General features: G+C 68.2%; 769 protein-coding genes, 22 tRNA genes, 1 other RNA gene, 3 pseudogenes and 1 riboswitch (1 of these 796 running past the window's edge). Of the genes and pseudogenes, 444 read left to right on the top strand and 351 right to left on the bottom strand.

The annotated features are described in order from the left end of the window. From AC1KAT_RS06220 to lnt, 3 genes and pseudogenes are all read left to right on the top strand, one after another. Positions 1–333: pseudogene (locus tag AC1KAT_RS06220) on the top strand (SGNH/GDSL hydrolase family protein); the annotation flags it as partial. A 296-nt stretch (positions 334–629) separates the two neighbouring features. Continuing rightward, on the top strand, positions 630–1,046 hold the full coding sequence (locus AC1KAT_RS06215) for a hypothetical protein (protein ID WP_480323840.1): 417 nt from the start codon (positions 630–632) through the stop codon (positions 1,044–1,046). Further along, positions 1,043–3,559, top strand: a complete 2,517-nt coding sequence (gene lnt, locus AC1KAT_RS06210) for an apolipoprotein N-acyltransferase (RefSeq protein ID WP_480323838.1) — start codon at positions 1,043–1,045, stop codon at positions 3,557–3,559. Before AC1KAT_RS06215 ends, lnt begins: the two co-directional genes overlap by 4 nt. Here the strand turns inward: lnt and AC1KAT_RS06205 are convergent. Beyond that, positions 3,511–4,602: an acyltransferase family protein gene (locus tag AC1KAT_RS06205; RefSeq protein ID WP_480323836.1), complete on the bottom strand. Its 1,092-nt coding sequence runs from the start codon at positions 4,600–4,602 to the stop codon at positions 3,511–3,513. The two genes, lnt and AC1KAT_RS06205, sit on opposite strands and share 49 nt — an antisense overlap. A gap of 226 nt (positions 4,603–4,828) precedes the next feature. Here AC1KAT_RS06205 and AC1KAT_RS06200 point away from each other — a divergent pair, with 226 nt between their 5' ends. The 6 genes from AC1KAT_RS06200 (at position 4,829) to AC1KAT_RS06175 (ending at position 10,307) form a co-directional block, all read left to right on the top strand. Next, positions 4,829–5,575 (top strand): hypothetical protein, encoded by a 747-nt coding sequence (locus tag AC1KAT_RS06200; protein WP_480323834.1) that lies wholly within the window; start codon positions 4,829–4,831, stop codon positions 5,573–5,575. A 78-nt stretch (positions 5,576–5,653) separates the two neighbouring features. Further along, positions 5,654–6,310, top strand: coding sequence for a DUF3348 family protein (locus AC1KAT_RS06195; protein ID WP_480323832.1), 657 nt, complete (start codon positions 5,654–5,656; stop codon positions 6,308–6,310). Next, the gene (locus AC1KAT_RS06190) at positions 6,307–8,412 is read left to right on the top strand and encodes a DUF802 domain-containing protein (RefSeq protein ID WP_480323831.1); all 2,106 of its coding nucleotides are present in this window, start codon (positions 6,307–6,309) and stop codon (positions 8,410–8,412) included. Before AC1KAT_RS06195 ends, AC1KAT_RS06190 begins: the two co-directional genes overlap by 4 nt. Continuing rightward, the gene (locus tag AC1KAT_RS06185) at positions 8,409–9,047 is read left to right on the top strand and encodes an OmpA family protein (RefSeq protein WP_480323829.1); all 639 of its coding nucleotides are present in this window, start codon (positions 8,409–8,411) and stop codon (positions 9,045–9,047) included. The genes AC1KAT_RS06190 and AC1KAT_RS06185 overlap by 4 nt, the downstream gene beginning before the upstream one ends. Further along, a complete protein-coding gene (locus tag AC1KAT_RS06180; RefSeq protein WP_480323827.1) occupies positions 9,044–9,757 on the top strand; it encodes a DUF2894 domain-containing protein in 714 nt (237 codons plus the stop codon). Before AC1KAT_RS06185 ends, AC1KAT_RS06180 begins: the two co-directional genes overlap by 4 nt. A 127-nt stretch (positions 9,758–9,884) precedes the next feature. Next, complete coding sequence (locus tag AC1KAT_RS06175; RefSeq protein WP_480323825.1) at positions 9,885–10,307, top strand: HU family DNA-binding protein; 423 nt, start codon at positions 9,885–9,887, stop codon at positions 10,305–10,307. Between the two features lie 85 nt (positions 10,308–10,392). On the opposite strand, the gene AC1KAT_RS06170 is transcribed toward AC1KAT_RS06175, so the two are convergent. The 6 genes from AC1KAT_RS06170 to AC1KAT_RS06145 are packed head-to-tail and all read right to left on the bottom strand — an operon-like array spanning position 10,393 to position 19,785. Continuing rightward, positions 10,393–11,190 (bottom strand): 2,3-dihydro-2,3-dihydroxybenzoate dehydrogenase, encoded by a 798-nt coding sequence (locus AC1KAT_RS06170; protein WP_480323823.1) that lies wholly within the window; start codon positions 11,188–11,190, stop codon positions 10,393–10,395. Next, positions 11,187–12,026, bottom strand: a complete 840-nt coding sequence (locus AC1KAT_RS06165) for a siderophore-interacting protein (protein WP_480323821.1) — start codon at positions 12,024–12,026, stop codon at positions 11,187–11,189. The genes AC1KAT_RS06170 and AC1KAT_RS06165 overlap by 4 nt, the downstream gene beginning before the upstream one ends. 10 nt (positions 12,027–12,036) lie before the next feature. After that, positions 12,037–15,984, bottom strand: a complete 3,948-nt coding sequence (locus tag AC1KAT_RS06160; RefSeq protein WP_480323819.1) for an amino acid adenylation domain-containing protein — start codon at positions 15,982–15,984, stop codon at positions 12,037–12,039. Next, a complete protein-coding gene (locus AC1KAT_RS06155; RefSeq protein WP_480323817.1) occupies positions 15,981–16,877 on the bottom strand; it encodes an isochorismatase family protein in 897 nt (298 codons plus the stop codon). Before AC1KAT_RS06155 ends, AC1KAT_RS06160 begins: the two co-directional genes overlap by 4 nt. Next, a complete protein-coding gene (locus tag AC1KAT_RS06150; RefSeq protein WP_480323815.1) occupies positions 16,874–18,571 on the bottom strand; it encodes a (2,3-dihydroxybenzoyl)adenylate synthase in 1,698 nt (565 codons plus the stop codon). The genes AC1KAT_RS06155 and AC1KAT_RS06150 overlap by 4 nt, the downstream gene beginning before the upstream one ends. Beyond that, a complete protein-coding gene (locus tag AC1KAT_RS06145) occupies positions 18,568–19,785 on the bottom strand; it encodes an isochorismate synthase (protein WP_480323813.1) in 1,218 nt (405 codons plus the stop codon). The genes AC1KAT_RS06150 and AC1KAT_RS06145 overlap by 4 nt, the downstream gene beginning before the upstream one ends. 413 nt (positions 19,786–20,198) lie before the next feature. Between AC1KAT_RS06145 and AC1KAT_RS06140 the strand changes: the two genes are divergently transcribed. Both AC1KAT_RS06140 and AC1KAT_RS06135 read left to right on the top strand, forming a co-directional pair. Beyond that, entirely contained in the window at positions 20,199–22,154 is a 1,956-nt protein-coding gene (locus tag AC1KAT_RS06140) for a TonB-dependent receptor domain-containing protein (protein WP_480323811.1), read from the top strand. Then, positions 22,154–23,350 carry an MFS transporter gene (locus tag AC1KAT_RS06135; protein WP_480323809.1) on the top strand — a complete coding sequence of 399 codons (1,197 nt, stop codon included), beginning with the start codon at positions 22,154–22,156 and terminating at the stop codon, positions 23,348–23,350. The genes AC1KAT_RS06140 and AC1KAT_RS06135 overlap by 1 nt, the downstream gene beginning before the upstream one ends. Positions 23,351–23,359: 9 nt before the next feature. Here the strand turns inward: AC1KAT_RS06135 and AC1KAT_RS06130 are convergent, their stop codons facing one another. Both AC1KAT_RS06130 and AC1KAT_RS06125 read right to left on the bottom strand, forming a co-directional pair. Beyond that, complete coding sequence (locus tag AC1KAT_RS06130; protein WP_480323807.1) at positions 23,360–23,668, bottom strand: hypothetical protein; 309 nt, start codon at positions 23,666–23,668, stop codon at positions 23,360–23,362. Between the two features lie 24 nt (positions 23,669–23,692). Continuing rightward, positions 23,693–24,289, bottom strand: coding sequence for a DUF6151 family protein (locus AC1KAT_RS06125; protein WP_480323805.1), 597 nt, complete (start codon positions 24,287–24,289; stop codon positions 23,693–23,695). A gap of 155 nt (positions 24,290–24,444) precedes the next feature. Here AC1KAT_RS06125 and AC1KAT_RS06120 point away from each other — a divergent pair, with 155 nt between their 5' ends. The 20 genes from AC1KAT_RS06120 (at position 24,445) to AC1KAT_RS06025 (ending at position 29,842) form a co-directional block, all read left to right on the top strand. Further along, complete coding sequence (locus AC1KAT_RS06120; protein WP_480323804.1) at positions 24,445–24,831, top strand: nuclear transport factor 2 family protein; 387 nt, start codon at positions 24,445–24,447, stop codon at positions 24,829–24,831. An 80-nt stretch (positions 24,832–24,911) separates the two neighbouring features. Next, on the top strand, positions 24,912–25,235 hold the full coding sequence (locus tag AC1KAT_RS06115; protein WP_480323803.1) for a hypothetical protein: 324 nt from the start codon (positions 24,912–24,914) through the stop codon (positions 25,233–25,235). Positions 25,236–25,466: 231 nt separating this feature from the next. Continuing rightward, positions 25,467–25,540 (top strand) — tRNA-Gly (locus tag AC1KAT_RS06110). A 288-nt stretch (positions 25,541–25,828) separates the two neighbouring features. After that, positions 25,829–25,904 (top strand) — tRNA-Asp (locus AC1KAT_RS06105). A 10-nt stretch (positions 25,905–25,914) separates the two neighbouring features. Beyond that, positions 25,915–25,990 (top strand) — tRNA-Phe (locus AC1KAT_RS06100). 14 nt (positions 25,991–26,004) lie between these two features. Next, positions 26,005–26,082, top strand: a tRNA-Arg gene (locus AC1KAT_RS06095). A 159-nt stretch (positions 26,083–26,241) separates the two neighbouring features. Next, positions 26,242–26,317: transfer RNA gene (locus tag AC1KAT_RS06090), tRNA-Trp, on the top strand. Positions 26,318–26,324: 7 nt separating this feature from the next. Next, positions 26,325–26,411, top strand: a tRNA-Cys gene (locus tag AC1KAT_RS06085). 1 nt (position 26,412) lies between these two features. Then, positions 26,413–26,488, top strand: a tRNA-Asn gene (locus AC1KAT_RS06080). A 23-nt stretch (positions 26,489–26,511) separates the two neighbouring features. Next, positions 26,512–26,587: transfer RNA gene (locus AC1KAT_RS06075), tRNA-Pro, on the top strand. A gap of 8 nt (positions 26,588–26,595) precedes the next feature. Then, positions 26,596–26,681: transfer RNA gene (locus AC1KAT_RS06070), tRNA-Pro, on the top strand. Positions 26,682–26,705: 24 nt separating this feature from the next. After that, positions 26,706–26,776: transfer RNA gene (locus tag AC1KAT_RS06065), tRNA-His, on the top strand. A gap of 22 nt (positions 26,777–26,798) precedes the next feature. Continuing rightward, positions 26,799–26,883 (top strand) — tRNA-Leu (locus tag AC1KAT_RS06060). A 368-nt stretch (positions 26,884–27,251) separates the two neighbouring features. Then, a tRNA-Ser gene (locus AC1KAT_RS06055) sits at positions 27,252–27,341 on the top strand. A gap of 11 nt (positions 27,342–27,352) precedes the next feature. Continuing rightward, positions 27,353–27,427 (top strand) — tRNA-Glu (locus AC1KAT_RS06050). A gap of 5 nt (positions 27,428–27,432) precedes the next feature. Continuing rightward, a tRNA-Lys gene (locus AC1KAT_RS06045) sits at positions 27,433–27,506 on the top strand. 14 nt (positions 27,507–27,520) lie between these two features. Continuing rightward, positions 27,521–27,596, top strand: a tRNA-Gln gene (locus AC1KAT_RS06040). A gap of 141 nt (positions 27,597–27,737) precedes the next feature. Next, on the top strand, positions 27,738–28,301 hold the full coding sequence (locus tag AC1KAT_RS06035) for an HNH endonuclease (protein WP_480323801.1): 564 nt from the start codon (positions 27,738–27,740) through the stop codon (positions 28,299–28,301). A gap of 39 nt (positions 28,302–28,340) precedes the next feature. Next, positions 28,341–28,862 carry a hypothetical protein gene (locus AC1KAT_RS06030; protein WP_480323799.1) on the top strand — a complete coding sequence of 174 codons (522 nt, stop codon included), beginning with the start codon at positions 28,341–28,343 and terminating at the stop codon, positions 28,860–28,862. Next, positions 28,859–29,842, top strand: coding sequence for a vWA domain-containing protein (locus AC1KAT_RS06025; protein ID WP_480323797.1), 984 nt, complete (start codon positions 28,859–28,861; stop codon positions 29,840–29,842). Before AC1KAT_RS06030 ends, AC1KAT_RS06025 begins: the two co-directional genes overlap by 4 nt. Positions 29,843–30,625: 783 nt before the next feature. On the opposite strand, the gene tuf is transcribed toward AC1KAT_RS06025, so the two are convergent. From tuf to AC1KAT_RS06010, 3 genes are all read right to left on the bottom strand, one after another. Continuing rightward, positions 30,626–31,816: an elongation factor Tu gene (gene tuf, locus AC1KAT_RS06020; RefSeq protein WP_480323795.1), complete on the bottom strand. Its 1,191-nt coding sequence runs from the start codon at positions 31,814–31,816 to the stop codon at positions 30,626–30,628. A 589-nt stretch (positions 31,817–32,405) separates the two neighbouring features. Beyond that, a complete protein-coding gene (locus AC1KAT_RS06015; RefSeq protein WP_480323793.1) occupies positions 32,406–32,801 on the bottom strand; it encodes a hypothetical protein in 396 nt (131 codons plus the stop codon). A 553-nt stretch (positions 32,802–33,354) separates the two neighbouring features. Then, positions 33,355–34,047, bottom strand: coding sequence for a hypothetical protein (locus AC1KAT_RS06010; RefSeq protein ID WP_480323791.1), 693 nt, complete (start codon positions 34,045–34,047; stop codon positions 33,355–33,357). Between the two features lie 616 nt (positions 34,048–34,663). Here AC1KAT_RS06010 and AC1KAT_RS06005 point away from each other — a divergent pair. After that, positions 34,664–37,789: an SIR2 family protein gene (locus AC1KAT_RS06005; protein WP_480323789.1), complete on the top strand. Its 3,126-nt coding sequence runs from the start codon at positions 34,664–34,666 to the stop codon at positions 37,787–37,789. A gap of 544 nt (positions 37,790–38,333) precedes the next feature. Here AC1KAT_RS06005 and glmS read toward each other — a convergent pair. Beyond that, positions 38,334–40,202, bottom strand: a complete 1,869-nt coding sequence (gene glmS, locus AC1KAT_RS06000) for a glutamine--fructose-6-phosphate transaminase (isomerizing) (RefSeq protein WP_480323786.1) — start codon at positions 40,200–40,202, stop codon at positions 38,334–38,336. 139 nt (positions 40,203–40,341) lie between these two features. Between glmS and AC1KAT_RS05995 the strand changes: the two genes are divergently transcribed. Both AC1KAT_RS05995 and AC1KAT_RS05990 read left to right on the top strand, forming a co-directional pair. Beyond that, complete coding sequence (locus AC1KAT_RS05995; RefSeq protein ID WP_480323784.1) at positions 40,342–40,842, top strand: Lrp/AsnC family transcriptional regulator; 501 nt, start codon at positions 40,342–40,344, stop codon at positions 40,840–40,842. A 56-nt stretch (positions 40,843–40,898) separates the two neighbouring features. Further along, positions 40,899–42,059, top strand: a complete 1,161-nt coding sequence (locus AC1KAT_RS05990) for a GGDEF domain-containing protein (RefSeq protein ID WP_480323782.1) — start codon at positions 40,899–40,901, stop codon at positions 42,057–42,059. Between the two features lie 63 nt (positions 42,060–42,122). Here AC1KAT_RS05990 and AC1KAT_RS05985 read toward each other — a convergent pair whose 3' ends face one another. From AC1KAT_RS05985 to AC1KAT_RS05945, 9 genes are all read right to left on the bottom strand, one after another. Next, the gene (locus AC1KAT_RS05985) at positions 42,123–43,667 is read right to left on the bottom strand and encodes a methyl-accepting chemotaxis protein (protein WP_480323780.1); all 1,545 of its coding nucleotides are present in this window, start codon (positions 43,665–43,667) and stop codon (positions 42,123–42,125) included. A gap of 84 nt (positions 43,668–43,751) precedes the next feature. After that, the gene (locus AC1KAT_RS05980) at positions 43,752–44,204 is read right to left on the bottom strand and encodes a rhodanese-like domain-containing protein (protein WP_480323778.1); all 453 of its coding nucleotides are present in this window, start codon (positions 44,202–44,204) and stop codon (positions 43,752–43,754) included. A gap of 132 nt (positions 44,205–44,336) precedes the next feature. After that, on the bottom strand, positions 44,337–45,518 hold the full coding sequence (locus tag AC1KAT_RS05975) for a class I SAM-dependent rRNA methyltransferase (protein ID WP_480323776.1): 1,182 nt from the start codon (positions 45,516–45,518) through the stop codon (positions 44,337–44,339). 39 nt (positions 45,519–45,557) lie between these two features. After that, entirely contained in the window at positions 45,558–45,908 is a 351-nt protein-coding gene (locus AC1KAT_RS05970; protein WP_480323774.1) for a YbaN family protein, read from the bottom strand. A 14-nt stretch (positions 45,909–45,922) separates the two neighbouring features. Further along, the gene (locus AC1KAT_RS05965; RefSeq protein WP_480323772.1) at positions 45,923–46,870 is read right to left on the bottom strand and encodes a tyrosine recombinase XerC; all 948 of its coding nucleotides are present in this window, start codon (positions 46,868–46,870) and stop codon (positions 45,923–45,925) included. A 19-nt stretch (positions 46,871–46,889) separates the two neighbouring features. Further along, entirely contained in the window at positions 46,890–47,570 is a 681-nt protein-coding gene (locus AC1KAT_RS05960; protein WP_480324315.1) for a DUF484 family protein, read from the bottom strand. Positions 47,571–47,578: 8 nt separating this feature from the next. Further along, a complete protein-coding gene (gene dapF / locus AC1KAT_RS05955) occupies positions 47,579–48,430 on the bottom strand; it encodes a diaminopimelate epimerase (RefSeq protein WP_480323770.1) in 852 nt (283 codons plus the stop codon). A gap of 71 nt (positions 48,431–48,501) precedes the next feature. Further along, entirely contained in the window at positions 48,502–49,377 is an 876-nt protein-coding gene (locus tag AC1KAT_RS05950) for an LpxL/LpxP family acyltransferase (RefSeq protein WP_480323768.1), read from the bottom strand. A 12-nt stretch (positions 49,378–49,389) separates the two neighbouring features. Continuing rightward, positions 49,390–50,250 (bottom strand): lysophospholipid acyltransferase family protein, encoded by an 861-nt coding sequence (locus tag AC1KAT_RS05945; protein ID WP_480323766.1) that lies wholly within the window; start codon positions 50,248–50,250, stop codon positions 49,390–49,392. Positions 50,251–50,472: 222 nt separating this feature from the next. Between AC1KAT_RS05945 and metK the strand changes: the two genes are divergently transcribed. Continuing rightward, on the top strand, positions 50,473–51,657 hold the full coding sequence (metK, locus tag AC1KAT_RS05940) for a methionine adenosyltransferase (RefSeq protein WP_480323764.1): 1,185 nt from the start codon (positions 50,473–50,475) through the stop codon (positions 51,655–51,657). Between the two features lie 172 nt (positions 51,658–51,829). Here metK and groL read toward each other — a convergent pair whose 3' ends face one another. From groL to AC1KAT_RS05920, 4 genes are all read right to left on the bottom strand, one after another. Next, positions 51,830–53,476 carry a chaperonin GroEL gene (gene groL / locus AC1KAT_RS05935; RefSeq protein WP_480323762.1) on the bottom strand — a complete coding sequence of 549 codons (1,647 nt, stop codon included), beginning with the start codon at positions 53,474–53,476 and terminating at the stop codon, positions 51,830–51,832. A 134-nt stretch (positions 53,477–53,610) separates the two neighbouring features. Continuing rightward, a complete protein-coding gene (gene groES, locus AC1KAT_RS05930; protein WP_480323760.1) occupies positions 53,611–53,901 on the bottom strand; it encodes a co-chaperone GroES in 291 nt (96 codons plus the stop codon). Positions 53,902–54,081: 180 nt separating this feature from the next. Beyond that, on the bottom strand, positions 54,082–55,215 hold the full coding sequence (locus AC1KAT_RS05925) for an SMP-30/gluconolactonase/LRE family protein (RefSeq protein WP_480323758.1): 1,134 nt from the start codon (positions 55,213–55,215) through the stop codon (positions 54,082–54,084). 120 nt (positions 55,216–55,335) lie between these two features. Then, positions 55,336–56,451 (bottom strand): sigma-54 interaction domain-containing protein, encoded by a 1,116-nt coding sequence (locus tag AC1KAT_RS05920; protein ID WP_480323756.1) that lies wholly within the window; start codon positions 56,449–56,451, stop codon positions 55,336–55,338. Positions 56,452–56,690: 239 nt separating this feature from the next. On the opposite strand from AC1KAT_RS05920, the gene ssuE reads away from it, so the two are divergent. From ssuE to AC1KAT_RS05885, 7 genes are all read left to right on the top strand, one after another. After that, complete coding sequence (gene ssuE, locus AC1KAT_RS05915; protein WP_480323754.1) at positions 56,691–57,341, top strand: NADPH-dependent FMN reductase; 651 nt, start codon at positions 56,691–56,693, stop codon at positions 57,339–57,341. Between the two features lie 53 nt (positions 57,342–57,394). Then, positions 57,395–57,613, top strand: a complete 219-nt coding sequence (locus AC1KAT_RS05910) for a TOBE domain-containing protein (RefSeq protein WP_480323752.1) — start codon at positions 57,395–57,397, stop codon at positions 57,611–57,613. Positions 57,614–57,622: 9 nt separating this feature from the next. After that, a complete protein-coding gene (locus tag AC1KAT_RS05905; protein WP_480323750.1) occupies positions 57,623–58,213 on the top strand; it encodes an RBBP9/YdeN family alpha/beta hydrolase in 591 nt (196 codons plus the stop codon). Between the two features lie 275 nt (positions 58,214–58,488). Further along, positions 58,489–59,490, top strand: a complete 1,002-nt coding sequence (locus tag AC1KAT_RS05900) for a sulfonate ABC transporter substrate-binding protein (RefSeq protein ID WP_480323748.1) — start codon at positions 58,489–58,491, stop codon at positions 59,488–59,490. Positions 59,491–59,500: 10 nt separating this feature from the next. Next, the gene (gene ssuD / locus AC1KAT_RS05895; protein ID WP_480323746.1) at positions 59,501–60,682 is read left to right on the top strand and encodes an FMNH2-dependent alkanesulfonate monooxygenase; all 1,182 of its coding nucleotides are present in this window, start codon (positions 59,501–59,503) and stop codon (positions 60,680–60,682) included. Positions 60,683–60,693: 11 nt separating this feature from the next. Next, a complete protein-coding gene (gene ssuC, locus AC1KAT_RS05890) occupies positions 60,694–61,497 on the top strand; it encodes an aliphatic sulfonate ABC transporter permease SsuC (RefSeq protein ID WP_480323744.1) in 804 nt (267 codons plus the stop codon). A 27-nt stretch (positions 61,498–61,524) separates the two neighbouring features. Further along, complete coding sequence (locus AC1KAT_RS05885) at positions 61,525–62,397, top strand: ATP-binding cassette domain-containing protein (RefSeq protein ID WP_480323742.1); 873 nt, start codon at positions 61,525–61,527, stop codon at positions 62,395–62,397. Between the two features lie 101 nt (positions 62,398–62,498). Here AC1KAT_RS05885 and AC1KAT_RS05880 read toward each other — a convergent pair whose 3' ends face one another. Next, positions 62,499–62,927, bottom strand: a complete 429-nt coding sequence (locus AC1KAT_RS05880; protein ID WP_480323740.1) for a VOC family protein — start codon at positions 62,925–62,927, stop codon at positions 62,499–62,501. Positions 62,928–63,336: 409 nt separating this feature from the next. On the opposite strand from AC1KAT_RS05880, the gene AC1KAT_RS05875 reads away from it, so the two are divergent. Genes AC1KAT_RS05875 through AC1KAT_RS05860 form a run of 4 tightly spaced genes read left to right on the top strand, consistent with a single transcriptional unit; the run spans position 63,337 to position 66,051 of the window. Next, on the top strand, positions 63,337–64,575 hold the full coding sequence (locus tag AC1KAT_RS05875; RefSeq protein ID WP_480323738.1) for a hypothetical protein: 1,239 nt from the start codon (positions 63,337–63,339) through the stop codon (positions 64,573–64,575). Next, a complete protein-coding gene (locus AC1KAT_RS05870; protein WP_480323736.1) occupies positions 64,572–65,141 on the top strand; it encodes a hypothetical protein in 570 nt (189 codons plus the stop codon). The genes AC1KAT_RS05875 and AC1KAT_RS05870 overlap by 4 nt, the downstream gene beginning before the upstream one ends. A 14-nt stretch (positions 65,142–65,155) precedes the next feature. Continuing rightward, positions 65,156–65,746 (top strand): hypothetical protein, encoded by a 591-nt coding sequence (locus AC1KAT_RS05865; RefSeq protein ID WP_480323734.1) that lies wholly within the window; start codon positions 65,156–65,158, stop codon positions 65,744–65,746. A gap of 56 nt (positions 65,747–65,802) precedes the next feature. Then, positions 65,803–66,051, top strand: a complete 249-nt coding sequence (locus AC1KAT_RS05860) for a DUF3297 family protein (protein WP_480323732.1) — start codon at positions 65,803–65,805, stop codon at positions 66,049–66,051. A gap of 121 nt (positions 66,052–66,172) precedes the next feature. Here the strand turns inward: AC1KAT_RS05860 and AC1KAT_RS05855 are convergent, their stop codons facing one another. Beyond that, a complete protein-coding gene (locus tag AC1KAT_RS05855) occupies positions 66,173–66,310 on the bottom strand; it encodes a hypothetical protein (protein ID WP_480323730.1) in 138 nt (45 codons plus the stop codon). 68 nt (positions 66,311–66,378) lie between these two features. Here AC1KAT_RS05855 and AC1KAT_RS05850 point away from each other — a divergent pair, with 68 nt between their 5' ends. Together AC1KAT_RS05850 and AC1KAT_RS05845 are read left to right on the top strand one after the other, a co-directional pair. Then, positions 66,379–67,398 (top strand): M14 family zinc carboxypeptidase, encoded by a 1,020-nt coding sequence (locus AC1KAT_RS05850; protein ID WP_480323728.1) that lies wholly within the window; start codon positions 66,379–66,381, stop codon positions 67,396–67,398. Further along, the gene (locus tag AC1KAT_RS05845; protein WP_480323726.1) at positions 67,395–68,144 is read left to right on the top strand and encodes an alpha/beta fold hydrolase; all 750 of its coding nucleotides are present in this window, start codon (positions 67,395–67,397) and stop codon (positions 68,142–68,144) included. Before AC1KAT_RS05850 ends, AC1KAT_RS05845 begins: the two co-directional genes overlap by 4 nt. 16 nt (positions 68,145–68,160) lie before the next feature. On the opposite strand, the gene AC1KAT_RS05840 is transcribed toward AC1KAT_RS05845, so the two are convergent. From AC1KAT_RS05840 to AC1KAT_RS05805, 8 genes are all read right to left on the bottom strand, one after another. Beyond that, positions 68,161–68,865: a LuxR C-terminal-related transcriptional regulator gene (locus tag AC1KAT_RS05840; protein WP_480323724.1), complete on the bottom strand. Its 705-nt coding sequence runs from the start codon at positions 68,863–68,865 to the stop codon at positions 68,161–68,163. An 18-nt stretch (positions 68,866–68,883) separates the two neighbouring features. Then, positions 68,884–70,767 carry a type IV pili methyl-accepting chemotaxis transducer N-terminal domain-containing protein gene (locus AC1KAT_RS05835; RefSeq protein ID WP_480323722.1) on the bottom strand — a complete coding sequence of 628 codons (1,884 nt, stop codon included), beginning with the start codon at positions 70,765–70,767 and terminating at the stop codon, positions 68,884–68,886. Positions 70,768–70,835: 68 nt separating this feature from the next. Continuing rightward, positions 70,836–71,396, bottom strand: coding sequence for a hemerythrin domain-containing protein (locus AC1KAT_RS05830; RefSeq protein WP_480323720.1), 561 nt, complete (start codon positions 71,394–71,396; stop codon positions 70,836–70,838). A 4-nt stretch (positions 71,397–71,400) separates the two neighbouring features. Continuing rightward, a complete protein-coding gene (locus AC1KAT_RS05825) occupies positions 71,401–71,811 on the bottom strand; it encodes a SirB2 family protein (RefSeq protein ID WP_480323718.1) in 411 nt (136 codons plus the stop codon). 39 nt (positions 71,812–71,850) lie between these two features. Then, positions 71,851–72,546, bottom strand: a complete 696-nt coding sequence (locus AC1KAT_RS05820; protein WP_480323716.1) for a Crp/Fnr family transcriptional regulator — start codon at positions 72,544–72,546, stop codon at positions 71,851–71,853. A gap of 619 nt (positions 72,547–73,165) precedes the next feature. Continuing rightward, a complete protein-coding gene (locus tag AC1KAT_RS05815; RefSeq protein ID WP_480323714.1) occupies positions 73,166–73,492 on the bottom strand; it encodes a hypothetical protein in 327 nt (108 codons plus the stop codon). A 69-nt stretch (positions 73,493–73,561) separates the two neighbouring features. Then, positions 73,562–73,951, bottom strand: a complete 390-nt coding sequence (locus tag AC1KAT_RS05810) for a hypothetical protein (protein ID WP_480323712.1) — start codon at positions 73,949–73,951, stop codon at positions 73,562–73,564. 49 nt (positions 73,952–74,000) lie between these two features. Next, positions 74,001–74,618: a hypothetical protein gene (locus AC1KAT_RS05805; RefSeq protein ID WP_480323710.1), complete on the bottom strand. Its 618-nt coding sequence runs from the start codon at positions 74,616–74,618 to the stop codon at positions 74,001–74,003. 99 nt (positions 74,619–74,717) lie between these two features. Between AC1KAT_RS05805 and AC1KAT_RS05800 the strand changes: the two genes are divergently transcribed. Then, complete coding sequence (locus AC1KAT_RS05800; RefSeq protein WP_480323708.1) at positions 74,718–75,617, top strand: AraC family transcriptional regulator; 900 nt, start codon at positions 74,718–74,720, stop codon at positions 75,615–75,617. Between the two features lie 163 nt (positions 75,618–75,780). On the opposite strand, the gene AC1KAT_RS05795 is transcribed toward AC1KAT_RS05800, so the two are convergent. From AC1KAT_RS05795 to AC1KAT_RS05755, 9 genes are all read right to left on the bottom strand, one after another. Beyond that, on the bottom strand, positions 75,781–76,083 hold the full coding sequence (locus AC1KAT_RS05795) for a hypothetical protein (protein ID WP_480323706.1): 303 nt from the start codon (positions 76,081–76,083) through the stop codon (positions 75,781–75,783). After that, positions 76,070–78,214 carry a hypothetical protein gene (locus AC1KAT_RS05790; protein ID WP_480323704.1) on the bottom strand — a complete coding sequence of 715 codons (2,145 nt, stop codon included), beginning with the start codon at positions 78,212–78,214 and terminating at the stop codon, positions 76,070–76,072. The genes AC1KAT_RS05795 and AC1KAT_RS05790 overlap by 14 nt, the downstream gene beginning before the upstream one ends. A 507-nt stretch (positions 78,215–78,721) precedes the next feature. After that, complete coding sequence (locus tag AC1KAT_RS05785; RefSeq protein ID WP_480323702.1) at positions 78,722–79,444, bottom strand: anaerobic ribonucleoside-triphosphate reductase activating protein; 723 nt, start codon at positions 79,442–79,444, stop codon at positions 78,722–78,724. Further along, positions 79,444–79,668, bottom strand: a complete 225-nt coding sequence (nrdD, locus tag AC1KAT_RS05780) for an anaerobic ribonucleoside-triphosphate reductase (protein WP_480323700.1) — start codon at positions 79,666–79,668, stop codon at positions 79,444–79,446. The genes AC1KAT_RS05785 and nrdD overlap by 1 nt, the downstream gene beginning before the upstream one ends. A 31-nt stretch (positions 79,669–79,699) precedes the next feature. Further along, positions 79,700–81,712 (bottom strand): ribonucleoside triphosphate reductase, encoded by a 2,013-nt coding sequence (locus tag AC1KAT_RS05775; RefSeq protein ID WP_480323698.1) that lies wholly within the window; start codon positions 81,710–81,712, stop codon positions 79,700–79,702. A 43-nt stretch (positions 81,713–81,755) separates the two neighbouring features. Further along, the gene (gene ubiT / locus AC1KAT_RS05770; RefSeq protein ID WP_480323696.1) at positions 81,756–82,211 is read right to left on the bottom strand and encodes a ubiquinone anaerobic biosynthesis accessory factor UbiT; all 456 of its coding nucleotides are present in this window, start codon (positions 82,209–82,211) and stop codon (positions 81,756–81,758) included. Next, positions 82,208–83,131, bottom strand: coding sequence for a U32 family peptidase (locus AC1KAT_RS05765; RefSeq protein ID WP_480323694.1), 924 nt, complete (start codon positions 83,129–83,131; stop codon positions 82,208–82,210). Before AC1KAT_RS05765 ends, ubiT begins: the two co-directional genes overlap by 4 nt. Before the next feature lie 38 nt (positions 83,132–83,169). Beyond that, positions 83,170–84,189, bottom strand: coding sequence for a ubiquinone anaerobic biosynthesis protein UbiU (ubiU, locus tag AC1KAT_RS05760; protein WP_480323692.1), 1,020 nt, complete (start codon positions 84,187–84,189; stop codon positions 83,170–83,172). Position 84,190: 1 nt separating this feature from the next. Beyond that, complete coding sequence (locus AC1KAT_RS05755) at positions 84,191–84,484, bottom strand: DUF2249 domain-containing protein (RefSeq protein ID WP_480323690.1); 294 nt, start codon at positions 84,482–84,484, stop codon at positions 84,191–84,193. Positions 84,485–84,677: 193 nt separating this feature from the next. On the opposite strand from AC1KAT_RS05755, the gene AC1KAT_RS05750 reads away from it, so the two are divergent. Together AC1KAT_RS05750 and AC1KAT_RS05745 are read left to right on the top strand one after the other, a co-directional pair. After that, positions 84,678–86,540 (top strand): sensor histidine kinase, encoded by a 1,863-nt coding sequence (locus AC1KAT_RS05750; protein ID WP_480323688.1) that lies wholly within the window; start codon positions 84,678–84,680, stop codon positions 86,538–86,540. A 125-nt stretch (positions 86,541–86,665) separates the two neighbouring features. Then, positions 86,666–86,860, top strand: a complete 195-nt coding sequence (locus AC1KAT_RS05745) for a hypothetical protein (protein WP_480323686.1) — start codon at positions 86,666–86,668, stop codon at positions 86,858–86,860. 24 nt (positions 86,861–86,884) lie between these two features. Here AC1KAT_RS05745 and AC1KAT_RS05740 read toward each other — a convergent pair whose 3' ends face one another. The 11 genes from AC1KAT_RS05740 to AC1KAT_RS05690 all read right to left on the bottom strand — a co-directional run bounded on the left by AC1KAT_RS05740 (position 86,885) and on the right by AC1KAT_RS05690 (position 101,843). Then, positions 86,885–88,186, bottom strand: coding sequence for an NnrS family protein (locus AC1KAT_RS05740; RefSeq protein WP_480323684.1), 1,302 nt, complete (start codon positions 88,184–88,186; stop codon positions 86,885–86,887). A gap of 17 nt (positions 88,187–88,203) precedes the next feature. Then, the gene (locus tag AC1KAT_RS05735; protein ID WP_480323682.1) at positions 88,204–89,442 is read right to left on the bottom strand and encodes an NAD(P)H-dependent flavin oxidoreductase; all 1,239 of its coding nucleotides are present in this window, start codon (positions 89,440–89,442) and stop codon (positions 88,204–88,206) included. 485 nt (positions 89,443–89,927) lie between these two features. Next, positions 89,928–90,617: a carbonic anhydrase gene (locus AC1KAT_RS05730; protein WP_480323680.1), complete on the bottom strand. Its 690-nt coding sequence runs from the start codon at positions 90,615–90,617 to the stop codon at positions 89,928–89,930. A gap of 18 nt (positions 90,618–90,635) precedes the next feature. Continuing rightward, positions 90,636–91,415, bottom strand: coding sequence for a peptidylprolyl isomerase (locus tag AC1KAT_RS05725; RefSeq protein WP_480323678.1), 780 nt, complete (start codon positions 91,413–91,415; stop codon positions 90,636–90,638). An 11-nt stretch (positions 91,416–91,426) separates the two neighbouring features. After that, positions 91,427–92,125 carry a respiratory nitrate reductase subunit gamma gene (gene narI, locus AC1KAT_RS05720; RefSeq protein WP_480323676.1) on the bottom strand — a complete coding sequence of 233 codons (699 nt, stop codon included), beginning with the start codon at positions 92,123–92,125 and terminating at the stop codon, positions 91,427–91,429. A 15-nt stretch (positions 92,126–92,140) separates the two neighbouring features. Continuing rightward, positions 92,141–92,845: a nitrate reductase molybdenum cofactor assembly chaperone gene (gene narJ / locus AC1KAT_RS05715; protein ID WP_480323674.1), complete on the bottom strand. Its 705-nt coding sequence runs from the start codon at positions 92,843–92,845 to the stop codon at positions 92,141–92,143. A 12-nt stretch (positions 92,846–92,857) separates the two neighbouring features. Then, complete coding sequence (gene narH, locus AC1KAT_RS05710; protein ID WP_480323672.1) at positions 92,858–94,381, bottom strand: nitrate reductase subunit beta; 1,524 nt, start codon at positions 94,379–94,381, stop codon at positions 92,858–92,860. Beyond that, positions 94,378–98,163, bottom strand: coding sequence for a nitrate reductase subunit alpha (locus AC1KAT_RS05705; RefSeq protein ID WP_480323670.1), 3,786 nt, complete (start codon positions 98,161–98,163; stop codon positions 94,378–94,380). Before AC1KAT_RS05705 ends, narH begins: the two co-directional genes overlap by 4 nt. A 123-nt stretch (positions 98,164–98,286) precedes the next feature. Then, entirely contained in the window at positions 98,287–99,660 is a 1,374-nt protein-coding gene (locus tag AC1KAT_RS05700) for a NarK family nitrate/nitrite MFS transporter (RefSeq protein WP_480323668.1), read from the bottom strand. Positions 99,661–99,695: 35 nt separating this feature from the next. Then, the gene (locus tag AC1KAT_RS05695; protein ID WP_480323666.1) at positions 99,696–100,967 is read right to left on the bottom strand and encodes an MFS transporter; all 1,272 of its coding nucleotides are present in this window, start codon (positions 100,965–100,967) and stop codon (positions 99,696–99,698) included. Between the two features lie 273 nt (positions 100,968–101,240). Continuing rightward, positions 101,241–101,843 (bottom strand): peroxiredoxin, encoded by a 603-nt coding sequence (locus tag AC1KAT_RS05690; RefSeq protein WP_480323664.1) that lies wholly within the window; start codon positions 101,841–101,843, stop codon positions 101,241–101,243. Between the two features lie 204 nt (positions 101,844–102,047). On the opposite strand from AC1KAT_RS05690, the gene AC1KAT_RS05685 reads away from it, so the two are divergent. Next, positions 102,048–102,422: a hypothetical protein gene (locus AC1KAT_RS05685; RefSeq protein ID WP_480323662.1), complete on the top strand. Its 375-nt coding sequence runs from the start codon at positions 102,048–102,050 to the stop codon at positions 102,420–102,422. Between the two features lie 82 nt (positions 102,423–102,504). Here AC1KAT_RS05685 and AC1KAT_RS05680 read toward each other — a convergent pair whose 3' ends face one another. Genes AC1KAT_RS05680 through AC1KAT_RS05670 form a run of 3 tightly spaced genes read right to left on the bottom strand, consistent with a single transcriptional unit; the run spans position 102,505 to position 103,451 of the window. Beyond that, positions 102,505–102,765 carry a DUF5985 family protein gene (locus AC1KAT_RS05680; RefSeq protein WP_480323660.1) on the bottom strand — a complete coding sequence of 87 codons (261 nt, stop codon included), beginning with the start codon at positions 102,763–102,765 and terminating at the stop codon, positions 102,505–102,507. A 12-nt stretch (positions 102,766–102,777) separates the two neighbouring features. Beyond that, positions 102,778–103,041, bottom strand: a complete 264-nt coding sequence (locus AC1KAT_RS05675) for a DUF5985 family protein (RefSeq protein WP_480323658.1) — start codon at positions 103,039–103,041, stop codon at positions 102,778–102,780. Then, the gene (locus tag AC1KAT_RS05670) at positions 103,038–103,451 is read right to left on the bottom strand and encodes a hypothetical protein (RefSeq protein WP_480323656.1); all 414 of its coding nucleotides are present in this window, start codon (positions 103,449–103,451) and stop codon (positions 103,038–103,040) included. Before AC1KAT_RS05670 ends, AC1KAT_RS05675 begins: the two co-directional genes overlap by 4 nt. 214 nt (positions 103,452–103,665) lie before the next feature. On the opposite strand from AC1KAT_RS05670, the gene AC1KAT_RS05665 reads away from it, so the two are divergent. Both AC1KAT_RS05665 and AC1KAT_RS05660 read left to right on the top strand, forming a co-directional pair. Next, complete coding sequence (locus AC1KAT_RS05665) at positions 103,666–110,007, top strand: HAMP domain-containing protein (RefSeq protein ID WP_480323654.1); 6,342 nt, start codon at positions 103,666–103,668, stop codon at positions 110,005–110,007. After that, positions 109,998–112,166, top strand: a complete 2,169-nt coding sequence (locus AC1KAT_RS05660) for a response regulator (protein ID WP_480323652.1) — start codon at positions 109,998–110,000, stop codon at positions 112,164–112,166. The genes AC1KAT_RS05665 and AC1KAT_RS05660 overlap by 10 nt, the downstream gene beginning before the upstream one ends. Here the strand turns inward: AC1KAT_RS05660 and ruvC are convergent. The 5 genes from ruvC to AC1KAT_RS05635 all read right to left on the bottom strand — a co-directional run bounded on the left by ruvC (position 112,160) and on the right by AC1KAT_RS05635 (position 115,157). Further along, a complete protein-coding gene (ruvC, locus tag AC1KAT_RS05655) occupies positions 112,160–112,708 on the bottom strand; it encodes a crossover junction endodeoxyribonuclease RuvC (RefSeq protein WP_480323650.1) in 549 nt (182 codons plus the stop codon). The two genes, AC1KAT_RS05660 and ruvC, sit on opposite strands and share 7 nt — an antisense overlap. Positions 112,709–112,728: 20 nt before the next feature. After that, positions 112,729–113,700 (bottom strand): phosphatidate cytidylyltransferase, encoded by a 972-nt coding sequence (locus tag AC1KAT_RS05650; protein ID WP_480323648.1) that lies wholly within the window; start codon positions 113,698–113,700, stop codon positions 112,729–112,731. After that, positions 113,700–114,320 (bottom strand): lysophospholipid acyltransferase family protein, encoded by a 621-nt coding sequence (locus AC1KAT_RS05645; protein WP_480323646.1) that lies wholly within the window; start codon positions 114,318–114,320, stop codon positions 113,700–113,702. Before AC1KAT_RS05645 ends, AC1KAT_RS05650 begins: the two co-directional genes overlap by 1 nt. 153 nt (positions 114,321–114,473) lie before the next feature. Beyond that, positions 114,474–114,788, bottom strand: coding sequence for a hypothetical protein (locus AC1KAT_RS05640; protein ID WP_480323644.1), 315 nt, complete (start codon positions 114,786–114,788; stop codon positions 114,474–114,476). A gap of 6 nt (positions 114,789–114,794) precedes the next feature. After that, positions 114,795–115,157: a DUF6463 family protein gene (locus tag AC1KAT_RS05635; RefSeq protein WP_480323642.1), complete on the bottom strand. Its 363-nt coding sequence runs from the start codon at positions 115,155–115,157 to the stop codon at positions 114,795–114,797. Positions 115,158–115,294: 137 nt separating this feature from the next. On the opposite strand from AC1KAT_RS05635, the gene AC1KAT_RS05630 reads away from it, so the two are divergent. After that, the gene (locus AC1KAT_RS05630; RefSeq protein WP_480323640.1) at positions 115,295–116,047 is read left to right on the top strand and encodes a TetR/AcrR family transcriptional regulator; all 753 of its coding nucleotides are present in this window, start codon (positions 115,295–115,297) and stop codon (positions 116,045–116,047) included. A 42-nt stretch (positions 116,048–116,089) separates the two neighbouring features. On the opposite strand, the gene purH is transcribed toward AC1KAT_RS05630, so the two are convergent. The 3 genes from purH to dusB all read right to left on the bottom strand — a co-directional run bounded on the left by purH (position 116,090) and on the right by dusB (position 119,160). Beyond that, entirely contained in the window at positions 116,090–117,679 is a 1,590-nt protein-coding gene (gene purH, locus AC1KAT_RS05625; RefSeq protein ID WP_480323638.1) for a bifunctional phosphoribosylaminoimidazolecarboxamide formyltransferase/IMP cyclohydrolase, read from the bottom strand. Between the two features lie 186 nt (positions 117,680–117,865). Beyond that, on the bottom strand, positions 117,866–118,102 hold the full coding sequence (locus AC1KAT_RS05620) for a Fis family transcriptional regulator (protein ID WP_480323636.1): 237 nt from the start codon (positions 118,100–118,102) through the stop codon (positions 117,866–117,868). Beyond that, positions 118,099–119,160 carry a tRNA dihydrouridine synthase DusB gene (gene dusB / locus AC1KAT_RS05615; RefSeq protein WP_480323634.1) on the bottom strand — a complete coding sequence of 354 codons (1,062 nt, stop codon included), beginning with the start codon at positions 119,158–119,160 and terminating at the stop codon, positions 118,099–118,101. The genes AC1KAT_RS05620 and dusB overlap by 4 nt, the downstream gene beginning before the upstream one ends. Positions 119,161–119,292: 132 nt before the next feature. Here dusB and AC1KAT_RS05610 point away from each other — a divergent pair, with 132 nt between their 5' ends. Beyond that, positions 119,293–119,778: a YqaA family protein gene (locus tag AC1KAT_RS05610; RefSeq protein ID WP_480323632.1), complete on the top strand. Its 486-nt coding sequence runs from the start codon at positions 119,293–119,295 to the stop codon at positions 119,776–119,778. A 3-nt stretch (positions 119,779–119,781) separates the two neighbouring features. Here AC1KAT_RS05610 and AC1KAT_RS05605 read toward each other — a convergent pair whose 3' ends face one another. Together AC1KAT_RS05605 and AC1KAT_RS05600 are read right to left on the bottom strand one after the other, a co-directional pair. After that, positions 119,782–120,297, bottom strand: a complete 516-nt coding sequence (locus tag AC1KAT_RS05605) for a phasin family protein (protein ID WP_480323630.1) — start codon at positions 120,295–120,297, stop codon at positions 119,782–119,784. Positions 120,298–120,377: 80 nt separating this feature from the next. Continuing rightward, positions 120,378–122,141, bottom strand: coding sequence for a hypothetical protein (locus AC1KAT_RS05600; protein WP_480323628.1), 1,764 nt, complete (start codon positions 122,139–122,141; stop codon positions 120,378–120,380). 240 nt (positions 122,142–122,381) lie between these two features. Here AC1KAT_RS05600 and argB point away from each other — a divergent pair, with 240 nt between their 5' ends. The 4 genes from argB to pdeM are packed head-to-tail and all read left to right on the top strand — an operon-like array spanning position 122,382 to position 125,434. Then, positions 122,382–123,299 carry an acetylglutamate kinase gene (gene argB / locus AC1KAT_RS05595; protein ID WP_480323626.1) on the top strand — a complete coding sequence of 306 codons (918 nt, stop codon included), beginning with the start codon at positions 122,382–122,384 and terminating at the stop codon, positions 123,297–123,299. 11 nt (positions 123,300–123,310) lie between these two features. Further along, positions 123,311–124,093, top strand: a complete 783-nt coding sequence (locus tag AC1KAT_RS05590) for a pyrimidine 5'-nucleotidase (protein ID WP_480323624.1) — start codon at positions 123,311–123,313, stop codon at positions 124,091–124,093. A gap of 17 nt (positions 124,094–124,110) precedes the next feature. After that, positions 124,111–124,764, top strand: a complete 654-nt coding sequence (slmA, locus tag AC1KAT_RS05585) for a nucleoid occlusion factor SlmA (RefSeq protein WP_480323622.1) — start codon at positions 124,111–124,113, stop codon at positions 124,762–124,764. A 16-nt stretch (positions 124,765–124,780) separates the two neighbouring features. After that, on the top strand, positions 124,781–125,434 hold the full coding sequence (gene pdeM / locus AC1KAT_RS05580; protein ID WP_480323620.1) for a ligase-associated DNA damage response endonuclease PdeM: 654 nt from the start codon (positions 124,781–124,783) through the stop codon (positions 125,432–125,434). Positions 125,435–125,452: 18 nt separating this feature from the next. Here the strand turns inward: pdeM and AC1KAT_RS05575 are convergent, their stop codons facing one another. From AC1KAT_RS05575 to AC1KAT_RS05560, 4 genes are all read right to left on the bottom strand, one after another. Further along, complete coding sequence (locus AC1KAT_RS05575; protein ID WP_480323618.1) at positions 125,453–126,238, bottom strand: peptidylprolyl isomerase; 786 nt, start codon at positions 126,236–126,238, stop codon at positions 125,453–125,455. An 8-nt stretch (positions 126,239–126,246) separates the two neighbouring features. Continuing rightward, on the bottom strand, positions 126,247–127,233 hold the full coding sequence (locus AC1KAT_RS05570) for a lipase secretion chaperone (protein WP_480323616.1): 987 nt from the start codon (positions 127,231–127,233) through the stop codon (positions 126,247–126,249). After that, positions 127,230–128,099, bottom strand: a complete 870-nt coding sequence (locus AC1KAT_RS05565; RefSeq protein ID WP_480323614.1) for a peptidylprolyl isomerase — start codon at positions 128,097–128,099, stop codon at positions 127,230–127,232. The genes AC1KAT_RS05570 and AC1KAT_RS05565 overlap by 4 nt, the downstream gene beginning before the upstream one ends. Positions 128,100–128,206: 107 nt before the next feature. Then, positions 128,207–128,833, bottom strand: coding sequence for an esterase/lipase family protein (locus AC1KAT_RS05560; protein ID WP_480323612.1), 627 nt, complete (start codon positions 128,831–128,833; stop codon positions 128,207–128,209). 311 nt (positions 128,834–129,144) lie between these two features. Here AC1KAT_RS05560 and AC1KAT_RS05555 point away from each other — a divergent pair, with 311 nt between their 5' ends. From AC1KAT_RS05555 to tatC, 9 genes are all read left to right on the top strand, one after another. Next, positions 129,145–130,035 (top strand): ATP-binding protein, encoded by an 891-nt coding sequence (locus AC1KAT_RS05555; protein WP_480323610.1) that lies wholly within the window; start codon positions 129,145–129,147, stop codon positions 130,033–130,035. Between the two features lie 148 nt (positions 130,036–130,183). Continuing rightward, a complete protein-coding gene (locus tag AC1KAT_RS05550) occupies positions 130,184–130,633 on the top strand; it encodes an NUDIX domain-containing protein (RefSeq protein ID WP_480323608.1) in 450 nt (149 codons plus the stop codon). Positions 130,634–130,689: 56 nt separating this feature from the next. Then, positions 130,690–131,079 carry a phosphoribosyl-AMP cyclohydrolase gene (gene hisI, locus AC1KAT_RS05545; protein WP_480323606.1) on the top strand — a complete coding sequence of 130 codons (390 nt, stop codon included), beginning with the start codon at positions 130,690–130,692 and terminating at the stop codon, positions 131,077–131,079. A 64-nt stretch (positions 131,080–131,143) separates the two neighbouring features. Then, complete coding sequence (locus tag AC1KAT_RS05540) at positions 131,144–131,497, top strand: phosphoribosyl-ATP diphosphatase (RefSeq protein WP_480323604.1); 354 nt, start codon at positions 131,144–131,146, stop codon at positions 131,495–131,497. Then, a complete protein-coding gene (locus AC1KAT_RS05535) occupies positions 131,494–131,874 on the top strand; it encodes a DUF4870 family protein (protein ID WP_480323602.1) in 381 nt (126 codons plus the stop codon). Before AC1KAT_RS05540 ends, AC1KAT_RS05535 begins: the two co-directional genes overlap by 4 nt. Beyond that, positions 131,871–132,242, top strand: a complete 372-nt coding sequence (locus AC1KAT_RS05530) for a histidine triad nucleotide-binding protein (protein ID WP_480323600.1) — start codon at positions 131,871–131,873, stop codon at positions 132,240–132,242. Before AC1KAT_RS05535 ends, AC1KAT_RS05530 begins: the two co-directional genes overlap by 4 nt. 60 nt (positions 132,243–132,302) lie before the next feature. After that, complete coding sequence (tatA, locus tag AC1KAT_RS05525; RefSeq protein ID WP_480323598.1) at positions 132,303–132,536, top strand: Sec-independent protein translocase subunit TatA; 234 nt, start codon at positions 132,303–132,305, stop codon at positions 132,534–132,536. A 133-nt stretch (positions 132,537–132,669) separates the two neighbouring features. Beyond that, positions 132,670–133,155: a Sec-independent protein translocase protein TatB gene (tatB, locus tag AC1KAT_RS05520; protein WP_480323596.1), complete on the top strand. Its 486-nt coding sequence runs from the start codon at positions 132,670–132,672 to the stop codon at positions 133,153–133,155. A 12-nt stretch (positions 133,156–133,167) separates the two neighbouring features. Beyond that, a complete protein-coding gene (gene tatC, locus AC1KAT_RS05515; RefSeq protein WP_480323594.1) occupies positions 133,168–133,965 on the top strand; it encodes a twin-arginine translocase subunit TatC in 798 nt (265 codons plus the stop codon). A gap of 30 nt (positions 133,966–133,995) precedes the next feature. Here the strand turns inward: tatC and AC1KAT_RS05510 are convergent, their stop codons facing one another. Next, complete coding sequence (locus tag AC1KAT_RS05510; protein WP_480323592.1) at positions 133,996–135,186, bottom strand: S1C family serine protease; 1,191 nt, start codon at positions 135,184–135,186, stop codon at positions 133,996–133,998. Positions 135,187–135,203: 17 nt separating this feature from the next. Here AC1KAT_RS05510 and AC1KAT_RS05505 point away from each other — a divergent pair, with 17 nt between their 5' ends. Beyond that, a complete protein-coding gene (locus AC1KAT_RS05505) occupies positions 135,204–135,959 on the top strand; it encodes a Nif3-like dinuclear metal center hexameric protein (protein WP_480323590.1) in 756 nt (251 codons plus the stop codon). Beyond that, complete coding sequence (pdxA, locus tag AC1KAT_RS05500) at positions 135,956–137,041, top strand: 4-hydroxythreonine-4-phosphate dehydrogenase PdxA (RefSeq protein ID WP_480323588.1); 1,086 nt, start codon at positions 135,956–135,958, stop codon at positions 137,039–137,041. The genes AC1KAT_RS05505 and pdxA overlap by 4 nt, the downstream gene beginning before the upstream one ends. Positions 137,042–137,047: 6 nt before the next feature. On the opposite strand, the gene AC1KAT_RS05495 is transcribed toward pdxA, so the two are convergent. Next, entirely contained in the window at positions 137,048–139,618 is a 2,571-nt protein-coding gene (locus AC1KAT_RS05495; protein WP_480323586.1) for a DUF1631 family protein, read from the bottom strand. A 145-nt stretch (positions 139,619–139,763) separates the two neighbouring features. Beyond that, a complete protein-coding gene (gene mscL / locus AC1KAT_RS05490) occupies positions 139,764–140,192 on the bottom strand; it encodes a large conductance mechanosensitive channel protein MscL (protein WP_480324313.1) in 429 nt (142 codons plus the stop codon). 221 nt (positions 140,193–140,413) lie between these two features. Here mscL and petA point away from each other — a divergent pair, with 221 nt between their 5' ends. The 6 genes from petA to AC1KAT_RS05460 all read left to right on the top strand — a co-directional run bounded on the left by petA (position 140,414) and on the right by AC1KAT_RS05460 (position 144,789). After that, entirely contained in the window at positions 140,414–141,013 is a 600-nt protein-coding gene (gene petA / locus AC1KAT_RS05485) for a ubiquinol-cytochrome c reductase iron-sulfur subunit (protein ID WP_480323584.1), read from the top strand. A 34-nt stretch (positions 141,014–141,047) separates the two neighbouring features. Further along, positions 141,048–142,448: a cytochrome b gene (locus AC1KAT_RS05480; protein WP_480323582.1), complete on the top strand. Its 1,401-nt coding sequence runs from the start codon at positions 141,048–141,050 to the stop codon at positions 142,446–142,448. A gap of 25 nt (positions 142,449–142,473) precedes the next feature. Continuing rightward, positions 142,474–143,244: a cytochrome c1 gene (locus AC1KAT_RS05475; protein WP_480323580.1), complete on the top strand. Its 771-nt coding sequence runs from the start codon at positions 142,474–142,476 to the stop codon at positions 143,242–143,244. A gap of 124 nt (positions 143,245–143,368) precedes the next feature. After that, positions 143,369–143,980 carry a glutathione S-transferase N-terminal domain-containing protein gene (locus AC1KAT_RS05470; RefSeq protein ID WP_325478605.1) on the top strand — a complete coding sequence of 204 codons (612 nt, stop codon included), beginning with the start codon at positions 143,369–143,371 and terminating at the stop codon, positions 143,978–143,980. 109 nt (positions 143,981–144,089) lie between these two features. Then, positions 144,090–144,635, top strand: coding sequence for a ClpXP protease specificity-enhancing factor (locus AC1KAT_RS05465; protein WP_480323577.1), 546 nt, complete (start codon positions 144,090–144,092; stop codon positions 144,633–144,635). A 78-nt stretch (positions 144,636–144,713) separates the two neighbouring features. Next, positions 144,714–144,789 (top strand) — tRNA-Thr (locus AC1KAT_RS05460). Between the two features lie 57 nt (positions 144,790–144,846). Here AC1KAT_RS05460 and AC1KAT_RS05455 read toward each other — a convergent pair. Next, on the bottom strand, positions 144,847–145,194 hold the full coding sequence (locus tag AC1KAT_RS05455) for a DciA family protein (protein ID WP_480323575.1): 348 nt from the start codon (positions 145,192–145,194) through the stop codon (positions 144,847–144,849). Here AC1KAT_RS05455 and AC1KAT_RS05450 point away from each other — a divergent pair. Then, entirely contained in the window at positions 145,181–146,161 is a 981-nt protein-coding gene (locus AC1KAT_RS05450; RefSeq protein WP_480323573.1) for a M23 family metallopeptidase, read from the top strand. The genes AC1KAT_RS05455 and AC1KAT_RS05450 overlap by 14 nt on opposite strands. A gap of 214 nt (positions 146,162–146,375) precedes the next feature. Beyond that, positions 146,376–149,120 (top strand): preprotein translocase subunit SecA, encoded by a 2,745-nt coding sequence (gene secA / locus AC1KAT_RS05445; RefSeq protein WP_480323571.1) that lies wholly within the window; start codon positions 146,376–146,378, stop codon positions 149,118–149,120. 58 nt (positions 149,121–149,178) lie between these two features. Here secA and AC1KAT_RS05440 read toward each other — a convergent pair whose 3' ends face one another. Then, positions 149,179–149,994, bottom strand: a complete 816-nt coding sequence (locus AC1KAT_RS05440) for an N-acyl homoserine lactonase family protein (RefSeq protein WP_480323569.1) — start codon at positions 149,992–149,994, stop codon at positions 149,179–149,181. A gap of 209 nt (positions 149,995–150,203) precedes the next feature. On the opposite strand from AC1KAT_RS05440, the gene AC1KAT_RS05435 reads away from it, so the two are divergent. Together AC1KAT_RS05435 and AC1KAT_RS05430 are read left to right on the top strand one after the other, a co-directional pair. Continuing rightward, positions 150,204–150,410: a dodecin gene (locus AC1KAT_RS05435; RefSeq protein WP_480323567.1), complete on the top strand. Its 207-nt coding sequence runs from the start codon at positions 150,204–150,206 to the stop codon at positions 150,408–150,410. Positions 150,411–150,512: 102 nt separating this feature from the next. Beyond that, positions 150,513–150,857 carry a hypothetical protein gene (locus tag AC1KAT_RS05430; protein WP_480323565.1) on the top strand — a complete coding sequence of 115 codons (345 nt, stop codon included), beginning with the start codon at positions 150,513–150,515 and terminating at the stop codon, positions 150,855–150,857. Between the two features lie 4 nt (positions 150,858–150,861). On the opposite strand, the gene AC1KAT_RS05425 is transcribed toward AC1KAT_RS05430, so the two are convergent. After that, a complete protein-coding gene (locus AC1KAT_RS05425; protein WP_480323563.1) occupies positions 150,862–151,461 on the bottom strand; it encodes a hypothetical protein in 600 nt (199 codons plus the stop codon). 351 nt (positions 151,462–151,812) lie between these two features. Between AC1KAT_RS05425 and AC1KAT_RS05420 the strand changes: the two genes are divergently transcribed. The 4 genes from AC1KAT_RS05420 to AC1KAT_RS05405 all read left to right on the top strand — a co-directional run bounded on the left by AC1KAT_RS05420 (position 151,813) and on the right by AC1KAT_RS05405 (position 154,117). After that, on the top strand, positions 151,813–152,421 hold the full coding sequence (locus AC1KAT_RS05420) for a GNAT family N-acetyltransferase (protein ID WP_480323561.1): 609 nt from the start codon (positions 151,813–151,815) through the stop codon (positions 152,419–152,421). Positions 152,422–152,486: 65 nt separating this feature from the next. Beyond that, complete coding sequence (locus tag AC1KAT_RS05415) at positions 152,487–153,053, top strand: 2OG-Fe(II) oxygenase (RefSeq protein WP_480323559.1); 567 nt, start codon at positions 152,487–152,489, stop codon at positions 153,051–153,053. A gap of 36 nt (positions 153,054–153,089) precedes the next feature. Further along, positions 153,090–153,518 (top strand): GNAT family acetyltransferase, encoded by a 429-nt coding sequence (locus AC1KAT_RS05410; protein WP_480323557.1) that lies wholly within the window; start codon positions 153,090–153,092, stop codon positions 153,516–153,518. Then, complete coding sequence (locus AC1KAT_RS05405; protein WP_480323555.1) at positions 153,515–154,117, top strand: hypothetical protein; 603 nt, start codon at positions 153,515–153,517, stop codon at positions 154,115–154,117. Before AC1KAT_RS05410 ends, AC1KAT_RS05405 begins: the two co-directional genes overlap by 4 nt. A gap of 40 nt (positions 154,118–154,157) precedes the next feature. Here AC1KAT_RS05405 and AC1KAT_RS05400 read toward each other — a convergent pair whose 3' ends face one another. Continuing rightward, complete coding sequence (locus tag AC1KAT_RS05400) at positions 154,158–154,871, bottom strand: ProQ/FINO family protein (RefSeq protein ID WP_480323553.1); 714 nt, start codon at positions 154,869–154,871, stop codon at positions 154,158–154,160. A 104-nt stretch (positions 154,872–154,975) separates the two neighbouring features. On the opposite strand from AC1KAT_RS05400, the gene AC1KAT_RS05395 reads away from it, so the two are divergent. From AC1KAT_RS05395 to AC1KAT_RS05365, 7 genes are all read left to right on the top strand, one after another. Beyond that, positions 154,976–157,255, top strand: a complete 2,280-nt coding sequence (locus AC1KAT_RS05395; RefSeq protein ID WP_480323551.1) for a helicase-related protein — start codon at positions 154,976–154,978, stop codon at positions 157,253–157,255. After that, positions 157,252–157,812, top strand: coding sequence for a nicotinamide riboside transporter PnuC (gene pnuC / locus AC1KAT_RS05390; RefSeq protein ID WP_480323549.1), 561 nt, complete (start codon positions 157,252–157,254; stop codon positions 157,810–157,812). Before AC1KAT_RS05395 ends, pnuC begins: the two co-directional genes overlap by 4 nt. 40 nt (positions 157,813–157,852) lie before the next feature. After that, a complete protein-coding gene (locus AC1KAT_RS05385) occupies positions 157,853–158,908 on the top strand; it encodes an AAA family ATPase (protein WP_480323547.1) in 1,056 nt (351 codons plus the stop codon). A gap of 165 nt (positions 158,909–159,073) precedes the next feature. Continuing rightward, on the top strand, positions 159,074–161,008 hold the full coding sequence (locus tag AC1KAT_RS05380; RefSeq protein ID WP_480323545.1) for a TOL_0244 family TonB-dependent receptor: 1,935 nt from the start codon (positions 159,074–159,076) through the stop codon (positions 161,006–161,008). Positions 161,009–161,188: 180 nt separating this feature from the next. Beyond that, positions 161,189–161,503: a hypothetical protein gene (locus tag AC1KAT_RS05375; protein WP_480323543.1), complete on the top strand. Its 315-nt coding sequence runs from the start codon at positions 161,189–161,191 to the stop codon at positions 161,501–161,503. Then, complete coding sequence (locus AC1KAT_RS05370) at positions 161,503–162,090, top strand: TOL_0243 family YfiR-like periplasmic protein (protein ID WP_480323541.1); 588 nt, start codon at positions 161,503–161,505, stop codon at positions 162,088–162,090. Before AC1KAT_RS05375 ends, AC1KAT_RS05370 begins: the two co-directional genes overlap by 1 nt. After that, a complete protein-coding gene (locus tag AC1KAT_RS05365; protein ID WP_480323540.1) occupies positions 162,087–164,138 on the top strand; it encodes a sensor histidine kinase, YfiR-like protein-associated in 2,052 nt (683 codons plus the stop codon). The genes AC1KAT_RS05370 and AC1KAT_RS05365 overlap by 4 nt, the downstream gene beginning before the upstream one ends. Positions 164,139–164,150: 12 nt before the next feature. Here AC1KAT_RS05365 and AC1KAT_RS05360 read toward each other — a convergent pair whose 3' ends face one another. Further along, positions 164,151–165,644 carry a catalase gene (locus AC1KAT_RS05360; protein WP_480323538.1) on the bottom strand — a complete coding sequence of 498 codons (1,494 nt, stop codon included), beginning with the start codon at positions 165,642–165,644 and terminating at the stop codon, positions 164,151–164,153. A 339-nt stretch (positions 165,645–165,983) separates the two neighbouring features. On the opposite strand from AC1KAT_RS05360, the gene AC1KAT_RS05355 reads away from it, so the two are divergent. From AC1KAT_RS05355 to AC1KAT_RS05340, 4 genes are all read left to right on the top strand, one after another. Continuing rightward, positions 165,984–166,874: a hypothetical protein gene (locus AC1KAT_RS05355; RefSeq protein ID WP_480323536.1), complete on the top strand. Its 891-nt coding sequence runs from the start codon at positions 165,984–165,986 to the stop codon at positions 166,872–166,874. Positions 166,875–167,007: 133 nt separating this feature from the next. After that, complete coding sequence (locus AC1KAT_RS05350; RefSeq protein WP_480323533.1) at positions 167,008–167,820, top strand: hypothetical protein; 813 nt, start codon at positions 167,008–167,010, stop codon at positions 167,818–167,820. Between the two features lie 319 nt (positions 167,821–168,139). Further along, positions 168,140–169,033 carry a hypothetical protein gene (locus AC1KAT_RS05345; protein ID WP_480323530.1) on the top strand — a complete coding sequence of 298 codons (894 nt, stop codon included), beginning with the start codon at positions 168,140–168,142 and terminating at the stop codon, positions 169,031–169,033. 178 nt (positions 169,034–169,211) lie between these two features. Then, positions 169,212–170,468 carry a putative Na+/H+ antiporter gene (locus AC1KAT_RS05340; protein WP_480323528.1) on the top strand — a complete coding sequence of 419 codons (1,257 nt, stop codon included), beginning with the start codon at positions 169,212–169,214 and terminating at the stop codon, positions 170,466–170,468. A 10-nt stretch (positions 170,469–170,478) separates the two neighbouring features. Here AC1KAT_RS05340 and AC1KAT_RS05335 read toward each other — a convergent pair whose 3' ends face one another. Together AC1KAT_RS05335 and AC1KAT_RS05330 are read right to left on the bottom strand one after the other, a co-directional pair. Continuing rightward, positions 170,479–171,375: a response regulator gene (locus AC1KAT_RS05335; protein WP_480324311.1), complete on the bottom strand. Its 897-nt coding sequence runs from the start codon at positions 171,373–171,375 to the stop codon at positions 170,479–170,481. 25 nt (positions 171,376–171,400) lie between these two features. Then, positions 171,401–174,814: a hybrid sensor histidine kinase/response regulator gene (locus tag AC1KAT_RS05330; RefSeq protein ID WP_480323526.1), complete on the bottom strand. Its 3,414-nt coding sequence runs from the start codon at positions 174,812–174,814 to the stop codon at positions 171,401–171,403. Between the two features lie 306 nt (positions 174,815–175,120). Between AC1KAT_RS05330 and urtA the strand changes: the two genes are divergently transcribed. The 14 genes from urtA to AC1KAT_RS05260 all read left to right on the top strand — a co-directional run bounded on the left by urtA (position 175,121) and on the right by AC1KAT_RS05260 (position 188,252). Further along, positions 175,121–176,383, top strand: coding sequence for an urea ABC transporter substrate-binding protein (urtA, locus tag AC1KAT_RS05325; RefSeq protein ID WP_480323524.1), 1,263 nt, complete (start codon positions 175,121–175,123; stop codon positions 176,381–176,383). A 229-nt stretch (positions 176,384–176,612) separates the two neighbouring features. After that, on the top strand, positions 176,613–177,527 hold the full coding sequence (gene urtB / locus AC1KAT_RS05320; RefSeq protein WP_480323522.1) for an urea ABC transporter permease subunit UrtB: 915 nt from the start codon (positions 176,613–176,615) through the stop codon (positions 177,525–177,527). Between the two features lie 46 nt (positions 177,528–177,573). Next, positions 177,574–178,782 (top strand): urea ABC transporter permease subunit UrtC, encoded by a 1,209-nt coding sequence (gene urtC, locus AC1KAT_RS05315; protein ID WP_480323520.1) that lies wholly within the window; start codon positions 177,574–177,576, stop codon positions 178,780–178,782. A gap of 120 nt (positions 178,783–178,902) precedes the next feature. Beyond that, positions 178,903–179,646, top strand: coding sequence for an urea ABC transporter ATP-binding protein UrtD (gene urtD / locus AC1KAT_RS05310; protein WP_480323518.1), 744 nt, complete (start codon positions 178,903–178,905; stop codon positions 179,644–179,646). A gap of 10 nt (positions 179,647–179,656) precedes the next feature. Continuing rightward, the gene (urtE, locus tag AC1KAT_RS05305; RefSeq protein ID WP_480323516.1) at positions 179,657–180,346 is read left to right on the top strand and encodes an urea ABC transporter ATP-binding subunit UrtE; all 690 of its coding nucleotides are present in this window, start codon (positions 179,657–179,659) and stop codon (positions 180,344–180,346) included. A 125-nt stretch (positions 180,347–180,471) separates the two neighbouring features. Continuing rightward, complete coding sequence (gene fmdA, locus AC1KAT_RS05300; RefSeq protein WP_480323514.1) at positions 180,472–181,698, top strand: formamidase; 1,227 nt, start codon at positions 180,472–180,474, stop codon at positions 181,696–181,698. A 111-nt stretch (positions 181,699–181,809) separates the two neighbouring features. Continuing rightward, positions 181,810–182,154 (top strand): FmdB family zinc ribbon protein, encoded by a 345-nt coding sequence (locus AC1KAT_RS05295; protein WP_480323512.1) that lies wholly within the window; start codon positions 181,810–181,812, stop codon positions 182,152–182,154. A 339-nt stretch (positions 182,155–182,493) separates the two neighbouring features. Beyond that, on the top strand, positions 182,494–184,353 hold the full coding sequence (locus AC1KAT_RS05290) for an ice-binding family protein (protein WP_480323510.1): 1,860 nt from the start codon (positions 182,494–182,496) through the stop codon (positions 184,351–184,353). A 38-nt stretch (positions 184,354–184,391) separates the two neighbouring features. Continuing rightward, a complete protein-coding gene (locus AC1KAT_RS05285; RefSeq protein ID WP_480323508.1) occupies positions 184,392–185,585 on the top strand; it encodes an OmpA family protein in 1,194 nt (397 codons plus the stop codon). Positions 185,586–185,646: 61 nt separating this feature from the next. Next, positions 185,647–186,162: a DUF4826 family protein gene (locus AC1KAT_RS05280; RefSeq protein ID WP_480323506.1), complete on the top strand. Its 516-nt coding sequence runs from the start codon at positions 185,647–185,649 to the stop codon at positions 186,160–186,162. Between the two features lie 66 nt (positions 186,163–186,228). Beyond that, the gene (locus AC1KAT_RS05275) at positions 186,229–187,107 is read left to right on the top strand and encodes a trypsin-like peptidase domain-containing protein (RefSeq protein WP_480323504.1); all 879 of its coding nucleotides are present in this window, start codon (positions 186,229–186,231) and stop codon (positions 187,105–187,107) included. 47 nt (positions 187,108–187,154) lie between these two features. Then, entirely contained in the window at positions 187,155–187,454 is a 300-nt protein-coding gene (locus AC1KAT_RS05270; RefSeq protein ID WP_480323502.1) for a hypothetical protein, read from the top strand. A 16-nt stretch (positions 187,455–187,470) separates the two neighbouring features. Beyond that, positions 187,471–187,734 carry a translation initiation factor IF-1 gene (gene infA, locus AC1KAT_RS05265; RefSeq protein WP_480323500.1) on the top strand — a complete coding sequence of 88 codons (264 nt, stop codon included), beginning with the start codon at positions 187,471–187,473 and terminating at the stop codon, positions 187,732–187,734. A gap of 119 nt (positions 187,735–187,853) precedes the next feature. After that, complete coding sequence (locus tag AC1KAT_RS05260; protein ID WP_480323498.1) at positions 187,854–188,252, top strand: hypothetical protein; 399 nt, start codon at positions 187,854–187,856, stop codon at positions 188,250–188,252. Positions 188,253–188,291: 39 nt separating this feature from the next. On the opposite strand, the gene AC1KAT_RS05255 is transcribed toward AC1KAT_RS05260, so the two are convergent. From AC1KAT_RS05255 to ahpC, 3 genes are all read right to left on the bottom strand, one after another. Then, positions 188,292–188,498 (bottom strand): oxidoreductase-like domain-containing protein, encoded by a 207-nt coding sequence (locus AC1KAT_RS05255; protein ID WP_480323496.1) that lies wholly within the window; start codon positions 188,496–188,498, stop codon positions 188,292–188,294. 13 nt (positions 188,499–188,511) lie between these two features. Continuing rightward, complete coding sequence (ahpF, locus tag AC1KAT_RS05250) at positions 188,512–190,086, bottom strand: alkyl hydroperoxide reductase subunit F (RefSeq protein ID WP_480323494.1); 1,575 nt, start codon at positions 190,084–190,086, stop codon at positions 188,512–188,514. 155 nt (positions 190,087–190,241) lie between these two features. After that, the gene (ahpC, locus tag AC1KAT_RS05245) at positions 190,242–190,805 is read right to left on the bottom strand and encodes an alkyl hydroperoxide reductase subunit C (RefSeq protein WP_480323492.1); all 564 of its coding nucleotides are present in this window, start codon (positions 190,803–190,805) and stop codon (positions 190,242–190,244) included. Positions 190,806–191,033: 228 nt separating this feature from the next. Here ahpC and AC1KAT_RS05240 point away from each other — a divergent pair, with 228 nt between their 5' ends. From AC1KAT_RS05240 to AC1KAT_RS05230, 3 genes are read left to right on the top strand one after another with little or no spacing between them, the layout of a single operon-like run. Further along, positions 191,034–192,074 carry an aliphatic amidase gene (locus tag AC1KAT_RS05240; protein ID WP_480323491.1) on the top strand — a complete coding sequence of 347 codons (1,041 nt, stop codon included), beginning with the start codon at positions 191,034–191,036 and terminating at the stop codon, positions 192,072–192,074. An 11-nt stretch (positions 192,075–192,085) separates the two neighbouring features. Continuing rightward, entirely contained in the window at positions 192,086–192,874 is a 789-nt protein-coding gene (locus tag AC1KAT_RS05235; RefSeq protein WP_480323489.1) for an AAA family ATPase, read from the top strand. Positions 192,875–192,883: 9 nt separating this feature from the next. Next, complete coding sequence (locus tag AC1KAT_RS05230) at positions 192,884–194,395, top strand: nitric oxide reductase activation protein NorD (protein ID WP_480323487.1); 1,512 nt, start codon at positions 192,884–192,886, stop codon at positions 194,393–194,395. 21 nt (positions 194,396–194,416) lie between these two features. Here AC1KAT_RS05230 and AC1KAT_RS05225 read toward each other — a convergent pair whose 3' ends face one another. From AC1KAT_RS05225 to AC1KAT_RS05190, 8 genes are all read right to left on the bottom strand, one after another. Continuing rightward, the gene (locus AC1KAT_RS05225; protein ID WP_480323485.1) at positions 194,417–194,632 is read right to left on the bottom strand and encodes a DNA gyrase inhibitor YacG; all 216 of its coding nucleotides are present in this window, start codon (positions 194,630–194,632) and stop codon (positions 194,417–194,419) included. Continuing rightward, entirely contained in the window at positions 194,629–195,384 is a 756-nt protein-coding gene (zapD, locus tag AC1KAT_RS05220) for a cell division protein ZapD (RefSeq protein WP_480323483.1), read from the bottom strand. The genes AC1KAT_RS05225 and zapD overlap by 4 nt, the downstream gene beginning before the upstream one ends. A gap of 64 nt (positions 195,385–195,448) precedes the next feature. Beyond that, a complete protein-coding gene (gene coaE, locus AC1KAT_RS05215) occupies positions 195,449–196,081 on the bottom strand; it encodes a dephospho-CoA kinase (protein ID WP_480323481.1) in 633 nt (210 codons plus the stop codon). A gap of 16 nt (positions 196,082–196,097) precedes the next feature. Beyond that, entirely contained in the window at positions 196,098–196,949 is an 852-nt protein-coding gene (locus AC1KAT_RS05210; RefSeq protein ID WP_480323479.1) for a prepilin peptidase, read from the bottom strand. A 10-nt stretch (positions 196,950–196,959) separates the two neighbouring features. Beyond that, positions 196,960–198,180: a type II secretion system F family protein gene (locus tag AC1KAT_RS05205; protein WP_480323477.1), complete on the bottom strand. Its 1,221-nt coding sequence runs from the start codon at positions 198,178–198,180 to the stop codon at positions 196,960–196,962. Between the two features lie 77 nt (positions 198,181–198,257). Continuing rightward, a complete protein-coding gene (gene pilB / locus AC1KAT_RS05200; protein WP_480323475.1) occupies positions 198,258–199,976 on the bottom strand; it encodes a type IV-A pilus assembly ATPase PilB in 1,719 nt (572 codons plus the stop codon). A gap of 172 nt (positions 199,977–200,148) precedes the next feature. Beyond that, positions 200,149–200,225: transfer RNA gene (locus tag AC1KAT_RS05195), tRNA-Pro, on the bottom strand. A gap of 41 nt (positions 200,226–200,266) precedes the next feature. Next, positions 200,267–201,208: a polyprenyl synthetase family protein gene (locus AC1KAT_RS05190; protein ID WP_480324309.1), complete on the bottom strand. Its 942-nt coding sequence runs from the start codon at positions 201,206–201,208 to the stop codon at positions 200,267–200,269. A 231-nt stretch (positions 201,209–201,439) separates the two neighbouring features. On the opposite strand from AC1KAT_RS05190, the gene rplU reads away from it, so the two are divergent. The 4 genes from rplU (at position 201,440) to proB (ending at position 204,370) form a co-directional block, all read left to right on the top strand. Further along, positions 201,440–201,751: a 50S ribosomal protein L21 gene (rplU, locus tag AC1KAT_RS05185; protein ID WP_480323473.1), complete on the top strand. Its 312-nt coding sequence runs from the start codon at positions 201,440–201,442 to the stop codon at positions 201,749–201,751. Positions 201,752–201,784: 33 nt separating this feature from the next. Then, a complete protein-coding gene (gene rpmA, locus AC1KAT_RS05180; protein ID WP_480323471.1) occupies positions 201,785–202,042 on the top strand; it encodes a 50S ribosomal protein L27 in 258 nt (85 codons plus the stop codon). 122 nt (positions 202,043–202,164) lie between these two features. Next, entirely contained in the window at positions 202,165–203,256 is a 1,092-nt protein-coding gene (cgtA, locus tag AC1KAT_RS05175) for an Obg family GTPase CgtA (protein WP_480323469.1), read from the top strand. After that, complete coding sequence (gene proB, locus AC1KAT_RS05170) at positions 203,249–204,370, top strand: glutamate 5-kinase (RefSeq protein WP_480323467.1); 1,122 nt, start codon at positions 203,249–203,251, stop codon at positions 204,368–204,370. The genes cgtA and proB overlap by 8 nt, the downstream gene beginning before the upstream one ends. A gap of 36 nt (positions 204,371–204,406) precedes the next feature. Here proB and AC1KAT_RS05165 read toward each other — a convergent pair whose 3' ends face one another. Next, positions 204,407–205,039: an RNA pyrophosphohydrolase gene (locus AC1KAT_RS05165; RefSeq protein WP_480323465.1), complete on the bottom strand. Its 633-nt coding sequence runs from the start codon at positions 205,037–205,039 to the stop codon at positions 204,407–204,409. A gap of 127 nt (positions 205,040–205,166) precedes the next feature. On the opposite strand from AC1KAT_RS05165, the gene AC1KAT_RS05160 reads away from it, so the two are divergent. Both AC1KAT_RS05160 and AC1KAT_RS05155 read left to right on the top strand, forming a co-directional pair. Then, positions 205,167–206,912, top strand: a complete 1,746-nt coding sequence (locus AC1KAT_RS05160; protein ID WP_480323463.1) for a proline--tRNA ligase — start codon at positions 205,167–205,169, stop codon at positions 206,910–206,912. Beyond that, a complete protein-coding gene (locus AC1KAT_RS05155; RefSeq protein WP_480323461.1) occupies positions 206,909–207,553 on the top strand; it encodes a lytic transglycosylase domain-containing protein in 645 nt (214 codons plus the stop codon). Before AC1KAT_RS05160 ends, AC1KAT_RS05155 begins: the two co-directional genes overlap by 4 nt. A gap of 18 nt (positions 207,554–207,571) precedes the next feature. Here the strand turns inward: AC1KAT_RS05155 and AC1KAT_RS05150 are convergent, their stop codons facing one another. The 6 genes from AC1KAT_RS05150 to hemA all read right to left on the bottom strand — a co-directional run bounded on the left by AC1KAT_RS05150 (position 207,572) and on the right by hemA (position 212,789). Further along, on the bottom strand, positions 207,572–208,135 hold the full coding sequence (locus AC1KAT_RS05150) for a UbiX family flavin prenyltransferase (protein ID WP_480323459.1): 564 nt from the start codon (positions 208,133–208,135) through the stop codon (positions 207,572–207,574). Positions 208,136–208,250: 115 nt separating this feature from the next. After that, complete coding sequence (grxD, locus tag AC1KAT_RS05145; RefSeq protein WP_480323457.1) at positions 208,251–208,568, bottom strand: Grx4 family monothiol glutaredoxin; 318 nt, start codon at positions 208,566–208,568, stop codon at positions 208,251–208,253. 147 nt (positions 208,569–208,715) lie between these two features. Continuing rightward, positions 208,716–209,276 (bottom strand): hypothetical protein, encoded by a 561-nt coding sequence (locus AC1KAT_RS05140; RefSeq protein ID WP_480323455.1) that lies wholly within the window; start codon positions 209,274–209,276, stop codon positions 208,716–208,718. A gap of 181 nt (positions 209,277–209,457) precedes the next feature. Continuing rightward, complete coding sequence (prmC, locus tag AC1KAT_RS05135; protein ID WP_480323453.1) at positions 209,458–210,309, bottom strand: peptide chain release factor N(5)-glutamine methyltransferase; 852 nt, start codon at positions 210,307–210,309, stop codon at positions 209,458–209,460. After that, complete coding sequence (gene prfA / locus AC1KAT_RS05130; protein WP_480323451.1) at positions 210,306–211,391, bottom strand: peptide chain release factor 1; 1,086 nt, start codon at positions 211,389–211,391, stop codon at positions 210,306–210,308. The genes prmC and prfA overlap by 4 nt, the downstream gene beginning before the upstream one ends. A gap of 96 nt (positions 211,392–211,487) precedes the next feature. Continuing rightward, positions 211,488–212,789 carry a glutamyl-tRNA reductase gene (hemA, locus tag AC1KAT_RS05125; protein WP_480323450.1) on the bottom strand — a complete coding sequence of 434 codons (1,302 nt, stop codon included), beginning with the start codon at positions 212,787–212,789 and terminating at the stop codon, positions 211,488–211,490. Positions 212,790–212,941: 152 nt separating this feature from the next. Here hemA and AC1KAT_RS05120 point away from each other — a divergent pair, with 152 nt between their 5' ends. Beyond that, positions 212,942–213,223 (top strand): hypothetical protein, encoded by a 282-nt coding sequence (locus AC1KAT_RS05120; RefSeq protein ID WP_480323449.1) that lies wholly within the window; start codon positions 212,942–212,944, stop codon positions 213,221–213,223. Between the two features lie 7 nt (positions 213,224–213,230). Here the strand turns inward: AC1KAT_RS05120 and miaB are convergent, their stop codons facing one another. Continuing rightward, positions 213,231–214,601 (bottom strand): tRNA (N6-isopentenyl adenosine(37)-C2)-methylthiotransferase MiaB, encoded by a 1,371-nt coding sequence (gene miaB, locus AC1KAT_RS05115; RefSeq protein WP_480323447.1) that lies wholly within the window; start codon positions 214,599–214,601, stop codon positions 213,231–213,233. Between the two features lie 14 nt (positions 214,602–214,615). Beyond that, positions 214,616–215,044 carry a hypothetical protein gene (locus AC1KAT_RS05110; RefSeq protein WP_480323445.1) on the bottom strand — a complete coding sequence of 143 codons (429 nt, stop codon included), beginning with the start codon at positions 215,042–215,044 and terminating at the stop codon, positions 214,616–214,618. A gap of 188 nt (positions 215,045–215,232) precedes the next feature. Here AC1KAT_RS05110 and AC1KAT_RS05105 point away from each other — a divergent pair, with 188 nt between their 5' ends. From AC1KAT_RS05105 to AC1KAT_RS05005, 21 genes are all read left to right on the top strand, one after another. Beyond that, a complete protein-coding gene (locus tag AC1KAT_RS05105; protein ID WP_480323443.1) occupies positions 215,233–215,784 on the top strand; it encodes an acyl-homoserine-lactone synthase in 552 nt (183 codons plus the stop codon). 40 nt (positions 215,785–215,824) lie between these two features. After that, positions 215,825–217,108: a diaminobutyrate--2-oxoglutarate transaminase gene (ectB, locus tag AC1KAT_RS05100; RefSeq protein WP_480323441.1), complete on the top strand. Its 1,284-nt coding sequence runs from the start codon at positions 215,825–215,827 to the stop codon at positions 217,106–217,108. 19 nt (positions 217,109–217,127) lie between these two features. Continuing rightward, on the top strand, positions 217,128–218,360 hold the full coding sequence (locus AC1KAT_RS05095) for an NAD(P)/FAD-dependent oxidoreductase (RefSeq protein WP_480323439.1): 1,233 nt from the start codon (positions 217,128–217,130) through the stop codon (positions 218,358–218,360). Positions 218,361–218,389: 29 nt separating this feature from the next. Further along, positions 218,390–219,874, top strand: coding sequence for a class I tRNA ligase family protein (locus AC1KAT_RS05090; RefSeq protein ID WP_480323437.1), 1,485 nt, complete (start codon positions 218,390–218,392; stop codon positions 219,872–219,874). Beyond that, the gene (locus AC1KAT_RS05085; RefSeq protein WP_480323435.1) at positions 219,871–220,338 is read left to right on the top strand and encodes a hypothetical protein; all 468 of its coding nucleotides are present in this window, start codon (positions 219,871–219,873) and stop codon (positions 220,336–220,338) included. Before AC1KAT_RS05090 ends, AC1KAT_RS05085 begins: the two co-directional genes overlap by 4 nt. Next, positions 220,335–220,832 carry an N-acetyltransferase family protein gene (locus tag AC1KAT_RS05080; RefSeq protein WP_480323433.1) on the top strand — a complete coding sequence of 166 codons (498 nt, stop codon included), beginning with the start codon at positions 220,335–220,337 and terminating at the stop codon, positions 220,830–220,832. The genes AC1KAT_RS05085 and AC1KAT_RS05080 overlap by 4 nt, the downstream gene beginning before the upstream one ends. Then, positions 220,829–222,106 carry an alpha/beta fold hydrolase gene (locus AC1KAT_RS05075; RefSeq protein ID WP_480323431.1) on the top strand — a complete coding sequence of 426 codons (1,278 nt, stop codon included), beginning with the start codon at positions 220,829–220,831 and terminating at the stop codon, positions 222,104–222,106. The genes AC1KAT_RS05080 and AC1KAT_RS05075 overlap by 4 nt, the downstream gene beginning before the upstream one ends. Then, complete coding sequence (locus AC1KAT_RS05070; protein ID WP_480323429.1) at positions 222,103–223,761, top strand: amino acid adenylation domain-containing protein; 1,659 nt, start codon at positions 222,103–222,105, stop codon at positions 223,759–223,761. Before AC1KAT_RS05075 ends, AC1KAT_RS05070 begins: the two co-directional genes overlap by 4 nt. An 18-nt stretch (positions 223,762–223,779) precedes the next feature. Beyond that, positions 223,780–224,049: a phosphopantetheine-binding protein gene (locus AC1KAT_RS05065; RefSeq protein ID WP_480323427.1), complete on the top strand. Its 270-nt coding sequence runs from the start codon at positions 223,780–223,782 to the stop codon at positions 224,047–224,049. After that, positions 224,036–224,428: a cupin domain-containing protein gene (locus AC1KAT_RS05060; protein ID WP_480323425.1), complete on the top strand. Its 393-nt coding sequence runs from the start codon at positions 224,036–224,038 to the stop codon at positions 224,426–224,428. Before AC1KAT_RS05065 ends, AC1KAT_RS05060 begins: the two co-directional genes overlap by 14 nt. Positions 224,429–224,437: 9 nt before the next feature. Next, a complete protein-coding gene (locus AC1KAT_RS05055) occupies positions 224,438–225,535 on the top strand; it encodes an NAD(P)/FAD-dependent oxidoreductase (protein WP_480323423.1) in 1,098 nt (365 codons plus the stop codon). Next, a complete protein-coding gene (locus tag AC1KAT_RS05050; protein WP_480323421.1) occupies positions 225,532–226,476 on the top strand; it encodes an ABC transporter substrate-binding protein in 945 nt (314 codons plus the stop codon). Before AC1KAT_RS05055 ends, AC1KAT_RS05050 begins: the two co-directional genes overlap by 4 nt. After that, positions 226,460–227,737, top strand: a complete 1,278-nt coding sequence (locus AC1KAT_RS05045; RefSeq protein WP_480323419.1) for an alpha/beta hydrolase fold domain-containing protein — start codon at positions 226,460–226,462, stop codon at positions 227,735–227,737. The genes AC1KAT_RS05050 and AC1KAT_RS05045 overlap by 17 nt, the downstream gene beginning before the upstream one ends. A 1-nt stretch (position 227,738) precedes the next feature. Next, complete coding sequence (locus AC1KAT_RS05040; protein WP_480323417.1) at positions 227,739–228,188, top strand: nuclear transport factor 2 family protein; 450 nt, start codon at positions 227,739–227,741, stop codon at positions 228,186–228,188. Beyond that, the gene (locus AC1KAT_RS05035; RefSeq protein ID WP_480323415.1) at positions 228,185–229,516 is read left to right on the top strand and encodes a lysine N(6)-hydroxylase/L-ornithine N(5)-oxygenase family protein; all 1,332 of its coding nucleotides are present in this window, start codon (positions 228,185–228,187) and stop codon (positions 229,514–229,516) included. Before AC1KAT_RS05040 ends, AC1KAT_RS05035 begins: the two co-directional genes overlap by 4 nt. A gap of 28 nt (positions 229,517–229,544) precedes the next feature. Next, on the top strand, positions 229,545–230,495 hold the full coding sequence (locus AC1KAT_RS05030; protein ID WP_480323413.1) for an acyl-CoA desaturase: 951 nt from the start codon (positions 229,545–229,547) through the stop codon (positions 230,493–230,495). A gap of 63 nt (positions 230,496–230,558) precedes the next feature. Continuing rightward, positions 230,559–230,822 (top strand): acyl carrier protein, encoded by a 264-nt coding sequence (locus tag AC1KAT_RS05025; protein ID WP_480323411.1) that lies wholly within the window; start codon positions 230,559–230,561, stop codon positions 230,820–230,822. 32 nt (positions 230,823–230,854) lie between these two features. Further along, on the top strand, positions 230,855–232,075 hold the full coding sequence (locus tag AC1KAT_RS05020) for an MFS transporter (protein ID WP_480323409.1): 1,221 nt from the start codon (positions 230,855–230,857) through the stop codon (positions 232,073–232,075). After that, complete coding sequence (locus tag AC1KAT_RS05015) at positions 232,072–232,941, top strand: alpha/beta fold hydrolase (RefSeq protein WP_480323407.1); 870 nt, start codon at positions 232,072–232,074, stop codon at positions 232,939–232,941. The genes AC1KAT_RS05020 and AC1KAT_RS05015 overlap by 4 nt, the downstream gene beginning before the upstream one ends. A gap of 62 nt (positions 232,942–233,003) precedes the next feature. After that, entirely contained in the window at positions 233,004–234,734 is a 1,731-nt protein-coding gene (locus tag AC1KAT_RS05010) for a fatty acyl-AMP ligase (protein ID WP_480323405.1), read from the top strand. A 24-nt stretch (positions 234,735–234,758) separates the two neighbouring features. Further along, a complete protein-coding gene (locus AC1KAT_RS05005; protein ID WP_480323403.1) occupies positions 234,759–235,793 on the top strand; it encodes a class I SAM-dependent methyltransferase in 1,035 nt (344 codons plus the stop codon). A gap of 16 nt (positions 235,794–235,809) precedes the next feature. Here the strand turns inward: AC1KAT_RS05005 and AC1KAT_RS05000 are convergent, their stop codons facing one another. Beyond that, on the bottom strand, positions 235,810–236,535 hold the full coding sequence (locus AC1KAT_RS05000) for an autoinducer binding domain-containing protein (protein ID WP_480323401.1): 726 nt from the start codon (positions 236,533–236,535) through the stop codon (positions 235,810–235,812). Here AC1KAT_RS05000 and AC1KAT_RS04995 point away from each other — a divergent pair. Further along, positions 236,454–237,002, top strand: coding sequence for a DUF4902 domain-containing protein (locus AC1KAT_RS04995; protein WP_480323399.1), 549 nt, complete (start codon positions 236,454–236,456; stop codon positions 237,000–237,002). The two genes, AC1KAT_RS05000 and AC1KAT_RS04995, sit on opposite strands and share 82 nt — an antisense overlap. A 58-nt stretch (positions 237,003–237,060) precedes the next feature. Here the strand turns inward: AC1KAT_RS04995 and AC1KAT_RS04990 are convergent, their stop codons facing one another. Then, positions 237,061–237,483: a GreA/GreB family elongation factor gene (locus AC1KAT_RS04990; protein ID WP_480323397.1), complete on the bottom strand. Its 423-nt coding sequence runs from the start codon at positions 237,481–237,483 to the stop codon at positions 237,061–237,063. Between the two features lie 307 nt (positions 237,484–237,790). Beyond that, positions 237,791–237,867: transfer RNA gene (locus tag AC1KAT_RS04985), tRNA-Met, on the bottom strand. 106 nt (positions 237,868–237,973) lie between these two features. Between AC1KAT_RS04985 and ftsY the strand changes: the two genes are divergently transcribed. Beyond that, the gene (gene ftsY / locus AC1KAT_RS04980; RefSeq protein WP_480323395.1) at positions 237,974–239,140 is read left to right on the top strand and encodes a signal recognition particle-docking protein FtsY; all 1,167 of its coding nucleotides are present in this window, start codon (positions 237,974–237,976) and stop codon (positions 239,138–239,140) included. Positions 239,141–239,155: 15 nt separating this feature from the next. Here the strand turns inward: ftsY and AC1KAT_RS04975 are convergent, their stop codons facing one another. Then, on the bottom strand, positions 239,156–239,908 hold the full coding sequence (locus AC1KAT_RS04975) for a DUF2726 domain-containing protein (RefSeq protein WP_480323393.1): 753 nt from the start codon (positions 239,906–239,908) through the stop codon (positions 239,156–239,158). A 74-nt stretch (positions 239,909–239,982) separates the two neighbouring features. Then, a complete protein-coding gene (gene ffh, locus AC1KAT_RS04970) occupies positions 239,983–241,353 on the bottom strand; it encodes a signal recognition particle protein (RefSeq protein WP_480323391.1) in 1,371 nt (456 codons plus the stop codon). A 63-nt stretch (positions 241,354–241,416) separates the two neighbouring features. Between ffh and AC1KAT_RS04965 the strand changes: the two genes are divergently transcribed. From AC1KAT_RS04965 to AC1KAT_RS04925, 9 genes are all read left to right on the top strand, one after another. Beyond that, on the top strand, positions 241,417–242,235 hold the full coding sequence (locus tag AC1KAT_RS04965; protein WP_480323389.1) for a cytochrome C assembly family protein: 819 nt from the start codon (positions 241,417–241,419) through the stop codon (positions 242,233–242,235). Between the two features lie 40 nt (positions 242,236–242,275). Continuing rightward, a complete protein-coding gene (locus AC1KAT_RS04960) occupies positions 242,276–242,524 on the top strand; it encodes a PP0621 family protein (protein ID WP_480323387.1) in 249 nt (82 codons plus the stop codon). Further along, positions 242,521–244,410, top strand: a complete 1,890-nt coding sequence (locus tag AC1KAT_RS04955; protein ID WP_480323385.1) for a sensor histidine kinase — start codon at positions 242,521–242,523, stop codon at positions 244,408–244,410. Before AC1KAT_RS04960 ends, AC1KAT_RS04955 begins: the two co-directional genes overlap by 4 nt. Further along, a complete protein-coding gene (locus tag AC1KAT_RS04950; protein WP_480323383.1) occupies positions 244,407–245,975 on the top strand; it encodes a sigma-54-dependent transcriptional regulator in 1,569 nt (522 codons plus the stop codon). Before AC1KAT_RS04955 ends, AC1KAT_RS04950 begins: the two co-directional genes overlap by 4 nt. Then, the gene (gene ampD, locus AC1KAT_RS04945) at positions 245,923–246,567 is read left to right on the top strand and encodes a 1,6-anhydro-N-acetylmuramyl-L-alanine amidase AmpD (protein ID WP_480323381.1); all 645 of its coding nucleotides are present in this window, start codon (positions 245,923–245,925) and stop codon (positions 246,565–246,567) included. The genes AC1KAT_RS04950 and ampD overlap by 53 nt, the downstream gene beginning before the upstream one ends. Before the next feature lie 648 nt (positions 246,568–247,215). Next, complete coding sequence (locus AC1KAT_RS04940) at positions 247,216–250,119, top strand: ribonucleoside-diphosphate reductase subunit alpha (RefSeq protein WP_480323379.1); 2,904 nt, start codon at positions 247,216–247,218, stop codon at positions 250,117–250,119. Between the two features lie 233 nt (positions 250,120–250,352). Continuing rightward, a complete protein-coding gene (locus AC1KAT_RS04935) occupies positions 250,353–251,564 on the top strand; it encodes a ribonucleotide-diphosphate reductase subunit beta (protein ID WP_480323377.1) in 1,212 nt (403 codons plus the stop codon). A gap of 269 nt (positions 251,565–251,833) precedes the next feature. Further along, entirely contained in the window at positions 251,834–252,301 is a 468-nt protein-coding gene (locus AC1KAT_RS04930; RefSeq protein WP_480323375.1) for a histone H1-like DNA-binding protein, read from the top strand. A gap of 253 nt (positions 252,302–252,554) precedes the next feature. After that, positions 252,555–253,028 carry an energy transducer TonB gene (locus tag AC1KAT_RS04925; RefSeq protein WP_480323373.1) on the top strand — a complete coding sequence of 158 codons (474 nt, stop codon included), beginning with the start codon at positions 252,555–252,557 and terminating at the stop codon, positions 253,026–253,028. A 105-nt stretch (positions 253,029–253,133) separates the two neighbouring features. On the opposite strand, the gene AC1KAT_RS04920 is transcribed toward AC1KAT_RS04925, so the two are convergent. The 13 genes from AC1KAT_RS04920 to AC1KAT_RS04860 all read right to left on the bottom strand — a co-directional run bounded on the left by AC1KAT_RS04920 (position 253,134) and on the right by AC1KAT_RS04860 (position 265,164). After that, a complete protein-coding gene (locus tag AC1KAT_RS04920) occupies positions 253,134–254,039 on the bottom strand; it encodes a carbohydrate kinase family protein (RefSeq protein WP_480323371.1) in 906 nt (301 codons plus the stop codon). 70 nt (positions 254,040–254,109) lie between these two features. Then, the gene (locus AC1KAT_RS04915) at positions 254,110–255,171 is read right to left on the bottom strand and encodes a zinc-ribbon and DUF3426 domain-containing protein (protein WP_480323369.1); all 1,062 of its coding nucleotides are present in this window, start codon (positions 255,169–255,171) and stop codon (positions 254,110–254,112) included. 105 nt (positions 255,172–255,276) lie between these two features. Continuing rightward, on the bottom strand, positions 255,277–256,179 hold the full coding sequence (gene prmA / locus AC1KAT_RS04910; RefSeq protein WP_480323367.1) for a 50S ribosomal protein L11 methyltransferase: 903 nt from the start codon (positions 256,177–256,179) through the stop codon (positions 255,277–255,279). 10 nt (positions 256,180–256,189) lie between these two features. Further along, positions 256,190–257,539, bottom strand: coding sequence for an acetyl-CoA carboxylase biotin carboxylase subunit (accC, locus tag AC1KAT_RS04905; protein ID WP_480323365.1), 1,350 nt, complete (start codon positions 257,537–257,539; stop codon positions 256,190–256,192). Between the two features lie 12 nt (positions 257,540–257,551). Beyond that, positions 257,552–258,025, bottom strand: a complete 474-nt coding sequence (gene accB, locus AC1KAT_RS04900) for an acetyl-CoA carboxylase biotin carboxyl carrier protein (protein ID WP_480323363.1) — start codon at positions 258,023–258,025, stop codon at positions 257,552–257,554. 61 nt (positions 258,026–258,086) lie between these two features. Beyond that, positions 258,087–258,545 (bottom strand): type II 3-dehydroquinate dehydratase, encoded by a 459-nt coding sequence (gene aroQ, locus AC1KAT_RS04895; protein ID WP_480323361.1) that lies wholly within the window; start codon positions 258,543–258,545, stop codon positions 258,087–258,089. 148 nt (positions 258,546–258,693) lie between these two features. Next, positions 258,694–259,230: a TlpA family protein disulfide reductase gene (locus AC1KAT_RS04890; RefSeq protein WP_480323359.1), complete on the bottom strand. Its 537-nt coding sequence runs from the start codon at positions 259,228–259,230 to the stop codon at positions 258,694–258,696. After that, positions 259,227–259,847 (bottom strand): hypothetical protein, encoded by a 621-nt coding sequence (locus AC1KAT_RS04885; protein WP_480323357.1) that lies wholly within the window; start codon positions 259,845–259,847, stop codon positions 259,227–259,229. The genes AC1KAT_RS04890 and AC1KAT_RS04885 overlap by 4 nt, the downstream gene beginning before the upstream one ends. 29 nt (positions 259,848–259,876) lie before the next feature. Next, positions 259,877–260,665 (bottom strand): transglycosylase domain-containing protein, encoded by a 789-nt coding sequence (locus tag AC1KAT_RS04880; RefSeq protein WP_480323355.1) that lies wholly within the window; start codon positions 260,663–260,665, stop codon positions 259,877–259,879. After that, a complete protein-coding gene (aroE, locus tag AC1KAT_RS04875) occupies positions 260,662–261,495 on the bottom strand; it encodes a shikimate dehydrogenase (protein ID WP_480323353.1) in 834 nt (277 codons plus the stop codon). Before aroE ends, AC1KAT_RS04880 begins: the two co-directional genes overlap by 4 nt. A 21-nt stretch (positions 261,496–261,516) precedes the next feature. Beyond that, positions 261,517–262,353 carry an energy transducer TonB gene (locus AC1KAT_RS04870; RefSeq protein WP_480323351.1) on the bottom strand — a complete coding sequence of 279 codons (837 nt, stop codon included), beginning with the start codon at positions 262,351–262,353 and terminating at the stop codon, positions 261,517–261,519. A gap of 44 nt (positions 262,354–262,397) precedes the next feature. Further along, positions 262,398–264,443: a ribonuclease catalytic domain-containing protein gene (locus AC1KAT_RS04865; RefSeq protein ID WP_480323349.1), complete on the bottom strand. Its 2,046-nt coding sequence runs from the start codon at positions 264,441–264,443 to the stop codon at positions 262,398–262,400. A gap of 121 nt (positions 264,444–264,564) precedes the next feature. Then, positions 264,565–265,164, bottom strand: coding sequence for a YqiA/YcfP family alpha/beta fold hydrolase (locus AC1KAT_RS04860; RefSeq protein ID WP_480323347.1), 600 nt, complete (start codon positions 265,162–265,164; stop codon positions 264,565–264,567). A gap of 202 nt (positions 265,165–265,366) precedes the next feature. Between AC1KAT_RS04860 and AC1KAT_RS04855 the strand changes: the two genes are divergently transcribed. Next, a complete protein-coding gene (locus AC1KAT_RS04855; protein ID WP_480323345.1) occupies positions 265,367–268,021 on the top strand; it encodes a zinc-dependent metalloprotease in 2,655 nt (884 codons plus the stop codon). Positions 268,022–268,077: 56 nt separating this feature from the next. Here the strand turns inward: AC1KAT_RS04855 and mpl are convergent, their stop codons facing one another. After that, positions 268,078–269,439, bottom strand: a complete 1,362-nt coding sequence (mpl, locus tag AC1KAT_RS04850) for a UDP-N-acetylmuramate:L-alanyl-gamma-D-glutamyl-meso-diaminopimelate ligase (protein ID WP_480323343.1) — start codon at positions 269,437–269,439, stop codon at positions 268,078–268,080. Positions 269,440–269,535: 96 nt separating this feature from the next. On the opposite strand from mpl, the gene AC1KAT_RS04845 reads away from it, so the two are divergent. Both AC1KAT_RS04845 and AC1KAT_RS04840 read left to right on the top strand, forming a co-directional pair. Beyond that, entirely contained in the window at positions 269,536–269,955 is a 420-nt protein-coding gene (locus tag AC1KAT_RS04845) for a hypothetical protein (RefSeq protein WP_480323341.1), read from the top strand. A gap of 10 nt (positions 269,956–269,965) precedes the next feature. Continuing rightward, positions 269,966–270,433, top strand: coding sequence for a DUF6152 family protein (locus AC1KAT_RS04840; protein ID WP_480323339.1), 468 nt, complete (start codon positions 269,966–269,968; stop codon positions 270,431–270,433). A gap of 9 nt (positions 270,434–270,442) precedes the next feature. On the opposite strand, the gene hemL is transcribed toward AC1KAT_RS04840, so the two are convergent. Continuing rightward, the gene (gene hemL, locus AC1KAT_RS04835; protein WP_480323337.1) at positions 270,443–271,750 is read right to left on the bottom strand and encodes a glutamate-1-semialdehyde 2,1-aminomutase; all 1,308 of its coding nucleotides are present in this window, start codon (positions 271,748–271,750) and stop codon (positions 270,443–270,445) included. Beyond that, positions 271,740–272,669 carry a bifunctional hydroxymethylpyrimidine kinase/phosphomethylpyrimidine kinase gene (gene thiD / locus AC1KAT_RS04830; RefSeq protein ID WP_480323335.1) on the bottom strand — a complete coding sequence of 310 codons (930 nt, stop codon included), beginning with the start codon at positions 272,667–272,669 and terminating at the stop codon, positions 271,740–271,742. The genes hemL and thiD overlap by 11 nt, the downstream gene beginning before the upstream one ends. Positions 272,670–272,859: 190 nt before the next feature. Between thiD and AC1KAT_RS04825 the strand changes: the two genes are divergently transcribed. The 7 genes from AC1KAT_RS04825 (at position 272,860) to AC1KAT_RS04795 (ending at position 284,523) form a co-directional block, all read left to right on the top strand. Further along, on the top strand, positions 272,860–273,012 hold the full coding sequence (locus tag AC1KAT_RS04825; RefSeq protein WP_480324307.1) for a rubredoxin: 153 nt from the start codon (positions 272,860–272,862) through the stop codon (positions 273,010–273,012). 49 nt (positions 273,013–273,061) lie between these two features. Continuing rightward, positions 273,062–273,451 (top strand): response regulator, encoded by a 390-nt coding sequence (locus AC1KAT_RS04820; protein WP_480323333.1) that lies wholly within the window; start codon positions 273,062–273,064, stop codon positions 273,449–273,451. A gap of 65 nt (positions 273,452–273,516) precedes the next feature. After that, positions 273,517–273,882 carry a response regulator gene (locus tag AC1KAT_RS04815; RefSeq protein WP_480323331.1) on the top strand — a complete coding sequence of 122 codons (366 nt, stop codon included), beginning with the start codon at positions 273,517–273,519 and terminating at the stop codon, positions 273,880–273,882. A 121-nt stretch (positions 273,883–274,003) separates the two neighbouring features. Then, a complete protein-coding gene (locus AC1KAT_RS04810) occupies positions 274,004–274,525 on the top strand; it encodes a chemotaxis protein CheW (protein WP_480323329.1) in 522 nt (173 codons plus the stop codon). A gap of 61 nt (positions 274,526–274,586) precedes the next feature. After that, positions 274,587–276,911 (top strand): methyl-accepting chemotaxis protein, encoded by a 2,325-nt coding sequence (locus tag AC1KAT_RS04805; protein ID WP_480323327.1) that lies wholly within the window; start codon positions 274,587–274,589, stop codon positions 276,909–276,911. A gap of 75 nt (positions 276,912–276,986) precedes the next feature. Continuing rightward, positions 276,987–283,457, top strand: a complete 6,471-nt coding sequence (locus AC1KAT_RS04800) for a hybrid sensor histidine kinase/response regulator (RefSeq protein ID WP_480323325.1) — start codon at positions 276,987–276,989, stop codon at positions 283,455–283,457. A gap of 34 nt (positions 283,458–283,491) precedes the next feature. Next, positions 283,492–284,523: a diguanylate cyclase gene (locus tag AC1KAT_RS04795; RefSeq protein WP_480323323.1), complete on the top strand. Its 1,032-nt coding sequence runs from the start codon at positions 283,492–283,494 to the stop codon at positions 284,521–284,523. A 226-nt stretch (positions 284,524–284,749) separates the two neighbouring features. Here the strand turns inward: AC1KAT_RS04795 and AC1KAT_RS04790 are convergent, their stop codons facing one another. Then, positions 284,750–286,216, bottom strand: coding sequence for a cryptochrome/photolyase family protein (locus tag AC1KAT_RS04790; RefSeq protein WP_480323321.1), 1,467 nt, complete (start codon positions 286,214–286,216; stop codon positions 284,750–284,752). Positions 286,217–286,253: 37 nt separating this feature from the next. On the opposite strand from AC1KAT_RS04790, the gene AC1KAT_RS04785 reads away from it, so the two are divergent. From AC1KAT_RS04785 to AC1KAT_RS04755, 7 genes are all read left to right on the top strand, one after another. Beyond that, entirely contained in the window at positions 286,254–286,841 is a 588-nt protein-coding gene (locus AC1KAT_RS04785) for a YqgE/AlgH family protein (RefSeq protein ID WP_480323319.1), read from the top strand. A gap of 11 nt (positions 286,842–286,852) precedes the next feature. Next, positions 286,853–287,254, top strand: coding sequence for a Holliday junction resolvase RuvX (gene ruvX, locus AC1KAT_RS04780; protein WP_480323317.1), 402 nt, complete (start codon positions 286,853–286,855; stop codon positions 287,252–287,254). Further along, positions 287,251–287,751: a bifunctional pyr operon transcriptional regulator/uracil phosphoribosyltransferase PyrR gene (gene pyrR / locus AC1KAT_RS04775; protein ID WP_480323315.1), complete on the top strand. Its 501-nt coding sequence runs from the start codon at positions 287,251–287,253 to the stop codon at positions 287,749–287,751. The genes ruvX and pyrR overlap by 4 nt, the downstream gene beginning before the upstream one ends. Positions 287,752–287,754: 3 nt before the next feature. Then, positions 287,755–288,717: an aspartate carbamoyltransferase catalytic subunit gene (locus tag AC1KAT_RS04770; protein WP_480323313.1), complete on the top strand. Its 963-nt coding sequence runs from the start codon at positions 287,755–287,757 to the stop codon at positions 288,715–288,717. 14 nt (positions 288,718–288,731) lie between these two features. Next, on the top strand, positions 288,732–290,027 hold the full coding sequence (locus AC1KAT_RS04765; protein WP_480323311.1) for a dihydroorotase: 1,296 nt from the start codon (positions 288,732–288,734) through the stop codon (positions 290,025–290,027). Between the two features lie 2 nt (positions 290,028–290,029). After that, positions 290,030–290,767 (top strand): lysophospholipid acyltransferase family protein, encoded by a 738-nt coding sequence (locus AC1KAT_RS04760; protein WP_480323309.1) that lies wholly within the window; start codon positions 290,030–290,032, stop codon positions 290,765–290,767. A gap of 214 nt (positions 290,768–290,981) precedes the next feature. Then, a complete protein-coding gene (locus AC1KAT_RS04755) occupies positions 290,982–293,333 on the top strand; it encodes a sensor domain-containing diguanylate cyclase (RefSeq protein WP_480323307.1) in 2,352 nt (783 codons plus the stop codon). Positions 293,334–293,373: 40 nt separating this feature from the next. On the opposite strand, the gene gpmA is transcribed toward AC1KAT_RS04755, so the two are convergent. Then, the gene (gene gpmA / locus AC1KAT_RS04750; RefSeq protein WP_480323305.1) at positions 293,374–294,117 is read right to left on the bottom strand and encodes a 2,3-diphosphoglycerate-dependent phosphoglycerate mutase; all 744 of its coding nucleotides are present in this window, start codon (positions 294,115–294,117) and stop codon (positions 293,374–293,376) included. Positions 294,118–294,253: 136 nt separating this feature from the next. Here gpmA and AC1KAT_RS04745 point away from each other — a divergent pair, with 136 nt between their 5' ends. From AC1KAT_RS04745 to AC1KAT_RS04725, 5 genes are all read left to right on the top strand, one after another. After that, complete coding sequence (locus tag AC1KAT_RS04745) at positions 294,254–294,664, top strand: rhodanese-like domain-containing protein (RefSeq protein ID WP_480323303.1); 411 nt, start codon at positions 294,254–294,256, stop codon at positions 294,662–294,664. 47 nt (positions 294,665–294,711) lie between these two features. Then, complete coding sequence (gene grxC / locus AC1KAT_RS04740) at positions 294,712–294,972, top strand: glutaredoxin 3 (protein ID WP_480323301.1); 261 nt, start codon at positions 294,712–294,714, stop codon at positions 294,970–294,972. A 95-nt stretch (positions 294,973–295,067) separates the two neighbouring features. Next, positions 295,068–295,544 (top strand): protein-export chaperone SecB, encoded by a 477-nt coding sequence (secB, locus tag AC1KAT_RS04735; RefSeq protein ID WP_480323299.1) that lies wholly within the window; start codon positions 295,068–295,070, stop codon positions 295,542–295,544. A 22-nt stretch (positions 295,545–295,566) separates the two neighbouring features. Then, positions 295,567–296,553, top strand: a complete 987-nt coding sequence (locus AC1KAT_RS04730) for an NAD(P)H-dependent glycerol-3-phosphate dehydrogenase (protein WP_480323297.1) — start codon at positions 295,567–295,569, stop codon at positions 296,551–296,553. A 13-nt stretch (positions 296,554–296,566) separates the two neighbouring features. After that, a complete protein-coding gene (locus tag AC1KAT_RS04725) occupies positions 296,567–297,529 on the top strand; it encodes a Bug family tripartite tricarboxylate transporter substrate binding protein (protein ID WP_480323295.1) in 963 nt (320 codons plus the stop codon). A gap of 21 nt (positions 297,530–297,550) precedes the next feature. Here the strand turns inward: AC1KAT_RS04725 and trmL are convergent, their stop codons facing one another. Together trmL and AC1KAT_RS04715 are read right to left on the bottom strand one after the other, a co-directional pair. Further along, on the bottom strand, positions 297,551–298,021 hold the full coding sequence (trmL, locus tag AC1KAT_RS04720; protein WP_480323293.1) for a tRNA (uridine(34)/cytosine(34)/5-carboxymethylaminomethyluridine(34)-2'-O)-methyltransferase TrmL: 471 nt from the start codon (positions 298,019–298,021) through the stop codon (positions 297,551–297,553). A 31-nt stretch (positions 298,022–298,052) separates the two neighbouring features. Continuing rightward, positions 298,053–298,706: a ComF family protein gene (locus tag AC1KAT_RS04715; protein WP_480323291.1), complete on the bottom strand. Its 654-nt coding sequence runs from the start codon at positions 298,704–298,706 to the stop codon at positions 298,053–298,055. A gap of 68 nt (positions 298,707–298,774) precedes the next feature. Here AC1KAT_RS04715 and AC1KAT_RS04710 point away from each other — a divergent pair, with 68 nt between their 5' ends. From AC1KAT_RS04710 to AC1KAT_RS04675, 8 genes are all read left to right on the top strand, one after another. Further along, the gene (locus AC1KAT_RS04710; RefSeq protein WP_480323289.1) at positions 298,775–299,686 is read left to right on the top strand and encodes a class I SAM-dependent methyltransferase; all 912 of its coding nucleotides are present in this window, start codon (positions 298,775–298,777) and stop codon (positions 299,684–299,686) included. A 147-nt stretch (positions 299,687–299,833) separates the two neighbouring features. Then, on the top strand, positions 299,834–300,400 hold the full coding sequence (locus AC1KAT_RS04705) for a DUF2244 domain-containing protein (RefSeq protein ID WP_480323287.1): 567 nt from the start codon (positions 299,834–299,836) through the stop codon (positions 300,398–300,400). A 24-nt stretch (positions 300,401–300,424) separates the two neighbouring features. After that, on the top strand, positions 300,425–301,600 hold the full coding sequence (gene coxB, locus AC1KAT_RS04700) for a cytochrome c oxidase subunit II (protein ID WP_480324305.1): 1,176 nt from the start codon (positions 300,425–300,427) through the stop codon (positions 301,598–301,600). Positions 301,601–301,636: 36 nt separating this feature from the next. Next, positions 301,637–303,274, top strand: coding sequence for a cytochrome c oxidase subunit I (gene ctaD / locus AC1KAT_RS04695; protein ID WP_480323285.1), 1,638 nt, complete (start codon positions 301,637–301,639; stop codon positions 303,272–303,274). A gap of 19 nt (positions 303,275–303,293) precedes the next feature. Beyond that, positions 303,294–303,410 (top strand): cytochrome oxidase small assembly protein, encoded by a 117-nt coding sequence (locus AC1KAT_RS04690; RefSeq protein ID WP_480323283.1) that lies wholly within the window; start codon positions 303,294–303,296, stop codon positions 303,408–303,410. Between the two features lie 15 nt (positions 303,411–303,425). Beyond that, a complete protein-coding gene (locus AC1KAT_RS04685; RefSeq protein ID WP_480323281.1) occupies positions 303,426–304,070 on the top strand; it encodes a cytochrome c oxidase assembly protein in 645 nt (214 codons plus the stop codon). Then, a complete protein-coding gene (locus AC1KAT_RS04680; protein WP_480323279.1) occupies positions 304,070–304,312 on the top strand; it encodes a DUF2970 domain-containing protein in 243 nt (80 codons plus the stop codon). Before AC1KAT_RS04685 ends, AC1KAT_RS04680 begins: the two co-directional genes overlap by 1 nt. A gap of 53 nt (positions 304,313–304,365) precedes the next feature. Then, positions 304,366–305,250 (top strand): cytochrome c oxidase subunit 3, encoded by an 885-nt coding sequence (locus AC1KAT_RS04675; protein ID WP_480323277.1) that lies wholly within the window; start codon positions 304,366–304,368, stop codon positions 305,248–305,250. A 114-nt stretch (positions 305,251–305,364) separates the two neighbouring features. Here the strand turns inward: AC1KAT_RS04675 and AC1KAT_RS04670 are convergent, their stop codons facing one another. Next, the gene (locus AC1KAT_RS04670) at positions 305,365–305,586 is read right to left on the bottom strand and encodes a twin transmembrane helix small protein (RefSeq protein ID WP_480323275.1); all 222 of its coding nucleotides are present in this window, start codon (positions 305,584–305,586) and stop codon (positions 305,365–305,367) included. Between the two features lie 42 nt (positions 305,587–305,628). On the opposite strand from AC1KAT_RS04670, the gene AC1KAT_RS04665 reads away from it, so the two are divergent. The 5 genes from AC1KAT_RS04665 to AC1KAT_RS04645 are packed head-to-tail and all read left to right on the top strand — an operon-like array spanning position 305,629 to position 309,756. After that, positions 305,629–306,378: an SURF1 family protein gene (locus AC1KAT_RS04665; RefSeq protein ID WP_480323273.1), complete on the top strand. Its 750-nt coding sequence runs from the start codon at positions 305,629–305,631 to the stop codon at positions 306,376–306,378. Further along, the gene (locus AC1KAT_RS04660) at positions 306,332–307,039 is read left to right on the top strand and encodes an SCO family protein (protein ID WP_480323271.1); all 708 of its coding nucleotides are present in this window, start codon (positions 306,332–306,334) and stop codon (positions 307,037–307,039) included. The genes AC1KAT_RS04665 and AC1KAT_RS04660 overlap by 47 nt, the downstream gene beginning before the upstream one ends. A gap of 16 nt (positions 307,040–307,055) precedes the next feature. Beyond that, entirely contained in the window at positions 307,056–308,207 is a 1,152-nt protein-coding gene (locus AC1KAT_RS04655; protein WP_480323269.1) for a COX15/CtaA family protein, read from the top strand. A 38-nt stretch (positions 308,208–308,245) separates the two neighbouring features. After that, positions 308,246–309,154: a heme o synthase gene (gene cyoE, locus AC1KAT_RS04650; RefSeq protein ID WP_480323267.1), complete on the top strand. Its 909-nt coding sequence runs from the start codon at positions 308,246–308,248 to the stop codon at positions 309,152–309,154. Beyond that, positions 309,154–309,756: an SCO family protein gene (locus AC1KAT_RS04645; protein ID WP_480323265.1), complete on the top strand. Its 603-nt coding sequence runs from the start codon at positions 309,154–309,156 to the stop codon at positions 309,754–309,756. Before cyoE ends, AC1KAT_RS04645 begins: the two co-directional genes overlap by 1 nt. Positions 309,757–309,853: 97 nt before the next feature. Here the strand turns inward: AC1KAT_RS04645 and rpoH are convergent, their stop codons facing one another. From rpoH to AC1KAT_RS04625, 4 genes are all read right to left on the bottom strand, one after another. Beyond that, positions 309,854–310,777, bottom strand: coding sequence for an RNA polymerase sigma factor RpoH (gene rpoH, locus AC1KAT_RS04640; protein ID WP_480324303.1), 924 nt, complete (start codon positions 310,775–310,777; stop codon positions 309,854–309,856). A gap of 189 nt (positions 310,778–310,966) precedes the next feature. Continuing rightward, on the bottom strand, positions 310,967–311,719 hold the full coding sequence (locus AC1KAT_RS04635; protein ID WP_480323263.1) for a glutathione S-transferase family protein: 753 nt from the start codon (positions 311,717–311,719) through the stop codon (positions 310,967–310,969). A gap of 25 nt (positions 311,720–311,744) precedes the next feature. After that, positions 311,745–312,725 carry a quinone oxidoreductase family protein gene (locus tag AC1KAT_RS04630; RefSeq protein WP_480323261.1) on the bottom strand — a complete coding sequence of 327 codons (981 nt, stop codon included), beginning with the start codon at positions 312,723–312,725 and terminating at the stop codon, positions 311,745–311,747. A gap of 10 nt (positions 312,726–312,735) precedes the next feature. Then, complete coding sequence (locus tag AC1KAT_RS04625; protein ID WP_480323259.1) at positions 312,736–313,542, bottom strand: GntR family transcriptional regulator; 807 nt, start codon at positions 313,540–313,542, stop codon at positions 312,736–312,738. A gap of 162 nt (positions 313,543–313,704) precedes the next feature. Here AC1KAT_RS04625 and AC1KAT_RS04620 point away from each other — a divergent pair, with 162 nt between their 5' ends. Genes AC1KAT_RS04620 through AC1KAT_RS04590 form a run of 7 tightly spaced genes read left to right on the top strand, consistent with a single transcriptional unit; the run spans position 313,705 to position 322,077 of the window. After that, positions 313,705–314,766: an ABC transporter substrate-binding protein gene (locus AC1KAT_RS04620; protein ID WP_480323257.1), complete on the top strand. Its 1,062-nt coding sequence runs from the start codon at positions 313,705–313,707 to the stop codon at positions 314,764–314,766. After that, positions 314,750–316,480, top strand: coding sequence for an ABC transporter permease (locus AC1KAT_RS04615; RefSeq protein ID WP_480323255.1), 1,731 nt, complete (start codon positions 314,750–314,752; stop codon positions 316,478–316,480). The genes AC1KAT_RS04620 and AC1KAT_RS04615 overlap by 17 nt, the downstream gene beginning before the upstream one ends. Before the next feature lie 35 nt (positions 316,481–316,515). Further along, positions 316,516–317,574, top strand: coding sequence for an ABC transporter ATP-binding protein (locus AC1KAT_RS04610; RefSeq protein ID WP_480323253.1), 1,059 nt, complete (start codon positions 316,516–316,518; stop codon positions 317,572–317,574). Positions 317,575–317,615: 41 nt separating this feature from the next. Beyond that, complete coding sequence (locus AC1KAT_RS04605) at positions 317,616–319,253, top strand: carboxylesterase/lipase family protein (RefSeq protein WP_480323251.1); 1,638 nt, start codon at positions 317,616–317,618, stop codon at positions 319,251–319,253. A gap of 42 nt (positions 319,254–319,295) precedes the next feature. After that, the gene (locus AC1KAT_RS04600) at positions 319,296–320,492 is read left to right on the top strand and encodes a CaiB/BaiF CoA transferase family protein (RefSeq protein WP_480323249.1); all 1,197 of its coding nucleotides are present in this window, start codon (positions 319,296–319,298) and stop codon (positions 320,490–320,492) included. Continuing rightward, positions 320,489–321,307, top strand: a complete 819-nt coding sequence (locus AC1KAT_RS04595) for an enoyl-CoA hydratase (RefSeq protein WP_480323247.1) — start codon at positions 320,489–320,491, stop codon at positions 321,305–321,307. Before AC1KAT_RS04600 ends, AC1KAT_RS04595 begins: the two co-directional genes overlap by 4 nt. A gap of 20 nt (positions 321,308–321,327) precedes the next feature. Beyond that, positions 321,328–322,077, top strand: a complete 750-nt coding sequence (locus AC1KAT_RS04590) for an enoyl-CoA hydratase/isomerase family protein (protein ID WP_480324301.1) — start codon at positions 321,328–321,330, stop codon at positions 322,075–322,077. A 46-nt stretch (positions 322,078–322,123) separates the two neighbouring features. Here the strand turns inward: AC1KAT_RS04590 and AC1KAT_RS04585 are convergent, their stop codons facing one another. The 3 genes from AC1KAT_RS04585 to ychF form a co-directional block, all read right to left on the bottom strand. Continuing rightward, a complete protein-coding gene (locus tag AC1KAT_RS04585) occupies positions 322,124–325,315 on the bottom strand; it encodes a CHASE domain-containing protein (RefSeq protein ID WP_480323245.1) in 3,192 nt (1,063 codons plus the stop codon). Between the two features lie 181 nt (positions 325,316–325,496). Then, positions 325,497–327,101 carry a hypothetical protein gene (locus tag AC1KAT_RS04580; RefSeq protein ID WP_480323243.1) on the bottom strand — a complete coding sequence of 535 codons (1,605 nt, stop codon included), beginning with the start codon at positions 327,099–327,101 and terminating at the stop codon, positions 325,497–325,499. Between the two features lie 110 nt (positions 327,102–327,211). Continuing rightward, positions 327,212–328,306, bottom strand: a complete 1,095-nt coding sequence (ychF, locus tag AC1KAT_RS04575; protein ID WP_480323241.1) for a redox-regulated ATPase YchF — start codon at positions 328,304–328,306, stop codon at positions 327,212–327,214. Between the two features lie 178 nt (positions 328,307–328,484). Here ychF and AC1KAT_RS04570 point away from each other — a divergent pair, with 178 nt between their 5' ends. After that, on the top strand, positions 328,485–331,655 hold the full coding sequence (locus AC1KAT_RS04570) for a hybrid sensor histidine kinase/response regulator (RefSeq protein ID WP_480323239.1): 3,171 nt from the start codon (positions 328,485–328,487) through the stop codon (positions 331,653–331,655). A gap of 15 nt (positions 331,656–331,670) precedes the next feature. On the opposite strand, the gene ugpQ is transcribed toward AC1KAT_RS04570, so the two are convergent. Beyond that, the gene (ugpQ, locus tag AC1KAT_RS04565; RefSeq protein ID WP_480323237.1) at positions 331,671–332,420 is read right to left on the bottom strand and encodes a glycerophosphodiester phosphodiesterase; all 750 of its coding nucleotides are present in this window, start codon (positions 332,418–332,420) and stop codon (positions 331,671–331,673) included. 152 nt (positions 332,421–332,572) lie between these two features. Here ugpQ and AC1KAT_RS04560 point away from each other — a divergent pair, with 152 nt between their 5' ends. From AC1KAT_RS04560 to AC1KAT_RS04500, 13 genes are all read left to right on the top strand, one after another. Next, a complete protein-coding gene (locus tag AC1KAT_RS04560; RefSeq protein WP_480323235.1) occupies positions 332,573–336,526 on the top strand; it encodes a DUF3683 domain-containing protein in 3,954 nt (1,317 codons plus the stop codon). 16 nt (positions 336,527–336,542) lie between these two features. Beyond that, on the top strand, positions 336,543–336,986 hold the full coding sequence (locus tag AC1KAT_RS04555; protein WP_480323233.1) for an HIT family protein: 444 nt from the start codon (positions 336,543–336,545) through the stop codon (positions 336,984–336,986). 10 nt (positions 336,987–336,996) lie between these two features. After that, positions 336,997–337,407 carry a gamma-butyrobetaine hydroxylase family protein gene (locus AC1KAT_RS04550; RefSeq protein WP_480323231.1) on the top strand — a complete coding sequence of 137 codons (411 nt, stop codon included), beginning with the start codon at positions 336,997–336,999 and terminating at the stop codon, positions 337,405–337,407. A 47-nt stretch (positions 337,408–337,454) separates the two neighbouring features. Further along, complete coding sequence (gene ubiE / locus AC1KAT_RS04545) at positions 337,455–338,186, top strand: bifunctional demethylmenaquinone methyltransferase/2-methoxy-6-polyprenyl-1,4-benzoquinol methylase UbiE (RefSeq protein ID WP_480323229.1); 732 nt, start codon at positions 337,455–337,457, stop codon at positions 338,184–338,186. Positions 338,187–338,448: 262 nt separating this feature from the next. Next, positions 338,449–339,432 carry an EpsD family peptidyl-prolyl cis-trans isomerase gene (locus tag AC1KAT_RS04540; protein WP_480323226.1) on the top strand — a complete coding sequence of 328 codons (984 nt, stop codon included), beginning with the start codon at positions 338,449–338,451 and terminating at the stop codon, positions 339,430–339,432. A gap of 124 nt (positions 339,433–339,556) precedes the next feature. Further along, complete coding sequence (epsE, locus tag AC1KAT_RS04535) at positions 339,557–340,396, top strand: polysaccharide export protein EpsE (RefSeq protein ID WP_480323224.1); 840 nt, start codon at positions 339,557–339,559, stop codon at positions 340,394–340,396. Between the two features lie 10 nt (positions 340,397–340,406). After that, the gene (gene epsF, locus AC1KAT_RS04530) at positions 340,407–341,825 is read left to right on the top strand and encodes a chain length determinant protein EpsF (RefSeq protein WP_480323222.1); all 1,419 of its coding nucleotides are present in this window, start codon (positions 340,407–340,409) and stop codon (positions 341,823–341,825) included. Beyond that, positions 341,825–342,745: a chain length determinant protein tyrosine kinase EpsG gene (gene epsG / locus AC1KAT_RS04525; protein ID WP_480323220.1), complete on the top strand. Its 921-nt coding sequence runs from the start codon at positions 341,825–341,827 to the stop codon at positions 342,743–342,745. Before epsF ends, epsG begins: the two co-directional genes overlap by 1 nt. Next, positions 342,742–343,647, top strand: a complete 906-nt coding sequence (gene xrtB, locus AC1KAT_RS04520) for an exosortase B (RefSeq protein WP_480323218.1) — start codon at positions 342,742–342,744, stop codon at positions 343,645–343,647. Before epsG ends, xrtB begins: the two co-directional genes overlap by 4 nt. Before the next feature lie 6 nt (positions 343,648–343,653). Then, positions 343,654–344,598 (top strand): 2OG-Fe(II) oxygenase, encoded by a 945-nt coding sequence (locus AC1KAT_RS04515; RefSeq protein WP_480323216.1) that lies wholly within the window; start codon positions 343,654–343,656, stop codon positions 344,596–344,598. A 42-nt stretch (positions 344,599–344,640) separates the two neighbouring features. Continuing rightward, entirely contained in the window at positions 344,641–346,191 is a 1,551-nt protein-coding gene (locus AC1KAT_RS04510; RefSeq protein ID WP_480323214.1) for an O-antigen ligase family protein, read from the top strand. Positions 346,192–346,291: 100 nt separating this feature from the next. Further along, the gene (locus AC1KAT_RS04505) at positions 346,292–347,638 is read left to right on the top strand and encodes an oligosaccharide flippase family protein (RefSeq protein ID WP_480323212.1); all 1,347 of its coding nucleotides are present in this window, start codon (positions 346,292–346,294) and stop codon (positions 347,636–347,638) included. Between the two features lie 37 nt (positions 347,639–347,675). Beyond that, complete coding sequence (locus tag AC1KAT_RS04500) at positions 347,676–348,857, top strand: glycosyltransferase family 4 protein (protein WP_480323210.1); 1,182 nt, start codon at positions 347,676–347,678, stop codon at positions 348,855–348,857. 41 nt (positions 348,858–348,898) lie between these two features. Here the strand turns inward: AC1KAT_RS04500 and AC1KAT_RS04495 are convergent, their stop codons facing one another. Genes AC1KAT_RS04495 through AC1KAT_RS04480 form a run of 4 tightly spaced genes read right to left on the bottom strand, consistent with a single transcriptional unit; the run spans position 348,899 to position 352,748 of the window. After that, positions 348,899–349,588: a class I SAM-dependent methyltransferase gene (locus AC1KAT_RS04495; protein ID WP_480323208.1), complete on the bottom strand. Its 690-nt coding sequence runs from the start codon at positions 349,586–349,588 to the stop codon at positions 348,899–348,901. Between the two features lie 25 nt (positions 349,589–349,613). Continuing rightward, positions 349,614–350,921 carry an ArnT family glycosyltransferase gene (locus AC1KAT_RS04490; protein WP_480323206.1) on the bottom strand — a complete coding sequence of 436 codons (1,308 nt, stop codon included), beginning with the start codon at positions 350,919–350,921 and terminating at the stop codon, positions 349,614–349,616. A 10-nt stretch (positions 350,922–350,931) separates the two neighbouring features. Continuing rightward, complete coding sequence (locus tag AC1KAT_RS04485) at positions 350,932–352,374, bottom strand: UbiA family prenyltransferase (protein ID WP_480323204.1); 1,443 nt, start codon at positions 352,372–352,374, stop codon at positions 350,932–350,934. Further along, on the bottom strand, positions 352,371–352,748 hold the full coding sequence (locus tag AC1KAT_RS04480) for a DMT family transporter (RefSeq protein WP_480323202.1): 378 nt from the start codon (positions 352,746–352,748) through the stop codon (positions 352,371–352,373). The genes AC1KAT_RS04485 and AC1KAT_RS04480 overlap by 4 nt, the downstream gene beginning before the upstream one ends. A 323-nt stretch (positions 352,749–353,071) precedes the next feature. Between AC1KAT_RS04480 and AC1KAT_RS04475 the strand changes: the two genes are divergently transcribed. Continuing rightward, positions 353,072–354,160 carry an acyltransferase family protein gene (locus AC1KAT_RS04475; protein ID WP_480323200.1) on the top strand — a complete coding sequence of 363 codons (1,089 nt, stop codon included), beginning with the start codon at positions 353,072–353,074 and terminating at the stop codon, positions 354,158–354,160. Positions 354,161–354,188: 28 nt separating this feature from the next. Here the strand turns inward: AC1KAT_RS04475 and AC1KAT_RS04470 are convergent, their stop codons facing one another. From AC1KAT_RS04470 to AC1KAT_RS04460, 3 genes are all read right to left on the bottom strand, one after another. Beyond that, entirely contained in the window at positions 354,189–355,331 is a 1,143-nt protein-coding gene (locus AC1KAT_RS04470) for a hypothetical protein (RefSeq protein ID WP_480323198.1), read from the bottom strand. A gap of 10 nt (positions 355,332–355,341) precedes the next feature. Next, complete coding sequence (locus AC1KAT_RS04465; RefSeq protein WP_480323196.1) at positions 355,342–356,946, bottom strand: right-handed parallel beta-helix repeat-containing protein; 1,605 nt, start codon at positions 356,944–356,946, stop codon at positions 355,342–355,344. Positions 356,947–357,165: 219 nt separating this feature from the next. Further along, positions 357,166–359,247 (bottom strand): right-handed parallel beta-helix repeat-containing protein, encoded by a 2,082-nt coding sequence (locus AC1KAT_RS04460; protein ID WP_480323194.1) that lies wholly within the window; start codon positions 359,245–359,247, stop codon positions 357,166–357,168. Between the two features lie 749 nt (positions 359,248–359,996). Between AC1KAT_RS04460 and AC1KAT_RS04455 the strand changes: the two genes are divergently transcribed. The 13 genes from AC1KAT_RS04455 to AC1KAT_RS04395 all read left to right on the top strand — a co-directional run bounded on the left by AC1KAT_RS04455 (position 359,997) and on the right by AC1KAT_RS04395 (position 383,645). After that, positions 359,997–360,902 carry a glycosyltransferase family 2 protein gene (locus AC1KAT_RS04455; protein ID WP_480323192.1) on the top strand — a complete coding sequence of 302 codons (906 nt, stop codon included), beginning with the start codon at positions 359,997–359,999 and terminating at the stop codon, positions 360,900–360,902. A gap of 21 nt (positions 360,903–360,923) precedes the next feature. Continuing rightward, a complete protein-coding gene (locus tag AC1KAT_RS04450; RefSeq protein ID WP_480323190.1) occupies positions 360,924–362,132 on the top strand; it encodes a glycosyltransferase in 1,209 nt (402 codons plus the stop codon). A 493-nt stretch (positions 362,133–362,625) separates the two neighbouring features. Further along, a complete protein-coding gene (locus tag AC1KAT_RS04445; protein WP_480323188.1) occupies positions 362,626–364,173 on the top strand; it encodes a right-handed parallel beta-helix repeat-containing protein in 1,548 nt (515 codons plus the stop codon). Positions 364,174–364,701: 528 nt separating this feature from the next. Next, positions 364,702–369,297 (top strand): MupA/Atu3671 family FMN-dependent luciferase-like monooxygenase, encoded by a 4,596-nt coding sequence (locus AC1KAT_RS04440; protein WP_480323186.1) that lies wholly within the window; start codon positions 364,702–364,704, stop codon positions 369,295–369,297. 49 nt (positions 369,298–369,346) lie between these two features. Next, on the top strand, positions 369,347–375,868 hold the full coding sequence (locus tag AC1KAT_RS04435; RefSeq protein ID WP_480323184.1) for an SDR family NAD(P)-dependent oxidoreductase: 6,522 nt from the start codon (positions 369,347–369,349) through the stop codon (positions 375,866–375,868). 2 nt (positions 375,869–375,870) lie between these two features. Next, positions 375,871–376,890: a glycosyltransferase family 2 protein gene (locus AC1KAT_RS04430; protein WP_480323182.1), complete on the top strand. Its 1,020-nt coding sequence runs from the start codon at positions 375,871–375,873 to the stop codon at positions 376,888–376,890. Between the two features lie 32 nt (positions 376,891–376,922). Beyond that, positions 376,923–378,044 carry a hypothetical protein gene (locus AC1KAT_RS04425; RefSeq protein ID WP_480323180.1) on the top strand — a complete coding sequence of 374 codons (1,122 nt, stop codon included), beginning with the start codon at positions 376,923–376,925 and terminating at the stop codon, positions 378,042–378,044. A gap of 80 nt (positions 378,045–378,124) precedes the next feature. Continuing rightward, the gene (locus tag AC1KAT_RS04420; RefSeq protein ID WP_480323178.1) at positions 378,125–378,988 is read left to right on the top strand and encodes a diiron oxygenase; all 864 of its coding nucleotides are present in this window, start codon (positions 378,125–378,127) and stop codon (positions 378,986–378,988) included. Positions 378,989–379,085: 97 nt separating this feature from the next. Then, on the top strand, positions 379,086–379,334 hold the full coding sequence (locus tag AC1KAT_RS04415; RefSeq protein ID WP_480323176.1) for a hypothetical protein: 249 nt from the start codon (positions 379,086–379,088) through the stop codon (positions 379,332–379,334). A gap of 12 nt (positions 379,335–379,346) precedes the next feature. Then, on the top strand, positions 379,347–380,951 hold the full coding sequence (locus AC1KAT_RS04410) for an amino acid adenylation domain-containing protein (RefSeq protein WP_480323174.1): 1,605 nt from the start codon (positions 379,347–379,349) through the stop codon (positions 380,949–380,951). Continuing rightward, positions 380,948–381,796 carry a WecB/TagA/CpsF family glycosyltransferase gene (locus AC1KAT_RS04405; RefSeq protein ID WP_480323172.1) on the top strand — a complete coding sequence of 283 codons (849 nt, stop codon included), beginning with the start codon at positions 380,948–380,950 and terminating at the stop codon, positions 381,794–381,796. The genes AC1KAT_RS04410 and AC1KAT_RS04405 overlap by 4 nt, the downstream gene beginning before the upstream one ends. Continuing rightward, the gene (locus AC1KAT_RS04400; protein WP_480323170.1) at positions 381,793–382,650 is read left to right on the top strand and encodes a polysaccharide deacetylase family protein; all 858 of its coding nucleotides are present in this window, start codon (positions 381,793–381,795) and stop codon (positions 382,648–382,650) included. The genes AC1KAT_RS04405 and AC1KAT_RS04400 overlap by 4 nt, the downstream gene beginning before the upstream one ends. Beyond that, positions 382,647–383,645, top strand: a complete 999-nt coding sequence (locus AC1KAT_RS04395) for a glycosyltransferase family 2 protein (protein ID WP_480323168.1) — start codon at positions 382,647–382,649, stop codon at positions 383,643–383,645. The genes AC1KAT_RS04400 and AC1KAT_RS04395 overlap by 4 nt, the downstream gene beginning before the upstream one ends. Before the next feature lie 105 nt (positions 383,646–383,750). On the opposite strand, the gene AC1KAT_RS04390 is transcribed toward AC1KAT_RS04395, so the two are convergent. From AC1KAT_RS04390 to AC1KAT_RS04375, 4 genes are all read right to left on the bottom strand, one after another. Further along, on the bottom strand, positions 383,751–384,446 hold the full coding sequence (locus AC1KAT_RS04390; protein WP_480323166.1) for a PEP-CTERM sorting domain-containing protein: 696 nt from the start codon (positions 384,444–384,446) through the stop codon (positions 383,751–383,753). Positions 384,447–384,602: 156 nt separating this feature from the next. Further along, positions 384,603–385,598 (bottom strand): DUF1839 family protein, encoded by a 996-nt coding sequence (locus tag AC1KAT_RS04385; RefSeq protein ID WP_480323164.1) that lies wholly within the window; start codon positions 385,596–385,598, stop codon positions 384,603–384,605. A gap of 14 nt (positions 385,599–385,612) precedes the next feature. Beyond that, a complete protein-coding gene (locus tag AC1KAT_RS04380) occupies positions 385,613–386,542 on the bottom strand; it encodes an amino acid--[acyl-carrier-protein] ligase (protein ID WP_480323162.1) in 930 nt (309 codons plus the stop codon). Beyond that, positions 386,539–387,732, bottom strand: a complete 1,194-nt coding sequence (locus AC1KAT_RS04375) for an acyl-CoA dehydrogenase family protein (protein ID WP_480323160.1) — start codon at positions 387,730–387,732, stop codon at positions 386,539–386,541. The genes AC1KAT_RS04380 and AC1KAT_RS04375 overlap by 4 nt, the downstream gene beginning before the upstream one ends. Before the next feature lie 250 nt (positions 387,733–387,982). On the opposite strand from AC1KAT_RS04375, the gene acpS reads away from it, so the two are divergent. The 4 genes from acpS to AC1KAT_RS04355 are packed head-to-tail and all read left to right on the top strand — an operon-like array spanning position 387,983 to position 393,198. Then, positions 387,983–388,456: a holo-ACP synthase gene (gene acpS / locus AC1KAT_RS04370; RefSeq protein ID WP_480323158.1), complete on the top strand. Its 474-nt coding sequence runs from the start codon at positions 387,983–387,985 to the stop codon at positions 388,454–388,456. Positions 388,457–388,475: 19 nt separating this feature from the next. Continuing rightward, positions 388,476–388,748 carry an acyl carrier protein gene (locus tag AC1KAT_RS04365; RefSeq protein ID WP_480323156.1) on the top strand — a complete coding sequence of 91 codons (273 nt, stop codon included), beginning with the start codon at positions 388,476–388,478 and terminating at the stop codon, positions 388,746–388,748. An 8-nt stretch (positions 388,749–388,756) separates the two neighbouring features. After that, positions 388,757–391,330 carry a glycoside hydrolase family 2 protein gene (locus AC1KAT_RS04360; protein ID WP_480323154.1) on the top strand — a complete coding sequence of 858 codons (2,574 nt, stop codon included), beginning with the start codon at positions 388,757–388,759 and terminating at the stop codon, positions 391,328–391,330. Between the two features lie 8 nt (positions 391,331–391,338). Then, positions 391,339–393,198: an alpha/beta hydrolase gene (locus AC1KAT_RS04355; protein ID WP_480323152.1), complete on the top strand. Its 1,860-nt coding sequence runs from the start codon at positions 391,339–391,341 to the stop codon at positions 393,196–393,198. Between the two features lie 112 nt (positions 393,199–393,310). Here AC1KAT_RS04355 and AC1KAT_RS04350 read toward each other — a convergent pair whose 3' ends face one another. The 3 genes from AC1KAT_RS04350 to AC1KAT_RS04340 are packed head-to-tail and all read right to left on the bottom strand — an operon-like array spanning position 393,311 to position 396,483. Continuing rightward, positions 393,311–394,129, bottom strand: a complete 819-nt coding sequence (locus tag AC1KAT_RS04350; RefSeq protein ID WP_480323150.1) for a class I SAM-dependent methyltransferase — start codon at positions 394,127–394,129, stop codon at positions 393,311–393,313. A 22-nt stretch (positions 394,130–394,151) separates the two neighbouring features. Beyond that, positions 394,152–395,396, bottom strand: coding sequence for a hypothetical protein (locus tag AC1KAT_RS04345; protein ID WP_480323148.1), 1,245 nt, complete (start codon positions 395,394–395,396; stop codon positions 394,152–394,154). A gap of 58 nt (positions 395,397–395,454) precedes the next feature. After that, the gene (locus tag AC1KAT_RS04340) at positions 395,455–396,483 is read right to left on the bottom strand and encodes a VirK/YbjX family protein (RefSeq protein WP_480323146.1); all 1,029 of its coding nucleotides are present in this window, start codon (positions 396,481–396,483) and stop codon (positions 395,455–395,457) included. A 348-nt stretch (positions 396,484–396,831) separates the two neighbouring features. Between AC1KAT_RS04340 and AC1KAT_RS04335 the strand changes: the two genes are divergently transcribed. Beyond that, positions 396,832–398,172: a UDP-glucose dehydrogenase family protein gene (locus tag AC1KAT_RS04335; protein ID WP_480323144.1), complete on the top strand. Its 1,341-nt coding sequence runs from the start codon at positions 396,832–396,834 to the stop codon at positions 398,170–398,172. Positions 398,173–398,182: 10 nt separating this feature from the next. Further along, complete coding sequence (gene epsI / locus AC1KAT_RS04330) at positions 398,183–398,866, top strand: exosortase-associated protein EpsI, B-type (RefSeq protein ID WP_480323142.1); 684 nt, start codon at positions 398,183–398,185, stop codon at positions 398,864–398,866. Positions 398,867–398,926: 60 nt separating this feature from the next. Here the strand turns inward: epsI and AC1KAT_RS04325 are convergent, their stop codons facing one another. Genes AC1KAT_RS04325 through AC1KAT_RS04310 form a run of 4 tightly spaced genes read right to left on the bottom strand, consistent with a single transcriptional unit; the run spans position 398,927 to position 404,154 of the window. Further along, positions 398,927–400,381, bottom strand: coding sequence for a mannose-1-phosphate guanylyltransferase/mannose-6-phosphate isomerase (locus AC1KAT_RS04325; RefSeq protein WP_480323140.1), 1,455 nt, complete (start codon positions 400,379–400,381; stop codon positions 398,927–398,929). Positions 400,382–400,404: 23 nt separating this feature from the next. After that, positions 400,405–401,433 (bottom strand): UDP-glucose 4-epimerase GalE, encoded by a 1,029-nt coding sequence (galE, locus tag AC1KAT_RS04320; protein WP_480323138.1) that lies wholly within the window; start codon positions 401,431–401,433, stop codon positions 400,405–400,407. Between the two features lie 21 nt (positions 401,434–401,454). Then, positions 401,455–402,717 (bottom strand): porin family protein, encoded by a 1,263-nt coding sequence (locus tag AC1KAT_RS04315; RefSeq protein ID WP_480323136.1) that lies wholly within the window; start codon positions 402,715–402,717, stop codon positions 401,455–401,457. 45 nt (positions 402,718–402,762) lie between these two features. Beyond that, positions 402,763–404,154 (bottom strand): undecaprenyl-phosphate glucose phosphotransferase, encoded by a 1,392-nt coding sequence (locus AC1KAT_RS04310; protein WP_480323134.1) that lies wholly within the window; start codon positions 404,152–404,154, stop codon positions 402,763–402,765. 217 nt (positions 404,155–404,371) lie between these two features. Between AC1KAT_RS04310 and AC1KAT_RS04305 the strand changes: the two genes are divergently transcribed. From AC1KAT_RS04305 to AC1KAT_RS04270, 8 genes are all read left to right on the top strand, one after another. Continuing rightward, positions 404,372–404,902, top strand: coding sequence for a hypothetical protein (locus AC1KAT_RS04305; protein ID WP_480323132.1), 531 nt, complete (start codon positions 404,372–404,374; stop codon positions 404,900–404,902). A gap of 14 nt (positions 404,903–404,916) precedes the next feature. Continuing rightward, on the top strand, positions 404,917–406,470 hold the full coding sequence (gene ubiB, locus AC1KAT_RS04300) for a ubiquinone biosynthesis regulatory protein kinase UbiB (protein WP_480323130.1): 1,554 nt from the start codon (positions 404,917–404,919) through the stop codon (positions 406,468–406,470). A gap of 105 nt (positions 406,471–406,575) precedes the next feature. Further along, entirely contained in the window at positions 406,576–408,042 is a 1,467-nt protein-coding gene (locus AC1KAT_RS04295) for a high affinity choline transporter 1 (RefSeq protein ID WP_480323128.1), read from the top strand. 132 nt (positions 408,043–408,174) lie between these two features. Continuing rightward, the gene (locus AC1KAT_RS04290; protein ID WP_480323126.1) at positions 408,175–408,510 is read left to right on the top strand and encodes an FmdB family zinc ribbon protein; all 336 of its coding nucleotides are present in this window, start codon (positions 408,175–408,177) and stop codon (positions 408,508–408,510) included. 19 nt (positions 408,511–408,529) lie between these two features. Beyond that, positions 408,530–409,195 (top strand): DUF502 domain-containing protein, encoded by a 666-nt coding sequence (locus tag AC1KAT_RS04285; protein WP_480323124.1) that lies wholly within the window; start codon positions 408,530–408,532, stop codon positions 409,193–409,195. Between the two features lie 60 nt (positions 409,196–409,255). Next, positions 409,256–411,046, top strand: a complete 1,791-nt coding sequence (aspS, locus tag AC1KAT_RS04280; protein ID WP_480323122.1) for an aspartate--tRNA ligase — start codon at positions 409,256–409,258, stop codon at positions 411,044–411,046. Positions 411,047–411,062: 16 nt separating this feature from the next. Then, on the top strand, positions 411,063–411,890 hold the full coding sequence (locus AC1KAT_RS04275; protein ID WP_480323120.1) for a DUF481 domain-containing protein: 828 nt from the start codon (positions 411,063–411,065) through the stop codon (positions 411,888–411,890). 76 nt (positions 411,891–411,966) lie between these two features. Further along, positions 411,967–412,761 carry an SDR family NAD(P)-dependent oxidoreductase gene (locus AC1KAT_RS04270; protein ID WP_480323118.1) on the top strand — a complete coding sequence of 265 codons (795 nt, stop codon included), beginning with the start codon at positions 411,967–411,969 and terminating at the stop codon, positions 412,759–412,761. A gap of 42 nt (positions 412,762–412,803) precedes the next feature. Here AC1KAT_RS04270 and AC1KAT_RS04265 read toward each other — a convergent pair whose 3' ends face one another. Further along, on the bottom strand, positions 412,804–413,946 hold the full coding sequence (locus tag AC1KAT_RS04265) for an ABC transporter substrate-binding protein (protein WP_480323116.1): 1,143 nt from the start codon (positions 413,944–413,946) through the stop codon (positions 412,804–412,806). 247 nt (positions 413,947–414,193) lie between these two features. On the opposite strand from AC1KAT_RS04265, the gene nudB reads away from it, so the two are divergent. From nudB to clsB, 3 genes are all read left to right on the top strand, one after another. Further along, positions 414,194–414,697: a dihydroneopterin triphosphate diphosphatase gene (gene nudB / locus AC1KAT_RS04260; protein ID WP_480323114.1), complete on the top strand. Its 504-nt coding sequence runs from the start codon at positions 414,194–414,196 to the stop codon at positions 414,695–414,697. Positions 414,698–414,854: 157 nt separating this feature from the next. Next, entirely contained in the window at positions 414,855–415,634 is a 780-nt protein-coding gene (locus AC1KAT_RS04255; protein WP_480323112.1) for an endonuclease/exonuclease/phosphatase family protein, read from the top strand. A gap of 19 nt (positions 415,635–415,653) precedes the next feature. Next, positions 415,654–416,964, top strand: coding sequence for a cardiolipin synthase ClsB (clsB, locus tag AC1KAT_RS04250; protein WP_480323110.1), 1,311 nt, complete (start codon positions 415,654–415,656; stop codon positions 416,962–416,964). A gap of 16 nt (positions 416,965–416,980) precedes the next feature. Here clsB and ybgC read toward each other — a convergent pair whose 3' ends face one another. The 18 genes from ybgC to AC1KAT_RS04160 all read right to left on the bottom strand — a co-directional run bounded on the left by ybgC (position 416,981) and on the right by AC1KAT_RS04160 (position 432,817). Continuing rightward, positions 416,981–417,400, bottom strand: a complete 420-nt coding sequence (ybgC, locus tag AC1KAT_RS04245) for a tol-pal system-associated acyl-CoA thioesterase (protein ID WP_480323108.1) — start codon at positions 417,398–417,400, stop codon at positions 416,981–416,983. Then, the gene (locus AC1KAT_RS04240; protein ID WP_480323106.1) at positions 417,397–417,798 is read right to left on the bottom strand and encodes a TssQ family T6SS-associated lipoprotein; all 402 of its coding nucleotides are present in this window, start codon (positions 417,796–417,798) and stop codon (positions 417,397–417,399) included. Before AC1KAT_RS04240 ends, ybgC begins: the two co-directional genes overlap by 4 nt. Further along, the gene (locus AC1KAT_RS04235; protein WP_480323104.1) at positions 417,795–419,585 is read right to left on the bottom strand and encodes a serine/threonine-protein kinase; all 1,791 of its coding nucleotides are present in this window, start codon (positions 419,583–419,585) and stop codon (positions 417,795–417,797) included. Before AC1KAT_RS04235 ends, AC1KAT_RS04240 begins: the two co-directional genes overlap by 4 nt. Positions 419,586–419,728: 143 nt before the next feature. Beyond that, complete coding sequence (locus AC1KAT_RS04230) at positions 419,729–420,919, bottom strand: pyridoxal phosphate-dependent aminotransferase (RefSeq protein WP_480323102.1); 1,191 nt, start codon at positions 420,917–420,919, stop codon at positions 419,729–419,731. Position 420,920: 1 nt separating this feature from the next. Then, positions 420,921–421,463, bottom strand: coding sequence for a transcription antitermination factor NusB (gene nusB, locus AC1KAT_RS04225; RefSeq protein WP_480323100.1), 543 nt, complete (start codon positions 421,461–421,463; stop codon positions 420,921–420,923). Further along, positions 421,460–421,924: a 6,7-dimethyl-8-ribityllumazine synthase gene (gene ribH, locus AC1KAT_RS04220; RefSeq protein WP_480323098.1), complete on the bottom strand. Its 465-nt coding sequence runs from the start codon at positions 421,922–421,924 to the stop codon at positions 421,460–421,462. Before ribH ends, nusB begins: the two co-directional genes overlap by 4 nt. 40 nt (positions 421,925–421,964) lie before the next feature. Continuing rightward, positions 421,965–423,074: a bifunctional 3,4-dihydroxy-2-butanone-4-phosphate synthase/GTP cyclohydrolase II gene (gene ribBA / locus AC1KAT_RS04215; RefSeq protein WP_480323096.1), complete on the bottom strand. Its 1,110-nt coding sequence runs from the start codon at positions 423,072–423,074 to the stop codon at positions 421,965–421,967. A gap of 85 nt (positions 423,075–423,159) precedes the next feature. Further along, positions 423,160–423,864 (bottom strand): hypothetical protein, encoded by a 705-nt coding sequence (locus tag AC1KAT_RS04210; protein ID WP_480323094.1) that lies wholly within the window; start codon positions 423,862–423,864, stop codon positions 423,160–423,162. Positions 423,865–423,871: 7 nt separating this feature from the next. Next, complete coding sequence (locus AC1KAT_RS04205) at positions 423,872–424,504, bottom strand: riboflavin synthase (RefSeq protein ID WP_480323092.1); 633 nt, start codon at positions 424,502–424,504, stop codon at positions 423,872–423,874. Between the two features lie 33 nt (positions 424,505–424,537). Then, positions 424,538–425,668 (bottom strand): bifunctional diaminohydroxyphosphoribosylaminopyrimidine deaminase/5-amino-6-(5-phosphoribosylamino)uracil reductase RibD, encoded by a 1,131-nt coding sequence (gene ribD, locus AC1KAT_RS04200; protein ID WP_480323090.1) that lies wholly within the window; start codon positions 425,666–425,668, stop codon positions 424,538–424,540. 19 nt (positions 425,669–425,687) lie between these two features. Further along, positions 425,688–426,848, bottom strand: a complete 1,161-nt coding sequence (locus AC1KAT_RS04195; RefSeq protein WP_480323088.1) for a type IV pilus modification PilV family protein — start codon at positions 426,846–426,848, stop codon at positions 425,688–425,690. 11 nt (positions 426,849–426,859) lie between these two features. After that, positions 426,860–428,053: a hypothetical protein gene (locus AC1KAT_RS04190; protein WP_480323086.1), complete on the bottom strand. Its 1,194-nt coding sequence runs from the start codon at positions 428,051–428,053 to the stop codon at positions 426,860–426,862. Further along, on the bottom strand, positions 428,050–428,694 hold the full coding sequence (locus AC1KAT_RS04185; RefSeq protein WP_480323084.1) for a PilW family protein: 645 nt from the start codon (positions 428,692–428,694) through the stop codon (positions 428,050–428,052). The genes AC1KAT_RS04190 and AC1KAT_RS04185 overlap by 4 nt, the downstream gene beginning before the upstream one ends. Further along, positions 428,691–429,137, bottom strand: coding sequence for a type IV pilin protein (locus AC1KAT_RS04180; RefSeq protein ID WP_480323082.1), 447 nt, complete (start codon positions 429,135–429,137; stop codon positions 428,691–428,693). Before AC1KAT_RS04180 ends, AC1KAT_RS04185 begins: the two co-directional genes overlap by 4 nt. Before the next feature lie 8 nt (positions 429,138–429,145). Continuing rightward, complete coding sequence (locus AC1KAT_RS04175) at positions 429,146–429,691, bottom strand: GspH/FimT family pseudopilin (protein ID WP_480323080.1); 546 nt, start codon at positions 429,689–429,691, stop codon at positions 429,146–429,148. Positions 429,692–429,847: 156 nt separating this feature from the next. Beyond that, positions 429,848–430,291, bottom strand: a complete 444-nt coding sequence (gene nrdR, locus AC1KAT_RS04170; protein WP_480323078.1) for a transcriptional regulator NrdR — start codon at positions 430,289–430,291, stop codon at positions 429,848–429,850. An 82-nt stretch (positions 430,292–430,373) separates the two neighbouring features. Further along, the gene (gene glyA, locus AC1KAT_RS04165) at positions 430,374–431,624 is read right to left on the bottom strand and encodes a serine hydroxymethyltransferase (RefSeq protein WP_480323076.1); all 1,251 of its coding nucleotides are present in this window, start codon (positions 431,622–431,624) and stop codon (positions 430,374–430,376) included. 75 nt (positions 431,625–431,699) lie between these two features. Continuing rightward, positions 431,700–431,833: riboswitch (ZMP/ZTP riboswitch) on the bottom strand. 54 nt (positions 431,834–431,887) lie between these two features. Continuing rightward, the gene (locus AC1KAT_RS04160; RefSeq protein WP_480323074.1) at positions 431,888–432,817 is read right to left on the bottom strand and encodes a lytic transglycosylase domain-containing protein; all 930 of its coding nucleotides are present in this window, start codon (positions 432,815–432,817) and stop codon (positions 431,888–431,890) included. Between the two features lie 271 nt (positions 432,818–433,088). On the opposite strand from AC1KAT_RS04160, the gene ubiD reads away from it, so the two are divergent. The 5 genes from ubiD (at position 433,089) to AC1KAT_RS04135 (ending at position 439,585) form a co-directional block, all read left to right on the top strand. Further along, entirely contained in the window at positions 433,089–434,648 is a 1,560-nt protein-coding gene (ubiD, locus tag AC1KAT_RS04155; protein ID WP_480323072.1) for a 4-hydroxy-3-polyprenylbenzoate decarboxylase, read from the top strand. A gap of 517 nt (positions 434,649–435,165) precedes the next feature. After that, complete coding sequence (locus AC1KAT_RS04150) at positions 435,166–436,830, top strand: alpha/beta hydrolase domain-containing protein (protein WP_480323070.1); 1,665 nt, start codon at positions 435,166–435,168, stop codon at positions 436,828–436,830. A gap of 206 nt (positions 436,831–437,036) precedes the next feature. Continuing rightward, positions 437,037–437,699 carry a TetR/AcrR family transcriptional regulator gene (locus AC1KAT_RS04145; RefSeq protein ID WP_480323068.1) on the top strand — a complete coding sequence of 221 codons (663 nt, stop codon included), beginning with the start codon at positions 437,037–437,039 and terminating at the stop codon, positions 437,697–437,699. Positions 437,700–437,715: 16 nt separating this feature from the next. Next, entirely contained in the window at positions 437,716–438,825 is a 1,110-nt protein-coding gene (locus AC1KAT_RS04140) for an alkene reductase (RefSeq protein ID WP_480323066.1), read from the top strand. 1 nt (position 438,826) lies between these two features. Next, complete coding sequence (locus AC1KAT_RS04135; RefSeq protein WP_480323064.1) at positions 438,827–439,585, top strand: SDR family oxidoreductase; 759 nt, start codon at positions 438,827–438,829, stop codon at positions 439,583–439,585. Positions 439,586–439,651: 66 nt separating this feature from the next. On the opposite strand, the gene AC1KAT_RS04130 is transcribed toward AC1KAT_RS04135, so the two are convergent. Further along, positions 439,652–440,464 (bottom strand): YdcF family protein, encoded by an 813-nt coding sequence (locus AC1KAT_RS04130; protein WP_480323063.1) that lies wholly within the window; start codon positions 440,462–440,464, stop codon positions 439,652–439,654. Positions 440,465–440,634: 170 nt separating this feature from the next. Between AC1KAT_RS04130 and msrA the strand changes: the two genes are divergently transcribed. The 3 genes from msrA (at position 440,635) to AC1KAT_RS04115 (ending at position 443,782) form a co-directional block, all read left to right on the top strand. Continuing rightward, positions 440,635–441,180, top strand: a complete 546-nt coding sequence (gene msrA / locus AC1KAT_RS04125) for a peptide-methionine (S)-S-oxide reductase MsrA (RefSeq protein WP_480323061.1) — start codon at positions 440,635–440,637, stop codon at positions 441,178–441,180. A gap of 34 nt (positions 441,181–441,214) precedes the next feature. Then, a complete protein-coding gene (locus AC1KAT_RS04120) occupies positions 441,215–441,571 on the top strand; it encodes a hypothetical protein (RefSeq protein WP_480323059.1) in 357 nt (118 codons plus the stop codon). Between the two features lie 162 nt (positions 441,572–441,733). Then, complete coding sequence (locus AC1KAT_RS04115) at positions 441,734–443,782, top strand: TonB-dependent receptor (RefSeq protein ID WP_480323057.1); 2,049 nt, start codon at positions 441,734–441,736, stop codon at positions 443,780–443,782. Between the two features lie 7 nt (positions 443,783–443,789). Here AC1KAT_RS04115 and pdxH read toward each other — a convergent pair whose 3' ends face one another. Further along, positions 443,790–444,425, bottom strand: a complete 636-nt coding sequence (gene pdxH, locus AC1KAT_RS04110; RefSeq protein WP_480323055.1) for a pyridoxamine 5'-phosphate oxidase — start codon at positions 444,423–444,425, stop codon at positions 443,790–443,792. A 190-nt stretch (positions 444,426–444,615) separates the two neighbouring features. Between pdxH and AC1KAT_RS04105 the strand changes: the two genes are divergently transcribed. From AC1KAT_RS04105 to eda, 5 genes are all read left to right on the top strand, one after another. After that, complete coding sequence (locus AC1KAT_RS04105) at positions 444,616–445,254, top strand: nucleotidyltransferase family protein (protein ID WP_480323053.1); 639 nt, start codon at positions 444,616–444,618, stop codon at positions 445,252–445,254. 19 nt (positions 445,255–445,273) lie between these two features. After that, a complete protein-coding gene (locus tag AC1KAT_RS04100) occupies positions 445,274–445,861 on the top strand; it encodes an OmpA family protein (RefSeq protein WP_480323051.1) in 588 nt (195 codons plus the stop codon). A 139-nt stretch (positions 445,862–446,000) separates the two neighbouring features. After that, entirely contained in the window at positions 446,001–448,073 is a 2,073-nt protein-coding gene (locus AC1KAT_RS04095; protein ID WP_480323049.1) for an AsmA family protein, read from the top strand. A gap of 85 nt (positions 448,074–448,158) precedes the next feature. Beyond that, on the top strand, positions 448,159–449,976 hold the full coding sequence (gene edd, locus AC1KAT_RS04090; RefSeq protein WP_480323047.1) for a phosphogluconate dehydratase: 1,818 nt from the start codon (positions 448,159–448,161) through the stop codon (positions 449,974–449,976). Between the two features lie 23 nt (positions 449,977–449,999). Continuing rightward, positions 450,000–450,638, top strand: a complete 639-nt coding sequence (gene eda / locus AC1KAT_RS04085) for a bifunctional 4-hydroxy-2-oxoglutarate aldolase/2-dehydro-3-deoxy-phosphogluconate aldolase (RefSeq protein WP_480323045.1) — start codon at positions 450,000–450,002, stop codon at positions 450,636–450,638. A 12-nt stretch (positions 450,639–450,650) separates the two neighbouring features. Here the strand turns inward: eda and gloA are convergent, their stop codons facing one another. Together gloA and AC1KAT_RS04075 are read right to left on the bottom strand one after the other, a co-directional pair. Continuing rightward, on the bottom strand, positions 450,651–451,037 hold the full coding sequence (gene gloA, locus AC1KAT_RS04080) for a lactoylglutathione lyase (protein WP_480323043.1): 387 nt from the start codon (positions 451,035–451,037) through the stop codon (positions 450,651–450,653). Further along, a complete protein-coding gene (locus AC1KAT_RS04075) occupies positions 451,034–451,597 on the bottom strand; it encodes a PaaI family thioesterase (protein WP_480323041.1) in 564 nt (187 codons plus the stop codon). The genes gloA and AC1KAT_RS04075 overlap by 4 nt, the downstream gene beginning before the upstream one ends. A gap of 62 nt (positions 451,598–451,659) precedes the next feature. Here AC1KAT_RS04075 and AC1KAT_RS04070 point away from each other — a divergent pair, with 62 nt between their 5' ends. The 5 genes from AC1KAT_RS04070 (at position 451,660) to AC1KAT_RS04050 (ending at position 455,606) form a co-directional block, all read left to right on the top strand. After that, entirely contained in the window at positions 451,660–452,163 is a 504-nt protein-coding gene (locus AC1KAT_RS04070; RefSeq protein WP_480323039.1) for a MarR family winged helix-turn-helix transcriptional regulator, read from the top strand. Beyond that, positions 452,156–453,415 (top strand): MFS transporter, encoded by a 1,260-nt coding sequence (locus tag AC1KAT_RS04065; RefSeq protein WP_480323037.1) that lies wholly within the window; start codon positions 452,156–452,158, stop codon positions 453,413–453,415. Before AC1KAT_RS04070 ends, AC1KAT_RS04065 begins: the two co-directional genes overlap by 8 nt. A gap of 106 nt (positions 453,416–453,521) precedes the next feature. Further along, positions 453,522–454,592 carry a type VI secretion system protein TssA gene (gene tssA / locus AC1KAT_RS04060; protein WP_480323035.1) on the top strand — a complete coding sequence of 357 codons (1,071 nt, stop codon included), beginning with the start codon at positions 453,522–453,524 and terminating at the stop codon, positions 454,590–454,592. After that, positions 454,592–455,044, top strand: coding sequence for an N-acetyltransferase family protein (locus tag AC1KAT_RS04055; RefSeq protein WP_480323033.1), 453 nt, complete (start codon positions 454,592–454,594; stop codon positions 455,042–455,044). The genes tssA and AC1KAT_RS04055 overlap by 1 nt, the downstream gene beginning before the upstream one ends. A 22-nt stretch (positions 455,045–455,066) precedes the next feature. Further along, positions 455,067–455,606: a DUF1697 domain-containing protein gene (locus tag AC1KAT_RS04050; protein ID WP_480323031.1), complete on the top strand. Its 540-nt coding sequence runs from the start codon at positions 455,067–455,069 to the stop codon at positions 455,604–455,606. A gap of 22 nt (positions 455,607–455,628) precedes the next feature. On the opposite strand, the gene AC1KAT_RS04045 is transcribed toward AC1KAT_RS04050, so the two are convergent. The 6 genes from AC1KAT_RS04045 to AC1KAT_RS04020 all read right to left on the bottom strand — a co-directional run bounded on the left by AC1KAT_RS04045 (position 455,629) and on the right by AC1KAT_RS04020 (position 464,153). Beyond that, complete coding sequence (locus AC1KAT_RS04045; RefSeq protein WP_480324299.1) at positions 455,629–456,540, bottom strand: OmpA family protein; 912 nt, start codon at positions 456,538–456,540, stop codon at positions 455,629–455,631. After that, positions 456,429–457,418 (bottom strand): type VI secretion system-associated protein TagF, encoded by a 990-nt coding sequence (gene tagF, locus AC1KAT_RS04040; protein ID WP_480323029.1) that lies wholly within the window; start codon positions 457,416–457,418, stop codon positions 456,429–456,431. The genes AC1KAT_RS04045 and tagF overlap by 112 nt, the downstream gene beginning before the upstream one ends. Beyond that, entirely contained in the window at positions 457,415–461,248 is a 3,834-nt protein-coding gene (gene tssM / locus AC1KAT_RS04035; protein WP_480323027.1) for a type VI secretion system membrane subunit TssM, read from the bottom strand. Before tssM ends, tagF begins: the two co-directional genes overlap by 4 nt. Positions 461,249–461,271: 23 nt before the next feature. Beyond that, positions 461,272–462,846, bottom strand: a complete 1,575-nt coding sequence (locus tag AC1KAT_RS04030; RefSeq protein WP_480323025.1) for a hypothetical protein — start codon at positions 462,844–462,846, stop codon at positions 461,272–461,274. A gap of 107 nt (positions 462,847–462,953) precedes the next feature. Beyond that, positions 462,954–463,226: a PAAR domain-containing protein gene (locus tag AC1KAT_RS04025; RefSeq protein WP_480323023.1), complete on the bottom strand. Its 273-nt coding sequence runs from the start codon at positions 463,224–463,226 to the stop codon at positions 462,954–462,956. Positions 463,227–463,295: 69 nt separating this feature from the next. Continuing rightward, positions 463,296–464,153 carry a M15 family metallopeptidase gene (locus AC1KAT_RS04020; RefSeq protein ID WP_480323021.1) on the bottom strand — a complete coding sequence of 286 codons (858 nt, stop codon included), beginning with the start codon at positions 464,151–464,153 and terminating at the stop codon, positions 463,296–463,298. A gap of 107 nt (positions 464,154–464,260) precedes the next feature. On the opposite strand from AC1KAT_RS04020, the gene AC1KAT_RS04015 reads away from it, so the two are divergent. Further along, positions 464,261–465,307 carry a hypothetical protein gene (locus AC1KAT_RS04015; protein WP_480323019.1) on the top strand — a complete coding sequence of 349 codons (1,047 nt, stop codon included), beginning with the start codon at positions 464,261–464,263 and terminating at the stop codon, positions 465,305–465,307. A 53-nt stretch (positions 465,308–465,360) separates the two neighbouring features. On the opposite strand, the gene icmH is transcribed toward AC1KAT_RS04015, so the two are convergent. Genes icmH through tssJ form a run of 3 tightly spaced genes read right to left on the bottom strand, consistent with a single transcriptional unit; the run spans position 465,361 to position 468,156 of the window. Further along, a complete protein-coding gene (icmH, locus tag AC1KAT_RS04010) occupies positions 465,361–466,155 on the bottom strand; it encodes a type IVB secretion system protein IcmH/DotU (protein WP_480323017.1) in 795 nt (264 codons plus the stop codon). After that, a complete protein-coding gene (gene tssK, locus AC1KAT_RS04005) occupies positions 466,152–467,501 on the bottom strand; it encodes a type VI secretion system baseplate subunit TssK (RefSeq protein ID WP_480323015.1) in 1,350 nt (449 codons plus the stop codon). Before tssK ends, icmH begins: the two co-directional genes overlap by 4 nt. Positions 467,502–467,544: 43 nt before the next feature. Continuing rightward, positions 467,545–468,156, bottom strand: a complete 612-nt coding sequence (gene tssJ, locus AC1KAT_RS04000) for a type VI secretion system lipoprotein TssJ (protein WP_480323013.1) — start codon at positions 468,154–468,156, stop codon at positions 467,545–467,547. A gap of 355 nt (positions 468,157–468,511) precedes the next feature. Between tssJ and AC1KAT_RS03995 the strand changes: the two genes are divergently transcribed. The 8 genes from AC1KAT_RS03995 to tssH all read left to right on the top strand — a co-directional run bounded on the left by AC1KAT_RS03995 (position 468,512) and on the right by tssH (position 478,057). Beyond that, positions 468,512–469,105 (top strand): hypothetical protein, encoded by a 594-nt coding sequence (locus AC1KAT_RS03995; protein ID WP_480323011.1) that lies wholly within the window; start codon positions 468,512–468,514, stop codon positions 469,103–469,105. Positions 469,106–469,141: 36 nt separating this feature from the next. Next, positions 469,142–469,660, top strand: coding sequence for a type VI secretion system contractile sheath small subunit (tssB, locus tag AC1KAT_RS03990; RefSeq protein WP_480323009.1), 519 nt, complete (start codon positions 469,142–469,144; stop codon positions 469,658–469,660). 3 nt (positions 469,661–469,663) lie between these two features. After that, positions 469,664–471,151, top strand: a complete 1,488-nt coding sequence (gene tssC / locus AC1KAT_RS03985) for a type VI secretion system contractile sheath large subunit (RefSeq protein ID WP_480323007.1) — start codon at positions 469,664–469,666, stop codon at positions 471,149–471,151. 68 nt (positions 471,152–471,219) lie between these two features. Then, positions 471,220–471,726 carry an Hcp family type VI secretion system effector gene (locus tag AC1KAT_RS03980; protein WP_480323005.1) on the top strand — a complete coding sequence of 169 codons (507 nt, stop codon included), beginning with the start codon at positions 471,220–471,222 and terminating at the stop codon, positions 471,724–471,726. Positions 471,727–471,845: 119 nt separating this feature from the next. Beyond that, positions 471,846–472,328: a type VI secretion system baseplate subunit TssE gene (gene tssE / locus AC1KAT_RS03975; protein WP_480323003.1), complete on the top strand. Its 483-nt coding sequence runs from the start codon at positions 471,846–471,848 to the stop codon at positions 472,326–472,328. Positions 472,329–472,340: 12 nt separating this feature from the next. After that, positions 472,341–474,224 carry a type VI secretion system baseplate subunit TssF gene (gene tssF / locus AC1KAT_RS03970; protein WP_480323001.1) on the top strand — a complete coding sequence of 628 codons (1,884 nt, stop codon included), beginning with the start codon at positions 472,341–472,343 and terminating at the stop codon, positions 474,222–474,224. After that, entirely contained in the window at positions 474,188–475,291 is a 1,104-nt protein-coding gene (tssG, locus tag AC1KAT_RS03965; RefSeq protein WP_480322999.1) for a type VI secretion system baseplate subunit TssG, read from the top strand. Before tssF ends, tssG begins: the two co-directional genes overlap by 37 nt. A 51-nt stretch (positions 475,292–475,342) precedes the next feature. After that, positions 475,343–478,057: a type VI secretion system ATPase TssH gene (gene tssH / locus AC1KAT_RS03960; RefSeq protein ID WP_480322997.1), complete on the top strand. Its 2,715-nt coding sequence runs from the start codon at positions 475,343–475,345 to the stop codon at positions 478,055–478,057. 206 nt (positions 478,058–478,263) lie between these two features. Here tssH and AC1KAT_RS03955 read toward each other — a convergent pair whose 3' ends face one another. Together AC1KAT_RS03955 and AC1KAT_RS03950 are read right to left on the bottom strand one after the other, a co-directional pair. Beyond that, positions 478,264–479,910: a GMC oxidoreductase gene (locus tag AC1KAT_RS03955; protein WP_480322995.1), complete on the bottom strand. Its 1,647-nt coding sequence runs from the start codon at positions 479,908–479,910 to the stop codon at positions 478,264–478,266. Positions 479,911–479,987: 77 nt separating this feature from the next. After that, positions 479,988–481,037 carry a helix-turn-helix domain-containing protein gene (locus tag AC1KAT_RS03950; RefSeq protein ID WP_480322993.1) on the bottom strand — a complete coding sequence of 350 codons (1,050 nt, stop codon included), beginning with the start codon at positions 481,035–481,037 and terminating at the stop codon, positions 479,988–479,990. Positions 481,038–481,374: 337 nt separating this feature from the next. Here AC1KAT_RS03950 and AC1KAT_RS03945 point away from each other — a divergent pair, with 337 nt between their 5' ends. The 7 genes from AC1KAT_RS03945 (at position 481,375) to AC1KAT_RS03915 (ending at position 491,447) form a co-directional block, all read left to right on the top strand. After that, on the top strand, positions 481,375–483,936 hold the full coding sequence (locus AC1KAT_RS03945) for a type VI secretion system Vgr family protein (RefSeq protein WP_480322992.1): 2,562 nt from the start codon (positions 481,375–481,377) through the stop codon (positions 483,934–483,936). 1 nt (position 483,937) lies between these two features. Further along, entirely contained in the window at positions 483,938–484,555 is a 618-nt protein-coding gene (locus AC1KAT_RS03940) for a T6SS effector amidase Tae4 family protein (RefSeq protein ID WP_480322991.1), read from the top strand. 609 nt (positions 484,556–485,164) lie between these two features. Further along, entirely contained in the window at positions 485,165–485,476 is a 312-nt protein-coding gene (locus tag AC1KAT_RS03935; protein ID WP_480322989.1) for a hypothetical protein, read from the top strand. An 18-nt stretch (positions 485,477–485,494) separates the two neighbouring features. Beyond that, positions 485,495–486,121: a DUF2345 domain-containing protein gene (locus AC1KAT_RS03930; protein WP_480322987.1), complete on the top strand. Its 627-nt coding sequence runs from the start codon at positions 485,495–485,497 to the stop codon at positions 486,119–486,121. Positions 486,122–486,233: 112 nt separating this feature from the next. Next, positions 486,234–487,127, top strand: coding sequence for a hypothetical protein (locus AC1KAT_RS03925; protein WP_480322985.1), 894 nt, complete (start codon positions 486,234–486,236; stop codon positions 487,125–487,127). After that, a complete protein-coding gene (locus AC1KAT_RS03920; protein ID WP_480322983.1) occupies positions 487,124–490,255 on the top strand; it encodes a T6SS effector BTH_I2691 family protein in 3,132 nt (1,043 codons plus the stop codon). Before AC1KAT_RS03925 ends, AC1KAT_RS03920 begins: the two co-directional genes overlap by 4 nt. A 166-nt stretch (positions 490,256–490,421) precedes the next feature. Beyond that, positions 490,422–491,447, top strand: coding sequence for a DUF6708 domain-containing protein (locus AC1KAT_RS03915; RefSeq protein WP_480322981.1), 1,026 nt, complete (start codon positions 490,422–490,424; stop codon positions 491,445–491,447). Between the two features lie 72 nt (positions 491,448–491,519). Here AC1KAT_RS03915 and rpmG read toward each other — a convergent pair whose 3' ends face one another. The 3 genes from rpmG to trxB form a co-directional block, all read right to left on the bottom strand. Further along, positions 491,520–491,687 carry a 50S ribosomal protein L33 gene (rpmG, locus tag AC1KAT_RS03910; RefSeq protein WP_047498832.1) on the bottom strand — a complete coding sequence of 56 codons (168 nt, stop codon included), beginning with the start codon at positions 491,685–491,687 and terminating at the stop codon, positions 491,520–491,522. Between the two features lie 14 nt (positions 491,688–491,701). Further along, positions 491,702–491,935, bottom strand: coding sequence for a 50S ribosomal protein L28 (gene rpmB, locus AC1KAT_RS03905; RefSeq protein ID WP_480322979.1), 234 nt, complete (start codon positions 491,933–491,935; stop codon positions 491,702–491,704). Positions 491,936–492,143: 208 nt separating this feature from the next. Continuing rightward, positions 492,144–493,106 (bottom strand): thioredoxin-disulfide reductase, encoded by a 963-nt coding sequence (gene trxB / locus AC1KAT_RS03900; RefSeq protein ID WP_480322977.1) that lies wholly within the window; start codon positions 493,104–493,106, stop codon positions 492,144–492,146. A 173-nt stretch (positions 493,107–493,279) separates the two neighbouring features. On the opposite strand from trxB, the gene AC1KAT_RS03895 reads away from it, so the two are divergent. The 3 genes from AC1KAT_RS03895 to lolA all read left to right on the top strand — a co-directional run bounded on the left by AC1KAT_RS03895 (position 493,280) and on the right by lolA (position 497,064). Further along, positions 493,280–493,951: a Crp/Fnr family transcriptional regulator gene (locus tag AC1KAT_RS03895; protein WP_480322975.1), complete on the top strand. Its 672-nt coding sequence runs from the start codon at positions 493,280–493,282 to the stop codon at positions 493,949–493,951. 75 nt (positions 493,952–494,026) lie between these two features. Beyond that, the gene (locus tag AC1KAT_RS03890) at positions 494,027–496,426 is read left to right on the top strand and encodes a DNA translocase FtsK (RefSeq protein ID WP_480322973.1); all 2,400 of its coding nucleotides are present in this window, start codon (positions 494,027–494,029) and stop codon (positions 496,424–496,426) included. Positions 496,427–496,443: 17 nt separating this feature from the next. Next, complete coding sequence (lolA, locus tag AC1KAT_RS03885) at positions 496,444–497,064, top strand: outer membrane lipoprotein periplasmic chaperone LolA (protein WP_480322971.1); 621 nt, start codon at positions 496,444–496,446, stop codon at positions 497,062–497,064. A 65-nt stretch (positions 497,065–497,129) separates the two neighbouring features. Here the strand turns inward: lolA and AC1KAT_RS03880 are convergent, their stop codons facing one another. From AC1KAT_RS03880 to AC1KAT_RS03870, 3 genes are all read right to left on the bottom strand, one after another. Then, positions 497,130–498,458 carry a HAMP domain-containing sensor histidine kinase gene (locus AC1KAT_RS03880; protein WP_480322969.1) on the bottom strand — a complete coding sequence of 443 codons (1,329 nt, stop codon included), beginning with the start codon at positions 498,456–498,458 and terminating at the stop codon, positions 497,130–497,132. A gap of 222 nt (positions 498,459–498,680) precedes the next feature. Then, positions 498,681–499,394, bottom strand: coding sequence for a response regulator (locus AC1KAT_RS03875; RefSeq protein ID WP_480322967.1), 714 nt, complete (start codon positions 499,392–499,394; stop codon positions 498,681–498,683). Positions 499,395–499,525: 131 nt separating this feature from the next. Continuing rightward, positions 499,526–500,104 carry a Spy/CpxP family protein refolding chaperone gene (locus AC1KAT_RS03870; RefSeq protein WP_480322965.1) on the bottom strand — a complete coding sequence of 193 codons (579 nt, stop codon included), beginning with the start codon at positions 500,102–500,104 and terminating at the stop codon, positions 499,526–499,528. Positions 500,105–500,311: 207 nt separating this feature from the next. Between AC1KAT_RS03870 and AC1KAT_RS03865 the strand changes: the two genes are divergently transcribed. The 4 genes from AC1KAT_RS03865 (at position 500,312) to AC1KAT_RS03850 (ending at position 504,552) form a co-directional block, all read left to right on the top strand. Beyond that, positions 500,312–501,613, top strand: a complete 1,302-nt coding sequence (locus tag AC1KAT_RS03865; protein WP_480322963.1) for a sensor domain-containing phosphodiesterase — start codon at positions 500,312–500,314, stop codon at positions 501,611–501,613. 32 nt (positions 501,614–501,645) lie between these two features. After that, positions 501,646–502,884, top strand: a complete 1,239-nt coding sequence (locus tag AC1KAT_RS03860; RefSeq protein WP_480322961.1) for a GGDEF domain-containing protein — start codon at positions 501,646–501,648, stop codon at positions 502,882–502,884. Positions 502,885–502,900: 16 nt separating this feature from the next. Continuing rightward, positions 502,901–504,043, top strand: a complete 1,143-nt coding sequence (locus tag AC1KAT_RS03855) for a GGDEF domain-containing protein (protein WP_480322959.1) — start codon at positions 502,901–502,903, stop codon at positions 504,041–504,043. Between the two features lie 113 nt (positions 504,044–504,156). Further along, positions 504,157–504,552, top strand: coding sequence for a response regulator (locus AC1KAT_RS03850; protein ID WP_480322957.1), 396 nt, complete (start codon positions 504,157–504,159; stop codon positions 504,550–504,552). 21 nt (positions 504,553–504,573) lie between these two features. On the opposite strand, the gene AC1KAT_RS03845 is transcribed toward AC1KAT_RS03850, so the two are convergent. The 15 genes from AC1KAT_RS03845 to dinB form a co-directional block, all read right to left on the bottom strand. Continuing rightward, positions 504,574–505,719, bottom strand: coding sequence for an alpha-hydroxy acid oxidase (locus AC1KAT_RS03845; protein ID WP_480322955.1), 1,146 nt, complete (start codon positions 505,717–505,719; stop codon positions 504,574–504,576). Positions 505,720–505,752: 33 nt separating this feature from the next. Continuing rightward, positions 505,753–506,421, bottom strand: a complete 669-nt coding sequence (locus tag AC1KAT_RS03840; protein WP_480322953.1) for a cupredoxin domain-containing protein — start codon at positions 506,419–506,421, stop codon at positions 505,753–505,755. Next, complete coding sequence (locus AC1KAT_RS03835) at positions 506,418–506,879, bottom strand: group I truncated hemoglobin (protein WP_480322951.1); 462 nt, start codon at positions 506,877–506,879, stop codon at positions 506,418–506,420. The genes AC1KAT_RS03840 and AC1KAT_RS03835 overlap by 4 nt, the downstream gene beginning before the upstream one ends. A gap of 20 nt (positions 506,880–506,899) precedes the next feature. Continuing rightward, positions 506,900–507,865, bottom strand: a complete 966-nt coding sequence (locus AC1KAT_RS03830; RefSeq protein WP_480322949.1) for a DUF3034 family protein — start codon at positions 507,863–507,865, stop codon at positions 506,900–506,902. Positions 507,866–508,022: 157 nt separating this feature from the next. Then, a complete protein-coding gene (locus AC1KAT_RS03825; RefSeq protein ID WP_480322947.1) occupies positions 508,023–509,363 on the bottom strand; it encodes an esterase-like activity of phytase family protein in 1,341 nt (446 codons plus the stop codon). Positions 509,364–509,447: 84 nt separating this feature from the next. Further along, positions 509,448–509,876: a hypothetical protein gene (locus AC1KAT_RS03820; protein WP_480322945.1), complete on the bottom strand. Its 429-nt coding sequence runs from the start codon at positions 509,874–509,876 to the stop codon at positions 509,448–509,450. Between the two features lie 61 nt (positions 509,877–509,937). Next, the gene (gene cysC, locus AC1KAT_RS03815) at positions 509,938–510,474 is read right to left on the bottom strand and encodes an adenylyl-sulfate kinase (protein ID WP_480322943.1); all 537 of its coding nucleotides are present in this window, start codon (positions 510,472–510,474) and stop codon (positions 509,938–509,940) included. A 4-nt stretch (positions 510,475–510,478) separates the two neighbouring features. Further along, entirely contained in the window at positions 510,479–511,342 is an 864-nt protein-coding gene (locus tag AC1KAT_RS03810; RefSeq protein WP_480322941.1) for an STM4011 family radical SAM protein, read from the bottom strand. Positions 511,343–511,355: 13 nt separating this feature from the next. Next, positions 511,356–512,684, bottom strand: coding sequence for an STM4012 family radical SAM protein (locus tag AC1KAT_RS03805; protein ID WP_480322939.1), 1,329 nt, complete (start codon positions 512,682–512,684; stop codon positions 511,356–511,358). After that, the gene (locus tag AC1KAT_RS03800) at positions 512,678–513,514 is read right to left on the bottom strand and encodes an STM4013/SEN3800 family hydrolase (RefSeq protein ID WP_480322937.1); all 837 of its coding nucleotides are present in this window, start codon (positions 513,512–513,514) and stop codon (positions 512,678–512,680) included. The genes AC1KAT_RS03805 and AC1KAT_RS03800 overlap by 7 nt, the downstream gene beginning before the upstream one ends. After that, complete coding sequence (locus AC1KAT_RS03795; protein WP_480322935.1) at positions 513,511–514,596, bottom strand: STM4014 family protein; 1,086 nt, start codon at positions 514,594–514,596, stop codon at positions 513,511–513,513. Before AC1KAT_RS03795 ends, AC1KAT_RS03800 begins: the two co-directional genes overlap by 4 nt. A 20-nt stretch (positions 514,597–514,616) precedes the next feature. Beyond that, complete coding sequence (locus AC1KAT_RS03790) at positions 514,617–515,528, bottom strand: STM4015 family protein (RefSeq protein ID WP_480322933.1); 912 nt, start codon at positions 515,526–515,528, stop codon at positions 514,617–514,619. 79 nt (positions 515,529–515,607) lie between these two features. Next, a complete protein-coding gene (locus tag AC1KAT_RS03785; protein ID WP_480322931.1) occupies positions 515,608–516,096 on the bottom strand; it encodes an SRPBCC family protein in 489 nt (162 codons plus the stop codon). Then, positions 516,074–516,436 (bottom strand): ArsR/SmtB family transcription factor, encoded by a 363-nt coding sequence (locus AC1KAT_RS03780; protein WP_480322929.1) that lies wholly within the window; start codon positions 516,434–516,436, stop codon positions 516,074–516,076. Before AC1KAT_RS03780 ends, AC1KAT_RS03785 begins: the two co-directional genes overlap by 23 nt. A 56-nt stretch (positions 516,437–516,492) precedes the next feature. Continuing rightward, positions 516,493–517,716 (bottom strand): DNA polymerase IV, encoded by a 1,224-nt coding sequence (dinB, locus tag AC1KAT_RS03775; protein WP_480322927.1) that lies wholly within the window; start codon positions 517,714–517,716, stop codon positions 516,493–516,495. Between the two features lie 135 nt (positions 517,717–517,851). On the opposite strand from dinB, the gene AC1KAT_RS03770 reads away from it, so the two are divergent. The 3 genes from AC1KAT_RS03770 to AC1KAT_RS03760 are packed head-to-tail and all read left to right on the top strand — an operon-like array spanning position 517,852 to position 520,412. Then, complete coding sequence (locus AC1KAT_RS03770) at positions 517,852–518,331, top strand: hypothetical protein (protein ID WP_480322925.1); 480 nt, start codon at positions 517,852–517,854, stop codon at positions 518,329–518,331. Between the two features lie 9 nt (positions 518,332–518,340). Beyond that, positions 518,341–519,591 carry an SUMF1/EgtB/PvdO family nonheme iron enzyme gene (locus AC1KAT_RS03765; RefSeq protein ID WP_480322923.1) on the top strand — a complete coding sequence of 417 codons (1,251 nt, stop codon included), beginning with the start codon at positions 518,341–518,343 and terminating at the stop codon, positions 519,589–519,591. Beyond that, positions 519,588–520,412 (top strand): ChaN family lipoprotein, encoded by an 825-nt coding sequence (locus AC1KAT_RS03760; protein ID WP_480322921.1) that lies wholly within the window; start codon positions 519,588–519,590, stop codon positions 520,410–520,412. Before AC1KAT_RS03765 ends, AC1KAT_RS03760 begins: the two co-directional genes overlap by 4 nt. A gap of 36 nt (positions 520,413–520,448) precedes the next feature. On the opposite strand, the gene AC1KAT_RS03755 is transcribed toward AC1KAT_RS03760, so the two are convergent. The 6 genes from AC1KAT_RS03755 to AC1KAT_RS03730 all read right to left on the bottom strand — a co-directional run bounded on the left by AC1KAT_RS03755 (position 520,449) and on the right by AC1KAT_RS03730 (position 525,224). Then, positions 520,449–520,853, bottom strand: a complete 405-nt coding sequence (locus AC1KAT_RS03755) for a hypothetical protein (protein WP_480322919.1) — start codon at positions 520,851–520,853, stop codon at positions 520,449–520,451. A 170-nt stretch (positions 520,854–521,023) separates the two neighbouring features. Beyond that, a complete protein-coding gene (locus AC1KAT_RS03750) occupies positions 521,024–521,326 on the bottom strand; it encodes a hypothetical protein (RefSeq protein ID WP_480322917.1) in 303 nt (100 codons plus the stop codon). A 167-nt stretch (positions 521,327–521,493) separates the two neighbouring features. Continuing rightward, positions 521,494–522,138, bottom strand: coding sequence for a PqiC family protein (locus AC1KAT_RS03745; protein WP_480322915.1), 645 nt, complete (start codon positions 522,136–522,138; stop codon positions 521,494–521,496). After that, positions 522,135–523,805 carry a PqiB family protein gene (locus tag AC1KAT_RS03740; RefSeq protein ID WP_480322913.1) on the bottom strand — a complete coding sequence of 557 codons (1,671 nt, stop codon included), beginning with the start codon at positions 523,803–523,805 and terminating at the stop codon, positions 522,135–522,137. Before AC1KAT_RS03740 ends, AC1KAT_RS03745 begins: the two co-directional genes overlap by 4 nt. Further along, positions 523,798–524,532, bottom strand: a complete 735-nt coding sequence (locus AC1KAT_RS03735) for a paraquat-inducible protein A (RefSeq protein ID WP_480322911.1) — start codon at positions 524,530–524,532, stop codon at positions 523,798–523,800. The genes AC1KAT_RS03740 and AC1KAT_RS03735 overlap by 8 nt, the downstream gene beginning before the upstream one ends. Further along, positions 524,529–525,224 (bottom strand): paraquat-inducible protein A, encoded by a 696-nt coding sequence (locus AC1KAT_RS03730; RefSeq protein ID WP_480322909.1) that lies wholly within the window; start codon positions 525,222–525,224, stop codon positions 524,529–524,531. Before AC1KAT_RS03730 ends, AC1KAT_RS03735 begins: the two co-directional genes overlap by 4 nt. 201 nt (positions 525,225–525,425) lie before the next feature. Here AC1KAT_RS03730 and greB point away from each other — a divergent pair, with 201 nt between their 5' ends. Next, positions 525,426–526,013 carry a transcription elongation factor GreB gene (gene greB, locus AC1KAT_RS03725; protein ID WP_480322907.1) on the top strand — a complete coding sequence of 196 codons (588 nt, stop codon included), beginning with the start codon at positions 525,426–525,428 and terminating at the stop codon, positions 526,011–526,013. A 128-nt stretch (positions 526,014–526,141) separates the two neighbouring features. Here the strand turns inward: greB and AC1KAT_RS03720 are convergent, their stop codons facing one another. From AC1KAT_RS03720 to AC1KAT_RS03705, 4 genes are all read right to left on the bottom strand, one after another. Next, a complete protein-coding gene (locus AC1KAT_RS03720) occupies positions 526,142–528,415 on the bottom strand; it encodes a RelA/SpoT family protein (RefSeq protein WP_480322905.1) in 2,274 nt (757 codons plus the stop codon). A gap of 112 nt (positions 528,416–528,527) precedes the next feature. Next, positions 528,528–528,731: a DNA-directed RNA polymerase subunit omega gene (rpoZ, locus tag AC1KAT_RS03715; protein WP_480322903.1), complete on the bottom strand. Its 204-nt coding sequence runs from the start codon at positions 528,729–528,731 to the stop codon at positions 528,528–528,530. A gap of 19 nt (positions 528,732–528,750) precedes the next feature. Next, positions 528,751–529,371, bottom strand: coding sequence for a guanylate kinase (gene gmk / locus AC1KAT_RS03710; RefSeq protein WP_480322901.1), 621 nt, complete (start codon positions 529,369–529,371; stop codon positions 528,751–528,753). Continuing rightward, the gene (locus tag AC1KAT_RS03705) at positions 529,371–530,303 is read right to left on the bottom strand and encodes a YicC/YloC family endoribonuclease (protein ID WP_480322899.1); all 933 of its coding nucleotides are present in this window, start codon (positions 530,301–530,303) and stop codon (positions 529,371–529,373) included. The genes gmk and AC1KAT_RS03705 overlap by 1 nt, the downstream gene beginning before the upstream one ends. Before the next feature lie 27 nt (positions 530,304–530,330). Between AC1KAT_RS03705 and AC1KAT_RS03700 the strand changes: the two genes are divergently transcribed. From AC1KAT_RS03700 to hemW, 5 genes are all read left to right on the top strand, one after another. After that, entirely contained in the window at positions 530,331–531,299 is a 969-nt protein-coding gene (locus AC1KAT_RS03700) for a serine/threonine protein kinase (RefSeq protein WP_480322897.1), read from the top strand. Between the two features lie 9 nt (positions 531,300–531,308). Continuing rightward, a complete protein-coding gene (locus AC1KAT_RS03695; protein ID WP_480322895.1) occupies positions 531,309–532,226 on the top strand; it encodes a PP2C family protein-serine/threonine phosphatase in 918 nt (305 codons plus the stop codon). 81 nt (positions 532,227–532,307) lie between these two features. Then, on the top strand, positions 532,308–533,033 hold the full coding sequence (gene rph, locus AC1KAT_RS03690; protein WP_480322893.1) for a ribonuclease PH: 726 nt from the start codon (positions 532,308–532,310) through the stop codon (positions 533,031–533,033). Between the two features lie 13 nt (positions 533,034–533,046). Further along, complete coding sequence (gene rdgB / locus AC1KAT_RS03685; protein WP_480324297.1) at positions 533,047–533,649, top strand: RdgB/HAM1 family non-canonical purine NTP pyrophosphatase; 603 nt, start codon at positions 533,047–533,049, stop codon at positions 533,647–533,649. A 70-nt stretch (positions 533,650–533,719) separates the two neighbouring features. Continuing rightward, positions 533,720–535,027 (top strand): radical SAM family heme chaperone HemW, encoded by a 1,308-nt coding sequence (hemW, locus tag AC1KAT_RS03680; RefSeq protein WP_480322891.1) that lies wholly within the window; start codon positions 533,720–533,722, stop codon positions 535,025–535,027. A gap of 201 nt (positions 535,028–535,228) precedes the next feature. On the opposite strand, the gene AC1KAT_RS03675 is transcribed toward hemW, so the two are convergent. From AC1KAT_RS03675 to AC1KAT_RS03665, 3 genes are read right to left on the bottom strand one after another with little or no spacing between them, the layout of a single operon-like run. Next, on the bottom strand, positions 535,229–536,317 hold the full coding sequence (locus AC1KAT_RS03675; protein WP_480322889.1) for a protein-glutamate methylesterase/protein-glutamine glutaminase: 1,089 nt from the start codon (positions 536,315–536,317) through the stop codon (positions 535,229–535,231). 44 nt (positions 536,318–536,361) lie between these two features. Next, positions 536,362–537,009: a chemoreceptor glutamine deamidase CheD gene (gene cheD / locus AC1KAT_RS03670; protein WP_480322887.1), complete on the bottom strand. Its 648-nt coding sequence runs from the start codon at positions 537,007–537,009 to the stop codon at positions 536,362–536,364. Between the two features lie 55 nt (positions 537,010–537,064). Continuing rightward, positions 537,065–537,934: a CheR family methyltransferase gene (locus tag AC1KAT_RS03665; protein WP_480322885.1), complete on the bottom strand. Its 870-nt coding sequence runs from the start codon at positions 537,932–537,934 to the stop codon at positions 537,065–537,067. 182 nt (positions 537,935–538,116) lie between these two features. Between AC1KAT_RS03665 and AC1KAT_RS03660 the strand changes: the two genes are divergently transcribed. The 3 genes from AC1KAT_RS03660 to AC1KAT_RS03650 are packed head-to-tail and all read left to right on the top strand — an operon-like array spanning position 538,117 to position 540,076. Beyond that, a complete protein-coding gene (locus AC1KAT_RS03660; RefSeq protein WP_480322883.1) occupies positions 538,117–538,842 on the top strand; it encodes a GGDEF domain-containing protein in 726 nt (241 codons plus the stop codon). Beyond that, on the top strand, positions 538,839–539,639 hold the full coding sequence (locus AC1KAT_RS03655; RefSeq protein WP_480322881.1) for a MinD/ParA family protein: 801 nt from the start codon (positions 538,839–538,841) through the stop codon (positions 539,637–539,639). Before AC1KAT_RS03660 ends, AC1KAT_RS03655 begins: the two co-directional genes overlap by 4 nt. After that, positions 539,636–540,076: a group II truncated hemoglobin gene (locus AC1KAT_RS03650; RefSeq protein ID WP_480322879.1), complete on the top strand. Its 441-nt coding sequence runs from the start codon at positions 539,636–539,638 to the stop codon at positions 540,074–540,076. The genes AC1KAT_RS03655 and AC1KAT_RS03650 overlap by 4 nt, the downstream gene beginning before the upstream one ends. A 25-nt stretch (positions 540,077–540,101) precedes the next feature. On the opposite strand, the gene AC1KAT_RS03645 is transcribed toward AC1KAT_RS03650, so the two are convergent. Beyond that, complete coding sequence (locus AC1KAT_RS03645) at positions 540,102–542,975, bottom strand: response regulator (protein ID WP_480322877.1); 2,874 nt, start codon at positions 542,973–542,975, stop codon at positions 540,102–540,104. 30 nt (positions 542,976–543,005) lie between these two features. Here AC1KAT_RS03645 and AC1KAT_RS03640 point away from each other — a divergent pair, with 30 nt between their 5' ends. Then, positions 543,006–543,611 carry a helix-turn-helix domain-containing protein gene (locus tag AC1KAT_RS03640; protein WP_480322875.1) on the top strand — a complete coding sequence of 202 codons (606 nt, stop codon included), beginning with the start codon at positions 543,006–543,008 and terminating at the stop codon, positions 543,609–543,611. Between the two features lie 217 nt (positions 543,612–543,828). After that, positions 543,829–545,370, top strand: coding sequence for a methyl-accepting chemotaxis protein (locus AC1KAT_RS03635; protein WP_480322873.1), 1,542 nt, complete (start codon positions 543,829–543,831; stop codon positions 545,368–545,370). A gap of 6 nt (positions 545,371–545,376) precedes the next feature. On the opposite strand, the gene AC1KAT_RS03630 is transcribed toward AC1KAT_RS03635, so the two are convergent. The 3 genes from AC1KAT_RS03630 to argH all read right to left on the bottom strand — a co-directional run bounded on the left by AC1KAT_RS03630 (position 545,377) and on the right by argH (position 548,845). Then, positions 545,377–546,159: a helix-turn-helix transcriptional regulator gene (locus tag AC1KAT_RS03630; RefSeq protein ID WP_480322871.1), complete on the bottom strand. Its 783-nt coding sequence runs from the start codon at positions 546,157–546,159 to the stop codon at positions 545,377–545,379. Between the two features lie 207 nt (positions 546,160–546,366). After that, positions 546,367–547,206 carry a poly(ethylene terephthalate) hydrolase family protein gene (locus AC1KAT_RS03625; RefSeq protein ID WP_480322869.1) on the bottom strand — a complete coding sequence of 280 codons (840 nt, stop codon included), beginning with the start codon at positions 547,204–547,206 and terminating at the stop codon, positions 546,367–546,369. A gap of 241 nt (positions 547,207–547,447) precedes the next feature. Beyond that, complete coding sequence (gene argH / locus AC1KAT_RS03620; RefSeq protein WP_480322867.1) at positions 547,448–548,845, bottom strand: argininosuccinate lyase; 1,398 nt, start codon at positions 548,843–548,845, stop codon at positions 547,448–547,450. 181 nt (positions 548,846–549,026) lie between these two features. Between argH and AC1KAT_RS03615 the strand changes: the two genes are divergently transcribed. The 3 genes from AC1KAT_RS03615 to AC1KAT_RS03605 all read left to right on the top strand — a co-directional run bounded on the left by AC1KAT_RS03615 (position 549,027) and on the right by AC1KAT_RS03605 (position 552,488). Next, entirely contained in the window at positions 549,027–550,169 is a 1,143-nt protein-coding gene (locus tag AC1KAT_RS03615; protein ID WP_480322865.1) for a sensor histidine kinase, read from the top strand. A gap of 283 nt (positions 550,170–550,452) precedes the next feature. Further along, positions 550,453–551,214, top strand: a complete 762-nt coding sequence (locus AC1KAT_RS03610; protein ID WP_480322863.1) for a LytR/AlgR family response regulator transcription factor — start codon at positions 550,453–550,455, stop codon at positions 551,212–551,214. Beyond that, positions 551,211–552,488 carry a hypothetical protein gene (locus tag AC1KAT_RS03605; RefSeq protein ID WP_480322861.1) on the top strand — a complete coding sequence of 426 codons (1,278 nt, stop codon included), beginning with the start codon at positions 551,211–551,213 and terminating at the stop codon, positions 552,486–552,488. Before AC1KAT_RS03610 ends, AC1KAT_RS03605 begins: the two co-directional genes overlap by 4 nt. 15 nt (positions 552,489–552,503) lie before the next feature. On the opposite strand, the gene AC1KAT_RS03600 is transcribed toward AC1KAT_RS03605, so the two are convergent. From AC1KAT_RS03600 to AC1KAT_RS03585, 4 genes are all read right to left on the bottom strand, one after another. Beyond that, complete coding sequence (locus AC1KAT_RS03600) at positions 552,504–553,355, bottom strand: dioxygenase family protein (protein ID WP_480322859.1); 852 nt, start codon at positions 553,353–553,355, stop codon at positions 552,504–552,506. A gap of 75 nt (positions 553,356–553,430) precedes the next feature. Continuing rightward, positions 553,431–555,284, bottom strand: coding sequence for a hypothetical protein (locus tag AC1KAT_RS03595; protein WP_480322857.1), 1,854 nt, complete (start codon positions 555,282–555,284; stop codon positions 553,431–553,433). Between the two features lie 107 nt (positions 555,285–555,391). Continuing rightward, positions 555,392–556,324, bottom strand: coding sequence for an ornithine carbamoyltransferase (gene argF, locus AC1KAT_RS03590; protein WP_480322855.1), 933 nt, complete (start codon positions 556,322–556,324; stop codon positions 555,392–555,394). Next, on the bottom strand, positions 556,321–557,535 hold the full coding sequence (locus AC1KAT_RS03585; RefSeq protein ID WP_480322853.1) for an acetylornithine/succinylornithine family transaminase: 1,215 nt from the start codon (positions 557,533–557,535) through the stop codon (positions 556,321–556,323). The genes argF and AC1KAT_RS03585 overlap by 4 nt, the downstream gene beginning before the upstream one ends. Before the next feature lie 151 nt (positions 557,536–557,686). On the opposite strand from AC1KAT_RS03585, the gene AC1KAT_RS03580 reads away from it, so the two are divergent. Next, positions 557,687–558,031 carry a DUF3579 domain-containing protein gene (locus AC1KAT_RS03580; protein WP_480322851.1) on the top strand — a complete coding sequence of 115 codons (345 nt, stop codon included), beginning with the start codon at positions 557,687–557,689 and terminating at the stop codon, positions 558,029–558,031. A 71-nt stretch (positions 558,032–558,102) separates the two neighbouring features. Here AC1KAT_RS03580 and rpsT read toward each other — a convergent pair whose 3' ends face one another. Next, entirely contained in the window at positions 558,103–558,402 is a 300-nt protein-coding gene (gene rpsT / locus AC1KAT_RS03575) for a 30S ribosomal protein S20 (protein ID WP_480322849.1), read from the bottom strand. A 181-nt stretch (positions 558,403–558,583) separates the two neighbouring features. Between rpsT and murJ the strand changes: the two genes are divergently transcribed. The 12 genes from murJ to AC1KAT_RS03515 all read left to right on the top strand — a co-directional run bounded on the left by murJ (position 558,584) and on the right by AC1KAT_RS03515 (position 569,729). Beyond that, a complete protein-coding gene (gene murJ, locus AC1KAT_RS03570) occupies positions 558,584–560,134 on the top strand; it encodes a murein biosynthesis integral membrane protein MurJ (RefSeq protein ID WP_480322847.1) in 1,551 nt (516 codons plus the stop codon). A gap of 10 nt (positions 560,135–560,144) precedes the next feature. Beyond that, entirely contained in the window at positions 560,145–561,014 is an 870-nt protein-coding gene (locus tag AC1KAT_RS03565) for a SirB1 family protein (protein ID WP_480322845.1), read from the top strand. Positions 561,015–561,110: 96 nt separating this feature from the next. Then, complete coding sequence (locus tag AC1KAT_RS03560) at positions 561,111–562,172, top strand: AI-2E family transporter (protein WP_480322843.1); 1,062 nt, start codon at positions 561,111–561,113, stop codon at positions 562,170–562,172. Positions 562,173–562,180: 8 nt separating this feature from the next. After that, positions 562,181–562,849 carry a DnaA regulatory inactivator Hda gene (hda, locus tag AC1KAT_RS03555; RefSeq protein ID WP_480322841.1) on the top strand — a complete coding sequence of 223 codons (669 nt, stop codon included), beginning with the start codon at positions 562,181–562,183 and terminating at the stop codon, positions 562,847–562,849. A 118-nt stretch (positions 562,850–562,967) separates the two neighbouring features. Beyond that, the gene (locus AC1KAT_RS03550) at positions 562,968–563,642 is read left to right on the top strand and encodes an HAD family hydrolase (RefSeq protein ID WP_480322839.1); all 675 of its coding nucleotides are present in this window, start codon (positions 562,968–562,970) and stop codon (positions 563,640–563,642) included. After that, the gene (gene pcnB, locus AC1KAT_RS03545; RefSeq protein ID WP_480322837.1) at positions 563,642–565,183 is read left to right on the top strand and encodes a polynucleotide adenylyltransferase PcnB; all 1,542 of its coding nucleotides are present in this window, start codon (positions 563,642–563,644) and stop codon (positions 565,181–565,183) included. Before AC1KAT_RS03550 ends, pcnB begins: the two co-directional genes overlap by 1 nt. A gap of 63 nt (positions 565,184–565,246) precedes the next feature. Next, positions 565,247–566,425 carry a serine hydrolase domain-containing protein gene (locus tag AC1KAT_RS03540; RefSeq protein WP_480322835.1) on the top strand — a complete coding sequence of 393 codons (1,179 nt, stop codon included), beginning with the start codon at positions 565,247–565,249 and terminating at the stop codon, positions 566,423–566,425. Beyond that, positions 566,421–566,921, top strand: a complete 501-nt coding sequence (gene folK / locus AC1KAT_RS03535; protein ID WP_480324295.1) for a 2-amino-4-hydroxy-6-hydroxymethyldihydropteridine diphosphokinase — start codon at positions 566,421–566,423, stop codon at positions 566,919–566,921. Before AC1KAT_RS03540 ends, folK begins: the two co-directional genes overlap by 5 nt. Next, positions 566,918–567,271: a DMT family protein gene (locus tag AC1KAT_RS03530; protein WP_480322833.1), complete on the top strand. Its 354-nt coding sequence runs from the start codon at positions 566,918–566,920 to the stop codon at positions 567,269–567,271. Before folK ends, AC1KAT_RS03530 begins: the two co-directional genes overlap by 4 nt. Before the next feature lie 5 nt (positions 567,272–567,276). Further along, the gene (locus tag AC1KAT_RS03525) at positions 567,277–567,942 is read left to right on the top strand and encodes a deoxynucleoside kinase (protein ID WP_480322831.1); all 666 of its coding nucleotides are present in this window, start codon (positions 567,277–567,279) and stop codon (positions 567,940–567,942) included. Positions 567,943–568,049: 107 nt separating this feature from the next. Further along, positions 568,050–568,697, top strand: coding sequence for a DUF47 domain-containing protein (locus tag AC1KAT_RS03520; protein WP_480322829.1), 648 nt, complete (start codon positions 568,050–568,052; stop codon positions 568,695–568,697). A gap of 18 nt (positions 568,698–568,715) precedes the next feature. Continuing rightward, complete coding sequence (locus AC1KAT_RS03515; protein ID WP_480322827.1) at positions 568,716–569,729, top strand: inorganic phosphate transporter; 1,014 nt, start codon at positions 568,716–568,718, stop codon at positions 569,727–569,729. Between the two features lie 15 nt (positions 569,730–569,744). Here AC1KAT_RS03515 and AC1KAT_RS03510 read toward each other — a convergent pair whose 3' ends face one another. Together AC1KAT_RS03510 and AC1KAT_RS03505 are read right to left on the bottom strand one after the other, a co-directional pair. Next, a complete protein-coding gene (locus AC1KAT_RS03510; RefSeq protein WP_480322825.1) occupies positions 569,745–570,185 on the bottom strand; it encodes a TM2 domain-containing protein in 441 nt (146 codons plus the stop codon). Then, positions 570,182–570,718 (bottom strand): N-acetyltransferase family protein, encoded by a 537-nt coding sequence (locus AC1KAT_RS03505; RefSeq protein WP_480322823.1) that lies wholly within the window; start codon positions 570,716–570,718, stop codon positions 570,182–570,184. The genes AC1KAT_RS03510 and AC1KAT_RS03505 overlap by 4 nt, the downstream gene beginning before the upstream one ends. Before the next feature lie 219 nt (positions 570,719–570,937). On the opposite strand from AC1KAT_RS03505, the gene rpsP reads away from it, so the two are divergent. The 6 genes from rpsP (at position 570,938) to AC1KAT_RS03475 (ending at position 574,900) form a co-directional block, all read left to right on the top strand. After that, positions 570,938–571,201: a 30S ribosomal protein S16 gene (gene rpsP / locus AC1KAT_RS03500; RefSeq protein WP_480322821.1), complete on the top strand. Its 264-nt coding sequence runs from the start codon at positions 570,938–570,940 to the stop codon at positions 571,199–571,201. A 9-nt stretch (positions 571,202–571,210) separates the two neighbouring features. Then, positions 571,211–571,807 carry a ribosome maturation factor RimM gene (gene rimM, locus AC1KAT_RS03495; protein WP_480322819.1) on the top strand — a complete coding sequence of 199 codons (597 nt, stop codon included), beginning with the start codon at positions 571,211–571,213 and terminating at the stop codon, positions 571,805–571,807. A 13-nt stretch (positions 571,808–571,820) separates the two neighbouring features. Then, positions 571,821–572,576 (top strand): tRNA (guanosine(37)-N1)-methyltransferase TrmD, encoded by a 756-nt coding sequence (gene trmD, locus AC1KAT_RS03490; protein WP_480322817.1) that lies wholly within the window; start codon positions 571,821–571,823, stop codon positions 572,574–572,576. A gap of 133 nt (positions 572,577–572,709) precedes the next feature. Continuing rightward, a complete protein-coding gene (rplS, locus tag AC1KAT_RS03485) occupies positions 572,710–573,063 on the top strand; it encodes a 50S ribosomal protein L19 (RefSeq protein ID WP_480322815.1) in 354 nt (117 codons plus the stop codon). Between the two features lie 101 nt (positions 573,064–573,164). Then, complete coding sequence (locus AC1KAT_RS03480; protein ID WP_480322813.1) at positions 573,165–573,854, top strand: CoA pyrophosphatase; 690 nt, start codon at positions 573,165–573,167, stop codon at positions 573,852–573,854. 56 nt (positions 573,855–573,910) lie between these two features. Continuing rightward, positions 573,911–574,900, top strand: a complete 990-nt coding sequence (locus AC1KAT_RS03475) for a CobD/CbiB family protein (RefSeq protein WP_480322811.1) — start codon at positions 573,911–573,913, stop codon at positions 574,898–574,900. A gap of 22 nt (positions 574,901–574,922) precedes the next feature. Here the strand turns inward: AC1KAT_RS03475 and rsgA are convergent, their stop codons facing one another. From rsgA to AC1KAT_RS03460, 3 genes are read right to left on the bottom strand one after another with little or no spacing between them, the layout of a single operon-like run. Then, on the bottom strand, positions 574,923–575,840 hold the full coding sequence (gene rsgA / locus AC1KAT_RS03470; RefSeq protein ID WP_480322809.1) for a ribosome small subunit-dependent GTPase A: 918 nt from the start codon (positions 575,838–575,840) through the stop codon (positions 574,923–574,925). A 42-nt stretch (positions 575,841–575,882) separates the two neighbouring features. Continuing rightward, complete coding sequence (locus tag AC1KAT_RS03465; RefSeq protein ID WP_480322807.1) at positions 575,883–576,227, bottom strand: 4a-hydroxytetrahydrobiopterin dehydratase; 345 nt, start codon at positions 576,225–576,227, stop codon at positions 575,883–575,885. A gap of 1 nt (position 576,228) precedes the next feature. Then, positions 576,229–577,497: a M48 family metallopeptidase gene (locus AC1KAT_RS03460; protein WP_480322805.1), complete on the bottom strand. Its 1,269-nt coding sequence runs from the start codon at positions 577,495–577,497 to the stop codon at positions 576,229–576,231. Between the two features lie 56 nt (positions 577,498–577,553). Between AC1KAT_RS03460 and orn the strand changes: the two genes are divergently transcribed. After that, on the top strand, positions 577,554–578,129 hold the full coding sequence (gene orn, locus AC1KAT_RS03455; protein WP_480322803.1) for an oligoribonuclease: 576 nt from the start codon (positions 577,554–577,556) through the stop codon (positions 578,127–578,129). A gap of 378 nt (positions 578,130–578,507) precedes the next feature. Then, positions 578,508–580,172 carry a DEAD/DEAH box helicase gene (locus AC1KAT_RS03450; protein ID WP_480322801.1) on the top strand — a complete coding sequence of 555 codons (1,665 nt, stop codon included), beginning with the start codon at positions 578,508–578,510 and terminating at the stop codon, positions 580,170–580,172. Positions 580,173–580,300: 128 nt separating this feature from the next. Here the strand turns inward: AC1KAT_RS03450 and AC1KAT_RS03445 are convergent, their stop codons facing one another. From AC1KAT_RS03445 to AC1KAT_RS03415, 7 genes are all read right to left on the bottom strand, one after another. After that, a complete protein-coding gene (locus AC1KAT_RS03445; protein WP_480322799.1) occupies positions 580,301–580,618 on the bottom strand; it encodes a BON domain-containing protein in 318 nt (105 codons plus the stop codon). Positions 580,619–580,683: 65 nt separating this feature from the next. After that, complete coding sequence (locus AC1KAT_RS03440; RefSeq protein WP_480322797.1) at positions 580,684–580,863, bottom strand: DUF1328 family protein; 180 nt, start codon at positions 580,861–580,863, stop codon at positions 580,684–580,686. A gap of 155 nt (positions 580,864–581,018) precedes the next feature. Further along, entirely contained in the window at positions 581,019–581,699 is a 681-nt protein-coding gene (locus AC1KAT_RS03435; RefSeq protein ID WP_480322795.1) for a hypothetical protein, read from the bottom strand. Continuing rightward, positions 581,696–582,082 carry a hypothetical protein gene (locus AC1KAT_RS03430; RefSeq protein ID WP_480322793.1) on the bottom strand — a complete coding sequence of 129 codons (387 nt, stop codon included), beginning with the start codon at positions 582,080–582,082 and terminating at the stop codon, positions 581,696–581,698. Before AC1KAT_RS03430 ends, AC1KAT_RS03435 begins: the two co-directional genes overlap by 4 nt. 119 nt (positions 582,083–582,201) lie before the next feature. Continuing rightward, positions 582,202–582,555: a hypothetical protein gene (locus AC1KAT_RS03425; protein ID WP_480322791.1), complete on the bottom strand. Its 354-nt coding sequence runs from the start codon at positions 582,553–582,555 to the stop codon at positions 582,202–582,204. Between the two features lie 56 nt (positions 582,556–582,611). Further along, positions 582,612–582,776 carry a DUF1328 domain-containing protein gene (locus AC1KAT_RS03420; protein WP_480322789.1) on the bottom strand — a complete coding sequence of 55 codons (165 nt, stop codon included), beginning with the start codon at positions 582,774–582,776 and terminating at the stop codon, positions 582,612–582,614. Between the two features lie 259 nt (positions 582,777–583,035). After that, positions 583,036–584,415 (bottom strand): CHASE3 domain-containing protein, encoded by a 1,380-nt coding sequence (locus AC1KAT_RS03415; RefSeq protein WP_480322787.1) that lies wholly within the window; start codon positions 584,413–584,415, stop codon positions 583,036–583,038. Positions 584,416–584,473: 58 nt separating this feature from the next. Here AC1KAT_RS03415 and AC1KAT_RS03410 point away from each other — a divergent pair, with 58 nt between their 5' ends. After that, entirely contained in the window at positions 584,474–585,106 is a 633-nt protein-coding gene (locus AC1KAT_RS03410; RefSeq protein WP_480322785.1) for a response regulator, read from the top strand. A gap of 116 nt (positions 585,107–585,222) precedes the next feature. Here the strand turns inward: AC1KAT_RS03410 and AC1KAT_RS03405 are convergent, their stop codons facing one another. Next, entirely contained in the window at positions 585,223–585,627 is a 405-nt protein-coding gene (locus tag AC1KAT_RS03405; protein ID WP_480322783.1) for a response regulator transcription factor, read from the bottom strand. A 460-nt stretch (positions 585,628–586,087) separates the two neighbouring features. On the opposite strand from AC1KAT_RS03405, the gene AC1KAT_RS03400 reads away from it, so the two are divergent. Next, positions 586,088–586,666: a hemerythrin domain-containing protein gene (locus AC1KAT_RS03400; RefSeq protein ID WP_480322781.1), complete on the top strand. Its 579-nt coding sequence runs from the start codon at positions 586,088–586,090 to the stop codon at positions 586,664–586,666. Positions 586,667–586,690: 24 nt separating this feature from the next. On the opposite strand, the gene AC1KAT_RS03395 is transcribed toward AC1KAT_RS03400, so the two are convergent. From AC1KAT_RS03395 to AC1KAT_RS03370, 6 genes are all read right to left on the bottom strand, one after another. After that, positions 586,691–587,593, bottom strand: coding sequence for a transglutaminase family protein (locus tag AC1KAT_RS03395; protein ID WP_480322779.1), 903 nt, complete (start codon positions 587,591–587,593; stop codon positions 586,691–586,693). A gap of 113 nt (positions 587,594–587,706) precedes the next feature. After that, positions 587,707–588,768, bottom strand: a complete 1,062-nt coding sequence (locus AC1KAT_RS03390; RefSeq protein ID WP_480322777.1) for a patatin-like phospholipase family protein — start codon at positions 588,766–588,768, stop codon at positions 587,707–587,709. A gap of 182 nt (positions 588,769–588,950) precedes the next feature. Then, positions 588,951–589,298 carry an FKBP-type peptidyl-prolyl cis-trans isomerase gene (locus AC1KAT_RS03385; protein WP_480322775.1) on the bottom strand — a complete coding sequence of 116 codons (348 nt, stop codon included), beginning with the start codon at positions 589,296–589,298 and terminating at the stop codon, positions 588,951–588,953. Between the two features lie 92 nt (positions 589,299–589,390). Continuing rightward, positions 589,391–590,056 (bottom strand): hypothetical protein, encoded by a 666-nt coding sequence (locus tag AC1KAT_RS03380; RefSeq protein ID WP_480322773.1) that lies wholly within the window; start codon positions 590,054–590,056, stop codon positions 589,391–589,393. A gap of 117 nt (positions 590,057–590,173) precedes the next feature. Then, positions 590,174–591,085 (bottom strand): tRNA glutamyl-Q(34) synthetase GluQRS, encoded by a 912-nt coding sequence (gene gluQRS, locus AC1KAT_RS03375; RefSeq protein WP_480322771.1) that lies wholly within the window; start codon positions 591,083–591,085, stop codon positions 590,174–590,176. After that, positions 591,082–592,095, bottom strand: a complete 1,014-nt coding sequence (locus tag AC1KAT_RS03370) for a LysR family transcriptional regulator (RefSeq protein ID WP_480322769.1) — start codon at positions 592,093–592,095, stop codon at positions 591,082–591,084. The genes gluQRS and AC1KAT_RS03370 overlap by 4 nt, the downstream gene beginning before the upstream one ends. A gap of 149 nt (positions 592,096–592,244) precedes the next feature. Between AC1KAT_RS03370 and AC1KAT_RS03365 the strand changes: the two genes are divergently transcribed. Further along, positions 592,245–592,943 carry a pirin family protein gene (locus AC1KAT_RS03365; protein ID WP_480322768.1) on the top strand — a complete coding sequence of 233 codons (699 nt, stop codon included), beginning with the start codon at positions 592,245–592,247 and terminating at the stop codon, positions 592,941–592,943. 74 nt (positions 592,944–593,017) lie between these two features. Continuing rightward, positions 593,018–593,737, top strand: coding sequence for a DUF599 domain-containing protein (locus AC1KAT_RS03360; RefSeq protein WP_480322766.1), 720 nt, complete (start codon positions 593,018–593,020; stop codon positions 593,735–593,737). A gap of 7 nt (positions 593,738–593,744) precedes the next feature. Here AC1KAT_RS03360 and egtB read toward each other — a convergent pair whose 3' ends face one another. Both egtB and AC1KAT_RS03350 read right to left on the bottom strand, forming a co-directional pair. Then, the gene (gene egtB, locus AC1KAT_RS03355) at positions 593,745–595,028 is read right to left on the bottom strand and encodes an ergothioneine biosynthesis protein EgtB (protein ID WP_480322764.1); all 1,284 of its coding nucleotides are present in this window, start codon (positions 595,026–595,028) and stop codon (positions 593,745–593,747) included. 111 nt (positions 595,029–595,139) lie between these two features. Then, the gene (locus AC1KAT_RS03350; RefSeq protein ID WP_480322762.1) at positions 595,140–595,904 is read right to left on the bottom strand and encodes a sulfurtransferase; all 765 of its coding nucleotides are present in this window, start codon (positions 595,902–595,904) and stop codon (positions 595,140–595,142) included. A gap of 63 nt (positions 595,905–595,967) precedes the next feature. Here AC1KAT_RS03350 and dnaE point away from each other — a divergent pair, with 63 nt between their 5' ends. The 3 genes from dnaE to AC1KAT_RS03335 all read left to right on the top strand — a co-directional run bounded on the left by dnaE (position 595,968) and on the right by AC1KAT_RS03335 (position 601,341). After that, positions 595,968–599,474 (top strand): DNA polymerase III subunit alpha, encoded by a 3,507-nt coding sequence (dnaE, locus tag AC1KAT_RS03345; protein ID WP_480322760.1) that lies wholly within the window; start codon positions 595,968–595,970, stop codon positions 599,472–599,474. A 97-nt stretch (positions 599,475–599,571) separates the two neighbouring features. Next, the gene (locus AC1KAT_RS03340) at positions 599,572–600,006 is read left to right on the top strand and encodes a hypothetical protein (protein ID WP_480322758.1); all 435 of its coding nucleotides are present in this window, start codon (positions 599,572–599,574) and stop codon (positions 600,004–600,006) included. A gap of 90 nt (positions 600,007–600,096) precedes the next feature. Continuing rightward, a complete protein-coding gene (locus tag AC1KAT_RS03335) occupies positions 600,097–601,341 on the top strand; it encodes a patatin-like phospholipase family protein (RefSeq protein ID WP_480322756.1) in 1,245 nt (414 codons plus the stop codon). Between the two features lie 100 nt (positions 601,342–601,441). Here AC1KAT_RS03335 and AC1KAT_RS03330 read toward each other — a convergent pair whose 3' ends face one another. From AC1KAT_RS03330 to gyrA, 12 genes and pseudogenes are all read right to left on the bottom strand, one after another. Beyond that, positions 601,442–601,780: a ComEA family DNA-binding protein gene (locus AC1KAT_RS03330; protein WP_480322754.1), complete on the bottom strand. Its 339-nt coding sequence runs from the start codon at positions 601,778–601,780 to the stop codon at positions 601,442–601,444. A 188-nt stretch (positions 601,781–601,968) separates the two neighbouring features. Then, positions 601,969–602,979 carry an ADP-glyceromanno-heptose 6-epimerase gene (rfaD, locus tag AC1KAT_RS03325; RefSeq protein WP_480324293.1) on the bottom strand — a complete coding sequence of 337 codons (1,011 nt, stop codon included), beginning with the start codon at positions 602,977–602,979 and terminating at the stop codon, positions 601,969–601,971. 115 nt (positions 602,980–603,094) lie between these two features. After that, positions 603,095–604,039 carry a D-glycero-beta-D-manno-heptose-7-phosphate kinase gene (gene rfaE1 / locus AC1KAT_RS03320; protein WP_480322752.1) on the bottom strand — a complete coding sequence of 315 codons (945 nt, stop codon included), beginning with the start codon at positions 604,037–604,039 and terminating at the stop codon, positions 603,095–603,097. Continuing rightward, entirely contained in the window at positions 604,039–605,193 is a 1,155-nt protein-coding gene (lapB, locus tag AC1KAT_RS03315) for a lipopolysaccharide assembly protein LapB (RefSeq protein ID WP_480322750.1), read from the bottom strand. The genes rfaE1 and lapB overlap by 1 nt, the downstream gene beginning before the upstream one ends. Then, positions 605,183–605,500 carry a LapA family protein gene (locus AC1KAT_RS03310; protein ID WP_480322748.1) on the bottom strand — a complete coding sequence of 106 codons (318 nt, stop codon included), beginning with the start codon at positions 605,498–605,500 and terminating at the stop codon, positions 605,183–605,185. The genes lapB and AC1KAT_RS03310 overlap by 11 nt, the downstream gene beginning before the upstream one ends. A gap of 109 nt (positions 605,501–605,609) precedes the next feature. Beyond that, positions 605,610–605,951, bottom strand: a pseudogene (locus AC1KAT_RS03305) (integration host factor subunit beta); the annotation flags it as partial. Between the two features lie 56 nt (positions 605,952–606,007). Next, complete coding sequence (gene rpsA / locus AC1KAT_RS03300; RefSeq protein ID WP_480322746.1) at positions 606,008–607,723, bottom strand: 30S ribosomal protein S1; 1,716 nt, start codon at positions 607,721–607,723, stop codon at positions 606,008–606,010. A 129-nt stretch (positions 607,724–607,852) separates the two neighbouring features. Beyond that, positions 607,853–609,898 (bottom strand): bifunctional 3-phosphoshikimate 1-carboxyvinyltransferase/cytidylate kinase, encoded by a 2,046-nt coding sequence (locus tag AC1KAT_RS03295; RefSeq protein WP_480322744.1) that lies wholly within the window; start codon positions 609,896–609,898, stop codon positions 607,853–607,855. Between the two features lie 59 nt (positions 609,899–609,957). Next, positions 609,958–610,839, bottom strand: coding sequence for a prephenate dehydrogenase (locus AC1KAT_RS03290; RefSeq protein WP_480322742.1), 882 nt, complete (start codon positions 610,837–610,839; stop codon positions 609,958–609,960). Between the two features lie 22 nt (positions 610,840–610,861). After that, positions 610,862–611,968 carry a prephenate dehydratase gene (gene pheA / locus AC1KAT_RS03285; protein ID WP_480322740.1) on the bottom strand — a complete coding sequence of 369 codons (1,107 nt, stop codon included), beginning with the start codon at positions 611,966–611,968 and terminating at the stop codon, positions 610,862–610,864. 137 nt (positions 611,969–612,105) lie between these two features. Next, positions 612,106–612,702 carry a DUF2059 domain-containing protein gene (locus tag AC1KAT_RS03280; protein ID WP_480322738.1) on the bottom strand — a complete coding sequence of 199 codons (597 nt, stop codon included), beginning with the start codon at positions 612,700–612,702 and terminating at the stop codon, positions 612,106–612,108. Next, the gene (gene gyrA / locus AC1KAT_RS03275; RefSeq protein ID WP_480322736.1) at positions 612,699–615,341 is read right to left on the bottom strand and encodes a DNA gyrase subunit A; all 2,643 of its coding nucleotides are present in this window, start codon (positions 615,339–615,341) and stop codon (positions 612,699–612,701) included. Before gyrA ends, AC1KAT_RS03280 begins: the two co-directional genes overlap by 4 nt. Before the next feature lie 266 nt (positions 615,342–615,607). Here gyrA and ompA point away from each other — a divergent pair, with 266 nt between their 5' ends. From ompA to AC1KAT_RS03135, 28 genes are all read left to right on the top strand, one after another. Beyond that, positions 615,608–616,297, top strand: a complete 690-nt coding sequence (gene ompA / locus AC1KAT_RS03270) for an outer membrane protein OmpA (protein WP_480322734.1) — start codon at positions 615,608–615,610, stop codon at positions 616,295–616,297. A gap of 104 nt (positions 616,298–616,401) precedes the next feature. Further along, positions 616,402–617,103, top strand: a complete 702-nt coding sequence (ubiG, locus tag AC1KAT_RS03265) for a bifunctional 2-polyprenyl-6-hydroxyphenol methylase/3-demethylubiquinol 3-O-methyltransferase UbiG (protein ID WP_480322732.1) — start codon at positions 616,402–616,404, stop codon at positions 617,101–617,103. Beyond that, positions 617,100–617,765: a phosphoglycolate phosphatase gene (gph, locus tag AC1KAT_RS03260; RefSeq protein WP_480322730.1), complete on the top strand. Its 666-nt coding sequence runs from the start codon at positions 617,100–617,102 to the stop codon at positions 617,763–617,765. Before ubiG ends, gph begins: the two co-directional genes overlap by 4 nt. Before the next feature lie 14 nt (positions 617,766–617,779). Continuing rightward, positions 617,780–618,150: a transfer-messenger RNA gene (gene ssrA / locus AC1KAT_RS03255) on the top strand. Positions 618,151–618,375: 225 nt separating this feature from the next. Then, positions 618,376–619,851 (top strand): sigma-54 interaction domain-containing protein, encoded by a 1,476-nt coding sequence (locus tag AC1KAT_RS03250; protein WP_480322728.1) that lies wholly within the window; start codon positions 618,376–618,378, stop codon positions 619,849–619,851. A 340-nt stretch (positions 619,852–620,191) separates the two neighbouring features. After that, on the top strand, positions 620,192–620,518 hold the full coding sequence (locus tag AC1KAT_RS03245) for a hypothetical protein (RefSeq protein WP_480322726.1): 327 nt from the start codon (positions 620,192–620,194) through the stop codon (positions 620,516–620,518). After that, the gene (locus AC1KAT_RS03240) at positions 620,518–621,117 is read left to right on the top strand and encodes a Pvc16 family protein (protein WP_480322724.1); all 600 of its coding nucleotides are present in this window, start codon (positions 620,518–620,520) and stop codon (positions 621,115–621,117) included. The genes AC1KAT_RS03245 and AC1KAT_RS03240 overlap by 1 nt, the downstream gene beginning before the upstream one ends. A 94-nt stretch (positions 621,118–621,211) precedes the next feature. Beyond that, complete coding sequence (locus AC1KAT_RS03235; RefSeq protein WP_480322722.1) at positions 621,212–622,024, top strand: hypothetical protein; 813 nt, start codon at positions 621,212–621,214, stop codon at positions 622,022–622,024. Positions 622,025–622,064: 40 nt separating this feature from the next. After that, complete coding sequence (locus AC1KAT_RS03230) at positions 622,065–623,870, top strand: phage tail sheath family protein (protein WP_480322720.1); 1,806 nt, start codon at positions 622,065–622,067, stop codon at positions 623,868–623,870. Positions 623,871–623,892: 22 nt separating this feature from the next. Beyond that, positions 623,893–624,333, top strand: a complete 441-nt coding sequence (locus AC1KAT_RS03225; protein WP_480322718.1) for a phage tail protein — start codon at positions 623,893–623,895, stop codon at positions 624,331–624,333. A gap of 163 nt (positions 624,334–624,496) precedes the next feature. Continuing rightward, positions 624,497–626,497 carry a hypothetical protein gene (locus AC1KAT_RS03220; protein ID WP_480322716.1) on the top strand — a complete coding sequence of 667 codons (2,001 nt, stop codon included), beginning with the start codon at positions 624,497–624,499 and terminating at the stop codon, positions 626,495–626,497. 13 nt (positions 626,498–626,510) lie between these two features. Next, the gene (locus AC1KAT_RS03215) at positions 626,511–627,050 is read left to right on the top strand and encodes a phage tail protein (RefSeq protein WP_480322714.1); all 540 of its coding nucleotides are present in this window, start codon (positions 626,511–626,513) and stop codon (positions 627,048–627,050) included. Beyond that, positions 627,047–628,120 (top strand): CIS tube protein, encoded by a 1,074-nt coding sequence (locus tag AC1KAT_RS03210; RefSeq protein ID WP_480322712.1) that lies wholly within the window; start codon positions 627,047–627,049, stop codon positions 628,118–628,120. Before AC1KAT_RS03215 ends, AC1KAT_RS03210 begins: the two co-directional genes overlap by 4 nt. A gap of 173 nt (positions 628,121–628,293) precedes the next feature. Continuing rightward, a complete protein-coding gene (locus tag AC1KAT_RS03205; protein WP_480322711.1) occupies positions 628,294–628,458 on the top strand; it encodes a hypothetical protein in 165 nt (54 codons plus the stop codon). A 13-nt stretch (positions 628,459–628,471) separates the two neighbouring features. Then, a complete protein-coding gene (locus tag AC1KAT_RS03200) occupies positions 628,472–629,560 on the top strand; it encodes a phage late control D family protein (RefSeq protein WP_480322710.1) in 1,089 nt (362 codons plus the stop codon). A gap of 10 nt (positions 629,561–629,570) precedes the next feature. Then, complete coding sequence (locus AC1KAT_RS03195) at positions 629,571–630,263, top strand: phage baseplate assembly protein V (protein WP_480322708.1); 693 nt, start codon at positions 629,571–629,573, stop codon at positions 630,261–630,263. Between the two features lie 7 nt (positions 630,264–630,270). Then, positions 630,271–631,986: a hypothetical protein gene (locus AC1KAT_RS03190; protein ID WP_480322706.1), complete on the top strand. Its 1,716-nt coding sequence runs from the start codon at positions 630,271–630,273 to the stop codon at positions 631,984–631,986. 139 nt (positions 631,987–632,125) lie between these two features. After that, positions 632,126–632,542, top strand: a complete 417-nt coding sequence (locus tag AC1KAT_RS03185; RefSeq protein WP_480322704.1) for a GPW/gp25 family protein — start codon at positions 632,126–632,128, stop codon at positions 632,540–632,542. 92 nt (positions 632,543–632,634) lie between these two features. Beyond that, positions 632,635–634,944: a putative baseplate assembly protein gene (locus AC1KAT_RS03180; RefSeq protein ID WP_480322702.1), complete on the top strand. Its 2,310-nt coding sequence runs from the start codon at positions 632,635–632,637 to the stop codon at positions 634,942–634,944. A gap of 23 nt (positions 634,945–634,967) precedes the next feature. Continuing rightward, a complete protein-coding gene (locus AC1KAT_RS03175) occupies positions 634,968–637,808 on the top strand; it encodes a phage tail protein (protein ID WP_480322700.1) in 2,841 nt (946 codons plus the stop codon). A gap of 19 nt (positions 637,809–637,827) precedes the next feature. Continuing rightward, the gene (locus AC1KAT_RS03170; protein ID WP_480322698.1) at positions 637,828–638,172 is read left to right on the top strand and encodes a hypothetical protein; all 345 of its coding nucleotides are present in this window, start codon (positions 637,828–637,830) and stop codon (positions 638,170–638,172) included. A gap of 40 nt (positions 638,173–638,212) precedes the next feature. Continuing rightward, positions 638,213–638,464: a hypothetical protein gene (locus AC1KAT_RS03165; RefSeq protein WP_480322696.1), complete on the top strand. Its 252-nt coding sequence runs from the start codon at positions 638,213–638,215 to the stop codon at positions 638,462–638,464. 10 nt (positions 638,465–638,474) lie between these two features. Beyond that, entirely contained in the window at positions 638,475–639,461 is a 987-nt protein-coding gene (locus AC1KAT_RS03160) for a hypothetical protein (protein WP_480322694.1), read from the top strand. A gap of 93 nt (positions 639,462–639,554) precedes the next feature. Beyond that, positions 639,555–641,546, top strand: coding sequence for a hypothetical protein (locus AC1KAT_RS03155; RefSeq protein ID WP_480322692.1), 1,992 nt, complete (start codon positions 639,555–639,557; stop codon positions 641,544–641,546). A 253-nt stretch (positions 641,547–641,799) separates the two neighbouring features. Next, a complete protein-coding gene (locus AC1KAT_RS03150) occupies positions 641,800–646,551 on the top strand; it encodes a hypothetical protein (protein ID WP_480322690.1) in 4,752 nt (1,583 codons plus the stop codon). Between the two features lie 55 nt (positions 646,552–646,606). Then, positions 646,607–648,244 carry a serine/threonine-protein kinase gene (locus AC1KAT_RS03145; protein WP_480322688.1) on the top strand — a complete coding sequence of 546 codons (1,638 nt, stop codon included), beginning with the start codon at positions 646,607–646,609 and terminating at the stop codon, positions 648,242–648,244. Next, positions 648,237–650,261 (top strand): ATP-binding protein, encoded by a 2,025-nt coding sequence (locus AC1KAT_RS03140; protein WP_480322686.1) that lies wholly within the window; start codon positions 648,237–648,239, stop codon positions 650,259–650,261. The genes AC1KAT_RS03145 and AC1KAT_RS03140 overlap by 8 nt, the downstream gene beginning before the upstream one ends. A gap of 11 nt (positions 650,262–650,272) precedes the next feature. Next, the gene (locus AC1KAT_RS03135; protein WP_480322684.1) at positions 650,273–655,423 is read left to right on the top strand and encodes a hypothetical protein; all 5,151 of its coding nucleotides are present in this window, start codon (positions 650,273–650,275) and stop codon (positions 655,421–655,423) included. Positions 655,424–655,441: 18 nt separating this feature from the next. On the opposite strand, the gene AC1KAT_RS03130 is transcribed toward AC1KAT_RS03135, so the two are convergent. From AC1KAT_RS03130 to AC1KAT_RS03090, 9 genes are all read right to left on the bottom strand, one after another. Beyond that, positions 655,442–656,752, bottom strand: coding sequence for a glycosyltransferase (locus tag AC1KAT_RS03130; RefSeq protein ID WP_480322682.1), 1,311 nt, complete (start codon positions 656,750–656,752; stop codon positions 655,442–655,444). Beyond that, positions 656,749–657,933: a DegT/DnrJ/EryC1/StrS family aminotransferase gene (locus AC1KAT_RS03125; RefSeq protein WP_480322680.1), complete on the bottom strand. Its 1,185-nt coding sequence runs from the start codon at positions 657,931–657,933 to the stop codon at positions 656,749–656,751. Before AC1KAT_RS03125 ends, AC1KAT_RS03130 begins: the two co-directional genes overlap by 4 nt. 88 nt (positions 657,934–658,021) lie before the next feature. Beyond that, on the bottom strand, positions 658,022–659,269 hold the full coding sequence (locus tag AC1KAT_RS03120) for a TetR/AcrR family transcriptional regulator (protein ID WP_480322678.1): 1,248 nt from the start codon (positions 659,267–659,269) through the stop codon (positions 658,022–658,024). Positions 659,270–659,303: 34 nt separating this feature from the next. Next, positions 659,304–660,365: an ABC transporter ATP-binding protein gene (locus AC1KAT_RS03115; protein ID WP_480322676.1), complete on the bottom strand. Its 1,062-nt coding sequence runs from the start codon at positions 660,363–660,365 to the stop codon at positions 659,304–659,306. Continuing rightward, complete coding sequence (locus AC1KAT_RS03110) at positions 660,352–661,362, bottom strand: ABC transporter ATP-binding protein (protein WP_480322674.1); 1,011 nt, start codon at positions 661,360–661,362, stop codon at positions 660,352–660,354. The genes AC1KAT_RS03115 and AC1KAT_RS03110 overlap by 14 nt, the downstream gene beginning before the upstream one ends. A 188-nt stretch (positions 661,363–661,550) precedes the next feature. Continuing rightward, a complete protein-coding gene (locus AC1KAT_RS03105; RefSeq protein ID WP_480322672.1) occupies positions 661,551–663,251 on the bottom strand; it encodes an ABC transporter substrate-binding protein in 1,701 nt (566 codons plus the stop codon). A gap of 44 nt (positions 663,252–663,295) precedes the next feature. After that, a complete protein-coding gene (locus AC1KAT_RS03100; protein WP_480322670.1) occupies positions 663,296–664,183 on the bottom strand; it encodes an ABC transporter permease in 888 nt (295 codons plus the stop codon). A 13-nt stretch (positions 664,184–664,196) separates the two neighbouring features. Continuing rightward, positions 664,197–665,153, bottom strand: coding sequence for an ABC transporter permease (locus AC1KAT_RS03095; protein ID WP_480322668.1), 957 nt, complete (start codon positions 665,151–665,153; stop codon positions 664,197–664,199). Between the two features lie 260 nt (positions 665,154–665,413). Continuing rightward, complete coding sequence (locus AC1KAT_RS03090; protein ID WP_480322666.1) at positions 665,414–666,373, bottom strand: alpha/beta fold hydrolase; 960 nt, start codon at positions 666,371–666,373, stop codon at positions 665,414–665,416. Positions 666,374–666,544: 171 nt separating this feature from the next. Here AC1KAT_RS03090 and AC1KAT_RS03085 point away from each other — a divergent pair, with 171 nt between their 5' ends. The 4 genes from AC1KAT_RS03085 (at position 666,545) to AC1KAT_RS03070 (ending at position 672,157) form a co-directional block, all read left to right on the top strand. Further along, entirely contained in the window at positions 666,545–667,774 is a 1,230-nt protein-coding gene (locus AC1KAT_RS03085) for an acyl-CoA dehydrogenase family protein (RefSeq protein WP_480322664.1), read from the top strand. Between the two features lie 167 nt (positions 667,775–667,941). Then, entirely contained in the window at positions 667,942–669,690 is a 1,749-nt protein-coding gene (locus tag AC1KAT_RS03080) for a class I adenylate-forming enzyme family protein (protein ID WP_480322662.1), read from the top strand. Positions 669,691–669,792: 102 nt separating this feature from the next. Next, positions 669,793–671,499: an ExeA family protein gene (locus AC1KAT_RS03075; protein WP_480322660.1), complete on the top strand. Its 1,707-nt coding sequence runs from the start codon at positions 669,793–669,795 to the stop codon at positions 671,497–671,499. Between the two features lie 10 nt (positions 671,500–671,509). Beyond that, positions 671,510–672,157 (top strand): general secretion pathway protein GspB, encoded by a 648-nt coding sequence (locus AC1KAT_RS03070; protein WP_480322658.1) that lies wholly within the window; start codon positions 671,510–671,512, stop codon positions 672,155–672,157. On the opposite strand, the gene AC1KAT_RS03065 is transcribed toward AC1KAT_RS03070, so the two are convergent. After that, a complete protein-coding gene (locus tag AC1KAT_RS03065; RefSeq protein WP_480322656.1) occupies positions 672,151–672,435 on the bottom strand; it encodes a hypothetical protein in 285 nt (94 codons plus the stop codon). The two genes, AC1KAT_RS03070 and AC1KAT_RS03065, sit on opposite strands and share 7 nt — an antisense overlap. A gap of 89 nt (positions 672,436–672,524) precedes the next feature. On the opposite strand from AC1KAT_RS03065, the gene AC1KAT_RS03060 reads away from it, so the two are divergent. Further along, positions 672,525–673,442, top strand: coding sequence for a LysR substrate-binding domain-containing protein (locus tag AC1KAT_RS03060; RefSeq protein ID WP_480322654.1), 918 nt, complete (start codon positions 672,525–672,527; stop codon positions 673,440–673,442). Here AC1KAT_RS03060 and AC1KAT_RS03055 read toward each other — a convergent pair whose 3' ends face one another. Continuing rightward, positions 673,443–674,069 (bottom strand): DsbA family protein, encoded by a 627-nt coding sequence (locus AC1KAT_RS03055; protein WP_480322652.1) that lies wholly within the window; start codon positions 674,067–674,069, stop codon positions 673,443–673,445. Between the two features lie 149 nt (positions 674,070–674,218). On the opposite strand from AC1KAT_RS03055, the gene AC1KAT_RS03050 reads away from it, so the two are divergent. Further along, positions 674,219–675,373: an iron-containing alcohol dehydrogenase gene (locus AC1KAT_RS03050; RefSeq protein ID WP_480322650.1), complete on the top strand. Its 1,155-nt coding sequence runs from the start codon at positions 674,219–674,221 to the stop codon at positions 675,371–675,373. A 63-nt stretch (positions 675,374–675,436) separates the two neighbouring features. On the opposite strand, the gene kefC is transcribed toward AC1KAT_RS03050, so the two are convergent. Both kefC and kefF read right to left on the bottom strand, forming a co-directional pair. Next, positions 675,437–677,320, bottom strand: coding sequence for a glutathione-regulated potassium-efflux system protein KefC (gene kefC / locus AC1KAT_RS03045; RefSeq protein WP_480322648.1), 1,884 nt, complete (start codon positions 677,318–677,320; stop codon positions 675,437–675,439). Beyond that, positions 677,320–677,970, bottom strand: coding sequence for a glutathione-regulated potassium-efflux system oxidoreductase KefF (gene kefF, locus AC1KAT_RS03040; protein ID WP_480322646.1), 651 nt, complete (start codon positions 677,968–677,970; stop codon positions 677,320–677,322). Before kefF ends, kefC begins: the two co-directional genes overlap by 1 nt. An 86-nt stretch (positions 677,971–678,056) precedes the next feature. Here kefF and AC1KAT_RS03035 point away from each other — a divergent pair, with 86 nt between their 5' ends. The 5 genes from AC1KAT_RS03035 (at position 678,057) to AC1KAT_RS03015 (ending at position 682,553) form a co-directional block, all read left to right on the top strand. After that, entirely contained in the window at positions 678,057–678,674 is a 618-nt protein-coding gene (locus AC1KAT_RS03035) for a nucleotide-binding protein (RefSeq protein WP_480322644.1), read from the top strand. Between the two features lie 139 nt (positions 678,675–678,813). Further along, positions 678,814–679,266: a MaoC family dehydratase gene (locus tag AC1KAT_RS03030; protein WP_480322642.1), complete on the top strand. Its 453-nt coding sequence runs from the start codon at positions 678,814–678,816 to the stop codon at positions 679,264–679,266. A gap of 113 nt (positions 679,267–679,379) precedes the next feature. Next, complete coding sequence (locus tag AC1KAT_RS03025; protein ID WP_480322640.1) at positions 679,380–680,108, top strand: response regulator; 729 nt, start codon at positions 679,380–679,382, stop codon at positions 680,106–680,108. A gap of 8 nt (positions 680,109–680,116) precedes the next feature. Then, complete coding sequence (locus tag AC1KAT_RS03020) at positions 680,117–681,991, top strand: ATP-binding response regulator (RefSeq protein ID WP_480322638.1); 1,875 nt, start codon at positions 680,117–680,119, stop codon at positions 681,989–681,991. 40 nt (positions 681,992–682,031) lie between these two features. Beyond that, positions 682,032–682,553 (top strand): hypothetical protein, encoded by a 522-nt coding sequence (locus AC1KAT_RS03015; protein ID WP_480322636.1) that lies wholly within the window; start codon positions 682,032–682,034, stop codon positions 682,551–682,553. A 55-nt stretch (positions 682,554–682,608) separates the two neighbouring features. Here the strand turns inward: AC1KAT_RS03015 and panC are convergent, their stop codons facing one another. The 6 genes from panC to AC1KAT_RS02985 all read right to left on the bottom strand — a co-directional run bounded on the left by panC (position 682,609) and on the right by AC1KAT_RS02985 (position 686,764). After that, complete coding sequence (panC, locus tag AC1KAT_RS03010; RefSeq protein ID WP_480322634.1) at positions 682,609–683,442, bottom strand: pantoate--beta-alanine ligase; 834 nt, start codon at positions 683,440–683,442, stop codon at positions 682,609–682,611. Positions 683,443–683,468: 26 nt separating this feature from the next. Then, entirely contained in the window at positions 683,469–684,278 is an 810-nt protein-coding gene (gene panB, locus AC1KAT_RS03005; protein WP_480322632.1) for a 3-methyl-2-oxobutanoate hydroxymethyltransferase, read from the bottom strand. A gap of 16 nt (positions 684,279–684,294) precedes the next feature. After that, positions 684,295–685,278: a biotin synthase BioB gene (gene bioB / locus AC1KAT_RS03000; RefSeq protein ID WP_480322630.1), complete on the bottom strand. Its 984-nt coding sequence runs from the start codon at positions 685,276–685,278 to the stop codon at positions 684,295–684,297. Between the two features lie 79 nt (positions 685,279–685,357). Continuing rightward, a complete protein-coding gene (locus AC1KAT_RS02995; RefSeq protein WP_480322628.1) occupies positions 685,358–686,206 on the bottom strand; it encodes a segregation and condensation protein A in 849 nt (282 codons plus the stop codon). Positions 686,207–686,252: 46 nt separating this feature from the next. Then, positions 686,253–686,453, bottom strand: coding sequence for a DUF3460 family protein (locus AC1KAT_RS02990; protein WP_480322626.1), 201 nt, complete (start codon positions 686,451–686,453; stop codon positions 686,253–686,255). A gap of 74 nt (positions 686,454–686,527) precedes the next feature. After that, entirely contained in the window at positions 686,528–686,764 is a 237-nt protein-coding gene (locus AC1KAT_RS02985) for a DUF1653 domain-containing protein (protein ID WP_480322624.1), read from the bottom strand. A gap of 44 nt (positions 686,765–686,808) precedes the next feature. On the opposite strand from AC1KAT_RS02985, the gene AC1KAT_RS02980 reads away from it, so the two are divergent. Together AC1KAT_RS02980 and AC1KAT_RS02975 are read left to right on the top strand one after the other, a co-directional pair. After that, positions 686,809–688,068, top strand: coding sequence for an RsmB/NOP family class I SAM-dependent RNA methyltransferase (locus AC1KAT_RS02980; protein WP_480322622.1), 1,260 nt, complete (start codon positions 686,809–686,811; stop codon positions 688,066–688,068). Positions 688,069–688,197: 129 nt separating this feature from the next. Continuing rightward, complete coding sequence (locus AC1KAT_RS02975) at positions 688,198–689,421, top strand: DesA family fatty acid desaturase (protein WP_480322620.1); 1,224 nt, start codon at positions 688,198–688,200, stop codon at positions 689,419–689,421. 140 nt (positions 689,422–689,561) lie between these two features. On the opposite strand, the gene AC1KAT_RS02970 is transcribed toward AC1KAT_RS02975, so the two are convergent. Beyond that, positions 689,562–689,637: transfer RNA gene (locus AC1KAT_RS02970), tRNA-Ala, on the bottom strand. A gap of 176 nt (positions 689,638–689,813) precedes the next feature. Between AC1KAT_RS02970 and AC1KAT_RS02965 the strand changes: the two genes are divergently transcribed. The 3 genes from AC1KAT_RS02965 to AC1KAT_RS02955 are packed head-to-tail and all read left to right on the top strand — an operon-like array spanning position 689,814 to position 692,088. Next, complete coding sequence (locus tag AC1KAT_RS02965) at positions 689,814–690,680, top strand: alpha/beta hydrolase (RefSeq protein ID WP_480322618.1); 867 nt, start codon at positions 689,814–689,816, stop codon at positions 690,678–690,680. A 34-nt stretch (positions 690,681–690,714) separates the two neighbouring features. Continuing rightward, a complete protein-coding gene (locus AC1KAT_RS02960) occupies positions 690,715–690,984 on the top strand; it encodes a MoaD/ThiS family protein (protein WP_480322616.1) in 270 nt (89 codons plus the stop codon). 21 nt (positions 690,985–691,005) lie between these two features. Then, positions 691,006–692,088, top strand: a complete 1,083-nt coding sequence (locus AC1KAT_RS02955) for a WD40/YVTN/BNR-like repeat-containing protein (RefSeq protein ID WP_480322614.1) — start codon at positions 691,006–691,008, stop codon at positions 692,086–692,088. 62 nt (positions 692,089–692,150) lie between these two features. On the opposite strand, the gene AC1KAT_RS02950 is transcribed toward AC1KAT_RS02955, so the two are convergent. The 4 genes from AC1KAT_RS02950 to AC1KAT_RS02935 all read right to left on the bottom strand — a co-directional run bounded on the left by AC1KAT_RS02950 (position 692,151) and on the right by AC1KAT_RS02935 (position 695,095). Next, positions 692,151–692,238: transfer RNA gene (locus tag AC1KAT_RS02950), tRNA-Ser, on the bottom strand. 62 nt (positions 692,239–692,300) lie between these two features. Then, positions 692,301–693,599 carry a serine--tRNA ligase gene (gene serS, locus AC1KAT_RS02945; protein ID WP_480322612.1) on the bottom strand — a complete coding sequence of 433 codons (1,299 nt, stop codon included), beginning with the start codon at positions 693,597–693,599 and terminating at the stop codon, positions 692,301–692,303. A 60-nt stretch (positions 693,600–693,659) separates the two neighbouring features. After that, on the bottom strand, positions 693,660–694,652 hold the full coding sequence (gene ispH, locus AC1KAT_RS02940; protein ID WP_480322610.1) for a 4-hydroxy-3-methylbut-2-enyl diphosphate reductase: 993 nt from the start codon (positions 694,650–694,652) through the stop codon (positions 693,660–693,662). Beyond that, entirely contained in the window at positions 694,652–695,095 is a 444-nt protein-coding gene (locus tag AC1KAT_RS02935) for an FKBP-type peptidyl-prolyl cis-trans isomerase (protein WP_480322608.1), read from the bottom strand. The genes ispH and AC1KAT_RS02935 overlap by 1 nt, the downstream gene beginning before the upstream one ends. A 126-nt stretch (positions 695,096–695,221) precedes the next feature. Here AC1KAT_RS02935 and radC point away from each other — a divergent pair, with 126 nt between their 5' ends. Together radC and AC1KAT_RS02925 are read left to right on the top strand one after the other, a co-directional pair. Then, positions 695,222–695,896 (top strand): RadC family protein, encoded by a 675-nt coding sequence (gene radC / locus AC1KAT_RS02930; RefSeq protein ID WP_480322606.1) that lies wholly within the window; start codon positions 695,222–695,224, stop codon positions 695,894–695,896. Beyond that, positions 695,893–696,555, top strand: coding sequence for a Smr/MutS family protein (locus tag AC1KAT_RS02925; protein WP_480322604.1), 663 nt, complete (start codon positions 695,893–695,895; stop codon positions 696,553–696,555). The genes radC and AC1KAT_RS02925 overlap by 4 nt, the downstream gene beginning before the upstream one ends. 33 nt (positions 696,556–696,588) lie before the next feature. On the opposite strand, the gene AC1KAT_RS02920 is transcribed toward AC1KAT_RS02925, so the two are convergent. Continuing rightward, complete coding sequence (locus AC1KAT_RS02920; RefSeq protein WP_480322602.1) at positions 696,589–697,254, bottom strand: RluA family pseudouridine synthase; 666 nt, start codon at positions 697,252–697,254, stop codon at positions 696,589–696,591. Positions 697,255–697,453: 199 nt separating this feature from the next. Between AC1KAT_RS02920 and AC1KAT_RS02915 the strand changes: the two genes are divergently transcribed. After that, entirely contained in the window at positions 697,454–697,999 is a 546-nt protein-coding gene (locus AC1KAT_RS02915) for a BON domain-containing protein (protein ID WP_480322600.1), read from the top strand. A 100-nt stretch (positions 698,000–698,099) separates the two neighbouring features. On the opposite strand, the gene AC1KAT_RS02910 is transcribed toward AC1KAT_RS02915, so the two are convergent. Next, a complete protein-coding gene (locus AC1KAT_RS02910; protein ID WP_480322598.1) occupies positions 698,100–700,280 on the bottom strand; it encodes a protein-disulfide reductase DsbD family protein in 2,181 nt (726 codons plus the stop codon). A gap of 350 nt (positions 700,281–700,630) precedes the next feature. Between AC1KAT_RS02910 and AC1KAT_RS02905 the strand changes: the two genes are divergently transcribed. The 4 genes from AC1KAT_RS02905 to AC1KAT_RS02890 all read left to right on the top strand — a co-directional run bounded on the left by AC1KAT_RS02905 (position 700,631) and on the right by AC1KAT_RS02890 (position 705,647). Next, positions 700,631–702,784, top strand: a complete 2,154-nt coding sequence (locus tag AC1KAT_RS02905; protein WP_480322596.1) for an Ig-like domain-containing protein — start codon at positions 700,631–700,633, stop codon at positions 702,782–702,784. A gap of 250 nt (positions 702,785–703,034) precedes the next feature. Continuing rightward, positions 703,035–704,006 carry a diacylglycerol/lipid kinase family protein gene (locus tag AC1KAT_RS02900; RefSeq protein WP_480322594.1) on the top strand — a complete coding sequence of 324 codons (972 nt, stop codon included), beginning with the start codon at positions 703,035–703,037 and terminating at the stop codon, positions 704,004–704,006. Next, a complete protein-coding gene (locus tag AC1KAT_RS02895; protein WP_480322592.1) occupies positions 704,003–704,833 on the top strand; it encodes a metallophosphoesterase family protein in 831 nt (276 codons plus the stop codon). The genes AC1KAT_RS02900 and AC1KAT_RS02895 overlap by 4 nt, the downstream gene beginning before the upstream one ends. Further along, a complete protein-coding gene (locus AC1KAT_RS02890) occupies positions 704,826–705,647 on the top strand; it encodes a phosphatase PAP2 family protein (RefSeq protein ID WP_480322590.1) in 822 nt (273 codons plus the stop codon). Before AC1KAT_RS02895 ends, AC1KAT_RS02890 begins: the two co-directional genes overlap by 8 nt. A gap of 9 nt (positions 705,648–705,656) precedes the next feature. Here AC1KAT_RS02890 and AC1KAT_RS02885 read toward each other — a convergent pair whose 3' ends face one another. Further along, positions 705,657–706,370 (bottom strand): alpha/beta fold hydrolase, encoded by a 714-nt coding sequence (locus AC1KAT_RS02885; protein ID WP_480322589.1) that lies wholly within the window; start codon positions 706,368–706,370, stop codon positions 705,657–705,659. A 213-nt stretch (positions 706,371–706,583) separates the two neighbouring features. On the opposite strand from AC1KAT_RS02885, the gene AC1KAT_RS02880 reads away from it, so the two are divergent. From AC1KAT_RS02880 to AC1KAT_RS02860, 5 genes are all read left to right on the top strand, one after another. Continuing rightward, positions 706,584–706,802, top strand: a complete 219-nt coding sequence (locus tag AC1KAT_RS02880; protein ID WP_480322587.1) for a hypothetical protein — start codon at positions 706,584–706,586, stop codon at positions 706,800–706,802. A 103-nt stretch (positions 706,803–706,905) separates the two neighbouring features. Beyond that, positions 706,906–707,319 (top strand): VOC family protein, encoded by a 414-nt coding sequence (locus AC1KAT_RS02875; RefSeq protein WP_480322585.1) that lies wholly within the window; start codon positions 706,906–706,908, stop codon positions 707,317–707,319. A 96-nt stretch (positions 707,320–707,415) separates the two neighbouring features. Then, a complete protein-coding gene (locus AC1KAT_RS02870; RefSeq protein WP_480322583.1) occupies positions 707,416–707,733 on the top strand; it encodes a flagellar basal body protein in 318 nt (105 codons plus the stop codon). A 146-nt stretch (positions 707,734–707,879) separates the two neighbouring features. Next, positions 707,880–709,823 (top strand): PAS domain-containing hybrid sensor histidine kinase/response regulator, encoded by a 1,944-nt coding sequence (locus AC1KAT_RS02865; RefSeq protein WP_480322581.1) that lies wholly within the window; start codon positions 707,880–707,882, stop codon positions 709,821–709,823. 88 nt (positions 709,824–709,911) lie between these two features. Then, positions 709,912–711,777 (top strand): serine/threonine protein kinase, encoded by a 1,866-nt coding sequence (locus AC1KAT_RS02860; RefSeq protein WP_480322579.1) that lies wholly within the window; start codon positions 709,912–709,914, stop codon positions 711,775–711,777. Between the two features lie 76 nt (positions 711,778–711,853). Here the strand turns inward: AC1KAT_RS02860 and AC1KAT_RS02855 are convergent, their stop codons facing one another. Further along, the gene (locus AC1KAT_RS02855) at positions 711,854–712,417 is read right to left on the bottom strand and encodes a 3'-5' exonuclease (protein WP_480322577.1); all 564 of its coding nucleotides are present in this window, start codon (positions 712,415–712,417) and stop codon (positions 711,854–711,856) included. Between the two features lie 228 nt (positions 712,418–712,645). Here AC1KAT_RS02855 and AC1KAT_RS02850 point away from each other — a divergent pair, with 228 nt between their 5' ends. Beyond that, positions 712,646–714,382 carry a long-chain fatty acid--CoA ligase gene (locus AC1KAT_RS02850; RefSeq protein WP_480322575.1) on the top strand — a complete coding sequence of 579 codons (1,737 nt, stop codon included), beginning with the start codon at positions 712,646–712,648 and terminating at the stop codon, positions 714,380–714,382. 199 nt (positions 714,383–714,581) lie between these two features. Further along, the gene (locus tag AC1KAT_RS02845; protein ID WP_480322573.1) at positions 714,582–716,861 is read left to right on the top strand and encodes a PAS domain-containing hybrid sensor histidine kinase/response regulator; all 2,280 of its coding nucleotides are present in this window, start codon (positions 714,582–714,584) and stop codon (positions 716,859–716,861) included. Positions 716,862–716,886: 25 nt separating this feature from the next. On the opposite strand, the gene AC1KAT_RS02840 is transcribed toward AC1KAT_RS02845, so the two are convergent. The 5 genes from AC1KAT_RS02840 to AC1KAT_RS02820 form a co-directional block, all read right to left on the bottom strand. After that, positions 716,887–718,659 carry a methyl-accepting chemotaxis protein gene (locus tag AC1KAT_RS02840; protein ID WP_480322571.1) on the bottom strand — a complete coding sequence of 591 codons (1,773 nt, stop codon included), beginning with the start codon at positions 718,657–718,659 and terminating at the stop codon, positions 716,887–716,889. Positions 718,660–718,812: 153 nt separating this feature from the next. After that, entirely contained in the window at positions 718,813–719,424 is a 612-nt protein-coding gene (locus AC1KAT_RS02835; protein WP_480322569.1) for a DUF924 family protein, read from the bottom strand. 21 nt (positions 719,425–719,445) lie between these two features. Continuing rightward, entirely contained in the window at positions 719,446–721,536 is a 2,091-nt protein-coding gene (locus AC1KAT_RS02830; RefSeq protein WP_480322567.1) for a prolyl oligopeptidase family serine peptidase, read from the bottom strand. A gap of 66 nt (positions 721,537–721,602) precedes the next feature. Then, positions 721,603–721,896 carry a GNAT family N-acetyltransferase gene (locus AC1KAT_RS02825; RefSeq protein WP_480322565.1) on the bottom strand — a complete coding sequence of 98 codons (294 nt, stop codon included), beginning with the start codon at positions 721,894–721,896 and terminating at the stop codon, positions 721,603–721,605. A 122-nt stretch (positions 721,897–722,018) separates the two neighbouring features. After that, complete coding sequence (locus tag AC1KAT_RS02820) at positions 722,019–722,573, bottom strand: YaeQ family protein (protein WP_480322563.1); 555 nt, start codon at positions 722,571–722,573, stop codon at positions 722,019–722,021. Between the two features lie 116 nt (positions 722,574–722,689). Here AC1KAT_RS02820 and AC1KAT_RS02815 point away from each other — a divergent pair, with 116 nt between their 5' ends. Continuing rightward, positions 722,690–723,034 (top strand): hypothetical protein, encoded by a 345-nt coding sequence (locus AC1KAT_RS02815; RefSeq protein ID WP_480322561.1) that lies wholly within the window; start codon positions 722,690–722,692, stop codon positions 723,032–723,034. Positions 723,035–723,068: 34 nt separating this feature from the next. Here the strand turns inward: AC1KAT_RS02815 and AC1KAT_RS02810 are convergent, their stop codons facing one another. From AC1KAT_RS02810 to AC1KAT_RS02775, 8 genes and pseudogenes are all read right to left on the bottom strand, one after another. Further along, positions 723,069–723,899, bottom strand: a complete 831-nt coding sequence (locus AC1KAT_RS02810; RefSeq protein ID WP_480322559.1) for an acyl-CoA thioesterase — start codon at positions 723,897–723,899, stop codon at positions 723,069–723,071. Between the two features lie 87 nt (positions 723,900–723,986). After that, positions 723,987–724,580 (bottom strand): annotated as a pseudogene (locus AC1KAT_RS02805) (RHS repeat-associated core domain-containing protein); the annotation flags it as partial. 36 nt (positions 724,581–724,616) lie between these two features. Next, positions 724,617–725,252, bottom strand: coding sequence for a hypothetical protein (locus AC1KAT_RS02800; RefSeq protein WP_480322557.1), 636 nt, complete (start codon positions 725,250–725,252; stop codon positions 724,617–724,619). Beyond that, on the bottom strand, positions 725,249–729,514 hold the full coding sequence (locus tag AC1KAT_RS02795; protein ID WP_480322555.1) for an RHS repeat-associated core domain-containing protein: 4,266 nt from the start codon (positions 729,512–729,514) through the stop codon (positions 725,249–725,251). Before AC1KAT_RS02795 ends, AC1KAT_RS02800 begins: the two co-directional genes overlap by 4 nt. A gap of 2 nt (positions 729,515–729,516) precedes the next feature. Then, positions 729,517–730,047 (bottom strand): DUF1795 domain-containing protein, encoded by a 531-nt coding sequence (locus AC1KAT_RS02790; RefSeq protein WP_480322553.1) that lies wholly within the window; start codon positions 730,045–730,047, stop codon positions 729,517–729,519. Positions 730,048–730,063: 16 nt separating this feature from the next. Continuing rightward, positions 730,064–731,977: a type VI secretion system Vgr family protein gene (locus tag AC1KAT_RS02785; RefSeq protein WP_480322551.1), complete on the bottom strand. Its 1,914-nt coding sequence runs from the start codon at positions 731,975–731,977 to the stop codon at positions 730,064–730,066. 40 nt (positions 731,978–732,017) lie between these two features. Beyond that, positions 732,018–732,446, bottom strand: coding sequence for a hypothetical protein (locus tag AC1KAT_RS02780; protein ID WP_480322549.1), 429 nt, complete (start codon positions 732,444–732,446; stop codon positions 732,018–732,020). Then, positions 732,443–733,159 (bottom strand): hypothetical protein, encoded by a 717-nt coding sequence (locus tag AC1KAT_RS02775; protein WP_480322548.1) that lies wholly within the window; start codon positions 733,157–733,159, stop codon positions 732,443–732,445. Before AC1KAT_RS02775 ends, AC1KAT_RS02780 begins: the two co-directional genes overlap by 4 nt. A 231-nt stretch (positions 733,160–733,390) precedes the next feature. Here AC1KAT_RS02775 and AC1KAT_RS02770 point away from each other — a divergent pair, with 231 nt between their 5' ends. Beyond that, positions 733,391–735,475 carry a M3 family metallopeptidase gene (locus AC1KAT_RS02770; protein ID WP_480322546.1) on the top strand — a complete coding sequence of 695 codons (2,085 nt, stop codon included), beginning with the start codon at positions 733,391–733,393 and terminating at the stop codon, positions 735,473–735,475. A gap of 24 nt (positions 735,476–735,499) precedes the next feature. Here AC1KAT_RS02770 and AC1KAT_RS02765 read toward each other — a convergent pair whose 3' ends face one another. Next, complete coding sequence (locus AC1KAT_RS02765; protein ID WP_480322544.1) at positions 735,500–738,625, bottom strand: PAS domain-containing protein; 3,126 nt, start codon at positions 738,623–738,625, stop codon at positions 735,500–735,502. Between the two features lie 218 nt (positions 738,626–738,843). On the opposite strand from AC1KAT_RS02765, the gene AC1KAT_RS02760 reads away from it, so the two are divergent. Next, on the top strand, positions 738,844–739,449 hold the full coding sequence (locus AC1KAT_RS02760) for a lipocalin family protein (protein WP_480322541.1): 606 nt from the start codon (positions 738,844–738,846) through the stop codon (positions 739,447–739,449). 92 nt (positions 739,450–739,541) lie between these two features. Here the strand turns inward: AC1KAT_RS02760 and AC1KAT_RS02755 are convergent, their stop codons facing one another. Further along, positions 739,542–739,751 (bottom strand): cold-shock protein, encoded by a 210-nt coding sequence (locus AC1KAT_RS02755; protein WP_480322539.1) that lies wholly within the window; start codon positions 739,749–739,751, stop codon positions 739,542–739,544. Between the two features lie 353 nt (positions 739,752–740,104). After that, a complete protein-coding gene (locus AC1KAT_RS02750) occupies positions 740,105–741,259 on the bottom strand; it encodes a DUF4253 domain-containing protein (RefSeq protein WP_480322537.1) in 1,155 nt (384 codons plus the stop codon). 100 nt (positions 741,260–741,359) lie between these two features. Between AC1KAT_RS02750 and AC1KAT_RS02745 the strand changes: the two genes are divergently transcribed. Together AC1KAT_RS02745 and AC1KAT_RS02740 are read left to right on the top strand one after the other, a co-directional pair. Beyond that, complete coding sequence (locus tag AC1KAT_RS02745; protein WP_480322535.1) at positions 741,360–742,358, top strand: LLM class flavin-dependent oxidoreductase; 999 nt, start codon at positions 741,360–741,362, stop codon at positions 742,356–742,358. Then, entirely contained in the window at positions 742,355–742,594 is a 240-nt protein-coding gene (locus AC1KAT_RS02740; protein ID WP_480322533.1) for an RNA-binding S4 domain-containing protein, read from the top strand. Before AC1KAT_RS02745 ends, AC1KAT_RS02740 begins: the two co-directional genes overlap by 4 nt. 71 nt (positions 742,595–742,665) lie before the next feature. On the opposite strand, the gene AC1KAT_RS02735 is transcribed toward AC1KAT_RS02740, so the two are convergent. From AC1KAT_RS02735 to trhA, 4 genes are all read right to left on the bottom strand, one after another. Next, positions 742,666–743,229 (bottom strand): outer membrane beta-barrel protein, encoded by a 564-nt coding sequence (locus AC1KAT_RS02735; RefSeq protein WP_480322531.1) that lies wholly within the window; start codon positions 743,227–743,229, stop codon positions 742,666–742,668. Positions 743,230–743,422: 193 nt separating this feature from the next. Continuing rightward, positions 743,423–743,692 (bottom strand): VF530 family protein, encoded by a 270-nt coding sequence (locus AC1KAT_RS02730; protein ID WP_480322529.1) that lies wholly within the window; start codon positions 743,690–743,692, stop codon positions 743,423–743,425. Further along, a complete protein-coding gene (locus AC1KAT_RS02725) occupies positions 743,689–744,219 on the bottom strand; it encodes a cupin domain-containing protein (protein ID WP_480322527.1) in 531 nt (176 codons plus the stop codon). Before AC1KAT_RS02725 ends, AC1KAT_RS02730 begins: the two co-directional genes overlap by 4 nt. Continuing rightward, complete coding sequence (trhA, locus tag AC1KAT_RS02720) at positions 744,216–744,830, bottom strand: PAQR family membrane homeostasis protein TrhA (RefSeq protein WP_480322525.1); 615 nt, start codon at positions 744,828–744,830, stop codon at positions 744,216–744,218. Before trhA ends, AC1KAT_RS02725 begins: the two co-directional genes overlap by 4 nt. A gap of 165 nt (positions 744,831–744,995) precedes the next feature. On the opposite strand from trhA, the gene AC1KAT_RS02715 reads away from it, so the two are divergent. Both AC1KAT_RS02715 and AC1KAT_RS02710 read left to right on the top strand, forming a co-directional pair. Beyond that, on the top strand, positions 744,996–745,751 hold the full coding sequence (locus AC1KAT_RS02715; protein WP_480322523.1) for a 2OG-Fe dioxygenase family protein: 756 nt from the start codon (positions 744,996–744,998) through the stop codon (positions 745,749–745,751). Then, positions 745,744–746,055 carry a hypothetical protein gene (locus AC1KAT_RS02710; protein WP_480322521.1) on the top strand — a complete coding sequence of 104 codons (312 nt, stop codon included), beginning with the start codon at positions 745,744–745,746 and terminating at the stop codon, positions 746,053–746,055. Before AC1KAT_RS02715 ends, AC1KAT_RS02710 begins: the two co-directional genes overlap by 8 nt. 15 nt (positions 746,056–746,070) lie before the next feature. Here AC1KAT_RS02710 and AC1KAT_RS02705 read toward each other — a convergent pair whose 3' ends face one another. Further along, entirely contained in the window at positions 746,071–746,829 is a 759-nt protein-coding gene (locus AC1KAT_RS02705; protein WP_480322519.1) for an SDR family NAD(P)-dependent oxidoreductase, read from the bottom strand. A gap of 18 nt (positions 746,830–746,847) precedes the next feature. Next, a complete protein-coding gene (locus AC1KAT_RS02700; protein WP_480322517.1) occupies positions 746,848–747,777 on the bottom strand; it encodes a Tim44 domain-containing protein in 930 nt (309 codons plus the stop codon). Positions 747,778–748,084: 307 nt separating this feature from the next. On the opposite strand from AC1KAT_RS02700, the gene AC1KAT_RS02695 reads away from it, so the two are divergent. Continuing rightward, the gene (locus tag AC1KAT_RS02695; RefSeq protein WP_480322515.1) at positions 748,085–749,359 is read left to right on the top strand and encodes an HD-GYP domain-containing protein; all 1,275 of its coding nucleotides are present in this window, start codon (positions 748,085–748,087) and stop codon (positions 749,357–749,359) included. Positions 749,360–749,403: 44 nt separating this feature from the next. On the opposite strand, the gene AC1KAT_RS02690 is transcribed toward AC1KAT_RS02695, so the two are convergent. From AC1KAT_RS02690 to AC1KAT_RS02675, 4 genes are all read right to left on the bottom strand, one after another. Next, a complete protein-coding gene (locus AC1KAT_RS02690) occupies positions 749,404–750,213 on the bottom strand; it encodes a thymidylate synthase (RefSeq protein ID WP_480322513.1) in 810 nt (269 codons plus the stop codon). A 77-nt stretch (positions 750,214–750,290) separates the two neighbouring features. Further along, entirely contained in the window at positions 750,291–751,898 is a 1,608-nt protein-coding gene (gene ggt / locus AC1KAT_RS02685) for a gamma-glutamyltransferase (protein WP_480322511.1), read from the bottom strand. 236 nt (positions 751,899–752,134) lie between these two features. After that, the gene (locus AC1KAT_RS02680; RefSeq protein WP_480322509.1) at positions 752,135–752,797 is read right to left on the bottom strand and encodes a YiaD family glycine zipper/OmpA-like lipoprotein; all 663 of its coding nucleotides are present in this window, start codon (positions 752,795–752,797) and stop codon (positions 752,135–752,137) included. A 157-nt stretch (positions 752,798–752,954) separates the two neighbouring features. Continuing rightward, the gene (locus tag AC1KAT_RS02675; RefSeq protein ID WP_480322507.1) at positions 752,955–754,769 is read right to left on the bottom strand and encodes an ABC transporter transmembrane domain-containing protein; all 1,815 of its coding nucleotides are present in this window, start codon (positions 754,767–754,769) and stop codon (positions 752,955–752,957) included. Between the two features lie 117 nt (positions 754,770–754,886). On the opposite strand from AC1KAT_RS02675, the gene AC1KAT_RS02670 reads away from it, so the two are divergent. Beyond that, positions 754,887–755,816 carry a DUF808 domain-containing protein gene (locus AC1KAT_RS02670; RefSeq protein WP_480322505.1) on the top strand — a complete coding sequence of 310 codons (930 nt, stop codon included), beginning with the start codon at positions 754,887–754,889 and terminating at the stop codon, positions 755,814–755,816. A gap of 35 nt (positions 755,817–755,851) precedes the next feature. Here AC1KAT_RS02670 and AC1KAT_RS02665 read toward each other — a convergent pair whose 3' ends face one another. From AC1KAT_RS02665 to AC1KAT_RS02655, 3 genes are all read right to left on the bottom strand, one after another. After that, positions 755,852–758,203 (bottom strand): penicillin-binding protein 1A, encoded by a 2,352-nt coding sequence (locus AC1KAT_RS02665; RefSeq protein WP_480322503.1) that lies wholly within the window; start codon positions 758,201–758,203, stop codon positions 755,852–755,854. Between the two features lie 18 nt (positions 758,204–758,221). After that, positions 758,222–758,674 carry an FKBP-type peptidyl-prolyl cis-trans isomerase gene (locus AC1KAT_RS02660; protein ID WP_480322501.1) on the bottom strand — a complete coding sequence of 151 codons (453 nt, stop codon included), beginning with the start codon at positions 758,672–758,674 and terminating at the stop codon, positions 758,222–758,224. Positions 758,675–758,786: 112 nt separating this feature from the next. Beyond that, on the bottom strand, positions 758,787–759,311 hold the full coding sequence (locus AC1KAT_RS02655) for a pyridoxamine 5'-phosphate oxidase family protein (protein ID WP_480322499.1): 525 nt from the start codon (positions 759,309–759,311) through the stop codon (positions 758,787–758,789). Between the two features lie 185 nt (positions 759,312–759,496). Here AC1KAT_RS02655 and AC1KAT_RS02650 point away from each other — a divergent pair, with 185 nt between their 5' ends. Beyond that, complete coding sequence (locus tag AC1KAT_RS02650) at positions 759,497–760,522, top strand: tRNA dihydrouridine synthase (protein WP_480322497.1); 1,026 nt, start codon at positions 759,497–759,499, stop codon at positions 760,520–760,522. A 54-nt stretch (positions 760,523–760,576) separates the two neighbouring features. Here AC1KAT_RS02650 and AC1KAT_RS02645 read toward each other — a convergent pair whose 3' ends face one another. Beyond that, the gene (locus tag AC1KAT_RS02645; RefSeq protein WP_480322495.1) at positions 760,577–761,716 is read right to left on the bottom strand and encodes an ABC transporter substrate-binding protein; all 1,140 of its coding nucleotides are present in this window, start codon (positions 761,714–761,716) and stop codon (positions 760,577–760,579) included. A 233-nt stretch (positions 761,717–761,949) separates the two neighbouring features. Between AC1KAT_RS02645 and AC1KAT_RS02640 the strand changes: the two genes are divergently transcribed. From AC1KAT_RS02640 to AC1KAT_RS02625, 4 genes are all read left to right on the top strand, one after another. Next, entirely contained in the window at positions 761,950–762,270 is a 321-nt protein-coding gene (locus AC1KAT_RS02640) for a hypothetical protein (RefSeq protein WP_480322493.1), read from the top strand. Positions 762,271–762,432: 162 nt separating this feature from the next. Continuing rightward, complete coding sequence (locus AC1KAT_RS02635) at positions 762,433–763,632, top strand: hypothetical protein (protein WP_480322491.1); 1,200 nt, start codon at positions 762,433–762,435, stop codon at positions 763,630–763,632. A gap of 205 nt (positions 763,633–763,837) precedes the next feature. Further along, positions 763,838–764,797, top strand: a complete 960-nt coding sequence (locus AC1KAT_RS02630) for a VOC family protein (RefSeq protein WP_480322489.1) — start codon at positions 763,838–763,840, stop codon at positions 764,795–764,797. Positions 764,798–764,835: 38 nt separating this feature from the next. Further along, positions 764,836–765,267, top strand: coding sequence for a DUF4334 domain-containing protein (locus AC1KAT_RS02625; RefSeq protein ID WP_480322487.1), 432 nt, complete (start codon positions 764,836–764,838; stop codon positions 765,265–765,267). 90 nt (positions 765,268–765,357) lie between these two features. Here the strand turns inward: AC1KAT_RS02625 and AC1KAT_RS02620 are convergent, their stop codons facing one another. Next, positions 765,358–767,154, bottom strand: a complete 1,797-nt coding sequence (locus AC1KAT_RS02620; protein WP_480322485.1) for a glutamine--tRNA ligase/YqeY domain fusion protein — start codon at positions 767,152–767,154, stop codon at positions 765,358–765,360. Between the two features lie 288 nt (positions 767,155–767,442). Between AC1KAT_RS02620 and AC1KAT_RS02615 the strand changes: the two genes are divergently transcribed. Next, the gene (locus tag AC1KAT_RS02615) at positions 767,443–767,811 is read left to right on the top strand and encodes a hypothetical protein (RefSeq protein ID WP_480322483.1); all 369 of its coding nucleotides are present in this window, start codon (positions 767,443–767,445) and stop codon (positions 767,809–767,811) included. 147 nt (positions 767,812–767,958) lie between these two features. Continuing rightward, positions 767,959–768,378: a hypothetical protein gene (locus AC1KAT_RS02610; protein ID WP_480322481.1), complete on the top strand. Its 420-nt coding sequence runs from the start codon at positions 767,959–767,961 to the stop codon at positions 768,376–768,378. Between the two features lie 38 nt (positions 768,379–768,416). Here AC1KAT_RS02610 and AC1KAT_RS02605 read toward each other — a convergent pair whose 3' ends face one another. The 4 genes from AC1KAT_RS02605 to AC1KAT_RS02590 all read right to left on the bottom strand — a co-directional run bounded on the left by AC1KAT_RS02605 (position 768,417) and on the right by AC1KAT_RS02590 (position 771,843). Continuing rightward, positions 768,417–768,704 carry a 2TM domain-containing protein gene (locus tag AC1KAT_RS02605; RefSeq protein WP_480322479.1) on the bottom strand — a complete coding sequence of 96 codons (288 nt, stop codon included), beginning with the start codon at positions 768,702–768,704 and terminating at the stop codon, positions 768,417–768,419. 121 nt (positions 768,705–768,825) lie between these two features. Then, the gene (locus AC1KAT_RS02600) at positions 768,826–769,638 is read right to left on the bottom strand and encodes a LytR/AlgR family response regulator transcription factor (RefSeq protein ID WP_480322477.1); all 813 of its coding nucleotides are present in this window, start codon (positions 769,636–769,638) and stop codon (positions 768,826–768,828) included. Between the two features lie 247 nt (positions 769,639–769,885). Further along, a complete protein-coding gene (locus AC1KAT_RS02595) occupies positions 769,886–770,938 on the bottom strand; it encodes a sensor histidine kinase (protein WP_480322474.1) in 1,053 nt (350 codons plus the stop codon). Continuing rightward, entirely contained in the window at positions 770,935–771,843 is a 909-nt protein-coding gene (locus tag AC1KAT_RS02590; RefSeq protein ID WP_480322472.1) for a sterol desaturase family protein, read from the bottom strand. The genes AC1KAT_RS02595 and AC1KAT_RS02590 overlap by 4 nt, the downstream gene beginning before the upstream one ends. A gap of 398 nt (positions 771,844–772,241) precedes the next feature. Between AC1KAT_RS02590 and AC1KAT_RS02585 the strand changes: the two genes are divergently transcribed. Further along, positions 772,242–773,798 (top strand): M14 family metallopeptidase, encoded by a 1,557-nt coding sequence (locus tag AC1KAT_RS02585; RefSeq protein ID WP_480322470.1) that lies wholly within the window; start codon positions 772,242–772,244, stop codon positions 773,796–773,798. Between the two features lie 72 nt (positions 773,799–773,870). Here AC1KAT_RS02585 and AC1KAT_RS02580 read toward each other — a convergent pair whose 3' ends face one another. Beyond that, entirely contained in the window at positions 773,871–775,412 is a 1,542-nt protein-coding gene (locus AC1KAT_RS02580) for a helicase HerA-like domain-containing protein (protein ID WP_480322468.1), read from the bottom strand. Between the two features lie 140 nt (positions 775,413–775,552). On the opposite strand from AC1KAT_RS02580, the gene AC1KAT_RS02575 reads away from it, so the two are divergent. From AC1KAT_RS02575 to rng, 9 genes are read left to right on the top strand one after another with little or no spacing between them, the layout of a single operon-like run. Continuing rightward, complete coding sequence (locus tag AC1KAT_RS02575) at positions 775,553–776,278, top strand: YebC/PmpR family DNA-binding transcriptional regulator (protein WP_480322466.1); 726 nt, start codon at positions 775,553–775,555, stop codon at positions 776,276–776,278. A 15-nt stretch (positions 776,279–776,293) separates the two neighbouring features. Next, a complete protein-coding gene (gene purD, locus AC1KAT_RS02570) occupies positions 776,294–777,574 on the top strand; it encodes a phosphoribosylamine--glycine ligase (protein WP_480322464.1) in 1,281 nt (426 codons plus the stop codon). Further along, a complete protein-coding gene (locus AC1KAT_RS02565; RefSeq protein ID WP_480322463.1) occupies positions 777,574–778,176 on the top strand; it encodes a 1-acyl-sn-glycerol-3-phosphate acyltransferase in 603 nt (200 codons plus the stop codon). Before purD ends, AC1KAT_RS02565 begins: the two co-directional genes overlap by 1 nt. Then, entirely contained in the window at positions 778,173–779,099 is a 927-nt protein-coding gene (hemF, locus tag AC1KAT_RS02560) for an oxygen-dependent coproporphyrinogen oxidase (protein ID WP_480322460.1), read from the top strand. The genes AC1KAT_RS02565 and hemF overlap by 4 nt, the downstream gene beginning before the upstream one ends. After that, positions 779,096–779,692 (top strand): nicotinate-nucleotide adenylyltransferase, encoded by a 597-nt coding sequence (gene nadD, locus AC1KAT_RS02555; protein ID WP_480322458.1) that lies wholly within the window; start codon positions 779,096–779,098, stop codon positions 779,690–779,692. Before hemF ends, nadD begins: the two co-directional genes overlap by 4 nt. Continuing rightward, positions 779,693–780,469 carry a ribosome silencing factor gene (gene rsfS, locus AC1KAT_RS02550; protein WP_480322456.1) on the top strand — a complete coding sequence of 259 codons (777 nt, stop codon included), beginning with the start codon at positions 779,693–779,695 and terminating at the stop codon, positions 780,467–780,469. Then, positions 780,466–780,933, top strand: a complete 468-nt coding sequence (rlmH, locus tag AC1KAT_RS02545; protein ID WP_480322455.1) for a 23S rRNA (pseudouridine(1915)-N(3))-methyltransferase RlmH — start codon at positions 780,466–780,468, stop codon at positions 780,931–780,933. Before rsfS ends, rlmH begins: the two co-directional genes overlap by 4 nt. Next, positions 780,930–781,553 carry a Maf family protein gene (locus AC1KAT_RS02540; RefSeq protein WP_480322453.1) on the top strand — a complete coding sequence of 208 codons (624 nt, stop codon included), beginning with the start codon at positions 780,930–780,932 and terminating at the stop codon, positions 781,551–781,553. Before rlmH ends, AC1KAT_RS02540 begins: the two co-directional genes overlap by 4 nt. Positions 781,554–781,582: 29 nt before the next feature. Then, positions 781,583–783,070, top strand: coding sequence for a ribonuclease G (rng, locus tag AC1KAT_RS02535; RefSeq protein WP_480322451.1), 1,488 nt, complete (start codon positions 781,583–781,585; stop codon positions 783,068–783,070). 64 nt (positions 783,071–783,134) lie between these two features. Here the strand turns inward: rng and AC1KAT_RS02530 are convergent, their stop codons facing one another. The 7 genes from AC1KAT_RS02530 to AC1KAT_RS02500 all read right to left on the bottom strand — a co-directional run bounded on the left by AC1KAT_RS02530 (position 783,135) and on the right by AC1KAT_RS02500 (position 790,896). Next, positions 783,135–784,307, bottom strand: coding sequence for a glycosyltransferase (locus AC1KAT_RS02530; RefSeq protein ID WP_480322449.1), 1,173 nt, complete (start codon positions 784,305–784,307; stop codon positions 783,135–783,137). Further along, on the bottom strand, positions 784,300–785,568 hold the full coding sequence (locus AC1KAT_RS02525; RefSeq protein ID WP_480322447.1) for a rhamnosyltransferase WsaF family glycosyltransferase: 1,269 nt from the start codon (positions 785,566–785,568) through the stop codon (positions 784,300–784,302). The genes AC1KAT_RS02530 and AC1KAT_RS02525 overlap by 8 nt, the downstream gene beginning before the upstream one ends. Positions 785,569–785,582: 14 nt before the next feature. Further along, positions 785,583–786,317, bottom strand: a complete 735-nt coding sequence (locus tag AC1KAT_RS02520) for a hypothetical protein (RefSeq protein ID WP_480322445.1) — start codon at positions 786,315–786,317, stop codon at positions 785,583–785,585. 233 nt (positions 786,318–786,550) lie between these two features. Beyond that, complete coding sequence (locus tag AC1KAT_RS02515; RefSeq protein ID WP_480322443.1) at positions 786,551–787,465, bottom strand: rhamnan synthesis F family protein; 915 nt, start codon at positions 787,463–787,465, stop codon at positions 786,551–786,553. A 39-nt stretch (positions 787,466–787,504) separates the two neighbouring features. Beyond that, positions 787,505–788,314, bottom strand: coding sequence for a glycosyltransferase family 2 protein (locus AC1KAT_RS02510; RefSeq protein ID WP_480322441.1), 810 nt, complete (start codon positions 788,312–788,314; stop codon positions 787,505–787,507). Then, positions 788,311–790,086, bottom strand: coding sequence for a lipid A export permease/ATP-binding protein MsbA (msbA, locus tag AC1KAT_RS02505; RefSeq protein ID WP_480322439.1), 1,776 nt, complete (start codon positions 790,084–790,086; stop codon positions 788,311–788,313). Before msbA ends, AC1KAT_RS02510 begins: the two co-directional genes overlap by 4 nt. A gap of 33 nt (positions 790,087–790,119) precedes the next feature. Then, positions 790,120–790,896 carry a glycosyltransferase family 2 protein gene (locus AC1KAT_RS02500; RefSeq protein WP_480322437.1) on the bottom strand — a complete coding sequence of 259 codons (777 nt, stop codon included), beginning with the start codon at positions 790,894–790,896 and terminating at the stop codon, positions 790,120–790,122. An 89-nt stretch (positions 790,897–790,985) separates the two neighbouring features. On the opposite strand from AC1KAT_RS02500, the gene tolB reads away from it, so the two are divergent. The 7 genes from tolB to AC1KAT_RS02465 all read left to right on the top strand — a co-directional run bounded on the left by tolB (position 790,986) and on the right by AC1KAT_RS02465 (position 795,912). Further along, on the top strand, positions 790,986–792,263 hold the full coding sequence (gene tolB / locus AC1KAT_RS02495; protein WP_480322435.1) for a Tol-Pal system beta propeller repeat protein TolB: 1,278 nt from the start codon (positions 790,986–790,988) through the stop codon (positions 792,261–792,263). Between the two features lie 91 nt (positions 792,264–792,354). Continuing rightward, the gene (gene pal, locus AC1KAT_RS02490) at positions 792,355–792,927 is read left to right on the top strand and encodes a peptidoglycan-associated lipoprotein Pal (RefSeq protein ID WP_480322433.1); all 573 of its coding nucleotides are present in this window, start codon (positions 792,355–792,357) and stop codon (positions 792,925–792,927) included. 17 nt (positions 792,928–792,944) lie between these two features. Further along, entirely contained in the window at positions 792,945–793,733 is a 789-nt protein-coding gene (ybgF, locus tag AC1KAT_RS02485; protein WP_480322431.1) for a tol-pal system protein YbgF, read from the top strand. Between the two features lie 56 nt (positions 793,734–793,789). Continuing rightward, on the top strand, positions 793,790–794,896 hold the full coding sequence (locus AC1KAT_RS02480) for a YeeE/YedE family protein (RefSeq protein ID WP_480322429.1): 1,107 nt from the start codon (positions 793,790–793,792) through the stop codon (positions 794,894–794,896). Between the two features lie 22 nt (positions 794,897–794,918). Further along, the gene (locus AC1KAT_RS02475; RefSeq protein ID WP_480322427.1) at positions 794,919–795,680 is read left to right on the top strand and encodes a tRNA threonylcarbamoyladenosine dehydratase; all 762 of its coding nucleotides are present in this window, start codon (positions 794,919–794,921) and stop codon (positions 795,678–795,680) included. 48 nt (positions 795,681–795,728) lie between these two features. After that, positions 795,729–795,804, top strand: a tRNA-Lys gene (locus tag AC1KAT_RS02470). A gap of 32 nt (positions 795,805–795,836) precedes the next feature. After that, a tRNA-Lys gene (locus AC1KAT_RS02465) sits at positions 795,837–795,912 on the top strand. Positions 795,913–796,034: 122 nt separating this feature from the next. Here AC1KAT_RS02465 and AC1KAT_RS02460 read toward each other — a convergent pair. The 5 genes from AC1KAT_RS02460 to AC1KAT_RS02440 all read right to left on the bottom strand — a co-directional run bounded on the left by AC1KAT_RS02460 (position 796,035) and on the right by AC1KAT_RS02440 (position 804,918). Beyond that, positions 796,035–796,403 (bottom strand): response regulator, encoded by a 369-nt coding sequence (locus tag AC1KAT_RS02460; RefSeq protein ID WP_480322425.1) that lies wholly within the window; start codon positions 796,401–796,403, stop codon positions 796,035–796,037. A gap of 30 nt (positions 796,404–796,433) precedes the next feature. Next, the gene (locus AC1KAT_RS02455; RefSeq protein WP_480324291.1) at positions 796,434–797,411 is read right to left on the bottom strand and encodes a chemotaxis protein CheX; all 978 of its coding nucleotides are present in this window, start codon (positions 797,409–797,411) and stop codon (positions 796,434–796,436) included. Between the two features lie 2 nt (positions 797,412–797,413). After that, entirely contained in the window at positions 797,414–797,980 is a 567-nt protein-coding gene (locus tag AC1KAT_RS02450) for a hypothetical protein (RefSeq protein WP_480322423.1), read from the bottom strand. A gap of 36 nt (positions 797,981–798,016) precedes the next feature. After that, positions 798,017–798,742 carry a methyl-accepting chemotaxis protein gene (locus AC1KAT_RS02445; protein ID WP_480322421.1) on the bottom strand — a complete coding sequence of 242 codons (726 nt, stop codon included), beginning with the start codon at positions 798,740–798,742 and terminating at the stop codon, positions 798,017–798,019. A 173-nt stretch (positions 798,743–798,915) separates the two neighbouring features. Then, positions 798,916–804,918, bottom strand: coding sequence for a protein kinase domain-containing protein (locus AC1KAT_RS02440; RefSeq protein ID WP_480322419.1), 6,003 nt, complete (start codon positions 804,916–804,918; stop codon positions 798,916–798,918). Positions 804,919–805,372: 454 nt separating this feature from the next. Between AC1KAT_RS02440 and AC1KAT_RS02435 the strand changes: the two genes are divergently transcribed. From AC1KAT_RS02435 to AC1KAT_RS02415, 5 genes are all read left to right on the top strand, one after another. Then, a complete protein-coding gene (locus AC1KAT_RS02435) occupies positions 805,373–807,022 on the top strand; it encodes a methyl-accepting chemotaxis protein (RefSeq protein ID WP_480322417.1) in 1,650 nt (549 codons plus the stop codon). A 59-nt stretch (positions 807,023–807,081) separates the two neighbouring features. Then, positions 807,082–807,435 carry an ArsC family reductase gene (locus AC1KAT_RS02430; protein ID WP_480322415.1) on the top strand — a complete coding sequence of 118 codons (354 nt, stop codon included), beginning with the start codon at positions 807,082–807,084 and terminating at the stop codon, positions 807,433–807,435. A gap of 98 nt (positions 807,436–807,533) precedes the next feature. Further along, the gene (locus tag AC1KAT_RS02425; RefSeq protein ID WP_480322413.1) at positions 807,534–810,449 is read left to right on the top strand and encodes a type VI secretion system Vgr family protein; all 2,916 of its coding nucleotides are present in this window, start codon (positions 807,534–807,536) and stop codon (positions 810,447–810,449) included. Beyond that, positions 810,449–811,303 carry a hypothetical protein gene (locus AC1KAT_RS02420; RefSeq protein ID WP_480322411.1) on the top strand — a complete coding sequence of 285 codons (855 nt, stop codon included), beginning with the start codon at positions 810,449–810,451 and terminating at the stop codon, positions 811,301–811,303. The genes AC1KAT_RS02425 and AC1KAT_RS02420 overlap by 1 nt, the downstream gene beginning before the upstream one ends. A gap of 2 nt (positions 811,304–811,305) precedes the next feature. Next, positions 811,306–811,791: a hypothetical protein gene (locus AC1KAT_RS02415; protein WP_480322409.1), complete on the top strand. Its 486-nt coding sequence runs from the start codon at positions 811,306–811,308 to the stop codon at positions 811,789–811,791. A 175-nt stretch (positions 811,792–811,966) separates the two neighbouring features. Here the strand turns inward: AC1KAT_RS02415 and acnA are convergent, their stop codons facing one another. Beyond that, entirely contained in the window at positions 811,967–814,762 is a 2,796-nt protein-coding gene (acnA, locus tag AC1KAT_RS02410) for an aconitate hydratase AcnA (RefSeq protein ID WP_480322407.1), read from the bottom strand. A gap of 221 nt (positions 814,763–814,983) precedes the next feature. On the opposite strand from acnA, the gene AC1KAT_RS02405 reads away from it, so the two are divergent. From AC1KAT_RS02405 to AC1KAT_RS02395, 3 genes are all read left to right on the top strand, one after another. Continuing rightward, a complete protein-coding gene (locus AC1KAT_RS02405) occupies positions 814,984–816,855 on the top strand; it encodes an O-linked N-acetylglucosamine transferase, SPINDLY family protein (RefSeq protein ID WP_480322405.1) in 1,872 nt (623 codons plus the stop codon). A gap of 189 nt (positions 816,856–817,044) precedes the next feature. After that, positions 817,045–819,324 carry a type I secretion system permease/ATPase gene (locus AC1KAT_RS02400; protein ID WP_480322403.1) on the top strand — a complete coding sequence of 760 codons (2,280 nt, stop codon included), beginning with the start codon at positions 817,045–817,047 and terminating at the stop codon, positions 819,322–819,324. Between the two features lie 14 nt (positions 819,325–819,338). Beyond that, positions 819,339–820,550, top strand: a complete 1,212-nt coding sequence (locus AC1KAT_RS02395) for an HlyD family type I secretion periplasmic adaptor subunit (protein WP_480322401.1) — start codon at positions 819,339–819,341, stop codon at positions 820,548–820,550. A 33-nt stretch (positions 820,551–820,583) separates the two neighbouring features. Here AC1KAT_RS02395 and AC1KAT_RS02390 read toward each other — a convergent pair whose 3' ends face one another. The 4 genes from AC1KAT_RS02390 to AC1KAT_RS02375 all read right to left on the bottom strand — a co-directional run bounded on the left by AC1KAT_RS02390 (position 820,584) and on the right by AC1KAT_RS02375 (position 824,780). Then, positions 820,584–822,398 (bottom strand): aminopeptidase P family protein, encoded by a 1,815-nt coding sequence (locus AC1KAT_RS02390; protein WP_480322399.1) that lies wholly within the window; start codon positions 822,396–822,398, stop codon positions 820,584–820,586. A 135-nt stretch (positions 822,399–822,533) separates the two neighbouring features. Continuing rightward, positions 822,534–823,916, bottom strand: a complete 1,383-nt coding sequence (locus AC1KAT_RS02385) for a TAXI family TRAP transporter solute-binding subunit (RefSeq protein ID WP_480322397.1) — start codon at positions 823,914–823,916, stop codon at positions 822,534–822,536. Between the two features lie 55 nt (positions 823,917–823,971). Then, a complete protein-coding gene (locus tag AC1KAT_RS02380) occupies positions 823,972–824,208 on the bottom strand; it encodes a DUF2798 domain-containing protein (protein ID WP_480322395.1) in 237 nt (78 codons plus the stop codon). Between the two features lie 77 nt (positions 824,209–824,285). Further along, a complete protein-coding gene (locus AC1KAT_RS02375) occupies positions 824,286–824,780 on the bottom strand; it encodes a DUF2938 domain-containing protein (RefSeq protein WP_480322393.1) in 495 nt (164 codons plus the stop codon). A 77-nt stretch (positions 824,781–824,857) separates the two neighbouring features. Here AC1KAT_RS02375 and AC1KAT_RS02370 point away from each other — a divergent pair, with 77 nt between their 5' ends. The 5 genes from AC1KAT_RS02370 to AC1KAT_RS02350 all read left to right on the top strand — a co-directional run bounded on the left by AC1KAT_RS02370 (position 824,858) and on the right by AC1KAT_RS02350 (position 830,807). Then, positions 824,858–825,292 (top strand): helix-turn-helix domain-containing protein, encoded by a 435-nt coding sequence (locus tag AC1KAT_RS02370; RefSeq protein WP_480322391.1) that lies wholly within the window; start codon positions 824,858–824,860, stop codon positions 825,290–825,292. Positions 825,293–825,375: 83 nt separating this feature from the next. Further along, positions 825,376–828,600 (top strand): error-prone DNA polymerase, encoded by a 3,225-nt coding sequence (locus AC1KAT_RS02365; protein WP_480322390.1) that lies wholly within the window; start codon positions 825,376–825,378, stop codon positions 828,598–828,600. 198 nt (positions 828,601–828,798) lie between these two features. Further along, entirely contained in the window at positions 828,799–828,978 is a 180-nt protein-coding gene (locus AC1KAT_RS02360) for a hypothetical protein (protein ID WP_480322388.1), read from the top strand. Positions 828,979–829,083: 105 nt separating this feature from the next. Beyond that, positions 829,084–829,872, top strand: a complete 789-nt coding sequence (gene yaaA, locus AC1KAT_RS02355; protein ID WP_480322386.1) for a peroxide stress protein YaaA — start codon at positions 829,084–829,086, stop codon at positions 829,870–829,872. Between the two features lie 86 nt (positions 829,873–829,958). Next, entirely contained in the window at positions 829,959–830,807 is an 849-nt protein-coding gene (locus AC1KAT_RS02350) for a 2OG-Fe(II) oxygenase (protein WP_480322384.1), read from the top strand. A 33-nt stretch (positions 830,808–830,840) separates the two neighbouring features. Here AC1KAT_RS02350 and AC1KAT_RS02345 read toward each other — a convergent pair whose 3' ends face one another. Further along, positions 830,841–831,377 carry a hypothetical protein gene (locus AC1KAT_RS02345; RefSeq protein WP_480322382.1) on the bottom strand — a complete coding sequence of 179 codons (537 nt, stop codon included), beginning with the start codon at positions 831,375–831,377 and terminating at the stop codon, positions 830,841–830,843. Between the two features lie 316 nt (positions 831,378–831,693). After that, on the bottom strand, positions 831,694–833,241 hold the full coding sequence (locus AC1KAT_RS02340; protein ID WP_480322380.1) for a DEAD/DEAH box helicase: 1,548 nt from the start codon (positions 833,239–833,241) through the stop codon (positions 831,694–831,696). A gap of 345 nt (positions 833,242–833,586) precedes the next feature. Here AC1KAT_RS02340 and AC1KAT_RS02335 point away from each other — a divergent pair, with 345 nt between their 5' ends. Further along, positions 833,587–835,743: a M66 family metalloprotease gene (locus AC1KAT_RS02335; protein WP_480322378.1), complete on the top strand. Its 2,157-nt coding sequence runs from the start codon at positions 833,587–833,589 to the stop codon at positions 835,741–835,743. 52 nt (positions 835,744–835,795) lie between these two features. On the opposite strand, the gene AC1KAT_RS02330 is transcribed toward AC1KAT_RS02335, so the two are convergent. Together AC1KAT_RS02330 and AC1KAT_RS02325 are read right to left on the bottom strand one after the other, a co-directional pair. After that, a complete protein-coding gene (locus AC1KAT_RS02330) occupies positions 835,796–837,460 on the bottom strand; it encodes a DUF3455 domain-containing protein (protein WP_480322377.1) in 1,665 nt (554 codons plus the stop codon). Positions 837,461–837,482: 22 nt separating this feature from the next. Beyond that, complete coding sequence (locus tag AC1KAT_RS02325) at positions 837,483–838,334, bottom strand: class I SAM-dependent methyltransferase (RefSeq protein WP_480322375.1); 852 nt, start codon at positions 838,332–838,334, stop codon at positions 837,483–837,485. A 54-nt stretch (positions 838,335–838,388) separates the two neighbouring features. Here AC1KAT_RS02325 and AC1KAT_RS02320 point away from each other — a divergent pair, with 54 nt between their 5' ends. From AC1KAT_RS02320 to AC1KAT_RS02295, 6 genes are all read left to right on the top strand, one after another. Continuing rightward, positions 838,389–840,455 (top strand): transcriptional regulator, encoded by a 2,067-nt coding sequence (locus AC1KAT_RS02320; protein WP_480322373.1) that lies wholly within the window; start codon positions 838,389–838,391, stop codon positions 840,453–840,455. Positions 840,456–840,558: 103 nt separating this feature from the next. Next, on the top strand, positions 840,559–842,220 hold the full coding sequence (gene ettA, locus AC1KAT_RS02315; protein ID WP_480322371.1) for an energy-dependent translational throttle protein EttA: 1,662 nt from the start codon (positions 840,559–840,561) through the stop codon (positions 842,218–842,220). Between the two features lie 186 nt (positions 842,221–842,406). Beyond that, positions 842,407–843,090, top strand: a complete 684-nt coding sequence (locus tag AC1KAT_RS02310) for a vWA domain-containing protein (protein WP_480322369.1) — start codon at positions 842,407–842,409, stop codon at positions 843,088–843,090. A 2-nt stretch (positions 843,091–843,092) separates the two neighbouring features. Beyond that, the gene (locus AC1KAT_RS02305; RefSeq protein WP_480322367.1) at positions 843,093–843,845 is read left to right on the top strand and encodes a PP2C family serine/threonine-protein phosphatase; all 753 of its coding nucleotides are present in this window, start codon (positions 843,093–843,095) and stop codon (positions 843,843–843,845) included. A 13-nt stretch (positions 843,846–843,858) separates the two neighbouring features. Further along, positions 843,859–846,087: a hypothetical protein gene (locus AC1KAT_RS02300; protein ID WP_480322365.1), complete on the top strand. Its 2,229-nt coding sequence runs from the start codon at positions 843,859–843,861 to the stop codon at positions 846,085–846,087. A gap of 67 nt (positions 846,088–846,154) precedes the next feature. Beyond that, the gene (locus AC1KAT_RS02295) at positions 846,155–848,107 is read left to right on the top strand and encodes a C1 family peptidase (protein ID WP_480322363.1); all 1,953 of its coding nucleotides are present in this window, start codon (positions 846,155–846,157) and stop codon (positions 848,105–848,107) included. A 24-nt stretch (positions 848,108–848,131) separates the two neighbouring features. Here AC1KAT_RS02295 and AC1KAT_RS02290 read toward each other — a convergent pair whose 3' ends face one another. Continuing rightward, the gene (locus tag AC1KAT_RS02290; protein ID WP_480322361.1) at positions 848,132–848,824 is read right to left on the bottom strand and encodes a hypothetical protein; all 693 of its coding nucleotides are present in this window, start codon (positions 848,822–848,824) and stop codon (positions 848,132–848,134) included. A 204-nt stretch (positions 848,825–849,028) separates the two neighbouring features. On the opposite strand from AC1KAT_RS02290, the gene AC1KAT_RS02285 reads away from it, so the two are divergent. The 8 genes in view from AC1KAT_RS02285 to AC1KAT_RS02250 are tightly spaced (at most 56 nt apart) and all read left to right on the top strand, a layout consistent with a single transcriptional unit that may run on beyond the window. Then, positions 849,029–850,372: a TolC family protein gene (locus AC1KAT_RS02285; protein ID WP_480322359.1), complete on the top strand. Its 1,344-nt coding sequence runs from the start codon at positions 849,029–849,031 to the stop codon at positions 850,370–850,372. 39 nt (positions 850,373–850,411) lie between these two features. Beyond that, positions 850,412–851,323 carry a class I SAM-dependent methyltransferase gene (locus AC1KAT_RS02280; protein WP_480322357.1) on the top strand — a complete coding sequence of 304 codons (912 nt, stop codon included), beginning with the start codon at positions 850,412–850,414 and terminating at the stop codon, positions 851,321–851,323. Between the two features lie 4 nt (positions 851,324–851,327). Then, the gene (locus AC1KAT_RS02275; RefSeq protein WP_480322355.1) at positions 851,328–851,915 is read left to right on the top strand and encodes a GNAT family N-acetyltransferase; all 588 of its coding nucleotides are present in this window, start codon (positions 851,328–851,330) and stop codon (positions 851,913–851,915) included. A gap of 56 nt (positions 851,916–851,971) precedes the next feature. Next, the gene (locus tag AC1KAT_RS02270; protein WP_480322353.1) at positions 851,972–852,268 is read left to right on the top strand and encodes a hypothetical protein; all 297 of its coding nucleotides are present in this window, start codon (positions 851,972–851,974) and stop codon (positions 852,266–852,268) included. A gap of 9 nt (positions 852,269–852,277) precedes the next feature. Continuing rightward, a complete protein-coding gene (locus AC1KAT_RS02265; protein ID WP_480322351.1) occupies positions 852,278–852,994 on the top strand; it encodes an SDR family NAD(P)-dependent oxidoreductase in 717 nt (238 codons plus the stop codon). Positions 852,995–853,007: 13 nt separating this feature from the next. After that, positions 853,008–853,679, top strand: coding sequence for an MBL fold metallo-hydrolase (locus AC1KAT_RS02260; protein WP_480322348.1), 672 nt, complete (start codon positions 853,008–853,010; stop codon positions 853,677–853,679). Then, positions 853,676–854,713 carry a 3-oxoacyl-ACP synthase III family protein gene (locus tag AC1KAT_RS02255; protein ID WP_480322346.1) on the top strand — a complete coding sequence of 346 codons (1,038 nt, stop codon included), beginning with the start codon at positions 853,676–853,678 and terminating at the stop codon, positions 854,711–854,713. Before AC1KAT_RS02260 ends, AC1KAT_RS02255 begins: the two co-directional genes overlap by 4 nt. Continuing rightward, positions 854,710–855,793: the 5' portion of an SDR family oxidoreductase gene (locus AC1KAT_RS02250; RefSeq protein ID WP_480322344.1), read on the top strand. Its footprint extends 122 nt past the window's final position; 1,084 of the gene's 1,206 nt are visible here — the first part of the coding sequence; its start codon is at positions 854,710–854,712; the stop codon falls past the right edge of the window. The genes AC1KAT_RS02255 and AC1KAT_RS02250 overlap by 4 nt, the downstream gene beginning before the upstream one ends.

Here is an 855,793-nt window from a genome sequence, read left to right as displayed (position 1 = left end):
GACGGCCTCGTGGACTCCGAAGCCATCAAGTACGTGCCGGGCGAGAGCGAAGCCAGCTACGTGACGCGCATCACGCAGACGCTGCGTTCGACCATCAAGGACGCGAACCTCAAGCGTGTCAGCGCCAGCAGCACGATTGACTACATCCAGTCGGACGACATCCACCCCACCTACACCGGTGGCAACGCATCGACCGGTTTCACCGGAACGGCATCGGGCTCGGCTTCGCCGCGCTACACGTCGTTCACCAACGGCAAGAGCCCGATCTGGGACCGCTACGCCCACGAGCGCACCGGCTGGGCCATGTCGGTTGGCAACCCGACCGCTCCTTGAGCGCCGCGAGCTGAGCAATGAACGCGCGGGGTCGTGTTGACATCAAACAACCGGCCACTTCGGTGGTCGAAGGGCGGTCGTTCGGCCCGTCTTTCGGCTACCTCGTCATTGCTTTGCTCCTGGTCGCCGGCGGGGTGGCCTATTGGGCGACCCTGCCGTCCGACGAACCGCCTGCCGGGGTGGTGCTCAGCACCCCTTCGGCGTCCGCAGGCACCCAAAGTGCGTCTGCCCTCCCTGCACGCCCCACGGCCGCAGCCAGTGCGGCGCTGGCCGCGTCCAGCCCCAGGCGCGTGGCCATGAGCGAGCCGCCCGAGGGCGATGGCGACCTGACGCCCGACCTGCGCGCCTACCTCAACCCCGGCGAGAACCCGACGCTGGGCGAAGTCATCGATCGATTGCATCAAGCCGGTGTGCGAACCGGCATTGGCGCGTTCAACCCACCCAACACCCGCCCGAATCTGGTCGGCATTGCGGTGCCAGAAGACTATGTGCTGCCCGACGGCTACGTGCGTCACTACCAGACCACCGACGACGGACAGCCCATCGAACCCATCCTGATGTATGCGCCGGACCGCCCGGTCTACGACGCAGCCGGCCGGCCCATCGCGGTGCCGGCCAACCGCGTGGTGCCGCCCGAGGCGGCGCCGCCCGGGCTGCCCATCCGCCGCATCGTGATTCCCGCCGCCCTCGCTGCGGACAAGCCCACGAATTGACTGCCTCCACACTTCTTTCCCGGCCCGGCGTTCGCCTGTTGGCCGGTGTCTCGGTCAGCGCGCTTCTTCTGGGTCTGTATGCCCGAGGGGGCGTCGCCTGGGTTCTTGGTTTCGTGGCCCTGGCGCCCTGGTTGCTTGCCCTCGACGGCAACCGCAGCCTGCGCGGGGCCCTGCTGCATGGCTGGGCCCTGTGTGTCGGGTTCACGGTGGCGGCCTTTGCCTGGTTTGGCGTCGCCATCGGGTCTTATTCGCAGACAGGGTCTGCGGTGGGTCTGGCGGTGCTGCTGGTGGCCGCGCCCTTGTTCCAGCCGCAGTTCATCGCCTTCGTGTGGGTGCGCCACCTGGCTTCGCGCCGGCATGGCCGCTTGCTGAGTGCACTTGCCGCCGCTTCGGCCTGGGTGGCCACGGAATGGCTGTACCCCAAGATCCTCGGCGACTCCTTGGGTTATGGGCTCTACCCGTCTGCCTTCATGCGCCAGGCGGCCGACGTGGGCGGCACGGCCGGTCTGACCTTCTTGCTGCTGCTGGCCAATGAGGGCGTGGTGGCCGCCTGGGCACGTCGCGGCGACGGCCTGCGCGCTCTGGTCAAACCCTTGGCCCTGACGGCGCTGCTGCCGGCGGTGTTGGCCGCTTACGGGTATGCCGTGCTCCACACGGGCCTCTTCGAACCCACGCCGCCCGAAGGCGCCCCGGCCGCTTCGACGGCAGACAACAAGCCGCTGCGCATGGGCCTGGTGCAGTCGAACATCGTCGGCTACGACCGCCTGCGCAAAGAGAAGGGCGACGAGGCCGTGCTGCACGAGATCCTCGGCACGCACTTCGCGATGACCCGCGCGGCGGTCGAAGAGCAGAAGGTCGATGCGGTGCTGTGGTCCGAAACGGTGTACCCGCTGACCTTTCGCCACCCGAAAAACGAAGCCGGCCAGGAGTTCGACCTGGCCATTCTCGAGGCGGTCCATGCCGCCAAGGTGCCCTTCGTCTTCGGCACTTACGACACCGACGAAGACGGCGAGTACAACGCCGCGGCATTCGTCGCGCCCGGTCGTGGCCCGCTGGGCTTTTATCGCAAGACCCGGTTGTTTCCCTTCACCGAGTACGTGCCGTCCTGGCTCGACACACCCGCGCTGCGCGAGGCCTTGCCCTGGATGGGCACCTGGCGGCCCGGCAACGGGGCACGGGTGTTTCCGCTGTATGTGGCCGACGGGCGTGAGATCCCGGTGCTGCCGCTGATCTGCCTGGACGACGTGGACACGGGGCTCGCCATCGAAGGCGCGCGCCAGGGCGCTCGGGCGCTGCTGACCATGTCGAACGATTCCTGGTTCACCGACGTGCCCTTGGGCGCCGAGATGCACCGCACGGCCGCGGCCTTTCGCAGCATCGAGACCCGGTTGCCGCAGTTCCGCGTCACGTCCAATGGCTACAGCGCCATCTTCGATGCCCAAGGTGGCGTCATCGCCGACTCGCGCATGGGCGAGCGCACGCTGCTCATCGGCGACGTGTCGGTGGCGCCCCCTCGGGCCACGCTCATGGTGATCTGGGGTGACTGGGTGGGCCGCGCGGCGGCGGTCTTCCTCGTGCTGTTCACCGTGGTTGTGGCGCTGCGCCGTTGGGGGCCCGGCGACGAGGTGAACGAGGCCGAAGCCGATGCGGTGGCACTGCCGGCGACCGTGGTGCTGCTGCCCTGGGCTGCGCGCGTTGTGGCGAGTCTGCTGCGTGTCTTTGCCAGAGGCAGCTTGCTGGCCATGGTCGGGCTGTTCCTGGTGGGCGAGTTGACGACCAACTCGTTCGGCCACATGCGGCTGATCGGTGCGTTCTTCTTGCTGCCCGAGCTGCTGGCCTGGCTGGTGCTGCGCGCGTTTGCGGCACGGGCGACCCTGGAGGCCGGCTCGCTGGTGTTCACCCGTGGACGGCAGCGCATGGACCTGCCCTTGGCCGAGATCGAATCGGTGGTGCCCTGGCACCTGCCGCTCCCGGGGCAGGGTGCTTCGTTGCGGCTGCGGTCGGGCGATGTGCGTTCGTACGAGCTGATGCATGCCAACCCGTGTGCCTTGCGCCGCGCGCTCGCGGCGGCGGGCGGTGGCAGCGTGATCGCCCCGGAACCGGACGCTTGGCCACGTCGCGTGATGCAGCGCTATGTGCGACTGCTGGTGAGCCTGAAGCGCAATCGCCTCAATCACCCGGTGCCCAAGTTCGGCCTGCTCTCGCTGGTGCTGGCCATCCCGGCTTATCGCCTGCACCAGATCATCAACTTCGGCGACGGGCTGGGTGAGTACCGCGTGTACGGCCTCAAGGCCTACCTCGGTGGTTTTGGCCTGTGGTGGGTGAGCTGGTTCTTCGGCGTGCTGCTCACGGCGGCCGCCGTGCGGGCCGTGGTCGAAGCTGGCTCGCTGGTGGCCGTGGCCGTGAGCCCCGCCCGGGCCATCGGTGCGCGACGCTGGCTTGAACGCGTCGGCCTGACCCTGCTCTATCTCGGCCTGCCGGCCTGGCTGCTGATGCGCGTTGCCGGCAACTGAGCGGGGTTGAGGCCTCGCCACCGACCGGCCGGCGCCTCGACCCAGCGGTAGAACGGCAGCGCGGCCAGGTTGCTCAGCAGCCAGGCCGCCACCATCGCCCAGGCAGCGGCCGCGGGGTGGGTCGGGTCCTTGTGCTCGAACAGCGCGTTGACCAGCAGGCAGATCGGGAAGTGCACGAGGAACAGCGCATACGAGTGCGTGCCCAGGTGGCCGACCCAGCTGGCCGCCCGGCCGGGCCGCAGCATCGGCCGGCCATCCTGGTGCCGCCATTGCAGCAGCGCCAGCACCCAGGCCGTGGCCAGCGCCAGCGCGATGCGCTCGCGAAAGTCGAGCACCAGGGCCGTCAGCACCAGCAGGCTCAGCAGCGTCAGCCAGCGCACGCGCCACTGGCTCTGGCTTGACCAGTGCACCAGCGCGCCCAGGCCGTAGGCGCCGAAGAAATACGGCGCCCAGTCGTCGAGCGCCTCGATGCGGTTGAACCCCCACAGCGACGCCAGCATCGTGGCGAGCACGAACGCCGGGGCCAGCACCCGCGCCCGCGAAAACCGCCGCGCGCACCACAGCAGACCGAGCAGCAGCGCGAACAGCTGCAGGTCGATCGCCACGTACCACGCGCCCACGGTCAATGACTCGTGGCCCAGCACCCCGTGCAGCAGCAGCGCATGCGACAGCAACTGCGCAGCGCTGACCGAGGTCGGCACCAGCTCAGGCAACCAGCGCGCGACCAGCGCCGAGCACCCGAGCGTCAGCAGCACCGCCACGAAAAAGGGCACGGCCAACCGCAGGTGCCGGCGCACGAGCAACTGCCCCAGTTCGACGGCAGTGCCTTGCAGAGCCGCACGCCGGGGCGCCAGCGCGCGCGCGCCGAGAAACCCGCCCACCACCAGGAACACCTGCACCGCCATGCGCGCGTGTTCGTACAGCACGCCCATCAGCGTGGGCCAGACCTCGTCGAGGGTTTCAGCGATGGGGCCGTAGGCGGCCAGGTGATGCCAGACGATGGCCTGGGCGGCGAGCGCCTTCAGGGCATCGATGTGCAACATGCGGGAGTTCGAGACGGACATGGGCCCAGCGCGCGGTGCCGTCGAGACGAGGCAGCTTCATCCACCGCCCGACAGGCGGAATCGACGATTTTAGGTGGGGCAGCCTGGGGTGATCCCGCCGGTCGGTGCGCACGCTGCGCGCCTGTCGAAGCGCTCCAGCCCCACGCGCCACGGGCCGAAGGCCTGCAGTAGATTCACCTGCTCCGCCCACTGGCCACCTCTTGCCATGAACCGACTGCAGTCCGAGTTGCATCGCCTCTACCTGCCCCAAGCGCCCAGCGGCGGCGATGCCATGCCCCCGCTGATCGACCCCGAGGGGCGGGTGCGGGCCCTGGTGGTCGAGGTGGCCCGCCCGGCCGACTGGGCCGTGCTGTCGCCGCTTTGGCGCGGTGTTCAGCTTGATCTCGAATGGCCCGCGCCGGCCATCGCGGTGTCGGGCACCGACGGCCTGCAGCTGTGGTTCTCGCTCGCGCAGCCCCTCGCGGTGGCGCGGGCCGCTGAGGTGCTGGACCTGCTGCGCGCGCGCTACCTGGCCGACCTCGCCCCGACGCGCCTGCGCCTGTGGCCGGTGGCCTCGCCCGAGCCCCGCCACGCCCCGTGGGTGCCGGCCGAGCAAGACGCGACCGGCCACTGGTCCGCCTTCGTCGCGCCCGACCTTGCGCCCGTCTTCGCCGACACGCCCTGGCTCGACATCGTGCCCAGCCCCGAAGGCCAGGCCGACCTGCTCGCGCGGCTGGCCAGCATCCCGGCGCCGGCCTTCGACGCGGCCGAGGCGCGGCTGCAGCCCGCCGCAGCGCCCGAAGCGATCGCCCCGGCCGATCCCGGTCCAGCCCCGTCGGCGCAGGGCCTGAGCCCGCAGCAGTTCCTGCTGCGCGTGATGAACGACGAGCGCGTGGCGCTGGCCCTGCGCATCGAAGCCGCCAAGGCGCTGCTGCCCGGGGCCGGTGCGACCCCGCCGCGCGAGACCCGCTGAGCGCCATCCACCCCGACCGGGCGCCGGGGGCTGCGTAGTAGACTGCGCGCCCTTTACCGTTGTCTTCGACTGGCTTCCATGCTGAACGGGTCACCCCCGGACGTCGCCGGCTCGGAACTCACCCGCCTCCTGGCCCATCTGGCGGACGCCCCCCCGGCCGATGGCCGTCCGGCCTTCGCCGAGCGCCTGGGCCAATGGCTCAACTGGACCGATGCCATCGCGCTCTCGGGCGCCTTGAACACCGGCACGCCCGAACCCGCGCGCGAGCCGTCGTCGCGTCGCCCCGGCGGCGAGGCGGACGACTTCGAGCGCGTGCGCAGCGCCTTGCAAGCCGCCATCGCCGCCGGCCCCCGAGAACCCGTGAGCCCCACCGACTTCGGCCCCCAACACCGCCACTGCACCGGCCTGCAACAGGCCATGCAGGACGCGCTTGGCGCGCTGCGGCAACGCCTGCGCGACGCGCTCTCGCGGCGCTCGCCCGCCGGCGCGCGGCTGGCCGCACTCGACGCCGCGATGGACCAGGCCCTGGCCGCCCGCGAGCGCAGCCTGCTCGGCCTGGTGCCGCTGCGGCTGCAGGCGCATTTCGAGCGCATGCGCCGCGCGGCTGGCGACGACACCACCTGGCTCCACACCTTCTGCGAAGACCGCGACCACCTGCTGCAGGCCGAACTCGCGCACCGGCTGCTGCCGGCCCGAGGCCTGCTCGACACGCTTCGCTCACACGACACGACATGAACCGATCCCTTCATCACCTCGCCTTCGTGGTGGGCCTGCTGGCCATCGGCTGGGTGGGTGCCGGCTACTTTCCGGGCCACCCGCTGGCGCTTGCGATGGTGCTGCTCATTGGTGCCTTCTTCCTGATGGGCGCGCTCGAGCTGCACCGCTTCCAGCAGGCCACCACCGGCCTCGCGCAACGGCTCGCCAGCACGAACGAGCCGCCGGCATCGCTGGCCGCGTGGCTGGCGCCGTTGCACCCGAGCCTGCACCCCGCGGTGCGCCTGCGCGTCGAAGGTGAACGCGTCGCGCTGCCGGGCCCTGCGCTCACGCCCTACCTCACCGGCCTGCTGGTGCTGCTGGGCATGCTGGGCACCTTTCTCGGCATGGTGGTCACGCTCAAGGGCACCGGCCTCGCGCTCGAAACGGCCACCGACGTGGACGCCATCCGCGCATCGCTGTCGGCACCCGTCAAAGGCCTGGGCCTGGCCTTCGGCTGCTCGGTGGCCGGCGTGGCCGCATCGGCCATGCTGGGGCTGATGTCGGCGCTGGCGAGGCGTGAACGCCAGCGCACCGCCCAGCTGCTCGATGGCTGCATCGCCACCTCGCTGCGCGGCTTCTCTCAAGCCCACCAGCGCGAAGAGTCGCTGCGCCTCTTGCGCGCGCAGGCCGAGGTGATGCCCGCCGTCGTGACACAACTGCAAGGCCTGATCGCGCAGATGGAGCGCCAGGGCCAGGCCCTGCATGAGCGTCTGCTCGACAGCCAGGTGCAGTTTCAAGGTGACACGCAAAAGGCTTATGCGGGCCTGGCCGAGTCGGTGGGCCAGTCGCTGAAAGCCAGCCTCAGCGAAAGCGCGCGGCTCGCCGGCGCCGCCATCGAGCCCGCCGTGCAGGCCACGATGGCCGGCCTGGCGAGAGAGGCCGCCAGCGTGCACGCCACGCTGACCGGCGCCGTGCAGCAGCAGCTCGACGGCGTGACTGCCCGGCTCGACGCCAGCACGACGGCGCTCGCCATGCGCTGGCAGGCCGCGCTGGCCGAGCAGCAGCGCCACGGCGCGGCCGTCGCCGAGAGCCTGCACAGCGGCTTGGAGCGCTTCACGCACACCTTCGAACAGCGTTCGGCCAGCTTGCTTGACGGCCTGGCCTCGCGCATGGACCGCAGCACCGACGCGTGGACCGCCGCGTGGGGCCAGGTGCTCGCCGACCAGCGCCAGCAGCACGAGGCCCTCACGCAGCACACCCGCGAGGCGGCCTCGGCCACCGTGGCCGGCATCGACCAGCACGCGAGTGCGCTGCTGCGCGAGGTGGCGCAAGCGCAGGCCGCGTGGGACGCCGCCGCCGCCACGCGCGAGCAACAGCGCATGGCCGCCTTCCACGAGGGTCTGGCCGCGATGACACGCACGCTGCAGCAGCAGGCCCTGCACGAGGGCACGGCGCTGGCCGAACGCCAGCAACAGATCTGCACCACGCTCGCGCAGACCGCCGAGGCCATCACCGCGCAAGCCGAAGCGCATGCGCGGGCCACGCTGGGCGAGATCGAACGCCTGGTGCAGGCGGCCTCTGAAGCCCCGCGCGCCGCGGCCGAGGTCATCGGCGAACTGCGCGGTGCGCTGAGCGACAGCCTGGTGCGCGACAACGCCGCGCTCGACGAACGCAACCGCCTGATGGACACCCTGGGCCGCCTGCTCGACGCCGTGAACCACGCCAGCACCGAACAGCGTGCCGCGATCGACGCGCTGGTGCACACCGCGAGCGACCTGCTCGACCGCGCCGGCACGCGCTTCGCCGAGCGCGTGGCCCACGAGTCGCGCACGCTCGAATCGGTGGCCGCGCAGGTCACCGGCAGCGCCGCCGAAGTGGCCAGCCTGGGCGAAGGCTTCGGCGTCGCCGTGCAGCTGTTCAGCAGCGCGAGCGAGCAACTGATGGCGCAGCTGCAGCGCATCGAGGCCGCGCTCGGCCACTCGATGACGCGCAGCGATGAGCAACTGGCCTACTACGTAGCGCAGGCGCGCGAGATCGTGGACCTGACGCTGGGCTCGCAAAAGCAGATCGTCGAAGACCTGCAGCAGCTGACCCGCGCCCCGGCCGCCCTCGCGGCACCTGCCGAGGCCACGCCGGCATGAGCACGCACGACGAACTCGACGACGGCGTCGAGTCGGGCGCCACGGTGTGGGCCGTCTTCGGCGACCTGATGGCCGGGCTGCTGGGCGCCTTCGTGCTGATCCTCGTGTGCGTGGTGGCGATGCAGCTCGACCTGGCCGAGCGACTGAAGACCGAAGTGCAGCAGCGCCAGGCCGAGGCGCAGCGCCGCGAGGCGCTCGAACGCGCTCTGGCCGGCCCGCTGGCCGCCGGCCGCGTGACGCTCAACAACGGCCGCATCGCCATCAGCGGCAGCGTGTTGTTCGCGTTCAACTCGGCCGAGCTGCAGCCCGAAGGCCGGCAGGTGCTCAAGAGCCTGGCCGGGCCGCTGGCGGCCTACCTCGCCACGCGCAACGAGGCGCTCATGGTCAGCGGCTTCACCGACGACCGCCAGGTGCGCAACGACAGCCGCGCGAAGTTCGCCGACAACTGGGAGCTGTCGGCCCAGCGCGCGCTCACCGTCACCCGCGCGCTCGTCGAAGAGGGCCTGCCGGCCTCGGCGGTCTTCGCGGCTGCCTTCGGTGCGCAGCAGCCGGTGGCGTCGAACGCCGACGCCGCCGGCCGCGCGCTGAACCGGCGCGTCGAGATGGCGCCCACGCCGCGCTTGAAGCCCGCATGAGCACGCCGCCCGCTTCGACGCTGCCCGTGATCGCCGCGATCGACGCCTGGCGCGCACGCGGCGGGGCCACGGCCCACCCGGTGCGCTTCGGCATCGTCGAAGCCCTGGCGCGCCGCGCCGCCGGGCAACACGGTGAAGCGCGCGAGCGGCTGGTGCAACGTGTCGAAGCGCTGCTGGCCGAAGCCGAGGCGTCGCCGCCTCGCACACCCGCGCCCATTGCGCCGGCCTCGCGCACCGACGCACTGGCCGGTTTGTCGGGCCTGGTCGACCGGCTCGGGCGCTCACCGGCTGCGCCGGGCCTCGCGGCGCCCCCGCGGGCGGCGACCATGTCCACGCAGCCCGTGCCCCCCTTGCAGCCCGCGCGTGCGCTGTTGAGCGCGCCGCTGTCGCGCCACGCCGTGCCGCGTCCGCTGAAGGCCGTGCTCGCCTTCCAGGGCACCTGGTCGCGGCTGCGCGTCGAAACCCGCCTGCGCCAGGCCTTGGCGCAGGTGCCGCCGGGGGCCGGGCCCTTGAACACCTCGCACCTCATCAACCGCGCCCTGCAGACGATGCACGAGCTGTCGCCGGCCTACCTCGACGCCTTCATGTCGCACATCGACGCGCTGCAACGCATCGAGCAAGCCAGTGGCGTGGGCGAGCTCACACCGCGCGCCACACCCGCGCACGAAGGCAAGCGCCGCCCCGTATCGCGCGACGCGCGCAAGGCCTGAACCGCTGAAAAGGGCCCACGTGCAGTTTTTTGCGGGCCTGCACGCAGAAACTTCTGCCGAAGACGTGCGCGGGCTCCCTACAATCCCGGCCGCGCATCGCGCACTCACATCAAAGGATTGAAGAGAAATGGCAACTGCAAAGAAAGCCGCTAAGTCTGTGAAGACCGCGCCGGCCAAGACGCCCAAGGCCGCCCCCAAGGCCGCCCGTCCCGCCGCGAAGACGAGCGCTCCGCTCAAGCCGATCAAGGAAGCCTTCAACAAGACCAGCCTGATCGCTCACCTGGCCGGTCTGGCCGAAGTCGAGCCCAAGGCCGTCAAGGCCGTGATCGGCGCGCTGGAAGCCACGATGCTGGCTTCGGTGAACAAGAAGGGCCTCGGCTCGTTCACGCTGCCGGGTCTGCTGAAGGTCAACGCGATCCAAGTGCCGGCGAAGAAGAAGCGTGTCGGCATCGACCCGTTCACCAAGCAAGAGCGCACCTTCGCCGCCAAGCCGGCGTCGGTGAAGCTGAAGGTCCGTTCGCTGAAGAAGCTGAAGGACGCGGCGCTGTAATCGCACCGGGCAGGCATCACCTGCACACGGGGGCCGCTTTCGAGCGGCCCTTTTCATTGGTGGCGCGCGGTGCCGGGCAGGTGCCTCACAGGTCGAAGGTCGCGCCGCCGTCCACCCGCAGGTCGTGCATGGTGATGTGACGGGCGGCGTCCGACAGCAGAAAGCACACCGCCTCGGCGACGTCACCGGCACTGGCCAGACGGCCGAGCGGAATGCCCAGGCGATAGCCCGCGGCCGACCCCGCGATGACCTGCGCCGCGCCATCGGGGCCCTGCCACAGCGCGTGTTGCATGGCGGTGTCAGTCGAGCCGGGCGAGACGAGATTGCAGCGCACGCCCTGCGGGGCCAGCTCGAGCGCCAGGCAGCGCATGAACTGCGCGGTGGCCGCCTTCGACGCTGCATAGGCTGCCATGCCCAGGCGCGGTGTGGCCGCCGCGTTCGAGCCCACGGTGACGATGGCGCCCCGGCCGCGCTCGCGCATGTGCCGGCCCACCGCCTGGCACACGCGCACCACCGCCATCGTGTTGACCGCCAGGCTGTCGGCCCAGGCCGCGTCGGCGGTGGCGCTGTCGTCAAGCGCCGCGCCCGGCCGCAGCACGCCGGCCACGTTGGCGAGCAGGTCGATCGGGCCCAGCTGCTGCAGCACCGCCTGCACGGCGAGGCGCGTGGCGTGGCCGTCGCGCAGGTCGAGCGTGCACACGCGGCTGGCGGGGGCGTGCACGTGCAGCTCGCTGCCCAGCGTGTCGAGGCCGGCGGCGTGCTGGTCGAAGGCGGCCACGGTGGCCCCGCGTTGCGCGAGCTGCAGCGCGACGGCGCGTCCGATGCCCTGCGCCGCGCCGGTCACGAGGGCGATGCGCCCGCTGAAGTCGGTGGCCGGGTTCATCGGCCGGCCTCGGTGACTTCGTCCATCTCGTCCATCAGGCGATGGCGCTCGGCGTGGTACGCCTCTTCGGTGTGTTGGTCTTTCCAGTAGGGCACGGCGTACATCGCATGGCGCGGCACGCCGCGTGCGTGCAGCAGGTGGTCGCGGACGGCCATCACCTGCGTGCTTTCGCCAGCCAGGCTGACCGAGACGGCACCGGCGCGCCAGGGCAGCGCCTGCACCGCGCCCAGCAGCCGCGTGCTGGAGCCGGCGCGCGTGCCCCCGCGCGACACCCACTGCACCTGCACCCCGGGCGGCGCGGCCAGCGGCACCTGCTCGCGCAGGTCGGCGATTTCGACGAAGACGTGGCCCACGGCCGTGCGTGGCAAGGCGTCGAGCACGCTGGCGAGCATGGCCAGCGCACTCAGGTCGCCAACCAGCAAGTGCCAGTCGGCGCTGGGCTGCCACCTCGGCGGCCCGCCGGGGCCGGCCACGCCGATGGCGTCACCGGGCTGCGCGTGACGGGCCCAGCGCGAGGCCGGGCCGTCGTCGCCATGCAGCACGAAATCGACGTCGAGCTCCAGCGCCTCGGCGTCGTGGCCGGCCACCGTGTAGGTGCGCGCGATGGGGCGCAGGTGCGCGGGCGGCCACAGCACCACGTCGGACACCAGCGAGGGCAGCACCGGCTTGGTCTGGCCGTCGCGGGGCAGCAGCAGCTTGATGTGCGCGCCTTCGTGCGCGGGTGGAAAGCCGCGCAGCGCGGCGCCGGTGAGCGTCACGCGGCGCAGCGTGGGACCGAGGTCGCGCGTGCGGCGCACACGCAGCAGGCGCGGAGGGGTGCGGGGAACGGGGCTCATGGCAAGGCATTCAGGCGGTGGATGAACTCGGGGCGGGCGACGGCCGCAGGCGACCGGCCAGCACCTGGCCGATGGCGGCCAGCGGGGCGGCTTGCCCCATGGCGGCATGCGTGCTGTCGATGTCGACGACTTCGATGCGCCCGGCGATGTGCGGCACCCACGCCTGCCACGTCGGCGCATGCGGTGTGCGCTGCGTGGCGCGAAAGAACAGCAGGTCGCCGTCGAAGCGGGGGTGCCGGCCCTCGCGGTACAGGCGCATGGTGTGCAGCGCGGTGTCGGCCAGGCGGTCGAGCGCGCCGGCGGGCAGGCGGGCGAGTGCGCTGCCGGGGGCATTCAGCAGCGCCCACATGGCAGCCTCGCTCAGGGGCTGGCCGCCAGCGTCGAGCCGCGATGCGCCGATCACATCGAGCAGCGCTTCGAGCGCGTCGCCGCGGCCGGGGGCGGGCATCGCGCCAAAGGCTTCGGCGGGGTAGGCATCCATCACGGCCAGCAGCTCGACCCGGTGGCCGCGCTGCTGCAGCCTGGCGGCGATGGCTTGCGCCAGGCCGCCGCCCGACGACCAGCCGACCAGCCGATAGGGGCCGCGTGGCTGCGTTTCGAGGACGCGCTGCACCCCATCGGCCACCATCTCGTCGAACGAAGGGGCTGGCGGATCGCCCGTGAGTCCGCGCGCCTGCAAGCCCCAGATCGGCAGCTGCGGCATCGCGCGCGACAGCCCGAGGTAGCACCAGGCCAGCCCTTCGGCGGGGTGGACCGCAAAGAGCGCCGGCACGCCGGCCGCGCCGGGGTTCAGGCGCAGCATCGGCGCCAAGGCGGTGTCGGGCGAGGCGGCCATCGGCGCGGTGTTGGAAGCCGCCTCGTGTGCGAGCGCCGCGGCCAGTGCCGAAGCCGTGGGGTGCTGGTACAGCGCCGACACTGCGACCTCGCGTTGCAGGGCCAGCCCCAGGCGGCTGGCCGCCTGAATCGCATGCAGCGAGCGTCCGCCGAGCGCGAAGAAGTCGGCCCCTGCAGGCATCTCGGTCAGGCCCAGCACCTCTTGCCACACGCGCCGCACGGTGCGCTCGAGCGGGCTGTCGGCACCCGCCATGTCGCTGCCGTCGGGGCTGGCCGGCAGGGGGCGTTCGCGCAGTGCGGCGCGGTCGATCTTGCCGTTGAGGTTGAGCGGCAGGCGCTCGAGGGGCGCAAAGGCGGCGGGCACCGCGACGGCCGGCAGGCGCTCGGCGAGGTGGGCGCGCAGACGAGCCGCGGGCAGGGGCGCGTCGGCCACGACCCAGGCCACCAGGCGCAGGCCCGAGCCGCCCAGCGGCTGGCCGACCACCGCCGCGTCGCGCACACCGGGCACGCCGAGCAGCAGGGCTTCGATTTCGGTCGGGTCGATGCGGTGGCCGCTGAGCTTCATCTCGTCGTCGAGCCGACCGAGGTACACCAGCTGGCCTTCGGCGTCGATGCGCACGCGGTCGCCCGTGCGGTAGGCGCGGGGCTCGCCGGGCAGACCCGCCAAGTGCACGAAGCGCTCGGCCGTGCGCGCCGGTCGGCCGAGGTAGCCCTGTGCCAGCGCCGGGCCGATCAGGCACAGCTCGCCGCTCGCGCCTTGTGGCACGGGGCGCAGGGCCTCGTCCACCACCACCACGTCCACGCCGGCCAGTGGCTGGCCGATGGGCACGGCCTCGCCGGTGGGTGCGATGGCGCCGGGCCCGCTCAAGCAGGCGGTGGTGCAGATCACCGTGGCTTCGGTGGGCCCGTAGGTGTTGAGCAGGCGCACGTGCGGCGGCGCGTGGGCACGCCAGCGTCGCACGCGTTCGGCGAGCGCGGCTTCACCGCCGATGACCACCAGCCGCAGGCAGGGCGGCAGCGTGAGCGCGCCTTCGCCCACCGCGTGGGCCAGCTCGTGCCAGAACGCGGTCGGCAGGTCCAGCAAGCTGATGCGCAGCGCCGCGCAGGCGGCCACGAAACGGGGCATCGACTCGAGCATCGCGTCGGTGCGCAGCACGAGCGTGGCGCCGTGCGTGAGCGGCAAGAAGACCTCTTCGACGCTCGCATCGAAATGCAGCGGCGCGAACTGCAGCACGCGCTCGTCGGGCGTGAGCCCATAGCGCGCGCTGGCCGCCGCGATGAAGTGCGCGAGCGCCGACCGGCCGACCATCACGCCGTTCGGGCGGCCGGTCGAGCCCGAGGTGTAGATCACGTAAGCCAGCGCGTCCTCTCGCACCGCCAGCGGTTCGGCGAGGGGCGCGGCCTCGGGCGATGCCAGGTCGTCGTCGAGGCACAGGCAGGGCGGGTCATGCGCGAGCGCCTGCGCGTGCGTGCGCAGCGACACCACCAGCACGGGCTGGGCATCGTCGAGCACCATGGCCCAGCGCGCAGGTGGGCTGGCCGGGTCGATGGGCACGTAGGCCGCACCCGCCCACAGCACCGCGAGCAGGCTGGTGATGGCCTGCATCGAGCGCGGCAGCAGCACGGCCACCCGTGCCTCGGCACTCACGCCGCGCGCGTGCAGGCGCCCGGCGAGCGACTGAACCGCGGCCAGCAGTTCGTCATAGCGCAGCGTGTGGCCCTCGTGTTCGAGTGCGATGCGTTCGGGCGAGCGGCGGGCGATGCGTTGCAAGGCCTGCAATACCGGCTCGGCCGCGCGCGGCAAGGGCCCGCCCGACAGCAGTCCCATCGGCGGCGCAGCCGGCACGCGGGCCTCGGGCGCGGCCGCCCCTTGGTCGAGGCAGGCCAGCAGCGCCTCGCGCAAGCGGCCCAGGTGCTCGGCCGTGTAGGCGTGCGGGTTGGCGTCGAGGTCGAACTGCCAGCTGTCGCCGTGGGTGCCACCGCGCCGCGCGAGCGTGATCGACAGGTCTTCGACCGGGCCGGCGGCGATGGGCTGCGAGCCCACCAAGAGGCCGCTGCCGGCATCTAGCCGGCGCTCGAAGGGCATGAAGTTGAGCACCGGGCCGAACAGACGCGAGCCGGTCGGCAAGGCCTGGCGCAGCGTTTCGTGCCGGTGCCGCAGGTGCGGCCGCATGCGGCGCAGGCGCTCGCTGGCCTGCTGCGCCAGCGTGGCGAACGAGTCGCCGCCCTCCACACGCAGAGCCAGCGGCACGAGGTTCATGCGCATGCACGGGCGCCGCAGGCTGATCGAGCCCATTCGGTTCATGACGGGCCAGCCGAGCGTGAGCTCGCGTGCGCCGGTGGCCGCATGCAGCCACGCGGCCACCCCACCGGCCAGCCAGGCCGACACATCCACACCCGCCTCGGCCGCTGCCTGGCGCCAGGTTTCGACGCGCGCAGCCGGCACCTGCCCGCGCGCACGGCGCACGGTGGTGGCCAGGGGCGCCCCGGGGGCGATGCTCACCGGCGCGGGCCGCGTGCGCAGCTGTTCGTGCCAGAACTGCGCGTCGCGTGCATGGGCCGGCGACGCGAGGTAGGCGAGGTCTTCATCGACGACGGGGCCGAGCTCGCCATCGAGCCGCGCGGGCGGCGCGGCCCCGCCCGAGCGCAGGCTGCGGTAGCGCGACAGCACGGCCTCGGCCAGCAGCGCGTGGCCGAAGCCATCGAGCGCGATGTGGTGCGCGGCCAGAAACCACAGGTGCTGCGCCGGCCCGAGCCGGTAGAGCACGGTGCGAAAGAGCGGTCCGTGCGCGAGGTCGGCGGGCTGTGCCAGCGTGGCGTCCATCGCCTGCTGCGCGGCCCTCGCCGGGTCGGGCGTGTTGCTCAGGTCGACGTGCCGCAGCCCCCACGGTGCGTGCTGCACCTGTTGCCAGACGGTGTCGCCGTCGAGGTGGAAGCGCAGGTGCAGCGTGTCGCAGGCGTCGATCACCTCTCGCACAGCGCGTTCGAACGTGGCGACGTCGAGCGTGCCGTCGAAGGCCAGCGCTTCGGCCGTCCAGTAGGTCGGGTTCGAGCGATCGAGCTGCTGGCCCAGCCACAGGCCGAGCTGCGCCTGGGTGAGGGGCAGGGCGCGCGGCATCGTCATGCGGCTTCGGCTTGTGCGAGTGGTTGCAGGTGCGACCACCATGCGTCGAGCGTTGCCGCTTCGGCCAACTCGACGAAGCCCGCCGACAGGCCCGCGGCGCGCCAGCGCTCGACCAGCGTCATCAGGCGGATCGAATCGAGCCCGCAGTCGAGCAGCGCGTCGTCGAAGCGCAGCGCGTGCGGCGGCACGTCGAGCAGGGCGGCGACCTCTGCGCGCAGGGCCTCGCGGCTGCGAGGCAGGCCCACGGTGGTGGTGGCGGGCCGCAGCGCGTGCACCACCTGCACCGTGGGCAGCACGACGCCGCAGCGCTGCGACACGTAGCGCAGGGCGCGCGTGTGTTCTTCGAGCGAGAAGTCGGCCACCGCGTCGCCCACGAAGAAGGGCTGGATGTCGTTCATGAATGCATCGGCCGTGGTCAGCATGCAGCCGATGTGCGCATAGACGCCGCACACGATGAGCTGGTCTCGCCCCTGGGCCTGCATGCGCGCGAGCAGGTCGCTCTGCGCGAACGCGCTGTAGCGCCACTTGGTCAGCACCGTGTCGTGCGGGCGCGGGCTCAGCGCCCCCAGCACGGCGGCACGTTCGGGCTGTGCGGTGATGCCGGGCCCCCACCAGGCCTGCAGCAGTCCGCGCTGTTCGAGCGACTGCTGCGGCGGCTGCGCGGTGTAGACCACGGGCACGCCGGCCGCGTCGCAGGCCTCGCGCAGCACGCGGATGTGCCGCACCAGCGTGGGCACGGGTTCGGCGTTCGCGTCGAAGAAATCGACGAAGTACTCCTGCATGTCGTGCACCAGCAGAACGGCGCGATGCGGCTCGGGCATCCAGGCCACGCGGCGGGGCGGCAGGGCCTGTGCTTCGGGCATCGGGTAGGCATCGACTCGTGGAATGCTCATGGCGTGGTCAAACTTTCGGTGAGGGAAGGTCGGGCGGGGGCCGATGTGGCCTGCAGGCGTTCGCGCAGCGCGCGCTTGTCCACCTTGCCGACGCCGGTCTGGGGCAACTGGTCCACGAACACGAAGCGGTCGGGCAGCTTGAACGCGGCCATGCCGCGCGCTCGCAGGAAGGCCAGCAACTCGGGCGCGCGGGGCGGCTCGCCGCGTGCGATGACGAAGGCGCAGCTCTTCTCGCCGAGGTAGGCGTCGGGCATGGCGACGAGCGCGGCGTCGTGCACCGACGGGTGCGCGAGCAGGTGGTTCTCGACCTCTTCGGCGGCCACCTTGTCGCCGCCGCGGTTGATCTGGTCTTTCGCGCGGCCCTCGACCACGAGGTGCCCGCTGGGCAGGCGCCGCACCAGGTCGCCGGTGCGGTAGAAGCCCTCGCGCGTGAAGGCCCGCGCGTTGTGCTCGGGCGCCTGGTAGTAGCCGCGAATCGTGTACGGCCCGCGTGTGAGCAGGTGCCCCACCTGGCCCTCGGGCACGGGCTGGTCGTCGTCGTCCACGACCCGCACCTCGTCGTGCGGCGAGATCGCGCGGCCCTGCGTCGTCATCACCAGCGCCTCGGGGTCGTCGAAGCGGGTGTAGTTGACCAGGCCCTCGGCCATGCCGAACACCTGCTGCAAGCGGCAGCCGAGCGTGGGCGTGACGCGGCGCGCGGCCTCGGCCGAGAACTTCGCGCCGCCGACTTGCAGCAGCTGCAGGCTCGACAGGTCGTGTGCGCTGTGCCGGGCCGCGTCCATCCACACCAGCGCGAGCGGCGGCACCAGCGCGGTGAGGGTCACGCGCTCGGCCTCGATCAGCGCGAAGGCCACCTCGGGCGCGGGCCGCCGTGCCAGCACCACGCAGCCCCCGGCGTACAGGGTGCCGAGCGTGCCCGGCGAACTCATCGGGAAGTTGTGCGCCGCCGGCAGCGCGCAGAGGTACACGCTGTCGGGTGTGAGCCCGCAGATGCGCGCGCTCTCGCGCACGCTGTAGAAGTAGTCGTCGTGGGTGCGCGGAATGAGCTTGGGCAGGCCCGTGCTGCCACCCGACAGCTGCAGGAAGGCCACCTCGCCCGCGTCGGGCTCGACGGGGTCGCAGCGCGTGTCGCCGTCGCCGGCCTCGGCATCGCCATCGTGCGTGCAGAGGCTGTCGAGTGCGGTGAACTCTTGCGCGTCACCCACCACGAGCACGTGGCGCAGGCTGGGCACGTCGGCCTGCACCTCGCGCGCCAGCGTGCGAGGGTCGAAGCCCGCGTCGTGGTCGGCGATGACCAGCGCCACCGCTTGCGTGAAGCGGCAGAAGTGCGTGATTTCGGAGCGGCGATGCGCGGGCAGCGCGAACACCGGCCAAGCGCCGATCTGGAACAGCGCAAAGCTCAGCGCGAAGAACTCGGCCACGTTGGGCAGCTGCACCACCACGCGGTCGTGCGCACGCACGCCCAGGCGACGCAGCCCGGCGGCCAGGCGCGTCGCGCGCTCGTCGAGCATCTCGTAGGTCCAGCGGCGCTCGCCGCAGACGAGAGCAGTGCGATGGCGGTGGCGCAGCGCCGACTGCGCGAGCAGCCGCGACAGCGGTTCGCCGCGCCACAGGCCGAGCGTGCGGTAGCGCGCGGCCTCGTCGGCCGGCCAGGGCGTGAAGCTGCCCGGCGGCGCCTGCGTCGCGCGCCTCATGCGGACACCTCGACGAGGCACGGCTCGGGCAGCTCCACCGCCATCGCCTGCAGCATGGTGCGCAGCTTGGCGCTGGTCTCGGCCAGTTCGGCCTGCGGGTCGGAGCCCTTCACGACCCCGGCGCCGGCATACAGCGTGGCCGAACGTTCATCGACTTCGGCGCAGCGGATCGTCACCGCCCATTCGCCGTCGCCGCTGGCGTCGCACCAGCCCACGAGGCCTGCGAAGAAGCCGCGGTCGAAGCCCTCGTGGTCGTCGATGAAGCGCCGCGCGGGCAGCGCCGGGTGCCCGCACACGGCGGGCGTGGGGTGCAGGGCCAGCGCGAGGTCGAGCGAGCCGGTGTCGAGTGCCTGCAGCTCGCCTTCGATGCGCGTGCCCAGGTGCCACATGGTCGCGGTCTTCACGAGCGACGGCGCGGCCGGCACTACCAGCCGCCGGCAGTGCGGGCGCAAGGCCTGCGCGACGGCATCGACGACGAAGGCGTGCTCGCGCAGGTCTTTCTGCGACTGCAGCAGGCCCTGCGCCCGGCGCTCGTCTTCCGGCGCGTCGTCGCAGCGCGCGATGGAGCCCGCCAGCGGGTGCGAGCACACCCGCGTGCCGCGGCGCGACAGCAGCAGCTCGGGGCTCGCGCCCATCAGCGTGCGGCCGATGCGGCCCTCGCCGGCGGCCATCTCGACCGCGAAGGTGTAGCCGGCCGGGTTGCGCATGAACAGGCGCCGCAGCAAGGCCGCGCGGTCGATCGGTGTGGCCACGCGCAGCGAGCGCGACAGCACCACCTTGTCGAAGCACTCGCCGTCGATGCAATCGACCGCCTGCTGCACGGTGCAACGGTAGGCCTCGGGGCTGGGCAGGGGCTGCGCCTGCACGGCGCTGCGGCGCGACACATCGGCCCGGCCGCAGGGTGAACCCGGTTCGACGCCGTGGCCGAAGACCAGACCCTCGGGCACCACCAGTTCAGCGCACGCGTCGCTGCGAAACGGCACCGCGCCCACGAGCACGGGCCGCGCCAGGCCTTCGTGTTGCACCTCGGCAAGCAGGCGGCGCGCCGCAGGCGCGAGGCCGGCCTCGGCGGTGTCGCGCAAGACGGCGTGAACCCCTTGGGCGATGAGGCTGCAGCGCGGCGACGCAAAGACATGGGCACCCGGGCGGTACAGCCTCAGCAGGTCGCTGGCCCGGGGCGCGAGCAGCGACGTGTCACGAACCCGATCGTTCATCGGTTCCTCCTGGTGTGACGTTGGACGTGTGAAGAGCACCCCCGGGACCGGGCCGCGTGAGGGGCCCGGTCCCCGCGGAGGCGAAGGTCGAGCCGTGGCGTCGGCAGGCTCGACCGGACCGTCGCTGCGCACCTCGTGGCGAGTGCTTCGAAGCGATTCAACGGCTTGTTCGGGGATCGAAAACGAGGCTATAGTAAATGCCAATGCGAATGATTCGCAATAGCCACGAGCGCAACATGGATCGCACCGGCCGCTGACTTTCGTCGACGCTGCGCTGCGCCCTCCCTGGCTCGAAGCCCCCCGTTTGCTTTCGCGTGCTGCCAGCCGCTGCGCCGCCCGTCCGGCTGCGCGTGCGGCGTGCAGCCCGCGTGCGTGTCCAGCGGTTTTCCTTCCTGTCATCACCGGGCTTTCCCATGAAAAAAACCTCCATGAACAAGACCTCGGCCGCGACGCCATTGCGCTTCGTGCTGAACCACCTGGCGGCGGCCGCCGTGCTGGGCTTGGGCCATGCCCACGCGCGTGAGCCCGAGACGCTCGACCCCGTGCGCGTGACCGCCACGCGCGGCACCGACACCAACACCGTGGTGCGCGCCAAGCGCATCGAGGTCGAGCAGGCCGTGGGCGTGCAAGACCTGTTCAAGCAGACGCCCGAAGTCACCGCCAGCGGCGGCGTGCCGGTCGCGCAGAAGGTCTACGTGCGCGGCCTGGGCGAACGCATGCTCAGCATCACCATCGACGGCGCCGCGCAGCCCGAATCGGCCTACCACCACACGGGGCAGGTGATGATCGAACCCGACCTGCTCAAGCGCGTCGAGATCGAGGCCGGCACCGGCGCCGCCACCGCCGGCCCGGGTGCCCTTGCAGGTGCCTTGCGCTTCACCACCAAGAGCGCGCTCGATCTGCTGCGGCCGGGTGAACGTGCCGGGGCTTTGCTCAAGGCCAGCCACTTCAGCGCGAGCGACGGCAGCAAGCTGAGCGCGACCGTCTTCGGCCGCCTCACCCCCGAGATCGACCTCTTGCTGAGCGGCAGCGACCACGACGCCGACGCCTACACCGATGGCATCGGCAACACCGTGCCCACCAGCGCCACGCAGGTGAAAGACGGCTTCTTCAAGATCGGCGTGAAGTTCACCGACGACCAGCGCCTGGAGATCGGCCACGAGACGCGCCAGGACGACGGCACGCGCGCCCGCCGCACCAACCTGCTGCCGGCCGCGTTCAACGCGCCCGAGCGGCAGCTCGCCACGCGCCACTCGACGACCTTCAACCACACCTGGTCGCCCGACACGCCGCTCGTGAAGCTGCGGGTCACCGCGTTCAGCAACACCAGCAGCGCGCGCCTCGGCCTCGACAAGGCCGTGAAAGAACACGTCGGCACGCGCGGCCAGGGCCTCAACGTGGGCAACGTCTCGCGCCTGGGCGAGCACAAGCTGAGCTACGGCGTGGACTACCGCCGCGACGTGGGCTTCGCCGACATCACCGCGTTGACCTTCAACGACGAAGAAGCCAGCGTGCGCGGCGTCTACCTGCAAGACGACATCGCCCTCGGCGAGCAGTGGCAACTGGGCCTGGGCGCGCGCCACGACCGCTACGCGTACACCGACGCCGCGGGCCAGCGCCACGAGTCGAGCGGCACCTCGCCCAGCGCGAGCATCGCCTTCACGCCGGTCGACCCGCTGACGCTGCGCCTGAGCCATTCGCGCGCGCTGCGCGGCGTGGGCGTGATCGAGCCCTACCTCAAGCGCTTCCAGACCAACGCCGCGCACATCCGCCCCGAGAAGGCCCGCAACACCGAGTTCAGCACCACCTGGACGCAAGGCCCTTGGCATGCCACCGGCGCCCTCTACCAACTGGTGATCGACGACCACATCGGCTTCGGCGACGACGACCGCACCAACATCGGCCAGCTCAAGGCGCGAGGCTTCAGCGCGAGCGCGGGCTACCAGTCGGCCCGGTGGTCGGCCAGCGTCGGTGTGTCCGAAACCAAGCCCAAGCTCGACGGCCAACCGATGACCGACAGCGAATCGCTGCTCACCGGCACCTCGACCGGCCGCACCTGGGTGCTGCAGCTCGACCGGCAGGTCCCGTCGATGAACCTCGCCGTTGGCTGGACCGGCCGCCGCATCGACGCCCTGACGCACGTGCCCGCCGGCGCCGCCGAGAAGCCCGGCTACACCGTGCACGATGTGTACGCGCAATGGCAGCCGCTGGGCCGCGACGACGTGACGCTCGCGCTGACCGTGAAGAACCTGCTCGACCGCTTCTACTACGAGCAAGGCAGCTTCGCGTACCACCCGCGCTGGGGCACGGTGGCGGGCTTCCCCGAGACCGGCCGCGACATCCGAGTCAGCGCCAGCTGGCGGTTCTGATGGCCCCCGCCGCGCGCGTGGTCGGCCTGGTGGCCGTGCTGCAGTTCGTCTACATCGTCGACTTCATGGCGGTGTTGCCGCTGGGTCCCGACCTGGCCCGCGCCCTCGGCTTCGGGGCCGACCGGTTGGGCGTGCTGTCGGCGGCCTACACGGTCGGCTCGATCGCGTCAGGGCTGCTCAGCGTGCGCCTCATCGACCGCGTGGCGCGCCGGCCCGCGCTGCTGGTGCTGCTGACGCTGTTTGGCGCGAGCACGCTGGCCACCTGCTTCGCCACGGGCTACGTGAGCCTGCTGGCACTGCGCGCCCTGACCGGCTTCATCGGTGGCCCGATGGTCGCCATTGGCATGGCGATGGTCATCGACCGCACGCTCCCCACGCAACGCGGCCAGGCCATCGGCCGCGTGATGCTCGGCTTCTCGCTCGCGGCGATTGCCGGCGTGCCGGCGGCCCTGGAACTGTCGGCCCGTGGCGACTGGCGCTGGCCCTTCGCGGCGGTGGCGGCTGTGTGCGCGCTGCTGTGGGGGGCGATGGCGTGGGGCTTGCCGCGTGCCTCGGGGCCGTCGCCCACGGCGTCGTCCATGCCTTCGCCAGCGAGTGGCTGGCGGTCGCTATTGCGGCAGCCCCGCGTGCGCCGTGCCTGTGTGCTGCAGGCCGCGGCGCAGTTCAGCGCGTTCCTGGTCATCCCGAGCTTCAGCGCCTACTACCTCATGAACCTGGGCCTGCCGCGCGACGGGCTGGGCCGCCTCTACCTCGCCGGTGGTCTGGGTGCGCTCGTCATGCTGCAGGCGATGGGTCGCTGCGCAGATCGATACGGGCCGGCTGTCGCAGTGGCCCTCAGCACCGCCGCCATGGCCTGCGGGCTGCTGCCTTTTCTGGGCTTGGCGGCGTGGCCGCTCGTGCTGCCCTTCGTCGCCTTCATGGCGGGCAATGCCGGGCGCAATGTGTCGATCGCGGCGCTGAACAGCCAGGTGCCCGCACCGCACGAGCGGGCAGGGTTCATGTCCCTGCAAAGCATGGTGCAAGACCTCGCCATGGCGGCGGCGGCGCTGGTGGCTGCAGCGGTGGTCCGCGTGACCGACAGCGGCGCGTTGGCCGGCATGTCTGCGGTGGCCTGGCTGGCCTTGGCCGTGAGCGTGGCCCTCGCGCTGGGTCTGCGGCGAGAGTTCGCGCAACGCGAACTGCCTGCCGCGCCTTGAGCCGCCGGGTCAGCGGGGCGCGAGCTGCCCTTGCGTGGCAGAGACGACCACAGCCGTCAGCACTGCCGCACCCAGCCATGCCGCGATGCGCTTCAGCAGCGCCAGGTCGAGCCGGCCCTCGCGCTGCGCCGGCGCACGACCGAAGCCCACCACGAAGGCATGGGCGGGCAGCACGATGACCAGCAGCGTGCCCAGCACCAGCTCGACGCTGCCGGAGGCCCCGGGCCCCGCGAAGCGCGCCCACAGCCAGGGCCAGACGGCCGCCGAGAAGATGCCGGCGAGCGCGGCGGTGAGTGGCGTGGGGTTTGTCTTCAGCATGGTGATCGACGGGGGCTCGCGCAGTCAGGCGGGGGCGTAGGCACGGCTTCTCTCTTCGCTCGAGAGCGTGCGCACCACGACGCGCGGGGTTCCGGCCGTGCCGCCGAAAAAGGGCGTCTGCCGGTACGAGCCATTGAGCCTGCTGAACATCAGGCTGGGCATGAAGCCCGCGAGCGCCATCGCCGTGCGCAGCGGCATGCCCGGTGGCGTGTGCGTGGCGCTTTGCGTGTTCACCCGCATGCGAACGCGCGGGAAGTTCGCCTCGAAGGAGGCGTTGTCAGACCTGAGCGCCGTGTGGATCAGCCCCACGTAGGGCAGCTTCCAGTCGCGTGTGGTGTTGGCGATCGGCGTGCTGCAACACGCTGTGTACCAGCGCAGCAGGCCCGTTGGTGTCAACGACAGGCAGGCGAGGTGCTGCACGCCGCCGGTGAAGCTCACCTGCCTGGCATGTGCAGCGACGAACTCGGCGCCGCCGTTTGCATCGTGGGTTTCGGCGAGCTTTCCAAGGTGCCGCGCATAGGCGCGGCAGTCCTGGCAGTAGCAGACCCCACGCAGGGCTTTCTGAGGCTCACCGAGCAGGCCGTGAAAGGCGCCGCAGCGGCATTGAATTCGATGGGTCATTCGATCCTTGCGTGACAACGTGGCGTCGGAAGGGCAGGGCACTGCAAGCCCACCAGCCTGTAGGAGAACGCTGGCAAACGCGTGCGCGGTGATCCCACCGCCCCGGCCAAATGCCGGTCGCATATTGGCATCCCCCGATGGCGAAGGAGTGTGACATGCAGACAGCGACCCAAGCCCTGATGGACCTCGAACACCGGTTCTGGCAAGCCCTCGTGAACGAAGACGCCGACACGGCCATCGCCTTGCTGGATGAACCCGCGCTCATGGTCAGTTCACATGGCGCGATGAAGTTCGACCACGCCACCTACCGCCGCATGGCCGAAGAAGGCAGCATGGTGGTCAAGTCTTTCGACCTGCGCGACATGAACGTGGTGCGTCCCAACGAAGACACCGCCGTGCTCACCTACCGCGTGCACCAGGCCCTGTCGCCGCGCGGCACCTCCGAAGAGATCCACCACGACATGGCCGACTCTTCCGTGTGGGTCCGAAAAGACGGTCAGTGGCGCTGCGTGATGCACACCGAGACGCCCGTGGCGAATTGAAGTGGCCAGGCCGGCGCCGGCCTGGTCCACCTGCTGCCACGTTGCGGCAGCAGGTGGATCCCCGCCATCAAAAAAAGTTGATGCACGTGCTTGACGATGAAGTGAAGACTCTTTACAGTCCGCTTCCTCGCTGCAATCAAAGACGCAGCAAAGACCTGATTCATACCCACCATACCCAAGAGTTCATCGTGAAGACCCAACGCCACATCGCCAACCGTTCGCTGCCCCTGTCGGGTCGGTGCGCGTTCGTGCATGCGGCCGTTGTGGGGTCGCTCTTCGGTCAGCCGCAATCCATGCATGCGGCCGCCAGCACGATGAATGAACGGCATCCCGCCAAGGGCCTGCGACCGGTCGTGTCGCTTGGTGACGAGGATTGGGTGCATCCGGGCCAGGGAGGCGCATAGCGCGCGCACCCTTCCACTCGATCACACGTCGAGGCCCGGATTCCGAAATGGATCCGGGCCTTTTTGTTTTTCACCTTTCACATTCATTGCTTCGGCTTTGACCGAGGCGAGCCGGTGGGCAGCCGGCTTCGGCGTGTCCTGCGACACGCGAGGTGCAGTGCGCCTCATCGCTCTTTAAAAAGTTGCCGCGAGCCGCCCGCACCACTGGATGCAAGGCGTGCTCGCACACAAGCGGATGTAGCTCAGTGGCAGAGCAAGACCTCGCCAGGGTCAAGGCCCGGGTTCGACTCCCGGTATCCGCTCCAACCATCTCATTGCGGGTGTGCTTCGGCACAACGGCCGAGTACGTGCCCCTGAAAGCGCAGGGGGCGGCCGGGATGTGCGCTGCGGGGACGCCCGCACCGTGCAGCGAGACCGCGCTGAGCGGGGCCCTGCCCCGCGCTCGCGCTGGAACACAACCGCAATGGGACATCAGAACAGAAGCCTTCGTCGAGCTCACGCTTCGAAGGCGGAAATCGGCCGCAACGATTGGGCGGCACCGGAACCCGTCACCGGAAACCACACGGGGCGTTGACCACGGTCAGCGCCCGCATGCTCCGTTAACTCAGTGGCCAGAGTGCCGGCCTGTCTAGCCGGAAGCCGCGGGTTCGACTCCCGCACGGGGCGCCACCTGTTTGTTGCCGCGGTAGCTCAGTCGGTAGAGCGCCGGCCTGAAGAGCCGGGCGTCGGGGGTTCGAAGCCCTCCTGCGGCACCAACATGTTCATCCAAGCCTCTTTAGCTCAGTGGAGTCAGAGCGCCGGTTTACGAAGCCGGAGGTCGCGCGTTCGAGTCGCGCAGGAGGTGCCATTTTTCAGGGTGCGTGGCCGCGCGGTTGAATGCGCCGCGCTGTCAACCGGGCACTCATGGGCGCGATGGTTCGCTCAACGCGAAGCGTTGGTCGCGCTTGTGCCGCGGGTCGAAGGCTGAGCGAAGCGAGTCAACCATTCGCACCCGTCAGACATCGAAGGGTATGTAGCTCAACTGGCAGAGCACCGGTCTCCAAAACCGACGGTTCGTGGTTCGACTCCACGCATGCCCGCCAACGTTTTCTCGGGATGACCGAGCGGTCAAAGGCGACGGGCTGCAAACCCGAGGGCATTGCGCCCGCGCTGGTTCGAATCCAGCGCCCGAGTCCATTCCCCGGTAGCTCAACAGGTAGAGCGCCTGGCTGTTAACCAGGAGGGTTGCGGTTCGAAGCCGTGCCGGGGAGCCAACTTTTCTATTCATCCAGTTTCACTCGGTGTGGCGCAGCAGGTAGCGCGCGTGCTTTGGGAGCATGAGGCCGTCCGTTCGAATCGGACCACCGAGACCAGCATCGATCGGGATGTGGCGCAAGGAGGGAGCGCACCGGCACAGGGAGGACCTGAGGGAGGCCGGAGGTGCGGGTTCGAGGCCCGCCATCCTGACATCCAGCAGACGTGCGTTCAGGTGTGGCCGTAGCTCAATGGCAGAGCCGTGGGTTGTGGTCCCGCTGGTGTCGGTTCGATTCCGACCGGTCACCCCTGAGCGCATCGAAGCATCAACCCCTCGTGGCGGAAATGGCAGACGCGACGGTCTCAGAAGCCGTGGCCGCAAGGCATGCCCGTTCGACCCGGGCCGAGGGGACCACCCGGCGACATCACAAGCACAGGAGCACGTCATGAAGAAGCAACCGCACGACCAGCAGTTCTGGTTTCGAAGTCACCAGCAAGCGGCGCAAGGGCTTCCCGTCTGAGACGCAGGTCAAGCGAGGCGTTCGTGTCGTTCACGGCGACAAGCACCTGCAGGAAAAACTGGGTCGCCAGGACCCCTGCCCGTGTGGCTCGGGCCGCTGCTTGCAAGCGCTGCTGCTTGCGCAGCGGCTGCTTTCGACGGCGTCCTTCGCGATGACTACTACCGCGAATGACCCCGCCCGGGCCCGATCGCTCAGTGGCAGATCAGGGTCCGCGTGAGGATCAGGCGGGTGGATCGATCCCACATCGGACGACCCACCCCATGGAGAGCTGCCCGAGTGGCAAGGGGTCGGCTTGCTAAGCCGAAGCCGGTGCGCAAGCGCCGCACAGGTTCGAATCCTGTGCTCTCCACCAACCCAACACTTGTCTCGTTCGTCTAGTGGTCAGGACACGGCGCTTTCTACGCTGGAACACGGGTTCGAATCCCTTACGAGGCTCCACAACAGCGGGTGTAGCTCAAGGGTAGAGCAGCCGGCTTTTAACCGGCAGGCCACGGTTCGATCCCGTGCGTCCGCACCAAACAACAAGTCTGACGGGGCGTAGTCGAGTGGCCTCAGACAGCCGGCTTTGAACCGGTGCACGCAGGTTCGAATCCTGCCGCCTCTGCCAATCACTCTCAAGCGAGAAACGACCGTGTTCCAAGCGATGCGACATGCGGCGTTCGTGAACGCCATCCACACCCTGGGCTGAAGGATCCGCTGGTGCGCTCCTTCGGTTCTCAACACCGAAGGAAGAAAGGAGGAACCTCCGATGCACCAGCATGTTTTGCAACTCGACATCCAGGGCACGCCGCAGCGTTGGATCACGCTCGAACAGGCGGTGCTGCACTACGCCACCGGCACGGTGGCCTGGGTCGACGGCGATGAGCCGCTGCGCACGCTGCGGGGTGGCGTCAATGCCAGGACCGGCCGCCAGTCGCTGATCGACGTCCACCCCATCATCGCCCTGCGGGGCGCACCGCGCATCAACCTGTTCGACGTGACGCCCTCGTTCGCGAAGCACAAGCTGTTTCGCCGCGACCGTTTCACTTGCGCGTACTGCGGCCTGCGCTTTCACGAGAGAGACCTGCAATGCGAACACATCGTGCCCGAGTCGCGTGGGGGCGCTTGGACGTGGATGAACCTCGTCACCGCCTGCGCGGCGTGCAACGGCCGCAAGGCCGCCCGCACCCCGGACGAAGCCGGCATGCCGCTCGTCTACCTGCCCTACGTGCCCAGCCGCTTCGAGGACTTTCTGCTCGAAGGCCGCCACATCCGAGCTGACGTGCATGGGTGGCTGGCGTCGCGGCTGCCGAAGGGCTCGCGGCTGAGTTAGGGCCGCATCCCTTGAACCCCAGACCTTTCGGAGAGACCCATGGTCAACACCCAGCTCTTTCAAGCGCTGAAGGGTGTGCTGCTGCCGAAGGCCGACGCCGTCAACCGTGCGCTGGCCCCGGCCTACGCCTTCAGCCCCCGCCACCAGCTGGCGCAACTGGCAGCCACCGGCTGCCTCAATCACACCTTCTACGCGACGGCCGATGAACAGCTCGACCACGTGCTGGCACTGGCGCGCGAACTCGACCCGGCTTTCGTGGCGAAGACGGCGATCCATGCGCGCCAAGCCGGCCACATGAAGGACATGCCGGCGCTGCTGCTCGCGGTGCTGGCGGCACGCGACGTGAAGCTGCTCGAAGCCGCGTTCGGTCGCGTGGTCGACAACGGCAAGATGCTGCGCAACTTCGTGCAGATCGTTCGCTCGGGCGTCACGGGCCGCAAATCGCTGGGCTCGAAGCCCAAGAAGCTGGTCCAGCGTTGGCTGCTGTCGGCCAGCGAAGCGCAACTGCTGCAGGCCGCCGTGGGCAACAGCCCTTCGAGCCGGCGGCGCTGCCGCCGGTGACCTGGGCGTTCGAGCAGTTCAAGCGGGCCGTTCGTGACAACGCGGGCGACGGTGCACCGCTGCCGGCGCTGCCCGAGGTGCCCTTCCAGATGCTGACCGCGCTCGATCTCACGACCGAGCACTGGGCCGAGATCGCCCGCAAGGGCTCGTGGCAGATGGTGCGTCAGAACCTCAACACCTTCGTGCGCCATGGGGCCTTCACGGAGCCCGGTACCGCCGAGGCCGTGGCCGCGAAGCTGCGCGACTGGTCGGCGATCCGCCGCGCGCGTGTGATGCCGTACCAGCTGCTCATGGCCTTCAAGGCTGCGGGCGAGGGCGTGCCCGGCGTCGTGCGCGAGGCGCTGCAAGACGCGATGGAAGCGGCGCTGATCAACGTGCCGGTGCTGCAAGGCCAGGTCGTGGTCTGCCCCGACGTGTCGGGCTCGATGAGCTCGCCCGCGACGGGGTGGCGCGGCACCGCCACCTCGGCGGTGCGTTGCATCGACGTGGCGGCCCTGGTCGCCGCAGCGTTCTGTGCCAAGAACCCGCGCACGCAGGTGCTGCCCTTCGAGCAGGCCGTGGTGAAGGTCGATCTGAATCCGCGTGATTCGGTGATGACCAACGCCGCCAAGCTGGCCGCGGTGGGTGGCGGCGGCACGAACGTCAGCGCACCGCTGGCGCTGCTGAACCAGCAGCGTGCGGTGGTGGACCTCGTCGTGATCGTGTCGGACAACGAATCGTGGGTCGATGCCCGTCGTCACGGCGGCACCGAGACCCTGCGTCAGTGGTCCGAGATCAAGGCGCGTTGCCCGCAGGCCAAGCTGGTGTGCATCGACATCCAGCCCGGCGGCACGACCCAGGCGGCCGAGCGTGCCGACGTGATGAACGTCGGTGGCTTCTCGGATGCGGTGTTCGGCGCGGTCGCTCAATTTGCGAACGGCACGCTCGACGCCAACCACTGGGTGGGCGAGATCGAGAAGATCACGCTCGACGTGCAGTGAGTCAGAAGTAAGACGTAAGAAGCAAGTCGGAAGGCGCCGCATGCGAATGCACGCAGGAGTACAGCACCCTCTTGCCGTTGAAGGCTGGCTGGCCTTCAGCCGGGACACCGGCAGGCAGCTCTTGTGAATCTCGTCGCATGCGGCGCCAACCTTTTTATTCATCGAACCGCTTTCGGCGCGAATGCCGGCAGGACTACAGGACCTCTCAAGTTCGATTCTTGAACGCCGGGAAACCGGTGGAGTCTTGCCACTCTCGTCGCGCCAACCCGTTTCGCACAGAGCAGGGGGAATGCAGATGGAACTACAGACTGTCACTCTCGTGGTCGCGGGTTCGAGCCCCGCCGGTTCCGAGTCATCGGAGCCGTAGCTCAGTGGTAGAGCACGCACGTTTCATCGCCCCTTGTCCCCCCGCTCTTGGGCGGATCTTGTCAATGACCTGCATTGCGGTGAATGCAGGCGGGACTCCAGGTCAGAGCAGCCTCGCCCATCGCGGCGAGGCAGGTCGCGGGTTCGACTCTCGCCCAGCGTATGCCGGTAGCTCAGCACATGTCTCGTCGATCTTCGTCACCGCACCTCTATTCATTGGGCACCTTCGGGTGCCTTTTTTTTTTCGCATCGGGCGCTGAGCGATCAGCAATGGCTGACCGACGCACGGTGACCCCTGACGCGGGTGAAGCGGCAGGCTGCAACAGGCGGTTCGAGTGCTCGCCGAGAGGTGTCGTCGGCCAAAAAAATGCCCCTGTCGCCTCAGCAGGCAACAGGGGCAAGTACCGCATCAGCCTTTCAGCCCATCACTTCGGTCACGATGCCCGCGCCGACGGTCTTGCCGCCTTCGCGCATCGCGAACCGCATGCCGTTCTCGATGGCCACAGGCTTGTTCAGCTCGAAGCTGACCTGCGCCTGCGCGCCCGGCTCGACCAGGCCCGTCTCGGTGTCGACGCGGATGACACCGGTCACGTCGGTCGGGCCGAAGAAGAACTGCGGCTGGTAGCCCGAACCGAACGGGGTGTGTCGCCCGCCTTCGTCCTTGCTGAGGACGAAGATCTGGGCACGCCCCGTCCGGTACGGCTTCAGCGCACCGGGCTTCACGACCACCTGGCCTCGCACGACGTCGTCGCGCTTGACCCCGCGCAGCAGCAGGCCGACGTTCATGCCGGCGCGCGCTTCGGCCACGTCCTTGTGGAACGACTGCACGCCGGTCACGACCACCGCGCCATCGGCCGAGCTGAGGCCGACGATCTCGAGGCTGTCGCCCACACGGATCACACCGCGCTCGACACGACCACTGACCACGGTGCCGCGGCCCGCGATGGTGTGCACGCCTTCGACCGGCATCATGAACGGGCTGTCGTAATCGCGCACCGGGTCAGGGATGCGCGCGTCCAACGCGTTCACGAGTTCGACGATGCATCGCACGTCGGCCCCATCGAGGTCGCCGCGCTCGGCGGCGGCCAGGGCCTTCAGTGCGCTGCCGAAGACGAAGCAGGCGTCGTGGTAGCCGTGCGTGGCCAGCAGCGCGGCGATCTCCATCTCGATCAGCTGCTCGATGTCGGCACGGTCACCGTCGGCCACCAGGTCCATCTTGTTCACGAACACCACCATGTGGCGCACGTTCACCTGGCGGGCCAGCAGCACGTGTTCGATGGTCTGGCGAGCGGCACCTTCAGTGCCGTCCACCAGCAGGATCGCGCCGTCCATCTGCGACGCGCCGGTGATCATGTTCTTGATGTAGTCGGCGTGGCCCGGGCAGTCGATGTGCGCGTAGTGACGGCTGTCCGACTCGTACTCGACGTGCGAGGTGTTGATCGTGATGCCGCGCTCGCGCTCTTCTTTCGCGTTGTCGATCTGCCCGTAGGACAGCGCACGGCCGCCGATGCGTGCGGCCTGCACGAAAGTGAGGGCGGCCGTCAGCGTCGTCTTGCCGTGATCGACGTGGCCGATGGTTCCGACGTTCACGTGAACCTTGTTCATCATGGGTATCTCCAGTTGAGAGTGAAATGCCGATGCGATTCACGGGCCAGGCGAATCTCTCGGCGGGGTTGTCGGCGCGCGCCAGACTGGGGGTGCCCGCGATGCGGGCAGAAACAAAAAAGCCTGCGGGGTGGTCCACCCAGCAGGCTTTTCTGGCCTGGAGGATGGACCTCCAGGTACACGAAGGTCCTGGAGGCTCTACACGAACCGTTCCACGAGGGCGACGCACAGCACCGCGCGTGCAGCGCGTGCGGCGGCAAAGCGTTCTCGATTGGTGCTCATGTCCATCTCCAACTCGGCAAGCAGAAAACAAAAAACCCGGTGGCTTGCGGCCTACCGGGTCTTGTCGAACTCAGGAGGCCGAGCCCCCGGATATCAAAGGCTCTAGTAAAGCAATTCGGCGCAATAGGCGCGCAGCGAATCCACCGCGGCTGTGCGGGTCATCGATGCGTGTTGCGATGTCGGGAATTGCTTCATGGGTGTCTCAATCGGTGCAATGCAATGCGCAATGCACAGGGGGCGCGAGCCTACCACTGTGATCGCCATCAGGCAACCTGAGCCACGCACCCGTGTCGAATTGGCCAACACCCGCTCATGCCGAACCGGCGGCGTCGAGCTTGAGAATCTGGCCAACTGCAATGCGAAGAAATTCTTCTTCCGACAGCGGGTCGTCTCCGGGCACACCAATGGGCACGGGAAGGAAGCCGGGTTTGTCGCCCAGCAGCGCATCGGCATGGGGCACGCTGCCGATGGCACCGTAGATCGCTTCGGCGAAGCCCGGCTGCGGGTGTTCGTACGAAGTCTTGACGAAGACGACTGCTGTGAGCCGCGGCGGTTCTCGACCCCGATCCAGAATGCAGACGGCGTAGAGGTGCGGCAACGCCGCGACGAATGCGGGCTCGTGCGCGTGGCTGTAGTGCGTGATCGTTCCATCGCCATTGGAGACGACGTGGAACACCACCACCGAAATCCCTCGCTGATCAGCCATGGGGCCTCCTCTGTCCGTTGCGTTCGAAGTTCTGGGGTGAGTGCTTGTGTGGCGACGCCGCTGGTCCGCGGCTGCAACTGCCTCGAAGGCCGCGGGTGCACGCAAGATCACCCCCATCAATTTTGATGCACCCGCTCGCGCCGGCTGTCGCACGAACTCGTTGGCCGGAGGCGTCACTCGGGCGTCACCTACCTGCCGGAGTCTCAGTTGCCGAAGGGTCTGTGCAGGCTGATCGACACGCCAAACATCGGGGCCGATTTGCGCTGACTCAGCCAGTCGTCGCGGGCCGTCGCATCAGCAGACCCGCTGGCTCATGCGAGGGATACGAAGTGGCTTGCGCTGATTCGTACGGCGGATTTAACAAACCAACTGCTGCTCAGGCAGACGGAGTGCTGCAAATGAAGTGCCCTCACGCTGCGACGTGGTCTTCCCTGCGTAGAGGCCCGCTTCAGACTGAACTCGGTCCTTCGCGGATAAGGCTGCAACGGCCGCTCTGACTGGAAGCGGACATTGTGGATGCAATGCAGCTTGCTCCGCTGCTACTTCCTCGAGCTCACACCGTGGAGGCGGAGGTGCCTTCTGCTCCGAGGTCCGGGAACTGATGCAGCACGTCGTCCAGCCCGGTCCGTTGGTTTACGGGCATGTACCGCAGGCCTTCATATTCCCCGAAGAGGCGGTCAAGGAGCGCAGACTCTGAAGCATCACCCGTGAACGTTAGGCTCGCAGTTCGGCCCATGAAGAACAGCTCTGACTTGTGCAGCCTTCCACCAACGGTCGGAGCGCGGCTGCTAGCGATTTCCTTCCTTATCTTATTCTCTAGGTACTTGCGCTTTGACCGATACAGCATCGCCTCCTCGCGTTCCCCGGCCTCGCCTGCCAGGGAAATCGGTAGCCGGTCAAGCCGCTTGCTAATTCGCCGTGCGAATCGCGTGCAGTCTTTCTCGAGGCCAGGGCAATCGCCCGCTACAACAACACTACTCTCGTCCAGCGTGACCAATTCGTACTTGGCACCAGTCGCTGCGTAGTGATTAACCTTGCCCGCCCATGCCGCTCCGGCATCGGTGTACCCAAAGAGAACTAGCTCCAGGTCCTGCTCTTTGGGGAACGCATGTGCGCGGAAGAACTCCGAGCACAAGTCTCGAAGTAGAACAAGCAACCGATCTGGATCCGGTATCGGCTGTACGCCGCTCTCCGCAGCATCCACCAGCCGCTCTACGCACTTAGTGAACTGAGACACGACGGTCATAGCTTCCAGGCAATAGCCAGCGAAGCACAAACCAAGCTCAGTCGTGTAGTAGGCGTCTTTGAAGGCTCCCGTACTAGCGTCGAAACCCCGGAGCTCGTGGCAAGCGAGTCTGACGCGAAAGACTTTGGTCAGATCGTCACTTATGGTGTGCCGTTGGCCGCCAAGCTCCCTCGACGCACGCGAGTCACTCAGAGCGGTGATTCGACTCATGCCATCAGAGTTGTCCAGAAAGCAAACTATTGCAGTCATGTAAACAGTGCGCGGGCCGGCCCGCCGCCCTCGCCTAAAGTCACTGATCTTACGAAGCAGACTGAAGTCCGATTTCGGCAGTTACTGCCAGCTCGCGGATCGGCCAGAAGCAGACAACAGTATTTATATAGCACCCGCTGCTTCCCCTGCGCCGTCAACGAATTTCCTCCCTAGCCTTGAACTGCCATCAGAACTGGCCTTTGATGGCGCACCGGCCCGGATGGGCGGGTCACAGCGCATGTTCGACCTCCTAGACAAGTTCCGGCTAGGCTTGCACAGCGCGGCCGGCCTGTAGCTGGTCTATAAGACGTATCAAACGTGCTTTTAGAGGGAGTTTGGATTGATACATACGCTGTCAGTCGACGCCATGGTGCGCTCGATCGGGATGTCACGAGACCAGCCATTGCTGGTCTTCCTGGGAGCTGGTGCCTCCATGAGCTCGGGGATGCCTTCGGCGACTCAGTGCATCTGGGAATGGAAGCGCTCCATCTTCTTGACCAATAACCCGGGCCTCGAGCGTCAGTTTGATGAGCTCTCCCTGCCTTCTGTTCGACAGCGCATTCAGCGCTGGCTGGATGCTCAGCGTCGATATCCCGCGAGCGGCTCTGCCGAGGAGTACTCGGCATTCATTGAGGCCTGCTACACGCGTGGAGACGATAGGCGCCGTTATTTTCAAGAGTGGGTAAAGCGAGCCAAGCCGGGGCTGGGTTATCAACTTCTAGCAGAACTCGCCAAGCAGCGCTTAGTGACCTCAATCTGGACGACCAACTTTGACGGTCTGGCAGCGAGGGCAGCAATGACTGCTGGCGTCACCGCCATCGAAGTGGGGCAGGAGTCGAAGGAGCGCATTTCCCGCCCCATCGCCCTCGATGAAATCCAGTGTGTTTCCATGCATGGGGACTACCGCTACGACGCACTGAAGAACACCCAACGCGAGTTGAACGAGCAAGAGGCCGAACTGCGAGCGGCACTTGTCCAACAACTGCGAACGCGGCCCGTCCTGGTCTGTGGCTACAGTGGTCGGGATGCCAGCGTCATGGCTGCGTTCCTGGAGGCCTATCGCGAGGGAGCGCAACAGCGGCTGCCGCTGTTCTGGACCCAGTATGGCGATTCACCGGTGACGGGAGATGTAGAGACGCTATTGCAGACGGCTGACGGGACCGATCCCCAGCGGTTTGTCGTGCCGGGCGCGACCTTTGATGACGTTGTTCGCCGCATCGCGCTGCATGTGGCACCCGCTGGCGCCCGTACTGAGGTGGACGCGGTGCTGGACAGGTTCAAGGAATCACCCACGACCCGGCGTGCCCCCTTCCAGCTGCCAAACCTTCCCGTGACGGGACTGATCAAGAGTAACGCGTTCCCGATGCAACCACCGGGCGAACTGCTCGAGTTCGATCTGGTGCAGTGGCCGACGCGCGGAACAGTATGGTCCGAACTCAGGACCATCGGCGAGGGACATGGCTTCGTCGCGGCGCCCTTCAGGGGCAAGGTGTACGCAATTGCCTCACCACAGCAGATTCAGTCAGCATTTGCCCAAAACATCTCGGGCGAGGTCAAACGTGTCCCGCTCAACGATGAGGACCTGCGCTACGAGGACGGGACGGCCAACAGTCTCATGAGGCGGGCGACGGCCCTAGCGCTGGCATCCAAGGCAGGATTGAATTGCAACAATGAAGGATTGATCTGGGATCCGCAGGACACCACAGAGCAACGAGTCGAAGGGCGGCAATGGACGATCTATAAGGCCGTCCTCTTACAAGTCAAGACGGTCAGCAGCGCGTTGGTTCTTGTGCTCAAGCCGACCCTGTATGTCACAGACATGGCTGGCAATGAGGCGGCACGGCCGATTTCCAATGCGATCAAGGTTAAGGTTCTCGGGTATCAGCACAACGACAAGTTCAACGAGGCCCTCGAGTTCTGGCGCGCCCGTCTGCTTCCCGATCGCGATAACCCGTTGAGATTTCCTGATGTCGAAGAAGGCATTAAGTTCTCGGTCTCCGCACGCCCGATCTTCGCGAAGATTACCGATGAGCGTGAGGCATCGGTCACGCTTAGCGAGCGTAACGAGCGCTTGGCATCGCAGGTTGGTCTGCAGATCCGGGAGCCAAGGTTGTTGTTCCTGCCCAAGGCCGGACGGGATGTTGCCTTCGACACCCACCCGATTCGCGGGCTACTCCGCGAGAGGCCTTTCGACGCATTGCTGACGGAAACCGGCATGGCGTCGAACATCCGCGTTGGCCTAATCGCACCTGCAAAGGATGGTCGTCGGGTCAGCCAGTATCTAGGCCAACTGCAAGAGTCCGCCGACCCTACGCGATGGGACGCTGACTATCTGCTGCCGTTCCCAGGCTTCAGTAACGCTTTCAAGTGCGGGCTGGAGATCACTCAACCTGGCGGAAAGGGATTTGTGGGGCTCGATGAGCCGACGGAAAAGACGCCTGCAAGCGCCCGCGAGCTTGGCGCACGAATCGCCTCGGCTCTGGCGTCGCTGAAGGCCGCTTCCAACCCGAGCGTCATCTTCGTCTACATCCCTGCGCGATGGAGCGCCTTGCGGGCGTACGACGTCGACGGCGAAAAGTTTGATCTCCACGACTTCGTGAAGGCGTCCGCGATCCCGCAAGGAATTTCAACTCAGTTTCTCGAGGAGGACACGTTGGTGCACCAGCAACAGTGCCGGGTTCGCTGGTGGCTTTCACTGGCGACGTATGCGAAAGCGATGCGAAGCCCATGGGCACTGGACGGACTTGACAAGGATTCAGCTTACGTCGGCATCGGCTATAGCTTGCGTAACAAGCCAGGAGAGGACGGCAACATTGTTCTGGGATGCAGTCACCTGTACAGCCCCAACGGCTTGGGCTTGCAATTCCGGCTGAGCAAGATTGAGAACCCGATCATGCGGCGGAAGAACCCCTTCATGAGCTTCGATGACGCTCGGCGTCTAGGTGAGGGAATTCGAGAGCTGTTCTTCGAAGCGAATCTCCGGCTCCCGAGGCGGGTGGTAGTCCACAAGCAGACGCCGTTCCTTAAAGAGGAGCGAGCGGGTCTGCAGGCTGGCCTGGAGGGCGTCGATTGCGTCGAACTCCTGCAGATTCACATCGACGACACGCTCCGATATTTGGCTTCCAAGGTGAGCAGATCCGGCTCTCTTGAGATCGACGGCTATCCCATCCATCGCGGGACTACGGTAGTAGTCGATGACTCGACGGCGTTGCTTTGGGTGCACGGCGCCTCCACTGCTTTGAACCCCTCGCGCGCCTACTACCAAGGAAAGCGGCGCATTCCCGCGCCTCTGGTGCTTACCCGTCATGCCGGAACGAGTGAGCTTATGACGCTGGCCGAAGAAATTCTCGGGCTCTCAAAGATGAACTTCAACAGCTTCGACCTGTACGGACAGCTTCCAGCGACGATCGAAACTTCCCGACGTGTCGCGCGTGTTGGCGCATTGTTGGACAGGTATGCCGATCGGTCCTATGACTACCGCCTGTTCATGTGATTCGACCGCTTCGAAGAGGATGGAGATAAGGCGCCCGCCTGCTCAAGCCGACGTGCGCGGTGGCTGCTCGGTGGTTTCGTCGCGAGCGACGAGTGAGGCCTGCTGCGATGTACGAGTGGTAGCCGCACGGCTGCGGAGTTCTTGTTCACTAGCTACCGTATGCCTTAGGCGTCACGATCGTTCGGTCACGAGCAAGCTGCTTGCAAATCGACCAGACTACTGCGGGTCGTACGTGCCAGCTCGCGTGTGTAGGCAGCGGTCACTTGTCCGACCCTGACGGGCTGTCGTGCAAGCGACGTCTGCTGCAACGCTATGAGCGGTCATTCAGCAGGCGTAGGCGGCGGTGGGCCAAAGGTGGCTACAGGGTGGACACCGTGTTTTGAAGCTGCGGCGACTACTGACAGCAACCGCTGCATAGCCGCCGTCATCCGTTCTTGCCCACTGAAGTTCGAGGCCGTGCTTCGCAATCCGAAAAACGTCCGACGGACTCTATTTAGGCCCAACGGACATTGTTTGTGCGAGCGAGTCAGGCCAGCAGTCCCCCTCACTCCACCGTCACGCTCTTCGCCAAATTCCGTGGCTTGTCCACGTCCGTGCCCAGCGCACAGGCCGTGTGATACGCCAGCAATTGCAGCGGCACCACATGCAGGATGGGCGACAGCGCGCCGTAGTGTTCGGGCATGCGGATGACGCGCAGGCCTTCGCCGGGTTCGATGCGGGTGTCGGCGTCGGCAAAGACGAACAGCTCGCCGCCGCGGGCGCGCACCTCTTGCAGGTTGCTCTTGAGCTTTTCGAGCAGCGCGTCGTTGGGCGCGACGGTGACCACCGGCATCTCGGCCGTCACCAGCGCGAGCGGGCCGTGCTTCAGTTCGCCGGCGGGGTAGGCCTCGGCGTGGATGTAGCTGATTTCTTTGAGCTTCAGTGCGCCTTCAAGGGCGATGGGGTAGTGCAGGCCGCGGCCCAGGAAGAGGGCGTTCTGCTTGCGCGCGAATTCTTCTGACCACGCGATGACCTGCGGTTCGAGCGCGAGCACGGCTTGCACGGCCACGGGCAGGTGGCGCAGTGCCTTGAGGTGTTGTGCCTCCTGGTCGTCGCTCAGGCGGCCACGGACCTGGGCGAGGGCCAGCGTCAGCAGAAAGAGGCCGACCAGCTGCGTCGTGAAGGCCTTGGTCGAGGCGACGCCGATCTCGGCGCCGGCGCGGGTGATGTAGGCCAGCTCGCACTCGCGCACCATGGCGCTGGTGGACACGTTGCAGATGGTCAGCGTGTGCGGCATGCCCAGGCTGCGTGCGTGCTTCAGCGCGGCAAGGGTGTCGGCCGTTTCGCCGCTCTGGCTGATGGTGACGACGAGCGTGCGCGGGTTGGGCACGCTGTCGCGGTAGCGGTACTCGCTGGCGACTTCGACGCTGGTGGGGATCTTCGCGATGCTTTCCAGCCAGTACTTGGCGGTCGAACCGCTGTAGTAGCTGGTGCCGCAGGCGAGGATGAGCACCGAGTCCACTTCTTTGAACACGCGGTAGGCACCGTCGCCGAAGAGCTCGGGCGAGATGCCCTGCACGGCGTCAAGCGTGTCGGCAATGGCCTTGGGCTGCTCGAAGATTTCCTTCTGCATGTAGTGGCGGTAGGGGCCCAGCTCGGCCGCGCCGCTGTGGGCGTGCACGGTGCGCACTTCGCGTTCGACCGGTTTGTAGGTGCCTTGCGCGGTGCGCGAGGTGATCCACATCTTGCCGAGCTGCAGATCGACCACGTCGCCCTCTTCGAGGTAGACGATCTGGTCGGTGACGCCCGCGAGCGCCATCGCGTCGCTGGCGAGAAAGTGCTCGGTCTGGCCGTTGTGGCTGCCGACGCCCAGCACCAGCGGCGAGCCTTCGCGCGCGCCGATCACGCGGTGCGGCTCGTCGCGGCAGAAGACGGCAATCGCGTATGCGCCGCGCAGTTGCAGCGTGGCGCGCTGCACGGCGTCGAGCAGGTCGCCGTCGTACAGGTGGTCGATCAGGTGGGCGATGACCTCGGTGTCGGTCTGGCTGTCGAAGCGGTAGCCCTTGGCGACGAGTTGGGCGCGCAGTTCGTCGTGGTTCTCGATGATGCCGTTGTGCACCAGGGCGACCCGCCCCACGGCGGCGGTGTTGGCGTCGGCCCCGTGCGAGAAGTGCGGGTGCGCGTTGTGCACGGCCGGTGCGCCGTGGGTGGCCCAGCGGGTGTGGGCGATGCCGGTGCCGCCATGCACACCGTCCTGGTTGACGTTGGATTCCAGCTCGGCCACACGTGCGGTGCTGCGGGCCCGCCGCAGCTCACCGCCCTGGTGAACGGCGACGCCGCACGAGTCGTAGCCCCGGTATTCGAGCCGCTTCAGGCCCTCGATCAGGATGGGGACGATGTTGCGGTTGCTGACGGCGCCGACGATGCCACACATAGGAATGCCCGGAAGTTGGGTGAACAGGCGCGCATCGTAGGCAGGCTGGCGTGACGTTTGATTGCGAGATTCATGAAAAATAGAAATAAAACGCCAACATTGAGAGGGGTATAAATATTATTGCGAGATGCATGATGAAATGAAATCAAGCGTCGATGTGGTGCTCGACGCCATCGACCTGCGCCTGCTCGACTTGCTGCAGCGCGATGCCAGCCTCACCAACCAGGCGCTGGCCGAGCGGGCGCATGTGTCGCCGGCCACCTGCATGCGCCGGGTCAAACGCCTCGTCGATGTCGGGGTGATCGAAAAGCGCATTGCCGTGCTTTCAGGCCACCATCTGGGGGTTGGACTGACCGTGCTGGCCGAAGTCACACTCGACCGACAAGGGGCCGAACACCTGCTGGCCTTCGAGCGGCGGGCCACGGCCGACGCGGCGGTGCAGCAGTGCTACCGGGTGTCGCCCGGCCCCGACTTTCTGCTGGTGCTGTGTGTGCGCGACATGCCCGCGTACGACGCGGTGGTCCAACGCCTCTTCACCCAGGACGCCAACGTGCGCAACGTCAAGAGTTTCTTCAGCATCCACCGCGCCAAGTTCGACACCGCCTTGCCCCTGCCCGAGCCTTCCACGCGCAGCGGCTGACGCCCACGCGCTGAGCGCATCGGCCCCACTGGCCACCTGCAAGACCCGCTACACCGATGAAATCTCCGTCGCCGCCGTCTTCTTTCTCGCACTCGGTGCTCGATTCCGGCGCTGCGGCCACGGCCTTCCATTCGCCGACCGCGCGGCTGGCGCGTCGGCGGCAAGAGCGCATCCGCATGCTGGGCATGGTGCTCGCCAGCTACCTGGTCGATGGCCTGTTGCTGATGGCGCTGGCGTGGCTGGGCACCGTCGAGGTGGCGGTGCCGCTGCTGTACCTGTCGGCCGGGGCGGTGTCGTGCGGGCTCTTCTATTGGGTGATGCGAGGCGGCATGGGCGACCGGCTGCGCGACCACTACCTCATCGCGCCGCAGATGCTGTTCACCACGCTGCTCAACATCGGCTTCATGCTGTGGGTGCCGCAGGTGGGCCTGCTGTTCCTGATGGTGCTGTTCACGATCTTCGGCTTCGGCGCGCTGCGCATGAGCACCGGCTGGGTGATGACGGCGTGCCTGGGCATCGCCGGCGTGGTGGGCGCGGTGGTCATGCTGGTGGGCGACCGCCTCGCGCTGCCCATGGCCACCTGGCAAGAGCGGGTGGTGTCGGGCGTGTGGTTCGCCTTGCTGCTGGCGCGCGTGGCCTTGCTGGGCTATGTGAGCGCGCAGTTTCGACGCGCGCTGGCGCAGCGCAACCAAGAGCTGGCGGCCACCTTCGAGAAGCTCGCGCTGCTGGCCAACCGCGACGAGCTGACCGGCGCGCTCAACCGCCGCAGCATCATGCGGCTGCTCGAAGAAGAGCACCAACGCATGCAACGCACCGGCGTGCCCTTCAGCGTGGCGCTGATCGACATGGACCACTTCAAGCAGATCAACGACACCCAGGGCCACGCCACCGGCGACGCGGTGCTGCGTGGCTTCACCGTGCGTGCGGCGAACGAGATGCGCACCACCGACCGCCTCGGGCGCTATGGCGGCGAAGAGTTCTTACTGGTCTTCACGTCGACCCAGGACGAGCCTTCGGCCCTGGCCGCGGCCGAGCGCGTGCGCGCCGGCGTCGAGCAGCACGACTGGACGTCCATCGCCCCTGGGCTGCGCGTCACCGTGTCGGCCGGCGTGGCCTTGTGTCGCCGGGGCGAGACGGCCACGCAACTGCTCGGCCGTGCCGATGGCGCGCTCTATGTGGCCAAGCGCGAAGGGCGCAACTGCGTGCGCATGGGGTGACCCGGCCTCACCGGGTGGCAGGTGCCGGCGCGCGCGTCGGCGTCCGGCCGCGCGCCGTGGCGTTCAGACCTTGAACGTGCCCACCACCTCGGCGAGGCGCCGTGTCTGGCCGCGCAGGCTCTCTGCGGCGGCGGCCGACTGCTCGACCAACGCGGCGTTGGCCTGCGTCATCTGATCGAGTTGCGTCACGGCCGTGTTGACCTGCCCGATGCCGTTCGACTGCTCGGATGCGGTGCCCGTGATCTCGCCGATGATGTCGCTCACGCGCTGCACCGAGTTCACGATCTCGGTCATGGTCTGGCCTGCATCGGCCACCAGGCGCGAGCCCGATTCGACCTTGTCCACCGAGGCGCCGATGAGGCCCTTGATCTCGCGCGCCGCTTCGGCCGAGCGGCCCGCCAGCGAGCGCACCTCTGAGGCCACCACCGCGAAGCCGCGGCCTTGCTCGCCCGCGCGCGCCGCTTCGACGGCGGCATTCAACGCGAGGATGTTGGTCTGGAACGCGATGCCGTCGATCACGCCGATGATGTCGGCGATCTTCTTCGAGCTGGCGTTGATGTCGGCCATCGTTGCCACGACCTGCGACACCACCTCGCCGCCACGCCCGGCCACCTGCGCGGCCGAACTCGCGAGCGTGTTCGCCTGCTGTGCCGAGTCGGCCGAGTGGCGCACCGTTTGCGTCAAGTGCTCCATCGAGCTGGCGGTCTGCTGAAGGTTCGCGGCCGCCTGTTCGGTGCGGCTGCTCAGGTCCTGGTTGCCCACTGCAATCTCTTGGCTGGCGCTCGCGATCGACTGCGAGGTGTGGTGCACATCGGCCACCAGGCTGCGCAGGCGTTGCTGCATCTCGACCAGTGCCGTCACGATGCGCCCCAGTTCGTCGGCCCGCGCCGGCGGCATGCGCGTGGTGAGGTTGCCTTGCGCGATCTGCTGCATGGCTTCTTCGATGCCGACGAGCGGGTGCAGCACCGAGCGAGCGGTGCGCCAGGCCATGGCCGCCAGGCCGACCAGGCACAGCAGGGCCACGGCCACGCCGGCACTCAAGAGGCGAGCGCTGTTGCGGTGGGCGGCGTCGTGGCTCTGCTCGGCCTGCTGCTGCGTCAACGGAATCAGCGCTTGCAAAGGCTTGATGCTGGCCTGGTGCAGGGTGGCCCAGTCGTCTTCGAGCACGCTGGTGAGCAGGTTGCGGTCTTTGTCCACATAAGCTTTTTCGAGCTTGGCAAGCGTGCTCTCCACGACCGGCCAGCCCTTGGCCAGGCGATCGGCGGTGTCGCGCATCTCGCCTTCGGCGAAGTCTTGCGTGCCTTGTGCCGAAAGCTCGTCGCGCAAGGCGCCGATGCGCGCGCGCATCTCACGCACATGGTTGAGCGAGCCGGGAATGGGCAGCTGATCGAGCAGCACCCCTGCCGCGCGAAACCGCACTTCCAGCAGCGCGTTTTCGAGCCGCTGCAGGCGCACCAGCGTCTGGATCTCGCGGTCGTACAGCGAGTCGAGCGCGCGCTGGTTGATTTGGTTGGAGCCGATGGCCAGCGCGGCCAGGGCGCACACGCCCAGCAGCGCGAGCGCGGTCAGGGCCAGCAGGCGCCCCTTGATCGAAAGATGCAATCTCATGAACGGCCTCGGTTCGGCGACCCAGCGCCGGGTGCGGCGTGCAGCCGGCCCGTGCTGGAAAGAGCAGCGGTCAGCGCCTGCCGCTTACTGGGTGGGCAGACCTTTTTGCGTCCATTCGGGCACACCGCCGCGGAACCAGTGCACTTTCTTGTAGCCCGCCTTTTGCGCGGCCACCGACGCCTTGTAGCTCTTCCAGCATTCGCCCGCATTGCAGAAGAACACCAGCGGCGCCGCTTTGTCGGCCGGCAGCTTGGTCAGGTCGAATTGGTCGAGCGAGGCGTCGAAGCCGACGTCCTTGGTGCTCTTTTCCTTGTAGGGCACGCTCTTGGCGCCCTTGATGGTCTTTTCGGCGAACTCGGCCGCCACGCGGGTGTCGATCACCGGCACGCCGCTGTCGAGCATCTTCTTCACTTCTTCTGCGGCGACGATCTTCACACCGGCCAGGCTCGACGGCGTTTCAGCCGCCTGCACGCCGGCCACGGCCGCGGCACCCATCACGCTGCAAAGCAGCCACTTCATCCAATTGCGCTTGTTCATCTGGTTCTCCCTGTTTGACGACAGCTGGCCGGGTGAACCCTTCACCACGGCTTCGAGAACCCTTTCGGCCCGCCAGCCCCCGACTTGAGCGCGGCGCGTGTCAAGTATTTGGGGTCCGGCGCGGCAGACCGTTCAGCGTTTGAGAATCACCAAGCCTTTGAGGTATTCGCCCTCGGGAAAGGTCACCGTCATCGGGTGGTCGGGCGCGGCGCCGGTGCGGGCGTAGATCAGGCCATCGGCCCCGGCGTCGAGCCCGGCGCCAGCCACGATCTTGTGGAAGAGGTCGGCGCTGATGCCGCCCGAGCACGAGTAGGTGAAGAGCGCGCCGCCCGGTTCGAGCAGCAGGAAGGCCAGGCGGTTGATGTCTTTGTAGGCGCGCGCGGCGCGTTCGGCGTGCGAGGCCGTGGGCGCGAACTTGGGCGGGTCGAGCACGATGGCGTCGAAGCGCCGGCCTTCGTGCACGAAGCGGCGCAGCGTGTGGTTCACGTCGGCGTCGAGCGCGGTGTGCTGGGCCGGGTCGAAGCCGTTGAGCACCACATGGGCCGTGGCGCGTTCGAGCGCGGGGCCCGACGAATCGACGCTCGTCACCTCGCGTGCGCCACCGGCCAGCGCCGCGACGCTGAAGCCGCCGGTGTAGCTGTAGCAGTTGAGCACGCGCTGAAAGCCGAAGTGCCGCACCGTGTCGGCGAAGAGCTTGCGGCTGTCGCGCTGGTCGAGGTAGTAGCCGGTCTTGTGGCCTTCGGCGACGTCGAGCGTGAGCTGCCAGCCGTGTTCGTGGATGGTGACGGCCGTCGGCCCGTCGCCGCGCAACCAGCCCGTCACCTCGGGCAGACCTTCGAGGCCGCGCGCGCTGGCGTCGCTGCGTTCGTAGAGGCGACTCGCGCCGGTGGCGTCGAGCAGTTGGTCGGCAATCGTCGCCTTCCAGCGCTCGATGCCGGCGCTGAGAAACTGTGCGCTCAGCGTGTCGCCGTAGCGATCGACGATCAGCCCCGGCAGCCCGTCCGCCTCGCCGTGGATCAGCCGCACGCCGTCGCTGGCGATGGGCAGGCGCTTGCGAATGGCCACGGCCTGCGCGATGCGCCGCGCGAAGAAGGCGGCGTCGATGCGCTCGGCCTCGTCGAAGCTCCAGGCGCGCACGCGGATCAGCGAGCTGGGGCTGTACGCGGCCCAGGCCAGAAAGCGCCCATCGTGCGCCGTGACCTTGACCGTCTCGCCCGGGTCGGCCTTGCCCGACGCGATGCTGCCTTCGAAGACCCAGGGGTGGCGCTTGAGCAGCGAGCGTTCTTTGTTCTCGCGAAGACGAATGACTTTCATGGGCGCGATTGTCCGCGCAGCGCGACCGCGTCGGGGCCGTCAGTCTTCGGGGCGCCGCCACAGCCACACGCCGACCGCCAGCAACAGCAGCGGCACGGCGACCTTCACCGCATCGGGCGCGGGTGAGATGGCGATCCAGACCACGCTGGCCGACATGCCCACGGTGGCGAACCACTTCGCCTTGCGCGGCACCGAGCCGCGGGTGCGCCAGCGCACGATGGGCGGGCCATAGACCGGGTGGGCGAGCATGCGTGCTTCGAGCTGCGGCCAGCCCTTGCCGGCCGCCCAGGCCGCCAGCAGGATGAAGGGCACCGTGGGCAGCACAGGCAGCGCCACGCCGATCAGCCCCAGCATCAGCGACACGACGGCCAGCAGCCGCCACAGCAGCATCACGGCGACTTTTCTCAGGATGAGGTCCCTTCGCTGCGCTTCTTCGCCCTTGGGTGCGCGGCGTCGTACACCTTGCTCAGGTGGCCGAAGTCGAGCCGCGTGTAGACCTGGGTGGTGGTGATGTTCGCGTGGCCCAGCAGCTCTTGCACCGCCCGCAGGTCGCCGCTCGACTGCAGCACATGCGACGCGAACGAGTGCCGCAGCATGTGCGGGTGCACGTGCGTGGGCAGCCCGGCCTGCTGCGCCTGGCGCTTGAGGCGCGAGCGCACCTGGCTCGCCGTGAGCCGCGTGCCACGCCGGCTGACGAAGAGTGCGGGCTCACCGGCATCGGCCAGCGTCGGGCGCAGCGTCAGCCAGTGCGACAAGGCCTTCAAGGCCGGTGCGCCCACCGGCACGCTGCGGCGCTTGCTGCCCTTGCCCAGCACCTGGGCGCTGCCGTCGCTGGCGTCGATCCAGCCGGCGGCCTGCGTGCCGGGGTGCAGGTCGAGCCCGACCAGTTCGCCCACGCGCAGGCCGCAGCCGTACAGCAACTCGACGATGCAGTGGTCGCGTGCGGCGAGTGCGGGGTCGTCGGCATCGTCCTGGTGCTCGGCCAGCGCCACGGCCTGATCGACCGACAGCGCCTTCGGCAACGGCTTCGGCGCCTTGGGCGCGCGCACGCCTTCGACCGGGTTCAGCGCCACGCGGCCCTCGCGGCCCAGCCAGCGGTAAAAACCGCGCCAGGCTGACAGCACGATGGCGATGCTGCGCGGCGCGAGCCCCCGCCCATGCAGCGTGGCGGCCCAGCGGCGCACGTGGTGCGTCTGCACCTTCAGCAGATCGACCGGTGCTTCGGCGGCAAACGTTTGCAAACGAAAGAACGCCTCGCTGTACATCGCGCGGGTGCGCTCGGCGAGGCGTCGCTCGGTGTGCAGGTGCAGCAGGTGCTGGCGCAGGTCGTCGTGCAGCACCGGGGCGTTCATGCAGGGCCCGGCGGCGTGGTCAGTCTTGCGCGGGCAACAAGCGCGTGAGCCCGGCGCTGGCAAGTTCGCCGATGCGCGCCAGGAACTCGGTGCCCATGTCCACGGCAAAGCGGGTCGGGTCGGGCGAGGCCAGCACCAGCATGCCGAACGCGGGCGAACTCAGCTCGTTGCGCAGCGGCACCAGCGCCATCGAGGCCACGGTGGCCGGGTCTTCGAGCCACGACACCGCCTCGAAGCCCGAGTTCAACCCGCAATAGGGCAGCGACAGGCTGGACGCGAAGCTCTGCGCATCGGGCGTGACCGTCGTCTTGAAGGGCAGGCCGATGAACGCGTCATCGGCGCCCCACACGCGGATGGCCGCCTGCGGAATCATGAATTGGTGCTTCAACTGCCCGACCAGCACGCCGGGCAGGTCGGCCGGGTCTTGCGTCAGCAAGATGCTGCGCGTCCAGCGGTGCAGCTTGTCGGCGATGGCCACGTTGTCCTGGCCGTGGCGGATCATCTCGACGATCTTCAGTTCGAGTCCGCGGTTCTTCTCGCGCAGCATCTCCATCTGCCGCTCTTGCAGCGACACCGCGCGCTGCCCGTGCGGGCTCAGCAGCTGGATGCTCGCCAGCAGCTCGGCGTGGCGTTCGAAGAAGCCCGGCGTCTGCGCCAGGTAGTTGGCGATGTCACCTTCGGTGATGCCTTGGATGCCCAGGTCGGTGCTCACAGCTCAATCTCTCCTTCGAAAACGGTGACGGCGGGGCCGGTCATCATCACGTGACCGCCCTCATGCCATTCGATGGTCAGGCGACCACCGCGTGTGTCCACATCGACGCGTGCATCGAGAAGCCCTTGGCGGATGCCGGCGACCACGGCCGCGCAGGCCCCGGTGCCGCAGGCCAGCGTTTCACCGGCACCGCGCTCGTAGACGCGCAGCTTCACATGGCCCCGGTTCACGACCTGCAGAAATCCGGCGTTGACCTTGCGCGGAAAGCGCGCATGCGCCTCGATCAGCGGGCCTTGGGTTTCGACTGGCGCGGCATCGACATCGGCCACCACCTGCACCGCGTGCGGGTTGCCCATCGACACCGGTGCGACGTGCACCGTCTGCCCAGCCACGTCGAGCGGCCACAGCGCGAAGCCGTTCACCTCGTGGGCTTGCAGGCCGCTCGCATCGAACGGGATCTTCGCCAGCTCGAAGACCGGCGCGCCCATGTCCACGGTGACGCGACCATCGGTCTGCAGGCGCAGCTCCAGCAGCGTGTTCATCGTCTCGACGCGGATGGTGTCCTGCGCGGTGAGGCCCTTGTCGTGCACGAAGCGCACGAAGCAGCGGGCGCCGTTGCCGCATTGCTCGACTTCTTCGCCGTCGGCCCCGTTGAAGATGCGGTAGCGAAAGTCGATGCCGGGTGTCGCGCTCTTTTCGACCACGAGGATCTGGTCGGCCCCCACGCCGAAGCGGCGGTCGCCCAGGCGGCGCAGTTGATCGGGCGTCAGCGCGAGCGGTTCGCGCGTGGCGTCGAGCACGACGAAATCGTTGCCCGCGCCTTGCATCTTGGTGAAGCGCAATCTCATGGGCGGCGATTATCCGCCTTGGGGCTTGCCGTCACGGGGTGGGGCTTCCTTCGGCAGGCCGCACCCGCCGGTCAGTACAAGCTCGGCTCGCCCGCCGGCCGCGTCTTGAAGCGCTTGTGCACCCACAGGTACTGCGCCGGGTTGCGGCGAATCTCGTCCTCGATCCAGCGGTTCATCGCGGCCGTGTCGGCCAGCGCGTCGTCGCTCGGGAAGTGCGTCCACGGCTCGCCGAAGCGCACGCGGTAGCCCGCACCGCCGGGCAGCATCTCGGCGATCACCGGCTGCACCACCATGCCCAGCGACTTGGCCATGCGCGAGGGCGCGAGCAGGGTGGCCGCCTGCACGCCGAAGAAGGGCACGAAGGCGGCGTCGCGCTCGCCGAAGTCCATGTCAGGCAGGTTGAAGAACGCATGGCCGCGGCGGATGGCGCGGATCAGCGGCAGCGCCTTGTCGCTGCGCGGAAAGATCTCGGCATTGCCGAAGCGAAGCCGCCCCTGGCGAATGGCCGCGTCCATCGCGGCGTTGGTCTGCGCCTGGTAGATCGACGTGACCGTGCGGGTCTGGAACAGCTGCGTCGCCATGCCGGCCACGTCGAGCCCCATGAAGTGCGGCACCAGCCACATCACCGGGCGCTCGCTGCGCTCGGCGAGCTTCACATCGCCTTCGACCTGGATCAGTCGCTTCAGCCGCTCGCCCGAGGCGAACCACAACACGCTGCGTTCGAGGATGCTGCGGCCCAGCCACTGGAAGTGTTCACGCGCCAGGCTTTGGCGCTTCGCCGCGGGCCAGTCCGGAAAACACAGTTCGAGGTTGCGCAGCGCGACGCGGCGGCGCGAGCCGGCCAGCAGGTACAGCAAGGTGCCGAGCGTGCGGCCAAGCGCGGCCAGCAGCGGCAGCGGCAAGCGGTGGATCAACCACATCGTGCCCAGAAGAAGGCGTGCGCCCATGGTCCGTGACCTCTATTCCTTGTCGCCCGCATCGGCCTGCGGGCGTGGCGCCTTGTAGCGGTGGTAGCCCCACAGGTACTGCTCGGGGCACTGGCGGATCAACCCTTCCATCGCGCGGTTGATCGCCGTCGCGGCGGCCGTGGCGTCGTCGGGCAATGCCTCGGGAAAGCGAAAGAAGCGCTGCACATAACCCTGGCCCCGCGGCAGGCGGTCGCCCCAGGTCAGCAGCAGTTCGGCGCCGGTCTGCTGCGCGAGCCGCGCCGCCAGCGTCATCGTGTAGGCGGGCTGGCCGAAGAAGGGTGCCCAGACGCCCATGCCTTCGGGCGGCACCTGGTCGGGCAGCAGGCCGACCATCTCGCCCTTGCGCAGGGCGCGGATCATCTGCCGCACGCCGGCCAGCGAGGCGGGGGCGGCGGCGAGCCTCGGGCGTTCGCGCGAGGTGCGCACGATGTCCTTCAGCCAGGGCTGGCGCGCCGGGCGGTACAGCACCGTGATCGGCTGCTTGTGGCCGAAGCGCTCGGCGATCGCCTGCGCCGTGACCTCGAAGCAGCCCATGTGCGGCGTGAGCAGCAGCACGCCCTTGCCGCGGTCGAGCGCCGCGTCGAGCAGCTCGGCGCCTTCGAAGCGCATGCGGGGCAGGATGGACTGCTCGGCGGGGCGCATCCACAGGTAAGGCAGCTCCATCACCATGCGCCCGGCCGACGCGACCGCACCGCGTGCGCGCCGCGCGGGCACCTGCGCCATCTGCGCGTGGGCACGGAAACGTTTGCGATACGCCGGCGAGAGCGCGTAGCTCAACCAGCCCAGCGCGGCCCCGACGGCCTGCAGCAGCCACAGCGGCCAGCCCGAGAGCCAACGAAAAAGTCTCAGCATGGGTGCTTGTTCGTGCGATTCAGGGGGGCTGAACCGCCAATCCTTGTTCCTATAATCCGCCCGTCGCCGAGTTACTGAACTACTTGCGGGGCGACGCAGGGCCAGCGTGCTGGCACTGCCGGGCCGGTGTATGCCGGCTCCATAAATTCTGCTAAAGCGTTCGCCGCTCCTCCAGATTCATCAGGCCGGCAACGCGATCCGCAACCTGACTGGAGTTTAAGAGTGTCGAACGATTTCCTTTTCACATCCGAATCCGTCTCTGAAGGCCACCCCGACAAGGTCGCCGACCAGATCTCCGACGCGATCCTCGATGCCATCTTCGAGCAAGACCCCCGCTCGCGCGTCGCCGCCGAGACGCTGACCAACACCGGCCTCGTCGTGCTGGCCGGTGAGATCACCACCAACGCCCACGTCGATTACATCCAGGTCGCGCGCGACACCATCAAGCGCATCGGCTACGACAACACCGAATACGGCATCGACTACAAGGGCTGCGCGGTGCTCGTCGCCTACGACAAGCAGTCGAACGACATCGCCCAGGGCGTGGACCATGCCTCCGACGACCACCTCAACATCGGCGCCGGCGACCAGGGCCTGATGTTCGGCTACGCCTGCGACGAAACGCCCGAGCTGATGCCCGCGCCGATCTACTACGCGCACCGCCTCGTCGAGCGCCAGGCCCAGCTGCGCAAGGACGGCCGCCTGCCCTTCCTGCGTCCTGACGCGAAGAGCCAGGTCACGATGCGCTACGTCGATGGCAAGCCGCACAGCATCGACACCGTCGTGCTGTCCACGCAGCACAGCCCCGACCAGAGCGAGACTCAGCACAAGATGAAGGCCTCGTTCACCGAAGCCATCATCGAAGAGATCATCAAGCCCGTCCTGCCCAAGGAATGGCTGAAAGAGACGAAGTACCTGATCAACCCGACCGGCCGCTTCGTCATCGGCGGCCCGCAAGGTGACTGCGGCCTGACCGGCCGCAAGATCATCGTCGACACCTACGGCGGCGCCTGCCCGCACGGTGGTGGCGCGTTCTCGGGCAAAGACCCCTCGAAGGTGGACCGCTCGGCCGCCTACGCCGCACGCTACGTGGCCAAGAACATCGTCGCCGCCGGCCTGGCCAAGCAGTGCCAGATCCAGGTGGCCTACGCCATCGGCGTTGCCCGCCCGATGAACGTCACGGTCTACACCGAAGGCACCGGCGTCATCTCCGACGACGCGATCGCCAAGCTGGTCAACGAGCACTTCGACTTGCGCCCGAAGGGCATCATCCAGATGCTCGACCTGCTGCGCCCGATCTACACCAAGACGGCGGCCTACGGCCACTTCGGCCGCGAAGAGCCCGAGTTCAGCTGGGAGCGCACCGACAAGGCCGCCACGCTGCGTGCCGCCGCGGGCCTCAAGTAAACCGACCCCGCGAACGAACACAGGCCGCCTTCGGGCGGCCTTTTTCGTTGTGGTGCCCCGGCCTCTTTGAGCGGGGCCAGAGGTCAAGGCTGAACAGGACAGTCCCGGGCTCGCCACAAAAGAAAAGGGCTGCCGAAGCAGCCCTTTCGTCAAGCAGGCAGAGAGCCTGGACTTACATGTCCATGCCCATGCCACCCATGCCGCCCATGCCACCCGGCATGCCGCCGGCCGGGGCGTCGTCCTTGGCCGATTCGGCGACCATGCACTCGGTCGTCAGCATCAGCGAAGCGACCGACGCGGCGTTTTGCAGCGCGGTGCGGGTCACCTTGGTCGGGTCCAGGATGCCCATTTCGATCATGTCGCCGTAGGTGTCATTGGCGGCATTGAAGCCGTAGTTGCCCTTGCCACCCAGCACGGCGTTGATCACCACGCTCGGCTCGCCACCGGCGTTGGCCACGATCTCGCGCAGCGGCGCTTCGATCGCCTTCAGGATCAGCTTGATGCCGGCCTCTTGGTCGGCGTTGTCACCCTTGATCGAGCCAGCCGACTGACGGGCGCGCAGCAGGGCCACGCCACCACCGGCCACGATGCCTTCTTCAACGGCGGCACGGGTTGCGTGCAGCGCGTCTTCGACGCGGGCCTTCTTTTCCTTCATCTCGACTTCGGTGGCAGCACCGACCTTGATGACGGCCACGCCGCCGGCCAGCTTGGCCACGCGCTCTTGCAGCTTTTCGCGGTCGTAGTCGCTGGTGGCTTCTTCGATCTGCACGCGCACTTGCTTCACGCGGGCTTCGATGTCGGCTGCAGCGCCGGCGCCGTCGATGATGGTGGTGTTTTCCTTGCCCACTTCAACGCGCTTGGCTTGGCCCAGATCGGCCAGCGTGACCTTCTCGAGCGTCAGGCCGACTTCTTCAGCGATGACCTTGCCGCCCGTCAGGATGGCGATGTCTTCCAGCATGGCCTTGCGGCGGTCGCCGAAGCCAGGGGCCTTCACAGCCACGACCTTCAGGATGCCGCGGATCGTGTTGACCACCAGCGTCGCCAGGGCTTCGCCTTCGACTTCTTCGGCAATGATCAGCAGCGGACGGCCAGCCTTCGCCACTTGCTCCAGCGTGGGCAGCAGGTCGCGGATGTTGCTGATCTTCTTGTCGAACAGCAGCACGAAGGGGTTGTCCAGAATCGCGGCTTGCTTTTCCGGGTTGTTGATGAAGTACGGCGACAGGTAGCCGCGGTCGAACTGCATGCCTTCGACGACGTCCAGTTCGTTGTTCAGCGACTTGCCGTCTTCGACGGTGATGACGCCTTCCTTGCCGACCTTGTCCATCGCTTCGGCAATGATCTGGCCGACGTCGAGGTCGCTGTTGGCCGAGATGGTGCCGACTTGCGCGATTTCCTTGCTGGTCGTGGTGGCCTTCGAAGCCTTCTTCAGCTCGGCAACCAGGGCCGTCACGGCCTTGTCGATGCCGCGCTTCAGGTCCATCGGGTTCATGCCGGCGGCCACGTACTTCATGCCTTCGCGCACGATGGCCTGGGCCAGCACGGTGGCGGTGGTGGTGCCGTCACCGGCGTTGTCGCTGGTCTTGGAAGCAACTTCCTTGACCATTTGCGCGCCCATGTTCTGAAGCTTGTCCTTCAGTTCGATTTCCTTGGCGACCGACACGCCGTCCTTCGTCACCGTGGGGGCGCCGAACGAGCGCTCGAGCACCACGTTGCGGCCCTTCGGGCCCAGGGTCACCTTGACGGCGTTGGCGAGGATGTTCACGCCTTCGACCATGCGGGCACGGGCTTCGCCGCCGAAGATCACGTCTTTTGCTGCCATGTGTATTACTCCGAAATTCTTAGAGGGTTGAGCTGTTCAAGCGGGCGTCGAATTACTTTTGTCTCCGGTCGGGCCTGCCGCCCTTGACTTCGCTGTGCGAAGGGAGCCTCGACGAAAGCAATCGACGGTGCCGATTACTTTTCGACGACAGCGAACAGGTCTTCTTCGCGCATCACGAGCAGTTCGTCGCCGTCCACCTTGACGGCCTGGCCGCTGTACTTGCCGAACAGCACGCGGTCGCCGACCTTGACGTTCAGAGCGATGAAGTCGCCCTTGTCGTTGCGCTTGCCCGGGCCAACGGCCAGGACTTCGCCCTGGTCCGGCTTCTCAGCGGCGGCGTCGGGGATCACGATGCCCGAAGCGGTCTTGGTTTCTTGTTCGAGGCGCTTGACGATCACGCGATCGTGCAACGGACGAAGTTTCATAGCATCTCCTTGATGTCTCAGAACGAAGTTCTTTCGGGGAATGAAGCGCAAGTGTGCGCCCATTAACTTGTGCGGGATGCCGGATCGCCGGTGGCTTTCGGCATCGTTAGCACTCACCGGGGGCGAGTGCTAGCAGACGGAATTATAGGGACGAGGTGACGCGTTTCAAGGGTTGTCACCTCAACGCCGTGGCAACCAGCCCAGCCCATGCGCGTGCAGGCTCTGGATGTAGAGCCGGTCGGCGGTTTCGGCCACGCTGGTGGTTTCGGGGTAGGCGCCGTCCGGGTCTTGCAGGTCTTCGAGCACGCGGCCTTGTTCGTCGATCGCGAAGACATGGCCGTAGGCCGGGGGGATCGGCCACAACGCGCGCGGCAGCCGCAGCGTGACTTTGCGCAGGAAAGGCGTGTCGGCCATCTTGTCGATGGTGGGGTTGCGCGGCTTGGCCAGCCCGACCCACAGGCGCCCCTCGCGGCCGCGCATCAGGTTGTCGGGATAGCCCGGCAGGTTGTCGAGCAGCACCTGCGCTCGGGCTTGCGTTGCGCGAGACAGGTCGAGGTCGCGGGCACGGGCATCGAGCTTCCAGATGCGGTAGCGACCCGTCTCGTTGACGAAGAGGGCCTGGCCGTCGGCCGACAGTGCAATGCCGTTGGCGAACGCCAGGCCGCGCGCGACCACCTGCACCTGGCGCGTCGCCGGGTCGTAGGCCAGCACGCGGCCCGTGGCCGACTGTTCGAGGATGTCGAGCACGCTGGCCTCGAAGGTGCCGCCCCAGTCGCGCGGCGCAAAGCGTCCCGAGGCGTCGGTGAAGTAGACGGTGCCGCTTGGCGCCACCACCACGCTGTTGGCGTAGCGGATCGGGTCGTCAGTCGAGACCCGGTCGGCGAGGACGGCGACCGTGCCGTCGGGGGCGACGCGCAGCAAGCCCTTCAGCGCATCGGCGGCGACCAGGTGCCCCTGCGCATCGAAGTCGAAGCCCAGCACGCGGCCGCCGGTGCGGGCGATGACGGTCCGCTGGCTACCGTCGGGTGCCATCTTCAAGAGGGCGCCGCTCGCCACGGCGGCGTAGAGCTGGCCGTCCGGGCCGATGGCGACGTGCTCGGGGCCGACCTCGCCGCCCAGGTCGATGGTGCGCAGCTGCGCCAGGCGTTCGTTGCGCGCATGCGGGCCGACGTAACCCGGCGCTGCCGGCGCCTGCCAGCGGGCCGGTTCGATCGGCACCGGCCAGAGGGCGAGGTAGGCGGCGAGCGCCACAAGGCCCGCGAGGGCGAGGCGGGTGATGACTCGGGCGATGCCGCGGGTGCGGGCGGGTTTCATGGGACGCGTGCTCCTTCCGTCCGGCGCTGCCGGGGGTTTGTCTTGTGGTGGGTGCAGCGGCCGGCGTGGCCGCGCGGCGCCCATCATCGTTGACGGAAGGGGATCGCCCCGCGGGGGCGGCTACGCCGCGTTCAGGTGCTCGGCCACCGGCTGCAGCTCGTCGTCGGGCGTGGCCGCCAGCAGGCCATGGCGCTTGAGCAGCGTGCGCAGCGTGTTGCGGGTGATGCCCAGCGTGCGTGCGCTTTGCACCTGGTTCTCGCGGCACAGCGCATAGATGGCCCGCACCAGCGTGCCTTCGATGGCGTGGAAGAGTTCGGGCTGGCCCTCGCGCGCGAGCTCGGCGAACTGCGCGCCCAGCGCTTGCAGCGCCGATGGCGCTGGGGCGTCGATGGCCGTCGGCACCGGCGGGCTGGGCGGGGTGGCAGGCGGCGCCACGAGCTTCAGGTCGTGTGCGCGGATCACCTCGTCGCGGCAGACGATCAGCCCGAAGTGCACGACGTTTTCGAGCTCGCGGATGTTGCCGGGCCAGGGGTAGGCCAGCAGGGCGCTGCGCGCGCTGTCGTCGAGCCGCACCGGACCGAGCCCCATGCGCGCGGCGTACACGCGCACGAAGTGCTCGGCCAGCGGCAGGATGTCGTCGGTCCGCTCGCGCAGCGGTGGCAGGTTCAGCGCGGCCACGTTCAAGCGATAGAACAGATCGGCCCGGAAGTGCTGCGCATCCACCGCTTGCTGCAAGTCGATGTTGGTGGCGGCCACCAGCCGCACGTCGAGCGGGATGGCCTTGCGCGAGCCCAGGCGCACGACCTGCCGTTCTTGCAGCACGCGCAGCAACTTCACCTGCAAGGGGCGCGACAGGTCGCCGATCTCGTCGAGAAACAGCGTGCCGCCTTCGGCCGCTTCGAACCAACCCGCGCGCGAGCCCACCGCGCCGGTGTACGCGCCCGACTCGTGGCCGAAGAGTTCGGCGTCGATCAGGCTTTCGCTGAAGGCCCCGCAATTGACCGCGACAAAGGGGCCGCGGCGCCGGCTCGACTGGTGCAGGTGGCGCGCGACGAGTTCCTTGCCGGTGCCCGTCTCGCCCACCACCAGCACGGTGGCATCGCTGCTGGCGATGCGTTCGATCTGTTCGAGCAGGGCGCGCGACTTCGGGTCTTCGAACAGCAAGGCCTTGGCGCGGATCGAAGGGGCGGGGCTCGACCCCTCGGGCAAGGTCAGAACGGGGAGCGATGTCGTCATGCGGCCGATTGTTCCGTTCGCCTTTCACCCAAGGAACGAAGGAAATCGCATGAGCTTGTCGGTTCGCGTGCAGGTCGGGGCACGCTGCCTGCTGCGGGCTGCGCCTGCGTTCTCAAGGCGCGGCCGGTGCGCTGCCTTTATGCGGATTCTCTCGATGCAAAGCCGTTCTTCTTCGTTCCGCGATGAAGGGCGGCTTCGTATCGTGGGCTTCATTCGCATCGCCCCTGAAGCCCCTTGAGATGAAGATCGTTGGCATATCCGGCAGCCCCACGCCGACCTCGCGCTCGGCCAGCCTGCTGCACCTGGCGCAGGCCCGCTTGCAAGCGGTGGCGAGCAGCTTTCATGCGATTGCCGTGCGTGAACTGCCGGCCGAAGCGCTGCTGCACGCGCAGTTCGACCACCCCTTGATTCGCCAGGCCCTGCAGCAGGTGCACGAGGCGCAGGTGGTGCTGGTGTCCACGCCCATCTACAAGGCGGCCTACAGCGGCCTGCTCAAGAGCTTTCTCGACCTGCTGCCGCAAGACGGGCTGGCCGGCAAGACCGTGCTGCCGCTGGCCACCGGCGGCAGCCTCGCGCACTTGCTGGTGCTCGACTACGCGCTCAAGCCGGTGCTGTCGGCGCTGGGTGCGCGCGACATCTTGAGCCCCGTCTTCGCCACCGACGTGCAGGTGCCCCGGCACGATACGCGGGGCTACGCGCCCGATGCCGACGTGCAAGACCGCGTCACGCGCTCGCTGCAGATCCTGGTGGACCGGTCGGACACCTTGCGGCGCGAAGCCGAGGCCGCGCGCGAGCGCGACGCGCTGCTGGCGCGCCTGCAACCGCGCCCGGGCAGCGAGGCCGACCCGCCGGCGCCTTGGCCTTCGGCCGAGGTGCGCTGGTCGATCTGAGCGGCCGTGATCCATTCAACCCCTTCGTTCATTCACCCCCCCAAGGAAAAGCCATGAGCATCACCGCCATCAACGTTCGCAACCAGTTTCGCGGCAAGGTCAAAGAGATCATCGAAGGCCCGGTCGTCTCAGAGATCGACGTCGAGACGCCCTCGGGCCTGATCGTCACCTCGGTCATCACCACGCGTTCGGTGAAAGAACTCGGCCTGGCCCCCGGGCGCGACGTGATCGCGCTGGTGAAGTCCACCGAGGTCTCGATCGCCACGCTCTGAGGCCTCACCATGAGCGCGCGCAGCGACACGACCCGCCTGCTGGTGATCCCCGGCCTGCACAGCAGCGGGCCCGCGCATTGGCAGACCTGGCTTCAGGCGCAGGCGCCGGGCGCGGTGCGTGTCGAGCAAGACGACTGGGCGCGGCCCGACGTGCAGCGCTGGGCCGAACGCATCGACCAGACGATACGCCGCCACCCGGCCACGCGCTGGATCGCCGTCGCGCACAGCTTCGGCTGCCTGTCGCTGGCGCGTTACCTGGGGCAGGGCGGGCAGGGGGTCGAGGCGGCCTTGCTCGTGGCCCCGGCCCACCCCGACAAGTTCGGCGTCACGCCCTTGCTGCCGCTGTCGCCCTTCGGTCGGCCCACCGTGCTGGTGGGCAGCACGAGCGACCCGTGGATGGATGTGGGCGATGCCCGTGCCTGGGCCATCGCGTGGCAGGCGCACTTCATCAACCTCGGTGATGTCGGGCACATCAACACCGAGTCGGGCTTCGGGCCCTGGCCGCAAGGCAAGCAGCTCACGCAGCTGCTGCGGCAGCGGGTCGAGCGCACGCGTCGCATCGAGCGGGCCGACGCGAACGAGCTGTTGTTCGCCATCTGAAGCCCGTGGGTGCGGCGCGCCGGCGGTCAGGGTCGGGGCCATGCTGCATTCGAGGCATTTCCTGTGTGCATCACAGCAGCCCCGGCGCTGCGGCTGCTGGGTTTTCAGCAGCGTCGCGGCGTGGGTGAACGCAGGGCAACGAGCCGCGCCGGTCGTATCTGTTTTTCGCTCAAGCAAAAGCGAATCGCTTCGTTTTCAGCCGGCGACTTGCTGCCTAACGTGGGCCCCACTCACCGACGCAACACGGTGCGACTTCAGCAACCCAGGACTCAGACATGAACTCGAACTTCTTCTCTGCCACGCGCCGCCAGGCGCTGGCGCTCGCCTCGACCTTCGCATCGACCGCGCTGCTCGGACTTTCGCTCGCCAGCGTGAGCACGCCCGCTTCGGCGCAGGCCAACGTGCTGCGCATCGGCTATCAAAAATCGGCCAGCCTCTTCGTGCTGCAGAAGACGCAGGGCACGCTCGAGAAGCGCCTTGCGCCGCTGGGCGTGGGCGTGAAGTGGGTCGAGTTTCCGGCCGGGCCGCAGCTGCTCGAAGGCCTGAACGTCGGTTCGGTGGACGTGGGCTTCGTCGGTGAGGCGCCGCCGATCTTCGCGCAGGCTGCGGGCGCGAATTTCGTCTACATCGGCCACGACCCGGCTTCGCCGCAGGCCGAGGCGGTGGTGGTGCCGAAAGACTCGCCCATCAAGCGCGTGGCCGACCTCAAGGGCAAGAAGGTCGCCTTCAACAAGGGCAGCAACGTGCACTACCTGCTGGTGAAGCTGCTCGAAAAGCATGGCCTCAAGTACAGCGATGTGCAGCCCGTGTACCTGACGCCCGCCGATGCGCGTGCCGCCTTCGAGAAGGGCGCGGTCGATGCCTGGGCCATCTGGGACCCGTTCCTGTCGGCCGCCGAAAAACAGGTCGGTGCGCGGGTGCTGGCCGACGCGACCGGCGTGGCGCCCAACTACGCCTACTACCTGGCCGAGCGGGGCTTCGCCGAGAAGCGCGCGGATGTGATCCGCGTGCTGTTTCAAGACACCGCCGAACAGGGCCGCTGGCTCAAGGCCAACATCCAGCAGGCCGCGCAGATCATCGCGCCGCAGCAGGGGCTGGACCCGGCGGTGGTCGAGTCGTCGATCCGCCGCTACGGCTACGACGTGAAGCCGCTGTCGCCGCAGGTCGTGGCCGAGCAGCAGAAGATCGCCGACACCTTCTTCGAGCTGAAGCTGATCCCGAAGGCGATCCAGGTGTCTGACGCGCTGCCGGCACGCGCCGTCGCGGCGGCCCAGTGAGGCGGGCGCCATGAAGATCTTCTGGTTCATCCCCTCGCATGGCGACTCGCGCTACCTCGGTACCAGCAAGGGTGCGCGCGTGGCCACGTTCGACTACTTCAAGCAGGTGGCCATCGCCGCCGACAGCCTCGGCTACGAAGGCGTGCTGCTGCCCACCGGGCGCTCGTGCGAAGACTCGTGGGTGCTGGCGTCGAGCCTGATCGACGCGACGCGCAGGCTCAAGTTCCTGATTGCCTTGCGGCCGGGCGTGGTGCAGCCGGCGCAGTCGGCCCGCATGGCCGCCACCTTCGACCGCCTCTCGGGCGGCCGCCTGCTCGTCAACCTGGTGACCGGCGGTGACGCCGACGAGCTGGCCGGCGACGGTGTCTTCCTCGGCCATGCCGAACGCTACGAAGCGGCGCGCGAGTTCCTGACCATCTGGCGCGAGGTGCTGGCGCGCAGCCACGAGGGCACGCCCTTCGACTTCGAGGGCAAGCACCTGAGCGTGTTGGGCAGCAAGGTGCTGTACCCGCCGATCAGCCAGCCCTACCCGCCGATCTTCTTCGGCGGCTCGTCGGACGAAGCGCACGAACTCGCGGCGCAGCAGCTCGACACCTACCTCACCTGGGGCGAGCCGCCCGCGGCCGTGGCGGCCAAGGTGGCCGACATCACGCAGCGCGCCGCCAAATACGGCCGCAAGCTCGAGTTCGGCATCCGCCTGCACGTGATCGTGCGCGAGACCGAAGACGAAGCCTGGCGCGCGGCCGGCGAACTGGTCTCGCACCTCGACGACGCCACCGTCGAAGCCGCGCAGAAGAAGTTCGCGCAGATGGACTCGGTGGGCCAGCGCCGCATGGCCGAGCTGAACCAGGGCAAGTTCAACCGCCACGACATCCGCGAAGGGCTCGAGATTTCGCCCAACCTGTGGGCCGGTGTCGGGCTGGTGCGCGGCGGCGCCGGCACGGCGCTGGTGGGCAACCCCGAGCAGGTGGCCGCGCGCATCAAAGAGTACGCCGCGCTCGGGCTCGACAGCTTCATCCTGTCGGGCTACCCGCACCTCGAAGAAGCGCACCGCTTCGCCGAGCTGGTCTTCCCGCTGCTGCCGCTGAAGCTGCAGGCGCAACTGGCCGCGCAGACGCTGACCGGGCCCTTCGGCGAGATCGTCGCCAACACCTATGTGCCGCCCCAGCCGTGGCTCGTGTCGCAAAGCTGAGGGCGCCGGCCATGTCGCAAGCTTCATCGCGCCTCACGTCGAGCGCGTGGCGGCAGCGCCTGCTGCCCTGGGCCGTGCCGGTGCTGGTGTTCGCGGGCTGGGAGCTGGCCTCGCGCGCCGGCTGGCTTTCGACCCGCGTGCTGCCCGAGCCCTGGGCCGTGGTCCAGGCCTTCTGGACGCTCGCGGTCTCGGGCGAGATGTGGCAGCACGTGGCCACCAGCACCTGGCGCGCGGGCGTGGGCTTCGCCATCGGCGGCGGGCTGGGCCTGGTGCTGGGCTTGCTGACCGGCACCTTCCGCAGCGCCGAGACCCTGCTCGACACCACCTTGCAGATGGTGCGCAACGTGCCGCCGCTGGCGCTCATCCCGCTGGTGATCCTGTGGTTCGGCATCGACGAGACGGCCAAGCTCTTTCTGGTGGCGCTGGGGGTGTTCTTCCCGATCTACCTCAACACCTTCCACGGCATCCGTTCGGTGGACAAGGGCCTGATCGAGATGGCGCGCAGCTACGGCCTGTCGGGCTGGCGCCTGTATGCGCAGGTGATCCTGCCCGGGGCGACGGCCTCCATCCTCGTCGGCGTGCGTTTCTCGCTCGGCCTGATGTGGGTGCTGCTGATCGTGGCCGAGACCATCTCGTCGCAGGCGGGCATCGGCTACATGACGATGAATGCCCGCGAGTTTCTGCAGACCGACGTGGTGCTGGTGGGCATCCTGCTTTATGCGCTGCTCGGCAAGCTGGCCGACGTGGTCGCCAAGGGGCTGGAACGCTGGTGGCTGCGCTGGCACCAGGGCTACCAGCTCGCCGCCAAGACCTGACACGCTGAGACGCTGAGAAGACACGCCATGAGCGACAACATCCTGAAAGCCCCCGCGCCCCTGTGGGGGGCGGCACCGGCCGTCACGCGCAAGCTCACACCGCCGGTGGCGGGCGGTGCGGCGGTGCAGGTCGAGGGCCTCTGCAAACGCTTCGGCGAGCGCGAGGTGCTGAGCGACGTGAGCCTGCGCATCGGCGCCGGTGAGTTCGTCACCCTCGTGGGCCGCAGCGGCTGCGGCAAGAGCACGCTGCTGCGGCTGCTGGCGGGGCTGGAAAGCCCCACCGAAGGTGGCATCACGCTCGACGGCCAGCCGCTGTCGCCTGCGGGTGGGCAGGTGCGCATCATGTTTCAAGACTCGCGGCTGCTGCCCTGGAAGCGCGTGCTCGACAACGTCGCGCTCGGCCTCGCGGGGCCCGATGCCAAAGCGCGGGCCCGCGAGGCGCTGGCGCAGGTCGGCCTGGCCGAGCGCGCACACGAATGGCCGGCCGTGCTGTCGGGTGGCCAGCGTCAGCGTGTGGCCCTGGCGCGCGCGCTGGTGCACACGCCGCGGCTCTTGCTGCTCGACGAGCCTCTGGGGGCGCTGGACGCGCTCACGCGCATCGAGATGCACCGGCTCATCGAGCGCCTGTGGCAGCGCCACGGCTTCACCGCCGTGCTGGTCACGCACGACGTGGCCGAGGCGGTGGCCCTGGCCGACCGCGTGGTGCTGATCGAAGAGCGCCGCATCGCGCTCGACGAACGCATCGCCCTCGAACGGCCGCGCCACCACGGCTCGGCGGCCTTTGCGCGGCACACCGAGCACATCCTCGAACGGGTGCTGCAGCAACCCGAGGGCGACACCGGGCCGGCCACCGTGCCGCCCGACCCGTACCCCGCGCACGTGCTGCGCTGGGCGGTGTGAGCGCGGCCGTGGGCACCTGAGCAGCCGCAGCCGGGGGCGGTGAAGCAGAACGCAGCTGCTCGGCCGGGGGGCGCCGTGGAGGTGCGCCCGCGGCGCGGTGCTCAGAACGTGATGCGCACCGACGTGGCACTGCGCTGCGCCGCGCCGTGGAACACCGCTTCGATGTTGTGGCCGTCCGGGTCCAGCACGAAGGCGGCGTAGTAGCCGGGGTGGTAGGGCCGTTCGCCAGGCGGGCCGTTGTCGGTGCCGCCGTGGGCGAGCGCGGCCTGGTGGAAGCGATCGACCATGGCGGCGTCGCGGGCCTGGAAGGCGAGGTGGCAGCGACCGGTGAGCCGACCCTGCGCGGCCACGCTGTCGGCCGTCGAGACGAAGAGCTCGTCGGCCCAGAAGAAGTCGTCGCCGCTGCCGCCGATGGGCACGTCCAGTGCCTGGAAGACTGCTTCGTAGAAGCGCCGGCTGGCGGCCAGGTCGCGCACGACCAGTTGCAGGTGATCGATCAGGCGGCCACGGTGCAGCTCTTGGGTTTCCATCGCGGGCTCCTTTGGGGGTGGCCGGGCATCGTAGCCAGCGCGGCGCGGTGCCTGCGATTTCTCGCGCGGCCAGAGGGGACAAGGGCCGTGTTGAGGTGCGCCAGGTGCCCCCTGTGCCCGAGCGCCGCGCCGCCACGCCACTGCCTCGGCGCGGCCCTGCTGGCCGTGGCGCTGGCCCTGTCGATCGCCTCGCCAGGCGAGTCGTTCGGCAACTGCTGTGGGTGCTGACCGTGAGTGCCACAGCCTTCGGCGTGGCATTCACGCTCATCGCCTGGCCGCGTGCGTTGAGGCCGTTGCTGCGCCGGCGCGGGCTCGACAAACTGAAGGATGTGCGGCTCGGCCGGCCGCCCTAAGGTGCCTGCACCGGGCCTGCATCGTGCGGCCCGGGCCTTTGCTGCAGGAGCCCGCCGTGACCCACTCGCGCCTTTCGATCATGTTGCTCAGCGCGCTGCTGATGGTGGTGGCCGTCAACGCCTTCGCCGTCACCACCGACGAGGTGGACGAAGCCCAGCGGCAGCAAAAGCTCGCCGAGGCCCGGCAGGCCACCGCCGAAGCCGAGGCCGCCACGGCCAAGGCCAAGCTCGGCACGCTCGATGCGAGCCACCTCGCCAAGCCCAGCGGCGAGGCCAAGACGCTCAACGTCGAAGGCCAGTTGCTGGCCTATGCGGCCATCGACCGCATCGCCGAGGCCATCGCGGTGCGCGTGCGGCCGGCGATCGGCCAAGCACCGCTGGTCATCCACAGCGAGCGTGAGTTCCACGCGTTGGCGCAATCGCGCGCCTTCCTGACGGGCTTGCAGACGCTCGACAAAGACATGAAGGGGTTCGCCGTGCCCACGCTCGCGGCCGACAACGCCGAATGCCGCGAGCCCACCGAAGCCGGCAGCGCGCTCGGGGTGCTGGGCAGCCTCGACGTGCTGCTGCAGGTGCTGGCGGTGTTCAAGGCCGACAAGAAGATGGAAGGCGCCGAGGTCACCGTGGACAGCTTCGCGTTGAGCGCCACGGTGCTGGCCAAGCTGAAGGAGCAGGGCGTGTCGCGTGCGGTGTACCCCGCGCTCTATGCCGTGGGCGCGTTCGGCGGCGCGGGCCAGGACGCACTGGCGAATTCACAAACCGCCAAGCTGCTCGACGAGTTGCATCAGCGCAAGGCTGGCGTGGATGCGGCGGTGGCCGAAATCGCGCGGCGCAAGGCGGCGATCGAGCCGCGTGCGGCCGACAAGAAGAAGTTGACCGCGGCGTGCCGCGAAGCCTTCGCCGAGGCCCAGACCATCTACGCCAACCTCGAAACCCGCGCCCAGGCCTTGAAGGCGCGGGCCGAGCGCTTCAGCACGGTGGCCGCGACCGTGGACGAGAAGACCGGCGCCACGCTGCTGCAATGGCTGGCGCAGTCGGAGCTGATGTCGAAGACGCTGACCGACGCCTTCGTGCTGCAGCTCAAGCCCGTGGCCGCGGGCGGCACCACGCTCACCAAGACCAACACCTTCAGCACCGGCTTTCGTTTCAGCGGCGGCGCCATCGTGGCCTACATGCTGGCAAGGGGCAGCGACGGCCTGGTCGCGGCCAGCGGCACCGTGGCCGAGTACGGTGGCTACGTGAAGCCCGAAGACTTGCGTGGGCAGGTGCAGGCTGCATCGGGAGCTCGCCCGTGAGCCGCCTGCCGGCGCTGGTGCGTGCCTCGGCCGTGCCGCTGCGTGCGGCGCCGGCCCGTGCGGCCCGCGCACCCACGCGCAGCGGCCACTCGGTGGCCATCGAGGTGCCCCACCAGGAGCAAGACCTGTGGTGCTGGTGCGCCGTGACGGTGGGGGTGTCCAGGTTCTACGACCCGGCCTTCGGCCTCAGCCAGTGCCAGACCGCCGGCCGTGTGCTGCAGGTGGCCGAGGCCTGCAGCGATCCGTCACACGAGCGTGTGAACCGCCTGTTCGACCTCGACCGTTCGCTCCAGACCTTCGGCCGCCTCGACCGCATGACCGACACCCCGCTGCCCTTCGCGCAGGTGATGCAAGAGATCGACGCTGGCCGTCCGGTGTGCGCACGCCTGCGCTTCCTGGACAGCGGCATGGCCCACGTGGTCGCCATCCGGGGTTACCGGCAGGTGCCCCAGCAGATGCTGCTGATCGACGACCCGCTGTTCGACGAGTCCGAGGCCACGTACCAGGGCTTTCTCACCGCCTACCGCGGCAGCGGCCGTTGGAAGCAGAGCTACCTCACACGCTGATCCGGATTCGCACCGTGGCCCTCACCCTGCTCGACCCCCCTGCCGGCACCGGTGCCAAGGCGGCCCGCTGCCTGGCGAAGATGATCGACGACGGCGGCTTTCTGACGCGTGCACCGTTGTGTGGGTCCGAGTCGCGCGGGCTGTGCCTGGCCGCGCCGCACCCGGTCTTCAACCTCGCACTCGACGCGGTGCGCGAAGGCGGCTCGTTCGAGCCGGCGGTCATGACCGGCTGGCGCTACCTCGTGGTCGCGGGGGACGATGTGGTGGCCACGCTCGAACTGTCGGCCTCGGGGCCGGACGAGGCGCCTCGCTTCGCGCGCGTCGGCGCGGGGCGCACGGGGCCCTCGGTGGCGCGCGCGCTGCGCACGGCCGAACGCAGCCGGGCCCTGCACGCCCGCCCTTTCGCCCTGGGCATGTTGCGCGTGCCGTCGGTCCATGCGCAGGCACTGTGGCTGCGCGACGCGGCCGGCGAGGCGCGGCACGACCGCTTCGTGCCCCTGGCGCCCACGCCGGCCGGCCTGGCCGAGGGCCGCCTGCTCGGGCCCGAGCGCTGCATGACCCAGCTGCTGCGCGTGAAGCAGGCGTGGGGGCGGGCCCTGGCGTGAACCCGGGCGCGACGCGTCCCCGACAATGCGCGCCTCGCCAACCCCCTTGACGCCCCATGAGCGAAGACAAGACCCCGCCCGCATTGCCCGACCGCCTGTCCGTCGATCCGACCAGCCCGCACCATGTGGCGGCGGTGTTCGAGCACGACATCGGCATCCGCTTCAACGACAAAGAGCGTTTCGATGTCGAGGAGTACTGCGTCAGCGAAGGCTGGGTGCGCGTGCCCGCCGGCAAGACGGTGGACCGCAAGGGCCGCCCGCTGCTGATCAAGCTGAAGGGCAAGGTCGAGGCCTTCTACCGCTGAAGCTCCGACCGGACCGCGTGCCGCAGCCCGGCGCGAGGTTCACGCCACGGTCACGGATTCGTCAAACCCGGCGCCTAGCATCGCCGCGATGCCCGCCCCCGTGTCCTGCCGAGGCGGCCCCTCAACGGCGGCCGTGGCTGTGTTTCATTCGCCAGTGCGCGCGCCACAGCGCGGCGCATTCGAGCGCGCCACGCAACCAGGCGCGCAGGCGCTTGCGCAGCGGCGTGCGCCAGGGGGGCGAAGTCAGGGCGTGGGGCATGGGGCAAAGGGGCGTGAGCAGGCCGTCACGCTAGCCCCGCCGTGTGACGGGTTCGTGGCAGGGTGTCGATGACACCGCCGCCGCTGCTGGCCGAGCTGCACGCCTTGCTCCACGCTGCCCCGCCGCAGCTCGACGTGCACACCGCCTGCGAGGTGACGGCCGCCGGGCAGACGCTGCCGGTTTATGCCATCACGCTGGGCAACCCCTCGCCCGAGGTGCCGGCGGTGGGCTTCTTCGGCGGTGTGCATGGGCTGGAGCGCATCGGCGCCGAAGTCGTCATCGCCTACCTGCGCCACATCGTGCAGCGCCTGGCCTGGGACGAGTTGCTGCTCACCCAGCTCGAACGCCTGCGCATGGTCTTCATGCCGCTGGTCAACCCCGGCGGCCTGCTGCTGGGCACCCGCGCCAACCCGCAGGGCGTGGACCTGATGCGCAACTCGCCGGTCGAGTCGCCGCACGCCCTGCCCACGCTGCTGGGCGGCCAGCGCCTCAGCGCGCGCCTGCCCTGGTACCGCGGCCCGGCCGGCGCGCCCATGCAGCCCGAAAGCCAGGCCCTGTGCGCGCTGGTCGAACGCGAACTGCTCAGCCACCCCTTCAGCCTGTGCATCGACTGCCATTCGGGCTTTGGCGTGCGCGACCGCATCTGGTTTCCGTACGCCCACACGGCCAAGCCGATTGCGCACCTCGCCGAGCTGTCGGCCTTCGCCGGTGTGTTCGACGCCGCGCACCCGTACCACCGCTACCTGATCGAGCCGCAGAGCCACCAGTACCTGACGCACGGCGACCTGTGGGACCACCTCTACCAGCAGGCCTGCACGCAGCCCGGGCGCGTGTTTCTGCCGCTCACGCTCGAAATGGGCTCGTGGCTGTGGGTGCGCAAGAACCCGCGCCAGTTCCTGTCGCGGCACGGGCTGTTCAACCCGCTCATCCAGCACCGGCAAGAGCGCGTGCTGCGGCGGCACATCGGCGCGCTCGACTTCGTCGCGCGTGCGGCCATGAGCCATGCACGCTGGCAGCCGGGCGAGGCCACCCGCGCGTGGCACCACGAACACGCCCTCGACCGCTGGTACCGCCAGCCGCGCCGATGAACGCGTGGATCCTGCTGCGCGGCCTGGCGCGCGAGTCGCGGCACTGGGGCGACTTTCCCGAGCGCCTGGGCGAGCGCCTGCCCGGCCGGCCCGTGGTGGCGCTCGACCTGCCCGGCAACGGGCACCTGCACGCCGCGCGCAGCCCGGCCGACGTGCCCGGCCTGGTGGCCGCCGTGCGCGAGTCGCTGCATGCGCGCGGGCTGCAACCGCCCTTTGGCGTGGTCGCCATGTCGCTCGGCGCGATGGCCACGGTGGCCTGGGCGCAGCAGCACCCGCACGAGGTGGCGGCGGCCGTGCTCATCAACACCAGCCTGCGTCGCTTCTCGCCTTTCCATGCGCGGCTGCGGCCGGGCGCTTGGCCGGGCCTGCTGCGCGCCGCGCTTGCCCGCGACGCGCTCGTGCGCGAACGCGCCGTGTGGGCCTTCACGAGCCGCCGGCCGCTGGCAGAACGCGAGGCGGTGGTGGCGCAGTGGGCCGCCTGGCAGCGCGAGCGGCCGGTGGCGCGCGCCAACGCGCTGCGCCAGTTGTGGGCGGCGGCGCGCTTCATGCCGGCTGCCTACCGGCCGCAGGCACCGGTGCTGCTGCTCAGCAGCGCCCGGGATGCCCTGGTGCACCCCGCGTGCTCGGCGGCCATCGCCTTCGCCTGGGCCTTGCCGAACCAGCTGCACCCCTGGGCCGGGCACGACCTGCCGCTCGACGACCCGGCCTGGGTCGTGGACCGCATCTCGGCCTGGCGCGGCGGGTGATCGCGATCAGCCGCGGTCAGCCGCGCTCGGACGCCATCACCACCGCCGCCTGCACGCGCGAGCTGAGCTTGAGCTTGCGCAGGATGTGCTGCACGTGGATCTTCACCGTCGTCTCGGCGATCGACAGCGTGCGGGCGATCTCTTTGTTGCTGTCACCTTTGGCGATCAGTTCGAGGATCTCGCGTTCGCGCGGCGACAACTCGGCCAGGGCATCGGGCGTGGCCGGGGCCGCGGGCACCTCGGCCGGCGCGGGCTCGACGGTGGCGGCCGCGGGCTGGAACAGCGATGCGAGCTTGGGCGTCATGGCCGCGCTCACGCTGGCCTCGCCGCGCGCGGCGCGTTCGATGGCCTGGCCCAGCTCGTCGTTGTCGGCCGTCTTCAAGAGGTAGCCCGACGCGCCCCCGCGCAAGGCGGCGGCGAGGTCGCGCTCGTCTTCGCTCATCGTGAGCATCAGCACGCGCGCGCCGGGCGCGGCGGCGATCAGCGCCGGCAGCGCATCGACCCCACGCGCCCCGGGCAGGTGGTTGTCGAGCAGCACCACCTGCGGCCGGCACTGCGCGGCCACCCGCAGCGCCTCGCCCGCGTCGCCGGCTTCGCCGACCACCTCGAAGCGCCCATCGGCCGACAGCAGCGCGATCAGGCCCCGGCGGAACAGCGTGTGGTCATCGACCACCATCACACGCAGCGGCGGCGTCACGGCAGGCACGGGGGCATTCGTCATGGTCGGGTCGTCACAGGTTCAGGCGGCTTCGGCCAGTCGTTCGGGCAGGGCGATCACCACGCGCGTGCCCTGGCCGGGGGTGGACTGCACCTGCACATCGGCGCCGATGCTCGCGGCGCGCTCTTTCATGATGCGCAGGCCCACGTGGGTCTCGTCGGCGGCGGGTTGGGCGGCCACGAAGCCCTGGCCGTCGTCGCGCACCTCGATGCGCCACGCGGGCTGCTGCTGCACGTCCAGCCACACGGCCTGCGCGTGCGCGTGCTTGCGCACGTTCGACAAGGCCTCCTGCACCACGTGCAGCACCTGCACCTGCACGTCGGGCGGCAGCGGCACGCCGTTGCCGTGCAGTTCGAGGTGCGTCGCCAGGCCCGTCTGGTGCTGAAACTTCTGCAGCGTCGTCTTCAGCGCCGGGATGAAATCGTCGCCATTGGTGCGGGTGCGAAAGTGCAGCAACAGCTCGCGCACATCGGCCGTGCTCTCGCGGATGCCGGTGTCCAGCTCGTCGAGCGCACGTTGCGCCGCGCCCTCGTCGCGCTTGCGCAGCGCGCCTTGCAGCAGCTGCACCTGGATCTTCAAGAACACCAGGCCCTGCGCAATGGAGTCGTGCAGCTCGCGGGCGAGCAGGCCGCGTTCTTCGGCCACGGCGGCTTCGCGTTCGAGCGCGGCGGCGCGCAGCCCTTCCATGCCGATGGCCAGGTGCGAGGCCAAGCTTTCGAGCAGTACGCGGTCGTCGGCGGCCAGCTCGGCCTGCGCGTCACGAAACAGCAGGTCGGCTTCGGCCAGGCGCTGGTCGTGCAGGCGCACCGGCACCGTCACCACGCGCGCGAAGCCGAAGCGCTCGCAGGCGGTCTCGGGCCGATCCACCACCGGGCGGATGGGGATCACCCGCGCCTGCGTGCCGCTGTCGGTCTGGCCGCAATGGCACTGGCCGGCGTCGAGGCAGTGTTCGGACTCGATCATCTGCGCCGGCACGCCGTCGGCCGCCAGCAGCAGGTGCTGGCGCCGCGCGGGGTCGTACCAGCGCAGCAGGGCCGCGTCGGCCCGGCCCGCGCTGCGCAGGCGCCGCGCGAAACCCTGCGCCAGCGCGTCGATGGTGGGCGCCTGGCCGATGAAGGCGCTGGCTTCGTACAGCACGGCCAGGCGCTCGCGTTCGGCGCGCAGGCGCTCGGTCTTTTCGCGCACCTTGTCTTCGAGGTCGCGGTAGAAGCTTTCGAGCGTGGCCGCCATGCGGTTGAAGCCCTCGGCCACGCGGCCGAACTCGTCGGCCGAATCGGGCTCGACGCGCGCGCCGAGGTCGCCTTGTTCGACGCGTTCGAGCCCGGCCTGCAAACGCGCCAGCGGGTTGAAGACGAACAGGTAGGCCGCGTACAGCAAGGTCACCCCACCGGCGATGGCCAGGCCCATCAGGCCGAGCTGAAAGACGGTGAGCACGGTGGTCCAGCGCGAGAGCTGCGACTCGATGGCGCTCACGAAGCCGTCGATGTGCGCGACCAGGGCCTCGGCCCGCTCGGCCGCGCCCTGGGGCGAGGGCAATTCGCCGCGCTGCCAGTCGGTGCGCAGTGCGGCCCAGTCGGTCTGCACCTGCGCGAAGGCGGCGCGCGTGGTCGCGTCGTGCGGCACGAAGAGCGGGCGGGCCGGGTCGCCGCTGCGCAGCAGCGCGAGGCTCTGCTCGAACTGCCCGACGTGCGCGTCGAGCCGAGCCGGGTCGGCCGTGCCCGCGGTCTGCGCGAGTCGCCAGGTCTGCATGCGCAGGCGGCCGGCCTCGTTGACGGCGGCCGCACCGCCTTCGAGCTGCCACGTGACCCACAGCGTCAGGCCGATCGAGCCCAGCGCCAGCATCAACAGCAGGGCACCGATGGTGCCGAGCTTGGCAGACAGAGAAGCGGCAGGCAGTTTGGGCATGCCGTCACTGTGGCCGAGCCCGGCCCGCGCCGCCTTGACGGCGGTCAAGGCGATGGGCCAGCCCGGGCTCAGGCCGGGCGAGACGGCGGCTCGGGCAGCGGGGCGCCGCGCCGCTGGGCCATTTCGCGGCCCATGCCGTCGAGCTCAGAGGCGCTGCACTGCCGGCGAGCGGCCGGGAAGGCGCGCGACTCTTCGAGCGCGATGTGGTCGTGGTACAGCTGCGAGAACGCCAGCCAGCGCGCGACGATGGCCTCACCCTTGGCGCCGCGCGGCCATTCGCCCTGCGTGACGCCGTCGAGCGTTTCGCGAACGGCGGCCCATTCGTCGGTCATGCGCAGGTGGTCGGCGTGCAAGTGCTCGGCCAGGGCCTGCTGGCCGCAGGCCACCAGGCGCGGCAGCACGTGCCGTTCTTCGTCTTCGTGGTGGGCGGGGCCGGCCGTGTCGAAGTAGCGCATCACGTCGCGGGCGGCGCTGGCCGCTTGCGCGTCGATGCCCTGGCGCATGAGGTGCACGCCCAGCCGCTGCAGCAGGCCCAGCATGCGGTGCACGCGCTCATGGCAGGCGGCGAGCATCTCGAACGGTGCTTCGAAGCCGACCGCAGGGGGCGTGTGCAGGGCGAGGCGGGCCATGGTCTCAGGTCCCGGTGATGAAACGAACGGGGGCCCAGGCATCGTGCCGGCGCGCGATGAACGCCACCGCCGCCACGCAGGCCAGTGCGGCGACGAAAGCCAGCGCCTTGCCCGGCCAGCTGCGTGCGCGTTTCAAGGCCAGCGCGCCCAGCACGATGTAGACCACCACCAGCAGCAGCTTCACCCCCAGCCAGTGGCTGTGCAGCGGGTTCAGCGACAGCATCCACCACAGCGTACCCCCGGCGGCCAGCAGCAGCGAGTCGATCACCATGCTGGCGTTGCGTGCGGTCGGCTGCATCGGCCAGCGGGCACCGATCAGCACGCCCAGGCCGCGCACGGCGAAGAGGCCGACGCTGGTGACGGCCAGGCCGATGTGCATGTGCTTGAGGGCGGGGTAGAGCTGCAAGAGGGTCATGGATCGGAAAGACAGAGGTTCAGACGTTTCAGGCGGCTGTCACGCGGGGTAGGCGGCCAACCGCCGCGCGTCGAGGATGTGGATGTCGCGCTTGTCCACCTCGATCAGCCCTGCATCTTCGAGCTCGCGCAGCACGCGAGAGAAGTACTCGGGCGTCAGCGAAAGGCGCGACGCGAGCGTGGCCTTGCTGACGGGCAGCGAGACCGTGTGCCCAGTATCGCCGGCCCCTTCGCCCGGGGTGTCGCGCAGCAGATACCCGATCACCCGTTGCACGCCGCTTTGCAGCGCCTGCGCCTGCACGTCGTGCACCAGGCCGTGCAGGCGGCGCGACAGGCCGGCCAGCATGCGCAAGGCGAAGCGCGGGTCGCGTTCGAGTTCGCCCATCACGGCGTCGCGCTGCACGCTCAAGATGCGGGTTTCCACCAGGGCTTGCGCGTTCACGAGGCAGGGGCGGCCCAGAAACATCAGCGCTTCGGCGAAGCTGCCGCCGGGGCCGATCAGCTCGATGACCTTCTCTTGGCCGGCCGGCGACAGCCCGAACAGCTTGACCTGCCCGCTGACGACGACGTGGAAGGCCTCGCAGGGCTCACCGGCGCGCAGCACCGCCGCGCCGCGCTCGAAGCTGTGCAGCCGGCAGCTGTCGGCCAGGCGGGCGAGTTCGGGCGGGCCGAAGTCGGCGAACAGCGGCAGGCGCGCGAGAAAGCGCGGAATGTCGAAGGCGGTCGGGGTGTCCACGAGGCGGAGTTTGGGTCACGGCAGGCCTGTGGATGGTCGGGACATGCACGGGGTGGGGGCTTGAGGCGCGTCAAGTCTTGGGCCTGTGCGGTCGGCAGGGATTCACGGGTGAGGCGGGGCCTGTCGAAGGCCCTGCACCGTTGGTGGTGGGTAGGTTCGTTCTTCCCCACAGGGAAGTCGGCGCCGGGACATGCGCCCGGCAGCGCACCCACTTTCTTTCAGAAAGAAAGTGGGCAAAGGTCGCGAAGCGGGGGTGCGCTCACCTGGTGAAGCCAAGTTATGCGCACACCAAACGGCCCCGGGGCCGGCGGTCCCGCTGCGCGGGACTGCTCTGCGATGCTCGGTCTTGAGGGCGTGTCGCCGACAACTCCCTCCGTTCCCTGCGGTCACTGCGAGTCGAACAGTCGGCGAAGTCCGAGGTGGAAGCGCGCTCACGCGCGCCGCCCTCAAGCCCTGCGCTTCTCGACGCCTCTACGGGGCCAAGAGCAAAAGCTAGTCAGGCGCTTCGCGCTGGGCTGAATGCGGATGGGGCTTTGCCCCTTGCCCCCAAGCTGGTTGGACGTTTGTCCAACGCCGGCCCTCCGGTCGGGGTGACGCGCAGGTGTTGGCCTGACCAAAACTATGGCTGCCGCTTCCGCAATCCATAGAAGAAGACCCAAGCCGAACCGATGTAGACGAGTGGGTATGCCGCCACGCAGCCAAGAACATGGAGGTAGCCCGACGCTTCGGGCCCTGCCATCAAGATCGAATGGATGAGCGTGGCGATCAACAGCACGGTGTGGCCAAGCAACACCAGGTAGGCCGTCACGGTCGCAAGCAACAAGCCCATGCGGTCTTTGCCGGGAAGCTGCAAAGCCCCCGACAGGAGCCGCCGCGGAATCTGGTACAGGCGATAGATGCCGATGCCCAGCACCAGTGGCAACACGATGACCGGCAGAACGAACATCAAGCGCTCCGTCGCAGATGTTGGCGAACTTGCCTGCCCACGCCGCTCAGGGACTCACCACGGGCGGACTCATGCATACGCCCCCAGCGCAGCGAGCACCGCAACACCCAAAAGCCCCACCCAGCCCGGGTGCCTGCCCTTGGTGCCGATGAGCACGAGCGCGGCACTCACCAGCATGGCTATCGCCAGGCCGATCAGCGCCGGCCGTTGAACCCACGGTTCGGCCGTTGGCCGCGCCAGCCACATCAGCACCCCAGCGAGGCCCCAGCCCATGGCGGTGGCCACGTGCCATGTCGCCCAAAGAATGCGCACGTGTGGCTCGCGCAGCGCACTGCCGCCCTCGGTCGGCACGATCGAGTTCTTGCGCAACCGCCGGAAGATCAAGCGCTCGCCAAGAAACGAGTGAACAGCGCCAACGATCAACGCGAGCGCGCCGGCTGCGATCAAGTACCAGTTCATCAGAGGTCTCTGCCTTCAAGATCGAACGACGTCTCACGGGAGATCGCCGTCACGGGGCCACGGAATGCGTCTGCAGGAATTCGGCAGGAACGCTGAATGAATGAAAGACGCCGGCCAGTGCGCCGACGATGAGCGCTGAGAGCGCCGCGCCTGTCACGAGTGCGGCCCACAGTGTCAGCGTGCGCGAGCCGTCGTGGGCCGGAAGAACCTGGTGCGCCGCACACGCCAGATGAACGCTCAACGCAAGGATGCCCGCAGCGTAATACGGCCCGAAGAAGCCACGCACCGAGGCCACATGCAGGCCTGCGGCGGCGTAGTAGATGTTGGTGTCCAGGCCGAGCGCCATGCGCCCGTAGATCACAGCGCCCACATGCACCAGCAGAAACAGCGACAGCACAATGCCCGACGCCGCCTGGAGCCAGGCAACGAACCCGCGGCGACCCCGCCAAGCGCGAACGACCCGCCACAAGCCGCTGCCCACCTGAGATGCGACGCACACGAGCAGCACCGCTTCCACCCCCGGTTGCCGGTAAACGAGACGTGCGGCCTCCATGAAGGCGATGTGCGCCTCGACACTCGACAGGGCCGCCAGATGGTTGATCAGATGGACGGCGGCAAACGCTGCCACCAAACATCCGCTTGCGCGATGAACGAGGCGGGCATCCATGTGCGTCGTGATTTGGGCTCTTCATGAGCGGGTTGTGATGGGTGGCCCCTTGAGGGCCGAGCGATCGACAGCGCGCCTGCTGCCAAACACAATGTAGAGATGAAGGGCACCCGCGTATTGAACAAAACGGACACGCCACGGGCCGCAGCGTCCAGCGCCGCTTTGCGGCCGAGTGGTCAGTCGCAGTTCATCGCACCCCGGCTTTCGCTCGGTTCGTGCCTTCGCGGCTTTGTCGCGCGCAGCACCGTGGGGCGTGACCTGCGGCCTGATGAGCGCTTGAACCACCTGCCCGCCACGCCAGCGTGCGCGATCACTTGGTTTGTCCAGGGCACGGCCGAATGGTCAGACCAGCGGGTGCCGGCCCAGCGAATCTCGTTCTGCGGGCCCAGGACGAAGCCTGCGACCTCATTCAACCCTGGCCCCGTCGAGTCGCTCACCCTGCTGGTGATGCCCGACGCACTGCACGCATTGACCGGCTTCGATGCGGCCCGCTATGTGGACCGCGCGTGCGGTGACGTGGCCGAAGTGTTCGATACGGCGTGGCTCGGCATGCTGCATGCGGTGCTTGAAGAAGCCACCCTCGAAAGCCGCATCCGCCTGATCGAGAACTTCATCGAGCCCCGGTGGCGTGCGCTTCGAGCACCGGGCTGGAGCAGCGCGTCGAGCTATCGCGACTGGGTTGAAGGGCTGGCGGTGAGGGCGCTGACTGCAGGTGTCGGGCGGAGCGTGCGTCAGACCCACCGCCGAATTCGCGCTTGGGCCGGCCTGCCGCTCGGCACGCTCACCGGGCTGGCGCGGGCCGAACGTGCGTTGATTGATGCGCAAGCCGACCAAGCGCTTCGTCGGCTTCGATGGAGCGACCTCGCTGCCGAGGCCGGCTACGCAGACCAGCCCCACCTGTGTCGCGAGGTACGCCGCATTTCAGGCCTCAGCCCGAAACAATTGCTGGATCGGATCGACAGCGACGAATCGTTCTGGGTTTACAGACTCTGGCAGTGAGGGGGCGTGCTGTGCCACAGGACTCACGGGCCTTCAGGGCCTGAGTGTGCAGACCGCTCGCGGCAACTCGCCTTGGCGATCACTTGCGGTATGTGGGCCGAGTTCGCTGAGCGCCGGCTATGCAGCGAACTCAGCCATCACACACCATGGCGGATCAGTCGGACTACTGCGCGCGCTCTACCTTGATCAAGCCGTTTGCCAGCATCTGACGGCGCACCTCTTGAATCTCACGATTCAGTTGGGCTAGGTACTCGTTGGCGACCATGGAGAACAGGTCTTCGCCGACTTTTTCCAGTTTGATGTTGAACTCGCCGATCCTGATCCGCTGTATGAGCTTATTGAAAGCACTCTTGACGGCATTCGGACTGTCGTCGGATAGCGGGATCTCAACAGGGCCTTGCTCTACATTGATTTTTAGGAAGTACTTTTCCTCAACGCACTCCACTGTTGCATCAAGCGTGACCATAGATTCTCCCTCTCTCTCCAAATGCGTCTTTTCCGCCTTCGAGTGTGCGCATGCTGACCACCTTCCAATCACGCAGATCTTCACGCTTGGCCACGTTCACCAAATTGTTCGTGAACGGGTTACCCATGAAGGTGCTGTACCCCTCTGGTCCATGAGTTCGGTATATCGAGCAATACGGCAACGTCCTCACAGCGATGTTGGCATCGTGTGTTGAGATGAATACTCTCCGGCCTGACTTCGCTCGCTCCCTGATGAGCGGAACGATCACGTCGTTGATGTACTCGTTCCCGAGACTCTTCTCGGGTTCATCGAGAATGTAGACGTCCTTGTCGGTCCCGAGCTCCTTTTGCAGCATCACCATCGACGCCTCGCCACTTGAGGGCGTATAGGGCAGTCCATCCAGAGTGAAGTACCTCTTGAAAAGAAGCAACTCATAGACCGTTTTGACGTCATCAACTCCCTCGATGGCGTTGAGCTCGGAGACGTGGTGGAACAGGTCGTCTTGGAACACATGCTTGCCGACCTCTCGTAGAGCGTTGGCAAACTTCTTCTGGATCCCCTTCTTCACGGGCGTAAGGCTGGAGATGTCGCCGTCGGTAACTTTGCCGTTCTGAAAGAGGAACTGAGTAACGAACGTCAATTCGCCCTTGCCTGAGCCGAGATTGCCAACGATCTCCTCTTCATTTGCAATCGCTGACGATAGGCTCTTGCCGATCTCATTAATACTGGCCGCAATCTTGATGCGGTTCATCGCATAGTCACGAAAGCCCGTGGTGATGGGCTTCGCGGGCGAGCCTGTCTTGCGTTCTACTTCGATCCGGAAGGTCTTGATCGCCGAGTTGAGCAACGCGATCTCTTTCCAATCTACGAATCCCGACCACTCCTTCCCAATGAGCCGGTCAAGAAGCATCCCGAGGATGCGCTGAAGCTCAGTGAATTCGTCCTCCGTGAGCTCATTCTTCACGAGGGGATCACCCGTCACTAAGGCAGAAAATGCCCCGATCTTTGAGGCAGTATCGTGGTACTTAGAGAAGTTCCGCTCTGCCCCACCTTCCTCCTGAGTGTCGATGTTCTTTAGCAGGATCAGCTTGGCATTCTTGTTTGAAACAGTGGACTCGAAGAACGCCTTGAACTTAGCTACGCTTGTGACGTCCACTTCGGCAGCGCTACGAACCACCTGAATCTCATCCTGGCAGTAGCTGATGCCGTAACTGTTGAGATTGATGCTAAGGCCCTTGCCTTTGATATTGAACATCTCATCGAGACGCCCACTGGCAGACTCATAGACGTTGGCATCGATCCCGTTCGTCGTGTAGTGTTTGGCAATGGCTTCGAGGATGCGAGACTTCCCGGTGCCCTTCGGCCCAAAGATGATGTTGATGTCGTTGAACACCCTGATGTTGAGCGGCTTCCCGTCTTCGAAGGGGACCAGCGTGAGTTCCTCAGACGTCTTGCGATCCATTGCCGTGTTGATCGTCGTTGGGTCCTTCTTTAAAAGCAGGCAGAAGTGCTCGAAGCTATCGATCGGCAGACGTAGGTCAGGCAACGCATGAGCACCTTCGACATACTTTCCCCAATCATGGATGTCGGAGCCGTAGATCGATGACCGCCCATGCGAAATGTGAATTCCAGCGGAGATGGCATTGCTCACCTCTTTAAGGATGCTCCATTTGTTCCGCGCTCCCGCTTCAAGCACTGCAAGCATGTCATCCGAGACGCTCGGCCGCTTCTGCTTGTAGTGCGCGACATAGAGCGGTTCCATCGCATCAAATGTCGCGAGAACATCCGGAATCGTCACCTGGAACGAATCTGGCGTGTGGCCGCTTGTTAGCGCAGTCACTGCTGCGGCGAATTGCGTCGCCAGCCGGGGCGAGGTAATGACTAAAAGGTGGCCTCTAACGGGCCCGTCGTAGACGTCGAGCTCCACGCCTGGCCAGACCTGAGCCGCCGTTCCTATGCGCGTCTGAATTGACTTGAACTGAGAGAGGTCGAACACGTTGTGATTTGTGATCGCGACGACCCCGACTTCTGTCGATAGGATTGCGTCACAGAAGTCCTCTGGCGAAATCTCTCTCGTCTGCGCGTCACCGGATTTGCATTTCCTGGTGTGTGTGTGGATGTCAATTTTCACGGCGCGCATCTCCCTGTATGGGTTCCAGACGGTCTACTAAAAGGTCGCGGGATCATATTCCTGTCTCTTTAGTACGGACGTCAGTTCGATACCCAGCGCTTCTTTCTCATTCCCTTTTGGGGATGATTTCTTAGTTCTGCAAGGTCAGCCGCCCATAAGTCGCCCGTGTGGACACTCTGATCTAGCTTTGATGTATGTCCGCTCATGGCCGATTGCCGCCGGACCGGGGCGATGGTTTCGGGTGGCTGCGTCACAGAAGCGGCAAAACAGGAGCGTCGGAACGGGTTGCTCATTTGCGCCCGAAATGCGCAGCCTTTCTCTCGGCCTGCTGTCGCAGAGGCTCTCCCTGTTCGTGCCGAGCCTTTGTCTACCGAAACCTCGTACGGAAGCTGTGCTCACGTCAGACGCATTGCGCCGGTGACATGCCGGCGGCACTGCGTCACTTGTTCTCAAGTTGCCAGGACGCTGTGAACTCGCTGCGCTTGAGCGCTCTTGGCGCCACCCCACTCAACCCAGCCGGCACTCGATCTGCTCGAACTGCGGCCGCAGGGTGTCGGCGGCCTCTCTCAAGCGTGCGTGCACTGGCGCACCGGCCGGGCGCTCCGCCTCGCGGCAGGCTTGCAGCGCGTAGCGGCGCACGCCGGCGTTGGCGAGGTCTTGGCCCATCTGTTCGAGCACGCCGGGGGCGAGCAGGGCGCCGTGGGCGGTGGTGCGGCATTCGAAGGGCACCTGGGCTTCCTGGATCAAGCGCAGGCTTTCGCGCACGGCGGCGGCCGAGCCTCGGGCCGAGGCGCCGGTGATTTGCCGGTGCTGGGCTTCGTCGCCGAGCGGGGCTTTGATGTCGAGGCCGACCCAGTCCACCAGGGGCAGCACGCGGCGCAGGCGCAGGGGCAGCATGCCTGCGGTGTGCAGGCCGATGCGAAAGCCCATCTCGCGCACTTCGCGCGCGGCTTCGGGCAGGGCCGGGTCGAGCGTGGGTTCGCCGCCGCTGAAGACGATGGCGTCGAGGCGGCCACGGCGGTGGTCGATCCAGTCGCGCAGCTCGTGCCAGGGCAGGCCGGGCGTGCAGGGGCTGGGCGTGCGCGATTGCAGGTGCGGGTTGTGGCAGTACACGCAGGCCCACGGGCAGCCTTGCACGAAGACCACGGCCGCGAGCGCGCCGGGGTAGTCGAGCGTGGTGAAACGCTGCACGCCGCCCACGCGCAGCGCATCGGCGCGGGCGTCTTGCATCAGTGGCTCGCGGTGGTGGGGGCGGTGCTGGCCGGTGACGCGGCTGCGAGCCCGGCGCGCGACTCTTCGAAATGCAGGCGCTCGGCGAACTCGCCTTTCTTGCCGGTGTTGAACGAGGCGACGGGGCGGTGGTAGCCCATCACGCGGGTCCACACCTCGCAGGGCTGGCGTTCGTCGTCGCGCAGGGTGACGGGTTCGGGGCAGAGGAAGGTTTCGGTGCTCATGCGGGTCTCCGGTTGAAGGTGAATCACGCGGTCAATGCGAGGCGAGTTCGCGGCGCTTCTTGGCGAGCCGTTCTTCGTCGCAGGTGGGACAGAAGTCGTGGCGACCGGCCAGGTAGCCGTGCGTGGGGCAGATCGAAAACGTCGGCGTCACGGTCACGTACGGCAGCCGGTAGTTGGTGAGCGCGCGCCGCACCAGCTCGCGGCAGGCGGCGGCGCTCGACAGGGGCTCGTTCATGTACAGGTGCAGCACGGTGCCGCCGGTGTACTTGCGCTGCAGCGGCTCTTGGCGTTCGAGCGCTTCGAAGGGGTCGTCGGTGAAGCCCACGGGCAGCTGCGACGAGTTCGTGTAGTACGGGTGGTCGGTGGTGCCGGCCTGCACGATGGCGGGGAATCGCTTGCGGTCTTCTTTGGCGAAGCGGTAGGTCGTGCCCTCGGCGGGGGTGGCTTCGAGGTTGTAGAGGTGGCCGGTCTCTTCTTGAAACTGCACCATGCGGTCGCGCACGTGGTCGAGCACGCGTTCGGCGAAGGCCTGGCCCCAGGCCGAGGTGATGTCTTCGCGGTCGTGCGACAGGTTGCGGATCATCTCGTTGAGCCCGTTCACGCCCAAGGTCGAGAAGTGGTTGCGCAGCGTGCGCAGGTAGCGGCGTGTGTACGGGAAGAGCCCTTCGTCGATGAGGCGCTGCACCAGCTTGCGCTTGATCTCGAGGCTTTGCTTGCCCAGTTCGAGCAGCTCGTCGAGCCGCGCGAAGAGCGCGCGTTCGTTGCCGGCGTACAGGTGGCCCAGGCGTGCGCAGTTGATGGTCACCACACCGACCGAGCCGGTCTGCTCGGCCGAGCCGAAGAGGCCGTTGCCGCGCTTGAGCAGCTCGCGCAGGTCGAGCTGCAATCGGCAGCACATCGAGCGCACCATGTGCGGTTCGAGGTCTGAATTGACGAAGTTCTGGAAGTACGGCAAGCCGTAGCGTGCGGTCATCTCGAACAGCAACTCGGCGTTCGGGTGAAACCAGTCGAAGTCTTTGGTGATGTTGTAGGTGGGAATGGGGAAGGTGAACACGCGGCCCTTGGCATCGCCGGCCGTCATGACCTCGATGTAGGCGCGGTTGATGAGGTCCATCTCGGCCTGCAGCTCGCCGTAGGTGAAGGGCATCTCGACACCGGCGATCACCGGCACCTGTTCGCGCAGGTCTTCGGGGCAGGTCCAGTCGAAGGTGAGGTTGGTGAAGGGCGTTTGCGTGCCCCAGCGCGAGGGCACGTTGAGGTTGTAGATCAGCTCCTGGATGCACTGGCGCACCTGCGCGTAGCTCATCGCGTCTTTGCGCACGAAGGGCGCGAGGTAGGTGTCGAAGCTGCTGAAGGCCTGCGCGCCGGCCCATTCGTTTTGCAGCGTGCCGAGGAAGTTGACGATCTGGCCGACCGCGCTCGACAGGTGCTTGGGCGGGCCGGCCTCGACCTTGCCCGGCACGCCGTTCAGCCCCTCGTGCAGCAGCGTGCGCAGCGACCAGCCGGCGCAGTAGCCGCTGAGCATGTCGAGGTCGTGGATGTGCAGGTCGGCCTGGCGGTGCGCACGGCCCACCTCGGGCGGGTACACGTGGTCGAGCCAGTAGTTGGCGACCACCTTGCCCGACACGTTCAAGATCAAGCCGCCCAGTGACCAGCCCTGGTTCGCGTTGGCGTTGATGCGCCAGTCGCGTTGCTGCAGGTATTCATCCATCGCGGCCTGCACGTCCACCAGCGACTGGCGTGCGTCGCGCAACTGCCGGTGCTGCTCGCGGTAGACGGCGTAGGCGCGCAACGTGTGGCGGTGGCCGGCCTCGAAGAGCGCGGCCTCGACCGCGTCTTGAATCTGCTCGATGTGCGGCAGCGGCGTGGTCATTGCGCGCACGCGTGGCAGCACGGCCTCGTCGGTGAGGCGCTGGGCCTCGGCGTCGCCGAACTCGCCGCTGGCGGTGCCGGCACGCCGCAGCGCGCTGACGATCTTGAGGGCGTCGAAGGGGGCGAGGCGGCCATGCCGCTTGAGCACGTGGCTGGGCAGAGAGGCGGTCATGCGGGGGTGTCCTTGATGAGGGGGCGGTGAAGGGGCAGGGCACTCATGCGCGACCGGGCCACAGCGGGCCGATCGCATCGAGCGTGTTCTTGATGGCGAGCGCGAACTCGGTGTCGCCTTCCATCAGCAGGGCCTGCTCGAAGAACAGGCGGTCGGCGTCTTGCTCGCCGCGCAAGAGCGCGTGCAAGGCGGCCACGCGCGCGCGGATGCGCACCACCGGTGGCTCGTGCGCCGGTGGCACCGAGAAGCCACGCGGCCCCATGCGCAGGCGCACGCGCAGGCCGGGTTCGATGAGGCCGATCTCGACGCAGCGGCCGGCGAGCAGCACGCGCTGGTCGGCGTCGAGGCGGGGCCAGAGCAGCGCGTCGAGCGCGCGGGCGGCGACGAACGAGGGCGGCTGCACCGGCAGGCGCTGCACCACGCGGCGCAGGCGGTCGGTGAACGGCCGCGCCCAAGACGGGGTCTGTGAGGCGGCGGCAGGGGTGGGGGCGGGGCTCATGCCAGCTCCAGGCCTGCGCGGCGGTGGGCGAAGCCATTGGCCCGCGCGCCGGGCAGGGGGAATGCATCCAGCGCGGCCATGGCCTCGTCGGCATCGGCGCCGTGGTTGAACACCGCGTCGAACAGCGCCACCACTTCAGCGAAGCCCTGGCTGCAGGGCGACAGCCGCAGGCGCTGCACGCCGGCCACCGTGAGTGCGGCCCGCGCATCGAGCAGGCAGTGCACCGCGGCCGACTGCGTCTGGATGCCGTTGAGCACCAGGAAGGGCTGGCCTTCTTCGGTGCTGAGCAGCAGGCCGTCGGTGTCGTCGTAGCAGCGGAAGGCGCATTCGTCCTTCTTCAAGCGGTGGTGGCGCGCCGTGAAGCAGCGGGCCGAAAACGCCAGCGGCATGCGGCCGAAGGCGAACACCTCGGTCACCAGCGGCCCGGCCGCACCCGCCACGCGCTCGTGCGCCGGGTTGATGCGGCCCACCGCGTCGAGGGACAGTTCGAGTGGCGGCACCCAGCGCGCAGCGCCCAACGAGGCCAGCTCTTCCAAGGCCGCGCGGTTGTACACATTCACGTGCGGGCCGATCACGAAGGGCGGCGCGGCGGGCGCATCGCGCCGTGCCAGCACGCCCAGCGCCGAGGCATCGCCCGCCTCGACCATGAACTCGTGCTGCTCGCACACCCGTCGCAACGCGCGCAACTCGGCCTCGCCCGCCACCAGGCTCTGCGTGGCCAGCACGACGGTCTTGCCGGCGGTGGCCAGCTCGCGGGCGAGCGCCAGCCAGTCGGCCAGCTTCACTTCGTGGCGGCGTGCGCACACCACCTCGCCGAGCACCACGGTGTCGGCCGGGCCATCGGCCATGTCGGCATAGAACTGCAGCGTGGTGCTGCGCGGCCAGGCGTATTGCAGCGGGCCGATCGTGAAGCCGGTCATGAGGTCGGTCCTGAGGCCCATCGCGGGCTGTGCGGTGTTCATCGCCAAGGCCTTTCATACGCGCCCAGCGTGTGCTGCTGGCCTTCGGCCCAACGCGCTAGCGATGCGTTCCAGCCGGGTTGCACCGCGTAGCGCGTGTCGGTGTCGAGTTGGTCGAGCGCGGCGCGCCACACGCGCGTCACCTCGGCCACATAGGCCGGGCTGCGCTGGCGGCCTTCGATCTTGATGGCGGCCACGCCCGCCTGCGCCAGTTGCGGCAGCAGGGCCAGGGTGTTGAGGCTGGTGGGTTCTTCGAGCGCGTAGTCGCGCGTGCCGTTGACGACGAAGCGGCCCTTGCACAGCGTGGGGTAGCCGCGCGGCTCACCCGCGGCGTAGCGGTCGATCAGCACACCGCCCAGGCGCGCGCTCACGCCGTCGGGGCCGTCTTCCCAGCGCACGGCCTTGGGGGGTGAACACACGCCGGCCGTGTTGGGTGACTGCCCGGTGGCAAACGACGACAGCGCGCAGCGGCCCTCAACCATCACGCACAGGCTGCCGAAGCCGAACACCTCGACCTCGGCCTCGGTGTGGCGCGCGACGTGCTGCACCTGCGACAGCGTCAACACGCGCGGCAGCACCGCACGGCGAATGCCGTAGCGCTCGCGGTAGAACTCGATCGCCTCGCCGGTGGTGGCCGAGGCCTGCACCGACAGGTGCAGGCGCAGCGTGGGGTGATGCGCGCGCGCGTAGGCCATCACGCCCACGTCGGCCACGATCAGCGCATCGACCTGCGCGGCGGCGGCGCGGTCCACCGCGCGTTGCCAGGGCGTCGTGTCGCACGCATCGGCAAAGGTGTTCAGCGCCAGCAGCACCTCGCGGCCGCGTGCATGGGCGTAGCGCACGCCTTCGCGCAGTTGCGCATCGTCGAAGTTGAGGCCGCTGAAGTCGCGGGCGTTGGTGGCGTCCTTGAAGCCGAGGTACACCGCGTCGGCGCCGGCATCCACCGCCAGGCGCAGCGCGCGCGGCGAGCCGGCCGGGCACACCAGCTGTGGCTTGCGTGGGCGCAGCGCGTCGCTCACCTCAGGCACCCCGGCAGGCGCAGCCGCAGCATTCGCCGGGTTGACCGGCCGCGGTGCCTTCGGCCAGCTTGCCGATGCGCACGCGCCACTGCGCGGGGCCGGTCTCGAGGTAGGTCCAGTCGAACCGGCCCAGGTGCCGTGCCTCGAACTGGCGGTACAGCGGCACCGGGTCGTGGTCGTTGAGCAGTTCGAAGCCGCTGCCCGCCGGCAGCGACTCGAAGGTCGAGAAGATGAACGCGTGGCGTTGCGGCGGGGGGATCTGGCGCACGTCGATCTGGGCGGTGGAAGCGGTCATGGGTGTCTTTCAAAGCGGTGAATCAGCGGGGCTCAGACTACGCAGCGCCCCCTGCACACGCCTTGAACAAGTTCAAGAAACGTGTTCGCCCCGCGGCCGCCAAGAAAGGCCCAGTTGATCGAGGGCAAGCTTCCCGCGTAGCCTTCGGTGGTCGTCCCTGGTGGCACGCCCGACCGTTGCCTGCGCCCTGCCCATGCCGATCCGCCTTCACCTGCGCGTGGTGTCCCGCTCGATGCGGGTCAAGCTGAGCCTCACGGTGGCGGCCCTGGTGCTGCTGATCTTCGGCACCCTCGGGCACGTGGCCGGGGGCTGGGTCCAGCAGCACGCGATGGAGCTGCATTCGAAGCGACTCACCGACACCGCCTTGCGCCTGGCCAGTGGGCTCGACTTCGGCCTGTATGAACGGCTGCGCGAGGTGTCGAACCTCGCGGCTTCGATCCGCGCGCTGCCGGTGACCGGCTTGCGGCAAGCCGACATCGACCAGCTCAAAAGCACCTACCCGCACTACGCGTGGATCGGCCTCACCGACGCGCAGGGCACCGTGAAGACGGCCTCGGGCCGCATCCTCGAAGGCACCAATGTCAGTGCGCGCGATTGGTGGCGGCGCGGCCGCGAGGGGCCGTCCGTGCTGGACGTGCACGACGCCAAGCTGCTCAAGCCCTTCATTGCCAAGGACCCCAACGACGAAGGGCCGCCGCGCCTGATCGACGTGGCCGCGCCAGTGGTCGTCGAGCAGCGCACGGTGGGGGTGCTGGGGGCGCACCTGCACTGGGAATGGGCCGAAGAATTGCACGCGCAGGTGAACGAGACCTTGCAGGCGCGCGAGGGCATCGAGATGTTCATCTACAACGCCGAGGGGGCCAACCTGCGGCTGCTGCCCGGGCAGACCGAACAGCTGCCCAGCGGCCTGGCCGGCCTGGCCAACGGGTCGGCCCAGGTGGTGACTTGGTCGAACGGCAAGCGTTACCTCACCGCCGCCGTGAAGCGCGCGGGTTTCCGTGACTACACCGGCCTGGGATGGACAGTGGTGGTGCGTCAGCCCGAGGCCATCGTGGGGGCGCCCGCGCGGGCGTTGGTGTCCCAGTCATGGATGGCCGGCGTGGCTGCGGCTGTGCTGCTGATGGGCTGCCTGTGGTGGGCGGCCGGGCGCTTGCTCGACCCCTTGCGCCGCGCGGCCGCCCTCGCCGAAGCGAACACCGACGACGCCACCGGCAGCGACGAGGCCTCGAAGCTGGCCAACGCGCTGACGCGGCTCGTCGGCCAGCTGCGCCAACGCGAGCAAGACCTCACCGCCCTCACGAATCAACTCGAAAGGCGCGTGAAAGACCGCACCGCCGAACTGGAGCTTCGCAACGCCGAGCTGTCGGGGCTGACGCGCGTGATCACGCACGACGTGCGCGCCCCGGTGTTGAGCATCGGCCAGCTGCTGGAGCTGTCGGCATCGAGTGCCGTGGTGGACCGCGAGCGTGCCCTGCAAGCGGCCACCCGCGAGTGCCGCCACGTGGCCGACGTGATCGACGCGCTGGGCGCGTTGATGTCGAGCGAAACGCAGCCGCTGAAGTCGGCACACATCGACATGACCGAGCTGGCCACCGAAGCGGCGCGGCGCCAGCGTGCGGCACTCGGCTACACAGGCGAGGTGTCGATCGACGCCCTGCCGCCGCTGCAGGGCGATGCCGTTCTCATGGGCGAGGTCATGGGCAACCTCATCGGCAATGCAATGAAGTTCTCGCGCGCGGCCGCGCACCCCAGGGTGCATGTGAGCGGCGGTGGTGACGGGCACACGCTGAGCTACCGCGTGACGGACAACGGCATCGGCTTCGATGCCTCGCGCGCGCACCAGTTGTTCACGGCCTTCTCGCGCCTGGTCAACGATGCGCGTTACCCGGGCACCGGCCTTGGACTGGCCATCGTCAAGCGCATCGTCGAGCGGCACGGGGGGCAGGTCCGCGCGCACAGCCGGCCTGGCGAAGGCGCCGAGTTCAGCTTCAGCGTGCCGCAGGCCAGCCGGGGCGCCGCCGCGACGGACTCACCCGAGGTCGGCGCCGAGGCCTGAGCCACGGTCGGGCGCCCGCGCGCCGATGAACTTTACAAAGGCTTTACCTGCGGGCGCTGAACGAGCGTCAACGTGCGCTGCGGCACACCGTTGAACCGTCTGCCTTCACCCTCAGGAGACATGACGTGAAATCACTTCAACGGGTTCTGCGCCTTGGCGTGCTGTTGATCGTTGGCGCGGCCGCCGCCGGCTGCGTGGTGCTGCCCTATGGGGGCCACCACCGCGGGCACGGCCATGGGCACGGCCACCGCTACAGCGAACCGCAGGCGCCCACGGTCATCATCGACGGGCACCACCACCGGCATCACCGGCACCGCTGAGCGGTCCTCGCGTGGGGCGCGTGCTCAGCCCGCGCGCCCGTCCACCCGCGCGCGCCCCAGCCACCCGCCATGGCGCAGGGCCCACACGGTGCAGGCCGCGCCCCAGGCCAGGGCCGCAGGCAACAGCAGCCACGTTGAGGCTTGCGGCCACAGCGCGGCCATCACCCGCAGCAGCACCCCGGCCTGCAGCACGCCGTACAGGCGCCAGGCGATGTCGTCGGCGGCGAGTGCCCGGCCGCTGTGGCCGGCGGCCACGCGCGTGATCATTGCGATCAGCGTGCAGCCCAGGTAGCCCATGGTCAGCGCATGCAGCGGCGCGAGGCCCAGCGAGGCGGCGTCGCCCCACAGCGCCACGCGCGCATGCGACAGCGCCGCGAGCCACAGCGCCACACCCAGCCACACGAAGCCGCCATGCAGCATGGCCAGCAGGCGAATGCGCAGGCTTTGCACCAGGCCCCAGCGCACCGCGAGCCACAGCATCAGCACCGAGGCCGGGGCGAGCACCAGCGCCAGCGCCGCATGCACGGTGGCCGGCAGCGGCCACCACATCAACTCGGCCACCTCGGCCAGCGTGAGCAGCGCAAACACCGCGCCCATCACGCCCAGCAGCCACTGCGGCTTCCACGCGTCGAGGCGGGGCAGCGCGGCGGCGGTGAAGAACGGAATCATGCGGTGCGACACCACGGCGAAGGTCGGTCCCAGAAAGCCCCACAGGCCCATTTGCGCGGCGGCGCGCGACACGGTCACATCGCCCACCGCCACGCCGACCACGCCGGCCGCCATGGCCAGCGCCCCTACCGCGCCGGCAAGGGCCACGCCCCGCGCATGCAGCGTGTCGGGCACGCGGCTCGCGCCGAGCAGGCGCACGAAGCGGCGCATGGCCGCGACCCAGCCCCCGGTGGCCACCGCCATGCCGGCGGCCGCCAGCAGCGTGTGCACATGAAAGCCCAGCAAGGCCACGACCCAGCCCACCGCCAGCGCCAGCACGGCGGGCAACAGCGCCCGGGCCGGCACCTCGGGCATGCCCAGCCACTTGGGGCCGGCGGTGAACAGGAAGCCGATGATGAACAGCGGCATGAACGCGAAGCTCATCGCGAGCCCGTGCGCCACCAGCGGCGGTGCGGCCCAGGGCAGCGCCAGGCCCATCTGCCGCGCAAACATCACGCCGGCCCACCACAGCGCGGTGGCCGCCATCAAGACCGCCGCGCTGAAGAAGCCCAGGCGGTGCGGTGCGGTGAGCAGGCGCGCCGCGTGCCAGCCCGCGTGGGCGGGTGGCAGGGGCACGGGGTTGACGGGCGGCAGCGGCCGCAGCGGGATCAGCGTCATCGCAGGCCCCTCGCCGTTCAGGCGGCCGCAGCCAAGATCGGCGCGGGCGGCGTGCCGAGTGCCACGCCCGGTGTCAGCAACCGGTCGATCAACTGCCGCACGGTGGCAATGTGCGTGCCGAAGGGCAGGGCCCCGGTGCCTCGGAAGAACAGGCCCTTGGCCACGTCGCCCCGCAAGGCGGCCGCGAGTTGCTTGTCGATGCAGAACTGCCCCCAGGCCGACAAGCCATCGCGCAGCCCGCATTGCGCGAGGCAGTCGAAGCTGAGCGTGCAGCGCGGCTTCTTGTGCGCGCTGGCCTGCAGGCGCGGCTCGACTTCGAGGTAGCGCTGGAGCCAGGGCGTGAGCACCGCGCGTGCGGGCAGGCCGGCGACGCTGGTGATTTCGACCACGTCTTCGTCGCGCGCTTCGGCGAGCACACGCTTGAACTCGGGCGCGGCGTCGCACTCTTCGGTCGCCACGAAGGGCGTGCCCAATTGCACGGCATCGGCGCCGAGCGATTGCACGCGACGGATGTCTTCGAAGCTGCGGATGCCGCCGGCGCAGATCAGCGCCACCTCGCGCTCGACCCCGGCCGCACGCAGCAGCGCGCGCACCTCGGGCAGCACGCGCTCGAAGTCGAAGCGCGGGTCGTGCAGGTCGGCGATCTTGGCCGCGCCGAGGTGGCCGCCGGCGTAGCGCGGGTGCTCGATGACGATGGCGTCGGGCAGGCGCTGCTTGCGTTCCCACTTCTTGAGCACGAGCGACACGCCGCGTGCGTCCGACAGGATCGGCACGAGCGCGGTGCGCGGGTGCTCGCGCGCGAGTTCGGGCAGGTCGAGCGGCAGGCCGGCCCCGACGACGACGGCGTCGATGCCGGCTTCGAGCGCGGTGCTGATCGAGTGCGCGTATTCGCCCACCGCGCGCATCACGTTGACGGCCAGCAGGCCGCGGCCTTGCGACAGCGTGCGTGCGGCGGCGATCTCGCGGCGCAGGGCTTCGAGGTTGGCGGCGTCGATGGTGGCCTTCATCTCGGGGCCGGGTTTCATGCCCTGGGTGCGCTGCATCAGGTCGGGGTGGTGGCGCCGCAGGTCCACCGACGAGATCGTGCCGACGGCACCGAGCGCGGCCACGCTGCCGGCGAGGCGGTGCGCCGACACACCGACGCCCATGCCGCCTTGCACGATGGGGAGCAGGGTCTGGCCTTGCAGGTGCAAGGAGGTGAGGCCGTGTTGCGTGACGGTGTCTTGCAGGGACGGTGGGGCGGAGGTGGTGTTCATGGTGGGGGGAACGTATCCCGGGGTGGGGGTGGGTGTCCTTGATCTGGGTTCAGGTTGTGGTTCCATGTGCTCCGTTCGCCCTGAGGTCTCGAAGGGCCTGTTCGTGGCATGTAGGACCCTTCTTCCCTCGCGGGAGTCGGCGCCGGGATGTGCGCCCGGCAGCGCACCTGCTTTCTTTTGCTTCGCCAAAAGAAAGTAGGCAAAGAAAAGGCGACCCGATTCCGGCGGTCCCGCTGGCGCGGGACTGCTCTGCGGTGCAGGCTCTTGAGGGCCGTCGTGCGAGAACTCGCTTCGCGCCTGCGGCGCTGCACTCAGACATTCGCACGAAGTCAGAGGTGGATGCGCGCTGCGCGCGCCGGCCCTCAAGAGCCCGCCCCTCCGACGCCTGCACACGGGGCCCGAATGCAAACGAACGAGATGCGCGCTTCGCGCGTGGGTGGGGTGGGGCTTGGCCCCTTGCCCCCAAGTTGGGCTCACGCCTTTCTTTAATCCCCGGTGGGGATGCCGCTGGCGTCCATGCGTTCGGGGTCGTCGAAGATGTACGGGTTGGTGCCGGCGTTGCGGGCGCTCGATGCAGGCACGAAGCCGCCTTGGTCCACGTCGAACACATGCACCTCGCCGTCTTCGATGACGTAGTGCCAGCCGTGCAGGCTCAGCGTGCCGGCTTCGACGCGGCTGCGCACCATGGGGTAGTCCATCAGGCGTTGCAGTTGCAACACCACGGCGCGCTGCTCGGTGCGGCGCAGCACGTCGGGGCCGGGTTCGGCCACGGGCAGTGCGGCGTCGCGGCCGAGGTCGAGCCAGCGGGCGAGGTTCTGCGCTTCGGCCGGTACCTCGCCATACAAGGCGCGGATGGCCCCGCAATGGCTGTGCCCGCACACGACGATGCGCTTGACGTTGAGGTTCAGCACGGCGAACTCGATGGCCGCGGCGGTGCCGTGAAAGCCGAACGACTGGTCGTAGGGCGGCACAAAGGCGCCGACGTTGCGCACGAGGAACAGCTCGCCCGGGCCGGCGCCGGTCAGCAGGTAGGGCACGAGGCGCGAATCGCTGCACCCGATGAACAGGGTCATCGGGTGCTGGCCGTCATCGACCAGCAGCCGGAAGTGCGAGCGGTACTGCGGAAACGCGTCGTCGTGAAAACTGCGCAGCCGCGCGAGCAGGTCGTCGGGCATGGCCGTCTCGGCGGTGGCTCACTGCACCAGTGGTGACGAGGCCGCTTCGAGATCGACCCCTTCGACCTGCGCCTGCGCGGCGAGCTGCTGCAGGTAGTGGCGCAGACCGGTGGCGAAGGTCTGCCGGTCGAGCGCCTGCTGCACGGCCGAGCGCACGGCCTCGAACGGCGGCACGGTGCCGGGCTGGCGCTCGCGCACTTCGACCACGTGCAGGCCGAAGCGGCTGTGCACCAGGCGCGGCAGCACGCCGACCTCGGTGTGGCCGAAGACCTCACGCGCGAACTCGGGCGCGCAGTCGTCGGCACCCAGCCAGCCGAGGTCGCCGCCCTGCTGGCCGCTGGGGCAGTTGGACCACTGCTGCGCGACTGCGCCGAAGCGGTCGGCCTCGTCGCGGTCTTTCGCGCGCAGGTCGATCAGGCAGGCCTCGGCGCGCTGGCGCAGCGCCACCACATCGACGCCGGGTGTGACGGCGAAGAGCACGTGGCGCAGCCAGACCTTCTCGCCCACCGCGTAGCGCGCGGCGTGGGCCGCGTGGTAACGGCGGCAGGCCTCGTCGTCGGGTGTGGGTCGGGTGATGGCGCGGTCGAGCAGCGCTTCGATGGCCGTGGTGGCGGCGGGGCTGGTGGCGCCCATCAGGGGCACCGGGTCGTCGGCGTCGAGCAGGCCGGCGCCGATGGCCGCCTGGCGCAGCAGCTCGATGTGGGCGCGCTGGCGCAGCTCGTCGTCGCTGAGGGTTTCGTTGCTGGCGACCAGTGGCACGCCGTTGATGGCGGCCGGGGCGAGGGTGGACGGTGTCATGGCGAGGCTCCTCAACGACGCGGCACGTTCAGGCGGCGCGAACGCACCATCTGGTACGGACGGAACAGGTAAGTGACCGAGGCGAAGCCGCTCCACACATGCACCAGCCGCGTGAACGGGAAGACCAGGAAGATCGTCATGCCCAGCACGAGGTGCGCCTTGTAGACCCAGTCGAGCGGGCTCAGCACGGCCGCGTCGGGCTGCAGCGTGAAGACCCCTTGCGCCCAGTGCGACAGCGCCAGCATCACCGAGCCATCGCTGTGCCCGAGCGAGAACGGCAGCGTGACGAGGCCCAGCGTGAGCTGCACCCACAGCACCAGGAGCAGCGGCAGGTCGGTGCCGTGGCTCGTGGCGCGCACGCGCTCGTCGCCCATGCGGCGCACGATCAGGCCGGTGAGGCCGACGAAGCACAGGCTGCCCGCCACGCCACCGGCCACGATGGCGAGCAACTGCTTTTGCGCCGGCGTGATGAAGGGCTCGTACACCCAGTGCGGCGTCAGAAGGCCCACCGTGTGGCCGAAGAACAGGAACAGGATGCCTGCGTGAAAGAGGTTGCTCGCCCAGTTGAGCTTGCTCTTGCGCAGCAGCTGCGAAGAGTCGCTCTTCCACGTGTACGCGTCGCGGTCGAAGCGCACCAGGCTGCCCAGCAGAAACACCGTGAGGCAGATGTAGGGAAAGATCGTGAACAGGAAGTTGTGCAAGGCGGTCATGGCTTCTTCTCCTCGTCAACCCGTGGCGCGCAGGCCGTCGGCGTTGCGCGCGGGGTTGCGGACGATGTGGATCGGCTGTGGCTGTTCGGGGCGCGACTGGCCGGCGGTCGAGCAGCCGCCGAAGACCTCGGGCTCGGCCCAGGCTTGGTCGAGTTCGGGCTCTTCGGGCAGCGCCACGCGTTCGGCCCGTTCGCCGGCCAAGTCGAGCACCGCGGCCAGCACGCTGGCGTAGGGGCTCTGGCGGTCGAGCAGGGCGCTGAAGATGGCGCGCACGATGTGGGCCGTTTCGCGCAAGAACTCGCGTGCTTCGCGTGGCGGCTGCGTGCTGGCGAATTCGAGCAGCACCGGCAGGTGGTCGGGCAACTCGCCGGGCGACAGGTGCAGGCCGGCGCGTTCGTAGGTCTGCGTCAGATCGACCATCGCCGGACCGCGGTCGCGGCTGTCGCCGTGGATGTGCTCGAACAGGTGCAGCGCGGTGCGCCGGCCCCGGTCGAAGAGGTCCACGTACTCCGACTCGCTTTTCAGGCCGGGCGCGCCGCGCAGGCGGTCGATCAGCACGTCGATCTCGGCGCGGCGGCCGCTGGTCAGCGCGCCTTCGTCGCGCATCGTGTCGCGCAGGTCGAGCAGGTGCATGCGCATCTCGGCGTCGGGGTAGCGCAGCAGCCAGGCCAGCGAGCGCAGCGTCAGCGCCATGCGTTGGGGTGAAGAAAGAATGCTCATGGTGTCGCCCCTTTACAGCTCGGCCTTGATCGGGATCGTGCGGCGCTTGGTGCTGCCGAACAGGCTGGTCTCGCTTTGCCCGTCGCTGCAGCCGTTGCCGAAGCTGAAGCCGCAGCCGCCGCGCACGTCGAACGCGTTCTCGGCGTACTCGCGGTGCGTGCTCGGGATGACGAAGCGGTCTTCGTAGTTGGCGATGGCCATGATCTTGTACATGTCTTCGACCATCGCCTCGCTCAGCCCCACCTGCTTCAAGGCGGCGTGGTTGGGCTTGCCGTCCACGTGCTTGCCGCGCTGGTAGGCGCGCATCGCGAGCATGCGTTCGAGCGCGGTGATGACCGGCAGCGTGTCGCCGGCCGTCAGCAGGTTGGCCAGGTACTTCACCGGGATGCGCAGCTGCTTCACGTCGGGAATCTCGCCGTTGGTGCCCACGTGGCCGGCGTGTGCGGCGGCGGTGATGGGCGACAGCGGCGGCACGTACCAGACCATCGGCAGCGTGCGGTACTCGGGGTGCAGCGGCAGCGCCACCTTCCACTCGACCGCCATCTTGTAGACGGGGCTGTTCTTGGCCGATTCGAGCCACGCGTCGGGAATGCCGTCGCGCCGGGCCTGCTCGATCACCTTCGGGTCGTGCGGGTCGAGGAAGGCGGCAAGCTGCGCGGGGTAAAGGTCGGTGTCTTTCTCGACGCTCGCGGCGGCCTCGATCTTGTCGGCGTCGTAGAGCAGCACGCCCAGGTAGCGGATGCGGCCCACGCAGGTCTCAGAGCACACCGTGGGCTGCCCCGCTTCGATGCGCGGGTAGCAGAAGGTGCACTTCTCGGCCTTGCCGCTTTCCCAGTTGTAGTAAATCTTCTTGTACGGGCAGCCCGACACGCACATGCGCCAGCCGCGGCACTTGTCCTGGTCGATCAGCACGATGCCGTCTTCCTCGCGCTTGTAGATCGAGCCCGAGGGGCACGAGGCCACGCACGCCGGGTTGAGGCAGTGCTCGCACAGGCGCGGCAGGTACATCATGAAGGTGTTCTCGAACTGGCCGTAGATGTCCTTCTGGATGTCGTCGAAGTTCTTGTCCTTCGAGCGCTTCGAGAATTCACCGCCGAGGATTTCTTCCCAGTTCGGGCCCCACTCGATCTTCTCCATGCGCTGGCCGGTGATCAGCGAACGCGGGCGTGCGGTCGGCGCGTGCTTCATCTCGGGCGCCGTGTGCAGGTGCTCGTAGTCGAAGGTGAAGGGCTCGTAGTAGTCGTCGATCTCGGGCAGGTTCGGGTTGGCGAAGATGCGCATCAGCAGCTTCCACTTGCCGCCCTGACGCGGCGAGATCGAGCCATCGGCGTTGCGGATCCAGCCGCCGTTCCACTTGTCCTGGTTCTCCCATTCCTTGGGGTAGCCGATGCCGGGCTTGGTCTCGACGTTGTTGAACCAGGCGTACTCGACGCCCTTGCGGCTCGTCCACACGTTCTTGCAAGTGACCGAGCAGGTGTGACAGCCGATGCACTTGTCGAGGTTGAGCACCATGCCGATCTGTGCGCGCACCTTCATGCTTGTTCTCCTTGCGGGCGGCGAGCGGCGGGCTCATCCAGCCAATCGACCTGGTTCATCTTGCGCACCACCACGAACTCGTCGCGGTTGGTGCCGATCGTTCCGTAGTAGTTGAAGCCGTAGCTGTACTGCGCGTAGCCGCCGATCATGTGGGTCGGCTTGGTCACGATGCGGGTCACCGAGTTGTGGATGCCGCCGCGGATGCCGGTGATCTCGGACCCGGGGGTGTTGATGATCTTTTCCTGCGCGTGGTACATGAGCGTCATGCCCGGGTTCACGCGCTGGCTCACCACCGCCCGCGCCGCGATGGCGCCGTTGATGTTGAACAGCTCGACCCAGTCGTTGTCTTCGATGCCGGCACGCTTGGCGTCGTCTTCCGAGATCCAGATGACGGGGCCGCCGCGGTTGAGCGTCAGCATCAGCAGGTTGTCGCTGTAGGTGCTGTGGATGCCCCACTTCTGGTGCGGCGTGATGAAGTTGAGAACGATCTCTTTCTGGCCGTTGGGCTTGATGCCCTGGATGCCCGAGGTCGTCTTCAGGTCCACCGGCGGGCGGTAGCTGCTGAAGCCTTCGCCGAAGGCCACCATCCACGGGTGGTCTTGGTAGAACTGCTGGCGCCCGGTGAGGGTGCGCCAGGGGATCAGTTCGTGCACGTTGGTGTAGCCGGCGTTGTACGAGACCTTCTCGCTTTCCAGCCCGCTCCAGGTCGGCGAGCTGATGATCTTGCGCGGCTGGGCCTGCACGTCGCGGTAGCGGATCTTCTCGTCTTCGCGGTGCAGGGCCAGGTGGGCGTGCTCGCGGCCGGTGGCCTTGCTCAGCGCCTCCCAGGCCTTCACGGCGACGTGGCCGTTGGTCTCGGGCGCCAGCTGCAAGATCACTTCGCAGGCGTCGATGTCGGTCACGATGCGCGGGCGGCCTTCGCTGTCCACACCGTTCAGTTCACCGAGCTGTTGCACCTCGGTCTCGGTGTTCCACGCGATGCCCTTGCCGCCGTTGCCGGCCTTGTTCATCAACGGGCCCAGCGAGGTGAAGCGCTTGAAGACATTCGGGTAGTCGCGCTCGACCACGGCGATCTGCGGCGCGGTCTTGCCCGGCACCAACTCGCATTCGCCCTTCTTCCATTCGCGCACGTCGAAGGGCTGGGCCAGCTCGGCCGGGGTGTCGTGCATCAACGGGGTGAGCACCACTTCTTTCTCGACGCCCAGGTGCCCCACGCAGACCTCGCTGAAGGCCTTGGCGAAGCCTTTGTAGATTTCCCAGTCGGACTTCGATTGCCACACCGGGTCGACCGCGGCCGACAGCGGGTGGATGAACGGGTGCATGTCGCTGGTGTTGAGGTCGTTCTTCTCGTACCAGCTGGCCGTGGGCAGCACGATGTCGCTGTACAGGCAGGTGGTGCTCATGCGGAAGTCGAGCGTCACCACCAGGTCGAGCTTGCCTTCGGGCGCCTGGTCGTGCCACTGCACTTCTTGCGGCTTCGCGTCGCCCGCGCCGAGGTCTTTGCCCTGCACGCCGTGCTCGGTGCCCAGCAGGTGCTTGCAGAAGTACTCGTGCCCCTTGCCGCTGGAGCCGAGGATGTTGCTGCGCCACACGAACATGTTGCGCGGCCAGTTCTCGGGGGCGTCGGGGTCTTCGCAGCTCATCTGCACCGCGCCGGTCTTCAGGCCCTGCACGACGAAGTCTTTCGGGTCTTGGCCGGCGGCCTGCGCGTTCTTCACCAACTGCAAGGGGTTGGTCTTCAGTTGCGGTGCGCTGGGCAGCCAGCCCATGCGTTCGGCGCGCACGTTGTAGTCGATCAGGCTGCCGCCGAACTTCTGCTTGTCGGCCAGTGGCGAAAGAATCTCGCTGACGTCGAGCTTCTCGTAGCGCCACTGGTCGCTGTGCGCATAGAAGAAGCTCGTGCTGTTCATCTGGCGCGGCGGGCGGATCCAGTCGAGCGCGAAGGCCAGCGGCGTCCAGCCGGTCTGCGGGCGCAGCTTCTCTTGCCCCACGTAGTGCGCCCAGCCGCCGCCGCTCTGGCCGATGCAGCCGCACATCATCAAGAGGTTGATGACGCCGCGGTAGTTCATGTCGGCGTGGTACCAGTGGTTCATCGCCGCGCCGATGATGATCATCGACTTGCCGCGTGTCTTGTCGGCGTTGTCGGCGAACTGGCGTGCCACGGTGATGACCTGCTCGCGCGGCACACCGGTGATGCGCTCTTGCCAGGCCGGCGTGTAGGGCGCGTCGTCGTCGTAGCTCTTGGCGCCCGAGCCCAGGCCGCGGTCGATGCCGTACTGCGCGACCTGCAGGTCGAACACGGTGGCCACCAACGCCTCGCGCAGGTCGCCTTCCTTGCCCAGACGCAGCCGCACGGCGGGCACCTTGGCGTGGTTCAACTCACCCTGCTGCGGGTTGGCGTGGAAGTGCGGCGTGGCGATGCCGGCGAAGTAGGGGAAGGCCACGTCCACGACTTCGTGCGACTGGCGGCCGTCTTCCATCACCGACAGCTTGAGCTTCACGTCTTCGCCGTGGCGCGCTTCCTTGGCTTCGAGGTTCCACTTGCCGGCGTCGTCGCGGCCGGCTTCACCCCAGCGGAAGCCGATGCTGCCGTTGGGCAGCACGGCGCGGCCGTTGCTGTCGAAGGCGACCGTCTTCCACTCGGGGTTGTTGCTCTGGCCGAGCTTGCCGTTGAAGTCGCTCGCGCGCAGGTAGCGGTCGGGCACGAGCGTCGTGCGGCCGTCCGGCAGGGTGTGTTCTTTCAGCGTGACGAGCAGCGGCAGGTCGGTGTAGCGGCGTGCGTAGTCGTCGAAGTAGCAGCTGCGCTCGCGGCCGTCGGTCGGGAAGTAGAACTCGCGCAGCGCCACGTGGCCCATGGCCATGGCCAGTGCCGCGTCGGTGCCCTGCTTGGGGTGCATCCACAGGTCGGCCAGCTTGGCGACCTCGCTGTAGTCGGGCGTCACGGCGACCGTCTTCGCGCCCTTGTAGCGAACCTCGGTGAAGAAGTGCGCGTCGGGCGTGCGCGTCTGCGGCACGTTGCTGCCCCAGGCGATCAGGTAGGTGCTGTTGTACCAATCGGCCGACTCGGGCACGTCGGTCTGCTCGCCCCAGATTTGCGGGCTGGCCGGCGGCAGGTCGCAGTACCAGTCGTAGAAGCTCATGCACACGCCGCCGATGAGGCTGAGGTAGCGGCTGCCGGCCGCGTAGCTCACCATGCTCATCGCTGGGATGGGCGAGAAGCCGATGATGCGGTCGGGCCCGTGCTTCTTGATCGTGTAGACGTTGGCGGCGGCGACGAGCTGGTTGACCTCGTCCCAGGTGCTGCGCACGAAGCCGCCCATGCCGCGCTGCTTTTGATAGTCGCGCCGGGCTTCGGGGTTCTCGACGATGGTGGCCCAGGCATCGACCGGGCTCTTGGCGACCTTCAGGGCCGCGCGCCAGCGCTCCATCAGGCGGCCGCGCACCATCGGGTACTTCACGCGGTTGGCGCTGTAGAGGTACCACGAGTAAGACGCGCCCCGTGCGCAGCCACGCGGCTCGTGGTTGGGCAGGTCGGCGCGGGTGCGCGGGTAGTCGGTCTGCTGCGTTTCCCAGGTGACGATGCCGCCCTTGACGTAGATCTTCCACGAGCACGAGCCGGTGCAGTTCACACCGTGCGTGCTGCGCACGACCTTGTCGTGCGCCCAGCGGTTGCGGTAGGCGTCTTCCCAGGTGCGGTCTTCACCGGTGGTGATGCCGTGGCCGTTGGAAAACGCTTCCTTCGGCAAGGTGAACGCGGTGAGGCGATCGAGAAAATGGCTCATGACAGCCCCTCGTCCGACGAGTACGTCGTCCGATCCCCCGAGGGGATGCGGGCCGGCTTGGGAGCGGCCCGGCGCTCGGCCCGCTCGATGTGCGTTGTGGTGGTCATGGTGTGTCTCGTGGTGTTAGCAAGGCATCGGTGCATTGCGGCGGCTGTAGAACCACCAGGTGACGGCAATGCAGGTGACGTAGAAGGCGATGAAGCAGTACAGCGCGGCCTCGGGCCCGCCCGTCATCGAGATCGAGGTGCCGTAGCTCTTGGGGATGAAGAAGCCGCCGTAGGCCCCGATGGCGCTGCTGAAGCCCAGCACGGCGGCGGCTTCCTTGTTGGCGTCCTTCACCGCTTGCTCTTGGGCCGCGGCACCCTTGCCGGCGGCGCGTTGCCGTTCGGTCAAGAAGATGACGGGGATCATCCGGAAGGTGCTGCCGTTGCCGATGCCGGCGGCGGCGAACAACACCAGGAAGCTGATCAGGAAGCCGTTGAAGTGGCCCGCCTGGCCTTGCGTGGGCAGGAACTGGATCACCGCGATCACGCCGAGCGCCATCACGATGAAGTTCCAGAAGGTGACGCGGGCGCCGCCGAGCTTGTCGCTCAACCAGCCACCCACCGGGCGGATGAGCGCGCCCACCAGCGGGCCGAGCCAGGCGTACTGCAGCGCGTTGACGCCCGGGAACTGGCTCTTGATCAGTAGCGGAAAGCCCGCCGAGTAGCCGATGAAGCTGCCGAAGGTGCCCAGGTACAGCCAGCACATCAGCCAGTTGTGCTGGCGCTTGAAGATCACGGCCTGGTCGGCGAAGCTCGCCTTGGCCTCGGCCAGGTCGTTCATGCCGAACCACGCGGCCAGTGCGCTCAGCGCAATGAACGGCACCCAGATGAAGCCGGCGTTCTGCAGCCACATCGACGTGCCCTTGGTCGTGGTCGCCGCTTCACCGCCCAGCGTGCCGAACACGCCGGCCGTGATGACCAGCGGCACGACGAACTGCACCAGGCTCACGCCCAGGTTGCCCAGGCCCGCGTTCATGCCGAGCGCGTAGCCCTTCTGCGCCTTCGGGAAGAAGAAGCTGATGTTGCTCATCGAGCTGGCGAAGTTGCCGCCGCCGAAGCCGCACAGCAGCGCCAGCAGCACCATCACCTCGTAGGGCGTGGCCGGGTTCTGCACCGCGAAGCCGATGCCCAGGGCGGGCAGCAAGAGGCTCGCGGTCGAGAGCGCCGTCCAGCGGCGCCCGCCGAAGATGGGCACCGCGAACGAGTAGAAGATGCGCAGCGTGGCGCCGCACAGCGCGGGCAGCGCGGCCAGCCAGAACAGCTGGTTGGTGCTGTACTTGAAGCCCACGTTGGGCAGGTTGACGACGACCACGCTCCAGACCATCCACACCGCGAAGGCGAGGGTGAGCGCGGGGATCGACAGCCACAGGTTGCGTTGCGCGACCGTGTGGCCGGGGCCGGACCAGAACGAGGTGTCTTCCGGGTTCCAGTGCTTGATGACTTGAGAAGCCATGGTGAGGTTCTCCGTGGGTGATTGAGGGGGTGAGGTCAGGCGCGGGCCGCGCCTGCGGTGGCGGGGCCGCCCATGAGGTCGGTGCCGCGCACTTCGGTCCAGTACATCCAGATGAGCGAGACCCAGACGACGCCGTACATGAACATGAAGGCGCTGGAGCGCACGCCGGTGAAGTCCATCAGCGCGCCGAAGATGATCGGCAGGATGAAGCCGCCCAGGCCGCCGGCCAGGCCGACGATGCCGCTGATGGCGCCGATGTTCTTGGGGTAGTCGTCGCCGATGTACTTGAAGACGCTGGCCTTGCCGAAGGCCCAGGCCACGCCCAGCACGGCCATCAGCGCGGTGAAGGCGTAGACGTTCAGGCCGATGTGGAAGGTCTTGGGGCCGTTGACCGTGACCACCGTGAAGTCGGTCTGCGGGTACGACAGCAGGAAGAGGCAGATCCAGCTCGCCCACATCACCCACCAGGTGACCTTGTGCGCGCCGAACTTGTCCGACAGCACGCCGCCGATGGCGCGCAGCACGCCGCCGGGCAACGAGAAGCACGCGGCCAGGAGCGCGGCCACGCGGATGTCCAGGCCGTACTCGCCGACGTAGTACTGCACCATCCACAGGCTCAGCGCCACGTAGCCGCCGAAGACGATGCTGTAGTACTGGCAGTACTTCAGCACCTTCGGGTCCTTGAGCGCCTTGAGCTGGTCGGTGAACTTGGTGTTGGGCGGCACCAGGTGCGCGGGGTCGGAATGGCTGAACAGCCAGAACAGCACCACGGTGCCGGCCATGATGGCGGCGTAGACCTGCGGCACCATCGCCCAGCCGAAGGCCACGACGAGCACCGGCGCGATGAACTTGTTGACCGCCGCACCCGAGTTGCCGGCGCCGTAGACGCCCATCGCCATGCCCTGGCGACTCTTCGGGAACCAGCGCGCGACGTACGGCGTGCCGACCGAGAACGAGCCGCCCGCGAGGCCGACGAAGAGGCCGATCACGAGGAAGTGCCAGTACTGCGTGGCGTGGGCCATCAGCCAGATCGCCGGCACCGTGAGCGCCATCAGCAGCGTCATCACGATGCGCCCACCGAAGCGGTCGGTCCAGATGCCCAGCGGCACGCGCACCAGCGAGCCGGTCAGCACCGGCATCGCGGTGAGCAGTCCGAACTCGGTCGCGTTGAGGTTCAGCGCTTTCTTGATCGGGATGCCGATCACGCCGAACATCATCCAGACCATGAAACACACCGTGAAGGCCACGGTGCTGACGATCAGCACCGACCAGGCCTTGCGGTTCGCGGATGTGTCTTGTGTGCCCATGTCCTCCTCCTTCAAAAGGGATGGGAGGACTGTCTTCTCGCCGGGCCGGACTGAACATCCGCCGGGCGAGCCATCGGCGGCATCCGCAAGAACGATGGGGGCTGGCGCCGCCATCGTTCGAAAGAACTACCCGCGCATCGAAATGCGCCGGGTTTGATGTGCGTCATCCCCCGAGGGGCGCTCCTCGGGCGATGGCGCAGGGGTCACGGCTGTCCGCTGTGTTGGGTTCGGACAGAGGTGCCGACGGTCCAACGGGCGCGCGCCCGCGAGGCCTCAGCGTCGGGCGGGCGCCGGCTGCCGGGCGTGCCAGGCCTGCACGGCGGCCAGCATGGCCTTCACGTGGCCGTCCGGGTCCATCGCCGAATGCACCTGCAGCACGCGGCCCTCGGGCGAGATGGCGTACGAGATGCGGCTGGCCATGCCGGGCATCAGCGCCATCCCGGCGTCGTACTTCTTGATGACCTTGGCATCAGGGTCGGCGGCCACCGCGAACTTGTTGCGGCAGGCCTCGACCGAGAACTTCTTCAGCGTGTCGAGGTCGTCGTTCGACAGGCCGACGACCGTGGCGCCCAGGGCCTCGAAGCTCGGTGTGGCTTCGGCGAAAGCGTGCGCCTCGATGGTGCAGCCCGAGGTGAAGGCCTTCGGATAGAAGTACACGACGACCGGGCCCTTCTTCAGTGCATCGGCCAGCTGGAAGCGAAAGCCCTTGCCGCCCAGCGCGGCGTCGGCCGTGAAGTCGGGGGCGGGCGCGCCCACCGGCAGCGCGGCCCAGGTGGGTGGGGCGATGAAGCCGAGCGCCAGCGCCAGGCCGGCCGCGCAGCCCAGGCGACGGCGCGAGGTGGCGGCGGGGGTGGGGGGAACTGCGAACGATTTCATGGCGGGGTGGACTCCTTGCGGGTGGGGGCCATGCGCGTGACGCTGGCATGACGAAAGGCGCAACTTCAAACGCCGAATTTGCTCAGACTTCAACCCCAGCGGATCGTTCGGCGTTGCCGCCGCCCGACTGCCGGTGTTCTCGGCGTGTGTTGCAGGCGGCCAGCATAGGCGGTGCGACGACGCCCCGCTCAGGAGTGCACGCGCATGGTCCCGACGTCATCTCTCGAACCGGCCCCGGCCCCCGCCGAAGGCGCACGCGCGCTGGCGTTTCGCACGCTGCTGTACCGCTACCTCTTCTTTGCGTGGCTGTTTCGTGACGTGAACCGGGGCAACCTGTTCGAGCGTGCCGCCGCGTGGCGGCACAACCTTGCGCAGGCGCACTGGCTGTTCGTCTACCTGCGCCGCTGGCTGGTGCTGGGCACGGGCTTCTACGCGTTGGGCAGCCTGGCCGAATACGGCCTGGGGCAGGCGGTGCTGTCGGCCTTTTTCTATGTGCCCAGCGCGCTGAGCGTCGCGGTGAACGCCGTGATCGGCGTGGCCATTGCCGGCTTCAAGATGCTGCCCGGGCCGGCGCCTTGATGGCCGTGCCAGGGGCTTTGCGCGTCGTTGTGGGGCAGAGCCCGCTGCGCCAAACGGACAGGGGCCGGATGCGACGTCGGGTTCAGCGTCGCCGGATGTTCTTGTCGATGATGGCCGCGAGGATGCACCCGAAAGTCACCAGCCGGACCAGGTAGAACAAGGGCTCGTGTTCCGCCGACACGTTGCCCAGCAGGCCGAGCGCGGCGCGGTTGAGGCTGTCCACCGCGAAGGCCAGCGCAAACAGCAGAAAGAAGCGGTCGCGTGTCTTGCGCCAGAAGCGCAGAAAGAACAGCGCCGCCACGAACGAGGCCATGGCGATGGCACCCAGCATGAGGTTTTGCATCGTGGGTGCCTCTTACTCTGAATCGAGGATCAGGCCGTACAGCAGCACGCACATCGCGACCAGTGCGGTGGCGCTGCGCCACATCGACAGGTCGACGCTGGTCGGGAAGATCAGCTTGTCGGCCACCAGCAGCAGGTTGTTGACCGCCAGCCCGACGAAGCACAGGCCGCTCCACAGCAGCAAGCGGTAGCCGCCGCGCCGGTAGGCCAGCAGCAGCAACACGGCGCACAGCGTGGCTGCAATCGCGCAGGCGGTGTAGACGACGCTGGGCATCATCGGCTGTCCTTTCGCAGGTGAAAAGCGTCGGCGAATTCCTGGATGCGGCTGCCGGCCTTGGCGTGGATGAGGTGGGTGATCGGGATCAGCTGCACCGAGTACAGCGTCACCAGCGCCGCGAGCGTCTGGGCGTCGCGCTCGTTGGCCGGCTGCAGTCGCCAGCGGGGCGCGACCCTCGTGGTCAGGCGCTGCCGTTCGAGCCGATCAAGCACCAGGGCGGCTTCGTCGGGCGTGATGTACAGACGCTCGGCCAGCGTGGCGGCGTCCCATTCCGCGTCGGGCTGGCGCGACATCAGGGCCAGGGCTTCCATGTCGGCGATCGACTCCACCCGGTGCAGCACGAAGGCGCGCAGGTCGGGCGGTATGGGGTCGGAAGCGGTGGGCTTGCCCTTGGGCGAAGACGTCGTCATGCGCGGCGTTGACAGGGCTCGGGGCGGGCAACAAAGCGCGGATGTTAAAGGTCGACATGTGAGATGTCGTCTTGTCAGACTTGTCCTACAACGCCTTCGGATCACCGTCCGACACGGTGGAGAAACCCCACGACACACAATACTTTTCAAGTGATCGTGGCCTTGCCATGCTCGCCACCCCACGCCTGCCCTTGCGGCCACTCGGAGAACCCCCATGGAAGTGCTGGACACCCCGGCCGTTGCCGCGCGCGACGAGCAGCAAGAACTGACGGCCTTGTTGGGCGCTCTGAACGCGCTGCGGCGTGGCGATGCGAGCGTGCGCCTGCCCCTGCATTGGGAGGGCATCGCCGGCCGCGTGGCCGAGGCCTTCAATGACGTGGTCGAGCAGAACGCCGCCATGGCCGAAGAGCTAACACGGCTGTCGCAGGTGGTCGGCAAGGAAGGCAAGCTCAAGCAGCGCGCTTCGCTGCGGGAGTCGCGTGGTTTCTGGGGCGAGTCGGTCGAGTGCATCAACTCGCTGATCGACGACCTGGTGCACCCGACCTCTGAAGTGGCGCGGGTGATCGGTGCTGTCGCCCAAGGCGACCTGTCCAAGAGCATGGCGCTTGAAGTCGAAGGCCGGCCGCTCGAAGGCGAGTTCTTGCGCACCGCCAAGACCATCAACAAGATGGTCGAACAGCTGGCCAACTTCTCGGCCGAAGTGACCCGTGTGGCGCGCGAGGTGGGCACCGAAGGCAAGCTCGGCGGCCAGGCGAAGGTGAAGGGCGTGGCCGGCACGTGGAAAGACCTGACCGACTCGGTCAACTCGATGGCCGGCAACCTGACCGACCAGGTGCGCAACATCGCCGACGTGACCACCGCCGTGGCCAAGGGCGACCTCTCGAAGAAGATCGACGTGGACGTGAAGGGCGAGTTCCTCACGTTGAAGAACACCATCAACACCATGGTGGACCAGCTGCGTTCGTTCGCCTCTGAAGTGACGCGCGTGGCCCGCGAGGTGGGCACCGAAGGCATCCTGGGCGGGCAGGCGCGGGTGGAAGGCGTGTCGGGCACCTGGAAAGACCTGACCGACTCGGTGAACTCGATGGCGGGCAACCTGACCTCTCAGGTGCGCAACATCGCGGACGTGACCAAGGCCGTGGCGGCGGGTGACTTGTCCAAGAAGATCACGGTGGACGTGAAGGGCGAAATCCTGGAGCTGAAGAACACCGTGAACACCATGGTGGACCAGCTGCGAAGCTTCGCCGCCGAAGTGACGCGCGTCGCACGCGAAGTGGGCACCGAAGGCATCCTGGGCGGCCAGGCCGACGTGCAAGGCGTGGCCGGCACGTGGAAAGACTTGACCGAGTCGGTCAACTTCATGGCCGGCAACCTGACCTCTCAGGTGCGCAACATCGCCGAAGTGACGACGGCCGTGGCCGCGGGTGACCTGTCCAAGAAGATCACGGTGGACGTGAAGGGCGAGATCTCGGAGCTGAAGAACACCATCAACACCATGGTGGACCAGCTGCGAAGCTTCGCGGCCGAAGTGACGCGGGTGGCACGCGAGGTGGGCACCGAAGGCAAGCTGGGCGGCCAGGCCGATGTGCAAGGCGTGGCCGGAACGTGGAAGGACTTGACCGACTCGGTGAACCTGATGGCGTCGAACCTCACGAGTCAGGTGCGCAACATCGCCGACGTGACCAAGGCCGTGCAGGCCGGTGACCTCTCCAAGAAGATCACGGTCGACGTGAAGGGCGAGATTCTTGAACTCAAGGCCACCATCAACACCATGGTGGACCAGCTGTCGTCGTTCGCCGCCGAAGTGACCCGCGTGGCCCGCGAAGTGGGCACCGAAGGACGACTCGGCGGCCAGGCCCAGGTGCCCGGTGTGGCCGGCACGTGGAAGGACCTGACCGACTCGGTGAACTCGATGGCGGGCAACCTGACCTCTCAGGTGCGCAACATCGCTGACGTGACCAAGGCCGTGGCGGCGGGCGACTTGTCCAAGAAGATCACGGTGGACGTGAAGGGCGAAATCCTGGAGCTGAAGAACACCGTGAACACCATGGTGGACCAGCTGAGAAGCTTCGCGGCCGAAGTGACACGGGTCGCGCGCGAAGTGGGCACCGAAGGCAAGCTCGGTGGCCAGGCCGACGTGCAAGGTGTGGCCGGCACGTGGAAAGACTTGACCGAGTCGGTCAACTTCATGGCCGGCAACCTGACCTCTCAGGTGCGCAACATCGCCGAGGTGACGACGGCCGTGGCCGCTGGTGACCTGTCCAAGAAGATCACGGTGGACGTGAAGGGCGAGATCTCGGAGCTGAAGAACACCATCAACACCATGGTGGACCAGCTCTCGTCCTTCGCCGCCGAAGTGACACGGGTCGCGCGTGAGGTGGGCACCGAAGGCAAGCTGGGCGGCCAGGCCGACGTGCAAGGCGTGGCCGGCACCTGGAAGGACCTGACCGAGTCGGTGAACTCGATGGCGTCGAACCTGACCTCTCAGGTACGCAACATCGCGGACGTGACCAAAGCCGTGGCGGCGGGCGACTTGTCCAAGAAGATCACGGTGGACGTGAAGGGCGAAATTCTCGAACTCAAGGCCACCATCAACACCATGGTGGACCAGCTGCGAAGCTTCGCCGCCGAAGTGACGCGCGTCGCACGCGAAGTGGGCACCGAAGGCATCCTGGGCGGCCAGGCCGACGTGCAAGGCGTGGCCGGCACGTGGAAGGACTTGACCGAGTCGGTCAACTTCATGGCCGGCAACCTGACCTCTCAGGTGCGCAACATCGCCGAGGTGACGACGGCCGTGGCCGCGGGTGACCTGTCCAAGAAGATCACGGTGGACGTGAAGGGCGAGATCTCGGAGCTGAAGAACACCATCAACACCATGGTGGACCAGCTGCGATCGTTCGCCGCGGAAGTGACCCGTGTGGCCCGAGAAGTGGGCACCGAAGGCAAGCTGGGCGGGCAGGCCGATGTGCAAGGCGTGGCCGGCACGTGGAAAGACCTGACCGACAGCGTGAACCTGATGGCGTCGAACCTGACCTCGCAGGTGCGCAACATCGCCGACGTGACCAAGGCTGTGCAGGCCGGTGACCTGTCCAAGAAGATCACGGTCGACGTGAAAGGAGAGATCCTGGAACTGAAGGCCACCATCAACACGATGGTCGACCAGCTCTCGTCCTTCGCGGCCGAAGTGACCCGCGTGGCCCGTGAAGTGGGCACCGAAGGGCGCCTGGGCGGCCAGGCGCAGGTGCGCGGTGTGTCGGGCACCTGGAAGGACCTGACCGACAACGTGAACTTCATGGCCGGCAACCTGACCTCGCAGGTGCGCGGCATCGCCAAGGTCGTGACGGCCGTGGCCGATGGCGACCTGAAGCAAAAGCTGACGGTGGAGGCCAAGGGCGAGATCGCCGCGCTGGCCGACACCATCAACTCGATGACCGACACGCTGGCCATCTTTGCCGACCAGGTGACGACCGTGGCGCGCGAAGTGGGCGTCGAGGGCAAGCTCGGTGGCCAGGCCAAGGTGCCGGGCGCGGCCGGCACGTGGAAGGGCCTGACCGAGAACGTGAACGAACTCGCGGCCAACCTGACCACGCAGGTGCGCGCGATTGCCGAGGTGGCGACGGCCGTGACGCAGGGCGACCTGGCGCGTTCGATCACGGTGGAGTCTCAGGGCGAGGTGGCCGCGCTGAAGGACACCATCAACGAGATGATCCGCAACCTGAAGGACACGACGCAGAAGAACACCGAGCAAGACTGGCTGAAGACCAACCTCGCCAAGTTCAGCCGCATGCTGCAAGGCCAGCGCGACCTGGTGACGGTGGGCCAGTTGATCTTGTCCGAACTCGCACCCGTGGTCGGTGTGCAGCAGGCCGAGTTCTATGTGATGAGCACCGTCAACGACGTGCCGCGCCTGAAGCTCTTTGCCAGCTACGCCTCGGGCGGGCAGCAGACGCACGGCAAGGAGGTGGACCTGGGCGAGGGCCTGGTCGGCCAGTGCGCCATCGACGCCGAGAAGATCTTGCTGACCAACGTGCCGAGCGCGGCCTTCCGCATCGCCTCCGGCCTGAGCGAAAACGCCGCGATGGACGTGATGGTGCTGCCGGTGGTGTTCGAAGGCGAGGTGCGTGGCGTGCTCGAACTGGCCTCGCTGCAGCGATTCAACCCCGTGCACGAAGGCTTTCTCGCGCAACTGACTGAATCGATCGGCATCGTGATCAACACCATCGAGGCCAACTCGCGCACCGAGGACCTGCTGAAGCAGTCGCAGTCGCTGGCCGAAGAACTGCAAAGCCGCCAGCAAGAGCTGCAGCAGACCAACGAAGAGCTGCAAGAGAAAGCCAAGCTGCTGGCCCACCAGAACCAGGAGGTCGAGCGCAAGAACGCCGAGGTCGAACAGGCTCGCCAGGCGCTGGAAGAAAAGGCCGAACAGCTGGCGCTGACCTCGAAGTACAAGTCGGAGTTCCTGGCCAACATGTCGCACGAGCTGCGCACGCCGCTGAACTCGCTGCTCATCCTGAGCGACCAGCTCTGCAAGAACCCCGAGGGCAACCTTTCCACCAAGCAGGTCGAATTCAGCAAGACCATCCACTCGTCGGGCAACGACCTGCTGATGCTCATCAACGACATCCTCGACCTGTCGAAGATCGAGTCGGGCACGGTGCAGGTGGACGTGAGCGAACTGCGCCTGGACGACCTGCAGCGTTCGGTCGAACGCGGCTTCCGCCACTTCGCCGAATCGAAGCAGCTCGACTTCTTCGTCAACATCGAGCAGCCGCTGCCCAAGTCGCTGGTCACCGACGTCAAGCGCCTGCAGCAGATCATCAAGAACCTGCTGTCGAACGCGTTCAAGTTCACGCACCAGGGGCGCGTCAGCTTCTCGATCGCCCCGGCCAGCGAAGGTTGGTCGCCTGACAACGACGAGCTCAACCGTGCCTCGCAGGTGATCGCGTTCTCGGTCAGCGACACCGGCATCGGCATCTCGGCCGACAAGCAGCAGATCATCTTCGAGGCCTTCCAGCAGGCCGACGGGTCGACCTCGCGCAAGTACGGCGGCACGGGTCTGGGCCTGGCGATCAGCCGCGAGCTGTCGCGTCTGCTGGGCGGCGAGATCCGCCTGGCCAGCGCGCCGGGTCGGGGCAGCACCTTCACGCTGTACCTGCCGCAGAGCTACAACCCCTCGCGCAGCGCGCGGCACGGCCGCCCGGTGAGCCCCGAGACCGAGAAGGACGAGAGCCCGCGCACCCTGAGCGAGGCCATGCGCGCCAACGTGCGCCGGGGTGAGTTCACCGGCATGGCCATCGCCGAAGCCTGGCCCGGCACGGCCAGCGAAAGCATGCCGCGCGGTGGCGACGACACGGTGTTCGCCAACCTCGCCGACGACGACCGCGACGAGATCGCCACCGGCGACCGCGTGCTGCTCATCGTCGAGAACGACCTCGCCTTCGCCAAGGTGCTGCTCGACGCGGCGCGCCAGGCAGGCTTCAAGGGGCTGGTCAGCGGCACCGGCGCCGGCGCGCTGACCCTGACCCGCGAGTACCACCCCTCGGCCATCACGCTCGACATCCACCTGCCCGACATGCAGGGCTGGCGCGTGCTCGACCGCCTGAAGGCCGACCAGGAGACGCGCCACATCCCCGTGTGCGTGGTGTCCACCGACGACTCGCGCGACCGCGCCCTGCAGGCCGGGGCGCTGGGTTTCCTGGCCAAGCCGCTGCAGTCCAAGGACGAGGTGGACGCCACCTTGCTCGAACTGCACGCCTACACGGGGCGCACGCACAAGAAGCTGGTGGTGGCGATGCCGGACTCGCCACAGCGCACGAAGCTGCTCGGCATGCTCGACGACGACATCGAGGCGCTGCTGGTCACCGACGCGGCCTCGGCCCGCGACGCGTTGGCCGAAGCCGATTGCCTGCTGGTCGATGCCGCCTCGCCGGTGTTCGGCCCGGGGGACGTGGCCGACGCCATGGACCGCCGCGGTGGGGTGCGTCAGCTGCCCGTGGTGGTGGCCGGCAGCGTGGTGCCGGGCTCTCGCTGGCGTGGTCGCCACGGCGGCTTCGCGCTGCGCGAGGCGGCTGACGAGGTGGCGGTGGTGGCGCAGGTCACCGCGATGCTGCACCGCAGCCCCGCCACCATGTCGGACGCCGAGCGCCAGGCGGTCGAAGCCGTGCTCAGCGCGCCGCGCGCCCTCGAAGGCAAGAAGGCGCTCATCGTCGACGACGACATGCGCAACATCTTCGCGCTGGCCACCGTGCTCGACAACGAAGGCATGGTGATCGTGTCGGCCGACAACGGCCGCGAGGCGATCCGCTTGGTCGAGAGCGACCCCACCATCGACATCGTGCTGATGGACATCATGATGCCGGAGATGGACGGCATCGCGACCATGCAAGAGATCCGCAAGCTGCCGCGCGGGCGCGAACTGCCGATGGTCGCGGTGACGGCCAAGGCCATGAAGGGCGACCGCCAGAAGTGCATCGAGGCCGGCGCCTGGGACTACCTCTCGAAACCGGTGGACCCGATGAACCTGCTGGCGGTGCTCAGGGGCTGGCTGTGCTGCTGAACTCGGGGTTTCTCGACCTCGAGCCCGACCCGTCGGAGACCAGCCGCATCCTCATCGTCGATGACCTGCCCGAGAAGCTGCTGGTCTTCCAGACCGTGCTGCAGGAGCTGGGGCAGGAGATCGTCTGCGTGCGCTCGGGCAGCGACGCGCTGCGCGAGGTGCTCAAGCACGAGTTCGCGGTCATCCTGCTCGACGTCAACATGCCCGACATCGACGGCTTCGAGACGGCCGCGCTGATCCGCCGGTACAAGCGCTCGGCGCACACGCCCATCATCTTCATCACCTCGTACGCCGATGAGGTGCAGACGCTGCGTGGCTACGAGCTGGGCGCGGTGGATTACATCCTCTCGCCGGTGGTGCCCGACGTGCTGCGCTCGAAGGTGCGCGTGTTCGTCGACCTGCACGTGCTGCAGCGCCGGCTGCGCCGCCAGGCCGACGAGCGCGTGGCGCTGGCCAAGTCGGAAGCCGCACGGGCCGCGGCCGAAGAGGCCACGCGCCGGTCCGAGTACCTGTCGCACGCGAGCCGCATCCTGAGCGCCTCGCTCGACGTGCGGGTGGGGATGCGGCGCCTGCTCGAACTGGTCGTTCCGCACCTGGTGAGCGTGGCCACCGTGGCGATGATTCCCGATCAGGTCGGCGAGCCCAAATCGCTCACGGCGCGTGCGCGCCTCGCGCCCGGCGGGGCGGACGACGCCCCCATCGAAGTCGAATGGATCGAGCACCCGTTTGAGAGCCTGCCCGAGGCCTGCCGGCGGGCCTTCGCCTCCGCGATGGTGTCCCAGCAGATCGAACGGCCCGGGCTCGACGGCTGCCAGGCCATGCTGCCGCTGGTGACCGGCGAGCGTTCGGTGGGGGGGCTGCTGCTCGATGGCCTGCACGAGCCCACCGACTGGCGCACGCTCGAAGAACTGGCCAGCCGCGCCGCCATCGCCTTCGAGAACGCACGCCTGTACCGCACGCTGCAGGTCGAGATCGACGACCGCCGGCTGGCCGAGGCGAAGCTGCAGCAGTCGAGCCAGCGCAAGGACGAGTTCTTGGCGATGCTGTCGCACGAATTGCGCAACCCGCTCGCGCCCATTCGCAATGCGCTGGAGGTCATCCGCCGCGTCGCGCCGCCCGACCCCAAGCTCAAGTGGGCGAGCGAAGTGACCGGCCGGCAGATCAACCACCTGACGCACCTGGTGGACGAGTTGCTCGACGTGGCGCGCATCAGCCAGGGCAAGATCGCCTTGCAGGCCGAGTTGCTGGACCTGCGCGCGGTGGTCGCGCACGCGGTCGAGACCGCGCGGCCCTTCATCGAGGCGCGCCGCCACCACTTCGCGCAACACCTGCCCGAGGCGCCGGTGTGGCTGAAGGGCGATGCGGCGCGGCTTGCGCAGGTGGTGGGCAACCTGCTGCACAACGCAGCCAAGTACACACCCGATGGCGGGCAGATTGGGCTCGACCTGCGCATTGAAGAGGGCCGCGCCGTGCTGAGCGTCACCGACAACGGCGTGGGCATCGAACCCGAGCTGCTGCCCAATGTGTTCGAGCTGTTCGAGCAGGGCAAACGGTCGCTCGACCGCAGCCAGGGTGGCTTGGGCGTGGGGCTCACGCTGGTGCAGCGCCTGGTGCAACTGCACCACGGCCGGGTCGATGCCTTCAGCGCCGGCCCTGGCCAGGGCGCCGAGTTTCGCGTGCGCCTGCCCTGCCTTACCGAGGTGCAGCCGGGTGAAGCCTCGGCGGCCGCGGCACCGGCCCCTTCAGCGCACGGGGGCTACCGCGTGCTGGTGGTCGACGACAACCACGACGCCGCCGAGACCACAGCCGTCTTCCTGCAAGTGGCCGGCCACGAAGTCAAGGCGGTGAACGATGCCTACGAAGCGCTCGGCTGCGTCAGCAGCTTCGCACCCGACGTGGTGGTGCTCGACATCGGCCTGCCGGGGCTCGACGGCTACGAACTGGCGCGCCGGCTGCGGCGCCTGCCCGAGACCGAACGCTCGTTCCTCATCGCAGTGACGGGCTATGGGCGCCAGGGCGACCGCGTCGCGGCCTTGGAGGCCGGCTTCGACGAACACCTGATGAAACCCGCCGAGCCGGCCAAGCTGATCGAGGTGATCGGCGCGTGGCGGCCGGTGGCCGGCGAACGCCTGCCGAACGCCCGCTCGGGGCGTCAGTAGACCCGGCCCTTCTTGAACTGCGCGCGCGTGGTGCGCGTGCGCTCGGTGGCGCGGTCGATGGCGGCGAACGATCGCGCCGCGTGCGCATGGCACACCGCCAGGCCCAGCGCGTCGGCGGCGTCCTTGCCGGGCAGGCCGGGCAGCTTGAGCAGGCGCATCACCATGTCCTGCACCTGCTCTTTGCGCGCGTGGCCGAGGCCGACGATGGCCTTCTTCATCTGCAACGCGGTGTACTCGGCCACCTCGAGCCCGCACGACACCAACCCGGTGACGGCCGCGCCGCGCGCCTGGCCCAGCAGCAGGGTGCTCTGCGGGTTGACGTTGACGAACACGATCTCGACCGAGGCACAGGTCGGCTCGTAGCGCGCCACCACCTCGCGGATGCCGTCGTAGATGACCTTCAGCCGCAGCGGCAACTGGCCCGCGTCGACCGCATCGGTCTTGATGGTGCCGCTGGCCACGTAGTGCAGCTGCGCGCCATCCACGTCCACCACGCCGAAGCCGGTGGTGCGCAAGGCGGGATCGATGCCGAGGATGCGCATGGTGCAGCGTGATCGAGTGCTCAGGCTTTGAAGTACCAACGCACCGAGTGAAAGAACACCGGTGCGGCAAAGCACAGCGGGGCGACGCGGTCGAGCAGGCCGACAGCACCGGTCACCGAGGCGCGGTTGCCCCAGCGGCGCACGCCGGCGTCCTTCTTCAGGGCTTTCATCACCAGCTCGCCCAGGCCGCCACAGGCCGCGGCGATGAAGCCGATCAGCAGCGACTGCGGCGGCTTGAACGGGGTGATCCAGTACAGCAGCAGGCCGACGACGCCTCCGGCCAGCGAGCCGACGAGCCACGAGCGCCACGAGAAGCTGCGGCTGATCTGCCGCGCCACCGGGCGGCGGCGAAACCAGTGGCTCGCCACCTCTTGCACGATCTGCGCGGCCGCGACCACGACCACGAGGTACAGCACCAGGAAGGCACCGCGGTCTTCATAGCCGCGGAAGGTCAGCAGCAGGATGGCCGGCGCATGGCTCATGCCGAACACGCAGACCATCGTGCCCCATTGGATCTTCGCTGTGCGTTCGAGGAAGCGCGTCGAGTCGTTGCCCAGCGCAGCCAGCATGGGCAGCACCGCGAAGGCATACACCGGGATGAACACCGTGAACAGGTCGAACTGCCGCACCCCCGCCAGCAGGTACTGGACCGGCAACACCACGAAGAAGGCCGCCAGCAGCGCGCGGTGGTCGCCACGCCGGGTGTGCGTGAGCGTGATGAACTCGCGCAACGCGAGAAACGACACGATGGCGAACAGCAGCGTGGCCGCCACCGCCCCCAGCACCCACGACACCCAGAACAGCACGGTGCCGATCCACACCGCGCGCAGGTCGCGCTTGATGCGCTCGTGCATCTCGATCTGCTCGGGCCCCGGCGGGCGCCAGACGGATCGGGCGAACACGCCGATGGTGGTCAGCACGAGCGCGCCGAAGATCAACACGAAGAGCAGGCCGACCTGCTCGGAGACGGTGAGTTGACGCAGCGCACCCATCAGGCAGCCACCTTGCTCATGGCAATGACGGCCTCGCGGGCACGCGCGAGGAACGCACGCTTGTCTTCACCGGCTTGCAGTTGCATCGGCGGCCCGAAGGTCACCGAACACAGGATGGGCACCGGCACGACCTCGCCCTTGGGCATGACGCGCTGCACGTTGTCGATCCACGCCGGGATGAGTTGCACGTCGGGAAACTGCTCGGCCAAGTGGTACAGCCCCGCCTTGAAGGCTTGCGGCTCGCCCTTGTTGCCGCGCGTGCCTTCGGGAAAGATCACCAGCGAGTCGCCATTCTTCAGCGCCTCCACCAGCGGTTCGAGCGGGTCTTCGTCGTCCTTGCGCACGCGGCTCACGTACACCGCGTTGAAGATCTCGCGCGTGATCCAGTGTTTCAGCGGCGACGAGGTCCAGTAGTCGCGCGCGGCGATGGGCCGTGTCTGCGCCCTCAGGTCGCGTGGCAGCGAGGCCCAGATCAGCACCCAGTCGAAGTGGCTCTGGTGGTTGGCGAAATAAATGCGCTGCTCGGCCTTGGGTGGGCATCCGTACCAGTGGCCTTGCGCGCCCGTGATGAGTCGGGCCAGAAACGAAAGAAACAGGCCCGCGAACTGAGGCAACGTCATGGGGGCGATGTTACGGGCGCCTCGCGCCTGCCCGACTCAAGGGAAGCCCGGGCTCCCTCCGGGCGGCGGCATCCGAGGCCGCCGCCCGCGACAGCCCTCCCTGGCCGTAAGTGATGACAGCGATGTTGTGTAGTGCGAAGGGGCGTGGGGGCGTCAATCTGTGTTGCGCTCGAACCCGTGTTGCAAGGCCCATTCGGTGATGAGATAAACAGGTGGGTAGGCCGCCGTGGCGACCAGCAGCCAGCCGCTGGGCCCGAGCGGCCCGGCGCTCGGCGGCCCGAGGTACACCACGAGGGCCGCCAGCAGGCTGAGGACGTAAAGCGGCAAGGCGATGCAGCGTGCAATGGCGTGGGGCTGCGACTCGCCGGGGCGGGGGCGCAGGCAGGCGCGCCACAGCCGGCACAGCGCCAATGCCATGACCCCATGAACGGCGAGCAGGGGCAGCATGAACACCATGGCGTGCGGCATCGACGCTCACCCCAGACGGCCGTGGCCGACGGCAATGAGCAAGGGCCCCAGCAGCAGCGGGCCCCACAGGGGCGACGCCGGGAACGCCGCCACGCCCACCGCGCCGACGACCAGCAGGTAGCTGCCGACAAGCCGCAGCAGCGGCAGGTCACCGCGGGACACCGCATGCACGGCCACCTGCCCCGCGAGCATCAGCAAGGGGCCGCACAACAGAAACCAGAACGCCGTGCGGCGCCCTTCGGGGTTGCCGAACTGGCCCGTGAAACCGGCCAGCACGGCCTCGGTCAACGGCAGCTTGAAGCGCACGAGACCGAACGCGATGTGCAACACACCGAGGGCAAACACAGCCCAGGCCAGGGTCTTTGACAACTTGGTTCTTTCGAAAAAGCAATGCGCGGTAAAAGATACGCATGCGTATTGTACGTTTGCGTACGTTATTGGCAAGCGCCAGGAGCGCCGGGTGCGGTTCGCGGCTGTGGAGCCTCGCTTCTTAGAATCGCGCTCACATGGGCCGCAACGTCAACATCAGCCGCGACGACTGGGTCGCGGCCGCCACGCAGTGGATTGCCGATCACGGCGTGAGCACCTTGGCGGTCGAACCTCTCGCCCGGTCGCTCGGTGTGAGCAAGGGCGGCTTCTACTGGTGCTTCGCAAGCCGCGACGAGTTGCTCGCGGCGGTGCTCGAACGCTGGGAAGGGCAGGGCACGAAAGAGATCATCCAGGCCATCGAGCAACTGGGCCCGGGCGCTTCGGTGCGCGACCTGCTCGTTCGCGTGGCGATGAAGACCAAAAGCAATAACCCCGCCATCGTGCGCCTGGTGCGCGTCGAGCATGCGTTCAACTGCGCGGCGACCGACCCCCGCGTGGCGCCCACCGTGCAGCGCGTCAACGCGACGCGCGCGGGCTACCTCGAACAGTTGCTGCGTCGCGAGGGCCTCACCGCCAAGACGGCCCGGCAGCGTGCTGCGCTCGGCAACGCCACCTACCTGGGCCTGATCCAGCTGCGCGCGACCGGCCACGACGACCCCCTGGCGGGCATGGACGGGGTGGAGTTCGTCGAGGTCTACCGCAGCATGCTGCTGGCGCCGGCCGCCGGCGAGGCTGAGGCCATGGCGACGAGCACGCCACCGAAACAGGTGGTGGCCGACCCGGCCCCGGTTCGCCAAGCGGTGGCGCGCAAAGCCCCTGCGCGCCAGTCACGCCCCGGCAAGACGCCCACCCGCAAGGGCACGGCGCGCAAGACCCCCTCGGGGCGTTGACCCGTCCGCAAGCGGCCGCCCTTGCAGCGGCCGCGGACCGGGTCAGTGCCGGAAGTGGCGCACGCCCGTGAACACCATCGCGATGCCGCGCTCGTTGGCGGCGGCGATCACCTCGTCGTCGCGCACGCTGCCGCCGGGTTGGATCACGCAGGTCGCGCCAGCATCGACCACCACGTCGAGGCCATCACGGAACGGGAAGAACGCGTCGCTCGCCACGGCCGAGCCCTTCAGCGTGAGGCCGCCGTTTTCGGCCTTGATGCTGGCGATGCGCGCCGAGTCGATGCGGCTCATCTGACCCGCGCCCACGCCCAGCGTCATGCCGCCCGCGCAGAAGACGATGGCGTTGCTCTTCACGTACTTGGCGACCTTCCACGCGAACAGCAGGTCGTTCAGCTGTTCGGGCGTGGGCTGCTTGGCGGTGACGACCTTCAGCTCACCCAGCGTCAGCTCGCGGTTGTCGGCGGTCTGGATCAACAGGCCCGAGCCCACGCGCTTGACGTCTTGCAGGTTGCGGCCCTGTTCCCATGCCGTGGTGCCGCCGGGCGGCAGCGCGATTTCGAGCACGCGCGTGTTGGGCTTGCCGGCAAAGATGGCCATCGCCTCGGGTGTGAAACTGGGGGCGATCAGCACCTCGACGAACTGCTTGGCGACCAGTTCGGCACCGGCTTTGTCGAGCTGCGTGTTGAAGGCGATGATGCCGCCGAAGGCCGAGGTCGAATCGGTCTTGAAGGCCTTGGCGTAAGCCTCGGCCGCCGTGGCACCGATGGCCACGCCGCAGGGGTTGGCGTGCTTGATGATGACGCAGGCCGCGCCGTCGTTCACCGCGTCAAAGCTCTTGACGCATTCCCAGGCCGCGTCGGCGTCGGCGATGTTGTTGTACGAGAGCTCCTTGCCTTGCAACTGCTTCGCCGTGACCAGCGAGCCCGGCGCGGGGTACAGGTCACGGTAGAAGGCGGCGGTCTGGTGCGGGTTCTCGCCGTAGCGCAGGTCTTGCAGCTTCACGAAGCGGCCGTTGCTCTGCGCGGGGTACTCGCTGCGCGAGCCGTCGTCCTGCAACGACGAGAGGTAGTCGCTGATCGCGGCGTCGTAGTTCGAGATGCGGTTGAACGCGGCGACGGCCAGCGCGAACTTGGTCTTGCTGCTCACGGCCTTGTCGGCCTTCAGTTCGGTGATGACTTGCGCATACTGCGAAGCGTCGGTCAGCACGGCCACGTCTTTCCAGTTCTTCGCGGCCGAACGCACCATCGCGGGCCCGCCGATGTCGATGTTCTCGATCGCGTCTTCGAGCGTGCAGCCGGCCTTGGCGACGGTCGCCTCGAAGGGGTAGAGGTTGACGCAGAGGATATCGATGGTGTCGATGCCGTGTGCTTGGATCGCCGCCACGTGCGCCGGCAGGTCGCGGCGCGCCAGCAGGCCGCCGTGGATCTTCGGGTGCAGCGTCTTCACGCGGCCGTCGAGCATTTCGGGAAAGCCGGTGTGGTCGGCAACCTCGGTGACGGGCAGGCCGGCATCCGCCAGCAGCTTGGCGGTGCCGCCGGTGGACAACAGCTTCACGCCCAGGCCATGCAGTTCGCGCGCGAAGTCGAGCACGCCGGTTTTGTCAGAGACGGAGATCAGGGCGGTGAGGGTCATGGGGGTTCTCGGTTGGATATGAATTCGGGGTTCGGAGCGGGCTGCGAAACCTCAGCCTGATGAACAGGCCTGGCTTCTGAGGATCGACCTGGCTTCAGCTCCGTTCGGCTCTGAGGTATCGAAGGGCAGCGCTCAGTGCAGCCGTTCGAGACCTCCGCCCGAACGGGCGGAGGCGTCACGCGTGGCTCACTTGACCAGCTTGTGATCGACCAGCTTGCGCCGTAGCGTGTTGCGGTTGATGCCCAGCCATTCGGCCGCTTTGCTCTGGTTGCCTTCGGCGTGCTTCATCACCACCGTCAGCAGTGGCTTCTCGACCACCTTCAGGATCATGTCGTACATGGCGTTGGGCTCGACACCACGCAGGTCCTTGAAGTAGCTCTCGAGGCTCTCGCGTACGCACTCTTCGATGTTTTTTTTGCTCATGCTGGTTCTTTGCAGGTGTCTTCGCGGGCCGCGTCGAGGCGGTCGTCCGTGTGCGGCAAGGCGGTGGGCAGCCGCAGGCAGCGGTCGGCCAGTTGGTCGAACCAGTCGCTGACCGCGCGCACTTGCGCGTCGCAACTGTCGAGAGTGTTCATGAAAGAGCGAAAGGCTTCACCGCCGGGCAGCGGCTTGACCGCCCAGCCGATGTGCTTGCGCGCGGTGCGCACGCCGGCGTGCTCGCCATACAGGCCGTAATGGTCGTGCAGGTGTTCGAGCAGCCATTGCTTGGCTTGCAAGACCTCGGGCGCGGGCAGGTGCTCGCCGGTGTCGAGAAAGTGCGCGATCTCGCGGAAGATCCACGGCCGGCCTTGGGCGGCACGGCCGATCATGACGGCGTCGGCACCGGTTTTCTGCAGCACTTCGCGCGCCTTCTCGGGCGAGGCGATGTCACCGTTGGCCACCACCGGGATGCGCAGCGCCGCCTTCACCGCCGCGATGGTGTCGTACTCGGCCTCGCCGCCGTAGCCTTGCTCGCGGGTGCGGCCGTGCACGGTCACCATGGCCACGCCGCTTTGTTCGGCCGCGCGGGCGATCGTCAGCGCGTTGCGTTCGCTCTGGCACCAGCCGGTGCGCATCTTCAGGGTGACGGGCACGCGGTGCGGCGTGCAGGCCGCGACCACGGCGTCGATGATCTGCAGCGCCAGCGGTTCGTCTTGCATCAACGCCGAGCCAGCCCACTTGGTGCAGACCTTCTTGGCCGGGCAGCCCATGTTGATGTCGATGATCTGGGCGCCGCGCTCGATGTTGTAGACCGCGGCCTCGGCCATCATGGCCGGCTCGGTGCCTGCGATCTGCACGGCGATGGGGTCGATCTCGCCCTCGTGGTTGGCCCGGCGCGAGGTCTTCAGGCTGTTCCACAGGTCCTTGCGCGAAGTGACCATTTCACTCACCGCGTAACCCGCGCCCAGCCGCTTGCAGAGCTGGCGGAACGGGCGGTCCGTCACCCCGGCCATCGGGGCAGCGAACAGGTTGTTCGCCAAAGAAATGTGGCCGATTTGCATGGGGTGAAGCGGGGGGAGGGGTGTCGCCGTGGGGCTGGGCGATGTGCCCAAAAAGGAGGCAGAGTATAGCCACTCGGCGGGCTTGCCCCCGCGCCGGTTCGGGCCTTGGGTGCTGCCGATAATCCCACGCGAATGAATGAATGGATCAACGCCGCGCTGAGCTGGCTGGCCCTGCCCGAGTTCGGGCTCAGTACCTTGTTCGTGGTGTCGTTGATCTCGGCGACGCTGGTGCCGGTGGGGTCCGAGCCTGCGCTGTACGGGCTGCTGACCCTGAACCCCGACCTGTTCTGGCCGGCCGTGGCTGTGGCGACCGCGGGCAACACCTTGGGCGGCGGCATCAATTACTGGATGGGTTATGGCGCCGAGCGCGCCTATGAGCGCGTCACCCACCACGAGCCGCACCGTGCGCACCTGCTGCGCTGGCTGCGGCGTTTCGGCCCGAAGGCCTGCCTCATGTCGTGGCTGCCCTTGGTGGGTGACCCGCTGTGCGCCGTGGCCGGCTGGCTCAAGCTGCCGTTCTGGCCTTGCCTGGGCTACATGATGATCGGCAAGCTGGCCCGCTACGTCGTGATGACGACGGTCCTGCTGTGGATCTTCCCGGGCCAGTGGGGCGCTTAGCGGTCACGCGGCCGGCTTGCGTGGCGCGCGCTTGATCGGCGCTTTCTTGGCCGGTGACTTCGCGGCGGCCTTGGCCGCGCCCTTGCGGGCCACTCGGGTGGCCTGGGTCAGTTCGGCGACTTGTTTGGTGAGCGCGTCCACGCGGGCGGACAACTCGGCGATGTCTTGGGCGGTGGGCACGCCCAGGCGGTTCAGCGCGCGGGCGGTGCGCTCTTCGAAGATGCCTTCGAGCTTGTCCCACTGCTGGCCGGCCTTGGTGCCCATCTCGCTGGCGGCGCTGCTGAAGCGGCTCGACATCTCGGCGAGCTTTTCTTCGGCGGCCTCCTGCGTCTTCTTGTGCAGGCCGCTGCCGTCTTTCACCAGTGTCTCGAAGACCTTGCCGCCTTCTTCCTGCGCCTTGGCAAAGGCGCCCAGGCCGGCGAGCCAGATCTGTTGTGCGGACTCTTTCACGGTCTTGGCGAACTCGCTGTCGAGCAGCTTGGCCGCGGCCTCTTCGATCGGGTCCTTGGGGCGGGTCATCGCGTCCTCCTGAAGAAATGGGTGCGGCGACTTTAGGCGGTGCACCGGGGCCGTCGGTGCCGTGTTGTGGAGTGCCCGCTCTAATTGATCGGCACGGCTTCGGGTTTGGCCTCGCGGCCGGGCATGGCCGGGTCGAGCCAGCGCGACAGGGCCGCGTCGAAGGCAAAACGCAGGCGCACCGTGAGGCCCTTTTTCAAGTGGTCGTCGAGTTCGAGTTCTCCGTCTTCGAACCCGCGCGGGTTGTAGCCAATGGCCAGCGCCACCTTGCGGCTGAGCTTGTAGCCCACCTCGGCACCGAAGCCGCGTTGCCGCGTCCCGCCGCTGTCGCCCAGGGTGGCGGCATGGGCGCTGACCAACCAGCGTTCGCCGGCATCACGCGATGCACGCGCGACCCACAGCGTGCTCTTGCGCACGGCGCCGCCTTGGAAGGACTCGTCCCGGTCCCAGCGCTGCGAGCCGCGCAGAACGGCGTCGTGCCGGTTGTCGATGTCGTAGCCCAACTGGCCGAACACGATGTGCGCGCGGCGGTCCGCCAGGTCGGGCGTGGTGATGTCAGTGCCCTGCGCGTTGCGACCGATCAGCGAGTAGCGCCACAGCGTCGTCCAGCGCCGGTGCTCGGGCTCGCGCCAGCCCCAGCCGACCGAGGCCTTGAGGTGGGTCGTGCCGAGCGTGTCTTCCGCCTTGGGACGGTTGTCGATGATCGACAGGCGGTAGGCGGTGAGGCTGTTTTCGGTGAAACGGTTGGTGAACTTGGCGCCGAGGTAGCTGCTGTGTGCGAGTGAGGAGTGCACCGCCTCGGTTTCGAGCAAGAGGCTGTGGCTCGGGTGCGCGCTTTGCGTCACCGACACGCCCATGGTGTGCGAACGCACGGCGGTGGCGCCCGACAGCGGTTCAGCGGTTTCAAGCGTGGTGTTCACGCGCCACTGCGGCGCCGGCTCGACCGTGTGTCGCCAGCCCAGCACCCACAGCGCGTCGTCGTCGCTCAAGAGGCTGTGGCGGCGCAGCTCGGTGTACACGGCGCCTTCGGGCGATCCGTCGGGCACGGCCGCGCCCCAGGTGCTGCGGTAGGTGCTGCGCTCGTCCACGCCCTGCGAAGAGAGCAGGCCCAGCTGCGTGGCATGCCGGCCGTAGAGGCGCAGGTCGGCCAGTGCGCCGCTCAGCTGGGGCTGGTACTCGGTGGTGAATTCGGTGCGGCCTTCGGCCAGGCGCTCATCGCCGGGCAGCATGTCGGGCTTGATCGCACGCTGCGTCTGCGCACTGAAGTTCAGCGTCGGCGAGGCCTGCCAGAAGGCGCGCAGCCCGGCGAAGTTGGCCGCAGGCTTGCGGTCCGCCCAGGTCTGCGTGGCGCCTTCGTCGTCGAGTGCCGCGTGGCGCAGCATGCCTTCGATCCACAGGTCTTGCGGACCGTAGCGCAGTGCGAATTCACTTTCGGCGCGGCGGATGCCCGAGCCCGCGTCGCGCTGGCGGTAGGTTTGCGCGCGCAGTGTCCATTCGGGGCGGAAGGTCCAGGCCACCGCGGCGCCGACCTCGCGGCCGGTGCTGTCGTCTTGCACATAGATGCGCGAGCGGGTGCCGTCGCCTCCGTTGATCACGGCCAGCGCCTTGCCGGGCGGGCCGGCGCTCACCGGGCCGACGCCCGCGCTGCCCAGCCGCACGGCGGCCTGTTCGTCGAACACCGCCAGCCAGCCGGCGCCCAGGCGCACGTAGCGGCGCTGCCCGTCCACGCGGTAGATCTGGCCGGGGTCGGTGCTGAGGGCGTTGTCTGAAAGCTCGTCGAGAAACTCGCTGAGCGACTGTTCGGCCCGCGGCTTGGGGGCTTCGGCGCCCCAGGCGTTGGCGACCAAGAACGCAAGCCCCGCCACCGTGGCACGAGGCCAGTGTCGGGGCCCAGGGCGAAGGGAGTGCGCGGGCGACATGGGACCCGAGTGTGGCCCGAAATGCAGGTGCCCCAGGTCGGCCCGGCGGCCGATTCGATGTCGGCAAAAGCCGATGGTGGGGCCGGCGCACAGGGCCGTCCCGACCGGCGGGGCCGACGCCTACAATTTGGCGCCTCTGTTTTCACCTTCTTCGGGACCGCCCCTGCCATGACCGTCGAACCACCCGCTGCGCACACCTCCGAGCTTGCCAACGTCGCGCCGCGCGACAAGGCCGAGATCCTGGCCCAGGCCCTGCCGTACATCCGCAAGTTCCACGGCAAGACCATCGTCATCAAGTACGGTGGCAACGCCATGACCGACCCGGGCCTTCAGCAGGACTTCGCCGAAGACGTGGTGCTGCTCAAACTGGTCGGCATGAACCCGGTGGTGGTGCACGGCGGCGGTCCGCAGATCGACGAGGCGCTGGCCAAGGTCGGCAAGAAGGGCACGTTCATTCAAGGCATGCGCGTCACCGACGAAGAGACGATGGAAGTCGTCGAGTGGGTGCTCGCCGGCCAGGTGCAGCAAGACATCGTCGGCCTCATCAACGTGGCCGGCGGCAAGGCGGTCGGCCTGACCGGGCGCGACGGCGGCCTGATCCGCGCGCGCAAGCTTAAGATGGTGGACCACAAGGACCCGAGCGTGCACCACGACGTGGGCCAGGTCGGCGAGATCGAATCCATCGACCCCTCGGTCGTGAAGGCGTTGCAGGACGACCAGTTCATCCCGGTCATCTCGCCGCTGGGCTTCGGCAGCGACAACGAGAACTACAACATCAACGCCGACGTCGTGGCGGGCAAGCTGGCCGAGGTGTTGAAGGCCGAGAAGCTGATGATGCTGACCAACATCCCCGGCGTGCTCGACAAGAACGGCAAGCTGCTGACCAACCTGTCCTCGCGCGAGATCGACGACCTGTTCGCCGACGGCACCATCAGCGGCGGCATGCTGCCGAAGATCGCCTCGGCGCTCGACGCGGCGAAGAACGGCGTCAACGCGGTGCACATCATCGACGGGCGCGTGCCGCACGCGATGCTGCTCGAAATCCTGACCGAGCAGGCCTACGGCACCATGATCCGCAGCCACTGAACGAGGCGTCGATGGACGCCGAGCGCCGGCCCGCGAAGGGCCGTGTGTGGCTTTTCGACCTGGACGACACCCTGCACGACGCGTCGCACGCGGCGATGCAGGGCATCAACCAGGCCATGACCGACTACGTGGCCACGCACCTGGGCCTGCCCAGCCATGAGGCGTCGGCCCTGCGTCAGCACTACTGGAAGCGCTACGGCGCGACGCTGCTGGGGCTCATCCGCCACCACGGCGTGAAGGCGAGCCACTTTCTCGAAGAAACCCACAAGCTGCCTGGCCTCGAAGACCGCTTGCGCACGCATGCGCACGACCGGGCAGCGCTCAAGCGGCTGCGCGGGCGCAAGTACATCCTGACCAACGCGCCTCGCAACTACGCGCTGCGGGTGTTGAACACGCTGCATCTGGGTGATTTCTTCGACGGCGTCATCAGCGTCGAAGACATGACCATGTTCGGCCACTCGCGGCCCAAGCCCGACCTGCGCATGTTCCGTTTCATCGCGGCCAAGCTGAAGGCCCCGCTGTCGCGCTGCGTGCTGGTCGAAGACACGTTGCAGCACCAGCGCGCCGCCCACGGCCTGGGCATGCGCACGGTGTGGATGCAGCGCTACCGGAAGAGCGCGCAGAAATTGGTGCACAGCCGCAAGTTGCGACAGGTCACACTGTCAATCCCCAACACCCCCGGCGAAGCACAGGACTCCGTGAAAAACACCCCGGAAGTTGGCGTTCACCACTGCCCAAAGCCCTCTTATGTGTATGCAAAAATTCGTTCACTGAAGGCCCTACACACCTTGTGACTACTGGTGCGCCCCCCATGACGGACTCCCTGCCTACCCCCGCTGCGAGCAGCAGCCCCCCAGCGGAAGCGGCGGAGCCGACAGCGGGCCGCAAGCGCCCCAAGCCCGGCGAGCGGCGCGTGCAGATCCTGCAAACGCTGGCCAGCATGCTCGAACAGCCGGGTGCCGAGCGCATCACGACGGCGGCCCTCGCTGGCAAGCTCGACGTCTCGGAAGCGGCGCTCTACCGCCACTTCGCCAGCAAGGCGCAGATGTTCGAGGGTTTGATCGAGTTCATCGAACAAAGCGTCTTCACCCTCGTCAACCAGATCACCGAGCGTGAACCGCAGGGCGCCGTGCAGGCGCAGAAGATCCTCACCGTGCTGCTGCAGTTCGGCGAAAAGAACCCGGGCATGACGCGCGTGATGGTCGGCGATGCGCTGGTGTTCGAGAACGAACGCTTGGTGTCGCGCATGGCCCAGTTCTTCGACCGCATCGAATCGCAGCTGCGCCAGAGCCTGCGCCAGGCGGCGGAAACCGCAGGTTCCAGCACCCCGACCGTCGATGCCAACGCCCATGCCTCGGTGCTGACGGCGTTTGCCATCGGCCGGCTGCAGCGCTACGCCCGCTCGGGCTTCAAACGCCCACCCACCGAATTCCTCGACGCGGCGCTGGGCCTGCTGGTCAGCTGAACCCGCTTTCGCTTCGATGCCGGTCACGACGCAGGTCGGCGGCCACACGCTGACCCTTCTGCCCGAACGCGCCGGCTGGCTCGACGAATTCGGCACCTTGCTGATCGCCGATGCGCACATCGGCAAGGCGGTGTCATTTCGCGCGCAGGGCGTGCCCGTGCCGCGCGGCACCACCAGCGAAACGCTCAACCTGCTGTCCACCCTGGTGACCCGCTGGGCGGCGCGGCAGGTGGTGTTTCTCGGCGACTTTCTGCACTCGGCCCACGCGCATGCACCCGCGACGCTGGCGGCGGTGGCGCGCTGGCGCGAGGCCCACCCCGCGCTGGCGCTCACGCTCGTGCGCGGCAACCACGACGACCGGGCCGGCGATCCGCCCGCGTCGCTGGGCATTTCAGTGGTCGACGAGCCCTGGCCTTTGGGCGGTTTGCGTCTGTGCCACCACCCGCAGCCGCGCGACGACGGCTATGTGCTGGCCGGCCACTTGCACCCGTGCGTCACGCTCAGCGGTCGCACACACGACCACTTGCGCCTGCCATGCTTTCACTTCGGGCCTCATGTGGGCGTGCTGCCGGCGTTCGGTGCCTTCACGGGCATGCACCCGGTGCGGCCCCACCCCGGCGACCGTGTGTTCGCCATTGCCGCCGAGTCCGTGATGGCGATCCCGGGTTGATCGCCCCCGGCTGGCGGCTCAGGGCGCGGCGAGCCGCTCGATGCGTGCGGCCTGCCGCAAGGCATTCACCTGGGCCTCGACGCGTTCGTTGACGAGCTGCTGGCGCAGGCCATCGCGGATGGCGTCAAAGGCCGGCTTCGGAATGGTCTTCGAGCTCACCAACTGGATCACGTGCCAGCCGAACTCCGTCTGCACCGGCGTGGTCGTGTGGCGGCCGGGCTTCAGCGCGCGGGCGGCCTCGGTGTAGGGCGCGGCCAGTTCCGAGCCGAGCTGCTTGCCGATGTGGCCGCCCTTGGCCGCGCTGCCCTTGTCGAGCGACAGCTGCCGGGCCAGCGCGGCGAACGAGCGGCCGCGTTGAAGCTGCGCGATCACGCGCTGCGCGCCGGCCTCGTCGGCCAGCAGGATGTGCCGCGTGTCGATCTCGACCTCGACCGGCTCGCGCTCGTAGCGCTGGCGCAACTCAGCCTCGTCGATGCGCACCTCGGAGGCCAGTTGCTGCAGCAGGCGCTGGGCGAGCAGCCCCTTGTACTGAAGCTCGATCTCGGCCTGCACCTCGGGCCGTCGGTCGATGCCGTCGGCGCGGGCCTGTTGCGACAGCAGCTCTGACATCACCAGGTCGTCTATGAGCTTCTCGCGTGGCAGGTCTTTCATGCGCGGGTCGGCGCTGCGCAACTTGGCCAGTTCGTCGGCCAGGTGACGGGGCACCGGCTGGCCGTTCACGCGGGCCAGCGGCTCGGGCTCGCTCGCCGTGGCGGCCACCGCGACCAGCAGGGCGGCGAGGCCCAGACTCAGGGAGGACAGCAAGGACGTCTTCATTGCGTTTGCAGGCGCTCGTAGGCGCGCGCGGAAGGAATGTCTTCGGCCGAAAAGTGCTTGGCGAGCAAGGCGTCGACCTGTGCCTGGGTCGGTGCCCCGAGCGACTTCTTCTCTTGCAGGTAGGCCTGCAGGCGCCGCTCGAACTGGGCCCGTTGCTGCTCTTGCTGGGCGACGGCTTCAGCGCCTTCGGGGCCGAGGACCTGGGCGCGCACGCGCTGCACTTCTTCTTCAGAGCCACCGCGGGCACGCAGGGCGTCGACCTGCCGCTGCATGTCGCGCTCGGCATCCGACAGTCCCCCGCCTTCGAATGCGGCCACGTCGGGTGGCAGGCGGCTGCGCAGGGCTTCGATGCGTTGCGCCTTTTCTGCCGGCGTCAGGCTCAGGTTGGTCTCGATGACCTGCGCTTCGAGCATGTAGCGGCTGTGCGCGATCTGCGCGCCGAACAGGGCCTTGGCGGTGGCCGGATCGAAGTGGCGGCGCTGCAGCGCCTCTTGGCGGTCGAGCGTGGCGCGCATCTCGGCCAGATTGGCTGGCGGCTGCGCATTGGCGGTCTCGCGCGCGTAGGCGAGCGAATAGGCGCGGTAGCTGTGCAGCAGCGCAATGGCCTGCTGCGCGGCGGCCGGGGGCAGCCCCTTGCGCAGCGAGTTCTCGACGCGGGCGATGTCTTCGGCGCTCGGGTTCGGGCCGAGCTGCGCGAGGGTCAGGTCGAGCGCGGCCTTGGTGTCCATGTCGAGCCGCAGGTGGCCGGCCACGCCGAGGTCGAACATGCGCGCGGTGTCTTCGAGGCTGCCGCCCAGCGCCGCCATGGCGGGCGAGAGCGCGTCGCTGGCCATCGGCGTGGGCGCGGGCGCGCGGGCCACCGCGCCCGCCGAGGCGGCGCTGGCGATGGCGTCGGGCTCGTCGTCGGGCATCAGCAGGTACGCGGCGGCGCCCAGCACCGCGACAGCGGCCAGGGCCGCGAGCCATTTGTTGTCGAGGGTCATCGGGACTGTGCGGGGTTCGGGGAAGAGATGATTTCGATCTTCGCGGCCCGGCGCAGTTCGTCCAAGCGGGTTTGCACCTTGCTGTTCAGCAGCTGCTGCCTGAGCCACACCGAGGCTTCGTTGAGGCTGGGGCGCGGCGCGCTGCGGCGGCTTTCGAGCCGCAACACGGCCCAGCCGCCGTCCACCGGCACAGGCTTCGGGGCGACCTCACCGGGTTGGAGGTGCCGCACCGCGGTGGCGACGGCGGGCTCCAGTTGGTTGAACATCTGCCAGTCGGCGCCGGCCGCCGGTTGCGCCGGGCGTTGCGTGCGGGCGAGGGCAGCAAACGACTCGCCGCGTTGCAGGCGTTCGATCAGCGCGGCGGCTTGTGCGGCCGTCGGGCTCACGAGGCGCTGTACCTTGAAGTCGAACGGCGGCACCTGCTCTTCGTAGAGCGCCGCCACCTCTTCGTTCGACACGCTGACCTGCGGGATCAGGCCTCGCACGACGTGCTGGCTGAGCACGGTGCTCACCTGCAGTTCACGCTGGGCGCTGATGGAGGGCTCGCGGTGCAGGCCGCGCGTCATGGCTTGCTGGGCCAGCAGCTCGGTGAGCAACAACTCGTCGAAGAGCTGGGTGCGGTCCACCTGCAGGGTGGGGGCGGCCACGCCGGAGGCCTGGTCGAAGGGATTGGGGGCTTGGCGGCTGCGCACCATCTCGTCGAGCAGGGCGCGCCGCACGGGTTGGTCGTTCACGCGTGCCAGCACCTGGTCCGGTGGGCCGCCCTGGGCACTCGCGGCACCGGCCGACACCACCCACAAGGCGAAGACCCGCAAACGGGTCCGGGTGCGGGTCGAGGTCAACACAGCTTCGATTCGACGAAACATCGCGGGGCAGTCCTCCAAGAACGAATCGACAAGGGAACGACCAACGGAAAAGGCCGCCTGCAGGCGGCCCTTGGCAGGAAGGCCGGCGCACCGCGCCGGCGCTTCAATCAGCGCAGTGCCGCGCGGACGCTGTTGTACACGCTGGAGTCGGTCAGCAGCGAGAGGTGGCTCACCGGGGCGACCATGGTGCTGTTGCCGCACATGGCGCTGGTGGCGGGGATGATGATGCCATCCACGGTGGACCACAGCGAACGGTCGCAGCCGCGCCCGGCCAGACGCAGCAAGAAGAGCGAACCCGGGCGCATGTCGAAGCACGAGGGGCTGATGCAGCCGTAGGCGAAGGTCGTGCCGCTGTGCGGCGTGCCCAGCGTGACGAAGCGGCGCATTTGCGAGCTGCCACCGTTGAACACACGGTAGGCGCGCGAGACCAGGCCGCCGTTCGAGTGGGCCACGATGCTGACGTTTTCGCCGTGGCGGGCGCGCACGGTGCTGGCGTAGCTGGCGAGCTGCGAGCCGGCGACGGTGTCGCTCACAACCAGCGAGCTGTAGTTGAAGCCGTAGAGCTTGTTCGACGGGTAACCGCTCGCCGTGAAGCGCGACATCATCGTGCTGAAGTTCGAGCTGCTGCCCGAGTAGCCGTGCACGAAGATGATCGGTTCGGTCTGGGCAAGGGCGGAGCCGCCAGAGAGCATGCCGGCAAGGGCCAGGGCAGAGAGGGTGGTCAGTCGCTTCATGGTTATCTCCAAGGTGGGGTTGAAAGCTTGAGAGCTGTCAGGCCGGGGCCTGCACTTCCTGGGTCCCCCTCTGGATGGGTGGGGAGATGCCGAAAGTGCAACGGTATGTTCCAGTACCTTTGTTCATCTGACATCGGAAGTTTCCCGATTCAGGCTTCCCCTTAAGTGCTTTCTCTCGGCTGGGTTTGTGCGGATCTCCGGGTGTGCAATGCCTCACGCTTCGCGGGCGGGGGCGCCGCCTACACTGCCGGCCTTCGCCCGTCTGGCCGCTCGCCGGACGACGCCCCCGCTTGCCGCCGCCCCGAGCCCCGATGAGTTCAGACCCCGCCTTTCCCGCCGCCGCGCTCGCCCAGTTGATGCAGCGTGCCGAGCACGTCCTCACGCGCCTCGAAGCGGTGCTGCCGCACCCGCTGGCCGCGCCCGACTGGGCTGCGTCCACCGCGTTCCGCTACCGCAAACGCGGCGGCTCGGCGGCGTTGGAGCCGGTGCGGCATGTCGCGCCGATCCGCCTGGGCGAGCTGGTCGAGGTCGAGCCGCAAAAAGACCGCCTGCTGCGCAACACGGCGCAGTTCGTCGCCGGGCGCAGCGCCAACAACGTGCTGCTGACCGGCGCGCGTGGCACCGGCAAGAGTTCGCTGATCAAGGCCTGTCTGAACGAGTTCGCGGCGCAAGGCCTGCGCCTGATCGAGGTCGACAAGGCCGACCTGGTCGATCTGCCCGACCTGATCGACCTGGTGGCCGACCGGCCCGAGCGCTTCATCGTCTTCTGCGACGACCTCAGCTTCGACGAGGGCGAGCCCGGCTACAAGGCGCTGAAGTCGGTGCTCGACGGCTCGGTGGCGCAGGCCAGCGACAACGTGCTGATCTACGCGACCAGCAACCGCCGCCACCTGCTGCCCGAGTACATGAAAGAAAACCTCACCTACCAGCACACCGAAGACGGCGAGGTGCACCCGGGTGAGGTCGTCGAAGAAAAGATCTCGCTCAGCGAGCGATTCGGGCTGTGGATCAGCTTCTACCCCTTCAGCCAGGACGAATACCTCGCCATCGTCGCCCAGTGGTTGCGCGGCTTCGGCGCGAGCGAAGCCGCGATCACTGCCGCGCGCCAGGAAAGCCTCGTCTGGGCGCTGGAGCGTGGCTCCCGCTCGGGCCGGGTCGCCTTCCAGTTCGCGAAAGACTTCAGCGGGCGGATCGCCCCATGAGTCCGCCCGGCCGCCCGAAGGGCTCATACCGGAGTGCGCAGCACGAAGGTGCTCCAGTGCGCGCGCGGGCCGAGCGCCGGGCCGCTCCCAAGCCTGCTCGCATCCCCCGGGGGGATCGACCGATGTTCCCAGCGGGCGAGGGGCTGTCATGAGTACCGAGCGTGTGCCGGTGGACGTCGCCGTCGGTGTGCTGATCGACGCGCAGCAGAACTTTCTGCTCACCTCGCGACCCGAAGGCAAGGTCTACGCCGGCTACTGGGAATTTCCGGGCGGCAAGGTCGAGCCGGGCGAGAGCATCGAAGAGGCCTTGCGGCGCGAATTGCACGAAGAATTGGGCATCACCATCGGCGCCGTGCACCCCTGGAAGGTCGAGATGCACGACTACCCGCACGCGCTGGTGCGGCTGCATTTCTGCAAGGTCTACGACTGGACGGGCGAATTCGAAATGCGCGAACGGCAAACCATGGCCTGGCAAAGCCTGCCCGTTCGCATGGGGCCGGTGCTGCCCGGCACCATTCCGGTGTTGCGCTGGTTTGCCCAAGAGCGCGGTTTCGAGGGCCAAACACACGAAGAAGGGCCACGGGCCGCCGAGGCCTGATTGTTAAACTGCCTCGCCCGCCATCCACCCCGGCGGGCCCCTTGGGAACACACACTTTGAGCTGGCTGGACGACATTCGCTGGGACGCACAGGGCCTCGTGCCCGTCATCGCGCAAGAGCAGGGCACGGGCGACGTGCTCATGTTCGCCTTCATGAACCGCGAGGCGCTTCAACTCACCGCCGAGCGCGGCGAGGCCGTCTACTGGAGCCGCTCGCGCAACAAGCTGTGGCACAAGGGCGAAGAGTCCGGGCACATCCAGAAGGTGCACGAGATGCGCCTGGACTGCGACAACGACGTGGTGCTGCTCAAGATCACGCAACAAGGCCACGAACCCGGCATCGCCTGCCACACCGGCCGCCACAGCTGCTTCTTCCAGCTCTACAAAGACGGCGCCTGGACCACCGTGGATCCGGTCTTGAAAGACCCGGAGCACATCTACAAATGAGCAAGTCGCCGAACCTCCTGCAGATTTGCGAATGCTGGGTGCGACGCACCCCCTGGGAATCCACATGACTGGCAATGACTCGCTGCAACGCCTAGCCGAGGTGATCGAATCGCGCAGGGGCGGCGACCCCGACAAGAGCTACGTCGCGCGCCTCTTCCACAAAGGCACCGACGCCATCCTGAAGAAGATCGGCGAAGAAGCCACCGAGACCGTCATGGCGGCCAAGGACGGCGACACGCAGAAGATTGTCTACGAGGTGGCCGACCTGTGGTTCCACTCGATGATCGCGCTCGCGGCCTTTGGCCTGAAACCTGCTGATGTGCTGCGCGAGCTGGAACGCCGCGAGGGCCTGTCGGGCCTCGAAGAATTCGCCGCCCGCAAGTCGCAAACCCGAGACCACGAGGAACGCAAGCCATGACGACGAACGATGGATTGACGCCGAGCCCCGTGCCGGCGGGCCTGTCGCCCGAGGCGCGGCATGAGAACAACAAGACGCTCACGCTGATCCTGTACGCGCTCTACGGCGCGAGCATGTTCACCGGCTTCACCGCCATCGTCGCCATCGTCGTCAACTACATCAAGCGCGACGACATGGCGGGCACGATCTTCGAGAGCCACTTCACCTGGCAGATCCGCACCTTCTGGTGGGGGCTGCTGTGGTTCGTGCTCGGCTTCGTGCTGGCCTTCGTGGGGGTGGGCTTCGTGATCCTGTTCGCCAACTGGGTCTGGTTCGTCTACCGCGTGGTGAAGGGCTTCCTGTACGTGATGGACGGCAAACCGATGGAGGTGAAATGAGCACCAGCAGCGCAGCACACACCCACGACGCCAACTGCATCTTCTGCAAGATCGTCGAGGGCAAGATCCCCAGCCGCAAGGTCTACGAAGACGACGAACTGTTCGCCTTCCACGACATCGCGCCCTGGGCGCCGGTGCACTTTCTGATCATTCCGAAGGCGCACATCCCGTCGATGAACGAAACCACGCCCGAAGCACACCAAGCCCTGCTGGGGCGCATGCTGGCGCTCGCGCCGCAACTGGCGCGCGAGCAGGGCGTGACCAACGGCTTTCGCTGCGTCATCAACACCGGGGCAGACGGCGGGCAGGAGGTCTACCACCTGCACCTGCACGTCATTGGCGGCCCACGCCCCTGGGCCAAGGGCTGACACGTGGGCAGTTCTGCCACACACGTCGCCTAAACTTACCGATTCCTCAAGGAGAAAGTCATGGGTTCCTTCAGCGTTTGGCACTGGCTCATCGTGCTGTTGATCGTGGTGCTGGTGTTCGGCACCAAGAAGCTCAAGAACATCGGCTCGGACCTCGGCGGTGCCGTCAAGGGCTTCAAAGACGGCATGAAGGACGGCTCGGCCTCGGCCGCCGACGGCCCGGCCCAGCAAGTGGCCAACCAGAAGGCCAGCGACCCCAACACCGTGGACGTCGACGCCAAGACCAAGTCATGACACCCCCACGTCGTTGCGCGCCTGCCCTGCGACGGGCGCCGGCCACCGGACCGGTCAACCCGTGCCCGGGGCGTGGCGTGATGAACGTCGTTCGCTTCGACGCTGCCATCAGCGCATGACGTGAGGCTGCACCTTGATTGATTTCGGTTTCGACAAGCTGGCGCTGATCGGTGCGGTCGCGCTGATCGTCATCGGCCCCGAGCGCTTGCCCCGGGTCGCGCGCACCGTCGGTGCCTTGCTGGGCAAGGCCCAACGCTACGTGGCCGACGTGAAGGCCGAGGTCAACCGGTCCATCGAACTTGACGAGCTCAAGAAGATGAAAGACCAGTACACCGATGCGGCGCGCGAGGTCGAAAGCCAGCTCAGCAGCGAACTCCGCCAGGCGAGCGCCGCGATCGGCGGCGACCCCTGGGGCGTCAACCCCGAGCTGACACCGGCGGACTACAGCGGCGAGGCCTACACGCCCCCGCCGCCCTCTTACAAGCACCCGAAGAAGAACTGGCGCCTCAAGCGCGGCGCGATGCCCCAGTGGTACAAGCAGCGCCACGGCATTCGCGGCAAGGCGCAGTCGGGTGCGGCGCGGGTGGCGCGGTTTCGCCCACCGCGCAACCACGCCTGACCGGCCTGATCCATGAGCTCCTATGACGACAAGCCCGACGAACTGGCGGGCACCGAGCAGCCCTTCGTCGCCCACCTGATCGAGCTGCGCGATCGCCTGATCCGCGCGACGATCGCCATCCTCATCTGCTTCGGCATCCTGATGGCGTGGCCGGGGTCCGGCGCGCTGTACGACCTGTTGGCCGCGCCGCTGGTGTCGCACCTGCCGAAGGGCGCGACACTGATCGCCACCAACGTGATTTCGCCCATTCTGGTGCCGCTCAAGATCACCTTGATGGCCGGCTTCCTGGTGGCCTTGCCCTACGTGCTGTTCCAGGCCTGGGCGTTCATTGCGCCGGGGCTCTACAACCACGAGAAGAAGCTGGTGCTGCCGCTCGTGATGTCGAGCACGGTGCTGTTCTTCGTCGGCGTGGGCTTTTGCTACTTCCTGGTGTTGCCGGCCATGGCGCAGTTCATCCAGAACTTCGCCCCGCAGAGCATCACCGCCGCGCCAGACATCGAGCAGTACTTCGGCTTCGTGCTGACGCTGTTCGTGGTGTTCGGGCTGGCCTTCGAGGTGCCGATCGTCGTGATCGTGCTCGCACGCATGGGAATCGTCAGCATCGCCAAGCTCAAAGAGTTTCGCGGCTACTTCGTCGTGCTGGCGTTCATCATCGCCGCGGTGGTGACGCCGCCGGACGTGATCTCGCAGCTGGCGCTGGCGATCCCGATGTGCATCCTCTACGAGGTGGGCATCTGGGCGGCGCAGATATTCATCAAGCACACCAAGGCCCCCGACGCGGAGCAAGCCCCCAGCGACGCGGCGCCTTGACGCGGCGCGCGGCGGCTTCTGCAGGGATCTTCAGCGGCCTTCGCCGCCCGGTCGCATCTGACGCGGCCGCTGGGCGACCGTGACGGTCAATTCGAGCGCACGCTCGCCACGCTGCACGCCGATCACGGCCGGTGCCGCCGGCTTGAGTTCGGCCACGGCGGTCAGCAGCTGAGCGGTGTTGGTCACCGGGGTCGGGCCCACCTTCACGACCACGTCGCCGGGCCGCAGGCCGCCACGGCTGGCCGGGCCGTCCTGCAGCACGCCGGTGATCAGCACGCCTTCTTTGATGGGCAGGTTGAAGGTCTCGGCGATCTCGGGGGTCAGGTCGCGTGGCTCCACGCCGATCCAGCCCCGCGTGACCTGGCCTTCGCGGATCAGGCCTTCCATCACCTGCTTGGCCGTCGTCACGGGAATCGCGAAGCCGATGCCCATGCTGCCGCCGCTGCGCGAGTAGATCGCGGTGTTGATGCCGATCAAGTTGCCCTGCGCGTCGACCAGCGCGCCGCCGGAGTTGCCGGGGTTGATGGCCGCGTCGGTCTGGATGAAGTTCTCGAAGGTGTTGATGCCGAGCTGGTTGCGGCCCAGCGCGCTGATGATCCCCGAGGTGACGGTCTGGCCGACGCCGAACGGGTTGCCGATGGCGAGCACCACGTCGCCGACCTTGGCCGTGTCGGCGCTGCCGAAGGTGATGCTCGGCAGCTTGTCGAGTTCGATCTTGAGCACGGCGACGTCGGTCTCGGGGTCGGTGCCCACGAGCTTGGCGTTGGCGCGGCGACCGTCGGTGAGTTGCACCTCGATGTCGTCCGCCCCCTCGATGACGTGGTTGTTGGTGAGCAGGTAGCCCTCGGGTGAGACGATCACGCCCGAGCCGAGGCCCACCTGCGCGCGGCGCTGCTGCTGGGCCTGGTCACCGAAGAAGAACTGGAACCACGGATCCTGGTTGTGCGGGCTGCGCGGCGGGGCTTTGCTGGCCGTGATGCTGACGACAGCCGGCGTGGCGCGTTGGGCAGCGGCCGCATAACTCTGTACGACCACCACGCCGCTGGCGGCGAGCATCGGGGCGCTCGCGGCAGGCGCAGCCTCCATGATCGACACGATGCTGGGCAGCACCTCGGCGCTCGGTCCCCGGCGGATCCACTCGGGCTTGAGCGTCGCCACCACAAAGAGCACCGCCACGGCCACCGTGACGGCTTGCGAGAAAATGAGCCAAGTCTTGCGCATCCAACGAGTTCCTGTCCATGCCAGCCCTTCGCACCGAGCTTGAGTCGTACCTGAGCACCCTGCTGGACGTGGGGAAGTTCAAGGATTATGGGCCGAACGGGGTGCAGGTCGAGGGCAAACCCCAGGTGCAAAAGCTCGTCTCGGGCGTCACGGCGAGCCTGGCCTTCATCGAGGCCGCGGTGGCCGCGCAGGCCGATGCGGTGCTGGTGCACCACGGCCTGTTCTGGCGAGGGTATGACGGGCGCATCACCGGGTGGATGAAGCGGCGCATCGAGCTGCTGCTGGCCCACCAGATCACGCTGTTCGCCTACCACCTGCCGCTCGACGCGCACGACGAGCTGGGCAACAACGCGCAGTTCGGTGCCAAGCTCAAGCTGGTCGCCGATGCGCGCTTCGGCGAGCAAGACCTGGGCTTCATCGGCAACACGCAGCAGCCGCTGACCTCGGCCGCACTGGCCGCGATGGTCAACTACCGGCTCGGGCGCGCGCCGGTGCTGATCGAGGGCGAACCGGGGCGCGTGCTCAAGCGCATCGCGTGGTGCACGGGTGGCGCCCAGGGCTACTTTGAAGCCGCCATCGCGGCCGGGGCCGACGCCTTTCTGACCGGCGAAATCTCGGAGCCGCAAGCGCACTTGGCGCGCGAAACGGGCGTGACCTTCCTGGCCTGCGGCCACCACGCGACCGAGCGCTTCGGCGCACCGGCCCTGGCCGCGCACGTGGCCGACCGGTTCGGCGTCGAGCACCAGTTCATCGAGATCGACAACCCGGCATGAGTGCGTCGATCCGCCCCTTTCCGGCCGACGCGCGGCGCCCGTCGCGCGGCCGTTCGGCCAACGACGGCTGGACGCCCTTGGCGCTGACGATGGGTGACGCCTGCGGCATCGGCCCCGAGATCATCGCCAAGGCCTACCGCGCCGGCGAGGCCGCAGACGCGGTGGTGCTCGGCGACGTGGACGTGATGCGCCGCGCGGTGGCCGACGTGGGCGGCGGCCTGGTGGTCGCGCGCATCGACGCGCTGCGCGACGGCGCCGAGGTGCCGGCCGGCACCGTGCCGGTGCTGCAGGTCAAGGGCATCGCGCCAGGCCTGGCGACGGTGCCGCTGGCGCAAGTCGACGCGCGGGCCGGTGGCGCGGCGGCGGCCTGCATCGAGCGTGCGGTGCGCGCCGTGCAGGTGGGCGAGGCGCGCGCCATCGTCACCGCGCCCATTCACAAAGAGGCGCTGTCGGCCGCCGGCGTGCCGTACCCCGGCCACACCGAGATGCTGCAAGCGCTGGCCACGCCCGCCGGCGAACCGATGCTGCCGGTGCGCATGATGCTGGCCAACGACGAGCTGCGCACGGTGTTGGTGACCATCCACATGTCGCTGCGAGAGGCGATCGACGCGGTGACTTTCGAGGCGGTGCTCGACACGATCCGCATCACGCACCAGTCGGCACGGCGCTTCGGCATCGCACACCCGCGCATCGCCGTGGCGGGGCTGAACCCGCATGCGGGCGAGGGTGGGCTCTTCGGCGACGAAGAGCTGCGCATCATCGGCCCCGCGATCGAGGCCGCCCGCGCCGAAGGCATCGCCGCGAGCGGCCCGTATGCGCCCGACACGGTGTTCATGCGCGCGCGCCACACGAACGACCATCCGGGGGAGTTCGACCTCGTCGTGGCGATGACGCACGACCACGGCCTGATCCCGGTGAAGTACCTCGGGGTCGAACAGGGCGTGAACGTGACGCTGGGACTGCCCTTCGTGCGCACGAGCCCCGACCACGGCACCGCTTTCGACATCGCCGGCACCGGCCAGGCCGATGCATCGAGCCTGATCGCCGCGCTGCGCATGGCGCGCCAGCTCAGCGCGGGCTGAGCGCGGTCAGGGCCGCGTGGCGGCGCCTGCGGCGGCCTTGGCCGAGGCCGACAGCGCGGCCAGCTGCTTGCGCGCACGCGCGGTGGCGCGCTCCAGCAGGTAGGCGCGCTCGAAGGCCTTGAAGCGGCCGGTTTCGCACAGGCGCGACAGCATGCGCGCGGTGAGCGACACCGTCTCTTGGTGGCGCTTGCCACGGGTGAAGACGAAGAACGCCCGCCCCGGGCTGATGTAGCTCAGGCGCACCTTCTGCCACTGGTCGTTCACGTTCATCTGGTACGCGAAGCCGAGGCGGATGTGTTCCATCAGCGCGAGACCCTGCGTGGGCTCGGCCGGTTCGTTGGCCGAGAGGTCGATGTCCACGCCGCCGAGGTCGATGTCCAGCGGGCCGATGTCGGTGTCGCCGCCCAGGCCGCCCGGCTGGGTGTCGGGGCCGGTGCTGGCTTCGTCGGCGGTGAGGTCGATGTCCAGCTCGCCGGACCAGTTGACCGCCGACTCATCGACGAGGCCGATGCGCTTTTTCTCTTCCTCAGAGAACCGCGGCTCGATCGGCTGCTCGTCGCCGGCGAGCGGCACGTCGCGCAGCAACGCATCGGGTTCGGGCACCGGTGTGTTGAAGACGCCTTCGAGCTGCTTGGCCAGCAGGTTGTATTCGAGCTCGGACAGCGGCACGCCTTTGAGCGATTCGGCATGCGCCGGCAGCAGCTTGCCGAAGAAGTCTTTCTGCGCGGCCTCGGGCCAGCCGATCAGGGCCATGCCTTCGTTCAGGTCCTTCATCAGCGGCGGCAGCTGCAAGAGGAACTTCTTGCGCATCGCCGGTGAGCCCTTGGGCTGCACGCTGAGCACGAGTTCGCGGCCCGCGCGCTTGAGCCGCTGAGCCAGGTCGCTGTGGGCGCCGTCGCGCTTGGTGGCCTGGGCCAGCGCCTGGCTCCAGACCTGGGCCAGGAAGTCGCGCAGGTAGTCCTGCATCGACAGCGGAGCCAGCGCGGCGCGCAGCTGCAGCATGTAGCGTTGCTGCACGCGCAGGTCGGACTCCTTGTTGTCGACGATCGACACCGCCGCGGTGTTGCTCTCGACGCTTTGCCGCGACGACTGGGCGATGAACTGCTCCAGCTCGTTCAGCTTGGCGCTGTAGAGGTCCATCTGGTCGAAATCGCCCTCGACGATTTCTTGCACCAGGTCACGCACGCGGGCGAGGAAAGTCTTGCCGGGGCCGTCGTCGAATTCTTCGAACGCGCAGGCCAGCGAGGCCAGGCGGTTGACGAAGCGCCGCACCGGGTGCTTGCGCGACGAGAAGAAGGTCGGGTCGCCGAGTGCCACGCGCAGCACCGGCAGCTGCAGCCGCGCAATCTGCCGCGCCATCTGTGGCGGCACGCGCGGGTCGGACAGGATCTGGTCGAACAGGCTGCCGACGACATCGATCACCATGTGATCGAGCGCACCCGTCGAGGCCTGGCGCAGCTCGTCGCGGTGCGCGCGGATCATGTTCACCGCCATCAGCCCCGGCAGGCTGTCGGCGTAGCCGGCTCCGCCGCCTGGCAGCGAACCGGCGCCGGTGCCGAGCGGAATGTCCACCCCGCCGCCGGCTCCCGGCAGCCCCTGCGGCATCGTCAGGCCGCCCAGGTCCCCCGGGCGCGTGGCGATCGAAGTCAGGCGCCGCAGCAGCGTCATCAGCTCGGCGTCGGCCTGGGCCGACACGCCCGGGCGCGGCGTGAAGCGTCCGCTGCCCGAGCCCCCGACGCGCGCGCCCGGCACGCCGCCGGTGGTCGTGGGTGCGAACCCGGTGGGCCGGCCGGTCCGGCCCGACATCGGCCCGGCATCGAATTCGCTGACCGAGGTGGGGCCGAAGTTGCCCCCGGTGGACATGCCCGACTCGCGCTGCAGGGTCGAATAGCCCGAGATCACCCGGTCGCGTGCCAGCTCGTTGCCGGGGCCTTCGACGGTGCGCACCGACAGATTCACCGGCACGATGCCGCGCGCTCGCATGTCCTTCAGGATCTCGGCGTAGCAACTGGGCATCACCTTGCCCAGCGCGGCGCCCATTTCCCGGGCCAGCAGCTTGCGCACCTCGCTTTCCTTCGAGACCGCCTCGATCGCCTTGAACATGGCGGTGCCGATCACGTCCGGGCGGATCGGGTTGCGGTCCTGGTCGGCGCGCCCGATGCCCAGCAGGGCCCCCGAGAATGCGGCCACGTCGCGCAACTCCCATTCGCACTCGTGTGTGATGGTGGCGGCGATGCGGTCTGCGAACATGCGCTCTTCGACTTCGTCGTCGCCCACCAGGCTGAGCGATTGCCAATCGGTCTCGGCCAGCCGGCGGGTCGAATCGGCGGTGGGCTGCAGCTCGCGCGCCAGACGCTTGCTCAGCGAATCGCCGAACACCAGCCCGAAGGTGCCCATGTTGCGGCGCAGATCGAGCTGCGCGCCAATGAACGTGTCGCGCTCTTGCAGGCGGGTGGTGGACGAAGCCAGGGTGCCCAGGTGGTCGGCCATGCGATCAGCGACGGCTGCGGCCGTCGTCTTGATGTGGCTGATGGCGGCGGCGAAGGCCGCCTGGGCTCGCGGATCGATCGAGTTCATCTCAGGGGAAGAACCGGCCTGGGCATGCGCACGGGTCGCCCCGGCGGTCGAGTTTCAAGTATGAGCCCAAACCGCAGGCCGTCCGGTGCCGCTTCTGCCGCCGCGCCAAACGCGCGTCGGCCGTCCTTGGCCCGGGGCCCAGGGCTCACTTTTTCAGCGCGTCGCGGATCTCGCGCAGCAGCACGATGTCTTCCGGGTCGGCCGGTGGCGAGGCCGCGGGCGCTTCCCGCTTGAGTCGGTTAATTTGTTTGACCATCAAGAAGATGATGAAGGCCAGGATCAGGAAATTCAGCGCAACCGTGATGAAGTTGCCATATGCGAACAGCGGCACGCCCGCCTTGGTGAGCGCCTCGTAGGTCATCGGCCCGCTGTACCCGGCGGGCGGATCGGACAGCATCAGGAAGTAGTTCGAGAAATCGAGGCCCCCCACCACGCGGCCGATGACCGGCATGATCAGGTCCTTGACGATCGAGTCCACGATCTTGCCGAAGGCCGCGCCGATGATGACGCCGACCGCCAGATCGACGACGTTGCCTTTGATGGCGAACTCTTTGAACTCCGTGACGAATCCCATGTGATCGGCTCCTGGCTGGTTGTGTGTTGACAAGGCGGGACGGGCGCGCGCCGGCAAGTATGCCAACCCCCGGGTTGCGCGCGGGTGTCCAAACGCGACGCGAACGAGCGCCGCAGGGCTTCGGCGAATCGGCAGCTGCCGATGCTTTCGGCCCTTGACACGTCGATTAGAATTATCGGTTACCCCCGACCGTTCAAGTCTCAAGTCTTTCGAGGACCCTCATGAGTGACCAGCAAGTCGATCAAGGCCGCCGAACCTGGGTTGCCATCGCCTGTGGCGCCGGTGCCGTCGGCGGCGCTGCCGTCGCGGTGCCCTTTGTCAGCACCTTTCAGCCGTCCGAACGTGCGCGCGCCGCGGGCGCCGCAGTCGAAGTCGACATCAGCACTCTCAAGCCGGGCGAGAAGATCACGGTCGAATGGCGCGGCAAGCCGGTCTGGATCGTCAAGCGCACACCCGAACAGCTGGAATCGCTGGCCAAGCTCGACGCGCAAATGGCCGATCCCAAGTCCGAGCGCAAGCCGGCCGAACTGACGCCCGAATACGCCCGCAACACGCACCGCTCGATCAAGCCCGAGATTCTCGTCGCCGTCGGCATCTGCTCGCACCTGGGCTGTTCGCCGTCCGACAAGTTCCAGACCGGTGCCCAGCCCTCGCTGCCCGACGACTGGCAAGGCGGCTTCCTCTGCCCGTGCCACGGTTCGACCTTCGACATGGCTGGCCGCGTGTTCAAGAACAAGCCCGCTCCCGACAACCTCGAAGTGCCCCCGCACATGTACCTGTCCGATTCGCGTCTGCTGATCGGCGAAGACAAGAAGGCCTGACCCAGGCGCAACGGCATTTCAGGAGATTTCCCCCATGGCTGAGTTCAAGACCGTCCCCGCCGACGCGCCGGCCGCCCAGAAGCTGATGAACTGGGTGGACAACCGCTTTCCGGCGACCAAGCTCTACAAAGAGCACCTGTCCGAGTACTACGCACCGAAGAACTTCAACTTCTGGTACTTCTTCGGTTCACTGGCGTTGCTGGTGCTGGTGATTCAGATCGTCACCGGCATCTTCCTCGTGATGCACTACAAGCCCGATGCGAACCTCGCGTTCGCGTCCGTCGAGTACATCATGCGCGACGTGCCCTGGGGCTGGCTGATCCGCTACATGCACTCGACCGGCGCCTCGGCGTTCTTCGTGGTCGTCTACCTGCACATGTTCCGCGGCCTCATCTACGGCAGCTACCGCAAGCCGCGTGAACTGGTCTGGATCTTCGGTTGCGGCATCTTCCTTTGCCTGATGGCCGAGGCGTTCATGGGCTACCTGCTGCCCTGGGGCCAGATGTCGTACTGGGGCGCCCAGGTCATCGTGAACCTGTTCGCCGCCGTGCCCTTCGTCGGCCCCGACCTCGCCCTGCTGATCCGTGGTGACTACGTCGTGAGCGACGCCACCCTGAACCGCTTCTTCAGCTTCCACGTCATCGCCGTGCCGCTGGTGCTGCTGGGCCTGGTGGTGGCGCACATCATCGCGCTGCACGAAGTGGGTTCGAACAACCCCGATGGTGTCGAGATCAAGGCCAAGAAGGACCCGAAGACCGGCATCCCGCTCGACGGCATCCCGTTCCACCCGTACTACACGGTGCACGACATCCTCGGCGTCAGCGTGTTCCTGATGATCTTCACTGCGATCATCTTCTTCGCGCCCGAGTTCGGCGGCTACTTCCTCGAATACAACAACTTCATCCCGGCCGACCCGCTGAAGACCCCGGCGCACATCGCCCCGGTCTGGTACTTCACGCCCTACTACTCGATGCTGCGCGCCACGACCGACCAGATGGTCTACGTGCTGGTGGCGCTGATCGGCCTGGGTGCGGTGCTGGCCCTCGTGAAAGGCGGCCTGTCGGGCAAGGGCAAGCTGCTCGTGGCCATCGGTGCCATCGTGGGTGCCGGCCTGCTGCTGACCTTCGAAGCCAAGTTCTGGGGTGTGGTCGTGATGGGCGGCGCCGTCGTCATCATGTTCTTCCTGCCCTGGCTCGACCGCTCGGAGGCCAAGTCGATCCGCTACCGTCCCGATTGGCACAAGTGGATGTACGCCGCCTTCGTCGTCTGGTTCTTCGTGCTGGGCTACCTGGGCGTGCAGCCACCGTCGCCGGTGGGCGAGCGCGTCTCGCAAGTCGGCACGCTGTTCTACTTCGGCTTCTTCCTGCTGATGCCGTGGTGGAGCCGCATCGGCCAGTCCAAGCCGGTTCCTGACCGTGTCACTTTCAACCACTGACGTGCGGCTGCCCGGAATGCACACCATGAAGAAACTGATCCTGATCCTGCTGGCCTCGTTCGGCCTCGTGACCGGCGCTGCGGCGGCCGGCGGCGGCATCCCCTGGGACCGCTTCCCGACCAACAAGGTGACCGACATGGGCGCGCTGCAAAACGGCGCGAAGCTGTTCGTCAACTACTGCCTGAACTGCCACCAGGCGGCGTTCATGCGCTACAACCGCCTGCGCGACATCGGCCTGACCGAAGAGCAGATCAAGGCCAACCTGCTGTTCGCCACCGACAAGGTCGGCGACACCATGAAGGTCACGCTCGACCCGAAGCAGGCGAAAGAATGGTTCGGTGGCCTGCCGCCCGACCTCACCGTGATCGCACGTTCGCGTGCGGCCGCCGGCCAGGGCAGCGGCGCGGACTATCTCTACACCTACCTGCGCACCTACTACCGCGACGACACCAAGGCCACGGGCTGGAACAACCTCGCGTTCCCGAGCGTCGGCATGCCGCACGCGCTGTGGGAACTGCAAGGCCAGCGCGCCGCCAAGTTCGTTGACGAAAAAGACCCGCACGACGCCAGCAAGACCGTCCACAAGTTTGCCGGCTTCGAGCAACTGACTCCCGGCAAGCTGACGCCTGCCGAGTACGACGAAGCGGTGGCCGACCTCGTGGCCTACTTGCAATGGATGGGCGAGCCCCAGCAGAACTACCGCGTGCGCCTGGGCGTGTGGGTGCTGCTGTTCCTCGGCCTCTTCACCGTGATTGCGTGGCGCCTGAACGCCTCGTTCTGGAAAGACGTGAAGTAAATCGACGCGACGCCGGTGGCGCGGTCTTGCGACGCGCGCCCGGTTCGCTGGCGGAGTGGGGGCCCAGCATCGAGCTGCCCACTCCGTTTGTGTTTTAGACCCCGAACCCCAAGGAGCCGTCACCATGATGGTGCTTTACTCCGGAACCACCTGCCCCTACTCGCACCGCTGCCGTTTCGTGCTGTTCGAAAAGGGCATGGATTTCGAAATCCGCGACGTCGACCTGTTCGCCAAGCCCGAAGACATCGCGCTGATGAACCCGTACAACGAGGTGCCGATCCTCGTCGAGCGTGACCTCATCCTGTACGAGTCGCACATCATCAACGAGTACATCGACGAGCGCTTTCCGCATCCGCAGCTGATGCCCGGCGACCCGGTGGCGCGCGCGCGTGTTCGCCTGTTCCTGCTGAACTTCGAAAAGGAACTGTTCGCGCACGTGAACGTGCTCGAGTCGCGCGGTGTCAAGCCGACCGACAAGCAGCTGGAGAAGGCCCGCTCGCAGATCCGCGACCGCCTCACGCAGCTCGCGCCGATCTTCCTGAAGAACAAGTACATGCTGGGCGACGACTTCTCGATGCTCGACGTCGCGATCGCCCCGCTCTTGTGGCGCCTCGACTATTACGGCATCGACATGTCGAAGAACGCCGTGCCGCTGCTCAAGTACGCCGAGCGCATCTTCTCGCGTCCGGCCTACATCGAAGCGCTGACGCCGTCCGAAAAGGTGATGCGCAAGTAAGCGCACGGGGCATGCGGTTCATGTCTGTCCTCGCACAACGGGTCGATTCCGAACGGGCCGACATCCACCTCGGGTGTCGATCTCGTCGCGTTGCGGGCGAGGGGCTCGCATGAGCCAGATCCCGACCACGCCCGGCAGTGCGGGCACTTCAACGCGCCCATACCTGATCCGCGCCCTGCACGACTGGTGCACCGACAACGGCTTCACGCCGTACATCGCGGTGTTCGTCGATGCCACCGTGCAGGTACCGGCCGAGTACGTGAAGAACAACGAGATCGTGCTCAACCTCGGCTTCGAGGCCACCAGTGGCCTGCAGATGGGCAACGAGCAGATCGAGTTCAAGGCGCGTTTCGGCGGGGTGTCGCGCGAGATCCTCGTGCCCGTCGATCACGTGATCGCGATCTACGCCCGCGAGAACGGCCAGGGCATGGCGTTCCCGATGCCCAGCGAAGCGGCGTCTTCGCCGGTGGCCGCAGTGCCGGTCGAGCCGGCGCCGCGTGACGAGCGCCCGGCCGGCGGCTTGCGCCTGGCCAGCACCGACGGCACGGCGACCGCTGGTGAGAAGTCCACGCCGGCCGAAGCCGGCGAGCCGGTCGAGCCCCCCGAGCCTCCCGGCTCCGGCGGTGGGCGACCGGCGTTGAAACGCGTCAAGTAGCATCCAGTCGTAAGCGCCGTGCCAGCGGCGCTTATGCCGGCTTCACCGCGCGGTGCGGCCGATAAAATTCAAGATTCAGCCCTTGTAGCTCAGCTGGTAGAGCAGCGGTTTTGTAAACCGAAGGTCGCGGGTTCGATTCCTGCCGGGGGCACCAGCTTCATCGATGCTGGTGGAGGCACAAGACGCAGATACGTCTTGTGATCTCTCGACACTAGCCCGTTTGAACCCTCACCCTGATTGAAGTAACCTGCCAGCCCCGGGCCTGAAGGGCTTGTTCCAAGCGGGGCTGGAGCTGACGCAGCTTCGACGCCACCGCGGCGTTGGCCGCCAACAGCGACCAGCCTTCTTCGTCCACCGGACCGGGCTTCACATGAGCGGCCAGAGCCGCCGGAAGAAACGGCCGGATGGTTTCGAAGCGGGCCTGAGAGTCGCGCAAGAGCTGTTGAAGCCGGGCCAGGGCAGGGCTGTGGTCCAGGACTTCCTGGATGCGTATCGCGTTGGGGGTGACCGGGGGCGGCTTCGGGTTCACCGCAAGGAGTTTAACGATGCAGATCCTCATCACCCACGGGTCGCTGGCACGCACCCGTGTGCTGAGCTTCAACCGCTGGCAACTGCTGGCCGCCATCGGCGCCCTGGCGCTGGTGCTGATGCTCTTGTCCGGCACGATCTACCACGTTGTCTTTCTGAAGGCGGCACGCGAAGGCTGGCCGGTGGTCAGCCAGATCGTGCGGCTGGTGGTGCGCGACGAGTTCGCCCAACGCGACCGCTTCATGCGCGAAAACCTCGACGCCATGGCCAAGAAGGTCGGCGAGATGCAGGCCAAGCTGGTCAAGCTCGAAGCCATGGGTGACCGGGTGTCGACCATGACCGGCGTGAAGCCCGAAGAATTCAAGGTGCCGGCCGCGCCCCCCCGCGGCGCGGCGACCACCGAAGGCCAGGGCGGCCCGTACGTGCCGGCCGACGATGTGTCTCTCGACCAGCTCAACGCCTTGCTGCGCTCGCTCGACGAAAGCGCCGACCAGAACGCCGACCGCTTCACGCTGGTCGAGTCGCGCCTGTTCGAAAAGCGCTTGACCGCGCTGATGGTGCCCAACAGCCGGCCGGTCGATGGCCCCATCGGCTCGGGCTTCGGCTTCCGGGCCGACCCGTTCTCGGGCCGCGCCGCCTTGCACACGGGGCTGGACTTCCCGGCGGCGACGGGCACGCCCATCCTGGCGGCGGCAGGTGGTGTGGTGCGCTCGGCCGAGTACCACCCGGCCTACGGCAACCTGCTCGAGATCGACCACCGCAACGGCCTGACCACGCGCTACGCGCACGCGTCGGCCTTTCACGTGAAGGCGGGCGACCTGGTCAAGCGCGGCCAGCGTGTGGCCAGCGTGGGCAGCACCGGCCGCTCGACCGGGCCACACCTGCACTTCGAGGTGATGGTCGATGGCGTGCCGCAAGACCCGGCGAAGTTCCTGGGCTCGAACGCCTCGGGCCCCGTGGTGGCCGACGCCGCCAAGCCCGCCGCCCACCGCCACTGACCCCGTCTCAAGACCCTCTGCCCTGGCGAAAGCACGGGCTTTCGGTGACATGGCCGGCGGTTAAACTTGCCGGCTTTTGCCGCTGGCGCAGCGCCTGTTCTCGGGGTCGTCCCTGACTTGCAAGGCCGCTGGCGCACCCCAGTTGCATAGTCTTCTTTGCGCGTCGCAGCCCTGGCCGCGGCGCGCTGCCTTCAGTCTCAATCCTCGACATCGCATGTTGCCCAAGCTCCTCACCCAGATTTTCGGTAGCCGCAACGACCGGCTGCTGAAGCAATACCGCCAGGTGGTGCAGCAGATCAATGCGCTGGAGCCGCAGTTCGAAAAGCTCAGCGACGACGAACTGAAAGGCAAGACCGAAGAATTCAAGCAGCGTGTGGCCAAGGGCGAGTCGCTCGACAAGCTGTTGCCCGAAGCCTTCGCCACCGTGCGCGAAGGCAGCAAGCGCGTGCTGAAGATGCGGCACTTCGACGTGCAGCTCATCGGCGGCATGGCGCTGCACAACGGCAAGATCGCCGAAATGCGCACCGGCGAAGGCAAGACGCTGATGGCGACGCTGCCGGTGTACCTGAACGCGCTGTCGTGCAAGGGTGTGCACGTGGTGACGGTGAACGATTACCTCGCGCGCCGCGACGCCGAGTGGATGGGCAAGCTGTACAACTTCCTCGGGCTCACCGTCGGCATCAACATGCCGCACATCCCGCGTGAAGAGAAGCAGGCGGCCTACAACGCCGACATCACCTACGGCACCAACAACGAGTACGGCTTCGACTACCTGCGCGACAACATGGTCTACGAGGTGGCCGATCGGGTGCAGCGCCCGCTCAACTACGCCATCGTGGACGAGGTGGACTCGATCCTGATCGACGAGGCGCGCACGCCGCTGATCATCAGCGGCCAGGCCGAAGACCACACCGAGATGTACGTGCGCATCAACGCCGTCGTCCCGAAGCTCAAGAAGCAGATCGGCGAGGCCGACCCGCGCACCGGCGAGGGCGTGATCGAGCCGGGCGACTTCACCGCCGACGAAAAGTCGCAGCAGGTCTTCCTGACCGAAGACGGCCACGAGAAGGCGGAGCAACTGCTCAGCGAAGCCGGCCTGCTGGCCGAGGGCGCGAGCCTGTACGACGCCGCGAACATCACGCTGATGCACCACGTGTACGCGGCGCTGCGGGCCCATCATCTGTACGCCAAAGACAAGGACTACGTCGTGCAGAACGGCGAAGTCGTGATCGTCGACGTGTTCACCGGCCGCCTGATGACGGGCCGCCGGTGGTCCGACGGGCTGCACCAGGCCGTCGAGGCCAAGGAAGGCGTGAAGATCCAGAGCGAGAACCAGACGCTCGCGTCGATCACCTTCCAGAACTACTTCCGCATGTACACCAAGCTCGGTGGCATGACGGGCACGGCCGACACCGAGGCCTACGAATTCCAGGAGATCTACGGCCTCGAGACCGTGATCATTCCGCCCAACAAGCCGACCGCCCGCAAGGACGAACTCGACCTCGTCTACAAGACCGACAAGGAGAAGTTCGCCGCGGTCATCGAAGACATCCGCAGCTGCCACCAACGCGGCCAGCCGGTGCTGGTGGGCACGACCTCGATCGAGAACTCCGAGCTGATCTCGGGCCTGCTGCAAAAGGCCGACCTGCCGCACCAGGTGCTCAACGCCAAGCAGCACGCGAAAGAGGCCGAGATCATTGCGCAGGCGGGCCGCCCGGGCGTCATCACCATCGCCACCAACATGGCCGGCCGCGGCACCGACATCGTGCTGGGCGGTAACGTCGAGAAGCAGGTGCAGTTCGTCGAAGCCGACGAGTCGCTGAGCGAGGCCGAGAAGGCCGAACGCATTCAAAAGCTGCATGACGAGTGGAAGGGCCTGCACGAGCAGGTCAAGGCCGCCGGCGGCCTGCGCATCATCGCCACCGAGCGCCACGAGTCACGCCGCATCGACAACCAGCTGCGTGGCCGTTCGGGACGCCAGGGCGACCCGGGTTCTTCGCGCTTCTACCTGTCGCTGAACGACCCGCTGATGCGCATCTTCGCGGGCGACCGCGTGCGCGCCATCATGGACCGCCTGAAGATGCCCGAGGGCGAGGCGATCGAAGCCGGCATCGTGTCGCGCAGCATCGAAAGCGCGCAGCGCAAGGTCGAAGCGCGCAACTTCGACATGCGCAAGCAGCTGCTCGAATACGACGACGTCTCGAACGACCAGCGCAAGGTCATCTACCAGCAGCGCAACGACATCCTCGAAGCGACCGACCTCGAAGGCCAGATCGCCGGCTTGCGCAAGAGCGCACTGACCGACGTGGTGCATGAGTACGTGCCGCCCGAGAGCATGGAAGAGCAGTGGGACCTCGATGGCCTGCAGCGCGTGCTGAAGGACGAGTGGCAGATCGAGCTGCCGCTGAAAGAGACGGTCGAGAAGAGCGACTCCATCACCGACGAAGAGATCGTCGAGATGGTGCTCAAGGCCGGTGATGCGCTGTTTGCCGACAAGGTCGAACGCGTGGGTGCGGAGCAGTTCCGCCCCTTCGAGCGCATGGTGCTGCTGCAATCGCTCGACTCGCACTGGCGCGAGCACCTGGCCGCGCTCGACTACCTGCGCCAGGGCATCCACCTGCGCGGCTACGCGCAGAAGAACCCGAAGCAGGAATACAAGCGCGAGGCCTTCGAGCTGTTTGGCCAGCTGATCAACATCGTCAAGAACGACGTGACGCGCACGCTGCTGACGGTGCGCATCCAGACGCAGGAAGAAGCCAACGCCGCCGCCGAGGCCATCGAGAACCGCGCCGAGTCGTTCAGCAACGTGACCTACACGCACCCCAGCGAAGACGGCAGCGTCGTGCAAGAAGCCGACCCGCTGATCTTCGGCTCGGACGTGCCCAAGGTGGGCCGCAACGACCCGTGCCCCTGCGGCAGCGGCAAGAAGTTCAAGCAGTGCCACGGCAAGCTGGCCTGAGCCCGGTCCTGCCGAGCACCAGAAAAACGGCCCGCGAGGGCCGTTTTCTTTTGCGCGGTCAGCGGCTCGGCGCTCGGTGCAGGCAGGCGATGCCCACCGCGTCGCCTTCGACACGCGGGTAGCGCGTCAGCACCTCGGGGTCGTGCCCCGGCACCAGGTACGTGGGCGAACCGGCCACGTCTTTCAGTCGGCGATGGCCGTCGAGCATCTCGGCGACGTTGAAGACGATGGGGAAGGGCCGCTCGTCGGCGATGTTCTCGTAGTAGTGCGCGGCGTCGGATGCGAGCACCACCCAGCCGCGCGGTGTGTGCACCCGCACGGCTTGCAGGCCCTGGGTGTGGCCGCCGACAAGCATCAGCTCGACGCCTGGTGCGACGCGGCTGTCGCCCGCGTGGAAGACCACGCGGTCCGCGTACACGTGGCGCACGAGCTCCACGACGTCATCGACCGCGTAGGCGTGGCGCAGCGGGGCATGGCACATGCAGCGGCCGGTGGCGTAAGCCATCTCGCGCTCTTGCACGTGAAAGCGTGCGTTGGGCAGCCGGGGCAGGTTGCCCGCATGGTCGTAATGCAAATGGGTGAGCACGACGTCGCGCACCTCGTCGGGGGCCACGCCGACCGTGCGCAGCGCGTCGATGGGGCAGCGCATGAATTCGCGGTCACGGCGCCGGGCGGTCTCGGCCGAGAAGCCGGTGTCGACCAGCACATGGCCGAGGCCCGCATCGCGCGGCGCCTTGAGCAGCCAGACGTAGAAGTCCATCGGCATCGGGCCGTCATGCGGGTCTGCCGGCAGGAAGTTGTCTCGCCGTTGCCGCGGCATGTGGGCGTAGCGGACGGCGTAGACCTCGTAGGCGGGCGGGGGCGTCGGGCTCATCGGGCGCGGGGGCGTGACCAAGGGTGGCCCCGATTCTGCGGCGAAGCGTGCCGGACGCGTCTCGTGGGATGCCCAGCCCCAGCACACACATCGCACGGGGCTGGCCTGCCGGCGGCTTGTCCTACATCGCCACGGCCTGCGCGCTGGCAGCCGTGGCGCACCGCCGGCCTAGGCTGGATGCCCCGATCACACCGAGGAAGGCACACGCCATGGCCCATCACGTCTACAAATCGCTCGAGCTGACCGGCTCGTCGCCGGATGGCATCGAGGACGCCATCCGGCGCGCCATTGCAAAGGCGCATGAAACGGTGCGACACATCCAGTGGTTCGAGGTGGTCGAAACGCGTGGCCATGTGGCCGACGGCGCGGTGGCGCACTGGCAGGTGACGCTGAAGATCGGTTTCACGCTCGAATGAGCGCCGGGGCGGGCCCAGCGCGTCGGGCATCTTGAAATTGACGGGTGGGCCCTGACGTTGATCGCATGCCGGGCTCGCCCGGTGCCGATAGAAAGGGACCCGATGAACGCCACGCAACCGACCCTCCACCTGCCGCCCGAACTGCACAACGTGCTGGCGCTTGCGGCGTTGCTCGAACGGGTCGAACACAGCCTGGAGCCTGTCGCCCCCGAGCAATACCGCACGGTGGCGCAACGGCTCGGCGAGGCCCTGCGCGGCGTCGAGCCCAGCCCGCTGCTGCTGGCGATCCTCGCGGCCAACCCGTCGGCAGCCGAGGTGTACGAAAACCTGCGCTATGAGCATGCCGGCCTGTGCCTGGCGCCGCTCGAAGCGGCCACGCAGGCCGAACTGACAGCCCGGCAGGCCATCACGCGCGCCGCGGGCTCACCCACCGCCGCGCAGGGCTGACCGGTCAGAGCAGGCCCGCTTTGCCGGCGGCTTCGACCAGCCGGCGCGCGAGGGTGGACACCTGCCCGCCCACGTCGTTCGACGCGGCGCTGCTCACGCGGGCGGTCCACAACAGGCGGCCGCTCGCCACCTCGGTGATCACCCCATCGGCGGCGTAGGTGGCTTCGCTGCGCCCGCCGCCCAGCGGTGTCGAGATCCCGACCCCGATGCCTCCGCTGCCCACGCCGAAGCCGATCGACGGCCCCGGGCGCGGGGTCGACAGCCCGGGCTGCACCACCGCACTCAGCACCGCCGCCGCACCGGCCAGCCGCGCTTCGGGCAGCAACTCGTTGGCGTTCATCGGACGCCAGGGCGAGGTCGGCGCCGGCTCGGCTGCCAGCACCGGCTGGCCGCCGCGCTGGCGCACCTGCTGCACGAGCTGGTCGCGGCAGATCTGCTTGACCACCGGCTCGTAGGCATCGCAGGCGACCAGCACCTTGGCGCGTGCGAAGGTCTTGCCGCCGAGCTGCGGGTCCACCCACTGCGCATCGGGCGCGGTGGCGCAGCCAGCGAGCGCTGCGGACAGGCACAAGGTGCCGAGCACGAGGGGGCGGGTCGGGGTCATGGGTGTCTCCGTGGCGGGGTGCCGGTGAGGGTAAGGGCTTCGTGCCAGCCACGCCACCGTGCGGGCTTGCGAGCGGCCGGGGCGCCGTGCCATGATGCGCGCCCCATGCACCCGAACGCCCGCCCCAAAACCACGACCGCCCGCGCCCTTGGCGCGGTGGCGTCGTCGTCGGCGCGTGCGGTCTCGGGTCGCGTCGTCATTCGCATTCGAATTCGGCCGGGTCGCTGAGCTGCGGCGCAAGCCGGTGCTGGGCGATCCCACCTGCCGCAGGCCGTGAGCCTGCGACACCCACCGCGCCCTGCGGTGGCCTCGCCCGAATCCCCGACCCTCGACCCTGCGAACCCGACGACCATGGACACCTCTTCTGTCTTCAGCCTCGAAGGCCGCCACGTGCGGCTCGAACCCCTCGACGAACACCACCTGCCCGGCCTGGCCGCCGCCATCGACGACGGCGAGCTGTGGAAGCTGCCGGTCACCTTCGTGCCGCACCCGACCGAGCTGCGTGCCTTTTTGGCCGATGCGCACGAGGCCACGCGTGCCGGCCGCGAGCGCGTGTTCGCCACGCTCGACCAGCACTCGGGCCGCGTGGTCGGCAGCACGCGCTTTCGCTGCATCGAGCCGGGCCACAAGAAGGCCGAGATCGGCTTCACCTTCATCGCCCGCGCCTTTCAGCGCAGCCACGTCAACACGGAAGCCAAGTACCTGATGCTGCGGCACGCCTTCGAGCAGTGGCACTGCAACCGCATCGAGCTGCTGACCGACGTGCTTAACACTGCCTCGCGCGCGGCCATCGAACGCCTGGGGGCCCTGCGCGAGGGCCTGCTGCGCAACCACCTCGTGATGCGCGACGGCCGCGTGCGCGACTCGGTGCTCTACAGCCTGGTGCGGCAAGAATGGCCGCAGACCCGGCAAGCCCTCGAAGAGCGCATGAACAGCCAGGGGCGTGCCCGGGTCGGGTGACGGCGCGGCCTCATGCCGTTCCATCACCCAACCCACGACACACACAGCACCCCAGGGAGGCCCCCATGTCATCCACCGAAATTCAGGTTCAACGCCTCGGCGGCGGCGTCTTCACGCTGAGCGACTTTCTCTCGCCCGCCGAATGCGAAGGCTTCATCGCCGCGAGCGAAGCGCTCGGCTACGGCGAAGCGCCCATCGTCACCTCGCAAGGCGAGCAGATGCGCAAAGACGTGCGCAACAACACCCGCATCCTGCACGACGACCCGGCGCTCGCCGCGCGACTGTTCGAACGCGCGCGGCCCTGGTTGCCGCCCACGGCCAACGGCTGGCAGCTCGACGGCTTCAACGAGCGTTGGCGCTACTACCGCTACACGCCGGGCCAGCGCTTCGCATGGCATGGCGACGGCTCGTACCGGCGCTCGAACGACGAAGAGAGCCAGCTCACCTTCATGCTCTACCTGAACGACGGCTACGCGGGCGGGCGCACCGAGTTCTCGTGGGACGCGGTTGTGCCGCGCGCCGGCATGGCGCTCGTCTTTCCGCACGAACTGGTGCACCAGGGCGCCTCGGTGACCGAAGGCGTCAAGTACGTGCTGCGCACCGACGTGATGTACCGCCGCCCGCAGCGTTGATCTGCACCGTGTTCACCCCGCCACCTTCGTAACCCCATGACGACCATCCGCCCTTTCGACGAAGCCGACACCGACGCGGTGGTCGCGCTGTGGCAGGCCTGCGGCCTGACCCGCCCCTGGAACGACCCGCGCCGCGACATCGCTCGCAAGCTGCAGGTGCAGCGCGAGTGGTTTGTGGTGGCCGAGTTGAACGGCGAGGTCGTCGCCTCGGCCATGGCCGGCTACGACGGGCACCGGGGCTGGGTGAACTACCTCGCGGTGTCACCGGCCCACCGGCAACGCGGGCTGGGCCGGGCCTTGATGGCCCACATCGAACGCGAGCTGGCCGCGTTCGGTTGCCCCAAGATCAACCTGCAGGTGCGCAGCGGCAACACCGAGGTGCTGGCCTTCTATGCCCGCCTGGGTTACGGCACCGACGAGGTGCTGAGCCTGGGCAAACGCCTGATTGCCGATGATGCGCCTTGACATTCGCCGAGCGCCACGTGCGCGCGTGTGGGACCACCGACGGTCGGGGTGATACTGGAGGCGAACCTCCACTCGACGCACAGGGATCTGATGCCGACCACGCCAAGCCGCCTCTCCTTGAAGAACCGTCCGGGTTCATCGGCAACACCGCTGCTCAGGCTGAGGTGCGCATGAGTGCTGCGGCGGTGTGGCTGGTCTTGGGCCTCGTTGTTCTCGTTGGCGTGTCGGTGCTTTGGCTCTGCCTGCGTCTGGCGGCCGGTGAGGCGGTGAAGCTGGGCGCAGTCATCGTGGCCTATGCGGCTTCAAGCATCGCCTCGGCACTGGTGTGGCAAGGGCTGTCACGGGTGTCCGCCATGGCCGACAGCGTCGCGATCGAGTGGACACTTCGCGGGGTGTCGAGCTTGTTGGGCCTGCTCGTCATGGCCTATGTGCTGGTGCGCTGGGGCAAAACCGCCAGCGGTCGGCGCATCGGCGTGGGGCCCAGCAGCTTGGCCATCGCGGGGGCGATGCTCGCGTACGTGGCGCTCGCATTCGCCGTGGCCTGGGGTCTGCCGTATTTCTGGCCGTCGGACGAGCTGCTCTTTCGGCCCAACGGCTGAGGCCCCGCTTTGACGAGGCGCGGCCGTGAGGCCACGCCCCTCAGCGCTTGGGGCGCGGTGGGCGGCCGCCTTCGGCCGGGCCGCCCTCACGGCGCGGGCCTGGGCCTCGCGGGGCGCCACGGCCGGGGCCACCGCGCGGGTCGCGCCGCATCGGGGCGGCGAAGGGGGCTTCGGCGGCTTCTTTGCGGGCCAGGTCGAGCAGGCCGTCGAGCGCTTCGGGGGCAATTCCCTTCAGCGCGCAGAAGTTGGCTGTCGTCAGTTTGTTGTTCTGGAAGTCGCGCAGCAGCGCGGCGCGGTCGCGGCGCTCTTGCAGCTCTTGTTCGCGGCGCGCGTTCTGGTTGGCGCGGCGGCGGGTCAGCTCTTCTTGCGCGGCCTGGCGGTGCTCGTCGCTCAACTCGCCGGCGGGTTGGCCGTCGAGGTCGAAGCGCTGGGTCGCGGTGGTCAGGGCGATCAGGTAGCTGGTGCTGCCGGTGTGCCGACGCAAGAAGGCCGACAGCGCGGGCTTGGTGAACACGCCGGGTGCGCGCTCCTGGATGTCGGCCTGGATGCGCAGCTTCACGGGCTTGGGCGCGCCGCGAAACAACGCCGGAAAGCGCTGTTTCAGCTCTTGCGCGCACGCCTCGGGCGACAGCCCTTCGGGTTTGCTGGGCTTCGGCGTGGCCGGCGCAGGCGACTCGGCCTGGGGTGGGGTGGCGTCGGGCGTGTTGCTCGGCGGGGCCACGGGGTCGGAAATCGTGGAGGTGTCAGAAGACATCGGGTGCATCAAAGGCGGATCGAGACGACCCGGTGAGAAGCATTGTCCTCTCGGGCTTGAAGCAAAGCTCTCGGTGCTTGCACGAAGCTCGTGAAAATACCGAGATGACTGAAACGACTGGCGCTCCACGCGCTGCGACCCCCGCCGGCAGCGAATCGAAGCTGCCGCCCTCCCACAAACTGCCGATCGCCGAGCACGCCAAGCGCCTGCCGCCGCACATCGGCCTGGACTTGCTGTACCGCGTGCGCCAGGCCGCCTACAACCTGCCCCAGGTGGTGCAACCCGCCGATTTCATCGACGAAGACGCCCCCGGCTTCGAGCAGCACCTCGACAAGCACGGGCTGATCCTGCTGCAGAAGGCGTCGGCCGGTTCGCGGCCGAGCCGGTGGATCCACCCGAGCTGGATCGAACCGGCATTGCGCCACCTCGACACCGTGGGCAATGGCCCGGGTGTGCGTGCGCTGATGGCCGAGCGCACAGCCGCGCTCGACGCGCTGGGCGTGTCGCGCCACGGGCTGAAGTGGGAGCGTGTGGCTTTGCAGCCCGTGGCGCTCGAACGCCCGGGCTGGAGCGTGGCACTCGCGCACCGCGAGCCGGTCGATGCCGAAGCGGTGTGGGCCTTCTACCGAAGCGGCGACAAGCCAGCCCTGGTGAGCGCGCTCGGGGCTCCGCCGCCGGCCGCGCATGCCGCCGAGGTTGCCGAGCACCTGAACGGGTTGATTCGGCGCAGCGAGTCGGGCCACCCGCAGCAGATCGACGCCTTGCTGCCGCGCCTGCAGGCCGAGTGCGCCCAGCCGCGCACGCCCGAGGCGCTGAAGGCGGCGTGCGCTCGCACGCAAGAGCGCTGGGAGCAACGCGCCGCCGAAATCGAAGCGCTCGACGGCCTCAACAGCGAGCTGGCCTTCCAGGGCTACCCCGATTCGTTCGATGCGGCGCGCCAGATGCAGCGCAGCGTCACGCTCTTCATCGGCCCGCCCAACAGCGGCAAGACGCACGCCGCCTTCGAGCGCCTGGCGCAGGCCCACAACGGCGCCTACCTCGCGCCGCTGCGCCTGCTGGCCCTCGAAGGGCGCGACCGCCTGGTGGGCCGCGGTGTGCCGTGTTCGCTGCTCACCGGTGAAGAGAACGTCCCGGCCGAACACTCGCGCGTGGTGTCGAGCACCATCGAGATGGTCGACACCGTCAAGCCGATCGACGTGGCGGTGATCGACGAGGCGCAGATGATCTTCGACCTCAGCCGAGGTTGGGCCTGGACGCAGGCCATCGTCGGCGTGCCGGCCAACGAGCTCATCGTGATCTGCTCCGAGTTCGCCGTGCCGGCCATCGAGAACCTGCTGCGCCTGTGCGGCGAGCGTTGCACGCTCAAGCGCTTCGAGCGCAAGCAGCAGGTGCAGTTGCTGCCGGCGCCGGTGCCGCTGGCGGCGCTGCATTCGGGCGATGCGGTCGTGGCCTTCAGCCGCCGCGACGTGCTGATGCTGCGCGACCAGATCGCCGCACAGGGCCACGAGGTGTCGGTGATCTACGGCGCCTTGCCGCCCGAGGTGCGCCGCCGCGAGGCCGAACGCTTTGCGCACGGCCACTCGCAGGTGCTGGTGGCGACCGACGCGATCGGCATGGGCCTGAACCTGCCGATCCGCCGCGTGCTCTTCAGCACCTTGACCAAGTTCGACGGGCAGGGCGACCGCGCCTTGGACGAGTCGGAGGTGCACCAGATCGCCGGCCGCGCGGGCCGCTACGGCATGCACGAAGAAGGCTTCGCCGGCGTGCTCCGCGAGGCCGAGCCGGCGGCTGCGCGCATGCTGAAAGAGAAGCTGCACGCCACGCCGCGTGCGCCGCGCCAGTTCAAGGCGCCGGTCGCGCCGGGCTGGTGGCATGTACAGACGATTGCCAAGCGCCTGAACCTGACCAAGCTGCGCGCCGTGCTCGATGTCTTCATCGAACGGCTGCGGCTCGACAACGCGCACTTCGAGGTGGCCGAGCTGGAGCAGATGCTCGAACTCGCCGCGCACATCGACGAAGCCGCCGGCAGCCTGCCGCTCAAGTCGCGCTTCATCTACGCGCAGGCGCCGGTGGACACCCGCACCGCCACGCTGGCCGAGCAGTTTCTCGAATGGACGCACACGCACGCGCGCAGCGGCCAGGCGGGTGACCCGTGGTTCTTGCGCGAGGTCGATGAGCACAGTCGCCTCGACCGCATGGAGCAGGCCCTGCGCGCGTGCACGCTGTGGCTGTGGCTCGACCTGCGCTTCCCCGGCGTCTATGGCCAGGTGGATCTGGTCAGCGACCTGCGCAGCCGCCTCAACGACGGCATCGAGCGGCAGCTGAAGGGCAAGAAACCGCTGGCGCAGATGCGCCGCCGCAGCTCGGCGAGGTACGGCGGGTGACGCCGCTGGAGCTGGCCGCGAACGCCGTCACGGCGGTGTCGATCTTGCTGGCTGGCCGCAACAGCGTGCACACGTGGTGGACGGGACTCGTCGGCTGCGCGCTCTTCGGTGTGCTCTTCTTCGAGTCGAACCTCTATGCCGATGTCACGCTGCAGGCCTTCTTCGTCGTGACCAGTGCGTGGGGCTGGTGGCAGTGGCGGCGCGGGCCAGGCGGCGCTGAGCGGCCCATCACGCACGCGCCGCGCGGCTGGATCGCCGCGGCCTTCGGCATCGGCGTGCTCGCGACGCTCGCCTACGGCGCGCTGCTGCACCGCTTCACCGATGCGTACGCGCCATTCGTCGATTCGGCCGTGCTGGCCTTCAGCGTCATCGCGCAGGTGCTGCTGATGCAGCGGCGCGTGACGACCTGGCCGTTCTGGCTCGTGGTCAACAGCATTGCCTGCCCCTTGTTCGCCAGTCGTGGTCTCTACCTGACCGCAGGGCTTTATGCGGTGTACTGGGTCAATGCCATCGTCGCGTGGCGTTACTGGGCGCAGCAGATGCGGACAGCATCATGAACGCGGCCTTCACGCGGTGTGGCGGCGCAAGGGGCGCCGCATGAGCTTTCGGCACGGGCTGGTCGTCGGCAAGTTCGCGCCGCTGCACCTGGGCCACGAGGCGCTGATCCGCTTGGCGCAGGCGCGCTGCCAGCGCGTCACCGTGATCAGCTACAGCCGCCCGGCCTGGCCGCGCGCCACGGCGGCCGACCGCGAGCGCTGGCTGCGCGCGCGCGTGCCGGGCGTGTCGCTGCTGGTGCTCGACGCGACACGCCTGGCGGCCGCGTGCGTGGCACACGGCCTGCCGCCGCGCGAGCTGCCCTTCGACGACGCGCCCGACGACACGCACCGGCACTTCGTCGCCTGGTTGCTGCAAGCCCTGCTGCGCGACACGGTCGATGCCGTGTTCACCAGCGAAGCCTACGGCGACGGTTTCGCGGCCGTGCTCACCCAGTGCTTCCAGCAGGCCGAGACGGGCCACCCGGCCGTCACCCACGTCTGCATGGACCACGCGCGCACTCAGGTGCCGGTCAGCGGCACCGCGCTGCGCCACGACCCCGCCGCGCACCGCGCCCGCGTGTCGCCCGAGGTCTGGGCCGAGCTGGTGCCGCGCGTGTGCGTGCTGGGCGGTGAGTCTTCGGGCAAGACCACGCTCGCGCAGGCCCTGGCCGAGGCGCTGGGCACGGTGTGGGTGCCCGAGTACGGCCGCGAGCGCTGCGAACAGCTCGGCACCGGCCGCCCCGCGCTCGACGAACTGCTGCACATCGCGCAGACGCAGGTTGCGCGCGAGATCGAGGCCGCCCCGCAGGCGAACGGCTGGCTGGTGTGCGACACCTCACCGCTCACGACCCGCATCTATGCCGAGATCGACCACGCCGCGGCCGGGCCTGCGTCGGTGCCACCCGCGCTCGACGAGCTGGCGCAGCGGCACTACGACCGCGTGTTGCTGTGCGCGCCCGACTTCGGCTTCGTGCAAGACGGCAGCCGGCGCGACGACGCCTTTCGTGCAGCGCAGCACGAGCGCACCCTGGCCCGGCTGGCGGCGTTCGGGTCCACCCCCTTGACGGTTCGCGGATCGCTCGCAGCGCGTGTGGATCAGGCGCTTCGCGCCTTGTGAGCGTGCGCCCGGCGCCCGGGCATAGCCGTGGTCCGCGGGGGGTTTTAGAGAAATGCTGCCTTGCCTTACGTCAAGGCGAGATCAAGATGGGCATGCCCATTGCCGGGTGTGCTGTCAGGCGCTCTGTCAGGTGTTGCCCGGCCGGACGCCCAGGGAGCCTTCTCGATGTCCAAGCCATTTTTCCTTCGCCGGGCCGTGGTGATCGGTGTGCTGGTGGGATGTGCATCGTCGGTCTCGGCCCAACCTGAGGACCTGCTGGCCTCGATGTCTCTCGAAGAGCTGGCACAGGTCGAGATCACCTCAGTGTCCAAACGGGCCGAGCGCCTGTCGGACGCGCCGACCTCGGTGTTCGTCATCACCGCCGATGACATTCGCCGCAGTGGCGCGACCAGCCTGCCCGAGGCGCTGCGGCTCGCGCCCAACCTCCAGGTCGCCCGCGCCACCAACTACGGCCACACCATGAGCGCACGCGGCTTCGCCAGTTCGTCGTCCAACAAGCTGCTGGTGCTGATCGATGGGCGCTCGGTGTACACGCCGCTGTTCTCGGGCGTGTTCTGGGACGTGCAGGACGTGATGCTCGAAGACATCGAGCGCATCGAAGTCATCAGTGGCCCCGGGGGCACGCTGTGGGGCGTGAACGCGGTCAACGGCGTCATCAACGTCATCACGCGCGCGGCCGCGGCAACGTCCGGCGGCCTGGCCTCGGTGGGTGTGGGCACCGACGAAAGCCGCGCGTCGATGCGCCTCGGCACGCGCGCGCCGGGCGACGGCGACCTGCGCGTCTACGCCACCCACCGCGAGCAGAAGCACACCGAAACGCGCGCCGGCCTGCCGGTGAACGACGCCGCGCACCTGACGCAGGCCGGTTTTCGGGCCGACTGGTCGCGTGAGTCCGACAAGCTCATGCTCAAGGGCGACATCTATGAAGGCGGGCACCAGCAGGCGCTGCCCGGCACCATCGCCATCGCTGGCCAGACGCTCGCGCTCGGGTCGATTCCGCTGTCCGGTGCCAACCTCATCGCCCACTGGGAACGCCAACTGCGCGCCGGCGGCAGCGTGGCCGTGCAGGCCTACTACGACCGCACGCGGCGCACCGTGCCGCCCACCTTCGCCGACACGCAGCACACGCTCGACGTGCAACTTCAGCACTCCCTGGCCGCCCACGGCACGCACCGGCCGGTGTGGGGACTGCAGTACCGCGAGGGGCGCGACCGGGTCACCAACAGTGCCTATGTGGCCTTTCTGCCGGCACGGCTGAACCAGACCTGGCTGAGCGTGTTCGCGCAAGACGAGATCACCTTGGGGCCCGGCCTGCAGCTCACGCTCGGCCTGCGCGCTGAGCGCAACGACTACACCGGCACCGAGGTGCTGCCCAACGTGCGCCTGGCCTGGAAGCCGAGCGACGCGCACCTGTGGTGGGGCTCGCTGTCGCGCACGGCGCGCGCACCCTCGCGGCTCGACCACGACACCTTTGTGCCGGGCGTGCCGCCGTACCTGCTGCGTGGCGGCCCGACGGTTCGGTCCGAGACAGCCCGCGCGCTCGAACTCGGCTACCGCGGGCAGATCGGCGCCAACGCCACGTTCTCGGCCACGCTGTTTCGCACCCGCTACGACCACCTGCGCACGCAAGAGATCGACCCCGGCCGCACTTACGTCTTCTATGCCAACGGCATGCAGGGCAGCACCAGCGGGTTCGAGCTGTGGGGCAGCCTGCAGGCGCTGCCGGGCTGGCGGCTGCATGGTGGCTTCACGCGCCTGAGTCAGTCGCTCGAACTCAAGCCCGGCAGCAACGACGCGAGCGCTGTGGGGGCGACCGAGGGCGCCAACCCGAGCCGCTGGTGGGTGCTGCGCTCGGCACTCGACGTCGGGACGCGGGGTGAGCTCGACGCCACGCTGCGCTATGTGGACACGCTCACGCGCCCTGAGGTGCCGCGCTACCACGCGCTCGACCTGCGCTACGGCTGGCGCCTGCAGCCGGGCTGGCAGCTGTCGGTCACCGGGCACAACGTGCTCGGCTCGGGCCATGGCGAGTTCACGGGGCTGGCGACCCGGTCGTATTTCAAGCCGGCGGCCTTCGTGAAGCTGGAGGTCCGGTTTTGACTGCGAGACATGTCCCTGGCCGTGCCGAATTTCCGCGTGGAAACGCAGGGGGTGGGTGTGTAATGGCCGCTCAAGGGTTCAGGCCGCCGGCCGGCCCGGCCACGATCGATTCGTGCCCCCGGTCCGGCAGTCGCGAGCCCCGCTCCCACCCCGAAGGTTCGGTCGAGGAGGCAGTTCGCCATGTGCCCCATCGCCATCACCTGCTGGACCCGCGCGTCGCTGGCCCGTCTGCTCACGCGTGGCGCCCTTCGAGCGCTGGCCATGCCGGACAGTGACCGCTTCGGCGCGCTGATCGCGCGGGGCGACCCCGACCCCACGCGGCGCACCGTGCCGTCTGCCCTGTCGGCCACCGTCTTCCATGGCCGCTGCGGGCACCGGTGCACGCAAGAGGTCGAGGTGGTCGCACGCCGGGGGTGTCATGGCAATGGCAGGCCGGCACGCAGCACCGGCTTCGTGCTGTGCGGCCTGGTCGCGTCGCTTCGGGTGCGGTTCTGATGGCATCCCACCCTGCGCTGCAACCCGTCTTGACCGGCGCGATGGGACGGCGCCGGCTGTTGTGCGCCGGGCTGCTGGGCACGCTGGGTGGATCGCCGGCCGCGCAGGGCATCGACGGCCGCGCCGAGGCCGAGTACCGCATCAAGGCGGCCTTTCTGTGCCGCTTCGGGCAGTTCGTCGAATGGCCGGCCGAGGCCATGGCCGGCACGGACTTCGTCATCGGCGTGATGGCCGGCGAACGTGTCGCCGGCATCATCGAACGCGTGGCGCTCGGGCAAAGCGTGCAGGGCCGCGCCATCACCGTGCGCCGGCTCGACGATGCCGAGAACCTGCAGAACCTGCACCTGCTGTTTGTCGGCCGCACGCATGCGCCGAGTCTGGGCGCGCTGGCGCAGACGCTGCGCGACCGGCCGGTGCTCACCGTCAGCGAGGCCGCGGTCGAAGACACCCCGGCGATGGTCAACTTCGTGGTGGTCGAGAACAAGGTCAAGTTCGACATCGCTCTGCACCGCGCCGAGCGCAACCGGCTCAAGATCAGCGCGCGCCTGCTCGACGTGGCGCGTCAGGTCGTGGGGAAAGACTCATGAAGTTCGACGTGGCCGGCTCGCTGCGACGCAAGCTGTGGGGCGTGATGCTGCTCACCACGCTGTCGGCCCTGGTCGTGGCGCTCGGGGCGATGGTCGCCTACGACTTGCGTACCTACCACGACGAATGGGTGGCCGACCTGCGCGGCCAGGCCGAACTGCTCGGGCGCACCAGCGCCACCGCGCTCGCCTTCGACGACGAGCGCGTGGCCACCGACAACCTCGCGCTGCTGCGGCTGCAACCGCAGGTGCGCGAGGCCGCGCTGTACGACGCCCAGGGCCTGCTGTTCGCCACCTACCCCGCCGGCCCGCAGGTGACGGCGCGGCTGCCCGCCCGCCCCGTGCGCGAAGGCGTGCACGTCGAGAGCGGGCGCCTCGTCGTGTCGCACCCCATCCAAGAGGGCGGACAGATGCTCGGCACGGTCTACCTGAGCGCCGACTACGCGCTGGTTGACCGTGTCATCCATTACGCCGGCATCGCCCTCGTGGTGGCGCTGATCGGCCTCGGCGTCGCCGCGCTGGTGTCGGGCTGGCTGCAGAAGATCGTCACCGGCCCCATCTCGGCCGTGGGCGAGGCGGCGCGCCGCGTGGTCGAGCAGGGCGACTACACCCGGCGCGTGGACAAGCCCGGCACCGAAGAGCTCGGCGAACTCGTCGATGCCTTCAACGAAATGATGGGCGAGATCGAACGCCGCACGCTCGCGCTTGAAGCCTCGAACCGTGACAAGGCGCGCGAGGTCGAAGAGCGCCGCACCGCGCAGCAAGAAGTGATGCGCCTGAACGCAGCGCTCGAAGACCGCGTGCGCCAGCGCACCGAGCAGCTCGAGCAGAGCAACCGCCACCTCGCGCTCGCCACGCAGGCGGCCGAGCAGGCGAACCGGGCGAAGTCCGAGTTCCTGTCGAACATGAGCCATGAGCTGCGCACGCCGCTGAACGCCATCATCGGCTTCGGCCAGCTGCTCGAATCGGCCGGATCGATGCCGCTCACGCCCGACCGCCAGAAGGCTTTCGTCGAGCACATCGTCAAGGCCGGCCGGCACTTGCTCACGCTCATCAACGACATCCTGAATCTCGCGCAGATCGAGGCGGGCAAGCTCTCGCTGTCGGTCGAGGCGGTGGAGCTGCAACGCGTGCTCGACGAATGCCGTTCGATGGCCGAGCCGCTGACCGAGGCCAACGGCGTGCGGCTGTTGTTCCCGGGGGGAACGGCGCTGCGGGTGGATGCCGACCGCACGCGGCTCAAGCAGGTGCTGCTCAACCTGCTGTCCAACGCCATCAAGTACAACCGCGAACGCGGCTCGGTGGTCGTCGATTGCGCGCCGTCGGTGCCAGGGCGCGTGCGCATCTCGGTGCAAGACACGGGCCTCGGCCTGCGCCCTGAGCAGGTGGCCCAGCTCTTCCAGCCCTTCAACCGGCTGGGTCAGGAAACCGGCGTGCAAGAAGGCACCGGCATTGGCTTGGTGCTGACCAAGCACCTGGTCGAGTTGATGGGCGGCGAGATGGGCGTGAGCAGCACGCCCGGTGCCGGCAGCCTGTTCTGGATCGACTTGCGCGCAAGCCGCGACAGTGCCGAACGGCTCGGCCCGCGACCCGACAGCGACTTCGCGCCGCTTCACGCGCCCAGTGCCGACGACCACGGCGCCCAGGCCACGGTGCTGTGCGTCGAAGACAACCCCGCCAGCTTGCAGCTCATCCAGTCGGCGCTGGGCGTGCGCGGCAACCTGCGCGTGCTGGCCGCGCAGGACGGGCAGGTCGGTGTCGAGATGGCGCGACGCCATCGGCCCGACGTGATCCTGATGGACAACAACATGCCGGTGCTGACCGGCGGGCAGGCGCAGGCGCTGCTGAAAAAAGACCCACGCACCGCCGACATCCCGATCATCGCCATCAGCGCCAATGCGATGCCGGGTGCGATTGCCGATGGGCTGGCGGCGGGCTTCTTTCGCTACCTCACCAAGCCCATCGACCTGAGCGACCTGAACGACGCGCTCGACAGCGCGCTGCAACTCGCCGCCGAGCGCAAGGCCGGCGGCGGGCCGCCCCCGCGCTGAGCCCCCCGGCCCTCAGGTCGAGGACTTGTCCACCGCCACGGGGGCGGCCGGCGTGGCCGCGAGCGCCGCCAGCTTGCGCCGCACCGCGTCGCCGTAGGCCGGATCGGCCTTGGTGAAGTGGCCGATCTGCCGCTGCTGGATGTCGGCCGGGACGCTGTGCATCGCGTGGGCGATGTTGCTGGTCAGGCGGTCTTGCTCATCGGCCGGCATCAGGCGGTAGAGGTTGCCGGCCTGCGTGAAGTCGTCGGCACTGCCGCGCTCGTCGTAACGCCCCGCCACGCCGCTGACCACCCAGCCCGCATCGCCGTGGCCGAAGCCGCTCGGGTTGCTGCCGCCGGCCTGCACGGGCTCGTAGTTCGGGGCTGCGCCGCCGTTGTCGATGGCCATGGCGCCGTCGCGCTGCTGGTGGTGGAAGGGGCAGCGCGGGCGGTTCACCGGCAGGTGCTGGTGGTTGGTGCCCACGCGGTAGAGCTGCGCGTCGTGGTACGCGAAGAGCCGCCCTTGCAGCATCTTGTCGGGGCTGAAGCCCAGGCCCGGCACCACGTTGGCCGGCGAGAACGCGACCTGTTCGACCTCGGCGTGGTAGTTCGCCGGGTTGCGGTTCAGCTCCATCACGCCGACCGGGATGCGCGGAAAGTCCTTGTGCGGCCACACCTTCGTGAGGTCGAAGGGGTTCCAGCCGGTGCGCTGCTCGAAGGCGGCCGCTTCGGCGTCGGTCATCACCTGGATGAAGACCTGCCACTTCGGGAAGTCGCCCTTGGCGATGGCGTTGAAGAGGTCGCGTTGCGCGTAGTCGGGGTCTTCACCGGCCAGGCGCACGGCGTCTTGCGGCAGCAGGTTCTTGATGCCTTGCTGCGTCTTGAAGTGCCATTTCACCCACACGCGTTCGCCGGCGGCGTTGATGAGGCTGAAGGTGTGGCTGCCGAAGCCGTCCATGTGGCGGTAGCCATCGGGTGTGCCGCGGTCGCTGAAGAGCATGGTGACCTGGTGCAACGACTCGGGTGCCTTCGACCAGAAGTCCCACATCATGGTCGGCGACTTGAGGTTGGTTTGCGGGTCGCGCTTTTGCGTGTGCACGAAGTCGGGAAACTTGATCGGGTCCTTGATGAAGAACATCGGCGTGTTGTTGCCGGCGAGGTCCCAGTTGCCCTCTTCGGTATAGAAGCGCACCGCGAAGCCGCGCGGGTCGCGCTCGGTGTCGGCGCTGCCGCGTTCGCCGCCGACGGTCGAGAAGCGCACGAAGGTCTCGGTGGCCTTGCCGACCTGGCTGAAGAGCTTGGCCTTGGTGTAGCGCGTGATGTCGTGCGTGACGGTGAACGTGCCGTACGCGCCCGAGCCCTTGGCGTGCACCACGCGCTCGGGAATGCGCTCGCGGTTGAAGTGCTGCAGCTTCTCGATCAGGTGGAAGTCTTGCAGCAACACCGGCCCGCGCGGACCCGCGGTGATCGAGTTCTGGTTGTCGGCAACGGGAATGCCGGAAGCGGTCGTGAGTTTGGGCGTCGTCATGGGTTGTCCTTCGGAGTGGGTGGCGCGGTGACAGGCACGAAATCTAGGTTCGCCTGTCTTCTGCGTGAATTCGATTGAATTCAGCTCGGCAATAGTTTTTTGCTAAGCGCTGGGATTGCCACACAAAAGCACGATCGTGCAAAACACAAATCCGCACAGCCGTGCAACAGAGAAAACCCGCTGCGAACGCTCAGCAACTCCATACAAAAATCGCCGCCGTCCCGGGCCAGCCAGCCCATCGCCCCGCCTGAACCGGCGGATGCCCGGGCTGCCGTGCGCGGCGATCGCTCGAAAAAGACTGGCCGTCCGAAAAACGTTCAACACACCGGAGACACGTTCATGCGCTTCACCACCCTGATTCGCGCCGGCCTCGCGCTTGCGCTCACCGCTGCCGCCACCCTGGCGTCGGCCCAGACCAGCTTCTCGACCACCTACCGCGGCGGCAGCACCTCGACCTGCGGCTCCACCTACAACATCACCGGCAAGGAGCCCAGCGCCTCGGGCCGCTACCCGCTGTTCGTGTACATCGGTGGCACGGGTGAGAACTACACCAGCGTGTGGGGCCAGGCTTCGATCGACGAAGCCGTGGCGCGTGGCTACGTGGCCGCGTCGGTGCAGTACGACAACGGCTCGTTCGGCAGCTGCACGACCATCAGCACCCGCGCCCGCTGCATCTTCAACTCGGCCAACACCAACAGCGCCATCGCCAAGCTGTGCGCGCGTTCGAAGGTCGATTGCTCGAAGGGCATCGTCACCGGTGGCCTGAGCCAGGGTTCGATCATCTCGGTGCTGTCGCGCAACTACGATTCGCGCATCCGCGCCTCGTTCGGCCAGGGCTCGGGCACGACCTACACGGTCGCCTACAACCTGGCCTCGTGCATGGACAACGGCCGTCATACGCAGCCCGGTGACCGCATCCGCATCATCAACGGCGAGCGCGACATGTTCGTCGGCGGCACCGAAGCCATCGCCCGCTCGCAAGCCGAACGCGTCACCGGCCTGTCGTGCACGGGCCGCCAATCGTGCTTCCGCAGCAACGGCTCGGGTTGGTACATCGTCAAAGACCTGGAAGTGCTCGACCTGTACGCCGACCACTGCTTCATGGGCTACGGCGGCACCGCCATCGCGCAGTGCGCCGGCATCCTGGCCAACGACGCGAACTACGTCTACGGCAACAACCAGTGGGGCGTGAAGGCGTCGATCAACTTCCTGAAGGGCTTCACGGACTGATCGGCCTTGTGGGGCAGGGCGGCGCTGCGTGCGGCGCGCGCTCGGCCCACACCACAGCGCACCCGCTTTCGCAGGTGCGCCGTTTGCGTTTCTGCTCTTGTGCCACCCCCTCGTTGTTCATAAGGTGCTGACGATGAGCCGCATCCTCCACGCCTCCACCCGCCCGCTGTGGCAGCGCCCCGTCGTGGTGGGCGCTGCTCTCCTTGCCGCAGGCGCCGTCCTTGTGGGTGTGATGACGCGAGGTGGCCCCGAGACCGAGGTGCCCGCCGTGGGGACGTCCCCGGGCGCCTCGCTGTCGTCCGCCTCTGCCGGTGGAGCCGCCGCGACCGGGGGCGACGTGTTTCCCACGGTGCGGCTGACGCTTGTCGAGGTCACGCTGCAGACCGTGCCGCCCTCGGCCGTGCTCGACGTCGAGACCCGCCGCGTCACCGTGGCCGCGGGGCAGGAGGTGTTTCCCGGCATTCGCCTCGACCGCGTCTTCAGCGACCGCGTCGTGCTCGCACACGGGCAGGCCACGCGCACCCTGCGCCTGGCCCCGCCTTCGGCGCCGACGTCTGCCGCCGCGGTGAATGCCGACGGCGAAGACCCGAACGAGATCCGCGTGCGCAACAAGGGGATCGACCCCAAGCGGCTCACCACCCACCGGCCGATGGCGGCCGATGCCTTCTTGCGCGAAGTGCTGATCGCGCCCAGCCCGCGCGGCGGTTTCGTTGTCGAAGATGTGATGCCTGGCAGCGTGTACGACAAGCTCGGCCTGCGCCGCGGTGACGTGGTGTATTCGCTCGATGTGCCCGGTGCCAGGCCGGTGGACGAGGGGTCGATGATTTCGCTGATGCAGCAGACCACGCTCGAGATGGAGGTCTACCGCCAGGGCGCCGCGTTGCGTCTGAAGCACGACCTCACCGCCGACACCGAGGCCGAGCCGGTCTCACCCGGCTCCCGCTGAGCCCTGGCGGCCCCCCGCTCTTCGATCACCGGGCCCTGCCCGCCGCCCTGGGAAGGGTCGGCTCGGCGGCCACTGCACGCCATACACGCCCCGTGACGCGCCCGGGCGACGCCGAGTCAAGCGCCTCGCCGGCCGATTTGGCATATGCGTACAAATCCTGATCGCACGAATTTAAGACGCCCATTCAAATATGGACCAACGCGAGGTTCATGGAACCGCGGCAGTCGCTCGGTCAGGGCTGCGAACCTCGCACAAACCAGGGCCTCGCGAGCCCATTCGTTCGATCGACAACAAGCCAAATCCCGACGGAGACAACACCATGAAGACATTCACTCGCAACCTCATCAAGGCCGGGCTCGCGCTGGCCTTGGGCGCCGTGGCCACGATGGCCTCGGCCCAGACCAGCTTCACGATGACCTACAAGGGCGGCAGCACCTCGAGCTGCGGCACCACGTACAACATCACCGGCAAAGAGCCCAGTGCGGCTGGCAAGTACCCGGTGTTCGTGTACATCGGCGGCACGGGTGAGAACTACACCAGTGCCTGGGGCGCCGCGTCGCTCGACGAAGCCGTGGCCCGTGGCTACGTGGCCGCTTCGGTGCAATACGACAACGGCTCGTTCGGCACCTGCACGACCATCAGCACCCGCGCCAAGTGCATCTTCAACTCGGCCAACGCCAACAGCGCCATCGCCAAGCTGTGCGCCCGTGCCAAGGCGGACTGCTCGAAGGGCGTCGTCACCGGCGGCCTGAGCCAAGGCTCGATCATCTCGGTGCTGTCGCGCAACTTCGATTCGCGCATCCGCGCCTCGTTCGGCCAAGGTTCGGGCACCACCTACACCGCGGCCTACAACCTGGCCTCGTGCATGGACAACGGCAAGCACACGCAAACCGGTGACCGCCTGCTGATCGTCAACGGCGAGCGCGACATGTTCGTCGGCGGCACCGAGTCCACCGCTCGCTCGCAGGCCACCCGTGTCACCGGCCTGACCTGCACCGGCCAGCAATCGTGCTTCCGCGCCAACGGCTCGGGCTGGTACATCGTCAAAGACCTGGAGGTGCTCGACCTGTACGCCGACCACTGCTTCATGGGCTACGGCGGCACCGCCATCGCCCAGTGCGCAGGCCTGCCGGTCGATGCCAACTACCAGTACGGCAACAACAAGTGGGGGGTGAAGTACGCCATCAACTTCCTGAAGGGCTTCACGAACTGATCAACGGGTCTCAGTTCATGCCAAGCGCCGCGAGGCGGCGCTTCTCCAGGTGATTCAGCGGCGCATTTTCATGCGCCGCTTTTTTTTGCCTGTGCACCGATGGCCTGCGGGTCGAGGGTGCATGCGAGGGGGCGTGGTTAGGATGCGCGGGTTTGCCGTCCACTGACCTGAGCCACCCATGCAGCCCACCACCATTCAACTGATCGCCGCGGTGCTGTTTGGCGTGGCCCTGGTCCACACCTTCGCCGCGAAGTTGCTCGAACGGCTGTCTCACCGGTACCCCCGGCACGCCGGCCTGTTTCATCTGCTGGGTGAGGTCGAGGTGGTGTTCGGCTTCTGGGCGATCGTGCTCGTGTTCGTGATGGCCGCGCTCAGCGGCAGCACACAGGCCCTCGAATACGCCGAGTCGCGCCAGTACACCGAGCCGCTGTTCGTGTTCGTCGTGATGGTGGTGGCGGCCTCACGGCCGGTGCTGCAGGCCGTGCTGGGCGTGGTGAACACCGCCGCGCGCGTGCTGCCGGTGCCCACGCCGCTGGCCAGTGCGTGGCTGGGCCTCGCGCTCGTGCCGCTGCTGGGCTCGCTGGTCACCGAACCGGCGGCCATGACCATCGCCGCGCTGCTGCTCGCGCCGCAGATCTTCAAGCCAGGGGTGCCCGAGCGGCTGAAGTACTTCGCGCTCGGCGTGCTGTTCGTCAACGTGTCGATCGGCGGCACGCTCACCTCGTATGCGGCCCCGCCGGTGCTCATGGTTGCCAGCACCTGGCAGTGGGACTCGGCCTTCATGCTCGCCCAGTTCGGCTGGAAGGCCGCGATCGCAGTGCTCGTCAACGCCACCTTGGCCGTGTGGGCACTGCGGGCGCACCTGCATGCGTTGCCGGCCGAGCCGGGGCCCGCGGCCACGCCGGTGCCGTTGACCGTGGTCGGCGTGCACCTCGCGTTTCTTGCCGGTGTCGTGGTGCTGGCCCACCACCCGGTGGCCTTTCTGGGACTGTTCTTGATGTTCCTCGGCTACGCGCAGGCATACGAGCGCCACCAGAGCCCGCTGATCGTGAAAGAGGCGCTGCTGGTGGGCTTCTTTCTCGCCGGCCTGGTGGTGCTGGGCGGCATGCAGCAGTGGTGGCTGCAGCCCATCGTGTCGAGCCTGTCGCCCAAGGCCTTGTTCTTCGGTGCAGTCGGCCTGACGGCCCTGACCGACAACGCCGCGCTGACCTACCTGGGTTCGCTGATCGAAGGCATCTCGGACGAGGCCAAGTACATGCTGGTCGCCGGCGCGGTGGCCGGCGGCGGCCTGACCGTCATCGCCAACGCGCCCAACCCGGCCGGTGTGGCGCTGCTCAAGCGCGGCTTCAGCGACGAGACCATCGGCGCCGGCGGCCTGCTGCTGGGGGCGCTGCTGCCGACCGCCGTGGCGGTGCTGGCCTTCCTGCTGCTGTGACGGGGCGCGTTCAGCCCAGGTGACCGCTCGCCAGCGCGGCCGCCGCGGCGCGCGTCTCGACGCCCAGCTTCTCGAAGATGTGTTCGAGGTGCTTGTTCACTGTGCGCGGACTCATGCCGAGGATGTCGCCGATGTCCTTGTTGGTCTTGCCCTTGGCCAGCCACGACAGCACCTCGGTCTCGCGCGGCGTCAGCGCCGCTTGCGCCAGGCGCGATTCGGCCGCGCTCTGCGCGCCGCCTTCGCGTTGCGACTCCAGCAGCAGCATGGTTTCGCCCAGCGTAGCCGCGCCCATGTTGCGCACCGACAGGCGCAGCCCGCCGCGCGCGATCACCGGTTGCGTCTGGCCGCCGTTGGCAAGCGCGGCCACCAGCGCCTGCGGCAACTGCCCCGGCGCGGGTTCGTCGAGCGCGGCCAGCCACTGCGCCGCCTGCGGTGAACGCCAGGCGATGCGGCCCTGCGCATCGACCAGCACCACACCCAGGCCGGCCACATCGACCGCCTCGCGCGCCATGCGGGTGATGCGCGCGTTGCGGGCGTGCGTGGCCAGCCGCGCCAGCACCTCTTGCGCGCGGATCGGCTTGACGACGTAGTCGACGCCGCCGCTGGCGAAGCCTTCGAGCACGTGCGGGGTTTCGGACAGCCCCGTCATGAAGATCACCGGGATGTGCGCCAGCGCCGCGTTGGCCTTGATGCGCCGGCAGGTGTCGAAGCCCGACAGACCCGGCATCAACCCGTCGAGCAAGATCGCATCGGGCGCGACGAGTTCGAGCCGCTGCAGGGCCGATTCGCCATCGCCCGCGACCAGCACCGTGTAGCCGCTGGCTTCGAGCGTGTCGCACAGCACGCCCAGGCTGCTGGGCGCGTCGTCCACCACCAGCACGACGGGGCGGTCGCTCTCGGGGCGCATCGGGTCGGTGACGTTGGGGGCGAGTTCACTGGGCACGCTCGGCCTCCATCAAGGTGTCTTTCAAGTCGTCGAGCTCGAAGCGCGCGACCATGCCGCGCAACTGGCTGCACGCAGCGGCCAGCGCCGGGTCGCTGGCGGCGATGCGGTCGAGCGCGCGTTGCAGGCCGTGCACATGGCCCAGGCGCACCAGGCCCATCAGTTCTTCGCGCAGCTCTTCGGGCAGGTCGATGGGGGTGCTGGCGGGCGGCGCGTGGTGCGCGGGCGGCGTGTCGCCGGCGGCCACCCAGTCGAGGCCCAGGTGGCGTTGCAGCATGGCCATCAGCTGCGACTCGATCACCGGCTTGCCAACGAAGCCCTGGCACTGCGCGGCGCTCAGCAGCTCGGGCCGGTTCTCGAACACGTTGGCCGAGACGATGACGATGGGCACGTCCACATAGCCGGCCGCGCGCACCAGCGACGCGGTCTGCCAGCCGTCCATGTCGTCCATCGTCAGGTCGAGCAGGATGGCCGCCGGCACCGCCTCGCGCAGGCTGTCGAGGCACTCTGTGCCGCTCGCGGCCTCGCGCACCTCGAAGCCCAGCGGCGCCAGCATGCCGGCGAGCATCTGCCGCTGCACGGGCTGGTCGTCCACCACCAGCAGCGTGCGGCGCGGGCCCCGGTAGCCGACGATCTGCCGGGGCGGCTCGGCCTGCGGCCCCGGGTCGTTCACCTCGCGCAAATACAGCCGCACGCTGAAGGTGCTGCCGGCCGATGACGTGTGCGCGAGCTTGAGCTCCCCGCCCATCAGCGAGGTGAGCAGGCCGGTGATCGTGAGCCCGAGCCCGGTGCCCGGCTCGCCGCGCTTGCGCCCGGCCGCACCGCGCTCGAAGGGCAGGAAGATGCGCTGCTGGTCTTGCGGCGCGACGCCGATGCCGGTGTCCACGATGTCGAAGCGCAGCACCTCGCGGCGTGAGTCCACATGCAGCGTCACCGTGCCGGCGTCGGTGAAGCGCACCGCGTTGGCCAGCAGGTTGATGAGGATCTGCCGCAGCCGCTTCGCATCGGCCTGCACCCACTGCGGCATGCGCCCGCTGTGCGTGTAGACGAAGGCCAGGCCCTTGGCCTCGGCCTGCGGGCCGACCATGCGCACCAGCTCGTCCAAGAAGTTGGGCAGGTGCAGCGGCATGGGTTCGAGCTGCAGGCGGCCGGCTTCGATGCGCGCCAGGTCGAGCAGCCCGTCGATCAGCCCCAGCAGGTGCTCGCCGCTGCGGTGGATGGTCTGCAGCGCCTCGCGCGCCTTGGGCTGCGGTGCCTCTTCCTTCAACAAGATCTGCGAGTAGCCGAGGATGCTGTTCAGCGGCGTGCGCAGCTCGTGCGTCATGCCAGCCACGTAGCGCGTCTTGGCCTGGTTGGCGGCATCGGCCTGGTCTTTCGCGGCCTGCAGCGCGGCGTCGGTGCGCTGGTGGGCGTCGATTTCGAGCGTGAGCAGGTGGTTGTGGCGGTTCGATTCTTCTTGCGCCATGTGGCGGCTCTCGCTCGCCAGCACCACCCACCACGCGGCGACCGCCGCCGTGAGCGACAGCAGCGCGAAGACCTTCAGAAACGGCGCCCGCAGTGCCTCTTGCCCCCCGGCGTGCAGCACGGCCTCTTGGTCGTAGACGACGCCCAGGATCACCGCGATCAGCGCGATCAACGAGATGGCCGCGACCAGGTAGTGCGCCACGCGGAAGTTCACCCGCGAGGCCACCTTCGCCGGCAGCACCGCCGTGAGCCAGCCGCTCACCTGCTCGGCCGCGCGCGAGTTCGTCTTGCAGCGGTCGTGGCAGCGCGATTCGAGCGTGCAGCACAGTGAGCAAATGGCCGCGCCATAGGCCGGGCAGTGCGCCATGTCGTCCGACTCGAAGGGGTTGTCGCAGACCGAGCAGGTGACCATCTGCCCTGGCGCCCAGCGCGTCTGGCTTTGTCGTGCGAGGTAGTAGCGGCCCTTGGTGGCCCAGGCCAAGAGCGGCGACACGACCAGCGCCGTGACCAGTGCGATGAAGGGCGCGAAGGCCTCGGCCCAGGGCCCCAGCTTGCCGGCATAGGCCACGATGGCCAGCGTGGCCGCCACGAGCATCGCGCCCAGGCCCACGGGGTTGATGTCGTACAGGTGCGCGCGCTTGAACTCGATGTGCTTGGGGCTCCAGCCCAGCGGCTTGTTGATCACCAGGTCGGCCACCAGCGCACCGACCCACGCGATGGCCACGTTGCTGTAGAGGCCCAGCACGCGTTCGAGCGCCTCGAACACGCCCAGCGTCATCAACAGCACCGCGATCAGCACGTTGAACACCAGCCACACCACGCGCCCCGGGTGGCTGTGCGTGAGGCGCGCGAAGAAGTTGCTCCACGCCAGCGAGCCGGCATAGGCGTTGGTGAGGTTGATCTTCACCTGCGACACCACGACGAACAGCGCCGTGACCGCCAGCACCCAGGCCGGGTTGTCGAACACGTAGCCGAAGCCGGCCAGGTACATCTGCGTGGGCTCGATGGCCTTGTCGCCGGCGATCTGGTGTTGCAAGGCGAGGAAGGCCAGGAACGCACCGCCCAGCATCTTGAGCATGCCCGGCACGATCCACCCCGGCCCGGCCACGAGCACGGCGGCCCACCAGCGGCGCTTGTTCGACTCGGTCTTCTCGGGCAGGAAGCGCAGGTAATCGACCTGCTCGCCAATCTGCACGACGAGCGAGAAGGCCACGGTCGCGGCCGCGCCGAACATCACCGCGTCGAAGCCGTTGCTGTTGGACACGCGGCCCACCAGCCCGGTGAAGTCGCTGAAGGTCTGCGGGCTCTTGAACGCGACGAAGAGGTAGGGCAGGGCGAAGAGGGCGATCCACACCGGCTGCGTCCACCACTGCAGGCGCGAGATGAGCGTGATGCCGTGCATCACCAGCGGCACGATGCCCAGCGAGGACACGAGGTAGCACACCCACAGCGGCCAGTCGAACACCATCTGCAAGGCGAGCGCGAGGATCGCCGCCTCCAACGCGAAGAAGATGAATGTGAAGCTCGCGTAGACCAGCGAGGTGAGCGTCGAGCCGAGGTAGCCGAAGCCCGCGCCGCGCGTCAGCAGGTCCATGTCCACGCCGTACTTGGCCGCGTAGTAGCTGATCGGCAGCCCGGTCAGGAAGGTGATGAGCCCGACGACCAGGATCGCCCACAGCGCGTTGCTGAAGCCGTAGCTCAGCGCGATCGCCCCGCCGATGGCTTCGAGCGCGAGGAACGAGGTCGCCCCGAACGCGGTGTTGGCGACGCGGAACTCCGACCACTTGCGAAAGCCACGCGGCGTGTAGCGCAGCGCGTAGTCCTCCAGGGTTTCGTCGGCGACCCAGGCGTTGTAGTCGCGGCGGATGCGAAAGATTTTTTGCGTGGCCACGGGCTTGGCATTCCAGCGGAGAGGGGCGGATGCGGTGGCTGACTGCAAGAAGTGCTCCCGTTGGGGACGCGGTGGTGGGCGGCGCTCTTTTCACCGCCAAGACGCCAAGAACGCAAAGGACGCCAGGAAGAAATCTTTTCGTTGCGTTCTTGGCGCCCTTGGCGTCTTGGCGGTGAGAAGGACCGTGCCTGGAACCCAGTCTTGCCAAACGCATGCGTACCCGCTGTACGTCAATCAACGTATTCGCCGAATCACCCCACACGGCGACAGTGAACCCATCGACACGCCGCCAATGCACCGCGGCGGTGCAGACCGAGTCCTTGCTTCGCCCAACCACCTGCCCTGGAGTTCACGATGTCCCACGATCACGACGACCCGACCCTTGCCTCTGCCAAGCGCCGCAAGCTGCTGCAGGGCGCTGCCGCACTGCCGCTGGTCGGCCTCGCCGGCCCGAGCATGGCGCAGCAGTTCCCGACCGCGAAGGTGAACACCACCAAGCTCGCCGTCACCGACACCGAGGTCATCGTCGGCCAGCTGCACTCGGCGACCGGCACGATGGCGATCTCGGAGACGGGCTCGATCCAGGCCGAGCAGTTGGCCATCGACCAGATCAACGCGATGGGCGGCATCCTCGGCCGCAAGATCAAGGTCATCAAGGAAGACGGTGCCTCCGACTGGCCCACCTTCGCCGAGAAGTCGAAGAAGCTGCTGGTCAACGACAAGGTCGCCTGCGTCTTCGGCTGCTGGACCAGCGCCTCGCGCAAGGCCGTGCTGCCGGTGTTCGAGAAAGAGAACGGCCTGCTGTACTACCCGACCTTCTACGAAGGCCTGGAGCAGTCGAAGAACGTGATCTACACCGGCCAAGAGGCCACGCAGCAGATCATTTGGGGCCTCGACTGGGGCGCCAAAGAGAAGAAGGCCAAGACCTTCTTCCTGGTCGGCTCCGACTACATCTGGCCGCGCACCTCGATGAAGATCGCGCGCAAGCACATCGAGACGGTCGGCAAGCTCGGCTCGGTCAAGGGCGAGGAGTACTACCCGCTCGGCCACACCAACTTCAACTCGCTGATCAACAAGATCAAGGTCGCCAAGCCCGACTGCATCTTCGCGGCGGTGGTGGGCGGCTCGAACGTGGCCTTCTACAAGCAGCTCAAGGCCGCGGGCATCACCGGTGACAAGCAGTTCCTGCTGACGCTGTCGGTGACCGAAGACGAAATGCTCGGCGTCGGCGGCGAAAACTTCGCCGGCTTCTACTCGTCGATGAAGTACTTCCAGTCGCTCGACAACGACAACAACAAGAAGTTCGTCGCGGCCTTCAAGGCCAAGTACGGCAAAGACGCCGTCATCGGCGACGTGACGCAGGCCGGCTACCTCGGCCCCTGGCTGTGGAAGGCCGCGGTCGAAAAGGCCGGCAGCTTCGACGTGGACAAGGTCGTCGCCGCCTCGCCCGGCATCGAACTCAAGACCGCGCCCGAGGGCTACGTGAAGGTCGATGCGAACCACCACCTGTGGAGCAAGGCGCGCATCGGCCAAGGCCAGAAGGACGGGACGTTCAAGCTGGTGGCGGAGTCGAAAGAGCTCATCAAGCCCGATCCCTTCCCCAAGGGATACCAGTGAGTTGAAGGTTCGTCCTTCGCCGGCCCGAGCGTTCGCTCGGCCGGTGGAGGGCAGGCACGGTTTCTTTACCGCCAAGACGCAAAGAGCGCCAAGAACGCCAAGCCAAAACCTTCTTCCTTCTTTTCTTGGCGACCTTTGCGTTCTTTGCGTCTTGGCGGTGAAAAAGACCTTGCCAAACCACCGCCCCCGTTTCCAAGCCCTGCACGCTGCACACCGCCGGAGCCTCGCCATGACCCTTTCCGAAATGATGAACATCGGCCTGATGCAGGGCTTCGCCGGCCTGAGCCTCTTTGCCGTGCTGCTGCTGATGGGCCTGGGCCTCGCGATCATCTTCGGGCAGATGGGCGTCATCAACATGGCGCACGGCGAGTTCATGACCATCGGCGCCTACACCGTCTTCCTGGGCTCGACGCTGACCGAGAAGTTCGCGCCGAGCTTCATGCCGTATTACTTTCTGATCGCCATCGGCGGCGCGTTCCTGTTCGCGTTCATCGCCGGCTGGCTGGTCGAGTGGGGGCTGATTCGCCACCTCTACAAGCGCCCGCTCGACACGCTGCTCGCCACCTGGGGCATCAGCCTCGGGCTGCAGCAGATCTTCCGCACGGCCATCGGCCCGAAAGAGGTGAGCCCCACGCTGCCCGATTGGCTGATGGGCTCGTGGGCCCCGGCCGAAGGCCTCGACATCCCGATCAACGGCCTCTTCGTGCTCGCCCTCACCGGCGTCGTCACCGCCGGCGTGCTGATTGCCCTCTACAAGAGCCGCTGGGGCCTGCGCGTTCGCGCCACGGTGGCCAACCGGCAGATGGCCAACGCCACCGGCATCGACACCAAGAAGACCGACCGCCTGACCTTCGCCATCGGCTGCGGCATTGCCGGTGTCGCCGGGGCCGCATTTACCACCATCGGCTCCACCGGGCCGACCTCGGGCTCGCTCTACATCGTCGACGCCTTCCTCGTGGTCACCTTCGGCGGCGCGGCCAGCCTCTTCGGCACCGTGGTCTCGGCCTTCGGCATCGCCCAGACGCAGTCGATCAGCGAGTTCTTCATGACGGGCTCGATGGCCAAGGTGCTGACGCTCTCGCTGATCGTCCTGATCTTGATGATCCGCCCGCAAGGCCTGTTCGCCGCCAAGGTGCGCCGCTGACCGCACAGACATCTCTGCCGAATCTCGAAGCAACTGGAGTTTCCCGATGAATGCCCCTCTCGATTGGCTCAAGCGGTCCGGCCTCGGCAGCCTGGTCCTGCTGACCTTGCTGCTGGTGGTGGTGCTGCCGCTGTCGCTCGACATCTTCCGTCTCAACCTGGTCGGCAAGTACCTCACCTACGCCTTCGTCGCGGTCGGCCTGGTGATGGTGTGGGGCTACGGCGGGGTGCTGAGCCTGGGGCAGGGGGTGTTCTTCGGCCTCGGCGGCTACGCGATGGCGATGTTCCTGAAGCTCGAAGCCAGCGACCCCGAGAGCACCAAGATCCAATCGACGCCGGGCATTCCCGACTTCATGGACTGGAACCAGATCACCGAGCTGCCGATGATGTGGCTGCCGTTCAAGAGCCTGCCGCTGACGCTGATCCTCGTGATCGCGGTGCCCACCTTGCTGGCCTGGCTCATCAGCTTCGCGATGTTCAAGCGGCGGGTCGGCGGCGTGTACTTCGCCATCATCACGCAGGCCGTCGCGCTGATCCTCACGGTGCTCATCATCGGCCGGCAGGGCTACACCGGCGGCGTCAACGGCATGACCGACCTGAAGACGATGTGGGGCTGGGACATCCGCACCGACAGCGCGAAGTACATCCTCTACTACGTCTGCGTGGGCTTGCTGATCGCGAGCATCCTGCTGTGCCGCTGGGTGCAGAAAAGCAAGCTCGGCACGCTACTGCTCGCGATGCGCGACAAGGAAGATCGCGTGCGCTTCTCGGGCTACGACGTCGCCAACTTCAAGATCTTCACCTTCTGCCTGGCGGCTGCGCTCTCGGGCATCGGCGGCGCGATGTTCGCCCTGCAGGTGGGCTTCATGTCGCCCAGCTTCGTGGGCATCGTGCCCTCGATCGAGATGGTGATCTTCGCGGCGGTCGGCGGGCGCATGAGCCTGGTCGGCGCGGTGTACGGGGCGCTGCTCGTCAACTGGGGCAAGACGGTCTTCAGCGAGAGCTTCCCCGACCTGTGGCTCTTCTTGATGGCCGCGCTCTTCATCGGCGTGACCATGGCCTTCCCGATGGGCTTGGCCGGGCTGTGGGACAGCCACATCAAGGCCTGGTGGACGAAGCGCCAGGCCGACCGCAAGGTCAACGCCGAGCGCGTGGCCGCCGCGCAGGCGGCCTACCCCGAGCCGCTGCCCCCGCGGGCCGACAAGCCGAGTGGCGGCACGCCCCCGGTGGGTGGTGCCGGCCTGCAAGGCGCTTGAACTGGAGCACGAAATGACGCAATCGAAGCACGACACGCGGGCCGAGCGCCGGGCCGCTCCCAAGCCGGCCCGCATCCCCTCTGGGGATCGGGTGCGGTACTCCGCAGACGAGGGGCGGTCATGAGCAACACCGACTTCGCACTCGCCGTTGAAGACCTCACGGTGTCATTTGACGGCTTCAAAGCCATCGACAAGCTCACGCTCTACATCGACAGGAACGAGCTGCGCGTGATCATCGGACCCAACGGCGCGGGCAAGACCACGCTGCTCGACCTGATCTGCGGCAAGACCCGCGCGAGCGCCGGCAGCATCAAGTTCAAGAACACCGAGCTGACTTCGATGGCCGAGCACAAGCGCGTGCGCTTAGGCATCGGCCGCAAGTTCCAGACGCCGTCGATCTACGAGAACCTGAGCGTCTTCCAGAACCTGGAGGTGTCGTTCCCCAAGGGCCGTTCGGTGCTGGGCGCGCTGGCCTTCAAGTGCACCGACGAGGTGAAGGCACGCGTGCAGGCGGTGGCCGACGAGATCGGCCTGGGCGACAAGCTCGACACCGAAGCCGGCCTGCTGAGCCACGGCCAGAAGCAGTGGCTCGAGATCGGCATGCTGCTGATGCAAGAGCCCGAGCTGTTGATGCTCGACGAGCCCATCGCCGGCATGAGCGCCCGCGAGCGCGAGCTGACGGCCGAACTGCTCAAGCGCATCTGCAAGAACCGCGCGGTGATCGTGATCGAACACGACATGGAGTTCGTCAAGCAGATCGCCCACAAGGTCACCGTGATGCACCAGGGAAAGATCCTCGCCGAAGGGCCGATGGAGAAGGTGCAGGCGGACGAGAAGGTGATCGATGTCTACCTTGGCCACTGAGAGGCAACCCATGCTCACCGTCACCAACCTGCACGTTGCCTACGGCCAGAGCGAGGCCTTGCACGGCCTCGACTTCAGCGCGAAGAAGAACGAGACCGTGGCCATCATGGGCCGCAACGGCATGGGCAAGACCACGCTGTTCAAGGCGCTGATGGGCGTGCTGCCCGCCAAGAGCGGCACCATCGAAGTCAACGGTCACGACGTGACCAAGGACGAGAGCTTCCGCCGCGTGCAGAAGGGCCTCGCCTACGTGCCGCAGGGTCGCATGATCTTCCCGACGCTGACGGTGCTCGAGAACATCCAGACCGGCATGGAGAACACGCCCAGCAAGCGCGTGCCCGACGAGATCTACGCGCTGTTCCCGGTGCTGTTCGACATGCGCAACCGCAAGGGCGGCAACCTCTCGGGCGGCCAGCAGCAACAGCTCGCCATCGCCCGCGCGCTGGTCACCAACCCCAAGGTGCTGCTGCTCGACGAGCCCACCGAAGGCATCCAGCCGTCGATCATCAAAGACATCGCCCGCGCGCTGAACGAGATTCGCAAGATGCGCGAGATCACCATCGTCGTGAGCGAACAGGTACTGAGTTTTGCGATGGATGTCGCCGACCGCCTGTTCGTCATCGAAGGCGGGCGGCTCGTTCACGAGACTTCGCGCGCCGCCACCGACCAGGCGCGCATCAAGCAGTTCCTCTCTGTCTGATGTCTGCCCCCACGTCGCTCCGCTCCTGCCCCCCGAGGGGGCGCAGTCCGCCTTGGGGCGGCCCGGCGGCGGACTGACCGCTTCGATCCACTTCTTCACCACGCACGCAAATACTGGAGCCGACCATGCCTGAAACCCTGATCAAGGTGGACCTGACGAAGTCGCCGACCGAAAACGAAAAGATCCACAACCGCTGGCACCCCGACATCCCGATGGCCTGCTGGGTCAACCCGGGTGACGACTTCATCCTCGAGACCTTCGACTGGACGGGCGGCTTCATCAAGAACAACGACTCCGCCGATGACGTGCGCGACATCGACCTGACCACCGTGCACTACCTCAGCGGCCCGGTGGGCGTGAAGGGCGCCGAGCCCGGCGACCTGCTGGTGGTGGACCTGCTCGACATCGGCGCGAAAGACGACAGCCTCTGGGGCTTCAACGGCTTCTTCAGCAAGAAGAACGGCGGCGGCTTCCTGACCGAGCACTTTCCGCAAGCGCAGAAGTCGATCTGGGACTTCCACGGCCTGTACACCACCTCGCGCCACGTGCCGGGCGTGAAGTTCGCCGGCCTGATCCACCCCGGCCTGATCGGCTGCCTGCCCGACAAGAAGATGCTCGACCTGTGGAACACGCGCGAGCAGCAGCTCATCGACACCGACCCCGAAGGCAGCCTCGCCAACCCGCCCTCGGCCGGCACCGCGCACATGGGCAAGCTGACCGGCGACGCGAAGGCCAAGGCCGCGGCCGAAGGCGCACGCACCGTGCCGCCGCGCGAACACGGCGGCAACTGCGACATCAAAGACCTGTCGCGCGGCTCGAAGGTGTTCTTCCCGGTCTATGTGGACGGCGCGGGCCTGAGCGTGGGCGACCTGCACTTCAGCCAGGGCGATGGCGAGATCACCTTCTGCGGCGCGATCGAGATGGCCGGCTGGGTGCACATGAAAGTCAGCCTCATCAAGGGCGGCATGGCCAAGTACGGCATCAAGAACCCGATCTTCAAGCCCAGCCCGATCACGCCGACCTACAACGACTACATCATCTTCGAGGGCATCTCGGTCGATGAAAGCGGCAAGCAGTACTACTTGGACGTGAACGTCGCCTACCGCCAGGCCTGCCTCAACGCCATCGAGTACCTGAAGAAGTTCGGCTACTCGGGCGCGCAGGCGTATTCGATCCTCGGCACGGCGCCGGTGCAGGGCCACATCAGCGGCGTGGTCGATGTGCCCAACGCCTGCGCCACGCTGTGGCTGCCGACGCAGATCTTCGACTTCGACATCAACCCCAGCGCGGCCGGGCCGACGAAGTTCTTGGATGGCTCGGTGAGCATGCCGCTGTCGCCTGATTTGGTGTGACCCGGCGGGTGGGGTTCGTGCCCCGGACCTCACCTGCCTTCGCCCTGAGCCAGCCCCCCGACCACCCTGTGGTATCGCAGGGCGGGCCGCGCAAACCACAGGACCAAAGACATGCCCACCTACGACTACCAATGCAAGGACTGCGGCGGCTTCGACGCCTTTCGCACCCTCGCCGAGCGCAACGAGGCCGCCCTGTGCCCCGACTGCGGCCAGGCCTCTGACCGCGTCTTCGTCAGCGCCCCCCGCCTGGCCCTGCTGGCCGACGGCACGCGTGCGGCCATCGCCACCAACGAACGTGCGCAGCACGAGCCCAAGACTTCGCGCGACTACCAGCGGCTCAAGCACCCGAGCGGCTGCGGTTGTTGCTCGACCTCCGGCAAACGCGGTGCGACCGTCACCGGCGCGAACGGCAACAAGGCCTTCCCCAGCAAACGGCCCTGGATGATCAGCCACTGATTCAGCCACGGGTCGCGCGCCTGCGGGCGCGGTCGTCCCTGCTCGCCTCGCTCGCACTCTCCACGCACTCCCCACACACGTCCTGAGCGTCTGCCGCCCCTCGGCCTTCGAGGCGCGCGGCGTCGCCGCCTACGCCCCGCCGGGTCCTCGACACCCGGCGCACGGGCCCTTGGCTGATCGTTTCCTCCCTGCCGCACGCGCAAGCTCTGCATTCACGCCACACGGCGCGCAGGGCCGTCTTCGCCACGGTCCCCTGCCATTTCTCAGTGCCTTCCCTCAGGGGTGCTGCTCCAGCCAGAAGCCAGCTCGCGCTCACCCCGCAGGGAAGAAACGATGAACATGTTCCAACGACTCCACTCGACGCGCGTCGTGTGGATCCCCGCCCTGTTGGCCGCCTTGCTGGCGGCTTGCGGCGGGGGCAACGACCCCATCCTCGGCACGCCGGGTGCCGGCCAAGCGCCCACCGTCAGCGTGACCTCGCCGGCCAACAGCACGCCCACCGTCACGGGTGTGGCCACCGGCAGCACGGTGACGGCCACCTTCAGCGAGCCGATGAACGCCGCGACGGTGCCTGGCAGTTTCAGCCTGGCCTGCCCGACGGGCAGCCCGGTCGCGGCCAGCGTCGTCTACGACGCGCCCAGCCGCACCGCCACGCTGACGCCGGCGGCCGCGCTGCCGGCCAGCACCACCTGCACCGCGACCGTCAACACCACGGCGACCGACACCGACGGCTTCGCCATCGCGGACAGCGTCTCGTGGTCGTTCACCACGCTGCTGGGCGACACCACCCGGCCCACCGTCTTGCTGACGGTGCCAGTGGCCGCTGCGCCGAGTGCTGCCAACAACACGCTGATCACCGCGTCGTTCAGCGAAAGCATGGCCCCGGCGGGTTTCGTGCCGGGCAGCTTCGTCGTGTTCGACCTGACGCAGGGCATCGCGGTGCCGGGCGGCGTGAGCTACGCCGCTGGCGCGCGCACCGCCACCTTCACACCCAACACCTTGCCGCTGGCCGACAACACCGACTACCGCGTCACCTTGAGCAGCGGCTTGAGCGACCTGGCTGGCAACGCGCTGGCGGGCAACCAAGCCGTCCTGCCGGGTGCGGGCAACCACGTCTGGTTGTTCAGCACCACGGTGGGCGGTGATGCCACGCCGCCGACGGCCAGCGCGCTCAGCCCGGCCAATGGCAGCACCTCGTGCCTGACCCGCACGGTGAGTGCCACGTTCAGCGAAGCGATGAACGCCGACAGCCTCACGTCGACCACCTTCCGCGTCACCAACGCCGGTGTCGCGGTGCCGGGCAGCGTCAGCTACGACCCGGTCACCCGCGTCGCCAGCTTCGTGCCGACCGCCCCGGCCGGCTTCGCGCCGAGCACGCCGTTCGTCGCGACCCTGGTCTCGGGCGTGGCGGGTGTGCGCGACCTGGCCGGCAACTCGCTGGCCGCCGACGAGGTGTGGGGCTTCACCACCAACACCCAGCCGTGCAGTGCCGCCATCGACCTGGGCAGCGCCGCATCGTTCGGCTCGTTCGGGGGCAGTGCGGGCATCACCAACAGCGGTGTCAACACGGTCGTCAACGGCAACATCGGCACCACGGCGGCCTGCACCTTGATCACCGGCTTCCACGATGCCAGCAACGTCTACGACGAGACCCCGCTCGACGTCGGCGTGGTCAACGGCAGCATCTTCTGCGCACCGCCGAGCCCGGGCACCGCATCGAGCATGACCATCGCCTCGCAGGCCCTGGCCGATGCCCTCGTCGCCTACAACCAGCTCGCTGCCATGCCCGCCGGCAGCGACCCGGGTGCTGGCCAACTGGGCGGCCTGACCTTGGCGCCTGCGACCTACACCTCGGCCGGTGGCACCTTCGACATCACGACCGGCGACCTGGTGCTCGACGCACAAGGCGACGCCAACGCGATGTGGGTCTTCCAGAGCGCCTCGGCGCTGACGGTGGGCCTGAGCGCCACGCCGCGCCGTGTGCTGCTGATCAACGGGGCGCAAGCGCGCAACGTGTACTGGCAGGTCGGCAGCGCCGCACGCATCGAGAACGGCAGCACGATGGTCGGAACCATCATCGCGCCGGCCGGCGTGACGATCTCGACGGCGGGCCAGACGGTGCAGACCACCCTGATTGGCCGTGCCATCGGCCTCACGGCCTCGGTAACCCTGGTCAACACGACCATCGTCGCGCCGTGATGCCTTTGCCTGCCCCCAGCCCCCTTCGAAAGAGCACCATGAACACACACCACGCATTGCGTCTGATCGGGCTGGCCACCTTCAGCGCGCTGATCGCCGCCCCGACCTATGCCCAGTCCTCGTACAGGTCGCATGCCCAAGAGGGCGGCTACTACTACGGCGGTTTGTCTGTCGGGCAGTCACGCGCCCGCATCGACGAAGCGCGCATCAATGCCGGCCTGCTCGGCGCGGGCCTCACCACCACCGGCATGAACCGCGATGAGAAAGACACCGCCTTCAAGCTCTTCGGGGGCTACCAGTTCAACCGCTATATCGGTCTGGAAGGCGGCTACTTCAAACTGGGCGAATTCGGCTTCACGTCCACCACATCCCCGGCCGGTTCTCTCACCGGGCAAATCAGGCTGCAAGGCGTCAACCTCGACCTCGTGGGCACCTTGCCCTTGACCGAGCGGCTGTCGGCCATCGGGCGCATCGGCGGGCAGTACGCCCAGGCGCGCGACACCTTCCGTGGCACCGGCGCGGTGGGCGTGCTGAACCCCAACCCGAGGAAGAACGAACTGAACTACAAGCTCGGCGCCGGCCTGCAGTACGAAGTCAACCGTTCGTTCTTCGTGCGCGCCGAAGCCGAGCACTACCGCGTCAACGACGCGGTGGGCAACCACGGGGGCGTCAACGTCGCGTCGGTGAGCCTGGTGTTTCCGTTCGGCCGAGAGGCCGCACCGGCGCCGCGTGCGGCCGCGCCGGTGTATGTGCCGCCGCCCGCGCCCGTCGTGGCCGCACCACCGCCGCCGGCCCCTGCGCCGGTGGTGGCCCAGGCCCCGCCGGCCCCGGTGGTGGCCCCCCCACCGCCGCGCCGCCGTGTCAGTTTCTCGGCCGATTCGATCTTTGTCTTCGACCAGTCGCGAGTCGGTCCCGAAGGCAAGAAGGCGCTCGATGTCTTCGCCGAAGAACTCAAGGGCACGCGCTACGAAATGATCACCGTCGAAGGGCATGCCGACCGCCTGGGCTCGGCCGCCTACAACGAGAAGCTGTCGGCCCAGCGCGCCGACGTGGTGAAGGCCTACCTGGTGAACGTTGGCGGCATCGACCCGGCCAAGGTCTCTTCCGTGGGCAAGGGCGAGGGCCAGCCCGTCACCGGGTCGGACTGCGTGGGTGAAAAGCGCAGCCCGAAGCTGATCGCCTGCCTGCAGCCCGACCGCCGGGTGGAGGTCGAAGTGGTCGGCACCCGCTGATCGGCCGCGCCGAAGCCCGTCGCCCGCGAACCGGGCGATGGGCGTCGCCTACGATGGCGGCATGACCGAGAAGACCGCCCCCTCCCCGAAGCCCTCGCTGCCCGCCGCCCCGGCAACGGCCGATGCCGACACCGCCTGGTGCGAGGCCCGCCGCGCCGAGGTCGAAGCCCACCTGCAACTCGCTGGCCTGGCCCACGGCCGCATCGGCGAAGTCCCCGCCTTCTACGCGATTCCCTACGCCAGCATCTGGGCAGTCGAAAGCAAAGACCGGCCCGAGTTCATCGGCTTCTGGGCCATCGCGGGCGACCTGCCCACCGACGCCATGCCGGCCTTCGGCATCGACACCCCGCGCGACGCGATGCGCGCCATCGGCAAGCGCTGGACGCACCACGCCCAGGCCCTCGAAGGCGGCGAAGTGCCGCAGGCGTGGCGGCACCTCAGCGACGCCCAGTTGTTGAAGCTCACCGCGCAACTGCGCAAGCGCGGCCCGGTCCTGGTGGCCTGGGCCGACGACGCCTCGGTGTGGCCGGCCGACCCGGGCAGCGACAGCAGCGACCCCGCCGAGGGCGACGACTGAGCCGAGGCCTTCGGCGCCGAACGCGAACGCGCGGGTGCTAAGGTCGGGCGCCCTGAGGAGCCCGCCATGCCCGCCCCATCTGCCGGGCCCTTCCCCGGCCCATCTACCGGCCCATCCCCCGGCCCACGTGACCTGCGCGGTGTGGAGCCCTTGCTCCTGGCCGCCACACGCGTGTCCACCTTCGACGGCGACCGGGCGCTGACCCACGCGAGCGGCTTTCTCTTCGCGCGCGACGAGCGCATCTTCCTCGTCACCAGCCGGCACGTGGTGAGCGACACGCCCTCGGGGCACCACCCCGACCGCATCGAGATCGAGCTGCACACCGACGAGCACAACCTTGCGCAGTCCATCGGCTTTTCGGTGCCGCTGTACCGCCATGGGCAAAGCGTGTGGCGGCAGGGGCGTGACGCTGGCGGCGAGATCGACGTCGCGGTGATCGAGCTCGAACGCCGCGCGCTGCCCTCGGCCATGGCCAGCCGTGCATTCACGCCGGCACACCTGGTCGAAGCCGCGGGGGTGGCGGTCGAAGCCGGACAGCCGCTGCTGGTCGTGGGCTTTCCACTCGGCTTTCACGACACGCTGCACCACCTGCCCGTGGTGCGGCAGGCGATCGTCGCCTCGTCGTTCAGCATGCGTTTCCAGGGGCAGGGCTACTTCCTGACCGATGCTCGCACCCACCGCGGCACCAGTGGTGCGCCGGTCGTGATGCGACTGCCCGCTCCGCCCGCCGGGGCGCCGGGCGATGCGCTGCCCTGGGCCCTGGTCGGCGTGCATTCGGCGCGGCTCGACATGGGCAACCGCGACCTGGCGGCCGACGAGTCGCTGGGCCTCAATTGCGCCTGGTACGCCGACATCCTGATGACCCTCACGGCGCCCCAAAACGGTGAGGGTGCTACAGTCGCGCCTCTTGCGTTGAGCCCGCGCCCTTCCCAGGGGCGCACGTGACAGGCCCGAACGCCTCACCTCCCTGATCGAGCGCACGTCCACACCCCGTGGCCCGCTCGCCGCCGAGGGCCCCGCATGGCGGCGCCCCCAGCCATCGAAAGAACTGCATCGATACGAATCTCCAGGTCGGCAAGTACCTCGTCGCACCCCTGACCCAATCTCTGTCCGACGGCCGCTTCACGGCCTCGGTGTCCATTCGCTCCGGCCGGGGCAGCGCCACACACGACCGCGTGATGCGTTTCGTTCCGCTGTTCGACACGGCCCAAGCAGCCCGCCGCTACGCCACCGACCAAGGCCTCGCCTGGGTCGCCGAACGCGCCTGCCCGCTCCCCGCATCCTCCTGCTGAAACCACAAGGAACCTCATGGCCAAAGAAGAACTGATCGAGATGAGCGGCGTTGTCAACGAAGTGCTGCCCGATTCACGCTTTCGCGTCACGCTCGACAACGGGCACAGCCTCGTCGCCTACACCTCGGGCCGCATGCGCAAGCACCACATCCGCATCCTCGCGGGTGACAACGTGTCGCTCGAACTCTCGCCCTACGACCTGAGCAAGGGCCGCATCACCTTCCGCCACCTCGGCGAACGTCGCGGTCCGGCCCCGACCGGCGCCCGCCGGCCGAACTGATCGCCCGACGGCACTGGGCGCCGCGCGGGCCGACCTGCGCCTTGGCGCTCGCGCCCGTTCGTCGGTACGCCTGAGCCCGCAGCGCCCCGGGCCTGCGTGACTCGCCCCTCGTTCTTGCCATGCGCAGCAAAGGTCAACCCAGCCGCCCCGTGGTGCCGGCGCCTGCCGAGGCCGGGCCGCGCCGCCCCGAACGTTGGGCGGTCGATGCCGGCGCGCGCGACGTGGCCCAGCTGAGCGTGCCGCCCGAGGCCCGGCGCGACCGCGTGTTCGAGGTGTTCTGCAGCTTCCAGGTGCGCACGGCCGTGGGCCGCGGCGACGCCTGGCACGGCATGCGGGTGCTGGTGAACGGCGCGCAGGAATGGGCGCGGCGCGTGCCCACCGACACCGGCGGGCGCGACTCGCTCGACTACCGCTTTCGCCGCGTCGTGCCTTCGGGCGAGGCGCTGCGGGTGGTGGTGAGCACCGAGGTCGATGGCGCGCTGCGCACGCAGCTCAGCGTCACCGCCGAAGAAGACTGACCGGGCCGCGCCCACGCGCTTCGCCCGACGTCCAGCCTTTCAGCCCAGCATCAGCAGGGCTTCGTCGCGCCAGTAGAGCGCGGCTTCGAACCAGCCTTCCCACACACAGCCGTTGCAGCCGCGTCCGCAGCAGGTCGTCGGCGGGGGCGGCGGCGCACGAAGCACCACGCCCTGCGACAGCGCTTGCTGCTGCAGGGCGTGGAAGACGGCTTGCGCCGAGGCGAGGTCGTGGATGGCTGGCGTCACGCCCGCGATGATCTCAGGTCGCGGCCACCACCGGCGTGCGGATCAGGTGGTCGAACGCGCTCAGCGCGGCCTTCGCCCCGTCGCCTGCGGCGATCACGATCTGCTTGTACGGCACCGTGGTGCAGTCACCCGCCGCGAACACGCCGGGCAGGTTGGTGTGGCCCTTGGCATCGACGATGATCTCGCCGAACTTGCTCAGCTCGACCGTGCCGCGCAGCCACTCGGTGTTGGGCACCAGGCCGATCTGCACGAACACGCCTTCGAGATCGACCGTGTGCTCGACGCCGGTCGCGCGGTCCTTGTACTTGAGGCCGTTGACCTTGCCGTCGGCGCCGGTGATCTCGGTCGTCTGCGCGTTCACGTGGATGGTCACGTTCGGCAGGCTCTTGAGCTTGTTGACCAGCACCGCGTCGGCCTTCAGTTCGGTCGCGAATTCGATCAGCGTCACGTGCGCCACGATGCCCGCGAGATCGATCGCCGCCTCGACGCCCGAGTTGCCGCCGCCGATCACCGACACCTTCTTGCCCTTGAACAGCGGCCCGTCGCAGTGCGGGCAGTAGGCCACGCCCTTGTTGCGGTACTCGGCTTCGCCGGGCACGTTGACGTTGCGCCAGCGCGCGCCGGTCGAGAGGATCACCGTCTTGCCCTTGAGCGTGCCGCCGTTGGCGAGCTGCACCGTGACCAGGCCGCCCGGCTCGGTCGCGGGGATCAGCTTGTCGGCGCGTTGCAGGTTCATGATCTCGACGTCGTAGGCGCGCACATGCGCTTCGAGCCCGGCGGCGAACTTCGGCCCGTCGGTCTCGAGCACCGAGATGTAGTTCTCGATGGCCAGCGTGTCGTTGACCTGCCCGCCGAAGCGTTCGGCCGCGATGCCGGTGCGAATGCCCTTGCGCGCCGCGTACACGGCCGCGGCCGCGCCGGCCGGGCCACCGCCGACGATGAGCACGTCGTACGGGTCTTTGGCCGACAGCTTGGCGGCGTCGCGTGCGGCGGCGCCGGTGTCGAGCTTGGCGACGATCTCTTCGACCGTCATGCGGCCCGAGCCGAACACCTCGCCGTTCAAGAAGACCATCGGCACGGCCATGATCTCGCGGCGCGTCACTTCGTCCTGGAAGGCGCCGCCCTCGATGACGGTCGTCTTGACCTTGGGGTTCAAGATGGCCATGAGCGACAGCGCCTGCACCACGTCAGGGCAGTTGTGGCAGCTCAGGCTCATGTAGACCTCGAAGTTGAAGTCACCGTCGAGCGCTTGAATCTGCTCGATCACATCGGGCTCGACCTTGGGCGGGTGGCCGCCGGTCCACAAGAGCGCGAGCACGAGCGAGGTGAACTCGTGGCCCAGCGGCAGGCCGGCAAAACGCAGGCTCGTGGTGGCGCCGGTGCGTTGCAGCGTGAACGAGGGCTTGCGGGCGTCTTGCCCATCGGTGCGCAGGCTGATCTTGTCGTGGCGCAGGCCTTGGATGGTCTGCAGCAGATCGAGCATTTCGCGCGAGTTCTCAGAGTCGCTCAGCGAGGCGACGATCTCGAAGGGTTGCTGCACGCGTTCGAGGTACGCGCCGAGTTGAGCCTTCAGGGTGTCGTCCAACATGGTGTCTATCTCCTATTCAAGCGACTTTGAGAACTGGCCTCCTTCGGATGGACGAAGAAGGCCCTTCGACGCCCCGCGTCGCCTCGTGGGCGGGCGCGGGCAGCGTCTGGTGCGGTGTGATGAGGCCAGGCCTCGTCACGGCACGTGGGTTTGATTTAGATCTTGCCGACCAGGTCGAGCGACGGGGTCAGCGTCTTGGCGCCTTCTTGCCACTTGGCCGGGCAGACCTGGCCGGGGTTCTTGGCGACGTATTGCGCGGCCTTGAGCTTGCGCACGGTTTCCTTCATGTCACGCGCGATGGCGTTGTCATGGATTTCGAGCGTCTTGATCACGCCATCGGGGTTGATGACGAAGGTGCCGCGCAGGGCCAGGCCTTCTTCGTCGATGTGCACGCCGAACGCGCGGGTCAGCGCGTGCGTCGGGTCGCCGACCAGCGGGAACTGCGCCTTGCCGACGGCCGGCGAGGTTTCGTGCCAGACCTTGTGGGCGAAGTGCGTGTCGGTCGTGACGATGTAGACCTCGGCGCCGAGCTTCTGGAATTCAGCGTAGTTCTCGGCCGCGTCTTCGACTTCGGTCGGGCAGTTGAACGTGAACGCGGCCGGCATGAACACGAACACCGACCACTTGCCCTTCAGGTCTTTTTCGCTGATGTCGATGAACTTGCCTTGCTTGAAGGCGGTGGCTTTGAAGGCCGGAACGGCGGTGTTGATCAGGGACATGCTTCTCTCCTGTGTTGCTTGGTTGGGGGTTGGGAAAAACGGTGCGAACAGCGCAAATCTTAGGTGCGCCGCGTCATTTTCTGGCTTGATTGGCTGTATGCAATCGATAGATTTTATCTATGCAGCAAGGACCTCTGGCGACCCGCCTTGAGTGGCTACGTCAATCAACGTATTCGCCGGGCGGGGGGCGGTTTCGACAATGGTCCGACACCCCTCACGGAGCCTCCCATGATCCACGGCGACATTTCCAGCAGCAAGGACACGGTCGGTGTCGCGGTCGTCAACTACAAGATGCCGCGCCTGCACACGCGCGCCGAGGTGCTGGCCAACTGCAAGCAGATCGCCTCGATGGTCGAGGGCCTGAAGCAGGGGCTGCCGGGGCTCGACCTGGTGATCTTCCCGGAGTACAGCACCCACGGGATCATGTACGACAGCGCTGAGATGTACGAGAACGCGGCCAGCGTGCCGGGCTTCGAGACCGAGATCTTCGCGGCGGCCTGCAAGAAGGCGAAGGTCTGGGGCGTGTTTTCGCTCACCGGCGAGCGCCACGAAGAGCACCCCAACAAGGCGCCGTACAACACGCTCATCCTGATGAACGACCAGGGCGAGATCGTCCAGAAGTACCGCAAGATCATGCCGTGGGTGCCCATCGAGGGCTGGTACCCCGGCAACTGCACCTACGTGAGCGACGGCCCCAAGGGATTGAAGGTCAGCCTCATCATCTGCGACGACGGCAACTACCCCGAGATCTGGCGCGACTGCGCGATGAAAGGCGCCGAGCTGATCGTGCGCTGCCAGGGCTACATGTACCCGGCGAAAGAGCAGCAGATCCTGATGGCCAAGGCGATGGCCTTCGCCAACAACACCTACGTGGCGGTGGCCAACGCGACCGGCTTCGACGGCGTGTACTCGTACTTCGGCCACTCGGCGCTGATCGGCTTCGATGGCCGCACGCTGGGCGAATGCGGCGAAGAAGACATGGGCGTGCAGTACGCCGCGCTGAGCAAGGGCCTGATCCGCGACTTTCGCAAGAACGGCCAGAGCGAGAACCACCTCTTCAAGCTGCTGCACCGCGGCTACACGGGCCTGATCAACTCGCGCGAAGGCGACCAGGGCGTGGCCGCCTGCCCGTACGAGTTCTATGCGAAGTGGGTGGCCGACCCCGAGGCCATGCGCCAGCAGGTTGAGTCGTTCACGCGCACGACGGTGGGCACCGACGAGGCGCCGATCGAGGGCCTTCCGAACACCTCGACGCTCGGCCACCGTTGAGCGGTGCCGGCATGAACGCACGCCACGGCGGTGGGCCGTTCTACCAAGCGCTTGCCGACGAGTGCACGCTGTTCGAGGCGGCCTATGCGCAACGCCTGCCGGTGCTGCTGAAAGGGCCGACGGGCTGCGGCAAGACGCGCTTCGTTGAGCACATGGCGTGGCGGCTGGGCCGGCCGCTCATCACGGTGGCCTGCCACGACGACCTGACGGCGGGCGACCTCACCGGCCGCTGGGTGCTCGATGCCGAGGGCACCCGCTGGCAAGACGGCCCGCTGACCCGCGCGGCCCGCACCGGCGCCATCTGCTACCTCGACGAACTGGTCGAAGCGCGCAGCGACACCACGGTGGTCATCCACCCGCTGACCGACACGCGCCGCGTGCTGCCGCTCGAACGCTGCAGCGAGACCGTGCGTGCGCACCCCGACTTTCTGCTGGTGGTGTCTTACAACCCCGGCTACGCGGCGGCGCACAAGGCGCTGAAGCCTTCGACGCGGCAGCGCTTCTGCGCGCTGGCGTTTCACTACCCGCCGCCGGAGGTCGAGGCCGACATCGTCGCGCACGAAGCGGGGCTGGACGTGGCCGAAGCCGGCACGCTGGTGGCCTTCGGCCTGCGCACGCGTCGCCTGCAAGGCCACGGCCTGGGCGAGGGCGCCTCGACACGCATGCTGATCCACGCCGGGCGCTTGATGGGGCAGGGCGTGCCGGTGCAGGCGGCGTGCCGCGCTGCCATCGTCGCACCGCTCAGCGACGAGCCCGATGTGCTGCAAGCCCTCGAAGGCGCGCTGGCCGCGTCGTTCTGAACGGCGTCGATGCTGACGCTCGAAGCCGGCCGCTCCGAGCTGCTGGCCTACCAGCAAGCGCTGTGGAACCGCGCACCCGCGTTGTGGCCGCTGGCCGACGAGGCCGCGCCCTGCGTGTCGAACCTCGGCATCCACCTGCCGGCCCGCGCCTCACGCACCTGGTTCCAAGCGGCCACCGCACATGCCGGCGCCCACCTCACGTACACGCGCGAGCGCTTCGACGCGAAGAGCCTCAAGCCCATCACCCGCGCGTTGGTGGGCCTGCTCGAAGACGCGCGCGTCGAATGGCTGGCCTGCCGCGAGCTGCCCGGGCTGCGGGCCTTGTGGCTGCCCTTTCACGCGCTGCCCGGCGGCGATGACGGCCAGGGCTTCGAGGCCTTGATGCGCCGGCTGGCGCGCTGCCTGCTCGACCCGCGCCACGACGACCCGCACCCCTGGGTGCGCAAGGGCCGCACGCTCTTCTATGGCGACGCCGATGGCCGCGTGATGCAGCTGTGCCGAGCCGACGCGCTGCGCCAGGCCGCGTCGCGCCTGGGCCATGACATCGGCCAGATGCGCCTGCCCTTCAACCCGCGGCTCTATGTGGTGCAGCCCGGCTATCGCGATGACCACGCGTTGCTGTGGGCGGACGAGGGCACTGCGCGCGAGCACGACGAACCGCCGCCCGGCGCGGGCGCGGGGCGGCGCGATGAAGCCCGGGAACCCGACGCGCCTGCGCCGGTCACGCCGCACTGGTACCCCGAGTGGGACCGTCTGATCGCGCGCCACCGATTGCAGTGGTGCCAGGTGCAGGAGCACGCGGCGCCTCGCCCACGGGAGTCGCCCGAGTGGACGGGCCCCGTGGCCGCCGTCGCCGGTTTGCCTTGGGCCTGGGACGAATGCCCGCTTGAGCGCCTGCGCCGTCAACGCGAGGGCGAGGCGCTGGACCTCGACGCGGCCTTGCAATCCCGCCTCGGCGTTCGCGCCGGCCATGCGCCCGACGACCGCGTGCACGTGGCCGACCGCGCGCGCCCAGGGGCGGTGGCCGAGCTGTGGCTGCTGGACCTGTCGGCATCGAGCGACGACGCGCAACTCGACCCGGCCCGCCGCGCGGCCGCCTGGGCGGCGCATGGCCTGCGCGCGCGCGGCGGTGCCTGCGCCATCGACGGCTTTCGCTCGGCGGGCCGGCAGGCGGTGCGCTACGACCGCCTGAAGGACTTCGACGAACCCCTGCACGCGGGCGTCCTGCAGGCCCTGCACAGCCTGCGCGCTGGCGGCTCGACACGCCTGGGCGCGGCCGTGCGCCACGCCACGCGCCGCCTGCTGGCGCGGCCCGAGCCGATGCGCCGGCTGGTGGTGTTGACCGATGGCGAGCCGCACGACATCGACGTGCACGACCCCCGCTACCTGATCGACGATGCGCAGCAGGCCCTGGCCGAGGCGCGTCGGCAAGGCATCCGGGTGCTGGGGCTGGGCTGGGGCCCCGCGACCTGGCCGGCCCTGTGCCGGGTGTTCGGCCGCGATGCGCGCGTGTGGCGGTGAGCGGCCAGGGGCCGGGCGGCGTCAGTCGGTGGCGGGGTCGCCGTCGACCTCGTCTTCGCGCGCGGGCGGCGTGGCCTTGAGCCGGTAGCTTTCGGACGCCCAGCCGCCGAAGTCGATGTTCTTGCAGCGTTCGCTGCAGAAGGGGCGGAAGGGGTTGTCGGCCGCGTAGACGCTGTCGCCGCCGCAGGTGGGGCACTTGACGAGGCGGGGGCGGGGTGTCGGGGTGGGGCCGTTCATGAGCACAAGGTCAGCTCGAAGGTGGCGTCCACGGGCGCCGGCTTGAGGCGCCCGTCGGCGTCCTGCTTCATCAGGCGCACGGTGACCATCAGGCGGTGGCCGCTGATCTCGGGTACGAGGTGCAGGGCCGGGTCGATGCGAAGGCGCAGCAGGTGGTAGCTGCGGCTTGGCGGCAGGCTTTGCTGGTAGTGCCCACCCTGGGCCATGACCTTCTGCGGCACGCCCGAGTCGCGCAGCAGGCCCAGCAGCACCTGCAGTGCTTCGGCCAGCGGCATCATGGTGTTGACCCACTGCACGAGGTCGGCGCGGCGCTTGGTGGGCTCGCTCTTCTGCCAGGCGTAGTAGGCGGGCAGGTCGAATTCGCAGGTGCCGCCCGGGATGCTGATGCGGCTGCGCACGCTCATCAGCCATTCGTTGGCGGTCAGCGCGTGGCCGGCCTTGCCCGAGAGGTTGTTGAGCGCGTTGAAGGCGTGGTCCACCTTGCCGATCACCTCGTTGAGCACCGACTCGGCGATCGCGGGGTTGCCGCGGTAGGTCTGCAACTGCGCGCGCTGGCGGTCGAGGTCTTTGAGCAGGTCCGACTTGAGGTCGGCGCGCGAGGCCACGTCCATGATCTCGAACAGCGTGGCCAGCGCGTAGTGGTGGTCCACCGCGTCGTCACGCGGGATCAGTTTGCCCAGGCGATCGAACAGGTGTTCGAGCCGCAGCATCGTGCGAATGCTCTCGTTGAACGGGTATTCGTAGAGGATCAAGGCGGACATTCCGGTGATGCGCGACAGGCGAATCAGCGGGATTGTTCCACAGGGCTTGGGCTCATCAGGCCATGACCGGGCGCGCGTGCGGGCACCAGGCCTGCCACACCGCTTCGACCTCGGTCTGCAGGGCCGCCAGCGAGAGGCCGTCGTTGAAGATCACCGCATCGGCCGCCGCGCGGCGCTGCGCCCGCGTGGCCTGCTGGGCGATCACCGCCAACACCGTCTCACGCGACCAGCCGGAGCGCTGCATCACGCGCTGCACCTGGGTGTCCTCGCGGGCATCGACGACCAGCACGCGGTCCACCCGCGAACGCCAGCGCGGCGACTCGACCAGCAGGGGCACGTCGAACACGATGGCGTCGCCCGTGGCAGCCTGCGCGCGGCGGTCCACCTCAAGGCCGATCAATGGGTGAAGAATGGCTTCGAGCCGCGTCTTGGCGGTCGCGTCTGCAAAGACCAGCGTGCGCATGAAGGCGCGGTCGAGGGCGCCGGTGGCGTCGATGGCCGGTGCACCGAAGGTGCTGCGGATCGGCTCGATCGCCGCGCCGCCGGGCAGCGTGAGCGACTTCGAGATGGCGTCGGTGTCGACCAGTGTCGCACCGTGCGCCACCAGCATCGCGGCGACGGTGCTCTTGCCGCTGCCGATGCCGCCGGTCAGGCCGATGCGCGGCAGGTCCGGCAGGTGGTGCGACATCCGGCTTTCTGAGCGGTCAGGCCCAGCCGAGCCAGCCCAGCACGCGCTCTTGGCCGGCGAGCAGCACCACGATGCCCCCGCCCGCGAGGAAGGGCCCGAAGGGCACGTACAGGCCTTCGCGCAGGTTGCTGGCGAGCTTCATGCCGATGCCGACGATGGCGCCGATCAACGAGGCCCCCAGCACGATCGGCAGAATCATCTGCCAGCCCAGCCAGGCCCCGAGCGCGGCGAGCAGCTTGAAGTCGCCATAACCCATGCCCTCTTTGCCGGTGGTCAGCTTGAACAGCCAGTAGACCGACCACAGCGACAGGTAGCCGGCGACCGCGCCCCAGATGGCCTCGGGCAGCGGCAGCGTCCAGCCCAGCGTGGCGGCGATGAGCCCGGCCCACAGCAGCGGCAGGGTCAGCGCGTCGGGCAGCAGGGTCGTGTCCCAGTCGATCGCGGCGAGCGCCACCAGCACGGCCACGACGCCGCACCAGGCCAGCACCACTGGCACAGCGCCGACGTGGTAACCCACCGCGACGAACAAACCGCCCGTGAGCAGCTCGATGAACGGGTAGCGCGGCGAGATCTTCGTCTTGCAGGCCGAACACCGGCCGCGCAGCAGCAGGTAGCTCAGCACCGGGATGTTCTGGTACCAGGCGATGCGGTGCCCGCAAGACGGGCAGCGCGACCGGGGCTTGGACAGGCTGATGGGCTCGGCGGCATCCACCTTCACGTCGAGCAACTCCGCCGCGGCCTGGCGATCCTCCTGCTCCATCATGAGCGGTAGGCGGTGGATGACGACGTTCAGGAAGCTGCCGATGCACAGCCCGAACAGCCCCAGGACCCACGGCGACAGGAGAACCTGCGTCAGTTCCGTGCTCATCGCGGCGTCGTCAGACGACTTGGCCGAGCTTGAAGATGGGCAGGTACATCGACACGACGATGCCACCGATGAGCGTGCCGAGGATCACGATGATGATCGGCTCCATCAGACTCGACAGGCCCTTCACCGCCTCGTCCACCTCGTCTTCATAGAACTCGGCCGCCTTGCCCAGCATGCCGTCGAGCGAGCCCGACTCTTCGCCGATCGCGCACATCTGCAAGACCATGGTGGGGAAGACGCCGGTTGTCTGCATCGAGGTGGTCAGGCTGGCACCAGTGGACACATCGCGTTGGATTTGTTCGGTGGCGTCCTTGAAGACCGCGTTGCCCGAGGCGCCGCCGACGGAGTCGAGTGCTTCCACGAGAGGAACACCGGCCGCGAACATGGTGGACAGGGTGCGGGTCCAGCGCGCGACGACCGACTTGTTGACCAGTTCGCCGAAGATCGGCACCCGCAGCAGCAGGCGGTCCATCGTCCGCTGCATGTTCTCGGAGCGTTTCCACGATTCGAGGAAGAAATAGCCGCCGCCGCCGATGACGCCGAAGATGATGTACCAGTAGGTCACGAAAATGTCCGACATGCCCATCACGAACAGCGTGGGTGCGGGCAGGTCGGCGCCGAAGGAGGTGAACACCTCCTTGAAGGACGGGATCACGAAGATCATGATCACCGCCAGCACGACAAAGGCCACGATGATCACGGCCGTGGGGTACATCAGCGCCGACTTGATCTTGTTCTTGATCGCCATCGTCTTTTCTTGGTAGATGGCCAGGCGGTCCAGCAAGGCCTCCAAGATACCGCCGGCCTCACCGGCCTCGACGAGGTTGCAGTACAGCGAATCGAAATACAGCGGGTGCTTGCGGAACGCAGACGACAGGCTGGTGCCGGTTTCGACGTCTGAGCGGATGTCGTTCAGCAGCTTGGTCAGCTTGGGGTTCGTGCTGCCGCGGCCCACGATGTCGAAGGCTTGCAGCAGAGGCACGCCCGCTTTCATCATGGTGGACAACTGGCGCGTAAAGATTGCGATGTCTTTCTGCTTGATGGCCTTGCCGCCCGAGGTGCGGCGCTTCTTCACCTTGGTGACCATCACCCCCTGGCGACGCAGGCTGGCGCTGACCATGGCTTCGCCCCCGGCGCGCATCTCGCCGCGCACGAGCTTGCCGTTCCTGTCCTTGCCTTCCCATTCGAAGACAAGTTCCTTGATGCCCTTCACGGCGGTCGCTGTTGCCATATGGTCTGCGAGGCGTCTACCGCCTCGTCCGTCTCATGTTGTCGGTGGAGCCGAGGCCCCTTGTCGCGCGTCCAGCACTACTCATTGGTGACCGAGATCACCTCGTCCAGCGTCGTCAGGCCCGCGCGAACCTTGACCAGGCCCGATTGGCGCAGATCACGGATGCCTTCGCGCTGCGCCTGGGCGGCGATGTCCATCGCGGTGCCTTCGGACAGGATGATGCGCTGAATCTCTTCGGAAATGGGCATCACCTGGTAAATGCCGACCCGACCTTTGTAGCCGTTGCTGCAATTTGAGCACCCGACGGCCCGGTACGGCTTCCAGGTGCCGTCGAGGTCCGTTTCCGCATAGCCGGCTTTGAGCATGGCCTCGCGGGGGTACTCGGCCGGCGCCTTGCAGCTCTCGCACAGCCGGCGCGCCAGGCGCTGAGCCGTGATCAACAGCACGCTGGAGGCGATGTTGAAGGGCGCTACGCCCATGTTCAGCAAGCGGGTCAGTGTGGTGGGTGCGTCATTGGTGTGCAGGGTGGACATCACCATGTGCCCCGTCTGCGCGGCCTTGATCGCGATGTCGGCCGTTTCCAGATCGCGGATTTCGCCCACCATGATCACGTCCGGATCCTGCCGCAGGAAGGACTTGAGCGCCGCCGAGAACGTCAGACCCGCCTTGTCGTTGACGTTGACCTGGTTGATGCCGGGCAGGTTGATTTCAGCCGGATCTTCGACGGTCGAGATGTTGACCCCCGGCTGGTTCAGGATGTTGAGGCAGGTGTAGAGCGACACGGTCTTGCCACTGCCGGTCGGGCCCGTCACGAGGATCATCCCGTAAGGGCGGACGATGGCGTTCATCAGCCGCTCTTTTTCGATCTTCTCGTAGCCGAGCGCTTCGATGCCCAGCTTGGCACTCGACGGATCGAGAATCCGGATCACGATCTTCTCGCCGAACAGCGTGGGCAGCGTGCTGACCCGGAAGTCGATCGCCTTGCTGCCGAACTTCATCTTCATGCGCCCGTCTTGGGGCACGCGTTTCTCGGAGATGTCCAGGCGTGAAATCACCTTGATGCGAGACGCCAGCTTGTCCTTGATGGCAATCGGAGGCTGGGTGATTTCGCGCAACTCACCGTCGATGCGGAAGCGCACGCGGTAGTGGTACTCGTAGGGTTCGAAGTGGAGGTCAGAGGCCCGCGCGTTGATCGCGTCGATCAGCATCTTCTGGAGGAAGCGCACGACCGGTGCGTCCTCCACGTCGGTCGCAACCTCTTGGGTTTCAGCTTGCGGCGTGGCGTCGTCGGTGACGTCGAACTCGAAGTCGCCGCCGACGATGTTCTCCAACGCCTCGGCGGCACTCGCGCCGCTCGCTTCGAGCATCTTCGTGAGCTTGTCGTGTTCGACGATGACCCACTCGGGCGACAACTGTGTGGCGAACTTGATGCGTTCGGCCGCTTCCTGGTCGGTCGGGTCGGCCCCGCCAATGAACAGGCGATTGCCCCGCTTGCCCAGGACCAGCACCTGGTACTGCGATGCGAGCTTGCCGTCGATGACGTTGCGCGGCAGACGCTGTGCGTCCATCGCGTTCAGATCAAGCAGGGGAAGGGCCAGCGCGCTCGACAGCGTGTGGGCGAGATCGGCGGGGGAAATGGCCCCGGCGGTGATCACTGCCGAGACGAAGTTGGTCTTCTTCTCTTTCGCCGTGCGGACAAGATCCTCAGCCGTTTTGGCGTTGAGTTTGCCCGCATGCACCAGCACCCGAGCAACGCCCGAGAGCGTCGAGGGAGAGGCTTCGGCAAGGGTGTCCACAGGCGGCTGAGTCGTCGGTCAAAGGTCGGGGATCAAAGCATGATCGCCGATTCGACTCAGCGTGTAAACCAGCGGATTGTGTCGAAGTTTTGAGAAATTGCCGCCTTGATGCCGCGTACTGAAGCAAATTTTGCTTCAGAGGGCTGTTGGCGATTGCAATGAATGCAAGGTCTGGTCGGGGTGAGAGGATTCGAACCTCCGGCCTCTACGTCCCGAACGTAGCGCTCTACCAGGCTAAGCTACACCCCGATGGGCGCAAGTGCGAAGAGCATTCTTGCGCTGCGAGCACTCTAGGCAGAGCGCTCAACCGACCGAACGCAGAATTCTAGCAGAGCATCGCGGTGCACTGACACGGGGAGTTGCATCAACGACTCACGCGCCTTGTTCGACTCGGTGCGAGCTGCTTCTCGCGTGGCCTCAATGGCACCTGTTTTCCGCACGATCGCGACGATTTCCGGCAAGCGATCGACCTCGCCGTGTTGAATCGCATGGCGGATCAAAGCGCACTCTTCGTCGCTGCCGCGCGCCATGGCCAACAGCAGTGGCAGGGTGGGCTTGCCTTCGCGCAAGTCGTCACCAACGTTTTTCCCCAGTGCGGCGGTTGCGCCTTCGTAGTCAAGGAGGTCGTCGACCAGTTGAAATGCGGTTCCCAGCGCCCTGCCGTACGAGGCGCAAGCCTCTTCGACATCAGCGGGCGCATCTGCCAGCACGGCACCCAATCGGGCGCTGGCTTCAAACAGCTTGGCCGTCTTGTAGCGGATCACCTTCAGGTAGTCGTCCACCGCCACATCGGGGTCGTGCATGTTCAGCAACTGCAGCACTTCGCCCTCGGCGATCACGTTGGTGGCATCGGCGAGGATTTCCAGCACCCGCATCCGGTTGACCGATACCATCATCTGGAAGGCGCGCGAATACAAGAAGTCTCCGACCAGCACGCTGGCCGCGTTGCCGAACAGCGCGTTGGCCGTCTGCCGCCCGCGTCGGAGCGACGATTCGTCCACCACGTCGTCGTGCAGCAGGGTGGCGGTGTGGATGAATTCGACGGTGGCGGCCAGCTCATGCCGCTCCGAGCCCTCGAAGCCCAGTGCGCGCGCAAAGAGAATCACCAGCTTTGGCCGGATCCGCTTGCCGCCGGCGCTGACGATGTAGTGCGAGATCTGGTTGATCAGGGCGACGTCCGAGGCCAAGCGGCGCTGGATGACCGCATCGACCTCGAGCATCTCGGCGTTCATCGAATACTCGCCGCGCACGGCCGGGGCGTCGGGAGGGGTGGGGGCAAGTTGCACTGTCGGCTCTGAGTGAAGGCCTCAAATTATAGGAAGGCCGACCGAGGTGCCTGTCGCCGGGTCGAGCCGGGTTCGGGCGGATTTGGCTTCGAGCCTGCCCCATGGTAGACTCGCGGGCTTCGCGTTCTGCGGAGACTTCGGGTGTTTGTGGCTCGAAGATTTGATGAAAGGGCTGATATGTACGCGGTCATAAAAACCGGCGGCAAACAATACAAAGTTGCTGCAGGCGAAAAGATCAAGGTAGAACAGATAGCTGCGGATGTTGGCCAAGAGATCACGATCGACCAAGTGCTGGCTGTCGGAAACGGCGCGGACTTGAAAGTCGGGACTCCCTTGGTAGCGGGTGCAAGCATCAAGGCCACGGTGGTGGCGCATGGCAGGCATGACAAAGTGCGCATTTTCAAAATGCGCCGTCGCAAGCACTACCAGAAGCGCCAAGGCCATCGCCAAAACTTCACCGAGATCGAAATCAGCGCGGTCAACGCCTGATTTCTGAGCCAACCAAGTTTCAGGAGCTAGACCATGGCACAGAAAAAAGGCGGCGGTTCCACCCGGAACGGCCGCGATTCCCAACCAAAGATGCTCGGCGTGAAGGCCTACGGCGGTGAATCCGTCTTGGCCGGTTCGATCCTCGTGCGTCAGCGTGGTACCAAGTTCCACGCCGGCCGCAACGTGGGCATTGGCCGTGACCACACCTTGTTCGCGCTCGCCGATGGCGTCGTGAGCTTTGGTGTGAAGGGCCCGCAGAACCGCGCCACGATCAGCATCGAGACGGCTTGATCGCAGCCGGTTCGTCGCACACCGTCTGAAAGCCCCGGCTCGCCGGGGCTTTGCTTTTTGGTGGCTTCGGTGGGCTGCTGCAATAACATGGGTGCTGGCGGCAAGGTCAGGCACACACAGTCATGAAATTCGTTGACGAAGCCACCATTGACGTGGTGGCAGGCAATGGCGGCAACGGCTGCATGAGCTTCCGCCGTGAGAAGTTCATTCCGTTTGGTGGGCCCAATGGAGGCGACGGCGGCCGGGGTGGCAGCGTCTACGCCGTGGCCGACCGGAACCTGAACACGCTGGTGGACTTCCGCTATTCGCGCCGCCACGAAGCGCGCAGCGGCGAGCATGGGCGTGGTTCCGACCAGTACGGCGCGGCCGCCGACGACATCGTGCTGCGCATGCCGGTCGGCACCATCATCACCAATGTCGAAACCGGTGCTGTGGTGGCGGAACTGCTGGTGCCGGACGAGAAGGTGCTGCTCGCCAAGGGTGGCGATGGCGGCTTCGGCAACCTGCACTTCAAGACCAGCACCAACCGTGCGCCCCGACAGAAGACGCCCGGCTGGCCCGGCGAGCAACTCAAGCTGAAGCTCGAATTGCGCGTGCTGGCCGATGTCGGCTTGCTCGGCATGCCGAACGCCGGCAAATCGACGCTGATCGCCGCGATCTCGAACGCCCGGCCGAAGATCGCCGACTACCCCTTCACCACGCTGCATCCGAACCTGGGCGTGGTGCGCGTGGCCCCCGAACAGAGCTTTGTCGTCGCGGACATCCCCGGGCTCATCGAAGGTGCGGCCGAGGGCGCCGGTCTGGGGCACCTCTTTTTGCGCCACCTGCAGCGCACGCACCTGCTGCTGCATGTGGTGGACATGGCCCCGTTCGACGACAGCATCGATCCGGTGGCTCAGGCCAAGGCCATCGTCGCTGAGCTGAAGAAGTACGACCAGTCGCTCTACGACAAGCCGCGCTGGCTCGTGCTCAACAAGCTGGACATGGTGCCGCTCGAAGAGCGCGAAAAGCGCGTGAAGGACTTCGTCAAGCGCTACAAGTGGAAGGGGCCGGTGTTCCAGATTTCGGCCCTGACGCGCGAGGGTTGCGAAGGGCTCATCCACGCGATCTACCAGCACGTGTCGAAGCTGAAGAACGTCGTGCCGGACGATCCTGATCCGCGTTTCGACACTCCCCCAGAGGCCACCCCGGGAACTGCGACTGCCCATGAGTGATGCTTTGAAGAACGCCCGACGCATCGTCGTCAAGGTCGGGTCCAGCCTGGTGACGAACGAAGGGCGCGGCCTCGATGCCGACGCCATCGGCACCTGGTGCCGCCAAATGGCCGCGCTGGCCGAACAGGGCCGCGAGGTGGTGATGGTGTCGAGCGGCGCCGTCGCTGAAGGCATGAAGCGACTCGGCTGGGCGACTCGGCCGAAAGAAATCCACGAACTGCAGGCGGCCGCCGCCGTCGGCCAGATGGGCCTCGCGCACATCTACGAAACGCAGTTGCGGCAGTACGGCATGGGCAGTGCGCAGGTGCTGCTGACCCACGCCGACCTGGCCGACCGCGAGCGTTACCTCAACGCTCGCTCGACGCTGCTGACGCTGCTGCGCCTGCGCGTCGTGCCGGTGATCAACGAGAACGACACCGTCGTCAACGACGAGATCAAGTTCGGCGACAACGACACCCTCGGTGCCTTGGTGGCCAACCTGATCGAAGCCGATGCGCTGGTCATCCTGACCGACCAGAAGGGGCTGTACTCGGCCGACCCCCGCAAGGACCCGAACGCACGATTCATCCACGAAGCCGAAGCCGGCACGCCGGAACTCGAGCGCATGGCCGGTGGCGCCGGGTCGAGCATCGGCCGGGGCGGCATGATCACCAAGGTGCTGGCGGCCAAGCGTGCGGCCAGCAGCGGGGCTTCGACCGTCATCGCCTGGGGGCGTGAGCCGGACGTGCTGGTGCGCCTGGCCGCCGGTGAGTCGATCGGCACCGCCCTGGTCGCGTCCACCCCGAAGCTCGCGGCGCGCAAGCAGTGGATGGCCGATCACCTGCAGATGCGCGGTGCCGTGGTCATCGACCCCGGCGCAGCGACCAAGCTGCGAGACGAAGGCAAGAGCCTGCTGCCCATCGGCATCGTCGAGGTGCAGGGCGAATTCGTTCGCGGGGACGTGATCGCGGTGCGCGACCACACGGGTCTGGAGATTGCCCGCGGCCTCACCAACTACGCCAGCTCCGAAGCCCGCCTGATCGCCCGCAAGCCGTCGAGCGAGTTCGAGCGCCTGCTGGGCTTCACGGGCGAGCCCGAGATGATCCACCGCGACAACCTCGTCGTCGTCGCCTGAGGCGGCGATCCACCCGGTCCGCCGGAGGCGACTGCCTCAGATTTTGGGCGGCAGGCTGGGCGAGGCGTCCGCCGCCGCGGAAGATGCGGCCGGGCTCAGCGGCAACTCCGGCCGCTCGGCCGGTTCGGCATCCGGTGGCAGGTCGTCGCGCGCGTGGGGGCGCATGCCCGAGCGCAAGTAGCGGTTGTGGTGGCTCACGCGGGGCAGAAAGCGCGCCAGTTCGGTGAGCGCCATCTGGTACACGTCGCGCTTGAATTCGATCACCACTTCGAGCGGCACCCAGTACTCGTTCCAGCGCCAGGCGTCGAACTCGGGGTGGTCGGTGGCGCGCAGGTTCATGTCGCTGTCGCGGCCCATCAGTTGCAACAGGAACCAGATCTGCTTCTGGCCCTTGTAGTGGCCTCGGGCGTCGCGCCGGATGAAGTGGTCGGGAACCTCGTAGCGAAGCCAGTCACGGGTGCGTGCCACGATGCGCACATGGTCGGGCAGCAAGCCGACTTCCTCGTGCAGCTCGCGGAACATGGCCTGCTCGGGCGTTTCGCCGTACTTGATGCCCCCTTGCGGGAATTGCCACGAGTGGGTGCGGATGCGCTTGCCCCAGAAAACCTGGTTCTTCGCGTTGAGCAGGATGATGCCGACGTTGGGTCTGAACCCGTCTCGGTCGAGCATAATCAACCTTCAGATTCTTCGTTGAATTCATTATTGCACCGGCATGACGGGCCTCGCCCCGTGGGTTTCCCCCAAACCCGCCGCGCAACCTGCTCCCCACCCGTTCTTGCACCTGAGCATCTCGCTGATGAAAGCCTCACAGTTCTTTGTCTCGACCCAGAAGGAAGCGCCCGCCGACGCCGAGGTGACCAGCCACAAGCTGATGATGCGCGCCGGCATGATCAAGCGGCTCGGGGCCGGCATCTACAACTACATGCCGATGGGGCTGCGCGTCATTCGCAAGGTCGAGAACGTGATTCGCGAAGAGATGGTGCGAGCCGGTGGCGTCGAGCTGCTGATGCCGGTCGTGCAGCCGGCTGAGCTGTGGCAGGAGTCGGGCCGCTGGGACAAGATGGGCCCCGAGATGCTGCGCGTCAAAGACCGCCACGACCGCGACTTCATCATCCAGCCGACCAGCGAAGAGGTGATCACCGACATCGCCCGGCAAGAGCTGCGGAGCTACCGCGCGCTGCCCAAGAATTTCTTCCACATCCAGACCAAGTTCCGCGACGAGCGCCGGCCGCGCTTCGGCGTGATGCGCGGGCGCGAGTTCACGATGAAGGACGCGTACTCGTTCGACCGCGACCCCGAGGCCGCCGGCAAGAGCTACGACGCGATGTTCTCGGCCTACTGCCGCATCTTCGAGCGCCTAGGCCTGACCTATCGCGCCGTGGCGGCCGACACGGGCGCCATCGGCGGTGACCGCTCGCACGAGTTCCAGGTGATCGCCGACACCGGTGAAGACGCGCTGGTGTACTGCCCGAACTCCGACTTCGCGGCCAACATCGAACTGGCCGAGGCCGTGGCCCTGATCGCCGAGCGTGCGGCGCCGGCGACGGCGCTGGAGAAGGTTGCCACCCCCAACAAGAGCACCTGCCCGGACGTGGCCGAGTTGCTCAGCCTGCCGCTCACGCAGACGGTGAAGTCACTGGTGCTGGCTACCGATGAGAAGACCGAGTCGGGCGACGTGGCCAAGACCACGGTCTGGTTGCTGCTGGTCCGCGGCGACCACGAGTTGAACGAAGTGAAGGCCGGCAAGGTGCCCGGCCTGAAGGGCGGCTTCCGCTTCGCGACCGGCGGCGAAATCGAGGACCACTTCGGCTGCAAGCCCGGCTACCTGGGCCCGGTGAAGACCGCCAAGCCGGTGAAGGTGATCGCCGACCGCACGGTCGCGAACATGAGCGATTTCGTCTGCGGCGCCAACGAGGCCGGCTTCCACCTGCGTGGCGTGAACTGGGGCCGCGACCTGCCCGAGCCCGACCTCGTCGCCGACATCCGCAACGTGGTCGAAGGCGACCCCTCGCCCGACGGCAAGGGCCCGCTGGCCATCCAGCGTGGCATCGAGGTTGGCCACGTGTTCTACCTGGGCACCAACTACTCGAAGCCGCTGAACGCGACCTTCCTCGACGAGAACGGCAAACCCAAGCTGCTGGAGATGGGGTGCTACGGCATCGGCGTGACGCGCATCCTCGGTGCCGCCATCGAGCAGAACCACGACGAGCGCGGCATCGTCTGGCCCGACGCGATGGCGCCCTTCACCGTGGTGGTCTGCCCCATCGGTTACGACCGCACGCCAGCCGTCAAAGAAGCGGCCGACGCGCTGCACGACCAGCTGGCCGCGCTGGGTGTCGATGTGATGCTCGACGACCGCGGCGAGCGCCCGGGCGCGATGTTCGCCGACTGGGAACTGATCGGCGTGCCGCACCGCGTGGTGATCTCGGACCGCGGCCTCAAGGAAGGCCAGGTCGAGTACCAAGGGCGGCGCGACGCGCAGGCTTCGACGGTGGCCGCCGCTGAGGTGCTGGCCTTCGTGAAGGCCAAGCTGGGGGCATGAGCGCGGTGCCTCTCCCCGACCCGGGGAGACGTCGCCTCGGCGGTGCGCTGCTGCTGGCCCCTCTGGCGGCCTATGCGCCGGCGGCCCAGGCCGGCCGGCAGGCCGAAGAGCCATTGGCCAACGCCGTACGCACAGCGCTGTCGGCGGCGGTGTCGGACGTGGCGCCGCCCAAGCCGAGCTTTCCGAACATCGAACAGCGCATTGCCTACCTGCGTTGGCTGGGCGAGATGAGCCGGCGGCTGCAAAAGCGCAAGGCCGAGCACGTCGCGCGGGTCGAGTTTCTTGAAGCGGTCTGGTACGAAAGCAAGCGTGCCGGCCTCGAAACCTCGCTGGTGCTCGGACTGATCCAGGTCGAGAGCGGCTTTCGCAAGTTCGCCATCAGCGTGGCCGGCGCCCGCGGGTACATGCAGGTGATGCCGTTCTGGGCTCGCCTGATCGGCGACGGCGACGCGGCCCGGCTCTTCCACATGCAAACGAATTTGCGCTTCGGCTGCGTGATCCTGCGCCACTACATCGACCGCGAGCGCGGCGACCTCTTCATGGCGCTGGGCCGCTACAACGGCAGCCGTGGTCGGGCGGAGTATCCGAACCTCGTGTTCGGTGCGCGCAAGCAGTGGGACTACACCCCCCCTGCTGGCTGACCTGGCCTCAGCAGCCCGTCAGAGCCCTTGCCAAGATTGAGGTGCCGCTTCCGCGACGCCCAGCAGGGACAGCACCCGTTCCACCGTGTCGCCCACCAGTTCGTCGATGCTCGACGGCCGGTGATAGAACGCTGGCAGCGGCGGAAACACGATGCCGCCCATCTCGGTCACAGCGGTCATGTTGCGCAGGTGGGCCAGGTTGAACGGCGTCTCGCGCACCATCAGCACCAGGCGGCGGCGCTCTTTCAGCGTCACGTCGGCGGCGCGGCTCAGCAGGTTGTCCGACAGCCCGTGCGCGACGGCCGCGAGCGTCTTCATCGAGCAGGGCGCGATCACCATCGCGTCGGTGGCGAACGAGCCGCTGGCGATGGCGGCCCCCACGTCACCGGGGGCATAGGCGGTGTGGGCGAAGGACTCCAGCGCCTTGCGGTCCAGACCCAGCTCGTGGTGCACGTTGAGCAGCCCGGCCGGGCTCGCCACCAGGTGCGACTCGCAGCCCAGTTCGCGCAGGCGCGTCAGCAGCCTCACGCCATACACCGCCCCGGTCGCGCCGGTGAGGCCGACCACCACCCGGCGGGTCATGCCAGCCCCTTGATCGCCGGGTGCATCGACGGCTTCCCAATTGCGATGCGGACTGGCAGGGGGGCCGCCAGGCGCTTGGCCCGCAGGGCGCGCACGCGAAAGCGGTGCAAAACGATCAGGCCGGGGTGCCCAGCACCTGCTGCAGTTCGCCGGCTTCGTACATCTCCATCATGATGTCCGAGCCGCCGACGAACTCGCCGTTGACGTAGAGCTGCGGAATGGTCGGCCAGTCGCTGTATTCCTTGATGCCCTGGCGGATGCCTTCGTCTTCGAGCACGTTGACCGTCTTGAGGTCGCCGACCTGGCAGGCCTTGAGGATTTGGATCGCGCGGCCCGAGAAGCCGCACATCGGGAACTGCGCCGTGCCCTTCATGAAAAGCACCACGCGGTTTTGTTTGACGAGGTCGTCGATGCGTTGTTGAACGTCGCTCATGGTTCACAGGCCCGACGAGCGCCGGGCGGGTCGAAATGGGGATGCGGGAGCATACGGCAAACGTTGCGACGCGCCGGTCGCCGCGGGTTCAAACTCGGGCGGCCGCGCGGGAGATGCGCTACTGGCGCGGCGCTCGGGCGAGCGCGCTCAGAACGCGTACGAAATGCCCAATTGCAGGATGGGTGACAGGCGCATGTCGCGCAGCATGCCGTCCAGCCCCTGCGTGCCGTTGAGCACGCTGCCGAATTGCCCGACCTGCCGCGGCCGCAGCGCCATCAGGCCGACGTCGACCGACACGCCCCAGCCGTCGCGCAGCGACAAGCCGGTGTAGCCGATGCCGAGGTAGGGCACGGTGTTGCTTTCGTTGTCGCCCAGCAGGTACGACGCGGCGCCGGGCCGGCGTTCGATCTGGAAGGCGCCACCGGACGACAGGCTGCCCCACATCGTCCCGCGCGGGCCCGAGAGCAAGCCGCTCGTGGCGCGCACGCCACCGGCCCGGGTGCCGAGGGGGCCGCTCAGGTAGTAGTCGCCCAGCAAGCTGACGCTGGTCAGGCGGGCCGGGGATTCGATGTCCTGGGCGGTCGATGCGGCGCTCACGCCCAGCATCAGGCGGCCCTGCAGGCGAGACCATGACTCGGCCATGTTGTAAGTGCCGACTTGCAAGCCAGCATCGGCCAGCGCGAGCCCGGGGCCCGCGAGGGCCAGCATGGCGCCGACCATCCAGCAGATTGTTCTTGCGGTTCGCATGGCGACCTTTCGATGTCCCTGTGGCCGGTGGTCTCGACATCGAGGCCTCCGACTTGGATGTCATGCTACGCCGCGGGGCCGGCCGGCGGGTGCGCTGTTTCCGTCACTTTCCCGATGAAACACCTGCACGGGGTGGGCTGTGTCAGGCGCTTACAACGCGCCGCCAGCAACCGCCTGTGCAGCGGGCCACGCCGCCCAGGTCACGCCTCGATGCGACGGCGTCGAACCCGCGATCCAGCAACAAGGCTTGCACCGCCGCCGATTGGTCGTGGCCGTGTTCGAGCAGCAGCCAGGCGCCGGGTTCCAGGTGGCCGGGGGCCGCGGCGACGAGGTGGCGGATGGCGTCGAGCCCGTCCGGCCCCGAGGTCAGCGCGCCCTGCGGCTCGTGGACCAGTGCGGCGAGGTGCGGGTCGCCGTCGGCGATGTAAGGCGGGTTGCTGAGCACGAGGTCGAAGCGTTCGCCCGGCACGGCTACCCACCAGTCGCCCGGGGCGAATCTAAGCGACAGGCCGAGCTGCTCGGCGTTGCGCCGTGCCACTGACAGCGCGGGCTCGCTCACGTCCACCGCGACCACCTGCGCGGCCGGGTGCCGGTGCTTCACGGCGAGGGCGATCGCGCCGCTGCCGGTGCCCAGGTCGGCCACGCGGGGTGCGGGCTGGCCCAGACCCTCGCGCAGCAGGTCGAGCGCCCAGTCGACCAGGGTTTCGGTGTCGGGACGCGGCACCAGCACCTCGGGCCCGACCTGCAGGCGCAGGCCATGGAACTCTTTCTCGCCGACGAGGTAGGCCACCGGCTCACCGGCGGTTCGGCGCTGGACGAGCGCCTGCCAGCGCGCCGCCTGCGCCGCATCAAGCGCCTGCTCGTCGTGCGCGATCAGCCAGGTGCGCGACTGCCCCAGCACATGGCCCAGCAGCAATTGGGCATCGACCCGGTCGAGCCCGGCGCGGGCGGCCTCGGCCAGGGCCTGCGCGACGGAGGGCAGGGCGGGGCTCACGCGCCGCGCCCTTCCAACTCGTCCAGTTGCTCGGCGGCGCGGGCGGCTTGCAGCGCGTCCAGCAGTTCGGTGAGGTCGCCGTCCATCACCGCGCCCAGCTTGTAGAGCGTCAGGTTGATGCGGTGGTCGGTCACGCGGCCCTGCGGGAAGTTGTAGGTGCGGATGCGGTCGCTGCGGTCGCCGCTGCCGATCAGCCCCTTGCGGGTGGCGGCCTCTTTGGCGGCGCGCTCGCTGCGGTCTTTCTCGCGCAGGCGCGCGGCCAGTACGGCCAGCGCCTTGGCCTTGTTGCGGTGCTGCGAGCGGTCGTCCTGGCACTCGGCGACGATGCCCGTCGGCAAGTGCGTCACGCGGATCGCGCTGTCGGTCTTGTTGATGTGCTGGCCGCCCGCGCCGCTGGCGCGGAAGGTGTCGATGCGCAAATCGGCCGCGTTGAGCTGGATATCTTCGGCCTCGTCGGGCTCGGGCATCACGGCGATGGTGCAGGCGCTGGTGTGGATGCGCCCTTGTGTTTCCGTCACCGGCACGCGCTGCACGCGGTGGCCACCCGACTCGAACTTGAGCCGCGCGTACACGTCGTCGCCTTCGATGCGCAACACCACTTCCTTGTAGCCGCCGAGGTCGGACATGCTCTCGGACATCACCTCGGTGCGCCAGCCGCTGCGCTCGGCGTGCCGCAGGTACATGCGCAGCAGGTCGGCGGCGAACAGTGCCGACTCGTCGCCGCCCGTGCCGGCGCGGATTTCGAGGAAGGCGTTGCGCCCATCGTCCGGGTCGCGCGGCAGCAGCGCGGCCTGCAGCTCGGCGTGCAGCCGGGCGAGGTCGGCCTCGGCGCTGGTGATCTCTTCTTGCGCCATTTCGGCCATGTCCGGGTCGGCCAGCAGTTCGCGGCCGGCCGCGAGGTCGCGCTCGCGTTGCTCGTACTGGCGGAAGCGCGTCACGACGCCGCTCACCTCGGCGTGCTCTTTGGTCAGCGCGCGGTAGCGCTTCATGTCGGTGGCGACCTGCGGGTCGGCCAGGGTCGCGTCCAGCTCGCTCAGGCGGTACGACAGGCGCTGGAACTGCTGGCGAACGGTGTCTTTCATGGGCTCGGTCCGAAACAGGGTGAGGACGGAGCCGGATGCCGCGGCGCCTCGCGCTCACGGCTCACGCGAGCCCCGCCGGTGCGGCGGGGGGCGTCGCTAGCGCTGGCGCTCGGGGTCGTCGGCCGGGTCGCGCGGGCTGTTGCGCAAGAACAGGCGCGACACCGTCTGCGCCACCTGCGCGCGGTGTTCGACATCGGCCGAGTTCAACTCGGCCAGCGCGCCGTGCAGCATCTTCTGCGTGAGGCCGCGCGACAGCGCCTCCATCACGGCGTCGATGTCTTCGCCCTTGGCCAGCAGCTTGCGGGCGCGGGCGATCTCGGTGGCGCGCCACTCGTCGGCCTGCGCGTTCAGGGCTTGAATGAGCGGCACCGTGCCGCGTTGGCCCAGCCAGTGCACGAAGCTCTGCACGCCGCTCTCGATGATGGCCTCGGCCTGCTCGACGGCGGCCTGGCGCTTCTCGCCGGCGGTCTGCACCAGGGCCGAGAGGTCGTCCACGGTGTAGAGGTACACGTCGGACAACTCGGCCACTTCGGGTTCGATGTCGCGCGGCACGGCCAGATCGACCATGAACATCGGGCGGTGCCGGCGCGCCTTGAGCGCGCGCTCGACCGCCCCGAGGCCCACGATGGGCAGCGAACTCGCGGTGCACGAGATCACGATGTCGAACTCGCCCAGGCGTGTGGGCAAGTCGGCCAGGCGCAGCGCCTCGGCGCCGAAGCGGGTGGCGAGCTTTTCGCCGCGTTCCAGCGTGCGGTTGGCGACCGCCATGCCGCGCGGGTTGCGTGCCGCGAAGTGCGTGGCGACGAGCTCGATCATCTCGCCCGCGCCGACGAACAGCACCTTGGTCTCTTGCAGGTCTTCGAACAGTTGCGAGGCTTGCCGCACCGCGGCGGCGGCCATGCTGATCGAGTGCGAGCCGATCTCGGTCGAGGTGCGCACGTCTTTGGCGACCGCGAACGAGCGCTGGAACATCTGGTGCAGCGTCGTGCCCAGCGTGCCGGCGGTGTCGGCCTCACGCACCGCCTGCTTCATCTGGCCGAGGATCTGCGGCTCGCCCAGCACCATCGAATCGAGCCCGCTGGCCACGCGGAAGGCGTGCCGCGCGGCCGCGCCGCCTTCGAGCACGTAGGCGTGGTGCAGCAACTGGTTGCCGGCCACCCCGCCGATGCCTGCCAGCCAGTCGATGGCCGGTTGCACCAGGGCCGGCTCGGCGGCGCAGTACAGCTCGGTGCGGTTGCAGGTGGACAGCAACGCGACTTCGGGCCGCAGCGTCGGCCGGCCCACGCGCTCACGAAACGCCTGCAGCGTGGGCGCGATCTGTTCGAGGCTGAACGCAAAACGACCGCGCAGGTCCAGCGGCGCGGTCGTGTGGTTCAGTCCGAGGGCGAAAACGCTCATGTTGCAGATTATAAAATTCGACCCTTCGCCCGCCGGGTGGGCCACTCAGGCCACCCCGTGGACAGTGTTCGCACGATACCGACGCCAGCCCCGATCAGCCTTGATTCCCGTCAAGACGGGGGCTGACCGATCCCTCGCATTGATGAGATTCCATGGGTCCTCTGGACGCGTTGTGGCACCTGCTCAACTTCTTCGCTCCCGCCGTCGGGGTGGCCGCCCTCGCGGCCGGTGCCACCAAGCTGCTGTGGCGGCGTGAACTGCACAACGTGCCGTGGCGCCGGCTGTGGGCCTGGTCGGCCGGGTTGGCCGCCATCGTCAGCATCGCCGGGCTCGTGTTCTTCGGTCGCGACGGCAAGATGGCCACCTACGCGGCCATGGTCGTCGGCTGCGCCATCGGCCTGTGGCTCGCGGCCTTCGGCCCGGCGCGTCGCTGACCCGGCCTCAGGCGGTGACCACGCGCTCGTCGGTCATCACCTCGGCGCGCAGCGAATTCGTGTAGGCCAGCGTCACGCGCACGTCGATCATCTGGCCGATCAGGCGGGCCGGGCCTTCGAAGTTGACGATGCGGTTGCACTCGGTGCGGCCCATCAGTTCGCTGGCGTCGCGCCGCGACGGGCCTTCGACCAGGATGCGCTGCACCGTGCCCACACGCGACTTGCTGATGCGCTGCACGTTGTCGTCGATGCGGGCCTGCAGCTGCTGCAGCCGTGCGAGCTTCACTTCGCGCGGCGTGTCGTCGGCGAGTGACGCGGCCGGCGTGCCGGGGCGCGCGCTGTAGATGAAGCTGAACGACGCGTCGTAGCCGATGTCGTCGATGAGCCGCATCGTGCGGTCGTGGTCGTCCTGCGTCTCGCCAGGGAAGCCCACGATGAAGTCGGTCGAGAGGCTCATCTCGGGCCGGATCGCCTTCAGCTTGCGGATCGTGCTCTTGTATTCGAGCGCCGTGTAGCCGCGTTTCATGGCCATCAAGATTCGGTCGCTGCCGTGCTGCACCGGCAGGTGCAGGTGGTTCACGAGTTGCGGCACCTTGGCATACACGTCGATCAGCCGCTGCGTGAACTCGTTCGGGTGGCTGGTCGTGTAGCGGATGCGCTGGATGCCCGGGATCTCGGCGATGTACTCGATGAGCAACGCGAAGTCGGCGATCTCGGCCGTGCCGCCCATCGTGCCGCGGTAGGCGTTGACGTTCTGGCCGAGCAGCGTCACTTCTTTCACGCCTTGATCGACGAGGCCGGCCACTTCGGTCAGCACGTCTTCGAAGGGCCGCGAGACCTCGTCGCCGCGCGTGTAGGGCACGACGCAGTAGCTGCAGTACTTCGAGCAGCCTTCCATGATCGACACGAAGGCGGTCGCGCCTTCGACCTTGGCCGGCGGCAGGTGGTCGAACTTCTCGATCTCGGGGAAGCTGATGTCCACCTGCGGGCGGCGTTGCTGCTGGCGCTTGGCCAGCAGCTCGGGCAGGCGGTGCAGCGTCTGCGGGCCGAACACCACGTCCACATAGGGCGCGCGCTCGATGATGGCCGCGCCCTCCTGGCTGGCCACGCAGCCGCCGACGCCGATCAGCACGCCCTTGGCCTTGAGGTGCTTCACGCGGCCGAGGTCGCTGAACACCTTCTCTTGCGCCTTCTCACGCACCGAGCAGGTGTTGAAGAGGATCAGGTCGGCCTCTTCGGGGTCTTGCGTGGGCGTGTAGCCCTCGGCGGCCTTCATGACGTCGGACATCTTGTCCGAGTCGTACTCGTTCATCTGGCAGCCGAAGGTCTTGATGAAGACCTTCTTGCCGGTCTTGGCGGTCACGGTGTCGTCGCTCATGGCTCGTCCCCCGCTCAAGGCCGCGTCCAGCGCTGGGCGACGGGGTCGAACTCCCAGGCCTGCGCCTGTTCGAGCGTCACCGGCCAGGGCTTCACGGCCACTTCTTCGGGACGAAGGATCCACACGTCGCGCACCAGGCCCGAGGCGTCGAAGGTGTAGTTCACGTGGGCCTTCACGCCGATCAGCGCGCCGGTCATTTCGAGCATGTTGTTCTGGCCGCGGATGCGCGAGCCAGGCGCCAACCGCGTGGGCACGTTGTTCAGCGTGATCTCGGGTGGCTGCCCGAAGGTGATGACGCCCCGCAGGGCGTTCTGCGGAAAGCCGCGCTGGACCTGGGCTTGCGCCGGCAGCGTGACGACGAGGGCCGAGAGGACGGCCGAGAAGGCAAGGGCACAGCGGTACATGGGGTAGATCCAGTGGCTGTTGAAGGGAAGGCGCCGCACGGGATGTGACGGCGCGGGCGGCCCGGCGGGCTGCCTCAAAACGAGGCGGAAGTGTAGCCGCCGGCCCCGCGACCGGGGGCTCTTGAGGCCCGGCCGCGGCCGCGAGTGCTGCTCATCGTTGTCAAGTTTGACAGTTGATGGGTTATTCCCCCTCCCGTCTAATCATTTGAAAGCACGGGAGATCAAATATGAACCTGGTCGTTGGAACTGCTGAACAAATTGGACAAAAAACCTACCGCGCCATGACGGCTTACCGGCACGCGGTATTTGTCGAGCGCCTGGGCTGGGATTTGGATTGCCCCGAAGGCAACGAGGTCGATCAATTCGACCGCGAAGACACGGTGTACGTCGCTGCGACCTTGCGTGAATCGGTTCGGGGTTGTGCGCGGCTGCTGCCGACGAGCAAGCCCTACCTGCTCGGCGAGGTGTTTCCTGAACTGCTGCACGGCCTGCCGGCGCCCTGCTCGCCGGACGTGTGGGAGCTGTCGCGCTTCACGGTGATGTCGCCCGACGGCAGCACCGCCGAAGCCGAGGTGCAGCTCGAAGGCGGTTTTCTGCCGGTGCTGCAGCTGGCCATCGAAGAGGCCCGCAAGCGCGGGGCCCGCCGCCTGATCACCGTGTCGCCGGTGGCGATCGAGCGCCTGTTGCGCCGCGCCGGCGTCAAGGCTTACCGCGTGGCCCCGCCGGTCGTGCGCGACGACGGCCAGGTGCTGTGTGCCCTGTGGGTGGACGTCAACTGACGCGACCCGAACCCATTCACGAATAACGGAGGAAAAGCAAATGCAAGCCAGCCAGATGTATGAATCCGAAGCGCGTTCATATTGCAGAAAATTCGAGAAAACATTTTCTCGGGCCAGCGGAAGCGTCATTTACGACGCCCAGGGCGGTGAATATCTAGATTTCTGGAGTTCCGCCGGTTCGGTGAATTACGGCCACAACCCGCCCGCCCTGAAAACCGGCCTGATTTCGTACCTGGAACAAGACGGCCTGTGCGCCGCGCTCGACCTGTACACCCACGCCAAGCAGGATTTCATCGAGCTGTTCGCCCAGCGCATCCTGCGGCCGCGCGGTCTCGCCTACAAGTTGCAGTTCACCGGACCCACCGGCACCAGCGTCATCGAGTCGGCCGTCAAGCTGGCCCGCAAGGTCACCGGCCGGCGCACCGTGGCGGCGTTCACCAACGGGTTCCACGGCATGTCGGGCGTGTCGCTCGGCCTGACCGGCAACCGCTACCACCGCCAGCCCTGGGCCGACCCGCACATCGTGCGCCTGCCCTTCGACGGCTACATGGGTGGCGAGATGGACTCGATCGCGTACTTCGAGCGCCTGCTGTCGGACAACAGCTCGGGCATCGACCTGCCCGCGGCCGTGGTGCTCGAGACGGTGCAAGGCGAGGGCGGCATCAACGTGGCCTCGGCGCCCTGGCTGCGCCGGCTGCGCGAGCTGACCCGCCGCCACGACATCCTGATGATCGTGGACGACATCCAGGCCGGCTGCGGCCGCACCGGCAACTTCTTCAGCTTCGAAGACGCCGGCATCACGCCCGACCTGGTGTGCCTGTCGAAGTCGCTCAGTGGCTTCGGGCTCCCGTTCTCCATCCTGCTGATCTCGCCGGCCCTCGATTGCTGGCGGCCCGGCGAAGACAACGGCACCTTCCGTGGCAACAGCCTGGCCTTCGTCAGCGCCGCCCAGGCCCTGCGCACCTACTGGGCCGACGACACGCTGATGCAGCGCGTGCGCCGCCACGGGCAGACCATCGAAGTGGCGCTCACCGAAATCCGCCTGCGCCATCACCGCGAGCTGAAGGCCGTGCGCGGACGCGGCATGTTCTGGGGGCTCGAATTCCGCGACCCCGACGTCGCCGCGCAAGTCGCCGCCGACTGCTTTGCCAAGCGCCTGATCGTCGAGACCTGCGGGCCCGACGACCAGGTGATCAAGGTGATGCCGGCGCTGACCATCAGCGAAGAGCAGCTGGCCTCGGGCCTGCGCACGCTGGCCTCGTGTGTCGATGCGGCGTTCGCCCCCGTCGTCACCGACGAACCGCTGCTGCAGGCCGCCGCCTGAGCCGGGCAGGAGACGCATCGTGTTGACCGTCGTCATCCAAGGCGCCTCGGTGGCCGGCTGCAGTGCCGCCATCCTGCTGCGCGAACAGGGGCACCGGGTCGTGCTGCTCGAAAAGCGCACCCGGGCCACCGACTACAAGAAGCTCTGCACCCATTTCGTCCAGCCCTCGGCCATGCCGGTGCTGCAGCGGCTCGGGCTGGCCGAGCGCGCGGTGCAGGCCGGTGGCCTGCCCACCAAGGCGGCCTTGCTGACGCCCGCCGGCTGGATCGACCGGCCCGGCCCTTACCAGGTCAGCGAGCACGAGGGCCGCTACGCGCTCAACATCGAACGCGAGGTGCTGGACCCGCTGCTGCGTGAACGCGCCATCGAAGCTGGCGCCGAGTTGCACTACGGCACCCGCTGCGTCGAGATGCGCCAAGCCGGCGACCGCTGGTTCCTGCGCACCGACGACGACGCGCTCGGCGAACTGCAGGCCGACCTGCTCATCGCCGCCGATGGCCGCAGCTCGATGACCGCGCAGGTGCTCGGCAACCCCGAGACCACCCACGAGAACCAGCGCGCGACCTACTTCGCCTACTACGACGTGCGCGACGTGGCCTTCGACCGGGCGCGCTCGATCTTCGCGAACCACGGGCCCGAGATGGCCTTCCTGTACCCCTTGTCGGGCGAACGCGCGCTGCTGTCGCTCTACATCACCAAAGAGCGCGCGACCGACTGGCGCCACGACGACGCACTCGACGCCCGGCTGATCGCCTTCTGCGACGAGATCGCCGGCTTCCCGGCGCTGGCCGCGGCGCGCCGCCTGTCGCCGGTCTATGGCTACGCCGATTACCCCAGCGTCGAGCGCTCGCCCGTGTGGGCCGGCTGCGCCTTCGTCGGCGACGCGGCCATGTCGCTCGACCCGATGAGCGGCGTGGGCTGCGCCTTTGCGATGCAGGGCGCCGCGATGCTGGCCGATGGGCTGGCTGAAGGCTTGGCCGACGCGCAGGCGAAGGGCGAAACGACCGCCGCCGGCATCGCCGAGGGCCTGCGCCGCTACCAGGCGCTGCACGCCGAGTACTTCCCGGCGCATGCCCGCGGGATCGTCGCCGACTCGCGCGCCAACCGCTCGAACGAGTCGCTCAAGGCCGTCTACCAAACCATCTTGGCGAGCGGCGCGCTGCAGGACGACTACCTCGCCCTCACCGGGCGCGTGCTCGACCCGCGTGCGTTCCAGCGCGCCTTCATCCGCCAAGCCGCGTTCCCGAACTGAACGCCAAGTTGAACGCCAAGGACACCGCCATGCGCGCCATCGTCACCATCACCCCTCCCACGCCCAACGGCGACCTGCACCTCGGGCACCTGTCGGGCCCCTTCCTGGCCGCCGACGTGTGCGCGCGCACCCTGCGCCAGGCCGGCATCGAAACGCTGCTGCTGTCGTACTCGGACGACTACCAGAGCTACCTGCTGCGCAAGGGCCGCATCGACAAGACCGACCCCTACGCGCTGGCCGAGCGCAATGCCCGCGCCATCGAAGCGTCGATGCGTTCGGCCAAGGTCGATGTCGATCACTTCATGCACGCCTACCGCAGCCCGGCCTACCTCGCCGAGGTGCAGCACTACGTCAACCTGCTCGACCGCCAGGGCCTGGTCGAACACGTGAGCACCTATGTGCACCGCTGCAACGCCTGCAACGTGTGGGGCTACGAAGGCTTCGGCCGTGGCGCGTGCAACCACTGCGGCGCCCCGTCGGACGCGAGCCAGTGCGAGGCCTGCGCCCGCGCGCCGGTTGCCGCCGAGATGACCGGCATGACCTGCATGCTGTGCAAGGGCCCGATGGAAGGCCAGTCGGTCGAGCGCCTGCAGTGGCGGCTCGGCGCCTCGTTCGGCCGCCTGCGCGCGCTGTACGAGCAAGACGAAAGCCTGCGCCCGCACCTGCGCGAGTACCTGCAGACCGTGCTCGCCAACGACGCCGAGACCTGGGCCATCAGCCGCCCCGGCGAAGACGCGATCCCCATCGACAGCCACCCGGGCGAACCCATCCACACCTGGTTCGCGGGCCTGGCCGGCTACAAGGCCTCGCTGCGCGAGCACCTGGCCAACACGCAGCGCAGCGACGAGTTCGATGCCTGGTGGGGCCCCGACACCAAGCTCATCCACTTCATGGGCTTCGACTGCTCGTACAGCCACGCGGTGGGCTACCGCGCGCTGCTCGAAGCCGACCCGGCCGGCCCGAAGCAGGCGCACTACTTCTCGAACCGCTTTCTCACGCTCGACGGCGAAGACTTCTCGACCAGCCGCAACCACGCGATCTGGATCCGCGACATCACCAGCGACTTCCAGCCCGAGGCGGTGCGCCTGTACACGGCCACCACCAGCCCCGAGCACGAGAAGGCCGACTTCAACCGCCTCGACTTCGAGGCCTGGTACCGCGAGGTGTTCTGGCCGACCTTCAAGGGCGCCGCGTGGGAGTCGGCGAGCGACGCGAACTTCGACGCCTCGGTGGCGTTCTTCGAAAGCGACCTGGCGCCCATCGTGAGCAACTGGCGCCAGGCCAGCGGGCTGCGCGGCTTCTCGATGCGCGGCATCGGCGAAGCCACCAACGCACTGCTGCAGGCGGCGGCCCGTGCGCCGTCGCCGGCGCAGGCCAGCGCGCTGTGGGCGAGCTTCGCCCACGTCGCCACCGCGCTGTGCCCCAACCTCGCCCGCACCGCCGAGCTGTCGGTGCAGGCCAACGCACCCCGCCTGTCGCGCTGGGTGGCCCAGGCCATCGGGGGCCGCGCATGAACGCGTCGCACTACGAGCAACGGGCGACGCGCCCGCTCGGCCTCGGGCAGGTCGGTGCGCTCACGCTGAAGTGGTACCTCATCACCGTGGGCGGCGAGCCCGTCGGCCCGGCGCAGCTGCGCGACATCGAGAAGAGCCTCGCGCAAGACATCGACCCCGCCGGCGACCCGCTGGAGCACGGCGTCGGCTTCGGCATCTTTCACCGCGCCCGCGACGGCGACTACCTGCTCGTGAGCCGCTGGTACGACCGCAACATGCTCAAGCACCGCGTCTACCGCGCGCAGCTGCAGGCCGACGGCCGCTGCCGCCTCGACTCGATGCGCGACACCGACATCGTCGCCTGCGTGTGGGAACTGGCCGTGATGGCGAGCGAGCGCGACGCGTGGGTCCAGGCCATGCAGCAAGGACTCACGACCGCCGCCGTGCGCGGCTACCTCGACCGCGTGCACGAGGGGGTTGTATGAGCCCATTCAACATCCGCGCTGCGCGCCCGGACGACCTCGCGGCACTGATGCCGCTGATCGAGGCCCATGTGGCCTATGAAGGCGATACGTGGCAAGAGCACGGCCAGCGCGAACGCCTGCGTGCCGCGCTGTTCGGTGCCGCGCCACGTCTCTTCTGCTTCATGGCCTTCGAGGGCCACCGCGCGGTCGGCTACGCCACCGCCAACTTCGAATATTCGACCTGGCAGGCGCGCGAGTACCTGCACATGGACTGCCTGTACCTCGACGAATCCGTGCGCGGCCAAGGCTTGGGCGCGGCCCTGTTCGAGAGGCTCGAAGCGCTGGCACGCGAACGCGGCTGCGAACTCATCCAGTGGCAGACGCCGGCCAGCAACGAACTCGGCCAGCGCTTCTACGCCAAGCTCGGCGCGAGCCACAAGGCCAAGCTGCGCTACTACCAGCCGGTGGCGCAGCAACCCGTCATGCAAGCCGTGGCGCAAGAGGTGATGGCATGACGCCCGCCGTGGACTTCATGGCCGGCCTGCAAGGCCTGCGGCGCGAATTCGAGTTGCGCCTGGCCGGCTCGCTGCAAGGCGTGTGCTGCGGCCTGTCGCGGGCCAGCGAACTCGCCCTGGCCGACGAAGCCGTGCAACGCGGCGCCTGCCGCAACACCGACGAAGCGCTGACCGCGCTGGCCCTGGCGCAACGCGAGTTCGCCGAGTGGGGCGTGAGCTGGGCGCACGACGACCTGCTGCCCGAAGTGGCCCAGGTGCTGGCCCGGGGCGCGCTCGACGCCTGCTGGCAGCCGCTGGGCCCACGCGGCGAGCCGCTGGTGGTCGGGCCCGACGCGCCCGGCGACTGGCGCCAGGTGCCCGGGGGCCCGCGCTACCTGGTGCAGCCCGTGGCCGCGCGGCCCGAGGGCGCCGCCGCACCGCGCTGGCTGGTGCTGATCAACGCGCTGGGCATTCCGCTGTCGTTCTGGCAACCCTTTTTCGACGCGCCCTCGGCACGCTTTCGCCTGTGCATCGTCGATGTGCAGCCGGGCGACCTGTTCGAAGGCGGCATCCAGACCGACGCCGACCTCGGCACCTACTCCGACCAGTACCTCGACGTGCTGCGCCACCTCGGCACCCGCGACGCGCTGCTGCTGGGCTGGAGCAACGGCGGGCGCATCGCGCTCGACGTCGCGGCCCGTGGGCGCGAAATGGTCAGCGACGCAGTGCTGCTGTCGCCCACGATGCGCGGCTTCGTCGGGCACGACGAGCCCTCGACCGTGATCGAGGCCAACCTCGAACGCGCCTTCGACGCCGTCACCGAAGACGAAGACCTGGCCGATGCGCTGTCGGGCATCTTGCTGCGCTCGAACACCGGCGCGGTGGTCAAGCAGCCCGTGTCGGGCGCCGACTGGACGGCCTTCCACGCGCTGTCGCCGCGCGCCGATGCGCCCCTGCTCGCGGCACCCATCCGCGGCGGCGCGTCGCTGCTGAACTACGCCCGCCGCACTCAGCGCGACGAGGCCTTCCCGATGCACGAGGTGCTGGCGCGCGTCACGCAGCCGGTCACGCTGGTCCAGGGCGATTGCGACAACACGGTCAGCAACCTTCAGGCCCTGCGCTGCCTGCAAGACGCGCCCGTGCCGCTGCGCCACCTGCTCGTGCGCGGCGGCGGCCACTACGTCAACGCCTTGCAGCCGCTGTGCCTGTGGGCCTTGCTCGACGCGTTGCTGACGCCCGAGGCCTGGGCCGCGCCCCGCATCCCCCTTCGCAGCACCTGGAGCCGCACGGCATGAGCCCCTTGTCTTCGATCTCTTTGTCGTCGGCCGCATCGGGCCGCACGCTGGCCGCGCCGCTGCCCGAGTGGGCCTACGACCAACCGCCCGGTGGCGTGCGCTACCGCCTGTCGCAGCTGATCGACCACGCCGCGGCCGTTCACCCCGACAAGCCCGCGCTGGCCGATGGCCGCGTGCACTTCACCTTCGCGCAACTGCAGGCCCGCGCCTGGCACCTGGCGGCGCGCCTGCACGCCGCCGGCGTGCAACCGGGCCAGGCGGTGGTGGTGCTGGCCGAGAAGTCGGCATGGGTGCCGGTGGCGGCGCTCGCCATCTGGCGCCTGGGCGCGGTGTACGTGCCGCTCGACCCGGCGTGGCCGAAGGCGCGTTTCGACGCGGCCTTCTCGGTGCTGCCGCTCGGCGCGGTGCTCGCGTCGCAGGCCGGCCATCCGGCCCTGGCCACGCTGCCGGCCGAGCCGCGCGTGCCGCGCCTGGGCATCGACATCGGCGCCGACGCCCACCTCGACGCCGTGGCCTCGCAACTCGTGCTGCCGCCGGCGGGTGACCACGACGAGGCGCAGACCGCCTACGTCATCTTCACCTCGGGCTCGACCGGCGTGCCCAAGGGCGTGCAGATCAGCCGCGGCAGCCTGCTCGACTACTTCTCGAACCACAACACCGTGCTGCGCTTCGGTGCCGACAGCCGCGTGTTCAGCCTCGCGCCGTTCTACTTCGACGTGTCGATCGAAGACACGCTGCTGCCGCTGAGCCTGGGGGCCTTCGTCTACCAGTACCGCGGCATGGCGCTCGGCGCGGCGATGCGCCAGGTGCTGCAGCGCGAGCGCATCACGCACCTGATCGCGGTCTCGACCCTGCTGGGCCTCATCACCGAAGACGGCCGCGAGATCACGCCTGCGCTGCTGCCGCACCTGTCGATGGTGATGACCGGTGCCGAGGTCTGCGACCCCAAGGTGATCGACTTGTGGAAGCGCCAGCTGCCGCGCGCCCGCGTCATCAACGCCTACGGCCCGACCGAGGCAACCATCGTCGCCACCTGCCACGAGATCGAGGTGCCCGGCGCCTCGGGCGGCCGCACCTACCCCATCGGCCGCGCCTTGCCCGGCGTGGCGCTGCGCCTGGTGACCGAAGACGGCCGCGTCGTGCCGCCGCACGAGGCCGACGTGCCCGGCGAACTGTGGATCGGTGGCTCGCAGGTGATGCGCGGCTACATCGGCCAACCCGAAGCCACCGCGCGCGCCGTGCGTGAGGTCGACGGCGAACGCTGGTACCTGAGCGGCGACATCTGCCGCTTCAACGCCCGCGGCGAGGTCGAGTTCATCGGCCGCCGCGATGACGAGGTGAAGCTCGGCGGCCGCCGCATCCACCTGGGCGAGCTGCGGCAGACGGCCATCGGCATCGCCGGCGTGCGCCGCGTGGCCGTGGGCCTGGTGCGCGACGACGCCTCGGCGTGGATCGGCCTCGTCGCCGTCACCGACGACGGCGGCCCCAGCGACAGCGACATCCGCGCGCGGCTCGCGCGCAGCCTGCCCGCCTACATGGTGCCCACCCGCGTGGCCACCGTCAGCGAAGCCCAGCTCGGCAGCACAGGCAAGACCGACGAGCGCGCGCTGCTGCAGTGGCTGACCCAACCCGCCGCCGCGGCGGCCTGCTCTTGACCCCGACGAAGGACCTCCATGACCACACCCTTCAACTTCGACACGCTGTGCCACGTGGTGGCGCAGACACCGAACGTGCCGCCCGGCGCGTCGATGCGCAACGACACCCCGCTGGCCGACCTCGGCATCGATTCGCTGTCGCTGCTGAGCGTGATGCTCAACGCGTCCAAGGCCTTCGGCATCAGCCTGAAGGCGGTGGGCGAGGACAGCGGCATCCCCGCGACCCTGGGCGAACTGTTCGACTTTCTCTCTGACCTGAACCAGGAGCTTGCACATGGAACTGCATAGACCCGCCAAGACCCTGCCGATGAAGTTCGAATACGGACTCGACGGCGCGCGCCTGCTGCCCTGGGAGGGGCTGAACCTGCCCTTCGGCGGCGCCTACTGCGTGGTCGCGCCGCGCACCGAGACGCTGCGCCACGTCAACGAGCCCTCGGACGAAGAAGAACTCTTCATCTGCATCGAAGGCCAGGGCGATGTGGTGATCGGCGAGAAGCGCTTCGCCGCCGAAGCCGGCGACGTGTTCGTCATGCCGCGTGGCGTGCCGCACCACGTGCAGAACGAGAACGACACACCGTTTGTCTTCTACGCCCTCTGGTGGAACCGCGGCACCGCGTCGCAGTACCTCAACGCTGAACGCCGCGTCGCGGTCGATTACGAGATCTGAAGGGCCGTGATGGATGCCGAAGTCATCATCGTGGGTGGGGGGCTGGCAGCCACGTCGCTGGCCCTGCAGTGCACCCGCGCCGGGCTTGATGCGCTCGTGTTGAGTGCGTCGCGCCTGGGCAGCGGCGGCGCCACCGCGGCGTCGCGCGGCATCCTGCGCCTGTACGACCCCGACCCCGTGCTGATGGCCTGGAACGTGCGCGGCCGGGCCGCCTGGGCCGCGCTCGAACAGGCCGACGCCGGCATCGTGATCGAACGCTGCGGTCTCGTGTACTTCATGGCCGATGCCGATCCGGTGGCCTTGCGTGAGCGTTTCGACGCGCTTGGGCTCGGTGCCGACGACATCGAGCTGCTGAGCGCTGCCGACGCGCTGCGGCGCTTTCCGGCCCTGCGCGCCGGCACGGTGTGGCGCGACGACGCGGTCGTGCTGTTCGAGCCCCGCGCCGGCTATTGCCAGCCGATGCAGGCCGCGCAGGCGCTGGGTCGCATGGCGGTGCAGGGCGGCGCACGCCTCGTCGAAGGCGCGGCCGTGCAGGCCCTGCACGAAGACGAAGGCGGCGTGCAGGTCACGCTGGCCCACGGCCACACGCTGCGCGCGGCCTGCGCCATCGTCGCCGCCGGTGCCGGCAGCGGCACGCTGCTCGGTGGCCTCGACCTGATGCCGCAGACCATCCCGTTGGTCGGGCTGCTCGGGCAGGCGGGGCGGGTGCCGGCGGCCACGCTGCCGTGCACCATCGACGAAGTCACCGGTTGCTACACGCGGCCGGGTGAATCGGCCGGGTTCTTCTACGGCGGTGGCGCGGGCCTGCGCGATGCTCGGCCGGGCCACGCCACGGCGGTGAGCCTCACCGACCTGGCCAACGAGAACCTGCAGCGGCTCGGTCGCACCCGCAGCGTCGAAGGGCTCGCCCCGGTCGCGCTGTACGAGGGCGACGAGGCCTACACGGCCGACTTCCACCCGCTGCTGGGCTTCGTCAACCCGCGCTCGCGCATCGGCGTGATGACGGGCTTCTCGGGCCGGGGCGCAAAGTACATCCCGGCCGCGGCCGAGGTCGTGGCTGCGCAGGTGATCGAGCAGGTGCGCCGCGCCGTCGGGGGGGCTGCATGAAGTCGCTTCGCATCGGCTTTTCGGGTGCGGTGTCGCCCGGGGCCTCGGTGCACGGGCACACGCTGCAGCGCGCCGTCGCGGCGGCGCTGCCGAGCGTCGAGTCGCGCTGGCAAGTTGCCATCGAGCCGTGCTGGCAAGACGACGGCGCCAATGCCGACGACGCCGAAACCGCCGCGCGCCACCTCGTCGCGCAAGGTGTGAGCGCAGTGGTCGGGCACTACGCCTCGTCGGCCGCGATGGGCGCGGCGCCGGTGTACGCGCAGCACGGCATCCCGCTGTACCTGCCGGCGGCCACCGCCACGCTGCTGACCGCCGCGCCGGGCGTGTACCGGCTGTGCGACAACGACGCCGACTACTGCACCTACCTCAAGCAGGTGCTGCGCAGCGCGGGCCACGAGCACGTGGGCCTGGCGCACGACGGCAGCACCCACGGCCTGAGCGTGGTGAACACGCTCAAGGCGCTGTCGTCGCAGTTTCAAGACGCGACGCCCGCCGACGAGGTGCTGCTGTTCGCCGGCACCTATGCCCGCTCGCGTGACTTTCTGGCCCGCTGCGTCGTGCAGTTCCCGCAGGTGCGCGAGCTGGTCTTGTGCGACGACGTGATGACCCCGCAGGCGCGCGACGACTTCGCCCGCACGCCGCTGAACGTGACCATCGTCGGCTTCTGCAGCGTGCCGCGCACCGTGGGTGAACAGGCCCTGGCCGCGCGCTACACCGCCCGCTGGGGCGGCGTGCCCGGGGTGTACTTCTTCGAGACCGTGAGCGCACTCGAAGTGGCGGTGTCGCACCTGCTCAACCCCGAAGCCGCCCCCGACACCTCGGCCGGCGTGCTGGACCTGCCGCGCAGCGCCCTGGTGCGCGAAGCACGCCCGCTGCGTTTTGCCGTGCTGCGCCTGGCCCGCGCCCATTCACCGGATGAGCACCATGTCGTCGGCCACTGAACTCGCCCCCGACCTCGCCCCGCTGGTGCAACTGGCGGCCTGGCTGCGCCGTGGCCCCGCGACCGGCGGCCCCGAGCAGCGCGAGGCCACCGCCCGCTTCATCGCCAGCGTCAACCTGCCGGCGGTCGCCGCCACCCCGGTGGACACGGCGACCCCGCGGCGCGACGCGGCCACCGTGCTCTACCTGCACGGCGGTGGCCTGGTGCACCACGACGTGGCCACCTTCGCGCCCTTGCTGCAGCACTGGCAGCGCACGCAGGGTCTGGTCATCGAGCCCATCGCCTACCCGCTGGCGCCCGAGCACGGCGTGCCCGAGATCCTGGCGCACGTGGTGAACGCGGTGCGCACGCGCCTGGACAGCCTGCCGGGCTCGGCCCGCGTGGTGCTGGCCGGCGACAGCATCGGCGGCTACCTCGCGCTGCAGGTGTGGCGGCAGCTGCGCCAGCAAGGCGGTGCCGGCCGCATCGCGGCGCTCGCGCTGATCTACCCGGTGCTCGACCTGCTGCACGAGGGCCCTTCGTACGCGGCCTACGGGCGCGGCTTCACGCTCGACGCCACGGCGATGGCGTACTTCAAGTCGCTGTGGACCGCGCACTACACGCCGCACGCCGAGCTGCGTGCCATCGCCTGCCCCGACTTCGCGGCGCTGCCCGAGGTCTACGTCGCCAGCGCCGGCTGCGACGTGCTGCGCGACGAGGCCTTCGCCTGGTGCGAGCAGTTGCGCCGCCTGGGCGTGCCCGTGCGGCACGAGTGCTTCGACGCCCTCAGCCACGACTTCTGTCTGTTCGCCGGCCGCTCCGAGAGCTGCCTCCAAGCCGTTAACCGCATCGGCGACGTGCTCGCCGCCCTGTCATCCACGAGGAGAGAAACCATGAACGCGCAAGAGTTCTACCAGCATAAGCTCGCCCACGAAACCGATTCCTGGGACCTGTACACCGCCCTCAACGAAGGCCAGCGCCTGGTCGTTATCGACGCGCGTTCGGCCGAGTCCTATGCGCGTGAACACATCCCCGGCGCGAAGAGCTTCCCGCACCGCACGATGAACGCCGAGAGCACGGCCTCGCTCGACCGCGACACGCTGTACGTCACCTACTGCGACGGCATCGGCTGCAACGCCTCGACCAAGGGCGCGCTCAAGCTGGCCACGCTGGGCTTCCAGGTCAAAGAGCTGCTGGGCGGCCTCGACTGGTGGAAGCGCGACGGCTACGCCACCGCCGGTGCGCAGGCCCGCGCAGGCCAGAAGCTCGAATGCGGGTGCTGAGATGCCCACCGACCTTCAAGAAGCGCGCGACTGGCTGCAAGGCGTGGCCGAACGCTTCGGCACGCTGGACCTCGCGCGCATCCGCGAGTGCCTGCACGAAGACGTGCAGGTCCACTACAACCTGCTGCCGCCGCTGCAGGGCCGCGAGCCCGTGTGCGCCTTCCTGGCCCCGCGCTACGCCGCTCTGCACGACTACCAGCTGCACAAGACGCTGCGCTTCGCCGAAGGCGACACGCTCGGTGTCGAAGTGCGCTTTGCCTTCACCGACGCCGCAAGCGGCGTGCGCACCGAAGGCAAGGGCTTCGAGTACCTCACCCGGCGCGATGGACGCATCGCCCGCTGGGACTACGTCTGCGTGACCTCGCCGGTCGCGCCGTCTGTCACCACCCCCGCCACCGCAACGGTTGCCGCAGCCGCGGCCCAGCCCGAACCTCTCACGGAGACCTCATGATCTACGACACCCTGGGCGTTGGCTTCGGCCCCGCCAACCTGGCCTTCGCCGTGCTCCAGCAAGAGCGCGGCTTCACCGGCCGCACGCTGTTTCTCGAAGCGCGCGACGCCCCCGTGTGGCAGCAAGAGATGCTGCTGCCCGGCGCCGACATCCAGAACCACCCGCTGCGCGACCTGGTGACGCCGCGCAACCCGCGCAGCCGCTTCACCTTCGTCAACTACCTGCACGAGCACGGCCTGCTGTTCGACCACCTGAACCTCGGGCTCGAATTTCCGCTGCGCAAGGAATACGCGAAGTACGTGGCCTGGGTGGCCTCGTTCTTCACCGACCGCGTCGTCTACGGCGCCCGCGTCGGCAGCATCGCCCTCACCGACGACCGCCAGCACTACCGCGTCACCACACAAGACGGCCGCGTGTACGTGGCCCGCTCGCTGGTCGTGGCCCCGGGCCGCACCGTCAACGTGCCGGCCATCTTCTCGAAGCTGCACGACACGCGGGTCTTCCACTCGCACAGCTACCTGCGTTCGTTGCGCGCCGTGACCGAGCGCGGCCCGCTGCGCCGCGTGGCCGTGGTGGGTGGCAGCCAGAGCGCCATCGAGATCGTGCTGCACCTGCACCGCGAGTTTCCGCAGGTGCAGGTCTTCAACGTCATGCGCGGCTACGGCTACCGCCTGAAGGACACCAGCCAGTTCAGCGAAGAGGTGTACTTCCCCGAGTTCGTCGATGAGTACTTCAACAGCAGCAAGAAGACGCGCCGCGAGCTCGACAAGCACCTGCACTTCACCAACTACTCGGCGGCCGACCACGACACCATCAAGGACCTGTACGTGCGCCTCTACGAAGACAAGCTCGACGGCCGCCCGCGCGTGAACCTGCTCACCAGCAGCGAACCCGTCGGCGTGCACCTCGACGGCAACGAACTGGTGATGCAGGTGCGCAACCGCCTGAGCGAAGAGAGCACCGACCTGCGCCAGCTCGACGCGGTGATCCTCGCCACCGGCTACCGCAACCTCGGCCCGCAGGCGCACCAGGAGTCGCTGCCGAAGATCCTCGACGGCATCGCCTCCGAGATCCGCTTCGACGACGAAGGCCTGCCGGTCATCAACCGCGACTACTCGCTGTGCGCGGCGCACGAGGTCGATGCGATCCCGCCGCTGTACCTCAACGGCCTGTGCGAAAGCAGCCACGGCTATGGCGACGCCGGCTCGTTCAGCCTGCTCGCGCTGCGCAGCCAGGACATCTTCGACTCGCTGCTCGCATGCTGCCCGCCGCGCCCCGCGCGCGCCGCCAGCGAACGCATCACCGAAGCGGACGGGGCCCTGGCCTGACGCCCGCTCACCTCAGGAGATCAAAGCCATGGAACAAGTCATTCAGGCCCCCTTGGGCGAACAACGCCGTGCCCGGGTCGCCCGGCGCGACGTGTGGATCGTCTGGGTGGTCAACCTGATCCCCCCGCTCACCGTCGTCGGCGTCATCGCCTACTTGGCGATGGGCGGGCAGGTCACCGCTTTCGAGTGGACGCTGCTGGCCGTGGGCCACCTGCTGGGCATGGTCGGCATGGAAGTCGGCTACCACCGCTTCTTCGCACACCGCACCTTCAAGGCCGCCAAGTGGCTCACCTACACGCTGGGTGTGCTGGGCTCGATGAGCTTTCAGGGCGGGCTGATCTGGTGGGTGTCCACCCACCGCCGCCACCACGCGCACACCGACAAGCCCGAAGACCCGCACAGCCCCAACGCCGGCTTCACCGGCCAGGGCTGGCGCGGCCGCGTGCGCGGCTTCATCCACGCGCACCAGGGCTGGATGCTCAAGCCCGGCCAGCTCAAGCCCATGGGCTGGGAACGCTGGGTGCCCGACCTCTTCAAGGACCCGGTGCTCTTCAGCCTGCACGTCAACTACTACAAGTGGGGCGCGCTGGGCCTGGTCATCCCTGCGGTGATCGGCGCGGCCTGGTACGGCAGCTGGGCCGGTGCGTTGTCGGGCCTGGTCTTCGGCGGCGTGCTGCGTGTGTTCACCTGCAACCAGGTCTTCTACGCCACCAACTCGATCTGCCACAGCTTCGGCTCGCGCATGTTCGAACGCAAGGATCGCAGCCACAACAACCTCTGGCTGTCGGTGGTGTCGATCGGCCTGTCACTGCACAACAACCACCACGCGTTTCCGCGCAGCGCGATGCTGAACTTCCGCTGGTGGCAACTCGACCTGGCCGGCCTCTTGATCAAGGCCCTGAGCTGGACCGGTGCCGTGCGCGAGATGCACGTCGCCACGCCGGAAGAAGTCGCAGCCAAGCTGTCCGCACCCGATTGACGAGCGATCGCTGATCGACGCGCTCGACCCCATCCCTTCACGAACTTTCACGAGGAGAACCGCATGACCCCCACCCCGCAAAACCTCGACCAGCTCGACACCTGGCTGGCCGAATACATCGCCGCGCAGATTGGCTCCGACGTCCGCTCGGTGCCGCACGACAAGACCTTCGACGTCATCGGCGTCGATTCGCTGCTCGCCGTGACCATCACCGCCGAGATCAAGCGCCGCTTCGGCGTGAAGCTCAAGGCGACGGCACTGTACGAGCACAACACCATCGCGGCCTTGACCCGGCACGTGCAGGGCCGGGCGCTGCAGAGCGCCTGAGCCTTTCTGTTTCACCCCCTGAAGGAGCGACCATGCTGTTGCGCTTAGCCTTGTTCATGATGGCGTTCTGTGGCTACCTCGTGCCACTGATGCTGCCCATCCTCGCCCCGCAGATCGCGCGCGATCTCAACACCACCGTCGGCGCCGTCGGCATGGTGTCGGGCCTGCAGTTCCTGCTGGCGGGCGGCACGTCGTTCCTCATGGGGGGTGTGGCCCACCGCTTCTCGAAGCGGGGGCTGGCGCTGGGCTTCCTGCTCGCGGCCACCGCCGCGCTCGTCGCCACGGCCCTGAGCCAGAGCTTCGCGGTGTTCGCGGTGCTGTCGCTCGTCAGCGCCATCGGCTACGGCTCGCTGCTGTTCTTTGCGCTGCAGGCGGTGTCCGACCACTTCGCGCCCGAGCAGCGGGCCGACCTGTCGGGCCTGATCACCAGCGCCGCGTTCATGGCCACGCTGTTCGGCGTGCCCATCGGGCTGGCGGTCGGCACGGTGAGCGACCTCGGCTGGCGCGCCGCGCTCTTCTGTGTGGCCGCGCTCTTCTTGCTGACCTTCGTGGTGGCGGCGTTCTTCCTGCCGGCCAGCCGCCCGGTGCCCGGCGCCGGCGGCATCGACCTGCGTCCCTACGCTCAGCTGCTGCGCGCGCCCAGCAGCCGTGCGTACTTCGTGCTGGTCTTTCTGACGCGCTTCGGCTCGGGGCTGTACATGACCTACATCCCCGCCTACCTGCTCGACGTGCGGGGCTTTCCCGCCGCCGGCTTCATGCTGACCTTCAGCGCCTCGGGCCTGCTGGCCTTCTTCACCAGCCGCATCGCCGGCCGCGTGCTCGGCCGCGCCGAGCCCAGCCGCGTGCTGTGGCTGTCGATCGCCTCGCTGGTGGCGACGGTGCTGCTGATCACCTACTTCCCGGTGTCGGCCGCGACCGTCGTGCCCATCGTGCTGGTGATCTGCCTGGGCTATGCGGCCGGTGAGTCCTTCCGCATGACGGGGCTGAGCTACCTCGCCGTCACGCGCGGCGACCCCGCGCAGCGGCAGCAACTGCTGGGTGCCTTTTCGCTGCTGCTGTCCTTCGGCTACGCGGTCGGCGCCATCGTGGGCGGCTGGATCATGCTGGCCGAAGGCGACGTGATCGACCGCGGCTTCATCCCGATCCTTTGGACGGCCATCGCCGCCTGGACCGTGTCGGTCGCGCTCATCGGGCGCGTGTCGCGCCCCTGGCAGACCACCCCCCAAATCAAGAACCTGGAGCGACTCGCATGAAATCCACCCCCACCCTGGCCGACGCGGCCCTCGCCGCCAGCCCGCGTGTCACCGAAGGCAGCTTCGAAGGCATGGACTGGCGCCTCTCGCAAGGCCACAGCGGCCACTGCCTGGTGATGGTCAACGGCGTCGGCATGGACATGTCGCACTGGCTGCCCACCTACGGGCAGATCTTCGCGGCCGCTGGCCACTCGGTGCTGACCTTCAACCACGAGGGCGTCGAAGACCCGGCCCGGGTCAAGGCGTTCACCGTCGAGGGCTACGCCCGCCAGGCGCGGGCCCTGCTCGCGCACCTGGGCATCGAGCGCCCCACGCTCGTGGGCACCTCGATGGGCGCCTTCGTGTCGCAAGAACTGGCGCGCGCCATCGACGTGACCGCGCTGGTGCTGCTGGGCACCTATGCCGAGTCGGGCCCGCTGCAACGCCGGCTGATGGAGGCCGAGTCCGCCATCTACGACACCGGGGCCGACGTGCCCAAGGCCTACATGGTCGCGATGGACCTGATGCAAGGCTGCAGCCGCGCGCAACTGCTCAACGACGCGAGCTACGACAAGATGTTCCAGAGCTTCTACGCCACCACCGACTACGACGACCTGACGCGCCGCGCGGGCTTCTTTGCCGCCAGCGCCTACGGGCCGGGCCTGGACCACCTGCGCGCGCTGCGCTGCCCCACGCTGGTGGTCGGCTTCGAGGAAGACATCCTCACGCCGGCGCACCGCTGCCGCGCGGTGGCCGAGGCCATCGACGGCGCCGAGTACGTCGAGATGCCCGGCACGGGCCACTTCGGCGCGCTGACCCGGGGCAAAGAGCTGGCCCCGCGCGTCCTCGATTTTCTTGAACGGCGCGGCACCTCGCCCCGCCTTTGACCCTTGACCGGCGCGGCAGCGCTGCCGCGCCACCCACGCACCCCCCAGGAGAGAGAACCGCCATGACGTCCGACACCGTGTTCGACACCACGATTCCCCTGTGCCTGGCCCAGCGATCGGAGCAGACGCCCGACGCCCTGGCCTACAAGTTCATCAACGACGCCGACAGCGACGACGACTTCGACACGCTGACCTACCGCGAGCTGCACGAGCGTGTCGCCGCGATGGCCGCGCGCATTCGCCGCCGCGCCGAATCGGGCTCGCGTGCCGTGCTGCTGTACTCGCCGGGGCTCGACTACATCGTCGCCTTCCATGCCTGCCTGTGGGCCGGCGTGGTGGCGATCCCCGCCTACCCGATGCGCAACAACCACCACGCGCGGCGCGTGCTCGACATCGTGCGCGACTGCGGCGCGACCTTGCTGATGGCGCCGCCGCAAGACGGCGACCGCATCATGCAAGGCCTGCCCGACCTGTTCGCGGCGGGGCAGGGCGTGCACCTGCTGCCGGCCGAAGACGCCGCGATCGAGCCGATGTACACGATGGACCCGCGGGCGCAGCGCGCGTCCGAGCTGGCCTTCCTGCAGTACACCTCGGGCTCGACCGGCTCGCCCAAGGGCGTGATGGTCTCGCACGGCAACATCGTCCACAACGTCGAGCAGATCGCCAGCCGCTTCGGCCACAACCCGGCCTCGCGCCTGGTGAGCTGGCTGCCGCCGTACCACGACATGGGGTTGATCTCGGCCATCCTGGAGCCGCTGTACGCGGGCTACCCGGCCACGCTGATGTCGCCCTTCGACTTTCTGCAAGATCCCTACCGCTGGCTGCGCTGGGCGTCGAAAGAGCGCGCCACCATCACCGGCGGCCCGAACTTCGCGTTCGACCTGTGCGTCGAGAAGCTGACCGACGAAGAGCTGGCCACGCTCGACCTGTCGAGCCTCGACGTGATGTTCAACGGCGCCGAGCCGATCCGCCGCCAGACCATCGAGCGCTTCACCGAGCGCTTTGCGAGCACCGGCTTCGCCTCGCGCATGTTCTACCCCTGCTACGGCCTGGCCGAAGGCACCTTGTTCGCGCTGGGCGGCGGCATGACCGACGAACCCGAGTACCTGCACTGGGCGCCGCCCGCCGCGCCGGGGGCCGACGCGCCGCCGCCGCCGGTCGATCTGGTCGGCTCGGGCCGCACGATGAACGACCAGAAGGTGCTGGTCGTGTGTCCCACCACCCACCAGCCGCGTGCCGACGGTGAAGAAGGCGAGATCTGGGTCAAGGGCCCGAGCGTGGCGCTGGGCTACTGGGGCAAGCTCGACCAGAGCCGCCAGACCTTCAACGCCTTCACGCGCGAAGGCGATGGCCCCTACCTGCGCACCGGCGACCTGGGCGTGCGCCAGGGCGAGCAGGTGTTCGTCACCGGCCGCGCCAAGGACCTGATCATCGTGCGCGGCCAGAACTTCTACCCGCAAGACATCGAGCGCAGCGTCGAAGAGACCGTCGAAGACGTGAAGGCCTCGTGCTGCGTCGCCTTCGAATACGAACGCGGCGGGCAGGCGAGCGTCGGCGTGGTGGCCGAGATCGAACGCATGGCGCGCCGCAAAGAGGGCGAGGCCGTCATCCAGCGCGTGCGCGAGGCCGTGCTCGGGCGCTTCGCGCTGCCGCTCGGCGCCGTGGTCATCGTGCAGCCGGGGCAGACCTACAAGACGTCCAGCGGCAAGATCCAGCGCTCGTTCACGCGCCAGCAGTTCCTGAAGGGCGACCTGTCCGAATGGGCGCGCTGGGAAACCGAAGCCGTCTGCTGAACCCGACCCCAGGGAGCACGCACCATGAGTTCCAACCAGGCGTTCTACGACCGGTTTCCGTTCCCCGGCGACTTTGCAGGGCAGGGCGACGGCGAGATCGGTGATCTCGCCAACGGCATCCAGACCTTGTTTCCCGACGGGCGGCTCGACGGCACGCGCGTGCTCGACGTGGGCTGCGGCACCGGCCAGCGCCTGATGAGCCTGGCGCGGCGCTATCCCGAGACGCGCTTCACCGGCGTGGACATCTCGGCCGTGACCATTGCGCACGCCCGAGAGCATGCGGCCCGCGCGGGCCTGCACAACATCGACTGGCGCGTCGAAGACCTGGCCAGCCTGGCGGCGTCCGGGGTGACCTACGACCTCGTGATCGCCTCGGGCCTCGTCCACCACCTCGCCGACCCGCGGGCCGGCATCGCCGACCTGGCCCGTGTGCTCGCACCGGCGGGCGTGATGTACGTGTGGCTGTACCACGCCATCGGCGAATTCGACCGGCTGCGCCAGCGCGAACTGGCGCGGCTCTTCTGCCCCGATGCGGCCGACGCCGCGCGCATGGTGCAGGTCAGCGACGCCTTCTCGCTGACGCTGCCCGACGACCACTACGGCCCTCGCAGCGTCAGCCCGCAGCACGCGGGCGAGTTGCTGTCGCACGCGGTGGTCGATGCCTTCTTCCACCCGAGCGTGGCCGCCTTCCGCTTCGACGGCCTGCGCGACTTGCTGGGCGGTGCGGGCTTGGGCTGGTACAGCGTCCACAGCCTCAACGTGCCCGGCGCCAGTGTGCTGCTGAACCTGGGCGAGGCCAAGGGCATCGACTGCCTGCTCGCGCTGAAGGTGGGCGGGCTGCTCGGTGCCGAGGCGCTCAGGAAGAGCTACGCGTCGTTCAGCGTGGAAGAGCGGCTTCGCGTGGTCGAGCTGCTGATGAAGCCCACCGGCTTCACCTTCGTCACCGGCCGTGCGGCGGCGCTGGGGCAGTTCAGCGAACGCATCCAGCGCGCTGCCTGCCCGCTGGCCGCGCCGACGGTCGAACCCGCATGGGTCGAACCGCTCGCCGAAGCGGCGTGACGGCGCCGTGAAGCGCCTACTTGTCGAACATGCCCAGCATGGCCGCGCGCACGGCGGCCTGGGTCTTGTTGGTCGCGTGCAGCTTCTTCGTCGCGTTGGCGAGGTGGTAGTTCACCGTGCGCTCGTTCATGCTGATGATCATGCTGATGTCGGCCGAGGTCTTGCCATCGGCGGTCCACTTCAGCACCTCGACCTCGCGCTCGGTCAGGTCGGCCAACGACTCGGGCACCATCTGCGGCACCAGCACGTTGGCCGCGGTGGTGTGCATCATCGCCGTCACCCAGAAGAGCTGCGGGCTCAGGCGCGACAGTTCTTCTTCAGAGATTTCACCCTGGCCGCGCGCGAAGGTCAGCATGCCGAAGCTGCCATCGGGGCTGCGGCAACCCAGCGAGCAACCATGCGAAATGCCATGCGTCGAAGCCTGCTCGCTGAAGTGGTCCGGTGTGCCATCAAGGTCAAGCGCCGACCACAGCAGCGGTGTGGGAGACTTGATGCAAGAAGCCACCGTCGGGTCGATCGCCACATAGTTGCGGCTCGCGTAGGCTTCCTGCCAAGCGCTCGGGTAGTTGTTCACCGTGCGCACCTTCGGGCGCGAGACCGGCACGGAGGTGCGAATGCCATAGGCGCAGAAATCGAAGCCCAGGCTTTGCGCAATCTTCAATGCATGCGCGTAAGTGCTATCGACGTCTCCGCCATGGCTCGTGCAGACCTCATGCAGCACCTGTTCTTTCCAGGCTTCCATTCGCGCGCTTCCCTGTCAACATGACTCACGCAACTGCCATCACCGGTCCACGCACCGTCTCACCGATGACTTTCAGCTCCCACCGGACTCAGGCGCCAGACCCGGACGGCTTCTTCCGGGTCCGGCTCCATCATTTGTCTTTTCCGATGCTGGAGCACGTGCTGTCCCGCACCGACGAAGCCCTGTTGCACGAACTGCACGACGAGGGGATCACGGCCACACACGCCGGCTACACGGAGTGGTGTGTGAAGGAGTGTCCGCTGGCGTCGATCGGCTGGGACTGGTACCGAACAAGCGAGGGGCGAATATACGCTGCACCTGCCGCCATCCGCATGAACATCATGCTCATTGACGCCAAGGGTTATGACCTAGGGATGGACCACAGCGCGGCCTTGTTCAAGAGCTGGCTCGCCGGCACCCCCTGGGAAGAATCGCTCGACGAAGAACTGCACAGCCACTGGCGCTGAGCAGGCCCGCATGCCCGGCGCCGCAGCGCCAAGGCATGCCGGGCTCGCGTGTGGGTCTCTACTTCCAGAGATCGCCGGCCGCTTCCGGCTGGTACAGAACCGCCACCACCGTGGCCTCGTGCGCGTCACCGCCCGGGCCCGACCACTGGACCGCAAGGCCCTCCTCGGCGCCGAGCAGCGCGAACCCGAGCGGCGAAAACACCGAAATGTGTCGGCTGGACGCATCGGCTTCGGCGGGGTATGAGAGCACCACCTCGAGGTGGGCGCCGGCCGAGGTTTCGAGCAGCACGCGCGAGCGCATCGTCACCGCCGTCGGCGACACCTGGGTCGGCTCCACGATGTCGGCGGCATCGAGCACTTCGCGCGCCAGGTGGGCGATGGGCACGGGCAGGGTCGGCCGCGTGCGTGCGGCATCGACGAGCGTGGACAGGCGGGCATGGTCGAGCGCGGTCAGTCGGCGCTCTTGGGAACAACGGGTCATGGAATCCTCCGGTTGAGGGCGCGTGCGCGAAAGGCACGCAAGCTGCCAGGTGGATGCCCGGCGACCGAAGGTGGGTGAGGGGTGGAGGGTCGCCGGGCCTAGCCGAGTGCGGCGGCAACCGGACCGTTCAAGAGACCGTTCAGGCGCACGCGCGAACCCACGGCGGCCGGGGTGGCAGCACGAAGGGCTTGCAAGGGGCGGTGGCTGAACATGGAGACCATCACGGGTTGATGTCTGTCGTCGTGGGCTGAGACAGTCGCAAAGCGAGAAGGCCTGCAAGTCGCTGACTTGCAGGCCTTCTGGATTTTGGTGGCGCTTCAGGGATTCGAACCCCGGACCTGCGGATTATGATTCCGTCGCTCTAACCGACTGAGCTAAAGCGCCTGAGCCGCGCATTATAGCCCGGCAATTCGACGGTCTGGTACTGCCCTGATCGAATCTTCTTTGCGCGTTGTGGCACCCGTGCCAAACCCGCTCTCCCGCCTCCTCGATGTTCAGCTTCTTCAAGAAAAAGCCGCCGGCCGAGACGCCGTCTTCACCTGTTGCCGCCCCCGCGTCCCCGCCCGCTGCCGAACCCGTCACTGAGCGACGCGGCTGGATGGACAAGCTGCGCGATGCGGTGCTGCCGAGCACCGAGCCTGCGCCTGCCGCGCCCTCAGAACTCGCGCCACCAGCCGACGCCGCGCCACCTGAAATCCAAGCGCCGGTGGCTGTGCCCCTGGCCGAGCGCCGCAGCTGGATGGACAAGCTGCGCCAGGGTCTGCGCAAGACGGGCTCCAGCATCACGCAGGTCTTCACCGGCACGCAGATCGACGAGGCGCTGTACGAAGAACTCGAAGCCGCCTTGCTGATGGCCGATGCGGGTGTGAAGGCCACCGAATTCCTGCTCAACGACTTGAAGCGGCGCGTCAAAGAAGCCAAGGCCACCGACCCTGCCGCAGTGAAGACTCTCTTGGCCGACGCCGTGACCGACCTGCTCACGCCGCTGGAAAAACCGCTCGCCATCGGCGAACACGCGCCCACCGTGATGATGGTCGTGGGCGTGAACGGCGCTGGCAAGACCACCAGCATCGGCAAGCTGACGCGTCACCTGGCCGACCACGGCGAGAAGGTGCTGCTGGCTGCGGCCGACACCTTCCGCGCCGCGGCGCGTGAGCAGTTGGCCGTGTGGGCCGAGCGCGCCGATGTGCAGCCCGGCCCGGCGGGGCAGACCGGCCAGGTGGACATCGTCAGCCAGCAAGGCGGCGACCCGGCGGCCGTGAGTTACGACGCGGTGATTGCCGGCCGTGCGCGCGGCTGCGATGTCGTCATCGCCGACACCGCCGGCCGCCTGCCGACACAACTGCACCTGATGGATGAGCTGAAGAAGATTCGCCGCGTGATCGAGAAGGCGCAAGCCGGCGCGCCGCACGAGGTCTTGCTGGTGGTGGACGGCAACACCGGACAGAACGCGCTGACCCAGGTGAAGGCGTTTGACGACGCCTTGAAGCTCACCGGCATCGTTGTCACCAAGCTCGACGGCACCGCCAAGGGCGGCGTGCTCGCGGCCATCGCGCGCGAGCGGCCGGTGCCGGTCTACTTCATCGGTGTGGGCGAGAAGCTCGAAGACCTCGAGACCTTCAACGCCCGCGAATTCGCCGAAGCGCTGCTGAGCTGAGCGGTCCCGGCCCGGTCAGCGCCGTTCGCGCGATTCGAGCGGCGCCGGGCGGCTGGCCGCGTTGAGTGGCACCGAGGCGCTGTCGAGGTCGTCGAACCAGGTCGAAGGCGGTGCTTCGCCTTGCTCGACCACGTCGTCGTCGCTCGGGGGCTCGAACGACAGGCCCCGGTCCACCACGGCAGCGGCGGCCTTGGCGCCCCCCGGGACCACGTCGAGCGGGGTGTCGGGCGGCAGTTGCAGGATGGCGTTGCGCGCGGCCGTCGCCGTGGGCAGCGCGTTCTCGCGCCAGATGTGCATGGGGATGTCGGCGCCGCGAATCACGCGCGTCATGCGCTCGTTGCGCTGCTTGGCGCGTTCGTTCTCTTGGCCTTCGGGCGCGCGGATGTCGATCACCGCGACCACCTGCGAGCTGCTGTCGCACACCACGAGGTCGGCGCACATCAGGCCGACGCGGCGCAGCCACTCGGAATACGAATAACGCGTGGGCACCTTCAGGAAGCGGGCGAGCGGTACTTGCGCGAGGATGATGTGCTCGGGCAGGCTCATGCGCAGAGAGTTGTAGACCTTGCGCTCCGACGTGGTCAGCACGCGTGTGGCCTGGGGTTGCCACGACAGCACCGTGTCGAGGGCTTCGCGCTGGCCGGGTTTGGGTTTGGCCGGTTTGCCGCGGTTGCCTTTGTCTGCAGCGGGGGGCGCACTTTGCGAGCGCTTGCGCCAGACGTACCAGCCCAGGGCCAGCACCAGCGCGGCGATCAATAGCAGTTCCATGTCGTCAAACGATCCGGTTCGAAGGAAGGCTGGCCATGTGCCGGGACCAGGTCGAAGCGCGGGTTCGGACGATGTCAGCGCATGCCGGGCAGGCCTTTCATCCCACCCATGCGCTTCATCATCTTCATGAGGCCGCCGCCTTTCATCTTCTTCATCATCCCCTGCATCTGTTCGAACTGGTTCAGGAGGCGGTTGACCTCCTGCACCTGAACGCCCGCGCCGGCGGCGATGCGCCGCTTGCGTGTGGCCTTCAGGATCTCGGGCTTGCGCCGCTCCAGTGGTGTCATCGAATTGATGATGCCCTCCATGCGCCGGACGTCGCGCTCGGCGCGGTCCATGTCGGCCTGGCCGATGTTCCCGGCCTTGGCCGTCATCTGCGTCGGCAACTTGTCCATCAGGCCGGACAAGCCCCCCATTTTTTTCATCTGCGAAATCTGCGACAAGAAGTCGTTCAGGTCGAAGTCGTTGCCCGACTTGAGCTTCTCGGCGAGCTTCTGGGCCGCGGCAACGTCCACGCCCTTTTGCACCTCTTCGACCAGTGCGACGATGTCGCCCATGCCGAGCACGCGGCCGGCGTGGCGCTGCGCATCAAACACTTCCAGGCCGTCGATCTTCTCGGACACGCCCGCGAACTTGATTGGCGCACCGGTGATCTGTCGCACCGACAGCGCCGCGCCGCCGCGCGAGTCGCCGTCCATCTTGGTGAGCACGATGCCGGTGAGCGGCAATGCCTCTTTGAAGGCCTTTGCGGTGTTGATCGCGTCCTGGCCTTGCATGGCATCGACGACGAACAGCGTCTCGACCGGGTTCAGCGCGCTGTGCAGTTCGGCGATCTCGCGCATCAGCGCTTCGTCGATGGCCAGGCGGCCGGCGGTGTCCACCAGCAGCACGTCGAAGTAGTGGCGCTTCGCGTGGTCGAGCGCAGCGCGGGCGATGTCGAGCGGCTTGTCGGTGGCGGTGGAGGGGAACCACTCCGCCCCCGCCTGCTTGGTGACCATCTTCAGCTGCTCGATGGCCGCCGGGCGGTACACGTCGGCCGACACCGTGAGTACCTTCTTCTTGCGCTTTTCGATCAGGTGCTTGGCGAGCTTGGCCGTGGTGGTGGTCTTGCCCGCGCCTTGCAGGCCGGCCATCAGGATGACCGCCGGCGGTTGCGCGGCGAGGTTGATGTCGGAGACACCCTCGCCCATGGTGGCGGCGAGTTCTTTGTTGACGATGCCCACCATCGCCTGGCCGGGCGAGAGCGAACCCACGACCTCGGCGCCGAGCGCCTTTTCTTTCACCCGCGCGATGAAGTCGCGCACCACCGGCAGGGCCACGTCGGCTTCGAGCAGGGCCATGCGCACCTCGCGCAGCATGTCTTGCACGTTGTCTTCGGTGATGCGGGCCTGGCCGCGCATCGTCTTGACGAGCCGGCTCAGTCGATCGGTGAGGGTGGAAGCCATGCGGGGATGAGCGAGGGAAGAGCAGTGCCGCAGAGGGGCGGCACGCGAAAGTACACTGTGAAAATGATTCTATCGTCGGGGGTTTCTGCGGGGTTCGCCATATGGTTACCGAGCGTGTTGGCGCTCGCCGGCTACCTCGTGGCGGCCCTCCTCAACGAGCGCCTGCAGCCGCGCGCCCGGCCGCTGCTGATCGTCGCCTGGGCCTTGCACGCCCTGGCCATCGTGGCCGACGTGGCGGGCTGGGGCAGCGGCCTGTCGGGCGCACGCTTCGGCTTCGCGCCGGCGCTGTCGGCCACCGTGTGGTTGGTGCTGGGGGTGTATGCGGTCGAAAGCCGCTGGGTGCCGCTGACGCCGGTGCGGCGCACGCTGGCGGCCCTGGGCGCAGCCGCCGTGCTGCTCGCCGCGCTGTACCCCGGCGAGTTCAAGCCGAATGCGTCCTCGCAATGGGCGCCGCTGCACTGGGCGCTGGGCATCGCGTCGTACGGCATGTTCGGTGCTGCGGTCTTGCACGCCGCATTGCTCGACGCCGCCGAGCGCCAGATGCGCAGCAAAAAGCGTGGCACCGGGCTCGCCGCGCTGCCGGCCATGCCCTTGCTGCGCCTGGAACGGCTGACCTTCCAGTTCGTGATCGCCGGGTTTGCGTTGCTGTCGGCGACGCTGCTGCTCGGCTGGTGGTTCTCGAACCCCTGGCGCTGGGACCACAAGACCGTGTTCTCGGTGCTGGGGTGGGGCGTGTTTGCCGCCTTGCTGGCGGGCCGTCGCCTGATGGGCTGGCGCGGCCGCAGCGCGGTGCGCTGGGTGTACGCGGGGGCGCTGCTGCTGCTGCTGGCTTACGTGGGCTCGCGCTTCGTGCTTGAAGTCGTGCTGCAGCGGCCCCTGTAGTGCACGCCACCATCGAGACAAAACGTAAAAGGGGGCGACGATGATCCGGTTGATCTTTCTGGCGGCTTTCGTGCTGTTGGTCGTGTGGGCGTATCGCAGCCTGCGGCGGGGCCCGTCGGTGCCGCCTCCGGCCGATGAGCCGCCCAAGGCCGTGACCGGTGACGAAATGGTCGCCTGCGTGCACTGCGGCGTGCACCTGCCGCGCGGTGAGGCCACGGTCAACGACAACGCCGTGTACTGCAGCGAGCAGCATCGGCTGGCGCACGAGAAGCTGCCACCGCAGCCATGACCGCCACACCGCCGCCGGAAGCCGACCGCCGCACGGCCGCGCGGCGCGGGCGCAAGCCCTACGAGTCGTGGTTCGGCGCCCTGGGCGTGTCGTCGGACACCCAGCAGTTCGCCGACGAAGATTCGCGCTACGACGCCGGGTGGCCCCAGCCCTCCGATGAGGCCGATTCGCGCTTCCTGTCGCGGCAGGCGCGCCGCCTGATCGGCGCCGGCCAGACGGCCTTCCACCGCATCTACAGCGCCTTCATCGCAGCGCGTGCCGCCCTGGGGCTGTCGCTCGCGGTGGCGGTGGTGGTGGCGACGCTGTTCGCGACCGTTCCTTCGTGGCCGGTGATGGGCATCAGCCTGTTCTATTCGGCCTGGTCGATCTCGATGTGGCTGCTGCCGCGTCTGCGCGGGTCGCGTTCGCTGGACGGTCGCGCCCGGCTGCGCGCCCGGCAGTACCTGGCCACCATCGGGGTGGACATCGCCTGCTTCATCTCGCTGCACTTGTTCGGCGATTCGGCCAGCCTGAACTACGTCGCCCTGCTGGCAATGCCGGTGCTGATGGCCGGCGTGCTGACACCGCGCATGCTCGCCTTGGCCACGGCGGCGCTGGTGTCGCTGGCGCTGCTCGGCGGCACCTGGCTGGCGGTGGCGTCGGGGGAGGGCGGCTCCGCCTTGCTGACGCAGGCAGGGCTGGCCGGCGCGGGCTTCTTCGTCATCACCTTGCTGGCGGGCGAACTCGCCGGCCGGCTGGCGCGCGAAGAACTCACCGCCCGGGGCAGCCTGGAGTTGGCGCGACAGCAGGCGCAACTCAACCGGCTGGTGATCGAAGAGATGCAAGAGGGCGTGCTCGTGGTGGACCAGCGCGGCCGGGTGCGCACTGCCAACCCCGCGGCGCGCGCGCTGCTGGTCGAAGAAGGGATGTTTCACGAGGCGCCGTTCCACCTGCACGAGGTCGAGGCCTGGAGCGCCTTCGTCAAGTCGGTCGAGCGGGCCTTCGCCGAGGGGCTGTGGCCCGAGGGCGGGCGCGATGTGACCTTGCGTTTCGACAACGGCTTGGTGCGCACGTTGCGCCTGCGCGTGCGCTTCACGCGGCGTCGCGGGCCCGACAAGAGTGAAGAACTGTGTGTGCTGTTCATCGAAGACGTGCGCAGCCTGCAGGCACGCATCCGCCAGGAAAAGCTCGCGGCCATGGGGCGCGTGTCGGCCGGCATCGCGCACGAAATTCGCAACCCGCTGGCCGCCATCTCGCAGGCCAACGCGCTGATGGCCGAAGACGCCACCACGGCCAGCCAGCGCCAGCTGACCCGCATGGTGTCGGACAACGTCGAGCGCCTGAAACGCATCGTCGATGACGTGATGGAAGTGGCGCCGGGCGATGTGCAAGAGGCCGGCGCCCTGGACGTCTGCGGCCTGGCGGCGGCGGTATGCAGCGAATGGGCCCGCACCACGAACCTGCCACTGGGTGAACACAGCGCGTTGCGGGTGGACATTCCCGACGAGCCGCTGGGCGCCATCTTCGACCCCGACCACCTGCGCCGCGTGCTGGTCAACCTGCTCGACAACGCCCATCGCCACGGCAGCAAAGGGCCCGGCGCGGTGCGGGTGAGCGTGAACGCGCGCGACGACCTGGTCGTGGTGCTCAGCGTGTGCAGCGACGGCGAGCCGATCCCGCCTGAAGTCGAGCGTTACCTCTTCGAACCGTTCTTCTCGACGCGCAGCCGTGGCACGGGCCTGGGCCTGTATATTTGCCGCGAACTTTGCGAGCGCTACCGTGCCCGCATCGACTACCGGCTTCGTGCAAACAGCGAGACCAACCGCAACGAGTTCTTTGTCGCCATGCGGCGCGCGCCGCTCCTGGCGGCGGACACCGGCGAAGCGAGACTTCACCTCAACGCATGACATCGCCTTCGCACTTCAGCCTGCTCGTCGTCGATGACGAACCCGACCTGCGCACCCTGTACGAGTTGACGCTGCTGCGCGAGGGCTACGACGTCGAGACCGCCGGCAGCGTCGAAGATGCGCTGCTGCACCTGAAAGACCGCACCTACAGCGCCGTCATCACCGACATGCGCCTGCCCGACGGCACTGGCCTCGACTTGCTGCGACGCCTCGAAGAAACCAACCGGCGCGAGAAGGCGATCGTCATCACGGCCTACGGCTCGGCCGAGAACGCCGTCGAGGCGCTGAAGGCCGGGGCCTACGACTACCTCACCAAGCCGGTTGACCTGAAGCAGTTTCGCGCGGTGGTGGCCTCGGCGCTGGGGCGCGGGCCGGCCACGGTGCCGACCATGGTGCCGTCGAGCCTGCCGTCCGAGACCGTCTTCGGTGCCGTGCCGGCCGGTGCGCCCGCCGCAGCCCCGGCGGCGGCCCCGGCGGCGCCCGTCAGCGTCGCCCTCTCGCGCATGGCGGGACAGTCGGCCGCGATGCAGCAGGTGCGCGCGCTGGTCGAGAAGGTCGCGCGCAGCATGGCGCCGGTGCTGGTCAATGGCGAGTCGGGCACCGGCAAGGAACTGGTGGCCCGCGCCATCCACGAGGTCAGCCCGCGCTGCGGCCAGCCCTTCATCGCGGTCAACTGCTCGGCCATCCCCGAACACCTGCTCGAAGCCGAGTTTTTCGGCTACCGCAAGGGCGCGTTCACCGGTGCCGCCGAAGACCGCGAAGGCTTCTTCCAGGCGGCCAACGGCGGCACGCTGTTTCTCGACGAGATCGGCGACCTGCCGCTGTCGATGCAGAGCAAGCTGCTGCGCGCGATCCAAGAGCGGTCGGTGCGGCCGGTGGGCGCGATCAGCGAGCTGCCGGTCAACGTGCGCATCTTGAGCGCGACGCACAAAGACCTGAACGCCGAGGTGCTGGCGGCACGCTTTCGCCAAGACCTGTATTACCGGCTCAACGTCATCCAGATCCGCGTGCCGCCGCTGCGCGCGCGCCTCGAAGACCTGCCTGCCATCTGCGACCGCGTGCTCGACCGCATCGCCGGCGACGCGGGCATCTCGCCCCCGCCGCGCCTGACGCGCGAGGCGCTGCTGCACCTCAGCCGCTACCGCTTTCCCGGCAATGTGCGCGAGCTTGAAAACCTCTTGCACCGTGCCGTGGCCCTGAGCGGCAGCGAGCTGATCTCGGCCGACGACCTGGCCCTGCCGGAAGAGGCGCTGCTCGACGACGACATCACGACGGAAGAGGTGATGTCGCCGCTCGGCGCGATGTCGGCCGCTGTCGTGCCCCCCCCGTTGGCCGAGGTGCCCAGCGGCCCGGCCCCGTTGCCGACCGATCTTGCCGCCTACCTCGACGACATCGAGCGCGACGTGCTCGAACGCGCGCTCGAACGTCACCGCTACAACCGCACCGCCGCGGGCGCCAGCCTGGGTCTGTCGCTGCGGCAGATGCGTTACCGCATGGCGCGGCTGGGCGTGCATGTCGGAGGCGACTCCGACGCGCCCGACACCGAGCCGCGCGGCGAGTCCTGACCCGTCCACCGTGTCACCCATCGACGAGCATGGCTGGCTGCGCGACGCACGGCGTTGCGAGTCGCCGAACTTCGGTCCGCGCCCCGCGGGCACCGAGGTGTCGCTGGTCGTCGTGCACTCGATCAGCCTGCCGCCGGGCGAATACGGCGGCGACGCCATCGAGCGCTTGTTCACCAACCGCCTCGACTGGGACGCCCATCCCTACTTCGCGCAGATCCGCGGCCTGGAGGTCTCCTCGCATTTCGTGATCCGCCGCGACGGCGAGCTGGTGCAATTCGTCTCGTGCGACGCGCGGGCCTGGCATGCCGGCCGCTCGTGCTGGCGCGGGCGAGAGAACTGCAACGACTACGCCATCGGCATCGAACTCGAAGGCCTCGAGGGCGAGCGCTTCGAAGCCGCGCAGTACTTGCGGCTGGCGCAGACGGTGCAGGTGCTGTCGCATCGTTACCCGCTGGTGGCCGTGGCCGGGCACGAAGACATCGCGCCGGGGCGCAAACAAGACCCCGGCGAGGGCTTCGAATGGCCGCGCCTCGTGACCGCGTTGGGGTGGCCGCCTCAGTGCTTTCCCGAACGTGTGCTGACGCGAAGCTGACAAGGCGCGGTAGTCACCCGACGGGGTCTTGATGGAGGCGCAGCGCGTGCGCAAGCGCTGGCGCGGTCTGCAGGCGAAAAGCACGCGCAAAGCGTGTGTCCACGGGCCTGCGAGGGGTCCACTTCAAGCGCGGCGTGGGCCCATGCCCGCTGCACGCCATCTGACGCGTCGCACCATCGGCGAGCTTCGAGAAGCTGAACCCGTGTTCACTTTCGGTGTGGTGCTCTGCACGCTATCTGTAGTGCTTGAAGGGGCTCGAACCCCCAGATATAGTGTCCGGCGTGCTATCCTTCCGGCTCAGACACACCGTGCTTCAAGCCCACGACACCTGCCCCGTTTTTCGGGCCCGCCGCTGCGACGGTGAGGTGTCGGTGCCCTCGGGCCAGGTGGTTCTGTCCGCTTCTTTTCATTCCGGCTCCGCCCCGGCCGAACACGCGATCGATGCGTGCATCCCACCGGCGGTGCGAGCGTGAAAGCCTCAACCCTTCACCTCTCCATGCGGCCCCCAGGGCGGTAGCGGCGTTGTGATTTGGCTTTGCACCCCGTGAACGAAAAGCGCGAACCAGAACCCCACCCGAACGAATCCGGATGAGCTTGACCGAACAACGCTTTCACCTGCCACCGAAACCGACGACAAGAGGGGAATTCATGCAAACCGCCACCACGACGCAATCAACGGCCCCCACCCAAACTGCGCGCCCCGCCAGCGCCACGCCCGCCAGCTCTGCCTTCCAGGGCTACCAGATCATCCGCCGCAATGGCGCGGTGGTGTCCTTCGAACCCAACAAGATCGCGGTCGCGCTGATGAAAGCGTTTCTCGCGGTGCACGGTACGCAGGGCGCCGCGTCGGCCAGCGTGCGTGAAACGGTCGATGGCCTGACCGAGTCGGTGGTGCGCGCGCTGCTGCGCTCGCGCCCGGGCGGTGGCACCTTCCACATCGAAGACGTGCAAGACCAGGTCGAACTCGGCCTGATGCGTGGCGGCCACCACGAAGTGGCGCGCGCCTACGTGCTGTACCGCGAGCGCCGCTCGCAAGAGCGTTCGAAGCAGGGCACGCCGGCGGTGGCAGCCGAGCCCCAATTGATGGTGACCGACCGGGGCCTGCGTGTGCCGCTCGACCTGGGCCGCCTGCAGACGCTGATCGAATCGTCGTGCGCCGACCTCGGCGCCGACGTGAAGGCCGCGCCGATCATGGCCGAGACCAAACGCAACCTGTACGACGGCGTGCCGATCGATGAAGTGCACAAAGCCGCCATCCTGGCCGCGCGCACGTTGATCGAAAAAGACCCGGGCTATACGCGCGCCACGGCCCGCCTGCTGCTGCACACGATCCGCAAAGAAATTCTGGGCGAAGAGGTGCTGCACGCCGAGATGCACACGCGCTACGCCGATTACTTTCCGGGTTTCATCAAGAAGGGCGTCGAAGCCGAACTGCTCGACGAGAAGCTGCTGCAGTTCGACCTGGTCAAGCTGGGCGCCGCGCTGAAGGCCGACCGCGACATGCAGTTCGACTACCTCGGCCTGCAGACCCTGTTCGACCGCTACTTCCTGCACATCGACGAACAACGCATCGAGCTGCCGCAGGCCTTCTACATGCGCGTGGCCATGGGCCTGGCGCTGGGCGAGATCGACCGCGAAGCGCGCGCCATCGAGTTCTATGAAGTGCTGTCCACGTTCGACTTCATGTCGAGCACGCCGACGCTGTTCAACGCCGGCACGCGCCGCTCGCAGCTGTCGAGCTGCTACCTGACCACCGTGTCGGACGACCTCGACGGCATCTACGAAGCACTGAAAGAAAACGCGCTGCTGAGCAAGTTCGCCGGCGGCCTGGGCAACGACTGGACCAACGTGCGCGCGCTGGGCTCGCACATCAAGGGCACCAACGGCAAGAGCCAGGGTGTCGTGCCCTTCCTGAAGGTCGTCAACGACACGGCCGTCGCCGTGAACCAGGGCGGCAAGCGCAAGGGCGCGGTCTGCGCGTACCTCGAAACCTGGCACCTGGACATCGAAGAATTCCTGGAGCTGCGCAAGAACACCGGCGACGACCGCCGCCGCACGCACGACATGAACACGGCGAACTGGATTCCCGACCTGTTCATGCGCCGTGTGATGGAAAACGGCGAGTGGACGCTGTTCTCGCCCTCGACCTGCCCCGACCTGCACGACAAGTTCGGCCGTGACTTCGAAGAGGCCTACACCCTCTACGAGGCCAAGGCTGCCTCGGGCGAGATCAAGCTCTTCAAGAAGATGAAGGCCACCGACCTGTGGCGCAAGATGCTCTCGATGCTGTTCGAGACCGGCCACCCCTGGATCACGTTCAAGGACGCCTGCAACGTGCGCTCGCCGCAGCAGCACGTCGGCGTGGTGCACTCGTCGAACCTGTGCACCGAGATCACGCTGAACACCAGCGAGACCGAGATCGCCGTCTGCAACCTCGGCTCGGTGAACCTGGTCCACCACCTGACGGACGGCCCCGATGGCGCCAAGGTCATCGACCACGCCAAGCTGAAGAAGACCGTCGCCACCGCGATGCGCATGCTCGACAACGTGATCGACATCAATTACTACGCGGTGAAGAAGGCGCGCGACTCGAACCTGCGCCACCGCCCGGTGGGCCTGGGCATCATGGGTTTCCAGGACGCGCTGTACGAACTGCGCACGCCCTACGCGTCGCCGGCAGCGGTCGAGTTCGCTGACCGCTCGATGGAAGCTGTCTGCTACTACGCCTACTGGGCCTCGACTGAGTTGGCTGCCGAGCGTGGCCGCTACAGCAGCTATCGCGGTTCGTTGTGGGACCGCGGCATCCTGCCTTTCGACTCGCTGAAGCTGCTGGCCGAAGCGCGGGGCGGTTACGTCGAGGTGGACCAGAGCGTGTCGCTCGACTGGGACACGCTGCGCGGCCGCATCGCCGAGCACGGCATGCGCAACTCGAACTGCGTGGCGATCGCTCCGACCGCGACCATCTCGAACATCATCGGCGTCAGCGCCTCGATCGAACCTTCGTTCGGCAACCTGTCGGTGAAGTCGAACCTGTCGGGCGAGTTCACGATCATCAACGAGTACCTGGTGCGCGACCTGAAGAAGCTCGGCCTGTGGGACGACGTGATGGTCATGGACTTGAAGCACTTCGACGGTTCGCTGCGTCGCATCGACCGCGTGCCCGAAGACCTGAAGTCGCTGTACGCCACCGCCTTCGAGATCGAAACGCAATGGCTGGTCGAAGCCGCCTCGCGTCGCCAGAAGTGGATCGACCAGGCCCAGTCGCTCAACATCTACATGGCCGGCGCGTCGGGCAAGAAGCTCGACGAGACCTACAAGCTCGCCTGGGTGCGCGGCCTGAAGACCACGTACTACCTGCGCACGATCAGCGCTTCGCAGACTGAAAAATCCACGGTGAAAGCGGGGCAGTTGAACTCGGTGTCGAGCGGCGCGGCTGTCGGCGGTGGCGCCGCGGCGGTGTCAGCGCAAGCCGCATCTGTCGTGGTCGAGGAACCTGCGACCGACATCAAGTTCTGTGCAATCGACGACCCCACGTGCGAAGCCTGTCAGTGAGTCGCACGCCGCTGTCGAAGTGATCGACGGAACGACGCACACGACATGAGCGCGGGCCCTTGCTGAATGCGATGCGCAACGCATGTGAACACGACGATCGAACACGCGACACGCGCTGTTCGATCGCTCGAAATGCGATGCGACACCGCAACAGCGAACCGCGCTGAATGTCAATAAGTGCTTGGTGTTCCAACACAACAACTCTCATAATTCGTCCGCACAGGAAATACACCATGCTGGTTTGGGAAGAAGACCTTCAACCCTCGACATCTCCGAAGACGAGTTCCGCGCCGAGCAGCCTGCCGACTCAAGCGCGTGCGGTGACGCCGCCTCCCGTCTTTGACATTCCTGCCGTGCAAGCCGCTGCTCAAGCGACCCCGTTCGTTGCGGCTCCCGTGCAAAGCGTTTCTGCGCAAGCGAGCGACACGCACCGTGTCAACGCCGCCGACAAACGCATCATCAATGGCAAGACCGACGTCAACCAGTTGGTGCCGTTCAAGTACAAGTGGGCCTGGGAGAAATACCTCGCCACCTGTGCCAACCACTGGATGCCGCAAGAGGTCAACATGTCGCGCGACATCGCGACCTGGAAAGACCCCAACGGCCTGAGCGAAGACGAGCGCCGCATCATCAAGCGCAACCTCGGCTTCTTCGTCACCGCCGACTCGCTGGCCGCCAACAACATCGTGCTGGGCACCTACCGGCACATCACGGCCCCCGAATGCCGCCAGTTCCTGCTGCGCCAGGCCTTCGAAGAGGCGATCCACACCCACGCCTACCAGTACATCGTTGAATCGCTCGGCCTCGACGAGAGCGAGATCTTCAACGCTTACCACGAGGTGCAGTCGATCCGTGACAAGGACGAGTTCCTGATCCCGTTCATCAACGCGATCATGGACCCGCACTTCCACACCGGCACCACCGAGAACGACCAGACGCTGCTCAAGTCGCTGATCGTCTTCGCCTGCCTGATGGAAGGCCTGTTCTTCTACGTCGGCTTCACGCAGATCCTCGCGCTCGGTCGCCAGAACAAGATGACCGGTGCGGCCGAGCAGTACCAGTACATCCTGCGTGACGAGTCGATGCACTGCAATTTCGGCATCGACCTCATCAACCAGATCAAGCTCGAGAACCCGCAGCTCTGGACGGCCTCGTTCAAGGATGAGATCAAGGCCTTGTTCATGAAGGCCGTCGAGCTCGAATACCGCTACGCCGAAGACACCATGCCGCGTGGCGTGCTGGGTCTGAACGCGTCGATGTTCAAGGGCTACCTGCGCTACATCGCCAATCGGCGTGCCACGCAGATCGGTTTGGAAGAGCTCTTCCCGAACGAGGAAAACCCGTTCCCGTGGATGAGCGAAATGATCGACCTGAAGAAGGAACGCAATTTCTTCGAAACGCGCGTCATCGAATACCAATCGGGTGGCGCGCTTTCCTGGGACTGATTTTTGGGACTGAAGCTCGCTGCCACGCAGCAGCGGCCAGTCATGTGTGACGGATCAAGATTCGCGGCTCGCGCGATCGCCGACAAAAAGAAGCGGCGGCCGTGAGGCGCAAGAGGATGTGCGGCGATTTCGGCGCATGTTCTCTTCTCAGATTCATCGCATCGGGGCGCCCCTCCTGGGCAGACCTTCGGGCGATGAATAACTGTCGAGGGGCGGCGCGCGCGTCGGCCTGAGACAGTGCTCTTTCAACTTGATCAAGGAGAAATGTGATGGCAACTGCAAAGAAGGCTCCGGCCAAGAAGGCGGCAGCGAAGAAGGCCCCGGCCAAGAAGGTCGCGGCGAAGAAGGCCCCGGCGAAGAAGGTCGCGGCCAAGAAGGCTCCGGCGAAGAAGGCTGCGGCCAAGAAGGCTCCGGCGAAGAAGGTCGCGGCGAAGAAGGCCCCGGCGAAGAAGGCCGCAGCGAAGAAGGCTCCGGCGAAGAAGGCCGTCGCCAAGAAGGCGCCTGCGAAGAAGGCTGCCGCCAAGAAGGCGCCTGCGAAGAAGGCCGCTGCCAAGAAGGCCCCTGCGAAGAAGGCCCCCGCCAAGAAGGCTGCTGCGAAGAAGGCTGCGAAGAAGGCTGCTGCGAAGCCCGCCGCTGCCCCTGCCCCTGCCCCTGCTGCGAAGCCTGCGGCCCCGGCTGCGAAGACGTCGCTCAGCCCCGCGGCTGCGTGGCCCTTCCCGACGGGCAACAAGCCCTGATCGGCTCCGCCTCTGGCGCAAAACCCGGCTTCGGCCGGGTTTTTTTATGGCGCTCCGGTTTCGGCCCGCCTTAGGTCGGCACCGTCGGTGCCGGTTCGCAATCGCTGAAAGCGCGACACACCGCACGGCGCGGCGACTTGTCCGCCGAAGGCCACCCGCGTGCTCCCCCTTGGCCGTGATTTAGTTCATTGCGGCGGACGAAGCGAGCTTTCTACATTGGTCTCGACGCATGGGGCGCCGTTGGGGGTGTGCGATGACCAAGAGAGCAGGGGTTTGGGTGGTGGCACTGCTGGGCGCTGCCATGTGGGCGGCGCCGGTGAGCGCCGCCGAAGTGAACTTCGTGGCCTCGCCCGTGCCGGGCGGCGGACCGAAGATGTCCGAGGCGCTGGACCTCAAGGGCTACCGCGTCGATGGGGCCAAGCACATCTACGAGGCGTACCCGCATCGCATCTACAAGGGCAAGCTGCCGCCGCTGGTACACGCGATCGTCGTGGTCGAGACGGTGCTCGATGGCGAAGGGCGCCCGACGGCGATCAACGTGCTGCGCGCGCCCACGCATGCCCCCGAGGTGACGGCCGCCGTGCGCGAGATGATCCGCCGGGTGTCGCCGCTGCCGGCGCCTTCGCGCCTGCCGGGTGGCACGGTGGCCTACACCGAGACCTGGTTGATGGACCGCAGCGGCCGCTTCCAGCTCGACACGCTGAGCGAGGGCCAGCTCGGCGAGTGAGCCCGGCCTCTCGGCGCCGAGACCGAGACCCACGAAAAAGGCGGCCGTGTTGGCCGCCTTTTGCTTCGTGCCGGACCGTGGATGTGCCGGCCGGCGCGTGCCGCCTCACAGCCCGAGGCTGGCGCGGTCGATGGCGTGGTTCTGTCCGCCGCGGCAGGCGATCTTCAGGGCGCCGATGCGGTTGCCGAGCGCGATGCAGCGCGGCAGGTCCCAATCACGCTCCAGGCCGTAGAGCAGCGCGCCGCGGAAGGCATCGCCACAGCCGGTCGGGTCCACGACTTCGGTGGCGGTGACACCCGGGATGTGCGTGCGCACGCCGTCTTGCCACAGCTCGCAGCCGTTCGCGCCGAGCGTGACGATGACGCCCTTCAGGTGCGACTTCGACAGCGATTCGAGCGACTCGCCGGTGCGGTCGCACAGCATCTTGGCTTCGTAGTCGTTGACGGCCACCCAGGTGGCCTGCGAGACGAAGCGCTTGAGGTCGGCGCCGTCGAACATCGGCAGGCCCTGGCCCGGGTCGAAGATGAAGGGGATCTTCGCGCTGGCCAGTTGCTCGGCGTGCTGGATCATCGCGTCGCGGCCATCGGGCGCGACGATGGCGACGCGGATGTCGCTGCGTGCCGGCACCGCCGTGAGGTGGGCCGAGCCCATCGCGCCGGGGTGGAAGGCGGTGATCTGGTTGTTGTCGGTGTCGGTGATGATGATCGCCTGCGCGGTGTAGCTGTCATCGATCACGCGGACGAACTCGGTGCTCGCGCCCCAGGTCTCGAAGCGCTTCAAATAGTCTTGCCCGTCGTTGCCCAACGCGGCCATCACCAGCGGCTCGCCGCCCAATTGCATGAGTGTGTAGGCGATGTTGCCGGCACAGCCGCCGAACTCGCGGCGCAGCGTGGGCACAAGGAAGGACACGTTCAGGATGTGCACCTGCTCCGGCAGGATCTGCTGCGCAAAGCGCCCCGGAAAGGTGGTGATGGTGTCGAAAGCGAGGGACCCGCAAATCAGCGCCGACATGGTGTGCTCCAGTGAAGAGGGATGGACCGATGCCCGCCTTCGCGCAGCCCGGTGAAAGTTCGAACAGGGTTCAGGGGTAGAAGACTTCGACCGTGTAGCCGCTCAGGCGCTTGCCTTCGGCGCTCATCAGCAGCTGCAGTGGTGTCTCGGCGTTCGGCGCGATCACCGTGCTGCTCACGCTGAAGTCGCTGGGCGACAGCGCACGGCGCGCCACCAACTGCCCCGCTGCGTCGGTGAGCGTGAGGTCGATCGACGGCAGGGCCAGCGGCAGCTCGCCCCGGTTGCGCAGCAACAGCGACAGCCGGTACGCGGCGCCGCTGTTGGCCGGTGCGAGCGAACTGCTCTCGACGGTGATCTCGGCGATGCGCCGCAAGGGCTCGATGCGGCAATGCAGCCAACCGCAGGCCGTGCTCAGCCACGGGCGCGCGGCGGGCCAGCGCGCGGCCACCCAGTCGCGCTGGTGGATGGCGAACTGCGCGCCGAGCGCCGCCACCAGCAGCAGGCTCATGAAGCCCAGCGTGAGTCGGGCGCCGGTGCTGCTCCAGCGGGCGCGTTCTTTGGCCTGGCGCAGAAACTCGGGCTCGGCTTCGCCGCGCTTCTTTGCTGCCGGTTTGGCCTTCGCTTTGGGTTTGCTCTTGACCTGCCGGGCGGCGGCCTTGACGGCGGCAGCCTTCGCAGCTTCGGCCTTCGCCTGGCGGGCCAGGGCGGCGCCAGCCTCGGCCTCGTCCGACTCGGCCAGCAGGTCTTCGTTGAACCGCGCCTCGGCGAATTCGACGCGGTCGCGCGCGGCCACGCTCTGTGCGGGTGAGTACTCGACGTCGGCCTGCTCGGGCTGGAAGAAGCGCGAGTGGATGCGGTCGTCTTCGCTCAGGTCGAAGATGTCGTCATCGTCTTGCGGCGGGTCTTCGGGCGGTGTGAAGGCGGCAGCCGCTTCGACGGCGGGCGGCGAGGGCGGGGCGGGGGGTGGCTTCCAGCCGGGTGGCGCGTCGCGTTCGAGGTCGAACAGCCCCTCGATGGCGTTGAAGACCTGGTCGCAACGGCCGCAGCGCACCCAGCCTTCAGAGACCTTGAGCTGGTCTTGGACGACGCGAAAGACGGTGCCGCAATTGACGCAGCGGGTGGCCAGGCTCATGGGCGCCCCCCGTTCGCGGCGCACGACAGCCGGGCCGGCTCGGGCGCGGCCCGCGAGCGCAGCAAGGGGCGTCGGTGACTCATGGACGCGAATTGTCCATGCAGTTCAGCGGGCCCGGTGCGCGGTCATCAGGATCCAGCCGTCCTCGCTGTCGCTGACGTGCAACTCGCACCAGGGCGCGTAGGCTTCTTTCAACTCGTCGGCCTGCCGTTCGAGGATGCCGGCCAGCACCAGGTGGCCGCCCGGCGCCACGTGCGACCACAGCAGCGGCGCCAGCAGCTTGAGCGGCGTGGCGAGGATGTTCGCCAGCACCAGCGGGTAGGCGCGGATGGCCGCCTCGGGCAGGCCGGCGTTCAGCGTGACGCCGTTGGCCTGCGCGTTGGCGAGCGTCGATTCGACGGCGGCGGGGTCGATGTCCACCGCGTCGATGTTCGTCGCGCCGAACAGGGCGGCACCGATGGCGAGGATGCCTGAGCCGCAGCCGTAGTCGAGCACGCGGGTCCAGGTTTCGCCGTGCGCTGCTGCGTAGGTCGCCGTCCAGCGCAGGCACATGCGCGTGGTCGGGTGCGTGCCGGTGCCGAAGGCCAGGCCCGGGTCGAGGCGAATGACCTGCTTTGCCTGCGCGGGCGGCTTGTGCCAGCTCGGCACGATCCAGAAGCTCGGCGTGATCTCGACCGGCGCGAACTGCGACTGCGTGAGCCGCACCCAGTCCTCGTCGGGCACCGTGCTGAGCGACTGCACGTGCACGTCCTTCGCCCAGTCTTGCGCCAGCAGCAGCGTGGCCGCTTCGGTGGCCTTGTCTTCGTCGGTGAAGAGTGCCTTCACGATCGAACGCTGCCACCCTGGCGCCGGTGCCGGCATGTCCGGCTCGCCAAACAGCGCGTGCTCGGCGTCGGTGTCGGCATCGGCGTCTTCGACCGAGACCGACAACGCGTCCAACTCGTCCATCAAGGCATCGGAGACGGGCTCGACCAGGTCTTCCGGGGCGAGCAGCAGCAGTTCGACCATCGGCGTGTGCTCAGCGCTTGTGTTGGCCCATCCAGCCTTCCAGGTAATGGATGCTGGTGCCGCCTTCGACGAATTTCGCGTCCACCATCAGCTCGCGGTGCAGCGGGATGTTGGTGAGGATGCCCTCGACCACGGTCTCGGACAACGCGATGCGCATGCGCGCGAGCGCCTGGTCGCGGGTGTCGCCGTGCGTGATGATCTTGCCGATCATCGAGTCGTAGTTCGGCGGCACGAAGTAGTTCGTGTAGGCGTGCGAGTCCACCCGCACCCCCGGGCCGCCTGGCGCATGCCAGGTGGTGATGCGCCCCGGCGACGGGGTGAACTTGTACGGGTCTTCAGCATTCACGCGGCACTCGATGGCGTGGCCGCGCATCTCGATCTGGCGTTGCGTGAAGGGCAGCTTCTCGCCGGCCGCCACGCGGATCTGCATCTGCACGATGTCGATGCCCGTGACCAGCTCGGTCACCGGGTGCTCGACCTGCACGCGCGTGTTCATCTCGATGAAATAGAACTCGCCGTTCTCGAACAGGAACTCGAAGGTGCCCGCCCCGCGGTAGCCGAGCTTCTTGCACGCAGCGGCGCAGCGGTCGCCGATCTTCTCGATCACGCGGCGTGGAATGCCCGGCGCCGGCGCTTCTTCGATGATCTTCTGGTGGCGGCGCTGCATCGAGCAGTCGCGTTCGCCCAGCCAGACGGCGTTCTTGTGCTCGTCGGCGAGGATCTGGATCTCGATGTGGCGCGGGTTCTCGAGGAACTTCTCCATGTAGACCTGCGGGTTGCCGAAGGCGGCACCCGCCTCGGCGCGCGTGGTCTGCACGGCGTGGATCAGTGCGGCTTCGGTGTGCACGACGCGCATACCGCGCCCGCCACCGCCACCCGCGGCCTTGATGATCACCGGGTAGCCCACGGCGCGCGCGATCTTGATGATCTCTTTCGGGTCTTCGGGCAGTGCGCCCTCAGAGCCCGGCACGCAGGGCACGCCGGCCTTGATCATGGCCTGCTTGGCCGAAACCTTGTCGCCCATCGTGCGGATGGCGTCGGGCGTGGGGCCGATGAAGACGAAGCCGCTCTGCTCGACACGCTCGGCGAAGTCGGCGTTCTCGGACAGGAAGCCGTAGCCCGGGTGGATCGCTTCGGCATCGGTCACCTCGGCCGTCGAGATGATCGCCGGCATGTTGAGGTAGCTCTGGGCCGAGGCCGCCGGACCGATGCACACGGCCTCGTCGGCCAGCTTCACGTACTTGGCCTCGCGGTCGGCTTCTGAATAGACGACGACGGACTTGATGCCCATCTCGCGGCAGGCTCGCTGAATCCGGAGAGCGATTTCTCCCCGATTCGCAATGAGGATCTTTTTGAACATGGGCGTGGGGCCTTATTCGATGACGAACAAGGGCTGCCCGAATTCGACCGCCTGGCCGTTCTGGCACAGGATCTGGGTCACCGTGCCGGACTTGTCGGCCTCGATCTCGTTCATGATCTTCATCGCTTCGATGATGCAGATCGGCTCGCCTTCCTTGACCACGGTGCCCACGTCGGCGAAGGCCTTCGAGCCCGGGCTCGACGAGCGGTAGAAAGTGCCGACCATCGGCGACTTCACGGTGTGGCCGGCCGGGGCGGCCGGCGCTTCGACGGCGGCCGGCGCGGCGGGGGCGCTGGGCGCGGCGGCCGTGGGCGCCGGGGCGGCGGCCATCGGCACCTGGTTGGGCTGGGCGTACACCACGGGGGCGGCGGCGTTCGGGTCCGACTTGACGATGCGCACCTTGCCGTCGGCTTCGGTGATTTCGAGTTCGGAGATGTTCGATTCAGACACCAGGTCGATCAGCGTCTTCAGCTTGCGCAGGTCCATGAGGTTCCAACTCCTGTCATTTGTTTGTTCGCACGACCGCAGCAGGTGCGGCCGGGCCGGGTCAGGCCGCCGCGGTCGGGCGGCTCCCCGTGTCACGCGCGAGGGCGTGCTGCAGCGCGAGGCGGTAGCCGTTCGCGCCAAGACCAACGATCACGCCTTCGGCGAGATCCGAGAAATACGAGTGGTGCCGAAACGGTTCGCGGCGGTGCACGTTCGACAGATGCACCTCGATGAACGGAATCGCCACACCCGCCAGTGCATCGCGCAGGCCCACGCTGGTGTGGGTCAGCGCGGCGGGGTTGATGACGATGAATTCGGTGCCGTCGGTGCGGGCAGCCTGCACGCGGTCGATCAGCGCGCCTTCGTGGTTGCTCTGAAAGCTCGTCAGGCTGGACCCGGCATCGGCCGCGATTTTTGCGAGTTCGGCATCGATTTGCGCCAAAGTCGTCGCGCCATAGACCTCAGGCTCGCGAGTGCCGAGCAGGTTGAGGTTGGGGCCGTGAAGGACGAGGACTTTCATGCCGGCGCAGATGAGCCAAAACGAAAAGGCTGCACTTTACGCGTTTTAGGGTCCGATGGAAGCAGGAAGCGAAAATTTTGACCGCAGCCTTTGCGCGGGCCTGTGGTAGGCGGCAGATGCGGCCGTCGAGCCGCCTTTCGCAGCGGGTTCAGGCCGTGGTGGCTGCCCAGGTCGCCAGGTCTTGATCTGTGACAGGGCCGAGCTTGCGGTGGACGAGCCGGGCCCGGGTGTCGAACACCACGCTGAAGGGCAACCCGCCCGCCGTGTTGCCCAGTTGGCGGATCAATTCGAAGCCTTGCGGGCCGCCCAGCGCGAAGCTCAGGCTGAGCGATCGCTTGGCCAAAAATCCGCGCACGGGCTCGGCCCGGTCGATGGCCAGGGCCAGCACCTGCCAGCCTGCTGCCTGCTGCGCACGCTGAAACCGGTCGAGCAAGGGCAGCTCTTCGACACAAGGCGGGCACCAGGTGGCCCAAAAATTGACCAGCAGGCGGCGACCGCGAAGCTCAAGGGCGGCCAGCTCGCCGCCTTCTGGCCGCTCGAAGCGCAGGGGCCAGAAGGCGTCGCCCTGACCGTCGAGCGCCATCGGATCGGCGCCCGCTTGCTGGTGGCGCCACCAGCCGAAGCCCGCGCCGGCCGCGGCTGCCGCGCCCGCCACGCCGACGGTGACCCAGGCGCGGCGCTTCACGGGGCGGCGTCCAGGTCGGCGTCCATCAGGCGGCGCAGGGCGGCGAGGTCGCCGCGCTCGGTGCGCCCGCGCGGGTCGGGTTTGAGGGCGCCGCGCAGGTCGTCGTGGTCGAGCACCGACAGGTGCACGGTGACTTCTTCATTGAGGGCTGGGCTGAAGCTGCTGATGGCGAGCACGTCGATCGGCTCGCCGCGCGGTCCGCTCAGCTGGCCCACGTCGTAGTTGACGCGCTGGTTGAGCAACTCGATCTCGGCCTCTTTCGAGTCGTCGCAGAAGAGCTGCAGGTGCACCGTGTTCAGCCGGGTGGCCGTGCCGCGCCAGACTGCGCCGGTGAGGTGGGGGCGGAACTCGCCCAGCCGCGCCATCCAGAGTGCGGCCACCTCGCGCAGTGCACGCAACTCGGCCGGCTGCGTGTCGGCGCAGAAGAGTTCGATGTAGGCCCGCACTTCGTCTTCGACCAAGTCGTTGTCAGGCAACTCGGCGCTGCGCACCTGGCCGCGACCCAGCACCTTGGCGGCACGGCGTTTGGCCGGGCCGTATTCCATGCCCTCTTCGACGATCAGCCGGGCGGCGGTGCTCGCCAGTTCGGCAGTGAGGGATGAAATGTTGTGGCCCATCGGCGGATTCTAGAAACGCGGACCGCCGCTCAGGGCAAATCCACGGCGCCCATGCGGCGCGCCACCGCGCCGGCGCGGCCACTGACGTAGGCCGAATGCGGGCGCTTCTCGAAGCGCTTGGGCGCGGGCAGCATCACCGCGAGCCGTGCCGCGGCCGTGGTGCCCAGCTGGGCTGCATCGACCCGGAAGTAATGTTGCGCCGCCGCCTGGGCGCCGAACACGCCTTCGCCCCACTCGACATTGTTCAAATAGATCTCGAGGATGCGCCCCTTCGGCAGCGCCGCTTCGAGCATGAAGGTGATGGCGAACTCCTGCCCCTTGCGCAGAAAGTTGCGCTCGGCGCCGAGGAAGAGGTTCTTCGCCAGTTGCTGCGTGATGGTCGAGCCGCCGCGGATGCGCGCCGTGGCGACCGGCTTGTCGGGCAGCGGCTTTTGCGCCTTGGCCGCGCGCTGCTCGGCGCGTTCGTTCAGGCGGGCGGCGCGGGCCTCTTCGCGCTGGTTTTTCTCCCATGCTTTTTCGAGCGCGTCCCATTCGACGCCGCTGTGATCGACGAATCCGGCATCTTCGGACGCGATCACCGCGCGCTGCAGGTTCGGCGAGATCTTGTCGCGCGGTACCCAGTCCTGGCTCCAGGCGAGCTCACCCTTCTCGCGGGCAATGCGCCACATCTCGGAGCGCTGGAAGGTGGTGGACTGCGGATCGACCCAGTTCATCAGCACCACGCGGCCGAAGAAATACAGCTGCAGCGACAGTCCGCAGATCACCAGCAGCCAGAACAGCCGCCCGAGCTGCCGGCCGACCGAGCCGAGGGCGCTCATGCCGCGACCCCGGACAGGCGTTGCTGCAAGGCGAGCAGCACGGGCGCGGTGTCGGGGCGCACGTCGCGCCAGAAGTAAAACGATTCGGCGGCCTGCTCGACCAGCATGCCCAGGCCGTCGCGGCCGCGTGCGCCGTGCGCCTCGGCCCAGTCGAGAAAACCGCGTGCCGCCGGGCCGTACATCATGTCGAGCGCCAACGCGCCCGCGCCCAGCACCACGGGCGACACCGGAATGGCCGCGCCCTGCAGGCTGCTGGCGCTGGCGTTGATGACCACGCCGAAGCCCGCGCCGCAGTCGGCCAGCGACCGCGCCTGCAGGTCGATGCCCTCGGCGAGGTCGGCGTGGCTGTCGGCCAGGGCCTGGGCCTTGTCCACCGTGCGGTTGGCGATCACCAGCTGCGCCGGGCGGGCGTCGAGCAGGGGGCCGAGCGCACCGGCGGCCGCGCCGCCCGCGCCGATCAGCAGCACGCGCTGGCCGCGCAGCGCGATGCCGGCGTTGTGCTCGATGTCGCGCACCAGGCCCACGCCGTCGGCGTTGTCGGCCACCCAGCCCGAGGCGTCGAAGCGCAGCACGTTGGCCGCGCCGGCGCGTTTGGCGCGCGGCGTGCGTTTGTCGGCCAGCGAGAAGGCGTCGAACTTGAACGGCACCGTGACGTTGCAGCCGCGCCCGCCTTCGTCGGCAAAGCGGCGGATGGCCTCGGTGAAGCCGTCCATCGGGCACAGCAGGCGGCCGTACTCGACCGCCTGGCCGGTCTGCGCGGCGAACTGGGCGTGGATGAAGGGCGATTGGCTGTGTTCGACCGGGTTACCGGCGACGACGTATCGGTCCATACCAAACAAGCAAAGAGTCGATCAGGACGAGGGCGCGCTGAGGGTGGTTTCCAGCCCGTCGTTGCGCGTGAAGCGAAAGCGCGAGGTGATGACCAGCTCATCGGCCTTCTTGCGCATCGCGTCGGTGAAGTCGCCGAAGGGCGCGGCCGCGTGCACGATGGCGATGGCCCGCTTGTCGAGCGTGGCCACGCCCGAGGGGCGCACGACATCGACCGAGACCACGCGCCCCGAGGCGTTGACGGTGATGTTCATCGTCAGCTCGCCGTAGAGCTTCTTGCCCTGGTACTCGGGAAAGCTGCGCGTGCCGCGGTCTTCGATCTTGCGGCGCAGCTTGTCGTAATAGATCGCGTACAGCTCTTCGCGCGTGGCCGGGCTGATGTAGCGGCGCTTGGGGCGTGAGTTCTCTTCGTTGATGCGCTTTTCGATCTCGGCCATCAACTGCAGCAACTGGCGGCGCTGGTCTTCCTGCGCGCGGTGCTGCGGGTCGCCCCGGTCGCGCTTGGGGTCGGGCGGCGGCAGCAGCGCGAGTTCACGTCGCAGCTGGGCCAGCAGTTGCTGCTGCGTTTCGACCAGCTGGTCGATCTGCTTGTAGGTGTCCACCGCCGAATCGCCCAGCTGCACCTGCGCCGACGAGGGCAGGGGCGAGGTCGCCCGGCCGCTCTCGGCCTCGCCGCCGCCGGCCAGGTTGCGCTGCGCGATGGCCTGCGCCTTCACGGGCGCTTCGCTCGAACTCGCGTTGACGAGGATCACCTCCAGCGGGGTGTCCTCGAACATGCGGTTGAAGCCTTCCGGGTCCACGAAGCGGATCGACAGCAGCACCGCATGCACCCCGACCGAAATGCCCAGGGCGATCTGCATAGCGGAGAGGCTTTTGAACATGGCGGTGCGGCGGTGTGAGGGCGTCAGGCCGAAGCGGGGGCGGGCGCGGCGCTGTCTTCCGACGCGCCTTCCTGAAGATCGATGGCGAGCGTGAGTGTTCCCGGCGTGGCCTCTTCGGCCTCGGCGTCATCGACCACCGCGTCGTCGGCCGTGGTGGTGGCGTCGTCGAGGCGGGCGGTGACGCTGGCGTGCAGGTCGAGCGTCAACAGGTCGCTGCCGGTGATGCGCACGGCGACCCTCGCGCCCCGCGGCAACTGCTCGGCGCCGAGGGCACGAAACACCAGCGGCAGCGTGTCGGCGCGCACGAGGCCGTCTTTCATCACGGCGGCGTCGAGTTCGTGGATGTTGTTTTGCGCCAGGTACTGGATCGTCCAGTAGCGCTCGATGCTCGACTGGTAGCCGTTGTAGGCCGTGTAGGCCGCGTCGAAGCTGCTGATGACGGAGAACAGCGCCGCGTCTTTCGGCTTGAACGGTGCGGCCAGCGCGGCCGTGCGGCCGTGGCGGGCGCAGGCAATGATTTGCCACTGGTTCAGCAGATCGACATAACGCCGCAGCGGCGAGGTGGCCCAGGTGTACTGCGCGACGCCCATGCCGGCGTGCGGCGCGGCCTTGGTGCCCATGCGCACCTTCACGCCCGGCGCCATGCTGGCCTGGCTGCGGTAGATGCCGGGCACGCCCAGCTCGTGGAGCCAGCCACCCCAGGTGCTGTTGGCGAGGATCATCGCCTCGGCCACGATCAGGTCGAGCGGTGCGCCGCGCGTGCGGGTGCTGATCTGCACCTGCTCGTCGCCCTTGGGCTCGCGGCCTTCGTTGCCGACGAGGCGGAAGTTGTAGTCCGGCCGGTTGAACAACTCGGGCTTGCCGCGCACCACCTCGCGCCCCGCCTTCAGGTGGCGCGCCAGCCGGAAGGCGAAGGTCAGCTCGGGGGCGAAGGCATAGCCCGCCGGCTCGGCACCGGTCAGCGTGGCTTCGGTGATGACGGCGTCGAGCTGGTCATGCCGCAGGTTCGCGGCGATGGGCACGCGTTCGAGTTTGGTCTCGCTGCCCTTCACCGCCAACGTGGCCTCGTCGAAGCTGACGTACAGCGACACGGCCGGGCAGTCGCGCCCTTCTTGCAGCGTGTAGGCCTGCACCACGTCGTCGGGCAGCATGGTCAGCTTGTAGCCCGGCATGTAGACCGTCGAGAGCCGGTCGCGCGCGACCTTGTCGAGCGCGTCGTCGGGCGTGATCGCCAGGCCCGGTGCGGCGATGTGCACGCCGAACACCACGGTGCCCGTGCCCAGGCCCTGCACCGAGAGCGCGTCGTCGATCTCGGTGGTCTGCGAATCGTCGATCGAGAAGGCCTGCACCGCCGCGAGCGGCAGCGTGTCCTTGATGGCGGGGGCCGACAGCGCCGGGAAGTTCGTGCCCTTCGGGAAGTTCTCGAACAGGAAGCGCTTCCAATGGAACTGGTACGGCGAATCGATCGCGCCGGCCGCGGTCAGCAGATCGAGCGGGGCCTTCTGCGAGCGCTTGGCGGCCTCGACCACGGCCTTGTACTCGGCGGCGTTCTTGTCGGGCCTGAAGAGGATCTTGTAGAGCTGCTCGCGCACCGGCTGCGGGCACTGGCCAGCCGCCAGTTCGCCGGCCCAGGCCTCGATCTGCGCGGCGACCTGCTTCTTGCGCTCGATGCCCAGCAGCGCGGCCTTGACGATGTCTTCGGGTGCCTTCTTGAACTGGCCCTTGCCCATGCGCCGAAAGTAATGCGGCGCCTCGAACAGGCGAAACAGCGCGGCGGCCTGCTGCGTGGGGCCGGCCTTGGCGTCGAAGTAGTCGCGCGCCAGGTCGGCGAAACCGAACTCGGAGTCGGGGGCGAATTCCCAGGCGAGGTCGAGGTCGATCTCTTGCGCCAGCGCTTGGCCCTGCGCCAGCAACTCGGCGGGGGCGGGCTGCTCGAATTTGAGCAGCACGTTGGCGGCTTTCACCTTCACGCGCTTGCCCGAATCCAGCTCGACCTGCATCGAGCTGTCGGCTTCGGACATCACGCGGCCGGCCAGAAACTTGCCGGCGTCTTCATACAGTGCATACATAGGGGCGGGATTGTCGCTTGCCTTGGCGGCTCACCCATTCGGCATCCGGGCCAAGGCGGCGAAGGCCGACGGCAGGTTTCGATGCGCCGACGCGGACGCCCAGGAAAGCCGGCTTCATCGATCAGGGTGGCGGCCCGATGTGCAGGAAGTCGAGCACATGCGGCAGGTGTTCGTCGTAGTCCGACAGCGCGTGGTCGCTGCCTTCGACGATGCGCAGGTGGGCACCCTGGTAGCGCGCGCTCATCTCGCGCCAGTCGAGCACCTCGTCGCCGGTGGCGATCACCGCGAAATAGCGGTTCGCCCGGGTGATCGGGCCGGGCGTCATCGCCGCCAGTTCGTCCACGAACTCGGGGCGAAAGAAGAAGCGGTCGTCGCCGTGGAAGCTGGTGTTTTCGCCGATGTACTTGGCGAGGTCGCGCGCGGGGTTGACCGCCGGGTTCAGCAGCACGGCCGGGCAGCCGAGTTGCTCGGCCAGCACGGTGGCGTAAAAGCCACCCAGCGAGCTGCCGACGATGGCCATGCTCTGGCGCGGCCAGCCGGCCACCCCCTTCAACAGGCCTGCGACGGCCTCGCGTGGCGAGGGCGGCAACTGCGGGCACCACCAGGTCGTGCGCGGTGAATGGGCCTCGACCCAGGTGGCGGTCACGCGGGCCTTGGCCGACGTGGGCGACGAACGAAAGCCGTGCAGGTAAAGCAGGTGCGAGGTCATCGCCGCAAGCATGACACAGGGTGTCGGAGACAAGCCCTGGTGCGCGGCAGGGCGGGGCGCCTTTGTCGGGGATGCCGCCAGGGTGTGAACCTTGGCGCGATCGGCGGTCAAACCGGGTCGCCCGAAGGGCGCGGCCCGCAGTGGCGCACCCTACACTTTCCGGCCCCTTTGCCGGGTCGCGCCGCCTTCCACGCCAACGCTTGTCGCCGAGAACATGACGTCCCTGACCCGCCGATCGAACGCCGTGGCCGCCACGGCGGTGCTGCTGCTCCTGCAGGCCTGCGCCAGCCTGCCGCGCCCAGCCGCGCCGGCCCCCAGCGGCGCCCCCGGGGCGGCCAATGGCGCGGCCGCCGTGCCACCTTCGGCCACCACGCCGCCCCGCCCCGAGCCTGGGGCGCCGCGGCCTTTTGCCGAGGTGATTCGCGGGGCGACGCAGCAGCCGGGCTTTCTGCCGCTGTGGCGCAAGGACGAACGGCTGTGGATCGAGGTTCCCGAAGCCCACTTCGACAAGCCTTTCCTGCTGGCGGTGAACGTGTCGCACGGCCTCGGTGAGCGCGGCCTTTACGGCAGCCAGATGGGCCCCTCGTGGTTGGCGAGCTTTCGACGCATCGGCAGCAACCAGGTGCAGCTGATCGCGCTCAACACCGGGTACGTCGCCGACAACCCGGCCATGAAGACGGCGGTCGAACAGGCTTTCTCGCACAGCCTGCTGGCGTCGAGCATCGTCGCCAGCGGGCCGCACCCCGAGCGCAAGTCGGTGCTGGTCGATGCGAGCTTTCTGCTGGGCGACCTGGCAGGCTATTCGGCTTCGATCGAGAGGGCCTACCGATTGCCGTACGGGTTGGACCGCGCCAATTCGTACTTCGAAAAAACCCGTAGCACCGACGACTTGTCGAGCGTTCACACGCGCCTGCACTTCGCCACTGCACGCGTGCCGCAGCCCTCAGCCGGTGGCCCTGCGGCGGCGCCGCCCGCCACCACGCCCGAAGCCCGCAGCTTTTTCGTCGGCCTGGTCTACAACTTCACGCGCCTGCCCGAGCAGGCCATGCGCCCGCGTCCGGCCGACCCGCGCCTGGGGCATTTCTACGACGTGGTCAGCGACTACAGCACCGACCTGAAGGCACGCACCCGGCGCTTTCACATCAACCGCTGGCGGCTGGAGAAAAAAGACCCCGACGCGCCGCTGTCCGAGCCTCGGCAGCCCATCGTCTACTGGCTCGACAAGAACATCCCGCCGCAATACCGCCAGGCGGTGACTGCGGGCGTTCTCGAATGGAACAAGGCCTTCGAGCGCATCGGCTTCAAGAACGCCATCGTCGCCAAGGTGCAGCCTGACGACGCCGATTTCGACACGCTCGACTCGCGGCACGCCTCCATCCGCTGGTACCTGGGCGTGGACGCCGGCCTCGCGCGCGGGCCGCACCACTCCGACCCGCGCACCGGCGAGATCCTCGATGCCGACATCTCCATCAGCGACGTGTTCGGCCGCAGCGCTCGCCGCTTCATCGTCGAAGACGCCGGGCGGGTGTCGCACGCCTCGACTGGCCACGACGCCTACTGCACCTATGGCCATGAAGTGGCCGCCGAGATGGACTTCGCGCTCGACCTGTTCGCGGCGCGCGGTGACATCGAGCCCGACAGCCCCGAGGCCGAGGCTTTCGTGCAGGCCGTCGTCAAGGACACGGTGATGCACGAGGTCGGCCACACGCTGGGGCTGAAGCACAACTTCCGCGCGTCCACGGCCGTCTCGCAGCGCCAGCTGCGCGACCGCAGCTTCACCGAGAAGCACGGCATCTCGGGCTCGGTGATGGACTACAACGCCTACAACCTGGCGCTGGCCGGCGAGCCCGTGGCCAACTTCAACAACAGCACCCTCGGCGCCTACGACTACTGGGCCATCGAGTACGCCTACAAGCCGATCGACCCGGCGCAAGAGGCCGCCGAACTGGCCCGCATTGCGTCGCGCAGCCACGAGCCGGGCCTCGCCTATGCCGATGACACCGACGCGGGCGTGGGTGACGCCGATGGCATCGACCCGCTGGTCAACCGCTTCGACCTGAGCGATGACCCGTTGGCGTATTACCAACGCCGCCTGCAGCTGTCGCGCGAGCTGTGGCAGCGCGTGCAAGAGCGCCCGCCGCAGGCCGATGACGACCTGGACCGCCAGCGCCGCGTGCTCAGCAGCGGCTTCGGCCAGCTGGCCCGCGTCTCGCAACTGGTGGGCAAGTACGTCGGCGGCATGGTCAGCACCCGCGACGTGCCGGGGCCGCGCCGCCGCGCGTTCGCGCCGGTCGACCCGGCTCGGCAGCGCCAGGCGCTGCAGTTCCTGTCAGGCGGCATCTTCAGTGCCGAGAGCTTCCGCTTCAGGCCCGAATTTCTGGCCAGCCTGAGCCCCAACTACAACGAGTGGACACGGCCCGGCCCCTACAGCGTGCCCACCGCCGTGCTGCAGGTGCAGACCGGCGCGCTCGACCGCCTGATGAGCCCCGGCACCGCCACCCGCCTGCTCGAATTGCCGCTGTACCTGACGGCCGACCAGCGCAAGGGCGCCATCTCGCTGGCCGAGGTCTATGGCAGCCTGCAAGGCGCGATCTGGAGCGAGTTGAAAGGCCGCGGCGCCGAGATCGACCCGCTGCGCCGCAACCTGCAGCGCGAGCACCTGAAGCGCGTGCAAGCCCTGCTCACCCGCAGCGCGAGCGGACTGCCGGCCGACGCGATGAGCCTGGTGCGGCTGCAGGCCCGCACGCTGCGTGCCGACCTGCAGCGCGCCGCGCGCAACACGCGCCTGCCGATCGACACCCGGGCCCACCTGCAAGACAGCCTCGACACGTTGACCGAGTCGCTGCGGGCGTCGATGCTGCGCAGTTGAGCGCTGCCCCCGCGCGCAGCCGCAGGCTGTCTCGTCGACGACCCGCCCAGCCGCGTTCAGCGAGCCAGCGCCTGCAGCAGCTTGTCGTGCACGCCGCCGAAGCCGCCGTTGCTCATGCACAGCACGTGGTCGCCCGGGCGCGCGGCCTTCACGACCGCGGCGACGAGTTCATCGACGGTGTTGGCGACGATGGCCTTGTCGCCCATCGGGCTCAGCGCTTCGCGCGCGTCCCAGCCCAGGCCGCCCTGGTGGCAGAACGACAGGTCGGCCTCTTCGAGCGACCAGGGCAGCTGCGCCTTCATCGTGCCGAGCTTCATGGTGTTCGAGCGCGGCTCGAACACGGCGAGGATGCGGTCCATGCCGACCTTGCGGCGCAGGCCGTTGACCGTGGTGCGAATCGCGGTCGGGTGGTGCGCGAAGTCGTCGTAGACCTTCACGCCGCCGGCCTCGCCGCGCAGTTCGAGCCGGCGGCGCACGTTCTGGAACGTGGCCAGCGCTTGCGCCGCGACCTCGGGCGACACGCCCACGTGCTCGGCCGCGGCGATGGCGGCCAGCGCGTTGAGCTGGTTGTGTTCGCCCAGCAGCGACCAATCGACGCGCGCGATCTTCAGGCTGCCGCGCAGCACGTCGAAGGCATGCGGCTCGCCGCGGGCGCGCAGGGCGCCGGGGGTTTCCTTGCGGGCGCCGAAGCGCACGACCTCGCTCCAGCAGCCGCGTTCGAGCACGCGCTGCAGCGACTCTTCGCGCGCGTTGACCACCAGCCGGCCCTTCGCCGGCACGGTGCGCACGAGGTGGTGAAACTGCGTCTCGATGGCCGCCAGGTCGGCAAAGATGTCCGCGTGGTCGAACTCGAGGTTGTTCAAGATGGCCGTGCGTGGCCGGTAGTGCACGAACTTGCTGCGCTTGTCGAAGAAGGCGGTGTCGTACTCGTCGGCTTCGATGACGAAGGGCGCGCCCGGCGCCGTCGAACCCAGCCGCGCCGAGACGCCGAAGTTGCTGGGCACGCCGCCCACCAGAAAGCCGCAGGGCAGGCCGGCCTGGTCGAGCATCCACGCGAGCATCGAGGTCGTCGTGGTCTTGCCGTGCGTGCCCGCCACCGCGAGCACGTGGCGGCCGCGCAGCACGTTGTCGGCCAGCCATTGCGGGCCGCTGGTGTAGGGCAGGTTGGCGTCGAGGATGGCTTCCATCAGCGGGTTGCCGCGCGACACCACGTTGCCGATGACGAAGAGGTCGGGCTTCAGGGCGATCTGGCCGGCGTCCCAGCCTTCGATGAGTTCGATGTCGAGCGCGCGCAGCTGGTCGCTCATCGGCGGGTAGACGCCCGCGTCGCAGCCGGTGACCTTGTGGCCGGCTTCGCGGGCCAATGCGGCCAGGCCACCCATGAAGGTGCCGCAGATGCCGAGGATGTGAATGTGCATGGGGCGGGATTCTAGAAGTGCGTTCGTGGGGCTCGTCGGGGTAAGACCTCGCAAGACACATGCCCCGCTGCGCCATCAGAATGCGCCGTCTTCCCCATGTTCGACTGGATCCGCACCCACCCCTGGGCCTACCCGGCCTTCGAGTCGGCCCACTTGGTGGGCGTGGCGGCGCTGCTGGGCAACCTGCTGCTGTTCGAGCTGCGGGTGTTCGGCCTCGGCCGAGCCGTGCCTTTGTCGCCGCTGGCACGGCTGGCCTTGCCGGTGGCGCTGGCGGGCTTTGTGCTGGCCGCGATCACCGGCACCGCGATGGCGGCCAGCCAGTGGAACGAACTCGCGGGCAACCGGGTCTTTGTGGCGAAGCTGGGCTTGATCGCCGTGGCGGGCGCGAACGCCGTGTGGTTTCACGCACGCGGCAGCCTGCAGCGGCTCGATGCGATGGCGCGGGGGCAAGCCCTGCTGTCGCTCGGCGCCTGGTTGGCTGTGCTGGTGTGCGGCCGTTTCATTGCCTATGCATAGCGGAGTTTTCATGCAACGACGACTGTTCGTGATCGCCGGCTCGGCCGGCCTCATCACCCCCGCCTGGGCCCACCACGGCTGGTCCAGCTTCGACACCGAGCGCCCGATCTTCCTGGAGGGCATCGCGCGCAAGGTGAGCTGGCGCAACCCCCACGCCGAGGTCGAACTCGAAGTCGCGGCGCGGCTGCGGCTGCCCGAGGGCATCGAAGCCCTGCCGCTGCCCGAGCAGAGCGCGCAGGTGGACCGCGACGCGATCCGCAAGAAGACCGTGCTGCCCACCCGCAAAGACCGCCGCTGGACCATCGAGCTGGCGCCGCTGACCCGACTCGAAGCCTGGAAGCTGGCCGAGTTCAAGGCGGGCACGCCGCTCGCGGTGATCGGCTACACCTTCGCGGGCGAAAAGGGCCCGGCGCTGCTGCGCGCCGAGTACCTGTTCGTCAACGAGCAGACCGTGGGCCTGCGTTCGTCGCCGGCCTGAAGCGAGGCCTCAGGCCAGGGCGCGAAACGCCCGGCGCGCAGCCTCGTGCGTGGCGGCGATGTCGGCGTCGCTGTGCGCGGCGCTGACAAAGCCCGCCTCATACAGCGCGGGCGCCAGGTACACGCCGGCGTCGAGCATGGCGTGGAAGAAGCGGTTGAAGCGCGCCTTGTCGGTTGCCATCACCGTGCCGTAGTTCTGCGGCAGGGCCGACGCGAAGAAGAAGCCGAACATGCCGCCTTCGCATTCACCGACCAGGGGCACGCCGGCGACCTGGGCCGCTGACACGAAGCCCTCGGCCAGCGTGCGGGTCTTGGCCGACAGCGCCTCGAAGAAGCCGGGCTTCTGGATCTCGCGCAGCGTTGCCAGACCGCAGGCCGTGGCCACCGGGTTGCCCGACAGGGTGCCGGCCTGGTAGACCGGGCCCAGCGGCGCGAGCATTTCCATGACCTTGCGCTTGCCGCCGAAAGCCGCGAGCGGCATGCCACCGCCGATGACCTTGCCGAACACGCTCATGTCGGGCTCGAAGCCCGGGATCAGCTTCGCGTACACGCTTTGCGCACCGCCGAGCGCGACGCGGAAGCCCGTCATCACCTCGTCGAACACCAGCAAGGCACCGTGTCGCGTGCACAGCTCGCGCAGCTTCGTCATGAAGGGCACGCTTGCGCGCACGAAGTTCATGTTGCCGGCGATGGGCTCGATCAGCACGCAGGCGATCTCGGGGCCATGCAGTTGGAAAGCCTCTTCGAGCTGGGCGACGTGGTTGTATTCGAGCACCAGCGTGTGGTGCACCACGTCGGCCGGCACGCCGGCGCTGGTCGGGTTGCCGAAGGTCGCCAGACCCGAGCCGGCTTTCACCAGCAGCGCGTCGGCATGGCCGTGGTAGCAGCCTTCGAACTTGACGATCTTGTTGCGGCCGGTGGCGCCGCGGGCCAGGCGGATCGCGCTCATCGCCGCTTCGGTGCCCGAGCTGACGAGGCGCACCTGGTCCATGCTGGGCACGAGCTTGAGGATCTCTTCGGCGAGTTCGATCTCGCGCTCGGTGGGGGCGCCGAACGAGAAGCCATCGAGCGCGGCCTTTTGCACGGCTTCCAGCACGGCCGGGTGGCCGTGGCCAAGGATCATCGGTCCCCAGGAGCCGATGTAGTCGATGTAGCGCCGCCCGTCGGCATCAAAGAGATAGGCCCCTTCGGCGCGGGCGATGAAGCGTGGCGTGCCACCCACCGCGCGAAACGCGCGCACCGGAGAATTCACCCCGCCGGGAATGACCTTCTGCGCGCGCTCGAACAGCTGCTCGCTGCGGCGGATGTCAGTGGACATGGCGCGGGTCCTTCGGGGGCATGTCGTCGGACGCCTCAGTGCCGGGCTCGCCTTCGCCCTCTTCGTCGCCGGGCGGCAGGGCCCAGAAGAAGCGGTCGGGTACCACGTTGCCCATGCCGGGGCGGAAGCCCGCGTCGAGCGCCTGGTCGAGGAAGGTCAGCGCCTCACCCACCGCGGCGTGCAGCTCGCTGCCAGCGGCCAGCAAGGCGGCCAGCGAGGCCGACAGCGTGTCGCCGGCGCCGACGAAGCTGACTTCGAAGCGCTCGAACTTCTCGCCGGTGATCGCGCCCTGCGGCGAGGCGAGCACGTTGTCCATGAACTGGTTGGGCAAAGGCACGCTCGTGACGAGCACGAAGCGCGTGCCGTGCTCGGCGGCGGCCACGGCCAACTCGCGCGGCGAGGCCGGGCGGCTCGAATCCCACTCGGGCAGCAGAAAGTCGGTCAGCGTCTGGTGGCTGCCCACCAGCACCTCAGCCTGCGGCAGCACCAGCTCGCGGAAGGCGTCGAGGTAGCTCTGCTGGTCGTCTTCTTCGAGCCATGACAGGTTGGGCATGTAGGCCACCAGCGGCACGTCGGGGTAGTCGGACAGCACCTCGGCGACCGTGCTCACGCCCTCGGCCGAGCCGAGGAAGCCGACCTTCCAGGCCGAGATGGTCACGTCTTCGAGCACGCTGCGGGCCTGCTCGAGCACCACGTCGGTGTCGATGGCGTGGTGATCGAACACCTCGGCGGTGTCGCGCATCATCACGGCCGTCACGACCGGCAGGGCATGCGCGCCCATCGCGGCGATGGTGGCAATGTCGCCCGACAGGCCGCCCGCGCCGCTCGGGTCGCTGGCGTTGAAGGTCATGACGCAAGCCGGCGGCGGGGCCTCTTGGGCGGTTTCACCATCGGTGACAAGGGGGGCTTCAGCGTTCATGAGGGGCTTGGTTGGCTAGGGAAAACGCGTGCCCAGAGTGAGCTGCGACTTCTAGATATCTGTGAGGAATGTGGCGTATGTGCCTACAAACCATAGCGTTTCGGCCAGTGGGCGTCGCTACAATTTATTCATTGTAGTAAAGCGACAAGCGAAGAACGTGAGCAATGAAACGGGCGGTGCGAGCACCTGGATGTGCCTCATATGCGGATGGATTTACGACGAGGCCGCAGGCGACACGGAACATGGCATCGCACCCGGCACCCGCTGGGCCGATGTGCCCATGAACTGGACCTGCCCCGAGTGCGGCGCCCGCAAGGAAGATTTCGAGATGGTGCAGATCTGAGGTTCAGCCTCCTACGCACTGCCCTTCAGTCGATTCAGGAGATTCCCCGGTGAGCAACGAAGCCCCTGCTGGCATCAAGGTACTGGTCATCGACGACAGCAACACCATCCGGCGCAGTGCAGAGATCTTTCTGAAGCAGGGGGGCTACCAGGTCCTGCTGGCCGAAGACGGTTTCGATGCGCTCTCCAAGGTCAATGACCACGAGCCGGACCTGATCTTCTGCGACATCCTGATGCCGCGGCTCGATGGCTACCAGACCTGCGCCATCATCAAGAAGAACCCGAAGTTCTCGGGCGTGCCGGTCATCATGTTGTCCTCGAAAGACGGCCTGTTCGACAAGGCGCGTGGCCGCATGGTCGGCTCCGAGGACTACCTGACCAAGCCTTTCACCAAAGATCAACTGTTGCAGGCCGTGCAGTTGCACCGGCCCGCCGCCTGAACATGGCCCCGCCCGCGGAGGGCGGCGACGGGGCCGCACCGAGAGATAGACGGAGAAACTGAACCATGGCGATCAAGAAGATCCTGTTGGTGGACGACTCGAAGACCGAGTTGCACTACCTGTCCGAGTTGCTGACCAAGCGCGGCTACTCGGTGCGAACCGCCGAAAACGGCGAGGAAGCGATGCGCCGTCTGGGCGAAGAGAAGGCCGATCTGATCCTGATGGACGTGGTCATGCCGGGGCAGAACGGCTTCCAGCTCACCCGCGCCATCACGCGTGACCCGCGCTTCGCCGACGTGCCGGTGATCATGTGCACCAGCAAGAACCAAGAGACCGACCGGGTGTGGGGCATGCGCCAAGGCGCACGCGACTACATCGTCAAACCGGTTGACCCGGACGAATTGGTCTCCAAAATCCGCGCTTTCGACTGAGACGATGCCAAGGAACCTGATGCGTGAGCCAACTGGGCGACCGCGACGGTTCCTTCGCTTCTTTCTGAACGCGGCCACGCGCCGCTTGCAAGCCCACCTGACGCCCAACGAGGCAGTGTGAATGGCCAATAAGGAAGCTCTACGCGAACTGCAAAGCCGCCTGGCGGCCAAGCTGCAAGCCGCCCGGACGCAAGAGCGCGGCCGTTCGTGGCTGGCCGTCGAGTGCGGCGGCCACGGCTTCTTGTTCCCCTTGCAGGAAGCCGGTGAAATCTTTCCCTACGCGCCGCTCGTGCCCGTGCCCTACACGAACCGCTGGTTCATGGGCGTGGCCAACCTGCGCGGCGGCCTGCACGGGGTGGTCGATCTGGCGGGCTTTCTCGGGGTGCGCAATGCCGCATCGACGGGCCGCGAGCAGGCCTGGCTCGTGGCCTTCAACAACACGCTCGACATCAACTGCGCCGTGCTCGTGGACCAGCTCGCCGGCCTGCGCAGCGCCGAGCAGCTGACCCCCGAGGCGGACGACGGCAAGCCGCGCCCCGCCTTCGTGGGCAAGCCTTACCGCGATGCGGGCAACCGCGTGTGGCACGAACTGAATCTGGGCGCGCTGGCAAGCGACGCCGCCTTCCTGAAGATCGCGGGCTGAGCCCTCGAACGAATCCCTGGCCATCTGGCAACACCCACCGAGACGACGGAACGAGGAACTTATGAGCTTCCTGAACAAGATCAAAGGTTTTGGCAAGCGCCGCGACGACGACGCGCAAGATCTGGACGCCGGTGACGTGGCCGTCGTGGACGCCCCGATGGTGGACGACGTGCCGCCGATGGAACGCACCGCCTCGCTGAACGTCAGCGCCGAGGCCGACCAGACGGTCAACATGGACTCGTCGATCATCTCGGAGGTCGCCCCATCAGAGATGGCCGAATTCGCCGAAACGCGCCTGCGCGACGGCGACGCCGAAGACGCCGCGGGCGGCACCGGCCTGCCGATCATCGGCAACCGGCCGGTCGGGCAGCAGCAGCGAATCCTGTTCGCGATGGTCGGTGCTGGTCTGGTCGGTCTGATCGCGATGACCTTCTACTCGGTGAACTCGGCGTCCAAGGGCGCGGCCCAGGTGGGTGCCTCGGGTCAGGCGCTGATGCAGTCGCAACGTCTGGCGAAGTCGGTCTCGCAGGCCCTGATCGGCAACGCCTCGGCCTTCCCGGAAGTGCGCGAGTCGGCCGACGTGCTGGCGCGCAACGTGCGCGGCCTCGACCAGGGTGACGCCAACCTGAACCAGGCCGGTGGTGCCGTTCAAGAGGTGTTGGACCCGCTGCTGCCGCTGGTGGACCGCGCCGAGAAGAACGCCAACACCGTGATGAGCCAGCAGAAGATCCTGACCGAGGTGGGTCTGGCGCTGCGCTCGATCAACCGCCAGTCGTCGGACCTGCTGGAAATCGCCGAAACGATCTCGTCGCTGAAGCTGCAGCAAGACGCCTCGTCGGCTGAAATCTCGGCCGTCGGCCAGCTCGTGATGCTGACGCAGCGGATCGGCAAGTCGGCCAACGAATTCCTGACGCTCGAAGGCGTGTCGCCGGAAGCCGTGTTCTTGCTGGGCAAGGACTTGAACTCCTTCCGCGAAATCGCCGACGGCCTGATGAAGGGCAACGCCGAACTGCGCCTGGCCCCGACCAAAGACCCGCAGACCAAAGAGCGCCTCGAAGCGCTGATGGCCCTGTACGAAGAAACGCGCACACAAGCCGGCGCGATTCTGGGCAACCTGCAAGGCCTGGTGTCGGCCCGTGAAGCGCAGGTGTCGATCATTGCCGACTCGGAACCGCTGCGTAAGGGCCTCGAGACCGTGCAGGAGCGCCTCGGCAGCGAAACCGGCTTCAGCCCCTTGAGCCTGCTGTTCTTCCTGCTGTCGGCGGCCTTGATGGCGGCGGGCGGTTTGGGCTTCCTGCGCCTGTATGTGCGTGACCAGGCCTTGCGTGCCTCGCTGGCTGAAAAGCAGCGACTCGAAGCCGAACGCCAGGAGCAAGAAGCCAAGCGCGTGAACGACGCCAACCAGGCGGCCATTCTGCGATTGATGAACGAACTGCAGACGGTGGCTGAAGGTGACTTGACACAGCAAGCAACCGTGACCGAAGACATCACGGGCGCCATCGCCGACTCGGTGAACTACACGGTGGAAGAACTGCGCACCCTGGTGTCGCAGGTGCAGGGCACGGTGTCGCGGGTGACCGAAACCACGCTGCAGGTGGAAGCCACCTCGACCGAACTGCTGGCCGCCTCTGACGAACAGCTGCGCGAAATTCGTGAAACCGGCGAGTCGGTGCTGCAGATGGCCGGCCGAATCAACGAGGTGTCCGAGCAAGCCCAGCAGACCGCTCAGGTGGCGCGTCAATCGCTGCAAGCTGCCACGACCGGTCTGACCGCGGTGCAAAACACCATCGGCGGTATGAATTCGATCCGCGACCACATTCAAGAAACGTCAAAGCGCATCAAGCGTCTGGGCGAGTCGTCGCAAGAGATTGGCGAAATCACCGAACTGATTTCCGACATTACCGAGCAGACGAACGTGCTGGCCCTGAACGCCGCCATCCAGGCCGCCTCGGCCGGTGAAGCGGGCCGGGGCTTCTCGGTGGTTGCCGAAGAAGTGCAGCGGCTGGCTGAGCGCTCCGGCGACGCCACGCGGCAGATTGCGGCCCTGGTGAAGACCATTCAGACCGACACGCAAGACGCGGTGGCCGCCATGGAACGCTCCACGCAAGGGGTGGTGGAAGGTACCAAGCTGACCGACGCGGCCGGCAATGCACTGGGCGACATCGACCGCGTGTCACGCCAGCTGGCCGACCTGATTGAGCAGATCTCGAACCAAGCCTTGCGCGAAGCCGAATCCGCCAACGTGGTGGCCTCGAACATTCAGCACATCTTCGCGGTGACCGAACAGACCGGTGAAGGTACCCGTTCGACGGCGCAGATGGTGCGTGAGCTGTCACGGACTGCTGAAGAACTGAAGCAGTCGGTCGCTCGATTCAAGATCAGCTGATGAGCCCGCGGCGGGCCGCGCAAGCGGCACCGCCTGACAACACTGCGGCAGAACCCCAGCGACAGAAGGCCACGGATGGACAGCTCCAGAACCCAAGCGACGACCGCCAGCACCGCAGCGAAGGTCGATGATCTCAGTTCACTCGCCTGGGTCAACGAAGAGCTTCGGCGCTCTCTCGACAACGCGCACAAGGCACTGCGGCGATTCGTCAAAGAAGCCGAGGCGCTGAGCGGCTCCGATGTCGATGCCGTCGATCCCTCGGTGCTGCGCACCGCGCGCCAGCAGATCCACCAGGGCGTCGGCGCCCTCGAACTGGTCGGCCTGCCCGAAGTGGCTGCCGTGCTGCGTGCGAGCGAAGCCGCCGTGCAGCGCTTCGTGGCCAAGCCCGGCAAGCTCACTTCCAACGAGGTCGATGCCATCGAGCGCGCCTCGTTCGCCCTGCTCGACTACGTGCAGCGCGTGCTGGCCGGCAAGACGTTGTCGCCGCTGTCGCTCTTCCCGCAATACCAGGCCGTGCAGACCCTGGCCGGTGCCGACCGCGTGCACCCGGCCGACCTGTGGGCCATCGACTGGCGCTGGCGCGAGCTGCCGGGCCAGACCGGCGTGACACCGCACGCGGCCGATGCCGCCGCGCGCACGACCCTCGAACAACTGCTGCTGGTCCTCATGCGCGGCCCGGTCGCCCCGGCGGCCGCGCGCATGAGCGAAATCTGCGCGAGCCTGGGTGCCGGCGCGAACTCGATGCCGGCCGCCACGCTGTGGCGCTTGGCGGCGGCCTTCTTCGAAGCGCTGGCCCAGGGCCTGCTGTCGCACGACGTGTTCACCAAGCGCGTGGCCTCGCGGCTGCTCGCCCAGTTGCGCGCACTCGAGAGCGGCGAGGGCGACGTGTCCGAGCGCCTCGCGCAAGACCTGCTGTTCTTCTGCGCGCAAAGCCGCCTGCCCAAGAGTGGCGCCGGTGCACCGCGCCTGCTGGCCGCGCGCCATGCCTACGGGCTCGATGCGGCGGAGCCGGTGGACTACACCGCCAGCCAGCTCGGCCGTTACGACCCCGCCTGGGTGGCGCAGGCGCGCAAGCGCGTGGGCACGGCCCGCGACTCGTGGTCGGCGGTGGCCGGCGGCGAAATGCACCGCATGAGCGGGCTGGCCGAGCAGTTCTCGCTGGTCGGTGATTCGCTCAAGCGCCTCTACCCGAGCGGCGAACTGCTCGCCGACGAACTGCAGAGCGCCGTGGCTCTGGTGCAGCAGGCCGGCGCGGTGCCCGCACCGCAACTGGCGATGGAAGTCGCCACCAGCGTGCTGTACCTCGAAGCCTCGCTCGAAGACGCCGATTTCGACCACCCCGAGCAGGCCGAACGCGTGGGCCGCCTGGCGCAGCGCATCAGCCTCGTGCGCGCCGGGCAGACGCCGCCGCCGCTCGAACCGTGGATGGAGGAGCTGTACCGCCGCGTCTCCGACCGCCAGACCATGGGCACCGTGGTGCAAGAGCTGCACACCTCGCTGTCCGAAGTCGAAAAGGCCATCGACCAGTTCTTCCGCAACCCGGCCGACCGCCAGGTGCTGGTGCCGGTGCCGAACCAGCTGGCCGCGATGCGCGGCGTGCTGTCGGTGCTGGGGCACGACCAGGCCTCGCAGGCCGTGGTGCGCATGCGCGACGACGTCGAGGGCCTCATCACCACCGACGTGGACCCGCAAGGCGTGGTGCAGTCCGGCACCTTCGACCGCCTCGCCGGCAACGTGGGCGCGCTGGGCTTCCTCATCAACATGATGAACGTGCAGCCGCAGGCAAAGTCGCTGTTCGTCTTCGACGCGCAGACCGGCCGCCTGAACCCGCTGATCGGCCGCTCCGCGCCCGCCGAGCCGCCGCCCAGCGTCGAGCCGCGTTTGATTGAACAGGCGCAGTCGCTCTCGCTCAGCGCCGGCAGCGACGACGTGCCCGTGACCGAGGTCGCGCGCGACCTCGAACGCTTGTCGCACGAAGCGCAGATTGCCGACCAGCCCGCCCTGCAGGCCACCGTCGAGCAAGCGCAGGCGGCCATCGAGCAGGCCATCGACAGCGGCGATGCCGAAGAGGTGCACTCGGTGCGCGGGCAGCTGTCCGAAGCGCTGGCCGACTTCGTCTCGACCGCGAGCGACCCGGTGGGTCTCGAACCCGAAATCGTCGTGGCCCCACCTTCGCCGCAGCCGCTGTCCAGCGCGCCGGCGAGCATGGACACCGACCTCGGCGACGACCCCGAGATGCGCGAGATCTTCCTTGAAGAAGCGCGCGAAGTCGTGGACACGGGCGAAGCGGCCTCTGCCCACCTCGCCAAGATGCCAGGCGACATGGAGCAGCTCACCAGTCTGCGCCGTGCCTTCCACACCCTCAAGGGCAGCTCGCGCATGGTCGGGCTGAAAGAGTTCGGCGAAGCCGGGTGGGCTGCCGAGCAGGTGTTCAACAGCTGGCTGGCCAGCCAGAAGCCGGCCGAGCCACCCCTGCTCGACTTCGCCTCGCAGACCCTCGCCTACATGCGCGACTGGGTCGAAGCGATCGCCGAACAGCGCGCCGGTGCCTACGTGGCCACGCCGGTCAAGGTCGCGGCCGACGCGCTCGGCATCGGCGCCTCGTGGCCCGAAATCGGTCTGCCGGCGGGCGGCGTGCCAGCCGCGCCGGCACCGGTCGCCGTGCCCGTGGCCGCTGCGCCCGTTGTGGCCGCAGAAGAAGCCCTGCCGAAGATCGAGCTGTCGTTCGCCGATGAAACCCTGGCCGCGCCCGAGGTGGTCGAGGCCGCGCCCGAAATCAGCTTGCCCGACCTGCCTGAGGTCAGCGAAGCTCCTGCGGCGGCCGAAGCGCCTGCTGCCACGCCCGCCCCCGAACTGAGTTTCGAACTCGACCTGAACGCTCTCGAAGCGCCGCAGGCCAAGCCCCTGGCACCCGAGCCGGCCGTGGCCGCGCCCGCTGCGGAGTCGCTCGACCTCGAACTGAACCTGAACGCCCTCGACGAGCCGATGGCCGCCCCGGTGGCACCGGCCACGCAGCCGATCGAGTCGCTGATGCCGTTCAAGCTCGACCTTGGCGAGGGCGAGGCACTTGGCACCCCGGAGCCTGCACCCGCCGAGCCGACGCTGATCCTCACGCCGCCTACGGCCGAACTCGATCTGGACATCGCGCCCGAAGCCATCGAAGCCCCGGCCGCCGCTGACTTGGCGCTGCCCGTGGCCGAGGTCACCGAGAGTGTCGAAGCCGAGGCGCTGCCCGAGGTGATCGAGGCCGCGCCCGAGCTGCCTGAAGAGGCCGAAGCGGTCGATCTCGACCTGTCGGCCGCGCCGTCCGAAGCGGTGGATGCGGCCGAACCGGCGCCTGCCGAGGCTTTCCCCGAAGATGACCAAGTCAAGGTCGTGGGCCCGCTGCGCATCGGCATCCCGCTCTTCAACATCTACCTCAACGAGGCCGATGAGCTGTCGCGTCGCCTGACGACCGAGGTCGCCGAGTGGGGCATGGAGCTGCATCGCCCGGTCGGCGAAATGACCATCGCGCTGGCGCATTCGCTGGCGGGCAGCTCGGCGACTGTTGGGTTCGCCGATCTGTCGCACCTCGCGCGCTCGGTCGAGCACGCCCTGATGCGCCAGCAGGCGCTGGGCAACGGCACGCCCGAAGACGGCCGCCTGTTCGTCGATGCGGCCGAAGAAATTCGCCGCCTCTTGCACCAGTTCGCGGCCGGCTTCCTGAAGTCGCCCGCGCCCGAGCTGCTGGCCCGCCTGGCCGAGCACGAAGTCAGCTCGGCGCGCCGCCTGGAGGTGCAAAGCCACACCGCCGAGATGGCCGGTGACGAAGAACCGCCGATGCCGGTGGCCGAGGTGGTGGCCGAGCCCGAGCCTGTGATCGAGCCGGCGCCGACGGTCGACGAGGCCCCGGTGGCCGAGGCGGCGCCGTCGCTGAGTGCGCCGATGCCGCTGGGCGCTGACAGCGCCTTCGGCACCTTGGGTGCCCTGGGCCAAGCCGAGCTGAAGACCTTCACGCCGCTGCCGGTCAACACCGAGGCGCGTCCCGTGGTCGTGCGCGCCGATGCCCCCGACACCGAAGACGACATCGACGCGGTCGACGCGGTCGATGCCGAACTGTTCCCGATCTTTGAAGAAGAAGCCGAAGAACTGCTGCCCGAGCTCTCTTCGGGCCTGCGCGACTGGGCACGCCGCCCGGCCGAACGCAGCGCGGCGGCAGGCTGCATGCGCACGCTGCACACGCTGAAGGGCGGTGCGCGTCTGGCGGGTGCGATGCGCCTGGGCGAAATGGCCCACCGGCTTGAGACGAACATCGAGCACTTGCTCGCGCAAGACACCATCCACACCAGCGACGTCGAAGCGCTGCAGGCCCGTGCCGACTCGCTGACCTCGACCTTCGAGACGCTGCGTTCGCGTGACGCCCAAGCCTATGCCGAGGCCGAAGCCGCGGTGACACAGGAGATCGCCGAAGCGCCGCCGATGCCCGAGCCGGTGCTGGCCCCGCTGACGCCGATTGCCACGGCCCCGGTTTTGGCGCCGCAAGTCGAGGCACCGGTCGAGCCCACAGCGGAGGCGCCCGCACCGGTGGCTCCCACGCCGGCGGCTGCCAGCCCCGAGCCGGCTGAAATCGACTGGGCGCGCTTCATGGCGACGTCGGGCACGGCCGCCACGGTGGCGGGCGACAAACCGGTGGCGCATGCCGTGCAGCACAACTCGACCGTGCGTGTGCGCGCCCCGCTGCTCGAACGCCTGGTGAACCACGCCGGTGAGGTCAGCATCACGCGCTCGCGGATCGAGTCCGAGGTGGGCAACATCCGCAGCTCGCTGGGAGACCTGACCGACAACCTGGAACGTCTGCGCGGGCAGCTGCGCGACATCGAGTTCCAGGCCGAGTTGCAGATGAGCTCGCGGCTCGAAGCCGCCAAGGCCGCGCACCAGACCTTCGACCCGCTCGAATCTGACCGCTTCACGCGCTTTCAAGAGCTGACACGCATGATGGCCGAGTCGGTCAACGACGTGGCCACCGTGCAACGCACGCTGCAACGCACGCTGGAAACGACCGAAGACGAACTCGTCGCCCAGGGCCGCCTCACGCGCGACATGCAGGACGACCTGCTGCGCACCCGCATGGTGGAGTTCGAAGGCCAGTCCGACCGCCTGTACCGCGTGGTGCGCATGGCCGCCAAGGAAACCGGCAAGCACGTGCGGCTGGACATCGTCGGTGGCTCGATCGAAATCGACCGCGGCGTGCTCGAACGCATGATGCCGGCCTTCGAACACTTGCTGCGCAACTGCGTCACGCACGGCATCGAATCGCCCGACACGCGCACCTCGCACGGCAAGGACGGCACCGGCACCATCCTCGTGTCGGTGACGCAAGAGGGCAACGAAGTCGGCGTCGAGTTCCGCGACGACGGCGCGGGCCTGAACCTCGAACGCATCCGCCAGAAGGGCTTGGCGATGGGCTTGCTGAAGCCCGACGACACGCCCAGCGACGCCGACCTTGCCAACCTGATCTTCACACCAGGCTTCTCGACCGCCGAGACCGTGACCGAACTCGCCGGCCGCGGCGTGGGCATGGACGTCGTGCGCTCCGAGGTGAACGCCATGGGCGGACGCATTGAAACGGCGACCGCGCAAGGGCAGGGCACCAGCTTCCGCCTCGTGCTGCCGCTGACCACGGCGGTGACGCAGGTCGTGATGCTCCGCTGCGGCAACACCGTGGTGGCCGTGCCTTCGACGCTGATCGAGATCGTTCGCCGCGCCACCGCCAAGGAACTGGAGCACGCCTACGAGACCGGCACCTACCAGCTGGGCGAGCGTTCGATGCTCTTCTTCTGGTTGGGCTCGCTGCTGCAACTGCCGCCGAGCGCGCACGAGGCGGGCCGCATGCGCTCGATCGTCATCGTGCGAAGCGCGCAGCAACGCGTGGCGCTGCACGTCGATGAAGTGCTGGGCAACCAGGAAGTGGTGATCAAGAACCTCGGGCCGCAGCTCTCGCGCCTGCCGGGTCTGGCGGGCATGACGCTGCTCGCCTCGGGCGCGGTCGCGCTGATCTACAACCCGGTGGCCCTGGCCACGCTGTACGGCGAAAGCGCCCGCGCGGCCATGCTGGCGGCACGCCAATCGCCCGAGCAGGCGCAGCAAGCGCTGGCGGCTGCGAAGGAAGAGCCGGCGGTCAAGCAGGCGCCGCTGGTGCTGGTGGTCGACGATTCGCTCACGGTGCGCCGTGTCACCCAACGCCTGCTGGTGCGCGAGGGTTACCGCGTCGAACTCGCCAAGGACGGCATGGAAGCGCTCGAACGCCTGGCCGAAGAGCGCCCCGAGGTCGTGCTGAGCGACATTGAAATGCCCCGCATGGACGGCTTCGACCTGGTGCGCAACATCCGTGGCGATGCCCGCCTGCGCGACCTGCCGGTGATCATGATCACCTCGCGCATCGCGCAGAAGCACCGCGACTACGCGGCCGAACTGGGCGTCGATCACTACCTCGGCAAGCCGTATTCCGAAGAAGACCTGCTGGCCTTGATCGCGCGGTACACCGCCTCGGCCGAGGCGACCGCATGAACGCCGGGTCGCTGCGCGCAAGGGGCTGAGCGCGGTGTCACACCTGGTCGATCACCTGGCCGAACTCACGGGGTTTCGTGACCGCGACATCCTGGACGTGAGCCTCGTGGCGGCGCTGAAAGACCTGCTGCACCCGCTTCGGGTCACCTTCTACCGCAGCGTGGGCGAACCCGGCAGCGAGCGTTGGCTCACCCGGGCCCGCCTGGGCCAGAACGACAGCGTGGCCACCGCCGACTCGGCCTGGGTCGATGTCGAGACCCTGCCGCTGCTCAATGCGCATCCGGCGCGTTTGCAGGCGATGACCGGGCAATCGGTCGTCACGCTCAAAGGCAAGCCCTGCGTGAGCATCTTTCCGGTCAGCACCGACCGCGAAGTCGTCGGCGCCCTCGAAGTCGAAACCGACCAACCCCTGCCGCAAGAGCAGCAGCGGCTGGTGTGCAGCATCCTGCGCTTCTTCCGTAACTTCGAAGGCCTGCTCGACTACAGCGAGCGCGACACGCTCACGAGCCTGCTCAACCGCAAGACCTTCGACGAGACCTTCCTGAAGGCGACGAATGCGCCGGCGTCCACGGCCGAAGACGGTGCCGTCGATGGCCGGCGCGGTACCTCGCTCGGCCACCGCTACTGGTTGGGCGTGATCGACATCGACCATTTCAAGTCGGTCAACGACAACTACGGCCACCTGATTGGCGACGAGGTGCTGCTGCTGCTGGCGCGCCTGATGCGCAACAGCTTCCGCTTCCACGACCGGCTCTATCGCTTCGGCGGCGAAGAGTTCGTGGTGCTGATGCGCTGCGCCAGCGAGCAAGATGCCGCGATGGCGCTGGAGCGCATGCGCGCCAACACCCAGGCCTACCCCTTCCCGCAGGTCGGCAGCATCACCATCAGCATCGGCTTCACCGAGGTGAAGGCCGGCGACACGCCGAGCGCGGCCTTCGAGCGCGCGGACAAGGCGGTGTACTTCGCCAAGACGCACGGCCGCAACCAGGTGCAGAGCCATGCCGAACTCGTGGCCAAGGGTGACCTGGAAGACGACTCGAAGATCGGCGACGTGGAACTGTTTTAGCCCCCACGTCGCTTGGGGATGGAGCCCCCACGTCGCTTCGCTCCTGCCCCCCGAGGGGGCGCCACCCAAGTGGCCCGGCAGAGCCGGCTCCACGGGTGTTGCTTGATGGGCACTTCGCTTTGCTTGTGCGGGCCGGGCGGTTCTTCGCCGCTTTCGCATATCTCGGTGCCCGTTCGGGCTGAGGTATCGAAGCCCCAGCACCGCTGCCCGCACAGGATGAGCCGCGCTACCGCGCCGCCTTCACCACCGCATACCGCTCCAGCGTTTGCGCGCGCGCTTCGTCGTGCATGACCACGGGCATCGGGTAGTCCTTGCCGAGCACCACCCCAGCGGCTTCCAGGTCCACGGGGCGCGCGAGCCAGGGCGCGTGGATCAGCTTGTCGGGCAGCCCCGCCAGTTGCGGCACATAGCGGCGGATGAACTTGCCCTGTGCGTCGAACTTCTCGCTCTGGTTCACCGGGTTGAAGATGCGGAAGTACGGCTGCGCGTCGCAGCCGGTGGACGCGGCCCATTGCCAGCCGCCGTTGTTGGCGGCGAGGTCGTAGTCGTTGAGCTTCTCTGCGAAGTAGCGCTCGCCGCGGCGCCAGTCGATGCCGAGGTCTTTCACCAGAAAGCTCGCGGTCACCATGCGCAGGCGGTTGTGCATGTAGCCGGTCTGGTTGATCTGCGCCATCGCCGCATCGACCAGCGGGTAGCCGGTGCGGCCCTCGCACCAAGCCGCGAACAGCGCGTCGGCGTGCTTGCCGCGCGCCCACTTGATCGCGTCGTACGCGGGCTTGAAGCTCGCGTTCACGACGTCGGGCCGGTGGTGCAGCACCTGGTGATAGAAGTCGCGCCAGATCAGCTCTGACAGCCACACCGAGGCGCCGTCGGAGCCCGCCTTCATGCGCGCCCAGGCCTCGCGCGCCAGTTGGCGGATCGACACCGTGCCAAAGCGCAGGTGGGTGGACAGGTAGCTTGGCCCCTTGACCGATGGAAAGTCGCGCGTGTCGCCGTAGCGGTCCATGCGCGGCAGAAAGTCCGCGAGCATGGCCTGTGCGCCGCTGGCCCCGAGGCCGAGCTTCATCTCGTGCAGGTTGGTGCGCTCGAAGCCGATCGCATCCAGCGTGGGCATCGGGGCCGCGAACCCCTCGGGCCAAGGGGCCAAGGCCTCGGCGTATTTCTCGACCGGGTAGGCGCTCAGGTAGAAGGCTTCGAGCTTCTTCAGCCACGCCGTCTTGTACGGTGTGAACACGGTGTAAGGCGTGCCCGTGGCCGTGAGCACTTCTTGGCGTTCGAAGATGACGTGGTCCTTGCCGGTGTGCAGCGCGATGCCGGCGTCGGCCAGTGCCCCGCGCACCTGGCGGTCGCGGGCCAGCGCGTCGGGCTCGTCGTCGTGGTTGGCATAGACGGCCTGCACGCGCAACTCACGCGCCAGTCGTGGCAGCTCGTGCACGGCCGGGCCGTGTCGCACGATCAAGCCACCCTCTGCGGGCCCCAGGCGGCGCAGTGTGGCGTCGAGGTCTTGCAGGCTGTCGTGGATGAATTCGACCCGACGGTCGGCGCGGGGCAGGGCGTCGAGGATGTCGGTGTCGAACACGAACGCGCACCACACACGGCGCGCCGACTTCAGCGCATGGAACAACGCGGCGTGGTCGTCGGCCCGCAGGTCGCGGCGAAACCAGACGAGGGCCGAGTCCAAAGGTTTTTCCATCCGGGGGAGTGTGCCGCAGGCGCCTAAAATCCGGCGCATGCCCGCCGAGCCCATCAACCTCACGAACCAGTTCTTGATCGCGATGCCCGGCATGGCGGACGAGACCTTCGCCGGCGCCGTGGTCTACCTGTGCGAGCACACCGAAAAAGGTGCGCTGGGCCTGGTGATCAACAAGCCCATCGACATCAAGCTCAGAAACCTGTTCGAGAAGGTCGAACTCACGCTCGATCGCGAAGACCTGGCGAACCAGCCGGTCTTCTTCGGCGGGCCGGTGCAGACCGAACGCGGCTTCGTCTTGCACGAGCGGATCGGCGCCGAAGGCGAAGAGGGCGTTCACTACAACTCGTCGTTGCAAATCCCCGGCGGGCTGGAGATGACCACCAGCAAAGACGTGCTCGAAGCCCTGTCGAGCGGTGCGGGCCCGAAGAAGATCCTCGTGACGCTGGGCTACAGCGGCTGGGGCGCCGGCCAGCTCGAAGACGAGATGGGCCGCAACGGCTGGCTCAACGTCGATGCCGAGCCGGCGGTGATCTTCGACACCCCGATCGAACAGCGCTACGACAAGGCGCTTGCGCTGCTGGGCATCGACCCCCGCATGCTGAGCCAAGAGGCAGGGCACGCGTGAACGGCGGTGCGATGTCCACGCCCGCTTCGAAACCCCTTTCCTATCTCGCGTTCGACTACGGGACCAAGCGTGTGGGCGTCGCCTCGGGCAACACCGTGACGCGCAGCGCCACGCCCTTGCGCACGGTCGCAGCCGAAGGCGATGCTCGCTTCACGGCGCTGGGTGCGCTCATCAAGGAATGGCAGCCCGATGCGCTGGTCGTGGGGGTGCCCGTTCACCCCGATGGGACCCCGCACGACAATACCGCCCGCGCGCAGCGCTTTGCACGCCAACTGCACGGGCGCTTTCGTCTGCCGGTGCACGAGGTGGACGAGCGCTACACCACCACCGAAGCCCACGCGGCCGGCGCGCAAGACGTCGATGCGGCCTCGGCCGCGATCATCCTGGAGCAGTACATGAGGGGCTTGTCATGAGCGTGTTGCAACTCGACGCCGAGGCGCTGTATGCGGATTTGCTGTCTGGCGTGCGCTCGCTGCTGCAACCGAACACCGCGCTGGTCGGCATCTGGTCGGGCGGCGCCTGGCTGGCCGAACGCCTGCAGCGCGACCTGAAGCTCGACGGCGAGGCCGGGGTCATCAGCAGCGCCTTGCACCGCGACGACTTCGGCTCGCGTGGCCTGTCCACCGCCGACCCGACCAAGCTGCCCTTCGAGATCGAGGGCCGGCCCATCGTGCTGATCGACGACGTGCTCTACACCGGGCGCACCACGCGAGCGGTCATCAACGAACTGTTCGACTATGGCCGGCCGGCGAGCGTGACGCTGGCGGTGCTGGTCGATCGCGGCGGCCGCGAGTTGCCCATCCAGCCGGCGTACTCGGCCGCGCGCATCGTGCTGAACAAAGAGCAGTTCCTGCGCCTGGCCCGCGACGAGCAGGGCCGCTTCAGCTTCGACATCAAGAAAGACGACTAAGCCATGCTGGCCCGACGCAACCCGCAGCTCAACAAGAACGGTGAGCTGATCCACCTGCTGTCCATCGAGGGGCTGCCGCGTGACGTGATCCACCACATCCTGGACACGGCCGGCACCTTTCTGAGCGTGAACGACCGCGAGGTGAAGAAGGTGCCGCTGCTGCGCGGCAAGAGCGTGTTTAACCTCTTCTTCGAGAACAGCACGCGCACGCGCACCACCTTCGAGATCGCGGCCAAGCGCCTGAGCGCCGACGTGATCAACCTCGACATCGCGCGTTCGTCGGCCTCGAAGGGCGAGAGCCTGCTCGACACCATCGCCAACTTGAGCGCGATGCACGCCGACATGTTCGTCGTGCGCCACAGCGAGAGCGGCGCGCCCTACCTGATCGCCCAGCACTGCGCGCCGCACGTGCACGTGGTCAACGCCGGCGATGGCCGCCACGCGCACCCGACGCAGGGCTTGCTGGACATGTACACGATCCGGCACTTCAAGAAAGACTTCACCAACCTCACGGTGGCGGTGGTGGGTGACATCGTGCACTCGCGCGTGGCGCGCTCGGACATCCATGCGCTGAGCATCCTCGGCGTGCCCGAGATCCGTGCCGTGGGCCCGAAGACCCTGGTGCCCGGCGACCTGAAAGAGATGGGCGTGCGCGTGTGCCACGACATGGCCGAGGGCATCGCCGGGGCCGACGTGATCATCATGCTGCGCCTGCAGAACGAGCGCATGAGCGGCGCGATGCTGCCCAGTGCCGGCGAGTTCTTCAAGAACTACGGCCTCACGCAAGAGAAGCTTGCGCGCGCCAAGCCCGACGCCATCGTGATGCACCCCGGCCCCATCAACCGCGGCGTCGAGATCGACTCGGCGGTGGCCGACGGCGGGCAGAGCGTGATCCTGCCGCAGGTCACCTTCGGCATCGCGGTTCGCATGGCGGTGATGTCCACGATTGCCGGCAACACGGCTTGAGGGACCCAGAACAAATGAAGATTCTCATCAAGAACGGCCGCCTGATCGACCCGGCCACCGGGCGCGACGAAACCGGCGACGTGGCCATCGCGGCCGGCCGCATCGTTTCGCTGGGGCGTGTCAGCCCCGACTTCCAGCCCAACCGCACCATCGACGCCTCGGGCCTCGTCGTGGCCCCCGGCCTCGTGGACCTGGCCGTGCGCCTGCGCGAGCCGGGCCACGAGCACGAAGGCATGCTCGAAAGCGAAATGGCCGCCGCCGTGGCCGGGGGCGTGACCAGCCTCGTGTGCCCGCCCGACACCGACCCGCCGCTCGACGAGCCGGGCCTGGTCGAGATGCTGAAGTTCCGTGCGCGCAACCTCAACCAGGCGCGGCTCTACCCGCTGGGCACGCTGACGCGCGGCCTCGCGGGCGAGGTGCTCACCGAGATGGCCGAACTGACCGAGGCCGGCTGCGTGGGCTTCTCGCAGGCCGACGTGGCGATCGCCGACACGCTGGTGATGCAGCGGGCGCTGCAGTACGCCTCGACCTTCGGCTACACGGTGTGGCTGCGCCCGCAAGACGCTTACCTCGGCAAGGGCGTGGCGGCGAGCGGCCCGCTGGCCACGCGCCTGGGCCTGAGCGGCGTGCCGGTGATCGCCGAGACGGTGGCGTTGCACACGCTGTTCGAGTTGATGCGGGTGACCGGCGCGCGTGTGCACCTGTGCCGCCTGAGCAGCGCCGCGGGCATCGCCCTCGTCAAGCAGGCCAAGGCCGAGGGCCTGCCCGTGACCTGCGACGTGAGCATCAACCACTTGCACCTCACCGACCTCGACATCGGCTACTTCAACGCCGCGATGCGCCTGACACCGCCGCTGCGCCAGCAGCGCGACCGCGACGCCATCCGCGCCGGCCTAGCCGACGGCACCATCGACGCGCTGGTCAGCGACCACACGCCGGTCGATGAAGACATGAAGAACCTGCCCTTCGCCGAGGCCGAACCTGGCGCCACCGGGCTTGAGCTGCTGCTGAGCCTGGCGCTCAAGTGGGGCGAAGAGGGTGGGGTGGGCATGCAGCGTGCGCTCGCCACCATCACCCACGAGCCGGTGCGCGTGCTGGGCGACGCCCTGGGCTCGCTGGCGTCGAGCACCGGGCGCCTGGTCGAAGGCGGGCTGGCCGACGTGTGCGTGTTCGATGCGAAGGCCCGCTGGACCGTCGAGCCGCGCGCGCTCAAGAGCCAGGGCAAGCACTCGCCCTTCGACGGCTACGAACTGCCCGGCCGCGTGGTCTGCACCCTGGTGGCCGGCCAGGTCGCCTACGAGGCGCGCTGAGCTTGCGAACGGCGCGCGCGCTGTGGCGCATCGCACGGGCCCTGGGGCACGTGCTGCTTGGCATCTGGCTGTGCGCGTTCGCCTTCCCCTTCATCGACACACCCCGGCGCATGGCGCACGTGGGCCGCTGGAACACCCGCATGCTGCAGGTGCTGGGCATCACCGTGCAGGCCAGCGGCACGCCGCAGCCCGGGCCGGTGCTGCTGGTGTCGAACCACGTGTCGTGGCTCGACATCCTTGCCATCAACGCGGTGCACACCGCACGCTTCGTCAGCAAGTCCGACGTGCGGCATTGGCCGGTGATCGGATGGCTGGTGGCCTGCGGCGGCACGCTCTTCATCGAACGTGAGCGCAAGCGCGATGCGATGCGCGTGGTGCACCAGGTGGCCGAGGCGCTGCGCAGCGGCGACGTGATCGCGATGTTTCCCGAAGGCACCACCAGCGATGGCACGGGCCTGCTGCCCTTCCACGCCAACCTGCTGCAGGCGGCGGTGGTCACCGGCGCGTCGATCCAGCCGGTGGTGCTGCGGTTTTCAGACGCGCACGAGGCCGTCAGTTCGGCCGCCGCCTACATCGACGACATGACGCTCGTGCAGTCGCTGTGGCGCATTGTGTGGGCCGAAGGCCTGCGCGTCGATGTGGCCCTGCTCGACGCCATCGATGCGTCCACCCACGACCGGCGCAGCGCCAGCGAGGTCGCCCGTGCGGCGATCGCCGGCCGCCTGGGTCTCGCGCCCTGACGGCGGGTGACTCGAGCGGCACATCCGCCAACGCTCCGTGACGGGTTGCTGAGATTCCCATACCCGCATCGCGGTATTCCTCGATACATTGCTCGACCGGTGTGCACGACGCCCGCCGACCGTGCGTGGTGCACAGAGCGAGAGGACCGGACGTGCAGCGGCTTTCATTCGACCGGGGCGGCCAAGCCGCCGCCCGCCCGACCGCGAGGTGCTGATGCGTTGGCGCTACCGCCAACTCAGCCTGACGGCCCGCGTGACCTTGTGGGCCAGTCTGGCCATTGCCAGCGTGGGCGTGGTCGGTACCCTGATCGGCCTGTGGACGGTGCGCGAAGACATGCGCCGCACCGCCATCGACGCGCAGACCGCGCTGGTCGAGAGCATCGCCAGCGACCTCGACCGCCGCATGGACGAGCGCCGCGCGGCTGTGGCGCTCACCGCCGGCGTGCTGGGCCCGCTGGAGATGGACAGCACCGAGGCCCTCGACGCGTACTTCGCGTCGCGCCCCGTGGTGCAAGGGCTGTTCGACGTGATCTTCACGACCGACCGGGCCGGCACCATCGTGTTCGACACACCGCTGTTCCCTGGTCGGGTCGGTCGCACGGTGGCCGACCGCGCCTACTTCAAAGAGTTGATGGCCACCGGCCGGGCCGTGGTCTCGGCGCCCGTGGCGGGCAAGTCCACCAGCGAGCCCAACATCGTCTTCGCGTCGCCGCTGCGCAACCGCAAGGGCGAGATCACCGGCGCCATGGGGGGCATCGTCTACCTTACGCGGCCCAATTTTCTGAGCGCGTTGTCGAACGTGCGCATCGGCCAGACCGGCTACGTGGCGGTGGTGGCCAAGGGCCCCGAGCCGGTCATCGTGATGCACGCGCACCGCGACCGCATCATGAGCGCCGTGCCGCCGCCGAGCGTCAACCCGCATGTGAACCGCGCGCTCAAAGGCTTCGAAGGCACGGTCGAGGGTGTCAACTCGGTGGGCTTGGAGGCGCTGTTCAGCTACCGCAGCTTGCGCAGCGTGCCGTGGGTCGTCAGCACCGCCTACCCCACAGCCGAAGCCTTCGCTGAACTGGGTGGCACCCTGCGCAAGATCGCCGCCATGGCGGCCTTGCTGATGTTGCTGGGCTCGCTGGGCATCTGGCTGCTCACCCGCCGCCTGCTGGCGCCGCTCGACGACCTGCGCCAGGCCATGGTCGATGCACGCAGGCGCGGCGAGACCGTTACCGTGGACGCCGAACGCGGCGCACGCGAACTGCGCGAAGTGGCCGAGGCCTACAACGCGCTCGTGCACCAGACGCAGGACATCAACTCGGCGCTGCGCGACAGCGAACGCCGCGTGCGCGACATCACCGACCACGTGCCGGCGCTGATCGGCTACTTCGACCGCGACCAGCGCTGCCGCTTCGCCAACAAGACCGCGCTGCGCCTGCAAGGCAGCGTGCTCAACCGGCTCGACAACGCGCAGACCCTGCGCGAAGCGGTGGGCGAGGACAGCTACGCGCAGCAAGAGCCGGCCATCCGCGCCGCGCTGGCCGGCCACAAGGCGCGCATGGAAGGCCACATCACGCGCGGTGGCCGCGAACTGCACTACGAAGGCCACTTCGTGCCCGACTTCGACGAACACGGTGCGGTGCGCGGCTTCTACACGATGTCCTTCGACCTCACGGCACAGCGGCAGGCCGAGGCCAGCCGCGCCGAGGGCGAACGCCGCCTGCGCACCATCGCCGACAACCTGCCGGTGCTGATCTCGTACATCGACGACCAGGAGCGCATGCAGTTCGCCAACGAGACCTACCGCACCTGGCTCGGGCTCGACCCGCTCAAGTGCGTGGGCAAGACCATGCGCAAGGCCGGGGGCAGCGAGTTCTACGACACGCGCCGCGAGTACCTGCACCGCGCGCTGGCGGGCGAGCGCGTCGGCTTCACCGTGGTGGTCGAGCGCGAAGGCCACACGCGACACCTCAACTACGAGTACCTGCCCGACCGCCGGCCCGATGGCAGCGTGGCCGGTGTCTATGCCCTCAGCACCGACGTGACGGCGCTCAAGACCGTCGAGCAGCAACTCACCGCGCTGGCGCGCATCGACGCGCTCACCGGGCTGCCCAACCGGCGCGCGCTCGACGAGCGCCTGGCCGATGCGGTGGCGCGCAGCCGCCGCAACGAGCGGCCGATGGCGCTGATGTACCTCGACGTGGACCACTTCAAGCACATCAACGACACCTACGGCCACGCCGTGGGCGACGGGGTGCTGAAAGAATTCGCCCGGCGGCTTCAGGGCTGCGTGCGTGGCACCGATGCCGTGGCGCGGCTCGCAGGCGACGAGTTCGTCGTCGTGCTCGAAGAACTGAAGTCGAGCGAAGAGGCCGTGATGATCGCCAACAAGATCGGCGAGGTGATGCGCATTCCCTTCATGCTCGATCAACTGATGCTGCACATCACGTCAAGCATCGGCGTGGCCTACTACGAAGGCCACGAGGCTGAGGTCGGCGACGTCATCGCCAAGGCCGACGCCGCGCTCTACGAAGCCAAGCGCGGCGGGCGCAACCGCTACGCGCTGTCGCGCTGGTGAGGGCCGCGCGGCGCTGCGCCGGCCCTCGTGTGGGGCCTGATCAAGCCTTGCCCTGGCTCGCCACGGCCGCAGCGGCCTTGGCGGCGGCTTCGGCGTCGCCGAGGTAGTAGCTCTTGATCGGCTTCAGGTTCGCGTCCAGCTCATAGACGAGCGGGATGCCGTTCGGGATGTTGACGCCGACGATGTCGGCATCGCCGATGTTGTCGAGGTACTTCACCAGCGCGCGGATGCTGTTGCCGTGGGCCGCGATCACGATGCGGCGCCCGGCCTTGATGGCCGGGGCGATGCTGTCGTTCCAGAAGGGCAGCACGCGGGCGACCGTGTCTTTCAGGCACTCGGTCAGCGGCACGTCTTCGGGCTTGAGCTTCGCGTAGCGCACGTCCTGGCGCTGGCCGCGCGGGTCGTTGGCTTCGAGCGCGGGCGGCGGCGTGTCGTAGCTGCGGCGCCAGATCAGCACCTGCTCGTCGCCGTACTGCTTGGCCATGTCGGCCTTGTTGAGGCCTTGCAGCGCGCCGTAGTGGCGCTCGTTCAGGCGCCAGCTGTGCACCACCGGTAGCCAGGTGCGGTCCATCTGGTCCAGCGTGTGCCACAGCGTCCAGATGGCGCGCTTGAGCACCGAGGTGTAGGCCACGTCGAAGTCGTAGCCCTCGGCCTTGAGCAGGCGGCCGGCGTTCTTGGCTTGTTCGACGCCGGTGGGCGTCAGCTCCACGTCGGTCCAGCCGGTGAAGCGGTTTTCCAGGTTCCAGGTCGATTCGCCGTGGCGAATGAGCACGAGTTTGTACATGGCGGCGGGCGTGTGAATGCGCGAAAGGAACGCGCGGACAGAAAGGGCGCGCTGGCGCCCGGGCCCACCTCGTGGCGGCGGGCGGCGAAAGGGCGAATTCTATAATTCGCGCTTTTCGCCAAGCCCCGGACCCCCTGTGAAATTCATCGCCGACAACTGGTACCTCATCCTCGTGGCCCTTGTATCCGGGGGGCTGTTGCTGTGGCCCACCCTGCGGGGCCGCACCGCCGGTGGGTCGGTGAACTGCACCGACGCGGTCAACCTCATCAACCGCGAGAAGGGCGTGGTCATCGACGTGAGCGAGCCCGACGAGTTCGCGGCCGGCCATGTGGTCAACGCGAAGAACATCGCATTGAACGCGCTCGAAACCTCGACCGCGCTGCCCAAGAACAAGGCCTTGCCGCTGGTGGTGGTGTGCCCGACCGGGGCACGCGCGGGGCGGGCGATCGCTATCCTGCGCAAGCTCGGCTACGAGAAGGCCTACCCGCTGGCCGGTGGCCTGAAGGCTTGGCGCGAGGCCAACCTGCCGGTCGAGAAATCGGCCTGAGCTGCCCCCTGGTTTCACGCCCCTGAGTTGATGGAGAGTTGCACGACATGCAAGCGGTGAAGATGTACACGACGCAGGTTTGCCCTTTTTGCATCCGCGCCAAGATGCTGCTGAAGGCACGCGGTGTCGATCACATCGACGAGGTCCGCATCGACCTCGACCCCGCGCAGCGCCAGACCATGATGGACATCACCGGTCGCCGCACGGTGCCGCAGATCTTCATCGGCGAGACGCACGTGGGCGGGTGCGACGACCTGATCGACCTCGACCAGCGCGGGGGCCTGGTGCCCCTGCTGCAGTCGGCGTGAACCCGCATTCGAACCGTCATCACCCTCCGACATAATCCCCCGCGGCCTGCGCCACTCTGGCGTGGGCCGCTTCCTTTCATAGCGAGACAAGCACCATGGCCGACGAAGACAACAACGCTCCCGTGTTCCAGATCCAGCGCATGTACCTGAAGGATCTGTCGCTGGAGCAACCGAACTCCCCGCAGATTCTTCTGGAGCAAGCGTCGCCCCAGGTGGACATCAACCTCGCGCTGGCCGCCGATCCGGTGTCCGACGGCATGTATGAAGTGAGCGTCACCGCCACCGTCACGACCACCGTGTCGGGCAAGACGCTGTTCCTGGTCGAGGCCAAGCAAGCCGGCATCTTCGAGATCCGCAACTTCCCCGACGACCAGCTGCAACCCATCATCGGCATCGCCTGCCCGCAGATGATCTTCCCGTACCTGCGCGCCATCGTCTCGGACGTGTGCACGCGCGCCGGCTTCCCGCCGGTGATCCTGGGCGAAGTGAACTTCCAGGCCATGTTCGAACAGCAACAGCAGCAACAGGCCGCCGCCAATGGCCAGCCGGCTGCAGCCCCGACGCTGAACTGAGTTGGGCATCGCGGCCTCTGCGATGAACGTGTCCGTGCTGGGCGCGGGCGCCTGGGGCACCGCCATCGCGGCGGCCACCGCGCCCCGGCATGCCACGCTGCTGTGGGCGCGCGACGCGGCCCAGGCTGCCCGCATGCAGGCCACGCACGAGAACGCGCAATACCTCGATGGCATTGCGCTGCCGCCGGCGCTGGCCATCACCGCCGACTTCGATCGAGCCGTCGCCCACGCCCGCGAGGGGCTGGTGATCATCGCCACGCCGATGGCCGGCCTCGAAGGCATGCTGCGGCGCCTGCCCGCGGGCCTGAACGGCCTGCTGTGGCTGTGCAAGGGCTTTCAAGAAGGCACCGGCCTGCTGGGCCACGAGATCGCGCGCCTGGCGCGCCCTGGCGATGCACGCGTGGGCGTGCTGTCGGGGCCGAGCTTCGCGGCCGAGGTCGCGCGCGGGCAACCCGCCGCGCTGGTGGCGGCGAGTGAAGACGCCGCGCTGGCGCAACTGGCCGTCGATGTGCTGCATGGCGGCAACCTGCGCATCTATGCCTCGGGCGACCCGGTGGGTGTCGAGGTCGGTGGCGCGGTGAAGAACGTGATGGCGATCGCCACCGGCATCGCCGATGGCTTGCAACTCGGGCTCAACGCCCGTGCCGCGCTCGTCACGCGGGGCCTGGCCGAGATGACGCGCCTGGGCGTGGCGCTCGGCGCGCGGGCCGAAACCTTCATGGGGCTGAGCGGCCTGGGCGACCTGGTGCTCACGGCCACCGGCGACCTCTCGCGCAACCGGCGCGTGGGCTTGCGTCTGGCGCAAGGCCAGCCGCTCGCGCAGATCCTCGCCGAGCTGGGCCATGTGGCCGAGGGCGTGAAGTGCGCGGCGACCGTGCTGCAACGTGCGCAGGCGCTGGGGCTTGAGATGCCCATCACCGAATCGGTGGTGCGTGTGCTCGAAGGCCGCCTTGCGCCGCAGGCGGCGATCCAGGCGCTGATGACGCGCGATGCCCGCAGCGAATTTTGAGCCGTCGTCGACGATGCGCCGGCGCCTGCTGCTGACCGGTGCCGCTGCCAGCGTGGCGGGCCCGGGCTGGGCGCAGGCCTGGCCGAGCCGGCCGCTGCGCTGGGTGGTGCCGTTTCCGGCCGGCAGTTCACCCGACCTGATCGCCCGACTCTTGAGCGAGCCGCTGGCGCGGGTGCTCGGGCAGCCGGTGGTGGTCGAGAACAAGCCCGGCGCGGGCGGAAACATCGGCACGGCCACCGTGGCGCATGCCGCGCCCGATGGCCACACCTGGCTCTTCACGATCCAGGGGCCGCTGGTCACCGCGCCTTTGCTGATCAAGTCGCTGGGCTACGACCCGCAGCGCGACCTGGTGCCGGTGACGCTGGTCGCCACCTCACCCAATTTGCTGGTGGTGGACCCGAAGCTGGGCGCAAGTTCGCTCGCCGACTTCGTGCGCCTCGCGCGTGCAAACCGTGGCAAGTGGAACTACGGCAGCGTGGGCCTCGGCAGTGCCGCCCATCTGGCGATGGAATGGCTGAAGCGCCGCACCCAACTCGACCTCGTGCACGTGCCCTACGGCGGCTTTCCGCAGGTCGTGCAGGCCTTGATGACTGGCGAGGTGCAGGCCGGCTTCATGGTGCCGGGCATTGCGATGGGCCCGGTGCGCGCCGGGCGGCTCAAGGCTTTGGGGGTGACGACGCTCGGGCGCTTTGCGTCATTGCCCGAGTTGCCCACCTTGGCCGAGCAGGGCCAGGCGGGCTTCGAGGCCATCTCTTGGCAGGCCGTGCTGGCCCCGGCCGGCACGCCGGCGCCCATCGTCGAGCGCATGTCGCGTGAACTGGTTCGCCTGATCAAGAGCGACGAGATGCGCAGCAAGATGCTCGCGCATCACTTCAGCGCGGCGGGCACCGCGCCGCAAGGCCTGGCGAACCTGATGCGCTCGGAGCGCACGCGTTGGGCGCAGGTGATTCGTGCGGCGGGCATCGAGCCCGAGTGAATCGACCCGGCGCTCAGTGGCTCAAGCCCCGCCGCCGTAGCCGTTTTGCCGCCACGCCTCGAACACCGACACCGCGACCGCGTTGCTGAGGTTCAGGCTGCGCTGGCCCGGGCGCATCGGCAGGCGCACGCGCTGGTCGAGCGGAAAACCCTCGCGCAACGCGGGGGCGAGGCCGGCGGTCTCTGATCCGAACACCAGCCAGTCGCCGGCTTGCCACACCACCTCGCCGAAGGGGCGGCTGCCGCGTGTGGTGAAGGCGAACAGGCGGGCCGGGTCGGGTTGGGCGGTTTGCAAGAAGGCGGACCAGTCCGCGTGCCGGCGCACCTCGGCGTACTCGTGGTAGTCGAGCCCGGCCCGGCGCAGCAGCCGGTCGTCCATCGAAAAGCCCAGCGGCTCGATCAAATGCAGCTCGCAGCCGGTGTTGGCGGCGAGCCGGATCACGTTGCCCGTGTTGGGCGGGATCTCGGGTTGGACGAGCACGATGCGAAACATGGGGCGCGATTGTGGCGTGCGCCGTGCACCGTCAGGGCCGATGGCGCGGCGTGCGTGCAAGCACCCAGACCTCGACCCGCGACGCACCGGCCTGCTTGAGCACGCGGGCGATCTCGGCGCAGGTGGCGCCGGTGGTCATCACGTCGTCGAGCACGGCGATGGCGCGGCCGGTCACTTCGGCGCGCCGCAGCGGCTCGACCGCGAAGGCGCTGCGCACATTGGCGGCGCGTTGGTCCAGCGCCTGGCTCAGCTGGTGCGGCGAGTCTTTCACGCGCAGCAGCAGCGTGGCGTCGGCGCGCGGATCCATCGCACGGGCCACGCGGCGGGCGAGTTCCCACGACTGGTTGTAGCCGCGCCGCGCCAGTCGCTCGGCACTGAGCGGCACCGGCACCAGCAGGTCCGGCCGCGGGGCCCCACGCAAGGCGGCCTGCAGTTGCGCCGCAAACGCGGGTGCGAGGTCGAGCGCGTCGTTGAACTTCAGCGCGGGGATGAGCCCATCCCATGGGTGCGCGTAGTCGAACGCGGCGAATGCGGCATCGAAAGGCGGCGGGCTGCGCAGGCACTCGCCGCACACCGACACGCTCGCCGGCACGCGAATCGCGCACACCGCGCAGCGCGGCACGGGCGCGGCGAAGCGGGTGATGCAGGCGTGGCACAGGCGGCCCGCATCCCACTGCCGACACAAGGCGCATTGGCTGGGCAAGCGAGAGAGCAGGCGCGAAAAAAGCACCGGCTCAATATACTGCCCGGCCCATGAGCGACACGCCCGCCACCCCCTCGGCCGCACGCCCCATCGACGCGGCCGCCGTGGCCCGTGCGCTCGATCGCCTCGCGCGTGCCGAGCAGCCGCCCTGGCTGCATGGCGAAGTGGCACGGCGCATGGCCGAACGGCTGGCGATCATCAAGCTGCAACCGCAAACCGTGCTCGACTGGTGGGGCTTCACCGGCGCAGGCGGCGAGTTGCTCGCGAAAGCCTATCCCCAAGCACAGCGCCTGGTGGTCGAGCCCACGGCGGCCCTCGGGCAACGCAGCGAAGAGGCGGCCAAGGCGCCGTGGTGGTCGCCGTGGCGCCGGGCGGCGGCCAGGCTTGTCGAGCCGCAGCAGCTCGTGCCCGGCGCGGCGCAGCTCGTGTGGTCGAACATGGTTCTGCACGCCGCCACCGACCCGGCGGCACTCATCGCCCAGTGGCACCGCGCGCTCGCGGTCGATGGTTTCGTGATGTTTTCCTGCCTCGGGCCTGGCAGCCTGCGCCAGCTGCGCGACCTGTATGCGCAACTCGGTTGGGCCCCGGCCATGGCCGAGCAGGTGGACATGCACGACCTCGGCGACATGCTCGTGCACGCCGGCTTCGCCGACCCGGTGATGGACCAGGAGCTGCTGACCCTCACCTGGGCCTCGCCCGAGGCCCTGCTGGCCGAACTGCGCAGCCTGGGTGGCAACGCCGCGCCGCGGCGTTTCGCCGGTTTGCGCACGCCGCGCTGGCATCGGCAACTGCTTGACGCCCTGGGCGGCCTGGCCGATCGGCAGGGCCGCATCGCGATGCATGTGGAGGTGGCCTACGGCCATGCCTTCAAGGCCGCGCCGCGCGTGCCGCTGCTGCCCGAGTCCTCGGTCTCGCTCGATGACATGCGTCAACTCGTGCGCACGCGGTCATCGCGCACATGAGACAGCCCTTTGTGGGGTTGCGCTGCGTTAAACTCGCGGACTTGGGAAAAAAGCGGGGTCTGCGCGCGGCATGTTCGCGTGGGGGCTTTCGCGGCACCGAACGCGCGGCGATGACCGTGGTCCCGAGGCACCCGAAGCCGTTGCAGCATGTCCGCATCCACACCGTCGGCCCCTTGGCAGCCTGGTCTCGCACCGGCTGCAGATCGCGCCACGTTCCACCTGGGACGTGAACGCAGCGATTTCCAAGGCGCCATCGACTGGGACCTGAAGCGCAACTGCTCGCTGGCGCCGCGGCAACTGCTGGGGTTCTACCTCTCGTTGTGTGCGGTGTCCCTGGGCATCGCGTCGGTCTTCTGGTTGAACGGCGCGCCCTGGGTGATGCCCTTCGCCTGGGTCGAGGTGCTGGCGGTTGGTGCTGCCCTCTGGATGTACGCAAGGCACGCGGGCGACCGCGAGAGCATTGCTTTGAGAAGCGACCGGTTGACGGTGGTTCACGCCAACGGGTCGCAGGTGGTGCGTGTCGAGTTCTTGCCGGCGTGGGTCCGGGTGGAGCCCGAACACGGCGACAACTCGTTGATCGAGCTGTCGGGTCAGGGACGGCGGATTTCCGTCGGGCGCTTCGTCAGGCCCGAGCAGCGCCGCCAACTGGCCGACGAACTGCGATGGGCCCTGCGCCGCTGGCACCGCGGCGCGATGCCCGTCGCGGCGATGTGAATTTGGATAACTGAAACGACCATGATGAAGACGATCAAATCATTGGGGCAACAGGCGTGTCAGACGGCCTGCCGCATCAGCGTGGCGGCGCTCGCTGCGCTGGCCAGCACCAGCGCCCTGGCGGTCAAAGACCTGCCGGGCGGCCCGGCCGTCAACCAGATTGACCTGCACCCCCCGGTGACCCAGATCGCGGTGGAGGTGCAGTGGCTGCACAACTTCATGCTGATCATCTGCTCGATCATCTTCATCGGCGTGTTCGGTGTGATGTTCTATTCGATCATCAAGCACCGCAAGTCGCGTGGCGCCAAGGCCGCCAACTTCCACGAGAGCACCACGGTCGAGATCATCTGGACCATCGTGCCCTTCATCATCGTCATCCTGATGGCGCTGCCCGCCACCAGCGCGGTCGTGAAGATGAAGGACACGAGCGCGGCCGACCTCACCATCAAGGCCACCGGCTACCAGTGGAAGTGGGGCTACGACTACCTGAAGGGCGAAGGCGCCGGCATCGGCTTCCTCTCGACCCTCGACGTGAGCCAGCGTGAAGCCTCCGACGCCGGCAAGCCCGTCGGCGACGACTACCTGCTGCGCGTGGACAACCCGCTGGTCGTGCCCGTCGGCAAGAAGGTCCGCATCGTGACCACCGCCAACGACGTGATCCACGCGTGGATGGTTCCGGCCTTCGGCGTCAAGCAAGACGCGATCCCCGGCTTCGTGCGCGACACCTGGTTCAAGGCCGAGAAGACCGGCGACTTCTACGGCCAGTGCGCCGAGCTGTGCGGCAAGGAGCACGCCTACATGCCCATCCACGTGAAGGTCGTGTCCGCCGAGGACTACACCAAGTGGTCCGAGGCCAAGCTGAAGGAAGCTGCCGCCAAGGCCGACGACCCCAGCAAGGTCTGGAACCTCGCCGAGCTGTCTGCCCGTGGCGAGAAGGTCTACGCCGCCAACTGCGCCGCCTGTCACCAGGCCAACGGCAAGGGCGCCGGCCCGATCAAGGCGCTCGACGGTTCGCCCATCGTGCAGGACAAGGACAAGGCCCCGCAGATTGCCATGCTGCTCAACGGCAAGGGCGCGATGCCCGCCTGGAAGCAACTGAGCGACACGGAGATCGCCGCGGTCATCACCTACACCAAGAACAGCTGGTCGAACAAGACCGAGCAAGTGGTGCAGCCGGCCGACATCAAGGCCGCGCGCTAAGCCCAGCGACCGAACAGAGTTCAAGGAAGAGATCCCATGAGTGCAGTACTCGACTCCCACGGCCACGCTGACGGCCACGCGCACGACGCCCACGACGGTCACCACGACCACCCGCACGGCTGGCGCCGCTGGGTGTACGCGACCAACCACAAGGACATCGGCACGCTGTACCTGCTGTTCTCGTTCACGATGCTGATGGTCGGCGGCGTGCTCGCGCTGCTGATCCGCGCCGAGCTGTTCCAGCCCGGCCTGCAGATCGTGAACCCGCAGCTGTTCAACCAGCTGACCACGATGCACGGCCTGATCATGGTGTTCGGCGCGATCATGCCGGCCTTCGTCGGCTTCGCGAACTGGATGATCCCGCTGCAGATCGGCGCCAGCGACATGGCCTTCGCGCGGATGAACAACTTCAGCTTCTGGCTGATGATCCCCGCGGCCATCATGCTCGTGGCCTCGTTCTTCATGCCCGGTGGTGCCCCCGCCGCCGGCTGGACGCTCTACGCGCCGCTGACGCTGCAGATGGGCCCGTCGATGGACGCAGGCATCTTCGCGATGCACATCCTCGGCGCCTCCTCGATCATGGGTTCGATCAACATCATCGTCACCATCCTCAACATGCGCGCGCCCGGCATGACGCTGATGAAGATGCCGATGTTCTGCTGGACCTGGCTGATCACCGCCTACCTGCTGATCGCCGTGATGCCCGTGCTGGCTGGTGCGATCACGATGACGCTGACCGACCGCCACTTCGGCACCGCCTTCTTCAACCCCGCCGGCGGTGGCGACCCGATCATGTACCAGCACATCTTCTGGTTCTTCGGGCACCCCGAGGTGTACATCATGATCTTGCCGGCCTTCGGCATCGTGAGCCACATCGTGCCGGCCTTCTCGCGCAAGCGCCTGTTCGGCTACACCTCGATGGTCTACGCGACCGCCTCGATCGCCATCCTGTCGTTCATCGTGTGGGCCCACCACATGTACGCGACCGGCATGCCCGTGACCGGCCAGCTGTTCTTCATGTACGCGACCATGCTGATCTCGGTGCCCACCGGCGTGAAGGTCTTCAACTGGATCGCGACGATGTGGAAGGGCTCGATGACTTTCGAGACGCCGATGCTGTTCGCGGTGGGCTTCATCTTCGTGTTCACGATGGGCGGCTTCACCGGCCTGATCCTGTCGATGGCCCCGGTCGATATCCAGCTGCAAGACACCTACTACGTCGTGGCCCACTTCCACTACGTGCTGGTGGCCGGCTCGCTGTACGCCATGTTCGCGGGCGTCTATTACTGGCTGCCCAAGTGGACGGGCGTGATGTATTCCGAGCCGCGCGGCAAGTTCCACTTCTGGGGCTCGTTGATCACCTTCAACGTCACCTTCTTCCCGATGCACTTCCTGGGACTGGCCGGCATGCCCCGTCGCTACGCCGACTACCCGATGCAGTTCGCCGACTTCAACCTCGTGGCCACCATCGGCGCCTTCGGCTTCGGCCTGATGCAGGTGTACTTCTTCCTGTTCGTCGTGCTGCCCTGCATGCGCGGCAAGGGTGCACCAGCCCCGCAGAAGCCCTGGGAAGCCGCCGAAGGCCTGGAATGGGAAGTGCCGTCGCCGGCACCGTTCCACACCTTCGAGAACCCGCCGAAGCTGAACGCCCAGGCCACGAAGATCATCGCCTGATTGCCCCGGCACCACGACCATGGCCCTCACGCCTGAGCAGAAGAAGAACAACCGCCGCCTGGGGCTGATCCTGGCGTCGGTGGCGCTGGTGTTCTTCCTCGGCTTCCTGGCCCGCATGGTGTATTTCGGTCACTGACCGACGGCCCCGACCATGTCAGCGCCCGAGCCTCAACGCGATGCCCAAATGCGCAGCGACAACGCGCGCATGGTCGGCAAGCTGATGGTCATCGTGCTGGCGATGTTCGGCTTCGGCTACGCGCTGGTGCCGATGTACCGCGCCATTTGCGACGCGCTGGGCATCAACGTGCTGTCGGTGTCCGAGCGGGTGACGCAGGGCTTCGCCTCGCCGGTCTCGCCCAAGACCGGCCAGAAGGTCAACACGCAGGTGGACAGCTCGCGCACGATCACGGTCGAGTTCGACGCCAACTCGCGCGGCCCCTGGGACTTCAAGCCCGAGCGCGCCTCGATCGACGTGCACCCGGGCGAGCTGGCCACCGTGGTCTACGAGTTCCGCAACGTGCAGAACCGCACGATGGCCGCGCAGGCGATCCCGAGCTATGCCCCGCAGCAGGCGATGCCGCACTTCAACAAGCTCGATTGCTTCTGCTTCAACGAATACACGCTGAAGCCGGGCGAGACGAAGAAGTGGCCGGTGGTGTTCGTGATCGACCCCAAGCTGCCGCGCGACGTGAAGACCATCACCTTGTCGTACACCTTCTTCGAAGTGGGCGGCAAGGTGCCGGCCGCACCGACCGGCAAGTCGGCTGCGGTTTCGACGGCGGAGCCCCGTTCGTGATGGCCGAGCAACCCGACGGCGGCTTGCGCGACGCGGTGCGTCGCAAGGGTTCGTTCCTGCAGACGCTGCGTGCGGTGTTCTGGTCGTTCTTTGGCGTGCGCAAGTCGCGCGACCACCAAGACGACGTGAACCGGCTGAATCCGGTGCACGTCATCGTCGCCGGGGTGCTGGGCGGCGTGCTGTTCGTGCTGGCGCTGGTGCTGCTGGTGCGCTGGGTGATTTCAAGCGGCGTGGCGGCCTGAGCGCCGCGCCGGTCCAAGAGTTTTTAGAAGAGTCAGACCTCGTAGGAGAAAACATGTCGGCAGCGACGCACAAGGGGCAAACGCCTTACTACTTCGTCCCGGGGCCTTCGCGGCACCCGTTCATGGCGGCCGTGGGCTTGCTGTTCGTGATCTTCGGCGCGGGCCAGTGGGTCAACGGCCAGGGCTGGGCGGCCTATGTCGTGCTGTTCGGCCTGCTGTGGTGGGCCTTCGTGCTGAAGCAGTGGTTCGGTGACGCCATCCGCGAAAGCGAAGGCGGCATGTACAGCGACCGCATCGACGTGTCGTACCGCTGGAGCATGAGCTGGTTCATCTTCTCCGAGGTGATGTTCTTCGGCGCCTTCTTCGGTGCGCTGTTCTGGGCGCGCCTGGCGTCGGTGCCTTCGCTGGGCAGCCTCGAAAACGCGCTGCTGTGGCCCGACTTCAAGGCCCTGTGGCCGAGCGCGGTGGCCGGTGCCACGGCGTCGCCGGCCGGCATCGTCGAGCCCTTCACGACCATGGGCCCGTGGCCGCTGCCGACGATCAACACCGCCTTGCTGTTGACCTCGGGCGTCACGCTGACCATCGCGCACCACGCGCTGATCGCCGGCCAACGCGCCAAGACCATCGTCTGGATGTGGGCCACCGTGCTGCTGGGCATGACCTTCCTGGTCGTGCAGGGCTACGAGTACTTCCATGCCTACACCGACCTGAACCTGCGCCTCGACTCGGGCATCTACGGTTCGACCTTCTTCATGCTGACCGGCTTCCACGGCTTCCACGTGTTCGTCGGCATGCTGATGCTGCTGTTCATCACGCTGCGCCTGCAGAAGGGGCACTTCACCCCGGAGCGCCACTTCGGCTTCGAAGGTGCAGCCTGGTACTGGCACTTCGTGGACGTGGTCTGGCTCGGCCTGTACATCATCGTCTACTGGTTCTGATCGTGAACCTGGCCCGGGCGGGGGCGGTCTGACCCGCCGCTTCGCGCCAAACGAAAAAGAGCGCCGCAGGGCGCTCTTTTCGTTGGTGGCATCTCTGAGATGCCGTTAGGCCGGTCAGCGGCCCGCCGGAATGCCCGTCGGTTGAATCCACCCCATCCAGTAGCTCAGCAAGATGACCAGGAACAGCGCCACCGAGAGCCCGACCCGCAGCGCCAGCGCGCGGGCCATGCGCTTGGTCTTGGGCTCGCCGTTCTGCCCGTCGCGCATCATGAACACACCGGCCGCGACGAGCGCACCGACGATCAGCACCAGGGCTGCCACCATCAAAGCTTTCATGCGGCGGGATTATTCCACTCGCTTCTCGGGGCAGGCTCGCGCATGGTGACGAACGCACCGCGCCTGCCCCGCTCGCGCTGGCTCGTGCTGATCGCCGCGCTGGCGATGGCCGTGCTAACCGCGCGCCTGGGTGTATGGCAACTCAGCCGCGCCGCGCAGAAAGAAGCGCTGCAAGCGCAGCTCGATGCACGCGGTGCGTTGCCGGCCCTGGCGTCGAGCGAGCTGCCCCTCACGGCCGAAACGGCGGCCGACCAGCACCACCGGCCCGCACGCCTGCAAGGCGAATGGGTGCCGGCGGCCACGGTGTTTCTCGACAACCGCCAGATGAACGGCCGCGCGGGTTTCTTTGTCGTCACGCCGCTGAAGCTCGTGGGCACGGGCGACGCGGTGCTGGTGCAACGCGGCTGGGCCCCACGTGACCTGATGGACCGCCAGCTCGTGCCGGCTGTGCCCACACCCGCTGGCCCCGTCGAGGTCGTGGGCCGATTGGCGGCCGCACCGGCGCGCCTGTACGACTTCGCCGGACCGTCGGCGAGCGGGCCGATCCGGCAAAATCTCGACCTCGCCGATTTCGCCCGCGAGACGGGCCTCGCCCTGCGGCCGTTCTCGCTGCAGCAGGCCGATTCGCCCCCCACCGCGCAAGACGGGCTCTTGCGCCAATGGCCGCCGCCGGCGGTCGATGTCCACAAGCACTACGGCTACGCGTTCCAGTGGTTCGCGCTCAGTGCGCTCGTTGCAGGTTTGTATGTCTGGTTCCAACTCGTCCGCCCCCAGCGAAAACACAAGCCCTGAGGCCGTGAGCTTCACGGTGCATGGCATGCCCGCGCCCGTGCTGCCCGAGGCGCGCCGCACCGTCAGCGGCCGGCTGAAGATGGCGCTCGTGCTGCTCGTGTGCGCGGCGCCGGTGATCGCGTCGTATTTCACCTACTTCGTGATCCGTCCCGAGGGGCGCACCAACTACAGCACGCTGGTCACGCCGCAGCGGCCAATCCCCGCCACGTTGCCGCTCACCGACCTGCAGGGCGTGGCGGTCCCGCCCGACGCGTTGCACAAGCAATGGCTGCTCGTCGTCGTGGCCGGTGGCGCGTGCGACGCGCAGTGCGAGAAGCTGCTCTATCTGCAACGCCAGCTGCGCGAGACGCTGGGCCGCGAGAAAGAGCGCCTCGACAAGGTCTGGCTCGTCACCGACGCGCAACCGGTGCGGCCCGAGGTTCTGGGCGCCATCCAGCCCGGCGAAGGCGCGAACGCCACCGTGCTGCGCGCGCCGCGCGAGGCGCTGGCCGCGTGGTTGCAGCCGGCCGAGGGCCAGGCGCTCGAAGCTCACATGTACATCGTCGATCCCATGGGCAACTGGATGATGCGCGTGCTGCCCAGCCCCGAGCCCGCTCGCCTGAAGCGCGACCTCGAAAAGCTGCTGCGCGCGTCGGCCTCGTGGGACACCCCGGGCCGCTGAGCGCGCCCATCGAGCCATGGACGCCACCCCGCTCTACGACCTGTCACCCGCGCTGCGCCTGGCCTTGCTGGGCGCGGTCATCGCGCTCGGCCCCCTGGCCTGGGTGTGGGTGCGCCACCGCGAGGCCTCGCCCGCGTCGCGCTTGCGCGCGCTGACCTTGCTGACGCTGTTTCTGACCTTCGACCTGGTGCTCTTCGGCGCCTTCACGCGGCTCACCGATTCGGGCCTGGGTTGCCCCGACTGGCCCGGCTGCTACGGCAGCGCCAGCCCGCTGGGCGCGCAGGCCGAGATCCACGCCGCGCAGAGCGCGATGCCTACCGGCCCCGTCACGCACGGCAAAGCCTGGGTCGAGATGCTGCACCGCTACTTCGCGACCGGCGTGGGCGTGCTCATCACGGTGTTGATGGCCCTGAGCTGGCTCTATGCCCGCCGGCGCGTCGCGGCGCTGTCGCCCTGGTGGGCCACGGCGACCTTCGTGTGGGTGTGCATGCAAGGCGCGTTCGGTGCGCTCACGGTCACCATGAAGCTCTACCCGGCCATCGTCACGCTGCACCTGCTGGGCGGGCTGGGCCTGCTGGTGCTGCTCGCGGTGCAGAGCCAGGCCCGCCATGCCCAGGCCCTGGCGATGGGGCGCGGCCTGCACCGCGCCGCGTGGGTGGTGATGGCGCTGAGCGTGGTCCAGGTTGCCCTCGGCGGCTGGGTCAGCACGAACTACGCGGTGCTGGCTTGCACCGACTTTCCGACCTGTCAGGGCACGTGGTGGCCGGCGATGGACTTCGAGCACGGCTTCGCCATCCTGCGCGAACTGGGTGAAGGCAAGGGCGGCGGCTACCTTCCGTTCGCCGCGCTGGTCGCCATCCACTACACGCACCGGCTGATGGCCTACGTGGTGCTCTCGGCGCTGGCGTTGCTGGCGTGGCGTCTGGTGGCCTCGGGCGACGCGGGCGCGCGCCGCTTCGGCTGGGCGCTCGCCGGCGTGGCGCTGTGGCAGTTGCTCAGCGGGCTGGGCAATGTCGTGCTCGGCTGGCCGATCGCTGCCGCACTGGCCCACACCGGCGGCGCGGCCGCGCTGGTCACCTTGCTGGCGGTGGTGCTGACACGTGCGCAATCCGCACCCGGCCGCAGTGCCGATCTCGCCGGCGCGCTTGCGGCGAGGGCCGCCTCCTAAAATCCGACCCTTCGTCCGGGTTCTTCATGGCTGATTCGATGTCCACCTCCCCCGCGCCTGCGTTGGCGATTGCGCCACCGTCGCGCGTGCGGCAGTTCTACGCGCTGACCAAACCCCGCGTGGTGCAGTTGATCGTCTTCTGCGCCGTGATCGGCATGCTGCTCGCGGTGCCCGGCCTGCCCGACTGGCCGGTCGCGCTGGCGGCCACGGCGGGCATCTGGCTGGTGGCCGGGGCTGCTGCGGCCTTCAACTGCCTGGTCGAGCAACGCATCGATGCCAAGATGGCCCGCACCGCCTGGCGGCCCACGGCCAAAGGCGAGCTGACCAACACGCAGACGCTGCTGTTCTCGGCCGTGCTGTGCGGCATCGGCAGCGCGCTGCTGTACTTCTGGGTCAACCCGCTGACGATGTGGCTCACCTTTGCCACCTTCGTCGGCTACGCGGTGGTCTACACCGTGATCCTCAAGCCGATGACGCCGCAAAACATCGTCATCGGTGGTGCCTCGGGCGCCATGCCGCCGGTGCTGGGCTGGGCCGCGCTGCGCGGTGAGGTCGGTCCCGAGGCGCTGATGCTGTGCCTGATCATCTTTCTGTGGACGCCACCGCACTTCTGGGCGCTCGCGCTGTACCGCACCGAGGACTACCGCAAGTCGGGCCTGCCGATGCTGCCGGTCACGCACGGGTCCGACCTGACGCGGCTGCACGTGCTGCTCTACACCTTCGTGCTGTTCGCGGCCACGCTGCTGCCGGTGCTCTATGGCATGAGCGGCCTCATCTACCTCGTCTCGGCCGTGCTGCTGGGACTGGGTTTCATCGCTTATGCGTGGAAGCTGTGGCGCTCGTACTCCGACGCGCTGGCGCGCAAGACCTTCCGCTTTTCCATCCTCCACCTGTCGCTGCTGTTTGCCGCGCTGCTGGTGGACCACTACCTGCTGGTGCCACTGTGATGCTGCTTCGCCGAACCCTGCTGTCGATGGCCTCTGCCGGGCTCGTGCTCGTCGCGGCTTGCGACAAGATCTCGCCGCCTGCGGCCAAGTCGCCCGCCTTCAACAGCACCGACATCACCGGGGCCACCTACGGCAGCACGCTCGCGCTGCCCGACGTGGACGGCAAGACCCGCACGCTGGCCGACTTCAAGGGCAAGGTCACGGTGATCTTCTTCGGCTTCACGCAGTGCCCCGACGTGTGCCCGACCGCGATGGCCGAACTGGCCGCCGCCAAGAAGGCCCTCGGGGCCGACGGCGAGCGCGTGCAGGGCGTCTTCATCACGGTGGACCCGGCGCGCGACACCGCCGACATCCTGAAGACCTACACCGCCAGCTTCGACCCCAGCTTCGTCGCGCTGCGCGGCACGCCCGAGCAGACCACCGCGCTGGCGAAAGACTTCAAGGTCTTCTTCGAGAAGGTCGAGGGCAAGACCCCCGGCAGTTACACCGTCAACCACACGACCGGCTCGTACGTGTTCGACGCAAACGGGCAACTGCGGCTTTTCACGCGCCACAACATGGGCGTGCCGGCCCTGACGGCCGACCTGAAGGCGCTGCTTTGAACCGTGCCTGACCCGGCGGCGGCACGTCACGGCGTCGCACAAAGACCAACGGCCCCTCGCGGGGCCGTTGTCGTTTGGGGCGGGTGGGTGCCGTCGCTCAGGCCGGCTCGGCCAGCGCCTTGCGCATCTTCTTCATCGCCGCCACCTCGATCTGGCGGATGCGTTCGGCGCTGACGCCGTACTCGGCCGCCAGTTCGTGCAGCGTCATGCCGCCCGAGCTGTCGTCGTTCACCTTGAGCCAGCGCTCTTCGACGATGCGCCGGCTGCGCGGGTCGAGCACGTCGAGCGCCTGCGTGATGCCGTCGCCAGCCAGCCAGTCACGGCGCTGCGATTCGAGCACGCGCGTCGGCTCGTGGCTGTCGTCGGCCAGGTAGGCGATGGGCGCGTAGCTCTCTTCGCCATCGTCTTGGGTCGGCTCGAGGGCCACGTCGCCGCCCGACAGGCGGGTCTCCATCTCAAGCACTTCTTCGCGCTTGACGTTCAGCGTGCGGGCGACCGAATCGACCTCGCCCTGCGTCAGCGTGGTGCGGTGCGTGTCGTTCTCGGCAGCGTCTTCCTTCAGGCTCTGCTTCATCGAGCGCAGGTTGAAGAACAGCTTGCGCTGTGCCTTGGTCGTGGCGACCTTCACCATGCGCCAGTTGCGCAGGATGTATTCGTGGATCTCGGCCTTGATCCAGTGCATGGCATAGCTGACGAGGCGCACGCCTTGCGCCGGGTCGAAGCGCTTCACGGCCTTCATCAGGCCGACGTTGCCTTCCTGGATCAGGTCGCCGTGCGGCAGGCCATAGCCGAGGTACTGGCGGGCGATCGACACCACCAGACGCAGGTGCGAGAGCACCAGCTTTCCGGCAGCTTCGACATCGCCGCTTTCACGCAGCCGGCGCGCAAAGCCTTGCTCTTCTTCCAGCGTGAGCAGCGGGATGCGGTTGACGGCCGAGATGTACGCGTCCAGGTTGCCGAGCGACGGCACCAGGGCCCAGGGGTCACGGACTGCAACAGCGGTGTGGGTGGACAGGTTCATGGCGATCTGAGACACGGATGCCCTCCTCAAGTTCCACAAATATTAGCACTCGATGGGGAGGAGTGCTAAGCGATGGAAACGTGAAGTTTGGAGTTTTTTCAGGCCAGGATTTCACCTGCCTCAAGAAATTTGAATGTGAGCGCAGGCTTTCTTGATTAATGCGAGTTGGCATGATCTGCGTGATGCGACTCAGCCAGTGGATGGCCGTCTGCGTGCGTCAAGAACCGCATCAAAACGCTCGATCCGGGCCAGCGAGTAGGCGGGCCGCGCCTGCACGCGTTGCCACCAGTCGTGGACCCGCGGCGAGGCGGGAATGGCCTCGGGCGCCAGTTCGGCGATGCGCGCGATGAAGGGCACGGCCGCGATGTCGGCCAGCGAGTAGTCGCCCAGCAACCAGGGCGCGCCGAACTCGTCGAACAGCTGACCCATCTGCGGGATCAGCTTCAGCAGCTTGGCCAGCGCCGTAGCCTTCTCTTCGTCGGTGTAAGGCCGGCGCGCGATGCGCTCCCAGGCCTCGCGGCGCTCGGGCGTGGGCACGGCGGCGAGCTTGGCTTTCAGCTCGTCGTCGCTCCACTTCGTGGCGCCGGGCTGCAGCGCGATGCTCCAGTTCAGGATCAGCAGGTGCGGCAGCGATTTCTCGTCGGTGAATCGCACGAAGTTGCGCATCACGGCGCGCGCGTACGGGTCGGCGGGGCGCAACGGCGGCTCGGGCTGGATCTCGTCGAGGTACTCGCAGATCGTCGAGCTTTCGTACAGCGAGCGGCCATCGGCCAGTCGCAGCGCGGGCACCTGGCCATTGGGATTCATCGCCAGGTAGGCGGGCGAGTGGTGCTCTTGCTTGCCCATGTCGATGGGCACGCTTTCGTAGGCGATCCCTTTCTCGGCGAGGCACAGGCGCACTCGGCGCGACGCGCTGGACAACCAGCCGTGGAACAGCTTCATCGTTCTGCCTTTCGAAAACCGGGGATCAGGGCACCAGCACCGCCGCGCCGACCGTGGCGCGCGATTCGATGTCTTCGTGCGCGCGCCGCACGTCGGCCAGTGCATAGCGGCGCGTCACTTCCAGCCGCACCTGGCCTTGCCGCACGGCCTCGAACAGCTTCGCCGCGCCGCGCTGCAAGTCTTTCGGGTCGCTGATGAAGGTGCGCAGCGTGGGCCGGCACACGCTCAGCGATTTGGCGTGCAGGCGCTGCAGGTCGAAGGCCTCGACGTCGCCCGAGGCCGTGCCGTAGTTGATGGCGAGGCCCATCGGCCGCAGGCAGTCGAGCGAGGGCAGGAAGACGTCTTTGCCGACCGCGTCGTAGACGACGGCCACGCCTTGCTGGCCCGTCAGTTCGAGCGTGCGCGCGGCGAAGTCTTCGCGGCGGTAGTCGATCACGTGGTGGCAGCCGTGGGCGAGCGCCACTTCTTTCTTGGCCTCGGAGCCCACCGTGCCGATCACCGTGGCGCCCAGTGCGCGCGCCCATTGCGAGAGGATCACCCCCATGCCGCCCGCCGCCGCGTGCACCAGCACCGCGTCGCCGGGCTGCACCGCGTACAGCCGGTGCAGGAGGTATTCGGCGGTCAGGCCGCGCAGCATCGTCGCGCCGGCCACGTCTTCGCTGAAGCCTTCGGGCAAGGTCACCACGCGCGAGGCCGGCACGCGGCGCACGGCCTGGTAGGCGCCCGGGTAGAAATACGCGACCGCTTGCCCGACCTGCAGGCCGCGCACACCGTCGCCCACCGCGTCGATCACGCCCGCACCCTGCGCGCCCAGCGTGGCGGGAAACACCGTCGCCGCGTGCGGCCCGTGGCTGCCGCGGCGCTGGTAGATGTCGGCGAAGTTAAGGCCGATGGCCGACTGTCGGATGCGCACCTCGCCCGGGCCGGGCTCGCCGACCTCGACCGAGGTCACTTCGAGCACTTCGGGCCCGCCGTGGCGGTGGATGTGGATGGCGGTCGTCTGCATGGCGGCCCCCTCAGCCGGCCTTGGCCGTGGGCTTGCGCCGCGCCGCGCGCCGGGTGGCGGCCCGTGCCTCTGCCGCGACTTCGGGCGTGGCGATCGGCGACGCGATGGGCGACGTGATGGGCGACGCGATGGGCGACGCGATGGGCGCGCTGAACGGCATGCTGGCGATGGCGTCGGCGTACACATTGCCGCCGCTGCTGATGTGGCCCGTCATGCCGCGGTAGGCCGCGTCTTCGTCGCCGTTCAAGATGGCCTTCAGCACCACCTCGTGCTCGGCGAGTGAATTGCGGATGCGCCCGGGCCGGTCGAACAGCGTGCGCTGCGGGTGGCGCATGCGCAGGCGCATGGCGCGCAACTGCTTGGCCAGCACCTCGTTGAGGCTGCCGTCGTAAATGATCGCGTGGAAGCGCCAGTTCGCGCGGCCGTAGGCCTCGGCGTCGTCTTTCGCGGCGGCTTCGCGGCAGGCCTGGTCGGCCTCTTGCAGCAGGCGCCGCTGGGCGGCCGGCATGCGCCGCGCGGCCAGTCGGGCGGCCAGGCCTTCGAGTTCGGTGAGGATTTCAAGCATCGCCACGTACTCGGCCACCGACAGCGTGGCCACCACCGCACCGTGCCGTGGCACCGTGGTGACGAGCCCCGCCGAGATCAGCTGCAGCAGCGCTTCACGCGCCGGTGTGCGCGACACCTCGAAGCGTTCCATCAGCGCCTGTTCGTCGATGCGCGAGCCGGCCGTGAGCTGGCCCGAGACGATCTCGGCTTCGAGCGCGGCGCGGATCTTGTCGCTCAGGTTGACGCGTGAAGAAGGGGAGGAGGGGGGCATGGGCGGGGCTCCTGGGGCTGGCCGAATTCTATGCACGGGTGTGTACGCAAAGTGACCATAAGAATGCGTAGAAACACTGAATGTATTTTTATGAGGCTGCTACGTACACTGAAAAAGACGCCTCCGCCCCGGACTGGCGGTTCTCGCTGAAAGGATTCACCGATGCGACTCGACAGACGCCAGTTCACCGCCGTGGCCGCTGCAACCGGCGCCGCCGCGATGGCCCCGTGGGCCGCCGTGCAGGCCCAGGCCACCCCGGCCGCGCTCGACGCCTTGCACGCGGCGGCGCGCAAAGAGGGCGAGCTCACCTGGTACATCGTGTACCTGCCGTCCGAAGACGCCGAAAACCTGGCGCGCACCTTCACGGCCCGCTACCCCGGCGTGAAGGTGAACGTGGTGCGCACGACCGCGCAGGTCGCCTTCCAGCGCCTCAACCAGGACCTGCAGGCCAAGACCGCCAACTGCGACGTGTTCTCTTCGACCGACCTCGCGCACTACCTCGACCTCAAGCAGCGCAAGCTGCTGCTCAGGCACACGCCGGGTGCCGCCGCGCAGATGGACAAGCGGCTGCAGAACCTCGACCCCGAGGGCTACTTCCACGTCGCCAGCGTCTCGATGGTCGGGCTCATCTACAACACCACCAAGGTCAAGCCCGAAGACGCGCCCAAGAGCTGGAACGACCTCACCGACCCCAAGTGGCGCGGCCTCGCGTCGGTCGGCCACCCGGGCTTCAGCGGCTTCGTCGGTGCCTGGGCCATCGAGATGAAAAACCTCTACGGCGCCGGCTGGTTCAAGAAGCTGGCCGACAACAAGCCGCAGGTGGGCCGCTCGATCATCGACACGGTGACCACGCTGACCTCGGGCGAGCGCCTGATCGCCGCCGGGCCGATCAATCTGGCCGCGATGGGGGCGGCCAAGGGCAACCCGCTGGGCGTGGTCGCGCCGAAAGAAGGGCTGGTGCTGATGACCTCGCCCTCGGCCATCATGGCCAACGCGCCGCACCCCAACGCCGCCAAGCTGTTCATGGAATTCCTGATCGGCAGCGAAGAGGTGGACAAGCTCTCGTACGAGCGCTTCGGCATCCCCAAGCGCGCCGGCGCCAAGCCGCGCCCGGGCGTGCTGGGGCTCGACGACGCGCCCAAGCTGCTGCGCGCCTCGGCGCCCGAGGTGGTCGAGGGCCTGCCCGACGTCGTCGATCTCTGGCGCGATGCTTTCGGCGTCTGACGCCGCGCTGGCGGCTCCCGCCGTGCGCGCCCGCATGCCCAGCCGCTGGGCCGACCCGGCGCTGTGGCTGTTCGGCGTGCTGATCGTGCTGCTGGCCTTTCTGGTGGCCAACCCGATCCTGCGGCTGATCTGGGACAGCGTGGCCGCCAGCGACGGCGGCCTCACGCTGCGCCACTACGCGGCCGCCTTCGGCCGCAGCCGCCATGTGCAGGCGATGCTCAATTCGCTGATGCTGGGCGGCGCCGTCACGGGCATCGCGCTGCTGCTGGGCGTGCCGCTGGCGTTGGCCGTGTCGCGCACCAACATGCCCGGGCGCCAACTCACGCACCTGAGCGTGCTGGCGGCCTTCGTGATGCCCAACTTTTTGGGCGCCATCGCGTGGATTCTTCTGGCCGGGCCCAACGCCGGCTGGCTCAACCGACTGTGGGTCGAGCTCTTCGGTGGCGAGCGCGGCCCGCTCAACATCTTCAGCTTCTGGGGCCTGGCCTTCGTGATCGCGCTGTACACCTTTCCGTTGGTGTACGTGTTCACCAAGTCGGCGCTCGACCTCGTCTCGACCGAGCTCGAAGACGCGGCCGCCATCCACGGTGCCGGCAAGCTGCGCACGCTGACGCGCGTGACGCTGCCGCTGGTGCTGCCGTCCATCCTGGGCGCGGCGATCCTGATCTTTCTCGAATCGGTGGCGCTGTACGGCACGCCGGCGCTGATCGCCATTCCGGCCGGCATCAACCTCGCCACCACGCAGATCGCGACCTTCTTCGAGTACCCGTTGCGCATCAACGCGGCGGCGGCGTTCGCGATGCCCATCCTGCTGCTCACGGTCGTGCTGCTCTTGCTGCAGCGCCGGCTGCTGTCGCGCAAGGGCTTCGTCTCGGTGTCGGGCAAGGGCGGCGAGCGCCGGCCCTTCGACATCGGCCTGTGGAAGTGGCCGCTGATGGCCTACGCCGGCCTGGTGGCGCTGATGGCGGTGCTGATGCCGCTGGTCATCCTGCTGCTGGCTTCGGTGTCGAAGGCCTGGGGCCGGGGCATCGCGAGCGGCAACCTCACGCTCGCCAACTACCACGACATCTTCTTCCAGCAGGTCACGGTGCGCTCGGCGCTGATCAACACGGTGCTGTACTCGGGCGCGACCGCGCTGGTGTGCGTGGGCGCCGGGCTGTGCGTGGCCTATGCGGTGCAGCGGCGCATCACGCCGTTTCCGGGCGTGGTGCAGTTTCTGGCGCTGGCGCCGGTGGCGGTGCCGGGGTTGATCCTCGCCATCGGCCTCTACGCCGCGTACGCCGGGCCGCCGTTCTCGCTGTACGGGCTGGGCGCGCTGATCGTGGTGGCCTTCACCACGCGCTTCCTGCCAATCGCGGTGACGGCGCTCGGCGCCTCGGTGCGATCGCTCAACCCCGAGCTCGAAGAGGCCGTGCGCGTGCTGGGCGGCGGCCGGCTCACGGTGCTGGCGAAGGTGGTGTTCCCGCTGCTGAAGAAGACGCTCGCGGGCGTGTTCATCCTGGTCTTCGTGATCTGCACCAAAGAGCTGTCCACGGCGGTCTTTTTGACCGGCCCGCAGTCGCGCGTGGTGTCGGTGCTGACGCTCGACCTGAGCGAGCAGGGCAACTACGAGACGCTGGCGGCGATGGGCGTGGTGCTGGTCGTCATCACCACGCTGGTGGTGGCCGCCGGCATGCGCATCGCGGGGCGAGATTTCATGCTGCGTCGCGCATGACCTCGGGTGGTCAACAGCTTGGCAAAGAGGCTTCCATGTCGAAACTCACCCTCCACCACGTCCACAAGGCCTACGGCGCCGTCAAAGTCGTCGAAGACTTGAGCCTGTCGCTCGCCAAGGGCGAACTGGTCACGCTGCTCGGGCCTTCGGGCTGCGGCAAGACGACCACGCTGCGCATGATCGCGGGCTTCATCGAGCTGAGTGCCGGCCGCATCGCCATCGACGGCACCGAGATCTCGGGCGCGAAGCGCACCGTGCCGCCCGAGCACCGCGGCATGTCGATGATCTTCCAGAGCTACGCGATCTGGCCGAACATGACGGTGTTCGAGAACGTCGCCTTCGGCCTCAACGTGCGCCGCACGCCGGCCGACGAGCTGAAGCGCCGCGTCCAAGAAATGCTCGATGTGGTGAAGCTCGGCGCGCTCGCGCAGCGCTACCCGGCCGAGCTGTCGGGCGGCCAGCAGCAGCGCGTGGCGCTGGCCCGCGCGATGGTCGTGCGGCCCGAGGTGCTGCTGCTCGACGAGCCGCTGTCGAACCTCGACGCCAACCTGCGCGAAGAGATGGCGAGCGAGATCCGCCGCCTGCACGACGAGTTCAAGTTCACCACCGTGTACGTCACGCACGACCAGTCGGAAGCGATGACGATTTCGGACCGCATCGCCGTGCTCAACCTCGGTCGGCTGGAGCAGATCGACACGCCGTGGAACCTCTACAACCGGCCGAAGACGCCCTTCGTCGCCGGCTTCATCGGGCAGACCAACCTGATCACCGGCGAGTTGCGCGCCGGGCAGATCACGCTGGCCGGCCTGCCGGGTGCGGTGCCGCTGCCCGATGCAAACAACGAGACCCGCCAGGCGCAGGTCTCGGTGCGCCCGCAATCGCTGACGCTCGGCGCGCCTGCGAACGGTTCGGTGGCGATGGGCCCGGTGTCGGTGGTCGCCCGCACCTACCTCGGCGAGTACTGGGACTACCTTGTGCGCCCGCTCAACGGCGGCGATGCGCTGAAGGTGCACGCCGCGCCCAACCACGTGTTCGAGGTGGGCCACGAGTCGGTGCTGTCGATCGACCCGAGCGGCGTGGCGGTGGTGAGTTGAAGCAGAAGAAAGAACAACACGTGAGACCTGAAAGAACCCCCATGCAAGCACGCGCACACGGCCTCTCGCGCCGCCACTGGATGCTCTCGGCCGCGGCCACGACCGGCCTGTTGATGTCGAACCGGACGCATGCCATGACCGACGACCCCATCTTCTCGACCGTCGAAACCGCCGATGGTCAGGTGCGTGGCCTCAAGTCGGGCGGCGTGCACGTCTTCAAGGGCCTGCGCTACGGCGCCGACACCGGCGGCGCCAACCGCTTCATGCCGCCGCAGCCCGTGGCCAAGTGGGCCGGCGTGCGCGACGCCACCGCCTATGGCAACTACGCGCCGCAGATGCCGACCGACCGCCGCCACGCGTACGCCGACCTGATCGCCTACGACCTGCAGCCCGGCGGCATGGGCGAAGACTGCCTCGTCATCAACCTCTGGACCCCCTCGCCCAGCAAGAGCGCCAAGCGCCCGGTGCTCGTGCACCTGCACGGCGGCGGCTTCTACGCGGGCTCGGGCAACTCGCCGCAGTTCGATGGCGAGATGCTTGCGCGCTTCGGCGACGCGGTCGTCATCACGCTGAACCACCGCCTCGGCTCGTTCGGCTTTCTCAACCTCGCGGGCGTGGGCGGCGAGCGCTACGCGCAGTCGGGCGCGGTGGGCATGCTCGACATCGTGGCCGCACTCAAATGGGTGCGCGACAACGTCGAGGCCTTCGGCGGCGACCCGAACCGCGTGCTGGTGTTCGGTCAGTCGGGCGGTGGCCTGAAGGCCGGCACGCTGATGGCGATGCCCTCGGCGCAGGGGCTGTACCAGCGCGCGGGCGTGATGAGCGGTTCGGGCCTGAAGATGATGCCGCCCGAGATGTCGGCCGACATCGCCGACAAGTTCTTGATGATGCTGGGCATCGACAAGACCTCGCTCGACCGCCTGCACACGCTGCCGATGCAGCAACTGCTGGCCTTGCAGATGGTGTTCGAGGGCGTGGACCGGCAAAAGGGCGAGGCGCCGCGTGCGTTCTCGCCCACGGTCGATGGCATCGCCCTGCCACGCCACCCCTTCGACCCCGACGCGCCCGGCGTGTCGGCCCAGGTGCCGATGATCGTCAGCACCGTGCTCGACGAGCGCTCGTACCGCCAGGCCAACTTCAAGCTCGACGACGCCGGCCTGCTGAAGTTCGCCGAAGACAAGATCGCCGGCCGCAAGGGACTGGACGCGAAGCAACTCGTCGCCATGTACCGCGCCGAAGACCCGCAGGCCACGCCGTTTCTGCTGCAGGCGCGCCTCGACACCGACAGCAGCTTTCGCCTCGGCGCCCATTTGCAGGCCGACCGCAAGGCGGCCTTGCCCGGCAGTGCGCCGGTGTGGACCTACCTCTGGAAGACCCCCAGCCCGGCCTTCGGCGGCCGCATGGGCGCAACGCACGGGGTGGACATCGGCCCGAGCCTGCACGACATCCGCCACGGCCTCAACGGCCCGAGCGAACTGCAACTCGGCCTGGCCGACCAACTGGCGAGCGCCTGGGTCGCCTTCGCCGCGACCGGTGACCCCAACAACGCGCGCACGCCGGCCTGGGCGCCCTACACCGAGGCGAAGCGCACGACGCTGGTGTTCGATGGCGACGCCTCGCGCACCCGCGCCCAAGACGACCCGCGCCAGGCCTTCCGCGAGTACTGGATGACCCGTTGAGCGCGGCCCCCCATTGATCGGCTTTCGAGCATGTCCACGCCCATGACCCACGACACCACGCTGCCCCTGTCCCGCTACAAGGTGCTCGACCTCACCGTGGCCCGCGCGGGGCCGGCGGCCGTGCGGCTGCTGTCCGATTGGGGCGCCGAGGTCACGCGCATCGACCCGCCGCCCCCGCGCGACCCGGGGTCGGTGACGGGGCGCCGGCGCGGGTCCGACGAACAGAACCTGCACCGCAACAAGCGCAGCCTGTGCCTCGACCTCAAGTCGGCGCACGGCGCGAAGCTGCTGCGGCAGTTGATCGAACGCAGCGACGTCGTGGTCGAGAACTTTCGGGCCGACGTGAAGACGCGCCTCGGCCTCGACTACGAACAGCTCCGGCAGATCAACCCGGGCATCGTGCTCGCCAGCATCTCGGGCTTCGGGCAGGACGGCCCCTACAGCGACCGCCCCGGCGTCGACCAGATCGTGCAAGGCATGAGCGGCCTCAGTTCGGTGACGGGCGCGCCCGGCGGCGGCCCGGTGCGCACGGGCATCGCGATCTCTGACACCACGGCCGGCATGTTTCTCGGCCAGGGCATCTTGCTCGCGCTGCTGCACCGGGCGCACACCGGCGAAGGCCAATGGGTGCACACCTCGCTGATCGAGGGCATGCTGAACAAGCTCGACTTCCAGGCCTCGCGCTACACGGTCGATGGCGTCGTGTCTGAACAGCAGGGCAACGGGCACCCGACCATCGTGCCCATGGGCACCTACCGCGCGCGCGACGGCCACGTCAACATCGCGCCGGCCACCTCGCGCATGTGGAACGGCTTCTGCGAGGCGCTGGGCGCTCAGGCGCTGCTGGCCAAACCCGAGTACGCAAGCGTGGCTTCGCGCCAGCAGCACCGCGAGCAGATCGACGCCGACATCAACGCCGTGACCGAGCAGTTCGACATGGCCGACCTGGTGGAGCGGCTCAACAAGGCCGGCGTGCCCTGTGGGCCCATCTTCAACATCGGCCAGGCCTTCGAAGACCCGCAGGTCAAGCACCTGCGCATGACGCGCCCGGCCACGCACCCGCTGCTGGGCGAGTTGCAGCTGATCCGCTCGCCGATCAATTTGTCGAAGTTTCCGCACCCCGAGCGCTTTCACCACGCCGGGCCCGACCCCGGCGAGCAGACCGACGAACTGCTGCGCGAGCTGGGCTACGACGACGCGGCCATCGCGGCGCTGCGCGCCGAAGGGGCGGTGGCATGAGTCGGTCAGGCCGCCCCATCGCGCTCGTCACCGAGAAGGTGCTCGCCGAGGTGCGCGAGGGCGTGGGCTGGCTCACGTTCAACCACCCCGAGCGGCGCAACGCCGTGTCGCTGGAGATGTGGCAGGCCCTTGGCGACGCCGCCCACGCCTTCGAGGCCGACCCCGAGGTGCGCGTCGTGGTGATGAGCGGCGCGGGCGGGCGTTCGTTCGCCGCCGGGGCCGACATCTCCGAGTTCGAAAAGGTGCGCGCGAATGCGCAGCAGAAAGAGGCCTACGCGCAGATCGCCGGCCGTGGGCAGAAGGGCCTGGCGCGCCTGAGCAAGCCGCTGATCGCGATGATCGAAGGCCATTGCATCGGCGGTGGGCTCGCGCTGGCGCTGTCGGCCGACGTGCGCTTTGCGACGGCCGGCTCGCAGTTCGGCATCCCGGCGGCCAAGCTGGGCCTGGGCTACGAGTACGCCGGTGTGGCCGCGCTTGCTCGCCTCGTCGGGCCTTCCGCCGCCAAAGACCTGCTGTTCAGCGCCCGCCTTCTCGACGCGGCCGAAGCGCTGCGCCTGGGCCTCGTCAACACCGTGTGTGCCGACGGCGAGCAACTGCGCCAGCAGGTGCACGACTACGCCCAGCGCATCGCGGCCAACGCCCCGCTGACCGTGCATGCCGCCAAGGCGGCGGTGCAGGCCTTCGAGCGCTACTCGCTGAGCGCCGACCGCGCCGACATCGACCGCCTGGTGGACCGCTGCTTCGACAGCGACGACTACCGCGAAGGCCGCCGCGCCTTTCTTGAAAAACGCACGCCCCGCTTCAGCGGGCGCTGACCTGTGACCGCACCATGACGATGGCCCCCCCCGACCTCTCGATCGACGGCCCCGTGGCCGACATCACGCTGCGGCGCCCGGCGCAGGCCAACCGGCTGGAACCCGAAGACCTGGCCCTGCTGCTCGACCACATCGCCGCCGTCAACGCGCGGCCGGAGGTGCTGGTGCTGCGCCTGCGCGCCGAGGGCAAGTACTTCTGCAGCGGCTACGACCTCACGCGCATGAGCGGCTCGCGCCACGTGCCCTTCGAAGACGTGGTCAACGCCGTCGAAGACGCACGCCCCGTGACGATGGCCGTGCTGCAAGGCCCGGTGTACGGCGGCGCGACCGACCTCGCGCTGGCCTGCGACTTTCGCCTCGGCGTGCAGGGCATCGACATGTTCATGCCGGCGGCACGCCTGGGCCTGCACTTCTACCGGCGCGGGCTGGAGCGCTACGTCAGCCGCCTGGGCCTCGACCACGCCAAGCGCCTGTTTCTCACCGCCGAACGCATCGACGCCGATGCGATGAAGGCGATGGGTTTCCTGACCGACCTCGACGAAGACCTCACCGCGATGCAGGTGACGGTCGAGCGGCTGACCACCACGCTGAAGGCCATGGCGCCGCTGCCCTTGCTGGGCATGAAGAAGCACCTCAACCGCATCGCCCGCCAGGCGCTCGACCCGGAGGAGCTGCGGCAAGACATCGTGGCCGCCGCCAAGTCAGAGGACTTGCGCGAGGGTGTGACGGCCTGGTCCGAGAAGCGGGTGCCGCGCTTTCAGGGTCGCTGACGGCTGCGGGCGAAGCGCGCGATGCTGCGGCCTGGCGCCTCGGCCGTCACTGCAGCGGCTGCATGCCGGTGTCGGTGCCTTCGAGCACGGCATCGACCACCGCGAGCAGCTGGTTCACGCTCACCGGCTTGGTGAGGTACTGCTCGGCGCCGGCTTGCAGGGCGATGTCGATCTGCGCGGGCAGGGCGTCGGCCGACACCACCACCACCGGGATGCCGGCGGTGCGCGGGTCGGCCTTCAGGTGGCGCAACAGCTCCATGCCGTCGATGTCGGGCAGGTGCATGTCGAGCAGGATCAGATCGGGCCGCCGGTGGCGGATGCGCGCGAGGCCGTCCAGCCCCGTCAACGACACGTCGAGCTGCACCTGCGGCCGTCGCGAGAGGATGCCGCGCATCACCTCGACGTTGGTCTCGTTGTCTTCGACGTAGTGCACCGTGCGCTGGTGGTAGTTGCTGCCTGCGGGCGCGGCCGGTGGCGGGGGCTCGATTTCGGCATCGGTGCTCTCGGCGCGCGGCAGCGTGAGCACGAACGACGAGCCCTCTCCGGCCGTGCTGCGCGCGCGCAGCGCCCCGCCCATCAGTTCGGCCAGGCGCTGGCTGATGACCAGGCCGATGCCGGTGCCTTCCATCGACGAGCGTTCGCGGCCCAGCCGGTTGAAGGGCTGGAAGAGCTGTGCGAGCTGGTGCGCCGTCATGCCCAGGCCGGTGTCGGTGACGGTGATCTCGACCATGTCGCGCGGCAGCGTGCGCGCGGCGATGTGGATGCGGCCGCCGTCCACGTTGTACTTGACGGCGTTGCTCAGCAGGTTGGTCAGGATCTGCTTCACGCGCGTGGCGTCGCCCGTGACACGCGGCACGTCGTCGGGCAGTTCGAGGCTGAGGGTCAGGTTGCGGCGCTGGGCGTCGCGCTCGACCATCGCGCGCGTCGCAGCGACGATCTCGCGCAGGTCGAGCGCGTCGGCCTGCAGGCTCAGCGTGCCCGACTCGATGCGCGACAGGTCGAGCACGTCGTTGATCATGTCGAGCAAATGCCAGCCGGCGTTTTGAATCTGCGTGACCCAGGGGCGCTGCGACTCGGGCAGCGGGTGCGCCTGGTCGAGTTCGAGCAGCTGTGCAAAGCCGAGCATCGCGTTCAGCGGCGTGCGCAACTCGTGGCTCATGCGCGAGAGGAAGTCGCTCTTCGCGCGGTTGGCGACCTCGGCCACCTCGCGCGCGCGCTCGGCCTCGGCCAGACGCATGTGCTCGGTGATGTCTTCGACCACGGCCACGATGCGGCGTGGGCGGCCCTGCAGGTCGCGCAGCAGGGTCACGATCGACTGCACCCACACCATGCGCCCGTCGCGCGTGAGGTAGCGGCCCTGGCGGCGGTACATCGGGATCTCGTCGCGCACCAACTGCTCGGCCAGCGGCGCATCGTTCTCGCGGTCGTCGGGGTGGGTCAGGGTCGCGACGTTCATGCCGCTCAACTCGTCGGCCGTGTAGCCGGTCAGCTGGCAAAAACGCGGGTTCACCTGTTTCACGTTGCCGTTGAGGTCGGTGTAGACCACGCCGATCGGCACGTTGTTGAGGATGTTGCGGAAGCGCTGTTCGCTTTCGCGCAGGTCGGCCTCGGTCTGCTCGCGCTCGGCGATCTCGCGCTGCAAGGCGGTGGTGCGCTCTTTCACCGCCACCTCGATGCGGCGCGTGCGGCCGGTCACACTGAGCAGCAGGGCGCCGAGCATCGCCGTGGCGAGCAACGCGACCAGCGAGTAGGGCAGGGCATTGCGCTCGCGGGCGTCGGGCACGTCGGCATGCTGGGCGCTGATGCGCAGCTCCCACTGGCGGCCCGAGAAGGCCAGTGGTCGCGTGTGGCTCAGCTCGGGCGATTGGTCTTCGCAGCCCTTCGGCCCGGCGAGGCGGCGCCGCTCGACGCCGGGGTCGGTGTCGAGCAGGCACACGCGCAAGTAGGCCGGCAGGCTGCTGTGCATGGCAGCCATGGCGTCTTCCATGCGCAGCGTGGCAAAGACCAGCCCGCGCGCGGCGGCCCGCCGTTCGGCCTCGGTCGCAGGCGCACCTTCATAGACCGCGTGGTAGATCACCAGGCCGGTCTGATCACCCGTTTCTTGGGTGAGGCGAAAGCCCGCGCTGGCCGCCGGCCGGTCGGTGCGAATCGCCGCGTCGATGGCATCGCGCGCCTGCGGCACCGAGCGTGCGTTGACCCCCAGCGCGGCGCTGTTGGTGCCTCGCGGTTCGATGTAGCGCACCACCGCCATCGGGTCCGGCGGTGGCTGGCCGTTTGGGGTGTCGCGGTCGAACACGCGGTAGCCCGGTTGCGCATCTTCGCGCCGCACCTTGTCTTCGAACGACTGCTTCTCGCTGCGCGGCAGCAGCACAGCCCAGCCGATGGCCTGGAGGTAGCCCTCGGGCAGCAACCAGGTCGCGCTGGCGCGGCGCATCTCGTCTTGCGACACCTGCACGGACGCCACGAACACCCCGTGCACCGCTTGCAGCGCGTGCAGCGGGCTTTGCAACTGTGCCGCGAGCGTGGCGGACGCGTGCACCGCGTCGCGCTCGAAGGTGGCTTGCACGCGGTCTTCTTCCCACAGGGCGACCTGCTTGATGCTCAGCGCCATCAGCAGCGTCGCCACCACCAGGGTCAGGCCGATGGACCGGCGGCGGGGCACCCAGTCTTCTTGCGGCTGGCCGACGAGGGTCAGCGCGATGGGCGCTGCGATCAGGACGCCCAGCGTGTCGCCGGCCCACCAGGTCCACCAGGTGAACAGCATCTCGGTGGCGGGCTGGCTGGCGAGGCGTTCGAGGGCGAAGACGGCCAGCGTCGCGTTGGCCAGGCAGGCCACGGCCCCGCCCAATCCGAAGAACACGAGGATGTCGCGCAGCTCACTCAAGCGCAGCGGCTGCGACACGAAGCGCTTCACCAGCCACGCGCCGACGCCAGCCTGCACCATCGCGCCCAGGCCGATGACGGCCGGCAGCACCAGGGCCGAGAGGGCGATCACGCCGCGGTCGGCCCCGAGGATCAGGTTGACTGCGAAAGAGCCCAGCGCGACCGCCGGCAGCATGCGCCAGCCGAACACCAGCACGCTGGCGAGCGCGATGCCGGCCGAGGGGTAGAGCGGAGAAGCGTAGCCCGGGGGAATTGCCAGCCACAGGGACACCCAACCGATCACGGCATAGGCGACCACTGTGCCCAGAAAGGCCAGCAACCAATGCGGTGGGGGGCGTTGTGACGCAGGCGTCATTCAGTGGGGGCTGCGGTGGTGCATTGAGGGTTTTCTCTGACAACACGCGTGGCGCGTTGCGAGAGCAAGCACCAACCCCGCAGCCTACCACCGCTGGTCGAGCCCGCAAGGCAATTTGGACGTGCGTACAACACCGCGGCACCGCCTTTGGCGCGCCGCCGCGGTGTCACGAAAGCGAGGCTTATGGATTCAGGCCCAAAGGCACGAGCGAGTTTTCTCGGCCCGGCGAGAACCAGTGGGTGGTTCGCAGGGTTTGGCCCTGTGTGCCGCTGACGTGCAGGAGCCGGCCACCCTGCCCGCCGATGCCCTCGCTGCCATAGCCCCAAAGGTCGGTGCGGCCCGCCGCGACGCGGCCGATGGCCCGCGTGGTGCCGGTGTCGAATTCGTGCGAACGCACGGTCCCGTCCGCGCTCAGCGACACCAGGTAGCGAACGTCGCCCTCGGTGAAGGCCCCCGCACCGACGCTGTCGATTTCACCGATGTATTGCGCGCCATCGGGCAGGTAATTCACCGGGCTGCCACCCATGACCGGCACCGACCAGGCGCGAGTGGGCGTGTCGAAGGTGAACGTGCTGTAGTAGACCCGACCGTTGGCCACGCACCAGGCATCGCCGATCGTGGCCGACTCGACCGACTGCGCCACGGCCACGGGCGTGCCGCCGGCCTTGGGCATGCGCCAGATGCCGCTCGTGCCGTCGTGGGCGCGCTGCAGCACGACCAGCTGGTCGTTGGTCTGGCCGACCAGGCTCAGGCTGCTGGGTGATGAAGCCGGCACCGTGCCGACCTGCTGCGAGTTTGTGGCGCCGGACAGCCGGTAGACCGACGGCCCGTCCGTAAAGTACAGCACGCCGTTGTCATGGCGCGCGCGGCTCGCGTCGAGCGGGGCTTGCGTCCCGCTGACCGTGGACACCGTGTGCAGCGGGCCCGAGATCGCCGCGCCGCTGTCGTTCCAGGTCAGGCGCCGCAGGGTGCTGTTGACTTCGAGGTAGTGCGCGTTGGTGGCGGTCGCCTCCGACGCGGGGAAGGCGAATGCTGCCGTCGAGACCGAGCCGCCGGTCGGCACCTCGCCTCCTGCGGCCAGTTCGGCGCTGTACAGGCGCAGCCGCCGGTTGATCGCAGACGAGGCGTCCAGCATCAGGAAGTGCAGCAAACGCAGGTTGGCGACGTCGTACAGCGGCTCGACCACCGACACGCCCAGCGGCAACTGAAGCGGTGCCTGCGTCTCGGCGGAGCCGCTGCGGACGAAGGCGTGCAGGTTGTCCTGCGTGCTGGCGCAACTGCCATCGGCGCCGGCCATCGACACGTGCACCCAATCGGCATGGCCATCGGCCGCCAAGGCGTAGGCGCCCTCGATGCCGCAAGCGTTGGTGAGCGATGAGATGCGGCGGCTGCGGGTGACGTCGGCCCGTCGCATGCTGACTTCGAACAGCTGGCCCTGGTCCAGGTGATAGAGCCGGCGCATCACATAGCGGCTGGGCGTGCCGTTGGCCCGGCGCCCGGTCGCTTCGAAGCCGAAGCCGTAGCTGCGCCACTCGGAAACGATCGACAAGCGCGCGGCCGATGGCGTGGCCGGGTCGTAGAGGTTCAGGGTGATCGTGCCGCTCTGGACATCGTCGTACTCATGGGTCACCTCGAGCGTGTCCTGCGGTACTTGAGGCGGGGGGGCGATGTCGTCGCCACTGCCTCCGCCGCCACAGCCGGTCACCAGCGCCAGGGTGCAAGCGCCCACCGCTCGCTTCAGGTGATTGCGGGCCTGCGCCAGGCGCGCATGGACGATGGTCTTCATGTGAACCCCTCCCTTGAGCATGGCGCGCTGCGTTCGGCCTGGCCGAACGGCAGCACGCGGCGGATCAGGGCCCGCAGCCTCTTGCGTGGGCTGCGTGGCGCTGCCAGTGGTCAGACGTTGAACAGGAAGTTCAGCACGTCGCCGTCCTTCACGACGTATTCCTTGCCTTCGGCGCGCATCTTGCCGGCGTCTTTCGCGCCTTGTTCGCCCTTGTAGGCGATGAAGTCGTCGAAGCCGATGGTCTGCGCGCGGATGAATCCGCGCTCGAAGTCGGTGTGGATGACACCTGCCGCCTGCGGCGCGGTGTCGCCGATGTGGATGGTCCAGGCGCGCACTTCCTTCACGCCGGCGGTGAAGTAGGTTTGCAGGCCCAGCAGCTTGAAGGCTGCGCGGATCAGCCGGTTCAGGCCCGGTTCCGTCTGCCCCATCTCTTGCAGGAAGAGCAGCCGGTCGTCGTCGCTCATCTCGGCGAGTTCGGCCTCGGTCTTGGCGCAGATGGCGACCACCGGGGCGTTCTGGCCGGCGGCGTATTCGCGCAGTCGTTCGAGGTAGGGGTTGTTCTCGAAGCCGCCTTCATCGACGTTGCCGACGAACATCGCCGGCTTGGCCGTGATCAGGCACAGCGGCTTGAGCACCACCAGCTCTTCCTTGCTGAACGCGATGCCGCGCACGGGCTTGGCCTGGTCGAGCGCCGCCTGGCACTTTTGCAGCACGTCCACCAGCTTGGCGGCCTCCTTGTCGTTGCCCGACTTCGCGGCCTTGATCGAGCGCTGCAGCGTCTTCTCGACTGTGGCCAGGTCGGCCAGGCACAGCTCGGTCTGGATGACCTCGATGTCGGCGATCGGGTCCACCTTGCCGGCCACGTGGATCACGTTCTCGTCGTCGAAGCAGCGCACCACGTTGACGATGGCGTCGGTCTCGCGGATGTGCGCGAGGAACTGGTTGCCCAGGCCTTCACCCTTCGAGGCCCCGGCCACGAGGCCGGCGATGTCCACGAACTCGACGATGGCCGGCACGATGCGCTCGGGCTTGACGATGGCCGACAGCTGCGCGAGCCGCGGGTCGGGCAGTTCGACCACGCCCACATTGGGCTCGATGGTGCAGAACGGGTAGTTCTCGGCGGCGATGCCCGCTTTCGTCAGGGCGTTGAAGAGGGTGGACTTGCCCACATTGGGCAGGCCCACGATGCCGCATTTGAGGCTCATGGCAGGCTTTCGCGTGTTCGGGGGAAAGGAGGGATTTTAGGAGAGCGTCCCAACGCGCCCGCCCGACCCCACGCGGTACCCGGTTTGAGGCGCCCAGCCTGTCAACCTTGACAGGGTGGCCTTGGCGCGCGAAGCCGGGCGGCGGGGCTATGCTGGACCTCGCCTCTGCACCTTTGCCATGCCGTCGCCCACACCGCACGTGACACCTTCGAACTCGATTGCCATCGTCCGGCACAAGGTCTCGGCCTGGGGGCTCGAAGCGGCGGCGGTGCTGCTGTTGCTCGCCACCGGCTGGGGCTACCTCGAATGGGTCGAGCGCCGCACCCTCGCCAAACTCGAAACTGTTCTCGCGCAGGAGCAGCTCGCCGGGCGTCGGCAGCTCGAAGGCTGGATGCGCGACCGCGTGGCCCAGGCCCAGTCCTGGGTGATGCGTGGCGACGTGCAGGCGCTGACGCGCGAACTGCTGGCGCGCCGCAATGCTCCCGCCACCGAACTGGCCAAGCTGCCTGCACTCGCTGCCTTGCGGGCCGAGTTCGGCCAGTACCAGGGGCGGCAGGGCACGCCGGGCTTCTTCATCGTCTCGCCCGAGGGCCGCAACCTCGCCTCGGTGGTCAACGACAACCTCGGCATGCGCAACCTCACCTGGGACGAACCGGAGTTCGTGCGTGCGATCCGGCTGAAGGGGGCGGCCCTGAGCCCGTTGATGCAGTCCGACGTGCCGCTCGAAAACGTCGGCGCGGTGCTCGACGACAAGCCGATGACGCTGTTCGTCGGCGTGCCGATCCGCATCGAGGGCGATGCGCCCGCCGCCTACTTTCTGCTGCGCCTGAACCCCGCGAGCCTGCTCGCGCAACAGGGTGGCACGCGCTTCGGGGTTTCCGGCATCAGCTACCTGGTGGACCAGTTCGGCCGGCTGCATGCCGACCGCGCGTGGATCAACATGGACCTCGCCGAGAGCGGTCTGCACAGCGAGGCCTTCCGTGGCCGCAGCTACTTGTTTGCCCGCGACCCGGGGCACAACCTGTTCGACCCGGCGCCGGGGGCCACGCACGGCGCGCGCGAGGGCTTGCCGCTCACGCAGTCGGCGCGGCAACTGCAGGTGGGCGATGGCCAGTCGCTGGAGCCCTACCGCGACCATCGCGGCGTGCGGGTGGTGGGCGGCTGGCGCTGGAGCGACACGCTGGGCCTGGGCGTGGTCACCGAGCTGTCGGCCGACGAAGCGTTCGCGCCGTTGACCGAAGCGCGCCAGCACGTGCTGGTGGTGGCCTTCGTGCTGGTCGGCGCGGTCGTTTTGCTGCTGTTCTGGCGACTGCGTGAATCGCGCCGGCTCATGCAAGAGGCCATGCTGCGCGCCGAGGCGGCCAGCCGGGCCAAGGGCGTGTTCCTCGCCAACATGAGCCACGAGATCCGCACACCGCTCAACGCGGTGCTGGGCATCGCGCACCTGCTGAGCACCACGCCACTGGCGCCCACCCAGCGCGAGTACCTCGACATCATCAGCAACTCGGGGCAGACGCTGCTGGGCATCCTCAACGACATCCTCGACTACTCGAAGGTCGAGGCCGGCAAGCTCGAACTGGCCACGGCCGAGTTTTCGTTGCACGGACTGATCGACACCCTGGCGTCGATCATGTCGATCAACGCGGCGCCGAAAGACCTGGAGCTGATCGTCGGCATCGAACCCGACGTGCCGTCGCAGCTCATCGGCGACTCGCACCGGCTGCTGCAGATCCTCATCAACCTGACCGGCAACGCGATCAAGTTCACCGCGCAGGGTGAGGTGGTGGTGCACGTGCGGCGCGAGCCTTGTGCCGAGCTGCCGGGGGCCGAACCGCAGGTGCGCGTGCGCTTCGAGGTGCAGGACAGCGGTGTCGGCATCCCGCCCGAAAAGACGGCGCAGCTGTTCGCACCATTCGTGCAGGCCGATGCGCAGGTGGCACGCAGCTTTGGCGGCACCGGGCTCGGCCTGGCCATCTGCAAGCGGCTGGTCGAGCTGATGCAGGGCGAGATCGGCGTGGACAGCACCGAAGGGCAGGGCAGCAGGTTCTGGTTCGTGGTGCCGATGCGCGTTGCGGCCGAGCCGGAGCGCACCGCTGCCAAGCTGCCGGGCCAGATCAGCCGGGCCCTGGTGGTGGACGACAACCCGATGGCGCGCGAGTTCGTCAGCAAGAGCGTCGATCGCCTGGGCTGGAATGCGACCGAGGTCGAGTCCGGCGCTGCCGCCATCGTCGAGTTGAGCGATCGCCACCAGCGCGAGGCCGAGGCCTTCGACGTGCTGCTGATCGACTGGAAGATGCCCGGCATGGACGGCCTGGAAACCAGCCGCGCCGTGCGAGCCATCGAAGGCATGGCGCAGCCGCCCATCGTGATCATGGTCACTGCTTTCGGCCGCGAGCAGGTGATGAAGTCCGGCGGGGCTGACGTCATCGATGCCGTCATCAGCAAGCCGGCGACGCCCTCGAAGATCCTCGACGCCGTGATGGAGGCACAGGCCAAGCGCCACCCCGGCCTGCCCGCTGCGGGCCCCGGCTATGCGCCGGCGCGTGTGGTCAATCGGCTGAAGGGGCTGCGCATCCTGCTGGTCGAAGACAACTTCATCAACCAGCAGGTCGCACGCGGCGTGCTCTCGGCGGAGGGCGCGCTCGTCTCGACGGTGGACCATGGCCAGGCCGCGATCGACGCGTTGGTTCGCCACCCGGCGGCCTTCGACCTCGTGCTGATGGACGTGCAGATGCCGGTGATGGACGGCCTGGAAGCCACGCGCCGCCTGCGCCGCGAGCACGGGCTCTCGCTGCCCATCGTGGCCATGTCGGCCGGCGTCATGGCCGAAGAACGGGCGCTGTGCGCCGAGGCCGGCATGAACGGCTTCATCCCCAAGCCGCTGGAGCCCAGGGTGGTCGTGCAGATCATTCGCTCGCTCAAGCTGCGGCCGGCCGCAGCGCCCGTCGCCGCGCGACCCGGCGGGGCCGACGACGAGCCGCCTGCCAGCGGCAGTGCCCTGGCCATCGACGGCCTGGATGTGGCGGAACTCGAGGTCGCCTTGAACGGCAACCGGGCGGCGGTGACGCGGCTGCTCGACCGCATGGAGCACGAGTGCACCCAGGCCGTGGCCGATCTCGAACGCTCGCTGGCGGCCGCTGATTGGGTCGAGTTCGCGGCCGTGGTGCACGGGTTCAAGGGTGTGGCCGCCAACATGCGCGCCCGGGCCTTGGCCAAAGAGGCCGAGGCGCTGGAAGCCGCCTTGCGCGAGGGCGACGGCACCGCGCTCGGGCGCCTCTTCCCGCCCTTCCGCGACCAGGTGCTGGCGCTGCGCGACCGCCTGCAAGAGGCCCGCGCACCGGCGATGTGAAGGCGCCGCGGGCGGTCAGGCGCGGGGGCGTGTCTCGGGCTGGAAGCGGTCCACCGCGTCGGTGATCAGCCCGTCGATGCCGGCCGCGATCAGGCGCTGCGCCTCGGCCGGCTCGTTGACCGTGTAGGCCAGCACGCGCAGGCCGTCCGCATGCAGGCGGGCGATGCGCGCAGCGTCGGCCAGCCGGCGGTTGAACACCACCGCCACGCAGCCCAGGCGCCGGGCTTCGTCTTCCCAGCCTTCGCGCAGCTCGTCGAGCAGCAGCGCGCGGGGCAGGGCCGGCACCGCGGCTTGCGCCGCCGCCAGGGCGTCCGGCTGAAACGAGCTGAGCAGCGGCGGCACGTCGGCACCCGCCCACAGGCGCGCGGCCTCGTGGGCGACGACGCGGCCGGTGTCGGTCTCTTGGCCCGGCGTGGGCTTGATCTCGATGTTGAGCGCGCAGCCCGTGGCCCGGCAGAAGCGGGCGATGGCTTCCAGGCGGGGGAGGGGCTCGCCCGCGTAGGCCGCGCTGTGCCAGGCGCCGGCGTCGAGCCGCGAGAGCGCGTCCCACGAATGGCTGGAGGCGAGGCCCCGGCCACCGGCGGTGCGGTCGAGTTCGGCGTCGTGCAGCAGGAAGGGCTGGCCGTCGAGGCTGAGCTTCACGTCGCACTCGAAGGCGCGGTAGCCGTGGCCCGCCCCCACGCGAAAGGCCGCCAGGGTGTTTTCGGGGGCGAGTTTGCCGGCGCCCCGGTGGGCGATCCAGAAGGGGTAGGGCCAGGGTGTCATGGCCGCAAGGGTAGGCCAGCCCCTCGGACCTCGGGGCGGTCGCGGCTCTCGGGTTAACCCTCGCTGCACCCAGGGGCCGGGCCCGGCCGAAGAGGTGCCCTGCGTTACCATTCGCGTCTAAGTGCACCCCCAGGCGGCTCCGCCTGACGTCCATGAACGCACCCATCCCCCTGAACCAGATGTCTGCCGCGGTCGAAGCGGCGCATGCAGCACCCCGGCTGCGTGAGATCCCCTACAACTACACCTCGTTCTCGGACCGCGAGATCGTCATCCGCATCCTCGGCTCGCGGGCCTGGGAACTGCTGAGCCGCCTGCGCGAAGAGCGCCAGACCGGCCGCTCGGCGCGCATGCTCTACGAGGTGCTGGGCGACATCTGGGTGGTGCAGCGCAACCCGTACCTGCAAGACGACCTGCTCGACAACCCCAAGCGCCGCAAGCTGCTGATCGAAGCGCTGCACCACCGCCTGGGCGAGGTGCAGGCGCGCCGCACGCCGGGCGCCGACGCTGAACGCGATGCGTCGGTGGGCGAACTGCTGAAGGCTGCGACGGCGGCGGTTCACAGCTTTGCCGACCAGTTCGAGCGCATGGCCGAGTTGCGCCGCCGCACCACCAAGCTGCTGGGCCGCCACACCGCCAAGGACAACATCAAGTTCGACGGCCTCTCGCGTGTGTCGCACGTGACCGACGCGACCGACTGGCGCGTCGAGTACCCCTTCGTCGTGCTCACGCCCGACACCGAGGCCGAGATGGCCGCGCTGGTGAAGCACTGCATTGAACTCGGCCTGACGATCATCCCGCGTGGGGGCGGCACCGGCTACACCGGCGGCGCCGTGCCGCTGGTCTGGAACAGCGCCGTCATCAACACCGAGAAGCTCGAAGCGATGACCGAGGTCGAGATGGTCCAGCTGCCCGGCCTGGACCGGCCGGTGGCGACCATTTGGACCGAAGCCGGCGTCGTCACGCAGCGCGTGGCCGATGCCGCCGAGCGCGGCGGCCACGTCTTCGCGGTGGACCCGACCTCGGCCGAGGCCTCGTGCGTGGGCGGCAACGTCGCCATGAACGCCGGCGGCAAGAAAGCCGTGCTGTGGGGCACGGCGCTCGACAACCTCGCCTCGTGGCGCATGGTCACGCCCGAAGCCAAGTGGCTCGAAGTCACGCGCCTCGACCACAACCTCGGCAAGATCCATGACGTCGAGTTGGCGCGCTTCGAACTGAAGTATTTCGACGCCTCGGGCAAGAAACTCGAACGCACCGAACAGCTCGACATCCCGGGCCGGGTCTTCCGCAAAGAAGGCCTCGGCAAGGACGTCACCGACAAGTTCCTCGCCGGCCTGCCGGGCATCCAGAAAGAAGGCTGCGACGGGCTCATCACCAGCTGCCGCTGGATCGTGCACAAGATGCCGGCCCACACGCGCACGGTGTGCCTTGAGTTCTTCGGCAACGCGAAAGACGCCGTGCCGTCGATCGTGGACATCAAGGACTTCATGTTCGACCTGGCCAAGCGCGGCGGGGTGGACATGGAAGGGCGTGGCCCCTCCCCCGTCCTGCTGGCCGGCCTCGAACACCTCGACGACCGCTACCTGAAGGCGGTGGGCTACGCCACCAAGAGCAAACGCGGCGGCCTGCCGAAGATGGTGCTCATCGGCGACATCGCCGGCGACGACCCCGACGCGGTCGCGCGCGTCACCAGCGAAGTCGTGCGCCTGGCCAATGGCCGTGCGGGCGAAGGCTTCGTGGCCGTAAGCGCCGACGCGCGCAAGAAGTTCTGGCTCGACCGCAAGCGCACCGCGGCCATCAGCAAGCACACCAACGCGTTCAAGGTGAACGAAGACGTGGTGATCCCGCTGCCACGCATGGGCGAGTACACCAACGGCATCGAGCGCATCAACATCGAGCTGTCGCTGCGCAACAAGCTGGCGCTGGTGGACGCGCTCGAGAACTTCTTCTTGAAGGGCAACCTGCCGCTGGGCAAGAGCGACGACGCGGGCGAGATCGCCTCGGCCGAACTGCTCGAAGACCGCGTGCAGCAGGCCCTGGCGCTGCTGCGCGAGGTGCGCGACCTGTGGCAGCAGTGGCTCAACAACCTCGACGTGCCGCAAGCCGGCGGCCGCAGCTTCTTCGAAGACCTGCAAGACCACACGCTGCGCGCGTCGTGGAAGACGCAGATCCGCGCGAAGCTGCAATCCATCTTCGCCGGCTCGGCGCTCAAGCCCATCGTGGACGAGTGTCAGCGCATCCAGAAAGAGGTGCTGCGCGGCCGCGTGTGGGTGGCGCTGCACATGCACGCCGGCGACGGCAACGTGCACACCAACATCCCGGTCAACAGCGACAACTACGAGATGCTGCAGACGGCGCATGAGGCGGTCGCACGCATCATGAAGCTCGCGCGCAGCCTCGACGGCGTGATCTCGGGCGAGCACGGCATCGGCATCACGAAGCTCGAATTCCTGACCGACGACGAGATCGCCAACTTCACCGCCTACAAGCAGAAGGTGGATCCCGAAGGCCGCTTCAACAAGGGCAAGCTGCTGCGCGACAGCGTCTTCGACGGCGTTTCGCTGAAGGCCGACCTGACCAACGCCTACACGCCGAGCTTCGGCCTGATGGGGCACGAGTCGCTGATCATGCAGCAGAGCGACATCGGCGACATCGCCGCGTCGATGAAAGACTGCTTGCGCTGCGGTAAGTGCAAGCCGGTGTGCGCCACGCACGTGCCGCGCGCCAACCTGCTGTACAGCCCGCGCAACAAGATCCTCGCGACTTCGTTGCTGGTCGAGGCCTTCCTGTACGAAGAGCAGACGCGCCGTGGCGTCAGCATCAAGCACTGGCAAGAGTTCGAAGACGTGGCCGACCACTGCACCGTTTGCCACAAGTGCCTGAACCCGTGCCCGGTCAACATCGACTTCGGCGACGTGTCGATGAACATGCGCAACCTCTTGCGCAAGATGGGGCAGAAGAGCTTCCGCCCGGGCAACAAGGCGGCGATGTTCTTCCTGAACGCCACCAACCCCGAGACCATCAAGCTGATGCGCACGGCGATGGTCGATGTGGGCTTCAAGGCCCAGCGCACCGCTAACAACCTGCTGCGCAGCCTGGCCAAGAAGCAGACCGCCGCGCCGCGCGCCACGGTGGGCACGGCGCCGATCAAAGAACAGGTCATCCACTTCATCAACAAGAAGATGCCGGGCGGCCTGCCGAAGAAGACCGCGCGCGCGTTGCTCGACATCGAAGACAAGGACTACGTCCCGATCATCCGCAACCCGAAGGCGACGACGGCCGACACCGAGGCGGTCTTCTACTTCCCGGGCTGCGGGTCTGAGCGCCTGTTCTCCCAGGTCGGCTTGGCCACGCAGGCGATGCTGTGGCACGCCGGGGTGCAGACCGTGCTGCCGCCGGGCTACCTGTGCTGCGGCTACCCGCAAAAGGGCAGCGGCCAGTTCGACAAGGCCGAGAAGATCATCACCGACAACCGGGTGCTCTTCCACCGCGTGGCCAACACGCTCAACTACCTCGACATCAAGACGGTCGTCGTGAGTTGCGGCACCTGCTACGACCAACTGCAGAGCTACCAGTTCGACAAGATCTTCCCGGGCTGCCGGATCATCGACATCCACGAGTTCCTGCTTGAAAAAGGCATCAAGCTCGGCGGCGCGGGCGGCTACCTGTACCACGACCCCTGCCACTCGCCGATGAAGCTGCAGGAGCCGATGAAGACGGTGAAGGCGCTGGTCGGCGACAACGTGCTCAAGAGCGAGCGCTGCTGCGGCGAGAGCGGCACGCTGGGCGTCACGCGGCCGGACATCTCGACGCAGGTGCGCTTCCGCAAGGAAGAAGAGCTGCGCAAGGACGAAGGCAAGCTGCGCGAACTGATGAAGGGCGCCGAGGGCGGTGCGGGCGCTGTGGCCGAGAAGGGCAACGTGAAGATCCTCACCTCGTGTCCGAGCTGCCTGCAAGGCCTCTCGCGCTACGGCAACGACCTCAACAACGGCCTGCTCGAAGCCGACTACATCGTGGTCGAGATGGCGAACCAGATCCTCGGCAAAGACTGGTTGCCCGAGTACGTGGCCCGCGCCAACGACGGCGGCATCGAACGCGTGTTGGTGTGAGCGCCGTGCAGCCGACATGACGACGAAGGCCGACGACTGCGAGCTGTGCCACGGCATCGGCGGCGTGCCGGTGGCGAGCGCGGCGCGCTGGCGTGTCATCCGCGTGGCGGACGCCGACTTCCCGGCCTTCTACCGTGTGGTCTGGAACGCGCACGTCGCCGAGTTCACCGACCTCGATCCGGCCTCGCGGGCCGAATGCCTCGACGTGGTCGCACGGGTCGAGACCGTGTTGCGCGAGCGCCTGTCGCCCACCAAGATCAACCTTGCCTCGCTGGGCAACATGGTGGCGCACCTGCACTGGCACGTCATCGCCCGCTTCGACTGGGACAGCCACTTTCCGCAACCCGTCTGGGGGCAGCGGCAACGCGAGGTGACGCCCGCGGCCGCGAGCCGCCTGGCGGTGTCGCTCGACGCACTCGACGATGCGGTGCGCGCCGTGCTGCCCCCCGCCCTGGACTGACACCGACACCATGGCCGGCCTGACCCGCAACACCCCGCAACCGACCGCCATCACCGTGCACGCGCAATCGCGCACGCTCGAAGTCAGCTTCGACGATGGCGCGAACTTTCACATTCCGTTCGAGCTGATGCGCGTGTACTCGCCTTCGGCCGAGGTGCAGGGCCACAGCCCGAGCCAGCACGTGCTGCAGACCGGCAAGCGCTTCGTCAACATCGACGCGCTGGAGCCGGTCGGCAACTACGCCGTGCAACCGACCTTCTCGGACGGCCACGCCACGGGCATCTTCTCGTGGGACCTGCTCTACAAGCTGGGCGCCGAGCAAGACCGCCTGTGGAGCGACTACGCCGAAAAACTGCGCAAAGCCGGCGTGCAGCGGGACGCCCCGATGGCCGCCCCGGCCAAGGGCTGCGGGTCGCACTGACGGCCGCCACGCGCACGACGACCCCGACATTCAGCGGAGACTGACCCATGAGCCAGACCCACTTCGGTTTCGAGACCGTTGACGAAAAGCAGAAGGCGACCCGCGTGAAGGGCGTGTTCGATTCGGTCGCGCGCAAGTACGACCTGATGAACGACCTGATGTCACTCGGCATGCACCGGGCCTGGAAGGCCTACACGGTGGCCGTGGCCAACCTGCGCGAAGGCGACAAGGTGCTCGACATCGCCGCCGGCACCGGCGACCTCACGCGCGCCTTCGCCCGCAAGGTCGGCGCGCGGGGCACCGTGGTGCACACCGACATCAACGAAGCCATGCTGCAGCAAGGGCGCAGCCGCCTCGAAGACGAAGGCGTGCTGCTGCCCACCGTGCTGTGCGATGCCGAGTCGCTGCCCTTCCCGTCGGGCCACTTCGACTTGGTGAGCGTGGCCTTCGGCCTGCGCAACATGACCCACAAGGACGTGGCGCTGGCCGAGATGTGCCGCGTGCTGCGCCCCGGTGGCCGCCTGCTGGTGCTCGAATTCTCGAAGGTCGCCGCTCCGCTGGAGAAGGCCTACGACTGGTACTCGTTCAAGGTGCTGCCGGTGCTCGGTCGCCTGGCCGCCGGCGACGCCGACAGCTACCGCTACCTGGCCGAATCCATCCGCATGCACCCGGGCCAGGCCGAACTGAAGGCCATGATGAAGACCGCCGGCTTCGGCCACGTGGACGTGCACAACCTCTCAGGCGGCGTGGTCGCCCTGCACGTGGGCATCAAGTGCTGAGGCGCACCACCTGATTCGCGCCACGCGCCGGGGCCGTTTGAGATGGCGTGACTTGTTCACGCTTCTCTTTGACGGGTGGCGGTCCGACCCCTGTTCAGGGGTTTCCCGCGTTTTCTTCATCACCGCTACACTTTCCCGGGCTCGAATGGCGGTATCCCGGCCGCTTGGCGTGGCTACCTCCGCGACGCTCGAATCCGCGCACGCCCGCCGTGCGACGGGCGGCCGACCCGGCCTCCTCACCGACTGCTCTGGGAATCTCCGAATGAATTTGATGCGCGATGGACAAGCTGTTGACCGGGCCCGCGGCATGACGCAACGTGCGCTGTGCTGGGCCGTGGCGGGCGTCGCCGTGGTGGCGCTGGCGGCTTGCGGCGACAAGAAAGACAAGCCGGCCACGCAGACGGCCGCCCGCGTGAACAAGGAAGAGATCACCGTCCATCAGATCAACTTCCTGCTGCAACAGCAGCGTGGGTTGCCGCCGGAGCAGGCCGCCGCCGCCGGCAAGTTGGCGCTCGAACGCCTGATCGAAGAGGAATTGGCGATCCAGAAGGCCCAGGAACTCAAGATCGACCGCGACCCGCGCGTCGTGCAGCAGATCGAGGCGGCACGCCGCTCGATCATTGCCCGCAACTATGCCGAGAAGATCGCCAACGGCGCGCCGAAGCCCTCGGAAGACGAGATCCGCAAGTACTACGACGACAAGCCGGCGCTCTTTAAAGAGCGCCGCGTCTACAGCCTGCAAGAGCTGATGGTCGAAGCCAAGCCCGAGCAACTGCCCGAGTTGCGCAGCAAGCTCGAAGCCGCGAAAGACATCGCCGAGTTCGTCGAGTACCTGAAGGCCAACAACTTCCGCCACGGCGGCAACCAGGCCGTGCGCACGCCCGAGCAGTTGCCCGAAGACGTGGTCAACAAGCTGGCCGGCATGAAGAAGGGCGAGTCGGTGTTCACCGCCATTCCGAACGGTGCTCGCATCGTCGTGATCGGCGATGCACGTGAACAACCGGTCGATGAGACCCGCGCGCGCCAGACGATCGAACAGATCCTGATGAACGAGCGCAAGCGCCGCATGGTTGAAGAAGACATCCAGGCCCTGCGCAAGGCCGCCGAGGTGAAGTACCTGGGCGACTATGCAGGCGGGCCGGCTGCCGCAGCCTCGGCGCCCAGTGCGACGATGCCGGCTTCGGGGGGACTGGTCACGGAACCGGTTGGAACGAACGTCGATCCAGGTGGGAAGGGCTCCAAGTGATGCGGGTTCGCAGGCAGCGGTCGGGATGTCGCTGCGAGCGGATGCCGGTCCGCCCGCACGGGGTGGTCGCTGTCATGGCGACCGCCGACCTCGATCTCTCACCGAAGGACCTTTGACCATGCCGATGACTTTCTCCCTTGTTCGCTCCTGGCTGTTGTCTTTGTTGCTCGGCGTCGCCGGGCTGGTGCCGGCGTTCGCACAGTCGGCCCCCGCGGCTTCGGGTGGCCCGGCACGCAACGCCGAGCACATCCTGGGTGCCGGCGACGTGGTCCGCATCACGGTGTTCCAGAACGCCGACCTCACGCTCGAAACCCGCATCACCGAGCTCGGCGACATCAGCTTTCCGCTGATCGGCACGGTCAAGCTCGCCGGCCTGTCGGTCACTGGCGCTCAAGAAAAGATCGCCAAGCAGCTGCAGACCGGCAAGTTCGTGCTCAACCCGCAGGTCAACATCGCGCTGGTGCAGGTGCGCAGCAGCCAAGTGTCGGTGCTGGGGCAGGTCGCCCGGCCCGGCCGCTACCCGATCGAGGCGGTGAACACCAAGGTGTCGGAAATCATCGCGGTGGCCGGTGGCGTGCTGCCGGCGGGCGCCGACATCATCTCGCTGTCGGGCACGCGTGACGGCAAGCCGGTCAAGCTCGACATCAACCTGCCGTCCATCCTGCAGGCCGGTCGTTCGGACCTCGACATCCCGGTCGCCAACGGCGACATCATCTATGTGGACCGCGCGCCGACGTTTTACATCTATGGCGAAGTGCAGCGCCCCGGCGCGCAGCGCCTGGAGCCTGGCATGACCGTGATGCAGGCCCTGGCACTGAGCGGCGGCCTCACGCAGCGCGGCACCGAGCGCGGCATGCGCATCCACCGGCGTGACGCGGCCGGCAACGTCCAGATTCTCCAGCTGAAGATGAACGACCCGGTGCAGCGCGACGACGTCATCTACGTCAAAGAGTCGGTTTTCTGAGGATCGTCCCATGACCCCCATCCAGTACCTGCGCATTGTCTGGTCACGCAAGTGGCTGGTGCTGGCGCTTGCCGTGCTGAGCACGGCCATCGGCGTGGGGGTCGCCTTGCGCATGCCCAAGCACTACAAGGCGCAGACCTCGCTGGTGGTCGAGGTGCGCGCTGACCCGGTGCTGGGCGCCTTGGCCCCCGGCATGACTTCGCCAGCCTACCTGGCCACGCAGGTCGAGATCATCAGCAGCGACCGCGTCGCCCAGCGGGTGGTGCGTGTGCTCGGCATCGAGCGTTCGCCCGAGGCGGTTGCCAACTGGCGCGAGGCCACGCAGGCGAAGATCCCGATGGAGCAGTTCTTCGCCGAGTCGGTCGCGCGGGGCGTGCAGGTCGAGGCCGGGCGGGGCAGCAACCTCATCTATATCAACTACGCCGCCGAAGACCCCAACTTCGCGGCGGCCGCGGCCAACGCCTTCGCGCAGGCTTACATGGACGTCTCGGTCGATCTGCGCGTGGCGCCGGCCCGCCAGTCGGCCGACTTCCTCGAAGAGCAGTCGAAGCTGCTGCGTGCCAACCTTGAACAGGCGCAGGCCAAGCTGTCGAAGTTCCAGCAGGACAAGGGCATCGTCATTTCCGATGAGCGCTACGACCAGGAAATGACCCGCCTGAACACGCTGACCAGCCAGTTGGCCCAGGCGCAGGCCGACCTGGTCGATGCCAGCGCGCGGCGCCGCAACACCGGTGGCGAGCTGTCGCCCGACGTGCAGCAAAGCAGCAGCGTGCAGGCACTGAAGGCGCAGCTCGCGCAGGCCGAAACCCGCCTGCTCGAAGCCAGCAGCACGCTCGGCCCCAACCACCCGCAGCGCCAGCAGCTCGAAGTGCAGGTCGCCAGCATCAAGCAGCAGCTCGCCGCCGAAATGCGCCGCGTGTCGGGCGGCAGCTCGGTGATGTCCAACGCCAGCTCGCAAAAGGTGGCTGAGCTGCGCGCCCTGGTCGATGCGCAGAAGCGCCAGGTGCTGGCGATGCGCTCAGAACGCGACCAGGTCTCGGTGCTGCTGCGCGACGTCGAAACCGCGCAGCGCGCCTACGAAGGCGTCAGCCAGCGCGTCAACCAGCTCAACCTCGAAGGCCAGAACAGCCAGGCGAACGTGCGCATCCTGAGCGCGGCGACGGCCCCGCTGTACCCCTCGCCGTCGAAGAAGCGCATTGCGGTGGTCGGTGCCCTGCTGGGTGGCCTGCTGCTGGGTGCGGCCCTGGCCATCGGCCTCGAACTGCTCGACCGACGCGTGCGTGGGCTCGAAGACATGGTCGTGGCCGATGGCGTTCCCGTCATCGGCGTGTTGCGGCCGGCGGATTCGAAGCAGCCCGTGTTCCGCCGCCTGCTGCTCGACCGCCCGCGCAGCAACAAGCCCTTGCTGTCGGCACCTGGAGCCAATTGATGAAGATGACGGTATCGGTCCCGCCCAGCGCACCGCGGGCGAGTCGATCCATCGGTGCCATCCTGATCGACAGCGGCCTGCTGTCCATCGAGGACGCCGAACGTGTGCTGGTGATGCAGCGCGAGCACAAGCTGCGCTTCGGCGAAGCGGCCATCAAGATGGGCTTGGTGACCGAGGCCGACATCCAGTACGCGCTGTCGCGGCAGTTCTCTTACGCCTACCTGCGCAGCAACACCGACCGCAAGACGATCAGCGAAGAACTGGTGGCGGCTTACCAGCCGTTCAGCCCACGGGTCGAGCAATTGCGCGCCATCCGCAGTCAGTTGATGCTGCGCTGGTTCGACAAGGCCGAGCAGCGCCAGGTGCTCACTGTGGTCGGTACCGAGAGGTCCGAAGGCCGCAGCTACCTCGCGGCCAACCTCGCGGTGGTGTTTTCGCAATTGGGCGAGCGCACCTTGCTGGTCGATGCTGACCTGCGCAACCCGCGCCAGCATGAGTTGTTCATGCTCGAAAACAAGACCGGCCTGTCCACCGTGCTGGCGGGTCGTTCGCGTGACGACGCGATCATCCGCATCACCGACCTGGCCGGGCTCTATGTGCTGCCGGCCGGTCCGGTGCCGCCTAACCCGCTCGAGCTCATCAACCGGATGAACTTCGACGAGTTCCTGGTGCAGGTGCGGGCTTCGTTCGACGTGGTCATCATCGACACCTCGGCGCTGTCGGTGGCCGAAGATGCGGCGATGATCTCGGTGCGCACCGGCGCCGCGCTGGCCGTGGCCCGCTCGGCGCAGACGCGCGTGGCCGCGTTCTCTGACATGGTGCAAGGCCTGCTGAACGCCGGCGTCGAAGTCGTGGGCTCGGTGCTCAACGACCTGCCCAAGCAGCCGTCGCGCAAGAGCGGCAGGAGCGAGGCGAAGTGAACCGCGCAGTTCTGCCCGCGCCGCCGTCTTCGGCCTCCCTGCCGGTCGCGTGGCTGCTGGTCCTGGGTGGACTGGCGGCGCTGTACCTGCCGGTCTACTGGAACGCGTGGAACGAAATCTGGCAGACCGACGACCACGCGCACGGCCCCCTGGTGCTCGCGGTGGCCGCGTACTTGTTTGTTCGTCTGGCACCGCGCATCGATGCTCTGCCGAACGCGCCGGCGCCGGTCTGGGGTGGTGCGCTGTTCGTGCTGGGCGTGCTGCTCTACCTGCCGGGCCAGGTGTTCGGCATTGGCGTCTTCAAGTTTCTTTCGCAGCCCCTGGTGGCCGCGGCGGTGCTGCTGTTGCTGAAGGGGCGCGCGGCCGTCCGCGTGGCGTGGTTTCCGCTGCTGTACCTGCTGTTTTCGATCCCCTTGCCGCAAGCCTTCATGGACGCGGCCACCGGCCCGCTCAAGCATGCGGTGTCGGTCATCGTCGAGCAGCTGCTCTTTCGTGCGGGATACCCCATCGCGCGAGAAGGCGTGATGATGACCATCGGCCAGTACCAACTGCTCGTGGCCGATGCCTGCTCGGGCCTGAATTCGATGTTCAGCCTCACGGCCCTGGGCACATTGTTCATGTACTTGATGGCGCGCAAAAACCGCTGGCACAACGCCGTCATGCTTCTGGCGATCTTGCCCATCGCCTTCTGCGCGAACATCGTCCGGGTGGTCGTGCTGGTCCTGGTGACGTACCACCTGGGTGACGAAGCAGGGCAGGGTTTTCTTCACGGGGCCGCGGGGATGGTGCTGATGCTCGCTTCGCTCGTTGCATTCTTTGCACTCGACGCGACGCTCAAGCGCATCCTCCCCTCGGGCTCGAATCAAGACGCATCCATTTCGAGGACCGGTACAACCGGCTGAAACACCATGAGCTATGCAGCAGTCTCCTCTCCCAGCGGCCTGATCGACAACAAGGCGGCCTCCGGCGCCCAAGCCGGCGCCCCGGCGGCGGTGCTGCCCGTCGAGCTAAAAAACGGCATCAGCCTCGACTACAAGAAGGCGCGCGAGATCGGTGAGCAACTCGCGCCGACGTACTGCTTCGCCGAGCCCTTTCCGCACATCGTGCTCGACAACTTTCTGCCCGAGCCAGTCATCCGCCTAGCGCTCGATCACTTCCCGAAAGAGCAACTGAAGTCGGACACCGTGTTCGAGATGGGCTACGCCGGTCTGCACAAGCGGCAGATCCTTCCCGAGGATTGCGACGAAGCGGCCAAGAGCCTGTTCCACTTCTTCAACTCGCAGCCGATGATCGAATTCCTGGAAGGGCTGTCGTCCATCCAGGGCCTGATTCCCGACCCGTACTTCACCGGTGGCGGCTATCACGAGACCACGCGGGGCGGCAAGCTGGGCATCCACGCCGACTTCCGCATCAACGAGAAGCTGCACCTGCACCGGCGGATGAACGTCATCATCTACCTCAACGAAAACTGGAAAGAAGAGTACGGCGGCCACCTCGAACTGTGGGACCGCAAGATGACGAAGAAGATGGACTCGGTCTCGCCCATCTTCAACCGCTGCGTGGTCTTCAACACGGATGCCGACTCGTACCACGGCCACCCCGATCCGCTGACCACGCCCGACGGCGTGGCGCGCCGCTCGATCGCGCTGTACTACTACACCGCCTCGCGTGAGATCTACAAAGAGGTGCCCAACAACGGCACCGTCTACCAGGCGAGGCCCACCGACGACGCGGCCACCAAGCGCGAAGCCCGCGACCTGAAGCGTGACGAGGTGCTGCACCAGTGGTTGCCGCCGGTGATGGTGCGCTTCATGCATTCGGTGCGCCGCCGGCTGGAAAAGAAAAACGGCTGACCCCCAGCCGCGGCGGGGTCAGGCCGCGGCACGCACCCGCCCATGTTCGTCGTCAACCTCAAAGCGCTCATCGTCGTCCTGACGCTGGCGCTTTTCGTTTTTGCCCTCGCCAAACCGCTGTGCCTGCGGTTCATGACGCTGGAGCTGTTCGTCTTCCGGCGCAACCTGTGGCTGGGGTTGACGGTCGTGGGCTTTCTCAGCCCCAACCTGCTGGTGCACCTGGTGCTCACGAGCGGGGCACTGATCTGGGCGAGCCGCCGAGAGCCGAACCCGGTGGCGCTGTTCGTGCTGCTGCTGCACGTGGTGCCGCCCTATGCGATCAGCCTGGCTTCGCTGGGCCTGGACAAGCTGATCGTGATGACGCACTACCGGCTGCTGTCGGCGATGCTGCTGCTGCCGGTGGCGATTCGTCTGTACCGCAGCGCCGATGCCAACACGCCCAGCAGCCTGCGCCTGATCGACGCTTTCTTGCTGTCGTACGGCGCCTTGCAGATTGCGCAGCTCGTGCCCTACGAGTCGTTCACGGCCAGCCTGCGCCGCGTGCTGATGTTCACCCTGGACGTCTGGTTGCCCTACTACGTGATCAGCCGCTTCCTGCGTGAGCCCCGGCAGATGACCGAGGCGATGGCGATGTTCTGCCTGGCCTGCGCGATCCACGTGCCGATCTCGGTGTTCGAGGCGCTGCGGCACTGGATCCTCTACGCCGGCATCGGCAGCATCTGGGGCGCGGCCCAGATGTCGTACATCTTCCGGGGCGACGCGCTGCGCGCCCAGTCGTCGGTTGGCCACCCGCTGGGCTTCGGTTTCCTGATGGCCATGGGCTTCGCGTTCTGGCTGCATGTGCGCACGCGCATCCCGCCATCGCCCGCCTGGCGCTTGGGCGCGGTGTGGATGTGGTTCGGCCTGATCGCCGCCTACTCGCGCTCGCCTTGGTTGGTCGCGGTGCTGGCCTTCTTCGCGTACCTGCTGCTGGGCAAGAACGGCGTCTCGCGGGCGATGGGTGCGCTGGCGGTGTCGGTCGTGGTCGCCGGGCTGGTGATGCTCACGCCCTGGGGCGACAAGATCGTCGCGGCGCTGCCCTTCGTCGGCTCGGTGGACGAAGACACGGTGGACTACCGCAAGCAGCTCGCCGAGGCCTCGTGGCGGCTCATCCAGCTCAACCCGGTGTTCGGCAACCCGCTGGTGCTGCAGGACATGGAAGACATCCGCGCCATCCAGGGCGAGGGCATCGTCGATCTCGTCAACACCTTTGCCGCGGTCGCGCTCTTCAACGGCGTGGTCGGACTGTTTCTCTTTCTGGGACCGATCGCCATCGGCCTGAAGCGCACCTTCGGCGCCATGCGCCGCCCCGGGCTCGGCGACGAAGCCGCGTCGCTCGGCGCGGTGCTGCTGGCCTGCACGCTGGGCACGCTGCTGATGATGGCCACCGGCAGCTTCGGCACCAGCCTGGCCATCATCACCTGGATGCTGGTGGCCATGATGGCCGCGTATTCGAGAATGCCGGTCGAAGCGCAGGCCCCCGTGGTGCTGGTGCAGCCCCGCGCCCACGCGAGACCGCAACGCCCGCCCTTGAGGTCGCGCTACAGCGGCTGACACGCCAGGACTTTCACGGGGAGGCCTGCCCTGCAGGGCGAGGCCCGCAGCCCATGAGCACCCACCCGACCCACAACGAACACAAGAATCTCTGTCGCGCATGAACCTGAAGGGAGAGATGGTCAGCACCGTGCTGTGTCTGGCCGGCACCACCGTGATCAAGCTCGTCAGCAGCATCGTGCTGACGAGCCTGCTGTACCCCGAGGCCTACGGCCTGGTCACCGCCGTGCTGTCGGTGGCCTTCGTGATCGGCATGCTGTCCGAGCTGGGGGTGGTGGGTTTCATGATCCGCCACGAGCGCGGCGACGCGCCCGAGATCGTGCAGACCATGTGGACGCTGCGCTTTCTGCGCGGCCTGTTCGGCTTTGCGGTGCTGTTCTTCGGCGCGCCCCTGATCGCCGACCTGTACGGCACGCCCGAGATCACCACCGCGATGCGCGTCTACGCCATCGCCTTCGTGATCAACGGGCTCGAATCGATGTCGCTGGTGATGGCCTTGCGCGACCGGCGCGTGAGCGTGGTCAACGTGGTCGAGCTGGTCGCGCTGTTCGGCTCGACCATCTTCGTGATCGCGTTCTCGTACTTCAACCGCGACCACATGGGCATGATCTACGGCATGGTGCTCAACCGCGTGTTCATCCTCGTGATGAGCTATGGCTGGTACCGCGACCTCAAGCCGCGCTTCATGATCGATCGCGCGGCGCTGAAAGAGATCCTCGCCTTCACCAAGATCGTGCTGCCGTCGAGCGCGATCACGCTGTGCATCAGCCAGTTCGACCGCATCGTCTTCCTGCGCCTGTTCAACCTCGAACTGCTGGGCCACTACGGCATTGCCAACAACCTGCTCGCGCCGGTCGAGGCGGCCACGCAGAAGGTGAGCCGGTCGATCTTGCTGCCGCGCTGTGCCGAGGTGCACCGCAACGCGCCCGAGACGCTGCGCGACCGCTACTACCGCGACAACGTCAAGGTGTTCGCGTTCATGCTCTTTCTGCCGGCGGTCGCGGGCGGGGCCGCGTCGCTGATCGTCGAGATCCTGTTCGACCCGCGCTACCTGGTGGCCGGGCCCATCCTGATGGTGTGCTCGATGCGCTACATCTTGAGCGCACTGGCCGGGCCGCCCGAAAACATGCTGATGGCCGCCGGCCACACACGCGTGCTGCTCGTGAGCCAGTTCTGGCGTGCGGGCTGGCTGGTGGCCTTCGCCTTCATCGGCTACCAGCTCGGTGGCTTCTACGGCTTCCTGATCGGCGTGATGCTCGACCAGCTGCCGGCCTGGCTGTACTTCTTGTATGTGCAGTTCAAGACCGACAAGCTCATCCTCAAGTACGAAGCACTGAAGGTGGCCTTCGTGGCCGTCGTCTTCGGCGGCGCCTACCTCTTCGCCTGGGCCCTCCAAGGCCAGGGCGCCGCGCTTCGGGCGCAGATCAAGCACCTGCTGCTGTCCTGACGGCGGCCCGTCGCCGCGCATCCACACCCCACCGACCATGCACATCGCGCTCCTCGCCCCGGCCTGGCCCCCTGAGCGGTACCCGAACGGCATCGCCACCTACGTGCGCTACCTGCGCGAAGAGTTTCATCGCCAGGGCCACCGCGTGTCGGTGCTGGCCCCCGTGGTCGAAAGCAGCGAAGAGCGCATCTACCCGGTGTCGCTCACGCGCTGGCGCCGCGTGAAGATGCGCATCGGCGAACGCCTGCGCCCCGAGAAGACCGAGCAGTTCCGCTGGGGCGGCATGATTGCCGACGCGGTGCGCACGCTGCACCGCCGCGACCCGATCGACGTGCTCGAAGTCGAAGAGTCGTTCGGCTGGATGGGCGACGTGATCCGCGAGGTGTCGATGCCGGTGGTCGTGAAGCTGCACGGCCCGACCTTCCTCACCACACCCAAAGAAGAGCTGCACACGCCGCTGGTGCAGCAGAAGATCAAGTTCGAAGGCGAAGCGCTCGCGCTGGCGCAGCACATCACCTCGCCCTCGCGCCATGTGCTCGAACACACGCTGGCGAAATACGCACTCAAGCCGCGCATCGGCCGCCACCTCGTCAACCCCCTGTGGATGAGCGACCAGGTGCCGGCCTGGCGACCCGACGGGTGCGATGCGCAGGCCGTGCTGTGGGTGGGCCGCTTCGAGCGACTCAAGGGGGCCGACCTGATGCTGCTGGCCTTTCGGCGCCTGCTCGAACGCAAGCCGGGGCTCAAGCTCGTCTTCGTCGGCCCTGACCGCGGCCTGCGCATGTCCGAGCAAAAAGTGCTCGGTTTCGACGAGTTTCTGGCCGAGTACTTCACGCCGGCGCAGCGCGAACGGGTGCAGTACCTGGGCCAGCGCGAGCCGCGCGAGATCGTGCAGCTGCGCACGCAGGCGGCGCTGACGGTGGTGTCGTCACGGTTCGAAAACCAGAGCTACACCGCGCTCGAAGCCATGCTGCAGGGCTGCCCGGTGGTGTCCACCGACGTGGGCGGCCAGGCCGAGCTGATCGAGCACGGTGTCAGCGGCCTCTTGTCGCGCGCCGAAGACGTGGACGACCTCGCCGCGCAGATCGCGCGCATGCTCGACGACCCGGCGGCGGCCGCGGCCATGGGCCAGCGTGGCAAGCAGTACGCGCAGACGGTGCACTCACCGGCAGCGGTGGCCGAGGCGACGATGGCGGTGTACCGCGAGGTGATCGGCTGAGGCGCTGAGCGACCCGCTCAGTTCAGGTCAAGCCCGCCAGCTCAGGCAGCGGTGGCGCGACGCCGGAACACCAGCGTCCAGTGCCCGTACCACAGCACGTTGGTGCGGCTGCGGTGCACGCACTCGAAGGCGGGGTCGGTGACCCAGGCTTCGACGGTCTCGGGCCCGGTGTGTTGCACCCACTGGCGCGCCATCAGCAGGTCGTGCATGCGGTTGGCGAGCGCGCGCCACCAGGGCCGCGTGACCATGTCTTTGACGATCAGCAGGGCGCCGGGCGGCGTGGCCGCGCACAGCTGCTGAATGAAGCCCGCCTGGTATTTACGCGGGATGTGGTGGATGACATCGACCACCGACACCACCGTCCAATCGCCCGCCGGCATGCCCTCTTGCACGGTGCGCACCGAGAACTGCACGTTCTCGGGGTGGTCGAGCTTGGCGGCGGCCTGCTGGGCCGCGGCGATGGCGTCGGTGGACATGTCGAAGCCGACGCCCTTTTCGAGCCGGCCCAGCGTCGAGAGGTACAGCAGGAAGAGGCCCGAGCCGCAGCCCACATCGAGCACGCGCGAGCGCGGGGGCACGAGGTCGATCACCTCGCCGAAGGGGCAGATGTAGGGGCGCAGGCCCTGCACGAAGCTCCAGCGCCAGTGCTGGCCGGCGTAGAGCTTCTTGGCCAGTTCGGCCAGGCGGGACGGCGTCTTCAAGCCGGGGTCGTTGAGCGTGGTGTCGGTCATCTCGGCGCCTGGTGGTGGGGGCTCGTCAGCCCTGGCGGGCTGCAACGTGGGGATCGGCTTCAACCCGGCTGCGCCGCGCGGCGCGCCACTGCAACCCGGCCGCGATGGCCAGCCCGCCGAGGGCCGCGAGTTGCGGGGCCATCACGAGGTGATAGCGGTCGCCGATGATAACGACGGCATGCACCGTGGTGTAGTACAGCACGGGCACGACGGTGAGCGAGGTGACGAAGCGCCAGAACCCGAAGCGCCGCACGCCCACCACCGCGCCGGCCAGCGCCAGCAGCATGATCGCGGCCCAGCTCAGTTGCGTGAGGCGCTTGAAGACCATCACCGCCCGCTCGCCGAAAGTCGCGCGAATGCCTTGTGAGTTCCACAGCGCGCCGATCGACTCGTTGCTGAACAGCATGACCGCCTTGCGTGCCGAACGCAGCACGAAGCCCACCGGGTCGGCGACGATGTACTGCTTGGCCAGCGCACCGAGCGCTTGGTTGCGCTGGTGGTCGTTGAGGTGCTCCATCTCGCGCGGCGGATCGACGAAGGCCCCATCGGTGCCGGGCACGTTGCCCATCCACAGCGTGAGCCCGCCGTTGGTCGAGACGAGGATGGGCTCACCATAGAGCTGGTGGTTGCGCCAGGTCCACGGCGACACCACGAGCAGCAGCGACACGGTGGCGATCACCGCCATGCCCAGTTGTCGCCGCAGCACCTCGCCGCGCCAGCCGGCCTGCAGCACCAGCGTGGCCGCGAAGATCGCCGGCAGCAGCAGCGCCAGCGGCCGCACCAGCGTGGCCGCGCCCAGCACCAGCCCGGCGAGGACGGCGTTGAGCCAGGGCCGTGGCCCGTCGCGCAGCCACAGGTCGAGTGCCAGCATCGTGAGCGTGAGGTAGGGCAGCTCGCTCGTCAGCAGCGTCGTGAACATCACGAGCGTGGGCCACGCGGCGAGGATCACCGCCGTCCACAGCGCCACCCGCTCACCGAGCAGGCGCGCCGCGACGCGCGCCGAAAAGTAGATCAGCCCGACCGACAGCAGCAGGTTGATCGCGACCACGCTCAGGTAGCTGAAGCCTGCCGCCCAATAGCCGCCCGCGTACAGCATGGCCGCGCCAGGCGCCCAGAAGGCGAAGGGCTCGTCCTTCGTCCAGCCGAACACGCCGTGCATCACCAGGTTGCGCGCGAAGGTGTCGTAGGCCTTCACGTCGCTTTCAGGAATGACCGGGATCAGCAGCGCCCACAGCACCCGCAGCGCGAGGCCGGCGGCGATGACGAGCCACAGGCGGCGCATGAAGCGCGGGTAGGCGGCGGTGGGGCGTGCGGTCGTCGCGGTCGAAGTCATGGCTGCGTCCTCACAAGACCTTGGCCAGCACCAGCGCGGCCCCGACGATCACCGCGAGGAACCAGCTCTGCCGGTCGGTCACGGCAAACACCACCGGGTCGTCGTGCATCTCGCCGCGGTGGGTCTTCATCCACACGCGGCTGATCCAGTAGAGCAGCGGCGGCAGCACCATCCACAGCGCCCAGGGCTTGCCGTAGAGCATGCCGGTCTCGGGGCTGTTGACGTACAGCGCGAGGATCATGATCGCGATGTAGCCCGAGGCCGTGCCCAGGCCCATGAGCACCGGCAGGTCGCTCACCAGGTAGCCGCGGCCGGCCGCCTTGGTCTGGTTCTGCTGCAGCACCGCCTGCATCTCGGAGTAGCGCTTCACGATGGCCAGGCTCAGGAAGATGAACATCGAGAACGCCAGCAGCCAGAACGAGGGCACGATCTGCGTGGCCGCCGCGCCCGCGACGATGCGCGTGGTGTACAGCGTGGTCAGCAGCATCACGTCCACGATGACCTGGTTCTTCAGCCAGAACGAGTACAGGCAGGTCAGCACGAAGTAGCCGCCCAGCGTCAGCACGAACTGCACCGGCAACTGCGTGCACAGCAGCGCGGCCGCGGCCAGCAGCACCGGCACGATCATCACGCCGTGCGCGATGGGGATGGCCCCCGAGGCGAACGGCCGGTTGCGCTTGCGAATGTGCGCACGGTCGGAGTTCAGGTCGAGCAGGTCGTTGATGACGTACACCGCCGACGCGCAGAAGCCGAACGCGAAGAAGGCCAGCACCGCGGCGATCGCCTCGTCGGGGTTCGACAGGTGGTGCGCCGCCAGCAGCGGAATGAACACCAGCAGGTTCTTCAACCACTGGTGCACGCGGATCGCCTTCAGGTAGGTCTTGAGCGAGGCACGCGGCGTCTGGATGCGGTGCGACACCGGGGCCACTTTCTCGGCGGCACGCGCGAGCGCGTCGCTCGGGCCCACGACGATGGCGCCGCCGCTGGCGGCCCACACCGGCAGGTCGGTGCTGCTGTTGCCGGCGTAGGCGAAGCCCTTGTCACCGAAGAGCTTCGACAAGCGCTCGGCCTTGTGGCTGCCCGCGACGTTCTGCGCTTCGTCGTCGGTGGCGACGATCTGGTCGAACAAGCCCAGGTGGTCGGCCACCTTCTGCGCCTGGCTGGCCGTCGAGGCCGTGGCTAGCACGGTGGTGCGCCCTTGTTCGCGCGCCTCGCGGATCAGCCCCAGCACCTCGTCGTTGTAGGGCAGGCGGCTCGCGTCGAGCCACACGCGGCGTGCGATCTGCTGCTTCATGTGGGCCTTGCCCCGCAGCAGCCAGAACGGCAGCAGCAAGACCGACAGCCACGAGGTCTTCAGCAGCAGCAGCACCGACTCGTGCAGCAGGTCGGTGCGGATCAGCGTGCCGTCGCAGTCGATGCAAAGCGGCAGTTGGGGGCTCGGCACGGCGCTCATCCGCCGCGTGCCACCAGCACGATGCCGGAGGTGATCAAGAGCGTGCCGACGACACGTTGCGCGTTGAGCGAGTCGCCCAGGAACCACCAGCCCACGAGCATCGTGACGATGAAGCCCAGGCCGACGAACGGGTAGGCGAAGCTCAGTTCGACCTTGGCCAGCACCAGCAGCCACACCACCGCGCCGCCGACGTACAGCGACAGCCCGGTGACGACCGCTGGGTTGGTCGCCAGCAGCCCGGCGAGCGCGCCCCAGCGGTGTTCTTCGACGGCCGTGCGGATGGCCGGCTGGCTCATGCCCATCTTGAGAAAGAGCTGGGCGGTCGTCGCCATCAAGACGCTGCCGAGGATGAGGAGGAGGGTGCCGATGCGCATGGAAACCTGGGGTGAGGCACTCGACGTTCAGGCGGTCGCGTGGTGGAGCGAGACAGGCCGCAAGAGCTGCGGATCGTGGCGCGATGTGTGGCGCGGAATGTGGCCGCGGGCCACGGTCGCGCAGTCGCAAAGACGGGCCGGATTATAGAAGTGCGATGTGACGCCACGAGGCTTCGAACAGGGGGTGAAGCCCGCCCGCCACAGCTGTCACAGTGCGGCCTGGCGCGCGGCCCCGGGGCCTCAGGCAACGCCCGGCACACGCACGACGCGCCGCTAAACTTCCGCCGCCTTCGAACGGGCCCGTCGCCCCAAGGAACCCTGCCATGTCTGAGCGCCGAGCGCCTTCCCACGACCCCTCGGTGCCCCACACGGCCGGCGGGGCGGACTACTTTCCCGCCTTCGATTGGCTGCGCGGTGTGCTCGCGGCGATGGTCATGCTGTACCACGACCGCATCATTCCCTGGAGCCATGCCGCGACCTTCGCGGTCGATGTGTTCTTTGCGCTGAGCGGCTGGTTGATCGGTGGCATCTTGCTGCACCACAGCCGTGCCGACCTGCCGCGCTTCTTCTTCAACCGCGCCATCCGCATCTGGGCGCCGTACTTTTTGGCGCTGGGCCTGCTGCTGGCGGCCAGCGTGCTGAAAGACCCGATCACGCCGAAGTGGCTCGAATTCGTGGCCTACAAGGCCAGCTTCGTCTACAACCTGTTCGGCCCGCCGCAGCTGGCCACCTTCGCCACCGAGATGCCGCTCGACGGCACCGGCAACCACTTCTGGAGCGTCAACGCCGAAGAGCAGTTCTACCTGCTCGCGCCCTTGCTGCTGGTCTTGGCGGCGGCAAGCTTCGGCCGCCACGTTGTCACATGGATCGCGCTGGCGGCGCTGGCCTGGGTGGGGCACTACTACGCGGCCATCGTTTTTGGGGTGCTGGCGGCGGTACTGGCGCACCGGGTCGGGGCCTGGCACCTGAGCCTCGGCGGGCGCCTCGCGCTGCTGGCGGCCCTGGTGGCCAGCGGCCTCGCGCTCGTCTTCGACACGGTGCGCTACGAATGGGCGGCGCCGGTGTGTTCGATCGCCATCGTGCTGCTGCTGGCCTTTCCGGGGCGGCGCAGCGGCTTCGGGGCGCTGGTGGGTGGCATGTCGTACCCGCTGTACCTGAACCACTGGATCGGCGTGTTCGCGGCCAACGCCGTGATGGGGCGCTTCGGCCTGCGCGACTCCCCGGCCCGCCAGGCCCTGGCCACGGTGCTGGCGCTGGCGCTGGCCACGGCCTTGTACTGGTGGTTCGACCGCCGCCTGCTGGCGCACCGCCAGGCCTGGTACACGCCCACCCGGGGCCGCTGGGCCATGGCGCTGGGCTACGGCCTGGTGGGGGCGGGGCTCGTGTTCGGCTTCGCGATGCTGCTGCGCTGAGCGGCGCAGCCGTCACCGCACGCGCCGCTCAGGGCGGCGGCAGCCAGTAGCTGGCGTCGGTCGCCGGGTCGTAGTGCAGCGGGTTGTCGGCGTTGTCGCGCCAGAAACGGTAGCGGCATTCGGCGAACTGCTTGTGGCGCCGCAGCCCGCCCCAGGCGCGGCTGCCTTCCTTGGCCCAGTAGGTCTTGCAGAACGGGCCGGTGACGAACTCTCGGCAGCGCTGCAGGTCGGTCTCGGCAGGCTGCGCGTAGAAGTGCGACACGTGCTTCCAGGCCTGCGCCTGCAGCACGCGCGCCTGCTCGGCCGTCACGCCCTCGGGCACCCACGCGCCTTCGGGCGAGCGGTGAAAGACCGACGCATAGGTCACCAGCGCCATGTAATACGCCGTCAAGCGCGTCGAGTGGATGTCGTCGTGGATCAGCCGGTCCACCGTCTCGCGCGGTGTGCCGGCGCTGATGCCCGGCAGGCCCTCGGCGCTGGTGGCCTGTGCAATCAACTCGGCCAGCGCGGCGTTCGCCGGCAGCGGGGTGATGCGGTCGGGCCGGCCTTCGGCGGCGAGCGACACGTTGACCCGCGCGACGGCGCACTGCCAGGCGCGCGAGGTGTCGCGCTCGAAGGCCACCCAGGCCGGGATGTCGTTCTTCGCACCCAGGCTCGACCACGGTTGGTACAGGTAGGTCACGCCCTGCGGGTTGGCCTCGATGAAGCGCTCGTGGTAGTGGCGCAGGTAGCGCACCGTGTCGGTGTGCAGCAGCGAGCCCAGCACGCCGCTGCCCTCGGCGATGACGAGCGTGTCGTAGCGCTCGCCGGGCGCCAGCGTCTTCGGGTTGCGCAACTCTTCGAGCACGTTGAGGCCACGGCCCTGGCGGTTGTCGCCCTCGCTGTAGCCCGACCAGCCCGGCGCGTCGGGCACGAAGCCGCGCGAGCGCATGCGGATCGACGAGCCGACGACGTACTGCCGCTCCCAGTTCATCGGCGTGCCCAGGCTGGCGGCGATTTGGGCCGTGTCGCTGGGCATGGGCAGGTCCATCAGGCTGTGGCCCGAGAAGAAGACGCGGGCCGAGTTGCGCGGAGTCGTGGATGTCATCGCGGCGGGGGCGGGTGAAGGGGCGGGCGCCTCGCTGCAGGCCGTCAGCAGCGCCAGGGCCAGCGGGGCGAGCACACGTCTCATGGGGTGTCGGTCATGGGGTGTCGATGGCGCAGGCCCCGGCCAGGCGCTCGGTCGCGGCCTTGGCCCACGCGGGTGCCGGGCCCAGGCCGACCGCCGGGCTCTTCACGCCCAGGCGGCAGCGCCACTGGTTCGCGGCGCTGGGGGCCAGGGTGAACAGCGGGTCGTCGCTGCGGCCGCCCACGTCGAGCCCGGCCGCGCTGGCTTGCGCGAGCGAGCGGTGTTGGGCGCTCCAGTCGCCCTTGCCGTTGGCGTGGTGGCACAGGTTGGCCGCGAACTCGGCATAGGCCGAAGGCTCGGCGTGGATGAAGCAGCTGTGCTTGGCGTTCGACGCGGGGCCGAAGTAGATGACGTTGCCGGCGACGCGGTTGTTCTTGCCCAGGCGCACAGCGATGCCGGTGCTGTCGGCCGCGGCCTGCGTGTAGTAGATGGTGTTGTGGCGCACGGTGGCGTCGCCGTCGGGGTCGTCGCCCTCACCGCCGCGCCGGTCGGGAATGACGATGCCGATGTGCTGCGTCGGCTGCGTGTTGACGATCAGGTTGCCTTCGACCACGGCCCCGGGCGCCGAAGTCAGGCAGATCGAGCACAGGCCGAGGTTGACGATGGTGTTGCGGCGAATGACGAGCCGGCGAAACCACTCGGGCGTGGTGTATGACGAGTTGATCGAGAAGCCGTAGCAACTGCCCTTCGACGCGTCTTGCTGGATCAGGTTGCCCTCGATCAGCAGGCCGTCCCATTGGCCGTGCACGGTGAAGTTGCCGCCGGTGCAGGCGCCATCGACCACCGAGTTGTTGATGAATCGGTTGTTGCGCACCACGCCGTTGCGGCCCTTGCCGCCGAAGTACACCGCGTGGTTGAAGTTGCTGCCCGAGAAGTTGTTGTTGGCGAAGAGGTTGTCTTCCATCAGCAGCTCGTGGGCATCGCCCAGCATGCCCATGTGCGCGTTGCGGTGGATGTGGTTGCCGCGCACCACGAGCTGCACGTGGCCGACCTCGCCGTTGTTGCCGGAGTGGATGCCCAGCTCGAAGTTGGTGATCTCGTTGTTTTCGATGACGACGTTGCGCGTCTGGTTGCGCAGGTGAAAGCCCCACGAGCCTTTGGCGCCCACGCCGTCGAGCTTGAGGTTGCGGATGGTGTAGCCGCCATCGACGGCCATGTCGTTGTAGTTGCCGAACTGGAACGCGTAGAACGCGCCGCCTGCGCGGATCCACGGCTTGGCGTTGCCGCCCCAGGGCGTTTCGTAGCTGTCGAAGGTCAGCGGCTGGGCGGGCGTGGCCTTGTCGTTCTGCAGCCGCAGGTTGAAGCCGGTCCACGCGCCGCCGCGCGCGAAGAGCACGCGGCTGCCGGCTGGCAGCTTGTTGGGGTCGAAGCCGGTCAGGTCGCGCTTGGGCGAGGTCGCGCTCTTGCCGCTGTTGGCGTTGTCGCCAGCCACGCAGGTGGGGGCGGCGCCGTCCTGGCAGTCTGAGAAATAGAAGGTGGGGCCGGCGTCTTTGCCGTTGCTTTTGCCATTGCGGCCATCGGCATCGCTGGCGTAGGCCGCGCCGAGCGTGAGGCCGAGAGCGATGAAGCCAGCGCGCAACAGCAAGGCAGGGCGGCGGACGGGTACGAGGGGAAACATCAACGGCCTCCGGCGGCGGGTTCAGGTCGGCCGCGCCCAGGGCGGCGCGCGCAACAGAGCCGGGCGATGCTACTGGATGGTGGCCGCCTACATCGGGAGCCCGACCTCGCTCGGCGACATCCCAAAAGCATCGGGGCGGCCAGATGACCGCCCCGATGGCGTTGGTGGTGCGTGTGCAGGCGGGCTCAGCGTGCCCGCCACCGGCTCATGCGACCAGGCTCACTCGCGCGAGCCGATGTCCGGGATCACGCGCGTCACGCGCAGGCGGTCGATGGAGCTGCTCAGGGTCGCGTGGCCGGCGTTGACGGCCGGGCTGCCGAGTTGCAGGCGGTCGCTCCAGCCGTTGCTGGCCGAGGGCTGCGCCACGAACAGCGGGTCCGCGCTGATGCCGCTGGTGTCCAGGCCGGCCGCACGCGCGGCGGTCAGGCTCGCGTAGGTCGGGCTCCAGCGGCCGTTGCCGGCGGCGTGGTGGCACAGGTTGTTGTTGAACACGCGGAAGGTCGATGCTGCCTGGTGGCTGAAGCAGTAGTGCGTGGCATTGCTCGCGGCGCCGAAGAAGATCAGGTTCGACACGACCTGCAGGTTCGAGCCTGCGCCGGCCCGCAGGTCCACGCCCAGGCTGTGCGCGCCGGCTTGAGGGTAGTACACCGTGTTGTTGCGGATGATCGCGTCGGTGTCCACATCGTCACCCGCACCCGGCGTGCGGTCGGGGATCAGGATGGCCGCGTGGTACGTCGACTGGTTGTTGACGATCACGTTGTTCTCGACGATGGCGCCGGGCGCCGAGGTCAGGCAGATCGAGCAATTGCCCAGGTTGACGATGGTGTTGCCGCGCACGACCAGGTTGCGGAACCACTCGGCCGAGTCGTACGACGAGTTGATCGAGACCCCGTAGCAACCGCCGTTCGAGGCCGCCTGCGAAATGGTGTTGCCTTCGAAGACCAGGCCGTCCCACTGGCCGTGCACGGTGAAGTTGCCGCCGTAGCAGACGCCGTTCACCACCGAGTTGTTGGTGAAGGTGTTGTTGCGCACCAGGCCGTTGGTGCCTTTGCCGCCCAGGTAGATGGCGTGGTTGAAGGTGCTGCCCGAGAAGTTGTTGTAGGCGAAGGTGTTGCCCTCGACCACCATGTTGTGGGCGTCGCCCAGCATGCCCATGCCCGAGTTGTGGTGCACGTTGTTGTTGCGCACGGTCAGGTAGGTGTTGCCCGGTTGGGGGCTCGGCGTGTTGCCCGAGTGGATGCCCAGCTCGAAGCCCGTGATCTCGTTGTTCTCGATGGTCACGTTGCGCACGTTGTTGCGCAGGAAGAAGCCCCAGCCGCCCGCGACGCCGGCGCCGTCGAGCTTGAGGTTGCGGATGGTGTAGCCGCCGTCCACGGTCATGTCGTTCCAGTTGCCGAACTGGAACGCATAGAAGACCGAGCCGAGGCGCAGCGACGGCTGGGCGGTGCCGCCCCAGCTGGGCGCGTAGCTGTCGAACACCAGCGGGCTCGACGGCGTGGCGTTGTTGTTCTGCAGCGAGACGCTGAAGTTCGTCCACGAACCGCCACGGGCGAACAGCAGCCGGCTGCCGGCCGGCAGCGCGTTGTAGTTGAAGCCCGTGAGGTTCTGCTTCGGGGCCGATGCGCTGGTGCCGGCGTTGGCGTTGTTGCCCGCCACACAGCCTGCCTGGGCGCCCGCCTGGCAGTCGGAGAAGTAATAGATCGGGCCGGTCAGCGACTCGCCGGGGGCCGGTGCGGGTGCGGGTGCGGGAGCCGGAGCCGGAGCCGGAGCCGGAGCCGGGGCCGGGGCCGGGGCCGGGGCCGGGGCGGGGGCCGGTGCAGGTGCAGGTGCAGGTGCAGGTGCAGGTGCAGGTGCAGGTGCAGGTGCAGGTGCCGGAGCAGGAGCAGGAGCAGGAGCAGGAGCAGGAGCAGGAGCAGGAGCAGGAGCAGGAGCAGGAGCAGGAGCCGATGTCACCGGCGCGCAATAGGCGCTGCCCGTGGCGCGCCAGTTGCCGTTCACGCACTGGTAGCCAGCCGAGCCTGCGGTGGTGCCGAAGCTGTCGCGCACGACCAGGTATTGGCCCGAGGCAGTGGGGCTGGTGCTGCCCGAGCACACATAGCCGCCGACGCGCCAGCTCACGCCTTGCGCGGTGCAGGCCGAGCCGGTGAGGCTCTTGCGGTTCGTGGAGCTGACGCCGGCCAGCGATTCGAGTTGATCCGACGACGCGTCGGAGGTGGTGGCATCGGTGGCGGTCTCACCGCCACCGCAAGCCGCGAGAACCAGGCAGGTCGCTTGAGCGACGGCCAACAGTGCGAATTTCATGTCGAAGAACTCCAGAGGTCTCGTCCGGGCGAGATGCGTTGCATCCACGGGACGCGAGGGGCAAGCGGGCGATCGGGCAGCGCGAGGCAGACGGGCCACGCGGCGTGGGAAACGCCGGGTGTGGCGCGGCTGGTCGTGCCGCGGGGTCGGTTTGCCAGAGGAGATCTGGGCGTTGAAAACCGAGAAGCATGTCGATGCGATGTGCAGGCTAGGGCCGCGCGTCGCAGCGCCGGTAACCGGTCGCCGCGGATGTAACCGCAGCGTCCTGGCGTCGCAGGCCGCGTGGCCCGGCGAGGCGCCTCTCGTGCGCCGCAGGCATCGACCCGCGAGGCCCTTCCGCCTGGGTTTCCTGGCGGATGCGCGGCTAGGCCTGTGCCGAACCTGGGCTTGCCCAAGACTTGGACGAGGCGCCACACAACCGACACAGAGGTCTCAGGGTTCAGTGATTGCGCACATTGCTTACACGGTGAAACGGCACCGCAGTGGGGCGCTTGCGCCGCTGGTCGGTCGCTGCCGCGGGTGTGACGCAATGCACGGGTGTGTCGCGGCTCTCCTTGAATGAGGGGGGCGGCAACGTGGCGCGCAGGCCCGCGCCGCCACCGAAGCGAGCGCACGCGGCATTAGACTTCCGCCGCTTTTGTGGCACTCCCCAGCCATCGCCCCCGCCGCGATGGCCTGTCATCGGTCCCGCCGCCTTCTGGGCGCCCGGGGCCCGGACCGCATCCCCCAGCCCTCACACCGGACACGCCGTGACGCTCAACCGATACGCGCTCATTTCGCCCTGCCGCAATGAAGCCGACTACATGCGCCAGACCTTGGACACGGTGGTCGCGCAGTCCGTGCAGCCGGCGCTGTGGGTGATCGTGGACGACGGCTCGACCGACGCCACGCCGCAGGTGCTGGCCGAGTACGCCGCCCGGCACGACTGGATCCGCATCGTGACCCGGGCCGACCGGGGCCACCGGGCCGTGGGCCCCGGCGTGATCGACGCCTTCTACAGCGGCTACGCGACCATCCAGCCCGACGACTTCGACTTCGTCTGCAAGCTCGACCTCGACCTGCGCCTGCCCCCGCGCTACTTCGAGATCCTGATGCAGCGCATGAACGCCGACCCGCGCATCGGCACCTGCAGCGGCAAGTCCTACCTCGAAGAAAACGGCGAACTCGTCTTCGAACGCCATGGCGACGAAAACTCGCTGGGCATGACCAAGTTCTACCGTGTCACCTGCTTCAAGGACATCGGCGGCTTCGTGCGCGAAGTCGGCTGGGATGGCATCGACGGCCACCGCTGCCGCATGAAGGGCTGGATGGCCGTGAGCTGGGACGAGCCCGACCTGCGCTTCGTGCACCTGCGCACCATGGGCGCCAGCCACAAGGGCATCTACACCGGCCGCTACCGCCAGGGCTACGGCCAGTACTACATGGGCACCAGCCTGCCGTACCTCACGGCCAGCGTGATCTTCAAGCTCAACCAGAAGCCCTACGTGCTGGGCCAACTGGCCGTGCTGTGGGGCTGGATCTACAGCTTCCTGCAGGGCAAGCCGCGTTACGCAGACCTCGAATTCCGCCGCTTCCTGCGCCGCTTTCATCGCCGCGCGCTGATCGTCGGCAAGCGTCGCGCGATGGACGAACTGCTCATCGACCGCAAGGCCTGAGGGGCCAGAGCCCACGCCACCATGCGCATTGCCTACTTCGTCAATCTCTACCCCGCGGTCAGCCACACCTTCATCCGGCGCGAGATCCACGCGCTCGAGCGCCAGGGCTTCAGCGTCGAGCGCATCGCCGTCAACGGCTGGGACGCACCGCTGGCCGATCCGCAAGACCGCGAAGAGCAGGCCAAGACGCGCTACGCCCTGCGCGGCGGCGTGAAGGCGCTGATCGCGCCGACGTTGTCGGCCCTGCTGCGCTCGCCGGGGCGCTTCTTCCAGGCGATGGCGCTGGCGCTGCGCATGGGGCGGCGTGCCTTCCGGCCGATGCCGTACCACCTGGTCTTTCTCGCCGAGGCCTGCCGCATCTGGGGCTGGCTGCGCGAAGCGAACGTGCAGCACGTGCACGCGCACTTCAGCACCAACGCCACCGAGCTGGCGATGCTGGTGCAGGCCCTGGGCGGGCCGAGCTATAGCTTCACGGTGCACGGCCCGACCGAATTCGACCAGCCCGAGTACCACAAGCTCGCGCAAAAGGCCGAACGCGCCGCCTTCGTCGTGGCCATCAGCAGCTACTGCCGCAGCCAGCTCTACCGCTGGCTGCCGCACACCCAGTGGCCCAAGGTCCAGGTGGTGCATTGCGGGCTCGAACAGGCCTTCTACGACGTCACCGTGACGCCGCCCCCGGCGGTGCCCCGGCTGGTGTGCGTCGGCCGTATCTGTGAAGCCAAGGGACAACTGCTGCTGGTGCAGGCGGCGGCGCGGGTGGTGGCCAAGGGCATTCCGTTCGAACTCGTCATCGCCGGCGACGGCCCGCTGCGCCGCGAGCTCGAAGCGCTGATCGCGTCGCTCGGCATCGCCGCGAACGTGCGCATCACGGGCTGGATCAGCAGCGCCCAGGTGCGCGACGAACTGCTCGCCGCCCGCGCGCTGGCGCTGCCGAGCTTCGCCGAGGGCCTGCCCGTGGTCATCATGGAAGCGATGGCGTTGGGCCGACCGGTGCTGACGACCTACGTTGCGGGTATTCCCGAGCTCGTGCGCCCGGGCGAGAGCGGCTGGCTCTTCCCGGCCGGTGACATCGAGCTCATCGCCGAGGCCATCGAAACCTGCGTGGCCGCCCCGACCGAACAACTCGCCCGCATGGGCGCGGCCGCCCGCGAACGGGTGCTGGCGCGGCACAACGTGGACGCCGAAGCCACCAAGCTCGCCTCCCTGATGCGGGGCTTGCCGTCCAGCTGAACCCCGGGCCGATACCTGGCGACAGAGCCGGGCGCCCCGTGACGGGTTGGGGTTACAGCTTGCAACACATCGCGGAAGCCAATCCGTCGCCCTGCCGCAGAGAATCTGACCCGGTTGGAGTGGGCTGTGTCAAAGCGTAAGGGACGCTGACCAGGTGTGTCAGTCCGGGCATCGCAAGTGTGAGAAACGACTCACCGGAATGCTCGGCATGCATCGTGCGGGCTTCACGCCCAATCGCACGGCGGACGACGGGGACATGAACAAAACACGGGTGGGTTCGAGCAGGGCGGTCAATCTTTATCTGTCGATCGCGGTCGCGGTTCTCGCGGGCTGCGGCGGTGCAGATGGGGGTTCTCAACAATCGTCTGCGGACAGCAGCGAGCCGATCAGCCAGGCGCCTGCGCCCGATGCTGGCGCGCCTTCGGCTCCGCCGTCTCCGCCGCCGCCTCCTCCTCCTCCTCCTCCCCCGGCACCGCCTCCGCCGGCGCAAGAGTTGCCGGCCGAGTCGCTGACCGGTCCGGTGTATTACTTCTCTGACTGCCAGGCCGGCGCACGGCCCGGCTGCGTGGCGGGCAACAACGCCAACGCCGGCACCAGCGCATCGGCCCCGAAGCAGAACCTCACGGGCTTCAACTACAACGCATTGCCCGCGGGCAGCCGCCTGCTGTTCGCCCAGGGTGGCTCGTGGAGCAACTTCAGCGTTTCGCTGCAGAACAACAACGCCACGCCGTCGAGCCCGCTGGTGTTCGACAGCTATGCAACCGCCTGGGGCAACGGTGCCCAGCCCTGGCTGCGCCTGGGCTCCGCGTTCTATGCCTTCCAGTTCGGTGACTGGCAGAACATGACCGTGGACGGCGGCTACTCGATCCGCAACCTGCGCATCGACGGCAACGGCGTCGCCAATTCCTGGGGCTTCTACCTGCGCAACAACGTGCGCAACGTGACCATCGAGAGCAACGAGATCACCGGCTTCGCGCTGGGCGTTCACGCTGGCAACACGCCGAACCCCGGCGTGGGCAACTCGTACCTGACGATCCGCAACAACAACATCCATCACAACTACCAGATGGGCATGTTGGGTGACGCGCACAACCTGCTGGTCGAAGGCAACACATTCGCCTACAACAACTCGACCGGCCCCGACGCTGGCAGCACGCTGCACCACGCCATCTACCTGGGCGGCCACGGCACCAATGCCGTCATCCGCCGCAACACCTTCACCAACAACTCGGTGGTGAACGGCGTGTGCTACGGCGGCAACTTCACCGTGCACGGGCAGTGGGACAACCTCGTCTTCGAGGGCAACACCATCACTCAGGTCGCCTCGAACGGCGGCTGCTACGGCGTGTCGATCAACCCGGCCTACAGCGCGAGCTACAGCGCCGACACCGAGAGCTACCACTCGGCCGAGTGGTTCCGGGGCGTCGAGATCCGCGGCAACACCATCGTCAACGTGGGCCTGTGCTCGATCTGCATGGCCTCGGTGCCCGGTGCGGTCGTCGAGAACAACCTCATCATCAACGAGCAGGCGGCCTACCACGCGGCCATCCTGATCCCCGACCGCAACCCCGAGAGCAACGACGCGCCCGACACCGGCGCCACGGTGCGCAACAACACGATCGTGATGACGCGCGCCGCCTCGTGGAGCGAGGGCGTGGGCCTGCGGGCCGGCTCGGGCACCAACCTGCGCGTGGTGTCGAACCTCGTCTACTACGGCGCTGGCAGTGCGGCCTCGACCACCTGCTTCGGCCACACGGCGCGCGCCAACTTCTCGGCCTTCAGCAACAACCTGTGCCACCAGGCCGGCGGCAACGGCCGCTGGAGCGGCAGCCACGCCACGCTCGCAGCGGCGCAGACCGCCGGCTTCGACATCGGCGGCTTGAGTGCCAACCCGCTCTTCGTGGCCTTGCCTTCGTCGAGCAGCCTGAACGACCTGCTGCAAGCGGGCAGCCCGGCCATCGGTACGGGCTCCGTCACGCTGAACGCCACGCTCGACCGGCTGGGCGTGACGCGCAGCTCGGTGAACATCGGCGCGCGCTAGCGTTCGACCCGGCCGGCTGGGGTGGGGCCTGTCCCTGCCGCCGGCCTCTGACCCCACCAAGGCCCGCATGCGGGCCTTTCTCGTTGTGGGAGACCCAAGCTTAGGTGTCGCGCGTTGTCATGCAGTCTGCGCACAATCGCGCCCCGCGGCGTGGGGCGTCTGGGCTCTGGAATTTGTCACGAAAGTGAGGACTGACAGAGGTCATACGCCCGGCGAATGCCTCATATGAGGGGCGGGGTGGCCTCGGAATGACCCTGATAATCCGACGGCATTTCGACGCGGGTCCGCGCGTTTTTTGTTGTCGGTGTCGTGTGCAGCGTTGCTTCGCACCTGTACGCTCGGCCGACACGCTCTCGGGCCGCCGCACCCACGGCGCCGTGCCGCTCGGCCCGCAGCGGGACCCCCACTGGAACTCAAACCACAGACATCATGACCACTTCATGGCGTAGCGTTCTCATCGGTTCGGAATCCCTCTTGATCCAGTGCGCGCAAGTGCTGGAAGGCGCCGGACACCAGATCGCCGCCGTCGTGAGCACGCGACCCGCCATCAAGCGCTGGGCTGCCGAGAAGGGCATACGCGTCATGGCCGATGCCAAGGCCCTGCTGGCCGCGCAAGACCTGCGGCCCATCGACTACCTGTTCAGCATCACCAACCTGTCGGTCCTGCCCGACGAGGTGATCGCCTTGCCCACAAAGGCGGCGATCAATTTCCACGACGGTCCGCTGCCGCAGTACGCCGGCCTCAACACGCCGGTGTGGGCTTTGCTCAACGGCGAAGGCCAGCACGGCATCACCTGGCACCTGATGACGGCGAAGGTGGACGAGGGCGACATCCTCGTGCAGCGCCGCTTCGACCTGAGCGAAGGCGAAACCGCGCTCACGCTCAACACCAAGTGCTTCGAAGCCGGCATGGAAAGCTTCGAGCAACTGGTGGCCGGCCTCACCGACAACAGCCTCGTTCCCCAGCCGCAGCCCGGTGGCGTCGAGAAGTACTTCGGCCGCAAGGACCGCCCCGAAGCGGCCTGCGCGATTCGCTGGGACCAGCCCGCCGAGCAAATCGCCAAGCTCGTGCGCGCGCTCGACTTCGGCACCTACGCCAACCCCATCGGCTCGGCCAAGGCGGCGGTCGGTGGACAGCTCGTGATCGTCAACGAACTGCGTGTGCTCGACGCGGCCTTGGGCCAGGCGCCTGGCACCGTGGTCGCAAGCGATGCTCAGGGCCTCGTCGTGGCGACTGGCTCGCAAGACGTGCAGCTGGTTCGCCTCGAATCGCTCGATGGCAAGGCGCTGTCGCCGGCCGAGGCCGCCGCGAAGCTGGGCCTGCAGGCCGGCGCCGCGTTCGACGTGCTCGGTGCCGCCCAGGCCGAACAGCTGGGTGCACTCAACGCCCGCGTCGCTTCGTTTGAGAACTTCTGGCTGCGCCGCCTCGAAACGCGCACGCCGATCGAGCTGCCCTACATCGACCGCAGCGCCACGGCCGCGGCCACGAACTACCAGCGCGCCGATGCGCCGCTGCCCGGTGCTGCGAACTCGGCACGCGCCGACCACGTGGTTGCCGCCATCGTCGGCCACCTCGCCCGCCTGAGCGACAAAGACGAATTCGACCTCGGCTTCGCCGACCCGGCGCTCACGCAAGCCGTGGGCGAGCACGCCGCGTGGTTTGCGCCGCAGGTGCCGCTGCGCGCTGCCATCGACTTCAACCGCAGCGCCGCCGATCTGCGCACGGCCGTCGAAGCCGAGTTGCGCGACCTGCGCAAGCGCCTGACCTACGCCAGCGACGCGGTGGCCCGCACGCCCGAGCTGCGCACGCTCGCCCAAGGCGGCGACCCGCGCGTGCTGCCGGTGGCCGTGCTGGTGGTCGATCAGCTCGACCACGCCGAGGCCTTGCCCGGCAGCGAACTCACCATCGCCGTGCAACGCGACGGCGGCAGCACCCGCTGGATCTACGACGCGTCGAAGCTCGCGCGTGAACACGTGTCGGCGATGCAGGCCCAACTGGCCACGCTGCTCGCCGCGACCGACCTCGACGCCGGCCGCAGCCTGGGCGAGCTGCCCCTGCTCGACGAGGCCGAGCGCCAGAAGGTGCTCGTCACCTGGAACGACACCGAAGGCCCGTGGCGCCACGACGCCTGCCTGCACCGCCTGATCGAAGAGCAGGCCGCGCGCACCCCGCAGGCCACGGCGGTCACCTGCCGCGACCAGTCGCTCACCTATGCCGAGCTGAACGGCCGGGCCAACCAACTCGCCCGCCGCCTTCACGCGCTGGGCGTCGGCCCCGACGTGCTGGTGGGCCTGTGCGTCGAGCGTTCGGTCGAGATGATGGTCGGCCTCTTGGCCATCCACAAAGCCGGTGGCGCCTACGTGCCGCTCGACCCGGCCTACCCACGCGACCGCATCGCGTACATGGTCGAAGACTCGAAGGTGCCGGTGCTGCTGTCGCTCGAATGGCTGCGCGACGACCTGCCCAAGCACCGCGCGCAAGTCATCTGCCTCGACAGCGACTGGCCCTCGATCGCCACCGAATCGGCCGAGCCCTTCGACGGCGGGGCCGAGCCGAAGCACATCGCCTACACGATCTACACCTCGGGTTCGACCGGCAAGCCCAAGGGCGTGATGGTCGAGCACCGCAACGCGGTCAACTTCTTCGCCGGCATGGACGAGAAGCTCGGCACCGAGTCGGGCACCTGGCTCGCGGTGACGAGCCTGAGCTTCGACATCTCGGTGCTCGAACTGGTGTGGACGCTGACGCGTGGCTTCCACGTCGTGATTGCCACCGACGACGAGCGCAAGTCGGGCGGCCAGGCACGCGGCCCGGCGGCTTCGCGCCCGCTCGACTTCAGCCTCTTCTACTTCTCGGCCGACGAAGCCGAGAACAGCAGCGCCGGCACCAACAAGTACAAGCTGCTGCTCGATGGCGCGAAGTACGGCGACCAGCACGGCTTCGCCGCGGTCTGGACGCCCGAGCGTCACTTCCACGCCTTCGGCGGCCTGTACCCGAACCCGTCGGTGACCAGCGCCGCCATCGCGGCCGTCACCGAGCGCATCAAGATTCGCGCGGGCTCGGTCGTGCTGCCGCTGCACCACCCGCTGCGCGTGGCTGAAGAGTGGTCGGTGGTGGACAACATCTCGAACGGCCGCGTCGGCATCTCGTTCGCCGCCGGCTGGCAGCCCAACGACTTCACGCTCAAGCCCGAGAACTTCGCCGATGCGAAGAACGTGATGTTGAAGAACATCGACGTCGTGCGCCGGCTGTGGCGCGGCGAGAAGCTGCCGTTCCCCGGCGCCACGGGCAACACGGTCGAGCTGGGCATCCTGCCCCGCCCGGTGCAAAAAGAGCTGCCCTACTGGGTCACCTCGGCCGGCAACCCCGAGACCTTCATCGCCGCCGGCAAGCTGGGCGCCAACGTGCTGACCCACCTCTTGGGCCAGACGGTCGAAGAGCTGGCCGACAAGCTGGCCGCCTACCGCAAGGCCTACAAAGAAGCCGGCCACGAAGGCGAAGGCTATGTCTCGTTGATGCTGCACACCTTCGTCGGCCCCGACGAAGCCGCTGTGCGCGAAACGGTGCGCAAGCCGCTCGTCGAATACCTGCGCACCTCGATGCACCTGGTGAAGCAGTACGCCTGGTCCTTCCCGGCCTTCAAGCGCCGCGAGGGCATGGACGACACCAGCGCCAACGTCGATCTGCAAAGCCTGAGCGACGACGAGATGACCGCGCTGCTCGAACACTCGTTCGAGCGCTACTACGAGACCAGCGGCCTCTTCGGCACGCCCGAGGGCTGCCTGGCCATGATCGACAAGATCAAGGCCATCGGCGTCGATGACGTGGCCTGCCTGATCGACTTCGGCGTCGATTCGGCCTCGGTGCTGTCGCACCTCGAATACCTCAACCAGCTGCGCCGCAACTCGATGCCGCGCAAGGCGCAAGCCCAGGGCGACTACACGGTGGCCACGCTGCTCAAGCGCCACCAGGTCACGCACCTGCAATGCACGCCGTCGATGGCACGCATGCTGCTGATCGACCCCGACGCGCAAGAAGGCCTGTCCAAGCTCGACCGCATGATGATCGGCGGCGAGGCGCTGCCGCCCACGCTGGCGCGCGACATCAAGGCCGTCATCCGCGGCGAGCTGATGAACATGTACGGCCCGACCGAGACCACCATCTGGTCGGCGGTGCACAAGGTCGATGCGGTCGATGGCGTCGTGCCGCTGGGCCGGCCGCTGGTTAACCAAGAGATCTACATCCTCGACGGCCGGCAGCAGCCGGTGCCGGTCGGCGTGCCGGGCGAACTGGTGATCGGTGGCAAAGGCGTGGTGCGCGGCTACCTGCATCGGCCCGAGCTAACCGCCGAGCGCTTCATTGCGCACCCGTTCAAGGGCGCGGCCGGTGGGCGCGTGTACCGCACCGGCGACCTGGCGCGGCTGCGCGCCGATGGCACGCTCGAATTCCTCGGCCGCTTCGACCACCAGGTGAAGGTGCGGGGCTACCGCATCGAGCTGGGCGAGATCGAAGCGGTGATCCTGTCGCACCCGAGCGTGCGCGAGACCGTGGTCGTCGCGCGTGAAGACACGCCGGGCGACGTGCGCATCGTGGCCTACGTGACCGCCAGCGGGGCCGACAAGCCCTGCCCGAACGCGCTGAAAGACCACCTGCGCGTGAGCCTGCCCGACTTCATGGTGCCGGCGCATTTCGTCACGCTGCCCGCGCTGCCGCAAACGCCCAACGGCAAGATCGACCGCAAGGCCTTGCCCGCCCCCGAGACCGGCCCGAGCGCCGCCGTCGCGGCCGAGTTCGTGGCGCCGACCGACGACCTGCAAGAGAGCATCGCCGCCATCTGGCGCGACGTGCTCAAGCTGCCGCAGGTCGGCACGCAAGACAACTTCTTCGACCTCGGCGGGCACTCGCTGCTGGCCGTGCAGGCGCACCGCCGCCTGCGCGAGGCCTTGCAGCGCGACCTGTCGATCACCGACATCTTCCGCTTCCCGACCATCCAGACGCTGAGCCAGTACCTCAGCCAGGACGGCAACGACAACGCCGCCGCCCAGCAGGGCCAAGACCGCGCCGCCGGCCGCCGTGCCGCCATGGCGCGCCGTGCCGGTGCGCGCCAAGGTGCCAATGCCTGATGTCGAATGCCTGGATGACGCGACGACCCCTTGAAAGCCTGACCAAGCCATGAGCGACAACAACGACAGCCTGGACACCGACATCGCCGTCGTTGGCATGGCGGGGCGCTTTCCGGGCGCGCGCAACATCCACGAGTACTGGGCCAACCTGCGCAACGGCGTCGAGTCGCTGCAGCGCTTCACCGACGACGAGCTGCGTGCGGCCGGCGTGCCTGAGTCGGTGTTCAGCCACCCGAACTACGTGAAGGCCGGCGCGGTGCTGCCCGACATGGAGATGTTCGACGCACCCTTCTTCGGCTTCAGCCCGCGCGAAGCGTCGATCATGGACCCGCAGCACCGGCACTTCCTCGAGGTGTCGTGGGAGGCGCTCGAGAACGCGGGCCACGTGCCCGAGAAGTTCAACGGCTCCATCGGTGTCTTCGGCGGCTCGGGCCACAACGCCTACATGCCGTACAACCTGATGACCAACCCGAAGCTGATGCAGAGCGTCGGCTTCTTCCTGGTCCGTCACACCGGCAACGACAAAGACTTTCTCACCACGCGCGTCTCGTACCTGCTCAACCTCAAGGGCCCGAGCGTCAACGTGCAGACCGCGTGCTCGACCTCGCTGGTCGCCATCCACACCGGCGTGCAGGCGCTGCTGAACGGCGAATGCGACATGGCGCTCGCCGGCGGCGTGACCATCGAGATGCCGCACCGCCGCGGCTACATGTACGAAGAGGGTGAAATCCTGTCGCCCGACGGGCATTGCCACGCCTTCGACGAAGGCTCGCAAGGCACGGTGTTCGGCAGCGCGGTCGGCGTGGTGGTGCTGCGCCGCCTGCGTGACGCGCTCGACGACGGCGACCACATCCACGCGGTCATCAAGGGCTCGGCGATCAACAACGACGGCGCGCTGAAGGTCGGCTACATGGCCCCGAGCGTCGATGGCCAGGCGGCCGCGATCTCGGAAGCACTGGCGCTCGCCAACGTGCCGGCCGACAGCATCAGCTACGTCGAAGCACACGGCACCGGCACGCCGGTGGGCGACCCCATCGAGGTCGCTGCGCTCACGCAGGCGCATCGCCAGAGCACCGACAAGGTCGGCTACTGCGGCATCGGCTCGGTCAAGACCAACATCGGCCACACCGACACGGCCGCTGGCGTGGCGAGCTTCATCAAGGTGGCGATGGCGATGCAGGCGGGCGAGTTGCCGCCCTCGCTGCACTTCACCGCGCCCAACCCGGCCTGCGATTTCGAGCGCAGCCCGTTCTACGTCAACGCCACGCTGAAGGCCTGGAACCCGCCCGGTGGCGTGCGCCGTGCGGGCGTCAGTTCGCTGGGCGTCGGTGGCACCAACGCCCACATCATTCTTCAGCAGGCGCCCAATCGGCCGGCCTCGGGCCCGTCCACCCGGCCCTACCAACTGCTGATGCTGTCGGCCAAGAGCACGAGCGCGCTCGACGCGAACGGCGCCGCGCTGGCCCAGCACTTCAAGCAGCACCCGGACACCCACCTCGCCGACGCGGCCTACACGCTGAACGTCGGTCGGCAGGCGATGAAACACCGCCGCGTCGTTGTGGCGCAGACGCCGGCCGAAGCGGCCGAGTTGCTCGCTGCGAACGACCCGAAGGTCGTCGCCACCACGCTCAACACCGAAGCCACGCGTAGCGTCGCCTTCATGTTCGCGGGCGGCGGCGCGCAGCACCCGAACATGGGCCGCGGCCTGTACGAGTCGGAGCCGGTCTTCCGCAAGGCGGTCGATGAATGCCTGGCCCTGCTCGCGAAGAACAGCGCCACCGACTACAAGGGCCTGCTGTTCCCGGCGGCCGGCACCGAGGCCGAAGCGGCCGAGAAGATCCAGCGCCCCTCGCTCGCGCTGCCGCTGCTGCTGACCACGCAATACGCGCAGGCCAAGCTGTGGATGTCGTGGGGCCTCAACCCCACCGGCATGATCGGCCACAGCATGGGCGAGTACACCGCCGCGCACCTGGCCGGCGTGTTCAGCCTGGGCGATGCGCTGACGATCGTCGAGCTGCGCGGCAAGCTCTTCGAGACCTTGCCCGAAGGCGGCATGCTGAGCGTGCCGCTGTCTGAAGACGAGCTGAGGCCCTTCATGACGCCCGAGCTGTCGATCGCGGCCATCAACGGCCCGAAGCTCACCGTCGCCGCCGGCCCGGCCGCTGCCATCGATGCGTTGCACAAGGTGCTCGAAGCGCAAGAGATCGAGGCCGCGCGCGTGCGCATCTCGGTGGCGGCGCATTCGCCGATGCTCGAACCCATCTTGAAAGAGTTCGGCGACTTCTTCGCGCGCATCCGCATGAGCGCGCCCAAGCTGCCCTTCGTGTCGAACCTCTCGGGCACGTGGATCACTCCCGCCGAAGCGACCGACCCGCAGTACTGGGTGCGCCACCTGCGCCACACCGTGCGCTTCGCCGATGGCCTGCAAGAGTTGCTGAAAGACGCGAACCGCATCCTGCTCGAAGTGGGGCCGGGCCGCACGATGGCCTCGCTGGCACGACAGCACCCGGGTCGCCCGGCGACGCAGCCGGTGCTCAACTCGATGCGCCACCCCGACGAGCAGGTGCATGACCAGGCCTACGCGCTGGGCCAATTGGGCCGGCTGTGGGCCGCCGGCGCTCCTGTCGATTGGGACGCCTTCCGTGGCAACGAGAAGCGCCAGCGCATCGATCTGCCGACCTACCAGTTCGACCACGTGCGCCATTGGGTCGAGCCCGGTACTTCGGTCGCCACCGCCACGCACGAGGCCGATGGCCAACTGCACAAGCGCAGCGACCTCGCGCAATGGTTCTACCAACCGGTGTGGAAGCGCGCACAGGCGCCTCAACCGGCAACCGCCGAAGAAGGCGCCGAGCCGCTGCGCGCGCTGGTGTTCGTCGATGACACCGGCGTGGCCGAGCGCCTGGTGGCGCGCCTGCGCGAGTCGGGCCACGAGGTCGCCACGGTGCGGCCGGGCAAGGCCTACAGCCGCAAGGGCAACCACGACTTCTCGATCAACCCGGCCAAAGCGGCCGAGTACGACAAGCTGATCGCCACACTGGCCGTCGAAGGCCGTGCGCCGCAGGCGATCTACCACCTGTGGTCGGTCACCGGCAGCAGGCCGCTCGACGGCAGCGTGAAGACGGCCAACGAACTGCAGACCACCGGCTTCTTCAGCCTGCTGTACCTCGCGCAGGCCATCGGCCGCGAAGACCTGAGCGACCCGATCCGCCTGGGCGTCATCACCGACCACCTGCAGCGCGTGGCCGGCGAAACCGGCCTCGCGCCCGCCAAGGCCACGGTGCTGGGGCCGTGCCGGGTCATCCCGCAAGAGTTCAAGAACATCCGCTGCGTCAGCATCGACATTGACACGATGCCCGCCGCCGCGCGCCTGCAAGGGCCGTGGCTCGACCGGCTGGTGGCCGACGTCACCGCCTCGGCCGGCGACGAGGCCGTGGCCTACCGCGCCACCGAGCGCTGGGTGCAGGGCTACGACGCCGTGCCACTGCAGGCGCCCAGCGCCAAGGCCCCGGGCCTGCGCACGGGCGGCGTGTACCTCATCACCGGCGGCCTGGGTGGCGTGGGTCTCGCGCTCGGCGAGCACCTCGCGCGCACGGTCAAGGCCAAGCTGGTGCTGGTCGCGCGTGGTGCGCTGCCGCCCAAAGAGCAATGGGACGCCTGGCTGCGCGACAACGACGCCGACTCGGCCACCGGCCGCCGCATCCGCCACGTGAAGGCGCTCGAAGCGCTGGGCGCCGAGGTGATGGTCTGCGCCGCTGACGTCACCGACCTCGTGCAGATGCGCCATGTCGCCAAGCAGGCCCGCGCGCGCTTCGGCGCCGTGCACGGCGTGCTGCACACGGCCGGCGTGCTGAACGACGGCGTCATCCAGCTCAAAGACGCGGCCGTCGCGCAGAAGGTGTTCGCGCCCAAGCTGCAGGGCACCTTGGTGCTCGAAGCCGCGCTCAACGAGGCGCAGAAAGACAGCCCGCTCGACTTCGTCATCCTCTTCTCGTCGATCAGCTCGTTCGCGGGCCTCGCCGGTCAGGTGGACTACGCCGCGGCGAATGCCTTCCTCGACGCGTATGCGCAAGACCGCATCGCACGCGACGGCACCTACACGGTGGCGGTCAACTGGAGCCAATGGGCCGAGGTCGGCATGGCCGCCGAACTGGCGCAACAGCTCGGCATCGCGCAAGGCAAGGGCACGCCGGTCGGCCACCCGCTGGTCGAACGCTGCCTGAAAGACGGCGTCGACGAGCGCCTGTACGCCACGCGCTTCAGCCTCAAGACGCACTGGCTGCTCGACGAGCACCGCGTGCTGGGTGGCGAGGCGTTGATCCCCGGCACCGGCTACCTCGAACTGGTGCGTGCGGCCTTCTCGCACCACCGCCAGGCCAAGCCGGTCGAGCTGCGCAACGTGACCTTCCTGGCGCCGTTTGCCGTCAAGCCCGACGAAGAAAAAGACCTGCAGGTGCAGCTCAAGCGCTCGGCCGATGGCAACGCGTGGCAGTTCAGCGTGACCGGCCGCAGCGCGCAGGCCGCCGACGAGGCGCCGTGGACCGAAAGCGTGCGCGGCGCCGTCGCCTACGTGGACGTGCCCGTGCCGGCGCACGAAAGCGCCACCGACATCGCCAAGCGCTGCACCGTGCGCACGCAGGTCTTCACCGGCGAAGAGAAGCAGGCCCACCTGCACTTCGGCCCGCGCTGGGCCAACATCCAGCGCATCGACTTTGGCGCCGGCGAAGCGCTGATGACGCTTGCGCTCAAGCCCGAGTTCGTCGCCGACCTGCAGCAGTTCGAGTTGCACCCGGCCGTGCTCGACATGGCGACCGGCGGCGCCCAAGCCCTGGTGCCCGGCTTCGACGACGCGAAAGACTTCTTCGTGCCGGCCTCGTATGGCCGCCTGCGCTTCTTCGCGCCGCTCACGCCGAAGATCACCAGCCACATCCGCTACCGCGCCCCCGAAGACGGCGGCGACGATCTCGCCGTCTACGACGTGACCCTGTGCGACGAACAGGGACGTGTGCTGGTGGACATCGAAGGCTTCACGATGATCCGCGTGCGCGACAAGGCCTTGCTCGCGCGCACCGGCAGCGAAACGACCTCGACGGCCGCCTCTCACAAGCCGCGCGCCACCGCCAACAACGTGCTGGCCCTGGGCCTGCGCGACGGCATCCTGTCGGCCGAAGGCGCCGAGATCATCGAGCGGGTGCTCTCGTGGCAGCCGGGGCCGCAGGTCGCGGTGTCGCCGCAAGACCTGCACGCCTTTCTCGCGCAACTGCGGGCACCGGCCACGCCGGCCGCCAAAGAGGGCAGCGAAGGCGAGGGCGCGGCCGCGCGCGGTGCCGACTGGAAGGCGCCGGTCACGCAGACCGAGATCCTCATCGCGCAGATGTGGGGCGAGATGCTGGGGGTCGATCACGTCAGCGCGACCGACAACTTCTTCGACCTCGGCGGTCACTCGCTGCTGGCCGTGCAGGTCATCAACAAGCTCAAGAAGCGCACCGGCAAGACGCTGCCGCTGACCGCGCTGCTCGAAGAGCCCACGGTCGAAGGCCTGGCCGGGTTGATCGAACCCAAGGACGAAGCGGCCCTGGCCGCAGCCGCCGAAGGGGGCGCCGCGGGCGAGGGCAAGCCGGCCACGGCCGCGCCGCTCACGACCAACAACACGCTGATCCGCATCCGCTCGGGGGGCAGCAAGCCGCCGCTCTTCTTCGTGCACGACGGCAACGGTGAAACGCTGCTCTACCGCACGCTGGCCTTGCAGCTCGACGCTGGTCACCCGGTGTACGGCCTGCAGCCGGCGCGGCGCGGCGATGTGTTCGTCAACACGCGCATCGTCGACATGGCGGCGGCGCACATCGAAGCCATTCGCGCCGTGCAGCCGCACGGGCCGTATTTCATCGCCGGCCTGTGCGCGGGCGGCGTGATCGCCTTCGAGATGGCGCGCCAGCTGCAAGACGCCGGTGAGGTGACGCAGTACGTGGGCATCATCGACGCGGCCGATGTCGCGGCCGAAGAGCGCCCCTACCGCCTGCTGCGCGAGCGCGTCGGTCGCGTCAAGCGCGTGCTCGCCGAGGGCGATGGGCCGGTGGTGTCCACCCTGCTCAAGAAGGCCGGCAACTTCGCCAAGTACCAGGTCGAGATGCGCGTCGAGAAGTTCCAGAACAAGCGCAAGGTCGAATCGCTGCGCGAGCTGGTCGAACACGAGGGCGCGGCGCCCGTGGCGCCCGACATCTCGTTCCTGAAGATGTACGAGGTGGCGCACCGCCAGCACACGCCAACCGGCCGCTTCAGCGGCGGCGACGTGGTGCTGTACCGCGCCACGCAGGGCGATGGTTCGACCGGCGATGTGCCTTTCCAGCAAATCTACCTAGGCGACACCATGGGCTGGGACGTGCGCGTGGCGCAACCGCTGCGCGTGCTCGACATCCCCGGCGGCCACTCGAGTGCACTGCAAGAGCCGCACGTGAAAACGCTGTCGGCTGCGATGCAGGTGCACATCGACGAGGCTCTGGCGAAGATGCCGGCCGCGGCCCCTGCCGCCGAACCCGCCCCCGCCGAGCGCAGCCCGGCGACGGTGGACTGACGGTGGCGGCCGAACCGAAGGCGGGCGCTGCGGCGTCCGCGCTGATCGTCATCGTCAACTACCGCACCGGCCCGCTGGTGGTCGAGTGCCTGCGTTCGCTCGAAGCCGAGGTGCGCGATTGCCCCGGCACGCAGGTCGCGGTGGTCGACAACGCCTCGCCCGACGACTCGGGCGACGTGATCGCTGCGGCCATCGCCCGCGAAGGCTGGGGCGGCTGGGCCACGCTGATGCGCTCGCCCGTCAACGGCGGGTTCTCGTATGGCAACAACTTCGCGGTGCGCCCGGCGCTCGCGTCGCCGAACCCGCCCGAGTTCTTCTGGATCTTGAACCCCGACACGCGGGCGCACCCCGGGGCCTTGCGCGCATTGATCGACCACCTGCGCGCGCACCCGCGCGTGGGCATCGCCGGCAGCAGCCTGTGCTTCGAAGACGGGCGCGACTGGCCGCATGCGTTTCGCTTCCCGTCGTTCTGGAGCGAGGTGGCCAGCGGCTTTCGCCTCGCGCCTATCGCACGCCTGCTGAACAAGCACGCGGTCACCATGACGATGCCGCAAGACCGGCCGTCAAAGGTCGATTGGTTGCCCGGCGCCAGCATGATGGTGCGGCGCGAGGTCTTCGAGCAGATCGGCCTGATGGACGAAGGCTACTTCCTCTACTTCGAAGAAACCGACTTCCTGCTGCACGCCGCCAAGGCGGGCTGGGAATGCTGGTACGTGCCGCAAAGCCGCGTGATGCACATCGCCGGGCAGAGCACCGGTGTCACCGGCGAACACACGCTCAAGCGCCGGCCGCAGTACTGGTTCGAGTCGCGCCGGCGTTACTGGGTCAAGAACCACGGCCGGCTCTACGCCGCCGCGACCGACCTTGCCTGGGCCACCGCCTATGCCACGCAGTGCCTGCGCCGCGTTGCCCAGCGCCAGCCGCTGACCGAGCCGCCGCACTTCATGCGCGATGTGCTGCGCAACTCGGCGCTGATCCACGGCGGCATCCCGACCCACCAGCCGGGTGGCGGCTCACGCTGATCCCGCGGCTCTCGCAAACCTTCACCGACCCGATGGCCATTCAGATCGTTCCCCACAGCGAGCAGCACCGCGCGGCCGTGCAGGCCTTCAACGAGCGCATGCGAGCCGGGGGCTCGCCGTGGAGCTTCTACGTCGATCCGGTGCCCGACTGGATTCCACCCCGCGAAGGCCAGAACGTCTGGCGCGAGTACTACCTCGCGGTCGAAGACGAGCAGGCCGTGCGCGGTTGCTTCGCGCTCAAGCCGCAAGACTGGCTGATCAACGGGCAAGTACAGGTCGTCACCGACTGGCAGGGGCCGTTCTCCGAAGGCTCGATCGACCCCAAGCATTCGGCGCTGGGCCTGCGGCTCATCCGCGACATGCTCAAGAAGCGCCCGCTGCTGTACAGCTGGGGCCACGGCGGCAACGAGCAGCCGGTGGTGCAGATGCTGCGCAAGATGGGCTGGCGCCTGCACGAGACGCCGTTCTGCCTGCTGGTGGTCAAGCCTTTCCGCTTTCTGCGGCTGAACCAGCTGCTGCGCTCCTCACCGAAGAAGCGGCTGATCCTCGACCTGGCCGCGTTCACCGGTGCCGGCTCGATCGGCTTGCGGCTGATGCATGCGGTGCTGCGCCTGAAGGCCGGCGGCCGTTTCAGTGCCAAGGCCGTCGAAGTGCCCGAATTCGGCCCCTGGGCCGACGAGTTGTGGGACCGTTGCAAAGGCCAGTACCGCGCCATTGCGGTGCGTGACGCCGCGTCGATGAACGCGCTGGCCCCGCCAGGTGCCTGGCCACCGGTCACGCGGCTGCGAATCGAGAAGAATGACCGCATCCTGGGCTGGGCCTTGGTGATGGACACCAAGATGAGGGGTGATCATCGCTTTGGGAATCTCCACGTGGGCTCTATCGTTGACTGCCTGGCTGACCCGGCCGATGCCGCAGAGGTGGTGCACGCCGCGACGCGACACCTCAAGATGCGGGGGATCGACCTCCTCGTGTCGAACCAGGCGCATCCCGGTTGGTCCGATGGCTTTGCGCGCAATGGTTATGTCGTTCTTGCCAACCGACGCCTGTTCGCCATGTCGCCCCAGCTGTTGCAGGCGCTGGAGCCCTTCGATGAAACGGCGAAGGGCCTGCACCTCACCAACATGGACGGGCACGGCCCGATGGCCATGTGACTGCGGTCAACATGGGCACAAACGACACGACTAGCATCTTTCGCTCAAGAATTGCCTAACTTCCGGTTGGAGCGCAAACAATGGAAACCGCAGCAGAACTCGCCGTACGCCTGAACAAGGCCTCGCGCAAGAAGATCTGGGACGTCTACAGCATCTTCGAATGGCCCGAGGCGCTCGACCCGAACGCGTGGTACATGCCGCCCGAGTTGATCTCGATCTACGGCACACCGGCGTACGAGGCGCTCACCGACGAGCAGCAGCGCAAGCTCAGCCTGTACGAGCTGGGCAACTTCTTCAGCCTGGTGCTGCAGGGCGAACGCCCCCTGGTGCAAGGCCTGGCCCACCGGCTGTACGCCAAGGGCAACCCGGTGTCCGTGACCGAATACCTGCACCACTTCCTCGACGAGGAAAACAAGCACATGGTGATGTTCGGCGAGTTCTGTCACCGGTACATCGGGAAGGTCTACCCCGAGAAGAAGATCTACCTGCCGCGTGAGTACGCCAAGGGCGAGGAAGAGGTCGCCTTCTACTGCAAGGCCATGGTCGTCGAAGAACTCGGCGACTACTACAACCTCGTGATCGAGCGCGACGAGCGGGTCGATCCCTTCGTGCGCGAGGTCAACAAGGTGCACCACATCGACGAGGCGCGCCACCTGGCCTTCGGCCGCCTGCAGCTGTCCGAGCTCTTCCAGAAGTACTCGGCCGATTGGTCGCCCGAGACGCTGTCGGGCTTCCGGCAGTGGCTGGCCGAGTACTTGCGAAGCTCTTGGGGCGACTACTACAACCCGACCATGTATCGTGACGCCGGCTTGGCCGACTCGTACGAACTGCGCCAGCTCGCGATGAGCCACCCGGCCTGCGCCGAGCACCGCAAGCGGGCCAGCGCCAAGATCGTGAAGTACTTCATCAACACCGGACTATTGACGGAGGAGCCCGCGCTCTGAGGCGATCTTGATGCATCTCTACGCTGGACGGGCCCCATGGGGCCCGTTCGCATGAGGTTCGTGCACAAAAATCGCGCCAGGAACGGGACATACACAGATGCAAGAAAGCGAAGTCAGAACCAAGCTGCGTGACTGGATCCTCAAGCACGCCAAGACCCCGCCGCGCGGCGAGTTCAGCGATGCGACGCCGATCCTGGCCGACGGCATCCTCTCGTCGCTCGACATCGTCGAGTTCGTGCTCTACATCGAAAGCCTGCGCGGCGACGACATCGACGTGGACTCGATCGAGCAAGAGGCCTTCACCAGCGTGAACGCGCTGTACGACGCCTTCTTCGCCCAGGCCTGAGGCGCACACGCCATGTCTGACGAGCGCCGCACCCTTCGCACCGGTTTCCTGCGCTCCGTCGAGCGCTTTCCCGAGCGGCCCGCGCTCGAACTCGATGGGCAGGTGCTCAGCTACCGCCAGCTCTTCGAGCGCGCCGCCGCCCTGGCCGCCACGCTGGCGCGCCATGCCCCGGCCGACGAGCCGCTGCTCACCGCGGTCTATGGCCACCGTTCGCTGACGGCCTATGCCAGCGTGCTGGCGGGGTTGCTGCGCGGCCACGGCTACGTGCCGCTGAATCCGGCATTCCCGACCGACCGCACGCGCGCGATGCTCGTGCGCTCGGCCTGCCGCAGCCTGGTCGTCGATGAAGCGGCCGCGCGCCAGCTCGAAGAAGTGCTCGAAGGCGTCGAGACGCCGCTCGTGCTGCTGATGCCCGACCACGCCGACGTGGCCGAGTTCGCGGCGCGCTGGCCGCAGCACCGCTTCGTCGCCCGCGGTGACATGCGCCCCGCCGCCGAATGGCAAGCCGGCGACGTCGATCCGAACGGCATCGCCTACCTGCTGTTCACCTCGGGCAGCACCGGCACGCCCAAGGGCGTGATGGTCGCGCACCGCAACGCCACGCACTTCATGGACGTGATGGCCGCGCGTTACGCCGTCACCGAAGAAGACCGCTTCTCGCAGACCTTCGACTTGACCTTCGACCTGTCGGTGTTCGACATGTTCATGGCCTGGGAGAACGGCGCCTGCCTGTGCGCGCCCACGCAAGCGCAGAAAATGCTGCCGGGCCGCTACATCACCGACTGCAAGCTCAGCATCTGGTTCTCGGTGCCGTCCACGGCCGTGCTGATGAGTCGCCTGCGCGTGCTCAAGCCGGGCAAGTACCCGAACCTGCGCCTGAGCCTGTTTTGCGGCGAGGCGCTGCCGGTCGAAATCGTGCAGAAGTGGGCCGAGGCCGCGCCCAACGGCCCGCTCGAAAACCTCTACGGCCCGACCGAGCTGACCATCGCCTGCACGCTGTACCGCTGGGACGCCGAACGCTCGCCCGCCGAAAGCGAGCTGGGCGTCGTGCCCATCGGCGAGCCCTACCCGGGCATGAAGGTGCTCGTGGTCGATGAGCAGTTGAACGAGGTGCCCGAGGGCGAAACCGGCGAGCTGATGATGACCGGCGCGCAGCTCACGCTGGGCTACTACCGCGACGCCGAGCGCACCGCCGCCGCCTTCGTCACGCCGCCCGGCAAGGGCGAGGTCTACTACCGCACCGGTGACCGCGTGCGCCGGCCTCGGCCGGGCCAGCCGATGGTCTACCTCGGCCGGGTGGACAACCAGATCAAGATCCAGGGCTACCGCGTCGAGCTGGGCGAGATCGAAGCGGTGATGCGCCAAGAGGCCGGCGTCGATGTCGCCATCGCCATTGGCTGGCCCGTCACCCCGAGCGGGGCCGATGGTGTCGTTGGCTTCCTCGGGGCCGACAGCGCCGACACGGTGGCGATCCGCCAGCGCGTGATCGAGCGCCTGCCGCCCTACATGCACCCGAGCCAGCTGCGGCTGGTCGCTGAATTTCCGCTCAACGCCAACGGCAAGGTGGATCGCAAGGCGCTGCAGGCCCTGCTGGCCAGCGAGGCGGGCGCGGCATGAACGAGGCCAGCCCGAGCCAGGCCGTGCTCGGCAGTCGCGCTGTGGCGCGGCCCCAGGTGGCGGGGGAGGCCGATGTGCTGTCCATCCTCGGCGTGGCCGTCACCGACGTGGTGATGGAAGACGCCTTGGCGATGGTCGAGGCCATGCTGACGATGCAACCGCCGCGCGCCCACAGCATCTGCTACGTGAACGCGCACACGCTCAACACGGCCTGCGACCAGCCGGGCTACCGCGACGTGCTGAACCGCGCCGACCGCGTGTTCGGCGACGGCACCGGCGTGCGCTGGGCGGCGCGCCTGCTGCACGGCGCGCCGTTGAAAGACAACGTCAACGGCACCGACCTCGTGCCGCTGGTGTTCTCGCGCTTCGCGAACCGTGGCTTCAAGTACTTTTTGCTGGGCAACACGCCCGAGCGCATCGGCCTCGCGGCCGAGCATGCGCGCAAGGCCTTCCCCGGCTGGACGCAGGCCGGTTTTCATCATGGCTACCTCAAGGGCAAGGACTCGATGCCGGTGGTCGAGCAGATCAACGCCTCGGGCGCGCACATGCTGCTGGTCGGCATGGGCAACCCGATGCAAGAACAGTGGATCCATGACCACTTGCCGCACCTGAAGGTGCCGGTGTGCATGGCCATCGGCGGCCTGTTCGACTACTGGGTCGGTGACCTGGTGCGCGCCCCGGCCTGGGTGCGCCGCATCGGCTACGAGTGGCTGCATTTGCTGATCCGCCAGCCGCACAAGGCGCGCCGCTACCTGTTGGGCAACCCGCTGTTCCTGGCGCGTGTGATGCGCAGCCGCCTGCTCGGCCTCGACGCCAAGAAGCCTGACACGAAGATCACACCATGAGCGTTTCACTGCACCGCTGGGTCATCAAGAAGGCCGCGCGCTATGTGGCCGTCGTCGGCAGTTTCGTCACCGGCTCGCTGGCGATCCGCCGCGCGACGAGCAAGGGCCCGACCGTGCGCGTGCTGACCTACCACCGCTTCGGCGAGGCCCGGCGCGACCCGTGGTGCGTGAGCCCGGCCGATTTCGAGGCGCAGATGCGGTGGCTGGCCGAGCAGGGCCTGGCCGTCTCGCTGCAAGACATCGAGCGCTTCGTGCGCGGCGAGGCGCCGCTCAAAGACGGCGCCGTGCTGGTCACGATGGACGATGGCTTCAGCAGCTGGCTGCACATCGCCGCGCCCATCTTGAACAAGTACCGCGTGCCCGCCGTGGCTTACGTCACCACCAGCTTCGTCGGCACGGTCAGCGCCTCGGGCGAGCCCTACATGACCTGGGACGAGGTGAAGAAGCTGCGCGCCGCCGGCCTGACCATCGGCTCGCACGCCCACACGCACCGCTCGGTGGCCAAGCTGCCGGCGGCCGACGCGCTGAACGAAGGCCAGCGCTCGAAAGAGTTGCTGCAACAACACCTCGGCGAGCCCATCGAAACCTTCGCCTACCCCTTCGGCATGCGCACCGACGAAAGCCCGGCCACCGCGAAGATGCTGGCCGACTGCGGCTACCGCACGGTGTTCATCGCGCAGCACGGCACGCTCAAGCCGGGCACCGACCTGATCCGCCTGCCGCGCGTCAAGGTCGAAGGCGGTGAGCCGCTGTGGATGTTCAAGCTGCTGTGCCGCGGTGGCATGGACGTGTGGAAACTGGTGGACGACACGCTGTGGAAGCTGCAGAAGCCGGCCGCCACCGAGCAAGCGTGAGCACCGCCGCCACCGCATCGGCCCCGCGCATCGCGGTCGTCGCCATCGGCCGCAACGAGGGCGAGCGCCTGCGGGCCTGCCTGCATTCGGTGGTCGGCGAAGCGGCGCTGGTCGTGTACGTCGATTCGAACTCGACCGACGACTCCGTCGCCATGGCCCGCGCCTTGGGCGTCGAGGTGATCGTGCTCGACCCCAAGACCGCCTTCACCGCCGCGCTGGCGCGCAACGCCGGCTGGCGGCGTGCGCGGGCGTTGATGCCCGATGTCGAACTCATCCAGTTCGTCGATGGCGACTGCAGCGTGGTGCCGGGCTGGATGGCTGCGGCGCGCGACTTTCTCGCGGCGCGCCCCGACATGGCCGCCGTGTGCGGGCGCCGTCGCGAGCGCTACCCCGAGCGCTCGATCTACAACCTGCTGTGCGACATCGAATGGAACAGCCCCATCGGCGAAACCCGCGCCTTCGGCGGTGACGTCATGGTGCGGGCCGCCGCCCTCGAAGCCGCCGGCGGCTACCGCGACGACCTGATCGCCGGCGAAGAGCCCGAGCTGTGCGTTCGCCTGCGCGCCGCTGGCTGGAAGCTCTATCGCCTCGACGCCGAGATGACCTTGCACGACGCGAACATCCTGCGCGTCGGCCAGTGGTGGAAGCGGCAGATGCGCGCCGGCTTCGCCTATGCCCAGGGCGCGCACCTGCACGGCCAGCCGCCCGAGCGGCACAAGGTCAAGGAGTCGCGCCGTGCCTGGCTGTGGGGGCTGGGCATTCCGCTCGCCGTGCTGGTCGCGCTGCCTTTCGCCGGGCCGTGGGCGCTGGCGGGCCTGGCGCTGTACCCGCTGCAGGCGCTGCGGCTCTATGCCGGCCTGCAAGGGCCGGCCAAGACGCGGGCGGTGCGTGCGTTCTTTCTGACTGTGGGCAAGTTCGCCGAGGCGGCGGGGCAGCTCAAGTTCGTCGCACGGCGCCTGTCGGGCGGGCCGACTCGCCTGATCGAATACAAGTAACCGTGCCGGCGTCGTGACGCGCCACCGCGCGAGGCACCCATGAACGACAACGGCCGCCTCTTCAGGCGGCCTTTGCATTGGCGCACAGGGCGCGGCGTGCGTGGATCAGTCCTTGGCGGTGCGACGGCGGCGGGCCACACCGATGGCGCCCAGGCCGGCCAGCATCAGCGCGACGCTGGTGGGTTCGGGCACGGGCGACACGAGGGCGCCAACGTCACCCGCGTGCGTGGCCCAGGCGAAGATCTGGTAGCCCGGACGCACGTAGTTCAGTGCACCTTCGGCCATGTTGAAGTCCCAGGCGGCGTAGCTCGGGTCGGGCGTGCCGGTGTTGGACCAGTACGCGGCCGACTGCAGGTTGCGGAACGGGCCGGTGTTGGTGAGGCGGCCGCCGGGCAGCGGGGCACCGATGTTGCCCAGCGTCACGTAGTACATGTGCGCCATGGCCGAGGTGGTTTGCGGCAGGTAGCCGCAGTTGCTGCCACCGATGGCCGAGTAGCTGCAGCTGCCCCAGCCGGTGATCGGGGTCGAAGGCAGGGCCCAGCCGGTGATGCCGTAGACGTTGAGGTTGGCGGCCCAATCGACCGCCTGTTGCCAGCCCATGCGGCCGGCCACGTTGGCGTCGGCCAGCCAGCTCATGTTGAGCGCCGTGTCGTAGTAGGCGTCAACGACCGAGTCGCCGTTCAGGTCGCGTGCGAGCAGCGTGGTTTCCCAGGTGCCTTGGCCGGAGATGCCTTGGGCGTGTGCGCCAACGCAGGCGGTCAGGGCGGCGAGCGAGAGCAGGGCGGGCTTGAAGATGGACATGCGAGGTCTCGAATGGCAGATCGGTGGGCACGCGAGACCAAGAACCCAACTGATCTTCGGCGCAATGCGGCAACGATAGGGGGCATGTGTGCCGCACCACTCCCCCCGCTTGCGGGTAACGGGATGAAAAATGCCACACCCGAGCGGGCGTTCCACTCAAGTAAGGGGGGGCGATTCGAGCGAGGCGAAGCCCCGGTCCCAGGCCGAAGCCATCTCATCGAAGAGGGCGCTGAAGTCTGCAGGGCGGCCGGTGTTGACGGCTCGGGCGATCTTGAGGATCAACGTCTTCGCACCCAGGGCGATGGCATCGAACGCGTCGGCGGCCGTGGTCAGCGCCTCGGCGCTCGGTGCCTCGGGCCGCGAAAGCCAGCGCAGGTGCTCGGCGGCCAGGTCGAAGGCCGAGCCCATCTGGCGCACCGTGGCGAAGGCCCATGCGTGGTAGTGGGCGAGGTCGCGCGACAGCAGGGCCGGCAGCTCGTGGGCGAAGCGTTCAGCGAAGCGGCGCACGGGGTTGTCGGCCGGGCGCCAAGCCAGGTGCTCGCCAAGCAGGCGGGCAGACCGCCGCGCCAACTCGTCGGGCGCGTGCTGCACACGCCGGTCGATGCGGATCAACTCGGCGAAGAGCGGCAGCTCTTGCGACGCGGGTGAGTCACCGAGCCGGAACACGCCACGAAAGTCTTCACCGCTCAGCTCGAAGTAGCCCGCGTTGTGAAAGTAGCCCAGGCGCTCGTTCGCGCGGTCGAGGTCGGCCAGCACGATGGTGGTCTTGACCCGGTGCTGGCGGTAGTCGGTGGCGGCGGTGTCGGGCAGCCAGAAGGCGTCAGCTTCGGTGCTGATGAGCCGACCGCGCGCGAGGTGCTCTTCGGCATGGTCGAGCAGGGGCCGCCAGACGGTCAGCTCTTGCACGTCGATGCCATAGAGCGTGCGCAGGTCGCTGTGGGGTGGTTTGTAGAAGGTCCACTGGTCGCCTTCGAAATCGACGGCCAGGGCGGACGGCAGCATCGCGTGCGGGTCGAGGCCCAGTGCGTGCAGCAACTCGATCCACACATCGACGTAGCAGTTCTTCTCGACCCAGGGCCGTGCCTCGCTGTGCAGCGCATGCGGCGCGTGGGTCGCCACGTCGAGCAAGGGCAGGGGGCGCAGGCGTGGCACGGTCGGCGACGGGCTCAGACCCACAGGCGCGCGCGCACGCGATCGGGCCAGCGCTCGGGCTCGAAGCCGTGGGTCTTGAACAAGGCCATCGCGACGCGTTCGAGCCCGAAGCCCAGGCAGGCGGTGTGGGCGACCTCGCCATCGCACGAACGGATGCCGAAGGTGCTGCCGAAGCGCTCTTGGTGGTAGTTGAACGAGCACACGGCGGTGGGCTCCTCGCGCGAGATCACCGGCACCAGCAATTCGAACTTGAGTTTCTGCTCGACCTGGCTGGTGGCGAGCATCTTGCCGCCACGCCCGAAGAAAGGGTCGGCTGCCACGTCGAGCTGCGTGGGCAGGCCCAGCGATTCAAGCAGCGCCAGCCCGCGCGGCGCCCAGTCGTCGCGCCACTGCTGCACCTCGGCCGGCCGGCCGGCGCGGATCAGCTCGCGCACGCGGAAGGACTGCATGCGCGTCGGCTCGGGCGAAGGTTCGTGGCGGTAGGCCCAGCCGAGCACGCTGATGATCCGGCCCGCGGCGGGCAGCGTGCCTTGCAGCGTGGGGTACACCGGGTAGCACGCGGCCGGGTTCAGCACCACACCGGTCTCGCCGAGCAGCTCGCCCCAGGGTTCGCCGTTGCGGGCGCGCTCGGCCAGGGCCAGCGCCTGCAGCGAGTTGCCGAAGAAGCTGTGGATGCTGCCGCACAGGTGCGGAAAGGATTCGAGGTAGTTCACTTTTTCGAGCACCGCCCGGTCGATCACCGGCGGAAAGGCGAGGCTGTCGGGGCGCTCGCCCTCGGCCTCTCGGGTGACCAGCGCGTTGAAGCGCTCGACCACGTCTTCGAAGACCGCGCCCCGGCCGAAGGTGCCGGCCGCACCGGTCGGCAGGATCAACCCATGCGCGACCAAGCCCGCGCGGAAGCCGTCGATGTCGTACACGGTGGTGGACGAAGTCGCGTTGCTCACGGGATCTCCTTCAGCACCATCAGCATCGACGCGCTCTGGGCGCCGATGCGGTCGTTCGAGAGCATGAGCGACGCCGACAGCACGTCGCGGTACTGGCGGCTCAGGCTGTAGGGGCTGTCGTTCTTGTAGCCCATCAAGCCGACGATTTGAAGCGCGCGGTGCACGACCTGCGGCGCCGCATCTGACAGCGCCACCTTCAGGTTGTTGAAGCGCAGCGACCAGGCCATGCCCATCAGCTGCTGGGCCGCATCGGGCGCCTGCGTGCAGGCGTCGTAGGCCTCGGCCACCGACTGCCAGTGTTGCCGCATGGTTTGCAACTGCACCGACACCTCGGCCAGTCGCTGCGCGGTGGGGGGCACCACGCCCGGGTTCTTGCGGGCTTCGGCGCGCACGTGGCTCGCGGCCTTGTGGACGGCGTCGGCCGCGATGCCGCTCCACAGCGCGGCCCACAGCGCATGCGAATACGGCACCATGGTCTGCGCCAGGATCTCTGCAAACGCGCCCGGCAGCACATGCTCGGCCGGGCCCGTGGCTTCGAGCTTGAAGCCCGGGCTGCAGGTGCCGCGCATGCCCATGGTGTCCCAGCTCGTGGTCTGCGTGAGCGTGCGGTCTTCGCGCCGCACCAGCACCAGCACCTGGTCGTTGCGCGCGGCCTCAGGGTCGCGCCGGCAGCTCACGAGGATGGCATCGGCCTGCGCGCAGTACGAGCCGGTGGTGGCGTCTTTGACGAGCGTGAAGCGCCCATCGCGCACCTCGACCGCGCACACGCTCGACCGCGTGTCGCCGAAGGTGCCCACCTCGGACGTCATCGACGCCAGCAGGCGCTGGTTCTGAGCGATCTCGACGAGGTAGGCGCGCATCGCGGCGTGCTCGCCGGCGTGGCGCGTGAGGCAGGCGACCTGGCTGTAGTGCATGGCCAGCACCATGCCACTCGACCCGCAGCCTTGCGCGAGTTGCGCGCACAGCTGGCCCAGCTCGCGCAGCGTGCAGCCGGCCCCGCCCAGTTCTCGCGGCACGGCGGCCGACAGCACCCGCGCCGCGCGCAAGGCATCGACGGTCTCGTGCGGGAAGCGCGCCCGCGCATCCACATCGGCGGCATGGGCGGCCGCCACCTCGGTGGCGATCGCCTTCGTGGCCGCGAGCAGCGCGGCGAAGTCGTGGTCGAAAGGGGCTCGGTCGGGCGAGTTCATGGCTCAGAAGTGCGGGTCGGCCTGGGTGGCCGAGCGTCGAGCGCCCGAGCATAGTCCCAGGGCCCGGTGCCGCCCATCGTTCAGACGACCTACAGACTCGGGATCGGCACCGATCAGTTGCCAAGCGTGTCACACAAACAAGGGATTTCCCCCTCAACTGGGGATGCCGTGGACCCGCCAATTCGACCATCCTTCGCGGCGCTGGCACCATGCGCCAGCGCCTTCGCGTGCCGTCACTTCACTCAGCCTCATGTCGACCCTGTCCAGCACCTTGGCCTGCGGCCTGCCCTCGCAAGATGGGTTGCGCGTGGGTCTCGACCTGGTCCAGATCAGCCGCATCCGCGAATCGCTCGACCGCTTTGGTGAGCGCTTCATGCGACGGCTCTTCAGCGACGGCGAAATCGCCTACGCGTGCGAATCCGACGCGCACTGCGCCGAGCGCCTGGCCGCACGCTTCGCGGCCAAAGAGGCCGCCATCAAGGCGTTCTCGCTGAGCGAGGCGGGCATCGGCTGGCGCGAGATCGAGGTACGCCGATTGCCCCAAGGAGCCTGCCACCTGGCGCTGCACGGCAAGGCCGCGGCCCGTGCGGCCGACCTCGGGGTCTGCGAGGTGGCGCTCAGCCTGAGCCACGACGGCGACTACGCGGGCGCGGTGGTCACCGCCCGCTGCCGCGTGGGTCAGGCCGATGCAGCCAGTCAGCCCGGCATGGGCCGCGAGGTCTGAATTTCCGAAAGCCATAGCCATGAGCGACAACCACAACCAGGCCACGTCCAGCCCCGAAGACCGCATCCGCGGCATCCTCAACGCGCATGGCCGACTCAAGAGCGATGCATCGCAACTCGACCTGAATGCTGATCTATATCAAGCCGGCATGACCTCGCATGCCAGTGTCAACGTCATGCTTGCGCTCGAAGGCGCATTCGACGTCGAATTTCCCGACCACATGCTCAAGCGCAGCGTGTTCACCAGCATCGCTTCGATCCGCGACGCGCTGCGTGAACTCGCGCCGGCCTGACCGCCCCCATGACCGGTTGGCGAAACCCCGTCGCCACGATCCACCGAACGCTGCTGAGCCAGGGCTGGCGCCTCTGCGCACTGCCGCCGGGCCGGGCCGAGTCGCCCGCTGAACTGCCGTCCGACGCCGCCTGGCTGAGCGATGTCCCCGTACCGGGCACGGTGGCGTCGGCACTGCGGGCTGCCGGTACCTGGAGTGTCGACGCGCCGCCGCGCCGATTCGATGCCGACGACTGGTGGTACCTCGGTGCCTTCCATGTCGATGCCGATGCCCTGCAAGGCGACGACCTCTGGCTCGCCTTCGATGGGCTGGCCACGCGGGCCGAGCTGTGGCTCAACGGTGAACCGCTGCTGCAAAGCGCCCACATGTTCGTCGGCCATGCCCTGCCTGTGACCGAACGCCTGCGCGTCGGCAGCAACCAGCTGGCGATCTGCTTTCGCGCACTCGACGCCGACCTCACGCAGCGCCGCCCGCGCCCGCACTGGCGCGCGCCGATGGTTGAGAACCAGCAGCTGCGCTGGCACCGCACCACCTTGATCGGACGCCTGCCGGGCTGGTCACCGCCCGTTGCGCTGGTGGGTCCGTGGAAGGGCGTGTGGCTGGAGCGCCGCGCCGCGCTGCACCTGACACAGCTCGACTTGCGACCCACCCTCGACGCGTATGGCATCGGCCAACTGGCGGTGGACCTGCGCTTCGCCGGCGGCGAGCCGGGCGGTCTCTCTCGCGTCGAGATCGAGGTCGAGCATGCGGGCGCCCGGTTCGCCACCGGCCTGCAGGCTGAAGGCGACGACGCGCAGCGCTTTGCCGGCACGCTGCCGGTGGCTGAACCGGCTCTGTGGTGGCCGCACACGCATGGTGAGCCGGCGCTCTACACCGTGCGCCTTCGCGCCTGGCTGCTGGGGGTGGACGAACCCATTGCCTTCGAGCTCGGCACGGTGGGCTTTCGTCAGGTCGAGCTCGACACCGCCGAGGGCCGATTCAACCTGCGCGTCAACGGCGAGTCGGTGTTTTGCCGGGGCGCGTGCTGGACACCGCTGGACATCGTCTCGCTCAGCGCGGGTCGCGATGCCGTCTGGCAAGCCGTGGCCCAGGTCCGAGAGGCCGGCATGAACATGCTGCGCCTCAGCGGCACGCTGGTCTACGAAGACGCGGCCTTCTTCGAGGCTTGCGACGCGCTCGGCGTGATGGTCTGGCAGGACTTCATGTTCGCCAACCTCGACTACCCGACCGACGACGCCGGCTTCATGGCGGCGGCACGCGCGGAAGTCGAACAGCACACCGCGCACTGGCAAGGTCGCCCGAGTCTCGCCGTGCTGTGCGGCAACAGCGAAGGCGAGCAGCAGGCCGCCATGTGGGGCGCGCCGCGCGAGCGCTGGCAACCGCGCTTCTTTCACGAGACCCTGCGCGACTGGGTGGCCGAGCGCCTGCCCGACGTGCCGTACTGGCCGTCGAGCGCGCACGGCGGGGCCTTTCCGCACCAGCCGTCGGTGGGCACGACCTCGTTCTACGGCGTCGGGGCCTACCTCGGACCGGTCACCGATGCGCGCCGCGCGAGCCTGAAGTTCGCCACCGAATGCCTGGCGTTCGCCAACGTGCCCGACGACGCCACGATCGACCGCATGCCCGGCGGGCAAGCGCTGCGCGTGCACCACCCCACGTGGAAGGCGCGTGCGCCGCGTGACCTCGGCGCGGGTTGGGACTTCGAAGACGTGCGAGACCACTACCTCGCCACGCTCTATGGCGTCGAGCCGATGCGCCTGCGCTATGCCGACCATGCGCGCTACCTCGACCTCAGCCGGGCCGTCACCGGCGAGGTCATGGCCCAGGCCTTCACCGAATGGCGCCGGCCGGGCTCGGGCTGCGGCGGTGCGCTGGTGTGGCTGCTGCGCGACCTGTGGGCCGGTGCCGGCTGGGGCCTGCTCGACGACCAAGGTGGGGCGAAGGCCTGCTTCCACGCCCTGCGCCGCGTGCTGCAACCGCAGTGGCTCGGCTTTACCGATGAAGGCCTGAACGGCTTGGCGCTGCACCTCGTCAACGAAGGGCCGCGCCCCTTGCAGGCCGAACTCGAAGTCACGGTCTACGGCATGACCGATCTCGCGATCGCGCGCTGGACCGAACCGGTGGACATGCCCCCGCACGGCGCCGAAACGCGCACACTCGCCTCACGCATGGACGGCTTCACCGACCTCACCTGGGCTTATCGCTTCGGCCCGCAAGGGGTGTCGCTCGTGCATGCACGGCTGCTCGGGGCCGGCCGGCGCGGCCTGGGCGACGAGGCGTTCTACACGCCGGGTGGTTGCGGGCCGTCGTCGGCGTCTTTTGCGCGCGACCCGGGCCTGAGCGCCGAGCTGGTGTCGCCGGCCCACGCCTTGCCTCAATTGCGCTTGCGCTCGCGGGGCTTCGCGCACACGGTGCACATCGCCAGCGACACCCACGCGCCCGACGACAACGACTTTCACCTGCCTCCGCAAGGCGAGCGCCTCGTGGCCCTGTCCCCGCGGCAGGCGGGCGTGGGCGCGGTGCGTGCTCAGGTGTGGGCGCTCAACGCCAGCACGCGCGTCAGCGTGCGGAGCGAAAGCTGAGCACCACCATGGGCGCCTCGCCTCACGCCTCGTTCTTGCGCCGCGCCGCGGGCCGGGCGTCAGCGCAAGCCGAGCCCTTGTACTTCGGGCCCGCCGAAGCACCGCTCGCGGGCTGGCTGCACCGCGCCGAGGGCGCGCCGGCTGACCTCGGGCTGGTCCTCTGCAACCCCTATGGTTTCGAAGAGGTTTGCGCGCACCGCAGCCTGCGGCACCTGGCGCAAGCCGCTGCGACGGCTGGCCTGGCGGCCCTGCGCTTCGACCTGCCCGGCACCGGCAACGCCGCCGACCCGGCAGGCGACGCCGAAGCCGAGCTGTGGCCGGCCTGGGTGGCTGCCGCGCAGGCCGCGGCCGACCACCTGCGGCACAGCACCGGCGTGCGGCGCGTGGCTTTCTTCGGCGTGCGTTTGGGTGCCGCCATTGCCGCCACGGCCGCGGCAGCGCGCGACGACGTCGCCGGCCTGGTGGCGATCGCCCCGGTGGTGCGCGGGCGGTCATACGTGCGCGAGCTGCGCATGCTCGACCGGACAGCGGCAGCAGGCGTCGCCGAAGGCAGCGCCGCAGACGACGGCGTGCTCGAAGCGGTCGGCTTTCCGATGGAGCCGCCTTTGCAGGCCGCCTTGCAGGCGCTCGACCTGCGCACCCTGCCGCGGGCACCGGCGCCGCGCGTGTTGATCGTGCCGCGCGACGACATGCCTTCGGTCGACGATTGGCTGCCCGCACTGCATGCCCAGCGCGTCGATGTGAGCGTCGAACACTGGCCCGGCTACGGCCGCATGATGGACGATCCCCAGCGCGCCGAAGTGCCCAGCGCCATCGTCTCGGGCACCGTGGCCTGGCTGCTGGCCGGTGCCCCATCGGCGCCTGCCGCGAGTCAGCCTGCCCCGCTGCCGCGCCCGGTGAGCGAGGTGCACCTGCGCGTGCGCGGCCGCGCGGGCGTGGTGGACATCGTCGAGCGTGTCGTTCACATCAACACCGACGCCGGGGTGCTCGTCGCGCGCATCGCAGCGCCGCTGGCGGCCGAGGGCGGCGCCTCGACGCAGGGCCGGCCGGCGGTGCTGATGCTCAACGCAGGGGCCGTGCACGCGATGGGGCCGAACCGCCTGTGGGTGCGCCTGGCCCGCCGCTGGGCGGCGCAGGGGCGGGTCGTGATGCGGCTCGACCTTTCCGGCATTGGCGACAGCCCGAGCGCCTTGGGTGCCGCCGAGAACATCGTGTACTCGGCGCGGGCGCCGCAGGACATCCGCGCGGCGCTGACCTGCTTGCGCGACGAACTGGGCGTTGCGCGCACGCAGCTGGTCGGCCTGTGCTCCGGGGCGTACCACGCGCTCAAGGCGGCCGTGGCCGGTGGCCCGGGCATCAGCTCGGCCGTGATGATCAACCCGCTGACCTACTTCTGGAAGGCCGGCACGACACCCGGCGACGTGAAGGAATACGAACTGTTCGAACTGGGCGCGCGTTACCGCCACCAGCTCTTCACCCTGGAGCCATGGCAGCGCCTGCTGCGCGGTGAACTCGACCTGCGCGTGATCGCCTGGGTGGCTGTGCGACGTGCGTGGAAGCTCGTGTCGCCGCGCCTGCTCGAATGGGCGCGTGCCTTGCGCCTGCCGCTGCGGCATGACGTGGCCCGCGAGCTGCGCAGCGCCATCGCACGCGGCACCACGATGCACTTCATCTTTGCGCGCCGCGCTCCCGGACACGAACTGCTGCGGCGCAAGGCCGGGCGGGCGCTGGGGCAGTTGCAGCGCGAAGGCGGGCTCAGCCTCGACTTCATCGACGGCGCCGACCACACCTTCACGCAGCGCGGCCCGCGCGAGGCCCTGGCCGAACGGTTGGACGCACTGGTGCTGCAATCGAAGCCCCCGCGCTGAGAGGCCGGGCCTGGGGTCCCGAGGGGCGGTGTGCTCGCCCGCCGCACGAACGCCACATCGACCCGTTGTGGCAGCCGTGCCAGAGGCAATTCGCGCGGGCTGCGGCGCGGTGTCAGGCCGGCTTGCGCGCGAGCAACTGAAACCAGAACACGCCGCTCAAATCCTGGTCGGGGCGGATGGGCTGGCCGAGCCCGCTGTCGAGCGCGACCGGCGGCGCGACGAAGCCGGCGTCGCGCAACTCGTCGAGCGCGCGCTGCAGCGTCGTGTAGTGCATCACCAGCTTGAAGTCGTGCGCCGAGATGGGTCCGGTGCACCAGCCGTCGCCCTGCTTCCACAGCGGCCGGCCTTGCAGGTAGTTGCGCAGGCGGCGCGGAATGAGCAGCACGTTCTTGAGCGCGCGCAGTGTCTTGCGCGGCGAGAGCAGGTCGCGCGGTGAGAAGTCCACCTGCCAGGGCTTGAAGCGTGGGCCCAGGCCGTCCTTGTTGAGCGTCGAATAGAAGAAGCAGCCGCCCGGACGCAGCACGCGCTTGGCTTCGCGCAGCACGGCCGCGCGGTCTTCGTGGGCCACGCAGTCGATGCCGTTGTGGCTGAACATGACCACCTGGAAGTGGTTGTCCGGGTAGGCCGACAGGTCGCGGGCATCGCCCTGGCGCAGGTCGATGCCCGGGAACTGCGCCTGCGCGATGCGCACCATCTGGTCCGAGTAGTCGATGCCGATGTAGTCGCTGCTCAGGCCCGTCAGCAGCGGCACCGTGCGCCCGCCACCCACGCCGATGTCGAGGATGGGCTGGCCGCGTGCCTCGTCGGCGATCAGCGCGAAGCCGCGTTCTTCGCCCGCGTCGAGAAAGGCCTTGCGCTCGCGGTACCAGGCGACGGTTTTTTCGTCGGCCCAGACGGCGCCGTGGATCTGCTCGGTGCTGCTGTTGCTCATGCGGTGGTGTCGGCGGGTTGTGTCAACGAGCTTGTGGGGCCGTGACCCGCAGGTCGAGCGGCGGCGGCGTCTTGAGGTGCTGGTAGAGCTTGTTCAGGCCAGCCACCAACGCCTCGCTCGGCGCGGCGGCGCAGTGCACGTGCACCACGCCCAGGCCGTCGAAGCCCATGTGGCGGTAGCGCTTGAGCACCTCGTCGTCGGGCTGGTCGGCCGGCACGCCCAGGTGCAGCGCCAGCCGCCCCTGCTTGATGGCGAAGATCGGCGAATGCCACAGCGTGCCCACCAGGTGCTGGCGAGGGATGCGCAGGTAGTCGTACTCGTGGTTGTGCAGGCGGCCGAGTGCGCCGCCCTGGCGCTTCTTCCACTGCAGCAGGCCGTCGTCGGGCCGCGCGACCGAGTAGCCGATGTCGTAGAAGTCGTAGCCCTGCGACAGCGACCACTGCAAGAGCATGAAGTTGTTGAGCGCGTTGATCTCGCCCCAGCGCTTGCGGTCGCTGAACACCGGCTCGGTGAAGCCGTAGCGCAGCGCCGACCAGTAGGTTTTGCCCTGGCGCACGACTGGGCTGCCAAGGTTGCACGAGACCGGTTCGTCGTTGAGGTAGACCACGTCGAGCCGGCCCAGGCGCGCGATGCGGTGCACCTCGTCGCGGGTCAGCTGCACGGCGCCGTCGCCGCGCCGGGCGGTGGCATAGGGACGAAGCATGTGCTGCTCGGCGAAGTCGATCTCGGCCTCGGTCTGCGCCTGCACCACCTTGCACAGCGGCAGTTGCTTGCGGATGCGCCGGCGCAGTTCGCTGTCCATCGCGGCCATGAACTCGTCGAGCGAGCGGTCGAGCGGCACCACGGTGCTCACCAGGCGCGGCACGCAGAACGCGCCGGGCAGCGGCACTTCGCTGATGCAGCCGCGCTCGCCGGAAGTCGGCCCGGCATCGTCGGCGTCGCCCAGCGCGAGCAGGCTCACGGGCCAATGGCGCTGGTCCTTGCGGCCCAGGTGCAGCACGTCGAAGGGGCGGTCGGCGGGGCGCGGCAGGCGGGCCGATTCCCACTGCCAGACGGCCCAGCGGCGGCGTTGCGCCTTCACCCAGGCGAGGCGCTCGCGCAAGAAGAGCTTGAGTTCGCGCTTGGCGTCGGGCGGCGGCACCTGACGCGGCGGGGCAGGGGTGGTCGCCGCGCTGGCCTCGGCCGCAGGCACGGCAGCGGGCGGGGCCTCAGCACGGGGTTTGCGGGGAGCCCGGGCGCGTCGATCGTCGGCGGTGTCGGTGTTCATCGGTGCTGGGGTGGGGCCGCTGGGTGTGGCGTCGGGCGGCCCGGGGCGTGCGAGCGGCTCAGGCATCGGCCGTGGTCGAAGAAGCCGCCGCGGGGGCGGCCGGGCCCGGTGTCGGCGCGGCAGCCGGGCTGGCCGCCGGTGCAAAGGCGCTGGCCTGCACCGCGACCGGCCCAGGCGCAGCATTCGCACCCAACGCGGCCTGGCGGATTTGCGCTTCCATGCCGGCCAGCATGTCGTAGCGGCGGCGGTATTGCGCGCGCTTCTTGCTGGCGATGTCCGACGCCTGGCGCAGCACGATGGCCGGGTCGATCGCGTAGAAGCCCTGGGCGTTCAACTCGCCGCCGTATTCGACCCAGGCGTCGTCGAGGCTGAAGTGCAGGTGCTCGCCGCCGGCGAAATAGGGGCTGCGCCGCGCATTGCGTTCGTCCGACACGGCCAGCAACTGCTGCACGCCCAGCGCACCGGCCAGCATGCGGAAGGCGCTGAAGAGCAGGTCGCGTGGGCGGGTGCCGTGTGCGGCATGCGTGAGGTCGCGGTAGACGTCTTTGGCGCCGTCGCTGTTGACCCCCTGCAGCGCGCCCACGTAGGCGACCACGCGGCCGTCTTGTTCACCCAGCGTGAAGAGCAGCGAGTAGAGCCGGGTGTCGCCGCTGAAGAGGCTCACGGCGATCTCGCCTTCGTTGACGAACCACAGCGGCTTTTCGAGCACGAAGCGCAGGCCGGGCTGGATGTCGTCGAGCGTGCACAAGGGTTGTGCGCCATCGCGCGGGAAGCCCAGCAAGCGCGAATGCGGCGCGGCGAGCTTGTAGTGCGTCTGCAGCACCTGCATGCGTTGCGGTGCGGACCACAGCGTGGTGATGAAGGGCCGGTCGGGTTGCGCGGGCACCAGCGGGTGGCGCGCGAGCATGTCGCTGAACACCGGCTCGTGGCCAAGCCCATGCCATTGCGCGAGCGCGTCGAGCCGGCCGGCACAGCGCAGCATCAGCGCCGAGCGGCGCGCGAGCTTGCGCGGCGAACTGCCGGCGTGGACGGCTCCACAGGCTTGCCAGGCACGCGCCAGGACGGTGCCGTACGACATCTTCTTCATGTGTTGTTCTCGCGGGCCGCTCGGCCCCAATTTCGTTGACGTTGCGGTACCGCCCCACGGCGCGCAGCCGCAAGGTTGCCTGTGGATCACAGGGTGGTCTGGGTCATGCTCGACCGGCATCCAAAGGCCCAAAGCATGGGCAGCCGCTCCGTTCGGCGCGGCACCCGCGAAGGCACCTTGCCGAGCTGCGCGGATGGTACCGCCGCAGAGAGTCAACACTGACCAACGCACGTGACAAAACCGTCACCGCGAGGCCAATCCCCCCCGGAAACGGTGGAACAGAGCCTGCTATAGCATGGTGCAATCCGGGCGGCGCAAGCCGCTCACCAGCGCTCAAAGGAAGAACGAATGAAAGTCACGATTGTGGGTACGGGTTACGTGGGGCTGGTCACCGGTGCGTGCCTGGCCGAGATGGGCAACCACGTGGTCTGTCTCGACGTGAACCCCGAGAAGATCCGCATCCTCAACGATGGCGGCATCCCGATCCATGAACCGGGCCTGCTGGAAATCGTGCAGCGCAACGTCGCTGGCGGCCGCCTGCAATTCACGACCGATGTCGAACGCGCCGTGGCGCACGGCACGCTGCAATTCATCGCCGTCGGCACCCCGCCTGACGAAGACGGCTCGGCCGACCTGCAATACGTGCTCGCCGCGGCCCGCAACATCGGCCGCCTGATGACCGACTACAAGGTCGTCATCGACAAGAGCACCGTGCCCGTGGGCACCGGCGACAAGGTGCGCGCCGCGCTGCAAGACGAGTTGAACAAGCGCGGCGTGGACATGCAGTTCGCCGTGGTCTCGAACCCCGAGTTCCTGAAAGAAGGCGCGGCCGTGGCCGACTTCATGCGGCCCGACCGCGTGGTTGTCGGCGCCGACGACGAGCGCGCCATCTTGTTGATGCGCTCGCTGTACGCGCCTTTCATCCGCAACCGCGACCGCTTGTTCGTCATGGACATCAAGAGCGCCGAGTTCACCAAGTACGCGGCCAACGCGATGCTCGCCACGCGCATCAGCTTCATGAACGAGCTGTCGCGCGTGGCCGACAAGCTCGGCGCAGACATCGAACTCGTGCGGCAGGGCATCGGCTCCGACCCGCGCGTGGGTTCGCAATTCCTCTATGCCGGCTGCGGTTACGGCGGCTCGTGCTTCCCCAAGGACGTGAAGGCGCTGGTACGTACCGCCGACGACGCCGGCGTGCCGCTGCAACTGCTGTCGGCCGTGGAGGCCGTGAATGACCAGCAGAAGCTGGTGCTGGTGAACAAGATCGTGCAGCGTCTGGGCGAGCAGCTCGACGGCAAGACCTTCGCGCTGTGGGGCCTGGCCTTCAAGCCCAACACCGACGACATGCGTGAGGCCCCGAGCCGCGTGCTCGTGGCCGAACTCGTCAAGCGCGGTGCCCGCATCCAGGCCTACGACCCGGTGGCGCGCGACGAGGCCGAGCGGGTGATGGGCGACATCCCGGGCCTGAGCTTCGCCGACTCGGCCGAGGCCGCGCTGAAGGGCGCCGACGCGCTGGCCATCGTCACCGAGTGGAAGGAATTCCGTACGCCCGATTTCGACAACATCAAGGCGGCGCTGCGCTCGCCGCTGGTGTTTGACGGCCGCAACCTGTACGACCCGGCGCTGATGCAGGAATTCGGCTTCGAGTACTACTGCATCGGCCGACCGCGCGTCGCACTTGCAGCCTGAGGTGGGTGCCATGGTGTCGTCGTTGCGCAAGCCGGCTGCTCTCGCCGCGGTGATGGTCGCGGTGGCCATCGCCGGCGTGACGTTGCGGCCGTCGGCCGCCTCGCAATCGAGCGGCCCGCGCTACAAGCTCGAAGAGGTCGTGCCCAAGCAGTTCGGCGAATGGCGCGAACTGCCCCAACAGCGCGTCGAGGTCGTGAACCCGCAGACGCAGCAACTGCTGGACAAGCTGTACAGCCAGATCCTCACGCGCAACTACGTCAACACGCAGGGCTACCAGGTGATGGTGTCGGTGGTGTACGGCGGCGACCAGCGCGGCGGCCTCACGGCGCACAAGCCCGAAGTCTGCTACCCGGCCCAGGGCTTCAAGCTGCACAGCAGCATCGAACAGGCCATGAAGACGCCGCATGGCGAACTGCCCACGCGCCGCCTGAGCACCAGCCTGGGCGCGCGGCAAGAACCGATCACCTACTGGTTCACCGTGGGCGACCGGGTGATTCGCAACAAGCTCGACCAGCGGCTGGTGCAGATCCGCCTGGGGCTCACGGGCCAGGTGCCCGATGGGCTGCTGTTCCGCGTCTCGTCGATCGACGGCGACACGCAGCGGGCCTACCAGATGCACGACGCCTTCGTGAAGGACCTGCTGCGCACGGTGCCGGCCGAGTCGCGCTTGCGGCTGAGCGGGCTGGGCAGTTGACCGGCTGACCGGTCGCGCTGAGACCTCGGGCGTGCAATGCGCCCGAGTGCCAATCGCCGATCAGCCGGCCGTGCGGCCGTAGGTGTCCTGGTAGCGCACGATGTCGTCTTCGCCCAGGTAGCTGCCCGACTGCACCTCGATGATCTCCAGCGGCACCTTGCCCGGGTTGGCCAGGCGGTGCACCTCACCGAGCGGGATGTAGGTGCTCTGGTTCTCGGTCAGCAAAATCACCTTCTCGCCCACCGTCACTTCGGCGGTGCCGGTGACGACGATCCAGTGCTCGGCGCGGTGGTGGTGCATCTGCAAGCTGAGCGATGCGCCCGGCTTGACCATGATGCGCTTGACCTGAAAACGCGGGCCCGCATCGATGCTGTCGTACCAGCCCCAGGGGCGGTGCACCAGGCGGTGCAACGTGTGTTCGCTGCGGCCCTGCGACTGCAGCGTGCCGACGATCTGCTTGACCTCCTGGCTGCGGCTGCGGTCGGCGACCAGCACGGCGTCGGGTGTCTCGACCACGACCACGTTGTCGAGCCCGACCACGCCCACCAGTCGGCTGGTGGCGTGCACCAGCGTGTCGCGGCTGTCGCGCACCAGGGCGTCACCGACGGCGGCGTTGCCGGCGGCGTCCTTCTCGCTGACCTGCCAGACCGCGTCCCAGGCCCCGAGGTCGGACCAGCCGGCGTTCAGCGGCACCATGCAGATGTCGAAGCCGGCCTTGGAGCCGGGGCACTTCTCCATCACCGCGTAATCGACCGACTCGCTGGGGATGGCCTCGAACTCGGCCTTGCCCGGCCGCACGAAGCTGGCGTCGATGCTCTTGGCAGCCCAGGCCTTGCGCGTGGCCTCGGCGATGTCGGGGCGGAACTGCTGCAAGGCCTTCAGCCACACCGAGGCGCGCACGACGAACATGCCGCTGTTCCAGAAGTAGCTGCCATCGGCGAGGTAACGCTGGGCGGTGGCGAGGTCGGGCTTCTCGACGAATTCGAGCACCGCGAGCGACTGGCCATCGTCGGAGTTCGCACGGATGTAGCCGTAGCCCGTTTCAGGCGTCGCCGGCTGGATGCCGAGGATGACAAGGCTGCCGCTGGCCGCCGTGCGCACGGCCTGGGCCAGCGCGGTCGTGAACGCGGCTTCGTCGGTGACGGTCTGGTCGGCCGGCGTGACGACCAGCACCGGGTCCTGGTCGCCTTGCAGCGCGTGCAGTGCCGCGAGCGTCATCGCCGGTGCGGTGTTGCGACCGGTGGGTTCGAGCAGCAGTGTCGCGGGCGGCAGCTTCAGCTCACGCAACTGGTCGAGCACGAGGAAGCGGTGTTCTTCGTTGCCGACGATGCAAGGCGCGGCCAGCTCGATGCCTGCCTCGCGGATCGAGCAGGCCCGATTCAAGGCTTGCTGGAAGAGGGTGCTCGTGCCTTGGAGTACCAGGAACTGCTTCGGGTACTGCGCCCGCGACAGCGGCCACAGCCGTGTGCCGCTGCCGCCGGCCATGACGACCGGCTGAACTTGCAAGGTGCTCATGTGAAAGTCTGAATCGAAGAGGTTCAGGCGCCGGCGGAAAACCCCGCCGGGTTCATGCGCTGCCAGCGCCAGCTGTCCACGCACATCGCGTCGAGGTCGCGGCGGGCTTGCCAGCCGAGTTGTTCGCGCGCGAAGGCGGGGTCGGCGTAACAGGCGTCGATGTCGCCCGGCCGGCGCGCGACGATGTCGTAGGGGATGGGCCGGTCGCTGGCTTTCTCGAACGCGCGCACCAGTTCGAGCACGCTGTAGCCCCGGCCGGTGCCGAGGTTGCAGGTGATCGAGCGCTGACGGTCGAGCAGGTGCCGCAGGGCCGCCGCGTGGCCCTCGGCCAGGTCAAGCACGTGGATGTAGTCGCGCACGCCGGTGCCGTCAGGCGTGTCGTAGTCGTTGCCGAAGACCTGCAGCCGTTCGCGCTTGCCCACCGCGACCTGCGTCACGTAGGGCATCAGGTTGTTCGGAATGCCGCGCGGGTCTTCGCCGATCTGGCCGCTTTCGTGAGCACCCACCGGGTTGAAGTAGCGCAGCAGCGCCACGCGCCAGGACGGGTCGGCCTTCTCGACGTCGCGCAGGATGTTCTCGCCCATCAGCTTGGTCGCGCCGTAGGGGTTGGTGGTGGACAGCGGCGAGTCCTCGCGGATCGGCAGCCGCTCGGGCTTGCCGTACACCGTGGCGCTGGAGCTGAAGACGATCGCCTTGCAGCCGTGGCGGTCCATCACCTGGCACAGGTTGAGCAGGCCGCCGATGTTGTTGGCGTAGTAGGTCAGCGCCTTCTGCACGCTCTCGCCGACGGCCTTGAAGGCGGCGAAGTGCACCACGGCGTCGATGCGGTGGCGCGAGAACACCGCGTCGAGCGCCGTGGCGTCGCACACGTCGGCGCGCTCGAAGCGCGGCTCGCGCCCGCTCAGCGTGCGCAGGCGGTTCAGCACTTCGGGCGAGCTGTTCGAGAAATTGTCCAGCCCCAGCACCTCGAAGCCGGCGGCCTGCAAGGCCAGCCAGGTGTGCGAGGCGATGTAGCCTGTGGCGCCGGTGAGCAGGACGGTCGGTGCAGTCATCGAGGTCGGGGCAGGGGCAGGTCAGCGAATCGTCAATTGGCCGGCACAGTTCACGGTGCGGTTCGACACGTCTCGCGCCGTGGTGTCACGTTTTTCGTGCGCAAGGCCGCAGTTGAACGAGATGGCGCGCGAATACGCATAACTCGCGCCAAGCGTGGCTGCTTGGCTCGATTCGTCGACGCTGCCGAGGGCGGAATCCACCTTGCCCTTGGCGTGACGCAGCCCGGCGGTCAGGCGGATCTTGGCCGTCGCCGCGTAGTCGAAATTGGCGCCGAACAGGTTCGTGAGTCGGGTCGTGTAGGTCTCGAGCGGCGAGGCATCGCCTGCGTATTGCGAGAACGAAGCTGCCGTGCCGGTGTCGCGCGACAGCGAGAGCGTGAGTCCCGTCTTGTCGCTCGGCCGGTAGGTCCAGCTCACGCCGCCAGTCAGTCCCTTGGTGTCAGGCAGCGATGTCAGCGTGTGCTCGTCGCGCCCATAGCTCAGGCGAGCGTTGACCGTGCTGAGACCTGAGGGAGACCAGTCGACCGTGAAGTCGATGTCGTTGCGTTTGCCTTCGTCCGCGAGGTAAACCCCGCTGCCCGGGCTGGTTTCGCCGGCGCGGGGCCGGTCGGTGGTGCTGCTGCGCAGGCCCACGCCCAACACCAGCAGGCTGGGCAGACCGTACTGAACCCCGGCGCTCACTTCGTTCTGCGTGTACTCGCCCGAGCGAAAGCCGGCGGCAGAAAAGTCGACGTCGCGGCGCTGCCAGCCCGCGCGCACGGCCACCCGCGAACTGATCCCGTAGCGCACGGTGGCCGAGGTCTGGTTGCTGGTCTCGATGTTCTTTTCCTGCCCGATCGAGGGCGCGCCCGGGATCGTGTAGCTCGCCAGGCTGCGATTGCCGGACATGTGGATGCCGCCGGTCAGGTCGTTGACGGTTTCCCAGTCCCAGCCGAGGTTGTAGCCGTGCGAGTCGTTGTCGAGCTGCTTGATGTCTTCGTAGCGGTTGGCTCGCACCACGCCGTTGGCGAACAGGCGCTGCCGGCTGAGCTTGATGTCCACACCGCCCAGCAGGCTCGTGATCGAGTACTTGTCCGGGACGCGGGTGTCGGGTCCGCCGGCAGTGGGCGAGGGCGCTCCGAACAGGTTGGTCTGGTGGGCGAAGCCCTGGCTGACGCCGATGTTCCAGGGGCTGCTCTGCGCCAGGGCGCCGGCGCTGGCCAGCAGCCCAATCACGGCAGCCAGCGGGCGCAGGGGGGACAGGCGGGGCGAAGCGGGCGTGGGGGCGATCGGTGGGTTCGACATGCGGCGGTTCCTCCTGGCGGGTCAGCAAATTCGCCCGGCAGTATGTCAGTAGGCATGTCGGTCGAAGAACACCAGCCGAATTGTCCTCACGATGATCTGTAGATCGAGCCCGAGCGACCAGTTGCGCAGGTATTCGAGGTCGTACTCGACGCGCGCCTGCATCTTCTCGATGGTGTCGGTCTCGCCGCGGTGGCCGTTGACCTGCGCCCAGCCGGTGATGCCCGGGCGCACCTTGTGGCGCACCATGTAGGCCTTGATGATCTGACGGTATTCCTCGTTGTGGGCGACCGCGTGCGGGCGGGGGCCAACGATGCTCATGCGGCCTTGCAGCACATTGATGAACTGTGGCAGCTCGTCGAGCGAGGTGCGGCGCAGGAAGGCGCCGAAGGGCGTGATGCGCGCATCGCCCTTGGTTGCCTGCTTGACCACAGCGCCGTTGTCCATGGTGGTCATCGAGCGGAATTTGTAGACCGTGACCTCTTTGCCATCCAGCCCATTGCGCTTTTGCTTGAAGATCGCCGGCCCCGGCGACGAGAGCTTGACGCCGATCGCCACGAACAGCAGCACCGGCGAGATCAGCAGCAGGATGATGCTGGCGATCACGATGTCGCTCATGCGCTTGGCCAGCTCGTTGATGCCGGTGAACGGCGTCTCGCAGATGCCCACCACCGGCACGCCGTTGATGTCTTGCAGGCGGCCCTGGATGATGCTGATGCCGAACACGTCGGGCACGAAGTACAGCGAGGCCGTGGTGCCCTGCACCTGTTCGAGCAGCTCGACGATGCGCGGCTGCGAACCCAGCGGCAAGGTGATGTAGACCTCGTGGATGCCGTGCTGGCGCACGTAGTTGGCCACGTCTTTCAGGCCGCCCAGTCGCTTGAGCGAGGCGGCTTCGAGCACGCGCTCGTCGCTGCGGTCGTCGAAGCAGCCGACGAAGTCGATGCCGACGTCGTCACGCCCCGTGATGACGCGCGCGACCTTCATGCCCACCGGCCCGGCGCCGACGATGATGGCTGTGCGGCGCGACTCGGGCCGCGCGCGGCGCCGGCGAAGAATGGCCTGGCCGACCAGCACCGCGAGCCACTGCACGACCGGCGTCACGACCGCCCAGCCCACCAGCGCGCGCATCTCGAACAGGTAGAAGCTGCGCGTCGCGTAGCCGCACAAGGCCAGGATCGCCAGCAGCCCCATCCATGACACGACGATGTCGGTGGCGGCCGAGAGCAGGTTGTCGCGGAAGCGGTTGCGGCCGGGCAGCGTGATCGCGAAGACCAGCACGCACAGCATCAGCTCGGGCCGGTCGATGTGCTCGTCGAGCACCGCATTGGCGATCAGGAACATGACCACCGAGATCGCCGGTTCGAGCAGGGCGGCGACGAAGGACGTGACCGACTGGGGTGCGTTGTAGAACGTTCGTTTGCTGCGGTCGTCGAACATGGGTCTGGGCCGGGTGGGCAGGCAGGAGAACGCGACACCGAAGCCTGGGCGGCCGATGCCGGGGGCACGCACCGCGGCCGCAAGCAGGAAGGCTCGGCACCCCGCTCCTGAGAAGGCCGCATGCTAGCCGGCCGGGGTGCGAGTTTCTGTGAAACCGCAAGCGTCGAAGTATCGCCTGGGTAAGGGGGGACTCTCGTGTCGTGCCTACAATTCGTTGATGTTTCACACCTTCAAGACCCTGGCGAGTGATGCGGTGATGCAACGTCTTGCGCTGCTCGCCAACCACGTCTTGGCTTCCGAGCCTGCCGCCACCACCCGCCTGCGGCCCCATGCCGGTCGCCACCTGCGGCTCGAAATGACGAACTGGCCCTCGCTACTGCCGGCCCTGCCGGTGCTGGCCTTCGACGTCACGCCGGCTGGTCTGCTCGAATGGCGCGGTGGCGAGACCGAGGCCCTGCCCGCGGCCGACCTTCACATCGCCATCGATGCCTCGAACCCCGCCATGGCCTTTCTGCAAGGCCTGGCTGGCGTCAAGCCTGGCATCGACATCACCGGCGACGCGCAACTGGCCGCCGACGTGAGCTGGCTCATCGACAACCTGCGCTGGGACTTCGAGGACGACCTCGCCCGGTTGATCGGCCCTGTGCCGGCACGCGAGATGGCACGCTTCGGCACGTTCGTGGCCTCGGGCCTGCGCGACGTGGCCCAGCGCCTGGGCAGCCTCGCTTCGCGCAACGGCGCCGTCTGATCGGCACCGGCACGATGCGGCACATCGCGCGCTCGCTGCTGATCGTCTTCACCGTCCTGCGCTATGGGCTGGACGAGTTGGCGCTGTCGGGCTTTCGCCAGCGCTGGGTGCGCCTGCTGGTGCGCGTCATCACCTGGGGCCGGCGGCTCGATGCCCCCCGCGGCGAACGCCTGCGCGTGGCGCTCGAACGGCTGGGGCCGATCTTCGTCAAGTTCGGTCAGGTGCTGTCCACCCGGCGTGACCTGTTGCCGCCCGACGTGGCCGACGAACTCGCCCGGCTGCAAGACCGCGTGCCGCCGTTCCCGGCGCCGCTGGCGCGCAAGCTGGTCGAGCGCGCCTACGGCCGGCCGATCGAGGCGATCTTCTCGCGCTTCGATGCCGAGCCGATCGCCAGTGCCTCCATCGCCCAGGTGCACTTTGCGCAGCTGAAAGACGGCCGCGAGGTCGCCGTGAAGGTGCTGCGCCCGGGCATGCTGCCGGTCATCGACGACGACCTCGCGCTGCTGCGCACGCTGGCCCGCTGGGTCGAGCGCCTGTCGCCCGATGGCAAGCGCCTGAAGCCGCGCGAGGTGGTCGCCGAATTCGACAAGTACCTGCACGACGAGCTCGACCTCGTGCGCGAAGCGGCCAACGCGGCCCAGCTTCGCCGCAACATGAGCGGGCTGAACCTGGTCATGGTGCCCGAGATGGTGTGGGACCTGTGCACCACCACCGTCATCGTGATGGAGCGCATGAACGGCGTGCCCATCAGCCAGACCCAGCGGCTGCGCGAGGCGGGGGTGGACATCCCCAAGCTCGCGCGCGACGGCGTGACCATCTTCTTCACCCAGGTGTTCCGCGACGGCTTCTTTCACGCCGACATGCACCCCGGCAACATCCAGGTCAGCGTGGCGCCCGAGACCTTCGGCCGCTACATCGCGCTCGACTTCGGCATCGTCGGCACGCTGACCGAGTTCGACAAAGAGTATCTGGCGCAGAACTTCATCGCGTTCTTCCGCCGCGACTACAAGCGCGTCGCCGAGTTGCATCTCGAAAGCGGCTGGGTGCCGCCGGGCACGCGCGTCGATGAGCTGGAAAGCGCGATCCGCGCCGTCTGCGAACCGCACTTCGACCGGCCGCTGAAAGACATCTCGCTCGGGCAGGTGCTGCTGCGCTTGTTCCAGACTTCGCGGCGCTTCAATGTCGAGATCCAGCCGCAACTGGTGCTGCTGCAGAAGACCCTGCTCAACGTCGAAGGCCTGGGCCGCCAACTCGACCCCGACCTCGACCTGTGGCACACGGCCAAGCCCTTTCTCGAGCGCTGGATGAACGAGCAGATCGGCTGGCGCGGCCTGCTCGAACGCCTGAAGAAAGAGGCGCCGCGTTACTCGCAGCTCTTGCCCGAACTGCCGCGCCTTGTGCACGACGCGCTGGTGCGCCCGCGCGACGGCATGGAGCGGCGCGTCATCGAATCTCTGCTGGTCGAGCAGCGCCGCCTGCGCCGCGTGGTCTGGGGGCTGGCCGGTGGTGGCCTCGGCCTGGTGCTCGGCCTCGCGCTGGCCCAGTGGCTGCCCCGGTGGATTCACTGAGGCCGCACGCCTCATGCTGGAACAGATAATGCTGCGCCTTTTGGCGCGCACGGTTGCCCGTGGTCGCGCCGCGTCCGCAACCCCTCGATCCGACCTCCAGGCCGAATGAACACCACCCTGTTTGCCTTCGTCGTGCTGTACCTGCTGGGCACCCTGGCCCTCGGCGTCTGGGCCGGCACGCGCATCAAGAACACGACGGACTTCGCCATCGCCGGCCGCAGCCTGCCGCTGGTCATGGTCGTGACGACAACCTTCGCCACCTGGTTCGGCGCCGAAACGGTGATGGGCATTCCGGCCAAGTTCGTGCAGGGCGGCCTGGGGGCCATCGTCGAGGACCCGTTCGGCGCCGGCACCTGCCTGATCCTCGTGGGCGTGTTCTTCGCGGCCAAGCTCTACCGGCAGAACCTCCTGACCATCGGCGACTTCTATCGCCAGCGCTACGGCAAGGGCGTCGAGGTGTTCTGCTCGGTGGCCATCATCCTCAGCTACCTCGGTTGGGTGGCGGCGCAGATCACGGCGCTCGGGCTCGTGTTCAACGTGCTCACCAACGACTGGATGAGTGTGGAAGTCGGCATGGTCGTCGGTACCCTGGCCGTGCTGATCTATGTCGTGATCGGCGGCTTTCTGGCCGTGGCCTGGACGGACTTCATCCAGATGATCGTGCTCGTGGTCGGGCTCTCGATCATTGCCGTGTTCGCCAGCGACCTGGCCGGCGGCTCCGACAAGGTGCTCGACCTGGCCAGCCAGAACAACCTCTGGCAGTTCCTGCCGCCGCCGACTTTCACCGAGATCGCGATGTTCATCGGCGCCGGGCTCACGATGATGCTGGGCAGCATCCCGCAGCAAGACGTCTTCCAGCGCGTGATGTCGGCCAAGGACGCCCAGACCGCGCAACGCGGTGCCGTGATCGGCGGCGTCGGCTACATCCTCTTCGCCTTCGTGCCGATGTTCATCGTCGCCAGCGCCGTGGTCGTGATGGGCGACGCCGCGCTCGAACTGGCCAAGAACGACTACCAGCGCCTCTTGCCCACCTTCGTGCTGACGAAGATGCCGCTGATCATGCAGATCATCTTCTTCGGTGCGCTGCTGTCGGCCATCAAGAGCACCTCGTCGGCGACCTTGCTGGCGCCCAGCACGAGCTTTGTCGAGAACATCCTGAAGAACCTGCGCCCGCGCATGAGCGACAAAGAGCAGCTGCTCGCCATGCGCGTCACCATCGTCATCTTCTCGGGCCTGGTGCTGGCGTATGCCATCGCCATGCAAGGCACCTCGATCTACGACCTGGTGTCGGCGGCCTACCAGGTGACGCTGGTAGGCGCCTTCGTGCCGCTGGTGTTCGGCCTGTACTGGAAGCGCGCCACCACGCAGGGCGCGATCATGTCGCTCGGCTTGGGTGTCGGGGTGTGGATCCTCTTCTTCCCGCAGGTCACGACGCTGGGTGAGGTCTTCCCGGGCCAACTGGCCGGGTTGTTGGCGGCCCTGGCCGGCATGCTCGTCGGCTCGCTGGCCCCGCAGGTGCTCAGGCAGCGCCACGATTCGCACCGGCACTTGGCGGGTCTGCCCGACGCTTGATGCGCGTTTGAAATTTCGCCGCGCCGCCCCCATTTCGTCGCACAGCCGGCGGCGGGCGGTGGCCCGCGCCCCGTACAATCGCGGGCTTTGCCATCCGCACGGCGTTTTTCATTCTGAATCAAGGGTTTAGCCATGCCGATCTACGCCTATCGCTGCGACGCCTGCGGCCATGCCAAGGATGTGCTGCAGAAGATCTCCGACCCCGTGCTGACCGAGTGCCCCGCCTGCGGCGCCAGTGCATTCAAGAAGCAGGTCACCGCCGCCGGCTTCCAACTGAAGGGCTCGGGCTGGTACGTCACCGACTTCCGCGGTGGCAGCGGAACGTCCGCCCCCGCGCCCGCCGATGGCGCTTCGGCGGCTCCGGCCGAGGGGGCTGCCGCACCAGCGGCATCACCCGCCCCGGCCCCTGCAGCTGCCAGCCCGGCACCGGCCGCGGCCCCGGCGTCGGGCAGCACGCCCAGCGCCTGACCCCTTGCCGACCCGCTCCGTGAAGAAATACCTCCTTGCCGGCCTGCTGGTCTGGCTGCCGCTGGCCATCACCATCTGGATCCTCACCTCGGTGCTGGGCCTGATGGACGGCGTCTTCGACAGCGTGCTCGGCGTCGTGCAGTCGCTGGTCAGCTCGGTCTGGTCGCAAGAGGCGGCCGATTCGCTGGGGGGCCTCAAGTCCATCCGCGGCCGGGGCGTCGTCGTGATCTTCGCGGGGCTCTTGCTCACCGGCATCTTCGCCACCAACGTGATCGGGCAGTGGGCCTTCCGCAAGGGCCACGTGCTGCTCAACAACATCCCGATCGTCAAGTCGATCTACAGCTCGGTGAAGCAGGTGTCCGACACCTTGTTTTCGAGCAGCGGCAACGCCTTCCGCGAAGCCGTGCTGGTCGAGTACCCCCGCAAGGGCGCATGGACCATCGCCTTCGTCACCGGCAAACCGGGCGGCGAGGCGGCCATTCACCTGAGTGGCGACTACCTCAGCGTGTACGTGCCGACCACCCCCAACCCCACGTCGGGCTTCTTTTTGATGGTGCCGCGCGCCGACGTCATCGTGCTCAAGATGAGCGTCGATGAAGCGCTCAAGTACGTCATCTCGATGGGCGTCGTGGCCCCGCCGGTGCCGGCGGCCGCCACCGCGCTGCCTGCCAACCACATGGGCTGAAGCCTCGGGCCGCCGGGCGCGCGGCTTCGGGCTTTGCTGCCAGATTCTTCGGAGACTCCAATGAGAACAAGCTATTGCGGACTCGTCAGCGAAAAGCTGATGGACCAAACCGTCACCTTGATGGGTTGGGCGCACCGTCGCCGCGACCACGGCGGCGTGATCTTCATCGACCTGCGCGACCGCGAAGGCCTGGTGCAGGTGGTGTGCGACCCCGACCGCGCCGAGATGTTCAAGACGGCCGAAGGCGTGCGCAACGAGTTCTGCCTGAAGATCGTCGGCAAGGTGCGTGCGCGCCCGGCTGGTACCGAGAACGCCAACCTCACCAGCGGCAAGATTGAAATCCTCTGCCACGAACTCGAAGTGTTGAACGCAAGCGTCACGCCGCCGTTCCAGCTCGACGACGACAACCTCTCCGAGACCACGCGCCTCACGCACCGCGTGCTCGACCTGCGCCGGCCCGCGATGCAGAAGAACCTCATGCTGCGCTACCGTGTGGCGATGGAGGTGCGCAAGTTCCTCGACGCCAACGGCTTCATCGACGTCGAGACGCCGATGCTCACCAAGAGCACGCCCGAAGGCGCGCGCGACTACCTCGTGCCCAGCCGCGTCAACGAAGGCATGTTCTTCGCGCTGCCGCAGTCGCCGCAGCTTTTCAAGCAGTTGCTGATGGTGGCCGGCTTCGACCGCTACTACCAGATCACCAAGTGCTTCCGCGACGAAGACCTGCGCGCCGACCGCCAGCCCGAGTTCACCCAGATCGACATCGAGACGAGCTTCCTCACCGAGGAGGAAATCCGCGCGATGTTCGAAGGGATGATCCGCAACGTCTTCCGCACGACGATGAACGTCGAGCTGCCCGAGTACCCGGTGATGAAGTACGCCGAGGCCATGCACCGCTTCGGTAGCGACAAGCCCGACCTGCGCGTGAAGCTCGAGTTCACCGAGCTGACCGACGTGATGCGTGACGTGGACTTCAAGGTTTTCTCGACCCCCGCCACCACCAAGGGCGGCCGCGTGGCCGCCCTGCGTGTGCCGGGCGGCGGCGAGATGAGCCGCGGCGAGATCGACGCCTACACCGAGTTCGTCAAGATCTACGGCGCCAAGGGCCTGGCCTGGATCAAGGTCAACGACGCGAGCAAGGGCCGCGAAGGCCTGCAGAGCCCGATCGTGAAGAACATCCACGACGCGGCCATCGCCGAAATCCTGACGCGCACCGGCGCGCAGAACGGCGACCTGATCTTCTTCGGGGCCGACAAGTCGAAGGTCGTCAACGACGGCCTGGGCGCGCTGCGCGTGAAGATCGGCCACAGCGAGTTCGGCAAGAAGAACGGCCTGTTCGAAGACAAGTGGGCGCCGCTGTGGGTGGTCGATTTCCCGATGTTCGAGCACGACGAGGAAGGCGACCGCTGGGTCGCGGTGCACCACCCCTTCACGGCGCCGAAGGACGGCCACGAAGACCTGATGGACACCGACCCGAGCCAGTGCATCGCCAAGGCCTACGACATGGTGCTCAACGGCTGGGAACTCGGCGGTGGCTCGGTGCGTATCCACCGCGCCGAGGTGCAGAGCAAGGTCTTCAGCGCGCTCAAGATCGGACCCGAAGAAGCCCAGCTCAAGTTCGGCTTCCTGCTCGATGCGCTGCAGTACGGCGCGCCGCCGCACGGTGGCCTGGCCTTCGGCCTCGACCGCCTGGTCACGCTGATGACCAAGGCCGAGTCGATCCGCGACGTGATCGCCTTCCCGAAGACCCAGCGCGCGCAATGCCTGCTGACGCACGCGCCGAGCCCGGTCGATGAGAAGCAGCTGCGCGAGCTGCACATCCGCCTGCGCAACCCGCAGGCCGTCAGCTGAGGCTGCGCGCGGCGCCATGAGGCGAGGGAGGCCCGGCCACGGCCTGTGGCGGGCCTTGGCCAGCGGCTTGGCCCTGCTCGCCGGGGTCGGCGCCGCGGCGCAGCCCCCGCGCGTGATGCTGGCCACGGCCCCCGCCGCGGTGCTGCCGCCGGTGACCGAGGTCTCTGAGGCCTCGCCCCCTGCGCCCCGGCCGCTCACCGGTGGCCTCAGCGCCGGCTTCTCATACAGCCGCGAGGCCTACGCCAGCGAAGAGGTCTGGTTCGAGGGCGAGTTCTCGAAGCGCCAGCCGCACCGCGAGTGGTCGGGCAAGGCCGAGTTTCGGCGTGGCTATGTGCGAAATGCCGACTCGCCGGTCGAGTTGGACAAAGACCGCTACGACGCCCACGTGAAGGTGCGCTTCTACGACGAGGCCGACCGCTACTTCAGCTACCTGTCGCCACGCACGCGCCACAACGCCTTCGGCTACTACCGCGACTCGCAGGCGCTGCGCGCCGGCGTCGGCCGGGCGACCCACTTCCCCTCGGGCGCGCAGTTGTTGCTCGAAGCCGGCATCGGCTATCGCGTGGCGAAGACGATGGACGCGGCCCGCATCCACGAGTCGCTGACCACGCTGGCCCTGCGGTGGCACACCGAGCTGCGCCCCGGCGTGCACGTGGACATCGACGCCGTCAGCGAACGCGGCAGCAGCGAGCGTTACCGCACCCTCGACCTCTCGGTGCGCAACCACCTCACGCACCGCTTCGGCTTGAAGACCACGCTCGGCTACGGCCGTGCCTTCCCCTTCGATGCGCAAGCGGGCGGCTCCGAGGTCAACCTCGACCTGAGCCTGTTCTACGACCTGTGAGGGCGCGCGCGACGGGCCCCGGCGCATCGGCCCCCACCGACGGCGAGACAATGCCGGCTCGTTCCAGGAGCCCGCGATGAAGATCGACCTCACCGGCAAGACCGCCCTCGTCACCGGCTCCACCGCCGGCATCGGCTTCGCCATCGCCCAGGGGCTCGCGCAGTGCGGCGCCACGGTGATCGTCAACGGGCGCACGCAGGCGGCGGTGGACCATGCGCTCGCGGCCATCGCTACAGCGGTGCCGGGCGCCGTGGCACGCGGCGTCGCGCTCGATCTGGGCGACGCGGCCGGCTGCGACGAGATGCTGAAACGCGAACCGCGGGTGGACGTGCTCGTCAACAACCTCGGCATCTATGGTGCGCGCGATTTCTTCGACATCGACGACGACGAGTGGACGCGCTTCTTCGAGGTCAACGTGATGTCGGGCGTGCGGCTCGCGCGGGGCTATGCGCAGGCCATGGTTGCGCAGGGCTGGGGCCGCATCGTGTTCATCTCGTCCGAGTCGGGCGTGAACATCCCGCCGGACATGGTTCACTACGGCTTCACCAAGTCGGCCAACCTGTCGGTGTCGCGCGGACTGGCCAAGCGGCTGGCCGGCACCGGCGTGACGGTGAACGCTGTGTTGCCCGGGCCGACGCTGTCGGACGGCGTGAAGACCCTCTTCGAGTCGGCCGTGCAGAAGACCGGCAGGCCGCTGGAAGAGATCGCCGCCGGTTTCGTCAAGACCAAGCGGCCGACCTCGATCATCCAGCGCATGGCCACGCCCGACGAGGTGGCGAACATGGTGGTCTACGCCTGCTCGCCGCAGGCCTCGGCGACCACCGGGGCGGCGCTGCGCGTCGAGGGTGGCATCGTGGACACGCTGGCCTGAGCGGCGGCGGGCGCTTCGATCACGCCCGCGCAAACGCTCCGATCAACGCAGGAACTTCCCTTCCGGCCCCACGATGGTGATCTCGACGAAGCGTGAGCCGTGGTGCTGGTTGGGGCCGTAGTCGAGTTCGTAGCCGCCGATGTCGAGCTTGTTCATGCCCTGCATCGCCTTGGTCAGCGTCTCGGGCGTCACGTTGCGGCCGGCGCGCTTGAGGCCTTCGATCAGGATGCGTGCGTTCAGGTAGCCCATCATCAGCTCGTAGTCGGCCTTCAGGCCGGCCGCGCGCGCAGCGTTGTTGAAGTCGCGGGTGATGCGCGTCGTCTCACGCCAAGGGTAGGGCACGCTCTGCGTGATGGCCAGGCCGCGTGCGTCGTCTCCCATCGCCTTGATCAGCGCAGCGATGTTGGTCACCGACAGCGCGTACACGGGCACACCGAGCAGTCGCTTGGCCGCGCGCACGAAGGCGACGGTGGACGGGCCGAAAGCGACCATGACCACTGCCTTCGGCTGCTTGGCGGCGAGCGCGCGGGCGGCGTCTTCGGCGTTGCTGCCGTCCACCGCGAGCGACTGCTGGTGCACGAGCGTGGCGCCTTGCTGCGCGACCACCTTCTCGACCACCGGCTGCATCATCTTGCCGAAGGGGTTGTCTTGCAGCACGACGCCGATCTGTGACTGCTGCACGCTGACCAGGTTGCGCACCATCTGCGTCACCTCGTCTTCGAAGCTGGCGGTGGTGGTGAAGAAGTACGGGTGGTGCTTGGCGCGCAGGAAGGGCACGCCGGTGTACGCGCCGATCAGCGGCACTTTCTTCTCGGTCAGCATCGGCAGCATGGTGGCGATGCCGGTGCTGTTGGCCAACCCGAACAAGGCCGCGACACGTTCTTTTTCGATCAGCTGACGCGCGTTGGCGGCGCAGCGCTGCGGGTCGTAGGCGTCGTCGAGCTTGATCAGCTTGACCGGTTTGCCGTTGATGCCCCCCGCGCGGTTGACTTCGTCGAAGGCGAGGTCTTGCCCCTTGAGCGTGACCACCACGGTGGGCGCGAGCGGCCCGCTCAGGTGGGTCGACTGGCCGATGCGAATCTCGCGGTCGGCCTGCGCGAAGGCGGGCCAGCCGAGGGCTCCGGTGCTGGCGGCGGCGACGGCACGAAGGGCATGGCGTCGGGTCAGGGCAGGGGCTCGGAACATGCAGGTCTCGGCTGGATTGGTGAAAACCCTAGATTGTCGAAAATCCGGCCCCTTTCAGGAAGGCTTGGGCCCACGCAATGTGCGGGCACAGTTCACAGGTCTCACACATTTGCTTACGAGTCGCTGACGGGTTGCGAGGCCACTGGCAGGCGTCGCGCGTGGCCCCTGGCCGGCTCCGTAGAATCCGCCGGCCGCGGGCTTCGCGGCGACTGGCTGCGCCCCTGCTGTCCGACCCCCACCCACGTCGATGACCACCCCGACCGGCCCCCAAGCCAACGCGCAGGCCCCCGCGCCGCGCATCAAGATTCCCGAGTCGGTGCTGGTCGTCATCCACGACCCGGACCAGCGCGTGCTGCTCATCGAGCGGGCCGACCACCCGGGCTTCTGGCAGAGCGTGACCGGCTCGAAAGACGCGCTCGACGAACCGCTGCAAGACACCGCCGTGCGCGAGGTGGGCGAAGAAACCGGCATCGTGATCGGCTCGCCCGAGGTGCCTCTGGCGCAGCTGCGCGACTGGGACTTGCGCAATGTCTACGAGATCTATCCGATCTGGCGCCATCGTTACGGGCCGGGCGTCACGCACAACACCGAGCACGTCTTCGGCCTGCGCGTGCCGCGCGACACGCCGGTCACGCTGGCGCCGCGCGAGCACACGCGCTACGCCTGGCTGCCCTGGCGCGAGGCGGCCGACCGCTGCTTTTCGCCCTCGAACGCCGAGGCCATCCTGCAACTGCCGAGGTTTCTGACATGAGCGAGTGTGTGCGTCGATGCGCCGCGTGGGCCGAGCGCCGGGCCGCCCCCAAGCCGGCCCACATCCCCTCGGGGGATCGGCCGACGCACCCGTCGGGCGAGGGGCAGTCATGGTCGGCCGAGCGCCGGGCCGCTCCCCAGCCGGCCGAGGGTCAGCCATGACCACGACCATGCACCCGAGCCACGTGCTCAAGGTCGCCACCTACAACATCCACAAGGGCGTGCGCGGTGTCGGCCCGCGCAAGCGGCTGGAAATCCACAACCTCGCGCTCGGCATCGAAGCGCTCGACGCCGACCTGGTGTTTCTGCAAGAGGTGCATGCCTTCCACCACGAGCAGGCGCGCGACTTTCCCGACACGCTGCTGGGCTGGCCGCGCATGCCGCAGGCCGACTACCTGGCGCCCAAGGGCTACCACGCCATCTATCGCACCAACGCGGTCACCAAGTTCGGCGAACACGGCAATGCGCTCCTGTCGCGCTGGCAGGTGCACGACGAGATCGGCCACCACGACGTGTCGGACCACCGCTTCGAGCAGCGCGGCCTGCTGCACGCCCGCGTGCTCTGGAACGACACCACCACCGTGCACGCCATCGTGGCGCACCTGGGGCTGATGCACGCGAGCCGCGTGCGGCAGGTCGAGCGGCTGGCGCGCTACATCGAGGTGCACGTGCCGGCGGGCGAGCGGTTGCTGGTGGCGGGCGACTTCAACGACTGGGGCGAGAAGCTCGACGCGCCGATGCGCGAGATGGGCTTGCAGCGCGCCCAGAGCGAAGGCGGTCCGGCGCTGCGGACCTTTCCATCGCGTTTTCCGATCTTTTCGCTCGATCGCATCTACACGCGTGGCTTTCGCTGCACGGCGATGAGCGCGCCGCGCGGCAACGTGTGGGCGCGCATGTCCGACCACCTGCCGCTGGTGGCCGACCTCGAACTTGCCTGAGAGGCGCCGAGCAAGCCAAGTGCAGCCGCCGTCCGACAGCACCCGCAGCGCGGGCCTCGACCTGCCACCCACCGAGCCTGGCACCCGCAAGGCGCCGCGCGCCGTGTTCAGCGGCGGCAACGAGGTGCGCCTGCTGCGTGGTGGCGATGCGCTCTTTCCGGCGCTGGTCGCGGCGATTGCGCGGGCGCGCCACGAGGTCTGGCTCGCCACCTACATCTACCACGACGAAGGCAGCGTGCGGCAGGTGACGCAGGCGCTCGTCGCCGCCGCGCAGCGCGGCGTGCAGGTCAAGCTGGTGCTCGACGGCTTCGGCTGCCGCACCGATCTGCCGGCGCTGCGCAAGACCTTCGAGGCGGCCGGCGTGTTGCTCGCCGTCTTCCGGCCGATGGACAAGTGGTGGGCGTGGTTCCAGCCTGGGCAGATGCGCCGCCTGCACCAGAAGATGTGTGTCGTCGATGGCGACGTGGCCTTCGTCGGCGGCATCAACCTGCTCGACGACCGCTTCGACCTCGTGCATGGCTGGAGCCCCGAGCCCCGGCTCGACTACGCGATGCAACTGCACGGGCCGATCGTCGAGCCCGTCGAGCAGGCCACGCAGGCGCTGTGGACGCGTGCGCGCATGCGCAGCGGCCTGCGTGCCGAGATCGGCCAGATCGCGCGCGGCGCCGAACCGCTGGCCCACGCCAAGCGCATGCTGCAACGCCTGCGCATGCCGCACGCCGAAACGCGCGCCTCGGTGCTGGCCCTGCCGCCGGTGCGCGCCGCCTTCGTGATGCGCGACAACCTGCGCCAGCGCCGCGCCATCGAGCGCAGCTACATCGACGCCATCCGCAACGCGCGTGAGCGCGTTGACTTGGTGTCGCCCTATTTCTACCCGGGCCGGGCCTTCCGGCGCGTGCTGCGTGGCGCCGCGCTGCGCGGCGTGCGCGTGCGCCTGCTGCTGCAGGGCAAGCTCGACTACCGCATCGCGGGGCTCGCCGCGCGCGCGCTCTACGACGAGTTGCTGACCCAGGGCGTGCGCATCTACGAGTACACGCCAGCCTTCCTGCACGCCAAGATCGGCGTCATCGACCGCGAATGGGCCACGGTGGGCAGCTCGAACATCGACCCGCTGTCGCTGCTGCTCAACCTGGAGGCCAACGTCATCGTGCGTGACGAAGGCGTGGCGCATGGGCTGGCGCGCGAGTTCGACGAAGCCGTGGCCCAGTCACGCGAGATCGACCCGGCCGAGGCCACGCGGCGCAAGGTCAAGGGCCTGCTGCGCCGCGGCTTCGTGGCCTGGTGCGCACACGTGTACCTGCGCATCGCCGGCGCGACCGGCCGCTACTGACGCGCCCCACGCTCGCTCAGAGCACGGCGCTGCGCAGGCTGGCCGGAATGGCCCTCGGCGTGAAGGTCGCTGCGTCCACGCAGCCGATGCGGATGTCGCCTTCGGCCAGCTTCTCGTCGCCGCGCCACGCCGCCTGCGTGAGCCGCATGCTGGCCTGGCCGGTGTGGCGCAAGGCCACGGTGATGTGAAGCAGGTTGTCGAGACGCGCCGGCTTGAGGTAGCGCACTTGCGTGTCGGCCACGACGAAGATCACGCCTTCGCTGGCACGCAGGCGCTCTTGCTCGAAGCCGCAGGCGCGCAGCCACTCGGTGCGCGCGCGCTCGAAGAACTTCAAGTAGTTGGCGTAGAAGACGACGCCGCCCGCGTCGGTGTCTTCCCAGTAGATGCGCAGCGCGTGGGTGTGGCGGACGACCGGCTCCGGTGCGGCCGGGCTCACTGCGGCTGCACGCGCTTGTAGACCGGCCCCCAGACGGGGTGACCGGCTTCCGAGCGGCTCAGGGCGAACGAGGCATCGGCCTGGCGCGCCGCGCGGAAAGCTTCTTCGCAGTCTTTCACGCGGTTGCTTGTGCAGTACACGAAGGCCAGGTGCTTGTATGCGGCGGCCTTGTCTTTCGGCGACTGCAGGCCCTGCAGCGATTGCTTGAGCTGCTTCTCGGCGTCGGCGTACTGGCCTTCTTCGTAGGCGCGCATGCCGTTGAGCAAGGCGCGTTCGGCAGGGCGTGCCATCACGTCCAAGAGACCGATGTGGTCGGCGACGGGCGCCGGCTGCATCTGCGCACAACCGGCCGCCAACAGCAAAGAGGTGGAAGCGAGCAAAGCAGAGGTGAGTCTCATGATCCGAAGCGGTGCTTGATGCTGACCGGCTGGCTGGCCGTGACGTTGATCGTCGTGGTGAAAGGGGGGAAGTCGGCGTTGCGGATGGTGACGGTGTGCCGGCCTTCGTTGAGCGTCACTTCCGTCAGCGGCGGCGTGGTGCCGATGGCGCGCCCATTGATCTCGACGTTGCCCCAGGGGCTGACCGCCAGACGCAACGTGCCAGCGGCCACGGCCGTGGGGGCCGCCGCGCGGGCGGCCGCCCGTTCGCGAGCCTCGCGGGCGCGGCGCTCTTTGGCGGTTTCTTTCGGCGCGGCGGTGGGTGCGTCTTTCTTCGGCATGTCTTTCACCGGCTCTTTGGCGACCTTCGGCGGCGCGTCGGTGACGGCGGCCGGCTCGGGCGTACGCGCCGGCGCGGTTGCTGGCGGATCGGCGCGCGCCGTGTCGGGCAGCGTGACAGTGGCGACCGGTGGCGAGGCAACGAGGTTCGGGTCGGCTGCGGCCACCATTGCGGGGACCCCAGCCGCGCTCGCCGCCTCGGGCGCCGAGGCGACCGCGGAGGCGGCATCGGCCACCAGGGCGGCCGATGCAGGCGCCACGGGCTGTGGCGCCGCCACACTGGCCGCCGGTGCGACGGCGGCCACCGTGTCGGTTTTCGGGGCGGGGCTGAAGCCCCACCACAAGCCGGCGGACAGCAGCAGCAAGGCCGCCGTGCCGGCCACGAAGAAGAGTTTCTTGCGCGAGGCCGGGGCGGCGGCCGAGGCGTCGTCGCCCGTGCCGGCGTCTTGCGGGTGTTCTTCGAGCCAGTGGCGCAATTCCCGGCCGAGGGCGCGCGCCGAACGGTAGCGGTCGTCCGGGTTCTTCTCGATCGCCCGCATCGTGATGTCGGACAGCAAGCGCGGCACGGCCGGGTTCACCTCGTGCGGCGGTGGCGGCCGGTGCGAGACGACCGCCTGCGTGATCTCGGTGAGGTTGGCGCCGGTGAAGGGTCGCGTCTCGGTCAGCAGCTCGTAGAGCACCACGCCGAGCGAGAACACGTCGCAGCGGCGGTCCACCGGCTGGTGGGTCACCTGCTCGGGCGACATGTAATAGGGCGAGCCGCCGATCACTTCGCCCTCGCCGCCTTCGGCGTCGTGGCGGTGAGCGACGCGGGCGATGCCGAAGTCAAGCACGCGCGGCTGCGTGCGTCCGACCATGAAGATGTTTGCGGGCTTGATGTCGCGGTGGACCACGCCCTTCGAATGCGCATAGGCCAGCGCGTCGGCCACGCGGCGCACGATGGTCGCGGCCTGCGTGGGCGAGGGCCGCCAGCCTTCGAGGCGCAGTTGGCGCAGGTCGCGGCCCTTGAGCAGCTCCATCGCGATGTAGGCGCCCTGGTCGGCCAGGCCGGCGTCGAACACCGTGACGATGTGCGGGTGGCTCAGGCCGCCGGCGGCCCGGGCCTCGTTCAAGAACATCGCATTGAACGCGTCGCGCTCTTCGGCGGCCATCTCGACGTTCAGCGTCTTGATGGCGATCAGGCGCGACAGCAGCGGGTCGTGCGCGGCGTACACCGTGCCGAGGCCGCCTTCACCGATCTTGTACTTGAGCGCGTAGCGGCCGATGTGGCCGATGGTGGTCATCTTCTCGGGGCCTTGGCCCGCCAGGGGCATCGGTTCGGTCGGCACCTGGGCCGGGTCAGGCGCGGCTGCGGCGCCCCCGTTGGGCAGTTCGGGGCCGAGCACGGTTTCGTCCCAGGGGGCCGAGTCGGGCGACCCGCTGCTTCCCGGGGTGTCGGGCGAAGGCGGATGGGAGTTCGGCGCGGACATGGAGGAAACGGCTGGTTTCATGGATGAGGGTCCACCACGCGGCTAGCTTAGTGCACCCTCACCCACCGTTTGCACCAAAAAGCACTGGCATCAGGGCATAAGTCGGGCATTCGTAACACCCTGTCACGAATCCCCCGGGTTCTTCAACCCCGAGGCGACACCTCACGCTGCAAGCGAGTCACCGCTTCCTTCAATGTTTCCATCGAACTGGCGTACGAGAAACGCAGGAAGCGCTCGCCGGCATGGCGGCCGAAGTCGCGCCCGGGGGTGACGGCGACGTGCGCGCGCTGCATCAGCTCGAAGGCGAAGTCCCAGCTGCTCGTGGCGTGGGCCGAGCAGTCGGCCCAGGCGTAGAAGGCGCCGTCGGGCATCACCGGCACGTTCAGGCCCAGGCCGTTGAGCGCCGGCACCAGAAAGTCGCGCCGGCGCCGGAACTCGTCGCGCCGGCTTTCGTAGGCGGCCAGCGACTCGGGCTCGAAGCAGGCGAGCGCGGCGTGCTGGGCGACGGTCGAGGCGCAGATGAACAGGTTCTGCGCCAGCTTTTCGACCGGCGCGACCAGCGCCTCGGGCAGCACCAGCCAGCCCAGCCGCCAGCCGGTCATCGAAAAGTACTTCGAGAAGCTGTTGATCGAGATGACGTCTTGCCCATGGGCGAGGGCGCTCTGCCCGAAGGCCGCATCGAAGCTCAGGCCGAGGTAGATCTCATCGACCATCGTGAAGCCGCCACGGGCGCGCACCGCCTCGACGATGCGGCGCATCTCGTCGGCGGCGATCGAGGTGCCGGTCGGGTTGGACGGCGACGCCAGCAGCACGCCGCGGGTGCGGGGCGTCCACGCGGCCTCGACGCCGGCCGCATCGAGCTGAAACCGCTGCTCGGCGCTCGCCGGCAACAGCACCGGCGTGCCGTCGGCGGCGGCCACGAAGTGCCGGTTGCAGGCGTAGCTGGGGTCGGGCATCAGCACCTCGTCGCCGCGCTCGACCAGCGCAAGGCAGGCGAGCTGCAGGGCGGCCGAGGCGCCGGCGGTGATGACGATGCGCTGCGGCGCGATGTCGAGCCCGAAGCGTTCGCCGTACCAGCGCGAGAGCTTCTCGCGCAGCGCCGGCAGGCCGGTCGCGGGGGTGTACTGCGTGAGGCCGCGTTCGAGGCAGCGTTGCGCGGCCTGCTGCACCAGCGGCGGCGCGGTGAAGTCGGGCTCGCCGATGTTCAGGAAGATCATCGGCTCGCCGCCCTGGGCGGGGTCGCAGGCCGGGCTGCGCGCGATCTCGGAGGCCGCCTTGGCGCACTCCATCACGTAGAAGGGCTCGATGTGGTCGAGCCGCCCGGCCAGCTTCATCTCACCGGCGGTTCTGTCGGTAGGCCTGCACCTCGACCGGCCGCAGGTCGCCCGCCGCCTTGTCGAGCACGCCATTGACGTACTTGTGGCCGTCGGTGCCGCCGAAGCTCTTGGCCAGTTCGACCGCTTCGTTGATCGCCACGCGGTAGGGGATCGAGATGCAGTGCGTCAGCTCGTACACACCGATCATCAGCACGCCGTGCTCGATGGGCGAAAGCTCGCTGGTCTTGCGGTCCACATGGCGGGCGAGCACCGCGTCGATGCCGGCGGCTTCGTCGATGCAGCCGTACAGCAGCGCCTTGAAGTGCTCGGGGTCGCACTTGTCGAAGCCGTCTTGCTCGCGCATGTGCGAGTCGATCACGCTCGCCGAGGCGCCCGAGATCAACCACTCGTAGAGACCTTGCAAGGCCACCTCGCGCGAGCGGCGGCGCGGCGAAGCCTTGCTGCCCGCGCCCGGGGGCTTGCCGCCCGGGCGCTTCTTCGCCGGGGCGGGCTTGCCGGTGTCGGGCGTCGGCGCGTCGTTCTTGGGGGTGTTTTCGGTCACGACAGGTCGTCCAGCAGGCGGGTCATCTCGATGGCCACGCGGGCGGCGTCGCGGCCTTTTTCTTCCACGCGGGCCCAGGCTTGTTCTTCGTTCTCGACCGTGAGAATCGCGTTGGCGATCGGGATCAGGTGGTCGAGCGACACGCGCGTCACGCCCGCGCCGCTTTCGTTGGCGACCAGCTCGAAGTGGTAGGTCTCGCCGCGGATGATGCAACCCAGCGCCACCAGCGCGTCGAAGCGCTCGCTCTCGGCCATGTGGTTCAGCACGACCGGCACTTCGAGCGCGCCGGGCACGGTGACGTGCTTGATGTGCTTGGCCGACACGCCGGCCTTTTGCAGCTCGTCGACGCACGCGGTCGCCAGGGCGCCGGTGATCTTGTCGTTGAAACGGGCCTGCACGATGCCGATGCGAAGGTCGGTTCCGTCCAGTGCGGCGGCCTGGCCTTTGTCAGCAGCTTGCATGGGAAATCCTTGAAAAGAGAAAAGACGGTCGGCGGCCGGCTCAGGCGCCGGTTGGGGTGCCGGCCGACAGGAAGCCGGTCACTTCGAGGCCGTAGCCGGTCATGCTGGGCATGCGCCGCGGGCTGCCCAGCAGCTTCATCTTGACCACGCCCAGCTCGCGCAAGATTTGCGCGCCAATGCCGTAGGTGCGCAGGTCGATCTGACCGCGCGGGCTGCGTTCGACGGCGGCCTCGGGCGCCAGGTGCGGCAGCAGTGCGGCCACGTCCTCGCCGCAGTTCAGCAGCACGGCCACGCCACGCTCGCTGGCCTGCAGCGCAGCCAAGGCCTTGGGCAGCGGCCACGAGTGCTCGCTGGCGCCAACGTCGAGCAGGTCCATCACCGACAAGGGCTCGTGCACGCGCACCAGCACTTCGCTGCTGCCGTCGATGTGGCCCGTGCTGAGCGCGAGGTGCAGGCCGCCGGTGCGGTCACGGAAGGCGGTGCATTCGAACGGGCCCTGCGCGGTGACGAGGGGGCGTTGGCTCACGCGCTCGATCAGCGTCTCGTTGCGGCTGCGGTAGCCGATGAGGTCGGCGATGGTGCCGATCTTGAGGCCGTGCTCTTTGGCGAAGATTTCAAGATCGGGCAGACGGGCCATGGTGCCGTCGTCTTTCATGATCTCGCAGATGACCGAAGTGGGGCTCAGGCCCGCCATGTGGGCGAGGTCGCAGCCGGCTTCGGTGTGGCCGGCGCGCATGAGCACGCCGCCGTCTTGGGCCTGCAGCGGGAAGATGTGGCCCGGCTGCACGAGGTCGCTGGGTTGTGCGTCTTTGGCCACGGCGACCTGGATGGTGCGGGCGCGGTCGGCGGCCGAGATGCCGGTGGTGACGCCAGTGGCGGCTTCGATCGACACCGTGAAGGCCGTGCCGTGCTGCGTGCCGTTGCGCGTGGTCATCGGCGGCAGGCGCAGGCGCTCGCAGCGTTCGCGCGGCAGGGTCAGGCAGATGAGGCCACGGCCGAACTTGGCCATGAAGTTGATCGCCTCGGGCGTCACGTGGTCGGCGGCGAGCACGAGGTCGCCTTCGTTTTCGCGGTCTTCCTCGTCCACGAGGATGACCATGCGGCCGGCCGCCAGCTCGGCGATGAGTTCGGGAACGGGGGAGATGGGCATCGGCGGATTTTAGGGCCCAGCAGGGCGGCGGCGCGTGACGGAGAGGCAGGAGTTCACGATGCGCTGCGGGACCGGGGGCGGGCGCTCAGGCCAGGGTGGGTGCCGACGGGCAGCCCCGTCGGACCCACTCCGCGTGGCTGAGGCGGAAATGGCCGAACACCCCTTGCTGCAACAGGCGCGTCGCGGCGGCTGTTGCATGGCGTCGGTAGGCCGCGATGCAACCCTCGAACTCCGCAAGCATCAGGACTTGCTGGTGCGCGGTGGGTGCCCGCCTCAGTCGGCCGGGCATTGCCGGCAGCTCGGCCAGCATGGCCCGCACGGCGATGCCCTGCTCTTGGGCCAGGGAGAGTGCGGCCGGGGGCGGGGTGCCGGTGCAGGCTGCCAGGGCCAGATCGAAGACTTGGGTGGCATACGGGAAGGCTTCTCGCTTGGCGCTCAGCAAGGGGACGTAGTCCGGCTGCGGAGCCAGGAAGGCCAGCCAGGCGGCGTGCTGGGCTTCTCGCCAGGAATGAAGCAGCAGGTCGCTGATGAGATGCGCATCCAGCAGACCGGTCTGGCGGCGGAAGACATAGAAGGTGTCGAGGTACTCGCACTGAACGGCCGGGTACTGGGCGAGGAACTTCCGGTAAGAGCGTCCGTCCTGGTGCATCCTGGCGATCTGGTGCTGCACGCCCTGCCGGCTCAGCGAGACGGGGGACCACGGTGCCATGTACAGCAAGTTCAGCGCGTCCGCGGACCAATAGTGGAAGTCGCCAAACTCGAAGCGCCGATCAGGCCGTGTTTCCGTCATCGAACGATCAGCCTCGTGTCGGCGCCGCCACACCCAGCATGCGCTCGACATAGCGCGCGATCAGGTCGATCTCGAGGTTGACCGCATCGCCGGCCTTCAGCGCGCCGAGCGCCGTGTGGTCGATCGTGTGCGGGATCAGGTTGATGCTGAACTCGCAGCCGTCCACCCCATCGACCACGCGGTTGACCGTGAGGCTCACGCCGTTGACGGTGATCGAGCCCTTGTAGGCGAGGAACTTCGCCAGCTCTTGGGGCGCCTGCACGCGCAATTCCCACGACTCACCGACCGGCTCGAAGCGCGTGATGCGGCCGATGCCGTCCACGTGGCCGCTGACGATGTGGCCGCCCAGGCGGTCGTGTGCGCGCAAGGCCTTTTCCATGTTGACCGGTCCGGTGCGGTCGAGGCCGGCGGTCTTGGCGAGGCTTTCGGCCGAGATGTCGATGGTGAAGCGCAGCGCGGTCGCGTCGAAGCTGGTGACGGTCATGCAGGCGCCGTTGAGCGCGATGCTGTCGCCGAGCTGCACGTCGTCGAGGTAGCCGGCGGGCGTTTCGAGGGTCAGGCGCTTGCCGTGCGAGGCGTCGGTGCCGAGGGTGTCAACCTGGGTGATGCGGCCGACGCCGGTGATGAGTCCGGTGAACATGGTGGATTGCTGTCGAGGTGAGGTCAGAGGAGGTCAGGCGGGGCGGGCGAGGATGCGCAGATCGTCGCCCACGGGGTCGATGCGGTGAAAGCGCAGCGCCACGCTGTCGGCGAGCCGGTCCCAGGGGCCGAGGCGCGCGAGGCTGCGGCCATCGCCGAGCAGCTTGGGGGCGATGTAGATCAGGTACTCGTCCACCAGCCCCTCGCGCACGAACGAGCCGCTGAGCGCCTCGCCAGCTTCGACGTGCAGCTCGTTGATGCCCTGCGCGCCCAGGTCGGCGAGCACGGCTTCGAGATCGACCTTGCCTTGCGCGTTGGGCAGCACGCGCACCTCGGCGCCTCGGGCGCGCAGCGGCGCGGCACGGGCCTCGTCGTCGATGGCGGCGTAGATCAGCGCGCGGCCGGGCGCTTCGAGCAGGCGGGCATCGGGCGGCGTCTGCAGGGTCGAATCGACCACCACGCGCAGCGGCTGCACGTGGGTGGGCACCAGGCGCACGTCGAGGCGCGGGTTGTCGTCGCGCACGGTGCCCACGCCGGTGAGCACGGCCCCCGCGCGTTTGCGCCAGGCGTGGCCGTCGGTGCGGGCGGTCTCGCCGGTGATCCACTGGCTGGTGCCGTTGTTTAGCGCCGTGCGGCCGTCGAGCGAAATGGCCGACTTGAGCCGCACCCAGGGCCGGCCGCGCTGCATGCGCGAGAAGAAGCCGATGTTGGTCTCGCGGGCCTCGTCGGCCATGAAGCCCTGCGTGACGGCGACGCCGGCGGCGCGCAGCCGTTCGGCGCCTTGGCCGGCGACCAGGGGGTTCGGGTCTTGCAGGGCGGCGACCACGCGGGCGATGCCAGCGGCGAGCAGCGCGTCGCAGCAGGGCGGCGTGCGGCCGTGGTGCGAGCAGGGTTCGAGCGTGACGTAGGCGGTGGCGCCGCGCACGTCTTCACCGCGCGCGGTGGCGTCGCGCAGCGCCATCACCTCGGCGTGGGCTTCGCCGGCGCGTTGGGTGAAGCCGCGGCCGAGCACGCGGCCATCGCTTGCGGTGATCACGCAGCCGACACGCGGGTTGGGCTCGCTCAAGCCGATGGAATGCAGCGCGAGCGCCAAGGCCTCGCGCATGGCCGAGGCGTCGTCGGGGTGGGTGGACGGGTGACGGGGGGCCGGGGTGTCGAGGGTCATCGCATCGCGGCGGGCCCCGTCAGGGGGCGGGTTGGTGCGGGGTGAGGCTCGCCGAGGCGACATTGTGCGTCCCGGCGCCGTCTGCATTGCCAGGGGCGCCGAGGCAGGGCTGGTCGCCGCGCAGCACCACGAAGTTCTGCTGGCGCAGGGGGCCGGTGATGTCGCGGTAGCCCTCGGCGTGCGCGCTGCCGACGCGGCAGATGCGGTGCTCGCGTGCGGTGGCACCGAGTGCCCAACCCTCGGGCTCGAACACCAGCCGGCCCGACCAACGCGCATCGACGATCAGGCAGAAGAAGCGGCTGAAGCGCTCGCCGGTGTCGTCGAGGGTGGTGGCGTCCACGTCGCGGGCGCTCGCGTCGAGCGGCACGGCTTCGGTGGTGGTGCGCCCGCCGCGTGTCACGCGGGCGGTCTTCATGGGCTGCACCTCGCAACTGGCCGGGCCGTACGAGGGGCTGCTCAACTGAAGGCTGGCGCGCAGAGGCAGCGGCGTGTCATTCGCACGGGTCGCGTCGGGCGATTCGCCGAGCGCGAAGCGCACGTGGCCGCTCAGCAGGCTGCCGCGGATGCGGTCGCAGTCTTGCAGGTGTTCGGCGGTGAGTTGGCGTGTGCCGACGCGCGCATCGACGCGGCACTGCTGCACCGCCTGGCCGCTGGCGGTGTCGAACACGATGGCGATGGCACCGCCTTCGCGGGGCTTGAGCACGCTGCGGCCATGGCCCAGCGGCCGGGCACCGGGGGGCAGGTCGGCGTGGCGGCCCAGCGGCCGCGCGAAGGCATCGGGCTGCGGGGGCAGCAGCAAGGCGGCGCTGTAGACCGGCGAGGCCGTGCCCGTGGCGCTGGCCAGGTGCACGGATTGCGCCTGGCCTTGGCGGTCGGTCCAACCCGCGCGCAGGTCGGTGGTGCGCAGGGGCAGGTCGGCTTGGGCGTGCACGCGCCGCTGGGTGGTGAAGCGGGTGTTGGTGCCGGTGTGTGCGGCGCTCGCGGTGGTGGCGTTGGTCGATGCCCGGGCGAGTTCGACCTGCGCGAGGCGCACGGCTTCGCTGCGTTGCCGGGCCACGTCGGCATGGTGGCGCAGCGTCGATTGCAGCCGCTGCGCGCCCACGAGCGACAGCGCCACGATCAGAAAGGCCACGAGCACTTCGATGAGGCTCGCGCCGCGTTGCAGGGTTCGGTGGTGCATGGCGGGGGCTCTCAGAAATCGCGCCAGCTGCCCGGCACATGCGCGAAGGTGCCGGTGCCGGCCTGCAGCTCGGTGAGGGCGGTTGCGTGGTGGTGGATGTCGAAGCTGCCTTGCGGGGTGAAGTGGCCCTCGGTCATCAGGGCGCCGTGCACCTGCACGCCGGCTGCGGCAGACCACCACGGGCTGCGGGTGTAGATGAGGCCGTGCACGGTGAGTGGGGCTTGCAATGCGACGGGCCCATCGACCACCAGCAGCACGGGGCGCTGCGGGGTGCCCAGCAGCGCGGCCTGGGCGAGGTGCAGGCCGCCGGTCAGCCAGACGAGGCGGTGGCCCCGGGCGAGGGCGGTGGCCAGGGCCTCGTCGCAGGCGGCGTGGCATGCGATGCGCGCCGTGCCGGGCTGGTCGCGCCAAGCATCGGCGCCCATGCCGAAGGCGGCGGTGAAGAAGCTGGCGGACGAGAGCGCGGCGAGGCCGTCGTCGCCATCGGCCAGCGACGCCAAGGGCGGTGCGCCCGGTGTGGTGTGCAGGCGTGCGTTGCCGAGCAGCGCGGTGCCACCCGCGTGCACGGTGATGCCCGCCTCGTGACGGTGGTGCAGGCCGGCGTCGGCCCCGCGCAGGTCGGCATCGCCGTGCACCGTGAGCGCGGCCCCGGGGCTGGTGACCAGACCCGGCAACCGAGCCACGAGCGTCTGCACGCGGGCTTGCACGGCGGCGCGGTCGGCGCCGGTGCAGGTGGCCTGTGCGCTGCAGCCGCGGGCTTCGACGAGCGTCTGCCCGGTGCGGTCACCAGCCTTGAGCGCCACCGCGAAATTGGGCGCATCGTGCCGCGTGAGTTGGGCTTCGCCGGTGCCCGGGCAGTGGCAGGTCCACGCCGCTTCGGTCAGCACGCAGGCCGCATGCAAGGCGTGCCCGGCCGAGACCTGGGCCGAGAGTCGTTCGGCGAACGAGGAGGCATGGGCTTGTGCCGTGGGCCGGCATTGCTCATCGACCGGCGCCGGGCTGTTCAACAGCGCCACCGCCCATTCGAGCCCCGCGCCGGCCGCTTCGATGGCCTGCGTGGCTCGGTACTGGTTGACCGCGCTGCGCTGCTCGAAGACCAAGCCGCGATGCGCGAAGCCCGCGCCCAGCAACGTCAGCAAGGCCAGCATCAGCGACAGGCCCAGCATGGCACCGCCGCGTTGCGAACGATGGATGCTTGCGTTCATGTCGGGCACGCCCCCACGATCTGGTCGTTGTGTGCATGCACGACGGCCTCGACCTGCCGCTGCATTGCCGGGTCGTGCGCGGCGTGCGCCTCGATGCGCAGGTGCAGGCGGCGTTGCTGCTGCCGAGGCGGGCAGGTGGCGGCCGCGTCGGCCGGGCAGGGCTTCACGCAGAAGCCATCGAGCGGCGTTTCCACCGTCTCGGGCTGCACGCGCAAGGCGGTGACGTTCAGGCTGCCGGCGTCGGTCAGGGCCTGCCAGCCGGCCTGGCCGATCTGCACCTCGATCACGCCCTGGCGCAAGCGGTAGGCGAAGTGGCCCGAGGCGGCGTCTTCGCTGCGCTGGTAGGCAAAGGCGACGTGACCGGCGCTGGCCGCCCATTCGCCATGCGGGTTGACGGCGCCCGTGCCCACGGCCGATGACGCGTCGTGCCAGTGCCCCGCGCGGCGCAGGCCCCGCACCATCAGGTCGGCCGTGGCGCGGAGGTCTTGCATCACGCGCGCATCGAGCGCCAGCGTGCGGCTTTCACGCAGGTGGGCGGCGAGCCCCGCGAGGCCGATGGCCGTCACGAACAGGCCCAGCGCCATGCCCACCATCAGCTCGACGAGCGTGAGGCCGGCCTGCCGGCCCAGCCGCGCGCTCATGTGCCCCAGCAGCGCCGGTTGACCGGGGCTGCGTTGCTGTGGGTTTCGTCTTCGCCCGACGACTGGCTCATCTGGCCGTGCGAGACCGTGAGCCGCAGCACGCGGCACTCGCGGTCGTTCGCCTGGGCCCCGGTGGCCGTGGCGACGAGCGTGACGCCGTCTTCACGCGCGTCGGCCACGTCGAGCCGGTAGTGGTTCATCGGCGAGTGCGCGGGCAGCCGCAGCTCTTGTGCCGTCGCATAGCTCAGGTGCGCACCGCGCCAGCGTTCTTGCGAGAGGTGCGCCTGCATCAGCGCCGAGACGGCATCGAGCCGACGGGCCTTGAGCACCGCGCCATGAAAGCTCGGGTACGCAATGCTGGCGAGGATGCCGACGAGGCCCATCACCAGCGTCACTTCGATGAGCGTGAAGCCGCCCATGCGCTGCGAAAGAGAGTGCTTCATGGTCAGCCTCAGCACGCGCGGTAGCCCGGCACCAAGGCCTGCGGCGAACACGAGCGCAGCCGGCCCATCGCGTTGACCACGTGGCGCACCGTGCGCTCACTGCGGCTTACGACGTTCAGCGTGCCGGCGGGTGACGCGGTGCCGAGCGTGGGGTCGAAGGCGATGGATGCGACATTGGCCTGCACGCGTGCCGCGTCGTCCGACGACCAGGCCGTGGCCTTGATCGCGCTGGCCTCGCCGGTGCAGGTGGCCGTGCCATTGGCGTTGCAGCGGCAGTCGCTCGCAGCGCCCGTGTGCACGATGTAGCAGGCGGCATGCACGCTCAAGCGCACCGACTGGTTGCGCGTCACCGCTTCCGAGCGGGCGAACTGCAGGTCGGCGGCGAGCTGCGTCGCCATGCCGTCGATGCGGCGGTTTTCGACCATCGCGGCGAAGGCCGGCAGGGCCGCCGTCGCGAGGATGGCGGTGATGGCCAGCACGGCGCACGCCTCGATCAAGGTGACGCCGCGTGATGTGGCGCGGCGCGCTCGCCGATGGCCTCGGACTTCTTGCATGTGACCCTCCCTGGTCTTGTTGTTTCCCTCGGGAGGCACTGTAAAAAGACGTGACTTCGGTCACGATCCCCAGGGGGTGGGGACAGGCCGTGAATCAGGGCACCCGGAGCGGGTTCGCCCGGTCGGGGGAGGGGGGCTCACACCCCCTCGGCCAGCTCAGATGTCGCGGATCAGCTGGCGGAACTCGTCCACGTCTTCGAACGAGCGGTACACCGACGCGAAGCGCACGTAGGCCACCTTGTCGATGCGCTTCAGCTCGCGCATCACGAACTCGCCGAGCTTGGTCGAGGCGACTTCTTTGGCGCCGCTGTTGAGCAGCTTGTCCTGGATGCGTTCGATGGCCGCGTCGATCTGTTCGACGCTCACCGGCCGCTTGCGCAGCGCGAGCGTCATCGACGCGCGGATCTTGTTGACGTCGAACTCGGCGCGCGTGCCATCCTTCTTGACCACCGAAGGCAGGGCGATTTCGGCGCGCTCGTAGGTCGTGAAGCGCTTGTCGCAGCTCTGGCAGCGGCGACGGCGGCGCACAACATCGCCTTCGTCGGACTCGCGGGTCTCGACGACCTGGGTTTCGTCGTGGCTACAGAAGGGGCAGCGCATGGTGCTCCGTCAGGTCAATGGGTCAGACCCAAAGTCAGACCAAAGAAAAAGGCCCGTGGGTTGCACGGGCCGTTCGGGCAGGTCAGCGGTAGACCGGGAACTCGCGGGTCAGCGCCGCGACCTTCTCGCGCACGCGGGCCAGGTTGGCCTCGTCGTGCGGGTTGTCCAGCACGTCGGCCACCAGGTTCGCGGTGGCGCGGGCCTGTTCTTCCTTGAAGCCGCGCGTCGTCATGGCCGGCGAACCCAGGCGGATGCCGCTGGTGACCATCGGCTTTTGCGGGTCGTTCGGGATGCCGTTCTTGTTGCAGGTGATGTGCGCAAGGCCCAGCACCGCTTCGGCTTCCTTGCCGGTGATGCCCTTGGGGCGCAGGTCCACCAGCATCACGTGGCTTTCGGTGCGGCCGCTGACGATGCGCAGACCACGCTGCGTCAAGGTCTCCGCCATCACTGCGGCGTTCTTCACGACCTGCTCTTGGTAGGCCTTGAACTCGGGCGACAGCGCTTCCTTGAAGGCCACCGCCTTGCCGGCGATCACGTGCATCAGCGGGCCGCCCTGGATGCCCGGGAAGATCGCGCTGTTGATCTTCTTGGCGATCTCTTCGTTGTTGGTCAGGATCACGCCGCCGCGCGGGCCGCGCAGGCTCTTGTGCGTGGTCGAGGTCACGACGTCGGCGAACGGCACCGGGTTCGGGTACACGCCCGCGGCGATCAGGCCGGCGTAGTGGGCCATGTCCACCATGAAGTACGCGCCGATGGCCTTGGCGACCTTGGCGAAGCGCTCGAAGTCGATGCGCAGCGAGTAGGCCGAGGCGCCCGCGATGATCAGCTTGGGCTTGTGCTCGTGGGCCAGGCGCTCCATCGCGTCGTAGTCGATGGCTTCGTTGGCGTCGAGGCCATAGCTCACGACCTTGAACCACTTGCCGCTCATGTTCAGCGGCATGCCGTGCGTCAGGTGGCCACCTTCGGCGAGGCTCATGCCCATGATGGTGTCGCCGGGCTGAAGCAGGCCGAAGAACACGCCCTGGTTGGCCTGCGAGCCCGAGTTGGGCTGCACGTTGGCGAACTGCGCGCCGAACAGTTGCTTCAGGCGGTCGATGGCCAGTTGCTCGGCCACGTCGACGAACTCGCAGCCACCGTAGTAGCGCTTGCCGGGGTAGCCCTCGGCGTACTTGTTGGTGAGCTGGCTGCCTTGCGCTTGCATCACGGCGGGCGAGGCGTAGTTTTCAGACGCGATCAGCTCGATGTGGTCTTCCTGGCGCTGGTTTTCGCGCTGGATGACGGCCCACAGCTCGGGATCGACGTTGGCGACGGTGGATTGGGTACGGTCGAACATGGATGGCAGTCCTCTTCAAGGTTTGAAGACCCGGTCGGATGCATGCACACGCAAAGCACGCGCGTCATGCGACCACAGGGCTGCCCAGGCGAACGGCTGAACGGCTCTGTTGCCAGAACCGCCTGCGCTTCCCGGTGGTTCACCACCTCAGGCCGTGTGGCGGGTTGTCGTTCAACCCACCGGCCCCATCGCCAGTTGCGCAGGCCGCGCAGTGTAGCGTTTCGCTCACCGCGCGGGAGTGAAATCTGTGTGACGGTAGCCGCTCAGCGCGACAGCAGGGCCACTTGGTCGGCGGCGGGTTTGGCAGTGTCCGCCGGCGGCACCGCCAGCGGGATGGGCATCGGCTCGGTCGCCGCTTCCGTCGCCGGCACGGGCAGGCTCACGGTCGTCGGGGCCACGATCAACGGCGCGTTGAACGGCACCGGCCGGCCGGCCGCCACCAGCCGCAGGTGCTCGCGTTCGGCGAAGACCTTGCCGGCATAGCCGCCATCGTTCGTCAGGTTGGCGGCGCCGACGTAGTACTTCAGGCCGGCCTCCACGCTGCCGGCGCGGGCGATGCATTCCTTGAGCACCTGCACCCCGACGCGCAGGTTGGTCACCGGGTCGAAGGCGGCGTGCGTGCCACCGAAGGCTTCGTACTTGTCGTCGTGCACGCGGGTCATCACCTGCATCAGGCCCTGGGCGCCGACGGGGCTTTGCGCGAACGGGTTGAAGCTCGACTCGATGGCCATGATCGCGAGGATCAGCGTCGGGTCGAGGTTGGCCTTGGCGCCGACGTGCCAGGCCTCTTTCACGAGGCGGCTCACCGGCTCGGGGGCGACGCGGTAGCGGCGCGACAGCCAGGTGGCGACGGCAGCCTGCTCTTTGCTGAGGTCTTTCAGGTCGTAGGCCGTGGCGCGGCTGATGGCCTCGGGCTCGGCCAGGGCGGTCAACGCCTCCAGCGTGCCCTCGGTGCGGGCCTCGTGGCGCTCTTGCAGCCAGCCGAGCAGGCGGGTTTCCATGCCTTGGCGCAGATCCGCGCGGCTGCCCGTGAACAGGACGGCCGCGACGATCAGCAGACCGACGATGGCAAGGGTGTTGTGGCTGACCTCCAGCAGGCCGTGGCCCACGTCGCGGAGGAACACCTGGGCCGATCGGGTGACCGTGTCCCGGGTGTCTTGCAGCAGGATCGTCATGCGGCGAATCGCTGTCATCTCTCTTCCTTTCTTTCCGTCGCGCCCATCGGTGCGGGCAGGCTTGGAGGCCTGTCCGGCGGGGGTGACGGCGGATAATCCACCGCCCTTCAACCCCGGCATTGCTGCGGGGTCATGCGGTGCCTGGTTCATCTGCCGTGCGCCCCGATGCCATCCGGGTGGATGCTGGAGCGCGGGTTATCCCTGATCTGGCGTCAAGGTGGGCGCGATTCTAGGAAGCCATTTCATAACGGGTCAATACTAAGAAATCGCTTTTCCATAACTAATGAATATGAAATACCGCGACCTCCGAGACTTCATGGCAGGCCTGGAGCGGTCTGGCGAGCTGAAACGGGTCGCAGAACCAGTCTCCGCGCGGCTTGAAATGACGGCCCTGAGCGATCGCGTGCTGCGAGCGGGCGGTCCGGCCCTGCTGTTCGAGCACCCCCAGGGTTACAAATTTGCCGCGCTGACCAATTTGTTTGGCACCCCCAAACGAGTGGCCCTGGGCATGGGGGCGACCGAGGTGAGCGAGCTGCGCGACGTCGGTCGCGTGCTGGCCAGCCTGAAGGAGCCCGAGCCGCCCAAAGGCCTCAAAGACGCCGGCAAGCTGTTACAGATGGCCAAGGCGCTGTGGGACATGAAGCCCGCCACGGTGCGCAAGGCGGCTTGTCAAGAAGAGGTGCTCGAAGGCGCCGACATCGACCTCGGCGAGCTGCCCATCCAGCTGTGCTGGCCCGGCGACGCCGGCCCGCTGATCACCTGGGGGCTGGTCATCACGCGCGGGCCGCAGGGCATCGCCACCCCGCGCCGGCGGCAGAACCTGGGCATCTACCGCCAGCAGGTGATCGGCAAACGCCAGGTGATCATGCGCTGGCTGGCCCACCGGGGCGGGGCGCTCGACTTCCGCGACTTTGCGCTGGCCAACCCGGGCCAGCCGTTTCCGATCGCCGTGGCGCTGGGCGCCGACCCGGCGACCATCCTCGGCGCGGTGACGCCGGTGCCCGACACGCTGTCTGAGTACCAGTTCGCGGGCCTGCTGCGCGGCGGGCGCACCGAGGTGGTGGACACCTCGGTCGGCGACGCCGGCCAGATGCTGCAAGCGCCGGCCAGTGCCGAGTTCGTGCTCGAAGGGCGCATTCCGACCGCTGAGAAGGGCTTCACCGGCACCAGCGAACACGGCGTGCCGGTCAAAGAGATCAATGGCTATCTGCACGCGCTCGAAGGCCCGTTCGGCGACCACACCGGCTATTACAACGAGCAGGACTGGTTTCCGGTCTTCGAGATCACGCGCCTCACGCGCCGCCACAACGCCGTCTACCACTCGACCTACACCGGCAAGCCGCCCGACGAACCGGCCGTGCTGGGTGTGGCGCTGAACGAAGTCTTCGTGCCGATCCTGCAAAAGCAGTTTCCCGAGATCGTGGACTTCTACCTGCCGCCCGAGGGCTGCAGCTACCGCATGGCGATCATCAGCATCAAGAAGAGCTACGCCGGCCATGCCAAACGGCTGATGTTCGGGGTGTGGAGCTTCCTGCGGCAGTTCATGTACACGAAGTTCATCGTGGTCACCGACGACGACGTGGACATCCGCAACTGGCAGGACGTGATCTGGGCCATCACCACCCGCGTGGACCCGGTGCGCGACACGCTGCTGGCCGAGAACACGCCCATCGACTACCTCGACTTCGCCTCGCCCGTGAGCGGCCTGGGCGGCAAGATGGGCCTGGACGCGACCAACAAGTGGCCGGGTGAGACCAGCCGCGAGTGGGGCCGGGTGATCACCATGGACCCGGAGGTTGAGCGACGCGTGGCCGATGTTTTCGATCGGTTGATGAAAACGTCTCAATGAGGGTCTGAGGCGCCATAGACATTCCTGTCTGGTGTCGGCCAGTCGGTGGGTTCAAGATGCCTCTGCCTGCTAGCCAGGCAACACCGAAAGGGCGCAGTCTCTGCGCACCAGGAGCCCCGGACTCATGACCTCCGGAGCCCCAAAGATGGCGTCAGCCATCCACCCCTCCACCGCAAGGTCGGAGGGGTTCGTCGCTTCTGGGGCCTGCGTTTTTGCAGGCGTTGGCGCAGCGAGGCTGGGCCGGCCCTTCGCCGCCGCCCTTCCGGGAGGGCGGCCTCAGCTGCCTTGCATCCCACGCGCCCCCAAGGGTTAGGGGGAAACGCTCCGGGTTTTCCCTTCAAAGCCCCTGCAACGCAGCTTGGGCTCAAGCATTTGTACGCAGTCGCGCCGTAGGCTGTTTTCGCCCTGTTTCATACCACCAGACAGAACGGAGACTGCCATGACCTTGGGTTTAGCTTGCGCACTTGCACCGACACGTTTTGCGGCCGCACGTGCCGCTCGATGGATCTTTCACTGGATGCTGGCGCTGGTTGCCGGCGTCGCCTTCAGCCCCTGGCTGGTGCCGGCCGCGCACGCCGCCGTGCCCAGTGCCACCGTCATCGGGCCCGTTCCGGTGAACGCGACGCCGGGCAGCGCCGCGCGCGACTACCCGTGGATATCCACGATGCACAACCTGGCGGCGGTGGGCTACGTCGAGGAAGAGTTCTTCTTCGAGGGCACGGCCAACCGCTACGACACCACGGGCGCCCTCGGCACCAACGGGCGCGTGCTGCAGAGCGGCCTGCCCTACCGCACGCGGGTCATCGTGCGCCGGCCGGTGTCGCCGCACAAGTTCAACGGCACGGTGCTGGCCGAATGGCAGAACGTCTCGGCCGGCTACGACATCGACGCCATGTGGGGTGGCTCGTTCGAGCACATGGTGCGCGAGGGCTACGCGTGGGTCGGCGTGTCGGCCCAGCGCGTGGGCGTGCAGGGCGTGCCCAACGGCGCGCGCAACTGGAGCCCGCTGCGCTACGGCACGCTCGATGTGACCGCCGGCGGCCAGGTCATGGACGACGCGCTCTCGTACGACGTCTTCGCCCAGGCGCTTCAAGCCTTGCGCCACCCGGGCGGCGTGCGTCCCCTTGGGCCGCTGCACGCCAAGCGCGTGTTCGCGATCGGCGCGTCGCAGTCGGCCAGCCGACTCACGGTGTTCATCAACTCGCTGCACCCGCTGATCGGCGATCCCGTCGATGCCTACCTGCTCTACGTGGGTGGCGGGCGCCTGCGCAGCGACCTGACCGTGCCGATCTTCAAGCTGGCGTCAGAAACCGACCTGCCGCTGCTCGTGGCCAGCCGCCAGCCCGACACGCCGGTGTTCCGCTCGTGGGAGGTCGCCGGCAGCAGCCATTCGGGCCGCCGCACGGCGCTCAACACCCGACCGCTGGCGCTGCGCGATGGTGTGACACCGGCGGCGGGTGATTGCGCGCGGCCGCCGTTTCCTCGCGTGCCCATCCACCACGTGACCAACGCGGTGTACGACCACATGGTGCGCTGGGTGCGCGACGGCCTCGTGCCGCCGAGCGCGCCGCCGGTGGCCATCGAGGGCACGACGATCCAGCGCGATGCCTATGGCAATGCGCTGGGTGGCATCCGCCTGGCCGAGTTCGCGGTGCCGACGGCCTTGAACAGCGGGGCCAACAGCGGCGCGGCGTTCTGCGTCCTCTATGGCACCTACATCCCCTTCGATCAGCCGTTGCTCGATCAGCTGTACCCCACGCACGGCAGCTACGTCGCGCCGGTGTTCACGCAACTGCACGACACCTTGCGCGCCGGGTTCGTGGTGCCGGCCGACGCGAAACGCAGCATGGACCTGGCGGTGCACTCGATCGTCGGCACCGGCGCGCCCTGCAGCGCGGTGTGCCGCGCCGCCCAAGACCTGCTGGAGGCGACGCACTTCTATCTGTACACCACGGGTCGCAGCGACGAGTTCGGCAACCAGGTGACGGAGTTCATCCGCACCGTGGCGCGTGGCGACGCGCAGGGCGGACAACCCCAGGCCGCCGCCCAGGCCTCGGCCCGCCGCATGCTGGAGCGCTACGTCGAGGGCGTGCGGGCCCTGCAAGCCAAGGGCCGGCTCTCGCAGGTGAGCGCCAACGAACTGGTGCTGGCCGCCAACGCCATCCTGGCGGCGATGCCGTGACCGCATGAGGCGGCGAGGCCCGGCCCGCCGGGCCTGCGGCGCGCGCGCGCGGGCCACGTGGCAGAAGGCGGCCAGGCGAAATGAGCGCGAGGCGCGCGTGGCCCCGCGGCCCGATCCACGGGCCCCGGCAGGCTCCCCACGCCAAGTTTGAGGAATATGACCAGTCGTCTTGACGGCGTAAGACGACTGGTCATATTATTCGGCGCATGCCACGCACCGCCGACCCCACCGACATTCCCGAGCGCCTGACCGACGCCGGGTTGGAGCTGTTTCTGCGCCAGGGCTACAACGCCACCGGCATCCAGCAGATCACCGACCACGCGCGGGTGCCCAAGGGCTCGTTCTACAACCACTTCACCAGCAAAGAGACCTTCGCGGCGACCATCGTCGAGCGCTACGCCGACAACATGCGCGCCTCGTGGGAACGCATGATTGCCACGGCGCCCGAGGCCCCGATGGCGGCCATCCGCCATGTGTTCGCGCAGATGCTCGACTACCACGAGCGCCGCGCCGACTGCCCCGCCGGCTGCCTGGTCGGCAACTTTGCGGCCGAGATCGCGCTGTCGAGCGACGGCTGCCGCCAGAGCCTGCTGAGCGCGCAACTCGCCTGGCGCGAGCGGCTCGCCGGCCTCATCGCCGCCGGCCAGTCCGCCGGCGAGATACGCCAGGACATCGACCCCACCGCCTTGTCGGCACTCACCTGGAGTGCCTGGGAAGGCGCGCTGCTGCGCATGAAGGTCGAGCGCTCGGTGCAGCCGCTGCGTGACAGCGTGGCCCTCGTGCTCGACCGCATCTACCCGCCGGCGCATGTGCCGGGGGTGTCTGTTTCTCCCGTTCCTTCTTCCGCCAAGCCTTCCGTCCCCCGCTGAACCAAAGACCTGACCCATGAACTCACCCACCGAACGCTTCGTCGCCGACGCCCTGTTCCAGCCGATCAAGCTGGGCCGCATCGAACTCGCCAACCGCATGGCGATGGCCCCGCTGACGCGCAACCGCGCGGCCGAAGGCAACGTGCCGCACGAGATGGCGATCGACTACTACAGCCAGCGTGCGAGCGTCGGTTTGATCATTGCCGAGGCCACGCAGGTGTCCGAGACCGCCCAGGGCTACAACGCCACGCCGGGCCTGCACACGCCCGAGCAGATCGCGGGCTGGAAGCTCGTGACCGACGCCGTGCACGCCAAGGGCGGCAAGATCTTCGTGCAGCTGTGGCACACGGGCCGCATGTCGCACACGCACTTCCAGCCGGGCAACCAGGCGCCGCTCGCGCCCTCGGCCATCGCGGCCAAGGCCAAGACCTTCATCGTGGGGCAGGGCCACGTCGATGCTTCGACGCCGCGCGCGCTCGAAGTGGCCGAGATCGCCCAGGTGGTGAACGACTTCCGCACCGCGGCGGCCAATGCCATCCAAGCCGGTTTCGATGGCGTGGAAATCCACGGCGCCCACGGCTACCTGGTCGATGCCTTCCTGCGCGAAGGCGCGAACAAGCGCACCGACCAGTACGGCGGCTCGATCGAGAACCGCGCGCGCTTCCTGGTCGAGGTAATGACGGCCGTGATCGGCGAGATCGGCGCCGACCGCACCGGCATCCGCATCTCGCCGGTGTCGCCGGTGAACGATTCGTTCGAGAGCAACCCGCAGCCGCTGTTCGAGCACGTCGTGCGCGAGCTGGAAAAGCTGCACCCGGTGTACATCCACGTCGTCGAAGGCCACACAGGCGGCCCGCGCGACAACGCACCCTTCGACTACGCGGCACTGCGCAAGCTGTACTCGGGCATCTGGATGGTCAACAACGGCTACACCAAAGAGATGGCCGTCGAAGCCCTCGCCAGTGGCCGCGCCGACATGGTCTCGTTCGGCCGCGCGATGATCACCACGCCCGACCTGCCGCGCCGCTTCCGCGAGAACCAACCGCTGAACGAGCTGTTCAAGGACGCCCCGCTGTACGGCGGCCAAGGCCCGCACGGCTACATCGACTACCCGGCGCTGGCCTGAGATGAAGCTCGCCAACAAGATTGCCCTCGTCACCGGGGGCGCAGGTGGCATCGGCCGCACCACGGCACTTGCCTATGTGCGTGAAGGCGCGAAGGTCGCGGTGGTCGATCTGAACGCTGCGGCCGCCCAGGCGGTGGCCGACGAGATCAACGCGGCCGGTGGCGAAGCCATCGCGCTGGCGGTCGATGTGTCGCGCAGCGACCAGGTGCAGGCGATGGTCGAGAAGGTCGTCGCGCATTTCGGCCGCCTCGACATCGCCTTCAACAACGCCGGCATCGACATCGAACACCTGCCGCTGGCCAAGGCCACCGAAGAGATGTTCGACCAGCTCATGGCGGTCAACGTCAAGGGCGTGTGGCTGTGCATGAAGTTCGAGATCGAACAGATGCTCAAGCAGGGCGACGGCGGGGCCATCGTCAACACCGCGTCGATCGGCGGACTCATCGGTGCGCCGCGCCAGCCCATCTACGGGGCGACCAAGCACGCGGTGCTCGGGCTGACCAAGGCCGCTGGCGTCGAGTACGCGCGCAAGGGCATCCGCGTCAATGCGGTGTGCCCGGGAATCATCGACACCGAGATGACCGAACGCGCGATTGCCCGCGAGCCCAAGCGCGCGACCTACATCGACCAGGCCCACCCGATCGGACGGCTCGGCACTGCCGAAGACATCGCCCGCGCGGTGGTGTTCCTGAGTTCGGAAGACGCCGCCTTCATCGTCGGCCACCCGCTGGCGGTCGATGGCGGGTTCACGGCGCGCTGAGCGCCCGGTGCTGACGCGCTGATCGAGAGGCCGTGCCGGCGTGAGCCGTCACGGCCTCTTTGTCGTTCAGGCCCCGACCGCGCGGCCCAGCCACTCGTGCAGGGCGCGGCGCACGGCTTCGAAGCCGCCTGCGGTCGGCAGCCAATCGACGCGCTGTGCCGACGACATCGCGCCCAGGCCCATCGGCGCCGGGCGAATGGTCACGCTGCCGGCGGCGATCTCTTCGAACACCTTGCGCGCACGCGGCATGTGCCAGTGGTGCGTCACCAGCACGACCTGCGTGATGCCGTCCTGTTTCAGCAGGCCGAGGCTGCGCTGGGCGTTCTCGCGCGTGTCGCGCGAACGGTCTTCGACCCAGCGGATCGGCCGGCCGAACTCTTGCTGCGCGATGCGCGCGGCGATCGTGGCCTCGGCCAGCGCACCGGGCGTCTGCGCCCAGCCCACGCCGCCTGAATAGCCCACCGCCAAGCCGGTCTCTTTGGACAACCACAGCCCGTAGCGCAGCCGTTCGAGCGAGGCATCGGCCAAGTTGGCCACGCCGTACTCGGGCGCCAGCTGTTCGGCCCCGCCGCCCAGCACGAGGATGGCCACCGGCTGCTTGGCCTTCGCCGCCGCACGCAGCTCGGCGATGGCTTCGGCGTTCAGCGCCAACGGCGGCTTCAGCAGGTGCTTCATCAAGAACTCGCCCGTGCCTGCGCAGGCGCTCAGCCAGAGGCCGGTCACGCTCAGGACGATGACGAACCAGCCCAGGCCCCGTCGCGGCAGGATCAAACGCGCCCCCACCAGCACCAGCAGCAAGAAGGGCACGGGGGGCAACACGAGCGCCGTGAGGATCGGCTTCCATGACTCGATGCCCATCAGCGTGAGCAGGCTGTTCATTCGGTGTCCCTCCGTCCAGTGGGTGATCTTGTGGCGCGGGATTGTGCAGCAGGGCCCTCGAATGACCGCCCCTCGGAAACGCGAGGCGCGGCGCGGCAAAATGTCGCGCGGCTCACCGGCACCCTCGGCCGCTGGCCCCGCCCACCCCGCACGCCTCACCGGAGAACCGCATGGCCCCATCCCTTGACACCATCACGCTCGGCGGCGGCTGCTTCTGGTGCGTCGAGGCGGTCTACGAGCAGGTGCAAGGCGTCACCGCCGTCGAATCGGGCTACTGCAACGGCCACGTCGTGCAACCGAGCTACGAGCAGGTGTGCAGCGGCCAGACCGGCCACGCCGAGGTGGTGCGCGTGAGTTACGACCCGGCGCAGATCACGCTGCGCGAGGTGCTCGAAATCTTCTTCGTCGTGCACGACCCGACCACCCTCAACCGGCAGGGCAACGACGTGGGCACGCAATACCGCTCGGGCATCTACTTCGAGACGCCCGAGCAAGAGCGCACCGCCCGCGAGGTGATCGCCGAGATGGTCGCCAGCCGCACGTACCGCGACCCCATCGTCACCGAGGTCGTGGCGCTGGCGAACTACTCGCGCGCCGAGGACTACCACCAGCACTACTTCGCCCAGCACCCCGGCCAGGGCTATTGCGCCTTCGTTGTCGCGCCCAAGGTCGAGAAGTTCAAGAAGACCTTCGCCCGCCGCGTGCGGCCGCAGTGAGCACCTGACCCACCCGCCGAAGCTCTTGCGCCCCATGCACCTCTTGCGTCGCACCCCGCACCGCCGCTGGCTGATTGGCCTGGCGCTGGGGCTGCTCGTGCTGACGCAGTCGCTCGGCCTCGTGCACCGCACGCAGCACGGCGGCGCGTGGCTGCCGGCGATGCAGGTCGAGGTGGGTGATGCGCAGGGCGACAGCGGCGATTTCGGCCACAACGCCGGCAGCATCGACTGCCAACTGTTCGACCAGCTCTCGCATGCCGACCTCGCGGCGTGGCCGGTGCTGGCCGGGCCCCGCCTCGCGTCTGGTGCCCAAGCGCCGGCCTTGGCGCCGGCCGTGCCGCTGGCGACGCGCCTGTGGCGCGCCCAGGCGCGCGGCCCACCCCGGGCCTGATGTCCTGATGGCCTGCGGCGGTTCTCGCCGCGTCGAAGGCCGTTCCCTCTTTCATCGACGAACGCGGTGCGCGGATTGGCGCGTGGCCGTTCGTCCCCGCCTGCTCGTCACCGACCGCCCCGCATGGCCGGGTGGAGTCGGTGCTTTTGTGAGATGTCTGTCATGTTGTCTTTCGTCTTCGCCCGTTCGCTGCGGGCCCCTTTCTCTTTCCATGCCATCGCGCACGCTTGCGCGTTCGCGCTGGTGATTCCCGGCCTGGCCCACGCGCAGCCCACGCCCGCGACGCTGCCACCGGTGGTGGTGACCGGCAACCCGCTCGCCAGCAGCACGCCGGCGGCGCCGGTTTCGGTGCTGTCCGGCGATGAGCTCACGCGGCGCCGGGGTGCGTCGCTCGGCGACACGCTCAATGGCCTGCCCGGGGTGTCGGCCACCTACTTCGGGCCGAACGCCAGCCGGCCGGTCATCCGCGGGCTCGACGGTGATCGCGTGCGCGTGCTGGCCAACGGCGGCGCTTCGGTCGATGCGTCGAGCCTGAGCTTCGACCACGCCGTGCCCATCGACCCGCTGGTGATCGAACGCGTCGAGGTGCTGCGCGGCCCCGGCGCGCTGTTGTACGGTGGCAGCGCCGTCGGCGGTGTGGTCAACACGCTCGACAACCGCATCCCGCAAGAGCGCATCGAGGCCCCGACCGGCGCGGCCGAACTGCGCCTCGGCGGCGCGGCCCACGAGCGTGGTGCCTCGGCCTTGCTTGAAACGGGCAACGGCCAATTCGCCGTGCATGTGGACGTGTTCGGCCGCAAGACGCGCGACCTGCGGGTGCCCGAGCACGTGCCGCTCGAAGACGGCGTCGCGCTCGGCGCCACGCGCCGGGTGCGCAACTCGGCCAGCGAGGCGCAGGGCGGTGCGCTCGGTGGCGCGGTGTTCTTCGACCACGGCCATGCGGGCGTGGCGCTCGACACCTACGACAGCACCTACGGCATCGTCGCCGAGCCCGACGTGACGATCCGCATGAAGCGCGACCAATTGCGCGCGGCGGCCGAGGTCAAGCGGCTGGACGGCCCGCTGCGTGCCATCAAGCTGCACGTGAAGGGCAGCCGCTACGAGCATGCCGAAGTCGAGGGCGGCGGCGAGATCGGCACCACGTTCAAGAGCAAGGGCAGCGAGCTGCGTGTCGAAGCCGAACACGCGCCGGTGGGGGCGCTGCGTGGCGTGCTCGGCCTGCACGTCGAAGACACCGACTTCTCGGCGCTGGGCGAAGAAGCCTTCGTGCCCGACACGCGCACGAAGAAACACGCGCTCTTTGCGCTCGAAGAACTGCGCTGGTCCGGCGGCACGGCCAGCGCGGGCCTGCGGCTCGAACGCGCCGTGGTCGATTCGGCGGGTGATACCGACCCGACCGAACCGCAGTTCGGCGCGGCGATGCAACGGCGCTTCTCGCTGCGCAGCGCGTCGCTGTCGAACGTGAGTCCGCTCGCGCCGGGCTGGTCGCTCACCGGGGCGCTCAGCCTGACCGAGCGTGCGCCGACCTCGTTCGAGCTGTACGCCAACGGCGTGCACGCCGCCACCGGCGTCTACGAACGTGGCGACCCCACGCTCGGTGCCGAGCGCGGCCGCAACCTCGACCTCGCGCTGCAGTGGAAAGAGGGCGTCAACCACCTGCGCCTCGGGGCCTTCGCGGCACGCTTCTCGCGTTTCATTGCGCTTGAGGCCACGGGTGGGGATGAGATCGTCGACGGGGAAGCCGTGCCGCTCTATGCCTTTCGCGCGGTGCGTGCGCGCATGCACGGGCTCGAACTCGAAGGCCGCCAGCGCGTGGCCTCGGCACCGTGGGCCCTCGACCTGTCCGGCAAGCTGGACTGGGTGCGCGGCGTGAACGCGGACACCGGCGAAGCGTTGCCGCGGCTTGCACCGGTTCGCGTGACGCTGGGGCTGGACGCCTCGCAAGGCCCGTGGAGCGCCCGCCTCGAAGCCGACCACGCCGCCGCGCAGCGCCGCGTGCCATCGACCGACCGGGCCACCGGCCGCCACACGCTGTGGAACCTGTCGTTCTCGCGCCGCATCGAGTGGGCAGGCCCGCGCGGGCTGTGGTTCGTCAAGCTCAACAACCTGGGCGACGAGCTGGCCTACAGCGCGACCACCACGCAGAGCATCCGCGACCTGGTGCCGCTGCCGGGACGGTCCATCCAGACTGGCTTGCGCGTGGCGTTCTGAGGCTCGCTCAGGGCGCCAGTCGCTCGCGCACCCAGCGGCCGCCTTCGAGCCGGTAGCGAAGGCGGTCGTGCAGGCGTGACTTGCGGCCCTGCCAGAACTCCCACTGGTCGGGCTGCAGGCGAAAACCGCCCCAGTGCGGCGGCCGGGGCGGGTTGAGCGCGAAGCGCGCCGCCGCCTTGGCCGCGTTGCCCACCAGCACGGCGCGCGAACTGATGACCTGGCTTTGCGGCGAGGCCCAGGCGCCGAGGCGGCTGTCGAGCGGGCGCGACTGGAAGTACGCGTCCGACTCTTCATCGCTGGTGTGCTCGACCCGGCCTTCGATGCGCACGACGCGTTCGAGCTCGACCCAATGGAATTGCAAGGCAGCGAACGGATGCGCGGCGAGCTCGCGGCCCTTGCGGCTGTCGTAATTGCTGTACCAGACGATGCCGCGGGCGTCGAAGCCCTTGATGAGCACGACGCGGGTCGAAGGCCGCTGGTCGGGGCCGACCGTGGCCAGCGTCATGGCATTGGGCTCGGGCACTTGAGCGTCCAACGCCTGCCGAAACCACAGGCCGAATTGCTCCAGCGGGTCGTCGCGCGAGGCCGTTTCGTCGAGTTCGGCACGCTCGTAGCTCTTACGAAGATCGGCGATCGAGGTCATGCGAGGCAGTATAGGCAGCGTCGATGTTTGACGCGGTCGGTGGCCAGTGCACCGTCAGCGGGAAAGACCCCTAAGTGAAGGCCCCACTAGCTCGAAAAGCGCAAAGCGCCGATGCTTCGTGCAGGGATCGCGCATTGCCGCGACTGAATACAAACGAAAGCGAAAAAGGCAGTCAAGGGAGTCAAGCAGCATGAAGGCGCGGCCGGCAGTCATCGTGTTGGCGGCGGGGCAAGGTTCCCGTTTCCAGGGAGCGCAGCACAAGCTTGCGCAAAGCCTGGGCACGTCCAGCGTGCTGGGCACCACCCTGCGCCACGCGTTGGCCACACAACTCCAGGTGGTGGTCGTCACCACGGCCTTGCTGGCCGAAGTCGTTCGGGGCCAGGTCGCCTCGCGCGACATCGTCGTGCTGCCCACCGTGGCCGCCCCCGGTGACCCCACCGGCGCCGGTTGGGGCATGGGGCATTCGATTGCGGCCGGCGTGTCGGCGGTCTCGGGCGCCTCTGGCTGGCTGCTCTTGCCGGGTGACATGCCGATGGTGCGGCCCTCGACCCTGCTGGCCGTGGCCGACATGCTCGAACAGCATCCCGTCAGCTATGCCCAGTACAACGGTCGCCGCGGCCACCCCGTGGGCTTCGCGGCCGAGCTCTACTCTGAACTCGTCACCCTCACCGGAGACGAAGGCGCGCGCCGTCTGGTGGCGCGCTACCCATCGCAGGCCGTCGATGTCGACGACCCCGGCGTGCTGATGGACGTGGACACCGTGGCCGACCTCAGCCACGTGCGTGCGGTGCATGCCGCGTCTTTGTATGGCGGGGCGTCCCCCCCGTGAGCGTCCCGCCCGACTGAAGTTGGGCCTCGTCACAATTCGTTGCGCTTGCTTACAGGGTTTCCTCGGGTGGAGTCAAAAGACCGACTCGGGTGCAAGCCTAAAATCCGCGACGATTTTCACGAGGTTGGGACAAATGAGCCAAAAGAGCGATGAATCACAGGGTTTTGCCCTGTTGACGGTGTTTTCTATCGTCGGGTTGGTGGTCGCCGGGGCCGTTGGCTTCGGGTCGATGAAGCAGAGCGCTTCGTTCGGCCAGAGCAGCCTTGAGGTGCCTGCTGCTGCCGCTCAAGCCGATGCCCAATCACCGCGCATCTACTTCGGCGTCGCCGACGCTTCCTTGCCCGAAGACGCGAATGAACCGCTGACCCAAGTGGCTGATCTGGCCCGTGCCGACGCGCAGGTCCGCGTGCGCATCGTGCCGTTCCACGACGCCACCGGCGATGTGGCGGCGCACAGCGAATTGGCGAGCCGCCGCGCCTGGCGCGTGCGCCACGCACTCGAATCGAATGGCGTGCCGCCCCAGCAACTGGTCATCGTCGAACCCGTGGCGGTGGCCGCCTCGGCCGACCCGCGCGATGCACGTCGCGTCGAGATGCACGTTCGCTGAGCCCCGTTTGTTGCGCTTGGTCGCCGTGACCTGGCGACAGGCGTAGGACACGCCGCACACCACCGGTCGGCGCTCGCCGATACGTGTCCCCTGAGCGCGCTCCTATGGTCGGCCCACGCAGGCTGACCGAGCGCGCCCCATGAATCCCGAAGACCCTCCGCACGTCGTTGACGCGCCCGCCACGACGCCGCCCCGTCGCCGCCGCGCGCTGCGTGCCATGGGGCTTGCCGTGCTGGTGCTCGTGGCGGCCTGCGGTGTGTGTGAATGGCTGCGCTGGCCCTTTCTCGTGAGGCCGGTCGAGGGGCTGCTCAGCGACATGCTGCAGCGTCGGGTGCTCTTGCAAGACAGCGACCAGGCCCAGCAGGCTGGCGTGCGCTTTCTTGGTCGACTGCAGGTGTGGGTGCCGGCCTTGCAGATCGGCGCACCGGCCTGGAGCCAGCATCCCTACTTCTTGCGCGCCGAGCAGGCCGAGATGCGCCTGCGCTATGGCGACCTCTGGCAGGCCCGCCGGGGTGGCGCACTCGACATCGACCGCCTCGTGGCTTCGCGCGTGCGCGTGTTTGCCGAGCGCCGCGCCGATGGCCAAGCGTCGTGGATGTTCGGCGATGCGCGCCAGCCCAAGGACGACGACGCCCGCGACATGGGCATCCCGAACGTGCGCGAGTTGGCGATCAACGAAGGGGAGCTGAGTTACCAGGACGCCATCCTGAAAGCCGACCTGCGTGGGCGCGTGACGCTCAGCGAGGGGCAGAACGCCGCCGATGGGCGGCGTGGCCTGCGCGCCGTGGCCGAGGGCCGCTACGGGCCGGCCCAAATCAACGCGACGCTGAACGCGACCGGCGTGCAGCCCTTGCTCACCACCGGGGCCGACGCGCCACCCACGGGCATCGAACTGCAAGTGAAGGCCGGGCGCGCAGCGCTGAGCTTCAGCGGCACCGTGACCGACGTGCTGCACTTCCGCGACATGCGCGGCGAGGTGCGGGCCACCGGGCCATCGCTGGCGGCCGTGGGCGACCCGCTCGGCGTCACCTTGCCGACCACGTCGCGCTTTGAAATTCGGGGCCTCATCGACAAGCAAGACCGCGTCTGGCGCTTCGACACCGCCGACAGCCGCGTGGGCGACAGCCGCCTGAAGGCGGCGCTGACCTACGACACGCGCCCGGCGCGTGCGATGCTTTCGGGCCAGGTGAGCAGCCCGCGCTTTGTGCTGGCCGATCTGCTGCCCACCGTGGCCGGAGAGCCGGCGGCCGAGGTTGCCCGGCCCGTCACTGCCAAGGGCCAGGCCGTGCCGCGAGCGTCGCGTGTGATCCCTGACAAAGAGTTCGACCTGCCCTCGCTGCGCGCCATGAACGCGAAGGTGGCCTTCGACTTCGAACGGGCCGAACTTGGCAATGCGTTCGCCATGCCCTTGCAGCCGCTCAAGGCGCAACTGGTGCTCGACGAAGGGCGGCTGCGCATCCACGACATCGACGCGCGCACGGCCGACGGCCGCGTGGCCGGCGAGGTTTCTCTCGACGGCACCGGCGACGTGGCGCTGTACCGCGCTGACCTGCGCTGGTCGGGCGTGCGGCTCGAACGCTGGCTCAGGCAGACCCGTGGGGGCGACGCGCCGCCCTACATCAGTGGCCGCCTGGTCGGTCGGGCGCAGCTCAAGGGCCAGGGCCGTTCGACGGCGCAGATCCTCGCCAGCCTCGATGGCCAGGTGTTCACGGCGCTGCGCGGCGGTGCGGTGTCGCACCTCGTGCTCGAAGGCGCGGGGCTCGACCTCGCTCAAGCGCTGGGGGTGTTCATCAAGGGCGACGACGCGCTGCCTGTGCAGTGCGCCGTCGTCGACATGGTGGCCAAAGACGGCGTGCTCACCCCGCGTGCCGCCGTGGTGGACACGCGCGACTCCACCGTCTGGGTCGATGGGCAGCTCTCGCTCGTCAACGAGACGATGGACCTGCGCGCCATCGTCGCGCCCAAGGACTTCAGCCCGCTCGCGTTGCGCACGCCCTTGCGCGTGCGAGGCAGCTTCGGTGCGCCCGAGGTCTCGCTGCAGAAAGACAAGCTCGGCCGCAAGATCGCAGGCGCCGTGGTGCTGGCGCTGGTGAACCCGCTCGCGGCGATCATTCCGTTCATCGACCCTGGCGATCCGAACGCCGAAGACGATGCCGATGCTTGCCCGGCCTTGCTCGAACGCGCGCGCCGTGCGGCCGGCGTGAAGGGCTGAGCCCCCAGCGGACCAGCACCGCAGGATGGGCATCGTGCACTGCCGATAATCGACGGCACCTTCCACAGCCGCGTCAGGTCTCCTCATGAAGCAAGCCGTGCTGGACGTGACCCAGCGCATCCGCGAGCGCAGCGCCACGCTGCGGGCCGACTACCTGCGGCGCGTCGAGGCGGCCATTGCCCGGCCGCGAGGCTCCGACCGCATGGGCTGCGCCAACGTCGCGCATGCCGTGGCCGCGATGCCCGCGCAAGACAAGCTGCGCATCGTGGTCGAGCGCGCGCCGCACCTGGGCATCGTCACCGCCTACAACGACATGCTCTCGGCGCACCAGCCTTACGAGGGCTACCCGGCGCTGATCCGCGACGAGGCGCACAAGCTGGGCGCCACCGCGCAGGTGGCCGGCGGCGTGCCGGCCATGTGCGATGGCGTGACCCAGGGCTACCCGGGCATGGAACTCAGCCTCTTCTCGCGCGACACCATCGCGATGGGCACCGCCGTTGCGCTGACGCACGACGTGTTCGACGCGGCCCTGCTGCTCGGCGTGTGCGACAAGATCGTGCCCGGCCTCTTGATCGGCGCCTTGCACTTCGGCCACCTGCCGTGCGTGTTCGTGCCGGCGGGGCCGATGTCCACCGGCCTGTCGAACCACGACAAGGCCCAGGTGCGCGAGCAGTTCGCGCAAGGCCTGGTGGGCCGCGACACCTTGCTCGACGCCGAATCGAAGGCCTACCACGGCCCCGGCACCTGCACCTTCTACGGCACGGCCAACAGCAACCAGATGCTGCTCGAAGCCATGGGCCTGCACGTACCCGGCGCTGCCTTCGTGCACCCGCACGACGGGCTGCGCGAAGCGCTAACGCGCGAGGCCGTGGGCACGCTGCTCGGCATCGTCAAGGCCGCGCCGCGCTTCACGCCCATCGGCCGGCTGGTAGACGAACGCGTGATCGTGAACGCCATGGTCGCCCTGCTCGCCACCGGCGGATCGACCAACCACCTGATCCACTGGGTGGCGGTGGCGCGCGCGGCTGGCATCGTGATCGACTGGAGCGACTTCTCCGACCTGTCGGCCGTGGTGCCGCTGCTGGCCCGCGTGTACCCCAACGGCAGCGCCGACGTGAACGAGTTCCAGGCGGCGGGCGGGCCCGGCTTCGTGATCCGCGAGCTGATCGACGCGGGGCTGATGCACGCCGATGTCGCCACCGTCGCGCCCGGCGGCCTGCGGGCGTACACCACGCAGCCGAGCAGCGATGGCACCCGCCTCGCTTGGCATGCCTGGCCTGCGCACAGCATCGACCCCGGCATCGTGCGCACGGCGGCCGAGCCTTTCAGCGAGACCGGCGGGCTGAAGCTCCTGACCGGAAACCTCGGCCGCGCGGTCATCAAGGTCTCGGCCGTGCCTGCCGACCGCCACGTGATCGAAGCCCCGGCGCGCGTCTTCGAAACGCAAGAGGCCTTGCTGCGTGCCTTCCAGGCCGGCGAACTGGAGCGTGACTTCGTCGCCGTCGTGCGCTTTCAGGGGCCGCGCGCCAACGGCATGCCCGAGCTGCACAAGCTCACGCCACCGCTGGGCGTGCTGCAGGGCAAGGGCTACCGCGTCGCGCTGGTCACCGACGGCCGCATGAGCGGCGCCTCGGGCAAGGTGCCCGCGGCCATCCACGCGAGCCCCGAGGCGCTGGGCGGCGGGCCGCTGGCGCGCGTGCGCGATGGCGATGTGATCCGCCTCGACGCCGTCCACGGCGTGCTGCAAGCGCTGGTGCCCGACGACGAGTGGCAAGCGCGCGAGCCCGCCGCGCTGGGCGACGCGCAGCACGACGTCAACGCCCACGGCCTGGGCCGCGAACTCTTCGGGGGCATGCGCCGCAACGTGCGCAGCGCCGAAGAGGGCGCGGTGACCTGGCTCTGAATTCACTTTCACTGGACCCGCGCATGAGCGACGCCCTCGACCCCCTGCAACTCGCTGAACACGGCCCGGTGATCCCGGTGATCGTGATCGACCGCCTCGACGACGCCGTGCCGCTGGCGCAGGCGCTGGTCGCCGGCGGCGTGCGGGTGCTTGAAATCACGCTGCGCACGCCGGTGGCCTTGCAGTGCATGGAGGCCATCGCGCGCGCCGTGCCCGAGGCCATCGTCGGCGCCGGCACGGTGCGCAGCGTGGCCGATGCGCAGGCCGCGAAAGACGCCGGTTGCCAGTTCGCCGTGAGCCCGGGCTACCTCGCCGCCGTCGGCGTCGCGTGCCGGCAGATCGGCCTGCCGCTGCTGCCGGGCGTGGCGACCGGCAGCGAGGTGATGCAGGCGAATGCCGACGGCTACCGCTTTCTGAAGTTCTTTCCAGCGACAGCGGCGGGCGGCATTCCGATGCTGAAGGCGCTCGCGGGGCCGTTCGCCGACGTGATGTTCTGCCCGACCGGCGGCATCACGCCCGAGACCGCGCCGCACTTCCTGGCCCTGCCCAACGTGAAGGTCTGCGGTGGTTCGTGGCTGACGCCGGCCGACGCAGTGGCTGCACGCGATTGGCCTCGCATCACGGCCCTGGCGCGAGCTGCGGGGGCCTTGCGCGCGGGTTGAGCGCAGGCCGCCTCAGGGCTTGCGCTCGATCAGCTCGATCTTGTAGCCGTCGGGGTCGGTCACGAAGGCGATGACCGTCGAGCCGCCCTTCACCGGGCCCGCTTCGCGCGTGACCGCTCCGCCGTTGGCCTTGATCTTGTCGCACGCGGCATAGGCGTCGGGCACCTCGATGGCGATGTGGCCGTAGGCCGTGCCGAGCTCGTACTTCTCGACGCCGTAGTTGTAGGTCAGTTCGATCTCGGCGTGCTCGGGGTTGTTGCCGTAACCCACGAAGGCCAACGAATACTGCTGCTCGGGCCGGTCGGTGGTGCGCAGCAGGCGCATGCCCATCACCTGGGTGTAGAAGTCGATCGAGCGTTGCAGGTCGCCAACGCGCAGCATGGTGTGCAGGAGTCTCATTTCGGGGCCGGGGTGTCAAAGATGAAGCAGGTCGTGGACGCGTGAGCGTACAGCGTGCCGTCGGGACCCACGAGGCGGCCTTCGGCGGTGCCCATGCTGCGGCCCAGGTGAATGACGCGACCCTCGGCGCGCACCAGCGGCACCTTGTCGGTCAGGGCCTTCACGATGTTGATCTTCAGCTCGACCGTCGTGTAGGTCTTGCCCGCGGGCAGCGCCGCATGGATCGAGCAGGCCACGGCCGAGTCGAGCAGCGTGGCGAACCAGCCGCCGTGCACGGTGCCCAGCGGGTTGTAGTGCGTGAACCCCGGCCGCCCCTGGAACACCGCGTAGCGCGGTTCGATGTGCACCGGCAGGAAATCGAGCGTCTGCCCGATGGGTGGCATGGGCAGCTCGCCCGCAAACATGGCCTGGAAGATCTCGATGCCGCTCTTGCCCATCACCTGGTCGGGCCGGCTCACGCCGACGCTGCGGTGGCGGCCGCGCACGGCGGCTTCGTCGGCCTGCCAGCGGGCGAGGGTGTCTTGGGGCGTGGCGGGCGTGGGGTGGGGCAGGGTGCTCATGTCGGGCTCCGGACGTGCGGGTTGATGCTTGTGGGTACAACGATTGTAGGTACAATTGAATCATGGCAGCAAGCTCTCGCACCCGTTCGGCCGCCCCGGCGAACCCCACCGCGCCGCAGGGTTGCACCAACCTGCGCCTGCGCCAGCTCACGCGGCGGGTGAGCCGGCGCTACGACGCGCTGGTCGGCGAGGCGGGTCTCAAGACCACGCAGTACTCGCTGCTGTCGCACCTGGCGCTGCTGGGGCCCATACGCCCCTCGGACCTGGCCGCGCGCATGTCGCTCGAAGCGTCCACGCTCACGCGCAACCTGCAGCCGCTGATCGCCCATGGCTGGGCCGAGATGCAGCCCGGGGTCGATGGCCGCAGCCGCCTGGTTGTCGTCACCGACGCGGGCCGCGCCAAGCGCGCCGAAGGGCAGCGCGCGTGGAAGCAGGCGCAGCTGGCGCTCAACCGCCAGCTCGGCGACGCGCGCGTCGTGCGCCTGCATGCCTTGCTCGACGAATGCATGGCCTTGCTCGACGAGGGCGAGGCCGACGGCGCGTTGCCGGAGGTGAGCGATGAATGAGCCCCGTCAAACGCCGGCCCGCATGGCCGTGTGGCTGGTGTTGCTGGCGGCGGCCGGCACCTTCGCGCTCACGATGGGCGCGCGGCAGTCGATGGGCCTCTTTCTGGGCTCGCTCAACTCGCACACGGGCCTGGGCGTCGCGAGCGTGAGCCTCGCCTTCGCGTTCGGCCAGTTGTGGTGGGGCCTCACGCAGCCCTTCGCGGGCATGGTCGCCGACCGCGTCGGCGCCGGGCGCGTGCTGGTGGCCGGTGTGGTGCTGGTGGCGCTGGGCACCTTGCTCGTGCCCTATATGACGACGACCTGGGGCCTGGTGCTGGCCATCGGCGTGCTGGCCGCCGGTGGCGCCGGCATGGCCGGGCCGTCGGTGCTGATGGGTGCCACCGCGCGCCTGACGCCGCCCGAGCGGCGCGGCATGGCGACCGGCATCGTCAACGCCGGGGGGTCGTTCGGGCAGTTCGTGTTCGCGCCGCTGGCGCAGACCGTGACCCTCGCTGCCGGCTGGATCGCCGCGGTGCAAAGCCTCGCGCTGCTCACCCTGCTGGCTTTGCCGGCGGCGTGGGTCTTGCGCGGCAACGCCAAGGCCAGCCCCCAGACCCCGGCCGCAGCGGCAGGCCCGGCGGTGGCGGCCGAAACCACCCGGCAGGCGCTGGCCCGCGCGATGCGCCACCCGAGCTACCTCATGCTCGCGGCGGGCTTCTTCGTGTGCGGCTTCCACGTGGCCTTCATCGCCACGCACCTGCCCGGCGTCATCGCGTCGTGCCAGTTGCCGGCCGAGGTGGCGGGCTGGTCGCTCGGGGTGATCGGCCTCTTCAACATCCTCGGCAGCCTGGCGATGGGCTGGGCGGTGTCGTTCGATGGCGGGCGCTGGCGCATGAAGTCGCTGCTGTCGCTGGTGTATGCGACGCGCGCGCTGGCGGTGCTGGCCTTTCTGTTCGCGCCCAAGACCGAGGCGGTGGTGCTGACCTTCGCGGCGGTCATCGGCTTCACCTACCTTTCGACCGTGCCACCGACGGCCGGGCTGGTCGCCAAGTTCTTCGGCACCGCGCACCTGTCCACACTGTTCGGCCTGGTGATGGTGTCGCACCAGGTCGGCGGCTTTCTCGGTGCTTACCTGGGCGGCAAGGCCTTCGAGTGGACCGGCGGCTACGAATGGATGTGGTACGCCGACATCGTGCTCGCGGTGGGCGCGGCGCTGATCCACCTGCCGATCCGCGAGGCGCGTTCGCCGCGTGCCTTGCAGGCAGCCGGCTGAGCGCGGGGCCGCGCGGCCGCACCCCGCTTGTCGGGGTGCGCGTCGCCAGACCCCACCGCTACACTGCGGCCCTCTTTGACCGACCCCGGCCGCGCCGCATGCCCGCATGAACATCGAAGCGCTTCTGTCGCCCATTTCCGAGGCCGCGCCGAGCGGCGAAGACCTGTCGTTCTCGCACGAGTTCGACCAGATCGCCGAACTGCGGCGCGAAGACGACGCCACGCTCGACCAGGGCGAATGGGTCACGGCGCTCAAGACGGCCGACTGGCCCAGCGTCGAGTCGCGCTGCATCGAGCTGCTGAACACCCGCTCGAAAGACCTGCGCCTGGCGATGTGGCTGGCCGAGGCGGCTGCGCTGAACCGGGGTTATGTCGGCCTGCAAGAAGGCCTCGACCTGTGCGCCAAGCTCAGCGAACGCTTCTGGGACACGCTGCACCCGCAGGCCGACGACGGCGACATGGAGCAACGCATCGGCAACATCGGCTGGTTTCTCAACCGTGCGGTGACGCTGTCGGTGCTGGCCCCGGTCACCAAGGGCCGCGCGGGGGCGTATTCGCTGCGCCAGATGCAGGCCGCACGCGCCTTGCAGGTCACGCTCGACAAGTCGCCCGAGAAGGCTGCGCAGCTCGACGCCGACACGGTGACGATGGACAAGTTCAACCGCGCGCTGAAAGACACGCCGCGCCCGTTTCTGCTCGACACGCTGCAAGCCCTGCAGGCCTGCCAGGCCGCGCTGGCCGATTGGCAGTCGGTCATCGACGCCAAGCTCGGTGCCGATGGCCCGAGCTTCGTGCCCGCGCGCGAGGCGCTCGCCGCCGCGCTGCACGAAGCCCAACGCCTTGCCAAGGACATGGGCGCCGTGACGGCCGCGACCCCCGGCGCGGAAGGTGAATCCCCCGACGGCGAGCCCAGCGCCGACGCCGGTGACAACACCGGCCCGCGCATGGCCGGCGGCCCGCTGCGCACGCGGGCACAGGCGCTGGCGCAACTGCGCGAGGTGGCGACCTACTTCCGCAACACCGAGCCGCACAGCCCCGTGGCCTACCTCGCCGAGAAAGCCGTCAAGTGGGGCGACATGCCGCTGCACGTGTGGCTGCGCGCGGTGGTGAAAGACTCGAACGCGCTCGCGCAGCTCGAAGACCTGCTCGGTGCCGAGCCGCCCGAAGGCGCGCATTGATGGCCGCGGTCAGCGTTCGCCCGCTCGCGGCCGATGACCACGCCGCCTGGCTCGCGCTCGCGCAGGGCTACAAAGAGTTCTACCAGACCCCGCTGCCGCCCGAGGCCTACGACACCACCTGGCGGCGCATCGTCGCGCACGATGGCGTGTCGGCTCTGGGCGCCACGCTCGACGGGCGGCTCGTGGGCATCGCGCATTTCTTCTTTCACACCGCGATGTGGACTCCGCGCGTGTGCTACCTCGAAGACCTGTTCGTGGCGCCGGCCATGCGCGGCCGAGGTGTGGCTCGCGCGTTGATCGACGCCGTGGCCGAAGCGGCGCGCGAGGCGCAGGCCACGCGCTTCTATTGGTCCACCCACGAAAGCAATGCGACGGCCCGGGCCTTGTACGAACGCGTGGCGCAGCACCGGGGGTTCATCCGCTACGACCACCCGCTCGTCAAGACGAGCTGACGCGAAGCCGGTGCGGGCGCGCATGAAGTTCGCGGCGTTCTTTCGCAACCTCAACCTCGGGCGCCCGCCGGCACCGACGCGTGCCGCACTCGAATCGGCCTTCGTCGATGCAGGCGCGGCCTCGGCCGCTTCCTTCTTGACCAACGGCACCCTGGTGTTCGAGGCGGCGTCGGCGCGCCGAGCGGCAACGGTGCTGCGGCACGCCCGCGAGGCGCTGCGGCAGCAAAGCGGCTTCGACGAACCGGCTTTCCTGCGCTCGCTCGACGAGTTGGTGGACCTGGTCGCCACGCAGCCCTTCGCGGGGCTCGATCGCGCCAGCGTCTACGAATTCGGCGTCACCTTCCTGCCGGCCGACTGCGTGCCGCCGCCCGATGCCCCGCGAGCCAATGCGCGGGGCGACGTGCAGGTGCTCAGCTATGGCCAGGGGCTGATGCTCTCGGTGGTGCACAAGCTGGGCGCCAGCCCAGGCAGCCCGAACGCCTTTGCGGAACGCCAACTCGGCGTGCCGGCCACATCACGCGCCTGGAACACCGTCTGCCGCCTCGTGGCCAAGCACGGCTGAGTGGGGCGCAGTCAGCAGCGAATCACTCGCTGATGCGGAACTCGATGCGCCGGTTGCGCGCGCGACCCTCGGGCGTGTCGTTGGCGGCCACCGGGCGGTCGGGGCCAGCGCCCGAGGTGCTGATCATCGCGGCCGGCAAGCCCTTGCCGATGAAGTACGTCCGCACCGCGTCGGCCCGCGCCAGCGACAGCACGACGTTGGTGTCGCGTGCTCCTTGCGAGTCGGTGTGGCCGATGACCTCGACCTTCTTGCCGCTCATCTTCAGCAGCGCCACGGCCATCTCGTCGAGGATCTCTTTGCCGCGCGGCAGCAGCACGCTGCTGCTCGGCGCGAACTCGATGATGCGGTTGGCCAGGGTCGCGTCGAGCAGCGTCTGCTCTTGCGCGGCGACCCGCAGGCCGTTGCGGATGGCGTAAGTCGGATTCAGCGAGGTCGCCATCTCGGACGCGATCTGCTGCCGCTGCGACTCGTTGCCGACCTCGCCTTTCAGCTCGATGTTGTTGCCGCTGACGGCCAACTGCCCGCGCGACACCTGCTTGAGCTGCGGCGAGATGATCTTCTGCACGTAGCCGGCCCAGTTGGGCGGCGCGACCACGTTGCCCACGCCCAGTTGATCGACCACGCGGTCGAAGCCGTACACCTCGCGGGCCCGCGCGAGGATGGCGGCGCGCGTGGCCTCGTCGGGCACCGTGCCCGACACCACCACCTGGTTGGGTGCGGCAGCCGGGGCCGTTTGGGCCAGGGCAGCAGGCGCCAGCCCGGCCAGGCAGGCGGCGAGGGCGCTGGCGCCCGCGGCCGAAAAGGCAAAACGTCGAAAGCCCATCAGTCCCCCAGGAAGGTCTCGCGGAACATGTCCACCGCTGCCGCAAGCGACAGCGAGGGGTCTCGCAGGTAGTTGGAGAGCTTGCGCAATCCGTAGTCGGTGCCGATCCAGTCTTCGACCCAGGCCGCATCGGTGATCGCGACGTTTTCGGACCGGCTCGCGTCGGGGTCGAGCGCAGTGCGCAGCGTGGCCGGTGAGGCGCCGTGAAAGCCGATCAGCAGGACCGGTTGCTCGTTGTGCGTGGTGACGAAGAGCGCGAGCTCGGCACTGGTGCGCCGGAAGAACCGCGCGATCAGGTCGACCCACAGCGTCATCACGTGCGGCAGTTGCATCGCATCGCGCGGCAGCGGCAGCACGAGGCCCTTGCTCAGGTCGGCATGGCCTTGCGACATCACGGGCTGCAGCAGCATGCCCAGCGCCAGCATGGTCTGGCGGATCGACACCGGCGTGCCCGAGGGCGCGAGCGCTGCTTCGAGCCGGTCGATGGTGTTCATCTGCGCGAAGCTTTTGTACTGCTCGCGCAGGCCGTTGAAGCGCACCGACAGGTCGGGCGGCTGGCCGGCGAGCATGTCTTGCACCTGGGCGAAGTCTTCGGCCTTCAGCGCCTGGCGCACCACGCCTTCGAGCTTCTGCCACACGGGCGTCAACGCCTGCGGGCTGTACGGAATGAACACCGCCGGCTCGATCACTTCGAACGAGCACGCGGTGACGAAGGGGAAGCGGCGGCCCGAGGTGTCTTGGCTGGCCGCGAGGTGGCCCACCAGCCCCGCATGGCTCTGCGGCCCGAGGATGGCAAAGTGCACTGGCGCGGCGCCGTCGTAGACGATCTTCCAGCGCGTGTCCTGCGCCATCAGTGCCATGGTCTGCGACATCCACTGGTCAATGCTGTGGATGAGCGCCGACCCGGCGACGCTGCGCACGAAGTCGCCGCGCGAGGGCAGCTTGCCGAAGTAGAGCACCTGTCCGGCGGGGTGCGGCAATGTGCTCATGTGCCGCTTCCCGTGGGGGCCGATGCCGCGGCGGCCGGAGCAGCCACCGCACCGACCACCAGTGCCGGCAGCTGCGCGCCGCGCAGGCCACCCGAGGCGCTGGGGGTTTCGTTGCCGCCGCCCGAACTGCCGCCACCCGACGACGCGCCGGTGGTGGGGCTCGAAATCAATCGCAGCTGCATCACGACCGACATCGAGCCGCTGGTCCAGGTCAGCTCGAAGGCGCCGTTGTCGAGGCGACGCCGCTTGGCGGTGGTCAGCATCTTTTCGAGCCCGAAGCGGCCGGGCTCGTTCAGGAACTCGTAGGTCTTGCCATCGGTGCCGACACCGCTGATGCGAACGCCCGGCGTGCCGTTGCCCGGCCAGACGAAGTTCGTCCAGGCGGCCATGGCATTGCGGTAGCGCATCTGCTGGCCGTCGATCTCGATCGTGTACTCGGCCAGGCCCGCCGTCGGCGTGGGCAGCATCTGGAAGGCCGTCTGTTGGTCGGCGGCGGCGCTTCCTGCGCCACCGCCTCCTCCCCCGCCCCCACCGGCCGGTCCACCCCCGGGCAATGTCGCCACCCAGGCCGGGAAGCCGCTGGCGAATTCGCTGCGCAGGCGCAGGCCCAGGTCGGCCCAGGTGCGCGGCGTGAGCGTGTCGCCGCGCCGCACGACCAGCGCGCCGAGCGCCTGCTCGCTGAACTTGGCGACCGAGCCTTCGGGCCCGAAGGTCTTGGCGATCTCACCCGGCGTGGCCTCGATGCGCGAGCGCAGGTCGAACGGGTACTTGCCCGACAGCGACTTCTGGAAGGGTTCGTGCACTTGCGCGGCCCACACCCGGTTGATCTCGGCCTCGGCCGGCGTGACGATGACCGCGAACGACTGGATCAGCGGGCGCACCAGCAGCGGCCTCAGCGTGGCCTTGGCCGAATCGGTTTGCCCGACGAGCATTTGCTCGTCCACGAGCTTGAGGGTTTCAGACAGCTCCGAGGCGCCCTCGAGCGTTTGCTGCATCAGCTTGCGCGCGGCCGGTCCGGGGTCGCCCTCGTTCTTCATCGCGTTGAAACGCGTGCGGATCTTGCCCAGCGACTGGATGTAGGTGCGCACCAGCGGCGGGGTGCTGTCGCGCTCGACCATCAGGCGAGGCAGGCCCGAAAACTCTTTGCCGATCGGCCCCATGGGCACGGCGGCTTGGCCCGAGACCACGTCGATCTTGATCTCGGCCTTCGACGGCGCCATGCGCAGCACCGACTGCTTGAACCACGCCACGAAGCCTTGCTGGCCCTTGGCGAGGCGGTCGTTGAGCAGGCTGGGGTTGTCCCACGAGGTCTGGTCGTGCAGTGTGTTGATCAGCTTGCCGATCGGCGAGGTGCTCGGGTCGCCGAGGCGGTTCATGCGTGTGACCGCGTCGTCGAAGTTGGCGAATTCGCGCACGCTGATGCCTTGCATGAACTTCTGCCACTCGGTCACGTACTCGGTCTTGTACAGGTGCACCAGCGACTTGCGGATCTGTTCGGGGCTGCCTTCGAGGGTGAGGTCGTCTTCGAGCGCGGTCTTGAGCACCCAGTCGTCGGCCTTGCTGGCCTTGGTCGAGGCCTCTTTGAAGGCGTCATCGACGAACTCTTCCCAGGCCTGGCGCGTGAAGGTGCCCGATACCGCGTAGCTGCCGGCGATCACGTCCTTGTCGGCCTCGCCAACGATGTTGGCCACCGTCATGACCGGAAAGCGCGTGGCTGCGCGCGCCTTGATCTCGGCATACACCCGCTCGCGTGCCGGCATGCCCTTGACCACGCGGCGCAGGTTCTCGCGGGTGTTGTCGAGCAGGGCCAGGTTGGGCTGCACCTGCGGGAAGTCGGGCGCACGGACCTGCGTGAGCGCGAACGACAGGATGCGTTCGGCCGAGCGGATGAGTTGCTCGCGCGGCATCGAGCCGCGGTTCGCTTCGAGCCAGCCGCGCCAGAAGCGCGTGAGCTGGTCGCTCATGTGTGCGTTCTCGACCCGCGTGGGGTCGCCCAGCATGATGTAGGTCTTGAGTGCGTTGTAGGCGTCGGACACGTTCGTCACCGAGGCGGCCGAATACACGCCCGGCGCTTCAGCCGGTGCCGCGCTGCGGGCTGGCGTCGGGCTGCCATCGGGTCCGCGCGAAAGCGGTTGCAGCTGCGCCGCGTTGGCGTTCACTTCACCCAGGTAGGCGCCGATCGCCGCCGCGGTCGGCTTCAGCATCACCTCGTTGAGGCCGGCCATGTACTCGGCGCGCAGCTTCTCTTCGAGGGCCTGGCCTTGATAGAGACCGAGCGTCAGATTCCAGGGGCGTTCTTCGCGGTAGCGCTGCAGTTGCTCGACGCGGTCTTGCAGGGTCTCCATCGCTTCGAGCCGCGATTGCAGGTCGATGCGGTTCTCTTGCAGCTTGATGACCTTGTCGAGGTCCGCCTGCACGTTGGCCACCAACTGCCGGTTGCCGACGTACGACCACGTCCAGCCCGCGAGCGCAGCGCCCAGCAGCACCGCACCCCCGAAGAAGGCCGCGTAGCGCCAGCGCAGCTTGTTGCGGCTGGTGTACTGCTGCACCAAGCCTCGGTCGGCGAAGATGACCTTCGAGAACAGCTCACGCAGGAAGAAGCCGTTTTGCGAGACGACCGAGGCCGTGGGCACCGAGCCCATGCTGGGCGATAGGCCGAAGCGCTCGGCCACGCGCTGGCTGGCGCGGCCGGTCGATTGGCCTTCCTGCACAGCACTTGTGAAATAGAAGCCCCGGAAGATCGGGCGGAACTGGTACGGGTTGTCTTCGAACAGCGTCGTGAGGAAGGTGCGCAGCGGCGACTTCAGCGCGGCGAATTCGAGCGGGAAGGTCAGCACGCCCGGTGGCAGGCGCTCGCCGCGGTTCATCGACATGCGCACGAGCGAGGCTTCTTTCAACCCGTCGTTCAATTCGTCGAAGTGCTTCTCGAAGGCGGCGACCAGGTCGGTCTTGTGCGTGGTGTCGTAGGGCAGGGTGGCGCCCCACACATGCTCGCGCTCGTCGCGGTCGCGGTCTTCGAAGAACTCGGCAAAGCCCGAGATCAAGTCGGCCTTGGTGAAGACCACGTACACCGGCGCGAAGACTTCGAGCTTCTCGGTCAGCTCTTGCACGCGCTGGCGCAACTGCTTGGCGAGCGTGATGGCGAACTCGGGCCGGTTGTTGGCCAGCTCGGCCAAACTCGCCGCGATGATCACGCCGTTGAGCGGGGCTTTCGGGCGGTTGCGCTTCAAGAGCGACAGGAAGCCGAGCCACTCTTCGCGGTCTTCCTCGTGCACCGAGTAGCGGCCGGCGGTGTCGAGCAGGATGCCTTCGGTGGTGAAGAACCAGTCGCAGTTGCGCGTGCCGCCGATGCCGTGCAGCACGTTGCTGTTCTTGTCAGAGAACGGGAAGTTCAGGCCCGAGCGCACGATGGCCGAGCTCTTGCCCGCGGCGGGGTTGCCGATCACGGCGTACCAGGGCAGCTCGTACAGCGCGGCCGAGCCCGAGGTCATGCCGAGCTTCGAGGTCTTGATCGTCTTGATGGCCTCGTGCATGCGCTCGCGCACGGCGACCATCTCGGCACGGCCTTCTTTCGTCGGGGCGGCCTTGATGGCGCGTTCGGCTTCGGCGTCGATGGCGGCTTCAAGTTTCTCGCCGGCCTTCTTCGCGCGGTAGCGGCGCACCAGCCACACCAGTCCCCAGATCACCAGCAGGCCGATCAGCACGGCGGCGGCCCATTGCAGGCCGACCTTCATCGAGTCGGCTCCGACGAAGAGCAGGGCCGCCAGGGCCAGCAGGCCGATCACCGCGAGCACGCGGGGGTCGAGAAGGAACTGCCAGATTCGCTGCATGAAAAACGTCCGTGTTCAGAAGTTCAGGCGGTGGCCGCCGATTTGTCGTCGGCCTTGGCGGCCGGCTCGGGGGCAGCCATCGGCCGGGGCGGCGTCAGGACCAGGGCGACGCGCGCGAGAGGGTCGAAGGTACCGAGCACGAGGCCGGGCTTGTCGTCTTTGGCAACTTGGGTGGCGGCCAGTACGGCAGCGGCGACGAGGCGCACGATGCCCAGGTCGCCGCAGCCCGCGCCCAGGCGCAGCACGTGGTCGTTGGGCTCGATCTGCGGCAGCAGCTCTTGCAGGGTCTGGTAGACCTCGCCGGTGCGCGAGCCGCGGTGGTCGGCGTCGGTCGTGATGTGGGCAATGAGGCCGGCGTCCATGCAACTGGCCTTGAGCGTGTCGGCCACCGCCTGTTGCAGCGTTTGCGCGCTGATGCGGCCCGGCCCGTCGGCCGACTTGTCGCGTTGAAAGACACCAGCGCGGTGTAGCCAGGCCATCGGCGGCGCGGCATCGGTCGGGGCTGGCCACGAGGGCGATGCCAGCAGCAGGGCGGCGGCACCTTCACCGGGCACGCGGCCGTTCTGGTTCTGGCCCGAGAAGAGCTGGCCGCGATGCTGCCACTGGTCGATCTCGCGTGCGTCGAGGTGGCTGTCGGCCACGAGCGCGAGCATCAGCCCGGTGTCGCCATTGCGTTGCCATTGCACGCATTGCTGGTCGATCAAACGCCAGAAGGCTTCGGCACTATCAACCGGGTGCACGTGCACCTGCACGGCTGCGCGCGTGGTCTGTGCCATCGCACGCGTCTGGCCCGCGGCCTGCAGACCGGAGTCGATCAGCGGGTCGAGTTGCAACTGCAGCCACTGCGCGGCCAGCTGCCGCGCCTGCGGCGACCAGCGTTCGGGAAGGCCGATGCGGATCACTGCGCTCGGCAGCTTGAGTGCCGCAGGCTGGGCACTCGCGCGACCCGGCTCGGGCAGGCTGAGGCCGCCGAGCGCAGGCCATTGCATTTCGAGCGCTTCGCCCACGTCGGACAAACAATCGCCCGCCAGCACGAGGGCGCGGGCCATATCGGCCGGGCACTCGAAACTGTCCCAGGCCTCGGGCTCGCGGGTGGTGTTGTCGGCGACCAGCGATTCGAGCTGTTCAGTGAGAGGGGCCGTGTCGATGTCTTCCATCGGCGCGGTGAACACGGCCACGCCGTCGTCGTCTTTCAGCTCGGGGTCGAGTTCGGGTTTGCACTCGCCGGCGGCGATGGCCGTGTTGGCTGCCGCCCAGGCCCTGCCGGCCCGCACCTGCACGGCGCTGCGCAGCACCGTGACGTGGGTCGCGCGCTCGGCTTGTCCGCTGGCGGACGTCGAAGCGGGGCCCGCTGCGGCAGTTGGCTTCGACGACGCCACCGGCAAGATGGGCGCGACCGCGTAGCGCTTCATGCGCTTGACGCCCCAAAGAGCACCCACGAGCGCGGCGCTGAGCACCAGTGGCAGCACCAGCAGGTTGAGAGCCACGTCCGTGCCGCTCGGGTCCACGTGGTTGGATTGCCAGCGCCACATCGTGGTCAACCACACAAGCGTGGTGATGACCAGCGTCAGCGCCAGAATCTTCCAGACCTTTGCCATGAGCTGCCAACCGGGCGCGATGCCTGCGCCCGCGAAACGAAATCAACCGTGGATGAAAGAAGGGCGCCGCATCGGGGAAGGGCGCCCTTCGGAATGACGTGGACCGCTCAGCACTCGTCGCTGGTGACCGACTGAGAAGCAATCAATGTGGCACCGCAGGCCGTCTTGTCGCCGTGGCGTGCAGCGGGCTTGCCGTCGATGATCATCGTGGCGTCGCCCGAGGCGATGATGGTGGTGCCGCCGTGGCCCTTCTTCGGGCAGGTCACCTTGTCGCCCACGCGGGCAATGCGCTTGCCGTGGGTCTCGGTCACACCCGAGGCTTCGATCACCACCCCACCGTGGTCTGTCTGGTCACCGATCACGATGAAAGGACGTCCCATTCAACTTCTCCCTGCCCGCGGACGATGCGGTTTCACGAGCGGCCGAGTCTAACGGTTGGCCCCTTCGTTTCAGCCCCCCACCTTGGGGCGGACACCGGGCTTGCGCCACTCGACGTGCCCCAGGTCCATGTTCTTCCATCGGCCACCCCAGGTGAATCCGACACGTTGTGCAACCTCTCCGTACAACTCGTAACCGCGCATGGCCCAGGGGTCACGTTCGCTGATCACGAGCTTTCCGTTTCGCATGAAGGCGCTGTCGGCGGCGAGTCCGTATTGGTGATAACTCTGCCAAGCGGCTGCATTGGTCACGTGCTGGCCCATGCTGGCCAATGAGTTCTGGCGCTCGGGGCTGCGGTAGCCCTCCAGCAGCACCATGTCGTAGTTGTGCTCTTCTTTCATGATCCGGTAGATCACCAGCAAGCGCTGGCGGAACTCCGCATCGAGCAATTCCCAATTGCGGTTGGCGCTGGCCAATTGCGGACGCACGCTTTGCACTTCGGCCGTGGTGAAAACCTCGGGCGGTAGCGGCGGTGGCGGCACCAGTTGTTCGCCCTGCAGCAAGGCGGTGATGACCGCCGACTCGGACGAGGGCGAGGCCAGCGTGTCGTCATAGCCTTCGAGCGTGTGCCACGCCCGCAGCGAGAACACGACCAAGGGCGGGATGACCAGGATGGCCAGCGCTGCGCACACGCTCACCCAGTTGCGGCGAAACCAGCGGGCCACGCCCTGCGCCGATTCGCCGGCCTGCGCGGCCGGGCCTTGGGCCGAGCGCTGGGCCGCCACGCGCGCGACGCGCTGGGCATCGTTCACGCGCTGCCACAGCTGGCTGGCGCCGCCGAAGACGCGCTCTCGAAATGCCGGCAACAGAAAGAAGGCAGCCAGTGCGCAGGCGAGCGCGAAATAGGCCACGACGGCAATCCACATCATCTTGTAAGCAAGCTTTACGAGCCCCCCTGTCGGGGCGTTGTCGCGCGAGAGGCGCTCTCTAGAATCCGCCACGCGCCGCGCGAGACACGCGGTGTTGCGCCCGCGCCTTGCGGGATGCGCCGACGAACCGTCCCGCCATGAACCAAGACACAGACCAATCGGCCAACCACGGTGCCGCATCGACGCCGCGTGCGCGTCCGCAACTCTTCGGCGCACCCGCTGCGCCCAAGCCGCAGAACGACTTCGGGCCGAGCATCTTAGCCACCATCGATGGCGGCGGGCCTCGATTTTCCAAACGTCGTTCTCGCCGCGGCTCAAAGCTGTGGCTGGTGATGTTGGGCCTGCCCTTGGTGGCGGGTGCGGTGTATGTGGCGACGCAATCGCAGACGCCATCGACCCCTGCTGCTCCTGCGGCGGTGTCGCCCGCGCTGAAGTCGGTCGCCCCGCCGGTGGTTGTTGCGACGGCGTCCCCCGCGCCCACCTCGGCTGCGTCGGCCGTGGCGTCTCAAGCGGCCTCGATCGAGACGGTGGCGATGCCTGCAGCGGCTTCTGCACCCGCGGCGGCTGTAGCCAGTGCCGCTGTCGTGGCGGCTTCGGCTGCGCCCGCCGCTGCGGTGGAGCTTGCGGCGCCGCTCGCCGTGGCGGCTTCGGCTGCGCCCGCCGCTGCGGTGGAGCTTGCGGCGCCGCTCGCCGTGGCGGCAGCCACGTCGCCAGCGAAGACCGCCTCGCCCGATGCACCGAAGCCCAAGGCGGCGCCAGTCAAATCAACAGAAGTCGCGGGAGCGAGCGACACCAAGAAGCAGGCGCCACGGCCCGCCGCGACGAAGCAAACGACCAGAGTCTCTGACACGCGAAGCGCGGACACCCGAACCGCCGCCCGCGCCGAGAAGGCCGCGCCCACGCCGACGTCTCAGCAAACAGCAGCCAAGCCGGCGAGCCGCAGTGCCCCCACACCGGACACCGACGCCGAATTGCTCGCCGCAATGCTGCCGCACTTGCAGCGCATCTCGGCGGATCCGGCCCCTCGCAGCCCGGCCTATGACAAGCGCTGTGGTCAAACCAAGGGCAAGGCCGCAGACGCGTGCCGGGTCAAGTTCTGCAACGGCCGCCAAGGGGCCGACCCGGCCTGCCCGGCCGGTGCGACATCGCGTTGACCGCATGACCTGAGTGCCGCGGCGCACCGGCGCGCGGCGTGCCCAGACCCGGCTCAGGGCAGGGTGATCGTCACGTTCGCAGCTTGGGGCGCGAGCTTGATCACTTCTTGGTAGGCCGCCAGGTCCTGGCGGGTGCTTCGGTCGAGTTGCCAGCGCAGCCCGCTGAACGCGAGCAGGCCCATCAGCCCGAAGACCGAGGCGATCACCCACAGTGGCACGTCGTTCTTGAGCTTGTTGACCACACGGTCGGGCGCGGCCCAATGCGGCGCAAAGGCCGCTCGGGTGCCCTTCAGGTGGGCGATCTCGTCGCCCAGGCGCGCGGTCAGGTAGCTCAGCTTCTCGCTGCCCTCGAGGATGTACTTGCCCTGAAAGCCCAGCAGCAGGCACATGTGAAAGACCTCGAGGATCTGGATGCGTGCCGCGCCCTCGCGCCGCAGGGCTTCCAGCTTCACGAAGAACTGCTCGCCTGCCAACTGCTCACCGAAGAACTGCAACTGAAGCGGCTGGCGCTGCCAGGCATCGCGCACGCTGAATTGCGACATCAGGATGACCTCGTCCACCGTCGCGCAGAACGCGTACTTGCACAGGTGCACGTCTTCGGCCGAGCTGCCGAGCTTGTTGGCACCGCGCTCGACGCTGATCAGAAACTCTTTGATGTGCGCACGAAAGCCTTCTGCATCGGTCGGCCCTTGCTTGGCCTTCAGCAGAAAGAGCAGGTAGAAGCCGTCGTACATCAAGTCCATCAGCGTGCGCGCCTCACGCGGCGTGCTGCCGCTGGTAGGCATGCGCATCGTGGCGGCCGGGCCGTTGTTGAACAGCGAGGGCGGCTGGGTGGCAGGGGCGTTCATGAGTTGATCGCGATGAGTTCGAGTTTCAGGTCAGCGATGCCCGATGGCACGTACAGCGAGATGGCCTGCGCCTGCATCATGCGTTCGTACAGCGCGCCGCGCGGTTCGATCGCAAAGTAGTACGCCCCCGGCCGCACGGGAATGGCCGCTGGCACCTGGGGCGTGTGCACGATGGGCACGCCGGCCATCGCCGAGAGCACGAGCTTCTCGACGTCTTCTGGCGAGCCGGCCTTGAAGCGCATCGGCACGGCGTCCACCAACTCGGCCGGCGGCATCGAAGCGCTCACGCCGAGGTACAGGTTGGTGGTGGCCGTGATCTGCTGAGCATCCAGCCGGCCTTGGTGAAAGGACGGGCGCACCTCGTTGAGCGCGATGGCGAAGTAGCGCGTCGAGATCACCGTCTCTAGCAACTCGCGAATGATGTGGTCGAGCTTGAAGAAGGCCGGGCCAAGGTTGCTGTGGTCGTAAGCCGGCAGGTCGCTCAGCGTGAAGCTCTTCGAGAAGGTCATCAGCGAGCCGGCCAGTTCGAGCAGGCGCTGGAAGAGCCGCTCGGGATGCAGCCCGGGGTGGCGCATCAGGTGCGACAACGATGCGAAGGCACCGCTGGCCGTGTGCAAGAGCCAAAACGAGGCGACGTCGCCCGAGCGGAACTCGATGATGTTCTTCGACGGCTCGCGGTGAAAGCCGTACAGCGCATCGACCTTGGCCTGCAGCACGTCGAGCAGCCGGCGCAAGTGCAAGAACATCGTCGGCGACGCCTGGATGGCAATCGACGGCGGCACGTAGCGCGGGTCGAGCTCGACGTTGCCGGCCGCATTGCGACGAACCCGCAGCAAGGGAAGGCTCACGAGGTGACCGCGCGGGTCGTGGTCGGCGATCAGCTTGACCGACTTGCCGAGCACGCTCAGCTGAGCCGTGGTTGCGTCCGTGAACTGATCGGGGCAATCCTTTTGCACCTGGTAGTAGCGCATCGCGCTGTCGGCGTCTTCGCGCGACGACGCGAAGTTGCTGCCGTTCGTGCGCAGCGGAGCTGTGACCGCATGGAAGACCACATCCGTCGATTGATCGAACGCGGTTTCGAGCGACACGGCGGCAGGCAGCTCATCTTCTGCCGGGGCGTTGTAGAACTCGCCATCGGGCAGCACCATCTGCAATTCAAGCAGGCGCAACTGACCGGCCTGCAGGGCGTCTGAGTCGACCTTCAAGCTGCGCACGCCCCAGGCGAACGGGTGCATGGCGCGCATGGCTTGCGCCAAGCGCCACTCGTGATATGCGTCTTGCTGCTGGAAGTGCTGCGGGCGCAGGAACAAGCCTTCGCCCCAAAGAACCTTCGAGGTGGGAATCAAGCGGGACTACCTTCCTTGCATGTGATGTGCGAGCCGAGACGCATCAGACCTTGGGGCAGGTCGGGGCGAGAAGCTTCAACTCGGCCTTCGTGATGCCCACCGGGTCACCCGAGGCCACGCTCAGGCTGCAGGCGTGGGCGCCCAGTACGAATCCGGGGTCGAGCTGAAAGGTTTCCAGTTCGAAGGCGTAGCGCCAGCGTCGGACGGCGGGTGAACGGAACAGGCCGACCACGCCTATGAAGGCCGCTTCGCGGGCCCAGCGCTCGTCGATCTTTTGTTGTTGGCCGGGCAGCAGCACGATTTCTCGGCTCTCGAGCACTTCGTCACCGAGAACCTCCTTTTCCCTCGCGCTGTTGCCAAAGGTCTCGTACGGCGCGTTCAAGAATGCAGTGGCACTGCGCAGCTTGTAGACACGCACCACGAGCGACAGCGACTTGCCAGCAGGGTCCACATTGAGCGAATCGCTGGCCGCCAGCGTGAGCTTCATGCGGCGCGCGGGTTTGGCCGACTCAGGGATCTCGGGGACAGCCGGCACTTCGGGCTTTTTCAGCCCCACGGTTTCGAGGGCCTTGCCACCGAGCTTGCTGGCGGTTTCGCAGCCCGACAGCGCCATGCAAAACGCGACCGCGAGAAGCCATGTGCGCGAGCGTTTCATGTGTGGTGAATCGACGTGTTTCGGCGGGTTTTCCGCAGGGCTCTCGCTGCCCCGTGCAACGAGAGCCGCGAAGTCTACGGGGTGATACATGCGTTTGCATTCTCGGCCCCCAAGAGAGGGGTGGCTGAATGAGGGGTGCTGGGTAACATCGCGTAAACAATGCGGTTGTTGAAAACATTTGCGATCTAATTCGCTCGTTATCGTCTCATTCGCCGTCGTGTGCGCCCTTCCGCGGCCCTTCTGATCGACGGCAATCCAAACTCAGGAGTTGTTGGTGAATTTTTCCGAGAGTTGGCTGCGCAAGCCCATCGTGAGCTTCGCGGTTGCGACCAGTGCAGTGAGCATGACTGCGTGCTTGTCCACCGCCCCCAAGGAAGCCACTTCACTGAGCGGGCCCAACTACACCGAGTTGATGGCGTCTGCTGACGCAGCGCAGACCAAAGGCAGCACCGCTGAAGCCATGGTCTTCCTCGAGCGCGCAGCCAAGTCCGACCCTTCGAAGAAGCAGCCCTGGTTGCGCATTGCGCAGACCCAGTTCGATGCGAAGAACTACGGTGCAGCCATCTCTGCTGCCCAAGAAGTGCTTCAGCGTGACACCACCGACGTGACCGCCAAGAGCATCATGGCCGCGAGCGGCCTGCGTGTCTCTGCGGCCGCGCTTGAGCAACTGCGTGAAGCCAACGCCCTGGGCGGCAGCACCCGTGAAGAAGCGCAGACCCTGGCGCGCATCATGCGCGACGCGCTCGGCGAGGCGATTCTTCCGCCCCCGGTTGCCGAAGCTGAGCCCAAGCCGAAGCAAGCGGTGCGTCGCCCGCCCGTGGCATCGAAGCCGGCGGCGGCCCCGGTGGCCCCTGCTGCAGCCCCCGCCCCAGCGCCTGCGCCCGCCCCGAAGCCGGCCGCCAAGCCCGCCGCCGAACCCAAGCGCAACCCGTTCGACGCGCTCCGTTGATCGGGCCCACGTCGAATCCAGCAGAGAGGAACCATCATGGCCAAGAAAGACAGTGTCCAGAAGCGTCTCGAACGCGTGCGCCCGCCCCGGGTCCAGCTTTCGTATGACGTTGAAATCGGCGACGCCATCGAGAACAAGGAGTTGCCGTTCGTGATGGGTGTGATGGGCGATTTCACCGGCCAGCAAGATCCGAACAACCCGCTGCCCAAGCTGAAGGATCGCAAGTTCGTCAACGTCGACCTCGACAATTTTGACGAAGTGCTGCAAGGCATGGCGCCCAAGGCCAGCTACCGCGTGAAGAACAAGCTGAGCCCTGAGGGCGGCGAATTCGCGGTGAACCTCGATTTCAAGGCGCTCGACGACTTCACCCCCGAAGCCGTGGTGCAGCAGGTCGACCCGCTGCGCAAGCTGCTCGAAGCGCGTACCAAGCTCTCTGACCTGCGCAACAAGCTCGCGGGCAACGACAAGCTCGAAGACGTGCTGAGCGATGTGCTCAGCAACACCGAGAAGCTGAAGCAGCTCGGCCAAGAAGCCGGCAAGAAAGACCAGGAGTAAGCGATGAGCACGGCATTGCAATCGCAAGCAGCGGCCGACGGCGGCGCGAAGGAACTGGGCCTGCTCGACGAGATCGTCGCGCAGAGCAAGGTCGCCAAGACCACCACCGAACATGACCGCGCCAAGGACATCATCGGCGAGCTGGTCAAAGAGGTGCTGCAGGGCACGGTCGTCATGTCGGCCAACCTGTCGGCCACGCTCGACGCGCGCATCGCCGAACTCGACCAGCTCATCTCTGCGCAATTGAGCGAAGTGATGCACGCCGCCGAGTTCCAGAAGCTTGAATCGTCTTGGCGTGGTCTGCACTACCTCTGCAAGCACACCAGCACCGGCGAGCAGATCAAGATCAAGGTCTTCAACTCGACCAAGAAAGAGCTCGTTCGCGACTTCAAGACCGCGATCGACTTCGACCAGAGCGCGCTGTTCAAGAAGGTCTACGAAGAAGAGTTCGGCACCTTCGGTGGCGCGCCCTTCGGTGCCCTGGTCGGCGACTTCGAAATTGGTCGCCAAGCCGAAGACATGTACTTCGTCGAGCAGATGTCGCACGTGGCCGCAGCGGCCCACGCGCCCTTCATCTCGGCGGCCTCGCCTGAGCTGTTTGGCCTCGAAGGCTTCACCGACCTGGGCAAGCCGCGTGACCTGTCGAAGGTGTTCGACACGGTCGAATACGCGAAGTGGAAGTCTTTCCGCGAGTCCGAAGATTCGCGCTATGTGGGCCTGACGGTGCCCCGCTTCCTCGGCCGGCTTCCGTTCAACCCCAAAGATGGCACGACGACCGAAGGCTTCAACTTCGTCGAAGAGGTCGACGGCACGACGCACGACAAGTACCTGTGGGTCAACGCCGCCTACGCTTTCGCCGCGCGGGTGACTGCAGCATTCGAGAGCTACGGCTGGTGTGCTGCGATTCGCGGTGTCGAGGGCGGTGGCCTGGTGGAAGACCTGCCGACGCACACCTTCAAGACCGACGACGGTGAAGTGGCGCTCAAGTGCCCGACCGAAATCGCCATCACCGACCGCCGCGAAAAGGAGCTGAGCGACCTCGGCTTCATTCCGCTCGTGCATTGCAAGAACACCGACTACGCGGCGTTCTTCGGTGCGCAGTCGGCGCAGAAGGCACGCAAGTACGACTCCGATGCGGCCAACGCCAACGCGGCGCTATCGGCCCAGCTGCAATACATGTTCGCGGTGTCACGAATCTCGCACTACATGAAGGCGATGATGCGCGACAAGATCGGCAGCTTTGCCAGCGTCGAGAACGTTCAGACCTATCTCAACCAGTGGCTGGGGCAGTACATCCTGAGCTCGGACGATGCGTCGCACGAGCAGAAGGCCAAGTTCCCGCTGCGTGAGGGTTCCGTGCAGGTCTCCGAAGTGCCTGGCAAGCCGGGCTCGTATCGCGCGGTGGCTTTCCTGCGACCGCACTTTCAACTCGACGAGCTGTCCGTCTCGTTGAGGTTGGTGGCCGAACTGCCTTCAGGGGCGGGGGGCTAGCTAGGAGGCTGGGTTCGCAGATAACGAACTCAGTGGTTTTTAATTAGATCGCTTTAGGGAAGAAGGCAATGAAAGACATTTACGTCAAGTTCACGAAGAAGACCAACTCGAAGGACATCCCCGGTGAGTCGCTCGACGCCGACCACAAGGATTGGATCGAAGTGACCTCGTGGCAACACGAGATCGTGCAACCCAAGTCGGCCACGTCGTCGAGTGCAGGCGGTCACACGTCCGAGCGCTGCGAGCATGGCGAGATGCTCTTCACGAAGGACATCGACAAGGCCAGCGTCTACCTGTGGGAAGCCTGCTCGGCCGCCTACGCCTACGACGTGGAAATCCAGTTCTTCCGTGCCACGGGCACGGTGCGCACGAACTACCTGACCATCAAGCTGACGAATGCCATCGTCGCCAAGTCGGAAATGACCGTGCCGTCCAACGGCCTGCCGGTTGAAACCTTCGCCCTCAAGTACGCCAAGATCACCTGGCTGCACAAGGGTTCGAAGACCGACGGTTCGGCCAACGTTGGCAACGACGTCGGCGGTTGGGACCTGGCCCTCAACAAGGCCGCTGCCTGATTTCGATCAGTCACAGGAAAGGGCCGCGGGCAACGCGGCCCTTTTTTCTGGCCTGCGCGCTTTTGTCTCTTCTTGCCGTTTGTCTTGCCTGACACCTGGCGTGTCGGACTCCTTCTCCCATGCGCTACGCGCCCAGCCTGCTTGACAAGCTCACGCACCGCACGCTCGACACGAGCGCTGGCGAGGTGTTGCCCGGGTTCTCTCTCGAAGAGGTGAAGGACTCGGTCGCGGCCGACCTCGAGGCGTTGCTGAACACCCGCACCGCGCTCGACGCAGAGCTGACGCAGAAGTTTCCGCTGTGCGCGGCCTCGGTGGCGAACTACGGCGTGCCCGACTTTGCGGCCCTGAGCCTGTCCAGCGGCCTCGACCGCGACTTCATCTGCCGAGCGATTGAGGTGGCCATCGAGCGGCAGGACGCGCGCCTGCGCTCGGTGAGCGTGTCGCTCGAAGGCGAGGGCCGTGTGTTTAACCGTTTGGACTTCACCATTCGCGCCATCTTGCGTCTCACCGATGTGGGCGAACAGGTGAGCTTCGATGCACGCTTCGAGCCCACGGTGCAGCGCTACACCGTTGCCAAGCAGCGCGGTGGGCTGCCGCGATGAACGGGTGACGCCATGAAAGACCTGCTTCCCTATTTCGAAGCCGAGTTGTCGCGCTTGCGAGGCTCGGCCAAGCATTTCGCATCCGAGTACCCGAAGATCGCCGGGCGCTTGATGCTCGGCTCCGACGTGGCCGAAGACCCGCACGTCGAGCGCCTGATCCAGTCGTTCGCACTGCTGGCGGCGCGGGTGCACAAGCGGCTGGACGACGACTTTCCGCTCTTCGTCGAATCGCTGCTCGAGGTCTTGTACCCGCACTACCTGCAGCCGTTTCCCTCGTGTTCGATCGCCCAGTTCGACTTGGGCAGTGCCGCGGGCCAGCTGACGGGGCCGGCGCTGATCGAGCGCGGCACGCAGCTCAACAGCCGGCCTGTGCGCAGCGTGGTGTGCAAGTTCCGCACGGCCTACGACGTGCAGTTGGCCCCGCTGAAGGTCGCGTCGGCCAGCTACCGGCATGTGGTGGCCGCGCCCGACGGAACGCGGGTGCCCTCGGGGGCCACTTCGGCCATCTCGATCCAGTTGGAGCTGCAGAGCGCACAGGTGCACTGGAGCGCACTCGGCCCCACGCTGCGCGTCTACCTCGACGGTGAGGCGTCGTTGATCAGCGTGCTGCGCGATGCGCTGTGCCACCGCGTGGTGGGGCTCATGGTGCAGACGACCCCTCACGCCCCGTGGGCCGGCCCCTACCGCGAACGCGCGAGCGTCGCGGGCTTTGCCGACGACGAAGCGCTGATCGACTACGAAGAGCGCTCGCACCCTGCCTACCGCCTGCTGACCGAGTACTTCGCCTACCCCGAGAAGTTCAACTTCCTCGACTTGCCGCTGCCGCAGGGGGGCGTGTTCGGCAAGCGGGGCGCCGATGACAAGACGAGCCCGCGCTCGGTGACGCTGCACTTCCTGATGAGCGGCCTGGCGTCGGACTCTGATGGCGGACGCCTGCTGGAAACGCTGTCAGCACGCAACTTCTTGCTGGGCTGCACGCCGGTCGTGAACCTCTTCCGGCAGAACGCCGACCCCATCCGCGTGACGCACACGAACACGCGCTACCCGGTGGTGGTCGATGCGCGTCGCGCCTACGGCTACGAGATCTATTCGATCGACAAGGTGTTTCGCGTCAAGCAGACGCCGCACGGCGAGTCGATCGACGAGTTTCGGCCCTTCTTTTCGCTGCAGCACGACGACCTGCTCAGCGACGGCGACATGCCCGGTGCACAACCGGCCGGGCGCTACTGGCATGCGCAGCGTGACGAGTCCATCGCCGCCACGAGCCCGGGCTACGAGACCGAGCTGTCGATCGTGGACATCGACTTCGAACCTGCGCGTCCGCAGACCGACACGCTGTCGATTCAGGTCACGTCGACCAACCGCGACCTGCCCGCGCTGCTGAGCTTCGGCAACCCGGGCGGCGACTTGTTCATCGAAGGCGGCAGCGTGGCGCGCGAGATCCGCCTGCTGCGCAAGCCCACGTCGAGCCACCGCTTCGAGCGCAATCGTGGCAGCCTGTGGCGCCTGGTGTCGCACCTGTCGCTGAACCACCTGTCGCTGAGCGGCCGGGGCATCGATGCGCTCAAAGAGATGCTGCGCCTGTACGACCTGCCGCGTGATGCTGCCAACCGCCGGCAGGTCGATGGCATGGTGTCGGTCGAGTTCGTGCCCGCGACGGCCTGGCTGCCCGGCGAGCCTTTCGCCACCTTCGTGCGCGGCACCGAGATTCGCCTGAGCGTCGATGAGCAGAGCTTCGTCGGCACCGGGCTGGGCCTGTTTGCCGAGGTGCTCGACCGCTTCTTCGGCTTGTACGTGCACATCAACAGCTTCTCGAAGCTGACGCTCATTTCGGCGCGCACCCAGCAGCCGCTGTACACATGTCCTCCGCGAAACGGCAGCACGGCCCTGGTCTGATCGACCAGCTCTTCGCAGAGCCGCACCGCTTCGAGTTCTTCCAGGCGGTGCGCCTGCTGGAGCGCTGGCTCGCCGATGCGCCACGTTCACGCGGCGACATCGTGCCGCGCGAGTTGCGCTTTCGCAGCTCGGTCGCGCTGTCGTTCCCGCCGAGCGAGATCGAGTCGTTGCGCGTTCATCGCCGAAGCGATGCGCAGCCCTACGCCGCCTCGGGCGCGCAACCGCTGCGGGCGGGCGCCGATGTCGAACGCATCGAGATCACGCCGGCGTTCATGGGCCTGCTCGGCGTAGGTGGCACGCTGCCGCTGATCTACACCGAGCAGATCGTCCAGCGCGAGACGCAGCACAAAGACTTTGCGGCGCGGGGCTTTCTGGACATCTTCGGCAGCCGCGCCGTGTCGATGTTCTATGCGGCCTGGAAGAAGCACCGCCTGCCGCTGCAGTACGAGTCCGACCGCCGCAACCGCTTCGCGCCGTTGGTGCTGGCACTGGCCGGCGCGGGCCAGACCGCGCTGCACGAACGCCTCAAGCCCGACGAAGGCGGTGTCGCCGATGAGAGCCTCGCCTTCTTTGCCGGTGCCTTGCAGCACCGCCAGTTGTCGGCCAAGCAGGTCGAGCGCCTGCTCGCGCGCTACCTCGGGGTGCCGGTGCAGATCGAGCAGTTTCTCGGGCGCTGGTACCACCTGCCACCCGAGGCGCGCACCTCGCTCGGCCTGGGCAATGGCGTGCTCGGCAGCAACGCGCTGTCGGGCGAGCGGGTGTGGCAGCGCGACCTGCGCGTCAAGGTGACGCTGGGGCCGCTGGGCCATGCGAAGTTCCGCCGCTTCCTGCCGGGCGGGCCGGGGGCGGTCGCGCTGAAAGAACTGCTCAGCATGCTCACCGGCGTGAGCCTCGAATACGAAATCAACCTCTTGCTCAAGGCCGAGGCCATCGAGAGCAGCCGGCTCGTGTCGAACCGCTCGCCGCTGGCCGGCCGCCTGGGCTGGGACACGTACGTGCAGACGCAGCCGGCGCACCACGACCGCTGCGATGTGCGCTACGACATCAACGGTGCGGTCGCGGCCTGACCGACCGCCCCTTAACAGTCAACCTTTCGCTGTCATCACGTCACAAGAACCATGTCGAACAACCTCAAGACCCTGATCTCGAAGCTCAACGACACCACCCGCCGCGCCGCCGAGCGCGCCGCCAGCCTGTGCATGGCGCGTGGCAACTACGAGGTGGACCTGGAGCACTTCTTTCTTGCGCTGCTCGAATCGCCGCAGAGCGACTTCGCGCTGCTGTGCAAGAAGTTCGACATCTCGACCACCGAGATGCAGCGCGACCTCGAAGCCGAGATCGGCCGCTTCAAGAACGGCAACACGCGCACGCCGGTGTTCTCGGCCCACCTGCCGGCGCTGCTGGAGCACGGCTGGCTCATCGCCTCGCTCGAATCGCACACCACGCGCATCCGCAGCGCGCATCTGCTGCTCGCGCTGCTGACCGAACCGAGCCTGAGCCAACTGGCCTTCCGCGGCTCGAAGCTGTTCGTGAAGTTCAAGCTCGAAGAGCTGAAGCACAAGCTGCCCGAGCTGACCCAGGGCTCGCAAGAGGCCGCCGAGACCCTGCGTGAAGCCGGTGCCCCCGCGCCCAGTGACGAAGACTCGGCCGAGCAGTCGGCCGCCCCCGGCAAGACGCCGGCACTCGACCAGTTCACCACCAACCTCACGCAGCGTGCGCGCGACGGCAAGGTGGACCCGGTGATCGGCCGCGACGCCGAGATTCGCCAGTGCATCGACATCCTGATGCGCCGCCGCCAGAACAACCCCATCCTCACCGGCGAGGCTGGCGTGGGCAAGACGGCGGTGGTCGAAGGCCTGGCGCTGCGCATTGCCACCGGCGACGTGCCGCCGCCTCTCAAGGGCGTCGAGCTGCACACGCTCGACATGGGCCTGCTGCAGGCCGGCGCGTCGGTGAAGGGCGAGTTCGAGAACCGCCTGAAGAACGTGATCGACGAGGTGAAGAAGAGCCCGCACCCGATCATCCTGTTCATCGACGAAGCCCACACCATGATCGGCGCGGGCGGCCAGGCCGGCCAGAACGACGCGGCCAACCTGCTCAAGCCCGCACTGGCGCGCGGTGAGCTGCGCACCGTGGCCGCCACCACCTGGAGCGAATACAAGAAATACTTCGAGAAAGACGCGGCCCTGGCCCGCCGCTTCCAGGTCGTGAAGGTCGAAGAGCCCAGCGAGACGCTCGCCGCCGCCATGCTGCGCGGCATGGCCCCGCTGATGGAAAAGCACTTCAACGTGCGCCTGTTCGACGAAGCCATCACCGAAGCCGTACGCCTGTCGGCCCGCTACATCAGCGGCCGCCAACTGCCCGACAAGGCCATCAGCGTGCTCGACACCGCCTGCGCCAAGGTGGCGCTAGGCCAGAGCGCCACGCCGGCGCTGATCGAAGACACGAACCGGCAGCTCGACCGCCTCAACGCCGAACGCGAAGCGCTCGAACGCGAGCGTGCGGCCGGCGCTGACCACGCCGCGCGCCTGGTCGAGCTGAACGACCTGCGCCAGCAACTCACCGACACCGCCGGGGCCCTGAAGACGCGCTGGGAGAAGGAAAAGGCGCTGGTCGCCGAGATCCGCGAGATGCGCAGCAAGCTTGAAGCCGCGCCGGCGGCGCCTGCCGCATCGACCGAAGCCGAAGGCGAGGCCAAGCCCGCCGCCAAGGGCAAGTCCAAGGCCAAGGCCGCACCGGCCTCGCCCGAGCACGCGGCGCTGCAGGCCAAGCTCGGCGAGTTGGCCGAGCTGCAAGGCGAGAGCCCGATGGTGCCGATGCAGGTCGATGGCACGGTGGTGGCCGAGATCGTGGCCGCGTGGACGGGCATTCCGCTCGGCAAGATGGTCAAGGACGAGATTAAGACCGTGCTGGGCCTGCTGCCCACGCTGAAAGAACGGCTGATCGGTCAGGACCACGCCCTCGAAGCCGTGGCCCAGCGTGTGCGCACCGCACGCGCAAACCTCGAAGACCCGAACAAGCCCAAGGGCGTGTTCATGTTCGTCGGCCCCTCGGGCGTCGGCAAGACCGAGACCGCGCTCGCGCTGGCCGACCTGCTGTACGGCGGCGAACGCAACATGGTCACCATCAACATGAGCGAATACCAAGAGGCCCACAGCGTGAGCGGCCTCAAGGGCTCGCCCCCCGGCTACGTGGGCTACGGCGAAGGCGGCGTGCTGACCGAAGCCGTTCGCCGCCGGCCCTACAGCGTGGTGCTGCTCGATGAGGTGGAGAAGGCGCACCCGGACGTGCTGGAGATGTTCTTCCAGGTCTTCGACAAGGGCGTGATGGACGATGCCGAAGGCCGCGAGATCGACTTCCGCAACACGCTGATCATCCTGACCAGCAACATCGGCTCGCAGGCCATCATGCAAGCCTGCCTGAACAAGCCCGACGAAGAAAAGCCCGACGCCGACACGTTGGCCGAACAGCTGCGCCCGCAGCTCTACAAGGCCTTCAAGCCGGCCTTCCTGGGCCGCATGAAGGTGGTGCCCTACTACCCGATCTCGGACGACGCGCTGGAGCAGATCATTCGCCTGAAGCTCGGCCGCATCGCCAAGCGCGTGGCGACCAACCACAAGGCGCAGTTCGAGTTCGACGACTCGCTGGTCGATGCGGTGTTCGCGCGCTGCACCGAGGTGGACACCGGCGCCCGCGCGGTCGATCACATCCTCAACGGCACGCTGCTGCCCGAGATCGCCGAGAGCGTGCTGGCCCGCATGGCCGAAGGCCAGGCCATCGCGCGCATCAAGGTCAGCGCGAAGGACGGCAAGTTCAAGTACAGCGTGAAGTGATCGCTTGAGTTGAGCGTTGTCGGGAGGGCAGCGGGTGGGCGCGCTCTTCTCAACGCAAAGGAGCAAAGGAACGCCAAGGACGCCAAGGAATACAAGAGCAAGAGGCAAGCGGGTTTCTTCGCGCTCTTTGCATTCCTTTGCGCCTTTGCGATAGAAAACGGCCCCTGCCACCGACGCCCCAGGCGTCACCAGCAGGGGCCTGCACCTCAGAAGTCCCGCGACAGGATGTTCTCGATGTTCCGCTCGGCCAGCGCCGCCACCGTGAGCGCCGGGTTGGCGGCGAGCGCGCCGGGGATCAGCGAACCGTCGATCACGTACAGCTTCTCGTAGCCCAGCACGCGACCGAAGAGGTCGGTCGCGCGGCCCAGTGGCACGCCGCCGACCGGGTGGTAGGTGGCCGCGTCCGACATCACCTTGCCGCTGAACAGGTCGGTGCGGTACTGCGTGCCGTTGGCGCTGTTGACCTTGTCGAAGATGAACTTCGCACTCGCCACCGCGGGGGCGTTCTGGTGGCTCCAGTTGAGCACCGCCTGGTCGGTGGACGCGTTGTACGAGAACGTGCCGGTCTCGGGGTTGCGTGGCATCACGATGCTCATGCTGATGCCCGACTCGAACGGGAAGGTCAGCGGCAGGTTCATCGAGAAGAGCGGCTTGCGGTTCTGGTCGCGGGTGCGAAAGCCCGAGGCCGGCACGATGGACTGCGTGGTGCCCACGGGGTTGTCGGGCGTGTTCTGCCGCACCACGAAGATGTCGCCATTGGCGCTCCACTTCGTGCCCACGTGCGCATTCAGACGCGGCAGCGTGCCGGTCTGCCGCGCGCGCACCAGCATCTCGGTCGTGCCGATGCTGCCGGCGGCCAGGAAGAGGTGGTCGCACGCGATCTGGTAGCGGCGCAGGACGTTGCCGGCCAGGTCGATCTCTTCGGCGGTGACGACGTAGCTCTTGTCGAGCGCACGTTCGATCTTCTTCACGCTCGTCATCGCGCGGATGGTCACGCGGCCGGTGCCCACGGCGTCGGCGATGTAGTTCTTGTCGAGGCTGTTCTTGCCGTGGTTGTTGCCGAAGCCGCCTTCGCCGCCGAGGGCCGAGCGCGGCACGGTGCCGGCTTCTTCTTGCTCCATGTAGGCGTAGTCGTAGCCCGAGGGCAGCAACTCGGTGGTGAAGCCCGCGTTCGCCAGGTTCTTGCGCAGCGTGCGCGCGTACTGGTGGTACGGGCTCGCCTCGAAGTACGCCGGTCGAATGGTGTTGAGCTTGAGCTTGGTCGAGGCCTTGGGGTAGTGGCGGCGCAGGAAGTCATCGACGTTGAAGCCGTAAGGCATGACCTCGGCGAGCACCTCGCGCAGCGGCGTGATCAGCATGGCGATGTTGACCAGCGAGCCGCCGCCGACGCCGCGGCCTAGGTACACGTCCATGCCCGGGTAGCGCTTGAGCGCCAGCACGCCGGCGCCATAAGGCACGGTGCGCGTGGTGGGCTGGCCGTTGAAGCTCGTGACCACGGCCGCAGCCTGCGTCGAGAACCACATGGCGCGCTCGTCAGGCTGCGCGTTGCCGCAGAAGATCTTGCCGTCGGCGCCGGGCGTGTTCCACAGGCGGCCCATCTCAAGCATCGTGACCGGAATGCCGCGTTCGGCCAGCCGCAAGGCCGCGATGGCACCGCCGTAACCCGAGCCGACCACCAGCGCGCGCACGCGTTCTCGTGTGGACTGGGCCTGTGACGACTGCGCGACCGCAGCCGCCAGCCCGCCGACCGCGATGGCGCGGCCCGTGATGCCTGCGGCCGAGACCGTGTTGAGGCCCAGGCTGGCGGCGGTCGCCAGCACCTGCTGGCCGAACTGGCGTCTTGTCTCCTGCATGTTTGTCTCCTCTTCGTGGGTGGGAAGAGGGATGCTAGGAAGCGCTGTGGCGGCGATCTATGGCCGCGTTGACCAATCTATTGACCGGGCGCGGCGGGGTTTTCCCCGGTGATGGCGGGCACGCGGAGGTGCTGGCGCGCACGCCATTCGAGCGGCGTCATGTCGGTCCATCGCCTGAAGGCGCGGTGAAAGCTGGTGACCGAGGCGAAGCCCAGCTTTTCGGCCACCTGCTTGATCGGCAGCTCACGGTTGGCGAGCAACTGCTCGGCGCTGAGCCGCCGGCATTGCTGGGTCAGCTCGGCATAGCTCAGGTCGAGGGCCGACAACTGCCGGCGCAGGCTGCGCTCGGTGAGGCGCAGTCGGTCGGCCGTCTCTTGCGCCGATGGCTGGTGAGGCAGGGCGGCCAGCAGCCAGCGGCGCACGCGCTCGGCAATGTTCAAGCCCGAGCGCTGTGCGGCGAGCGCCGCCTCGGCATTGCTGCGCGCGGCCAGGTAGGCGACCGGGTCGTGCGTCTGCAGCGGCGCATCCAGCAAGGCCGGATTGAACTCGACCGCACAACGGCGCTGGTCGAACCGCACCTTCGGGCCGAAGGTCGCGGCGTAGCGCTCGGCCTGGCCTTCGGGGCAGGGATAGGGAAAGTCCACCGCATGGATGTCTTCGGCGCGCCCGCGCGCAAACCGCACCGCCTGGAACGCGCTGGTGGCCACGAGCTCGGTGCGGAAGTGGCCGCTGCGGCCGCCGGTGACGACGGGTTCGACGAGGATCTGCGCGCGGCCGTTGGGGTGCTCCAGCGCCATCTCGGAGCGTTCGAGAAACAGCGGCGCGAAGTGCTCGATGTCGTTGATGACCTGGCGCAGCGTCGGCGACACCAGCGTCACCTGCATCAGCGCCACATAGCGCATCAAGCCCTTGCTCTTGCCGGCGACGAGGCCGAAGCAGGGGTCGCCCGTCACCTCGATGGCGGCCGCCATCAGACCGTCGAAGAGGCTGACCGGCAGCCATGGCCCTTGGTCGTCCAGCGCATCCACCGATGTGAAGCCGCAGCGCTTGAGCGCAGCCAGCGCATCGAAGCCCTCGACCTCGAGAACGTAGGCCAGCGTCTTGAAATTGACCGGGGACACTTGCATGGCAGGCGGGGGCAAATGGCAATCAGCGGTCGACCCTGAGGCGAGCCCAGGCATGGAGCCGTCGAGTGTTTCATGCACCGTTCGCTGCCTGACCCCCGGGACTTTCCCGACCTGAGGCGAGCGCCTGCCGAACCGGTTGGCCGGCTCTCGTGCCGAGGCGCGGTGGGGCATGGCGTACAACGGCCTTTCGTTCACAAGGCCGCGCCCGTTACGAAAGTTTCACCTGTAACTTGGAGCCGTCGTCCCAATGAGGGATTGTTGGTGCACCCTCGCGCACCCATGATCCGACAACCGCCACCTCGACGGTTTCGCAGCCCTTCGGGCCCGCTCCAGTCCCATGTCCGTCACGTCTGCCGCACAGTCGATCGTCCAGGCCCTTCTCGCGGCACTCGGCCCCTCTCAGAACCAGCGTCTGCTGCGGCTTCACACGCCGTTGGGTCCCAACGTGCTGCTCGCCGAGCGTCTGCTGGGCCACGAGGCGGTCGGCCCCACGCATGGTCATGAAGCACCGGCCGGGTTCAAGTTCGACGTGCTGGCGCTCAGCACCAACGCCCACCTCTCGCTCAAAGACCTGATCGGCCAACCCGTTCGGCTCGACCTGCTGACGCAGCAAAGCGCCACGGTGCTGCGTCCCTTCCATGGCCACGTCACCGCCTTCGCCTTGCTCGGCAGCGATGGCGGCCTGGCGCGCTACAAGCTCACCATCGAACCCTGGCTCGCCTTCCTGGGCCACCGGCAAGACGCCTGGGTCTTCCAGGGCCAGACGGTCATGCAGATCGTCGACGAAGTCTTCGCCGACTACCAAGGCCAGGGCAAGCTCGGCCCGGCCTGGCGCTGGGACCTCGCCGACCCGGCGGCCTACCCGCAGCGCAGCCTGTGCATCCAGTACCACGAGAGCGACCTCTCGTTCGTGCAGCGCCTGTTGCGCGAAGAAGGGCTCTTCTGCTGGTTCGAGCACGAGGCCGATGCCACCGAAGCCCTGGGGCGCCACACCCTGGTCATCGCCGATCACAACGGTGCCTTTCAGCCCAACCTGCAGCCGCACGTGCGCTTCACGCAAAGCGCAGCGGCCAGCTTTCGCGAAGACAGCCTCGGGCGCTTTGGGCAAGTCCGCCGCGTGGCCACCAGCGCCTTGCAAACGGCCAGTTGGGACCACCGCCGCGTGCAGCAAGCCAGTGCCGCCATCTCGGGTGATGCGCGCCTCAACCCCGGCGAGCTCGAACTCACCCTGCGCGATCAACCCGGCGCTTACGCCTACGAAGGCAGCGAGCAAGCCCAGCGCATCGCCCAACGCCAACTCGAATCACTGCAAGCCACGGCCCACCAAGCCCACGCCCAAGGCGCCTGGCGCACCGCCGCCTGCGGCACCACCTTCAGCCTGACCGAGCACCCCAGCGCCGACCCCAGCACCGTGTGGGCCGTGCTCGGCGTGCAGCACCGAGCACGCAACAACCTCAACGCCGACCTCGGCTCGGCCCTGAAAGCCCTGCTGGGCGACCTGCCCGGGGCGTTTGCGCCGAAGCCCACGCCGACTGAAGACGGTGCTGCGCCGCGTGCCCCACGCCCCACCCTGTTCAAGGCCAACGCCACCGAAGAGCCGCTGTACCAGGCCAAGCTGCTCACGCAAGACGCCGCTGTCCCCGTGCGCGCGCCGGCCCGCCTCAACAGCCAAGCCGAGCCGCTCTTCACCCGCCCCCAGGTGCCCGGCAGCCAAAGCGCCATCGTCGTCGGCCTGGGTGAACCTGTGCACACCGACCGCGACCTGCGCGTCAAGGTCCAGTTCCATTGGCAACGGGGCACGCAAGGTGCGCACCGCCTCGACCACAGCGCCGGCAGCAACGCCCCGGGCAACGACAGCGCCGGCACCTGGGTGCGCGTCAGCCAAGCCTGGGCCGGGGCCAACTGGGGTGGCCACTTCACGCCCCGGTTGGGCCAAGAGGTGCTCATCGCTTTTGTCGAAGGCGACATCGACCGCCCCGTGGTCATCGGCAGTGTCTACAACGGCGCTGGCCAGGCTGATGCACAAGGCAACCAGGTCGCCGCAGGGTCCGCCACTGCCACCGGCAACGCGGGCGCGTGGTTCCCCGGCAATCAGAAGGTAGGCGAACACGAAGGCCACCAGCATCCGCAAGTGCTCAGCGGGTTCAAGAGCCAAAGCCTCGACAGCAGCCAGAGCGGCACCGGCGATCACAACCAACTCGTCTTCGACGACACCCCCGCGCAGGCCCGCACGACGCTGGGCAGCACGCAAGCCAAGACCTGGCTGCACCTGGGGCACTTGCTGCAACAGCGCGACAACGAACGCCTCGCCAAGCGCGGCCACGGCATTGACCTTTTCACCAGCGCGCATGGCGCGGTGCGTGCCGGCAGCGGCCTGCACCTGAGCGCCTACAGCCGCAACAACGGCACGCAAGGCGGTGGGCAGAACGCCGAAGCGCGCGATGCCATCGCGCAACTCGAACAGGCGGCCGAACTGGGGCGCACGCTGGCCGACACCGCGCAGAAGCACCATGCGAAGTTGGCGGGTGAAGCCGCTGCAGATGCATTGGTTGTGCTGAAGGGCGGGGGCGCGCTGCGCGAAGGCCTCGCGTCGGTCCAGTCGGTGGGTGGCTTTGCTGCCTCTGCTGAAACGATGGCTGAAAGCGGAGGGGACGCGGCCCCGGCCCAAGAATCGACTTTTGACGAACAGGTCGCTGCAGAAGATGTCGTGTCTCGCACACCGTTGGTCGGCTTGGCGTACTTCGCCAAGACTGCCTCAGGCCAAGTGCTACGCGGGTACACGGACAGCACAGGAAAAATCCCTCGCATCAAGACGGAGGGTGACGAACTGATCGAGGTGCACTGGGGCATTGCCGCACTCGAACGTTTTGACGCTGACGGTCAAGAAGGCGGGGTGTGAAGTGACGACGATCGTTCCGGCCTCGACCACGGCAAAGGGCAATGACGAAAAAGAGTCCTGCTTCAAGGCGCAAGTCAATGTGCGCAGTTGCATCGACTTCAAGACGCTGTGGTCAAAGCACCCGACGAATTGGAGTCCGTCGGAGCCGAGCCCCTTTCCAAAGGCGATTTTTGAGAACCAATGCGCAATCAAGGTGAGCCTGGCGTTGCAGCTCGCGGGGCTCTCCATGCAGTCGTTCAAGGGCGGAACCGCCGCGCACCCCGTGCGCGCACTGGACAACCGGACATACCGTGCGGCCTTGATGGCAGAAGAACTGGCTCGGTGGTTGTCGAAGGCCTTGGGAGAGCCGGCGGTCATCAACCCTGCGGACTTGCCTTCGGTTCGGTCCTTGCGCACGAAGAACGGGATCCTGTTTTTCAAAGACTTTTGGGCTCGACAGGTCGGACGTGGCGCAGTTGAGTCTCATGCCGCGAGAAGTGGCGACCACATTGACCTGTGGGACGGGGAGCGCCTGCCGGGATTGCCGGGTGTTGGTGAAGGGGATTTCATGAGCGGACCCCGGGCATGGGTGCACTACATCGAGAACGCCAAGCAGTTGCGATTCTGGGAGTTGACGTAGTGGGCCGGGTTTTGCGGTGCTTGGCATTCGCGGGGCTGCTGCTGGTCGCGGCGCTCCCCCTGAGCGCACAAGCCGCTGAGACGTCCGCCGAGCCCTTGGAGTTCGAAGTGGGTAGCGCGTTGTTTCGTCTCTACAACGAGCAAGGCCGATGCTTTGTCGGGGTGACTGATCGGGCATCCAAGCGTCCGTGGACGTTCGTCGATATCCCTGTTGCCTCCCCGTGCGATGTCATGACCCGCGGGCCCGGCTGGGCCTTCGCGCCGGCAGTTCGAGGGAACAAGCCCGGGCCGTATCGTTTGAGAATCGTGGGCGCCCTGCGCACGCAACCGGGTGATCGAAGCGAGTGCGGAAATCAGTGGGTCGATGTTCTCGTTGAGCCACGCTCGGGCACAGTGAAAGTCGGGTCTCTTGATGAGAATCCTGAACGTCGAAGCTTTTGCCCCAGGGCTTGGCGAACTGACAACTATTGGTAGCTCGGAGAGCTCGATGGTGAGAGGTTCATCTTTGACGTCTCGAAGTTACCTCTGGATGGCTGGGCTGTCGGCTGCCTTTGTTGGCTGTGGCTCACCGATTCACGATTTGAGCGCACACGCTGAACAGCAGCGTCACATGACGGCCGATTTTGAGGTTCTTGCGCAAGTGAAGGCGTTGTCTACCCAGCTGGAGCAAGTCCAGGCGCGGGGCGACTGGGTCGAAGCCAATGCCATCGCCAAGCGTGGTCTCGACTTGATCGGTCAACGCCACGTGATCTCGCAGACCATCGACGAAACCGGCACGAGGCTTGTGTTGGCCGATGCGCAAGAAAAGGCCGGCGCACTTCAGACATCGGCCTCGATTCGACGCAGCGTGCTCGATGCCCGCATGCAAATGCTCCGCCAGAAACTCGGCACGCAGAGCCTGGGTTCGAGCGCACCACGTTGAACAGCACTTTGAACTGACATGGCCAAGACCGTACCCGCCACCCCGAGCCTGCCCATCGCCGGCGGCACCGGCAGCGTCCCCGCATGGGCCCGCCCCGAACTGCTGGTCAGCGCACCCGGGGGCATAGCAACAGCCACCGCCGCCCATGGCGTGTGGACCGCCGGACAGACTGCCGCCCTCACTGCGGGGCAAGACATCGACTGCGCCAGCCAGCGCCACACCGCGGTGGTGGTGAAGGGCGGCCTGAGCTTCTTCAGCTACGGCAAGGCCAGCAACCCCAACAAGCCGAACGCCGAAACCGGTATCCAGATGCATGCCGGCAGTGGCAACGTCAGCGTGCAAGCCCAGCGCAACACGCTCAACCTGACAGCTGACAAGTCGGTCGAAGTCAGCAGCGTGACCAACGCCATCACGATGGGCGCGCCAAAACACATCTTGCTCACGGCAGGTGGGGCCTCGCTGCGCATCACCAATGGTGCGATCACGCTCACCACGAGCGGGCCGGCGAATTTCAAGGCGGCGATGAAGGAGCTGGCCGGGGCGGGAAGCGCCAGTGCGAGCCTGAGTTTGCCGACGCCAGGGAAATTGGCCGAGTGCCCAAGTGCCCTGGCGGCCGCAGCGGCTGGGGGCGCTAGTGCGATCTGAACAGACCTCGCTTACGGGGGCGGGCGTGTCTGAGGGTAGCGATGAACCTTTGAGCGTCCTCGTGCGCGCGTGTGAGCCTGGAATACCCGTCTTTGCTCTGGTAGACCCTTTGGTGGGTGAGCCGATCCCCGTGGGGCCAACGGGTGTGGGTGCCCCGCTCGACGAGCTCACGAGCGCGCGGAAGGCTGCTTGGGGTCGTGACGTGGTGCCCGTTGAGTTGCATGCGACCATTGAATTGGCCCCGAGCTTCCACCCCTATCTGGTCGCCCTGCGTGGGGCGGATGACCCGTGGCTTGTTGCCAGTTTCACCCTCGCCGACAGCGAGCGACTTGAGGCACAGGCCGACGGTTTGGCCGGCCAGGGTTGTGCTGCGCTGCGCTTCGGTGGGTGGTTGCATTCCAGTGCCCACGCCGAGCAGATCGCGCAAGCCCTGAGCGACATTCTGCGTGTGCGCTGCGAAATGGCGGTCAAGCCCCGCTACCAGCGTCTGGTGGATCGGCGCCCACTGGCCTGGGCGCGGTGTGTGGCGGGTGAGGTGCGTGTGCGCGCCATGCTTGGCCCCATCCAGCGGTGGACTTACCTCGATGCCACCGGGGCCGTGGACCATATCGACCGTGGCCGTGACGAGCAGTGCAGTGCTTTGCAATGGTCTGCCCCCGAGTGGAAGACCTTCATGCAAGGTGACCTGGTTCACCAGACCCTGGCGCGCTACCTCGGTGAGCTGGCGCAATGCGGGCGGCGCACCTTGGCCCGTGAGCGTGACCTGTTGATGCAGGCGCACGGGGCTGTGATGCAAGTGCCAGGGGCGAAGGCCCGCTGGCCCAGCCGCTTCACCGAAACCCAGGACGCCACTGCATGGGCCACCCTGCTGCTCTTGCATGGGGACGTCCTCGCGTCTCCAGTGGTTCAGCGTGTATTTCAGGACGCGGGTGACGACCATGCCGGCGCGGGCGTGCACGAACTCGCCCCCATGTTGAATGACCTGCTATTCGAGTCCCAGCCATGAATGCGAAATCGCACGACGAAAGTCCATGCACCACTTGCAACAGAAGCAGTCTGTCTCTTCTGCTGCTGCGCCCGTGCCCCATTCCAGATGACCCGAAGATGTTGTTCAGCGGGAGATACAAGGTGGAGGCGGATGCACTCGTCGCGGGGCTCGTGCCTGCGGGCAAGCCCGCCAAGGTGAAGTATGCGCTGCGTCTGCTGCGCGAAGGCTACGTGCATGTCTTCGTGCCGAAAGCGCCTGGAGGGGGCAGTGCTTGGCATGTGTACCGGGTGACGCCATCTAGCGACCTGATCCCAGAGAAACATCCCCTGTTCAAGTCCAGCGGGCCTTTCAAGTGCTTTGACAAGAAGCACAACGTTTCGGGCATGAAGCTGTTGCCGATCCCGATGGCGCATCAGATCGACAAGCTCTGGGTGGGCTTCAGCGCGAATTTGTGGAATGACACGCTCAAGGGCAAGAACGCCGCGAATCCCGCAGTCATGCAAGAGGTGATCTTGTCCGAGGTCGGAACCAACGAGTTCCGGCCAGACGCTGCGACGCTCAAGGCACACGTGCTTGAGTTCGCCATGGGCACGCTGCGTGTTCGCGACGTGGATGCGAACTTGACAGAAGACTATGTCAGCCCCTATCCGTACACCGGCATGACGGGCCATGACGAGTTCATGCCCGCGAACCTGCAAGCTGCCGCAGCTTGCCATGCGAAGACCCGTGGCAAAGGCAAAGCCATCGTGCTGCGCGACCCCGTGGGGGTCACCACCGAGCTCAACTCGTTGCGCCAACAACGGCAAAAGGTGGCCGCGCGTGCCATCGCTGCCGAGTGGGCCAAGCCAGAGAACGCGCACCCACTGAACAGCTCTGCAGCACTTTCGATGGTCGAGCGGATCACCACGGGCGAGGCGGTTGCCAGCGCTGAAAACCAGCTTCGCGGTGGTGTGATGACGAAGGCTCAGTTCGATGCATGGGATCGAACCACCAACTACACGCCGGCCGCTCAGAAAAAGTCTCCGGAAGACAGGCCCTACTGGGTGCCACTGGAAAGCACCCCCGAGATACTTCAAACCTATGGCCGCGACATGGGGCAGCGGGTGATCCCGGGGCTTCAAGAAGAAACCATGGACAGGGCCTGGCGCAGCGTCGATGCCGCATGGGCCAAGATGCAATCGACCTACTATGACGAAGCGGCTCGCCAGAAGTGGTTGAATGAATTCGAGGCTCGCATGAAGGCGAGTCACATCGACGAAGTCGCTAAGTATGAGGCGGACTGGTGGGCCTCACGTCAGGACTTGAGCTTCAGCAACTACTTCGCACTTCATTTCGAAGAGAGCGACCCCAACGACCCGCTCAGTCACCGTTCACCCGGACTGACCTACCTCACGGAAGTTGCAGGGGCCATGACGCCGGCGCCGGTCGCCGGTGGCGCGGTTCTCACCGCTTACATCGCTGAACTCAACAAACCTGTCAGCGACACGACTGCTGTCATGCTGCGCGCCCTGGTGTGCAACCAAGGCTGCCTCATGCCGCCGTTGCAGGCCGTGCTCGACACCAACCTGTCGGTTGCCAGCGCCTTTGTGACCCACACAGTGCAGGACGAAAAGAAAAGCGTCTACGCACATCTGAACGAAGACCGTTTTGACAAGGTCTACGACTTGGGCAAAGGCGCTGTCAGCTTTATTAGCGACCCCAAGCACCCCAACGCCCTCCAAAAAGCTGTCGCCAAATACAGCTGGCTCAGTGCGGCCTTGGGCGACGCGGTGGGGATCTTCGGTTTGTCAATTTGCACCAGCATCGCTGCGGCCGTGGCGGCCGCAGGGGTTGCGCGTGGTGCAACCCATGGAGCCCAAACCCCTTGGGGCAAAGCTGCGTTGAACCGGGTGATGAACCTCAAAGTTGCCCAGCGCGCCCTTGACCTCGCGTTGGACGCAATCACCCGCACCGGGCCCGGCATCGCGACGCCCGTGCTAATCAGCATGACCTATTCGTTGCACGACGCAACCATCTTTTTGCGAGAGCGCGGCGGGTTCAGTTCAGCCCACATCAGACGCAGAAGTTCGGGGCAGAAGGTCACGCTGTATTTGCTCACCGATACAGAAGAAATCGCCAAGCACAACGGCAATATCGACGCAGTGGTTGCCTCAGGTGGTGGGCGGGTCGATTTGCAGCGCCCTGCGGCACTGGTTCTGCCTAAGGGCTTTCCAAAGGTCATCAGTCGAGATGTGGCTGAGAGACTTTGGCGCAGCCAGTCAAACAAAGTACTCCAGTTTGCGAAAGAAGGCGCTGCTGATTCGGCGGCTCTGCTTGGCACAGTGGATGGGCGCTTGGCGGTTGGCGGCCTGGCGATCAACCTTGTCGGTCTCAAGAAGGCGCTGGGGGATGTCATCAAGGGCCCCGACAAGGTGAAGCCGAGACCGGGCGTGACCCAAGAAGAAATCGCCGCCGCCGCCTCTCGGAAGGCGTTCACCAACTACCTGGGCCTGCTGGACGCTTGTGGTGGCACGGTGGGGGCCACGGTTGACCTTCTTGCCTACCTGAAGGAAGACCGCATTCTTGCGGCGGGCGGCGAGGCGGCCGTGCGACAAAGCGGCAAGTTGGCCGCCTACAAGCTCGCCGGGGCGCTGTTTGGCTTGATGGGGGGTGGGCTGGCGGCTGTTGGCTCAATGCGAAAATTCGATGATGCGCAGAATGCTGGGCAGGAGAACGTTGCGGCCTTCTATGCCCTGTCAACTGCTGCATTCGTCGGAACAATTGGAACTTCTACGCTTTCTGTTGTGGGCTCTTTCGCGGAGTGGGTGGTCAAGTCGCAATCCAAGGGCGTGATCCGACAGGCTGCCCTGAAAAAAGTCGGAGATGATGTGCTCAAAGGGGCTGCCAAACACTTGGCCGGCAGGGGTGTAGCGATTGCACTTGGTGTTTCTGTGCCGGGCTTTGGCTGGATACTCCTGGGTCTGGGCATTGGCTTTGAGGCCATCGCTATTTGGCTGACCCCTTCGCCCATACAGGTCTGGGTCAGTCGCAGCTACTTTGGAAAAAGCAAAGCCACGGACGTAGAAAACCGCCCCTTTGCCAAGGGGGACTGGGCCAGTGAGCGCGAGGCGCTCGAAAAAATCTTCACGCCCAAGAAGGACGGCTAGTCCCGAGCCAATACTATTCGCTTTGCCCCGTTTGGATTAAGGTCTCGAAACCCAGCGCGAGGCTCCCTTCGATTCCTCAGGGCAGTCCGATCCACCTCCGCACGAAGGGGTGTTGTGGGCTGTCCGAAAAGTCCTGACTCCTTGTCTTCCCGAGGGTTACCCCACCATGTCTCGCCCCGAGTTGCGAACTCAAAAGAAGCCTCGATACCAAGACGGGGTCGCGGGTGTCAGCACTGACGAGGCCCGGCTTGATGGGGAGACCTCGGGCTTGGTCAAGCGCTACGACAAGCGCCTGCGCGCCAGTGACAAAGTGATGGCACTGGGCTGGATCAGAGCAGCCTACGTTGATGCGATTGAATACACCGGAATGTCCAAGGACACGCGAGGGATGGGACTGACGTTTGGTGTGGTCGCCGGTACTTGGCTTTTGGGTATCGGGCTCTACGTGGCGTACAACTTCATTACTACCGGCAATTGGTTCGTGAAACTCCTAGGGGTTTTTGTCGGTGCGGGAGCGCTGGGCGTGGGAACCTTCAGCGTGCTCTGGATGTCCCGCCTTGAGCTCTTTGGCCCCGAAGACGAACCCACAATATTCGACCGCAAGCACCGCAAGGTCTACCGAATTGCGCGTGATGTTCGGCCAGGTCTCGCCGGACTGCTGAAGCGCTGGCCATTGAGCGCTTGCGAGTACGACTGGGACCTGATCGATGCTGAACACCACGCCACCCTGAGCACCACCGGCAGCACGGCGACGCGTACACACGAGTTGACGATGGTCGTGCGCAGCAGCCCCAGCGACCCCACCATCGTGGACGGCTTCCGAATCGGTAATGCCCAGGTTCTTCGGAGTGACGCCATGACCGATGCCGTGTGGGAGCACATCCGCCGCTTCATGGAAGAAGACGGCCCCCACCTGCCGTCAGCCACTGAACCCCTGGCGGATCGGAGCCCATCTGACACGCTGTGGCAAAGCATGGGGGTGACCGGCCCCTTCGGGCCAAAGTACGGCGAGTGGTGGAAAGACGCCCCGGGGCTGACCTTTCTCAGCCACTTGTTCTTTCCTGCCTTTGCGCCCCTGTGGTTCATCTGGGCGGTGTGCCATTGGCTCAGCTACAAGACAGCCGTCCCCATTGCTTGGCCCAACGAGGTGCTGCAAGCCGTGGGGCCCATGCACAGGCAGCGCGCACGGTAGAAGACGCAGTCCCCAACAACAAAAAACCCGCCGAGCTTGCGCTGGGCGGGTTTCTTTAGGATCGCGACTGAATCACTTCAGCTTGGTTTCCTTGTACATCACGTGCTTGCGAGCCTTGGGATCGAACTTCATGATTTCGATCTTTTCGGGCGTGGTCTTCTTGTTCTTGTCGGTCGTGTAGAAGTGACCGGTGCCGGCGCTCGACTCCAGCTTGATCTTTTCGCGTCCACCTTTAGCCATGATCTGCTCCTAAATCAGAGTTCACCGCGAGCACGCAGGTCGGCGACGACTTGCTCGATGCCCACCTTGTCGATCAGGCGCAGCGCGGCATTGCTGATGCGCAGGCGGACCCAGCGGTTTTCGGTTTCCAGCCAGAAGCGGCGGTACTGCAGGTTGGGCAGAAAACGACGCTTGGTCTTGTTGTTGGCGTGGGAAACATTGTTGCCCACCATCGGGCCCTTGCCCGTGACTTGACAGACGCGTGCCATGACGCTTCTCCGTTTGAACTGATTTCAGGCTGACGTCTAGAGCAAGTGCGATGGAACCATCGGAATCACTTGGTGGACGCCCTTCGAAGGCTCTGAGGTGGTGCGACCCTGCCCGTGAGCAGAACCCGCAAGAACCCCGGCCGTTTTCGGCAAAGACAGCGATTATAGACAGCTTTTTGGCCGGAAACCATTTCCGGCCGGTCAATCGTCAGCTGGCGCCGCCTTGTTCGAGGAAACGCTGGGCGTCCAGCGCGGCCATGCAGCCGGTGCCGGCGCTGGTGATGGCCTGGCGGTAGATGTGGTCTTGCACGTCGCCGGCGGCGAAAACGCCGGGCACCGTCGTCATCGTGGCGAAGCCGCTCAGGCCGCTGCGGGTGACGATGTAGCCGTCTTTCATCTCGATCTGGCCCTTGAAGATGTCGGTGTTGGGCTGGTGGCCGATGGCGATGAAGCAGCCCTGCAACTTGAGGTCGCGTGTGCTGCCGTCTTGCGTGTTCTTGATGCGCACGCCGTTGACGCCGGATGCGTCACCCAGCACTTCGTCGAGCGTGTGCCAGAGGTGCAACTCCATCGAGCCGGCTGCGACCTTCGCGTGCAGCTTGTCGATCAGGATGGCCTCGGCGCGGAACTTGTCGCGGCGGTGGATCAGGTGCACCTTGCTGGCGATGTTCGACAGGTACAGCGCCTCTTCGACGGCGGTGTTGCCGCCACCGACGACGCAGACTTCTTGACCGCGGTAGAAGAAACCGTCGCAGGTGGCGCAGCCGCTGACCCCCCGGCCCATGAAGGCTTCTTCAGACGGCAGGCCGAGGTACTTGGCCGAAGCGCCGGTGGCGATGATGAGCGCGTCGCAGGTGTAGGTGCCCGAGTCGCCTGTGAGCGTGAAGGGGCGCTGCGAAAGATCGACCGTGTTGATGTGGTCGAACACGATCTGCGTGTTGAAGCGCTCGGCGTGTTGCAAGAAGCGCTGCATCAGCTCGGGGCCTTGCACGCCCATCACGTCGGCCGGCCAGTTGTCGACTTCGGTCGTGGTCATCAACTGGCCGCCTTGCGCCATGCCGGTCACGAGCATCGGCTTCAGGTTGGCGCGGGCCGCGTAGATGGCAGCGGTGTAGCCGGCGGGGCCGGAGCCGAGGATGAGGACTTGGGCGTGCTGGGTCGGGGTGCTCATGGCGGATTCAAGAAGTCACAAGGAAGGCCGAAAGGCGCTGGAGTGTTGGAAGTGTCACATGGGGCTGACAGCCACTGGCGTCAATCCGCCGAATGGTGACAATAGCCAATCTTTCGGGAAGCGTGAGTTTTCCACGATAAACGTCCGAGCCGCCGCAAGAAGGAGGATTTCCGATGGCCATGTTGTCCAACCTGGACCTGATTCGCCGAGTGCCCCTGTTCTCATTGCTGACCAACGAACAGGCATCGGCAATCGCCGACAGCGTGGTCAAGCGCCGCTTCCGCCGGGGCGAAATCATCGTTGAGCATGGCAAGAAGTCGAACGCCCTGTTCATCTTGCTGACGGGCCGGGCGCGCGTGTTGACGTCCGACTCTCGGGGCCGCGAGGTCATCCTCGCCGTGCTGCAGCCCGGCGACTACGTCGGCGAGATGAGCCTCATCGACAACGAGCCGCATTCGGCCACCGTGCGTGCCGAGGTGCAGACCGACATGCTGATCCTCGGCCGGCAAGAGTTCGCGCGTTGCCTGCCTGAAAACTCCAGTCTCTCGTACGCCATCATGCGCGGCCTCGTGCAGCGCCTGCGCAGTGCCGACCGCCAGATCGAATCGCTGGCCTTGCTTGATGTGTACGGCCGCGTGGCGCGCTCGCTGCTCGACATGGCCGAAGACGACGGCGAGATCAAGATCATCCGCAACAAGGTTTCACGTCAAGACCTGGCCAAGATCGTCGGGGCGTCGCGCGAGATGGTCAGCCGGGTCATGAAAGACCTCGAAGACCGCGGCATCGTCGAGACGCAGGAAAACGGCTCGGTCATCATCAAAGAACGCCTCACCAGCGGCGGTTGATCGGTCGGTGGCCGGCGCCCTGCGAGATACCCTCTGAAACGGGGTTGAGGCGGGGCGATCGGCCACAATCGGCGGATGACATTTCCGCTTGGATCGCTGCGTGCCGACACCGGCAGCACGGCCGCCTCGGGCGGCTCCTCTTCCACGTCTTCATCCACCTACACGCGCGACGCGTTGAGCGGCGCCCCCAGCGTGGCGTCGCCCGCCGCCGTCGGTCTGCGCGACAAGCTGCTCGTGCTGGCCGGTGGGGTGCTGTGGTTGCTGGCGCTGCTGGCCCTGGCCACGCACAGTGCGGCCGACTCCGCGTTCTCGACCTCGGGCAGCGCGGCCGTGCCGGCCAACAAGGCGGGTGCGCTCGGGGCGTGGTTCTCTGACCTCACCTACGTGCTGTTCGGCTATTCGGCCTGGTGGCTGATGCTGGTGGGCTTGCGGGCGTGGCTCGGCGCGCTGGCACGCGTGCTGCGCGGGGGGGACCTGGTTCCGGCCGCGTTGCCGCACCGGCATGCGGCCTGGATCTTCTGGGGCGGCCTCGCCGTGTTGATGGCCGCGAGCTGCTCGCTCGAATGGACGCGCCTCTACCAATGGGAAGCCGGTGTCGCTGGCGGTCACTCGGGGGGCATCGTCGGACGCACGCTCGGCGGTGTGAGCATGGCCATGCTGGGCTTCGTCGGCTCGGGTGTGTTGTGGATCGCCGCTTTGGTGGCGGGCCTGTCGATGGCCTTCGGCTTCTCGTGGCTGCGCGTGGCCGAACGCATCGGCGCGTGGTTCGACTCGCTGCGCGAACGGCGCGTCGAGCGCATCGAGCGGGCCGAAGACATTCGCCTGGGTGAGCAGGCCTTGCGCGAACGCGAGCTGGTGGTCGAAGAAGAACACCAGTTGCACGAAGACCACTTGCCGATCGTCATCGAGGCCCCGGTGGTCGAGGTGCCCAAGAGCGAGCGCGTGGTGAAAGAGCGCCAGAAGCCGCTCTTCACCGAACTTGCCGACACCAAGCTGCCGCAGGTCGATCTGCTCGACGCGGCGCCGGGCCGCCAAGAGACGGTGCCGCCCGAGACGCTGGAGATGACCTCGCGCCTCATCGAGAAGAAGCTGAAGGACTTCGGCGTCGAGGTGCGCGTGGTCGCGGCCTCGCCGGGCCCGGTCATCACGCGCTACGAGATCGAGCCGGCCACGGGCGTGAAGGGCTCGCAGGTCGTGAACCTGGCGAAAGACCTCGCGCGCTCGCTCAGTCTGGTGAGCATCCGCGTGGTCGAGACCATCCCGGGCAAGAACTACATGGCGCTCGAACTGCCGAACGCCAAGCGCCAGACGATTCGCCTGAGCGAGATCCTGGGCTCGCAGGTCTACAACGATGCCTCGTCGCAGCTGACCATGGGCCTGGGCAAGGACATCATCGGCGCGCCCGTCGTGGCCGACCTCGCCAAGATGCCGCACTGCCTGGTGGCCGGCACCACCGGCTCGGGCAAGTCGGTGGGCATCAACGCGATGATCCTGAGCCTGCTCTACAAGGCCGAGGCGCGCGATGTGCGGCTGATCCTCATCGACCCGAAGATGCTTGAAATGAGCGTCTACGAGGGCATTCCGCACCTGCTGTGCCCGGTGGTGACGGACATGAAGCAGGCCTCGAACGCGCTCAACTGGTGTGTCGGCGAGATGGAGCGCCGCTACAAGCTGATGAGCAAGCTCGGTGTGCGCAACCTCGCCGGCTACAACAAGAAGATCGACGAGGCCACCGCCAAGGGCGAGCTGATCGGCAACCCCTTCAGCCTGACGCCCGAGCAGCCCGAGCCGCTGGAACGACTGCCCTTCATCACCGTCGTGATCGACGAACTGGCCGACCTGATGATGGTGGTCGGCAAGAAGATCGAAGAGTTGATCGCGCGCCTCGCGCAGAAGGCCCGCGCGGCCGGCATCCACCTGATCTTGGCGACGCAGCGCCCGAGCGTGGACGTGATCACCGGCCTCATCAAGGCGAACATCCCGACGCGCCTGAGCTTCCAGGTCAGCAGCAAGATCGACAGCCGCACCATCCTCGACCAGATGGGCGCCGAGGCGCTGCTCGGCATGGGCGACATGCTCTACATGCCCTCGGGCACCGGCTTGCCGATCCGCGTGCACGGCGCCTTCGTCAGCGACGAAGAGGTGCACCGCGTGGTGAGCTACCTCAAGCAACAGGGCGAGCCGAACTACATCGAAGGCATCCTCGAAGGCGGCACGCTTGACGGCGAGGGCGGCGACGCGATCGCCGGCCCGGGCGGTGAAGGCGGTGGCGAAGCCGACCCGATGTACGACCAGGCCGTGGGCATCGTGCTGCAGCACCGCCGGGCCTCGATCTCGCTGGTGCAGCGCCATCTGCGCATCGGCTACAACCGCGCCGCGCGTTTGTTGGAACAAATGGAGAAATCCGGCCTCGTAACTGCCATGTCCACCAACGGCAACCGCGACATCGTCGTGCCCAAGCGGGACGACGCATGAGCGCAAGGCCCTTCTGCATGAAAACACTTGTCTCTCGGTTCTCGGTGGCGGTGCTGGTGGCATCCGCCGCCGGCGTGGCGCAGGCCGATGCGGTCGATCAACTGCGCGGCTTTGTGCGCGATGCGAAGTCGGGCAAGGCTGCGTTCTCGCAAACGGTCACTTCGCCCGATGGCGTGAAGAAAAAGACGTCGAGCGGCCACTTCGAGTTCGCGCGCCCCAACCGCTTTCGCTTTGCCTACACCAAGCCCTTTGAGCAGGTGATCGTGGCCGACGGCCAGAAGGTGTGGATCCACGACACCGACCTGAACCAGGTCAGTTCGCGCAAGCTGACGCAAGCACTGGGCGCCACGCCGGCGGCCTTGCTGGCGGGCGGTTCGCTCGATGCCGACTTCACGCTGGAGGCCCTGCCCGACGCCGAAGGCCTGAGCTGGGTCGAAGCCCTGCCGAAGGCGAAAGACTCGGCCTTTCAGTCGCTGCGGGTCGGTTTCAAAGGCAAGGACCTCGCCTCGGTGCACATCACCGACAGCTTCGGCCAGCGCTCGCTGTTGCAGTTCACGCAGTGGGTGGTGAACGCGCCCATCGACGCGGACCGCTTCAAGTTCGTCGTGCCTGCGGGTGCGGACGTGCTGGAGCAGTAGCCGGGGCAGGCGCAGCGCGGTCTGGGCCTGCGCGCCGCCGCTCACTCACGCAGACGGCGCGCGGCTCAGCTCCGCGCCGGCAACACCAGCTCGAAGCAGCTGCCGCCGCCCTCGCGGTCCTGGCAGCGCACGCTGCCGCCGTGCTTGTCGGCGATCTGCTTGACGAGGCTCAGGCCGAGGCCCACGCCGCCAGCCTGCTCGGCGTGGCCGGGCAGTCGGTAGAAGGGCTCGAAGATGCGTTCGCGCTGCGCGGGCGGCACCCCGGGGCCGCGGTCGCAGACCTGCACGCCGACCTGGCCGGCCATTGCGCTCACCTGCACTTCGATGTCGCCACCGCCGTAGCGGCGTGCGTTTTCGAGCAGGTTGCGCAGGGCGCGGCGCAGCAGCCGTTCGGACCCCATCACCATCGCGGGCACCCCTTGCACCTGGGCATCGACGCGGGCGGCCTCTTCGGCGGCCAGGGCCAGCAGATCGACCGGCTCGCGCTCGGTCAAGTCGCGGTTGGCGTCGAGCCGGCTGGCGAGCAGCACTTCTTCGACCAGCGCATCGAGTTCGGCCACGTTGGTGTCGATCTCGCGCTTGAGGCGCAGGCGCTGATCCGGCGCGCTGGCTTCGTCGAGCATCGACACGGCCATCTTCATGCGCGCCAGCGGGGAGCGCAACTCGTGGCTCGCATTGGCCAGCAGCGACTGGTGGGAGCGCACGAGCTGCTCGATGCGTTCGGCGGCCTGGTTGAAGCTCGTGGCCAAGGCCGCCACCTCGTCATGCCCCGACACCTCGACGCGGTGGCTCAACTGGCCGGCGCCGAACTGCTCGACGCCGCGCTTGAGCGCGTCGAGCCGGCGCGTGAGGCGGCGCACCACCGGCCACGCGCCGATGGCCACCGCGACGAACAGCAGCACCAGCACCACGGCCAGGCCCACGCCGCGCTGCCAGGGTGCGGGCAGGAAGGGGAACTGGGGCGCCGGTGCCGGTGCACCGAAGCGGCGTTCGCCATCTGCCTGCGGGCGCAGCAGGCCCGGGCGCGTGACCCACAGCGTGCGGCCGTCGTCGAGCGGGATGGCGAACTGCCGCACGCCCTTTTCGCCGACGCGCCGCTGGAAGGACGTGGACTCGGCGATGCGCCGGCCGTCGGCCGTGTCGAGCGCGAGCGGCAGGCGCAGCCGCTCGGACCATTCATGCACGGCATCGGCCTGCTCGCGTTCGGGTGCGGTGCCGGGCGGCAACGAGCGCTCGATCAAGTCGCCCCAGGCGGACATGCGCTCGCTGACCATCGACTGCACATTGCTGCGCTCGCGTTCGAGCTGGCGCTGGAAGAGCCAGCCCGAGCCGAACGCGAACAGCAGCAGCACCGCCACGAGCGTGAGGTAGATGCGCAGGGTCAAGGTGCTCATGCGAAACGGCTTTCTCGGGGCTCGGTGGGTGGGTCAGTGGCTGAGCGGTGATGCGTTCAAGGTGAGCGGGGCCCATTCGGTCGGGATTCGAAGGCCCGGCGAGGCATGTCGGCGCGACTCTTCGACAGGCTCAGGGCGAACGGGATGTGTGCCTGGCGAACGCAATGTGATGCTCGGCGACACATGGGGCGCTGGTTGCATCGGGCGTAAGGCTCGGCGCGCTCAATCGTTCCCTTCCGCATCCTGCTTCTTCGCAAAGATGTAGCCGGTGCCGCGCACCGTGAGCACGCGGCGCGGGTTCTTCGGGTCGTCTTCGATCACGGCGCGGATGCGCGAGATGTGCACGTCGATGCTGCGGTCGAAGGCATCGACCGGGTGGCCTTTCAGCGCGTCCATGATCTGGTCGCGCGAGAGCACGCGGCCAGGGCTTTGCGCCAGCACCACGAGCAGGTCGAACTGGTGGCTGGTCAGGTCGCACAGCTTGCCGGCCAGGCGGGCGACGCGTTCGCCGAGGTCGATCTCGAGCCGGCCGAAGCGCAGCACCTCGTCGGGCCCGGTGCTCGGTGTGGCGCGTCGCAGCAAGGCCTTGACGCGGGCCAGCAGTTCGCGCGGCTCGAAGGGTTTGGTCAGGTAGTCGTCGGCGCCCAGTTCGAGGCCGAGGATGCGGTCCATCGGCTCGCCGCGTGCGGTCAGCATCAAGAGCGGCAACTGGCGCGTGCGGGGCGATGCGCGCAGCTCGCGGCACAGGTCGAGGCCGTCGCCGTCGGGCAGCATCAGGTCGAGCACCAGGGCGTCGAAGCCGGTGTCGGCCAGCGCACGGCGGCCGGCGGCCAGCGAATCGGCCACCTGCACCTCGAAGCCGGCGTTGCGCAGGTAGTCGCTCACCATCGCCGACAGGCGGGCGTCGTCGTCGATCAGCAGCAGGCGTGATGTCATGGCAAAGGGGTGTTTGTCGGGACGAGCGAGGGCGCGTGAGGCGGCCCGGCGAGAACGGCACGAAGCCCGCGGCGCAAGCCGCGGGCCCGATCAGACCACAGTCTTTGGGGGCGTCATGCCGGCCGGGCCGGTCACTGCGTCACCGGCGGCGGGGTGCTGCCGGGGCGGGCCTCGCCGCGCGGGCCGTGGTGCCGGTCGCGCATGCGTTCGACGCGCTTCTTCATCTGCGCGGCGAGCTGCTGGCGCTGCTCGGGGCTCAGCACGCGGCTGATCTCGACCAGCGCCTGCGACATGCGACGGCTCGACTGGTCGTGCTGCGCCACCATCTGCTGGCGCAGCGCCTCGACGGCGTTCGCATCGACCGTGGGCGCGGTGAACAGCTGCGCGGCCTGCTCGCGAAGCTGCCGGGCGGTGTCGCGCTGGCCCTTCAAGTCGGCGGCGGCTGCGCGCACGATCTGCTTGATCTGCGTGCGCTGCGCTTCGGTCGCGTTCACGCCTGCCAGCATGCGGTCCACCCCCTTGTCGATGCGGGCCGGGTCGCCGGCCATGAAGCCCATGCCGGGGCCATGCCCGTGGTGGCCACCGGGGGCCGCGGCCCAGGCGGTCATCGCCACGCCGGCCGACACGGCCAGCAGCATGCCGCCGACCACCCGCTTCCAGCCCATGAAGCTGCCTTGTGCAGCCGAGATGTCAGTGCTTGCCTTCGTCATCGTCACTCTCCTTCAGTCAAGGGCCGATTGCCCATGAAGGCATGGTCGGCTCGGTGCGTGAACGCCTTCTGCACGGGGGGTAAAGATGTGTGAACCACGCCGCAATGCACAGCTGCCGAAAAAGCTTTCAAGCTTTGCCAGGGGGCGTCGATATCCGGGCAGACGCCCTTTTTGCGCCGGGCGAGGATTGCCTGCCCCCGAGGTTTCATGCTGACCCAGACCCGCCGCCTTACCAACTTGCTGGCTTCGCTCGATGTCGCGGGCGGGCCGGGCCAAACCCGGGCGCGTTTGAACCCGTGGCGGCTGTCGAGTCACTTCCAGCCCATTTACAGCCTTTCGCATGGCCGGGTGGTGGGGCACGAGGCCCTGCTGCGCGCGCACGATGCCGAGGGCGGCTTCGTGTCGCCGCTGGACGTGTTCGGGGCTGCGACGAGCCAGAAAGAACTGGCCTGGTGCGACAGCCTGAGCCGCGTGCTGCACCTGAGCAACTTCAGCGCGCATGCCCTGCCGGCGCAGTGGCTCTTCCTGAACGTGCACCCGCAGGTCCACCAACTGCTCGCCCTGCGCCCCGATGGCGCCGGCTACATGCGCGAGGTGCTTGGGCACTTTGGCGTTCGCGGCGACCAGCTCGTGCTGGAGGTGGTCGAGAACGAGATGACCGATGTACAGGCCTTCGAAGACTCGATGCACATCGTGCGTGAGCAGGGCGCGCTGATCGCCATCGACGATTTCGGTGCGGGCCATTCCAACTTCGACCGTGTGTGGCGCCTGCAGCCCGACATCGTCAAGCTCGACCGCAGCCTGGTGGCGCGGGCCGCCAAGGAACGCCGCGCGCGCCGGGTGGTGTCGCAGATGGTGTCGCTGCTGCACGAGTGCGGCGCGATGGTGCTGATGGAAGGTGTCGAGACGCAAGACGAAGCCCTGCTCGCGATGGAGGCCGATGCCGACATGGTGCAGGGCTACTACTTCGGCCGCCCGCAGCCCCTGCCCATGCCCACGGGCCACGCGCCCGAGCAACTGACCAACCTGTACGACCGCCTGGGCGAGTTGCGCGCGCGCCACCGCCTGGAGCATCGCGACCGCCTCGCGCCGTACCAGAACGCCATCGGCCACGCCGGGGTGCTGATGGAAACCGGCCACGGCGTGAACGCCGCCTGCCAGTCCTTCCTGCAGCTGCCGCAGGCCGAGCTGTGCTACGTGCTCGACGCGGCCGGCTACCAGATCGGCGAACACGTGTGGCCTGAAGACGAGGCCCACCGCGGCAGGCTCGGGGCCTACGCGCCGCTGCGGGCCACCGAAGGCGCCTGCTGGGCCCGCCGCCCGTACTTTCGACGCGCGGTCGAACACGTCGGCAAGGTGCAAATCACGCGGCCTTACCGCACACTGCACGGCAACCACACCTGCGTGACGGTGTCGTTTGCGTTCCATCACACCGAGAGCGGCCAGCAGCAGCTGCGGGTCGTCTGTGGCGACATGCGCTGGTGTGAAAACGATTCGCTGGACGACTGAGTCGACTTGCCCGCTGCCAGAACACGCCCGCCATGAAACCCGCCACCCAGCCGACTGCAGCCTCGCCCACCCCCAGCGCGGCCGGCAACGTGCTGCCGTTTCGTCGGCGCCGTGACGAGCCGCCGGCGATCGAGCCGCCGGCCGTGGGTGGCGATGGCGACGAAGCCACCGCCGCGCTGACCGAGAAGGCCTCGGCCGAGCGCGCCGCCCGGCGCCGCAAGGACTGGCTGCGCGAGTCGCGCATCATTGCCTTCAGCTACCTCGTCAACGGCCTGTGCATCGGCATGTTTTCGTGGGCCGGCACGGCGCACTGGTCGGCCGGACTCGCGTATGCGGTGCCAGGCTGGATCGTCGAAGCCTTCGCCGCGTGGATGATCGCCACCCGCCGCTCCGAGCGCTTCAAAGACCCGAGCATGGCGCTGCTGCACTCGACCACCGCGCTGGCGTTGTGCGTGGTGGGCATGGTGCTCTTTCCGGCGCTGAGCTTCATCTATGCGCTCTTCCTGTTTGCCACCTTCCTCACCGCGACGTACCGCGTGGCCAAGCGGTCCAGCCACATCGTCTGGGCGGTGACCACGGTTTTCGTCGCACTGGCCACCCTGACGCCTGGTCACATGCTGCACATCCCGTTCGAAACGCCTTTCGAGCGCTTTGCGACCTGGCTCACGCTGACGATCATGCTCGGCCGCTGCGTGCTGCTGAGCGTCATCAACATGATGAACACGCAGCTGCTCAAGCAGCGCAGCCAGCAGATGGCCGAAACGCTCGCGCAGATCGAGCGCCTGGCCAAGTACGACGAGCTCACCGGCGTGCTCAACCGCCGCAGCCTCGTGCACATCGTCGGCGACGAACGTGCCCGCACCGACCGTGGCGGCTCGCCGACCAGCGTCGCCATCTTCGACCTCGACCACTTCAAGATGCTCAACGACACCTTCGGCCACTTGGCCGGCGACCGGGCCCTGCGGCTCTTCGCCCAAGAGGTGCAAAAGCTCACCCGCGCGACCGACCGCTTCGGCCGCTACGGCGGCGAAGAGTTCTTGATGGTGTTCACCGACACCGACCTCGAGAAGGCCGAGATCGCCGTCGAGCGCATCCGCACCGGGCTGTCGCGGGTGGACTGGGGCACGGTCGCCCCAGGCATCGGCGTCACCTTCTCGGCGGGTATCGCCACCTATCGCCCTGGCGAAAGCACCGAGCAACTGCTCGCGCGCGCCGACGAGGGCTTGTACGGAGCCAAGCATGCAGGCCGCAACTGCACCCGGGCCGGCTGACGGCGGGCCCGCGCCCGTGACGACGCCCGCCGGCGGTGGCGGCGAAATGCCGTTCGTGGCCCCGCAACTGCACGGGGACGAGCAGATCCGCCGGGCCAAGCTCGAAGCGCACTACTACCGCAACCAGTTGCTGATCGCCTTCAGCTACGCCGTCGATGGCCTGGCAATGCTGGCCTTCTGGGGGCTGGGCACGGTGGGCTGGAAGCCCGCCGTGGCCTACACGCTGGCGGGCTGGTCGGTGTGCGCTTTCTGGGTCGCCCTGCGCCGCACCGGCTGGACCTACCGCTTCAAGGACCCCGACCTCACCATGTTCTGGTGGGCGTCGAATTCGGCCGTGCAGCTCGTGGCAATGTGGCTGGTGCCCGAGCTGACCTTCATGTTCGCGTTGATCCTCTTCATCGTCTACATCTCGATGTCGCTGCGAGCGCCCGTCAAGATGGCCACCACCGCGTGGCTGGTGGCCAGCCTGACGGCGGGCGCGGTGCTGTACTTCAGCGGGTCCGTCTTGCACGTGCCCAACGACCGTTGGGGCGAGCAGGCGCTGGCCTGGGGCTTCTTTGCGCTGACGCTGTGGCGCTGCATCTGGATGGGCACCTACAACAGCACGATGACCTCGATGCTGAAGCGGCGCAGCGCCGAACTGGCCGAGCTGACGCGCAAGGTCGAGCAGCTCGCCCACCACGACGAGCTGACCGGCCTGCTCAACCGCCGCAGCCTGATGACCCTGCTGGAGCAGGAGCGCCAGCGCAGCGCGCGGCACGGCACGCCGCTGTCGGTGGCCATCCTCGACCTCGACCACTTCAAGCGCGTCAACGACACGCTGGGCCACCAGGCGGGCGACGAGACCCTCAAGACTTTCGCCCGCGAGCTGCGAAGCGTCACCCGCAAGACCGACCGCGTCGGCCGCTATGGCGGCGAAGAGTTTCTGATGATCCTGGTGGACACGCCGTCCGAGACCGCCACCATTCCCATCGAACGCGTGCGCGACGCCTTGAAGGTGATCGATTGGAGCCGCGTCGCGCCCGATTTCGCCGTCACGTTCTCGTGCGGGGTGGCCACCTACCAGGCCGGCGAGGCCATCGAAGCCCTGATCAACCGGGCCGACGCCGCGCTCTACCGCGCCAAGGGCGACGGGCGCGACTGCACGCGTCTGGCCTGACCGGCCGCTCGGCGCCCCGGCGACACCGCTGAGGCGGCCGCGCGGAACTCCGCCGCCCGCCCCGGGTCGTCCAGGCATGCCGATTGCCGGCCTGATTGCGAGGAACCCCACCCATGAGCGCAGACACCCCACCCCGCATCCTGGTCGTCGATGACAACATCGACGCCGCCGACAGCCTCGCCATGCTGCTCGGCTGCTCGGGCTACGAGGTGCGCACGGCCTACAACGGTGAGGAAGCGCTTCGTGTGGCCGAAGAGTTCGATCCCGCGCTCATCATCCTCGACATCAACATGCCGGTGATGGACGGGTTGACCGCCGCCCGCACCCTGCGGCTCAATCGGCAAAGTAGCCAGCAAAAACTGCGGCTCATCGCCCTGACCGGCTTCACGCATCCGACCGAACGTGCGAACGCGCTCGACTCCGGTTTCGACATGATCCTGCCCAAGCCCATCGAGGGCGCGCAGATGCGGCAGATGATCGACAGCGTGCTGGGCTCCGCGCCGCACTGAAGCGGCGGGGCCCCGGCTCAGTCAGGGCCGCCAGATCACCGAGCCATCGACCGCACGCACGTCGGTCTTGCCGCAAAAGCCCATCGTCACGTCGAGTTCGTGGCGGATCAGTTCGAGGCAGCGCGTGACGCCCGCTTCGCCCATCGCGCCCAGCCCGTAGAGAAAGGCCCGGCCGATCATCACCCCGCGTGCGCCGAGGGCCAACGCCTTGAGCACGTCCTGGCCCGAGCGCACGCCGCCGTCCAGCCACACCTCGGTGCGCGCGCCCACCGCTGCCGCGATGGCCGGCAGCGCGGCGATCGAACTCGGCGCCCCGTCGAGCTGGCGCCCACCGTGGTTCGACACCACCAGCGCATCGGCGCCGCAATCGGCGGCGCGGCGCGCGTCTTCGGGGTCCATCACGCCTTTGAGGATCAGCTTGCCGCCCCAGCGCGACTTGATCCATTCAACATCGGCCCAACTGAGGGCCGGGTCGAACTGCTCGGCCGTCCACGACGCGAGCGACGACATGTCGGTCACGCCGCCCACGTGGCCGACGATGTTGCCGAAGCCGCGCCGCTTCGTGCCCAGCATGCCCAGGCACCAGCGCGGCTTGGTCACCAGGTGCGCCAGCATGGCCGGCGTGAGGCGCGGGCGCACGCTCAGGCCGTTGCGCACGTCTTTGTGGCGTTGGCCGAGCACCTGCAGGTCGAGCGTCACCACCAGGGCGCTGCAGCGTGCGGCACGGGCGCGTTCGATCAGGCGTTCGACGAAGCCGCGGTCTTTCATCACGTACACCTGGAACCAGAACGGCCGCGAGGTGTGCGCGGCCACGTCTTCGATCGAGCAGATGCTCATCGTGGACAGCGTGAAGGGCACGCCGAAGCGCTCGGCCGCCCGTGCCGCGAGGATCTCGCCATCGGCGTGCTGCATGCCCGTCAAGCCGGTCGGGGCCAGCGCGACCGGCATGGCCACGTCTTCACCCACCATCGTGCTGCGCAGGCTGCGCCGCGAGATGTCGATGGCCACGCGCTGGCGCAGCTTGATGGCCTGCAGGTCGGCCTTGTTGGCGCGGTAGGTGGACTCGGTCCACGAGCCGGCGTCCGCGTAGTCGTAGAACATGCGCGGCACGCGGCGCTGCGCCAGGCGGCGCAGGTCGTCGATGCAGGTGATCGGGGGCGGGGCCATGGGGCGAAGTATCGCGCCGGGCCCCGCGCGCGATCACATGCCGCGTCGCCGCTTGGGCGTGAAGTTCAACTGCCCGACCGCCTGCACGGGCGCCGGGCCGAGGGTGACGGTCTGGCCGGTCTGTTCGGTCAACTGGTCGGGGTGCCACAGGCGCAGCTCGGCGGCGCCTTCGGGCAGGCCTTCGACGCTGGCTTGGCCGTTGGCGTTGGTCTTGGCGAACCAGGGTGTGTCCACGACCAGCACGTGGCCGCGCATCGAGCCGTGGATGTGGCAGCCCAGGGCGATGACACCGGCCTTGTCGGTCAGCACGTCGGAGCTGCGTTCGACGCGGCCTTCGGCGCCGGCGATGCGCAGCTCGAAGTTCTTGGCCGGGGCGATGCTGCCCAGCGGCCCGCCAGGCAGCGAGCGCACGTGGTGGTCGTACGAGTCGCGGTTGACGAAGCGCAGCGTGCTGCCGGTGCGCACCACGCTCAGGAAGGGCACGAACTGCAGGCCCTCTTGTGCGATGACGGTGGGCGTGGCAGACAGCGGCGGCGCCTCGGCCCGCGCCTTGGGCGTGACCAGCACGGCCACGTGGGGCACGGGCTTGCCGTCCTTGTCGGTCACGGTGACCTGCACCGAGCCGGCCGACGCGAACGTCGCCCAGCCAGCGCAGGCTGAGGCCACGAGCGCGCGGCCGATGAGGGTGTGCAGAGGTGTCATGGCGTGTTGATGATGTCGCGGTGCATCGGGGCCAGTTGGGCGAGCAGGCGATTCTGCGTGCTGAACGGAATGCCTTGTGCGCTCATGCTGTCTTGCAGCACCTCGACCAGGGCGTTGAAGTCGCCTTTGGTGATGTCCATGCCGGCGTGGGCCTTCTTCATGTCGGGGCCCTTGAGCTTGCAGGGGCCGCCCGAGACCTCGCAGAACTGCGCCACGAGCTGGGCCTTCAGGTGCGTGGCGTCCACGTCCTTGAAAAACGGGTTCATGCGGCGGTCGGCCAGCAGGCGGGCGACGAAGTCGTCCATCAGCTTGACCAGGCCGGGCTGCGCGCCGAGCTGTTGGTAGAGCGCGTCGCCGGCGGCGGACGCTGTGGGCTGGGCCTGCGCGGGGGCGAGGGCGAGGCAGGTGCTGGCGAAGAGCGCGGCCAGCACAGGAACGAGGGATCGATGGGCTTTCATGGCGGGTGTCTCCGAGCGGGTCAGAAGGCGAACTGGGCCGAGAGGTAGGTGCCGGTCTGCTTGCGTGGCACCAGGGCCGGCGCGATGCGGCCGAGGTCCACATAGGCCAGCGTCAGCGACAGGTGCTTGTTGGGCGCCCAGGCGATGAACAGGTCTTTCCAGTCGTCTTCTTGCAGGCCGTTGCCGGCCGGGGTGGGGAAGCTCAGGTTGTCGGGCTTGGCGCGGTACTCGGCGCCGATCGCCACGTGCCGGTTCAAGAGCCACGCGACCGACAGCTCCGGCATCAGCCGATGGCCCGACTTGCCGGTGCCGCCGAAGCCCAGCAGCCCGTTCTGGTTGCCTTGCGTGGCGCGCAACGTGGCGTTGACGAGCACCCCCTGCGCGAGAAAGAGCTTGGTCGCGCTGACGTAGAGGTCGGTGCCGCTGTCTTTGGCGCCCAGGGCGACCAGGGTCGGCTCCAGCGCGCCCGCATCCACCCGCTTGTGTTCGAGGCCCACGGCGACCTGCGGCATCCAGGTGTCGCTGTCGAGCACCGCGTCGCCGGCCACGCGCAGCTTCACGCCGACGATGTCTTGTTTGATTCGCAGCCCGTTGAGCGCCGGGCTCAGGGGCGCGAGCCGGCTGTTGGCGTCGAAGTCTTGCCGGGCCAGCGACAGCTCGATGCGCTCGCCGTAGCTGGCGGCCGCGCCGAACACGCTGACGGCGTAGTCCTTCGTGCGAACGCGCGTGGCGAAGGCGGTGCCGCCGACTTCGCCCACCGTGGCGTAGCCGCCGGTCACGGCCCAGGGCGTGAGGCCGCCGCCGGCCGCGCCGTCGATGCTGCTCACGCCCCCGGTCAGCAGCAGCTTGCTGTTGCTGTGTCGCGCCTGGGCCGGGGCGGGGGCCGAGGCGGCCATCAGGGCCAGGGCCAGCAGGCCCGATGAAAGCGCCAGGGACCGGCCACTCGATGGGGTGCCGGTCACAGCCGGTACGGGGGTGGGGTGCATGGGAACTCCTCGCTTGAACACGTCCGACGGGTTGTACGCCGCCGGGCGAGGATTGGATGCAACAGCCCCTGTGATGTCGCGCCATGCCGCACGCCGTGGCACGGCCTGCGGCATTCGTCACGCTTCGGACCCCGGTTGCAGGCCCGAAGCGATGGCGTCAGCGCCCGTCGCAGCGCTTGCAGCGCAGCTTCTGCGGCAGCGCGATGCGGATGAACTCGGTGTTGTCCGAGGCCAGTTCACGCCCGCCGCCATACGGGAAGTTGTTGTCGTTGACGACCAGCAGCGTGTCGCGGTCGAGCACCAGCACGTCTTCGATGGTCGTGTACGGCAGCGTGAACGTGGCCGAGCCGTCACGGTTGAGGTCGTGCGGGTCGGCGATGGCCATCAGGTCCACGAGTTCGGTCTTGTGCACCGTGGCGCCGTTGCCCAGGCCTTCGAAGTCGATCAGGAACAGCTTCTTGAACGGCGTGCCGCTGGTGGCCGTGGCGCCGTTGCGCTCGATGACGATGAAGCGGTGCTCGTCGATGGCCGTCATGTCGCCGATGGCGGTGCCGGCGGCCTCCAGCGGGTAGACGTACTGCACGCCGGTGTAGGCCTCTGAGGCGATGTCGAACTCGTGGATGCGCAGCGTCTTGGCCGCATCGCCGGCGACGGTTTTCTCAAGCAGGGTGTACAGGCGCGTGCCGGCCGGGTTGATCGCCATGCCTTCGAAGCCGCCCGAGCCGCCCAGGTTGGCGGTGGCGCGGCCTTCGAGCACGTCGCGGTGCTCGGGGGCGTACACGCCGGGCAGCGGGATGGCCGCGCGCAGCACGGTGCCGTTCGCATCGGTCTTCACGAGGTAGGGGCCGAACTCGTCGCCGAACCAGTAATGGCCGTTCTTGTCGCGGCGCACCGACTCGATGTCGAGGTCGGCCCCGGTCAACAGGCGGCCCGCGCGAATGGCTGCATCGACCGGCGGGTGGGTCGGGTTGTTGTAGTAGTGCGTGTAGTCGGCCTGCACCGGGATGCCGATCACACCGCGCGCATCGTTGAGCGACAGGCGCGTGCGTGCGTCGAAGCTGTCGCGTGTGCGGCCATGGCGCCAGTCGGCCGGGGCCACGGTGCCGGTGCCGCCTTTGTGGCTGCGAAAGTCGATGGCCACGGTGTACATGCGCAGCGTCGCGTCGGCCGAGTTGGCCTTGCCGCCGAAGCCGTTGTCCACCAGGAAGTGAAAGACATTCGGGCGCGGGCCTGGCAGCACGCCCGAGAAGCCCTGCACGGGCTGCCGGTTGGCATACGGGGGCAGGTTCGTGCCGTAGGGGTTGGCATTGGCGAACTGGCCCGAGGTCGGGCCGTCGGCAAACGTAGCGGCAGGCATCGTGGCCCAGCCGATCAGCGTGGGCGCCGTCACCCGTTGCGGATGATCGTGCTCGCCCTTGGCCTGGGCGGTGAGGGTGAATGCGGCGCAGAGCAGGGCCGTGGCGGCGGCGAGCGCACGCGGTGCGAAGGTGAGAGGCATGGGGGCTCCGAAGAAAGTGGCAGGGCCAGCGAGCGCTTCGCCGGCGGCTGGATTCTTCGGAGCGGTCGTGTCGGGGGCGTGACGTCAGCGCACGTGGGCGCGCCGATCCATCCATCGCCGAAGGGCCAGGTCGGCGACAGCCAAGAGGCACAGCACCACGCTGACGCCGATCAAGACATCCAGCAAGCCCGCGTCAGGAAACAACGCTTCGCCAGTGCCGGGTGGGGCGGGGACTCGCGCCCGCATCCACGCCAGCACCGCCATGGCCGGCAGGGCCGCCGCCAGAAGCGCCGGCACGCGTTGGTGAAGGCGACCGGTGAACCCGGCCAGAAGTGCGACGCATCCCCAGACGAACGGGTACATGCCGTTGTCGAAACCCATCAAGGGGTCTTCGCAGCAATGGGTGCGATAGGTGATGAAGCGAGACAAGCCAAACAGGCCAAGGTAGACGAGTGACAAGCCCGCGAGGAGGTAGGTGTTGGACAGTCCGCGGCGCAGGATGTGCAGGTTCATGGCGTTGAGGCGCGTGGCTCTTCAATGGGGCTCGCCGTGAGGGCGTGTCCGTAGCAAGGACTCAACCCAGCACGTCGCTCGCGCGGAGCATGTGCAGCACCGACGCGGCCAGGGCCTCGACGGTGTGGACTGCCCCATCCATCCGCAGCTCCGGCCGCAAGGGCGCCTCGAACGGCGAGCCGATGCCGGTGAACTCGGGCAGTTCGCCTTGTCGGGCGCGGCGGTACAAGCCCTTGGGGTCGCGGGCTTCGCACACGGCGAGCGGGGTGTCCACGTGGATCTCGAAGAAGCGGCCGGGGGCGAAGCGGGCCCGGGCGGCGTCGCGGTCGGCGCGAAAGGGTGAGATCAGCGCGACCAGGGGGGTGAGACCGGCCTCGGCCTGGTGCCAGGCCATGTCGGCCACGCGGCGCACGTGCTCGCTGCGGTCGGCGGCGCTGAAGCCGAGGTCGCGGTGGAGCGTGTGGCGCAGGGCGTCGCCGTCGAGCAGGGCGGGCCGCAGGCCCTGTTCGCGCAGGCGGGCTTCGACGGTGCGGGCCAGCGTGGTCTTGCCCGCGCCCGACAGTCCGGTGAACCACAGCACGCAGCCGGGGCCGGTCATGGCGTCACGCCTTCATGCCGATGGCCGCGAGCGGGATGCGCGCCAGCACGCCGTCGCCGAAGGCTTCGTGGATGCCCAGGTCGCGCCGGTGCGCGTAGCCGATGAAGCACTCGCAGCGCAGGCGGCTGCAGGGGCGCTCGCGCAGTATGTCGTCGAGCGTGTCGGTGTAGAGGTTGCCCAGCCGCGTGGGGATGAAATGGCAGCGCTGCACCTCGCCCGCGCCATCGACGGCCAAGGCCTCCGACCCCGCGCGGCACGCGGCCCCGCGCGAGGGCTTCGGCGCGTGGTTGTGCGCGAACCAGGGGTCGAGCGATTCCATCCAGGCCAGGTCCTCGGGCGTGTAGTAGCCGGGGCCGCGCCGGTCGTAGGCGTTGAGCCACAGCGGCGTGCCGGCGGGCAGCGCGGCCTTCAATTCGCGGATGGCCTCGCGGTGCTCGCGCTTGGCGACTACGCCGACCGAGTGCCGCACGCCCAGCGTGTGCAGGCGCTGCACGCGGTCGTTGAAGCGCGCCAGCGTCGTCTGGTCGGGGTGGTAGGTGCACCACAGCGACAGCTTGCCGGCCGGCGCGTCGGCCAGCCACGCCAGCGGCCCGGCGAGGTTGGTCTGGATGGCCACCTGCGACAGCTGCGGCAGCCGCGCGAGCGCGAGCATCGCCTCGCGGTAGTGGCGGCGCACCAGCGCCTCGCCCCAGGGCGTGAACAGCACGCGCATCGGCCGCGATTGCGATGCGACCCAGCCGACGAAGCGCTGCACCTCGACCGCGTCGCGGGCCAGCGTCGCGCGGGTGTCGCGCCGCTTGGCGAAGGGGCAGTAGCCGCAGGCGTAGTTGCAGCTGGTGAGGCTGCCGCGGTACAGCAGGGTCAGCATGCGCCGCGCCGCGTCATTCGCCCGACAACCGCCGCACGCGCGGCGAGGCCAGCCACGGGCCCACCGTGTCGGCGAACGACACGCCGCGTGCATTCAGCTGCAGCAGCTCGCCGTCGTCGGTGGCGAGTTCGAGCGCGGTGAGTTCGGCCAGTTGCGGCAGGTCGTCGAGGGCCTGCGACCCGAAGCGCTGCCGGTAGGCGGTGTGCGACAGGCCCGGCTCGGTCAGCAGCGATTGGATGACGAAGCGCCGGCGCTGTTCGTCGCCATCGAGTTCGAAGCCGTAGGTGGCTTGCGCAAACGCCGCGTGCTCGTGCGCGATGAAGGCTTCGACGATGTCGCGCGTGGCGCGGCGCTCGACCGCGTAGTGGGTCGAGTAGTGCAGCCTTGACGTGTACGAGCGCGCGCCCGCGCCCAGGCCGACCATGCCGTCGTTCTGGCAGCAATAGACGGGGCCGTCGTCGGCCGGCGCATGCGGCGCGCGAAACATGCGCATCGACACCTGCCGGTAGCCGGCGGCGAGCAGCCGCTCGCGGGCGGCTTCGTACAGCACGTGGCGCGCATCGGCGGTGGGCGCGGCCTGGCGGATGGCGAGCTTGCCCAGGCCCGTCTGCTCGCGCACGTAGAGCGGGTAGAGGTACAGCTCTTCGGGAGCGAACGCCAACGCGCTGTCGAGCGACGCGAGCCAGCTCGCCACCGTCTGCCCCTCGATGCCGTAGATCAGGTCGAGGTTCATCACCGCGAAGCCGGCCTCGCGAATCTGCGCGATGGCGGCCGTGACCACCTCGTTCTGCTGCGGCCGGGCCAGCGCGCGAACCTCGTGCGCCGAGAAGCTCTGGATGCCCATGCTCACGCGCTGCACACCCATCGCGCGGCACACGGCCAGCTTGTCCGCGGTGACGGTCTCGGGCGAGACCTCGATGCCCGAGGGCGTGCCGTGCAGGTCGACGCCCAGCACGCGTTCGGCTGCGAGGTAGAGGCGTTCGAGCTGCGCGGCCGACAGATAGGTCGGTGTGCCGCCGCCCAGCGCAAACCGCGCGAAGCGGCGCGTGCCCAGCACCTCATCCATCGCCTGCATCTGCCGCACGACGGCATCGACATAGCCCTCGACCAGCGCCTCGTCGGGCCGCGCCATCGCAAACAGGTTGCAGAAGCCGCAACGCATGCTGCAGAAGGGCACGTGCACGTAGCCGAAGAGGGCCGAGCGGTCTTGCGTGGCCCACAGCGCGGCCAGCGATTGCGCTTGCGCAAGCGGCCGGTAGGCGCTCTTGTGCGGGTAGCTGTACGAGTAGGCCTGGTAGGGCCCGTGGCGCAGCAGCTCGGCGAGCGACAGCGTCTTCAGCATGCGGGCCGACCTTCCACAGAGCGCCCGAGAAAGAACTGCGCGTAAGGCACCGTCCACACGCAGTCGTGGCCGATGCGGTGGCCCTGGTAGCCGTCGTCGCCGTAGGCGGTGCCGTGGTCCGAGCAGACGATGGCGAAGGTGGGCGCGCGTTGCGCGAGTGTGTCGAACAGCGGGCCGAGGGCGACGTCCACATGGCGCAGCGCGGCGGCGTGCGTCTCGATCGAATCGGTGTCGTGCCCCGGCAGGTGCGCGCGGTTGGGGCTGTGCAAGGCGGCCACGTTGATGAAGAGGAAGACGCGCCCGGTGATGTCGCGCAGCCGTTCGATGGCCAGTGCCACCTGCCGCTCGGCCGAGTGCCGCTGGCCGACGCCCATGCCGGGGTTCCAGTGGGCCTCGTCGAACAGGCCGGGCAGCAAACGGCCCAATGCGTTTTGCTGGTTGAAGAAGCCCACGCCGCCGATGCACACGCTGCGGTAGCCGCGCGCCGACAGGGCCTGCGGCAACGAGGCTTCGTCGAACACGAAGGTGCCGCGTGCGGTGGTCTCGCTGCCGCGAAAGGCCGTGGCGAAGAGGCGCGGGTGCAGGCCTGGCCGCGCGGGTGTCGGCAGGTAGCCGGCGAAGAAGGCGTGGTGCGCGGCGTAGGTGAAGCTGCCGGGGCTGTGGCGGCGCTCCCAGCCCTCGGGCGGCAGGTGGCGAGCGAGCACGGGCAGTTCACCGCGCTCGAAGGCGGTCTGCGCCACGTCGTAGCGCAGCGTGTCGAGCGTGATGAACACGAGGTCGTGCGTGCCGACCAGCGGGTTCATGTCGAAGGATGGGGTCGATGCGTTCATGGCAGGTGCAGCGCCGTGGCGTAGGTGTCGCGGCCTTGCCAGAGCAGGCCCGGCAGCAGGTCGCCGAAGGCATTGGCTTCGAGCACCTGGGCTTCGCCCCGGTGGGCGACGAGGTCGAAGCCGATCACGGTGCTGTGCGCGAAGGCTCGGGCCGCGTGTTCGACGGTGGCGGTCACCACGCCCAGTTCGTCGGGCGTCAACAGGTGCGCCGGGTCGGCGCGTTCGCTGTCGAGGTGCAGGTTGGTCATCGGGCGGTGGCCGATGCGCGCCACCCGGTGCGCGGCGCGGCCGGCGAAGCTCAGCACGCGCAGGTCGAAGTGCCCGTTGCCGCAACGCGGTTTGGTGATCCACGCCTCGGCATACGCCTCTTGCGCGGCCACGAGGTCGATCACGCGGCGCACCTCGTCGGGCCGCTGGTAGCTGCGCATGCGCTTGACGTTGAAGAGCCGGCGGCCATCGCTGTGCAACTGCGCGGTGGTCGTGGCCTGCTGCTGCCCGCGCCGGTTGCGCCGGTAGGCCACGACGCCGGCTGCCGACGAGCCGTAGCGCGCCTTCACGAACACGCGGTCGGTGCCGTGCGCGTCGAGCAAGTCCATCAGCTGTTCGTGGCTGTGCACCGGCCCCAGCAGCGGCGGCGTCGGCGCGCCCTGCGCTTGCAGGCGCTGCTGGCAGACAAGCTTGTCGGTCATCGCGAGGATGTCGTCGGGCGCGTTGACGACCCGCACCTGCGGCCAGCGCTCGAGCTGTTGCGCAAGCTGCTGCAGGGCTTGAGTGAAGCCGGCGAACCACGCGTCGGCCGCCACCAGTTCGCCGCGCTCGGGCGCCTCGACCGGTGCACGGCCGAACTGCGCGCAGCCCGCGTGCAGCAGATGCAGGTGCGCCAGCGGGTCGTCGCCGGGCGGTTCGATCTTGAAGCGGCAGGGTGCGTGCAGCGCGTCGAAGGCTTCGTCGAGCACCCCAGGCCTTGCGAGCCAGTCGCGCCAGGCGACGCAGCGCACGGGCGCGCCGCATGCGGCGGCGGCCGCCAGCAGCCCGCGTGTGCGCTTGCTGTCGGCGACGCCCAGCACCACCCAGGCTTGCATGGCGGCGTGCGTGCGGGGGCTTATTCGCTGACCGCGATGTAGCGGTCGTCTTCGTCGCCTTCTTGCGCGTCATCGAGCACCACGCCCGGAATGGCTGCGCGCAGCTTCTGCTGCACCGGCTCAGAGACGTAGTGGTGCGATAGGTCCAGGCGCTTCAGCGCCTTGACGTGCGGACTGGCGAGCAGCGCATTGGCGCCCGTGTCGCTCAGGATGCCCAGCGACAGGTCGAGCACGTCGAGCGAGGCCACCCACGCTTCGCCGGCCAGCCAGGCGGCCAGCGCATCGACGATCTCGGAATTGCGCAGGCCCAGGTGGCGAAGCTTCGGTGTCTTGAGTTGCGCGACGACGCGGCGGAAGAGGTCCACATCGCCCTCGAAGCCGTAGCCGTCGGAGCCGAGCCAGAGTTCGAGCTTTTCGAGCGCCGGCAGCGTGGACTGCGCCAGCGCTTCGCTCACGTCCTTCGGCAGCCCGCCGCATTCGAGCGTCAGTTCACGCAGCCCTGCATGTGTGAAGGCCGGCAGCTTGAGTGAGGTCGAGCCGCGAATCTGCAGCACTTCGAGCTGCGGCAGCGCCTGCAGCAGCGGCTGGTAGTTGCCCTGGATGATCCACGAGATCTCGCACTCTTCGTAGGTCATGTCGCCCACGAACAGCGCCTTCAGGCGGGGCAGATCAGAGGCGTACTCGACCAGCACGGCGAAGGCCTCGTCGGGGCTGTTCTCGAAGGGTTCGGACCACATGCCGAAGACCAACGCTTCGAGCTGGCCCTTGTCGATGAGCCCGAGGTACTCGGCCAGCAGCTCGCTCATCGAACGCTTGTCGTCGTAGTCGAGCGTGAGGCGGTGCACCGTGCCGGCGTCGAGGGCGACCGGGCCACCCGAGTAGTCCACCACGCGCTTGCCGAAGAACGTTTCCGTGCGGTCCGAGATCGTCATGCAGGCCTCCCAGGCCGTCGGTTGAAACGGCCGAGGATATGCGAGCGCCGTGTCAGCGCGGTTGCTGCCCGCAGGCGGCTCAGCGCAAGCCTTGCGCGAGGGCTTCGAGCTGGTCGATGCAGGTGCCCCAGCCTTCGTAGAAGCCCATCGCTTCGTGCTTGTCGCGGGTGGCGCGGTCGGGGTGCATCACGGTGGCGATGTAGCGCGTGCCTTCGCCTTCGTCGGCCATCGTGACGATGGCGGTGAAGGGCATCCACGGGGTGGCGGGGCGCCAGCCGCCGGTGAGCATCGAGGTGAACACCAGCCGGCTGTGCGGCTGCACGTCGAGGAAGCTGCCGGGGTTGTCGCTGGTGCCGCCGTCGGGGCCGCGCATGAAGGTGTAGAAGTCGCCGCCCGCGCGCAGGTCGAAGCTGCGCACCTCGGTTGTCCAGGGCTTCGGGCACCACCACTCTTCGAGCAAGGCGGGGTCGGTCCACGCGCGCCACAGCGTGGCCCGTGGGGCGCGCACCAGGCGCGAGATGACGAGGTCGGCCCCGTCGGGCGATTCATGGGCGGGTGCGTTGGGCATCGGTCTGCTCCTGTTGGTGAAGTTTTTCGGCGAACTGCGCCATGCGGTCGCTGCGGGCTTCCCACAGGGCGCGTTGCTTGGCGATCCAGCCTTCGGCCTGCGTCAGCGCCTGGGGCACCAGTTCACAGGTGCGCACCCGGCCTTGCTTGCGCGAGCGGATGACGCCGCTGCGTTCGAGCACCGACAGGTGCTTCATGAACGAGGGCAGCGCCATGTCGAAGGGCGCGGCCAGCGCGGACACCGACTCGGGCCCGCGCACCAGCGCCCCCACGATCGCGCAGCGCGTGGGGTCGGCGAGCGCGTGGAAGACTTCGGCGACGCGGACATGATGGTTAGCCATTGAGATAAGTATCGGCGTAAATGCCAACCCGTGCAAGCGCGTGGCCGACACCCCGGTCAGCGGGGGCTGGGTGGCGCGGCTTCGGGCAGCGGGTCGAACAGCGACAGCGTCTCGTACACCGCCTCGGGCTCGCGCGCGGCCACCGCCGCCGTCGGCGTGGCCGACATCGCGCCCGCTGGCACCAGTGCCCCCGCCCGCACCCCCAGCAGCCGCAGGCGCCGCGACAGATCGACGCGCTTGAGCGATTCGCCTGCCGCGCGGCGGATGGCTTTCGCATCCATCGTCGGCGCGGGCAGCGTCAGGTCGCGCGTGGCGATCTGGAAGTCGTCAAAGCGCAGCTTGATGCCGATGGTCTTGGCGGCGTAGCCCTTGCGCTGCAGGTCGGCGGCCAGCCGCACGCACAGGTCGGTGAAGATTTCGCCGAGGCGGGCTCGGTCGCGCACCGCGTGCAGGTCGCGCTCGAAGGTCGTTTCGCGGCTGATGGACTTGGGTTCGCGAAAGGTCGTCACCACGCGCTCGTCGCGGCCGTGCGCGGCTTCGTGCAGCCACGCGCCGTAGCTCTTGCCGAAGTGCGCGAGCAGAAAGCCCGGGTCGGCGGCGGCGAGTTGGCCGATGGTCTCGATGCCCAGCGTAGCGAGCTTGGCGCTGGCCTTGGGGCCGATGCCGTTGACCTTGCGCGCGGCCATCGGCCAGATGCGCGTGGGCACGTCGGCCTCGCTCAGCAAGGTCAGCCCGTCGGGCTTGTCGAGCTCGGAGCCGATCTTCGCCAGCAGCTTGTTGGGCGCCACCGCGATCGAGCAACTCAGGCCCGTCGCCTCGCGCACCGCGTCTTTCAACTGCCGTGCCACGGCCGCACCGGCATCGGCCTGCGCGCCGGGCACGTCGCTCAGGTCGATGTAGATCTCGTCGATGCCGCGGTCTTCGACCACCGGCGCGATGGCGCGCACGGCGGCCTTGAAGAGGCGCGAGTAGTGGCGGTACTGGTCGAAGTCACCGGGCAGCAAGATGGCGTCGGGCGCGAGCTGCGCGGCCTTCATCAGCCCCAGCGCCGAGTGCACGCCGAGCGCGCGCGCCTCGTAGGTGGCGGTGGTGGTGACGCCGCGACCGGCGTACTCGCGCAGCCGGGCAAAGCGCCGCGTGCCGTCGGCCAGCGTCTCGGGGCCGTAGTGCCGCGCCCCGCCGATCACCACCGGCTGGCCGCGCAGCTCGGGGTAGCGCAGCAATTCGACGGAGGCGTAGAACGCGTCCATGTCGAGGTGGGCGATCAGGCGGCGGGACATGGCGAGGGGCGTTCGGCAGGGGGCGCGGCGGTGCGATGCGGGACTGTATTTTCATCCAGTGGGTGGGGCAAGCCCGGCGACGCCGTGGGTGGGGCTTGGCTACCATGGTCGGCTTCCATCTCAAGCGCCTGCCCCGTGAGTCAAAACCTCTACGCCCCTCCCAAAGCCGCCGTTGCCGACATGACGCCCCTGGCCGACGCGCCCGCGTTGTGGAACCCACGCGCTGCGATGCTGTGGAGCCTGCTGTTCTCGCCCGTGTTCGGCGCCTTCCTGCACATGAAGAACTGGCGGGCGCTCGGCGAGCCGGCCCGTGCCGCCAACTCGCAGGCGTGGTTCATCGGCAGCATCGTGGCCACGGCCGCGTCGATGTTCCTGGCCCTGGCGGCGCCCGAGTCGGTGGCGCTCGATCTGCTGTCGCGCGTGGGTGGCTTGGCGCTTTTGGTCGCGTGGGCCATCGCCTCGGCGTCGGCGCAGACGAAGTACGTCGCGGGCCGCTTCGGCGACCGCTACCCGCGCCGGTCGTGGCTCGTGCCGCTGCTGATCGCGTTCGTCATTCTGGTGGTGTTCACGGTGATCGCCGTGGCGCTGGCCATCGAAGCCGAAGAGGCGCTCTGAGGGGACGCCATGAGCACCCTGGACTTCGAAGCCCCGCCCATCGACGGGCCGCGCATGCGGCGTGCGGGCAAGTCGCTGCTGTCGCTGGCCTTGATGGACGCGCGCAACCACACGCTGCGCTGGAGCCACGCCTTCGAAGACGCGCTGAACCGTGCGCCCGAAGAAGGGCAGGCCCCGCTGGCCCTGCCCGACCACCCGCGGCTCGACTCGCCCGAGTGGCTGCTCGGGCACATCGGCTGGTTTCAAGAGCACGTGGTGCTGCGCAACGTGCAGCGCCACCGCGGTGACGGCGCCGACCTGCGCGTGCCGCGCCTTGCCTCGCTCGACCCCGAGGCCGATGGCCTGTACGACCCGACGCTTTCGCCGCGCGCGCGTCGCCAGGGCCGGGGCCTGCCGCCGCTGCCTTCGGTGCGGCAGTACCTGATCGACACGCTGGAGACCACGCTCGAACTGCTCGACCGGGCCGACGAAGACGACGAGTCGCTGTTCTTCTTTCGCCTGGCGCTGTTTCACGAAGAGTGGCGCGCCGAGGCGTTTGCCGTGCTGGCGCAGGCGACCGGCTTCGACGCGGGCCTGGTGCCCCGGCTCGAAAGCGCACCGCCGCGCGATGCGCTGTCGTTTCCGGCCACGCGCTGGCGCATGGGCAGCGACGAGGAAGGCTTCGTGTTCGACACCGAGCGCCCGGCGCACGAGGTGGACGTGCCCGACTTCGAGATCGACGCGCAGCCGGTGAATTGGTCGCAGTTCTGCGAGTTCGTCGAAGACGGCGGCTACGACGATGCCCGCTGGTGGACGCCCGAGGGCTGGGCCTGGCTGCAGCGCGAAGGCCGCCGCAGCCCACGCTATGTGGACCAGATGCGCCAGGCCGTGCTGCTGCAGCGCTGGGGCCGCATGGCGCGGGTGCCGCTGCACCAACCGGCCTTGCACGTGAGCTGGTTCGAGGCCGACGCGTGGTGCCGCTGGGCCGGGCGCCGCCTGCCGACCGAGGTCGAGTGGGAACTGGCTGCGCACCTGGGCGCCCCGCGCGGCTTTCGCTGGGGCGATGTGTGGGAATGGACCGCCGGCACTGCCCGCCCGTACCCCGGCTTCGTGCCCGGCGCGTGGTCGGCCAGCCTGCCGCCCGCCTTCGGCAGCGACCGCGTTCTGCGCGGCGCGTCGTTCGCCACGCGCGAGCGCATCCGCCATGGGCGGCACCGCGAATTTCAACCGACCGACCACGACCTGCTGTTCGTCGGCTTTCGCAGCTGCAGCTTCGAATGACGGCCCGCACGCGGCTGGTCGCGTTGCTCGCACTGGCGGCGCTGGCGCTGGCGGCGTGCCAGTCGGCCGGCCCGCCGGGCCGCGAACGCGTGCTCGTGTTCGGCGAACAGCACGACCAGCTCGACCAGCAGCGCCAGGTGGCCGAAGCCGTGCGCACGCTGGCCGCCGAAGGGCGCCTGCAGGCCGTGGTGCTTGAAATGGTCGAACAAGGCCACGGCACGGCGGCCTTGCCGCGCGACGCCGACGAGGCCCGCACGCAGGCCGCGCTGCGCTGGAACGACGCGGGCTGGCCCTGGGCGCAGTACGGCCCGGTGGTGATGGCCGCCGTGCGCGCGGGCGTGCCGGTGCTCGGCGGCAACCTGCCGCGCGCGGGCATGCGTGACGCGATGCGCGACGCATCGCTCGACGCCACCGTGCCCGAGGCTGCGCGTGGGCAACTGACGGCCGCCGTGCGCGACGGTCACTGCGGCCTGTTGCCCGAATCGCAGATGGCGCCGATGGTGCGCATCCAGATCGCGCGCGACCGGGCCATGGCGGCCACCGTCGCCGAGGCGCTGTCGGGCGCCGTGGCCGGGCGGCAGGTGCTGCTGCTGGCCGGCGCGCACCACGCGTCGCGCGACCGGGGCGTGCCGCTGCACCTGGCGGCTTCGGGTGTGCCGCCTTCAGCGCTGCGCGTGGTGCTGTTCGGCGAGCCCTCGGGCCTGGTGGCCGACGAGCGCCGCCCAGCGCAGTTGACGCCCACGCCCGACCCCTGCGAGGGACTGAAGCAGCAGCTTCAGCAGCGTCCGCCGTCTGCGCCGGCGTCCGTCCCTAGGTCGTAGCGCACCGCTTCCGTACCGCAGCGCCGGCGCGGGGCCTTACTTCTCGCACGCCACGCGCTCGGATTCGGAGACCACCCGCACCGCCGCGGTCGGTGGCGGGGGCTTCGGGGCGGGCGGGTGGGTGGTCACGCGCAGGCGGTCGCCGGACACCTCGTAGTGGTAGTCGCGGGCCGAGCCGACCAGGCTGGGCTGGACCGAGTTCGAAGTGACCGTCGCGCGGTAGGTGCCGGGCTTGACGATCTGGTAGCTGTATTCGGCCACGTAGCTGCGCCCCTGCGACAGCTGGCAGGTCGTGACGATCTGCTGGGCCCGCACGGCCATCGTGCAGGCCTGACCGCGAATTTCCTGGGCAGATCCATCCGCGAGGTGCGAGACGATGCCGCGTGCGCTCCAGCAGCCGAGCAGCTCGCTGCCGGGCGCGGCGCGGGTGTCGAGCGGCATGAGCAGCGGCCACAGGGCCAGGGCCAGGACGCGTGCGTGCCGCCGGCGTGTCGGGGTGGGTCGGCGTGGTCGCATGGAGGAATGGGTTTGACGTGTCAGTGGATGTGCGCCGGCCATGCGTGATCTCGGCGGTTCAGCAACGACGGCGAGACCGGCGCATCTTGCGGGGGTCACTCGACGGTGCGGGTGATCGGTGCGCGGTTCCGGCCGATGAAGACCGCCACGATGAGCAGGATCCAGGAAGCGGCGGCCATGAGCGAGATCGCGACGCCGATGATGCTGCGCACGCTGGTCAAGGACGAGATCGAGGCGCCTTCTTCGATCTGTGTGTAGAACCAGTGGGCCGACCCGGCCTGCAGGCCGAAGGCCAGCAACTTGGTGACCAGGGCCAGCAGCACCAGCTCAGCCGCCGAACCGAGGCGGCTCCAGTTGCAGTAGAGGGCGATGAGGCCCCCCAGGCTGGCCAGGGCCATGGGGGCGGTGTACGTGACTTCGAAAATGGCGGAGGGGTGCATGGGCTTCGGGCCGTGGTATGGGTGGACGGGGCTGGGAGGCTGTCAGAGCCGGTGGCCCCCGAGCACGCAGATGCCGCGATTGCCTGACCCTCACACGCCCCCATTTTTGATTCGAAACGGACGATCTACGGCGCCCCTGGTGCGGTCGATGCGGCGCACCCCGCCGCCTGTCCCCGCGAGCGCGCCGCGAGGCGGCTGCCGATGTCGTCGGCGAGCCTGAGCACGGCGCGGCGGTGGCCGGCACCCAGGTCGAGCGCATCGCCGGTGGCCGTTTCGCGCACGGTGCTCGTGCACACGAGCGGCTCGCCGCCGTTGCGTGCGAAGGGCGTGGCCGACCAGGTCGCTTCGATCCAGGCTTCGCGGCCGGTGACAGACTCCATGCGCGTCACATCCAACCGCACACGCCACGCGGGCAGGGCCGAGGGGGCGAGGGCCGAGCGCGCATCGACACCGCCCCAGGCCTGCGTCCAGCGCTGCGTCAGCGCGGCGCGAAACTCGTCGCGCAGCGGTGCGACCCAGCGCTCGCGCTCCAGCACGCGCAGGCTGTCGTCGGGCAGGCGCAGCACCCATTGCGGTTGATCGACCGCCGCCGGCACGCCCACCGGCCCCAGCTCGACCACGAAGGCCGGTGCGGCGCGTTCGCCCACCGGTGCGTTGCCGACCAGGCTGTGAAAGCGCGGCGCGGGGGTGGACGAGCAAGCGCCCATCGCCACGGCCATCACCGCGAGGGCCAGCGTGTGCGGTGGGATGGAACACCAGCGTGGGGTCATCGGGTCGTGCCTCCGCCCGGCAGCGCCGGGTCTTCGGGTTTGCCGCGCAGCAGCGATTCGGGGTGGCGCTGCAGGTAGTCGCTCAGCACGCGCAACGATTGCGCCGCGCGCTGCAGGTCGCTCAGCGTCTGCTCGACGTTGCGCTGCACCGGCGCGCTGGGGTCGAGCAGGTTGCGGTCGACGCGGTTCAGCGAGTCTTGCACCGCGCCCAGCGTTTTGTTGACCTCGGCCAGCGACTTCTGCGCCTCGGGAGTCAGCTTGCCGATGGCGCCGCGCGCCTGCGTGAGCGTGTCGTTGAGGTTGCGGCCGATCTCGTCGAAGGGCACCTTGTTGATCTTGGCGACGATCTCGGCGATCTGCGGTTGCACCTCGCTCAGCGTGCCCGGCACGGTGGGGATCTTGAACGGTGCCGTGTCGTTGTCGTCGGGGTTGGCGCTGCGCGGGCTCGGGATGAAATCGAGCGCCACGTGCATCTGCCCGGTGAGCAGGTTGCCGGTGCGCGCCTGTGCCCGCAGGCCGCCTTCGACCAGGCGCTGCAGCAGGGCCCGGTCGCGCGCAACTTCGCTGGCCGCGCCATCGACCACCGTGTCGCGCACCTCGCCCAGGCGCAGCGGGTAGATCTCGGCCTGCACCTCGACCGGGTAACGCTGGCGGCGGCGGTCGTAGCGCAGGCGGATCGCCGTGACCTTGCCGATCTCGATGCCCAGAAAGTCGAGCGGCGCACCGACCGACAGGCCACGCACCGACTGGTCGAACACCATGCGCACGGCGATGGGCCGGCCATCGGGCGGGGCCATCGCGCTCTTGCGGTTGCCGAACAGCTCGAAGCGCGTGCCGTCTTCGGCCACCGGCAGTCCCTGCGTGCCGGGCGGCCGCTCGAACGACACGCCACCCGAGATCACCGACGACAGGGTCTGCGTGTTGAGCGTCAGGCCATCGGCGCCGACGGTCACGTCCACGCCGCTGACGTTCCAGAAGCGGGTTTGCGAATTGACCAGGCCTTCATACGGCGCCTCGATGAAGATCTGCACGTTGAGTTCGTCTTTCTCGGGGTCGAGCTTGTAGCCCACGACCCGTCCCACGCGCGTGCGGCGGTACAGGATGGGCGAGCCCACGTCGAGCGAGCCGAGGTCTTGCGTGTGCAGCACGAAGCCGCGGCCGGGCTCGCCGCGCAGCACGTAGGGGGGGGCTTCGAGGCCTTCGAAGTGCGTGCGCTTGTCGTCCGACACGCCGGCATCGACACCGATGTAGGCGCCCGAGAACAGGGTTTCGAGGCCGCTGACGCCGGCCGTGTCGATGCGCGGGCGCACGACCCAGAAGCGCGTGTCCTCCACCGCGATGTTCGACACCGAGCGGTCGAGCTGCACCGACACGCGCACGCGCTTGCGGTCGGGCGTGAGCTGCACCGCGTCTACGCGGCCGACCACTACCTCTTTGTAGCGGACCTCGGTGCGCCCGGGCCGCATGCCTTCGGCCGAGTTGAACTCGATGGTGACGCGCGGGCCCTTGTCGAGCAGGCTCTGCACGATCAGCGACACCCCGACCGCCAGCGCGAGGATGGGCACCAGCCACACCAGCGAGGGCCCGCGCCAGGTGCGCGTGCGCGGTGTGGGCACGGCCGGCTCGGGGGCCGACGTGTCGGGCGGAAGCTCAGGCGTGTCAGGCATCGGGGGCGGTGGGCGCAAGGGGTGAAGACGGGGTCGGCGAGATCGGGCGGGCTGAGGCGACGGTGGTCGGGGCTGCGGGGGCGGAGGCGCGGGGCCACAGCATGCGCGGGTCGAAGGACTCGGCGGCCAGGATGCTCAGCACCACCACCGCGCCGAAGGCCAGCAGGCCGGGTTCGGGTCGCACGCCCGCGAAGGGCGTGAACTGCACCATGCCCACCAACAGCACCACGACGAACACATCGAGCATCGACCAGTGCCCCACCGCCTGCAGCAGGCGGTAGAGCTGCGCCCGTTCGAGCGAACGCCAGGTGGACCGGCGCTCGGCCGTGGCGCACAAGAGCAGCAGCACGAAGAGCTTGAGCAGCGGCACCCCGATGCTGGCCACGAAGACGATCACCGCCAGCGCCCAGTCGCCCGAGGCCCACAGCTCGCCGATGCCGCCGAGGATGGTGTGCGAGCTGCTGCCGAAGAGCGTCACCGTCGTCATGATCGGCAGCGTGTTAGCCGGCCCGTACAGCAGCAGCGCCGCCAGCGTGAACGCCCAGGTGCGGCGCAGACTGCCGCGGCGTTCGTGGTCGAGCGCGGTGCCGCAGCGCGGGCAATGCAGCGGTGCGGGGGCGCCGTCCTCGATGGCCGCGAGCGGGCGCGACACCATCCCGCAGGTGCGGCAGCCGTAAAGGCCGCACGCATCGGCGGTGCGCAGCGGGGGTGTCAGCTTCGAGGTCATGGGCGTGCCACCAGCCGCTTGGGCAGGTTCCACAGCATGTGCAGCCCGGCGGCCGAGATCGACGTGAGCAAGAGCGTCACCGCCGCGTACGCGAACAGGCCCATGCCCGGCGTCAGCTGCGCGAGGCCCGCGCTGCGCACGATGGCCACCAGCGCGCCGAGCATCAGCACCTCGACCATGCTCCAGCGCGTGGTGAAGGCCAGCAGGTGCATGGCCGGCACGAAGTGCTTGGGCACGTGCCCCAGCACCAACGGCAGCAGCACATACAGCCGCAACAGCGTCAGCAGCAGCGGAAAGACGATGGCCGTCAGCGCCGACAACACGGCCACCAGCGCCTGCCCGCTTTGCCAGGTGTGGGCGATGGCCTCGGGCAGGGTGAACTCGCTGCGGATGCCGCGCAAGTCGAGCGTGGCCAGAGGCGCCCAGTTGCCCACCAGCAGGAACACCAGCGTCGCCAAAGCGAAGGCGGCCAGCCCGTTGGGCGTGACGATGTGGCGGCGCCCCAGCAGTGCGTTGCAGCGCAGGCAGTGCGCGACCTGGCCAGGCGCGAGGTGCAGGCGCTCGTGCACGGTGCCGCATTCGTCGCATACCACCAGCGTGGGCTCGGCGCGCAAGGGCACAGCCATCCACGCGGCCGGGTCGTCCCAGCGGGCGGCGAAGCGGGCGAGCTTGGTTCTGGTCGAAGCGTTCAATGCGGTCGCTCGTTGAAAGACCCCGCCCGATGCTAGGTCAGCACCCGGTGGCTGCGCTGTAGGACGGGGGCTTCACCCGCAGCCGGGCGCCCCGCTCGTCGCGCCGGTCCAACGCTTGGCTCGGCTGGGCCCGGCAGCCGGTGGCGGCGGCGGGCATGGGGCCATTGTGTGGGGCGCGTGCGGCTCGGTTATGTTCGCCCCATGAGCAAGGCATTCACCAAGGAAACCGACACCTCGGGCGACGAGGACGACGACATCGCCGTCCCCGCGTTGCCTGCCGGCACCAAGAACTACATCACCCCCGACGGCTACCGCCGCCTGCGCGAAGAGCTGATGAGCCTGCTGGACGTGGAGCGTCCCAAGGTCGTCGAGGTCGTGTCATGGGCCGCGAAGAACGGTGACCGGTCCGAGAACGGCGACTACCTCTACGGCAAGAAGCGCCTGCGCGAGATCGACCGGCGCATCCGCTTCCTCACCAAGCGCCTCGACATCGCCGAGGTGGCCGACCCGTCCCAGCACCACGGCAACGACCAGGTCTTCTTCGGCGCCACCGTGACCTACGCCGACGCGAAGGGCGACGAACGCACCATCACCATCAAGGGCATCGACGAGTCCGACAGCCTGCAAGGCGAGGTGAGCTGGATCGCCCCGATCGCGCGCGCCCTGCTGAAGGCACGGGTGGGTGACGAGGTGCAGTTGATGACGCCGGGCGGCCCGCAGCGCGTCGAGGTCGTGGACGTGCAGTACCCGAAGCCCGCGCCCGAATATCCAGGCACCAGCCGCAGCTAGAAAGCTGGCTGGTGGCAGTGGCGACCCCGCGCGATAGCGCCGGGCCCATCCAGCAACGCCCCGTGGACCGGGTCTCCCGGCCACAGGGGTGGCGCCCCTCGGGGGCAGGAGCGACAGCGACTGGGGGGCTAAGGCTTCACGCGGATGACCCGCAGCACCGGCGCCGCACGCCGCAGCGTGCGCAGCACGTCGGCCAAGTGCTGCCGGTCGCGCACGCTCAGCAGCAGCTTCAGCTCGGTCGTGTCGCCGGCGGGTTCTTCGCCCATGTCGATGTGCGTGATGTCGGCCTCGGAGGCGCTGACCGCCGACGCCACCTGCGCCAGCACGCCCTTGCCGTTCTTCAGCAGGATGTTCACCGCCGTCTCGAACGGCCGGGTCGGCTCTTCGGACCACTCCACCGACATCCAGCGCTCGCTGTCGCGCTCGAACAGCCGCTTGCCGATGCCGCAATCGGCTGTGTGCACCACCAGCCCTTCGCCGCGCCCGAGGTAGCCGACGATCGCGTCGCCCGGGATCGGCCGGCAGCACGGCGCCATCTGCACCGAGGCGCCTTCGCCGCCGTCGATCACCACCAGGCCTTGCGTCGGCGTGCTGTCGTCGGCCCCGTAGCGGCCCATCGTCAGCGTCAACGCGTCGGGCTTGACGCCGCGCTCGTGCATCAGCTGCGCGAGCCGCTTGGCGACGATCGAAGCGATCTTGCGGCCGAGGCCAATGTCGATCAGCAGGTCGCCGCGCGTGCGGTTGCCGCTCCAGCGGGTGACCTGTTGCCACAGCGCGTGCGAGGTGCTGTCGTTCGCGTCCAGCTCGGGCAGCGTCAGGCCTTCGGAGCGCAGCGCCTGCGCGAGCAGCTTCTCGCCGAGCTGCTGCGACTCTTCCTGCTCCATGTTCTTGAGGTAGTGGCGGATCTTCGAGCGCGCCCGGCCCGTGCGCACGAAGTTCAGCCAGCCCGGGTTCGGCCGTGCGCCTGGGGCGGTGACGACCTCGACCACGTCGCCGCTGCGCAGTTCGGTGCGCAGTGCGACCGGGTCGCCGTTGACCTTGGCCGCCACGCAGTGGTCGCCGACGTCGGAGTGAATCGCGTAGGCGAAGTCCACCGGCGTGGCGCCGCGCGGCAACGCCATGATCTTGCTCTTGGGCGTGAACACGTAGACCGCATCCGGGAAGAGGTCGATCTTCACGTGTTCGAGAAACTCGCTCGCATCGCGCGTTTCGTCCTGGATGTCCACCAGCGACTGCAGCCACATGGCGCCCAGGCGCTGCGGGTCCTGCACCTCGTTGCCGGCCTTGTACATCCAGTGCGCGGCGATGCCCTTTTCGGCCACCGCATGCATGGGCTCGGTGCGAATCTGAAATTCGACCGCCGTGCCCAGCGGGCTCACCAGCGTTGTGTGCAGCGACTGATACCCATTGGCCTTCGGGATGGCGATGTAGTCCTTGAAGCGGCCTGGCATCGGCTTGTACAGCTGGTGCAGCACGCCCAGCGCCATGTAGCACTCGGTCAGCGTGCTGGTGACGATGCGAAAGCCGAAGATGTCGTTCACCTGCGCGAAGCTCAGGTGCTTCTCGCGCATCTTGTTGTAGATCGAGTAGAGCGTCTTCTCGCGGCCGAAGACCTGCACCTTCTGGCTCGCGTCGGCAAAGGCCTTCTCGACCTCGCGCTGGATGCGGTCGACGATGTCGCGCCGGTAACCCCGCGCGCGCAGCACGGCTTTCGACAACGCCGAATGCCGCCAGGGCTGCAGGTGCTTGAACGACAGCTCCTGCAGCTCGCGGTAGGTCTGGTTCAGGCCCAGGCGGTGCGCGATGGGGGCATAGATTTCGAGCGTCTCGCGGGCGATGCGTGCCCGCTTGTGGCCCGCCATGGCCTCCATCGTGCGCATGTTGTGCAGGCGATCGGCGAGCTTGATGAGGATCACGCGAACATCGCGCGCCATCGCCAGCAGCATCTTGCGGAACGACTCGGCCTGCGACTCCTCGCGGGTCGAGAACTGCAGCTTGTCGAGTTTGGTGAGGCCATCGACCAGGTCGGCGGTCGGCGCGCCGAAGCGCTCGATCAACTCGACCTTGGTGACGCCGCAGTCCTCCATCGCGTCGTGCATCAGCGCGGCCATGATGGCCTGCGCGTCGAGCTTCCAGTCGGCACACAGGCCGGCCACTGCGATGGGGTGGGTGATGTAAGGCTCGCCGCTTGCGCGGAACTGCCCCAGGTGCGCCTCGTCGGCAAAGCGGTACGCGTCGCGCACGCGCTTGATGTCGGCCGGGTCGAGGTAGTCGAGCTTGTGGGTCAGCGCCGCAAAAGAGGCCGCCGCCGCGTCGGTGGCCGAAGGCGAGGGCGAGGGGGCACCACGCCGTCCACCAGGGCCATTCGGTTCTCGCAGCGAGCTCGGTGCGCGGGCATTCATGCGTGGAATTTACTGTGGATCGGTGCAGCCTGCCGTCGCCCCCGTGGCAGGGTCGGGAACGCACCAATGAAAACGGCCCCCGCAGGGGCCGTCGTCAGGGGCGAAGGGAGGGTCAGACCGGAACCTTGCGCAGCATCTCGACACCGATTTCGCCGGCGGCGATTTCGCGCAGGGCGGTCACGCCGGGCTTGTTCTTCGTTTCGATCTTGGGCGCATGGCCTTGGCTCAGCATGCGAGCGCGGTAGGTGGCGGCCAGGACGAGCTGGAAGCGGTTCGGAATCTTGCTCAGGCAATCTTCAACGGTGATGCGGGCCATGGGGTACTCCGAACGGGGTTTAACTGATGTTGAGCGCAGCAAAGACGCCGGGCTTGCTTCTTCTCAGCGCAGCGTACTTGAGGCGCTGCGAGTGGACGACGGCTTTCAGGTCGAAAAGCGCTGTCTCGAAAAGGGCGTTGATGATAACAAAGTCGAAATTCTTGGCCTGGTTCACCTCGATGCGCGCGTTCTTCATGCGCTCGGCGATCACCTCAGGCTTGTCTTCGCCGCGGCGGTTCAGTCGCTGGGCGAGCTCTTCCCAGCTCGGAGGCAGGATGAAGATCAGCACCGCGTTCGGAAACAGCTTCTTGATCTGCAGCGCGCCCTGGTAGTCGATTTCGAGCACCACGTCGTCACCGTCGTGGATGCGCCGTTCAATGGCCTGGCGCGAGGTGCCGTACAGGTTGTCGTGCACCTCGGCCCATTCGACGAAGTCACCCGCGACGATCATGGCGCGGAATGTCGCCTCGTCAACGAAGTGGTACTCGCGTCCGTCCTGCTCCTGCCCGCGGGGTGGTCGCGTGGTGTGCGAAATCGACAAGGTCAGGTGCGAGTCCAGCTCCAGCAGCGCCTTCACCAGGCTCGATTTGCCCGCCCCGCTGGGGGCGGCGACGACGAAGAGATTGCCTGGGTAGTCCATCACTCGAGATTTTGGACTTGCTCGCGCAGTTGTTCGATCAGGACTTTCATTTCCACGGAAATATTCGTCAGTTCCAGCGTGGATGATTTCGAGCCCAGCGTGTTGGCTTCGCGAAGTAACTCTTGAATCAGGAAGTCGAGGCGCTTGCCGACCTCGCCGCCCTTCTTGAGCAGGCGCTCGATTTCTTCGAGGTGGGCGCGCAGCCGGGCCAGCTCCTCGGCCACGTCGATGCGGATGGCATACGCCGCCGCTTCGTTGATCGCGCGCTCTTGCAGGGCTTCTTTCGGGATGGTCTGCGATGCGCCGGTGGTCTCGAGCGCTTCTTGCCAGCGCTCCAGAAACTTCTGCTGCTGCCGTTGCACGACGGCTGGCACCAGCGGCTCGGCCTGGGCGGCGAGTTCGCGCAGCCGCTTGACGCGATCCATCAGCACCGCGACCAGCTTCTCGCCTTCGCGGGCGCGGGCTTCGGTCAGGCCGGCCACGCAGCGCTTGGCGGCGTCGAGCGCGGCCTCGTCGAGGCGTTCGGTGGGGGAGCCCCCCTTGCACCAGTGCAGGATTTCATTCACCGACAGCGGCGCCGCCTTGGGCAGCCAGCTCTGCACGGTGCCCTCGATGCGTGACAGGCGATTGAGCTGGTCGGGCTGTGGTTGCGGCCAAGCCGAATCACCCTCGCGCTGCGCGTTCAGGCGCAGTTCGATCTTGCCGCGTCGGAAGGCCGCGCCGAGCAGGTCGCGCAGGGCCGGTTCGAGCGAGCGCAGCTCGTCGGGCAAGCGGAAGCCCAGGTCGAGGAAGCGGCCATTGACCGAGCGAAGCTCGACCGTGACGCTGGCGCCGGAACGCGATGTCGAGGCCTCGGCGGGGCCTGTGGTTTCTGACGCAGACACGCCCGTGGAGGTGGCGCTTGCGTAACCGGTCATGCTGTAGACTGGCATTCAACTATCGCATTGCAAAATTCGATTATGTCAAAGCCCAAACCCGCTCCTCTGCCATCCGGCACGGTGGTGGGCGGCTACCAGGTCATCAAGAAGCTGGCAGCCGGCGGTTTTGGTGTGGTGTACCTCGCTGAGGACGCCGATCGGCACCTGGTGGCCGTCAAAGAATACCTGCCCTCATCGCTCGCCGAACGTGCGCCGGGCGAACTGACGCCGCGCGTCAAGCCCGAGAAGCAGCCGCTCTACCGCCTGGGCCTCAAGAGCTTCTTCGAAGAAGGTCGTTCGCTCGCGCAGATCAGTCATCCGAGCGTGGTCTCGGTGCTGAACTTCTTCCGCGAGAACGAAACCGTCTACATGGTGATGAACTACCTGCAGGGCGACACCCTGCAGGACTTCATCGTCACCGCGCGCGACCTGAAGCGCGACAAGGTCTTCCGCGAATCGACGATCCGCTCGCTGTTCGATGAAATCCTGCGCGGCTTGCGCATCGTGCACCAGCACAAGATGCTGCACTTGGACATCAAGCCGGCGAACATCTTCATCACGAACGAGAACAAGGCGGTGCTGCTCGACTTCGGCGCCGCACGCGAAGTGCTGAGCAAAGAGGGCAACTTCATCCGCCCGATGTACACGCCCGGCTTCGCTGCGCCCGAGATGTACCGCCGCGACGGCACGCTGGGCCCGTGGACCGACATCTACGCCATCGGCGCGTGCATCTACGCGTGCATGCAGGGCTACCCGCCGAACGACGCCCCGCAGCGCATCGAGAAAGACCGCCTGGCGCTGAGCCTGTCGCGGCTGCGCAATGTGTACTCGGACAACCTGATCGAAGTGACGGAGTGGTGCATGTCGCTCGATCCGCTGTCGCGGCCCCAGAGCGTTTTTGCGCTGCAAAAAGAACTGGCGCGCGAGACCGAACGGCGCTATACCAAGCTCAGCTTCAGCGAGCGCTTGAAGCTGCAGCTCGAAAACCTGACCACCGGCGCCAAGGGTTAATCAACGAACATGCGATTCACGGTCTATCAGGTCAGCCGCAAGGGCGGCCGCGAAAAGAACGAAGACCGCATGGGCTATTGCTACACGCGTGACTCGGGTTTGTTCGCGCTCGCCGACGGCATGGGCGGGCACCCCGAGGGCGAAGTGGCGTCCCAACTGGCGTTGCAGACGCTGGCGGCGATGTTCCAGCGCGATGCCAAGCCCACGCTCAAGGAGCCGATGCGCTTCCTGCACGAGTCGATCATCGCGGGGCACCACCAGTTGCTGCGCTACGCGACGCAAAAGTCGCTGATCGACACGCCGCGCACCACGGTCGTTGCCTGCGTCTTGCAGGGCAACTCGGCCTACTGGGCGCACTGCGGCGATTCGCGGCTGTACCTCGTGCGGGGTGACAAGCTGGTGGCGCGCACGCGCGACCACTCGTACTCCGAGCTGCAAGAAACCATGAGCCACGTCGTGCCCATGGGCGAGCGTTTCAACCGCAACGTGCTCTTCACCTGCCTGGGCAGCCCGGGCAAGCCGGTGGTCGATACCGTCGGCCCCCTGCTGCTGCAAAGCGGTGACCGCCTGTTGCTGTGCTCCGACGGGCTCTGGAGCACTGTCAGCGACGCGATCATCACCGAGCAGCTCGCCAAGAACACCATTGCCGACGCCGTGCCCGAGCTGGTCGAACAGGCGCTGCGCAACGGCGGCCCCAAGAGCGACAACGTCACCGTGCTCGCGATGGAATGGGAGTCGGCCGAAGACAGCGACAGCAGCGCCGGCATCTCGACCGAATCGCTGGGCGAAGAGGTGTTCGCCTCGACGATCCAGGCCAGCGTGATGGGGCAAGACCCGCCTGACGAGCTGGACGAAGCCGAGATCGAGCGTTCGATCCGCGAGATCAACGAGGCCATCCGCCGCTCGTCGCAGCAGAAGAAGTCGTAGGCCGCCGCGCCCCGAACCCCGACGCCTTGCTCCGGCAAGGCGTTTTGCTTTTTGAGCTTTCTCTCTTCAGACACGACCACCATGAGCTTCCAACGCACCCAGGCCCGCGCGCACGATGCGCTGCGCCCCGTCACCATCACCCGCCACTACACCAAGCACGCCGAGGGCTCGGTGTTGATCGCCTTTGGCGACACCAAGGTGCTGTGCACCGCCTCGGTCGAAGAGAAGGTGCCGGGCCACAAGAAGGGCAGCGGCGAAGGCTGGTTGACCGCCGAGTACGGCATGCTGCCGCGCGCCACGCACACGCGCGGCGACCGCGAGGCCGCGCGCGGCAAGCAGAGCGGGCGCACGCAAGAGATCCAGCGCCTGATCGGCCGCTCGCTGCGCTGCGTGTTCGACCTGAAGGCACTGGGTGAGCGCACGATTCACCTCGACTGCGACGTGATCCAGGCCGACGGCGGCACGCGCACGGCGGCCATCACCGGTGCCTACGTGGCGGCGCACGACGCGGTGACGTGGCTGATGCACCAGGGCAAGCTGGCGGCCTCGCCGATCCGCGACGCGGTGGCCGCCATCTCGGTCGGCATCGTGCAGGGCGTGCCCTTGCTCGACCTCGAATACATCGAAGACTCGGCCTGCGACACCGACATGAACGTCGTCATGACCGGCAGCGGCGGATTCGTCGAAGTGCAGGGCACGGGCGAAGGCGCGGCTTTCTCGCGCGACGAGATGAATGCGCTGCTGGCGCTGGCCGACAAGGGCATCGGCGAACTCATCGCCGCGCAGCGCCACGCCCTCGGCCAGTGAGGCGGTCATGACGATGCGTCTGGTGCTCGCCTCGAACAACGCGAAGAAGCTCAAGGAGCTGCAAGCGCTGTTCGCGCCACTCGGCGTCGAACTGGTGACGCAGGGCTCGCTCGGCATTCCCGAGGCGGAAGAGCCCTTCGTCACCTTCGTCGAGAACGCGCTGGCCAAGGCACGCCATGCCGCTGCACACGCGCGAGGCGCGGCGATTGCCGACGACTCGGGCCTGTGCGTCGATGCACTCGGCGGCGCGCCGGGCGTCAAGTCGGCGCGCTACGCGGGCCTCTTCGGCCGGCCCGCGAGCGATGCCGAGAACAACGCGGTGCTGCTTGAGAACATGTCCGATGTCACCGACCGCCGGGCGCGTTTCGTGAGCGCCCTGGTTGCGGTGCGTTCGGCCGATGACCCCGAGCCCCTGATCGCCTTCGGCCGTTGGGAAGGCGAGGTGCTGAGCGCAGCGCGCGGTGAGGGCGGCTTCGGCTATGACCCGCTGATGTTGATCCCGGCGCTGAACCAGTCGGTGGCCGAACTGAGTGCCGAGGCGAAGAATCAGCACAGCCACCGCGCCATCGCGGCACAACAGATGCTGGCGCTGATGCGCGAGGTGTGGCGGCTGTGAACATGCGTGCCCGAAGCTGCTGCATGAGTTCAAGCGCGTGGGCGCGCCAATCGCTCGGTGAGGGCGCGCGGTGATCCCGATCCAACCCGCGGAGGGCATGGGCGAGAGCCAGGACGATGTCGTTGCGCGCTACATGCGCCCCGGCACGCTGTCGCTGGGCGCCCTGCCGCCGTTGTCGCTGTACGTGCACCTTCCGTGGTGCCTGAAGAAGTGCCCGTACTGCGACTTCAACTCGCACGAGATGACAGCCCCTCGATCGGCGGGTACGCCGATCGATCCCCCGGGGGGATCCGGGCCGGCTTGGGAGCGGCCCGGCGCTCGGCCCGGGCCCGCCGTTCTGCCCGAGGCGCGCTACCTCGAGGCCTTGCGCGCCGACCTCGAATCGGCGCTGCCGCTGATCTGGGGCCGACGCATCCACAGCGTGTTCATCGGCGGGGGCACGCCGAGCCTGTTTGCGCCGGCGAGCATCGACCAGCTCATCACCGACATCCGCGCGCGTGTGCCGCTGGAGCCCGGCTGCGAGATCACGCTCGAAGCCAACCCGGGCACCTTCGAGCGCGACCGTTTCAAGGGCTTCCGGCAGGCCGGGGTGACGCGCCTGTCGATCGGCGTGCAGAGCTTCGACGACGACAAGCTGCGCGCACTCGGCCGCGTACACGACGCGGCCCAGGCCAGAGCCGCCATCGACGAGGCGCGGCAGGCCTTCGACACCTTCAACATCGACCTGATGTACGCGCTGCCGGGGCAGACGCTCGCGCAATTCGAGGCCGACCTGTCCACGGCCTTGTCGTTCGAGCCGCCGCACCTGTCGATCTACCACCTGACCATCGAGCCGAACACGCTGTTCGCCAAGCACCCACCCTCGGTGCCCGACGAAGACAGCGCCTTCGACATGCTCGACCTGATCGCCGATCGCACCGCGCAGCACGGGCTCGACCGCTACGAGGTCTCGGCCTTCGCCCGCGCGGGGCACCGCTGCCAGCACAACCTCAACTACTGGCAGTTCGGTGACTACCTCGGCATCGGGGCCGGCGCGCACGGCAAGCTGAGCTTTCCGCATCGCGTGGTGCGGCAGATCCGCTACCGCGACCCGGCGAAGTACATGGAGCAAGCCTTGCGCGGCCAACCCGTGGCGCAAGACGAAGAGGTCGCGCGTGCGCAGCTGCCCTTCGAGTTCATGCTCAACGCGCTGCGGCTGCGCGAGGGCTTCGAGCTGACGCGCTTCAGCGAACGTACCGGCCTGCCGCTCACCGCCATTGCCCAGGCCTTGAACGAGGCGGAGGCCAAGGGCTGGATCACGCGCGATTTCGCCCGGGTCGAGCCCACGGACCGGGGCTTCGACTTCCTGAACGACCTGCAGGGCTTGTTTTTGGCCTGAGGCGCGGGGCGGGGCTTCGATACCTCAGCCCGAACGGGAGGGGTGCTCAGGCAGCAGGTTCAACGCAAGGGTGCAAAAACGCGATGTGTTCTTTTCCCTTGCGCCCTTTGCGTTCTTTGCGCCTTCGCGTTGAGAAGCGCGCGGCAAGCCTCAATCGGCGATTCGCGCGGACGCATCGACGGGCCAGCACGGCCCGACGCATCAGACCCGGTTCGTGGACAGGCCCGTGGTCGAGCGCAGCCGCTCGATGAGCTTGGGGGCGATCTGGTTCAGCGGCAGCACCTCGTGCGCGGCGCCGGCGTTGATGGCTTCGCGCGGCATGCCGAACACCACGCAGGTGGCTTCGTCTTGCACGAAGTTGTAGCTGCCGGCGTCGCGCAGTTCTTTCATGGCCTTGGCGCCGTCGGCGCCCATGCCGGTGAGCATGATGCCCAGCGCGTTGGGGCCGACCACGCGGGCGGCGCTCTTGAACAGCACCTCGACGGATGGTTTGTGGCGGTTCACCGGCTCGCCGTCTTGCACGCGGGCGATGTAGTTTGCGCCGCTGCGCTCGACGCTCAGGTGAAAGCCGCCGGGGGCGATGTAGGCGTGGCCGGGCAGCACCCGTTCACCGTCTTGTGCCTCTTTCACGCGGATGCGGCACAACCCGTCGAGCCGCGCTGCGTAGCTCTTGGTGAAGCCGGGCGGCATGTGCTGGGTGATGACGACTGCCGGCGAGTCGGGTGGCAGGTTCATCAGCACCTCTTTGGTGGCCTCGGTGCCGCCGGTCGAGGCGCCGATGAAGATGATCTTCTCGGTGGACAGCCGGCCGATGGACGCGGGCGGTGTCGGCGGGCGCTCGCCCTGCACACCGGGAGCGGCCGGCGCGGCCACGTGCAGCTTGCGCACGTGGGCCTTCGAGGCCACGCGCACCTTGTCGGTGATGTCTTGCGCGAGCAGGCGCAGGCCGTCGGCCACGCCGATCTTGGGCTTGGCGACGAAATCGACCGCGCCGAGTTCGAGCGCGCGCAGCGTCACGTCGGCACCGCGCTCGGTCAGCGTCGAGACCATCACCACCGGCATCGGCCGCAGGCGCATCAGCTTCGAGAGGAAGTCGATGCCGTCCATGCGCGGCATTTCGACGTCGAGCGTGATGACGTCGGGGTTGAGGTTGCGGATCATCTCGCGCGCCACCAGCGGGTCGGCGGCGGCGCCGATGCATTCCATGTCGGGTTGGCGATTGATGATCTCGGTGAGCAGGCTGCGCACCAGGGCCGAATCGTCCACCACCACCACGCGTGTCTTTGCCATCGTCGTGTGCCTTCCTGTCTTGTCGCGTCGAAGGGGCTGGCCGCTCAGAACAGATCGACCGAGCCGCCGCCGGTGGCGGTGGGCACGGCCTTCTGCGCCGCGGCGCGCTCTTGGGCGACCAGTGCTTCGGTGTTCGTGGGTGCGAGGCGTTTGACCATGGCCTTGCCGCTGCCGGGCAGGAAGCACACCTTGCGGGCGTAGATGTCGAGCACGTCCTTCGAGACGATGGGGATGCGCTCGGTCTTCAGGTAGTCCATCACGAAGGTGGTGTTGCGCTCGCCGACGTTCATCGTCGTCATGCCGCTCACGACCTGGCCGCCCCCGAAGATCTTGGCTTCCATGGTCATGCGGCTGGCGCCGCGTTTCATCATCTCGTTGATGAGCAGTTCCATCGCGTACGAGCCGTAGCGGCCCGAGTCGCCGACGCCGTCGGGCAGCATGAAGTGGTTCATGCCGCCGACCTTGGCCACGCGGTCGTAGATGCACGCGGCGATGCACGAGCCCAGCGTGGTCATGATGAGCATGTCTTCGTTGTGCACGAAGTACTCGCCGGGCAGGATCTTCACCGCGTCGTTCTTGAAGTGCGCGTCGTAGAAGAAAAACGAGGCTTCGCCCGGTTTGCGCGACTGCGCCTTCAGGCGGTCCAGGCGCGAGCCGGCGGGCGGGGCGAGTGAGGGGGATGCGACGGCCATGGTGCTCCGATATCGGCGAGGTGTTGCTTTGCCTTGAATCTGGCGGGGGGCCGGCTCAGACGCGTTCGTAGATGGTCTTGCCGCGCAGGCGGAACAAGTCCTTCGAATCGGTGAAGTTCTCGGAATGGCCGACGAACAGCAGCCCGCGGGGCTTCATCACGGCGTGGATCTTCTCCAGCACGCGGCGCTGCGTCTCGTTGTCGAAATAGATCATCACGTTGCGGCAGAACACCACGTCGAAGGGCTCGCCCAGCGACCAGCGTGCGTCCATCAGGTTGTGCGAGCGGAACTCGATCAGCTTGGCCACCTCGGGCTTGACGCGGATGGAGCCGCTGTTGTCGCCCTTGCCGCGCAGGAAATGCGCGCGCAGGCGTTCGGGCGACAGGCCGCGTGCGTCGGCCGCGTAGACGCCGCGGCTGGCGGTGGCGAGCACCTTGGTGTCGATGTCGCTGGCGACGATCTTGGCCGACGGGTTGCTGCCCATCGCCTCGATCACCGTCATGGCGATGGAGTAGGGCTCTTCGCCGGTCGATGCGGCGTTGCACCAGATGCGCAGGGGCCCGGCCTGGCGCGCCTTCAGTTCGGCCAGCAGCGCGACGAAATGGTGGTCTTCGCGAAAGAAGGACGTGAGGTTGGTCGTGAGGCAGTTCACGAACTCTTGCCACTCCGCGTCGCCCGCGGGGCCCGAGCTGCTTTCCAGCCACTGCAGGTAGTCGGCGAACGAGCGCTTGCCAGTCTCGCGCAGCCGGCGCGACAGGCGGCTGTACACCATCGCCTGCTTGCCTTCGTGCAGGCTGATGCCCGCGCGTTGGTAGATCAGTTGGCGCACACGTTGGAAGTCGCCGCCCGAAAGGTGGAACTCCGCGTCGGTGGTGACGGCTCTTTGCAGGGCCAGCAGTTCAGCGGGGGAGGCAGCGGCGCTCATCAGGTCTCCAGGCGGTGGGGGCGTGCGCAAACCGGCGCGCGGACGTCCATCCGGTTTATCGGTTGTCAGTCTGGCCGGCTTGAGGCTTTGGCAAAGGTCAAGATGGCGTGCAAAGTCACGCCACTTCGACCCTCTTGGCGGTGGGGCCACCGCTAGACTCGCCGCAGCTTTCCATCCCACCCGTGCAGAACCAGCCGTCGCCCCCCAGCCCCGCCCAGTCACTCAAGCTGGACGCGGCCCTGCAGTTGCTGGAACAGGCGGGCCGCCATTTGCCCGCTTTCGAGCATGGCACCACCGTCTGGCTGCAGGCCGTGATCGACGGCTTGTGCGAGCTGTCCAGCCGCGACCCGCTCACCGGGCTGTCGAACCGCCGCCAGTTCGAGCTGGCGCTGGCCAGCGAGATCGACCGTGTGGCGCGCGCCGGCGAACCGGCCCTGCTGCTGATGGCCGACATCGACCGTTTCAAGCTCGTGAACGACACCCACGGCCACGGCGCTGGTGACCAGGTGATCCGCACCGTGGCCACGGCGCTGATGGACTGCGTGCGCCCGATGGACACCGTGGCCCGCTTCGGCGGCGAAGAGTTCGCGATCATCCTGCCCAACTGCCCGCCGGCCTTCGGCCAGGCCGTGGCCGAGCGCATCCGCCGCAAGGTCGAGAACCTTGTCATTTCGATCAACCCCCACGAAACGCTGACGGTCACCATGAGCCTGGGCGGCGCCTTCGCCCCGCAGTGGGTGCGTTCGTCGGCCACCTTGTGGATCGAGCGCGCCGACCAGCAGCTCTACGCCGCCAAGCAAGGCGGCCGCAACCTCGCCCACCTGGAGCAGCCGCCGGTGTCGCTGGTCACAGCCGAAGAGAAAAGCATGCTGTTCGGCACTTCGCAGTTTCAGGACCTGGAGCCATGAGCACCACGCCGACTCCCAACGAGACGGGGCGCCGCGCACGCATCCTCGCCGTCACCAGCGGCAAGGGCGGCGTGGGCAAGACCTTCCTGTCGGCCAACCTCGCGGCCGCCCTGGCACGCCGCGGTGAACGCGTGCTGGTGCTCGACGCCGACCTGGGCCTGGCCAACCTCGACGTGGTGCTGAACCTGTACCCCAAGATCACGCTGCACGACGTGTTCACCGGCAAGGCCGGGCTCGAAGAGGCCATCCTGCCGGCGCCGGGCGGCTTCTCGGTGCTGCTGGCCGGGTCGGGCATGGTCGAGTACTCGCGGCTCACGCCCGAGGTGCGCGACCAGTTGCTCAAGGTGATCGAGACCGTCGCGCCGCGCTTCGACCGCATCCTGCTCGACACGGGCGCCGGCATCTCCGATGTGGTGCTGTACACCATCTCGCTGGCCGACGAGGTGCTGGTCGTCGCCACCCCCGAACCCACGTCGATGACCGATGCCTACGCCACCATCAAGGTGCTGGCCACGCAGCAAAAGCGCCGTGCGCTGAACCTGGTGGTGAACCAGGTCTCGCGGGCCGGCGAGGGCCGTACCATCCGCGCGCAGCTGCAGCTGGTGGTCGATCGTTTCGTGACGCCCACATTGCCAGACGCGAATGAGGCGGTGAAGCTCGACCTGCTGGGCGAGATCCCGACCGACGTGTCGGTGCGCGAGGCCGTGCAACGGCGTCAGTTGCTGCTCGAAACCCTGCCGGGCTGCGCCGCCGCCCAGGCCGTGAATGCAGTCGCCACCAAACTGATGTCTCCGTGAGCACGAACCCCGAATCCACCTCGCCAACCGACGACACGACCGAATCGACCCCCTCACCCCGCACCGTGTTCGAGTGGATCGGCGGTGAGTCGGCGGTGCGTGCGCTGGTCGATCGCTTCTACGACCTGATGGAGCTGGAGCCGGCCTACGCCGGCATCCGCCAGATGCACCCGCCCGCGCTCGACGGCTCGCGCGACAAGCTGTTCTGGTTCTTGTGCGGCTGGACCGGCGGCCCGCAGCATTTCGTCGAACGCTTCGGCCACCCGCGGCTGCGGGCCCGGCACCTGCCGTTCCCGATCGGCATCTCGGAGCGCGACCAGTGGATGGGCTGCATGCAGCAGGCCATGGTCGACCTGGGCATGGACACGACGCTGCGCGAGCGCTTGTACGAATCTTTCCTCGGCACGGCCGACTGGATGCGCAACAAGGGCATCTGACCGCCCGCTCGGCTTCAGGCCGTCGTCAGGCGTCGTCGCCGAGGTAGGCCCGCAGGCTTGCCACCGCACGCGCGTGCAGGCGCGCAAACTCATCGAGCAAGGCAGACCAGCGGCCGGTGTCACCGGCCTCGATGGCCACGTGCAGCTCGCGGGCGCGCGCCGACAGGCGCTCGGCACCCAGCGTGCCGGCGGTAGACACGACGTTGTGCGCGATGAGCGCGGCGTGTTCGAGGTCGCCTGCGTCGAGCGCGGTGCGAATGGCCTGGGCGTCGGTGCCTGGCGTGCCCAGGAAGCGCCGCGCGATCTTGCGGTACAGCTCGTTGCGGCCCATGCAGCGCTGCAGCCCCACGGCAAAGATCACGTCGTGGCCCAGCGTTTCGTCGCCGGCGGGCACCTGGGTCTCGAAGTCACCCGACCCGCGTGCCTGCCCGTCGGGCGTCAGGTCGTTCGGCGCCGCGGGTGGCGTCACCCATTTGGCGAGCTTGGCAAACAGTTCGGCCGGCTCGAAGGGCTTGCTGACGTAGTCGTTCATGCCGGCGGCGATGCACTGCTCGCGGTCGCGCACCATGGCGTGTGCGGTCATCGCGATGACGGGCAGGGCGGTGTGGCGCACGTCGCGGCGCAGGTTGGCGGTGGCCTGCAGGCCGTCCATCACCGGCATCTGCACGTCCATCAGCACCACATCGAACGACTCGCGGCGCAGCACTTCGAGCGCCTCGCGGCCGTTGTTGGCCACCGTGACGGCCATGTGGGCCACATCGCGCAGCAGTTCGCCGGCGACGATCTGGTTGAACTCGTTGTCTTCGACCAGCAGCACGCGCCGCCCGGCCAGCACGGCGGGCGCGTCGTCGGGCAAGGCCGTGGTGGACGCGGCCGGCATCCCGTCGCCCACCCCGAGCTGCGTGTCGAAATAGAACACGCTGCCGTGCCCCAGCCGGCTGGTGACGCCGATCTCGCCGCCCATGAGGCCGACCAGCCGGCGGCAGATGGCCAGGCCCAGGCCGGTGCCGCCAAAGCGACGCGTGGTCGAGGCATCGACCTGGTTGAAGGGCTGGAAGAGCTGTGCGATCTGCGCATCGCTCATGCCCAGGCCGGTGTCGCGCATCGAGAAGCGCAGCCGCACCCTGGTGCCCTCGTGCTGCACGCATTCGACCTTCAGCGCCACCTCGCCGTGCTCGGTGAACTTCACCGCATTTGCGCCCAGGTTGATGAGCACCTGTTCGAGCCGCAGCGAATCCCCGATCAGCACCGCGGGCACGTCGGCCGCGACCTCGGTCGTGAGCCGCAGGCCCTTGTCTTGCGCGCGCTGGCCGATGACGCTGTTGAGCTTGTCCAGCACCGACTGCAGCGTGAACGCGCGCCGTTCGAGTTCGAGCTTGCCGGCCTCGATCTTCGAGAAGTCGAGGATGTCGTCGATGATGCCCAGCAGCGAGTCGGCCGCCGTGCGCGCTCGCGCCAGGTAGCCGCGCTGCCGGGTCGTCAGCGGGGTGCGCAGCGCGAGGTCCGTCATGCCGAGGATGGCGTTCATCGGCGTGCGGATCTCGTGGCTCATGTTGGCCAGAAACTCGGCCTTGGCACGGTTGGCCGCATCGGCCGCCTCTTTCGCCTCGGCCAACTGCTGGGTGCGCTCGGCTACGCGCGATTCGAGGCGATTGTTCGAATCGGCGAGCCCACGCGTCTGCGCGAGCAGCGCCACCCGCATCGCCTCTTGCGCCTGGGTGAGCGCCTCGACTTCGCTCCATGGCGAGCGCACCTCGATCGGCCGGTCGAGCTGCAGCCGGCCGAAACGCGCGCTCTCTTCGGCCAGCCGCTCCAGCGGGTCGGTGAAGCGGCGCGACAGGCGGATCGCCCCCAGCGAAGCGATCAGCAGGATGGCAGCGACCAGCGCCACGATGGCGGCCGTCTGCGGCGCGGCGTTCTCGACGAAGTCGGCCTGGGGGGCGAGGGTGGCGATCCAGAAGTTGCGCGTGCCGAAGCGCACCGGGGTGAAGCTGCCGACCCAGCGGGCACCCTCGACGCTGAAGCGCAGCGTGCTGTCCGGCTGGGCGCCGCGCGACTTCCACAGGCGGTAGGCCTCGGAGAGGGCCTCGACGCCGATGGCCTCGACCGGCTTGAGCACCGCCGCGCGGATGGCGTGGTCGTCGTCGAAGCGCGGGTCGCGTGGCACGCCGATCACCTGGGCATCGCCGGTGAAGATGGCCACATGCCCGTTCTTGCCGACCACGAGGTCGCGGGTGATGCGCGACAGGTCGAGCAGCTTGATGTCGGTGGCCATCGCGTGCCTGAGGCCCTGCGCATCGCGCCAATGCACCACGGCCGACAGGCCCGGTTCCTGGCTGGAGCGGAACATGTACGGCTCGGTCCAGAAGATGTCCTCGGGGTTCGCCAGGGCCATGCCGCCCTCGAACCACGGCCGGCGGCGCGCGTCGTACTGGAAAGGGGTGACCTCGTCCTTCTCGACCCCGCGTTCGTGGCTCCAGGTGATGAAGCGCGCCCGGCGCCCCATCACGTCAGGGTGGGTCAGGCGGTTGAGAAAGCGGCCGTCGGCCAGACGCAGCAAGAGCATCTCGCGGCCTTTTTCGTTGGCCACGACCATCGACGAGACCTGCGGCCCGCGTTCGAGCAAGGGCGAGGCCAGCTTGTTGAAGGCATCGAGCTGGTCGAGGTCGACCATGCCGTGCTGGGCCCATTCGCGGTTGAGGTGGGCGATGGCTTCGAGCCGCTTCACCAGCGTGCGCAAATGGCCATCGACCTGTTCGGTGACGATGCGCAACTGCGCGGTGGCCAGGTCGTCGGACAACGGGGCATACACGAAAGCCCACAGGCTCGCCACGAAGGCCAGCAGAGATACCAGCACCAGCACAAATGCGGCGCGAACCATGCCTACTCGCAGTGGCACGGTCATCCTCGGCGTGCTTACACTCATCGCGTGTCTACGCCCCCCGACTCTTCTGTGTCCCCGTCTTACTCTACTGCCGAAGTTGCGCGACGGCTCGGGGTTTCAGTGCCAACGGTGCAGCGCTGGGTCGATTCAGGGCACCTCAAGGCCTGGAAGACGCTGGGTGGCCACCGCCGCATCGATGGGCACAGCCTCGACCAGTTGCTGGCAGCCAAGCAGCTGCCCCCGGTCGCCGTGCCCGGCGGCACCTTGCGCACGGTGCTGGTGGTCGAGGACAACCCCTCCGACCGCGACCTGCTGGCCGCTCTGATCGAAGACGTGTTGCCCGAAGCGCAGGTCAGTTTCGCCGAGAACGGCTTTCAGGCGCTGCTCGCCATCGGCAAGCGCGCTCCCGACTTGCTGATCACCGACCTCGTGATGCCGCACATGAGCGGCATCGAGATGCTGCGTGAACTGGCGCTGCGCACCGAGGGCCGGCCGGGCGCCATCCTGGCGGTCTCGAGCTTCGAGCCCTCGCAGGTCGAGCGACTGGGCTCCTTGCCCTCTGACGTGGACTTGCTGCGCAAGCCGTTGGACCCGGTGCTCTTCGCTCGCGCGGTGCGTGCCTTGAGCGACGAGCCCCGCTCGGCGTCCTGAGACCCGCGCGGCGCCTTGCCGCCTGGTGGTGACGTTTGGTCACATCTCGCTCTGGCCTGGTGCGAAAAGCGACGTGATTTTTGACTCGCTGTGAAACAGCTTGGCTTCTTGCCGATGTTTCTTTTGATCATTTTCAAGTTCTGAGATCCAGACTCCGATATCGCGACGTGCGGCTCATGCGGTCGCGTCACTTCATCGAAGGCACGAGGAACGATCCATGAACAACATCAGCATCCGCGCACGGCTGTTTCTACTGGTGGGCGCACTCATCACGCTGTGCGCCAGCGTGGCGGCCTTGGGCCTGGTCCGCCAGCACGACAGCAACCAGGTGCTGGAGTCGCTCTACAAAGACCGCATCCAGCCGCTCGGCCAGCTCAAGGTGGTGGCCGATGCCTACTTCATCGGCACGGTGGACACCGGCCACAAGCTGCGCTCGGGCGCCATGACGGGCGAGGCGGCGGTCAAGGCCCTCGGCGAGTGGCGCACCCGGGCGGCCGCGTCCTGGAAGGCCTACACCGGCACCCTTCTGATCGACCGCGAGAAAGAGCTCATCGCCAAGGCCGAGCCCCTGTTCGTGAAGGCCGACGCGGCCGGGCGAGCGCTCGAAGGCCTAGCGCGCAGCGGTGACAAGGCGGCGCTCGACCAGTTCGTGATGCAGCAGATGTACCCTGCCATCGACCCCGTGGCCGAGGTGCTGGACGCCCTAGCCGCCGTGCAATACGAGGTCGCCGAGGCGGAGCATCACGCCGCCCACGAGGCCTACGAGACGCAGCTCGTGCGCAGCAGCGTGGCGCTGGTGCTGGTGATCGGTCTCTCGGCCTGGCTGGCCTGGCTGCTGATCCGCTCGATCACCCGCGGCATCGCCGAAGCGGTGCAGGTCGCCGACACCGTGGCCTCGGGCAACCTCTCGACGCGCATCGAGGTGACGCGCCGCGACGAGGCCGGTCAGTTGCTCGAAGCGATGCGCCGCATGAACGGCAACCTGGTGGACATCGTCGGCCGGGTGCGCAACGCCGCCGACTCGATCGCTACCGGCTCGTCGCAGATCGCCACCGGCAACGCCGACCTCAGCCAGCGCACCGAAGAACAGGCGTCGAGCCTGCAACAGACGGCGGCGTCGATGGAGCAGCTCACCGCCACCGTGAAGCAGAACGCCGAGACCGCGCGCGAGGCCACACGCCTGGCCAGCGGCGCCTCGGCCGTGGCCGCGCAAGGCGGTGAAGTCGTGGGCCGCGTGGTCGAGACCATGCAGAACATCGCCGCCTCGTCGAACCGCATCGTGGACATCATCGGTGTGATCGACGGCATTGCCTTCCAGACCAACATCCTCGCGCTGAACGCGGCGGTCGAAGCGGCCCGCGCCGGCGAACAAGGCCGGGGGTTTGCTGTCGTGGCGAGTGAGGTGCGCAGCCTCGCGCAACGCTCGGCGCAGGCCGCCAAAGAGATCAAGGCCCTGATCGGCGAGAGCGTCGAGAAGGTTGATGCCGGCACGCGCCTGGTGGCCGATGCCGGTCACACCATGGGCGAGATCGTGTCGCAGGTGAAGCGCGTGAGCGACCTCATCCAGGAAATCGGCCACGCGAGCGACGAGCAGAGCAGCGGCATCGGCCAGATCGGCGATGCGGTCGGCCAGCTCGACCTGGTGACGCAGCAGAACGCGGCGTTGGTGGAGGAGTCCGCCGCTGCCGCCGAAAGCCTCAAGCAGCAGGCCGCGGGGCTGGCGCAAACGGTGTCGGTATTTCGCCTGAGCGCGACCTGATTCGGCTCAGCCGACCACGCGGCCGTTGGGCAGGCACACGCGCAGGTTGGCCGGGTCGCGGCTGAACGAAGGCAGCTGGCCATACCAGCGCTGAAACGCGCGCGTGAAATGCGGCGAGTCGGCAAAACCGGCTTCGTGCGCCAGGTCGGTGAGCGAGCGCCGCGAGAAGAGCATTTCCATGGCCTTGCGGTGCTTGCGGCCGGTTTGGTAGTCGCGGTACGACATGCCCAGCGCTTGCTGGAAGAGCTTGCTCATCCAGCGCACCGACACGTCCAGCTGCTCGGCCAGCGAAGCCAGCGTGCTGTCGGGATTGCCGCGCAGGATGTCGATCACCTGCTGCACCTGAGTCGCGTTGCTGAACGACCGCGGTGGCAGCAGCTGTGCGGCGCGCGCGAGCACGGCGTCGAACTCTGCGCGGGCGGCGTCAAAGCCGGTGGTGCCGGCATGCAGGGCGGTGAGCAGTTCGTCCCAGTCGGCGAAAGCCTCTCGGTCGATGGCCAGCGCGCCGGGGGCCGGCAGGTTGACGAAGTGCGGGTACAGCGGGTGCAGCGGAAAGACGTGAAAGTCCACCAGCCCGCCGTGGGGCGAGAACAGCTGGCGCTCGACCATCGGGCCCACCACCATCGCACGCGCGCGCACCTGTTCACCGGTGCGCAACACCACCTCGAAGGGCTCGGGCTTGACGCCCAGCATCACCACGGCGGCATGGCGTTCGGTGAAGCCCGCCTCTCGCCGGTCCGTCGTGTAGACGAAGCCTTCGAGGTCGAGCACGTATGCGTTGTCTCTCATGGAACAGGGCCGGTGCGGGGGCAAACGCCAACCGGCAGCGGGTCGGATCGCAGCTGATCGCAAACCCTAATCACCCGTGGAGAAAAAAGGAAGGCTCCCGCAGGACGCGGGAGCCTTGAATGAGCCAAAAGCCCAGAAGACAAAGGGTGGATCAGCTGCGGGCAGGCGTTGGGCCGCCCGCAGAGGGGACGCCGAAGCGTCGGTCGATCAGTTGCAGCGGGCGGTCTTGAAGTCCGAGAAGCCGAAGGCGTTCGGGTTGCTGCAGGCGAAGCTCGTGTAGCGGGTGTCGCCGTCCATGAAGCGCTTCATCCAGGCCACGCCCTTCAGGCCGATGGTGGCGTTGGGGCTGTTCACGCAGAAGTGATCGCCCAGGGTCTTTTCGAGCAGTTGCTTCGGGTTGCGCGTCATGCTGCTGTAGAACGGGTTCGAGTGCGAGATGACCGGGGCCACGATGTCGCTCTGGCACGAGAAGATCAGCACAGGCGTGGTGATGCGCGAGAAGCTCGACGTGACATTCCACGGGGCTTGCGGTGCCGCCGCCTTGATCGAGGGACGGTTCTCGACCGAGATCAGCGAGCCGCCGCCGCCCATCGACCAGCCCATCACGCCGGTGCGCGAGCCGTCGATCTTGCCGTACAGCGGGCTGCTGCTGCTGTTGCCGAGCGCGACCACTTGGTCGAGCGCGCGCAGCTGTTGCTGCGAACGGCTGGGCGGCTGGTCCACGGTGGTGATGGTGTCGATGGTGACGACCACGAAGCCGTGCGAGGCGAGGCGGGGGCCCCACCACTCGATGCTGCTCTGGTACGACACGAAGCCCGGCACGATCGAGATCACGCCGACTTTGGCGCCTGCGTTGGTCGGGTAGTAGATCGTGCCGCCGCCGTGGCCGTTGGCGCTCAGGCGGGTGGTGCTCACCGAGAACGGGCCGCGGCTGGCTTCCAGCGACGACTTGGTCGGGTTCGGGCCGATCTGTACGGCCGATGCAGTGGCGGCGGCGGCGAAGGTCGCCACGGCGAGAGCCGCCTTCAGCAGCAGTTGCTTGCTCATGTCATCTGTCTCCAGTGTGTGAATGGACGGCTGGGCACCCTGTGCGGGGCCTCGGGCCGGCTGACGGTGTGTTTTTCGAAGTCAGCGACGAGATGTTGGGACGCGCGTGCGCAAAGCGCATCGGCGCATGTCCCTTGCAAAACCGTTCTAGCGTTTGTTTTGAATTTGTGCTAATCCGAAAGCAAGATCGCGCACGTCTGGCGGAGCGAGGAACCTCGCGGCCGCTCAGCCGCGTAGCCGCTCAACCCAGGCGGGCGCGGTGCCGCGCGATCTGCCGGCGCACCTGCGCCGGGGCCGTGCCGCCGAGCACATTGCGCGCGTTCAGCGAGCCACGCAGCGTCAGCACCTCGAACACGTCCTGCGTGATCGACGCGTTGAAGCCTTGCAGCGTTTCGAGCGGCAGTTCGCTCAGGTCCTTGCCCTGGGCGATGGCGGTCTTCACCGCGTGGGCGACGGCCTCGTGCGCGTCGCGGAAGGGCAGGCCCTTCTTCACCAGGTAGTCGGCGAGGTCGGTGGCGGTGGCGTAGCCGCGCAGCGCGGCGCGCTCCATTGCCTCGGCCTTGACGGTGATGCCGCCGACCATCTCGGCCATGATGCGCAGTGTGTCGCGCAGCGTATCCACGGTGTCGAACAAGGGCTCCTTGTCTTCCTGGTTGTCCTTGTTGTAGGTCAGGGGCTGGCCCTTCATCAGCGTGATGAGGCCCATCAGGTGGCCGACCACGCGGCCGCTCTTGCCGCGTGCCAGCTCGGCCACGTCGGGGTTGCGCTTCTGCGGCATGATCGACGAGCCGGTGCAATACCGGTCGGCCAGGTCGATGAAGCTGAAGTTCTGGCTCATCCACAGCACGATCTCTTCGGCCAGGCGCGAGACGTGCACCATGCTGATCGACGCGAAGGCGCTGAATTCGAGCGCGAAGTCACGGTCGCTCACGGCGTCGAGGCTGTTCTGGCACACGCCGTCGAAGCCCAGGGTCTTGGCGACGCGCTCGCGGTCGAGCGGGTAGCTGGTGCCGGCCAGCGCGGCGGCGCCCAGGGGCAGCACGTTGACGCGCTTGCGCACGTCGGCCAGGCGCTCGGCGTCGCGGGCAAACATCTCGACGTACGCCAGCAGGTGGTGCGCGAAGCTGACCGGCTGCGCGACCTGCATGTGCGTGAAGCCGGGCAGGATGGTCTCGACGTTCTTCTCGGCCACATCGACCAGCGACTTCTGCATGTCGGCCAGCAGCGCGGCGATGCCGTCGATCTCGTCGCGCAGCCACAGGCGCACGTCGGTCGCGACCTGGTCGTTGCGCGAGCGGCCGGTGTGCAGGCGCTTGCCGGCGTCGCCCACCAGCTGCGTGAGGCGGGCCTCGATGTTGAGGTGCACGTCCTCCAGATCGAGCTTCCACTCGAACGCGCCCGATTCGATCTCTTGCGTGATCTGCGCCATGCCGCGCTGGATGTCGGCGAGGTCGCTCGCGCCGATCACGCCCTGTGCAGCCAGCATGTCGGCGTGCGCCAGCGAGCCCGCGATGTCGGCCTTCCACATGCGCTTGTCGAAGAACACGCTGGAGGTGTAGCGCTTCACCAAATCGCTCATCGGCTCAGAGAAGAGCGCAGACCAGGCTTGGGATTTCTTGTCGAGTTGGTTGGCGGACATGGCGTGGGTCAAAGGATGCGAGGGCCGTGAGAGGCGGCCCCGCGAGGGCCTGTGGATTCGGGAAACCGAGGGGGTGTAACGCTTGGTAGCGCCGGGTGTGCGTGTGGTCGTCAGGGCGACAATGCGACCCACCGCCGAGGCGCAAACAAGCGCCAGATTCTATTCGGCCCCCCTCTCCGTCATGGCTGACCCCCGCTCGCAAGACAGCGCATCTGCATCGTCCGCCAGCGGCCCCGCCACGCTGGGGCCGGCTCCCACACGACCCAGCGAGTTCAGCAGCCACGGCAGCCTGTTCGGTGCCACCGGCTTCGGCCTGGGCAACGACGCCGCCCGGCGCGACACCACCGCCGGCTCGGCCTTCGATGTGTGCCACGTCGGTGTGGTGTTGCGCGCGGTGCTGTTCGTGCATGGCGCGGTGGCGGTTGGCGCGATGTTCGGCGCGATGAACCTGCAAGATTGGCTGGTGCGCATCGCGGTGTCGTCGAGCCTGGCCTTGCCGGCGGTGCTGCTGTGGCTGGTCGTCGTGTGCAGCCTGCGTCGATCGCTGGCTGCGGTGGTGCCCCTGGCGCAATGGGCTGCCGCCCTCGTGCTCGGCGCGGCGTGTGGTGCTTTCGCGTGGGCCCTGCAGGCCTTCGGTGGCTTGTCGCTGCTCGTTGAGGTGCCGGGCACTGCGTTGGTGGCTGCGGGCGCGGCCATGTCGGCGGCGCTGTTCTACTGGCTCAGCCTGCGCGCACGCGCCCGGCTGCCGGCCGACACCACGGCGCGGCTGGCCGAGTTGCAGTCGCGCATCCGCCCGCATTTCCTGTTCAACACGCTCAACACGGCGATCACGTTGGCGCGTCTGGACCCGGCGCGCACTGAAGGCCTGCTCGAAGACCTGGCCGAGTTGTTTCGCGTGGCGCTCAGCGAAAGCGGCGAGTCGGTGAGCCTGGCCGACGAGGTGGCGCTGGCGCAGCGCTACCTGGCCATTGAGCAGATCCGCTTCGGCGATCGACTGCAAACGAGCTGGGAGCTCGACGACGACGCCGGCACTGCCCGCGTGCCACCGCTGCTGCTGCAGCCGCTGGTCGAAAACGCCGTGCGCCATGGCGTCGAGCCCTCGCCCGAGGGCGGCGTGATCCGCATCCGCACCCGCGTCAAGCGCGCGCATGCGGTCATCAGCATTGCCAACTCCGTGCCCAAGACGCCCTCGCGCCCGGGCAACGGCATCGCGCTGCGCAACGTGCGCGAGCGCTTGAAGCTCATGCACGACGTCGCCGCGCAGTTCGAAGTCCGCCAGGAACGCGACGTGTTCCGGGTGCAGATCGTGGTGCCGCTGTCATGAGTGTTTCGCTGACCTCGTTGCGGGCCGAGCGCCGGGCCGCCCCCAAGCCGGCCCGCATCCCCGCGGGGGATCGACCGATGCACGCATCGGGCGAGGGGCTGTCATCACCACGGGCCGAGCGCCGGGCCGCTCCCAAGCCGGCCCGCATCCCCTCGGGGGATCGACCGATGCACGCATCGGGCGAGGGGCTGTCATCACAGCGGGCCGAGCGCCGGGCCGCCCCCAAGCCGGCCCGCATCCCCTCGGGGGATCGACCGATGTACCCGTCGGGCGAGGGGCTGTCATGACCCTTCGCGTGCTCATCGTCGATGACGAAGCGCTGGCCCGCATGCGCCTGCAGCAACTCGTGGCCGAGTGTCCGGCTCCTCACGCGCAGGTGGTGGGCGAGGCGGCCAACGCGCAGCAGGCGCTCGACTGGCTGGCCGGCCACGAATGCGACCTGCTGCTGCTCGACATCCACATGCCGGGGGCGGATGGCACCCAGCTGGCCGCGCAACTGCGCCAGCGGCCGCGCCGCCCGGCCATCGTCTTCGTCACGGCGCATGCCGAACACGCGCTCACCGCCTTCGAACTCGACGCGGTGGACTACCTCACCAAGCCCGTGCGACGTGAGCGCCTGCAGGCCGCGCTGCAGCGCGTGGCCGAACGCTTGCCTCGCCCAGGCCCCGCGAGCGGCGACGAGCCGGTGATCGTCGTCAGCGACCTCGGTCGCAAGGTGCGTGTGCCGGTGTCCGAGGTGCTGTATCTCAAGGCTGAGTTGAAGTACGTGACGCTGCGCACCGCTGCGCACACCTACGTCCTCGACGATGCACTCACCGACCTGGCGCAGCGCCTGGGCGACCGCTTCCTGCGCATCCACCGCAATGCGCTGGTCGCGCGGCACGCCCTGCGTTCGCTCGAGCGCCGAGTGCTGCCCGCGGGCGATGGCGACGACGAAGCTTCCGAGGGCTGGGTGGTGCGTGTGGCACCGGTCGATGAATGGCTGGTGGTGTCGCGCCGGCAGGTCGCGGCGGTGAAAGAAGCCATCGCCGAAGGCAGCCTATGACCGATCCCGACCTGCGCCCCGACGATGCACGCAGCATGCGCTGGCCGCTGGCCGCTGGCGTGGCGGTGCTGGCCGCCTTGGTGGCCTTCTTCTTCTCGCAGGTGCGCGGTGAGTGGGCGCGTGTGGACACGGCCGCGCCCGCACCCCGCAGCGCGGCGTTGGCGCCAGTGACCGTCCAGGCGGCCTCGGCCCCCGCGTCGCAGCCGGTGGGGCCGCACGAGGCCTGGTGCGCCAAAGGTTTCGACGGCCCCGAGGGCGGGAAGCGCCTGCGCGAGGCCCTGCACCGTCCGATGGACGAAGCCCTGCAAGCGGCCCGGCACCTGCTGGCCGCGGGTAGCCTGCCGCGCTTCCGGGCCTTTGGCCACTACGCCGCATGGGTGCAGGCCGAGGCCGAACGCCGTTTGCGCGCGGGCCGCACACCTGGTTGCGCGAGCGACGACAACTGCCTCGTCAAAGAACGCATGGCGGCCGGCATGGCCCGCGAAGAACTGGCGCGGCTGGCCGCCCCGGCCAACGACCCCATTGTTTATGCGCTGGCGATGGAAGCCTGCGACGCGATGGGGCCGCAGGCGACCGAACGCGGCAGCTGCCAGCTCATCACCGCCGAGCAATGGGCCCGTGTGGACCCGGGCAACGCGATGCCCTGGGTCGCCGTGTCGGCGCACGCCCAGTTGCGCGACGACCCCGAAGCGGTGCGCGATGCGCTCTACCGCGTGGCCGCCTCGCGGCGTGCGGACGCTTATGCCGGGGCCCTCAGCCGCGCGCTGGTCGCTCACGCGCCGCGCGACGTGCGACACAGTTCGCACTCCGCCTGGGCGGCCACGCTGGCCGGCCTGGAGTCGGCCCGCCGCCCGCCCCCCATCAGCGCGCTCGACCTTCACTGTTCGGTGACGGCGGTGGCCGATGCGAACCGCCGACAGGTCTGTGAGCAGATCGCGCAGGTCTTTCACGAACGCTCTGACCGCCTCGTGATGCGCCAATTCGGCCTCGAACTGGGGCGCCGCGTCGGCTGGCCCGCTGAGCGGGTGGCGGCGAGCGAGCAGCGCTTCGACGCGATGCAGCAGTTGCTCAAGACCGAGGTGCCCGAGCTCGAGCGCCTGAGTTGTGCCGGCGCCCAATCGCTCGACCGCTTCGTGCGTCGCCAAGCCGCCGTCGGCGAGATGGCCGCCTTGGACGAACTGCTCGTGGCCTCGCCGCTGGGTGAAGCCGCGCTGGCCGAGCGGCACCGCGCCGAAAGCGCCCCGAAAGAGATCGGGGCTGCCGCAGCGCGTTGATCCGGCTGTGTGAGGCTATGCGGCGGCGGCTTGCGGGCCGCTGACGTGCCGAGCCAAGTCGCCCGCCGACGGCCCGAAGGCGTACGCATCCATGCCCAGGCAACCGTAGGTCACGGCGCTGTGCAGGCGCACGGGCGCCGCGTCGCGCCCACCCGCACCGGCGGCCACGAACCAGGGCAGCAGGTGCTCGTCGGTCGGGTGCATGTCGATCGCGTGCGGCGCCTGCGCGCGGTAGGCCATCAGCGCGTCCCAGTCGCGGGCCTGGCCGCGGTCGAGCCACCACTGGCGGAAGGCCCGGCTCTCGGCGATCTCGGGGGCATCCACCTCGGCCTGCCCCCGCGCGAACACGCGTCGCAGGTTGTGCGTGATGCTGCCGGTGCCCATCACCAGCACGCCTTCATCGGCCAGCGGTGCGAGCCGTTCGCCCAGCGCGAACTGCGCGGCGGTGGGCTGGTGGGGCGCCCAGGCGAGCGGCAGCACGGGGATGTCGGCCCGCGGCCACATGAAGCGCAGCATCGACCAGATGCCATGGTCGAGCCCCGCCTGCGCGAGGCGCCGGGCACCCGTGCCGGCCAGCAGGGGCATCACGCGTTCGGCCAGGGCCGGCGCGCCGGGTGGGTCGTAGCGCAAGCGAAAGAGGGCGTCGGGAAAGCCACCGAAGTCGTGCACCGCATGCTGCTGTTCGGCGGCCAGCAGCAGGGGCACCTCGGCCGTGCTGTGCGCCGAAATCGCGAGGATGGCCCTCGGTCGCCCGAAGCGCGCCTCGATCGCCGGGCCCAGCGCTTCGAGAAACGCGCCGGTGGCGCCGGGCTCCAGCGCCAGCATCGGCGAGCCGTGAGAGAGGAAGAGGGCGGGCAGGGTGTTCATGCCCCATTGAAACCCCGCAACCCACCGTGTGGCATGAGCCGCGTTGACGGGTGTGTGCAACGGGGGTGAACGGGCTCAGTGCGGGCGATGCGCGGTTGTGCTGCGTCGATGCAGGCCCGTGCCGAGCAGGCTGGCCAGCAGCACCCATGCCCACAGCGGCAGCGGCACCTCGCCTTCGGCCGCGCCCTCGTTGTCATCGCCCGTGGCTCCGTCGCCGCTGATGCAGCCGTCACCGCTGGGGCCGGTGAGCGCGAGGCTGTAGGCGCCGACCCCGGTTTCCTGGCCGTCGGAAACGACAACCATGAAGGTGCCCGAGACGGTCGCCGTGAAAGACACCGCCCCGCTCACCGGCCCCTGACCGAAGGTGAGGTAGCTGCCGTTGGGTTGGTACACGGTCAAGCGTGGATACAGCGACGTGGCCGCGGTTTCGGTCACGGCCAACAAGACGCTTTCGCCGGACGCAGCCGCGAAGGTGTACGAGTCCAGGTCGCCCAGGTCCAGCGCCTGCATGCGCGGCAGCGAGGGGCAGAGGCGCCCCAACTCGTTGGCACCCGCGGCCTTGGCGTAGTACAGGCGGTAGGGGCCGGTGCCTGTCTCTTGTGCATCGGAAATCACCACGGTGTAGGTGCCTGACAGGTTCGCCGTGAACGAAAGCGAGCCCACCAGCGGGCCTTGACCGAAGGTCACGTAGCTGCCATCGGGGCGGTACAGCGTCACGCGGGGGTAGAGCGAACCGCCAGCGGTGTCGGCCACGCGCAGGTTGATGCTTTCGCCCGCCGAGGCCGTGAGCGTGTACGAGTCCATGTCACCCAGGTCGAGGGTTTCGGCGACCGAGCCACCGTTGGGCAGCAGGCCGTGCTCGTTGGCACCCGCGGCCTTGGCGTAGTACAGGCGGTAGGGGCCGGTGCCCGTCTCTTGTGCATCGGAAACCACCACGGTGTAGGTGCCCGACAGGTTCGCCGTGAACGAAAGCGAGCCCACCAGAGGCCCTTGCCCGAAGGTCACGTAGCTGCCATCGGGGCGGTACAGCGTCACGCGGGGGTAGAGCGAGCCGCCAGCGGTGTCGGCCACGCGCAGGTTGATGTTCTCGCCCGCCGAGGCCGTGAGCGTGTACGAGTCCATGTCACCGAGGTCGAGGGCTTCGGCGACCGAGCCACCGTTGGGCAGCAGGCCGTGTTCGTTGGCACCCGCGGCCTTGGCGTAGTACAGGCGGTAGGGGCCGGTGCCCGTCTCTTGTGCATCGGAAATCACCACGGTGTAAGTGCCCGACACGTTCGCCGTGAACGAAAGCGAGCCCACCAGCGGGCCTTGCCCGAAGGTCACGTAGCTGCCATCGGGGCGGTACAGCGTCACGCGGGGGTAGAGCGAACCGCCAGCGGTGTCGGCCACGCGCAGGTTGATGTTCTCGCCCGCCGAGGCCGTGAGCGTGTACGAGTCCATGTCACCGAGGTCGAGGGTTTCGGCGACCGAGCCACCATTGGGCAGCAGGCCGTGTTCGTTGGCCCCGTGGGCCTTGGCGTAGTACAGGCGGTAGGGCCCGGTGCCCGTCTCTTGTGCATCGGAAACCACCGCGGTGTAAGTGCCCGACAGGTTCGCCGTGAACGAAAGCGAGCCCACCAGCGGGCCTTGACCGAAGGTCACGTAGCTGCCATCGGGGCGGTACAGCGTCACGCGTGGGTAGAGCGAACCGCCAGCGGTGTCGGCCACGCGCAGGTTGATGTTTTCGCCGGTGTTGGCGGTGAGCGTGAAGCTGTCCTGCCCACCTGCCGTGGTGATGCTGCCCGTCACGTGGCCGCCGTTCGGCAGCGATTGCGCCCATGCCGACCCGGTGCACGCCAGCAAAAGCAAAACCACGAACGCACCGATGCGGCGCTGCAGAGGCGACAGCCGAGTGCGGCCCATCGCCTCAGGTTTTTCGACGTGCTCCATCGGCCCTCCCGTATCACACGGGGGCCTACCCTAGAGCGGGTGCGTGACAGCGCTGCGCTTGTCCGGCGCTGGGCGTGGGCCGAACGGCGCAGTGCTGCGGGTTTGTCTCAGCCTACCCGACCGATCAGAAGGAACTCCATGAGTGCCTTCTGAACGTGCATCCGGTTTTCAGCTTCGTCCCAGACGACGGACTGCGGGCCGTCGATCACCTCGGCCTCGACCTCTTCGCCACGGTGCGCCGGCAGGCAGTGCATGAACAGCGCATCAGGCTGGGCGGCGGCCATCATCTCGCGGTCCACGCACCAGTCGGCGAAGGCCTTCATGCGGGCCTCGTTCTCGGCCTCGTAGCCCATGCTGGTCCACACGTCGGTGGTGACGAGGTGGGCGCCTCGGCAGGCGTCGAGCGGGTTCTTGAAGGTCTTCACGCACGAGGTGTTGGTCACGCCCGCCACGGTCGGGTCGATCTCGTAGCCGCTGGGCGTGCTGACATGCAGCGTGAAGCCGAGGATGTCGGCCGCCTGCAGCCAGGTGTTGGCCATGTTGTTGCCGTCGCCCACCCACGCGACCACCTTGTCCTTGATCGAGCCGCGGTGCTCGATGAAGGTGAAGATGTCGGCCAGGATCTGGCACGGGTGGTACTCGTTGGTCAGCCCGTTGATGACCGGCACGCGCGAGTTGGCGGCGAAGGCCTCGATCTTGGTCTGCTCGAAGGTGCGGATCATCACCAGATCGACCATGCGGCTGATCACCCGCGCGCTGTCGTCGATGGGCTCGGCACGGCCCAGCTGGCTGTCGCCGGTGGTGAGGTTCACCACCGAGCCGCCCATCTGGTACATGCCGGCCTCGAAGCTCACGCGCGTTCGCGTGCTGGCCTTCTCGAAGATCATCGCCAGCGTGCGGTCGGTCAGCGGCGTGTACTTCTCGTAGTTCTTGAAGCGCTTCTTGATGACGGCGGCGCGCTCGAAGAGGTAGGCGTACTCCTCGGCGCGCAGGTCCTTGAACTGGAGGTAGTGCTTGATGAGGCTCATGCCGGGCTTCATGACGCGGTGTTGGCGAGGAACTTCTTCACCAGCGGGACGAGGATGGCGATGATCTGGTCGGCCTCGTCGGCGCTCAGGATCAGCGGCGGCACCAGGCGAATCACGCGGTCGGCCGTCACGCTCATCAAGAGGCCGGCGTCGGCGGCCTGGCCGAGCAGCTCGCCGCAAGGGCGTTCGAGTTCGATGCCCAGCATCAGGCCCTGGCCGCGGATGTCTTTCACGCCGGGCAGGTGGCCCAGCTCGCGTGCGAGGCTGCTCTTGAGGCGTTCACCGACAGTTGCGGCGTTTTGCAGCAGGCCGTCTTCCTCCATGATGCGGATGGTCTCGACCCCCGCGCGCATGGCCAGCGGGTTGCCGCCGAAGGTGGTGCCGTGGTTGCCGGGGCCGAACACGTTTGCGGCCTTCGGTCCACACACCACCGCACCGACCGGCACACCCGAGCCCAGGCCCTTGGCGAGTGGCATCACGTCGGGCTGGATGCCGGCCCACTGGTGCGCGAACCACTTGCCGGTGCGGCCCATGCCGCATTGCACCTCGTCGAGCATCAGCAGCCAGCCGTGCTGGTCGCAGATGCGGCGCACGGCCTGCAGGTATTCGACGGTCGCCGGGTTGATGCCGCCTTCGCCCTGAATGACTTCGAGGAACACCGCCGTCACGTTCGGGTTGGTCTTGCCGATCTGCTCGATGGCGGCCACGTCGTTCAGCGGCACACGCACGAAGCCTTCGACCAGCGGGCCGAAGCCGGCCTGCACCTTCGGGTTGCCGGTGGCCGACAACGTGGCGATCGAGCGGCCGTGGAAAGCCTTTTCGTAGACGATCACCTCGGGCCGGTCGATGCCCTTGTCGTGGCCGTACTTGCGCGCGATCTTCAGCGCGGCCTCGTTGGCTTCCAGGCCCGTGCTGCAGAAGAACACGTTGGTCAGGCCGGACAACTGCGTCAGCTTCGCGGCCAACTGTTCTTGCAGCGGCACCTGGTAGTAATTGCAGCTGTGGATCAGCTTGCCGATCTGGTCAGTCAGCGCCGGCACGAGCTTCGGGTGCGCGTGCCCCAGCGTGTTGACCGCGATGCCCGCGAGGCCGTCGAGGTATTGCTTGCCCGCCGTGTCCCACACCCACACACCTCGGCCATGCGACAGCGCGAACGGCAGGCGGCCGTACGTTTGCATCACATGGGGTTCGGGGTTGGCGAGAGACTTGTCAGGCGCGTTCATGAGCACTCCGAGTGGGGCTTCAGAAAGGAAACCGGCCGGCGACGGGCCGGCCGGGGTGGGCCAATCATTCTAGGGTCACCCCCGGGCGCACAGGTACGTTTCCTGCACGGCGACAATGCGCGCCGTCCGCGCCGAATTGCCGTCTCTCAGCATGTCTCTGCCCAAACGTCCCCGCGAAGTTTTCATCCTCGGTGTCACCAAGGACGGCAAGACCTTTCGCCCGAGCGACTGGGCCGAGCGGCTGGCGGGAGCGATGTCGAGCTTTCGCCCCGGCGGTGCGGCCATGGGGCGCGCGGCGCACATCGGTTATTCGCCCTACTGCGTGCCCTCGGTGATCAACGGCACCAAGTGCGTGATCGTCAACGAAGAGCTGCGTGGCCTTGAGGTGATGGCCTGGGACTTCGTCATGAACTTCGCGCGCGACAACGATCTGCAAGTCGCCGAGGCCTGCCTGCTGCCGGATGCGAAGCCGGCGGGGCCGTCGTCCGGGGCCTGAGTCGTTGCGGCGGGTCCAGAAAGCAAAAAGCCCGCTTGCGCGGGCTTTTGTTTCCACCTGGGGGTTGATCGTCAGGCCGCAGCGGCCAGGGCCTTGACCTTGGCCGACAGGCGGCTCTTGTGGCGAGCAGCCTTGTTCTTGTGGAACAGGCCCTTATCGGCCACGGAATCGATGACGCTTTGCGCCGACTTGAAGAGTTCGGTCGCCTTGGTCTTGTCGCCAGCGGCAACAGCCTTCTGGACGTTCTTGATCACGGTGCGGAACTTCGAACGCAGGGCCGTGTTGGCGGCGTTCAGCTTGACGTCCTGACGGACGCGCTTGCGGCCCGAAGCGATACGGACCGTCTTTTTGGCTTTGGAAGCAGTGGCCATGGGGGTGGTGTGTCCAGGTGGAAAAGCCGGCGAGTATAGCAGTGGGCGCTTGCGGCGGGCAAATCGCGGGTCGAACGAGTTCTGGCGCTCCCTATAATCCGCCGCCTTCGACGGCCCGCTGCCAGCGGGGCCGCGCCTTTCGACCCACTTCGCCCCCCGGCACCGCCTGCGTCTCCCACCGATGAACCTGCTGCGGGCTGCCTCCACCGTTTCCCTGCTGACCCTGGCCTCGCGCATCACCGGGCTGGTGCGCGACCTGCTCATCGCCGCCATGTTCGGCGCGGGCGCGTGGACCGACGCCTTCCAGGCAGCCTTCCGCATCCCCAATATGCTGCGCCGGCTGTTCGGCGAGGGCGCGTTTTCGCAGGCCTTCGTGCCGATCCTGGCGTCCACGCGGGCGAAAGAGGGTGACGAGGTCACCAGCCGCCTGATCGACGCGGTGGCGACCGTGCTGTTCTGGGCCTTGCTGCTCACCGTGGTGGTCGGCGTGGCGGCCTCGCCCATCGTCGTGTGGCTGATGGCCGCCGGGCTCGAACGCTTCGACGCCGCCGTCGTGATGACGCGCTGGATGTTCCCGTACATCGCCTTCATCTCGCTGGTCGCGCTGTCGGCCGGCATCTTGAACACCTGGAAGCGCTTTGCCGTGCCGGCCGCGTCCCCCGTGCTGCTCAACCTCGCCATGATCGGCGCGGCCTGGGGCCTGGCTCCGGTGTTCGAGCGCCACGGCATCGAGCCCATCTACGCGCTGGCGGCCGGCGTGTTGCTCGGCGGTGTGCTGCAACTCGGCGTGCAGGTGCCGGCGCTGCTGCGCATCGGGCAGATGCCGCGCATCGGGCTGTCGCCGCGCGCCCTCAAGGCGGCGTGGCACCACCCGGGCGTGCACCTGGTGCTGCGGCAGATGCTGCCGGCGCTGGTCGGCGTGTCGGTCGCGCAGCTCTCGCTGATGATCAATACGCAGATCGCTTCGCAGATCGGCGTGGGCGCGGTGTCCTGGCTGACTTATGCCGACCGGCTGATGGAATTCCCGACCGCGCTGCTGGGCGTCGCGCTCGGCGTGGTGCTGATCCCGCAGCTGTCGGCGGCGCAGGGGCGGGGCGACGCGGCGGCCTACTCAGGCCTGCTCGACTGGGGCCTGCGCCTCGTGATGCTGCTGGCGCTGCCGTGTGCCGTGGCGCTGCTCTTGTTCACCGAGCCGCTGGTGGCCGCGCTCTACCAGCGGGGCGCGTTCACCGCAGGCGACGTGCCGCAGACCGTGGCCGCGCTGCAGGGCTATGGCGTCGGGCTGATGGGGCTGATCGGCGTGAAGATCCTCGCGCCGGGCTTCTATGCGCGGCAAGACATTCGCACGCCCGTGAAGATCGCCGTTGTCGTGCTGATCCTCACGCAACTGATGAACCTGGTGCTGGTGCCCCACCTGCGGCACGCGGGGCTGGCGCTGTCGATCGGCCTGGGCGCCCTGATCAACGCGACCTGGCTCTTCATCGGCCTGCGCCGCGTCGGGGCCTACGTGCCGGCGCCGGGGTGGGGACCTTTCGCGCTGCGGGTGGTCGTGGCCTGCGCCGTGATGGCGGCCTGGCTGGTGTGGGTCACCCAGCACGTGCCGTGGACGAACATCGGCGAATGGCGGCGCATCGGCTGGCTGACGGCGGGCATCGCGGGCGGTGTGGGGCTGTATTTCGGCACTCTCCTGGTCTTGGGTTTGAGCCTTCGCCAATTTCTGCGCCGGGGCTAAACTGCCTCGCATGCCTGACCCGCTGCATTTCGAAGCGCCGACTCCGCTCGAATATTTTGCGACCCTGGTCGCCGACGACGAAAGCTTGTCGTTGATCGAAGCGGCGGTCGCGATTGCCCAGGCCGAACACCCCCACCTCGACACCCAGGCCGTGCTCGACGAGATCGACGCGCTGGCCGACCGGCTGAAGCGCCGCATCCCGGCCGATGCCGTCCCCGTGCAGCGCTTGCGCTGGCTCAATCGCTTTTTCTTCGGCGAGTTGGGCTTTGCCGGCAACGTCAACAACTACTACGACCCCGGCAACAGTCACCTCAACACGGTGCTGCGCACGCGGCGCGGCATTCCGATTTCGCTGGCGGTGCTCTACATCGAGCTGGCCACGCAGGTCGGGCTGACGGCGCGCGGCGTGTCCTTTCCCGGGCACTTCCTGATCAAGCTGCGCATGCCCGAGGGCGAGGTGGTGATCGACCCGTTCTCGGGCCAGTCGCTGTCGCGTGAAGAACTCGATGAGCTGCTGGCCCCGCACCGCCGCGACCACGGCCTGACCGGCGAGTTCGACGCGCCCCTGGGCCTGTTCTTGCAGACCGCGCCGGCGCGCGAGGTGCTGGCGCGCATGCTGCGCAACTTGAAAGAGATTCACCGCAGCGCCCAGGACTGGCCTCGGTTGCTGGGTGTGCTGGACCGCCTGGTCGTGCTGCTGCCCGCCGCCTGGGAAGAGCGCCGCGACCGTGGCCTGGCGCACGCCGAGATGGGCCACTACCCCGAGGCGATCGACGACCTCAAGGCCTACCTGCCCCACGCGGCGGACGCCAACGAGCGGGCCGCCATCGCCGCACAGATGATCCACCTCAGCCGCCCGGGTTCGGCCCGCTTTCACTGAACCTGGGCAAGCGTGCCCGCACCGGGCTGGGGGCGGGAAGGGCGCCTTTAGAATCCGCGCCGCCCTGCATGCCGCTGGGCGCCACCCTTGTCGCTGATGAACCTCACGCCGGCCCAACGCAAAACCGCCTCCTGGTTGCTGATTGCCGTTCTGGCCGTCTTTTTGGTGTGGTTGCTCGCGCCGGTGCTGATGCCCTTCCTCGTGGCCTGGGTGCTGGCCTACGTGCTGCGCCCGGCAGTCGAGGGGCTTGCCAGGCGCCGGGTGCCCCGCCCGCTGGCCGTTTTGCTGGTCGAGGCGTTCGCGGGGGTGACCATCCTGGCGGTGCTGCTCCTGCTCGTGCCGATCATCGCGAAGGAACTGCCGCTGCTGCGCGAGCAGATTCCGCTGCTGGCCGACCGCTTGAACCGGTCCTTGTCGCCCTGGCTTGCGCAGCTGGGCATCCCGGTTGCACTCGACAGCGCCAGCATCAAGGCCTTCGTCGTCAAGTACCTCGACGCCAACCTTGAAGAGTGGTTGAGCACGGCGCTCAGCTCGGCGCGCATCGGCGGCAGCTTCCTGCTGGCCATCGTGGGCAACGCGATCCTCGTCCCGGCAGTGCTTTTCTACCTGCTGATGGACTGGCCGAACATCATGAGCCGCCTGCACGCCCTGGTGCCGCTGCGTGCAAGGCCCGGGCTGGACCGCTTTCTTGCCGAGGCCGACACCATGCTGGGGCAGTACCTGCGCGGCCAACTGCTGGTGATGGGCATCCTGGCGGTCTTCTACAGCGTGGGCCTCGCCCTGTTCCGTTTCGAGCTGGCGGTGCCGGTCGGTGTGTTCACCGGCCTGGCGACCTTCGTGCCCTACCTCGGCTTCGGCATCGGCCTGGCACTCGCGCTGCTGGCGGCGGTGCTGCAGTTCGGCAGCCTGTACGGGCTGGTCGGCGTGGCCGTCGTGTTCGGCCTCGGGCAGGTGCTCGAAAGCTTCTTCCTCACCCCTCGTCTGGTGGGCGAGCGCATCGGCATGAGCCCGTTGATGGTGATCTTCGCGTTGCTGGCCTTCGGGCACCTGTTCGGCTTCGTGGGTGTGCTGATCGCCCTGCCGGTGTGTGCCGTGCTGTCGGTGGCCAGCCAGCGCCTGCACCAGGCCTACCTGGGCAGCAAGCTGTACCAAGGCTGACGATGCCGATGCGGCAGATTCCCCTGGCCATCGGCAGCGAGCCCGTCCACAGCTTCGACGACTTCCTGCCCGGCGCGAACGCCCAGGCCGTGGTGCACTTGCGGGGCATCGCGCCGCATGCGGCGCCGGTGTTCTTGTGGGGCCCGTCGGGTGCCGGCAAGACGCATCTTCTGCAAGCCCTGGCGACGCAGACGCAGCGCCAGGGGGGGCGCGTCGCCTGGTTCGGCCCGGCCGAGCCGGTGCCATGGGTGTTCGACGAGAACGTCTCGCTGATCGTGTTCGACGACTGCGAGCGTTTCGACGAGGCCCAGCAGCACGCCGCCTTCGCACTCTTTGTCGAGGCGACGACGCACGGCATCCCGGTGGCCGCGGCCGGTCACATGCCGCCGGTCGATCTGCCGCTGCGCGACGACCTGCGCACGCGCCTCGGTTGGGGCCATGTGTTCGCGATCGAACCGCTGTCCGAGGCCGAGTCGCGCGCCGCCCTGCGCCGCGAGGCCGACCGGCGCGGCCTGTTCCTGTCCGATGACGTGATGGACTACCTCTTGACGCGCTTCTCGCGCGATTTGAAGCACCTGATGGCCTTGCTCGACCGACTCGACGAATTCGCCCTCGCGCACAAGCGCGCGATCACCGTGCCGCTGCTGAAGCAGATGCTGGCGGAGGAGGGCGCATGAACCGGGCCGAGCGCCGGGCCGCTCCCAAGCCGGCCCGCATCCCCTCGGGGGATCGTCCGGCGTACCCGCCGGGCGAGGGGCTGTCCCCCTTCAAGCAGATGCTGGCGGAGGAGGGCGCATGAGCAAGAACCTCTGCCTCTTCGACCTGGACCACACGCTGCTCCCGATCGACTCCGACCACGCCTGGGGCGAGTTCGTGCTGAAGCAGGGCTGGGCCGACCCGGTCGAGTTCGGCCGGCAGAACGACGCCTTCTACGCGCAGTACCAGAACGGCACGCTCGACATCCACGAGTACATCGAATACGCGACACGCCCCTGGCGCGACCGGCCGGCGGCCGAGATGGCGGCGGCGCACGAGCGTTTCATGGCGGACACCATCCGCCCGGCGCTGCAGGCCCCGGCGCTCGACCTGGTCAAGAAACACCAGGACCAGGGCGACCTGGTGGCCATCATCACGGCCACCAACGAGTTCATCACCGGGCCGATCGGCCGGGCCTTCGGGGTCGATCACCTGCTGGCGGTTCGCCTGGAGAAGACCCCGGCGGGTACCATCACCGGCCGGATCGAGGGCACGCCCTCGTTCCGCGAGGGCAAGACGCTGCGCACCGACGAGTGGCTGGCCACGCTGGGCCACCAGATCGAAGACTTCGAGCGCGTCAGCGTCTACAGCGACTCGGTGAACGACCTGCCGCTGCTGGAACGGGCAACCGACCCGGTGGCGACCAATCCATCCGCATCGCTCGAAACGATTGCACGCGCGCGGGGCTGGCGCATTCTTCATCTCTTCGCCTGATGATCAAGAAGTTCATAGACAAGCTGCTCGGCAAGTCGGCCGGCACCCCGGCTGCCAAGGGCGCGGTGCCCAAGGGCAAGCGCGTCGAAGTGCCGGTGTCCGAACACGGCATCGACCTCACGCTCGTCGACGACAACGCCATCCGTGTCGTCAAGACGCTCAGCGACGCCGGCTACGAGACCTACATCGTTGGCGGCGCCGTGCGCGACCTGCTGCTGGGCCTGCGCCCGAAAGACTTCGACGTGGCCACCAACGCCACGCCCGAGCAGGTCAAGGCCCTGTTCCGGCGCGCCTTCATCATCGGCCGGCGCTTTCGCATCGTGCACGTGGTGTTCGGTCGGGGGCGCGAGCACGAGGTGATCGAGGTCTCGACCTTCCGCGCCATGATGGACGCGGCGGCCGCCGAGCAGGTCACCGGCAACGAGAAGACCTCGAAGAGCGAGCTCGCCGGCAAGACCCACGTGGTGGACGCCGCCGGTCGCGTGCTGCGCGACAACGTCTGGGGCCCGCAGATCGAAGACGCCGCGCGCCGCGACTTCACGGTCAACGCGATGTACTACGACCCGGTCAAGCAGATCGTGGTCGACTACCACGGCGGCATCAAGGACGCGAAGAAGAAGGTGCTGCGCATGATCGGTGACCCGGCTACGCGCTACCGCGAGGACCCGGTGCGCATCGTGCGGGCGGTGCGCTTCGCGGCCAAGCTCGGCTTTGCCATCGAGCCCAAGACGCGTGCACCGATCCAAGAGATGGCCGCGCTGCTCGAAAGCGTGCCGGCCTCGCGCCTCTTCGACGAGATGATCAAGCTGCTGCAGACCGGCCATTCGCTGGCGAGCATCGAAGAGCTGAAGAAGCAGGGCCTGGTGGGCGACAAGCACGGCATCTTCCCGATCCTCGACGTGGTGCTCGAACAATCGGCCAAGCACCCGGCGCGCAAGAAGTTCGTGGACATGGCCCTGGCCGACACCGACCGCCGCGTGTCGGAAGACAAGCCCGTGGCGCCGAGCTTCATGCTCGCCTGCATGCTTTGGCACGACGTGCTCGATGGCTGGCAGCGCCTCAAGAAGTCGGGCGAGGCCCCGTTCCCGGCGCTGCAGCAGGCCATCGACTCGGTGTTCGACGCCCGCATCGGCGACATCTCGGGCCGCGGCAAGCTGGGCACCGACATGCGCGACATCTGGCTGATGCAGCCGCGCTTCGAGCGCCGCACCGGCAACAGCCCCTACAGCCTGATCGAGCAGCCGCGCTTCCGTGCGGGCTTCGACTTCCTGCGCCTGCGCGCCGACGCCGGCGAGATCGACGACCACCTCGCACGCTGGTGGGAAGCCTTCTCGCTGGCCGACGAACACGGGCGCACCAAGCTCGTGAACGAAGCGCGCGGCGAAGACCACGCACGCCGCACGCAGGCCGTGGCCTCGGGCGAGCCGGTGCCGGCCCTCGACCCGGCGAAGAAGAAGCGCCGCCGCCGCCGCAAGGCGCCGGGCTCGTCGGCGGCTGAATCGTCGGGCACTGCGGCCCCGAGCAGCGGCGCAGACGAGTGAACTGAAGCCCCGCCCCGCGGTGGCGGGGCCGCCCGCCTCGCGTCGATCGTCAAGAAGGCTTTCATGAGCGTCACCGACTTCGCCACCGCCGCGCCCGAGTCCGTCGGCATCAGTCCCGAGCGCCTGCGGGGGCTCGAATCGGTGCTCAATGCCGAGATCGCGCGCGAGAAGCTGCCTGGCGCGGTGGCCACCATCTCGCGGCGCGGCCAACTGGTCTACCACCAGGCCTTCGGCAAGCTCGACCCGACGCGCGACGCGCCGATGCAGAAAGACTCGCTCTTTCGCATCTACTCGATGACCAAGCCGGTCGTGTCGGTGGCGGTCATGCAACTGGTCGAGCAGGGCCGCCTGCTGCTGACCAACCCCATCGGCGCGTACATCCCCGAGCTCGCCGAGCTGCAACTGCTGGGCGACGACGGCACGCTCACACCCGTGAAGCGACCGATCACCGTGCACGACCTGCTGCGTCACACGGCGGGCTTCACGTACCACTTCATGGGTGTGGGCGGCGTGCACCAGCAGTACGCCGACGCGCAGATGTTCGCGCGCGGCCGCAGCAACGCCGAGTTCGTGCAGAAGCTGGCCGAGCTGCCGCTGATCCACAAGCCCGGTTCGACCTGGGCCTACAGCCACGCGACCGACGTGTTGGGCCGCCTGATCGAGGTGCTGACAGGCGAGACGCTCGGCGCGCACCTGAAAGCCGCCATCTTCGAGCCGCTGGGCATGGCCGAGACGGCCTTCTTCGTGCCCGAGAGCCAGCACCACCGCATCGCCGAGCCCTACGCCATCGACCCCGACACCGGCGTGCCCATCAGCGTGTTCGACGTGCGCACGCCCTTTCCGCAAGAAATGGGCGGCGCGGGCCTCGTGTCCACGGCCGCCGACTACGCACGCTTCATGGACATGCTGCTCGCCGGGGGCGCCCGGGGCGACGTGCGCATCCTCGGCCCCAAGACCGTGCGCCTGATGACCAGCGACCACCTCGGCGGCCTCAAGGTTGCAGGCGACCTGCTGGGCCGCGGCCACGGCTTCGGCCTGGGTTTCGCCGTGCGCCTGCAGGACGGCGTGGTGCCCGGCGCCGGTTCGCAAGGCATGTACTACTGGGCCGGCCTGGCCGGCACCTCGTTCTTCATCGACCCGAAAGAGCAACTGCACGCGCAGTTGCTGATCCAGCAGCCCGGCCGGCGCGACTACTACCGCTCGCTGTTCCGCGAGCTGGTGTACGCCGCGCTGGTCGATTGATGCCGTGACGGCCGCCCCGGTGCTCGCCTACGTCGGCCTCGGGGCCAACCTGGGTGACGCGCGCGCGGCGCTCGACGCGGCGCTGCACGCGATGGCGGGCCTGCCGGGCACGCAGCTGCTGCGCGCCTCGGCGCTGTACCGCACGGCACCCATCGATGCGGGTGGCGACGACTACCTCAACGCCGTCGCCGAGCTGCGCACCACGCTGGCGCCGCACGCCTTGCTGCGCGCCCTGCAGGCCCTCGAACTGGCCCACGGCCGCCAGCGCCCCTACCGCAACGCCCCCCGCACGCTGGACCTGGATTTGCTTCTCTTCGGCGATGAGCGCCTCGCCACGCCCGAGCTCACCGTGCCGCACCCGCGCATGCACGAGCGCGCCTTCGTGCTGGTGCCGCTGGCCGAGTTGGCGCCAGGCGCCGAGGTGCCCGGCCTCGGGGCGGTGCACAACCTGCTGGCGCAGGTCGGCCAACAGCGCGTCGATAAACTGAACCCATGACCAGCCTGCCCGCCCCCCTGCAGACGGTGTTGCTGCTGACCGCCAGCAACGTCTTCATGACCTTCGCCTGGTACGGCCACCTGAAGGGCCTGTCGGGCAAGGCCTGGTACGTGGCCGCGCTGGTGAGCTGGGGCATCGCGCTGTTCGAGTACCTGTTCCAGGTGCCGGCCAACCGCATCGGCTATGCCGGCGGCATGTCGCTCGCGCAGCTGAAGATCACGCAAGAGGTCATCACCCTGCTGGTCTTCGTGCCGTTTGCCATGCTCTACATGCACCAGCCCTTCAAGCTCGACTTCGTCTGGGCCGGCCTGTGCCTGGTTGGTGCGGTGTACTTCATCTTCAGAAGCTGACGCCGATGGACGCGCCCGAGCTGCGACGCTTTCGCCACATCGCCATCGAAGGCCCGATCGGCGTGGGCAAGAGCACGCTGGCGCGCAAGCTCGGCGCCCATCTCGGTGCCGAGTTGCTGATGGAGCAGGCCGAAGAGAACCCGTACCTCGAACGCTTCTATGCCGACGCGCCCGGCTATGCCTTCCAGACGCAGGTGTTCTTTCTGTTCCAGCGCGTCAAGCAGGTGAGGGCGCTGGCGCAGCCGGGCATGTTCGACGCGCCCATCGTCAGCGACTTCATGTTCGCCAAAGACGCGCTTTTCGCGCGCATGAACCTGAGCGACGAGGAATACCGCCTGTACGGCCAGATGTACGCGCAACTCGCCCCGCAGGTGCCGCAGCCCGACCTCGTGCTCTGGCTGCAGGCCCCGCCCGCGACGCTGCGCCAGCGCATCCGCCGCCGCGCCATCCCGATGGAGCAGCGCATCGACGACGCCTACCTGCAGCGCCTGATTGACGGCTATGCGGCGTTCTTTCAGACCTACGACGCCTCACCGCTCATCGTGGTCGACACCGAGCACTTCAACCCCGTCGAGCGCCCGGCCGACTTCAACCGGCTGCTCGACCGCATGGCGGGCTTCGAAGGCCCGCGCTTGTTGCTCGGCCAACCCGCTGAACCGCGCCTGACCTGAGCCTTTCGGGCCATGCGGGCGGATACACTCCCGCGTTTTGTGACAAATCGGCGACGGCGCATGTCAGACGCGCTGGCCCCTGCCGCCCAACTCCCGGAGACCCGCTGATGTTTTTCGGCAAGCTGCTGCCCCGCGAGGGCAATTTTTTCGAGCTTTTCAACCAGCACGCCGCGTTCATTGTTCAGGGGGCCCGCGCGTTCATGCTGATGATCGAGAACTACTCGAACGTTGAGCTGCGTGAAAAGTACGGCATGGAAGTGGACGTGGCCGAGCGCGCCGCCGACAAGGTCACCGCCGAAGTCAACCGCCTGCTGCACAAGACCTTCATCACGCCCATCGACCGTGAACAGATCCACGGCCTGATCAACGCGATGGACGACATCGTCGATCTGCTGCAAGACGCCACCGAAACCATGCAGCTCTACGACGTGCGTGCCGTCACCGACGAGGTGCTGCGCCTGGGCGACCTGAGCGCCAAGTGCTGCGAGCGCGTGCAGCATGCCGTCTCGCTGCTCAACCAGCTGAGCCGCCACGACGCCGCCGAAGCGGCCGTCAAGACCTGCGAAGAAATCGACAAGCTCGAATCCGACGCCGACCGCGTGATGCGCGCGGCCATGTCGAAGCTGTTCCGCGAAGAGAACGACGTGCGCGAGCTGATCAAGCTCAAGGCCATCTACGAGCAGCTCGAATCCATCTCCGACCGCTGCGAGGACGTCGCCAACCTGATCGAGGGCATCGTCCTCGAAAACTCCTGATCGAAGGCGGGCCTCTCGATGCAATCGATCCAGGTCGCCTTCTGGGTGGTCGCGCTCTTGGTGGTGCTGGCCTTGCTGTTCGACTTCATGAACGGCTTCCACGACGCCGCGAATTCCATCGCCACCGTCGTGTCCACCGGGGTGTTGAAGCCACAGCAGGCGGTGCTGTTCGCCGCGTTCTTCAACGTCATCGCCATCCTGGTCTTCCAACTCAACGTCGCAGCCACCATCGGCAAGGGCATCGTGATGCCCGGCATCGTGGACCACCACGTGGTCTTCGGTGCCTTGATCGGCGCCATCACCTGGAACGTCATCACCTGGTGGTACGGCATCCCGTCGAGTTCGTCGCATGCGCTGATCGGCGGCATCTGCGGCGCGGTGATCGCCAAGACCGGCGTTTCGGGCCTGGTGGGCGCCGGGGTGCTGAAGGTCGTTGCCTTCATCTTCGTGTCGCCGACGCTGGGCTTTCTGCTCGGCTCGCTGCTGATGGTGGTGGTGGCCTGGGTGTGCCGGCGCACGTCGCCGATCCGTGTCGACAACTGGTTCCGGCGCCTGCAGCTGGTCTCGGCCGGCCTCTACAGCCTGGGCCACGGCGGCAATGACGCGCAAAAGACCATCGGCATCATCTGGATGCTGCTGATCGCCACCGGCTACACCGCGGCCGCCGACAAGGCGCCGCCGTCCTGGGTGGTCTGGACCTGCTACCTCGCCATCGGCGCGGGCACCATGTTCGGCGGCTGGCGCATCGTGAAGACCATGGGCCAGAAGATCACCAAGCTCAAGCCGGTTGGCGGCTTCTGCGCCGAAACCGGTGGGGCGATGACGCTCTTCCTGGCCACGGCGCTGGGCATCCCGGTGTCCACCACGCACACCATCACCGGCGCCATCGTCGGTGTGGGCTCGGTGCGCCGCGCCTCGGCCGTGCGATGGGGCCTCGCGGGCAACATCGTCTGGGCCTGGATCTTCACGATCCCCGCCTCGGCCTTCGTCGCCGCGATCTTCTACTGGGCGAGCTTCACGCTCTTCCCGTGATGCGCAGTGGGTGGCTCAAGCAGCCTGCTGCTGCTTGAGCATCTGCCACTCGAAGTAGCGCTGGCCGCTGAAAGCGATGGTGGACATGAGAATGCCCGCGCCGATCAGCAGCGAGATCACCACGCCGATCACCGTGAACCAGCCGGTGCGGTGCTCGGGGCCATTCGGGTTGAAGCGCGCGTTCCACTGCTCGTCGGGCATCAGCCCGTAGACGATCGCCGACAGCATCGCCGCCGACAGCGAGAAGCCGAGAAACGGAATCAGCACCCAGGCCAGCACGTCGTCCTGCCCGAGCGTCTGCATCCGCTCGAGGCCATAAAGACCGACCGCCGTCGGCACCGGCCACAGCCAGCCCCACACGTCGCGCAGGCCGTGCAGGTAGAAGCGGTGCAGCCCCAGCGCGCCGCCGATCAGCGCGATCCAGGTGACGAGGGTCTTCGACTTGTAGCCGTTCATTCGGATTCCTCGGGGGCGCTGCGGTCACCGTCGCCCAGGGCGCGTTGCATGATGACCACGTCGCGCCAGTCGTCGTTCTTCCAGCCGGCGGCCTTCAGCACGCCCGTGTGTTCGAAGCCTTGCGCCGCGTGCACGGCGATCGAGGCCGCGTTCGCCGCATCGCCGATCACCGCCAGCATTTGCCGGGCCCCCAACGCTTCGCTCTGTTTGATCAGCTCGGTGAGCAAGCGCCGGCCGATGCCCTGGCCGCGCTGTTCGGGGGCGATGTAGATCGAGTCTTCGAGGCAGAAGCGGTAGGCGCGGCGCGGCCGGAAGTGGTTCGCGTAAGCAAAACCCGCCAACACGCCGTCGCGCTCGGCCACCAGCCAGGGCAGGCCCTTGTCGGTGACGTCACGCCAGCGGTGCGTCATCTCGGCCTCGTCCGGGGGCTCCAGCTCGAAGGTGCCGGTGCCGTTGCGCACATGCCAGCCGTAGAGGGCCGTGAGGGCCGGTAGGTCGGTTTGCGCACTGGCGCGGATGAGAAGTTCGTGCATTGAGCTGCTGAAAGCCAAGCGCAAGAGTTTATAATGGAGGGTTTTCGGCGACGGCTGTTCGCTGCGCGGCTTTGGCGGCGTGGTTGAACGGCGTATCTACGACGCCGAGGTCCGCACGGGCGTGGTCGGTTTTGATGACCCACCCGGGCATTTCGATCTACGCGCCCTGCGGTGTCTCCTGGTGCGGTGTAGACCTAGTTTCAGATTCAAGGAATCCCCATGGTCGTGATCCGACTCGCACGCGGCGGCGCCAAGAAGCGTCCCTTCTACAACATCGTCGTCAGCGACTCGCGCAACCGCCGCGATGGCCGCTTCATCGAGCGTGTTGGCTTCTACAACCCCGTGGCTGCCGGTGCCGAGCAGCCCCTGCGCGTCGCCTTCGACCGCGTCGATTTCTGGACCGGCAACGGCGCCCAGATGTCGCCGACGGTGGCCCGCCTGGTGTCGCAAGCCAAGGCTGCCACCCCCGCGGCTGCGGCCTAAAGCCAAGCCGTGACCGCATCCCCGCTCGCCGGGCAAGACCCGGCTTGGCCTGAGGATGCGATCGAGGTCGGACGCATCCTCGATGCGTGGGGCGTGAAAGGCTGGTTCAAAGTCCAGCCTTTCGCCTCCGACCCGCAAGCCCTGTTTTCCTCGAAGCGCTGGTTCATCCAGCCGCCCGAGCCGACCGCCGGCGCCGTGAAGCGCCCCGGCGCGTCGAATGCCTTTCCCACGCTGCTGAAGATCACCGAGGCCAAAGAGCACGGTGACGGGGTCGTGGCCAAGGCGCAAGAGCACGACGACCGCAACGCCGCCGAGGCACTGCGCGGTGCGCGCATCTTCATCGGGCGGTCGAGTTTCCCGACCGCCGACCCCGATGAGTTCTACTGGGTCGATCTGATCGGCCTGTCGGTTGTTAACCGCGAAGGGCAGGTGCTCGGCACCGTGGTCGGCCTGATCGACACCGGTCCGCACAGCGTGCTGCGCGTGCAGCCCGAGCCTGGCGCCAAGGAAGACGCCGAGCGGCTGATCCCCTTCGTGTCGGCCTACATCGACGACGTGAGCCTGGCCGACAAGCGCATCACCGCCGACTGGGGTCTCGATTTCTGAGTCGCGACTGGGCATGCGCTTCGACGTCGTCACGCTGTTTCCGGACCTGTTCTCGCCGCACCTCACGCAAGGCGTGACGCGCCGTGCCTTCGAGGCGGGCGGCTCGGTGGACGTGAAGCTCTGGCCGCTGCGCGACTACGCCGACGACGCCTACCGCCGGGTGGACGACCGCCCCTACGGCGGCGGCCCCGGCATGGTGATGCTGGTCGAACCGCTGGAGCGTGCGCTGGCCGCCATCCGCGCCTCGCGCACCGACGCGGCGCCGGTGGTGCACTTCACCCCCACCGGCCGGCGCATCGACCAGACCGTCGTGCGCTCGTTCGCGCACGGGCCCGGCGCCGTCTTGCTGTGTGGCCGCTACGAGGGCATCGACCAGCGTTTCATCGACCGCCATGTGGATGTCGAGTTGAGCCTGGGCGACTTCGTGCTGTCGGGTGGCGAACTGCCGGCGCTCGCCTTGCTCGACGCGGTGGCGCGTCTGCAACCGGGTGTGTTGGGCGATGCCCAGTCGCACGAGCAGGACAGCTTCTCTGATGGCCTGCTGGATTGCCCGCACTACAGCCGCCCCGAACGGCTGCAAACGCCCGAAGGCGAGTTGCCGGTGCCGCCGGTGCTGCTGTCGGGCCACCACGCCGACATCGCCCGCTGGCGGCGTGAGCGATCGCTCGAACTCACCGCCCGCCGCCGACCCGAGATGATCGACACGCTGCGCGCCCAGGGTGGCTTGAGCAAGGCGGACGAGAAGTACCTCGCAAGTCTCGGCCTCTGATCACCGACGGGGCGCAAGGCCTGCGGTATACTCGCGGGCTTTTCGATCCTCTGCCAAGCCGTGCCTGCGCCATCCTCCGGGAGCAAGGGCCACCTTCCATCAACCAAGCGTTGGCACGATCCCAGGAGAAACCATGGACCTGATCCAGACCCTCGAGCAAGAAGAAATTGCTCGCCTCAACAAGACCATCCCTGCGTTCGCCCCCGGTGACACCGTCATCGTGAACGTGAACGTCGTCGAAGGCACCCGCAAGCGCGTGCAGGCCTACGAAGGCGTTGTGATTGCCAAGCGCAACCGCGGCCTGAACTCCAGCTTCATCGTGCGCAAGATCTCCAGCGGCGAAGGTGTCGAACGCACGTTCCAGACCTACAGCCCGCTGATCGCCAGCGTCGAAGTCAAGCGCCGTGGCGATGTGCGCCGCGCCAAGCTGTACTACCTGCGCCAGCGCTCGGGCAAGTCGGCTCGGATCAAAGAAAAGCTCGCCTGAGGCTGCTTTTCGCGGGGCGGCTGCATGCAGCGCCTCGCCCGTCACGAAGCCGCCTCACGAGGCGGCTTTTTCGTTCCTGACCCCCGCTTGCACCTTTGCGCATGGCCCTGCAATTCGATCCCGAAGAACTGCCGACGCTGAAGGTGGACGACCACCTGCCGGCCGTGGCGCACGAGGCGTTGAGCGCCTCCGCGGTGCGCGCGCGTTTCGTGACGCCACCGGTGTGGTCACCCGAGATCGCGGTCGAGCCACGCTTCATCGACCGCGCACCCTCGGCGGCCTCGGTGCTGGTGCCGCTGGTGCAGCGCGGGGATCATTTGACCGTGCTGCTGACCCAGCGCACCGCGCACCTCCACGACCACCCCGGGCAGATCAGCTTTCCGGGCGGACGGGCCGAGCCGAGCGACCACAGCGCGATCGACACCGCCCTGCGTGAAGCGCACGAAGAGATCGGCCTGGCCCGCCAGCACATCGATGTGTTGGGATCGCTGCCGACCTACACCACCGGCACGGCCTTCGTCGTGACGCCGGTCGTCGCGCTGGTCGAACCCGGCTTCAGCCTGGCGCTCGACGCCTTCGAGGTGGCCGATGTGTTCGAGGTGCCCTTGCCCTTCCTGATGAACCCGGCCAACCACCGTTGGCACGCCTTCGACGCCCCGGGCAACGTGAAGCGCCAGTTCCTGTCGATGCCGTGGATGGGGGCGGACGCGCAAGGCCAGCCGCGCCGCTATTTCGTCTGGGGCGCCACCGCGGCGATGCTGCGCAACCTGTATCGCTTCTTCTCTGCTTGAAACGCCGGGCCTGGGCGCGGGTCTCGCGCGATAGGCCGCCGCTATCATCCCCGCCCATGAGCTTTTTCGCCGTCCTGTTCGCGCTGCTGGTGGAGCAGTTGAAGCCCCTGCCGCGCCGCAACTGGGTGCACGAGGGCTTGACCGGTTGGATGCGCTGGGCCGGTCGCAACTTCGATGCGGGCCGCGACCACCATGCGTGGATCGTCTGGTGCATCACCACGCTGGTGCCGGCACTGCTGGTGGTGGCCATTTATCTCGTCATCGCGCAGTTCAGCCTGATGCTGGCCCTCGCCTGGGACGTGGCCGTGCTGTACCTGACGATGGGCTTTCGCCAGTTCAGCCACTACTTCACCGACATCCGCGACGCGCTGGAGCGCGGCGACGAAACCACCGCACGCGCGATGTTGGCCGAGTGGCGGCATTTGGATGCGAGCGAGCTGCCGCGCACCGAACTGCTGCGCCACGTGGTCGAGCATTCGCTGCTGGCGGCGCACCGGCACGTGTTCGGCGTTTTCTTCTGGTTCATCGTGCTGTCAATGCTGGGCCTGGGGCCGGCCGGCGCGGTGCTGTACCGCATGGCCGAGCTGGCGAGTCGCTACTGGGCCTTCAAGAGCCGGACCATCGGCGTGCCGGTGAACGAGCGCCTGCTGGCGCTGTCGCAGCGCCTGTTCAGCCTGATCGACCACCTGCCGGCGCGGCTGACGGCCTTCGGCTTCGCGGTGGTCGGCAACTTCGAAGAGGCGGTGACCTGCTGGCGGCGCGACGCCGGGCTGTGGAAGCACGCCAACGAAGGGATCATCCTCGCGGCGGCGGCCGGTGCGGTGGGCGTGCAGCTCGGGGGACACGCCGCCCCCGGCGTGACGCCGGACCGGTCGAAGACCTTCGACGCTGGCTTGGCCGATGAAACCACCGGCGCCGAAGGCTCGACGCCCGGCGCCGTGCCTGAGCTGCATCACTTGCGCAGCATCGTCGGCCTGGTGTGGCGCTCGGTCGTGCTGTGGATGCTGCTGCTGGCCTTGCTGTCGCTCGCCAACTTGACGGGTTGATCGCACGCCGACCGCGCGCGGGTCACCAGCGCGTCTGCGTCAGCTCTTGGTGAATTTCGCCGTAGATGCGGTAGCGCGACTCGGTGATCGCCCCGGCCTCGACCGCCGCTCGCACGCCGCAGCCGGGTTCGTGCAGGTGGGTGCAGTTGTAGAAGCGGCAATGCGTGGCCGCCTCCCGCAGGTCGGGCATGAAGCCGTGCAGGGCCTGGGCGCCGAGCTGGCGCAGGCCGAATTCTTGGAAGCCGGGTGAATCGAGCAACGCTGTCTTGCGCTCGGCATCGAGCCAGTACCACTGCGTCGTCGTCGTGGTGTGGCGACCCGAGTTGAGCGCTTGCGAGACTTCGCCCACCTGCGCACGCGCGTCGGGGGCCAGCAGGTTGATCAGCGTGCTCTTGCCGGTGCCGCTGGGGCCCAGCACCAGCGTGGCCTTGCCTTCGAGCAGCGGGCCCAGCTTGGCGCGCGAGCCTTCGGGGTCGCGCTTCAAGGCGACCTCGATCACCTCGTAGCCCATCGCGGCGTAGGGCTTGAGCCGTTCGCGCGCGGCGTCGATCTGCGGCAGGTCGGTCTTGTTGAGCACGATGCGCGCCGGAATGCCGGCGCTTTCGGCGGCGATCATCGCGCGGGCGAGTTGCGATTCGCTGAAGACCGGTTCGGCGGCCACTAGCACCAGCAGCTGGTCGAGGTTGGCGGCGAAGGACTTGGTCTTCCATTCGTCTTGCCGAAACAGCAGGTTGCGGCGCGGCTCGACCTGTTCGATCACGCCTTCGTCGCCGGTGGACTGCCAGCGCACGCGGTCACCGACCACGCAGTCGCTCTTCTTGCCGCGCGGGTGGCACACGATGCGCTGGCCTTCGGGCGACTCGACGATGTAGTGCCGGCCGTAGCCGGTGACGACCAGACCGATGTCGAGCGCGTTCTTGTCGAGGGCGTCGCGGCTCATCGGGCGCCCCTGTGCGCGCGGACGCGCGGCGCGCTCACGCGATCAACCCGCAAGCGACGAATCCGTGACAGGCATCAGCGCATCGACCTTGGCCGCGCAGATGAAGTCGTTGATCGACAAGCCGCCGACCGAGTGCGTGTTGAAACGCACCACGCAGCGCGCGTAGCTCACCGCGAGGTCGGGGTGGTGGTCTTCGGCGTGGGCGATCCAGGCGAGGGCATTCACAAAGGCCATGGTGCGGTGGAAGTTCTTGAACTCGTAGGTCTTTTCGATGGCCCCGTTCACCAGCGACCAGCCGGGCGCCTGCGACAGGTGGGCCTGGACGTCGGCGTCGACCATCGGGGCGCCGCTCACAGGTTGGCAATGGCGGTTCAGCAGGTCGTTCATGTCAGCTCGCCAATCGCAGGGCCGCCAGCCGCTCGGACGCCGGCGGGTGCGAATAGTAGAAGCGCACGTACACCGGGTCGGGTGTCAGTGTGGACGCGTTGTCTTCGTGCAGCTTGAGCAGGGCGCTGGCGAGGTCGCGGCCATCGGCCTGCGCGCAGGCGTAGGCATCGGCCTGGAACTCATGCTTGCGCGACAGCTGCGCAAACAGCGGCGACACGAAGAAGCTGAACACCGGCACCGCCAGCATGAAGAGCAGCAGCGCCAGCGCATCGTTGGGCGCCTCGAACGACGGCCGCACGCCGAGGCCCGTGTAGAACCACACCTGGGCCGACAGCCAGCCCAGCAACGCCAGGCCGGCGAGGCTCATGGCGAACATCGCGACGATGCGCTTGAGCACGTGCTTGTGCTTGAAGTGGCCCAGCTCGTGCGCGAGCACGGCCTCGACCTCACCCGGGGTCAGCTTGTTGAGCAGCGTGTCGAAGAACACCACGCGCTTGGCGGCGCCCAGGCCGGTGAAGTAGGCGTTGGCGTGGGCCGAGCGCTTGCTGCCGTCCATCACGAACAGGCCCTTGGCCTTGAACCCGCAGCGCGCCATCAGCGCCTGCACGCGCGCCTTGAGCGACTCGTCCGGCAGCGGCTGGAACTTGTTGAACAGCGGCGCGATGACCGTCGGGTAGATCACCAGCAGCAAGAGGTTGAAGCCCATCCACGTGCCCCAGGCCCACAGCCACCACAGCGAGCCGGTGGCGCCCATGATCCACAGGATCAGCGCGGCCAGCGGCAGGCCGATCAGGCTGCCGACCACGAGGCCCTTGAGCAGGTCGGCGAGGTAGAGCTTCCAGGTCATGCGGTTGAAGCCGAAGCGCTCTTCGAGTCGGAAGGTGCTGTACAGCTCGAAGGGCAGGTCGATCGCGCCATTGATGGCCGTGAAGGCCGCCAGCAGGGCGAGCTGGTAGGCCATCGCCCCGAAGCGCGGCTCGATGGTTTCGAGCAGTGCGCCGTTGAGCGTGTCGAGGCCGCCGAGCAGCGTCCAGCCCAGCAGCACGGCCGCACCCACGGCCAGGCTCAGCAGGCCGAAGCGCCCCTTGGCGAGCGTGTAGTCGGCGGCCTTCTGGTGCGCTTCGAGCGTGGTCGTGGCGGCGAAGGCCGCAGGCACTTGGTGGCGGTGTGCGGCCACGTGGCGCATCTGGCGCGTGGCGAGCCAGAACTTCACGAGCACCGAGGCAACGAGCGCCGCGGCAAACACCAGGGTCAGGGTGGACGATTGCATGGGCGACAAGTGTAGGCGTGCCCTGCCAAAATGCCGCCCCTCAAGGAGAAGCCGACATGACCGAAGCAGCCACCCCCGCGACCCCGCTCGCCAGCAGCGACCAGAACCTGATCTGGATCGACCTGGAGATGACCGGCCTGTACCCCAACACCGACCGCATCATCGAAATCGCCGTGGTGGTGACCGACCCGACGCTCACGCAGCGTGTCGAAGGCCCGGTGTTCGCCATCCACCAGAGCGACGCCACGCTCGACGCGATGGACAACTGGAACAAGGGCACCCACGGCAAGAGCGGCCTGATCGACCGCGTGATGGCGTCCGCCTTCGACGAGGCTGCCGCCGAAGCGCAGGTGATCGAGTTCTTGAAGCAGTACGTTCCCAAGAACACCTCGCCGATGTGCGGCAACAGCATCTGCCAGGACCGCCGCTTCCTCGCCAACTACATGCCCAAGCTGGAAGCCTTCTTCCACTACCGCAACCTCGATGTGAGCACGCTGAAGGAATTGGCCAAGCGCTGGAAGCCCGGCATCCTCGGGGGCTTCAAGAAGGCCCAGGCGCACACCGCGCTGGCCGACATCCATGAGTCGATCGACGAACTGGCCTACTACCGCGAGCATTTCCTCGCACTCTGAGCGGGCCGTTCCATCAATAGCCTTGCGATGCTTGCGGGAAACCCCCGGCGCGCATAGAATCGAGGGCTTCGCCGGGCTTGCCTGATCTGCAAGAGCGATCTTCAAGCCCTGGCGTTTTCGTTCATCCCCTCTGACCTCATCGAGTCTTCCCGCAGCTGTTCTGCTGCGCGGCCTGTTCGAACCCTCCCCGGGAATGGTTGGCGGCGATGCCGTCGCTTTGACTGTTCCCAAGAAACCCGTTCTCCGGCGCACCGCCTCGTGCACTGCCGGTGGGGGTTCGGACCTTCTCCCCAGCGACTGATTGCAGGCCCTTTGCCTGCCGGCGCTCGCGCTTGGCCTTTTGGCCGGCGGGTGCCATGTTCCCGAAGAAAGACGACGATGAGTTTCGACACCCTGGGCTTGCAACAAGCCATCCTGCAAGCCGTGACCGATTCTGGTTACACCACCCCCACCGACGTGCAGTCGCGCGCCATTCCACCGGCCATCGAAGGCCGTGACCTGATGGTCGCGTCGAGCACCGGCAGCGGCAAGACCGCTTCGTTCGTGCTGCCCGCGCTGCAACGCATCCTCAACGCCCGGGGCGACAACACCAAGCGCCGCGAAAAGGGCGTCGTCTACGGTCCGCGCATCCTGGTGCTGGCCCCGACGCGTGAACTCGCGATGCAGGTCGACAAAGCCGCCACCGTGTACGGCCGCCACGTGCAAGGCCTGCGCGTCACCACCGTCGTCGGCGGCGTGCCTTACGGCGCCCAGTTGAAGGCGCTGCGCGGCCCGCTCGACATCCTGATCGCGACCCCCGGCCGCCTGATGGACCACATGCAATCGGGCAAGGCCATTCTCGAGAACGTCGAAATGCTGGTGCTCGACGAAGCCGACCGCATGCTCGACATGGGCTTCATCGACGACATCCGCCACATCGCCGAAGCGCTGCCGCAAGGCCGCCAAACGGTGATGTACAGCGCGACCTTCGCCGGCCACGTCGGTCGCCTCGCGCAGGACTTGCTGAACAACCCGGAGCGCATCGAAGTCGCGTCGCACACCGACACGCACGAAAACATCGAGCAGCGCCTGCACTGGGCCGACAACAAGGCGCACAAGGACGCGCTGCTCGACAGCATCCTGACCGGCAAAGAGATGGAGCAAGCGGTGGTGTTCACCAGCACCCAGCGCGACGCCGACTGGCTCGCCGACCGCCTGGCCGACATGGGCCACAAGGTTGCCTCGCTGCACGGCGGCATGCCGCAAGGTCGCCGCACCCGCGTGCTGCAAGGCCTGCGCAGCAAGCAGCTGCAAGTGCTGGTGGCCACCGATGTGGCTGCACGCGGCATCGACGTGCCGACCATCAGCCACGTCATCAACTACGGCCTGCCGATGAAGGCGGAGGACTATGTGCACCGCATCGGCCGCACCGGCCGTGCCGGTCGCAATGGCCTGGCAGTGACGCTGGCCGAGCGCATGGACGTGTCGATGATCCGCCGCATCCAGCACTTCACGACGCAAGACATCCCGGTGGCGACCATCGACGGCCTGGAGCCGCAATCGCCGGCCCCGCGCATGTTCCCGGCGCGTCCGGAAGGCAAGTTCGGCGGCCACGGCGGCGGCAAACCTTTCGGCGCGGGCCGTCCGGGTGGACACAAGGGCGGGTTCGGCGGCGGCAAGCCGTTCGGCAACAAGTTCGCACCCCGTGGTGGGGAAGGCTTTGCGCCCCGTGGCGGTGAGGGTTTCGCGCCCCGCAACGAAGGCTTTGCGCCGCGCAACGAGGGCTTTGCTCCGCGTGGCGGCGAGGGATTCGCACCGCGCAATGCCGGCGGCTTTGCCCCGCGTGAGCGCGCGCCCTTCGAGCGCCAAGGCGACGAAGGCCGTCGTGACAACGCCTTCACGCCGCATGGCCGCGATGACGCCCCCCGCCATGCCTTCGACCGTGCACCGGCCGACCGTGGCGGCTTCGCCCCGCGCAAGCCGGCAGGTGGCCCCGGCGCTGGCAAGGCCGGCTTCGGCAACAAGCCGCAGCGCCCGCGCCAGGGTGGTTTCAACAACCGCTGAACGGCGGCGGTTGAATCGACCATGAGGGCCGACGCCGAAAGGCGTGGCCCACCAAGACAAAGGGCCCGCAGCAATGCGGGCCCTTTGTCTTGGTGCCGGCCGTTTGACGGGCCGGCCTCACTGCAGGCTCAAGGACGAATCAGGATGTCGTTCTTCACAGCCTTCACACCGCTCACGCGGCGGGCGATGGCTTCGGCCTGGGCCTTCTCGTCGGCGCTCTTCGCGAAGCCCGACAGCTGCACCGTGCCGTTCAGGGTTTCGACCTGGATGGAAGAGGCGGCCACGGCCTTGTCTTCAATGAAGCGGGCCTTCACCGAGGTGGTGATGGTGGCGTCATCGACATACTGGCCGACCGTGGATTGTTCGCGCTTGACTGCGCAACCGGTGGCGCCAAGGGCGGCGGCCAATGCGATGACGACTGCAGCGATGGGGGTGCGTGCTTGCATGTTGTTTCTCCTTCTTCGGTGGTGGAACGTTGGCAGGTGAGGAAAGGCCGGTCAGGGCCGCGTGGCTATTTGTTCGTGATGGTCTTGACGCTCAAGAGGCCGATCACGACGACGGCGATGAAGAGCACCAGGAACAGCACGAACAAGAACTTGGCGATGCCCGCGGCCCCTGCCGCGATGCCGCTGAACCCGAACAGGCCGGCGACAACTGCAATCGCTGCAAAGATAAGGGCCCACTTCAGCATGGAAGCTCTCCTGGGTAGCGGCCTTTGGACGCAGTGCCCTGAGCCGATGTCTGCACTCTAGGCGGGGGCTCGCTCGCAGCCCATCGGACGCCGACGGACGTGCGTGTAGGACGAACCCCTTCTCAAGCAGGGGTGACTGATGCGACGGCCGGCACTCACGCGGCGGCCGAGCGTGCGGCTTCATTCGCCGACGCGGTGGTGGTGGCGCTAGGGGCTGGCGGCGGGTCCATCGAGGCGTTGGCCGGTGTTGAGGGACCGCCTTCGGGCACCGGGCCACCGGAGGTGGCCTCTGCGGCGTACGGGTCGTATTGCGGCGCGGCTTCGGACCCGTCCGGTGCCCCGTGGACCATCGACGCGGCCCATTGCATCAACGACGCCCAGGTGGGCACGAGCCCCGCCAGCAGCACGCCCGAGAGCGACCGCCAGGGGCGCAGGTTGGCGATCACCGCGCCGGCCACCAACGCGCCGCCGACCAGCAGCCACGGGTGTTTGTCCGCGGCCGGGCGCACGACCTCGTCGGCCGCGTCGAGCGCAAACTCGACCGTCGCGCGCCAGGGGTGGTGGCGCCACCAGTGCACGGCACTGCTGGAGGCGAGTTCGCTGAAGGGCAGCTGGCTCAACAGGCGGCGCATGCCCCGCCACATGCCGCGGCGTGCGCGGCGGCCGCTGCCGCGGTCGCCCTCGGGCGCGCGCTTGCGCGTCAGGGCTGCACGCATCTTCTCGCGCGTGAGGGCGAGTCGTTGCTCAGGGCTGAGATCCGGTCCGCGCGTGAGGGCGCCCCGGTGTGCCAGCGCCTCGGTGGCGGCTGTGTTGGCTTGCGCTTCGATGGGGCTCATGCAGCCCCCACTTCATTGAACATCTGGGCGTCGGCGGCCAACTGCAATTGCAGCTTGGCGAAGGCCGGGTCGTCGGCCGGTCGCTGCGCATACCAGAACGCGACGCCAGCGCCGATCACCGGCGCCAGTGGCACCAGCACCAGCACCCAGCCAGCGGTCGTCGACAAGGAGCCGGCAGCCACTGCCCACATCATCAACGAGACCCCCACCAGCACCAGCGCCACGGCGAGCAGGCTCAGGCACAGGCCGATGAGCATCAGGTGCATCAAGGCGCGGTTCTTCACTTGCTGAATCTCTGCGCCCATGAGCGCGGCATACCCGCCCAGGTGCTCGGCGATGAGCTGGGGTTGTGTCGCCAACAGGCGAACCAGGGGGTGGATCATGGCTGGCCCTCCTCAAGACCGTCGCAGAAGGAAGAACGGCGGTGAAAGCCTTCACCGCCGCTCATGTATGTGCCGCCCGCCGCGCGCGCCTGCGGGCGAAGGCGGCAGAACTGCCCCTATCAGCGGTCGCGACGCGAGCTGAAGAGGCTGACCAAGGCCATCAGCGCGGCGCCGGTGGCGGCGGCGATGAGCATGGCCTTCACGGGCTCGTCCTTGACGTATCGCACCGTGGAGTCGCCCATTGACTGGGCGCGGGCGCGGACTTGCGTGGCGCTGTCGCGCACGGCGTCCATGCCGCGGCGGGCCAGTGTCTCGGCCTGGGTGGCCAGGCGGGCCACGGTCGGTTCGACGCGGTCACGCAGGCCGCTCGCGGTGCTTTCGGCCTGGTTCAGCGCTTCGCTGGTCGCGCGGCGTGCCGACTCCGAAGTTTCGTTGTACGACGTGGTGGTGGGATTGCTGGCGGTGTTGGTCATGTTGGCTCCTCAGTGGGGTGGGGCGGTGAATGGAATGAAACACGCAGCGAGGCGCGTCACGACTTCCGGATCAGACCGAACAGGAACGCCGCCACAGCCATCACCGCGAAGATCAGGAAGAGGATCTTGGCGATGCCTGCGGCGCTGGCAGCGATGCCACCAAAACCGAACAAGGCGGCGATCAGGGCGATGACGAAAAAGACGACGGCGTAGTGCAGCATGTTCCGGCTCCTCAGGTTGCGTGGACGCGGCGGTCCGATGGCTTCGGTGTCGGCCGATGAAGACTGCTACAAGCAAGGCGCTTCATCAACGTGAAGCCACTTTAAGGACGCGGCATTGCGCGCACCATGAGACGGTGGGCCGCAGCGCTGTCGGCCTCACCGGGGTCGCCGCGTAGGACGCCACCGACAGGGGCCTCCCGCAGGCTCGGCCAGGCCCCGGGGTGCCCGATACCGCGATGGCGCCCTTGCAGTGCTTGCCTCAGCCGGCGTGCGACACGGATTGCGCTTCGCGCGCCAGCATGGGCAGCGAAGCCCGGATCAAGGTGCCCCGGCCCGGCGCGGATTCCATGTGCATGCGGCCCCGTGCGGCCTCGACGCGGTAGCGCATGCCCAGCAGCCCGTGGCTGGAAGAGCGGCGCTCGTTCATGTCGAAGCCGACGCCATCGTCCTTCACCGACACCTCGGCTTGCCCGCCCTGCACCCGCAAGCGAATTTGCACGTGTTTGGCCTGGGCGTACTTGCCGACGTTGGTGAGGGCTTCTTGCACGAGGCGGTAGACCGTCAGTTCCGAAGGCGGCGCGAGGCGCACGTCGTCGTCGAACTCGGCCTGCACGTCGATGCCCGAGCTGTCGCCGAACTCGCGCGCCAGGATTTCGAGCGCAGCGACCAGCCCGAGGTTGTTGAGCGACGACGGGCGCAGGTCTTCGATGATGCGGCGCTTGAGTGCGATGCCGTTGTTGAGCGCTTCGGTCAGGTGCTTGAGCCGCTCGGCCACCTCGGGCGAGATCGGCTGGATGCGCGACTTCAGCCGCGCCACGTCGAGCTTGGCGGCGGTGAGCAAGGCACCCAACTCGTCGTGCAGGTCGCGCGCGAGGCGGCTGCGCTCGTCTTCGCGTGCGTTCTGCAGATGCTGAGCTAGCTCGGTGAGCTGCGCGGTGCGCGCGGCGACCTGCTGTTCGAGCAGATCGAGTTGCGCCTGCATCACCTGCTGGCGTTCGAGCCGCTCTTTTTCGAGTGTGGACGATTGGCGCAGGTACATGAAGAAAGCGAGCACGCTCAGGGCCGTCATCGCGCTGACGCCCAGGCGGCTGAGCAGCAGGGTCTGGTAGACCTCGGCGCGCTCGGCCTCGATCAGCGCCGACTCGCGTTCGATCAAGCGTTCAGAGGCGAGGCGGATGCTCTCCATCTGCTCGCGGCCGATGTCGGTCTCGATCACCGCGCGCCAGGCCTCGTCGCGGCCTTCACTGCGGAGTCGCACGGTGGTTTCCATCTCGGACAGCTTCTTGGCCACCAGCGAGGCAAGCACCGCGAAGTTGGCGGTCTGCGTGGGCTCTTTGCCGTAGAAGGTGGCCAGCTTCTTCATCGTGTCGCCGATTTGTTCCATCGCGACGCGGTAGGGCTTGAGGTACTCGGGCCGGCCCGTGATGAGGAAGCCCCGTTGCCCGTTTTCGGCGTCGAGCACCAGCCGCAGCAGCAGCAGGTTGTCGTTGCGCGCCTGCGTGCGCACGCCCACGCGGTCGAGCGAATCGACCGACGTGTGGTACGCCGATTCGCTGATGACCATCAGCGTCAACGCCGTCACCACGGCCAGGGGAAAGGTGAAAGCGCTGCGCTTGAGGCGTCCAAAGAGGTTCTTCATGCGAGGTGTATGGGGGTCAACCTAGAATCGTTCGAGGTATTTGAGAGAGGAACCACTCATGATCAAGATCGCCATCGTGGACGACCACGCCATCGTGCGTGCCGGGCTGCGGCAGTACCTGTCCGAACAGGTGGACCTGCAAGTCGTCGCCGAAGCCGGCAATGGTCGTGAGGCCCTGGACATCGTGCGACAAGGCCTTGTTGATGTCATGGTCATGGACTTGTCGATGCCCGACCAGAGCGGCGTCGATGCGCTGGCCGGCATCCGTGCCCGGGCCCCCGAGTTGCCGGTGCTCATCCTGAGCGGCTTTCCCGAGGCGCACTACGCGACCACCCTGCTGCGACAGGGCGCGAGCGGCTACCTCAACAAGGAATGCGACCCCGAAGAAATCGTCACGGCCATTCGCACGGTGGCGCGCGGCCGCAAGTACATCACCCCGGCCGTGGCCGAGCTGCTGGCCGACACCCTGGGCGGCAACGTCGACAAGCCGCTGCACGAACAGTTGTCGGAGCGTGAGTTCCAGGTCTTCCTGCGACTCGCCAAGGGCGAGACCATCGGGCACATGGCCGACAGCATGTCGCTGAGCGTCAAGACCGTCAGCACCTACCGCACCCGCGTGATGGAGAAGATGAAGCTCGAGTCGAACAGCGACCTGACCTACTACGCGCTGAAGAACGGCCTGATCCAGTGAGGTCGGGCCTGCTGCACCGCTGAGGTGGGCAACACCGGGCGCTTCACGCGCCCGGTTCTTTTTGGCGGGTGCACCTTCGAAGCCGAGGCCTGCGCCTGCACCCGCATGCGCGGGCCTCACAGATCACCGAAGACAGAGGTGGTGCTCTCGCCGGCGGCCAGGCGCTGGCAGTAGGTGATCAGCGCATCGATCTCGTTCGACTTGTCGAACACCTTGTCGGCCCCGAGCTGCAGGCACTTGCGGCGCATGTCGGGGGTGGCGTAGTTGCTGAGCACGATGCGCTTGGTGGTCGACGGCAGCTGCGCGCTCGCCGCGAGCACGCCGAGGCCTGAACCACTCTTGAGGAAGATGTCCACGATGACCAGGTCGCAGGGGTCGCGCGTCTGGTCCCTGAGCCACGAGGTCGCGGCGGCTTCGCTGTCGGCCGTGCCCACGACCTGAACGGGCACCAGTTCTTCCAGCGTCGCGATGAGGTTCTCGCGGATCACCGGGCTGTCTTCGACGATGTAGGTCTTGAGCATCGCCTAAGGTCCGTGAGGGGGCGTGCCGCAACGCGTCGTTCGGGTCGTCGCGGGGACGATCCGCAGCCCACCATGGCAACGCGAAAAACGCGCCGTGACGAGGCCGCGCATGCGCGCGAGGGCTGCTTCAGGCATGCGAGAAATTCTAATCAGCACGCCCTGCGCACCCTGTCGGGACAGCCCCGGAGCGCATGTAGGACGATGCCTACAGCTCGCCACCGTATGCCGCGCGCATTGCTTCTTCTCGCTCCCTCGCAGCGGCGTGGGAACGGTGTAGGAGCGAGCCCACAGCGGTGAGCTTCTTTGTCTGCTTTGCATCAATGCCCGCGCTGCCTAGACTGAGTTGAATGGCTGAACCCGCACGCATTGGATGCACCGCGCGCTTGACCCGATCGGTCCTCTGGACGAGGGCCTGGCGAGGTGCCGAGTGTGAGGCATCAAGCAAACGCCAAGCCTGCCGATGAAACGCGCCCCTGCCGACCCCACCTCTTCTGCACGCCGAGCTGTCGCGCCCGACGCGGTGGAAGTGTTGCGCCGTGGCCAGCAGGCGCTCGGCAAGCTCTTCTTCGCGTTTCACCTGCTGTGCGAGCGCGACGACACCGCGCAAGGCAAGCGGGCGCTGGTCGAGCGTGTGTATGTGGAGTTGATGGTGCACCTGCAACTGGTGAGCGAGGTGGTGCACCCTGCGCTGCAGCAGCAAGGCAGCAGCGTGCACCTCGACCTGATCGCCGAAGCGCGCAATGCGCACCGCAGCGCGCGCGAAATGCTGTCCACCATCGTCGGCTCGCCGGTCGAGAACGCCGCGCGGGACGCGCGTGTCGAGGCGCTGGGCGAATTCATGGAACGGCAGTTCGAGCACGAGCGCAGCCTGCTCTTTCCGGCCTTGCGGCAGTCGCCGTTGAAGCTGGACGAATTGGGGCGCGTCCTGCTGGAACGGCGGCAGGCGCTGCTGGTGCAGTACCAGCGCGTGCTGTCGCATGGCGCGGTGGTCGAGGACGAGGCCGACGACCCCGTGGGGCGCGGCGGCGACGAGGCCTGAGCCCGGTCCCGCGCGCGGCACGCGTCACACCCGGCGCACCTTCACGGCCACGTCCATGCCCTGGTATGCGTCGGGCGACCCGAACCACGTGCCCGATATCGGGGCGGCCTGCTTGGGATCGCGTGCCACCGCAACGCGCAGCAGCTGCGTGCCGCCCAGCAAGTTGTTGGTCGGGTCGAAGGGCAGCCAGCCGGCGCCGGGCAGGTAGGCCTGCATCCATGCGTGGGTGACGCCTGCACCTACCGTGGGCAGGCCGGCCGCGTCGTCGTCGGTGGTGTTGGGGTCGTCGAGTGCCGGGTCGTACAGGTAGCCCGACACGAAGCGGCTCGCGATGCCCAGCCGGCGGGCCGCCTCGATCATCAGCAGCGCGAAGTCGCGGCAGCTGCCGCTGCGCAGTTCGAGCGTACGCAGCGGGTCTTGCGTGCCTTCTTCGTCGCGCGCGGCATATTCGAATTCATCGCGGATACGCTGGTTCATGCGCACCAGCAGTTCGCGCGTGTGGGTGGGCCCGTCGGTGCGGATCAGCTCGCGCGCCCAGGCCGTGAGCACGCCTTCGGGGTCGTCGTGGTGGGGGCGCAGGTACTGTTCGAGGTCGAAGCGCTCGTCCACCGAATACGCAAAGGGAAAGAACTCGGCCGACGGCGACAGCGGCAGTTCGAGGTTGTTGGTGTGCGCGTGCTCGATGCGAAACGCGCACACGATCTTCAGCTCGTCGGCCGGCTCCAGCGGCTGCACCAGCGCGATCGAATTCGAATGCGGGTCCTGGATCATGCGCACCGAGGCCTCGGGGCTGACGTCCAGGTCCATCGCGAGCACACGCAGGTCGTGGCTGTCACGCGGGCGAAACATCACCCGGTGCTCGCCGAAGCGAACCGGCTCGCTGTAGCGGTAGACGGTGGTGTGGGTGATGTCGTAGGTGATGGGCATCGGGGCACGCAGGCAAGAACGCGTGCGTTCGAGTATGCAAGGCCGAGGCCTGCCCGCCCGACCCCACCCCGGCAAAGCCCCCGGCGCCCGGTGGATTGCCGGGCGCCGAGCCATCAGGCCGTGCGGCGCGACGCCCGCCGGCCCGAGCCCGCCTTGGGCGGCGTCCCGAACGGACCGTTTTCGGCGAGGTAGGTCTCCATCGCCAGGTGGCCCTTGTCGCGGCGCGTCTTCACGGTGTACGCAGAGAAGTCCATGCCGCCCGTCATCGGCACGTGCTGGGCGGGCACGACGTGCAGGTGGGCCAGAGCGGCGTACTTCATCATGCGTTTGAACGCGGGGTCGCGGCGCACGGAGGCGTTCGGGGGCAGGCTGCTGTCCAGCGTGCGCAGCATCTGGGCGTGGTCGCGCAGCCCGTCGGGGCCGCCGAAGTCGTCCCAGAAGCGGTTCTCGAACGAGATCTCCATCGCCCGGTCGCGCACCTGCTGCAGGTTGGTGGGCACGGTGTCGCCGGTCGGGAAGAGGTCGAGCACGAACACCGGCAGGCTCGCCGTCTCGGCGGTGGACAGCATCTCGACCAGAGGTCGCAGCGGCGTGTTGTCGAACAGGCCACCGTCCCAGTAGACCTCGCCGTCGATCTCGGTCGCCGGAAAGCCCGGCGGCAGGCTGCCGCTGGCGAGGATGTGCTTCGGCGTCAGCGTCCTCTTGTCGGGCTCGGTGTTGTAGAAGCGCTCGCTCATGCCGGTGCGCACGTTGGTGGCGGTGACGCACACGCGGTGCAGCGCGTCGTCGTTGAGGCGATCCCAGTCGAGCAGCTCGGTCAGCGTGGCGGCCATCGGCGACACGTCGCACAGGCTCGTCCACTGCATGAGGTTGAAGTAGTCGGTTCGTGGTCGATAGAAACCCGGCGTGCCGAAGGCCGACAACCAGAACTGCTCTTTTTCTGGCAAGAGCGGCACCGTCGGGATCACGATGGTGTTCCACAGCGCGTCGAGGCTGGCGGTGATGTCGCCGCCGGGTGCGCCGGCCACGGCGGCCGTGTTGATGGCACCGATGCTCACGCCCGAGATGGCCACCGGCGCGAAGCCGGCTTCATGGAGCGCCGCCAGCGCCCCCCATTCATAGGCGCCGAGGGCGCCCCCGCCTTGCAAGACCACGCCGCACGGTGTCGTCGCCATCGCTGCCCCCTGGGGTGAATGAAGCGAGTCACGCTATCGCAGGTTTTGCTGCGCCGCAATAACCGATTGCTGCGGGGGATTTGTCACCGGCGCTTCACCGGGCCGGCCACGAAAAAGGCCGCCGCGTGCGGTGGCACATCGGCGGCCTCGTGCGGCGCAGCGTGCCCCAGGCGGCGTGGCGCTCAGACGCCCAGCAGTTCGACCTCGAACATCAGCGTCGCGTTCGGCGGGATCACGCCGCCCGCGCCGCGTGCGCCGTAGCCCAGCTCGGCCGGGATCACCAGCACGCGCGTGCCGCCGACCTTCATGCCCTGCACGCCTTCGTCCCAGCCCTTGATGACCATGCCTTCGCCGAGGCCGAACTCGAACGGGTCGTTGCGGTCCTTGCTGCTGTCGAACTTGGCGCCCTTGGTGCCGTTGTTGTAAAGCCAGCCGGTGTAGTGCACGGTGACGTACTGGCCAGCTTTGGCTTCGTCGCCGGTGCCCGGCACGGTGTCTTCGTATTGCAGGCCGGAAGCGGTGGTTTGCATGGCGTCGAACCTTGAAGTGGAAAGCCCGCGATGCTATCGCCGTGCGCGCCGGCCTTTCGGTCGCGCGCCTTTTGGCCCCGCCCCATTCGGCATCACGCCTTCTTGACGATCTTCTCGGCGCGTTCCAGGTCGGCCAGCAGTTCTTCGAGTTCGGCGACGGCCTGCTGCGCTTCCTTGAACTCTTTCTCGTCCACCGCGCTCTTGAGTTTGCGGCCCAGCAGCTTCTCGGTGGCCTCGGTGTTCTTGCGCTGTGAATCGACATAGCCGCCGTGGCGCAGGATGTGGCCGTTGGCGTCCTTGTGGTGCTTCTTCACCAGCGCCACCAGCTCTTCCATCGTGGACTTCGCTTCCTTGCGGCATTTCGCGGCGATCGACTGCGCTTCTTTGGCGGCCTTGCTCACCTCTTTGCCGCCGCTGCCGTCGAGCCCCTCGAACTGCGAGATCAGCGAGCCCACCAACTGGCGGTGCGTGATCTTCAGGCTCTGCATGGCCTTGACGATCTCGTTCATCTGGCCGACCACCGGGTCTTTTGGCGTGAGCTTCTTCGACGCGGCGAGCACGATGTTTTCGGCCTGCGTGATCGACTTTTCGATGTCGTCGGCGCTCTTGGCCGGCAGCTTGGCCCCATTGAGAAACTTGTTGGCCTGGGCTTCCCAGTCGTCGAACTCTTCGACGGTCTTGATCACCATGTCCACCAGCTTGGTGAACTCCTTCTGCGGCAAGGTCTTGCGCAGGCCAAGGAAGTTGAAGCGTGGCATCGCGGTCTCCGGGGGCTGTCGTGAGGTGCGGCGATTCTGTCGAGGCCGCGTCGCGCCGCATGCTGACTTGCGTCACATCGCGCGCCTCCCCGCACCCCACGCTTCGGTGGGCATGGCTCAGCCTTCTGGTGCAACACGCGCCAAGCTGTCACGCCAGGCCATGGACGCGGCGGCGCGCCAGGCCGCAGCATCGTCGCCCTTGGGCAGCCCGTGCAGGCCCAGCGCACGCGCGGCCTCGCGCAAGGCGGTGAGTGGTTCGCGCAGGTCGAGCGGCGCGGCGCCGTTCTGCTTCGACAGCTTTTCACCGTTGGCGCCCAGCACCAGCGGCGTGTGCAGGTACCGCGGCGTGGGCAGGCCCAGCAGCCGCTGCAGGTGGACCTGCCGTGGGGTGTTGTCGGCCAGGTCTTCGCCGCGCACCACGTGCGTGATGCCTTGCTCGGCGTCATCGACCACCACGGCGAGCTGGTAGGCCCACAGGCCGTCGGCACGCTTCAGCACGAAGTCGCCCACCTCTTGCGTCACGTTCTGCGACTGCGTGCCCAGGCGGCGGTCGGCCCAGTCGATGCGCACATCGGCGACGTTCGCGTCGCTGCGCACGCGCATGGCGCGAGCCGGTTTGCCGTGCAGGCCATCGCGGCAGGTGCCGGGGTAGACCAGCTCGCCATGGCGCGGCTTGTCACGCCCCGCGGCCTGGAGCGCGGCCTGGATGTCGCTGCGCGTGCAGCCGCAGGGGTACACCAGCTGTCGCGCCGCGAGCGTGTCCAGCGCGTGCTGGTAGCGCTCGCCCCGGCGCGATTGCCACAGCGGCGGCTCGTCGCTCGTCAGCCCGCAGGCCGCGAGCTGCGAGAGGATGAGGTCGTCGGCCCCGGGCACGCAGCGCGGGGTGTCCACGTCTTCGATGCGCACCAGCCACGTGCCGCCATGCGCACGCGCATCGAGCCAGCTTGCCAGCGCGGCGACCAGCGAGCCGGCGTGCAGCGGCCCCGTGGGCGACGGCGCGAAGCGACCGCGGTAGGCCGTGGGGCTCATGCCCCGCCGAGCGGCACCAGGCCGCTGTGCCGCTCCATCAATGCCTGGCGGGTGGCCGGGCTTTCGAGTTGCGTCAACCACCAGCGCAGCGCGTGGCCCATCGTCGGCTTGCGTGCGCCGGGCGCGGCCGGGGTGCTGCGCCACGCGTAGCCCAGCCGGGCGATGTGCGCGGGCCGGTCCACCGGCTTGACCACCAGGCGGCCGGCGGCGATGTGCTCTCGCGCCAGCGGCTCGGGCAAGAAGCCGCAGCCCAGGCAGCGCAGCTGCGCTTCGATCTTGGCCTGCATGCTGGCGACGGTCAGCACGTCCTGGCCGGGCAGCAGGTGCACGGTGAGCGGGGCCATGCGCTGGGCCGAGTCGGCCACGGCGACCGCGCGGTGGCTCACCAGTTCGGCGTCGGTGATGGGCCCGGGGTGCGAGGCCAGCGCGTGGTGCGGCGCCACTGCGAACACGAAGGCCATCTCGCCCAGCGGCTGCATCTGCACGCCGGCGGGCAGGGTCTGGTCGGTGCCCACGCCGATGGCCAGGTCGGCCTGGCCGCTGAACAGCGCCTCGCAGGTGCCGGCCAGCACCTCGGTGCGCAGCCGCAGCCGCGTGCCCGGGCCCGACTCGGCGGGCGCCCCGGCGACGCCATCGGGGCGCAGCGCGAAGAAGGCCTCGCACAGCTCGAACATGGTCGTGCGCGACATCACGCCATCGACGGCCACGGTGAGCTGGGTTTCCCACCCGGTGGCCACGCGCTTCACGCGGTTGGCGACGGCGTCGATCTGCTCCAGCAGGCGCCGGCCTTCGTTCAGCAGCTCTTCGCCAGCGGCGGTGAGCTTGGCCTGGCGCGAGCGGCGGTCGAACAGCAGCACGTCGAGCGCGTCTTCGAGCTGGCGCACGTTGTAGGTCAGCGCCGAAGGCACCTTGCCCAGCTCGCGCGCGGCCGCCGCGAAGCTGCCGGTTCTTGCGATGACGTCCATCATGGCAAGCGCTTCGGGGGTCAGGACATTGCGGGAGGAAATCATCGCGGGTGTCGGCCGGGGCCAGCGGGCAGCAAGGGGTGCGTTCATCTTATTTGAACGGGGGCTTCAAGCCGCGGCCCGGGCCCATGGCGCGTGCGGCTTCTACAGTGGATGCACACCCGACGAACCCCGCAGCCACGAAGGAGCCGCACATGATCACCGTCCGCAAATCGTCCGACCGAGGTTTCGCCGACCACGGCTGGCTCAAGTCGTTTCACAGCTTCTCGTTCGCCGACTACTACGACCCGAAGCACATGGGCGTGGGCAACCTGCGGGTGATCAACGAAGACCGCATCGTGCCCGGCACCGGCTTCGGCGCGCACGGCCACCGCGACATGGAAATCATCTCGTACGTGCTCTCGGGCGCGCTCGGCCACAAGGACAGCATCGGCAACGGCGCGACCATCGAGCCCGGCGACGTGCAGCGCATGAGCGCGGGCCGCGGCATCCAGCACAGCGAGTTCAACCATGCGCCGAACGAAACCACGCACTTCATGCAGATCTGGATCGTGCCCAGCCAGACCGGCATCGCCCCCGGCTACGAGCAAAAGCGCTTCGAAGACGCCGACAAGCGCGGCCGCCTGCGCCTGGTGGCCTCGCCCGACGGCCGCGACGGCTCGGTGACCATCCACGCCGACGCCGCGATGTACGCCGGCCTCTTCGACGGCGACGAGTCGGCCGAACTGCCGCTCGCCCCGGGTCGCGAAGGCTACGTGCAGGTGCTGCGCGGCAAGGTGCAGGTCAACGGACAGCCGCTCGAAGCCGGCGACGCGCTTGCCTTGCGCGACGAACCGACCGTGCGCGTGGCGAAAGGCGAGCAGGCCGAGCTGCTGGTCTTCGACCTGAACTGATCACGGCCATCGGCCGCCCCGCCTTCACCGCGGGGCGGCGGCTTGCGCAGGGCGCTGCCATTAAAGTCCGCAGCATGAACACGATGCTGAAAGTGCTGGGGCTCTTGCCCTGGACCGATTGGGCCGCGTTGATCTGCTTCTTTGGCGGCTGGGCCGGCTACGCCTGGTTCGCCAAGAACCGGGCGCAGCGGCGGCCGTCCATCCTGGCTTCGACCAACCGCATCCGCCGCGAGTGGATGATGCAGACCACCTACCGCGACGTGCGCGTCGTCGATGGCACGGTGATCCAGAACCTCTCGACCAGCCCGTCGTTCTTTGCGTCCACCACCATCCTGATCATCGGCGGCCTGCTGGCCGTGCTGGGCACCAACGACAAGGCCAGTTCGCTGGTCAAAGAAATCCCGTTCGCGGCGCACACCTCGGTGCTGATCTTCGACCTGAAGACGGTGCTGCTGCTGGCGATCTTTGTCTACGCGTTCTTTCGCTTCACCTGGTCGATGAGGCAATACACCTTCGGCGCCTTGTTGATGGCGTCGATGCCCGAGGCCAAGCAGTTCGAATCGATGGGTGAAGAGGCCCAGGCGCAGCGCCACGAATACGCCAAGCGCGCCGGTGGGGTGGTGAGCATGGCGGCCGAAACCTTCAACGACGGCCTGCGGGCTTACTACATGTCGTTCGCGGCGATGGGCTGGTACTTCTCGCCGCTCATCTTCTTCTGCGCAACCGTCGGCGTGGTCTACATCCTGTACCAGCGCGAATTTCACTCGGACGTGCTGAAGGTCTTGAACTCGTAGGCTGAGCTCAGTCGAGGTCTCGGGCGAGCCTCAGGCCACTGAACTGCCACTGCGCCTCGGGTGGAAAGAAGTTGCGGTAGCTGGCGCGAACATGCGTCGCCGGCGTCGCGCAAGAGCCGCCCCGCAGCACCAGCTGTTGGCACATGAACTTGCCGTTGTATTCGCCGACCGCCCCGGCTGCAGGTCGGTAGCCGGGGTAGGGCGAGTAGCTCGATTGCGTCCATTCCCACACGCCCCCGAACATCTGCGCGGGGTGGGTGGTGCTTGCCTGCGTCGGCGGGCGTGGGTGGAAGGTGCCGCTGTCGGCCCAGTGGCCGCCCTCGGGGGCCGCAGCCGAGGGCAGGGCGCGGGCGGCGGTTTCCCACTCGGCCTCGGTGGGCAGGCGGGCAGCGGCCCAGCGTGCGTAGGCGTCGGCCTCGAAGTAGCTCAGGTGGCAGGCGGGCGCATGCGGGTCGGGGGCGGTTTCGCCGTGAAGCGTGAACGTGTGCCAGCGGCCCTCACGCTCGCGCCAGTAGAGCGGTGCCTCGCGTCGGCCGGCCTGCACCCAGTCCCAGCCCATCGACAGCCACAGTTCGGGTCGCCGGTAGCCGCCGTCGCCGATGAAGTCGAGCCAGTCGCCGTTCGTCACCGGGCGCGACGCCAGCGCGAAGGGCCGCAAATGCACCGCATGCCGCGGGCCTTCGTTGTCGAACGCGAAGGCGCCGTCGCGCTGCGGGTCGTGGCCGATCTCGACCAGCCCACCGGCGTGCTCGGCCCAGCGCAACGGCTGCGGTGGCACCGACGCCATCGGCCTGGGCGGCGCATAGGCCGCACGCGCGGGGTTGAACGACAGTGCGTGCTTGATGTCGGTCAGCAGCAATTCCTGGTGTTGTTGTTCGTGGTGCAGGCCCAGCGTGACCAATTCGACCAACGCCGGGTCGGGTGCGGGGTGGTCGAGCAGGCGCTGCATGCGGGCATCGACCGCCGCGCGGTACGCCATCACCGTGGCGAGGTCAGGGCGCGTGATCAGCCCGCGCGCGGCGCGCGGGTAGCGCTCGCCGACGCCGACGTAGTAGCTGTTGAAAAGCACCCGGTACTGCGCATCGAAGGGCCGGAAGTCGCGTTCGAAGCGCTCGAGGATGAAGGTCTCGAAGAACCACGTGACATGCGCGAGGTGCCATTTCGTGGGGCTCGCGTCGGGCATCGACTGCACCTGGCAGTCCTCGGGTGACAGCGGCGTGGCCAGGCGCTCGGTGGCCGCCCGCACCTGTGCATAGCGTTGCGTGAGGGGCAGGTCTTTCTCGTGCGGCATCGACGGCTCCGGGTGGCGGCGGGCCAGCTTATGTCGAGCCGCAAGCCCGAGCAAACGCGGGGCGTAGCCGGGCGAGAGCTCTTGCCGTGGGAGCGGGGGCCGACGCCTTGCTCAGCCCTTGGCCGGTGCGAGCGTGGCGTCCACCGCCTCGCGTTCGTCGAACACGAAGCAGCCGCCGTCGTAGTGCTTGCCGCCGGTCAGCTCGAAGTACTTGAGGATGCCGCCGTCGAGCTGCAGCACGCGTTCGACGCCGCGGTCTTTCAGCGCATCGGCCATGAAGAGCGCGGCCTTCTCGCAGCGGATGCCGCCGGTGCAGTAGCTCACCACCGTCTTGCCGCGCAGCTCGTCGGCGTGCTGCTGCACCGCGTCGGGAAACTCGCTGAACTTCGTCAGGCGCCAGTCGATGGCGTTCTCGAACTTGCCGTAGTCCACCTCGAAGGCGTTGCGCGTGTCGAGCATCACCACCGGGCGGCCGTCGTCGTCGTGGCCGGCGTCGAGCCAGCGCGCGAGCGTGGGCGCATCGACGGCCGGGGCGCGCGGCGAGGCGTCGGGCCGCACCTGCGGGTGGTTCATGCGGATGATCTCGTGCTTGACCTTCACCAAGAGCTTCTTGAACGGCACCGTGGCCGACGCGCTTTCTTTCGGCTCGACATCGGCAAAGCGCGCGTCGCCGCGCAGCCACTGCACGAAGCCGCGCACGCCCTCGGGCGTGCCAGCCAGAAAAAGATTGATGCCTTCTTCGGCCAGCAGCACCGTGCCTTTGAGGCCGAACGCATCGGCTTGTGAGCGGATGCTCTCGCGCAGCGCCTGCGTGTCTGCCAGCGTGACGAACTTGTACGCCGAGATGTTGAGAACGGGGGCGGTGGCAGGTGTCACGAGCGGGGCCGAGCAGGGGGAAGGGCGACGATTTTAAGGAGGCCGGCTCTCTAAAATCGCCCGATGCCTTTTGTTCACCTGCGCACCCACACCGAGTTCTCCGTCGTCGATGGCACCCTGCGCATCGACGATGTCGTGGCCGCCGCCGCCAAAGACCAGCAAGCGGCCCTGGCCATCACCGACCTGTCGAACCTCTTCGGCGGCGTCAAGTTCTACAGCACCGCGCGCAAGAAAGGCGTCAAGCCCATCCTCGGAGCCGACATCTGGCTCGAACCCGAGCCCGGCGGCGCCGACAAGAACCCGAGCCGCCTGCTCTTGCTGGTGCAAAGCAAGACGGGTTACCTGAACCTGTGCGAGATCCTCTCGCGGGCGTGGGTGAACAACGCGCAGCGCGCGCAGGCCTGGGTCAAGTGGGAATCGCTGGTCGCGCTCAACGAGGGGCTGATCGCGCTTTCGGGCGCTGAGATGGGTGCGGTGGGCCAGGCGCTGATGGCGCAAGACACGGCGCGCGCGCAGGCGATGGCCGAGCGCCTGTCGGCGATCTTCACGCAGCGCTTCTACATCGAGGTGCAACGCGCCGGCATGCCGACCAACGAGGCACATGTGCGTGCCGCCGTGCCGCTGGCGGCCGCCCTCAAGCTGCCGGTGGTGGCCACGCACCCGGTGCAGTTCCAGACGCCCGACGACTTCGAGGCCCACGAGGCGCGCACCTGCATCGCCGAAGGCGAGACGCTGACCAACCCGCGCCGCGTCAAGCGCTTCACGCGCGAGCAGTACTTCAAGACCCAAGCGCAGATGGAGGCGCTGTTCGCCGACCTGCCGAGCGCCATCCGCAACACGGTCGAGATCGCCAAGCGCTGCAGCCTCACGCTGGTGCTGGGCAAGCCGCAGCTGCCGAACTTCCCGATCCCCGAGGTCAACGGCGAGCGCATGGACCCGGACGCGTACTTCCGCTACGCGTCTCACGAGGGGCTGAAAGAGCGTCTGGTCGAGTTGTTCAAGGACGAGGCCGAGCGCGAGAAGCAGCGCCCCACCTACGAGGCGCGGCTCGAATTCGAGATCAACACGATCCTGAAGATGGGCTTCCCGGGCTACTTCCTGATCGTGGCCGACTTCATCAACTGGGCCAAGAACAACGGCTGCCCGGTGGGCCCGGGCCGGGGCTCGGGCGCGGGCTCGCTCGTGGCCTATGCGCTGAAGATCACCGACCTCGACCCGCTGAAATACAACCTGCTGTTCGAGCGCTTCCTGAACCCCGACCGGGTCTCGATGCCCGACTTCGACATTGACTTTTGCCAGGGCAACCGCGACCGCGTCATCGACTATGTGAAAGACAAGTACGGCCGCGACGCCGTCAGCCAGATCGCCACCTTCGGCACCATGGCCGCCAAGGCCGCGCTGCGCGACGTGGGCCGCGTGCTGGGCATGGGCTACGGGCACGTGGACGGCATCGCCAAGCTCGTGCCCGCACCGCCCGGCAAGTCGGTGACGCTGCGGCGCCCCGGCGACAAGCCCGACCCCGGCGTGATCTACGCGCGCGTCGAAGCGCCCGAGATCGAAGAACGCGAGAAGAACGAAGAAGAAGTCGCCGAGCTGTTGTCGCTGGCCGAGCGCGTCGAAGGCATGGTGCGCAACATCGGCATGCACGCGGGTGGTGTGCTCATCGCGCCGGGCAAGATCACCGACTTCTGCCCGCTCTACATGCAACCGGGCAGCGACTCGGCGGTGAGCCAGTTCGACAAGGACGACGTCGAGGCCATCGGCCTCGTGAAGTTCGACTTCTTGGGCCTGGCGACGTTGACGATTCTTGAGCTGGCGAAGGACTACATCCGCGCCCGCCACGAGAAGCACCGCAACTTCCGCCTCGAAGACATCCCGCTCGACGACCGTGCCGCGTACCGCTTGATGAGCGAAGGCAAGACGGTGGCGGTGTTCCAGCTTGAATCGTCGGGCATGCAGCGCATGCTGAAAGACGCCAAGCCCAGCGTCTTCGAAGACATCATCGCGCTGGTGGCGCTGTACCGGCCGGGCCCGATGGACCTGATCCCCAGCTTCTGCGCGCGCAAGCACGGGCGCGAAGAGGTCGAATACCCGCACCCGCTGATGGAAGAGGTCCTGAAAGAGACCTACGGGATCATGGTCTATCAAGAGCAGGTGATGCAGGTCGCCCAGCTCGTGGGCGGCTACTCTCTGGGTGGCGCCGACTTGCTGCGCCGCGCGATGGGCAAGAAGAAGCTCGAAGAGATGGTGGCCCACCGCGCCACTTTCGCCGAGGGCGCGGCCAAGAAGGGCATCCCTGAGCCCAAGGCGAACGAGATCTTCGACCTGATGGAGAAGTTCGCGGGCTACGGCTTCAACAAGTCGCACGCGGCCTGCTATGCGCTGTTGGCGTATCACACGGCGTTCTTGAAGGCGCACTTCGCGGCCGAGTTCACCGCGGCCAACATGAGCATCGCGCTCGACGACACCGACAAGCTCAAGATCTTTTACGACGATGCGGTGGCGAACCTCGGCATCACCTTCGAGCCGCCCAACATCAACACCGGCAACTACCGCTTCGAGCCGGTGGACACCAAGGTCGTGCGCTACGGCCTGGGTGCGGTGAAGGGCACGGGGCAGAGCGCCATCGAAGCCATCATCCAGGCGCGCACCGAGGGCGGGCCATTCAAGAGCCTGTTCGACTTCTGTGCGCGTGTCGATCGTTCGCGCATCAACAAACGCACGGTCGAGGCGCTGATCAAGGCGGGTGCCTTCGACCTGCTGCACCCCGAGCGCTCGATGCTGGTGGCCAGCATCGGCCTCGCGTTCGAATACGCCGACACGCAGGCCGCGCACGCCGACCAGGGCGGGCTGTTCGACTTCGGCGACTCGCATGCGGCGTCCACCCAAGAGCCCGAGCTCGTGCAGGCCGCGCCGTGGAGCATCAAGGAGCGGCTGTCGCTCGAAAAGGTTGCGCTCGGCTTTTATCTGTCGGGCCACCTGTTCGACCAGAGCGAGGCCGAGGTGCGGCAGTTCGCCAAGCGCAAGATCGCCGACCTCATCGACAGCCGCGAGCCGCAGATCCTGTCGGGCATCGTCGGTGACTTGCGGGTGGTCAACGGCCAGCGCGGGCGGGTGGCGATCTTCAAACTTGACGACAAGACCGACGCGATCGAATCGGTGGTCAACGAAGACCTGCTCAACGCCAACAAAGACTTGCTGAAGGAAGACGAACTCATCATCGCTTCGGGCAAGGTGCAGCCCGACCGCTTCTCGGGCGGCATGCGCTTCAACATCCAGCAGGTGTGGGGATTGGCCGAGGCGCGTTGTCGCTTTGGCAAGTACCTGCGCGTGGAGGTCAACGGCAGCGTGCCACCGGTGGCCGAGGTGCTGCGCGAATTTCCGACCCGCAAGCTCGAGAGTGAGCAAGGGCCCACCACGCAGGGGCTACCGGTGCGGCTGGTGGTGCAGCGCCCATCGGCCAGCGCGGAACTCGACCTCGGCGACGAGGGTCGATTCTTTCCCAGCGACGCCGCGCTCGAGCGCTGGCGCGCCAGCGCGCACGGCAAGGCAGGGGTGGTGTACGAATAGAAACGCGCCTGTGCGTTGTTTGGCGTCCAATGCGTCGTCCGACCCGGGGTGTCGGGCGTTGAAGGTGGGTTGCCCCTTTCCGTTCAAGGAGACCGAGATGAAAAACTACGTCCTTGCTGCCGCCCTGTTTGCTGCCGCTTCTGCCGCCTGTGCCACCGACGTCGGTGTCTCGGTGCATGTCAACCAACCCGGCGTCTATGGCCGCATCGACATCGGCCGCGTGCCGCAGCCGCCGGTGCTGATGTACCCGCAGCCGGTGATCATCCAGCAGCCGGCCGTCGTGGTGCAGCAGCCCCCGATGTACCTGCACGTGCCACCCGGTCATGCCAAGAACTGGCGCAAGCACTGCCGCAAGTACCAGGCATGTGGTCAGCCGGTGTACTTCGTGCAAGAAGACTGGTACCAGCGTCATTACGTGCCGCATGTGCACGCACCAAAGCCGCGCCACGACCACCGGCATGATGACCGCCGAGGCCGCGACCACGACGACCACCCGGGCAAGGGCCACGGCAAGGGCAAGCACAAGGACTGAACTCCGCACATGGCGCGGTGTTGTTGCAGCACCGCGTCATCGTGTTGACCCCGAGGTGAGCGCCCACAGGGCCTGCCTACACTGGGGGCCATGTCTCGCTCAACGACGACCGGCCTCATCCTCACGGGCGGCGGTGCCCGCGCTGCCTACCAGGTGGGTGTGCTGAAAGCCATCGCGCAGATCCGCCGCGATGCTGCCGCCACCAACACCCCGAACCCCTTTCCCGTGATCGCCGGCACCTCGGCCGGTGCCATCAACGCCGCGGCGCTCGCCAGCCACTGCGACGACTTCGACAGCGCCACGGCCGCGCTCGCCGAGGTGTGGGAGAACTTCCGCGCTGAGCAGGTCTACCGCAGCGATTCGCTGGGCGTCATCCGCACGGGCGCGCGCTGGCTCACGATGATGTCGGTGGGCTGGGTGATCGCCAAATGGCGCAAGGCGCGGCCGCGGTCCCTGCTCGACAACACCCCGCTCGAAGCGCTGCTGAACCAGATGGTGCGCGTGGACCGCCTGCGCGACCTGATGCGCGACGGCCACCTGCAGGCGCTGGCGGTCACGGCGTCGAGCTACAGCTCCGGCACGCACGTCACCTTCTACGACGCGGTGCAGAACTTCGTGCCCTGGAACCGCATGCAGCGCGTGGCCGTGCGCGACGCGATCACCGTGCCGCACCTGCTGGCGTCGGCGGCCATCCCCTTCGTCTTTCCGGCGGTGCCGCTGTCGTTCGACGGGCGCACCGAGTTCTTCGGCGATGGCTCGATGCGGCAGTCCGCGCCCATCTCGCCGGCGGTGCACCTGGGGGCGCGCCGCATCCTTGTGGTGGGGGCCGGGCGCATGCACGAGCCGCCCGGCCGGCGCGAGGTGAGCATCGAATACCCCAGCCTCGCGCAGATCGCCGGCCATGCGCTGTCGAACATCTTCCTGGACGCGCTCGCGGTCGATGTCGAGCGCCTGCAACGCATCAACAACACGCTGTCGCTGCTGTCGCCCGAGGCCCTGGCCTCGACCACGCTGCGGCCCATCGAAGTGCTGGTGATCGCCCCCACGCAGCGGCTCGACGACCTGGCGGCCAAGCACCTCGACAGCCTGCCCACCCCGGTGCGTGCACTGCTGCGTGGCGTCGGCGTGTCGGGCAAAGGCCAGGATGCGCGCGGCGCGGCGCTGGCGAGCTACCTGCTGTTCGAGGCGCCATACACCCGCGAGTTGATCAACCTCGGCGTGGACGACACCATGGCGCGCCGCGACGAGGTGACGCGCTTCTTCGGTTGGGACCGGCGCGACAAGCCCCGGGTGCCCATTCCCGACAGCGGCTACTACACCGGTGAGCTGGGCTGACCGCTGCGGCCACCCAAGCAAAACGCCTCGCGGTTGCGAGGCGTTTTGCTTGGGGCCTCGGTGCCGTGGCACCGAGTGCGTCGAACGCGTCAGCTGACGCTCACTGCTTGGCGTCGGCCTTGGCCGGCCTGGCCGCCTTCTCGCCCTTGTCTGCCTTGGGCGCCGCGACCGGCTGGCTGAAGCTCGCGCCGTTGACCGTGAGGCCGCCTTGCGAGAACTTGGCTGCGTTGCCCAGGCCCACGCCTTGCACGCGGTCGATCATGTCTTCCCAGTTCTTGAACGGCGCCTTCTTTCGCTCGGTCATGATCTTGCCGGCCACCGACGGGCCGATGCCCTTGACCGACTCCAGGTCGGCTTGCGTGGCCTTGTTGACATCGACGGCGGCAAACGCGGCGGCAGCGACAAACGCGAGCAGCGCGACGATCAGCTTCTTGAACATGGTGTGAACTCCCTCTGAGATGTTGGTGGATCGGGGCTGGCTTGTTTGAAGCCCCGCCGCGAACTGTAGGGAGCACCGTGGGTTCTGCATTCCCCCGGATGTCGGCCGAGCCTTGGGGGCCCCCGGCCGAGGGTGAGCGTCGGCTCGCCCCCAGACTCACCGGGCGTGCCGATCGAACGAGGCGCGGATCAGGCCTTTGGCTGCGCAGCCAACCAGGCCACATAGCGCTCCACGCCCGTCGCCACATCGGCGAAGCTGTGCGTGCAACCCGTGGCGCGCAGCTGCGTCGGGTCGGCCTGCGTGTAGCACTGGTACTTGCCGACCAGCGCCTGGGGGAAGGGCACGTACTCGATGAAGCCTTGCGCCACCAGATCGGCCAGCGACAGCGCCGCGTCGCCCTTCAAGCCGCGGCAGGCATTCACGGTCGCCACGGCCACGTCGTTGAACGGTTGCGCGCGGCCGGTGCCAAGGTTGAAGATGCCGCTCTGCCCGGGGTTTTGCATGAACCACAGGTTCACCGCGACCACGTCGTCCACCGAGATGAAGTCGCGCGACTGTTGGCCGGGGCCGTAGCCGCCGTACTCGCCAAAGAGCTTGACCTTGCCGGTCTCGTTGAACTGGTTGAAGTGGTGGAAGGCCACCGAGGCCATGCGGCCCTTGTGCTGCTCGCGCGGGCCGTAGACGTTGAAGTAGCGAAAGCCCGCGACCTGCGGCCCCTGGCCCGACTGCACCGCCGGCAGCATGCGCCGCACCACGTTGTCGAACAGCAGCTTCGAGTATCCGTACACGTTGAGCGGCTGCTCGAAGGCCGGCTCTTCGCGGAAGGTGTCGCTGCCGCCGTAGGTGGCGGCCGACGACGCATACAACAGCCGCGTGCCCTGGCGCTGGCAGGCGTCGAGCAGGTCTTTCGAGCAGCGGTAGTTGGTGTCGAGCATGTAGCGCCCGTTGTGCTCCATCGTGTCGGAGCACGCGCCCTGGTGCAGCACCACGTCGATCTTGCCGAACTCGCCCTGGGCGAAGCGCGCGTAGAACTCGCTCTTGTCGAAGTAGTCGCTGATCTGCGCGCCGAGCAGGTTGCGGTACTTGGGGCCGTCGGTCAGGTCATCGACCGCGATCACGTCGTCGATGCCGATGGCGTTGAGCCCATGCACGAGGTTGCTGCCGATCATGCCGGCCGCACCCGTGACGACAACTTTCATGCTCATGCCCATGTGGACCCCTTGTCCGACGAATACATCGGCCGATCCCCCGGGGGGATGCGGGCCGGCTCGGGAGCGGCCTGGCGCTCGGCCCGCTCGCAATCGCGTTTCTCGCTCATGCAAACAACTCCTCGTAGCTGACGCTGGCCGTGCCGAACTTGCCGACCACGATGCCCCCCGCGCGGTTGGCAATCGGCATCGCATCGCGCATCGACAGGCCGCAGGCCAGCATGGCGGCCAGGGTGGCGATGACGGTGTCGCCGGCGCCGGTGACGTCGAACACCTCGCGGGCTTGCGCGGGCACCTGCGTGTGGCCGCCGTTATCGCCATCGTCGAACAGCGACATGCCTTCTTCCGAGCGCGTCAGCAGCAGGCCTTGCAGGTTCAGCTTGGCGCGCAGGGCATGGGCGCGCTCGTGCAATTGCTCTTCGCTGTCCCAGCTGCCGATCACCTGCTGCAGCTCGGCGCGGTTGGGGGTGATGACCGTGGCCCCGGCGTAGCGCGCGTAGTCGCTGCCCTTCGGGTCCACCAGCACCGGCTTGCCAGCCCGGCGCGCGAGTTCGATCATGCGCGGGATGTGCGTGAGCCCACCCTTGCCGTAGTCGCTGAAGAGCACGGCGTCGTACTCGGGCAGCACGCGCTCATAGACGCTCAGGCGCTCTGACAGCGCCTCGTGGCGCGGCTGGTTCTCGAAGTCCACGCGGATCAGTTGCTGCGAGCGGCCGATCACGCGCAGCTTGACGATGGTGTAGAGCTGCGGGTCCACGCCCAGCAGCGTGCCGATGCCGGCCGCGTCGATCAGGCCCTTGAGCTTGCGGCCGGGTTCGTCGTCGCCGACCACGGTGATCAGCGAGGCCTGCGTGCCCAGGGCCTTGACGTTGATGGCCACGTTGGCGGCACCGCCCAGGCGCTCTTCTTCGCGATTCACACGCACCACGGGCACGGGCGCTTCGGGCGAGATGCGATCGACCGCACCGAACCAGTAGCGGTCGAGCATGGCGTCGCCCACGACCAGCACGCGGGCCTTCGCCAACTGCTCGCGGGTGGGTTGTCGGCTCATCAGAGATCCTCCAGCCGTTGCGGCGGATAGGTGTCCCAGTTCAGGCAGCCCGGGCATTGCCAGAAGTAGTGCTGGGCCTCGAAGCCGCAGGCCGCGCAGCGGTAGCGCTGCAACGGCTTGGCGGCCCGCGCGACCGCATCGCGCAGCGCGGTGGTCTCGTCGGCGGCCAGCGGCGCTTCGGGCCCGGTCTGGCGCAGCAGTTCTTGCGCGGCCGAAAGGGACGGTTGGGTTTGCAGGTGCGCCAGCACGCGTTCGCGCTGGGCGTGCGGCGTGGCGTCCAGGGCGGTGATGGCCGCCAGCAGGTCGAGCGTTGGCGCGCGCTTGTACAGGGTGCGCAACGGTTCAAGTGCGATGGACTGCGCGCCCATGGCGAGCGCACTTTGCGCGTAGTCACGGGCGACGAGGTTGAAGGCGGTCGGGTGCGCGGCCATCAGTTCGCCCCAGACCTGCATCACGGTGGCGTGGTCGCCCTTGGCAAATGCGCGTTGACCGCCCAGCACCAGCGGGCGGGCCGATTGCGGCGCGGCCTCGCGCGCATGCTTCAGCGCGGTGTCGGCTTCTTCGGGCTGCTGGCGCGCGTCGGCTTCGAGCGCCAGTTCGCACCAGTAGTGCGCGATGCGCGCCGAGAACGAACCGGTGCCGCTGCGTTCGAGCTTCTGCGCGACCTCGACCGCCCCGCGCCAGGCACGCGAGCGTTCGAGCAGCGTCAGCAGCGCGAGCCGCGCCTCGGTGTCGAAGGCCGTGCCATCGAGCGCGCGGTACGCCTCTTCGGCGCGGTCGAAGAGGCCGGCCTTCATGAAGTCTTGTGCCAGCGCGTGCTGGGCGCGGTCGCGCTCGGCCTTGGGCAGGTCGGCGCGGTTGAGCAGGTGCTGGTGCACGCGCACCGCGCGTTCGTATTCACCGCGACGGCGAAACAGGTTTCCCAGCGCGAAGTGCAGGTCCGAGGTGTCGGGGTCGTGCTGGACGGCTTCGATGAAGGCGTCGATGGCCTTGTCTTGTTGCTCGTTGAGCAGCAGGTTCAGGCCCTTGAAATAGGCCTTGGGCGATTCGAGTTGCTCACGCTTCCACTGGCGCACATCGAGCCGCGAAGCGATCCAGCCGAAGGCGAACGCGAGCGGCAGGCCCAGCAGCAGCCATTGAAGGTCAAAGTCCATCGCGGGGCGGGTGGTTGTCGGGAAGGGCGGCCGGCACGCTGGTGGCCGTTTGTGCCGGTTGGGCTTCGGCCGGCAGGTCGCGCTGGTGGCGGTGCGCGACGCGGCGGTGCTTCCACCAGCTCGGCAGCATCGCCAACACGCCGAAGATGCAGCCACCCGAAAACGCCGCCAGCACCACGAAGACCATGGGTGCGCGCCACTCGTGGCCGAAGAACCAGCGAATGGCCGCCTCGTGCTGGTTGTTCAGCGCGAAGGCAAACAAGGTGAAGAAGAGCAGGGCTCGAACGAGCCAGAGGACGATTCTCATGGGCGCAGGCAGGCCGCGATTCTAGGTGCGTGGCGGCTGCCGGTCGGCCGGTGGGGAAAGCAATCGACGCAGCACACGCGCTTCGGCGTGGCTCGCGTGGCCGGGGCGATCAAGCGGCTTCTTCGAGGCCCGGGGCGGGCGAAGCGGGTTGGTCGTCCACGACGGGAACCTGGGCATCGACGGCTTCACGCAGCGCCTTGCCCGGCTTGAAATGGGGAACGAGCTTCTCCGGAATCACCACCTGCTCGCCCGAACGGGGATTGCGCCCCATGCGTGGCGGCCGGCGGTTGATGGAGAAGCTGCCAAAGCCCCGGATCTCGATGCGATGCCCGCGCGCGAGCGCGTCGGACATCGCGTCCAGGATGGTCTTGACGGCGAACTCGGTGTCGCGGTGGGTCAACTGGCTGAATTTGTCGGCCAGTTGGGCCACGAGGTCGGAACGGGTCATGGTCCTGGACTTTTTCTTTCTCGATCCGGGTCAGAGGGACAGAGAACCGATCGGGACGATCAGTTGTTCTGGTTGTCCAGCTTGGCGCGCAGCAGGGCGCCCAGGCTGGTGGTGCCAGCCGTTTCGCGCTCGTTGCTTTGCGACAGGCGCTGCATGGCTTCTTGTTGGTCGACGTTGTCCTTGGCCTTGATCGACAACTGGATCGAACGCGTCTTGCGGTCGACGTTGATGATCAGGGCGTTGACTTCGTCACCTTCCTTCAGCACGTTGCGTGCGTCTTCGACGCGGTCACGGCTGATTTCGGAAGCACGCAGGTAGCCGGTCACGTCGTCGTTCAGCTGGATTTCAGCGCCACGGGCGTCCACGGTCTTGACCTTGCCGGTCACGATCATGCCGCGGTCGTTGACCGAGGTGTAGCTCGTGAACGGGTCGGAGTCGAGCTGCTTGATGCCCAGCGAGATGCGCTCGCGCTCGACGTCCACAGCCAGCACGACGGCTTCGACTTCCTGGCCCTTCTTGTAGTTGCGCACGGCGGCTTCGCCGGGCTCGTTCCACGACAGGTCCGACAGGTGGACCAGACCGTCGATGCCGGCCGACAGACCCACGAACACGCCGAAGTCGGTGATCGACTTGACCGGGCCGCGCACCTTGTCGCCGCGCTGCACGGTGGACGAGAACTCTTCCCACGGGTTGGCCTTGCACTGCTTCATGCCCAGGCTGATGCGGCGCTTGTCTTCGTCGATCTCGAGGACCATGACTTCGACCTCGTCGCCCAGCGAAACGATCTTGCTGGGGGCGACGTTCTTGTTGGTCCAGTCCATTTCGGAGACGTGCACCAAGCCTTCGATGCCCGGCTCGATTTCGACGAACGCGCCGTAGTCGGCGATGTTCGTGATCTTGCCGAACAGGCGCGTGCCGTTCGGGTAGCGGCGCGACACACCGTGCCACGGGTCGTCACCCAGTTGCTTGATGCCCAGCGAAACGCGGTTCTTCTCGGCGTCGAACTTGAGGACCTTGGCTTGCAGCTCTTGGCCGACCTGAACGACTTCGCTCGGGTGGCGGACACGGCGCCAGGCCATGTCGGTGATGTGCAGCAGGCCGTCGATGCCGCCGAGGTCCACGAATGCACCGTATTCGGTGATGTTCTTGACCACGCCGTTGACGATGGCGCCTTCGGACAGGGTTTCGAGCAGCTTGGCGCGTTCTTCGCCCATCGAGGCTTCGACCACGGCGCGGCGCGACAACACGACGTTGTTGCGCTTGCGGTCGAGCTTGATGACCTTGAATTCCATGGTCTTGCCCTCGAAGGGCGACATGTCCTTCACGGGGCGCGTGTCGAGCAGCGAGCCCGGCAGGAAGGCGCGGATGCCGTTCACCAGGACGGTCAGACCACCCTTGACCTTGCCGTTGACGGTGCCGGTCACGAACTCGCCCGATTCGAGCGCCTTCTCAAGCGACAGCCACGAGGCGAGGCGCTTGGCCTTGTCGCGCGACAGGATGGTGTCGCCGTAGCCGTTTTCGACGGCATCGATGGCGACCGACACGAAATCGCCCGGCTGAACTTCGAGTTCGCCTTGGTCGTTCTTGAATTCGTCGATGGGCACATACGCTTCGGACTTGAGGCCGGCGTTGACCACGACGAAGTTGTGTTCGACACGCACCACTTCAGCGGTGATGACCTCGCCGGCGCGCATTTCCGAGCGAGTCAGCGACTCCTCGAAGAGGGCGGCAAAGGATTCCATCCCGGACGGGGCGGCAGCTTGGGCTTGAGGCATGAGGGGACTTTCTGTCGCAACTTGCGTTGCGGGGTTAGGTTGAACAAACCGTCGTTTCAGCGCACCGTTGCAGTGCAGAAGGGGAAACGACGGCGCTCGGATCGAACGGACGCAAAAGAACCAGTAGTTCTACTGCCGCCCGAACGGCTTGCGTTGCTGCCACCACGCCAGCACCAGGGAGACGCAGGCGTCCACCGAAAGTGCGGAGTTGTCGAGCAGCTTCGCGTCTTGTGCCGGCTTCAAGGGCGAAACGGCGCGGGATTGGTCCCGGGCGTCGCGCGCCTCCAGTTCGGCACGAAGGTCGGCGATGTTAGAAGGAATCCCCTTCGAAATCAACTGCTTATGGCGCCTCTCGGCCCGCACGGCGGCGCTCGCCGTGACGAATACCTTGAGGTCGGCGCCGGGGAAGATCACCGTGCCCATGTCGCGCCCGTCGGCCACCAGGCCGGGCAGGCGGCGGTGCGCGTACTGCAACTGAAGCAGCGCCTCGCGCACGGCCGGCCAGACCGACACCTTCGAGGCCATCGCGCCGACGTGCTCTTGGCGCAGCAGGTCGCTCACGTCTTCCTCGTCGAGCCAGATGGTGTGGGCGTGGAAGCGCAGCTTCAGCCCGGCGGCGCAGCGGGCGAGCCCCGCCTCATCGCCCTCGGACACGCCGGCGCGCAGCGCGGCCAGCGCGGTGGCGCGGTACAGCGCGCCCGAATCGAGGAAGTGGTAGCCCAGGGTCTGCGCCACGGCGCTGGCGAGCGTGCCCTTGCCCGAGGCGGTCGGGCCGTCGATGGTGATGACGGGCACGTCTTCAGACCGGGCCTCGGCCACGCTGAACAGCGCCTCGAAGTAGTCCGGGAAGGTCTTGCCCACGCAGCGCGGGTCGAGGATGCGCACCGGCACGTGCGGCGCGGTGTGGCCATCGCGCGCGGCCAGCGGGTTGAACGCCGCCAGCGAGAAGCACATCGCCACGCGGTGGTCGTCGTAGGTGTGGATCGCGGCCGGTGTCCACGTCACCGGTGGCGTGATGGCGATGAAGTCGGCGCCTTCTTCGACCGTCGCACCCAGCTTGCGCAGCTCGGCGGCCATTGCGGCGATGCGGTCGGTTTCCTTGACGCGCCAGGTGGCGATGTTGGTCAGCCGCGTCGTGCCTTCGGCATAGAGCGCCATCACCGCCAGCGTCATCGCCGCGTCGGGGATGTGGTTGCAGTCGAGCGTCAAGGCCTTCAGCGGCCACGCACCACGCCGCACGTCGAGCCAGTTCGGCCCGCTCGTGACCTGCGCACCCATGGCCTGCGCCGCTTCGACGAAGCGGATGTCGCCCTGGATGGACGCGCTGCCCACGCCCTCGATGCGGACCGCCCGCCCGCCGAAGCCGGCGATGGCGCCTAGCGCGACGAAGTACGAGGCCGACGACGCATCGCCCTCGACGTGGATGCTGCCCGGCGAGCGGTAGGCGCTGCCCTGCGGGATGGTGAAGCGCTGCCAGCCTTCGGCCTGCACCGCGATGCCGAAACGCGCCAGCAGCTTGAGCGTGATGTCGATGTACGGCTTCGAAACCAGTTCGCCTTCGACTTCGATGGTGATCGCGCGCTCGGCGCTCACCAGCGGCAGGGCCAGCAGCAGCGCAGTGAGGAACTGGCTCGACACGTCGCCACGCACGCGGATCGGCTGCGTGGTCTGCAGCGGCTTGGTGGTCGGCGACAGCTTGAGCGGCGGGTAGCCCTCGTTGCCCAGGTAGTCAATCGGGCAGCCGAGCTGCCGCAAAGCATCGACCAGGTCGCCGATCGGGCGCTCGTGCATGCGCGGCACGCCGCTCAGCTCGAAGGTACCGAGCTGCGTGGCCGCCAGCAGCGCCAGCGCCGCGGTGAGCGGGCGCATCGCCGTGCCGGCATTGCCGAGAAAGAGCTTGGCCTGGCGCGTCTGCAAGCGGCCGCCGAGGCCGGTGATGTGCCAGACGGTCTGGTCCCCCGAGCCTTCGGACGCCACCCCGCAGCCCAGCGCACGCAGCGCGTCGAGCATCACCTGCGTGTCGTCGGACGCCAGCAGGTCGTGCACGACGGTCGTGCCTTCGCTCAGGCCCGCCAGCAGCAGCACCCGGTTCGAGATGCTCTTGGAGCCGGGCAGGCGCACCATGCCCTGGGCGGCTTGCAGGGGCGGGAGGTCGAGGAACGGGGTCGTGAACATGGAAACAGCTCGGGGCGGTGGCGCGGCTCACCGCGAAGAATGCAACGCGGGCGACGAACTCAGCGGTTGCCGCCCTTCGATCCACCCAGGTGCCAGCCCGAACGGGCCTCGGAGGCGCTGCGGATCATCTCTTCGAGTGCCTCGACGTTGCCGGTCTTGACCACGTGCTCCATCGCGTCGAGCGTGTGGCGAAAGCGCATGGACTGCTTCAGCACTTCTTCGCGGTTGGCCATCAGGATGTCGCGCCAGACCGCCGGGTCGCTGGCCGCGATGCGCGTGAAGTCTCGAAAGCCGGGACCGGCCAGCGAGAGGTAGTCGCGGCCGGCCGGCTGCTTGGCCACCGAGTTGAAGAAGGCAAAGGCCAGCAGGTGTGGCAGGTGACTCACGGCGGCAAAGGCCGCGTCGTGGTTCTCGGCGGTCATCTTCAAGACCTGCGAGCCGATCGCGGCCCACACGTCGGTGGCCTTCTGGATGTGTTCGGGCAGGGTCTGCGGCAGCGGCGTCAGGATGACCTGGCGGCCTGTGTACAGCGCCGCGTCGGAGTGGCTGACCCCCGACACCTCTTTGCCGGCGATCGGGTGCGCGGGCACGAACGACACCGCGCGTTCTTTCAGCACGCGCCGTGCGGCATCGACCACGTCGCGCTTGGTCGAGCCCACGTCCATCAGCAGCATGCCGGGTTCGACCAGGTGGCGGATCGCCTTGAAGGTGGCCTCGGTGGCCGACACCGGCACGGCCATCAGCACGATGTCGGAGCCCGACACCGCGAGCAGCGCCGATTCGGCGGTGTCGTCGATGACCCCCATCTTCTTGGCACGCTCGGTGGTGGACGGCGACTTGCTGTAGCCGATCACACGCTTGACGAGCCCCGCACGCTTCAACGCAAGCGCGAAAGAGCCGCCCATCAGGCCGCAGCCTATGACGCCGAGCTGGTTGAACATCGTGTCCCTGTGGTGAGAGTTCTTAATGGGTGTCGATCGGATACGTGCCGAGCAACTTGAAATATGCGCACACCGCGCGCAACTCGCGCAGCGCGGCCGCCACCTCGGGCTGGTCGGGGTGGCCTTGCAGGTCGATGTAGAAGTAGTACTCCCACTGCCCCGAGCGTGCCGGGCGCGACTCGAAACGGCTCATCGACACGCCGTGGTTCTTGAGCGGTACCAGCATGTCGTGCACCGCGCCCGGCCGGTTGGCCACCGACACCACGAGGCTGGTGCAGTCGTGCCCCGAGGCCTTGGGCTGCGGGTGGTGCTGCGGGTGCGTGACGATGGCAAAGCGCGTGCGGTTGTGCGGGTCGTCCTGGATGGCGGGGGCGACCACGTGCAGGCCGTATTCGCTGCCCGCTCGCTCGCTCGCAATGCCGACGAGCGTGGGGTCGAGGCTGGCCAGGCGCGCGCCTTCGGCATTGCTCGACACCGGGCGCCGTTCGACGTTCGGCAGGTGGTTGCTCAACCAGCCATGGCATTGCGCCAGGGCTTGCGGGTGCGCGCACACGGCCTGGATGTCGTCGAGCGAATTCGTCTTGCGCAGCAGGTTGTGCCGCACGAAGAGGCTGGTCTCGCCAATGATGAACAGCGGCGTCGTCAGGAAGAGGTCGAGCGAACGGGCGACCACGCCCTCGGTGCTGTTCTCGACCGGCACCACGCCGAAGTCGGCCGCGCCGGCCGACGTGGTGCGAAACACCTCGTCGATGCTCGCGCAGGCCACCTTGACGATCGACGAGCCGAAGAAGCCCAGCGCCGCCAGTTCGCTGAAGGTGCCGGCGGGCCCGAGGTAGGCCACCCGCGTGGGCGTTTCGAGCGCCCGGCAGGCGGACATGATTTCGCGCCAGATCGGCGCCACGCTCTCGGCCATCAGCGGGCCGGGGTTGGCCGCCTTCAGGCCATCGATGACCTGGGCCTCGCGTTCGGGGCGGAAGGCCACCGAGCCCTCTTTCTTCTTGACTTCACCGACCTCTTGCGCGAGCTTCGCGCGCCGGTTCACCAGCGCGAGCAACTCGCGGTCCACCGTGTCGATCTGCGTGCGCAGCACCAGCAGTTCAGGGTTGATGGGTGGGGTGGGCTCAGCCATGGCGGGGGCGGATTCTGGCACGGGGCAAAGGCTTGGCCGCGGGGTGACTGGGCAGCCGAACGGTGAAGACGAAACGAGGCGAAACCGGCGCGCTTCAAGCGGGGCGAGGCTTCATCGCAAAGCCCCGCCGCCGATGGTCAGCGCTTCTTGGCCGGGGCGGCGGCGCCCGAGGCTGCCGGCGTGGCCGGGCCGCTGACGCCGAGGCGCTTGCCGACCGAGGTCTGCAGCGCCTTGATCTTCGGCTCGATGATGGTGCGCGAGTCGGCCACCAGCTTCTGCACGAAGCCATCCTGCATTTGCGGCATGGCCTGCTCGTACTTCTTGTAGGTCGGCGAATCGAACCAGGCGACGAGCTGCTTCAACTCGTCTTCGCTGAACTTCTCTTCGAGCGTGGCGCCCACCGTGCTGGGGGCCAGCTTCACGGCCCGGTCGGACAGCAGCGGCACGGCCTCGTCGAGGTACTTCTTGACGTCGGCCTGGATCGCCTTGCCGACCTCTTCGCGCTTGTCGGCGGGCACCTCGGACTGCATCACCTGCCGGGCCTCTTGCATCACTTGCATGGCCGGACGCTCGACCAGGCTGCGCGCCAGGTTTTCGAGGCCCGGGCGTTGCAGCACCAACAACTTCTGGACCAGCTCTTTCTTGGCGGGGCTGGACGGGGCGGCTGCGGGTGTCTGCGCTTGCGCTTGCAAGGTGCAGGCGAGCAGCGCCAGCAGGGCAATACGCTTCATCATTCTGGTGTCTCCGTGGATGGCGACGCGGAGTCGTCGCCGGGTTCGGTGGTGTCCGGGTTGGCATCGTTCTCGACGATGCGCTGCAGACCGCTGAGCTTGGAGCCGTCGTCCAGCGAGATGAGCGTGACGCCTTGCGTGGCGCGGCCCAGTTCGCGGATTTCAGACACCCGAGTGCGCACGAGCACGCCCTTGTCGGTGATGAGCATGATCTCGTCGGCGGGGCGCACCAGCGTGGCCGCGACGACCTTGCCGTTGCGCTCGCTCTGTTGAATGGCAATCATGCCTTTGGTTCCCCGGCCGTGGCGCGTGTATTCCACGATGGACGTGCGCTTGCCGTAGCCGTTTTCGGTGGCAGTCAGCACGCTTTGCGATTCGTCTTCGGCGACCAGCATCGCGATCACGCTTTGTCCGTCTTCGAGTGCCATGCCGCGCACGCCGCGGGCGTTGCGGCCCATCGCGCGCACGTCGTCTTCGTCGAAGCGCACGGCCTTGCCGCCGTCGCTGAAGAGCATCACGTCGTGCTTGCCGTCGGTGAGGGCTGCGCCGATGAGGTAGTCGCCCTCGTCGAGATCGACGGCGATGATGCCGGCCTTGCGCGGGTTGCTGAACTCATCGAGCGCCGTCTTTTTGACCACGCCCTGCGCGGTGGCCATGAACACGAAGTGGTCGGCCGGGAAGCTGCGGAACTCACCCGTCAGCGGCAGCACCACGTTGACCTTTTCGCCCTGCTGCAGTGGGAACATGTTCACGATGGGCTTGCCGCGCGAGTTGCGCGAGCCCGAGGGCACTTCCCAGACCTTCAGCCAATACACGCGGCCGCGGTTGGTGAAGCACAGGATGTAGTCGTGCGTGTTGGCGATGAAGAGCTGATCGACCCAGTCGTCTTCCTTCGTCTGCGTGGCCTGCTTGCCGCGGCCGCCGCGCTTCTGCGCACGGTATTCAGACACGGCCTGGCTCTTGATGTAGCCCGTGTGCGACAGCGTCACGACCATGTCGGTCGGCGTGATCAGGTCTTCGGTGCCGAGGTCTTGCGCGTTGTGCTCGATCTGGCTGCGGCGGGCGCCGACCTTGGTCTGGCCGAATTCGAGCTTGATCGCGGTGAGTTCATCCGAAATGATGGTCGTCACGCGCGAGGGGGTCGCGAGGATGTCCAGCAGGTCGGCGATCTCCGCCATCACGTCCTTGTACTCGTTGACGATCTTGTCTTGTTCGAGGCCTGTCAGGCGCTGCAGGCGCATCTGCAGGATTTCACCGGCCTGGTCTTCGGACAGGCGATAGAGACCATCGCTTTGCATGCCGAAGTGTTTGGGCAGGTTCTCGGGGCGGAAGGCCTCGCGGCCGCCCGGCGTCTGGCCTTCGGCGCGCGAAAGCATCTCGCGCACCAGCGACGAATCCCAGCTCTTGCTCATGAGCGCCTGCTTGGCGACCGGCGGCGTGGGCGAGGTCTTGATCGTCTCGATGAACTCGTCAATGTTGGCCAGCGCAACGGCCAGGCCTTCGAGCACGTGGCCGCGTTCGCGCGCCTTGCGCAATTCGAACACCGTGCGGCGGGTGACGACCTCGCGGCGGTGTTCGAGGAAGACCTCGATCAGGTCCTTGATGTTGCACAGCTTCGGCTGGCCATCGATCAGCGCCACCATGTTGATGCCGAAGGTGTCCTGCAGCTGCGTCTGCTTGTACAAGTTGTTCAGCACCACCTCGGGCACTTCGCCGCGCTTCAGTTCGATGACGACGCGCATGCCCGACTTGTCGGACTCGTCCTGGATGTGGCTGATGCCCTCGATCTTCTTCTCGTGAACCAGCTCGGCCATGCGTTCGAGCAGGCTCTTCTTGTTCACCTGGTACGGGATCTCATCGACGATGATCGACTGGCGCGCGCCCTTGTCGATGTCTTCGAAGTGGCACTTCGCGCGCATCACCACGCGGCCGCGACCGGTGCGGTAGCCCTCGCGCACGCCGCTCGTGCCATAAATGATGCCGGCGGTGGGGAAGTCGGGCGCCGGGATGATCTCGATCAACTCGTCGATCGTCGCCTCGGGGTTGCGCAGCAGGTGCAGGCAGGCGTCCACGACCTCGTTCAGGTTGTGCGGCGGAATGTTCGTCGCCATGCCCACCGCGATGCCGCCCGAGCCGTTCACCAGCAGATTCGGCAGCTTGCTCGGCAGGACCTTCGGTTCCTTCTCGCTGCCGTCGTAGTTGGGCTGGAAGTCGACCGTTTCCTTGTCCAGATCGGCGAGCATTTCGTGCGCGATCTTCGACAGGCGTATTTCGGTGTACCGCATGGCCGCGGCGTTGTCGCCGTCCACCGAGCCGAAGTTGCCCTGGCCGTCGATGAGCATGTGGCGCATCGAAAAATCTTGCGCCATGCGAACCGCCGTGTCGTACACCGATTGGTCACCGTGCGGGTGGTACTTACCGATGACGTCGCCGACGATACGGGCCGACTTCTTGTACGGCCGGTTCCAGTCGTTGTTCAACTCGTGCATCGCAAACAACACGCGGCGATGCACGGGCTTCAAGCCGTCGCGCGCATCGGGCAGCGCGCGCCCGACGATCACGCTCATCGCATAGTCGAGGTACGAACGCCGCATCTCCTCTTCGAGGCTAACGGGCAGAGTTTCCTTGGCGAATTGGGTCATTCGGGGGTGAGGCGAGGCCTGAAGAACGAAACGCCCGCGGGGCCGCGAGCGCGACCGAGGATTCTAAGTCCGCAACCCTGTGGCACTCGCGCAACAAGAGGTTCGACCGCGCGAGGGCTCGCCCGCACAATGGGTTCGGCTTGATACCCTATGGCACAATCAGTCGCGGTGGTAATCGCTCGTGATATCGAGGGTTTACCAGCGCTTTCGCATCCGGTTTTGGACGTTTCGCAGGTCATCTGCGTCTTCCCTTGAGAGGAGAATCAATGAAGAAACTGAATAAGGTCGCCTCGCTCTTCGCCACGGCCCTGCTTGCTTCGTCGGCCGCTTCGGTGTTCGCTCAATCCAGCGGCGCCGACAACTGGGTGAACAGCGCCGGCCAACCCTGGCGGAACGGCACCGGTGAAAACTGCTGGCGTGACACGTTCTGGACGCCCGCCACTGCCAACCAGGCCTGTGACGGTGCTCTGAAGCCCGCTGCTGCTCCGGCCCCCGCCCCGGCCGCTGCCCCGGCTCCCGCTCCGGCCCCCGCGCCTGCTGCAGCCCCCGCCCCGGCGCCGACGCCCGCTCCGGTGCCCGTCCCGGCTGCTCCGGTCAGCGAGAAGGTGACCTTCGCCGCTGACGCCTTCTTCGACACCGGCAAGTCGGTGCTGAAAGAAGACGCCAAAGCCAAGCTGGACGATCTGGTCGAGAAGACCTCGGGTGTGAACCTCGAAGTCATCATCGCCGTCGGCCACACCGACTCGGACGGTTCCGATGCAATGAACCAGAAGCTGTCGGTTTCGCGTGCTGAAGCCGTCAAGAAGTATCTGGTGAGCAAGGGCGTCGAAACCAACCGCGTCTACACCGAAGGCAAGGGCGAAAAGCAGCCCGTCGCCGACAACAAGACCAAGGATGGCAAGGCGAAGAACCGCCGCGTCGAAATCGAAGTGGTCGGTACCCGTACCCGCCGCTGATCTTTCGATTCAGCTCTCCGCAAAACCCCGCTTCGGCGGGGTTTTTCATTGGTGCGTTTGATTTGCGTGGCTGCGGATATTGGGGGCGTGGCTATGATCTCGTGATGACCAATGCCGACCCTCTTGAATTGGCGAAATTCGGTGAGCTGGCTCACCGCTGGTGGGACAAAGACAGCGAGTTTCGCCCGCTGCATGAAATCAATCCCCTGCGGCTCGACTGGATCGACGGCTTCGCTCGCCTGAATGGCAAGCGGGTCGTCGATGTCGGTTGTGGCGGTGGCATCTTGACCGATTCGATGGCTCGACGTGGGGCCGATGCGCTGGGCATCGACTTGGCCACCAAGGCCTTGAAGGTTGCCCAATTGCATGCCATGGAAGCGGGGACGCCCAAAGTCGCTTACCGCGAGGTCGCCGCCGAGGCTCTGGCATCCGAGCAGCCGGCGAGCTTCGATGTGGTCACCTGCATGGAAATGCTGGAGCACGTGCCCGACCCGCAATCGGTGGTGCAGTCGTGCTTCACGCTGGCCAAGCCCGGCGGCTGGGTGTTCTTTTCGACCATCAACCGCAACCTCAAGTCGTTCCTGTTCGCCATCGTCGGGGCTGAGCATCTGTTGAAGATGCTGCCGGCCGGCACCCACGAGTACGCGCGTTTCATTCGGCCTTCCGAGCTTTCGCAGTGGTGCCGCGCCGCGGGGCTGGACCTCGTGCAGATGAAGGGCATGGAATACAACCCGCTGACGCGCCGCTACCGCCTGTCGGGCGACACGGGGGTGAACTTCCTGCTCGCGTGCCGCAAGCCGACATGAGCGCGCCCGTTCGTGCGGTGCTGTTCGACCTGGATGGCACCCTGATCGACAGCGCGCCCGACTTGGCCGGCGCTGGCAACGAGATGCGCGCGGCCCGTGACCTGCCCCCCTTGCCCTATGCGCAATTCCGCCCCATGGTCGGGGCGGGCGCACGAGGCATGCTGGGTGTGGCGCTGGGCGTTTCGCCGGCGCAGGCGGGCTTCGAGGCTCTGCGAAACGAGTTTCTTTCGCGCTACGAGGCGCGCATGACGCGAGACACACGCGTGTTCGATGCGATGGCGCCGGTGCTCGACGCCTTGCAGCGCCACCCGATGCCCTGGGGCATCGTCACGAACAAGGCCGAGCGCTTCACGCACCCGCTGGTGCAGGCCTTGGGGCTGGACGAACTGGCCGCCGCGGTGGTCAGCGGTGACACCACGCCGCACCCCAAACCGCACCCTGCGCCCTTGCTCGAGGCGGCGCGGCGCATGGGCGTGCCGCCGCAAGACTGCGTGTACGTTGGCGATGACCTTCGCGACGTCCAGGCCGGCCGTGCCGCTGGTATGCGCACGATCGCGGTCCGATGGGGATACCTGGGTGACCGAGAGCCAATTGAGGCCTGGGGCGCCGACCATGTCATCGAAGTGCCCGATCAGCTCTTGAAATGGCTGCGCATGGCCTAAACTCCCCCTTGCCTGGGGCCGACCTGGCTTCGACGTGGGTACGGAGTTGGAACAGGGCATGCCGAGCACCAGTTCGCTCGTAAATCCACTGGAAACAAAGTAACTGCGAACGACTCTTCGTACGCCCTCGCCGCTTAAAACCGGTGAGCCTCGCAACAGTTGGCCCATGGGCTGGGTCTGAGGGGTAACCCAAGGACTGCGAGGTCATTCACATGGGATCGTCTCTCGGCGGGTCACTCGTCGAGAGATCAAATCAAGTGACTCGTGGGGACGGTAGCGTGCTGCTGCGCGACCGGCTCCATTAAAACCAAATCAGTCAGCTAAGCATGTAGATCTGCCTGACAAAGGCTCGCGGACGGGGGTTCGATTCCCCCCGGCTCCACCAGTCCAGAACGCAACAAGCCCCTGGGTCTTCGGACCCAGGGGCTTTTTTGCGTCTGAGGTGGCATCGGTGGGCGAGGCTTCACAGGTTTGCCTGAGATCAATCCTTCCGCAGCGCTCTCCCGAACCTTAGGGGCTGGTCGTCAGGCGCGCCGTCACTAGAGTCGCTGCAAGGCGTGGCCACGTGCTGCAGGTCGGGGTTGTGCGCCGGGACGACAAGGGAGTTGTCATGCGGCAGATCGGCTCGGGACTCGAACACACGTCATCGCCAGTGCGCGACGGGGCCGCGACGCTGCCCTGGGTGGTGGGCGTGGTGCAGACCAGCCCGGCGCAGGCCGCACTCGCGCAGCGCGTGTCGCGGCTGCTGGGGGCGTGGCCCCAGGTGGATGTGCGGGTGCTCGACGGGCGCCTGCCCGCCGATGCGCCGATGCCCGCCTTGCTGCTGCCGCTGGTGGACCCGACCGGGCTCGACGCGGCGGCCGATGCGCTCGTCGCGCGCCGGTCCCGGGGCGGGGCATGCCCGGTGATCGCGGTCGCGGTCGATCTCGACGCCGCCGCCACCGGGCGTTTGCTGGCTGCTGGGGCGAGCGACTTCATTCGCGCCTCGCTCATCGACGACGAGCTTCAGCTGCGTTGCACCCGTGCGCTGGGCGGCTTGCTCGATGCGCCCCTGCACACGGCCCAGCCCGCGACTGATGCCCACCGACCGGCCGCCCTGCGCAAGCTCGTCGGCGGCAGCCCGGTGTTCATGCGGCAGGTGGACCGCCTGCCGCTGCTCGCGCGCTACGACGCCGGGGTGTTGATCCTGGGCGAGACGGGCACCGGCAAAGAGGTCTGCGCCCAGGCCATCCACTACCTCTCGCCGCGCGCCGGCAAGCCGTGGGTGGCGCTCAACTGCGGGGCCATCCCGACCGAGCTGGTCGAGGCCGAGCTGTTCGGCCACGTGAAGGGCGCCTACACGCACGCGCACACCGCGCGGCCGGGGCTGGTGCGCGAAGCCGAGGGGGGGACGCTCTTTCTCGACGAGATCGACGCCTTGCCCTACAGCGCGCAGGCCAAGTTGCTGCGCTTTCTGCAAGAGAAGGAATACCGCCCGGTCGGATCGAACCACGTGGCGCACGCCGACGTGCGCGTGATCGCCGCGAGCAACCGCCAACTCGGCGACTTGGCCGCGCGCGGCGTGTTCCGGCAGGACCTGTTCTTTCGCCTCAACGTGCTGATGCTCAGCCTGCCCGCGCTGCGCGAACGGCGCGACGACGTGCCGCAGCTGGCGATGTTCTTCTTGCGCGCCGCCGCCAAGCAGTGGCGCTGCGCCGAGCCGTCGCTGTCGCCCTCGGCCCTCAAGAAGCTGCTGGCGCACGACTGGCCCGGCAATGTGCGCGAGCTGAAGAACGTGATCGAGCGCGCGGTGCTGATGTGCACGCACGGGGTGCTCGATGCCGCCGACATCGACCTCGACGGCACCCCGCCCGAGGCCGACACGCCGGTGGCCGCGGCCGACGAGTCGTTTCGTGCGGCCAAGGCGCGCGTGGTCGAAAACTTCGAGCGCAGCTACATCCAGCAGTTGCTGGCCTCGAACGGCGGCAACGTCACGCACGCGGCGCGTGCCGCGAAGAAGAACCGCCGCGCGTTCTTCGAGCTGATGCGCAAGTACCGCATCGAGCCCACGCCCTACCGGCCGCAGTGGGCCGTGTCGCCCGACTGAGTTCACGTGCGAACGATCATCCCCGCAAGGGCCAGCGATTGCTGGCCCTTTGCGCTTCTGGGCCGCGCTGTCGCAAGTTAGGGGGATGGGTGCGCCCTGAGACAAAGATGTCCGGCTGCAGGACAAAACCGCCCTGGCTCGTCTGCACTGCGCACACCGGTCTGGCCCTCGCTGGCGCACGCAACAACAGTGAGCCGCACCAGGACAAATCTGTCCCACCCGCCACGCCCCCGCCACAGCGCCAAGCCAACAAACCCAGGCGTGACAAGCACTTGCCGCCGATGCCTGCCGTGGCACCGCGCTTGCGATGAACAGCGGCAATACACCGAGGGGGCACGGCATGCCCATCCCACCCGACGTCCTGACCATCGTGCAACACGTCTCTCGCCACCTGCGCATCCACCCCCAAGCCTGCGACACGCCTGAAGGCATCGCACGCTGGTGGGTGGACATCGACGACCCCGTGCCGGTCGATGCGGTCGAGGCGGCGCTCGGCCACCTGGTCGCGGCGGCGGCGGTCGAGGCCCAGCCGGTGGCGGCCGATGGGCGCGTGCGCTACCGACGCGCCGTGCTCGTCACCGACGAGCGCCTCGCCGCCCTCGAGCGCGACCCGGGCCGTGCGCTGCGCGACAGCGGCGACCACCCGCCTGGCGTGAGGTGGCACTGATGGCCCAGGTCACCGCCTTGCACACGCTCGTCAGCGGCCTCGCGCAGCACCTGTCGCGCGCCTACCAGTTGCGGCCGCTCGCGGGCATCACTTGCCGCTTCGAGCCGCTGGGTATTTCGGCGATGAAGCTGCTCGACGGGCAAGACACCAAGTGCACCGTGCTGCTCTACCGCACCACGCACAACGAACACCAGCGCAACCGCGCGCAGGCCAGCCTGCCCTTCGGCAAGGCCGTGCCGCTGACGGTGGACCTGCACCTGCTCGTCACCATCTGGGCCGACACCGCGCTCAAAGAGCAGAACCTGCTCGGCTGGACGATGCGCGAACTGCACCAGCGCCCCGTCATCGACCGCAGCCTGCTGGGCGATGGCACGGTGTTCGACGCCGACGACCTGATCTCGTTGTCGCCCGAAGAGCTGTCGCTCGACGACATGACCAAGCTCTGGCAGGTGCTGTCGCCGCCGTACCGGCCGTCGCTCACCTATGTGGCGCGCAACGTGCGCATCGACCTCGACACCGAACCCGACCACGGGCCGGTGGTGGCCAGCCGCCTCGCGGTGACCGACGACGTGGCGGCTGTCGTGAGGGGGGCGTTGTGAGCGGCGTGGCGCGGGCCGAGCGCCGGGCCGCTCCCAAGCCGGCCCGCATCCCCTCGGGGGATCGGACGATGTACCCATCGGACGAGGGGCGGTCATGATGGACCTGATCGAACGGCGCATCTTCGGTGCGATCGAGTTCGTGCACGGCGTGACCGGCGCGCGCGTGCTCGACGAGTTGCGCATCGCGGCCCCCGGCCTCGGCCTGCTGCGCAACCGCAGCGGCTTCTATGTCATCCGCGAAGCCGAAGGCCTCAGCGACTACCCCCGCGCCTTCGACAACCCGCCGGCGCTCGCGCGGCAAGCCTTCACGCTGACGGTGGACGACCCGAAGCGCCGCTTCCAGCCCCGCCGTGTGTCGCTGCGCCTGCCACGTGTGCTGCCGCAACCGAATGCGCAGCCACCGGTCGAGCCCGCCGATGCCGACAACGCGCTCCAGCCCTTGCAGGTGCGCCTGTGGCCGGCCGCCGGGCTGCCCTTGCAACCGGGCTGGGCGGTGCTGCGAGTGCAGGTGGTGGTCGATGGCATCGAGCCCGCGCTCGGCCTGACCAACGTGATGGTCGAGGCCGCGCCCCGCGTGGCCGGTGCCGCCGTGCAGCGCGCGCTGACCGACCGCCATGGCGAGGCGCTGGTCGTCGTGAACGACGTCGCACCCATCCTGCCCGACGCCGGCCCGGTGGGCCTGACCACCACGTTCGGCGCCGCGCTCACCTTCGTGTTCGACGAGCAGATGGTGCGCGCCAACGACCCGCGTGCGCCCGATGCCGCGTTTCCGCTCGCCGACCCCGATGAAATTGCCCGCCGCCGCGCCGAGGGCGAGGCCGGCATCCGCGTCGTGGCCGGTGCGGCCGATGTTGTTCTGTCCGCCGGCTCGGCCCGGCGCCATGTCGAGAAGGTGGCGTGGCCTTGAAGGCGCACGTCTGCAAGTGTCCATGCCCAGGAGGTGAACCGTGCCCGAATACCTAGCCCCCGGTGTTTACGTCGAGGAAGTCAGCTTCCGATCCAAGTCCATCGAAGGCGTGGGCACCAGCACCAGTGCCTTCGTCGGCCCCACGCGCAAGGGGCCGGTCGGCATCTCACCCGAATTGCTGACGAGCTTTGCCGACTTCGAGCGCATCTATGGCGGTGAAGACGACCTCGGCTTCGGCGACGACCCGCTGCTCAACCGCAACTACATCGCCCACGCGGCGCGCGCCTTCTTCAACAACGGCGGCGCGCGGCTGTACGTCGTGCGCATCCAGGCCGACGACGCGGCCGTGGCCGAAGACACCACCACGCCGGTCGTCGCGGGCGCCGACGGCGAGCCGCCTGCGGCCTGGTTCAGCGCGCGCTTTGCCGGTGCCCAGTACGACGGGGCCACCGTGCTGGTGCAGCAGGTCGCGCAACCCATCGGTTTGTCGGGCCTGCAGAACGCGCCCAACGGCACGCTGGTGCGCGTGCATGACAGCGCCGACACGCCCGTGCTGCAAGGCTTCTGGGCCAAGGCCGACGACGTGTGGACGCGCGGCACGGCACTCGACGCCGGCGACCCACCGGCCGACGCGCCCGACCTGCTGGCCGACTTCGTGGCCGATGGCCTGCGCGCCGAGGCGCTGTCGGTCAACGTCACCATCACCACGGCGGCGGGCGACACGACCAGCTTCGAGTCGCTGGCCCTGGGCGCGCAGCACCCGCAGTTCATCGGCTCGCAGATGGCGTTCGCGCCCTCGCGTCGGTCCGACCAATTGACGCTGCCCGTGGGCTTGCGCTTCACCGGCGCGGCGCCTGCGGCCGATGCCTTGCTCGAAGGCCTGGGCGGTGGTGCGGCCACGGCCGGGGTCGAGCCTTCGCGCCGCTTCACGCTCGCGGGCGGTGCCGATGGCGGCGCCCCGGGCCTCGACGAATACAGCGACGGCTTCGGCCTGCTGGTGGGTCTCGAAGACGTGTCGATCGTCGCGGCGCCGGGGTATTCGGCCCGCTACGACCCGGCGAGCCTCACCGAGTACCAGGGCATCCAGGACGCACTGCTCACGCACGTGGCCGACCCGCGCCGCTACCGCATGGCGGTGCTCGATGCGCCGCCCAACGTCACGCCCAGCGAGATGCGCACGCTGCGCGGGCTGATCGACACCACGCGCGCCGCGCTGTACTACCCCTGGGTCGTGGCGGCCAACCCGCTGGCCTCGCCGCGCCGCAACGAGCCGGCTGAAATCTTGCTGCCGCCTTCGGGCCATGTGTGCGGCATCTATGCGCGCAACGACATCGAGCGCGGCGTCTACAAGGCGCCGGCCAACGAGGTGGTGCGCGGCGCGCTGCGCTTCGAGCCCAGCGTCAACATGGGTCAGCAAGAGCTGCTCAACCCCATCGGCGTGAACTGCCTGCGCGCGCTCTCGGGCCGCGGCCTGAGGGTGTGGGGTGCACGCACCGTGTCGAGCGACCCCGAGTGGAAGTACGTCAACGTGCGGCGCTACTTCAACTACCTCGGCGCGTCGATCGACCGGGGCACGCAGTGGGCCGTGTTCGAGCCCAACGGCGAGCTGCTGTGGGCCAACGTGCGCGGAACGATCGGCGACTTTCTCTACAACGAGTGGCGCAGCGGCGCACTGCTCGGCACCAAGCAGGAAGAGGCCTTCTTCGTGCGCTGTGACCGCACCACGATGACCCAGAACGACCTCGACAACGGCCGGCTCATCTGCCTGATCGGCGTCGCCGTGGTCAAGCCGGCCGAGTTCGTGATCTTCCGTATCGGCCAGAAGACGGCGGATGCCAAGAGCTGATCGCTGACCCAGGAGCATTCACATGATTCAACGCGACACCCCCTACGGCGCTTTCAACTTCCAGGTGGACATCGGCAACGGCGTGGCCGGTGGCTTCTCGGACGTGTCGGGCCTGGTCACCGAAATGACGGTGGCCGAGTACCGCAACGGCAACGATGCCGAGAACCACGTGCGCAAGATCCCCGGCGTGCACAAGGTCGGCGACGTGACCCTGAAGCGCGGCCTCGTCGGCACGCGCGACCTGTTCGACTGGATCAACGCCACGCGCACCGAGGGCTACAAGGCCAAGCGCACCGTGGTGATCCACCTGCTCGACGAAGCCCGCAGCGGCCCCGTTGCCACCTGGCGCCTGCAAGGCGCGATGCCGCTCAAGTACACCGGCCCGACGCTGGTGGGCAAGGGCGGCGGCGACGTGGCGATGGAAGAGTTGGTGCTGTCGTGCGAGGGCTACCAGGTCGAGTGACGCAAAGCACCTGACGAGTCGCTGCCATGAATCGCGCGCACCGGCACCTCTGCGGCCCTCACCCCAACCCTCTCCCAGAGGGAGAGGGGGCCAAGCGCCTGTGTCACTCCCTCTCCCTCTGGGAGAGGGCCGGGGTGAGGGCAGCAGAAGGGCCTGAACAGCCATGACCCGCCGCAGCCTCCGCCTGGGCCTGAGCTTCGAGCTGGCGCCGCCGCCCGCGGCCGACCCCTTGCGCACCGACATCGCCTGCGTCGTCGGCACGGTGGCGCGCCGGCGTGTGCAGGTCGCGCAAGAGGCGGTGCCACTGCCGCCGGTGCTGCTGCGCTGGCTGCAGTCGCTGCGCATCCACAGCCTCGGCGGCCTGCCGCTCGAACGGCACCGCCTGCGGCTCGGCTCGGTGTCGCAGTTCATCGAGGGGCTGCTGTCGCTCGCCTCGAACGCGGCCCCCATCGCAGGCGAGCCCAGCGAACGCGAGGCCCTGGCGGCCTTTCTCAACGAGCGCTTCGACGACGACGCCCGCGACACGCTGGCCGAGCTGCTGCGGGCCTGCCGCGAGCTGAGCCCGGTGCCGGCCGCCGTGCTCGACGACCTGCGCCTGCGCGGCTTCGCGCCCGGCCAACTGCTCGGCCCCGACACCCTGGCCGGCTGGCTGCGGCTGCAGCGCCTGCACAACCTGCCGGTGCTGCTCGAAAGCTTCGAGGCCTTCGACGCGCTTTTCGCGTGGAACGAACGCGGCGTGCTGGACCGCCTCGTGCGCCCCGGCGACCCGGTGGTCGCCACGCCCGTTGGTGCGGCCCTGCGCGCCTTCTTCGGCGAAGGCGGCCGGCGCGCCTACGCCGTGCGCACCGGCGACCCGAGCGACGTGTTCGACACCGCCGAGGCGCGTTTCGCGGCCTGCTTCCCCGAGCCGCGCCTGGCCCCGGCCGACGCGCACCTGTTCGACACCCAGGCCGACCGCTGCCCGCAACTGCCCGGCGTGCGCCGCAGCGTGCGCCGGGGCCTGCTCACCGGGGTGATCGACCTGGGCACGCCGCCGGCCCTGTCGGGCGAGGGCTGGCAGGGGCTCGAACACGTCTACGGCCTGGCCGACGTGAGCTTCGTGCTGCTGCCCGACCTGATCGACGCCTGCGCGCAGGCCGTGCCCGCGCAAGTGCCGCCGGCCGACGTGGTGGCCGCGCCCGAGCGCTTCGTCGAGTGCGTGGACGAAGCCGACCCCACCGAGCGCCCGGCCGGCCGCCGCCTGCCCGCGCCGCGCCTCAACGAACTGGGCCTGCAGGCCTGGGCCACGCTCGCGCGGCGTGCGCTGGCCGTGCTCGACAACCCCGGCCGCGCCTTTCACCGGCGCGACGTGCAACTGCTTGCCTCGCTGCCGCTGGTGGGCGAGGGCCGCGACCTGCCCACGCCCACGCAATGGCTGCCGTGGATGAACGCCCAGGGCTGGCTCGAACGCGACGGCCCGCGCGCCCTGCTGAGCGACCGCCTGCAACTCGCCTACCCCTGGGTCGTGAGCACCGACAGCGCCGACTGCCAGGGCGGCGTCGAAGCGCCCGAAGGCAGCCTCGCCGGCGTGCTGGCGCGCAGCGCGCTCGAACGCGGCGCCTACCGCTCGGCCGCCACGCAGCCCCTGCGCCGCTGGCAAGCCAGCGAACCGCGCCTGCCGTGGACGCAGACCCTGCAGCAACTCAGCTGGACGCCGCTGGGCGAACTGACCCTCGCCGAGCGCGTGTGCCTGCTCGGCCCCGCGCCGCGTGGCCCGCGTTTGCTGTCGGACGTGAGCTGCGCCGCCGAGGCCGCCACCCGCCAGGCCTGCGTGCGGCGGCTCGTCAACGTGGTGATCCAGGCGGCGCGGCGCGCGGGCGATGAGTTCGCCTTCGAGCCCAACGGCGAGGCGCTGTGGTCGCGGGTGCGCGAACGCCTGTCCGACCTGATGCGCGTGCTGCTCGCGGCGGGCGCCTTGTCCACCGACGGCGTGCCCTTCAGCGTGCGCTGCGGGCGCGACACCATGCGCCAGAACGACCTCGACGCGGGCCGCCTGATCGCCGAGATCGAGCTGCTGCCCGCGCAACCCATCCAGCGCATCGTCGTCGTGCTCAACCTGCGCGATGCCGGTGCCGGCACCGGCGGTGGCGTCGTGGCCGCGCGCACGCTGGCCGTGGCGGCATGAGGGGCTGAACACCGTGGCCGACGACTTCATCGCCCCCTGGTTCGGCTTCAACTTCCACGTGGCCTTCACGCGCGAGCCGCTGGCCGCGCGCGGCGGCAGCGGCGAAGCCGGCGCCGAAGAAGCCCTGTGCGAAGGCGCGTTCGCCGAAGTCACGGGCTTGGAGGCGTCGATGGAGACCAAGACCATCAAGGAAGGCGGCGCCAACTACGGCGCCCACCAGCGCGCGGGGCAGGTGAACTTCGCCACCGTCGTGCTCAAGCGCGGCATGACGCAGGCCCGTGATTTGTGGAGCTGGTGGTCGCTGTTTGCCGGCGCCGGGGCGGGCGAGGGCGAGTCGCGCGTCAACGGCGCCTTCGCGCACCGGCTCACCGTGCGCATCACGCTCAAGGGCAGCGACGGCGAGCCGCAACTCAAGTGGCGGCTCGAACGCGCGATGCCGGTCAAGTTCAAGGCGGCCGACTTCAACGCGCGTGCGGCCGACCTGGGCATCGAAGAGATCCACCTCGTGCACGAAGGCCTGTTCTTCGAGGCCACGCAAGGGGGCGCCGCATGAGGATGCCCGACGAACACAAGGCCAAGCTCTACAAGGTCGATCAGGCCAACCCGAGCCAGGAGCCCAACGGCGACAGCCCCGACGTGGTGCTGGTGCAGTTCAACCCCACCTCGCTCGCGTACTCGGTGCAGAACACGCTGGAGAAGAAAGGCCGGGACGCCAGCGCCAAGCAGTTCGTCGCGCAGACCACGGCGAAGCTCGACTTCGACCTCGTGTTCGACAGCACGCACGACGGCGGCGACGTGCGGCGCGAGACCGACAAGATCAAGCAGTTCCTCAACCCCGGCGACAAGGCCACCAACAAAGACCAGGCGCCGCCGCTGGTGGGCTTTCGCTGGGGCACCTTTCTCTTCAAGGGCATCGTCGAGGCCTTCAAAGAGAACCTCGAGTTCTTCTCGGCCGAAGGCGTGCCGCTGCGCTCGACCCTGAAGATCGGCCTCGCCGCGCAAGACCCGAAAGACGTGTTCGCCGCGCAGGACTTCGGCGACGCCGATGCCGCGGCGGCCGCCGGCGCCGACGTGAGCCTGGCCACCGTGCCCGACCGCGGCACCAGCGGCATGGCCTCGCAAGGCGGCAACCCCGACGCGGGCCGTGCGCTCGCCGCATCGAACGGCTTCGAGAGCATGCGCAACATCGGTGGTGGCGTCGCGGCGGTGGCCGGTGGCGGCATCGAGCTGAAGGCGGCGGCCTCGTTCTCGACCGGCGTGTCGGCGGGCATCGGAGCCTCGGCCGGCGCGGGCGTCGGTGTGGGGGCAGGGGCTGGCGTGGGCATCGGCGGTGGCGTGGGCCTCGGGGCCAGCGTCGGCGTGGGTGTCGGCATCGGCGCGTCCGCAGGCATCGGCTTCGGCGCAGGGGCCTCGGCCGGTGCCAGCAGCCTGCAGGCCTTTGCAGGCCTGGGGGCCAGCAAGACCAGCAGCACCGTGCGCCTGAACGCCAGCGCCCTGCAAGCGCCTGCGGCCACGGCGTCGGTGGGCACCGGCTTCGCGTTGGGCGGCAAGGCCACCAGCGCGAGTTCATCGGGTTTGAAAGCAGAGATGGGGGCTTCGGCCCGCATCCGCTTCGATTCGTGAGGCATGTCATGCGTGAGCGCCTGAACACCTCTTCCGCCGCCCTCAACACCCCCGGCCCGTTCGCCCTGAGGTATCGAAGGGCCCGTGCCGGTCGCGGGCAGGGCTTCGATATCTCAGCCCGAACGGGATTCGTGGTTCGCACTTGATCCACCCGAAACCACCAGCGACTCACCATGCCCGTCGTCATCGAAGACCTCGACGTCCAGGTCCAACCCCCACCGCAACCGGCCGCGCCCGCACCCGCCGGCAACGAAGGTGGCGGCGAGCCCGACCCGCGCCAGCTCAGCGCCTGGCTGCAGCGCGAAGCGTGGCGGCAGCAGCGGCTGAGCGCCGACTGAGAGGCACAAGACCATGGGCGAGATGAACCTCTCGAAGCTGGCCTTCTACAGCGCACGCCCCACGCTGCGCATCGACGGCCAGGACAGCGACCTGGCCTCGGGCCTGTTGCAGTCGCTCGTGATGCGCGAGCAGGAAGGCGGGCTCTCGTCCATCGAACTCGCCTTCGTCAACTTCGCCCCCAAGGACAGCGGCGAAGTTGGCCCCGCCTTCGAAGACGAACGCCTGCTCAAGCTCGGCGCCGAGCTGAAGGTGTATGCGGGCGAGGCCGGTGGGCCGACCGAAATCTTCAGCGGCATCGTCAGCGCCCTCGAATACGCGGCCGACGCCGAAGGCCCGCCGCGCCTGCAGGTGCTGGCCGAAGACGGCGCGCAGAAGGCGCGGCTGTCGCGCCGCATCGCCGTCTACGAGAACCAGTCGCTGGCCGACATCGCCCGCGACATCGCCGGCCGCATGGGCCTCACGCCGGTCGTCACCGGCCTGGGCGACGCGCTCGACCTCGAAGTGCAGTTCAACGAGACCGACCTCGGCTTCTTGCGCCGCCTGCTCGCCCGCCATGGCGGCGACGTGCAGCTCGTGGGCAACGAGCTGCAGGTGTCGCCGCGCAAGGACGTGCAGCGCAATGAAATTCCGCTGCGCATGAACAGCCAGTTGCACCGCGTGCGTGCCGTGGCCGACCTGGCTGACCAGGTGACCGAGGTGCGTGTCACCGGCTTCGACCCCTTGCAGGGCCAGGCCCTCGAAGGCACCGGCAGCAGCGCGCCGCTCGGCCCCGGCAGTGGCCGCAAGGGCGCCGACCTCGTGCGCGAGGCCTTCGGCGAACGCGTGCAGCAAAGCGCGCACCGCCTCGCGCTCACGCAGCGCGAGGCCGATGCGCTGGCCCAGGCCGAGTTCGAGCAGCGCGCGAGGCGCTTCGTGCGCGTCGAGGGCGTGTGCGAAGGCAACCCCTCGCTGCGCGTGGGCTCGCACGTGAAGCTGTCGGACGTGTCGCCGCGCTTCGACAACACCTACTACGTCGTCGCCTGCACGCACCGCTACGACATGAAGAAGGGCTTCGAGACCGAGTTCCAGGCCGAAGGCGCGCATTTCAACCACCCGGCGTGAAGGCCACCCCATGAAGCGCGACACCCTGCCATTCACCGACTTCGCGGCGCCCGCCTTCGCGCTGGGCGCGGCCCACCTCGCGCGCGTCACCGACGTCAACGACCCCGAGGGCCTGGCCCGCGTGAAGATCGAGCTGTACGCCTTCGACACCGCCGCCGACGTGGCGCTGTGGGCCCGCGTGGCCAGCCCCTTCGCGGGCCACAAGCGCGGCGGCTTCTTCATTCCACAGGTCGATGACGAGGTGCTGGTGGTGTTTGCCAACGGCGACGCGCGCGCGCCCATCGTCGTCGGCGGGCTGTGGAACGGCGCCGCGCAGCCGCCCGAAAAACTTGATGGCAAGGTCGATCGCTGGAGCATCACCGGCAAGGCCGGCACGCGCATCGCCATCGTCGAAGCCAGCGACGCCACCTGCACCATCGAATGCGAAACGCCCGGCGGCGTGAAGCTCAAGATGACCGACGAGGGCGGCGGCAAGGTGCAGATCGACTGCGCCGGCAACACCGTCACCATCGACTCGGCCGGCATGTCGCTCGACGCGCCCGCCAAGGTCAAGGTGCAGGCCGCCAGCGTGGACGTGAGCGCCGGCATGGTGAAGGTCGATGCCGGCATGTCCACCTTCTCGGGCGTGGTGAAGTGCGACACGCTGATCAGCAACGCGGTCGTATCGACCTCGTACACGCCGGGCGCCGGCAATATCTGGTGACGCCGCGATGAGCACCCTCACATCGCCACCCGCACCGCTGGCCGTGCACGCGCCTCGCGGCATGGCCCATGCCACGCCGCACCCCGTGCAGCTCACCGGCCTGCGCACCGCCTCGCGTGGCCTGCACGACGCGCCGCTGATCGTCGAGCGGCGCGACCAGGACTTCATCGAGGGCCTGCTCGCCGACGTGGGCGACCCGGCCAAGCACGCCGCGCTGCGGGCCCGCACACCCGCCGTGCAGGGCGCGCACATGCGGCTCTTCCAGCCCATGCAGCGCGTGTTCAACCTGCTGGTGCTCGAAGCCTTCTGCGACATGCCCGGCCAGCCCCGGCTCGACCCGGCCAAGATCGAGAGCAGCGGCTTCGTGCTGCGCCGCGTGGCCGACGACGGCCGCAAGCTCGCATGGCTGAAGGCCGGCACGCAGGTGTTCGGCTGGGAGGCCGTGGACGAAGACCTCGACCCCGCGCACGACCGCCGCCCGAGCGCCGTGCGCCTGGGCCACCCCGCGCTCGACGCGCAGGCACCGAGCCAGCAGCGCGTCAAGAGCGCGGGCAGCCTGCGCCTGGCCGCCGCGCAGGCGCCGGTCGGCGAAGACGTGCAGCCGCTGTTCAAGGTCGCCCCCGACGTGGCCGACCGCGCCGGCAAGACCGTGCTTTTCGGCACCGTGCGCGTGGCATCGAGCGAGCTGGCCGAGGCCGGCACCCGGCCCGCCACCTACGGCCGCGACGCCGACGAACGCCAGCAACTGCGCGAGCACCTGGTGACGATGCTGCGGGCCGGTGGCGCACGCAGCCTGCCGCTGCCCACGCGCAGCTTCAGCACCGAAGACGCGCAACGCGCCGCCCGCCTGCCGCAGGTGCTGCCCCCGCTGCCGCCCACGCCAGCCGGCCCGCCGCTCACCCGCGCCGAGTACGACACGCTCAACACCAGCTTCACGCCGCTGCTGCACCAGTTGCAGACCGAGTTCGATGCCTTCGGCAACTCGGCCGGCGCCCTGGCCGTGCAGCAGCAACTGAAGCGACTCGAGGTCGAGACCGACGTGCCAGCCGCCAACGGCCAACCCGCGCGCGTGGACCGCCGCAACGCGTACACCTTCTTGCTCGAAGCCAAGGCCGTGCTGATGGACGCCGTGCCTGGCGCGCGCGTCACCATGCCGCACCGCTGGGGCGCGGTGAGCACGGCCATCGCCGATGCCTTGTTTGCCGCCACGCTGACCTGCCTGAGCGAGCAGCACGGCAAGCTGCTGCCGGCGGCCAGCCGCTTCGAGCCCACGCGCCGGGGCGTCGAGCCGCGCTACGTGCTGCGTGCCTTCGTGCGTTTGAAGCCCGAGCACCCGGGCTGCGCGGGCCGCCTGGTGTGGTCGGCCTACACGCCCGAGTTCACGATCGCCGCGTGGTTCGAGTCGTCGGGCGCGCCGGTGCCGGTGATCCCCATGCCTGACCTGATGGACCGCGCCCAGCTCGCCCGCGTCAAGCCCAACGTGGCCTTCTCGCTGCCACCCAAGCTCGCCAAGCTGCTGCAGGGCGACCCGAAGAAGCTGCGCGACGGCGAAGGCGACGGCGGCGATGGGCTCGGCCTCGGGTGGATCTGCTCGTTCTCGCTGCCGATCATCACCTTGTGCGCGTTCATCGTGCTCAACATCTTCTTGCAGCTCTTCGCGCTGATCTTCTTCTGGCTGCCCTTCCTGAAGATCTGTATTCCGTTCCCGAAGAGCAAGGACTGAAGACGATGAAACGCCTCCGACCTTGTTCAACGCGGTGGGCCGAGCGCCGGGCCGCTCCCAAGCTGGCCCGCATCCCCTCGGGGGATCGACCGATGTACTCATCGGGCGAGGGGCTGTCATGGCTCAAGGATTGAGGGACATGGGACCGAACCTCTTTGCAGAACCCATCGGTTGGCCCCTGTTGGCCGTGCCGGATGAGAACGGCGAGCTGCACTACCCCGACCTCGCCACCAGCGTGCGTCAGCAGATCGAGGTGCTGCTGTCCACGCGGCCGGGTGAGCAACTGATGCGCCCGGGCTTCGGCGCCGGCCTCGAAAACCTGCTGACCGAACCCAACACGGTGGCCACGCGCAGCCGCATCCACGACCTGGTGCAAGACGCGCTCAAGCGCTGGGAGGCCCGCATCGTCGTCGATGGCATCGCGGTGGACCCGGTGCGCGACGCCGCCACGGGTGTGAGCGATGCGGTGCGGGTCGAGATCGCCTACCGGCTCAAGCGCACCGGTGCACCGGCGCGGGTGGGGCTCACCTTGGTGATGGAGGCCCGGCATGCGTGAGCGTTGCGCGTTCGCGTTGGCTTGGCCCCTTCGTCCCTTGGGGGAGAAGGTGTTGAACCCCTGCATGAACTCTGTACCCCACGAGGCCCGCCATGCCCATTAGGCCGCCCGCCCTCGACGACCGCAGCTTCGACGACCTGGTCGCCGAGCTGCTGTCGCGCATCCCGGCGCACACGCCCGAGTGGACGCACCCGCGCCCTGGCGACCCGGGCCGCACGCTGATCGAGTTGTTCGCGTGGCTGGGCGACACGCTGCTCTACCGCGCCAACCTCATCCCCGAACGGCAGCGCCTCGCATACCTGCGGCTCGTGGGCATGCCGCTCAAGCCGGCGCTCGCGGCACGCGGGCTGGTGGCGCTGAAGGTCAAGGCCGATCGGCAGGTGGCGGCCGTGCACGCGCCGCCCGGGTCGGTGATCGACAAGCCCGTGCCCTTCAGCACGCTCGACTTCTGCACCGCCTACCCGCTGCAAGGCCGCGCCTACCTGAAGCGCAGGCTCACCGGCGACGAGCAGGCCGACTTCAACGCGCTGCTGCCCGACCTGCAGGCCGTCTACCGCGCGACCGAAGGCACGCCCACGGGTTATGTGACGACCGAGGTGTTCGCGCCGGGCCACGACCTCGCGGCGGGCATCGACATCGCGCAGACCAGCGTCGATGGCGCGCTGTGGATCGCGCTCAACGCGCCCAGCGCCGCGCAACACCAGGCCGCGTGGCAGACGCTCGGGCCCGACGCGCAAGGCACGCCGCGCACGCTGAACGTGGGCGTGGCGCTGGCGCTCGACATTCCCCAAGGCGGCGAGGGCATCACCAGCCTGCCGGCCCTGCCGCTGGTGTGGGAGATGTCCACCGGCAGCGACCCCAGCACGCCGAACGCGCCCGACATGGTCGCGCTCGAAGTGCTCGACGACGGCACGCAGGGCCTCACACGCGACGGCGTGGTGCGCCTGAACCTGCCGCCGCTCGACCGCATCGGCGCCCCGTCGAACGACCCGCGCGACAACCTGCGCGCCGGCGTGGGCGACGCGCCCCCGCGCATCGACAGCGAAGAAGACGCAGCCCAGCTCGTCACCTGGCTGCGCCTGCGCGTGCAACCCGGCGCGGTGGTCACCAGCCTGCGCCTCGCGTGGGTCGGCCTGCACGCCACGCGCATCGAGCAACGCCAGGCCCTGCCAGGGCGTGCCATCGGGGTGTCCGACGGCGGCTCGGACCAGGTCTTCGATCTCGGCGTGGCCAGCCTCGGCAGCGCCGACCCGGCCACGCTGCAAGTCATCGTGCACGACGCCATCAGCGGCAGCGCCGTGTGGTCGTCCATCGACGACCTCGGCCGCGCGGGCCCGCTCGACCGCGTGTACCGCCTCGACCCCGAAGCCGGCACCGTGCGCCTGGGCGATGGTGTGCACGGCCGCGTGCCACCCACCGGCAGCCGCGTCGTCGCCACCGGCCTGCGGGTGGGCGGGGGTGCGCGCGGCAACCTGCCGGCGGGCCAACTGAGCAAGCTCGACCGGGTGCTCGACCTCGTCACCGGCAACCTGCGCAAGCCCGAACTCGCGCTCGATGCGTGGCAGCCGCTGGCGCTGCAAGGCGGGGCCGACGCCGAGACGCTCGACGCGGCGGAGCGGCGCATCCCCGCGCACTTTCAGCACCGCGACCGCGCGGTGACCGCGAGCGACTACCGCCATCTCGCCCGCGAGGCCCCGGGCGCGCAGGTCGGGCGCGTCGAGGTGCTGCCGCTCTTCAAGCCGCACGAGCGGCACCAGTCGGTGCCGGGCGCGGTGTCGGTGATGGTGCTGCCGCCGCGTTCGACGGTCGATTTCGCCGCGCCGCTGCCGCGCGCCGACCGGCCGCTGCTCGAAGCCGTGCACGCCTTTCTGAACGAGCGCCGCGCGCTCGCGGCCGAGCTGTACGTCATCGGCTGCGAGTACCGCGAGCTGGGCCTGTCGGTCGCGGTGCAGGTGCGCGAGGGCCATGCGCGCGAGCAGGTGCTGAGCGACGTGCGCATCGCCATCCGCCAGCACCTGTGGCCGTTGCCGCTGGGCCTGTCGGGCGAACTCGGGCCGTGGCCTGCGCAGGGCGGGCACGACGGCGGCTACCCGCTGGGCCGCCCGCTCACCGACCGCGAGATGGAAGTCGTCGTCGCCCGCGTGCCCGGTGTGGCGGGGGTGTCCCCGGTGCGTCTGTTCGAGCCGCACGACGGCCGCTTCGTCGAACTGCCGGGCGCCGGCAAGGCCGTGACCACGCTCGCGCTCGACCCCTGGCAACTGCCCGAGCTGACCGCCTTGGCCGTGGTCGAAGGCACCGACGCGCCGGCTTCGGTCACCTCGCCCTTCGGCGATGGCCATGGGGTGGGCGAGGGCGGCGGTGGCAACGCCGTCTTCCTGCCGGTCGTGCCCGAACTCTGCTGACCCCACACGACTGAACACACGCCATGGACGCCAACGGCCTGCGCTCTTTCGGTCTCTCGCTCGATGCGGGCCTGTACGCCTGGCGCGTGCCGGTGGCTGGCACGGGTGAGGGCGGGGCGCGTGCCGTCGCCACCGAACCGGCCCCGCAGCACCGCGTGACCGGCGTGCGCCTGGCCAGCCGCGCGCACGGCCTCACGCTGCGCGAAAGCTTCGCCAGCGTGGCCGAGGTCGCGCTGCAACCCGCGCTCGCGATGGACGCCACCGGCAACCACGTGGCCTGGAACGGCACCGGCCTCACCTCGGTCTCGCACCTCGCCGAAACGCACGGCCTCGACGCGCTGCACTTCATGGTGCCGCCCGAGGCGCAGCCGGTGAGCGACCTCACCGTGGGCGACGACGACGTGCTCTACCTCGCGGGCGGCGGCGCGCTGTGGCTGATCGACCTGCGCGGGCGATTCGAGCTGACCCGCTTCGGCGCGCCCGCAGGCTTCACGCCGCAGCGCCTGTGCGCCATGCCCGGGGGCGGCGTGGCCGCGCTCGACATCGAGCGCGGCACGCTGGCCCGCACGCGCGGCCTGCCGCTCTTCACGCGGGGCGTGGCGGTGAACACCCATGCCAGCGATCGCTTCGAGTCGCTCGACCCCAACCCCCGGCCGCTGCGCTGGCAGGTGCTGCGCGGCGCGGTGCCGGCCAACGAACGGGCCGTGGCCCTCGCCACCCACCGGCATGGGCGCCTCGCGGTGCTGAGCCTTGCACGCGCCTCGGGCGGGGCGCGCCTGCGCGTCGCGCTGGCCGATGGGCGCTTGTCGCTGCCGCTACGCCTCGCGGGCCCGCGCTTCGCGCACACGCTGGGCTGGCTCGACGGCGACCGCATCGCGCTCGCCACACGCGGCGTGCTCGAAGCGGGGGCCGGCAACGGTGCCGCCTCGACCCGCGACCCCGGCGTGTGGACCTACGCGCTGCCGGCGGCCTTCATCGAGCGCCTGGCCGAGGCCAGCGCTGAAAGCGCGACCGAACTGCCGCCGCCCTTGTCCGACGCCTTGCCGCCGCAGGGTGATTACTTCCCGCTCGCCGGCTGGACCGGCGGCCCCTTCGTCAACGCCCGCCCCGGTGACCGGCTGCACTACCCGCGCCAGGGCCGCACGCCCGACGATCCGGTGGCGCCGGCCCGCGTGGCGCGGGTGTCGGGCGCGCGGCGCAGCCGCTACGGCGTGGTCGCCAACACCGCCGACGGCCGCGTGCCCGGCGCCCGCGTGCTGGCCGCGGTCGGCCTCATCGACACCGGCAACCCCGGCACCGTGTGGCACCGGCTCTACGCCGAAGCGTCGGTGCCCACCGGGTGCGCGATGCTCGTGTGGCTGGCGGCCGGCGGCAGCGCGCCGCCCCCCTTCGCACCCGGCGAGCCCGGCCAGCGCGCGCACTGGTACCCGCACCTCATCGGCGAGCGCAGCGCCTTGCCGGCCGATGTGGCCGAGGCCTTGCCGGCCGATGTGCCGCGCGCTGCCTGGGTGCCGCAGCCGAGCGAGGTGGCGCATGGCCAGCCGCTCTTGTGCTGCCCCCGCGACGCGCACGACCTGCAAGGCAAGAGCGGCCTCTTCACGGTGCTGGTCCAGCGCGCCGCCACCACCGTGCGCGCGCTGCAAGGCGCCACGCTGTGGGTCACGGTCGAACTCTTCGGCGACGGCCGCGCCACACCCGAACTGGCCGCGCTGCGGGCCTACGCCGGCCGCGTGTCCTACCGCGACCGCTACCTGCCCGCGCTGTACCACGAGCGGGTGTTCGGCGATGACGCCGACCGGCCCGGCCGCGCCACGGGGGCCGACTTTCTCGACCGCAGCCTGAACCTCTTCGAAGGCCTGTTCACCGACATCGAAGACCGCATCGCCGCCAGCGCCTTGATGACCGATGCGATGGCCTGCCCGCCCGAGGCCTTGCCCTGGCTGGCCAGCTGGGTCGGCCTCGCGATGAGCGAGGGCCTGCCCACCGAGCGCAAGCGCTGGATGCTCAGCAACGCGCCGCAGCTCGCGCGCCGCCACGGCACGCTGCACGGCCTGCAACTCGCGCTCGACATCGCCACCGACGGCGCGGTGACGCGCGGGCGCCTCGTGGTGGTCGAAGACTTCCGCCTGCGCCGCACGCTGGCGACCATCCTCGGTGCGCGGCTCGAAGACGCGACCGACCCGCTGACCCTGGGCCTCACGCGCTCGGGCAACTCGGTCATCGGCGACTCGCTCTTCCTGGGCGACGCCAAGACGCTGCGCGACGGTGAGCTGAAGACCTTCCTCGCGCTGTTTCGCCGCATCGATGGCGATGCCGAGTCGGACCAGCGCGCGAACGACCGCCTGCAGGCCGACCGCGCCGCCGCGAGCCGCGCGCTGTTCGACGACCTCGCCCACCGCGTCACCGTGCTCGTGCACGAAGAAGCCTCGGCCGACGAGCTGCGGCTCGTGCAGCACCTGGCCAGCACCAGTGCGCCGGCGCATGTGCGCGTGCGGGTGATCCGCGCCGTCTACCCCTTCATGGTCGGCGTGGCCGCGCTGGTCGGCGCCGACACCTACCTGCGCGCCGACGCGCCACCGCGCCCCGTGCGGGTCGGCCCCGGCGACGAGGCCTCGTCGCTCGGCGGCATCGACACCCTGCGCGGCGAAGCCTCGCTCGACGCGCACGCCGGGGCCTTCGACGGCGTGCTGCCGCCCTTCAGCGCGCGTCCCGTCGCGCGCATCGGTTCGCCCGATTTCGCGTTCGACGACGGTGAGCCGACCGTGGGGCCGCTCGCCTCGTTCCGCCTCGATGGCAGCGACTCGACGGCCGGCGACGGCCGCAGCGTCGCGGCCTACCGCTGGACCCACCTGCCACCCAACTGACCACCCCCAGGAGATCGCCATGGCCACCTTCACCCCCGGCGTTGACACCGCCGTTCGCGCCGATGAACCGATGCTCGACGTCGTCGTCGCGCGCACCAACCCGCTGCCCGTGGGCCGGCACCAGTTCCAGCTCGTCGTCAACGACGACTCGGGCAACGAGTCGGCGCCGGTCAGCATCTTCATCGTCGTGCAAGACACCGAACGGCCCACCGCCCTGATCGACTTCATCGACGCGCGCGGCAACCGCATCCGCGACCGCGAGGTCAGCGTGCCCTTCGGCGCGGCCTTCCAGCTGAGCGGCGAGGCGTCGAGCGACATCGGCGGCAGCGTGCGCGTGTGGAACTGGTCGCTGGTGCGCACCTGATCGCGGCTCCGCCTTCGCCACCCACCACGAGACGCCCCGCATGGCCACGCTCTTGCTCGACCAGCCCCTGCGCACCCGCGAGCCGGTGGTGGACGTTGAAGGTCGCCTGCCGGTCGGCACCTACCTCGTGCGCCTGGTCGTCGAAGGCGCCAACGGCCGCAGCGTGCCGGCCGAGCTGACCGTGCGCGTGGTGCGTGCGCTGGAGCCGCGGCCCTTCGACCCGCTGCGCCCGCTCGACCCGTTGCGGCCCCTCGATCCGATCAATCCGCTCGACCCTTTCCGCCCCACCTAGGAGTTTCACGATGGGTGCATCCGACCTCGGCCTCGCCACCGAACAAAGCGACGACCTCGTGGCCGAAAGCCTGGCCGAACGCGGCGTGCCCGAACGCGTGAACTACGCCACCGGCGTGCTGCTGGGCGCCGAAGACTTCGCGCACGAGCAGCTCTACCTGCGCGGGCGCATGGCGCGCGCCTTCGCCGGCATCTACGGGCACGGCACGGTGGCGGGCCTGCGCGTCACCTGCCCGAGCGCCGACAACCCCAACTTCGAAGTGCAGGTCGCCCCCGGCATCGCGCTCGACCGCCTGGGCCGGCTGATCGAGGTGCGGCGCACGCAGTGCATCCGCCTCGTGCCCTGGCTGGCCGAGAAAGAGGCGCTGCCCGCCGGCGACGCGCAGCGCGTGGCCCTGGTGCGCGGCGTGCGCGCTTCGGCGCAGCCGGCGGTGTCGCACCTGGTGCTCGATGTCTTCGCACGTTTCGCCATCTGCCCGCACGGCCGCACGCCGGCCTTCGCCGCCGGGCCCTTCAACGCCACCGACTACGTGGTGCCCGCGCGCCTGGCCGACGCCTTCGAGATCAGCCTGCAGCTCGCGCACACGCGGCGCGCCAACCCCGGCGACCCCAACGACCTGAGCACCGTGCTGGCCGACCCGGCGCCCCGGTCCGACCGGCTCGACGCGATGTTGGCCGCGCTGCAAGACATCACCGACCCGGCAGCGCTCGAAGCCGCGCGGCGCGCGTGGACGGTTGAGAGCGCGCTGTCGGCCTGGCCCACACCGGCCGAAGAAGACCCGACGCGCCTGCCCAAGCTGCGCGAGCACGCCGCCAACGACGACTGGGACAAGCTTCTGCTGGCACGCGTGTTCGTGCCGGTGCGGCAGGCGAATGCCGATGCCTTCCCGACGCTCGACATGCTGGTCATCGAGTCGATGGGCGCGACCGGCGACCTGGCCGACAACAGCCTGCGGCCCATCGTGTTCACGCCTTACTCGTGGCGGGGGGCGGTGTGAGCCGCGCCGTCATGCCGATCCCCATCCCGTTCGCCCTGCGGGATCGAAGGGCCAGCTCCGACTTCGGCCCGCACTGAACCAGAGGAGACCGCCATGCCCGTCACCCCCACCCCCGAACTCACCGTCAGCAGCACGCAAGACCAGGCGCGCCTGCAAGCGCAGCTCGACGCCGGCGCACTGATCGTGGACAGCGGCCGCCGCCGGCCGTTCTACTTCGACGGCCGCTTCCTCACGGCCGACGACCTCACCGCCGACCAGAACTACATCCGCGCGCGGCAGAGCGACCTGGCGCAGGCGCTGGGCGCCGGCGTCATTCGCGGCCTGATGGTCGGGCTGGGCACGCAGGCCGCATCCAACAGCCCCACGCTCGTCATCGAGCCCGGCACCGGCATCACGCCCAGTGGCGACCTGGTGCAAGTCAGCGCCCGCCAGACCGTGGCGATCAGCGCCTTGCCGCAGGCCGCGCAGCTCGACGCGCAGCTCGGCATCAAGGCCTTGCCGGCGGCCAGCAGCATCAACCGCAGCGGGCTCTTCGTGCTGGCGCTGCGGCCCATCGAGTTCAGCGCCAACCCGACCGCCGCCTACCCGACCACGCTCGACGGCGAGCGCACGGTGAAGAACGGCGACATCGTCGAAGCCACCGCCCTCACGTTGATCCCGTACCCCGACCGCGCGGGCGTCGAGAACGCCAACGCCAAGCGCGCCCGCGTGGCCCGCGAGATCTTCTTCGACCGCCAGCGCCCCGGCGTGCTGCAAGACGCGCTGCCGCTGGCCATGCTGTGCCTCGAAGGCGGCGCGCTGCGCTGGCTCGACGTGTTCATGGTGCGGCGTGAGGTGGGTGCCGAATCGACCCTGAGCGCGGGCCTGAGCCAACGCCCGCGCGCCCTGCTCGAAGCTTGGATCAAGCAGCACCAGGACCAGCTCGACGACATCGACACGCCCACCGTCAACACCGGCTTCGCGGCGGCGAAGCAGTTCGAGGTGCTGCCCCCGGTCGGCCCCATCCCGGCCTCGACGCTGCGCTTCGAGATGCAGCTCGGGCAGCTGACGCTGCTGCAGTCGTACTTTCCGCCGCTGGTCGATTGCGAGTTCGCGTTCATTCCGAGCGACGAACTCGCGGCGCTGGTGCAAGACGGCCTCGCGCTGCCGCCCATCGACCTGCGCGCGGCCGACGAAGACCTCGACCACCTCTCGGTGCTGATCGTCGCGCCCGTCACGCGCCAGCAGCTCGAAGCGCACAAGCGCGCCTTGCAAAGCGTGCGCCGGCCGATCAAGGCGGCCGCCTCGGGCCTGGTGGCCAAGCGCTCGCCGCTCGAATCGCTGATCCGCCTGTCGCAGGAGAGCGTGCTGGAGCCACCCGCCACGCTGGTCAACCTGACGCCGGCCGAGCAGGCCCTGGCCTGGCAACGGGCCGTCGAGGCCACGCGCACGCAGGTGAATGCGGCGAATGCCGGGCGCGGCATGTTCTGGTACGTGCGGCGCCGCCAACTGCCCTACACCAGCGAAATCAGCAGCGCCACGCTGCGGCTCGCGGGCGACGCAGCCACCATCGACGACGCGGTGGACACGCGCCTGCGCGCCGACGGCGCCATCACCGAGTTCAACCGCATCACGAGCCGCGTGCCCACGCTGGCCCGCGCCGAGGTGGCCAACCTGCTGGCCGCACCACGCCTGGCCGTGTCGGCCAGCCTGCCCAACCGCGTGCTGGCCACCAGTGACCTCTTGCGCCGCAGCGCCTTCACCGCGCTCAGCACCCGGGCCGCCGTGCTCGCCGAAGAAGAACGCACGCTGGGCCACGACGACGTGCTCGACGTGGCGCGCCAGTTCGGCGACCCGCGCCTGGGCGATGGTTTCGACGCCTTGTTCGACGCGGCCGATGCCGACACGCAAGGCCAGTTGCGCACGCCCGAGGTGGTGCAGGCCGTGGCCGCGAGCGGCGTGGCCCCGCAGCTCGACCTGGCCGCGCGTGCGCTGCCGCGTGCGCAGCAGACCTTGTTCGCCACGCGCCTGAGCGCCGCGGCCCGCTCGACCGATTCGGCGCGCGAGCTGGCGGTGCTGGCGGGCGTGCGGGCGGTGGAGCGGTGACCGTGCGGGGCCTTGGACGGCGCGGTGTGGGCTCGCTTGCCGCTGGGGCAAGAAGCTCAACGCAAAGGCGCCAAGGAACGCAAAGAACGCAAAGAGCGCAGAAAGAAGGCGCGGCAACACAGGGCTGTCTTTCCTTGGCGACCTTTGCGTTCCTTGGCGCCTTTGCGTTGAAAGAACGCCACCCGATGCCCCGCCGGCCCGAGCCCCCCAGGTTGAACCCCGCGCGCCGACACAACCCTTCCCGGAGCCACCCATGACCATCCTGCGCGGCATTCCGAACCCCTTCGCCGGCGAGCACGTCATCGCCACCGTGCCACCGCTCGGCCCTTACGCGCGGGCCTCGGCCGACGAGCCCGCCATCCGCAAGCGGCTGAACTTCTTTCCGCAGCGTTCGCTGACCCACACCGCCTTGCTCGACGAGCAGCGCAGCCGCATCGCGGCCTGCCTGGCCATCGGCCAGTCGGTGGCGCCCGGGGTGATCGACGGCTTCGAGCTGGGCCTCGAAGGCGACACGCTCGTGCTGATGCCTGGCCATGCCATGGGCCCGAACGGGCACGACATCGAACTCGCCTACCCGCTGCGGCTGCGCTTCGACACGCTGCCGGTCGTCTCACCGCGCGTGGACCAGGCGCTGCAAGACCGCCACACCGGCAGCACGCCCTGGTCGCGCCTGCCGCTGCTGCAACGCCAGGCCACGCTGGCCCGCGTGCTGGCCGACCTGAACGGCGCTGCCTTCCTGCCGCATGCGATGGTGCTGGTGGCCATGCCGCGCACCGTGGCGCTCGACCGCACGGGCGAGCTCGACAGCCCGTGCCCCAACGCCACCGACACGTCCGCCTTCGACCGCACGGCCTGGGAAGACGGCTTCCAGCTCGCGTGGGTGCCCTGGCCCGACGACCGCACGCCGCCGCTGTGGTCGCAAGACGGCCGCACGCTCGACGCGCGCTACCGCAACCGCCTGGCCTACGCCGTGTTCAACACCGAACGCGAGCGCCTGTCGCTCAGCGTGCCGCGCTCGATGCGGCGCTGGCTCGACGAAGGCCGCATGACGCCCGAGCAGCGCGAGGCCCTCACGGCGCAGGTCGCACGCGAGGCCGAGCGGGCCCGGCCCTGGCCGTGGGAATCGCTCGGCGTGCCGCTGTCCATCGTCGCCTTCGACGCCGCCTTCCGGCCCGCCTTCGCCGACCGCGCGGCGGTCGTGCGCCAAGGCGGTGGCCGCCACAACCGCAGCGCGCTGGTGCCCGCCTCGGGCGACGACGTGCTGTGGCAGGCCCGCGTATCGCAACTGCTCGAACACCTGGCCGAGCTGCCGCCCGAGCAACGCAACGCGCAGACGCTCGAAAACCAGTTCGAGTGGCTGCCACCGGCCGGTGTGCTGCCGCTCGAAGTGGCCGACTTCCTCAGTGGCCGGCAGCACCTCTTTCCGCCGCAGTTCGACGTGCAGGCGATGCCGGTGCCGCTCGACATGGTGGACGCGCTCATCGCCGAAGCCTCGCCGATGCGGCCGTTCAACCTCTCGCTGCGTGACCAGGTGCAGCTGCTGGTGCCGGTGCCATCGCGCTACTTCGACCCGAACCTCTTGAAGCTCGACGAACGCGTGCACCCGCTGTTCGACCTGGAGGTCTCGCGCCTCGAAGGCGAACGCGCCCGCTTGCTCGCGCGCCGCGACGGCCTGCGCCGCCGCAGCGACCTGCTCACGCAGGCTGTCACCGGCTCGCTGCCGGCCTACCCGCAAGACGACGCCAACGCCTTGCCCGACGAGACCGGCGCGCTCGACGCCCTGGCCTTCGCCCGCGTGCACCGCGCCAGCGTGCCGGCCAATGGCGCCGAGCTGCACCAGTTCAGCGGGGCGCACGCGCGGCTCGACTTCCAGGCCGTCGATGAGCTGATCGTCTTCGTGCGTTTCAATGGCACGCCGGCGGGCATCGGCATCCGCCCGCTCATCAGTGCCGTGGCGGGCAGCACGCCGCCGGCCACCCGGCCCTTCGTGTGGGGCACGGCCCCGGCCACGGCCAATGGCGACCGCGTGGCCGAGCTGCCGCCAGCCAACACCTGGGTCAAGCTCAGCGTGCCCATGTCGCGCGCCGGGCTCGCGGGCCAGTCGATCGACGGCCTGGCCTTCGCGGTGTTCGGCGGCGCGCAGCCCAGCGAGGTGACCTGGGGCTACGCGGGCAAGGCCTCGAACGGGTTCGAGAGCTACTGGCTCACCGACGCGTTGCCCCCCGGCGCGCGCGCCGAAGGCACGTGGACCTGGCTCACGCAAGGCGAGGCCTTCACCGAGGCCGAAGACCTGGCCGCCGGCCTGCCTGTCGAGGCCGGCGTGGCCACCGGCACCGATGCGCGGCCCCACAGCCGCCACGTGGCCGAACTCGACAAGCTGCTCGCCTCGTGGCGCAACTTCCGCAGCGGCGTGCTGACCGTCGAGCTGGGCGAGCCGGCCAGCGGCCCCCGCACGGCCAGCACCCCGCCGCGCACGGTCGATGGCGGGCTCGACGAGCTGATCGCGCGGCTCGACCTGCGCATCCGCACCGCGAGCGACCACGTGGACTTCGGCTTCCTGCGCGCCCGCACCGAGATCTTCCGCATGCGCCAAAGCGTGCTCGGGGTGGACAACGCCGGGCGCTTTCTCACCTCGCCGGCCGCGGCTGAACTGGTGCAGCGCAGCGAGAACCCGGTGGCCAGCGAGAAAGAGTTCGCCGACTACTTCAAGCGCCTGAATGAGGCGCCACCCGCGCCACCGCCGTTCACCCCGAGGAGCCCCACGAGCGGCCCGGCCCCGGCGCCATCGACCCCGCCGCCCCCCGCGCCGGCCCCGGGCCCGGTGGTGGTCTCGACGCTGCCGTCGCGCTCGGTGCTCAACCTCTCGTCCATCAACACCAGCCTGTTGAACACCTCGGGCGCCACGCTGCGCAGCAACCTGCTGGGCGCAGCGAGCCCCACCACGTTCAACCTCGGGGGCGATGTGCTCTCTCGCGGCGTGGCCCTCGACACGGGGCTCAATGCCACCACGGCGGCCAGCGGCGGCCTGCTGTCCACCGGCATCGTCGCGCCCCGGCTCAACTTCGCGGGCAGCACGCTGCGCGCGGCCACGTTGGCCGTCGAGCCGCCCGCCGCCGTGAAAGACGTGGTCGGCGCCAGCCTCCTGGGCGCGACCTACAACACGGTCACCGTGGCCGAACGCTTCACCCTGCCGGCCTCGGTGGTGTCGAGCAACTCGGCCGCCAAGGGCAAGGGCGACTTCGTCACGGGCGGGCTGTCGGCCCTGGCGTCCAACGGCCTCGTCATCGACGACCTGCCGGTGTACGGCTACCGCCGCACCGACGCCGACCCCGAAGACGACGCCACGCGCGTCACCGCCGCCGAGCTGCTGGCCCGCAGCGACAACATCGCCGACGACGATGCGCAGACCCTCAGCAACGACCAGCACGAGGCGGTGTACTTCCGCCGCGGCATCGACGCGATCGACAACACCATCCGCTTCCTGCGCGGCATGGAACTGCGCGCCGAGGACTACCGCCGCCTGCAGGCCGATGCGAAGAACGCGCGCAGCAACATCCTCGCCACCATCGCGCGCCTGCAGACGGCCATCGACGCGCTCGCCGGCCGGCTGGCCGAGGTGCGCCACGACCTGTCGGTGGCGCGTGCGCTGCGCGCCGAAGAGCAGGCGCGGGTGGATGCGCTGGTCGCGCGCCGCAAGGCCATCCTCGCCGAACAGGTGCCGTTTCTGGTGTTTCGCCGCCCGCGCCTCACCGACGTGCTGCACGACCTGCCGGTGCTCGCCGCGCAGCCGGCCGAGGTCGAAGACCCGGTGCCGCGCTGCCGGGGCGAGGCCCACGACGCGCCGCCCGAGTTGATGGCCATGGTGGACACGCTGCGCGACGTGCCCGTGCGCTGGTGGCGCCGCCTGTCGCTCGACTTCGTCAAGCTCGACCGCCTGAGCGACCTGCAGCAGCTCGCCGAGGCCTCGACGCGGCGCCTCGCCATCCCCTACGAAAAGAAGCGCCTGCACGGGGCGATGTCGTCGCACGAATCGCCCACCGGCCAGATGCTGCAGCGCAGCCTGTCGCGCCAGGCCGAGCGGGTGCAGAAGACCTACGACCGCGCCGCGCCGCAGGTGCAGGCCATGGCCGCCGCCGCGAGCTGGAAGCAGGCCGCCGCGCCGATGCAGTCGCTCGCGAGCATCCGCGACCTGCTGCAGATCGGCCCCGCCTCGCGCGACCTCACGCTCGCAGCGGCCGGCCTGCTCGACGACGTGGCCGGCGTCGGCGCCTGCCTGCACGCGGCCTTCTGCACCGTGCCGCCGGCCACGCGCCTGCGCTGGGCCGAGTTGTTCTCGCAGCTCGACGAATCCACCCCTTTGCGCCTGCTGAGCGTGCTGCCGGGCTTCGGCGACGAGCGCCTGGGCGTCGATCACATCGCCTGGCGGCAGATGCAGCGCATGGTCGATTGGCTGTTCGCGCAGGTGGCCGACGAAGACGACGCGCACGATGCCGTCAACGACCTCGTGCGCGTGTGCCTGCTGCTGGCCTCGCACGCGCCGGTCAAGCGCATCTTGAGCGCGCGCATCCGCCAGCCCCGGCCGGCCATCGTGCACACCACGCTCGAACTCGACCTCGACCCGCAGACCACCCGCATCGGCATGCAGGTGCTGGTGCACGGCGCGGCCACGGCCGGCGCGGCCCCCACCGTGCTCGCGCGTGCCGTGGTCGAAGACCTGGGCGCGGCGGGTGCCGTGGCACGCATCACGCAGGTGATGACGGCCGAGCCGCTGATGCTGACCGCCGCGATGCAGGTGCAGGTGCAGACCGGGCCGGCCTTGTCCACGCCCCAGGCGCAGAAGGCCGATGCGGCCGCCCAGGCCTGCGCCGCCCACCCGGCGGCGCAGGCCGGTGGCGGCAAGAAGGCCTCGGCCCCGGCGGCCGAAGTCGCCGCCGAAAAACGCGTGGCCAAGCAGGTCGAGGCGCTGCGCCAAGGCGGCGCGCGGCGGCCGGCAGGGGTGCGGTGATGGGGCCGGGCAGGGCGGCGCTGGCGGGCGATGTCGTCTGTGGGGCCGGTGAGCCATGACCCCCCTGGCTCCCGGCACCCGCCTCGTCCACCGGGCCCGGCTGCGCCCGGCACACGCCGACGACGCGGCGGCCCTGCGCTTCAGCGTCGAAGACGCGCTGCACACGCTCGACTTCGCCGACTGCGGCCGGCTCATCCTCGTGCGCCGGCTGCGCCTGCACGGCCTGCCGCCCCGGCCGACGCCGGCCCAGGTGTCGCGCCAGCTCGAAGCCGTGTGGCGCGAGATGGCCGCGCGTGCCTGGCCCGGTGAACACCCGCAGGCCGAACATGCCCCGGCGGTCTTCTTCGCGTCGCGCCAGGTGGCACGCGTGGCGTGGTTGCAGCGCGAGGCCACGCACGCGCCGACGAGCGCGTGGTTCTGGCCGCAGGCGTTGCCCGAGTTGCGTGCGGCGACCTCGCCCGCGCAGGCGCTGGCCGCGGTCGTGCACACGCTGCTGGCCGAAGCGCCGCAGGGGCTCATCGACGGGCTGCGACGCTGGCCCGATGCGCTGCTGCTGCGCTGGGCGATGGGGCTGCCTGAACACCTGGGGCACACGCTGCTGCAACGGCTCACGGCGGACGTTGTGCCTGAGCGTTCGTCGTTCGCGGGGCCGTCCACCCCGGTCGCCGAGGCCACGCCACCCGCACCCGCTGTCGAGGTGTCGGCCGGGCAGGCCCAGGCCCTGCGCGCGCGTCTGGGGCGCGCACCCGTGCCGGCGCATGTGCAGTGGGTGCTGGCCCTGTGGATGGGCGCGGCGATGCCGGACCGGCCGACCCGGGCGCAGGTCGAGTCGGTGGCCGGGCCTGCATCGGGCCCGCCCGCCATCGACCCGACCGAGCCCACCGACACAACCCCCAGGCTGCAGCCCGTACGCGACGCGCGGTTCGCCGAGCATCGACGCGCGCACGACGCGGCCCCCCACGCTGCGGCGCCGTCGCCCGAGCCACAGCCCACCCGCGCGGCGACACCGCCGCAAGGCACCGGCGGCGAGGTGCCCGTCCCCGCTGCCGCGCCCGTGGCCTCGATCGAATCGGGCCTGCAGGCACAAGCCACCGCACGCCCCCGCCAGCCTCACCGTGGCCCGCTCACGCTGCCCTGGCTTGCCGACGCCCAGCCCAGCGCGTGCGGCGGGCTGATGGCCGTCGTTAACGCCTTGCAGGCCCTGGGCATCGAGGCGTGGTTGAACGCGCAGCCGCCCGCTGCGCGCCCGGCCTGGGTGCAGCACCTGTTCACCGAGGTGCTGGCCGCGGCCGGCGCGCCGGCCCGCGACCCGCAGGCGGCCTGGTTCACCTTGAGCGACGACGCCCGTGCGACCTTGACGCAAGCGCGCTTCAAGGCCGCGCCGCCTGTCGCATCGCCCACCGAGGCCGACTTCAGCACCGCGACCCGCCGCTGGCTCATCCACCTGCGCCGCGCGCTGCGCCAACGCGCCGGCCTGGGCCTGCGCGAGCTGGTGCAGCGCCCCGCCTGGGTCAGCGCCAGCCCCACGCACATCGACGTGGTGATGGCGCTCGAAGACGTGGACCTGCGCGTGCGCCGCGTGGGCCTCGACGCCGACCCTGGCTGGCAGCCCTGGTTCGGCCGCATCGTGGCCTTTCATTACATCGCGCGCGCGCTGCTGCCGCCCTGGCCCGAGGACATGCCCCATGGATAAACGCGCCCACCTCGCCTGGCGCGCCGCGCTGCTGCAGGCCCTTGCCGACGCGCTGCCCGAAGCGCAGCACACGCACCCCGACGCGCAGTGGCTGTTCGCACCCGAGCCGGCGCCCGCGAGCGCGCACGACGCGGTGCTCGCGCCCCTGATCGAAGGCCTGTCGCTCCATGGCGTCGAGCAGGTGGCCGTGGCGCTCGCGTTGTGGGTCGAGGTCGATGCGCGCTGGTCGGCGCTGCTGGCGCTGATGCAAGGCCACGGCCCGCACCTGGGCCCGGCGCGGCCCACGCTGGGGCTGGTGGCGGCCCTGGCCGAACCCCTGGCCGCCACGCTCGGCGACACCGACCCCCAGCCACTGCCGCTGGGCCGATTGCTGCAAGGCCCGGCGCTGGCCAGCGGCCTGCTGCAGGCCAGCGAGGCCCACGCGCCGGCCCACGCCCGCACGCTGCAACTGCACCCGGCCGTGCTGGGCCTGCTGGTGGCTGGCGGCCACCTGCCCACGCGCGGCGTGACGCTCGGGCGCCTGGCGCTGCACCCGCCGGCGCGGGCGCCCTGGCCCTTGCCGCAGGCCTGGCGCGAGCAGGCGCGCGACATCGCCGAGCGCATCGGCGCCCAAAGCGAGCCCAGCACCGTGGTGCTGCGCGGGCCCGACCGCGACGAGCTGCACGCATTCGCCGCGCAACTGGCGCAGCATCTCGGCCGCCGCGCGATGGAAATCCAATCGCTCGACGACGCCGCCCCCACCAGCGCCGCCGCGTGGCAGGCACTGGCCGCGCGCGAGGCCGTGGTGCCCGCGCTTCTGGCCAGCGGCGGGCTCGCCCTGTGGCCCGCGCCGCTGACCCCCGGGCAGGCCATCGAAGCGCCCGACTTCGCGCACCTGCCCGGCCCGCTGGTCGTGCTGGCCGGGGCCGACGCCGCCGTGACCTCGCGCCACACCTGCCACGAGTTCGAGCTGACACGCCCGAGCGCCGCCGACCGCCTGGCGGCGTGGGGGCACGCGCAGCCGGCGCCGGCCGACACGGGGTGCGCCACGCCGCTCACGCCCACCGAGCGCCGCGCCATCGCGCGTTCGCACTGCGGCATCTCGGTGCTGGCCCGTGCGGCACGCGAAGCGGCGCGGGGCGTGCCGGTGCACGCGGCCATCGAACAGGCCGTGCGGGCCAGCGCCCGCGGCCTGGCCGCCTGGGCCCAGGTGTCGAACGAACGCGTGCCCGCCGACGCCTGGGTCGGCTCGGGCGAGCTGCACCGCGAGCTGGGCCTCTTGCTCACGCGCTGCATCGCCCGCGAGACAGCCGCCGCACAACTCGGGCCCTTGCTCGCCGGCCGGCTGAACGCGGGCGTGAAGGCGCTCTTCCTCGGCGCCTCGGGCACCGGCAAGACGCTGGCCGCGCAGTGGCTGGCCGACCGCTTGGCACGTCCGCTGGTGCGGGTGGACCTCGCCTCCGTCGTCAGCAAATACATCGGCGAGACCGAGAAGAACCTCGCGCAACTGCTGGCCCGCGCCGAGCACCTCGATGCCGTGCTGCTGTTCGACGAGGCCGACTCGCTGTTCGGCGCGCGCACCGACGTCAAGCAGGCCAACGACCGCTACGCCAACATGCAGACCAACTACCTGCTGCAGCGGCTCGAAACCTTCCACGGCGTGGCCGTGCTCACGTCCAACAGCAAGGCGCGCTTCGACGACGCCTTCCTGCGCCGGCTCGATGCGGTGATCGAGTTCCCGCTGCCCGACGTGGCCGAGCGCCGCGCGCTGTGGTCGCTGCACCTGGGTGACGCGCCGGGGCTCGACGCGGCCCTGCTCAACCAGGTCGCCGCCCTGGCCGACCTGCCCGGCGGGCACATCCGCAACGCGGCGCTCACCTCGGCCCTGCTCGCGCGCCTGCGGCTCGGCGACGACGTGGACGAAGCCGGCGCCCAGGCCGCCGAGCCACTGCGCCTGTGCGCGGCCGACCTGCGCGAAGCCCTGGCGCTCGAATACCGCAAGCTCGGCCAGCGCGCGCCCGACAGCCTGCAGCGCTGACCCCGCGGCCCATGCTCGAAGCCGCCCCGAACCCCGCGCACGAGGCCCGCAAGCGCAAGCCGCCGCCGGGTGCGGCCGGCGCGCACGCGCAAGAACCGGCGTCGGCCGCGGCGTCACCGGTGACGTCGCCCCTGGTGGGTCAGGCCGCGACAGCCGATGCCGCCTCGTCCCCCGCGGCGGCGGCGGCGCCGGGCCCCTCCGGGGCGGCCGGCGGGTTGAAGAGCGAAGGCAGCTCGTTGCCGCGCTACCTGCAGAAGGGCGCGGCCGAGGGCGCGCCGGGCGTGTCGGCCACACCCCGGGCCGGGGCACAGGGTGCGATGGCGTCGATGGCCTCGGCCACGCCTTCGCAGGCCCCTCCTGGTGGTGTCGCTGCGGTGCCCACCGCCGGGGCATCGTCTCCGGGGCCGATGCAGGCCGGCGCGCGCAGCCCCGCCGAAGCCGCCGGCCCCATGGCGGTGAAGCCGGCCGCGACACAGGTGCCGGCCGGTGCCGCGGCGGCGGCGCCGGGTGCCACCCCAGCGGCTGACGCGCAGGCCGGTGGCAAGGCCGCCGCACCGACGCAGTTGCCAGCGGCTGACGCGGCGCGGCCGGCCGATGCCAAGGCGGCCCAGGGCGTGCCCGATCACACTGCCCCGGCCACGGCCCAGGGGGCCGCGCCTGCCGGCAAGGGCACGGCCGGTGCCGGTGCGGCACCGCCAGCCGGCAAAGAGACAGGCAAAGAGACGGGGAAAGAGACAGGCAAGGCGGCCAGCAAAGCGGGCATCCCAGGGGCCGCGAAAGAGGCCGCCCCCGGCCCCGGCAAAGCCGGCGGCAAGGAAGGCCCGGCGGCGGCCGGCAAGGCGGGCGTGGCAGGTGCCGTGCCCGGTGCGGCCGGCGCAGCGGGTGCCGCAGGTGCCGCGGGTGCTGGCGCCGGCCCTGCTGCCGCCGGTGAAGGGGCTGCCGCCGGTGGCGAAGCGGCCTCCGCGGGTGCCGGCAAGGCCGCAGCGGGTGCGGCGGGTGGTGCCGGGGGTGCTGGCGGGGCCGGGGGTGGGGCGGCAGGCGGTGCCGCTGGTGAGTCGGCGGGGGCCGGTGGCGGCGCAGACGACGCCGCCAGCGAGCAGGCCGAATCGCAAATGGACGCGGCCGAGCCCGAAGGCCAGAACGACGCCGAGGGCGGCGCTGCTTCCGAGCCCGAGGCGGCAGCAGCAGCGGCGGCGCCCCCTGTCGCCCCGGCGCCGCCCGAAATCGGCGGCGCCGCCATGGCGGGGGCCGACGCGGGCGGGCAGGCCGGGGCCGAAGCGGCGGGCGGTGGCGCGCCCGATGCCGCTGAAGCCGCCGACGTGGAAGGGGGCGGTGGTGGTGGCGGAGGTGGTGGCGAATCCGACGCCGGCGAAGCCGAGCCCTCGCCCCCTGCCGCGCCCAAGCCCGCCGAGGTGGCCGCGCAGATGCCCCAGCCGGCGGTGGGCAACGACCCGGCCGCCACCGAGCGCGCGCAGGCCGCCGCCGACGCCCGCAGCGAGCAGGCCGACACCGAGCAGATGGCGCAGCACGGCTCCGAGCAGCGCGACGCAGACGTGGCCGAGGCCTCGGCCGACAGCGCCCCCTCGGCCGACGCCGAGAGCGGGCTGAGCGCCTCTGAAAAATCGGCCGCGCTCTCGTCCCTGGGCGAAGAGATTCCGGCCGACAGTGGTGGCGGTGGGGGTGGCGGCGGTGGCGGCGGGGGCGGCGGCGAAACCAAGCAGGAAGACGCCCCGCCCGACGTGAGCGGCATGCCCCCCGAGCAAGGCCTGGCGACGCTCGCCAGCGCCACGCCCACCGAGGCCGAGGCGGCGCTCGGCGGCGTGACGAGTGCGGCGGCCAAAGACAGCGCCGACCAGATGGCCAGCGCCGAGGCGTCGATCCCGAAGGTCACGCTGGGCGAAGACGCACAGCCCCAGCCCGCGCCCTCGAAGGGCGCCGGCGCGGGCGGCGCCAGCGCGCCCAAGCCCGGCGCCGCGGCGCCCGCACCCAAGCCCAAGGTCGAACCCACGCCCAAGCCCAAGGCGGGCAATGCGGCCGACAAGGTCAAGGCGCCGCAGATCGCCAAGCCCGAGAAGGGCGCCGAGATGAGCCCGGCCGACAAGGCCAAGCTCTCGGGCGCGGTCTCGTCGCTGTCGGCCAAAGACCCCGGCCTGGGCGTGCGCCTGGGCAAGGCGCCCACGCTCAAGCTCGCGGGCGAGGCCGACCCGAACCGGCTGGCCACGCAGAAGGGCCAGGCCGACCAGGCCATCGCGGCGGCCAAGGCCAAAGAGCAGGCCGAGCTGAACAAGCCGATGGGCGAGCAGGACGTGCGGCCCACCGTCGGTAAGGTCGAGATCGAAACACCCAAGCTGAAGGCCCCGAGCGCGGGTGGTGGGGGCAGTGCGGGGGGCGCCGCCGGTGGGGGTGCTGGTGGAGGTGCTGGTGGAGGTGGGGCCGGCGGTGGCGGCAAGGCCCGCGCCGTGCTCGCCGAAGAACTGCAAGGCGCCGAGGTGCGGGCCGCCGCTGCCGCCGCCTCGGCCCAGACCGCCGCCGCCAAGGCCGCCGCGCAAGAGCAGGTGGCCGCCGGCAACGCCGCGGCGCGGGCGAAGGTGGGCGAGGTCAAGGCCCGGACTGCCGCCGAGCAGGACGGCGTGCGTGCCAAGGTGCGCACCGACGCGGCCAACGCCCGCGCGCAGTTCGCCGCCGCGCAAGAAGCCAAGATCGTCAAGCTCGAAGGCGAGCAGCAGAAGAAGGTTGCCGAGACCGAGCAGAAGGTCGAGGGCGAAAAGACCCAGAGCGAAGAAGCCGCCGAGGCCGAGATCGAAGAAGGCGACAAGCAGGTCGCCGAGAAGGAAGGCGAGGTCGAGGCCCAGGTCGAGCAGCACAAGGACCAGGCCGAGGCCGAGAGCGAGAAGGGCCTGTTCGGCAAGTGGGCCGACGACGCCACGGCTTGGTTCGAGTCCAAGAAGAAGTGGATCAGCGACAAGGTCGAAGAAGGCAAGAAGTGGATCCAGGAGAAGGCCGACGAGTACAAGAAGAAGGCCACCGAGCTGATCGAGAAGGGCCGCGAGACCTGCGTCGGCTGGATCAAGGAAGGCGGCGAATGGCTGGCTGAAAAGAGCGACGCGCTGCTGGCGGACTTTCCGGCCGCGCGCGACGCGGCGCGTGGGCTCATCGAGTCGGGCGTCGAGTACGGCGTCAACAAGACCAACGAGTACGCCAAGAAGGCCGAAGACGCGGCGCATGCGGTCATCGACGGCACGGCCGCCGCAGCCACGGCCGTGGTCGAAGGCGCCGGCAAGGCCGCCACGGCCTTCGTCGATCACTACCAGCAGCAGGTGGTGGGTGCGCTCAAGGTGGCCGACGCCGCCGCGCAGGCCCTGGGCGTGCTGTCGGTGCTGGTCGAAGACGTGGCCGCGAACCCGGGTGGCTGGGTGGCCAATCTGGGCTCGTCGGCCAAAGACGGCGTCAAGAACCACCTGGCCGGCGCGATGAAGGCCGCCATCAAGCAATGGTGGGAAGGCAAGGTCGAGAGCGTGCTCGGCGTGAGCGGCGACATGTGGGACACGCTCAAGAAGGGCGGCATCGGCCTGAAGGAAATCGGCGCGATGGCGTGGTCGGGCATCAAGGCGGCGATACCGCCGGCGCTGATCCAGCTGGTCATCGAGAAGGTCGTGTCGATGATCGTGCCGGCCGCCGGCGCGGTGATGGCCGTCATCGAAGGCCTGCAGGCGGCCTGGGGCTCGGTCTCGGCGATGCTGGGCGCGGTGCAAAAGGCCATCGGCTTCTTGAAGGCCGTGAAGGGCGGCGGTGCCGGGCCGCAGTTCGCGCAGCTGGTCGCGGCCGCCGCCATCGTGGTGATCGACTTCGTGTCGAACTGGCTGCTCGCCCGCATCGGCAAGGCCCTGCTCAAGATCGGCGGCAAGATCAAGGGCATCGTCCAGAAGATCATGCGCAAGCTCGCCGCCGCGCTGAAAAAGGCCAAGGGCAAGAAGAAGGGCGCCAAGGGCAAGGGCAAGCCGAAGAAGAAGGGTGACAAGAAAGCGCGCGACAAGAAGGCCCGCGACAAGCGCAACGCGCGCAAGAAAGACAAGGACGGCAAGGGCAAGCCGAAGGACGACCCGGGCAAGAAGGACAAGGACAAGAAGGACGCGAAGCGCAAGAAGTTCGAACGCGCGCAGACCGGCACGCGCTCGGCCATCGCCTCGCTGCTGTCCAAGGGCATCAACGGCCTGATGTTCAAGATCCGCGTGCGCTTGCTGAAGTCGAAGTGGGGCTGGTCATCGCTGATCGTCAAGCCAAAGGGCAAGGACGGCTTCGTCGTCCACGGAAAGATGAACCCCGAAGGCGACATGGGCGAGGGCGAACGCTCGCCGCAGGTCACGGTCAAGGGGGCGCCGCAAGTGAAGGAAGGGCCGCCCAAGGCCGCACCGGCGGGGCAGGCCGCCGCGGGTGCACCGGGGGCGGCACCGGCAGCGCCGGGTCAAGCCCCGGGCAGCGACCAGCCGTTGCCGGAGTGGGAGAACTCAGCGCTGGCTGGCAGCTTCCCGATGACTCGGGAACGCCACGCGGCAGCCATGCAGTCTGCGGGGGGCTTCCGCGGTTCGCAGCACGCCAACCCCTGGGAACTGGCGACCAACCCCTATGTGGTCCGAACGCTTGCGCCGGCCATCGCCGAAGAGCATGGCAAGTCGCTGGCCCTCGGCGCCAAGCCCACCGCCAACGAACTGGGCGATGAGGCCAAGGACTCGCTGCGCAAGCAACGCAATGCGCGCGCGAAGGAGTCCACCGCCAAACGCGTCGATCTCAAGCCGCAGCGCCAGCACCGTGAAGATTTCGGTTCGGGCTTCTTCAAGCGCACGCCGGACTTCCAGATGGTGGTCAAGAACAAGGTGGAAGGGAGCAACGCTGTGGAGACGAGCGAGGTTCACCTCGTCGAGCAGACGGTGGACGTGAACTTCACCTACTCGGCGAGTTCACGCAAGGCGGTGCAGATTCCCTCCACCATCGGCATGGTGGCTCGCAACCCGAAGTACCAGGGGGCACGCATCGTTTATCACATCGTTGCACCCGTCGATGCGCCGCAAGGCACGAGGGAGGCCATCGAGCGTTCGATTGCCGAGAGCGGCCTTGGCTCCAAGGTCAAGGTCGTCTGGCATGCGATCAAGCCACCACAAGGCTGAGGCAGCGCTTCGCGGGTCTCAGCGATGAAGCAGCGAGAGGTAGTGCTCGCGCAGTCGATGGGCCTGCCGGTCGCGACGGTATTCGGCTTCGACGCGCTCGCGCCCGCGACGGGCCAGTTGTTCCCACTGACTGTTCGCGGCCAGCAACGAACGAAGCCGCTCCGCCAGCGCGGCTGCATCGCGCTCGGGCGCCAGCAGGTGCGCCAACGTCGGGCCCATCACCTCGGGGATGTCGCAGTGCTTCGTCGCGATCACCGGCATGCCCGAGGCCAGCATCTCGGTGATGCTGACCGGCGCGCCGCCTTCGGTGTCGCCGTCGCGCGCGGTCACGCTGGGCTGCATGAAGACGTGGTGGGCGCGTGCTTCGGCGAGCAAGCGCGCGTGCGGCTGGTAGCCGAGCAGGCGGGTGCGTTCGCGCAGGCCGGTGCGGTCGAGGGCGGCGAGGATGCGCTGTTTCTCCGCGCGTGAATCGGCCTCGGGGCCGGCGTCGCCGATGACCGTGACTTCAAGGGGCAGCTCGCGCTTCAGCCGGCCCAGCGCTTCGATCGCGTACGGGATGCCCTTCTTCTCGCGGAACGACGCGGCGATCAGCACCTTGAGCGCCTCGCCCGGCTGCCAGCGGCGCGGCTCGAAGGCGATGCCGGCGACATCGACCCCCAGGTGGTGGACCTTCACCTTGCGCTCGGGGCAGCCCAGGGCCATCAGGCATGCGGCCATGTGCGAGCCTTCGCACAGCACGCGGTCCACATGCTCGAACAGTTCGAGGTAGCGGCGGCGCCACACGGGTGAGCGAGGCAGCTTGTTGACGTCGAGGCCATAGAAGGTGACGACGTGGCGTGCCCCCAGCGCGCGCACCGCCGGCACGTCGCCCCAGCCGATGTGGCCGAAGTGCGAATGCACGATGTCGGCACCGACCTCGCGACCCACGCGCAGCACATGCCGGCCCTGCGGGCGCAGGCGGGCGTGGCCGAAGCGGCGGTCGAGTGCGTTGCCGAGCGGGTTGTGGACGAGGCGGGTGCCGAGCGCCGTGCCCCATTCACCCAGCCTCGCGCGCCAGCCTTCGCTGCGCGGCGCCTGTGCGAGCAACGGGTGCAGGTTCTGCACGCGAAACTGGTCGAGGTGTTCGAGGTGCTGGCAGGCCACATGCGCACGCAGGCCGAGGGTCTGGCTGTCGGCCACCTGCGTGTGCAGCCAAGTCAGCGTCTGCGGCAGCCACACCTGCACGCTGTGCAGCACGGCGGGCCCGGCGGCGGGCACGGGGCGCGCCACATGCGCATGCGCGGCGACGCGGCTCGGGGCGGGCGGGTTGCCGCTCACCGCCGCGCTCACGCCGCGAGGCAGCGGCGCACAGCCACTTCCACGTCGCGCACGTCCTTGTCGGTGAGCTTGGGCGACAGCGGCAGGCTCACCGTCTGCCGGCCGACGCGCATCGCGTGGGGGTAGTCCTCGGGGCGCCAGCCGAGCGTCTGCTGGTAGTACGGGTGCTCGGGCAGGCTCATGTAGTGCACGCCGATGCCGATGCCTTGCGCCGTCATGCGGTCGAGGAAGGCGTCACGCGAGATGCCGGTGCGCGCTTCGTCCACCAGCACCGTGAACAGGTGGTGGGCGTGCCGCTCGTGCGACTGCACCGGCGCGGGCAACTCGATGGGCAAGTCGGCGAAGTGGTCGAGGTAGCGCTTCCACAGCGCCTCGCGTCGGCCCCAGTTGGCCTCGACGCGGGCCAGCTGGTGCACGCCCAGGGCGGCCTGCAGGTCGGTCATGTTGTATTTGAAGCCGCACTCGACGACCTGGTAATGCTTGAAGCCTTCGTCGCCGAAGCGCTTCCAGGCGTCTTTGCTCATGCCGTGCAGCCCGAGCACCTTGATGCGCGAGGCGTCTTCTTCGCGGCGCGCGATCACGAGGCCGCCCTCGCCGGTGACGACGTTCTTGGTGGCGTAGAAGCTGAAGCAGCCGAAGTCGCCGAAGGTGCCGGCCTTGCGGCCGCGGTACTCGGTCTCGATGGCGTGCGCGCAGTCTTCGATGACCTTGAGGCCATGGCGCTGCGCGATGGCCATGATCGCGTCCATGTCGCACGGCCGCCCCGCGAAGTGCACCGGCACGATGGCGCGGGTGCGCGGCGTGATGCGCCGTTCGATCTCGGCAGGGTCGATGTTCATCGTGCGCGGGTCGATGTCGGCGAGCACCGGCTTCGCTCCCGAATGCAGGATGGCATTGACCGTGGCACAGAAGGTCAGCGGCGTGGTGATGACTTCGGCGGGCTCTTGCATGCCGGCGCCCAGGTCCGCGGCCAAGAGGCTCAGATGCAGCGCCGCCGTGCAAGAGCTGAGGGCCACCGTGTTGGGCGCGCCCTTGTACGCCGCGAAGTCGCGTTCGAAGCGCGCCACGCGCGGGCCGGTGCCGATCCATGCGCTGCGCAGGCAGGCCAGCACCTCTTCGATCTCGGCCGCCTCGATGGGCGGTGAGCCGAAGACGAGAAAGTCTTGAGCGGATCGAACGGGTTCAGCGGTCATGCAGCGGTGGCTTCAAGGTCGCCGCAGTGTGAAGGGCCGGTGAAAACCTGTTCTTTTGTCAGGGCTTGTGCAAGCCCTGGGTGGCCTGTCACACGCCCGAGGGTGCGCAGAGGATGCCCATGAAGATGGGCCGCACGTACAACTCGGCCACGTTGTCGGCGCTGGCGTCGCTCACCCAGCGTTGCAGTCCGGCGATGGCGTTCAGCCCGACGGTGCTGATCTGCGCGGCGATCAACGGGTCGAGCGGGCGCATCGAGCCGTCCATCATGCCGTCCACCACGTCGCTGGCGAAGCGGTAGGTGAGGCGGCGCACGGCGCGGTCGACCTCGTCGCGGCGCTCGGGTTGCGCAAGCGCACTGGTGGCGGCGAGCCGCAGCAGGGGGCCGTCGTCGGACAGCTGAAAGCGCCCCAGCGCACGGGCCACGGCGCAGGTGCGCGCCCAGCCGCTGGTGTACTCCGCTTCGGCCAGCGCCATCGCGCGGCGCACGACCGCAAAGCTGCGCTCGAAGCAGGCGAAGACGAGGTCGTCCTTGTTGTCGTGGTGGTGATAGAACGAGCCCTTGGTCACGTTGAGCTGCGCCGAGATGCGGTCGATCGACGCCCCCCGGTAGCCCTGCTCGTTGATGAGCAGCGAGGCCGCGCGAAGAAAGGCGTCCGAGGTGGCGTCGCCTTCGTGGCTGAGGCGCCAGCCGCGTTCGAGCTCGGTTTCGCGTGACCAGCTCGAGCCCGGCCCCGCACTGCCATGCAGCACGATGTCGGCCGTGCGGCGCGACACCCGGCCGTAGTCGGATGTTTCATAGCGCCCCGCCCAGGCCCGCACCCAGTGCGACAGCGACAGCAGGTAGTAGGCGCGTGCGTTCATGTCGGCGCGCGACAGGCGCAGCGTTTCAGCACCCCGCAGCAGTTGGCGCACGCGGCGAAACATGCCGGTGTAGGCCTCGAACACCTCTTCGGCATGGGTGTCGGGCAACGCGCGCACGTCGTTGAACAGCACCAGCGGAGGATGCTCGCCGCGTTCGATCAGCGCCAGCAGGTCCACGTGCAGGCGGAAGTACGCGTTCACGCGGGCTTCGATGTCGGGCTGCTGGCTCGCCTCGTCGGCGATGTCGCTGAAGACTTCGATGGCCCGCAGGAAGCAGGCCTTCGCCAGGTCTTCTTTCTTGCGGTAGTAGTAGGTGACGCTGTTGGTGACCAGGCCCACGCGCGCGGCGATGTCGGCCAGTGTCGCGCCCTTCACGCCGTGTTCGTTGAACAGCTCGGCGGCGGCGCCCAGGATGGCTTCGCGCTTGACCTGGAAGCGCGGCGTCTGGAAGCTGGTGCGGGGCGGGGGCGACATCGGGGGGCGGATTGTGACGGTGTGCGCTGTCGCGTCACAGGCTCGTGGCCAACGGCGCGGTGGCGCTGCGCTCCATGCGCACCAGCGGCTGGGCAACCGCCGACGCGGCCGGCTGGGGGTGCAGGTGGCAGGCCACGGCGCGGCCGCCGCCCATGTCCACCAGCGGCGGGTCTTGCGAGCGGCAGACTTCGAGCGCCTGCGGGCAGCGCGGGTGAAAGCGGCAACCCGGCGGCGGGCGCAGGGCACTGGGCACCTCGCCTTTGACGACCACGCGCGGGCGGGTGGCTTCGACCTCGGGGTCGGCCACCGGCACGGCGGCCAGCAGCGCCTGCGTGTAGGGGTGCAAAGGGCGCTGGTACAGGTCGTCGCGCGAAGCGATCTCGACGATGCGGCCAAGGTACATCACCGCGATGCGGTGGCTGATGTGCCGCACCACCGCGAGGTCGTGCGCCACGAACAGGTACGACAAGCCCAGGCGCTGCTGCAGATCGACCAGCACGTTGACCACCTGCGCCTGGATCGACACGTCGAGCGCCGACACCGGCTCGTCGCAGATCAAGAGGCTGGGTTCGAGCGCCAGCGCGCGCGCGATGCCGATGCGCTGGCGCTGCCCGCCCGAGAACTCGTGCGGGTAGCGCTCGGCCATGTCGGGCAAGAGGCCCACGGTTTGCAGCAGCTGCGCGATGCGCTCTTTGTAGTCGGCGCGGTTCTTCGCCACGTCATAGACCTGCAGCGGCTCGCCCACCAGGTCGCGCACCTTCATGCGCGGGTCGAGCGAGCCGTAGGGGTCTTGGTAGACCATCTGCATGCGGCGGCGGAAGGCACCGCGCCGTGCGTCTTGCTGCGTGATGTCTTGCCCCTCGAAGACGATGCGGCCTTCGGTCAGGGCCTGCATGCGCAGGATGGCCATCGCGGTGGTCGATTTTCCGCAGCCGCTTTCGCCGACGAGGCCGAGCGTCTCGCCGCGCTGCAGCGTGAACGACACGCCATCGACCGCCTTCACCGACGCGACCTGGCGGCGAAAGATCGCGCCGGCCATCACCGGGAAGTGGACCTTCAGGTTCTCGACCTGCAGCAAGGGTTCAGACGAGGGCATCGCGGGGCTCCAGGCGCAGTTCGCCGAGTGCGTTGCGCAGGCAGGCGCTCAGGTGCTGCGGCGCCACCGCGTCGAGCGGGGGCCGCGTGAGCAGGCATTCGGCCGAGGCGAGCCGGCAGCGTGGCGCAAAGGCGCAACCCGGCGGCAACGCCGACAGGTCGGGCGGCTGGCCGTCGATGGGCACGAGGCGCTGCGTGGCGTCGCCGTCGATGCGTGGCACCGAGGCCAGCAGCCCGCGCGTGTACGGGTGCTGCGGGTGCTTGTAGAGCTGTCGCGCGGGCGCCTGCTCGACGATGCGCCCGCCGTACATCACCGCCACGCGGTCGGCATAGCGCGCCACCACGCCCAGGTCGTGCGTGATGAGGATCAGCGCCGCCTGCATCTCGCGCGTCAGCTCTTTGAGCAAGTCGAGGATCTGCGCCTGCACCGTCACGTCGAGCGCGGTGGTGGGTTCGTCGGCCACGATGAGCTTGGGCTTGCAGGCCAGCGCCATCGCGATCATCGCGCGCTGCCGCTGGCCGCCCGAGTACTGGTGCGGGTACGCGTTGACGCGGCTCGCCGCGTCGGGAATTCGCACGCGGTCGAGCAGATCGCGTGCGGCGCCCAAAGCCTGCTTCCAGGGCGTGCGCCGGTGCACGTTCATCGGCTCGGCGATCTGCATGCCCACGGTCAGGGCCGGGTTCAGCGAACTCATTGGCTCTTGAAAGATCATCGCGATGCGGTTGCCGCGCACGGCCCGCATCTCGTGCTCGCTGAGCTTGAGCAGGTCTTGCCCTTCGAACAAGATTTCACCGCCGACGATCTGCCCCGGCGGGTTGGGGATCAGCCGCATCAGCGACATCGCCGTGACGCTCTTGCCCGAGCCCGACTCGCCGACGAGGGCCAGCGTTTCGCCGGCCGAGACCTCGAACGACACGTCATCGACCGCGTTGACCGTGCCCAGCTCGGTGCGAAAGCGGGTGGTGAGGTGGCGGACCTGGAGGAGCGGCTCGTTCATGCGGTGTGACTCATGCAATGGCCATGCAGCCTGAACGCAAGACGGTGGCGTGCCCCGGCTCTCTCACCGCCAAGACGCCAAGGGCGCCAAGAACGCCAAGAAAAACTTCGCGCCCTTTGCGTTCTTGGCGTCTTTGCGGTGAAAAGAGCGAGCCCACTCGCCGGCCTCGGTTCAAGCATGCGGAAATCTCAGAACCCCATCTTCTTCTTCAGGTCCTTGTCCACCCACACCCGCGAGTAGATCGGCCATGGGCGCACGGCACCGGCGCGCAGTTCGCCGTTGTAGTTTTTGACCCAGGGCCACCAGGCGGTGTAGTTGTAGGCGGTGGGCAGCCAGATGTACGGCGACTTCTCGAGGATCTCGCGCGTCAGCAGGCGCAGCTTGAGCGCGCGCTTGCCTTCGTCGCGTTCGAGGAAGACCTCGTCGAGCGCGCGTTCGTAGGCCGGGTCGTTCCATTGCGAGGGGTTCCACACCTGGCCCTTGATGAAGTTCTTGCGGATCGTCGTCGTCGGGTTGGTGTGGCTCTGGCTCATCAGGTAACCCGCGGCATTGGTGCGCGTGGTCATCGCCGAGAGGAAGGCCGGGTACTCCATCGGCTGGATCTCGACCTTCACGCCGACCTGTTCGAGGTAGGCGGCCACCAGCGGCAGCAGCTCCATGTGGTTGGAGTTGCTCGCGCTCACCTGCACCTTGAACGTGAAGCCGTTCGGGTAGCCGGCTTCGGCCAGCAGCTTCTTGGCCTTGTCGGGGTTGTAGGTGAACAGCTCTTGCACCGCGACCGGCATGGCCGACAGGGGCTCGTAGTAGCCGCTGTAGTCGGGGTGCTGCGGGTGGGCAAACATCTCGGCGTTGCCCCCGTAGAACTGCTCGATGATCTCTTTCTTGTTGACCGCCATGTTGAGGGCCCGGCGCACGCGCACGTCGTCGAAGGGCTTCTGGTCGGTGCGCAGCGCCAGCACGTCGGTGGTGGTGGGCAGGTAGCGATGCCATTTGAGCTGCGGTGCGCTCTTCTTGAGTTCGTCCACGGCGCCCCAGCGCACGACTTCGAGGATGTCGAGCTTGCCGGTGCGCAGGGCGGCGTAGTAGGTGGCCTCGTCCTTGATGGTGCGGTAGACCACGTTGTCCACGAAGGGCAGCTTGTAGTCCTGGCCGGCGATCTTTTCCTTGTCCCAGTAGCTGGGGTTCTTCACGTAGGTGTTCGAGTTGCCCTGCACGAACTCGCTCAGCATGAAGGGCCCGGTGCCGTTGACGTTCTTCCAGTTGCCGGCGCCGGCATCGACCACCTCTTTGGGCACGATGGCCGAGTAGTAGCCCCAGCCGAAGCGGTAGTCCCACTCGGCGTTGTATTCCTTGAAGTTGAAGACGACGGTGTGCTTGTCGGGCGCCGTGACGCTGGTGACGTGGTCGAAGTAGCCCGGCACCTTCTTCGGGCTCTTGAGCAGGCGGTTGTAGGTGAAGAGCACGTCGTCGGAGGTCAGCGCGCGCGCTTTCATGACCCCCGGCTTGTCGGGAAACATCACGCCCTTGCGCAGCTTGATTTCGAGCTTGAGCGGCTCGACCCACTTCCAGCTCTCGGCCAGCTCGCCGCGAATGGCGTCGCTGGGCAGCCAGGCATCGGCGACGAACTTGTGCTTGCCGCCGTTGCGCACGGCCTTCGACAGGTCGGCCGCGAACAACTGCTCGTAGGCGGCGCCGGCGTCGTGGTTGACCTTCCAGTTGAAGTCGGCCGGGTCCCACGACAGGGCCGAGATCGTCACGTACACCGTGCCCACTTCGAGCTTGCCGCCGTACTGCGGCTTGCCTTGGGCCTGCGCGGCCAGGGGCGACAAGGCCAGGGCGGCGAGGGTGGCCGTCGAGAAGGCCAGTGGGTGCCAGCGAAAGCGCGTCATGAAGGTCTCCTGGTGGGGCCGAAGCAGGCCATAGGGGTTGTGGATCAGCGCGTGCCGCGCATGCGCGGGTCGAACAGGTCGCGCAGCGCGTCGCCGAACACGTTGCTCGCATAGACCACGAGCGTCAGACACAGACCGGGTGCGATGGCCAGCCAGGGCTGGTCGAACATGTAGTTGCGGCCGGCCCCCGACAGCATGCCGCCCCAGGTGGGCGCGGGCGGCGGCACGCCGAGGCCGAGGAAGGCCAGGCCCGATTCGGCCAGGATCACCGTGCCGACGCGTGTGGTGAAGAGCACGATGATCGGCGGCATCACGTTCGGCAGGATGTGACGCCACAGGATGCGCCACGACGACGCTCCCAGCGACTGCGCGGCGTGCACGTACATGTTCTCGCGCACCGACACCACCGCGCTGCGCACGATGCGCGAGCCGCCGATGCCCAGCAGCAGGCCGAGCGTGCCGATGGTCTGCGGCATGCCGGGGCCGAGCACCGACACCACGACGATCAGGATCACGAGGTCGGGAAAGCTCATCCACGCATCGACGAAGCGCTGGATGGTCAGGTCGATCTTGCCGCCCACGTAGCCGCTGACGATGCCGATGACCGCCGACACCACCGTGGCCAGCAGCGCCGCGCTGCAGCCGATGATCACCGACAGGCGCGCACCGTGCAGGCAGCGCGAGAGCACGTCGCGGCCGAGGTTGTCGGTGCCGAACCAGTGCTGCCACGACGGGTCGGCGAGCCGCTCGCGCATGTTGATCTGGTTGAAGCCGTAGGGCGCCAGCAGGTCGGCGAAGAGCGCTGCGAAGAGCATCAGCACCAGCAGCAGGCCACCGGCCGCGCCGAGCGGCTTGTGCAGGAAGAGCCGGGCGATCACGCCGCGCGGCTTGCGCGGCACAGGCAAGGCAAGTGCGGGCAGCACGGCGCTCATCGGGCGGTCCTCATCACCGGTACCTCACCTTCGGGTCGAGCCAGCCGTAGCTCAGATCGACCAGCAGGTTGATCAGCATCACCGCCACGCCGACCACGAGGAAGACGCCGGTGATGACGGGGTAGTCGCGCTGGTTCACCGCGTCGAGCAGCAAGAGGCCCATGCCCGGGATCACGAAGATCTGCTCGATGATCACCGCGCCGCCAATGAGCAGCGGCGCCTGCAGGCCGATCAGCGTGACCACCGGGATCAGCGCATTGCGCAGCGCGTGCCGCAGCACCACCAGCCGCTCGCTCAGGCCCTTGGCCCACGCGGTGCGGATGTAGTCCTGCCGCAGCACCTCGAGCATCATGGTGCGCATCAGGCGCATCGTGATGGCCGAGAGCGAGGCCCCGAGGATCACGCCCGGCAGCAGCATCTGCTGCAGGTTGGTCCACGGCTCGCGGTGGAAGGGCACGTGGCTCACCGAGGGCGACCAGCCCCACCAGATCGACGGAAACACCACCACCATCGTCGCGAGCCAGAAGCTGGGCACCGCCAGCAGCAGGATCGAGAACGAGCGCGCCGCGTAGTCGCCGGCCGTGTCTTGCCGCATCGCTGAGTACACGCCGATGGGCACGGCGATCACGAGCCCGGTGATGAGCGCGATCAGCCCCAGCTCGAAGGTGACCGGCAGGCGCGCCAGCAGAAAGTCGGTGACGGGCACGTCTTGCCACAGCGAACGGCCCAGGTCGCCGCGAAAGACGATGTTGCCGGCCCAGTGCAGGTACTGCTGCCACATCGGCTTGTCGAGGCCGAGGGCGGCGATGACCTCATCGCGGCTCTTCTTGTCGGCCGTGACGTCGTTCTGGCTCAGCATCAGGTCGATCACGTCGCCCGGGATCAGCCGCACGGTGACGAACACGATGACGCTGGCGAAGAACAGCGTGGGCAAGAGCGCCAACAGCCGGCGCAGCACGTACGCGTGCATCAGGCGTCGCACCTGCTGATGAGATGCGCCGCACGGCCGGGCGTCGAAAGCAAGGGTCGCATGCTCGTCCTCGTGCATCGCCGCGGTGGCCCGCAGCGTTCGAACGATGATGTACCCAGTTTTCTAAAAACGATCCGGGTGGAAACACTAGGTCGTTATGCCCCTGTGAACACCTGTTCGAAATGGCGACGACGGCCATACCGTGGCTTTGAAATCTGGGGCGACGGAGCGCCAGATTTCGGGGGAGGGGGCGCGCGGCTTCAGCGCCGGGGCGGCCACACGCTCAGCAGGCCTTGCAGCGCGGTGACCAAGGCCAGCGGCTGATCGACCATCACGTGGTGACGGGCGGCGGGAATCTCGACGAACGGCGTTTTCGGCGCCGCTCGGCGTGCACCCGCCAGCAGGTCGGCCTGGATCAGCGACGAGTCGCCGCCCCACATCACGGCCACGCGGCACTGGCTCGCCGCCACATCGCCCCAGGGATTGGTGATGCGCATGTCGCGCCACAGCGCGGGGTCGAAGCGCCAGGTCCAGCCTTCGTCGGCCTGGCCTTCGAGCGGCGCCCGCTTGAGCGAGGCACGGGCCAGGAAGTCGGCGATGAAGAGGTTGTCGCAGGGCTGGGGCGGCGCGAAGCGAAAGCGCGCCAGCGCGGCGGCCAGCGTCGGGTACACCCGGTGCGGGCGCGGGTTGAGCGCGTCGCGCACCTCACGGTCGCTGTGGGGCTTGTCTTTGTCGCGCTTGCGCAAGGGCATGTCGATCGTGACGATGCCGCCGAGGCGATCGCCCCGCTGCGCGGCGAAACGCGCCGCGACGAAGCCGCCGAACGAGTGCGCCACGACGATGGGTTTGCGCTCGCTTTCGTACAGGCCGCTGGCCTGCATCACCGCATCGGCTTCGTCCACGTAGTCGTCGAGGCCGTAGCGCTCGCGCCAGTCCGACCCGCCCATGCCCGACCACGAGGGTGCGACCACGCGGTAGTGGTCAGCGAAGTAGGGCGCGATGAAGCGCCACCAGTCGGCATGCGCCTTGTTGCCGTGCAGAAACAGCAAACCCGGCTGGCCGCGCTCGCCCCAGGTCAGGGTCTCGATGCGTGCGCCGCGCACGGTGTGCCACTCGCGCTGCGGCTCGCGCGCCAGGGCGGTGTCGAACCACGCCGGGCGGTCGGCAGGCTGGCCGTCGAGGTGGGCCAGCGGGGCAGAAACGTTCGGGTCGTCGTTCACAGGTGTCGAAGCCAGGGTATGGGGTCGATTTGCGAGGTGAGTCGCGTGCGAATTCACCAGATTAGAAAATTCAGTTTGCCACGATTCGAAGCGCTCTGCTAAGGTTCGCGCCGCGTCCGGCGGCCCACCGCGGCCCCTGCGCGGCCAACCCATCACGAACGAGGAAACCCGATGAACTTCAGCCTGTCCGAACGGCAGACCTATTGGCGCGACGGCGTGGTGGCATTCATGAACGAGCACATCTATCCCGCCGTGCCGGTCTACGTGGCGCAGATGAAGTCCTTCGGCGACAACCGCTGGCAGGTCATCCCCATCGTCGAAGAGTTGAAGGCCAAGGCCAAGGCGGCCGGCTTGTGGAACCTCTTCCTGCCGGTCGATTCGCTTCCCGAAGACAGCCCCTACCGCGGTGCGGGCCTGACCAACCTCGAATACGCGCTGTGCGCCGAAGAGATGGGCAAGGTGGGTTTTGCCTCCGAGGTGTTCAACTGCTCGGCCCCCGACACCGGCAACATGGAGGTGCTGGCCCGCTACGCGACGCCCGAGCAGAAGGCGAAGTACATGGTGCCGCTGCTCGAAGGCAGCATGCGCTCGGCCTTCCTGATGACCGAGCCCGACGTGGCCTCGTCGGACGCCACCAACATCGAGACCTCGATCCGCCGCGACGGCGATCACTACGTCATCAACGGTCGCAAGTGGTGGTCGTCGGGCGTGGGCGACCCGCGCTGCAAGCTCGCCATCGTGATGGGCAAGAGCAACCCCGACGCCCCCCGGCACGCGCAGCAGTCGCAGATCCTCGTGCCGCTCGACGCGCCGGGTGTCGAGGTCGTGCGCATGCTGCCGGTGTTCGGCTACGACGACGCGCCGCACGGCCATGCCGAGGTCATCCTCAATAACGTGCGAGTGCCGGCCGACCACCTGCTGCTGGGCGAAGGCCGCGGCTTTGAGATCGCCCAGGGCCGCCTCGGGCCGGGCCGCATCCACCATTGCATGCGCGCCATCGGCAGCGCCGAAGTCGCGCTCGAAAAGATGGTCAAGCGCCTGCAGTCGCGTGTGGCCTTCGGCAAGAAGCTGTCCGAACACTCGCTGTGGGAAGAGCGCGTCGCCGAAGCCCGCATCGACATCGAGATGACGCGCCTGTTGTGCCTGAAGGCCGCCGACATGATGGACAAGGTTGGCAACAAGGTCGCGCGGTTGGAGATCGCCATGATCAAGGTGGCCGCGCCGCGCACCGCGCTGAAGATCATCGACCACGCCATCCAGGCCTTCGGTGCGGCGGGCGTGTCGGCCGACGCGGGCCTCGCGCGCCAGTACGCCAGCATGCGCACGATGCGACTGGCCGACGGCCCCGACGAGGTGCACAACCGCAGCATCGCGCAACTCGAATTCGCCAAGTACCGCTGAGCGTCGTTCGCGAGCCTGCCGCATGTGCTGCCGGTGCACCCAAAACGGGCGCGCCGGTGAGCCAGACGAGCGTCGAAAACGCTGACAATGCCCCGCGACGGGCGCGCGCCCGCTGCCTGTTTTCTTTCTGTTCTGAACTGCTGCTGCCAACCTGAGTCTTGTTCACCATGTCTGACGCCGCACCCTCCAAGCCCTGGCCCGCCATGTCGCTCGCCGATGCGCACGCTGCACTCACCCGCCCCGGGTCGCCTTTCGAGATGGATGTCGCCACCGTGCGTGGCGTGAAGATGCGGGTCTGGAAGAACGCCCCGCGCACCATGCGCGAGGCCTTCCTCGCCGGCCGGGCGCACGGCGCGGCCACCTACCTCGTGTTCGAGGACGAGCGTGCCACATTCGAAAACTTCTCGCGCGCAGCGGTCAAGCTGGCGCACGAGTTCATCGCCGAAGGCGTGCAAAAGGGTGACCGCGTGGCCGTGGCGCTGCGCAACCTGCCCGAGTGGCCGGTGGCCTACTTTGCCGCGCTGCTGGTCGGTGCGATCGCCGTGCCGCTGAACGCCTGGGGCACCGGCAACGAACTCGAATACGGCCTGGTCGATTCGGGTGCCAAGGTCGCGGTGCTCGACGGCGAACGTTGGGCGCGGCTCGAAAGCCGGCTCGACGCCTGCCGCGACCTGCAGCGCGTGTTCCTGACGCGCACGACCGTCACACCGGGCATGCACCCGGCCGTGCGCTCGCTGCAAGACGTGATCGGCGCGACCAACAGCTGGGGCGATCTGCCCGACCTGCCGCTGCCCGACGTGCCGCTCGACCCCGAAGACGACGCGACGCTCTTCTACACCTCAGGCACCACCGGCCCGCAGAAGGGCGCGCTCGGCACGCACCGCGCGTCCACCACCGTGCTGATGGCCAGCAACTTCGTCGGCATGCGCAACTTCGTGCGCCGCGGCGAGCCGATCCCCGACCCCGCCTCGCGCACGCACCAGCGCGGTTCGCTGGTGGCGATTCCCTTCTTCCACACCACCGGCTGCCAGGCGCTGCTGTGCGTGACCTTCTTCAACGGCACGAAGATCGTCACCATGCACAAGTGGGACGCCGAACAGGCCATGGCCCTGATCGAGCGCGAGAAGCTCACGCAGGCCGGCGGCGTGCCCACCATTGCGTGGCAACTGGTCGAACACCCGAGCCGCTCGAAGTACGACCTCTCCAGCCTCGAGACCGTGTCATACGGTGGCGCGCCGGCCTCGGCCGAACTCGTCAAGCGCATCAAGGCAGAGTTCCCCAAGTCGATCGCCGGCACCGGGTGGGGCATGACCGAGACCTCGGCCACCTTCACCAGCCACAGCGCCGAAGACTACGAAAACCGCCCCGACAGCGCCGGCCCCGCGCTGCCCATCAACGAGATCAAGATCGCCCACGACGACGGCGTCGAGTTGCCGCGCGGCGAGATCGGCGAGCTGTGGGCCCGTGGCCCGAACATCGTCAAGGGCTACTGGAACAAGCCCGAAGAAACCGCGCGTGCGTTCGTCGATGGCTGGGTCAAGACCGGCGACCTGGCGCGCATGGACGACGAGGGCTTCCTCTTCATCGTCGATCGCAAGAAGGACATGCTCATCCGCGGCGGCGAAAACATCTACTGCAGCGAAGTCGAGGCGGTGCTCTACGAACACCCGGCCGTGATGGACGCGGGCGTGGTCGGCATTCCGCACCGCACGCTGGGCGAAGAGCCCGGCGCGGTGGTGGCCTTGAAAGCTGGGGCCGACGCCACCGAAGACGAACTGAAAGCCTTCGTGCGCGAGCGCTTGGCCTCGTTCAAGGTGCCGGTGCGCATCCTGGTGCTGCGCGAGACCTTGCCGCGCAACCCGAGCGGCAAGATCCTCAAGCCCGAGCTGAAGCGCATGCTGGGGATCGCGGCCTGAGGTCGCTGAGCCGCTGAGCCGGGCCCCGCCGGCATCCGGGTCTGCGGCCTCGCGCCGGGGCGATTGCCGAGGGGCCACCGCCGCGACGTATCCTCGCCCCCCATGTACGCGAAATTCTTCGGTCTGAAGCGCGAGCCCTTTTCGCTCGCGCCCGATCCGCGCTACCTGTTCATGAGCGACCGCCACCGCGAAGCGTTGGCGCATCTGCTCTACGGGGTGGATGGCGGTGGCGGCTTCGTGCTGCTCACGGGCGAGATCGGCGCGGGCAAGACCACGGTGTGCCGCTGCTTTCTCGAGCAGATCCCCAAGCGCTGCAACGTCGCCTACATCTACAACCCGAAGCTCACGGTCTTCGAGTTGCTGCGCACGGTGTGCGACGAGTTCGGCATTCCCTACGAGACGAACCCGAACAACCCGCCGACGGTCAAGGACTACGTTGACCCGCTCAACGAGTTCTTGCTCAAGACGCATGCGGTGGGGCAGAACAACGTGCTCATCATCGACGAGGCGCAGAACCTCTCGCCCGATGTGCTCGAACAGCTGCGGCTGCTGACCAACCTCGAAACCAACGAGCGCAAGCTGCTGCAGATCATCCTCATTGGGCAGCCCGAGTTGCGCGGCATCCTGGCGCGGCCCGAGCTCGAACAGCTCGCGCAGCGCATCGTGGCGCGCTTCCACCTCGAAGCGCTCACCGAGTCCGAGACCAGCCGCTACATCCGCCACCGGCTGTCGGTGGCGGGCCTATCGCGCCCCTTGCCCTTCGACCGGGCGGCGCGCCGGCGCATCCACCAGCTCACCCGCGGCATTCCCCGGCGCATCAACCTGCTGTGCGACCGGGCCCTGCTGGGCGCCTATTCGTCGGGCAAGCCCAAGGTTGATCGAGAGACGGTCGATCGCGCGGCCGGCGAGGTGTTCGAGAAATCGACCTTCGGCCCGCTGATGACGACGCTGGCCAGCCCGCGCGCGAACAACCTGGCGCTGATCGGTGGCGGCGCGCTCGCCGGGGCGTTGATCGTCGGCCTGGGGGCGTGGGCGCTGGGCAGCCTGTGGCGACCCGCTGCGCCGCCGTCGGCCGCGGCGCCCGAGGTGCCTGCTGCTGTCGCGCCGGCGGCCTCGGCGCTGCCGGTGGCGGCGCCTGCGTCGGTTGCAGCGCTCGTGGCTCCGGTGCCGACGCCGGTGGCCGCGGCCACGCCCATCCCGCAACTCGCTTCGCTCGACGCGGCTTTCCGCGACGAGCGCGAGGCCTGGCGCGAGCTGGGTGCGGCCTGGAAGGTGTCCCTCGGCGACGGCGACCCCTGTGCACTGGCGCAGCGCCACGACCTGATGTGCCACCGCAGCACGACCGGGCTGGGCCTCATCCGCCAACTTGGCCGGCCCGGGGTGATCGCCTTAGAGGCCGATGGCGGCGGCAAGCTGTATGCGTTGCTGGTGGGGCTGACCTCGCAAACGGCGACGCTGCGCCTGTCGGGCGGGGCCACGCTGACTGTGTCGCTGGAGTCGCTGGGCCGGCGCTGGCGCGGCGAGTTCGGCACCTTCTGGCGCACGCCGCCGGGCTACAACGGCAAGGTGCTCGACGGTCACAGCGGCCCTCCTGTCGATTGGCTGGCCGCGCGGCTGGCGGGCTTGCAAGGCCAGCCCGCACCCAAGGGCAAGCAGACGCTCGATGCGTCGCTCAAGGCCAAGGTCAAGAGTTTTCAGCTCGCGCAAGGCCTCACGCCCGATGGCGTGGCAGGCGCGACCACCTTCATGCTGCTCAACCGTCTGAGTGGCATCGACGAACCGCGTCTCCCCGAGACGCCCGCGAACTGAAGGAGGGGCGATGTCGTACATCCTGGACGCATTGCGGCGAGCCGATTCCGAGCGCGAGCGCGGCGTCGTGCCTGGCCTGTATACGCAGCAGGGCACGGACCGCAGCGAAGAGGCGCCCGCGCCCGCGAACCAGCGCCTGCTGGTGGGTGTGATCGTCGCGCTGGTGGCCGCACTGGCCGCCGTGCTGGCGTGGAGCCTCTGGCCGGCCGGGCCTGAGCCGGTGGCCGTGGCCCCGGCGCCTGCCCTCGCCGCCGTGCCTGTGGCGCCTGCACCGCCCTTGGTGCCGGCGCCCTTGCCGCCATCGACCGGGCCGGTGCTGGAGTTGCCCGAGCCGGTGCCTCCACCGCCCGAGGCGGCCGCTGCCGCGCGCAAGCCCCCGACGGTTGCGGCCGCCACCCCGCCCACGGCGTCAGCGCCGCGCCGCGAGCCTCGGGTGCTGAGCTTCAACGAGCTGCCCGAGAACGTGCGCCGCGAGTTGCCGCGCCTCACCGTGGGCGGTGCGTCGTACTCAGAGAACGCGGCCAGCCGCATGCTCATCCTCAACGGCCAGGTGTTCTTCGAAGGGGCCCGGGTGAGCCCCGGGCTGACGCTGGAGCAGATCCGGCACAAGTCGGCCGTGCTCGAATTTCGCGGCTACCGCTACCGCATCGACTACTGAGCCGACGTGAGCGCTGGCGCGGCGGACGCGCCACGCGAGGGCGCGCCGTCGAGCACGGCGAACTCGCCGGCGAGCATGCGCGCGGCGAACAGCGCGTCGGCCGACACTTCGGCGGCGTCGGCCGGCGGCTCACCCACCGGCGCCAGCATGAGCAGCGCCGACACAAGCCCGAGCCCGGCGAGGGCAGTGGCGATCCAGCGATGATGCGAGCCCGTGCGCGGGCGGGTCGGGGCGGCCTGAGGCTCAGGGGGCGCAAAGGGGCGGCGGGTGATGTCCATGGAAGGCTCCTGAAGTCGAGCCGCCATTGCAGCGAAACCCCGGCGCCCGCTCAAACGACCTTTTCGCGCGCTTCGCATGAGGATTCGGAATGTCACTGCCCTTGTCGCGCCTCACCTGCATGGACCAGCTTCGAGGCTTCGTCGCCGTGGGCCGGCGCATGAGCATCACGCAGGCGGCGCAAGACCTGTTTTTGACGCAGTCGGCCGTCAGCCGGCAGATCGCGCTCCTCGAAGACACGCTGGGCGTGAAGCTGCTCGTGCGCAGCCACCGCCGCATCGACCTCACGCCCGAAGGCGAGCGCCTGTTTCGTGTGGCCGACGCCGCCGTGCAGCAACTGCAAGACACGCTCTTCGCCGTGAGCGCATCCGGCGAGCGCCAGCCCGTCGCCCTGACCACCAGCGCCAGCGTGGCGGCATGGTGGCTGCTGCCGCGCCTGTCGCGCTTTCGGGCCCTGCACCCGGGCATCGACCTGCGTCTCGCGTCGAGCAACCACGTGCTCGACCTGCGCGCCGAAGGCATGGACCTCGCCCTTCGCTACTGCCCCGCCTCGGCCGTGCCCGAAGGCGCGGTGCGGCTCTTCGATGAAACCGTGCTGCCGGTGGCGCGCCCGGGCCTCGTGGCCGAGGGCCAGCCCTTCGCCGAGGCGCTGACCGCGCACGTGCTGATCGAACTCGACGACCCCCGGTTGCCCTGGCTGCAATGGGACGACCGCCTCGCCGCGCTGGGCCTGGCCGAGGTGCGCCGCACCGGCATGCTGCGCCTCAGCCAATACGACCAGGTGGTGCACGCCGCGCTGCAAGGCCAGGGCATCGCGCTCGGCCGGCAGGCGCTGGTGCAGCCGCTGCTCGACGAGGGCCGCCTGGTGGCGCTGGGCGAGGCGCGGCCGGCGGGCGATGCGACCCGGGCCTACTGGTTGATCGGCGCCGAGGCCGCGCCGCGCGACGAGGTGCGCGCGGTCGCGGCGTGGATCTGCGCCGAGGCGGCCCGGGGCGACGCCGCCGAGTGATCAGCGCGCGGCCTGCGCGACGCTGACGGCGTGGTCGAGCGCGTCTTCCAGGCGGTCGTTGCCCCAGAACAGCTCGTCGCCGACGAACAGGCTCGGCGCCCCGAACACGCCCCGGCGCAGGGCTTCGTCCACCTGCTCGCGAAGGCGGGCCTTGTTGGGCTCGGCCTGGGCGCGGTCGAGCCAGTCGGCGGCGGGCAGACCCAGCCCCGCCAGCACCTCGGCCACGGCCTCGGGCGTGTGGATGTCACGGTCTTCGACGAAATTGCGCGTGAAGATGCGGCGGCAGTACTCGGGCATCCAGGCTTCGCCGCTGGCGGCCAGCGCCACCCGCACGGGCAGCATCGACGCGCGCGGAAAGCTGCTCGGCTGCGTCCAGCCCAGGCCGTACTTCGTGCACAGGCGGCGCGTGTCCTGCCACACATAGGCGCCCTTGCGCGCTTGCAGCACGAAGGGCGAGGTCGTCCACCCCTGCTGCTGGAAGATCGGCCCCAGCAGGAAGGGCCGCCACTGCACCTGCACGCCCCGGGCCGCGGCTTCGCGCGCGATGCGCATCGCGGCGAGGTAGCTGTAGTTGCTGGGAAAGTCGAACCAGAACTCGACCGTGGGCGTGGGGGCGGGGCTGGGCATGGGCAAGCGGGCGGGGTGGGCGGCGGCCGAGTCTATGCGCCGGGTTGGGGGCCGCGACGACATGCCCGCACCCCCTTGACCGGGCGCACGGCGGCCCGGGGCGCATGGGCCAAAATACGCGACTGCTTTTTGACCCCCGAGGATCCCCAATGGCCACCCGACAGTTCGTAATGACCGCCGAAAACATCATGGGCGCTGGTTGTCTCGCCGACGCCATGACGCTCATCAAGTCGCGCGGCTACAAGCACGCCTTGATCGTCACCGACGCCCCGCTCACCGCCCTGGGCGTCACCGAAAAGGTGGCTGGCCTGCTGCGCGAGCGCGAAGTGCAGGTCACGGTGTTCGACGGCGTGCAGCCGAACCCGACGGTTTCGAACGTCGAAGCCGGCCTGGCCGCGCTGAAGACGGCCGGCGCCGATTGCATCATCTCGCTGGGGGGCGGCTCGCCGCACGACTGCGCGAAGGTCATCGCGGTGCTCGCCACCAACGGCGGCACGGTGATGGACTACCGCGGTGCCGACAAGGTCAAGAAGGCCCCTCTGGCGCTGATCGCCGTCAACACCACGGCCGGCACCGCCGCCGAAATCACGCGCTTCGCCGTGATCACCGAAGAAACCAAGCACATCAAGATGAGCATCGTCGATCGCCAGATCGCCCCGCTGATCTCGGTGAACGACCCGCAGCTGATGATGGGCATGCCGCCCTCGCTGACTGCCGCCACCGGCATGGACGCGCTGACCCACGCCGTCGAAGCCTACGTGTCGCGCATGGCCACCCCGGTGACCGACGCTTGCGCGCTGCACGCGATGAAGCTGATCGCCCAGTACCTGCCGCGCGCCGTGAAGAACGGCAAGGAAGACATCGAAGCCCGCGAGCAGATGACCGCGGCGCAGTTCCTCGGCGGCATGGCCTTCAACAACGCGCTGCTGGGTTACGTGCACGCGATGGCTCACCAGCTGGGTGGCCAGTACAACCTGCCGCACGGCGTGTGCAACGCGATGCTGCTGCCGCACGTCGAAGCCGTGAACGCCAGCGCCTGCGCCCCGCGCCTGGCCGACGTGGCCCGCGCCATGGGTGTCAACACCACCGGCATGAGCGACGAAGCCGCTGCGCAAGCCGCCGTGAAGGCCATGCGCGACCTGGCCATCGAGGTGGGCATTCCCGCCAAGCTGTCGGACTTGGGCGTCAAGCGCGAAGACATCCCGCTGATGGCCGCCAACGCCATGAAGGACGGCGCGGGCTACACCAACCCGAAGAAGCTCACGCAAGAAGACATCGAAGCGATCTTCGAAGCCGCGATGTAAGCCGCGCGCGGCCGCTTCGGTGGCCGCGCCGCAGCGAGTGCAAGCCAGGGCCCGAGGCCGGCATCACGCCGGGTCGGGCCCTTTGCCTTGGGGCGGCGCCTCTGGCGATGCACCGGTGGCGGCGCCGTCGTGGGGGTCCCAGCCGGTGCGCGCCTGCATGCGTTCGGCGTTCTGGCGTTCTTGCGCGAACAGCGATTCGAGCTGCTGGCGGCCTTGCTTGGCCACGGCGATCAGCTTGTCTTCGTCGTTGCGGTAGGGCGCCATGGCGTCGATCTGCTCTTGCGTGTGGCGGCGAAAACGCAGCGCGAGGTTGCGCGCCTGGTGTGGCTCCCAGCCCAGCACTTCGAGCACGCTGCGCCCGCTGGCCAAGGCCGAGCCCAGCGTTTCGCGTTCGACCAGCGTCACGCCGAGTTCGCGCAGTTCGAGCTGGTGCTGCACGTTGCGCGCCCGTGCCACCACGCTCAGGTGCGGGAAGTGCTGGCGCACCACGCGCGCGGTCTTCACGCTTTGCTCCACGTCGTCGATGGCCAGCACCAGCACGCGCGCGGTGGCCGCGCCGGCGGTGCGCAGCAGGTCGAGCCGGGTCGCGTCGCCATAGAACACACGCCAGCCGAACTTGCGCAGGGCTTCGATCTGTTCGGCGTCGTGTTCGAGCACGGTCGCCTGGATGCCGTTGGCGTACAGCAGGCGGCCGACGATCTGCCCGTAGCGCCCGAAGCCCGCGATGATCACCGGCGCGCTCTGCGGCTCGTCGATCTCGGGCAGCGTGCGGCGCGACTGGCCGGCCAGCAGCGGCGCCCACCAGCGGTCGGCCGCCACCAGCAGCAGCGGGGTCAGCAGCATCGACAGCGCGACCGACGCCACCAGCAGCGACGAGGTGGCCGCGTCCATCACGCCCGACTGCGTGGCCGTCTGAAACACCACGAAGCCGAACTCGCCGCCCTGGGCCAGCAAGATGATGAACACCGGCCGCTCGGGCTTGGGCAGCGGCATCGCGCGGCCCATGGCCCACAGCACGACGGCCTTCAGCGCCAGGAAACCCAGCACCACGCCGGCGATCAGCAGCGGCTGGCGCAGCACGACCGCGAAGTCGATGCTCATGCCCACCGCGATGAAGAACAAGCCGAGCAGCAGGCCCTTGAAGGGCTCGATGTCGGTTTCGAGTTCGCGGCGGTATTCGCTCTCGGCCAGCAGCACGCCCGCGAGAAACGCGCCGAGCGCCATCGACAGGCCGACCGCCTGCATCAGCGCGGCGGTGGCCACCACGAGCAGCAGCGAGGCGGCGGTGAAGATCTCGGGCGTGTCGCTGCGGGCGATCCAGCGCAGCGCGGGGCGCAGCAGCAGGCGCCCGCCGAGCACGATGGCGGCGATCACGCCGATGGCCTTGGCCGCTTCGAGCCAGCCGTTGGCGTCGTCGTGCGTGGCGGCGCCCACCGCCAGCAGCGGCACCAGCGCGAGGATGGGGATGGCCGCGATGTCTTGCAGCAGCGCCACGCTCAGCAGGCTCTGGCCGCCGCTGGTGGCCATCAGGTTGCGCTCGGCCAGCACGCCCAGGCCGATGGCGGTGGACGACAGCGCCAGCCCGAGCGCGGCCACGAGCGAGAGCTGCCACGGCACGCCCAGCGCGTAGGCCAGGCCGGCGATCAGCGCCGCCGAGCCGAACAGCTGCACGCTGCCCCAGCCGAAGATCGGCCGCCGCAGCGCCCACAGGCGGCGGGGTTCGAGTTCGAGGCCAACCACAAAGAGCATCAGCACCACGCCGAACTCGGCGAAGTGCAGCATGTCTTGCGGGTCGGTGACGAGCCCGAGCCCCCAGGGGCCGATGGCGATGCCCGCGCCGAGGTAGCCGATGATCGACCCGAGGCCGAGCTTCTTGGCCAGCGGCACCGCCAGCACGGCGGCGGCCAGGTAGACGAGGCTGATGTGGAGCCAGCTGCTGTGTTCCATCAGGCGGCTCCGTTGGTGGCGGCGCGCGCCGGGCGGGCGTCGGACGGCACCTCGCAGGCCGGGCACTCGTCGAGCCCCGCCAGCTCGGGCCAATCGGGGTAGCTGCGCAGGCGCTTGGCGAAGGTCTGCGCATGCGCGCCCAGCGCGGCCTCGTCGGCGTGGTGCGCGCCGTGCAGCAGCATCGGCGGCAGGAAGCGCATGCCGCACAGCGCGGCGGTCTGTTCGTAGGGCGGCAGGAAGGCGTCGAAGTGGTAGCGGTTGTAGCGCGTGGGCTGGTACGACTCGGCCGGGCCGCCGGTCGAGGCAACGAGCCAGACGTCCTTGCCGCGCAACGCGGTGCCGCCCGGGCCGTAGGCCCAGCCGAAGCTCAGCACCTCGTCCAGCCACAGCTTCATCAGCGGCGGCATGCTGTACCAGTGGATGGGGTGCTGCCACACCACCAGTTGCGCGCGGGCCAGCCGGGCCTGCTCGGCGGCCACGTCGATCAGGTAGTCGGGGTACAGGGCGTACAGGTCGCAGACCGCCACCCGCGGCCCGCCCGCGCGCGCGGCGGCCTGCATCAAGGTGCGGTTGACGCGAGACAGCGCCATGTTTGGATGGGCGGTCAGCACGAGGATGTCGGCGTGCGGGGTGGCGTCGGCGATGGGCATGGTGTGGGGCGCTGGGTAAGTCTTGATGCGGTGCGGCGAAGCGCCTGGGTAACATCGCCGCCAGCACGCGCATTCTGGAGGCTCACATGCCGGTGATCGTGGTGGCGAATCCGAAGGGCGGGGTTGGCAAGAGCACCCTGTCCACCAACCTTGCGGGTTACCTGGCACATGCCGGGCATGCGGTGATGCTGGGCGACGTGGACCGGCAGCAGTCCGCCCGGGGCTGGCTGGCGCTGCGCCCCGCGCACCTGCCGCCGATTGCCGGCTGGGACGTGGACGAGGCCGAGATCGTGCGCCCGCCCAAGGGCACGACCCACGTGGTGCTCGACACGCCGGCCGGCCTGCACGGCAAGCGGCTCGACATGGCGATGAAGGTCGCCGACAAGGTGCTGGTGCCGCTGCAGCCCAGCCTGTTCGACATCCAGGCCACCCATGCCTTCGTGCAAGAGCTGCTGGCGCACCGGCGCAGCGACAAGGTCTCGATCGCCGTGGTGGGCATGCGCACCAAGGAAGGCACGATCTCGTCCGACCAGTTGCGCAGCTTTCTCGGAACGCTGAAGGTGCCGGTGCTCGGCTTCCTGCGCGACACGCAGAACTATGTGCACCTCGCCGCACGCGGCCTCACGCTGTGGGACGTGGCGCCCAGCCGCGTCGAGCGCGACCTCGAACAGTGGCAGCCGGTCATCGACTGGGTGAATGCCTGACACGAGCGCCTGAAGCGGGCGCCTGAGCTGCGCGCGTCGGGTCGTGGTTTGACCTGCAGGTGACAGCGCCCGCGCCGGCACGCGGTAGGCTCGCGGGCTTTCGTCCCGCACCCGCAAGCGCATCCAACAAAGGCAAGACATGAAGGTTTTCGAGAAGCTCACCGACCTGCAAGCCCTGGTCGGCCAGGAGATCGGCGTCAGCGACTGGGTCACCATCGACCAGGACCGCATCAACCTCTTCGCCCAGGCCACCGGCGACCACCAGTGGATCCACGTGGACCCCGAGCGCGCCAAGGCCGGCCCCTTCGGCACGACCATCGCCCACGGCTTCCTGACCCTGAGCCTGCTGCCCGAACTGAACGCGCAGGCCTTCACCGTGAGCGACACGCGCATGGGCGTGAACTACGGCCTGAACAAGGTGCGCTTCACCTCGCCGGTGCCGGTGAACAGCCGGGTGCGCGCGCGCTTCAAGCTCGTGGCCTACGAGCCGATCGAGGGCGGTGCACAGGTCACCACCGAAGCCACCATCGAGCGCGAAGGCGGCAGCAAGCCGGTGTGCATCGCCGAAACGCTGGCGCGCCGCTTCACCTGAGCGGCTGAGCGGCGCAGCGCCGCGATTTACCCCCTTACGGGGGGTCTCCCCCGGGGGAGGGGTGCCGTGGCTTACGATGCCGGGCCGCCGTTTGACCCCTGGAGAGAAAGCCGATGAAAGTGTTGCTGGTCGATGACCACCCGTTGATCCTTTCGGCTTTGCAGACCGTGATTCAGGGTCTCGGCGACAACGTCAAGGTGGTCGGTGCGGGCAGTGCCCGCGAGGCGCGCGAAGCGCTCAAGGCCGACAAAGACTTCGACCTTGTCCTGCTCGACCTGCAACTCGGCGACGCCGACGGCTTCGATCTGCTGGTCGAGTTCCGCGCCGCTTACCCGGCGCTGCCGGTGGTGGTGGTCTCGGCCTCCGACCGCGCCAGCGACGTGATCCGCTCCATCGACCTCGGTGCCATGGGCTTCGTGCCCAAGCGCGCCAGCAACGACACCCTGTTCGAGGCGCTGCACATGGTCATGTCGGGCGGCATCTACGTGCCGCCGATGAACATCGGCTCCGAGCGTTCGCTCGAACCCGACGTGCCGGCCCGGGGCCAGCTCGGTGTGGTCGGCCGTGAGGCGGCCGGCGGCGAGTTCCAGCAACAACCCAGCCTGGCGTCGCTCGGCCTCACGCCGCGTCAGACCGACGTGCTGGCGCTGCTGCTGCAAGGCAATCCCAACAAGCTCATCGCCCGTGAACTCGGCCTGTCGGTCGAGACCGTGAAGGACCACGTCGCCGCCGTGCTGCGCGCGCTCAACGTCAGTTCGCGCACGCAGGCCGTGCTGGCCGTCAGCCAGATGAGCCAAAAGCACGGCGGCTTCTCGACCTGGCGCGGCAGCAACGCGCGCTGATGCCATCCATGAGCGATGCCCCGGCGACCGCCCCGACCGCTGCCACCCTGGGCGAGGCCGATGCCGGCCTGAGCGACAGCGCGGCCCTGAAGGCGCAGTTGCGCGACCAGGCGGCAGCCGAGCGCGTCGAGAACGTCTTTTCGTACCTGCCGACCACGATGCTCGCCACCGCGGCGGGCGCGATCGTCATCACCACGCTCTATTGGCAGCATGTGCCGCGCGCGGGCATGCTCGCGTGGCTGGCGCTGCTGGGGCTGCACGGCCTGCTGCGGGTGTGGATGAACTGGGGCTACCAGCGCAGCCGCCCGCACACGCTGGAAGAGTCGCTGCGCTGGTACCAGCGCTGGCGCGCGTTCACGCTCGCCGCCGGCGTGCTGTGGGGTGGCGCGGCTTGGTTCTTCTATGGGTACGGGGGCGCGACCGAGAAGATCGGCCTGATCCTCACGATCTACAGTTTCTGCATGGCGGCGATGCAGATCCTCTCGCCGCAGAACAACACCTTCTACGAGTTCTGTGGCCTGACGCTGGTGCCGTTGATCGTGCGCGTGGCCTTGCCGGGCGATTTCGACAGCCTCTTCCTGGCGGGCGCGCTGTTGTTCATCTCGGGCACGACGGTCACCTTCAGCCGGCGCTACCGCAAGAACTACGAAGGCCTCTTGCAGATCAAGGTGCGCGCCGACCAGTTGATGATCCAGCTGCGCGCCGAAAAGGCCGCGGCCGACGCCGCGCGCCAGCAGGCCGAAGTGGCCAGCCGCGCCAAGACGCAGTTCTTCGCCGCCGCGAGCCACGACCTGCGCCAGCCGTTGCATGCGATGGGCCTGTTCGCCGAAGCGCTTCGCCAGCGCAGCCACGACGAAGAGGTGGCCAGCCTCGTGACCAGCATCAACGGCTCGGTCGATGCGCTCGAAGGCCTGTTCTCCGAACTGCTCGATATCACCAAGATCGATACCGGCGGTGTCGATGTGAACCCGACCCACTTCAACGTGGGCGACATCTTCCGCAAGCTCAAGCTGCACTTCGAGCCCGCCGCGTTCGAGAAGGGGCTCGCGCTGCGCTTCCGCGGCGAGCATCACAACGTGTATGCGGACCCGATCCTCGTCGAACGCATCCTGCGCAACCTGGTGTCGAACGCGATCCGCTACACCAACGACGGCAGCGTGCTGGTGAGCTGCCGGCGCCGCGGGGGCCGCCTCGTGCTGCAGGTGTGGGACACCGGCGTGGGCATCCGCGAACGCGAGCAAGAGCACATCTTCGAAGAGTTCTACCAGGTGCCCTACAGCGAGACGCTCTCGCCGCAGCAGCGCAAGGGCCTGGGCCTGGGCCTGGCCATCGTCAAGCGTCTGGCCGGGCTGATGGGGGCGCCGCTCACGCTGCGTTCGCAGCAGGGTCACGGCTCGGTCTTCTCGCTCGTGCTGCCCATCGGCAAGGCCCCACGCGTGGTGATGCCCACGGGCCAGAGTGGCAAGGCGCCGCTCGGCCTCACGCTCGACCGGCGCTTCATCGTCGTGGTCGAAGACGAGCCCGCGGTGCGCGGCGGCCTCGAAGTGCTGCTCAAGGGCTGGGGCGCGCGCGTCGCGTCATTCGAGACCGTGCATGCCGCGCGTGTGTGGGCGCAAAGCGCCGACCTGGCCGAAGAGCGCCCCGACCTGATGATCGTGGACTACCGCCTCGAAGACGGCCGCACCGGGCTTGAAGCCATCACTGCCATCCGCGAGCGCTTCGGCCCCGCGGTGCCCGCCATCATGGTCACGGGCAGCACGATGAGCGGCCCCGAAGCGGAAGCCGAGCGCTACGACTTCCACCTGCTGGTCAAGCCCGTGGTGCCGAACAAGCTGCGCGCGATGATCGGTTTCAAGCTCGGCATGCGTTCGCCGACCACGTGATATCCCCGTGCCGTACCGGGCACTTTTGACGGAGCTTGCCTTGATCCCAGCGCGTGTGACCTCGTTTGTCGTGAAGCCCGTGCTGGGTGCCGTGCTGCTGGCGGTGTCGGCCGTGTCGCTGGCCCAGCCGGGCGACGACCAGGTGTTCGTCGAGCACGGCAAGATGCTGGCGATCAACGACCTGTGCAAGCGACGCGGTGTGGACCACACGGCCAAGATCGACCAGCTCACGCAGGCGCGCGCCGGCCTCTTGCAAAAGATGGCGGCGCATTCCGCCGCCCCGGAAGCGGCCAAGGCCGAACTGCTGGTCCTGGTCGAGCGACTCAAGAAGAATGACCACGACAAGGGCGCCTACGACAAGCAGCGCAAGGCGTCGCTGCAGTTGTCGGCGAAGAAGCGCGATGCGCAGTGCGCCACCGTGCCGCAGCAGGTGGACGAAGAGCTGGCGATGATCCGCCAGCTGCAGCCGATGATCGAGATGATGGGTCAGTTGCCCGGGCCGGCTGCCTCAGGTGCATCGGCGCCCGCACCCGCCGCGTCCGCCGCCTCTGGCGCGAACTGACGCGGCGCCCTCAAAGGCTGTGGATGAACCCGGCGTGGGCCGCGTTCACACCTTCTCAGAACTCGAGGTTGTCGATCAGGCGCGTGGGGCCCAGTCGCGCAGCGCCCAGCGCGACCAGCGGCGCTTGCGCGTCGTCGGCCGTGGGCACTTGCAGGTCGCCGCGGCGGCGCACCGTCAGGTAGTCGGGCTGCCAGCCGAGGGTGGCGAGGTCGCTTGCGGCCCGCGCTTCGAGCGCCTGCAGCGCCTCAGGCGTGGCGCGGTAGCCCTCGGCCAGCGTGCGCAATGCTTGCGACAGCGCCACGGCCTCGCGGCGTTCGGTCTCACTCAGGTAGCCATTGCGAGATGACAGCGCCAGCCCATCGGGTGCTCGGCAGGTGTCCCCACCTTCGATGGCGATGGGCAGCGCGAACTGCTCGACCATGCGGCGGATGACCATCAGTTGCTGGTAATCCTTCTTGCCGAACACGGCCACGCGCGGCTGCACCACCTGGAAGAGCTTCATCACCACCGTCGCCACACCGGTGAAGAAGCCGGGGCGAAAGTGCCCTTCCAGGATGTCTGCGAGCGCCGGGTCGGGCTGCACCTTGAAGGTCTGCGGCTGCGGGTACAGCTCGCGCTCGTCGGGTGCGAAGACGACGTTGCAGCCGGCCGCGCGCAGCAGTTCGGCATCACGCGCCAGCGTGCGCGGGTAACGGTCGAAGTCTTCGTGCGGCGCGAATTGCAGCCGGTTGACGAAGATGCTCACCACCACCGGCAGCCCGTGTGTGCGGGCCTGGCGCACCAGGGCCAGGTGGCCTTCGTGCAGGTTGCCCATCGTGGGCACGAAGGCGCAGGCGCCCGGCTGGGGCAGCGCAGCGCGCAGGTCGGCAATCGTGTGGAGCGTCTGCATCTCGCGGGCGGGCTCGGGGGTCGGGGTCAGTAGCCGTGGACGGCTTCGTCGGGAAAGCGGCGTGCCTTCACATCGGTCACGTAGCGCGACACGGCTTCGCCGATCGACGGTGCGCCCTCCATGAAGTTGCGCACGAAGCGCGGCAGCTTGCCCTGGGTGATGTTGAGCATGTCGTGCAGCACGAGTACCTGGCCCGAGGTGCCGGCACCGGCGCCGATGCCGATGATGATCATCGGCAGGCTATCGGTGATCTCGCGCGCCAGCGCCGAAGGCATCAGCTCGAACACGCACATCGCCGCGCCCGCGTCCGACAAGGCTTGCGCGTCGTCCTTGAGCCGCGCGGCGCTTTCGTCGCTCTTGCCCTGGATGCGGTAGCCGCCCAGCGCATGCACAGACTGCGGCGTGAGGCCGAGGTGGCCGCACACCGGCACGCCGCGTTCGACCAGAAAGTGCACGCGCTCGACGGCCCAGCCGCCGCCTTCGAGCTTGACCATCTGCGCGCCGGCCTGCATCAGCGCGGTGGCGCTGCGCATGGCCTGGTCGTTGGACTCGTGGTAGCTGCCGAAGGGCAGGTCGGCCACCAGCCAGGCGGCCGGCTTGGCGCGGGCGACGCAGCGCGTGTGGTACGCGATCTCGTCGAGCGTCGTGGGCACGGTGGTCTCGTGGCCTTGCAGCACCATGCCGAGCGAGTCGCCCACCAGCAGGCAGTCGATGCCGGCCGCATCGACCAGCCGCGCGAAGCTCGCGTCATAGGCGGTCAGCATCGCAATCGGCTCGCGGGCCGCGTGCATCTGGCGCAGGCGGTGCAGGGTGATGGGCTTGCGTTCGGTGGTCATCGCGGGCTCCGGGGGGTCACGCGGCCTTCATGCCGAGCTTGTCGAGCAACTGGCGGTCGGCGTCCACGTCGGGGTTGCCGGTGGTCAGCAGCTTCTCGCCGTAGAAGATCGAGTTCGCGCCCGCGAGAAAGCACATCGCCTGCACCGCCTCGCCCATTTGCTGGCGGCCGGCCGACAGGCGCACGCGCGCGGTGGGCATGGTGATGCGCGCCACGGCGATCATCCGCACGAATTCGAGCGGGTCGATCTTGTCGATGCCGTAGAGCGGCGTGCCTTCGACCTGCACCAGGTTGTTGATGGGCACCGACTCGGGGTACGGGTCCATGTTGGCCAGGGCCGCGATGAGTTCGGCGCGCTGCTGGCCCGACTCGCCCATGCCGACGATACCGCCGCAGCACACCTTCACGCCGGCGTTGCGCACCTTGTCGAGCGTGTCCAGGCGGTCTTCGAACTGCCGGGTGCTGACGATGTCGCCGTACTTGCCCGGCGCGGTGTCGATGTTGTGGTTGTAGTAGTCGAGGCCGGCCGCCTGCAGCGCCTCGGCGTGGCCCTCGTCGAGCATGCCCAGCGTTGCGCAGGTCTCCATGCCCAGGCCCTTCACGGCGCTGACGAGTTCGGCGACTTTCTCGATGTCGCGGTCTTTCGGCGAACGCCAGGCGGCGCCCATGCAGAAACGCGTGGCGCCGGCGTCGCGCGCGGCCTGGGCGGCGGCGAGCACGGTGTCCTTGTCGAGCAGCTTGCCGGCGTCCACGCCAGTGTCGTAGCGCGCGGCCTGCGGGCAGTAGCCGCAGTCTTCGGGGCAGCCGCCGGTCTTGATGGACAGCAGCGTCGAGAGCTGCACTTCATTGGCGTCGAAGTGCTCGCGGTGCACTTGCTGCGCCTTGAACAGCAGGTCGTTGAAGGGCAGGGCGAACAAGGCCTCGATGGCCTCCACCGACCAGCGCTCGGGCTTGGCCTTGGGTTCGACGCGGGGGTGGATGCGGACAGCAGCTTCTTGCATGGATTCCAGCCTGTGCTCTGGGAGAGGCGCGCAGTCTAACCACTGCACGCCAAGGGGTTTTTGCAGGGGATTGCGGGCGTCAGGCCGGCTGGTAGGCCAGCCGGACGTAGATCGGCGCGAAGGCTTCGGCCTGGGTCACTTCGAGCAGGTGCTCGCGGGCGAGTTCGAGCATGGCGATGAAGGTCACCACCAGCACCTGCGGGCCGCGCGTCAGGTCGAACAGGTCTTCGAACAGCGCGAAGCGCCGCCCTTGCAGGCGCCGCAGCACGATGCTCATGTGCTCGCGCACGCTCAGCTCTTCGCGGGTGATGGTGTGGTGCTGGTTGAGCTTGGCGCGCTTCAAGATGTCCAGCCATGCGGCGCGCAGCTCGTCGGCATCGACATCGGGAAAGCGCGGCGCGAGTGACTGTTCGATCGTGACCTGCGCACGCAGAAAGTCGCGGCCGATCACCGGCAGCGCATCGAGCTTGGCGGCCGCCAGCTTGATCTGCTCGTATTCGAGCAGGCGGCGTACGAGTTCGGCGCGCGGGTCTTCGGGCTCCTGGCCTTCCGCCGTCTTCTTGGGGGGCAGCAGCATGCGCGACTTGATCTCGATCAGCATCGCCGCCATCAGCAGGTACTCGCTGGCGAGCTCGAGGTTGGTCTTGCGGATCTGCTCGACGTAGGCGAGGTACTGGCGCGTCACGCTGGCCAGCGGGATGTCGAGGATGTTGAAGTTCTGCTTGCGGATCAGGTACAGCAGCAGGTCCAGCGGCCCTTCGAAGGCTTCGAGGAAGACCTCCAGCGCGTCGGGCGGGATGTACAGGTCGGTCGGTAGCGTGAACAGCGGCTCGCCGTACAGCCGGGCCACGGCCACGCCATCGACCACGCTCGGCGAGCCGGCGACTTCGGCCGGCCCCTGGGGCGATTCAGGCGCAAGCGCCTCCATGTTCACGCGACGTGACCCGCAGCGGGCTCAAGCACCGAAGCGGTGCTCAACCCTTGTTCTGGTAGACGTAGGGCTGCTGGGCGACACGCGCATCGCGGTAATCCGCCTGGGCCTCGCGGTCGATTTCCTTGTCCCACAGCAGGGCGCGCCCGGCGCGCTGCTCGGCTTCGAGCGTGGGCTTCTTGGCCTTCAGCTCGTCGATGAACTGCGAGACGTCGGATTTGTAAGGCTTCCAGAAGAGCGGCATGGGGCGACCCGAAGGCAGTGCAGCGGAAAAGCCGCGGATTTTAGCGGCGCGGGTGATGGCCGCCTTGCCGTCGATCACAAGACCCGCTCGAAGCGGCGTTTCACCACGCCATCGACGTCGAGCGTGCCGAAGAACATCGCGTGCGGCCGCACCCACCAGCCTCTGGCGTTGTAGAGCGGGCGGTAGACGACCAGCGGCTCCAGCGTTTCGCTGTGGCGGGCGGCGCCCATCACCTCGTACTCGCCGCCCTTGTAATGGCGGTAGCGGCCGGGCGGCGTGTCGGGTAAGGGGGGCAGGTCGGAGTCGCTCATGGCGGCGCGGTCGGGCTCGGAAGGGCGGCAAGGATAATCCGCCGATGCATCCGAACGCCCTGCTTGAACTTGCCACCGAACTGCTGCACCGCGTGCTGCAGTTCCAGTCACCCGCCGATGGCGTCGTGTCGTCCTTCTTTCGTGAACAGCGCGCGCTCGGCCAGCGCGAGCGCCACACCCTCGCCGAGACCACGTACCACGTGCTGCGGCACCGGCTGCTGTTTCAGCACCTGGCGCAATCGGGCCGGGGCGAGATGGAGCGTCGGCTCGCCGCGCTGGGCTGGCAGGGCAACGAAGGCTTCCTCCGCGCCGCGCTCTCGCCCGACGAGCAGCAGTGGCTGGAGCAGGTCAAGACCATCGACCGCAACGCCTTGCCCGAGAAGCTGCGCCACAACCTGCCCGAATGGCTCGAACAGCGCCTGCGCGCCCAGTTGGGCGACGACTTCTGGCCGCTGGTCGAAAGCCTGAACCGCAGCGCCGCCCTCGACCTGCGGGTCAACACCTTCAAGGCCAAGCGCGAGGCGGTGCAGGCCGCGCTGGCGCAATCGAACGTGCAGACCACGGTCACGCCGTATTCGCCCTGGGGCCTGCGCATCGACGGCAAACCGGCCATCAACAACCTGCCGGCCTTCACCTCGGGCGAGGTCGAGGTGCAAGACGAAGGCAGTCAGTTGCTCGCGCTGCTGACCGACGCCAAGCGCGGCGAGATGGTGGTCGATTTCTGCGCTGGTGCCGGCGGCAAGACGCTGGCGCTGGGGGCGTCGATGCGCAACACCGGCCGGCTGTACGCCTTCGACACCTCCGGCCACCGGCTGGCGGCGCTGAAGCCACGGCTGGCGCGCAGCGGGCTGTCGAACGTCTACCCGGTGCAGATCGCCCACGAGCGCGACGAGCGCATCAAGCGGCTGGCCGGCAAGATCGACCGCGTGCTGGTCGACGCCCCGTGCTCGGGCCTGGGCACGCTGCGCCGAAACCCCGACCTGAAGTGGCGCCAGTCGCCCGAAGCCTTGGTCGAACTGCGGGAAAAGCAGACCAACATCCTGGCCAGTGCAGCCCGCCTGCTCAAGTCGGGCGGACGGCTGGTGTATGCGACCTGCAGCCTCCTGACAGAAGAAAACGAGGCCATCGCCCAGGCCTTCAGCGAGGCTCATGCCCGCGACTTCAAGCCGCTGCCTGCCGCCGTCGCCCTTGAAAAGGCCCATGTCAGCCAGGCGACCGACCTGGTCTCCGGCGACTTCCTGCGGCTGTGGCCGCACCGCCACGGCACCGACGGCTTCTTTGCCGCGGTGTGGGAACGAGTTTGACCCGGGTCAATCCATAAGGCTGTGAATCGGCCCGCCGAGCGCCGGAATGCCTGGTTTTTCCGGCTTTCGTCACAACCTGGACATTTAGAATGCCGCACCTGCCTGTTCTGGCAGCTTGAAAGTAGTTGAATGAATGAATTGATGCTCGTTTGGGACGGATTGGTGAACTGGCTGGCCCACGGCCTCGTCGAAACCACGTGGTGGCAGATCGTGCTGTACGCGCTGGTCACCACCCACATCACGATTGCCGCCGTCACGATCTTCCTGCACCGCTCGCAGGCCCACCGCTCGCTCGACCTGCACGCGATCCCCTCGCATTTCTTCCGACTGTGGCTTTGGCTCGGCACCGGTATGGTGACCAAGGAATGGGTCGCCATCCACCGCAAGCACCACGCCAAGTGCGAAACCATGGACGACCCGCACAGCCCGGTCGCCCACGGCATCAAGACCGTGTTGCTGACCGGCTCTGAGCTGTACCGCAACGAAGCCAAGAACCAAGAGACGCTGGCGAAGTACGGCCACAACACGCCCGACGACTGGATGGAGCGCAACGTCTACAGCCGCTACACCTGGCAAGGCGTGGGCATCATGATGATCGCCAACCTGTTGATGTTCGGCGCGGCCGGCCTCACGGTCTGGGCGATCCAGATGGTCTGGATCCCGATCACCGCCGCCGGCATCATCAACGGCCTGGGCCACTGGTGGGGCTACCGCAACTTCGAGGCGGCCGACGCCAGCACCAACGTGTCGCCCTGGGGCATCCTGATCGGCGGCGAAGAGCTGCACAACAACCACCACACCTACCCGACCTCGGCCAAGCTGTCGGTCAAGCCGTACGAATTCGACATCGGCTGGATGTACATCCGCGGCCTGGAAATGCTCGGTCTGGCCAAGGTACGCAAGACGCCCCCGATGCTCAAGCTCGGCGATGTGAAGCCGGTGGCCGACTCGAAGACGCTCGAGGCCATCATCGCCAACCGCTACGAAGTGATGGCCAAGTACGCCGTTGGTCTGCGCGATGCCTGCCGCACCGAGGTCAAGCGCCTCAAGGCCGAAGGGGCCCGCGGCAGCGCCAAGCTCGCCGACATGCGCCTGGCCCGCCGCTGGTTGCACCGCGACGAAGACAAGATCCCGTCGCACGTGAAGGCCCAGGTCGAAAACGCCTGCGAAGCCAGCCCGAAGCTTGCCAAGCTCGTGGCCATGCGCGAAGAGCTGCGCCAGCTCTGGACGCGCACCAACGTGTCGGCCGAGCAACTGGTCGTCGACCTGCAGGCTTGGTGCAAGAAGGCCGAAGAGAGCGGCATCCACGCGTTGCAAGAGTTCGCACTCAAGCTGCGCGCAGCACACGCCTGACGGCTCAACTTTCCGGCAAGGCTCGAAACAAAAATGGCCCGCACTGCGCGGGCCTTTTTTTTTGCCCCTTTGCACTGGCATAGCCAACACGTGCAGAGACAAGAAAAAAGCCAGGCATGCAGCCTGGCTTTTGAATCGGTTGGTGGAGAGGAGGAGGATCGAACTCCCGACCTTCGCATTGCGAACGCGACGCTCTCCCAGCTGAGCTACCCCCCCGACCGAGTCGCGCAGTGTAGCAAAAGAGCGGGCGGGCGCGGATGCTGGTCGCCGCTGCGTTGCGCCCGGCGCACGGGCAAGGCCCCTATGCTGGCGCGAGGTCGAACCTCGTTATAGAAAGCACGCTGTCCGGTGTGCTGTTTCGTGCCCGCCTGCGCCCCCGTTTCGGAGCCCTCATGACACGTCTCGATCCTGCCTGGTTGGACCTTCAGTACAACAACCGCGCCCGGGTGGCCGAGCATGAAGAGATCCTCGAAAGGTGGGCCAAGGCTTCCGAGACTTCGCGCGAGGGCTTGTCGCGCCGCCTGGACGTCGCGTATGGGCCGGGCCCCGACGAGACGCTCGACATCTTTCCCTGCGCGAAGGCGCATGCGCCCGTGCTGGTGTTCATTCACGGTGGCTGGTGGCGCTCGCTTGACAAGAGCGATGTGTCGTTCATCGCCCCGACCTTCGTGCACGCCGGGGCAACGGTCGTGGTGCCCAACTACTCGCTCTGCCCGGGCACGGCCGAGCGACCGGTGAGCGTACAGACCATCACCTTGCAGCTCGTGCGAGCCCTGGCCTGGACTTATCGCAATGTGGCACTGTACGGCGGCGACCCGAAGCGCATCGTGGTGGCGGGCCATTCGGCAGGCGGGCATCTGGCGGCAATGCTGCTGAGCTGCCATTGGCCGAGCGTCGGCGCGGAACTGCCGGCGCAGTTGGTCAAGTCGGCGCTGTCGATCTCGGGGGTGTTCGACCTGGAGCCGGTGCGGCAGGCGCCCTTCCTGAAGGACGACCTGCGGCTCACGCCGGCGCAGGTGAAGAAACTCAGCCCGGCGTACTTTCCGCGCCCCAAGGGCAAGCTCTGCGCGGTGGTGGGGGCCGACGAGAGCGAGGAGTTCCTGCGCCAGACGGCCTTGATCCACAAGGCCTGGGGCGCGAAGGCCGTGCCTGTGTGCGAAGGTATGGCGGGCAAGAACCATTTCGACGTGCTGCACGACCTGGCCGACCCGTCGTCGCGCCTGCAAGAGATCGCGCGCGAGTTGCTGGGTCTTTCCTGACGCGCTCGCGCGGCGGGCGCATCATCGCCGCCCGATGGCCCGTGTGGTGTTCACCCAGCAGCTGAAGCGCTTCACCGAGGTGCCCGAGGTGGACGCACCGGCCGCCACCCTGCGCGAGGCGCTCGAAGCCGCATTTGCGATCAACCCGCGCTTGCGCGGTTACGTGCTCGACGACCAGCAGCACCTGCGACCCAACGTGGTGGCCTTCATCGACGGCCGGCGCATCGACAGCCGCGTGCGTCTGGACGACCCTTTGCAACCCGACAGCCAGGTCCACGTGATGCAGGCCTTGTCGGGTGGCTGACGACGACCGAGGAGATGCCGCATGACCTCTCTCAGTGACCGCGCCTGGGTGGCGACCCGCAAAGGGCTGTTCGAACTGCGCCGGCGCGGTGGCGCCTGGGCCGTCGAGCGCGTGAGCTTTCTGGCCGAGCCGGTGTCGATGCTGCTGCCGCCCGATGCGCGCGGGCGCATGCTGGCGGCGCTCAACCTTGGGCACTTCGGTGTGAAGCTGCATGCGTCTGATGACGCCGGGGCGACTTGGCGCGAGGTGGCCACGCCGACCTACCCCGCGCAACCACCCGAGGCCGAGGGCCCCCCGTGGAAGCTGGTGCAGGTGTGGTCGCTCGAACGGTCGGGCGACACGGTCTGGGCCGGCACCTTGCCCGGCGGCCTGTTTCGCAGCGACGATTTCGGCGCGTCGTGGCAACTGGTCGAGTCGCTGTGGAACCGCCCCGAGCGCCTGGGGTGGTTCGGCGGCGGCTACGACGTGCCGGGCATCCACTCGATCCTGCCGCACCCCACCCAGCGCGACGAGCTGCTGGTCGGCATCTCGTGCGGCGGGGTGTGGCGCACGCGCGATGGGGGCGAGACTTGGCAACTGCAGGCCGACGGCATGCGCGCCGCGTACATGCCGCCCGAGGGGGCGGGCGACCCGAACATCCAGGACCCGCACCGGGTGGTGCGCTGCGAGACGCGCCCCGAGGTGCTTTGGACGCAGCACCACAACGGCATCTGGCGGTCCACCGACAACGCCGTGTCGTGGCAAGAAATCACCGAGGTGCCCGTGTCGAACTTCGGCTTCGCGGTCGCCGTGCACCCGCAGGAACCCGACACGGCCTGGTTTGCCCCGGCCGTGAAAGACGAATGCCGGCTGCCGGTGGGCGCGGCTTTCGCCATCAACCGCACGCGCGATGGCGGCCAGACCTTCGACACCCTGCGCCAGGGCCTGCCGCAGAAAGACTGCTACGACCTGATCTACCGCCATGGGCTGGTGGTGGACGCCTCGGGCTGCTCGCTGCTGATGGGCAGCACCACCGGCAACCTGTGGGCGAGCGACGACGCGGGCGACGCCTGGGTGCAGGTCGCGGGGCACCTGCCGCCGATCTACGCGGTGTGTTTCGGCTGACCTGAACGGGGCTGCGCACCCCACAAAGAAAGAAGCCCGCTGCTGCGGGCTTCTTCTTGCTTTGGCGGAGAGGGTGGGATTCGAACCCACGGTACCTTGCGGTACGCCTGATTTCGAGTCAGGTACATTCGACCACTCTGCCACCTCTCCTGAACTGGTGTCGGCGGGTCGATTTCGCCGAAGCCCGTGATTCTAGCGCACAGAAATCAGGTTCAGACCGAGAGCTTTTCCTGACCACCCAGATAAGGCCGCAGCGCCTCGGGCACGGTGATCGAACCGTCGGCGTTCTGGTAGTTCTCGAGCACCGCCACGAGCGTGCGCCCCACGGCCAAGCCTGAACCGTTGAGCGTGTGCACCAGATCGTTCTTGCCTTGCGCGTTTTTCACACGCGCCTGCATGCGCCGCGCCTGGAAGGCTTCGCAGTTCGACACCGAGCTGATCTCGCGGTAGGTGTTCTGCGCGGGCAGCCACACCTCGAGGTCGTAGGTCTTGGTCGAGCCAAAGCCCATGTCGCCGCTGCACAGCAGGACCACGCGGTAGGGCAGGCCGAGCTTCTGCAGGATGGCCTCGGCGTGGCGCGCCATGTCTTCGAGCGCTTCGTAGCTCTTGTCGGCCTGGACGATCTGCACCATCTCGACCTTGTCGAACTGGTGCTGGCGGATCATGCCGCGCGTGTCGCGCCCGGCGCTGCCGGCTTCGCTGCGAAAGCACGGGCTGTGCGCCGTCAGCTTGATCGGCAACTGGTCGGCGGCGAGCACCGATTCGCGCACGGTGTTGGTCAGCGAGATTTCCGACGTCGAGATCAGGTACTGCTCGCGTTGCTCTTCGTCACCGCCACGGCTGACCCAGAACATGTCGTCCTTGAACTTCGGCAACTGGCCGGTGCCTTCGAGCACCTCTTTGTTGACGATGTAGGGCGTGTAGCACTCGGTGTAGCCGTGCTCTTGCGTCTGCACGTCGAGCATGAACTGCGCGAGCGCGCGGTGCAGCCGGGCGATCGGCCCCCGCAGGAAGCTGAAGCGCGCGCCGGCCAGCTTGGCGCCGGTGTCGAATTCGAGGCCCAGCGGCTCGCCCAGATCGACGTGGTCTTTCACCGTGAAGTCGAAGCTGCGCGGTGTGCCCCATCGGCGCACCTCGACGTTGTCGGCTTCGCTGCTGCCTTGCGGCACGCTCTCGTGCGGCAGGTTGGGCAGGTTCATCAGCAGGGCCGACAGCTCTTGCTGGAGGACGTCGAGCCGCTCGGCCGAGTTCTTCAGCTCGTCGCCGATCTGGCCCACCTCGGCCATCAGGGCCGAGGCGTCTTCTCCCTTGCCCTTTTTTTTCATGCCGATCTCTTTGGACAGCTTGTTGCGCTTGGCCTGCAGCTCTTCGGTGCGGGTCTGGTTGGCCTTGCGTTCGTTCTCGAGCGACGTGAAGCGTTCAACGTCGAGGAAGGGTTGCGGGCTCTTGCGTTTCTCAAGCGCGGCGACCACGGTGTCGAGGTCTTTGCGCAGCAGGCTGATGTCAAGCATGGAAGGTATTTCCGATGAGAGGTGGGAACGAGGGTCGTTGGGGGCGAGGCGCGTCGGCCGTCACGATCGTGACGCCACCACCTCGGCCATCGACTTGTCGCCCAGGCCCATCGGCAAGGGGAAGTGAACCGTTTCTTCGACGCCCGGCATCTTGCGAACCGACACCGCGCCGAGTTCGCGCAGGCGGGCGATGACGTCTTGCACCAGCACGTCGGGGGCGGACGCGCCGGCGGTCAGGCCCACGCGGCGCTTGCCGTCGAACCACTGGGCCTTCAGGTCGGCGGCGGTGTCCACCATGTAGGCGTCGGCGCCGAGGCGTTCGCCCAGCTCGCGCAGGCGGTTGCTGTTCGAGCTGGTCGGGCTGCCGACGACGATCAGCACATCGACCTGCGGCGCCAGCACCTTCACCGCGTCTTGGCGGTTTTGCGTGGCGTAGCAGATGTCTTGTTGCTTGGGCTCGCGGATGTGCGGGAAGCGGCGCTTGACGGCGTAGAGGATCTCGGCAGCGTCGTCCACCGACAGCGTGGTCTGTGTGACGACGGCCAGCGGCGTGTCGGCCGACAGCTGCAAACGCTCGACATCGGCCACGTCTTCGACGAGGTGGATGCCTTCGTTCAACTGCCCCATCGTGCCTTCGACTTCGGGGTGGCCTTTGTGGCCGATCATGATGAAGTCGTAGCCCTCTTTGTGTAGCTTGGCGACCTCGACGTGCACCTTGGTGACGAGCGGGCAGGTGGCGTCGAAAACGCTGAAGCCACGCGCGGCGGCCTCTTGTCGCACGGCTTGCGACACACCATGGGCGCTGAAGACCAACGTCGCCCCCGGTGGCACCTCGGCGAGGTCTTCGATGAAGATCGCGCCCTTGGCCTTGAGGTCGTTCACCACGTAGGTGTTGTGCACGATCTCGTGCCGCACGTAGATCGGCGCGCCGAACTTCTTGATCGCGCGCTCGACGATTTCGATGGCGCGGTCCACACCAGCGCAAAAGCCACGCGGCTCGGCGAGCAGCACTTCGTCGAGGCCGGCGGGCATGCTCTTGCCGGGTTCGCCCATCACAGCACCCCGATCAGTTGCACTTCGAAGGTCACGGGCTGACCGGCGAGCGGGTGGTTGAAGTCGAACAGCAACCAGTCGGGGCCGACCTCGCGCACCACGCCGGCGTACGAGCCCTGGCCGTCCGGCGTCGGAAACTGCACCACGTCGCCCACCGAATACTGCTCGTCGGGGTCGCCCAGTTCATGCAGCAGCGCGAGCTTCACACGTTGCAGCAGTTCGGGGTTGCGGTCTCCGAAGGCCTCGCCGGCGGTCAGCTGGAAAGTGGTGCGCGTGCCCTCGGGCAAGCCCATCAGGCGTTGCTCCATGGCCGGGGCCAGTTCACCTGTGCCCAGCGACAGCGTGGCCGGCTTTTCGGCGAAGGTGTTGATCACGTCGGCGCCGTCGGGGCCGGCCAATCGGTAGTGCAGGGTCAGGAAAGAGCCCTGTTGGACGTGGTTCAAGTGAGTTCCCGGTTCTCGATAGACTGCGGCGAATTTTAGGTGCCCGGGCGCGATGCGCCGCGAGTTGCCACAAAGAACCACGACGACCAAGCCGGCAACGACCGGTGCTGCAGGGGGAATTGAAGAATGGTGCTCAAGGATCTGCCGCGAGACGCGCGCCCACGCGAGAAGCTGCTCTCGCGCGGCCCGCAGGCACTGGCCGATGCGGAACTCATTGCCTTGCTGCTGCGCACGGGCTTCAAAGGCACCTCGGTGCTGCAACTGTCGCAGCAACTGCTCGACAGCTTCGACGGCCTGTCGGGCCTGCTGCAGGCCGGCCCGGATGACCTCAAGCGCATCAAGGGCCTGGGCCCGGCCAAGCGCGCCGAGATGAGCGCCGTGCTGGAACTTGCACGCCGTTCGCTTGCTCAAGAACTGGCCGAGCGCCCGCTGTTCGACTCGCCCGCCCGCGTGAAAGACTACCTGCGACTGCAGATTGGCGCCCTCAAGCACGAGGTCTTCGTCGTGATGTTTCTCAACGCCCAGAACCGCCTGCTGCAAATGGAAGAGATGTTTCGCGGCACGCTCACGCAGACCAGCGTGTACCCGCGCGAGGTCGTCAAGCGCGCGATGGCGCTGAATGCGGCGGCCGTGGTGTTCGCGCACAACCACCCGTCGGGCGCGGCCGAGCCGTCTCGCGCCGATGAATTTCTGACGCAGACGCTCAAGGCCGCACTCGCCCTGGTGGACGTGCAGGTGCTCGACCACCTCGTCGTGGGTCACGGCAAGGTCGTCTCGTTCGCGGAGCGGGGCCTGCTGTGAGCACCCGGCTGCGCACGTTCAACGACCTGGGCCAGCTGAAGGCGGCCATCCAGCGTGCGCAGAAAGAGGCGGCCGAACGCGAACAGCGCCGCCGCGAAGACGAAGCCCGGGCCCGCCGCGAGCGCGACCTGTTCGCCACAAGCGTGGGTCGGGTCGAGCCCATGCGCGACGCCGGCCGCGTCGAGCCGCTGCTCAGCAAGCCGGCGCCCGAGCCGGTGCAACGCCAGCTTGACGAACGCGAGGCGCTGCGCGAGGCCATCTCGGACGAGTTCGACCCCGAATCGCTGCTCGAAACCGACGAGGCGATGTTCTATCGCCGCGAGGGCATCGGCCTCGACACGGTGCGCAAGCTGCGGCGTGGCCGCTGGACCATCCAGGCGCAGGTGGATTTGCACGGCCTGCGCCGAGATGAAGCCCGCGAGCAGCTTGCCGAGTTCCTGCGCGACGCGGTGCGGCGGCAACTGCGCTGCGTGCGCGTGGTGCACGGCAAAGGCAACGGCTCGCCCGGCCGCGAACCGGTGCTCAAGGGCAAGGTGCGCACCTGGCTCGTGCAGAAAGACGAAGTGCTCGCCTTCGTGCAGGCCCGCGCATCCGACGGCGGACATGGTGCCCTGGTGGTGTTGCTGAAGGCCGGCCAGCGGCCGGTTGAACCGGCCTGATCGCTCGGGTCGCACTTTCCGTGCGAACAGACCCTAGAACGGCGCTGTGCTTTCCACTGCCACCGGCTCGCCCGAGCCCGGGTGCGTGAAGGCCAGCCGCTCGGCGTGCAGCAGCAGGCGGGGCGACCCCAGCGCCACGGCGTCGGGCGCATAGAGGCCATCGCCGACGATCGGGTGCCCGAGTGCCATCAGGTGCACGCGCAGCTGGTGCGAGCGGCCCGTGACGGGCATCAGCGCCACGCGCGTGCGGTTGATCACCGGGTCGCGCGAGATCACCTCATAGCGCGTCAGCGACGGCTTGCCGACCGTAGGGTCCACCTTTTGTCGGGGGCGGTTGGGCCAGTCGGCGATCAGCGGCAGGTCGATCTCGCCGGCGTCGTCGCGCAGCAGGCCGGCGACGACCGCCACGTAGCGTTTGTGCATCGCGCGCTCGGCGAAGAGCGCGCTGTAGGCGCGTTGCCAGACCGCGCCGCGTGCCATCAGCAGCAGGCCCGAGGTGGCCATGTCGAGCCGGTGGACGACCCGCGCGTCGGGCCAGCCGACCTGCACGCGCGAGGCCACGCAGTCGTGCAGCGCCGCGGGCCTGCCGGGCACGGCGGGCAGGCCGGCGGGTTTGTCCACGACGACGGCGGTGTCGTCGCCCCAGACGACCGACAGGTCGGCGAGGGCAGGCGAGGGTGGGGCGGGCGGTGGCGTCATGGCGGCGCGCATTGTGGGGGCGGCAAGGGCCGCCGAGGCCTGCCCGGGCGAGGCATCGTCCGACACGCGCAGGGGTGGCCGGCTGACCGCGCCGGCCCGCGCCAGTGCCTAAGGTTGCGGCACCCGAGAACGGGCGGGGTCGAACGGCCCGGCCCGAGTTCGCCGCCCATCCGGCGGCCGCATGAAAAGGAGAGACCTCATGAACAAGCCCATCCTGTCCCGGACCACCGCTGCCACCGCCGCTGGCCTGCTCGTCGCCTCGCTGGCACTGGTCGGCTGCGACCGCCGCGACGACACCGCCTCGTTGAACGACATGCCGCCCACGGCCGCAGGCGAAACCCCGGTCAACCCGGCGCCCACCACGAGCACCCTGCCGGACGCGCCGGCGACCTCGACAACCACCGCCGAGCAGCGCGCCCGTGAAATGCAGGCCGATGCATCCAGCGCCATGGACCGCACGGCAGAAAACGCGCGCGAAGCGGGCCGCGACGTGCGCGACGCAGCCAAGGAAGCCACCGACCGCACCGGCAGCAAGGTCAACGACGCGATGATCACCACCGCCGTCAACACCGAGCTGGCCAAGGACTCGCAGCTGTCGTCGCTGAAGATCAACGTCGATACCGACGGCGGCCGCGTGATGCTCAAGGGCACCGCGCCGACCCCGGCCGCACGCGAACGCGCCACCCAGATCGCCACCTCGGTCAAGGGCGTGGTGAGCGTGGACAACCAGCTGCGCGTCGAGTAACGACAGCCCCAGTCCGGCTCCGGCGCTTCGGCGGCGGGGCTGAACGCAAGAAGGCCCGGCAATGCCGGGCCTTCTTGCTTGTGGGGCGTGCCGTACAGGTTCAGCCCGGGTTGCCCAGCGTGGCCAGCGCCTCGCGCACCACGTTTTGCGTCAGCACCTCGGGCAGCAGCAGCGGCTCGCGCCCCGGCCGGATCAGCAGGTACACCGGCACGCCGTTGCGGCCCAGCTTGGCCAGCGCGGCGGTGATGCGCTCGTCGCGGTGTGTCCAGTCGGCGCGCATCAGGCTCACGTTGGCCTTGGCAAACGCGGCCATGGTTTCTTCACGGTGCAGCACCAGGCGCTTGTTGACCTGGCAGCTCACGCACCAGGCCGCGGTGAAATCGACGAACACCGGCTGGCCCTGCGCCACGCGCTGCTCGATGACACCTTCGTCGTAGGGCTGCCACTGCGACTCGACGCTGGTGCCCGACGCGTCGCCGTGCGGGTTGGCCGCCTCGACCAGCGCATGCTGTGGCCAGGCCCAGGCGACCAGCCCGGCCACGAGCGCGACGCTGACCACCCGGCCGACCCAGCCGCGCGCCGCGCGCAGGCCACCCAGCCACACCACGAAGGCCAGGCCCACCAGGGCCATCAGCACGGCACCGGCGCCATCCATGCCGGCCTGCTGGCCCAGCACCCAGACCAGCCACACCACCGTGGCAAACATCGGGAAGGCCAGCGCCTGCTTCAGATGCAGCATCCACGGCCCGGGGCGCGGCAGGCGCGAACGCCAGCCCGGCGACAGCACCAGCACCACGTAGGGCAGCGCCATGCCCAGGCCCAGCGCGGCAAACACGCTCAGGCTGACCGCGGCCGATTGCGTGATCGCATAGCCGAGCGCCGCGCCCATGAACGGCGCCGTGCAGGGGCTTGCCGCCACCACGGCCAGCACGCCCGCGCCGAAGGCATCGGCCGAGGGTCGCTGGCTGCGCCAGTTGGCTAGGCCTTGCGGCACCAGGTGGCCGAACTCGAACGCGCCCATCAGGTTGAGCCCGATCACGAAGAACAGCAGCGCGAGCACGAAGACGACGCCCGGCTCTTGCAACTGGAAGCCCCAGCCGATGGCGCTGCCCGCTTCGCGCAGCGCGAGCAAGGCGCCGGCCAGCGCCAGGAAGCTCAGCACCACGCCGCCCGTGTAGGCCAGTGCGTGCGTGCGCAGCGTGTGGGGCGTGTCGTGGTGCTGGGCGAGGCTCAGCAGCTTGATCGACAGCACCGGAAACACGCACGGCATCAGGTTCAGCACCATGCCGCCCACGAAGGCCAGCAGCACCGCCGTCAACCAGCCGAGGTTGGCGCCGCCATTCAGTTGGACCGGCGACACGCCGCCCAGCCGCTGCGCGCCGTCGGGCAGGGCCACGCGCGACACCGCCTGCACCGGCGCGCTGAACTCGGCCGAGCGCTGCGCACCGCCCCACACGGGCGCCGACGCGTCTTGCAGCACGGCGATGCCGTCGAGCGTCTCGGGCAGCTTCATGCCGTCCATCAGGCGCAGCTTCACCGCGTAGCCGGTGGCCGTGCGGTAGGGCTCGTGCTGCGCAGGTTCGAGGACTTGTTCGGCAAACGGAAAGACATGCACCTCGGGCAGCGTCGCCAACTGGGCACGCGCTTCGGGCGACTCGGGCTCCATCGTCAACAGCACGTCGCGGCCCGCGACCTGCGCCTGCAGCTTCCAGTCGCGCAAGACCACGGGCTGCTGGGCGGCGGCCTGTTCGAACAGCGCGCTGTGCGCCGTCGAGCCCGGCGTGGTGCCGGCGGCGACCACCGGCAGCTGCAGGTCGAGCGTGGCGTTTTCAGGAATGCACACGTCCTTGCACACCAGCCAATTGACCTGCGCGCGCAGGGTCAGCGTGGTGCCCGGCAAGGCGCCCGTCGGTGCGGTGAAGCGCAGCGGCAGCAGGATTTCATCTTCGTAGCCGTAGTTGACCAACTGGCCGAGCGGTAGGCGCCGGGGCGCGGGCCATTCGATGTCGCCGGTGTTGGCGCCCAGCGGCAAGGTCCACTGGATGGTCGTGGGCAGCCCCGAATCGCCCGGGTTGCGCCAGTAGCTGTGCCAGTGCGGGATGTGCTGCATCCGCAGGCCGATCTGCAGCGACTCGCCCGGCTGCACGGCGCTGCGTTCGGCCACCAGCTCGGCGGTGACGTGGGGGGTCTTGACGGTCGAGGCGGCGTAGGCCAAACCCGCGACGAGGGACGAAACAAGGGCCAGGGCGGCAAGCGCCAGGCGCCAGGTGCTGCGAGACATCACCACTCCAAAAAGGGACAGGGCGCTCGCTCGAAGGGGCGCCGGGGTGCTGGGTCTGAACGGGAGGCGGTGCTTCGGTTCCGCACCGAAGGCCGAGGGGGCGGATTGTTCCATGCAGGTAACGCTGCGAGCCGGGAGTGTCACGGCCGGATACCACTGGTGACCTTCGTGCCTCTGGGCCGTGCGGCGCCCCACCGGTTCATGGGGGCGGCAAGGGTTTGTACGCAGTCGTCGAGTCTCCTTGACGACGTGCGACGTCACTTTTTACGCCAACAATTCCACAGTCCGGGCCTCTCGGTGCTCGCGACGTGCCGGCGTTCCGATTTCAACAATCCCCAGGAGACCCTCTCATGCTGCGTTTTGCCCCCCGCAACCCGCGCCTCGCAACGGCCATCGCGCTGCTTGCACTGCCCTTGTGGGCCCAGGCCGTGAGCGTTCAATACAACCTGACCGACCCGGCGACCACGCCCTTCCCGAGCGACCGCTTCACGACGTACGACGGTGCGCAAAAGACGCTCAAGCGCGTCAAGCTGCCCAAGCCGAACTGCACGACTTTCGCGTCCGACTGCGCCGACATCGACGTCATCAACCTGCTCGATGGCTTCAACACGCAGCCGCGCATCACGGTGCCCTTCGACGGGGCCATCGACCCGGCCACGGTCACCAGCGCGAACGTCTTCCTGTTCAACCTCGGCCACACGCTGACCGGCCAGGGCTTCGGCCAGCGCGTGGGCATCAACCAGGTGGTGTGGGACACGGCCAGCAAGATGCTGGCTTTCGAGTCGGACGAACTGCTCAACGAAACCTCGCGCTACGTGCTCGTGGTGACCAACGGCGTGAAAGACGCCGCCGGCGCGCCCATCACCACCGGCGCCTTCGGCAAGTTCATGCAGGCGCTCGACGCCGCCTCGGCGCGCAACCCCGAGATCGCCAACTACCGCAAGGCCCTGCTCGACGCCCAGCGCAGCACGGGGGTGGACACCAAGCGCATCGTCGCGATGAGCCTGTTCACCACGCAGACCGTGTCGTCGGACCTCGAACGCGTGCGCAACGCCATCAAGCGCAGCCGCCCGGCCGCGATCAACTTCAACATCGGCACCAGCGCAGCCGGTGCGGTGCGCGCGGTGTTTCCGCTGGCCGACGTGGCAGGCATCCAATTCAACCGCCAGACCGGCACGGCACCGGTGTTCACGGCGTCGTTCCTGCCGACGCCGGCGTTGGCCATCCAGCCCAACTCGGTGGGCACGGTGGCCTACGGCCGCTTCGCCTCGCCGAACTACATGACGGCGGGGCGCTACATCCCGACCGTGCCCACGATGACCGGCACGCCGGCGCTGCAAGGCAGCAACGTGCTGACGGCCCAGTTCTTCTTGCCGGCCGGCGCCAAGCCGGCGGGCGGCTACCCGGTGGCGATCTTCGGACACGGCTTCTCTGACAGCATGTATGGCGCCCCCTTCACCGTGGCCTCGTCGCTCACGGCGCAAGGCATCGCGGTGGTCTCGATCAACGTCGTGGGCCATGGCGGCGGTGCGCAAGGCACGCTGAACGTGCTGCGCAACTCGAACCCCGCCGCGCCCGTGGTGGTGCCGGCCGGTGGCCGCGGTGTCGACGCCGACGGCAACGGCAACATCGACGCGACCGAGGGCGTGGCCGCCGCTGCGCCCCGCCAGATCATCAGCAGCCGCGACGGCCTGCGCCAGACGGCCATCGACGTGATGCAGCTCGTGCGCCAGATCGAATCGGGTGTGGACGTGGACGGCGATGGCAGCCTCGACCTGAACGCGCAACGCATCTACTACGCGGGCCAGTCGTTCGGCGCCATCTACGGCTCGATCGTGATGGGCATCGAGCCCAGCATCAAGGCCGGTGTGCCCAACGTGGGCGGTGGTTCGCTGAACGAGATCGCGCGCCTGAGCGCCATCTTCCGTCCGCAGACGGGCGCCTACCTGGCGCTGCGCACGCCCCCGCTGATCAACGTGGCCGACCCGTCGGGGCTGGTGTTCAACGAGAACATCCCGCTGCGCAACCTGCCGCCGGTGACCAACGCGGTGCCGGGCGCGATGGCCATCCAGCAGGCGCTCGAACGTGCCGAGTGGGTGCAGCAGCCGGGCAACCCGGTGGCCTATGCCTCGTACATCACGAAGCGGCCGCTGCCGGGCAACGCGCCCAAGTCGATCCTGGTGCAAGTGGCCAAGGGCGACCTCGTGGTGCCCAATCCCACCAGCACCGCGCTGATCCGCGCGGGTGACTTCGCGGCCCGCACCACGTACTACCGCAACGATCTGGCCTATGCAGCCAACCCGGCCGTGGGCAAAACGGCCCACACCTTCCTGACCGGGGTGGCCGCCGCGGCCACGGCGCCCATCGCCATCGCGGCGCAGACGCAGATCGCGGTGTTCTTCGCCAGCAACGGGACGACCATCATCGACCCGGACGGCGCAGGCCCGATCTTCGAGACCCCCATCGCCGGCCCGCTGCCGGAAACGCTGAACTTCATCCCCTGACGCGACGTTCAGCCGCGCACCAGCGGTGTCATGCAAACGCGGCCTTCGGGCCGCGTTTTTTTTGTCGGTGCCCGTCACCAACGGGAAGGGGCCAGCTGTGCCCACAGGGACTGTAGGCACCCTCTGACAGCAAGAAGCTCCCCGCTCGACTGGTTCGATCGCGGCAACCCTGGTGTGATGCAGACAGCCGCCGAGGGACGCCCTTCAAGCCTCACCGAGCGTTGCGGCTCGACCCTTTCGCCCGAGTCCCATGGACCCGCAACCCATCGACCCCCGCGCCTGCTTCTTCATCGTGTTCAACGATCGCTCCGGCCACCGCGACGCGCAAGAAGCGCGCGCCACCCTCGAGCGGGTTTTCGCGCGGGCCGGGCGGGCGCACCGGGTGCTGGCGTGCGCGCCCGGCCAAGGCATCGAGGGGCTGGCACGGCAGGCGGTGTCGCAGGCACGTGCCGAAGGCGGCGTGGTCGTTGCTGCCGGCGGCGACGGCACCATCAACGCGGTGGCGCAGGCCACGCTCGGCAGCGGCTGTGCGTTCGGGGTGCTGCCGCAAGGCACCTTCAACTACTTCGCACGCGCCAACGGCATTCCGTCAGACACCGAGGCGGCCGCCGATCTGCTGATGCAGGGGCGGCCGCAGCCGGTGCAGGTGGGCCAGGTCAACGGGCGCGTGTTCTTGGTGAACGCGAGCCTGGGGCTGTACCCGCAACTGCTGCAAGACCGCGAGGCCTACAAGCAGCAGTTCGGCCGCAGCCGCCCGGTGGCGCTGCTGTCGGCGCTGACGACGCTGCTCGGGCAGCACGCGCAACTGCGTCTGCTGATCGAACACCAGCAAGGCGGGCAAGACGCGGTTCGCAAGGTGCGCACGCCCACGCTCTTTGTCGGCAACAACCGCCTGCAGCTCGAACAGATCGGCATTGCCGAGGCCCCGATGCTCGAACAGGGCCGCCTCGCTGCCATCACGCTCAAGCCCGTCGGCACGCTGGCGATGCTGGGGCTGCTGCTGCGCGGTGCGCTCGGCCGTCTGGGCGAGGCCGACACGGTGGACAGTTTCGCCACGCGCCGCATCGTCGTGAGGCCCTGGTTGCCAGTGGGCGCGCGCCGCATCAAGGTCGCCACCGATGGCGAGGTCGTCTGGATGCGCCCGCCGCTGGAGTTTCGCGTGGCGAGCCAGCCCTTGCACCTCATCAAACCCGAGGGCGATCACCTTGCGGAGGCGACATGACCACGGTCGTGCACCTGTCCGACACGCACTTCGGCACCGAGCGGCCGCCCGTGGTCGAAGCCTTGGTGCGCTTCGTGCGCGAGCAGGCCCCGCGGCTGGCCCTGCTGTCGGGCGACATCACCCAGCGGGCGCAGCCGGCGCAGTTTCGTGCGGCCAAGCTCTTTCTCAACCGCTTGGGCGTGGCCTCGACGCTGGTGATTCCGGGCAACCACGACATCCCCCTGCTGCACCTGGGCGCGCGCCTCTTCGGGCCGTACGCGAGGCACGCCGAGGCCTTTGGCCGCGAACTGGAGCCGATGTTCGAGACCCGCGAACTGCTGGTGCTCACGGTCAACACCACGCGGCGCTACCGCCACAAGCATGGCGAAATCTCGCGCGCGCAGATCGAGCGCGTCGCACACCGGCTCGACCATGCCGCACCGGGGCAACTGCGCCTGGTGGTTCTGCACCACCCGGTGATCGCCATCAAGGCGCAAGACGAGGTGAACGTGCTGCGCGGTCACCAGACGGCCATTCGTGTGTGGGCACGCGCCGGGGCCGACCTGATCCTCGGCGGGCACATCCACCTGCCCTACGTGGCGCCGCTGCACAAGCGCTTCGACGACCTGCCGCGCACGCTGTGGGCGGTGCAGGCGGGCACCGCGGTGTCTGCACGCGTGCGCCACGAGGCCGACAACTCGGTGAACCTCATCCGCTATCCCGGCCCCATCAACAACCGCCGCTGCGCGGTGGTCGAGCGCTGGGACTTCCGCGAAGCCACGCGCCGCTTCGAGCGCGTGTCTGCCGATGAGCTTCACTTCTACCCGTTGGCACCCGGCCATGGATGACGGTGACATCGTCATGGCGCAACTCGCCGATGTGCTGGGCACGCACGCGCTGCCTGGCTTCTTCGTGGCGCTGGCCTTGCTGCTCGCGACGGTGGCGGGCGTGTGGAAGTTGCTCTCGCGCGTCGGCCTGCCCCACGAGCGTGGCCACATGCCGCAACTGGCCTTTCTGGCGATTCACGTGGGACTGGGCTTCTTGCTGGTGCTGAGTGCGGCATCGGTGTTCGCCTCGCTGGTCGAACAACTGTGGAGCGGCATGCTGCTCGGCCAGCTCGACGAGGTGTTCACCGTCGCGCTGCGCGAGAGCGTCTCGCTGGATGTGCTGCGTGCCTTTGCCCGCCTCACCCAGCTCGGCGACCCCGACACGCTCATCGCACTGGGCATTGCGGTGGCCATTGCCTTGCTCGTGATGCGTCACCACGGGCTGGCGGCCGGCTGGGTGCTGGCGCTGGCCGGCAACGGCCTGCTGAACCCGGCGCTCAAGAAGGTGTTCGAGCGCGTGCGGCCAATGCACGACCACGGCCTCGTGTTCGAGACGGGCTACAGCTTCCCGAGCGGTCACAGCTCGGGGGCGGTCGTGGCCTACGGAATGCTCGCTTACCTGGCGATCCGCCTCTTGCCGCCGCGCTGGCACCTGCCGGTGCTGCTGTGCGGCGCCGCGCTCGCCTTCACCGTGGGCGCGAGCCGCGTGTTCTTGCAGGTGCACTTCGCCAGCGATGTGATCGCCGGGTTCGCTTCGGGCACGGTGTGGTTGGTGGTGTGCATCGCGAGCATCGAGCTCACGCGTGGCTACCACCGCATCCGCGGCGGCCGCTGACCTTCACGCTCAACTGCGCCAGAAGTCCACCAGCGCCTGCGTCACTTCTTGCGGTTTCTCGACCGTCGAAAGGTGACCGCTGTCGGGCAGGGTGATCAGCCGCGCGCCGGGGATGGCCTGCGCCATCTCATGCGACCAGTCGGCCGGGATCACCTCGTCGTTGGCGGCCGCCAGAACCAGCGTCGGGCAGGTGATGGCGCCCAGGTGCGGTCGAGAGTCGATGCGGCCGATGATGGCGGTCTGCTGCCGCACGAAGGCCTCGGGCCCCGTGTCGGCCGCCATCTGCGTGACGGCCTCGCGCAAAGCTGCATCGTGGTGGTGGTCGGGATGGAACATCAGCGGGAAGGCGAGCTTGGCGATGTCGGCGAAGCGGCCTTTGCGGGCCAGTTCGATCTGCTGGCGGCGGCGGTCGGTCTGCTCGGGCGTGTCGGGTCGTGCCGAGGTGCAGATCAACGCAAGCCGGCTGACCCGCTCGGGCGCCTGGCGCATGACTTCGAGTGCGATGTAGCCGCCCATCGAGATGCCCGCCAGCGCAAAGCGCGGTGGGGCATGGCGAAGCACCCGCGCGGCGATGGCTGCGATGCTGTCGTCGCGCCGGTGGTCGGCCACCATCACCGGCCCGAACTGCCAAAGCGCCGGGGTCTGGCCGGCAAAACACCGCGGTGTGCAGAAGAGTCCCGGCACCAGCACCGTGGGCATGTCGTGGCTTGTGGCGTCGCTCATGGCATGTCTTTCGTCATATTGGGGGATCGAATCGTAGTGAAACAGGGGTGTCCCCCACTTTCGCGGGGTGGCAGTACCCCGCGGGCCGACCTATCAATGAGGTGTTTTCTGACTGACTTCGCAGCGCCGCACCGACATCCGATTTGCGTCGCCGCGCGTAAGGTCTCACCGTCGGCCATCAGGATCGACGTCATGAAGGGAAAGGACCTCATCATGAACTCCGCCAATTCGCTCTCAGCAGCCCCTTGCTACGAAATACGCTTCCGGTCGCTGTTCAACGACGGTCGTGCGCTCTCGTTCCCGTGCGACGCGCAAGGCCATGTCGAACTCGATGCGCTCAGCGAGCGGGCCCGCACGAACTACCTGTATGCCCGCGCCGTGGTGGGCCGCGAGTTCGCATCGCCCGCCGTGATGCTGGCCGACCTGCACTGAGCCGACGCGCACCGAGAGGTGCGCAGGTGACAGCGCCGCCTCCCATGGCTGCGTTAGGGTTGAGGGTTCGTCCGACCCACCAACCTCCGAAAGGCTCCTTCTCATGGGCATCCGCCAGACCAAGCCAGGCATCGACCTCGGCATCGTCACCACCAACGGTGAGGCCATGCTGGCCTTCTACCGCGACACGCTGGGCCTGAAGTACGTGCGCGAGATGTCCATGCCCGGCGGCAACGGCACCATGCACCAGCTGGTGTGCGGCGACAGCCTCATCAAGCTCGTGGTGCTCGCATCGACCCCCGCGCAAGCGGCACCGGGCGGCGTCTCCGGGGCCACCGGCCTGCGCTACTGGACCATCACCCTCGACAACATGGCCGAGATGCTGCAGACCTGCGAGGCCCAGGGCCACAAGGTCATGATGAAAGAGCGCGAGCTGCGTCCCGGTGTGACGATCGCCATCGTGGCCGACCCCGACGGCAACTGGGTCGAGTTCCTGAGCATCGCTGCACCTGTCTGACCGGCTGAAACGCTCAGCCCCCTCAGTCAGCCACGGGCCCGGCACCGCGCCGGGCTCAAGTTCGAGGCGGAGCGGCCGATAAGACGCCGACACGCCATGAACACCGTTTCATCCATCGCCCTCTCGGGTCTGCGCGGCGCGCAGATGCGCATCGACACGTCGGCGCACAACATCGCCAACGCGCAGACGCCGGGCTTTCGCCGGCAACTGGTCGTGCAGCAGTCGCAAGAAGGTGGCGGCGTGCTGACCCAGCCGCTGACGACGGCCGAGCCGCCCGCCGAGGCGGCCCCGGGCGAGGGCCTGGCCGACGACATCGTCGCGCAGAAGGTCGCCAGCTACGCCTTCGCAGCCAACCTGCTGGTGCTCAAGACCAGCGAGCGCATGCAGGGCACGCTCATCGACGCGTTCGCCTGATCGGCCTCCCTGGCCGGTCTGCCCTGGCCCCTTTGTGACTTTTGCATCGTTTGCAGGCCTTGGGCAGCGCGTTGGATCGCGTTTTCCACGCTTGTGATGGAACGCGCGGGCAAGGTCTAATCCGCCCAGCCGCCCCCTGCCAAGCCATGCAAGAACAGCCCACCTTCGTGCCGCCGCGCATGCCCACGCTCCAGGCGCAGACGGTGTTGTTGCGCCTGTTCGAGGTCAGCCCCGACCCGGTCTGCGTGACCGAATTCCACAGTGGGCGCTTCCACATGGTCAACGGCGCCTTCGAGCGCATGACGGGCTACACGGCCGACGAGGTGCATGGCCGACGCGTGCAAGACATCGGCCTCTGGCAAGAAAGCGATGCCCGCGACCGCTACACCGAACTGCTGGTGCTGGCCGGTGGCCAGGTGCACGACTACGCGGCGGTCTTTCGGGCGCGTGACGGGCGGCCGGTGCCGCTGCGCATTTCCGCCTCGACCTTCGAGCAGGACGGCGTGCGCTACGTGGTCGCCGTGCTGCACGACGTGACCGAGCGCGAGCGGGGGCGCCTGCAGTACGAGGCGATCCTCAACAACGCGGTGGTGGGCGTGGCTTTCACGCGCGACCGCGTCTTCCAGCACACCAACCCGCGCTTCGAAGACATGTTCGGCTGGCCGCGCGGCGGGCTCGTCGGCCTGCCTGGGCGCGTGCTCTGGAGCGACGACGCGAGCTACATCTCGATGGTGCGCTGCGCCGGGCAGGTGCTGGCCCGCGGTGACGTTTTTCAAGACGAGTACGAGATGCGCCGCCGCGACGGCTCGACCATGTGGTGCAGCCTGCGGGCGCGCGCCATCGACCTGGCCAACCCGGTGTACGGCGGCGCGATCTGGATCGTCGACGACATCACCGAGCGTCGCCGGATCGACCAGGCGCTGGCCTCGGCCAAAGAGCAGGCCGAGGCCGCCAACCGCGCGAAGAGCGCCTTCCTGGCCAACACCAGCCATGAGATCCGCACGCCGCTCAACGGCCTGCTGGGCCTGGCTCGTTTGGCGCTGGCGCCCGATGCCGGGCCGGTGCGCCAGCGCGAATACCTCGAACGCATTCACGAGAGCGCACAGGCGCTCGCGGGCACGATCTCCGACATCCTCGACTTCTCGAAGATCGAGGCCGGCCGCATGACGGTCGAGCACGTGCCCTTTGACCTGCACGCGCTGCTGGGCAGCCTGCGCGATGCCCATGCGGCTCTGGCGCGAGGCAAGGGACTCGGCTTTCGCCTCGTGATCGACGAAGACGTGCCCTCGTGGGTGTACGGCGACCCCGTGCGGCTGCGCCAGATCGTCGGCAACTTCCTCGGCAACGCGCTCAAGTTCACCGAACACGGAATGATCGAAGTCACCGTGCTCGCCACGCGCGAGCACCGCGTGCGCGTGCAGGTGCAAGACACCGGCCCGGGCATCGACGCTGCGCTGCTGCCGCGCCTGTTCAAACCCTTCTCGCAGGCCGCGAGTTCGATCACCCGCCAGTACGGCGGCACCGGCCTCGGCCTGAGCATCTGCCGCGAGCTGGCCGCGCTGATGGGTGGCGAGGTCGGTGTGGACAGCACGCCCGGCGAAGGCAGCGTCTTCTGGGCCGAAGTGCCGCTGCCGCTGGCGGCCACGGGGCACGAGGTCATCAGCATGCGGTTGCCGGCGGCCGATGCGCTGCGCGGTGCACGCATCCTGCTGGTCGAAGACAACCCCATCAACACCCTCGTGGCCGACGCGACGCTCAGGCAGTGGGGCGCCGAGGTGACGTTGGCCGAGCATGGCGCCGAGGCGGTCGAGGCTGTGCTGGCCTGCGACGGCGCCTTCGATGTGGTGCTGATGGACCTGCAGATGCCGGTGATGAACGGCTTCGAGGCGGCGTCGGCGATCCGCAAACGCTACGACGCCGCGCGCCTGCCCATCGTTGCCTTGACGGCCGATGCGCTGCTGACCGAGCGTGACGCTGCGCTCGACCACGGCATGAACGACTTCCTGTCCAAACCCATCGACGCCGAGCGGCTGGTGAAAGTGCTGGCCCGCTGGGTGCACGGCTCACGCATGGCCCGTAGCCGAGTCTGAACGGGCCGCACGCGGGCTCACGCGCCGCGCGCATCGACACGTCTTTGGTCATGCCCGCAGGGAAACCGCTGCGATAAGCTCCCGGCCGATGAACGAGCCGCACAACCCCAGCACGCCGGCCACGACGCCCCTCACCGGACCGGCCGTGATGCGGGTGCACGAAGACCAGGACGCCCTGGCCCCGGGCACGCGCCTCGGCGAGTTCGAAATCTTGCGGGTGCTGGGCATCGGCGGTTTCGGCATCGTCTACCTGGCGATGGACCACGCGCTCGAACGCCAGGTGGCCATCAAGGAATACATGCCCTCGTCGCTGGCCGGTCGCGGGCAGGGTGACCAGGTCTCGCTGCGCTCGTCGGCCCACGTCGAGACCTTCGGCATCGGCCTGCGTTCTTTCGTGAACGAGGCGAAGCTGCTGGCCCGCTTCGACCACCCGTCGCTGGTGAAGGTCTACCGCTTCTGGGAGGCCAACGGCACCGCCTACATGGTGATGCCCTTCTACGCCGGTCGCACCCTGCGCGACGAGCGCAAGGGCATGACCACACCGCCCGACGAGGCCTGGATTCGCCGCCTCATCGACCCGCTGCTGGGCGCGCTCGAAGTGCTGCACAAAGAGGGCGTGTACCACCGCGACATCGCGCCCGACAACATCCTGCTGCTGCCCGAAGGCCTGCCGGTGCTGCTCGACTTCGGCGCGGCCCGCCGCGTGATCGGCGACCGCACGCAAACGCTCACCGCCATCCTCAAGCCCAACTACGCCCCCGTTGAGCAGTACGCCGACGTGGGCCAGTTGCGCCAGGGTCCGTGGACCGATCTCTACGCGCTGGGCGCGGTGCTGCACTTCCTGGTCGCCGGCAAACCGCCCACGCCATCGGCGGCCCGGGCGGTGCACGACGACGTCATGCCGCTTTCGGCGCTTGACCCCGCGCTCACCGGCGGCCTGCCGCACCGCCTGCTGGCAGCGGTGGACTGGGCACTGATGATCCGCCCCAACCAGCGGCCGCAAAGCGTGCAAGAGCTGCGTGACGCGCTCGACGGCCGCCTTGTGCCGCCCGAGCGCGTGATGAGCGAGGCCGACGGTTCGCCCACGGTCATCCGCGAGCGGGTGCAGGCCGCATGGTCGCCCACCCAGCCCGAACGCAGCGGCACCGGCGCCTATGCGCCCACCGCCGTCATGCCGGGCCGCGACGAAGGGCAAGACAAGACGCTGGTGATGCCGCAGACAGCGCCGCCACCGCCGACCGGCTTTGCCACCGCCGAGACGCCGCGCACCGTGACCCAGCCGCAGGTGCGCCCGATGGAGCCGCTCGCGGCGCCCGCACCCGTGGCCGCCCCGTCGTCCGCCCGCACGGCGGTGCTGGCCGGCGCCGGTGCGGCCGCCGTGCTGGTGCTGGCGGTCGGGGCGTGGCTGGTCTTCCAGCCCGGGTCGGACGAGGGCACCGAGGCTGCGGCCCCGGCGCCGGCCACCGCGCCCGTGGTGGCGGTGCCGCCGCCGGTGCTTGCGCCGGCCGCCCCGGCCAGCGCGGTGGTGACGGCGGTGCCGGCCGCTGCCCCGGTGTTGGTCGCACCGCCCGCACCGGTGCTCGCGTCGCCACAGGCGGCAGCCGAGTCGGCGTTGACGCCACGCGAAGCCGCCCGCCTGCGCGCCGAGGCCGCGCGTGAAGCGCTGGCCGAGCGGCGTGCACTCGCCGAAGCGCGGCGGCAGCGCGCGGCCGAGGCCCTGGGCGCGGCGCCGCCCGCGCCTGCGGTCGTCGCCCCACCTGCCGTGGCTCCGGCACCGCCGGTCGAGGCGGCGGGCCCTCGCAGCCCGCGCGAGGCCTGCGGTTCGCGCGTGTTCATCGCGCTCACGAATTGCCTGCGCCGGCAGTGCGAGTCGGCGCGCTTCGTCAACCACCCCGAATGCGAGCGCATGCGACACGACGAAGAGATGCGCCAGCGCAACCCACTCAACCGCTGATTCAAGCGCTGAGTTGCGCCCCGCCCATGACGAGCCCTCACGACCTGCGGGCCGACGGGGGGCGCAGACTCAATCGCTAAAGCAACTGCGCCGACGGGCCCTGGCGCAGGCGGCTCAGCGTCATCTGAAGCAAGCGGGCGTCCGAGCTGGCCCGATGGCGGGGCAGGTGCGTTTCGTGGCCGATGGTCAGCTTGGTCTCGTGCCAGGCGCGTGCTTCGGCCTCGCTGAGCAGGCCGCGCAGGCTGTCGAGCTTGAAGCTCGGCACGCGCTCGGCCTCTTCGTACAGCGCGCCGATCCATGCATAGTCGTTCGCCCAGCCATCGGTGTAGAGCGTGAGCCCGTGCAGTCGGTCGTTGAGCAGCCGTGTCACCTCGTCGATGCTGCGGCCGTGATGCTCCAATTGCTCACGGCGGATGCGGTGCACGCGTTCGGCAGAGGGGTCCCAGTGCGTCCAGTGCGGGGCGGGGCGGATCAGCGTGCAGAAGCTGGTGCCATCGGGCAGCACGAAGCCGATCTCGATGGGGTAGCTGTCGCGGCCGAAGCCCGACGCCTCGACGTCGAGGATGGCCGGCATCGGCGAGGCCGAGGGCCCCTTCGACGGCGGCGTGCGGGCGTGTGAATCGACCAGTGGCAGGACCATGTCGTGGAGCATAGGCATCGCCGCAGGTTCGCGCCCTCCCCAAGGCGCAAGAGCCGACGGATGAAAGGGCTTGTCGGCCCGGTCATGTGCCTGCGTTTGTATGGGGCTGTTGCCTCAGGCCCGGCACCTTGAATTCGGCTTGCGGGTTTTCCCTTTGTGTGCGGCGCAGCAAACCCGAGCAGGCGCTCGTTTCGGCTATACACCCGTATCTCCGTTTTGTGTGTCCAAATGAACTCGAAAGATCCTGCCATGGTCGTCGCCGCGCCGCCATCCACCCCGCGCCCCCACGAACGCATCTGGCCCAAGCGCCTGCCCCGGGCGATGGTCGTGCCGACCACGTCGATGTATTTCAACCTCGAGGTGTCGGCCAAGCGCTACCCCAACAAGCCGGCTTATGTGTTTTTCGGCAAGGCGCTGACTTACGGCGAGCTGCACTCGCAGGCCGAAGCCATCGCCGGTTGGCTGCATCGTGTGGGTGTTCAGAAGGGCGACCGCGTCGGCCTGTTCATGCAGAACTGCCCGCAGTTCGTTGCGGCGTACTACGGCATCTTGCGTGCGAACGCGGTGGTCGTGCCCGTCAACCCGATGAACAAGGCCGACGAACTGCACCACTACATCACCGACCCGCAGGCGCGTGTGTTCATCACCACTGCCGACCTGGCCGGCGTGCTGTCCGAAGCAAATGGCGGCGTGCCCGAGGCCGAACGTGTGAAGCACGTGCTCGTGACGCGCTTCACCGACGCCATGCCCGAAGGCGCGATCGACCCGGCCGACGCCCCGCCCCCGGCCATCGAAGCCTGGCTGCGCCTGGACCCGCCGCTGCCGCAACCTGCCGGCACGGGCTTCGTGCGCTGGACGGACGTGCTCGCGCAAAAGCTGACCCCGCCGGCGCAGAACGTCGGCCCCGAAGACATGGCCGTGCTGCCCTACACCTCGGGCACCACCGGCAACCCCAAGGGCTGCATGCACACGCACGGCACCATCATGTCCAACACCGTGGGCATTCAGTGGGCGCATGGCGGCCCCGAGGCCGTGGGCCTGGGCGTGGTGCCGATGTTCCACATCACCGGGATGATCGGCCTCGTGTGCGCCGCCGTGTACGCCGGCAGCACCGTCGTGCTGCTGCCGCGCTGGGACCGCGAACTCGCCGGCCGCCTGATCTCGCGCTACCGCGCGACGCACTGGACGTGCATCCCGACGATGATCATCGACCTCTTCGGCAGCCCCAACTACCAGAGCTTCGACCTGAGCAGCCTGAAGTCGATCAACGGCGGCGGGGCCTCGATGCCGGCGGCCATCGCCCAGCGGCTGCACGAGCAATACGGCCTGACCTTCGCCGAGGGCTACGGCCTGACCGAAACCGCGGCCGCCACGCACGGCAACCCGCCCGAGCGGGCCAAGCCGCAGTGCCTGGGCATTCCGGTGTTCGGGGTTGATTCGCGGGTGGTCGATCCGGCCACGTTGAAAGAGCTGCCGCCGGGCGAAGTGGGCGAAATCATCACCCACGGCCCGATGCTCTTCAAAGGCTACTGGAACTGCCCCGAAGCGACCGCCGAGGCCTTCGTCGAGTTCGAGGGCAAGCGCTTCTTCCGCACCGGTGACCTGGGCCGCATGGACGAGGAAGGCTACTTCTTCATCACCGACCGCCTGAAGCGCATGATCAACGCCAGCGGTTTCAAGGTGTGGCCGGCGGAGGTCGAGATGCTGCTGTACAAGCACCCGGCCGTCCAAGAGGCCTGCATCATCGCCGCCAAGGACGCCTACCGCGGCGAAACCGTCAAGGCGGTGATCGTGCTGCGCACCGAGGCCAAGGGCAAGACGACCGACAAGGACATCACCGACTGGGCCAAAGAGCACATGGCCGCCTACAAGGTGCCGAAGATCGTGCAGTTCGTCGATGCATTGCCCAAGTCGGCCTCGGGCAAGGTGATGTGGCGCCAGCTGCAAGAGCAAGAGAACGGCTGATCTCTCGGCGCGACGCCGCGACTTCGACCACGGGCCTTCGGGCCCGTTTTTCATGGTTGCGCAGGCAGCTGCCCATGGCGCCGGCCGGACCGGCGCCGGGCTTTTCACGCGCCATCCCGAGAATCACGGTTGACACACCTGCGCGACTGAGGCATCAAGGCGGTCTGTGCCCACTCCGAGGGCAGGCGGTCTCACCGACATGCGGCAATCGATTCGCGGGTGGTTGGAGGGCTGGCGGCGCCGCAGCGGCGAGGGCACACCCTCGCGCCGGGCGCGGCGCACGGCCTTGCGCTGGGCGTCGATCTACGGAGGGCTGGCGAGCCTGTGGATCTTGCTGTCCGACACGGTGCTGCACACCCTGGTGCGCGACCCCGACGCGGCGGCCCGCGCCCAGCAATTCAAGGGCCTCGGCTTCGTCGCCGCCACGGGCGTGCTGGTCTACGTGGCCGTGCTGCGCACTGCGCGCCGGCTGCACGCACAGAAGGCGCAGATCGAGCGCCAGCACGCGATGCAGGCGCAGATCGAAAGCCGCTGGAAGCACCTGATCGGCAACCTCGACGATGTGGCGTGGTTCGGCAGCGCCAACGGTGAGCGTGCCCTGTACGTCAGCGACGCGGCGCACCGCGTCTTCGGCCGCTCGCCGCAAGAGTTCATCGACGACCCCAAGCTGTGGTGGTCGCTCGTCCACCCCGACGACGTCGAGGCGGTGCGCGAGGGACTGCGCCGCCTGCACGCCGTGGGCATCAAGGAAAACGAATACCGCATGCGCCACAGCGATGGCCGCTGGCTCTGGATCCGCGACCGGGCCTCGGTGCTGCGCGACGCGCAGGGCGAGGTGATCGGCGTCGGCGGCATCTCGGAAGACGTCACCGAGCGACGCCAGTCTCAGACGGCGTTGCGCTTGCGCGAGATGCAGCTCGCCGACATCGTCGACACGGCGATGGACGCGATCATCACCATCGACGCCCACCAGCGCATCGTGTTCTTCAACCGCGCGGCCGAGCAGGTGTTCGGGGTCGATGCGCACGTTGCCATCGGCGCATCGATGGAGCGCTTCATTCCCGAGCGTCTGCGCGCCGCCCATGCGGCGCACGTGCAGGCCTTCGCCGACTCGCCGGCCACGCAGCGCCTGATGGGCGTTCGGCCATCGCTGACCGGCCTGCGCAGCAACGGCGAAGAGTTTCCGATCGAGGCATCGATCTCGAAGCTCGTCACCGAACAGGGCGTGTTGATGACGGTGCTGCTGCGCGACGTGAGTGCCTTGCGCGCCGCCGAGGCCGCGCGCGACGCACAGGCGGCGGCCGAAGCGGCCAGCCGCGCCAAGACCGAGTTTCTGTCGCGCATGAGCCACGAACTGCGCACGCCGCTGAACGCGGTGCTCGGCTTCTCGCAACTGCTCGAAAGCTCGGAAGACGAGCCGCTCACGCCGGCGCAGCGCGCGCAGGTCGGCCACATCCACCAGGCGGGCTGGCATTTGCTGGCTTTGATCAACGACGTGCTTGACGTGTCGCGCATCGAGGCCGGGCAATTGCAGGTGCATCCCGAGCGGGTGCCGCTCGTGGGCCTGCTCGCCGAGGTGCGCCGCATGTGCGAAGGGCTGGCCGAGTCGCACGGCGTGCGCCAACGGCCGCTGGCGTCCGACACGCCGACCTTGCTGGCCAGCGCTGACCGCACGCGGCTGCGCCAGGTGATGCTCAACCTCGTGTCGAACGGCATCAAGTACAACCGGCGCGGCGGCGAAGTGGCGGTGCACCTCGTGCGCGAGGCCGGCTGCGTGGGCTTCGTGGTCGAAGACAACGGCCTGGGCATGACCCCCGCGCAGATGGACCACCTGTTCGAGCCCTTCAACCGCCTCGGGCGCGAGCACGGCACGGTCGAAGGCACCGGCATCGGCCTGACGCTGACGCGTGAACTGGTGCACCTGATGAACGGGCGCATCCGAGTGGACAGCGAGCCGCGCACCGGCACCCGCGTGACCGTGCTGCTGCCCGATGCCGAGGCCGCGCCGCCCGAGTCGCCCTGGCCCCTGGACGTGCCGGTGCCCGGGGCGGGCCTGCTGGTCGATCCCGAGCCGGCGCCCGAAGGCCTGGTGCTCTACATCGAAGACAACCCGGTGAACGTGCTGGTCGTGCAGGAGGTGCTGGCCCAGTGGCCGGGCCTGCGCATGGTGGCGGCTGACGACGGGCAGAGCGGCATTGCGCAGGCGCGCCGCCTGCAGCCCGACCTGGTGCTGCTCGACATGCGTCTGCCCGACATGGACGGCGAGGCCGTGCTGCGGGCCTTGCGCGGCGACCCGGCCACGCAGGGGCTGACGGTGGTGGCGCTGTCGGCCAGCGCGATGGCCGAAGACGTGGCCTCGGCCTGCCAAGCGGGCGCGCAGGAATACTGGACCAAGCCGCTCGACTTCAAGCGCTTTGCCGCCGACGTGCGGCGGCTGCTCTCGGTGGCGCAGCGCGAGCCCGACGCGGTCTCGCCCTGATGCGTCCGGTGCCGGGCTCGGCCTTCTAGAAGGTTTCCCAGTCTTCGGACGAGGCTGTGGTGGCCGCCACCGCCGGTGCGGCTTTCGGGGCCGCAGCGACCGGGGCCGGCGCCGCGACCGGGTCGGGCCGTTCGGCCGGACTGTGGGTGCGGGTCGGCTTGACGCTGACGACGGGCTCGGAGCGGCCGGCCGTGGCCGGGCGGGGCACCGGCGCGGCCTTCGCCTGCGGCGCCGCGACGTGCTCGACGCCCTTCACCGCGGCCGTGCGAAACACCGCCACGGCGCTCACCAGTTGCTGGGCCTGCACCTTGAGACTCTCGGCCGCTGCGGCCGACTCTTCGACCAAGGCCGCGTTCTGCTGCGTGGCGCGGTCCATTTGTGCGACGGCATCCGTCACCTGGCCCACGCCCTGACTCTGCTCGCCGCTGGCCGAGCTGATCTCGCCCATGATGTCGGTCACGCGCTGAATGGCCGAGACCACCTCTTGCATGGTCTGCCCGGCCTGATCGACCAGGTGGCTGCCCTGGTCCACCCGCTCGACGCTGGCCGAGATGAGCGACTTGATCTCTTTGGCCGCATCGGCGCTGCGCTGGGCCAGCGCACGCACCTCGCCGGCCACCACCGCGAAGCCGCGGCCCTGCTCGCCGGCGCGGGCGGCTTCGACGGCCGCGTTCAGCGCGAGGATGTTGGTCTGGAAGGCGATGCCGTCGATGACGCCGATGATGTCCACGATGCGCTTGGAGCTGTCGTTGATGCCCTTCATCGTCTCGACCACCTGGCCCACCACCTCGCCGCCGCGGATGGCGACCGTCGAGGCGCTCATCGCCAATTGGTTGCCGGCCCGGGCGTTGTCGGCGTTGTGCCGCACGGTGGCCGACAGCTCTTCCATCGAGGCCGAGGTCTGCTGCAGCGCGCTGGCCTGTTGTTCGGTGCGTGCGCTCAGGTCGAAGTTGCCCTTCGAGATTTCGGCCGACGCGGTGGCCACGCATTCGGCGTTCTGGCGCACGCTGTCCACGATGCCGGCCAGCCGGTCACGCATCGTGGCCAGCGCTTCCAGCAATTGCGAGGCTTCGTCGCGCCGCTTCGTGTGGGGGATGTCCACCAGCAGGTTGCCAGCCGCGACCTCGGCCGCGCAGCTGAGCGCGTGGCGGATGGGCCGCACGATGGCGCGTGTGGTGAGCGCTGCCAGCACGAGGCCGAGCGCGATGGCCGCCACCGCGCCGAGCGCGAGGCTCCACAGGCCCATGCGGGCGTCCGTCACTGTGGCCGCCTGGCTCGCGGCGAGGCGCTCGTCCATGTAGGTGTCGAGCTTGTCGAGCGTGGCGAGGTAGCGCGTGGCCAGCGGGCGCAACTCAGCGTCGAGCAGCGCGGCCACGTCTTCACCGGCCTTCTTGCGCTTCATCAGGCCGGCGCGTGTGACGCGGTACTTCTCGCGTGCAGCGGCGATGTCACCCATCAGCGCGCGGCCCGCGTCTTCGGTCACCAGCGCTTCGAGCGCCTTTTGCTTGCTGCTGAGCTGCGCCGAGGTGGCGTCCATCTCGTCGCCGAGCTGGGCCAGGTGCGTGGGGTCGCTGCTGCGCAGGGCGGCGGCGGTTCGCACCCAGTTGAGCTGGATGCCGGCCGTCCACGACTGCGCGAGCGTGCGGCGCTCCAACTCGACCGTGGCCAGGTGGTCGGCCGATTGTTTGAGGCGCTGCACCTGCGCCATGCCCACCAGCGCCATGCACGCGGTGATCAACAAGATGAGTGCGAAGGCGGCGACGAGGCGCTGGCCGACGCGAAGGCGATTGATCCACATCAAGAACTCTCCAGTCCAGCCCACTGTGCTCAAGGTTGTGGCAGGGGCTGTCCGGGTTTTCGGACTGGAGTTCGAGCCCTTGAGTGGGTGAAAGCGGGTAAACCCCGCCCAGTTCAAGCGATGGGCCCGCGCGGCGTGGGCCGCGCCCGGGTCTCAGAAGCGGGAGCCAGGCTCGCGCAGAAAGGCCAGCTCTTCGGCGGTGGACGCGCGCCCCAGCACCTCGTTGCGGTGAGGAAAGCGACCGAAGCGGCGGATCACGTCGCGGTGGCGCAGCGCGTAGTCAAGCATGCCGGCCAGCGCCGGGGCTTCGGCGGTGAGCACGTCGAAGAGCCGCACTGATTCGTCTTGCAGGCCGGCGTCTTCGGCGTGCTCGAAGGGCAGGTAGGCGAAGGCGCGTTCAAAGGGGCTGAGCTGTGCGTCGTGCCCGCTGGCCACGAGCCCTTGCGCCAGAGCCAGCGCGAGCGGGTCGCCCGAGAAGGCGCGCGGCGTGTCCCGAAAGCTGTTGCGGGTGAACTGGTCGAGCAGCACGATCAGCGCGAGCGTGCCGCGCGGCGTGGCGTCCCAGTCGTTGAGTTGCTCGCGCAGCGCCAGTTCGACCAGGTCGCCGAAGCGGTCGGCAATGGCGCGGTCGGTGTCGGCGCTCTTGACGAACCACAGGTCGCGGAACTGCCCGTGCTGCGGGTCGCCGGGCGCGCCGAACCAGAAGTCGAGCACGGCCTGGGCATCGGTGGGCAGCGGGGCCGGGTTAGCTTCGAGACTGGTCATGGGTCGGTGTTTGTCTGAAGGTCAGGCCTCGCGGCCGAGCTGCTGCCACAGGTAGGCGAATTCGAGCGCCTGCAGGTGCGCGCGCTGTTCGTTGTCGGCCGCCCCGGCGTGGCCGCCTTCGGTGTTTTCGTAGTACAGCACCGGGTGGCCTTGTTCGAGCAGCCGGGCGGCCATCTTGCGCGCATGCGCGGGGTGCACGCGGTCGTCGCGGGTCGATGTGGTCAGCAGCACCTTGGGATAGCGCACGCCGGCACGCAGGTTGTGGTACGGGCTGTAGCGGCGGATCACGTCCCACTCGTCGGGCACGTCGGGGTCGCCGTACTCGGCCATCCACGAGGCCCCGGCGAGCAGCGTGTGGTAGCGGCGCATGTCGAGCAGCGGCACCTGGCACACGACGGCGTTGACCAGGTCGGGGCGCTGCGTGAGCAGGGCGCCCACGAGCAGCCCGCCGTTGCTGCCGCCGATGACGCCCAGGTGGCGCGGCGAGGTGATGCGGCGTGCGATGAGGTCTTCGGCCACGGCGATGAAATCGTCGTAGCTGCGTTGCTTGTGTGCCTTGACGGCGGCCTGGTGCCAGGTGGGGCCGTACTCGCCGCCGCCGCGGATGTTGGCCACCACGAGCACGCCGCCACGCTCGTACCACGCACGGCCGAAGCCGCCCGAGTACCAGGGGTTGAGCGCGATCTCGAAGCCGCCATAGCCGTAGAGCATGGTCGGGTTGCGGCCATCGGCCACGGCGTCTTTCGGCCACACCACGAAGTAGGGCACGCGGGTGCCGTCTTTCGACGTGGCGAAGTGCTGCTCGGTGCGCATGCCGCTGGCGTCGAACTGGCCCCGGCGGGTCTTGAGCAGCTCGCGCTCGTCGCTGGCGGTGGTCGCCAAGGCCAGCGAGTCGGGCGTGATGAAGTCGGTGTAGCTGAGCAGGTAGTGCTCGGCCAGCGGGTCGTCGGCCAGCAGCGGGTCGTGCAAGCCGCTCGCGCCGAGGCTGCCGGGAAGGGGCGCCTGCACCGCGCGGCAGCTGAAACCGCTGGGTGTCTTGCGGCAGAGTTCGAGCTTGTTGGCGACGTTGTCCATCACGTTGAGCAGCACGTGGTCGCGTGTGAAGCTGTAGCCGTCGAGCGAGCGTGTCGGCGTGGGCGTGAAGACGGCCGTGGCATGACGCTCGCCACGCATCCAGGCCTCGGCGTCGGTGGCGAGCAGCGCGCCGCTGGGCCAGGTGGTGTCGCCGAGCGGCAGGTCGCTGCGCAGGTGCAACAGCATCGTGTCGCGAAAGAAGCTGGGCGAGGCGTCGCTCGGGATGTCGAGCTTGACCAGCCGCTCGCCGCCGCCGCTGCCTTGCAGCAGGAAGACCTCGTTGTTGTAGAAGTCGGTCGCGCGGCTGAACAGCGTGCGCTCGTAGCCGGGCGTCATGTCCACCGACACGCCGACCGACACGTCTTCGGCCTGGCCTTCGAACACCGTCACCGCCTCGGCCAGCGGGGTGCCGCGACGCCAGCGCTTGAGCACACGCGGGTAGCCCGAGTCGGTCATCGAGCCGGGGCCGAAATCGGTGCCCACGTACAGCGTGTCGGCGTCGATCCATTCGACATCGGTCTTGGCTTCGGGCAAGAAGAAGCCGCCTTCGATGAAGCGCTTTTCAACGCAGTCGAACTCGCGCATCACCTTGGCGTCGGCGCCGCCGCGCGACAACGCCAGCAGCGCGTGCCGGTACTCGGGGCCGAGCACGATGGCACCGCCCCAGGTCCAGTTCTCGCCTTCGGCTTCGGCCAGGGCGTCGAGGTCGAGCACAGTTTCCCAGTCGGGCTCGGGGTGGCGATATTGCGCCAGCGTCGTGCGCCGCCACAGGCCGCGCTTGTGCTGGTCGTCTTGCCAGAAGTTGTAGAGCCAGTCGCCGCGCCGTGCGATGTTGGGAATGCGGTCTTGCGCGTTCAGCACGTCGAGCATGGCCGCGCGGATCGGCGCGTACTCGGGGCGCGCCTTCAGCTCGGCTTCGGTGATGGCGTTGCGCTCGCGCACCCAGGCGAGGGCTGCATCGCCCAGCACGTCTTCGAGCCACAGGTGCGGGTCGGCGTCAGTGCCGGTGGGGGCGGGGGAGGTCGTGGTGTCGCTCATCAAGTTCGCAAGGTGAAGCGCGAGACCGCCGCCAACCGGCAGTCGCGCCGCAGAGCCCGCCGGGGCTCAGGCGGCGCGCGCGTGGGTGTCGTGGGTATCGGGGTGGCCCTGAAGGTAGGCCCGCGCGAACGAACACAAGGGGTCCACTTTCAAGCCCTCGGACTGCGCATGGTCGAGCACTGCCGCGATCAGGGCCGACGCGATGCCCCGGCCTTGCAAGGCATCGGGCACGCGGGTGTGCACGATCAGCAACACCCCGTTCGAGAGCTGGTAGTCGGCCACGCTCAACAAGCCATCCACCGTGCATTCGAAGCGCTGCTTCGAGATGTTGTGCTCAACCTGAATCTCTTTTGCTGCCATGCCAACCCTTTGCAGTTCTTGTTGGCGAGCGATTCTGAACCAATCGCCTGAGGCCGACTGTCCCTAAGGCATGCGGCGTGCCTGGGCTTCGGTCCAGGGGGCGTGGCGATCCGTGAGGGCGATCAGGCCGGGTACAGCTTGCGGGGCGTGACCTCGACCGAGCGTTGCCCGTCGCCCACCCACACGGTGCCGTCCTGCACGGTCACCTGCAGTTGCATCGTGCGCTGCGTGAGGGCGGCGAGCGCCTGGCTCTGCTCGGCCTCGATCAGCCACACGTCGAGGTTGCGGGCGCGGGTGATCTTGGTCTGCAGGCCGTTCCACCAGATCGGCGAACTCGCGGTGTAGGTGTAGACCGTGACGCGCTCGGCGCGCGGGCTCGCCTTCATCATGCGTTTGTCGTCGGGCTGGCCCACGTCGATCCAATGCATGATCTGGCCGGTGAGGTCTTTGTGCCAGAGGTCGGGCTCGTCCGTGTCCCACAGGCTCTTGGCGAATTCGAGCGTGCCGTTCTTGTCGTCGGCCGGCACGTTGAGCGCAAACGCCAGCAGCCGGATCATGAGGCGCTCATCGGTCTCTGACGGGTGGCGTGCAATCGTCACGCTGTGGTCGCCATAGACGTTGCGGTCCATGTCGGCGAGCTGCACGTTCGCCTTGTAGATGGTGGCTTTGAGCGCCATGGTGGGGTCAGGGTGGCAAAGCCAAGGATTGGAGCACAGGCGTTGGCCGCGCTTTTCGCAGCTTCCCGCCCGCGAGCGAAAATCACGCTCCGTTTCACGCCGCCGAGCCCCGCCCCATGTCCCTCAAGAAATTCGACCTCGCCAAGAACCTCGCCCTCAAGATCAACGGGCAGATGAAGGCCGCTGGTGTGCCGAACCGCTTCGGCAGTGGTGCCGCGACGGCGATCGACAAGCGCGAGCAGCGCAAGCTCGATGCTGCGGCCGGCCTCGTGCCCTTCGCCTGCAAGCTGCCGCTGACGCTGACCAAGCAACTGCAAGAGCGCGCCGCCCAGCATGAAGGCGGGCTCAACGGCCTGATGGCCGAGCTGGTCGAGAAGGCCCTTGCCGAGAAGGCCGTGGTTCCGAAGAGCCCCGCGAAGAAGGCTGCGGCGCGCAAGACGCCGGCTGAACCGAAGGCTTGAGGGCGGGGTGTCGGTGACTGCTCAGGCGCAGACCTCAGGCGTACACCGTCACCACCTGGTAGCCCAGCGCGGCCAACTGCCCGCTCGGCGACCACAGCCGCGTCACCTGGTTCACGTAGCCCGCCGATGCGGCCAGGGCATCGGTGTCGGCGCGCCACCAGCCCTTGGCGTCCAGCGTTTCATGCAGCGGGCGCAGTTGCAAGTCCCAAGACACTGAACTGGCGGGCGTCGGCTTGGCCAACTGGCTCAGCATCGGGGTGGGCGGCACGTCGGCCAGCAGCACCGTCAGCAACTCGGGCGTCACTGGGGTGTCGGCCGGCTCGCGGTTCATTCGCAGCCAGATGCGGCTGTGCGACATCGAGCCGTTGCTGTACGGCAAGCCCCCTTCGGACCAGCTCGAATCGATGTGCTGCAGAAAGTTGGGGGCCAGCCCGCGCATGAAGGGCAGCTGCAAGCCCGCTTCGGGGCTGCGCGCCACCGCTGGGCGCACCGGCTCGATGGGCGTCAGCACCGATTCTCGGTCGCTGCCGAACACCCCCAGCAGCGTGGCCGCCAACTGACCGGCTTGCCGCACCGTGGCCTGCACCTGCCGCACGTTCTTGCCTTCGCGCAGCGTGTTCACCGCCACCTCGACATCGCCCTCGGCAACCGGGCCGATGAAGCTCGTCTGCAGCGACCGCAGGCTGACCGTGCCCGGCCACTGTGCCGCCGCCACGTCGCGCATGGCCTGCACCGCGAGGGTCGAGATCACCCCGCCAAATGTCGTCCGGCCCTGCAGCCAATCGTCGGTGATCGCGAAGTGCACGGTGCTGCCGTCAATGCGGCGTTCGGCCAGCAACTGGGCCAGGGGCTGGAAGGTGGGCATGGGCGAAACAGAAGACTGGAAGGGCGCAGATTACCCAAATTTGCTAACGATTGGTTTTGGCAATACGGCGAGTCACGGGGGAGGCCGGTCTGATGTGTCCCCCGCGATGTGATGGGGCGCCGTGTTTGCTGGTCCGGGGGCACCCGCTGCCTCCATGTTCTTGCCCAGCGCAACGGCGCACCATCCCAACGGATCGCTCCACCCCGTCGCATTCGGCGCATACGCATAAAGATTCTCCCCACCCATCAACCCGATCGGATCGTGGTTGATGAAGCGGCCGACGTCGGGGTCGTAGTAGCGGAAGGTGTTGTAGTGCAGGCCGGTGGAGTCGTCGGCGTACTGGCCGGGGTAGCGCAGGGGCTGGTCGATGCGGGCGTCGAGGGCGATGTCTTCGCCGCGTTCGACCTTGCCTCACGCGCCGTAGCGGCCGGCCCAGGCGAGTTCGCCGTGTTCGTCGGTGGCTTCGAGTGGGGCGCCGACGAGGTCGGTGTGGAAGTGATAGACGCGTGAGCTGCGTTGCGCGGTCTCGATGGCCGATGCGGCCAGGGCCTCGCCGATCACCGCGTCGATGCGGGCGAGGGGCGTGTAGGCCTCGTCAGGGCTGTAGACATAGCTGCTGACGCCGCCTGCACGCAGCTCTTGCACCATGCGCAGGCCTTGCCAGACAAAGCGGCGCGTCTCTTTGAGCGAGCGGAGTCTCGCGGACTTCGGCTACGGTTAGTTAGAGATGTCGCCCCACGGGTCGTAAACAAAGTCACTGTCGATGGGGATGAATTTCAGTCCTTTTAGTTGTCGAGACAAGCTCATCTTGCGAAATTCTGCGCTTGCTACCAAACCAGCCAGTTCAACGCAATGAAACAGATGGAATTCGTTGGGAATGACGCTAAAACTCTTTATCCAACTGTAGACAGGGGTCTCGGGGAAGAACTTGTCCATCATCGTGGCACCTGTCTCCACAACTTTCTCTTCGCAGAATTCGGACTGATCACGGTTCAGCAGGGCAGCACTTTGGCAAGGCAAGAAAAAAGAGAAGTCGTCGGTGACCTTTCCGCCGACGATCGTAATTCGTAGCGGGACAGCTCTGTGCTTGACCGACAAGTCTCGGCAAAGGTCAAGAAAACTTCTCGAAACGACAGGTGACTTGGGGTCGTAGAAGTCAAACTCGATCTTTTTGACAGCTTTGTCATTCACTGAAAATTCGTAGTTTCTTTTGATCTCGACATCGCAAAGTGAATTGGCATCGAGAACATTCCATTCGAAGTCAGGGTGATTGAATTCGCCGCTGAGATAAGGGGGGAGGCTCCAGCTCTCCCAGTCGTAATCGATGAGATAAAAGTCCTGTTGCTGCGTCATAGAAGTCTTCCGGATATGGCATCGATCGCGTACTTGCCGGCCTCAAGGCCTTCTCTAGCCATGTTCTGAATTCGACCAACCCCAAGGGCCAGTTGCGTGTCACTCAATTGCCCCCTGCCAAACAGCGTCGCTAGCTTGTCCAGTTCTTTCTGGACTGCGGAGGTGTACTGAGAGTGGTTGCTCCAGTGTCCTGGCATGCCGGTTTGTTGAGCAAGTTTTTGGCTTCCAGGCAAGAAGATTCCGTTGGAGGCCCCATCACCGTCAAATCCCATGCTCTTCAATCGCTGGAACATGCTGGCGTACCTTGGGTGCTTCAACAGTTCCTCAGGAATCAGGTGATGGTTTGCCATCCCATCGCCCGTGCGTGCCCCCATGTTCTTGCCCAAGGCCGTTGAGCACCACCCCAACGGATCGCTCCACCCCGTCGCATTCGGCGCATACGCATAAAGATTCTCCCCACCCATCAACCCGATGGGGTCGTGGTTGATGAATCGGCCGACATCGGGGTCGTAGTAGCGGAAGGTGTTGTAGTGCAGGCCGGTGGAGTCGTCGGCGTACTGGCCGGGGTAGCGCAGGGGCTGGTCGATGCGGGCGTCGAGGGCGATGTCTTCGCCGCGTTCGACCTTGCCCCACGCGCCGTAGCGGCCGGCCCAGGCGAGTTCGCCGTGTTCGTCGGTGGCTTCGAGTGGGGCGCCGACGAGGTCGGTGTGGAAGTGATAGACGCGTGAGCTGCGTTGCGCGGTCTCGATGGCCGATGCGGCCAGGGCCTCGCCGATCACCGCGTCGATGCGGGCGAGGGGCGTGTAGGCCGCGTCAGGGCTGTAGACATAGCTGCTGACGCCGCCTGCGCGCAGCTCTTGCACCATGCGCAGGCCTTGCCAGACAAAGCGGCGTGTCTCTTCAAACGGGGTGGCGTCTTGCACGCCTTGCTGCACATCGGTCTTGGCGATGCGCCGGCCGAGCGCGTCGTACTGAAAACGCGTCTCGACCGTCCCGCGGCCGCTCTCGGTCTTGACGGCCATGAGCCGGTCCTCGGCGTCGAAGACGAAGTGCTGCGTCTGCTGCGAGCCCTTGCGCTTGGTGGCGAGGTTGCCCCAGGGGTCGTAGTCGAAGCGCAGGTCTTGCCACATGCGCAGGCGGTTGTCCTGCACCTGGCCCTGGCTCTTGCGCTGGATGTCGTCGAGCAGGTTGCCGGCGGCGTCCCAGGCGAATTGTTCTCGGCTGCCGTCGAGCTGGCGGGTCTGCGTGAGCAGTTGGCCGGCGGGGTCGTACCGGTAGTCGATCTCGCCGCGCACGTTGTCGGCCTGCTGGGCCAGCTCGCCCTGCGGGCTGTAGCGCCAGGTGCGCCACAGGCGGCCCTGGCCGGGGCCGAGCGGGCCTTGCGGCATGCCGGCCGACTGCCACATCTTGCGGCCCAGCGCGTCGTAGGCGGTGCGCTGGCTCAGGCCGCCTTGTGTGCGCATGACCTCGCGGTGCAGATCGTCGCGCTCGATGTCGCTGATGACGCGCGTGCCGCTGCGAATCTGGTGGACGTGGCCGCTGCCGTAGCTCAGCCAGTCGAGCCGCTGGCCGTGGGGCAGGGCCAGGCCGCGCAGCTGGTCGAGTTCGTCCAGCTCGTAGTGCACGCTGCCGTTGGCGCCGTGCTCGGCCAGCAGGCGGCCGGCCTTGTCGTAGTCGAAGGCCAGGGTGTCGGGTGTGACGCCGAGGGCCGCGCCTGCGTCGCTGGGCACGCGCTGGGCTTGCGTCAGGCGGTCGGCTGCGTCCCACGTGAAGGTGGTCAGTGCGGTGTCGCTCGCGCGTGCGAGAAGCCGGCCGGCCTTGTCGCGCTCGAACGTGGTGATGCGCTCGGGCGGCGCCTCGCCGGCAGGTGCGCTGCCCAGGGTGCGGATGCTGACGAGCTCGCCGGCCGCGTTGTAGGCCAGGTGGCGCTGCACGCCGTCGGGCCGCGTCTCGTGCACGAGGCGGTCGCCCGCATCGTGGCTGAAGCGGTAGGTCGCACCGTTGTCGCTGGCCAGCGCGACCAGGCGGCCGCGTGGGTCGTAGTGGTAGTGCAGGGTGCGCTGCGCCGGGTCGATGGCGTGCAGCACCTGCCCGCGTGCGTTGCGCACCCATCGACGTGGGGCGTTGCCCGTGCTCTGCACTTCGACGGGCAGGCCGGCGTCGTCGTAGGCGATGGTCTCGGTGCTGCCGTCGGGGCGCTCAATGAGCACCGGCTCGCCGGTGCGGCGGCGCTGGTAGCGCACGCGCTCGCCGAGGGCGTTTTCGATGGCGACGAGCTGGCCGTCGGCGTCATACGTGTAGTGCGTGGTCTTGCCCGAGCAGTCGGTGCTGGCGAGCAGCAGGCCGCGCCGGTGCCAGTGCATCTCGCGACGGCCGCCGCGTGCGTCGATGTGCGCCAGCGGCCACGGTGTCAGGCCTTCGGCGTACTCGAAACGCTCCGTGCGGCCCAGTGGGTCGGTGGTCTTGAGCAGTCGGCCTTGCAGGTCGTAGTCGGCCAACCAGCGGGCACCGTCAGGCGTGGTGACTTCGGCCACGCGCAGGCCGTCGCCCTGGTAGCGCGTCTTGGTGCTGCGGCCGAGCGGGTCGGTCTCTTCGACGATGCGGCCGGCTTCGTCGTAGGCGAGCTTCACCGTGCGGGCGCCGGGCAGGCGCAGCTCCACCGGCAGGCCGCCCGCGTTGTACTTGGTGCGGTACTTCGCGCCGTCGAAGTCCACACACTCGACGACTTGGAAGTGCTCGTCGTACACCCAGCTCGCGCGGCGGCCGAGTTCGTCGGTGGCGACCGTGCTGCGGTTGGCCAGGTCGTAGGCGAACTCGGTGCGTTCGCCGCTGCTGGTTTCGCACGCCTGCACGCGCGACTGGCCTTCGACATCGGCCCACGCGTAGCGGCACTCGAAGCCGAGCGCGTTGGTGTGGCTGACCATGCGGTGCTGCGCGTCGTAAGCAAACTGGCGCACCACGGTGCCGTTGGCGTCGGTCACCGAGATCAAACGCCCAAGGGTGTCGTAGCCATAGCTCACGAGTGCGCCGCGCGTGCCGCCCTCGATGCATTCGATGCTGGTCAGTCGCCCCAGCAAATGGATGTGATGGGCACGCAGCACCTGCCCGCCGCTGGTGCGAATCAATTGCAATTGCCCGCGTGTGGTCCACGCATAGCTTTGCCATTGGCCGCTCTGGTCTTCGATGCGCTGCAGGCGCGCGGGCTCGGTGGCGTCGGCGTTGAGCCGGCCGAAGTCGAGGTAGGTCTCGTTGAGGTCGGTCACCACGTAGCGCCCGTCGTGCAGGCAGGCGAGACGCCGCTGTTCGGTGTTGCTGAACGAGACCTGCCCGGGCGTGAGCAGCGGAAAGCCGCTCTCGCGCCCTTGCGCGTCGGTGAACCACAGCTGCCCGTCGCGGCGTTGCAGCGTCTGCTCCCAGGGCATCACCCAGCCGGGGCCGAGCGCGCCTTCGCGCGTGAGGTTGCTCGCGTAGAAGCGGCTGATGACCACCGGGATGGGGCTTGCCACCACGAAGTCGGTTTCTTCTTCGGCCAGCAGCAATTTGCGGCCCGTGGTGGCTTCGACCGGCTGGCCGACCAGCGCCCCGTAGGCGCGGGTCACGGTCGGGGCGACGACGTAGCGGCCCACGGCCTCGCCGATCACGAAGCCACCGATGAACTTGGCGGCGCAGGGCAGCACCGCGCGCGACAGCCCGCCCGCCACGCGCACCAGGCCCGCAAGCCCGCCCGCCAGGCCGGCCAGTGCGAAAGCCCAATCGACCGTGGTGCGCAGCCACGCGGGCACCTCGTCGTCCACCGGCAGGTAGCGCACGGTGCCGCCGCCGACGAAGACGTTGTTCGAGCCGCCGTCGATCTTGGCGCCGCAGGTGATCGCATCGCCTTTGCGCGCGGCCGGCAGGCTGTTGTAGAAGACGTTCGACGAGCCCTCGGCCACCATCGGCACCGGCGGGTGCTTGTCGCAGGTCACGGTGCTGGCCGTGGCATACGCCGCCGGCTTGCGGTTGACAAAGACATTGGGCGAGCCAAGCGTGATCGCCCCGGCAGGCGACGAGAACATGCTGCCTATCTTCTCGCTCAGGCCCAGGATGAGGCTCGCGCCCACGCCGGCCACCAAGCCCGCGAGCAAGGCCACGCCGAAGCCGCAGGTGAAGGTGGCGAAGGCCACCGCAGCGATCAGCGCGATGCCGATCACCGCCCCGGCGATGAAGCCCGCCAGCGCGCTGGTGTGCGCGATCGGGTCCGAGAGACGCGCCGCCTCGTACATGCTCAGGCCTCGCCGCTGGCCGCTTCGGCGTCAGGTGTCGCGCCTTCTTCGGCATCGCGCTCTGCGGGCACGGCAGGCGGTGGCGGCCGGTACGCATCGAGCCATTCGCGCCACAGCGTTTCGGTCTCGATGGTGAAGGCGCGCGGGCTCGACGCGGTGAAGATCAGCGCCCGGCGCGGTGCCACCAGAAACGCCGCCTGGCGCTGGTGGATCGTGCGGTTGCCGTTCTTGTACGACGCGTCGATGCGCTCGCCGGCCAGTGCCGAGCCACCGTCGCGGCCCAGCCGCTCGGCGCTGCGCGCGCGCAGCTTGTGGCCCGGCAGCCGGCCCTTCAGCAGCGCGAGCTGGCGGTCGATGTAGGCGGGCAGTTCTTCGCCGTCCTTCAGCCAGTCGCGCGCGATGCTGAGGTTGGGCATGGCCTCGGTGTCGCCGGGCACGAAGACGTTGCTCGTGCGGTCTTCGAAGCCTTCGGGCAATTCGATGCTGCCTTCATGAAAGTGCACGCGGGCGCTGGCTTGCTGGGGGGTGCTCATCGGTCAGAACGCTTCATCAGGGGTTGATGTCCACCTTGCCCGAGCCCTTGACCGTGACCTGCACGCCCTCGATGAGGATGGACCCGTCCTGGCTCATGTGGATCTTGCTGGCGCCCACCTCGAGCACGATGTCGGTCTTGGCCTTGATGTGCACGTACTGCGTCTCGGCGGCGAGTTCGAGCGAGGTGTGCGCGACGTTGCGGATGTGCTCGGTCTGCGACTGCACCTCGATGGCCTTCTTCACCGTCGTGGCCTGCATGCCGGTGGTCACGGCGATGGTCTGCTGCGGCCCTTGCACCACGGTCGAGTGGTTGTTCAGCACCGTGGTGACCATGTCCTTCTGCGAGAAGATGTTGATGAGCTCTTTGCCCGCCTGGTCGTGGATCACCATCTCGCAGTGGCCGCCGCCGCCCGGCGTCGAACGCGTCTGGATGCCCGTCTGGTGCGCCGCCGCCGGGAAACCCCAGGCCGGCAGGTTGTTCTCGTTGTAGACGCAGCCCGTGATGAGCGGCCGGTCGGGGTTGCCATCGAGAAAGCTCACGATGACCTCTTGCCCCACGCGCGGGATGCCCACGAAGCCGTAGCCGTTGCCTGTCCACGCCGACGACACGCGGATCCACGCCGACGATTTTTCGTCGTAGGCGCCGACGCGGTCCCAGTGAAATTGCACCTTCACGCGGCCGTACTTGTCGGTGTGCAGCTCTTCGCCCTTGGGGCCGACGACGATGGCTGTCTGCGGGCCGTGCACCTTGGGCGTTCGGCTGTTGAAGCCCCGGCCCGGCCGCCATGGGATCTTTCGGCGGATGCAGGTCAGTGTGTTGGCATAGCTCGACTGGATGCCGGCAAGGTAGTTGTTCGTCGCGCGGTGGCTGACGTTGACCACCAGAAATTCGTTGTTGCCCGCCGCGTCGGCCGCCGCGCCCGGGTCGAGCAGCGCGTCGTCGAAGTGCCCGGTCAGCCGAAACCAGCGGCGCGGCGCGGCATAGCGGTCGCAGCCGTTGGCCTCGAAGTGCTTGCCGCGCGCTTCGATCTCTTCCATGCGCCGGCGCACCAGCGCGTCGCCGGCCGCAGCGTCTTTGAAGCCGTAGGCGCCAGCGTATTCGTAGACCTCCAGGCCGAGCACGTCGCCCTGCTGGTTGACGGTGGGCACCTCGGCGACCACCGGGCGCGGGCTCTTGTAGTCGAAGCTCGAAAACGCAACCCGCGTGGGCATGATGCGGCGCACCGGCGTCCACTCGGCGATGCCGTCTTCATCGACCGAGCCGGCCTCGCTCTGCCAAGGGATCTCGGGGCTGCCGTCGATGGGCTCGGCGTCGAGCGAGTCGTCGCTGATCATCAGCGTGTGGCCGTCGGCGCGGTGTTCCCACCAGTAGTGCCAGCCGAGTTCTTCCCAGCGGCGGTGCAGGTAGTTGTAGTCGCTCTCGTCGAACTGGCAGGCGTGCGGCATGGGCTCGTCGGCGCCCTTGATCTTGATCTTCCAGTCGGCCACGCTGTCGTAGTCGCGCAAGACCTCTTCGGTCTGCATCTTCACGCTCTGGCCGCAGAAGAGGTAGTTGTCCTGCCGCAGCTGCAGGTAGGTGAGCCAGGGCTTGAGCACCATCAGGTAGAAGGCAAAGCCGCCATCGGTGCGCACGAGCCGAAACTCGAACACGTAGCCGTTGAAGTAGCGCTTGTCTTGTCCATCGCGCTGCATCTCGATGGTGACCATCTTGCCCTGCATGTCTTTGAGCGCGATGCGGGCGTCGTCGGACAGCAGCTCGACCTCGAAGTGGAAGTCGCGTGACAGGCCTTCGGTGCCGGTCAGGCTGTTGGGCAGCAGGCGGGCCTTGGGGCCGTCGTCGTGCGGAAAAGCGATCCGCAGAAATCGGTGGTGCTGCGGCGCGTCGAAGAGCGCGCGCAGGGCGTCTTGGGCATCGGCCATGTTGGTCATGGGTTCGTCCTGGCTGGTGTCTGTTCAGGGCGCGACGGGGTCATCGGTGGCTTTCGAGTTCGCTGCGTGCAAAGACATGCGCGGTCGGGCCGTTGCCCACCTGCAGCCCCTGCGCCGACCACGTGATCGCGCCCCAACGGGCCACCGCGTCCTGGTCGTCTTGGGCGGTGCCGAGCGTGCGCGTCGCATGGGTGTAGGCCCCGTCGGGGCCGCCGCGAGCGATGCGCACCGACAGCTTCACATCGACCTGACCGTCGGCGCGCGGCTCGTAGTACACGTAGGCGCCGTAGAGCGCCCGGCCGTACTTGCCATCGCCCCAGCTCACCGCGACCAGGCGCTCCAGCTGGTCCGAGCGCTCGCGCAGCCAGCCGAGGCGCTGCAGGTGCAGGTACAGCAAGCCGGTGGCGATGAGCGCGAGCCCCGCGGCGAGTGCCAGCGCGAGGGGCTTCGTTGAGCGGAGAGAGGTCATTGGAAGAGGGCGTCCAGGGGCGAACCCTTCGGGGGCCGAACGCCGAGCTCGGCTTCCCACTCGACCTGCTGGCGGCTCAGCCCGCGCACGTCGTACTCGCGTGCATAGCAGCGGCGGTGCAGCTCTTGCAGCAGGTCGTCCTTGACCTTGAGGTGGTCGGTGAGTGGCGTGGTCTTGTTGCCGTCCCAGTTGTAGCGGTCGAAGAAGTGAAATTCGAAGTCGAGCCGGTAACGCCGCAGCCTGCTGTTGCTCTTGCCCTCGCTCTTGCCGGGGTGGGCTTGCACGTGCACCTTGCCTTGTCCCCAGAACACGTAGCCGCCGATCGCATAGAAGAGGTGCGGCTCGTCGGTCACCCGGAAATAGCCCCCGCTTGTCTTGGCCGAGGTGATGGCGTGCAGGCCGGGGTCCAGCGTTTCGGCGAAGCGTCGCGCCAGCTGCAGTTCGGCGTCGTGGTGCTGGCGCAGCCTGTGCGACTTGGCCATCAGCGCACCCATGTTGAGCTGCAGGTCGCGGCCGGAGTTGCCCAGGTAGTGGCGCATGTGGGCCACGGCCTCGGGACCGACCTTCAGCTCGACCGCCTGCAGGTCCATCGCCAAGGTGATCGCGCGCTTGTAGGCGCTGTATTCGAAGGTCGCCGGGGCCGAGCACCAGGGACCGGAACCTTTGTCTGGAGTGAGCGTGGGGGGCTGATCGCCAAGCACGTAATCGGGCATGGTTGTTGTCCGTCATCGCCTGCGCGGTGGCGTGCGCCTGCGCCGCGCAAAGGCGCAGGGGTAGGCAGCTGATCAGTCTAGATTCACCCTGTGACGAATGCGCTTAACCCCCCACTTTGCAAGTGTTTCAATCGGTGAGAGCCGGCGCTTGCCGCGGCCCAAAGCCTTGCGGCGGGCTGCGCTCAGACGGCGCTCCTAGAATGAAATTTCACTTGGCCCCCGGAGCGCGCGATGAAGCCAGTCCCGAGCAACCCGCTGCTGTCGCCCTGGGACGCCCCCCATGGCCTGCCGCCTTTCGCGCAGCTGCGCGCTGAACACTTCGCCCCGGCTTTCGAGCAGGCCCTGGCCGAACACCTGGCCGAGATCGACGCCATCGCCAACCACCCGGCGCCGCCGGGCTTCGACAACACGCTGGCTGCGCTCGACCGCAGCGGGCGGCTGCTCGCGCGCATCGAAAACGTGTTCTGGAACCTCGCGTCGAGCGAGACCTCGCCCGAGCTGCAGGCCGTCGAACGTGAGATGGCTCCGCGGCTGGCGGCGCATGGCAACGCGGTGTTCCTCAACGAGCCGCTGTTTCGTCGCATCGACGCCCTGCATGCGCAGCGCCAGGCGCTGGGCCTGCGCCCTGAAGACCTGCGACTGCTGGAGCGCACCCACCTCGACTTTGTGCGGGCCGGCGCGCGCCTGCCCGCTGCCGCGCGGCAACGCTATGCGCAGATCGTCGAACGCCTGGCCGAGCTGACGACCTGCTTCTCGCAGAACGTGCTGGCCGACGAAGCCGGCAACCCGCTGGTGCTGCGCGACGAGGCCGAGCTGGCCGGCCTGCCGGCCTTCGCGCGCGACGCGGCGCGGCAGGCCGCCCGCGAACGCGGCATCGACGGTGCCTGGGTCGTCACGCTGTCGCGCTCGCACATCGTGCCCTTCCTGACCTTCTCTGACCGGCGCGACCTGCGCGAGCAGGCCTGGCGCGCCTGGGTGTCGCGCGGCGAACATGCCGGGGCGCACGACAACCGCCCCGTGGCGCGCGAGATCCTTCAGCTGCGGCAAGAACAGGCCCGCCTGCACGGCGAGGCGAGCTATGCCGACTACGCGCTGGCCGACACCATGGCCGGCTCGCAGCACGCCGTGAACCAGCTGCTGCTGCAGGTGTGGGAGCCGGCCAAGCGCTGCGTCGAACGCGACCGCACGCTGCTGCTCGACGTGGCGAGCGAGCTGCCCGGCGCGCCCACGCACATCGAAGACTGGGATTGGCGCTACTACGCCGAGAAGGTGCGCCAGCGCCGCTACGACCTCGACGAAGCCGAGCTGAAGCCCTACTTCGCGCTCGACGGCATGGTGGCCGCGCTGTTCGACTGCGCGCAGCGCCTGTTCGGCCTGCGCTTCACCGCACGCGACGACGTGGCCCTGTACCACCCCGACGTCAAGGCGTACGAGGTGCACGACGGCGACCCGCGCGAGGGCGCCTCGCTGGTCGGCGTGTTCTTGCACGACAACTTCGCGCGCCCCAGCAAGCGCAGCGGCGCGTGGATGGGCACCTACCGCCAGCAGACGCGCAACCCCGGCGACGGCTCGACCGGCCGCGTCGTGCCCATCGTCGTCAACAACAACAACTTCGCCAAGGCGGCGCCGGGCGAGCCCACCTTGCTGAGCTTCGACGACGCGCAGACGCTCTTCCACGAGTTCGGCCATGCGCTGCACGGGCTGCTGTCGGACGTGACCTACCAGCGTCTGGCCGGCACCAACGTGCTGCGCGACTTCGTCGAGCTGCCCTCGCAGCTGTTCGAGCACTGGCTGGCCGAGCCGCAGGTGCTCAAGCGGCACGCGCGCCACCACCGCAGCGGCGAGCCCATGCCCGATGCGCTGATCGACAAGCTGCAGGCCGCACGGCGCTTCAACCAGGCCTACGAGACGCTGCGATACACGGCCTCGGCCCTGGTGGACATGGCCGCGCACGCATGCCCCGACGGCGTGGACGACATCTGCGCCTTCGAAGCCGACACGCTGCGGCGCCTGGGCCTGCCGCCCGGCATCGGCATGAACCACCGGCTGGTGCATTTCCAGCACCTGTTCTCAGGCTCCGGCTACGCGGCGGGCTATTACGTGTACCTGTGGGCCGAAGTGCTCGACGCCGACGGTTACGACGCTTTCACCGAAACCGGCGACCCGTTCAACCGCGAGGTGGCGCAGCGCCTGCGCCAGCACATCTACTCGGCGGGCGACAGCCGCGAGCCGCGCGAGGCCTACCGCGCGTTTCGCGGGCGCGATGCGCAGGTGCAGCCCATGCTGCGTGAACGCGGGCTGCTGGCCGAGGCGTGAACGGCGCCCCGCCGCTGGTGAGGGTCAGGCAGCCCCGGCGTCTTCGCGCAGCGGAAACAGGCGGTCCAGCGCCGCGAGGAAGTTGGCGAAGTTGATCGGCTTGGTCCAGTAGTCGCTGAACCCCGCCTCGGTGGCGCGTGCGATGTCATCGGGCATTGCGTTGGCCGACAGCGCGATGCACGGGATGCTGGCCGTCTCGGGCTGCGCACGCAGGCGCGCCAGCACCTCGAAGCCGTGGATGTCGGGCAACTGCATGTCTACGAGGATCAGGTCGGGCCGGGTCGCGGCGGCACGCGCCACGCCTTCTTCGCCGTTGACCGCCGACTCGATCTGCAGGCCGGCGTGGGTGCGCACCAGTTCTTCGACCAGCAGCACGTTGACCGGGTTGTCTTCGATGTAGAGCAGCCGGCCGTGCCGCGCCGGGCGGGGCTTGGCGGGAGGGGCCGCCGCGGGGGGGCTCGACGCCGAGGCCGGTGGGGTGGTCGGCGTCTGGCCCAGGTCCGCGCCGTCGCGGGGCAGCCGCACCTCGAAGCACGAGCCGACGCCGGCGGCGCTCTCGACCCACACCGAGCCGCCCATGCGCTCGACCAGCGCCTTCACCACGGCCAAGCCGATGCCTGCGCCTTCGATGCCTTCGCGCTCGACGCCGAGCCGGTTGAAGGGCTCGAAGAGGTGCAGCATCTGCTGCTGGGTCATGCCCCGGCCGGTGTCTTTCACGCGCAGCACGACTTCGCCGTCCACGCTGCGGGCCGACACGCCCACCAGGCCGTTCGGGCGGTTGTACTTGACGGCATTGCTGAGCAGGTTGATGAGCACCTGCCGCGTGCGGATGCGGTCGACCTGCACCACCGCGTGGATGGGCTCGGCCTGCAGCTGCACGCGCGCGGCACGCGCGGCCGGCTCGACCAGCGCCATCGCCTCTTTCAGCACCTCGGCCAGTGGCACCGCCTGCAGGTCCAGCTTGAGCTGGCCGCTTTCGAGGCTCGACAGGTCGAGCACGTCGTTGATGAGCGACAGCAGGTGCTCGCCCGCCGACTGGATGTGCCGCAGCTTGCCCAGCGCGTCTTCGTCGGCCATCGCCGGGTCGAGCTGCAGCAGTTGCGCAAAGCCCAGCACCGCGTTGAGCGGCGTGCGCAGCTCGTGGCTCATGCGCGCGAGGAACTCAGACTTGGCCTGGCTCTCGCGCTGCGCGATGAGCTTGTCCTGCCGTTCGGCCTCGGCGGTGACGCGCTCGTGCACGTCCCAGTTGACGCCGATCTGACGCACCACGCGTCCAGCGTCGTCGCAGATGGGCAGCGAGCGCGAGGCCAGCCAGCGGTAGCCGCCATCGGGCATGCGCACGCGAAACTCGTAGGTGCACGTCTTGCGCTCGCGCACCGCCTCTTCGTTGATCCGCAGGATGCGCGCGAGGTCGTCCGGATGGGCCAGCTCGTAGCGCAAGTCGTCGGGACTGTTGCTGCCATCGGGCAAGAGGCCGCGCAGCACGTACATCTGCTGGTCCCACAGCACGGTGTCGTTCAGGACGTCGCGCTCCCACGTGCCGATGCCTGCCCCATGCGCCGCCAGTGCGATGCGCTCGTTGGCCTGGCGCAATGCGGCTTCGGTGCGCACGCGCTCGGTCACGTCGATGGTGATGCCGAATAGCACCGATTCACCGTCGCGCTTCTCATGGCGCGCGCGGTTGACCAGCCAGCGCACTTCGCCATCCGGTCGAACGATGCGGTACTCGTGCTCGACCGTCGTGTCTTCAGTGGCGCGCAACTCGGCGTGCGCCGTGCGCATGCGCTCGCGGTCGTCGGGGTGGATGATCTTTTCGAGCCACTCCTGGCGCGTCGGCACGCCGCTCGTCGGCGGGCGGCCGATCATCTCGAACATCTGTGCGTTCCACTCGCCGCGGTGGCTGTTCGGGTCGCGGCTCCAGATGCCCAGGCCGGCGGCGGCGGCGGCCACTTCGAGCCGCTTGGCCAGTTCTTGCGCGCGGCGTGTCTTCTCGACCTGTGCGGTCACGTCCAGCGCCACGCCGACGAATTCGATCGGCTCGCCGTCGGCGTTGCGTCGCACCACGCGACGCGTCAACACGTAGCGGTAGCTGCCGTCCGCTCGCAGGTAACGGGCCTCCATGTCCACCGGACGGTCCGACTGCAAGGACTCGTTGGCCGCGGCGATCACCTTGGGCAGGTCGTCGGGGTGGATCAGCGCACGCACCTCGTCGAGCATCATGCCCTCGGGCCGAGGCGTCACGCCGATGACCTCGAAGGCCTTGTCGTTGTAGTGCAGGCGGTCGGTCTTGAGGTCGTGCCGCCAGATCGCGATGTTGCCCAACTCGACCGCCAGCTTGAGCTGGGCACTGGTCTTGTTGAACGACTCGGCCATCTCGTAGACCTCGGTGTCGTCCACCATCACGCCGGTCAGGTGATTGGGCGTGCCATCGGGGCCGTTTTTCACTTCCCACTGGGCGTGCACGTGCCGCAACTGGCCGTTAGGCAGCGAGATGCGGTAGCGCTTCGAATACTTGCCCGCCTTCTGCGCCGACGCGCGATACAGCTCGCCGGGGCGGTCGTCGGGGTGGATGCGCTTGACCACCTCGGCGAAGTCGGGCGTGCCCAGCTTGGGGTCGAAGCCCCACATGCGAAACATGTGGGGGTCCCAGAACCCCTGGCCCAGGGGCAAATCGCGTTCCCAGACGCCGAGCCGCCCGAAGTCTTGTGCCGATTCGAGGCGCTCGACGGCCTGGGTCTTCTCGGCGCGCAGGCGGTGCAGCTCGGTGGTGTCCTGCATGGCCCACAGCCAGTGGGCGGCTGCGGCACGCTGCGATTCGTGCAGCGGCTTCAGGCTGGCCCGGGCCAAGCGCGCGGCGCCGCTGCCGTCGTGCCAGGGCAGCTCGGGCAGTTCCAGCGGCTCGTCGCCCGTGAGCGCCTGCGTCAGCTGCTGCCAAGCGGGCGCGGTGCTGTCGTGCACGCCCAGCGCCAGGGCCAGCGGTCGGCCGCACACCGTGCTGGCGCGATAGCCGCTGGCTTGCTCGAACCCCGCGTTGACCCACACGACGACGCCGTGCGCATCGAGCAGGGCCAGCAGATCCGATGAGGCGTTGAGCAAGGCCGACCACGCGCCCGTGGGCGGTGGAGGTGGCGAGGGACGGCGTGTCGCCATGAGGTGCGTTGGGGGTGTTCTGCCAGGCAGTCTAGCGGCGGGCCAGCCCGCGTCTACCCCGTGCGGGCCCTGTCTTGCGGGGCAGTGTCAGAAGCTGTCGGTCATTGCTCACACAAATGGCCTGCTTGTTTGTGCGCGCATGGGCGGGAACCGAAAGGCGATGCGCCTTGTCAACAGAAACTGCCCACTTGCAAGCGCCTCGACGCTGCCGCAGCCCCATGACTTCTCTTGCCTTTTCGTTCTTGTCGCAGCGCCCCTGGCGCACCGGTCTCGCCGCCTTGACGCTGGGGGTGGCGCCCTGGGCGGCGGCACAGGTGCCTGCCGCGCCGCCGGTCCAGCCCGTTCAAGCCGTGCCGCGGGTCGATCTCGCCCGGTATGCCGGCACCTGGTATGAGGTGGCGCGCCTGCCCAACCGCTTTCAATCGCGCTGTGCCGGGGAGGTCACCGCCACCTACGCGCCCTTGAAGGACGGCTCGGTGGCCGTCGTCAACCGCTGCAAGCGTGCCGACGGGGGCTGGGAGGTCGCCGAAGGCCGGGCGCTGCCGGCCGACGAGCAGAGCGGTGGCGCGCGGTTGAAGGTGAGCTTCCTGCCGGGCTGGCTGCAATGGCTGCCGCTGGGCCGTGGCGACTACTGGGTGGTGCAGCTCGACGAGGCCTACCGCTACTCGGTCGTGAGCGAACCCAAGCGGGAGTACCTCTGGGTCTTGTCGAGAAGCCCGGTGCTCGACGCTGCCACGGAGTCGGCCATCAACGAATGGCTGCGGCGCAGTGGCTACCCGGTCGATCGCCTGGTGCGCACGCGGCAATCGGCGCCCGCGCCGTGACGGCGGGCTCGACAAGAGCGTGCGCCGGCAAAACCGAACGCCCATGAAAAAACGCGGCCGGGGCCGCGTTTTCTTGGGGTGCGATTCGCGGGTCAGAGCACGCGGATGTTCGCGGCTTGCAGGCCCTTCTGGCCTTGCTTGACTTCGAATTCGACCTTCTGGTTTTCGACCAGGGTCTTGAAGCCCGTGCCCTGGATGTCACGGAAGTGGGCGAACAGGTCGGCACCGCCTGCGTCTTGAGCGATGAAGCCATAGCCCTTGGCTTCGTTGAACCACTTCACGGTACCGGTTTGCGTCGTCATGGACGTTCTATCCTCTAAAAAAACACTAAGAAATAGCGGGGCTGCGCCCCACCCGCAGAAACACTCAAGAAAGTCATTCAGGACCCGCGAAACCCCGCTTCAATTCACCGTTCTTTGGGGTTCGATGAGTTGACGCCGGCTCCCGTTTGAATCTCAAACCGCACTCTTGCGCATAGCTGTGGGCGCGAATATACACCGCTGTTTTGAATGTTCCAGACCCGCATGCCGCCTCGCTGTGCGCGTTGGTGGGCGCACGCAACACTGAGCGTCCCGGGCCGTTGGACGCACTGCTTCGAGTCCTTTGCAATGGCCTTCGAATGCCGGGTCAACGCTTGATCAAAAGGGTTTGAAAGTCAATCCCACCACACGCGAATCTGGCTGTTTTGCTTCAAGTCCCGGGCGAGCAATTCGAGGGCGAAATCGCCGTCCGAAAAATCAATTCCGTCGACCAATGCGCGGGTCGCGGCGTCGAGTGGCTGCCCGGCGCGGGCCATGGCATCGACCATGTCGCCCATGCACGCGTAGCCCTGATCGATCACATCGGGGCAAAACTCGGCGAGCTCGCGGGCCAGCGGCAACAGCGGTTCCGGCAGTCGCTTGAAGCGCAGCAGGAAGCTGTTGCCGTCCACTTCGCTCACCGTCACGCCGTGGTCTTTGTCCCATCGCGTGAGGCGCGCCACGATCTCGTCGGTGCCCAGGCCGTGGTTGCTGCCGTTGGTCTTGCGCTCGTACAGATCCCGGTACTTGCGCGGCGGCGCCTTCAGCTTGGGCGTGTGGGGCATGCGTTCGCGCAGCCATGCAGCCAACGCGTCGTGCCCTTCCTGGCGGGCCATGAACTCGGCGGTGCAGCCGCGGTCGCCCCAAGCGCAGGCCATCGGGTCGGCGCCCAGGGCCAGCAGCCGCTCGACCATGGCCTGATCCCCGCGCATGGCCGCGCTGATGAGCGGCGGCGTGTCGCCCGCCAGCGGCTGGTTGACGTCGGCACCGGCCTGGACCACCAGACTCAGCAACTCGACATGGCCGGAGCCGACCGCGCAGGCCAGGCCGTCGATCACCGGGTGCAGCAGGTCCACCCCCTGCGCCGCGAAGGCGCGCACCTCGTCGAGCCGCCCCTCGCACATCGCCTGCCGGCAGGCCAGCAAGGTGTCATCGGCGCGGACGGCCCCGGCCTCGGCGAGCGCCTGCTGGATGTCGCGCATCGCCTCGGCCACCACCGGGTCGGTGAGGCGATCGGCGCACAGCCCCCAAGGCGTCCAGCCTTGGGCGTCGCGCAGGCTCGGATCCGCGCCCCGGCGCAGCAAGAGGGCCACAGCGGTCGGGCTGCCCATGCCACCCTGGATGGCCTCGGTCAGCGGCGTGCGGCCGTCGCGGTTGAGGCCGTTGGGGTCGGCGCCCTGGTCGAGCGCCGATTCCATCTGCGCGGCGAACTCGGTGCGATCGTCCTGGCTGCCCATGTCAATCCAGGCGATGGCCGAGAAAAGCGCTTCTTGGGGGCCTTGGTTGTCCATGAAGGTGTCCCTCCGAAAGGTCGTTGTTGGGTTTGTGATGTGACTTTGCCGCACCCGACCTGCGGCCCTCGGCCCAGGCCGCGATACTGTGTGCATGCGATTGAAACTGTCCGTTCTCGACCAGTCGGTCTCGCGCGCTGGCAGCACCGAAGACGCCGCCATTCGAGACACGCTGGCGTTGGCCCCGTTCGTCGAGGCGCTGGGCTACCACCGCTTCTGGTTGAGCGAGCACCACAGCCTGCCGACCATCGTGGGCACGGCGCCTGAAATCTTGATGGCCGCGATTGCCGCGCGCACGACGCGCATCCGCATCGGCAGCGCCGGGGTGATGCTGCCGCACTACGCGGCGCTCAAGGTGGCCGAGCAATTTCGCGTGCTCGAAGCGCTGGCGCCGGGCCGCATCGACCTCGGTGTCGGCCGCGCCCCGGGCAGCGACATGCGCACCGCGCGTGCGCTGAACCCTGGCGCAAGCGGCGCGGCCGAGCACTTTCCCGAACAGATCCGCGACCTGCAGGCCTGGACCGCGGGCCTCACCCACCAGGGCATCGTCGCGCACCCGCGCGGGCCGCATGCGCCCGAGGTTTGGGTGCTCGGCAGTTCGGATTACGGCGCGCAACTCGCCGCGCACTTTGGGCTGCCCTATGCCTATGCGTACTTCTTTGTGGACGGCGAAGGCGCCGAAGAGGCGCTTCATCTCTACCGCAGCCTCTACCGAGGCAGCGAACGCCACCCCAGCCCGCAAGCCACGGTTTGCGTGTGGGCCCTGGCCGCCGACCGCGAGCAAGACGCGCTGCACCATGCGCTGAGCCGCGAGCGCTGGCGTGTGGACCGCAGCCGGGGCGTGCTGGGTCCGCTGCAGTCGCCCGATGAGGTGCGCAAGCGCGGCTTCACGGCCGACGAGTTCCGCATCGTCGAGCCGATGCGGCGCAAGGCCTTCGTGGGCAGTGCCGCCCAGGTGGCCGACAAGCTGCGGGCGCTGGCCACCGAACTGCAACTCGACGAAATCGTCATCAACAGCTGGACGCACGACCCCGCCGTGCGCCGTCGCTCCTACGAACTGCTGGCGCAAGAATTCCAGCTCACGACCCCCGTCCCATGAACACCATCGACTTCGAAATCCGCGGCGAATTCATCACCCTCGACAACCTGCTCAAGGCCACCGGCCTGGCCGACAGCGGCGGCGCCGCCAAGGCCATGGTGGCCGACGGCAAGGTCGAGGTCGATGGCCAGCAAGAGCTGCGCAAGACCTGCAAGTTGCGCGCGGGACAGGTGGTGGTGGTGGCGGGCACCCGTGTGCGGCTGCATGCCGGAACGATGCATTCGTCGCTCGATTGAGGTCGCGCCGGTCCACGAAAAAAGCCGCCAGGGCGAACCCTGGCGGCTTTGCAGTTGAGCCGGCTGAACCGTCAGAAGCGGAAGTTCACGCCGACCGACGCGAGGTCGGTATTGGCCTTGGTGCCGAAGGCCTCGAAGCGGTAACGCTCCCACTCGCCGCGCAGCGACACGTTTTTGCTGATGTCGTACTGCAGGCCCAGGCCGACCTTCGGCTTGGTATTGCGCTCGGCGTCGCCGATGCTGGGGATCGGCGAGCTGTAGTCGGCGCGGCCATTGAAGGCCCCGACGCGCGCAATGCCCGACAGCTGCGGCGTGATGGGCATCTTGGCCACGACGTCGAGGAAGGCGCCGTCGCCGTCAATCGTGCCGGCTGCGCTGCTGAACGAGCCGAGGTCGGCGTAGCCCAGTTCGAGTGCGATGTTCGGGGTGAACTCGTACCCGGCGAAGACCTTGCCGCCCGAGTCCGAGCGGTCGGTCGAGAAGCCGCCGATGTCGGCACCCTTGTAGCGCGAGGGACCGACGTTGCCGCCGATGTACAGGCCGCTGTTGGCGATCTGTGCGTACGAGGGCAGGGCGGTCACGGCGGCACAGGCAGCCACGGCAGCAGCAGCAAGCAGCTTGATTTTTCGAGTCATGTCATTTCCTTTCGAGGTCATCGGGGGCCGGTCTTTTGCAAGACAACCGGCGGTGACATCAATCCACCGCACCATTGCGGCGGGTGAGGAAATGCTCGTTGCTGCGGCCCGGCAATTGCAGCGGACAGGGGCTGAATGCCCCGTCGGCCGGTTCTCGCCCTGCGTGTAGGCCGAGCCCGACAAAGGCCCTGCTTCAAGTGGGGTCGGAACGGCCCCGGCGCGCCTGCTCGCGGCGCATTAAGAGGTACAGGCCTTCGACCTTTTCGCGCGCCCATGGCGTCTTGCGCAAGAACTTCAGGCTCGACGCCACCGAGGGGTCAAGCACGAAGCAGCGGATGTGGATGCGCTGGCCGAGCTCGTCCCAGCCGAAATACGCGACCAGTTCGTTGAGCATGGCTTCGAGGGTGAGGCCGTGCAGCGGGTTGCGCGGCTGTTGTGCCGGCGCTGGCTTCGGCGCGTTCATGCGCCGAGCAATCGGGTGAGGGCCGGGGCGGTGCGGGCCAGTGCCGAGCGAGCCTCGGCCTCGTCGCGCAGGAAGCTGAAATCAGCGAACTCGAAGCCCGGCCCGACCGTCGCGCCGACGTAGGCGAACTCACCGGTGGGCTCGGCGGCCTGCCACCACCCGGCCGGCACGGTATGGCGCGGCGTGGTCGTGGCGCTGGCCGGCGTCAGGTCGATCGCCTCGACGCGGTCGAGCGTCGGCGGTATGCACCACAGGCGCAACGGTCCGCCTTCGAGCAGGTGCCAGACCTCGTCAGACGCCACCCGGTGCCAGGCACTGAACTCGCCGGCCTTGAGCACGAAGTCGATGGTGGTGAGCGCGCTGCGAGAAGGCCGCGCGCCGGTGGGCTGCACCAGGTGCGCGGACCGGAACACCTCGCGGTAATGTCCGCCTTCGGGGTGGGCCTGCAGTTGCAGCAGGGCGATCAGTTCGTCCGCGCGGGGGGGTGTCGTCGGCATGAAGGGGATGGGATCGCTCGGCAAGCTCATTCGACGAAGTACAGCACGGTGACGTAGTGGCACACCGTGCCGGCGATCACGAAGAGGTGCCACACCCCATGGGCATGGCGCCAGCGCGTGTCGTTCGCATAGAAGACGATGCCCACCGTGTAGAACAACCCGCCGGCCACCAGCCATGCGAGCGCCGCGCCCGACAGGTTTTGCACCAGCGGCACGGCGGCGATCACGCCGAGCCAGCCCATCGCCACGTACAGCGGCACCGAGGGCACGCGGTCGCGGCCCAGCCACAGCTCTTTCACGATGCCGATGAGCGCGAGACCCCACACCGTGCCAAACAAGGCCCAACCCCAGGGCCCGCGCAGCGTGACCAGTGTGAAGGGCGTGTACGTGCCGGCGATGAGCAGGTAGATCGCGCAGTGGTCGCACTTCACGAGCACGTTCTTGATGGCGCCGCGTGCGCTGTGGTACAGCGTCGAGGCGCCGTAGAGCAGCACCATCGTGCTGGCAAAAATGCTGAAGCTCACGATCTGCCAGGCGTCGCCCGCGAGGGCGGCATCGGTGATCAGCACGGCCGCGCCGGCCATGGCCAGCAGCAGGCCGGCAAGGTGAGAGATGCTGTTGAAACGTTCGCCGTGGTACATGGTGTGTCGTCGTCGAGGCGTGGATCGGCCAGGGCGTGACCGTAGCAGAGTCGCAAGGCGCCGCACCTCCCACGTGCGAAGGGACAGTGCGCTGGCTCATGGGCATGCCGAATGCTCGCGCCGCGCAGCGATGGGGGCTTCGGGTGCGGGTGGCATCATCACCGGATGACCGCCAGTTTCTCTCCACCCTGGACGCCGGCCGACGCCGTGGCCGACGCCCTGCGCAGCGCGGGGCACGCCGTCGTCGCCCCCGAAAACGTGGCCCGCCTGCTGCAGGCTGATGCCACCGAACTGCAGGCCCTCGAACCGAGCTGGAACGACCTGCCTCCCGATGCCCACCTGCGCGACGGCGGCCGCTACCGGCGCCGCCGCCACGCGAGCTTCGTCGTGGACGGCACCGAGGTGCGCCAGGCCCCCCACCGCGCGCATTGGCAACCGCTCGAATACAACGCGCTGCACGGTGGGCTCGAACGCTGGTTCGAGCCGATGTCGACCGAACTGATTGCCCGCCCGGTGTGGCGCCGCCTGCTGGTCGCGCTGAGCGGCCTGTGCTCGGCCGTCAAGGGCGAACAACCCTGGTACGTCGAGGCGCATCAGTTCCGCATCGACACGACCGATGGCATCGGCCGGCCCACGCCCGAGGGCGCGCACCGCGACGGGGTCGATTTCGTCGTGGTGATGCTCGTCTCGCGTGAGGGCGTCAAGGGCGGCGAGACGCGCGTGTTCGAGGCACAGGGGCCGAGCGGCATCCGCTTCACGATGACCCAGCCGTGGACGCTGCTGATGCTCGACGACGCGCGCGTGATCCACGAAAGCACGCCGATCCAGCCGCTGCCCGGCGCCGCCCCGGCGGCGAGCCACCGAGACACGCTGGTGCTGACCTTCCGCTCGGGGGGCTTTCTGGGGCCGGGCCATGCTTGACGCCGTGAAAGGCATCGTGGCGGCTCTGCTGCGCGCCGTGGTCACGCTGGTGGGCGTGCTGCTGGCGGCGGGCCTCGTCGTGCTGGGCCTGTCGATGGCGCTGGTGTTCGTGCTGATCGGCCGGCTCACCGGCAAGCCGGTGGGGTGGCGCACGGTGCGCATGGGGTCGATGCGCGGCACGGCCGGCCATCCGTTTGCCCGGCGTGATCCACCCGAGGGCCGCGAGGTGGGTGAGGCCGAGGTGATCGACATCGAGGTCCGTGAGGTGCCCGAGTCGGCCCGGCGCCTGCCCGACGAGCGCTGAGCGCTTCGGCGTCGTTCAGGCCTCGCGGATGTCTGCGATCACCTGCTGACCGAAGTCAGGTCGCGCCAGGTAGGCCAGCAGCTTGGCGGCGGCCTCGGCGGGCGCGCTGAGCGCGCCGCCTTCTTTCATGCGCACGAAGTTGTCTCGGTCGGGAAAGCCGCTCGGGTCGCCTTCACGCAATTGCGTCTGCATGTCGGTGTCGATCACGCCGGGCGCGATCGACACGATGCGCGCGCCGTGCGGGCGCTGGGCCTCGTCGAGCGCCATGGCGCGCGAGAGGTGGTCCATGCCGGCCTTGGCGGCGCAGTAGCTCGCGCTGCCCGCCATGGCGCGCCGGCCCAGGCCCGACGAGATGTTCATGATGCGGCGGTCGGCGGGCCAGTCGCGGGTGCCGAGCAAGAACGCCGCGCTCACGAGCAGCGTGGCTTCGAGCCCCACGCGCAGCGCATTCGACAGGTCGGCGAAACCGGCCTCATCGACCGGGCCGACCCGCGACAGCACGCCGGCGTTGTTGATGAGGCAGGCCCGTTCGAAGCGGGTGCCGTTCAGCGTGGCCAGCCACTCGGCCAGGCGCTGTGCGACCGGCACCGGGTCGGCGAGGTCGGCCGCCCATTGCTCGCAGTGCGCGCCCCGGGCAGAGGCCTGCGCCGCCAGCGGCTCGCGCAGGCCGCGCGAGATGCAAAGCAGCCGGTGCCCCGGCTGCAGCAGCGCATCGACCAGGGCTGCGCCCATGCCGCGCGAGGCGCCGGTCACGATGTAGAGCGATTCCGCCATGGCCGGCCCCGGTGTCGATCAGGCGTAGGGTGCGATGCCCGCGATGGCCCACTCGCGGCTGCCATCGGTCGGCTTCACCAGATGCCACACCTCGTCGAACGGCGCGGCGGCGGTGTCGCGCTCTTCGCGGATCAAGCCGCGGAAGCGCACGCTGACGATCTGCTGCGTGGGCTCTTGCGCCACATCGATGACTTCGGCGTCGAGTTGCACCACGTCGGTCTGCTGCGTGGCGCCGTTGCGCTCTTGCAGGTCGAGCCGGGCGGCGGCAAACATCTCGGGCGTCGTGAAGTTGCGCAGGTCGTTCAGGTCGCCGGCGTCGTTGGCAGCCTGCATGCGGATGAAGATCAGCTTCGCCGTGCGCGCGAAGGCCTCACCGTCGAAGCCCGGCGGCAGGGCCATCGAAGCGGCCGGCGCGAATGCCGCGCTGGACGAAGGTGCGCTGGACGAAGGCGAGGCGGGCTGTTGAGCGCCCCCGGAGCCGAAGGCCGGCTCGCGCAAACCCTGCGGGCCACCGGCCCCGGCGAATTGCAGCCCGCGCGGCGCTTGGGCGGGCTGCGGGCCGAAGCGTCGCAGCAGGAAGCGGATCACGAAGAACGCCACCAGTGCCAGCAAGGCGATCATCAGGAAGTTGGCCATCTCGGCGCCCAAGCCCAGGTGGCTCATCAGCGCGGCCAGGCCCAGGCCGGCGGCGAGGCCCGCGACCGGGCCCATCCACGAACGTTTCGGTGCCGCGGCGCCTGCGGCGCCTGGCGCGGCCTGCGCGGCCATGTTGGGCGAGGCGTTGGGCGCGGTGCTCGGGTTCTGCGTCGGGGCGTCGGGTGCCTTGCGCGGGATGTCGCGGCGCATGCCCGACGAGCCGCCGCCGCCCAGGCGCTTGGCATCCACCTGCGGCAAGACCACGGCCGAGCACAGCAGCGCCAGGCCGAGGGTGGTGAGGAAGCGTTTCATCGTTGTCCTTTCGAGGGAAGAAGAAGGCTGCGGTTGCGGGCCTTGGTGTGCCAGACGGATCGAGCGGTTCCCGAAAGCGGTGATGTTAGGCCTTTGCGATGGTCGAGGCCGTCACCGTTGCCAGCGGCTTCGACTTGTTCATTCTTTGCAGGGTGGCGGTCCTGCGAGGTACCAAAGCGGGAAAAGCTCACGCAGCCCCGCCCCAGCCCGCGGCCTCACGCCGCGAGAATTCGCTACGAAACATTCGGATGCAAAGCCCAGCGTGGATACGGCCGGCGACGTCAACCCGCATTACCTTGACCACGTGATGCACACCGCGCAGAAGCGCGACATGGAAGCGAGCGAAGACATCATGTCGCGCTCGGGTCTGAAGCTGCTCGCCAAGGGGGCCCGCATCGACGCGAGCGTCAAGGAACGCCTGTTGCAGCACAAGCTGCTCAAGCCGCTCGAGGACTGCATGAAGGTCGTCGGCGCGGTCGATGGCGTGGACCTGATGGCCACCGCCGAAGCCCTGCTCGACGAGCACCCCATGCTGCGCGAGCTGTACAGCCGCGCCAACAGCAAGCTGCTGCTCGCGAACCTGCGCCATGGCATGGTCAGCACGGCCTTCGAGTCGATGCTCACCGTGTACGCCGAGCACAGCGACAACAAGATCAGCCACGCGGTGGGCACCAGCCTGTTGTGCATCGGCCTGCTCGACAAGGTCACCGGCGGCGCAGACGAGAACCGCATCCGCCAGGTCATGGTGGCGGGCCTGGCGCACGACGTGGGCGAGCTGTACATCGACCCTGCTTACCTGCGCAAAGGCGTGCAACTCGACCCGAACCAGTGGAAGCACATCGCCGCGCACCCCATCGTGGGCCACCGCGTGCTGAAAGACATGCCCCGCGTCGGCGAGGCCGTGGCGCAGGCGGTGCTGACGCATCACGAGCGGCTCGACGGCTTCGGCTACCCGCACGGCCTGCGCGGCGACCGCATTCCATTGCCCGCTCAGGTGCTGGCCGTGAGTGAGCTGCTGATCGGCCTGCTCGAATCGCGCGGCACGCCGTTGCGCGCAGCCGAGGTGGCGCTCAAGCTTATCCCCGGAGAGTTCGGCCGGCCCTTGATCGACGCGGTGTCCACGCTGTGCCGCGCCTGCAAGAGCGACGAGGCGGCCACGGCCACGCTGCCGCCCATCGAAGACATCGTCAAGAAAGCCGCCAAGGTGGCGCATTCGGCGCGGCGCATCGACGAGGCCCGGGTGGAGGTCGGTGAGTTGACCGACGCCGGCAGCCCTGCCTTCCGCGACCTGATGGTCAACGCCACCGCTCGCCACGAGCGCATCCGCCGTGCGTTTTCGAGCACGGGGCTCGACGCCGACAACTTCGAGCGCACCTTGCGCGAGATGAACGCTGCGGGCGACGGCGAAACCCTGCTCGAGATGACGCTCGTGATGCGCGAGATCATCTGGCGCTACCGAGAACTCGACCGCGAGTTGCGCGTGCGGGTCGAACGTTCGATGCCACAAGAGAGCTCCCGCATCGCACGTGTGCTGCGCCTGGTCAACCTGCACTCGCAACAGGTGGCCGAAGCCGCCGCCTGAGCGTGCGCGTGCCGCGTGGCCAAGCCGGCCACGCTGGCTGCGTGTCAAACGGCCACGGGCGCCTTGATGGCCTCGTGGTGCTGGTAGCCCACCACCTCGAAGTCTTCGTAGGCGTAGTCGAAGATCGACGCGGGTTTGCGCTTGATGTTGAGCGTGGGGTAGGCGTACGGCGCGCGCGAGAGCTGCAGCGCGACCTGCTCGGTGTGGTTGCTGTAGATGTGGCAGTCGCCGCCGGTCCAGATGAAGTCGCCGACCTGCAGGTCGCACTGCTGCGCGAGCATGTGCGTGAGCAGCGCGTAGCTGGCGATGTTGAACGGCACACCCAGAAAGATGTCGGCGCTGCGCTGGTAGAGCTGGCAGCTCAGCTTGCCGTCGGCCACATAGAACTGGAAGAACGCGTGGCAGGGCATCAGCGCCATCTTCGACAGGTCGGCCACGTTCCAGGCGCTGACGATGATGCGGCGCGAGTCGGGGTTGGTCTTGAGCGTGTGCACGACCTCGGCGATCTGGTCGATGTGGCCGCCCTCTGGCGTGGGCCACGAGCGCCACTGCACGCCGTAGACGGGTCCGAGGTCGCCATCGGGCTTGGCCCATTCGTCCCAGATGGTGACGCCGCGTTCCTGCAGCCACTTGGCATTGCCATCGCCTCGCAGGAACCACAGCAACTCAAGAATGATCGACTTGAGGTGGACCTTCTTGGTCGTCACCAGCGGAAAGCCTTCGTTCAGGTCGAAGCGCATCTGGTGGCCGAACACACTCTTTGTACCGGTGCCCGTGCGGTCGGCTTTGAAGACGCCGTGCTCGTTCACGTGGCGCATGAAATCTTCGTACTGAGAGCGGACAGGGCGTGACATCGGCGGGGCTCGGCAAACGAGGGAGGGACGCATTATCTGCGGGCAGGCCACAGGGCGTCGGCCGCAGCTGCGAGCCCTCAGTGGCCCAGCGCCAGCCCGGTGTTGCGGCGCGGGTCGTTTGCCCCGAAATACCGGTAGCGACCGGCCGCCGTTCCGCCCAGCCTCGGCGCGCCCACGACGATGGCCGCGGCGTGGTTCGCAGGTTGGGGCCGGTCGAACCGATGCCCCATGCCTTCGAGGATGCGCTGCGTGTCGGCGCTCAGCGCAAAGGCTTCAACTTCCGTGGTCGCCGGCACGCCCTGGTGATGAAAACGCGGCGCATCGACGGCCTCTTGCACCGTCATGCCGTGGTCGATCAGGTTGACGAGCGTGTGCAGCACCACGGTGATGATGCGGCTGCCTCCCGGCGTCCCCAGCACCGCGACGGGCTGGCCGTCGCGCATGACGAGCGTGGGCGTCATCGAACTGAGTGGGCGCTTGCCGGGCGCGATGGCGTTCGCCTCGCCTTGCACCAGCCCGTACATGTTCGGTGCGCCGGGCCGCAGCGTGAAGTCGTCCATCTCGTTGTTGAGCAGCACGCCGGTGCCCGCAGCGGTGACGCGGGCACCGAACCAGCCGTTCAGTGTTGTCGTCACGGAGGCCGCGTTGCCCCAGCGGTCGATGATCGAATAGTGCGTGGTGTTGCCGCTTTCGCGCGTCGGCGGGGCCGCCACCGGCGCCGATACGTTCGCACGCGTGGGGTTGATGGCGGCGCGGATGCTGGCGATGCGCGCCGGGTCGAGCAGCGCGTCGACGGGGTTGTGCACGAAGTCGGGGTCGCCCAGGGCGTTGCGGTCGGCATAGGCCTGGCGCATCGTTTCGATCTGGTGGTGCACCGCTTGTGCCGAGCGAAAGCCCCAGTCCTTCAGCGGATAGGCTTCGAGCACTTGCAGCATCTGGCACAGCAGCACACCGCCGGAACTTGGCGGCGGCGCCGAGACGATGCGGTAGCCCCGGTAGCCGCATTCGAGCGGTGCCCGTTCGCGCACGGCGTAAAGGTCGAGGTCACCCCGCGTGAAGACGCCGCCGGCGGCGCGGTTGGCGGCCACAAGCTGGCGCGCTGTGTGGCCCTGGTAGAAGCCGGCCACGCCCCGGCGCTGAATGCGCTGCAGCGTTTCAGCCAGGTCGGGCTGGCGCAGGCGGTCGCCGATCTGCCAAGGTTCGCCGCGGCGGTTCAAGAAGATGGCGGCTGAAGCAGGGTCGCGCCGAAAGTCCTCGGTCGCGCTGTGCAGCATCTCGATATCGCCCGCTTCGAGCACGAAGCCCTGCCGTGCCAGCCGAATCGCGGGTTTGATGAGCGCCGCGCGCCCGCGGCTGCCATAGCGTTCGCGGGCGTACTCGAGGCCGGCCACCGAACCGGGCACGCCGGCTGCGAGGTGGCCACGCCGACTGCTCGGGTCGCCGTTGGTCGTGTCGAACATTTCGGCACGCAGGGCTTGCGGTGCGGTCTCTCGGAAGTCGATGAAGGTGTGCCGGCCATTGGCCAGGCGCAGCGTCATGAATCCCCCGCCACCCAGGTTGCCTGCGGCCGGGTACACCACCGCCAGCGCGTAGCCCACGGCCACGGCGGCGTCTATCGCGTTGCCCCCGTCGCTCAGCACCTCGACGCCGACGCGCGTGGCCAGGTGCTGGGCGGTGACGACCATGCCATGCTCGGCCGGCACGGGTGCCACCGATGCGGCTGGGGCGGCGGCTGCGCTGGCTGCCAGCACCAGCGCGGCTAGCGCACGCGCCCATGCGAAAGCGCCATGCGGGGTCGCATGGCGCAGGCGATCAGAACAGTAAGGGCTCGGCGAGTGGATCAAAAAAGCTCCAAGACGGGGCGGTGACGGCGGGGTTCGCCGATTGTCCCCGTGGCCCGATGGCCCTGCGGGCCGCTCGGTCAGGCTGCTGGCTCGCGCAGGAATATCTCGACGCGACGGTTCTGCGCGCGTCCCGACTCGCTGTCGTTGCTCGCCACCGGCTCGCGTTCACCGCGGCCCACGGCTTCCATGCGATTGACCGACACGCCGCGCGCAGCCAGGTAGTCGCGCACGCTCTGCGCACGGTCCACCGACAGCGGGTTGTTGACCGCCGGGCTGCCGGTGCTGTCGGTGTGGCCGACGATGGTCAGGCGGGTGTTGGCGTCGGTGCGCAGGCTGTCGGCGAATGGGTTCAGCACGTTCTGCAGCGTGGGCTTCACGGCCGAGCTGTTGACGTCGAAGGACACATCGCTCGGGATGTTCAGCTTGAGCTGGTTGTCGGCCGTGCGCACCACGTCGATGCCGGTGCCTTGGGTGGCTTGCTCCATCTGCTGCTTGCGCTCTTCCATGCGCTTGGACCAGATGTTGCCGGCCACCGCGCCGATCGCACCGCCGACCACGGCACCCGTGCCGGCCTTGCCGCCTGTGCCCTTGCTCAAGACCGCGCCGGCGGCGGCACCGATGCCCGCCCCGGCGGCGGTGCGCTTTTGCGTGTCGCTCATGCTTTCGCAGCCGGCCATCAGCACGGCAGCCGCCGCCACAGCGGCCAGGGTGGTGGTGCGGAACTTCGTTTGTTGTCTCATCACGGGGTCTCCTTCAGACAGGGCGCGTTCAATGCGTGACAGTCCACGCGTCGTGTACGAGCCGCAGTATGAAAAGGTCGTGGCGAGAAATCTGTCGGAGCGTGCGGCGAGCCCGTGTCGGCGCGGGCCTACAGCCGGTGTCGAAGCGCCTGAGATGTCACAAGTCGAACTGCAGCGCGGCGAGCCGCGCATACAACCCACCGGCCGCCGACAGCTGCGCATGCGTGCCGGTTTCGACAATGCGGCCGGCCTCCATCACGACGATGCGGTCGGCGCGTTGCACGGTGGCCAGGCGGTGGGCGATGACGAGCGTGGTGCGGTCTTTCATCGCCGATTCGAGCGCGGCCTGCACCATGCGCTCGCTCTCTGCGTCGAGCGCGCTGGTGGCCTCGTCCAGCAGCAACAGCGGCGGGTTCTTCAGCATCGCGCGGGCGATGCTGATGCGCTGGCGCTGACCGCCCGAAAGTCGCACGCCCCGCTCGCCGAGGAAGGTCTTGTAACCCTCGGGCAGTGCGCGGATGAATTCGTCGGCAAAGGCCGCGCGGGCAGCGGCAATCACTTCTTCATCGCTCGCACTGGGCCGGCCGTAGCGGATGTTCTCCATCGCATCGGTCGAGAAGATCACGCTGTCTTGCGGCACGATGCCGATGCGGGCGCGCAGATCGGCCAGCGCAGCGTCTTTCACCGGCACGCCATCGACCTCGATCACGCCTTGCGCGTCATAGAAGCGCAGCAGCAGCTGAAACACCGTGCTCTTGCCAGCGCCGCTGGGGCCCACGAGTGCGACCGTCTCGCCGGGCTTCACGTCGAGCTCGAAGTGGGCGAGGGCCGCGTGTTGCGGCCGCGACGGGTAGCGGAAGTCGATGTTCGCCAGCCGCACCGACGAGCCGCCCTGCGTGGGCGGCAGCGCACGCGGCTGCGCGGGCGACACGACCGGCGAGCGCGTCGCCAGCAGCTCCATCAGGCGCTCGGTCGCACCGGCCGCCCGCAGCAGGTCGCCATACACCTCGGCCAGCACGGCCACCGAGCTGACGAGGATCACCACGTACACCACCGTCTGCCCCAGGTGACCGGCCGAAATGTCGCCGGCGATCACCGCCTGCGTGCCCTGGTACAGCGCCCACAGCAACGCGCCGAAGGTCGCGGTGATGATGAAGGCGACCAGCCCCGAGCGCACCCGCGTGCGGCGAATGGCGGTGGCGAAGGCGTGTTCGGTCGATGTGCGAAAGCGCTGCGCCTCGCGCTGCTCTTGCACGTAGCTCTGCACCACGGGCACGGCGTTCAACACCTCGGCGGCGATGGCGCTCGAATCGGCGACGCGGTCCTGGCTGGCGCGCGAGAGCTTGCGCACCCGGCGACCGAAGTACAGCGAGGGCAGCACCACCAGCACCAAGAGGCCCAGCACCTGCGTCATCACGTAGGGGTTGGTGACGATGAGCATCAGCATCGCGCCCAGGCCCATCACGCTGTTGCGCAGGCCCATGCTGAGGCTCGACCCGACGACCGTCTGCACGAGCGTGGTGTCGGTGGTCAGCCGCGACAGCACCTCGCCGGTTTGCGTGGTCTCGAAGAACTCGGGGCTTTGCTCGACCACGTGCGCGTAGACCGCGCTGCGCAGGTCGGCCGTGACGCGTTCGCCCAGCCACGACACCATGTAGAAACGCGCCGCCGAAAAGACGCCCAACGCAGCGCCCACGGCGAAGAGTGCAAAGAAGTGCTCGCGCAGCGCCATCACGCGTTCGCCCGGGTCGGCGGTCACGAGGCCCTGGTCGATCAGCGACTTCAGCGCCACCGGAAACACCAGCGTGCTCACCGCAGCGAGCACGAGAAACAAGCCCGCCAGCGCGATGCGCCCCCGGTACGGACGCAGAAACGGCCCCAGGGCGCGCAAGCCTCCGACGCTGCGTGCGGGAGGCGGTGCGACCGCGGTGACGGTGGGGGCCAAAGTGGAGGAGGGGGCGGTGCTGGACATCGCGGGAGTGTATTCAGCGGGCCATGGCCACTCCGTTAGCATCCCGGGCGCGTTGCGCCGGCCGCCCGGTCATTCGTTCGCAACGCGCCACCCACAAACACATTTCGGAGGGGCCCCATGGCCGGAGCCAGCCTGCTTGCATTGCTCGACGACATCGCGACCATCCTCGATGACGTCTCCATCCTGACCAAGGTCGCGGCGAAAAAGACCGCTGGCGTGCTGGGCGACGACCTGGCGCTCAATGCGCAGCAGGTCACCGGCGTCAACGCCGACCGTGAGCTGCCGGTGGTCTGGGCGGTGGCCAAGGGCTCGGCGATCAACAAGGTGATCCTCGTGCCGGCCGCGCTGGCGATCAGCGCGTTCCTGCCCTGGCTCATCGTGCCGCTGTTGATGCTGGGCGGGGCTTTCCTTTGCTTCGAAGGCTTCGAGAAGGTGGCGCACAAGCTGCTGCATGCGCCGGCCGAAGACGAGGCCCACCACCAAGAGCTGGTCAAGGCCGTGGCCGACCCGAAGGTGGACCTCGTGGCCTTCGAGAAAGACAAGATCAAGGGCGCCGTGCGCACCGACTTCATTCTCTCGGCCGAGATCGTGGTGATCACGCTGGGCACGCTGACCGGCCAGCCCTTCGGCACCCAGGTCGCGGTGCTGACGGTGGTCTCGGTGCTGATGACGGTGGGCGTCTACGGCCTGGTGGCCGGCATCGTGAAGCTCGACGACTTGGGCCTGCTGCTCACGAAGCGTGGCGGCGCTCAGGCGGCGCTGGGCCGGGGCATCCTGACCACAGCCCCGTACCTGATGAAGACGCTGTCGGTGCTGGGCACGGCGGCGATGTTCCTCGTGGGCGGCGGCATCCTGGTGCACGGCATCGGCCCGCTGCACCACGCCATCGAAGGCATGGCCCACGCGGCGGCGAACGCCGGCGGTGCAGTGCTTCAGTTCGTCACCGAGACGGGGCTGAACGGTCTGGTGGGTGTTGCTGCCGGTGCGGTGGTGCTGCTTGCCGTGACCTTGATTCAAAAGCTCATGGGCCGCAAGCCCGCACACTGACCGGTGCCCCGCGGCCGACGCCCTCGGGCGTCAGGTCACTGCTGGGGCTGAGGCGGCGCGAACCCGCCCAGCGGCGTCCACCAGGTGTCACCGGGCGCTTCAGCCAGTGGTTCGTCAAGGCCCACGCCTTCGATGTGGCCGCCCTCGGCCCACTCGGCATAGCGCCAGTCGCCATCGACCTGCACCAACCCCTCGGGTACCAGCGGGGCCACGCGCTCCACGCCGGCCAGGGCGTGTTTCATGAAGTCGATCCACACCGGCAGCGCGAGGCCGCCGCCCGACTCGCGCTCGCCCAGGCTGCGCGGTTCGTCGTGGCCCATCCACACCACGGCCACCAGCGTCGGCTGGTAGCCGGCGAACCAGGCATCCACCGCGTCGTCGGTGGTGCCGGTCTTGCCGTACAGGTCGTCGCGCTTCAGCATGGCCTGCGCCTTGGCCGCCGTGCCGCTGCGCGTGACCTCTTGCAGCAGCTGCGCCGTGAGAAACGCATTGCGCGCCGGGATCACCCGCTGCGCCTCGCCCACCACCGGCGCGGGCGCTTCGAACACGGTCTGGCCTTGCGCGTCGACGATGCGCTCGATAAGCAGCGGGTCCACACGCAAGCCCCCGTTGGCGAACACGGCATAGGCGCTGGCCATCTGCACTGGCGTGGCGCTGCCCGAGCCCAGGGCGAGGGTCAGGTTGCCGGGCAGCTTGTCGGCGGCGAAGCCGAAGCGGGCCGCCCAGTCGCGCGTCGGGCCCGTGCCCACCAGTCGGGCGAGGCGAATCGACACGAGGTTCTTCGACCGCGCGAGCCCCTCGCGCAGCGTGAGCGGGCCGTCGAAGCGGCCGTCGGCGTTCTTGGGCGACCAACCCGTTGCGTCGTCGGCCAGCGGCGCGTCGTTGACGCGCGTGGCAGGCATCACGCCATGTTCGAGCGCGGCGGAGTACACGAAGGGCTTGAAGCTCGACCCCGGCTGGCGCTGCGCCTGCTGCGCGTGGTTGAACTGGTTGCGCCCGAAGTCGAAGCCGCCCACCAGCGCACGCAAGCGGCCGGTCTGCGGGTCCAGGGCCACGAGCGCCGCTTCGACCTGCGGCCACTGTGCGATGGCGTGTCCCTTGCCTTGTTGCACCAGCCGAATCACCGCGCCGCGTTTGATGGCCAGCGCGGCCTTGGCCTTGTTCGAGAGCCCGGGCCGACCCACGCGCAGGCCCTCGCCGGTGATGCGCACCGCTTCGCCGCTGGCCAGCGTCGCACGCACCTCGCGCGGTGAGGCCGCGGTGACCAGCGCCACACGCAGGGTCTCGTCGTCTTCGTATTCGTTCAGCAGCTCGGCGATGGCCTCGGCCTCGTCGGGCGCATCGGCAGGCAGGTCTTCGAAAGCTTCGGGGCCGCGCCAGGGCTGGCGACGGTCGAAGTCGAGCACGCCCTTGCGCACCGCGCGGTGCGCGGCCTCTTGCTCGCTGGCGCGCAGCGAGGTGTAGACCTTCAGGCCCAGCGTGTAGGCCTCCTGGCCATAGCGCGCATACACCACCTGACGCGCCATCTCGGCCGCATGCTCGGCGTGCACCGAGGCCTGCGGCACGCGCTTGACGAGCACGTTGTCGGCGCGGGCCGTGTCGTGCTGGGTCTGGTCGATCACGCCAGCGCTCAGCATGCGTTGCAGCACCACGCGCTGGCGGGTCTGCGCGCGCTCGGGGTGGGTCAGCGGGTTGGCGTGCACCGGGTTCTGCGGCACGCCGGCCAGCATGGCCATCTCGGCGACCGACAACTCGGCCAGCGGCTTGCCGAAGTAGGTGCGCGAGGCGGCTTCGAAGCCGTAGCTGCGATGCCCCAGGTAGATCTGGTTCATGTACAGCTCCAGCACCTGGTCCTTGTCGAGCTGGCTTTCGATCTTCCAGGCCAGCAAGATTTCGCGCAGCTTGCGGTCGTAGGTGCGTTTCGACGTCAGAAAGAAGGTGCGCGCGACCTGCTGCGTGATGGTCGAGGCGCCTTCCATGCGTGTGTTCGTCAGGTTGACGAACACCGCGCGCAGCACGCCCTTCAGGTCGACGCCGGTGTGCTCGCGGAAGCGCTTGTCTTCGACCGCGATCACCGCGTCTTGCATGAGCTTCGGAATCTCGGCGATGGGCACGTGGATGCGCCGCTCGGTGCCGAACTGGCCGATCTCGACCCCGTCGCTTGTGAACACACGCAGGGGTTGCTTGGGACGGTATTCGACGAGGCGGTCGATGTCGGGCAACTGCTGGTAGATCACCGCCAGCCCGATGCCCACTCCCGCCACCACGGTGAGCCCCGCAGCGCCCGCCGCCAGCAGCACGCGGCGCCAGCCCAGCTGCACCAGCCGGTCGCGCAAGGCCTGCCAGATGCGGAACAAGCGACCCTGGAGGGAAGAGGGCTCAGCCATGGTCGCTCGGCGCGGAGGTCAGCGCTTGACGATTTCGAGCAGCTCGACTTCGAACTGCAGCGTCGCGTTCGGCGGGATCACCGCGCCCGCGCCGCGCTCGCCGTAGGCGATGGCCGGCGGGCAGGTCAGCTTGGCCTTGCCGCCGACCTTGATGCGCTGCACGCCTTCGGTCCAGCACTTGATGACGCGGCTGAGCGGAAAGGTCGCCGGCTCGCCGCGCGCGATCGAGCTGTCGAACTCTTTGCCGTCGAGGAACGTGCCGCGGTAGTGCACCTTCACTGTGTCGGTGGCCGCAGGCTGCGCGCCGGTGCCGTCTTTCAGTGAGCGGAACACGAGGCCGCTCGACGTGGTGACCGCGCCGGCTTCCTTGGCGGCGGAGGCCGCGTCGGCCGCCTGCGCGTGGGCGGGCAGGGTGATGACCGAGGCGACGAGGCCGGCGCACAGCGCGGCAGCAGCGAGAGGTGATGTCATGGGCGTGTCTCCGTGAGGTGTTCGAAGGGCCGCCATGCTAATCGCCGCTTGCACGGCGGCTGCGTCCTTCGCCCTTCGGAGGGGAAGGGCGCACGCCGCCGATGCACCGACCTCAATGCATGCGCACTTCGCCGCTTTCGCCCATGTCCTTCGGCGGGCGACCGGTGACGGCGGCGGTCGCCATCTTGATCAGCTGCACGACCTTGCTGTCCTTCACGTCCCAATAGTTGGCGTGCACGATCTCGACGCGCACAAGCGCGAGGTCGGGGTCGCTCACGCCACCGGGAAACCACGCCTGCGCCGCCTTGTTCCACAGCTGTTCTTTCTTGGCCATGTCTTCGACCACCGAAGCCTGACCTGAGACCGACACATAGGCGTCGCGATCGGGGTCGGCGTACGAGACATTGACCGTGGCGTCGTCGTGGATGTCGGACACCGGCTCGCTGCGCCGCGACATGAAGAACCACAGGCTGCCCTGCTCGTCGATCGACGAGTTCTGCGTCGTCATCGGGCGCGCGTGCAGGTGGCCATTCGCGTGTCGGGTGGTGAACATGGCGAAGCGGATGTCCTTGATCAGGTCCCACAGCTGTTCGCACTTTTCGCCGGGGGTCTTGTGTTCGGTGTTCTGTTCGTTCATGGCGGGCTCCTTGGGTGGATCGGGGTGGATGGATCGCGGAGAGGGCGATGTGGCTCGCGCGACCGATCTGCCCATTGCAGCGTGCGCTGCTGCGCACTCCCATCGGGCACGTGCCCGCCTGCGTGTAGGAATGGTCCCGCCGCACGCGTGGCGCTCCTACACTGCGCGGCTCACCGAAAGACCCCATGCGCCTGTTGCTCGCCCCGATGGAAGGGCTGCTCGACTTCACCCTGCGCGACGTGCTCACGCGTGCCGGCGGCATCGACCGCTGCGTGTCCGAGTTCATCCGTGTGACCGACCAGCTGTTGCCCAGCCGCGTGTTCTTGCGCATCGTGCCCGAGCTGCACCACGGCGGCCTCACGCCGGCCGGCGTGCCGGTGCGCCCGCAACTGCTCGGGTCAGACCCGGCCTGCATGGCTGACAACGCGGCCAGCCTGGCGACGCTGGGCCCCGATGGCATCGACCTCAACTTCGGCTGCCCGGCCAAGGTGGTGAACCGCCACGGCGGCGGCGCGGCCCTGCTGCGCGAGCCCGAGCTGCTGGGACGCATCGTCGGGGCCGTGCGCCGGGCGGTGCCGGCCCACCTGCCGGTCTCGGCCAAGATGCGCCTGGGCTTCGACGACGACTCGCTGGCCGAGGACTGCGCCCAGGCCATCGCCGAGGGCGGTGCCAGCGAACTTGTCGTGCACGCACGCACCAAGGCGCAGGGCTACAAGCCGCCCGCCTACTGGGACCGCATCGCCCACTTGCGCGAGGCCGTGCGCCTGCCCATCGTGGCCAACGGCGAGGTCTGGACGCTCGACGACGCGCGGCGCTGCATGGCGCAGTCGGGCTGCGATGCGTTGATGTTGGGCCGCGGCATGGTGGCCGACCCGGCGCTGGCGATGGCCATTCGCACCGAGGGGCGCGTGGCGCTCGGCTGGACCGAGCTGTTGCCGCTGCTGCGCCACTTCTGGGGCCTGATCGAGGGCCACATCGAACCGCGCCACCGCGCCGGGCGCATGAAGCAGTGGCTCAACTACCTGCGCCGCCGCCACCCCGAGGCCGAGGTGCTGTACGCCGAACTGCGCACGCTGAACGACGCGCAGCGCATGCGCGAGCGGGTGCTGGCGATCACCGGCACCGCACCGCTTGGCACGTACGAAGGCGCCGCCCACGCGACCGATGCGGACGCAAAAACGGCCCGGGGCCCCGTCGCCGAGGCGACGTGACACACTGGGCCGCATCGAACGACCCGCGAGGGCCGAACGAAAGGGCCGAGCCGGTCAGCGGATGAACGTGCCGCGCGGGCCGACGATGGTGATCTCGACGAAGCTCACCGGGTGGTGGTTGTTCGGCGAGAAGCGCACGTCGGGGCCGCCGTCCACGTTGAGCAGCTTCATGTTGCTGAAGGCGCGGTTCAGCGTCTGGGGCGTCACGTTGCGACCGGCCAGGCGCACGCCTTCGGCCAGCATCGTCATCAGCAGGTAGGCGGCGAAGTGCGAGTAGCTGATCGTCTGCTTGGCGCGGGCGGTGTCTTTCGCGTATTCACGCGAGGTCGGGTTGGTGTGGCGCCACGGGTAGGGCGCGACCTGCGTGACCGCGATGCCGCGCGCGTCTTCGCCCAGATAGGGCAGGGCGGGCGAGGCGGTGCCCAGCGTGTACAGCGGCACGCTCAGGAAGGCTTTGTGCGCCTTCACGTAGCCCACCACCGCCGGGCCGGCGATGGCGATCATCAGCACCGCCAGCGCGCCCTTGGCGGCGATGGTCTGCGCCACGCCGGCCACGTCGCGCCCGTCTTCACCCATGCCGACGGCGGCGACCATCGTGCCGCCCAGTTCCTTGATGGCCTGTTCGGCCACCGGCAGCATCAGCTTGCCGAATTCGTTGTTCTGGAAGACGACGGCGATGCGCTCCTGGCGCAGCGACATCATGTGCTTCACGCACTGGACGACTTCGTCCTTGTAGCTCGCCGCCGTTGTGTAGAAGTACGGGTGCGGGCGCAGGCGCAGCAGGTGCGAGCCGGTGTACACGCCGAACAGCGGCACCTTCTTTTCCAGCAGCAGCGGCAGCACGGCACCCACGCCCGGGGCGCTGCCCAGGCCGGTCAGCGCGACGACCTTTTCCTTGTCGATCAGGGTGTTGACGTTCTCGACCGTGCGGCGCGTGTCGAAGCCGTCGTCGAGCTGGATCACCTTGAGCTTGCGGCCGTTGATGCCGCCCTTGCGGTTGATCGAGTCGAGCGCGAGCTGCTGGCCTTGCAAGGCCGCCGCGAAGGCCGGCGCCACCGGGCCGCTCAGCGGGATGCTCTGGCCGATGAGGATGGGCGAGGCTTCTTGTGCCCAGGCCGGCACCGACACGGCGCTTCCGGCCACCCCGGCCGCAGCGGCCCCCAGCCAATCACGGCGATTCCAGTTCGTGCTCATGCGCGTCAACGTCCCTAGGTGAATGTGAAACAGGCGGCCAGGCTCGGCCGCGCGGCGGAAAACCCGGCATTGTGACTTGTCATGTCGCCAAAATTGCTTGACGAATCGCAGGACTTCGGCGCTTCGTCACGCTGCGCCGGCCTGCGCTGGCGGGCGGCGCTGACAGCCGCGGACAAACCCGTGTCAGCCCTTTTCCTACGCACCGCACAGTCGCTTTGCGACACCCGGCAGCGATGCCCGCCGAAGGCGTTTTCGTGGGCCGGTGCCTAAGCTGTCATCAAGTCGAAATCGACTTGTGGTTTGTTCAGCAGGAGTTGCTCGCCATGAACTCAGCCTTCGCTTCCTTGTCTGCCTTGCCCGCCGCCGCGGCCTATGAACTGCGGTTCCGCTCGTTGTTTCAGGAAGGGCGCGGCCTGTCGTTTCCGTGCGATTCGCAAGGGCGCGTCGAGCTGGATGCCCTGAGCGACCGGGCGCGCCAGAACTACCTCTACGCCCGTGCCGTGGTGGGCCGCGAATTCGCCGCCCCCGCCGTTCAGTTGCGCGACCTGCACTGACACCCGCCGGCCCCGTCGCCCGGCGAACGTGCCGAATGGCGGGGTAAACCGGGCCAATTGCGCCCGTCCCGGGGGTGTCGGCTGGGATCACAATCCGCGCAGGTTTGCCCTGCGCACGTGCCGATGTCCCACAGCCCCGTTCCCCTCAAAACGCCCGCCGGCGTGGATGAGCTCAAAAGCCGCCTGCTGCGGCTGAGCCAACGCCACCGCACGGTGCTGCTGTTGGTGGACGGCCGGCGCACCCTGAGCCAGGTGCTCGGCCTGGCGCACCAGGCGGGCTCGGCCACCAGCCACTTCGAAGAACTGCTGCGACTCGGCCTCATCGAGCTGCCTCGCGAACCCGAACCCCCACCTCCGCCCGACACCGGGCCAGGCGCGCTCGATGCGCCCACCGTGCACTCGCTGGAGGTGGACGTGCAGGCCGCCGAGGACGAGCCGCCCGAGGACGCAGCTGCGACGGCGTCCGAGCCCCTGCATCATGAAGTCGCGCTGGTGGAGGTCGTGCCGCCGGCCATCCAACCCGAACCGCAGCTTGCACCGCCTGAACCCGTGACGGCTGAGCCGGCCTTGGCGCGTCCAGCCGACCCCGCGGCGCCTGCCACCGTCCGCGCGTCGCCAGCGCCCGCGCACCCCGCACCGGTCGAGGTCGTCGTGCCGTCGCCGGAACTGGACCTCGGCCTGCCGCTGGACGAGCCATTGCTCGCCGCGCCCTCGCTGCCCGACCCGTCTCCGGCCCCCCGCGACACCTGGGCCTTCATTCCCTTGGGCGATGAGGTCGCCACGCTTGCACGGCCCCCCGCGCCGGCCGCGGCCTCAGCATGGCTGGGGGCGCCGGCCTGGACCGACGATGGCGTGTCGTCGCCCGCGACGCGCGGGCCGCGAGCGCCGGCCCCGCCCGTCACGCCCCCGGCCACGCAGTTCATCCAGCCCTCGCTCGAAGCCATGCTGCCCGTGGCCCCACCCATCGCGCAGCAAGCCGACTTCGTGCCGCGCAGCAGTCTGCCGCCGGCCGCGCCGGAGCATCCTTCGCCGGCGCCCGACGACGCCGACCTTCAGTTGCCCGCCGCGGCCCACGACTCGGCCGAAGAGCGTCTGCTCGGGCAGGTGCGCGATCTTCTGGCCGAAACGCTGAGCTTCGACACGCCGCTGTTCTCGGCCCGCATGCTGGTGCGCGTGCGCATGGCGCCCACGCGCCGCGAACTGGTCAACCTCGTCTGGGAAATCGAGCGCCACCTGCGCCACACCCGCCGCGCCGCCTCGGCTTCGACCCGCCTGCAAGACGCCCGGGAGCTGCTGGGCATGGGCAACACCCACGTCGCCGGCGAAAGCCAGTACGGCTGGCGCGAAGACGAAGACGAGTGACCCCGCGCGCGCCGGGCCGCCGTGGCCCCGGCTTCCGGCTCCCGCCGGAATTTGAACGATTTCGCTACGCCAAACGCCAAAACGCCCGGGGCAACCCCAGGTGCAATGGCGTTCGCCTTCCCGACAATTTGGTCTGCCATACGGTTTATGCGTTCTTTCTAATAGAACGATTCTGATGACGTCCGAACCATCGAGGAAGACAGCCATGACGACCCCCGCCATCCCGTTCCTGACCCGTCGCACCTGGGGCCTCTGGGCCACCGCGACCACCCTGGCCCTGGCCGGTTGTGGTGGTGGCGACGACGACACTGTGGTCACGGCGCAACCCACCGGGGCTTACCTGTCCGAGGCCGGCGTCGGCGTGGCCGACCTCGAAGTGGCCGTCACCTTCTACCGCGCCCTCGGCATGGTCGAGCGCACGCGCATCACCCGCAGCGACCGCCGCGAGGTCATCCTCGACTCGGCCGACGCACGCGGCTCGCGCCTGGTGCTCTTCAACTACACCGATGGGCGCACGGTCAACTACGGGCGCAACCCCGGCAAGATCGTTTTCTATGTGCGCGATCCGCTCGCGTTCGCGGCGGCTTTCCGCGCCGCAGCCACGGCGGCCGGCGCCGGCGGCGTCACTGCACCTCCGACCGCACTGCCGGGCGGCACCATCGTCGGCTTTGGCCGCGACCCCAACAACAACCTGATCGAAATCGCCACGCCCTTGGCCACCGACCCGGCGGCCGCGCAGACGCACTCGTACATCAGCGCCTTCGGCGTGGGCGTGAGCAACCTGCAGGCAGCGCGCAACTTCTACGTCAACGCGCTCGACATGCGCGAGAGCCAGTTCCTGAGCATCACGCGCCCGGCCGCTGGTGGCGGCACCACGCCCTGGTACGACGAGTACATCCTCGTGTCGCCCACCGGCCGTGGCTCGGCCATCGTGCTGATGACCTTCACCGACGGCGTGCCGCGCAACTACGCCAACAACCCGGTCAAGCTGACGCTTGCGGTCACCGACCCGGGCTCGTACGCGCAGCGGGTCACCTCGGCCGGCGTGACCGGCGCGACCGTGGTGCGTGCCCCGGCCCCCGAGCGCGAACTCGGCGGCGCGGTCGTCGGTTACGCGACCGACGCGGACGGCACCACGCTTGAAATCCTGAAGTCGCCGATCTGATTCAGCTGCGTCGCAACCTCACCTCAAGGAACCTCTGCATGAGTGCAGCCAGCCAATTTCTCGAAATGATCCAGAGCGGTCAGGCCTACCCGACCGACATGCTGATGTCGCTGTACGAACAGCTCGACGGCACCACCGCCGATTTCATGATCGGCACCTGGAAGGGCGGCAAGTTCGACGGCGGCAAAGACCCGGACCCGATCAAGTGGTACGGCAAGCGCTTCGTCTCGGCCTCGCACGTGGAGCCGTTGCTGTGCCGCAAGGACGACGGCACGGTCTACTCGTACGAGAACCTGGGCGTCGCGCAGCTGCGCGAGGTCGTGTTCGGCGGCAAGGTGTGCGCGTCGCTGATCTACGACAAGCAACCCATCATGGATTACTTCCGCAAGGTCAACGACAAGGTCGTGATCGGGCTGGGTGACGTGAAGGGCCGTCCGCTGGATTTCTTCTTCCACCTCACGCGCGAGTGAGCGTCACGTTCGGGCGAGGCTTTCACAAGCCCGGCCCGAACGGGGTTGGCCGGGCCGAAGTGCGGTGCGCACCCGCCGGCCGGTCACCCATCACTTCGCCCAGGTGTCTTTCAGCGTCGTCGTGCGGTTGAACACCACGCGAGAGGCCGTGTGGTCCACGCGGTCGGCCACGAAGTAGCCGTGCCGCTCGAACTGGAACTTGTCGTCGGCCTTCGCTGAGGCCAGCCCGGGTTCGACGAAGCCCTGAACGACCTTCTTGCTGTTCGGGTTCAGCACGCTCAGGAAGTCGGCCCCGCCCGCATCAGGTTGCGCGGCGGTGAAGAGCCGGTCGTACAGGCGGATTTCGGCCGGCACGCCGGTCGCCACGCTGACCCAGGTGATCACGCCCTTGACCTTCACCGAGTCGGCGCCGGGGGTGCCGCTCTTGGTGTCGGGCACGACCTTGGCCAGCACGGCGGTCACGTCGCCGGCGTCGTTCTTCTCGGCGCCGACGCACTCGATCACGTAGCCGTACTTCAGCCGCGCCTTGTTGCCGGGGTAGAGCCGGTGGTAGCCCTTGGGCGGCACTTCCTGGAAGTCTTCGCGCTCGATCCACACCTCGTTCGTCAGCACGAAATCGCGGTGGCCGCGCTCGGCATGGCCCGGGTGCACCGGCGCGTGGCAGGCCTCTTGGTGAGCGTCGGTGCCAAAGACCTCGGCGAAGTTCACGAGCTTGAGCTTCAGCGGGTCGAGCACGGCGCAGGCGCGCGCGGCCTTGGGGTCGAGGTCGTCGCGCAGCGCGATTTCGAGCGAGCTGTAGTCGAGCCAGCCGCCGGCCTTGCTGACGCCGCTGCGCTCGGCCAGCAACTGCAGGCTCTCGGGCGTGTAGCCGCGCCGGCGCAGGCCGACGATGGTGGGCATGCGGGGGTCGTCCCAGCCGCTCACGTGGCCTTCGTCGACCAGTTGCTTGAGCTTGCGCTTGCTGGTGACGATGTAGGTGAGGTTGAGCCGCGCGAACTCGTACTGGTGCGGGCGCGGCTGCGCCAGCAGGCCCAGCGTGCAGAGCTGGTCGAGCAGCCAGTCGTAGAACGGGCGCTGGTCTTCGAATTCGAGCGTGCAGATGCTGTGGGTGATGTTCTCGAGCGCGTCTTCGATCGGGTGCGCGAAGGTGTACATCGGGTAGATGCACCAGGTGTCGCCGGTGTTGTGGTGCGTCGCCCGCTTGATGCGGTAGAGCGCCGGGTCGCGCAGGTTGATGTTGGGCGAGGCCATGTCGATCTTGGCGCGCAGCACGGCGGCGCCGTCGGCGAGCTGGCCGTCGCGCATCTCGCGGAAGCGCGCGAGGTTCTCGGCCGGTGTGCGGCTGCGAAACGGGCTGTCGGTGCCCGGCGTGCCGAAGTCGCCACGGTTGGCGCGCATCTGTTCGGGCGTCTGCTCGTCCACGTAGGCGAGGCCGGCGTTGATCAGCGCCTCGGCCGCGCGGTACATGAAGTCGAAGTAGTTGCTGGCGTAAAAGAGGTGCGAGGTGCCCTGCGCCTGCCAGTCGAAGCCCAGCCACTTCACCGCGTCGATGATCGAGTCGACGTATTCCTGCTCTTCTTTCTCGGGGTTGGTGTCGTCGAAGCGCAGGTGGCAGATGCCGCCGTAGTCGCGCGCCAGGCCGAAGTTCAGGCAGATGCTCTTGGCGTGGCCGATGTGCAGGTAGCCGTTCGGCTCGGGCGGAAAGCGGGTGCGGATCTTCGCCGCGTCGGGTTCGCCGGCCGCATGGTGGGCCGCGTCACCCGGGCTGCCGGCAAAGCGACGACCGGCGTAGGTGCCCTGCGCCAGGTCCCGCTCGATGATCTGCCGCAGAAAGTTGCTGGGCTTGGCGTCGGGGGTGGGCGCAGAGGTCTTCTTGTCGTCGCTCATGAGGCGGGCGTGGATGGGTGAAGGGAAGGGCGCCGCGGGGCGCTGCGAACTGCCCGCCCGAGGGGCGATGCGGCAGTGCAAAAAAGCGAAAAACCATTGTAGTGCGCGGCTTTGCGCGTGTTTCGTGCGTGGGCACCGTGACGCAGTCCACACCGAATGTGACAAGTTGCGTACACCCCCGTGGCTGCAGGATGTCTGCCCCACGCCGCGCTGCGAAGAATCGCGCCTCTTTGCGGTGCATGGCCTTGGCCATGGAGGGCACCGCGTGCAACCGAGAGTGCGTCCGCTGTGTTTTCTACGTCCCGCCCGCCCGCGTCTGAACCGCCGAGTCCTGAGCGCAAGCTCGACCTCGACCTGAGCCATCCCGAGCCCGAGCACCCCGCGCGCGTGCAGCCGCCCGAGAGGGGCCTCACGCCGGCTGCGCACCAGTGGCTGGGGGCCGTGCCGCCGCGTTACCAACCGCTGGCGACCGCGCGGCGCTACCCGCACGTGGTGAACCGGCTCGCCGCGCTGTGGGGCCAGCCCCAGGACCTGCGTGCCTACCTGACGGGGCTGCTGCTGCCCACGCGGCCGGGCCGGGCGGGTTTTTCGTTTGATGTGCTGACCGAGTTGTCGGACCTGCAGGACCTGCTGGGCCAGCGTCGGTCCGGCCGCTGAACAGGGGCGGCCGCGCGCCGCTTCACGTTCAGAAACATGGGCTTTACCAATTCGAACGCGAAAGAGGTGAACCGAAGGCTGTCGGCCGCCGTTGTGGGACCAGGTCGCCGCCGATGGTGGTGGTGGCCCTCAGAAGGAGACCCCAGCATGTCGATTCGCAAAACCCTCTTCTCCGCCGCGCTGGCCCTGGCGGCCGCGTTCGGTGCATCGGCCGCGCATGCCGGTGACGTGCACTGGTCGGTCGGCGTCAGCCTGCCGCACGTGGACACGGTGGTCAGCAACGTGCCGCATCGGCCGACGCACGTCTACCACGCACCGCCCCCTGTCTATTACCCGCCGCCGGTCGTGGTGCACCGCCCGCCGCATGTGGTGTACGTGCCGCCCCCGGTGGTTTACCAGCCGCACCCGCGCGCCCATGACCGTCACCACCACTGGCACGGCCCGCGCCATGCGCATTGGCACCGCTCGCACCACGGCCATGGCCGACACCACGACCACCATGGCCGCGGTGACCGCGAATGGAGCCGCGATGACGGCCACCGCCGCGGCGACGGCCATCGCCGTTGACCGGGTGTGACCGGCCCCGGCGCGGGCCCGGTGCCTGATCAGGCCACCGGGCCTTGCAGCCGGCGCATCTCGTGCGCCACCAGGCGCTCGCGCCAGCCGGCCTGGGTGAGGCGCAGGAAGACCACCAGGCCGTGAATGCCCAGCCCCAGGCCCCAGCCGAGCAGCGGGGTGAAGCCGCGTGTTGACGATGACATCTGGGCGGCGGCGAACAGGCCCAGGTTGACGCAGAGGTACACGAGCGCGTGCGTGGCGAAGCCGAGCTTCAGGCTCACGCGGCGGCGGGCGCGGGTTTCAATGGAATCGGTCGTGTCGGTGTGCTGCGCCATGGTGGGCTCCCAATGTGTGGATCGAGCCTGCATGGTGCGCGGTGGCCGCTGCGGCCACCACTGCCTTGCGACGAAGTGCCGCACCGCGCGACGAAGCGTCGTCCCGCGGCGCGAAAGGCGCTCACATCGCCTTGAAGAGGTGCGCGTAGAGCCGGCTCACCGCCAGCGTGTCGGCATGGCCGCGCAGCGTCAGGGTGAGCTTGCCGGCCTCGTCGCGCGTCGCCGTGGCGATCGCGTCGGCACGCACCACCGTGCCCCGGTGCACCTGCCAGAAGCGCTGCGGGTCGAGTTGCGGCAGCAACTCGCGCAGCGAGGTGCGGATGAGGTGCTCGTCGTCGGCCGTCACCACGCGCACGTACTTGTCGGCGGCTTCGAAGTACAGCACCTGGTCCACCGGCACGAGGTGGATGGCCGCCCCTCGGCTCGCCTGGATCACCTGCAAGCGAGGCATGGCCGCTGGGGCACCGGCCTGTGCCGCGACCAGCGCGTGCAGTGCGGCAAGCGTGTTGTCCATCGCCGAGGGCGCGGACTGTGTCGCTGCCGTGCGCGGCGCCAGCGCCTCGCGCAGCCGTGCGCAGGTGCGCGCCAGCCGCTCGGGTTGCACGGGCTTGAGCAGGTAGTCCGCCGCCGAGCGCTCGAAGGCCTGCACCGCGTACTGGTCGTAGGCGGTCACGAAGACGATCAAGGGAAAGCTCGGCCCGCCCTCGGGCCAGTCTTCGGCCAGGGCTTGTGCGGCGTCGAGCCCGCTCATGCCCGGCATGCGGATGTCGAGGAAGACCACCTGCGGCTTCAGCGCCAGCGCCTGCTCGACGGCCGCCGCGCCGTGGCCCACGGTGGCGACGACGCGCAGCTCGGGCCACTGCCGCTGCAACTCGTCGCGCAACGCGGCGGCGAGCAAGGGTTCGTCTTCGGCGATCAGCGCGGTGGGGGTCATGACAGCCCCTCGCCCGATGTGTCCATCGGTCGGTCCCCCGAGGGGATGCGGGCCGGCTTGGGGGCGGCCCGGCGCTCGGCCCGCTGTGATGACAGCCCCTCGCCCGATGGGTCCATCGGCCGATCCCCCGAGGGGATACGGGCCGGCTTGGGGGCGGCCCGGCGCTCGGCCCGCTGTGATGACAGCCCCTCGCCCGATGCGTCCATCGGTCGATCCCCCGGGGGGATGCGGGTAGTCACTGGGTGTTTCATGCGATGGGACTCCACGGCAGGCGCACGGTGGCGATGGTGCCGTCCGTGCCGTCATCGGGGGCGGCCAGGCTGAACGACGCCTGCGATCCATACAAGGTGGCCAGCCGCTCGCGCACCTGGCTCAGGCCGAACTGCGTGCCGCTGGTGCCCGGGCTTGTCGCCAGTCCGAGCCCGGTGTCGTGCACGCGCAGCACCAGGGTCTTGCCCTCATGCGCGGCGCTCACGCGCAGGCGGCCGCCTGCGACTTGCGGTTCGAGCCCGTGCTTGATGGCGTTTTCGACCAGCGGCTGAAGCAGCAGCGGCGGCACCGAATGGCTGGCCAGCGCGGGGGGCAGGTCGAGTTCGGTCACGAGGCGGTCGCCCATGCGGACCTTCATCAGGTCGAGGTAGTCGCGCACGCGTTCGAACTCGGCCGCCAGCGGTTGCGAGCCGCTGCGCGACGCATTCAGCGTGGCGCGCAGGAAGGCGATCAACTGGTCGAGCATGGCCTGGGCGCGCGGCGGGTCCATGCCGATCAGCACGCGCAGGTTGGCCAGCGTGTTGAACAGCATGTGCGGTTCGAGCTGCGATTCGAGCAGCTTGAGCCGGGCCTGCGTCGCGTCGCGCTGCGCGGCGTCCAACTGGTGCTGGCGGTGCTGGTCGCGGGCGCGCGAGATGAAGAAGAACGAGATGCCGAAGCTGATGGCCAGCGACACCACCACGTAGCCCCAGAACGAGCGCGGCGTGTTCTGCCACAGCGCGTGCATCGAGCAGCCGCAGTACCAGTCGCCGATGGCCCAGCCGGTGACGAGCCCGCCGGCCACGCCGCCCACCTGCGTCACGACGGCGCGCCAGCCCACCGGCCAGTTGGTCTGCGGGTCGCGCTTCCACAGCAGGCGGCCCAGGTCGATGTAGAGCCAGATGCTCAGCCCGATGGCCTGGGCGTAGACCATCTGCTCGGCCCAGCCCGCGCCGCGCACCAGTCCCAGCGCCAGGCCGATGACCGTGTTGAAGGCGACGATCGCCGCGCCGCGCCGCGCAAACGAGCGCAGCTTGAAAGGGCCGCTCACGGCGCGCCGGAATGCATCGTCGGTGCACCCAGCGCGGCCTGCCGACGCAGGTCTTCGGTGGTGCCGCCCTGGCCGTGGGGCTTCCAGCCCGGGGGCATGAAGACGTAGCCGAGCACGTCGCCCAGGCTGCGCGCCTGCGACAGGTCGCGCAGCAAGGCCCGCCACTCGTGGAACTCGACCTTCAGCGGGTTGTAGGTCGTGAGCGGGTGCACCAGGCCGTAGCGGCAGGGCTCGTCGGCGCGCTCTTCGCGGTAGGTGCCGAACAGCCGGTCGAAGACGATCAGCACGCCACCATAGTTGGCGTCGAGGTAGTCGAGGTTCGACGCGTGGTGCACGCGGTGCGCCGAGGGCGTGTTGAGCACGTATTCGAGCCAGCCGAGCTTGGGGATCCACGTCGCGTGAATCCAGAACTGGTACAGCAGGTTCAGCGTCAGCATCAGGAACACCACGTCGGCCGGGTAACCCAGCCACACCAGTGGCACGTAGAACAGCAGCGCACCGGACAGCCGCCCGAAGGTGCCGATACGGATCGCCGCCGACAGGTTCAGCTCGTTAGGCGTGTGGTGCACCGCGTGGTTGCACCAGAACCAGCGCACGCGGTGCGCCGCGCGGTGAAACCAGTAGTAGCAGAACTCCTGTCCGACGAAGAGCCCCATCAGCGCTGCCCCGTGGTTGAGCTCGATGCTCGTGAGGCGGTGCGCCTCGGCCAGCGCGATCAGCGGCGAGGCCAGCGTGAACGGCACCAGCACCTGCACCGCGCTGCGCGTGAACAGGTTGAACACCGACACCAGCATGGCGCGCCAGTCATACGAACGGCGCCAGCTGAGCACTACCGCTTCGAGGGCGATGGACACCAGCACGACGGCCAGCACCGCCAGCATGAACCGAGGAGAAGAAAAAGACATGTCGTGCACCGGGTCGGACGGAAAAGCGAGGGCATGCGCCGGGGGGAGGCATGCCGGAGCAGAACTGTGCCAGCCCCCTGGCGTGGACGCCAGCGCCGCGCGACGAAACGCCCCGCCGGGCGCGCGAAATGCCGGCTGCCGTGACTGAGCCGCTGACCCCCAGCCCGCCCCTATAGTCCGGGGCCCGACCGACGCCCGGAGTGATTTCAATGCCCTTGTTCGCCCAGCCCTTGCCCGCCCTTTGCGAGCGCGTTGTGCGCAGCCGCTGCGCCTGCGCCGTGGTGGTCTTGGCAACCGGGTTGGCCGGGTGCAGCACAGTCGAACGGCCGCCTCGCGCCGCTGCGGTGTTGCCCGCGGCATCGACGTCACCGGCTGCAGCAGCGCCGGCGGTGCGCCCGGTGGCGACGCCCGCAGCACCCGCGCCCGCCACCGTGGCCGGCGAACCCGTCGCGGCGGCGCCGGTGTTCAGCGCGGGGGTGCTGGCGCGCTTTCCCGAACTGCCGGGGCGGGCGCTGTCCACCCCGGGCCTGCAGCCCGGCCGCACCGATTTCACCAGCAACGCCGAACTGGCCACCTTCATGCGCAGCCTGCGCTGGGGCGCGCCCTCGGGCACCGTGGTCGAGTTGATCGACCTCGGCCGTTCGCAGGAAGGCGTGGCGCTCGAAGCGCTGCTGTTCACGCGCCAGCCCGACAGCTCGCCCGCCGCGCTGCTGCGCAGCGGCGTGCCCACCGTGGTGCTCGTCGGCCAGCAACACGGCGACGAGCCGGCCAGCGCCGAGGCCTTGCTGGTGCTGGCCGAAGACTTCGCCCGCGGCCGCATGGGCAACCTGCTCGACCGCATCAACGTGGTGATCTTTCCGCGCGCCAACCCCGATGGCTCGGCACGCGGCCAGCGCGCCACTGCCAACGGCACCGACGCCAACCGCGACCACCTGCTGCTGCGCACGCCCGAAGCGCGCGCCCAGGCCCGGCTGATGCGCGACTACCAGCCGCTCGTCGTCGTCGATTCGCACGAGTACCCGGCCGTGCAACCCTTCCTCGACCGCTTCGGCCTGCTGCCGCGCCACGACGTGCTGACCCAGTACGCGATGGTCGCCGGCGTGCACCCCTTCGTCACCAAGGCAGCCGAAGAATGGTTTCGCGTGCCGCTGGTCAACGAACTCAAGCGCCAGGGCCTGAGCGTCGAGTGGTACCACCTGCCGGTGCCCGACGTGCTCGACAAGCGCCTGGCCATGGGGGCACCGCACCCCGACATCGCACGCAACGCCCACGGCCTGCGCCACGCGGTGAGCGTGCTCATCGAAACACGCGGCGTGGGCATCGGCCGGCTGCATGCGCAGCGCCGGGTGCTGTCGCAACTGGTGGCCTTCCAGGTGCTGCTGCGCCAGGCCAGCGAACGCGCGCCCGATCTGCGCAAGCTTCGCCAGTACGTCGAGTCGGATGTCGCCGCGCAGGCCTGCCAGGGGCAACTGGTGATCGAGGCCGCACCCACGCCGACCGAGTACACGCTGACCTTCCTCGACCCGCGCACCGGCCAGGACCGCGACACCACCGTGAGCTGGGACTCGACCCTGGTGCTCGACCAGCGCCGCACGCGCGCCCGGCCCTGCGGCTACTGGCTCGGCGCGGACCAGACCGAGGCCGTGTCCCGCCTGCGCGCGCTGGGCCTCACGGTGCAGCAGGTGACCGAACCCGGCGTGGTGCAAGGCGATGCCTTTGCGACACAGCCGCGCGGCGTCGATCTCGTCGCCCCGGCCCCCGTGCGGGCCCGCACCGTCGTTGATGCACCCGCCGGCAGCTACTACGTGCCGCTGAGCCAGGCGCTCGCGCCGATCGCGGTCGCGGCCCTCGAACCCGACACACCGTTCAGCTACGCCTCCAACGGCCTGCTGCTCGCCGGTCGCGCGGTGCGCGTGCTGGCGGTGCCGAGCTTGAAGACGACGGCGGTGCCGTGATTGGCGAAGCCGTCCGCCAACGAAAAGGGCTGCCCTCGGGCAGCCCTTTTTGGGACGTCAGTCGAGAAGGCCCTAGCGGCGCTTGCTGCCACCGCCCAGCAAGCCCCCCAGCACCCCGCGAATGATCTCGCGGCCGACGGTGGTGCCCATGGTGCGCATCGCCGATTTGGCCAGCGTCTCGACCATGCCTTCGCGGCGACCGCCGCGGGGGCCGGTGCTACCGAAGAGCACGTCGCCCAGGCCGCCGAGCATGCCACCGCCTTCGGCGGGCGCGGGCTCGGTGCCCGGCAGGGTCTTCTTGCGTCCGGCCACGGCGTCTTCGGCTGCGTCGGCGGCGGCCTCGCCCCGGCCTTTGAGCTTTTCGTAGGCCGAATCGCGGTCTTGCGCCTTCTCGTAGACGCCCGCGACGAGCGAGCTGCCGATCAGCGCCTGGCGTTGTGCCGGGGTGATGGGCCCGATCTGGCTGCCGGGCGGAATGACGAAGACGCGCTCGGTCACACTCGGGCGGCCCTTCGCGTCGAGAAAGCTCACCAGCGCCTCGCCCACCGCCAGCTCGGTGATGGCGGTTTCGATGTCGAGCCCGGGGTTGGCGCGCATGGTGCTCGCGGCTGACTTCACGGCCTTCTGGTCGCGCGGGGTGAAGGCGCGCAGCGCGTGCTGCACGCGGTTGCCCAACTGGGCCAGCACGGTGTCGGGAATGTCGAGCGGGTTCTGCGTCACGAAGTACACGCCGACGCCCTTGCTGCGCACCAGGCGCACGACGAGTTCGATGCGTTCGACCAGGGCATCGGGGGCGTCCTTGAACAGCAGGTGCGCCTCGTCGAAGAAGAACACCAGCTTGGGTTGGTCGAGGTCGCCCACTTCGGGCAATTGCTCGAACAGCTCCGACAGCATCCACAGCAGGAAGGTGGCGTACAGCCGGGGCGCGTTCATCAGCTTGTCGGCGGCAAGGATGTTGACCACGCCCTGGCCATCGACCGTCTGCATGAAGTCGCTGATGTTGAGCATCGGCTCGCCGAAGAACTTGTCGCCGCCTTGCTCTTCGATCTGCAGCAGCCCGCGCTGGATGGCGCCCACGCTCGCGGCGCTGACGTTGCCGTACTCGGTGGTGAACTGGCTCGCGTTGTCGCCCACGTGCTGCAACATGGCGCGCAGGTCTTTCAGGTCGAGCAACAAGAGGCCGTGGTCGTCGGCGATCTTGAAGACGAGGTTCAGCACGCCGGCCTGCGTTTCGTTGAGTGCCAGCATGCGCGCCAGCAGCAGCGGCCCCATGTCGCTGACGGTGGCGCGCACCGGGTGGCCTTGTTCGCCGAAGACGTCCCACAGCGTGGCGGGGCAGGCGCCGGGCGCGGGCGCGTCGAGGCCGCGTTCTTTCAGCACGGCGGCGAGCTTGTCGCCGATCTTGCCGACCTGGGTGATGCCGGTGAGGTCACCTTTCACGTCGGCCATGAAGACCGGCACGCCGATGCGGCTGAGGCTTTCGGCCAGGGTTTGCAGCGTGATGGTCTTGCCCGTGCCGGTGGCGCCGGTGATCAGCCCGTGCCGATTCGCCAGTGACGGCAGCAGCGCACATTCGGTCTTGTCGTGCTTGGCAATCAGCAAAGGCTCGGCCATGGCGGGGCTCCCAGGGGTGGCAACGTAAAATCGCAGTCTATTCGCAAGATTCCTTGCGCCGTTTCGGCAAGAAACCCACCCCGCAAGAACCCAACCAGCGGCCGGCTGCGACAGCCCAGCCCCGCGCACGAGGAGCCTTCATGGCCGGACATTCCAAATGGGCCAACATCCAGCACCGCAAGGGCCGCCAAGACGAAAAGCGCGGCAAGGTCTGGACGCGCATCATCCGTGAAATCATGGTCGCGGCCCGCCAGGGCGGCGGCGACGTCAAAGACAACCCGCGCCTGCGCCTCGCGGTCGAAAAGGCCAAGGCGGCCAACATGCCCGCCGACACGGTCAAGAAGAACATCGACAAGGCCACCGGCAACCTCGAAGGCGTGAGCTACGAAGAGATCCGCTACGAGGGCTACGGCATCGGCGGCGCGGCCATCATCGTGGACTGCATGACCGACAACCGCGTGCGCACCGTGGCTGAAGTGCGCCACGCGTTCAGCAAGTACGGCGGCAACCTCGGCACCGAAGGCTCGGTGGCCTTCCAGTTCAAGCACTGCGGCCAGCTCGTCTTCGCGCCGGGCACGAATGAAGACCAGGTGATGGAAATCGCCCTCGAAGCGGGCGCCGAAGACGTGGTCACCGGTGACGACGGCGCCATCGAGGTGCTGACCGCACCGCCCGACTTCGAAGCCGTGAAGGCCGCGCTCGAAGCCGCGGGCCTGAAGCCCGAGATCGCCGAAGTGACGATGCGGGCCGAGAACACCATCGACCTGAGCGGTGAAGACGGCCAGCGCATGCAAAAGCTGCTGGACGTGATCGAAGACCTGGACGACGTGCAAGACGTCTTCCACAACGCCGTCATTGGCGAATAAGCAAGGCGGCGATTCATGAAGGCATTGGTCATTGGCTCGGGCGGACGCGAACACGCCCTGGCCTGGAAGCTCGCGCAATCGGGCAAGGTCTCGGGCGTGTTCGTCGCACCGGGCAATGGCGGCACGGCGCTCGACCCGCATCTCAAAAACGTGGCCATCACCGACGTGAAGGCGCTGGCCGACTTCGCCGAGCGCGAAGGCATCGCGCTCACGGTGGTCGGCCCCGAAGCGCCGCTGGCGGCGGGCGTGGTTGATGAGTTCCGGGCACGCGGCCTGCGCATCTTCGGGCCCACGAAGGCCGCCGCACAGCTCGAAAGCTCGAAGGCCTTCGCGAAGGACTTCATGCGCCGGCACAGCATCCCGACGGCGGCCTACGACACCTTCACCGACGCGGCGGCCGCGCATGCCTACATCGACAAGATCGGCGCGCCCATCGTCGTGAAGGCCGACGGCCTGGCCGCCGGCAAGGGCGTGGTCGTGGCGATGACGCTGGCCGAGGCGCACGAGGCGGTCGATTGGATGCTGCTCGACAACAAGCTCGGCGTACAGCACAACGCCGGCGGCGCGCGGGTGGTGATCGAAGAGTTCTTGCAGGGCGAAGAGGCCAGCTTCATCGTGCTGTGCGACGGCAAGAACGTGCTGCCGCTGGCCACCAGCCAGGACCACAAGCGCCTGCTCGACGCCGACGAGGGCCCCAACACCGGCGGCATGGGCGCCTACTCGCCCGCGCCGGTCGTCACGCCCAACGTGCATGCGAAGGCGATGCAAGAGATCATCTTGCCGACCATCGAAGGCATGGCGCGCGATGGCATTCCGTTCACCGGCTTTCTCTACGCGGGCCTGATGATCGACGCCAACGGCCAGCCGAAGACGCTCGAATTCAACACGCGCATGGGCGACCCCGAAACGCAGCCGATCATGATGCGCTTCAAGAGCGACCTCTTCGACGTGTTCATGGCCGCGACCGAGGGCACGCTCGACGAAGTCGAGCTGCAATGGGACCGCCGCGTGGCGCTGGGCGTGGTGATGGCCGCCGAGGGCTACCCGCTCAACCCGCGCAAGGGCGACGCGATCACCGGCTTGCCGGCGGCCGAAGCCGATGCGATGGTCTTCCACGCCGGCACGGTGATGCAGGGTGAGAAGGTCGTCACCTCGGGCGGGCGTGTGCTGTGCGTCACCGCGCTGGGGGACTCGGCCAAGCTCGCGCAGGCTCGGGCCTACGAGGCGATGCACGGCATCCACTTCGACGGCATGCAGTTCCGCCGCGACATCGGCCACCGGGCGATCAAGCGCTGATGATCCTCGCGGATCGGCCTGTGCAACTGAAGGGCAGCGCCCTCGCGCGAGGTGTGCTGCGCCTGGCAGGCTGGAAGGTGCGCTTTCAGGGGCTGCCGGCCGGGCAGGGCGTCTTGGTCGTCTACCCGCACACCTCGAACTGGGACTTTCCACTCGGCGTGCTGACCAAATGGACGGTGGGCATCCCGGTGACGTTCTGGGGCAAGGACAGCCTCTTCAAGCTGCCCCTCGCGGGCCGCTGGATGCGCTGGATCGGGGGCGTGCCGGTGGACCGGCAGGCCGCGAGCGGCGTGGTGGGGCAAATGGCCGAAGCGCTGCGTGCCGCCAAGGCGGAGGGCCGCTTCATGTGGCTCGCGCTGTCGCCCGAAGGCACGCGCAGCTACCGTGACGCATGGCGCTCGGGCTTCTACCACGTGGTGGTGGCGGCCCAGGTGCCGCTCGGCCTGGTGTGCCTCGACTATGCCCGGCGTGAGGTGGTGGTTGAACGCTTCATCCGCCTGTCGGGCGATGCGGTGGCCGACATGGCCGAGATTTCCAGCTACATGGGCGGCACGGTGGGCAAGCGGCCCGACCAGGCCGCCCCGATCCGAATCAAGACATGAACACCACCGACGCTGTTCGCAGCTACCTGCTCGACCTGCAAGACCGCATCGTGCGCGCGATGGAAGAAGAGGGCGGCGAGCCCTTCATCCGCGACGGCTGGACGCGCCCGGTGGGCGGTGCGCTCGAAGGCGATGGCCTGTCGCGCCTGATCGAAGACGGCCAACTGCTCGAGCGAGGCGGCTGCAACTTCTCGCACGTCAAGGGCAAGGCCATGCCGCCCTCGGCCACGGCGCATCGGCCTGAATTGGCGGGCGCGCCGTTCGAGGCGATGGGTGTGTCGCTCGTGATGCACCCGCGCAACCCGTTCGTGCCCACCGTGCACATGAACGTGCGCATGTTCGCCGCGCTGCCGGCCGGCCGCGAGCCGGTCGTGTGGTTCGGCGGCGGCATGGACCTCACGCCCTACTACGGCGCCGAAGAAGACGCGCAGCACTTTCACCGTGTGAACCGCGACGCGCTCGCGCCTTTTGGCGATCACCTCTACCCGCGCTTCAAGACCTGGTGCGACGAGTACTTCTTCTTGAAGCACCGCAACGAGCCGCGCGGCATCGGCGGCGTGTTCTTCGACGACTTCGCCGAGCTGGGCTTCGACGGCAGCTTCGCGATGACGCGTGCGGTGGGTGACGCCTTCCTCGCGGCCTACCTGCCCATCGTGCAACGCCGCAAGGCCACGCCCTACGGCGAGCGCGAACGTGACTTCCAGGCCTACCGGCGCGGGCGCTACGTCGAGTTCAACCTCGTGTTCGACCGCGGCACCTTGTTCGGCTTGCAGTCGGGTGGGCGCACCGAGTCCATCCTGATGTCGATGCCGCCGCTGGTGAAGTGGCGCTATGCGTGGTCGCCCGAGGCCGGCACGCCCGAGGCGCGGCTGTACAGCGACTTTCTGCGGCCGCGCGATTGGGCCGGCGAGGCGGTCGCTTGAAACGCATTGGGCTTTTCGGCGGCAGCTTCGACCCGGTTCACAACGCCCATCTTGCGCTGGCCCGCACGGCCTTGCGCGACCTGGCGCTCGACGAGGTGCGCTGGATTCCCGCCGGGCGGCCCTGGCAGAAGTCGCGCGAACTCGCGGCCCCCGAACACCGCGAAGCCATGGTGCGCCTGGCCATCGCCGGCGAGCCGCGCTTCACGCTCGAGCGGTGCGAACTCGAACGCAGCGGGGCGAGCTATACGCTCGACACGGTGCGCGAGCTGCAACGGTCCGGCCCGGCCGATGCCGAGTGGTTCTTGATCATCGGACAAGACCAGTACGCCGGCCTGCACAGCTGGCTCGGCTGGCAGCAACTGCTGCAACGCGTGACGCTGGCTGTGGCTGGCCGCCCGGGCACCACGGCCCAGGTGCACCCCGACGTGCTGACGCAGCCCCACCGCGCCGTGGCGCTGCCCATGATGGACGTCTCGTCCACGCAAATCCGCGAACTCATCGCGCAACACCAGGGCATTGACGACTTGGTGCCGCCAGAGGTCGCGCGCTATATTGACCACCACTGCCTTTATCAAGGCCACCCCAGGAGCTGAATGGACATCCGCAAACTGCAACGCGCCATCGTCGATGGTCTGGAAGACGTGAAAGCCCAGGGCATTCAGGTCTTCGACACCGAGCACCTCTCGTCGCTCTTCGAGCGCGTGATCATTGCCTCGGGCACCTCCAACCGGCAGACGAAGGCCCTTGCGGCCAGCGTGCGCGACGCGGTGAAGTCCAACGGCTTCCCCGTGCCCCGCACCGAAGGCGAAGACAACGGCGAATGGATCATCGTGGACTGCGGCGCTGCCGTCGTGCACGTGATGCAACCCTCGATCCGCGAGTACTACCACCTCGAAGAGATATGGGGTGGCAAACCCGTGAAGCTGACCGCTGAGAAGCTGACCAAGCTGGTCAAGGCTTCGGAAGACGCACAAGAGGCCAAGCCGGGCGCGAAGAAGGCGGCCCCGGCCAAGAAGGCTGTTGCCAAGAAAGCGCCGGCCAAGAAGGTGTCTGCGAAAACCGCAGCGCCCAAATCCACGACCAAGTCCGCTGCAACCAAGGCCAGCGCACCGAAGGCCGCTGCGCCCAAGGCGTCGGCCCCGAAGGTGATGAAGGTCGGCCTTTCGCCCGCCGCTAAGAAGGCCCCTGCCAAGAAAGCGCCGGCCCGCAGCTTCGTCGCTGCCAAGAAGGCGCCGGCGAAGAAGCTCGCGACTGGCGTGACCCGCACCGTGGGCGTCAAGGCCCCGGCGTCCAAGAAGGCCGCCACGAAGACGGTGGCCGCCAAGAAGGCGCCGGCCAAGAAGACCACCGCGCGCAAGACCGGCAAGTGAAACTGCTGCTCATGGCGGTCGGCCAGCGTCTGCCGGCCTGGGCCGACGATGCGTACGAAGACTTCGCCAAGCGCTTTCCGCCCGAAATGCGCTTGGAGTTGAAGGCGATCAAGGCCGAGCCGCGCAACGGCAAGACACCCGAGCAGCTGATGGCCGCCGAAGGTGCGCGCATCGAGGCAGCTTTGCCCAAGGGTGTGTTGCGCGTGGTGCTCGACGAGCGCGGCGAGCGGCTCACCACGACGCAGCTGTCGGCTCGCATGTCGGCGTGGATGCACGATGGCCGCGACGTGGCCTTTCTGGTGGGCGGGCCCGATGGGCTCGACCCGAGCCTCAAGCAGACGGCGGGCGAAACGCTGCGCCTGTCTGACCTGACCCTGCCGCACGCCTTCGTGCGCGTGATGCTGGCCGAAGCGCTCTACCGCGCGTGGACGCTGATGAACAATCACCCGTACCACCGCGAATGAGCCGCCCGCGCCCGCCTGCGTTCGACTTCATCTACCTCGCTTCGCAAAGCCCACGCCGCCGGCAGTTGCTCGACCAGCTCGGGGTGCGCCACCAATTGCTGCTGGCCGGCGACGGCGAAGACGCCGAAGCGCTCGAAGCCGAGCGCGCCGGCGAGTTGCCCGCCGACTACGTGCAGCGCGTGACGCTCGCCAAGCTGGCTGCGGCCAAGAAGCGACTGAAGGCGCGCGGCTTGCCCGAGGCGCCCATCTTGTGTTCAGACACCACCGTCGCGCTCGGCCGGCGCATCCTCGGCAAGCCTGCAGACGAGGCCGACGCACGGCGCATCCTCGGCCTGCTGTCGGGGCGCACGCACCGCGTGATGACGGCCGTGGCCGTGTCGAGTGGTCGCCGGTCGCTGTTGGCGGTCAACACCTCGCGCGTGCATTTCGCGCCGGTGGATGCAGCCGAGATCGAGCGCTACGTCGCGTCGCGCGAGCCCTTCGGCAAGGCCGGCGCCTATGCCATCCAGAGCGCTGCGGCGGCCTGGATCTCGCGCATCGACGGAAGCTACTCCGCTATCATGGGTTTGCCCCTGTACGAGACGGCGCAACTGCTGAAACAAGCGCGTGTGAGCTTCTGATCAGCGCACATCCGAGACCCGTCCGCCCCATGCAAGACATCCTCATCAACTGGACCCCGCAAGAGACGCGGGTGGCCATCGTCGAGAACGGCGCTGTGCAGGAGCTGCATGTCGAACGCACGCTCGAGCGCGGCCTGGTCGGCAACATCTACTCGGGCAAGGTTGCGCGCGTGTTGCCCGGCATGCAGTCGGCCTTCATCGACATCGGCCTCGAACGCGCGGCGTTCCTGCATGTGGCCGACGTGCACGTGAATGGCGGCAAGAGCGAGCCCCCCAACGGCAGCGCGCCCGCCACCCCCATCGAAAAGCTGGTCTTCGAAGGCCAGACCCTCACCGTGCAGGTCATCAAGGACCCGATCGGCACCAAGGGCGCGCGCCTGTCCACGCAGATCAGCATCGCCGGGCGCCTGCTGGTCTTCCTGCCGCAAGACGACCACATCGGCATCTCGCAGAAGATCGGCTCGCACGAGTTGCGCGAGCAACTGCGCACGCGCATGAACACGCTGACCGGCAAGACCGAGCAGGGCGAGGCCTACGGCGGCGGCGGGTTCATCCTTCGCACCAACGCCGAAGACGCGAGCGACGACGAGCTGGGCGACGACATCGCCTACCTGCGCAAGACTTGGGGCGCCATCCGCGAACGCAGCTTCAAGACCCCGGCCGGCTCGTTGCTGCACCAGGACCTGAGCCTTACCGAGCGTGTGCTGCGCGACCTGACCAGCGACAGCACCCAGTCCATCCGCATCGACTCGAAGCTGCAGTTCGAGCACCTGCAGGCCTTCGGCGCCGAGTTCACGCCCGGCGCGGTGGACAAGCTCGCGCTCTACAAGGGCGAGCGGCCGATCTTCGACCTGTACAACATCGACGAAGAAGTCACCCGGGCCTTGGCGCGGCGCGTGGACCTGAAGTCGGGCGGTTATCTGATCATCGACCAGACCGAGGCGCTCACGACCATCGACGTGAACACCGGCGGCTATGTCGGCGCGCGCAACTTCGACGACACGATCTTCAAGACCAACCTCGAAGCTGCCCAAGCCATCGCGCGGCAACTGCGCCTGCGCAACCTGGGCGGCATCATCATCGTGGACTTCATCGACATGACGCGCGATGAACACCAGAGCGCCGTGCTCGGTGAGTTCCGCAAACAGCTCGCGCGCGACCGCACCAAGACCACGGTGAGCGGCTTCACGCAGCTGGGTCTGGTCGAGATGACCCGCAAGCGCACGAGAGAGTCGCTTGCCCACATGCTGTGCGAGCCGTGCCCCACCTGCCAGGGCAAGGGCCAGGTGAAGACCCCGCGCACCGTGTGCTACGACATCCTGCGCGAAATCTTGCGCGAAGCCCGGCAGTTCAACCCGAAAGAGTTCCGCGTCATTGCCTCGGCCGCGGTGATCGAGATGCTGCTCGACGAAGAAAGCCAGCACCTCGCCGGCCTGTCCGACTTCATCGGCAAGCCGATCTCGCTGCAGGCCGAGCCCTGGGGCTCGCCGGAGCAGTACGACATCGTGCTGATGTGAGACGCGGTGCTCGTGGCTTGGTCGGGTCCCGACCACCCCCACGACATGTGCCGGCTTGTTCTGATCAGTTGATCAGCAGCGCTGCTTTGATCGTATCGAGTTGTCGGTCCCAGGCGTAGTGCGTCGTCGCATGCGCATGGGCCTTCGTTGCGACAGAGGCATAGGCGGTTGCTGGAATCGCCATCGCTGCTGCCAGGCGTTCGTCCCATGCATGCGCGGGGCAGAGGAACCCGTTGCTCCCGTGCTCGATCACCCTTGAATACCTCTGGGTTGGCGAGGCCAGGCTCACCGTTCCCACAGCGGCGGCCTCGAAGTATTTCAACTCCGACTTGCAGTGCGTGAAGCTGTTGATCTGCAAGGGTACGAGATTGAATTCGACCGAGCCGACCAGTTTTTGCAGCTGCACGAAGTCGCGGAAGGGTTCGTAGTGGACACGATCCTTGACGGCATTGGCAATGTGGTTCGCCGAGATATAACCCGCCACGACGAGATGAGCATTGGGGTGCTCGATGAGCAACTGCTCCAGTGCAGGAAGGGCAATCGCGAAGTCGCGCGCATGGCTTGGCGTGCCGCTGAAATAGCCGAAGTGGATTTGCCCGTCGCCCTTGAATCCATCAGCGAGCTTGGCCCGATACACCTGCTCAGACAGGGCCAACTGCTCCCGGTTCATGAAGTTGGGCATGACGCGCGCAGGTTTGTCTGAAAAGGACTCGATGCGGTCGGCCAAGTAGTCGTTCGTGGTGATGGCGCCATCGCACATGCGCAAGGTTGCGCCTAATCGGCTCACATAGCCGTACCACGCATCCCAACTGTCCTGGGTCTTCATCTGATGCGCAATGGTCTCTGCCACGAGCGCTGCGTGGTCCGGGTCGAACACCAGATCATCGATGTCGAACAGCACCCGTTTGCCAGCGTGCCGGAAAGCCGAGATGAAGGTGTCTACCTGCGAGCAGTAGCGCGTGCGGCAGACGACTGCCATGTCCGCGAGCGAGACGATGTCATCGAGTGATGGCAGGTCGCTGAGGTAAAAGTGAGACGCCGACGTGTCGTCGCCCAGTTCGTTCAGTACCTGAACCGGGTTGTAGACCCGGTATCGAAAGGTGCTGTTGTCAGGCTTTTCATAGAAATAGGCAACGCGAAAGCGACCCTGGCGCAGGCTGGCCAGACGAGCCGCCAAGGGGCTCGCCCACGGATCCGTGTAGGTCGTGGGGGCGTTGACGTTCTGCAGGCTATGCATGGTCGCCCGAGTTCACGAAGTCGATGACGTCGCTGAAGCTCTTGTGCCAGTCGGAAGCCAAGCCTGCCGCTGCATAGTTTGCAGCCCTCCTGGGCTTGTCCTGCGACAGCGCGAGCCCGGCCTCCAGGGCCGTCAACATCGACTCCAGGTTGGGTTCCCCACAAATGATGTTCTGCGAATATGCCGAAAGGTCGCGCTTGTTTCCGCAGGTGTTCGTGACGGCGACGGCACCACTGGCCGCAAGGTCGAGCGGCGGATAGCTCGGGTGAGGGGTGTACATCAGACTGAGCCCCACGTCGGCCGACCCCAACAACTCGGCGTAATCTTTCCAGCCCAGGTTTTGTACGCGCGTCGGCTCATGGTCGAGAAGCATGACGCGCGGGATGTCCTTGCCCATGAGCACCACGTCCCATTTGTTCAAATCCACGATGCCGCGGCGAACCGCGTGATCCAGGATCTCGATGCCAAAGCGGAAGAGGTTGCGGTGGTTGTTCGGGCGCGCGTAGAACAGAAGCTTTGATTTGGCGCCTGCCGTCGGTTGCCGCGGAAAGTAGAGCGAACGAGGAAATGCGGGCTCAAAAGTCGCATTGCCGTTTGCGATATGCGCCATGCCGGAGGCCGCGAAATGCTCTTTCAGCAAGTTGGAGTTGACGATGAAGCGGATGTCACGGCGTGACATCACTGTCTCGCAGCGCAGGCGCTCATCCCCGAAGGGATAGAACATGCGCTCGTCTTCCTGGATCAGGTAGTAGATCGACCGTGCAGGAACCGACGGCAGCGTGGCCGCTGTCGTCCACCATGACGTGGTGAGGAAGATGTCTTTGCGCCTCAGGTCGAGATGCTTGGTTTCCTGGGGGGGGCAGAAAACGAACTCGATGTCGGCTGGGCACTCGATGCCATAAATTTCAAGGATGCTCTTGAACAAGCGTGGGACGGGCGGCTCCGTCCGCGTGATGACACGCAGTCCGATGCCGTTGCGCGTCGCGAGAATCGCGGCAAGGATGATCGATGTGCCCACCCCGCCAAAAAGGCTTCCCTGACCGATGGTGTCAGTGATGAGGTTGAGCCGTGCAGGTGCCGGCTCATTCGATGTGAAGGTGGGAAGCCGAGTGCAGCCGGGGTAGTAGACCTCCTGGAAGCTGCTGGGTCGCAGTGCGTGGCCAAATTCTGCCGCCAGTTGCCGGCGGTGGCGCTTGCGTTCGATGGATCTGCGAATGCCGTCCCTGCCCCACTTCTGGATGAATCGGTCCAGTTTGCTCATGACACGAGGCCTGCTTACTTGTTGTGGCCGGCCGGGCGACCCAGAGGCTCTGAATTGACGATCGCATCTCTTCCGCGGATCAACCGCTCACCGAGTTTGCTGTGTCCGGGCTTTTCCGCCTTGCGCAGGATGATCATCGAGTTTCTGAATTCGATGCTCTCAACCCAACCTTCCGAAATAAATGCAGGAACCGGTTGATGAGGAAAACTCTTCCGAAGAAAGTCTGCGATCGTGCCCTCATTGCGCCAGTGCTCAAAGTTCACCACGTCTGCTAGCGCCTTGAAAAATTCTTGAGCGGCATTAGGTTTGGATAGTCCGCCGCCGAATTCCGGCCAATACAGGGTGTGGGTGTCTTCGACACAATAGACCCCGCCCGGGGCCAGGGCGTCGAACATGTTCAAGAAGGACAGCAGAATGTGGTCGGAGCGATGAGATCCATCATCAATGATCACATCGAAGACGGGGCAAATCGCTCGGATCTTGTTCGCGGTTTCCGGTGTGGTTCCGTCAGCGACTAGCACCTGAACACGCTTGTCTGTGTACTTCAGGTTCGCGCACTTTGGGTCGATGTCGCAGCCAATGAAGATGCGCCCCCTGGCGAAATATTTCGACCATGTCTCCAGTGACCCGCCGTTCTGGATGCCAATCTCCAGTAGCCGGATCGGCCTCCCGCGCAATTCGCGGAACAGCCCATCGTAGACATGAAGATATGACTCCCATTTGTCGCTGACTTTGCCCTTGGTTGCCATGTGAATCTGCTTGAGCGAGCGCCGAAACAGCAAAGAAGCAAGTAGAGGGAATTGCATAGGAATCATTGGATGAGTCAGCTGAAGGACTGGATTGTCTGCGCAGACGGTTTGGTTTTCGCAGGCCGACAACGGGAGAAAGGAGGGGGCTAGCGACGCCCCCACGGGGGCAACGCAGCCTCCCTGGATGTCGTGCCTGTTCTGCGCAGCCTTTTGCCTGGACCCAAGGGCCTCGCTTACAAGGCTGAGCGTTGGTAGGTCTCTGGCACCAGGGCTCGAACGCGGGCATCGTTCGGAAATTCTTTGATCACACTGGTCTTGACGAACGGGAAGCCCATTTGCAGCAGGGTGTCCCAGCGAAGGTAGGTGTCGTTCGGGTCAAAAACCGAAGTTTGCAAGGCGGGAAACAAGGCTTCGCAACGCAACCCGTGCGACTCGAGAACTTCGGTCAGATGAGTTTCATACACATCGATCACGAACGACTTGTCGGGTAGGTTGATCATGCGAGAAAAGAGCGAGATCACCGCCGCGTGCCTCAACGCAGATGCGTTGAACACCAGGAAGTAGCTCTGGAGATGGGCGCGCGGGTGGAGGTTTTCCGTCAGTCCAATGACATCTGCAGGCGAGGCCCTTACCCGGTCGATCATGCGAACGAAATCCTCGCTGCTCAGGGGGCCGACGACGCTGTCGTTGACGACAAACAACCGCGTCCAATGCGCTGCGGGGCTGCACACCTGGAACAGATGCCCCCATGCAGCAAAGTCATAGCCGAGGTTTTCTCGGACATAGGCTCCGCTCAAGCGATCCAGAAGATTGGATTCGATCTCGAGGGCGTCGAGAGGCAAGTCCGTGTTCGCAACCAGCACAACCTTGATGCCGCATTTGAGCATGTGGTCGATGTGGTCCCGGACGTGCGCCTTGATCTGGGCGCTTGCGGCATAAGTGACGAAGAAGCACACGTCGCCAGTAAGGTCCGACGCGACCTTGCGCGTCTGCAGCGCTGCGCAGTTGGCCGGAGAACTCGCCCAACCGACTGTCCGGGAGAGCGATGTGTACTTGTTTTGAAGCTTCACATGCTGCCGGCGCCGAACGTACGGCAGCAGAGCCTTCAATTGACGCCGCCAGATGCGGAACGAATCTCTCAAGGTCATGGAATGGTGGGCGTGGGAAGTGGGCACTGCGCCGGTACGTCAGCGGAATTCAACGTTTCCGTGCTTGTGGACCATGTGCAGCGTGAGGCCAAAGCGCTGCTGCTCTTCGTCCGCCCACCGGCGCGTCTGTGATTTTCGAGCGAACTTGGCCCGCTGGCGACCCCACCAATTGAGGCCCACCTTGCTGTAGAAGTAGCGGTGGTCGCCGAACGACTTGACGCCCTTCTCCTGCTTCATCGCCTTTTGGGTGATCGAGCCAAAGTGGTGCAGCAGCGCGCTGCCGACCGTTCCGACCCGCAAACCATGGCGGCGACAGCGCCAGAGAAATTCGGAATCCTCGCGTCCATAGAGCAGGCGATCGGTGTCGAGAAAGCCAATTTGCTCGAATACGCTGCGGCGCACCGAGAAGCACACGCCGTGAAACCAGCCAATGCGCACCGTGTCGCTCATCTTCCCGAGAAAGTCCTGGGTGAACGCTGCGAGGTCGTAGTCAAGGTCGTCTTCGACCATTGCTGGGCTGACGACCGCCAACTGGTGGCGCTCTGCGGCATCAATCTGGGCCTGGATGAAGTTGTGGCCCGAGACGATGTCGTTGTTGAGCAGCACGACCCAATCGCGGTCGGACAGCATGGCGCCTTGCGTCCATGCGCCTCCGCAGCCGAGGTTGACTGCGTTTCGCACCGAGCGGACGTCCGGTCGTGAGGCGAGCCAAGCTGGCGTGTCGTCGGTGCTGCCGTTGTCCACGACGAGGATGGATGTCGGATCCACGCCGTTGGCCAGCAGGCTGTCGATGCACTGTTTCGTGTAGTGCAACTGGTTGAGCACCGGGATGACGATGGTGTAGCTCATGCGGTTTCGCTCGTGGTCAACTGGGCGCCGCGAAACTGCAGGGCGTGCAGGCGCGCGTAAAGCCCGCCGCGGGCCAGCAGCTCGGCGTGCGAGCCCTGCTCGACGATGCCGCCCTTGTCCATCGCGACGATGCGGTCGGCGCGTTCGATGGTTGAGAGCCGGTGGGCGATGACGAGGCTGGTGCGGCCTTGCATCAGCCGCTCGAGGGCTTGCTGCACCAGCCGTTCTGATTCGGAGTCGAGCGCCGAGGTGGCTTCGTCGAGGATGAGGATCGGGGCGTCCTTGTAGATCGCCCGGGCGATGGCGAGGCGTTGACGCTGACCGCCGGACAGGCGGTTGCCGTTGTGGCCGATGACCGTGTCCATGCCCTGGGGAAGGCCCTTGACGAAGTCGAGCAGGTTGGCGGCTGTCAGCGCGTCGTGCACGCGCTGACGCACGGCATCCGAGGCAACATCAGCGCCGAGCGCAACGTTCGCCAGCACCGTGTCGTTGAACAGCACGACGTCCTGGCTGACGAGCGCGAACTGGCGCCGAAGGGCGGTGACCCGCCAGTCGTGCAGCGGCATCCCGTCAAGCAAGAGCTGCCCTTCGCTCGGCTCCAGGAAGCGCGGCAGCAGGTTCACCAGCGAGGATTTGCCAGCGCCGGAGGGGCCGACCAGCGCGACAGATTCGCCCGGCGACAGCCGAAGATCCACGTGCGCCAGCGCCGGTCGCGGGTCGCTGGCGTAGCGCAGGGTCACGCCGCGCAGCTCCAGCTCGCCGCGGGCGCGGCCGGGGTCGAAGTCGCCGCCGTGCTCGAGCGGTGCATCGGTGATCAGCGCCACGCCGCGGTCCAGCGAAGCCAGGCCACGCGTGATGGGTCCAGCGACTTCGGACAGGTGCTTGATCGGTGCCACCAGCATCAGCATGGCGGTAACAAACGCGACGAAGCTGCCGACCGAACTGCCTTGCGTCGAGCTCTGCCACAAAGCTGTGACGATGATGGCCGAGAGCGCGAAGGCCGCCAGCATCTGCGTGACAGGTGTCATCGTGGCCGACGCCACCACCGCCTTGAGCGACAGTGCGTGGATGCGCTGACTGCTCTTTTCAAAGCGCTCCGATTGCTGGCGCTCGGCCCCATGCAGCCGCACGATGCGCCAGGCGCTGGTGTTTTCTTCGACCACGTAGGCGAGTTCGTCGCCTGCACGTTGCATCTCGACCGTCAGGCGGTGCAGCCGTTTGCTCATGATGCGCATCACGATGGCAACCGCGGGAAAGAGCACGGTCACGAAGAGCGTGAGTTGCCAGTTCAGCCAGAGCAGGTAGCCCACCAGGGCCAGCAGCGTCAGGCTGTCTTTCACCAGCGTGAGCAGCGACGCCACCAACTGGCCGACACCCCCGCCCACCTCGTGGGCCAGCATGTTCGTCAGGCTGCTCGCCGTGTGCCGGCTGAACAGGGTCGGGTCGGACTTCATCAGGGCGTTGAACATCGCCGATCGGATCGTCAGCGTGCCGCGGCCCGCCGCCCACGACAACCCGTACTGGGCCAGGAAGCCCGCAATGCCGCGGATGGCGAACAGCCCGATGATCGACACGGGCACCGCCCACAGCGGCAAGGCATTCGATTTGAAGCCGCTGTCGAGCAAGGGTTGCATCAGCGCCGGGATCGCCGGCTCGGTGGCCGCGCCGATGATCGCCCCGACGATCGCCAGCACAAAGCCCTTCTTGCTGTTGACGAAATAGGGTGCGACCCGCGCGAGCCGCTGGCGCAGAGGTAGGGTGGGTGAAGTCATAGAAAGGAGCGATGCGCCGCGAGGCTCGCGAGGCTAGCCACGGAACTCCGGCCGCACGGGCGGACTCTTGAGGAACATCAGCTTCAAATACTTGTAGTAGGTGTATTCGGCGTTGTAGATCGCGAGCATCAAGCCGCGTTGGCCGTCGAGGAAGCCCAGGCGTACGAAGTAGGTACGCACAAAAGCAAACCAGCCATGAACCACTGCCTTGAAGAGGTTGCCTTCTTTGCCCCGCGCGAGCATGTCGCGGGCGTGGCCGCTGGAATAACGGTCGAGCTTTTCGAGCACGTCGTGCAGGTCGGGGTAGCTGAAGTGCACGAGGCTCGATTGCAGCGTGCCGATGGCGCCGGCAACCGTCATGTGGGCGTGCAGAAAATGGTCGGTGAAGCCCGACTTGGCCTTCCGGCCCAGGCGCAGCGTGTGGTCGGGGCGCCATCCGGAGTGCTGGATGAACCTGCCACAGAACTCGGAAATGCGCGGAATGCGATAACCATCGTGCCGGCCTTCGCGAATGGCCGCGATCACCTCGTCGCGCAGCGCCGGGATGATGCGCTCGTCGGCGTCGAGCGACAAGACCCAATCGCCAGTGGCGAGCGAAAAGCCCCGCGCGACTTGAGGGCCATAGCCTGGCCAATCGGTGATCACCACCTTCGCGCCGGCTTGGCGCGCCAGTTCGGCCGTGGCGTCGGTGCTGTTGGAGTCGAGCACGAGCACCTCGTCGGCGAACGATGCGCTGGCGATGCACTCGCCGATGTTTCGGGCTTCGTTCTTGGCAACGATCACGACGCTCAGGGTCGGTGGGTTTTGCATGCTGTCGTGTGAGCTCGCTCTATCATCGAACATTGTCCACCATCCGGTGTGCCCGCCCGCGGCGCGCCCTTCAGTCTGCCCAGCCATCCATGCGACATCCCAACCGGCGTGACCTTGTCCTGTTGACCGCTTCGAGCGCGCTTGCCGCGCCTGCGTGGGCGCAGTTCCGAGTCGAGATCTCGGGCGTCGGCGCGACGCAGTTGCCCATCGCCATCGTGCGGTTTGCCGACGAGGACAAGGTCCCGCACAGCATGTCGCAGATCATCACGGCCGACCTCGAACGCAGCGGCGCCTTCCGTGCCGTGCCGAACACCGCGAAGTTCGACGAGAGCGCGTCGCCGCAGATGAGCGAGTGGCGCGCCAAGACGGCCGATGCGCTGGTGGCCGGCTCGGTGAGCCGCCTGGCCGATGGGCGGTTCGACATCCGCTTCAAGCTGTGGGACGTGGTCAAGGGGCGTGAACTGGCTGGCGGCAGCCGCGTCGTCGCCCCCGGCGACCTGCGCCTGGCCGCACACCAGGTGGCCGACGCCATCTACGAGAAGCTCACCGGCGAGAAGGGCGTGTTCTCGACGCGCATCGCCTACGTCACCCGCTCGGGGGGCCGTTACGCGCTGCGCGTGGCCGATGCCGACGGCGTGGGTGGGCAGGTGGCGCTCAACAGCTCGGCCTCGATCATCTCGCCGGCGTGGTCGCCCGACGGCCGCGAACTTGCCTACGTGTCGTTCGAGCAGCAGAAGGCCGAGGTCTATGTGCAGGACGTCAGCACCGGGCAGCGGCGCGCCGTGGCGAGCTTTCGGGGGTCGAACAGCGCGCCGGCCTGGTCGCCCGATGGCCGCTCGCTGGCCGCGACGCTCAGCCGTGACGGCGGCTCGCAGATCTACATCATGGGCCGCAACGGCGACAGCCCGCGCCGTGTGACCAACAGCCAGGCGATCGACACCGAGCCCGTCTTTTCGCCCGACGGCAAGCAGCTCTATTTCGTGAGCGACCGCGGCGGCGGCCCGCAGGTCTACCGGGTGCCGGTGGCCGGGGGGGCGGTCGAGCGCGTGACCTTCCACGGCAGCTACAACATCAGCCCGGCGCTCAGCCCGGATGGCCGCTTGATGGCCTATGTGTCGCGTCAGTCCGGGGGCTTCCGCCTGCACCTGCTCGACCTGACCAGCACTGCCGCGCCGATTGCGCTGACCGAATCGACCGCGGACGAGAGCCCGAGCTTCGCGCCCAATGGCCGCTTGATCATCTATGCGACCCGCGCGCAGGGCCGCGACGTGTTGATGACCACCACGCCGGACGGCAAGACCAAGGCGAGCCTGCCTGCCCAGGCGGCCGACCTGCGCGAGCCGGTCTGGGGGCCTTACGCGCGTTGATTGCGGTCGCCCCTGTGCGCGACATGTGCGCCTGGCGCCTGCCTGTGGCCACGGGGTTCAAGTTTCCACGACAGTCTTTTCCAGCATCACCATGAAGAAGGAGTTTCTCAAGATGAATATCACGCGCAGCACCGTGGCGGTGTTTTCGGCGCTGGCCTTGCTGGCTGGCTGTGCCTCGAAGGTTCCGCTGAACGAGCCGGCCAAGGTCGAGACCCGCACGCCCATCGCTCCGACCACCCCCAGCACCGGCAGCGATGGCGCCACCGCCGGCGGCGCGGGTGCCGGCAACGTCGCGAAGGTGGACCTGACCCAGCAGCAGACCGCTACCGTGCCGGTGACCGAACGCATCGTGTACTTCGACTACGACAGCTTCGTCGTCAAGGACGAGTACCGCGCGGTCGTCGAGGCGCACGCCAAGCAACTGAGCGCGGACCGCAGCAAGAAGCTCGTGATCGAAGGCCACACCGACGAACGCGGCGGCAGTGAATACAACCTCGCGCTCGGCCAGAAGCGCGCTGAATCGGTGGCCAAGGCGCTGGTGCTGCTGGGTGCGAGCGAGTCGCAGATCGAGTCGGTCAGCTTCGGCAAGGAGCGCCCGGCCGAGCAAGGCAGCGACGAGAGCGCGTGGGCGAAGAACCGCCGCGCCGAACTCAAGCCGCGTTGAACCCGAGGAGGTCGAGGATGAACCTGCGCTTGCGTCCCTTCGCCCCGTGGCTGCTGGCGCTGGCGCTGGCCGCGCCCACGGCGCACGGCTTTCTCAACGACAACGAGGCACGCAAGGCCATCCTCGACCTGCGCCAGCAGGTCGCTCAGAGTGAGGCCGAGCGCGCGAAGGCGCAGGCCGCGTCTGCCGAGACGGCCAAGCAGCTCACCGAGCAGATCAACCAACTGCGCCGCAGCGTGCTCGACCTCAACACCCAGCTCGAGTTGCTGCGCGTGGACATGGCCAAGATGCGCGGCAGTGAAGAGCAGCTGCAGCGCGAGCTGGCCGAGGTGCAGCGCCAGCAGCGCGACATCCAGCAGGGCGTGGACGCGCGCATGCGCAAGCTCGAGCCGCAGAAGGTCGTGGTCGATGACCGAGAGTTTCTGGCCGATGCCGACGAGAAGCGCCAGTTCGACGAAGCCATGGCCGTGCTGCGCAAGGGCGACTTCGGCGGCGCGGCGGCAGCGCTGTCCACCTTTCAGCGTCGTTACCCGTCGAGCGGTTACGCGCCGTCGGTGCTGTTCTGGCTGGGCAACGCGCAGTACGGCAAGCGCGAGTACCGTGAGGCGATGGCGTCGTTTCGCGCGCTGGTGAACAACCACCCCGATCACCCGCGTGCCGCCGAGGCGCTGCTGTCGGTGGCCAACTGCCAACTCGAACTGAAAGACAACAAGGCCGCGCGTCGAACGCTCGACGAGCTGATCAAGGCCTACCCGAAGACCGAGGCCGCCCAGGCTGGTCGCGAGCGCATCGCTTCCTTGCGCTGACGCCCTGCGTTGGCATGACGCGGCGGTCGGCCGGGCCGGCTTCCTAGAATCGCGGCATGCCCGACGCCATCGACCTCACATCGCTCACGCACCAGGTGCTGTGGGCGGTGTTCTTTCTTGCCATGGCCTTCGGGGCTATCGCGCAGCGAACCCACTTCTGCACCATGGGGGCGGTGGCCGACATCGTCCACATGAACGACTGGACCCGAATGCGCATGTGGGTGCTGGCCATGGGCGTGGCGATGCTGGGGTTCAACGGCGTGGTCGCTGCAGGATGGCTGAGTGCCGCCGACAGCCTGTATGCCGCACCGCGCCTGACCTGGCTGTCGGCGATCGTCGGCGGGTTGCTGTTCGGCATGGGCATGGTGCTGGCGTCAGGGTGCGGCAGCAAGACGCTGATCCGCATCGGTGGCGGCAACCTCAAGTCGCTGGTGGTGTTCGTGGTGCTCGGGGTGTCGGCCTTTGCCACGCTCAAGGGCATCACCGGTGTGATGCGTGTCGAGACCGTCGATCGGGTGGCCGTGCTGCTGCCTTCCGGGCAAGACCTGCCCTCGTTGCTGCATCACTTCGCCAGCGGCAGCATGCACGGCTGGGCCGCGGTGATCGGCGGTGCCCTTGGCTTGGCGCTGGTGGCGTTTGCATTGATGCGGCCCGAAGGCCGCAGCCTCGATGTGCTGCTGGGCGGGGTGGGCATCGGTGCGGTGGTGACGGCCGTGTGGTGGGTGTCGGGCCGGCTGGGTTACGTCGCCGAAGACCCCAACACCTTGCAAGAGGCCTTCGTCGGCACTGCGTCACAGCGGATGGAGTCGCTCAGTTTCGTCGCCCCCATGGCGTACACGCTCGACTGGTTGATGTTCTTCAGCGACGCGAGCAAGCGCCTGACGCTGGGCGTCGTCAGCGTGGCGGGTGTGGTGATCGGCTCGGCCGCGGTCGCGCTGGCGACGCGCAGTTTTCAGTGGGAAGGCTTTCGCAGCGTGCGTGACATGGCGCAGCACCTCGTCGGCGCGGTTCTGATGGGTGTGGGCGGCGTGACTGCGCTGGGGTGCACCATCGGGCAGGGTGTGTCCGGCCTTTCGACGCTCAGCGTGGGCAGTTTGCTGGCACTGCTGTCGATGATCATCGGGGCCGTCATCGCGTTGCGCTGGCAGGCCGCCAGGGCATGACATGAACACGACGCGCTCAACCATGGATGCTGACCTCGAACGCCGCTTCGGTGGCCTGCGCCGCTTGTATGGCGACGCGGGCTACGAGCGCATCCGCAGCACGCGCGTGGCGGTGGTCGGTCTCGGGGGCGTCGGCTCCTGGGCCGTCGAAGCCCTGGCGCGCAGTGGCGTGGCAGCGCTCACCTTGATCGACATGGACCACGTCGCCGAGTCCAACGTGAACCGCCAGGTGCAGGCGCTGGGCGCCACGCTGGGCCAGGCCAAAGGCGAGGCCTTGCGCGCGCGCATCGCCGACATCCACCCGGGCTGCGTCGTCACGCTCGTCGATGACTTCGTGAGCGAAGCCAACTGGCCTGCGTTGCTGCCTGCGCCGGTGGACGTGCTCATCGACGCCTGCGACCAGGTGCGCGCCAAGGTCGCCATGGCGCACTGGGCCATGCAAGCCAGCGTGCCTTTCGTGTGCGTGGGGGCTGCGGGGGGCAAGCAGCGCCCGCAAGCCGTCGAAGTGGGCGATCTCAACGACGTGACCCACGACCCCTTGATGGCGTCGATGCGTCAACGCCTGCGAAAGCAACACGGTGCGCCACGTCAGGGCCGCATGGGCGTGACCTGCGTGTTCTCACGCGAAGCTGTGGTGCAGCCTTCGGCGGTGTGCGACGCGGTTGACGAAGGTGCATCGAACGACGGCAGCCTCAATTGCCATGGCTATGGGTCGAGCGTCACGGTGACCGCGACCTTCGGCATGGTGGCTGCTGCGCAGACGCTACAATCTCGGCTTCGCTGACCCAGTTGGCGATACCGCGAAAATTCCAGCTATAATCGTGGGCTTGCTGGGTTGTTAGCTCAGTTGGTAGAGCAGCGGACTTTTAATCCGTTGGTCGTGGGTTCGAGTCCCGCACAACCCACCACTTGGCAAACGCCGCAGCGGCGCAAAAATTTCGGGCTCTTAGCTCAGTTGGTAGAGCAGCGGACTCTTAATCCGTTGGTCGAGTGTTCGAGTCACTCAGGGCCCACCAAAACGAAACCCCGGAATCCTCTTCGAGGATTCCGGGGTTTTTCGTTGGCGGGTGCGTTTTATGCGCCGCGCCTGACCTGAAGGCCGCAGACGGCCAGGCCCACCGAGGCGGGCCCAGCGCGTTCAGGCGCCTGCGAGCTTCTTGAAGGTCGCGATGACTGCGTCGCCCTTGAAGGGTTTGACGATCCAGCCCTTGATGCCGGCGGCCTTGCCGCGCTCTTTCATCAGCGGCGAGTTCTCGGTGGTCAGCATCACGATGTTGACGGCCGAGTTCTTCAGGTCGCTGCGGATCTTCTCGGCCATGGTCAGGCCGTCCATGTTGGGCATGTTCACGTCGCTGACGATCAGCTTGATGCCGGGGTCGGCTTGCAGCTTGGTGAGGCCGTCGCGGCCGTCGATGGCGGTCGAGACAGACAACCCGCTCTTCTTCAGGAACTCGCTCACTTCGCCACGCACGGTGCTCGAATCGTCAACAACAAGGATTTGGGCCATTTCAGTACCTCTTCGATGGGGGATGGTGAATCAGAACAGTTCGAGTTCGCCCGACTCGCACAGCGACTCGACGGAGGGCAGGTTCTCTTTGAAGTTGTCGGGTGACCAAGACAGGCTGAACGCGAACCACTGGTAGACCAGGATCGACCCGCGTTGCGGGTCGCGCCGGTCATGCAGTCGGTACTTCACGCACAGCAGCGGCTCTTCGGAGCCGAACGAGATGTAGCGGTGCTGGTGGTTCACGATGATCGGCACCTGCGTCAGCACGCAGCGGCTGTCGGGGGCGTCGGTGATGAAGCGGTTCTTGAACGCGCCCCAGACCATGTTGGTCGTCTCGCCGAGCAGGTTGTTCAGCTCGCGGAAGTTCACCTCGCCGACGGCGGCACCGAAGGTGTCGCAGGTCATGAACTCCAGCAGTTGCTGCTCTTCGGTCTGCAGCATCATGTAGCCGCGGCACCAACTGCTTTCCAGAGGAATCATGCTGAACAGCTCGCCGTAGATGATGCGGTCCTTCACGAGGCAGGGCGCCTCGTGGCTGACCATCACCTCGGGGAACTGGCCTTCGATTGCCGACTTGGTGACCTCGGTGATGCCGCGCACCAGGGCCGTCGGGTACACGCGGCTGAAGAGCGATTCGCCGATGGCGTCGCGCAGGCGGTCCATGTGGGCCACCGTGTACGACGCGCGAAACAACGGCTGGTCGGCCTCGGCCAGATCGTCGATGTCGGCACGTGCATTGCGCCGCAGGAAGATCGGCAGCTCCGGGCGGATGCGATGGATCTCACGGGCTGCTTCGAGCCCGCCGTTCGCCGTGTGGCCGAAGCCTTCCCAGAGCAGGATGGCGCCCAGGTCGACGTTCGAGCGCAGCACCGACATCGGATTGCCGTCCTCGGCCGCCTTCATCGGGATGAGGCCGTTCTCATCGCAGAACGCCTTGATCGCGCGGTGGTGGTGCTCGTCGTCGTCAAGCACGAGCACCTTGCTGCACAAGGCGGCGCTGTCGTTCATCATCAAAACATCTCCAGTTCACCAGCGGTTTCGGTTGCTTCTTCGGCCGCGCGGGCCTCGAACGGGAAGTCGAGATCGGCAAATGCACACACCGCCAACGTGAGGTGCATCGACACGCCCGCACCGAGGTCGGCCCGGTAGCGTCGCGTGAAGGCCGGCTGCAGCGATTCCACGTGCTGGATGGACTCGGCATGCAGCACGCAAGGCGTGGACATGCCGATGTGCGGATAGAACTGCGCGAGGTCGCGGTTGAGCGCACCGCAGCACAGGTTGCCGCGTTCCATCATCTCGTCGTCGAAGCGCTCTTTGTCCATCGCCTCGGTGCTCACGCCGGCCAACGCTGCGAAGTGCGCGCGCGTGACGGCGTTGCGGTCGAAGTGGATGAACAGCAGCACGCGAAAGAGGTAGGACGACACGGTGAGCATCACCAGCTCGCGCTCGCGCGGCTTGCCGTCGTCGGCCGGCACGACCTCGCAGTCGCTGGCGCTGGCGACGAGCGTGGCCTTCGCCGCTTGTGCGACGAAGTGGTCGAAGCCTGCACGGGCGCGGTCACTGACGACGTGGCTCATGGGCGGCTCCGGGCGGACGTGGCGGTGGTCATGGCCTCAGGCGGCTTCGGTCAGCATGGTCTGGCGCGTGCGGCCGTTCAGCAGCCGCAGCTCGTTGATGGCGCCGGCGATCATCTTGCCGCCGGCCTGCAAGTCCTGGAAGGTGCTGCCGGTGATGAGGTCGTTCTTGTAGAGGTTGCTTCGGTAGTCTTTCGACAGCTTGTCGGCACGCGTGGCGAGGTCGCGCACTTCAGCGGCCACCACCGCGAAGCCCCGGCCGTATTCGCCGGCGCGTGCGGCTTCGATCGAAGCGTTGAGCGCGACGATGATCACTTGGTTGACGATCGAGGCGAACTCGTCGTTCTTCGAGTGCATCTCGCGGTTGTGCTGCAAGAGCTTGTTGAGGTCGCTGTTCCAGCGCTCGAAGGTCTCGATCAGGCCGAGCAGGCGGTCGATGGTGCCGCCGAGCGCGTCCACGCCCTGCAGCGCTTGCGTCTTCAGCAGGCGGGCGTCTTCGGCCAGGCGGCTCAGCATTTCTTCGTGCGCGCGCTGTTGCTGGTGTGCCATGGACTCGACCGAGGCGCGTTCGCTGGCTGCGTTGTGCTGCAGTGCTTCGAGTTGCTGGCGCATCTCCAGTGCCCGCGATTCGGCCGCGTGGCTGGCCGCGTCGGCTTCGCGGCGGGCCGCATCCGCCGCCCGCGCTGCCAACGATCGCGCTCGCCACTGCGCCGCGACGGCGCCTGCGATGAGCCCGAGAACAAACAGAGCGATGGATAGGGTCATGGCGTTGGCTGCTTCACGCCCACCAAACAACGGGCGCTGGGTGGCTGTATCGGCTGCTGGCTGCGAAGCTGAAGCCATGCGCCCGCAAACACCCCACCGGCGTGCGGCAGACCGCACGGTCGGACGGGGGCGTGGGCAGGGTGCGGCATCGGCTCGTGCTTCGCAGGGCAGGTTCAGTGCGGCGTGTTCGCTGCGTTCGAAGGTTGGGCCTTTGCCGCCGCCAGACGAGCACACAGCGCATCGAACGACATTGCGGCGCTGACCGAGGCGGCGAACTTGTCGGGCAGCGCGATCACCGTCTCGAAGGCACGGAAGTCGGCATCGGCCTTGTCGTCGAGGAAGCGCAACTCGATGCTGCCGCCTTCGTTCTCGATGAAGCCCTTCACCGCGTCCATGCCCACGCCGCGCCCGGACACCTCGGTCACCTGTTCGGCGGTCGAGAAGCCCGAAGCGAAGATGAGCTGTGCGACGTCTTCAGGGCTGATCTTGTCGCCCGCGCTGATGACGCCGTTCTCGATCGCACGCTGGCGGATCTTGGCGATCGCCAGGCCCTTGCCGTCGTCGCGCAGCTTGATCCACAGCTTGCCGTCGTCCACCGACAGGTCGAGCTGGATGTGCCCGGCCGCCGGCTTGCCCTTCTCGTGGCGCACCTCGGGCGTTTCGATGCCGTGGTCCACCGAGTTGCGCAGCAAGTGGGTGAAGACGTTCTTCAGCACGCTGCTGGCCTGGGTGCGCACGACGATGCCGCGGTCTTCGATGCCGACGGTCGGCGGCTCCTTGCCGAGTTCTTTGGCCAGCGAAGGCAGCGATTCGAGCGTGCCTGCCAGCGCCTCGCCGAGCGGTTCGGTGCCCAGCATGTTGAGCGTGCGCCCCACGCTCTGGATGGCATTGCGCAGCGCGTCAGGGTCGGCCTGGTCGACGCTGAGCAGCAGCTGCAGTGACTGCTGCACCGTGTCGCGCTCGACCATCAGGAACTTCTCGACCCCGCCGCGACGGCCCGGGCCCTTGCGGCCCAGCACCGTGTCGTTGACGTGCGAGTAGGTTTCCAGCAGGTCGCTCACGGCCTTCAGTTCGGCCAGCAGCTCGTCCTGGTTCCACTCGACCTCGTTTTCGCCCTTGCGCATGTCGTCGTAGCGCTGTTCGGCCACGTGCACGAGGTTGGTCAGCGCCAGCAGCCCGTAGGTGCGTGCGTTGCCCTTGATCGTGTGCATGTTGCGGAAGAGCAGGTTGATCGTGTCGTCGCGCTTGTCGGTGGCGGCCTCGATGAGGCGCTTGTTCTCTTCGAGGAAGTTGCGCGAGCTGGCGACGAAGGGGTGGAACTTCTCCTGGCTGACCGCCAGGATCTCGCCAATCATCTGCAGCTCACGCTTGCGCTCGTTGGCCTCGGCTTCGAGGCGCTTGAGTTCGGTCACGTCGCGCACGCAGAGCATGAGCTTGTCCACGATGCCTTCGTCGTTGGCGATGGGCGACCAGCTCAGCGCGAGCGACTTCACCCGGCCGTCGGCCATGGTTTTGTCGAACTCGCTCACCAGCAGGTGCGAGTTGAACTCGTAGTTCATCTCGTCTTCGCCGATGCACGAGCCGATGGCCGCGTCGATCTGCGACAGCGTGTCGGCACCCAGGCTGGTGTTGGCCAGCACCAGGTCCATCACCGACTGCTCGGCGATGGTGTCGGTTTCGAGGATGGTCTCGAGGTAGGCCGAGTACTCGGGGTGGATCACGCCGCCGCCGACGATGGTCAGCACGCCCTGCGGCATGTTCTGCAGCATCGCGTTGATGTCGTTGGTCTTCTGGCGCAACTGCGCGGTGCGCTCGGCCACGCGCTTTTCGAGCGAGGCGTACAGCAGCGCGTTGTCGAGCGACACCGACAACTGGCCGGCGATCATCGACACCGAGTTCAGTCGCTCGGCGCTGAAGGCCGCGCGGCGCTGGTGGTTCTCAAGAATCAGCACCGCGTTGAGCTGGCCTTGCTTCAAGATCGGTGCGACCACCAGCGAGCACTGCGCGAACTTCTCGACGTAGGGGTCGGCCGAGAAGCGTTCGTCGCTCGGGGCGTCGTCGATCACCAGCAGCTCTTTGGTGCGTTCGGCGTAGCGCACGGCCGACAGCGGGGCTTCGCCGCGGGCGCCGGCTTCTTCGACCGTCACCGGCTCCTGGCCATCGCCAAGCGAGCTGGCCATGACCCACTGGTTGCTGCCTTCTTCGGGGTGCACGACCAGGTAGACGCCGGTGGCGCCGGTGATGGCGCCCAGCACCTTGCCCACGGCGGCCGTCAGGCGCGACAGGCTGGTCTCGGAGCTCAGTGCCTGCGACGCGCGCAGCACGGCCATCATGTCGACCATCTCGGTATCGACCACGGTGCTGCGCGGGCCGGCGGTGCTGCTGCCAACCTTGCTCGTCGCACGCAAGAAGGCGTGCTGGCGGCGCAGCTCCTTGACCTTGGCCGATGCGCCCCAGGCCTCGTAGGTGTCAGAGGCGGTGGCGAGCAGGGGCCGGGCCGTGTGCTCCATGCCTTGGGCCATGTGGAACAGGCCGGCGCGCTCGTGGATGAGGCCTTTGTGCCACGGGCGGTTGTGCAAGAGCGACTCCGCCACGGCGGCGTCGAAAGCCGTGCCGGCCGCCCACACCGAGTCGGCGGCCCATGCGCGCTCGGCCTCGGCCCAACGCTGCAGGTGCAAGAAGTTCTCGGGCGCATCGGCCGCGCGGGCCGTGAGCCAGGCCAGGCTCTTGTCGAGCTCTTCGATCACCGGCGCGCGCTCTTCGGCGGGCAGGCTGCGTGCCTTGTCGGCGAGCGACAGGCAGTGCAGCGCACGGATCATCGCGGTGATGTAGTAGCCCGGCAGGCGGGCCGACAGCGGCACCGCCGCGGCGATGTTGCCGGCCAGCGTCGGCATGTCGCCGAAGATCGCGGCGCTGAAGGCGCGGAAGGCGCGGTACGTGGCGGCGGTCGGGCTGGTCGGGTCGGCCTTCAGCCGCTCGACGTAGGCCTCTTCGTCGAAGTTGTCGCACGTGAAGTGACCGGGCTTGGCGGTCTGGCCACGCAGCGTCTTGATGAACTGGCGACGCGGCAGGTAGCGCTGTTCGAACTCGGTGTTCTTGGTGCGCGCCGCCATGTCGAGACCTTCTTCCAGGTCTTTCCACGCCGGCTCCAACGTGGGCATGCAGTCGATCATCGGATCGACGGCCACGTGCGTGTACGAGATGAACGACTCGTCGCCCTGCGCCTTCAGGTCGGCGCGCGAACGCATGAAGGCATCGGTGACCACCGATTCGATCGGATCGACCCAGTGCGCGGCCGAAATGCCGAAGAGCGCGCGCACGAACGAGGTCGAGGGTTCGTACTTACGCGCCTCGCCCACCTTGAGCACATGCCGGCCCACGGTGTAGGCACCGCGGTAATCCTGCGGCGTGCCCACCAGCATCATCTGCACGGCGCCGAGTGAGCTCATCAGGCGCGGTGAGGGCCCGTGTTCGACCCACAGGCGCTGGCACTCGAGCGTCAGCCAGGCCCAGGTCGTCAGGTCGGTGAAGTAGGCGGGGTTGGTGGTCTCGGGAATGATCCGGGTCAGCGCCACGACATGGGGGTCCGCGATCTCGGGCTTTTCGTTCACCTCGCGTTCGGTCTCGGGGTTGCGGTACCACATGACCACGCGCTTGAAGCCTTCGCCGATGGCGGGCAGCAGGTTCTCGGGCTTGGTGAGGCCGAGTCGCCCCATCACGCCCAGGCCGAGGTTCATGCCGTCGGTCATGCGGCGGCGGTTCATCAGGCCGTAGATCTGCACGCGCGTGGCTTCGAGCAGCGGCGTGGGGTCGTCGACGCTGGCGAGCAGGTCGTCGTACAGCGTGTCGCAGTCGGCCAGGCGGCCTTGCTCGAAGAGGGCGCGGTGGTGGTCGATCTTGAGCGTGACCAGGCGCTCCTTGTCGCCGTCGCCCGCCACGGGGGCCAGGGCCTTGATGGCCGCGGCGAGGTAGCGCTCGGAAGCGGCCGGGTCGCTCAGGCGCAGGCGCTTGGCGGCGCCTTCCAGCAGGTCGGCAGCGAGGCGCCGCTCAGATTCATCGCCCAGCACGTCTTGCGCGGCGAGGAACTGTTCGGTCGCCAGCTCCGCGAACTCGGCCTTGGCGCCGGCCGACAGCTTGCGCGCCAGCGACAGGTGCAGGTCCAGGCGGGCCGGGGCGTCCATCGATGCGAAGGCCGCGGTGCGCACGCGTTCGTTCGCGCATTGCAGGCCGGCCTCGCCTTGCAGGGCCAGGCCTTCGTCGAGTGCGGGGGCGGCGCGCTTTTTCAGGTCGGCGTCACGCCAGCCGGTGGCGGTGCGCAGCGTGGCGGGTGGCGTGGCATGGCCCAGGCAGGCCAGGGCTTGCAGCAGCTCGACGCTGTCGCCTGGCAGGCTGCCGATGCGTTGGGCCAGCTCGGCCGGGCTCGAATGCCCGACGTAGCGGCGCAGCGCGGTGGCGTCCCAGTTCCATTGGCCTTGCTGTTGCACCAGCAGGCCGTCGTTGCGCAGCGCGTTCAGCAGCGCGAGCGTGCGACCGGGGTTGTGGCCGGCGCGCAGCTTGAGCGCATCGGCCAGGCGGCTGGCTTCGTCGGCCGGCAGGCGCAGCACGCGGCCGACGAATTCGCCGGCGGCGGCATCACCCAGCGGCGGAACCTCGATCGCGCGGATGCGCGGCACGCCCTTCCAGCGGCTCACCAACTCGCCGAGCTTGGGGTCGGCGGCGACGGCTTCGGTGTCGAAGGCGCAGACCATCAAGAGGCTGGGCACGATCTGGTCGCGCGTGAAGCCGGAGTCGAGCGACTTCAGCGTCAGCTGCGGCGCCCAGTGCAGGTCGTCGTAGACCATCACGAGGGGGCGCTCGGGGCTGGCGATGGCGCGCAGCAGGGCGAGCGTGGCGGTCGCGGTGCGGCGGCCCACCTCTTCGGGCTTCAGTTCGAGCGGCGGGTGTTCGCCCAGCAGCATCTGGAACTCGGGCAGCAGCGAAGCGCCCACACCCAGGTGGCCGTCGAGCGCGGCGAGGATGCGCTCGCGGTAGACCTTGAGCTGCTCGTCGGGCAGCGCCAGCAACTGGCGGCCCAGTGCCTGCAGCGAGTCCTTGCCGGTGCCGGCGGTGCCTTGGCTTTCGGCGGTGTACTTCACCGAGACCATCCACGGGCGCTGGCCCGCGACCGTGGCGCGAAAGTCGTCGATGAGCGCCGACTTGCCCGCGCCGAGCTCACCTTGCAACAACACCACCGGGCTTTGGCCCTGGCGGGTGAGGTCGAAGGCCTCGTGCAGGGCGGCGCGCTGGGCATCGCGCTCGATGAGTTCGCTCGGTGCGCTCAGCCGCGTGCCGAAGTCGAAGCGGCCCAGCGCGAAGCTGTCGAGCTTGCCAGCCGCCAGGCCCTTGCGGATGAGGCCCAGGTCTTGAATCAGGCCTTCGGCGCTCTGGTAGCGGCGGTCGGGTTCTTTTTCGAGCAGGCGGATGACGACGTCCGACACCATCGGCGGCACGTCGGCGCTCAGCGTGGCCGGGGCGTCGGGCACGCGCACCAGGTGGTCGTGCACCATCTCCAGCAAGTCTTCGCTCTCGAAGGGCTTGCGGCCCACGAGCAGTTCGTAGAGGGTGATGCCGAGCGAGTAGAGGTCCGATCGCTGGTCGGCGGCGCGGCCGGTGCGGCCCGTCTGCTCGGGCGACATGTAGGCCAGCGTGCCGGCGAGGGCGCCTTCGGCTTCGGCCGCGGCCTTCTCGTCGCTCAGGTCGCCGGCGATGTTGAAGTCGATCAGCGTGGGGGCCAGCGTCTGGGGGTGAATCAGCAGGTTGGCCGGGCCGATGTCTTTGTGGATGACGCCGAGCTTGTGCACGTTGGCGAGGATGCTGGCCACGCCCATGGCGTAGTCCACGCATTGCGCGGGCGTGAGCTTGCGGGTCTTGATGAAGTTGGCAAGCGCGACGCCACCTTCGTCTTTGAGCATGAGCGTCGTGCGCTCGGCCGACGGTGCGGCGATCTTCACCACGCCGTCGATGTGGGCCAGCCGCTTCAGCATGCCCACTTCATGATGCAACCGCTTGATGGCCTGGTTGCCCACGGCCTGTTTGACCACCACCGCGCCCACGTCGGGCAGGGTGCGGCGCGTCACGCGCGCATGGTCGTTTTCGTACAGGAGCTCTTCAGCGGCAGCAGCCACGTCAGCACCCATGTCACGGTTGTTCTGTTGAGTCGTCACACGTCACCCCTCGTTGAGATCACCGAATCCGGAATTGGCCCACCCCGCAAGTCCATCGCGAGCGTTCGGCAGCATCGGTGCTATCGGCACGCGGGCGGACTTGTTAAGTCTTGTTTCCTCCCAGTGTGGGCACGAGTGCCGCGAAGCAGGGTGGGAAATAAGGCCCAAATCCAGGCCAGTTGCGGGCGGCGGCACGGCCCCTGGTGTGCAAAGGTGCGCACCGAGCAACTTGTGTCGAGGCGGCTCCGAATTCGCTGATTTGTGAAAAATTGTGTCCACATCGTGAGGTGGGCTGCCTCAAGCCGAGTCGCCCGGCGCCGAAAACCCCGATGAGCGTCGGGCTTCGCATCGGCGCCGCAGAAGAAAGCCAGGGTCGGAAAACAGAAGACGTGGTTCGTCCGAACCGAGCCAAGTGAGGCGACATGCCATGACAGACAAGACATCGACACCGGCGTCGAACGACTACTGGATCGACGAGCGCGACCTGCTGGTGCTGCAAGGCGACCCGGCGGGCAACTTCGTCTACGCGAACCCGGCCTACATGGCGGCCTCGGGCTACACCTGGGCTGAGCTCAAGGGCACGCCCTCGGCGCGCATGATGGCCAAGGACAACCCGCCGCAGGTCATGAAGGACATGATCCTCACCATCCGCGGGCGCAAGCCGTGGACGGGGATCATCAAGAACCGCCGCAAGAACGGCCAGTTCTACTGGCTGCGGCTGAACATCTCGCCGCTGTACGCGGGCAAGAAGTACGCCGGCAGCCTGATGGTGCACAGCCGCCCGTCGCGCGAAGAAATTGCCAAGATCGAGCCGCTCTACAAGCTCATGCTTGACGGCAAGCACAACGACTTGGTGCTGCGGCACGGGCGCGCTTTCCGCGCCACGCGCCTGGGGCTGGGCCTGCAATGGCTGCGCGAGACCGGCCTCAAGCTGCGCCTGTGGAGCAGCCTCGCGGCGCTCGACCTCGTCGGCCTGGCGGGGCTCTTTGCCGTCAGTAGCCCGGCCGAGGGCGGCTTCTGGGTGGCGCTGTCCATGCTGGTGGGCGCCAGCGTGGTGATGGGCGCGTACCTCTTCCGCTCGATCGTCGTGCCGCTGCGCGAGACCGCGCGTTTCGCCAACAACATCGCCGCGGGCGACCTGGGCTCGCAGATGTCCAGCGAGCGCAACGACGAGATCGGCGAACTGATGCGTGCGCTGACGCAGATGAACATGAACATGCGCGCCACCGTGATGGACGTGCGCGACGGCGTCGGCCTGATGGAACGGGCCACCAGCGAGATCGCCACCGGCACGCTCGACCTGTCGTCACGCACCGAAAACCAGGCCAGCAACCTGCAGCAGACGGCCGCGTCGATGGAGCAGATCAACTCGACCGTGCGCAACAACGCCGACACCGCGCGCCAGGCCAGCAGCGTGGCCAGCGCCGCGTGCGATGCGGCCGAGACGGGCGGGCGCGTGGTGGGCGAAGTCATCTCGACGATGGATGGCATCACCAAGTCGAGCAAGCAGATCGCCGAGATCATCGGCGTGATCGACAGCATCGCGTTCCAGACCAACATCCTCGCGTTGAACGCGGCTGTGGAAGCGGCGCGTGCGGGCGAGCAGGGCCGTGGCTTCGCGGTAGTGGCCGGCGAGGTGCGCAGCCTCGCGCAGCGCAGCGCGCAGTCGGCCAAAGAGATTCGCACGCTGATCTCGGAGAGCGTCAACCAGATCAACAACGGCTCGAAGCTCGTCAACTCGGCGGGCCAGTCGATTCAGAACATCGTGGACCAGGTGCGCCGCGTGACCGAACTGGTGAGCCACATCTCGAACGCATCGACCGAGCAGTCGTCGGGCATCGGGCAGATCAACCAGTCGGTGACCCAGCTCGACCACATGACGCAGCAGAACGCGGCGCTCGTGGAACAAAGCTCGGCCGCCGCCGAGAGCCTGCGCGAACAGGCCACGCGCCTGGTGGACACGGTGGCCATCTTCAAACTGTCGCAAGCCGAGAACGACGCGCTCTTGAAAGCGGTCGATGCCGAAACGCTGAAGGCGGTGAACCGCGCCCACGCCGAGGCCATCGGCAAGAAGTGAGCGGCGCAAGGTGAGGGCATGGCGGGAAGTGAAAGCTGCCAGCCATAAACTGCCGCCGCATGAACACGACCCTCTACGGCATTGCCAACTGCGACACCGTGAAGAAGGCCCGTGCCTGGTTTGCCCAGCACAGCCTCGACCCGATCTGGCACGACTTCAAGAAGCAAGGCGTGCCTGAAGCCGCCCTCGACCTGTGGCTCGCCCAGGTCGGCTGGGACAAACTGCTCAACCGCCAGGGCACCACGTGGCGCAAGCTGGGCGACGACGAGAAGGCCGCGGTCACCGACGCGGCCTCGGCCCGCGCACTGATGCTGCGCCAGCCCAGCGTGATCAAGCGCCCCGTGGTCGAGTGGCGCAGCGGCGAGGTCACCGTCGGCTTCTCTGACGAACTGTTTCAGAAGCAACTCAGATGAGTGAAACCCCCTCGCATGGGGGCCGTAACGGTCTGTGACATGCAGCTGCCGCGCAGGGCGCGCCGGCAAAATCCCTCGGTCATCACGAGGGATAAAAGATGAACTTCATGGAGGTCGTGGCGCGCCTCAAAGCCACGCTCTTTCACAGCCAGCAACGGCGATTGCTGCAGTTGGAAACCGCGTTGCCCAGCGCGACGCTGGTAGTCGAACGGGCCACCTGGCGAGAGAACATCAACGGGTTCACGCTTGACGAGGGCGAGGCTGTTTCGGGTTCATCCGACAAAGCACCCGGCAAGGCGCCGCTGAGCCCCTTGGTGGCCGTGGTCGATTGCCTGAGCACCAACGCCAACCTCGAACTCAAGGCCCTGATCGGCGAACAGATGAGCCTGCGGCTCATGACCTCCACCGGGCGCTATCGCACCTGGCACGGCTACGTCGCCCAGGCCGCCCAACTCGGCGCCGATGGCGGCCTGGCCCGCTACCGGCTGCAACTCGTCGCGTTCACCCACTTCCTCGGCCTGCGGCGCGACAACCGCGTCTTCCTCGGCCTTCGCGCCGACGACATCCTCAACCAAGTCATCGCCGCCTACCCGCAGGCCAACTTCCGCTTTGAACTCAGCGACCAGGCGCTGGACGCCGCTGTCGTGCGCGGCACCACCACCCAGTACCGAGAAACCGACGCCGCCTTCGTGCAACGGCTGCTGGCCGAAGAAGGCTGGAACTGGTGGCTCGAACACAGCGACGACGGCCAGCCTTTGAGCGACGCCAAGCAAGCCAAGCACACCCTCGTCATCGCCGACGCCCAGGCCGAGCGTGCAGAGCTCGGCCCCCTGCGCTTCGGCAAGACCGACGTGCGCAACCTCTTGGGCATCACCGAAGACACCATCACCGCCATCGGCGTGCAGCGCCAACTGCACACCAACGCCGTCACCCAGGCCGCGTGGGACGCGCGCCAACTCGCCGGCGTGTCCGCCCACACGCAAAGCGCATTCGCCCAAGGCGAGGTGCCCACCCTTGAGTCCTACGACGGCCGGGGCGAACGCCGCTTCGCGCAACACGAAGCTGGCGAAGATCAGGCCCACGGCGCCCGCGCCGAACACCATGCGGCCCTGCAACTCGCCCGCCATGAACTGCGCCTGAAGACCCTGCAAGGCGAAGCCGCCGTGCGCACGCTCGCGGCCGGTGCTAACTTCCACCTCAGCGGCCACAGCCTCTACGGCCTGCAAGGTGCCGCCACCGGGCGCACCGACAACCACTTCTGCGTGCTCGCCATCGAACACCAGGCCGCCAACAACCTCGGGTCCGAAGCGGCCCAGCTGCTGGCCGCCACCGACATCGAATCCGGCAGCTACCGCAACCGCTTCAACGCCGTGCCCGCGGCCGCCCGCCTCGCACCGAACGCCCAGCCCAAACCCCAGGCCCATACCCAGACCGCCTGGGTCGTCGGCCACGACGGTGAGCCCCTGACCACCGAACGCGACCTGCGCGTGAAGCTCCAGTTCCCGTGGCAACGCGGCGAGCGCCCCCAACCCGGCGGCCTCGGCGCCCCGGTGCCCCCTGGCAACCAAGCCAGCGGCCACGCCCCCGGCGATGCGTCAGCCAGCCAATGGGTGCGCGTCGCCCAGCCCCAGGCCGGCGCCAATTGGGGCGCCGTCTTCATCCCCCGCATCGGCACCGAAGTGCTGGTGGACTTCATCGAAGGCGACCCCGACCGGCCCCTCGTCGTCGGCCAACTGCACAACCCCCGCGAACCCCTGCCCTGGCCCGCCGGCCAAGACAGCGACGCCAACCACCCCGGCACGATCTCGGGATGGCACAGCAAGACCCTCGACCGCGCTGGCCACAACGAATGGCTCATCGACGACGCGACCGGCCAGCTGCGCATGCGCCTCTCAAGCTGGAGCGACGGCAGCCCCTGGAGCGAACTCAGCCTGGGCCACCTCATCCAGCAAGGGTCGAACAGCAGCCAACGCGGCCCCTGGCTCGGCAGCGGCTTCTACGCCCACACCGACGGCTGGGCCAGCGTGCGGGCCGCGCAAGGCCTGCTCTTGAGCAGCACCGCCAGACACGGCAGCTATGGCAGCGCCCAAAGCACCCAGATGGACGCGCAAGAAGCCGTCGCCCAACTCAAAGGCGCCCAGAACCTTGGCCAACGCCTGAGCGAAGTCGCCCAGGCCCAGGGCGCGCTCGGGCTCACGAGCCACGACGCGCAAGACAGCGCCGCGCTGCACAGCCTCATCCACGCCATCGACCCCACCCAAGCCGGCAAGCACGAAGGCAAGAGCAAGCAGCAAGGTCGAAGCGACACCGACCCCGTCGAAGCCTTCGCACAGCCGCACATCGTGCTCGACACCCCGAGCGCCGCCGCCTTCGCCAGCCCCGGGCCGATCGCCAGCTTCTCAGGGCAAGACACCAGCTTCACCGCGCAAAGCGACGTGCACCTCGCGGCGGCCTACACCGCCAGCCTCGTCAGCGGCCAGACCACCAGCGTCTACACGCACGAAGGCGAGCTGCAGACCATTGCGGCCAACGGCAACCTGAGCCTGCGGGCGCACACCGACCAGATGGAGATACTGGCCGACAAGGACATCACCATCCTCAGCGTCAACGACGAGATCCGCATCACCGCCAGCCAGCGCATCGAGATGGTCGCCGGCGACAGCAAGGTCGTGCTCGACGGCGGCAACATCGACTTCATCACGCCGGGGACGTTCACGGTCAAGGCGGCCAGTCATGCTTGGGGAGGGGGACAGAATGCCCAAGCCAGCTTGATACCTCTGCCCAGTGCCAAAACTGCGATCTTTGGCGCGAAGTATCGATTATTGGATGAGTCGTCAGGCCAGCCTCTGCCGAACGTCCCTTATTACATTCGCCTTGCCAGTGGAGTTGTTTTTTGGGGTGAAACGGATGGCAAGGGCTTCACTGAATATGCTGGATCAGATAAGCGGGAAATGGCTACTCTCTTGATTGGTCATGAAGCCATGCTAAGAATATATGACCTAAAAGGTTCGTAATGCCGAGTAATCCGTTTGATGTACTCCTGAAGGACTCTTCTCAGGGGCACGATGTGCCCGTAATTGATCGTGTAGTGCTACGCTCTGGTCGCTATAAGATTGGCCCGGCAGAGCGACCGTTAGATATTGTGCATGACAATGGATTTCTTGAAAGAAAAACCAAGAATGGTACTGTCGAAAAAGTCCCTTTTGAAGAGCCAACCGGCGGTGATCGCGACTTGCTTAGGGCTTGGCGTGCAGGCGTCGCGACCTACGGTTCCCTCTATCCGGAGGATGCTGACGCGGTTGAGGCTTATTTTCACTTTCTAGATGGCAAAGGCAAAGATCGCCATATCGATTACAACAGATTTCTTGAAGGGGATGCTGCTGGCATAGAGGTGCTCAATGAGGTTGTCGATGACTTCGTCAAGCACGCAGAAATTCTCTCTAGAAATCGAAAAGAATTTTCGATGACCAGCACGAAATACAAGGTCGGGACTCCTTCCTCGGGCGAAGATCAAAGCGTAATCTGGAATGGTCCATTGAACTCAAATTGGCGTCGCGCAATTGGGGAGCATCAGTTCTGGGTGCATGGGATGGTGTCTGTAAAGGTCGCAGCCCCAAGAAAAATTCTATTCTCCGCGAGAATATTTATAAACATGGAGGATAAGTACAATTTCAACCCAGGGCAGCAAGATGTATCTACTGGCTTGAAGGATGCGCACAATGGACGATTTGAAGTTACTCGTTTGGCGCATCAGTATATTACCTATGGTACTGCCTCTCGCTGGTTACGATGGTCCCCAGGAGAGATGCCCAAGATTTACAAGCGAGATCCAGATGCTGGTCCAGAAAAAATTCTGATGGATTATTGAGTATGCGGGCATCCCATGTCGTGCTGGGCGGCCTTTTTGGGCTTCTAATCCTCTTTGGTATGGAAAAAATTGTCGACACTCCCGCCCCTTTCGAGTCGGGTGAATTTCATCGGCTCTTTCGATTGCCGTTTCCCATTGAAGTTGTCGGCTGGGAGAAATTTTCTTATCCTGAGAAAGGTGGTTTTTTTACCCCTGGACAAGACCAATACATCGTGGTGGCGTTGCTAAAAGGCGTTTACAGCCCCCCCGCTGCGGATCCGCTGGCTCGAATGGACTGGTTTGTGCCAAATGCGGTCCGCTCTTGGTTGCCCGACGATGTCGCGAAGACAATCAGAGCCGGAATGAAGGCTGGTAAGGCGGGAGCAGAGCGTTCTGGATGCTCACGGGTGAAGGTCCTTTTGCCCGCAAGCGATGAGCGAGATGCCTCCGTGCAGGCGGTTATTTGCCCTGTGGGCCCGGAGAGAGTTTTTTTCTATCTTGCTTCCTGATATTTCGCAGGGTACGTTTCAACATAACTCGGATGGTTAGCCCCTTCAGAATGGCTCCCCGTCGACAGAATTGGATCACGCACGCCTGCCAAAGACAGTCCGCGCGAGATTCCGGCCGCTAAAGGCGGACTAAATCGAAGTCTTGCCCGCGTGGCATCCCCCGACCTTCGGTGCATCAAGCCGCCAGCAACTGCCGCAGCACGAAGGGCAAGATGCCGCCGTGCTTGTAGTAGTCCACCTCGATGGGCGTGTCGATGCGCAGGGTGAGCGACACGTCTTGCGTCGTGCCGTCGCCGCGCTTGATGACGAGGGTGGCGTCTTGCTGGGGCTTGAGCTCGATGCCGAGCAGGATGTCGAATTCTTCGTCGCCCTTGATGCCGAGCGACTCCCACGAGTCCGTGCCCTTGAACTGCAGCGGCAGCACGCCCATGCCCACCAGGTTGGACCGGTGGATGCGCTCGTAGCTGCGTGCCACCACGGCCTTGATGCCCAGCAGTTGCGTGCCCTTGGCGGCCCAGTCGCGCGACGAGCCGGTGCCGTACTCTTCGCCGGCGAAGACGATGGTCGGCACGCCGGCGGCCATGTACTTCATCGCGGCGTCGTAGATGAACATCTTTTCGCCGCTCGGCTGGTGCAGCGTGAGGCCGCCTTCTTCACGGCTGCCGTCGGGCAGGGCCGGGATCATCAGGTTCTTCACGCGCACGTTGGCGAAGGTGCCGCGCACCATCACGTCGTGGTTGCCGCGGCGTGAGCCGTAGCTGTTGAAGTCGGCCTTTTGCACACCATTGGCCTTGAGCCAGATGCCCGCGGGCGATTGCTCCTTGATCGAGCCGGCCGGCGAGATGTGGTCGGTGGTGATCGAGTCGCCAAACAGCGCCATCGAGCGCGCGCCCTTCACGCCCGCGTTGGCGAGGCCGGGCTCCATGTGAAAGCCATCGAAGAAGGGCGGCTTGGCGATGTAAGTGCTGTCGGGCCACGTGTAGACCTGCCCCTTCACGCCCTTGATCTGCTCCCACAGCTTGCCGGGCTGGGCCTCGATCTTTTCGTAGTTGGCGCGGAAGGCTTTCGCGTTCATCGCGTGCTTCATCAACTGGTGCACTTCGTCGCTGGTCGGCCAGATGTCGCCGAGGTACACGTCGCGCCCGCCCTTGCCCTTGCCGACCGGCTCGGTCATCAGGTCGACCGTCGCGTTGCCGGCAATCGCGTAAGCCACCACCAACGGCGGCGAGGCGAGGAAGTTCGCCTTGATGTTCGGGTGGATGCGCGCCTCGAAGTTGCGGTTGCCCGACAGCACGGCCGAGCAGACAAGGTCGTTGCGGTAGATGACTTCGTTCAGCTCTTGCGTCAGGTCGCCTGCGTTGCCGATGCAGGTGGTGCAGCCATAGGCGGCGACCGCAAAGCCGAGCTTTTCGAGATAGGGCAAGAGGCCGGTCTTCTCAAGGTACTCGGTGACGATGCGAGAGCCGGGCGCGAGCGAGGTCTTGATGTGCGGCTTGACCTTGAGGCCCGCCTCGACCGCCTTCTTGGCCAGCAGGCCGGCGGCCAGCAGCACGCCCGGGTTCGAGGTGTTGGTGCACGAGGTGATGGCGGCGATGAGGATGTCGCCGTTCCGCACGTCGAGCCCGCTCTCGGTCTTGAAGACCTGATGCAGTTTCTCTGCCGGCTGGTTGAAGCCGTTGGCCGCCGTGGGCTTGCTGAACAGCTCGGTGAAGGTGGACTTCATCTTGCCGATCTCGATGCGGTCTTGCGGGCGCTTCGGGCCGGCCAGCGATGGGGTCACCGTGCCGAGGTCGAGCCGTACTTCTTTCGAGTAGCTCAGTTGCCCCGCGCTCGGCACGCCGAACAGGCCCTGCGCCTTGAAGTAGGCCTCGAAGGCTTCGATCTCTTTGCGCGTGCGGCCGGTGCCTTCGAAGTAGTCGATGGTCTTCTCATCGACCGGAAAGAAGCCCATCGTCGCGCCGTACTCGGGCGCCATGTTGGCGATGGTGGCGCGGTCGGGCAGGGCCAGTGTCTTGGTGCCTTCGCCGAAGAACTCGACGAACTTGCCGACGACCTTTTCGCGGCGCAGCAGCTCGGTCACCGTCAGCACCAAGTCGGTGGCGGTGACGCCTTCGCGCAGCTGGCCGGTGAGCTCGAAGCCCACCACGTCGGGCGTCAGGAAGTACACCGGCTGCCCCAGCATGCCGGCCTCGGCCTCGATGCCGCCCACGCCCCAGCCCACCACGCCGATGCCGTTGATCATGGTCGTGTGGCTGTCGGTGCCGACCAGCGAGTCCGGGTAGTAGACGCTGTTCTTGCCCTTGTGCACGCCGCGCGCCAGGTACTCGAGGTTGACCTGGTGGACGATGCCGAAGCCCGGCGGCACGACGCCGAAGGTGTCGAAGGCCTGCATGCCCCACTTCATGAACTGGTAGCGCTCGTTGTTGCGCTGGAATTCCAGCTTCATGTTCAGGTCGAGCGACTTCTTGCTGCCGAAGTAATCGATCATCACCGAGTGGTCGACCACCAGGTCCACCGGCACCAGCGGCTCGATGGTCTTGGGGTTCTTGCCCTGCGCCTCGGCCACGTTGCGCATCGCGGCCAGGTCGGCCAGCAGGGGCACGCCGGTGAAGTCTTGCAAGACCACGCGGGCCACCACGAAGGGGATCTCGTCGGTGCGCTCGGCCTGGGGCTGCCAGTTGGCGAGCTGCTCGACGTGCTCGGCCGTGACCTTCTTGCCATCGCAGTTGCGCAGCACCGATTCGAGCACGATGCGCAGCGACACCGGCAGCTTGTCCACGTTGGGGTAGGTCTTCGCCAGTTCGGGCAGCGAGAAAAAGCTGCCGGTCTTGCCGCTGGCGGTGGTGAAGGTCTTCAGCGTCTTGGGAAAGGCGTGGCCCAGGGCATGGCCCAAGGCGCGGGCAGACGCGGGCGAAGCCGAGGAATCCGCGGGGGGCGTGGTCTTCTTGGTGGACTTCTGGGTCGGGGCCATGGGGTCTCCTTCGTGAAGCGGGAAATTGTGCCCAAAGCCGCAGCAAGAAGCGTGACAGATGACCGGAAAGCCCGGCTTCTGGCTGCCTCTTCAGGCTGGGGCGGCGGCATCCTGCACCCCGTGTGGGCCGGAAAAGTTCGGCAATCGCCCCGTTAATGCGCAGACCGCCGACGGGGGCGCTGACCACAATCGGCTGGAGTCAACCTGCCCATGGTCCCCTCATGAATGCACCCCTGTTGCCGCCTGCCGTGGCGGCCGCCTCTGGCGCGTCCGGCGACGTGGAGCGCGACATCGCCCTGGCCCGCGCCGGCGGCATGGACCTGACCGCCCTGATGACGCGCGCTGAGCAGCTCAGTCGCAGCGGCTTGGCCGAGGCTTCGGCACGCCTTTACGAGAACTGGATCGCCGGCACCGACTCGCCGCTGCGCCACGTGGCCTGTTTCAACTGGGGCACCGTGCTCGGCACCCTGCGCCGCCACGCCGAGGCCGAAGCCGCCTACCGCCAGGCGCTGACCCTGCACCCCGACTTCTTGCAGGCCCACCTCAACCTGGGCCATCAGCTCGAACAACTCGGCCGTCCCGAAGAGGCGCTGGCCGAGTGGCAGACCGTCGTCAACCGCACGCTGGCGCCCACCGGCGACGCGCTGGTGATGCACCTGCACGGGCTCAACAACCTCGCGCGGCTGAACGAACAGCTGCGCCGCTACGACGTGGCCCTGGGCTGCATGGAAGCCAGCCTCAAGGTCAAGCCGCAGCAGGACGACGTGATCCAGCACTACGTGCACCTGCGCCAGAAGATGTGCGCCTGGCCCGTCTACACGCCCGTTGGCGAGCTGACCGTCAACCAGCTCGTCTGCGGCACCTCGGCCCTGGCGATGCTGAGCGCCAGCGACGACCCGGCCCTGCAACTGCTGGCCGCCAAGCGCTATGTCTACGACAAGCTGCCCAAGGGCGAGCAGCAGGCGCTGCACAAGCTCAGTGCCAAGCGCGAAGGCAAGATCAAGGTCGGCTACCTGTCGGGTGACCTGCACCTGCACGCGGTCGGCCTGCTCAGCGTCGAGCTGCTCGAACTGCACAACCGCGACAAGTTCGAGGTCTACGGCTTCTGCTGGAGCCGCGACGACGGCACCCCGCTGCGCGGGCGTCTCGTCAAGGCCATGGACCGCCACGTGCGCATCGGCCACCTCGACGACCTCACCGCCGCCAAGATGATTGCCGCGCATGGCATCGACGTGCTGGTGGATCTGCAAGGCCTCACCAGCGGCGCACGGCCCAGCATCGTGGGCCACCGCCCCGCGCCGGCCATCGTGAGCTACCTCGGCCTGCCGGGGACCTCGGCGCTCCCCGGGGTCGACTGGGTGCTGGCCGACCGCTTCGTGATGCCGCCCGAGCTGGAGCCCTACATGACCGAAAAGCCGCTGCACGTGCCGCGCTGCTACCAGGTCAGCGACCGGCAGCGCGAAGTGGCGGCGATGCCCACGCGTGCCCAGTACGGCCTGCCCGAGGACGCCTTCGTCTTCGCCTCGTTCAACAACAACTTCAAGTTCACGCCCGAGGTCTTCCAGTCGTGGATGCGCATCCTCCAGGCCGTGCCCAACAGCGTCCTGTGGCTGCTGGCAGACAACGAATGGGCGCACCAGAACATGCTCAAAGAGGCCGACGCCCACGGCATCGACCGCGCGCGTTTTATCCTCGCCCCGCGCGTGGCGCCGCCCGAGTACCTGGCCCGCTTCCAGCTGGCCGACCTGATGCTCGATACGTTTCCGTACAACGCCGGCACCACCGCCAGCGATGCGCTCTGGATGGGCCTGCCCATCGTCACCTGGTCGGGCCGCAGCTACATCTCGCGCATGGCCGGCAGCCTGCTCACCAACGTGGGCCTGCCCGACCTCATCACCCATTCGCTGGCCGACTACGAGCGGCTGGCCATCACCCTTGGGCGCAACCCCAAGCGCGTGGCTTCGTACAAGCGTTACCTGAAAGACTTCGGCCGGCAGTCTGACCTCTTCAACGTGCCGCAACTCGTGCGCGACATCGAAGACCAGTTCGAGCGCCTGGCGCTTGAAAACCGCGCGAAGCAGGCCGGGGGGTGAGATGACCGTTGCCGGCATCACGTCCGTTGCCCTGAATCGGCCCCGTTGTCCGGCGGAAGGTCTTTTCATCGCAAAGGCGCAAAGGACGCAAGGACCGCAAAGGAAGGAAAGACCTTTGCGCCCGATGCGTTCTTTGCGCCTTTGCGTTGAAAGTTCGTCGCCGTACCCCGGTATCTCTAGCCGCCCGACATGACCGAGCGCCAGGAGCCGTCATTCGACCCCGCCGCCTTTGCTGCAAGGGCGGCGTCGCCGTTGGCGCAAGACGCGCTGCTGCAGGCGATGGTGTGGCTCAGCCGGCACCATGGCCGCGAGCGCTCGGCCGAGTCGCTGCTGGCCGGCGTGTCGCTCGACAAGGCGCTGGGCCCCGATCAGGCCGTCAAGCTGATGCGCGACGCCGGCTTCAACGCCGGCCTCATCCAGCGCAAGATCGGCGAGATCCACTCGCTGCTCTTGCCGGCCGTGCTGCTGCTGAAGAACGGCGACGCGGCCATCGTGGTCGAGCGCCTGCCCGAAGCCAAGGGCGAACCGCTGCGCTACCGCGTGGTGATGCCCGGGCCTGAAGACCACGGCTGCGAAGCAAGCGAAGACGAACTCGCCACCGAATACACGGGCTTCGCCTTCGTGGCCACGCCCAAACCGCAGGTCAACATCACCTCGCCCGAGATCCTGCGCGACCCCGGCGCGCACTGGCTGTGGGGCACGATGCGGCGCTTCATCCCGTATTACCGCTCGGCCATGATTGCCGCGCTGCTGAGCAATGTGCTCATGCTGGCGATTGGCCTCGTCACGGCGGTCGTGTTCGACAAGGTCATTCCGCACCAGGCCATGGTCACGCTGTGGGCGCTGGTGACGGGCGGCTTCATCGCGGTGGCCTTTGACCTCATCGCGCGGCAATTGCGCAGCCACCTCATCGACGTGGCCGGCCGCAAGGCCGACCTCATCATCGGCTCGCTGATGTTTCGCCAGACGCTCGCCGTGCGCATGGAGCACAAGCCCGACTCGGCTGGCTCTTTCGCCCATTACCTGGGGCAGATCGAGATGGTGCGCGACTTCTTCGCGTCGGCCACCTTGTCGGTGCTGACCGACCTGCCGTTCATCGTGCTCTTCGTGGCCATGGTCTTCGTGATCGGCGGGCCGTTGGGCTGGGTGCTGGTGCTGGCCATTCCGATCATCGTCGCGCTGTGCCTGGTGGTGCAGGGCTCGCTGCGCCGGTCCATGCGCAACAACATGACGCAGCAGGCCGACCTGCAGGGCGTGCTGGTCGAAGCCGTCGAGGGCCTCGAAGACCTCAAGACGAGCGGCGCGCAAGGCCGCTTTCTTCGCCGCTACGAAGAGGCCACCGCCGGCGCCGCCGAATCGGCGCTGCGCGCGCGCAACCTGTCGGCGTGGACGAACAACCTGTCGAGCAGCGCGCAGCAAATGATCACGCTCGTGATGCTGGTCGTCGGCGTGTACCTCATCCAGTCGGGCGACGTGTCGAGCGGCGCGCTGATCGGCTCGATCATGTTCGCCGGCCGCGCGATTGCGCCGCTGTCGAGCGTGGTGAGCCTGGCCACGCGCTACCAGGGCGCGCGGGCGGCCATGGTGTCGCTCGACAAGCTGATGGAGCTGCCCATCGAACGCGAGGCCGGCAAGACCTACGTCGCCAACCACCAGGTCACCGGCAAGATCGGCCTGCACGAGGTGAGCTTCTCGTATCCCCCGCAGACCGGAGAAACCGCGCCCACGGTGCTCAAGGGCGTGAACCTGCGCTTCGCACCGGGCGAGCGCGTGGCCATCCTCGGGCGCATCGGCAGCGGCAAGAGCACCGTGCTGCGCCTCTTGGCCGGGCTGTACCAGCCCACCGACGGCATGGTCGAGGTCGACGGCATCGACCTGCGGCAGATCGACCCGGCCGACTTTCGATCGAAGGTGGGCTTCGTGTCGCAAGAGCCGCGGCTCTTCAAGGGCACGTTGCGAGAAAACGTCTTGATGGGCCGCATGTCGGTCGATGCCGCACGGCTGAGCGAGGTGGCGCGCCTCACGGGACTGGACCGCGTGATCTCGTCGCACCCCATGGGCTGGGAGCTGCAGGTGGGCGAGATGGGTGGCCTGCTCTCGGGTGGCCAGCGCCAACTGGTCGCGCTCGCGCGCAGCCTCGTCACGCAGCCGCAGATCTTGCTGATGGACGAGCCCACCAGCTCGATGGACGCGCAGTCCGAAATCATGTTCTTGCGCCAGTTGAACGAGGTGATCGGCAACCGCACGCTGATCATGGTGACGCACCGCCCGGCCGTGCTCGAACTCGCGCAGCGCGTGCTGGTGGTCGATGGCGGAAAGATCGTGCTCGACGGACCCAAGGCCCAGGTACTGGCCGCGCTCTCGGGCCAGAAGCCGGCGGCATCGGCCGCGCCCACCGCCGGGGGCGCACCGCCCAACGTGCACATGCACCCCTCGACGCAGCCCGTGCAGCGCGAGGCGGCTGTTTGATGTCGCCCTGAGCCATGGCCAAGAAGAAAGAATCCCTCGGCAACGACGTCGCCTTCATGGCCGACGTGCGGGCCGCGATGATCGTCGAATCGACTCCGAAGACCTCGTGGGCGCTGTACCTCATGCTGGTCGTCGTGGTGAGCACCATCGTGTGGGCGGCCATCGCCCGCGTCGATGAGGTCACGCGCGCTGACGCTCGCGTGGTGCCCGAAGGCCGCGAGCAGGTCATCGCCAGCCTCGAAGGCGGCATCTTGCGCGAGCTGCACGTGCGCGAAGGCATGCAGGTGCACGAAGGGCAAGAGCTGGCGCAGATCGACCCCACGCGCTTCGAGGCGCAGCAGAACGAAGGCGAGGCCAAGCGCCTGGCCATCCTCGGCACCATCGCGCGGCTCACCGCCGAGGCGAACGGTCGCGTGCTCGTCTTTCCGAAAGAGGTGGCCGAAGTCGCCAGCATCGTCGAAGGCGAAACCGACGCCTACAACGCTCGCAAGCGCGCCCTCGACGAGGCCATCGCGTCGAACCGCCGCAACGTCGGCCTGCTGATGAAAGAGCTGGGCGTGGCCGAGGCCATGGCCTCGAAGGGGCTCATGTCAGAAGTCGAAGTGATGCGCGTGCGCCGACAGGTCAACGACCTGCACCTGGCCAGCAGCGAGCGCACCAACAAGTTCCGCGAAGCCGCCAGCACCGACCTCGTGCGCGCACAGACCGAGTTGGCGCTGATCGAAGAACAACTCGCCGGCCGCGCCGACGTGCTGCGCCGCACGGTGCTGACCTCGCCGGTGCGCGGCCTGGTCAAGAACATCCGCATCGCCACCGTGGGCGGCGTGATCTCGCCCGGCGCGCCCATCATGGAAATCGTGCCCATCAGCTCGCGCGTGCTGATCGAAGCGCGCATCAAGCCCAAAGACATCGGCTTCGTGCGCGTCGGCCAAAAGGCCGAGATGAAGCTCGCCGCCTACGACTACACCACCTACGGCGGCATCATCGGCAAGATCGACTACATCAGCCCCGACGCGCTGGGCGACGTCGACAAGGCGTCGAGCGACCAGACCTACTACCGCGTGATGCTGCGCGCCGACCGCAACACGCTCAAGCAAAAGGGCAAGCCCCTGCCGGTGCTGCCCGGCATGACCGGCATGGTCGAGGTGCGCACCGGCGAACGCTCGGTGCTGAGCTTCATCCTGCGGCCGATGATGAAGTCGCAAGAGGCCTTCCGCGAGCGTTGAGGCCTCGCGCCTGGCCCCACCACATGGGCCGAATCAGATCGCCTGCGTGCGCGCGTTCAGCCACGCCAGCGCATCGCCGCTCACGCGCGGTGCCAGGCGCTCGCGCACGGTGGCGTGGTAGGCGTTCAGCCACGCGATCTCGTCGTCACGCATCAGCGAGCGCTCGATGCAGCGCGTGTCGATGGGGCACAGCGTCAGCGTCTCGAATTCGAGGAAGTCGCCGAACTCGCCGCTGCCTTCGGGTGAGGTGAAGGGCTCGTTGAGCACCAGGTTCTCGATGCGGATGCCCCACTGCCCGGGCCGGTACAGGCCGGGCTCGACGCTGGTGATCATCCCGGGCTCCATGGCCATGTGCGGCTCGGGAATGGCCTTCGAGATGCTCTGCGGCCCTTCGTGCACGTTGAGGAAGTAGCCCACGCCGTGGCCGGTGCCGTGGCCGAAGTCGAGGCCGTGTTCCCACAGCGGGGCGCGGGCGATGGCGTCGAGCATGGGCGACAGCGTGCCGCGCGGAAAGCGCGTGCGGCTCAGCGCCAGCGTACCCTTGAGCACCAGCGTGTAGTCGCGCCGCTGCGCCGCGTTCACGGTGCCGATGGGCCACACGCGCGTGATGTCGGTGGTGCCGCCGAGGTACTGGCCGCCCGAGTCGATCAGCAGCAAGCCGTGACCTTCGATGGCGGCATGCGAGGCCTCGGTCGCGCGGTAGTGCGGCATGGCGCCGTTGGCGTTGAAGCCCGCGATGGTCGGGAAGCTCAGGCCCACGAAGCCCCGGCGGCGCGCACGGGCGGCGCTCAGGTGCTCGTCCACCGACAACTCGGTGAGGGGCTCACGGCCCTGCGCCTGTTCGAACCAGGCGTAGAACTCGCACATCGCCGCGCCGTCTTCGGCCATCGCCTCGCGGATGTGTTCGGCCTCGGCCGCGCTCTTGCGGCTCTTGAACAAGGTGCTGGGGTTGATGGCTTCGATGACCTTCACGCCTTCGGCCACGTGCTCGCGCAGGCCGAGCGTGACGCGGCGCGGGTCGATCAGCAGGCTGGCGTCGCGGGGCAGGGCGCGCAGGGCGGGGCCGGCCTCGGCATAGGCGGCGAGTGCCACGCCGTCATTCGACAGCGCCGTGGCCAAGTCGGCCGGCACCTTGCCGGCTTCGACGAAGAGCGTGGCGCCTTGCGGGCCCAGCAGCGCATGGGCCATGAAGACGGGGTTGTATTGGACGTCGGCGCCGCGCAGGTTGAAGAGCCAGGCCACGTCGTCCACGGTCGAGATGAAGTGGTGCGTGGCGCGGTGCTGCGCCATGGCTTCACGCACCTGCGCGAGCTTGGCCGCGCGGGGCAGCGGCGCGTGGGGCGCGCGGTGCTCGTAGACCGGCGCGGTGGGCAGCGCGGGGCGCTCGGGCCAGACGCTGCCGTCGAGCACGTCGGCATCGGTGCGCAACTGCAGGCCGGCCTGGGCGAGGCCGTTGCGCAACTGAGTGGCGGCGGCGAGGCCGAGCACGCTGCCGTCCACGGCGACGGCCTGGCCGGTGGGCAGGTGCGAGGCGATCCAGTCGATGTGGTGCGAGGCCGCACCGGTGGGGATCTTGACGAGCTCGATGCCGGTGCCGGCCAGTTCGGCCTCGGCCTGCACCCAGTAGCGGCTGTCGGCGAAGAGCGCCGCACCGTCGAGCGTGACGACCAGGGTGCCCATCGAGCCGGTGAAGCCCGACAGCCACTCGCGGCCCTGCCAACGGCCGGGCAGGTACTCGGACAGGTGCGGGTCGCTGGAGGGCACCAGCAGCGCCGCCAGCCCCCGCTGCTTCAGCGCGTCGCGCACCCGTTCGAGGCGCAGGCGGATCGGGTCGGTGCGAGTGTCCATGGTTTGCCTCGTGCGTAGCCGCAGTGCAAAGCCGCGGCGGAGTGATTGCAAACCATTCTAGGAGCCGTGTTGCAGCGACGGCTTCGAAGGGTTCTGAAGCGGGGTAACAGTTTTAGGGGGTCTGTGAAGACCGGTTCAGGGCCCCTTGGGCGCCGTCTCGGCAGGCTGCCCGGTCTGCAGCCGGTAGCGCACCAGGTCGATGTGGCTGCGCAGCGAGTACAGCTCATCGGCGTAGCTGAGCGGCACGGTGACGCGGCCGACGCGCTCTTCGACATCGCCCAGCTCTTTGAGCAGTTCGTCGAGCGGGCGACGGCCCTGTGCGTTCTCGATCGCACGCAACTGCCCGTACCAGCGGAACACCCGCGAGCGGATGCGGAACTGGTACAGCGGCGGCACCACGCGCGACATCGGGATCAGGATCGCGACGATGGATACCAGCACCACCCACATGCGGTCGATCAGGTTCGCCAGCCAGAAGGGCAGGTAGCGCTGCAGGAAGGGCGGGCCGCTCTTGTAGAAGCGCTCGGCCTCGGCGTCGAGCGGGCGTTCGATGTTGCGGGCGCTGGGAAAATCGCCCTTGCGCTGAAACCAACCCGGCTCGCTGTGGATGGTCTGCGCCGCTTGCACGAACAGCTGCACCAGCGCCGGGTGCGTGCTGTCGCGCGCCACGAGCGTGGCCGTGGGAGCGACCAGGCGCACGTCGGCTGGCGGCAGGTCTCGCGCCAGATCGACCACGCCGCGCGGCAGCGCCACCGGGCTCAAGAAGGGCAGGCGGCGCGAGTACGCGTCGGCCTGCGAGAAGCTGAAGAGCTTGATGCCCGGGGTCTGCAAGAGCATTTGCACCATCAGCGACTCGGGGGCCGAGGCGAACACCACCGCGTCGAGGTCGCCGCTGAGAAAGGCCACCACGGCGGGCGTCTGCGGCTGCTGCGACAGCGTGAGCGTGGCGGGGTCGATGCGGTTCACGTCCAGCAGGTGGCGCACGAGGCCCGGCACGCCGCTGCCGGGGGCGCCGATGTTGAGCCGCCAGCCGGGCAGCTGTGCCAAGCTGGTGAGCTCGGTGCTGCCCTTGGGCAAGAGGCGCTGGGCGGCGTCTTCTCGGTAGAAGAGCCACACCGGCTCGTAGAACAGGCTGCCGAGCGAGACGAGGTCGGCGTCGGGGTCGTCGTCGCCCGCGTCGCGCCGGCCGTTCTGCGACTCGTCGGCGCCGCCTTGCATGAAGGCGAGGTCCACACCCGAGTTCGGGTCGCGCAGCAGCGCGAGGTTCTCGGCCGCGCCCTGGGTCGGCCGCAGTTCCACCGTGATGCCGTGCGCCTTGAGCAGCGCCGCATAGCGCTTGCCGAATTCGGCGTAGGCGCCTTGATCGACGCCCGTGGCCAGCACCACGCGCTGGGGTGGATTCGGGTCGAGCACCCAGTAGGCCACCAGCAACAAAGCCAGGGTGAGGGCGATGAAGGGGCCGGCGGTGGCGAGCAGGTCGCGGGCAGAGAGCAGGGTGTTGCGCAGGGCTTGGGGCATGGACGCGAGTCTAAGAAGCTTGGCGCCCCTGCCGTGCATGGCTCCGCGCAAGGCTTCAGCCTTGTGGGGGCGGGGCGGTCAGCAGCGCCACCGCCTTGCGGGCCAGAGGCGCCACCACCAGCACGACCGGAAAGGCAAACAGCCAGGCGGTGAGCCACGAACTGAGCCACAGCGGCGGCCAGTCGGCCACGAAGCCGACAGCCCTCAGGGTGGCAATGCCCGAGACCAGCAGCGACATCAGTCCCGACAGCAAGAGACCGAACAGCAAGGGGGCGAATTTGGCAGGAATCATTTCAAGGGTCCTTTCGAAGTGGAGGGGTGGAACAGGCGAGGGGTTCAGGCGATGAGCCCAGGCGATGTGCGCTTGGCTCAGCGCCAGACCGCGGCGACGAGCCAGGCCGCGAGGTACAGCCCGAGGCCGAACACCGTGTGGTTGGCCAGGCTGCGCAGGCAGTTCTTCAGCGGTGTCGGTGTCTTGGTCGAGGCGAAGCCGGCCCCCATGGCGGGTTGCATGACGAAGAGCGGCGCCGCGACGGTCAGCGCCCCCAGCACGAGGGCGGGCCCGGCCGTCGGTGCACGCACCCAGGCGACGCCTTCGATGGCCACCAGCAGCGCCGCGAACGCGACGCCCACGCCGTAGTGCGTGAGCCAGCCCAGGGCCCGCTCGCCGCGCACGGGCTCGGCCTTGGCGATCGCGCGGTGCGCCACGGTGCCGCGCGCGAGGTGGCCGACCCAGCGGCCGACCAGCGCGAAATCGAGGCCGCGAACGCCCAGGCGCTTGAGCGCGAGCAGCCACACATCCATGAAGGCGGTGGCGCCCGCGCCAATGAGGGCGATGCGTGCGAGGTCTTGAAAGTCGGTCATGGCGGGCTCCTTGTCGTTGACGGTCGAGAAGATGAAAGGCAGCATAGAAGTTCAAGTCAACTTGAAGTCAAGCGGCCATGGACATTGCAGAAGTCGCCAAGCGCTCGGGCGTGCCCGCCTCGACGCTGCGGTACTACGAAGAGCGCGGGCTCATCGCCTCGCTCGGCCGGCAGGGCGCCCGGCGGCGGTTTTCACCCGCGGTGCTCGACCAACTGGCGCTGATCGCCCTGGGGCAGGCGGGTGGGTTCTCGCTGGACGAGATCCGTGCGATGTTCACGCCCGCCGGCCACGCGCAGATCGACCGCCAGATGCTTTCGGCCAAGGCCGACGAGATCGACCGCCGGGTCAAGCGGCTGAAGGCAATGAGCGATGGGCTGCGTCACGCCGCCGCCTGCCCGGCCCCCAGCCACGCGGAATGCCCGTCGTTTCAACGGCTGCTCAAGGCCGCCGCGTCTGGGGCCCTGGAGAGCCGGCCCCCCAAGCGCCGCGAACGCCCAGTGCCCGTCAAATAGCCGACCTGGTTTTGCAGTTAACTGTATATAAATACAGTATTCTGCAAACCCGTCGCGGTCTGGATTCGCGGCGGAGCCGGGCGATGCGTCATTCCCTTCCCCCCTACGCCGAGCTGCACTGCCGCAGCAACTTCAGCTTTCTTGCCGCCGCCTCGCACCCGCGTGAACTGGTCGAGCGGGCGGCGCAGCTCGGCTACAGCGCGCTGGCGATCACCGACGAGTGCTCGCTGGCCGGCGTGGTGCGGGCCCACGAAGCGGTGCAGGCGCTGCCCGAGGCGCGGCGCCTGCACCTGATCGTCGGGGCCGAGATGCGCCTCGGCGCGCCGGCCACCACGCCAGTCTCAGGGCTGGGGCCGGTCGCGGGCCCCGGCGACACTGGCATGCGCCGCCTCGTGCTGCTGGCGCAAACGCGGCGGGGCTACGGCAACCTCTCGCACTGGATCACCGTGGCCCGCAAGCGCGCGCCCAAGGGCGCCTACCTGGCCCACCCCGGCGACATCGAAGGCAAGGTGCCCCACGCGCCCACGCTCGCCGGCCTGCCCGATTGCCTGGCGCTGCTGGTGCCCGAGGCCACCCAGTCGTTCGAGACGGTGTTCGCGCAGGCGATGTGGCTCAAGACCTGGTTTCAAGAGCGCGCGGCGTTGGCCCTCGAACTGCTCAACCGTCCGGGTGATGACGAGCTGGTCGCCACCGTGCGGCGCGTCGCCCATTTCACCGGCCTGCCCATCGTGGCGGCCGGTGGTGTGCGCATGCACGTGCGCTCGCGCAAGCCGCTGCTCGACGTGCTGACCGCCACCCGGCTCAACACCCCCGTCGCCCAATGCGGCTGGCAGCTCGAAGCCAACGCCGAAGCCCATTTGCGCTCGCGCCTGCGGCTGGCGCGCCTGTACGAACGCGAGTGGCTCGACAACACCGTGCGGCTGGCCGGGCAGTGCAAGTTCTCGCTGAAAGAGCTGAAGTACGAGTACCCGCGCGAACTGGTGCCCGAGGGCGAAACACCGACCAGCCACCTGCGAAAGCTGGTCTTCGCCGCTGCGCCCTCGCGCCTGCAAGACGGGCTGACCGACGAGCGGCGCGACAAGATCGAGCACGAGCTCGCGCTCATCCAGAAGCTCGAATACGAGCCGTACTTCCTGACCGTGGCCGACATCGTGCGCTGGGCGCGCGAGCAGAACATCCTGTGCCAGGGCCGGGGCAGTGCGGCCAACTCGCTGGTCTGCTACTGCCTGGGTGTGACCTCGGTGGACCCGGCCCACGCCACGCTGCTGTTCGAGCGCTTCGTCAGCGCCGAGCGCGGCGAGCCGCCCGACATCGACATCGACTTCGAGCACCAGCGGCGCGAAGAGGTCATCCAGTACATCTACAAAAAGTACGGCCGGCACCGTGCGGCGCTGACCGCCGTGGTCATCAGCTACCGGCCGCGCTCGGCCGTGCGCGACGTGGGCCGCGCGCTGGGCATCGACCTGCAGCGCATCGACGCGGTGGCCAAGGGCCGGCAGTGGTGGGACGGGCGCGGCATGCCGCCCGAGTCGCTGCGCGAAAACGGCTTCGACCCCGACGCGGCGCTGGTGAAGCTGTGGTGCGAGTTGACGGCGCAACTGGTGGGCTTTCCACGCCACCTGAGCCAGCACCCGGGCGGCTTCGTCATCGCGCGCGAGCAGATCGAGCAGTTGGTGCCGGTCGAAAACGCCGCGATGGCGGACCGCCAGGTCGTGCAATGGGACAAGGACGACCTCGACACGCTGGGGCTGATCAAGGTGGACATCCTCGCGCTGGGCATGCTGAGCGCGCTGCGGCGTTCGTTCGAGTGGGTGGCGCGCAAGCTCGGCCGTGCGAGCTTCGGCGCGACCGACATCGCGCAAGAAGACAAGCCCACCTACGACATGATCTGCAAGGCCGACACCATCGGCGTCTTCCAGATCGAAAGCCGCGCGCAGATGAGCATGCTGCCGCGGCTGCAGCCGCGCACCTACTACGACCTGGTGGTCGAGGTGGCCATCGTGCGGCCTGGGCCCATCCAGGGCGGCATGGTGCACCCGTACCTCAAGAACCGCGCGCTGCGCATCGAAGACACCGACTGCCCGCCCGGCCTGTGGGAGGCACTCGGGCGCACCAAGGGCGTCCCGATCTTCCAAGAGCAGGTGATGCAGATCGCCATGATCGCCGCCGACTTCACCCCCGGCGAGGCCGACCAACTGCGCCGCGCCATGGCCGCCTGGAAGCGCAAGGGCGGCCTCGGCCCGTTTCACGACCGCCTGGTCGAACGCATGGTGCAGAACGGCTATGCGCGCGACTACGCCGAGCGCATCTTCAAGCAGATGGAGGGCTTCGGTGAGTACGGCTTCCCCGAAAGCCACGCCGCCGGCTTTGCGCAACTGGCCTACGTCAGCAGCTGGGTCAAGTGCCACCACCCCGATGCGTTTCTGGTCGGCCTGCTGAACAGCCAGCCGATGGGTTTTTATGCCCCCGCACAACTGGTGCGCGACGCCCGCGAGCACGGCGTCGAGGTGTGGCCGGTGGATGTGACGCTGAGCGGGTGGGAGACCGAGTTGGTGATGGACGAGGGCGCGCAGGCGCCGGTGGGCCGCCACCCCGTGCGCCTCGGCCTCAACCGCATCGCCGGCTTCGACGACCTGGCCGCGCAGCTCGTGGTCGAGGCCCGCGCCGCGCGCCCCTTCGACAGCGTCGAAGACCTCGCCCGGCGCGCCGCCCTCAACGCGCACGAACTCGACGCGCTGGCGCAGGCCGATGCCTTGCGCGGCCTGATCGGCCACCGCCACCAGGCGGCCTGGGTGGTGGCTGGCATCGACACCCGCGCCACCGCCTTGCTGCGCGACACGCGCCTGCACGAAGCGGCTGTCGAACTGCGCGCCCCGCAGGCGGCCGAAGACACGCTGGCCGATTACCGCGCCCTGGGCCTGAGCCTGAAGTGCCACCCGGTGGCGCTGCTGCGCGAGCAGCTCGCGGCCTTCCAGGTGCAGCCGGCGGCCGTGCTGCGCACGTACCCGAGCGGCCGGCTCGCGCGGGCCAGCGGCCTCGTCACCCACCGCCAGCGGCCTGGGACGGCCAAGGGCACCATCTTCGTCACGCTCGAAGACGAAACCGGCGCCATCAACGTCGTCGTGTGGCCGCGCGTGGCCGAGGCGCAGCGCCGGCCGCTGGTGGGCGCGCGGCTGCTGACGGTCTATGGCCAGTGGCAACGCCAAGGCGACGGCGAACGCGCGGTGATGCACCTCGTGGCGGCCAAGCTCATCGACCACACCGAGCTGCTCAACGGGCTGGTGACGCGCAGCCGCGACTTTCACTGAGTCATTGAGGCGCCGGGCCGAGCCGCAGAACCCCACCCGGCGGCAGGGTTGTAGGACGGCACGCACAGCCGAACCCGCCGCCTTCCGGCCGACAGGGCGCGGGCGAATTTCTACAGTTCATCCCAACGATGAACGCCTGCCGCCCCACGCGGTGGTGCATCCAAACCGCCCTCGCTGTCACTGCCCCAGGAGCCCACCATGTTCACCCCCAAGACCTCGATCTATTTCTTCGTCGCGGCAATGTCGATTGCCACCGCCGCCTGCCAGCCCAACGAAGGCCCGGCCGAGCGTGCAGGCAAGAGCCTCGACAACGCCGTGCAGCAGACCGGCGAGCAGATCGAGCGTGCGGGCGACAAGGTGAAAGACGCGACGAACTGACCCGGCGCGCCGACGCGGCCGTGCGGCGCGCACGGTGGCATTGGGTAGAGTGCGGCGGCCCGAAGGGGCTTCGCCGCTCTCCCTTGATGTCCACCGCCTCGCGCCATGCTGTTTCTGCTGTCCCCCGCCAAGTCGCTCGATTACGAAACCCCGCTCGACCCGGCCATCGCCGAGGCCGCCACCACGCCGCAATTCCTGGCCGATTCGGCCGAGCTGATCGAGGTGCTGCGCGAGCAGTCGGCCGATGACATCGCCGGCCTGATGGACCTCTCGCCGGCGCTTGCCACGCTGAACGTCGGCCGCTATGCCGCATGGTCGCGCCGGTCCACCACCCGCAACAGCCGGCCTGCCGTGCTGGCCTTCAACGGCGACGTGTACGACGGCCTGCAAGCCCGCAGCCTGAGCGCCGACGACCTGGCCTGGGCGCAAGGCCACCTCGCCATCCTCAGTGGTCTCTATGGCGTGCTGCGCCCACTGGACCGCCTGCAACCCTACCGGCTGGAGATGGGCACTGCGCTCGCCACGGCGCGGGGCCGCAACCTGTACGAGTTCTGGGGCGACCGCCTGGCTGCGCACCTCAACAAGCAGGCCGCCAAAGACGCGACGCCGGTGATCGTCAACCTCGCGTCGCAAGAGTACTTTCAGGCGGCTGACCGCAAGGCGCTGAAGCCGCGCATCGTCGAGTGCGTGTTCGAAGACTGGAAGGGCGACCGCTACAAGATCATCAGCTTCTTCGCCAAGCGGGCGCGCGGGCTGATGGCGCGCTACGCCATCGTTCATCGCGCGGCCACGCCCAAGGCGCTTGAAGGCTTCAACCTCGACGGCTACGCCTTCGCGCCCGAGGTGTCGCAGCCGCACCGGTTGGTATTTCGCCGCCGCCTGAACGACGGTTGACGGACCGCGCGCGAGGCGAGCGGGCGGCTGACGAGGCGCAAAACTGCCGCTGGCGTCGCGGGTTTGCCTCGCGGCAGAATGGCCGCATGAGCCAGCAAATCACCCCCGAACTGCGCCAGTGGATCGTTGACCAGGCCAAGGCCGCCCGCAGCCCGATGCAGGTGCTGAAGTCCATGATGGAAAGCGGCTGGACGGAAGACGTGGCCATCGCCGCGCTCGAAGAAACGCTGCAAGGCTTCTTGAAAGACCAGACGGTCTTGCAGAACCTGCCACCGCCGGTCCCGGTGCCCGAGCCGGACCTCGCCGAGTCGCCCGCGTCGATCACCGTCGGGGGCCACACCGTCGACATCGTGATGACCATGCGCGAGCCGCGCGTGGTGGTGTTCGGCAACCTGCTGACGCACGACGAATGCGACCAACTGGTCGAACTGGCGAGTGCGCGGCTCGCACGATCAGAGACGGTGGTGACCAGCACCGGCGCCAGCGAAGTCAACACCGCGCGCACCAGCGACGGCATGTTCTTCGACCGCGGTGAAAACGAGTTGTGCCGGCGCATCGAAGAGCGCATCGCCGCGCTGGTCAACTGGCCCCTCGACAACGGCGAGGGCCTGCAGATCCTGCGCTACCGGCCCGGCGCCGAGTACAAGCCGCACTACGACTACTTCGACCCTGCCCAGCCCGGCACGCCCAACATCCTGAAGCGCGGTGGCCAGCGCGTGGGTACGCTGGTCATGTACCTCAACACCCCCGAGCGCGGCGGCGCGACGACCTTTCCGGACGTGAAGGTCGAGGTCGCACCCGTCAAGGGCAACGCGGTGTTCTTCAGCTACGACCGCCCGCACCCCAGCACGCGCACGCTGCATGGGGGCGCTCCGGTCACGGCCGGCGAGAAGTGGGTGGCGACGAAGTGGATGCGCGAAGGGCGCTTCGAGTAGCCGGCGCCTTCGTTCGTTGCCCCGGCCGCGCGCTCAGGCGCGGCGTTTCTGCCCCTGGCCCGGCCCCGGGCTCTGGCCTTGCAGCGTGTCGAGCGCCGCCGGCTGGCTGCTGCCGAAGGGGCGGCTCTGGGCAATACGTTCCCACTTGCGCTGCTCCCAGGTCTGCGGGCCGGTGAGTGGCCAGCGTTCGACGCTGCCCTGCAGTTCGTTGCGCGGCACGCGTCGGTAGACTGGATTGGCCGGGCCGATCAGCCACAGCCCGCGGCGTAGGCGGCCGGGCAGGGGCGCGCGCGATTCGCTCACCCAGTACACGCAGCGCTTGTCTTCCCAGAAGTTGACGCGCTCGAAATGCACGCGGCCCGCAAAGCCCGTCTCGGCCGGAAAGAGGATGTACTCGTCGGCCAGTTCGACCACGGCAAACGCCAGGTCGCCCGGGGTGTCGCCCGCGCCGCGGTGAACGAAGATCACGCGTTGCGCGTCGGCGGCGGCGAAGCGGTCCACTTCCTGGTCGTCACGGTAGACCACGATGTCGGGCCCATGCCAGGCGGTGTGCCACGGTGTTTTCATCATCTTGCAGCTCCTGAATCGTGCGACCTTAAAGGCGCAGCGCGGCGTACGTGTATCGAGCCGCGACAAGTTGCAAGCCTTGGAGGCTTTGTGGGCGAGGTGGCAACAACCCGTGACAACCGGGGGGCGCCGTGCGGCTCGCCGAAGACGGCCGAGTGTGCCTGTGTCGCAGATGCTCCCGCGGCGGTAGGCGGGCTGCGTGTGCGGTTATGTCTTGCTCCGCGCTTCGCGCAGGCCAAAGAAAACAGCCGCGCGGGCGAGGCCGGCGCGGCTGTTCGTTCATGTGCACACCGGCCACGCGGGCCGTGTGCACGTTGCCTCATCGCTTGGGTTGCGTCAGGCGCGGCCCATTGTTGCTGCTGCGGTTGCCGTCACGGCGCGGCTCGCTGCGTTGCGGCGAGGCGGGCGCGTGGTGCGGGCGTGCCGCCGGCTGGGCGTGGCGCGGCGCGTCGTGGCCGTGCGTGGCCGGGCGCGCGGGGGCGGCCGTGCCCTTGCGGGGCTCCTGGCCTTGTGCCTGGCGTTGCGGCTGCGCCGGTCGGCCACCACCGCCTTGCGGTGCGCGCTCGTTGCGGCCACGGCCGCCATTGCCGCCCTGGCCTCCACCCGCACCACCGCCGCCACCACCACCCGGGCGGCCGCCACGCGCATTGCGCGAGCCGCCACGGCCGGCACCTTCGCCGATGGTCATGCGGCCCAGCACGATGGGCTCGGGTTTCTCGCTCGGGTGCGGCTCAAAGCCGGCGATGACCTCTTTCGGGATCTCGCGCTTGATGAGCTTTTCGATGTCGCGCAGGAAGATGTTCTCGTCCACGCACACCAGCGACACTGCCTCGCCTTGCGCGCCGGCACGGCCGGTGCGGCCGATGCGGTGCACGTAGTCCTCGGGCACGTTGGGCAGCTCGTAGTTGACGACGTGCGGCAACTGGTCGATGTCGATGCCGCGCGCGGCGATGTCGGTCGCCACCAGCACCTGCAGGTCGCCGGTCTTGAACTCGGCCAGCGCCTTGGTGCGGGCGCTCTGGCTCTTGTTGCCGTGGATCGCCATCGCGCTGATGTCGTTCTTCTCAAGATGCTCGACCAGGCGGTTCGCGCCGTGCTTCATGCGCGTGAAGACCAGCACCTGGTGCCAGTCGTTCTCTTTGATGAGGTGCACGAGCAGGTCTTTCTTCAGCTCGCGGCCAACCGGGTGCACCTTCTGCGCGATGGCGTCGTTGGTCTGGTTGCGCCGGGCCACTTCGATCAGCGCCGGCTTGTTCAGCAGGCGGTCGGCCAGGGCCTTGATCTCGTCGCTGAAGGTGGCGCTGAACAGCAGGCTCTGCTTTTGCGCCGGCACCAGGGCCAGCACCTTCTTGATGTCGTGCACGAAGCCCATGTCGAGCATGCGGTCGGCTTCGTCGAGCACGAGGATCTCGATCTTGCTCAGGTCGAGCGTGCGTTGCTGCGCGTGGTCGAGCAGGCGGCCGGGCGTCGCGACGAGGATGTCCACGCCCTTGCGCAGCTTGTCGATCTGCGGCTGCATGCCCACGCCACCGAACATCACCATCGACGTGAGGTTCATGTGCTTGCCGTAGGTGCGCACGCTTTCTTCGACCTGCGCGGCGAGTTCGCGAGTGGGCGTGAGGATCAGCGCGCGGATGGGGATGCGGCCCTTGGCGTCGCGCGGCGGCGTGACCAGCGACAGACGATGCAGCATCGGCAGCGTGAAGCCGGCGGTCTTGCCGGTGCCGGTTTGTGCGCCGGCGAGCAGGTCGCCGCCCGACAGCACGGCAGGAATCGCCTGTGCCTGGATGGGCGTGGGCGAGGTGTAACCCTGTTCGCGAATGGCGCGCAACAGGGGCTCGGCCAGGCCGAGGGATTCGAAGGTCATGGGGGATGAGAGAGGTCGGCCTGTCGCTTGAGGTTCAAGCGCCAGTCGCAGGCAGAAGAGACGGGGTTGAGCGCGAAGGCCCGGGTCAGAGTGACCGCAACACAGTGACTGGTGTCTGCGCTGCTGGGGCGCGATTCTAACGGGCGCCTCCCGGCCCACGCGCGAAGAAGGGCACGATTTCGAAGGTTTATCGGCCCTGCGCGTCGGCACAGCAATGTCCCGCCTGCTTACAGGCGGTAGCGCGACGACCTGCGCAGGCACGCCAACATGCGGGGTGCTTCTGGCTGTGCGCGAGCCCGCTTCGGGCCTTCGACGGCATGGCGACAACAACCAGGGACTCTCCACATGACACACGAGACAAACGTGGCCGCGCCGTGTCCGCAGCCCGAGCCGACCGCTGCTGCCACCCGTGCCCACCGCCTGCAGGTGCTGGGCGCCCTCAGCGCGCTGGTGGCGCTGACGGCTTGCGGCGGCGGCGGCAACGACGGCGTGGTCGCCGAAGCGCAAGCCGCGGCGCCGGCCGATGGCAGCGGCACCGTCGAGGCGGCAGACACCTGGGTGCGCATCGCGTACCAGGGCCAGTCGTTCACGACACAGGGCCCGCAGCAGGTGCGCTTCGGCGCGTCGGACCGTTGGGTGGTGCGCACCGTGAACGGCACGGGCGCCTGCACTGCGGCGTTCTTCGGCCAGAACCCGGCGCCGTGGTCGATCAAGGCCTGCTACGCGTTGACGTCGTCGTCGCCGCCGCCCGCTCCTCCGCCGCCTCCGGCACCGACACCGCCCCCACCGCCCCCGCCGCCCGCCCCGCCGCTGCCGGCCCCCGCGCCGCCGTCGCCTGCCCCTGCCCCCACGCCAGCACCGGCACCCACGCCTGCACCGGCACCGGCACCCGCACCGGCCTCGTCCGCCCGAGTGGCCCGCATTGACTTGGCGCAGTCATTCGTCTTCCCGAGCGACGACCGCGAACTGGTGCTGGTGGCCAACAAGAGCGTGATGGTCCGTGTGTACGCCACGAGCACCCAGCCCCAACAGGCCAAGCCCGCTGGCGTGTTGCGTGTCGAGACCGCGACCGGGCAACTGGTCGAGCAGATCGTGTTGACGCCGCCGACCGGCGACTTGCCAACCGCGGTGCCGATGGTGCCCACCACCACCAACGCGTACACCGCGCTCGTGCCGGCCGCCCGCGTGCGCGCCGACATGCGCCTGAGCGTCAGCCTGGCGAACGGCCAGGTGCCGACCACCATCTACCCGCGCGTCGGCGGTGGTGTGGCGCTGACGCTCGTGGCCGTGCCGGTGCAACTGGGCACCACCACCGGCCAGGTCGTCGCCGACATCGACCGCTACGTGCAGGCGCGTGTGCCGGTCGCGAGCGTGACCGTGCGGGTGCGAGCGCCCTACGTGCCGCAGGCGGTGACGAGCCTGCCGACGACCGAGAACGCGTGGAGCACCGCCTTCACCCGCGTGCTGTCCGAACTGGCCAGCCTGCGCCTGATGGAGCAGGCCTCGCGCCAGACCTACTACTACGGCTTCATGCCCAAGCGCACCTATGGGCTCGCCGGCCTGGGCTACATGCCCGGCAACGCCGCCCTCGGCCTCGACCTGCCCAACGCGCCGGTCACCGTGCGGCAGACGCTCACCCACGAGTTGGGGCACAACCTCAGCCTGCCGCACGCGCCGTGTGGCGGCCCCTCGGGCACCGACCCGAGCTACCCGTACCCTGAAGGCCGCCTGGGCATGGAAGGGCGCTACATCTGGGGGTACAACCTCGACACCGGGGCCTTCGTGGACCCGCGCCGCACGGACCGCTACGACATGATGAGCTACTGCAGCGGAGACACCTTCTCCGACTACAACTACCGCCGCATGCAGATCCACCTGACGCCCACCGACCGCACGGTGACGCAGGCGTCGGCCATGGCGAGCGGCCCGCAAGAGCTGTTGCTCGTCAGCGGCCAGATCGAGTCCGGCCGGGCCGAGCTGTCGCCGCTGAAGTCGCTGTTCGGCGAGGCCCAGTTGCCCGAGGCCGGGCCGTACGTGCTGCGCATCACCACGGCCAGCGGCGTGGTCGAGTACCCCTTCGCGCCGCAGCAGGTCGACCACGTCGATGGCGCCCAGCATTTCGCCTTCACCGTGCCGCACCCGGGCACGATCTACAGCGTGAGCGTGTTGCGTGCCGGGCAGGCGCTGATGCAGGCCCAGTCGAGTGCGGCCAGCCGCGGGTCGATCAGCAAGCAACTGCCGGGCAGCGCTGGCACGGCTGCAGCCCTGTCGGCGTCTGCGCTGCAGGTGACCGAGCGGGCCGGTTCGCTGCACCTCACCTGGGACCACGCGCGCTTCCCCTACCTCACGGTGACGCACGTGGGCGCGGCCCGCGCCACGCTTGCGCAAGACCTGCGCGGTGGCAGCGTCGCGTTGCCGCTGGGGGCTCTGCCGGCCGGCGGCAGCTTCGAGTTCAGTCTCTCTGATGGCTTGAACAGCATGCGTGTGACGCGGCCGCGCTGACCGCGGGGCCGCCGCGCCGCCGCGGGTCACGCGCCGGCGCTCTGCCCAGGTCTCATGCACCGTAGAGCAGGTAGTCGGCGCTGTAGGGCACCGCCTCGGCCTGCCCGACGGTGGCGGCATCGCAGGGGCGGGTCGGCAGCGTGCCGCCGACCGTGTTGATGCGCTGCACGCTGGTCACCTGCGCGAAGCGGCCTGGCACACCGGCCGACTTGGCCGACAGCAGCAGCCACGGGATCGCATCGCCCTGAGGCGCATCGGCACGCGCGTCCACCGCACCGACGATCTTGCTGCCATCGGTGGCCTCCCAGTGCGGGCCGCCGTAGTGCTTGCCGATCGTCTTGCCGCTGCGGTCATACAGCTCGGCCTTCGGCGCGACGAACACCCACTTCGCGCCGCCTGAAGCGGTGGTGTCGGGCCGGCACTCGTAGATCTGCGTGCCGACGGCCGCCAGGCTTTCCACCAGTTGGCCGCCCTTGGGCGCGAGCGCCGCAGGCACCGCCGCGGCCGCTGGCGACTGCGCCACCTTCACCGCAGCAAGCGCCGCGATCTGCTTGCCCATTGCGAGCCCCGTCTCGGTCGAGAAGCGGTAGTGGATGCCCTCCCAGACGCGCGCGTTGGACACCTCCTGCACGAACGCATCGACCGAGGTCCAGCGGCGGGTCGCGCCATTCGCTGTCGGGCTGCTGGTGGACAGCTCGGGCATGCGGCCTCGTCCGACCTCGGCCTTGAGCAGCTCGCCCACGGCAGCTGCCAGGATGCTGTGTGCGCTGGGGTACTCGGGGTGGCCGGGGTTGTCGATCAAGGGCGTCCAGCCGGGCTCCATCTCGGTGGCGGGGTTGTGGTCGCGGTCGCCGTTGCGAATGGCCGTGACCGGTCGCCAGAAGCCGTGGTGGTACTTCGCGTCCATCACCGCGATCAGCGCGTCGTCCATCGCCTGGGCGGTGGCGGCCAGCAGGCGCGCGTTCTGAGCCACCGTGCGCCCTGGTGCCTTGGCGACCGATCGCGTGACGGCGTTGTAGATCGGCGGCAGCGAGTACTCCCAGAACTTGGCGACCTCGGTCTGCTCGGGTGTGCGCACCCGGCTGGCCTTGCTGCCGAGGGCCTTGACCTCGTTGTAGTCGCGCGACCATTCGGCGCTGGTCAGCGACGGCGGCGGCGCGGGGCGGAACTGCGCCGCGCTGGCCATCAGCCACGGCGTGCGCTGCGGCCACTGCGGCGTGGCCACGCCGGTGGTCGGCACGTAGGCGCCGGGTGAGGTGTGCGGCCGGTAGGCCTCGGGCGTGCTGGCACCGTCGCCCGCCCGCCAGGCCAGCACGCGCGCGGCTGCCAGTTCGCCGGCCGCGATGCCGGCGCTCTTGGCCGGGCCGTCGGCCAGCTTGGCGAGCGCGGCCTTGTAGGCCTGCTCGATGGCCGGTGCCTGCTGCGGCAGCAGCTTCGCCAGGCTCGCCCGGTTGGCGGCGGCGACGGCCGCGTCGGTCGCCGTGCCAACGCCGTCACGGCCCTGCAGCAGGGGCACGGCGCCGACCGCTTCGTGCACGGCGGTCTGCACGATGGCCATCACACGCACCGCCGGGGGCGTGCCCATCTTCGACTGCACGACCAGGTCGTCGGCCACGATGTGCCAATCGGTCACGGTGTCGGCGTGCGCCTGGGGCGTCATCACCGAGAGGCAGGCCGCGGCGACGCCGGCGGCCGAGAAGTGTTGAACGAGGTTCATGGTGGGTCTTCCTTGCGTGGGTTCAGCGGCGGGTGATGACGATCTCGAGGTAGTCGCTCGGGATCACGAGGCCGGCGTTGCCGCCCCGGTCGAACTGCGCCATCAGCTGCAGGAGGTCGTGCGCCAGCGCCTGCTGGCCATCGGCATCGAGCGCGGCAAAGGCCTTCAGGATCGGGCCGTAGTAGCTGCGGAAGACCTCCAGCATGTGCTCGGCCGAGCGGTAGCGGAACATGAACTGCCGCGTCTCGGTGACGATGTGCGAGGCCGCGCTTTCGAACAGCTCGTGGATGCGGGCGCGGTGGCCCCACAGCGCCGGCGACTGCACGCCCGCCGGTGGCGGCACGTGCTTGCCGATGGTCTTGAAGACCTGGCCGATGAAGCTCTCGGGCGTCCAGTTGGCCATGGCGATCTTGCCGCCGCGACGGCACACGCGCAGCAGCTCGGCGGCCACGCGCGGCGGGTTGGGTGCGAACATGCAGCCGAAGGTGGACAGCACCGCGTCGAAGCTACCGTCGTCGAAGGGCAGGGCCTCGGCGTCGGCCTCGCGGAAGTCGATGCCGTGCAGGCGCTCGGCAGCGGCACGCTCGCGGCCCCGTTCGAGCAACGCGGGCACGTAGTCGGTCGAGGTGACCTCGCACCAGCGGCGCGCGGCGGCCAGGGTGGCGTTGCCGTTGCCGGCGGCGACGTCGAGCACGCGCTGGCCGGCGCGCAGGTCGGCGGCCTCGCACATCGTCTCGCCGACGATCTGCAAGGTGGTGCCGACGACGGCGTAGTCGCCCGAGGCCCAGGCGGCCTTCTGACGGGTCTTGATGGCCGCGAGATCGGGGGCCGGGGCGGTGCTCGGTGCCGGGGTGCTGGCTGACAATGTGTTCATGAGCTGGACTCCTGAAGGGTGGGGTTGCGAAGACAGTCACTGTCTGGCGGCCCCGTGGAAACGCGCGTGGTGACCGGCGTGGAAATTGGCGTGGAAACGGAGGTGGACGTGGGCGTGCGTTCCGGACCGCAGACGGGCCTGGACCTGCGGCTGCTGGGCCCGCTTGCGGTGGGCCGCGCCGGCACGCCCCTGGCCTTGCCGCCTTCGCGCAAGGTGCGCGCGCTGCTGGCCTACCTCGTGATGGCTGGCCGGCCCATCACGCGCAGCCACCTCTGCGAGCTGCTGTGGGACTTGCCCAGCGACCCGCGCGGCGAGCTGCGCTGGTGCCTCAGCAAGCTGCGCCAGGTGCTCGACGAACCCGGCCGCGTCCGTGTGACCACCCAGGGCGACACCGTGGCGGCCGATGTGTCCGACTGCGAGGTCGATGCGCTTCGGGTCGGCGCGGCGCTGCAGCAGGGTGTCGGCGCCTTGCCGGCCGATCGGTTGCAAGCCTTGGCTGCGCTCTTCGGCCGCAGCGACTTTCTCGAAGGTCTCGACCTGCCCCGCAGCCCTGCCTTCACCGGCTGGCTGGTGGCCGAACGTCGTCGCTTGCGCGCCGCCCATGCGGCCGTCCTCGAACACTGGGTGAACCACTTGCCCACGGGCAGCGACGAGGCCCTGGCGGCGCTGGAGCGCTGGCTTGCCATCGCCCCCTTCGACCGCCGCGCCCACGTGCAACTGCTGGAGGCACTGGCCTCGCGCGGCCAGTTGCGCGAGGCCGAAGAGCACCTCGCGGCGACGGCCCGCCAGTACGAGGCCGAAGGCCAGGACTGGGCCCCGATCGGCCATGCCTGGCGCGCGGCCAAGTCGCGCCACGGCGGTGCGGTGGCGGGGCCGGTGATCGTCGGCAGCCCGGCGTCACCGATGCCCGTGTCGCCGCCGGCCATCGCCCCCGCCCGCCGCGCATCGCTCGCCGTGATGCCCTTCGTGGACCGCACCCCCGGTGGCGCGCTGCGCGGCGGCCTCGGCGACGGCATGGCGCACGACGTGATCACACGGCTGTCGAAGCTGCGCAGCATGTTCGTCATCGCCGAGGGCACGATGTTCGCGTTGTCCGAGCGGCGGGTCGATTCGGAAGACGCCGGCCGCCGCCTCGACGTGGACTACGTCGCCAGCGGGGCCATCCGCCGGGGTCCGGGCGCGCGGCTGTCGATCAACGTGCAGCTCACCGAGACCCGCAGCGCGCAGGTGGTGTGGGCCGAAGACTTCGCCGGGCAGCTCGACGACACCTTCGCCGTGCTCGACGAGATAGGCAACCGCATCGTCAGCGCCATCGCCAACGAGATCGAGCTGGCCGAGCGCAACCGCGCCGTGCTCAAGAACCCCGCCTCGCTCAACGCCTGGGAGGCCCACCACCGCGGCCTGTGGCACATGGTGCGCTTCAACCGCGAAGACAACGAACAGGCGAGGCACTTCTTCCAGACAGCCGTGCGACTCGACCCGACCTTCGCGCGCCCGCACGCCGGCCTGTCGTTCACGCACTTCCAGGACGCCTTCCTCGGCTGGCACGACCGCCCCGCCGCCATCGAGCGCGCCTATGCCACGGCCGCCGAAGCGCTGATGGCCGACGAACGCGACCCGGCCGCCCACTGGGCGCTCGGGCGCGCGATGTGGCTGCAGGCCCGCAAGGACGAAGCCCTGCGCGAGCTGCAATCGGCCATCGACCTGAGCCCCAACTTCGCGATGGGTCACTACACGCTGGCGTGGTTTCAGTGCCAGGCGGGCGACCCCGAGGCCGCGATCGCCGGTGCCGACCTCGCCCGCGCGCTCAGCCCGCTCGACCCCTTGCTGTTCGGCATGCTCGCCTCGCGCGCACTCGCCTTGATGCGCCTCGGGCGCTTCGACGAGGCCGCCGACTGGGGCGTGCGCTCGGCCGCCCGGCCCAATGCCCACGTGCACATCCGGGCGGTGGCGATGTTCTGCCTGGCGCTGGCCGGGCGCACCGCCGAGGCCCGGGCGCAGGCCCAGGCGATCCGCCAGTTGCACGGGCCGTACCGGGTCGAAGACTTCCTCGGCTCTTTCATGATGCCGCCCGACGCGCAACAGCTGCTGCGTCGCGCCGCGGGCCTCATCACGCCCTAGCGAGCGGGCCCCTGTCCGCAGTGGGGGCGCGGCGGGGCGTTGTCCCGGATAATCGCCGGCTTCCGGTTCGATCCGAAACCGCCCCCATCTCCAGAAAAGCGCCATGGCCCAGTACGTCTTCACCATGAACCGCGTCGGCAAGATCGTCCCGCCGAAACGCCAGATCCTCAAGAACATCTCCCTCAGCTTCTTCCCCGGGGCCAAGATCGGCGTGCTGGGCTTGAACGGCTCGGGCAAATCGACGCTGCTGAAGATCATGGCCGGCATCGACAAGGACATCGAAGGCGAAGCCACCCCGATGCCCGGTCTGAAGATCGGCTACCTGCCGCAGGAGCCGCAACTCGACCCGACGCAGACCGTGCGCGAAGCCGTCGAGCAAGGCATCGGCGGCGTGCTGGCCGCCAAGGCCCGCCTGGAGCAGGTCTACGCCGAGTACGCCGACGAGAACGCCGACTTCGACAAGCTCGCCGCCGAGCAGGCCGAGCTCGAAGCCATCATCTCGGCCGCCGGCAGCGAGAACACCGACCTGCAACTCGAACTCGCCGCCGACGCCCTGCGCCTGGCCCCGTGGGACGCGACCATCGGCAACCTCTCCGGCGGTGAAAAGCGCCGCGTCGCGCTGTGCCGGCTGCTGCTGAGCAAACCCGACATGCTGCTGCTCGACGAACCCACCAACCACTTGGACGCTGAATCGGTCGAGTGGCTGGAGCAGTTTCTGCAGCGCTTCCCGGGCACCGTGGTGGCCATCACCCACGATCGCTACTTCCTCGACAACGCGGCCGAATGGATTCTTGAACTCGACCGCGGATCGGGCATTCCGTACAAGGGCAACTACACCACCTGGCTCGACCAGAAGCAGGCCCGCCTGGCGCAAGAGCAGAAGACCGAAGACGCCCGAGCCAAGGCCCTGAAGACCGAACTCGAATGGGTGCGCAAGAACGCCAAGGGCCGCCAGGCCAAGAGCAAGGCGCGTCTGGCCCGCTTCGAAGAGCTGAGCGACGTCGAATACCAGAAGCGCAACGAGACGAACGAGATCTTCATCCCCGTGGCCGAGCGCCTGGGCCATGAAGTCATCGAGTTCAAGAACGTCACCAAGAGCTTCGGGGACCGCGTGCTGATCGACAACCTGAGCTTCAAGGTGCCGGCCGGTGCCATCGTCGGCATCATCGGCCCGAACGGTGCCGGTAAATCGACGCTGTTCCGCATGATCCAGGGCGTCGAGAAGCCGGACTCGGGCGAGGTCGCCATCGGCAAGACCGCCAAGCTCGCCTTCGTGGATCAGAGCCGCGAAAGCCTCGACGCCAACAAGACGGTGTGGGAAGACGTCTCGGGCGGCCTCGACAACATCATCGTCGGCAAGTTCGTGATGCCCTCGCGCGCTTACATCGGCCGCTTCAACTTCAAGGGCAACGACCAGCAGAAGATGGTCGGCCAGCTCTCGGGCGGTGAACGCGGCCGCCTGCACCTGGCCAAGACGCTGGCCCAGGGCGGCAACGTGCTGATGCTCGACGAACCGTCGAACGACCTCGACGTCGAAACCCTGCGCGCGCTCGAAGAGGCGCTGCTCGAATTCGCCGGCAGCGCGATGGTGATCTCGCACGATCGCTGGTTCCTCGACCGCATCTGCACGCACATCCTCGCGGCCGAAGGCGACTCGCAGTGGTTCTTCTACGACGGCAACTACCAGGAGTACGAAGCCGACAAGAAGAAGCGCCTCGGCGAAGAAGGCGCGCGCCCGAAGCGCGTGCGCTTCAAGGCGATCTGACCGGGATCTGCGGAATGGACAAGGGGCGCTGCGAGCGCCCCTTTTCTTTGATCGGCGCGGCCTTGCCACCCGCCACCGACAGGGCGCCCCTGGGTGTCACCCTTCCCCCACAGAGGTGGGCGGCGGGGCTCGGCGCGCCGTGACAATCCGGGCGCATCACAACCCTTCCGCACGGAGACGCTGCACATGTCCGAGTTCGTCATTCCCGACGTGGCCCTGGTGGACAACACCGAACAACGCACGCCGCTGGTGCTGGTCCTCGACCGGTCGGGCAGCATGGAAGGCGAGCCGATCTCGCAGCTCAACGAAGGCTTGAAGCTGCTGGAGCGTGAGCTGAAAGACGACGCCATCGCCGCCAAGCGCGTGCGGCTGCTGATCGTCCAGTACGGCGACCTCGACGAGGCGACCATCGCCGCCGACTGGCACGACGCGATGGACTTCAGCGCCCCGGCCCTGCGCGCCAACGGCCGCACGCCCACCGGCAAGGCCATCGACCTGGCGCTCGCGCAGGTCGAGACCGAGAAACAGCGTTTCAAGGCGGCCGGCGTGGCCTACACGCGGCCCTGGCTCTTTCTGATGTCGGACGGACAGCCCACCGACGACTGGGCCGGCGCCGCTCAACGCTGCCGCGAGGCCGAGGGCCAGAACAAGGTGGCGGTGTTTCCGATTGCCGTGGGCACCGGCGCCAACGGCGCGACGCTCGGGCAGTTCACCCAGCGCGGTGAAGCGGGTGTGAAGCGGCTCGACGGCATGCGCTTCAAAGAACTCTTCTTGTGGCTGAGCGCCAGCATGAAGGTCGTGTCGCAGGCGCGGCCGGGCGGGCAGGTGCAACTGCCCGCCACCGACGTGTGGTCGATCACCGGCACCTGAGCATGCCCTGGCACGTGTTCGCGGCGGCCGTCACCGGCACGTCGCACGAGGAAACCGGCACGCCCTGCCAGGACGCCTTCGCGCACCGCATCGACGGCGAGGTGCTGTGCGCGGCGGTGTGCGACGGGGCTGGCTCGGCCGCGAAGAGCGATCTCGGCTCCAAGCGCCTGGCCGGCGGCGTGGTGCAGCGGCTCGGGCGCCGCGTGCTGTTCGGCGAAGCGCTGGCGACGGCGCCCGAGGCCCAGTTCGAAGCGGCCGTGCGCGACGCGGTGGCCGAGGTGCGGCGCGAACTGGAGACGATGGCCTTCGTGCACGGCGCCACGCTCGGCGCCTTTGCGGCCACGCTGGTTGGCGTGGTGGCCTCGCCGCTGGGCGGCTGGCTCTTCCACATCGGCGACGGGCTGGGCGCGGCCGAGCCGGCCGAGGGCCACGCGACGCTGTCGCTGCCCGAAAACGGCGAGTACGCGAACGAGACCTACTTCGTCACCGGCGAAAGGTGGCACGAGCACCTGCGCTGCACGCGCATCGAGGCCCCGCCGTGCCACGTGGTGCTGATGTCCGATGGTGCGGCCCCGTTCGTGATGAACAAGGGCAACAGCGGCCTCTTCCGGCCGTTCATCGACCCGGTGCTGCGCTACCTCGGCAGTGCTTCGGTGGACGACGGCTGCAAGGCGCTGACCACCACGCTGGCCGACCCGCGCACGCACGCGATCACGGCCGACGACAAGACCTTGCTGATCGCGCAATGGCGCTGACGGGGCCGCAGCCGTGGGCTTGAACAGCGGCGACGTGGTCATCGCGGCGGGGCGCCAGCTGGTGCTGGGCGACCTCATCAAGAGCGGCGGGGCCGGCAGCGTCTACCTGATGCCCGACGTGCCCGGTTCGGTCGCCAAGGTCTACCACCCGACGCAAGACCTGCCCGCCTACGAGCGCCGGGTGGTGGCGATGCTCGAACTCTCGCCCGACCTGCCCGACTGGGTCGAAGGCAGCGAGCGCTTCGTGCAGATCGCCTGGCCGTCGGCCGCCTTGCACGACACCCGGGGCCGCTTCGTCGGCTTCCTGATGCCGCGGCTGGACATCGAAGCCACCATCGAACTCGAATACATGCTGCAAGAGCGGCAGGCGAGGGCGCAGGGGCTGCCCACGGGCCTGGGCCCGCGCGTGTCGCTCGCGGCCAACCTCGCGGCGGTGATCGGCGAGCTGCACCGGCGCGGGCACTACGTGGTCGATCTGAAGCCGGTCAATGTGCGCTTCTACCGGCGCTCGCTGTACCTGGCAATGCTCGACTGCGACGGCTTCAGCATTCACGCGCCGAACAACGAGCGCTTCCACGCGCCGCAGTTCACGCCCGAGTACCTGGCGCCCGAGTTCCACGCCCAGGGCATCGGCCTCGACATCGAAGAGCAGCAAGACCGCTTCGCGCTCGCGGCGGTGGTGTTCCAGTTGCTGAACTTCGGCCTGCACCCGTTCAGTGGCCAGCCGCTCGATGCGCGGGTGCCGTCCGACATTCCCGGCCGCATCGCCGGCCAGTGGTATGGCTACGGGCTGGCGGCGCATGCGGGCATTCGCCCGTCGCCGGTCAGCGGCCATGCGCACTGGCCCTTCCAGTTGCGGCTGATGTTCGACCGCGCCTTCAGCGGCCCGGCGAATGCGCGGCCCAGCGCGGCCGAATGGGCGCAGGTGCTGCGGCCGATGGCGCAGCGCGCAAGCGGCCAGCTGGTGGCCTGCGAGCGCGACGCCCAGCACCAGCACTTCGCGGGCATGGCTTGTGCGGCCTGCGCGCGCGAGGCCCTGATGGCGCAGGCCCAGGCCGCGTTGCCCGCGAGCGCTGCCGCCGCGAGGGCGAAGGGCGCTGGGCATCGCCCGCCGCCTCAGGCCACGCCGGCGCCACAGAAGCAAAAGAAGAAGCAGAGGGTGCTTCCGGTGCTGGCGCAAGCCGTGTCGCAGGCCCTCCCGGCGCGTGTGTCGTTGAAGGCGTCCACCCTGCCGGCTGGGCCACCGACCGAAGGCTCGGCCACGCTGGGGTGTTTGCTGATCGTCCTGATGCTGGCGGTGGTGCTGGGCCTGCCGGGCTACGCGGTGTACTCGGTGGTGATGTGGTTGAAGACACCGTCACCGCAGCCCACCACGGCCGCTGTCGCGCAGATTCCGACCCCTGCGGCAAATCCTGCCGCACCCGCGCCCACTCCCGTCCCTGTGCCCGACCCGCAGGCCGCGTCCGACGACCCCGTGCAATGGTCGGTCGCACGTGTGGACAGGGTCTTGCTGGCGGCGCTGAACGGCGACAAGCGCACGCTCGATGCCGAGCGCTTGCGTCTGTCCGAGCAGGTGGCCTTGAAACCCGCGCTGAACTCTTATCGGCAGTCGTCCTACGACGAGGCCTTGCGCTCGGTCGAGCGCATCGAGCAAGAGCACCGCCAGCTGCGCTTCGAGGACTGGGCCTTCCAGGTGACCCAGGCCCGGCACCGGGTCTACGAGTTCGACCCCTACGCCGACCGCATGGCCGCGCTGTACGGCATGGGCCGCCTGCGGCTCCATGTGGACGGCCGCCTGGGCCCGGGCAAAGGCGCCGGCATCGGCTACATGGCAGGGCCTGAAATCGACATCACCCGCCAGGTCCTGCGCGACGCCGTGCTGGCCGAGCCGCGCGTCGCGGCGCGCTGGTACGCCCTTGGGCTGGCACACGCCTTGGGCCACGACGAGCGCCGGGCCGAGGCCGCGTTCGCGGTGTACGACATGCTGCTGGCCGAAGGCGGGCAGGGCTCGTCGTTCGATGAGGCGCGGCTCGCGTCGATGCACAACTCGCCGGCCTGGCCGGGCTTCGTGGACCGCGTGGACATCCTGCAGGCGCGTGGGCGTCTGCTTGCCGCGCGCCACAGCCCTGTGCACCGCCACGGATCAAACCCGGACGACGATCGCCTGAAGGCGCAACGCCTGCTGCCGCCGCTGTCGCCCGCGATGGACGTCAGCCGCGAGCCGCGGCGTGCATCGCGTTGAACCTGTCTTGACGGCTTCTTGAGCACCCGTGACCATCGCGGCTTTGCTGACGACGGGAGCAGGGCGAATGGCAGTCACCAAGAAAGCTGCGGGCACGAAGAAGCGGGCAGGTACCGGCACAGCGCCCCCGCGCGGCCCGGCCAAGGCTGCGGCCGCCAAGCCCCTCTTCATGCGCGTGGCACGCCCGGACGCGATGGACTACCGCGACCGGCCCTACCGGCCGCCGGTGGGCCGGGCCCCGGCGCCGGTGCTCTTTCCGACCACCGCCTTGCAGATCAAGCACCAGGGGCCGACCAACGCCTGCACCGGCTTCGGCCTGGCGGCGGTGGTCGAGCACCTGCTGCTCACCTCGGGCCGCGAGCGCAAGGCGGCCATCTCGCCCTTCATGCTGTATTCGATGGCGCGCCGCTACGACGAGTACCCGGGGTCGATCGAAGACGAAGGGTCGAGCCTGCGCGGCGCACTGAAGGGCTGGTTCAAGCACGGGGCGTGCGCGGAAAAGCTCTTTCCGGCGCTCGACATGCCGGCGGCCTGCGAGAGCATCGAAGAAGACTGGTGGTTCGACGCCGTCAAGCGGCCGCTCGGCGCGTACTACCGCATCGACCCGAAGAACCTCACCGACATGCACATCGCCCTCAACGAGGTCGGCGTGCTGTACGCGAGCGCCGAGTGCCACGCGGGCTGGGACGAAGGCAGCGAGCAGCCCACGCTGAAGCGCCGCCCGACGTCGTTCAAGGGGGTGTGGGAAATCCCCGTGCGCCCGGGCAGCGCCGACCACGCGGGCCATGCGTTCGCCATCGTGGGCTACAACGAGCGCGGCTTCCTGATCCAGAACTCGTGGGGCACCGACTGGGGCTCGTACGGCTACGCCGTGTTGACCTACGACGACTGGCTGCGCCACGCGATGGACTGCTGGGTCGCGCAACTGGGCGTGGTGACGACCGACCACGATGCGATCTCCAAGGCCATCACGCTGCGCACCGACGCCGCCGGCCAGGTGACGCTGGCTGCCAGCAAGGTGCTGCGCAACCGCGAGATTTCGCCCTTCATCGTCAACATGGGCAACAACGGCGCGCTCAGCAACAGCGGCGTCTTCCGCACTCGGCCCGACGACGTGCGCGCGATTGCCGACCTGCAGCTCGCCGAGGCGCGCAAGCGCTGGGGGCTCGACGACGGCGTGGTGGACGTGTGCATCTACGCCCACGGCGGCCTGGTGGGCGAGTCGTGCGCCGCCGAGATCGCGGCGCAGTGGATCCCGCTGCTGTACGACCAGAAGATCTTCCCGATCTTCCTGATGTGGGAAACCGACTTTTTCAGCACCTTGCTCAACCGCCTCGAAGACGCGGTGAAGGGCGCCCCCGTGGCCGGTGCCGGCATGGGGCTCGAGCGCTGGTGGAACGAGCGCCTGGAGCGCCTGATCTCGAAGCCCGGCACGCGCCTGTGGAGCGAGATGAAGCAGAACGCCGACGCGATGAGCGCCTACAAGCCCGGCGTGGCCGACGACGAGCAGGCCGGCTGCGTGCTGCTGTACCGGCACTTCAAGCACGGCGTGGCCAACAAGAAGATCCGCATGCACCTGGTGGGCCACTCGGCCGGCAGCATCGTCGCGAGCTACATGATCGACCGCCTCGCGCTAGAGGGCATGCGCTTCGAATCCGTCAGCTTCATGGCCCCGGCGGCCACTGTGCAACTGTTTGACAGGCACGTGCGCCCGCACCTCGAAAGCGGCGTGGTGAAGCGCTACCAGCAGTTCCACCTGAGCGACAAGGTCGAAGAGGGCGACAAGTCGTGCGGCCCGTACCGGCGCTCGCTGCTGTACCTGGTGAGCCAGTCGTTCGAGGGCGGCAGCGTGACGCCCGTGCTGGGCATGCAGAAGTACTTCGATGCCTACGCGCCGGCGCTGTCGGGCGTCACGAGCCATGTCGCCCCGGGGCCGACCAGCGGCAGCACCAGCCACGGGGGCTTCGACGACGACGCGCAGACCCAGCAGCAGGTGCTGGCGTTCATCCACGGCCGCTAGGCTCGGGCTGGCCTGCCGCGAGTTTCAGGAGTAGTCCACCACCATGCGCACGCTGCGCGACTTTGGCTCGTAGAAGAAGTGCGCGGTGTCGCCACCGCTCTTGAAGACGTATTCAGTGACCGTGCCGACGTAGTGGCACACGTCGCCGCTGGCGGTGGTGACGACGGGGGCGGTTTCGTCGCCGTTCTCATCGATCGCGTATTCGACGTTCGGCTGGTACTCGGCCCAGTTGCCGCCGGGCGTGCGGTCCCACCGCCTGAGCAGCGGTTCGGCGCTTTCTTTGTCGGCCGGGTCGGTGAGGCGGTACTGCACGAAGCCGTGCTGCTTGAAAAATGCCTTCACCGCGTCGTAGCGACGGCGGCTGCGCTCGTAGTGGCGCTGCAGGGCGTCGTCACCGGCCGCTTCTTCATGCTGGCTCAGAAAGAAGCGCGGGTCGCAGTCGAGCCGCCACAGGCCGTCGTCCCAGTGGTAGCCGACCCAGTTTTCCTTGCACGAGTCGGTGTGGAACTCGCCGGTGGTGCTGCCGATGAGGTCGCATTCGGGCTCGATGGGCAGTGCGATCAGCACCGGGTGCGGGTGCGCCGGATCGACGCGGGCAAATTCGAACACGCCGATCGGCAACAGCAGTTGGGCTTCCAGCGGGCCAAGCACCGATTCAGGCTCGGGAAACGGCTTGAAGGCGCGGGTCGCGCGAACGATGGCTTGAAAGCGTGACATGGGCGGGGGGGGCGGCGATGCGGCGCCGCGGGCAGTCGTAAGCGGCCCGAAGGCCAGGGGCGTGGCGCTGTGGCAGCGGCCGGCGGCGAGGATATCCGGCAGAACTGACCCCGAAAACGCCTCGCTTTCGGCCCATCGCACCCGGCCCCGCTGGGGTGTACTGGCAGGGTGCCGCACAAGCGGCGTCTGCTGGAGTTGCCCCTGATGAATGCCGCGAAGCCCCGTCTTCTGAGCCTTCTTTCCCCCGTGCTCTTGGCCACCTGCGTGGCCGGCACGGCACATGCCCGTTGCATCGACGAAGAAGCCGTCGAGATGTCGCGCGCCGGCTCGGCCGTGGCGCCGGGCGATGCCCAAGCCCCGCGTGTGGCCCTGCAGAGCATGGTGCGCGAAGCCATCCGCCGCAGCCACGCGATCGGCGCGGCCAAGCTGCTGGCCGACGCCGCGAAAGACGACGTGCGCGAGGTGAAAGCGCAGCGCTGGCCGCTGGCCACCGCCACCGCTTCGCTCGGCCGCACGGCCACCGAGGTCGGCGGCATCGAAGAAGCCAAGGGCAAGCAGGGCCGCGTCTCGCTGGGCATCAGCGCCCCCTTGATCGACTTCGGCCGCATCAGCTCGCTGGTGGACTGGCGTTCGAGCCTCGCCGAATCGGCCCGCCTGGGCGAGCTGAACGCGCAGGAGCAGGTCGCGCTGCAGACCGTGTCGCTGGCCATCGAGCGCAGCCGCTACCGCCTGCAGGCCCAGGTCTACCAGCAGTATTCGCGCAAGATGAGCTGCCTCGTCGAGGCGCTCGAGACCATCGTGCGCGCCGACCGCGGCCGCACCAGCGAGCTGGTGCAGGCGCAAAAGACGCAGCAGCAGGCCGAGATCTCGTATGCGCAGACGGTGTCGATGGTCAAGCAGATCGAGACCCGCCTGCGCCGCTTCGTCGGCGACGAGTTGCCCAACACCGATGGCATGTCGTCGCTGCTGCTCACGCTGCCCGCGCTGAACGACGCGGTGGCCGATGCCGAACGCGCGGTGGACATCGCCCAGATCGGCGCCCAGGCCGAAGCGGCCGAGAACTACGCCAAGTCGGTCGTGGCCGGCCAGCGCCCGCAGGTCGGGTGGTCGATCAACACCAGCAAGGTCAAGGGCGTGGACAACTCGGCCGTGTGGTCGGCCGGTCTCAACGTCAACGTGCCGCTGTTCAACGCCGGGCACGACCCGCAGTCCGATGCCGCGCAAAAGCGTGCCGAGGCCGCGCGCCTGCAACGCGCCGAGGCGCTGGAAGGCCGGCGTTTCCGCATGGCCGAGGTGCACGAGCAGGGCTCGTCGTCGTTCGACCGCGCCCGCCGCGTGGTCGAGGTGCTGCGCGACAGCGACCGCGTGCGCAACTTCACCCTGCAGCAGTGGCAGCAACTGGGCCGCCGCTCGTTGTTCGACGTGATGGCGTCCGAGAGCGAGCACTACAACCTGCGCGTGGCCTATGTGAACGCGCTGTACGATGGCCAGCAGGCCAACGCGCTGCTGCGCTCGCTGGGCTCTGGGGTGAATGCCTGGCTGGAATGACCTGACCGACAACGTGATCGAGAAGGCGGGACCGACGCGATGACCAAGACACGCGAATACACCCAGGCCGCGCAGGCCCTCATCGAAAGCCAGGCCCGTTTCGCCCGCACGAACATCGAGCGGGCGAGCGCCGAGTTCGGTCCCGAGTGGGACGCCCACTTCGAGCGCCTGCTGGCCCACCTGTACCGCGACCCGGCCGCGCTGGCCGATGCGGTCAAGGGCTACGCCGCCTTCGCCATCGACTCGATGCGCCGCCAGCGCCGCTTCGAGACCGAGCGCGAGTACCCGGCCAAGACCTTTGCCGAGGCCGCGCAAGAGGTGTACTTCAACGACGAGTACATGCACACGCAGTACCTGCCCGGGCTGCTGCTGTCGCACTGCCTGTGGTCGCACCACTACCGGCAGTTGCAGTACTTCGAACGCTTCTTCCTGCCGTCGATGGCCGCGCAGGCCGAGCCGCAGTTCGCCGAGGTCGGCATCGGCACCGGCATCTACTCGCGCACCGTGCTCGACGCGCTGCCCACGGCCCGGGGCGCGGGTTATGACCTGAGCCCGGTGTCGGTCGCGTTCACGCGCCACCACCTCGAAGCCTTCGGCCTGCTCAACCGCTACCGCACCGACCTGCGCAACGTGATCGAGCAGCCGCCCGAAGAAAAATTCGGCCACGTGGTCTGCGTGGAGGTGCTCGAACACCTCGAAGACCCCGTGGCGCTGCTGCGCGGCCTGAAGAACATGACGGCAAGCGGCGGCAAGCTCTTCATCACCGCGGCGCTGAATGCGGCCAACGCCGACCACATCTACCTGTACCGCAACGCCGAAGAGGTGCTGGCGCAGGCCGAAGCCGCCGGCCTGCACGTCGAGCACTACTTCTTCTCGAACGCCTACCCCGCGCCCAAGCCGGGTGTGCCCGTGCCGGGCGCAATGGCGATGGTGTGCACGCCCGGTCGCTGACGCCATGCCGAACATCACCCTCGAAGGCGAGTTCGTCACCCTGCGCCCCCTGAGCGTGGATGACGCGGCCCTCACCTTCGCGTGGCGCCAGGGCGAGCGCGCGGCCAACCTCAACGCGGGCGCGCAAAACGTCGAGCAGCAGGCGAAGTGGATCGCCTCGCGGCCGGCGTCCGAATACAACTTCATCATCGAGCTGAAAGACGGCCGCCCCGTGGGCATGGTCTCGCTGACCGGCATCGACAGCACGCACCGCCACGCCGAGCCGGGGCGCTTTCTCATTGGTGACGAAGCGGCCGTGCGCGGCGTGCCGGCGGCGGTCGAGGCGATGAAACTGGTCTACGAGCTGACCTTCGGCCGGCTGGAGCTGCGCCGCGTGCACGGCACCATCGCGTCCGACAACACGCTGATGATCAAGTGGCAGAAGTTCATGGGCATGAAGGAAGAGGGCCGCCTGAGAGACCACTACTTCATCAACGGCAAGTTCCAGGACGCGGTGGTCTTCGGCATGCTGGCCGACGAATACCGCACGCAGGCGCTGCCGAAGATGGAGGTGTTCATCAAGGCGGCGCGCAAGGGCCAGCCCGCTTCCTGAGTTGTCCGCACGCCCCTGAGGCGAATCCATAACAAGACCGATTCCGGAGTCCAAGCATGAGCAAGAAAGACGCGGTCCAGAACATCATCTTCCAGGCCCTGAAGACGCTGAACGAAGAGCGTGGGGCCGACGAGCAGATCGCCATCGGCACCGACACGCCCCTCTTCGGGCCCGACGCGGTGCTCGATTCGCTGTCGCTGGTCTCGGTGATCGTGGACATCGAGACCCTGGCGGCCGATGAATTCGGCCAGCCCATCAGCCTGACCGACGACCGGGCCATGGGCCGCGACCCCGTGCCCTTCGTCAACGTGGGCACGCTGACGGCGTACATGCTCGAACTGCTGGGCGAATAAACCGCCACCATGAGCGCGAACTACGACGGCAAGGTGGTGCTCGTCACCGGCGCACGCCGGGGCCTGGGTGCGGTGATCGCCGACCACTTCGAGCAGCAGGGCGCGCAGGTGGTGGGCTTCAGCCGCCACGCCGACGAGGCCCCCAGCTCTGACCGCCGCCTGGACATCGCCGTGGACGTGGGCGACGCCGCTTCGGTGGCCGCAGGCTTCGAGGCCATCCGCAAGCGCTTCGGCAAGCTCGACATCTGCATCAACAACGCCGCCGTGCTGACCTCTCAGTACGCGATGATCATGCCGGCCGCGTCGGCCCAGGCCATGGTGGACACCAACCTGATGGGCACCTTTCTCGTCTCGCGCGAGGCCGCCAAGCTGATGCGAAAAGGCAAGTGGGGCCGCATCGTCAACGTCAGCTCGATGGCCGTGAGCCTGGAGCCCATGGGCGACTCGGTCTACGCCGCCACCAAGGCCGCGATCACCACGCTGGCCAACGTGATGGCCAAGGAACTGGCCTCGGCCAACATCACCTGCAACACCCTGGGCATCACCGCCTTCGAGACCGACATGCTGGGTCAACTGCCGCGCGACAAGGTCGATGCGGTGATCGCCGGGCTGCCCCAGCCGCGCATGGCCACCCGCGAAGACGTGGCCCATGTGCTCGATTTCTTCTGCGGCGCGGCCGGTGGCTGCATCACGGCGCAGACGGTGTACCTGGGTGGGGTGCATTGAGATGGATGCGGCCGTGGACACCGCCCCGCTGCGTGTCGTCGCCAACCAGGGCTTCCCGTCCAACACCTACCTGCTGGCCTCGGCTACCCCTGGCCGCTGTGTGGTCATCGACCCCGGGCTCGACCCGACGACGCTGAACCGCACGCTCGAAGACGCGGGCTGGACGCCCGAGGCCGTGCTCTGCACGCATGGGCATTTCGACCACGTCGGTGGCGCGGCCGAGCTGCAGGCGACGCACCAGGTGCCGGTCTACCTGTGCAAGGCCGACGCGAAAACGGCCAAGATGTCGAACTTCCTGATGGCGGCCTTCAAGATCGAAAAGCGCATCAAACTGCCGGATTTTCAGTGGATCGAGGGTGAAGACTCACCGCTAGAGTGCGCCGGACGGTCGTTCCTCTTTCACTCGGTGCCGGGCCACACGCCCGGCAGCGCCGCGATCGAGGTGGACGGCCTGCTGTTTTCCGGCGACTCGCTGTATGCGAAGCGCATTGCCCTGTCCCAGCTGCCCGGCGAAGATTCGGCGACCCTGCGCCGCTCGCTGCGCCGCCTGTTCAGCCGGGTCGATGGCAGCGTGCGTGTGCTGCCGGGCCACGGAGGCAGCGCGACGCTGAGCGAGATCCTCGAACACAACTTGAAGCTGCGTGAGTTCATGGCGCAGCCGGATGGATCCGAACTGCACCCATGACCGCGAACGCTGCTGCCCCGGCCCCCACGTCCCACCTGCCCGCCATCTCGATCGTCGGCGTGGGCCACCACCTGCCGGCGCAGGCGCAGAGCAACGCCGAGCTGTGCCAGACGCTCGACGTGACGCCCGACTGGATCGAAGACAAGACCGGCATCACCCAGCGCTACATTGCCGCCCCGGACGACACCGCCTGGGGTTTTGCCGTGGCCGCTGCCCAGCAGGCGATGGCGATGGCGAACATCACCGCCGACCAGGTGGACGCGATCATCTGCTGCACGTTTTCGGGTGACTACGTCTTCCCGCCGCTGTCGGCCAAGGTCGCGCAGCAGCTGGGCGCGAAGCACGCGCAGATCTACGACCTGCAGGCCAACTGCTCGGGCTTCGTCACCGGCCTGACCACTGCTTCGGACCGCATGCGCGTCGATGACAGCGTGCGCTTCTCGCTCGTGATCGGCGTCGAGATGCTGAGCCGCTACATCGACCGCACCGACGCCAACACCGCCGTCTACCTGAGCGACGGGGCCGGTGCGGCGGTGCTGGGCCGCGTGGCGCAGGGCGGCATTCGCCAATCGGCCTTCCACACCGACCCCTCGAACTTCGACGCGGTGCGCCAGCGCGGCGGCGGCTCGATGTTCCCCGTCAACGGCCGGCCCTTCGACCGCGAAGTGGACCTGATGGAGATGAACGGCATCGCCACCTGGAAGCAGGCCATCACGCACCTGCCGCCCACCATCCGCAAGGCCATCGCCAAGTCGGGCTATGAAGCCAAGGACATCGACTTCCTCGTCTTCCACCAGGCCAACCTGCGGCTCATCGAGTATCTCGTCAAGAAGATGGGTTTCGGGTTGGACAAGACTTACACCAACGTCGCCACCGTGGGCAACAGCGGCTCGGCCTCGCTCGCCATCGCCTTGAGCGAGGCGGTGCGCAAGGGGCGCATGAAATCGGGCCAGCGCGTGGTGCTGGCCGGCGTGGGCGCGGGGTTCAACTTCGCGGCGAGCGTGTGGGACTGGACCTTGGAGCTTCCCCAATGACTGCTGGATTCACGGACTTTGACGCGGTGAAAGAAGGCGACACAGCCTCGCTCGTCAAGACCATCACCGACGCCGACATCCGCAAGTTCGTCGAACTCACCGGCGACGACAACCCGCTGCATGTGGACGCCGAATACGCGAACCACACCCCGTTCAAAGAGATCGTCGTGCACGGCATGCTCGGCGCGTCGTTCATCTCGACCGTCATCGGCACCAAGCTGCCCGGCCCGGGTGCGCTGTGGGTGTCGCAGTCGTTCGAATTCAGCCTGCCGGTGCGCCTGGGCGACACGCTCACGGTGGCCTGCACGGTGCTGAAGAAGCACGCGCGCGACCGCCTGCTTGAGCTGGAAATGCGCATCACCAACCAACACGGCCAGGCCGTGTTGCAAGGGCAAGGCAAGGTCAAGCTGCTCGAAGCGCCCAAGGCCAAGGCCGACGAACCCCAGGCCGCGCTGAAGGTCGCCATCGTCACGGGCGGTGCCGGGGGCATCGGCCGCACTGTCTGCCAGCAGCTCGCCGCCGATGGGCACGCGGTCGTCGTCAACTACCTCAGCAGCCGCGACCGCGCCGAGGCGCTGGTGCGCGAGCTGAACGCCATTGAGCCCGCCAAGACGCGCGCCGTGGCGGTGCAGGCCGACGTGTCCACCGCCGAGGGCTGCGCCTTGCTGCGCGACGCGGCGGTGCGCCACTTCGGTGGCGTGAGCGCGCTCATCAACGCCGCTTCGCCGCGCATCGTCGCCAAGCCGCTGGCCGAGATGGCCTGGGGCGACATGCAGCAGCACCTCGACGTGCAGCTCAAGAGCGCCTTCCTCGCCATACAGGCCTGCGCGCCCGCGATGGTGGCCAACGGCGGCGGGCGCATCGTCAGCATCACCACCGAGGCCATCGACGGCACGCCGGTCGCGGGCTGGACGGCCTACGCCACCGCCAAGGGCGCGCTCGCCACGATGTCGCGCTACCTCGCGGCCGAGCTGGGCCCGCAAGGCATCACGGTCAACTGCGTGTCGCCCGGCATGACCGACACGCGCTTCATCAGCGGCATCTCTGAAAAGCAGCAGCTGATGGCCGCGCGTCAGAAGC

The sequence above is a fragment of the Piscinibacter sp. PDB5-1 genome, from assembly GCF_056676035.1.
The sequence above is the reverse complement of the archived record's forward strand: the minus strand, read 5'-3'. Positions and strand labels throughout refer to the sequence as shown.

Excerpts from the sequence above, each read along its gene's own strand:
- gloA (WP_480323043.1), bottom strand. The coding sequence starts at position 451,037 with ATGAGACTCCTGCACACCATGCTGCGCGTTGGCGACCTGCAACGCTCG.
- ybgF (WP_480322431.1), top strand. The coding sequence starts at position 792,945 with ATGAACCTGCGCTTGCGTCCCTTCGCCCCGTGGCTGCTGGCGCTGGCG.
- AC1KAT_RS05375 (WP_480323543.1), top strand. The coding sequence starts at position 161,189 with ATGTGCCCCATCGCCATCACCTGCTGGACCCGCGCGTCGCTGGCCCGT.
- AC1KAT_RS05290 (WP_480323510.1), top strand. The coding sequence starts at position 182,494 with ATGTTCCAACGACTCCACTCGACGCGCGTCGTGTGGATCCCCGCCCTG.
- AC1KAT_RS05665 (WP_480323654.1), top strand. The coding sequence starts at position 103,666 with ATGGAAGTGCTGGACACCCCGGCCGTTGCCGCGCGCGACGAGCAGCAA.
- AC1KAT_RS03585 (WP_480322853.1), bottom strand. The coding sequence starts at position 557,535 with ATGAACGCGCCTGACAAGTCTCTCGCCAACCCCGAACCCCATGTGATG.
- AC1KAT_RS03460 (WP_480322805.1), bottom strand. The coding sequence starts at position 577,497 with ATGCAATCGTCCACCCTGACCCTGGTGTTTGCCGCGGCGCTCGTTGCC.
- purD (WP_480322464.1), top strand. The coding sequence starts at position 776,294 with ATGAAGGCATTGGTCATTGGCTCGGGCGGACGCGAACACGCCCTGGCC.
- AC1KAT_RS02365 (WP_480322390.1), top strand. The coding sequence starts at position 825,376 with ATGCGTCATTCCCTTCCCCCCTACGCCGAGCTGCACTGCCGCAGCAAC.
- AC1KAT_RS03695 (WP_480322895.1), top strand. The coding sequence starts at position 531,309 with ATGCGATTCACGGTCTATCAGGTCAGCCGCAAGGGCGGCCGCGAAAAG.
- nrdR (WP_480323078.1), bottom strand. The coding sequence starts at position 430,291 with ATGCGCTGCCCCTTCTGTAGCCACGACGAAACCCAGGTCGTCGAGACC.
- AC1KAT_RS02670 (WP_480322505.1), top strand. The coding sequence starts at position 754,887 with ATGGCCGGAGCCAGCCTGCTTGCATTGCTCGACGACATCGCGACCATC.
- coxB (WP_480324305.1), top strand. The coding sequence starts at position 300,425 with ATGAAGACGATCAAATCATTGGGGCAACAGGCGTGTCAGACGGCCTGC.
- AC1KAT_RS04230 (WP_480323102.1), bottom strand. The coding sequence starts at position 420,919 with ATGAAGCTGGCCGGGCGGCTCGACCACATCGAGCCCTTCTACGTGATG.
- edd (WP_480323047.1), top strand. The coding sequence starts at position 448,159 with ATGAAGCAAGCCGTGCTGGACGTGACCCAGCGCATCCGCGAGCGCAGC.
- AC1KAT_RS04255 (WP_480323112.1), top strand. The coding sequence starts at position 414,855 with ATGACCACGACCATGCACCCGAGCCACGTGCTCAAGGTCGCCACCTAC.
- AC1KAT_RS03115 (WP_480322676.1), bottom strand. The coding sequence starts at position 660,365 with ATGCCCTCGTCTGAACCCTTGCTGCAGGTCGAGAACCTGAAGGTCCAC.
- AC1KAT_RS05610 (WP_480323632.1), top strand. The coding sequence starts at position 119,293 with ATGAATGAATGGATCAACGCCGCGCTGAGCTGGCTGGCCCTGCCCGAG.
- AC1KAT_RS02910 (WP_480322598.1), bottom strand. The coding sequence starts at position 700,280 with ATGTCTCGCAGCACCTGGCGCCTGGCGCTTGCCGCCCTGGCCCTTGTT.
- panC (WP_480322634.1), bottom strand. The coding sequence starts at position 683,442 with ATGCAGACGCTCCACACGATTGCCGACCTGCGCGCTGCGCTGCCCCAG.
- ahpF (WP_480323494.1), bottom strand. The coding sequence starts at position 190,086 with ATGTTGGACGACACCCTGAAGGCTCAACTCGGCGCGTACCTCGAACGC.
- AC1KAT_RS04615 (WP_480323255.1), top strand. The coding sequence starts at position 314,750 with ATGCTTTCGGCGTCTGACGCCGCGCTGGCGGCTCCCGCCGTGCGCGCC.
- AC1KAT_RS03760 (WP_480322921.1), top strand. The coding sequence starts at position 519,588 with ATGACGGCCCGCACGCGGCTGGTCGCGTTGCTCGCACTGGCGGCGCTG.
- AC1KAT_RS02895 (WP_480322592.1), top strand. The coding sequence starts at position 704,003 with ATGACCACGGTCGTGCACCTGTCCGACACGCACTTCGGCACCGAGCGG.
- rng (WP_480322451.1), top strand. The coding sequence starts at position 781,583 with ATGCAAGACATCCTCATCAACTGGACCCCGCAAGAGACGCGGGTGGCC.
- AC1KAT_RS02750 (WP_480322537.1), bottom strand. The coding sequence starts at position 741,259 with ATGGACAACCAAGGCCCCCAAGAAGCGCTTTTCTCGGCCATCGCCTGG.
- AC1KAT_RS05880 (WP_480323740.1), bottom strand. The coding sequence starts at position 62,927 with ATGGAAACCCAAGAGCTGCACCGTGGCCGCCTGATCGATCACCTGCAA.
- AC1KAT_RS05855 (WP_480323730.1), bottom strand. The coding sequence starts at position 66,310 with ATGCCCCACGCCCTGACTTCGCCCCCCTGGCGCACGCCGCTGCGCAAG.
- AC1KAT_RS05800 (WP_480323708.1), top strand. The coding sequence starts at position 74,718 with ATGAAGGGCACCCGCGTATTGAACAAAACGGACACGCCACGGGCCGCA.
- AC1KAT_RS02830 (WP_480322567.1), bottom strand. The coding sequence starts at position 721,536 with ATGAGCGACACCACGACCTCCCCCGCCCCCACCGGCACTGACGCCGAC.
- AC1KAT_RS02620 (WP_480322485.1), bottom strand. The coding sequence starts at position 767,154 with ATGAGCGACGACAAGAAGACCTCTGCGCCCACCCCCGACGCCAAGCCC.
- AC1KAT_RS04325 (WP_480323140.1), bottom strand. The coding sequence starts at position 400,381 with ATGAGCACCTTGCAAGTTCAGCCGGTCGTCATGGCCGGCGGCAGCGGC.
- AC1KAT_RS04675 (WP_480323277.1), top strand. The coding sequence starts at position 304,366 with ATGTCGGCAGCGACGCACAAGGGGCAAACGCCTTACTACTTCGTCCCG.
- AC1KAT_RS02975 (WP_480322620.1), top strand. The coding sequence starts at position 688,198 with ATGAATGAATTGATGCTCGTTTGGGACGGATTGGTGAACTGGCTGGCC.
- AC1KAT_RS04680 (WP_480323279.1), top strand. The coding sequence starts at position 304,070 with ATGGCCGAGCAACCCGACGGCGGCTTGCGCGACGCGGTGCGTCGCAAG.
- ruvX (WP_480323317.1), top strand. The coding sequence starts at position 286,853 with ATGTCCACGCCCGCTTCGAAACCCCTTTCCTATCTCGCGTTCGACTAC.
- AC1KAT_RS02825 (WP_480322565.1), bottom strand. The coding sequence starts at position 721,896 with ATGGCAGCAAAAGAGATTCAGGTTGAGCACAACATCTCGAAGCAGCGC.
- dnaE (WP_480322760.1), top strand. The coding sequence starts at position 595,968 with ATGCCTTTTGTTCACCTGCGCACCCACACCGAGTTCTCCGTCGTCGAT.
- AC1KAT_RS05430 (WP_480323565.1), top strand. The coding sequence starts at position 150,513 with ATGAACGCCACGCAACCGACCCTCCACCTGCCGCCCGAACTGCACAAC.
- rpsP (WP_480322821.1), top strand. The coding sequence starts at position 570,938 with ATGGTCGTGATCCGACTCGCACGCGGCGGCGCCAAGAAGCGTCCCTTC.
- AC1KAT_RS02540 (WP_480322453.1), top strand. The coding sequence starts at position 780,930 with ATGAGCCGCCCGCGCCCGCCTGCGTTCGACTTCATCTACCTCGCTTCG.
- AC1KAT_RS05230 (WP_480323487.1), top strand. The coding sequence starts at position 192,884 with ATGCTGACGCTCGAAGCCGGCCGCTCCGAGCTGCTGGCCTACCAGCAA.
- AC1KAT_RS02865 (WP_480322581.1), top strand. The coding sequence starts at position 707,880 with ATGCAAGAACAGCCCACCTTCGTGCCGCCGCGCATGCCCACGCTCCAG.
- hemF (WP_480322460.1), top strand. The coding sequence starts at position 778,173 with ATGAACACCACCGACGCTGTTCGCAGCTACCTGCTCGACCTGCAAGAC.
- AC1KAT_RS04560 (WP_480323235.1), top strand. The coding sequence starts at position 332,573 with ATGAACGCACCCATCCCCCTGAACCAGATGTCTGCCGCGGTCGAAGCG.
- AC1KAT_RS02625 (WP_480322487.1), top strand. The coding sequence starts at position 764,836 with ATGAGTGCAGCCAGCCAATTTCTCGAAATGATCCAGAGCGGTCAGGCC.
- AC1KAT_RS02905 (WP_480322596.1), top strand. The coding sequence starts at position 700,631 with ATGCTGCGTTTTGCCCCCCGCAACCCGCGCCTCGCAACGGCCATCGCG.
- AC1KAT_RS03135 (WP_480322684.1), top strand. The coding sequence starts at position 650,273 with ATGCTCGAAGCCGCCCCGAACCCCGCGCACGAGGCCCGCAAGCGCAAG.
- AC1KAT_RS05425 (WP_480323563.1), bottom strand. The coding sequence starts at position 151,461 with ATGACCCCGACCCGCCCCCTCGTGCTCGGCACCTTGTGCCTGTCCGCA.
- AC1KAT_RS05010 (WP_480323405.1), top strand. The coding sequence starts at position 233,004 with ATGACGTCCGACACCGTGTTCGACACCACGATTCCCCTGTGCCTGGCC.
- rdgB (WP_480324297.1), top strand. The coding sequence starts at position 533,047 with ATGCGTCTGGTGCTCGCCTCGAACAACGCGAAGAAGCTCAAGGAGCTG.
- AC1KAT_RS02885 (WP_480322589.1), bottom strand. The coding sequence starts at position 706,370 with ATGAGCGACGCCACAAGCCACGACATGCCCACGGTGCTGGTGCCGGGA.
- aroQ (WP_480323361.1), bottom strand. The coding sequence starts at position 258,545 with ATGAAAGTCCTCGTCCTTCACGGCCCCAACCTCAACCTGCTCGGCACT.
- AC1KAT_RS04815 (WP_480323331.1), top strand. The coding sequence starts at position 273,517 with ATGGCGATCAAGAAGATCCTGTTGGTGGACGACTCGAAGACCGAGTTG.
- AC1KAT_RS03330 (WP_480322754.1), bottom strand. The coding sequence starts at position 601,780 with ATGTTCAAGAAGCTGATCGTCGCGCTGCTCGCGTTTGTCGCTGCCGCC.
- AC1KAT_RS02435 (WP_480322417.1), top strand. The coding sequence starts at position 805,373 with ATGACAGACAAGACATCGACACCGGCGTCGAACGACTACTGGATCGAC.
- AC1KAT_RS04120 (WP_480323059.1), top strand. The coding sequence starts at position 441,215 with ATGCACCTCTTGCGTCGCACCCCGCACCGCCGCTGGCTGATTGGCCTG.
- AC1KAT_RS04415 (WP_480323176.1), top strand. The coding sequence starts at position 379,086 with ATGCAAGAAAGCGAAGTCAGAACCAAGCTGCGTGACTGGATCCTCAAG.
- argH (WP_480322867.1), bottom strand. The coding sequence starts at position 548,845 with ATGTCCGCCAACCAACTCGACAAGAAATCCCAAGCCTGGTCTGCGCTC.
- narI (WP_480323676.1), bottom strand. The coding sequence starts at position 92,125 with ATGACCGCCTTGCACAACTTCCTGTTCACGATCTTTCCCTACATCTGC.
- ubiG (WP_480322732.1), top strand. The coding sequence starts at position 616,402 with ATGACCAATGCCGACCCTCTTGAATTGGCGAAATTCGGTGAGCTGGCT.
- AC1KAT_RS05560 (WP_480323612.1), bottom strand. The coding sequence starts at position 128,833 with ATGAAGCGACTGACCACCCTCTCTGCCCTGGCCCTTGCCGGCATGCTC.
- AC1KAT_RS05365 (WP_480323540.1), top strand. The coding sequence starts at position 162,087 with ATGAAGTTCGACGTGGCCGGCTCGCTGCGACGCAAGCTGTGGGGCGTG.
- AC1KAT_RS03140 (WP_480322686.1), top strand. The coding sequence starts at position 648,237 with ATGGATAAACGCGCCCACCTCGCCTGGCGCGCCGCGCTGCTGCAGGCC.
- AC1KAT_RS05205 (WP_480323477.1), bottom strand. The coding sequence starts at position 198,180 with ATGGCAACAGCGACCGCCGTGAAGGGCATCAAGGAACTTGTCTTCGAA.
- AC1KAT_RS04145 (WP_480323068.1), top strand. The coding sequence starts at position 437,037 with ATGCCACGCACCGCCGACCCCACCGACATTCCCGAGCGCCTGACCGAC.
- AC1KAT_RS04500 (WP_480323210.1), top strand. The coding sequence starts at position 347,676 with ATGCACATCGCGCTCCTCGCCCCGGCCTGGCCCCCTGAGCGGTACCCG.
- AC1KAT_RS02345 (WP_480322382.1), bottom strand. The coding sequence starts at position 831,377 with ATGATGAAAACACCGTGGCACACCGCCTGGCATGGGCCCGACATCGTG.
- AC1KAT_RS02360 (WP_480322388.1), top strand. The coding sequence starts at position 828,799 with ATGTTCACCCCCAAGACCTCGATCTATTTCTTCGTCGCGGCAATGTCG.
- AC1KAT_RS03790 (WP_480322933.1), bottom strand. The coding sequence starts at position 515,528 with ATGACGATCTCGGACCGCACGGAAACGTTCTTCGGCAAGCGCGTGGTG.
- AC1KAT_RS02650 (WP_480322497.1), top strand. The coding sequence starts at position 759,497 with ATGCGCCTGTTGCTCGCCCCGATGGAAGGGCTGCTCGACTTCACCCTG.
- AC1KAT_RS04825 (WP_480324307.1), top strand. The coding sequence starts at position 272,860 with ATGTGCCTCATATGCGGATGGATTTACGACGAGGCCGCAGGCGACACG.
- AC1KAT_RS02415 (WP_480322409.1), top strand. The coding sequence starts at position 811,306 with ATGCGGGCATCCCATGTCGTGCTGGGCGGCCTTTTTGGGCTTCTAATC.
- AC1KAT_RS02695 (WP_480322515.1), top strand. The coding sequence starts at position 748,085 with ATGCACACCGCGCAGAAGCGCGACATGGAAGCGAGCGAAGACATCATG.
- AC1KAT_RS04180 (WP_480323082.1), bottom strand. The coding sequence starts at position 429,137 with ATGAAGCACTCTCTTTCGCAGCGCATGGGCGGCTTCACGCTCATCGAA.
- AC1KAT_RS03410 (WP_480322785.1), top strand. The coding sequence starts at position 584,474 with ATGATCAAGATCGCCATCGTGGACGACCACGCCATCGTGCGTGCCGGG.
- AC1KAT_RS05065 (WP_480323427.1), top strand. The coding sequence starts at position 223,780 with ATGACCACACCCTTCAACTTCGACACGCTGTGCCACGTGGTGGCGCAG.
- slmA (WP_480323622.1), top strand. The coding sequence starts at position 124,111 with ATGACGGACTCCCTGCCTACCCCCGCTGCGAGCAGCAGCCCCCCAGCG.
- AC1KAT_RS02785 (WP_480322551.1), bottom strand. The coding sequence starts at position 731,977 with ATGACCAACATGGCCGATGCCCAAGACGCCCTGCGCGCGCTCTTCGAC.
- AC1KAT_RS03240 (WP_480322724.1), top strand. The coding sequence starts at position 620,518 with ATGGCCCAGGTCACCGCCTTGCACACGCTCGTCAGCGGCCTCGCGCAG.
- AC1KAT_RS02795 (WP_480322555.1), bottom strand. The coding sequence starts at position 729,514 with ATGTACGAGGCGGCGCGTCTCTCGGACCCGATCGCGCACACCAGCGCG.
- AC1KAT_RS02335 (WP_480322378.1), top strand. The coding sequence starts at position 833,587 with ATGACACACGAGACAAACGTGGCCGCGCCGTGTCCGCAGCCCGAGCCG.
- AC1KAT_RS02395 (WP_480322401.1), top strand. The coding sequence starts at position 819,339 with ATGGCCAAGAAGAAAGAATCCCTCGGCAACGACGTCGCCTTCATGGCC.
- AC1KAT_RS05020 (WP_480323409.1), top strand. The coding sequence starts at position 230,855 with ATGCTGTTGCGCTTAGCCTTGTTCATGATGGCGTTCTGTGGCTACCTC.
- yaaA (WP_480322386.1), top strand. The coding sequence starts at position 829,084 with ATGCTGTTTCTGCTGTCCCCCGCCAAGTCGCTCGATTACGAAACCCCG.
- AC1KAT_RS03780 (WP_480322929.1), bottom strand. The coding sequence starts at position 516,436 with ATGGCTAACCATCATGTCCGCGTCGCCGAAGTCTTCCACGCGCTCGCC.
- AC1KAT_RS05005 (WP_480323403.1), top strand. The coding sequence starts at position 234,759 with ATGAGTTCCAACCAGGCGTTCTACGACCGGTTTCCGTTCCCCGGCGAC.
- AC1KAT_RS06195 (WP_480323832.1), top strand. The coding sequence starts at position 5,654 with ATGCTGAACGGGTCACCCCCGGACGTCGCCGGCTCGGAACTCACCCGC.
- AC1KAT_RS04925 (WP_480323373.1), top strand. The coding sequence starts at position 252,555 with ATGACCAAGAGAGCAGGGGTTTGGGTGGTGGCACTGCTGGGCGCTGCC.
- AC1KAT_RS03120 (WP_480322678.1), bottom strand. The coding sequence starts at position 659,269 with ATGTCGCCCCCGCCCCGCACCAGCTTCCAGACGCCGCGCTTCCAGGTC.
- AC1KAT_RS06125 (WP_480323805.1), bottom strand. The coding sequence starts at position 24,289 with ATGACCCATCGAATTCAATGCCGCTGCGGCGCCTTTCACGGCCTGCTC.
- AC1KAT_RS03145 (WP_480322688.1), top strand. The coding sequence starts at position 646,607 with ATGACCCCCCTGGCTCCCGGCACCCGCCTCGTCCACCGGGCCCGGCTG.
- AC1KAT_RS02515 (WP_480322443.1), bottom strand. The coding sequence starts at position 787,465 with ATGACCTTGAGAGATTCGTTCCGCATCTGGCGGCGTCAATTGAAGGCT.
- AC1KAT_RS04185 (WP_480323084.1), bottom strand. The coding sequence starts at position 428,694 with ATGAGCGCGCGGCTGGGCCGGCAGGCCGGCCTCACGCTCGTCGAGCTG.
- AC1KAT_RS04410 (WP_480323174.1), top strand. The coding sequence starts at position 379,347 with ATGTCTGACGAGCGCCGCACCCTTCGCACCGGTTTCCTGCGCTCCGTC.
- AC1KAT_RS03220 (WP_480322716.1), top strand. The coding sequence starts at position 624,497 with ATGACCCGCCGCAGCCTCCGCCTGGGCCTGAGCTTCGAGCTGGCGCCG.
- icmH (WP_480323017.1), bottom strand. The coding sequence starts at position 466,155 with ATGAACGCCCCTGCCACCCAGCCGCCCTCGCTGTTCAACAACGGCCCG.
- AC1KAT_RS04595 (WP_480323247.1), top strand. The coding sequence starts at position 320,489 with ATGAGTCGGTCAGGCCGCCCCATCGCGCTCGTCACCGAGAAGGTGCTC.
- hemA (WP_480323450.1), bottom strand. The coding sequence starts at position 212,789 with ATGAGCGTTTTCGCCCTCGGACTGAACCACACGACCGCGCCGCTGGAC.
- AC1KAT_RS02965 (WP_480322618.1), top strand. The coding sequence starts at position 689,814 with ATGACACGTCTCGATCCTGCCTGGTTGGACCTTCAGTACAACAACCGC.
- AC1KAT_RS03185 (WP_480322704.1), top strand. The coding sequence starts at position 632,126 with ATGGGACCGAACCTCTTTGCAGAACCCATCGGTTGGCCCCTGTTGGCC.
- AC1KAT_RS05830 (WP_480323720.1), bottom strand. The coding sequence starts at position 71,396 with ATGGCCCGCCTCGCCCTGCACACGCCCCCTGCGGTCGGCTTCGAAGCA.
- AC1KAT_RS02850 (WP_480322575.1), top strand. The coding sequence starts at position 712,646 with ATGAACTCGAAAGATCCTGCCATGGTCGTCGCCGCGCCGCCATCCACC.
- AC1KAT_RS05590 (WP_480323624.1), top strand. The coding sequence starts at position 123,311 with ATGGACGCCGAGCGCCGGCCCGCGAAGGGCCGTGTGTGGCTTTTCGAC.
- AC1KAT_RS05455 (WP_480323575.1), bottom strand. The coding sequence starts at position 145,194 with ATGAGGATCTGCATCGTTAAACTCCTTGCGGTGAACCCGAAGCCGCCC.
- AC1KAT_RS04855 (WP_480323345.1), top strand. The coding sequence starts at position 265,367 with ATGACGTCCCTGACCCGCCGATCGAACGCCGTGGCCGCCACGGCGGTG.
- AC1KAT_RS02780 (WP_480322549.1), bottom strand. The coding sequence starts at position 732,446 with ATGACCTCTCTCCGCTCAACGAAGCCCCTCGCGCTGGCACTCGCCGCG.
- AC1KAT_RS05570 (WP_480323616.1), bottom strand. The coding sequence starts at position 127,233 with ATGACCCTCGACAACAAATGGCTCGCGGCCCTGGCCGCTGTCGCGGTG.
- AC1KAT_RS02525 (WP_480322447.1), bottom strand. The coding sequence starts at position 785,568 with ATGAGCAAACTGGACCGATTCATCCAGAAGTGGGGCAGGGACGGCATT.
- ugpQ (WP_480323237.1), bottom strand. The coding sequence starts at position 332,420 with ATGACACCCTGGCCCTACCCCTTCTGGATCGCCCACCGGGGCGCCGGC.
- urtE (WP_480323516.1), top strand. The coding sequence starts at position 179,657 with ATGCTCACCGTCACCAACCTGCACGTTGCCTACGGCCAGAGCGAGGCC.
- AC1KAT_RS03395 (WP_480322779.1), bottom strand. The coding sequence starts at position 587,593 with ATGCCCATCACCTACGACATCACCCACACCACCGTCTACCGCTACAGC.
- AC1KAT_RS05850 (WP_480323728.1), top strand. The coding sequence starts at position 66,379 with ATGACACCGCCGCCGCTGCTGGCCGAGCTGCACGCCTTGCTCCACGCT.
- AC1KAT_RS03035 (WP_480322644.1), top strand. The coding sequence starts at position 678,057 with ATGCCGGTGATCGTGGTGGCGAATCCGAAGGGCGGGGTTGGCAAGAGC.
- trmD (WP_480322817.1), top strand. The coding sequence starts at position 571,821 with ATGCGCTTCGACGTCGTCACGCTGTTTCCGGACCTGTTCTCGCCGCAC.
- AC1KAT_RS05345 (WP_480323530.1), top strand. The coding sequence starts at position 168,140 with ATGAAGACATTCACTCGCAACCTCATCAAGGCCGGGCTCGCGCTGGCC.
- AC1KAT_RS05620 (WP_480323636.1), bottom strand. The coding sequence starts at position 118,102 with ATGAGCAAAAAAAACATCGAAGAGTGCGTACGCGAGAGCCTCGAGAGC.
- AC1KAT_RS03515 (WP_480322827.1), top strand. The coding sequence starts at position 568,716 with ATGCAATCGATCCAGGTCGCCTTCTGGGTGGTCGCGCTCTTGGTGGTG.
- AC1KAT_RS03365 (WP_480322768.1), top strand. The coding sequence starts at position 592,245 with ATGATCACCGTCCGCAAATCGTCCGACCGAGGTTTCGCCGACCACGGC.
- AC1KAT_RS02605 (WP_480322479.1), bottom strand. The coding sequence starts at position 768,704 with ATGGCGCAGCACACCGACACGACCGATTCCATTGAAACCCGCGCCCGC.
- AC1KAT_RS03745 (WP_480322915.1), bottom strand. The coding sequence starts at position 522,138 with ATGACCCCACGCTGGTGTTCCATCCCACCGCACACGCTGGCCCTCGCG.
- AC1KAT_RS03740 (WP_480322913.1), bottom strand. The coding sequence starts at position 523,805 with ATGCCTGACACGCCTGAGCTTCCGCCCGACACGTCGGCCCCCGAGCCG.
- rpmA (WP_480323471.1), top strand. The coding sequence starts at position 201,785 with ATGGCACAGAAAAAAGGCGGCGGTTCCACCCGGAACGGCCGCGATTCC.
- AC1KAT_RS05155 (WP_480323461.1), top strand. The coding sequence starts at position 206,909 with ATGAGCGCGGTGCCTCTCCCCGACCCGGGGAGACGTCGCCTCGGCGGT.
- AC1KAT_RS05240 (WP_480323491.1), top strand. The coding sequence starts at position 191,034 with ATGATCCACGGCGACATTTCCAGCAGCAAGGACACGGTCGGTGTCGCG.
- AC1KAT_RS04955 (WP_480323385.1), top strand. The coding sequence starts at position 242,521 with ATGACCGCCACACCGCCGCCGGAAGCCGACCGCCGCACGGCCGCGCGG.
- purH (WP_480323638.1), bottom strand. The coding sequence starts at position 117,679 with ATGACCCTCACCGCCCTGATCTCCGTCTCTGACAAAACCGGCGTGCTC.
- AC1KAT_RS05920 (WP_480323756.1), bottom strand. The coding sequence starts at position 56,451 with ATGACGACATCGCTCCCCGTTCTGACCTTGCCCGAGGGGTCGAGCCCC.
- AC1KAT_RS05400 (WP_480323553.1), bottom strand. The coding sequence starts at position 154,871 with ATGTCTTCTGACACCTCCACGATTTCCGACCCCGTGGCCCCGCCGAGC.
- AC1KAT_RS02800 (WP_480322557.1), bottom strand. The coding sequence starts at position 725,252 with ATGACGCAGCAACAGGACTTTTATCTCATCGATTACGACTGGGAGAGC.
- AC1KAT_RS02645 (WP_480322495.1), bottom strand. The coding sequence starts at position 761,716 with ATGAGCACGAACTGGAATCGCCGTGATTGGCTGGGGGCCGCTGCGGCC.
- AC1KAT_RS05910 (WP_480323752.1), top strand. The coding sequence starts at position 57,395 with ATGAGCATCACCGCCATCAACGTTCGCAACCAGTTTCGCGGCAAGGTC.
- AC1KAT_RS03335 (WP_480322756.1), top strand. The coding sequence starts at position 600,097 with ATGTCTCGCTCAACGACGACCGGCCTCATCCTCACGGGCGGCGGTGCC.
- ectB (WP_480323441.1), top strand. The coding sequence starts at position 215,825 with ATGCAAGCCAGCCAGATGTATGAATCCGAAGCGCGTTCATATTGCAGA.
- rfaE1 (WP_480322752.1), bottom strand. The coding sequence starts at position 604,039 with ATGAGCCGACAACCCACCCGCGAGCAGTTGGCGAAGGCCCGCGTGCTG.
- hda (WP_480322841.1), top strand. The coding sequence starts at position 562,181 with ATGCGGCAGATTCCCCTGGCCATCGGCAGCGAGCCCGTCCACAGCTTC.
- AC1KAT_RS04065 (WP_480323037.1), top strand. The coding sequence starts at position 452,156 with ATGAATGAGCCCCGTCAAACGCCGGCCCGCATGGCCGTGTGGCTGGTG.
- AC1KAT_RS04150 (WP_480323070.1), top strand. The coding sequence starts at position 435,166 with ATGCTGGCGCTGGTTGCCGGCGTCGCCTTCAGCCCCTGGCTGGTGCCG.
- AC1KAT_RS05555 (WP_480323610.1), top strand. The coding sequence starts at position 129,145 with ATGAGTTCAGACCCCGCCTTTCCCGCCGCCGCGCTCGCCCAGTTGATG.
- AC1KAT_RS05210 (WP_480323479.1), bottom strand. The coding sequence starts at position 196,949 with ATGAGCACGGAACTGACGCAGGTTCTCCTGTCGCCGTGGGTCCTGGGG.
- AC1KAT_RS05605 (WP_480323630.1), bottom strand. The coding sequence starts at position 120,297 with ATGACCCGCCCCAAGGACCCGATCGAAGAGGCCGCGGCCAAGCTGCTC.
- lapB (WP_480322750.1), bottom strand. The coding sequence starts at position 605,193 with ATGGACTTTGACCTTCAATGGCTGCTGCTGGGCCTGCCGCTCGCGTTC.
- ampD (WP_480323381.1), top strand. The coding sequence starts at position 245,923 with ATGTCGGAGGCGACTCCGACGCGCCCGACACCGAGCCGCGCGGCGAGT.
- AC1KAT_RS03700 (WP_480322897.1), top strand. The coding sequence starts at position 530,331 with ATGTCAAAGCCCAAACCCGCTCCTCTGCCATCCGGCACGGTGGTGGGC.
- AC1KAT_RS05750 (WP_480323688.1), top strand. The coding sequence starts at position 84,678 with ATGCCGATCCGCCTTCACCTGCGCGTGGTGTCCCGCTCGATGCGGGTC.
- AC1KAT_RS06140 (WP_480323811.1), top strand. The coding sequence starts at position 20,199 with ATGAAAAAAACCTCCATGAACAAGACCTCGGCCGCGACGCCATTGCGC.
- rpoH (WP_480324303.1), bottom strand. The coding sequence starts at position 310,777 with ATGAACCTGTCCACCCACACCGCTGTTGCAGTCCGTGACCCCTGGGCC.
- AC1KAT_RS05840 (WP_480323724.1), bottom strand. The coding sequence starts at position 68,865 with ATGACGAATGCCCCCGTGCCTGCCGTGACGCCGCCGCTGCGTGTGATG.
- AC1KAT_RS03235 (WP_480322722.1), top strand. The coding sequence starts at position 621,212 with ATGATGGACCTGATCGAACGGCGCATCTTCGGTGCGATCGAGTTCGTG.
- AC1KAT_RS06035 (WP_480323801.1), top strand. The coding sequence starts at position 27,738 with ATGCACCAGCATGTTTTGCAACTCGACATCCAGGGCACGCCGCAGCGT.
- AC1KAT_RS02500 (WP_480322437.1), bottom strand. The coding sequence starts at position 790,896 with ATGCAAAACCCACCGACCCTGAGCGTCGTGATCGTTGCCAAGAACGAA.
- AC1KAT_RS04460 (WP_480323194.1), bottom strand. The coding sequence starts at position 359,247 with ATGAAATTCGCACTGTTGGCCGTCGCTCAAGCGACCTGCCTGGTTCTC.
- AC1KAT_RS05470 (WP_325478605.1), top strand. The coding sequence starts at position 143,369 with ATGATGGTGCTTTACTCCGGAACCACCTGCCCCTACTCGCACCGCTGC.
- AC1KAT_RS02520 (WP_480322445.1), bottom strand. The coding sequence starts at position 786,317 with ATGGCAACCAAGGGCAAAGTCAGCGACAAATGGGAGTCATATCTTCAT.
- AC1KAT_RS05675 (WP_480323658.1), bottom strand. The coding sequence starts at position 103,041 with ATGATGCCCAGCGTCGTCTACACCGCCTGCGCGATTGCAGCCACGCTG.
- AC1KAT_RS06135 (WP_480323809.1), top strand. The coding sequence starts at position 22,154 with ATGGCCCCCGCCGCGCGCGTGGTCGGCCTGGTGGCCGTGCTGCAGTTC.
- AC1KAT_RS04240 (WP_480323106.1), bottom strand. The coding sequence starts at position 417,798 with ATGAGACTCACCTCTGCTTTGCTCGCTTCCACCTCTTTGCTGTTGGCG.
- hemL (WP_480323337.1), bottom strand. The coding sequence starts at position 271,750 with ATGTCCACTGACATCCGCCGCAGCGAGCAGCTGTTCGAGCGCGCGCAG.
- AC1KAT_RS03795 (WP_480322935.1), bottom strand. The coding sequence starts at position 514,596 with ATGCAAGCCTGGGTGGTGCTGGGCGTCGCCGACAGCAAGCGCACACGC.
- AC1KAT_RS03920 (WP_480322983.1), top strand. The coding sequence starts at position 487,124 with ATGAATGCGAAATCGCACGACGAAAGTCCATGCACCACTTGCAACAGA.
- AC1KAT_RS04670 (WP_480323275.1), bottom strand. The coding sequence starts at position 305,586 with ATGAAAGCTTTGATGGTGGCAGCCCTGGTGCTGATCGTCGGTGCGCTC.
- AC1KAT_RS04685 (WP_480323281.1), top strand. The coding sequence starts at position 303,426 with ATGTCAGCGCCCGAGCCTCAACGCGATGCCCAAATGCGCAGCGACAAC.
- AC1KAT_RS05295 (WP_480323512.1), top strand. The coding sequence starts at position 181,810 with ATGCCCACCTACGACTACCAATGCAAGGACTGCGGCGGCTTCGACGCC.
- AC1KAT_RS03050 (WP_480322650.1), top strand. The coding sequence starts at position 674,219 with ATGGCCACCCGACAGTTCGTAATGACCGCCGAAAACATCATGGGCGCT.
- AC1KAT_RS03110 (WP_480322674.1), bottom strand. The coding sequence starts at position 661,362 with ATGAACGAGCCGCTCCTCCAGGTCCGCCACCTCACCACCCGCTTTCGC.
- AC1KAT_RS04290 (WP_480323126.1), top strand. The coding sequence starts at position 408,175 with ATGCCGATCTACGCCTATCGCTGCGACGCCTGCGGCCATGCCAAGGAT.
- AC1KAT_RS04990 (WP_480323397.1), bottom strand. The coding sequence starts at position 237,483 with ATGACCCGTTGTTCCCAAGAGCGCCGACTGACCGCGCTCGACCATGCC.
- AC1KAT_RS02280 (WP_480322357.1), top strand. The coding sequence starts at position 850,412 with ATGACCAAGACACGCGAATACACCCAGGCCGCGCAGGCCCTCATCGAA.
- AC1KAT_RS04930 (WP_480323375.1), top strand. The coding sequence starts at position 251,834 with ATGGCAACTGCAAAGAAGGCTCCGGCCAAGAAGGCGGCAGCGAAGAAG.
- ubiB (WP_480323130.1), top strand. The coding sequence starts at position 404,917 with ATGCGGCACATCGCGCGCTCGCTGCTGATCGTCTTCACCGTCCTGCGC.
- AC1KAT_RS05420 (WP_480323561.1), top strand. The coding sequence starts at position 151,813 with ATGGACACCTCTTCTGTCTTCAGCCTCGAAGGCCGCCACGTGCGGCTC.
- AC1KAT_RS04030 (WP_480323025.1), bottom strand. The coding sequence starts at position 462,846 with ATGGCAAAGGTCTGGAAGATTCTGGCGCTGACGCTGGTCATCACCACG.
- AC1KAT_RS05685 (WP_480323662.1), top strand. The coding sequence starts at position 102,048 with ATGGTCCCGACGTCATCTCTCGAACCGGCCCCGGCCCCCGCCGAAGGC.
- gmk (WP_480322901.1), bottom strand. The coding sequence starts at position 529,371 with ATGGACTACCCAGGCAATCTCTTCGTCGTCGCCGCCCCCAGCGGGGCG.
- AC1KAT_RS02390 (WP_480322399.1), bottom strand. The coding sequence starts at position 822,398 with ATGGACACTCGCACCGACCCGATCCGCCTGCGCCTCGAACGGGTGCGC.
- tolB (WP_480322435.1), top strand. The coding sequence starts at position 790,986 with ATGCGACATCCCAACCGGCGTGACCTTGTCCTGTTGACCGCTTCGAGC.
- AC1KAT_RS02575 (WP_480322466.1), top strand. The coding sequence starts at position 775,553 with ATGGCCGGACATTCCAAATGGGCCAACATCCAGCACCGCAAGGGCCGC.
- orn (WP_480322803.1), top strand. The coding sequence starts at position 577,554 with ATGACCGAAGCAGCCACCCCCGCGACCCCGCTCGCCAGCAGCGACCAG.
- AC1KAT_RS02275 (WP_480322355.1), top strand. The coding sequence starts at position 851,328 with ATGCCGAACATCACCCTCGAAGGCGAGTTCGTCACCCTGCGCCCCCTG.
- dinB (WP_480322927.1), bottom strand. The coding sequence starts at position 517,716 with ATGTCCCGCCGCCTGATCGCCCACCTCGACATGGACGCGTTCTACGCC.
- aroE (WP_480323353.1), bottom strand. The coding sequence starts at position 261,495 with ATGGACCGATACGTCGTCGCCGGTAACCCGGTCGAACACAGCCAATCG.
- AC1KAT_RS03825 (WP_480322947.1), bottom strand. The coding sequence starts at position 509,363 with ATGCCTCTCACCTTCGCACCGCGTGCGCTCGCCGCCGCCACGGCCCTG.
- AC1KAT_RS06190 (WP_480323831.1), top strand. The coding sequence starts at position 6,307 with ATGAACCGATCCCTTCATCACCTCGCCTTCGTGGTGGGCCTGCTGGCC.
- AC1KAT_RS04235 (WP_480323104.1), bottom strand. The coding sequence starts at position 419,585 with ATGTCCGCGCCGAACTCCCATCCGCCTTCGCCCGACACCCCGGGAAGC.
- AC1KAT_RS05025 (WP_480323411.1), top strand. The coding sequence starts at position 230,559 with ATGACCCCCACCCCGCAAAACCTCGACCAGCTCGACACCTGGCTGGCC.
- AC1KAT_RS04995 (WP_480323399.1), top strand. The coding sequence starts at position 236,454 with ATGCATGCGCGTAAGTGCTATCGACGTCTCCGCCATGGCTCGTGCAGA.
- AC1KAT_RS02295 (WP_480322363.1), top strand. The coding sequence starts at position 846,155 with ATGGCAGTCACCAAGAAAGCTGCGGGCACGAAGAAGCGGGCAGGTACC.
- rfaD (WP_480324293.1), bottom strand. The coding sequence starts at position 602,979 with ATGAAAGTTGTCGTCACGGGTGCGGCCGGCATGATCGGCAGCAACCTC.
- AC1KAT_RS03440 (WP_480322797.1), bottom strand. The coding sequence starts at position 580,863 with ATGCTGAAGTGGGCCCTTATCTTTGCAGCGATTGCAGTTGTCGCCGGC.
- AC1KAT_RS04755 (WP_480323307.1), top strand. The coding sequence starts at position 290,982 with ATGCGTTGGCGCTACCGCCAACTCAGCCTGACGGCCCGCGTGACCTTG.
- AC1KAT_RS03170 (WP_480322698.1), top strand. The coding sequence starts at position 637,828 with ATGGCCACCTTCACCCCCGGCGTTGACACCGCCGTTCGCGCCGATGAA.
- AC1KAT_RS05235 (WP_480323489.1), top strand. The coding sequence starts at position 192,086 with ATGAACGCACGCCACGGCGGTGGGCCGTTCTACCAAGCGCTTGCCGAC.
- AC1KAT_RS04705 (WP_480323287.1), top strand. The coding sequence starts at position 299,834 with ATGTCCGCATCCACACCGTCGGCCCCTTGGCAGCCTGGTCTCGCACCG.
- AC1KAT_RS05885 (WP_480323742.1), top strand. The coding sequence starts at position 61,525 with ATGAGCGACAACATCCTGAAAGCCCCCGCGCCCCTGTGGGGGGCGGCA.
- kefF (WP_480322646.1), bottom strand. The coding sequence starts at position 677,970 with ATGCCCATCGCCGACGCCACCCCGCACGCCGACATCCTCGTGCTGACC.
- AC1KAT_RS04365 (WP_480323156.1), top strand. The coding sequence starts at position 388,476 with ATGAGCGACAACCACAACCAGGCCACGTCCAGCCCCGAAGACCGCATC.
- AC1KAT_RS04860 (WP_480323347.1), bottom strand. The coding sequence starts at position 265,164 with ATGCTTGCGGCGATGACCTCGCACCTGCTTTACCTGCACGGCTTTCGT.
- ssuE (WP_480323754.1), top strand. The coding sequence starts at position 56,691 with ATGAAGATCGTTGGCATATCCGGCAGCCCCACGCCGACCTCGCGCTCG.
- AC1KAT_RS04655 (WP_480323269.1), top strand. The coding sequence starts at position 307,056 with ATGGACGCCACCCCGCTCTACGACCTGTCACCCGCGCTGCGCCTGGCC.
- AC1KAT_RS03420 (WP_480322789.1), bottom strand. The coding sequence starts at position 582,776 with ATGCTGCACTACGCCGTCGTCTTTTTCGTCATCGCCCTGATCGCCGCC.
- rplS (WP_480322815.1), top strand. The coding sequence starts at position 572,710 with ATGGACCTGATCCAGACCCTCGAGCAAGAAGAAATTGCTCGCCTCAAC.
- radC (WP_480322606.1), top strand. The coding sequence starts at position 695,222 with ATGGTGCTCAAGGATCTGCCGCGAGACGCGCGCCCACGCGAGAAGCTG.
- AC1KAT_RS03080 (WP_480322662.1), top strand. The coding sequence starts at position 667,942 with ATGTCTGACGCCGCACCCTCCAAGCCCTGGCCCGCCATGTCGCTCGCC.
- acpS (WP_480323158.1), top strand. The coding sequence starts at position 387,983 with ATGTCGACCCTGTCCAGCACCTTGGCCTGCGGCCTGCCCTCGCAAGAT.
- fmdA (WP_480323514.1), top strand. The coding sequence starts at position 180,472 with ATGCCTGAAACCCTGATCAAGGTGGACCTGACGAAGTCGCCGACCGAA.
- ribBA (WP_480323096.1), bottom strand. The coding sequence starts at position 423,074 with ATGCCCATCTCCCCCGTTCCCGAACTCATCGCCGAGCTGGCGGCCGGC.
- AC1KAT_RS04885 (WP_480323357.1), bottom strand. The coding sequence starts at position 259,847 with ATGGGCCACAACATTTCATCCCTCACTGCCGAACTGGCGAGCACCGCC.
- tuf (WP_480323795.1), bottom strand. The coding sequence starts at position 31,816 with ATGATGAACAAGGTTCACGTGAACGTCGGAACCATCGGCCACGTCGAT.
- AC1KAT_RS03020 (WP_480322638.1), top strand. The coding sequence starts at position 680,117 with ATGAGCGATGCCCCGGCGACCGCCCCGACCGCTGCCACCCTGGGCGAG.
- AC1KAT_RS03390 (WP_480322777.1), bottom strand. The coding sequence starts at position 588,768 with ATGGCGACGACACCGTGCGGCGTGGTCTTGCAAGGCGGGGGCGCCCTC.
- cyoE (WP_480323267.1), top strand. The coding sequence starts at position 308,246 with ATGTCCACCTCCCCCGCGCCTGCGTTGGCGATTGCGCCACCGTCGCGC.
- AC1KAT_RS03025 (WP_480322640.1), top strand. The coding sequence starts at position 679,380 with ATGAAAGTGTTGCTGGTCGATGACCACCCGTTGATCCTTTCGGCTTTG.
- AC1KAT_RS06015 (WP_480323793.1), bottom strand. The coding sequence starts at position 32,801 with ATGGCTGATCAGCGAGGGATTTCGGTGGTGGTGTTCCACGTCGTCTCC.
- AC1KAT_RS04450 (WP_480323190.1), top strand. The coding sequence starts at position 360,924 with ATGCGCATTGCCTACTTCGTCAATCTCTACCCCGCGGTCAGCCACACC.
- AC1KAT_RS02815 (WP_480322561.1), top strand. The coding sequence starts at position 722,690 with ATGTCCCTCAAGAAATTCGACCTCGCCAAGAACCTCGCCCTCAAGATC.
- AC1KAT_RS02450 (WP_480322423.1), bottom strand. The coding sequence starts at position 797,980 with ATGAGCCACGTCGTCAGTGACCGCGCCCGTGCAGGCTTCGACCACTTC.
- AC1KAT_RS02700 (WP_480322517.1), bottom strand. The coding sequence starts at position 747,777 with ATGAAACGCTTCCTCACCACCCTCGGCCTGGCGCTGCTGTGCTCGGCC.
- lolA (WP_480322971.1), top strand. The coding sequence starts at position 496,444 with ATGAAAACACTTGTCTCTCGGTTCTCGGTGGCGGTGCTGGTGGCATCC.
- AC1KAT_RS05410 (WP_480323557.1), top strand. The coding sequence starts at position 153,090 with ATGACGACCATCCGCCCTTTCGACGAAGCCGACACCGACGCGGTGGTC.
- AC1KAT_RS06215 (WP_480323840.1), top strand. The coding sequence starts at position 630 with ATGAGCGAGCCGCCCGAGGGCGATGGCGACCTGACGCCCGACCTGCGC.
- AC1KAT_RS05980 (WP_480323778.1), bottom strand. The coding sequence starts at position 44,204 with ATGAACAAGCGCAATTGGATGAAGTGGCTGCTTTGCAGCGTGATGGGT.
- AC1KAT_RS06205 (WP_480323836.1), bottom strand. The coding sequence starts at position 4,602 with ATGTTGCACATCGATGCCCTGAAGGCGCTCGCCGCCCAGGCCATCGTC.
- trmL (WP_480323293.1), bottom strand. The coding sequence starts at position 298,021 with ATGTTTCGCATCGTGCTCGTCCAACCCGAGATCCCGCCCAACACGGGC.
- AC1KAT_RS05670 (WP_480323656.1), bottom strand. The coding sequence starts at position 103,451 with ATGACGACGTCTTCGCCCAAGGGCAAGCCCACCGCTTCCGACCCCATA.
- AC1KAT_RS06155 (WP_480323817.1), bottom strand. The coding sequence starts at position 16,877 with ATGAGCATTCCACGAGTCGATGCCTACCCGATGCCCGAAGCACAGGCC.
- rpsA (WP_480322746.1), bottom strand. The coding sequence starts at position 607,723 with ATGCCTCAAGCCCAAGCTGCCGCCCCGTCCGGGATGGAATCCTTTGCC.
- AC1KAT_RS04310 (WP_480323134.1), bottom strand. The coding sequence starts at position 404,154 with ATGTTCGACGACCGCAGCAAACGAACGTTCTACAACGCACCCCAGTCG.
- AC1KAT_RS03155 (WP_480322692.1), top strand. The coding sequence starts at position 639,555 with ATGCCCGTCACCCCCACCCCCGAACTCACCGTCAGCAGCACGCAAGAC.
- AC1KAT_RS04710 (WP_480323289.1), top strand. The coding sequence starts at position 298,775 with ATGAGCGACACGCCCGCCACCCCCTCGGCCGCACGCCCCATCGACGCG.
- AC1KAT_RS04660 (WP_480323271.1), top strand. The coding sequence starts at position 306,332 with ATGTCTGGTTCCAACTCGTCCGCCCCCAGCGAAAACACAAGCCCTGAG.
- AC1KAT_RS04690 (WP_480323283.1), top strand. The coding sequence starts at position 303,294 with ATGGCCCTCACGCCTGAGCAGAAGAAGAACAACCGCCGCCTGGGGCTG.
- trhA (WP_480322525.1), bottom strand. The coding sequence starts at position 744,830 with ATGTACCACGGCGAACGTTTCAACAGCATCTCTCACCTTGCCGGCCTG.
- AC1KAT_RS04295 (WP_480323128.1), top strand. The coding sequence starts at position 406,576 with ATGAACACCACCCTGTTTGCCTTCGTCGTGCTGTACCTGCTGGGCACC.
- AC1KAT_RS03125 (WP_480322680.1), bottom strand. The coding sequence starts at position 657,933 with ATGACCGCTGAACCCGTTCGATCCGCTCAAGACTTTCTCGTCTTCGGC.
- epsG (WP_480323220.1), top strand. The coding sequence starts at position 341,825 with ATGAAGATGACGGTATCGGTCCCGCCCAGCGCACCGCGGGCGAGTCGA.
- AC1KAT_RS04135 (WP_480323064.1), top strand. The coding sequence starts at position 438,827 with ATGAAGCTCGCCAACAAGATTGCCCTCGTCACCGGGGGCGCAGGTGGC.
- narH (WP_480323672.1), bottom strand. The coding sequence starts at position 94,381 with ATGAAGGTGCGCGCACAGATCGGCATGGTGCTCAACCTCGACAAGTGC.
- AC1KAT_RS04115 (WP_480323057.1), top strand. The coding sequence starts at position 441,734 with ATGTTGTCTTTCGTCTTCGCCCGTTCGCTGCGGGCCCCTTTCTCTTTC.
- AC1KAT_RS04620 (WP_480323257.1), top strand. The coding sequence starts at position 313,705 with ATGCGACTCGACAGACGCCAGTTCACCGCCGTGGCCGCTGCAACCGGC.
- AC1KAT_RS05505 (WP_480323590.1), top strand. The coding sequence starts at position 135,204 with ATGCCAGCCCTTCGCACCGAGCTTGAGTCGTACCTGAGCACCCTGCTG.
- ribH (WP_480323098.1), bottom strand. The coding sequence starts at position 421,924 with ATGCAAGCTGCTGACAAAGGCCAGGCCGCCGCACTGGACGGAACCGAC.
- AC1KAT_RS02790 (WP_480322553.1), bottom strand. The coding sequence starts at position 730,047 with ATGAGCACCCCCCAGCAAGCCAGCGCCCGCGTGCACTTTCATGAAGGC.
- AC1KAT_RS02955 (WP_480322614.1), top strand. The coding sequence starts at position 691,006 with ATGACCTCTCTCAGTGACCGCGCCTGGGTGGCGACCCGCAAAGGGCTG.
- AC1KAT_RS02820 (WP_480322563.1), bottom strand. The coding sequence starts at position 722,573 with ATGGCGCTCAAAGCCACCATCTACAAGGCGAACGTGCAGCTCGCCGAC.
- AC1KAT_RS03450 (WP_480322801.1), top strand. The coding sequence starts at position 578,508 with ATGAGTTTCGACACCCTGGGCTTGCAACAAGCCATCCTGCAAGCCGTG.
- AC1KAT_RS02330 (WP_480322377.1), bottom strand. The coding sequence starts at position 837,460 with ATGAACCTCGTTCAACACTTCTCGGCCGCCGGCGTCGCCGCGGCCTGC.
- AC1KAT_RS03405 (WP_480322783.1), bottom strand. The coding sequence starts at position 585,627 with ATGCTCAAGACCTACATCGTCGAAGACAGCCCGGTGATCCGCGAGAAC.
- accC (WP_480323365.1), bottom strand. The coding sequence starts at position 257,539 with ATGTTCAAAAAGATCCTCATTGCGAATCGGGGAGAAATCGCTCTCCGG.
- AC1KAT_RS04265 (WP_480323116.1), bottom strand. The coding sequence starts at position 413,946 with ATGTTCCGAGCCCCTGCCCTGACCCGACGCCATGCCCTTCGTGCCGTC.
- AC1KAT_RS04790 (WP_480323321.1), bottom strand. The coding sequence starts at position 286,216 with ATGGAAAAACCTTTGGACTCGGCCCTCGTCTGGTTTCGCCGCGACCTG.
- AC1KAT_RS04555 (WP_480323233.1), top strand. The coding sequence starts at position 336,543 with ATGACGACGAAGGCCGACGACTGCGAGCTGTGCCACGGCATCGGCGGC.
- AC1KAT_RS05690 (WP_480323664.1), bottom strand. The coding sequence starts at position 101,843 with ATGAAATCGTTCGCAGTTCCCCCCACCCCCGCCGCCACCTCGCGCCGT.
- AC1KAT_RS04490 (WP_480323206.1), bottom strand. The coding sequence starts at position 350,921 with ATGACTTCGACCGCGACGACCGCACGCCCCACCGCCGCCTACCCGCGC.
- nrdD (WP_480323700.1), bottom strand. The coding sequence starts at position 79,668 with ATGAGCACCGAAACCTTCCTCTGCCCCGAACCCGTCACCCTGCGCGAC.
- AC1KAT_RS04610 (WP_480323253.1), top strand. The coding sequence starts at position 316,516 with ATGTCGAAACTCACCCTCCACCACGTCCACAAGGCCTACGGCGCCGTC.
- AC1KAT_RS03510 (WP_480322825.1), bottom strand. The coding sequence starts at position 570,185 with ATGAACGGCTACAAGTCGAAGACCCTCGTCACCTGGATCGCGCTGATC.
- AC1KAT_RS02730 (WP_480322529.1), bottom strand. The coding sequence starts at position 743,692 with ATGAACGCGCCGAAGCCAGCGCCGGCACAACAGCCGCGCAACCCGCTG.
- AC1KAT_RS04920 (WP_480323371.1), bottom strand. The coding sequence starts at position 254,039 with ATGTCGGCGCTGATTTGCGGGTCCCTCGCTTTCGACACCATCACCACC.
- AC1KAT_RS03750 (WP_480322917.1), bottom strand. The coding sequence starts at position 521,326 with ATGGCCCTGGCCAGCCTGGGGGGCCTCATCGCCCTCTACTGCAACTGG.
- AC1KAT_RS04375 (WP_480323160.1), bottom strand. The coding sequence starts at position 387,732 with ATGAACTCGCCCGACCGAGCCCCTTTCGACCACGACTTCGCCGCGCTG.
- AC1KAT_RS03930 (WP_480322987.1), top strand. The coding sequence starts at position 485,495 with ATGGCCAAGACCGTACCCGCCACCCCGAGCCTGCCCATCGCCGGCGGC.
- AC1KAT_RS05090 (WP_480323437.1), top strand. The coding sequence starts at position 218,390 with ATGCGCGCCATCGTCACCATCACCCCTCCCACGCCCAACGGCGACCTG.
- epsF (WP_480323222.1), top strand. The coding sequence starts at position 340,407 with ATGACCCCCATCCAGTACCTGCGCATTGTCTGGTCACGCAAGTGGCTG.
- AC1KAT_RS02630 (WP_480322489.1), top strand. The coding sequence starts at position 763,838 with ATGACGACCCCCGCCATCCCGTTCCTGACCCGTCGCACCTGGGGCCTC.
- AC1KAT_RS02350 (WP_480322384.1), top strand. The coding sequence starts at position 829,959 with ATGAGCCAGCAAATCACCCCCGAACTGCGCCAGTGGATCGTTGACCAG.
- AC1KAT_RS03290 (WP_480322742.1), bottom strand. The coding sequence starts at position 610,839 with ATGTTCAACCAGCTCGGCGTCATAGGCTGCGGCCTGATGGGCGGCTCT.
- ssuD (WP_480323746.1), top strand. The coding sequence starts at position 59,501 with ATGAAGATCTTCTGGTTCATCCCCTCGCATGGCGACTCGCGCTACCTC.
- AC1KAT_RS05825 (WP_480323718.1), bottom strand. The coding sequence starts at position 71,811 with ATGACCCTCTTGCAGCTCTACCCCGCCCTCAAGCACATGCACATCGGC.
- AC1KAT_RS05860 (WP_480323732.1), top strand. The coding sequence starts at position 65,803 with ATGAGCGAAGACAAGACCCCGCCCGCATTGCCCGACCGCCTGTCCGTC.
- AC1KAT_RS02900 (WP_480322594.1), top strand. The coding sequence starts at position 703,035 with ATGGACCCGCAACCCATCGACCCCCGCGCCTGCTTCTTCATCGTGTTC.
- AC1KAT_RS05765 (WP_480323694.1), bottom strand. The coding sequence starts at position 83,131 with ATGACCGGCTTCACGATCGGCCCGCTGCAATACGCCTGGCCGCGCAGC.
- AC1KAT_RS05440 (WP_480323569.1), bottom strand. The coding sequence starts at position 149,994 with ATGAGCCCGACGCCCCCGCCCGCCTACGAGGTCTACGCCGTCCGCTAC.
- AC1KAT_RS05535 (WP_480323602.1), top strand. The coding sequence starts at position 131,494 with ATGACGACGAACGATGGATTGACGCCGAGCCCCGTGCCGGCGGGCCTG.
- AC1KAT_RS03565 (WP_480322845.1), top strand. The coding sequence starts at position 560,145 with ATGCCTGACCCGCTGCATTTCGAAGCGCCGACTCCGCTCGAATATTTT.
- AC1KAT_RS02480 (WP_480322429.1), top strand. The coding sequence starts at position 793,790 with ATGCCCGACGCCATCGACCTCACATCGCTCACGCACCAGGTGCTGTGG.
- AC1KAT_RS03675 (WP_480322889.1), bottom strand. The coding sequence starts at position 536,317 with ATGGCAAAGACACGCGTGGTGGTGGTGGACGATTCGGCCCTGGTGCGC.
- AC1KAT_RS03435 (WP_480322795.1), bottom strand. The coding sequence starts at position 581,699 with ATGAGCCCCATCGAAGCGCAAGCCAACACAGCCGCCACCGAGGCGCTG.
- thiD (WP_480323335.1), bottom strand. The coding sequence starts at position 272,669 with ATGAACGCTGAAGCCCCCCTTGTCACCGATGGTGAAACCGCCCAAGAG.
- aspS (WP_480323122.1), top strand. The coding sequence starts at position 409,256 with ATGAGAACAAGCTATTGCGGACTCGTCAGCGAAAAGCTGATGGACCAA.
- AC1KAT_RS05075 (WP_480323431.1), top strand. The coding sequence starts at position 220,829 with ATGACGCCCGCCGTGGACTTCATGGCCGGCCTGCAAGGCCTGCGGCGC.
- AC1KAT_RS04105 (WP_480323053.1), top strand. The coding sequence starts at position 444,616 with ATGAAGGCGCGGCCGGCAGTCATCGTGTTGGCGGCGGGGCAAGGTTCC.
- AC1KAT_RS03765 (WP_480322923.1), top strand. The coding sequence starts at position 518,341 with ATGAGCACCCTGGACTTCGAAGCCCCGCCCATCGACGGGCCGCGCATG.
- AC1KAT_RS02265 (WP_480322351.1), top strand. The coding sequence starts at position 852,278 with ATGAGCGCGAACTACGACGGCAAGGTGGTGCTCGTCACCGGCGCACGC.
- AC1KAT_RS02310 (WP_480322369.1), top strand. The coding sequence starts at position 842,407 with ATGTCCGAGTTCGTCATTCCCGACGTGGCCCTGGTGGACAACACCGAA.
- ychF (WP_480323241.1), bottom strand. The coding sequence starts at position 328,306 with ATGAGCCTCAAATGCGGCATCGTGGGCCTGCCCAATGTGGGCAAGTCC.
- AC1KAT_RS06005 (WP_480323789.1), top strand. The coding sequence starts at position 34,664 with ATGGTGCGCTCGATCGGGATGTCACGAGACCAGCCATTGCTGGTCTTC.
- AC1KAT_RS06200 (WP_480323834.1), top strand. The coding sequence starts at position 4,829 with ATGAACCGACTGCAGTCCGAGTTGCATCGCCTCTACCTGCCCCAAGCG.
- AC1KAT_RS03615 (WP_480322865.1), top strand. The coding sequence starts at position 549,027 with ATGGCTGACCCCCGCTCGCAAGACAGCGCATCTGCATCGTCCGCCAGC.
- AC1KAT_RS04550 (WP_480323231.1), top strand. The coding sequence starts at position 336,997 with ATGGCCGGCCTGACCCGCAACACCCCGCAACCGACCGCCATCACCGTG.
- AC1KAT_RS05725 (WP_480323678.1), bottom strand. The coding sequence starts at position 91,415 with ATGACACCGTCCACCCTCGCCCCGGCCGCCATCAACGGCGTGCCACTG.
- rplU (WP_480323473.1), top strand. The coding sequence starts at position 201,440 with ATGTACGCGGTCATAAAAACCGGCGGCAAACAATACAAAGTTGCTGCA.
- greB (WP_480322907.1), top strand. The coding sequence starts at position 525,426 with ATGAGCAAGGCATTCACCAAGGAAACCGACACCTCGGGCGACGAGGAC.
- ggt (WP_480322511.1), bottom strand. The coding sequence starts at position 751,898 with ATGGTCGTCACCGCCCAGCACCTGGCCACGCGCGTCGGCGTCGAGGTG.
- secB (WP_480323299.1), top strand. The coding sequence starts at position 295,068 with ATGGCCGACGAAGACAACAACGCTCCCGTGTTCCAGATCCAGCGCATG.
- AC1KAT_RS04770 (WP_480323313.1), top strand. The coding sequence starts at position 287,755 with ATGCTGGCCCGACGCAACCCGCAGCTCAACAAGAACGGTGAGCTGATC.
- tssB (WP_480323009.1), top strand. The coding sequence starts at position 469,142 with ATGGCCAAGAAAGACAGTGTCCAGAAGCGTCTCGAACGCGTGCGCCCG.
- ubiD (WP_480323072.1), top strand. The coding sequence starts at position 433,089 with ATGAAATACCGCGACCTCCGAGACTTCATGGCAGGCCTGGAGCGGTCT.
- AC1KAT_RS06145 (WP_480323813.1), bottom strand. The coding sequence starts at position 19,785 with ATGAACGATCGGGTTCGTGACACGTCGCTGCTCGCGCCCCGGGCCAGC.
- AC1KAT_RS02640 (WP_480322493.1), top strand. The coding sequence starts at position 761,950 with ATGCCCGCCGAAGGCGTTTTCGTGGGCCGGTGCCTAAGCTGTCATCAA.
- AC1KAT_RS06180 (WP_480323827.1), top strand. The coding sequence starts at position 9,044 with ATGAGCACGCCGCCCGCTTCGACGCTGCCCGTGATCGCCGCGATCGAC.
- AC1KAT_RS05000 (WP_480323401.1), bottom strand. The coding sequence starts at position 236,535 with ATGGAAGCCTGGAAAGAACAGGTGCTGCATGAGGTCTGCACGAGCCAT.
- AC1KAT_RS04580 (WP_480323243.1), bottom strand. The coding sequence starts at position 327,101 with ATGAAGACCATCGTCCATGCGCGCCTGGCGCAGGCCCGCAATCACCTG.
- AC1KAT_RS05030 (WP_480323413.1), top strand. The coding sequence starts at position 229,545 with ATGGAACAAGTCATTCAGGCCCCCTTGGGCGAACAACGCCGTGCCCGG.
- AC1KAT_RS05510 (WP_480323592.1), bottom strand. The coding sequence starts at position 135,186 with ATGCGCAAGACTTGGCTCATTTTCTCGCAAGCCGTCACGGTGGCCGTG.
- proB (WP_480323467.1), top strand. The coding sequence starts at position 203,249 with ATGAGTGATGCTTTGAAGAACGCCCGACGCATCGTCGTCAAGGTCGGG.
- AC1KAT_RS02325 (WP_480322375.1), bottom strand. The coding sequence starts at position 838,334 with ATGAACACATTGTCAGCCAGCACCCCGGCACCGAGCACCGCCCCGGCC.
- AC1KAT_RS05450 (WP_480323573.1), top strand. The coding sequence starts at position 145,181 with ATGCAGATCCTCATCACCCACGGGTCGCTGGCACGCACCCGTGTGCTG.
- AC1KAT_RS04315 (WP_480323136.1), bottom strand. The coding sequence starts at position 402,717 with ATGTCGAACCCACCGATCGCCCCCACGCCCGCTTCGCCCCGCCTGTCC.
- msrA (WP_480323061.1), top strand. The coding sequence starts at position 440,635 with ATGGCCCCATCCCTTGACACCATCACGCTCGGCGGCGGCTGCTTCTGG.
- AC1KAT_RS05945 (WP_480323766.1), bottom strand. The coding sequence starts at position 50,250 with ATGCTGAGACTTTTTCGTTGGCTCTCGGGCTGGCCGCTGTGGCTGCTG.
- AC1KAT_RS04340 (WP_480323146.1), bottom strand. The coding sequence starts at position 396,483 with ATGAAGAAGATGTCGTACGGCACCGTCCTGGCGCGTGCCTGGCAAGCC.
- ribD (WP_480323090.1), bottom strand. The coding sequence starts at position 425,668 with ATGACCCTCGACACCCCGGCCCCCCGTCACCCGTCCACCCACCCCGAC.
- acnA (WP_480322407.1), bottom strand. The coding sequence starts at position 814,762 with ATGGCCCCGACCCAGAAGTCCACCAAGAAGACCACGCCCCCCGCGGAT.
- AC1KAT_RS05395 (WP_480323551.1), top strand. The coding sequence starts at position 154,976 with ATGACTGAAACGACTGGCGCTCCACGCGCTGCGACCCCCGCCGGCAGC.
- AC1KAT_RS03610 (WP_480322863.1), top strand. The coding sequence starts at position 550,453 with ATGACCCTTCGCGTGCTCATCGTCGATGACGAAGCGCTGGCCCGCATG.
- AC1KAT_RS05970 (WP_480323774.1), bottom strand. The coding sequence starts at position 45,908 with ATGCTGCTGTGGCGGCTGCTGGCCGTCGTGTCGCTGATGCTGGGGCTG.
- ispH (WP_480322610.1), bottom strand. The coding sequence starts at position 694,652 with ATGGGCGAACCCGGCAAGAGCATGCCCGCCGGCCTCGACGAAGTGCTG.
- AC1KAT_RS05995 (WP_480323784.1), top strand. The coding sequence starts at position 40,342 with ATGAAATCAAGCGTCGATGTGGTGCTCGACGCCATCGACCTGCGCCTG.
- tatA (WP_480323598.1), top strand. The coding sequence starts at position 132,303 with ATGGGTTCCTTCAGCGTTTGGCACTGGCTCATCGTGCTGTTGATCGTG.
- cheD (WP_480322887.1), bottom strand. The coding sequence starts at position 537,009 with ATGGCCGTCGCATCCCCCTCACTCGCCCCGCCCGCCGGCTCGCGCCTG.
- AC1KAT_RS04405 (WP_480323172.1), top strand. The coding sequence starts at position 380,948 with ATGAACGAGGCCAGCCCGAGCCAGGCCGTGCTCGGCAGTCGCGCTGTG.
- AC1KAT_RS04625 (WP_480323259.1), bottom strand. The coding sequence starts at position 313,542 with ATGCCCCCCTCCTCCCCTTCTTCACGCGTCAACCTGAGCGACAAGATC.
- AC1KAT_RS02915 (WP_480322600.1), top strand. The coding sequence starts at position 697,454 with ATGAACAAGCCCATCCTGTCCCGGACCACCGCTGCCACCGCCGCTGGC.
- cysC (WP_480322943.1), bottom strand. The coding sequence starts at position 510,474 with ATGACCGGCCCCGGCTGCGTGCTGTGGTTCACCGGACTGTCGGGCGCG.
- AC1KAT_RS03875 (WP_480322967.1), bottom strand. The coding sequence starts at position 499,394 with ATGACATCACGCCTGCTGCTGATCGACGACGACGCCCGCCTGTCGGCG.
- AC1KAT_RS02460 (WP_480322425.1), bottom strand. The coding sequence starts at position 796,403 with ATGGCCCAAATCCTTGTTGTTGACGATTCGAGCACCGTGCGTGGCGAA.
- AC1KAT_RS05080 (WP_480323433.1), top strand. The coding sequence starts at position 220,335 with ATGAGCCCATTCAACATCCGCGCTGCGCGCCCGGACGACCTCGCGGCA.
- gph (WP_480322730.1), top strand. The coding sequence starts at position 617,100 with ATGAGCGCGCCCGTTCGTGCGGTGCTGTTCGACCTGGATGGCACCCTG.
- AC1KAT_RS05055 (WP_480323423.1), top strand. The coding sequence starts at position 224,438 with ATGGATGCCGAAGTCATCATCGTGGGTGGGGGGCTGGCAGCCACGTCG.
- ftsY (WP_480323395.1), top strand. The coding sequence starts at position 237,974 with ATGTTCAGCTTCTTCAAGAAAAAGCCGCCGGCCGAGACGCCGTCTTCA.
- AC1KAT_RS04785 (WP_480323319.1), top strand. The coding sequence starts at position 286,254 with ATGCCCGCCGAGCCCATCAACCTCACGAACCAGTTCTTGATCGCGATG.
- AC1KAT_RS03955 (WP_480322995.1), bottom strand. The coding sequence starts at position 479,910 with ATGCAGGAGACAAGACGCCAGTTCGGCCAGCAGGTGCTGGCGACCGCC.
- AC1KAT_RS05190 (WP_480324309.1), bottom strand. The coding sequence starts at position 201,208 with ATGAACGCCGAGATGCTCGAGGTCGATGCGGTCATCCAGCGCCGCTTG.
- AC1KAT_RS04130 (WP_480323063.1), bottom strand. The coding sequence starts at position 440,464 with ATGAACAGCCTGCTCACGCTGATGGGCATCGAGTCATGGAAGCCGATC.
- AC1KAT_RS05060 (WP_480323425.1), top strand. The coding sequence starts at position 224,036 with ATGGAACTGCATAGACCCGCCAAGACCCTGCCGATGAAGTTCGAATAC.
- AC1KAT_RS05900 (WP_480323748.1), top strand. The coding sequence starts at position 58,489 with ATGAACTCGAACTTCTTCTCTGCCACGCGCCGCCAGGCGCTGGCGCTC.
- ompA (WP_480322734.1), top strand. The coding sequence starts at position 615,608 with ATGAAGAAACTGAATAAGGTCGCCTCGCTCTTCGCCACGGCCCTGCTT.
- AC1KAT_RS04915 (WP_480323369.1), bottom strand. The coding sequence starts at position 255,171 with ATGAGCCTGGCCACCCGCTGCGTCAATTGCGGCACCGTCTTTCGCGTC.
- AC1KAT_RS04075 (WP_480323041.1), bottom strand. The coding sequence starts at position 451,597 with ATGAGCACCCTGCCCCACCCCACGCCCGCCACGCCCCAAGACACCCTC.
- AC1KAT_RS05165 (WP_480323465.1), bottom strand. The coding sequence starts at position 205,039 with ATGCTCGACCGAGACGGGTTCAGACCCAACGTCGGCATCATCCTGCTC.
- pcnB (WP_480322837.1), top strand. The coding sequence starts at position 563,642 with ATGATCAAGAAGTTCATAGACAAGCTGCTCGGCAAGTCGGCCGGCACC.
- AC1KAT_RS03805 (WP_480322939.1), bottom strand. The coding sequence starts at position 512,684 with ATGCTGAAGACGCTGTCGCTCGCCGAGCTGCTGCGCCACGGGCCCTAC.
- AC1KAT_RS02690 (WP_480322513.1), bottom strand. The coding sequence starts at position 750,213 with ATGTCACGCCCTGTCCGCTCTCAGTACGAAGATTTCATGCGCCACGTG.
- AC1KAT_RS04645 (WP_480323265.1), top strand. The coding sequence starts at position 309,154 with ATGCTGCTTCGCCGAACCCTGCTGTCGATGGCCTCTGCCGGGCTCGTG.
- AC1KAT_RS04335 (WP_480323144.1), top strand. The coding sequence starts at position 396,832 with ATGAAAGTCACGATTGTGGGTACGGGTTACGTGGGGCTGGTCACCGGT.
- AC1KAT_RS02960 (WP_480322616.1), top strand. The coding sequence starts at position 690,715 with ATGGCCCGTGTGGTGTTCACCCAGCAGCTGAAGCGCTTCACCGAGGTG.
- pheA (WP_480322740.1), bottom strand. The coding sequence starts at position 611,968 with ATGGCTGAGCCCACCCCACCCATCAACCCTGAACTGCTGGTGCTGCGC.
- AC1KAT_RS03105 (WP_480322672.1), bottom strand. The coding sequence starts at position 663,251 with ATGACGCGCTTTCGCTGGCACCCACTGGCCTTCTCGACGGCCACCCTC.
- AC1KAT_RS05225 (WP_480323485.1), bottom strand. The coding sequence starts at position 194,632 with ATGAACGGCCCCACCCCGACACCCCGCCCCCGCCTCGTCAAGTGCCCC.
- AC1KAT_RS04360 (WP_480323154.1), top strand. The coding sequence starts at position 388,757 with ATGACCGGTTGGCGAAACCCCGTCGCCACGATCCACCGAACGCTGCTG.
- AC1KAT_RS04880 (WP_480323355.1), bottom strand. The coding sequence starts at position 260,665 with ATGAGCGCCCTCGGCTCGGTCGGCCGGCAGCTCGGGCGGCTGTTCTGG.
- AC1KAT_RS02810 (WP_480322559.1), bottom strand. The coding sequence starts at position 723,899 with ATGCCCACCTTCCAGCCCCTGGCCCAGTTGCTGGCCGAACGCCGCATT.
- AC1KAT_RS05845 (WP_480323726.1), top strand. The coding sequence starts at position 67,395 with ATGAACGCGTGGATCCTGCTGCGCGGCCTGGCGCGCGAGTCGCGGCAC.
- AC1KAT_RS02375 (WP_480322393.1), bottom strand. The coding sequence starts at position 824,780 with ATGACCGACTTTCAAGACCTCGCACGCATCGCCCTCATTGGCGCGGGC.
- AC1KAT_RS03200 (WP_480322710.1), top strand. The coding sequence starts at position 628,472 with ATGGGCGAGATGAACCTCTCGAAGCTGGCCTTCTACAGCGCACGCCCC.
- AC1KAT_RS05835 (WP_480323722.1), bottom strand. The coding sequence starts at position 70,767 with ATGCCCAAACTGCCTGCCGCTTCTCTGTCTGCCAAGCTCGGCACCATC.
- AC1KAT_RS04495 (WP_480323208.1), bottom strand. The coding sequence starts at position 349,588 with ATGACCGACACCACGCTCAACGACCCCGGCTTGAAGACGCCGTCCCGC.
- pdxH (WP_480323055.1), bottom strand. The coding sequence starts at position 444,425 with ATGACCTCGATCGCCGATCTTCGTAAGAGCTACGAGCGTGCCGAACTC.
- AC1KAT_RS04605 (WP_480323251.1), top strand. The coding sequence starts at position 317,616 with ATGCAAGCACGCGCACACGGCCTCTCGCGCCGCCACTGGATGCTCTCG.
- AC1KAT_RS03665 (WP_480322885.1), bottom strand. The coding sequence starts at position 537,934 with ATGAGCGCCGCTGCCTCCCCCGCTGAACTGCTGGCCCTGCAAAGAGCC.
- AC1KAT_RS03950 (WP_480322993.1), bottom strand. The coding sequence starts at position 481,037 with ATGCAAGTGTCCCCGGTCAATTTCAAGACGCTGGCCTACGTTCTCGAG.
- rpmB (WP_480322979.1), bottom strand. The coding sequence starts at position 491,935 with ATGGCACGCGTCTGTCAAGTCACGGGCAAGGGCCCGATGGTGGGCAAC.
- AC1KAT_RS03595 (WP_480322857.1), bottom strand. The coding sequence starts at position 555,284 with ATGGAGCACGTCGAAAAACCTGAGGCGATGGGCCGCACTCGGCTGTCG.
- AC1KAT_RS04195 (WP_480323088.1), bottom strand. The coding sequence starts at position 426,848 with ATGCACCACCGAACCCTGCAACGCGGCGCGAGCCTCATCGAAGTGCTC.
- AC1KAT_RS03150 (WP_480322690.1), top strand. The coding sequence starts at position 641,800 with ATGACCATCCTGCGCGGCATTCCGAACCCCTTCGCCGGCGAGCACGTC.
- AC1KAT_RS03210 (WP_480322712.1), top strand. The coding sequence starts at position 627,047 with ATGAGGATGCCCGACGAACACAAGGCCAAGCTCTACAAGGTCGATCAG.
- AC1KAT_RS05735 (WP_480323682.1), bottom strand. The coding sequence starts at position 89,442 with ATGAACACCACCTCCGCCCCACCGTCCCTGCAAGACACCGTCACGCAA.
- AC1KAT_RS03810 (WP_480322941.1), bottom strand. The coding sequence starts at position 511,342 with ATGCTGACCCTGCTGTACCGCGGCAGCCTCACCAGCTGCAACTACGCC.
- bioB (WP_480322630.1), bottom strand. The coding sequence starts at position 685,278 with ATGCAAGAAGCTGCTGTCCGCATCCACCCCCGCGTCGAACCCAAGGCC.
- AC1KAT_RS04730 (WP_480323297.1), top strand. The coding sequence starts at position 295,567 with ATGAACGTGTCCGTGCTGGGCGCGGGCGCCTGGGGCACCGCCATCGCG.
- nudB (WP_480323114.1), top strand. The coding sequence starts at position 414,194 with ATGACCACCCCGACCGGCCCCCAAGCCAACGCGCAGGCCCCCGCGCCG.
- cgtA (WP_480323469.1), top strand. The coding sequence starts at position 202,165 with ATGAAATTCGTTGACGAAGCCACCATTGACGTGGTGGCAGGCAATGGC.
- AC1KAT_RS03360 (WP_480322766.1), top strand. The coding sequence starts at position 593,018 with ATGAACACGATGCTGAAAGTGCTGGGGCTCTTGCCCTGGACCGATTGG.
- dapF (WP_480323770.1), bottom strand. The coding sequence starts at position 48,430 with ATGAGATTGCGCTTCACCAAGATGCAAGGCGCGGGCAACGATTTCGTC.
- AC1KAT_RS04390 (WP_480323166.1), bottom strand. The coding sequence starts at position 384,446 with ATGTCCATCTTCAAGCCCGCCCTGCTCTCGCTCGCCGCCCTGACCGCC.
- AC1KAT_RS05085 (WP_480323435.1), top strand. The coding sequence starts at position 219,871 with ATGAACGCGTCGCACTACGAGCAACGGGCGACGCGCCCGCTCGGCCTC.
- AC1KAT_RS03085 (WP_480322664.1), top strand. The coding sequence starts at position 666,545 with ATGAACTTCAGCCTGTCCGAACGGCAGACCTATTGGCGCGACGGCGTG.
- AC1KAT_RS05465 (WP_480323577.1), top strand. The coding sequence starts at position 144,090 with ATGAGCCAGATCCCGACCACGCCCGGCAGTGCGGGCACTTCAACGCGC.
- AC1KAT_RS02775 (WP_480322548.1), bottom strand. The coding sequence starts at position 733,159 with ATGCCCGATTACGTGCTTGGCGATCAGCCCCCCACGCTCACTCCAGAC.
- AC1KAT_RS06175 (WP_480323825.1), top strand. The coding sequence starts at position 9,885 with ATGGCAACTGCAAAGAAAGCCGCTAAGTCTGTGAAGACCGCGCCGGCC.
- AC1KAT_RS04475 (WP_480323200.1), top strand. The coding sequence starts at position 353,072 with ATGTCTGAGCGCCGAGCGCCTTCCCACGACCCCTCGGTGCCCCACACG.
- AC1KAT_RS03890 (WP_480322973.1), top strand. The coding sequence starts at position 494,027 with ATGACATTTCCGCTTGGATCGCTGCGTGCCGACACCGGCAGCACGGCC.
- AC1KAT_RS03465 (WP_480322807.1), bottom strand. The coding sequence starts at position 576,227 with ATGAACGACCTGCTGAACCGCCATTGCCAACCTGTGAGCGGCGCCCCG.
- AC1KAT_RS04485 (WP_480323204.1), bottom strand. The coding sequence starts at position 352,374 with ATGAGCGCCGTGCCGAGCCCCCAACTGCCGCTTTGCATCGACTGCGAC.
- AC1KAT_RS02990 (WP_480322626.1), bottom strand. The coding sequence starts at position 686,453 with ATGCCGCTCTTCTGGAAGCCTTACAAATCCGACGTCTCGCAGTTCATC.
- AC1KAT_RS04725 (WP_480323295.1), top strand. The coding sequence starts at position 296,567 with ATGCGCCGGCGCCTGCTGCTGACCGGTGCCGCTGCCAGCGTGGCGGGC.
- AC1KAT_RS04635 (WP_480323263.1), bottom strand. The coding sequence starts at position 311,719 with ATGAAGCTGTTCCACGGCTGGTTGTCCAGCGCGTCGCGCCGAGTGCGC.
- AC1KAT_RS03845 (WP_480322955.1), bottom strand. The coding sequence starts at position 505,719 with ATGGCCCCGCCCCCGATCACCTGCATCGACGACCTGCGCCGCCTGGCG.
- AC1KAT_RS02710 (WP_480322521.1), top strand. The coding sequence starts at position 745,744 with ATGCTTGACGCCGTGAAAGGCATCGTGGCGGCTCTGCTGCGCGCCGTG.
- AC1KAT_RS04425 (WP_480323180.1), top strand. The coding sequence starts at position 376,923 with ATGGCCATTCAGATCGTTCCCCACAGCGAGCAGCACCGCGCGGCCGTG.
- AC1KAT_RS04630 (WP_480323261.1), bottom strand. The coding sequence starts at position 312,725 with ATGCAGACGACCGCCATCCACATCCACCGCCACGGCGGGCCCGAAGTG.
- AC1KAT_RS03735 (WP_480322911.1), bottom strand. The coding sequence starts at position 524,532 with ATGACCTCGAAGCTGACACCCCCGCTGCGCACCGCCGATGCGTGCGGC.
- AC1KAT_RS03935 (WP_480322989.1), top strand. The coding sequence starts at position 485,165 with ATGACGGCCGATTTTGAGGTTCTTGCGCAAGTGAAGGCGTTGTCTACC.
- gpmA (WP_480323305.1), bottom strand. The coding sequence starts at position 294,117 with ATGTACAAACTCGTGCTCATTCGCCACGGCGAATCGACCTGGAACCTG.
- rpsT (WP_480322849.1), bottom strand. The coding sequence starts at position 558,402 with ATGGCCACTGCTTCCAAAGCCAAAAAGACGGTCCGTATCGCTTCGGGC.
- rsfS (WP_480322456.1), top strand. The coding sequence starts at position 779,693 with ATGGACATCCGCAAACTGCAACGCGCCATCGTCGATGGTCTGGAAGAC.
- AC1KAT_RS06115 (WP_480323803.1), top strand. The coding sequence starts at position 24,912 with ATGCACGTGCTTGACGATGAAGTGAAGACTCTTTACAGTCCGCTTCCT.
- secA (WP_480323571.1), top strand. The coding sequence starts at position 146,376 with ATGTTGCCCAAGCTCCTCACCCAGATTTTCGGTAGCCGCAACGACCGG.
- AC1KAT_RS05640 (WP_480323644.1), bottom strand. The coding sequence starts at position 114,788 with ATGCCGCACGCCATGGTGTTCATGCTGCCCCTGCTCGCCGTTCATGGG.
- AC1KAT_RS05810 (WP_480323712.1), bottom strand. The coding sequence starts at position 73,951 with ATGAACTGGTACTTGATCGCAGCCGGCGCGCTCGCGTTGATCGTTGGC.
- AC1KAT_RS02400 (WP_480322403.1), top strand. The coding sequence starts at position 817,045 with ATGACCGAGCGCCAGGAGCCGTCATTCGACCCCGCCGCCTTTGCTGCA.
- AC1KAT_RS03625 (WP_480322869.1), bottom strand. The coding sequence starts at position 547,206 with ATGAGCAAGCAACTGCTGCTGAAGGCGGCTCTCGCCGTGGCGACCTTC.
- tssF (WP_480323001.1), top strand. The coding sequence starts at position 472,341 with ATGAAAGACCTGCTTCCCTATTTCGAAGCCGAGTTGTCGCGCTTGCGA.
- AC1KAT_RS04840 (WP_480323339.1), top strand. The coding sequence starts at position 269,966 with ATGCAACGACGACTGTTCGTGATCGCCGGCTCGGCCGGCCTCATCACC.
- AC1KAT_RS02665 (WP_480322503.1), bottom strand. The coding sequence starts at position 758,203 with ATGGCTGAGCCCTCTTCCCTCCAGGGTCGCTTGTTCCGCATCTGGCAG.
- AC1KAT_RS04810 (WP_480323329.1), top strand. The coding sequence starts at position 274,004 with ATGGCCAATAAGGAAGCTCTACGCGAACTGCAAAGCCGCCTGGCGGCC.
- AC1KAT_RS04570 (WP_480323239.1), top strand. The coding sequence starts at position 328,485 with ATGCCGTCGCCCACACCGCACGTGACACCTTCGAACTCGATTGCCATC.
- AC1KAT_RS02890 (WP_480322590.1), top strand. The coding sequence starts at position 704,826 with ATGGATGACGGTGACATCGTCATGGCGCAACTCGCCGATGTGCTGGGC.
- kefC (WP_480322648.1), bottom strand. The coding sequence starts at position 677,320 with ATGGAACACAGCAGCTGGCTCCACATCAGCCTCGTCTACCTGGCCGCC.
- AC1KAT_RS02455 (WP_480324291.1), bottom strand. The coding sequence starts at position 797,411 with ATGAACGACAGCGCCGCCTTGTGCAGCAAGGTGCTCGTGCTTGACGAC.
- AC1KAT_RS03785 (WP_480322931.1), bottom strand. The coding sequence starts at position 516,096 with ATGCCCAACGCACCCGCCCATGAATCGCCCGACGGGGCCGACCTCGTC.
- AC1KAT_RS05335 (WP_480324311.1), bottom strand. The coding sequence starts at position 171,375 with ATGCGCCCCGAGAGCGACCGCCCCGTCGTGCTGGTGGTGGACGACGCG.
- AC1KAT_RS02875 (WP_480322585.1), top strand. The coding sequence starts at position 706,906 with ATGGGCATCCGCCAGACCAAGCCAGGCATCGACCTCGGCATCGTCACC.
- infA (WP_480323500.1), top strand. The coding sequence starts at position 187,471 with ATGGCCAAAGAAGAACTGATCGAGATGAGCGGCGTTGTCAACGAAGTG.
- AC1KAT_RS03400 (WP_480322781.1), top strand. The coding sequence starts at position 586,088 with ATGAAACGCGCCCCTGCCGACCCCACCTCTTCTGCACGCCGAGCTGTC.
- AC1KAT_RS05380 (WP_480323545.1), top strand. The coding sequence starts at position 159,074 with ATGTCCAAGCCATTTTTCCTTCGCCGGGCCGTGGTGATCGGTGTGCTG.
- trxB (WP_480322977.1), bottom strand. The coding sequence starts at position 493,106 with ATGAGCACCCCGACCCAGCACGCCCAAGTCCTCATCCTCGGCTCCGGC.
- AC1KAT_RS03055 (WP_480322652.1), bottom strand. The coding sequence starts at position 674,069 with ATGCCCAGCCCCGCCCCCACGCCCACGGTCGAGTTCTGGTTCGACTTT.
- AC1KAT_RS05480 (WP_480323582.1), top strand. The coding sequence starts at position 141,048 with ATGGCTGAGTTCAAGACCGTCCCCGCCGACGCGCCGGCCGCCCAGAAG.
- AC1KAT_RS03630 (WP_480322871.1), bottom strand. The coding sequence starts at position 546,159 with ATGAGAGACAACGCATACGTGCTCGACCTCGAAGGCTTCGTCTACACG.
- miaB (WP_480323447.1), bottom strand. The coding sequence starts at position 214,601 with ATGAGCGACGACACCGTGACCGCCAAGACCGGCAAGAAGGTCTTCATC.
- AC1KAT_RS04465 (WP_480323196.1), bottom strand. The coding sequence starts at position 356,946 with ATGTTTCCCCTCGTACCCGTCCGCCGCCCTGCCTTGCTGTTGCGCGCT.
- AC1KAT_RS05645 (WP_480323646.1), bottom strand. The coding sequence starts at position 114,320 with ATGACGTTGCCTCAGTTCGCGGGCCTGTTTCTTTCGTTTCTGGCCCGA.
- AC1KAT_RS02420 (WP_480322411.1), top strand. The coding sequence starts at position 810,449 with ATGCCGAGTAATCCGTTTGATGTACTCCTGAAGGACTCTTCTCAGGGG.
- AC1KAT_RS03425 (WP_480322791.1), bottom strand. The coding sequence starts at position 582,555 with ATGACCAACACCGCCAGCAATCCCACCACCACGTCGTACAACGAAACT.
- AC1KAT_RS03380 (WP_480322773.1), bottom strand. The coding sequence starts at position 590,056 with ATGCCACGCTTCAACTTCCTTGGCCTGCGCAAGACCTTGCCGCAGAAG.
- AC1KAT_RS05260 (WP_480323498.1), top strand. The coding sequence starts at position 187,854 with ATGCGCAGCAAAGGTCAACCCAGCCGCCCCGTGGTGCCGGCGCCTGCC.
- AC1KAT_RS03830 (WP_480322949.1), bottom strand. The coding sequence starts at position 507,865 with ATGCACCCCACCCCCGTACCGGCTGTGACCGGCACCCCATCGAGTGGC.
- AC1KAT_RS04805 (WP_480323327.1), top strand. The coding sequence starts at position 274,587 with ATGAGCTTCCTGAACAAGATCAAAGGTTTTGGCAAGCGCCGCGACGAC.
- argB (WP_480323626.1), top strand. The coding sequence starts at position 122,382 with ATGACCGTCGAACCACCCGCTGCGCACACCTCCGAGCTTGCCAACGTC.
- coaE (WP_480323481.1), bottom strand. The coding sequence starts at position 196,081 with ATGTCGCACCACCTGCCGGACCTGCCGCGCATCGGCCTGACCGGCGGC.
- groES (WP_480323760.1), bottom strand. The coding sequence starts at position 53,901 with ATGAAACTTCGTCCGTTGCACGATCGCGTGATCGTCAAGCGCCTCGAA.
- AC1KAT_RS02995 (WP_480322628.1), bottom strand. The coding sequence starts at position 686,206 with ATGGAGGCGCTTGCGCCTGAATCGCCCCAGGGGCCGGCCGAAGTCGCC.
- AC1KAT_RS04800 (WP_480323325.1), top strand. The coding sequence starts at position 276,987 with ATGGACAGCTCCAGAACCCAAGCGACGACCGCCAGCACCGCAGCGAAG.
- AC1KAT_RS05015 (WP_480323407.1), top strand. The coding sequence starts at position 232,072 with ATGAAATCCACCCCCACCCTGGCCGACGCGGCCCTCGCCGCCAGCCCG.
- AC1KAT_RS02340 (WP_480322380.1), bottom strand. The coding sequence starts at position 833,241 with ATGACCTTCGAATCCCTCGGCCTGGCCGAGCCCCTGTTGCGCGCCATT.
- AC1KAT_RS03340 (WP_480322758.1), top strand. The coding sequence starts at position 599,572 with ATGAAAAACTACGTCCTTGCTGCCGCCCTGTTTGCTGCCGCTTCTGCC.
- grxD (WP_480323457.1), bottom strand. The coding sequence starts at position 208,568 with ATGAGCGACGTTCAACAACGCATCGACGACCTCGTCAAACAAAACCGC.
- AC1KAT_RS03480 (WP_480322813.1), top strand. The coding sequence starts at position 573,165 with ATGGCCCTGCAATTCGATCCCGAAGAACTGCCGACGCTGAAGGTGGAC.
- AC1KAT_RS04870 (WP_480323351.1), bottom strand. The coding sequence starts at position 262,353 with ATGCAGATCGCCCTGGGCATTTCGGTCGGGGTGCATGCGGTGCTGCTG.
- AC1KAT_RS03880 (WP_480322969.1), bottom strand. The coding sequence starts at position 498,458 with ATGAGCACCTTGACCCTGCGCATCTACCTCACGCTCGTGGCGGTGCTG.
- AC1KAT_RS03600 (WP_480322859.1), bottom strand. The coding sequence starts at position 553,355 with ATGAACACCCTGCCCGCCCTCTTCCTCTCTCACGGCTCGCCGATGCTG.
- AC1KAT_RS05965 (WP_480323772.1), bottom strand. The coding sequence starts at position 46,870 with ATGAACGCCCCGGTGCTGCACGACGACCTGCGCCAGCACCTGCTGCAC.
- AC1KAT_RS03310 (WP_480322748.1), bottom strand. The coding sequence starts at position 605,500 with ATGAGAATCGTCCTCTGGCTCGTTCGAGCCCTGCTCTTCTTCACCTTG.
- AC1KAT_RS05475 (WP_480323580.1), top strand. The coding sequence starts at position 142,474 with ATGAAGAAACTGATCCTGATCCTGCTGGCCTCGTTCGGCCTCGTGACC.
- AC1KAT_RS03835 (WP_480322951.1), bottom strand. The coding sequence starts at position 506,879 with ATGAAAGCCCATCGATCCCTCGTTCCTGTGCTGGCCGCGCTCTTCGCC.
- AC1KAT_RS04600 (WP_480323249.1), top strand. The coding sequence starts at position 319,296 with ATGACCCACGACACCACGCTGCCCCTGTCCCGCTACAAGGTGCTCGAC.
- AC1KAT_RS02445 (WP_480322421.1), bottom strand. The coding sequence starts at position 798,742 with ATGACCCTATCCATCGCTCTGTTTGTTCTCGGGCTCATCGCAGGCGCC.
- AC1KAT_RS05975 (WP_480323776.1), bottom strand. The coding sequence starts at position 45,518 with ATGAAAGTCATTCGTCTTCGCGAGAACAAAGAACGCTCGCTGCTCAAG.
- AC1KAT_RS05360 (WP_480323538.1), bottom strand. The coding sequence starts at position 165,644 with ATGACGACGCCCAAACTCACGACCGCTTCCGGCATTCCCGTTGCCGAC.
- AC1KAT_RS05785 (WP_480323702.1), bottom strand. The coding sequence starts at position 79,444 with ATGCAAGACGCCCGCGCCGATGCGCTGCGCGTGGGCGGCGTGCAGCGT.
- AC1KAT_RS04020 (WP_480323021.1), bottom strand. The coding sequence starts at position 464,153 with ATGATGTGGATTGCCGTCGTGGCCTATTTCGCGCTCGCCTGCGCACTG.
- AC1KAT_RS02270 (WP_480322353.1), top strand. The coding sequence starts at position 851,972 with ATGAGCAAGAAAGACGCGGTCCAGAACATCATCTTCCAGGCCCTGAAG.
- AC1KAT_RS03520 (WP_480322829.1), top strand. The coding sequence starts at position 568,050 with ATGTTTTTCGGCAAGCTGCTGCCCCGCGAGGGCAATTTTTTCGAGCTT.
- AC1KAT_RS05340 (WP_480323528.1), top strand. The coding sequence starts at position 169,212 with ATGCAGCCCACCACCATTCAACTGATCGCCGCGGTGCTGTTTGGCGTG.
- AC1KAT_RS02705 (WP_480322519.1), bottom strand. The coding sequence starts at position 746,829 with ATGGCGGAATCGCTCTACATCGTGACCGGCGCCTCGCGCGGCATGGGC.
- AC1KAT_RS04435 (WP_480323184.1), top strand. The coding sequence starts at position 369,347 with ATGAGCGACAACAACGACAGCCTGGACACCGACATCGCCGTCGTTGGC.
- AC1KAT_RS04070 (WP_480323039.1), top strand. The coding sequence starts at position 451,660 with ATGGCAGCAAGCTCTCGCACCCGTTCGGCCGCCCCGGCGAACCCCACC.
- AC1KAT_RS05275 (WP_480323504.1), top strand. The coding sequence starts at position 186,229 with ATGCCCGCCCCATCTGCCGGGCCCTTCCCCGGCCCATCTACCGGCCCA.
- eda (WP_480323045.1), top strand. The coding sequence starts at position 450,000 with ATGAGCGACGCCCTCGACCCCCTGCAACTCGCTGAACACGGCCCGGTG.
- AC1KAT_RS05355 (WP_480323536.1), top strand. The coding sequence starts at position 165,984 with ATGCGCTTCACCACCCTGATTCGCGCCGGCCTCGCGCTTGCGCTCACC.
- AC1KAT_RS05775 (WP_480323698.1), bottom strand. The coding sequence starts at position 81,712 with ATGACCGCCTCTCTGCCCAGCCACGTGCTCAAGCGGCATGGCCGCCTC.
- grxC (WP_480323301.1), top strand. The coding sequence starts at position 294,712 with ATGCAAGCGGTGAAGATGTACACGACGCAGGTTTGCCCTTTTTGCATC.
- AC1KAT_RS02405 (WP_480322405.1), top strand. The coding sequence starts at position 814,984 with ATGAATGCACCCCTGTTGCCGCCTGCCGTGGCGGCCGCCTCTGGCGCG.
- AC1KAT_RS03175 (WP_480322700.1), top strand. The coding sequence starts at position 634,968 with ATGGACGCCAACGGCCTGCGCTCTTTCGGTCTCTCGCTCGATGCGGGC.
- AC1KAT_RS02530 (WP_480322449.1), bottom strand. The coding sequence starts at position 784,307 with ATGCATAGCCTGCAGAACGTCAACGCCCCCACGACCTACACGGATCCG.
- AC1KAT_RS02675 (WP_480322507.1), bottom strand. The coding sequence starts at position 754,769 with ATGTCCAGCACCGCCCCCTCCTCCACTTTGGCCCCCACCGTCACCGCG.
- AC1KAT_RS03370 (WP_480322769.1), bottom strand. The coding sequence starts at position 592,095 with ATGATTTCCTCCCGCAATGTCCTGACCCCCGAAGCGCTTGCCATGATG.
- AC1KAT_RS02610 (WP_480322481.1), top strand. The coding sequence starts at position 767,959 with ATGTCGATTCGCAAAACCCTCTTCTCCGCCGCGCTGGCCCTGGCGGCC.
- AC1KAT_RS05985 (WP_480323780.1), bottom strand. The coding sequence starts at position 43,667 with ATGAGATTGCATCTTTCGATCAAGGGGCGCCTGCTGGCCCTGACCGCG.
- AC1KAT_RS03840 (WP_480322953.1), bottom strand. The coding sequence starts at position 506,421 with ATGACACCTCTGCACACCCTCATCGGCCGCGCGCTCGTGGCCTCAGCC.
- AC1KAT_RS03980 (WP_480323005.1), top strand. The coding sequence starts at position 471,220 with ATGAAAGACATTTACGTCAAGTTCACGAAGAAGACCAACTCGAAGGAC.
- ettA (WP_480322371.1), top strand. The coding sequence starts at position 840,559 with ATGGCCCAGTACGTCTTCACCATGAACCGCGTCGGCAAGATCGTCCCG.
- AC1KAT_RS04510 (WP_480323214.1), top strand. The coding sequence starts at position 344,641 with ATGTTCGTCGTCAACCTCAAAGCGCTCATCGTCGTCCTGACGCTGGCG.
- prfA (WP_480323451.1), bottom strand. The coding sequence starts at position 211,391 with ATGAAAGACACCGTTCGCCAGCAGTTCCAGCGCCTGTCGTACCGCCTG.
- AC1KAT_RS05495 (WP_480323586.1), bottom strand. The coding sequence starts at position 139,618 with ATGAACTCGATCGATCCGCGAGCCCAGGCGGCCTTCGCCGCCGCCATC.
- AC1KAT_RS02580 (WP_480322468.1), bottom strand. The coding sequence starts at position 775,412 with ATGGCCGAGCCTTTGCTGATTGCCAAGCACGACAAGACCGAATGTGCG.
- AC1KAT_RS02770 (WP_480322546.1), top strand. The coding sequence starts at position 733,391 with ATGAAGCCAGTCCCGAGCAACCCGCTGCTGTCGCCCTGGGACGCCCCC.
- urtA (WP_480323524.1), top strand. The coding sequence starts at position 175,121 with ATGTCCCACGATCACGACGACCCGACCCTTGCCTCTGCCAAGCGCCGC.
- msbA (WP_480322439.1), bottom strand. The coding sequence starts at position 790,086 with ATGACTTCACCCACCCTACCTCTGCGCCAGCGGCTCGCGCGGGTCGCA.
- AC1KAT_RS05035 (WP_480323415.1), top strand. The coding sequence starts at position 228,185 with ATGATCTACGACACCCTGGGCGTTGGCTTCGGCCCCGCCAACCTGGCC.
- AC1KAT_RS04845 (WP_480323341.1), top strand. The coding sequence starts at position 269,536 with ATGTTCGACTGGATCCGCACCCACCCCTGGGCCTACCCGGCCTTCGAG.
- AC1KAT_RS04965 (WP_480323389.1), top strand. The coding sequence starts at position 241,417 with ATGATTCTATCGTCGGGGGTTTCTGCGGGGTTCGCCATATGGTTACCG.
- AC1KAT_RS02845 (WP_480322573.1), top strand. The coding sequence starts at position 714,582 with ATGCGGCAATCGATTCGCGGGTGGTTGGAGGGCTGGCGGCGCCGCAGC.
- AC1KAT_RS05140 (WP_480323455.1), bottom strand. The coding sequence starts at position 209,276 with ATGCTGGCCCTCGCGGGCCCCGGGCTCGCGCTGGCCGATGCTGGCTTG.
- AC1KAT_RS02985 (WP_480322624.1), bottom strand. The coding sequence starts at position 686,764 with ATGAGCGACTCCGACCTGCCCCCCTTACCCGACACGCCGCCCGGCCGC.
- AC1KAT_RS06160 (WP_480323819.1), bottom strand. The coding sequence starts at position 15,984 with ATGACGATGCCGCGCGCCCTGCCCCTCACCCAGGCGCAGCTCGGCCTG.
- tagF (WP_480323029.1), bottom strand. The coding sequence starts at position 457,418 with ATGAGCACATTGCCGCACCCCGCCGGACAGGTGCTCTACTTCGGCAAG.
- AC1KAT_RS05530 (WP_480323600.1), top strand. The coding sequence starts at position 131,871 with ATGAGCACCAGCAGCGCAGCACACACCCACGACGCCAACTGCATCTTC.
- AC1KAT_RS05950 (WP_480323768.1), bottom strand. The coding sequence starts at position 49,377 with ATGGGCGCACGCCTTCTTCTGGGCACGATGTGGTTGATCCACCGCTTG.
- argF (WP_480322855.1), bottom strand. The coding sequence starts at position 556,324 with ATGAAGCCCGGCATGAGCCTCATCAAGCACTACCTCCAGTTCAAGGAC.
- AC1KAT_RS05050 (WP_480323421.1), top strand. The coding sequence starts at position 225,532 with ATGAAGTCGCTTCGCATCGGCTTTTCGGGTGCGGTGTCGCCCGGGGCC.
- AC1KAT_RS03180 (WP_480322702.1), top strand. The coding sequence starts at position 632,635 with ATGCCCATTAGGCCGCCCGCCCTCGACGACCGCAGCTTCGACGACCTG.
- AC1KAT_RS03850 (WP_480322957.1), top strand. The coding sequence starts at position 504,157 with ATGAGCGCAGACACCCCACCCCGCATCCTGGTCGTCGATGACAACATC.
- tssM (WP_480323027.1), bottom strand. The coding sequence starts at position 461,248 with ATGCAGCGAATCTGGCAGTTCCTTCTCGACCCCCGCGTGCTCGCGGTG.
- AC1KAT_RS04190 (WP_480323086.1), bottom strand. The coding sequence starts at position 428,053 with ATGAACGCAAGCATCCATCGTTCGCAACGCGGCGGTGCCATGCTGGGC.
- AC1KAT_RS03895 (WP_480322975.1), top strand. The coding sequence starts at position 493,280 with ATGGCCATGTTGTCCAACCTGGACCTGATTCGCCGAGTGCCCCTGTTC.
- AC1KAT_RS04865 (WP_480323349.1), bottom strand. The coding sequence starts at position 264,443 with ATGTATGCACTGTATGAAGACGCCGGCAAGTTTCTGGCCGGCCGCGTG.
- AC1KAT_RS04540 (WP_480323226.1), top strand. The coding sequence starts at position 338,449 with ATGAATTTGATGCGCGATGGACAAGCTGTTGACCGGGCCCGCGGCATG.
- AC1KAT_RS04270 (WP_480323118.1), top strand. The coding sequence starts at position 411,967 with ATGAAGATCGACCTCACCGGCAAGACCGCCCTCGTCACCGGCTCCACC.
- AC1KAT_RS04140 (WP_480323066.1), top strand. The coding sequence starts at position 437,716 with ATGAACTCACCCACCGAACGCTTCGTCGCCGACGCCCTGTTCCAGCCG.
- AC1KAT_RS05105 (WP_480323443.1), top strand. The coding sequence starts at position 215,233 with ATGAACCTGGTCGTTGGAACTGCTGAACAAATTGGACAAAAAACCTAC.
- AC1KAT_RS05150 (WP_480323459.1), bottom strand. The coding sequence starts at position 208,135 with ATGACCCGCCGGGTGGTGGTCGGCCTCACCGGCGCGACCGGGGCGGTG.
- AC1KAT_RS02590 (WP_480322472.1), bottom strand. The coding sequence starts at position 771,843 with ATGTCTTTTTCTTCTCCTCGGTTCATGCTGGCGGTGCTGGCCGTCGTG.
- AC1KAT_RS05700 (WP_480323668.1), bottom strand. The coding sequence starts at position 99,660 with ATGGCTTCTCAAGTCATCAAGCACTGGAACCCGGAAGACACCTCGTTC.
- tssE (WP_480323003.1), top strand. The coding sequence starts at position 471,846 with ATGCGCTACGCGCCCAGCCTGCTTGACAAGCTCACGCACCGCACGCTC.
- glyA (WP_480323076.1), bottom strand. The coding sequence starts at position 431,624 with ATGTTCGACCGTACCCAATCCACCGTCGCCAACGTCGATCCCGAGCTG.
- AC1KAT_RS05385 (WP_480323547.1), top strand. The coding sequence starts at position 157,853 with ATGAGCTTTCGGCACGGGCTGGTCGTCGGCAAGTTCGCGCCGCTGCAC.
- AC1KAT_RS04205 (WP_480323092.1), bottom strand. The coding sequence starts at position 424,504 with ATGTTCACCGGACTCATCACCGGCGTCGGCCGCATCACCCAGGTTGAC.
- AC1KAT_RS03820 (WP_480322945.1), bottom strand. The coding sequence starts at position 509,876 with ATGAACCTGCACATCCTGCGCCGCGGACTGTCCAACACCTACCTCCTC.
- AC1KAT_RS05815 (WP_480323714.1), bottom strand. The coding sequence starts at position 73,492 with ATGTTCGTTCTGCCGGTCATCGTGTTGCCACTGGTGCTGGGCATCGGC.
- AC1KAT_RS04515 (WP_480323216.1), top strand. The coding sequence starts at position 343,654 with ATGAGCTATGCAGCAGTCTCCTCTCCCAGCGGCCTGATCGACAACAAG.
- AC1KAT_RS02255 (WP_480322346.1), top strand. The coding sequence starts at position 853,676 with ATGACCGCGAACGCTGCTGCCCCGGCCCCCACGTCCCACCTGCCCGCC.
- urtB (WP_480323522.1), top strand. The coding sequence starts at position 176,613 with ATGACCCTTTCCGAAATGATGAACATCGGCCTGATGCAGGGCTTCGCC.
- AC1KAT_RS03385 (WP_480322775.1), bottom strand. The coding sequence starts at position 589,298 with ATGCAAACCACCGCTTCCGGCCTGCAATACGAAGACACCGTGCCGGGC.
- AC1KAT_RS02290 (WP_480322361.1), bottom strand. The coding sequence starts at position 848,824 with ATGTCACGCTTTCAAGCCATCGTTCGCGCGACCCGCGCCTTCAAGCCG.
- AC1KAT_RS02735 (WP_480322531.1), bottom strand. The coding sequence starts at position 743,229 with ATGACTCGAAAAATCAAGCTGCTTGCTGCTGCTGCCGTGGCTGCCTGT.
- AC1KAT_RS02655 (WP_480322499.1), bottom strand. The coding sequence starts at position 759,311 with ATGAACGAACAGAACACCGAACACAAGACCCCCGGCGAAAAGTGCGAA.
- AC1KAT_RS02715 (WP_480322523.1), top strand. The coding sequence starts at position 744,996 with ATGACCGCCAGTTTCTCTCCACCCTGGACGCCGGCCGACGCCGTGGCC.
- rph (WP_480322893.1), top strand. The coding sequence starts at position 532,308 with ATGAGCTTCCAACGCACCCAGGCCCGCGCGCACGATGCGCTGCGCCCC.
- ctaD (WP_480323285.1), top strand. The coding sequence starts at position 301,637 with ATGAGTGCAGTACTCGACTCCCACGGCCACGCTGACGGCCACGCGCAC.
- dusB (WP_480323634.1), bottom strand. The coding sequence starts at position 119,160 with ATGCAAATCGGCCACATTTCTTTGGCGAACAACCTGTTCGCTGCCCCG.
- rpmG (WP_047498832.1), bottom strand. The coding sequence starts at position 491,687 with ATGGCTAAAGGTGGACGCGAAAAGATCAAGCTGGAGTCGAGCGCCGGC.
- AC1KAT_RS03225 (WP_480322718.1), top strand. The coding sequence starts at position 623,893 with ATGATTCAACGCGACACCCCCTACGGCGCTTTCAACTTCCAGGTGGAC.
- AC1KAT_RS04350 (WP_480323150.1), bottom strand. The coding sequence starts at position 394,129 with ATGAGCAACAGCAGCACCGAGCAGATCCACGGCGCCGTCTGGGCCGAC.
- AC1KAT_RS03070 (WP_480322658.1), top strand. The coding sequence starts at position 671,510 with ATGTCGTACATCCTGGACGCATTGCGGCGAGCCGATTCCGAGCGCGAG.
- AC1KAT_RS06150 (WP_480323815.1), bottom strand. The coding sequence starts at position 18,571 with ATGAGGCGCGCGACGCAGGCGCCGCCGGGCAGCTTCACGCCCTGGCCG.
- AC1KAT_RS06120 (WP_480323804.1), top strand. The coding sequence starts at position 24,445 with ATGCAGACAGCGACCCAAGCCCTGATGGACCTCGAACACCGGTTCTGG.
- AC1KAT_RS06030 (WP_480323799.1), top strand. The coding sequence starts at position 28,341 with ATGGTCAACACCCAGCTCTTTCAAGCGCTGAAGGGTGTGCTGCTGCCG.
- AC1KAT_RS03295 (WP_480322744.1), bottom strand. The coding sequence starts at position 609,898 with ATGTTCACGACCCCGTTCCTCGACCTCCCGCCCCTGCAAGCCGCCCAG.
- AC1KAT_RS02600 (WP_480322477.1), bottom strand. The coding sequence starts at position 769,638 with ATGACCCCCACCGCGCTGATCGCCGAAGACGAACCCTTGCTCGCCGCC.
- accB (WP_480323363.1), bottom strand. The coding sequence starts at position 258,025 with ATGGACCTGCGCAAGCTGAAGACGCTGATCGACCTGGTGTCTGAATCG.
- AC1KAT_RS02870 (WP_480322583.1), top strand. The coding sequence starts at position 707,416 with ATGAACACCGTTTCATCCATCGCCCTCTCGGGTCTGCGCGGCGCGCAG.
- AC1KAT_RS03530 (WP_480322833.1), top strand. The coding sequence starts at position 566,918 with ATGACCAGCCTGCCCGCCCCCCTGCAGACGGTGTTGCTGCTGACCGCC.
- AC1KAT_RS04765 (WP_480323311.1), top strand. The coding sequence starts at position 288,732 with ATGAAGATTCTCATCAAGAACGGCCGCCTGATCGACCCGGCCACCGGG.
- AC1KAT_RS06170 (WP_480323823.1), bottom strand. The coding sequence starts at position 11,190 with ATGAACCCGGCCACCGACTTCAGCGGGCGCATCGCCCTCGTGACCGGC.
- AC1KAT_RS02425 (WP_480322413.1), top strand. The coding sequence starts at position 807,534 with ATGAACTTCATGGAGGTCGTGGCGCGCCTCAAAGCCACGCTCTTTCAC.
- AC1KAT_RS03720 (WP_480322905.1), bottom strand. The coding sequence starts at position 528,415 with ATGAATGCCCGCGCACCGAGCTCGCTGCGAGAACCGAATGGCCCTGGT.
- AC1KAT_RS05705 (WP_480323670.1), bottom strand. The coding sequence starts at position 98,163 with ATGAGCCATTTTCTCGATCGCCTCACCGCGTTCACCTTGCCGAAGGAA.
- tssJ (WP_480323013.1), bottom strand. The coding sequence starts at position 468,156 with ATGAAACGCTCGCGCACATGGCTTCTCGCGGTCGCGTTTTGCATGGCG.
- AC1KAT_RS05070 (WP_480323429.1), top strand. The coding sequence starts at position 222,103 with ATGAGCCCCTTGTCTTCGATCTCTTTGTCGTCGGCCGCATCGGGCCGC.
- AC1KAT_RS03655 (WP_480322881.1), top strand. The coding sequence starts at position 538,839 with ATGAGCACCACGCCGACTCCCAACGAGACGGGGCGCCGCGCACGCATC.
- AC1KAT_RS03165 (WP_480322696.1), top strand. The coding sequence starts at position 638,213 with ATGGCCACGCTCTTGCTCGACCAGCCCCTGCGCACCCGCGAGCCGGTG.
- AC1KAT_RS05370 (WP_480323541.1), top strand. The coding sequence starts at position 161,503 with ATGGCATCCCACCCTGCGCTGCAACCCGTCTTGACCGGCGCGATGGGA.
- AC1KAT_RS04585 (WP_480323245.1), bottom strand. The coding sequence starts at position 325,315 with ATGACGCCTGCGTCACAACGCCCCCCACCGCATTGGTTGCTGGCCTTT.
- AC1KAT_RS02760 (WP_480322541.1), top strand. The coding sequence starts at position 738,844 with ATGACTTCTCTTGCCTTTTCGTTCTTGTCGCAGCGCCCCTGGCGCACC.
- pdxA (WP_480323588.1), top strand. The coding sequence starts at position 135,956 with ATGAGTGCGTCGATCCGCCCCTTTCCGGCCGACGCGCGGCGCCCGTCG.
- AC1KAT_RS02370 (WP_480322391.1), top strand. The coding sequence starts at position 824,858 with ATGGACATTGCAGAAGTCGCCAAGCGCTCGGGCGTGCCCGCCTCGACG.
- AC1KAT_RS04175 (WP_480323080.1), bottom strand. The coding sequence starts at position 429,691 with ATGCAAGAAGTCCGAGGCCATCGGCGAGCGCGCCGCGCCACATCACGC.
- AC1KAT_RS05540 (WP_480323604.1), top strand. The coding sequence starts at position 131,144 with ATGACTGGCAATGACTCGCTGCAACGCCTAGCCGAGGTGATCGAATCG.
- AC1KAT_RS03190 (WP_480322706.1), top strand. The coding sequence starts at position 630,271 with ATGAGCACCCTCACATCGCCACCCGCACCGCTGGCCGTGCACGCGCCT.
- AC1KAT_RS03195 (WP_480322708.1), top strand. The coding sequence starts at position 629,571 with ATGAAGCGCGACACCCTGCCATTCACCGACTTCGCGGCGCCCGCCTTC.
- AC1KAT_RS03250 (WP_480322728.1), top strand. The coding sequence starts at position 618,376 with ATGCGGCAGATCGGCTCGGGACTCGAACACACGTCATCGCCAGTGCGC.
- AC1KAT_RS04305 (WP_480323132.1), top strand. The coding sequence starts at position 404,372 with ATGTTTCACACCTTCAAGACCCTGGCGAGTGATGCGGTGATGCAACGT.
- AC1KAT_RS04935 (WP_480323377.1), top strand. The coding sequence starts at position 250,353 with ATGCTGGTTTGGGAAGAAGACCTTCAACCCTCGACATCTCCGAAGACG.
- AC1KAT_RS05905 (WP_480323750.1), top strand. The coding sequence starts at position 57,623 with ATGAGCGCGCGCAGCGACACGACCCGCCTGCTGGTGATCCCCGGCCTG.
- AC1KAT_RS02385 (WP_480322397.1), bottom strand. The coding sequence starts at position 823,916 with ATGCCCCAAGCCCTGCGCAACACCCTGCTCTCTGCCCGCGACCTGCTC.
- AC1KAT_RS04975 (WP_480323393.1), bottom strand. The coding sequence starts at position 239,908 with ATGGAACTGCTATTGATCGCCGCGCTGGTGCTGGCCCTGGGCTGGTAC.
- AC1KAT_RS02765 (WP_480322544.1), bottom strand. The coding sequence starts at position 738,625 with ATGGCGACACGCCGTCCCTCGCCACCTCCACCGCCCACGGGCGCGTGG.
- tssC (WP_480323007.1), top strand. The coding sequence starts at position 469,664 with ATGAGCACGGCATTGCAATCGCAAGCAGCGGCCGACGGCGGCGCGAAG.
- AC1KAT_RS03245 (WP_480322726.1), top strand. The coding sequence starts at position 620,192 with ATGCCCATCCCACCCGACGTCCTGACCATCGTGCAACACGTCTCTCGC.
- AC1KAT_RS05755 (WP_480323690.1), bottom strand. The coding sequence starts at position 84,484 with ATGACCGCTTCCACCGCCCAGATCGACGTGCGCCAGATCCCCCCGCCG.
- AC1KAT_RS03280 (WP_480322738.1), bottom strand. The coding sequence starts at position 612,702 with ATGATGAAGCGTATTGCCCTGCTGGCGCTGCTCGCCTGCACCTTGCAA.
- gyrA (WP_480322736.1), bottom strand. The coding sequence starts at position 615,341 with ATGACCCAATTCGCCAAGGAAACTCTGCCCGTTAGCCTCGAAGAGGAG.
- serS (WP_480322612.1), bottom strand. The coding sequence starts at position 693,599 with ATGCTTGACATCAGCCTGCTGCGCAAAGACCTCGACACCGTGGTCGCC.
- AC1KAT_RS03540 (WP_480322835.1), top strand. The coding sequence starts at position 565,247 with ATGAGCGTCACCGACTTCGCCACCGCCGCGCCCGAGTCCGTCGGCATC.
- AC1KAT_RS04960 (WP_480323387.1), top strand. The coding sequence starts at position 242,276 with ATGATCCGGTTGATCTTTCTGGCGGCTTTCGTGCTGTTGGTCGTGTGG.
- AC1KAT_RS03475 (WP_480322811.1), top strand. The coding sequence starts at position 573,911 with ATGAGCTTTTTCGCCGTCCTGTTCGCGCTGCTGGTGGAGCAGTTGAAG.
- AC1KAT_RS02855 (WP_480322577.1), bottom strand. The coding sequence starts at position 712,417 with ATGGTCCTGCCACTGGTCGATTCACACGCCCGCACGCCGCCGTCGAAG.
- AC1KAT_RS03075 (WP_480322660.1), top strand. The coding sequence starts at position 669,793 with ATGTACGCGAAATTCTTCGGTCTGAAGCGCGAGCCCTTTTCGCTCGCG.
- AC1KAT_RS05730 (WP_480323680.1), bottom strand. The coding sequence starts at position 90,617 with ATGCCCGACGACCTGCTCGCGCGGCTGCGCAGTTTTCACGACGACGCG.
- AC1KAT_RS03030 (WP_480322642.1), top strand. The coding sequence starts at position 678,814 with ATGAAGGTTTTCGAGAAGCTCACCGACCTGCAAGCCCTGGTCGGCCAG.
- AC1KAT_RS04470 (WP_480323198.1), bottom strand. The coding sequence starts at position 355,331 with ATGAGACGTGTGCTCGCCCCGCTGGCCCTGGCGCTGCTGACGGCCTGC.
- AC1KAT_RS04095 (WP_480323049.1), top strand. The coding sequence starts at position 446,001 with ATGAATCCCGAAGACCCTCCGCACGTCGTTGACGCGCCCGCCACGACG.
- ahpC (WP_480323492.1), bottom strand. The coding sequence starts at position 190,805 with ATGTCCCTGATCAACACCGCCGTTCCGGCCTTCAAAGCCACCGCCTTC.
- petA (WP_480323584.1), top strand. The coding sequence starts at position 140,414 with ATGAGTGACCAGCAAGTCGATCAAGGCCGCCGAACCTGGGTTGCCATC.
- AC1KAT_RS04480 (WP_480323202.1), bottom strand. The coding sequence starts at position 352,748 with ATGCGCATCGGCACCCTCCTCCTCATCCTCGGCAGCGTCTTGATGGCG.
- AC1KAT_RS06185 (WP_480323829.1), top strand. The coding sequence starts at position 8,409 with ATGAGCACGCACGACGAACTCGACGACGGCGTCGAGTCGGGCGCCACG.
- murJ (WP_480322847.1), top strand. The coding sequence starts at position 558,584 with ATGAACCTGCTGCGGGCTGCCTCCACCGTTTCCCTGCTGACCCTGGCC.
- AC1KAT_RS02835 (WP_480322569.1), bottom strand. The coding sequence starts at position 719,424 with ATGACCAGTCTCGAAGCTAACCCGGCCCCGCTGCCCACCGATGCCCAG.
- AC1KAT_RS05990 (WP_480323782.1), top strand. The coding sequence starts at position 40,899 with ATGAAATCTCCGTCGCCGCCGTCTTCTTTCTCGCACTCGGTGCTCGAT.
- gluQRS (WP_480322771.1), bottom strand. The coding sequence starts at position 591,085 with ATGAGCCCCACGGCCTACCGCGGTCGCTTCGCGCCGTCGCCCACGGGG.
- AC1KAT_RS03060 (WP_480322654.1), top strand. The coding sequence starts at position 672,525 with ATGTCACTGCCCTTGTCGCGCCTCACCTGCATGGACCAGCTTCGAGGC.
- AC1KAT_RS03870 (WP_480322965.1), bottom strand. The coding sequence starts at position 500,104 with ATGACGAAGGCAAGCACTGACATCTCGGCTGCACAAGGCAGCTTCATG.
- AC1KAT_RS04420 (WP_480323178.1), top strand. The coding sequence starts at position 378,125 with ATGGAAACCGCAGCAGAACTCGCCGTACGCCTGAACAAGGCCTCGCGC.
- AC1KAT_RS06010 (WP_480323791.1), bottom strand. The coding sequence starts at position 34,047 with ATGACCGTCGTGTCTCAGTTCACTAAGTGCGTAGAGCGGCTGGTGGAT.
- AC1KAT_RS05650 (WP_480323648.1), bottom strand. The coding sequence starts at position 113,700 with ATGGGTGCGCTGCGTCAACTCACCGTCTCCGAGCAGGTCGGCCTGCTC.
- egtB (WP_480322764.1), bottom strand. The coding sequence starts at position 595,028 with ATGCCGCACGAGAAAGACCTGCCCCTCACGCAACGCTATGCACAGGTG.
- AC1KAT_RS04050 (WP_480323031.1), top strand. The coding sequence starts at position 455,067 with ATGAAGTTCGCGGCGTTCTTTCGCAACCTCAACCTCGGGCGCCCGCCG.
- AC1KAT_RS03755 (WP_480322919.1), bottom strand. The coding sequence starts at position 520,853 with ATGCCGCTCGACACCCGCGCCGCGCCCGGCAGCGAGCTGCTCGGCTGC.
- AC1KAT_RS04345 (WP_480323148.1), bottom strand. The coding sequence starts at position 395,396 with ATGAACACCGACACCGCCGACGATCGACGCGCCCGGGCTCCCCGCAAA.
- ffh (WP_480323391.1), bottom strand. The coding sequence starts at position 241,353 with ATGGCTTCCACCCTCACCGATCGACTGAGCCGGCTCGTCAAGACGATG.
- AC1KAT_RS04665 (WP_480323273.1), top strand. The coding sequence starts at position 305,629 with ATGGTGACGAACGCACCGCGCCTGCCCCGCTCGCGCTGGCTCGTGCTG.
- pdeM (WP_480323620.1), top strand. The coding sequence starts at position 124,781 with ATGCCGGTCACGACGCAGGTCGGCGGCCACACGCTGACCCTTCTGCCC.
- ubiE (WP_480323229.1), top strand. The coding sequence starts at position 337,455 with ATGAGCCAGACCCACTTCGGTTTCGAGACCGTTGACGAAAAGCAGAAG.
- panB (WP_480322632.1), bottom strand. The coding sequence starts at position 684,278 with ATGACCACCGAACGCAAGCCCATCACCCTGCACCGCCTGCGCCAGATG.
- AC1KAT_RS05630 (WP_480323640.1), top strand. The coding sequence starts at position 115,295 with ATGGGCCGCAACGTCAACATCAGCCGCGACGACTGGGTCGCGGCCGCC.
- AC1KAT_RS03430 (WP_480322793.1), bottom strand. The coding sequence starts at position 582,082 with ATGATCCACCCCCTGGTTCGCCTGTTGGCGACACAACCCCAGCTCATC.
- AC1KAT_RS04160 (WP_480323074.1), bottom strand. The coding sequence starts at position 432,817 with ATGACAGCGATTCGCCGCATGACGATCCTGCTGCAAGACACCCGGGAC.
- AC1KAT_RS05925 (WP_480323758.1), bottom strand. The coding sequence starts at position 55,215 with ATGAAACCCGCCCGCACCCGCGGCATCGCCCGAGTCATCACCCGCCTC.
- AC1KAT_RS02565 (WP_480322463.1), top strand. The coding sequence starts at position 777,574 with ATGATCCTCGCGGATCGGCCTGTGCAACTGAAGGGCAGCGCCCTCGCG.
- epsE (WP_480323224.1), top strand. The coding sequence starts at position 339,557 with ATGACTTTCTCCCTTGTTCGCTCCTGGCTGTTGTCTTTGTTGCTCGGC.
- groL (WP_480323762.1), bottom strand. The coding sequence starts at position 53,476 with ATGGCAGCAAAAGACGTGATCTTCGGCGGCGAAGCCCGTGCCCGCATG.
- AC1KAT_RS05740 (WP_480323684.1), bottom strand. The coding sequence starts at position 88,186 with ATGACGCTGATCCCGCTGCGGCCGCTGCCGCCCGTCAACCCCGTGCCC.
- AC1KAT_RS02660 (WP_480322501.1), bottom strand. The coding sequence starts at position 758,674 with ATGACATCACCTCTCGCTGCTGCCGCGCTGTGCGCCGGCCTCGTCGCC.
- urtD (WP_480323518.1), top strand. The coding sequence starts at position 178,903 with ATGAGCAACACCGACTTCGCACTCGCCGTTGAAGACCTCACGGTGTCA.
- AC1KAT_RS05680 (WP_480323660.1), bottom strand. The coding sequence starts at position 102,765 with ATGCAAAACCTCATGCTGGGTGCCATCGCCATGGCCTCGTTCGTGGCG.
- pyrR (WP_480323315.1), top strand. The coding sequence starts at position 287,251 with ATGAGCGTGTTGCAACTCGACGCCGAGGCGCTGTATGCGGATTTGCTG.
- prmA (WP_480323367.1), bottom strand. The coding sequence starts at position 256,179 with ATGGTCGAACTGCTGCTGCTCGCCCCGGAAGACCTGGTCGAGCCCGTC.
- AC1KAT_RS05120 (WP_480323449.1), top strand. The coding sequence starts at position 212,942 with ATGGGTCCTCTGGACGCGTTGTGGCACCTGCTCAACTTCTTCGCTCCC.
- AC1KAT_RS03505 (WP_480322823.1), bottom strand. The coding sequence starts at position 570,718 with ATGCACGAACTTCTCATCCGCGCCAGTGCGCAAACCGACCTACCGGCC.
- AC1KAT_RS04055 (WP_480323033.1), top strand. The coding sequence starts at position 454,592 with ATGGCCGCGGTCAGCGTTCGCCCGCTCGCGGCCGATGACCACGCCGCC.
- AC1KAT_RS04505 (WP_480323212.1), top strand. The coding sequence starts at position 346,292 with ATGAACCTGAAGGGAGAGATGGTCAGCACCGTGCTGTGTCTGGCCGGC.
- AC1KAT_RS03065 (WP_480322656.1), bottom strand. The coding sequence starts at position 672,435 with ATGGACATCACCCGCCGCCCCTTTGCGCCCCCTGAGCCTCAGGCCGCC.
- tssA (WP_480323035.1), top strand. The coding sequence starts at position 453,522 with ATGAACATCGAAGCGCTTCTGTCGCCCATTTCCGAGGCCGCGCCGAGC.
- AC1KAT_RS05550 (WP_480323608.1), top strand. The coding sequence starts at position 130,184 with ATGAGTACCGAGCGTGTGCCGGTGGACGTCGCCGTCGGTGTGCTGATC.
- AC1KAT_RS03635 (WP_480322873.1), top strand. The coding sequence starts at position 543,829 with ATGAACAACATCAGCATCCGCGCACGGCTGTTTCTACTGGTGGGCGCA.
- AC1KAT_RS03800 (WP_480322937.1), bottom strand. The coding sequence starts at position 513,514 with ATGAACGCATCGACCCCATCCTTCGACATGAACCCGCTGGTCGGCACG.
- AC1KAT_RS03860 (WP_480322961.1), top strand. The coding sequence starts at position 501,646 with ATGAAACCCGCCACCCAGCCGACTGCAGCCTCGCCCACCCCCAGCGCG.
- AC1KAT_RS03205 (WP_480322711.1), top strand. The coding sequence starts at position 628,294 with ATGCCCGTCGTCATCGAAGACCTCGACGTCCAGGTCCAACCCCCACCG.
- AC1KAT_RS03865 (WP_480322963.1), top strand. The coding sequence starts at position 500,312 with ATGCTGACCCAGACCCGCCGCCTTACCAACTTGCTGGCTTCGCTCGAT.
- AC1KAT_RS02475 (WP_480322427.1), top strand. The coding sequence starts at position 794,919 with ATGGATGCTGACCTCGAACGCCGCTTCGGTGGCCTGCGCCGCTTGTAT.
- AC1KAT_RS03160 (WP_480322694.1), top strand. The coding sequence starts at position 638,475 with ATGGGTGCATCCGACCTCGGCCTCGCCACCGAACAAAGCGACGACCTC.
- urtC (WP_480323520.1), top strand. The coding sequence starts at position 177,574 with ATGAATGCCCCTCTCGATTGGCTCAAGCGGTCCGGCCTCGGCAGCCTG.
- ssuC (WP_480323744.1), top strand. The coding sequence starts at position 60,694 with ATGTCGCAAGCTTCATCGCGCCTCACGTCGAGCGCGTGGCGGCAGCGC.
- AC1KAT_RS04025 (WP_480323023.1), bottom strand. The coding sequence starts at position 463,226 with ATGGGACGTCCTTTCATCGTGATCGGTGACCAGACAGACCACGGTGGG.
- AC1KAT_RS05045 (WP_480323419.1), top strand. The coding sequence starts at position 226,460 with ATGTCGTCGGCCACTGAACTCGCCCCCGACCTCGCCCCGCTGGTGCAA.
- AC1KAT_RS05280 (WP_480323506.1), top strand. The coding sequence starts at position 185,647 with ATGACCGAGAAGACCGCCCCCTCCCCGAAGCCCTCGCTGCCCGCCGCC.
- ubiT (WP_480323696.1), bottom strand. The coding sequence starts at position 82,211 with ATGAGCCCCGCCCCCACCCCTGCCGCCGCCTCACAGACCCCGTCTTGG.
- AC1KAT_RS04210 (WP_480323094.1), bottom strand. The coding sequence starts at position 423,864 with ATGACGGAAACACGGCCTGATCGGCGCTTCGAGTTTGGCGACTTCCAC.
- AC1KAT_RS03560 (WP_480322843.1), top strand. The coding sequence starts at position 561,111 with ATGAACCTCACGCCGGCCCAACGCAAAACCGCCTCCTGGTTGCTGATT.
- AC1KAT_RS05285 (WP_480323508.1), top strand. The coding sequence starts at position 184,392 with ATGAACACACACCACGCATTGCGTCTGATCGGGCTGGCCACCTTCAGC.
- tssH (WP_480322997.1), top strand. The coding sequence starts at position 475,343 with ATGTCGAACAACCTCAAGACCCTGATCTCGAAGCTCAACGACACCACC.
- AC1KAT_RS02840 (WP_480322571.1), bottom strand. The coding sequence starts at position 718,659 with ATGTGGATCAATCGCCTTCGCGTCGGCCAGCGCCTCGTCGCCGCCTTC.
- tatC (WP_480323594.1), top strand. The coding sequence starts at position 133,168 with ATGAGCTCCTATGACGACAAGCCCGACGAACTGGCGGGCACCGAGCAG.
- AC1KAT_RS02860 (WP_480322579.1), top strand. The coding sequence starts at position 709,912 with ATGAACGAGCCGCACAACCCCAGCACGCCGGCCACGACGCCCCTCACC.
- AC1KAT_RS05565 (WP_480323614.1), bottom strand. The coding sequence starts at position 128,099 with ATGTTTCGTCGAATCGAAGCTGTGTTGACCTCGACCCGCACCCGGACC.
- AC1KAT_RS03580 (WP_480322851.1), top strand. The coding sequence starts at position 557,687 with ATGTCTCTGCCCAAACGTCCCCGCGAAGTTTTCATCCTCGGTGTCACC.
- AC1KAT_RS02920 (WP_480322602.1), bottom strand. The coding sequence starts at position 697,254 with ATGACGCCACCGCCCGCCCCACCCTCGCCTGCCCTCGCCGACCTGTCG.
- AC1KAT_RS02285 (WP_480322359.1), top strand. The coding sequence starts at position 849,029 with ATGAATGCCGCGAAGCCCCGTCTTCTGAGCCTTCTTTCCCCCGTGCTC.
- AC1KAT_RS05350 (WP_480323533.1), top strand. The coding sequence starts at position 167,008 with ATGAGCCGCATCCTCCACGCCTCCACCCGCCCGCTGTGGCAGCGCCCC.
- pal (WP_480322433.1), top strand. The coding sequence starts at position 792,355 with ATGAAGAAGGAGTTTCTCAAGATGAATATCACGCGCAGCACCGTGGCG.
- AC1KAT_RS04950 (WP_480323383.1), top strand. The coding sequence starts at position 244,407 with ATGACATCGCCTTCGCACTTCAGCCTGCTCGTCGTCGATGACGAACCC.
- AC1KAT_RS05040 (WP_480323417.1), top strand. The coding sequence starts at position 227,739 with ATGCCCACCGACCTTCAAGAAGCGCGCGACTGGCTGCAAGGCGTGGCC.
- AC1KAT_RS03945 (WP_480322992.1), top strand. The coding sequence starts at position 481,375 with ATGTCCGTCACGTCTGCCGCACAGTCGATCGTCCAGGCCCTTCTCGCG.
- AC1KAT_RS03525 (WP_480322831.1), top strand. The coding sequence starts at position 567,277 with ATGGACGCGCCCGAGCTGCGACGCTTTCGCCACATCGCCATCGAAGGC.
- AC1KAT_RS02725 (WP_480322527.1), bottom strand. The coding sequence starts at position 744,219 with ATGAGCTTGCCGAGCGATCCCATCCCCTTCATGCCGACGACACCCCCC.
- AC1KAT_RS03100 (WP_480322670.1), bottom strand. The coding sequence starts at position 664,183 with ATGAGCGCCGTGCTGCCCGCACTTGCCTTGCCTGTGCCGCGCAAGCCG.
- AC1KAT_RS04590 (WP_480324301.1), top strand. The coding sequence starts at position 321,328 with ATGGCCCCCCCCGACCTCTCGATCGACGGCCCCGTGGCCGACATCACG.
- AC1KAT_RS02380 (WP_480322395.1), bottom strand. The coding sequence starts at position 824,208 with ATGATTCCTGCCAAATTCGCCCCCTTGCTGTTCGGTCTCTTGCTGTCG.
- AC1KAT_RS04355 (WP_480323152.1), top strand. The coding sequence starts at position 391,339 with ATGGGCGCCTCGCCTCACGCCTCGTTCTTGCGCCGCGCCGCGGGCCGG.
- AC1KAT_RS03605 (WP_480322861.1), top strand. The coding sequence starts at position 551,211 with ATGACCGATCCCGACCTGCGCCCCGACGATGCACGCAGCATGCGCTGG.
- AC1KAT_RS04400 (WP_480323170.1), top strand. The coding sequence starts at position 381,793 with ATGAGCGTTTCACTGCACCGCTGGGTCATCAAGAAGGCCGCGCGCTAT.
- AC1KAT_RS02680 (WP_480322509.1), bottom strand. The coding sequence starts at position 752,797 with ATGAGACAACAAACGAAGTTCCGCACCACCACCCTGGCCGCTGTGGCG.
- AC1KAT_RS02510 (WP_480322441.1), bottom strand. The coding sequence starts at position 788,314 with ATGAGCTACACCATCGTCATCCCGGTGCTCAACCAGTTGCACTACACG.
- AC1KAT_RS03095 (WP_480322668.1), bottom strand. The coding sequence starts at position 665,153 with ATGCACGCGTACGTGCTGCGCCGGCTGTTGGCGCTCTTGCCCACGCTG.
- AC1KAT_RS06130 (WP_480323807.1), bottom strand. The coding sequence starts at position 23,668 with ATGCTGAAGACAAACCCCACGCCACTCACCGCCGCGCTCGCCGGCATC.
- AC1KAT_RS03415 (WP_480322787.1), bottom strand. The coding sequence starts at position 584,415 with ATGAAGAACCTCTTTGGACGCCTCAAGCGCAGCGCTTTCACCTTTCCC.
- AC1KAT_RS05160 (WP_480323463.1), top strand. The coding sequence starts at position 205,167 with ATGAAAGCCTCACAGTTCTTTGTCTCGACCCAGAAGGAAGCGCCCGCC.
- galE (WP_480323138.1), bottom strand. The coding sequence starts at position 401,433 with ATGACTGCACCGACCGTCCTGCTCACCGGCGCCACAGGCTACATCGCC.
- AC1KAT_RS05435 (WP_480323567.1), top strand. The coding sequence starts at position 150,204 with ATGGCCCATCACGTCTACAAATCGCTCGAGCTGACCGGCTCGTCGCCG.
- AC1KAT_RS05805 (WP_480323710.1), bottom strand. The coding sequence starts at position 74,618 with ATGGATGCCCGCCTCGTTCATCGCGCAAGCGGATGTTTGGTGGCAGCG.
- tssG (WP_480322999.1), top strand. The coding sequence starts at position 474,188 with ATGTCCTCCGCGAAACGGCAGCACGGCCCTGGTCTGATCGACCAGCTC.
- ruvC (WP_480323650.1), bottom strand. The coding sequence starts at position 112,708 with ATGCGCATCCTCGGCATCGATCCCGCCTTGCGCACCACCGGCTTCGGC.
- AC1KAT_RS03915 (WP_480322981.1), top strand. The coding sequence starts at position 490,422 with ATGTCTCGCCCCGAGTTGCGAACTCAAAAGAAGCCTCGATACCAAGAC.
- AC1KAT_RS03445 (WP_480322799.1), bottom strand. The coding sequence starts at position 580,618 with ATGCAAGCACGCACCCCCATCGCTGCAGTCGTCATCGCATTGGCCGCC.
- epsI (WP_480323142.1), top strand. The coding sequence starts at position 398,183 with ATGGTGTCGTCGTTGCGCAAGCCGGCTGCTCTCGCCGCGGTGATGGTC.
- AC1KAT_RS05415 (WP_480323559.1), top strand. The coding sequence starts at position 152,487 with ATGTCATCCACCGAAATTCAGGTTCAACGCCTCGGCGGCGGCGTCTTC.
- mpl (WP_480323343.1), bottom strand. The coding sequence starts at position 269,439 with ATGCACATTCACATCCTCGGCATCTGCGGCACCTTCATGGGTGGCCTG.
- mscL (WP_480324313.1), bottom strand. The coding sequence starts at position 140,192 with ATGGGATTCGTCACGGAGTTCAAAGAGTTCGCCATCAAAGGCAACGTC.
- narJ (WP_480323674.1), bottom strand. The coding sequence starts at position 92,845 with ATGAGCATTCTTTCTTCACCCCAACGCATGGCGCTGACGCTGCGCTCG.
- AC1KAT_RS02440 (WP_480322419.1), bottom strand. The coding sequence starts at position 804,918 with ATGGGTGCTGACGTGGCTGCTGCCGCTGAAGAGCTCCTGTACGAAAAC.
- rpoZ (WP_480322903.1), bottom strand. The coding sequence starts at position 528,731 with ATGGCCCGCATCACCGTTGAAGATTGCCTGAGCAAGATTCCGAACCGC.
- AC1KAT_RS05695 (WP_480323666.1), bottom strand. The coding sequence starts at position 100,967 with ATGGGCACACAAGACACATCCGCGAACCGCAAGGCCTGGTCGGTGCTG.
- glmS (WP_480323786.1), bottom strand. The coding sequence starts at position 40,202 with ATGTGTGGCATCGTCGGCGCCGTCAGCAACCGCAACATCGTCCCCATC.
- AC1KAT_RS04940 (WP_480323379.1), top strand. The coding sequence starts at position 247,216 with ATGCAAACCGCCACCACGACGCAATCAACGGCCCCCACCCAAACTGCG.
- AC1KAT_RS06165 (WP_480323821.1), bottom strand. The coding sequence starts at position 12,026 with ATGAGCCCCGTTCCCCGCACCCCTCCGCGCCTGCTGCGTGTGCGCCGC.
- AC1KAT_RS03550 (WP_480322839.1), top strand. The coding sequence starts at position 562,968 with ATGAGCAAGAACCTCTGCCTCTTCGACCTGGACCACACGCTGCTCCCG.
- AC1KAT_RS03705 (WP_480322899.1), bottom strand. The coding sequence starts at position 530,303 with ATGCCAGTCTACAGCATGACCGGTTACGCAAGCGCCACCTCCACGGGC.
- AC1KAT_RS04275 (WP_480323120.1), top strand. The coding sequence starts at position 411,063 with ATGAGGCGAGGGAGGCCCGGCCACGGCCTGTGGCGGGCCTTGGCCAGC.
- AC1KAT_RS02305 (WP_480322367.1), top strand. The coding sequence starts at position 843,093 with ATGCCCTGGCACGTGTTCGCGGCGGCCGTCACCGGCACGTCGCACGAG.
- AC1KAT_RS05795 (WP_480323706.1), bottom strand. The coding sequence starts at position 76,083 with ATGGTCACGCTTGATGCAACAGTGGAGTGCGTTGAGGAAAAGTACTTC.
- AC1KAT_RS02740 (WP_480322533.1), top strand. The coding sequence starts at position 742,355 with ATGAACACCATCGACTTCGAAATCCGCGGCGAATTCATCACCCTCGAC.
- rsgA (WP_480322809.1), bottom strand. The coding sequence starts at position 575,840 with ATGAGCCGCGACGCCCTCGACAAGAACGCGCTCGACATCGGTCTGGTC.
- AC1KAT_RS02980 (WP_480322622.1), top strand. The coding sequence starts at position 686,809 with ATGCATCCGAACGCCCTGCTTGAACTTGCCACCGAACTGCTGCACCGC.
- AC1KAT_RS02430 (WP_480322415.1), top strand. The coding sequence starts at position 807,082 with ATGAACACGACCCTCTACGGCATTGCCAACTGCGACACCGTGAAGAAG.
- AC1KAT_RS02755 (WP_480322539.1), bottom strand. The coding sequence starts at position 739,751 with ATGACGACGCAAACCGGTACCGTGAAGTGGTTCAACGAAGCCAAGGGC.
- AC1KAT_RS02880 (WP_480322587.1), top strand. The coding sequence starts at position 706,584 with ATGAACTCCGCCAATTCGCTCTCAGCAGCCCCTTGCTACGAAATACGC.